Below are 922746 nucleotides of genomic sequence, written 5' to 3' on the forward strand. Positions count from 1 at the left end.
ATGATCAATGTCCTTAACCACAAGGCCTTTCATATGACGGAAGCCGAGTGGCGGAACCGCTGCGACCTCGCTGCGCTTTACCGCATCTGCGATCTTTACGGCTGGACCGACACGATCAATACGCACATGTCTATGCGCGTTGATGGCGAGCCAAAGTGCTTTTTGATCAATAACTACGGTGAGCTGTTTAATGAGATCACCGCGTCAAGTCTGGTGAAGATGGATATTGACGGAAACGTTTACTCCAAGGATGGCGCCTATAACGATGCAGGATTCATAATTCACGCTGGCATTTTCAGGGCCAGACCTGACATCAACTGCGTGATGCACACGCATGTGCGCGTTGGCGCGGGTATATCGGTGTTGGAGCGTGGCATCAGGCCCATTAGCCAGGACGCGCTTGAGGTCTATCACGAGCTCGTTTACCACGAGTATGGCTCGCTGGGCTCACATAACGAGGGCGATGCGCTAGGCGTGAGCTGCCAGAAGGGCGAGTGCCTCATTTTGCGCAACCATGGTCTACTTACGGTTGGCGCAACGCCGTGGGCTGCCCTCCGGCGCATGTACGAGTTGGTGCGGGCCTGCGAGATCGAGATTATTGCCCGCGGCTTGAATGAGGCGCCGACACTTATCGCGCCTGAAGTAGTAGAAGATTTCACCAGGCGCAACAAGCCAAAACGTGCATTGCCTGAGTACGGGTTGTCGGACTGGCGCGCTGCGTTGCGCCAGATCGAGCGCCTCGAAGCGAATTGGCAGCAGTAGGTGCGAAAATCCGTCCTGGTCTCATAGCGCTGTCACGGGCAACTACAGATCACGAAGCTGGCGGGAGCCTGCGCGCGCCTCCTCCACGCGGTGAGCAAGCCGTGGACCGCGGACATCGCCAGGACCAGTGCCAGTTTTACGTGCAGCCAGCCGAACGTGAACCAATGGCCGAACCAGGCCAGATAAAGCCCGGCCAGCCAGGTGACGATCATGGCCGGGTTGATGATCGCCTTGAGCAGCCGGCGTTCCATCACCTTGAACGTTTCCGACTGCTTGCAGTTACAGCTCACCGCGACGGCACGCAAAGGTTTATGCGAGGAACGGAACGAACCGCGACGTCACCGGATCATTCGATCCGTGGGTGCTCTGACCACTAACCTTAATTGACATGTTAGAGCCGGCCGAATGAAAATGCCCCCCTCGCTGCACTTCACTCCTGTGGACCTGAAGCGCTATTTCAACGTGAGGCGCCGGGACTTGGACGGTGGGCTCGGTAAGAAAGCGGGCGACAGCGATTGGAGCGTCAATCTCCAGGGTCCTCAGACGCTTCGAGGCATACCGTTTCTCTTCGGCAATGAAGTTCGCCCAGATGTGCTGGCTCAGCACCCTGCAGACTCTCCTGCCATGATCGTGCTACCGCCGACGCTCGCCACCTATGTGGTTTTTGTTCACGCGGTCGTGGATCGTCCGCGTACGACGCCCCCTGGCTTTGGACCCATTGGGCCGACTTGGGGAGATCTTGCCAGTGATGGTAATGAACTTGGTGAATTGGTCTCGACCTGCTCGCTCAAAGATTCCGATGGCAGTGAGGTCGACGTGCCCCTGTTACGGCGGTTCGGAATTCAACAGAGACATATTTCTTTGGGCGCCAGTCCGTTTGGCGCGGTACCGGCACAAGATCCAAGTGCGCACGCGACCATGGTGAGGACCTCGCATTCGGGCGAGAGCCAAATCTAAGCTATGGTCGCGCCGAGGTCCGTGCGTCTTCGGGACGCCCTATTCAGGGAGAGAACCGTTGGCTTTACGCGCTGCCCAATCCGCATCCGCGCAAGAAGGTTACGGACCTCCGGCTGCACGCCGAACATGAGGTCTTGCTGATTACGCTGTGAGCACGACTGAACTCGCCGAGCATCCCCTGCGCCTTCAAGGCCGCCGCAAGCTGAGAATGCGCTTACCCCTCGAGGTTCATCTCAACACGCTAGGAGAATTCGACACTGACGATCGTGGGGATCAAATCGGTATCGACCTCGGAACAGTCATCTCTGCACGCACGGTCCTCGAGTACTCGCGTTGCGATTGGCTGAGCGATCTTCATGACGTCCAGCCAGTGCGGTCTGATGGAGAGGTTAATATTGAGTACTCCGCTTATCCCGATGGAAGACTTTACCTGCGATCCGACGACGGCAGCTTGCTCGTGCGGGAGCTTCGTTCGCTAGAGCCTACTCGCTCCCCCGCCGACTCGCCGCTGGAAGCCGCGGCCATCGAGCCTGCCACGACAACCCGTGAAGTTTCGGATAGTTGGGAAAGGCACGAGCCGGCGCGCTGCTGCACGCCTGCATGTCCACGACCCGCACGGGGAGTACCTTCCGCCGAAAGGACACCCCTCGAAGGTAAATACCGGCTGGTTCGAGGACTTATCCGGCGAATTTGCCAATGGCCTAAATCGGAATGCGTATGTGAATGGAAATTGTACGGTTGGGCTTCTGGTCGGCTTTGCCTTCGTCGAAATAAGAAGTGGCTTAGAGGTAAAGCCGCTGCGGCGCATGTCGACATCGACGAAAACACGGAGACCCTTACCTTCGAGCTAGAAAAGTGCTCCGCTCGCGCGAGCAAGGTGGGTCAGGTCCGACACGCATGTTCATTTTCGGAGCCCGCAGACAGCTCTTCTTGAGGGGCAAGCCGAAGGGGTGGACTTTGTCAACTTGCTCGCGGCCCAGTGGGGCGAAATGCTCAGCAATGTTGCTGGCCGAACCACTTTAGGAGCGAAAGGCTCCGGTGGCGATGGCGAATCTCTGGTTCGCATGGCCAGCGAGAACCGCATGCAGGTGCTCGGGCACATTTCACTTCTGGGATATGAAGGCGAGATCATTGATTCGTTGTCTAGCGGCGGCCGGAACGAAGCAGCGATCGGTGATCCGTTGGAATCGACGATGGCGGCCTGGGCAGAGCGGTGCCGTCAACAAGGAGGGCTTGTCGTAATGCCGCACGCGCCGCATCCGCAGGCCGAGCGTGCGGCGGACATCGTTCTTGGATTAGTCGATGCGATCGAGATGATGGCCCTCAATGCGAGACGCCCAGATCAACTCGTATCGGTGCCTCAACATCGACTATCAGCTGCCGTTGGTTGCGGGTCGAACAAGATGGACGCTGCGTCGCTCCTTGGCGGCGTCCGGACATATGCGCAGCTGGGAGGCCGCGATTTTCTCGTATCGGAACTGGATGGATGCTGTGCGGAGTGGGGATACCTTTATCACGGTCGGGTCAAGGGCGGCGCGCTGGAAGCAGATTCGGCTTCCTCCCGGAGGAGGTACGGTCGACTGGCGAATCGAGTCGATTAGCGTTGCCGCGAACCGCGTGGAAATAACTCGTAACGGAGCGGTAGTCGATGAATTGCGTTACGGCAAGTTGTCTGCCAAGGACAGAGCGCACAGTGGGTAACAGAGTCTTGTTGGCTGGCGATCCGCGTTCGAGGCAGTGTCGCCGGCCGCGCTGCTGACATAGCCGCACACACCAGCGCCGTCTTCGTCGAGGTCGGAGAGAGTCCAATCTTTGCAACCGCGATGCTGTGGCGGTCGTCCTTGCGCAGATCGAGGGGTCAATAGCTTACCTGGATACGCTAGCTCCGAAAACCGATGAAGCGCGGCACGCGCGCATAAGGCCGCTATGGAGCTCGCGTATCATCGACTGCATCACCGGCTTCACCAACTCGGTGCTAGTCAGGAGCATGCTCCCGTTCACTCGGTTCACATAAAACGCGAGCACCGATGGGGAAGCAGGGTGCATTCGCATATGAACGGATTGTCAAATTGGCGGCGTGCGTAATCTGCGGATCGGTACAAAGTTAGTCAGATATGATTTTAGCTGATGTAAAGGCGACGGCGGCCTTACTCGCCCAGGATCCGTAGAGGTCCCTGGACTAAGTTCACAATCAGCTATAAGGACACTGCGCGGCCGACCAAGAGCTACTCCATCGTCGGTTGTTCCGACATGACCATCACTGCGCGATGGGCTGTGCTCGCCGTAAGCGTCGCCCACAGCTTTGAGGGATTGCTCGGAAGAAGTTGGTCGATGTTGCGGTTCGGATGACCGTTGACGATTCTAGTCAGGATGCCGGTGAGATAGGCAAGCGGGTCGACATCGTTGAGCTTGCAGGTTTATGCCGCCCGCCGAACTATGCCGAGTCGGGTCGTTTTCCCCAGATTTCTGGCTGACCGGCGTTTGGTCGGTTCGGCATAGTTCGTTCTGTGCCTCCGCTGTCAACAGCGGAGAACAGGAAGATGGAAGTTGAAGAGTACTTGGGCAGAAGCCGGCTGTACCGGCGTCTCAGAAGCGGGCCGCACGGACGGCTCGTCGAGTGCTACGCCGTTCGTCTCGTCGAAGAGAGGCTCGTTCGGCACGGCGCGTGGCGTTGCCTCAACGTAGTTGGCGGGCTCCTGAGTTGGATCGCGGGCCGTCGCTATAAGCTGATTGATCTCGATGAGCAGGTCGTTGAGCGGTACCTCCGACATCGAGGCGGGAGGCAGTCTATCCAACCCGGTGACCGGGCAGCGCTCAAGCGATGGTTGTCGGTGCTGCGCGAGGAAGGCGCGATCGCGCCGTTGGTGCTACCGCCTCTCACCCCGCACGAGCGGATCTTCAAGGAGTTCGATGCCTACCTGCGATCAGAGCGCGGCTTGGCCCCGAGGTCCATCGTCCGCCATCTCCCGGTCATCCGCAGGTTTTTGCACGAGGTGTGCTCCGGCGGCGCCGCCGCCCTGTGCAAGATCAAACAAGAGGACGTGATCCGCTACATTGAGCGCCACGCCCAGGATTGGAGCCCGGGAACAGGCAAGGCGATGTGCTGGTCGTTGCGCGCCTTTCTCCGTTACCTCCACCATCGGGGGCTGAACGCGCGCCCGTTGGCGGATTGCGTTCCATCGATGCGGCGATGGAAGCTCGCAACTCTGCCGACCTATCTGCCTGCCGCACAGGTGCGGAAGGCTCTCGACGGTTGCGACCGAAAGACGGTGATGGGACGGCGCGACTACGCCATTCTGTTGTTGCTGGCCAAGCTCGGCCTGCGGGCCGACGAGGTCGCGACGCTCACGCTCGATGATATCGACTGGCGCGCCAGCGAGATACTCGTTCGCGCCAAGGGCCGACAGCGTGCACGGATGCCGATACCGCCAGACGTTGGCGCGGCCATCGTTGCATATCTGCGCAGTGGCCGCCCAAAGTCGTCGTGCCGACGGTTGTTCGTCCGCACACTCGCGCCGCACATCGGGTTTGCTTCCGGATGTGCGATCACCATGATCGCCAAGGCCGCCCTCGATCGCGTTGGAATCGACGGTTGCGCACACCGCGGCGCCCATATCTTCCGACACAGTCTCGCTACCGAGCTTCTCCGATCTGGCGCGACCTTGTCGGAGATCGGACAGTTGCTGCGGCACGAGAACCACGACACTACCCGGATTTACGCGAAGGTCGACATCGATGCGTTGAGAACATTGAGCCTGCCCTGGCCGGGAGGCGTGCAATGACCAATCTGCGCGCCGCACTCGATAAGTACCTGAGCATGCGCAAGGGGTTTGGATACAAGTACGAGCACCAGACCCGTCGGCTCGCCGACTTCGTCGCCTTCATGGAGAAGCGCAAAGCCAGGATCATCACGACGAAGCTGGCAATGGAATGGGCAACGCTGCCGCCCGATCGTCATGCATCCTGGGCGCTGCGATTGAGCGACGTGCGCGGGTTCGCGCGCCATGTCGCCAACTTCGATCCGAGAACGGAGGTACCGCCCGTCGGCATGCTGCCCGGATGGAAGCGCGCCAAGCCCTATGTCTACAGCGACGCGGAGATCGATGCGTTGCTGACGGCAGCGCTGGCTCTGCCGCCAGCGGGCGGGCTGCGCCGATGGACCTACCATACCCTGTTCGGGCTGATCGCGGTGACGGGCATGCGTATATCCGAGGCGATGGGCCTGGAGCGTGATGACGTCGACCTCGACGCCGGCGTGCTGACGGTCCGGCTGACCAAGTTCGGCAAGTCGCGGCTCGTGCCATTGCATCCGACGACGAGAACCGCGTTGCGCGACTACGCCCACCGGCGCGACGCGATGCTCGGATCACGCTGCGGCTCGACCTTCTTCGTTGCCGAACAGGGAGGCCGCTTGCTGCACCAGTACGTTCATCGCGTCTTCTGGCGATTGTCCAGAGAGATTGGGCTGCGGCGCCCAGGTGATCATACCGGGCCACGCGTGCACGACTTCCGTCATCGCTTCGCCGTCCGGACGCTGCTCGACTGGTATCGCGAAGGCAAGGACGTCGAGCAACAACTCCCAGTGCTCTCCACTTACCTCCGCCACGCCTGCGTGCGCGATACTTACTGGTATCTCTCGGCCTGCCCCGAGTTGATGGAAGAAGCGGCGCGGCGTCTCGATCGGCGGTGGGAGGTGACGTCATGAAGCCCGCCTGCAATGTCGCCACGTTGATCGAGCGCTTCTTCACCGAGCGCCTCATGCGCCAGCGCAATGTTAGCGCCAACACGATCGCCTCCTACAGGAACACGTTCCGGCTGCTGTTCATGTTCGCACAGGTGCAGCTGCGGAAGCCCCGGCCCTGACGCTCACCGATTTGGACGCAACGTTCATCGGCGCGTTCCTAACCGATCTCGAAGTAAAGCGCGGCGCCAGCGCGAAGACGCGTAACCTGCGTCTGACCGCCATCCGATCCTTCTTCAGGTTCGTGTCCTTCGAGGAGCCGGCACACAGTGCGCTGATCCAGCGCGTGCTCGCCATACCGAGCAAGCGCCACGATAAGCGACAGGTGCACTTCCTGACGCGCCCCGAGATCGAGGCGATTCTCGCGGCGCCCGATCGAACGACGTGGCTTGGCCGCCGCGATCACACCTTGCTGCTGGTCGCGACCCAGACGGGCTTACGCCTCTCCGAGCTGACCGGCCTTGACCGGGATGCCGTCCACCTCGGGTCTGGCGCACACGTACGATGCGTCGGTAAAGGGCGGAAGGAGCGGACCACTCCACTGACCACACTCGCTCGGTGCGCGCTCCAGGCATGGCTCAAGGAACCGTTACGGAAAGGAGCAACAGCGTTGTTCCCCAACGTGCACGGGGGCCGGCTCAGTGCCGACAGCGTCCAGTCGCTCCTGGGAAAGTATGTTCGCGTCGCTCACAAGAGTTGCCCGTCCTTGAAGGCCAAGAGCGTGTCACCGCACGTGCTGAGGCACAGCGCTGCGATGGAACTGCTGCAGGCCGGCGTCGACTGCTCCGTGATCGCGCTGTGGCTCGGTCATGAATCGGTCGAGACGACGCAGACGTACCTGCACGCCCACCTCGCCCTCAAGGAAGCTGCCCTGGCGAAGCTCAAGCCGTACGAGCGCGGCAAGCGAACCCGCTTCCAGCCGAACGACCGCCTGCTCGCCTTTCTGGAGGCGCTCTGAACGACCAGACTATGCCGAATGGAATGGGGCTGCCCTGCACGCGATCGACGGTGCCAGCGTGACAATTGCGTGCCATACCAAACCCGTTCGGCATAGTTCGGCGGGCGGCATAATCGGCCCTATGCCGCGCGCGGCATAGGCAGGTCTCTCTCAAGGAGGCGACGACCGCCCAGTGTTCGGCACCACAGTCGGATCCGGCAAAGAGCGCGTTCTTGCGATTGAGCTTGATGCCACGGATTGATCGTTCGACCATATTGTTGTCGAGTTCGATGCGGCCGTCGTCGATGGAGCGCGTCAACCACTGCTAGCGGGAGAGCGCGTAGCCAATGGGTTCGGCGAGTTTGATCTTCTGGCTGGTGACGGCCTTCTTTGTGCGTAGCCAAGCCTTGAAGGCATCTGCCAGCGGCCGGCTTTACTGCTGTCGCACGAGACGGTGCTCCTCAGGTGCTGCGCGTTGAGCCTTTCTGAATTCGGATGATTGGCGAACGCGCCGAGGCTCGTCAGCCGCAGTGTGCTGAGCTCGATGCGCACGATCGTGGATGTAGCTATCGATCGGGATGCACGCACGCTGATCCAGTTTACGAGCTTTCATGGTATCAATCACTATTCCCCGGCCAATGTGCTGGGAGCGAGTTGCTGACCTCGAACCAGGCTCTCGACTCAATAACGATACGCGCGATTTCGCTTGGCTTGCTCGAGGTTCCGCATGTTCACGCATACCGTAATGTCTTTCGCGGGCGCTTCGCCGATAAAGCGGTGGCTGAGACTCTCGGGCTACGCTACTCACGAATCGAATGGGCCGCCGCTTGATCCTCGGGGGACCAGGGGACGTTTCTTCCTGACATGACCCACACTCTTCCGGAGCGGCATTTCTCAGAAGAAGGTCCGCCGGCTCGGCGTTTGCCGGTAATATTTCGAGCTGAGCGCGACGCGCCGCGACTATTCGAGTCAACTCCTTGGTAGTTAAACACGCCTCGACTTGACTTTCCTTCGGCCTCTTAATCGGTCAGTTACGTTCAACGGCGAAAACGCCATCCGACGTGGCAACGGTATTGTTCAAGAGACGGATGCCATCGTTATCCGGCATAGATCTGTAACGTCTTAGACGGGAAGCTTCGTGAAACGACGGATCGTCGGCCCAACAATCGAAAACGCTGCGCACTCGAGCAGGATAGCCGCGATCTCCAGAGTCGCAGTGCGGAGTCGCGCAACGCAGTCAGCCACATCTGTCTCAATCGCGGCTACATCGGTCGGTGGTGCTAGACGCTTCAATTCGTCGCTCCAGTATTTTCTGCCTTCGATGCCACCTATTACAATCCTCGAACGCTCGGGCCGGATCATCGATGCCAATCAGATCTTCGCTGCAATGCGTCGAATCATAGGTCAAGACAGCGAGTTTCGCGCGCGACGGCAACTGGCATAGTAAGAAGGGCAACAGGAGCAGGCTCGACATCGCCACGGGCAGAGCCACAGATGCAGCCACTGCAGGCTGATGTCGGATGGAAAAGCCGCAGGTCGAGCTTATTGCGATGGCGCCCCGCTGGACCAATCTCGGGCGGCGGCGACGAAGGCCGGCTCAAGCGCTGGATCGCCGCGAACGACATTCTCCACCCAAGCCCCCTCGAAGGTTTCCGAGATCGTAGGGAACTCGAACGTAGTGGAATGTCGCATCGAGCACGGGGGGCGGTGGTTCGGCGCCTGGAGCCGAGCCGCGCTCGAGGTGAAGGATGCCGAGGGGTCGCGGTGCTTGTGATATCATCAACGCAACATAATCGGTCTTGATGCGGGAATTCCTTCAACGTTGGCTTCGTTTGGGTGGAATCCTGCGTCGAAAAGAAGGATCACATTCAGATTGGTCCAATGGTCGCGCCATAGGCTCGCTGCGGGCATTTCTTAAGATCCAAGCTTTCAATCGCATACAGATATCGTTTCGATCAACCAACTCCCGACGTTAGCAACACTTTTGTGAGCCGTTATAATCATCGATCTTCTCGCGCCAAGGCTCAGAGCTCGCAGCTCGATTGCAAAGGCCGGCTGCCACGCTGAACGCTGCTTCCACCGTGCTTGTCCGGGCTTGGGCCAAAGAGCGTCCGCTGGCCGAAATCGACATTTCGGACTATTCCTCGTGCTTAGTTCTTCGAGCCGTGCAACTAGCGCGTTGACACGCAATAATGTGAAAAACCACTGATTTTGGATATAAGTCGCATATATTCGGCTGTATTTGGCTCCGTACAAGCGGATTTCGGCTCGATGCTTCGATAAGCTAGCGCCAAGAGACAAAAGCCGAAGATGGGATGCGAGGGTCAGCCTCCCGGCCAACGATGCGGAAGGCTAACGTTGCGCGATGCCTGTCGCTGGCGCCGAGACCAAATTCTACGTGCCTCGCGAAGAGAGCCGAGAGTGACGTGGAGCGAACGAATAGCAATCGAGAACTGCACCTTGTTCGACGTTGTACGGTTCGATTGTCGCGCGATTGGCGCATGGATCGTGTGACCGGGAAGGCATTCAACTCGGATCGCAAGTACAGTGTTGGAAGGACTTTAGGGAGGGGGACAGTGCATGACGAGCGATTTGAATATTTCGCGGCGCTCCATGTTGGCCGGCGTAGCGGGGATCGTTTCGGCGCCGATGGTGCTGGGGCCAAACGCGCCGCGGCCAAATCCGACAGGATCGTGATCTCGAACTACGGCGGATTTTATCAAGACGCTTGCGTGAAGGCAGTGTTCGATCCCTTCACCAAGGAGACGGGCATCAGGGTAGAAAACGTTCCGGTCCCCGGTGCCGCGACGATGTTGCTGCCCGATGCCCGCAAATGGCAGCCCGACTTGAATAGTACTAATAGCCTTGTTGTTAGCGCTGACTACTGGGCGGATAACTTCGAAGCTGTAAATCGCCGTTACCTGGAATGGCTCTCGAACTGATGGCCTGTTGCTGCCAAAAGGGTTTCGGTCAACCCTTTCGGGAGCGCAATCAGCGAGCCTTAATTTTGATCTCTCACGTGACTCGTACGGACGGCCCATGACCCGCATCAGCAGTCTGCGTGCGCAGGCAATATTCATGTCGCCGGCCACCATGATTGGGGTCGCGATTGTGTTGCCCCCACTCTTGTATGTCCTCTTCACCAGCGTCAATGGATCCGCTCTGTCGCTGGATGCGTTCGGCGCAGTTCTGACCAGCGCGTTGTTCAGGCAAACGCTGGCTAGGACGCTTTATGTCGCTGGCTTGTCGTCAATTTTGAGCTTGCTCCTGGGCTTCATCGTCGCGCTACATCTTGCCCGCCAGCCACCGCGGCGCAGGGCTTTTTTAATGGTGCTCGTACTGCTCCCGTTCTGGACCAGCATCCTGGTCAAAGCCTTCGCGTTCACGATTATTCTTGGGCGTAACGGGATCATCAACAATGTTCTGAGTTGGATCCTGCAGACGAAAATCGAACTGCCGCTCGTGCTCAATCTTTTCGGCCTTCTCGTCGGCATGACCAATTTTCTGGTTCCGCTTATCGTTCTACCGGTCTTGGCCAGTCTGCTTGCCATCGACGGCGCGATCTATCGCGCAGCTGCCATCATGGGTGCTAAGCCCGCCCGCATCTTCTGGACGGTTACTCTTCCCATGAGCTTGCCCGGCCTGTTCGCTGGCCTATTGAGCACTTTCGTGATGTGCTTGGGGCCTTCGTAATTCCGGCGCTACTCGGCGGCCCGCATGATGAGATGCTGTCGAACCTTGTCGACTTCTACAACCGACAGATCTTGGACTGGCCCAAAGCCTCGGCCATCAGCGTGATACTGTTCGCCATGGCTATTGTTTTCGCAACACCCCTTGCGGTTTGGCGCCGGCGCAAGGTCTAGGAGGCGCACATGTCCCAAACGATTCACGATCCGCTTTCGCGCCGTTATCGGGCTATGGGCACCGGCTTGGCCGTAGCGATTTATCTGTTTCTGCTCGTGCCCATCGTGGTGACGTTCCCCATGGCATTCGGCCCGACAAACGCGCTGACCTTCCCGCCGAAGGAGTACTCCTTCGATCTGTTCAATATCTTCTTCCACTCTCCAACCTGGCTGGCATCGCTGTTTGAGAGCCTCAAGGTTGCGGTAACGGCCATGACGCTGGCAATGCTGGCCGGCGTTCCGGCGGGATACTGGATCGCGCGCAATGACTTCGTTGGCAAGGCGCTCGTTACCGGCGTAATCATGAGCCCACTCATCGTCCCCACCATCGTAACGGCGCTCGGTCTTTTCCTCTATTTTTCCTATTTGGGGATCAGCACGACGACGCTTTCCATCGTATTGGGCCATCTTATGGTCACGCTGCCATACGTCGTCGTCATGGTTGTGGCGGGGGTCAACAAGCTGGACCGCAATCTCGAATTCGGCGCCGAACTGATGGGGCCGGGCCGATCCGCATGTTCCTGACCGTGGTCGTGCCACAGCTTGTGCCATCGTTGGTAAGCGCCGCGCTCTTCGCGTTCTTGCTGTCCTTCGACGAGGTGATCATTTCCTGGTTCCTGGCTGGTTCGCAAACGATCACCCTGCCGGTAAAGATGTATACCGCTCTCGAATGGGAGGTCTCGCCCGTGATCGCCGCTGTCGCTACCTTGCTGACGATGGTTTCGCTGGTGGTCAGCATTGTCGCGATCGCCTTAAGGAAAGGGACGCCGGTCGAGACCTGACAGGTTGGTCCGGCAAGCCCATCGGTTAATATCCAGTATCAGAGGATGCAATCAGCGCGATGTATCGAGTGCAAACCATTGAAGAAGTTCAGCGACAAGAGCAGACATTCTCGCGCCGCTCGAGCAGTGTTGGCGAAGGAATGACCGGGATGAAAACAAGTAGCTTTCTCGGTGGCCAGGTTGCGCACGCAATCGCATTGAACGGCATATCGAAGACATACGGTTCGGTGACCGCGCTGCATCCGACCGATCTCAGCGTGGACAAGGGCGAGTTCCTGACCTTGCTAGGCCCGTCGGGCTCCGGCAAAACCAGTTTGCTCAACCTGATCGCCGGCGCGACCGCACCGACCACCGGCGCTATCTTGCTGGACGGACGCAACATCACCCAGATGCCACCGCGTGAGCGCGGGATCGGCATGGTGTTTCAGAATTACGCGCTGATGCCGCACATGACGGTATTCGATAACGTGGCGTATCCGCTGCGTGTGCGGCGCGAGCCGACCAGCACAATCCGCGCCAAAGTGACAGAGGCGCTCGAACGTGTCGGCCTGCGGGGGTTTGAGGATCGCAAGCCGCGCCAATTGTCGGGCGGTCAGCAGCAGCGTGTCGGTATCGCGCGCTGCGTAGTCTATTCGCCTGCCATTATCATGATGGATGAGCCGCTGGGAGCGCTTGACAAGAATCTGCGCGAGCAGATGCAGGGTGAGATCAAGCGTCTCCACAATGAGTTGGGTACGACCATCATCTACGTCACCCACGATCAGGAAGAAGCGCTCAACATGTCCGATCGTATCTGTCTGATGAGCGCGGGCCGGATCGCGCAGCTGGGACGCCGGACGAATTGTACTTCGAGCCGCGCAACCGCTTCGTGGCAGAGTTCATCGGCGAATCGAATCTGATCTGCGGGCGCGTGACAGGCGGCGGACGGATTACGATGACTGGTAACAGGTCCATTGCCGTTCCAGCCGGCGCGTGGGATGAGGGTTCGGAGCTCACATTGATGGTACGGCCCGAAAAAATACGCCTCGCGGGGGCCCATGACACCGTTGCTGACGGCGTCAATGACCTGAGCGGCGAGGTCGCCAGCGTCTCGTTCGTCGGCGGCATGACCCGCGTGACGGTCAAGGTCGAGAATAGTCTGACCATCACTGCCAAGATGATGTCCGAACGCGCGGAATCCAGGGTCCAGCCCGGCGCACCAGTTCGGCTATGCTGGTCACCCACCGATATGGTCGTTCTCAAGGAGTAACGTTCCGTACACGACGCACAAAAAATATTCGCTTAGCAAACGAGGTGATCAAGGGACGTACATTAGACTCAGCGCACGTAACCGGCACCGAGTGGAATGCACGCGGATTGGACCTTGCGCAATCTCTAACTCACGCTGCTTACCGGAGGACATTGGGGGCGGCATGTCCAAGCCACTTTCGCTGGACCTGCAAACTCGGGCTTTGGTCGCTGCGCGGCTGGTCCATCCATCGAGAGCTTAGAGAACGGCTTGATATCAGTCAACGCTGGCCAGCGTAATCGAGCGTAGTCGGGAGCGGTAGCAGGAGACACCTTGCGGTTGAGACGTTCCGTCGCCGCCTGGTCGAGAAAGATCGCCGCTTGGCGAAAGACACTATCCGCCGCTCCTCCGAGCCGAGCGGAACGATCTTAAGAAGACGGGCGCACATCAACGAACGGAACTGCTGGGCGCCGTGACACGCCTCTTCAAGATTGACGACTCAGCTCGCGCTTGATCTTCAGCCACCTCATCATTCATCAATGAGACGTAAGCTTCGACCGACGGCGATGCTGCAGCCGCTGTACACGCGTGGCCGTCTGAGAGCTGGTATCCTCACGGCCAGAAAACTGGCGACTTCGTCGCGGTGCTCTACTTTGATCCTTGAGTGCTCCAAGGGAACGCTGTGAACCACGAGGCGCGCGAATCTATCCTGGCAACCAGTCGAACGCGGCGAAACTGGACTGCTCCGCAAGTCGAATGCGATGACGTTACTGTTGTAGCGAGGCAGCCGAGCCTAAGTCTTCCAGACCGCTCTAGCTAATTCAGTTGATAACCTCTTTGTTGGCGATTCTCATTTCGATCTCCGAGGTAGGGACGCCCTGCAGGCACCAGGAAACGGCGTGTTGGCCCGTTGCATCCAAGATGTGATTACCTAGGCCCTCGCTTCGGATTAACGTGACATCGTGCCCGGCGGACTTCGCCGCTTCGTAGTACTCAACAAGATTCAGGAAGAGCGCACCCTTGTCCTTTTCGTCGCCAATGACAAAGAGCCGACGATCGGGGTCCACTTTAACCTCAGAAAGATGCGCGATTGGATCGTATATTCCGGGCGCTCCGTAATCGTACCCGCCCGCGATTTGACCCGCCCTCCTTAGACCCCCAAGTGAGAGACAAGCGGCCGAAAATGCAACGCACTTCGTATCTGGAAACTTCGTCAAAAGATAACTGGCTACGCTGCCTCCGCCCGATTGGCCCGCAAATCCGTATCGTTTGATATTGTAACGCTTTATGATCTGTCGAACTGCACCCGCAACGAGCTTCATCTCTCGCATTTGTCTCGACGCCGAGTGGGCCCCGGAAGACCCATAGAGGCCCGGACGAGCAATTGTTACGAACGCCATGCCGAGCGATGCCGCGGCCTTGGTCGCGTATTCTTGCTGAGCTGCCGCGTTATTGTCGTCGTAACGTGTAGGCTTACCAAGCCATAGCCGATCACCGTGAATATAGAATACGGCAGAGGGGGTCTGTTTGGTCAACCCAGACGACCAGTAGCGCAAGCAATCGCCTTGTCCCTCAACTTCAACCCAAACGCTGTTACCGAGTGCCTGGCATTCGCTTTTTGTTGGGCAGGGCACGCCGTTTAGAACGCTTTCAATGGGAAACTCTTCGACGCTTTTTCCAGCTGGATTGGCATCCGATCCTCTATTTTCGGACGGATTGTCCACTTGCCTGTCGTGCCGTATGGAAGACATCACGCACCACGTTGAAATTTCTGTCAGGGTTGCTCAAACGGTTCCGTCGACCATGACGTCAATCAGGGTCGGGCCGCGCCGGTTGCCAGACGCTTCCTTTAATACGTCTACAAGAGTGTCAGGCTCGGTAACTCGAATCGCATTCATACCCATCGACTTTGCGAGTCCCACCCAGTCGATCTCAGGATCCTTGAAATCCATTCCGACGTAGTGGTCGTTGTCATGGAACAATTTCAAACGCTGCTTGATGATGCGGTAACCGCCGTTGTTGCAGATCACATAAGTTATCGGCAGCTTCTGATTGGCCGCGGTCCACAGGGCCTGGACCGAAAACATCGCCGATCCGTCACCGGAGACGCAGATAACCGGCCGATTGGGATGCGCAAACTGCACGCCGATGGCCGCCGGCAAGGCCCAGCCAATGCCCCCGGCGGCGTTGGCATGCATCGCATAGCGGTCGCGGAAGGCGAACAGATCATTGAGGAGTCGCACCGAGGTAAGTCCCTCGTTCACGATAATCGCGTCCTTCGGTAGCGCCTGCACCAGACAGTAGGTCAGCCAGTCGCCGTGAATAGGCTTTGCGACGGCACCCTTGCGAGCGCTCGTCGCAGCAGCCTCGCGCTTCGCACTCCAGTTCTTCTTTGCCAGTTCCGCAATGCCTTTGCGCGAGCGTTCAACGAGCGCCTGTCCGCCCTTTCGCTGCAGCACGGGGATCAGCGCCTGGATAGTTTCGCGCACGTCCGCTTTGACCGCCATCTCGGCGGGATAGTTCTTGCCAATTTCCCAGTCGATGAGCCCAATCTGCAGGATACGCAAGTGCTCTGGCTTCGGATCAGTCGCACTCCACACGGACATCCGCAGCACGTCGGAGCCGAGTACAATCATCGTGTCGTAGGGCGCGAGAACGTCGTGCACCTGCCTTTGGTCGCGGCCAAGTGCACCCATGAAGCACGGGCGTTCGGAGAGAAAATGCGCCCCGAACGGCACACTAGACTGAAAAGCAGGGCAGGCTAGCAGTTCCGAGAGTTGGGCTGCTTCTTCTAGTGCGTCGGATTTCACCAACTCGTCGCCACATAGCAGCACCGGTCGCTCGGCCTTGAGAATCCGTTCAGCTAGCGCCTCAACGGTTTCGTCGCAGGGTCGTACGCGGGTATCGATCCGTGTCGACGAGGCGAGGTCGATGCCCGCCTCGTTGTTGAGAATGTCGCCGGGCAGTGAAATGAATACCGGTCCAGTCGGTGGCGTCACTGCGACTTTCGCGGCGCGATGGACAATGCGCGGCAGGTCTTCCAGCCGATTGACTTCGACCGCCCACTTCACAAGGGGCTGGGCGATCGGCACCAGCGGGTCGTACAGTAGGGGTTCGGTCAATCCGTGTCCCTGCTCTTGCTGCCCTGCGGTTAGAATGATCGGCGTGCCCGTGAATTTCGCGCTGTAGAGCGCGCCCATCGCGTTACCGAGACCCGGCGCGACGTGAACATTGCATGCTGAGAGCCGCCCCGATGCGCGCGAAAAGCCGTCGGCCATGTACACTACGAGACTCTCCTGCATAGCCATTACGTAGGTTAGGTCGGGATGATCTTTTAAGGCATGCATGATCGGCAGCTCGGTGGTGCCGGGATTGCCGAACAGATGTGTGATGCCCTCCTCCTTGACCAGAGCCAGGAAAGCGGAGCGGCCGGTCATGGTGTTGAACGTCATAATCGTTTCTCGTCCTTGTTTGCTGAGCTCCCGGAGCTCAGATCACCCTTAGCCCATCTGGTCGCAATCGGTTGGCTCCTCTTCCTGCATCGATACGACAAGCCCCTGCGGAACGTACGACGTGTAGGGTATGACCCGTAAGATAGGTTATGTTTGCGGGGCTGCTTACGACCAGCGCGTTATGTCGCGGCGCGCCATTTCTGATTTCACCGTGGCAAGCCTGCGCAGGTATTCTGCTCGTGGAAACAGCTGCCGCCCTTTGTTGAGGGTCATTGTCGCGCCTCCATGCTGGCATGCCGGCTCGAAATCGGTCTTATTCGGCCGGCTCAATATCATGCGTTTAGATCCTACGGTTTCCTGGCACTGAATTTCCTTAAAATAAAGCTGGTTGGAGTTGCAATTTCGCGTTTGCGATCGGAATGTAGAGTTTTCAGGCATGCCGGGCTGCGTCCAAGCGGTGCTCGCAATATCTCCAAACTTTCCAAGCCGTTGGCGTTTTTCACGCTCAGGCGGCTACCTTGCACCTGATTTCTGCGTCTTGGGGATAAATTCAGTCGAAAACAGTGGGGCGTCCGTGGAAACATCAAATAGGCACCTCGCGACGCGGTGATTGTGACGTTTGCGAAGGTTGTCCGAGCGAAAACATCCCATAGGTAAATGAGCATGCACCCGAAGGCTGAAGTTCAGGATGCGTTGATGGGGCCTGCTGTCCTAGATCAAGGAAAGCCCGAGCTCGATCTGCGGGCTTTCCGAACATGTCTCGGTCAGTTCGGTGCTGGCGTTACAGTCATGGCCACGGAGCTCGACGGGCGGCTCGTCGGAACGACGGTGGGATCATTCTCGTCTCTGTCGCTGGATCCTCCGCTCGTGCTTTGGTCGATCGCCCGATCTTCGCGCAGCGCTGCTGCTTTCGAGCGGACGACGCACTTTGCGATCAATGTCCTGGCCGACGATCAGATCAGCGTTTCACAGAATTTTGCCAGTTCATCGGATAACAAGTTTGCTGGTGTCCAATGGTTCAAGGGGGAGAATGGTTGTCCGGTGCTCTCTGGAATTGTGGCTCTATTTGAATGTGAACGTGAAGCTACCCTCGAGGGTGGCGATCATTGGATTATTATCGGTAGAGTACGTCGGTTCGTAAGATATGCGGGAAAGCCGCTTCTATTCGTCCAGAGCCGTTATGCTATTGCCCAGACGCATCCTCAGCTACAATCTGTGTCGGAGGCGCCATCGGCTGCGCAGCCTCAATCCAAGGCGATGACCGCATTGTCATCATTGCTGCTAGATGTGACTCGGCTGCGTGTGAGTGGGTTCGAAAAACACCGCCGGGCAGAGGGCCTGAATTATCTACACAGCCGGGTGTTGTATGGTCTAGGCATGCGCCCCGGACAGAATATCGCGGATCTCGCTCAGCATATCTTCGCCGCGCCGGCCGACTGTACAGATGCGATTGCGGAATTGAGCGAGCGCGGCCTGATTGCTCTAGATTCCAAAGGGAAAGCATCGCTGACGGACGCCGGCCAAGCAAAATGCGATGCGGTCCAAGTTAGGTACGACCTCTACGAAGCGGAATGCCTCTCCGGATTCAGCGAAGATCAAATCCACGCTGTCCGAGAGTTTCTTGGGGCATTCATTCGCAAATTCCAGACCCCTAATTGTGAGCTCTAGCCCGGTCGGCGCCCGCGCCATTCAAGTAATCGAAAACTAAGTATCGAGAGGCGACCAGCGGGTCAGGCGACGAAGCGTTTTCGGGAACATCGATCAAAAGGAATAAGATAGTGGATCTCGGAATTAAGGGCCGCCGCGCCATCGTTTGCGCCTCTTCCAAGGGTTTGGGACGCGCCTGTGCGATGGCGCTGGCGAGTGAGGGCGTCGATGTCACTCTGACAGCGCGCGGAGCGGAGGCGCTGACAGCGACCGCGCACGAAATCCGCAAAGCCAATCCCGGCGTTACCGTGACCGAGGTGGTCGGAGACATTACCACTCCCGCGGGCCGCGAGGTTGTGCTCAAAGCCTGCCCAGATCCGGATATTCTCGTCAACAACGCCGGCGGGCCGCCGACCGGCAATTTTCGTGACTGGACCCGCGACGACTGGCTCAAGGCCCTCGATGCCAACATGCTGACGCCGATCGAGCTGATCAAGGCAACGGTCGACGGCATGATGGCGCGTAAATTCGGTCGCATTGTCAATATCACCTCGTGTACGGTGAAGGCGCCGATTGACAGTCTCGGCCTCTCCAACGGAGCGCGTGCGGGCCTTACAGGCTTCATCGCAGGCTTAGCGCGTAAGACGGTTATCAATAATGTCACCATCAATGCGCTGCTGCCCGGCCCGTTTGCGACAGATCGTACGCTCGGCCCCGCAAGAGCCGAAGCTGAAAAACTCGGCATCACGCTGGAGCAACGGCTCGTCGAGCGCACCAAAACCAACCCGGCCGGCCGCCATGGAAAACCCGAGGAGCTCGGTTTGTTCTGCGCGTTCCTGTGCGGAGTAAACGCCGGTTTCATCACCGGGCAGAACATCCTGCTCGATGGCGGCGCTTACCCGGGAACATTGTAGGTTGCTGCAACTTCCTCCTTCGGTTGTTCATGGGGCATTCTACGAGTACGCATCGGGGTTTTTACACGATTGCTCGAGAGTTCCGAACGGCCCCTAGACCGCCTCCACTTCTTCCATCGACGGAAGCGACATGGCTATCCGCTGCCCTGGACTTGTTGTCGTGATGGATTTCGTAGTCAATTTGATATGCGTTAGACGCGAGCAGGCGGCATGAGGCGATCCACAGCAAGCTTATGCAGCAAGAGGTAACCATGCAGACCATTTCCGACGCAAAGACATTCTGGCGCGCGCTGGGTATGCGAGCAATTGGCGCTGCCGTTGTGACCGCGCGCGGCTCATCCGGGCCCGCCGGCTTTCTCGCACTCTCGGTAACTCACCTTACTTTCGACCCGCCAACCATGCTGATCTCGATTGGCAAGACGACCTCGGCGCTTGCGGCTGTGCTTGAAGCCAAGCACTTTGCGATAAACTATCTGCCCGTTGGAACGGAGGAGCTTGCGCGCAACTTTGGCGGCCAGGGCCCGCTCAAAGGCACCGACCGCTTTGTCCCGGATCAATGGACGACGCTCGCGACGGGAGCGCCAATATTGAAATCGGCCGTGGGCGTTCTCGACTGTGAGCTCGAGGAAACAATCGAGCGCTTTGAGACCGTCATTGCGATCGGACGCATCGCAGCCTACCTGCAGGCGGAGAAGGTCAGTCCACTAGTTACCTTCCGCGGTGGGTATCTCTGACGGAGAATTTTCCAAGTCTAGTAATTACCGCAAGATCGGGAATCCACTCACCTAACGTGAAACGCGAGATTGTTTATTTGGCAAGGATGGTGCTACGGCCTCAAGCCATGCAGTCACCGAGCGAGCGACGGCTCGCAACTCACGCTCCGAAAGGCGCTGATGCCGCTGTCGTGCATTCGATGATGATCATTCTCTTGAGTTCTTAGCAGGCGCCGAGCGCGCATACCTTCTCGCGCCACGGTGGGATCGGTGAGCGATGTCCGTTCGAAGGGGTTCGCGCCAGTCACGCGCAGCCGCTGATCGAGGGCTGCCAACAGCCGGCAAATTGGCGAGGAAGCCGTCCCGCTCATCGCGCCGCTCCCTGTCTCGCAGAATGACTTTCCGTGGTTTTCGACGCCGTGAACCTTCGTGATATACGTCGGCAGATCTAGACTCATTCGAGCTGCACGATCATCCTTTAGCGCAGTTTTAAGCTCGCACCTCGCCGAGGGAGTCACATCTGATCTCAACGAGGCAAATCTGAAAGGACGTTGCTCGGCAACGAAGCGGGGCGCCTCATTCGGCTATCTCTACCTTTGGTTCGGCTGCAGAGATCCGCGACCGCGGCGAACTGATCGCTAATGCTCGCGCAAGTGCTGAATTTTTTAGCTCGCAGTCAGATGTACCATGGCAATGAGGTCGGGAGCTATCGTACCCGCGATATCGTTGCCCCCGTTACGTACCGGCCCTTGCCGGCATCTTCCCAATAAGGGTGTTCTTGCCTCATCGATGCGGCCCTTCTCGAACTACCGAAGAAGAGAACCGTACGGCGGCCCCGCTACATGACGCCTATACTACCTACAGTCGAGACATGATGCGATTATCAACCGTTTATCGAAATCGAGAACGACGCGCTGCTCGACCAGGCGCCTGTCTCCCACTTAGGCTGAGACAATCAATCGCATAAAAGCGCGCTCCTTCACCAACAGGATGCAGTTTTTCACCGAAACGAAGTTCAACGTTGGAGAACTTCAGCTCAGAAGCTTCGATAATATTACTGCAATAAATGGAACAGAGTCTCTTAGATTAGCGCGGACTGCGCAAGTCCTCCACATAGGAATGTGTCCAGCAGCTCGCAAGAGCGAACGTAGAACACGCTCGCAGTGAAAGGATGTTTCCGGATGCCGTACTACAATTTTGATCTTGTAGTTGGCCATGAGCACAGGACTCAAGGCGGCCTCATTCTAGAGAACATCGAAGTTGCTTCCGATCGAGCCAATCAACTCGCGACTGAACTTCGTATTGTGTATCCAGAGCTACAGGACAAGGGCTGTGCGGTTCGCGTCACTGGTTACGATGACACTGAGGTCTATCGCACGCCGCTCGACCAGAGCCCATCATGGCTCAGGGGGTAGCTCTAGCCGACGTGAGATTTGCATATATCGTTCGGTCGGTGACTACATCTTCTCGGTACGGCCGTGCGTCACAAGCATCCAGGTCTCTTTCGTCAGACTCCAAGCGAGTGCCTCGATGTCTCGATGCAAATCGCAGAATGCGTCAGCCACAAAGCTGAGACTAAAGATCAATAACGTCTGATGTACATGATCATCAGAGGAGAATGACCAGAGTGACAGACGTTTTCATCTGCGACGCCATTCGCACGCCAATCGGACGGTATGGCGGCAGCTTGGCTGGCGTACGCCCCGACGATTTAGCAGGGACCGTTATTGCGTCCAGCGAGGACAGTCGCAACGTCGGCCGTATGGCGGCTCTGCTCGCAGGCCTGCCGCTCATCGTTTCCGGTCTAACGGTAAACCGTTTGTGCGCTTCCGCGATGGAAGCAGTCGGCATTGCGGCCCGATCGATAAGAGCGCGCAACCTGAACATCGCCGGCGGGGTGGAAAGCATGAGTCGTGCGCCATTCGTGATGGGCAAGGCCGAAACCCCATTTTCGCGTAGCTGTGAGATATTTGACACCACCATTGGCTGGCGTTTCGTCAATCCAAATGAAGACGATGTATGGCGTGGACTCAATGCCTGAGACTGCCGAGATGCTTGCGAGCAAGTACTTCATTACCGAAGACTTAGACTCATCCGCATTGAGAAGCCAACGGAAGGCGATTGCCGCTCAGAAGAGCGGTCGCTTGGCCCAAGGGATCGTATCGGTCGCGATTCCCCGCAAGAAAGGTGATCCAACAGTCGTCGACCGAGACGAACACCTTCGCCCCGATACCACCTTGAGCTCATTGGCTGGGCTAAAGGGTATCGTGCGCCCCGATGGCACGCAGACTGCGGGCAATGCGTCGGGAGTCAACGACGGGGCTGCCGCGCTGCTGCTCGCGTCAGAAAAGGCGGTCAGAGATTTCGGTCTTACCCCGCGTGCCCGGGTCCTTGGCTTTGCATCGGCCGGGGTGGCTCCCAGAGTCATGGGGATCGGCCCAGTTCCGGCGGTGCGCCGCCTGCTGAACCGCATAGACATCAGTCTCGACGACATTGACGTGATCGAGTTGAACGAAGCTTTCGCTGTTCAAGGGCTGGCCGTGCTGCGCCAGCTAGGTATCGCTGACGATGACATGAGGGTCAATCCGAACGGCGGCGCAATCGCACTCGGCGACCCGCTGGGTATGAGCGGTGCCCGCGTTGTCGCGACCGCCACCACACAATTGCGGAACACTGGTGGGCGATATGCGATCTGCAGAATGTGTGTCGGCGTGGAGCAGGGCGCAGCAGTCTTGCTCGAACGCGCTGAATGAGGAACTACCATGATCGACAAACAGTATTCGACGGCTGCGGCCTGCGTCGCAGACATACACAATGGGGCCACAATCCTTGTCGGTGGCTTCGGCGGCGCAGGCATGCCTACCCTATTGATCGAAGCTCTCATCGAGCAGGGAGCCAAGGACCTAACAGTGGTTTCCAACAATGCTGGTAACGGAACTACCGGCCTTGCCGCTTTATTGAAAGCGGGGCGCGTCAGAAAAATTCTCTGCTCTTTTCCCCGGTCGGCAGACTCGCAAGTCTTTGATGATCTCTATCGCAGCGGGCGTATCGAACTCGAACTGGTGCCACAGGGTAATCTTGCCGAGCGCATTCGCGCCGCCGGCGCCGGCATCGGCGCTTTCTACTGTCCTACCTCATTCGGGACGCCTTTGGCACAAGGCAAGGAGACGCGGGTGATAGCGGGCAGGTCGTATGTTCTCGAATATCCCATCAAAGCGGACTTCGCACTGATCAAAGGAAAGACCGCGGACCGCTGGGGCAACCTGACGTACCGCAAGGCAGCCCGCAACTTCGGCCCCGTGATGGCGCCTGCTGCAGAGGTAACCATCGCCGAGGTGACTGAAGTGGTGCCGCTGGGCGAGATCGACCCCGAAGTGGTCGTGACACCTGGTATCTTCATCAACCGTTTCGTCATTGCGGACTAGAAGGCGAGGTAGCGGGTATGACCTATACAGCATGGACTCGCAACGAGATCGCTCAGTTGATTGCAGCCAATATCCCCGAGGGATCGGTGGTCAATATTGGAATCGGCATGCCGGAGTTAGTGGCCAACTATCTGAAGCCTGAAAAGGATATAATTCTTCATAGCGAAAACGGCATCCTGGGAATGGGCCCTATGGCGGCAGACGCACAGGTGGACGGGGATCTGATCAATGCCGGGAAGAAGCCCGTCACACTTATGCCAGGCGGGTGCTTCTTTGATCATGCAATTTCATTTGGCATGATGCGAGGTGGACATCTCGATTTCGCCATTCTCGGTGGGTTGCAGGTATCCGAAACGGCTGACCTGGCCAACTGGTCAACGGGCGAGACCAACGCCATTCCAGCAGTCGGTGGCGCCATGGATCTTGCGGTGGGCGCGAAACAGGTCTTCATAATGATGGAATTGCTGACAAAACAGGGGCAATCCAAACTGGTTCGTCGTTGCACCTACCCTTTGACGGGAGTGGCATGTGTTAAGCGCGTTTACACCGATTTGGCCGTGTTCGATCTTACGCCGAACGGCTTCATGGTACGTGCCATGGCGCCCGGCATGACCTTGAGGCGACTTCAGGAGCTGAGTGCGCTTAAGCTCAATGAGTAATGCTTTTCGCCTGCTCGCAGATTTTCCGTTAGGTCAATTTTGATAGGGGCACTTCCATTTCCCTTGCTCCGAAGCGGCTGCCGGGCAACCACATTCATGCAATCGTCGCAACATCGGCCTCAACAGAGCCTGACATCGACTGAAGTAGCCTGACCAGCGCAAATCGGCTATTGGGTTCTGACGCCGAATGGCAACCGGACGCATCCATCGTGCAGCCGACGAACACGTACGGCCGCTCAAACCAGCTGTTCGATCGCCCCGGACGTGCTCGCCAAAACGCGGGGAACTGCGGCATCCATTACCCATTTGCTTTTGCGCTTCGCGTGCTCACGACGAGCTTTCGACCAACTGTATTGATGCATGGAACTCCTGTGCGACTCAGCTTACCCGCGTCGCTCATCACTCGGTCGGCATCTAAGCATGTGGCAAGGACTTGGACTCAATCTACCAGAGCTGCGTCTCCTCCAAGAAGCGCAAGGCATCACCATGAAGCTACCATAGCCGAGGTCGACTAGACCACGCGATTGCCATCCATACTGGTATCGCGATGACCAACTTCCGAGATTTCGCGAGTCATGTCGCGAATCTGGACTCCGAGATGGAGGTGCCGCGGGTTGGCGTCGTGCACGCTCCTAGCGTGCCGGGCGAGAATGATCGCTGAAGATCGAAGTTAACGATTGCTAGTCTGCCACTTTTTGAGGCGGGCACGCCGCAAGACGTTCTTCGTCTTGCCATCAAAAAGCGCGGTCCGAGATCCGAGATCGGCGATTTTGGTAGCGCCTCATCTGGGCCATGGTTATGTCGATCTCGCGGTGAAAGATCGGAAGAGCCTTCGCGGCGCCGGCCGCTCCGGCGGCAGTGACGCCATATAGCGTCGGACGGCCTTGGAAGACGAACTTGGCGCCCATGCAAAGGGCGATCAGCGCGTCGTGTCCGCGACGGATGCCACCATCGAGCATCACCGTCATTCTATTGCCCACTGCGTCACTGATCGCGGGTAGACGACCAACGGTGCCGGAGCATTATCGAGGTGGCGCGCTCCATGGTTTGAGACGATGATGCCATCGACGCCAAGTGAGTGCGCGCGGATCGCATCTTCGGGGTGCATGATTCCCTTGGGTGCGAAAGTGCCCTTCCACAACTCGCGATAGCGCTCGACATGCTCCCAGGTTAGTGGTGCGTGTGAGTGATGGGCGACGTTGTCAGCGCTGGCGTCGGGGCCGGCGTACTTGGTTCAATTGTCGAAACAAGGTCACCGGCATGAGCCCCCCACCTGGGGATCGCGCGAATGAGCTGCGATACAGCCGGGTATGACCTGTCTTTTGGAGGTGGGCTATGGCAGATGCCATGCATGAAGCCATGCTTGATGCCAGGCAGGAAGGCGGCGCCTATCGTCGGATCGAGGTGATCACGGCGCAGCGTCGGCGACGGCACTGGACGGCGGAAGAGAAGGCCCGGATCGTGGCGGAGAGCTTCGAGGAAGGGGCCAATATTTCCGAGGTGGCTCGGCGCCATGGCGTTGTCCGTGGGCTGCTGACGGTGTGGCTGCGCAAGTTCGCGACGGCAGCGAGCTTTCAGGCGCCAGGCTTCGTGCCGGTCCGGATCGGTTCCGAGAGCGGACCGGCGACGGCAGACGAGCCGGACCGGTTAGCGTCCGCGCATAAGGTGCTGCCGCAGATGGCATCGCCCGCAGGCAAGCTTGGCGGGATGATCAGGATCGAGGTGGGCGGGGCACGCATCCGGGTCGAGCCCGGGAGTGGAGCTAGCGACGCTTTCGACAGTGCTTCGGGACATCCGTTGATTGCATTACGGTCTGACCTCAAGCTGGTGCTGGCGGCACAGCCGGTCGACTTTCGCAAGTCGGTGCACACGCTGTCGGCGCTGGTGAGCGAAGCGTTGCGCGCGAACCCATACTGCGGCGACGTTTTCGTGTTCCGCAGCAAGCGCATGGACCGAGTGAAGCTTCTGGCGTGGGACGGCAGCGGCATGGTGCTGGTGACGAAGTGGCTGCACCAGGGGCGCTTCACCTGGCCGCTGATCCGCGATGGCGCGGTGCATCTCTTGCGACGCAGCTCGCGATACTGCTCGGCGCGCTGGAGTGGACGCGTGTCTCACCCAAGCCTGTGAAGCAGCCGGCGGTTGTCGGCTGAGAGGTGAGGATTTCGCTGAAGCCTGTGGCGCGCGGATGTATCGGTTGATCATGGCGATTCGCCCCGACGCTCTCCCGACCGATCCAGCAGCGCTAACCGAGATGGTGCTCGCGCTTGACGCCGAGAACGAGAAGCTGCGCGTGGCGGTGCAGACGCTCAAAGAGATGATTTTCGAGAAGCGCTCGGAGCGGCTGGCGGTGATCGTGGCCGAGCAGCTCGCGCTCGGACTGGACGATCTCGCGACCGGCGTCACACCACTTGCGCCAGCCAACGACGGTCCGCCTGCGACGAAGCCGGCTGGGGAAGCCACGCAAGAAGGCGAGGCGCAACATCGGTGCGCTGCCCAAGCACTTGCCGCGCTGCGAGCAGGTGGTCGAGCCGGACACGACAGCGTGCCCGTGCTGTCAGGGCGCTCTGCACAGGATCGGCGAGGATGTGAGCGAGGTATTGGACGTGATCCCGGCGATCCTGCGGGTACTGCGCACGGTTCATCCCAAATACGCCTGCCGCGGTTGCGCCGACGGCGTGGTCCAGGCGAAGGTGCTGCCGCGTTTGGTTGAGCGCGGAATGATATCGACGGTACTGGTGGCTCACGTGGTGGTCTCGAAGTTCGCCTGGTATCTGCCGCTGTACCGCCAGGTGCAGATCCTGGCCGGCCAGGGCGTCCATCTCGACCGCGCGACGCTCGCCGGTTGGGTGAAGCGTGCGGCATGGTGGCTCAAGAGCCTTTATGAGCTTCAGCTGCGGATGATCCAGGCTTCGCCGCGGCTGTTCTGCGACGAGACGCCGATGCCGGTGCTCGATCCCGGACGACATCGCACTCGTATCTGCCAGTTCTGGGCGCATGCGATGGATGATCGCCCATGGGGCGGCCCATCGCCGCCGGCGGTCGCCTATGTGTTTGCCGATGGCCGCGGCACCGAGGAGATCGCCGGGCAATTGACCGGCTTCTCCGGCATTCTGCAGGTGGATGGCTATGCCGCCTACAAAACGTTTGCTCGCGGTCATGGCGGCGCGATCCAGCTCGCTTTTTGTCTCGCCCATGCCCGCCGCAAATTCGTCGAGGTGTACGCGATGCAGTCGCCGTTCGCTCACGAAGTGATCGAGCGCCTGCAACCCGAGACGGCGCGCGCGATTGCACGAACTGCTCCCCTGGAACTGGAAGGCGGCCCGCGAGCTCAGTGCACGGGAGGCTGCATGAGCCGGCGCCGCCGTTCATCATCATCATCATCATCTTCGTCATCGATGGCGGCAGCCGCGATGCCGCTCGACGAGCTTGAGCCTTGGCTGCACGGCTCGCGCCGAGCAGCATCCCGTCGCCATGAGTCTTCCCATGCTCGACGGCTATGTCGCCGCGATCGTGGACCAACGCCTGGCACTGTCATCAGCCGGCTACAGACCGCATCGTCACGCACAGTTGCCAGCACAGCTTTGTGTAGCCTTCCGTACTCCGCCTTCAAGGCAGATCGCGCCGAAAGCATCGCACCGGCAATGCGCTCTAATGTCGCCTGACCAGCCACCAACTCTCGGATCCGCGCTTCGAAATTCCTCCGCGTCACCGGGCCAACCTTCAGCCCGAAGCCGCGCAAAATCCCTCGGATGCTTAATTCCACATCGATGAGTCGCCCAAGAAGCTGTTTGCGTGCGATCAGGAGTGCCCGGATCTCCTGCGCACCGACCGACTTTGCGTGTACCGGCTGGAACCAGCCCATCCGAATCAACTGGGCGATCCCGCGGGCATCCTTGCGATCCGTCTTGACCGTCATCGCCGATAATGCGGCCTTTACGTGCCGCGTTTCCAGTAGAACCGTTTCGAATCCTGCTTCTCTCAGCCCCGCATGCAGCCATTGAGACAGCGGCCCAGCCTCCAGCCCGATCTGCTTCACTGCAAAGCCGAGCGTCTCAAAAAACTCAACTAAGGCGTCGGGTTCGCTTGCGACCTTCGCCTCCCTCAGGACCTTACCCTGGGCATCCACAACACACACGCTCGACAGTTCCAATGACACGTCGATTCCGGCATAGTTCTCCATGGCTGTCCTCCGTCTCTAGATGCTTGGGGCCGACTCAAGTCGTGACCCCGTTTCATCATCTATCGGGGGACAGCCACCATCATGACCCCTTGCTCGGAGCAGGGCCCATTACGGCATCTAGTTAGTGACAGGGGGCAGAACTCGCGTGGTATTTCTGCGCAATATCCCCAATTGTGCGGTAAATGCGGCGATGTTCCGTAGTTTTTGATGAAATCATGCTTTTCGCGTTGATAGGGTCTGTGAGTGATTGAGCAACAATCCAGGGGGACGTCCATGAACAAACGCATTGCAAGATTTTCACGCCGTGGCTTCCTTGCAGGAGTGGCCGGGGTGATTGCAGCGCCGACGGTACTCAAGACCTCGGCCGTGGCCGACGAGTCCAATTCGCTTGCAGTCACAGGATTGGGCGGGAGTTGGCAAGAAGCCTACACCAAGAACGTCACTAAGCCTTTCAGCGATGAAACGGGAATTAGTATTAGGTTCGTGCCAAGTCCTGGCATCAACAAAATTAAGGCAATGCAGCTTACGGGCAATATCGGAATTGACGTTTATACCTGCACCGACGCGGAGGCCGCTTTTGGGTCGAAGCAAGGATTCTGGGAAAAGCTTGACCCTTCCTTGTTTAATTCGAACGACCTAGTTGTTCCTCCAAAAGACGACGCTGTCGCCGAATATCTCTACACCGCAGGTATTGGATGGGATCCCAGCAGATTTGGCCCCGGAAAACATCCAGCTACCTTTGGTGATTTCTACGACATAAAGAAGTTTCCAGGGCGCCGCGCGCTTAACAAGTCACCTAACGGGACATTGGAGGCAGCTCTGCTAGCCGACGGGGTGACTCCAAAGGAAATGTACCCTTTGGATTTGGACCGGGCCTTCAAAATGCTCGACCGACTCAAGCCCAGCATCGCCACCTGGTCGTCGAATGCCACTCAATCATCCTCTCTTCTGCAGACTGGCGAAGTCGACTTCAGTATTACCTTTCCGAGTCGAGTAAGACCGACGACGGAACCCGGGGGCGGAGTGCCACTCGCGTTCTCGTTTGATCAGGTCACGCTTTCCAAGGCTTTCAATGTCGTCGTCAAGGGCACGCCGAATAAGGCAAACGCGATGAAATTCATCGCGTACACGCTCCGACCGGAAGTTCAAGCGCGCCTACAAAATGAAGCTGTGTTGACGCCCGTGTCCAAAAAGGCCATGACGATGTTGTCGACGGCGGCTCTGAAATGGCAACCGGATCTGACCAACCCCAATAACCTCATCGTCAACGAGACGTATTGGGCGGACAATTTGGATGCAGTCAACAAGCGCCTCCTAAATTGGATACTAACCTGATTGCCTTTTGTGTGCTGGAGTGCGGCCTTCTGCGCTCCAGCCCACCATGCTCAAGCGCATCGCCCAATCTGATGGAAGGTCCGCCTATGGTGGCCCTAGAGAACCAGGAATATTAGATCTAGTTTGCGCTTAGTTGGCGCCCAGAACCGCAGGGCGATCCATTGAGCGCCAGCGAATGTTCGCTTTCGCTTTGTCGATGGTGACCTGCCACTGCATTTTCATCCAGCGGCAGTTAGAGTCTTGAGGTTTTGTACGCCAAGTGGCGCGGATGGAGCAACGGACGATCGGCGGAGCTGGTCGGGGTTGCGCAGCCGATCGTCCGTTGCGGTGAGGTGGGCGGCGTAGGCCGCGGGGGTCAGGTATTTCAGCGACGAGTGGGGACGCTGGAGATTGTAGTCGGCGACCCAGTTGGCGATCTTGGCGCGGGCGTCAACGAGATCGAAGAACAGGGTCTCGTTGAGTAGCTCATCGCGCATCCGGCCATTGAAACTCTCGACGAAGCCGTTCTGCATCGGCTTTCCCGGCGCAATGAAGTGCCAATCGATGGCTGCGTCCTTGCACCAAGCGAGCATGGCGTTGCAGGTGAATTCGGTGCCATGGTCGGACACGATCATTCCTGGCTTGCCGCGTCGCTCGACGATTGCCGTCAGTTCGCGGGCCACGCGCCGCCCCGAGATCGACGTCTCCGGAATGGCGCCCAGGCATTCCTTGGTGACGTCGTCGACGATGTTGAGGATGCGGAAGCGTCGGCCATTGGCGAACTGGTCGTGGACGAAGTCCAGCGACCAGCGCGCGTTCGGCCTCGCCTCGACCAGGATCGGGGCACGGGTCCGCACGGCCTTGCGGCGAGCCCGCCGTTTGCGGACGGTGAGCCCTTCCTCGCGGTAAAGCCGGTAGATCCGGTTGATCCCCGAGGGCTCGCCCTCCCGCCGCAGCAGGACGAACAACCGGCGATAGCCGAAACGCCGCCGCTCGTTGGCGAGATCGCGCAATCGGCCACGCAGAACTGCGTTCGGCGGGCGGCTGAAGCGATAGCGGATCATCTTCCGATCCGCCCCCACAATCGAGCAGGCCCGCCGTTCCGACAGGCTCATGACGGCCTGCAGATGCGCGACCGCAGCGCGCTTGGCGGCGGGCCCTACCATTTTTTTGAAAGGAGCTCGCGAAGTGCGGCCGCATCGAGCATCTGCTCGGCCAGAAGCTTCTTCAGCTTCGCGTTCTCCTCTTCCAAGGCCCTCAGCCGCTTCGCTTCGGAAACGTCCATGCCGCCGAATTTGGCCTTCCAATTGTAGATCGTCGCCTCGGAAACACCGTGCTTGCGAGCCAGGTCGGCTGTCTTCGCCCCAGCCTCATGCTCCTTCAATACCGCGATAATCTGCTCTTCCGTGAACCTTGCTCGCTTCATCTGTCCGTCCTTCTTCGGGCCGGACTCTAACTCCTTCTGGAGGAAATACGCAGTGGCAGGTCAATGGCAAGCTTCGCGCGTGTCGCCGGACCGCGTAGTTCCACGCCCCAGTGGGCTGGTGGCCGAAGAGCAGCGCGCGAGGTAGAGATGATACCCATCTCTGGCAGGATATGCTCTTGCGGCCACTCTCAGGAGTTCCAGGACCGCCGCCCACCGAGCTCGCGATACAGGATGAGAATATCATCGGCGCAACGAGCGCATTCTATCGCAGCTCTACCAGCTGTCGGCGACTGAAAAAAGCCGCACGCGAAAGATCGGCGCCGAATTTCGAAGGTGGCGAGCACCAATTAACCGATCTCGGGCGTCGTTTCTCGCTTACTCTCTTACAAATAAAGGCTAAAGGATCCGGTCAAGGAAATAGGTATGAATACAGCCGCTATTTTGCCGTCTTCCCCAGAGTGGTCCATGCTGTCGCTCGCCAACGAGGACCCAGTTCCGAGCTATGTGCTATTGCGCAAGAGGCTTGCAAGGCGATTGAGTCGGATGAGGACACATATCGGGATTTTTTTTGCAGATGAGCCTCCTCAAGTGCACGACTTCAAGGGAGGCGAGACCGGTATTTCCAGCCAGCTAAGAGTGAGAAACACACGCGTATGCGTCGGGTTTACCTCAAGCTCCTTGGTGCTCCGGTCATGCCCCGATATCGTGACAAGCATGTCATCCCTGTCATCAACGACGCAATCGATCGTTTCGCCAGCAGGGGGAGCGCCGAGCTGGTCCGTGAGCTTGCAGACGAAGTGCCGAGCCGGGTCATGGGATCGCTTTTCGACCTTCCCTGGAGGGGCGACGCTCTGATGGCCAATATCTTCCGGTGGCATAGGGATATCGTGGCTTGCGTCGGCATGAAATACACCGGCGAGCAATTGACGCGGAAGGCGAAGGCTGCGTCCGACGAGTTGAACCAGGTTCTCCTGCCGCGGGTACTCGAGCGAAGGGGTAACCGGGGGGATGACTTTATCAGCTGGTTTTGGTCGCGAGCCGAGGAGGAATACGGTGAAGTCGGTGTAGAAGTCGTCTTGGCGCATACGAGAGAGTTGGCCCTTGGCGCGGGTGAAACAACCGCGAATGCCATTGCCAATACGATTTATCTACTCTTGTCTGAACCCGCGGTGCGCGAGACGGTGACCAAAGATCAGGAAGGTGCTCTTAGCGCGCTCGTCGAAGAGACATTGCGGCTGGATCACTCCAGTGGCGGTTCAGAAATGCCAATCGAGACGTGTCGCTGGCCGGCACAATGATCAAGAAGGACGACTCGATTTGCCTTTTGCATGCCGCAGCGAATCGAGACCCTGAACGCTATGCTTGCCCACGTATGATCGATTTGAAGCGAACGCGACCAACCGATCACTTGGCGTTCAATGTCAGTCGGGCATACAACTTGCGCGACTTGAAATCCGCGAGTGCGTCAAAGCACTCATCAATCGCCTTCCAAATCTGCGTCTTGATCCGGCGAAGGAGCCACCGCGGTTTCGTGGTTTTTCTCATCGCTCATATGGTCCCTTACATGTGCTGTTCTAGGAACGCTTCACAATGAAGGTAATGATTTACGACCAAGAGGGCACGTTAACCGTACTCGATGAGCCGAGCGCGAAAACTCTAATGCAGGCGATTCGTGAGGGGGGACTGAACATAACAGCGCAGTGTGGAGGCTGTGCGTCCTGCGGGACTTGCCATGTGTACGTGGATGAAGCCTGGTTCGCTAGACTCGAGCCTGTCAGCGAAACCGAAGACGCGATGTTGGAGCTCGCCGAGGACCGCAAAGAGAACTCGCGGCTTTCCTGTCAGATCGAGCTCTCCGCCGAATTGGACGGGTTGACAGTAACGCTGGCACCTAGTGCCGGATTCGGATAGGCCGGCGATCGCGGCCACAGCATCCACCAGAAGTCCAAGGCTGATCGACTGGATCAGTCTGTCCGCATCCTCATTCTGCAAATTCTATGCGTCAACGGTTGCTGATTGTCGGCGGTTCCTATGCCGCATGTGAACTTGCGTCACAAGCACGCGAGAGCGGATACGGTGAAGCCATAACTATTGTGAGTGAGGAGCCGGAGCTGCCCTATCACCGGCCGCCGCTCTCAAAGGCTCACCTGAAGTCCTCGTCCGAAGGGACAATGCCTCTCAAAGCGGAGAGCTTTTATTCAGCTAACAGCGTCGATCTCGAATTGCGCTTCGAGCTATCGCTGAAAGTTGGTGACGGCGGGAGTTGGAAAGGCGGCATATCGTGGGGGTGCTTGACGCCTCCACTTCTCCACCGAAGGAGCGATATGCGGTGTCCAAAGATAACATCATCAAGCTGATTCAACCAGGAAACGTCGACGATCAACTCACCGAAATCTTGCGCAATGGGGCGCGTGCTCTGTTGGCCCAGGCGGTCGAGGCCGAGGTTGCGGACTTTCTCGGCAAGCATGCCGATTTGAAGACCGCGGACGGCCACCAGCGCGTCGTGCGCCACGGTCACCAGCCGGAACGCGAGGTGATGACCGGTATCGGTCCGGTCGCCGTCCGCCAGCCGCGTGTACGCGATCGCGAGGTGGACGCTACCGTAGCCTTAGCGCTTTGGCGTCGAGCAGGTTTATGGTGTGAGGCGTCTCTGGCAAGAGCGCAACCAGAATTTCCGCACTGGATAGCGCGACTGCTAGATTATCCAGGCCTGAAAGGCAGCGGACTCCCGAGATTTCTCGTGTGTGCCGACTCCATCCAATCACGCGAAAACCTAGACCTGAAAGCGCAGTTGCAGTAGCTGCCTAGCTGCCCAAGACCGAGTACGGTGACTGACCTGTCAGTCGCAAGGGGTGGAATATAACGTATCCATCCCGCGGGTTTTTGACAGACATAGCGATCACTCTCCAAATGAGAGCGCATTACATGAGCCACAACCCACTCAATCATGCCTTGCCGGAGTCCTCATCAACCATGCGACACAGTGGAGCCCGTCAGCGTCGGGTTATTTATGATCTTCTCGACACCCGCGCAGAGGCACAATACAGCTTTTGTATTAATGAATGGACGGAAATCCTCCGTGGGGCCACCTGGCGCATAAACGATATAATCTACCATCTGCGGTGAGACGATCTCAGGTGAGACATCTATTTTGCGCGACTTTAACGCCGCTATGATAGGTCCCTGTACTTTGAATACAGGTCCGAGGTAACGTTGAAAAGTAAATGGATTGGAGCAGTGCGGCTAACTGGGGCCATTGATTTCTACCTAGGCAACGTTGCCCTAAATTGATGTTTTTGCCGAAGCGCTGGGCTCAGAAACGAAGTCCTGGTCGGGAATGCTACTCGTTCGCGTCCTTGCGGCTTCATTGGACTGCTGAGCGGCGGGCGACCAGATAGATGCCCTTGCTACCGTTCATGAATAAAGCGCCCCGCGTCAGCTTCGATTGCCGCGAATTGAAACGGTCGATTGCGAACCGAAGAGGGCGCAGATAACAGTGACTAGATGGATCTTCCACTGCAATTTTGGGGCGTTTATAGCCGGATTGCTGCTTGTCAACGGCACCTTGCGCACGAAATCGCCTTCCGACTCGGGCAGTACAGTTCATCGATGTCTTCTGCGGCAGCCACAATCACGCCAATCGCTGGTCATGAATGGTGCGTTGTATCGCTGCGATTTTCGACGCATTCCTATGTTGGCGCTCCACCGCGTGCCGAAGTTCAATTGAGTTTGCGAGGCGGCCCCTTGATATTGCGATAGGCGCTTCGCGGTTCAGCTTAGGTGAATGCGTGAGGGGGCAGAATCAAAGTGTGGAGCGGAGAAGCACTGATTTCACGCGCGCCGCCGACGCTCTGAACCGCCTCGGGTTTGCCGGAATCTCCAACTCCTGAGAGCATCGAGCCATGACAAGCAAGACGACGAACCAGTGTTCCCCGAGGTCCGAGCCCGTGCGGTTCGGATGGTTCTGGATCACGCCAGCGAGCATCCTCCGCGCTGGGCCGCGGTGAGCTCGATTGCAGGCAAGATTAGCTGCACGCCACAAACGCTGCATGAGTGGGTCAAGAAGGCCGAGATCGACAGCAGGCAGCGAGCCGGCGTTCCGACCAACATGGCCGAGAAGCTGAAGGCGCTGGAACGGGAGAACCGAGCGCTTCGGCCGACCAATGAGATTCTGCGCAAGGCGAGCGCCTATTTTTGCGATGGCGGAGCTCGACCGCCGGTTCGAGCCATGATCGCCCTCATAGATGACCATCGTGGGGCGCATGGGGTTGAGCCGATTTGCAAGGTCTTGCTGATCGCCCCCCCGACCTACTACGCCGATGTCGCCAAGCGGCGCGATGCGGCCAAGCTGTCGCCGCGCGCCAGGTAGATGCCGCGTTGAATCGTGAGCGTCACGAGAGGATCACCGCGCCCGGCCTTGACTTGCGCGGAATGCTTTGGATTGCCCGATCGAGGTGATTGACGCTGCCGTTGCGTGATGATGGGGTGATCGCGGGTTGGAGCGGGCAACGGGGACCTCGGAATGACCAGCGAGTCGCAGCTGCGCGAGAAGCTTCGGAAGATCGAGGCGTTGTTCGCGGGTGCGGGAACTGCTGGTGAGCGCCTTGCGGCGGAAGCTGCGCTGCAGCGGGTGCGTGCCCGGGTCGAGGAGCTGGCTCGCCACGATCCGCCGATCGAGCAGCAATTCTCACTTCCTGACCAGTGGTCGCGGCACCTTTTTCTGGCGCTTTGCCGTCGATATGGACTGCGGCCGTTTCGTTATCACCGGCAGCGACGCAACACCGTGATGATCCGTGCGTCACGAGGCTTCGTCGACAAAGTTCTGCTGCCGGAGTTCACCGAGCTGGAGAGGGCGTTGCAAGTCTATCTGCACGAGATGACGCTGCGCGTGATCCGCGAGGAGATCTATGACGACGCCAGCGATGCGCAGGAAGTTCCAGATGCTCTGCCGTCGAACTGATCAGGCGGCGAGCTTTGCCTGCGAACTGTCGCGCTCGGCCTTCCAATTCCACGGCAACAGCATGTGCAGCTGATTGATCTTTGTACGTCCAGAGACGATGCGCTCGAGAACATCGGTCAGATAATGCCGCGGGTCGAGGTCTTGCAGCTTTGCCGTGTTGATGAGCGACGCGAGAATGGCCCATGTCTCGGCGCCGCCTTCACTGCCGGCGAACAAGTAGTTCTTCCTTCCCAGGCCTATTGGCTTGATGCTGCGCTCGACCGTATTGCTGTCTATTTCAATGCGTCCGTCGTCGATGAAAGCGCGTCAGGCCGTCCCAATGGTTGAGGGTGTAGCGGATGGCTTTGCCCAGACCGGACTTCTTCGAGACTTCCAGCAGTCGCGCCTCGAGCCAGGGTTTGAAGTCCTCGATCAGCGACCTGGTGTCGGTTTGCCGCACCGCAGCCCGATCCGCCGCCGGCAGACCGCGGATGCGATCCTCAATGGCGTAGAACATCGCGATCCGTTGCAGCGCTTCCGTGGCAATCGGCGACTTCGTCGCGACGTGAACGTCCCAGAACTTCCGCCGCGCATGCGCGAAGCAGAACGCCAGCTGCACCAGAGAGCCGCCGTTCCTGATCAGGCTCTTGTAGGCGGCATAACCGTCGACCTGCAGGATGCCGTCGTAATCTCCAAACAGCTGCCTGGCGCGGATCGCCTTGCGATCCTCGGCGAACACGTAAACCACCGCCGGCGGCGCCGGGCCGCCCCACGGACGGTCGTCGGTGGCGATCGCCCAGAACTGGCAGACTTTGGTCCTGCCACGGCCGGGATCGAGAACCGGCAGCGGCGTCTCGTCGGCAAACAGCCGCGGGTAGGACATCACTTTGTCGCGCAACAGCGTGTGAAGCGGCTTCAGCCACCAGGCGGCGCGGCTCATCCACGAGGCCAGCGTCTGCCGGTCGAGCGTGATGCCTTGGGCGGCAAACATCTGTTCCTGGCGATACAGCGGCAGCTGGTAGCCGTATTTCATCACGGCGATGTGGGCCAGCAAGGCTTCCGTCACCATTCCACCGTCGATCGCCTGGGCCGGCGCGGGTGCCTGTACCACACCCTGGCGGCATCCCCGGCACCCGTACCGCGGACGCACAATGCGCTTGACCCGGTACTGCATCGGAATGACGTCGAAGGCTTCCTTGACGGTCTCCCCGATCTTGTGCAGCCGCTCGCCGCAGCAGGAGCAGATGTGGCTCTCGATATCGATCACGACATCGATGCGCGGCAAATGCTCCGGGAGGCTCCCCCGGTTGCGTCGCGCCGATCGCTTTCCACGGCCCTCCGCTCCGTCAGGCAGCCTGCCTCCGGTCACGTCGTCGTTGGTGGCGGCACGAGCCGCCTGTGCCGTGATGGTGAAGAGAGACAGCTGTCCGGGATCCAGTGTCTCGGAGCGTGGACCGAAGATCGTGCGCTTGTACTGGGACAGGATCATCAGGAGCTTGTCGTTCTCCTGGACTGCAGCGTCGCGTTGGGCGATCGCCGCATCACGCTCGGCCGAAAGCGTGCTGCATTCCGCCGACAACGCCGCAAGCCGTGACGACAGCGTCATCACGGTTTGTCGCAGCAATGCTGGATCGGAAGGCAAATCACTCATGCAGAGTGATTCTACAACAGCTCCGCATGAGTGACGAACTACTATCGATACGGATCAACCAGCTCGTGATGGCTGATCCACAACACGCATCGGCACACGCTTCCAGTCTGAGCCATCGAGCAGCACCGAGAGCTGAGTATGAGATAGCGGCATGACGCCTTCCTTGATCGGCGGCCAAGTAAACTGTCCTTCGATTCTCTTGTAGTAAAGGACGAGGCCGCTTCCGTCCCAGGTCAGGATCTTCACGCGATCCCGGCGCTTGGAGCGGAAGACATAAAGTCCGCCGTCGAACGGATCGGCTCCAAACGCCTCGCTCACCAGCATCGCCAGCGAGTCCATGCCGCGACGGAAATCGACCGGCTGCGTCGCAATCCAGATCGACAACCCGGGTCGCAGCCCGATCATCGGCCAACCGTCCCGACTGCGGCCAGCACCTCGCACAGCGCCCGCCGGTCGACCGTCCCCCTGACGCGGATGCGAACCGCGCCGACCTCGATCTCGATCGCCGCCTGCTCCTCGCACGACGGCAATGTGCCCCTGCAGCCGGTGATCGCGACCGGCACAAAGCCAGCTGGTACGTCTCCGGCCAAGCGATCCGCGACCTTCGCCCGTGTCGTTTGACGACGCCACAGAAACAACAGGCTTGGGCTGATGTCATGTCGCCGCGCCACCGCGGATACGCTTGCACCAGGCGCAAAACTCTCCGCGACAATCGCCCCCTTCGCATCGGTCGACCAGCGCCGGCGCCGGCCGATCCCGGTGATGATCTCGACACGTTGCAGCGTATCGGCGCCGTCTTCGAGGATAGGCGTATGCCTATCCTTATCGCCATCCCTACGACTATCCTTTGACATGGTGACCTCGTGACCAACATTCCACGAGATCTTCCTAACCGACCAGATCAGCCCTCAGCACGTGGTCCCTGGATGACGCTGACGGAGCTTCTATTGCTCTCATTCGGGATGCCAAAGTGGACCCTGGCGAATTTCCTGCGGATTGGTGACAATCCTGCCTACATTGTTGTGTTGCGGAACACGCTGGAGATCGGCGTAACTGTGACGGCGCTCAGCTTCGTGCTCAGCTACCCGATCGCCTACTCTCTCGCAACAGGCGGACCAGTGCTGCGCACGTTTCTGATGGTTGCAGTCGTGCTACCCTATTTCACGAGCGTTCTAGCGCGGACCTTCTCGTGGGTCGTCCTCCTCGGACGCAACGGCATCGTCAGCCAGATAATGCTCGAACTCGGCTGGGTCTCGCAGCCGGTTCCGATGCTCTACAACCGATTCGGTGTGATCGTCGGTATGACTCACGTGATCATGCCGCTAATGATCTTGCCGATGCTGACGGTCATGGCGAGCATAGATCAAAAGCTGCTACGAGCTGCGAGGGCGAACGGCGCGAGCCCAATCGCCGCCTTCCTCACAATATTTCTGCCGCTCAGCCTTCCGGGTGTCGTCGCGGGGGTACTGCTGGCGTTTATCTGCTGTCTGGGCTTTTACGTCACGCCCGCACTACTCGGTGGTCTGTCGGATGTCATGATCACAATGGAGATTAGCGCTCAGGTCGTTGATTTGCTCAACTGGAACTTCGCTTCCGCTCTTTCCATGGTTCTCCTGGTAACGGTCCTAATTTTCTTATGGATCGGCTCGCCTTTTTTTCCGATTGAGCAGCCTTTGGGATTCTCTGATGACAAGGTCGGATCGAAAGCCATTGGCCGGCGCCAACTCGGCACCCACTGGTTGATGGGGGGCGGCTCTGTGGCAAACGCGCTTGACCGCTGGCTCCCCTCCATGGGAGGCCGAGGTGTTCCGATTTTTGCAGGCTTCCTGGCAGTACAGCTTCTGCTGCCGGTACTGATTGTTGCGTATTTGTCATTCAGCGCTTCGTCCTACTTCGTCTTCCCGGTGCCGAGCTACTCGTTGCGCAACTATCAAACCTATCTTTCCGATCCGCTCTGGCTCCGCGCCACTTTCGTTAGCATCCGTATTGCACTCATGGCGGCGGGCATGGCGACCGGCATGCTCGCCTTCGGCTTATCGCGCGGTGGCATTCGCGGTCGCGGCGCGATGATCGCCCTTGTTCTCTCGCCGATCATTTTGCCGACCATTGTAGTAGCGGTCGCGACTTATTTCGTGCTGGTGCGAGCAGGGCTTCAAGGTACGGAATTCGGTTTAGCACTTGGTCACGCGGTTCACGCCATCCCCTTCGTGGTGGTGATCGTCGTTGCCAATTTGCGCGACCTCAACCCGACGTACGTGCCGCCCGCAGCCTTGGCGCCGGTCCTCTGGTCACCTTCCGCACCATCATCGTGCCGCTCGTCATGTCGGCGCTCATCGTCGCCGCCTTCTTCGCCTTCCTGACTTCGTTCGACGACGTCGTCTACGTGCTATTCCTCGGTATCGGAAGGCTGACCACATTGCCCATGCGAATGTGGGAAGGGATCAGGCAGGATATAAACCCCACCATTGCGGCCGTGGCCACACTGCAGATGGTGTTCGCAGCGACTGTGATTGTTGTGAGTGCCGTGCTGGGGCGCGGCAAGACTACCCGATGACTCAGACCTATCGAACAAACGAAGAGAGACGCATGTACTCAAAGTACTCTTTGGAGCTGAAGTGTTGATGAACTCGAGGGCGAGCGGCACTCACGTGAAAACCGGCGGCATTGCGCTGCAGAACCTGCAAAAGCGGTATGGTGGCGTCACCGCGATCGACGATGTCGATCTTTCTATCGCGCCCGGCGAGTTCATTTCGTTGCTCGGTGCCAGCGGCTCCGGAAAAACAACGACTCTGATGATGATCGCTGGTTTCGAAATGCCGGACACCGGTCGGGTGCTGCTGGACGGACATCACGCGCTTGCCACCACACCGTCGCGAACTCGGTGTGATTTTCCAGAACTATGCTCTCTTCCCGCATATGACGGTCGCCGAGAACGTTGCCTACCCGCTTCGTATGCGGCGCGTGGCTAACCAGGAGGTCGAAAGCCGCGTGCGCCGGGTCCTCGATCAGGTGCACCTCGGTGCTTTAACCTCACGTTACCCGCACCAAATGTCCGGCGGGCAGCAACAGAGAGTAGCGATAGCCCGTGCACTTGTTTTCGATCCGCCTGTTCTGCTCCTTGACGAGCCGTTGGGCGCTCTCGACAGGAAGTTGCGCGAGCATCTCAGGAACGAAATCAAGACTCTGCACAGGGAAGTCGGCAAGACGATGGTCTACGTGACGCACGATCAGGATGAAGCGCTGGCCATGTCCGACCGAGTCGCCGTGATGCACGAGGGCCGGATTCGGCAGGTCTCTACACCACAGGAGATCTATCGCAAGCCGGCCGACTTGTTCGTGGCAAGTTTCGTCGGTGAGGTCAATCTTATACCCGCCAAACTCAGATCCGGCATCGTCCACGGTCCTGCAGGCGAGACGTTGCCTGCCGCGCAGTGGACCGGTGCGGACGGAGATGGGACGCTTTGTGTGCGGCCCGAGCATTTGCGTCTCTCCGCCGGAACCTCAGGTGGGATACTGGGACGTATTGTTGAAAAGACGTTCGTTGGCGACGCAACGATCTTCAACTTCCGCAGCGAGTCGGGACTACAGCTGACGTCGAAGGGGCTGAACCTGTCCACTGAAGCAACGCCCCGCATTGGCGATGCCTATGTTGCGTCCTGGGTTGCGAATGATGCAACCATTCTCCCGAATAGCCGGAACGGCCCCATGGGGCGATTGGCAATCGACCTACGGCGCGACAATCTGGGTGGACATTCGTATTGCGGCATGTAGCGATGTTCCCGATAAACCTATTGTTGCCTCATCTATTTTGCTCCCTAGCCAGGGAGCGAAGGAAGCCGGTCGCGCAACTGGGCATTTCGAGCGCGCCGATGTCGCGCTCGGTCCTCGACCGAGCGCTTGCAAAGCCAACAGACCGGTGATCGAGCGTGGTCAAGGCCGCCAGCCGCCGAAGGCGGTGGCGCAACGCGCCAGCCTTGAGCACGGTCGATCACCGGTCTACTTCGCACCGCCGTTCCTTCATCCAGCAGCGGCGGGCTTTCCGGTGATGTGACGATCACGTCGCTTTGTGCCGCGTTTTCCCCAGAGCCAAACACCAGTGCGCTTGCTTGCTCTCTGCGCCACAATTTTAGACGACGTTGAAGAGTTCGGAGTACTTTGCGCGGATAGACCCTGGGGTTTTCTGCCTGAAGGTTGGACAGGAGTTCGCTGCTGGTCTCGAACCATTCGCGCCGCTGTGGCGTAGCCTTGACGAGCGGATCAGGGCATCGCCGCTCTCGCTTCGGCTTCTCAATTGCCCTGTCGGTCGGCGTCCCATCTTTCCACGCGATTCGCAAGCTCGACAAGAACTGTTCGATCGGCGGCATAGCAGTTGGATGGCTTGCTGGGGCGGCGTCCGTCAGATTGGCCAACTGCTCCTGCACGGCTCGGATATCGCCCAGTAAGGCGACCGGATCCACGCCGGCATAGAATTCATTGACGCGGGCGCGGACGGCATCAGGTGTTCTTGCTTCGGCAACCAGCCGCTGATGTGGGGTCGCGGGGGCGCTGTACGTTTTGTGGACACGCGCTCCGTCGCGTTCCTTTCGTACCAATTTGAACGATGGCTGGAAAAAGTTCACCAACATGCGAGCCGAACGGTAAAGCTGAGCCAGCAAAGCGGCCGCTTCGAGCCCCTCGAATCGACGGTAGCCGACCATTCGGCGGACCACTGCTCGACAAAGACCTGATCATTCTTGCGGTAGGGGCGACAGCGCGTGAAGACGCCTCAGCCTGTTCGCAATATTCTTTCAAGGTCTCATTCATGAACATAGAGTGGTTGTCGGTGTCCAGCCCCAGGACCGCAAACGGTAGCGTTTACCAAGTTCGGTCAGAACCGTGCTCAACAACCTCTGTTCGCGCACCAGAAGTGGCGCGCATTCAGTCCAACCGGTCGCGATGTCCGTGAGACCGAGCGTCCCCGCGCCGAAGGACCGCTGTGAGCAACAAGATCGGCCTCGACGAAACCGGGCGCAGGATCTCCCCAAGCCGCTGAAAGAGGAACAAGGATGCTGCGTCGCAGAGCACTTGCTACAGCGTTAGCGCAGAATTGGTAGGCGATCGTCGGCCGCCGCCTCACTTGCGCGATTACCGCCGATGACAAGTGCGCCCCTGCCGCTCACGACCGAAGTCATGGTTAAAAACCCAAAGAAAGAAATGCAGCATTGCTGCGCCATATGGAAGAGCATGCGGTAAATCTGCTCTGTTCCCAAAAACTCGGCGAAATCATGCGCGCCCGCTTGTGCTAAATAGCATCAAAGAGGGGGACCGTCCATGAACAAGCGTTTCACAAAATTATCACGCCGCACCTTCCTTGCCGGCGCCACCCTCCTTGCAGCGCCGACGGTGCTCGGGGCTCGACGTGCTGCGGCCAAATCCGATTCAGTAACGATTTCCAATTTTGGTGGATCTTATCAAGATGCCAGCATTAAAGCGGTGTACGATCCATTCACTCAGGAAACGGGAATCAAGGTCAACATTACCCCTTGGCCGGGACTCGACAAGGTCAAGGCTATGCAGCTCACGGGTAATATCCAAATGGATGTTTTTATAGGTTCAAGCAACGACTCTGCGAGCGGATCCAAGAAGGGCTTCTGGGAGAGTCTGGATCCTTCACTGTTCGATGCCCCGGACATGGTAATTAAGCCGGATAGCGACTACGTCACATTTGAAACGTACGCCCAAGGCGTCGCATGGGATCCGGCGAAATACAGCCAAGGCAAACATCCGGCGACGTTCGTTGAATTCTTCGACATGCAAAGGTTCCCCGGACGCCGCAGTTGTCCAAAAAAACCCGGAATGCTGGAGCTGGCGCTTCTCGCTGACGGCGTTGCGGCGCAGGATATCTATCCTTTGGATTTGAATCGTGCGTTCAGGAAGCTCGATTCGATCAAGTCGAATATTGTATGGGCAGATAACACTCCACAAACGATCTCTTTATTGCAGACTGGAGAGGTCGATTTTGGAATCAGCTTCAACAATCGGGTCAAACCGACGACCGAACCGGGCGGCGGCGTGCCCCTGGCTTTCTCCTTCGAGCAGTGCGTAATTGCTTCCGATTGTCTCTCAATCCTCAAGGGCGCACCCAACAAGGAAAACGCGATCAAATTGATCTCCTATTACCTGCGCCCTGAAGTGCAGGCGAGATTTTTTAATATGGTGCCACTCGCACCGGTATCCAAGATGGCCGCAACGATGTTGTCACCCGAGACGCGCAAATGGCAGCCGGACTCGAGTAAGCCCAACAATCTCGTCGTTGATGCCGTCTACTGGGTGGATAAGTACGATGCGGTAATGCGCCGGTTCCTGGAGTGGACGATGACCTGATCGCGTCTGTCGCCGCCGTTGTGGGTCAATTCACCTCGTATCGGAACTCGATCAAATTGTGCGGGCGAGCCAAGGACCGATCATGAACTCAACAAGCAGCCTGCGCGCGCAGGCCATATTCATGTCGCCAGCCACTATGATTGCCGTGGCGATCGTGGTGCCGCCGCTTCTGTACGTCCTCTTCACCAGCATCCATGGGTCAGCATTGTCGCTGGCTGAGTTCGATGCCGTTCTGACCAGTAGTTTGTTCAGGAATACGCTGAGCAACACGCTGTTTGTTACCGGCTTGTCGTCATTGCTAAGCTTGCTACTGGGATTCATCGTTGCGTTGCACCTTTCGCGTCAGCCTGCGCGGCGAAGAAGATTCCTGATGATCTTGGTGCTGCTGCCGTTCTGGACCAGCGTGCTGGTCAAATGCTTCGCATTCATGGTTATTCTTGGGCGCGATGGGATCGTCAACACAGTCCTGAGTTGGGCCTTTCAAACAAAAGTCCAGTTGCCGCTTGTCTTCAACACGGTCGGACTCATGGTCGGTATGACCAATTATCTCGTTCCGATCGTCGTCCTGCCGGTTCTCGCCAGCCTGCTTGCGATCGAACCCGCGGTTTACCGCGCGGCCTCGATCATGGGTGCCAAGCAAGCCCGGATGTTCTGGACAATCACAGTGCCCATGAGCCTGCCGGGCGTATTCGCTGGCCTCTTGAGCGTTGTCGTTCTGTCGCTCGGTGCCTTCATCGTCCCCGCCTTGCTGGGTGGGCCGCAGCACATGATGCTATCGAATCTCGTCAACTTCTACAATCGGGAGGTCTTAGACTGGCCGAAGGCCTGCGCAATCAGCATCGTGCTGTGCGGCACGGTCATTATTTTTGCCGCGCCCCTGGCGTTTTGGCGCGGACGTAAGGTCTAGGAGGCGTCCATGTCCACTATCATTCACGATCCGCACTCGCGTAGATATCGTGCCCTGGGTACCGGCTTGGCGATGGTCATCTATATGTTTCTGCTGGCGCCTCTGCTGGTGGCGATCCCCATGGCATTCGGCCCGACGAATTCGCTGACCTTTCCAACGACGGATTATTCGCTCGACTTGTTCAGAATCTTCCTCAGTTCCCCTAGTTGGCTGGGGCCACTTTCCGAAAGCCTCAAGGTTGCGCTGGCGTCTATGGCGATTGCAATGCTTGCTGGCGTTCCCGCAGGTTACTGGATCGCGCGCCATGAATTTATGGGCAAGGGACTTATTAGCGGCGTCATCATGAGTCCGTTAATCGTCCCCCAGATTGTTATCGCCCTGGGCCTTCTTTTGTACTTCTCCTATGCTCGCATCAGCGGAACGACCCTGTCGATTGTCCTCGGTCATTTGATGCTGTCCTTGCCTTTTGTTGTCCTCATGATTGTGGCCGGAGTGAACAAACTGGATCGCGATCTCGAATTTGGCGCCGAACTCATGGGGGCTGGACCAATACGCATGTTCCTGACTGTCGTGATACCACAACTAGTTCCGTCGCTCGTGGCCGCTGCCTTCCTCGCTTTTCTGATGTCCTTCGATGAATTGACCATTTCCTGGTTTTTGACTGGTCCCAACACGGTCACGCTGCCCGTCAAAATGTACAATGAACTCCTGTGGGAGTTATCGCCAGTGGTCGCCGCCATATCCGCCTTGCTAACAGCAATTTCCCTGCTAGTCAGCATCGTCCTCATCGCATTGAGGAAGGAGACGTCGGTCGAAATTTGATCGAAATGGCGCGACAGTCCGAACGGACATTATTTCCCGTGGTCTAGGGATGGAGAAAGGGCATGCAATTGAAGACATTCGCCAACATGGAAGCAACGTGGGCGCCGCACCCGATAATCTCTGCGGTGAAGAGGTAATCCGGATGCATAATAGCACCGTTCTTGGTGGCCCAATCAGCCACGCGATAGGGCTGATGGGCATTTCCAAGACTTATGGCCCCGTGACGGCATTGCACCCCACCGATCTAAGTATGGTGAAAGGAGAATTCTTGACCCTGCTCGGTCCGTCCGGGTCCGGCAAGACGACATTGCTAAACCTGATTGCGGGCGCGACTGGGCCGACGACAGGCACAATACTGCTAGACGGACGCGACATTACCCATATGCCACCGCGTGAGAGGGGCATTGGAATGGTGTTCCAAAACTACGCTCTGATGCCGCACATGAATGTATTCGACAATGTAGCGTATCCCCTACGTTGTCGTCACGAATCTACTAAGACGATCAGCATCAAGGTAACGGAGGCGCTTGAGCGCGTCGGCCTACGCGGCTTTGAAAACCGCAAGCCGCGCCAGCTCTCGGGCGGCCAGCAACAGCGTGTCGGCATTGCGCGTTGCATCGTCTATTCGCCGGCCATCATCATGATGGATGAGCCTTTGGGGGCGCTGGACAAAAACCTGCGCGAACAGATGCAGGGGGAAATAAAGCGTCTCCACAAGGATCTGAGAACGACGCTCATCTACGTAACCCACGATCAGGAAGAAGCCTTGAACATGTCCGACCGCATCTGCCTGATGCGGATGGGAGGGATTGCCCAGCTTGGGACGCCGGACGAATTGTACTTCCACCCACGCAACCGCTTCGTCGCGGAATTCATAGGCGAATCGAACCTGATCAAGGGTCGGGTAGTCGGCAAAGACAAGGTATCGATCGCCGGAAATCGGCCCATTGAAGTTCCTATCAGGGAATGCACAGAAGGCTGTGAGCTCCTACTTATGATTCGACCGGAGAGAGTGTGCATCAGCGGCTGCGGTGAGCGTATTCCAAATGGCAGCAATGCTCTTGATGGCGAAGTCGCAAGCACTTCGTTCATTGGCGGTATGACGCGTGTAACGGTCAAGACCGACAACGGTCTTAACATTTCGGCCAAGATGATGTCCAATCGTGCCGACTCGCGGCCCGAGCCGGGCGCGCGTGTACGCCTGTGTTGGTCAGCAGTCGATATGGTGGTGGTCGATAAATGAGGGATCCTTTCCTTGCCAAGCATCGCCAAGGCGTGTCTCTCTCAGAGAGATGACCTGAAGTAAGTAACTTCGATCGTTTAAGGCTTACGCGCGGGGCTCTTTCTTGTTGCCGCGATGCCGCAGCATTCCGGTAGTCAATCTTGAGGTCTTAAGAGCAATAATCGCGCCTCAGCGGGTGTGTGACCTGCCACTGCATTTTCATCCAGCGGCAGTTAGAGTCTCGGGGTTTTGTACGCCAAGTGGCGCGGATGGAGCAACGGACGATCGGCGGAGCTGGTCGGGGTTGCGCAGCCGATCGTCCGTTGCGGTGAGGTGGGCGGCGTAGGCCGCGGGGGTCAGGTATTTCAGCGACGAGTGGGGACGCTGGAGATTGTAGTCGGCGACCCAGTTGGCGATCTTGGCGCGGGCGTCAACGAGATCGAAGAACAGGGTCTCGTTGAGTAGCTCATCGCGCATCCGGCCATTGAAACTCTCGACGAAGCCGTTCTGCATCGGCTTTCCCGGCGCAATGAAGTGCCAATCGATGGCTGCGTCCTTGCACCAAGCGAGCATGGCGTTGCAGGTGAATTCGGTGCCATGGTCGGACACGATCATTCCTGGCTTGCCGCGTCGCTCGACGATTGCCGTCAGTTCGCGGGCCACGCGCCGCCCCGAGATCGACGTCTCCGGAATGGCGCCCAGGCATTCCTTGGTGACGTCGTCGACGATGTTGAGGATGCGGAAGCGTCGGCCATTGGCGAACTGGTCGTGGACGAAGTCCAGCGACCAGCGCGCGTTCGGCCTCGCCTCGACCAGGATCGGGGCACGGGTCCGCACGGCCTTGCGGCGAGCCCGCCGTTTGCGGACGGTGAGCCCTTCCTCGCGGTAAAGCCGGTAGATCCGGTTGATCCCCGAGGGCTCGCCCTCCCGCCGCAGCAGGACGAACAACCGGCGATAGCCGAAACGCCGCCGCTCGTTGGCGAGATCGCGCAATCGGCCACGCAGAACTGCGTTCGGCGGGCGGCTGAAGCGATAGCGGATCATCTTCCGATCCGCCCCCACAATCGAGCAGGCCCGCCGTTCCGACAGGCTCATGACGGCCTGCAGATGCGCGACCGCAGCGCGCTTGGCGGCGGGCCCTACCATTTTTTTGAAAGGAGCTCGCGAAGTGCGGCCGCATCGAGCATCTGCTCGGCCAGAAGCTTCTTCAGCTTCGCGTTCTCCTCTTCCAAGGCCCTCAGCCGCTTCGCTTCGGAAACGTCCATGCCGCCGAATTTGGCCTTCCAATTGTAGATCGTCGCCTCGGAAACACCGTGCTTGCGAGCCAGGTCGGCTGTCTTCGCCCCAGCCTCATGCTCCTTCAATACCGCGATAATCTGCTCTTCCGTGAACCTTGCTCGCTTCATCTGTCCGTCCTTCTTCGGGCCGGACTCTAACTCCTTCTGGAGGAAATACGCAGTGGCAGGTCATGTGGAATCAACTAGCTAGCGGCATGCTGCGAGCCCTTTCTCTGCTCAACAACCTGCGTTGGAGTGAGCTGGACATGAGGTCCTGGTCGACATTCCAACATCGTGCTCGTCGAGCCTCGGCATAATGCTCTTACTAGCGCGCTCGGCGTGATGGTCACGCATGCTAGGCGGTAGAGCGGGGCCTTGAAAGAACACTCATGATCGTGGACACGAGTTCAACATTTGGAACGTGATCTCCTGTACTGAGATGCAGTGCTTTGCAGTCCATTGCGAAGTAAGCTCGTTCGACCCAGCAAGCGCGGAATGTCTTCTCGATCTAGTGAAGCCCTTTTTGTCGCCGTCTCCATCAGTTCGCTGCATGCGGCAGCGATACCGCACGCTGATGCCGCGCGATTTAAAGATCTAGACGTGGGCTTTTTGGGCCGGGTCGGCACCCGATTTGTCGCTCGGCGGGGACCACCGGTAAGTCGAGCATATCGCCACGCAGAATCCGGTTCAATCCGGCCGTGTTCGGGGATCAACTCCTTGCAAGAGAAGAGCAACGCAAGGATTGCAGAAATCCTGCGCAATGCCCTGGCGTTCGTAGTAAATATGCCGTGGCGCAAGAAACTTCGCGAAATCGCGCGCGCATTTATGATACCAGTTTTCGAGTGCTCGACAGTGGCGTCCCGGGAACGTTTGTCCGATCCGCCCGCGTCGCCGGCTAGCAAGGAAGGATACTTATTATGACAACTCGGCCGCAGTCGGATCTCAGGCGCTCTGAACCGATTCGCCTTCCTGCAGAACGCGAGTGGCTCAATCCGTCGAGTGAGCTCAGCAACCTGCGTGAAACACAACCACTAAGTCGATTTCGGTTTCCTGACGGTCGCGTCGGCTGGCTCGTGACGAATCAGGAGCTTGCTCGGGCCGTGCTGAGGGATTCTCGCTTCACGAGGTTGGGTGCGCAGAGCTTGCCTCCCGAGGCTTTTTCCGGCCAAATTTACTACGCAATCCACCAGGACCCTGAATTTCCGGACGCCCTTCGCGCCCTTGTTGATCGTTACCGGAGCGATGGGAGGCTGGCCGACGCGTTCCGGGATCCGGGTGTCTTGCGAGCAGCCCGTGAGTGTCCACTAAACAGCTTGCCCTTTTTCCTCAAGGAGGCGCCTGAGCATACTCGGTTTCGGCGCATCCTCGCGGGCTATTTCACGGTACGTCGGGTCGAGGAGCATCGAGCAAGAATCGAGCGGATCGTTGCCGATTGTCTCGATGCCATGCAGCGACTCGGGCCACCTCTCGACTTGGTCGAGACCTTCGCCCTGGCAGTCCCAACGCTCGTAGCCTGCGAAATATTCGGCGTGCCAACAAGTGACCGTGATCTCTTTATGCAGTTTACGGTCCGCTCGACCAACCCTAACGCCACTATCGAGGACATTCTGAAGGTACAGGACGAATTTCGCACATTTATCAGTCAGATCTTTGCACGCAAGCGAGCGCAACCGGCCACTGATCTGTTCGGTGAGTTGGTTCACAACGGGGAGCTGACCGATGAAGAGCTCGTGGCCACCTCGGTCACCTTGCTGCAGGCAGCTCACTCGGCGATTGCCCGTACGCTAGCCTTCTCAGTCTTTACGCTCCTGAGAGACCGCGATCGTTGGAACGCACTCAGGACGCAGTCAGGGTCGATCGCTCACATGGTTGAAGAGCTGCTGCGCCATACTATCGCTATCCAACTCGTTGTTCGAATGCCTTTGGAGGACGTGGAGCTCGGCGGAACCGTCATCAAGGCGTTTGAAACTGTTGGGATCTCATTCTCGGCGGCGAATCGAGATCCTCAGGTCTTCGCCGAGCCGGACCGAATCGACCTGGCGCGCCCGGAAGCAGCAAAACAACTTACGTTTGGCTATGGCATCCACCAGTGTATCGGCCAACACCTCGCTCGCTTGGAACTGCGAGTCGCACTTACCGACTTGGCGGATCGCTTTCCGGCTCTCGATTTCGCCGTCCCGATCGAGGATATAACTTGGACCAGCGATAGGGATATCTATGCCCCGCAGCGGCTCCCCGTGTCTTGGTGACGCGATGGTGACAAGAGTCAATGCGGACCGGGATCGATGTGTAGGCGGAGGTATGTGCGCGCTCACCGCTCCGAACCTGTTCGACCAGGACAATGACGGTCGAGTCCTGCTGCGCGCTAAAGGCGCTCTCAATGACGCCGATCTTGAAGCCGCTCGACAAGCGGTCTCACTATGCCCATCGGGAGCGTTGTCGCTCCGTGACAGCACTGGCGATGCGGGGGCCGGCGAACCGCACCTCGACACGGTAGCGCGCAACGACAGGCTCACCGCGCGTCTAAGCCCTCGGATATCAGAGACGAAATAATAAGGAGCTCGCGAACATGCGGATTGAAGTTGACAAGGAGAAGTGCGTGGGGGGCGGTCAATGCGTGCTAGCTGCGTCTGAGGTGTTCGACCAGCGCGACGAGGATGGCGTTGTTGTGCTGCTCGTTGACGCGCCGAGCGCCGAGTCGCACGAAAAGGTTCGACTGGCCGCGGCGCTGTGCCCCGCCGCCGCGATTCGAGTCATTGAGCGAACGGCAGACTCGACCGAGTCGTTGTCAGGACCCCCCTAGGTCGATCAGCCTAGCCTTTGCGGAGAGGGGTTCTCAGGAATCCATTTCGTCACTGGCTGACGAATCTTTCGGATTCAAGGCAGTCCGGTCCGCTGCCAAAGCTTAATGCGCTCACGTGCGCCGACGCCGGCGAGACGGTAAGCCAAAATTGGTGGAGAGAAGACGACATGGGTAGCTCCTGTGGTGGGCTCCTGCGGCTATTCCGATGACGGGCGGCCCGGTTGTTATCGTCGGCGCGGGCCATGCGGGTTTTCACATCGCCGCATCCCTGCGCCAGTTCGGCTTCAAGGAGCATATTTGTCTTGTCAATGATGAGAGGCATCCACCATACCAGCGGCCGCCGCTCTCGAAGGCTTACATCAATGGCTCCGTAGGTCCGGACAGCCTCCTGTTCCGGCCAGAGAAGTTCTATCGCGAAGAGAGCATCGAATTGGTCCAAACCCGTGTTGTGGCAATCGATCGGCAACACCTAAAGTTGTCGCTTGCGTCCGGCGCCTCGCTCGACTACCGCCACGTAGTGCTGGCAATGGGCGCGCGCAATCGCCTGCTCGACCTGCCAAACGCCAATCTGCCCGATGTAAGATATCTGCGCATCCTCGATGAAAGCGAAAACTTGTGCAGGGTCCTTCCATCCAGAAAGCGCGTGGTAGTTATCGGCGCCGGATTCATCGGGCTTGAGTTCGCTACGGTCGCGCGCGTCAAAGGTTTGGAGGTCGACGTTATCGAGCTCGCGCCGCGCGTCATGGCGCGCGCCGTGACAGCCGAAGTATCTGACTACTTCCAGGCGCGGCACCGCGAGTCTGGCATCCGCATTCATCTTGGTGTGCACGCCACCAGCATTGAGGCTGATGGTGGCAAGGTGACGGGCGTCTCGTTGAGCGACGGCCGGCATCTGGCGGCCGATTTGGTCGTGGTCGGCGTCGGCGTTCTGCCGAACATTGAGCTGGCGGCGGAAGCTGGTCTGCCGGTTGCATCAGGCGTCGTCGTCGACGAGTACCTATCAACCCCCGATCCGAACATCTCGGCGATCGGGGATTGCGCGCTGTTTGCCAGCTCGCGATTCGGCGGCTCAATGCGGTTGGAATCGGTGCAGAATGCCATGGATCAGGCGCGCTGCGTGGCGGCACGCCTGGTCGGCGACAGGAAGCCCTATGACGGCCTGCCCTGGTTCTGGAGCGATCAATGTAACAGCAAGCTGCAGATCGCGGGATTGATAACCGGTCATGATCAGGTTGTTCTGCGCGGCGATCCCGCACGAAAGGCGTTTTCAGTGTTTTGCTATAAGTTCGGCAAGCTTGTGGGCATCGAGTCGGTCAACCGCGCATCGGACCACATCTTTGGCCGGCGCCTGCTCGGAATGGACCGTTCACTCGCTCCGGAAAAAGCCGCGGACGAGAGTTTCGATCTCAAGAGCGCGCTAGCCTGAGCGTATCGGCGTTCTAACGGCGCTGCGTCCCGACTAAGTTCCTAGAGCATGATGTTTCTATTCGGACAAACATAGCCTGAGTTTTTGAGATAGTTGGCGCACTCTAGATCGAGGAGTTCGCCGACCTTTTGCCCCGTTGCTTCGGCGTCGCCAGACTTTGCGGCTCGCATCAGGTGTTTGAGTTGGCGTAGTCATGCTCGATAGGATTGAGGTCGATTCGGCCGTGAAGGACCCTGATTTCAGCCTGTAAGGAGCTGAAGTCGGACGGTGACCGGAGCGATACTCATGGGTCGGCAGTTGCCGATATCTACACCTCCGTCGCCCGACGGCACGCTTCTACAATTGTCTGCGCGCGATCCAAGGCCTGCCGGTCGGGTTCACGACCGCATCAGCAACTGGAAAAGACTTCAATCGCGAAATCACCGCATCGGTGGACGAGACTGCCAAGCTACTCGAAAGAATGGCTCCAATGTAGAACGCTGCGACGTTTCATTTTACAACGAAGCCCTCCAGCAGACATACGCCCGAATCTTCGAAGTTCAGTTAGCACTTCGGTTTCAACGTGCCGAGGAGGATTTCGGTGCAAAACTGGCCGCGGACGAGGTCGAGCCAATGGTCAGAAGCGCCATTGACGGCGGCAAGAAGATCGATGCAGTCACGCACGCGGCGGACGTCGCTACAATCCGGTATGCGGGCGGTGAAATCGCTGCCAGACTCCCCCAATTTGATGGTCTCTGTCCCGTCTTTCCGCGCCCTGCCTTCCCGTTAGGCGAATACAATTCATTGTATGAAGTAGACAGAGACGCTCGCCGCGACAGTTCCCGGTCAGCGTTCGGACCGTTTCTCGTTCCGGCGAGTGTTAGCGGGCTGCCGGCTATCTCGTTACCCACGCATCTATCGCAAGATAAAGCTTCCCACAGGCATCCAGCTGGGAGCCCGTTACGGGGAGGAAGCCGACGACCGATTCCATGAATCCGGATGTATTGGATAGATTCTGATGCTTGGAACCGAAAGAATCTTGGTGGATTCCTCGTTTGTGATGGACGAGACGAGGAGTTGCATGATGGCAGGATGGCGGCGTGCGGTCGAGCTGGCGATGACCGACGAGGTGATTGCGGAGCTGACGAGTGTATCGCGTTCGCGAACGGAGCGTGTGAGCCGGGTGGAGCGAGCGCGGATGCTTCTCGCTTACCGTGAGGACCCATCGTTTTTGGCGGTGGCGCGAAATCTTGGAGCGCATCATCAGACCGTGCAGCGCTGTGTCGAGCGAGCGATGGCCTATGGTCCGCTGGCGGCGCTGGATGACCGGCCGCGCCCAGGTAAGGAGCCGACGATCACGCCGCAGGCCAAGGCCTGGCTGGTGTCTTTGGCGTGCGACAAGGCCAAGGAGCACGGCTATCCGCACGAAATTGTGGACGACGCGGCTGCTGGCCCGCCATGCGCGCGAGCACGGACCGGAGGCCGGACGTGAATGTCTCGCCCATCTGGTCCAGGGCACGGTGTGTAAGATTCTCGGCCAGGAGGAGATTAAGCCGCAAAAGGTGCGCTACTATCGGGAGCGTCGCGACGCCGAATTCGAGCAGAAAATGGCGGAGGTCCTGTGTGTCTATCGCGAGGTCCAGGTCCTGAAAAAGGCCGCAGCCAAGTCGAGGAAAGCCGGGTCGAAGAAATCGGGCAAGCCGGTAGCGATCGTCTCCTACGACGAAAAGCCCGGGATTCAGGCATCGCGACGACGGCACCGGATTTGCCGCCCGTGCCAGGCGTCCATCCGGCCTTGGCGCGCGATTTTGAGTATCGACGCCATGGCACGCTCAGCCTGTTGGCAGGGATCGATCTTTTGACTGGGAAGGTCCACGCTCTTGTCAGAGACCGCCACCGCAGCCGCGAGTTCGTCGAATTCCTCAAGCTTCTCGACGCGGCCTATCCGGCGAGCACGGCGATCAAGCTGATCCTCGACAATCATTCCGCACACATCTCGAGAGAAACCAGAGCCTGGCTCGACACACGACCCGCAGGCCGCTTCGAATTTACGTTCACGCCCAAGCACGGCTCCTGGCTCAACCTCATTGAGAGCTTCTTCTCCAAATTCGCCCGCTCCGTCCTGCGTCACATCCGGGTGACCTCAAAACATGAACTCAAGGAGCGCATCATGGCCGGAATTGACGATGTCAACCGCCATCCGGTCATCCACACATGGTCCTACAAGCTCGCCGAGGCCGCCTGATATGATTCGAACCACGAAACGCTGACCCAGCAGCGGGCAGCCTGATGGGTGTCGCTGCATTGACGCATGAAGGATGGCTGGCCAGCTTGGTTAGTGAGTGCGTGATCAAGTTGCGAGGATCAGAATGGCTCAAGTCGCAGCTTCCCAAGGCACCCCCAACCAGAAGCTTCCTACCGTCGTCTGCGATCAGTGTCGCTCCCCTCGCCCGTCCCGGCCAGCGCATAGGAGCGCGAATAAGCCATTTTCGACGTCGACTCCGCTCACGTTTGTACAGATGAGGTCATATCCTTTGCTGACTCAAGACAGCGGTTCCTGATACCTCAATCTCGAGCCGTCGCTACCCGGCAATTCCTCGGGTCGGAGGCGAAGCAGCGTCTCTGTGACGATGTGCGCGCCGGCAAGATCCGCTTCCTGTTTCGCTCCTCCTCCTCCATGGTACCGGATCATCTCAAGGGTTGCGCCCTCTCGATGTGCCGAGCTGCGATCTCAGATCGAGCAGCGCGAGTGTCGCATCGTGCGGCAGGATTACTGGCACGACAAGAATCGAGGTCTTCGCCTATGAGACCGAGGTCGCTTGCTGCTATCTGGCAGGCCCGCTTCATTGTCCCCTGGCACCTCAGTACGGTGGCCGGCAAACCGCGGCGAAAGACAAGCCGACCCATTCGCCATGGAAAAGGCGGTCGCATCGAGCGATCCTCGCCTGATGGGCCAGTCTTAAGGCCGATATTGCGATGCTGGAACGCTCGAGCGCCTCCCACATCGAAGGCCCTTACGTCATGCCGTGCAGGAGCGTCGAAACATAACCAACCGCTTCGGTCTTCGCGATGGGGCACCAGCATTAATCCTCGGCCGAAGCATCGATCGGAATGCTAAAGCCGACCTTCACGCGGTCCATTATGACCATTGTTTTAAAGCCCTTGATGTCCGCATTTTCGTAGAAGAAGCGTCGAGTAAACTGCTCATAATCTTCCATGGTGCGGGCTGTGATGTATAGGACAAAATCAGCCTCGCCGGTGACGTAAAATCCATTCACGACATCAACCGACGATTTGATCGCCTTCTTAAATTTATCGATTATATCGGAACGTTCGCGCTCCAACGTTACCAGCACCAGCATTTGGATCGGCCTTCCAACTGCCTTCGGCGAAACGATCGATACGTCGGCCTCGATGATGCCCTCACAACGAAGTCTTTTCAGGCGTCGTTGACACGCTGTGGCGGAAAGTCCGGCCAGTTCGCCGATTGTCTCTGATGTTAGTCGGTTATTCTTTTGCACGATCTCGAGGATGCGGGCATCTATTCTGTCGTATTGCATGAACGGCTCCCCCTTGGTGAATATCGCCGCGAAGTTAGTGCGTGATGCAGGAAATCATCCCACCCGCCCAGAAATGCGACGCAAACTACCGTGCATCAAAGGTAGCCTGATTGCGTAGGCAATTTCAACAGATGACGCGTAGGACTCTCAAGTGGAAGCTGGCAATGTTCGACAGACTGGTCCGCATATGGCCGGTATCACGAAGCGGCGTTTGCAAAGTTTGAGGCGCCGCGATTTCCTTACTGGAGCCGCGCTCATCGACGGTCAGTGGGTGACGAGGGACGAGAAAGACGTTGTAGTCGATCCGGCTACCGAAGAGCATATTGCTGAGGTGAGTCGCTACAGTGCCACTGACGTGAGCCACGCAATCGCGGCAGCTGAACGCGCGCTCTGTTCTTGGCGCGAGCTGTTGCCAGCAACTCGTGGGGCGATACTAAGGTGCTGGGCCAGGTTGATGCTCGATCATTCGGACGACCTCGCCGTCCTGGTCACGAGCGAGCAGGGCAAACCACTTTCTGAGGCTCGCCACGAAATTGCGTACGGTGCCGGGTTCCTCGACTGGTTCGCGGCCGAGGGCGAGCGTGCTTACGGTGAGACGATCCCCAGTCACAAGCTTGGAAGTCTGCTTCACGTGCGTATGCAGCCAATCGGCGTCGCCGCGGCGATCACACCTTGGAACTTCCCTGTCGCCATGGTTACGCGAAAGGCCGGAGCAGCCCTCGCCGCGGGCTGCCCTATCATCGTGAAGCCTGCCCCCGAGACCCCTCTATCTGCTCTCGCTGTGGCCCGATTGGCTGAAGAAGCAGGTGTCCCGTCTGGTGTGTTTCAGGTGCTGGTTGGTGATCCCATTGAACTTTCGACGCCCTTGTTGAGCGACACAAGGATACGCGCCCTTTCGTTCACTGGTTCTACGCAAGTCGGTCGCCTGCTCCTGGAAGGATCCGCTGCGACCGTAAAGAAAGTCTCGCTTGAACTCGGAGGGCATGCCCCCTTTCTCGTCTTTGATGACGTCGATCTTGGGAAGGCCGTCAAGGGATTGATGGCAGCCAAGTTCGCTACCTCCGGCCAAGACTGTTTGGCAGCTAACCGCATTTACGTGCAAAGACGCATTTACGATGCCTTCGTCGACTCGTTTGCTGGGGCGATTGCTAAACTAAAGGTCGGCCATGGTCTGGACGCCGCGACGGATATCGGGCCAATGACAAAGCTGTCGGTAGCGAACAAGTGCAGGGCCCAAATCGATGACGCGGCGGCAAAAGGTGCTCGGGTTTTCTCCTCAAAGCAGGGCGACGAACTGGGTGCGAACTTTGTCGCTCCGACGCTGCTAAGTGATGTGACCGAGGACATGCTCATCGGTCATGAGGAGACGTTTGGGCCCGTGGCGGCGGTACTGCCCTTCGACTCTGAAGAAGAGGTCATCGCCCGCGCCAATACAAACGAGATGGGGCTGGCCGGGTACGTCTACACGGATAACCTGCGTCGAGCGCTCAGACTTTCCGAGCAACTCGAGTGCGGAATGATCGGAGTCAACACCGCGTCGTTCACAGGCCCGCCGATTCCGTTTGGCGGATGGAAGCAGTCTGGACTCGGTCGTGAAGGATCGCGGCACGGATTGGCAGAATATATGGAGCTGAAGTACGTCTGCTTCGGCGATTTGACGGGCTAGGAGAATTCGGAATGACTGACATTAAGGCCATCGCCGAGCTTGATCGTTCGAGTGTTCTCCACCCATTCACTCAACTCAAGGAATTTGCCCGCGGACAAGCGGGAGACCCAACAATTGTCACCGGCGGGAAAGGTATCCGCATCGAAGACGCGCAAGGACACACTTACATTGATGCGTTTGCTGGTCTCTACTGCGTAAACATTGGATACGGTCGGACCGAAGTGGCGGAGGCCATTGCGCGGCAAGCCTACAAACTCGCATACTATCATACGTATGCGGCGCACACGACCGACGAGCTGGCAACACTGGCAAATCGACTCGTGCGAATGGCCCCTGGCAAACCAAGTAAAGTATTCTTCGGCTTGTCAGGGTCAGACGCTAACGAGACCCAGGCCAAGCTCGTTTGGTATTACAACAATCTCCGTGGTCAGCCCAAAAAGAAGAAGATTATCTCGCGCGAGCGCGGCTATCACGGCTGCTCAGTGATCTCTGGTTCGATGACCGGGATGTCGTTCTACCATGATCACATGGATCTTCCCTTCCCTGGCATTCTGCACACGGGCGCACCGCACCATTATTGGAGTTCCGAGCCGGGTGAGACGGAAGAGGACTTTTCTCGCCGGCGTGCAGCCGAGCTTGAACAGCTGATCGTACGGGAGGGGCCGGAGACGATCGGCGCGTTCATTGCCGAGCCGGTGCTGGGCACGGGCGGTATAACTCCGCCTCCCGCCGGCTACTGGCGCGAAATTCAGGCTGTGCTCAGGCGATTTGACATTCTTCTGATCGCTGACGAGGTCATTTGCGGGTTTGGGCGAACTGGCGCTGACTTTGGCAGCACCTTGTACGGAATGGAGCCGGACCTGGTGACGGTCGCCAAAGGGTTGACCTCCGGGTACGTGCCACTCTCTGGAGCCATTGTTGGTGAGAGAGTTTACGCAGTGATGGAGGAAGCGGCGGATCGCGTAGGAGCATTCTCTCACGGCTACACCTATTCCGGCCATCCGATCGCGGCCGCTGCCGCCAACGCAGTGCTCGATATCGTCGAAAAGGAGCGGCTTAGCGATAGGGCGAGAGTTGTCGGATCACACTTCCAAAAGCGCCTCAAGGAACGATTTGCACAGCTCGAAATCGTCGGTGAGGTGCGGGGCGTGGGGCTGCTTGGCGCGATCGAATTCGTCGCGGATCGCCAAACAAAACGACGATTTGATCCGCAGCTCAAGGTCGGCGCCCGTATCTCGAAAGCTGCTCGGGAACGGGGGCTCATCGCACGAGCGATGCCGCATGGAGACATTCTTGGTTTTGCCCCTCCTCTCGTTGTAACCGAATTCGAAATAGACGAGATCGTTGAGCTTGCATATCGAGCAACGAAGCAAGTAATGGACGAGCTCGCGAAGAAGTCGGTCTCTAGCTAAATCTACGCACTTCATCTTTCCCGCTGTGGAATCGTTAAACGGGAAAATTCCTCACCACGAGGGAAGGCCTGCACGAGAAACTGGAGCTGCTGGTGACCTGCCACTGCATTTTCATCCAGCGGCAGTTAGAGTCTCGGGGTTTTGTACGCCAAGTGGCGCGGATGGAGCAACGGACGATCGGCGGAGCTGGTCGGGGTTGCGCAGCCGATCGTCCGTTGCGGTGAGGTGGGCGGCGTAGGCCGCGGGGGTCAGGTATTTCAGCGACGAGTGGGGACGCTGGAGATTGTAGTCGGCGACCCAGTTGGCGATCTTGGCGCGGGCGTCAACGAGATCGAAGAACAGGGTCTCGTTGAGTAGCTCATCGCGCATCCGGCCATTGAAACTCTCGACGAAGCCGTTCTGCATCGGCTTTCCCGGCGCAATGAAGTGCCAATCGATGGCTGCGTCCTTGCACCAAGCGAGCATGGCGTTGCAGGTGAATTCGGTGCCATGGTCGGACACGATCATTCCTGGCTTGCCGCGTCGCTCGACGATTGCCGTCAGTTCGCGGGCCACGCGCCGCCCCGAGATCGACGTCTCCGGAATGGCGCCCAGGCATTCCTTGGTGACGTCGTCGACGATGTTGAGGATGCGGAAGCGTCGGCCATTGGCGAACTGGTCGTGGACGAAGTCCAGCGACCAGCGCGCGTTCGGCCTCGCCTCGACCAGGATCGGGGCACGGGTCCGCACGGCCTTGCGGCGAGCCCGCCGTTTGCGGACGGTGAGCCCTTCCTCGCGGTAAAGCCGGTAGATCCGGTTGATCCCCGAGGGCTCGCCCTCCCGCCGCAGCAGGACGAACAACCGGCGATAGCCGAAACGCCGCCGCTCGTTGGCGAGATCGCGCAATCGGCCACGCAGAACTGCGTTCGGCGGGCGGCTGAAGCGATAGCGGATCATCTTCCGATCCGCCCCCACAATCGAGCAGGCCCGCCGTTCCGACAGGCTCATGACGGCCTGCAGATGCGCGACCGCAGCGCGCTTGGCGGCGGGCCCTACCATTTTTTTGAAAGGAGCTCGCGAAGTGCGGCCGCATCGAGCATCTGCTCGGCCAGAAGCTTCTTCAGCTTCGCGTTCTCCTCTTCCAAGGCCCTCAGCCGCTTCGCTTCGGAAACGTCCATGCCGCCGAATTTGGCTCCTTCCAATTGTAGATCGTCGCCTCGGAAACACCGTGCTTGCGAGCCAGGTCGGCTGTCTTCGCCCCAGCCTCATGCTCCTTCAATACCGCGATAATCTGCTCTTCCGTGAACCTTGCTCGCTTCATCTGTCCGTCCTTCTTCGGGCCGGACTCTAACTCCTTCTGGAGGAAATTCGCAGTGGCAGGTCAATGGTTGTGCGTAGTCGTCCGTGAAGAGCGGCTAAGCGATTGAGTTGGGGTCGGATTATTCGTTGTGGCCTGTTTTGGGATTGCAGGGTTTTGATGCTTCGAGCCTCGGAATGCTGCAATTTCGTTTTGAGGATTCCCTCGAATCACCAGTCATGATTCCGTTGTCGGATCGGAGGTGGCGATGCGACCGAAGAAGCCCGAAGCGAGGGGATCGGGTGATCTGTTCCGGGCCCGGCTGGACCAGATCATCAATATGAAGCACGAGCTGGTTCAGCTCGCCAGCAAGGTCGATTGGGACTGGATCGACGGCGAGATCGCGCCGCTCTATAGCGAGAATGGTCGGCCGGGCATCGCGACCCGCTTCATGATCGGGCTGCTGCTGCTCAAGCACATTTACGGCCTGTTTGATGAGGGGGTGTGCGAGCGCTGGGTCCACGACCCGTATTTCCAGTACTTCACCGGCGAAGAGTTCTTTCAGCACGCGTTCCCGCACGAGCGCTCGGACTTGAGCCACTGGCGCAAGCGGCTCGGCGACAAGCTGGAGCTGTTGCTGGCCGAGAGCTTGCGGGGCGCGCACGAGGCCGGCGCGTTGCGCAGCCCGGACCTCAAGCGGGTCACGGTCGATACCACCGTACAGCCGAAGGCCATCACCTTCCCGACCGATGCCAAGCTGCTGCACGCGGCGATCAAGGGGCTCAACCGCCTGGCGAGGAAGCACGGGGTCAAGCTGCGGCAGTCCTATCTTCGCATTGCCAAGACCGCGGCAATGATGCCGGGGCGCTACGCCCATGCCAAGCAATTCAAGCGGCAGCTGCGCATCCTGCGCAGCCGGCTGGGCCGGACATCCGCGATATCCACCGCAAGATCGAAGGTCGGGCTGTGCTCGAGAACGCGTTCGCCCTCCCGCTCAGCCGGGCCTCGCAGATCCGCTCGCAGCAGCAGCGCCAGCGCGGCTGGAAGCTTTATTCCTTCCACGCTCCGGAGGTGGAGTGCATTGGCAAGGGCAAAGCAGCCGCGCCCTACGAGTTAATGGCATGGACCACGCCCGCTCTCAGCGGCAACGTGCAGCCCGGCGGGGGGCAGCAGCAGGAGCGCAAGCCATGTCGAAATACGAACCTTGTCACAATCGGCATCGATCTCGGGAAGAACACATTCCACGTCGTCGGTCTCGATGCCACAGGCGCAATTACGCTACGCAAGAAGCGGTCGAGAAATCAGCTTGACCAGTCGCTGGGCAATATTCCGCGTTGTCTGATCGGAATGGAGGCGTGTGCAGGCGCACATCATCTGGGGCGCAGGCTCGAGAAATTAGGCCATCAAGTACGGCTCTTGCCGGCGCAGTACGTCAAACCATACCTCAAGGGTCACAAGAATGACTTTCGGGATGCTGAAGCGATCGCCGAGGCCGCTCAGCGGCCGACAATGCGGTTCGTTCCAGTGAAGTCAGCCGAACAACTTGATTTACAGGCACTACACAGAGTTCGCAGTCGATTGGTGACGCAGAGAACGGCGGTCATCAATCAAATCCGGGGCTTTTTGCTTGAGCGAGGGCTACCAGTGCGGCAGGGAGCGGCAGCACTCCGACTGGCACTTCCTCAGATTCTCTCAGCGACAAACGACAACTTATCGCCTCGCGTGATCCAGCTCATTCAGGACTTGGCCGAGGACTGGCGCTATCTCGACCGACGGGTCGCGTCAATGACGAAAGAAATCGACGAACTCGCTGATCAAGATCCACACTGTCGCCGCCTAATGAGTGCGCCCGGCGTCGGGCCGATCATCTCAAGCGCGATGGTCGCCGCCATCGGAACCGGTGATGCCTGCACCGCATAAGAAACAGGGCCGGAAAGGAAAATCCAAGGTCGGGATCAGAAGGCACAATAACCCGCCGAGGTTTGCGAGACGGAAAGGACGAATGGAGAAACGGTTCCACCGACACTTCTGAAGCCTGGTTCGACTCCATGGCCCTTCTTGAGGCCGGCGAGTTATTGAGGACAGAAGTGAGCGGATATCCATGATGGCTCGGGGCAACAGCCCCAAATTGAAGCCGGATAGATTGGCGCAAACCGCTTCATCCCTTTGTCGATTCCTCTTGCAACGCGGGCGTGGTCCATAGATCGGCGTCAAAGCCTCCATCGTCACCAACAACCGCCGTGGTCCCGGCGGCCTGTTCGTGCTGCACGCCAGGGCGCTGCCCGATAACCCGTACGACGGCCATACCTTGCGGGACGTCATCGACCGCACCGAGACGCTGACCGGCTGTGCGATCGAGCGGGCCTATGTCGATAAGGGATACCGCGGCCACGACGCGCAAAATCCCCACCGGGTCTTCATCTCCGGCCAGAAGCGCGGCGTCTTCGGTGTCATCAAGCGCGAGCTGCACCGCCGCTCCGCCATTGAGCCCATCATCGGACACCTGAAGACCGATGGTCACCTCGGCCGCTGCTACCCCAAAGGCCGCGCAGGAGACGCCGCTAACGTCATGCTCTCCGCCGTCGGCCACAACTTCCGTCGCATCCTCGCCTGGCTCAGGGCTCTTTGGTGCCTGATCCTGACCACCCTCATCGCGGCCGCCAGCGACTGCTCACCGCTCAAATCGGTTTCTGAACGGACGACTAGCTACTTGAGCTCGAAAATTATCAATCTACAATGCCCGGCGCCTCTCCATACGACCGCGGCGGGCGCGTGTTTTGTCGTGCGTCCTGAGATAATTCCGCGCAACCCGAGCCTTTCCGCTCGCCATAGCGGACGTGAGAAGAGCCGTTTAGCCTGCTCAGTCGCGCCGAGCGCCTTTTGGTAAGCGGGACTTATCTGTAGGGGCGGTAGTATTCCGCACTGCACTGGGAACAGTCGCTTTTTGTAAGACGAGACTACCTTGAGAACCAGGCGCGGCAGTCCGACCTGTTGCAATGAGGACAGCTAAGCAGAGTTTGCCGAACCGCGTAAAAACGTACGTATATTTGCATCTGACGCAGTTTTTCGGAGTTGCGAAGCCCCACATTAGGGAACTTCGACTTTCGTCGTCCCGTAATATTTCCGCCGAATGGAGATAAGCTTGACCTCTAACCGACGCACCTCGCTGCGGCCGCTGTCGTCTCCAGCCTGAGGACTAAATTAGCTGACTACTACCTCGGAGGAGGTGGAGTGCAGCACGGAGGGGCAAATTGGATGGAATACGGTGCTTGGCCTCATGTGAAGGACGATCTCTCCTCCGTAAGGTCACGTGCCGCGACGTTTCTGGACAGTTTTCCTAGTGAGAATAACCGCGAAAGTACAGTTTGGCAGAGCTGGATCACTAGGTGGACGAGGCTAGGGAATGATCAATTCCTTATCGGTGACTTGAGCATTAAGCGGGGTGCCTGCCAAGAAGCGACGGGGGCTTGGCTTTGTGCGCTAACTGCTTTTGAAATTGTCCGGCGCCTAGCTGATAAAGACGGTTCGCAACGTGAAGAAGTTTCGGCTAGAATCGCGGCGGGAATTCAGAAAATCGAATTATCTCTGGCGCAAAAAATAGAGCGGATAACAATAGGGGGATCCGATCTCGGGGAATTTCCAGCGTACTACGTGGCTGCTGGTAGTCGCGAGGTGCCAGCGCCGGCGGTCATTTGCATCAGCATGGAAGAAGAATCGCGAACCGCGCTGCTCGGGAGGCTCTTGCCCGTAGTCCTCGATGCGGGCTTGTCGCTCCTCGTTGTCTCTCACGACGACATCTCAACTCGCTCGCGCGGCCACTCCCAAGCTTTGTTGTCTTTCTGCTTGGACTACCTATCAGGTCGGCCCGACGTTGATGCCGCTCGGATCGGCGTCTATGGTGAAGGCTTATCGGCTGCTCTGGCTACGGAATTCGCCACATCTGACCGTCGCCTTGCTGCGGCGGTTTGCGATGGCGGCCTTTGGAATTTGGCCCGATCTCTGGCATCGGTCGTTTGGATCACGAGTACTGCAGACCAAGTAGACGAGGGTTTGGCTTCGGCGCGCCGCTTGCAAGTTATAACACAGTTGATCTGCCCAGTTCTCGTAGTCACCGGCGGGCGCGGCATTGTCAGCATGTCGGAAGCGGTCAAACTCCAGGCTGACTGCATGGCAGCAAACATTGATCTCGACTTGGCCATGCCGCGGATCATTCGGAGCTCCGGGGAACACATCGAAAACTTCGTGAGTTCAGACGATTGCATCTTCGGATGGTTAAAGGAAAAGCTCGTCTGCACGACCTCGGCACCCTAATCATTGCGTTTGAACAGGGGATTACTTTGTGACGATATCATTATGAGCAGCGTTGTGCCGATCGACGCGCTTCTGGATGCTCGATACCGGCTCCATGTAGCACTACAGTACGCCTATACTCAATTTTTGCGATGCCAATCGGCTATTTTTGGCGATTAGGCGTAGTCGTTTGTTGAGGTACTCAAGGCTCGCTTCATCGAGCCCGTCAAACATGGTCGAGTTAAGGGCTTTTCTTTTGATCGAAAGCTTGGCGATCTCCGCACGGGCTTTCTGAGTCAACGACATCTGAACGCATCTTGCATCATCGAGCGATGCCTCGCGGGACAGAAACTCCATTGCTTCCAGTCTTTTCGTTTGGTTCGTAACAAAAGCTGGATGTATTCGCAGTTTATTCGCGATAGCTATCCCCGCGACACCCCGACCTTCATCGAGTTCAGAAATAGCCATCAGGATCAACCATTGCGGTTCGCTTATTCCTAGTAGCAGGGCCCAACTCTTGTGTATTTCCTCAAGTTGAGAATGAATCTCAACAATGTTCCAGATGAAGTCGGTAACGGCTCTTTGGAGCAGCTCTTCTTCAGCCATATGGGCCCTTCCTTTATCATACCGGCGCATGCCGAGCCGGCATGACCGGCAATCCTGAGATCTAGATCAAAAATAGCCCTTCTGGGACTGCGCCAGAAAGCCTTCTCACAGCATGCCGATCATGTCAAAATAACAATTGACTAATGCAATTGTTTTCGATTATCTTCCGCCTCAGATCGTTGACTTATGTGCCAGCGATCATGTCTAAATCTCCAAGTAGAACCTTCGGGATGCCCCCTGGAGGTTCTTTTTTTTGCGATATACGCCTAGTGCAGCCTCATACTGCCCGGTGTTGCAGATATGCAGCGTTTGGCGGCAAATTATCAATTGTTGAAATTAATTAATTGAAGGAACTATTTTGGCGGGCTAAGTCTGGATCTGACAGCGAGGGGACGCCTCGAAGTCGTTCCGTCAAGCGTCTGCCCACGAAGGCGAGCTCGATCGACGGATCTTTGAAAGGCGGAAACCACGTTTCCAACTTGGAGGTTCATCAATGAAACTGACGAAGGGTATTTTTCTTGGTTCTGCGACGATGCTCGCGAGCGCGGGGGTGCAGGCAGCCGATGTTCCTGTGAAGGCGAAGGCCGTCGAGTACGTCAAGGTATGTTCGCTGTATGGCGCCGGGTTCTACTACATTCCCGGGACTGACACTTGCATCAAGCTGGGCGGCTATATGCGTGCCCAGGTGGAGCTGGGCGGGAATAGTATCGGTGTGGCAGCCGACACTGGTGTGGCTGGTGCACAGAACCGCCTTGCCAACTACTATACTAGCCGCACTCGTGGGGACTTGAAGATCGACACGCGTACCGCAACGGAGTATGGCGTGGTTCGTACCTATTTCGAGGCTTGGAACACCTGGACAACCGGCGGCTATACGGGGGCCGGTACCACTGCTACGAATGGCTCGACGGCCTACACCACGTCGGCCGGTTCTCAGGTAGCTGGCGGTGCGCTGGGCATCCCCTACGCCTTCATCCAGTTCGCTGGATTCACGCTCGGCAAGGCGAACTCGCAGTTCTCCACGCCCTGGGGCGAGTATCCTGCGAATTTCCATGAGTTGCCGGGCAGTGGCCCCTGGGACCCCGTGAACCAGTTCAGCTATACAGCTGACTTCGGCCAAGGCATTTCGGCTTCATTTTCGGCTCAGGATCAGGTCCAAAACTTCACGTCCAACATCTGGAACGTGAGCGCAGCAACAGCTGCGGGCCTCGCAACCGGTGCGTATGGTGCCAACGACATCGGGGGTACAAGAGCTCCAGACCTCGTTGCGATGCTTCGTGTTGACCAGGCCTGGGGTCTGTTCCAGGCGTCGGTCGCCGCGCACGACAACCATGCCGCCTACTATGGCGCGTCAGAGGTCACCGGCTATCCGAGCGACAAGTGGGGCTGGGCGGGTCAGCTGGCACTGTCCATCAAGAATATTCCGACCGGTCCGGGTGATTCGATCAACTTGACGGGCGTGTACACGAATGGTGCAAGCCGCTATAGTTTTAACGACTACATGTCGACCACCTTTGCGAGATACGGTGGCACGAGTGTGCCTGGTGCTTACCAGAGCGTCGGACTTGGTGGTATTTCCGACTCCGTGTTCGTTGCAGGTGCTGGCCAGGAGCTGACCAGGACATATGGCTTCAATGCTGGCTACAACCACAACTGGGATGCTCACTGGGTTAGCACAATCTTCGGTGGGTTTGGCGCCGTGCGTTATAATGGCACAGCCAAGGGCTACATCTGCGGTGCGTTCGTCGCAAACCTCGCGCTGTCCAGTGGGCTTGCCGGCTGTAACCCCGACTTCAACTATGCGGTTGTCGGCACACAAACCAGCTGGACCCCAGTCAAGAACCTGACCTTCGGGGTCGAACTCACTTACAATATTCTGGACCAGAAGTACGCGAGCGGAAGTACCGTGACGCTGCCGCTGCAGTCGGGTATTGCAAAGCCGGGCGCCGTGTATGAGTTGAAGGACCAAAGCAACGTCACGATGCTGCTCCACGTTCAGCGCAACTGGTGAGTTGTTGCTGAACTGGCGCAATGCCAGGAAACGGGTCTAACCTCAATTCAACCTGCAAGAAGGCCTCCGGCATGCCACCGGGGGCCTTTTTGAGATTCAGTTTGATTTTTCCTAGACGTTTGGACTCGGCGGCGACACAAGGGACCTCGGGCGAGAGACGCAAGCCGCCTTGATTCAGAAGGACTGAGCCGTCCTGTCCGTTGGTCGAATTCCGATTGCCTCAAAGGCCGTCTAACGGACCGAAATAAGTCTGTTAGCAGACCTTGCCCTTGTTCGTTGGGAAATGATCGGGCAGACACGACCCATAAGTTGATTGGTCACAACGCGAACCCATACTTTCACCGCTTCGCACGAAGCAGAGGTTACTGTCCGCATATTCCAGCAGTTTAGGCTCGAAGAGCTGAACTCCGGCGCGACATCCTACAGCAGGAAGTCGTGCTGGCCGCCGCATGGTGATGAGTCTCCGTAATCGGCGTCAGAATCGATCGCACGCCGGGAATCCCGGCGATGGTTGCGGAACAGCGCTCCGGGGTCGAACTCGTCCGATAGCACTTTTCGGCGCTGCTGATCTTCGCGCGTTGATGCTCACGAACTCATTGATGAAGTCCTGCATCAAAGATCGAAAATAGCAGGATGTATGCACGCGAAGCCCGAGAGGGGACCGATTTTCTTTCTCCGATCCAGCTACTAGCTTCGTGTGGAGACGACGTCCGGTCGAGCGGCGAAGGATTTAAGCCGAATGAGCAAACGCACCAACGGCTTCCGGTCTGATGCCTCCATCGCATTAGAGATGCGTTTTACTCGATGTGGCGATCGACGCTGACGTTGTGTCAATCGGCGAAGCAGGCCAAAGCGCGCTCTCACGCCAAGCTTGCGATTCATGCGCTGCAACGATTTCGTCTGACTATCTGACGATGCTGCGTTGGATTGACGCTTCGGGACCGTTATCCCATCTGTGAGGACAACCATTCATGAACAAGGTCTATCTCGACGCCAAGTCGGCTCTCGATGGCATTCTCAAGGACGGCATGATGATCATGTCGGGCGGTTTCGGCCTCTGCGGCATCGCCGAGGCGCTGTCGGACGCGATCCGCGACTCCGGCGCCAAGGGCCTGACGGTGGTCTCCAACAATGCCGGCGTCGACGGCATCGGGCTCAGCCGCCTGCTGGAAACCCGGCAGATCAAGAAGATGATCTCCTCCTATGTCGGCGAGAACAAGCTGTTCGCCCAGCAATTTCTCGCCGGCGAGCTGGAACTCGAATTCAATCCGCAGGGCACGCTGGCCGAGCGCATTCGTGCCGGCGGCGCAGGTATCCCGGCCTTCTACACCAAGACCGGCGTCGGCACGCTGATCGCCGAAGGCAAGGAAGTGAAGGAGTTCGACGGCGAGAAGTATCTGATGGAGCGCGGCCTGTTCGCCGACCTCGCCATCGTGCATGCCTGGAAGGGCGACACCGCCGGCAACCTCATCTACCGCAAGACCGCGCGCAACTTTAACCCGATGATGGCGACCGCCGCCAAGATCACGGTGGCCGAGGTCGAGCATCTGGTTCCGGCCGGTGAACTCAATCCGGATCACATCCACACCCCCGGGATTTTCGTGAAGCGCATCATCGAGGTCGGCACGGCCAAGAAGCGCATCGAATTTCGCAACACCCGGCCGCGTCCGTCTGCGGCTGCAACGGGAGAAGAAGTCTGATGGCCTGGACCCGTCAACAGATGGCCGCGCGCGCCGCGAAGGAATTGCGTGACGGCTACTACGTCAACCTCGGCATCGGCATCCCGACGCTGGTCTCGAACTTCATCCCTGACGGCATGGACGTCTCCTTGCAGAGCGAGAACGGCATGCTCGGCATGGGCCCGTTCCCCTATGAAGACGAGGTGGACGCGGACCTGATCAACGCCGGCAAGCAGACCGTGAGCGAGCTGCCCTCGACGTCCTACTTCTCGAGCGCCGATTCCTTCGGCATGATCCGCGGCGGCCACATGGATCTGTCGATCCTCGGCGCGATGCAGGTGGCCCAGAACGGCGATCTCGCCAACTGGATGATCCCCGGCAAGATGGTCAAGGGCATGGGCGGCGCGATGGACCTCGTCGCCGGCGTCAAGCGCGTCGTCGTGGTGATGGAGCATTCCGCCAAGGACGGTCCGAAGCTCCTGAAGAAGTGCAATCTGCCGCTCACCGGCGAGCGCGTGGTCGACATGGTGGTCACCGATCTTGCCGTCTTCACCATCGACAAGCACGGCGACGGCGGCATGGCCCTGATCGAGCTCGCCGACGGCGTCACGCTCGACGAGGTCAAAGCCAAGACCGAGGCCGAATTCTGCGCGTCGCGCTGAAGGATACGTAACAACAAAAGCGGATCGTTGAGAAAGCGCTGGATTGCGACTTAGCACAGGAGTGCGTGTTGAACGACCCGACCACCTCATCATCGGAGCACAAACTCGGCATCTTCGAGACTCGCCGACTCCTTTGCTCAATTGCAGACGGCCGCGGCCGCTAAAGGCCTAAGTGGATGGGAGCCGAAGGCCGGTCTCGTTTTCGTTCGAATTTGAGGCGGGGTCCAAGGCGCGTTCACCCTGGATGCTGAGACTTAAACACGGTGACGCTCAGATCCGAGTTGGAAACGTGCTTCCAACGCGAAGTGCAAGTTGGGGTTATTGCCTTCCAGAGACATATTGAGGGTCCCAAGGAGTGGTGTAGCTGATTAGCAAAGCCGCTCGCGACGCGCGCTCCGCAATAGCGCCGTAGCGAGCGAGCGGCTTTGCGGGTGGTCACCGATGATTCGTCGGTAAGGTTTGGATTGCGACAACCAACCTGATTCGAGGAACCACCGATGACCGACGACATGATGAACCTGCGCGCGCTCGTGGAGAAGACCCCTGATGCAGATCTGTTGCGCGAGATGATCGGCTTTGCCGCCCACCGGCTGATGGAGCTGGAGGTCGAGGGCCTGACGGGAGCCGTTTACGGCGAGAAGAGCCAGGAGCGCCAGGTCCAGCGCAACGGCTACCGCGACCGGAGCTGGGAGACGCGGGCCGGCACGGTCGAACTGCGCATTCCCATTGTCTCTGGAAGGCAGTAACCCCAACTTGCACTTCGCGTTGGAAGCACGTTTCCAACCGGATCTGAGAGCTGATTAGCAAAGCCGCTCGCGACGCGCGCTCCGCAATAGCGCCGTAGCGAGCGAGCGGCTTTGCGGGTGGTCACCGATGATTCGTCGGTAAGGTTTGGATTGCGACAATCAACCTGATTCGAGGAACCACCGATGACCGACGACATGATGAACCTGCGCGCGCTCGTGGAGAAGACCGCTGATGGAGCTGGAGGTCGAGGGCCTGACGGGAGCCGCTTACGGCGAGAAGAGCCAGGAGCGCCAGGTCCAGCGCAACGGCTACCGCGACCGGAGCTGGGAGACGCGGGCCGGCACGGTCGAACTGCGCATTCCCAAGCTGCGCAGGGACTCCTACTTCCCGGGCTTCCTCGAGCCGCGGCGAATGCCCGAGAAGGCGCTCACCGCGGTGGTGCAAGAGGCCTATGTCCAGGGCGTCTCCACCCACTCGGTTGACGACCTGGTGCAGGCCATGGGCATGACCGGCATCTCCAAGAGCCAGGTGTCGCGGCTGTGCGGTGAGATCGACGACAAAGTGAAGGCCTTCCTGCAGCGACCGATCGAGGGGGATTGGCCCTATCTGTGGATCGACGCCACCTATGTGAAAGTGCGCCAGAACGGGCGCATCGTCTCGGTCGCGGTGATCATCGCGGTCGGCGTCAACAGCGACGGCCGGCGCGAGGTGCTCGGCATGGATATCGGCCCGTCCGAGGCCGAGACGTTCTGGACCGCGTTCCTGCGCAAGCTCGCCCGCCGCGGCCTGCGCGGGGTCAAGCTCGTCGTCTCCGACGCCCATGAGGGCATCAAGGCCACGGTCGGCAAGGTGCTCAACGCCACCTGGCAGCGCTGCCGTGTGGGGTCGTTGAAGAAGTGGCCAATAGATTTCGCGCGATGCAGCGACCGGCCCCGTCGTGACGCTCGCATCAAAACCCGCGCTACGGGGCGATCTGAAGCCGCAAGCGCACTGTGAGGACAATCCAAGGCAGAATAAGCGCAAGGAGAGCGGCTGCCAGCCGCTTCAGATTGATGGCGGCGGCCGTCAGGTAGGCCTGGATCTTCATATTCGGTAGACCGCGCCGTATGGCGCGCGCTAGTCCGTGCCAGGATTTGGCTTCGCCGTGGAAGCCCTCTGAGCGCCAGCGATGGCGTTGATAGAGCCGTCGATCCTGCTTACTCCATCGCTCGCGGCGGCGGCGGGCGCGGAGCAGTGCCGGATAATCGTCACCGACAACGACCGCTTTGTTAACCCGCCCTTTGGATAGGCAATCGCCCTTGAGCGGACACCGGGCGCAATCCTTCGCCTTCGAGTAAAAGAAACGGCCGTGCTTGATGGGCCGCGCGGGGCGCAAGATACGTCCTCGCGGGCACTTCAAGATGTCGTTCTTGGCGTCGTATCGGAAGCGTCTGAGCGGTACGCGACTCTTGATTGGTTCGGCTTTAGCTGGGATCAGGGCATCGATGCCGCGCCGCTCGAGCGCGCCGTAGACTTTAGCGTAGGCATAGCCCGCGTCGGCGGTGACCACCTTGATGTCGATGCCCGCAATCGCTTCAACCTCATCGACTTGCGGCTCGATCATCTCCCCTTCGTTAATTTGTCCAGTCGTGACCGCGACGTCCAGAATAACGCCGACTTTGTCATCGACGGCAGTGTGCTGCTTGTAAGCGGGCTCCAGCCGCCGGTTTCGGGCATTGGTGGCCATTGTCGCATCGGGATCGGTGGTGCAGATCTTCTTGTACTTGCCGCTTTGCCGGCCTTTCCTCTCAGCCTCGCTTTCATCTTCGCTTTGATTCTCGCTCAGCACATCCACCACATGCTGCTCGGTGAGGCTGTCCCAACTCACGTTGGCGCGGATCAGCGACGCATCGATGTGAACCACTTCGGCTGTTGCGATCTTGGCCTTCAGGCAGGCCTCGACCGTGCGTTTAAAGATCCTACGGAATCGCTCTTCGCCCCAGCGCTGGCGGATGCGCGTCAGGCTGGAATGGTGCGGTAGCTGCTCGTGCAGGCCATAACCAGCAAACCAGCGAATGGCGATGTTGACCTGAGCCTCACGCATCAGCTTGCGATCGTGTACGATGCCGGTGAGCAGACCCGCGAGCATCAGGCGTACCGCGGCTTCTGGATCGATGCCTGGCCGACCGTCGTTCGTGCAATAGCAGTCGGAGACCTCTTCCCTTAGCCAAGATAGGTCGAGCACACGATCGACCCGCGCCAGCACGTGCTCATCTGGGACGAGCTGTTTGAGCGAGCCAGTGATGAAGAGCTCCAATTGATCCCGCTCCTTGCGCCCCAGCATCTCGTTTGCTCCGCCGATCGCGAATCGCCGACGAAAAAGGAATCAGCCAATTGCAGCTTTTTCAACGACCCCCGTGTCCACTTCATGCGCAACGCGCTGGCGCATGCCGGCAAGAGCTGACGGCGCGTCGTCTCCGCCTTCATCGCCACCGCCTTCGCCCAGGACGATGCGGAGGCGGCGCGGGCGCAATGGCGGCGCGTCGCCGACCAACTCCGCCCCAAACTGCCGAAGCTCGCTGCCTTCCTCGACGAGGCCGAGACCGACGTGCTCGCCTACATGAGCTTCCCGACCGCGCACAGGGCCAAGCTGCACTCGACGGATGAGATGGACAAGCGATTTTTTATGACCGCGCCGCGATGACGATTGCGGGAATCGCGTCCATTCTTTGGTTCGGCCGCGCCGCGGGCCATTCTTCCGTCCCGGCCACCGATCTCGCAGCCGCCGCGCGCAGGGTCGGTCAAGGCTGGCCGCATTTGCGGCCAGCCTTGACCGGCCCGAGCACGGCGGCATGCTGGTGTGGAACGGGACTGCATTCCTGGCTGGCACTTGCCGTCACCGGCGGTTATGGTTGTCGAGCGCGGGCGACCTCGTGGCGAAGCGTGACGCGTCGGCTGCAAGCGTTACCGGACTGCCTATTTTGTCCTGCCGAACTGAGGCGCCCGCGCGCCGGGTTTTGGCCGCCGCGGTTTCCATTGCGACACCAATCGTTCGTAGCTTCGCTCCGCCTGGGCGGCAATCAACATCTCACGGTCGCGCAGCGCCTTGATGTTGTAGGCATAGGCTGGTCCGCGCCGGCTGCCCTTCTGTTGCGGATGTCCAGCTTGAAGTTGCATCGCGCGGGTCTTGTTGGCGACCAGTGCCGGGCGCGCCCACAGGTAATCCTCGCCCTTCGTCAGCAAATGCCAGCAGAGCACCGTGAGCTTGCGAGCCACGGCCACCGCGGCGACCTGATGGCCACGCCGGGCGCGGATCCGCACGAAAAAAGCACAGTGGACCGGGCGCCTTGGCCGCGGCCCAGGCCGCCTCGACCAGCATGGCGCGCGCGTGACTGCGGCCGATCTTGCTGATGCGACCGTGATGGGCGGCTCCCAGTCCCGACTGCCGCACCCGCGGGTTCAGCTCGAAATAGCTCACCAGCTTCTGCGGGCTGTTGAATCGGCTGATGTCGCCGATCGCCGCCATGATGCCGGCGGCAACCGCCAGGTTCACGCCGGTGATGGTCATCAATCTGTTGGCCGCGGGATCATCGATTGCGACCTGCGCGATCTCGCGGTCGAGCAGAGCCAGGTCTTCCGCCAGCCGGTCAAGCTCACGGACGTGCCGATCGATGGCCGCGTACTCATCGTCCGGCAGCTGTTGGGCGGCCAACCACGCCCGGCCGCGGGCGTTGAAAAGATCGGCATGTGGGCACTTCGGGATCAAGTGCGCGTGCAGGATCGAATGCACCTCGTTCTTGAGCCGCGTGCGATGCCGCACGAGCTGGTAGCGCCGCGCCACCAGCCTGCGCTTGCGTTCGGTCGCCGCATCAGGCGTCCAGATTTGCGGCAGGTATCCCGCCGCCTGCAGACTGGCGAGCGTGCCGGCATCGATATTGTCGGTCTTGACGTGCGCCTGGGCGATCGCCTTCACCTGCAATGGATTGGCGATAATCACCCGCGCCACGAATGGCGCCAGCACTCGCGAGACTGCCATGCTGTTGCCGGTCGCTTCGACCACCACCTCATCACTGGCCAGCAGGGTCTTGCCAAATCCCTCCATCGCAGTCCGCGTCATATCGATGCGGCCCGCATGTCGAAGCCTGCCGCTCTCCCAAAACACCACCTCCCCGAAGGGACGGTGGACATCAATGCCAATTCCCCGTCGCATTCGCACCTCCTGCCAGACATATGACGGGAGCTGCGGGCGACACGACAACTATGGATTCGCGCTCACAGCGCAACCGGGCGAGTCGCAGAGGCGGCCAGCTACTAACTCGAGCTCTCGGCTCATCGAATAACATCGGCCTGCCCGCACTTCGTGCTCCCGGTGCCTCTGTCCCGATGGTCGCACCATACGCCACGATCTAGGGTCTGTACCTAATTAGCGAACTTTGATTCCCTCGCACCGAGTTGATTCGGTGCGGGGGTCTTGGATGCGCAAAGGGCTGTTTTGGCTCAACGACGAGCAATGGGCTCAGATAAGGCCACATCTGCCAACGAACCAGACCGGCCCGGCGCGCGATGATGATCGACGTATCATCAGCGGCATCATTCACATGCTTCAATGCGGTGCGCGCTGGCGCGATTGCCCGCCCGATTATGGCCCGTACACGACGATCTACAATCGTTTCAATCGCTGGGCTAAGCGCGGACATTGGCAGGCGATCTTTGAAGCGCTCGCCCGCTGTGGCAAGGACAGCGTGACTTTGTCCATCGACTCCACCACGATCAAAGCGCATCGCTCGGCGAGCGGCGGAAAAGGGGGAGCATGAACAGGCGATCGGCCGCTCGCGCGGTGGGCGGACCACGAAAATCCACGCGCTGAGCGACCCTGATTGCAGACCTTGCGCATTTCATCTCACTCCGGGGCAAGCCGCAGATATTGCCGCAGGACCGGCCCTTTTGAAGCTCGCGCCGCCCATGTCTAGCCTTATCGGGGACAAAGGCTACGACGGCGACGGCTTTCGCGCCGAAATCGTCGATCGCGGCGCGAAGCCCGTCATTCCAAACAAATCCAACAGGGTGGTCCTCCACAGCTTCAGCAAACGTGCCTACAAAGGACGCAATGTCATCGAGCGCTGTTTCTGCCGGCTCAAGGATTTCAGGCGTGTCGCTACTCGGTATGACAAACTCGCCAGGAACTTCTTAGCCGCCGTCCACCTCGCCGCCATCGTCGCCTATTGGATCAATTGAGTCTGAACCCTAGAACACCGCAGCGGGAACGTTGACACCGAGACATCTCATACCGGTTACCAATCCGCTCGAACGGGTCAATGGCGAGATCAAGCGCCGAACCGACGTGGTCGGCATCTTTCCCAATGAGGACGCCATTCGGCGCCATCCTGCTCGAGCAGAACGACGAGTGGGCGGTCCAGCGCGGCCGCTACATGACACTGGAAACGATCGCCCCGTTAAGCGATGATCCCGCCGTCAGCTTCCCGGCAATCGCCAGCTGACCGATCCGGCCCATGCCGGCGAAGGTGGTGACCCGCACTCAGCTACACTGTATCCATTCGGCGTAGGCCGCAGGGCTACCGCTTGAGCAGTCCAGGGTTCTCTTTGTAGGACCTGATCAGCTCGATGAGGTTTTCGATTCCGAAGTCGGTGAACGCCTGGACGCCGTCTTCTCCGACGCCATAGACCCAGATGACGCCGTCCTCGATTTCCATTTCGTTGGCGATGTCCCAGAGCCAATCTTCGTCTTCGCCGAGGTCTTTCGCGACCTGGGTGATGGTGGTGACGTGATGGACCTTGTTGACGTGCATGGTCATGCCGCTCGAGCGGAGATCGCTGATGCTGGCGTCTCCAGGGCAGAAGTTCGTTCAGCCGATGAGCCGGATGGGCGGCGATGCGGGCGAGGATGTCGGTGAGCCAGGCCTGCGGGTCGATGCCGTTCATTTTCGCGGTTTATGCTGACCTTGCCCCCAAGTTTTATCCATTCCTGAGTTCGCCCCGGTCGTTGGATTTGCCCATTTGGGCGGTGGTAGCGACGGGAGCTGGCGCGGAGCCCTCAGCATAGCGCAGCGCCAGATCCCGTCGCGGGTTGCAGGTGATGGCGAACTCGGACGGCGTCCTCCATCCGAGCTGTGAGTGTGGTCGTGTGTCGTTGTAATCCGCGCGCCAGCATCCGAGCGCGACGCGGGCCTGGGCCAGCGAGGTGAACAACGTCTCGTTCAACAATTCATCCCGCAGCCGGCCGTTGAAGCTCTCGATGAAGGCGTTCTGCATGGGCTTGCCTGGCGCGATGTAGTGCCAAGCGACGCGGCTCTGATCGGCCCACGTCAGAATGGCGTTGCTGGTGAGTTCGGTGCCGTTGTCGCTAACCACCGTCTTGGTCTTGACCGCGCTCGGTGATCAGGCGGTCCAGTTCCCGCGACACCCGGGCGCCCGAGAGCGAGGTATCGGCCACCAGCGCCAGACACTCGCGGGTGCAATCGTCGACCACGGTCAGAATGCGGAAGCGACGGCCGTCGGTGAGCTGATCCGACACGAAGTCGAGCGACCAACGATCGTTGGGGCCATCGGCGCCATCATCGGTGCCCTGGTCCCAATTGCCCGCTTGCGGCCACCACGGCGGCGTACCGCGAGCCTCTCTTCCGGTAGAGCCGGAAGAGCTTCTTATGGTTGACCAGATAACCCTCCCGCTTGAGCAGCACGTGCAGGCGGCGGTAACCGAAACGGCGACGTTCCTGGGCGATCGCCCTCATGCGCTGGCGAAGGCCGGCATCATCTGCGCGGGTCGCCTTGTATCTCATCGTCATGCGGCAGCAGCCGATGGCTTTACACGCCCGCCGTTCGCTCATTCCGTAGACGTCCACGAGATGGGCGACAGCTTTCCGCTTGGCAGCGGGCATCACCATTTCTTTCCCAGGAGATCTTTCAAGGCCGCATTGTCCAGCATGGCGTCGGCCAAGAGCCGCTTCAGTCGTGTGTTCTCGTCCTCCAGGGTCTTCAGCCGCTTGGCCTCCGACACCTCCATCCCGCCGAATTTTGCCTTCCATTTGTAGATGCTGGCGTCACTGACGCCATGCTTGCGGCACAGATCGGCGACCGAAACGCCAGCTTCGTGCTCCTTCAAAATCCCGATGATCTGCTCTTCCGTAAAGCGACTGCGCTTCATGCTCTGGTCCTTATGTGGGCCAGAGCGAACTTCAAACTGGATTAAGCCCGTGGGGCAAGGTCAGACTCGACAGCGTTGCGTAAGGGAACAAACAGCTTCGGTTGCACCGGAGCCGAGACCTGAGGAGGCACACATGAAGCACCGGAGCCGCGGGCGTTTTATGCAAGCGACATCGTTCGCTACCGCGGCCGGCGTCCTGCCGAGCCTGGCAAGCCGTTGTCGGCGGCAGCGGGCGAGCTAAGACTGAATATGCCGGCGAGCAATGATGCCGTTATGAACGCCTTCGTGAAACCGTTTGCGGCTGAGACCGGAACCAACGTAACGCCTTCTTATCAGGACCTTAGAGCGGCGCAAGTCTGACGAAACGGTAACGATCGATAGCATTCTCACAAGCCAGTCCCGCGCATTTGGTGTGGTTGCGGACGGCTATCTCGAGAAGATCAACCATTGCAGACTACTGCAAGCATCGCTTCAGAATCGGGAGCTACATCTACTCTCTCATATGGCTCACAACACCAAGGAAAGTTCCAGCCGACCAGCACCCGTCCCACCAACTGGGCTGAGTTCTGGGACATTTCCCAGTTTCCCGATACCCGCGCTTTTTCTCGCCTAGATCACCTTTCGAGTTCAGCTCGTCCCCAGCTTGATCGTTTTCGTGGCCGTTAGTCCAGGAGCAAGGAGTGGGAGAAGTATATCACACGATCGCGTAAGTGAGACGCTCCACTCGATTGGATGGTCTATATCCAAGCAGTGTCCAGAAGTAACCTCGTTCCACAAACGAACCAGACGGCGAATACGACAGTAACAAGCGACGAACACGGGTAGTAAATTCGTCATGGCGTTCTCCCAGATTAACGGGTGCACCCAAGGACGTTGCGTGGACCCAGCCAATAAGCTCATCGGTATTCCAGTGGTGCTCGTAGTCGTGACGAAGCTCTGTAATTTCGCTGAACTCGGAATAACGAAGGACTTCTCGGATGGGGGTCGTCTGCACTGGCCGTCCAGGCCAACTTCCTCCCCAGAACTCAATTAGCTCTCTCCACATTGCACTCTTCCATTCTCCAGGTTCGGAGCGCTCTACCTTGGGGAAGATGATCGCTACGCAAGCACTTGGTTTAAGTATTTTGCTCAACTTTGCTAACACCGTCTCTCGATCCATCCAGTGGAAGGCGCCTGCAATGGTTGCGATGTCAAATGATGAAGTTAGTCCGTTTAGGTCTTCAGACCTCGATACTAGAAAATCGATATTCTTGATTCCTGCTGCTCCCGCGATCCGCTTCCCTTCTTGGACCATTTCGTCACTTGCGTCGACAAAAAGTACGTCCGCGACCGAACGCGCCAAGGGAATAGCGATCTGTCCCGTACCGGCGCCAAGATCGAGTGCACGACTGCTGGTGGTTAACCCGCAAACCCTGACCAAGGATCTGATTAAGTCTTCTGGATAGGCTTTCCAGTGGCGGGCATAGTAGGGCGCGGCACCACGAAATGCTTCACTCGCTACAATCATCTTGCCTCCTTTTGATCTGGTCTACTTTATTCATTGCTAGCTCAGAGGGAGCCACCGTTAAGCCTCGGAGGACGCGAACTTGAGGAGCTCGGTCGCCACGCAATGTGGCGGTGTTAGTAGCGCATTTCAATGATCAGGGCTGATAGTTGACGAGCGCCCCTGCCACTGAATGTTTATCAGCAGCGCTCAGAGTCTCGGTCTTTGTAGGCCAAAGTGACGTGGATGCAGCAAAGGGCGGTCGAGGGGGGCGCGGTTGCGCAGCTCATCGTCCGCTGCGGTGAATTGGGCTGGCATAGCCGCGGCAATCATGCATCTCAGTGACGAGTGAGGCCGCCGCATATTGTAGTTAGCGATGTTGGTGCGGGGCGTCATCCAGATCGAAAACACGGTCTGATCGAGCATTTCATGGCCTATCCGGCTCATTAAGACTCTTGATCAAACCCTTCGGCCTCTGCTTTCCCAGCGTGATAAACAGCCCATCTATGTTCGTGTCCTCGATCCAGGTAAGCTGGCATCCCAGATGAGCTCGGGCCACGGTCGGACGCGAGGTCAGCACTGGTTTGCCGCGTCGCGCGACGATTGCTGTCAATTCGCGTGCCACGCGCCGATAGTTCTTCATACGGATGAACCAGGCGTGTGTCCTGCGGGCGCGGTTGATACCGCGCACTGCACCTCCGCGACTTTCCTGTCTTTGAGGCCCGCCTGTTAGTCCTGCCTTCCGTACGTGAGCTGACTGCTGATGGCCTCTAACACGACAGATTGGCGGAAGAGAACTGCCCATAACCCAAGCGCGCCTGAAAAGTTGGCAACCTAGCAGGACTTGGAGGATTTAGGTGAATATGGGCGATTTGTACGAGAAGCATTTGCCTAGGGGAAGACACCTTCAGCAATCGCGGCCGCTATCCTTTCTCCCCTCTCAACCGGCTCTCGGCAGAATAGCCGTTGAACTTGGCCGGCGGCAGTTCGATGATGCCGATAGCCAAGCTAGGGACATCTCGCTTAGCTTTTGCAATTGGCCGCCAGCTTTGAAGGATTTGACTTCGGCGGGCCTGGGCAATAACTGGTCGACTGGCTCGGATGTCCCTTGACGATCCTCAGTCCGGCAGTCGCGCCGCTCGCCGGCGCTGGCTTCCCCATCGAATGGAGCAGACCCGGTAGCTTGCCGAAGAGCTGTAGCAACTGTTCTCCGTCGCGCGTTCGCTACCGTCTACCCAGTTGGGCGGTAGCTAGTTCCGATGATCTCGCCCGGATGTACCGATTTGATCTCGCCCAGGATTGAACGAACCCGCTACGCGGGAGTGGGGGCAAGCCTGGTGAACTGAGGTGTCCTGTCTGAGAGGATGTTGGTCTTCGCACCACCCCTCTCAAGACAGGAGACCCAGATGGCTACCATGAGCCCTCTTCGGCAGCGCATGATCGAGGACATGACGGTCCGCAATCTGTCGCCGTCGACTCAACAATCCTATATCTATGCGATCGCAAAGTTTAGCCGCCATTTCGGCTACGCCCCGGACCGGTTGAGTTTCGAGCAGGTCCGCGCCTATCAACTGCATCTCATCGGCCAAAAGCGTTCGTGGTCCCACATCAATCAGGTGGCCTGCGCGCTGCGGTTCTTCTACGGCGTCACACTCGGGCAGACGGAGGCATTCGAGCGGATCATCGGTGGCCAGAAGCCTGACAAGCTCCCGCTCGTGCTTAGTGCCGAAGAGATCGAGCGCTTCCTGGACGCGGTTACAGGGGTGCGCAATCGCGTCGTGCTGGCGACGGCTTATGCGGCTGGCTTACGGGCTAGTGAAGTCGTCCGCCTGAAGGTGAGCTCGATCGACAGCAAACGAATGTTGATCCACATCGAGAACGGCAAGGGCGGCAGGGATCGTTACGCGATGCTTTCTCCGCGACTGCTGGAGATTCTGCGCACGTACTGGATGCGAGCCCGACCGGGGCTATGGCTATTTCCAGGCCAAGACCCCAGTGAACATGTCAGCGTCCGCTGCGTCCAGGCGGCCTGCCGCGCCGCCCGCCGCCGCGCTCGGCTTGCCAAGCCGATTACTGTCCATACGCTCCGGCACTCGTTTGCGACCCATCTCCTGGAAAGCGGGATCGACATTCGCATCATTCAAGTTCTGCTCGGACATGCCGAGCTGGGATCGACCGCGCGCTACGCTCAGGTCGCGACCAATCTGCTCGCCCGCACGACCAGCCCATTCGATGGACTCTCCGTCAGGGTGATCCCACCCGACTGAGCTGCGCATATGCGCCCCGTGCTCGAGGTGGCGGACATCCTCCGCCGCCACGGCGGCGCGTTCCGTGCCGCGCAGGGTCCTCGGCTGTCCTCCGATCAGCGCCGTGCGATGGCGGCCATCGAGGCGTGTCGCACAGCGACGCTCGGCGGCCACGTCGAGCGGTGCGACGACTGCGGCCTGGTCCGCGTCGCCTATAACAGCTGTCGCGATCGGCACTGTCCAAAGTGCCAAGCGCTCGCGCGCGCCCAATGGCTCGTCGAGCGCCAGGCCGACCTGCTGCCGGTCCCCTATTTCCATGTCGTCTTCACCGTGCCGGCGCCCGTGGCCGCCATCGCGCTGCAGAACAAGGCGGTGGTCTACGACATCCTGCTCAAGGCAGCAGCCGAGACGATCCGTCTCATCAGCGCCGACCCGAAGCATCTCGGTGCCGAGACCGGGATGATCGCCATTCTCCATACCTGGGGCCAGACCCTGACGCATCATCCACATGCCCATTGCCTCGTGCCAGGCGGCGGGATCGCCCCTGATGGAAGCTGGGTTCATTGTCGCCCCGGCTTCTTCCTTCCCGTTCGCGTCCTGTCACGATTGTATCGTCGGCTATTCCTGGAGCGCCTGCAGGCGGCGTTCGATGGCACCAAGCTCCAATTCTTCGGCCATCTCGCGCACCTCGTCGAGCCAGCGGCATTCGCCAGCCATCTAAACGCCCTCCGCAAGGTCGAGTGGGTCGTCTACGCCAAGCGTCCCTTCGGCGGACCAGAACAGGTTCTGGCCTATCTTGGGCGCTACACCCATCGCGTTGCGATCGCCAACGGCCGGCTCCTTAGCTGTGACCAGGGCCACGTCCGCTTCCGGTGGAAGGATTATCGCGCTGGCAACAAATCCAAAGTGATGACACTCGACACTGAGGAGTTCCTTCGTCGCTTTCTGCTCCACATATTGCCGAAGGGGTTCCGCCGCATCCGTCATTTTGGTTTCCTGGCGAACGCCTGCCGCGCCGCCAAACTCGCGCGCATCCGAGCGGCGCTTGACGCGCCGCAGCCACCTCCGCCTGCCGAAGCTGTCAACTATCGTGAGCGCTGCGCCATCCTCCTTGGTCACCGCCTCGACTTGTGCCCCATCTGCGGAGGCCGCATGGTCGAGATTGGACCTGTGCCGCGTGCGCCAGCGCAGCGACGCGCAGCACCTCGCTGCGATACATCATGACCGACGACCTCGACTTGTCCGCTCCCACTGCACGCGCTGCCCTGCCGACGTTCTCCGTCGGAACGATCAAGCACGCTCACAACGCCCGCCGAACGGGCGATAGTCAGCCGCCTGGGCTTGACGCGCCGTTCGACGCTATCGACGGCGGCATCCTTTGCTGCCAACATCAGCGACAATCTGCGGCCACACTCGCTCGCGGGCCCGACATCGGGTCAATCGCGCCTACCGGCGCCTAGATCGAACCCCCATAGGTCCGCGCTCACAAGACGCGGCTTCGTTCAATCCAGCTTCAAATAGGTCCCGCGCTGGACTTGCGGCGAGATCTGTGACGCGGGACCTATTTGAACCCTCCAGTATTCCGAGATGATCTCGCCCAGCATTCCGATTTGATGTCGCCCGGGGCGCGAGGCGTTCTGGTTGAGTCTGGTTTCTGGCATCGGCCACGCCGCTTGGTCAATCTTGAATCGCGGCTCAACGGGGAGGTTTTTCTGTTGCTCCTGCTGTGATGGGGTGGACGCCCCTCGACGGCATCGATGTGCCAAAGTGAAGGGTGTTGAACAGCCATCACGAGAGAGGAAGCGTCCGTGAACGAAGTTAGCACGATTGGACTAGATTTAGCGAAGTATGTCTTTCAGGCCCACGGAGCCGATGCCGCCGGCAAGGTCGTTTTTCGCAAACAGCTGCGCCGGAATAAGCTGCTGGCATTCTTTGCCGAGCAGCCGGCTTGCCTCGTGGCGATCGAAGCCTGCTCGGGCGCGCATTAGTGGGCTCGTGAGATTGGCAAGCTCGGCCATGAAGTGCGGCTGATCCCACCGGCTTACGTGAAGCCCTTCGTGAAGCGGCAGAAGAACGACATGGCCGATGCAGAGGCGATCTGTGAAGCGGCGCAGAGGCCGACCATGCGTTTCGTTCCCGTCAAGAGCGAAGAGCAGCAAGCGAGCGCGGTGGTGTTTCGGACCCGCGACCTGCTGATCCGGCAGCGGACCCAGGCGATCAATGCTTTGCGTGGTCATCTCGCCGAATACGGGGTGATTGTGGCAAAGGGCACGGCCTATGTCGCAGAGCTTGTCGAGCGCGCAATGGATCCAAAAACCGACGTCCCCGAAGCGGCACGGTTCGTACTCGAGATATTGATCAAGACGATGGTGACGCTGGAAATGCAGATCAAGAAACTCGACAGCGAGATCACCCGTCGCGCCCGAAAAGAAAAAGATGCCCGCCGTTTGATGACAATCCCAGGCGTGGGACCAATGACGGCGACGGCTTTGCTTGCCCTTGCGCCTGCCGCCGGAAGCTTCCGGTGCGGACGCGACTTCGCAGCATGGCTGGGGTTGACCCCGTTGCAGCGCTCCACGGGCGGCAAACAGAAACTGGGTGCGACGTCGAAAATGGGGGAGCGAACGTTGCGACGGTTACTTATCATCGGCGCAACTGCGGTCGTGCAGCAGGCACGCCGGCGAGGCGCTTCACCGTCATCGTGGCTCGGGCGCATGATTGCCCGCAAGCCACTATGCTGGTAGCCACCGCTCTTGCCAACAAGATGGCCCGCGTCGTCTGGGCTTTGATGGCCAACGGTGGGGTCTATAAAGCTCCGGCTGTGGCGGCATAGCCGTCCGGTCAGAGGTCGTCGAGATGTAGGAAGGTCAAACGGAAGGTATGGCGCAACAGTCGAGAGACGAGGTTGGGAGAACCAGTACATGCCCAAGTGCTACCAAGCACGCCGCTGTGATTTGGACCTGATCCGCGAACTCCCATACGGGCCCGCGACAAATGACGGTCGCATTAAAGGCCGGACAGATGTCAGCACCCGACTACAGCGCAGCGCTTGACGAAAGATTCTTCTTGCATCCCTGGGGGCGTCCACAGATGGGCATGTAGGCAACGCTCTTGCGCTGTCAAGCGTAGCGGCATGTCCACAGTGCCACAGGCTCAGGCCTTTCGGTCAGGTTTGCGGTTCGCGCATGCTTTCGCCGTCGAGATCGATCCGGTGGGCGTTATGGACCAGGCGGTCGAGGACGGCGTCAGCGTAGGTGGGATCGCCGAACAGCGCGTGCCATTGATCGACCGTGAGCTGACTGGTGACGAGGGTGGAACGTCGACCGTAGCGATCGTCCAGAATTTCCAGGAGATCGTGGCGGGCGGCGGCATCGAGCGGGGCGAGGCCCCAATCATCCAGGATGAGCAAATCGACGCGGCCAAGGGCGCGCAGCAGGCGCGGATGACAGCCGTCGCCGCGTGCGAGCGCCAGGTCGTCGAACAGGCGCGGGACGCGCTCGTAGAGCACAGAACGATTGTCTCGGCAGGCCTTGTGGCCGAGCGCGGAGGCAATCCAGCTCTTGCCGACGGCGGCCGGTCTGCAGATCAAGAGGTCGACGTGGTCGTCGATCCAGCGGCCCTCGACGAGGCTGGCGAACAGCGGTCGATCGAGGCCGCGCGGGGTTCGGGAATCGACGTCCTCGACACACGCCTGCTGGCGCAGCTTGGCGTGACGCAGGCGGGTGGCGAGCCGCTTGTCGTGGCGCAGCGAAGCTTCGCGTTCGAGCAGCAGCGAGCCATTCGGCGTGGCCGAGGCTATTGGCCTCGCCGATGGCTTCGATGTCGACGAAGGCCTTGGCCATGAGCGCGTTGAGCCGGTCGAAGGTCGGGAGGGGTGAGCAAGGGATCATCTCCTAATTGTAGTAGCGCGGCCCGCCGATGTTGGCATGCAGGATCGGCAGGTCGTCCGCGGAACGCTGGGGAGCAGGACGCCGATCGAGGTTGTTGGCGAGGATCGACTTGATCGAGCCATAGTACCAAGACAGGCGCGAAGTCCCTTTGGGCGTGCGAGCGCTCATCGACGATGAGGTCGCACAACGCGCTGGTCGCCGGGCCGATGGCGGCGGCGTCCTGGCGGATGCGCGCGATGGTCCAGCCGGCATAGCGGCGATGGCTGGAGGCCAAGTGCTCCGGCACGGTGGTGTGCCGATGATTGCCGCTCATGCGCTGATGCACGGCGATCCGCTCGCCCTTGTGGAAGATCTCGGCGGTGCGGGCGGTGAGCCGCACCTCGACCTCGGCGCGCGCGAAGCGATGCGGGACGCTGTAGTAATGCTTCTTCACCTCGATGTGGTAGTCGATGCTGACGCGGCGGATCCGCTACTCGGCGAGCACGTAGGGGCTTTCCGGCAAGGGATTGAGCGCCGGCCGGTCGACCTCCTCGAGCAGCTTGCGACGGGTCACGCCAGCCGCCGGATCGGCCGCTCCTCGTTGAGCTGCGTGAGCAGCTCGCCCATCGCCGCGTTGACCTCGGCGAGACTGTGGAAGGTGCGATGGCGCAGGCGGCCGAGCAGCGAGCGCTCGAGGACGAGCACGGCCTGCTCGACCTTGGCCTTGTCGCGCGGCTTCCTCGGCCGCGCCGGCAAGACGGAGGTGCCGTAATGCGCCGCCATCTCCGCATAGGTGCGATTGATCTGCGGGTCGTAGAGGCACGCCTTGACGACCGCGACCTTGGTGTTGTCAGGCAGTGCCGGCAGGCCGCCGATCGCCGCAAGCGCGCGGGCATGGGCGCTGATCCAGTCGCCGAGCGACTGCGTCCATGTCGCCTGGGCGTAGGTGAAGTTCGACGCACCGAGCACGGCAACGAAGATCTGCGCCGAGCGTCGCTCGCCAGTGAGGCGGTCGACCACCACCGGCACGCCCTCGCTGGCCTAGTCGACGAACAGCTTGTCGCCGGCCGCATGCGACTGGCGCATCGTCACCGACAGCCGGCCTTCCCAGGCGCGGTAGAGCTCGCAGCACGCGAATAGCGATACCCGCCGGGCTCGCTTGCGATGTACTCCTCCCGCAGGATCGACAGCCTCACGTGCTTGTCGCCGCAGGTGCACCGCAGGCGGGCTCGGCAAGAGGCGGATGCCCGTGCGGGCTGCCGGTGCCGGGCTTGGCGAACAGCCGCGCTTCCAGGACCTCGTCCGTTACACCCTCTCGCAACGGCGAGGTCAGGCCCGCGGCCTCGAACTGTCGAATCGTCAGCCTCACTTTGAAGGGAGCCGCCCAAGCCGCCGCGCAATATCGCGGGTCGGCATCCCAGCCGAGTTCAATCTGATCACTTCGCGCACCTGGCGCACCGCAAGCTTCTCCGTCGGCATCCAGGTCCCCCTTCGCAAAGCCGAAAGGCGGCACCGTATGGGGGCCAGAAGAGGCCTCGTCACCCCCGGCGACATCATCCGGAATGGTGGGCGAGATCATCTCGGAATGGTGGGCGAAATCGAGCGGAATCAGCAGGCGGTATCTTTCATCGAGTCAGCGCGAGAGCGGAGCCCCTGTTCCCAGCGCAACACCGTCTTGCCTGCGCCGTACCCTTGTGAACGCAATGCGTGCAGCAGGGCCACCAACAAGTCGTCGCGCTTCTGTTCGGCAGGGACTCCAGGGGGGCAGATTTTACTAGCGCGTCTGCCCGCGCCTCCGCCTTGTCTAGGAATTGGCGGTTGATGTCAGGCTTGTCGGTCAGCCTCGACAAAGGCCACTTGAACTCCCATTGCTCAATGCTTTGGCGCACGCGCTTTCCGCCCCCGGCTATGCGGTAGGAGCCCATAGCCGCTCGGCGCAGGCCCCAGGAGTAGCGGACCGCGTCATCGATCTCCTGCAGCGTGGCCACATCGTCGTGTACTAACCATAGCGACTCGCGCGAGATTGCTTCCTGCAGCCGGTTTGCAATAAACCATCCACTTCTTTGCGCACCACCAGCGGATGCATCCCGATAGCGCGATAGATGTCTTCCGCACGCTCCAACGCCTCGGGCGCGGTGCGCTCTCCAGCGCAAAAGGGCAAAAGGTATACAGGCTCGAACGGGTGCGCGACGAGAAAGTACTCGGGGTGATCCATCTTGGCTGGAGCAGAGACGGCCGAAGTCCCGATCTCGAGGAGCAGATCAGAGTCCCAGGCGCCGCCGCACGGCTGGCCGACGCGAGCAGCTCTTTGAGATCTAGGCGCTCCAGCGCGGACTCCTGGACGTGCTCCACACCCCGTACCGTTTCCGCGACCGAATCGACCACTGTAAACGATCCTTCCGGGGGCAGCGGGAGCACCGTCAGCCGCCGATATGCTCGTCGGGCGTTGGCTAGCATTCCCTCCACGCGCTCGACCACACCGGGCGACGGTCCATGCAGCCGAACGTCGACTCCGTTGAGAATGAAACGCGCCGCCCATCCGCAACCGATGATACCGCTCCCGAGGAGCCCGACTGCGCGTGGCAGCTTCTCAAGTATAACCTTTGAACTCTCAGACATGAGCTTTGGCTTTGATTTTGACCTGTCAGCTTGAGGTTTTCGCGCATTTCATCCGGAGTTAGCACTCGCACCCCGATGCGCTCGAGGATTTCTACCGCCCGCTGCACGAGCTCGCTGTTGCTTGCCAGGCGCCCGCGGGAGAGGTACAGGTTGTCCTCTAATCCCACTCGCACGTTCGCGCCGATCATCGGCGCTACGGCCGCATATGGAAGCTGCATCGGTCCGGTCGAAAAGGCAGAATAGACAACGCGCGGCGGAAGCTGGTGCACCAACGCCAAATGCGTCGTTAGGTCGTCCGGAGCGCCATAGCCGACGCCCATGCAGAGCTGGATCAGCGGTACGTCATCAATCAGCCCATCTTTGATTAACTCGTTCGCAATCTTCAGGTGACCTGTATCGAATACCTCAAGTTCAGGTTTTACCCTAAGCTCCCGCAAACGCGCCGCCATCGCACGCAGCGTCCCGATGGTGTTAATCATGGCGCCGTCACTGGTGCCTTTGGTGCTCATCGACCCGCAATCTAATGTGCAGATCTCTGGGCGCAGCTGTTCGACGTGGACTAGCCGCTCAAGTGCGCCCAGCATGTCCGTCTCGGAGGACAGCGGCAACGGAGAGTTCGCGCTACCAAGTACCATGGAGCAGCCCTCTCCGGTGGTAAGGTTAATGACCGGCCTCACATCGGATGCCCAGATGAGCTGCACAACTTGCCGGTACAGCGCGGGATCCAAAACCCCCTGCTGTGTCTTTAGATCACGCACGTGAAGGTGCACCGCCGCCGCTCCCGCGCTTGCCGCCTCGATCGCCGAGGCAGCAAATCTGCTCCGGGGTTACTGGGACGTTCTTCTGCCTAGGCGCGCCCCGTCCCCTGTGATCGCACAAGTGATGAATACTTCAGAAATCATCCTGTCTTCTCCTCACCAGAAGTTACGAGCCTTAAGCCTGGCCAACCGAGTGATAAGTCCTTTGTTTAGGAGGCTGACCGGGTTCCGATCGTAAACAGCGTCGGCGTGTTGATTAGGTTCAATCGAGCGAGTCGCACTGAAACTCCTGGCGCGCAGTCTGCGGCAGTACTCATCTTAGCAATCGGCGTGCCGTTCGCGAAATGCCATGTACAGCTCAACTGAAGATAGAAAACAGATGAAGCTAAAGGGCCGGTGACACAATGATACAGCAGCTCGTCGGGTTGTGCACAGCGCAGTAGCTAACCGGACACATCTGACCTGAAGAAATGCTGATGTGATGTAGGTCGACAATCGTGCCGAGCTCGAGGGCTTAATATCACTGGAGCGTCCCACTTCTTGCACTCCTGCCGATGGCCTAGCGGTGGGCGCAATAGTGACGCACATCTTTACATCGCCAAAAATCCCTACAGCGACAGGCCTTGGCGGCCTATTCCCCGTTTCAATTTGAGACGAGACTAGCAACATATTTCTGGGACTGCCTACGAAGCTTTTCATGATTATGAGCTGGTTTCGATATGTCCCTTCTTTTCGGTCGTGGCCTGGGCGTGAGTTTATTGTCGCGTAGTGGCCATTGGAAGATCATTACGAGGGCTGTGCTTGCGGGCCGCCAAGATACCGCGCGTTGCTCATGGGATTGCCGCACGCTTTGACGGCAACATCAAGAAGCGCTGCACGAACCGCTAATTGTCACAGTCAAGGCTGATGGTTATGAGGCTGTCATTGAAGGACATCGCGGCACGTGAAAGGTACAAATCAGTTGCCGAAGGTCATTGGGGGGCAGAGTCAAGCCATCCAAGACCGCAACCCAACCAATTGGTCATCCAAATCCGCATCCTACATTCTCGGCAACCAGCTTAGGGCGGTCGTTCTCTTTCACCCTTCAAAGACTTGCAGTCCCCTCACACGATTGTTGGTCGGCATGTCAAGCAACGCTTTCTCCTTCGGCGACGTATCCTGACCTTCGGTACGAGAAGGGGCGGCGCTGCCAGGAATGGGCGGATGTGCAGGAGCTCAGTGCGATGGCCGAACCTGAGCTCGAACCGCCGAGGAGTCGCAGCCTAACAGCTGAAAGCCGGAGGGCGACCGCGCGGCGATCATCGCTCTAGAGTAAATACTAGCCGGCACTCGAGATCTTGAATAAGGATCAGATTGTGCATTTTGGGCTGCGGTGCGCTGCTCCGTCTTAAGCATTTCTACAAACTTGCGGGTACCTGTATCAGCGGCCGGAATACCCGCATTCCCATCCTGGGTGGCACGCCTTTTGCTCTTCAGGGCAGCAACACGAACTGAAGGAGGGGCGCGTGCATTCGAACTCTCAACACGACAGATACTCCACCATCCGCAAGCCCGTTGCCTATTTCCAAGAGAGAGCTAGCGCGCGGCGAACAGCCGGGCAATGTTTCGCTATTGGGGAAGACAAAGGTGACGTTGCAATCTGCGCCATAGATCTTCGGCGCTTTAAACCGGAGCAGATGCTCGCAGGACCGCAGAAGAAGTCTTGTCCGTGGTTTGAGGCGCTGCTCTCCTGGAACGCGGCGCGACGCAATTCCGCGCAGCTCGTGGACAGGCGGCAATCTGCGCTTTTCGGATGAGTTATTGCGATAGAGGCCCTCACAGTGCTCTTCTTCATGAAGCGCTCGCGCGTCGGATGAAGGGGCCGGGTGGACGATAAGCCAATTCGTTGTGCCCAGGCGCATGGAAGCCTATTTCCAGAACGCAGCGGTGCGCAGCTTGAACTTGCAGACTACATGCCAGCGTTCGATTGCATCGTCAATCGTTCCGAATTTATGAAGTGGTCGGTACGGTGCCGCCAATGAGCTAGAGGAGCGTCTTATGACGTACAGCACTATTCTTTACCAAGTGGACGACCGCGTTGCGCGAATTACTCTGAACCGTCCAAAAAAAATGAATGCGATCTCGCTCAAGCTCTGCGCCGAGTTCCAGCATGCGCTGGAGGTCGCCGATCGCGATCCGGAAGTGCGTGTTGTCGTGGTTACAGGAGCCGGGGGGCGTGCATTTGCCGCTGGTTTTGACTTAACCGATGAAGATGAGAAAGGTCTCGAGGAGCGAACCTTAGAAGATAAGAAGGAGCGCAAGGATCGTGATTTCAAGTTCAATTATTCTCCATTCAATTGCTCTAAGCCGGTGATCGCGATGATTAACGGCTATTGCCTAGGGGGAGCCTTAGAGTTCATAACAATGTTTGATATTCGCTACTGCTCCGATGATGCTTGCTTTGCGGTCACTGAAACACGCTTTGCTGTCGGCATCCTGACACTGGGCATGCCGTGGGTAATCGGCCAACGTTGTCGCGAGCTGATTTTCACAGGAGACACGTTCGGCGCTATGGAGGCGTATCGATTAGGCCTGGTGAGCCGTGTCTTCCCGAAGGAGCGGCTCGACGAAGAAGTCATGCGCATAGCAAAACGTATTTCGCGTGTTGCAATGCCTACATTAAAGTGGAACAAAAGGGCGCTCAATAATACACTTCTCGCTGCAGGCTTCGACTCCGCTCTGCGGCAAGGGGCCGACGCTTGTTTGCTCATGAACAACTCGGAATCCGAATTCAGACGCTTTCACGAGGTCCTTCGGTATCAAGGCGTTAAGGCCGCGATCAAGTGGCAACAATCGACTTTTCAGCCGTTCGAGTCGGACAGCTCGCACGCTGAATCCCCCTCGCTAAACGGGTGACAGAGGCAGGCTTAGATTGGAAAAATCAGCCCGCTGGCGGCGGCCATGAGGACGGCGTTCGTGCGCATACCTTGATCGTGCCAGAGAAAGTTGGTCAGCGCCAGAAAAGAGCCATTGATCGCACTCAAGCGCGTCCTGGGGTTCGATGGCTGAGACGCTAAGCAACTCTCGTTAGACTCGTTGGTGTTACCCGTGGCTACTGCCTGATGAGAAAACCCAAAGCTTTGTTCGGCTGACTCATTATCGCTACGAGAGTGTTCGATGTCAGAAGCTCCATCATATTGCCGACGAGTGCTTCAATATCTGCGTTGACCCGTTTTAAGCGTGCGAATTGCATTGCTGCGCTTACCTGCGACGAACTGACTACTATTGGGGTGCGCCGGCACCATGTCGCGCAGCTGCTGGACAAAGGAGGCGTCGGTCGAGATTGTGAAGCTACGGATACGATAGGCTCCAGACCGAAGGGGGCGAGCAGGTGATGAACCGTACCTTTCGCGACTCCAGTTTCTTTGGTGATGGCGCACGCTGCAAGGGATTGTGCCCCTAAACTTGCGAGCGAGCGTCTTGTTGATCGGTTCGGCCACAGGTTGACCATCAACCGTGCAGGGCCTGCCGGTACGCTCCTTTCGAGAGATCTTTACTGCGATTTTCGGTGAAGCGATTGCGCCATTTGCCGATTGTATGGGGAGCGACACCAAGTCGCGCTCGATTCCTACGTCGTTGGCTCGCGCAGGCCAGCACGATTTTCGCTCGCAGTAATCAGCGCTGCAGGCATAGATAGTTCGCCAGTGAGTATTTCGCTCAATCAGGATACACCAAGACCCCTGCTACGAACTTGCGAGACAGAACACTAGGGCTCGGACTCAATTGATCCAATAGGCAACGATGGCGGCGAGATGGACGGCAGCCAAGAAGTTCCTGGCTAGTTTGTCGTAGCGAGTTGCGACACGCCTGAAATCCTTGAGGCGGCAGAAACAGCGCTCGATGACGTTGCGCCCCTTGTAGGCGCGTTTGCTGAAGCTGTGGAGAGTGACCCTGTTGGATTTGTTTGGATGACGGGCTTGGCACCACGATCGACGATTTCGGCTCGAAAGCCGTCGCCGTCGTACCCTTTGTCGCCAATGAGGGCAGACATGGGTGGCGCGAGTTCCAAAAGGGTTGGCGCTGCGGCAATATCAGCGTCCTGGCCTGGAGTGAGATGAAATGCGCAAGGTCTGCAGTCAGGGTCGCTCAGCGCGTGAATTTTCGTGGTCCGCCCGCCGCGCGAGCGGCCGATCGCTTGTTCATGCTCCCCCCTTTTCCGCCGCTCGCCGAGCGATGCGCTTTGATCGTGGTGGAGTCGATGGACAAAGTCACGCCGTCTTTGCCGCAGCGGGCGAGCGCTTCAAAGATCGCCCGCCAATGTCCGCCCTTGGCGTGCGCCGTGAGAAGGCGGCGCTTTCCAGTGGGTGCAAGTCCCACCCGGCGAAACGCTCCAGTCGGAATCAACCGGAGCAGCTATGGAGGTGACGAAGTGGCTGAAGCCTTCGGATAGCTGTCACGATATACGGTGACGGCGCGAGTGTGCAGGCCGTAACGCGAGTGAACGCTGAGCAAGCCTCGAAAAGGACGATGCACAGGCCGACCTGACGGCCATATCAGGGAAGGCTGACACGACTGGGGCGACGTGAGCGAAGCAATACCTCCAGTCGCTGTGCCGGGGTAGGGCGACGGCATGTACACAAGGAAAGCGTACGCAACACGGGAGGCCCCAAGGCGTGGTCAGGGATGATCAACCGGACGCCCGCGAGGGACAGGCCGGGCGCCTTGGGGTGGCGGAGAGGTTTGTTGTACCGCTGAAGCCGGGTAACGCCGGCGGAGGGAAGGGACCTCAGTTCAAGACGAACGCAAGACGTAGTGAGGGACCTGGGGATTGGGCAACCTAACAACTCCAAAGAGTGTTCAGAAACTGCAGACGGCGTTACACGCGAAAGCGAAGGCAGAAGCTGGCTACCGCTTTTACGCTCTGTACGACAAGATCAGCCGGGAAGACATCTTGGCCCATGCCTATGCTCAATGCCGCTCCAACAAGGGCGCGCCGGGTGTAGATGGGCAGGACTTCGCGGACCTCGAGGCGTACGGGGTGCAGCGGTGGCTGGGCGAACTGGCGCTTGCGCTCAGGCAGGAGACGTATCGACCGGACCCTATCAGAAGAGTGTACATACCGAAGGCCAATGGCAAACTCAGGCCATTGGGCATCTCGACCGTGCGTGATCGGGTCTGCATGACAGCAGCGATGCTGGTGCTTCAGCCGATCTTTGAAGCCGATCTTCCACCAGAGCAATATGCCTATCGCACCGGGCGAAACGCCCAGCAGGCGGTGGTCGAGGTGGAAGCGCAGCTGTTCCATGGCCATCCGGAAGTCGTGGACGCCGACCTCGCGGACTACTTCGGAAGCATTCCGCATGCCGAACTTCTCAAGTCGGTAGCGCGCCGGATTGTTGATCGGCGCGTGCTGCATCTGATCAAGATGTGGCTGGAATGTCCCGTGGAAGAAACCGACGATCGAGAAAGGAAGAAACGGACGACCGAGGCACGGGACAAGCGGCGAGGCATCCCGCAAGGCTCACCCATCTCACCACTGCTGGCGAACCTGTACATGCGTCGGTTTGTGCTGGGATGGAAGATGCTCGGGCTGGAGCGAAGCCTCGGCTCTCGCATCGTGACCTATGCCGACGATCTCGTAATCCTGTGCAGGCGGGGCAAAGCTGAAGAGGCCTTGCGACAAACTGCGCATGATCATGGGAAGGCTGAAGCTGATGGTCAACGAGGAGAAGACACGAATCTGCAAGGTACCGGAAGGAGAGTTCGACTTCCTGGGCTACACGCTCGGGCGGATGTACTCAGCGAAACCGGCCAGGCGCGCCTGGGCTACCATCGCGCAAGAGCATCAAACGCGTGACCGAAAGCATTCACGCGCTCACCGCCCGATCAGGAACTTGGCAAGAGACCACGGAGCTCGTAGGCCAGTTGAACCGCACGCTGCGCGGATGGGCGAACTACTTCAATGTAGGCACCGTCACCAAAGCGTATCGGGCGCTCGACAATTACGCGGCTGCGCGGTTGCGCCGGTGGTTGCGCTTCAAGCACAAGGTCTGGCGACGCAGGGGCGGGACCTATCCACTCTCGCACCTATACGGGTACTTCGGGCTCGTACGCCTAACCGCGCTTGGGCGCGACATGCCGTGGGCGAAGGCTTGAAGTCTTGTCCGAGAGCCGGATGCGGGGTGTGCTGCAGATGCACACGGAAGGGGGTTTGCAATGAACAACTGACCGTGGGGATAAGCTGCGCGAAAGATGAGGGCGGGCCCCTCGGGATCGGCTTTCAGGAGCAGGTCCCAAACCAGTCCAAGCTGCTGCGTTCAAAAGGCGTGGTGGTGAGCGTTGGATCAAAAGTCCGAATGAAATTCGGGCAGGTGAGCATTCGAGAGATGAGCGTGAGCAAACCCTCGGTGACGCGCCGAAAGGCTTTAGACACTGCCAAAACCGGAGGCGCTCGCATCCTCTGGGATAAATCTGTCGGTTACCTGAGTACTGGGCAGATAGCAGTCGGCGTATAGGGGGCGTGAAGCGGATGCAGGCTTTCGTGCGGAACTGCAGGAACCAGTCCCTGGATGCCAAGGGAGAAGCTGAAGCGGCCAAAACTGCGAGGCGAGAGTACCGAAGCCAGGGCCTGGGGCGGACCGACCCGTACGAGCGGTGAAGGCCCCGTAATCGGGCCGGAGCAAAGGGGTCGGGTCAGGACAATCGTATTGACGTAGCAACTGGAAACAGGATGACGACGACGATCACGACAAACAAGCCGTTTCATATCGATAAGAAACGTGTGTACGAGGCTTACAAAGCGGTCAAATCCAATGCGGGTTCGGCCGGTGTGGATGGACAGACGATCGAGCAGTTCGACTCCGACTTGCAGAACAATCTCTACAAGCTTTGGAATCGGATGAGCTCAGGAAGCTACTTTCCACCACCGGTGCGCGCCGTCTCCATTCCCAAAAAGGCTGGAGGCCAGCGGATTTTAGGTGTGCCAGCCGTAGCGGATCGCGTGGCCCAGATGGTTGTCAAACAACTCATTGAGCCGGACTTGGACCCAATATTTTTGGCAGACTCCTATGGCTATCGGCCGAGAAAATCGGCACTCGATGCCATCGGTGTCACGCGCAAGCGGTGCTGGAAATACGACTGGGTTCTCGAGTTCGACATCAAAGGTCTGTTCGACAACATCGACCACGAACTTTTGCTACGGGCTGTCCGGAAGCACGTGACGTGCAAATGGGCGCTGCTCTACATCGAACGATGGCTGACGGCACCTATGGACAAGGATGGAATAATTATCGAGCGAACCCGCGGCACTCCTCAAGGTGGCGTGATCAGCCCTATATTATCCAACCTTTTCCTGCACTACACGTTCGACCTCTGGATGGGGCGGACGCACCCTGACCTCCCATGGTGTAGGTATGCAGACGATGGTCTAGTGCACTGCCGGAGCGAGCAAGAAGCGGAAGCCCTAAAGGCCGAGCTACAAACTCGCCTGGCGGAATGCGGACTTGAGATGCACCCCACCAAAACCAGGATCATCTACTGTAAGGACAGCCGGCGGAAAGGAAGCTATGCGAACGTCAAGTTTGACTTCCTTGGCTATTGCTTCCGGCCCCGACGGGCAAAGAACTCGCAAGACGCCTCGGTGTTCTGCAGTTTTCTGCCTGGGGTCAGCGCTTCGGCGCTGAAGTCCATGCGGGCGGCAATCCGGGATTTGAACCTCCGAAGTCGAACCCATGTGTCAATGGCTGACATCGCTCGGCAGCTCAATCCACTCCTGCGGGGGTGGATTGAATATTACGGTCGATTCACGCGCGCGGCGCTGGGGCCAATCCTTCGATACGTCAATCAGACAATCGAGGCTTGGATGATGCGGAAGTTCAAACGCTTTATGGGTCGCAAGGCCAAGGCCGGCCGCGTCCTCGAACGACTATCTCGAGAACGTCCCGGCTTGTTCGCACACTGGAAGATCGGCATACGCGGCTCGTTCGCCTGATGGGAGCCCAGTGAGGCGAGAGTCTCACGCTGGGATCTATGAGAGGCCGGCGGTGAGATTCCGCCGGCCTACTCGCCAAATCTGCCTGTCCGGTTCGATGAGCGGGATGTGGAAACGGAGCCAAGGGTGAACCACTAAGGCACCGCCAGACGAAAGAGGCGGCCAACAGATATGTTCAGCCTACCGCCACCGCGCCACATCTCGACTCTACCCAGCGATTGAAACGATTGTAGATCGTCGTGTACGGACCATAGTCGGGCGGGCAATCGCGCCAGCGTGCGCCGCACTGAAGCATGTGAATGATACCGCTGATGACGCGTCGATCGTCGTCGCGCACCGGTCCGGTCTGGTTCGTTGGCAGATGCGGCTCTATCAGAGCCCATTGCTTGTCGTTGAGCCAGAACAGTCCTTTGCGCATCGAAGTCCCCCGCGTGGAATCAACCAGCTGCGGGGGAATCAGAGTTCGCTAATTAGGTACAGACCCTAGTCCCGCTGCCGTGAAAGTGTGCAACTTCCTTCAGTCCAGCGCATCAGAAAGTCGTCTGCGTGCTCCGATGATGCAAGCGCTATTTTAAACTCCCGCGCTTAGCGCTGCTTCATATATAGCTGCGGCTATCAAGTGCTGCCGGGGCCACTTTCATGGAGCAGGATTTCGTTCTCAGATCGCTCCGAGATGTCTTCCTTCCAGCTCATTGATCCAAACGGTCTCTCCAGCATGCGGCGAACCCGCACAGGATGAGGGCCGATGTGAAAAGCTGCGGCCTTCCGTTCAAGCTCGCGCTCCGACCGCGTAGCACGGTTGCGCTGGCGCAGATAGTCGAACCAGGTTGGGCAGTGATAGCGCTCCGTCCATGTTTCCGGATCGGCAATGTCGCATGCAATCGACCACCCGTAGGCGCCATTGCGCTGACGGAACAGCTGCACCGCCTGCATAGCAGCGTGGAACGCCCGCGTATTCTCCTCCGCAATCCGATATTCGATTTCAACTACCAAAGGGCCGCTCCGGCCGGTCAACGGCAGCTGTACTTCAACATCCTCCAGTAGTTCGGCCTCTTGAATGCGCGAGCGGACGTGCGGCATTGGTAACCAGAGCCCGAGCAGAGGCGAGAGCAGCATCAGGGCGGCCGAAATCAGCAGCGCCGCTTCGACACCGGCGGCGTCGGCGAGACTACCCCAGCCCCAGCTGCCGATGGCAGCCCCTCCTGATCCTGCCGTGTGATAGGCCGCCAGCGAACGTCCCGTAACCCAAAGGGGCACCGACAGCTGCACACCGACGCTCAACAGCACCCATGACATCATCCACGCGGCTCCTGCTAGGACCAGCGCCGCCGCTGTCAAAATCGGATCGCGGCTCAGAGCTGCCGCGAAAAGCCCGACGCCCATCGAAAGTGCGCAGGCGCGGATGGTTGCCTCGCCGCTTAGACGTTTGCGCGTCTCGGGGATATAGAGTGCGCCAATTACCGCGCCGAAGCCGAAGGCACTCAGCAGGAGACCATAGGTCTGCACGCCGCCATGCAGGAGGTCTCGCGCCACTATCGGCATCAGCGCTGTGATTGCTGCCCCGATGATACCGGTCACCATAGAGCGGACCAGAACGATCATGATCGATGGGGAATTCGCGACGTACCGGAGGCCAGAGACAACGGCACGACTAAGCTGTTCACGTGGCAGTCGGGACGGTTGAGCCACGCGTTTCCATAGAAGCAGTGCGATTATTAGCGGTAGATATAGCAGCGCGTTTACTGCGAACGCAGCTACTGCGCCAGCGGTAGCAACAACGATGCCGCCGACTGCCGGGCCTACGCTGCGCGCGATATTGTAGCTGATGCCGTTCAACGCGACGGCGGCAGGCATAGCGTCCCGCGGCAACTGCTCACCTAACGAAGATTGCCACGTTGGATCCATCAGCGCCCCGCCGGTACCGAGTACGAAGCACAACGTGAGCAATAGGATCGGCGTGACCATGTCAAGGTATGTAAGCACCGTCAGCGCAGTGGCGCCGGCCAGTGCAATTCCAGCTGATATAAGCGATACGATTCGTCGATCATGCATGTCCGCGATCGCGCCGGCAGGCATTGCAATCAACATAACCGGGAGCGTCAGTGCAGTCTGAACCAGCGCGATCATGTTTGCTGAAGATGTCATCTGCGTCATCGCCCACGCAGCACCGACGCTCCGAACCAGGACACCCAGATTTGAAAGAAGACCCGCCAGCCAGACACGCCGAAAGGTGACATGGCGGAGCGGCGCGGTAATGCCGCCGCCGAATTCGTCGAGCTTGTGCGCCTTAGCCATATCCGCTTGACGTGCCTCCGACGCCTGATCTAGCCAAGAGTTGGCGCCAACATTGTGAGTTGTGCTGCTTCCTCGACAGAGTAGCACAATCTTCAGCGTGAGGCACGAAACGGCCCGCTTCCTCGCAGCGAGTAGGTGAGTCCCGTCCTGGGCGGTCGCGGACATCGATGCCAAGAATGCGATACCCTCGCACAACGGCTGATCATCACATTGAAGCCACAGCCGCCTAAGTACTGTCCGAACTTGGCTAGGAGATTCCAGGTTGATAGTCGAGTTCTCACAGCTTTAAGTGAGATAGAGAGCTCATTCATCAAGTGGCATTTCGTCGCTTCCAATATCTGGGCTACAGCATTATCAGCGTCGATTTTCGCATTGTTTAGCGATAGAGCGATGATAAGCACGCAGGTGCCGAGCCTGTGAGATGCCGTATCCTGGTTCACGTGATGCGCTGTTACACACTTGGGTCGATCGCCAGAGTACTTTCGGATTGGTTGAGCGCCTGTCGAGCGCGAATCCAGTGATACGGTGGTATGATTCTCGTGGTCACGGCCCGGTTGCGTTAGTCCGCGCCAGCGAAGCATTTTTGCGCGCGTTTGGCGAGCTTGCCTGCCGCATCGTCGCGAGCCTCCGGAGGATTTGCTCCGACAACGATGATGGCGGCGAGCTGGAACGTTCTGAGCATCATTAGCTCTTATCGAGCAGTCGGCCTTGATCTCTCACGCGATCGCTAGCCGCCCCTCCTCGGCAGCAAACGGCGCATCATTCGTTGGCGCAGCAGTTGATCATTCGGCAGCAGTCGATCATTCGGCTTCGACAATGCCCCTTAGCATTCAGATCGATCATAGGGCAGTCTTTTGCCGCAACCCTCACGTGATTGCGCTCACATCCAATGAGCCCGAGCGATGGAAGAGCCCCCCAAATAAGGCGTCAGCATGACCTCACAACGCAGAGTCCGCGCTGGAACGCGCCCGGATGTCCCATGACCTTTGTCGGATGGGCGGCATTCGGAGGGAATGAATGCGTCGGCCTGCTAATCCAAAGAACTCTGCGTAGCTGACGACCACACAGGTCCCCTCGCAACTACGCTACACTTGGGAAAAGTGCGTCTCACGTTATCCTAGTGCTAGGATTTCCTGTCTCCATCGGCTTGGTCCGAGATAGATTGTCGCTCCGCGGGTCGTCTTGGATACGCTCGGCCGGCTAGAGAAACCTATTTTTTAGCAACCCATCTTGAGATATCCGGGAACTCGTCAATTCGCGGCATATTGCCTATGAGTGACGACCGGCACGGCCTGCAAGACTATCAGTTTGCGCGAATGCACGGTTCACTGAGTTGCCTTCTCCCTTCAGAAATAGCGCGCATCGCTCAAGCAGTGCGAAGTTGCAGCTGGCCGCGCTTTCGCAAGCAGGCAGCACCTTTCCAATCTCCTGCGGTGGCACAAAACCTGTCAGATTCAAGACACCGAGCTCCTCAGCGGCGCTAGTCTGGAAGGGAAATCAGACATTTAACGAAGCGATAACGGCGTTGGCACGGCCCTTGCTGCTGAGATGAAGCAATACGGATTGCAAGCTGGTTCGCGCAAGGGAATACGGCTAATGCTCTTTTGCTTGATCTTTAGACATGTCAGGCTGGTTGGCGGCTGACGCTCTCTAAAGCCGCTTTGAGGCCAAGAGGTATCAGCAACATCGGACAATGATTGAAGACCCTATGCCAATTCACTATCCCGCGGTACTCCAACTCAAGACCGAAGCCGTTCCTTATGCGTGGAGCGATCGCGAGGTGATGCTCTATGCACTTGGGATCGGCATGGGCTCAGATCCGCTGAACGAACGAGAACTGCATTTCGTGAACGAGGCGTTTGAAACCCCAAAGCCGCTGAAAGTGGTTCCGACCTTTGCCTCAGTCTGCGTGTGGGGAGCGCGACCTGGCACCATCGACCTCAACCGCATCATGGTCGTTGATGCCGAACGTGACATCACATTCCACAAGCTGATTCCTGTCGCGGCTAGCGTTACGGCGGATTCTCGCGTGCGCGGCGTGTACGATAAGGGCAAGGAGAGGGGCGCCATCATTCAGAACGAGGTCGTCGTTCGAGATCGCGAGGGTGACAAGATTGTCACGATGGTTTCTTCGGACTTTGCAAGGGGCGATGGCGGTTTTGGCGGACCATCGAGGGGGGTGGGTCAGCCGCACCAAGTGCCGCGGCGAGCGCCTGATAAGTCGATCGATTTCCTGATCCGGCCTGACCAAGCGCTGATCTATCGTCTGTCCGGTGATAGAAATCCGTTGCATAGCGATCCGGAATTCGCTCGTATGGCTGGCTTTCCTAAGCCTATTCTTCACGGGATGTGCACCTATGGACTGACTTGCAGAGCCGTGTTGCAGACGTACGCTGATTACGACCCCTCTGCCTTCAAGCGTCATCGCGTTCGTTTTTCTGCTCCGGTCTTCCCGGGTGAGACCATAACAGTCAATCTCTGGAAGGACGGCAATTCGATTTCGTTCGAAGCTCATGTTCGGGAGCGGCGCACGACAGTTGCGAAGAATGGGCAAACGGTGCTGACCTAAGATCTGCTCCACTAAAATGCGCGCGGCGAATGACTCTGGAATTGCTGAAGTGGACCCCAAAATATCGGATTATTGCCTAATTGGATCCGGCCGTTCGGCCCCAACCACGCAGCGGAGATGACGCATAGGACGCGACGGAAGGTTGATCCGCCACCAAAGGCGAAGGTCGCGCTAGATGCAGTACGGAAGCATGCGATGGTGGCCGATCTGGCGCAGCGCTACCAAGATTGCCAGTTGATCATCGAGCGGAATTTTTTTCGAAGACGTCCGGGAGATGAACGCCTCGGATACGCCCGCGTGCTCGTCGACCGCAACTCAAAGCGAGCTCTCGGTGCACCGGCAGTACCGACTGCTCGCGGAGGGTGACAACGATGCTGCACGCCGAGGACCATGCCATCAAGCGCTTGCAGCGGCAAGCGGACTCGTCGATAGGGCTGTAAGCATGACGCTGCGCTTCGTTTATGCTCAACAACTCAAATCCTGTATTTGCTGGGCGAACGACACGGTGATCGGGCAGGGATGATCGGGCTGCTCGATCGCGATTGACCGGCAATACTGCTCCTAGGTATTCTAGAGAGTGCTTTTCGTCGGCCTTCGACGCGGCGGATGCGGCTTTCGTTTGATCTCAGCGAAGAACCGCACGACCGAAGCGGGCCGGCAAGCCGAGGTGGTAAATCCTTGCTGCGTATCTCGAGAGCTTGCAGTTGACTCTTTTTCCCGCGCAGAGGGCCAGCGGCGCATGACATAGGCTCAACCTCGTCCGTCGCCTGCCCGAAGTTGTTGTCGTGCGAGTTTTGAACCTTTCCACCAAATGTGGGGTGGTCCCGTGCACACGTCGAAGCCGCAGGACTTTGGTGTAGGAATTCCGGCCGTGGCCACCAGTAGCCGCATTCGTGGGTTTGCATGTAGCATCGTGTCCAGCCCCTTAGTCACGTAACGCCGGCACCAGCGGCGGATGGCCAGAAGGCCATTGTTCGATCCCCGGTTAGGAACACTATCCGAGTTGGCTAAACCATCCTCTGCGCTCGTGAAATCTGGTCCATCTTTCTCATCGGCGCGGTCGCGCAGTTTGTGCCGAACTGGCAAAAAGTCATTCAGTGACAGACAAGCAGCTGATGACGGGACGGGTGCGAGGCATTACCAGACCCCGCCGTCGCCCTAAGACGCTGGGGCCCTTCAATGCTAATACGCATGCGTGTCCCCACCAGAGTAGGTCATGCCTGATCATTGCTATTGATGTACAACTTGCCGCGCGGGATTGACGTGGCTCATACTAAAGCTCTCGGTTCAACTAAACGACGAGGTGGATCAATGGCATAGGATATCCGGGAAACATTTGCGAGGCGTATGCTGTCGCTCGGTTCACGCCTTTCGATGTCAATATGACCAAGTAGCCCGCGCTAATTGTCTGACGAAGCTTACGATACTCGCACGTGCTGGACCGACGGGCCAAGTTCTGGAAGTGGCCGATCCCTGGGGGCTAGAAGCAGTCGTCCTCGCGTCGCCGATGCAACTACAGGAACTTGCACTGGTGTCTGAAGCCGTCGGCCATCTAGCGTTCTGGAGTAGTCGGCTTTTCCAACCACTTGCGCGCCCTGCCTACAAGCAAATCGAACGAACAAGCCGTCCACATGCTCCTTTTCTTCCTAAACGGCGGCATGGCAGCGATAAACACAAGGAGCGCGCATGACCGGGCTTTATTACGAGGATTTCAAAGTCGGGCAGGAATTCAGGCACGCCCTCACCCGGACCGTCACTGAGATGGACAATACTATGTTCAGCCTTTTGACGCTGAACCCGCAGCCGCTGCACATCGATGCTCATTTCGCGTCCTCGACAGAATTCGGGCAGCGGATTTTTAACAGCCTCTATACGCTCGGAATCATGATCGGTATGTCAGTTTATGATACGACGCTGGGCACAACGATTGCCAATCTTGGCTTGACCGACGTCAGCTTCCCTAAGCCAGTGTTTCACGGGGATACTTTGCGGGCTACCACGAAGGTCGTATCGAAGCGGGAATCGAAGTCGCGCCCGAAAGCGGGTATCGTGGAATTCGAACACCAGACGTTTAATCAGCTCGACGAGGTCGTGGCGACATGCAGGCGGATCGCGTTGATGCATAAGAGATTGGCCTGATTTCTCGCAGTTTCGCCCGGCTTTTGGACTTGCCACGTGGTGAGCCGGCGACTAGCCGTCGGCATAGCGCAGCGCCCGATCCTAGCGCGGATGGCAAGAGAAGACGAAGCTCGACGAGCCTTTACATCCGAGTTCCGAGTGAAGTCGTGCGTCATGTGATCGGCCGCCAACATCGAATGCGACGCGCTTATGTGCCAGTAAGCGAAGAGTGTCTTTTCCAATCGTTCGTGCGGCTGGTCGCTGTCGGGGACAACGGCCAAGTCGTATATCACAAGCTGCCGCCAGGCAGTCGCTATATCCTGTAATTGGGCGGACCAACATGGTCGTACTTTCTGATAACGTCGATAACTCCGCGCAACATGCGAACCACGAGGGTGCGCGCGGCCGCTAGCGGGTGCATGACGAGATCCAAGTAGCCGTCCTACTGATAGACGGCGAATTCCGCTTTTCGGATCGAGAGCACGTGATCATTAGTACCCATCCTAGGAGTAGGGTGCGCTATAATCCACCATGCTGCATATAGATGAACCATCGTCCTGTCAGAAAGAGAGTCGCACTCAGACGCGCTTGGTTGAATCGATACTTATTCTAAGCTCCTCGAGTTCGTTCTCCAAGTTTTTCCACTTTTCTGTGTAGATCGCCCTGGGTTTCCGATCTCACATCTGCTTTTACGATTTGCTCGGCAATACGGGTTCTGTTGTTGAATACGCAGCCCACGAAGTAGTCGGCCTGCGCTTGGTCGGCAAGCAGCTCGAGGATCTTGGCAACTCTAGTCTTTGGGCCGTATGTGCCCTGGGAGAGCCTGCCGGGACGTTCGGCCACTGAGTGCGCGCCGGAGCCCAAAAGTTATGCGTGAAATCGAAATCGAGTTGGATGACAACTTGGAGCCGCGTGGCCATCCGTGTCCGGCAAGTACGGCTTCCAGATGCAGGCTGTCGATGGCGACCAATTGCTGTAGAACTACCAATCTCGATAGTTGAATTTGGCGTTACAGAATGCTTCATTGCGAAGCGGGCCTGCGGTCGCGCGGAAGTGGTGTAAGCCCTCTCCGATGGATTGAGCCTCAATCTTATGACCGCTGCTCGTCGTGGGCACAGGAGCCCTGCTCCCGGTTTTCGTGATCCCAGCTCATCACTTGTAATCGATGCCCCGTGTCACGCATCGCGATTTGGATCATAGTTCATGAGCATCAAAACGAAGCCACCGGAAGCGCTGTGCCAATTGAAAGTGGTCGAGATCGGGAGCTCGGCTGCAACTAACTACTGCGCGAGATTGTTTGCCGATTTCGGCGCGGACGTGCAGAAGGTTGAGCCTCCGCAAGGCGATCCACTGCGACGGAGCATGCCGCTAACGCCCAACGGGCAAAGCGCGTGGTTCGCATTTCTGAGCTTCAACAAGTCGAGTATCGTGATCGACCCAACCGATTCACAGGCCAGCACGCGACTAACTACACTGATTGGAGGTTGCGATATTCTGATCGATGGTCGCGATGTTGATGCCGCAGATTGCCCGTCTATTGATTTGGCCGAGGTCCGCCGGCTTCGTCCCGGATTAATTTGCCTCCAAGCGAGCTGGTTCGGCCAAAAGGGCCCCTATGCCGGCTTGGCCGCCACCGATTCAACCGTCCGGGCGCTCGCCGGCCTTATCAAGTTGGTTGGATCAGTCGATGGCCCCCCGATCTACGCACCGGATTTCCAAACGGGCATCCTAGCGGGCCTGTGGGGCTTCATCGCGGCAGTTTCGTCGCTGGTTGCTCAAACGCACAGTGGAGGAGGGCGGACGTGGTCGCTCAATATTTTTGAATCGAGCCTCGCTCTCAGTGAGTATCTAGTGTCTGAGGCGTTTGCGCGCGGCGATGTGATGAGACGGATTGGCGTCAATCGGTTTTGGCCAGCTTCTCCAGTTGGAATTTACGAAACCAGAAAGGGCTGGCTCGGCGTCACGATCGTAACACCGGCACAGTGGCGCGCATTCTGCGATATGCTCGGCCTATCCGAACTGCGTAGCGAGTCGGACTGGATTTTTGGCGAAGATCGTCTGAAGCACCTGGAGAAGTTCGAACAAGCGTTCGTGCCCAGGTTGAAAGCGCGAACCGCACAGGAATGGTTTCAAGAGGGGCAAAAGCGACGACTTCCAGCTGTGCTGGTGCCCGAAATATCCGATCTGCTCCGGGACAGCGAGAAGAACGCGCGCGGGGCGATTGTGCCTATTCTGCTAGGTGAAGAAAAGAGCCTGACGGTCGGATCGGCTCAGCGGCTGACATTGACGCCGCCGCGTAGGCGCGGAAAGGTTCCGGCAGTAGGTGAGCGGCAGAGCAACGAGAACGTACGAAGAGATCTTCACGCCGGTAATTCGGCGACGCCCCTACAGATGGAGGCCGCCCGGCAGCCATTGCACGGAATTCGGGTCATCGACTTTTCAATGGGCTGGGCAGGCCCGTTGTGTACGCGCACGCTGGCGGATCTCGGAGCAGACGTAATCAAGATTGAGGCTATCCAGTATCCGGACTGGTGGCGCGGCGTCGACCGAAGCCCTTCTTATATCAATGCGCAGATGTACGAAAAAGCCGTAAGATTTTGTATCATGAACCGCAACAAGCGCGGCATCACACTTGACCTCACGCGCCCCCGAGGCCTCGATCTAGCAAAACAGCTTTTGACGAGCGCTGATGCTGTCGTGGACAATTACTCGGTCGACGTGCTGCCGAAGCTCGGGCTTGGCTACGACGTTGTCAGCACACTTAACCCTCGACTCGTCATGTTATCAATGTCGGCCTTTGGCTCAAACAGCGTCAATCGTGATTGCCGGGCCTATGGCTCGACTCTAGAGCAGGGCTCGGGGTTACCAAGTGTGGTTGGAAATCCCAATGACATGCCGGTGATGAGCCACGTTGCGTTTGGGGACCCCGTAGGTGGGTTAAATGGCTGTGCTGCAGTACTGGTAGGCCTGATACACGCCCGCAACACTGGACAGGGACAGTTCATCGATCTCGCCCAGATCGAATGCATGATGCCGTTTGCGGCGCCATGGATTACGGTTCATTCGACCGGCGGTACGCCGCCAACGCGATATGGCAATCGACATCCCCAGTTCGTGCCGCACGGCTGCTTCCGATGTGCGGGTGAAGACAATTGGATTATGGTGGCCGCGACGAACGCCGAAATGTGGCAGAGGCTTGCCCAAGTCATCGGCCGGCCAGATTGGGCCGCGGATCCGTCGCTTAAGTTTGTTGAAGCTCGCCGCAGAATCGAAGAAGCGATTGAGAGGGGCATCGAAGCATGGACGCTCACTCGGCACGCGGAGCAGGCCATGTCCGAGTTACAAGGCGTGGGGGTGGCGGCCGGCGTAGCCCGCCTCCCAATCGACCTCCTCAATGATCGCCACCTCCGGTCTCGCTCATTTTTCCAGGACGTCGAGCGCGCTTTCATAGGGCGGCATCCGCAGCCATCAATGCCCATTCGCGAGAGTTCCGCGCCCTATCCAATCCGCGCAGCGGCGCCAACTCTGGGACAACACAATATAGAGGTCCTATCTGATCTTTTGGGCCTCTCCGATGCTCAAATCGCTGAATTGGTGGCGGAGGACATAATTGGGGCAGCGGTGCGTGCCGAACGAGGTCCCGCAACAACAGAGAAGGTTTCTTAGAACTGAAGCTCTGTCGATTCGCCAGCGTCGCGCTAGCTCATTAACTGAAATGATGCGAAGCCCGATGACGTTCGGGGTTTCCTATACGAAAACGACTGCTCAGCTTCGTCAGGCTCTCGCCGACGATCAAGACATTTGTGCTCGTTCCACTTCGCGACAACTCCGTAGCGCCCGGCGACCGTTCTGAGGCTCTATTAACTGTTTGTATTGCTGGGCGGAGTGCTCCCAGAACTTTGTCCTACAAGGCATCCTTCGAATCGTAAGGCTGAAATCAAAACACTTTGCCCTGCTGGACTTGGTAGCTGCGCGAGGACGAGCAAGAATCTAGCTGAATGGGACTGGAGCTCGAACTAACGGCAAGCAGGATGTTGCCAAACCTTCGGCGTGCGCTGACCCTAAAATGCCCACCTGACATACGAGCGAGATAAATGAGACGTACGCAGGTATGTTGAACACCTTTCATGGAGAATGAAAATGCGACAGCAGATCGCTCAAAATAACCGCTACTGGTTGGACGAGAGCCATCTCCATGCAGCTCAGATGGCTCGTCTCGTACCCGTCCAGGGACACGCCAGTAGCGGACGTACTATTGCTTGCCTCAATGGCCGGCTTTACGGCCATGCGCGGCTGATTGATTTCGCCCGATGCTCCTATCTGGGCCTGCACGATCATCCGGTGATCGTGGCCGGCGCGATCGAGGCGATCGAGGCGCATCGATCGTTGCACCTGTCCTACGTCCCGACCCGCCTGAACGAACTAGAGGAGAGTCTTTCTGACATTTTTGGCTCACGCGTAATCGCGCTGTCCAGTGGCATGCTGGCCAATTTGGGCGCGATGCCTATTCTGGCCTCAGGGCAATTCACTGGCGGCAGGAGGCCTGTCGTCGCCTTCGACCAGTCTGTACACATCTCGCTTGCTCATCACAAGCCGGTAGTGGCTAATGAAACCGCCTTAGAAACGATAGCGCATAACGACATCAACGCTCTCGAGCGCTTGTGCCGTGATCATTCGGTGGTCGCCTACGTGTGCGACGGCGTCTATTTCAGGGGCGGCTATGCTCCGATAAAGGAGCTGCGCCAGCTCCAGGAACGTTATGGGCTCTTTCTATATATCGACGACGCTCAGGGCATATCGCTCTTCGGACGCCAAGGTGAAGGATTCGCTCGTTCTCAGTTTTCCAAAGTCCTAGGTGACCGAACTGTCATAGCAGCCTCACTCGCCAAGGGGTTTGGTGCCTCAGGCGGAGTTCTGATGGTTGGACTCGCAGATCACGAGGCGCTGATCCGAAAGTCCTCCATTTCGTATTCATTTTCGGCGGCGCCAAGCGCGGCTGCGATAGGTGCGGCGCTCGCGTCATGCAAAATTCACCGATCGCCTGAGCTGGGCCAGCGCCAACGGCGGTTGACGCAACTCACTCAGCTCTTTGACCGTGGTGTCGCCACCGCTGAACGAGGCAATTCACTTCCGATCCGGACCATCGTCATCGGGTCTGAAGTCAACGCGACGGCCATTGCAAGACGGCTGCTGGATTGCGGCTTCTATACCTTAGTGGACGTGCAGACCGTCGCGCAAGGGAGGGCGGCAATTCGAGTGTGCATTACAGCGGAACATGAGTTCTGCGATATAGAACGGCTATGTGACTGCATTCTGGAAATAACAGCCGAAGTAACGGGAAAGCCCTACCCTCTGAGGTGATATGAGCCTCGGCTGCAAGAAGAGAGCTCAACGGTCCGCACATTGGCATGCAGCCAATCCATGCTCGAGTCACGCGCATATGCTCGCTAAACTACCCTAATGCCATTGTGAAGAGCTTTCGCTCCAGCGGGTCGATAGTCGTTCTGCCAGTCGGTCGTGTTTGGTGTGACGCGATTCTTTGACCATCGCCGCTCGGATTGCTTTGACCCAAGTTGTCGATACCCCGCGTAGCGATCGCCCGCACCATGTTCAGCGAGATCACGCACCTGCAAGCCGCGGTTGACCCCATCGATAAGGCAATTGAACAGAAGAGCGTTCGGGCCGCGGCGGAAAGCCTCGCCGATACTCACCTGATGGTGCTCGTGGCTGCAATCGGCTCCTGTGTCATCTGCGCCCGCGAAGCGGGCTTTCTGGTCGGCAGGCTTAGGGTCTGTACCTAATTAGCGAACTCTGATTCCCTCGCAGCTGGTTGATTCCACGCGGGGAACTTCGATGCGCAAAGGACTGTTCTGGCTCAACGACAAGCAATGGGCTCTGATAGAGCCGCATCTGCCAACGAACCAGACCGGACCGGTGCGCGACGACGATCGACGCGTCATCAGCGGTCTCATTCACATGCTTCAGTGCGGCGCACGCTGGCGCGATTGCCCGCCCGACTATGGTCCGTACACGACGATCTACAATCGTTTCAATCGCTGGGCCAAGCGCGGACATTGGCGGGCGATCTTTGAAGCGCTCGCCTGCTGCGGCGAAGACGGCGTGACTTTGTCCATCGACTCCACCACGATCAAAGCGCATCGCTCGGCGAGCGGCGGAAAAGGGGGAGCATGAACAAGCGATCGGCCGCTCGCGCGGCGGGCGGACCACGAAAATTCACGCGCTGAGCGACCCTGACTGCAGACCTTGCGCATTTCATCTCACTCCAGGCCAGGACGCTGATATTGCCGCAGCGCCAACCCTTTTGGAACTCGCGCCACCCATGTCTGCCCTCATTGGCGACAAAGGGTACGACGGCGACGGCTTTCGAGCCGAAATCGTCGATCGTGGTGCCAAGCCCGTCATCCAAACAAATCCAACAGGGTCACTCTCCACAGCTTCAGCAAACGCGCCTACAAGGGGCGCAACGTCATCGAGCGCTGTTTCTGCCGCCTCAAGGATTTCAGGCGTGTCGCAACTCGCTACGACAAACTAGCCAGGAACTTCTTGGCTGCCGTCCATCTCGCCGCCATCGTTGCCTATTGGATCAATTGAGTCCGAGCCCTAGCATGCAGCCAAGTTGGCGCGAAGCGCCTGACGATAGGGCTGTCGTCGCAGGTTCTTTGCAATTTGAGATCTGCTCGCCGTGATCAGCCCGCGGCGAGGTATTCTAGCTGCGCTCCAGATGGGCGACGCTGTCTGCTGAACGATGCGTAGGCAATCGATGCTTCTGGGTGCCTGTGAGCAGCGAACTTGTCTATCGGGCCTGCGTGCGGCTTTCCTCCAATAAACTGAGTGAAGCTGCTTCATATGACCTCGATCGACTACGAACCTTGGTAGGGTTCGTTCTCCGCCAGGCTGATATAAGTAAGGTGAGGCCGTTCTGGCAGATGCGTTGAGAAGGGCCGAACGGGTTGTTGTCGCTATTTCTGTAGCGGCTTGTTGCTTTCTGAGGGCATCATATTCCGGAGTAGACGACCATGCATGAAATGATCGGCGAAACACGGGAGCTTCAGGCAGTCGAAACGCTGGAATCGAACGTCCGCTCGTACTCGCGCATATTTCCCGCTACATTCAATCGAGCGCGCGGCTCCATTATGTTGACGGACAGGGGCCGAAAAATCATTGATTTCTTTGCCGGAGCTGGCGCGTTGAACTACGGCCACAATAATCATGCGATTAAAGCAGCGATTATTGAGTATCTGGGTTCAGATGCTGTCGTTCACGCGCTTGATATGAGCACGACGGCAAAACTCGAATTCTTGAAGACCTTTAGCTCTATAGTACTTCAGGAGCGAAATCTTCGATATCGTGCTCAATTCACTGGGCCAACCGGTGCTAACGCCATCGAGGCGGCTTTAAAGCTCGCCCGGAAAGTCACGCGACGCAAGAACATTATTTCATTTACCCGTGGCTATCACGGCATGAGTTTAGGAGCGATGGCCGCGACCGCTAATCATTTTTATCGTGCGGCCAGCGGCGTTTCTCTGTCTGGCTCGACTTTCGTGCCCTTTGATGGCTATCTCGGGCCAGATTTCGATACGGCTGATTATCTACGGAACGTTCTGCTGGATAAAAGTAGTGGTGTCGATTCTCCGGCCGCCATTCTCGTTGAGACCGTGCAAGGAGAGGGAGGAATAAATGTGGGCAGCAAGGAATGGCTGCGATCAATTCAGGCTATTGCCAGAGGTGCAGGTGCACTTTTGGTCGTGGACGATATACAGATGGGCTGTGGCCGTACGGGCGAGTTCTTTAGCTTCGAGTTCGCAGAACTATCGCCAGACATCATCGTGATGTCTAAATCGCTGAGTGGCTATGGCCTTCCATTGTCAATGGTGCTGATCAAAGAAGGGCTGGACGTATGGGAACCGGGAGAACACACGGGTACGTTTCGAGCTAACAATCTTGCTCTCGTATCGGCAACCGCCGCTATAAACACTTATTGGCGGAGCCAGACGTTTTCGGACGGCGTTAAGCGTATGGGAAATTTAATGCGCAGCCGACTTGATGCGATCGCGTCGGAGTATGGAGGAGGGTTTTCCGTTCGAGGGCGGGGCATGGTGTGGGGATTTGACTGTCACAGCGCCGAAATTGCCCAGGCGACGGCGCGTAAGGCGTTTAACGAGGGATTGATGATCGAACGATGCGGGCCGGATGATCAGGTCGTAAAATTCATGCCCGCACTTACCATCGATCAAGAGCTGCTAGATGAAGGACTTGATATATTTGAGAGGTCGTTGGCCGCTTCACTCAAATAGCTTCACCGTTGTAAGGTCGAGTACGGCTTTTAGGATGATCCGCGGAGCTCTTTGGTTTGGGGATCACTTGGCTGCCTACTCAGTGTATCGACAAAGCGGCTGGGGGACGTAGGCGCTAGGTGAGCCGCACTCGCCCCTTTGCTGAGAGTTCGACTAATGACGGTTTGCTGATAACGCACCGAAAGTGTCAGGCTATCGAAGCAGTAGCGAGATGTAGCGTGGTCCCTTCTGCCGTTGCGACCTAGTGGCTTCCTGGAGCGATTCTAAGGCGAGCTGCTCTCAGCCAGAAATCCGTTCTAAGAGTGTCTCGATTGTCTCTCAATGCGAGATGGTTGGCTAAGAGTGTAGCCGTCGTACAGAGCTTGCCCAGAGCCGTCACATCGACCACGAGATTCCAACCGTTGCCCAGTTGCGAACTTTGCGCACCATACGTCAAATAAAGGTCGCGCGATCGACGCGGCCTCCCTTGGGAGTAGCCAATCACATGAGCAGATCTGCCTGTCTTTCGTCAGTGATTGTTGGACGCTGACCTTGCCCCACGGGCTTAATCCAGTTTGAAGTTCGCTCTGGCCCACATAAGGACCAGAGCATGAAGCGCAGTCGCTTTACGGAAGAGCAGATCATCGGGATTTTGAAGGAGCACGAAGCTGGCGTTTCGGTCGCCGATCTGTGCCGCAAGCATGGCGTCAGTGACGCCAGCATCTACAAATGGAAGGCAAAATTCGGCGGGATGGAGGTGTCGGAGGCCAAGCGGCTGAAGACCCTGGAGGACGAGAACACACGACTGAAGCGGCTCTTGGCCGACGCCATGCTGGACAATGCGGCCTTGAAAGATCTCCTGGGAAAGAAATGGTGATGCCCGCTGCCAAGCGGAAAGCTGTCGCCCATCTCGTGGACGTCTACGGAATGAGCGAACGGCGGGCGTGTAAAGCCATCGGCTGCTGCCGCATGACGATGAGATACAAGGCGACCCGCGCAGATGATGCCGGCCTTCGCCAGCGCATGAGGGCGATCGCCCAGGAACGTCGCCGTTTCGGTTACCGCCGCCTGCACGTGCTGCTCAAGCGGGAGGGTTATCTGGTCAACCATAAGAAGCTCTTCCGGCTCTACCGGGAAGAGAGGCTCGCGGTACGCCGCCGTGGTGGCCGCAAGCGGGCAATTGGGACCAGGGCACCGATGATGGCGCCGATGGCCCCCAACGATCGTTGGTCGCTCGACTTCGTGTCGGATCAGCTCACCGACGGCCGTCGCTTCCGCATTCTGACCGTGGTCGACGATTGCACCCGCGAGTGTCTGGCGCTGGTGGCCGATACCTCGCTCTCGGGCGCCCGGGTGTCGCGGGAACTGGACCGCCTGATCACCGAGCGCGGTCAAGACCAAGACGGTGGTTAGCGACAACGGCACCGAACTCACCAGCAACGCCATTCTGACGTGGGCCGATCAGAGCCGCGTCGCTTGGCACTACATCGCGCCAGGCAAGCCCATGCAGAACGCCTTCATCGAGAGCTTCAACGGCCGGCTGCGGGATGAATTGTTGAACGAGACGTTGTTCACCTCGCTGGCCCAGGCCCGCGTCGCGCTCGGATGCTGGCGCGCGGATTACAACGACACACGACCACACTCACAGCTCGGATGGAGGATGCCGTCCGAGTTCGCCATCACCTGCAACCCGCGACGGGATCTGGCGCTGCGCTATGCTGAGGGCTCCGCGCCAGCTCCCGTCGCTACCACCGCCCAAATGGGCAAATCCAACGACCGGGGCGAACTCAGGAATGGATAAAACTTGGGGGCAAGGTCAACGCGCTTGAACTGCGCAACATCTTCGTATCGTCCGATCACTGGGACGTTTCCAAGTGCTTATACTCGCGGTCTTGACGAGGCCTCTCCATCTGTCGCCACGGTGCTCCCGCCAGATCAGGCAGTCGACGATAGATGATTAACTGTCTTATCAATATGTTTGTGCAAAGCCGAGGGGATAAGAAGCAAGGAATAACGGAATGGAAACCGTAGTTGATCCGTTGAGCATCTCACGTTTTTTGCAAAAATACGACGCCGCCGCCGCTCAAAACGGAGTGAAGATTTCGATAGGCTTCGATTTTGATGAGTATATCTCGATCACGCAGGCTACTCCAACAAAGGGACGGACATATCCGAATTTTCGACCGGACCGTTCGCCAATCAAATTGGGCGAGGGATTTTGGATTGTTGGCGTCGATAGAAATAGCAACGTCGCTCTTTTAGAGGCCGCCCGACTGTACGATCTTTCGCGCAGCAACTTGGCCGAACATCTCCAGTCTTTGAAGGCGTTTTTCGCGGACCCGGCTGTGCATGCACATCCCCAGGATCGTTGTCGCTGCACAGCGCCGAGTGCGAAGAAGATAACGGGTAAAGTAGCTTATCTTGGAGACCGTTGGATTCGCAAGGACTTCAGAGGGATGGGGATGTCGAAGGTCATGGCGGGACTAGCGCGCGGAGTGTCCTTCGCGATGTGGGCTCCGGACTTCCTATGTGCACTAGTCGCGCGCCAGCTATTGGAAAAAGGGGTGGTTTACGGATATTCTCATCACGAACCCGGCGGATCGATATTACAGTTGATAGGAGAGGACATCGTGGACGATGATTGCCTCGTTTGGCAAACAGGCGAGGAGTTGAAGAGCCTCGTTGATCGTGCAAGCGAGCTGACTTTGACGCCCTGATTGTGCCTGCATGATCGACTGGTAGGAGTCAATTCGATCTGTCGCCGAGTATTGGTCGGGCAGCGGACATACTCATCGCCGTTGTAGGGACTCGCGTTTTGGGCGATGAAGAGCGCGGCGTTGTTTCACATGCGAAACGGCCGCTGAGGTCAGTGAAGCGGTGCAGCGAGAGCGAACGTGGACAACCCAGAACTGGATTTTGGGCCTCCGTCACGTTGCCGGTCTGGTTGCGCCGCTGCCAACGCTAGCGAGAAGCAGGAGAAGGTATGAACGATCGTCAGCGCCCGAAGCTCGGACCCGTTGTCAGACGATGGTTCACAAGGCCATTGATCAGGTCTCTCGTTCACCCGCGCGGCTGGTCTTCGATCCTCGCGCACTCGGCTTCGGCGCGGCTTCTGGTCGGCTTGTTGGGCAATGCAGGCCAACTCGCAAAATACGACGCCTCTTGTTCCGACCGTGCGGAGAATTCTCGCGGCTTAACAGCAAGTGGATACGGCGATAACCGTATCGAACCCGAACATGGCAGATCTGCTTCATCCGGCTTTCGAGGGCAGCCTGGGAACTTGTCATCATTGGCCGAGTGATCGAAATCGGGAGGTGCGAGGCCTTGCGGGTCGACATCTGCCACTCGCCACAGATTCGTCGATCTACAGCGCCTCCAGTCAGGCTTCTACCATCCGGCGGATCACGCCCTGCAGCCTCTCCTTGCTGAGATAAATCGTCGAACAGCTTCTACTTCCTGCCGTTCTCCTGTTGGAGCTACTTGAACTCGTCCTAGGTCAGCGCGACTGATCCGCGCTGTACGGCAGATATTCGCGACCGGGCCCCGGCTGCTAGCTCCCTCTTAGGATGGACATCTTCTCGGCGGACCGTATCAGGGCCTCTACGGCCTCTCCCTCATCACAGGGACGAGCTCGGCTATCCTTACCTGCATGCGGTGAGACCACCATCGACGTATAGTATTTGCCCCGTCACAAAACGCGACAGCTCCGATGCGAAGAAATGTACCGCGCCGGCGACATCGGCTGGCGTTGCCAGACGACAGAGAGGAATATTCGCGGTAGCTTGCCTAAACGTCGATGCATCTTCGAGCGCCCTATCGTTTTTTTGCGTCCGAACCCTACCAGGTGCTACGCCGTTGACAGTGATCCCGTGCGGTGCCAGCTCCGTCGCATGCTGCTTTAGAAGAACAGCCAGTCCGCCTTTTGCCGCGCAAAAGGAACTGTAGCCCCGATCCCGGAATCCAAGTGATGATCCAACCGAGAGGAGATGGATTTGGCTGCCGCCCCTACCAGCAGCAATTTGATGCTTGGCCACCACTTGAGAGAGGAACATCCCGGCTCGCAACGTTCTTGAGTAGACCTCATCAAAGGCCTCCTCCGTCACTTCAAGTAGCCTCTGCTCCTTATTGAAACCGAGGCAATTTGCTAGAATGTCAATCGAACCATGATGATGTACCAGTGAGCTTGAGAGTTCTCTGATTGCTTCAGTGTTGGTTGCGTCGAGCTCAAGGCCCTTCGCAAAATAGCCCCTGTCGCTTAATTGGTGAGCTAGCGCGCGCGCCTGGTCGCCGTTTCGCCCCGCAATAACGCTGGTTGCTCCAGCAGCAGCAAGTGTTTCGGAGATTGTTGTGCCAATCGCTCCGTAACCACCGACAACGAATGCGACCTTGCCGCTAAGGTCCATCGAATGTTGAGTTTTGCCACGTACGTTGTGCATGGTCGTTCGCCTTCACTGAGTTGACTAGATATGATGTGCGATCTCGTTGAGCTATCTCAACCGAAGGATCCATTGCAAGCCATTCCATTTTACGCGATGCCGCAGAATGGGACTGCACCTGAGATCCGGCATCTCGTTTGTCTGATCACCCGAGTCGACCGCACTTTTGCTGAGCTGTTGACCGATTAGGTCGAGCGTTGGGCTCCCCGAATTCACAGCGGAAGACGATCTGTTACCCACTTGGCTAGCACCTCCAGGCGGGATCTGCATGCAGCAAAATCCCTCCCACAATGGCACAAGGGGCGCCGCAGTGCCGATCAGGGCGGCGGGAGCTCCGAATTCCAGCCATCGCGGGTTTGCCGCACAGCCTTCTCTTCGCATAACGTTCAAGCTCGACCAGACTATGTTCGCGATTAGAATCTCACGTCACCGCTTGTCTCGATCGCGATGGCTACTGACTGCATAATAGCAGCAAAACGTACGGCAGTCTGGATCTCCGTTGGACTGAACCATTCCTGTTGCAGAGCTGTTTCGTGCTCGTCCATGAGGGCGCCGCAGCCATTGATAGCCGAGATGGCCAGTGACCACAGCTCGAGATCGCCCCTGTCGACGTTCGAACTATCGATTAGGTCTTGCCGTAGCCGCGCAGGCATCTTCCTGTATTCCGGGTTTGACGCGAGTTGAACAAAGCGATTGTAGATGTTGTTCATCGCGATCAAGAAAGCCGCGGATTTAACGGCAGCGATGGCATCTGGCGTCATTACAGATCTAGCCTCGCATTCCATCGCGGAAATGACCTTGTGATTGCGAGTTGCAATCGCGACGGCTAGCAATAGACTGCACTTGCACTTTGGCGGAAGTGTCTCGTCGGCCAACATAGCCGCTAGGTTAGTCCTAACGTCTCTGGCAAAATCCGGTATCTGATCCTTTAACTCGTTCATCAACATGATGTCTCTCACTCGACTTTCAGAGCGTCTCGCGATCTGCTGTTTACAGCGGCAGGAGCCGCTTTTCGGAAGCAGGTGCTGCGGGAGCGGCAGTTATTCTGGCGCCGTTCACTGCTGTTGTAGTCTTTCGAACATGCTGCCCAATCTTAAGGCCATCGTCCGTTTGATGAGATAGTCAGATGACGGAGCGTTTACTTGCTGGTCTCGCAGAACTGTTCGGGCGCGCGTCGCTAACAAGCACCGCAGCCGCTCATCCGTGGTCCATTCGGTGCCATTTTCACGTCGTCGTTCCTTACCCACCTCTTGAACAGGCTCTGTCTCGTCCTCTCGTTGAGGTCCGGACCGAGAGTTGCGTCTTTGACATCAAATGAAGTCACCTGGATTCGAGAAACAGGAATATCGCTCCGAAATTTCACTGGAAGTACGGTTTCAACTCACCACCAGCAAAACGTATGCCAGCGAGCGCGCCGATGGTGCGGTGCCAACATGTGACTGCAAGGTCCAGTGTTGCCTTCGAGCTATTCGGTTGTAGCCCAGCGAGCAGATTGAGTTCCGGGAAGGTCTTGCTGGTATCTGCAAGAGGGCTTCGGACCTGATAGCGACATTAGTTTCGATCAGGGGAGATGCACCCGGCAGCAACTTCTCGCGTGAGTCTGCGTGAAGACACAGGCGCCGGAAATCGCCGCGAGCATTCGCTCGCAGAGATGGTGACTGTGCCAGCAGGCTCAAGAAATTCCATTCCGCGCCACCCCTTACAATCGCATCCAAGGAGCGGATTTGGGAGCTCGGAGTGCGATCCAATCGGGATCCGACAACGAGTGCTCAACTTCAAAATTGAACAGAGGGATCAAATATTCCCGGATGATAATTGGGACGTGAGGTTCATTAGCCTCGTCCTCGGTCAACTGCTTAGTTTGTCTGAACGTCGCCTGAGCCAGCTCCCTGCTTCCGAAAGAGAACCTAACATCGCCGAAAAGGAATAGTCCGCAAGGCTTCAATAACCGTACTGCTGCGATTGCAGCCGCAAAATCTACATAGAGTGAATGATCACCATCGAGATAAATGATGTCGAACCTCTCGTAATGCCTTGCGAGCCTGACCAGGTTGAACAAGTACGTTCCTAGGTGGTTTCCCCAAAATCTGATGTTGCGATTCACGATGCCCGCGGCGCTCAGTCGGGCTCGCCTTTCAGCGCAGACGTGCTCGAAGTCCAAACCAACATAGTTGATGCCAAGGTCGTCAATAGTATTGAATCTCTCTTGCCTGAACGAGCGCCCTATACCAATCTCGAGAAAGTGGCATCCAGGGTTTTGTCGAAGAATGTGGAGCAGGCGATTCTCAACGAACTTCCGGTACGCTCGGTAGTTGACGGGAAAGGGATGGCTGTCGTTAAATAAAAAGTCGAGACAGTTATCGTTCATCAGTCATCTCCCGGTTGCTGTCCTTTGAGGATGGCCTGCCTGCTCTAGGACATCCAATTCCCGAATCGAGAACGTCGACTAACAGCACAATCGGCGGGGTCAACTTAGTTCATAGCGTGCTGGTGCGCGAGCTGCTGACCCGTGGCATCGTACGCCGGGGTCTTATCGCGGCTGATGCGGTATCTCCGTCTAAGTTTCCAGCCTCCCGCACCAACAATAGGGCACGAGGATGCCAGTCGTTCTTCATGGTCTATATAGGTGCCTAGCCTAAACCAAGTTAATCAATAGTGCGTTCCGGATGGGCCTCTCCCATCAGTGATCGAGCCTTCCAGGAGCTACACGGAAAGCGACGCTATCCACCAAAAAGGATCTCAGAACCGTCTGTCGCATCTGCGTAGGTCAGGTCAGGAATCGAGTTGCTAAGACACGGAGGAAAGCTGTCTCTAAGGGAGCTTTTCGGCCAATAATTGTAACATCATGAGCAGGCACGCGGGTATGGAGGGCGGCCGAGACGAAACAAGCGGTGGTGGATCCATCACAGTGCGGGTCCGAAGGGGGCTGACTCATCAAAGAACGGGTCGACAGAAAGAACTCTGTAGATCGGATATGCAGTGTTGCGACCTACCATCCGGATCTGCCACCCTTCCCAAGCTCATTTCGCTGCGCAATCCGGGGCGGGCAACTCAACGTTCCGCAGCAGCGCCGTGGATGAGATTCCAGAGTATCGACCGATTTCTTGCGATTGCCAGTTGCTCAGCTAAGACCAACAGCAGGATCTGGACCTCGAACCTGCAACAAACGAGATGCCAGCGGCCACACTGTCGCTCTCGTACACGCTTGGGGAGTCTAGAAGACCCACCGGGAGTATCAACCCCGCGTCGCGAGCTAGGCTGCTTTGCTTTTCGAGCATGTCTCGGGCGCCTGGCTTCCGAGGAAAGCTCGTCAGCTAGGGCTATGGTGCGGCTCTTCAAATTAGTTCAGGGTGAGACCGAGCCGAGCGAGAAGCGTAATGCCACCGAGTGGGGGTGTACATACAATTCGCCTCCTACACTGTAGCATTTGAGCCAGCCATCGGGGACGGCAACAGCCTCAAGGCTTTTGAAAATTGGCAGATTGGTGCTCTTCGCCAAATATGCGTCTTACCGTCCTCTCGTCTCGCTGCTCGCTACTCAGAGCGAGAGCCTCAGCCGAAGACGATTCAGCCCGCCCATTGTGCTCCGCGCAGACAACGATGATCCGTGCGAGCGCTATCAAAGTGGCGTACCGGCGTGTGACGGGCGCGCACCGTATTCCGTGAGTGGCATGAGGCTTGCTGGATGATGGGCGGGCCCAAGGTCTCGGAATTCCGATGACTGCTCCTTGAGTCTTGAAGTCACTAAGCTGCGGCTAGGAGTCCAGACGTTTTACCTGGCCGTGACAGGTCAGCCTCTCAAAGGGAGAAGATGCATGAATTCCGAGGTGTTTATCACCTGCGCACTCACGGGCAGCGGGGGAAAACCGGACACCACGAATGTGCCGATAACCCCAGAGCAGATCGCTGACTCTGCGATCGCTGCAGCTCGGGCCGGCGCGGCTGTGGTGCACATCCACGTGCGCGATCCCGAGACGGGGCAGGGTTCGCGTGATCCGCTGCTGTATCGAGAAGTGGTGCGGCGCATTCAAATGTCGAATGTAAATCCGGTGATCAACCTGACTACCGGGATGGGATGCGGTCTCGTGCTGGGTGGGCCCGAGTCTCCGCTGCCGCCGGCGGCCGGAACGGACATGGCGGGTGCGCTTGAGCGTTTGGTGCACGTCGAAGAGTTGCGCCCTGAGATCTGTACCTTGGATTGCGGCACCCTAAATTACGGCACTCGCGACGAGTTGATCGTAGTCAATACGCCCGCGACGGTACGAGAAATGGCCGCACGCCTACAGAAGATTGGAGTACGTCCTGAGCTAGAGGTGTTTGACACCGGCGATCTCGTGCTAGTCGAGGAGTTGATCAAAGAGGGCTTGATTGACGATCCGCCAATGATCCAACTGTGCATGGGAATTCCTTATGGAGCGCCATGCGATCCGGTCACATTGATGGCGATGGTAAACCGCTTGCCGCCGCGCGCTATTTACTCTGCCTTTTCGATTGGACGAATGCAGTTCCCGTACGCCGCGTTAGCTCCGTTCTTCGGCGCAAATGTACGGGTAGGGTTAGAGGACAACCTTTACCTCTCCCGTGGGCGGCTCGCGACCAACGCCGAACTCGTACAGCGCGCAGTCGAAATACTCGAACGTATCGGTGTACGAGTAATGAGCTCGGATCAGGTTCGCGAAAAGCTCGCGCTCACAGGTGGTAGAAGCCGATCTTCAACTCCGGCAGATCAGAAGTGACCGGCCTGCTGCGCATTGTTTCCCGCGAGCGGCAACATGGCGCTCGCGCCTGGGGCAGGGGGCCGCGACGGCGCTCCTTGATGACCAAAAGCTCCGGTTGGCTTCAACAACTCAACACACATCACCCGTTTGGATAACTATGATGGGCCATATGCCGATCGTGCATGTTGCCGTCGGTGGCCTGCCTTGGTCGAGAATCGTAATGGACGAATATCGATCGAAGTTCCATCGGTAGCACAGGAAGAAATGCATCTCAGAACTGAACTGTTGGCGATGCCATCTGCGTGCTCACAAGCTCTTCCTCCGGAGGACGAACGATTCTCATCTTCCCAGGCCCATGCACATCTGGATGGGAATCCATCCGAGAAGAATCCGCTCCAGCCAAACTCAGCAGCGGATGCACACCGGAATGTCTGGTATCGGCGATACAGCTATGTAGGTTTACGGATTTTTGTGGCGCCAAGCGTCTAGACTGTAAGATCCGGATTGAACGCGGAAAAAGGAGGATTGATGTCGAAGAATCCATTGTGCGCGATCATAACGGGTTCTGCGTCAGGACTTGGAGCGGCGACCGCAGCCCTCTGGGCCAGAGGCGGGGCCCGCATCGTGGTGAACTATTCTCAGAGCCAGAAGGAAGCCGATGCCACCGCCGAGGCGTGCCGGAAGGCGGGCGCAGCCGAGGTGTTGGTTGTGCAGGGCGATGTCTCGCGCGATGATGATTGTCGTAAGGTCGTCGCGGCGGCGGCCAGTTGGGGGCGGCTCGACGTGCTCGTCAACAATGCTGCTACGACGAAGCATGTGCCGCATCACGATCTCGCCGGACTCTCGGCGGAAGAGTTTCAACGCATCTATGCCGTCAATACGATCGGTGCATTCCAAATGATCCGTGCGGCGCGCTCGCTGCTCGAAGCGGGCGCTAAGGTTAGCAAGCGCTCGGCCGCAATTGTGAACGTCTCCTCGGTCGCAGCTATCAGCGGTCCGAGCTCATCGATCGCATACTCGGCAAGCAAGGGCGCGCTGAATGCCATGACACGGCCACTAGCAAGGGCGCTAGCACCTTCTATTCGCGTCAACACAATTTGTCCGGACTATATTGACACGCCGTGGTTCACAAAAGCGCGTGGCGAGACGGCTGCCCGGGAAGTGCGCGATGCCGTCGAGGCGAGCTCCCCCCTCAAGCTTGTGTCCACAGCAGAAGATATAGCGCATCTGGTCTGCTTCCTCGCTAGCCCGGAATCCAGCAGCATGACGGGAGAATGCGTGCGTATCGATGCCGGCTTACATCTGATCACCTGAATCTTTTGATGTTCCGTCTATCACGTCAGCCTGTGTTCCACGCGTAGTCATCAGCTCGCGCCAAAGGCGGTTGCGATGAACCGCGCAATGTCGCACGCTCAGGACCAGGTATGCCAGATAGATAGCATGCCATCGGCACTGCCGTCATGACTCGTAATTCATTTGGTTGAAAGCAATTACCGCACAGGCGGCTGCGTCGAGAGCCGCTGTGAATATAGGAGACCTCAGCCTCGTGGGATTTCCCTACGAGAATCAAGATGAGCGGAAAGCCTCTCGGAAGGATCCCCCGCACTCTGGGAGAAGTGATGCAAATCTCTTGGAACGAGAGGCCGCCATTTGTCAGACGATGTAGATAAGCAGGCCATAGGAGGCAGCGTCGCCGAAAGGACTGCGCACATCTCAGGCCCTGCCTATTCGACTTGGTAGCTGCACAGTCCAGGCCGTGCCGACTAATTTGCTTTGGCGAGGACCGCACGACGATCTCGAGCATGTGGTCTTCGAGCGGCTTAAGTCGGTGTTTCTTCGAGGCTGCTGGAACTTGCCTCCGTTCTCTTGAGGACGATCATGCGGATCGAACGTTGTCGGAATACTCTTAGCTACCGCACGGTGTCGCTGCGATCGTCTCCATGAGACCATGGGTACCAACACAAAAGGCCCTGTATAGCGGCTCTCGAGACGCGCCATTGTAGAGTCAAAAAGATAAAATCCGGGACCGGCGATGTCTGCAGTTTCGGTGTTCGGGTAGCATGGGGGCCGTCATGGGCGTGTTATCGGATTTTCGTGTCCTCGAGATTGGGAGCTCAGCTGCAACCAGCTATTGTGCTCGGTTGCTGGCCGATTTTGGCGCAGATGTGCAGAAACTTGAGCCCCCAGCAGGAGACCCGCTTCGCAATAGTGCGCCATTCACGCCCGGTGGTCATAGCGCGTGGTTCGCATTTCTGAATTTCAATAAGTCAAGCATCATGATCGATGCAAACGAGTTGGACGCGATAGAACGTTTGACCGCGTTGATCGAGGACTGCGACATTCTGGTGGATGGCCGAGATGTCGATCCTGCTGGTTGCCCCGCGATTGACGTGGTCGCCATCCGGCAGCGCTGCCCAGGTTTAATCTATCTCAGCGCGAGCTGGTTCGGCAGCGAAGGGCCTTATGCCGGATACGCAGCAACCGATTCGACTGTCCGAGCGCTGGCAGGCCTTGTTAAGCTGGTCGGCCCGGCCGAAGGCCCGCCATCGCACGCGCCGGATTTCCAGACAGGCATTCTAGCCGGGCTTTGGGGGTTCATCGCCGCGGCTTCTTCGGCGTTTGCGCGAATGGAGCGCGGGTCAGGGCGGTCGTGGTCGCTTAGTATTTTCGAATCAAGCATCGCGCTTTGCGATTATGTCATGTTCGAGCAGGTTTCGACCTGCGACATGACACGCCGGATTGGCATCAATCGCTTTTGGCCCACCTTTCCGGCCGGAATTTACGAAACCAAGAACGGTTTACTCGGGGTTACGACAGGTACGCCAGCGCAATGGCGAGCGTTTTGCGACATGCTCGGCCTCTCCGAATTGGGCGACGATTTGGGGCTGGCACACAGCGCTGATCGTCTGCGCCACGTGGAGCGGCTTGAACGACAATTCGTTCCACGCCTAAAAGCGAGGACAGCGCAGGACTGGTTTGCGGAGGGACTGAAGCGGAAAATTCCCATCGTTCCGGTACCGGAAATAGCGGATCTGCTTGAGGACCCGGAGAAGAGAAAGCGGGGCGCAATCGTGCCGATCCTGTTTGGCCGAGAGGAGGCTCTTGCGCCCGGATCGATGCAACGCTTGACGTTGACGCCGCCCCGCCGAGGAGGAAGGGTGCCGGCTTGCGGCGAACAGCAGGATAACCCTTCCTCCTGCAAGCGGTTGAGCCGCGTGGCCTCGGCGCTGGTCGGTCCCAGCGGGTCCGACACGCTGCCCTTGCAGGGGATTCGTGTCATCGACTTCTCGATGGGGTGGGCGGGGCCGCTGTGTACCCGTATTCTGGCTGACCTCGGAGCGGACGTGATCAAGATCGAAGCCATCCAGTATCCGGACTGGTGGCGCGGGGTTGACCGAGGATCTGTTTATGTCGACGCGCACATGTACGAAAAGGCGCCGGTGTTCTGTGTGATGAATCGCAACAAGCGCGGTATCACGCTCGACCTGACGCGGAGCCAAGGACGCGCTCTCGCCAAGCGGCTCTTGGCGGGTGCCGATATCGTTGTCGACAATTATTCAGTCGACGTATTGCCCAAGCTTGGGCTTGGCTTTGACGTGCTTAGAACGCTCAACCCTCGGCTCGTCATGATGTCAATGTCAGGCTTTGGGACCGACAGCGCTCATCGCAATTGCCGGGCTTACGGCTCTACGCTCGAACAGGGCTCGGGCTTGCCGAGGGTGGTGGGAAAGTCAGACGGCCCCCCAGTGATGAGCCACATCGCCTTTGGCGATGCCGTCGGGGGATTGAATGGCTGCGCTGCTGTTCTGGTTGCACTGGTTCACGCCCGTACAAATGGGGAGGGCCAGTTCATTGATCTTGCACAGATCGAGTGCATGATGCCGTTCGCGGCGCCATGGATCATTGTCCAATCGATCAGTCGTACGCCACCTCGAAAGTATGGCAATCGACATCCGCAATTCGTACCACATGGCTGCTTCCGATGTGCAGGTGAAGATAACTGGATCATGATCGCTGTGACCAGCGCAGATATGTGGCAGAACCTTGCCGTAGTCATTGGTCGACCTGACTGGGCCACAGACGCTTCACTGATGTCCGCGGAAGCGCGGCGCGGCATCGAAGATGTGATCGAGGCTAGTATCGAAGCCTGGACGTCCACCCGCGATGCAGATCAGGCTATGGCTGAGTTGCAAGCGGCAAATGTAGCTGCAGGCGTGGCCCGCCTGCCAATTGACCTGCTCAAAGATCGACATCTCCGCTCGCGCGCGTTTATGCAGGAAGTGGAGCGCGCCTTCGTTGGGTTGCACCCGCAGCCCTCGATGCCAATTCGCGAAGGAGAAGGACCGTATCCGATCCGTTCAGCGGCGCCGACGCTCGGGGAACATAACAAAGAGATACTATCGGGGCTTCTGGGACTGTCGGATGCCGAAATAGCGCAATTGACGAGCGAGGGCATCATCGGCACGAAAATGCTCTCCGAAGACGAGCTCGCTAGAACAAAGAGAAAGCGCAGTGCGTCAGGCTGATAAAGCTGCATTTCGCTCAGATTGGAAGAAGACATCCAGGGGATCATAGTGCCACATTCGAGCTGCCATGTCGAAGCCTGGAAGTGGAATGCTGGTCGGCTGACGATCAGCCGCGCAAATAAGGGGCTTCACTCTAGAGCCGGCGAGACCTTGTATGCAAAGGACAAAGGACTCCTGTTGCCATGATGGATTGCTATTGTCCATCTGCGGGCTGACATCTTCGAACATCTTTGGGGAGTGGGCAGTTGTCATGGAAGGAGCATACCGTTCGAGCGCTATGGTTGAATTCTCCGTGCAGTCGAATCCCGTAGCGTCGATCGTTTTCGTTGGCAGAAATCGTCGTGGCAACTGGGTTGCCCGAGAACAGAACGGCATGTTCGGTGGCTTGTTCGTTAACCGCGATCAAGCGTTGAAATACGCTCTTTCCGAGAATGGCAATCATCCAGAAGCGGTCATTGAGAGTTCGCGCGAAATTGAACTCGATGTCCACACCAATCCGCAGATTGCCGGCAAGTGGCCTAGAAGCTGTTGGCGGGCACTAGTACGGGATAACCATCATGGGTGGTGCGGTAAAGGGAAAGCAGCATTTCGCTTTGCTATCGGATGGTTGGCATGGTCGAGATCATAACTTCGGGCGGTATCCGCCAGTCCTTGTTGATCTGGGGAAGAAGATTATGAAGATTAACTGCAATCCTTTGAAAGCGAGTGCTGCCGAGCAGGAGTCAAGACGTGTGCGGGCTCGGGTGTTCTCGTCGGTCTTCCCAGACGTCATAAATGCGATCCAATCCGACCGCCGTTAAAGCGTTAGAGGGAGGCCTTGCATGAATTTGGATATTGATTGCGATGGCACGCCACATGACGGCCCTGCCGCAGGACAAGTATTCCGTGACCTTGGCGTTGAACCGATCATTAATTGTACCGGTGTGCGTACTTCCTACGGCGGATGCAATCCAACGCGATCTGTGCTCGCTGCAATGGAAGCGTCGGGCCGAGGTTTTGTCGTTCTCGACGAAGTGGCGGAAGCGGTCGGACGGAAATTGGCTGTACTCTCCGGTGCCGAATGGGGGCTCGTGACCGCTGGAAGTGCTGCAGCAGTGAGCCAGGCGGTTGCTGCTTGCGTCGTCGGCAACGATCCAGAAAAGATGCTCAAGCTCCCGTTACGAGGCGAGAAAACGGTAGTTGTGGCGGCTGATCAGCGGATGGCTTACGAGCATGCAATTCGAGCAGTCGGTTGTGTGGTGCGTCCTATCGGCCGTGCCTCAGACATGGATCAGATTGAAATTGAGAAGATCGCGGCAATATGCGTGGTTGCCTCAGATATTCCAAAGTCGGTCTTGTCGTTCGAACAAATCGCTCTGCGCTCCAAACAACTGGGAATCCCGCTGATTGTGGACGGGGCCGGAGCAGCGCCAAGATTTCCCAGCGTTTTGCTTCAAAATGGGGCCGATCTGCTGATTCATTCAGGCGGCAAGTATATCTGCGGACCACAATCTACCGGCTTCTTACTAGGCTCGGAAAGATTATGCAGAGCGGCGTACTTGAATGGGCCCCCTGGCCAATCGTTTGGTCGGTCAATGAAGGTTGGCAAAGACGAGATCATTGGCGCTTACGTCGCGCTGGAGCAATGGGTTCGAGGAGGAGCCGCTCGTGCTATGGAAAGATGGCGCGAGTGTATTTCGATAATGAAGCGCGAGTTTTTGAGCGTACCTGGGCTCTCCGTCGAAGAGATCGAACCAGACTCTGCATTCTGCAATCCACGAATAGCGGTTTCTTGGCGCGCTAAGGTATTCCCAGTAAGCGCCGACGTGATCGCCAAGAAGCTGGCTGGCGGGCGTCCGCGCATTGTGTTGCACGACTGTTGGCAGGAGCCGCAACGGATCGTAGTCGATCCAACCAATCTGACCGGATTCGAAGCCGAGATCGTTGGCCGTTCAATCGTTCATGCCATTTCAGAGCCTTTTGTTCCGCCAGCCGCACCACCGCACGAGGACTTTGAGGACGTAGCAGGAGCATGGCAGGTCTTTATCGACTTTCTTCATGGTAGCACTGTACACGCGTTCGTTCTGCTACAGGAGAGTCAAGACATTACGGGCAAACACATCGGCGCCGATGTCTCGAGTAACTGCCGAGGCCAGATAGTTGGACCGAAATTGAAGCTGGTTTCACAGTTGCCGGGCGATCCCTTGGCCATAGACTACGAGTTCGAAGGGACGCTTCGCGACGGCATTTTGACAGGGGTTGTTTACTTGGGTGCGTCCGCAGCCAAGTACAGCGGTCTCAGCTTTAGGCGGCAATTCGGACGAGCGAGTTGGCGCGCCACGCGTACCCGAGCAAGTCACACCGACGGCTAAAATGCGCAAGTCGTCGCTAAGCGGTCCACTAAACTAGTCGAGCAAATTGGAGATAATAAGGAAGTACCATCCTCGACGACAATTCACCCCGGTCCATGCTCGCATACTGTTGATACGCGTGGCCAAGCTGATGAAGCGTATTTGGCCGGCTGGAAACCAAATGCAGGCCAGCCGCTAATATGTGTGTAGTGCAGACCACGGTTACATCGAGACCTACCGCGAAGTCGCATGGCCGAGGCAATACTTGGTGCGACCAAACGGCGGTCAAAGTCGCCCCGTAGTTCGTGTCATTCACCATCACTGGAATAAATCTGTTCGGGCGAAATCGGAGGGGAAACAGAGCCCATTGCCCGCAATCCGTATTAGGGTCTGTACCTAATTAGCGAACTTTGATTCCCTCGCACCGAGTTGATTCGGTGCGGGGGTCTTGGATGCGCAAAGGGCTGTTTTGGCTCAACGACGAGCAATGGGCTCAGATAAGGCCACATCTGCCAACGAACCAGACCGGCCCGGCGCGCGATGATGATCGACGTATCATCAGCGGCATCATTCACATGCTTCAATGCGGTGCGCGCTGGCGCGATTGCCCGCCCGATTATGGCCCGTACACGACGATCTACAATCGTTTCAATCGCTGGGCTAAGCGCGGACATTGGCAGGCGATCTTTGAAGCGCTCGCCCGCTGTGGCAAGGACAGCGTGACTTTGTCCATCGACTCCACCACGATCAAAGCGCATCGCTCGGCGAGCGGCGGAAAAGGGGGAGCATGAACAGGCGATCGGCCGCTCGCGCGGTGGGCGGACCACGAAAATCCACGCGCTGAGCGACCCTGATTGCAGACCTTGCGCATTTCATCTCACTCCGGGGCAAGCCGCAGATATTGCCGCAGGACCGGCCCTTTTGAAGCTCGCGCCGCCCATGTCTAGCCTTATCGGGGACAAAGGCTACGACGGCGACGGCTTTCGCGCCGAAATCGTCGATCGCGGCGCGAAGCCCGTCATTCCAAACAAATCCAACAGGGTGGTCCTCCACAGCTTCAGCAAACGTGCCTACAAAGGACGCAATGTCATCGAGCGCTGTTTCTGCCGGCTCAAGGATTTCAGGCGTGTCGCTACTCGGTATGACAAACTCGCCAGGAACTTCTTAGCCGCCGTCCACCTCGCCGCCATCGTCGCCTATTGGATCAATTGAGTCTGAACCCTAGTTGAGGCACTCGACGATATGCGACCGGAACCGAGAAGATCGAAACCCACCCGGGAGGATGACAGTCTGATCGTTGTGGCACTGGGCGGTGCAGGAATTATCAGCTACGGCACACTTTATTATTGTGTGGCGGCCATTGCAAAAGAGGCTTCCCGTGACCTCGTAGTCACAGAGGACTGGATAATTGGTTGTTTCTCATTTGCTTTGCTTGCCAGTGCGCTGATGTCGCTGGTTGCCGGTCGCCTCATGGACCGATACGGCGCAGGCAAGACAATGAAGGTCGCCTCATTCGTTGGAGCTGCTAGCCTGGGAATTGCAGCAACTTCTTGGAATGCAGTCGTTTTTGCAATCGCCCTGTTCGGTATGCAACTTGCGTCGGCATTTCTCTTTTATGAGGCTGCGTTCGTGTTCTTGGTACAGCGAGATGCGGTTCATGCAGGACGGCAAATGGCTCTCCTGACATTAATTGTCGGTTTCTCGTCAACGCTATTTTGGCCGTTGACCTCGTTGCTGCTCACTTCGATATGCTGGAGGCAAGTCTGTTGGATCTATGGAGGCTGCAATGTTCTCCTCGCTGTCCCTTTAATCCAATTGGCTCTTGGGAAGTCCTCCGCAAGGCTTGGAGATCAGAACACGGTCTGTGGCCCGCAAGACCAGTCCTCTTCCAAGACGATTGACCTCCTCCTCATGACGTTAGGCTTTTCGCTGACGACATTTGCTTTTTCAGCGTTACTCAGTCGAATGATTCCTATCCTTGCGTCGATCGGTTTAGAGCTGCAGGAGACAGCCTTGGTTTCCACGCTCTTCGGCCCGTCACAGATCGCGGTACGGCTATTTGCGGGATCGTTTACCGAGAGGATATCGCCAATTCAACTCACCATTCTCTCATGTGTTATGCTCTCGGCGGCGACATTCACTATTATACTGACGTCTCACTCTTTCGTCGGAATTGCAATCTTCGTTGCCTTGGTTGGGTTTAGCTCTGGTCTAAACAGCATCTGCCGTGGGAGCTTGCCGCTCTCAGTCTTCGGGCCGGATGGGTATGGAGCACGGGTCGGGTTGATCACGATCTTCCGATTATCGACGGCGTCGTTCGCGCCATTCTTCTTCAATTTCATCCAAAACAACTATGGCGTCAGGCTTGCCTTGACTTCTCTAGCCATCTGCGCAACAGCAAGCACTCTTTCATTCGCACTCGTGAGTGCCCGATTGAAGCGGGAACCAGGCCGTTGAAGAAGTGGGCCGGTCGGCCTGACGGCGAGCCCAACGCGAACTGGATCGTCAATAAGTGTCCGCCACCTTAGATGAACGATCGCAAGTGTCTGCGTTTAGGCTTATCACGCCGAGCCCGACGTTAGCACGCATTCTGGAGAGCCTGGTGTGCGGGAGGGGCGATCAACTGGGCGGTCCAACTGCAGCGCCGAATGAGAGACGTATCTCGGCTTCGCCGGGCCAAAGCTCTAAATGACAAGTGCCGCCCCGCTGAGGAGCTGCACTTTGCGATTATCTGGTACTCTAGACTTGGCCATCGCGATCGCGACCGCTGCCTGGGACGTGTCAGCAAGCGCCCGCTGGCGGTCCTTTCGAGGCGATCGAACAGCAGCTGCTATGGGAGAGAACGTCAAGGTAACCGACCACAGCTCGAGTCCGCCTCGTCCACACATTCGCATGAAGGGAAGAGCTGCCGCCTTAGCTCGCGCAACCCATTAAGCTGACCTACTAGAACCGGTAGATTGCGGACATTTCGGGCCTTGCCCAAGTTAAGTTGCGGTTGCCAGCCACCGCAAGGGCTGGGAATTCGATCGCTCTCGGCAGAAAGAGTAACATCGAGGTTCGATGATCGCATACCTATCTGACCGCGCAAACGCCGTTACTGCCTTGGGGCTGCTCTGTTCTGGTGCAGCGACGGGGCTCGCGGTAAAAGGACACTATGAGGCGGGAGTAGCGCTCGGGCTCTGGGCGATAATCGCTGACGATGTGGATGGCGAAATTGCCCGGCGCACCAGGAATCGAACGCTTGCCACGAAAGCCATTGGTAGAGCTCTCGATGCGCTCTCTGACCTCATGTTTGGATCAGTCATCCCAGCAATTGTCATCGCCTCTTTCATCGAATCTCCAGCATCTGCGGTATTCACAGCGTTCCTGACATTGATCGGAGCGCTTCGCCTTGCATATTTTGACTATTTCGGATTGGACGATCGCGGTTATTCGACCGGTCTACCACTCTCATACGCTCTGCCTGTTATCGCGGCGATCTTGCTGGTTGACCACACCATTGCGCCGCTCGCGTTACATGTCGTTCTTCCTGCCGTCTTTGTACCGCTATCGTTGCTCCACATCGCCCCCTTCAAGATCAAAGCCTCGGGCACGCTTGTGCATGTGATTACCATCGGCGTGGCGGCCACTGCCTCCGCCGGGCTGCTGATGACGAGTAGAGCGGATCAATAAGCGGGCTTGCAATGTCGTAAGGACGAGAAATGTCGAGCTTAACTGAGAACGTGGTATTTGCCGGCACTAGGGGACTTGCGACCCGCTGTCTTCTGTTCGTTATCGAGACCTGCGGAAAAGACCACGTCGCTGGTATTCTCGGCGCTTCCCGATATGAGAAAACATGGTGGCGGCACGAGACCAGTGAGGAGCTTTGGGACGTCGCAGACCGCTTCGGAATACCATTTTTCGACTCGATAGATGATGTTCCTCCTCTCGGAACGTTTCTCGTAAGCGTCATGTGGAATAAGATTTTTCCGCCCCATATCCTCGCACGTTTTGATGGAGGAGGCATCAATCTTCATCCAGGCCCGCTCCCTGAATATCGCGGCAGTTTTGCGCGGACGCATGCTATACTCAATGGCGAGAAGAGCTTTGGGGTGACTGTCCACTATCTCTCAGAGCGGGTCGATAGGGGCGATATCATCAGCGAATTGCAGTTCCCTGTGCTGCCTTCAGAGACGGCCCTCTCTTTAGACACCAGAGCGCAGCTTTATGGCTACGCGCTCTTCTGCCTGGTGTGGCTGCGTCTGTTGGATGGATCGGCTACCTCTCGTTCACAAGACGAGTTGATCGCTCAAGACAAGCGCAAGGCCTGCTTCTATCCCATGCGCAAGATGACCGCACTTTTGGATTCGTCAGACGTTCCACGCAGCGCCGAAGAACTCGATCGGCTCTACCGCGCTCTATACCTTCCACCACGCATTGAGCCTCCCAAGTGGCTCGTCGAACGCGTCATGACTAATGAGGTTCGGACGCTCCTTCGGGATTCTACCGCCGGCGGTAAGGCGTGACTTGGCGCGCAGCGCGTCAGCGAGCCCTAAAATATGAGACAGCGCTTCTCGAGGACGTCCGCGACGGCCGAAGTGTGCCTGCGAATTGCCGCTCATCGACTGAACGTGCTCTAATCTCTGGGGGTTGTTTTTGTAGTATCCGGCCTACCGAGGGGTGCGGGCGAGGCGACGCCTCGCGCAGAGCCAGCTTAGCGCGCGGAGGAGGCTAGCTGTGTGTGGGATTTGCGGATTTATCGGACGGATTACTGATAAGTCAGTGACCGAGCGGAACCTCGCGCGTTGCGCTCAGACGCTGGCCCATCGGGGGCCCGACGCGAGTGGCAGTTGCGTGACCTCTTCCTTTGCCTTTGCGCATCGAAGGCTCGCGATCATTGATCCGGATCCCAGGTCAAATCAACCGTTCCTCGATGAGGAGCTCGGCCTAGCCGTCACGTATAACGGGGAGATCTACAATTACCGTGACTTAAAGCGGGACTTACTTCGGCGCGGATACCAGTTCCGCACAGAGTCGGATACGGAAGTACTTTGCAAGGCATTTGCTTGTTGGGGGATTGATAGCGTCAAACGTCTGCGGGGAATGTTTGCTTTCGCAATCTACGATCAAGAAACGGAGACAGCGTTCCTTGTCAGAGATCGGCTCGGAATTAAGCCGCTATATTACGCTTGCGCAGATAATGGCTTTGTCTTTGCCTCACAGCCGTCAGCCATCCTGCAGTGGCCAGGGGTCAGCTCCAGGCTCGATCCGCTTGGATTATCAAGCTTTCTCTCCTACCGTGCCGTCTTCGGCGAGAGGACGCTATTTGCAGATATTCGAAAGCTGCAACCTGGAACCTGGTTGAAAATCACGGCGCAATCGCATGAGCATACACGTTGGTGGGATCCTGCCCGCCTCGATGAGAGTGATGATTGCAGTTCTCTCGAAACCTTGATCGGCAGCGCCGTGGAGGAACATTTGCTGCCCCACACGCCGGTCGCGGCGCTGCTTTCTGGAGGCCTCGACTCCAGTATCTTGGCCTTCGAGCTTTCAAGGCACTCGTCACACAAGCCGACATGCTTCACCGGGGTCGTATGCGGCGATCTTTACGATGAAAGCCCTTATGCGGTCGAGGTCGCGAAATCCCTCAAGCTAGGCCACGTCTTGGTCCGGCTGCCCGGGGCAACGAGCCTGGACGTCGTTAAACGCCTTACCGCATTACGTGGTCATCCAGTCGGCATGCACAACGAAGCGGCGATGTATTTGCTTGCTCGAGCAGTCAGCCACTCTCACAAGGTTCTCCTTACCGGCGAAGGTGCCGACGAGATATTCCTTGGATATAGCCGGATCTTCAGATTGCCCTTTGACCTTCGTCGACAGGCGCTGTTGGCCGCTTTGCCAGATGTCATTGGCCGCCCGGCGCGACGTCATCTCGGCCTTCCCAAGTTCAAAGCGAGCGAATTCGAGCTCTTTCTTGCGCGGTACACTTACTTTCCCCAAGTCGAGAAGCTGGGGCTGGCAACACCGGCATGGAGAAAGGACATCGGTCACGACGCGGAGCTGATCGGCTGGATGGACAATGCCTACCATTCAGGCGGCCCCAGGCCGGTCGAGCGTATAAGGGAGTTCTTTGTACGGCATCATCTGCCGGCGCTGCTCGAAATGGTCGACAACACCACAATGGCGGCGGGGGTGGAGTCTCGCGTTCCATTCACAGACCACCGAATCGTTGCGCTGGCTCTGCGCATGTCGTTCTCAGAACATCTGCGTTGGAAACATGCCTTCGCCCCATTTCAGGCAGCCTTCACGCCGATTGAGAAATTTAGCGAAACGCTCGACGTCTCCAAGGCCGCGCTGCGCACCCTTTACAGAGGTCGTCTACCCGCAAGTGTGATCACGAGAAAGAAGCTCGGGTTTCCGTTGCCCTTAGGTAAGTGGGCGACAGACCAGAGCTCGGCGCCCTTTCGTGACTTGATCTTCAAAGAATCTCCCGCGATCGCCGATTATCTCGATATTGGTGCTCTCCGTCGATGGTATGCACGCCGCTCTCAAGCGGCAAACGATGCATTCGGAAAGCAACTCTGGCTGATCTGCAATCTGGAGGTCTTCCTTCGTCAACTTTCTTCATAGCTGTTGGTAGGACCGGATGCGGGGGAGCCGAGGCAATCCGGAATGCCGCACCGCTTAGCGGGAAGACGAGCCGATCGGTGTGGAAACGGGAGAGTGTCAGGCGCCAGAAGTATAGATACGCGATCGCGCTATCCAGTGCGCATAACGCGTTCTGAGGAGTGCTGGAACTGCGCCGAGCTACGCGAATGGATTAGGATGCGAGAAGGACGCTGAGAGAGGCCTGTCGTGTTCGCGCGCCCGGCGAAAAAGCTCGTTTTGACGTACGCGCGCAGAATGCAGAACATGCCTCATGGTGGCTGGTTATGCTGCTGTCGAACTCGGTGTATGCCGGCGCTGCCGACAGCAGGCCGCTCGATGACACCATTCGAGGACTAATCGTGGCTTTAGGTTGGGCCTCTTGGCGGCTGCCGCATGCATCAGCGTTCGGGACCAGTAACGCCCGGCATGTCAGGCCGAGGTTGATGGCCAGCATAAATCCGGGGAAGCGGAAGCGCGACATTCGCCATTTTTGGAAGGCCCGCAAGAATGACTGCCTTTTCCCGGCTGGGACCGAATTCGGTCATGCTGGCAAAGCTCGCGTGGTCGACGCGAGTGGCAGCATCTTCCTGGGCGGGATCTTTGAGAGGATCATTGAAGAACACGTAATCGACGTCGGTCCCGGTCACCACCACCCAATGAGTGATGGTTTTACCTTCGAACTCAATGCTGATCATCACGATGGGATACCACCCCGCCGCCATCCAATTCGAGAGGTCATCGAGGCTGTAAGCGCCGACATGGACAGGGATGCCGCGTTGGTACGCTTCGGTGAGATCTCGCTCCTGGAGAATGTGCATCACCTCCATCTCGTTACCGTGTGAAGCGCGAGACTTAAGAAAAAGCCCATCGTGGCTTACGACAACAAGCGCTGCGAAGCCGCGACGTTTGAGGGCCAATGCCAGACCAACCGGTCCGCAGCCACCGTGAATGGTCGTTGCCTCTCGCCAGATCTCGAGCTCCGCTGTTTCACTCGGTTGATATCGCTCGTCCAGCGCGGACATGACCATCATCAGGGAGGATGGTCCACAGGTGAACTTCCTCTTTTGCCGATACAGAGGGACGTTCCTGACCATTTGATTCGTTGAGCTTTCGAGGTCCGGACGCGACATGACGTCACCTCAGATGGAGTTGAAAGAAGCTGGGCGAGGTCCCGTCTGGCGCAGAGACTCGCTTATTGTCATCAGTGCGATCGCCGTCGCTGCGATGACGAGGCCCGGCGCGAGGGCGATCCACCATGCGGTCATCAAATAGTCTCTGCCGAATCCCACCATATTGCCTAAGCTCGACATCGGCGGTTGTATCCCCAGTCCCAGAAAGCTCAGGGTGCTTTCCAGTAGAACCGTCTCGGTAAGCCCAAGGGTCATGCCGACCACGACGGTAGGTGCACAGGTTGGGAGAATATGCCTTGCGTAGATATGGACCCGCGAAGCGTTATAGGTCCGCGCCGCCGTTACATGGAGCCGATTGCGGGCCGTCAAAGCCAACCCTCTCGCGATGCGGGCGTGGCGCTCCCAACCGTGCAAGCCCACAAGACAGACAAAGAGTGCCAGCGAATTGCCAAATATCGTGATGACAAGCAGTGCGGTCATCATGAACGGCACGGCAGCCTGCATATCGACGAGTGCCATGACTCCCTCGTCGATCAGTCCGCCAAGCTCGGCAGCGAGGAAGCCCAACGAAACGCCCAGCAGGGTACTAATGAAGGTCCCGCCCACCGCAATGAGCATGCTGATCTGGATCGAATATATCAAGCGTGCCAGCACGTCCCGGCCGAGCTCGTCAGTGCCCAGCAAATGTTCCAGCGTGCCGCCAAAGAATAGTGGTGGCGTAAGCCGTGCATCCAAGGAGATTTGTGCTGGATGATAGGGGGAGATCACCTGGGCCAGTACGGCAATCAATAGACATCCGACGATCCACATTGAGGCACCATAGAGTCCTATCTTGGCTGGCTTACGCGGATCGCGTCGGGCTTTCGAAGAACGAAAGATGTTCCAAGTCCATTCATGCGGCCAGGCGGTACTCATCTATTTCTCCGAGGATTTAGACCGCGGATCAAGCCAGGTGTAACCGAGGTCGACGGCAAGGTTAGTCATGATCATCGCAGTGCCAGCAAGCAGAACAATTGCCTGCACCACTGGAACATCTCTGCTTCCGACGGACGTGACGAAGAGATTTCCAATACCCGGCCATGAAAAGACCGTCTCGACCACTGCCGAACCAGTTACCGCTCCGCCGATGAGCAGGCCAAGGATGGTCAGGATCGGAGCCGCTGCATTGGGCAGTACGTGGTGGATCAATATCCGCCAGAACGGAATGCCGCGCGCAAACGCAGCCAACACATAGCGACTGTCCAGCGATTGGCGAACGGCCACGCGGGTGTACCGTGCAAGCACGGCGGAGCTCGCGGCCGCCATGGTTACTGCCGGCAGAGCCAAGCTGCGCCAGCTCTCCGCGCCGCCGGTCGGCAACCAGCTGAGGTGAATTGAAAACACCAGCATCAGGACGATCGCCAGGAAGAAGCTGGGAACGCACAGTCCCACGACGGTTCCGATCGTGCACGCACGGCCTATGAAGCTCGATGGAAACACCGCGGCAGTTGTTCCTCCCGCAACGCCTGTGAGCGCCGCCAAGGTAAGAGCAGAGCAGGTGAGTATCAGCGTCAGTGGAAGGTGGCTGAGGACGACACCGAGTGCATCCTGTCGATAGACGTATGAGACACCTAAGCTTCCTCGGACGACGTTATGGAGATAGGCTAGGTATTGCGCCAAGATGGGGCGATCGAGCCCCAATTCGCCTGAGTATGCGGCGCGCATGTCCGGGGTCGCGTCGGGCCCAAGTAAGACGGTTACCGGATCGCCAGCACAGCGCATAAGAATGAATACGCTCGTCACCATCAGAATGAGCGTGACCAATGCGCGGGCGATTTTGCTCGCAAATACCTTATGGGCGTTGCGCCTCATGCGATTATCACCTCTCCGCCGGCACGTGCCGAGGCTCTGTGGGCTGCGAATAAGGTGTTGAACGTGATGCCATTTCGACCGCGAATTCGGAATTGGGCACCGCCCTGAGCAAGGACTTCATGTAATCCGTCTTTGGGTCGAGCAGTACCTGATCGCGTGAACCGCTCTCAACGATGCTTCCGCGCTTTAGGACCGTGATCTCTGAACAGAGATAGGCGACGGATCTGATATCATGACTGATGAATAGCAGGGACAGGCCGCGGCTCTCACGCAGGTCCGACAGAAGGTTCAGGATCTGAGCTTGAACAGTCATGTCGAGTGCGGAGACAGGCTCGTCACAAATCAGAACCTCGGGATCGAGAATAAGCGCTCGCGCTATATTGACCCGCTGGGCCTGTCCGCCGCTTATCTGATGCGGTAACTTGCCAAGGATCTCGCCCGATAGGCCGACGGCGGAAATTGCTGCAGCCAGCCGAGCCTGACAATCGGAAGACCTCATTTTGAAGTTCACGAGCAGAGGCGCGATGATTTGTTTGCCGATCGGGATGACTGGGTCCAGTGCGTCGAGAGGGCTCTGAAAGACAGGTTGGACACGAAGGCGGAACGCCGCCAATCGATCCGGCGTCAGCAGCTCGCCCTCAAAAAGGATCTGACCCGCTTGTGGCGCTGTCAGCCCAAGCAGAAGCTTCGCAATTGTGCTTTTGCCGCTGCCGGACTCCCCGATCAGCCCATGGGCTTTCCCACGATGGACGATCATGTTGATCTTGCGCAGCCTCGAGCCGCCAAGGACCTCCGCAGCGGAGCTGCGAGCGGCCGGGTAACAAAAATCCACATTGCGCAGTTCGAGGATCGGTTCGGGTGACGCTGGCGCTGCACGAACGCGAGCAGGCCCGATTGGCGATGTCATTCATGCCTCCAAGTTGTGGCATGCCACCACTTGTTGTGCCTTGTCCTGCAAGGCGGGCCTTGTGTGCCGGCAAATGTCCAGCGTTCCGGAGCACCGAGATGCGAAATTGCAGCCGGCCTGGCGCTGAGTAGGTTCGGGGAGGGTACCTGCAGGGCTGTGCAGACGCCGGGGATGCCCTGAGAGTGGGGGGACAGCGGAGAATAGCGCGCGCGTATAAGGGTGCAGGGGAGTTCGAGCGACGAGATCGGCGAGCCCCATTTCGACCAACTGGCCGGCGTAGAGAACGCCGATGCGATCCGATCGCTGCAGGGCAACTCCCAGGTCATGGGTCACAAAGAGGATTGCCATGTCTGAGCGGAGCCGTTCGAGCAAGTCAAGAATCTGCTTTTGCGTGGTGACATCGAGAGCCGAGGTCGGCTCGTCTGCGATGAGAAGCTTCGGCTTCATCGCGAGCGCCATTGCAATCATGACGCGCTGATTCATTCCGCCAGACATCTCGTGCGGATATTTTCTCATCGTCTCTTTGGGATCATCGATCCCAACATCACAGAGTAGATCTGCAGCCCTTTCGCTCGCCTCTCGCTTGCTCAACCCGCCGGTCATCTGGACAGTCTCCCGAAGCTGGAATCCGATGTTCCGAACGGGGTTAAGATATAGGCTTGGCTGTTGGTAGATCATTGCACGCAGGCGCCGATCGACCTCGGCAAGAGGCCTGCCTTCGATGTGAATATCGCCGTGACATCTCAGCTCGGAACTTGCTACTCCCATAATGGTCGAACACAGCACGCTCTTTCCGCTGCCGCTTTCGCCGACAAGCGCGAAAAACTCACCTTTCCGCAACTTGAACTGAACGGCATCCAGGAGGCGCGTCTCGGGTCGGTCTGCAAGAACAACCGTCAAACCAGTAATGCTGAGAAGCGGCAGGCTGCCAGCCGCCATGGCTGGGCGCCCGGCACTCCCTTGCTCAAAAGTTTGAACAAAAGGTGCTTCAAGTGCGTGCGAACTGGTTTGGTCCATGATTCCACCTTTCGAGCAGACAATATTCATCTGCGTCTGGCTCAAGGCGTTCTCGGCTAGGCGTTGATTGCGCCTGGCCGAAAATCCATCAAACCGGTTGCCGTCGGTGTCCACTTGATGTTGGCGCGCTTTCCAAAGAACTCGCCAAGCGAATGGAGCACCGTTCCTGGTGGATCAATCTCGTCGAATATGTCGAGCATCTCTTGATAGGCGGCTCGCCTTTGGGCCGGGTCCTGCGCCGTCAGCAAGCTCGTCTCCAGCACATTAAATCTGTCGTTCCGCCAATACCCGCCCCTCTGAAAGTTGCTCTGAGACCCCCAGCGCGAGACGAGCGATGCGGTAGGGTCGGGGTAGTATGTTCCATCGGACGAGTTGTTCACACCGCGGCCCAGACGGTCTTCCACCTGGGACCAATTCTCTTTCATTTGGATATCGACGTTCAGGCCGACAGCCCTCCACATTGCTGCGATGGCTTGAGTTTCGATAAGCTCGGCCGTGTAATAGTTGCCGACCGTTTTGAAAGGAATTGCTGCCCCGTTATAACCGGCTTCGGCAAGAAGTCGCTTCGCCTCTTCCGGGTTGTACCGTGGGATTGGCCGGTCAGGATTGTAGAGAGCGCCGTAAGCAAGGTGTTGATGGGAGGGCGGCACACTTATGCGCTTGCGCCAGATACTATTGACAATGGTCTGCCTGTCGATCGCCAGATTCATGGCGCGTCTGATGCGCGGATCCCGCAGCACCTCGTTCGTGGTCGAATCATAGACCAGCGTGCGGAAGGACATCGTGTCGCCTCCAACCACGTCCAATCGATTGTCCGCGGCGAGGATATCGAACTGATCCGGCGCTACGGTTGTGATGATGTCGAAGTCGCCAGCGCGAAGGCCGGCGACGCGTGCCGCCGGCTCCCGCACCATCCGAAACTCGATCCCCTTCAGCGGCGGCCTTCCACCCCAGTACCCGTCATGCGCCTCGAGGCGTATGTAGCGGTTTTCGACGGCCTCAACGACCCGGTACGGCCCCGCCGCTATGGGAGCCCTGGCCCATTGATCGAATGTCGCCGCCTTCAGATAGGCCGATTTCGAGACGATGCCGGCTCCATAGGAGGTCAGGCGTTTGACAAAAACAGGATCGGGCACCTTGGTCCTGAACTCGACAGTATGTCGATCAGTTGCCCGCACCGCGCTCATCGACGGAAAGCTGATCTGGCCAACGCCATAACCCGGACTGTCCTTTGCCAGCATACGCTCCGCACCGAAAGTAAATGCGACGTCCTCTGCCGTTAACTCTTCACCATCGTGGAATCGAACCCCTTTCCGCAAAGACACGCGATATGTGGTGCTGTCGAGAGCCTCCATGCTTTCAGCCAACATCGGCCGAATCTGCCCGTCCCGTTGATAGTCGATTGCAAAGAGCTTGTCGTAAATACTCTCGAGCACCCGGAAGCTCACGAGCGCCGTAGCACGGGGATGGAGCGGATCGAGCTCGACGCGCAGATCCTGCATTGCAATCCGCAGTGCCGTTCGGTCAGCGTCTTGGCCAAAGACAGAGGTCGATGGGAGCAAGCCCAGCCCACCGATTAGTTTGAGAACCTCGCGTCGGGTGGAGTTATTCATGACATAACCCTTAGTTGCATAGTGATCGATGCGGCGCCCTTTGTGGACGACGCAGTATCGAGTGCTCACGCTTGGACGAGCGGATCGCATTGTTTTTGTGAGAAGCGGCTCGCGTGTCGGAGATATAATTCACACCATGTGACACCATCATGACAGGCCTAGGTGCCTAGGTAGCTCTGGACAAGGAGGCCGCCACTCCCGTAGGTTGAGGCTCCGGAATCGGAGCTGGAAGGTGGCCGAATGAAATTTGTAATTGTCGTTCTGGATGGCCTTCGTCCTGACCAGTTAGACGAAGCAGTTACGCCCAATCTCGCCGAGCTGTCCAAAATCGGCCTTCGACTTGCCCGCCATACCTCATCTTTTCCTAGTGAGACGCGGGTTTCATCGGCCGCGCTGGCCATGGGCGGACATAGCTCGGCCCACGGAATCATCGGCAACCGTTTTTTGGCGAACGGTCGGTCGATTGACGGATCTTCGCTTTCGTCGCTCCTGACGCTCGGCAGCGAACGCGGTGGCGTCCTCACCGCCACTGCGATCGGCGAAGTCTTGGCGGCGCATGGCCGTGCGATGCTGTCGATCGGATCTCAGTCGCAGGGCTCTTTTGGACTTTCGAGCTGGGGGAGTTGGCAGGCAGGTGCGCCGGCGTTTTGGGTTCATGACCCATTAAAGTTCAGTAATAGCGCGGCCGTTCGCCGGATTGCGCCAAGCTTTCCGATGCTCCCTCCCGACGAGGGGCCCGCGCGTGCTACCATCGAGCGCGTCGTCGATTTATTCTTCTCGTTCCTCAAGGAAGAAACCCTTCCAGAGGTCAGCCTGCTCTGGTTTTCCGAGCCGGACGTTACATATCATATGTTCGGTCTTGATCATCCGACCGCGCGTGAGGTGCTCCACGAGGTCGATCGGCAAGTTGGGCGTATTTTCGCTTGGTGGAGCGAGAAAGGAGCGCGGGAAGGAGTTCAGCTTATTGCTGCATCCGATCACGGACACGCCATCATTGGAGAAAAGGTCTCCGTGTTGAAACATCTGCAGCGGTCGGGATTCAAGATAGGATACGAACTCACGCCCGGCGTAGACGCCGCAATAACGGCTCAACGGGTTGTCAACATTTGGGCCCGGGACAGAGAGAGGCATCTTCTGGCAGAGTTGTATCACAGCCTGTCGAAGGAGCCATGGTTTGGCGTTGCTTTTTCACGTAAGGCTTCCGATGGCTCCCCACTCGTCGCGAGCACCCTCCCGCTTTCCGCTGTCATGGCCGAACACGAACGAAGTGCGGACCTGTCGTTTGTTCTCGCCGATTGCGGCGCGGCTAATCGGAGCGCTTCGCCCGATGCCGTGTACTACGATGGGACCTATCCGATCGGCGTTGGTATGCACGGAGGGCTTTCGGCGCACGAGCTGTCTTCATTATGCATCCTTGCTGGCGATGCCTTTAGAAGCGGAGTTGTTGCCACCCCAACCAGCATCGTTGATCTGGTACCGACGATCCTTTCCAGCTTGGGACTGCCGCTACCATCGACGGTGCACGGCCGTATCATCGATGAAGCTTTGCAAGATCGCGAGGACGGAGATCAGTATGATGTCGAAGATGCGAGCGTCTCAATTGCCTGTTCAGCGCGCCGGTCAACTGTCTTCCGGGAGCTTTACCGACAACGTCTTTATCTGAGGGGAGCGGCCGTAACCCGGCTTGCGCAACCGAAGAATGATAAACCTGACGCGGATCCGACGGAATTGAGAGCCTGAACCACGGACCATTTGACTTATGTATCAAGGAAAGCGCTGGGAGTTTGTTCGGTCGAACATCGAAGAAGCCATTGCCTCGAGCCGATTTCGGCCAGGCGAAAAACTTCCGAACGACGTAGAGCTTGCTCTCGAATATGGTGTCAACCGGCACACCGTAAGATACGCCATTCGGGCACTCGAGCAGGAAGGACTGTTACGTGTCGAGCAGGGGAGAGGCACCTTCGTTGTCGAACATCCAACACCCTATCTGCTCTCCCCTCAAACCCGGCTGACCGATAATCTCATCTCGCAAGGCCGCCTGGCGCGTCGTAAGATCCTGTTTGCTGCAACGATCAAGGCAGACGAGCGGCTCGCCCGCTACCTCGACTTGCAAGCTCGAGACGATGTGCTGCGCATCGACACGCTGAGCTATCAGGACGAGATCCCAATCGTCATTGCGCATAGCTACTTTCCGGCGAAACGCACTCCCGGACTGCTGGACAAATTCTCTGGCGTCAACTCGATCTCGACTGCTCTCAGGCGCATCGGAATTGACGACTACTCGCAACAGTGGGTGACGATAAGCGCACGTCTGCCCTCTGCGCAGGAGGCGCGCCTGCTTGGAATGTCCACTTCGGCGCCGGTCTTCGTCAAAGAGAGCCTTGACTGCTCCGGCCGTATTCCGATCAAATTTGGCGAGAATGTCCTGTGCGCGCCAAGAATCAGCTTCAGGTTCGACTTTAGAGAGATTAGGTCCGCGGAGCAGTCGCTTGCAGGAAAGCCTCGATCCGGAAAAGCGCAAGCGAGGAAATCGAAATCATCTGCCTCTTTGAAGGTCTAGGTACCGTCGCATTCCTGCGGTCAAAGCGGCTGGAAGCGAAATAGCAATTTCGCTACTACCATTGCTTGTGGGGGGCACGTTTCATGCCGGGGCGAGCCGCTCGCGTTTTCCCGAGGCAATAACCGGCCGCGTTGGTTGCGGCCCCCATCCGGCTTGTGGGTCTTGGCATCGTTACGCGGGCCGGTGTCAGAGGCAGCCGCGAAGGTTGTGAGGCGGAGCGTCAAACCTTCCGTGATCGTCGTGAACCTCGCCCCTGCGCGGTTGGATCAAACGTCAGCTTTTGCGAAAATGCGCTCGGCGACACGCAGATCGTCCGCGTCATCGATTTCGTACCACCTGAGGTCATCGCATCTCACCGCGGCAAGCTGCAGGCCTTGTGTTTCCACGAGAAAGGAAAGTAGCTCCTCGGTATAGGCCCGGGTAGCTCCGGCCTTGATCATATCGTCTAGGGCCGGAACGACCTCTGTCCGCAGAGTAGACGCGGACAGCCGTAGCAGGTTCATCGTCTTGTAAAGAGGCGGACCATCCGCGATGAGATTTCTCGCTGTTTGTTTCAAACGAAATTCTGAAATGAAGCCAAGATCGGACAACAGGACCGCTGATCCCTGCATCAGCTGATCGAAGGGAGCGACAGCAGCCGCGTCGGGCGCTTCACTGATGAGCAGCTGCCGCAATACATTTTCCTCGAAGAAGACGTCGCCCTCAAGAAGGAAGTGGTCCCCGGAAGCGAGCGCGTCTCGCGCCAGCCATAGCGAATAGGCGCTGCCAGTACGATCGTAAACGGAGGATTCGACATATTTGACGTCAAGCCTGCCAAAGCGGCCACCGCAGCTATCTTTGATCGCCTCTTTGCGATACCCGACAACAATCGTTACCTGTTCGACGCCGACACGGTCAAGGATATGTAGCGCGTTGTGCAGGATGGGAGTGCCGTTAACTTGAACAAGGGATTTCGGGGTTAGATCCGTTAGCGGCCGCAGACGAGAGCCAACGCCAGCGGCAAGAATGAGAGCATTCTTGGGAGCATTCACTGGCATTTCATTCGCTTTCTTTAATCCCGCGACTAACTCCGTGAGCATCGCGAGCGTCCTGTTCTGCCGTTCGGCACCGCAGACCTGTCTAGATCGTCCCGGAGATCGAAAGGGGTAGGTCGTCACCCACGTGCATCATCCGCTGTGTGGATTGCCTACCACCTGGCGAGGGGAAGCTGTTTAGTGCTGTGCAAAGCTTCTCCGGCATTATAGGTCGACTGCCTGTTGGTTGACGCTTAGAGCGAGACCGCCGAGAGGGGCACATCGGAGGACTTTCGAAGAAGGGGACGTTATGTGATGAACCCTCTCAGCATGGACTAGCGAGGCTGCAGATATCGCTTTTCGGCCGCGGCGAGCTCGTCATACCTCAGAAGCTCGAATATCTCGCTGAGCGGGGCGATATGGGATTCAATGCCGGCAACGCCCTCTTGAGCTGCGATACTATCGCAGATGCGCCGCATTGCAGCTGCCGCAGCTCGCAAGGAGTGATTGGCCCAGACGACCGTGGAGATCCCCGCATCACGAAAGGTTGACACTGGTGTTCGATAGTACGTCGTCGGAACAATCACAACGGGTAGCCGGTTCCGCCACTCGCTGACAAACGAAAGCATTTCGTAAGCGGTACTTTTTCGCGAGTGGATCAAGATTGCATCGGCGCCTGCCTCGGCATAGGCATGAGCACGCGAGATGGCTTCATTCAATCCATGTCCAGCGATCAGCGCTTCGATCCTAGCCACGAGAACAACGTGTTCAGCGACCGTGTCCTTCACGGCCCGCAGACGACCGGAGAATTCATCGATATCGGCGAGCGGATGCCGCTCATCAATGAGCGAGTTCAGCTTCGGGAAGCAGCTGTCCTCAAGCGAGACGCCCGCCGCGCCAGCCTGATAAAGTTTGCGTGCGAGGAGGCGAGCATTGTTGAAATTGCCGAAGCCCCCATCACCGTCAACGAGCACAGGTAGCTCGGTTGAGTCCACTATGCGTTCGACGCTCTGGACGAGCTGGGTCCATGAAGCTTCACTGGCATCCCGATAGCCGAGCGAGCTGGCAATCGACAGGCCAGACGCCCAGAGCCCCTTGAATCCCGAGCGCTGGGCGATCGTGGCAGACAGGCCATCATGCGCTTCCATCAGAAACGACAGATCATCATTCGAGCACACCTGGGCACGAAGCATTTCGACTGGCGACGGCTGTGCGCATTGACGACCTGCGGTAGGCCGAACGGCTTGTGGTTGATACTGCATGCCTAAATCCTGGAAGCCGATCGTCGACTAGCGACAACGTCACTGTTCATATCTTTTTGGGGGAATGTCGATCAATGACCAGCGTTGGTAGTTTATTGGGGCGTAAAAGCTTGCATGATCGCCATAGGGTTGGCGCCGAACGCTAGCCTGTCGTTATGGTCGGATGAGCGTCGAGCCGACACGCTGGAAAGGAAAACTTTGGTGCAAATGAAAGATCTGGGCTCGCGAGCCGCGTGCTACGACCCTTCACAGAGCATTCAGCCCTGGCGGGAGGAGCGCCTAGTCAAAGGGTGATATCCAGCTCTCACAGATGTTGAAATATCGACTGCTACGATTGTCGTAAATGCTGCTATTGCGTCGCGACATATGTCGCAATCCCGTCGTGAGGGCTGCAGTTCGATGGCAGTCTCCCGAGAATGGACCGGCAATCTCCCAAGAACTTGTCCTGCCGCGAGAGTTTGCGTGTGCCACTGAGTGGCATGGCACTTGCTGATCTCGTTCTTGTCCTCTCGGCAGGAGAAATTCATGGCGGATGCGCAAGAAGTTGTGCTGTCGGAACGGGAAAAACAGTGTTTGCGATGGGTGGAGAAGGGGAAGTCATCCTGGGCCATCGGAGTCATCCTGGACGTGAGCGTGAACACCGTCAACTTTCATATCAAGAATGCGATGCGAAAGCTGGAAACGATCAGCCGCACCCAGTGCGTTGTCAAGGCGCGGCGTCTGGGTCTTCTTGACTAACGGCCGCAGTTTCGTTGCCGCTGAAGAGGGCGTGCGTCTATTTCGTCGCCGATTGTCACGGGGCGCCGTGGACCACTAGTGAGGTGAGATCACCGCCGCATAACGCTCTTGAAAGCTCGACCGCGAGTCGGATCCCTATGTCGACGTTGTGATCGGTCCGTTCCCCCTGCTGCGGATGCGGCGGGGCCGTATGCGTCTCGCAAGAAGAGAGGTGATCGTAGCGGCTTAGGTACTGAAGTCGTGCTCATCGGAACGGCGGGTAGATGGCCTAGGCCGCACACGAAGACGGCGGTCATAGTTCGTAAACACAGTTCCAAAAGCGTGCGTCTGGTAGACGTTGTTGCACCATACGCTAGCGCTCTGCGCGCTCAACCAAGTGCGGGCGATCCTCACAAGCGTAGCTAGCAGAATGAACTACCCTTTCGCGGACTGGTAATGCGAAGGTTGCGTTTCCCGATAATCTAGATGATTCGAGTCGTAAGCTGGATATGTTTGCGGCGGGGGCCGCGATCCGGGTATTTCTGGAAAGGCACGCGACACGAAGTCGATATGACTGAGTTGGACCACGACCAGAGGGCGTCATCGATGATTTCGAAACTTGGCAGTATCGGGACGGCGTTGAGGAGGATTCGGGGCACGCAACACAGCTCATATACATCTCCATGAGGTGGGTACGACGCGTACGGAGCATTAACGACGCACGCCCCCGTTAAACTGGTCAAACATTCGAGCTGCAATTTCGCTGTCGCATAGCGGGGAGCCGGCGGTATTGTTTGTGCCGCCGCCAGAGCATCAAGCCGACCACATCGGAGGTATCCTCCTCACGGTATGAAAGGGGCATGTCATGGAAGGGGATCGTATCACCACACAGGGCCGCAACGCTGATAGAGCCAAGCTCGTGGCCGCGGCAGCTTGAAAGTAGCTTCTCTGCAGGTTTCTACCTCGTATCGGATGCGCGATGATGCGCCACGCGCGGACGACGCCAGGAGCCCTATGACGGCCGTCTATATCGTACTGTCGCGATGCCGGAGCAGGCGGCCGATGTTGGCGAGCAAGATCTGCGACATCCAGAGGACTGACTACTCCATAGACTCGTCAATGCGCGCTCGCGCCATTCAAATGGTGCCGATCAGGACGGTGACTTCGCCACAGCGCCCCAATCTTCCTAGCGTCGAGGCCCATTGTGCGTCGCCGGCTACGACGAGCAACGCTCGGCTTGCACTCATCAAATCGATGAAGCCAAACGTCGTCTTGCCTTAGTCCGACAAATTCTCGCCGCATCCGCCACGATCGCCTTGAAGTCCTGGTTGGATGTGCAATCCGACCATTTTGCTCGACTGGTCAGCTTTCCGAAAGCTAGACCTGCCATCGTGGCGTAGTGGAGATATCTCGGGGCTGATGTACGACTGCATCGAACGTAAACATCGCCAAAGGGAGTTACGAGATGGTTCGAATCCATGACGCGCTCGACACCGCAACGTTGGATTCCAGCAGCACATCCGGCGCGACCCAGCAAGATGAAACCTTAGGCCAAGCGGCCTTCGCCTTGCACCTCGACGAGATACCGTTGGAGCAGGAGCGAGAAGGAGGTGCAGGTCCTTCCCATGCTGTTGCGTCGGGCGACGCGGAGCATCGCTCGGTAAACCAGCAACCCGACATGAAGCTGGTCGTCATTTCGAACCGCATTGCGCCGTTCGACCCCAATAAACCCCAGACCGGCGGGCTTGCCGCGGGTCTCGAGCCGGTGGTGGAACGTTCCGGCGCGGTTTGGATAGGATCTTCGGAGACCCGCGGCGACGGGATCGAGCGGCCCCTGCCACTGGTGCCGACTGGTGCAGGCCACGTCGCCAGGCTCGATCTGCCGGCCACGGACCATGCTGGCTACTATCGAGGTTATTCGAATTCAACGTTGTGGCCGGCATTGCACTCCTTGCCGGACCGGATGTCGGGCTCGGAAGAGGATTATGGCAGCTATCGCAGGATCAACGACTTCATCGCGCGCGCGGCTTTCGATGTACGAGATAGGGACGCATTCTGGGTGCATGATTATCATTTGCTCCCGCTCGGGGGCGATCTGCATAACATCGGCGTCGAGCGGCCGACCGGCTTCTTTCTGCACACGCCATGGCCAACGCCCGACATGATAGAGCGCGTACCCAATTATCGCGAACTGATGAAGTCGATGCTGGAATACGATCTGCTCGGCTTTCAGACTAACCGGGATCTGAACAATTTCTTGGCCTGCCTGCGAACCTATTTCGGGCTGGACAGCAAGGATGGCGTCGTGACCACGGAGCGTGGCCAGACGCGACTGCAAAAATTCCCAATCGGTATCGATCCCAGGCAATTCGCAGAGTATCTTGCGGCAGAGCTCTCGCCCGCAGAGCAAGAAAAAATCTCGTCATTATTGCAAAACTTCGAGGGCGCCAAGTTTGCGATCGGCGTCGACCGGCTCGACTACACGAAAGGCATCGACAAACGCGTCGAAGCGTTTAACCAGCTCCTGGCGGCCGAGCCGGGCAGCATCTCGCTGTTGCAGATCGCGCCGTCCTCACGCGCCGACGTCGACGAGTATCGAAAGTACAAGGAGGACGTGGAGAATGCGATCAACCATGTCAATGCCCAGCATGGCACAGAGGAGTGGAGGCCGATCCACTACACGAATGAGCCGTTCAGCCAGGCTGCACTCGCGCGTCTTTACCGCGCGGCACATGTATGTGTCGTCACGCCGCTGCGCGATGGCATGAATCTCGTAGCGAAAGAATATGTTGCTGCCCAAGATCCGAAGGATCCCGGCGTTCTGGTATTATCGAAGTTTGCTGGGGCGGCTGAAGACTTCAACGAGGACGAGGCGCTGCTGGTGGATCCAAACCATCCCGAAGAAATCGCAGCCGCTATTTCGAAAGCGGCCAATATGCCGCTTGAGGAGCGTGTCAGGCGCTGGCGGTCGATGATGGATAAGATTGAATCCTATACCATCCACGACTGGTCGGCGGACTACCTCCGGGAGCTGGACAAGAGCCGCATCACCGTTCCGGCTGATCAGTTCCACCATCTCGGTCTCGGCTGGACAAACGAGGCTCAAATGCCCCTGTATCAAAATTATGCCGCGGCGCTGACCGCCTATAACGAGATCGATCCCGCTGATGCCGCTTTGAAGGAGGCTGCTTATGCACACGTGAAGTCAGCCTTTGTGGCTTTAGCGGCTCCACTGAAGCATACACAGGATAGACTCTGGGATCTGCCGGCGCCGACAGCTTCACGCGATGGTCATGGCGGACAAGAGCTCGTTGCCCGCGAGGACTGACCGCGAAAAGCATAGCTTATAGCAGGACGGAGGAGCAATCCAGGCTTTGGCGCTGACGCAGTTCTTGCGGGCGGCGCAGGGCCGCACGAAATCAAGACATGACGCGAGTGGTCGATGATCGGAAGGGGGCGATACAGTCTATCTCTAAACGACGCCGATTGCGAGTGGTGGCGGCGCCAGTCGGCGCGCTGCCGCCCGTTGATCGCTCCGCCCCGGAAAGCGCCGCTTGCTCTGGGGCCGCAACAGTTGCAGTGAGGGTTGCACTAGCCTTGAACCAGCCCGGATGATCCGACAGCAGCGGGCATTCTCTCGATCGAAAATCTCGCCCTTGATCTTCTTTGTGTAATAGGGCTTCGATGAGGACCACGGCTCGTGCGTCGGTCCCCGCGGGGGTGGGTCAGGATCGTTTAAGCTGGACCGTAGCTCCCTCAATTGCTGCTGATGCCCAGCTTCATTTTCGCCCTTTTGCGCCAAAGAACCTGATCTGGTGCTTGTACCTGTTGTTGATTGCTGGCTCAATTTCAAGACGTGTTGGAACGTAGGCGGTTCTTAGGGCGCTTTTACTCTCCTCGTCTCGACCGCAATCCTCTCGGCAATCAGTCAACGAACCGATCTTTCGGCGTGACTAGTGGGTTTCGCGAGGAAAAAGCTCGTCCAAATCACAACGCTTGCAGTCAACGAGTCAGAGGTCGCCATGCATACCACCCTTGCCGATGTCGATCTGGCTGCTGAACAATGCGCTGCTCTTCGTGGGGATGGTACCCGTCGACAAGTCTGCCCGGTGACGCCAGCGAGAAGGGACAAGCTCATATGCGGAGGAAGGCAGCATCGCTGCATTCCGGGTTTTTGCCACTGAAGATCAAAAACGCGGCGCTGTCTGGCAGGCGGTTCGCCGACACGCTGTGATGTCCGCTTGGCAACTAATGTCGGCAACCGAACAGGGTCGTGCAGCAACGAACGGCTGAAACTTGCGACTCTTTAGCCGGCACGCAGCTTGCAGTGAGGGGACGCGACATAGCGCAAGCCGCGACGCTACGTCATGCGCTTGCGTGCTTTCCGCCGCTTCTGCTTGACGCTCCGCGGCCTGCGAGCGTGGCCGCTCGACCTCAGCCGGAGCAAATCCATGAAGACATCACTCCTCGTCGCCGCGCTGATTTCGATTGCCTGCTTCATCTCCACGACGATTTCACAGGAGCGAACCGATGTGGCTCTGACTGATGATCCATTCCGTTGGCTCGAGGAGATCGAAGGGCCAGCCGCAGTGGCTTGGGTTCGCGCCGAGAACGAGAAGACGCTCGGGGTGCTTCAATCAGATCCCAGCTATCGGCACTTCTACGAACGGGCGCTCTCTATCCTGCAGAAGGATCGCATCGCAGATATTCCATTGGAAGGGCGCGGTTTGGAGCATTTCTGGCAAGACGAGAACCAGGTGCGCGGCGTCTGGCGGCGCACCACGCGTGAGAGCGATCGTAGCCAAGCCCCAAAGTGGGAAGCCATCCTCGACGTGGACGCCTTGGCCGTCGCCGAGAACAGAAATTGGGTCTATCGAGGTGCCAGCTGCCTTCCGCCTGAAGAGCGCCTCTGCCTAATTAGTCTTTCCGATGGCGGCAAGGATGCCGTGTCCATACGAGAGTTCGATCGCACCGCGAAGACCTTCGTTGCGGACGGCTTTTATCTCCCCGAGGGCAAGCAGGACGTCAGCTGGGTCGATGGTGACACACTCCTTGTTGCACGGGGCTGGGGCGAGGGGACCTTGACGCAAGCCGGCTACCCCTTTGTGGTGAAGGAGCTCAAACGCGCTCAGTCGCTCAGTGAGGCTCGCGAGATCTTTCGTGGCGAGCCCACCGACAGTGAGACGCAGCCCCTCGTGCTTCGTGACAGCGAGGGTCATATTCATGCGATCGGCGCGGTCCGCGCAATCAGCTCTTTCGAGTCCGAATATGTGGTCTTCTGCACCGATGGGCCCGTCAAGCTCAATCTGCCGAAGAAGGCCGAGATCGTCACGCTCGCGTGCGGCCGTCTGCTTGTGAAACTTGACGAGGACTGGGCGCCGTCCGAGGACAACCGCTTCACGGCGGGCTCGGTGATCTCGTATGGCCTCGACGAATGGAAGCAGGATCCGCTGCGCGCCAAAGCCTCGCTTGTCTTTCAACCCGGGCCCCGCCAGGCCCTGAGCGGGTTAACCGCCACAAAGAATTTTTTGATCCTGACGATCCTTGAGAACGTTCAGAGCAAAGCGTTCGTTTATGAGCACGCTCAGGGAGCTTGGTCCGCGACGCCCATCCCGCTGCCGGAACATACAGGTGTCAGCCTGTCAGTTACCTACGATGAAGCGGACCGGGCCATGTTTACCGTCTCGAGCTATCTCGGACCAACGTCAGTCTGGTATTTTGATGCCGAAAGCAAAAGGCTTGAGGAATTGAAGAAGACACCGTCTGCCTTCGATGCTTCCAACAATCTCGTGGAGCAGCTCGAAGCCACTTCGCGTGATGGCACATCAATTCCGTATTTTCTGGTGCGGCCCAAGAACACAAGGTTTGACGGCACGATCCCGACGCTTCTCTATGGCTATGGCGGTTTCCAGGAGTCGCTTCTGCCCTCTGATGTGGGGCCGGGGGGACGGCTCTGGCTCGAACAGGGCAATGCCTATGTCGTTGCGAACCTGCGCGGAGGCGGCGAGTTTGGCCCGCAATGGCATCAAGCCGCCCAGGGGGCAACGAAGCAGACGACATGGGATGATTTCATTGCCGTTGCCGAGGACCTGATCCGCCGCAAGATCACGAATCCACGCCGGCTTGGAATCATTGGCGGCAGCCAGGGTGGCCTCCTCGTTGGCGCGGCAATCACCCAACGTCCCGAGCTCTTCAACGCGGCGATCATCGAGGTGCCGCTGCTTGACATGCTTCGATACACCAAACTGGGCGCGTGCGCCTACTGGATCGGCGAGTACGGTGACCCCGCCATTGCCGAACAGCGTGCGTGGATCGAACGCTATTCGCCCTACCAGAAGCTGGTGGCGGGCAAGACCTATCCTGTTCCCTTAATTCTTACCTCCACCAAGGATGACCGCGTGCATCCAGCGCACGGCCGCAAAGCTGCCGCGAAGCTCGCCGCGCTGGGCCAGCCTTACCTTTATTACGAGAACATCAACGGAGGACACAGCGCCGCGGCCAATCTCATGGAACATGCGCGTCAACTGGCCCTTGAATACACCTATGCATCGAGGCAGCTTTGTTCTGAGTAAAGCCGGCGGACGGGCTGATCGAAGCAGATAAAATGGAGACCATTGGTTGTCTCAACGTCTTCACGGTGCTCAGCTGAATTCGTCGAAGCCAAGGCGAGAGGCTGAAGAGCCGCCGGCGGCACGACGAAGTTCGTCAGATACGCAAGTTACCGTTTTGAACAGGCTACCGTTGCCGAGCGGGTTTTCCGGCTTCCCAAATACAACATGACGAGCGGATAACTTGCCGAATGCGCTTCCCTCAGGATTGTCTCGTCAGACCCATTCGATCGACAGGGCGCGACGTGCGGTTAACATTCGAAGACGAACAGTCAAAGCGGAGCCCTGCGGGCGCCTTCGTAGCATGTCAGGGAGCTTCAATGCAGGCATGCGAGCATTGATAATCCTGCTCGACGCTGCGCAAAGGAGTTCACGACCGCCCTGTTGTTCAACGTCGAAACCATCCGCCGGCTCTGGATGAGCGTGGCATGTTCGAGGCTCCGCAAGTCTTCTGTAAGCCGGTCGCGCGCGACGAGTGAAGCGAAGGTCAAAACGCCATTTGGGCTGAAGACTTGAGGCGAAGTGTCCTCGACGTCAGGACGATTTTGTCGCTTGCACAATGCGCCCGCAGTTAGACCACGCGATAAAAACGAGCACGTGACCAGCGCAGCGACTCGTCTCTTGCCGACCCTCTTGATGGCCGGGAGACTCTTCGCTAGATCACAACGGTTCACTATGGAGATGCCGCCGTGGCAATGGGTATTGTGAAGTGGTTCAACTCGACCAAAGGTTATGGGTTCATCAGGCCTGAGGACGGAAGTGCCGACGTCTTCGTGCACATCAGTGCCGTCGAAAAAGCCGGCTATACCACCCTCGAAGAGGGGGCCCGGGTAAGTTATCAGCTCAAGGCTGGGCGTACGGGTAAGATGTCAGCTGAGGATCTCCGGGTTGGCTGATCTGACCCCGCCTCCGGAAACTGCTCCCTGCAAGCGTGTTCTCGCACCTGTCGGACAATGCCTTGTGACGGCGTGCCGGGCGTTTGGCCTTTCGACGGTCGGAGTCGGCGGCCTCGCGGACCGGATCGCGCCGGCCCGGCGCGGTCTTACAATCAGGATCATCGGGGTATCCGAAAGGGCTTCTTCCGCCCAACGTTCAATGAGCCGCCAACATGCAAACTCCGATCACGATCGATCAGAACTATCAGGATCGGCGAGGCGACGGCCGAATCTCGCTCCAACGATAGGCCAATCCAGAAACCGACGGCGCCGAGGCAAGTTTTCAGGCCGAGCACGTAACTGAGCGAAAGCCCAATCAGCCAGTAAGCGATGCCAGCAAAGAGGAGCTGCACGCATGTGTCCTTTAAGCCGCGAAGGCCGCCAGCCGCGATGTTTGGACGGCATCAGTCATGAAGAAGCTCGCGCCAACAAGGATGAGAGTTGCAGTCAGCTTGATCGTGGCGTCAGCGTTGCTGGTCAATTGGCCGACGAACAGCTCGGCGATTTCAAATCGTGCCGACCACCGCAATCGTAGCAATCGCCGCGATCAGGATTTCGAGCAGCACGGCGGCAGCACCTGCTCGCCTGATGCCGGATAGATCGTTGCGGCCGAGTGCGTGTCCGACGCGTACGCTCACCGTCATCCCGATGCAGAAGGGAATCATGAAAAGAGCAGTTGCGACCTGGAAGGCAATCTGATGGGCGGCAACGGCCGTGGTGCTGATCATACCCATCAGAAGCCTTGCTCAATCATGGAGCCCGACATCCCGCGCCTCATCCGTCTTCACCGGACCCGCCTCGGGCGTCACATGCAGCACCCAGAGCTTGCCTTCGCGTCTGAAGTCCTCTTTGCGAATCTGGATCATTTCGCCCACGCGAGCAAACTAGCTGGCTATTCACGATCCTCACCGGGTTGGAGGTAAGGCAAACGACTGCTCCACCCCCCGTCGGCTTGTACTCAGGCGTCGACCAAAGATGCTTCCAAACGCCTTAATCTCACGCTAGCCGGCCTCGACAACGTCGATTGGCATGAAGAGGAAAAGCCCGAATATTTCGATATCGGCAGAGCATTCGGGCGAGGATAGCGGCACTTGCCGCGTGCACTTGTAAACCCAAGCCGCGACGACGCCCACGACCGGCTTCGCTGGGTCGGGCTCCGCAACCTCAATTACAGGGGCGCCAAATTGAACAGCAGAAACGGCAGCGGCCGCCTTTGGATTTTGCCGCTTTGCTCTCATTGGCAATCTCATCCTCGATGACGATAGTCCAGCTTTCCGCGCGTCGGACGGCGAACAAAGAACCAACCGCGCCCAGCGGAGCGCCAATAGCGCTGCGTCGATACATTGTTCTTCTCCCATTACCCGCCATTGGCTGGCACTACCGCCAGCCAACCGTTACCATCACTGCGACTGATTTCCCGTGACTAGGATGGCTATCCGATTGTGGCCGTACGTAATTGCGGATGCCCTTGCACATCGCAAAGCAATCGCGCACTTTTCGCAGCGACAAGCCAATGGCAGCGTCGCCGCCTGCTTGACGCAAGCAACTACTTCCCTTTGGTCACCGCATCCAGCGAATCCTTTAGCTTCTTCAGACTATCCTCGGAGGATGCAGTTTTGACTGCGCCAGCAAAGGTCAGCATTTTCGAGACGGTTCCCCAAAGATCGACCTGACCGCTATCATCGACGATCTTCGAAAAATCGCCAGTCATGGCCTTGTAGCCATTCAGTTGCGTTGAAGTGTCGCCAGCGTCAGCAAGCTGATCGTACATAGTCGCCGTCTTCAATGCGGCGAGAATGCCGCCTTCGAAATGGCCCCATACGGCACGGTAGCATCGCCTGAACTGGGCGCTTGGCAATCCATCGGCACCGCGAGCGTACATTGCCGAATAGGGTTGCGGGCAGGCTTCTTGTATCGGCTTCGACTTCAAATCGAGTGAGTCGCCTTTCACGGCGGCGATCTGTTCAGCGAAAGTCCCGGTCAACGAGAGCCGCTTGGCAAAGAGAAAATCCGAGCCTGTTCGTCCCAAACCAACTCCGGCTTCGCGGAGCTTGTCTTGGTTTGATGAATTCTTGAGGAAAGTCTGAATGGCTTGCTTCTTTTCAAACTCGTCAGCAAGATTCGCAAAGCTGACAAGAATTGGCTCGACAAAGCCTACGATGGCTCCGGCAAACGAGCCAATCGGTCCGAAAAGGCTCAGTTGCTCCGGCCCTATCGCTACGGCGGCGGCTTGCGGGCCCGTTGGAGGCGGTTCAGGAATCTTCTCACCAAAGTAGGCAATATCGAACTCCCTGAAATCGGCTTCGCAGCTCTTCTTTATCTTCATCCGATCGGCATCCGTAATCTTCGGCTGGGCGGACACCGAAACCTGGTAGTTCGCGAATAGCATTTTGAACGCGGAAAAGATATCGTCCGCCTTGCTGGGCGCGGCGAGAGCCTGCAGCTGCCCGGCAACTGCAGTCAGATAATTCTGCTGCGCGACTGTGCTGAGGTGGTCGATCGTAACCGACGCGCCACTGTCACGACCGGACATGCCCTTTACCACCTCTATCTTTTCGGCGCGGAAGCTGCACAGAAGGGCAGCCTCATTCAATCCGTCAAGTGATAATGTTTCATTCGGATCTGTAGTTCGCGCCTTGCCGGGATCGGAAGGAAATGCCGCCAGCAGCTTTTTTGTCAGTTGCTGCCTGACAAATTCCAGACGCGCTGCGTTGCGTTCGTTCTGAATCGCCTCCTCGCTTGACACCGCGAGCGCGTTCAACGCCGTAACAAACGCCGCATAACTACTGGGTTTATCGGCGCCTTGCACCTCCAAAGGATAGCAAAGCAACAAAGCCGTGATTCCAAGTACACCAAATTTCGTTAGTACCGCTTGCATATTTACCCCCTTCATTGCGAGTTGTTAAGCGACGTCGGCCCCTTTTAGGGGGGACGGTCGATTGATTCTCTCTTCTGCGGCGCGCCAGACGCGCCGCCGGTTCGTCAATTACTATGTTGGTCCTTTGCAGCGGCCGGGACTGCCTTCTGCAGTAAGACCTCTCCAGTTTCGATCAGCGCATCGAGGAAGCTTCGCAAGCCGCGCAGCTGCAATCTTTGTAAATCAAGTAACACTGGCCCGAGGATCTGCTACGCTCGTTGCCGAAAACCGAGTTTTCCCGCTGTTCGCAGAAAATGGACTCTTAGCCAAGAAAGAAGGCGGACATCATCATATGTTCAGGCCGCCGCTTCAGTAAATCAAATTGTTGCAGGCTCCGCGATCGAGTCGACTTGCTTCTTTGGTATACGGTGGTATCGTGGCATGCACACAACCATTGCCACCTTGAATTTGATAGACGTCCAAATCTCGGGACGTGGCCCTGACGCCCCAGTGCTACGTGGGTATTCCGTATTTAATAAAACCGAGGCCCAAAATCTGCAAAACGCGCAAACATCTGGTAGCACATAGGGCTTGCGTTGCTTGTGATGGAGCAAAATGAAACCAACCTGCAAATTCGCTCTTGTTCTCTCTGTTGGTGCGCCGTTTCTGGTTGGAATCGACGATTCTGCTTGGGCACAATCGCGCCTAACAGTAAATCGCGATGATCCCGCTTTGGTGCAATTCAGGCAGCAGCCTGCCGCCGCAGCACCTACGGGTGCGGCCACGCTGGAAATCCCCGTTCTTGGCCTGCTAGCTGCACCGGGCGCTCCCGCTCCGGCCGCGCCACCGCTACTCGTGACCGACCCTGCTCGGGACGCGGGCTGGTACAATCTGATTTACGAACGCGGCAACGTGAAGATCACCATCAATGGCGATCTGTCGTATCAAAATCTTCCCGCAGCGGCCCAATTACCGAGCGCACCAGCCGAACAATATACGGTGGCGAGCGCGGACGATCTCTCCGAGCCGGTGTCGGCTCAAGTCGTACTGTATCGCTTTCCGAACATCCCTTACGTCATCGATGTCTATTGCAAGACGGCTGCGGTATACGAGCAATGCCGCTCCGAGCAACAACTTCGAGCCTTGATTTCCAGTGTTGGTCTTTTGTCCGCGCCTCAATAGGTTTCGCCCATGAAGGCTAATCGATTCTTTATATTATTCCTGCTGCTCGCAACGCCCGCGCTCGGCGACGACTTCAAATATCATGCACCTGGTACACTCACTACGCCTGCTGCGGGACAAGGACACACTGGTCGTTTGATTTACGCACCTGATATCCTGTTTCCGGTGAAGCTTGGCGATGGCGAAAAATCCGTCATCAACTCACAGGTATACAGCCCGGGAGGGATGAACGGCGGTCCCGGCGGACAATGCGCTGCCGTCAACTACACTATGCCATGGTCGGATGTGTTCTGCGAAAAGCGTACATGGAACATGCCGCTTTGCCCGACCGGAAAGGGACATCAAGGCGTCGATATACGTCCGTCCACGTGCAAAAACGCCGAATCAACGGCTGTTGCCGTTGAAAACGGGACAATAATCGACACCGACGCTGATGTTTCGATGATCAAGCTTCGTGGCGACTCAGGCCGTGTGTACAGATATCTTCATCTCGATCCGCCATCATTCATGGTATCGACAAGGGATCGGGTCAACAAGGGAGATCCGCTGGGTAAAATATCGAATCTTATGAACGGCGCCCATCAGACGACATGGCATTTGCATTTCGATATCCAGGCACGCGTTACATCTGCCTCTGGCGCCGCGGTCGTTTTTGTCCCTCCCTATAGTTCACTGGTTGCCGCTTATCGCCGGCTCAAGGGCATTCCGCCAACGGATTCGAACGGTATGCTGAATAAGGACCCCGCCCGCGAACTCGATTGAGCGACTGCTGCCTAGCTAGCATGCGATCGTCCCAACGTTGAAAGATCCACCGGTTTTCTTTCATTGCCGCGCCCTTATTTGGACAGGCCATCGCATTTCTCCCGCGCCTGCTGCTATTAACAGATCCGGATAACGACCATGGCAAAGAGCATTATCGCGGCATCCGCCTTGCTGATGATCGCAGTTTTTAGCTCTACCGTAGCTCTCGGACAGGATGACAACTCGGACGAGGTCAATCCTGCTTCGCTTCGCCGGTTCTGGCTGGGCGTACCGGCCGAACCTCAAGCTGCAGCGGCGCCTTATTTGCTCACCAGCCAAGAACAAGATAGGTTTGGCGGCACGTTCGGCATCGATCTGTCGCACTGGAGCTTCGACATCGACAACACTCCGGCGAATTGCAGGACGCAACAACGATATACCGATCCCGCATGCTCCTGCACAATCAATTGGCAGGAAATCTCAGACAATAAGCTGCTGCACGTCTACAGTAAGGCAACCGATGGCAGCAGCCTCGACCTTTCCTTCGCCCGCGTATGGTCTGATCTGGAGTCAAGGCATGCGTCCGGGAAGCTGTTCCGCGGCGCCTTTCACTTTCTCCGTCCCGGCGTTGATCCAAGACTGCAAGCCGACGTCTTCCTACGCGCTGTAGGCGCTGTCGACGGCAAAAAGCCGGATCAATTGCCTCCGGCACTGGATATCGAGTGGTCGAACAAACAGATATTGCCGGGCACCGAGGACTTCAACAAATGCCCCGAGAACAGGCGTACGCAGAGCGACCAGGGAAGGCACTATTGCGATATGTGGTACACAATGCAGCCGCAGGACATTGCCGCGATGGCCAAGGAATGGATCGATCGGGTCGAGACCGCCACCGGACGGAAGGTCGTCATCTACACAAATCCCAAGGCATGGTGGAATCCCGTCATGGATCGGCATGGCGATGCCCTGCTCACGTCCAGGGCGGTTTGGACTTCGCGCTATACTTCGTCAGGACCTAAATACAACCCAAACTGGACCGCAGAAGGCGGCAGCCGGGAATGGAAAATGGCGCCTTTGCCACGAGGTGCCTCGTATCCGCAGAACGACTACACCATGCCACACCTCTGGCAATTCACCGAAAGCGGCCGCCTGCTCTCGAATGTGTTCACCTGCGCCGGGCGGTCAGAACAAAGGGACCTCGACATGAGTTGGGTGCCGATTAGCGGCCCCAAGTTTCTCTCGGTTTTCGGAGTCGGCGCTAGATAGCAGTGGGCGCTTAGCCACCGTCCGCCCAACCCGCTCGATACGATTCAGCGCGGCGCCGATTGGGCGCTTAAATTCAGCATCGCAAATTGGGGCGTCTGTGTCGTCTCTTCCTCCAGGCGGGGAATGAATATCTTCTTGCTGGCGTCCGTTGCGATATCTTCCCAGCGAACATCTGCGACTTGAATCACCATCTTGCTGTCGATCGCGCGCAGCAGCTGATTGGTGAAAAATCCGCCGATTTGCAGCCCCGAATTCATGTACCAGGAGAACTCGCCAGGCGTCGATCCCGACATCATCAACGTGCCGCTGTATTGCAGGAAGAGGCGGCGAAACGCGGCCTTGCGGCTCGGTCTTACGCCGGCAGCTGCGGGCCCCACCGCCTGCTCAGGTAACTCGATCTGCCGATTGCAAGTGTCGGCAATCGCGATAACGAGACGCGGTGGCGTCGTCGAACCGGCAGGCGGCTTCAACACGAGGTTGGCCACGCCCGCCAGTTCGGCACGATCCGGATCCTGGGTTCGCCGGCAATCAAACTCGGGAAACTGCGTCTGCGTGTTAACGCGACGAAATCCATGACCTGAGTAATAGAAGACCACCGTGTCGTCGGCCTGCACCGGTAAGGCCTTCACGGCCTTCACGATCGACGGGCAGTTGAAGGCAGCATCCTTGACCTCCGTCACGACAATGTTCAGTTCTCCCTCGGTTTGCGCCTGTTGGAGAAAATTCCGCATCTTCCTAAGATTTTCGGTGATCCCGACCCCGATTGTGGGGTCGGTCGTGTCCCCAACGAGGACGGCATGGATCGTCTGGGCTGAAGCGTTCGCCGCCAACAAGCACCAGCACACCGTAATCAAAACGACCATTCGCGTCATCGATTCCCCCTACTTTGCCAAGTTCTGAAATGCTGCAAGTACGTCTGCCTTGAGATTGAGTGGCTGAATTCCACGCCAGTTGTCGTTGCGGCGCGCTAAGATGGCGGTTTCACAGTTGTACGAAACCAGCCACCAAGCTTCAGTGCCGAGGGCGGTAAACTTGAAAGCAATGCTCGGAGCGAAAGGGCATGATTTGACCGGGCCGGTTGTGGGATCCGCGGAAGCAATGAGGTTACGCAATTGTTCGGTCGCGGCGGCATCGAGCTCGCGGATCATAACCAATCTCGAATGATCGATCGAACGTTCCGGGCCAAGGTCGGCTGCATCTGGTAGCGCGTATACGACGGCCCCGGTTGCTGCCTTGACGACTACGGCAAGTTCTTTGTCTCGGGTGGGCAACGTGGTCGCTTGGGCTGAATCGGCATCTTCACACCGCACTGCTACGCCGGCGACATCGGCTCCCTGATAGGGTACTGCGGACAAGACACGGATAGAGTGCAGCATGTTCGCCCCTTGCGCCCGAGCTAGCAGCGCCAGCTCGCCTATGATTTCACCGAGCGAGGCACTCTGCTCAAAGGGCGCAACCCTGGTACGGATTTCACGATTGAAATTGCTGACCTCGCATTTAGGATCCGGGCCCAAATACACGTTTACGCCGTAGACCTTGATAGATTCGTTCGCGATCGACATCGTTGCGACAGGCGTAAAAAACTGACTGGTCGCAACGCTCGCTGCGACAAGCATCCACCGGCAGAAACTCGCGTAAACTAGCCCTCTACGTGAAACCTTCATTGCACTTTCGCCACGGAAGACGCCGCACGAAGCTGACGATTAGGGCAAATCGGCCAGAGTATAGGGCGAACGTTTATGGTTGCACTATAGCCGGATACTCGCATTATATGAAGCATCAATTCAAGCGCGGCCATCGCTAACTGTCAGATTCTGGAAACAGCGGAGGAGTGATTGCGGCCGGGCGCTTCAGTTGAGAAACGCATTGCTATTTCAGGACCGGCAAGTGATGAAAGCCCTCTTCATCTTCCTCCTTCTTTTGGGAGCCTTGACGACCGACTGTCGGGCAGAGGAGAGCGCCGACAAAAAGCTCTCTGCAGCGGTTCGAGCCGAACTCCGCCAGCTGACAAGTAGCACATCCTCGAAATCGCCGGAACCCGATCCAGCACCAGCTTCCGCCGCTTCTCGCGAACGCACCTATCTTGTCACCCTCCAGTCCTCATCCGACATCGAGGCCGTGACCCACGACTTGGCACCACTGGTTTCGAAGGTGACACGTCACGCCATCAGCGTCTTGTCGATCGAGACGAAGCAACAATTGCCGCTGCTCACAGCATTAATCGACCACCAGAAGGTCCGGTTTGTCGAGGAATCTACAGAGAGGATCAACGAGCCAATTGTCACGTCGTCTGTAGTTCCCTTCAACTACAATGCGAACCTTACCCACAATGTATTAGCGCTTCGCAAGCTCTACGACCTGTCTGGCGAGGGCGTGACGGTTGGACTCTGGGACGAAGGTCCAGTGCTTTCATCGCATGCCGAATTCACTGGACGAGTGGAGGTGCGCGACGCAGGAGAACCGAATGCCCACGCGACCCACGTCGCCGGCACGATCGCTGCCGCAGGCGTAGCAGAGGACCAGCAGGCCGGCGGCATGGCTCCCAAGGTCCACGTTCTATCTTACGATTACAACAATGACTTGAACGAGATTGAAAGCGTGCTCGGCGGAATAGCGCCACCTCAGATTACCAATCATTCCTATACGTCTCGCCGTGGCTGGTCTCCCGCCGGCAATTGGTTATGGTGTGGTGCCCCTGCCGTCAGCGAGACCGAAGATTATCTCTTCGGGAAATACTCGACCGACTCCGCTGCCATCGACGATATTGCACTTCGCCATCCCAATACGACCATCTTTGTCGCGGCGGGAAATCAACGCAGCGAAACTCTCGACCCCCATGCATCTGCCGGATGGGATGGGCGACATTGGGTGCCGCAGCTGCACGACTATTCCAACGCAAAGCGGCCGTCCAACGCCCAGCATGACGGATACGACACGTTGGAAGGCTTCGGTCTGGCCAAGAACGTCATCACGGTGGGCGCCATGGAGGACGTGTTGCTCGGCGTCAATACGTTGACGGCAGAGAGCGTTCGCGTGACAAAGTTCAGCAGTTGGGGGCCTGCCGACGACGGCCGGATCAAGCCTGATCTGATCGCGAACGGCGCCCAGCTTAACTCCCCTACAGTGCAATGGCTGGTCACAGGATTCGACAATCACGCCTACCAACAAATGAGCGGAACCTCTCAGGCCACGCCGGCGGCTTCAGGCATCGGTGCACTGCTCGTCGAGCTGAGCAAAAAGCGGCGTAACAAGCCGCTGCGATCAGACGAACTGAAGACCGCATTGATACATACCGCCGTTTCGCCTTTTGAGGGACCGACCTACCAGATCGGCTGGGGAGCCATCGACGCCGAGGCAGCCGGCAAGCTCGTGGCAGGCGATTCGGGAAAATTGTTAACGGTCTCACTCGTCAACCAGCAACCCCTGCGGCTCAAGGGGAAGGCATCCGGTGAGAGGATCCGGGTGACAGTGGCCTGGATCGATCCGGCCGGCAAACCGAATGCAGCCGGCCTCAACGACCGCCAGCCCGCGCGAGTGATGGACATCAAACTATTTCTAGCTGATAATCGGGGCGCTCCACATTACCCTTGGTCGTTGGACCCGAACAATCCGACTGCCGGCGCGAAACGAACCGGATGGAACGAACGGGACAACGTGCAGCGCGTCGATGTGGAAGGCCCGGTTTCGGGCGATTGGACAGTCGAGCTTGTCGGCTCCGGACTAGACGGCCAACCGACGATCGCATTGGCGATTTCTGGACTGATATTGGACGAGTAAATTAGGCTTAGGCGAAATGACCTTTTTCGGTCGATTACGAAGTGAGAGCCCGCGGCATTACCGGTGTCGATGGAGCATCGCCCGAGGCCGCCGCGCAGGCGCAATTTTCCGTTTTTCGCTCTTCGTCATTGCGATGGCGCGGGCCTTCCTCTACTGCGCCGTGGCGAAAGCCGATATCCTGGATGATACAACCTTGAAGGCGATCCGCGGTCCCGTGGTCGTTCGGATCGAGAACGCGCAGGGCGCCGTAAAGGGATTTGGTGTCGTAATCAACCCCCAAGGCCATGTGCTTACCGCTGCGCATGTCATCGAGGGGCTGCCCGCCGACGCTGTACGTGGGCGTCTTGGACCATGGGACCAGAGTGAATCCGTTCCGTTGACTTTGATCGACAAGAATGCGGACAAGAGAGTCGATCTCGCGCTGTTGCAGGTCAAAGGGCCACTCGGCGGTGTGGCACCGGAAAACATCCCCGAGCTTGTCACGAGCTTCAGCCCGACCACCGATGTTCTGAGGGTGCTGACGGACTCTATTGGACTTGAGAAGACGCTCGTTTGCCTCGATGCCCGCATCTCTGCGGGTAAGGAGGATGTTCTGGAGGTGAAGGCGGCAATCAACGCGGGCGTTAGCGGCTCCCCTTTATTCGACCGTTCCGGAAACCTCATAGGAATCGTCGTGCAAGGCATTGCGAATCAACAAACGGGCTACATACGCCCAGCCGCCACCATCAAAGAATGGCTCAATGGCAAGGAAGTCAAATTCACAGAAGTTCCACCCGCCCCGGTCAGGATCGATGTCTTTTTTTCTCGTCAGACCTTAGCGCCAGAGGCGAATAATAGACTCTCCGATATAATCGTCCCACTCACGCAGGCCATCAACAAAGACGTTAGAGGCAAGCTGAATCCAGCACCGCAGGTGTTCGACGACAGCAAGGCAAGGGAAAAATGGGGCGACGTAGGAGAAGCGCTCTTCAAGGATCAGTCGTTACCTGCCCAGCAAAAGGAGCAGAAGGTAAAGGAGCTCCTGAAAGATCCAGAATATTTGGCGTGGCTTCGAAAGCTGAACTTCAGCCGGCTATATCTGTTGATCATCCGCGTGGAACTGGACGGAAATTACTTCACGTTGAAGCCGGCGCTGCTTATGATCACTCAACACGGTCAGCGCGTTGACGTCCAATATTTTGTAGATCCCAAAGCCCGATACAAAACCTATCCGCCGCGAGACCTCAGCCCCAACGAGTCTTTTCCGGCCCTGCAGGATTCGCTTGCCGTAGAGCTAATGCACACCATCATCCGCAAGGAACCAAGCCTTGCCAAGAATAATCAGGTGCTCGCCGATTGCATAAAATTTCCAGGCCTCGACTTCACCAAGTACGATTGGTTTTACGGAGCTCCCGATAGCCTTGCAGCCCAGCTGCAAATCACGTTCGAAGAGAAGCCGGACGAAGGTCGGGTCAACTTCATGTCCGCTAACGAGAAGATCTGCAGAGAGGCTCAGTCGCGGAAAGTCGATCGCTTCGCTTGGCCCGATCATCTCGCCGAGTATGTTATCGGTGTTTCGATCGGTGCAAATTCCGTCAATTGGCAGGCTGGTCATCCGTGGGATGAACAGGATGATTTTCTCAGGGAAGCCGTCGACAGGGCTGGGGCGAATCCAGAAGCCAGGGACGGGTTTGGACAGATCGCGAAAGCGTTGGCGACCGCAATAAATGGTGAGTGGAGTAAACTTCGAAGCGGCGCGAAGCGAGGGGCAAAGTAGCTGCGCGAGATACAGAGGAAAACATGATCTTGTTTCGAAGCCTTGCTGTAGCCGTCGCCCTGCCAATTCTTTTCGTGCTGGAAGCTTCCGACGCCTCCGCACAATCGAAGAATCCAGCCGGCGCCTCCATTTCCAAACTTGTTGTCATCGAGGATCCCCTCATCCTTGATTCACGTCTCTCCGACAAAGGCGTCACGCCTCAGACGGTCGCCGAGGTGTTGAGGTTTATACTATCGGCAAACCCCGATACGGTCGCAACGATCGGCCGCGCCCCTCCGCAAGCTGCGCCAAGCACGTTATTTCTTGCGAGCAAGATAGATCGCCTCGGAGAAGCAACGGTGTGGACGGGCTTCGCCCGCACATCGACATCGAGTCCTCTGCGACTTGGTCCGGTGGCGATCCTGTACGAGAACGGTTTACGGTTTGGTTCGCTGAATGAGATTTCCGAGCTCGTCCGCGCTCAGTTCACGAACTCGCTGAGCGACGGCACCTCGGCCGGCTTGTCGCTCGGCTGTGTAAAGAGCACGGGTCAACTGGGGCCTCGGCTCCAGCAGGATATTTTCTATAGATTCCAGTCTCGCCTTGTAACCGTTCCGGGAGTGCATTGGCAGGACCTTGCGTCTGACTTCTGCTCGGATGAGGCGCAGGAGCAGTTCCAAAACCAATGGCGCATCGATGGACGTATCGCAGCGGACGAGGCCGGGATCTCGATTGAACCGCAGTTATCAAGACTGGCGCTACGCATTCCGCTGGTAGCTTATCGCGGCACATCAAGCACATTCCGTGACGATCAGGGCGAATATTATGATTTGCTCACGCGCGGTGTCAGCGCCATTATCAACCAGTATCCTGCAGATATCGTCGAGATCGCATCTAGCTCCAGGGACGCCGGGATAGAGGTGCAGTCCGAGCAGGGCCTGAGATTCTTGGGAGGGAATGTCCCCCATCTTGCCTTGCGATTTCTGCAGCGCGCCGCGACCGGCAATCCCAATCTTAATTATGAGCTAGGCACAGCATTTCAGAGCCTGACCGCCCCCCGGCAGGCCGAAAGAGCCTTTAGAATGGCTATCGCGGGCAATCCCGCGCACGGCCTCGCGCATCGGGACCTTGGGGAGATTCTCTTCAAACAAGAAAAGTATGAGGAGGCTGCCAAGGAGTTTGAGCGCGCCGGCACTACCTCCGGAGCAGCAGAAACATACGCCCAACTCCTGTATTCCCAGGGCCGTCGCGCAGAGGCCCGGGAGAAGGCGGTCTCAGCACTCAAGCGAGGCGAACGATCAACGGACCTTCAGTTGCTGCTCGCTCGGCTCGATATTGGTGAGAACAAGCTGACAGATGCCGTCGAGCGTCTTTCGACGCAATTGGCGGAGAGCCATGATGGTGATGGTGATCGTGATCGCATCGTCAAGCTACTCAAAGAAGCTGCAGCCACCGCGTTGACGAGGGGCGATCTTCCCACCTCTGAAAAAGCACTCGATGCGCTCATCGAGAGAGCGCCAGATCCTGAGGTCTATCTTGTCCGCGGTCGCGTCGCATTAGCGAAGTCCAAGAACAATAGCTTTGGCAGCACAAAAGAAGCCGTTCTGCTCTTTACCAAGGCGCTCGAGACGAAGAAGGACAAGAATATCGAAAATCCGGAGCTCGATCTCGTCGTCCTTGAACTCGCGGAGGCCCTGTTTTTGGACGGCCAGTACGTTCAGGCCGCTGCGAAAGCTGCCAGCTTTTTCTCAACTGAATACTCGAGAGGACAGGAGGAGCCGAGACCGGACAGCAAAGCAACAACATATCGCTACATACCGGTAGCCGCTCTCCTCCAGCTGTCAGGCCAACAAGTTACCAGGTCAAGCCCCGTCGAGAACGCCCTCGAGGCGTTGCAGCGTTCGCTCGGCAAATCGCCCAAGAAACCGGAGCTTATCGTATGGGTTACAGGCCCAAACGGTCGGGAGCCCGTTACAGTCGCGCAATGGTCTTTCGCGACGTTGAGGCTCTACGTTTGCACGCAACTTGGCAGCAAAAAGCGGGACGAAGTCGCGCAGCTGATAGATCGCTTCGAAGAGGAGACAGGCTTGGAGAAAACGTCCTGTCCGACGCGCTAGTCAGCAGCCGGAGCCGCCACCGCAAGTCGAGTTTCCGGCGTTAGCTGGGACGCTTGCCGCAGAAACCGCCGCCGCGGCCAGGAATAAAGCCGTGATCGTCAAATAGATCGTCTTCATAGCTAAATCCTCGGAAAGCTTTCGTCACTTTAGACCTTGCGTTGTTAACAGGCAATAAGCACTCGCTCGGGAAGAAGCACGCGCCTACGTCCATGTGTGATTCATATCACTCAAAACGTCGGTGTTGTTAACAAGCTGTAAATCCGAGTGCTCGCCCGAAAATGCCGAAAGTCTTGAGTCTGCAAACCTGCTAGGTCTGGAACCTTGAAGTTCGCTGACGTCGCAGTCTTACCGGGCGGCGCTCGTGTCGACCCTGCTCATATCGCCGACCCACACGCCTGCAAGGACAGCGAGACTACGCCTGGAAGAGCGGCTTGGAACAATCTGACATGACGATGCTCGGCTCACTTCGTCAGGACGGCCTTCGCGCCCCCTTCAGGGTCTCGCCGATCCTCTCGGAATCGTCGCCAAGAAAGCGGACCGACGCGAGACCCTCCAATTTCTCATATTCCTCCGGCTCAGGCTCGGTCTTGGCCTCGCTGCCCGCAGGACGCGTCCCGGCTGAGTTCGTGCCGTCGAAGGACTGAACGGGAACATCGCTTCGCGGCACGCCGCAGTCCTGGACGACGCATTCGCAGTCTCGCTTTGCTGTTTTTATAGATGAGACACCAATCGCCTTGCACGTGGCAGCCGCGATAGCTCTCCCAAGGCCCCTTTAACGGGTGGTCATCGTCAATCGGCAAGAGAGGAGTTCCGGACCGGAGCTTGTTCACAATGGCGACAAGCTTGTCGATCCGGTAACCCCGGCTCTTAATCCGCTTAAGATCTTTCTTGTATTGGGTTGTGAGTCGGAGGGGCTTCATCCCCTCCTAGTATCACTTTTCGCTGAGGATATCCTCAAACAGGTCCTCAGTTGTCCCCTGAACAACTTCGCCGCCGCCCGACTCTGCTTCCTGTAGGGCCGCTAGTGTTACCGCGTTAGGAACGCAGACATCAAAGGGAAGTCCTTTCCGAAAGACGACCTGACGATAGAACATACCAATGGCGTCAGTAGCAGTTAGCCCAATGGCGGCGAATACTTTCTCCGCCTTCGCCTTAATCGCGGGTTCAATCCGAGCGTTGATTGTTGCTGTCTTTGCCATATGTCCACCTGTCCAGGTGGTGCGATCCATAGCGATGGTTATTGCTATGGTCGCACATTCTCCGATGTGAGTTCAATGTAATCACGAACGCAGTACGCGCGCAATAAGTTCGTATGGAACAACGAAAATTTAGTTAACGAAATTATGTGATCTTGAACAAAGACTTAGCTCAAACGCAGGGGGGCTGAACGGGCCGATTCGGCCATTTAGCGGGTTGGGTGTGTAAGACGAGCCACACGTCTAATCGGGTTTGCCGCCCTCGATTACGCGGAAGTTCAGGGTCACTCGAACCGGCCGATTCGGCTCCAAAGGCAGCACTGCATCAATCAAATCCCCAATCGTCCAGACGCGGTCCGCGATGCCCAGCGCGGTCCGCAACGCCTCATGGACGCGGCAGAGGTTGTAGTGGGACACACGTACAGGCTGAGCGCCGCAGCGTGGTTGGTGAGCTTCTTAGCGTCAAATACGGAACGATTGAGCTGGAAAGCAATACCAGAACATACTAAGAACAGATCTTCCGGTTGTATTTTTAAGACCCACCTTCGGCACATCATGCGTTTAGCGTCGCCATCTCAGCATGAAGTCGGGCCTAGGAGCCGCGTCATTGACCTTGTTCCGCCATTTGCATGACGACGCCTTTTTGGCATTTTCGCGCGATCACAAGCACCTGTACGCAGCGTGTCTGCTCGATCTACACGAACGCTTCTTTTCAGGCGCGCCGTCGTTCCCGACGCCGCAGCAGGTGGTCCACGCCATCTACGACGTCATGCGCGCCAACCCCGTCCTCTGGAACGAGGGCGATGATTTCGGCAGCCTGCCGGAAATGATCTCCGCGGGACGCCGCCGGATCCGGAAGGCCGACGTCGCGCTCGCTTCCGAGAAGGGAGACAAGGCGCTCGGTCTTGCCCGACAACTGTACGCCCGGCTGCTCGCCTGGGGATGGCTTGAAGAGGAGGAATACGGGCTTCGCGTCACCGTGGACATGGCTATGGGACCGCTGCTCGTGATCCAGCGGCTCGCGAGCCTCAACAAGGATCTCTCGCAGCGATTCGGCGGCTTGATCGTGCAAATCCGCCTCAACCTGGAGGCCGTCGAAAAACTGAGGCCCGAGATCACCGACCGCAAGCAGCGCGAAGCCGCGCTCGCCGTCCGCGAGGCGCGCAATCAGGCCGACCAGTTCACTAAGAGCCTGCGGGCCATTCTGGCCGACCTGAAGCGCGTCCGACGGACCGTCATGGAGTCGAAAACAGTCGCTACCCGGCTGGAAGCCTTTTTCGAGGAGTTCGTCGAACAGCTCCTGCTGAAGGATTTCGAGTCCATTCTCACCGTCAACCATCCGTACCGCTTCCGCGACGCCATCGTCGATCTCGCGCGGAGGATCTCCTACACTCCGGAGACCATGCAGGTCCTTGCCGAGGAGTACACAGCTTCCAGCATGGCAGCCGACATCGAAGACGGTCGAATGGCCGCGGCCGACGACTTGCTGGCCATCGAAAGCATCTTCGATCAGATCGGAGAGATGTTCGATAGGATCGAGGCCTTCCGCAGGCAGCTCGAAGCCCGGGTCCGCAACACCATTAAGTACGCCGAGCGGGGCGGGCAGGGACTAGTCGGCCGGGCCGGCGACCTGGTGCGGCGCCTGGATGCCCTTCTGCGGGACGGCAGACACCACAGGGCGACAATCGAATGGAGCATCGAGCCGCTGCGGTCCCCCTGGTCGGAGCACCATCAGGCGCCGACCAGGCAGCCGCGCCGTCCCGTCGAAGCAAGGGAGCTCGCCGAGCCGCCCTCGGACCCGCTGTACGAACTGCGGAAGAAGCTCCGCCTCGAGTACATCGCTCGCATCGCGCCCCGCCCCGAGGATGTCAGACGATTTCTCGAGGGCCAGGTACCGCCCTTCGCGACCAGGGAAGCCCGCTTCATGGAAATCGATACCGTGGACGACTTTCTCGCCTTCGATTGCGCCCGCCGGTATGCGTTGACGGGCGAGGTTCCGGCGCAGGTCGCGGCCGGGTTCGAACTCGAACCGTGCCCCGACACGCCACCACACGACAGCGAATGGCTTCGGTGTGCGAACTTCGTTGTCAGGCGATCGGGCGCGCTCCCGAAGGCGAGGGCGGCTCATGCTTAGTGAATTCGAAAACGTCGAGCGCTCCTTCGGCGCGGAAAAGGCAGCCGACCTCCGCAAGGCGCTGCACTTCCTGCTACGTCGACAGTTCGTGTTCGCGGGAGACCCCCGGACCGGGACAGTCTACAACACGATCATGGATGGCCGCTTCCGCGACGTGGTCGACGGCTTCTTCGATAGTTGCGGATACCGCGTCCATCGCGATCCGGAGGCGCAGTGGGCCGGCATCGTCGCGATGGACGAGGACGTGCCGCTGCCCCGGATGAAGCTCGACGAAACCATCGTCATGCTGGTGCTGGCTGCATACTGGCAGCAGGAGGTGAACGTCGGAGCAGTCGAAGACCGGGCCGTCGTAGTGGCCACTTTGAACGACCTGTTCGATCGCTACCGCGAGATGGCGCAACACGGCGGCGGAGGCGCGATCTCGCCCGCCCGCTTCCGGGACATCCTGCGCGAGGCCGCCCAACGCAGTTTGGTCGAGATCGGTGATTTTGACGACGAGCAGCAGGACTGCGAGATCAGGATCCGTCCGATGATCAAGCTGATCAGTGGCGGCGATGCCCTCCAACGGCTTGAGCGCTACGTCCGTAGCGAGGAGGCGCGGTTTCCGCAGCCCGCAGGAGACGAGGCATGATGGAGCTACGCCACCTGACGATGGTGAACTGGCACCTGTTCGACGTCGCCGACATCGACGTGACAGGACACGTCGGGGTCCTGGGCGAGAACCGGTCCGGCAAATCCACAATCCTCGACATGGCACAGGTCGTTCTCACCGGCGGGAGCCGGCGGTTCTTGCGCCTGAATGCGGTCGCCGGCGATAGCGGAAAATCGCGCAGCGGCTCGAAGCGCAGCGTCGTCGATTACTGCCTCGGGACGCTCGGCGAAGATCAGCGCCGGCGCGACGAGGCGCGCACCTACATCGCGCTCGGTTTCGAAGACACGGAAGGCGCCCGGCCACCGGTCACGATCGGCATGGCGCTGGAGGCGCGCAAGTCCGACAGCAGGGAGACCGTGCTGGCACTGTTCGTCGCCGTCGGGACCGTCCTGAGCTCCAAGGACTTCATCGAGCAGCGCGGAAAGTCACAATTCCCGGCGCCGTGGGAGGACGTGCGCGCCCGGATCGTCGCGGCGGTCGGCGAAGGCAACTTCGTCAATCATCGCGACCGGGCGAGCGACTACGTCCGTGAGTACATGCGCCATCTTCTGCCGCATTCGCCCTATGGCGAGCAGAACGCCAGCGCCCTGCAGAAATCAATCGTCAACGCGATGACGCTCGACCACAACCAGACGGCGACGCAGTTCGTGCGGAACTACATCCTCGAGGACAGTCCGATCGGCATCAAGGAGCTGCGCGAGTCGATCCAGACATACCGGAACATCAGCGAAACCATCCGGAAAATGCGCCTCAGGCTCGAAGCCCTGAGGGCGCTTCGAGTCGTCCTCGCCGCGCTTGAAGAAGCGCTCGAGACCAAGTTCAGGGAGGAGTGGATCGCAAAACGCGCGACTTGGCTCGCGGCGCGCGCGACAAACCTGGACTTCAAGACCAAGCGGCGTACCGAGATGGCGCGCCGGGACGCGGCAGCAAAAGAACTCGAATTCATCGACGACGACGTCAAGGCCATCGATAACGAGATCGAACGCCTCACGGCCGCGATCGCCGAGCACGATGCCAAGACCGGCAGAAAGTCCCTACAGCAGACCGCCGATGTGGCCGGGCAGGCGGCGCACCGCGCCTCGGCGGACTTCAAGGCTCGATTGGAGGACATCCGTCGCCTGGAGCCGCTACGCGCGATGTGCGCGGACGGTTTCGAGGACTTCGTTCCTGCGCTTGAGCGTCTTCTGACCGCCACTGCCGGGGCCGATATCGGGGGCGTCTCCGACGAGCTCTCCGCGGCCGAGAAGTCCTTCGCGGCAAGCGGCGCCAAATGGCTGCCGAAGATCGACGAAGCACGTCAAACGATCATCGCGGAGCTTTCCGGGCTCCGCGGCCGGCGCGACGAGGTGCTCGAACGGATCCGACAGCACGCCGCCGGAGGGGCGCGCGCCTATCTTGGCGACGACACTGAACTCCTCTGCCGCAGGCTGCGGCAGAGGGGAATGGTCCCGCGCGTGCTCTGCGACATCATCGAAGTCGCCGAACCTGAGTGGGTGGGAGCCGCCGAGGCGCTCCTCGGCCGCGATCGGGAAGCCGTGTTCGTGGACAGAGCTGATATCAGTGCCGCCACGTCAATTTTCAAGGAAGGTCGCCGCGAGTTTCGCCACGCATCGCTCGTGAGCCTAAACAAGCTCGAGCAGTTCAGGGCCAAGCCGGAGCGCGGCACTTTCCCCTCGATCTTCCGGAGCCAGGATCCGGACGCGATGGCCTTCATCATGCGCCGCTACGGGACGGTCCGCCTCGCGGACACGCTCGACCAGTTCAACAGGCCCGGCCGGGCTATCACGAAGGACGGCCTCTACGACGACGGACTCGTAAGGACCCATCGCTGGATCGAAGCCTCGCAGCACAAGATTGGAAAGGCGGCCCAGGCGAACGCCCTGCGCTCCCTGCAGGATCAGGCCGAGGAACTGGGTCGGATTCTGACCGACAAGGGGAAGGAGGCCCATGCCGCGGAGCAGGCTTTTGCCGCTCTGAAGAACATCTGCGAGGGACGTAATGACCTGAGGGCTTGCGCGGCCGCCTTCGCGGCCGCGCAGACTGAGGTCGCTGAAGCTCAGGCCAGGCTCGATGCTCTCGACGGCGCGGGGGACGGCGGGCTTCGCGACAAAAAGAGGGCACAGCAGAAGCTGAAGGAGAAGAGGCTGGAGGAGAGAAAGACACAGCAGAAGGCGTTCGGCGAGCATGACGGTGAGGTCAGATCGGCGGAGAGGAGGCTCGGAGAGGGCGAAAACGTGCCCGGCTCCGAGCTCAACCTGCGGGTCGCCCGCTCGATCTATCGCAAGACCTTCCCGCTCTACTCCACCGCGAAAGGCAGGGCCGTCTACCGCGACCGCCTCGATGCCGCAGCCCAAAAGGGCTCCGCGGAGAAACACCGGGCCATCGCCGAGAAGGCCTTGAAGGATGCGAACGCGTCCGACAACGAGCGCGCCCGGATCGAGCGACGGGTCCGCGAGCTTCTTTACGATTACTTCGACCAGTTCGGGATGAGCTCGCAAGTCGGCGCGGAGAGCGAGCCGCTGCGGGAAGTGAAGCCATGGATGGAACAGCTCATCTCGGATATCGAATCCAATGAGCTGCGCCAGTACGAAAGGCAGGCGCGGGAAGCGGCGGAGAAGGCGTCCACCCTGCTGCGCGGCGAGTTCATCAACGCGCTCACGGCCCGGATCGGAAAGATGGAGCGGGAGCTGCAATCGTTGAACCGTAGCCTCTACGCACATCCCTTCCATAACGAGCGATATTCATTCCATCGCACCCAGATGGTGGAATTCCAGCCGATCCTGAAGATCATCGAGATCGCCAAAACCTCTCCGGAGGCGCTCGATATGCTGTTCCGGGGCGACGTGCCCGATGACTTCCCGCACAAGGATACGATCGTCGCACTCGAGGCGCTGCTCGAGGATCCCGACAAGGATTTCACCCAGTTCGAGGACTACCGCAACTTCTACACCTTCGAGATCCACATGGAGGATGTCGCCACCGGCCGCTCGACCCGCTGGGAGCAGCGGCGCGGCACCGGGTCTGGCGCCGAACAGCAGGTGCCTATCTACGTTGCCATCGGCGCTTCGCTGGCCGCGGTCTACGGTAGCGCGGAGCGTCGTGCTGGCAAGCCCGCCGGTTTCGCGCTCGCCATGTTCGATGAGGCCTTTTCCAAGATGGACGGCAAGAACCAGCGGCAGATGATGAGCTTTTACAAAAACCTCGGCCTGCAGTTCGTGATCGCGGCGCCGTTCGAGAAGCGCGTCGCCGTGCTCGAGCACATGGACACCATCGTGGAGGTGGACCGGATCGGCGAGCAGTCCAGGGCTACCGTGGTGGAACTGAAAGAGAAGGCCAAGCGCGAGCTGATGGCCATCGATCCGGACCTGATGTCCGAAGATGAGCTCGCTACCCGTCTGGCCGCCGAGTAGCCATGGCCCGGCGTTTCACGGATGCGATCGGCCTGCTGAACGACCTGCTCAACCGCTTCGAGGCAGGAGCCGCAAGCCCGATCGCCCACCCGGACTACCCCGCCTTCCCATCAGTCGTCGCGGCGGACGCCTTCCTGAAACAGATCAGGGAAGCCGAAAGTGCCGGCGCGGTCTCCATTCGCTGGGGGCGCGGCGCCAGCCGAGACCAAGTGGCGCACGTGCGGTTGGTCTCGGCGGAGATCTTATACCGATATCTCGGCCGCACCCCGGCCTCACGCATCGCGGAGCATGCCGCCGTCCGGCTTGTAGCCGGAGTGGCGCTGCACGAGTCGCTGAAGAACAGCGGCTCTCAAATCGCAGAGGTGTGGGCGCGGGGTAAGACGTGGCACGGATTCGGTTCGTCCGACGTCGACACGCTGCGCCACGCATTCGTTCTCGCCCAGGCGATCCTCGATAACAAGCATCTGGACGTCGACTACAAAACGTTCTCGCGACGTACGGTGGGGCACAGCAAGATACTCGAGCGCATCGAGGGGGGCGTGGTCCGGCTTTTGAGCGGCATAATGGACTTTCCGCCTGGCGCCCGCCCCCGCGAGGCACTGCGAGCGATCGGGCTGGAGCGTTTCGCGCCGCCCCTGCTGATCGCGGGCAAGATCGACCTCGACGGAGCCGATCTTTCCCGGATATCTCCGCATTATCTCGGAATCACTCCCAAGGAGGCTGATCGCGTCCGGTTCCGGGAGCCGCCGGCCTACGTTCTAACGATCGAAAACTTCGCAAGCTTCAACCGGCACATCGCCGAGGCGGACCCCGGCCGATTAGGCACGACCATGTATGTCGGCGGGTACCCCTCGCTTGCCACCCAGCAGGCGCTGCGGACAATCGCAGGATTGGTATCCGAACAGACGCCGATCTTTCATTGGTCGGACATTGATCCGGACGGCACCTGGATCTTCCACACCATCGAGCGCGCCGTCGATCGACCGATCCGTCCCCACCTCATGAGCGTCGAAGTTGCCGAGCGTTTGGGACAAGTGCCGTTCAAAAAATCGGCACCCGCTCGATGTCCACCGGACTCCGGTATCGCAGCTCTGGCAGCGTACCTGGCGAAAGATCGAGCCAAGACGCTCGAGCAGGAAGAACTCGATCCAGTCCTGCCAGAGTTTCATTAGAAAATGCGCGCGGACGCTCGTGGTTGCGGCTTTGGCTGTCTCGCTCAGGACGTCGTTTGTTTCAAGCGCGACAACAACACCGCCTGCAACTACGTGCTGCGCGAAAACCGACATCGTTTCTTCATAAAAACGCTCAACCGGCATTGGCATGCCGGTTGCTTGAAGATGTGATGAAACCACCTGTGACTATGATGCTCCTTCAGCATCCGGTCGAAGTATTCAGATGAAACTTGCCCGCTTGATCGATGGCAGAGGTCTCCTGATGCGCTTTCCAAACCGTGCGCATGCCTCGCGAACTCTGCCATCTTCGGATCGCGCTCCGGTTTGCCGGGCGGAACCCGATTGTCTTGTAAGGGGCTCGCAAAGAATGGTGGTTCTCAACAAGAACGCCAGCGTAAAGGCGTCCTCTGGACGATCGTTTGGCATCGCTTTAGCCCATGGCTCAGGGTGGGGCATCTGCGACATGCGGAGCCTGCGTTGGAAGCTAAGTGCCGGCCTTGCATCGGTGCTTGCAGATGGTCAATGAGCTGATGCAGAACGATTTGGATCTTGAGAAAATACTCAGGCAACAGGACGAGCTCAAGGTCAAGCTGCTTCGCGCCCAATCGGTTGTCGCCGAATGTAAGGCAGGATTGGCGGATCTGGAGCGGAGGCTTGAGCGTCGTGCGGTCTCATCGTCGATCGATGAACGCCAGCGCAACTCTGCGGCAAACAATTCAATACGTAACGCACGACCGCCCAAATCGCGAAGTGTCGATGATCCTGTTAACCCGGATTCTGCCGTGGCATTTTCGTCTCGATCATGGGACCGCTGAAAGCTGCCGCCGCGCACGGTAACGGCGACAGGTTTTGTCACGGACATGGCGAAGATCTGCCGCAAGGCCGGGATCAGCCAGGCGACCTATTTCAACTGGAAGAAGTATGACGGTCTGCTGCCGACCGAGATCCGCCGGCTAAAGCAGCCCGAGCAGGAGAACGGCAAGCTGAAGAAGCTGGTCGCCGATCTCAGCCTCGACATGGAGATGCTGCAGGACGTGATCCGCCGAAAGCTATCAAGCCTGGCTGGAAGCGCAAGCTGGTCGAGGAGGTCTGTGGCGAGTGGCAGGTCTCGATCCGCAAGGCCTGCGAAGCCCTCGAGTTCGATCGGTCGACCTACCACTACGAATCCCGTCGCCCCGGCCAGGCTGCCCTCGAACAGAAGATCAAGGAGATCTGCCATGTTCGTATTCGCTACGGTTATCGTCGTGTTCACGTCCTGCTGCGTCGTGAAGGCTGGCGCCATGGCCAGAACAAGACGCGGCGCATCTATCGCGAATTGGGCCTGCAATTACGCAACAAAACGCCGAAGCGCCGGGTCAAGGCCAAGCTGCGCGATGATCGCAGGCCGGCGACGCGATCGAACGAGACCTGGGCGATGGACTTCGTCCATGACCAGTTGGCGACCGGACACAAGCTGCGCGTGCTCACGATTGTCGATACCTTCTCCCGCTTCTCGCCGGCGCTGGCGCCACGGTTTACCTTCAGCGGCACCGATGTCGTGGAGGTACGGGAAAGGGCCTGCAAGGAAGTGGGATTCCCGGCAACGATCCGCATCGATCAAGGCAGCGAGTGCGTGTCCCGCGATCTTGACCTCTGGGCCTACCAGCGCGGATGTCACCCTGGACTTCTCGCGGGCCCGGTAAGCCAACCGACAACGCGTTCATTGAGGCCTTCAGCGGCCGCTTCAGGGCCGAATGCCTCAACGCCCACTGGTTCCTGTCTCTTGCGGACGCCCAGCAAAAAGTGGAGACTTGGCGCAGATACGACAATGAAGAACGGCCCCATGGGGCAATCGGCAATCGACCACCGATTTTGCTGCACACCCACGTCGGCGCAACCAGCCCGCCAACGTGAGAGGCGCAAAACTCTAGTTCTGAATGGTCCAAACTTCGGTCTCGCTGCAAAAACCCCGAGACTCTAACTGCCGCTGGATGAAAAGCAGTGGCAGGTCACTCCTTCGTCAGGCTAATCGCTGCCGCTCAGGGATGCTGCTCATGCACCCTTGAAGCACGACTCAACTTTCAGGAAAAGTGGGGACTACGCTAGGCCAATGCCACGGCTATCCTTCGAGTGCCCGGTGCCGATGTCCAATTGTTCACCGCATGCGCCCAAGTTAGGTTGTTCAGAATAACAAGATCCCCTGGTTTTAGCTTGAGAATAATCTCGTCACAAAAAAGTTTCTCGTAATCGGCGCCTGAACACCAGCTCCGTCCTGCATTGACGGGGTCCAGTTGGTGCAACTCAAAACCGTCCGGTGGGAACTTGAGAAGTTCGCGCTCCTGCAACATCCGAACGAAAAAGTGAAGACAGCTTTGGTCAACACTACCAATGTTATCCCAAAGGACATTCACATCGCGCCCTAGGAGAAGGGAAAAGCTTCTTTTCGGCCTTGCCATAACAATCGCCAGCAAAAGGCCCGGGATCTCGGATTTCACCTCGGCTACTATTTGGTCATCTGGTACCAAATAGTCATCCGGCGAGCTCAGACGATAAAGTGCTTTTGCACGAGTGATCATGCCCCGAGACAATGGTTTTGATCCAGGTAATATTTTTGTCGTTTTTTCTCGTAAAAGTCCCCATGCCTCACTTGTGTCGTCGATGTTCAATAGGATTGTTTCTCCTCCGTCTTTACTATTCTCGAAACAATAAAAGCACGACAACTGCATATTAGATATTCTATCTCCTTCGGAATGCGGGGTGACAAACTGATAATCATCCCGGGAATTAACGCTCATGAAGTATTTGTTGATCCGCCGTCGGTGACCAAGAAAATCGGAAAAGCCGGCCTCCAGCTCTAGCTTTTTTTGCAATCCCAGTTCACCGGCAATTTGATGTACGAGGCCGTCCGCCTCGCTTGGTGAGACATTACGAATCAAAATGACAGAGTCTCGACTGAGTGCCTCGATCACGCAAGTCACATCCAAGCCGCTGCACCCAAGGGTCAACAGCATGCGCCGATGTGAGGGATCAGGAGTCAGTTGTGATTGCGACATTCGCCGTGGACCCGTTCTTCGTCGCTTTCGTCGCCTCACGAGCAAGGGCCGTGCCACAGACGTCAGCGGGCATTAAGCGAAAACGCTACTTAGTGCCGAGCCCCGGCCAGTCTGCGAAAACGCGATGCGTGGCGAACTTTGCAACATCGAGCGGAATCCCTGTCGCAAGACCCTCTCTCACTCGACGAGCAGACCACCTGGAGAAAGCAGCGGCGAGCATTTTGGCTCGCAAAGGCAATTCGGGCAAGGCGCGGGCGCCCGATCTTGAGTGGTCGTCGCTGTTGACGGCGCGTGCTGTTGTGTTGAGCTCTGTTCGGTTCAAGGCGTTAATGTCCCAAGCCCGACGGCATGACGGCAAAATTCTGGCAGCCCGGCGAGAAGCGAATTGTTTCAGAATGAGCTCGCAGAAGGTCATTGGCGAGTCCGTTACTTAACGTGAGCGCCAAGGAGATTCTGCTGTACGCGCGGTGATGACGGCGGCTGTTGCAGAGCTTCCGACGACTTTGCGGACGCCCATGCGGTGATCGTCGCCAATGACGTCCGTATTGTTGTGCTGAGCTGTGTCTGGTTCAGGACGTCGATGTCCCAAGTCCGACGGCGGCATTCCGAGCGAGGCGCGCGTTCTTCAGGAAACGCTCGCAGTACGTCGTTGGTATGTCGATTGCTTGAAATGCGGGGTGATCCGTTACGGCCTTCATCGTAGCCCCTGTCTAAGAGTTCAGATGAAACTTGCTACACCGGTTGGCTCTTGCATCTTTGTTGGTGGTGGTACGCTAGCTATTAGATGTGCTCAGCTAGTGATGGAGATGGGCCACGTGATCCGGGCGGCGCTGTGTGCCGACGCCATATTCCGCGATTGGGCCGCTCTCGCCGATATCTTGTGTGTGACGAGCATTGAAGAGCTATCTGCGCTGCTCAACGCCGAGCCGGTCGAGTGGATATTTTCCGTTGCCAATCCGTTCATATTGCCAGCAGATGTGTTTGGGAAAGCGCGTAGAGGCGCTTTCAATTACCACGACGGTCCGTTGCCGCGATATGCCGGAACTCATGCGACGTCTTGGGCGCTTCTTGCCCGAGAGACCGAACATGGCATCACGTGGCATCGTATCGATCACGGTGTTGATACTGGTGAGCTGGTCGTCCAACGCCAAGTGTTGATTGCGACGAGCGATACTGCGCTGACGCTGAATCTCAAATGTTATGAGGCCGCTATCGATGGCTTCCGCGAGCTTCTAACTGGCTTAACAAATGGAGAGCTTAGTGCTCGTCCGCAAGCGCTAGCGGACCGAAGCTTTTTCCCGAAAGGTCGACGCCCAGATGCTGCGGGCTGTCTGCGATGGGATCGATCCGCACAAGATCTGGAAGCGATGACGCGCGCCTTAGACTTTGGCCCGTATCATACCAATCCATTGGGGTTGTCCAAGGCTCTCGTAGGCGATGACGTTGTCGTCGTCAGGCACTTGGAGGTGACGGCTCGGCGCTCGGGCTTTGCTGCGGGGTCTTTAGTTGAGATCCACCCCAGCCACTGGCGTGTGGCGACAGGGACAGAGGATGTTGATGTTTGGCTTAGCAGCTTGGATGGTAAGGCTCTGGATGCGCGGGCACTCGCGAGGCGTTCTGATTCCCATGTAGGCGACCGCCTCCCGATTCTGAGCGATGACGAGGCGCGGAGCATAACGGTTGCGCATGAAATGTTGGCGCCTCGTGAGGGTTTTTGGCGACGGCGGCTTGAACAGTTCAAAACATCCCAGCTTTCCTTTTTGTCGTCTTCAGTAGCCTTGGCTGCACCTCAATGGCAGTTGAGTTCATGGCGAATTCCAGGTGCTTTGGCTGAGCTGTCTCCCAGTCATCGCACGGAATTCTTGCTAACGGCTTGGCTCATCTACCTAGCCCGCATCACGGGAGAATTAGAGCTTCAATTGGGATGGACTCCCGCGCCGAGTGGATCGCGAGCGGGGTTGAAAGCGCTCGAGATGCTTGTCGCTTCTGTTGTGCCGATGGCAATTACCATCGATCTCGACAATGATTTTGCAGAGGCGCGCACGGTGGTGGCGGCCGAATTCGCTCAGCTGAAGGAGCAGGATAGTTTCGCGCGAGATCTTATCGCGCGCTGCCCAACGTTGCTCGGTATGGAGGCGTTACGATTGCGCCGCCCCTGGCCGGTTGGCGTTATGCTCACTGTAAGTGGCGAGTCTGCCACTGGTGACCTAGCTTCGAGCCCGACTTCTGAGGCAGCCCTGCCCGGTGAGGCGTTAACATTTGAGGTTTGCGCTCTAGATGGGAGCTTTCGATGGCACTTTGATGCAAGTCGCTTGGAGCCCAAGCATATCGACCGTATGACCCAGCATTTGCAAAATTTGCTATGTGCTGTGAAGGCAGATCCGCGGCAGCCGGTGGGGCAGATTGAACTCTTGTCATCCGCTGAGCGCGCGTATCTGCTGGAGGAGCTGAACCGGACGGCATCGGCCTATCCGTCGGACGTGTGCATCCACGAGCTGTTCGAGGCACAGGTTCGCCGTGCGCCGGACGCGGTGGCGGTGGTCCATGAGAAGGAGCGGCTAAGCTATCGCGAGCTGAATGCGCGGGCCAACCGCCTGGCGCATCATCTGATCGCCCTCGGGGTCAGGCCGGACCAGCCGGTGGCGATCTGCGTTGCGCGCAGCGTGGCGATGGTGGTCGGGCTTTTGGCGATCCTCAAGGCGGGCGGGGCGTACCTGCCGCTGGATCCGGCCTATCCGCCGGCGCGGCTGCGGCAGGTGCTCGACGATGCGGCGCCGCGGCTCCTGCTGGCCGATGCGGCGGGACGATCGGCGCTGGGCGACGATGCGCGACGCGATCTGACGGTGGTGGATCTGGCGGCGACGATGCCGGAATGGACAAATCTGCCGGCGTCGGATCCGGACCCGCGTGCGCTTGGCCTCACCTCACGCCATCTCGCCTATGTGATCTACACCTCCGGATCCACAGGCACCCCCAAGGGGGTCATGGTCGAGCATCGCGGAGTGGTGCGTCTGGTGGCGGAGAACGATTTCGTCGAGATCTCGCCGCAGGACGTTTTTCTCAACGCTTCCTCGCCGACATTCGATGCGACCACGTTCGAAGTCTGGGGAGCCTTGGCGAAGGGCGCCAGTGTTGTGCTCTATCCTGAATGCTATCTCTCGACGGCAACGCTGGCCCGGATCATCCAAGACCATGGCATCACTATCGCTTGGATGACTGCGCGGTTGTTCGACGTCTATGTCGGGGAGGGGCGGAGCACCAGTGGGCTGCAGCAACTGCTGGTCGGGGGCGAAGAGGTCTCAGCCAGTTCCATCAGAGCATGTCAGAAGCGACATCCGACGCTGCGAATCTCAAATGGCTACGGCCCGACCGAGAACACCACCTTCAGTCTCTGCTACCCGGTGCCTGCTGGCTTCGATGGCCAGCAACGGGTGCCACTGGGACGACCAATCCGGAATTCGGTGGTCTATCTGCTGGACGGTCATGGTGCGCCGGTTCCGTTTGGCGCGGTGGGAGAGCTTTACGTCGGCGGGGCGGGGGTGGCGCGCGGCTATTTGAACCGGCCCGAGCTGACCGCGGAGCGGTTCATCGCCAGTCCCTTTGTGGACGGCGACCGGCTGTACCGCACCGGCGATCTGGCGCGCTACCTGCCGGACGGCAATCTGGAGTTTTTGGGCCGCAACGACGACCAGGTGAAGATCCGCGGCTTCCGGATCGAGCCGGGCGAGATCGCGGCGCGGCTTTGCGAGCACCCGTTCGTGCGCGAGGCGGTGGTGGTGGCGCACGAGGGCCCCGGCGGCGAGCAGCGTCTTGTCGCCTATGTGGTGTGCGCGCCGGACGCAGCTTCGAACGGGCTGGAGGGAAGCGAGCTTGCCGGCGCCTTGCGCGCCCACATAAGTGCACACCTGCCGGAGTACATGGTGCCATCGGCGTTCGTGCGGCTGGCGGCGCTGCCGCTGACGGTGAATGGCAAGCTCGACCGCAAGGCGCTGGCTGCGCCGGACGATGAGGCGTATGCGCGCGCCGCCTATGAGCCGCCGCAAGGCGAGATCGAGATCACGCTGGCACAGATCTGGGCCGAGCTGCTCGGTGTGGAGCGGGTCGGACGGCACGACGACTTCTTTGCGCTCGGCGGGCACTCGCTATTGGCGGTGCAACTGATCGAGCGTTTGCGGCGGCGGTCGCTGGGGTTGAGGTGCGCACGCTGTTCGCCAGGCCGGTGCTGGCCGATCAGGCCGCAAGCCTGGGCCGTCATCAGGAGGTGGCGGTCCCGGCCAATCGGATCACCGAACAGAGTACGGCGATCACGCCAGAGATGGTGCCGCTCATTGAGCTGGCGCAGGGCGAGATCGACCGGATCATCGCCACAGTGCCCGGCGGGGTCGGCAACATCCAGGACATTTATGGCTTGTCGCCGCTGCAGGACGGCATCCTGTTCCATCATCTGTTGGCGACAAAGGGCGATCCGTACCTGCTGGTATCGCAGATGGCGTTTGCCGACCGTGGCGTGTTGGACCGCTATCTTGCCGCGGTCCAGCGGGTGGTGGACCGGCACGACATTCTGCGCACCTCGTTCGTCTGGGAGGGGCTGTCGCGTCCGGCGCAGGTGGTGTGGCGCCACGCACCGCTGGAGGTGAGCGAGGTCGAGCTGGACGGGTCTGCTGGTCCTGGCGCCGCGCAGCTTAAGGATCGGTTTGATCCGCGCCAGCACCGCATCGATCTTGGCCGAGCGCCCTTGTTGCGGTTTGTGATTGCGCGCGAGCCCGGCCATGGGCGCTGGCTGCTGTTGGAGCTGCAGCATCATCTGATCGGGGATCACACGACACTGGAGGTGATGCGTGCCGAGGTCCAGGCTGTGCTGGAGGGACGCGAGCACGAGCTGAGCGCGCCACAGCCGTTCCGCAATCTGGTGGCGCAGACGCATCTCGGCGGTGATGCCAAGGCGGATGAAGCGTTCTTCCGGGGTGGCTGGCCGACATCGACGAGCCGAGCACGCCGTTCGGCTTGCGCGAGGTGCGCGGCGACGGCAGCGGGGTTCGAGAGGCGCAGCGGATGCTGCCGCAGCAGCTGAACGCGCGGCTGCGCAGCCAGGCGCGACGGCTGGGGTGAGCCTGGCGAGCCTGTGCCATCTGGCCTGGGGGCAGGTGGTGGCGCGCAGCAGCGGCCGCGAGCAGGTGGTGTTCGGCACGGTGCTGTTCGGCCGCATGCAGGGGGGTGCGGGTGGCGACCGCGCGATGGGGCTGTTCATCAACACGCTGCCGCTGCGGCTTGATCTTGATGGGACCGCGATCGAAGCGAGCGTGCGAACCACGCACGCCCGGCTGGCCGAGCTTTTGGCGCACGAGCAGGCCTCGCTGGTGCTGGCGCAACGCTGCAGCGGCGTTGCGGCGCCGGCGCCGCTGTTCAGTTCGCTGTTGAACTACCGCCACAACACCGCGGCGGTCGCCACCGCAACCGATGACAGTCTGGTGGGCGTGGAATGGCTGGGCGGGGAGGAGCGCACCAATTATCCGCTGACCTTGTCGGTGGAGGATTTTGGCGAGGCGCTCGGTCTGACGGCGCAGGTGGCGGAGCCTCTCTCGGCGGATCGGATCTGCGGCTACATGCAGCGGGCGCTCGAGCAGCTGGCGGAGGCGCTGGAGCATGCGCCGAGCACGCCGGTGCGCGCGCTGGACATCCTGCCAGCCGCCGAGCGCGCCTATCTGCTGGCGGAGCTGAACCGGACGGCGGCGGCCTATCCGTCGGACGTGTGCATCCACGAGCTGTTCGAGGCACAGGTTCGCCGTGCGCCGGACGCGGTGGCGGTGGTCCATGAGGAGGAGCGGCTAAGCTATCGCGAGCTCAATGCGCACGCCAACCGCCTGGCGCATCATCTGATCGCCCTCGGGGTCAGGCCGGACCAGCCGGTGGCGATCTGCGTTGCGCGCAGTGTGGCGATGGTGGTCGGGCTTTTGGCGATCCTCAAGGCGGGCGGGGCGTACCTGCCGCTGGACCCGGCCTATCCGCCGGCGCGGCTGCAGCAGGTGCTCGACGATGCGGCGCCGCGAGTGCTGCTGGCCGATGCAGCGGGGCGATCGGCGCTGGGCGACGATGCGCGACGCGATCTGACGGTGGTGGATCTGGCGGCGACGATGCCGGAATGGGCAAATCTGCCGGCGTCGGATCCGGACCCGCGTGCGCTCGGCCTCACCTCACGCCATCTCGCCTATGTGATCTACACCTCCGGATCCACCGGCACGCCCAAGGGGGTCATGGTCGAGCATCGCGGCTTGGTCAATCTCAGCTTGGCTCAGATCGGGCTTTTTGGCGTTTGTTGCAACAGCCGCGTGGTGCAGTTCGCCTCCTTCGGTTTTGATGCAAGCGCCTCGGAGCTTGTTATGGCGTTTGGTTCGGGAGCCGCATTGCATTTGCCTGCGGATGAGCTCCGTCAAGCGAGTAACAAGCTATCGGATTATCTGCGAAACGAAGCCATCACGCACGCGACGCTGCCTCCAGCCTTGCTTCAGGGAAGCCAGAAGCTGGAAGCCTTGGGATCGCAAGTTCTCATTCTTGCTGGAGAGCTGCCGAAGGCAGAACTCATCCGGAGTCTGGCTCCAGCATCCATTATCAATGCTTATGGACCTACCGAAGCAACAGTTTGTGCGGCGACCTGGAGTTGCCCGATGGGTTTGATGGGGCCATCGTCCCGATTGGCCGCCCGATTGCGAACACGCGCGTGTATCTGCTGGATGATCATGGCGGGCTGGTGCCGTTCGGTGCGGTGGGGGAGCTCTGCATTGGCGGGGCGGGGGTGGCGCGCGGCTATTTGAACCGGCCCGAGCTGACCGCGGAGCGGTTCATCGCCAGTCCCTTTGTGGACGGCGACCGGCTGTACCGCACCGGCGATCTGGCGCGCTACCTGCCGGACGGCAATCTGGAGTTTTTGGGCCGCAACGACGACCAGGTGAAGATCCGCGGCTTCCGGATCGAGCCGGGCGAGATCGCGGCGCGGCTTTGCGAGCACCCGTTCGTGCGCGAGGCGGTGGTGGTGGCGCACGAGGGCCCCGGCGGCGAGCAGCGTCTTGTCGCCTATGTGGTGTGCGCGCCGGACGCAGCTTCGAACGGGCTGGAGGGAAGCGAGCTTGCCGGCGCCTTGCGCGCCCACATAAGTGCACACCTGCCGGAGTACATGGTGCCATCGGCGTTCGTGCGGCTGGCGGCGCTGCCGCTGACGGTGAATGGCAAGCTCGACCGCAAGGCGCTGGCTGCGCCGGACGATGAGGCGTATGCGCGCGCCGCCTATGAGCCGCCGCAAGGCGAGATCGAGATCACGCTGGCACAGATCTGGGCCGAGCTGCTCGGTGTGGAGCGGGTCGGACGGCACGACGACTTCTTTGCGCTCGGCGGGCACTCGCTATTGGCGGTGCAACTGATCGAGCGTTTGCGGCGGCGGTCGCTGGGGGTTGAGGTGCGCACGCTGTTCGCCAGGCCGGTGCTGGCCGATCAGGCCGCAAGCCTGGGCCGTCATCAGGAGGTGGCGGTCCCGGCCAATCGGATCACCGAACAGAGTACGGCGATCACGCCAGAGATGGTGCCGCTCATTGAGCTGGCGCAGGGCGAGATCGACCGGATCATCGCCACAGTGCCCGGCGGGGTCGGCAACATCCAGGACATTTATGGCTTGTCGCCGCTGCAGGACGGCATCCTGTTCCATCATCTGTTGGCGACAAAGGGCGATCCGTACCTGCTGGTATCGCAGATGGCGTTTGCCGACCGTGGCGTGTTGGACCGCTATCTTGCCGCGGTCCAGCGGGTGGTGGACCGGCACGACATTCTGCGCACCTCGTTCGTCTGGGAGGGGCTGTCGCGTCCGGCGCAGGTGGTGTGGCGCCACGCACCGCTGGAGGTGAGCGAGGTCGAGCTGGACGGGTCTGCTGGTCCTGGCGCCGCGCAGCTTAAGGATCGGTTTGATCCGCGCCAGCACCGCATCGATCTTGGCCGAGCGCCCTTGTTGCGGTTTGTGATTGCGCGCGAGCCCGGCCATGGGCGCTGGCTGCTGTTGGAGCTGCAGCATCATCTGATCGGGGATCACACGACACTGGAGGTGATGCGTGCCGAGGTCCAGGCTGTGCTGGAGGGACGCGAGCACGAGCTGAGCGCGCCACAGCCGTTCCGCAATCTGGTGGCGCAGACGCATCTCGGCGGTGATGCCAAGGCGGATGAAGCGTTCTTCCGGGGTGGCTGGCCGACATCGACGAGCCGAGTACGCCGTTCGGCTTGCGCGAGGTGCGCGGCGACGGCAGCGGGGTTCGAGAGGCGCAGCGGATGCTGCCGCAGCAGCTGAACGCGCGGCTGCGCAGCCAGGCGCGACGGCTGGGGGTGAGCCTGGCGAGCCTGTGCCATCTGGCCTGGGGGCAGGTGGTGGCGCGCAGCAGCGGCCGCGAGCAGGTGGTGTTCGGCACGGTGCTGTTCGGCCGCATGCAGGGGGGTGCGGGTGGCGACCGCGCGATGGGGCTGTTCATCAACACGCTGCCGCTGCGGCTTGATCTTGATGGGACCGCGATCGAAGCGAGCGTGCGAACCACGCACGCCCGGCTGGCCGAGCTTTTGGCGCACGAGCAGGCCTCGCTGGTGCTGGCGCAACGCTGCAGCGGCGTTGCGGCGCCGGCGCCGCTGTTCAGTTCGCTGTTGAACTACCGCCACAACACCGCGGCGGTCGCCACCGCAACCGATGACAGTCTGGTGGGCGTGGAATGGCTGGGCGGGGAGGAGCGCACCAATTATCCGCTGACCTTGTCGGTGGAGGATTTTGGCGAGGCGCTCGGTCTGACGGCGCAGGTGGCGGAGCCTCTCTCGGCGGATCGGATCTGCGGCTACATGCAGCGGGCGCTCGAGCAGCTGGCGGAGGCGCTGGAGCATGCGCCGAGCACGCCGGTGCGCGCGCTGGACATCCTGCCAGCCGCCGAGCGCGCCTATCTGCTGGCGGAGCTGAACCGGACGGCGGCGGCCTATCCGTCGGACGTGTGCATCCACGAGCTGTTCGAGGCACAGGTTCGCCGTGCGCCGGACGCGGTGGCGGTGGTCCATGAGGAGGAGCGGCTAAGCTATGGCGAGCTCAATGCGCGGGCCAACCGCCTGGCGCATCATCTGATCGCCCTCGGGGTCAGGCCGGACCAGCCGGTGGCGATCTGCGTTGCGCGCAGTGTGGCGATGGTGGTCGGGCTTTTGGCGATCCTCAAGGCGGGCGGGGCGTACCTGCCGCTGGACCCGGCCTATCCGCCGGCGCGGCTGCAGCAGGTGCTCGACGATGCGGCGCCGCGAGTGCTGCTGGCCGATGCAGCGGGGCGATCGGCGCTGGGCGACGATGCGCGACGCGATCTGACGGTGGTGGATCTGGCGGCGACGATGCCGGAATGGGCAAATCTGCCGGCGTCGGATCCGGACCCGCGTGCGCTCGGCCTCACCTCACGCCATCTCGCCTATGTGATCTACACCTCCGGATCCACCGGAGCGCCCAAGGGCGTCATGATTGAGCATGCGAGCACGGTGAACCTGCTGCATTGGAGCGGCGACGTGTTTACGGCATCAGAGATCAGCCGCACGCTGTTTGCCACCTCGATCAGCTTTGATCTGTCCGTCTATGAGTGCTTCGTTCCGCTTTCGCAAGGAAGCACGCTTTACCTTGTCGAGAATGCGCTGGCGCTGGCCGAGAGGTCTTTGGATATCTCTTTGATCAACACAGTGCCCTCGGCGATCGCCGCTCTGGTCGACAGAAAAGCAGTGCCGGCTTCGACCAGCGTCGTCAATTTGGCGGGCGAGTGGCTGACGGCGGAACTGATCGAGAAGATCTTCGCGAGCAGTCGGGTCCAGAAGATTTGTAATCTGTACGCGCCTTCTGAAACCACCACGTACTCAACCTGGATCTGCGTGCGAAGGGGGGACGTTGTCGTTGAGACGATTGGCCGTCCGATTGCGAACACGCGCGTGTATCTGCTGGACGGTCATGGTGCGCCGGTGCCGTTTGGCGCGGTCGGGGAGCTCTGCATTGGCGGGGCGGGGGTGGCGCGCGGCTATTTGAACCGGCCCGAGCTGACCGCGGAGCGGTTCATCGCCAGTCCCTTTGTGGACGGCGACCGGCTGTACCGCACCGGCGATCTGGCGCGCTACCTGCCGGACGGCAATCTGGAGTTTTTGGGCCGCAACGACGACCAGGTGAAGATCCGCGGCTTCCGGATCGAGCCGGGCGAGATCGCGGCGCGGCTTTGCGAGCACCCGTTCGTGCGCGAGGCGGTGGTGGTGGCGCACGAGGGCCCCGGCGGCGAGCAGCGTCTTGTCGCCTATGTGGTGTGCGCGCCGGACGCAGCTTCGAACGGGCTGGAGGGAAGCGAGCTTGCCGGCGCCTTGCGCGCCCACATAAGTGCACACCTGCCGGAGTACATGGTGCCATCGGCGTTCGTGCGGCTGGCGGCGCTGCCGCTGACGGTGAATGGCAAGCTCGACCGCAAGGCGCTGGCTGCGCCGGACGATGAGGCGTATGCGCGCGCCGCCTATGAGCCGCCGCAAGGCGAGATCGAGATCACGCTGGCACAGATCTGGGCCGAGCTGCTCGGTGTGGAGCGGGTCGGACGGCACGACGACTTCTTTGCGCTCGGCGGGCACTCGCTATTGGCGGTGCAACTGATCGAGCGTTTGCGGCGGCGGTCGCTGGGGGTTGAGGTGCGCACGCTGTTCGCCAGGCCGGTGCTGGCCGATCAGGCCGCAAGCCTGGGCCGTCATCAGGAGGTGGCGGTCCCGGCCAATCGGATCACCGAACAGAGTACGGCGATCACGCCAGAGATGTTGCCACTCATTGAGCTGGCGCAGGGCGAGATCGACCGGATCATCGCCACAGTGCCCGGCGGGGTCGGCAACATCCAGGACATTTATGGCTTGTCGCCGCTGCAGGACGGCATCCTGTTCCATCATCTGTTGGCGACAAAGGGCGATCCATACCTGCTGGTATCGCAGATGGCGTTTGCCGACCGTGGCGTGTTGGACCGCTATCTTGCCGCGGTCCAGCGGGTGGTGGACCGGCACGACATTCTGCGCACCTCGTTCGTCTGGGAGGGGCTGTCGCGTCCGGCGCAGGTGGTGTGGCGCCACGCACCGCTGGAGGTGAGCGAGGTCGAGCTGGACGGGTCTGCTGGTCCTGGCGCCGCGCAGCTTAAGGATCGGTTTGATCCGCGCCAGCACCGCATCGATCTTGGCCGAGCGCCCTTGTTGCGGTTTGTGATTGCGCGCGAGCCCGGCCATGGGCGCTGGCTGCTGTTGGAGCTGCAGCATCATCTGATCGGGGATCACACGACACTGGAGGTGATGCGTGCCGAGGTCCAGGCTGTGCTGGAGGGACGCGAGCACGAGCTGAGCGCGCCACAGCCGTTCCGCAATCTGGTGGCGCAGGCGCGCCTCGGCGGTGATGCCAAGGCGGATGAAGCGTTCTTCCGGGGGTGGCTGGCCGACATCGACGAGCCGAGTACGCCGTTCGGCTTGCGCGAGGTGCGCGGCGACGGCAGCGGGGTTCGAGAGGCGCAGCGGATGCTGCCGCAGCAGCTGAACGCGCGGCTGCGCAGCCAGGCGCGACGGCTGGGGGTGAGCCTGGCGAGCCTGTGCCATCTGGCCTGGGGTCAGGTGGTGGCGCGCAGCAGCGGCCGCGAGCAGGTGGTGTTCGGCACGGTGCTGTTCGGCCGCATGCAGGGGGGTGCGGGTGGCGACCGCGCGATGGGGCTGTTCATCAACACGCTGCCGCTGCGGCTTGATCTTGATGGGACCGCGATCGAAGCGAGCGTGCGAACCACGCACGCCCGGCTGGCCGAGCTTTTGGCGCACGAGCAGGCCTCGCTGGTGCTGGCGCAACGCTGCAGCGGCGTTGCGGCGCCGGCGCCGCTGTTCAGTTCGCTGTTGAACTACCGCCACAACACCGCGGCGGTCGCCACCGCAACCGATGACAGTCTGGTGGGCGTGGAATGGCTGGGCGGGGAGGAGCGCACCAATTATCCGCTGACCTTGTCGGTGGAGGATTTTGGCGAGGCGCTCGGTCTGACGGCGCAGGTGGCGGAGCCTCTCTCGGCGGATCGGATCTGCGGCTACATGCAGCGGGCGCTCGAGCAGCTGGCGGAGGCGCTGGAGCATGCGCCGAGCACGCCGGTGCGCGCGCTGGACATCCTGCCAGCCGCCGAGCGCGCCTATCTGCTGGCGGAGCTGAACCGGACGGCGGCGGCCTATCCGTCGGACGTGTGCATCCACGAGCTGTTCGAGGCACAGGTTCGCCGTGCGCCGGACGCGGTGGCGGTGGTCCATGAGGAGGAGCGGCTAAGCTATCGCGAGCTCAATGCGCACGCCAACCGCCTGGCGCATCATCTGATCGCCCTCGGGGTCAGGCCGGACCAGCCGGTGGCGATCTGCGTTGCGCGCAGTGTGGCGATGGTGGTCGGGCTTTTGGCGATCCTCAAGGCGGGCGGGGCGTACCTGCCGCTGGACCCGGCCTATCCCCCGGCGCGGCTGCGGCAGGTTCTCGACGATGCGGCGCCGCGAGTGCTGCTGGCCGATGCCGCGGGGCGATCGGCGCTGGGCGACGATGCGCGACGCGATCTGACGGTGGTGGATCTGGCGGCGACGATGCCGGAATGGGCAAATCTGCCGGCGTCGGATCCGGACCCGCGTGCGCTTGGCCTCACCTCACGCCATCTCGCCTATGTGATCTACACCTCCGGATCCATCGGAGCGCCCAAGGGGGCACAGAATGAGCATCGGGCTATCGTCAATCGCTTGATTTGGATGCAAAACGCCTATGGTCTCAAGGCAACTGATGTCGTGTTGCAGAAGACGCCATTTGGCTTCGATGTCTCGGCCTGGGAGTTCTTCTGGACCTTGTTTGAAGGGGCGACCCTGGTGCTGGCGCCTCCGGGTACGCACAGAGATCCCGCTGCATTGGTCGACTTGATCATCAGCCAGCGCATCACGACGGTTCACTTCGTGCCATCCATGCTGGTCAGTTTTATGGATGCGAAGAGTGTTGACCGCTGCACGTCGCTGCGACGAGTTTTATGCAGCGGCGAGGCGCTCCCTGCCGCCAGTGTGCATAGGGTTCGGCGCCTCTTGCCTTGGACGGGCCTGCACAATCTCTACGGTCCGACGGAAGCTGCGATCGACGTGACAGCGTGGAGTTGTCCGGATGAGTTTGATGGCGCTATTGTCCCGATCGGCCGTCCGATCGCGAACACGCGGATCTATCTGCTTGACGGTCATGGTGCGCCGGTTCCGTTTGGCGCGGTGGGAGAGCTTTACGTCGGCGGGGCGGGGGTGGCGCGCGGCTATTTGAACCGGCCCGAGCTGACCGCGGAGCGGTTCATCGCCAGTCCCTTTGTGGACGGCGACCGGCTGTACCGCACCGGCGATCTGGCGCGCTACCTGGCGGACGGCAATCTGGAGTTTTTGGGCCGCAACGACGACCAGGTGAAGATCCGCGGCTTCCGGATCGAGCCGGGCGAGATCGCGGCGCGGCTTTGCGAGCACCCGTTCGTGCGCGAGGCGGTGGTGGTGGCGCACGAGGGCCCCGGCGGCGAGCAGCGTCTTGTCGCCTATGTGGTGTGTGCGCCGGAAGCAGCTTCGAACGGGCTGGAGGGAAGCGAGCTTGCCGGCGCCTTGCGCGCCCACATAAGTGCACACCTGCCGGAGTACATGGTGCCATCGGCGTTCGTGCGGCTGGCGGCGCTGCCGCTGACGGTGAACGGCAAGCTCGACCGCAAGGCGCTGGCTGCGCCGGACGATGAGGCGTACGCGCGCGCCGCCTATGAGCCGCCGCAAGGCGAGATCGAGATCACGCTGGCACAGATCTGGGCCGAGCTTCTGGGTGTGGAGCGGGTCGGACGCCCCGACCACTTCTTTGCGCTCGGCGGGCACTCGCTATTGGCGGTGCAGCTGTTGAGCCGGGTCTCGCAGGCCATTGGCTTCACACTGCCGCTGACCACGCTGTTTGCCAAACCGGTGCTGGCCGATCTGGCCGCGAGTATCATGGATGAGTTGAGCCGCTCCGGCGCGCAAGATCTGCCAGCCATTGCGCCGGTGCCGCGTGAAGCGCCGCTTGTGCTGTCGTTTGCGCAGCAGCGGCTGTGGTTTTTGGCGCAGCTGGATCAGAGCAGCACGAATTATCACATTCCACTCGGGTGGCGGCTCAAGGGTGGGCTCGACCGCAGCGCCTGGCAGCGTAGCCTGGACCGTGTGTTGGCGCGCCATGAGGCGCTGCGCAGCGTGTTTGTCGCGCCGGAGGGCAAGCCCTGGGTGGAGCTGCTGCCGGAGGATGCGGGGCTGCCGGTTGTGGAGCACGATCTGCGGGACAGGCCGGATGCGGACGAGGTGCTATTGGGTCTGTGCAGGGAAGAGGCGCGCACGCCGTTCGATCTGGCGCGTGGCCCGCTGATCCGCGGCCGGCTGATCCGGATCTCGGATGAGGAGCACGTCTTGCTGCTGACGCAGCATCACATTGTCTCGGATGGTTGGTCGCTGGGCGTGCTGGCGCGTGAACTTAGTCAGCTGTACCGGGCGTTCGTGGCCGGAGAAGGCGATCCGCTGCCGCCGCTTGCAATCCAGTATCCGGACTATGCCGCCTGGCAACGGCAGTGGCTGTCGGGCGAGCGGCTGCAGCGCCAGGCGCAGTATTGGCGCAGCAATCTGTCCGGCGCGCCGGCCCGTCTGGCGCTGCCGACGGACCGGCCGCGGCCGGCCCAGCAGTCGTTTGCGGGGGCGACGGTCCCGATCGTCATTGATGCGGAGCTGACGCGGGAGCTGAAGCGGCTGGGCCTGCAGCAAGGCACGACGTTGTTCATGACGGTGCTGGCGGGGTGGGCGGCGGTGCTGTCGCGTCTGTCGGGACAGGACGATCTTGTGATTGGCGTGCCGAGCGCCAATCGCGGGCACCGCGAGATCGAAGAGCTGATCGGCTTCTTCGTCAACACGCTGGCGCTCCGGCTGGACCTGTCGGGCGAGCCGAGCGTATCGGAGCTGTTGGAGCGGACGCGGCGCACGGTGCTGGCTGCGCAGGAGTATCAGGACCTGCCGTTTGAGCAGGTGGTGGAGATCATGCAGCCGCCTCGGGCTCTTGATCACACGCCGTTGTTCCAGGTGATGCTGGCCTGGCAGGACAACGCCGCTGGGACGTTCGACCTTCCCGGGCTGATGGTGGAGGCGGCGGCAGACGGCTTCGATCAGGTCAAGTTCGATCTGGAGCTGAGCCTTGGCGAGCAGGGTGAGGTGATCGCTGGGACGCTGGGTTATGCCACGGCGCTGTTTGATCGCGCGACCATCGAGCGGCAGCGGGATTATCTGCTGGCGCTGCTGCGGGCGATGGTTGCCGATGCGCAGCAAGCGGTCGGGCGGATTGAGCTGCTGCCGGCTGAGGAGCGCACCTATTTGCTGGAGCAGCTGAACCGGACGGCGGCGGCCTATCCGTCGGACGTGTGCATCCACGAGCTGTTCGAGGCACAGGTTCGCCGTGCGCCGGACGCGGTGGCGGTGGTCCATGAGGAGGAGCGGCTAAGCTATCGCGAGCTCAATGCGCACGCCAACCGCCTGGCGCATCATCTGATCGCCCTCGGGGTCAGGCCGGACCAGCCGGTGGCGATCTGCGTTGCGCGCAGCGTGGCGATGGTGGTCGGGCTTTTGGCGATCCTCAAGGCGGGCGGGGCGTACCTGCCGCTGGACCCGGCCTATCCGCCGGCACGGCTGCGGCAGGTTCTCGACGATGCGGCGCCGCGCGTGCTGCTGGCCGATGCAGCGGGGCGATCGGCGCTGGGCGCCGATGCGCTACGCGATCTGACGGTGGTGGATCTGGCGGCGACGACGCCGGAATGGGCAAATCTGCCGGCGTCGGATCCGGACCCGCGTGCGCTTGGCCTCACCTCGCGCCATCTCGCCTATGTGATCTACACCTCCGGATCCACCGGCACCCCCAAGGGGGTCATGGTCGAGCATCGCGGCTTGGTCAATCTCAGCTTGGCTCAGATCGGGCTTTTTGGCGTTTGTTGCAACAGCCGCGTGGTGCAGTTCGCCTCCTTCGGTTTTGATGCAAGCGCCTCGGAGCTTGTTATGGCGTTTGGTTCGGGAGCCGCATTGCATTTGCCTGCGGATGAGCTCCGTCAAGCGAGTAACAAGCTATCGGATTATCTGCGAAGCGAAGCCATCACGCACGCGACGCTGCCTCCAGCCTTGCTTCAGGGAAGCCAGAATCTGGAAGGCTTGGGATCGCAAGTTCTCATTCTTGCTGGAGAGCTGCCGAAGGCAGAACTCATCCGGAGTCTGGCTCCAGCATCCATTATCAATGCTTATGGACCTACCGAAGCAACAGTTTGTGCGGCGACCTGGAGTTGCCCCGATGGGTTTGATGGGGCCATCGTCCCGATTGGCCGCCCGATTGCGAACACGCGCGTGTATCTGCTGGATGATCATGGCGGGCTGGTGCCGTTCGGTGCGGTGGGAGAGCTTTACATTGGCGGGGCGGGGGTGGCGCGCGGCTACCTGAACCGGCCCGAGCTGACCGCGGAGCGGTTCATCGCCAGTCCCTTTGTGGACGGCGACCGGCTGTACCGCACCGGCGATCTGGCGCGCTACCTGCCGGACGGCAATCTGGAGTTTTTGGGCCGCAACGACGACCAGGTGAAGATCCGCGGCTTCCGGATCGAGCCGGGCGAGATCGCGGCGCGGCTTTGCGAGCACCCGTTCGTGCGCGAGGCGGTGGTGGTGGCGCACGAGGGCCCCGGCGGCGAGCAGCGTCTTGTCGCCTATGTGGTGTGCGCGCCGGAAGCCGCTTCGAACGGGCTGGAGGGAAGCGAGCTTGCCGGCGCCTTGCGCGCCCACATAAGTGCGCACCTGCCGGAGTACATGGTGCCATCGGCGTTCGTGCGGCTGGCGGCGCTGCCGCTGACGGTGAACGGCAAGCTCGACCGCAAGGCGCTGGCTGCGCCGGACGATGAGGCGTATGCGCGCGCCGCCTATGAGCCGCCGCAAGGCGAGATCGAGATCACGCTGGCACAGATCTGGGCCGAGCTGCTCGATGTGGAGCGGGTCGGACGCCACGACGACTTCTTCGAACTGGGCGGGCACTCACTGCTAGCGGTGCGGCTTCTCAGTCGAGCGCTCGATGCCGGGTTCAAGTTTACCGCCGCCGATCTCTTCCAAGCTCCTGTTCTGAAGGAACTTGCATTGAAGGTTCATTTGGAGCCACAGCCCAGTAGTCCGGGAGTGATTTGTGTTCGCGCAACCGGATCGCAGCCGCCGCTGTTCTTTGTTCCCACAGGCTTAGGGGATTGTTCCTATATCCTCAACTTGGTGGAGGAAATGGACACGGACTGTCCAATCTATGGTCTACCGTGGCCTTCTTTCAGTGAAGTTTGTTCACCAACTCTTGAAGCGATAGCCTCGCAAGTCATTCCGGCGATCAGGGAGATACGGTCCCGGGGTCCATATCGATTTGCTGGATACTCATCAGGCGGAATATTGGCTTACGCCATAGCCGAGCACTTACTGAGCCTCAATGAAACTGTCTCATTTATGGCGTTCATTGATGTTAGGCTACCCGCAAAGCCAGCCGGCATGACGCCCACCCAGATGGTATGCGAAGTGGTGCTGGAAACTCTTGAACCCCTAGAGGACGAGCACTTTAAACTATTAAAGCGCTTTGCACGGCACAGTTCAATTGCTCAACTACTTGCGAAGGCTCATCAAATAGGAGCTATACCTCCGGATCACAATGATGCTTTGATGTACGAGAGAATTGAGCAGTTTCAAAGGGCGCTGCAGCTATATCGGGCTCCGTCGCTGCCAATTGAGGTACATCAGTTTTACGCGACGGATTCTTCAGTAAGTTGTCGCGCACGACTAGACAAGAGCTCAATAGCTCCAGAGATGAGCTCGCCGATGCGAGGCTGGGACAGGGTTTTGAGTGCAGCGGCCATTGATACCACACCGATTCCAGGCAATCACGCGACGATGATGAACACTCCAGAAAACCGCAAAGTCCTGGCACGCTTGTTATCAAGAGCCTTAAATAGCTCACCGACGTGATCTGAGGCCGCCGGCGAAAACCTGCGGAACGAATGAAAGAATACAGATAAGTCCGGCCCTACGCAGAAGGCGACGTTATAACCGAGCGGAAGGGTGCTTTGGCCGGTCAGGAGATTGATAGAGCCGATGATCCAAGCCGAGGAAAACGTAAGCAGCGCGGCATTCTTCGTCTCCGCGAACTTAACGAAGTCGATATTGCGGCTGAGTTGCGTTGAGAGTCTTCCAAATGCATCCTCTTGATCGTCTTTCATGGTCAACTATCAGGTTTTTGAATCTATTAGCGAGTAGCTCGTACTCCGGCCACCGGCAGCGTCCTTCTTGAGGATGCCGTGACCGACGAGTTCGTCGATGTCCCTCGCGGCGGTAGCCTGGGAGACTTTCGTAAGTTTCGCCCATTTCGACGACGTAAGTTTTCCTTCGAATCCCTCGAAGAGGCGATTGAGCACCAGCCGCTGGCGCTCATTAAGTTGCCGTGCTGCGTAAAGGGCCCAGAAGTCCGCCTTGCGGAGAATGTTGCCGAGAATAGTGTCCGCGCCATCGAAGGCGCGATCCAGGCAGTCGAGGAACCACGTTAGCCAGTCGGTGACGTCGAGACTTCCCCTCTGGGTTCTCTCTAGGATGGCGTAGTACTCATTCCTCTCACGGCGGATTTGAGCGGACATGCTGTAGAACCTCTGCGCGCTCTGCTCCGATCTGGAGAGAGCGAGATCGGCGATGGCGCGTGCTATGCGGCCGTTGCCATCCTCGAAGGGATGGATGGTTACAAACCAGAGGTGCGCAAGCGCAGCTTTCAAAACAGGGTCGATGCCGCTGGCGTTGCCGTTGAACCAATCAAGGAATGTCTGCATTTCCTTGTCGAGACGATCGACGGGCGGCGCTTCATAGTGGACACGCTCGCGTCCAATGGGGCCCGAGACGACCTGCATCGGACCTGTTTCAGCAGTACGCCACGCGCCGACAACAATCTTCCTCATACCGCTTCGCCCAGTGGGGAAGAGCGCGGCGTGCCACCCGAAGAGACGCTCAGCTGTGAGTTCGGCAGCGTAGTGTTCAGTGGCGTCGAGGATCATTTCCACAACGCCTTCCACATGGCGATCCGCCGGAGGGAGGGCGCCGATGTCCATGCCAAGTCGGCGAGCAATGGATGACCGGACTTGGTGGCGATTCAGAACCTCGCCCTCGATCTCACTGGACTTCACCACGTCTTCAGTGAGGGTCTGGAGAGTTGCCTCGGCTTTGAGGGGGAACCCCAGGCGCTCCATCCGCCCGAGTAGGCGCCCCTGTTTGTGGCGCACAGCCACCAAGCGATCGGCAATTTGCTGCAAGTTCCAACGGAAGGTCGGCCACTCCCCCAGTTCGTGAATATAAACCATAATCTCATCATCCTTTGCAGAGATTATGCGGCTTAATCTCGTCGTCGGCAAGTCTATTCTCATCATTTTTTGACGAGAAGCAGGGCCTCATCTCTGCAGGCCTCGGAAATCCGGGGAAAACCTGCCTATATTTCTCCCGTGCATATTCCAAATAGTTCCTCCTATGTTCTAAATATACTCGCTACGCGCGCAAGGACCAAGAGCACCTTCCCCTTGCGAACATTCAAAGCAGCGCTGCCACTGCCGGTTGTGCCTCATTGCAGGTCCCGCTCGTGCCGCGCACAAGCACAGCAATGGCAGGCCAGGTAAGGAGCGGGCCACAAAGCCGATTGATGCCAAGATTGACGGGCTTCCACCCAAGGCCATCGAGATCAAGGAGTACGTCCGCGACACGGACCTCTCAAACTTGTCGAACAACCGCGCTTTCCTGAACGAGTTCTTCGCGCGGACAGGGCACGTACCAACGCTTCAACTATCTTGGCGAATGGCACCCCACCCGTAATTTGAGCCGCTGCCGAGCGTATAAGACCAGAAGGCGATGCGCGACATCGTCGAAGACCCAAACGTCGGCGTCAATTTTGCGGTGCTGCTGATTGTCACGCTTGCGCGCCGCTCGATGCTGCACCTCTCCGCGACGGCATTCCGCGCACAAACATCGCCGCTTGTCATTGAAGTCGAAGCGGAAAGCGAAGCCAGTCCCAAGCGGAGTTGGTTCGTGCGGCTTATCGATCTTCTTCGATAGCGAAGGTGCGCACACCGATCCGCTTCACAAGTTCGCGGATGGTACGGTATCGACTCAACTTGCCCATAAAAAGTCCCAGCTCGAAGAGCACGTTGTCACGTACGGTCGGCGCCCTTTTCCCGCGTGATTCCGAGATCAGGCTCGGCGATGGCAACGGCAAAATCAGTCTCGCTCACCTGCTTCTCTAGAGCTTCAAGAGGGTAGCCGCCCGCGAAAAAGACCCCGCCATCTCAAACTGTGCTGAATACCTCTTTCTCAAGTCCGGTGCGAAGTGCGTGCGCAATTTTGATCCCCTCGGATGAGGAGATGACAAAGAGCAGGCGCTCAAAAACCTGGCACCGCATTCTGCGTGCTCTTGCAGGGCCCATAACCGACTTTTCGGAGCTATCGCCTCCCGTCGAATATGATCCCAAGTAAGTACGTAGCGTTCCACTTGTCTTCTACAGAAAGACCAGCAGGGTTGATCGCGGCCCGACGGTAACTCTTGACGACCTAGGAGACCGTCTCTGGGGCAACGCTAACCGCCAACATTCGTACTGACATCGAACGCATCAATGCTGATTCCACGCAAGTTTGTCGCTGCGGGTAACTTGTTAGAGGCAAGTCGACCAGCAAGCTCTCGGGAGCGAGCGGGCCACGTATTTACATGCAACACCATGGGAAGGTCCGGAATGGGTGTCGGATTCCATACACCGCGTCGGTGAACGAGCGTTCCGTCGACAAGCCATCGGATTTCGCACGGGTCCCATTCTATCGCAAAGCGGTGCGGAGCTCTTGATGCGTCGAATCCCAACGGGATAGCTACCGGCGTTCCGCGATAACCGTAATCAAATTTAGCGCCTTCCGAGCCAGGATTGTAAAAGACATTCACGAGAAGTTGGGTCGGACAGTTGCCTGCTATCTCGATATCGATCTCCTGGCGAGGAGAGGCTCGGTACAGGAAGAAGCCCGTAATCACGCCCGGAACGTTCGTCGCTTGTAAGATCGCCTCGAAACGTCCGTACAAAAAGCTGCCGCAACTGGAAATGGCTGCTGCGGCGAAATTGCGAACGCCGAGCGCCTCTTCGCGTACGGCAAGCGAGAGGCCTCCCTCCGCACATGCCGATACGTTAGAATGCCGAAACAGACCAAGATTCCCAGGGAAGGTGTCGTTTCTGAGTAACCATCGCGACGGCTGCACCACCTCGCTCAGATCATCGTCAAAGACGATTCTTGAACCGCGTGTCGGTCCTTCGAACGAGATCGTTCGTATTCCGCGCCAAATAGCATTAGGCTCCGCAATCCACGGAGACCGATCGTGGCGCAGCTGCCTTATTCGAGGGTTGGGCGTGGCCGCCTCGGCCGTTCCGAGATACTTTCGCTGACCGATCTCCTCGACACGGGGGTAGGATGCCACGGGCGGGGGTGTCCGTAAGTGTTCGCAAAGCGCGCGCCAACGAAAAGTCTCGTCCCCCTTCAAGCAAACGACGTCAGCACCTAATAGATTGATCAGCAACTGATCGCTGGCTGGATCATCGATTTCACCGTGCTCGGTAACTATGAACTTCGCTTGCGGAAAGCGCTGCACAAGCTGGTCCACGTGAGGCTCCAGTGAACCCACATTTACGTAAGCGTCAAAGTTGCCCCTCTTCCCGGCCAGCAGCGCTTTCAATTCCGTTTCAGGAAGCCGGTCGAGATCGCTGCAGCACCGGTAGCCAAGCATTGATAGAGCCATTGCTACAGATGACAGGCCGGTCCCGGGTCTGCCGAACGCGAAAACAGGAAAGCAGGTCGGCCGTTGGTGAAATAGCGCTGTGCTGCCATAATCGAGCACTCCAATCTTGGTCAGGGCCGGCAGTATGGAATAAGAGTTCGTCGATACCAGGTCAGCACGCTGGTGTATCACCGGACGACGTAGGGCACGGACGTCGATCTCTTGGAATTGCTGATTGATCCATAAGTCGATCGGACCGCGGCACGGAAGCAGGTTCAGAAGCTTCTGGGCGCTTTTCTTCGACAGGACGTAGCCGGATAAATACCAAAGTCCGCGTTCCGGGCGGAACAAGTTCGCTGAAATGAGCTCCTTCGGCGCACCATGTCGCGCCTCGGCGTAAGAGAGATACAGGACATCAAATTTAGGATCACCCCCGTCAGCTTTCGTCATCTCATCCCACGCTTGATCGATCGCGTGGGCGAGACCTCGTTCAAGCCAGACGTCGTCTTCCACTATGAGCGCATAATTGGCGGAAGATTGGGCAATAGATCTCCAGACACCGATATGGGAGCGCGCGATTGCGACCTCTGCCGAACTCATGCAGATCGGGCGTGTTAGATCGAATCCGTCAGGTAGCGCTTGGGGCTGTGGCTCAACATAGAGCTGATCGCCCAAGGTATAAAATGGATAGACGGCCTCCCCATCAGGCAAATCCTGGGAGACGCTCTGGGCGTCAACGGCTGAGTACCGTGTTGTCCTGGTGCCAAGATCATTTCCCTCCGCATCCAAAACGCAAGCGAACTCTCGCTGAATCTCAGCCCAACGCCTGGGCTGACGGTCGAGATTGATGACGTAAATTTGGGAAATGCCAGACCGCTCGGGCGTTTCCGATCGAAATGTAGCCGACTGCCTACGTGGCAGACGTTGTCGTAGGTTTAAAGCGAGGTAATGCAGAATCCGGTAGGCAGTGTGAAATGGCTTCGTCAAATTCATCGCGAGCTGCTTCTGCTACTGATCAAATCGCTTTTGGTTGGAGTGACGCCAATTTCGCCGATCGTTGCGATAGCTTAAGGGCCATTTGGAAATAGCGAATAAGTCCCAGTCTCGCAGGACAACGACCTCCCGCTCTATAGTGCCCGAAGTGACTCCGAGTTCGAAGATCGTTCGGGATAGAATTCCTGGGCCGGTTGTTGCCTGGATCTCGGGCAAAGCGCCATCAATCGAATTCTCGAGAGCTTCGGTTGAGCGCTGCAAGGCCAGCTGGATGACTGGGTGACGCCGAGCAGCGATAAGCGGATTGTTGTTGAAGTAGAAAATCCAATTGGGTGTAAAGGTTTCCGCCGTAAGGAAGCTAGCTGTGCTTACCATCGAAGCGGTCGCTATGTCGTAGCAAAGGGGGTGGACCTTCAAGCGAGTGTCTTCGAAGAGCCAATCAATATGTGACCCAATACAAACGTCGTCCGCGTCGACATAGAAGCCTCCCTCCACCGACAGGTAACACAAGCGAAAGTAGTCCGCCTGCATGGCCGGATGGTAGCATCGGTCGAAAGCTTGCTCGTAGCGACGACCAAGTGAAGTGCGGATGTATGATCGCGCGGTAAACTCGTCGAAGAGGACATGCTTGAACCCCACTTCTTGCCAGCGGGCCCATGATGCGATGCATTCCTCCACGTCAGGCGGAAGATTCTGTAGATCGTGCCAAAACTGTATGATTGTCTTAGGCGGTTGCTCTCGGAGGCTGCGGCCAGCCAACGCGCACTCGGTCCGCTGAACCATTCCTCTGATGAACTCTGAGCGCTGCCGGTGGTGCTCAGGGCTGTCGGTCATGTCCACGCTATGAATCATAGCCTATCGTAGTGGTTTCAACGCTTGCCATCTACACGTAATTATATCTTAATCAGATTTAGCTGGCGGAGGGTTTAACGCCGAGGTCTGGAGAGTTTAGGGCGGCAGGTATTGGGTGATATATTGGGAATTGCGGTGCAATGAATATTCTTGCGTTCAATCCGGGGCATGACGGAGCGGTTTCCTATCTTAAAGACGCCCATTTGGCACTTTCGGTGGAGGCCGAGAAAAATTCGAATTACCGATATTCTCCGATATCATCCAGCGACGTCTTCAACGTTCTCGGAGAAATCAGCGCGATACCAGACGTCATTTGCACCGGCGGCTGGTGGCCGCGCGATCACTTCGAATATGTACGCGGGCCCGTTGCTCACGCCGGCTATCGTGGAGTGTCGAAGAGTGAAATTATGGTCGGGCGGCGACATTTCCTCGGGAAATCAATTCATTCCTTTTCATCGTCGCACGAGCGCTCACACCTCCTTTGCGCGTTCGGAATGTCCCCATTGCCGAAAGGCACGCCCTGTTATGCGCTGATCTGGGAGGGCGCGATCGGCAGCTTTTACGAAATCGATCCGGAGTTACACATCAAAGTCGTGGGTGAGCCTTTGGATAAGCCGGGAAATCGGTACTCCATGCTCTATGGCTTGGCCGATCCATCCTTCCCTAAAAATACTCCCTACTTTCGAATTTCTGATGCTGGCAAGTTGATGGCTTTGGCCTCATTTTCCCGGCGAAACGAACCAACATCCTCCGAAAAGAAACTGCTGAAGTTTCTGTTGGAGGGGCCGTATAAGCAGCTATCCGAATACGACGGGCCCGAAGGGTTGCCGTATTGCGACGTGGGACTGGATGACGCCGAGTTCCGCAACTTCGCTGGTATCTTCAGTGATAGGCTATTCGATATCTTCTATCAGTTCGCTAAATCGAAGCTGAAACGAGGTATGCCGCTGCTCATAGCCGGTGGCTGCGGTCTGAACTGCGACTGGAATACAAAATGGCGTTACACTGGGCTGTTCAGCGAAATCTTCGTACCGCCTGTTGCGAATGACTCGGGCTCTGCCATTGGTACGGCGATTGACGCGCAATATCACTTTACGGGCAATCCAAAGATCGACTGGAACGTGTATTCCGGAATGTCATTCGAAGCAGCCGGCGTTTTCGATTTGGCGCAGTATCATACAGTTGAAGCCAACTACGAGACGATTGCCGACATGCTTGCCCATGACCTTGTGCTTGGTTGGGTGAACGGCAGATATGAGGTAGGTCCTCGTGCATTGGGCAATCGCTCCATTCTCGCTGCGCCGTTTAAGGACAGCACGAGAATACGATTGAATGAGATCAAGCAGCGTGAGCAGTTTCGTCCGATCGCGCCTGTTTGCCTGGAAGAAGATGCCGCAACATGGTTCGGCTGCAACTGGTCGAGCCCATACATGCTCTACACCCAAAAGGCGAATACCAGTGCCTTGGCCGCGGTCACCCATGTGAACGGAACCGCACGTCTTCAGACGGTTTCAGCAGCTACAAACCGGCCCCTATATGAGCTGCTTTGTGCGTTCAAGGCCAGGACCGGTTATGGAGTCCTTTGCAATACGTCTCTCAATTTCAACGGACGAGGGTTCATAAACAGGATTGAAGATCTATCGGCTTACGTTTTGGATCGGGGGTTGGATGGGTTTGTAGCTGAGGGCAAGGCGTACCTCGTGAAGTCATCTCCTTATTCTCAGACCTTCATGGCAGACACCAAAGTCCCCTCGAAGGGATGAGGAGAGCGAGTCTCGCCAGTCCATCAATTCTCGATCTCAACTGCTGTCGGTGCCCGGCGGGTCCTTCAAGGAACAATCTAAGACGCCTTACGGTCGCTGCCCTCGTGGTCTTCGAGCAGAGGTACCTCCAGGCTGGGGATTTCAGGCATCGCCTTGCCCGCAATTGCCTGGAGGTCACCCACCATGCCGACGGTAGAATCAATAACGGAAAGGATCTGGGTTTCACGCTTAGCCCACTGCCGGACCATGAACTTGCGCTCGCTATCTAGGTCCTTGCGCATGTCGTTGAACTTCTCGACCACGGCCTCAACCCGCTGCCGGAACTTCGTGCCGGTCAAATAATGATAGACCTGCTCCATCTTGGTCTGCTGGCCTTGCTGGACCAGACGCGAGTTGCTGACATCAATCAACGCCTGACGAAGCGCGACCGCGACGGGCAGGGCGCAGCGGGGATGGGCTACCCACACGCCATCCATCAGGTCGAACTGCTCGATGTGCTTGGGCAGGGCGTGCGAGATGATGAGCGCCACGTCGGCTCCCGATCGGCGCTGATCGTCACGCAATTTGGCGAGCCATCCGTCGCTCCAGGCCTTGGTGCGCTTGGTTTCCCAGAGAATGATGCCGGCAGGCTGGCCCACCGCTGCATTGACCTGCTGAATAACGTCGGCGCCAAGCTCGCCTTTGCCAACCGGCTCGATCGAGTCCGTCGGGAAACGTCCGCGCAGCAACTCCTCAAGCTCAAGCTCTAAAACCTCGCCCTGGGACTGCTGAGAGCCTTGCTCGGCCTTGCGCTTCAGTTCCTCGATGGTCCGCGCCATCGACTCGATGGTCTGGTCTTTCTCGGCCACCCGCAGGCGGGCAGCCTCATCGGCCTCTTGCCGGGCTTTCACCTGGATCTGTTCAACGGAAGCCTGCACCCGCTTTTCGACCGTAAGGTCGAGCTCACGCTTTTCATCATCGAGGGCGCGTTGCTTACGCATCAGCTCGGCCTGCTGTTGCTGGGCCTCGGCAAGCTTCGCGTTGTTGGCCGCCAGGGTCTTGCGTAGCTCCTCAAGCTCAGCGCCCTTCAACTGAACCTCGGCAGCGACGGCTTCCCGCGCTTTCTTCGCCTCCGCGGCGGCGATCTGGCTGCGCTCGGCAGCCATCCGCTGCTTGATTTGGACTTCGATCTGCTCGCGCGACTTCTCAAGCTGCTCGCGCTCCTGCCGCAACGCTTCCGTCTTGCGAGCGACCTCGGCATCCTTGCTGGCAAGCTGCTCGTGGAAGCGCCGACGCGTTTCCTCGATCAGAGGCGCGGCCAGCGACTCTGTAAGCTTGATCTCGTGATTGCAGTTCGGGCAGTTGAGGGTGGGCTCATGCGCAGCATAAGCCGCCGTTGCTTTCAAGTTCATGAGCCCCCCTTTGTCCGTCTCTATGCTGCCGGAATGAAGGTTATCCGGCCAGCCTCGCCACGCTTACGATGCGGCTTTACCGTGATTTCCACATCCTGGTCGAACGCAGTGAGCATCCGCAGCAGCTTTTCCCCACCTTTCCTTGGCCTGTGCAATCCGCTGCATGCGGTACTCGTTCACGAGACCGCCGGTGATCTCCGAAAGGCCCTTCTTGCCAAAGAAGGGAATAAGGTACTTGCGCGCCCGGCGCTCATGGCCGGCGATATAGACGGGATTGCGCTGGCCTTCCGTCAGCACTGGAAACTCTTCTAGGAATTTCTCTGCGGCCGCCTTGAACGTCGGCTCCTTCTTGCGAGCGGTGACCTTTTCCAGGTCACCGCTCCTCACCATTCCGCGTAACTTGAGATACCACTCCTCGGCGACTTCCTCGGCCTGCCGGAGATCGTCCTTCTCCGTGGAGGATCGGTATTGCTTCCCTTCAATCGTTGCCGAGCAATGATATCGGCCGCGCTTCCCGCGGCGGTAAAGGTGGACCTTGCCACCAAGGATGATGTGGTTCTTTTGCTTTTCAGCCCTTTGCAGCGCGACGTCGTCCATGACGCTTGTCTTTCGTTGGCCCGCGGTGGCACACGCTGAGCGTGCTAAAACCGCGTGTTGTGCTAACACTGTGCTAAGGGTTCGAGGCTCCGTCAATCGCCTAAGATGATGATTTATCGGACAAAATTTATCTTAGCCAATCAATGGTAAGAATTTTAAGTCCTTCAAATTACCGGTTAGAGCGTCTCTGGAGGGGGCGCGAGCGGGCGCGTTCAATGACCACGATGGTCCGCTTTGGCCGTGGGGCAAGGCACCCGACGTGCCGGGCGGTGCTGGCCACGGAAGCCGACCATACCTCATCGGCATCGCATGGATGATGACGAGAACTGGCTGACTATGTCCGGCAAGCGATCACAATGCGGTCCGGAACAGGGCGGGTAACGGCAGTCATCCAAATTAGTGAGACGCCAGGAAGAGGGTATCCGGTGCGAATGCGATCCGGTGCCGGCCGTAGCCTCGTCAGCTTCTCGAAAGCTTTCCCGCATACTCACTGACCCACTGCTCCCTGGACGAGAGGCTGGCGTAAATTCACGCGCATTGTAGATGCAAAAATGCCGAAATCGGGGACCGGTTGGGAGCTCAATCAGTGTGAGCAGGCTGACGTTACGAAGTTGTTGGATTTTCGGACTATCGCAGAACGCTTCGTCTTTTTCGCGCACCGGGCAAGGTGCTACTGCGCGATCGCGAGGTCCAGGCGTCTGCTGCGTCGTATAAACGTCATCTTGCGCGCGCCAGTGACGCGCGCGGCGGCTCGGTCGAGCCAGCGCTCAATATCAGACAAGGCACGCGGCAAGGATGCGCGTGACAAAGCACGAGTAGGTCAATGACAAAGCGTTTTCGCAACTGGACCCTATTGTCCATACTCGCCTCCATGGTTGTCTGCCCCGCCGCAAAAGCGCAAGACCGCCGGACTATCGCCGAACCTGTTGCACCTCATACGGTCTGCGATCGCCCTGTACCTTCCGGCAAGAACGATACAGTTAGCCTACAGGACGCCATTCAACATTGCCCCGATGGCGCTGCAGTTTATCTTGGGCGCGGCGAGTTTCACTCAGGTCCACTCGAGATGAAATCGGGCGTGACCTTATGGGTCGGACGCGGTGCGACACTGATCGCCATCCCCGAACCTGCTGCTTACGACAGGGGCCTCGGACAATGTGGTCGCATTGCGGAAAAGGGCGACGGTTGCCGGCCATTCATCAGCTTTTCTAAAACGCGCGGCGGCGGCATCTACGGAGAGGGCATCATCGATGGTCAGGGCGGCGCAATGATCGGCGGCGGCCCGGAAACCTGGTGGCAGCTAGCCCGCCGCGCCCAAGCCCAGGGCGGCAATCAGAACGCCCCACGCTTGATCCAGGTCGATCATGCGCAGGACATCATGTTCTCTGGTGTCACCTTGCGCAACGCTGCCAATTTTCATGTCGCGATGAACCGGGTTGAAGGTGCCACGTTTTGGGGCCTGACGATCGATTCGCCGGCGGATGCCCGCAACACCGATGGCATCGATCTTGGCGCCAGTCAGGATGTGACCATCACCCACAGCTTGATCCGTACGGGTGACGACAACGTCGCAATCAAGGCCGGCGATAATGGCTCAAGCAGCCATATCTCGATCATTGATAATTATTTCGGCTGGGGGCATGGCATGTCGATCGGCAGCGAGGTGAATTCCGGGGCCAGAGACATATTGGTGCGTAATCTGACGCTGGATGGTACGACGTCGGGCCTGCGCATCAAGAGCGATGTTAGTCGAGGCGGTCTGGTCGAGAGCGTGACTTATGAGTACGTGTGCCTGAGGGGCAACCGGTGGCCGCTCACTTTCGATACAAAATATGATCCGCGCGCTCAAGGCACGAGGATTCCGGTCTATCGGCAAATCATTCTCCGTCATGTGCATGGCGACACTGGTGTGCTGCTGATGCGCGGCGTAGACGGGCGGCATGCCCTGGACGTGACACTCGAAGATGTCCGATTTGCCAATTCCGCGACTTGGCAACTTGAACATGCGAACGTCACCGCAAATCACTCTGACGTATGGCCCCCGCTGCCCGGACGAGCTACACAACCGCTGCTGCGCGGATCGGAGGTATGTTCCAGGGCATTCCGCGACGGCAATCGGTAAGCACTACACCCGGCGCCGAACTCAGGTGGTGAGTTCCGCATCTGGGGCCAAGCTTACTGGTGTTGACGAAGGTCGGCCTCATGTCCCGAGTTGGTTGCAATTGGCCGACGGTTTTGCAGGGCCGGAAATGCCAAGGTGACGTGCAGGTTCTGATTTGGCGATGAAAATCTCGTGTCGATGCGCGGCGGCTATCCCGCTGAGAAACGAAGCGTAGGATCACATGCGAATTTTCGTTTCCTCCGCTGCACTTCTGGCGGGATGTTTCTGCATCCCCGCGGGGTACGCTCATCCACTGTTGGTGTCGCATGCCGGAAATGCAGACTATCACTCCGTGCAGCAAGCCATCGACGCGTTGCCGGCGGAAGGCGGAGATCTCTGGATCGCGCCGGGCATCTATCGCGAGAAGGTCAAAATCACCAAATCCGGTGTTCATCTCGCAGGGACTGGTAACAGGCCGGAGGATGCGGTCATTGTGTATGGCGACGGCGCGGTCAATGTAGGAGGAACCGCCCGCTCGGCGACGCTGGATGCCACTGGCGATGACTTCCGGCTCGAGAATCTGACCATTCAGAACGACTACGCCCTCAATCCGGCCAATCCACCCTCGCAGGCGGTAGCGCTGTCCGTTACCGGAGACCGGGACATCATTACGCGCGTCCGCCTGCTCGGCGCCCAGGACACGCTGTTTGCCGGCAAGGGACCAAACGGCAGAATGTCACGACAATACTTCTCGAACTGCTACATCGAAGGGCATGTCGATTTCATATTTGGCAACGCCAAGGCCTGGTTCCGGCACTGTGAGTTGCACGGCATCGCCAATCAAGCGGTCGTCTATACCGCTCAGAGCAAGGCAGCGCCGGATGAGGACAGTGGCTATGTGTTTGATCATTGCAGGCTGAGTGCCGACCCTGCTGCTCGCTATATCGCACTTGGCCGCCCCTGGCGCCCCTACGCCACCGTGGTCTTCCTGTCCGCGAAGATAGATGCCCCCGTAATCGCGGAAGGGTGGCGCGAATGGACGCCCGGCAAGACCAACACGTTGAGGACAAGCTATTTTGCTGAATACAGATCCTTCGGCGTCGGGGCTAACCCCTCAGGCCGCGAGCCTCACTCCCATCAACTGACAGAGGGCGAAGCTGCGAGATGGTCGCTGAGCGTGTTCTTCCGGGGTGTCACAGATTGGCTGCCAACGAACCATCACGAAGGAACACAGAGCAACGTTCATGACGAAGGGCTTCGACGGCGATCCTCGGATGAATGACAGGAGGAGAGCCTGATTGTGACGGAGAGTCTTGTACAGCAACCCAACTGCCGCCGGATTCAAACCGTCAGAAGGGGGCAGGCGCGACGATCTCATCGGTCCGCCGTCCGCCCACATGCGCGCGCTCCAGTTCGCAGATCATCTTGTCCGTTTTGGCGGATCAGTGTCGCCAAGCTCTAGGGACCGTCGCTCAGCACCGTCGTCATCGCTCGGGAACGGCTGATTTTCTTGCTCAGCGCCTCGCGCGGATCTCCGGAGAACGAAGTGGGCTGATGCTTGCCGGCTATCTTCGTTCGGCCAGTGATGGCAGGCCCTCGTAGCTCAGCCAGCAGCCGTCGCCTCGATCATCAGTCGCAGACTGAGCAACTCTGAGGTTCTGCAGCGGCACTCGTCAGCTGATCGACAGGTAGGCCTGCTAACGGCAGAACGTTACGCTACCCGTTGACGTCCTACCGGACTTAACTGTCAACGAAAGGCAGCAAGCTCGCAGCAGTATCGATCCATTTGCCGCGGTCGGGTTCGTGTGAACGTACCCACTTAAGTCGGGCGGGAGCCACAGAGCACGTGCACCGGCGGTCGAATGATCATTGCGCTGCGCAACCACCTGCTTCGCGAGCTTGAGAAGCGGGGGTATTCTTGTTCCGACGATGGAGAAATTGATGAACACGGGACAGGCGCTGTCGAGTGCAGGTTCTTCCTCCGCGCCTTCTGAAGACGCGGACGAGGAAAGTTACCTCGGCGGCTTCAATCGTGCCGTGGCGAATTTGATCGAAACCTTGACAGGGTACCGGACCCCATCCTCCGCGCGCGCGCAGATCCTGGACAATTGGGTTGCCGAAGAGGGGCAGGGCGATGCCGAGAATAGGCGACAGGGGCGCAGACGAATCAGGAATTCGGATAACACAGGCTCGCACTCGCTGGATTTGTCCTCGCTCTCACTGACCGCTCTGCCCGCCGCGCTGCCGCCAAGGTTGCTGGAACTGCGCGCCAGGCACAACGAGCTAAGCAGTCTGCCCGCTATGTTCCCACCCGGTCTCCAGCATCTTCTTATTAGCCATAATAGCTTGACCAGTTTGCCGGACGATCTTCCTGCAACCCTCTCTGAGCTGGAGGTCGTTGACAACAGCTTGACCAGTCTGCCGGCAAATCTTCCGGCCGGGCTCCAGATCCTGAACGCAAACGACAACCGGCTAACCAGCCTGCCGGACGCTCTCCCGAGCGGGCTCACCTCGCTTGCGGTCAGTGGCAATCAGCTGACCGACCTCCCCGAGTCCCTGCCCTCGTGGCTCATTGAACTCAATGTCAGCGGCAATCAATTGGCCGACCTGCCCGACCCTCTTCCGAGCACGCTCCAATCACTCGATGTCAGCGGTAACCGGCTGACCAGCCTGCCTGAAGGTCTTCTAGAAGCTCTTGTACCGCGTAATAGCCTCTCCTACCCGCATCTGGAGAGCCTCGACTTCCGGGATAACCCGCTGCCGGACGACGTCCTCGCTCATCTGGCGGCGGCTGAAGCGCCACCGCAGCTTGCGCAGCAATCCCTGCATGAGGCTGCCGCACACTGGCTCGCAGACGATCCGGCCGCGCTGGCCGAATGGCAGCACTTTGCTGATGAGCCCGGCGCCCAAGACTACGCACAGTTCCTGGAGCGGCTACGAGGCACCGTGAATTACGGCAATGACGAGTTTCGGCAGGCAGTGGCTGATGATCTGCGGCAGGCGGCCACCAATCCGACATTGCGCGAGCAGTTCTTTGCGCAGGCTTCCGAGGCCAACGCGAGCTGCGAGGATCGTGTCACCTTGCACTGGAATGGTATGCAGACCGCGCGCCTCAACGCTGACGTCGAGCACGGGGTATATGACGATCGGCTTGGCGATCTGATCCAGCGCGGCCGTGTCGCCTTCCGCTTGGAGGCGTTGGACGAGATCGCGCGCGACAGGGTCAACTCGCTCGCCAACGGCAACCCGAATGTAGACGACATCGAAGTCTACCTGGCCTATCAACATCGGCTGCGCGAGCCGTTGGAGCTCAGTCATGTCGCTCCTGACATGCGCTTCCTGGCGGTCTCTCACGTAAGCGAGGATGATGCGACAGAGGCGCTCGACCTTGTCCGGGGGCGCGAAGCAAGCCAGTTCACCGACTACGTGGCAAGCCGCTGGCAACCCTGGGAGACGGTGCTGAGGCGCATCGCTCCGGACGAATATGCCGCGATGCAAGAGCGGCTCGTCGAAGCCATGGGCGAGGAGTTTCAAACCCGCTTGGATCAGCGACTGGCCGACCTTGGTCTTCTAGGCGATCCGGATGCCGAGCGGGTGCTCGGAGCCCAAGTCCGAAACGAGATCGCTGGCGAGATCAAAGGCGAGGTCATGCACCGTGTGCTCGCAGAGCGCGGCCTCGAACTATGAGGCTCCCAAACCGCCGCAGAGATATTTAACATTGCTCTGCGGGCGGCACGTAAAGATCGATCGTGAAGCCTCGCCCATCGCTGCCAAGGTGCTTTTGCACCTTGGAAAGTGAGCTGCCTTCGATGAGGCCCTTTCGGTCTTGCCGAGCAACGAAAGTTCCCGCGCGCGAGGCGAGGGCGTATCTGCGTCCCGTCGAAAGCCGCTTCGGGACGAGAGCTCAGTCGGCCGAAAAGTTGTTGAGGAGACCAAGGCGCGCAGCGGTGAAATCATCGGTTGCGGAGGCGCTGCCGCAGGCTCGAAACCAACGACAAGAAGATCAACGCTGATCTGGTCAACCTTGCCCGATACGAGCGAATCCTGGAGGCGAACAGGGCGCTTGGATTGAGGCCTCCTGAGGATCCGGGCCAGCCTTCTTGGGAAGCTGCTCGACAGCCGCATTCACTGCAGCCTCCCGCAACGCCAGCTAGCCCGAGCGCGGGAGCCTGGGATTGGCTTCGCGAGCAGGTCCACGGGCCCAGCATATCGATGCCAGTGGCGCCCAGCCATGGGCAGGCCGGTTCATCGCAGCAGCTTCCCGCAACGCCGGCGACGCCGAGCGCCGGAGCCTGGGATTGGCTTGGCGAGCAGATCCACGGACCCGCCTCACCAGAGCCAGCGCCGCATTGGGCCGCGCAAGCTCATCCGCCGCTCGAGCTTCCTGCTACACCGGCCACCCCCAGCCAGGGAGCCTGGGCCTGGCTTGGGCAACAGATGCAAGACCCCGCATCTCCGTCGTCCGTGAGGCCTCGATCGTCAAACATCTACGGCGGTCTCGACTCCTTCGTTGATCTGGATCGAGCCACACCCCACGACTTGCGTGACGATGCGCGCTCCGCGCCAGCACCTGAATTCGCAGCCGCCTCGTCGTTCGCAGGACCGCCGGGGGCGGCTCCGGAGCTGCGGGATATTGGAGCGATCGTTGGCCCCGGCTGGCGCCACGGTTCCCAGGCGGCTTCAGGCGTGTTGATCGATGTATTGGGCAATATCAATCTGCTGCCAAACCAGTTCGGGCCAAGTCAGTTTGCGATCAATGGGGAGCGCTATTCGGCTACGTTTGGACCGCGAGGTCGCAGGGATGTTCGCCTGATCCATCATCTCCGCGTGAGCCAGCCGGATGAACCTGGCCCGTCTCAGTCGCTCCATCGTCCCCGGCCGATCGTGCCAGCCGCGCAATCCGGTGAGGGGCCCGTTGATCTTGGGTATCTGATCCGCGGGGGATGGGAGCACCGAGAGCGATTCCTGCCACCTTACCTTGTCCGCGTCCTGGAAGGCCAAGGCATCCTGCCGCAGGCGGGGCAGCCAACCTATTTCGAGATCCGCGGAGTGCCTTACAGGGGGCGAATTGGTAGAAAGCGAAGGCCGCCAGCGCGTACGCGCCTATCCGAATCCTCACTGAGGTAGACGTCCTTCTCGACGAGTTCGCAGCAGCAGTTCAGAGGCTCGGGTTTGTTCTCCAAGGTATCATCGACAACAATGTAGAAATACTCAGGGGGGCGCCGCATGGCTCCAGGCAAACAACAGGCCGTCAATCGCTTCTCGGTTTCAAACCGCTTCAGACGCCGAACCACTAACCGGTGACATCCTGAAGTACAGGAGCGCGGGCGCGAGGACCCTTACGATTCTCTCAAAGCAGCGCTGTCTCATCTCCACAGGCTCGCGCCGGCCGAAAACCTGCCCGGCGGGCGCGTTCTTCTCTTCCATCGTCCGCAAGCTGGTTGACCGGCACAAAGCGTCATCTGCGGCCAGGATCACCAGCATCGCCCTGCGATCAATCGGCGCATCGTCCGCCTTCCAGGCCGCATTGAGAGGCGATACTACGGCGATTCCGGAACTCCTGATGATTAAAGCCTTTGTCGCCGTTGCACTCTTGATATCGGCATACCTTGCGACGCCCGCGCGGGCGCAGGATGCGGCTGCACCGTTCGATGGCGAGCTGCAACTGGCCGAGATCCTCGGAGCCCTGCACTATCTGCGCGGCATCTGCGGCTCCAACGAAGGCGCCAAATGATGCAGGGGCTGATCGACGCCGAACCCCCTCCGGCCACCGCCGCGCGCGCATGGTCGCGGGCTTTAATCGCGGCTACCAAGACTTCGAGCTGACCTATCGGACCTGCACGCCCCGCAGCCAGAGTGGCAATCAGCCGCTACATCGAGGAAGGCTTGAATATCTCACGCGACCTGACGGCCCGCTATGCCAACTGACCACGCGATCCTCGACGGCACTCTGCCGGCGGATGGCCGACGGACCGATTCACGACCCGAACAGGGTGATGATTGCGGCTTGGTTAGTCGTTGGATCGAATGGGCAACTTTAGCCCTTGCGAGGCTTACTTCGCATCCGGGAAGCGATGTGACGGCGCGCCCACTGGAAGAATTCCGCCAACTATCCTTGCGACGGGCTGATCCGGATTATTTAAGGCGCTAAGTCCGGACCCAGCTCGCCAAAGCCACGAATCCCAACAGAAACCAAATCGCAAGGGCAAGCGGCCACAACGAAGAGGGAGCCTTTTCGGGGTGCGATTCTGAGTCTTGATGGCCGGTCCAGGCTTTCCATGATCGCCAAGTCTCAGGCGACATCGGTCCGTCAAAGTCACGAAGGCTAGTTTCGTCCACGGCTATCTCCCACCACAACGCCTAATCGATCAACGCATGGTGGAAGGGCCCGCCAATGAGAGAACCCGCGTCTAATCGGTACAACAACCCCGGCACCATGTGGAGCGGATCGGCCCTCGCCAAGAAATGGGGCACCAACCAGACAGTTCCTCAACAATGGGCCAAGGTAGGGCAATAACATCGCGGTATTCCGGAAGGTGAAAGGCGCTGCGGCCGTGTTCGGTAGTGAGTTGTTCTGAGCGGCGTATTGAGCAATCGCCGTGTCGATAAGGTCCCGATCTTCTGTAGATCGATGGGGATAGGAGGCTCCACTGCCGACGGGAGCGGGATCGGCCAGCCTTGCCTCGGCCAAGTGCTGCTCAAAGCCATCTTGCCCGGCCTGGCGCGTCTGCGGCTCTTCCGAGATGGCGTGCTGCAGCCGCGACATAGCTGGTACATTAAATGGGCCAAAATTTTGCGGTCCACGCTAACCTCACTCCAGGATCACCTGAACCGGTCTCCCTAGTTGGGCAAGCTTTCGAGAACCTGACGTCGGGGAGTTATTCGCGCTGCCAATCTTGGAAATGACGGTGCTCGGGACCAGACCAGCCTCTCCTCGACAATCCGCCCGATCCTCCCTGGATGCGGATTCCGCTCGATGTCGCCCAGCATTGAACGAACCCGCTACGCGGGAGTGGGGGCAAGCCTGGTGAACTGAGGTGTCCTGTCTGAGAGGATGTTGGTCTTCGCACCACCCCTCTCAAGACAGGAGACCCAGATGGCTACCATGAGCCCTCTTCGGCAGCGCATGATCGAGGACATGACGGTCCGCAATCTGTCGCCGTCGACTCAACAATCCTATATCTATGCGATCGCAAAGTTTAGCCGCCATTTCGGCTACGCCCCGGACCGGTTGAGTTTCGAGCAGGTCCGCGCCTATCAACTGCATCTCATCGGCCAAAAGCGTTCGTGGTCCCACATCAATCAGGTGGCCTGCGCGCTGCGGTTCTTCTACGGCGTCACACTCGGGCAGACGGAGGCATTCGAGCGGATCATCGGTGGCCAGAAGCCTGACAAGCTCCCGCTCGTGCTTAGTGCCGAAGAGATCGAGCGCTTCCTGGACGCGGTTACAGGGGTGCGCAATCGCGTCGTGCTGGCGACGGCTTATGCGGCTGGCTTACGGGCTAGTGAAGTCGTCCGCCTGAAGGTGAGCTCGATCGACAGCAAACGAATGTTGATCCACATCGAGAACGGCAAGGGCGGCAGGGATCGTTACGCGATGCTTTCTCCGCGACTGCTGGAGATTCTGCGCACGTACTGGATGCGAGCCCGACCGGGGCTATGGCTATTTCCAGGCCAAGACCCCAGTGAACATGTCAGCGTCCGCTGCGTCCAGGCGGCCTGCCGCGCCGCCCGCCGCCGCGCTCGGCTTGCCAAGCCGATTACTGTCCATACGCTCCGGCACTCGTTTGCGACCCATCTCCTGGAAAGCGGGATCGACATTCGCATCATTCAAGTTCTGCTCGGACATGCCGAGCTGGGATCGACCGCGCGCTACGCTCAGGTCGCGACCAATCTGCTCGCCCGCACGACCAGCCCATTCGATGGACTCTCCGTCAGGGTGATCCCACCCGACTGAGCTGCGCATATGCGCCCCGTGCTCGAGGTGGCGGACATCCTCCGCCGCCACGGCGGCGCGTTCCGTGCCGCGCAGGGTCCTCGGCTGTCCTCCGATCAGCGCCGTGCGATGGCGGCCATCGAGGCGTGTCGCACAGCGACGCTCGGCGGCCACGTCGAGCGGTGCGACGACTGCGGCCTGGTCCGCGTCGCCTATAACAGCTGTCGCGATCGGCACTGTCCAAAGTGCCAAGCGCTCGCGCGCGCCCAATGGCTCGTCGAGCGCCAGGCCGACCTGCTGCCGGTCCCCTATTTCCATGTCGTCTTCACCGTGCCGGCGCCCGTGGCCGCCATCGCGCTGCAGAACAAGGCGGTGGTCTACGACATCCTGCTCAAGGCAGCAGCCGAGACGATCCGTCTCATCAGCGCCGACCCGAAGCATCTCGGTGCCGAGACCGGGATGATCGCCATTCTCCATACCTGGGGCCAGACCCTGACGCATCATCCACATGCCCATTGCCTCGTGCCAGGCGGCGGGATCGCCCCTGATGGAAGCTGGGTTCATTGTCGCCCCGGCTTCTTCCTTCCCGTTCGCGTCCTGTCACGATTGTATCGTCGGCTATTCCTGGAGCGCCTGCAGGCGGCGTTCGATGGCACCAAGCTCCAATTCTTCGGCCATCTCGCGCACCTCGTCGAGCCAGCGGCATTCGCCAGCCATCTAAACGCCCTCCGCAAGGTCGAGTGGGTCGTCTACGCCAAGCGTCCCTTCGGCGGACCAGAACAGGTTCTGGCCTATCTTGGGCGCTACACCCATCGCGTTGCGATCGCCAACGGCCGGCTCCTTAGCTGTGACCAGGGCCACGTCCGCTTCCGGTGGAAGGATTATCGCGCTGGCAACAAATCCAAAGTGATGACACTCGACACTGAGGAGTTCCTTCGTCGCTTTCTGCTCCACATATTGCCGAAGGGGTTCCGCCGCATCCGTCATTTTGGTTTCCTGGCGAACGCCTGCCGCGCCGCCAAACTCGCGCGCATCCGAGCGGCGCTTGACGCGCCGCAGCCACCTCCGCCTGCCGAAGCTGTCAACTATCGTGAGCGCTGCGCCATCCTCCTTGGTCACCGCCTCGACTTGTGCCCCATCTGCGGAGGCCGCATGGTCGAGATTGGACCTGTGCCGCGTGCGCCAGCGCAGCGACGCGCAGCACCTCGCTGCGATACATCATGACCGACGACCTCGACTTGTCCGCTCCCACTGCACGCGCTGCCCTGCCGACGTTCTCCGTCGGAACGATCAAGCACGCTCACAACGCCCGCCGAACGGGCGATAGTCAGCCGCCTGGGCTTGACGCGCCGTTCGACGCTATCGACGGCGGCATCCTTTGCTGCCAACATCAGCGACAATCTGCGGCCACACTCGCTCGCGGGCCCGACATCGGGTCAATCGCGCCTACCGGCGCCTAGATCGAACCCCCATAGGTCCGCGCTCACAAGACGCGGCTTCGTTCAATCCAGCTTCAAATAGGTCCCGCGCTGGACTTGCGGCGAGATCTGTGACGCGGGACCTATTTGAACCCTCCAGTATTCCGAGATGATCTCGCCCACCATTCCGATTTGAAGTAATCCGTCTGATCAAGAGTCACCTTCGCCTGATCGGCCTCCCGCAGGAGGTGGTCGAGCAGTCCGGCGGGACGATTTCGGCGGTTCGATGCGGGCGCCGCCGCACTCCGCTTTTAGGGAGAGTGTGCGAGGCGACACGCGCCGGAGCGTAGACATTCCCAGCTTTCAGCTTCCCGCGATCCTGGCTGATATCGCCATGCTAGACGCCAGTCGACCAGTCGAGCACGCCCAGTACCTTCCTGCAATTCGGCCTCAGCTCTCATCGGGCGAGCAGCTCAAGACGCCAGTCTCTAGCGCTGACTTCGTTTTTCGATTATCACCAAGCGGCGCGGCCCGCTTGCCTGCCTACCTACGTCGACTTCAGCAGCTCGTGATTGGTTGCGCAGATCACGAAGACCGCGCTCAATGCGCCATCACGACTTCAGTCCTTGGTCGGGTGATCCTTCTGACAGGAGCATAGATATGGGCGGCTGCATTTCACGACTGAGCGTACGGCGCGAAGCCTCTCGGGATGACGGACACGCCCTGGAGGCGGAGTTTGCTACTCAGCTGGATTTGGTGCAATCGAGCCCGCGATCCAGTGTCGAAGCGCAGCGCGTGCCCGGATCATTTCGCGATGCCGATCGTGGAACCACGTCTTACGGTATTCGTCCGGCTCGCATCAACGAGAAGCTCCTGTCGCTTGGGCAAACGCTCGAGCGCGCCGGCCAAGCGGGAATCTCGTCCGATCTGATGAAATACGGTCAGCAGGTCGTTCGCTACATGTCTGCGGACATGCAGCCGGACCAGGAATTGTTGTTCCTTGATATCGCCAATCTTCATCGCCTGGCAGACAGCTATAACAGGCGCTACCCGGACCTTAATCTTAAATCTATGGACTCGCCCGCCGAGTTTCTTGAGGCGTTGGCGGACCGGCCGTCGGATAGTGCATGGCGTGCTGTCGTGCGGTTGGCGAACGGCGATATGCACCACTTTGCTGCTGATGTGCGCATCCGCGCCGGAGCACCGCCGACGGTTATCGTGATGGAGCCAGCCGACCTCTACACCTTCGTGACCCCGTACTCCAGATTCCGACGGGAAGCGCTACAGCAGCTGGGACCGGAGCCGCAGTGGGCCTTCATTGGAGTCGGCGCGCAAAAATCGTCCGGTGATTGCCTGATGTTCGCCATGCAATTTGCGCTGGCAGCGCACCAAGAGTCGTCCACCTTCGATGGCTGGCATGACAATCTTCATCGCCATGGAACGATTGCCGATAAAGGCGATGATTCCAGCAACTACATTCCCTCGCCCGACGCCATACTGGAATACGCCGACATAAGCTTGTTTCACGGGGAAAAGTTCCTTCCAGCGTCGTTTTACAAGCACTCCCACTCGAGAAGAGTTATCGAGGAGGTCGCACGCTACCAACCTGATATCAAAGACCAAGATGTAAGCAACAGCAGACGCGATCCGAAAACGGAGTCGCTGGCCGAGCGGCTCGATGCCTTTACTGTCCAGCGAGGCTCCAGCAAATACAGCGCATCTATCGAGACGTCGAGGGCAACCAAGATTCGCACGGCGTTGGACAGGATGCTATCCGACCAATACGATGTTTCGGGTTAAGGCACGGAGGGATTTAGCGTTAGCGGCCCTGGCGCGTCACGGCGGCCGTTTCCGGGCCGAAAACTTGGCGCCATCCTCAATACCCAAGTTCCTCGGCGGGCGCGGTAGTTCGCAACCTGCATAGCTTTTAAGCCTTCATGCGCAGTTCAGTATTACGCTATGCAAAGTCTCCTCGCGGTGTGTTGCAAACACCTGGTCCGCTCGGGAGCAGAGTGCAAGGTCCCGCTGGACCTGGGAAGCCGATGAAAGCGAGCTTGGTGCGACAAAAATCGATAAACTATTGTATAGCTCGTTTTCCCTTTCCTTTCGGTCTTTATCGCACAGTCAGCTATTGGAGCGTAGACTCTCGGTGACAATTGTCTCCGCTGTCGTCGGATAGCTCAATCTCCACGCAAACAGACGTCGCAACAGCGACGCGCCCTTAACAATAAGTGTTGGCCAACCTCAGCATGTATTCGGCTGGTTGGATAAAAGTATCCCGAGATGTTGATTGATCATGTAACAGGAAAGGTTGTGCCTGAGACCGCGCACGATCGCGATCTCGCTTTGGATTTCACCAAAGGAGTGCTCATCATTTTAGTGATCGTTGGTCACCTGATCCAATATATCCTCTACCAAAACGAAGGATTTTGGGATTCGGCATGCTTCAAATGGATCTACATGTTCCACATGCCCCTCTTTATGGCGATAAGCGGTTATCTTTCTTGCCGAGCGCTACTGGTGAAGTCGTTCACGCAAGCTATCGGCGATCGTGCGACGCAGCTCCTGGTGCCAATGCTGTTTTGGTGCTCTCTTCTGGAGTCATTAAAGTTTGCCGTGTTTCCCCGATCGGCGGGCGCAGCAGACACCGTTTTTCAGTTTCTGAATGAGTTCGCCGGCACATACTGGTTCGTCTGGGCTGCGTTCATTTGTTTTATTCTCGCTAAAACTATTTCGATCTCCAATCATTGGTCGCCCTTTGCCTTGTTCGTATCCGTCATTCTGGTCGTGCTTGCGCCTCTGACTTTTTCCATATTCCCTCTCATAAAGTATATGTACCCGTTTTACTGCCTGGGATTCTCATTTGCGCAGTCGAGAGACCGGTGGACGAGCATAATGCGCTCTCACAGGCCATTCTTGATTATGTCTGCCTCAATAGCGGCTATGATGTGCTTTCTGGCCTGGCGCAACGACACTTATGTCTACAACAATCTCGCTTTGGTCCAGGATTTGCAGTCGGGAAAAAACGTGCTTCTGATGTTCATCGGCTCCGCAGCTGCCTCAGCGGTAATGATTGAGGTCCTGCTTCGATGCTGGAATATTGGTCGCTCAAATCGGGTGGTCCGGTTTATCGCCGCGAAACTGGGGCCGAGTACGCTCGTGCTGTACTTGATTCAGGGTACGGTATTCCGCCTCATGGATTCCATACAATATGGAGAACTTTGGGGCCTCACAATGAGGTCAGCCGCGGCTGCATTTCTCGGGACAATGATTGTTGCCGTCGCGCTAGCGGTTCGCTGGACCGTGCGCGACATTCCTTATCTGTCCCAGCTCATGCTCGGAGTGCCACCCCGCTCACTTCGATAAGTAGCTGTAACCGAGATCTGATCAGGAGGCTCTCGCAAAACCATCATAGATTGCGTGCCTTGTGAACCTGCTATCTACTCAAGGCGAGACAATCTGGAAAGATGTCCTCGAAAATTGGGTCGTCGACCCACGTAATTTGCTTCCCCCGAACGTTAGCGCCGATGCGGCCGATTCCTTCGAGGGGAGCGCGAAGGTTCGGTCCCATGCGTCACGAGAAGGTGGGAGCAGAACGGCGCTTGCGATGATCAGAAGAATATCAACGTAGATACCAACAGATTGAGCGCGTGTTCCGTTTGGGGCGTGTGTGTGATGCTTGTCGGGTAATGAATGTATGACAGTCCGACGCTTGCATATATGCCCGGAGCGAGATGCGCGATGTATGTTCCCGTGACTGCTGTGCTATCGCGGTGCGCAAGCTGGCCTTTAGCCAGAGCAGCATCCACTGCAAGCTTACTCCAGGCCGTGTCGGTCGCAACGAGAGCAATCAGATCGCTGGGCCGGCTATCAAAAGGTCCCTTCGCATAAAGACGAAGCTCGTAGTACCGGCTGATCCTGTTGCGCTCGGGTGGAGCTCCCATGACGGAGAAGCCGCCGTAGATGCCGCGAGACGGCGACCCAAGGGCATCGCTCTGCCAGAGCTGCCTGTCCGCAGCGATGTAGTGAAAATTATTTCCGCTCTCCCTTTGTTGCTTGGGGTCCGCCAAATTCGTGTAGCGGCTACTGTTCAAACCAACGCCCGCCCGCAGCCACGTGTCGGGTACGCCGGGAGCAGCCTTGCTCTTGTAGCCGGCTTCTTCGACGAGAACGATGCCTGCATTGGCCGTGCTCCATTTCAAGCCGGTGGGATTCTCGGTTATATGGGCATAGGTACCATCTGGACTGATTGAGCGCTGGACGGAGACCTTATTGTACAAGCGAGCGTCAAAATTGTACTTCAAGTTGACCGCGGGCGTCGGCGCGGCATTGGTGCTCATCCCTGCCTGGAACAACGCAGACATGTTCGATCCTGTAATCCCTCCGAACAATGTGCCGGTGAACTCATTTTGGTTTCTGAGGTAGCCAAGTTTGAGTTCTAGTGTCCTGTCCAAGAAAGTCTGGTAGTAGGCGAGCGTATTGAGTCCCACTCGATCTGGCCCTGGGCGATCCCACGTCCAGTATTGCTGCTCGGCTCCTACGACAATCTGTCCGTCGGCAATGCCAAACCGGCTCAGATCGTAGGTGACGATCATGAAATTCGCCGACGCGAAAGTCGGATTCTGGCCCATGTAGAGCTGGTTTGCGATAGTGCTTCTCGCTGCATGCGGTAGCTGGTTGCTTGCAAAGGAGTTATGTGTCCACCCAATATATCCGATGCCAACGTCTGCCAGCGCAGATCTAACGCCCCCCTTGTCCTGATCAATCGTATCTGCAGGACCTGGGATTGGGAACCACAACCCTTTTTCACGTAGATTGTCGTACCTTTGGAAGGGATCGATCGTTTTTTGCGGTCTCGTCTGAGCAGCCCTGTCCCCATTGCCGCGCTTCTCGAAAGGCACTCCGGGACCTGCTGCTGGCGCCAGGGCAGGAGGGCGGATTGCCTGACGGATCAGGTCGATCGGGAGCTTTGCGGCCCGATCGGAAGTATTTCCTTTTTTGCTGGCCTGATCCACAGGGTGGTTACTAGGATTAAGTCCGCTCGCGGTTTGTGCCAGTACGGAATTGCCGCCCAGACAAGCCGCTAGCGAAAGTGCGATAACAAGCCCAGATTGCTTTCCCCTTGGTCTGAAACTGAAAGAAAGTGCTGCCCTAGCCGAGTATGTCCGAGACGAGGTCGTCGCAAGAAGGCAATCACGCATGGCGTACTTCGGGTCCATGTCTGCCGGCCATGAATAGATTGGACTGCGGCCTGATTGGCCCTGAGTGAGCTCCCGGCGGAGTGTGGCACGCGCCTGCTTCCACATCGTCATTGCGAGCGCAGCGAAGTAATCCAGAATCCCTCCGCGGCGGCAGTCTGGATCGCTTCGGCGCCAGCGCTCCTCGCAATGACGAGCAAGCGGCATCGCCGACGTCGTTTCGCATCCGAGGGCGAGGGGACGAGCCAGAACTCGATCTATCCGAACAGAGCCACTCAGGCTTCCTGAACCTCTCAGCTCGCGGCGCGATGATGATCTGGTCCGAAACTTTGCTTGTGCATGACGCCGGTGCGCCGAGAGCCAGCGGAGAGCGCTGGCTCGGCATATGCTCACGAGCGCGCGGAGCGTTCTGTCCTGGCCACCAAGACGTTGCGAATGTCCACCTTGCTCACTGTGAGCCAGGCGAGTCTGGCGGTGCCGCGCATCTGCATCGAAGGCGGCTTTCTGGACCAAACGGCAGCTAGCAGAAAGCAAGGCTCGCCGCGCAAGAGGCTTGGCTTCACGAAGCGCTTCATTGGTATCGTTGTCAGCGAAACACGAGACAATCGGCGGGCTTGAAGGCCGAAGAGCCCTTGAATGTGGGCGCGCGGCAACCACTCCACAACATCCAACGTGGTGGCCCAGAAGACCGGAGGAATCAGTCATCGAGCAGCTTTGGCGAATATCGGCGAGCAGTTGCTGGTTGCCGTCAGCGCGGCAAAACTTGTCTTGCATCCGAATCCTTGACGTGCGCGGCGTTCGTTGGTCACGCTTGGCACGTGCCCGTCATCTCGAACAACCTGCCGGAGCTGGTAGTTGATCAGGTGCAATGATTGCCGGTCCAATCGGCCATTGCGGCTCGGCCGATCAGCCGTGGCGCTTACGTGGCGCGTCCGGACGAAGTTGCTGGTCTGGGCAATGCGTGAGGCGGGGCTCCATCGAACACTTGCAGGAATCCGTGGACGGTTTGCATTCGTGCCGGGGGACGGTAGGAAAATCTGCAAGGTTCTTCTGAATGATGAGAAAATGCTGCACCATCGTCGACGAAGACGAGAACCGTTGCTCGTCGACAAGATAAGCCTGCTGGAATGGGATCTTGAGCGAGGACAATGGACTTGATTGATCAAGCGGCCGCTTCAGACTTGCGGCCGCTCTTGCACGGGCCATCAAGACGGATCCTCCCGGTTTTGGTGCTCCCGCTTATCCTCGTCGGCTCGTGTGCCGCTGGCGCCTGGCTTTGGGCTAACCTTGCAGAGTTTGTCGAGACGCCGGAAAGCAGGGATGTCGCTTCAACAATGAGCCTGTCACTAGAGGACAGGGCATCCCTATTCGAGATAAAGTGGGCACAGCAGAAAACTGGCGATGAGATCGCAGAACTCAATCGCCGGATTGGTGCCCAGCGGGATGTCCTCAAAGGGATACTGGATCAGATCACCATGCTGAGTTCGCGGATCGATGCGCTGCAGAGTTCAACACCTGTCCCTTCTGCTGCTTCCGAGCCTCCTTTGTCGCCAGCCCGGGCTGTTTCGAGGGTCGCCAGGAAACGCTTCGGGCGGTCCAAACCACGTGGACCTGTTTCCATCGGAGGCGCGCCAGTGATCGCCGGACCGAAGACAGCCGAGCCTTGAGGTCTGAGACGCTGCAGGGGTGGTCGAGTCTCCAACTGTGCTCGAGGAGGTGGACCGTAGCTTCGCAAAGCTGCCTCCAGCCGTAAAATACCCGAAGCTTGTGCGGGCGTCGGCTTCTCCAGCGGCACGTCGCTGAGGCCGTCACCATTATCAAGAGCACTCAAGGGGAGGCGGGGTAGAGCCCGTTCGGCATGATCGAGCCGTGGCCCTGAACGGCGGAATCCGCTGCGCCTCTCCTTCAATCAGCTTCCTTTTAGTCAGCCCTTCTGGTTTGAGGCCATAACGTTGTCATCACACCGTCGCTGCATTCTCGAAATCTGGCCTGTCTGCCGGAGGTGGCCTCTTCGGATCATTCCCTTCCCGAAGAGCTTAGATGTTTGTTATCCGATCACATGCGTGGCTTAGTTAATAGGGCGTACGGTCGAGATACGTGTCGAATGCGGCAGCAACAGCACGAATGACAAACCGGTGTTCCTGCTTGACCCGAATGAATCCCTCTTCAATGTCCACTATCCCGTCTTCGGCAAGCATTCCCAGCCGGTCGGCCGAATTGAGAAGAGGAATCGGATCAAATCCGTGAGCAGCACAGATCGCTGGTACGTCGGCCTGCAAATCGCACATCAGACGCTCGATAATTGCGGCGCGGAGCCGATCTTCGGGGGAGAGACAGTAGCCTTTTGAGGTTGCCAGACGACCAGCCTGAATGTGTTGGCCATAGGAAGCGGTCGCGCTCTCGTTCTGGACGTAACCGTCACGCAGACGGCCGATGGCTGACGGACCTAAGCCGATCACGGTTTTGCAGGTATCAGCCGAATAACCCAGGGAGTTGCGGCGCAGCTGACCGGCTTTCTGCGCCAGCGCGAGCTCGTCGTTGGGCAGGGCGAAATGGTCGAGCCCGATCTGGCGGTAGCCGGCCGAGACCAGCGTATCTGCAATAGCCGCGGCTTGCTCAGCGCGGGCCACATTATCCGGCAGCGCCGTCTCATCGATCTGGCGCTGACGTTTCATATAGGAGGGGACGTGAGCATAGCCGAAAACCGCAAGCCGGTCTGGCCGCATGGCCAGAGCCGTCCGCGCGGAGTCCACGCAGGACCGCACCGTCTGATGTGGCAGTCCGAAGAGAAGGTCGAAATTGATGCGCCTTATCCCATGCTGGCGAAGGCTTTCGACGACAGAAGCCGTTTGGACCTCGCTCTGGACGCGGTTGATCGCCCTTTGAACCACGGGGTCGAAGCTTTGCACGCCTATGCTCGCGCGACTGATCCCCGCCGCTTCTAACGTTTCGACCATCTCGGCCGTGAACGCACGCGGGTCGATTTCTATGGCGATGGTAGCTGATTTGCTGAACGCAAAGCAGCTGCGCAGGAGTTCCATCAAGCTCAGGAAATCGGACGGCGCAATAGTGGTTGGCGTCCCGCCGCCGAAATGCACGTCGCTCACCGGCAGAGCGGGCGGCGCTTGCTCTGCGACCAAGCGTATCTCATCCTGCACCGCCGCCAAATAGTTGCGGATCGGTCGCTCGCTGCGAGTGAGGCTTGTAGGGAAGCCGCAATACCAGCAGATCGAGCGACAGAACGGAACGTGGAGGTAGAGCGATACGGGTTCGTTCGGCGGCAGCCGCCTCAACCATGTCTCACAAATCTTGGGGCCGACCATCGCGGAGAAATCCGGTACGGTTGGGTAGATCGTGTACCAAGGCAGGCGAGCATCGCAATACTTGTTTAGGAGGGAGGTCTTCAAGGCTTAACTTTCCCATGCTCAAACAGCGTGAAGCTGACCGGTGCCCTCTCTTATGTCTTTGCGTTGTGTCAAACGCGCCTAACTGTTCTTGAGATTGGTGCCGCTCGCGATGTCACTGCGAACCCAGCTTGGGGGCCGGAGTGGGAGTGAGCGCCGCTCCTTGGCGATTATCTGGATTCTTGTGGGTAGAATGAACGTCTCTTACGAGTACGGCCCAAGCGGCTAGACGTCTCCCGACTCAGCCTGCCCTCATTCATCCGAGGGCGGGTCGCTTCTGCACTCCCTGACATGCAGCAGGGATCTAAAGGCATCACCAAGAGCGGGCCAGGCTGTACCCAGACTCAAGCTGGTGTTCCGTGGAAAATCGATGTGCATGCTCGCAGCATTCGACCGATGCCTCCCGTCCAAGGCCGGCGTGTCACGGAAAATACGTTGCTTGCTGGATGAAGAGCGCCAAGTGCGCGATCGTACAACGTGACGCTACGTGCGATTCAAGTCCTTTGGAGCAGCTCACGAAAAACATTGTCGAAGTTCAAGTACAAAACGCAATGAGCCTCAATTCCGCCACGCTGCTTGTCTCATTGCCGCGAGCATCATCACGGATGTACTGATGATGTTGGGCGAGCCCGGCGCACTTTCGACACCCGGCAAAGTGCGTCGGGTGCGCTTGGTTTGGCGGCGTCTCGTTCCGGCTCCAATGCAGCTCGCCAACTCACAACAACTTGCAGGTCCTGCTTATAGCGAACGCGAGCCGGGCCAGAAACCGCGCACGTGACACTATCTGCGATGTTTTATTCTGCTTCAGCGCTTGATGTCCTTTGTTTTTTGACATCGCCTTTGCGGCTAGCGGTCGCTGTCAGAGCGCGCACAATTGCAGTTGACCCCTCATTGGCCTCGCGATCAATCCGATGCAGCAGCAGCTCTACTGTTTCACATAGACCGCCTGGCGAGGCGTCGATCATCCCGTCACAAGGAATCGTTCTCGCGCGGCGACCTGGAGGCCATCTAGGCAGAAGCCGGTTGGGAGATCTTGCGCCGGATCATTACACCAAATGGGAGTGGCACCCCTGGCATTCCAGTCCATTCACACTGGATCGAGAAAGTTTGTGCTTCGTAAGCCGATCGGGTCTGAAGATCAACTTCCGCGAATGAGAGCTGAGCTATCAAGGCAGCGAGGATGATCGCCAAACAGTTTGATAACTTGAAACTGGGCACGCACCAGGGACCCATAATTGAAATGCTCAGCTCGCCGCCAGGCTTCCATCGGGTGACGACTACCCGCAAGACGGTTGGCGGCAACAATCAAGCATAGCGACGGCTACGTACGTCAGTATATGATCTGTGGCGATCATCCCCTTCAGTTCGCTATTGAAACGTTTGTGGCAAATGTCGATAGTTCACGCCCCCAAACCGCCTGGCTCTATCAGCAGCCTTCAGCGGGACCGCGTGAGAGGGTCTCAGCGTGTTTCAGATGGAGATGGGATCGAGGAACGATCGCGTCGACGCACCATGCGCCCAAGCGCCATTCCTGGTGTAAAACGGCGTCGAACTCATCGGAGAGCCGGTGAAAGGATGACTCTCTAGGCGTGCCTGATTTCATAGGGGCCTGCGCGATAGTGGCGGCTTCGTGGCGGAGGGAGCTCATTGCCGCGCCTCCGCATCCTTGCCAATTGACTGCGACCTTCTGGCGCTCAGAACATCTTCCCTGACAATCTCCATTAGCAGCGCGCTGCAAGGACGGACTTAACCCAACTTGCTCCGAACTTGGACTAAGATGGCTTGCAGACCGTCCACCAAGCTCCTCGACGTAGTCGACGCGCGAGCCGACAACGAGATTGGCGCAACTTTTCCAGAATACTGATAAAGATCTCATGGCCCGTGTCGCTCTCGAGGAAGCCGAATGAGCACCCTGGATCGATCCGCACGAGCGTGCCTAGCGAGAGCGCGCTTAGTCGGGGATCCCGCGGCCGGAGGTGCAGTCAGTCCAAGTTCCTCGCGATTGTCATGTGTCGACCGCCCTCATCAATCGCCAAGGCACCGCGCAGCCGGTGACGACGATGCGCGCCTCGGGGCGTCGCGCTTCAGCTTGCGGATCTAATACTTGACTGGGCTGGGAGAGGGCTGCGCTTGGGGCACCGACGGTTGGACTCGAGGCGGCCGCCGAGAGAAGGTGTGCTCCTTTCTTGGTCCAGGTCAACTCGTGCTGCGGCTCGCGCAAAAGGCGCTGTCGCCTTTCCTCCCCATGTCATGATTGCTTCAATGCCTTGCGACCAACCGGCCGCCTTTCAAGCCCCTGTCCGGGCGGTAATTTTCGCGAAATCAGCAGTTGGTATGACACTTGCTGGACTGGTGCGATCCGATCCGGGGTCCTCTCCCTTCTGGAGATGCGCATGCAAAGTGTCCTCTGCATCAAGCGGGTCTCGCGACTGCGAGTATCTCCCATTGCGTCTTTGACGTGGCCATTTTCTGCCCCTTCGATTCATTTGCGCCGGACCTGCCGGACGGACCCGCTGAAACGCCGGGCAATCATGCGAGGAGTATGGCTTCGGCTCTTCCGTGTTGCTCATCGATCGCGTCCCCGACGCCGTCATAGGGCGGAGCATCAGCCAACGGTTAGCGATGGCATTTCGCAAGATTGGGAAGAAAAATGACGCTCCTGTTGTCTTCGTCGGCAAGCAGAGAATCGATACCGACAACGCGCAGGTCGAGTCCGGCACCGCCAAGCGCATCGGCGTCCTCTACCTTACCTGTATCGCGGAGTTCAGTGCCCAGGACCTCCTCGTGCTTGGCCTTGAAGCAAAGCGAAGCGTCGTTCGGACAAGACCATGGTTTCTCGCCATCCAATCTGAACAGAGCTGGGCCTGTGACCGCTCGTGCTGTTTGGTTCGTCTCGCCAGCTCAGTCGTCAGGGCCCTCGGACTTTCTATCACTGCCAGACCATCAACATGGACGACCGCCCGGTGATCTCCGATTTCGCCAGTGGGCTATCGGCGAGCTCGACCGATCACTTTGCCTGTGCAACGGCGCTTCGATTGCGGCGTGCCGTTCAGCCTCGGACCAGGAATTATGGCGGCATTCGGCTGTTTGACGAGACGATCATGCCGGCGCAGCCAGCGGCAGGGCAACGAATCCGGGAATGGCGTCTGACGCAGCGTGCAGAGAACAAACCCAAGAGTTCAGGTCATGGAATTGAATTTGGCTCCGCCTGAAACAAGCGCAATCGAACACAGTGACAGGGAGCTTGATCGAGGTTCTGAGGCGCCCATCATGGATCTCTTTAGCTTCACCGAATGCGCGAACCAGACGCATTCGCTCAGAGCGTTGTTCGAGCTTCTCGTAAGCTGTGCCACCAAGGAAGGGTTCAGTGAAGTCGCTTACGGCGCTCTCAACTTCGTCGAGCCACTTCGGCTGATGGAGTATCCACCTCCGACTGTGGCTGTGAAGTGGCCGCCAGATTGGTGCGACCGATACTTCAAACGCAAGTACCATACTATCGATCCGGTGGTCCGGAGGACGCCAATGCTTTCGCGGCCGTTTCTGTGGGACCAACTCGCCGGCCTCTATAAACTTCAACCGGACGAGAGACGCGTACTGGACGAGGCGAGAGAGGCGGGCCTGAAGCATGGCATGAGCGTGCCATTGTTTGGCCCGTTGGGTCGGGTTTCTGTAGTGTCGTTTGCATCTGCGTCCGACGATGCTGATCCTCAGAACCGCATCGGTCATCTCAATGCGCTGGCCTGGCAGTTTCACACCGCCTATGGCGACATCGCTCGTCCCCGCGATAATGGTTGCGAAACAAAAATTGAACTATCACAGCGGGAGATCAGTTGCTTGTGGTGGGTCGCAAAAGGGAAATCGTCTTGGGAAATGGGGAAGATCCTGGACATCAGCGAGAATACAGTCAATTTTCATATCAAAAATGCGATGCGAAAGCTGGGTGCGACCAGCCGGATTCAAGCGGTCATTATAGCAATTCGCCTCAATCTTCTTTGAATTCATCAGTCGAATGGAACGAGCACGTGCCAAAATCTTGCTTCAGCTTCTGACAGGTTAATCGATGCCCCGCGATAATGGTTGCGAAAGAAGCGTTGCACTATCGCAGCTGGAAATCAGTTGCTTGTGGTGGGTCGTCGCAAAGGGGAAATCGTCTTGGGAAATGGGGGAGATCATGGACATCAGCGAGAATACAGTCAATTTTCATATCAAAAATGCGGTGCGAAAGCTGGGTGCGACCAGGCGGATTCAAGCGGTCATTATGGCAATTCGCCTCAATCTTCTTTGAATTCATCAGTCGAATGGAACGAGCACCAAATGCCAAATCTTGCTTCAGCTTCTGGCAGTTAATCGATGCTTATGGAGCTCCACAACCTGACGCGGCGAGAGGTTTCAGACTTGCCTTGAGGAAGGGAGGAGCGTGTGAAGGAAGAACCCCGACCGCAGTCGGGGCTCCCGATTCACGCAACCGCGTGGAGATCACTATTTGGCGAACCCAGGGCCGAACTTGTAATTGAGCCGTGCCGTGATGAGATCGACGTCCTGGTGGACGCGATCGGCGGCAACGGCCGCTGGGAAGCTTACGTTGCTGCGCTGCATGAACAAGTGGGTATACTCGACGCCGGCTGACCAGCTGGGCGCGAGGCTGACTTCGGCACCGGCGCCCAGCGCGCCACCCCAGCGCACATCATTGTCTTTGGCAATCTCGGTGCCAGCAGCCACCGAGTTCACGTGATAGGTGTTGCTGGTCACCGCAGCACCGCCCTTGGCGTACAGCAGCACGGCATTGAACGCGTAGCCAATATGGCCGGTGAGCAGACCGAACGCATCTGTCTTGGTGCCAATGGTGTCTGCTGGGAAGGCGGCGCTGACATTGGAGCCGCTGAAGTCGGCCCAATTGCCCTGGCCTTCGATCCCGTAGACCATGTTGAAGATGTGCCAACGATAGCCAATCTGACCGCCAATGGTACCGCCAGTCGAATTATGGCAACCCTCGGGTGTGACTCCATTGAAATCCCAGCAGTTGCGGCTCGTTCCCCAGCCGCCATTGACACCGATATAGTAGCCGGACCAATCGATAATCGGAGCTGCGACCGGCAGCGGTGGCGCCTTGACCTGGACGGGCTGCCTGGCCAAGTCCGCGCCGAATGCGGGAACGGCTGCACTGAGTGCGCCGATGCTTGCGGTCAGAATCAGAAAATTCTTCATTAGAGTGTCGTTCCTTTCGATGCCCCCGGCACCGTGCGTTTAACAATATGATCGCGAATTGCTGTAACTGCCGCACAACATGTCTTCGAAAGAAATGGGTCAAATCGCACGCCGCGTCAGATTGTGGAGCGTGCAACTTGCCATGCACTGCCTCGGCCGAAATGCTGCGGCCTGACAGCTGTCGCTTCGCACAGATACTTCTTTGAATGCGATCCGTTCGTGATGGCTTGTGATGGGACGCAATGCTGCGAGGTGTTTGGCTCTCTCTGTCGCAAACTAGCGACAAGGCCAGTCTGCGCCAACACGTCCCTTGCATGCGTACAGTTCAGAGAGTTCCAGCAAACGAAGACCGCTGATCGAAGACGCGTCTCGGGCACTCAAGATCATTCGTCCGGCAGGAGGGGCGTGCTGCCACTTGCAATCGTCGGCGATGCGGTGATGGCCGATCACAGGCCTGGATCGCTTTGGAATGATTTTCCTCAACCTCGACCTCGATCGACGATGTCAAGAAGCCGATGCGGCTGTACTTGACGAGGCTCTCGCTTAAAGTTGCGCAAGCTCGTGCCGAGCCAAAGATCAGGAGAGAAAACGCTAGGGCGTTTCCTGGCGCCAGCAAATATTGGCGCGGCTGTCCCGTCCCGTCGCCGACTTGCTGTGGGTTCCAGGTTACTGGTCTGGGGTCATCAGAAGAGCTGCATAGGCAACAGTTCGAACGTGCTCGCCTTCAGCGGGGCTGAACAAGAGTGGAGGAAGGTCAGCTCGACCACTCTCTGCCCCGGTTGTTTTCCCGTCGCATAAGGTCCCCAAGAGCCTTAACGAAAGCGAACTTATATAGCAGTGGAGGTTCAAGCGCCTTATTGCTCCGTCCACGGCGCCAGTTCAGCGCGCAAGCTGCGTATCGCCTCGTTTGCCAGATTCAAAGTATTCCGTTCGCCTTTCCTTATCGAAGACTCAAGGAAAGTGCGCAACCGGCTATGGAGGACCGTCTTGAGATTATGCGCCAGCAACGGATCCTTCTCAACAAAGCGCCAGGCCTTATCAAATGCGACGCTCACGATGGCATCTGTCATCTGCACTTGCTCGGGTAAGAACTGATCCATCTCAACACTCCACGACGTCCTGATACAAGGAGGTACCTTGGCAAAAGCTAACCGAGAGGCTGTAGCTTGTCCTAGCAAGTAAGACATCAGAGCCGCAGGACGCTCGGACATCGAGCTGCTCTTGGTGCTTCAATGAATTTATAGATGTTTGTTGAAGTTCCGATGACCCGGCAGTCGTATTGCCAGGCGCAATTCGAATAATTCTGAAGCGGCCGAAAGAGCACGCGTCGCGCGGCTTCGTTGCCGCGGTGCTCTTGTTGCTCGGCATCGGTCAATAATTGCGGCTCTTCTTCCTGCAATCGGAAGATCGGCGCCATGCCGATCACGACTGAAGCCGAACACAATGAAAATGGATCGTTCCGCTCCATTCGCAGTCTCAAGCTAAGAAGCGTTTCTGGAAGCTGTGGCGTTTTCCGAACACTGCTTGTTTGCTTTCTGATATGTGTCCGCGGCCCGTCGTCCTTTGCTCGGCCCTGCGCGTGGCCTCCTGCTCCGGTGCAGGCTCCAGCTTTCGAGCATGGTGGCGAACAGTTGCGATATGGAAAAGCCAGCGGAACCGGCGCGCTTACGGGACGGTGTGCCCATAGACGCCCAGTCGTCGATCCCTGGTACGTACGGCCGTAGCAGTCAGCCCAGCGATAAACGTTCGATAAGCGCGCCATCAACCGCAGAAAAAGGCAAATGAAATCTCAGTCGGCTGCTGCTGAACGTGACAGAATTAGCTTCGCGATCTTCAGTTGATTGGCGGGAGTTCGGAGCACTGCCGGTAATGCTGCCACGGCCTGATCGAGAAGGCGTCCCAAAACCTGAAGGTCTTCTGGGTAGTAAACGCCACGGTCTCGCGACAGTCGCGTCGTTCGCTGGTCGCTGGCGCGGCCCCCGGTTCTGGTATCGCCTAGCTGGCCGAGCTCCACTTCCGCCGTAATCATTTGGTTTGTGAGTGCGTTTAGCAGTCGGATCGCTTCGAGCTCGTTGCCTTCTTCGCGTATGAGGGCGGCCACGATGTCGAGTTGCAGGTCAATGCGTTCCTCGAGGTCCTCTGCGCGTGAATTGGAAGGGTCAAGTTCCACGGTGTTGCTCCAAAGTAGTCAAATGCAGGCAGCAGGCTGATTAACGGTTGTGGCAGACGGCGGTAGAACGAATGGCTTGCTGCACAAGGCAAGGTGCGCACGCACGGTCGCCGAAGGGAGAGGGTGGCAGGCATGTGCCGCGAAACGACCGCAAAGGCGGAATCGACGGTATTGAGCGCTGCGAACGGCTTGTAGATGGCCCATCATTTGATTGGATCGTCGAGCCGGTCCAGCGCGTTGGGCCGTGGCAGTGACTCCAGCTAGCGGGGACACCGCTGATGACGGCAAGTCGAGACGCGAGACCCGAACTGCTGCGGGATTGCTTGCCGCCTGACATAGCGATCTAGACGTAACCGGAGGCCTCGCCAGACAAGGGATAACCGCGTCGGGATATGGTCGAAGAGCGCCGGCGCATAGAATGAGATAGGGTGGCGTCAGTCTGTAGGAAGTGGGTGTGGGGGCGGCCCGCCGACGAATACTGTGCATGCGAGCAGAGTGAGAATCCACGATCACAGGACGTATGGGCGTGGGCAGTAAGATCGCGAGGCTAGTCTCATCAAGCCGATCGACATCAGTGCATCGTCCTGGCCAGAGGATATGTCGCTTGCACTTAGCCTGGTCAGATAGCTGATCGCACTGCTTTGTTTGAAGGCCGCGACAGCGGCGGATTGTCGACGCTGCCCGCCTGGTCAGGGCGAAAAGTCCAGCCCGCACCGGTGTACAGGGCAGTTCGCCTGCCCGAATTCTATGCGGCGCACGCATTTACTTTGGCCAAGCAGTGTGCGTGAGAGCCGATCTTCTTGGAGGGCCTTAGTAAGATTGCAAAGGGGGAGGCGACAGCGCGATAGATTGCGCGCCAGACGTTGCGATTGGCCATCCGACTGGATTTGCGCCGCACGCGCCTCGATTCCAAAGATTGATGGGTGTCGTTGGGGATACAGCCACGAGAAGCTTGAATCGGCCTGCGACTATGCTGAAAGCAAGAAGGATCCATGGTCCCACGACATTCGTGAAATGTGCTGTCCGGAAACCGGCGATCGACTTATGGGGTATCTGGCTGAAATTGGTAAAATCGAAAGTGTTGATGGGACGCATCCAGTTCGTGGATCGCGTACGCGAGTAATCTCATCGCGTACATCGAAAATGGGTTGTTTAGTGTTTTCCCGCTGTCTTGGTTCAGTGAGTTTAAGGGCCCTTGGGCGCGCCTGCTGATTCGTTGATGACCGGCCATGATTGAGAAGACAGAAAATCGCAGCGAATACCTTTAGATTGGACCCCAGATGTCACGACGGTCCCACAAAAAACCCCATCGATCCGCGTAAGCCGAAGAGAAGGCCATGGAATCTCGACGGCGACTATCCACCAGCTCCGGCCTCCCGCAGATGCAGGATGACCCTGAGCAATCGCTGGCCTTCATTGAAAAGGCCCGCGAGATCGAAGCGGACCAAGAGCGTCCGCCTGCGGATGAGTTGATAAACGCTCGCGAACACGCCCTAAGCCAAAGCTCGCTCCCAAATAGAAGCGCCAGGCGGGTCAGATATCGCCGATTTTCTCCAGTATAACGTGTACTGGACTACCCTCAACCATGAGCGCCTGTGGCTTCCCATCTGAGAAGTTGGCACGTCTGCGTCGGCACCGGCAAGATTGTCGGGCTCGACGTTGGAAACCTTCGCTATAGTGGTACCTACATCGAGCAAGGCGGCCGCATAAAGGGCTGCCATTGAGGCTACGATCGCCTTCGCGCCCAGCGCAAACGACAACCAAAATCGCAACCAGCTTCGGACAACCTCAGTGCGCCGGCCTCCTTGCCAAGCATATGATTCCCCAATGTAGACATTAGCCACCAAAGCTATCGAGAATTTCAGCTTTGATTGCAGTTGCCGTGTACAGGGAGATCTCCAGCGGAAGGTTTCCAAATGCAAGCTGGCAAAGCAAGTAGTTGGCACCTGCCTCCTCCATCTGGTGAAGAAGAAGCTGCCGGACGGAAGCTGGCGTTCCAACGACACACAATTCGCTCTCAAGTGCTGCATCGAAGGTCAGCGGAAGGGCGGGCGGCGTCGGAATGGCATTCAGGTCGTAAAGAAACTTGAAGCTCTCCAGCCATCGTCCATACGCAGTTTTGGCCGCCGCATGAGCGTCCTGGTCAGACTTAGCAATTACGACCATGCGGGCCAGGCCGAGAAATGGCTCGCGGCCGTGTGCAGTTGTATTGTGGGCTCGTTGGGAGCGGTAGGCCTCCGTAACTTTCCGGACAACAGAGGCGGGGCCTATGCACGCCAGATTGGCGCCATTTGCAGCGGCCCACTGCGCCGACTCGGCCCGATTGCTGGCGATCCAGGTCGGCGGATATGGACGTTGATGAGGCCTCAAGGTTAAAGGTATTTCGTTCAGCTCAAAGTGGTGTCCCTGATAGGATAGCGTATGTCCCTTCAGTGCAATATTCAGGATTTCGCTGGCTTCAGTATAACGGCCTGGTGCGGTTTCTGCACTGATGCCGAAATAGCCCCATTCAATCGGCTGGGAGCCGCGGCCGATCCCGAGCTCGAGCCTGCCGCCGCTCAACTGGTCAAGCATGCAGATCTCTTCGAATGCGCGCAATGGGTGATAAAGGTTGAGCAACAGGACGAGCGGACCAAAGCGCAATTGCCGGGTGCGCTGCGCGAGGCTTGATAGAAACAGGTTGGGCGAGGGCCCTCTGCCATGAGGTGTGCAGTGGTGTTCGGCCAGGTGATAAGCGTAGAAGCCCAGAGAATCACAGGCCTCCGCTAGCTTGAGACGATCTTCATATTGTCGTGCAGCATCTCGACCGTCGTCATCCAAATGGTCGAAAATGCCGCACGTTAGTCTTGAAGGAAGGCCACTCTTCACTCGATCAATCTCCGATTATGGGCCGGGGCGGCGAGCCCTGGTTGCTTCATGCCGTCGCGCTGAAAGAGGTATTGTTCCTCATTTGACGGCTTAGCGCGGTTCTCTTTGGGTGCGTGGATCCGAGGTTGCACGTGTGATGGGGTCACGAGAATGCGTAGATGGCGGTCCGGCAGTTACTTTGAGGTGGCGAAGCACCTCCACACCGAGCATGTGCTCGACCAGATGCATCGTTAGCTTCGCATTCTCCTCGTCCTGGGCCTGCCCCAACGCTTGGCCGCAGAAATGTCCATGCCCGAACCTAGCACAATTGTAGATGGCCGCTTCAGAGGTCATGTGCCTGCGAGCCGGATCAGCGCGACAGGGCTACTATTTGTCTATGGTCGGACGCAGCGTCTCCTTCAGGTCGACATCAGGTAGCTCTGCGAGGGCTGCAGCGAACGCGACGAACGCTACGAAAGCTGCAAGAATAAGAGAGCTTGCGAGTATCGCTGCTCCAACGTCATGAGTGCGTCTCATCATCCGTGTCACTTTGGGTTTGGGGAGGCGCGTTGACGCCAATCAGTTCTGCTCGACAGTTTCAACACGGCCGTCGCGCCAGCGGTAAACCAGAAAACCAGGAACCGCATTGTCTCCCTTTGTATCGAACCGGACTGGCCCAATCACGGTATCGATCGCCCGTGAACGAAGTGCGCTAGCGACGCGCGCAGCATTGAGCGAGCCGGTCCGGTTCACCGCCTCTGCCCATGCTTGCACGGCGGCATAGGCGTAAAGCGTGTAGCCTTCAGCGGACAGGTTGGAAGTTTTGAGTCCGGCTACCGCGCTGGCCGCATTGGCATTCCTGGCGGGGTCCGGCATGAAGGTAAACAACGTGCCGTTTCCAGTGGTGCTGGTAATGGCCCAGAATTCAGAGGTCATCAACGGATCGTTCGCCATGACGATGAGGCCCGCTCCTGCCTCTGATGCCTGGCGTACAAACAAGCCGATTTCGGTATGATAGCCGCCGATATAGACGACGCGCACCCCATCCTTCTTCATTCTTGAGACCAGCGCCCTGTAATCCTTTTCCCCGGCTACGTAGCTTTGCCGAATGACTTGTTCACCGAACCTCTGAAGCTGTGCCTCAACCACGTCGGCAATACCCTTGCCTGCGGTGCTCTTGTCGTCGAGCACTGCGATCTTGGCGTTAGGGTAGTTCCTGTGAATGTACTCAGCGGCAGCGGTGCCCTGTTGGTCGTCGCGACCGCAGATCCGAAAGACGGTCTGAAGCCCTCGTTCTGTTAGCTGAGGATTTGTCGAGCCAGGGGAGACCTGAACGATGCCTGCTTCGGCATAGATGTCGGAGGCCGGGATCGACGAAGAGGAACAAAAATGGCCAATGACCAACCGTACCCGCTCTGTTGTGAGCTTATTCGCGACTGCGACAGCTTGCTTCGGGTCGCAGGCGTCGTCGGCGACACTCATAATCACCCTGGTATCGGGAAGTAGGCCCGAAGCGTTCAACGCCTCGACCGCCGCAGCCGCACCATCGCGCATTTGCAAGCCGAACGCAGCGCTGCTTCCGCTCATTGGGCCAGCCACGGCAATCTTTACTTCGGAGCCGCGCGCAGCCGAGGCGAGGGCGCAGAAGAGGAGCGCTGCACTCGCAGCAGAAGCGTAATGCCCATTTAACATTGTAGAGCTCCCAATGCTCACCTGAAGTGAAACGCCAGCAGCTGTGATCAGACCTGCCTGCAGGTCGAGGCCGACTGCCAAGCGAAGCGTGCGTTAGGTCGGCCAGATTGCGACCACGTAAGAGCCTACAATTTGACGTTACGTGCGGTTCAAGCCCCGTTTGAAGGGAGTCTCGATCAAGGCATCAGGGAGCCCCGGATCGGCGAGGCCATGACGATCTGTCCGGTCGAATCCGTAAAACTGTCGGCCAGCATCAGAGCTGCCGATCAGCCAAAGTACGGCTGATCCTCCAACCCGCCAAGGGCGAGATCGAGATATTGCATGAGGCAGGGATCCCAACCAGCCAGACTGCGGGGGGCGCTTAATCGTGCAAGTACCTTCAGGATCATCGAAACGCGTGAATCGGCGCCGGCGATTTCGCTGATCAGCTGGCGTGCTGCAATTGCGACAGCTTTTGCCCGCTCGCCGCAAGGATGCTCGCGCCGATCCATACAATCACGCAGGTCGTCGCGGATCCGCCGCCACCGCTCCTCGCGATCTGCAGCTAGCTTGCAGGTGCATCGGGATGTCTGACTACGCGTCTCGACCCGAGACATGGCATTCAAGGTAGCAGGCAGCTCATCCACACTTACCTGGATCTCACTGTCGATGGTCATGTTGCGCAGGCGATCTCGCAACAGAGTTGCCCGAGCGACTTGAAGTTCTATCCGCTCTAGATGTTTGCGCAGAAGGTCAGTAAGTGAGGTCGTGCCCTCCATAGCTTTACGGATCTCGACAAGGGAGAAGCCAAGCTCACGTAGCGCCCGAATCTGGTGAACCCGTTGAACGCTTTCGCTGTCGTACAACCGGTGGCCGCCGTCAGTACGCTCTGAAGCTGCTAGGAGTCCGATGTGTTCATAATGATGCAGCGTGCGTACCGTTACTCCGGTCGCCTCTGCAAGTTCGCCAATGCGCCATCGACGCCTTCGTGGTGTAGCTTTGCTCATGTTCTTCAATTTCAAAGCCTACAACCTGACGTCACGTGTGATTCAAGCTATTTCAAAGCTCTAGCTGGATCGTCTTTGATTCCAGCGCGAGAGTGGTGACTATCCTCAGAATGGCGGGGGATCAACCCTGGGGGGAAATGGTGATCAACAAGTTCGTCAGGCATGCCAGTTGAGCATCGCCAGCCGCTGTACGCTCCAAGATGAGTTTGGCGATTGCAGTGCAATTTTCCGGAGTTTGCATCGATGGGGGTAGCGCGGTGACCGCACTATCATAAAGTTTTCCCAGGGCGGAAAGCTCTTCCGGATCGAACACGCCGCTGCATTGCTCCAACGTTCAACTCCATGTTTGTCATTGCGTCATGGCAGCGCACGTCGTCAAGACGTTTGGCGGCGATAGGGCAAAAAGAAGCCAGACCCGCGGCGCGGAGCGACGAAGATGCGATGTACTCCAGGCTGATGCGATAGGGCAACACGCGTGCGCGATGCCTGCTTCGACAGCGCAAAAGATAGTGGTCATGTGCATGATTGATGACCATCACGCTCACTGTGCTGGTGGTACGACTCCGAAAACGCGAGAAACCGTCTCCGCTCATCCGGAGCCACTACTGATTCGGAGAGTTGACAACGACAGCGCAGCGCCGATCCTGCTGTATCGAGGTGGGTGCGCACGACAGCCAGGTGCAACGTACGTCCCTGTCTCTAAAAGCAGGCCAACGGTCCAGCCGCCGCTCGCACGTCTAGCCTAATGCCAACGTGCGAAAGACCTACACAGCGTCGTCATGATAGCCGTCCGCTGCGACGATCTTTATAGAGCCACCATGAATTCGAAGAGGCGAGCCTAAATTGTGCGTTGAACACATTCGTTGGGATGTGAGGTTCGTACATCTTGAGATCGTCCTACGGCGAGACGGGTCGTGCGAAATCTCCGGCAGTATCCGCTCGTTCCGAAGTGCAGATGATCGAGGGCTCTTGTCCAGTTGCCATGCGGGTAGCCTCCTGCAACAATATCTCTCGCATCCATTGGCTTTCCGGATCGCTATTGTGAAGCACGGGCCATTGGACCGCCGCAGTGAAGGCGGGGAATGGCTGCGGAAGCTCGGCAATCCGAAGGGGGATCGTTCTTTGAAAATGCTTTACGAGCCCTAATGGCATCGTCCCTATGCGGTTCGTGCCTACCAGCAGGGGCGGGATCATGCTGAAGCTCTGCACGAGAATGTCGATCCGCCGATTGAGACAGAGATCGAGTAGAAAGGATTCCTCGACCGGCGTCTTGCGCGCACCTCCGAGCTTAACCGCAACATGGCCCATCGACATATACCGATCAAATGTAAGCTGCCGTAGTAGTTGGCTGTTCGTGCAGCAACCTACACAGACGAGTCTCTCCTCGAATAGGGCCGCCCTGGGGTGCGCGCTGGACATGAATAATTCCGGCAAGATAACAAAATCGACTTCGCCGCGGCGGAGAAGCTCATCATGCTCATCGGTGAGCGCCACGAGTTCGAAGCTGACGGCAGGCGCTTCTCGCGCGACGCGCTCCACAACATTTCGAAAGAATACGACTGTTATAAAGTCAGAAAGGCCGATCCTGAATCGCCGGTTCGATCGAGCTGGGTCGAACGCGTCCCGCGCGATAATTGATAGCTCAATGTGCGTTAGAGCCTCGCGCACAGGAGCTGCGAGTGCTTCCGCGCGTGAGGTCGGGACAAGTTCCCGCCCCCTCATCCCAAACAGCTCGTCATGGAAATAGGAGCGCAGCCGGGCAACGGCGGCGCTCATCGCCGGCTGACTAAGGTTGATCTTGCGTGCCGCTGCGCTGAGGTTGCGCTCAGTCATTAGAGCATCCAGCGCGACGAGAAGATTCAGATCCAGACCTTTGAAACGCATGTCTTCTTATCCGGCGCGAACGTAATTGCGGCACATACAACGAGCGGTGATGCCTGCGTCTGGAGAGGTCCTATTGGTTCGCCCGAATGGACATTGTTTCCATCGTGCGATCGCGAGAAGACGCTCGTGAAATGACCGCAACAATTGAGAGCAAGGCGGTAGGCCGGCCAGCAGCGGCCGGAAACCGTCAGGAGTCCCGAAGCTGATCGGTCTCGCCGCTTCCAGCGAGCCACGCAACAGGACCCGGTCAGTTGGTTAATGGCAGATTAACACAGTGTCCGGCCAGCGCCGTGAGTTCGCCAAAGCGCCCAGTCGACGGCCGCGTAGCGCAGCGTTAGTCACGGCGGCCAACCTACAACCTGACGCAGTGTGCGGTTCAAGCGATTTTATCGGGCAAGCCAAACAATATTGCACTGGAGAAGGCGTGTTCTGCCGCGATAGTGCCGGGCGTCGCCTGTTTGCAGGGCAAGCGCTCCAAACCTCACCTGCGACGTCACCACGCTCGCCACTCGCCAAGTCTTCGCAACCAATCGCCGTCTCTGGCAGCTTCGCCCCAGAGACGTTGAAGTGACGAAAGCGGCCGAGCATGTCGAAGGATTATTAGCGTATTTGGAACGTGCCGGGAGCGGCTTATGGTTCTAGCAGCGCCTGCGAGTTGGAGGCTCCTGAGGCCCAGATGCCATGTTGGATGCTTCCTCCAGCAATATCCGACGCATCCAAATGCTCGCCGGGTCGGTATTGTGGAACGCAGGCCACTGAACAGCCTCGGTGAATGTGGGCAGGGGGAGCGGTGGTTCGACGATCCGCAGTGGCATCCGCTTTTCAAAGTGTCTGGCGAGCCGTAATGGCATCGTGCCGATACGGCCCGTGTCCAACAATATAGGCGGAATCAGGCTAAAGCCCTGCACAACGACCTCAATGCGTCTCTTGAGGCCGTGCTCAAGCAAAAACCATTCTTCTAGGTTTGGTCTCAGCGCCCGTCCGAACTTAGCCGTAACGTGCCCCATCGAAATGTATTTCTCGAACGTAAGCTGCCGCGATAGCTGCTTGTTCGCGCGGCATCCCACGCACACCAGGGTCTCGTCAAACAGCGTCGCCTTGGGGTGCGCGCTCGACATGAACAATTCCGGCAGAATGAGAAAGTCAACCTCGCCCCGGCGGAGCAGCTCATCGGGTTCATCGGAAAATGGCAGCAATTCGAAGCGTACCGCGGGGGCTTCGTGTGCGATACGGTCCACGATTCTCCGAAAGAAGACGATGGTCATGAAATCGGAGAGAATGACCCTGAAGCGTCGGCTCGACTGAGTCGGGTCGAACGCGTCCCGTGATATGATCGAGAGTTGGATATGCAGCAGGGCCTCGCGAGTCGGACCTGCAAGCGCCTCCGCGCCAGGTGTCGGGACGAGCTCGCGACCTCTCATGGTAAATAGTTCATCGCGGAAATAGGTGCGCAGCCGCGCGATCGCCGCGCTCATAGCTGGCTGGCTCAGATTGATCTTGCGCGCCGCCGCCGTGAGGTTGCGCTCCGTCATCAGAGCATCGAGCGCAACGAGAAGATTTAGATCAAGTCCCTTGAACCGCATGTTGTGAGTCTATCCATCGTGTGGATGTGTTCTATCGAAACAATCGATTTTACCAAATTGCGGGATGTTGGATAGCAAACATCAGTTTGGAAAAGTAATCAGGCACATCACGATGGCTGCTGGTCGTTCGCGGGCTCAGAGAAAAACTCCTGGACGTGCGAGCACCCGCCGCATCCGTTGCGAGGCCGGCTTTGGGCGTGCGGTGCGAGCCGCGCCGCTTCTTCTCGGTGCGAAGCGCGCTCGATCGGGCGCCAAGCGGATCCCGATAAACGTTCGTATGCGTATTCCATCCGTTTCCATATCGGAGGTTTACCCGCGTACACTTGAGAGCGCGTTCAACCTCATTCTAGGGTCGCGACATAGCGGCAGCCGCAGATTGCGGATGCCAAGTAGTTCCGGCGACTGTCCAAATGGCTCGCCTGTCCACCGCATTCAGGGCGTGTCGAAGATGCATAAGAACCAGTTTGATCTGATGCCACTCCGATACGCCATCGATGAGGCTCTTCGCATCGATAGCCTGCCCTCAGACGTCAAAACGTCGATAGCGATGCTGGACGAGGCGGAAAAGCTCCATGGTGCAGACAGGTTCTGGGTAGTCCAATCGCCTCGTCGGCATCTTCCGGCATATCTCGCGCTGGGCATTGGTCTGATGACGAGCGCGAACTGTGCGATCGCTCGTCGAAGGCGCACGGCACGGTGCAAGCGAGGGGTGCCGAGCTCCGACGGGGCATGGCAGCGCAGTTCAGTATTGATCAGCGGTTCGCCGAGTAGCGAGTTCACGTGACCATCTCCGCTCTTAATTCCACTGGCGCGAGGAAGCCCGCCATGAATATTGCCGTATCCCCGACTGCGGAAGCTCCTTCTGCGCGCGCTCGAGTGCAGTGGACCCGTCGCTGGGAAAGCGAATTGCAGCTCACCGATCATGCCGAACTCGCCGAGTTTTTCCGGAAGAGTTACGGGCCGACCGGTGCGTTCAATGCGCAGCCATTTGAGGGCAACCGAAGTTGGGCCGGGGCGAGGCCTGAGGTCCGCATTATCGGTTACGACGCGCACGGGGTAGCTGCTCATGTCGGTCTACTACGCCGCTTCATCAAGGTTGGTAGCGTCGATCTACTCGTTGCCGAACTGGGGTTGTATGCGGTGCGTCCGGATCTCGAAGGGCTGGGAATCACCCACGCAATGCGCGTGACGTATCCGATACTGCATGAGCTCGGGGTTCCATTCGGCTTTGGTACGGTTCGGCCTGCGCTTCAGAAACATATGACCCGACTGGTCGAAAGGCAGGGGCTCGCCACCCTCATGTCTGGCATTCGCGTCCGCTCCACGCATCCGGATGTCTATCCCAATTTGTCGCCGACCCGCATCGAAGACGTGATCGTGGTGGTTTTCCCGGTTGGACGCTCGATAAGCGAGTGGCCGGCCGGGACGATCATCGATCGGAATGGGCCTGAGTTGTGAAAGAGCATCTCCCCCTATCTGCTGTCCGTTGCGACTACGCTGACGTGGCCGGAAGTCGCCCCGTCTATTTGACCTTTGATGACGGGCCAAATCCATTTTGCACGCCAGAGGTGCTCGATGTGCTGGCGCAACATGGGATTCCGGCGACGTTCTTCGTGATCGGCACGTACGCGGCCGAACAACCTGAACTCATTCGACGAATGATCGCGGAAGGGCACGAGGTTGCGAACCACACGATGACGCATCCGGATCTATCCAGATGCGGACCAGCGGAGGTACGCGATGAAGTTCTGATGGGAAACGAGGCGATTCGTTCAGCGTGCCCGCAGGCCTTACCCAGGCACATGCGAGCTCCTTACGGCATGTGGACACAAGAGGTGCTCGCTGTGTCAGCGAGCGCTGGTCTCACAGCTGTGCACTGGTCGATAGATCCGAGAGATTGGTCCCGTCCCGGGGTTGATAGAATTGTGAATTCAGTACTGGCGAGCGTTCGCCCGGGTGCAATTGTGCTCCTGCACGACGGATATCCTCCTGATGAGGAGCGACCGTGCACTGATGCCACGCTGCGTGATCAGACCACGGCGGCTCTGTCACATCTGATCCCGGCACTACAACGGCGCGGGTTTGTAATCCGTCCACTCCCTCAACTTCACTGAACAAAAACTGACACCCTATGGACCTGCTCGCTACAACCAGTGCTGTCGCTGTTTCGTCTTATGCGCTGCTCTCGACGATCTACAAGAGCGCGCAAGCGCTTTATGCCCAACCGGCGATTGACTCATCCATGCAGGACAACCTGGGCCGATCGGAGGTGGACCTTCCCAGTGTAGACGTCATCGTGCCGTGCTTCAACGAGGATCCAATCACGCTGGCCGAATGTCTGGAGTCGCTTGCGAGTCAAGACTACACCGGAAAGCTACAGGTCTATGTGGTCGACGACGGATCTGCAAATCGCGATCTTGTCGCGCCTGTACACAAAATCTATGCGAACGATCCGAGGTTCAGCATCATCTTGCTGGCAAACAACGTTGGAAAACGCAAAGCGCAGATCGCTGCGATACGCAGCTCATCCGGTGACCTGGTCCTCAACGTCGACTCGGATACGATACTTGCCGCTGACGTTGTCACGAAGCTGGTATTGAAGATGCATGACCCGCAAATCGGTGCGGCCATGGGTCAGTTGATAGCGAGCAATCGCAGCCAAACCTGGCTGACCAGGCTGATCGATATGGAATACTGGTTGGCGTGCAACGAAGAGCGCGCGGCGCAGGCGCGTTTCGGTGCGGTCATGTGCTGCTGCGGCCCATGTGCCATGTATCGTCGCTCCGCGCTCGCCTTGCTTCTTGATCAATACGAAACGCAATTCTTTCGTGGGAAACCGAGCGATTTCGGCGAGGATCGCCATCTAACGATCCTGATGCTCAAGGCGGGGTTTCGAACCGAATACGTCTCGGACGCGATCGCAGCAACAGTCGTCCCGGATCGCCTTGGGCCATATCTACGTCAGCAACTCCGCTGGGCCCGCAGTACCTTCCGGGACACGTTCCTCGCATTGCGCCTGCTGCCAGAGCTCGATGGCTATCTGACGCTAGACGTTATCGGGCAAAATCTCGGCCCGTTGCTTCTCGCCCTTTCATCACTGGCTGCGCTCGCGCAGCTCCTAATCGCAGGCTCTGTACCCTGGTGGACGGGATTGACGATTGCAGCAATGACAATGGTCCGGTGCAGTGTGGCAGCCATTCGTGCTCGCGAGCTGCGGTTTCTCGGCTTCTCGCTCCACACACCGATCAATATCTTTCTCTTACTTCCTTTGAAGGCCTATGCGCTTTGTACATTGAGCAACAGCGATTGGCTATCGCGCAAGGTCGCCAACGTGCCGGTCGACGGGGAAAAGCAATCTGTCATCCTGCACCCGAACGCTGGACGAAGTGCTGCAAGTAAATGGGGAATGTCTAGTACAAGTCGTAAGGCAAGGGTTTCCCAGTGTTCATCGAGCCTGACGGCAACAGAGAGTGTTTGCGGTAGTGATCGTTCGACTGCCTGCAAGTAGGTAATTGGCTCATGATCCAGGACGCAAACCATCAGCTATTAGAGCGAGAGCTGGCTGTCGACGATCCATGGCGTCTCGACAGTAGTTCCTTCGAGCAGGAGCGATACGCGCAAATGCTCCGGATGTCGCGTTGCAACGGAGATGTTTCGTGTGCCCTCGAAGTCGGATGCGCAGCCGGTGCATTCACGGACATGCTGGCTCCGCTATGCGAACGGCTCACCGTTGTCGATGTCATGCCGCAGGCGCTCGAGCGAGCGCGACTACGGACCAGGAAGTGGTCACATATCACGTGGGTGACCTGCGACATTCAGCGGTTCTCGACCACTGAACAGTTCGATTTGATCGTCGTGGCTGAGGTTCTTTACTACCTCAAGGACATTGTCGAGATGCATGCGGCTATCCGCAACCTGGTGAGTATGCTTGCGCCAAATGGAGCTCTGATTTTCGGGTCCGCACGTGATGCCACATGTCAACGATGGGGGCATGCTGCTGGTGCCGAAACGGTGATCGCTCTCTTCAACGAGAGCCTATCGGAGGTCGAACGTCTGCACTGCCACACCGAGTCGGTCAACGAAGACTGCTTGATCGTCCGGTTCCGGAAGCCGGGTCACTCATCCGAACAATCAAACGTCGGCCACTAGCCAGGGGATCGTATGCGCATCTGCGGCATCAAGTTAACACATGACGGGGCAATTGCTGTCGTCGAGGACGGACGGCTTGTCTTTTGCACCGAGCAAGAAAAGCGCGGCAACGGTCCACGCTACCAATCCGTCGAGAATCTCGATGCAGTCGCGCTCGCCTTGGCGGAGCACGGCCTGGATCCGCGGGATATCGATCAGTTCGTCATCGACGGCTGGGATGGGGAGATTGAGTCGCAGTTCCAGGTCCTAAGTGGAGCTGTGCCGATCGCGCTGAAGGGGGCGCCATATGTCGAGCGCCATGCTGAGGGCCTTCTTGATTCCGTCGACGGCTTTGGCCTGATCCTCGGAGGCAAGGTGTTTCCATATAAGAGCTACCCGCACGTCACAGGCCACGTCGCGTCAGCATATAGCACCAGTCCCTTTGCCGACGCGGGAAAACCCGCGTTCTGTCTGGTATGGGACGGCTGCATCTTTCCACGTCTTTACTATGTCGAACCTCGGGGGGCGCGGCTCATTGCATCCCTGTTTCCGATGATCGGACATGCCTATGCTGCCGCGGGCCTTCACTTCGGCCCATACAGGCAGCCGAACCGCTCCAGTTGGGATTTGGGCATCGCCGGCAAGCTGATGGCTTACATCGCGCTTGGCTCTGTCGACGAAAGCATCGTCGCAGTGTTTCAGGAGCTCTATGAAAAGCGCTTCGCCGCCGACACGGAGCAGGCTCGTCGCTACCGCGCCGAGATCAACAATGCGGAAGCGTCTCTTGCAGCTATGCACGACTTCTTCGAGGCAAGCGCTTTGCGCCTGACGGCCAAGCGAGCGGAGGACGTCCTTGCGTCGTTTCATGTGTTCGTGGAACATCTTCTTGTCAAGGAAATGGCGATGGTTCTGCTGCAACACTCGTCGCTTCCGGGAGCGCGAAATCTATGTATCGCCGGAGGCTGCGGTCTCAATATCAAGTGGAACAGCGCGCTTCGTGCGACTGGATTGTTCGATGATGTTTGGGTGCCGCCGTTTCCGAATGACAGCGGCTCGGCAATCGGCGCTGCTTGCGGCGCGATGGCGGCGCAAAATGGCTTCGGGCCATTGGAATGGTCAGTCTACAGTGGTCCGGCCCTGCAGGACAGCGAGCTTCCGCCGGATTGGGAGGCGGCGCCGTGCAGTCTGCGTGAACTTGCGGCGATTCTCGCGGACGACAAGCCGGTCATCTTCCTTTCCGGGCGCGCCGAACTTGGGCCGCGGGCGTTGGGCGGCAGAAGCATTCTTGCAGCCCCGACCTCCCCGGCAATGAAGGATCATCTCAACGACATCAAGCGTCGCGAGCACTTCCGACCGGTGGCGCCGATCTGTCTGGAGGATCGGGCGCCGGAGATTTTCAGCCCAGGTACGCCAGATCCCTACATGCTGTTCGATCACCAAACCCGCGCGGAATGGCGCGACAAGGTCCCCGCTGTCGTCCATCTCGACGGTTCGGCGCGGCTGCAGACAATCTCCCGCAACTCTCCGCACAAAATCGCCGAGCTTCTCGTCGAATTTGAAAAACTTACCGGCATTCCGCTGCTCTGCAATACGAGTGCTAACCTCCACGGGCGGGGATTCTTCCCGGATGCTGCCGCGGCCTGCCACTGGGGACGCGTTGAGCATGTGTGGTGCGACGGCCTGCTCTGGACCAAAACGGTGGTAAGGGAGCCATTGTCGGACGAACGACTTCTCTCAGCCTAAGAGTGACCATGTCCACCGTAGCAATCGACCTTGCCGGCGTGAGAAAATCATTTGGCGACAAGATCATCGTCAATGAGCTGTCGTTCTCGGTCGCGCGCGGAGAATGCTTTGGCCTTCTCGGGCCGAATGGAGCCGGCAAGAGCACGATCGCGCGCATGCTGCTTGGCATGATCTCGCCGGACGGAGGAAAGATTACGGTGCTCAATGAGCCTGTGCCTGCACGCGCTCGTGTCGCACGTGTGCGTATCGGCGTGGTGCCGCAATTCGATAACCTTGAACTCGAGTTCACCGTACGAGAGAATTTGCTGGTGTTTGGCCGCTACTTCGGCATGGGCACTCGCAAGATCGAGGCGGTCGCCCCCTCGCTGCTCGAGTTTGCACGCCTCGAGAGCAAAGCGGACACGCGCGTTGCCGAGCTGTCCGGTGGCATGAAACGGCGGCTGACGCTGGCGCGTGCGCTAATCAATGACCCGCATTTGCTCGTGATGGATGAGCCGACGACTGGTTTGGATCCGCACGCCCGCCACCTGATTTGGGAACGTCTGCGAGTTCTGCTGGCGCGGGGCAAGACGATTCTCTTGACCACTCACTTCATGGAAGAGGCCGAACGCTTGTGCGATCGGCTGTGTGTCCTCGAGGGCGGACGCAAGATCGCCGAAGGCAAGCCAGACGACCTGATCGATGAGCATATTGGCTGCAACGTGATCGAAATCTATGGGGGTGATCCACATCAGCTCTGCGAGCTGATCAGGCCCTATGCGCGGCGCGTCGAAGTGAGTGGAGAGACGCTCTTTTGTTATGCGCCATATCCGGAGCAGGTGCGCGAGCAACTGCGTGGGCATGCGGGCCTTCGTATTCTGCAGCGCCCCCCCAATCTCGAAGATGTGTTTTTGCGGCTGACCGGGCGCGAGATGGAGAAGTGAGCGATGGGTGAAAGTTATGCGGCGGTGATGCCCGCTAACGCGTACAACTGGATCGCGGTATGGCGTCGGAACTTCCTCGCATGGAAGAAAGTCGCACTTGCATCGATTCTCGGCAACCTCGCAGATCCTCTAACCAATCTGTTTGGCCTCGGCTTTGGCCTTGGACTGATCCTGGGGCGCATTGAGGGGACGTCGTACATCGCGTTCCTGGCGGCAGGCATGGTCGCGACCAGCGCCATGACGTCGGCGACCTTTGAAACCATGTATGCAGCCTTTGCACGCATGGACGCCAAGCGCACCTGGGAAGCAATTCTCTCTACTCAGCTCACGCTTGGCGATATCGTTCTGGGTGAACTGGTGTGGGCGGCCAGTAAGTCCGTTCTGGCCGGAACAGCGATCGGGATCGTCGCCGCCGCGCTCGGTTATGCATCATGGCCATCCATTCTCTATGCGATGCCAACAATCGCCCTTACTGGCCTTGTCTTCGCCAGCCTGGCGATGGTCGTCATATCCCTTGCGCCTAGTTACGATTACTTCGTGTTTTACCAGACACTTGTCCTCACTCCTATGGTGTTTCTGTGTGGCGTGGTCTTTCCGACAAGCCAACTGCCCGACTCATTTCGGCACTTCGTCGGCTTATTGCCGCTCGCACATGCGGTCGACCTTATTCGCCCAGCGATGCTTGAGCGCGGTGCCGACAGTGCTGCCCTGCACGTAGGTGCGCTCTGCGTTTACGCGGTTTTGCCCTTTTTCGCGTCGACAGCACTATTTCGGCGCCGCCTGCTGCGTTGACGTGAGTTGAGCAAAACGGAGAAAGTCAAATCGATGCAGTTCACGATGCTTCTGCGGTAGCTCGGGAGTGACCTCGTCTATTAGAGCAGCTTCTGCAATGGCCTTAAGAGGCCGCGGTCGAGCCAGTTCGACGGCCGATCGGTGTCGGACGCCAGCAGCCTTGCTTCCGAGCGCCTGTCGCTAGGCGCCGAGATGGACCTTAGTTGTGTTGTGCTGTCTGGCCCGCGCACCCGGCGGGGCGTGACTGTACAGATTAGATCGGTGGGGCGGCAGTTAGCCTTCCCGTCAGGATCAAATGGAGAACGGGATGTTGTGCCTGGGGCTGAGTGGCGGTCTGGACAGAATCTATGAAAGCTCTCCGGAGCTGCCGAATACATTTCTTCACGATGGCGCTGCGGTTCTTGTGCAGGATGGCCGCGTAATTGCTGCTGTCGAAGAGGAGCGCCTCAACCGCGTCAAGCACTCCAACAAGTTCCCGAGCAATTCGATCAGATACTGCCTTTCTACCGCAGGAGTCTCGCTCGGCGAGATCGACCATATCGCGTTCTACGCGACTGAAGCCTACTGCAAAACCATGCTCGAGCGTCTTTCTGTTTCTCAGCCCGTTCCGTTGGACCCCAAACTGTTGCTGCGGCTGCTGCTGGCTCGGGAGGTCGGGGCCGAGATCGATCCGTCCCGGCTTTCCTTCGTGAACCACCACGAAGCGCATGCCGTGAGCGCGTTTGCCATGTCCGGGTTCGAGCAAAGTCTCGTTTTTGCGATCGACGGCGGAGGCGATTTTCTCTCGGGCCTATTGGCGGTGGGGTCTGGTACCGAAATTGCGCGACTTGTTAGCTTCCCGGAACATAACTCCCTGGGGCTGTTCTATCTCGAGACGATCCGATATCTCGGCTACGGGTTGTTCGACGAGTACAAAGTGATGGGGCTTGCACCGTATGGTGATCCCGCTCGCTATCGCTCGCTCTTCGCGCAGTTCTACGAATTGTTGGACAACGGTGGCTATCGCGTTCACCTGGATCGAATCGGTCCGGCCCTGGTCGGCAACATCCAGGTTCGGCGAAAAGGAATGCCATTCACCCAACAACATCGAGATGTCAGCGCTTCGATGCAGGAAGCGCTGGAGCGGATCGTGTTCCACATCCTGCGGCACTATCGCGAAGCGACGGGCATGACACGCTTGTGCCTGGCTGGGGGGGTAGCCCATAATTGCACGCTGAACGGTAAGCTGCTTTATTCCGGGCTATTTGACGACATCTTTGTTCAACCCGCGGCGCACGACGCCGGTTGCGCACTCGGCGCTGCGTTGATGGTATCAAGCGAGCTGGGGAGGCCAGCGCCGCGCGAGCGACTGCCGGACGTTTATTGGGGACCCGATCTCGGGAGCGAGCAAGCCGTAGAGCATGAGCTCAACGCATGGTCAGGCCACCTCGACATTCAACGAAGTGATGACATAGCATCCAGTGCGGCAGACTGGATGGCAAATGGCGCTGTAATCGGCTGGGTTCAGGGCCGGTCTGAGTTCGGCCCACGTGCGCTTGGTAACCGCAGCATTCTTGCGGACCCGCGGCCTGCGGAAAACAAGGACCGCATCAACGCGATGGTCAAGAAGCGCGAGGGCTATCGCCCCTTTGCGCCATCTGTACTGGAGGAGGATGCGAGCGAGTTCTTTGAGCTGCCGGACGGCACGCGGCAGCTCCCCTTCATGAACTTCGTGGTTCGTGTGCGTGAAGCCAAGCGTCACGTGCTCGGTGCGATCACCCACGTTGATGGGACCGCTCGGCTGCAGACAGTATCGCGAAGGACAAACCCCACCTATTGGGATGTAATTAGTGCGTTCAAGAAGCGAACGGGCATTCCGATTCTTCTAAATACCTCGTTTAACAACAACGCCGAGCCGATCGTGCAGTCCGTGTCAGATGCGATCACCACGTTCTTGACGACTGACCTGGACGGACTTGTTGTTGGCCCCTTCCTCGTCAGGAAGCGGCCAGCATCACTGCAGGATTGGAGTGCACTGGGCGTGTCATTGCCGCCGTATGCATCCCTTCATCGTGTTCGCTCCTACACAGCGCCAGATCGCCAGGAAACGGTCTGCGAGATCCGCACGGGACATTCCGCCCACCATAGTATGCGTATCTCACATGAGCTTTTCGAGATCTTGATGCGGATCGAGGGCGAGGCGTCGCTCAGCTGTCTTTTCGACGCAACCATGCTGGACCAGGCCAAGCGTGAAGATCTCGTGAAGGAATTGCGGCTCGTGTGGGAGGTGCGGGGCGTTCGCCTGCATCCTCCGCGCGCTCCGGGGCACAATAAAGTGCAAAGCGAAACATAGCCCGAACTCATGAGCAATGGCCATGGCTATACCTGCATGTGAGGGGGCCAGGCCATCCAACGCAGAGGGTGGCATCGGGCATCCGCCTGAAATCGGGTACGTCGACGCAACACCGCTGAAGAAAATACGCAAACTGTTGAAAGAACGCGGCTCACCAGGGAAAGCGCTGCTATGAAGTTCTACCGACGCAGCTCGCCGGCACCGCGATTTCAGGCCATGGCCTCGGACGAGATGATACGTGAGATGTCTGCGATGACGTCTGTTGTCCAACCAGGAGCCCGGGAAGAGGAAATGCAGATGCTTAGCGGTTCGAGGAATGACCGGTTCGTAGTTTCCCGGCGACGTACAGGGTTCGGCGATTGCCTGTGGTCATTGGCGGCAGCCTGGCGTTTTGCAAAGCAGACGGGACGGACGCTAGCCATTGATTGGCGGGGATCTTGTTATCTCGATGAGCCATTCACGAATGCCTTTCCAGTTTTCTTCGAACCGGTTCAAGACATTGCTGGCGTGCGGGTGATTTGCGGTGACGAGATCAGCCAGTGTTCATTTCCGGGACCATTCTTCCCGGCATGGTGGAACAAGCCATCCATCGATTGCGTCTATCGCCCGGACGAGCAGATTTTCCGGGAACGCGACGAACTCGATCAACTGTTCCAAAGTCAGAAAGATAGTGACGCTAACACGGTTGTGTGTGACGCCTGCCTGATGTGGCGCTGCGATCAGGAGGCCGAACGAGAAATCTTTCGGAGCATCAAGCCACGACCTGAAATTCAGGCTCGGATTGATGCTGTCTACCGCGAGCACTTTGAATCGTACAGCGTAATCGGCATCCATGTCCGGCATGGCAACGGCGAGGATATTATGGGGCATGCTCCCTACTGGGCTGACCCGGAGCGCGCCTTGCGACAGGTCCGTATTGCCATTGATAAGGCCAGGGGGTTACCCCACGCAAAACCCGTGAGGGCTTTCCTGTGCACGGACAGCGCGCTCGTCCTTGAGAAGGTTTCGACTATATTCCCTGATATTTTCACGATCCCAAAACGATTCCAGGCGCCTCAGGCCGGCCCATTGCACAACGCGGCACTCGGAGCCGAGGGCGGCTTTTCCGCCCTCATCGAAATGTATCTCCTTGCGCGCTGCGACACCGTGATCCGTTTTCCCCCGACGAGCGCCTTCACGCGTTATGCGCGTCTCGTTGCCCCACGCGTTATAGAATTCGATTTGAATGATCCGAGCCGATTGATCTTGATTGAAGAAAAATCGAAAGATCTCGTAGCTTCATGAAAGTCGTAGCTCGATTGATCGATCTGATTGCCGCTCTTTGCATACAGCAGTACTGGCAGTTCTTTTCGGGGCGGCAATTGCCTGTCCAAGGGGATGCGCTGCCGCGAACTTCCAGCGGAGAACAGAACGATGCGGCGGCCGAATGCCTTCCGCAGAAGCTCGACGTCGACAACAATGGCGTCAACGTGCTGCGGCCGCGTTAAACAAGTGGAAGACGTCTTCGTCTTCGCCTCGGACGGACCCGCAAGTCGAAGCTAATCGGTGGTCGATCGCGGACGAGCATATCAAAAGGGGCGCCGTTCAGCCGGCGAGTTTCGTCGTGGCGGTCGGGCGCTCGCAGGTGCGGACAGGCGCTCTCGAGATCCACTATTTTGGGGAAACATTCAGCACGCCAGATCGTGGTCCGCAATCAATCCGCCCGGCGACGTACCAGTGTTGGACACAGCAGAGCAGGGCACGATGATGTCAGCATCAGTTGCTGCCGAATCTAACGTACGAACTGGTAACGTCAGTTTTCGAGTTGACGCGGCTACTGGCCGTGGCCGCTATCCTGACCTATCGTTGCTTCGACGAGAGGCGCTGGCCTCCGCTGGCCTTTCCGCTGGGCAATCAGGAGATAACGTGCGGCTTGCAACCTGGTCTTGACGCAGGCGAGTGTGCTCGTGACATTACGTAGCTGATGCACCATCACTGTCACAAAGCAAACGCACCGTGTATTGAAACCGCCAAGCATTCCGCGTGCGCGACATTAGGACGCAAAACGGAAGCGGATTTACCTGCATCGCGGTGGCCCAAATCCTGCTACGCGTGCGGCGCGCAACAGGAGAGGAGGCGGGCGTGGGTCTCGATCTGCCAAATGACGATCTGATCACAGGCTCGCTGCCCGAAACACTTTTGGGTTGCCCCTTTCACGCCGATAAAGCCCGCGTTCATGGCGGAGAACAGAAGGCGATGTTGCTCACCGGAGCATCGCGCGGAATTGGTCATGCCACTGCCAAGCTGTTCTCGGAGGCGGGCTGGCGCATCATTTCTTGCGCGCGTCAACCGTTCGACGGCGAGCGATGTCCCTGGCACGCAGGGGACGAAGATCATGTCCAGATCGACCTCAGCAATCATCGAATGCTGCCGCGCGCGATCACTGAGGTCAAGAAGCGCTTGGCCGGTGCACCTTTGCACGCGCTAGTGAACAATGCCGGTGTCTCGCCGAAAACGCCCGCTGGCGATCGGATGACGTCGTTGACGACGTCAACCGAGACCTGGATGAGGGTGTTCCATCTCAATTTGGTGGCCCCGATCGTGCTGGCGCAGGGTTTGTTTGACGAGCTAAGAGCCGCGTCAGGATCGATCGTGAACGTGACTTCGATCGCGGGATCGCGGGTGCACCCGTTTGCCGGCAGTGCCTATGCGACGTCGAAAGCTGCGCTTGCGAGCCTCACACGCGAAATGGCGCACGACTATGCGCCGCATGGCATTCGTGTGAATGCGATCGCGCCCGGCGAAATCAGGACGGACATGTTATCGCCCGACACAGAAGCGCGTCTCGTGCCAAGTATCCCGCTGCGCAGAGTGGGAACCCCGGATGAAGTGGCCAAGGTCATCTTCTTCCTGTGCTCGGATGCGGCGAGCTATGTCACGGGGGCCGAGGTGCCGGTTAATGGTGGGCAACATCTGTGAATCGGCCCGCCCTGGCGACACAGCTGACTTGAGCGGCAGCAGCGGCACTCATCTTCTCCGCTGACGATGCGCAGCAATCCGCAAAAATGAATGAAGGCACACTGTAAGTTTATCGTCGTGCCATGAAAAGGTGTCACGGTTCTATGTCATCTCGTCAACACTTGGCGTTAGATCGAGAGTGACATGCAAAACGAAGCTCGCCAACCAGGACAAGGCACCAGGGAGGATGATCAAGACAACGGAGGCCGCCTCATGCTGGATATCCCTTCCTCACGCGAAAGACCTGCCTCGCAACCTGAACCGGAGGGTAAGCTCTCGGGGGAGCCGTTGCGTGAGAGCGCGCTCACCGGCATCTTCGAAATATCGAAAATTCTTACCGCTCCTTGTCGGCTCGAAGTCACGTTGGCCAACGTTGTTGGTCTTTTGCAATCGTTTGTGCAGATGCGACACGGCATCGTCTCACTGTTCGACGAGGACGGCATGCCGGACATTACAGTGGGCGCCGGCTGGAACGAAGGCAGCGACGAACGTTACCGGATGCGACTGCCGCGGAACGCAATCGACCAGATCATCGCGACCGACAGGCCTCTTGTCGCCGAGAACGTGGTCGCCGAGCCGGTATTCAGCGCTGCCGACCGGGAAGTGCTCGGCGCCTCCGATAATATGCCAGTGTCGTTCATCGGGGTTCCCATTCGCATCGATCGGAAGGTCGTGGGTACGCTGACGGTCGACCGCATCCGGGACGATAGGTCGAGTCTCCCGCTCGAGTACGATGCGCGACTGCTCGCCATGATCGCCAACCTGGTGGGACAAACAGTGAAGTTACACCGCTTGTTCGCCTGCGACCGCGAACGACTGATGGCGGAGAAGGACCGGCTACAAAAGGAAGTATTAGAGCTCAGGCAACCCTCTCGGGAGCGCAAGAAGCTGCACGCCCATGGGATCATTGGCGATAGTCCGGCGCTGCGCGGGCTGCTCGAGAAGATTGCGGTTGTAGCCAGATCGAACAGCACAGTTCTGCTGCGTGGCGAATCCGGCACCGGAAAGGAACTCGTTGCCAAGGCCATTCACGAATCATCGTCCCGCGCCAAGCGCCCGTTCGTTAAGCTGAATTGCGCGGCGCTTCCTGAGACCGTCCTGGAATCCGAATTATTTGGTCATGAGAAAGGCGCCTTTACCGGTGCGTTCAGCTCGCGCAAGGGACGCTTCGAACTTGCTGACAAAGGAACGCTTTTTCTTGACGAGATCGGCGAGATCTCAGCTCCGTTCCAGGCGAAGTTGCTGCGCGTTTTGCAAGAGCAAGAGTTCGAGCGCGTCGGCAGCAACCAGACTATTAAGGTCGATGTTCGAGTGATAGCTGCGACCAACAGGAACCTTGAAGAGGCTGTCGCCAGGAGCGAGTTCCGGGCGGACCTTTACTATCGCATCAGCGTAGTTCCCTTACTGTTGCCACCGCTACGCGAAAGACGCAGTGATATTCCTCCGCTTGCCAGGGAGTTCCTCAGAAATTTCAATAACGAGAACGGTCGTACTCTGACGTTGGAGGCGAGTGCGATCGATGTACTGATGAACTGCGGCTTTCCGGGAAATGTCCGCGAACTCGAAAACTGCATCGAGCGGACAGCGACGCTGTGCGCCGGATCATCGATCGTGAGAAGTGACTTTGCATGCTGCCACGGCCAGTGCCTTTCCGCGATGCTGTGGAAAAGCACGCCGGACGAGAGAAAAGAGCAGCCCGCACCCATGCCGCCGGTGCCGGCAAAGGCCATCATTCCGCTAGCTGAAGCGACCCAGCCGGTCCAGTCTGTCGACGGCGAACTGGCCTCACTGGGGCCTCCCGGCACAGTTCTCGTTAGTGGCGCGAAGATGGCCGATCGCGAACGGGTCATTGCGGCCATGGAAAAATCTGGCTGGGTGCAGGCAAAAGCAGCGCGCCTGCTCGGACTAACGCCGCGCCAGATCGGCTACGCGCTGAGGAAATATGGAATCGAGATAAAGCGGTTCTGAACGACGACATCGGCCAGAACTGCTAGTGCCAAATAGCTATATGAGGACGATCTCCGATAGGCAATCTCATCGCAATCTGAAGGGAATGGGCCCCCCCTCGGCGGCAACTTGGCTCCGAGCGAAACCACCGCTCGTGGGACGGCTGTCGAAAGGCGGGCTCACGTGGTTCGGTGAGAGATGGACTTGCGTGCCATGACATATCGAGCGTCACCTGCGGGCCATCCAATCGCGAATCGTCGGTTGCTCACCTCTAACAAGCTATGATGCCTATCCATCGATCAAGCTCGGACTAGAGCATGATACGGAAAAGTGTGAAGCGGTGTTCCGAAAAGATCATGCTCAAACAAAGGATCTAAAGCGCGATGACGATGCATCTTAATCTCATCGCGCTTTAGTGAGCGGCAATGCCCAATGAACGTCAACCGGTCCGCCGCCCGCTGGTGATTAGCGGCGGTAATCTGTCGCAAGCTGGCCTCACTCAGCTGGCGCGCCCCGCGGAACAGCGCTGTCGCAGCCCTGACTTATGTTGGCATTGTTCGTCGGGAAGAGCGAGCTAGAGGGACGCATCACCCGGTCTAAGCCTGAGCGATGGCAAGCCGATTCCAACGGGGCGGGTGATGGTACAACACTTGCTCTGCTCTTCGCAGCTGTCGCAACTTTTGGAGCAACACCGTGCACAATGTCGTCTGCATCAAACAGGTTCCGGACTCGGCGCAGATCCGCGTGCACCCCGTGACTAATACAATCATGCGTCAGGGAGTGCCGACCATCATCAACCCATATGACCTCTTCGCGCTCGAGGCCGCGCTGGAGCTGCGCGATCGGTTCGGCGGCAAAATTACCGTGCTTACAATGGGACCGCCATCGGCGGAAGATTCTTTGCGAAAGGCGCTGACTTATGGCGCCGATCGCGCCGTCCTACTCACCGATCGCTGCTTTGCGGGCTCCGACACCCTGGCAACAACGTATGCACTTGCAACAGCCATCCGAAAAATTGATAAGGAATATGGCCCGACAAACCTCATCTTCACGGGAAAGCAGACCATCGACGGCGATACGGCGCAAGTTGGGCCCGGCATCGCAAAGCGGCTGGGCGTACTGCAGCTAACTTACGTTGCGAAGGTCAGATCCTTAGATCTCGCCAACCATACAATTGAAGCGGAACGACGCTCCGAAGGTGGTGTCCAGGTGCTGCACACGAGGCTGCCCTGTCTCATCACCATGCTGGAGGCAACGAATCAGATTCGGCGCGGCGCGATGGCGGATGCCTTGCGTGCCGCGCGTGCCCAAATCGTGAAATGGAGCGCGCACGATGCCGGCATCGAAGACGTCTCCAAATGCGGCCTCAAGGGATCGCCGACCGTCGTCAAGCGAGTGTTCGCTCCCTCTGCGCGGGCTGAGAAGGCGGCGCTGGTTGAGGCCGCCGAGCAACCGGCGCAAGCGCTGATAGACGCGATTTTCAAGCGTCAACCGAAGCTCGAAGCTGATCTTGCAGCACTCGTCCGCGAGGCTTGATCTGGAGAGTCGGGCAACGACAGATCGAAACGGTCTAAGGATGTACCAACGCCAAGAGGCACCCGTGTCAAGTGAGCGCGGAAGATGTAGCTAGGCATCTCAGCCCGCAACCAGCGCATTCTGGGTGCATGGCGTTCTTTATTGCTCGCGATCACCTGGGACCGCATGTTCCGTAGACCACGTTATGGCCTCGATCGATGTCCGGAGTTGGACGCGATTGTCAGGCGGATCGACAAAGGGCTGCGCATGCGTCCAGATCCCACTGCATGGTCGTGTTCGACGGCCTTGAGGCGACTGTTTCGCGCGTAGTTGTCACGAGCGAAGACGGATTACGTCCGCGACCCGGGATCACCATACTAGCGCCCGAACGCCCAAAGCACTGTCGCGCTGTTGAGGGCGGGAAGCCGACCTATGTGGCACCTTTGGACCAATCTCCGCGATTCAACAGCCTATACCCATTGTGAGTGGCGGCTGGCTCTTCGCCCGTTTGGTTTTTGACGGCCGTGCAAGCGCTGTCAGGTTCAATACTCTTTCAATGAGAGATCGGTCGCTAGCGTTTTGTCAGTGTATTCAGAATCTGTGGAGTGAGTGCACGAGTTGGCACGTTGATTGCTGTAAGCATGCAAGAAGACGGCGGGGGGGTGCTCGCGAACGCGAAACCTAGCGGCGGTCTCTTCGAGAAGCTCGTGCCGGCCAGCAGCCGGCATTTCGCGCAGCTTGCGGCCGAAGGCCGCAAGAGCCAGGTAGATGCGGATAGTCCTTGTAATGCCGTATGAAGCTCATAGCGGTTCGACCGACTGGCAGGAGCAGAAACCGAGAGGGCCTGCGCGGCGCAAATCTCACCTTGGCTCTGCAAGCGAATGCTGGCCGTGCCGGGAATTCGCGGCATCGGACTTTTCGTGGACCGGAATCCGTCTGGATCGCCGCCGCTCAGCTGATGAACGCGTTCCCTTCCATGCGCGCGAGCAGGACTGAGCATGCCGCTGTCTGCTACCGCGAAGGTGGCCACCAAGAATTTCGCCTGGATGGTAAACGCGATCACAAGCCCATCGAAACCAACGAATTCGCGGTAGCTAATAGTTGGCCCCGATACGAAGTTGCTCCGTCAAGTACCGTTCTCTCCTCATCGCCAGGGGTTAAATGACATCTCAAGCGCCTCGATTTACGCCCGGTCAGCCTCCGCAGATATGCTGCGAGTATTTGACTGAGCAAGCGCGAGCCCTGTTCGGCCCGCATCCGTTCGCTGCGGAAATGTCCCAGCACCAGGTCGCTAGCCTGCTGCCTGAATATCTGGCCATGTCACAGGCGTTCCCGTACCTGCAGGCGGGGTCGCAAAAGGATCTCATATTCGATGCAATGAATCACAATCGAGATCTTGCGAGGGACGTTGAACTAACCAGCGTGGTCGCAAATTTCATCTGTTGGGATGAGACGGGTGGTTATGGCCAAATTCTCCGGGGCGGAAAGGCGGCGCTACCCGATATACTGGTGACTGAAAACTTCCACTCGAACCTGTTTAGAAAGGATGCGTCGCAACTACTCGGCAACGCAATACGGCCCAACTACAGCGCCACGACTAAGCGGTACCTGCATTCTCTCTATGCCGGATTGTCATCGAAAGATCCCTTAGTGCGTTGTGCCTACATGGTCGCTTTTGAGCTACACGCTGCGGACATGATCCAGTCGCTATGGACCACTCTGGTCAAAACCTTTAAGGCGCGGCCTGACGATCTTGAGTACTTCCGTAGCCATGTCGGCGGAGAAGATCCCGCGGAGAAGTATCACGGAGAAATGACAAGCCGGCTGATTGGCGACCTTGTCCCGGCTGACCGTAATGATCGCTTTTTGGATGAATTCGATCGAGCCTATCGGCTCAACTTACAGTGGTGCCGCGATCTGCTCCGAATTGTCTCACTTCATGATAATCAGTCGGAGGTCGAACACCATGGCCGTTGTCATTGTGGTTCTGTTAAGTTCTACGTCCAAGCGCCGCGAGAGCTCTTTGCAGTTCGATGCAATTGCTCAATCTGTCAAATGTCTGGATTTCTGCACTTGCTCGTACCTGGCAAAAAGCTTGGTATTGAGTGCGGCGAAGAATTCCTCACGGCGTACCAGTTCAACAAGAACATCGCTCGGCACACGTTTTGCCGGGTGTGTGGCGTAAAGCCATTCTATAGGCCGCGGTCGAACCCGTCCGGATTCAGCGTAAATATTCGATGCCTGGATAACAGGACCATCGAACGCATAACAATAAGCGAGTTCGATGGCGAGCATTGGGACCAAGCATTCCGCTCGATGCACCAGGACCTGGAGTCCTGCGTCGAAGATAAAACCCTGGAGTGAACTCGAATGGCGCGCGCAATGAATCATAAACCCCGTCTGCTTTCAGAAGAGGCTTTGACAAAATACCGCATAGAGCTGTTGGTGAAGGGGACGGTCGTGATTGGCCCCCAGATATTGTTCACTCAGGATGAATTGGCCAAGATCGATCAGCTGCAGGCTGAGATTCCCGAAGAAGAAGTGAGGGAGGGAGATGCCGGCGACTCGCACAATGTTTTCGTCAAACGCGTGAGGATAGACCCGCCCGGCCGCGCGCCTAGCAACGCGAGTGGTGCAGCTCCAGGGCAGATCATGGAACTACTTGAAAGGAAAGACCGCAGCTTCGCGCTAAGAAAGATTTTGGGAGCCACGTCAGATTACGTGATTCGCCGATGCCAAATGCATCGGATGCCCCCTGGTTCCTTTGTTGGCATTCATCTGGATGCTGCGAGCGATCCGGATTTCGAGTACTCGGTGATTGTGCAGCTGGCGAGGGACTTCGAGGGCGGTGAGTTCGTGGTATATCCAAGCGGGTACGAACACCAAGTATACCGACCGCCCTTTGGCGCCGTGCTTGTCACCACATGTAGGGTCCAGCATGAGGTGAAGCCTGTGCTGACCGGCGAGCGACGATCGCTGGTCTACTTCTGTTCAAAACGCAGCGGCGCGAACCGCCGGATCATCGAAAGTTCTACCGCGGGCTTATGAGGTGGGGTGGCTGAAATGGCTTTGGGATGACTTGGGTAACGGGTGAGCTCTCAGAAGAGATTGGTAGCTTGCCCATCTTGTGGTCAGACTGTCCCTCGCAAAGGCTGCCACAATGCAGGTCGGAAGCCACAGCTAGCTTTGCTGCCTGTAAAGGCCACCACGCGTAATCCGGGCAAGGGTTTGCTCAGGTAGTTGTGGTAAGTCATCGTCGCTGCCTCGAACCGAGAGGCGCGTCGGCGCGTGCGCGATGGTGTAATCGCGCCGCGCGCAGGAAGGCCCTGTTGTCGTCAGGGTCTCGACAGCTACACACCTAGCAAAACAGCCGCATGCTCGGGCTGATTTGGGACGGATGGGCGCGAACTGGGCCTTTGCAGGGTCCATCAGAAGAGAAGTCTCATCTGAAGCCCCTAATCGCACGCGGTCTTTTGCTCGATCGTCGTGCATTAGCCGAGTCCTGAGTATTCATTTCGAAAGTGAGAACGGATGGACTTTACCTCAACTCGCGGGTGGCTCCATGAGTCGGGCAGCGCGGGCCAGCAAGAGAACTTGTCGGTTTCCCCGTCGGCAGACGCCCGGCCGACCACGCCCTCGTGGCCGAATTGCACAGGAACGATCCGGATCTCACCGCCCAGACCCGGATCGTTCAACCCGGGCAAGCCCAGCTGCTGCGCTTAATTCGGAGCCGGAGCGACGCACAAACCTTCCGGCAGATCGTCAATGATCAGCATGACAACGGTACCGCCAACTTCCTGTTCGTGACTGTGAACGATGGTGGTGTTACCGGCGGCGGCGACCGACTGGTCGCTGCTGCTGGTTGATCGCCGCGTGCCCGCCGCCCCCGTTGCCTATCACTATGACTCCGCCGGGTCTCACAACAGCACCGTCGCAGAGCAGCTCGCAGCACGTCTCGGCTCGCGTCTGCAAGCGGCCGGCATGGCCCGGCAACAGAACGGCCTAATTGCGGAGTACTTTGTGATAGACGCGAAGCGAGCACTGATTAGACGATTGTCGCAGGGGCGAGCGGCAAGACGATGAGCCGCTGTACATCGAGCACCTGATCGCCGAACCTGCCCATACGGAGATGGTACAAATGGTTAGCCATGTCCTGCTCCTGTGCAGCAAATAGCCAAAGATTCCCGTTGTGTTCCTCCCAGGGTGCCGAGATTGCCTTCGTGAGGCCCCTCGTTCAACGCTGAAATCGTAGCGCTCAATGCTCAATGAAAACCGATTAATGCAACAAATCCCGCATGGGCGCCTAAATTCGGCGTTCCATCGCCTTCTTTCGTGGTTTTGTTGCGCCTATTATCGGTTTGTCCGGCAGAGCGCGATGTTTGATCACTGCGCCTGCTGTGATTCATCGATGAAAGCCCGCCATGTAGCGGATTACGAAGAAAGTCACGGCGACGACGGCGGACGTTACAGCGAGTGAAAACGCTACTCGCGCCAAGAACTGGCCAGGGCTAAGCCCGTCCCATGAACTCATTTTCGTGCTTTGCCTTACGACTCGGATTTGCGCTTGCAGGATGATCGTACCATAGGCACTTGCGAGTAATCAGCGGAATTCGGTTTGTGCGCGCCGCGAATCGTCGCGCCCCTCGAGCTGCTGAGCAACTGACCCGTTGAATTGGTGGGGCCAAGTAGGATTGCCATCTTTCGTGACGCGGTTTTGTTGTCGATGCACAGCTTATTGTCGGCGATACTCAGAATAAAACCTGGACTCTCGAGTAATTCCCATCGCTGGTTAGGATCGGCAGGGTGTAGACTGCAAGCGTCAGCGCTACTTCCGGAGCGATGCGATCGCCTTTCTGTGCGATTGCGAGCTTACCTGCGCTTGAGTTCAACGTTGACACGCGAATGTCGGGTTGCAAACATTTTGCGTCCTGATGGACAGTGGGACAGAACAAAATAGGACAGACTCGACAAGTACACACAGCCAGGCGAGGTACAGCAGCCTTTTGAAAAAAAGGCACGTTGCTTGCTTGGGTGCAGTGAGCGTCACCGGCCTTGCAGGGGCTGTGATGCTGGGGCGGGCCTGACATGATTCAGGGCCATTTCGGGTCCGCCCCGTTATTGTTCGCGAGGCAACATGGAGCAACGTATTCGAGCGGCTTCAGCGGCTGTCGCGTTCGCTCATGCGCTCGGTCGCGAAGTCCTCAGCGTGTACGAACATGAAGGCCGCAGTACAACAGAATCAGAGTCCGCGTAACCGGAGCATAACAAACGGTTACGACTTCGAAAGTGAATGTCACATCGCCGGTGCGCTACCGAGGATATATCACTTCGGTGCGGAGTCGCATTGATACTGACGCCCAAGTGCCCACGACTCTACAGTGGCCTTGATTATTGCACCTCAACCCACTTCTCCGTGAGAGTGACGGACAATGGTGTCCAGATAGTCGATTGGCGGAGGAATTCCTTCACATACACCGTCTGGTGGGTGGTCCGCGCAATAGAACGAAGCCGACGATGGAAATTGCGCTAGCAATTGGCGCTGTACTCGTTTCACCGCAATCACGGTCGCTTGCCTGTGGGCGCTTGGAGCCTGCGGTGGCTGAGTATCTTGGTGAATGAGGCCGATGGAACGTTTGTTACCATGCCGCCCCTTCTCGTTGAACTTCTGTGCGGTCCCACTGGATTGGCCTGACGGCCCCCCTAGCGGTCGTGCTGTTGTGGATGTTGATTGTGTGCGAATGCCGCCGGAACAAACGGGTGCGGACTGCTCGAAAGCTATACGGGTGCGGTGGGCTAACCGCGGCCCGCTATCAGGGCCGCGCGTTTTGAGCGGATCACTCTGCAAGCTTAAGGCTCAGGTAGTTCGGAGAGTAGGGCGGGTCAGCGGCTTTCGTTGGCCTTGACAGCACCGAAACGCCCATCTTGAAGGCCATGATCTGATTGACGCTTCCGTTGTAGAAGACAAGGCAGTCACCATAGCTCAATACGTGCGCTAAATTGGCTCTATTCAGCGGAAGCGCCTCGCCGCCGACAGCTTGAATGCGCCGATAGCTGTCTTCGTGATGCCTTGCGATGCACGCGTTCTGGCGAGGGGCCATCTGGCTGACTCCGGTGGCTTTCTAAAATCATACAGTTCGCCAGAAAGCCGCGACACTCCTAACTTAAGTAGGCCATCTCCCAATGGGCCCGCGAACGCGTGCGTTATCCTCGCTTGCTGATCGTCCCGTGGAAGAACGGCAGGCAGCCAGGATAGGCGGTCTCGCCTCAGTGGTCATCGTGCGGTTGCTCTCTCTTCCGTTTACCCCGGCTTTTGGCTGATCCCACCAACTCTCCCGCTCGTTTGTATCCATCCGAGCTAAGCCACGGACAAGGGATTACGGATTCCACCGCTTGAGGAGTTTGGGGTCTTCCTTGTGCATCCTGATGAGCTCGATCTGTATTTCGATGCCGAAGTCGGTGAATGCCAGGACGCCGTCTTCACCTATGCCGTAAACCCAGATGACGCCGGCCTCCGTTTCCATTCCGTTGGCGACATCCCACCGGTCCTCGTCCTCTCCGAGGTCCTTTTCGACGCGATCGAGGTGAGGATGGCATGAACTTTATGGACGTGCATAGCTCCGCGCCTGGGTGAAGAGTGTCGACGCAGGAGGCGTCCAGTTCCAAGGCAACAACTCGCACAGGCGGCTCTGTGGGATGTTGGCGATGCGCGCAAGAACGTCGGCGAGCCAGGCTTTCGATTGATGTCGTTGAGACCCGCCGTCATGGTGAGGGTGGACATCACGGCAGCCGGCTCGGCGCCACGATCAGAACCGGCGAAGTTCATCTTCAGTTGCGGCCGCCTCGAGCTCCTCAAGTTCCAGCTCCAATTGATCGAGCAGTAGCGCCGACCGCTCCGAGCGCGTCCCATAAAATGTCCGTCGCAGCTTCTCAATCTCGAGCTTGAGGTGGGAGATCAGCGCTTCGCTGCTCGATTGCTTTGCTTGGGCATTGGCCGCATCAGAAAGTTTGGCCTCCGCCGCAAGCCTGGCCGCACGCTCGGCCAGGATCATTGCATGCGCCGCAGCGAGATCGGGCGGCAGTCCGTCGCCGGCGGAGTCCATGACCAAATGGAATCATGTTCGCCGCCAGATTCAAACGACAAACTCTCAGCCCACGCTGGTTGGACGCCAGGACTCCTGGGGATTGCGCCAATCGATGCCGAACAAAAGATAGCTCATCTGTGCCTGCGAGATCGACACCACGCCGTCCGCCAGCGACGGCATATAAAACGACCTCTCTCCAAGTAAACAGGCATGCTCCCTGGCCATTATGCCAGATCACCTTCAATAGATCGCCCCGGGGCCCGCGGAAGCAGAACAAACGACCGCTCTGGGGATCACGGCACAGCACCTCTTGGACCTGCAACGAAAATGAGGCGAAGCCTTTGCGCATGTCGGTGTGGCCCGTCGCCGGCCACACCCGAACTCCCGTAGGGATTGGAATCATCGCGGATCCAGAGCCTCGATAGTCCGACGAAGCGCCTCAACGTCGCGCCCCGCATCGACAATGACACGCCGCCGCCAGCTCTATCTCAATCCGATGCTCCGTCGAATGTGCTGTCGCACTCTCCGATGAGGCCGCCACCGAGGTCATGCCCCCACCCTCGGCCACAACTGCCCTGACAAAGCCAGCCTCGGATTTGGTCCGGTCTGCCGCGAAGGCCCTTCGCCAAGTGACCAGCAGAGAACGCGACAAGCCATATCGCCGCGCAGTCGCCGCAACCAGGCGTGGCTCGGACATGCTTTCCAAAACAATCCGAGCCTTCTCCTCTTCAGACCAGCGCCGCTGCCGGCCCGTTTCCACCACTCAAGTCGATTCAGCGCACGGATCATATGGCTGTCCATACGTACAGTTCTCAACTATCAGGCCAGTCCGCTGCAAGGCGTCTCTCCTCGGAGGCTTACCGCCGATCGGCACGCACTTCAGGAGCGACTTAAGGGTAGTCGCGATTGGGGCTGACAGAGCTAGAGAGAGACGCAGCAGACATTCACGTCACGTCCTCAGGTACGGGTTTCAAGCGCGCGATCGGAAGCAGGGGCAAGTTCGGATGAATTGAACGGTCCAAGATATGGTCGATATCTCAATCAAGCCATTCTCAGTAGGCGGTTCTGCAGATCGCGGGCCGCGGGCCTGTCGCGCGCAATCACAAGGCACTCCACCGTGCCAGCCTCTTCGTCCGCGGCAAGCGGGATCACGCCCTCCTTACGTGTGCGGTCGAATAGAAATCCTTCCTTGCCGAAACGATCATGCGCTGTTTGGAGGGACCGTGATCGAACATTTCTCACGGATAAAATAACGTTGCAACCGGAATAGTCGAAGCCCAGCAGCCGGACGGCAATACTGTGTAACACCGAGCCGCCACCCCAGCGGCCGTTCGCTTCATTAAACAGCAACCGTCCGCTATTCGCGAAAATGGCGTCAATGTTGATCATTCCGCGATATCCCAGGTCTCGCGCAAGCGCCACAAATCGGTAGGCGTGCGCCTGGGCGGTCAACCATTGCTCGTTCCTCAGGTCACTTGGAAGCTCAAGTCCTGTCCAGATCAGAGCTCGTTCGGATCGATCTGTGCTTTTACGCACACGTATGTTTCCACTGTTGATGAAAACGATTGAACCATCATCCTCAATTTCATACTCGAGATAGAACAAAGACCTGGCCAGGTGGTACGACTCCACGACCAGCGTCTTACACGACGCTGTTGTCATCTCAGACCAAAGCGCGTCAGGATCCAACGACGGCCATGAAATTCGCCGGGTATCTCTTGCCCCAGGTAGCGGATCGCTTTCATTGCCGGTCAGGATGACATTTCCGACTCCACCGGCTCCATTGTCCAGCTTTACAATGACTCTGCCGGTCTCGGATCTGAGGGAAGTGACCGCTCTGAATAGTTCGTTAGAGTCCGTCGTGACAGATCCATTGGGCAGCGGAAGTGCGACGCTTGTCGCCAATTGACGGAAGTGGCTCTTGCGGTTCAACAGATCAGGCCCTCGCTGCAGAGCGAAGTCGTCGCCTGTCTTCGGTATGCCCAGCATGGCCGCCAGGCGTGCGACGCCTTCAGTGGAGTAGCAGGGATACAATCGCCAAGTTGATTTCTGACGAATATGTCTGTTGATCCGCTCAACGACAGTCTTGGACAGCAATGTGCAGTCGTCAAGGACCGGCGATTGGCGGCCGCCTTCAGGTACGAGCAGAAAAAGACTCGATGCGTCGAAATCGAGCGTCGCGCCAATGAAGGATAGCAGATCCGCCGGGATGACTACCGGGGAGACTATTAGGTCGCCTTGCTGGGCAAACCACGCCGAACGGTATGCCGAGTTGGCGGCCAGCGAAAGTTGAGCTGGTGTCAGATCGGCGCCCGACATTTGAGCCGTACCGGCATTCATGATCAAGATCCGCGGCATCCGCGACCTCCGGGCATCTGGACGCGATCAGACAGGGATCGTCATGCCAACAATGTTGAACTTGCTGCGCCGTGGTGAGGCACTGAGCGAAGGTTGATTTTGCGCCGTCTCGATGTCACCTGCGATGTACCGGGAGAGCACGGCCCGCCTTCAATCTGCCGATCTCAATTGATAGCTCCTTTCGGGCTGATCGCGTGGCGATCCTTCAGCAAAAAATGCTGGATCTTGCCCAACGCGGTTTTCGGTAGTTCTTGTGTGAAAATGATTTCGCGCGGCACCTTAAAGCGGGCGAGCTGTGACTGGACATGTGCCGTCAGCGCTTCCGCCTCGACCCGGGCACCCGGTCGCTTGATCACATAAGCGACCGGTACTTCTCCCCAGTGCGTATCGGGTCGACCGACCACGGCGCATTCCGCGACATCCGGATGGTCCGTAAGCACACGCTCTACTTCTGCCGGATAGATATTCTCTCCGCCCGAAATGATCAGATTGTTCTTGCGGTCGTGGACCCAAATATATCCATCTGCGTCGCAGCGGCCAATGTCCCCAGTGCGATACCAACCATTGCTCAGAGCCTCACGCGTTGCCTGCTGATTGCCCCAATATCCGCAGAAAACGTTGGGCCCACGGACTGCGATTTCGCCTGGGATACCGGGCGGCAACTTGCTGCCCGAATCATCGATGATCGCCGCTTCGCAGCAGAGACCTGCCAAGCCGCTTGAGCCCTCAGGCACGAGATTTCCGCCGAGCTTCGTATACACAGCGATCGGGCAGGTCTCCGTCGAACCGTAAACCTGCAGGACTGGAACGCCGCGCGCGACAAAGCGCTCGACAAGGCGCTGAGGCACCATCGTCGATCCGGTACAGATTGCTCTGAGCGAGGATAGGTCGGTACTTTCCCATCGACCATTGCTGGCCAGGGCCTGCATCATGGCTGGCACCAGGGCTGCCAGGCTCGGCCGGTCACGCTCGAACGCATCAAGCATGGTCTCCGCCCCAAAGCGGGTGTGGATACTCACCGTCGCGCCGTGATGCAAACTCGGCGTCGTCTGGATGTTCAAGCCACCGACGTGGAAGAACGGCAAAACAGCCAGCGTGTGATCGGCCGAGGTGAGGTCATGCATGTGCTGACTCATGATGCTGTTCCACAGCAACGCTTCCTGACGCAGCACGGCGCCTTTCGGTCGCCCTGTGGTGCCCGAAGTATAGACGATCAGAAGCGGGCAAGACGGCTCCGCGCGAGGATTGCGTCCGTCACCACAGTCTCCGTCCAGGAGATCGTCCAACTTGCAGCCGCCGAGAGGCGTAAAGTCCAACCCGACAAGAGAGGCATGGGGCACTTGCTTCGTCAGGACAGGCAAAGCTGCGCCGAAGCACTGCTCAAGAACGAGCACTTTTGCCCCGGAGTCCGACAAAATGAAAAGGTGCTCGGTGGCCGCAAGACGCCAATTCAATGGTACGAGGATTGCGCCGAGTCTCGCGCACGCGTAGAGCAGCGCCAGATAATCAGGCCTGTTGAGGCTGAGGATCGCGATCCGGTCTCCCCTTTGGACGCCGAGCTGGCTCTTGAAGGCGCGGGCGATCCGCTCGATCCGTCGATTGAGGCTGGCGTAGCTGAGACTCTGCCCTTCGAAATGGATCGCGGTTTTGCCGGGAGTATACGCAGCGTTTCGCTCGATCAGTGTGCAGAGATCCAACTTGTTATCCATGCGCCTCAGGCCCGCACATTACGTTTATCCCAATGCGCTTCAGCCGCAACCCGGAATTGCTTGGCGAGGCTCCGATCACATGCTTCGGTTGGCCTTTGTACAGGCTACGATCACACAGCCTAGGCCGGACCCGGTTCTTGATGGATGTCATGGGTTGCGAACAATGGATATTACTTGAGGGATCTCGGGCGATTGATCACTCACTCTGTTCTGCTCGGCGGCGGTCGTGTGCATCTGTCGGTAGTGATAGGCACACCACGAAGACAGTTTCTTGCCGCGTCTTTGATATACAGGCTCGCCGCACATATAGGCCGCCCTGGCATCTCCATCTTTGAAGCCGATGATGCAACGGCATTGGCCTTCAATATGGTCGATTAACAGGACCTTCTTGACGTCGTCGGGCTCTTTCAACTTGCTGCTCCTGAATGCCAAGCAATATCTTCGGTGCCGGGTGGTTGCGCGGAGCGGCACTTGCAGCTCAGGCTCTTTGAAAACCTGCGCAGGCCCGCCGTCTGCCTTGCCAGCCAAGGGAAAGCAGTTTCAACAGAGCGGAAAGCCGGTTCGGCCAACTGATTTTGGCGCGGTGTCGCGCCAGAGGAGGGGTTTGGTTCAGATTCAGGAAGCAGCGCCCCTCCGCAGGGGCTTCGGATGGAGGTCTACGTCCATCAATTCTGACCTCAACGCCTGTCTGGTGGCCCGGCCCAGGACAGCCACATAGTCTCGGTTCCAGAATGCCGAACCATTCAAACCTACGTGCGAGCGGTAGCTCCGCAACCGGCACTCGCTGCATAGCCCTTCCGACCGACCCAGCATCGGGGATGAGGATCATGACCGACCATCGGGGCTTGGATCTGACCAGCTGAGACATTCTCAATCCTTCACAATCCCGGCGGCAGACCGAGATAGGTGCTAACCTCAAGACCGTACAACTTAACGTTACGTGAGATTCAAGCCCTTTTTGGCAGCCTGTGACAACATGGCCAAGCTCTCAGGCTGCCGGAAAAGGGCCGCCGGCCGGTGTGCTGTCGCAAGCATTCAGCGCTGCGATGTGCGCCAAGAAAGTTCGTCTCGAGATCAGGGTCGCCTGCCGATGAGCCCATTGCCGGAAACGCTCGCCCTTCGACCAGGCGCTCGCTGCCCTTGCAGCCGATTGCGCGCCTGAAGTCCGCTGCGCCGTCATTGAATAGCTCAGTCACTTCCATCTGGCGCCGACCGTGCGGTGCCAAATGCGGCCGACCGATAGTTTTCGATGAGGTCGGCCTGATAGGGCACCAGCCTATAGCCCTTGCGGCGTTCGCGAAACGATCCCGCGAATGTGCTGGCGGGTGTCATTCAACGTACGTCGCGGTCACTGACTTCGCCTGGTGCTGGGATTATCGCAGTGTCTGATAGAGGCGGTACAGCAGCCGCGCGCGAGGTCCAATCGACGAGATGTAGAGTTGCTCATAATGGGTATGCGCGCCCTTGCCATCGACGCCAAGGCCGTCAAGGGTCGCGGTATGGGGCGCGGTGAAATTGCTATCGGAGCCGCCGCCGCTGAACGCGTCGAGCAGCTCGAATCCAAGCTCGGCAGCAAGCTCTTTGGCGTGAGCGTAAAGCGCGGCGCCGGCGCTGGTCTTCTCATAAGGCGGACGGTTCAATTCGCCTGATACCTTCACCTTGACGCCCTCGGTGCGCGAGCTGATGCCCAGAATCTTCGGCACCAGCTCGTCGGCATGGGCCATGGTCGGGACGCGCATGTCGACTTGTGCATAGGCCAGTTCCGCGATCACGTTTGGCCTTGTGCCGCCGCGGACGACGCCGACATTGACGGTGATACCGCGCGTGAGATCGTTCATCGCTTCCAGCGTCTGGATCACATGGCCGAGTTCCCGAATCGCGCTGCGGCCGTCCTCGGGGCGCGTGCCGGCATGCGCGGGCGCGCCCTTGATGAATACCTCGAAGCGCGCAACGCCCTTGCGCCCGGTGATGACCTTGCCGCCGTCGCGCGCCGGCTCGGTCACGAGCACGTATTTGGCCTTGCGGCCTTCGGCCTCGATCAGCGCACGCGAGGTTGGGCTGCCAATCTCTTCGTCCGAGACGTAGAGATGGGTGATGCCGAGCGGCGGGCGTGCGTCATCGGCGCAGATCTGCCGGAATGCGTGATAGGCTAGGTAGGCGCCGCCCTTCATGTCGTAGATGCCGGGGCCGAACGCACTGTCGCCGTCGATCTTGAATGGTAGCCGTTCAATGGATCCCATCGGATGGACGGTGTCGAGATGGCTCAAGATTAGAATGCCCGGTACGCCCTGCCCCCAAGAAGAGCGGGTAACCAAATGATCGCCGCAGCCATCATGCCCCGCAACGCGCTCGACGCTGGCGGGCAGGTCGCGATAGCCTGCTGCGACGACATCAGCCAGTTTGTTGATCTGATCCGGCCGCTCCGTCGGAGATTCGATCATGACCCAGCGGCGAATGCCCTCGAGAATCGGGGCGATTTCGAACGCGTTGCTGGACATAGTTGTCTGACGCCTTTGAATTCGATTGTCATCGTTCTGCAAGATCACGACATCAACCATGTACTCACATCAGAATCGAAGCCGAACATCTAGAGAGTCGCCAGCCGTTGTGACGCAGGCGTGCCCCTGGATCCGATCTTGCTGCGGCAACGATGTACGCGCCTGTCGATCTTAACTTGAGCTACCAAAGCTGGTAGTTTTCGACTGGATTATGCGGCCCCAAGAAGAAGGCCGTTCTGGATTGTTCGTTCTGGTGAGCTGTGATTATTCCAATCAGGACCTTCCAGCGACATCCGCGCAAATCGCATTGTCCTGACCAGGTGACCCCCACGCGTCTCAACGCGGGAGGTCGCCGGCCAGCGCCAGCATAGTACGAGCGGCGAAGCGCCGAAATCGCCGGAGCTGAGGTGACCTCTCAATACGAGCTCTAATCTGTGAAACAGTTGCAGCCCGGTCGATTGTCCGATGACTGTCGCTGGAAGCGACCAGAGATTAGAGTTGTGGTCGCGATCCGACCAGCTGGGCTGGAACCTCGCTGGCGCCGCCGCGCGGAGGGGATGATGCCGATTGCGGTATCGGCGCGCGCCTACCAGAGTTTCTCCGCATGTAGACGGCATCGGCGCACCTAAAGCGCCTTTAGGAGAATACGTTTTTTTGCCTCGATGAGATGCTTATCCAGCGTCGCGTGCAGCGCACCCCGCAACTCCGGCGGGATCGAGCTATCTGTATCGATCAATTCCCGGAACTTCCGAATGAGGTGCTCTAACGCTGCAATAGATCCTTGTGTTTCAATCTTCAGCCAGGACATCATCGATTCTCTCCTTTGCGCGCAGCGCGCTTCGTCGTGGGCCCTCACCGCGGCAATCCTGGCTGCAACAGGCTCTCGTCGATAAAAAAGTTGGCGCTCGGGCCGCGTGCTCAGCGCGAATTTCTTTGGTGAGGGCGAGCGCAGGCGGCGCACGCTCCTTGAAATCCCGCAGAAGTGATGCGCATTCGCGCCTGAAATACTTTCGCGCTCGTGAGCAGCAGTCTTGGTCGGAATACTGGAACATCGGCCAGCTCGGCCGTCACGCGTTCGAAACCGCGATCAGGCGCTTCAGTCGAGCGGCTGCGGCGCCGCCATCAAGTGATTCTTGTCCAAGTGCTACGCCTTCCTGCAGGGTCGAGGCCCGGCCGGCCACGACCAATGCCGCCGCCGCGTTCAAAAGCGCGGCGTCGCGAAATCGACCTGGTTCGCCATTAAGCACATTTTGCAGAGCAACGGCATTAGCCTCGGCATCGCTGCTCTCCAACGCGTCGTTGCGGCAGCGGGGGAGCCCGGCTTCTTCCGGCGTCACTTCGAAGGTGCGGACTATACCCGCCTCAAGCGCAGCAACAAAGGTTGGACCGGTAAGGGTTATTTCGTCGAGCCCGTCCGAGCCATGAACAACCCATACCGACTCGGCACCAAGGTTCTTCAAGACGTACGCCAGAGGCTGGACCCATTCGGGAGAGAATACCCCAACGATCTGCCGCTTGACCCTGGCCGGATTGGACAGAGGCTCGATTAGATTAAAGATCGTGTGGGTTCCAAGTGCGGTCCGGATCTGGCCGACGCGCTGCATCGCCGGATAATGGGCTGACGCAAACATGAAGCCGATGTTGGCTTCCTGTACACAACGTGCAATAGCTTCAGGCTTGAGATCGACCTTCACGCCGAGGCGCGCCAACACGTCTGCGGCGCTTGAACCCGAAGACGCAGCGCGGTTGGCATGCTTGGCGACAGGAATGCCGACCCCGGCGACGATGAAGGAAGCACACGTCGACACGTTGACCGAATATATAGGGGTGTCGCTCGTGCCAGCGATACCGACGGGGTCGCATGCCGCCTCCACGCGCGGCATTCTATTCCGCATCGCGGAGGCGGCGCCGGTGACTTCTTCGACCGTCTCGCCCCGGACCCGCATCCCCATCAACAAGCCACCGATTTGCGAGGGAGTCGCGTGCCCCGACATCATGCTGTCGAAGGCTGACGTAGTTTCCTCGCGCGTCAGAGTGGCGCCGGTGGCAACTTTGCCGATGATTGATCTAAGCTCTTCCATCGAACTTTACACGTTCCTTGTCCAAACCCTCGATCTCTTCCGCGACGCTTGAGGCGGCAGTCGGTTGAGTGTGGGCGCCCTTGGCGAGGCTACAACCTGACGTTACGTGAGGGTCAAGCTCTCCTTTTCGTGGTGCCATCGAGAGCAGATCGTCGGCCAGTTAGAACGCTGTAGTTTCTTGATGCCAGGACCGATGGCACTGTCTCGCGCCCGCCTGCCGCGTCCGCAGCGGCCTCTTTACCGCGCTGTTCCGGCCGGATCACCGCATCGTTCAAAGCCTTTTAGCTTTCGGGCGCCGTCGTCGTGGAGCATTGAAGCGGCTTCCTCTACCTGCTTCGCCAGTATTGGTGCTGGGGAGATGGAGCCCGATCTCAGCTGGGCTCTACAAATAACCCCACCTGATTGTAAATGAAGGTGCGCAGCACAGCCTTCATAGAGCGATCGACGCGTTCCGTTGATCCGCCCGCATGAGGCGGTAAGCCACCCGTGTTCGGTCCTGCCTTACAGTCGGAATACGCCGTACTGCGGCGCATCGATCGGCGCATTGAGCGAAGCGCTCAATGCGATTGCGAGGGCAGTTCTGGTATCGACAGGATCAAGAATGCCGTCGTCCCAGATTTCCGAGGTCGCATAATAGGCACTTGACCGCTCGCGATATTCTTCAAGAATTGGTGCTCGAATGGCTGCCAATTCCTGCTCCGAGAGGCGCCCTCCGGCGCGAGCCAATTGTCTCGCCTTGACGTGGGTGAGAACTCCGGCGGCCTGCTCGGCGCCCATCGCAGATATCTGAGAATTCGGCCAGCTGAACACGAATCGAGGATCAAACGCGCGTCCCGACATAGCGTAAGTTCCTGCGCCGTGCGAGCTATTGCAAATGATCGTAAACTTCGGCACGGACGCTCCGGACACCGCCATGATCAGCTTGGCGCCGTCCTTGGTGATCCCACGCCGTTCATATTCGCGGCCAACCATAAAGCCAGTTACGTTCTGCAGGAAGAGCAGGGGCGTCCGGTTCTTGTCGCACAGTTGAATGAAATGAGCCCCCTTTTGCGCGCTGTCGCCGAACAGCACGCCATTATTGGCAATGATCCCGATTTGATATCCATGAAGCCGCGCAAAGCCGCACACGAGTGATGTCGCATAGCGCGGCTGGTATTCTTGAAATCGGCTGCCATCGACCAGACGAGCGATGATCTCTCGCATGTCGAACTGCGCTCGCGCGTCCTTTGGAATGATACCGTAGAGTTCGGACGCACAATAGGCGGGCGGCTCGGGGGCCACTCGATCGATCGAGGTCTTCGCCGGTTGGTGGAAGCGAGCAACGACGTCGCGCGCAATCGCAATCGCATGGATTTCAGAGCTTGCGAAGTAATCACAGGTGCCCGACACGCTGGTATGCATGATGGCGCCGCCAAGTTCGTCGGCGGACACTTGTTCGCCGGTGGCAGCCTTCACGACCGGAGGGCCGCCGAGAAAAATCGCTCCATTGCCTTCGACGATAATGTTGTATTCACTAAGCGCAGGGACGTAGGCCCCTGCCGCGGTGCAGTGGCCCATGACGATGGCGACCTGCGGCACACCCATCTTCGAGAGAACGGATTGATTGCGGAGAATTCGACCGGCATGGTAGCGATCAGCAAAGAATTCCGCCTGCAAAGGCAGGAATCCGCCGGCGCAGTCGCACATGTGAACCACCGGCAGACGGTTTTCGATGGCTATATCCAGTGTCCGCACGATCTTCTTGACCGAGAGTGGATACCATGCGCCGCTCTTCACGCTGGCATCGTCGGCGTGAACAATAACCTCTCGCCCCGCCACAATGCCGATGCCGACAACCTGGGCGGCGCCGGGCACCTCGCCGTCGTATGCCTTGTTAGCCGCCAGCGTCGAAAGTTCTAGGAACGGAGTTTCCGGATCGAGCAAGGCCGCGAGCCGCTCACGAACAAACAGTTTATTCTGCCGACGCAGCCGCTCGAAGTCCCGCTCAGGCCTGTGGAAGCGGGCAACGCGTTGGCGCTCCTTCAATTCGGCGGCAAGTTGTCTGTTGTGCAGGTCGTTGCGACGAAATTCCTGCGAGTTCACGTTCGCCACGGAACCGATCCGCTGCATTTCAGCGCCCTTCTTTAGAGAGCGTGACCAGCACAGCGTCGTGCTCGAAGCTCTCACCTTCCTTGACGTGAATTCGATGGACGATGCCATCCTGTGGTGAGCGTATGATCGTTTCCAGCTTCATGCTTTCAATCAGCATCAGTGCCATTCCCGCCGAGACCGATTGACCGGACGAAACTGTGATCGCAACAACAAAGCCAGGCATCGGCGCCCGGGCCACCAGAGCGTGAGTCGCGTTATTGCCGGATGCGCACGCTCGCAACGGGTCATTGTAGCGCAAAATGCGCGTCCTGCCGCGGATGTGGAGGTGAATTAGCTCCCCATCGATGGCAAACCTGACCGGTTCGCTCTGGCCCGCAATGGTCAAGATGCCGCTACTGTCATTGCAATGGGTGAACGCGACGGGGGTAATCACCTGGTCTCGGAGATGGAGCCGGTAGTCTTGCTGGTTGGGTGAAAGCCACAATTCATGATATACGCCGTCGACATCGAATGAGTGATACACGTCAATTTCTCCAACTACCGAGCGCTGCGTGAAGCTCGGGCACGGCATCGGCCGACTCGCGGACTGGTCTTGTCAGGAGAGCCGCAGATGCCAGGAACGCAGACATTTCGGCAGCAAAGTTGCCGGCTGCAAGATGTGGATTTTCTTCTAGGTATCCCGTATGGAACTGACCGCCAAGAAATGCCTCGTCGCAAAGAATCCGGGCGAGCAAGCTCGCGTTGGTCTCGCACCCAAGTAGAACCAGTTCGCGAACGGCGCGATGGGCTTTCAGAGCAGCCTCTATGCGGTTCGGTGAATGCACGATGATCTTGGCGAGCATGGGATCGAATGCCGCCGAGATGTGCTGGCCTTGCATGATGCCGCTGTCGATTCGTACGCCATCCGGATACTCGAGAAGAAGTACTTTGCCGGTGGTCGGGACGTATCCGCGTTCGGGAGCCTCCGCGCAAAGCCTGAGCTCGATTGCATGCCCATTTGAAACAATGTCGGACTGCGAAAGTGCAAGTTTTCGGCCCGCTGCCGCATAGACTTGTTCGGCGATCAGATCGACGCCGGTGATCATCTCGGTCACCGGATGTTCGACCTGAAGGCGTGTATTCATTTCCAGAAAGTAGAACTCTCCGCTGCTGAAAATGAACTCGACCGTTCCTGCATTCTGATAGTTCGCTGCACGGGCGATGCCGACGGCGGTTTCGCAAATCCGGGTCCGCAATTCTGGTGATAGCGCTGGCGAGGGCGTTTCCTCGATGATCTTCTGGAAACGGCGCTGCACCGAACATTCGCGCTCGAAGAGATGGACCAGGTTACCGAAGGAGTCACCGAGCACCTGTACTTCAATATGTCGCGGGCTTTCGATATATCGTTCAACATAAAGTCGGCCATCTCCAAAGTAGCGACGCGCTTCACTGCTCGCCTGCTCAATGGCTGCCTCCAACGTAGCGAGGTCGCGTACAATCCGCATTCCCTTGCCGCCACCGCCACCTGATGGCTTCACGAGCAAAGGAACTCCAATAGCCCGCGCTCTCGAAACGAATGTGGCCGGATCATCTTCCTCGATGGCGCAGGGTGCGACCGGAAAGCCGTTGCCTTGAACGAAATTACGGGCGCGGATCTTATCGCCCATTAGCTCGATAGTTTCTGGAGCGGGTCCGATGAATACAATACCGGCCTTTATCACTCGACTGGCGAATTCCGCATTCTCGGAAAGCATTCCATAACCCGGATGTATCGCGCCGGCGTTCGCCTTGTGGGCGGCAGCGATGATCTGCTGGATATCCAGATAGCTTGCGATCGGCGTGCAGCCGCTGATCGGAATAGCCAGATCGGCCATTGAGACGGCCGGGGTTCTCGCGTCAACCTCATGGTAGGCAATTGCAGAACGAAGCCCAAGCTTGTTCAAGGTTTTGATGATACGTGCGGCTATCTCACCCCTGTTGGCGATCAGAACGGTATCGAAGGGTAATTTATGCATTCGCCTATCCGGACAAGCGCGATTGAACCAGAGCGTCGGTCAATAGTAGGCGGCCATGTTCGTCTCCTGACCTCGGGTGACCGTCCTGCAGGTCAGGCTGGGGCCACTTCTGTGGATGAGGCAAACGAACAGGCCGCCACATCTTCACTTCGAGTCGCTGCTTTTCTTGCCAGTGTCTCGCACGGAGATCACGTAGCGACATTGCTGACTGAGGCTCGCTTGCCTGGATCTGAGGCAGGCAGTGATAGCAGTGGGATCTGGTATGTGGCTGCTACAAAGGCGGAACACGTCCTCCATGCAAGCCTCTTTCTCCTCTGCGGTCGGCGCTTGATCGCGCGCGCTGACCAGCCTGGGCTTTAGAGCTGTCATTGCGACGGCTAGAGCGACGGCGCAGTAGTAGAGTTTGAGGCGCGAAGGCAGCTGAGTTCGTTGATTTTGAGTCATGATATCCCTTTAGGTCGGTAGGGCTGCGGTATTGTTCTTCCTGTGCGAAACGCCAACATGACCTGTCAACCGCGAAAAAGGCCGGAACTTCTTAAGTGCGGTGCCGGCAAGCTCGTCCTTTCACTTTTGCGGTCTGACCGTACGGTGCTGGTCATCTGTCCGGCATGACGAAACGACACCTGCCCTAGTGGCGGAGCTCCGCGAAGTGGGGAAGCACTGGCGGGTGAGCTGGCCAAACAAGTGATCATTTCGGAGCTTCCGGTGATTGTGCGGTTGTACATGCTTCGATGTCGCGAGGCATTGCTTGGGCGTGACGTGTGCTTAGGTACTCTGGGTGAGCCTATCCGCCACGCGACTAATGACGCCGTAGCCGGCGACGGGTTGAAGGGCCCGGGCCAACTATCGCGAGGCAGAGAGATCAGGCAAAAGCCAGGTGCGCTCGAGCCACGGTTGATGATGCATTCGATCGTTCAAAGCGAACCATGATGGCGCGGGCCGAGACTGTGTTTGGTGTAGTCGCGCCTGTGTTCGTTGGGTGGGGTATCTGGGGCGGAGCCTCCGTCTTGCGCCCGTTCCGGTGAGGCTACGGTGATGGAAGCGCCTGCCGTGCAGATCTCGAAACGTGCGATTTCGTCCAGCCGCGACAGGAACAACTCCGACGAAGCGCGGACAAGGATGCGCCTGGAAGATCGTATCATCCTGATCGAGTCGCGCCAGGTGAGTTTAGATGTTTGAAACATTCGCAATTCTCATGACGTGTCCGGACCGCTGGATTGTCGGACGTGATTCCCACTTGTCCAGGATCGTACAATCTAACGCTAGGTCCGATTCAAGCCCCTTGTGCATCCCATCGTCTGAGGATGTCGGGGATGTGCATTCTTCGTACGAGCCTCGGCTGCAAGGCGCACTTTGGTGTCTCAGAATAGCGGCTGTGCATGGCGACCGTCCGCTTCGCCAACCGAGGCCACGAGCGTCGCTGTTACGTGATTATACGGAGCGCCGGTGTCGCATTTCTTTGATCTGCCAATTGCATGCTCTCGGCATGAATCCGAAAAGTAAACTCTACCAGCCCGACCACTGGCGAGGCCGTGCGGAAGCAACGCGAAAGAAAGCGGAAGCGCTCGCTGACGGAAAAGCCAAAGACAGGCTGCTTAAAATTGCCGTGGAATACGACAAGCTGGCTCGGCGTGCCCAGGTGTGGCAGATGCGCAAAAACGAGGACGATACGTGGCCTGAGGAAGAGCTGTAAAGCGTCGCTGCGGATCATCAAAATGGCCCCCAGCCACGTTGGTCGCTACCCGACCCAATGACCCGCGCAAATGTCGCTCAGCAAGCAAGTCAGTGCCTGGAAAGGGGGGCGTTGAGGGGCACCGTAGGGCGAGGCATCCTGACACTCCTGTGGCGCGCTCTCAGATCGCGACACGTAGGTGAAGGCGGAGCGGGCCGCCTGCCCAACGCTCTTTCAGGTCTACTTGTTTAGTCAGCTTCTCGAAAGCTAATTCTCGTATGACGAAAATGCAGAATCCTAGAACTCAATTTGCCGTCAATGCGTCGCAGTTAATGCGGAAGCCCGGATGACATCCGCGCGGGGACGTGTTGAGCTGTTACAGGTCAGTGTTTGGCACTTCGTCGCGGCTGCAATGGCATATCAGTTTCGCCAATTCGAGATATCTGCGGCATGGCTCAATATTTCCTTTGCGTTCGTCGGAGGGGCGGATTTCCAGGTAGTCGCGCGAAGTGTGCACTGGAACCAAGTCTGTGAAAGAGGTCTCTACGTCCGATTGATGGTTCGCATACGGTGCGGCCGCGGCATGCGAGAGGCGTGGGTAAGCTCCTCGCGCCTTTGCCATCCGCGAGATTATCTCAGAAGAGCGCTGCGATGATCCAATAGATACCGGCCCAAAGCAGCGCATTTATGAGGAGTGCGGCCAGCAGCCAAACGTTCCACCTCCTTTGCACCTGCCGGGAGCGACGATCGGCGCCGTAATGCTTGATCGGTGGTTGCTTTCGTGCGCGCCAATGCGTCATTTCATTAGACGTCGCGCTGGTCCACGGAAAAATGCCAGGCTTTGCATGCCTCGTACTACCCATAAGTTCGCGGTCCTCTTTCATAAGGAGAGTATCAGAATCGTTGTCTGAGCGCGGCGAGCATCCGGCCGATGGTATGCTCGTGTATCGTCGGTGCATTTAAGGTCGGCGCTGCGTTGCCACAGCAATCTACATGCCACGACGGAGAAATGTCGGCACCGCTTTGATGTAAACAAAAGCGCCTCTGTCGGGCGTTGGCGACACGGAGCCGCGGTTCAAGGTCGGATTCGCGACGTCCATGTCTGAAAGACAACACCCGCATTAGCAACAAAGGCGTGAGCTCTTCGCGAGCGTCATACCGTGAACAATGCGTAGGAGTTGCATGTAGTAGCGCGGGAAGACGGCCGACGGTCGCACTATAGAGATCGACTAATCATTGATTCTGACCATGACCTTACGAGGAGACACCGAGATGGCAGGCGATCCGCTGGATGCTATCAGCTCGAAAACAGTGCATGCTCGGCGTCAGCGGCTCTGGTGCAGGCCCGTTCGATTTGGCCCAGTACAATTCAATCGTGCTCATTAGATGGCGCATTGGCACTGTTCAGACTCGACCGAAAGCTGCGAATGGTCAACTACTACGATCTCACCAAGTAGTAAGATCGCCGCTAAGCATCAACTGGTGCCAGCACTGGTTCTGCGAGTCATCATGGAAGTGGATATCAAACGCCACCATAGGGCCCATGCCATGATGACGACCAATTCATTGAAGAGCAGGTGACGGCCAAGAGCCGACAAGTTCTTGTACTCAAGAAGGTCACCATGAAACATGAATGGGCGTAACGCTTGCTTGAAGCGCCAGAGAGCGATGGTCGACATTGCTGTTGCTGATACGCGCTCTGTCCGGCGATGTGCGACCAATACTGGCTGGCATCGATGAGTAAGATGCTTCGCATGAGAGGGGCTTGATGACACAGTTGCATTATGAGCGGGAAGGTGCAATGGCGGACTGCCATCGCGCAGATCGTGCTATCGCGCATACTCAGGCCAATCATGGCCCATGAGAGCGATCTTCGCCCCACAATGCGAGCCTTAAGACTATACAGGAGAACGAGTGATGATGAACATCTGGGGCTTTCTCAGATGGTGCACTGAAGTGGGATATAGGAGCGCTGGGCCGAGGATCGAGCTGGTAGACGAGTTGCGAGGCAACGTCATCTGCATCGAGTTCAAGGCCATCCGAGAAGCAAAGGAGCGGGCGTGCGGGCGCAGATGATCGAGAAGCTCGAGGCCGGCCGCGTGCAACACGGTCGGTTCGCTACCCTTCCGGGATCAGGCCCTTGCGGCGTGTTTCTTGTGCAGGGGCCTTGCGGGTGTGAACTAAAGATAAGTGGATTCGTCCGCCCTGGCTGGGAGCATGTCGCTGTCTCGACGCCGCGGCGCTGTCCGAATTGGGAAGAGATGTGCTTTGTCAAAGACCTGTTTTGGGATGAAGAGGAGTGCGTCATGCAACTGCATCCGCCGCATTCGCAGTATGTGAATAACAGCCGATATTGCCTGCACCTGTGGAGACCCACTCATCGCGGCATCCCAATGCCGCCGCCGAGCTTTGTGGGCATCGTTGGGCTAGGGCCATCAGAAGCCGCAATGTTGTTCGCCCAGATGAGCGCGACAGCATGATGAGCTGAGTTAAGGGATATCTGAGCGGAAGATGAGGGCGAGCGGGTGCAGAAGCACCGGTTCGGCGCCGCCGGAATGCAGTGTCACAAGCGGACATATGTCAGGACCGATCGCCTGTTGCACTGTGCAGGGGTGCTGAGCCTGAATTCGCTGTTTTCAAGGGAGCTGCCTGCTAGTGCACTGATCCGGTTCAAGAGATGTCTCGTATGCGCTTGGGACCACTAGGAGCGAATTGGAGTTCGGGTCTTGGCGGCATTCAAACAAGTGTGTTCGGAACCGTGCTGAACGTCGGTTCGGCAGCAATAACGACGTCTCACCGGGCAGGCGACAACTGAACGATCCGACGAAGCGATTGCTCTTTGGAAAGAAAAGCATGTGCCGACCGAACGGCATAACGCGAAATGGTGAGACCGAAGCCAAAGCGACGGCCGAAGTCAGTTTGACGAAGGCGCTGTCCAGGCGCCGCCTAGGCCACGAGCCGGGGTCCGGTCATCCTAACGGCATCAGGAATTGCTCAGGCTAAGTCTACCGGTCGCTCTGCAAGGGCCGGTAGCTCGTCGGCCACTACCCCTCATCTGAAGCAGGGCTGATGAGCAGAGGCGGTCGAGTCACCAAAGCCAACTGGGGCGGTAGCTTCTCCATAGCTGTCAGCTCATCGTCAGCTTGCCGCAATAGCATTCGTAGGCAGGGCGTAAGCAGCCCGACCTCGCTCCGAGGAAACGTACGCTGAAGAGGCAGGCGAGCCACGATGTATAATCGAGTTGGTGGTCAATCCACACGCCCTAATCAAACTAACGAACCGAGTGAGCCGGCAGACAGCAGCGAATTTGCGCAAACACTGATGGATCTCGCTCGACGGGAGAGCCCGTCACCTGGGGAATTGCCCGACAAAATGGGGCTCTGCTGCAGCAAGCCACATACCTCCGATGCAAACATTTACAGTTCAAGCACCTCAGATTCCAGCATAACCTCTCTGTCCTCCAGCTCAAGTCCATCCTCTCCAGCGAGGCCTATCCCTCCTCTGTTCGGGTACAGGACTGCTGAATTATCCGAGGCCAATGTCAACGGCATCTGCGTTGGATTAGCAGCGGAGTGGATCCGGATCCGCAGTCTTCCAAGCAGTCCGTCATCCCGGATGAGGGCGCTGCGCCCGGGTACTGAAACTCACAGCTCAGCCGCGGTGCTGCAGCAGCGGTATGAAGACGTCAAGACGGCGGAAGGTTCTCACAATCTTCAGGCAAGAAGCACAATGTTACGCGAAGCCGGCCTAGAGCCGTCCGCCGAAGAAACGCGATATGAGTTTGGTACATCTTCGCGCCAGATCGTGAACGAGGTCACGCACGATCCATCGATCTATTTGGTCAGCTTGCGTTTCGCGGAAGGTGGCTCGCACATGCTTGCAACGTCGACATCGAATGGAATGACGACCCTCTTTGATCCTAATTATGGAGAGTTTACTGTTCGGCCAGATCAGATGGGTGATTTGTTCGAAAGTCTTGCCGACCGTTACAGCAAGCCGCCGAACGAACTTGATATATCGACGGTCGTCACACAAAGGATCACGTGAGTGTTTCGGAGGTTCCAACGGACCTTGCCGATTCCATGCCGGAAAGCCGCATCCACGGCAGGGAAGACGGATTGGGGCACCCTGAACGTGCGCCCGACGTGGTAGCGGAGCTCACCGCGGCCCTTCGGACGTTGGAGGGGCACGCTCGACGGAAGCTCTCTGGAAGTAGTGTAGCGAGAGGAGAATATTCAGAGAGAGGCTGGCCGGTCACTCAGGTTCATGAGCTCGTGCCCTCGCGCGTCAAAGCCTGAATGGGCTGCGCTTGGACTCAAGCAGGACCGTTGGCCCGTTGGTCTAGAGCTTCCCTGAAAACTGGTTAAGCTCCTCGCGTAGGGTTCGGCGGTTTTCGCCCTTGCGCTCAGGGCTAAGGGCGGGCATCACCCATCCAACACGGCCGGCACAAGTTGCATTTCGTCTGCTTCGGAATCGTCGCCGGCTACTTCTCTACTGACCTCGCCAGCCAACTAGCTGCTGTCGAGGACAATGCATGCCGTCGCACCAGCGCACGATCGAGCCGACGCTCGCCACGAGCTCCGCAACAATCCCGCGCCTTGTCCTCGCCGCTGCACTTCCGCTGACGTCCGGCTCTGGTGAAGACCTCAAAACCGGAACCGAAGCAGTGATAACACTATGCACTGTGTTCGTGCCAAGCCTGACGGTCAAACTCTGCACCGAGCTTGACTACAAGGTCGTTTGACAATTTACTTCCCGGATAATGCCAGGTGACATGCGACCCGGAGCCTCTCTCTGCGGAGCGCGCGCAAGCAGACTATTAGTTTGATCTGGAAGACGTCGCCCGGTGGTTTAGATATAATCCCAGTCTCACACCGGAGGCAGCGCGGGCGCGACTCGGCGCTGGTCGGGCTGGATGGATCAGACGCTGTCCCTGCCACGCCCGCACTGATTGAAGTTAGCAGAAACGTGACTCGGCGCCCAAAAGCCCCACGCATACACAGGGCAAGCGCTGTCCCTACCACGCGCTGCTAACTTCAACGGCATTGTACACGGACTAGCTTTCTGAAAGCTGACGAACCCGACGCGATTCATAAAACGAAAGCGGCCGGTGTGGGTCGATGCCCTCCTGTCTGGAACTCACGCGTCTCTCCAGCGGACGTTCAAGGGTATGGTCAAGCATAGACACAAGCCGATCTCTTCAAAGAGGTCGTGAAACTCGCATATGCCATGTGCCGCGGAAGGTGTCAGCAGAAGCCCATCGATGTTTGCAAGGCGCGGCTCTGCGAGACCATTCACGAAAGACGATCCATTTTCTCTGCGACTTCGACGACAGCTGGGCCCATCCGATCAAGCGCGAAAAGTGATCCGACAACAGGCCAACGAACGGCCTTCCACTCTCACTCGATGCCGTCGGTCGTTGTCCTCCGGAAGATGTCGGCGGTGTATCGGACTATGTCGGAATACCTCGATGTCATAGGTGACCCCTCTCGTCCCGAGCACGAACATATGCGGCCGTGCGGCCCAGAGAGATTCGATCGCCACTTCATCGACCGGATAGCGCTCGAGGCCGGTGTCTCCGCATTGTCCGGAAAATGGAAGGCGCGTCAGCGCATCACGCGGGCCAAAATAACCGTGAAGCGCCAGTCAAAACGGGATCCGATCTACGCTTACTGTTCACGGACTCCTCTTTCTCGATTTGTGGCCGGGCGTCACGTAGATGATACGATGAGATACTGTCCCATGTCATGGTGCAACTGGCGGCGGGTCACGGCGTCCAGCGGCTGGAGCGGGGGAGGTCAGCTGGCGATTGCCGGTAGGCTTGACGGTGGGATCATCGCTCAAAGTTGCGATGGCTTCCAGCGTCATGTAACGGGCGCGCTGGACGGCTCATTCGTCGTTCTGTTCGGGCAGGATTGCATCGATGAGGAGGACGATGGCGTCCTCATTGGGAAGATGCCGACCATCTCAGTCCGCCGATTGATCTCGCCGTTGAGCCCTCGATCGGGCTGGTGGAGTGCAGTTCGGTCGGTGCTGGGGCGGGAACGTCTGTGAGCGAGCACATCGGTCTCAGTCTCGTCAAGGGAACCTGCGAGCTTGGGCAGCTTGGGACGGAGTTGGTCGGCGACGTCCGCCACTGCGTTCGTGCAGCCTCGGGATCATGCTGAATAAGTGCGGTGGCGATCAAGGCGGAGCCACGGTAAGCCCACTTTTGCCGGCATTCGCCAGCGCGTTGCGCATGAATCGAGGCGGCCCACCCTTGTGGGGCGGCAGCGGGTCGAGGAGCGGTGTCGGGGCCTCCTGAACGCGAACGCGTTGCTGCGGCGGCGCGCTGCCCCGAGCGAGATTAGGTTAGGCCCTCATAGCAGAGCCTGCGGGATTTAGACGTGGCAGTGCTCAGGGATGCTTCGGCTTTCGGGAGTCGCATCGTCGCGCGCGGGACCACCAGGTGGAAAGACGTCCGGCATCCACTAAATCTCAGACATACTGCACCAGTTTAAGGTAATCGTCTGTGAGAACAGGTGAGCGAATAGAACAAGCCGCGTCTTGAAGGAAGGTGGTCAGAGTCCGACTGGCCCGATTGCGGACTTCGACAGATTGCCGTGCCGGCGCGCGAGTACGGAGAGTTGCCAGTTCGGAACTGACCAGGTCAGCCGCTGCTGCGGCGCAAGCTGAGACAGAGAAGCAACCAGCAGACACGACAGCGTTTGCCAGTCCCAATGTGGTGAGCCAACCCGCATAGATCAGCACGGCACCGTCTGTCTCATCGAGCCCAGAGAGCTCCTCAATTGTAGCAGCATGGACTGATGCCGCACCAACCGATCGAAAGAGATCGGCTATTTCATCACGGGTGGCTTTAGAGAGGAGGCAGCGGCCGAGATGTGATAAGAGCGCCTCAGTCGGACCTTCGAAGATGCGGAGGATACGAGCGTCTCGATAGATTTTGGCTAAAGGCGTTCCCTCATCGTAACCGCGGCCACCTAACAGCTGGACGCATTGATCAGCGACAAGACCGCACCACTCCGAGGACAAAACCTTCGTTGCCGACGCAAGGTAAACGTTGGGCGCGCCCTGCGCTGAAACAAGTCGGCAGGATGCTACCAGCATCGCCTTCACGACTTCCCGCCGCAGCACCATCTGCCCAAATAACTGCTCGATGTAGCTGTTCTCGATCATACGCAGTTTACCGAGTCGACGATGGCTTGCATAAGAGGCTGCGAGCTGGATAGCGCGCTCAAGCGCTCCAAGACCCATAGCAGCCACACCGATACGGCCGCGGTTCATACTAGATGACGCCGCGCCCCAGCCGTCTTGATCGCGAGAGAGCACGTAAGCACGCGGCACCTCGACATCCTGAAACTCCAGCGTATTCTGAATAATGCCGCGTAGACCCAGTGTGCGATGCTCGTGCGTGACCTTTAGCCCTTGAGCCTGCCTGTCAACGAGTACACCAACGAGCCGACCTTTCGCATCGGGACCAGACGCGCGAGCAAAGCAAACGATCCAGCGAGCCCAGTCAGCGAGGCCGATCCAGATCTTGCGGCCAGAGATCCGAACTTTATCTTCGCGCATGAGAGCCGAAGCTTCTATATGCCTCGGGGCAGAGCCAGCTCGAGGCTCGGTCAAAGCGAAAGCGCAGAGATCGCCGCGTGTTGCACCCCAAATGATATGCTTTTGTTCGGGGATGTGCGGTGCCGCTTCGATGCAGGGCAAGGCTAGGAAGTTATGGATGACGAGGGTAGAGGCAGCGGAGACATCGAAGGATGCAGTGGCGGAGATGAGGTCGATGGCCTCTTGCAAGGGAAGAGCTAATCCGCCGTGCTCTCCTGGTGCGGTGAGCCCGAACAGTCCATGCCTTGCCAAGATGCTGTGTAGGGTTGGAGGGAATGCTCGGCGGTCATCCGCGTCTGCGAAATTCAGCTGACTGAGATCAGCGATCAAACCGGAGTATAGTGCAGCTGCGCGGCGCTCAGCTGTGCGTTCCTGCGCCTCACCGAATTGGGCATAAACCTGAGTATACATAGCCATAAGTTCGACAATGAACCCGGGCCCGCTCCGTGCCAATTCATCCGCGTGGCTAGCTTGGCTACACATTGGTATAGTGTGGATGCAAGCGCAGTATAAGCACGTTGTCGGGGCCGGGGTTTATTGCGGCCACCTTTGCTTCCGGGCCGATCTCAGGACCGATCAGTTCCTCAGTCTTGCAGATCTTGGCGCAGATACTACAACGAAGAACGGCCCCATGACGCCATCGGCAACAGAGCGACGATTTTGCTGCAAAACCACGTCGGCGCATCCAGCCCGCCAACGTGATCACAGCGAAAAGCTCTAGTTCTGGATGGTCCAAAGTTCGGCCTCGCTGCAAAAGTCGTAAAACTCTACTTCTGGGTAGTCCAAAGTTCGGTCCCGCTGCATCCTCAAAAGTCATTCCCCGTGATCTGCCTGGCCGTATGCTCAACAGAATCAATTGCGCAACCTCTGACACACACTCTGTAAAACAAGATATCACGGTAGGACCCTGCGGCGGAGTTCAGGGGCCCGGTAGGCGACGCGGAGCCCATCCGCGAGGACAAAAATGAAGCGTACACTAAATCATGGCACTTCCGCAGGACATCTTGTGGTTTTTGACAATGAGCATTCTCGCTGAGGGGTTTCAAACAAGCCCTCTCGCCATGAGATGTAAGTGCGAAACTGCAGGAAAGGGCATTGGGCGCTTGGGACCACGCGTCAGGACGGGGAAGTAGGCAAGAAGGTCGAAAGCGGGTAGGCGGCGCCGGATAAGGCCCAGACGAAGGGTTCAAACGCTTAGCAGAGGCAGCTTCGTGAGACTGAAATAGCGACAGGCCCACTTAAATTAAGTCTGGGCCCGACCGCCGTTCATACGGATAGGCGGATGGGTTGGGCCTTTGGCGCGGCTTGCAAGGGCTACGTTGCAAGCTCGCCCGAAGCAAAAACCCTGGCATTCGTGCCAGGGTTTTACATGTCATCGATACTTTGAGAGAGTGGATCAGAAGTCCATACCGCCCATGCCGGCGCCTGGAGGCATTGCTGGACCAGCCCCGGCCTTCTTCGGCAGCTCGGCAACCATCGCTTCCGTCGTGATCAGCAGCGCCGCCACCGAGGAGGCGTTCTGGACTGCGATGCGCACGACCTTGGTCGGGTCAATGATGCCTTTGGAGACAAGGTTGCTATACTCGCCTGTCTGCGCATCGAAGCCATAAGAGTACTGCTCGTTGTCGAGGACTTTGCCGACCACGATCGAACCGTCTTCACCGGCGTTGATCGCGATCTGGCGGGCCGGCCAGGACAGCGCCTTGCGGACGATCTCGACGCCGGTCTTCTGGTCGTCGTTCTTGGTGCGCAGACCCTTGAGCTGCTCGGAAGCCCGGAGCAGGGCGACGCCGCCGCCCGGCAGGATGCCTTCCTCGACAGCCGCGCGGGTCGCATGCATCGCGTCATCAACGCGATCCTTGCGCTCCTTCACCTCGACCTCGGTCGCGCCGCCGACGCGGATCACCGCGACGCCGCCGGCGAGCTTGGCCAGACGCTCCTGGAGCTTCTCACGGTCGTAGTCCGAGGTGGTCTCCTCGATCTGCGCCTTGATCTGGGCCACGCGCGCCTCGATGTCGGCCTTCTTGCCGGCGCCGTTGACGATCGTGGTGTTCTCCTTGTCGATCATCACCTTCTTGGCGCGACCGAGCATGTTGAGCGTGACGTTCTCGAGCTTGATGCCGAGGTCTTCCGAGATCGCCTGGCCGCCGGTCAGGATCGCGATGTCCTGCAGCATGGCCTTGCGGCGATCGCCGAAGCCCGGAGCCTTGACGGCCGCGACCTTCAGGCCGCCACGCAGGCGGTTCACGACGAGGGTGGCAAGCGCTTCGCCTTCGACGTCCTCGGCGACGATGACAAGCGGCTTGCCACTCTGCACCACGGCCTCGAGCAGCGGCAGCAGCTCGTTCAGCGAGGAGAGCTTCTTCTCATTGATGAGGATGTAGGCGTCCTCCATCTCGACGCGCATCTTGTCGGCGTTGGTGACGAAGTAGGGCGAGATGTAGCCCCGGTCGAACTGCATGCCCTCGACGACGTCGAGCTCGGTCTCGAGCGACTTGGCTTCTTCGACGGTGATGACGCCTTCGTTGCCGACCTTCTTCACGGCGTCAGCGAGGAACTTGCCGATCTCGGCATCGCCATTGGCCGAGATAGTGCCGACCTGGGCGATCTCGTCGTTCGAGGTGACCTTCTTCGAGTTCTTTTCGAGGTCGGCCACGACCGCCTCGACCGCGAGGTCGATACCGCGCTTGAGGTCCATCGGGTTCATACCGGCGGCAACCGACTTGGCGCCTTCGCGAACAATCGCGGCGGCCAGGACGGTCGCGGTGGTGGTGCCGTCGCCGGCAGCGTCCGCCGCCTTCGAAGCCACCTCGCGCACCATTTGGGCGCCCATGTTCTCGAACTTGTCGTCGAGTTCGATGTCCTTGGCGACGGCAACGCCATCCTTGGTGATGCGAGGCGCGCCGAACGACTTGTCGAGTACGACGTTGCGGCCCTTCGGACCGAGCGTGACCTGCACGGCATTGGCGAGGATGTCGACGCCGCGCAGCATGCGGTCCCGCGCGTCTACTCCGAATTTGACTTCTTTGGCTGACATAAAGAATTCCTCAGTTCTTATTTTCTCATCCTTCAGCGCGCCCGGCGGGCGCTCGTCAGGGGGGGAGCTGTGCGAGGGCTGGGTTAGGCGGCTTTCTTCGTGGAAAACACATCGGTGAGAACGCCCATCACGTCGCTCTCCTTCATGATCAGCAGGTCCTGGCCGTCGATCTTGACCTCGGTGCCAGACCACTTGCCGAACAGAACGCGGTCCCCGACCTCGATGTCAATCGGAATCAGCTTGCCGGTCTCATCGCGGCCGCCCGGGCCAATTGCAATGACTTCGCCCTGCGAAGGCTTTTCCTTGGCTGTGTCGGGAATGATAATGCCGCCAGCGGTCTTCTCATCGGCGTCGATGCGCTTGACCACGACGCGGTCGTGAAGCGGACGGAAATTCATACAAGTCTCCTGAGCGTCTGAACAGGTTGGAGATAGTCACATTGTGACGAGCCCAATTATAGCAAGAGTCAGGCCAAAATGAGCTGAACGATCAAGCCTGCAGTTCTGCTGAATCGTTGCCTGGTCTGCGCGTGTCTTTGTCCGGAAGCAAACGCCCTCAGGTACACAGTCCGCCAAGCTGTTGCGAAAACGACATTGCGTTTCGTCGGAACACCCGGTTGATCCCAGGGTTCCTCAACTTGGCGGCCCTTACACCGACCGACGCTCCGCGTATTTCGAGCGGTGGCGCAGGCCGGCTCGCCTCAGGCTCTTTCGGAAACTTATTTGCGGAACGAAGCGCTTTCGCGCCATAGCTATGGCGCAAATATTGCGTTCGACTTGCGTTGCTAAGAGGCCGTCGCTCTGCGGCAGGACGATCTCAGAGAAGGTTGCTCTCGCTGACGAAGTAGCTGCGAGTTCGGGAGGTGGTGTCTCTGTCTATATGCAGCAGTTGTTGCGAGCATGTTCGCAGCCGTAGCTGCTTGGCAGGTAATGAACGACTAGACTCGGTTGCCGAAGCCAGTGTGCACGGGCTCCTCCAGGATTTGCGCCGGGCCGGAAAGACCATCGTGATCATCTCTCACCGACTCAGTACCATCTGTGATGCCGATAAGATCGTCGTCTTAGACGGCGGCCGCATCGTTGCGGAGGGCAGGCATACTGATCTGCTGGCTGAAAGCGCTTATGCTCGCTTGTGGCAGACGCAAACCGGCAGTAGCTAAGTTGCAGATGACGGCTCATCGAAAAATTGAGCTGGAGGTCGGTCCCATCTATATTGATGGGCCGAGATCGGCAGCTCAACAACGCTCAATGCCTGATCACCGACCTCGCAAGCATCGGGAGAGCGTACGCGAACACAACGATAAGGCATGTGGAATCTCGAGGTGAAGACATAGGCCCGGGCCCGTGTGCGGCGAGACTTCGTAGCGGCTTGGTAGTACGCAAGCGGCAAGCGGAGGCCGTCAGACGGCGTTGGTCCATGGCATAAGCGCGTCGATTTCGTTATTGGGTAAGCCGTTGGCCAACTGCTGAAGTATCTGAATTTTAGCGCATGGATCGACATTGTTTCCGTTGTTTGCGGCAGCGTTGCGGTGGCTGCCAAGGTTTGTCGCCGCGTCGCTGCCTGCGAAGAGCTTGTTTGAATTGTTGCAGGCGCGTTCGACCGCCATCGGTGGAAAGTGTTCGCACGCCGAGAGACGGCATGGCGGATCGGCTGGGCCAGCTTTGATTTGGCGGAGATCCGCCGCAAGGTCTGCTACCAGTAGAGGAGATCTGCGACGACCGCCGCGCAGTTTTGCTTGCGCGCAAAAACGCGTGCGTCGGGGGGCGCGTACGGTCTTCTCCGAAGAGCAGATGATTCCGAGGACTGGGGTGGCTCGCACATTGCGTCAGCGAATCTGGAATGGCCGCGGTCAGTCGGCAGAGCACATCTCGCCCTGCCGCAACCGTGATCGAGGTGATTGGCTATTGGTGCGCACGAGAGATCAGTCTGCTGGCCCGCTTCAGAGAGAAGCCGGCGGCTGACATTCGAGCGAAGCCGATCTTTCCGCCGCTTCGAAAGGCGAACCGGAGACGACGATCTGACTTGCAGTTGGCGCGTCTCCAGACAGCGAGCGGCAATTTGCATTGCAGGGCAGTCGCTGCACCTGTCGGTCCGAGAGGTTTCCCTTTTGATGTCGATGGCATCCAAATATCCGTCATGGATCAAGGGGAGTGAGGGGCATATCAATTATATACGTTGATATACGTTGTGCCGGCCCGTCTGTCGTGTGATTGCGGCTTCGAAGTTCGAAATTCACGCGATCTGCGCGCCCAATGGAAAAAGCACCTGTGTCCTCTGTAGAAGTCCACCAGTACATCGCCTCACTTCTTCAGAAGCCGAATCCAGTCATCCTGGATATCGGCTGCAATGACGGGACCGATACTCAACAGTTTCTCAACCTCTGTCCGCAAGCTCAGCTCTACTGCTTTGAGCCGGACCCCAGAGCGATCGCGCGCTTCAAGAAGAAGCTGGGCTCATCCCTCAATAAGGTGAAGCTACTTGAAATCGCGATCAGTGATCGAAACGGGATAATCGACTTCCATCCGAGCAATGCAGATGGTGATGCGAAGGAATGGGACCTGTCCGGCTCAATACGCCGGCCGAAGAATCATCTTACCGAGTATGATTGGGTTCGGTTCGATCGCCCTGTCTCGGTTGAAACGCGGCGGCTGGACGACTGGTGCAGCGAGGCGGAGCTGAACACGGTCGATTTCATCTGGATGGATGTCCAGGGAGCCGAAGCCGATGTTATCGCCGGCGGCATGCGGACCTTGAGCAACACGCGCTTCATCTACACGGAATATAGCGACCGCGAGCTCTACGAAGGGCAGTTGTCCCTGCAAGCCATTCTGGACCTGCTGCCATCATTCGAAGTGGCGGCCCACTATCCACGCACAGTGGAAGGTGATGTATTGCTCAAAAATACGCGCTTCTAGTGGCTGCTCGTATCGAGCGCCTCATTCATCGCTGGAGGACTTGACCAGCGCGCTCCATGCCACCCAAAGCTGCACAACTGGTGGTCATGCTGGCGAGGGGATGTCAGTAGCCCAACGGGCACTCCGGTTTCCGGCTGCCATTGCAGACCGCACGCATCACGTCGGCGTCGGGCGGGTGGTGGGTTTCTGACAATCAGTTATTTGGCGAGCCGGCCACGAGCGACGACTTCGTGGCCAGCAGGTCGGTGCGTTTCGTATACTTGAATCAACACTGCCAGCTGGGGCTCGAACCGTTGAATCATCTGAACAGCTGCTGTTGGTCCGGACCTCTTGTAAGCCGGTGCACTGCTTCGAAGAAATGCCAAAGCAACTGCATCGGTTCTCGTATTTCCTTGTCTCAATGGGAAGCGAGCTGAAGCATGTGTTCCATATGAGGATCGCCGTGAGGCGTCCAGCATAACTGCAGCAGCCGATTGTCCAGCAAGGCGTCCCTGGCGACGGCGCAGGAGAAGGCGGCCGCGATCATCAGCGGCCGATCTCGCGCCGGATCGGATCAAGACCGTCATCGTAATCGCGGTTACCTGCCTGCTCATTTGCCGCAGGCGGAGTTGATCATCGAATCTGCGAGCACGCTCGGCCTGTGCGGCTGCGGCGCGATGACGAAAATCGGCGAGAACGCCAGTAAACGCCTCGACGTAATCCCGGCGCGATGGCCAAAGTTTTTCCTAGCCGCGCCGCCCGATCACCCGCAATTCCAGATCGGCCCGATCGGCGTCCGCGTCCAGCACGGCCCGAAACTGCCGCCATTGTAGCGGCCGCCGTGGAAGCCGGGGCGGCCGAAATAGTGCCACTCGCCATCCCAACCGTAGTACTGAGGAACCGGATCAATATACCAGTGGCGCCGGTCGGCGCGAGAGAGCCGGCGCATCGCGTCCTTCTGCTTGTAGAGCGGAATGCTGTTGCTCAGCGGCTGGCGATAGCCGGGCAGGAAGCCGTAACTTTGCCAGACAGGCTTGGGCCGCTTTTGAATTGACGCAGCGTGCGCGACGACCGGCAGCAGCGACAGGATGATAGTAGCAGTTAGACACACAAGGCGCGACATGGATCTACAATAATCGGTCGGTTGCGCGGAGGCCATTCAAATTTGGGTGCAGAGTCCTGTGCAATCTTGCGCAGAATTGTTCTCTTAGCTGATCACGCCCTTCCTGATCAGAAAGCGCGCATATCCGTGCCGTCACCCACCTGCACCACGCCGAAACCGGAAGCCGTAGCGCGAGAAAATCCGGACGTGAGAGCTTGTCGCGACGGATGGGGCGACCGACCGAGCGCTCGATCTCGGCCGGCATCGTGAGTGCGTCCGGGCACGCGGTCGAGATCATCGACCGGCGTCATCACGCGCGCGGATCGACGAAATCGGCGAGCGAATAGAGCGTTAGGATGGCGCGGACAGTCTTCTCCATACTCATGCCCGGGACCTGGATCAGGCGCTCCGAGCAGAGCCGGGGGTGGCCGGGTGGTTGGCGTCGACGGCGAAGAGGTCGTCGCCATGGCCCATGGAGGCGAGCAGCCAGAGCAGCTCGGGCGCTAGGATCGGATCAATCGATTTCAGGACGTGATGAACTATCCTCCCGCTCAATCTTACGTTTATCTCTGTCTCCTAACCCTTCGCAATCATCAGATACCGTGGGCCAGAGGAGTCCAAACGGTCGTTGATCGGTGGCAAAAAAAGGCCCGGCCTCATTTCGATAGCCGGGCCGAAGTCAGTCGCCGACAGAGGGAGAACTGCCGACGGTTATTTGCGGCAAAACACCGCAAATTCTAATTACGAAAGGATCAATGGTCGGAGAAATCCGGCACCTTTTCCTTTCTGTCAGACGATATTGACCGAATGCAGCTCAACACTGGCTCGCACAACTCTTGAAGGATGTATTGTGCGTTGTCCTGAGGATCGTCGAAGCCATGGTGATAAATTGAGCGGCGCCGAACAGTGACGATCCGCAGCTGCGAACGGCGTCAACGTGTCGGCCGCAGAGCGCAGAAACCCAGCTTCCCCTGGGCTGGGACGAAGTACGTTGTTGTTCCCATGCGAGCACTCGGAGCCCGTTCGCGTGATCCCGCACGCGAGGGCCCTCTGCTGCACACAACATCGACCGCATTGGCATCATCGTCTCCAGCAAGGCGCTGGCCGCTCCGATTTGCCGGCCATCCTCGTCAGCTATTTCGCATGGTACATCGTGACGTCACGTGCGATTCAAGGCCTTTTTAGCTCATCCGCAAAAATCCAAGCCGGCGACTCCTCACAGGCAGCTCAGGGGCCCGCCAGCGTTCGACCTGTGCCTCGCATTCTGTTCTTGAATCGGCTTGCACACGCGAGCACTCAAGGTATATTTCACGGGATATCTGGTGTGATGTCGTATGCGTTCGTCGTTTCCAGAAGATCAAGTCCTCAGGTCATCATTTTGAAGCGTCCTGTTGGTTGTCCGAAATGGCATGGCCAGCTTGCAGACGACTTTTCTTGATGAAGGCGCTGGAGGAATCCCGTGCGCCGCCGTTCATCCGATTGGAAGCCATAATGCTTCCTTGGCGAACAGCTTCTCTTGCCGATCCGTCGAGCGAGTACAAGGTTCGTCACCAGCCCAGTCACAGGCGGCATCGACGTCTAGAGACCAGGTTCGAATTCTGGGAAGGTGGGCTTTCGAGAAGCTGACTAGTGAAAGGGGCGAGCGACGTCTGTAGGCCGATACAGGGACAGACACGCGCTTTTCGACCACCATCCAGTCACTATCCGGCGCGATCGTGCCCGAACCTCTCACGTGTTGCTTACTTCGCCCATAAGCACGCCAGATAGACAATGGGTGAACCACTTCATGGAAAGCCCGGCTGTGCTGCGCTTCCGAGCAGGAGTCGGCCGGCGCTCTGGAGCGTTCCCTCGTTTAGAGCTGCGTGCTGGGCAACCACGAAGCTGTCGCACATGGCGCGCGCCAGGTTGCTGGTGGTAGAGAGCGACCCACTTCCAGCGAGACCGCTCGCAATCCTACAGACCTCAGCGCTCTGCCGCGCGGCGTTCGTCGCGGCGAGTCGCATCAGCATCGCCGTGCTCGGGTTTACCGCACCCTTGAGCGCTTCCTTCCACAGCTCCTCGGTAGCCTCATAGAAGAAGGAACGGGCGGAACGCAGCATGGCTTCGACTCTTGCCATCTCCAGTTGGACATAGCCGCGCTCTGCCATCACGGGCGCTCCAGTGATCGAGGCGCGGCTTCCGGCCATGGCGATCACCTCGTCTAGCGCGGAGCGCGCAATACCGATGCCGACAATCGCATGCACCTGCGCAGCGAAAGCCACGGACGGATAACGATAGATCGGCCCGTCGAGTGTCGGCGGACCGCCGCGGATCAAGGTCCATTCCTCCGGCACAATGACATCGTTGACAACGACGTCGTGGCTGCCGGTGCCTTGCAGGCCGATGACGTCCCAATTGGGGCGGATTGTCACCTTCTTGGCCGGCATTACGGCTACACGCACAAGGCCACCGGTTGCATCGTCTTCCACAGTGATGCCAACGCCTATCAGGTCCGCGCCCGGTGAGCCGCTGGCAAATGGCCATACGCCGTTCACGACAAATCCGTCGGTGCTTCGCCTGGCGGGCTGGAGTGGGAAAACCGCACCTGCCAACACCACGTCAGGTCCATTCGCGTATACCTTGCGAAGCGTGTCGTCCGGAAGAGCAGCGAGGTAGCGAGCTCCATCGCCGAAGCTGGCGACCCAACCGGCGGAGCCGTCGGCTTCGGAAATGCGCTCGATCAGGCGACAAAAATCAGCCGGCGTTCGCTCCTCGCCGCCGAATCGCTTGGCGGCCATAGCCCGATAGACGCCAACGCGCTTGAAGCCCTCGATGATCTCGCCGGGAATCTTCTGCGCGCGGGCGAACTCGTTTCGACGCGCGCGGATATCGATCAGTAGCGGCGACAGATTATCCCAGGTCGCAGCCGTAGCGTCGGTTTCTGCAGTGATCGTCTCTGGTGGAGCGTTCATAAACTGTCCTCGGTGTCTTGAGCCGATCGACGACGCGCGTCATTGATATGGATTGCGCGCGCATGGCGAAACCGGCCGAATTGAAATCCGAGCCGGAAGGGAGCGAAACTGTCGCAATTGATACTCGACTTTGATGCGATTGCAGCCGGTTGCCAGTCCAAACCGCACCACGAGCGGATTGGCTCAAGGAAAAGGTTTTGAGGGCCGGGAAGGCTGACGGAGACGTCGAAGTTGTCATTGAGGCTGAACCCGCAATGCAGCCGACATGCGGCGGCGAGATCGATCCGCCTCTGCTGTACTATGTCTCCGACGGCTGACGGCAGCGCTCGTTCTTGTCATGTCGTCTCCAACGGACGATTTGTCACACTTGGGCCCCGGCCGACTCGAACCACGTTGTGAATTCCTGACTTAGCGACCGCGAAGTCGCCCAAGCCTGCGGCTCTTTTCCATGTCCCAGCAATCGACGTGCCATCAATCATCGTCTGCCGGTCGTGTCTGAATCGAGCGAGACGACGTGGCCCGTGCCGCGCCAGCAGGATGCTCGCGCCTCCCGTGTCTGATTCCAGGCACAAGATGTCATCAACCGAACACGGCGGGAGGAGAGCGACTGAAGTGGACCTCGACCGCAGACCGGTCGGGCTCGGCTTGCCTCCCGGAGTTTCAGACCCGCTCCGACCTCCTGAGATTACCAACGGTGCAATTTACCGTCGTTGAGGAGCCTGAGCGGCAGCAACGCCTGACCGATCTGGTCGACTTTACGCATCATCAGCTTGTTGTGTGCGGGCGCTCGAGCGTTCGAACTCTCAGATTATTCCTTACGACGTGGGCGATAACGCCCGCGCGATGCGGCTCGCCTCCGTACTAGCGTGCGGCTTTGACATCCGCGGGATACGGCCGCCAACACTGGCGGTCTACCAAATCGCTGATGCAGGAGAGACCTCCGATGCCGACGCGAGTAGCGTTTTTTTACGTCGGTCGGCTAGTTAGTCATGGTGGTCGTAATCCTGCGCTATTTGATCTTCGGCGCTGGCTGAGCCTGGTAATCATAAGCAGGACCATAGATTGCTTGGCGGATCGGGAGTGAGAGTGTGCCGGAATTGTCGCGTGTTCCGGAGGCCGAGAGCTCAGACCCTGCATGCCTCGCACCGCGATCTGCCGCTTGAACCCCCCTTGGTCCGCCTAGCGCATTAACGTGCAGGCATGAATACTGTTGGCCGCGATATGAGTGCTTCTTGGTGCTGGCCTCGCGTTGCCAACATGAGCACGTAGAACACAAGGAGGATTAAGAGGCCGCGCATACCAAAGATCTTCCCAAAGCTATAACAATTGTGGAGCGGATTGTATTCGGTGCATTTGATGCAGCCGATGCACGCGAATTGCGCGGACCTCGACGAAGCCCTGTATCAGGCGGCAAACGACCAGCGGACCGCGCGAAGGTGCCAGCACTAGCTCAGCAAATCGACCCTGCCGGTGTCGAGCCGATACAGCCCCCCGACGACCTTCAGTCTGTTCTGCTCAACTGCCGCGTTCAGAATCGGCCCCGTCGATTTGAGTTTGTTGACATTATCGACTACATTTTGTCGGGTTGCTTCTGCGAACGTGTTACCGGTTTGCTGGCGAGATGCTTTTACTGCAGGCGCAAGCGCAGCGACGAGGGATGAAATGTGCCCCGGCGGCGGCTTATCGTCGTGAAGCGACTTGATCGTGGCGTCAATCGCACCGCAATGATCGTGGCCAAGTACCAGGATCAGCGGCGTGTTCAGCACGGCGACCGCATATTCCATACTGGCGAGCGTGTCATCGTTGGCGAAGTTGCCGGCGAGGCGGCACACAAACAGATCACCAAGTCCGCTGCCGAAGACAAGTTCAGGCGCCACGCGAGAATCGGCGCAGCTCAGAATCGCGGCATATGGATTTTGCCCGTCCACCAAAACAAAGCGCTCGCGCGTAAAATCGTCGCCTGGTGATACGCCCTGGACATAACGATCGTTCCCTTCCATTAGCCGCTTCAGGGCAGCATCCGGCGAGAGCAGGTTATCCGGCTTGGGCGGCGTTTTTGCTTCCTTCGCATCGACAATGTTGTTGTCAAGCCGCAGGCAAGCCGCCGAAACAGCGAACAGCAACAGCGAGCGGCGCGAAGGCGCGATCTTGGTCAGATAGGACATATTCGGATAATGGCCTGAATGCATCTCACCTCATCGCGCGGCTTTGCGCCACCCGGTGGCTTCGGCTTCCGCTTCGCTGCAGAGCCAGCGTTCACCGGACTTCTTCGTCATGTCGATTTGTTCGTAACCGAGTTGCCCGGGCAAGTGGTAAATGCGCTCGCCGTTGCGGTCCACGGTGCCTTTTATCAGACACTCTGACGAGGGCGGGTCCGATAGCAGCGCGGATCCGAGCAGGAGTTCCTGAGCGTCGATCGGAACCGAGCTCGCGCCGATGATGACCGTCCCCTTGTTGCGGCGACGCCAGTCCCAGGGCGCGATGAACGCCCCCGACCACAGCCCCGCATAGGCTGTACTCGCCACCAACTCGTAGATTGCGTAGGTATGGTTAGATGGACCCGATGATAGTGCCCAGCCCGAGCGTACCATCCAGGCGTTCACGTTCTCGCCTTCGATGAAGCAACTGCCGCGCGACCTGCCGTATTCATCAACTCCTGTGGTATGACAATCCCACGTTCGTCCGTTCGAATGCTTGATAAGCTCGTCGCGAGCAGCTACGCCGCAAGCCCATTTCCGGCCGCGTGCGTCGAGGCAAATCTGGTCAGTCTCAGGAGCGTCGATGCCTGAGAGCCGAAGCTTGGTTTTCTCGAGCTCGATCGTATTGCCGTCGAGGATGCGCGGAGGGCCGCTGAGCTTCGCCGCACAGACCGGAGATGTGATGACAGCGAACAATGCGACCACCATTACGCGGTGTTTCATCCCGACAATAACCTTTCGCTCTTGATTCATGTTCACGCACGATCCGGCGCCGCCACATTCGACTGCTTAAACGCACTATGTCCGTTATTGGGCCGCATCTTTCGACGGTCGCTTTATGAAAGCTTGGCCGTCATTTCCAAGCTACGACCTGACGCTGCGTGAGGTTCAAGCGATTTCTTCCGGTGTGCGTGTCGCGGTATCCGTCGAGCATCGATCGCCGGTCTCACTCACTGGTCGCGCACTGCACCCTCTCGGCCTGAGGAGGAGATCCCCATCGCTCAGCCGCCAACTCGGTATGCGGGAGAAAGCCGAACCTCGGAACGCTGTTTCTCACGCGATTGAAGAAGAAATGCGCCTGTGAAATTTGACGGTCGAGTGGAAGTCAGGCCTGGAGGAGCTGCCTGTATGCGTTGTGCCAACCCCCATCGGCAGACAGAAGGCTGCCGACGGTTTCGGCGAGGGCGATGACATTTTAAATTCTTGTCACGAAAAGACTAAGTTCGAAAGAAATCTGGTCTCGCGCCCTGTCTGAGATTTGGACGAAAGGCGCCACGGAGTTCAGCTCAACGCTTGCTGCGCAAGTGAATCGCAAACCGCGCAAAACCCGGAGCGCTCTTTCGGAGAACCCGCCGGGATGGTCGTTGATGTCAATCGCATTGTGGCTTTTTGCACCTCTGCGCTGCACCATAATCGTTCGTGGTGCCGCGGCCCCGTTCGTAGAAGGCCCGGATTCAATCGCGGCCGCCATTTCGTAGTATGCTTCCCCGTGATCACATGTGGAGATTTGCCCAGCAAGCCGCGCAAGGACGTGCGTTTGCGCCAGGGAAATTTAAGAACAACCATGTGGAGCCATGGCTTCGTCGTATACGCACCGGCGAGGGGTAAGCCGCCCGCGTGTTCGGACGATCGCGACTGCCGTCCTGATGCCATTCGGTGCGAGGCGTCAATCCACAACATGAGTTGGCCCATCGCGGCACCCGAGCAGGTAGCTCTGGTGCGGTTCAGCCGATTCAAGCTACACATCATTCTCAACCACCTCACCCAATGGAAATGAAATGGTTGCAGCCCCCGGGAATTGCCGGTCTCTTCTTACGCGCTTGACGTGGATGGCCGAGTCAGAGCTGAATTCGCAACCAAAGACGGCGCCAGGGCGGGTGGAGCAGAACTAAAGAAGCGTTTTCCCATGCTTCAAATCCGGATCTATGATGCGCAGACGAATGCGCGCGAGGAAATCTAGCCGCCGACCTCAGTCCGGTCCTCGATGCCTCGCGCACGGCTCCGGACTCCTGGTTGGGGGCACTCAGAAAAGGACCGGTTGGTCAGGGGGTATGCCGGGGCTGCTAACACTGCCCCATTACCCTATTAACCGGTTTCGTCGCGGCACTCGATCCGGCGTGCCGCCTCGGCGTCGGAATGCTCACGCTCTTGCGGGTGCCAGTCAGTCGCGCGATGCGCGGTTCGCGCCCCGGATCGGGCTTGAGCTCGAAGCATCTGCAGGCCCGGTCCCGTGAAGATTGGCATGGAGAGCTGGTTCTCTCGCAAATGGTGTCCTCCCACTGCGTGGGGTGCGCCGAGGTCAAGCCACTTCTCGCAAGACGGCACGCGCCGCTGAGCTCGACTCCTCGCAGAAAGAGTCGGAGGTAATCGTGCTCCCCATTTTTTTGATGGCCGGCTGAAGGCCGCGGGAAAGGCTCGCGACTGTTCAACGCGTAAACACCGGAGATTTTAGAGCTGATATGTCTTGCCGTTTCTCTGAGGCATTCGGCTTTAAGGAGCTGCGGCGCGATCTTGCTCTGCGCGATCATTTGCCGAGGCCTTTCGCTCCCCTCTACTCTTCCCGTTCCTTTGGCTCCAAGTGAGAGAACCAGGAGCCAGGAGGAAAAGCCGCGATACGCTTGGCAAAGGAGGATTGCGGCTCCCAATCTTGTCCTTCGCTCTTCTCGAAAGTGATGACCCCGTTGTATGTAAAATAACGGGGCCCTGGGATATTACAGTTCACCACAAGCAAAACGCGCCACAGATCACCTTTCTCGGTCGGCTTGTCATTCTGCTTCGGCAAGTAGTCCACTCCAACTGGATCAACGATAGTGCAGCGGCCCTGCCGCAGAAGATCGCCGAGCCGGCCTTGCGTGGTCGTCACAAAGTTGAAGTTGGCCGGGTCATGCAGAAAGCCAAGATTTGCGTCCCTTTCGCCATCCTTGACTTCACTGGCGATCAACGAGAGCGCGAAGGCGCGCCAGCCCAATTCCATCGGCTTTGCGTAGGGCGAAGCAAGTTCAATCGTCCCGTCGAGTGCGACCTTCCAGGTGATAACGTACTCTTCGTCTGATTTATCATCCCGGTGCCTGGTCCAAGAAACGAAAACATGTTCATTTTGGTCAAGTTCAGCGACGCCCCACATTCGAGGGACGAACTGTGCCACCTTCGAGGCGTTGGAGATAACTTGTTCTATTGTCTCACCGTCTTGCGCTCGCCACTGTGACTTGAATCTTTGGATAAGAGGGCTGTCGTTTTCGATAGGGGGGCTGTCGTTGGCGCGAACAGTGTTGCTCGTCGCAGCCAGCCCGGCCAGGCAGATCAGGGATCGACCGAGCCAAAGCCATAGCGCGCGTCTTCCTGACGTTTTCTTCATAACCGTCGGCCTATTCGGTCTCATCCACACGTCATTCCAGAGCGGGCAACCTTCAACCTGTTATGCGCGAGCGCAAGAAGTTAGCGGCGACGCGACGGGGCGACCACTGGTTTCCCGTGCGAGCAGGCGCTCCCCTCTATGTCACGCGCCGCTAACTTCACTGCCACCGACAGCCTCAATTTGCTGTGCTGGACATGCCCAGCAGGAGGACTGGGCATGCAGAGGACGTGCATTCTTCGTGCCAGATAATAGACGGCAATTCGCACCGGTTTTGTGTCCTCTTTGTCGACTTTCCGACTGGCGCATGTCTCGATGTTTCCGTTCAACCTCTCCAGCGCGGCTTATGCATCCCCGTCACGCACCGGATGTTCGACGGCACAGCGGAACGCCTCGGTGCCAAGTTCCTGATGAGAAGTGGCAGCCCGTTTGCCGTCATTGAACCGTGTCGTTCGGTTATCGTTGCCGGAATGTGGGCTTTCGATCTCTGCCGTGGCTTCGGGCACTTTCGGCCAAGGGGCCATGGCGCGCCCTTTCGCGACGTGCGGCGCTCCGGAAGTCGAGAACAGCCTCAGTCGGGCGCGCTTTGTACTCGATGGCGAACGACGCCAAGCCGATCTTCGCCGAGCATTTGGGGTGTGGCTAGCACCGCAAATCAAACGTGCTGCCCGGGTATGTTGCTGGCTTATCCAGATGTCTTGGGCCTATTCAACACGGATCCTGTTGGTCGAGAAGGTGGCTGGATGGCGCACGTGCTCGAAAAACCGCTGGGAAGCTGGGACGGGCGACAATGCGTTCTGCCCTCGAGGCAGCAGTCCCGACCGCGCAAGCCGCATTTGTCCGTTCCACCGATCTGGCGTGCACCCCGCGGGCAGCTGCGATGCTCATTGCGATATCGCTGATTGGAGAGCGCTTCTACATCATCTCAATGATAGAGATGCACGGTCATTCGCGTAGCAGATGTCGCAGCATCAGCTTGAGACAGAATCTGGGAGGTTGACGGAAGACTTCTCTTGCCGATAATCCAGGTCGTCGAGGTTCTCCGGTTTCCATTTGATCCGGAGCTAAGAGGGAAGCCGGTGAAAATGCCGGCGCTGCCCCCGCAACTGTGAGCGGCGAGCCGCTGTCCAACGATGTCACTGAAGCCTGCGCGGCTTCGGGAAGGCCGGACAGCAGCGATGACCCGCGAGCCAGGAGACCTGCCCCGACAAAATATTCGTCCACGGGCGGGGTGTCCCGGTGGTGCGCCAAGCAGCCGTCGCACCGCGCGACTTCCCCTGCCTGCGTCCGCCATGGCCTTTGCTCCCAACATGGGGTTAACGCTATGTCTCTTCTCTCCCTTCCTGTTGCCACGCTCGGAACGCCACGCATCGGTCCAAGGCGCGAGCTCAAACTCGCTCTAGAAAGCTACTGGGCCGGAAAAAGCAGCGAACAGCAGTTGCTCGAGGACGCAGCTGGCCTGCGTGCCGCGAACTGGGCTCGTCAGAAATCTATCGGCGTCACGGTCATTCCATCGAACGATTTCTCGCTGTATGACCAGGTGCTCGACACAAGTGTCATGGTTGGCGCCATCCCGGAGATCTACGCCTCGAAAGACGAATCCGTTTCGCTCAAGACATACTTCGCCATGGCCCGCGGTTCACAATGCGACGACCAGGAAGCGAGTTGCGGTCACGGACCGCGCGGATTTGGCGCACCCGCGCAGGAGATGACCAAGTGGTTCGACACCAACTACCACTACATGGTCCCCGAGTTTCACAGGGGACAGACTTTCAGGCTATGCTCTCGCAAGCCGATCGAGGAGTATGAGGAAGCCAAGGCCCTTGGCTTTCAGACCCGCCCTGTCCTGATCGGGCCGGTCACATTCCTAAAGCTCGGCAAGAGTCCCGATCCCACGTTCCAGCCACTCTCACTGCTGGATGAACTGATACCCGCGTATATCGAGGTTCTGCAGGAATTGGCCAAACGTGGGGCAAATTGGGTTCAGTTCGACGAGCCCTGCCTGATTCTCGATCTGGAGGAGGGGGCGCGAAAATCTTTGCGACATGCCTATGACCGGCTCGCCAAGGAGGGGCCGGCCATCAAGATCATGGTTGCCAGTTATTTCGGAGACCTCGGCGACAATCTCGACACCGCCTTGAGCCTGCCAGTTGCCGGGCTGCACCTCGATCTGGTTCGAGCGCCACAGTTGTTGCACCAGATTATCGCTGGCGGCCGAAGTGATCTCGTCATGTCGCTCGGTGTCGTCGACGGTCGGAATGTATGGCGGTCGAATTTGTCGTCGCTGCGCCAGCAGCTCGAACCCGCGATTGCGAAGCTTGGCAAGGATCGTGTACAGATTGCCCCATCCTGCTCGCTGCTTCATGTGCCGGTCGATGTTGAACTCGAGACCGGTCTCGCTTCCGACGTCAAGAGCTGGCTTGCTTTCTCGGTCCAGAAGATGCGGGAGCTTGCGATCCTAGCGCGGGCACTTGCGGGCGACCAGAATGTTGCGCTAGCTCTTGCCGAGTCGGAACGTGCCGCGACTGTCCGCCGGTCTTCGCCGAAAATCCGTGATGCCAATGTCGCTGTCCGGATGACAGCGATCGACCAGACCATGCGTCGGCGCGCGAGCCCATTTGCCCGTCGTGCCGAGATCCAAAGAAATCGTTTCGGACTACCGGCTTTTCCAACCACGACGATCGGGTCGTTTCCGCAGACCACAGAGGTCCGGAATGCCCGTGCGGCGTATGCGCGAGGCGCGATAAGCGACGAGCAATACGACAGGTTCCTCAAGGAGGAGACTGCGCGCGCCGTACGTTGGCAGGAGGACATCGGTCTTGACGTCCTCGTGCATGGCGAGTTCGAGCGCAATGACATGGTGCAGTACTTCGGCGAGCAACTCGCCGGCTTCGCATTTACCAGGAACGGATGGGTGCAGTCGTACGGCTCGCGCTGCGTCAGGCCACCGATCCTGTTTGGCGATGTAGTGCGGTCGAAGCCTATCACCGTGGACTGGTGGCGCTACGCGCAATCACTAACGAAGAAGCCGATGAAGGCGATGTTGACGGGACCGGTGACGATCTTGAACTGGTCCTTTGTTCGCGATGATATTCCCAGAAGCGAGGTCTGCCGCCAGATTGCGCTCGCGATCCGAGACGAAGTCCGCGATCTCGAGAATGCTGGTGCGACCATGATCCAGATCGACGAAGCTGCACTCCGCGAAGGATTGCCGTTGCGTCGGTCGGAGTGGGCGGCTTATCTCGACTGGGCCGTCGATTCCTTTCGCATCTGTTCATCGGGCGTCGCCGATCAAACGCAAATTCATACACATATGTGCTACTCGGAGTTCAACGACATCATCGGTGCAATCGCTGCAATGGACGCGGATGTCATCTCGATCGAGACATCACGCTCGAAAATGGAACTACTCGACGCGTTCAGGAACTACGAATATCCAAATCAGATCGGGCCGGGTGTGTACGACATCCACTCTCCACGCGTTCCCGAGACGGGTGAAATGAAGGAGCTGATGGCGTTGGCTCGGACGCGGCTGCAGGATTCGCAGCTCTGGATCAATCCGGACTGCGGCCTGAAGACGCGCAAATGGGAGGAGGTTCGGCCAGCGCTAGCGAACATGGTCGCTGCCGCCCGCGAACTGCGCGCTGCATTCGACCCGCGAGGCCGTTGATCGGGGGTTGGGTCTCTTCTCGACAAAGCTGATCCGCTTGTGGTCATTTGCGCTCTCGAGAGCCGTGGGAACACAAAAAAATGCCCGGCCCCGCTTAGCGGGCCGGGCGAAAGTCTGGGAGGAGCGAAGCTGACGCATCGCGCGGGCTTCCATCGGCGGAGGAGGACAGCCGCCGGTTCGATCACGGCGAGGACATTCGCCGAAAATCTGAGCCCAGTTGAAGCACAAGCTCAGCGTAGCTCAATTATGCCGTGGTATGCGACCGTATAGCCTGAGAGTTAGAAATCTACACCAAGGTTTGTCGCCCATGAGCACGTCGGCACGATTACGACGGCAGCGAGAGGGCATGCCGGGCGGTCACCGCAGGACACCAACAGCAAACTCGATGCGCTTTCCTGCCTGGAACCCTGGGTTCGATCAGCGCGACGTAAGCCCGGCTCCAAGGAAGCGGTTCCCCCCGATAGTTGGGTTTCGGCTTGGGCGCTGAGGAGCACCCTATCGGCACCGCGGAAGTGCCCGCGAGCACCGCCATTTGTTTTTCGACAGAATGAGCATGAGGTCCACCTCCTGCTGTCAAACGGCCGCGATCAATACGGCGCGTCCGTCTCGGCGCCGTGTCACGGATTGCCGTCCTTGGCGGACGATAACGCGACCGAGCTCCGTTCGGCCTCAGCTTCTTGCTCCAATTGCAGAATATGCGCTCTTAGCGCATCGGAAGTCGCTGCCGCTGGCTCACTGAACAGCGGATCTCCATCATTGGTGAGGGCGGAAGCGATTTCGGTCCAATCCTGAGCCGAGAGAGCCTTCAGGGCGGCGGGAAAGAAATCTCGTTCTTCCCACATCATGTGGTGCCGCTCGCGTAATATAAAGTCGCATATGATATTGCCGACGTCTTGCCGAAAGAGGTCACGATCCGCGAGGACAGCGTCAATAGCTCGTGCGAAGTGGTGCAAACGGTCGACGACTTCCCGGTGTTCAAGCGCGAGATCGCCGACGATTGCAACTGCATCCGGATCGCGAGCCTTGAGCTTGGAAAAAATCAAGTCTTCCTGTGGATGATGGTACATCTCGGGGTAAACCTCGAAATAGCTGATAATGGCGCGAATGACCTCATAATCGGGGCGGATCCCGTTCTCAAAAATCTCCAATTCGCGTTGAAGAGCGACCAGAAGCAGATCAATGTTGCGATGCTCTCGAAGCAGAAGATCGATGATCATTGCGGTGTTCCTGGAGGCACATCTAGGCTGGAAGCGTTTCTGCCATTTGCAAGACTGCCCAAGCCGAATTCGGTGTCCTTCGCAGCCGCGACCGAAGAGATATGGCTATCTCCGGCCTCCAAGCCGAAGCTGTCACCGGGCAGATAAAACGCACCGTTCTGATCACGTCCGTCTTCCAGAATGTTGTAGGCTCGCACAGCACCCGAAGCCACCTGATAGAGATATTGCGCTGCCTCGTCTTCGCGGTAGATGTCGCTATTGCGAGTGAGACGCTTCGGTCTCGCAATTATGCCAAATGGTCCACGACGATGAGGTTGCCCACGCAAGACGCTGGTCGGATGGCGTCCCGTCTCGGTAAAACTGGCGGCTTGGGCGTGCACGGCGGACCTTATCTTGTGAACGTCGATGGGGACGCAGATTGGCTGCTCCTGACGAATTGGGAAATTTGGATGTTTTCCCTAGGTAGAAGTCCCTAAGTATTTACACGTAAGTCCCTTGAGGAGGGCGTCTTGCATGGGAGCGGCGCGGTCACTTGGTTGCTCAAACATGCCCAAATCGGATTAGAAAGCTGCTCGTCGGCCGCGTCCATGGAAACAGTCGGAAGGGCATCGCCGTACCCCTGAAGAGCTCCAGCCAGCCGAACGTTGTCGTCCACCGCCACTTTCGGCTCGCCGCAGGAAGTCTTGTTCGCCGACGTGGTCGAGGTGCTTGATGATCATGCGATACGTGCGCATGTGGACCGAGTTGGGGCTACCCGATCATAGGACTCGGCTCGCGTGACATATTGACCTGGCGCAGCAGCGGGCCTTGCCGCTCTCCAGCGTTGTTTGAATAGACCTGCTGTCAATCGGAGCACAAATCTGGGCCGACGCAATTGATCTGCCTCATATCGCGTCGTGATCTAAGAAACCAGCATCGCGTATGTTGCATCGGCAGCCGTCTCCGAAAACATGATCGGCTCGGCGCGTGCGAAACCCACCGTTCGTCGTCTGGACTGCGCAGCTTGAATGCATGAATAAGCCATTCACGCTATTTGCGCTGCTGCTAGAGTCCCGCGGTAATGGCGATACGCATCAACTCGGACATGCTGCGGACATTGGTCTTGGCCATCAGGTTCGCACGGTAAACCTCGACTGTCCGCGGACTGATGCCGAGATCATGGGCGATCACCTTGTTAATCTTGCCGGCTAATAGTCCCTGCAGCACGTCGCGCTCGCGCGACGAGAGGTTCGCGAGGCGGGCTTCCGCCTGCAGTTTCGCTGCGTCGGCTGGCTTTATTGGCCGCGCTTTCAAAGCACTATTGATCGCACGCAATAGCACCTCCACCTCGAACGGCTTCTCGATGAAGTCGACCGCACCCGCTTTCATCGCTTCGACTGCGAGCGATACGTCGCCATGACCAGTTATCAAAACGACGGGGCAGTCGACGCGACCGGCTTTCACTTTTCTGACCAGTTCGAGACCGCTCATACCCGGCATAAGGATGTCTGACACAATGCAGTCAACCGGACCGCTTGCGACGTCATTGAGAAACGCGGTCGCCGTCTCATAGGTTGCTACGTAGAAACCATTAACATCAAGCAGAAACGCGAGCGAGTCCCGCAGGGCGGCGTCATCGTCGATCACGAGAATGCGCCGTCCAGTCATCCGTCTTCACTAAGCCTCGCAAATCGTCCGGTGAACTGAAAGATCCTGCCGCCGCCCGGATTCGTCCGCGACGATGTCGCCACCATGTGACTCGATGATCGTCCGGCAGATTGATAGCCCCACACCCGTGCCATGCGTTTTAGTCGTGACAACGGGCTGGAACAGGCCGTCGCTGATGCAGAGCAGGGTAGCGAAGCTCGCCCAGTCCGCGGCCGCGGCGAAAGCGGCGCCAGTCCCATAGCCGTACCACATGTGGTCCGACATGTTTCTGGCAGGCCCTCTCATTGATCAACTCTACATTGTTTCCCCACGAGAGGCCACCCCGAGCCACTCCGGGCCTGAACTCACGCCAATCTATGGTGCAGGATGGCCGCCGCTATCTCGGCCAGATGCGCCAGTGCGTCGGCTGCACGGCGACGTGTTCTCCGGTCTTTGCCTTGATCCAGCCACCGAAGATCCGGCGGCAAGGAAAGACCACCCGGTGAATGGTATTACCCTCGATCACGGCAATCTCCAGATCCCGATCAAAGGGCGGCGCAGTTTCGAGCCGCTCCCAGGTCAGGTCGCCACTAGATCCTGGACGGAGTTCATCGCTGCGGGCTGACAAATTCAGGCAACCTTCTGAACACTACGGACGAGATCGCTAGGCCGCCGCGCGAACAGGTTCAACTCAGTATAACTCAGGCGGCGCGTTCTCTCGATGGTGTCGGCCGCGGCCGGCATTTTATCGGCCGTGGCGCCGTTGAACCTATCGTGCCGGGACACGATCCGCTCGCCAACCGAAATATTAGGATTGGCGCTGCGAAACAACTCCCGGGCTTCGGTCGAATCGATCTGGATCAGCTCAAGTCCGCGGCGGTTGGTATTCATCGCTGTTCTGCAGAAGTTGAACTGGACTGCCGCTCGCACGATCTGGCCGGCGCCGCGACAAATGTCGCCGTAGTCTGTCATATCGAGACATCCTCCGTTGATGAAAATCTATTTGTCCCACGGCGTCGGCGCGGGGCGTTGGGTTGTGATGACGTCAGCCGCGCCCTTGCGAGCGGAGCGGCATCCCCCAAGAGAGAACGAGAAGACGCCGGAATTCCCTTCATCATTCGGATGGGCCTAGTTGCGCTCGGCGCCTATCATCGCGCCCGTCCGCAGGTCGATGAAGTGGACGCCATCGCACGCGGCGCAGGTTATTGTGTGCAGGTCATCGGCACGCGGCTCGGGTGCGTCCGGCAGCAGTCCTTGAACTCGGTCGCCGGTATCTGGACATGAAAAGATGATGGGGCGCCAAGTCTTTCTGTCTGCCATGTGTGTGACCTTGGACTGGAAGCTCACTTCTATCAGTAGGCAGTCGCCGCAGAATTGATACAGGTCAAAAAGAGCTGATGCGCGTCCAAAACGGCCAACCTCGAGCGGCCGCTGCGAGCCCGACAGGCCCGCGCAGGCGACATGTCCCAACTCGGGCGATCCGCCAGAGTCCCGCATTGTCTGCAACACGCCAGCGTGTAGCCGGGTTGATTTGAGGCGCACCGCTCGCGATGGGCCACGACAGCATTCGTCCTCAATGCTGCGAAGCCGGCAAGCAGATAGTCAATTGATCGCTCAGCCTTGCCGGCGCTGATCCCAGATAATCTTTGGCGCTGAAGTCCGGAATCTTGGCCTTATCGAAACGTTGGCTGCGACACGCCTGATCATCGGCTTTGCTGTCGGGGCGGCAGGGCGGACCGTCAGAAGGTCGGGGCGGTTCGCCTCATTGGCCCACGATCACGTGCGCGTAGTCTCGCCGTCGATAGCCCTGGCCGCCGGCACGCCTCAGAAATGCCTCTGCCCGGTCATTGGCGCAATGACCTGGTGTTTGCGGCAATGCCTCGTGAGACTACCGAATATCGCGTGTAAGGTTCGCGGCGTGTCGAGCCTCCATATTGCCAGCGGTTGAGTATGGGATCGATAGAGATCAATAGCCGGCATCTCGGACGTGACGGGGCATGCTGCTCTCGATCCTCTCTTCGAGACATTCCCCAATTCATCGGCACCCCAATTTGTCGGTCGAGGGCTTGAGCAGACCAGAAGACGCTGTCCCCGGCTCAAACAGAGTGCGATCTGCAAAGCTAGACAGATAGAGATAGCGTGGTTTGCGGGACAACAGGAGCGCGCGGGCCGCGCTGCCAAAGTCTCGACTTTATCTCGACGGAGCAGCGGACAACCAAACCTCTGGGGGGGCTGCTTGAGGCAGATCAAATACTCTTGAGGCGCCAATGGCAGAATGGTGGATAAGCAAACCCACAAGAAGAGGGTGCCATGCCTTCATTTAACGTTCGGTTCATTAAGACCGTTTGTGACGATACCGGTCACGAACATCGTGCCTGTCAGGCAGCGTTTAAGATCGATGCCGCCTCGCTAAGTGCTGCTGCACAGCAGGCAGAGACCGATTTCTGCAAGCAAAAGAGTGTCCGCGATTGGACAGTCTTCGCCGATGTGATAGAGCTTCGAACCCCGCCTGCATTGCCGCCGGCATGGGCTGGTTAGCTTGACTTTGGCGAGAAGTCTGCGAATTGAATTGTGGGGTCAATCTGTAATCTAAGCGTGATCCCGGACAGGGTCGTGCCGACCGTCGATTCGAGAGAACAACTGGTGATGCTGTCGTCAATTCGGCGGGCACCCTGTTGTCTCACGACACCTAAGCGGACCTCGCTGGACGGTTTGCCGCCTGCCGTTCATTGGGGTCTGCAGCGCTCCGCCAAGCATCGTACCGGCAGAGCCATCCGGATCGAAGGACCTGCTCCCACAAGTCGGTCTTGTCTGATTCAATGTCATAAAACAAGTCTGCCGCCGGCAGCTATGGCTGTTTCGAAGGGTTAGGCTTGGTTAGCCAATCTGCACACATACCCTCGACGGTTTAGGCATCTCCTCAGCCGGTTACGCGCGAGCCTGTCTTGGACGTCCGAGCCGGCTTGCTTGAGCCCGCAGGACATCGATGCGATCGCACGTGAGCTCAATTTGTCCGCATCCGCCTTTCGAACCATGGCGCAAAGACCGGGCTCTCCTGAACTCTTAAGCAAGCGCCTCGCACTTGCCGGTTTTTCCGAGAATGCGCTTGCTGCCGCCATCGAGACTGCGATCTGCAACGCGTGTGCGGCCTGTGTCAGACCAAAGTCCGCTGCGTAGCCGACCTCGAGAGGCAAAACCATGCAAGTCCGCTCAAAGACTGCCCGAACGAACAGACCCTGCGCGCTCGGTCGTGAAATATCTCCGGCCGCGCTTTCGCGATTGATCGCGCTCAATCCGTTCGTCACCGAAGATCTTGACTCCTGAGCATGCCCGCATTCAAAGAAGGCCGACACAGGACAAGCCTATCGCCGCCTCGAAATCCACACATGGGTGAAGCAGTCCTTATGTCTATATTCGCTGTCTCTGCTACGTTTTCTTCTTTGCCGCAGCGATAGGACACGATCCGGCGTTTGCCTTCTGCGTACTGCTTGCTTGCTTGCGTCGCCAGCCTGGCCGCCGTCGCCGTCATCCTCAATCGCCGCTATGAACGGCCGGCGCGGCTACCGCCGGCGGAGATCAAAGGTCGGCCGAACTACAGCTCGGTAAGATCAAATTCGCCTCGGGGACGGCGATGTGGCCTCTGGATAAAGGCAATCAGTCTCAAAAGGCAAGGCGTGTTGCATCCAGACGCTCAACACAAAGGAGGGCGCTCCACCTGCTCGGGCGTATATTCGTGACAAGGGCGGCAATATTCTTAAAAACGCGGATGGTCATTATCGTGTCGATCTGACGACGCCCCGATAAGGGATCTGTTAGCGACAATAAGGGTGCGAAGCTCCTGTGTTCTCGGCGATGCGGAGCACCTGAAGGAGAAGCGGGATTGCGCCATGCATCCTCACGTGCGGGCGACATCCGGAGAAAACTCGCGTAGAGTCTTTAAGCGCGACTGTTGCTTCGATGTCACCAAATGCATGAACCCGCGATCTACGCTCGTGTCCAACGAGGGACGACATGTTTGATGTTTATTTGAACGGAAGGCGCGATCTTTTGGTTGTTCCGCGAGGCTTTGCGATCCCCGCGGGGTTGGACGGCAATTGGAAGCGAAAGAAGCGGGCGGTGCGTTCAGTGAGCGATGTCATTCACCAAGATGTCCAACAGCGCGGTTACCACCGACGTAGTTTGACCTCAAATCGGTCGGAGACGGCAGTTGAGCCCTCGTCACACGGGCAGCCCGCGCGGCTACCTCCGCTGACCCATTCTTCGAAACACTATGGGCAGAAAGCATGACCGAACTTATACGCTGGCGCGAGTTCCGATGATTGCCTCTTTTTTACGGTCGTCGCTCCGAAAAAAATGTGTTACAGGCGCTCCTCTCAGAAGGAGCATTCATCGTGAAAAAAGCAACCAAGAAACGCGTTAAGCGGCGCGAGTGGACGAAGGCAGATATCAAAGAGCTCAAAGTCCATTCGAAGGCTCGGACCCCGGTCATAAAAATAGCAAAAATGACCAAACGCAGCGAAAGTGCGCTACGCCAGAAGGCCTTAAATCTCGGAATCGGACTCGGACATCAGCGGTAATTGTGAGCAACGCTGGCTAGTGGCGCGGTAGGGCGGCTCGCGGGCCGCCCTCTTTGGCCATAGAACCTTTGTCGCACATTAGCTTTGCCGACCCGCGCTGAGAGAGTTTTTCACGCACGTGCTGGATGCCTTCAATGTCGCGGAACGTGCTCCAGCGCCTCCTCATGTTTGATCAAGTTTCTTGGAAAGGCGGTCTCGACAGCCGCTTGCGATGTATGATCGTGAATGAAGAGATAGTCTTAGCCATAGCCCTGTCTCGAAGATAACACCCCGAGACACTCGGCCCCGGAACGCATGCGATGGGGCCACAACGCCCAGTCCTAGGCGCGTTAGTTCGAGAAGCTGACCAGTCTCAGAGGAACTCCTGTAGGGGCCGAATCCAGCATCCGTTTGGTCAGCAGCTTCTTCAGCTTCGGCGAGGCAGTCTTGGCCGCGCTGGGCCGAACACATCGGCTGATCGCTTTAGCTAAATGGAAACAACTCGCGAATGGGGCATCCTCGAAGCTCATGCCAGGCTAAAGTTTGGGCGTAAGCGAACCTCGCCGAGCCTGTTGGCTAGCTCGAGCTCCGAGGCGATATGGCGCGCTCAACAGCAATTGAAAAAGCGCTCTGTTAGCTTGATAGATGGCGGCGGAGCGGTTACGTCCTGAACCCGTCATCACCTGAGCGCCCTCGGCGTTGTGAACGGACCACAACCACCTTCGACCGCGCTGCTTCAAGACATATTCGAAGGATGGGAGACTCATGTTAGCGAGCTCCATTTCTGACATTCGTGCGTTTGATCTTCTGGACGCCAGAGCGGGCCCTTTCCAGGCGAAGCCTCACTGTAGCAGCCTTGGCAATGAACTCGCTTGATCGGTCAACGCCGCTTTCATCAAAAGCGAGCTTAACCAGCGCTGCCTGTCGTGGTTCCAAAGTCGGAGATGCTTGCGCGTTTTGGCCGTCAGCGACATCTGCCCGCTCCGGGCATCGTCTGCGGAGGACTTATGCCGCAGCAAACCGTTTTTCTCTAGCAGCTTTGAGTGGGTTGTCACGAAGGAGGGGTCGACGAGCATCAATCGTGACACCAGGTTGACCGGTACACGCCTTTCTTTGCCCAAATAGTTCACAGCCATCAGGATCGTCCACCGTGGCCGAGTGATGCCCAGCACATTTAATTTGGCAAGTTCTTCGAGACACGCACGGATCGATCTGATCTCCCACATAAATGACCGGACAATCTCGACTCCGTCAGTGGAGATGCGGCCAAGCGCGCTTGCTGGATCAGGTAGATCCGGAGGCATCTTAAGTCAGGTTCGATCGTTTACAAGTCTCCTGCGCCGATTAGGGGAGGGGCAACGCTCCAAGAGCAGGAAAATCAATTACTTGGTATAGCTCGGAAGGATGGGCTGGCGAACGACAGGCTGGCCGGAGCTATGGCTCAGTGTCTTGGCGGACCAAGGGCAGCATTCACGGTTGAGTCGGCAGCGATACGCGCTGACAAGATTGCTGCACCTTGCCACGTGAGATGTCCGCGACATGGTCTGCTTCTTTGCCGCGCTCGCCGAGCTGTCCGCTCTTTTGCCGAACTTCTTTGGTGTATGTGAGCATCAGCGAGGTGCATGTCGCATTTACGTCTTCAATGCCAGCGACAGGCAACTTGTGATTGTACGTAATAACCTTCCATGTGCCGTGGGCGGTCTTCGGCGGTCTTCGGCAAACGTCCGTATAGTTCGTTCCAACCTTCCCATGTCCGCAATCAATCTTCGTGCAATTGAGCTGGCTCGTGACTTCGTTTCAACTGTCGAGTAATCGAGGACGCGATTGCGGTGTCCTTCTGTCATCCAGCCGATCGATCGAACTGAACTGTTCCTAAGTCATGAGTGGCAGACAAATTCTTGTCGTTGTAAAGCTTTGCGGCTGGCTTTGGTCGTTCAATCGAGCGAGCGCCGACAGGGTTCGCTTTTCAAGCACGAGGGTCTGAACGATGAGCGGACGTTTTGGCCCTTCGCCTGCGGTGTGCTTTCTCCTCGGTCTTCCACGATCCGGGACGACACTCCTGGCGCATTTGCTGCAGCACCATCCAGACATTGTTGCTCCGCCTGAGCCCTGGTTGATGCTGGCGCTTGAAGCATTTGGCAGGGTGGATCAGCGCCATCCGGCGGGTACCTCACTGATTGAGGCCGCGACCTCTGAATTCCTGGGTCGGATAGATCGCACGATCCCCAGCCGCGCTTTTGCCGATGCAGCATATGATCAGTATCTGGCGCAAGCCGGCAAGCGCATCATCCTAGACAAGACACCACGCTATTGGATGGCGCTTGAGTTTCTTGAATCTGTCTATCCAGAGGCGCCACATATCCTTCTGATGCGCAATCCCTATGCCGTCGCGGCTTCACTGAAATCGACGTGGGGCATCCCACTGCGGGCAGAAATCTCGCATCCGGTCAGCGTCTCCAGTCTCGCCGATCTCATGCTCCGTCTGCCCGACGGCATCATAACTTCACTCGCCGATTTGGTTCTGGGCCTTCCCAAGCTCGCCGCGCACCGCACTCGCCCGCACACACAGTTCGTGCAATACGAACTGCTCGTGGCGTATCCGGACGAGGAAATCCGGCGTCTGTTGACGGGGCTCGGCTGTGATCCAGCGGCCGTCGCATCGGCGGGGATGAGACAAGCGGATTATCTTCGATCGAGTAGCTTCGGAGACCGAAAAATCTTGGAACGAAACGCCGTCGACCAAAGCTCTGTCAAGGCATGGCAATCTCAATTGAGCGTCGAAGAGATGCAAACCGTGACCGATCTTGTAGGCGCCGAGCTTTTGCTAGAACTCGGATATGAGCAGGAACTGGTACATGCACAGCAAGCCGGAGTCCTGGATAGGGGAGGGGAGGTAACTGAACTTTATCGTCAGATATTCCGAACTTGGTGGGATTTGCGAAGTACCAAGGCGGGAGCATTGTCCGGCTTATCTGACGCCGGAGAGCCGGTCCACACGATGGCTGCCCAGTTGCAACAGACGCTGTTGGCGTCAGAAGCTGATCGAGCTGCGGGGCTGGATGGCATTCGCAACCGCGACGCGGCTATCGAGATGTTGCGAGGCGAAGTCGCGCGGCTTGAGCGGATCCTCAATCTCCACTAGGGGATCTGAATGCTTGCGAACAAAACACGCTGGCTGATTTAGCCAAGATCCTCAACCCGCACGAGGCTGATCTCCCGATCAGGTGTGACGCAGGCGCCGGCCGCACCAGCGGCGGAATGCGAGATGCTCCCGCATCTGCAAGTCTGCTGTCCAGCGGGGCTTGAGCTCATCGACGAGCCATGCGTCTTGGCCGGCCGTTTCCGCCGCGGATATTCCCCACTCGAGGCTGGAGCCATAGAACGCCGAAGAACAGAGATCCTGCATCGAAAAGAAGACATATGCTACCGAAACATCTGCGCCGTCTCGAAGCTGAATCGATTGAAATCATGCGTGATGTGGTCGCCGAGTTCAAAAAGCCGGTCATGCTTTACTCGATCGGAAAAGACTCAAGCGTAATGCTGCACATTGCAATCAAGGCGTTCTATCCGGCAAAATTGCCTTTTCCCCTGCTTCACGTTGATACGACCTGGAAGTTCCGCGAGATGATCAGCTTCCGGGACGCGACAGCCAGGCGACTCGGCCTCGACCTGATCGTCCATGTCAACAAGGAGGGCCTCGCGCGCGGGATCAATCCGATCGATTCCGGCTCCGCGCTTCATACCCAGGTGATGAAGACCGACGCGCTGAAGCAAGCGCTCGACCTGCACGGATTTGATGCCGCCTTTGGCGGAGCCCGGCGCGATGAGGAAAAGAGTCGCGCAAAAGAACGGATACTCTCCTTCCGTTCGGCCGGACACGTATGGGACCCCCGTAACCAGCGGCCGGAGCTCTGGAGCCTGTTCAACACACGGATCCGCCAGGGCGAAACCATGCGCGTGTTTGCGATGTCAAACTGGACCGAGCTCGAGGTGTGGGAATACATCATGATCGAGAAGATTCCGGTCGTTCCGCTCTACTTCGCAGAACAAAGACCGATAGTGCGTCGAAATGGTGTGATGATCATGGTCGATGACCAGCGATTGCCGCTTAATGGCGACGAGACGCCGGAGATGCGGATGATCCGCTTTCGCACGCTTGGATGTTATCCTTTGAGCGGCGCGATTGAATCCGAGGCGACGACGATCGAAGATATCGTCGCAGAAATGCAGACTACGACTGTGTCGGAGCGCCAGGGACGCCTAATTGATACCGACGACGCCGCTTCAATGGAGAAGAAGAAGCGGGAAGGCTACTTTTGATGTTTACCAATCCGACAACGGAACTGGTCCCGGCCAGGACGAAGGATCAGCTGCGATTCATCACATGTGGCTCGGTGGACGACGGCAAATCGACGCTGATCGGCCGATTACTGCACGACAGCAAGATGATCTACCACGATCAGCTCACGGCGCTGGAACGCGACAGCATCAAGCATGGTAGCACCGGCAATGACATCGACTTCGCGCTGCTCGTGGACGGGCTGGAGGCCGAACGGGAGCAGGGCATCACGATCGATGTGGCCTACCGCTTCTTCACGACGCCGCGGCGCTCCTTCATGGTGGCCGACACTCCCGGCCACGAGCAGTATACCCGCAATATGGCTACCGGCGCCTCGCATGCCCAGCTCGCCATCATCCTGATCGATGCCCGCAAAGGTGTCATGGTTCAGACCCGCCGCCACTCCTTTATCTGCTCGCTGCTCGGTATTCGTCATGTCGTGCTGGCAGTGAACAAGATCGATCTTGTCGCATATAACAAGGAGTGTTTCGATCGGATCGCCCGTGACTATCTGGCCTTTGCCGCCGGTCTCAGCTTCACCTCGATTGTTCCGATCCCGATCTCGGCCCGCTACGGCGACAACGTCGTGGACCGCTCCGCTCATGCCAACTGGTATCATGGTCCCTGCCTGCTCGAGCATTTGGAGAGCATTGACATCCAGTCCGGCACCGCAAGCCAGGCTTTCCGCTTTCCGGTCCAATGGGTAAACCGGCCAAACCCGGATTTTCGGGGCTATGCCGGGTCGGTGGCTTCCGGGAGGATATTGACAGGAGACGAGATCGTTGTCGCTGCGTCGGGACGGACCACGCGCGTCAAGCGGATCGTGACCCACGATGGCGACCTTGTCGCCGCCGAAGCCGGGGATGCGGTTACCATTACACTGGAAGACGAAATCGATATCAGTCGTGGCGACATTCTGTCGCGACCGGACGACCGACCGAAGGTGGCCGACCAGCTTGCCGCTTATGTGATCTGGATGGACAAGGAGCCGCTCGCTCCCGGACGCAATTACGTCCTGCGGATTGGATCGCAGACGATTTCCGGCAGCATTACCGCAATTAGGCATCGAATCGACGTCAACACTTGTGAGCATCTGGCCGCCGGGACGCTTTCCCTCAACGAGATCGCCTTCTGCGATGTTGTGACCGCAACGCCCGCAGTATTCGATCCTTACGACCTCAATCGAAAGACCGGATCATTTATCGTCATCGATCATTACACGAATCGTACGGTCGGGGCCGGCATGATTGCCTTTCCGCTACGGCGGGCCACCAATATTGCTAGGCAAGCGCTATCCGTGGACAGAAGGGAGCGCGCCGCGCTCAAGAATCAGAAGCCTTGCGTCATCTGGTTCACTGGCCTGTCTGGCGCGGGAAAGTCGACGATTGCCAACCTCGTTGATCAAAAGCTGTTTGCGATGTCGCGGCATACCATGCTGCTGGATGGCGACAACCTCCGGCACGGATTGAACGCGGACCTCGGCTTCTCGGAGACGGACCGCGTGGAGAATATCCGGCGTGTCGGCGAAGTTGCCAAGTTGATGGCGGACAGCGGCTTGATCGTGATCTGCTCGTTCATCTCGCCCACTAGGGCCGAACGGGACAGGGTGCGCAGCCTGGTTGATAAGGAACAGTTCATAGAAGTCTTTGTCGATACGCCGCTCGAGGAATGCGCGCGCCGAGACCCAAAAAACCTGTATTCAAAGGTGAAATCCGGCAAGATCAAGAACTTCACCGGGATCGATTCGTGCTACGAAGCACCAACAACACCGGAGGTTCATCTCAGGACCATGGAGCAGACCCTAGAGCATTCAGCGGAAGCGGTAGTGGATGTCTTGATGGCGCGCTCAATTCTTGATGGTTAGAGGTCCCTCGCGTCGCATCATCGATTCGCACAATATCCCGCAGGCCCGGCCAAGGCGATCCAGCTCAGGCGAGCCTGCGATCGGACTTTTGGCTCTAAAGGAACAAAATGGTCGCACCCACTCGTCGATTGCCCGCTTCCGGTTATGTGCTCGAAGTGGATGGTCAATTCAAAACCGAGTACGCGAGCAGAGATGGAGCATGGGCGGGAGCGGCGGCGCTCAAGAAACGCCGTCCCATGCTCCAGATCAGAATCTACGATGCGACAACAAAGGCCAGAGAGGAAGTCCGACTTCCTGTAAGTTGACTTTTCGCTTGGCGCTTCTTGCTGCGCGTGCGGCCAGCGACACGGCGAGCTCCCGTTAAAGCCGAGCCGGGCAGCGTCTCGGCCGGCTTCGATCTCTCGCAGTATGAGGGGCCTCGGTTTCCGGGGCTGGCCGCATCCGGCGAGCGGACACTTGCTTTCCAGTATATTGACCAACCCGAACTTGGCAGTCGACCACGACCCCCTCCTATCGCGGCCATGCCGGCTTTCGTCAAGCTTGCTTCCTTTTGGCCCGCCGCTCGACGGCGGACAACGCCTGCCTACACCCGCGCCCTTCGCATTGCGAGACAACGCAGCCGCGAACCTTAGCCATCCCGCGCTGCGCTACGGACCTCCGCCGCGCTTCGGGTTCTGCTCCGTTCCGCCTGCCGTCGTTGATCGCCATGAGCGCCGCCATGACGCGGCCGAAAAGGCAAGGGAGCTCATCCATGGCAAGCGACAAGCACGATCTCTTGATGATCTGCTCTGGTCAACCGTCAATCTGTTCGACCGCGCGGTAGACCGCGTCGAACGCTAGCTCGCCATCAACGAGCAGGCGCTGCAGAGGGGCCAACGCGAGCAGAACGGCTGGGAGGTGCGATCCGTCGAACCAGAGCGCCTTACCGCCGAGGTACTTGCGCTCATTGAGTGTTGGACGCGATGGAACTCCGTCTCGCCCCGAAGCGGCGTGCAGAACCGAGAGATGCTGCCAGCCTAACGATCGCGCTCCCAGAGAGACACGTGCCACTCATATGGAGTCGAGTCGACCTGGTCCTCGTAAAGCAGGACGACATGTTCTGCGTCACGGCGCCCTCGCCGAAAGGTGTCGAACTGTTCGTTGCTAAAGGGACAGCAATCGCAAGGTCGCTCAGATTACCTTCAAGCCGGGCTCGACCACAGCCTGCCAAGGGCGCTTCATTCAAGCGCAACGACACCTGACAGCGGCGGTCATGTGCGACTAGGATCTCGGCGGCATGGCGGAGAAGCTTGGTACCTCCATCTGCGGCATGGCGAGGACCGTACGTGAACGGGAAGATTAGGCCATCCATACCTGCTGCTATGTGATCGCAGGCGGAATGCCGACGGCCCTGATGTCGAACTCTCAAATTATTTCAGCTCGCTGTGAATCTCCGCACTCTGCTGCCTAGGTCGGCTTGTCGCCGAAAGATGGGAGCACGTCAGGAAAAAAATCTCGCGAGAAAATTCCCGGAGAGGGTTGAAACGCCCCTAACGTCAAGTTGTACGATCTCGAAATGGACAGCGACAGTCGTCAGCGTCCGAAACCCTCCAACGAGCGACGAAGTGCGAATGCATCAAGTCTCAAGCCCATGCATCAGACTCCCGCTGCCAGCGACGTCATCAAGTGTGCCATGCCTTAATCTGCATCCGGGCGCGACGATCCGGCTGCATCGCTTTCCTAATGTCAGGTTTGCCCAAATGACGCAGGTTCGCACGTAAGTCGGCCGGTCGACCTGCCGCTTTGCGACGCAAGAGGGGGACCGCGCTCGAGCCTGCGCGTGCGTGATGGCTGGATGACAGCGCGCGTCGCCGCCGGTTGTGTTCGAGGGCGCGGTCGCGAGGCCAATTTCTAGGAGGCGATGAATTGTGAAAGATCGCTGTGCATCTGCGATGAGATATGGAGGGTGCCATCCGGCAGGTGTTTCGGGCGCCGACCCGAAACACGCCCGCGATTTATGGCGCTTGCCCCGAAGCTGTTGACCCGAGGAAGTCGACGCTCGCCACAGGGGCTCCCTGGTGGGCGTACTCCAGATCCATTGACGAATACAACTTGAGGAGGAATGGTTTGACAAGACAGCGCTTTTTGCTGACGCCGGGTCCATTGTCGTTATCGCTGGCGGTCAGGAGCCAGATGCAGCTTGATCTCGCATCGCGCGATTGCGAGTTCAAGGAAGTGACCGCCTGCATGAGGCGGCTGATGCTCAACTTGCTGGGAAATGCTGACGACTATTCGGTCGTGCCTATTCAGGGAGGCGGCTCCTTTGCGATGGAAGCCGCTCTCTCTTCATTTGTGTCCCGAGCCCACAGGCCGCTCGTTTGCATAAACGGCATCTATGGCGAGCGCATTTTGCAGATTCTGCGGCTTTGGGGCGTCGAAGCACTGAAACTCGTGAAGCGAGCGACCGATCCTTTGGATCCTCAAGAAATTGGCGAGCATCTGAGCCGAAATCCTGGCGTTACGCACCTGTGTTTCGTGCATTGTGAGACGACAACCGGAATCGTCAATCCGCTGGACGCGATCGTGGAGGAGGCGAGAAGACGTGGCGTAAAGACCATCGTCGATGGGATGAGTTCCTTCGGCGCCCTTAATATCGACCTGAGTCAGCGTGGACCTGACGTCCTGGTCACGTCGAGCAACAAGTGCATAGAAGGGCCGCCGGGAGTGGCGTTTGTCATCGCGTCCCGCGAGCTGCTGGAGAATGCGGTTCAAGAACCGAGGTCGTTTGTGCTCGACGTGAGAGATCAATGGCGCTCGCTCGAGCGCACCGGTGAGTGGCGCTCGACCCCTCCCACCCACATCGTTCAGGCAACGACAAAGGCCCTGAAGATTCTGCACGAGGAGGGTATCGATGCCAGGCGCTGCAGGTACGAAAAGGTCAGGGACGATCTCGTCAAAGAACTCGAAGGACTGGTGTCTCCGCTGCTGTCCGCGGACTTGCAGTCGCCGGTCTGCGTCGCGTTCAGTGCGCCGTCGGGAATCGTGGACCAGGCAGGATTCGATGGGCTTTATCGCCACTTGGCGGCCCACAACCTTTACATCTACTCAAAGCTGCATCTTGCCACGCGGAGTTTTCGCATCGGTTGCATTGGGGAAATCCAATCCAGCTGGATCGAGCAGTTGGGGTGCGCTTTTCGTACGTATTTCCGGTCTGGTGAGGCTCGGTTAGCAAGGCCGATGTCGGGCCAAGAGGCATGCGCGGCTCGCGTAAAGATGCCGGCTCGAGCGGCTGGGGACCCGCGGCCGCCGATTTCGGCCGAGACTGCTGTTCTGCATGCAGGCTATCGGCGAGACCCGGTGACGAAAGCCGTCGCAGTGCCGATTTACCAGAATACGGCTTATGAACTCGATGGCGATCTAAACCACATCGCTGACGTCTACAACGTCAAGGCCGATGGGTTCACCTACACAAGGATCATCAATCCAACGACCCGCGCGCTGGAAAGGCGCTACGCCGCCGTCGATATGGGACGCGACTCCCTTGCCGTTGCGTCAGGTCAAGCAGCGACGTTCCTTGCTATCGTCAACCTGTCAAGTGGCGAAGTGGGGGACAATGTCGTCGCCTCTCCGTATCTATATGGCAATACCTGGAACCTGCTCCACAACACATTAAAGCGCCTTGGGATCAGCGTGAGGACGGCCGATCCTCGAAGGCCCGAGACGTTTGAACGTGCCATTGATGATCGCACGATATGCCTGTTCGGAGAGGTGATTTCGAATCCTTGTCTGATTCCGCTCCCCGTCAAACAGCTGGCCGAGATCGGCCGAAAGTACGGCGTGCCTTTGGTCGTGGACAATACGACGACGCCACTGGTATGCCGGCCGTCGGATCTCGGCGCCGCTATTACGACGTACTCCGCAACGAAATATATATGCGGCCACGGCACGACGCTCGGTGGACTGATCGTTGACAACGGCGAGTTTAGCTACCGGGGAGCCTCTCGCTTTCCCTTGTTCAACCGTCCCGACGATGCGCATGGCGGAATCGTTTGGCATAATGCGGTGCGCGATGTCGACGATCTTGGAAAGAGCGAGTTTCTTCTCAAGGCTCGCATGACCTGGTTGCGCGATACCGGCGCAGCCATCGCCCCGTTTGCGAGCTTTCAACTAATCCAAGGTCTTGAAACGCTGCCACTTCGCATGAAGCAGCACTGCGCGAATGCCAGGATCGTAGCTGACGTTCTCAAGGAGCATCCAAAAGTGCGCCGTGTCTTCTACCCGGGGCTCTTTGAAGGCGCCGATCGGGAAACCGTTGAACAGACACTCAATGCTGCATACGGACACGGGGCGATGGTCATGTTCGAAGTGGAGGACGAACAAGCCGGGCGCAAGTTCATCCAGAACGTCGACTTGATGTATCACGTTTCGAATGTAGGCGATGCCCGCACGCTCGTGACCCATCCCGTTTCGACGACCCACACCACCGTCCCGCGGGAAAAGCGCGAAGCCGCCGGCATATTTGGCGGCTCGATCCGGCTTTGCGTAGGCATCGAAGATGTCAACGACATCCTGCGCGATCTGGACAAGGCGCTTTCCGCAATCTGACAACCTGCAAGGCGATCAGGAGGAGGTTCTCATGAATCAAGCAGACGCTTGGAAATTGAGGTCATCACGCTATGAGGCCGTTCAATTCAGCCGAGAAATCAATAGGCAGCTATCCGAGCTGAGGCCCGACAACATAACGGGAGCGGCTTATATTGCCAAAGATTACGCTGTCATCACAGCGTGTACGCTCGCGACTGTGTCGGTCTCATGGTGGCTCTACCCGCTGGCCGTCCTTCTGATTGGCGCCTATCAGCGCGGATTGACAACCATCGCTCATGATGCGGCTCACCGCACGCTCGCGAAGAACACGACCTGGAACTACGTCCTGGGCATTCTGTTCGCTTCCTATCCCTTGTTCCAGCGCCACTGGGCCTACCGGATCTCGCACGTCTATTTGCATCATCCCTATCTCGGAGATCCGGACAAGGATCCCGACCTGAAGTTCTTCCTGGCCAGCGGCGTTTACAACGTGCAGCCTCCGGAGCGGTACGCTTTCAACATGATCTGGAAGCCGATCTTCGGCGGCGCGACAGTAGCGTATCTGAAGTATCTTTGGGCCAATCGATTTTCGATCACAGATGTCGAGGATCAGAGCCGCTCAGGCATACTTATCGACAAGTATGGCTTCTATCTCTTTTGGATCAGCATCCTGGCCGGGTCATATGCTGTCGGGCTGCTCCATATCGTCGTCCTGTTTTGGATCGTGCCCTATCTCACCACGTTTCAGGTCCTCGGATGGTTTATCGAGCTAGCCGAGCACTCTCCTATGTGCGAAACCGAGACGCAGAACGTCTATCTCACCAGGAATCGGAAAGGAAATTTCCTCGAGCGGGCCATCCTCGGACAGAATCTGGATGAATACCACCTTGAGCATCACCTTTCGCCGGGTATCCCGTTTTGGCTGTTGCGCAAAGCTCAGAAAATCCGAATGCAGGATCCGAACTATGCGAAGGTTGCCGCGACCTGGGGTGGGCTCTTTGTCAAGGGACCTCAAGGTCAGCCTAGCGTCATAGCTCAGTTAAAAGAGCGAAATCGACGCTTGTATGAGCAGTCTGTTGCCGAGGTTCGCGCGCGAGGGCAGCTCGCGTGACGTTGCTACGGCCAGAGAGCACCCGAGCCGTGGTCGGCGTCACTTCGAACCGTCTTCTGGTCGATGGTGTGCATCGCGACTGGTTGCGGCGCAAGTACTTGCAGGCACTCAATCGCCATGCGGGAGTGGCTTGCGTCATATTGCCGACGGTCGAGGCCGAAGATGCGAGCGAGGAGGTCGCCCCGGCGATCATGCGCCGGCTCGACGGCTTGGTGCTGACAGGTGATGAATCGAACATCGACCCCGCCGTCCTGAGAGCGCCTGCGTCCTTGACGGAGGCTGATCGGCAGGACGTTGAGGTTGGGATCCTTGACCGTCCGCGAGACAGGCTCTCTGCCGTAACTATAGCGAGCGCCATCGCGCTCGGAATGCCCATTCTGGGCATCTGCCGTGGACTTCAGGAACTCAACGTCTATTTCGGCGGCACGCTCCGCTCATCGCTTGCGGAGTGGAGGCCGGAAAGTGGCGCGATGCATGCCGAGAAGCCAGATCGTCCAAGAGACCGTCAGTACGACGCCGCGCACAGCGTCGGGATATGTTCCGATGGCGCGCTCTTTCCAATCGCGCGGACGATCGAAGCGCAAGTCAACTCGCTGCACAATCAAGGCATCGAGGCGCTTGCCCCGGCGCTGAGGCGGGAGGCGTGGGCGCCTGACGGTTTGGTCGAGGCGGCTTCGGTCATTGGCGCCCCGACTCTCCAAATCGGTGTGCAATGGCACCCCGAATGGCACGTCTCAACCGATCTCCTCAGCAAGCAACTGTTCAAGGCATTTGGAGAGGCGTGTGTTGGGTACCACCGAACTAAGAAGAACTAGAGGCGGGTTGTGACATTTCAAACCAAACGTGGTCCGTGCACGTCGAAAGGACACTCCCTCGGAGCCGATGCACGCCTCCGGTCCTGCGAGGGCCATGCGCCGCCTCGCGGGCACAGGAAAACTGGGCGATTGGCGAATCGCTTCGCTCTGGGAGTTCTATTTGTGGCGCTTTATGTCGTCGTGAGCGCGGCAGGCGAGGTTTATGCGGCGTCGTATTTTCAGCAAGCGGATGTGTTCGTCGCGCTCCTGCTGTCCTTCGCTGTGGTTTGTCTGATGTTCAATCTCTTGGCTCGCCAGGAAGGAGGCGAGGCAGCAGTGGCGAAATGGTCGCTCCTGGTCTTCGTCGCGCTCAATGTCGTGACAGCAATCAGCTGGATCGGCCTATTTATCGGACTGAAATACGCTGAACCTGCGATCGTGGTCGCCTTCATGGTGGCGCTGGGGCCCACCGCAACAGTGTGGTTAAACGCACTGATCAGGCGCCAGGGTGCCCCTCCAGCATCCGATATTGTCGTGAGCGTTACGATCGCAACGATCGGTAGTTACATGATTTGGATCTCGGCCAGCGGCAACGCAGGCGTGGAGTGGGGGGCTCGATCGTCCTTTGGCATCGTCTTGGCAATCGTGGCCGGACTATCGCTGGCCCTTACAAATATACTTGTCAAACTGCTGTTCGACCTTGGGTTTTCTGGCCGACAAGTCCTGGCGCATCGCTTTTATGGAACGATTCTCTTGCTGCTGGGACTGGTCGATCATTCATCTATCGTGCCTGAGATCTCGCAGCATTGGTTTGCGATCGCGGCAATTGGGCTGTCGACGATCATTGTTCCTTTGCTCTTGATACAGCAGGGCATTCGCCGGGTAGAGCCCTTCACCGTCAACATGGTCCTGTCCACCGCCCCTATCATCACCTTCCTGTTCCAGTACTTCGATTCTCGCATCGTGCCTTCGTTACATACGTTCATAGGAAATGCTCTCATTACGGCTGTCGCTGTCGGAAACATCTACTTGCAGTATCGGAGATCCGCATGAAAGAACGGAATTGTGTAATCGTAGACGCATACTCTACCGGCCGATACCTACCGGAAGAATTCAAGCGCTATGGAATTGGAACGGTGCATGTGATGTCGGCTGCACAGATTCCGTCCATATTCCAATCGCATTTCAATGCGGATCTTTATGATGAAGTCATTCGCCCCAGCGAGCGCATGGGATATGACGACATCGTTGATTATCATCTTCAGGCTCTCCATGGCCGGGAATTGGAGTTCGTTGTCGCGGGCTGCGAGACCGGAGTTGAACTCGCCGATTCTCTGTCGGAGCGGCTTGGCTTACCATCAAATGGGACTGCGCTATCCGCTGCTCGGCGTGACAAAGCGCGATTGTCTTGCGCGCTGACCTTTGCAGGCGTGCGATCGATCAGACAAGTCGTGTCCGACAGTCCTGTAGAGATCGCGAGCTGGAAGCGTGAAGCGAAGTTCGATCAGATCGTGATCAAGCCGCTGAACAGTACGGGTACCGAGGATGTATTCTTTTGCTCGACAGATGCTGATATTCAGCGGGCTGTGAGCGCAATTGTCGGGAAGACGAACCGTGTCGGAGCGTTGAATCGTTTTGCCCTTGGGCAAGAAAAAATAAACGGCCAGCAATATACCGTAAATGCCGTCTCGATCGACGGGGAAGCCTTCGTTACGGAGGCCTGGACCTATGACACGGTTCCGATTGAGAGGGCATCATCGGTCTGCTCACTTGAGAGATTGTTGGGGGGCAACGAACCAATCGTTCAGGAACTGTCCGACTACTTGGTGCGTGCGTTGCAGGCACTACAGATCGTCGACGGACCGGCTCATGCTGAGATCATCGTCGATCATCGGGGACCGGTTCTGGTGGACTTCGGAGCGAGGCTTCAAGGGACCATGTCGGCAAAAGCACGAACGATGGCGTTGGGGCACAACCATGTGACCTTGACGGCCTGGCGTTACGCAGATCCCAAGGGCTTTGGTGAATATATGAGGCTGCGCGGGCCCTACAAGCGGCAGGCGCACGCACTTTGCGTCTCGCTGATCTCAGATATGAGCGGTGTCGTTGCCGGTTACCCGGGACTCGAAGCAATCCGCAAGCTCCCGAGCTTCGCGGATGCCATTGCATTCGTTCCGATTGGTCAAGAGCTAGTTCCCACGATCGACTTGGTGTCGACACCAGGCATCGTTTATCTCGTGAATAGCGACTTGACGCAGCTTGAGAATGACTATCGCAAGTTGCGAGCAATGCGGATGGACCAGGTGTTCGATTTAGTGATGCAGGATCGCGACTGATGCCAACTGATCCCAGGTTGACCGGAGCGAATCCAGCCCGCGCGGCGATGGTCGGCGTAAGCGACTTCGATGGCGTTCTGCGAGGCAAACACGTCTTAGGTGAAGATCTCTCGGGTGAAGATAAAGTTATCAAGTTCTCTGAAGCGGTGCTGGCGTGGGATTGTACGGACCGGGTCATTCCGGCCAGTTTCACGCAAAAGCCGCTATCGGCGTTCGGAGATGCTGACCTGCGTATTCTGTCAGGCACCGGCCGTTCGGTGTCTCATCTCGGCGATCAAGATCTCTATCTCGCGGAGTTCGCGGGCGCACATGAGAACATCTGTCCGCGCGGTGTTCTGCGTAAGGTCCTGCGAAGGGCTGCTGACCACGGATACGCCTGCGCTACCGGGTTCGAGTTTGAATTTATGCTGTTTAAGGAGAATGCAGACACGATTGAAGAAAAGCCATTCGGCGAATGGGCTCCTTTAACCCGCGGCCCGTTCGGCTACTCGATTGCGCGCTCTGTCGCGCAACATGAGCTGTTCGATGAGATCTTGGCGCTTTGTGAGAAGGCGAGAATACCTCTCAGCGGACTACACTTTGAAACGGGACCTGCCGTTGTCGAAGCGTCACTTCGTCATTGTGATGCGCTGGAAGCTGCCGATCGAGCAACCATATTCAAGTCGATGATAAAAGCCTGGGCGCAAACGCGAGGCATGATGGCTACATTCATGGCCAAGGTTTCCGAGAAATGGCCCGGCCAGTCCGGCCATATTCACATCTCGATGTCCTCGGATAGTCAAAATGTGTTTTACGACGGTGATGCGTTCGGCAACGTCTCCGATCTTATGAGGCAATTCATCGCCGGACAACTAGAATACATGAATGAGTTCTGTGTGCTCGCTGCGCCGAACTTCAACAGTTACAAGAGATTGGTACCTGGCTCTTGGGCACCAATCTGTCCAAGCTGGGGAGTTGACAACCGCTCCTGCGCGGTTCGCGCCATTCCGGGAGAGCCATCGGCTCATCGCCTGGAGTATAGGCTGCCTGGCGCAGACGTGAACCCATATCTCGCGCTCGCATGTGCGATTGGTTCGGGAATATTGGGCGTCGAGACAGGTCCGGCACTACCGGCTTCGATCGTCGGTGATGCTAGCGTGGAAATGTGTCGTCCGTCCGCGAGACTGCCTCAAAGCCTATCAGAGGCAACATCTCGGTTTGCACAGTCTGCAGCGGCCAGTGATGTCTTCGGAGAAAGGTTTGTTGAAGCGTTTTCTTGCTCGCGCCGTTGGGAGTGGGAAGCCGTTCAACATCGGGTCACCGACTTTGAACGTCAGAGATACTTCGAGATCATTTAGCTTGAGCTCTTCGACAGTTCTGAACCTCATTCCTCTGGCCGATGCCGGCGGGGCTACTGCGGCTGTCTGTGCGTGCTTGCTCGTTAAGTGAGGACCTTGAGAACGCTGAGGAGGTCAGCTGTTACCTGCTCTGTAGCAGCAACCGCGATTGCTCCGTTACGATGCTAGGTAATCAACGACCAACACCATTTCCATTCGCATCAATGAAGACGTGCTCGGCTTCTTCAAGAGGGAAGGCAAAGTCGATTATGCTCAGAGGACGAGCCGGAGAGGTCCGTGATGCGCGACGCTGTAGCCGAGCCGCGGCGCCACGCAGGACGCGACGCGCAGCATCAATGGGAGCAGCGCGAGTAGACGATGGCTTAGTCGCCGCCAGCCACGACGAGGCTGGCGTAGATCGGTGCTAACTAGTACGCGCTTCGCGCGGCGCTCTGAATTCTCCGCTAGACAAGAGGTCCCAATCACCTTGGGTCCATTAAGTTCATGAGAGAACGAGAAATGCTGCGCTCGCGACGATGCAAAAAGGATTGCCCTCAAGCCGCACGACGTCATCGCGCGGAACCGTCCCCAGCATATCGTGCGGAATGCGAGTGTACGAATTCCTGACACATGCTGTGGATTGTCGGCATGACGTGCCCTCGGATCGCTTCGCGTGCAAGATGACATGAAGTTTCTTACGGCATTGATCGCCGTTGTGTTCGGTTGCGTGCAACGGCCGCTCCAGATCTCCAGCCAGATGGACAACGAGCTTCAGCGCGCAACCTGTCTTCCTCAGAGCGCGAATTGTCTTTCAGGATTGCAATCGCCGCCGGAAGACCTTGGACAATGCAGATTCCCTGGTTATCCTTGCAATCAACAGCGACGTCATATGTCGGCCTCTCGATGTCGATGTCGACGAAATGGCAGCGATAGGTGTCCTTTCCTTCAGGCGTGAAGTTATGGTCGTCCGCCCAGTTTGAGATGGCGGCCGGCGAAGTGTGCCGATCGGCTCCTTGAGCTTGGGCCTGCGCTGCCGGACTTAAGCACGGCTACGCCGGTTCCGCAGTGACAGAATGACGTAGCTGTCCCCACGCTAGGGCGGAAGATGTGCTGCCTACAGCAGCGGTGCAGATCGCAAGTCTGAGTCTGAGTAGTTGCCTAATATTGATGAAGTGCGTCAAGTCATTTGCGGACAGAGGCAGGTGCTTGGGTTACGGCACGTCGACCGGGGGCATGGATGCCGTCGGGCGTGGCACGGAGCCATTTTGGTGCTGGTTACGTGCCGCCAACATGATCGTAAAAGCCACGACGCGGATTAGGAGAACGCGCATGCAACAAGGATTACTCGAAACGATATATCGCAATTATGAAACGGCTCACCCCGTGCCTTGGACGAGGGGCGGCTCGGGGCATCCCCACGCACACAGCCTATTGGCCAGCAAACACCTCACAAATTTTGATACTCGTTCGCCGGTAGCCGCCGAACAACGGGACGATTGCGCTCAAAAAATGCATTTTCACTTGCAGACCGCAGGAATAGTGCAGCGAATTTGAGTAGTAATCCGGTGATTGGCTACTCACCGCGAAGGCAGCCACCCCTCGTGCTGCTTCCGGGCGCCATGAAGGACGGTTCACTGCGCAATCATGACATTGTGTCCGGCAGCCTGTTGGTGCTGACCGCCGCTGGGCTTGCGGTGTTTTGCTCTAGCCTATTCGCATTTGCTTTCATTTAGATCCCGCGGTGGACGTTTGGGCGCTAGGATCCCTGCGAGACCTCACGCAAGACGGTACGCAGCCGGACAGAGACGCTGTTATGGTTTTCCACGTATGGAGGTCCGGCGGCTGCAGATGATCTGCTCAGGCATCCGTAGGGATCCGCTTCCTCGAATCGCTTCATTTTCGCATGTAGTGCCCGTCTTTCTGAACGGCCGACCTGATCCCGTGGCTGGGCTTCGTGCAGTTGCCCACTAGCAACGTAAGTCCCCCTCCATCGAACGATATAGTTAGTCTTATGGTTGCGCTCGCATCACGCGTTTTTTTTGCGTGGGTTAGGCAGCATTTTGCGCCAGGTCAACTTCGGCTGTACAACTATCGATCCTCGAACAATCAGGCACAGGAGCGCTGGAAGCGTCACCTAGCAAATCCCCGACGCGCACAGCCTTTCGATGAGGCGGCCCTCTCAAGAGCAAGCAAGTATGAATGTGCTTCACGGGTAATCCCCTCTACCGGCCCTCATTATTTACCTCGCCACCTGCAGCGCAAGCCCTAACCCGTAAAACCCCTGATGCGATTAAGACTCGGCTTTGGGGACAACATTGCTGAAAACGATGCAGCGCGGGTTGCGGCTCGCGGCAGCTCTTGACCATCTTTTGCTATCGCGGCAACGAGAACGACCAAAGCAGATCGAGATGATGAGAGCGGGGTGGTGGCTGTGACGGAACAATCCCAAGCATCGGAGTTGCCGCCGGTCCTGCAGAGACCGTCGAAAGGCTTTCGGTGGATCTTTGCTCTTCTAGCCGTATTGCTCATTCTTTGCGCCGGCGGAGCCTATTTTTTGAGGAATATCGAAACATTTGCCGAGGCGCCGCCGGCGCAAGAAGTCGTGCCTCCCACGCTTGGCTTGTCACCTGAGGATAGGGATGTCCTTTTAGGGATCCAAACGGGGCAGCAGAGGACCGCCGACGAAATTGCCGAGCTCAATCGCAACGTCGATGCGCAGCAAGCCGAGCTAAAGCGGATCTCGGATCAGATCGCAGCCCTGACCCAAAGAATCGAGGAGCTGCAGAATCCCGCGCCTGTTGCTTCTCCTGCTCCTGCTGCTTCTTCGCCACCCGTGCGCACCACATCCAAGCCGGCCAAGAGAGACGTCCGGCCTTCGAAACCGCAAGGTCCGGTTTCTGTCGGAGGCGCGCCGCTGACTGCGGAGCCGAGCACGGAACAGCGCTGATTACCACAAAATGCCTGCATATGACGCTGCGCCTTCCAACGACGTCGGAAACCGACGGTCCACCATCTTGACCGGCAGGCCGACCCTCTCATTGCTCCGCGTGGTTTCTGAAATCCTCTGTGAGTCGCAAGAAGTTCATAAGCAGGACGTGCCCCTGTGAGGTAAGTATCGACTCGGGATGGAACTGCACCCCATAGGTGGGATAATAGCCGTGCGTGAGGGCCATGATCTCGCCTTCCTCCGAACGCGCTGTCACTATGAGGTTTTGCGCACATGGCTGATCAAGCTCGACGATAAGAGAATGGTAGCGTCCGACGTCAAGCGGGGTTGGCAGCCCCTTGAATAATCCTCGGCCGTCATGCGCAACGTATGAGCGCCGACCGTGCATGGGCCGACGCGCACGCGCCACCCGTCCTCCGAAAGCGCTCGCAATACACTGATGTCCAAGGCAGATACCGAGAATTGGCACGCGTCCTGAAAGTTCGCGAACCACTGCTGTCGATATTCCTGCCTCAGTTGGGGTGCAGGGGCCGGGCGATATGACCACCGCGCGCGGGTTGAGACCAACGAGCTCGCTGATGCTGATAGCGTCGTTTCGGATCACTTCCGTTGCTTCACTGAGCTTGTGCAAATAGCGGGCAATGTTGAACACGAAGGAATCGTAATTATCGATGATGACAATCAAAATGCACCAGCTGGTTCAGAACCAAATGCATCAAAGATTCGCTCTGCCTTGGCGAGCGTTTCCTCGTATTCGGCCTCGGGCTCCGACAGGGCCGTTATACCGCTGCCCGCATGAAACACAGCCAGGTCGCCGTCGATCGTGACCGTGCGGATCGCAATACTTGTGTCCATGTGCCCGCTGAAGCCGATGAAGCCGATCGCCCCACAATAGACCTCTCGCGCGATGCGCTCGATTTCTGTAATAATTTCCATCGACCGCAGCTTTGGCGCTCCCGTAATGGAGCCGCCGGGAAAGCAAGCACGGAGCAGGCTAACGGCGTCTTCGTCTCCGGCAAGTTTCCCCGTAACGATCGACACGAGATGGTGCACTGAGGCATAGGACTCGAGATTGCACAGGGCCGGAACCTCGACCGAATGTGCAGTGCAAACGCGTGACAGATCGTTGCGCAAAAGGTCGACAATCATCGTGTTCTCGGCATGATCCTTTTCGGAAGCGAGGAGAGCAGCCGCACGGCGGTGGTCTTCCTTGAAATCAGGAGAACGCGCGATCGTGCCCTTGATAGGTCGTGTCTCGACTTGTCGCCCCTCAAGCTTCAGGAATCGTTCCGGCGAACTTGATGCGATGGTCAGCTTTCCCCATCGCAGCAGGGCCGCAAAAGGCGCCGGATTCAATGATCGTAGCTGGCAATAGAAGGCGAGTGGATCAAACGAGGTCGGCAGGCGGGTGCTGAACCGCTGCGCAATATTCGTCTGGAACACGTCACCCGCCAGGATCAAGTCGATCACGCGTTGTACCGCCGCAATGTAGCTCTCGCGGCTGAAGTTCGAGCGCCATGCGCCCGCTTTGCTGTGGCAACCCTTCTGTGGCGCCTTTGGACCGGCAAGCAATGCTGCAAACTCGTCGGCTCGACGACGCGCTCGTTCGCTCCGTCGCACTCGGTCCTGCTCCGGCCATCCGGTCGAGACGATCCAGCATTTGTTATCCCGGTGATCGAAGCTGATGACCACATCATAGAAATGCAGGATGGATTGGGGCAAACCCAGACCGGCAATTGCCGGCGCAGACAATCGCTCCAATGTCCTGTTCATTTCGTAGGCAAGGTAGCCTGCCGCTCCTCCCTGGAACGGCGGGAGATCGGGACGATGCTCTTGCGGGTACTTCGCGAGTAGCGTGCGAAGGACCTTCCATGGATCGGCCTCGAGAGTAAGTCCGTTCCAACTGACTTGGCCGTTCGCGACCCTATAGGTGCTGAACGGGTCGCACGTTAGATATGAGTAGCGCCCAAGCAGCTCGTGCCTTGCTACGCTATCGAGAAACGTGAGATGCGATCGATGCCCAAGACGTCGCATCGCTGTGACAGGTTCAACCCACTGCAACTCGCGAACATACATCGGGTTATCGGTCACCGGCGGCTGACGTCGTGAAAGTGCCGTTCCATCTGTTGCCCCACCCGATGAGAACGACGCTTGTCTGCGATGGGCCGAAACTTGATGCCCATTGCCAAGTCAACCCGGCGGTGGACTTTTTGCTGCGACAGCACCTGGATCATCCTGCCGTGGAGGCGAAAGGGGTATCTATTGATATATCGTAGTCGGCCGCGAACCGCAGCTCGCGGAGCGGTCGGACCCGTTTAATCGACTCCTGGTAGAGATCGTGCGCTTTGTACGCTGCGAGCTCCGCCTCGCTGTCGAACTCACCATAGACCACGATGTCGATATCGTTGCCGAGCTGATCGGTCTTGCGGTTGCGGGCAACCTCAAGCCGGCGCGCATGTGGTATCGTGGTGAGAAGCGAAAGACCTTCGATGATATGGTCGATATGCGCCTCGTCCTTGGCGCTGAAGAAGACGATGTGACGAATCATGGCCGTCCGTGGAGATGTCGCTAGCGGGTGCCATAACTATCTGGGAATAGAGCCCGTTGCAATGAGACTAGTCGCTTGCAGCATGATCGTCGCTTGCGATCGTCGGCGATCCGCAATGAAGCTTGCCAGACTTGCTCAGGACGCCGGAAGGGCAAGGCGTTCAATGGTTTGAATGTGCCGCGTGAGCAGGTTACAGGCTTGATCGACGTTGCGCGTTCGCAAGGCTTGCAGAATCAGGCGGTGATCTTGATTGGAGCGCGGTTGCCAGCCCACCGATCGCGCCATCGCGAACACCAATCGAGAATTGGCAAGCTGCAGTCCATCGAGGCTCGCGAGCAGACGCGGCATTCCGCACGGCGCGACCAAGGCTTGGTGAAAGGCACGGTTAGCCGTCTCAAACTCCTCGATCGTCTTTGCATTGTCTCCTTCGATCAGGGCGAGCTCGATCTGAGCCAAATGAGCTGTTGTGAGCCTTGGCCCCGAATGCCGCAATGCCACCACTTCGAGCGCGGCGCGCATTTCGGCGATCTCCTTCACTGAACGGGTATCGAGCGGGGCAACCCGAACACCGCGACGCGGGACAGCGACAACAAGATGTTGTGCCTGCAGTTGCCGAAAGGCCTCGCGCACGGGGACGTGGCTGGAATTGAATTCTCGTGCCATGTGATCCTGACGGAGCGGCGCGCCTGGCTCTAAGGCGCCGCTGATAATGCGCTCAGCGATTGAGTCCGCGATGCGCGCGACCGTCGTCATGTTATCAGTAGCGATCATAGATTATCTACCGCAATAACCGGTGCATTTGCGAGGCAGCTCGATTAGCATCTCTTCGAGAGCGATGACTATAGATAATTGACGCGATTATCTACAATTGAGCGGGATTGGGGTATGGATGCTGCTGCGCAAGTCCAGAAGGAAGCAGGCAACGGGGCGCAGATTCGCTGTCATTGGAACGTCGAAGAGGCTAAGGCGCTCTACGACCTTCCTTTTGCCGATCTGATGCTTCAGGCGCAGCGCGCTCATCGCAAGAACTTCGATCCAAACCACGTCGAAACTGCGAGCCTGCTCAGCATCAAGACGGGCGGCTGTCCGGAAGACTGTGGCTACTGCTCGCAAAGCGCGCATTACGAGACCGGCCTGAAAGCCACCCGTCTGATGCGTTGCGCCGATGTGGTTGCGACCGCGCAGCGCGCGAAGGATGCCGGCGCCACGCGCTTCTGCATGGCCGCGGCCTGGCGCACGCCAAAAGATCGCGATCTTGATTCCGTCTGCGACATGGTCAGGGCGGTCAAGGGACTCGGCATGGAAACGTGCGTCACGCTCGGCATGCTGACAACGAAGCAGGCCGCGCGCCTCGCCGAGGCCGGCCTTGACTTCTACAATCACAACGTCGACACATCGCCCGAGTTCTACAGCAAGATCATCACCACCCGCAGCCTGCAGGACCGCATCGATACGCTGGCGCATGTGCGCGATGCCGGCATCAAGATCTGCTGCGGCGGGATTATCGGCATGGGCGAGCGCGTCGAGGACCGCCTAGGTATGCTCGTGCTGCTCGCCAATCTTCCCAACCATCCCGAAAGCGTGCCCATCAACCTGTGGAACACGATCGAGGGCGTGCCGGTGGAAAACACCGCGGAGCCTCCCGATCCGATCGCGCTGGTCCGGCTGCTGGCGACCGCGCGGATCATGATGCCGAGGAGTGTGGTTCGCTTGTCCGCCGGGCGGCAATACATGACCGATGAATTGCAGGCGCTTTGCTTCTTGGCCGGCGCAAATTCAATCTTCGTCGGCGACGTGCTCTTGACCACCAAAAACCCGAAAGTTGATCGCGACGCGGATCTGCTGGCCCGGCTCGGCATCACGTCCGGGCTCGCCTGACGGAAGCAGAAGCGCACAATGTGTTACCCCTACATACAGCCTGGGTGAGGAATGCAGATAACTTTGATGAAGGGCAAAATCCATCGCGCCTCAGTGACCGAAGCTGATCTGCACTATGAAGGCTCGATCTCGATAGATCGTACGCTCCTGGACGCGGCAGGAATGGTGATCAACGAGCGCGTCGAAATCTACAATGTCGAAACAGGGACGCGCTTTGCCACCTACGTGATCGAGGCGCCGCCGATGTCTGGCACGATAAGCCTGAACGGTGCGGCCGCCCGACTGGCGATGCCCGGAGACAAGATCATTATCGTTGCATATGCCTCATTCGACGAGGCCGAAGCAAAGATATTCAAGCCACGCATTGTGCGCGTGGACCGAGACAATCGCATCCTGGCAAGTTCAACCTAAAGGGCCATCCTTCCTTCTTAAGCGGCCAACGCATCTTTTGCGTGATTTGATGCGATCCTCGGAGTGATGAATGCGGTCAATCCAAACGGCTAGACTTAGTCCCTACGTCGCAGCGTTGAATGCCTTGAACGAAGATAAACGGCTGCGCTGCCTCAAGCCGCGCGTGGGGATCGATTTCGCATCGAACGACTATCTGGCGCTCGGGAACGCCTCGCGCATCAAAAAGGCGATGGTCGCTGCGCTCGAGGCGGGCACTCCGGTTGGAGCCGGCGGGTCGCGGCTTCTGCGCGGCAATTGCGAGGAGCATGAACGGCTCGAAACGGAAGCGGCCCAGTTCTTTGGCGCGGAGGCAGCGCTTTTCTTTGGAGGCGGCTACATCGCAAATTTTGCCCTCCTGACAACGCTGCCGCAGCGCGGCGATCTGCTCGTTCTCGATTCGCTCGTGCACGCCAGTATTCACGAGGGGGCGCGGGCCGGCCGCGCAGAGTGTCGAATTCACGCGCACAATGATCCCCAGTCAGTCGAAGACGCAATTCGCGATTGGCGAAACAAAGGTGGGGCGGGCCGCGTCTGGATTGTGGCCGAAAGTCTCTATAGTATGGATGGCGACTTCGCTCCACTCGAAGAGCTGGTGGCAATCGCCGATCGCCAAGACGCGTTTCTGATCGTGGATGAGGCTCATGCCACAGGCGCTTACGGGCATCAGGGACGAGGGCTCACGGCCCCTTATGACAGGCGCGAAAATCTCATCGTCGTTCATACCTGCGGCAAAGCGCTCGGTGCTGCGGGTGCACTTGTTACGGCCTCCGGCATCTTGCGCGATTTCATGGTCAACCGCTGCCGTCCGTTTATTTTTGCCACCGCCCCGTCACCATTGATGGCCGTTGCGGTTCGAGAGGCACTCCTCACCCTGCAGAAAGAGCCGGAGCGGCAGCAACGGCTGGCCAAACTCGTTGCGTTCGCGCATCGGCAGATCACCTCGCTTGGTTTGAGCACACCATCGACCTCTCAGATCGTGCCGTACATCGTAGGTGACAATGCTCATGCAATGCGACTTGCCTCTGCTCTGCAGGCGCGCGGCTTCGATATCCGCGGAATTCGGCCGCCAACCGTCCCTGCAGGCACCGCCCGCTTGCGAATTTCGTTGACACTCAATGTTGGAGAAGCGGACGTGCGCGCAATGCTCGATGCGCTGGTTGAGGTGACGAGGGGCTCGTTTTGATGAATAAGCGGATCGTCGTGACTGGTACGGACACCGGGGTCGGCAAAACGGTATTTTCCGCAGGGCTGGCCGGCCTTCTCGGCGCGAATTACTGGAAGCCGGTCCAGGCTGGACTCGAACAAGAGACCGACTCCGAGTGCATCCGCCGGCTCGGTGGCCTCTCGTCCGATCGGATTGTCCCGGAGCTCTATCGACTTCGGACGCCTGCGTCGCCCCATTACTCCGCGGAGATCGACGGTGTTGGCATAGATACAGAGACGCTTCGACTGCCGGACAGCGGCGAGCGGCAACTCGTGATCGAGGGCACCGGCGGACTCATGGTGCCTCTGACGGCGCGCACTCTTTACATCGACATCTTCGAGCGCTGGCAGCTTCCCGTCGTGCTTTGCGCAAGGACGGGACTGGGCACAATCAATCACTCCCTTCTATCCATAGAGGCTCTGCGGAAGCGTCAGATTCGAATCCTTGGAATTGCGTTCATTGGCGAAAGAAACGCCGAAACTGAAAGCGCGATTTGCGAGATCGGGAGAGTGCGTTGGTTGGGACGGCTCCCGTGGCTTGTTCCCCTCACGGACGATAGGCTGCAGGCCGCTTTCAAAAACTCCTTTGTTAGTAGCGATTTCCTGAACCTATGAAGATAGCCAAGAGGTCGCCGATCTGGCACCCGTTCACGCAGCATGCTCTACAGCGAGACATGACGAAGGTGCTGCGGGGAGAGGGGGCTTATCTCTACACCGAAGATGGCCGACGCCTTATCGATGCAATCTCCTCCTGGTGGGTCGTGACCCACGGCCATTGCCATCCATGCATCGTGAACGCGATCCGAGAACAGGCAGGCAAGCTCAGCCAGGTCATCTTCGCCGGATACACTCACGACCCGGCTGAGCAAGTTGCGACGGAACTATTGAAGGTCACCTCCCCGGCGCTCGAGCATGTGTTCTTCTCCGATAGCGGGTCAACCAGCGTCGAAGTCGCGCTGAAAATGGCGCTCGGCTACTGGCGCAATACCGGAAGACAGCGAACCCAAATTGTGGTGATGCAGCACTCATACCATGGCGACACGATCGGGGCGATGTCGGTAGGTAGTCGAGGCGTCTTCAATGCGGCCTACGGGGCGCTGATGTTCGAGGTGACCTCGATTCCGTTCCCGGCAAGAGATCGTGAGCAAAGAGCGCTCGATGCGCTTGAAAAGGCGTGCCGAAACGAACATCCCGCAGCCTTTATCGTGGAGCCCCTGATATTGGGTGCCGGTGGAATGCTGATGTATTCTCCCTCGGTGCTAAGAGAGATGAAGCGGATCTGCGAAGCCTTCGACGTCCTGTTCATTGCGGACGAGGTCATGACCGGCTGGGGCCGGACGGGTACCTTGTTTGCGTGTGAGCAGGCCGATGTCACGCCCGATATTGCCTGCTATTCGAAGGGCCTGACGGCTGGGGCGCTGCCGCTCGCCGTCACACTCTGTCGTGCCGATATTTTCGATGCGCATTATTCTGAAGATCGCACGCGTACGTTTTTTCATTCGAGCTCATATACGGCCAATCCAGTGGCCTGTGCCGCCGCCAAGGCTAATCTGGACCTATGGCAGGATCAGGAATATCGCGGGCGGCTGGCATCCTTGGCCAGGATGCAAGAACAGGCACTCGCGCCATTCCGCGCCGATTCACGGTTCGCAAACGTCCGACGCACAGGAACAGTCACAGCGCTTGAACTCAACACGAGCGATGCCGGCTACCTGGCGGACATCGGTCCGAGGCTTTTGGCTTTCTTCCAAGCGCGGAATCTGCTGTTACGCCCACTCGGTAACACAATCTACGTGATGCCGCCTTACTGCGTTACGGCGGCCGACCTTGATGAAATCTATACTGCCATCCGCGACGCTGCTGACCTGCTGATGTGAGATGCACGAGACTGTGCAATCGTCTGCAGTGACAGGATCTTGCAAGCCGAAAGTGTCCGTATTGCTGCCGCTTGATAGTGCAACGAGGATGCGGCACCCAAGCTCGCAGGCCGATCGTGCTTAGGTACTTAGGCGCTTCGGATCCAACTGCCGCAGCAATTCTGCGGGCTAGCCATGAAAGGCGCAGCATTTGGCCGAAATGTCGAGCGAATTGCGTTAATCACGATAGAGAAATCCATTTATCTTGAGCAAATTCTCGGCGAGGCTTTCTGCGGAAAGTACTGCTTCGCGAGGCAGCCGCACATCAGAGTCAAGGCTCTTGATGGCTGCAAGAACCAGGGAGACGGACCGCCGGGCGACCGCACCTTTGGTGCCCGCGTGGTGCTGTGGTCAGAGGACAGCGAGGGCTCCCAAGTACATGTCTGACAGGAGGCGAGAATGCACATTGGCTTCCGTAATTCCCTCGACCATTCAGCCACATGCTGCGCGATATGCGGCGGTAAGTTTGGGCTGATCCGCCATTACTGCTGGCGAACGGCCCTTTGCTCCAAGAAATGCGTCAACCGCTTCAAGGCGCGGCGGGAGGCCGATCAGAAATGGCTTCGATGGCGGCGAGCGGCTTAGGAATGGACTGAGTTGTGCCGGTACGGCCCTGGTCAGAAAATTCGAGTGGTCCTCTAGAGCGCGTGGAAATCAAGTGACAGAAACATCGGCAAAAATAATCGACTTCAGGGCCTACAGGGCCAGCAGGCTGGCTCGGTCTGAGCGCCTTCGCGACGACATCTACTCGACCGCGACTTTCGCTGCGCTTACAGCGGCCTGTCACCTTTGGACGTTCCTGGCCTGCCATCCGTTTGCTTTGCTCGGTGCGCAAGCGCCGAAGCAGGAGTCTAACGAGTACCCCTAGGGGGCAGACACGCAGATGTGCCCTAAAGACGAAGTCCCCACTGCGTGCATCTGCAGCTCGGTCCGGTCGAGCCGTCACCGTTTGGAGAGACTGCAATCAGCCCAGAAACGCGTGCAGATGGTGGCTCGTCGCGAGCGCCGCTCCTCGATTGAGGCCGCGGCTGGCATAGCCGCTGAAACTGCTCGGGAAGACGGGCCATCGGGTGGTTAAATCGCGATGAGGAAGGTCTTATCTCATGGTTGCGCGACCATTGGACTGTTTTTGCGCTGTTCTCCAGTTCTAGAGAGCTGGGATCTCCATCCTCCATGCCATTGACAGGTTTCTCCCGCGTTCTCTAGGAAGCGCCGACGGTGTGTGGGGAGCGGATTCAATATGAGCCACAGTTCAGAGCAGCCTCTAGAGCGCGTCACGATTCCGGTACTGCAGCAGTGGAAGGATAAAGGACGGCGTGTCGTGATGACCACCGCCTACGATGCGGTTGCGGCGCGCATCGCGGATCCCATTGTCGATATCATCCTGGTCGGCGATAGCGTTGGAAACGTCTGCCTGGGATTCGACAACACGCTGCCCGTCAGCGTGGCCATGATGAATCATCACCTGGAGGCTGTTGCGCGCACGAGGCCTCATGCGCTGCTTGTGGCCGACATGCCCTTTCTGAGCTTTCATGTCGGCTCTGAGGATACGATTCGCAATGCAGGAGGTTTTCTGCAGCGTGGCGCCGATGCTGTGAAACTCGAGGGTGGTGCCAAACGCATCGAGATGGTACGCGCCTTGGTCGATTGCGAAATTCCTGTGATGGGACATCTCGGTCTGACCCCGCAGAGCGTCAACGTCATGGGTGGATTCAAGGTGCAGGGACGGACAACGGATACCGCCTTGCGGCTGCTCGATGACGCGCACCGTCTGCAGGAAGCCGGCTGCTTCGCGCTGGTCCTGGAGGGCATTCCTGCCGAGCTCGCGGCGCGAGCGACCGAATGTCTCACGATACCCACCATCGGGATCGGAGCAGGACCCGATTGCTCGGGCCAAGTGCTCGTGTTTCATGATGTCTTGGGGCTAACCGAAGGTCATCGCCCCAAATTCGTTCGTGCCTATGCAAATGGATTCCAGCTGTTCCAGGAGGCGCTGTCGCGCTGGGCTGCCGATATCCACAAAGGTGCATTCCCCGGCTCAGAGGAGTGCTATCGGCTTCCTGATCAGCTTCGGCATGCCGTAGCCAACTGGGTGCCCTCCAACTCAACCTCAAGGTAAGAAATGCAAGTCATTACGAAGGTCGCTGAGCTGCGTCGCGCCCTTGCAGACGTTCGCAATGCCGATAAGCGCATCGGATTCGTTCCGACGATGGGATACCTGCACGACGGCCACCTGGCCCTGATCTCGGCTAGCCGGGGACACTGCGACGTCACTGTCGTTAGCATCTTCGTCAACCCCACTCAGTTCGGCCCAAATGAGGATCTCAGCAGGTACCCTCGCGACTTCGCGCGCGATGAAGCGTTGTGCCGCAGTGCCGGGGTCTCCATCATCTTCGCGCCAAGTGCAGAGGAGATCTATCCGGCTCAATTTGAGAGCTTTGTCGAGCCGGGCGAACTCGCAAAACCGCTCTGCGGAGCTTTCAGGCCTGGACATTTTCGTGGTGTAGCGACTGTCGTCTGCAAGCTATTCAACATGGTGCAGCCGGACGTCGCGTACTTTGGACAGAAGGATTTTCAGCAATGCGCTGTGATACGCCGCATGACGGTTGATCTGAATCTTCCGATCGAGATTGTCACTGTGCCAACCGTGCGCGAGCCAGATGGGCTGGCAATGAGCAGTCGCAACCGTTATCTCAGCCCGGAAGAACGTGGTCGGAGCCTTGCGGTCAGCCGTGGCTTGTTCGCCGCAGCGCAAGAGTTTGCCTCAGGGGAGCGCGACGGGGCAACGCTGATTGCGCTTGCAAGAAAGCATATGGAAAGGGTCGATCGACTGCAGTACCTTGAGCTTGTCGACACTGGGACCCTAAAGATTGCCGAGAGTCCTCTGCGCTATCCGGCGGTGCTCTGTGTCGCAGCGTACGTAGGCTTCACTCGGTTGATCGACAATGTAGTCCTGTCCTGGTCGCCATCGTAGCCAGATCCGCAAGTGATTGCGCTCAGAAGCCGTCGAGCCGGGGGGCACTGAAATCCTCAACATCCAGGAAGAACTCTCGAAGGCGATACGGAACTGCCGTTTGCGTGCTGAACAACTACCACACGCTCGAGCTCATGATGTCGGCTGGAGATTGGCTCTGCCGCTGACGGGGTGGAGCGAGGCGGGGCCGCTCCCACGCTGCCGAGAGCAGCCAAGTGCGAGTTCGCTTTCCGTATTATGACTTCGGCGGCTCGCTCGGACACTCCGGGACGTTCCGGCCGCTTTGCGCGCGTTTTACGACGTCGCGCAAAACAATTTCAGAAAGTCGTACAACCAGCTGTTTGAGTCGCGCAATCTCCCGCTTGCAGCGCTCCAGCTCGTGCTGTTCGTCTGTCATCACAGATGGTGTGCGACGATGGCTGCTGCCGAAATGATTCATGTAGCTCCCTTTCCAATTCGACAAACACAGCAGATAATTGCAGCCCAGTCGCTTCTCTTCCCTGAACGAGGCGCCTCGGCGTCAGATCGGAGCGTTTCACACGCAGCCCGCGGTGGGCTGGTTGCTAGCTCACTCCCTGCAAAGGGCTTGCGCCCAGCTCGCGGATGCGACGGCACTTTCGGCGACGCCATCTCGCTCGTCGCTCTTGCTCAGTTGCAGTAATGGCCCCAACAATGTGGCCGCGGAATATGCCGCCCTCCGGCTGCATGTGATTGCTCTGGGCGGAGACTGTAACAAAGTGGCAATATCGATTAATGCAACGAGCCGCGCTCTCGCGCTCAAATCCTGCATTACGGCAGCGCCCCCGATAATTTTCACGCGACGTTCGCTGTCCGTGCTGGGGTCCTTCAGCTACACCAGGCTTATATATCCAAAACGCAAGTCGCTACCGAGATCACCGCCTGCAAGCGGGCCTCGCCAAAGGAGCTTCGCTCAAAATCGTGTGCTGCCAATACGTGCGATTATGGATCAATAACCACGCGCCCATGACCAAGAAATTACTTCACGATCGCGCAGACGATCTCGTCAAGCTGCATAAAGCTGAAGTTCCCTCAAGAGCGGCCAGGGAGCGAGTCAAGGGGGCACTGAGCGCGGGCGCCGGATCCTGGCCCGATTTCGTCGCCAGACGTGGGGCGGGCGCCGGTTTTTGACGCACTTCACCGCATGAATTGAAGTCCCTCTACAGTGCGGGATGCCAAGCGCTCGGGTTTGGAGCCGATAGGGCCGTGTCGTGAGACGACATCGGAGCAGGGCAGTGGCAAGCTATTTCTACCAACTCCATCGGGCAGGTGTGCCAAAGCATTGGTTGGACGCAGCGGGCGCGATAAACGGCAAATCCTCTAGCCGCAATTGAACCTGATGAGGCTCGGCAACGAACTAGCACCGTCCGAGCATTGGCCTGCCGCAGCCGCCCGGTCTAATCGCAGAGCATGATCGCAGGGCGCTCACATTGGCCTCTGAGCTCTAGTAAGCTTGTCTGTTAAGCCGAGACGGCCGACGAGAAGACAAAAGCAGGCCGATCAAGCGAGCTGCCGCAATGGTCAGCGATCGCAGAGGTGCTGGACATTGCATCGCGCTGGAAATCTGCTGCCGGCAGTCGCGGAGGCTCATAAGATCTGATGTACTTGAGTTCCGGTCCAGCAAATGCCCATTATCTTCCTCGATGGTATGAGGGAGATCTCCCAATGCTGGACGGTGCCACCACCGCGCTTCTGCGTACGATCCGGGATGAGGTTTGCGAAAGCGTCTCACCGTATGACGCCGGCGTTCGCGCCTACGTTGCCTCCAAAATCCTGGAGGCCGCCACCAGAGGTGAGACGCGCCCCGATCTGCTTAAACAAATCTGTCAGGAAGCTCTTTCCAGAGCACCAACGATGTGGCGATAGATCTAGGACGTGGCTTGTCATTGAGGTGAATTTCCAAGTCACAGTGCTGAAGATCCTGGCCCGCTATCCAGGTTCGCGCGCGACCGTCGCGTCGCCTGCGGCATAGTGGTCCGGCCACCTCGCAGCGGTGTATCGTGGTTGCAAATCGATGGCGGCCTAACTCACCCAAGGCGCGGCGTTATCCGATGTGAATCGGTTGGCGCGTTGCTCGCTGCGAGGCCGCTCGCTGAAACGAGAGAGCAGCTCGCACAACAGGCAGCGCACAGAGCTTGGCGCACCCACCCTTGCGCGCCACGATGTCGGTGAGGCGTCGCGCTAATAACCTTCGTCCGAAACGAGGGCGAACTCAGTGTTCGGCGCCGGAGCGCCATCACTCAAGCGAGCCGGTGCGCCTTGCTGTTTACTCCTGTGCGAGCGCCGCAAGTGCCCTTTCGATCACTGTGATGTCTTGACTGACCTGAGCGATCGCTGGCTTCGGATCAACTCCGGTAACGCACTTCAACTGCTGCAGTAGCTCCCGCCGATGCGCCAGAAGGTTCTCCAGCGCGCTGCGGTTGTTTAGTTTCACATAGCCGTCGACAATCAATCCAATCGAAAGAGACATCGAAACTCTCAAACAAAGCTATTCTCAACGAAAATGCGTATAGCACATCGGCAAACGATGTTCAGCTCGTCAGAGAGAATACTGACGGGCGAGCTTGTTAGCGACAAGCGTCCGGCGCCCGGGGCGTGACCGCCTATTTTTTGCGCCTTACAACCGTCCAGCTCTGTTTGAGCGACTAGCCGAGCAGAAAGACGGCTATGGCGAGCCAAGAACGCTGCGGATCGTCGCGATGGAAGTGCTAGGCTAGGGGAAAGAATGATATCACGAACTAGCATGGTCCTTATCCGCCTGCCGAACGGCTTCCGAGATGCGATGACAGGCGGCGCGTTGATCGACGACATGCTCGCCCGAATATCTCTTCGTAGAGATTGCGACGACCTCAGGAGCATCCAGGATGCTTGATGAATATTTGGCCCGCATTCGTGCTCACCGCAACAACATCTACCGCTATCGTCGCCTGCTGAAGTCGAACCTGTCGGATGTCGAACGTCAGTTTATTGAAAAGCGCCTCACCGAAGAGCAGACCGCGCTCGAATCTCTTTCGGCCGAGACCTTCCCGCTCGCGTTTAGCCTTTCGAGGGGACGTACATGCCGGCAAGCTAGGTGCGGAGTCGCGAACGACGCGCGCATTCGGGGCCACGCGATTTCTCGCCGACGGCATCATCATGAGCTTGTGACCCGGCAAACAATCGATGATATCCGCCCGCTGTTGGACTAGCCCCAGGACCTGATCTGCTGACCTGCACGTGAGTTCATTCGGCTCGGGTATCAGGTGCTCAATCTATATCGGCATTTGCCCATAGCGGATTAGAAAGCCGCGCCGATCGGGCTCGGCTGCGAAATACCTTCGCGCCGATATTTCAACTACTCGCCGTCGGGCAAATGGCAGGCCTTTTGCGTGTAGCCGATCCCATAGGACTGCTGCACAGGCTCTCCGCGACCGACGGTTGGTTGTTTCGACGGAACGCAGTCGGCCGCGCGACAGGGAAGTCGCAGTTCCGAGGCAGAACAACGGCCTCCAGCTTTTGGATCAATCAGTTCAACCTGCACCGGGCAATCGAACACTATGCTTGTGCGTAGCCTGCGCGACGTCGAAGCAACCGATCACTTCGTCGATTGGGGCACTAGCCACCGCCTTCTGACGGATAAGGACGGCATGGGTTTTAGTATCTGCCACACGGTAGTGCGCGCTAACACCGTTTCGCTTCTGCAATACCGGAATCATCTCGAAGCCTGCTAGTGCATCGGCGGAGAGGGCGCGGTCGAGGACATGGACAGCAATGTCTTTCCCATTCGCAAGGGTGACATGTATGTGCTTGACAAGCATTTCCTGCGCGGGGGGCGGAATAACGACATGATCCTCGTTAGCATCTTCAACCGCCCCCTCACCGGAACCGAGCGCCACAAGCTCGATGACCCGGCAGGCTCCACATATTGAGCAATGCCAAGAAACGCCAAACCAACATGAACTGCCGCTGATTGTGAGAAACATTTACTCGGGCGATCCAGCACTGCCTCGTATCGCACGCGCGGACCTCAGAAAAGGTCCTTGCCCGGTTTTACGAAAGGCGCACGCGATGCGCTTCGGCGGAGCTGACAAAATTACTTTGGCATTCCAGGTCCATTTTCCCTTGTCCGGAAGACCAGGCGGGCTAAGGCTTGAACCTATTGATAGCGCGCTCAGTTGTACGATGTCTGGCGACGGTGTTGGACCGCTGACATAGCACTACTGTGGCTATCGCATTGATTGCGCTCGATTTCACCTTTGGCACGATACATGCGTAATCGTCTAAAGGGCGCCATAGAGGAGAAGTCGTTCGATGAGAACGCTTACCAGAAACTCTGACGCGGTTGAGTGGCAGCTGCGATACTGCTTGCACTATATTTTGCAGGGGTGGCCATGAGCGTACGAGGCAAATTGGGGGATGGAAACGCCAATCACGACTTGGCTGCGTTGGACTCTTACATTCTGTTCACAAACGAAGGCGGCTGGCATGCCAGCTTAAGAAGCCGAGTGACGGTCAGTCCCCCCTTCAAGTTACGCTCTGTCTCGTCAATTTTGCGATGAAATTGCCAATCTTACGATCGAAGAAAGGAAAGGTTTACTTTCAATAAGGCGCTGACATCTTAGTTCGGTTTTTAACAGCCGCGCTGTGGCGTCGATGCCGCCTCGAACGCAACCGGAAATTACACCTGATACTCCACTTCGCCTTGGCGATGCCGTGAAGATCGCATTTCCTTTGGGAGGAATGACGGTCGCGGGTTTGCGTCGGGAGCGCGACCGTAATCGACTGATTATCGAGAAGATTGCCGGCAAGGAATTTACAACGCTGGCTCATATCGGACGGATGAGAGAGCTATGCCGCGAAGAAGCAGGGGCGCCCGACTTCAGCTCAAGGCTGCCCGCCACAACAAGAGCGCATAAAACACTCACCATGCAACCTGGATCATCAGAGACAACGGCCGGGATGTCAGCACAGGCTGCGTTGCAGAAGAGATTGCGGCCGCGGAGGAAAAGCTAGGAGATTACATCTGCTCTAAACACACCCCAAAGCGAAGAATCCGCCACATAGACGATATCGCTATCGCGAATGTCCTCTCGATTTATTTAGACGCGCACGCAATCTTCGCGGCCGTTTCAACGTCGATAGCGAGGGCAAAGTTAGATCGCCGATATCCGCAACTTTAAGAAGCGGATCGGACCATTGAAAGGGCGGTGGGGAGTAAAAATGCGCGAAGCCATCCCAGTCGTCGGGTGCTTGACGGGGGCTGGTTGGTATCGAGAGGTACGGCGATCCGCTTGCCGCTCTGGTCAGCCGCTACGATCACGTGATCGGCGTACAGGGTGCCAGTCGTGCAATGTTTTGGGCCATTGAGCTGTAATCCGGCTCGGTCCGACGTCTGGTAGCGATCGCCAGCGCCGACGCCCAACTCGGTAACTCGGTTGTCGCGACTCCGACATAGCTCACTATTTCGCGATGGCTCGATGGCTCTGAGGCACCGCGCTTTGGTGGCCTCATCCTTGTTCAGGCGTAAGTCCTCGACCAGGTTGAAGTGTGCCCTCTGCGCCTGTGGCAGATTGGAGTCTGTAGCCGCAAGTGCAATGAGCAGATCGAAGGTCTGACGAAGCGCTGCGCCGAGACCACCGAACTCGATCGGAACCCGCAAGGCTCTAATGCAGTCTGGCCCTCCAACGGCAGGGAACTATTCTTTCGTGAGCGTGGATTTTCGGTCTACTGAGTTGCGCGGAGAGAAGCAGAACAATGACCATTCACCACGCGGACCTCACATCAGCGACGGAGAACTGGAGAACGGTTGAGCGCCTAATCCAAAGGACGGATTGCCAAAATGCTGACCGGTTGGCTCAACTGTCTGTATGATCCGGCGGTGCTTACCGGCAGCGTGCGAAGGCACATCATAGCGTTCAGGAAATAGTGCTCGATAGCTGACTGGTGCGCCTCAGAGATGCCGACCAATTTATGCCTGAAAGCCGGTAGTTGCTGCGCGAGCGATCCTGGCCTCGACCCGCTCCATTAGCCCAAGCCGGGATAAGCCAGTCGACTCTGGAGGGACCGCCGATTGGCGACGAGGTTGTCAAGGTGCAGCGGCCCGTGCACTGGCCGCTCTCCTTGGGCCAATCGTCGAACCAGCGCCCGCGTGCCGTCCACCACAAAGACGCCGCAATCATAGCTGTTCCGCTGCTGGGCCATGCTGGGTGACTCCAGGCGGGCGCGCAGCCGTCGTGCGAGCTGCGCTGCCGCCTCGTGGTTGTGTCCCCGGACAGAGTCGTAGTGATAGGCAATCGGCTCTCCTCGCGTGTGGCGATCAAGGAGCAGCAGCGACCAATGCGTGCCGAGGCGATTAGGATCCATAGCGTCGTTCACTGGCAGGAACAGGAAGTCGGCCGTATCATTACCATTTGGATCGTAGACGATGCGCTGGAATGCACGGAGCATGTCGGGCTCGGCGCCGAAGCGCAGTTGATAGTGAGCTATCAGGGGATCCACGAACTGCGCCAGAGCGGCGAGTTCCGGACGGCCCCGCCGCAACTCCTCCGCCAGGAGCTCGTAATCCCTGTGGATATGCTTGTCGCCCAGCCATTCCTCGGCGCCGAGCTCTAGTCCACTGCGGCCGTGGGAGGAGCCGGTCGGATCCAAAGCCCCGATCTGAGCATCGGCGGATGTGCGCGGGAAAGGCGCATAACGAGCATCATCACGCAGCTCCTGCAGCGTGGGCGGATCTAGATCAATCATCGGCGGTCTGGGAGCATCCCGACCAACAAATGATACAGAACCAGCGTAAGTATCTGAGCGAACCCTGGCAGGATGGACTGGCGCAAAGTGAGCATCGTCCCGCAACTCGGACGGCGTCGGCGCATTCAGATCAACAAATGGCTCAAGACCAGCGTAGGTGTCTGAGCGAACCCTGGCAGGATCGGCTGGCGCAAAGTGAGCATCATCCCGCAACTCGGACGGCGTCGGCGCATTCAGATCAACAAATGGCTCAAGACCAGCGTAGGTGTCTGAGCGAACCCCGGCAGGATCGGCTGGCGCAAAGTGAGCATCGTCGCGCAACTCGGACGGCGCTGGCGCATTCAGATCAACAAATGGCTCAAGCCTGCCCTTAGCATTTGACGCGGGCCTGGATGGTGATCCCGGTTCTTGCAGCTGTTCACTCAACCAAACCCAAGCTCCAGCGCTTTGGCTGGCCGGCGTTGAGGGAAGATCCTGCGCCGAGCCGGAAAACCGATCGCCCTGCGCGGCCGGCGAGCTCGGCTGCTCAGGGCCTGGCAGCCCCAGCTCTCGGTTCGCCTCGATGAGTTTCAAGTAGCTGCCAAGGTGCGACAAATCGGGACCGTGTACTCTGCCTCTAGTCCGTTGGAATGCTACCACGTCATTGTCGAGGGATAACTGCTCCCTGCTGGAGCCGTTTAGCCGCCCAATAATGCTCCCTTTGCCATTCCCTCTAAGCCACGCACTCAGCGCACGAAGACGTGTCGCCCGCTGTTGCGCAGACTGCCTCAGCTTCGCAGTCGGGGTTTTAAGATCTTTCAGGGCTTGGCTCAGCGCGCCCTCAATGAGCGGCGCATCTTCTGGATGAGGAACCTGGCGACGGGGGGCACCGAGAACGCGGGGTTCGGGTGCTTCGACTTCTTCACCCCCACGTAGCAGCCGCCTGAGAACGTCCAGAGCCGATCTAATGCGGTTCTGGGGGTCACGGCCCAAGCTCCTGTACTTCGCTATTTCCTCATCCAGCGATGAACCGTCTCGCAGCCGAGAAGCTACAGGGCCCCTATGACTTGCGTTGACCCAGCGGACAAAAGTCCTAAGCCCGGAAACACTGTTGTTGATGGCCCCTCCGGTGAGCTTGCGCCGCTCGGCGTCTACACGAAACCTCGCCAAGAGCTCCGCGTCTTCGGCCGGAAGCTGCTCGCCGATCAGCTCGTCCGGCGACGACACCGGAGCTTGCCTCTGCGATGGTGACGCCGCCAGTTGATGGGATGGGGTCTGCATCAGCTGCCGCTCAACGGCGACGCCCTGCGGAGGCGGCGAGGAGCTGGGTCCGTCCATCATCTCCATAAGCAGATCCTGCTGGTTCGCAGGCAGAGTCTCCGGCCAGCTGACAGCTCCGTTCGACCCGCTGTGCTGCGCAGTCGCGGTGAGGGTCCGCCTCGTCTCGGCGCGAACCGCGTCTTCGAGATCAGGAAGGGGGCGAATATGACGCAGGAGTTCGATCGCTCTAGCACCCGCCGGCGACCTCAGGAGATGAGCCAGTGCGGCTCCGGCTTTTCTGCGGCCATAGGGGTCCGCCTCCTTATACCGGCTGACATCTTCATCCAGCGAGTCGTGACCAAGCCGAGCAGCAATGCCGGGCTTATCGTTTTCACGGAGGTAATCACTGAAATCGATAAGAAGAGTTGCATAGCTCCTCGCGGTGTTGGCGGTGCTTGGGGCTGCTTCTTCCTTGTACCTTTTGATGAGATCCGCATCCTGGGGATAGGGATTTCGCTCAACCCGGCTTGCAAACGGCGTGATGCCGCCCGGCGATTGGGAGGCTCGAAGATGATCCAGTGGGGTAGCGATGGCCTGCTCCTCCTTCTCGGCGAACTCCTGGGCATCCCTGTCCAGCGACTTGTCGTAAAGCCGGGAAGCAATGCCCGGCTTGTCGTTCTTTACGAGCCAATGCCCCAAGCTGAGAAGACCACGTAGATTGCGACCGACCGTGCTCTCGGAGGCCCCAGCCTTGATGAGTGCCGGCCTGAGCCCCTCAATAAGAGACGCATCTTCGCAATAAACAGGATCCAGGCTGCTACCTGCGAAAACCAAATTTGCATGGCCGGGCGGTAGCGCCGAGGCATTCAGCATCGTTCTACCGCCTTGACCGTGCGGAGGCGGCGTAGATGGGTGGCCGCTCGCCCGCATGATGGGAATCTGCTCGCCTGGCACGAGGATGTTGCTGTAACGTTCACCCGTCAGCTCGTCGTCCTGATGGCGCCAGTTCACGGGATTAGGGGACTCTGTAGGATCCAATGCCAGGCCATGCCGCGGTGGCTGAAGACACGACGATGCACCGGCTTCGTCGACCGTCCCAAAGAATAAATCTTGATCATCCCCCTCAGCGAGTGCCGCTGGCCAACTGAAGGCGGGCTGCGACCCGCCCTGCTCAGCCGCGGCCTCAATGCCCCCTGCCCGGCAAGTGATTGACGCGACTCCGCCCGGCGACTGAGAGGCGCGGAGACGATCTAGTGCGGTAAGAACGAGGTGCCTGCGACTTTGATCGAAGATCGCAGCGTCGCTGCTCAGCGATTCGTCGTTAAGCCGAGCAGCCACTCCCGGCTTGTTTTTTGCGAAGAGCCACCGGCTGAATCTGCGAAGAGGACCAACATAATTCGTCTTAGCGGTGATCTCCTCGTACCCAGCCTTAACGAGTGCTTCTTGAAGTCCGGAAATCAAGGGCGCGTCTTCGGGATGAAAAGGGGGACCGTTGAGTTTTCTCGCTCCGTTACGGAGATGATCAAGTGCCGCGCCGATACTTTTGTTACCCCCGGCGTCCTTGTAGCGCTTGATCTCTTCATTCAGCGGTTCGTCGTCGTTCCATGTCTCGTCCTGAAGCCGAGCAGCAATGCTACGCTTGTTGTTTGCACGAAGGTAGTGGCTGAAATCCGTGAGAATAGATGCATAGGTTTTGGCGGTACTTGAAGTTCGGGCCGCCACTGCTTGCTTTTTGTATTCTTTGATGAGAGTCCCGTCCTTGGGATAAGGAGTCAGGTCAGGGCGGCCTGCGATCGGTACGACTCCTCCCGTCAATTGAGAGGTCCGCAGATGAGGTAGTGCCCAAGGGACGTTCGCCGTCCCACCTTTTGTTATGAACTCCTCGACATCCTTGTCCATCGACTCGTCATGAAGCCGATCAGCAATGCCCGGCTTGTCGTTTGCAAAGAGCCAACGGCTCAAGCTGAGCAGATAACCGACGTTGCTCGTGGCGGTGCTCTCGGCAGCTCCACCCCTGAGGATCGCCTGCTTAAGGCCGGAAATAAGGCGCGCATCCTTAGCATAAAGCGGATCCTTGCTGCGACCTACCAAGACCCAATTTGACTGAGCGGTCTGCAGCGCTGAGGCGCCCAGCACCGCCTCATCCTCTCCGGCATGCGCCTCAGATCGCGATGCATCCGCTTGATGGGCGCAGACCTGCATGAGCACGGGAGCAGACGGGACAGCGATCTCGCCCAGCTGCTGCTCAAAGGCCGCCGCATCTGTGGACGGAGCCGGTGAGTTCTCTTGCGGGCCCGCGGTGCCCGATTGTTGACGCACCCAGTTGGTGGATTCGAACTTCATTCGTTCTCAGTTTCGGAATATAGGCCAATTTGAAGCCTGAGGTCGCTTGTGATTTGCCACGGAATCGACCGGCAGCATCGAACCCAGCAAAAAACTATCGTGAACGCCCCAGAATGCCGCGTCCAAGCACTCCGACCGCGCGCTCCAGTATTCTTGCAGCGATCGCCAGCTATGATCGCCTCTGGAGACCTGCTCTACGTGCGATAGCTGTCGAGAACCTGACGCGGAGCCGCCGACTTGCTGCAGCGGACACGCAGGCTGCCCCCATGGCCGGAAATCGATAAAGAACCTCCCGAAGAACGGTTCTGTGGGCGTTCTTGAGCCTTCTGGTATGATCGTGCCCCGTGGCGCGGTGTAGCTGAGTGCGGGTCACCACGTTCGCCGGCATGGGCCGGATCGGTTAGCTGGCGATTGCCGGGAGGCTGACGGCGGGGTCATCGCCCAATGGGGCGATCGTTTCCAGTGTTATGTAGCGGCCGCGCTGAACCGCCTACTCGTCGTTCTGCTCGAGCAGGATCGCACCGACGAGGCGGACGATGGCGTCTTCATTGGGAAGATGCCGACAACTTCGGTTCGGCGCTTGATCTCGCCATTGACCCGTTCGAGCGGATTGGTAACCGGTATGGGATGTCTCGGTGCCAACGTTCCGCCGCGCTACCTCGTGGCGTATGGTGCGACCATCGGGACAGAGGCACCGGGAGCACGAAGTGCGGGCAAGCCGATGCACGCGATGAGCCGAGAGCTCGAGTTAGTAGCAGGCCGCCTCTGCGACTCGCCCGGTTGCGCCGAGAGCGCGAATCCGTAGTTGTCGTGTCGCCCGCAGCTCCCGTCATGTGTCCGGCAGAGGAGGTGCGAATGCGACGGGTAATTGGCATTGATATCCGCCGTCCCTTCGGGGAGGTGGTGTTTTGGGAGAGCGGCAGGCTTCGACATGCGGGCCGCATCGATATGACGCGGACTGCGATGGAGGGATTTGGCAAGACCCTGCTGGCCAGTGATGAGGTGGTGCTCGAGGCGACCGGCAACAGCATGGCGGTCTCGCGAGTGCTGGCGCCATTCGTGGCGCGGGTGATTATCGCCAATCCATTGCAGGTGAAGGCGATCGCCCAGGCGCACGTCAAGACCGACAAGATCGATGCCGGCACACTCGCCAGTCTGCAGGCGGCGGGATACCTGCCGCAAATTTGGACGCCTGATGCGGCGACCGAACGCAAGCGCAGGCTGGTGGCGCGGCGAGCTCGTGCGGCATCGCACGCGGCTCAAGAACGAGGTGCATTCGATCCTGCACGCGCACTTGATCCCGAAGTGCCCACATGCCGATCTTTTCAACGTCCGCGGCGGGGCGTGGTTGGCCGCTCAACGGTTGCCGGACGATGAGCGCGCGGCGATCGATCGGCACGTCCGTGAACTGGACCGGCTGGCAGAAGACCTGACCCTGCTCGACCGCGAGCGACGCCATCGACGATTCCGCCGTCAACAGATTGATGACGATCACCGGCGTGAACCTGGCGGTCGCTGCCGGGATCGTGGCGGCGATCGGCGACATCAGCCGATTCAACAGCCCGGCTGAACCCACGGGTGCGGCAGTCGGAACTGGGAGCGGCCCATCACGGCCGCATCAGCAAGATGGGCCGTTCTCACGCGCGCGCCATGCTGGTCGAGGCGGCCTGGGCCGCGGCCAAGGCGCCCGGTCCACTGCATGCTTTTTTCGTACAGATCCGCGCGCGGCGCAGCCATCAGATCGCCGCGGTGGCCGTGGCTCGGAAGCTCACTGTGCTCTGCTGGGATTTGCTGACGAAGGGCGAGGATTACCCGTGGGCGCGCCCGGCCCTGGTTGCCAACAAGACCCGCGCGATGCAACTTCAAGCCGGACATCCGCAACAGAAAGGCAGCCGGCGTGGGCCAGCCTATACCTACAACATCAAGGCGCTGCGCGACCCCGAGATGTTGATTGCCGCCCAGGCCGAGCAAAGCTACGAACGATTCGTGGCGCAATGGAAGCCGCGGCGGCCCAAAACCGGCGCGCGGGCGCCTCAGCTCAGCAAGACAGGCAGTCCGGTGACGCTTACAGCCGACGCGTCACGCTTCGCCACGAGGTCGCCCGCGCCCAACAACCATAATTGCGGCTGACGGCAAGTTCTAGCCAGGAATGCAGTCCCATTCTACGCCAGCGTGCCGCCGTGCTCGGGCCGGTCAAGGCCAAGCCTTGCGGTGGCCGCAGGTGCGGCCAGCCTTGACCGCCCCTGCGCGCGGCGGCTGTGAGATCGGTGGCCAGGACGGAAGAACGACCCCCGTGGGCCGAACAAAAGAATGGACTTACGGTGATCTCCGCAGTCGTCGTCTCGGCCATGAAGAAATCGCTTGTCCATCTCATCCGTCGAGTGCAGCTTGACCCGGTGTGCGGCCGGCAAGCTCATATAGGCGAGCACGTCGGTCTCGGCCTCATCTGCTGATTCCGCTCGATGTCGCCCACCGTTGAACGAACCCGCTCCGCGGGAGGGCGTGGCGAGGCCGTTTATCTGAGAGGCATCTGTTTGAGAGGGTGGGACGGCAAGTCCGTTCCTCTTAATACAGGAGTGCCTCGTGGCCACGATGAGTTCGACCGCGCCGCCGCATGATCGAGGATATGACGCTGCGCAACTTATCACCGGCGACGCAACAATCCTACGTGGTTGCGAACTTTAGCCGACATTTCGGCCGATCACCCGACAAGCTCGGCGTTGAGCAGGTGCGCGCGTACCAACTGCACCTGATCGGGTTGAAGCGGTCGTGGACCCACATCAACCAAGTGACGTGCGCGTTGCGCTTTTTCTATGCGGTGACGCTCGGGCGCAAGGAGGCGATTGAGAACATTATTCGGCCCGCGAGCCGATCAAGCAACCGCTGGTGCTGAGGCCCGAGGAAGTCGCGCGTTTCCTGGAGGCGGTTACCGGCCCTGCGCGACCGGGTTGCGCTGGTGACGGCCTACGCTGCCGGGCTACGGGTCGGCGAGGTCAGCCGCCTGAAGCCCGGCGCGATCGACAGCAAGCGCATGCTGATCCTGATCACCGCCGGCAAGGGCGGCAAGGATCGTTACGTGATGCTGTCGCCGCGGCTGCTCAGCATCCTACGATCCTACTGGTGTCTGGCCAAGCCGCGCCATTGGCTGTTTCCCGGGCGCAATCCGGACGATCCGGTGAACGTCGCCACGCTGCAGGAGGCTTGCCGCAAAGCTCGGCAACATGCCGGCCTCGATAAGCGGGTGACGGCAGATGTTCTGCGGTACAGCTTTGCTACTCGCCTTTACGAGCGCGGTACTGATATCCGGCTCATCCAAGTCCTTCTTGGGCATGCGCGACTGTCATCGACGGAGCGCTACACGCAAGTCGCAACCAATCTGATCGCACGGGCCAGGAGCCCGCTCGACGATCTCGACGCGCGATTGAGATCTCGGCCCGAGTAGGTGCCCGGCGCACGTCCGGCGGATATCTTCCGCCAGCACGGCGACGCGTTCCGCGTCGCCCACGCCGGGCACCTGAGCCGATCTCAGCTCCGCGTGATGGGAGCCATCGAAGCGTGCCGGACTGCCGCGCTCGGTGGTCACGTCGAGTGCTGTGTCGACTGCCGGCACCAGCGGATCTCCTACAATAGCTGCCTTATGGGCAAAGCCGGTAATGGGGAGCTGGCGGCAATACGAAGTCTCACCTTGATCGCCGCCGCCCAACCCGAGCCGAAACCAATCAATCAAATGGGAGAAAAGCTTCGCTTACGTCAAGTGCTGGTCCGGCGAGTCGGCGGTGGACGCCTGCGCAGCCATCACTTCGTCCCACTGCGAGGCGGCCGGAGACCCCGGTTCGGAGCTATCCCAATCGGAAGTTTCGGAAGGAGTGCCAGCGGCCCGAGCTGTTCTGCGTTCATAAGTGTCGTCTCTTCAGTAGCTAAGTGTGACGCGAATGCGCCGGTGCGTGTATAAGCTGGTAGACCCCATTGTGATGCACTCCACCGGCTAACCAGGGCCCGGGTCATGAAGCGGTCGCCAGACAAGGCTGGTACTTGAAGACGCGCGTCACGTCACGGGGCTCGGTAACGCCGGGACGCGGTGTCGAAATGTTGGCAATCATTTGCCCGCGCAGATTGCGAAATGGATTGTAGCCGTCACCTTCGACATCGGCATAGTCGCAGATTTGCTCGCCGATGCTGCGACGCGGTCGCGGGTTTCCAGCTTTCCTTCGGCTTCGTATGAGCGCACGAAAGCGAGCACATCCGGACGATTGATGTCCTGCCTGCACAGCTTGCCGAAGCGATTCTCGACGTAACCGACGCGGATCTCAAGCACCAGGATAGTCTTCGGGTCGCGCACCGCGACGATTCTACCGCGTTTGACTTTCCCCACCTTCTTCTTCGCGAGCCACTCGTCAGCCCATTGCCCGAACGGCCGGGCGGCGGCCTGCCTGTGCTTGTCGAGCTGCATCTCGGTGCTTGGGTCTTTGCCGTCCTTGAGCAGGACTCTGGCCTTGTCGCGCTCGCGCCGCGCGTCGGCGAGCGAGAACGTGCCATCCTTGCCATTGCCGTAAGGGCCGATGGAGTAGGTTTTTTGGCGCCCATGGAAGCGGTAGCCACCTCATCAACCTTGTCATCGCGGCTTTTGCTCTTGCGCTTTTCAAGCTGTTGAAGACGCTCCGCGCCTATGTCGATGGACTCGAGCGCTGCCGGTCCAGAATCACGATCTCGCGTTGAGTATTGCCGATGAAATCGAGGACGCCATCACCGTGCAATTGCGATACTGCACGCGAAACGGTCTCGATGGTCAGGCCAAGGTAATCCGCGATATCGCGCCGAGACATTGGCAGCGAGATAACGTCAGCAGCCGTGAGCCGTTCATCCATTTCGTGCAAGAACGCGGCAACGCGCTCCAGAGCAGTTTTGCGTCCAAGCAGCAGCATATAGTTTTCGGCGTGCTGCAAGTTATTCGTAGTCAGGCTGAGCAAGGTGCGCCAGACAACCGCGTCAGTCTCGGCCACCGTCTCAAGATGTTGCCGCCTGATCAGGCGAACAGTGGTTTGGATGATGGCTTCCGCGGTAAATCGGTGGGCTACGCCGTTCTCGAGTCCAAAAATATCACCCGGCAATGAAATGCGCCGATCTGGCGGGTCCATCGGGGAGTAACTTGTAGGTCCGTACCGCGCCTTTTCTGACTTAATAGACGTACTCGGCTGGGTCAGCTCTCGATGTAGATCGTCTTACCTTTCTTGTAAGTGAATTCGCTCAAGCTGACAATCGGATTTGACCCGCTCGATATGCCGAGTTCACTGAGCGAATTGATGCGGGATCTTTGGTCTGTGGTGATGCTCACAAACATGGTCCGACACTTCTGAACCAGAATATGCGAAGTGAATTGGAGCCTCGCGAATAAATTGGGCGCAATCTATGGATGCCTGCACGGTGTCTAACATTCTTCTATGAAAAGGAAGTCGTGTCGTTGTGACGCAGTGTCCGCGCAACAGTCGAGGCGATGCAATTTTGGCCTTCCATCGTCGAGGATGGTGCCGGCAACACGCGTCAGAGCGAATGAAACGATCCTAGATTTGACTGCTATACGAGTGTTCTGCTGCGCGAAGGTGCCAAGTAGCGCTTAAAAGATGCGTTTCGCCGGGCGGTGTCGCTCGAAGGCTGCTTCGAAATGCGGGCGGGTTAGCTCAGGACCGAGGACGGGTCGCATAATCCGCTCCAACCCTCTCATTGCTCCCCACCCTTATATCCAACGTCCTGCTCAAGTATCTCACTCGGGTCTCTGGCCCACGGGTGATGGTCTTGCTGACGATAGTCCGACTGGACCCACCATCTGCCATTGATTAAGATCAAGCCGTTTAATTCGGATCCTCTATCCTTCAGCGAATTAACGGAGGCAAGAGATCTCATGCGCTACGTTCTCGCTATCGGAGTGCTAACACTTCCTATCCTCATCGGCTTTGGATCAGGCTCGACCGCCGCTTCACGGGTTCATTCGTATTCGTACACCCCACCGGCCCGTCAAGACGTTTATTGCTTGCAGGGCCGAGCCTGGGGATATCCGGGCAACTGCCAGTTCTCAAGCTATAGCCAGTGCATGGCTACCGCATCCGGCACATATGCCTATTGCGGTATCAATCCGATCTACGCCTTCGAGCGACAGGGAAGGCAATTCGGCTGGAGCGAACGTCGTTAGGTCAGCCAAGGACGGCGTTGGATGAACGGGCGGGCCGGCCAGGCTCTTGTTGCCGTTCGCTCGACCCCGCCTATTCTGCGCTGAATCCGTTGGGACGTTCGTTTGATTGCGTCCAGTGCCGGGCGTGCTTGCATGTTGGACGGCAATAGCCGGTCCGACCATGCGAATTCGATGTCTCCGATCTCTTCGGCAGAGCAAGTGATCTAAGATGCCGGCGAATGCGATTGGAATATTCCAGTCACCGGCCGAAGCCGCAGTATTTGGTGCAGGTCGCTATGCCGTTGCCGCCGTACGGCCGTGGCGGTTGAATGACCCTCGCGACGATGAAACGATCAGCTTGCACCCACACAGCAACAAACGATGCGTTCGCCGCTTAACAAAAGGAAGCTGATTTTCTCCGCGTGGCGAACAATAATTCGCCTTGGACTCGCATGGCCGAACAATCTCTGAGAGGATTGATCATCAGGCGATGGTCCCACTCAGGAGCGCGGACAATGCGCAACTACGTCTTCGACAGCGTTCCGCATTCGATTCCGAGCAAGCTTGTCGACCAGTTGTGTTCGTGTTGTTCCTGAGCGGCGTCTTAATTCATAGGGACGATCTGGCCTGAGATCGCTCTAGCTCCTCGAAATCAACAACGCAAACGCTGGCTGAACAGCAGTGTCGGCGCCCGCTCGTCTTGAGCGGCGTGGTCGCATGGTGCTGCGCGCTCATGCCGCGCCTACCTCGCAGTAAGTGTCATTCTCAAGGGACATACCAGGATGTCTGTAAACAACGAACCGATCAAATTCGCCTACTGGGTGCCGAACGTATCCGGCGGCCTCGTGATTTCTTCGATCGAGCAGCGTACCAGCTGGGACATCGACTACAACCGGAAACTTGCTCAGATCGCCGAAAAGGCGGGCTTCGACTACGCACTCAGTCAGATCCGGTTCGCGGCGGGTTACGGAGCCGACAAGCAGCATGAGCCGGTCAGCTTCTCGCATGCGCTGCTGGCTGCGACTGAAAAGCTCAAGGTGATCGCCGCTCTCCTTCCCGGGCCATGGAATCCGGCCGTAGCAGCGAAGCAGATTGCGACGATCAGCCAGCTTACCAACGCGCGCGTTTCGGTGAATATTGTATCCGGCTGGTTCCGCGGTGAATTCCACGCAATCGGAGAGCCCTGGTTCGATCACGATGAGCGCTGCCGGCGTTCGGAGGAGTTCATCAATGCTCTGCGCGGGATTTGGACGGAAGAGAGCTTCACACTCAACGGGGACTTCTATCGGTTCAACGAGTACTCGCTGAAGCCGAAACCGCTCGATCCGCTGCCCGAGATCTTCCAGGGCGGCTCTTCGCGCGCCGCCCGCGACATGGCCGCTCGCGTGTCCGACTGGTACTTCACGAACGGGAATACGCCGGAGGGGCTGAAAGCGCAGGTCGAGGATATCAGGTCCAAGGAGAAGGCTTTCGGCAAGAGCTTTAAGACAAAATCGGAATCAATGCATTCGGCATCGTCCGGAAAGCCGAAAAGGAAGCCAAGGACGTCCTGCAGGAAATCCTCGACAAGGCGATCCCCGATGCAGTTCGCGGCTTCCACCACGAGGTCCAGAACGCCGGCAACGCCAGCCCCGAGCGAGAGGGCAACTGGGCCAAGTCCACCTTCCAGGATCTCGTTCAATACAACGACGGCTTCCGCTCGAACCTGATCGGCACGCCGCAGCAAGTCGCTGAACGGATCATCGAGCTCAAGCATGCCGGCGCCGACCTGATCCTGCTCGGGTTCCTGCACTTCCAGGAAGAGGTCGAATATTTCGGTAAGCATGTGATCCCGCTGGTCCGCGAACTCGAGGCAAGGACGCCCGTACGCGTTCAAGCTGCCGAATAGGTGTAAAGCGAGGGGCAGCCACGTGACAGCGATTGCGACAGGGACGTTTCGGCTGGAGGAGATGCCTTCAGGCGGATGTATCGACCGAAAGGCGCGTAGTAGGCGCTGGACGGGGGGGCGCGGGCGGGTCTGCCAAGATGCCCGTGCGGCCAATCCTCGGACTTGCGAACAGTTCGCTGACATTCGGCGGCGTCGCAGCGCTGCGCGAAGTCGATCTCGAGGTCGCGCAGGGCGAGATCCTCCCCGTGATCGACCGAACGGCGCGGGCCCATCGAGCGCGCCTTCCGCGATGCGCGCAGCCATCGCCATGGGAGCCTCGAATGTGATTGCTCGGGACTGGATCGGCAAGGCGCTGGTCGGCCTTCCCTCGAGCTATTCTACGAGGGCGATGAGTAGTCTTAGGCCGGGACCTTGACACCCCGTCGGCGATTGCGGTGTTCGGACCCGTGCCCGACACTGCGCAGCTTGCACGGGCTTGAGCAAGTCGGCGCGCCGGGAGGGCGGGACGACCCACTGTCCGAAACGGATCTTTCCGGCTCAGATGGTCTCTCGCGGGCGCGCAGCATTCGCTCCAGTATTGTCTCAATCCGTCTCAGAGTTCAGCGCGGCGTGCAGCCGAGCCTTCTCCAACCGAGACCTGAGCCCGCTCAAACAGCCCGCCAGTTTGGCGAACTCCTGAATGCTGAGATAATCAAAGACGAACTGCTCGAGCTCTTCCTGCTGCCTTGCAATGCTCGCGAGGCTCTTGCGAGCAATGTCCGTGAGCGACAAAAGGACGTACCGGGCATCATTCGCGTCAGATTTCCGGCGCACGAACCGCTTGCTCTCGAGCTCCTTGGAATGCTTGGTGATGAAACCCGACTCAACTCTCATCAGCTTCGCGACAGCGTTGACGGGAACACCATCATCTTCTTCCAGTTCCGTCAGCGCCATCAAGATCATCATTTGCGGGCCTGTAATGCCGAGCGCATTCGCCTGGTAGGACCGAAGATCGTCGAGACATATGTCGATCGATCTGATCTCCCATGTGAAGCGCCTCAGTAGATCCTGACTCACGCGCGGCTCCTTCCGGAGGCGTGTTGCTAATCCAGGCAGCTTGGGTGGCATCTGATCTTAGGAGCTCCATCCTCGAAACGATTGGCTGCTGGCTGACCTCAACAAAGGGGACCGATCTTCGCTGATCGCTTCGACGTCCCCGGCGCCCGATCTAAAATCAATCGCCACAATCAGACGAGTTCGTCCCGGTTCGATATCTAAGAGGAGGAGCCCCGGTGCAGCTTCGAGTATACCACGTAACTTCACTTAATCGTCGTGATTAGTCCGTCAAATACTTGAGAATATCCGCAGGATTTCCGTAGATCCGCTTCTTGTGCGCAGTTATTCCGCAGAGGTGTCCGCGCTGATGTCGCGAATCGCAGACAGCGATTTCGAGCTCGGGTTGGGCGCAGGAGCAGCCGATCACCAACGCCAGTATCAAACCCACAGTTTTCCAAGCTTGCTAGGATTTGCACGCATCGTCTCGCAGTGATTTGGTCCTTTCAGAGCGATGTAAGTTTTGACGAGGCAACTCATCCTATACGAAGATTTTGTGCCTGCACTCTACCCAGTTGCCCGTCTTGGGCTCGAAGCTGATCCGGGCCCCTCAGCACGGTGTAGCCCGCCTTCTCGACTGCTCTAACTGCCCAAATACGTCGGGTTCGCCATCATCCGGCCTGATAAAGCCATAGCCCTTTGTCGCACTAAACTACTTCACAATGCCGGACATCTCCATTTCAAACGAGGGCGCTCTAAGCATGATTTGCAGAGGCATCAAGGTCTTGCGGGCAGGCTCTATGAAATGTTGCCGGCCCCCGATATGCAGCCACATCGTCGCCGGCCGTGAGCTAAAGGGCTAGGTGGACCGGCCATCGCGCGTCCTCAGGCGCTTACGTCGACGATGCCTACGACTGGCGCTGTGATCTTGTCGGCCCGGGGCCAGCGCGGGAAACTTACTTGCGCGAGGTTTCTCATCCGTGCCTTCTAGCGCTCGCTCCTGAGAGGTCGGTCGGCCCGTCTGTTCCAGCAAAGCAAGAAAGGCCCGGCCTTTTTCCGTTATGATCCAGTGTCCGGGTTCTCGCGCAACCAGCCCTTGTCCGAAAATGTTGAGATCCGGTGCCCGCTCTGCCAATCGTTTCATACGAGCCGTCCACTGCGGACCGCTGGTGTAGAACACCGCCAAGTAGTCCTTCAGGACGGCGAGACTCGCACGGCCTTCCGGTTGGCCGGCGAGAATTTTAAGTATCGAGACCTGAAAACTCAATTTCTAACCAAACGCGATAGCACGAACGCCGCACATCCTAGCGGCACCTGCCGGACCCGCGCTGGACTTCAAAACAAGAACCTGAAAACAAATGCTGATGTGCGGATCATCCAGCAAATTTGGATGAAGCTTAGACTGTCCTGTCTGATCTGGGGAGGCCCTTTTGATGCAATTCTCGGCCCTTCCTGGATGGCCTGCAGGCTGTCGAGCATCGAACCTGACTGTCGTGGACAGCCCAGAGCCTTGCGAAACGAGCTTGCGCGTCTCACGTCAGGTCGAAACTCGCGAGCGCGAGTTTTCGATGTAATGTCGACGTCGCAAGAAAGCTGAAGACTACCATATGCGCGTAAATGTATCGGCGCCCTTCAGCTTGCTGGGCTTGCCGTTCTTATCAACGTAGAACAGCGTCCATGACGTTGGCATTTGAGGGCCGTTTATCTTTCCGACCCACCGGGTGAAAGAATTGCACTGACCAAAAGTAACAACAAAATATAGTCCGGTTGGACGGACGGCTCCCGATACGGGATAAGGGATACCCTGGCAGGCAAACCCTTGAGCATGGTTTGTGAAGATCCCTTGTATGGCGCTGCCATTGGCGGACCAAACAAACAGTTCTGAGCCCCGTTCATTCTTCCAGTATGAGGGAGCAGGAAGCCCCTGCGCCCAGGCCTGACCGACGGCCAAGAAAAACTGAGTGATCAACAAAAATGCCAGAAGTCTCTTCATATTGGAGCCCCAAAAGTGTTCGCTTAAAACTGGCAACTCGGATCACCAGTCTGATGCAATCTGAGGTGACGTTGGCTGCTCTTATCTCGCGTTCAGCAAAGGATTGCGGCGCATATGCACGAGTTCATGCTGGATCTCGACGTCGCTCCAGCTCCGAGGGCTCTGCATCCGCAAGCCGGGCCGCCCAAGCGGCCGTGATCTTTTGGTTAGCTGCCCGTCAAAGTCTGGTCTCTAGACGCAACGCTATTGTTGACAGCGATAGGGCGACTTCTGGCTGAGATTGCGCTCAGCATCCTGTCTCGCCCGCAGCTCTTGACCGTTGCCCACTATTAGTGAACGAGAAGCATCGATGTGAGACGGTCGGTGAAGCGGTGATGCAGCGTAAGGACGCCGGCGGTGGCCAAATCGAGCTCGCTGAAGGGCGTCTCGCACACGTCACCGAAGTCCAGGCAAATGGCGATCCCGATCAAAGCGCCTTCGGTGGCAAGGACACATACCCGGTCACCCGCAGTCATGTTTTCCGTGCCGCAGCAATCGTCGGCATAGGGAGCGATCTTGTCGTAGATCAGGCGCTCCTCGCCATAGCCGTCGTAGATCCGGCCCGGTTCACGATGCCATGGTTGGTCGTCTCGTGCCAGGTTCCTGGAATCAGAATTTCGGGAGCTTCGAGCGCGTCCGAAACGTCGCGGTCTCGAATGAGCTTGACGATGTTCTCGCGCAAGTCCGGGGAGACGGTTAGCTCCGGCCACACGACGGCGATGCAGTTCTCCTTGAGAGCCTGAGCAATCTGCTCCGAAATGGCGTCACCGGCTGACGGCGCCTCGACGGCCGCGACAATGAAACGCTTATCGCCTCCTATGGAAACAAATTCTGGCTTGATCTCGAGCGCCTTGAACAGGCAAGCACCCATCTTCCATTTGCTCGCGTCCGGCGTCGTACTATGCAATGTGCGAGTATCTACGACATGAATAGGATAGCCCTGTATCAGTGCGGGCAGAATCCTGTGAAAAAGCAGGCCCCGCTTCGAGTAAGCCTGCCCCCTTCGAGCCGGACGCAACGCGCTCACGCCCTGCCGCGGAACGAACCAGCATCCAAGCTCCTCGAGGTGCTACTCACTCGGTGCGATCGGCCACTGAGACCGTCGCTCGGCAAGGACCCGGTCGATTTCCCGGATGAAGCCGCCCATCCTTAACGCTGCTAGTTCAGGCGTCTCATCGGACAACGACCACGAGAGATGGCCATCTCCTATTGAGTGAGTGAAGCTCTCTCGTGCCTCCTCGATTCGCTTTTCCGTGAGATTTCGGTAGGCCTTGTGCACGCTTCCTGGGGCTTTTCCGAAACAGCGCATCGAGCTCGATCAGAGCTCCTGCCGCCCGGCAAGCTTCCGGGCGTCCTTCTTCCAGGCATCAAAGGCTGACGTTTCGGCTCGGTTGTCCGCGGGCCCAGGCAAAATCTTCGTCCAAATCACACCAGCAATATGTTCCATCGATAGGCGTACGCCGACGATTTTGCAATCGGCTCGACACTGTTGCTCACACTTCTTCGCCTCTGCCGTACGACCATCACTGAACACGATTGCCAAGACGTGGGAGGTCGCGCGGAAAACCTGCGCGAAATCCGACGGAGACAACGAAAAGCTGCATCGTCATCACGATGCTATTGACGAACCCATGCAGACTGTTTTTCAATCTGAGCGGGAGATCCGCGCGTGCTCAGCGACGCGGACGGGGGCGTTCATATGTGGAAATTCAGCCGAGCCGCGGCTTGCGTTGGCATTTGCCTCGCCATGGGCGGGTGTACCAGTCTGTATCATATCCATGATCCGCAGACAGGCGTGATCACCGCCGGTGAGCTGCCGTACTTTCTCAAGTCGATCAGGTGTGAGGTCGTGACTTTCTACCAGATCGAACGAGAGAGACGGAAGGCATACCTGAAGATCTACAAGACGCGGCCTGAAGAGGCGTTCGACAGGTACGCTCATTTCGACATCGACCCGTTCCTATACGGTACCTTCTTCCTAGAGCTTAAGGTGGCTGATACGGGCGGATTCGGATCCGGTACGGTATTCGACTATAAGCGGATTCTGAGCGCGACCAGTAACGAGGTGACCCATGTGGGCCCCACCGTTTCAGCCCAGGACACCTATGACCTGATCTGGTCGTTCCTTCTGAAGCAGAATGCCCAGCTTGCGTCCGATACGACCCCGCGGGCGGCGAGTTCGGCACCGTACGAACGCGGCTGTTACCGCGGAGCACCTGCCGACCTGGTCGAGTTGGAGGCCTTGGCCGAGAATAAATATCCGGAGCGAATCGCCTATAAGCGCATCATTGTAGATGCTTCCAAGCCGCTAGCGGCCTGGTTGCGGGACAATGCGATTCTCATCGCCGCCAACGATCTGACTCCGGCCATGCCCACAGAGAGAGCGGAGCCGGCGCAGATGACGTATACGTTCTCGATCCAGGTTACTGGCGGCGTGGAAGCAAAGTACTCCCTGACTTCGTCGCGTTGGTCACCCGCTGCGGTTCAGGCTTCTGCCTCCGCTCAGCAGTTCAGTAATCTCGGAATCTACATCAACGGTCCGAATGCGGTCCTTGCTAATGGAGCCAAATCCGGCTCGGCTGGCTATGCGGAGAAGACGCCACCGCTCGGATCGAAGGAGAATCCTATCTACACAACTCCCTTGCCCGGAGGAGAGAAGTCGCAGGAATTCCCCGGAGGTACCGCGGCAGGCCGCCCAACGGGCGCCGGACCTCGGACCAAGGGCTTTATCTTGGCGCCAGTGCCTGTGTTCCCCCCGACCCCAACCCCGACGCAGTAGGAAAATGTTTCGCATCTGGTTGCCCAGACTCGTTCTGCTGCTCGCGCTCTTGTTCTGCTGGGGCGCGAATGCTCAACCTGCGCTTCCTTCGGGAGTGTCCGAAATGGAGCTGTACGGCACGGTCATCCGTGGCTCGAAATGGGAGATCAAGGAAATTCCGGTCTGCTGGGAGAACCTACAGCCGAAGGATCAAAAGTATGCCGAGCTCGTTCGAAAAGCGGTTGCGGAGACTTGGGAAACCGCGGCACAAGGTGGCGTGTGGTTTTCCAATAGCTGGCCACCGTGTACCGATGGCGCGCCCGGTGTGCACGTGCGGATCGCTGACGAGGGCGCCCACACCGACGTCGTCGGCAAGTACCTCGACCGCAAGCCATCGGGCATGACTCTCAATTTCAGTTTCAATCATTGGAGCAAAGGCTGTCGAGATAGGCGCGAATTCTGCATTCGTGCAGTTGCAGTCCACGAATTCGGACATGCGCTGGGTTTCACACATGAGCAGAACCGCGACGATGCGCCGGAGCAGTGCCGCAACGAGAAAGCTTCTGGTTCGGTCGGCGATTATAAAGTCACCAAATACGACCCCAATTCCATAATGAACTATTGTAATCCAGCATGGAACGGAAACGGACAACTCAGCCCGCTCGATATTGCCGCTGTCAGAACATTCTATCCGTCCTGACACTCGGTCTCTTCGTATTCATGAGCGCTCTCGCGCATGCGGATCGCGCAGCGGTGCAGATTGCTGCGCGGTACAACGTCAGGACGGTTCACGTCCAGTACGTTGGCGTCATGTACAACGACAAGCAGGAGGTCGGCGGCGGCTCCGGGCTGCTCATCGGCGACAGCCTCGTGCTGACCAACAGCCATGTGATCGGACGCGAGGAGAACTACAAGAGCTTTGAAGTCAATGCCCGCCTCGGATCGCGCAATGCGAACCCGATCAAGGTCAGTGCGGTTCATCGCGATGATGCCAGGGACCTAGCGCTCCTCGAATTGTCTCAGCCCGCCGGCAATAGCGGTGGTGCCTCGCGTTGTCCGATGCCGGTGATCGACGATAACCAGCAAGCCCCGATGGGCACTCAGCTCTATCTGCTCGGCTATCCCCTCGATCTGGATCTCAGCATTTCGAGCGGTCTGATAAGCAACCAGACGAGCCCCAATGGTCGCTGGCAGACCGACACGGTCATGAACGTCGGCAACAGCGGCGGGCCCGCGTTCAACGAGTTCGGCGCGCTGCTCGGGATCGCGGTCGGCGGCATCGTCAAGTGGAACGAGGCGCAGGTTTCTGGCGTCAACTTCATCATTCCCGCCACCGTCATTACCGCAAGTCCACTCTACAGTATGATCACGGCCATTCCCCAGCCGTCTGTTTGCTGGACGAAGTGGGTCGAGACAACGATCTCGTTTGAGAACTGGAGCAAGCTGAATTCCACGCATGTGCAGACCCAAGCCAACGCCGGCATGAAAATCCCCGAAATCCTTGCCGGAGCGATCCACACGATTCTGCCTGAAGACCGGCGCCTCATCGTGAACGTTCCGGTGTCGCAGCTCGTCGAGCCGAAGCAGATCGAACGGTCGTATACGGTGGACAAAACCAAGGATGATCACCCGGTCGTATTTGCGGAGCATTCGGCGGACTATACCGAGACTTTCCCTGCTGAGCCCGGCTACCGCATTACAGGGTGCACGTGGCACATCGAGACCGCCAACGGTGCCAGCAATATCGCTTGCGCGATAAACGGCGCTGGGGCGCAGGCTCGCTTCACCTACAAGCTCACCAGCGGACCTGCCGTCGACAGGTACCGCGGATGGTTGGGCGCCACGGTCAACGTTTCCCAGATCCTCGCGAAGTAGGTGCCTGATCGATGGTCATGCTTGCCTTGCCAATTCACGCTTCGAACCGGTTGCATCGGCTCGGCCACGCTCTCCGACGGGTTCGGACGGTGCTCATTGTCTTGTTCTGCGCACTCGCGACCGGTTGCGCCCATCAGGGTCCGGCTTCGCAGCCGGCCAAGCCGCATGTGCACAAAGCGCCCCAGAAGCATGGGAGCGTGTTCAAGAAATACGGTTATCGCTATGGCCCCGGGTACTACCATCATGTCCGGCACTATCATGGCTATCGGCCATGGCGACCGACAACTGGCGAGGCGAGTCAGGAGGCGCCTCCCGACAAGAGCGCCACCGGAGCCGAGGTGGTGGCCAACAAGTCGGCTATAAAGGGTCTGGTGCCAGTCTACTTCGCCACGAATCGCGTGGTGACGGGCGGGCCTGGACTCGAATTGAGCCAGATCTCCTATGCTCGTTCTACCACCAATACCTTTGGTTATGTGACGGTCAGTATTCCGATCGTCCACAAAATGGGCGAAGTGGAAACCCCCGAGAGTTGGTTTGGGATACGCCAGGCGGAGGACGACCGAAAGCACTTCCGAATTCAGAAGCTGAATCGGCTCTCACGCGAAGAGTTTGCCGCCGCTATAGCTAATCCGGCCGACAGTCTGATGCTTTTTGTGCATGGCTATAACGTTGCTTTTTCCGACGCAGCCTTCAAGGCGGCACAAATTGCCTTTGACGCCAACTATAAAGGCCGTGTCATGATGTACTCTTGGCCGTCCAAGGGCGGATGGAAGGACTACGACTACGACCGCGAAAGTGCTCTGTTCGCGCCGGATGGCCTGTTCGAGCTTCTCCAGCTGATCAAGAAGGAGGGAAAGGTCTCAAGGATCATCGTGGTTGCGCATAGCCTAGGCAGCGAAGTTGTCCTGGGCGCCTTGCAACAAGCTGCCCTGAGCCAGATGACGCTCGGAATTACCGAGTTGATTTTTGCTGCCCCGGACGTGGATCGCGATCTCTATCTGCAGCGGGCTAACCAGATCAAGGCAGCCGCGGGGGCGGTTACTCTATATGCCTCCTCGACGGATCTAGCATTGCTAGCTTCCATGAAGAAGGCACAGTCCAAGTCGCGAATGGGGTTCGTGACCAACAGCGGGCCGACCCTGGTCCCTGGTATTGAAACGATCGATGTATCTGCCGTGGGGAGCGAAATGTTTGCTCTAAACCACAGTACATACTCAACCAGCCGCGCGGTTCTCGATGACATAGGTCGGATCATCTCCTCTTCGGCGCATATTAAACCCCCGCAGCGGACCCCGACCTTGCGATCGATGCCCGACGATTCCAATACAACTTATTGGATGTATCCATACTGAATGATTCTTTGGCCGTTCGCGGACGTGTTTGTGGTGGCCAGTAAGAGAGCTAGCAGGTGCGGCCGCGTTCAGTGCGAACAAATGAGCGCGGCGAGCCCAAATATTTGGTTGCTGCGCACGCAGCAGATTTACAAGCGGAGAGCTGGACGATGTTCTCACCAATCAGCCTCTATCGGAGCATTTCGCTACGTCACACTGTCGTAAACTGCTGCGAGTGGTCTCGCTCTGGAGAACTTTTGGCCATCGGCACCCAAACGGGTTCGATTGAGATTTACGCCGCTTCGGGAAAACTTATCCGGAGGATCGAGGCGGGCGATTCGGTACAGTCGCTCTCTTGGTCGAAAAATGACAGCCACATTGTCTACGCGGCAAGCCCTGAAGACATCGTCATTGCAGCAATAGATGATGAAAATGATGTTCGTCGATACTCGACCCACGCCGGCAGGTCTTGGAGCGTGGCCTATTCTGACAGCGGACGTCACATCGCATCAGCGGGAGAGGACGGCCGGCTCGTTGTCTGGCGTTCTGGACTACCAGCGGAAGTATTGGGAACGACAAAGTTCAGCGACCAAGTCAACGCGGTCGCGTGGGTCGACGAAGAGCACTTGTGTGTGTGTTGTGCCGACGGAAATTTTAGTGTCGTCCCGGCTTTCCAGGAGACGTCAGTTGCCGGTGCGGGTGATGAGGGCAGAAATGCCCCATTGTGCGCAGCAGTCTCTTCCAGCGGGCGGCTGGCGACTGGTTGGAAGAATGGAAATGTGATCGTTGACCGGGGGCGCGAGCGCTTGGTCCTCGAGGGACATACCGGCTGGGTTTGGTCTGTACACTTTGCGGCGGGCGAGGAAGTCATCGTTTCAGACTCGCAGGACGGAACCATTCGATGGTGGTCGGTCCAAAGCGGGGCTTGTTTAGCTACAATTCCGAGCAGCAAGACCGTTTACGGCAATATCGCTGTTGATAGTGGGCGCAATCGCATCGCTATTCCCAATGACAAGCGGCGGTTGCTAGAGCTCGCTACAATCGACACGCAATCGCTGCTCGATCGCATCGCAAAGGAGCAGATCGTACAATATTGCAGTGCGAAGGTTGCGCTCGTCGGTGAGAGTAATGTGGGTAAATCCTGCTTGGCTTTGAGGCTCGCGGAAGGAAAATACGAAGAGACGGGTACGACCCACGGGATGAAATTCTGGCCAATCGAACCGGCGCGACTCGATCCTACGGCTTCCGTGCCAGTTGACCAGAAGCGTGAGGTGGTCCTGTGGGATATGGGCGGGCAGGACGAGTACCGCCTCATTCATCAATTATTCCTGCACGATACAACGGTGGCGCTTGTCTTGCTCGACCCCACGCGCGGACGCACTGCGCTCGAAGAGGCCGAGGGGTGGGCGAAACGACTTGACAAGCAACTTGTCGGCAAGAGCTCAGCGAAATTTCTAGTCGGCACGAAACTGGATGCGGACAATGACCTGGTTGACGTGCGGGGGATAGACAAGCTCATCAACGAGCATGAGTTCACTGGATACTATCCGACCAGCTCAAAGACCGGTAGGGGAATCGCAGAACTGGCCAAAGCAGTCGCGGCTGAACTTGATTGGGGCAAGCTCGGTAGAACGACGCGACCGCGCCTGTTCCAAACTGTTCGAGACGAGATCGAGGCTGCACGTTCTCGAGGCGAAATAGTCCTTCTCCGAAAAGATCTGGAGCGCAGAGTAAGCAAGCTTGAAGGCGCTTCTTTTGAGTCTTCTGCTGTAGGGACGGTCGTCGCTCAACTGGCTCTTCAAGGGACCATCGCCGTGACCCGCCTGTCGTCTGACGAACAGGCTCTGGTCCTCAATGTGGCTCATATCGAAATCTACGCAGGTTCGATTGTCGTCGCAGCGAAGAACAATCCGCGCGGAGTGCCCGCCATACAAGAAAAAACTCTGATGTCAGATGAAATGAAATTTCCTGGCATCGCAACCGAAGACCGTGTCTCGAGACTCCAGGAGCGCGTCGTTCTCGAGTGCGTCGTGCAGCTCTTGATCGAGCACGGCATCTGTTTCGAACATGAGGGGCTCCTGGTATTTCCGTCTCTCTTCGTGTCTGGCCAGGGCGATGAAAGGGGAGAGCTATCTCACGCAGTTTCGCTCTACTACGACTTCTCTGGAGCCATTGACAACATCTACTCGTCTTTGGTCTCCGCGATCACGATCAGCGAGCAATTTGGTGCGGTGCGGCTATGGGATAATCGGGCCGAGTTTACAAAGTCTGGACAGGGCACGGTTGGTCTGAAGAAAGTGTCCAGGCAACGTGGCTTCGCCCACCTCGACGTTTACGCAAGTGAGGATGCGTCGGACGCTGCGCGCGATTTATTCATAAGTGTCGTCGAGTCGCACCTAGCCCGCCATGGCGTCGATATTTACGAGCACGTAGAGGTGACTTGCACATGTAATCACCAGTTTTCTGAAGAAACGATTCGGCAGCGCATTGCGGAAGGTCATGGAGACATCGGATGTCCGGTCTGCGATCGCCGCGTTAGGATTAGCGAAGGTGCGAAGCAGGCACGTCTTCGCGATCCGGCGATTGAAAAGAGCACATGGGCACTGCGGTCCGAGATCAGAAGGAAGAAGGACGATGCTGTAGCGCGTGCCAAGCGCAATATTTCGAAGAACGTAAAGGTCGATTCGGCTGCGCCACTTCGAATATTGCACCTGAGCGATTTGCATATCTCGGCCCATTCCAAGGTGGACGAACTGCTGGGGCCGCTTTGCGCAGATTTGCGAGACAAACGCGGTGGGCTTGCAGTCGAGAAGCTCGATTACCTTGTCCTCTCGGGGGATATTTCAGACCGAGCCCATCAGAGCGAATATGAGACGGCTCGCAAGCTCGTTTCGGGCATCATTTCGGAATTCGGGCTGAATGCGGAGCGATGTATCGTTGTCCCCGGAAATCATGACATCAACTGGGACGTCGACGTCTATGAGTGGACGCCGAAGAGGAAGATGAGCGCCGAAGCTATGAAATCCGACAATTGTCTCCAGCAAGGCAATGGTTACCTCATCAGAAACGATCGCTATCCCGACAGACTTCGCGCATTTTCCGAGGATTTTTATCACACGCTGCTACAGGTGCCGTATCCCCTACAGCCAGAACGTCAAGCGCTGAACTTCTACTTCCCCGAGGATCGTCTGCAGTTTATCACTTTGAATTCAAATTGGGAGCTCGACGAGCACTTCCCGGTGCGCTCCAGTATAAACGCCGGCGCCCTGGCGAACGGAATTTGGGAAGCCGACGCGCTGCTTCGAAAGGACCAACTTTCGGCAGCTGACGTATTGCGCATCGGCGTGTGGCACCATCCGGCGACCGGCTCAGAGAAGATCGAACGAGATGCGTTCCTTGGGCAATTGCAACAAGCCGGCGTTCGACTTGGCTTGCACGGGCACGTTCACGAGGACAGAGCAGATCTAGTCGGGTATCTACATCCCGCCACCAGCATTCATATGATCGGGGCAGGCTCCTTTGGAGCGGTGAGCCGGGGTCGACCGGAGTCAACGCCCCGCTTGTATAATGTTCTCGAAGTCTCGCGCGATCTATCGAGCGTTCGAGTCAAGACGCGATGTCTGAGAAAAGACGGGGGCGCGTGGGAGCCTTGGCCGTTCTGGCCGAGCCAAGATCCCATGGAGAAGCGCGCGTACTATGATATCGCGTTTTAACCTCGATGGTCGGGCCGCACGGCCGCGCTCCCGATATAACTCCTCGGGCGGATATGGGGAGGGATGAATGGCAGACCCTGCAGGGTGGCCCGCCATCATCGGCTGGTGGGCGGCGTCGGGTTGCTGGGCGGCTTAGCGTCGTTCGGGGACCGCTTCTATAAGGGGCGACCGGTAGGCTCCCTAACGACTCAAAATTCGTTCGGAAACAATGTGGTTCTAGTACGCGTCAAGAACGCGACTAACTACGACGTAGTGATCACGTCCGCAACCGAACGCAAGGGCGTCTACTTCCTGGCGGACGGACCGGAGATCGAGAGCATCGTGCGGGGCCAGCTCGGGAAGGCCGCATTCAGGGCGTTCACGCTCAAGCCCAACGATGAGAAAGAACTGCGGGCCCAAGCGCTTTACAAGGATGGGATAGCTCTCGATGGTCCGCCCCGGCCTCATGGCGACGTCGGTGTTCACCTTCGTGTTCGCCTGGAACGACTTTCTGTTCGCACTCGTGCTCACGCGCACCGAGGTCATCACCTTTCCGGTCATGCTGACGCACTATTTCGGCGGTCAATCGAATTTCCGGGTAAAGATCGCGGCGATGTCGGTCCTGGGGACGTTGCCGATCTTTGTCGCGGTCTCGGTGATGCAGCGCTATCTCGTGCGCTGCATCTCGCTGGGCGCAGTCAAGGGTTAGGGAGAGCGGAGTGGCTGACGTCAAGCTGTCCGGAGTACACAAATATTACGGCAACTTGCATGCGGTCCGGGGGGATCTCACCATCGCGGACGGCGAATTCGCTGTGCTGGTGGGGCCGTCCGGCTGCGGCAAGAGCACTCTGTTGCGAACCATCGCCGGTCTCGAGGATCCGGATGGTGGTACAGACAACTTTCCAGATCACCTCCCATCGGTTCAGGCCGTCGACGAGCGCGCTTTCCTCGAGCTCCAGCGGAACGTCGACGATGTAGCCGCGCATCATCCAGATCACGTAGGGAAGATTGAATGCCGTGTAGAGCAGGATCAGCCCGAAATAGCCGTCGACGAGGCCGAAATACACGTAAATCAGGAAGATCGGGAAGACGACAGCGATCGGCGGGATCATGCGCTGGGAGATGATCCACATCGTCAGGTTCTCGCCGCCGGTGCCGAACCGGGCGAGGCTGTAGGCGCAAAGCGTCCCGAGAACGATTGCGATGCCGGAGCTGACGCCTGAGACGATCAGGCTGTTCAGGATCGCCACGACGTCGCCATCCCTAAACAAGACGTAATAGTTCGAGAACTGGATCTGGCCGGGAATCCACAAGGGCGGAACGTGGTAGATCTCGTCCGGTGTCTTGAACGAGATCATGAACAGCCAGTAGACCGGAAACAGGAACAGCAGGGTCACGATGCCGGCGCCGAGATAGCGGACAGCGAGAATGCGGGCTTTTCTGGCCGGAAGCCTGCCGATCCTCACCGCGCAAGCTCCATGCGCTTGAGGACCAGGGTCGTGATCAGCGTCAGCAGCGCAATCACCAGGACGGAAATCGCGGCTGTGTAGCTGGTCTCGAATTGCGAGAAGCCCAGCACATAGGTGTAGAGCGAGATGGTCTCGGTCATCGAGCCCGGCCCGCCTTCGGTGAGGGCCCAGATGATATCGAAGATGCGAACGAGATCGAGGCCGCGGATCAGGCAGGCGACGGCGATCACGGGCGCGATCGCCGGCAGAACGATCGCGCGAAGCACGCGCAGGTACGACGCCCCATCGATCTCCGCAGCCTCGAGCTGCGACTGGTCCACATTCGACAGCGCGGCGAGCAGCAGCAGGAACATGAACGGCGACCACTGCCAGACCTCGCAGATAATGATCGCTGGATAGACGTAAGCGGGATTGACCGTCCACAGGATCCGGACCGGTTCTCCAGCGATGAAGCTCAGAACCTGGCCAATCTGGCCGAAGCGGACGTCGAACATCAGACGCCACGTCGCGCCCGCGACGATTGGAGAGATCACCGTCGGAAGCACCAGCAGCGCGACGAAGATCTGCCGACCCGGCATGCGATCGATGAAGAGCAGCGCCATCAGGACGCCGACCAGCAGCTCCAGGGGAAGGGCGATCGCGGTGATGATGGCGGTATGAGCGAGCGAAGCCCAGAGGCGGGTATCCCTGAACAGCTCCGCATAGTTCAAGAGGCCAACGAAGGAGGTGTCGTTCTCGGTCATCGTGATGCGCTGGAAGCTCACGATCAGCGAGTAGATCAGAGGAAACAAGCCGACCAGGAGGAGGATCAGAATGGCCGGCGCGACGATGAGATAGGGCAGGCGCTTCTCGAGCATGCGCCCGAAGCGGCTGGCGCGGCGTTGCTCTACCGCGTTGCGACTTGCGGAAAGCGTCATCATCAGTCCAGGAAACGGCCGCACGGGAGGGCGATGCCTCCCGTGCGGATCCAAAGCAGCTATTGGGGATAGGCGCCGGGCTTTGCGGCCCAGACCCTGTAGACGGCTTTCTGGTTCTCGACGCCGACCTTCTCGGTGATCGCGTCGAATTGCTGCGCCGAGCGATCGAGAATGGCCTTGGGGTCTTCGCCGGCCCACAGGCTCGAAATCGCCTTGGTCATCGCCTCGTCGTACTTGTCCTGTTGCAGCAGCGAGAGATCGAGCAGGCCCTTCTCGCCCGACGTCTTGATCGTGTCGAGATAGGCAGCAGCGTCAGGCCAGAGCGCACGGTATTTCTCGCTGGCGTAATGGGAGAGGCGGAGCGGATCGCGCAGCGTATAGGGGAGCTGGACGCGCTCGAGGCTGGTCTTCTTGCTGTTCAGCCACTGGATGAAGAGATACGCAGCCTCCTTGTTCTTGCTGGTGGCCGAGACCGACAAGTCGAAGCCGACGCCGAGCTCGGGACGACCCAGAGGGGTGAGCGCGTAGCCGACCTTGCCGGCGACCTGCGATTTCGGCACCCACTTCAAAGCTTCCTCGCCCGAGCCATAGCCCGCGGCCCAGCGGCCGTAGGGCGGCCAGGAGATCGTCATGGCGGTCGTGCCCTGAAGGAACGCGGCGAGATTGTCGACGAAATTCCACTGCTCGACGCCGGGCGGCATGAACTCTGTTTTCCGCCAGCATCTGCTTGAATACCTTGAGGCCGACCTCGCCATTCACCGCGGCCTTCATGGTGTCGGCATTGAAGAACTTGCCGCCCTCCATGCGGAAGCGCTCCTGGAATATGTATTGCGGATAGGGCGCGGTGCGGAAGAATCCGGCGCCGTAGATCTTCGGCGCCATCTTGTCGGTGATGAACTGGCCGATCTCGTCGAACTGTTTCCAGTCCTTTGGCGGCGCAAGCTCGTAGCCGAACTTGGCCTTGAACGCGTCCTTCATCTTCGGATCGTCGAAGATGTCCTTCCGGTAATAGAGCAACATCACGTCGCCATCGTCCGGGAAGCCATAAATCTTCCCGTCATACTGCATCTGGTTGTCGGGTAGGCGGCCGCGATGTCCTGCAGCTCGTCGCGGTAGCCGAACCTGTCGACATATTTGTCAAGCGGCTCGAGTGCGCCGGCGCGTGCAAGATCGGGCATCCAGGATGGGATGACGTTCAGCGCGTCATAAGCCCCCGCGCCTGATTTGAAATCCTGCATGATCTTGGTGAACATCTGGTCGGTCGGCACCTCGACCACCTTCACCTTGATGCCGGTGAGCTTCTCCCATTGCGGGCCCGAATAGTTCAACGGGTCCAGAGACTGGAGACCGGCCTCCCAGACGATGCTGATCGTTGTACCCGCGTACTTCTTCGCGGCTTCCACCGCTGTGTCGGCGGCATCCTTGTCGGCGGCCGGCGCTGAACCTGCAGCCAGCGCTAGCACTGCGGTCGCGCCAAGAAACGTCCTGAACTTCATCCCTTCCTCCTCCTCCTCTCTTGCACGTCCGGAGTCCGGCAGAGCCGGCTTCGGAGCGTTTCTCACGTGATCCTGGCGGGTTAGTCAGCCGCTGGCGTGAACGGACGCTGTCGGCGGCGACCTGGCGAGAGAAACAAATTCATCTATGTCGAGGATTTGCAGCGCTGGCACATCGCTGGTCCGGGCTTGTCGCCCGCAACCTGAATGGACGCCAGTTGGCGTTGTAGAAGCACGCGTCCTCCCCAAAACGCTCGAGAGCGTTGACTTTGGCGGCTAGTCTGCGTCGAGGCGGAACTGGCCGACAAATGAGAACTTCATCGGTGAACCGCAGTCACCTATCTGCTGAGGTCTCTGAGAAGAAAAAACGAGTCGATCATGCGGTTGCTCGGACCAGGCTGGAGAACAAGCTTGCCGGACGATCCAAACCGTAATGCTCGCGTAGGGTGGTGGCGGTGTAATCGTGACGGTACAGGCTGCGCTTCAGGACAGTGGTCGCGGCCGCGGCGCCATTTCCGAGTCGAGGATCAGTCGACCATCGAGGCGCCCGTCCAGCCGCTTCACGTATTCTGAAGCTTCCTCCATGTGCGCCTTCATGAGCGCGCGGACGCGCTCGCTGTCGCGCGCGCGGGCGGCCTTGGCGATTTCCGTGTGAATCTTGACGTTGGCGCATCCGAATCGCGTGTGCTCTTCCGGAGGCGTCTGGGTGCTGAAGACAACCAGCCGACGGAGCATCTCGTTGATCAGCTCGCATGCAAAGCGCAGGAAGGGATTTGGGTTTGCGGCCGCCAGGATGTCGTGAAAGTCGAGATCGGCCTGGCGTTGACGAACCAGAAGCGACGGCTCCTGCGAGGCCGGCTGACACGTCTCAATGTTCTGCTCCAGCGCGTCGAGCTGCTCGTCCGACAGAAATTTCACCGAGCCGGCAGCCAATTCCGGCTCCAGCAACCGTCGCGCCGCATAGATGTCCTCCATACTGACCTCTTTGAAGAACAGGTAGTTCTGCAACAACTGAAAGGTGCGCTCGAGCGGCACCTCCATTATCGTCGCCCCGCCTGTCGGGCCGGTGCTGATAGTGATCAGCCCCTGCACCTCGAGGGACTTGAGCGCCTCGCGGATCGTGCTCTTGCTGACCGAAAACAGCCGCTGAAGCTCCTTCTCCATCGGAAGCTTGTCGCCCGGGCGGAGGTTCTTCTGAGTGATCAGCTGCTTGATCTCTTCGGTAACCAGGTCGGCCCGCTTTTGAATTTTCAACCGGCCGCCGGGCCGGGGCGATTTTTCCAATTGGACCGTCATTCCAGAATTCTCCAAAAGCTACCAATAGGTTCCAGGGTCGGCTCCGGGACGAACTAGGCGCGGGCCCACGGAAAGAGCCGACTCGTCGATTGACACTTCTTCCATAATAGGCATACTCATGCAAATCCGGTTTATCATGATAAATAGAATAGACCGGTCGGATTAAAGGGAGCGAGCATGGCGAGCGGGCAGAACATCCCGGAAATTTGGGCGGCCATTCACACGCCCTTCGATGCCTCCGGCGCCATCGACGAGGCGGGAGTCCGCCGGAACGTCCGTCACTACATCGCGACTGGATTGGCAGGGGTGTTCTGCAATGGGCTGATCGGCGAAGTCTGGTCGCTCACGCTGCAGGAGAGAAAGCGTGTCATCGAGGTCATTGCGGACGAGGCGGGGGGGCGCCTTGGGATTTCCGTGGTGATCTCCGGTCCCTCGGTGGAGGAAACCATCGAGCTCGGCGAGCACGCGCGTCGGCTTGGCGTCAGCCACGCCGTGCTGATGGTCCCAACCTCGGGGCCGCGATCCCCCGCCCAGCAGTTCGCGTATCTGCACCACCTCTGTGTCCGGTTGGAGATGCCGATCGTCATCTTCAACGCGCGAACCGCCGCGGGCAGCCCATTGGACCCCGGCGTTTTCACGCAGCTCTGCTCGCTACCAAATCTCAAGCTCCTGAAGACGACGGGCAATGCAGCCGAGAACGCGGCGCTTCGCCAGGCTGCGCGAAATGGCGTCCTGGTGTCGGACCCGCTGGAAGAGAACTTCTTCGCCAACATGCAGGCCGAGGGTCAGCCGATCCTCTATGCCGACCCCGAGCCCTACCTCTATCAACGCGGCGAGTTTCGCCCGATCGCGGAATACGTGGCTCTGTTGGCGGCCGGACGGACGGAAGAAGCAGAACGCATCTGTGCTTCACTCGCGCCGCAACGGATCATCTTCAACAAGTGGATCATGGACCCGCTGAAGCGCGGTCACATGCCGAACGCAGCGGTCAAGCATTGGTGCGATCTGATCGGCCTTGCCGGCGGCGCCGTGCGCTCGCCGGTCACGCCGCTGTCCGCTGCTGAAAGACGAGAGCTGGAAGCCGATCTCATCGCATGTTGCGCGCCCGGCCTGCTGTCTGCTGCCGAACGAATGTCGTCGTGACTTGCTGATTGCAATCTTCAACGGAGGGGAACATGACTTTGAAGCCTGTCGACCGTCGCTCGGTGCTCCAGATGCTGGCCGCTGCCGGCTCCGCACCATTCGTTCTTAAGAGTACCGTTGCCCGTGCGGAGACGCCGCTCACCGTCGGAGTTCTCTACTCCGGCTCCAAGCAGGATTACGGCTTCAACCAGTCCCACGCGCAGGCCGCCGCGGCCCTGAAGAAGCTGCCCGGCATCAAAGTGATCGAGGAGGAGCGCGTTCCGGAAACGATCGCGGCCCAACGCAGCATGGAAGGCATGATCCGCCAGGACGGCGCTCAACTCATCCTGGCGACGTCCTTTGGCTACTTCAAGCCGCACGTTCTGGAGATGGCGGCCAAGTATCCGGACGTCACCTTCGCTCACACCGGCGGCGTGTGGACGGCGGGCATGCCCGAGAACATCGGTACTTTATACGCCTACATCTTCGAGGCGCAGTACATTTCGGGAATCGTCGCCGGCCACATGACGAAGAGCAAGAAGCTCGGCCTCGTCGCGGCGAAGCCGACACCCAACCTTCTGCGCAGCATCAACGCGTTGGCGATTGGCGCGCGCTCGGTCGATCCGGCCATTGAGGTGCAGGTCATCTTTACTGGCGACTGGGTGCTTCCTGTGCGTGAGGCGGAAGCGACGAACACGTTGGTCGACCAGGGGGCCGACGTCATCGCCGCCCAGGTCGATAGCCCGAAGGTCGTGATCGAGACGGCGGAGAAGCGCGGCGTCATGTCATGCGGCTATCACTCGAGTCAGGCCGATGTGGCTCCCAACGGCTATCTCACGGGGGCTGAGTGGAACTGGATTACGCCGTATCTCGTCTATGCCGGCAGCGTGCGTGGCGGCAAGAAGCCGGAGCACTATCTCCGTTCCGGCCTTGGCGATCATTTCGTCAAGAACAGTCCGTTTGGAAAACTCGTTACACCTGAGGCCCGCGCAGCGGCCGAGACGGCGCGGGCAGACCTCATCGGCGGCACGCGCGTGATCTACAGCGGCCCGCTCAAGGACAACAAGGGCAACGTCGTCATCCCTGCCGGCGTCATGCAGAGCAGCAACGACCGTGCGCTCGACGGCATCAATTATCTCGTCGAAGGCATCATCGGCCAAGTCTAGGAGGCGCTCTTGTCTTCGATCTCCGGAATCGAATCCGTGCCTTCGAACCCGCTGGGAAACGCAGCCCAACTCAGTGTGGCCTTGCCTGTCCTGGCGGTGCTGCTCGCGTCGGCCATCTTCGCGGCGTTCGTGGCCTTGTACGGGCAGAACCCCGCCACAGTGTTCGGTCTGATCGTCCAGGGCGGCTTCGGTAGCAGCTTCGCCTGGCAGGATACCTTGTCGCGCGCCGCTCCTTTGGTCCTCGTGGGGCTCGCCGTTGCGATCCCCGCGCAAGCGGGGCTGGTGATTATCGGCGGCGAGGGGGCCTTGGTGCTCGGCGGGCTTGCAGGTGCCGTTGTGACGTTGCCGTTCGCGGGAGCGCACGCGCTTCCCATGCAACTCCTCATGTTGCTGGCCGGCGGCTTGATCGGAGGACTCTGGTTCGGTCTGGCGGGTGTGCTCCGTCAGTACCGTGGCGTGAACGAAACGATCTCCAGTCTGCTGCTGTCCTATATCGGAATCGCGATCTTTCATCATCTGACGGAAGGCCTGCTCCGGGATCCTGCAAGTCTCGACAAGCCATCGACCCACCCGGTTGAACCGTCCTACATGCTGCCCGTGATGCCCGGCGTCGGCGTTCACGCGGGGCTTGCCGTTAGCCTCTCGCTGGCCACCATCGCCCACGTCGTGCTCCGCTACACTCGGTGGGGCTTCGCGCTGCGGGTGGTCGGCGGAAGTGCCCGGGTCGCGAGGATGATTGGCCTTGCCGTAAATCGCTGGATCATCGGTGCCTCGGTGGTAGCAGGCGGTATGGCGGGCATCGCCGGCGCCATCGAGGTGGCGGCTGTGCAGGGGACGGCCAACTCCTCACTCATCGTCGGCTATGGCTATAGCGGAATCCTCGTCGCGTTTCTGGCGCGACACCAGCCGCTTGCGATTGTCGCTGTCGCGCTGTTGATCGGCGGCATGCAGGCAAGCGCCAGCCTGTTGCAACGGCGTCTCGGACTTCCCGATGCGACGATGCTGGTGTTTCAGGGTCTGATCTTCGTCTGCGTCCTCGTCGCGGATGCAATCGCGCAACAACTCCGAGAAACGACGCGGAGGTAAAGGCATGGACGGTACATCAATCGGCTGGCTTGCGCTGCCGCTCGCGATCCTGGGTGGGGCGATCCGTGTGTCGACACCCTTCATTTTCGTGAGCATCGGTGAGCTGATCACCGAGAAATCGGGCCGTATCAATCTAGGCCTCGAAGGCACGCTGATGCTCGGTGCCATGGCGGGATACGCGATCTCCTACCTCTCCGGCTCGCCCTGGCTCGGCGTGCTTTCCGCGGGACTCGCCGGAATGGCCTTCGGGCTCCTGCATGGCCTGCTGTGCAGTGTGAAGCGCGTCAACGACACCGCGATCGGCATCAGCCTGATCGTGCTGGGTACGGGCCTCGCGTTCTTCCTGGGCAAACCCCTGATCGAGCCCAAGGCGCCGCCGCTTCCCTCGATCGCACTCGGATTCTGGTCGAGCGTACCGCGGATGCGAGCTGCGCTGGACGTCAACGCGCTGTTCTTCGTCGGAATTGCATTGGCTTTCGTGGTCTACGTCTTCCTGAACAGGACCGGCTGGGGGCTGATGCTGCGCACGGTGGGAGACAGCGAGGATGCGGCACGCGCGCTTGGGTTCCCTGTATTGCGGGTGCGCATCGTTGCGACCATGGCGGGCGGCATTCTCGCGGGCATCGGCGGCAGCTTCCTGTCGCTTTCGTATCCGGGGAGCTGGAGCGAAGGCCTGTCGAGTGGCCAAGGCATCATGGCGGTCGCGCTCGTCATCTTTGCCCGCTGGCGTTCGATCAATGCCCTCGGCGCATCGCTGCTGTTCGGCGGGGCGGGCGCTCTCGGTCCTGCGCTCCAGGGCATTGGGGTGACCGGCTACTACTACCTGTTCAATGCGGCTCCCTACATTCTGACCCTTGCAATCATGGTTGCGTCGACGTCGCGGGCTGCTCCGTTCGCCGATGCGCCGGGCGAGCTCAAGCTCCACCGGTGAGAAGCGCCGTGACGAGAATTCATCCTCGGAGGATAGTCCGATGACCGCTCCGCAAGTCGAGCTCAGGAACATGACGAAGCGTTTCGGGGCGAACCTCGCCCTGAACAACGTATCGCTGCTGATCCGCTCGGGCACGGTCCATGCGCTGCTCGGGGAGAACGGCGCCGGCAAGAGCACGTTGGTCAAATGCCTGGTGGGCTTTTACCCTCCGGACGAGGGTCACATCCAGGTGGATGGGCGCGAGCACCGGCTAAACTCGCCGAAGGATGCCGATGCGCTCGGCATCGGCATGGTGTATCAGCATTTCACTCTCGTGCCGTCGATGACGGTGGCGCAGAATCTGGTCGTCAGCGGCGCGAGATTGCCGGCCTATATCAACTGGCAAAGCGAGCTGAAGCGGCTGGGCGAAGTCACCAAGAAGCTTCCGTTTCAAGTGCCACTCGACGTGCGCGTCTCGCAGCTCTCTGCGGGCGAGAAGCAGAAGGCCGAGATCGTCAAGCAGCTCTATCTCGGGCGCAAGCTACTCATCCTGGACGAACCCACGTCGGTGCTGACGCCTGCCGAGGCCGATGAGGTGCTTGGCCATGTTCGCAGCCTGACACGGACGGGCGAACTCAGCGCGATCTTGATCAGCCACAAGTTTCACGAAGTCCGCCGATTCGCCGACGACGTGACGGTATTGCGTCGAGGCGCGTCGGTGAGAACGGGCGCCGTCGCCGAATTGACTGATGACGCTCTGGCAGAAGCTATGATCGGAGAGCCCGTCAGCAAAATAGTGCAGCACGCGCCGAAATCACCGCCGACGTCCGATATTATCCTCTCCATCAGCGACCTCTGCGTGAACGGCGACAATGGTCTTCCCGCCGTGCAAGATCTCTCGCTCGAGGTGCGGGCAGGCGAGATTGTCGGGATTGCCGGGGTATCCGGAAATGGACAGTTGGAGTTGGTCGAGGCCCTGATGGGGCAGCGGGATCGCAGCGGTACGATGACCGTGTCCGGCTCGCCGTTCAACGGTACGCGACAGGAAATCGCTCGCCTCGGCGTCTATGGACTGCCGCAAGAGCCCCTGAAGAACGCCTGCATCGATCGCATGTCGCTGGCCGAGAACCTTGCCCTGCGTAATTTCGATCGGGTGCCGCTCTGCCGTGGTATCGCAATGAACTACGGCGCGCTCGCCCAGCAGGCCGAGAGGCTGGTCGCACAATTTCGTGTCAAGGCCCCTGGCCTGAACGCAAGCATGAGCGCGCTATCTGGTGGCAATGTTCAACGCGCTGTGCTGGCGCGAGAGCTCGCGCAAGACGTTCGATTGCTGGTCGCGTCGAATCCGACGTTCGGTCTTGATTTCGTTGCGTGCGAAGAAACGTACCGTCGGATCCTCGAGGCCCGGAACGGCGGAGCCGCAGTGCTGCTCATCTCGGAGGATCTCGACGAGTTGCTTGGCTTGGTCGACAGGGTCCTCGTCATGAGCGCGGGTCGCATCGTCCATGAAGTGTCGGCCGAGGGCGCCGACAAGCGCGTGATCGGAAAATACATGGCGGGAATGAAAGCGGCCTGACTTGAAGGCGCGGGTCTGATCAGCAATCGAGAAGGAGACGTTCGTGGTCACGCAGATCAATCATTTCATCAATGGCAAGCAGGTCCCCGGTGGCACCGAACGCAGCTTGCCGGTCTTCAACCCCGCAACGGGCGAGCAGACGGGCCGTGTTGTGGCCGCCAACGGGGCGGTGGTGGCGGACGCGGTATCCGCCGCCAGCAGGGCAGCGCAGGGGTGGGCCGACATGACGCCTCTGCGGCGCGCGCGCATCCTCAATCGCTTTCTACGGATCCTCGAGGATCGTGCAAGTCAGCTTGCTGACGTGATCGTCTCCGAGCATGGCAAGGTTCACTCCGACGCTCTCGGGGAAGTTCAGCGCGGAATGGAGGTAGTCGAGTTTGCCACGGCCGCTCCGCAGCTCCTCAAGGGCGAACTCACCGAGAATGTCGGTACCCGCGTCGACAGCTATTCTACGCGCCAGCCGCTCGGCGTGGTCGCCGGAATCACGCCCTTCAATTTCCCGGTCATGGTTCCGATGTGGATGTTTCCGGTCGCCCTCGCCTGCGGAAATGCGTTCATTCTGAAGCCATCTGAGCGCGACCCGTCGGCGTCGCTCATCATGGCGGAGTGGCTAAAGGAAGCCGGTCTGCCGGACGGTGTGTTCAACGTAGTGCAAGGCGACAAGGAAGCTGTCGATGCGCTGTTGCATCACCCGGATATTTCGGCGATCAGCTTCGTAGGCTCCACACCGATCGCGCAGTACATTTATTCGACGGCCGCGAACGCCGGAAAGCGCTGCCAGGCGCTCGGTGGCGCCAAGAACCACATGATCGTGATGCCCGATGCCGACATGGAACAGGCGGTCGATGCGCTGATGGGGGCAGCCTACGGCTCCGCCGGAGAACGCTGCATGGCGATCTCGGTTGCCGTGCCGGTCGGCGAGGGGACGGCAGACAAGCTGATCTCGGCGCTCGAACCCAAGGTCCGAGGCCTGAAGGTCGGGCCGGGTACCGACCGCGAAGCGGAGATGGGGCCTCTCGTCACGAAGCAGCACCTGGAGAAGGTCCGGAGCTACATCGATTTCGGCATCGCCGAGGGCGCAAAGTTGCTGGTCGACGGACGTAAGTTCAGGATGCAGGGTTATGAGAATGGTTTCTTCGTGGGCGGAACCCTTTTCGATCATGTCAAGCCGGACATGAAGATCTACAAGGAAGAGATCTTCGGACCTGTGTTGTCGGTCGTTCGGGCGCCGGATTACGCGACAGCCGCGCGCCTGGTCAATGAACACGAATTCGGCAATGGCACTTCCATCTTCACACGGGATGGCGATGCCGCGCGTGAATTCGCCCATCAGATCAAAGTCGGAATGGTCGGCATCAACGTTCCAATCCCGGTGCCGATGGCCTTCCACTCTTTCGGTGGATGGAAGGCGTCGATTTTCGGCGACCACCACATGCACGGCCCGGAAGGCGTTCGCTTCAACACCCGAATGAAGACGGTCACCAGCCGCTGGCCAACCGGAATACGAGCCGGTGCCGAGTTCGTCATGCCGACAATGTCATAGCAGTCCATCGAGTCGTCTGTATCTCGTTTCCTCCCTCACTGCGAGGGCCTCAGGCCCTCGCTTCTTTTCAGGCGACTTCATCCGCCACAAGACCCCTTCATTGCTCGTACGGGTTGCTCGTCGCCGCAACGGCGCAAAATCTCCGCAAGCTCAGCAAAGCTAATCCCGCTGCTAGCTAGGCCGCCCATCGTCACGTGACCGTGTCCGCTGCCTTGCGGAGCCGAGACGGCATTAGCCGCCCAAATCGCATTTTGGTCTTGGCGTCTACTAACGACCAGTCCTCGATTTTGGCTCGTTCATGGTCGCACCGGGATTTGCCGAATTGGGCGTCCTTGACGAACCCGCACCCTGACCACTGGTGGCAGCTGGCGAATCGCTCTGACCGCCGCCTCCGGCCGCCGGCGCCTGCGGCTCGATCTAATCTGTTTAACGCGCAGACGAACCAGGTCGAATATAATTATCTGTCGCGATTGCCGGGTGAGCCGATCGAGGGCGCCGCTGATCGCCATGTGCGAGCCGACGATTGATCTTACCGACGAGATTCACCCACGGCGGACTTGCACGACCTCGTTCAGCGCGCTGCTCTCGCCTTCATCAAAACGAAGAGGTGGGAGCCCGCGGCGGTCAGCGAAAGGACGCGGTTCACTTTGGCAGGACGGCTTTAGAGTGGTCAAAGCCCGCTTTTCCGGAGGTGACTGACCCGAACAAAGCAGACACGGGGCGACATAAGCTAAGTTCAGCCACGGACCAAAGCCAGCCGTACCCGCTTGGGCGGCTTCCGCTCGAAGCAGAACACAGCTTGGGTATCTTGGGCCCGCATCAATCTGCTATCGTCGCGCGCGCATGATGGCTAAATTGACCGTTGCCCGCATCGGCTGCGGTACCCCATACATGCACGAGCGCCAGAGCCACTCGACAGGACCGAACCGATAGCGGCGCAGCCACCACGCGCTGAACACCACCTGCGCGAGATACACGAAAATGCCGATCGCCAGTGTCGCGGCCACGCCGAGGCGGCCAAATTGGCCTAGACCATAACCGTAGAAGATCCAGCCGCAGATCACCGATTGCGCCAGATAGTTGGTGAGCGCCATGCGGCCAAGCGGCGCGGCCCAGCCCAGCATCCTCCGCCAGCCCGAGAGGTTCACAGCCGCGATGACTGCGGCCGCATAACCCAGGGCCAACACGACCGCCCCCAGCTGTTCCACCGGAAAATGCGCGCGCCCGAGCGACGGCCAATCGAAGAGCTCTTGTCCTGCTGCCGCGAGACTCAATCCGCCGCCGAGAAGAATGCCAACGGTTGCGACGACGAACAGCAGGCGCCGGTTCGCCGAAGCCCGACGCAAAACCCCGCTGCGCCACACGAAGGCGCCGATCAGGAACAGCGCGACAGTGCACGGAAAGGCCATGACGTGCAGCGGAAAAATCGCCGGCACCTCGCGGATCCGGAACGCGAGCACATCGAAAAATCCACCCGTGCCGTAGGCACGCGTCGCGTCCGCGGCAAGAGCGCCGGCTGCACCCGGCAGCGGCACGATCGGCGGTAACAGCAGCATGGTCACGTAGAGCCCCAGGAGCAGCAGGGCTGCACCCGCCATGAGCCACCGCGCGCCGCCGAGGAAGGGCAGCACCACGAAGCCCGCCAGCGCATATTCGACGAGAATGTCGCCGTCCCAGATCAAATAGAGATGCACTAGGCCAATCGCCAGCAACACCACCAGCCTGCGCACGAGCAAGATCATGCGCTGTGCATTGCCGGCAAGCCGCTCGAATTGGATGGCGAGGCCGACGCCGAACAGCAGCGAGAACAGCGCAACCGCCTTGGAGCCGACGGCGACCGTCAGCACAGCCGCGGCCGCTCGGTCGAGCGACCCCGCCGGCTCCGCGTTCAGCAAGGACGGCGCGAAGATGGAGACCCGAAATGCGATCACGATGTTCATGGCGAGCACGCCGAACAGGGCCAGGCCCCGCAGCACGTCAATCGCGTCGAGCCGCTCCGACGGGCTCATAGGCTTTGGAGGCGCGACGCTCGCCGGCGCGGTGCGCGAGCCGATGTTTCCGCCGGTCATTGCAGGACTCCCCATTTCCGATGGAGAGATTTAGAATGCCGCCTCGTGCCGCATCAAACTACCTGAATTGGGGGGCTGAATCGAACCGTGACAAATTGATTCACTTCCAATGCGCGAGGAATTAAACATGAACTTGGATCGGCGGAATTTCTCCAATGGCTCAACTTGATCTCGCGGTATTGCCGCGGGTGTTATTTCGGTACCATTCGATAACAGACGAGACCATAAAACGCGAAATCTCTGCTATTATGGAGCAGTATCTATGGTTTCCGAATTTCAGCGTTTGACGATCCGATGGAAGGATTCTTCCAACCAGATGTTCCGAAGTTTATCGACACCAGGGTGGACTAAGGGTGTTCTCCGCAGCAATCCAAAAATTGGAATTTATTGCTTTAGCGCACCAACGACGACGACCTAATGTGGGCAGCATTACGCTATCAACTATTCTGGGATTTGCGTCGCATACTTGGCGGAACGCTTGATCGTCGGGACTCTTGATGACGTTCATCTTGTGCGACTTGCATATGGCAATGCACCTCCTCCCATATTACGCTCTGAGATGTATGATGGAAGGTCGGCCGCCATCAAGATCTTCTCTCACGAAGATCTAGTTGGGCATACGAGCGCGCATGGCGGTTGTTGGGTCCGCACCACCGTCGTGAAATAGGTGTGACCTGCCACTGAGTATTTCCTCCAGAAGGAGTTAGAGTCCGGCCCGAAGAAGGACGGACAGATGAAGCGAGCAAGGTTCACAGAAGAGCAGATTATTGCGGTATTGAAGGAGCATGAGATTGGGGCCAAGACGGCTGACCTTGCTGGCAAGCATGGGATCTTCCAGACGACGATCTATAATTGGAAGGCCAAATTCGGCGGCTTGGATGTCTCTGAGGCCAAGTGGTTAAAGGCGCTGGAAGAGAAGAACGCGAAGCTGAAGAAGCTTCTGGCGGAGCAGATGTTCGACGCGGGCGCCCTTCGCGAGCTGCTTTCAAAAAATGTATGGTCCGCCCCGTCCGTGCAAGGGTTCGTAACAGCAAAAAGACGCTTCCAGTTGCATAAATGTATCCGGCCTCTCGCGAGTGGACTGCTGTTGCAGCTAAGGCCATGATGAGATCCGCGCACGCCGTTCCCAATAAATGGTTGGGACGCGAAGCCCGCCTTTTTGCACTGGGCTTACGGCATGTTGATCCACTGTTTCGTCATCACTGTTCCCGAGCCTTGCAATCGAAGCCAGGAGCGTCAGGTGAAAGCAGGATCTCTGCGTTCGTAGAGAGCTCCAGGCTTGTTCAAGACCACCCAGACAATGCGGGCCATCTTAGCGGCTAGAACGACAACGGCCTTCGGATTCATCCGAGCTGGAGCGCGTCAAGCCAGCTTCCTAGGCGATCACGCGTCCGATCCAAATGCCGGAAGCAGGATCGCGCCATGCACTAGAAGCTTTCTCACATAACGGTTGCCGGGTTTGCTGACGCCAAGCAACGTCTGTTTTCCGCCGGTCGAGTATTGCCTGGGCACTAACCCCAGCCAGGGCAGCAGGGTCGCGGGCCTTGCGAAACTGCAGCCTATCACCGATCGCGGCAAGTAGAGCGGTCGCACCCAATGCGCCGATGCCGGGGATTGACATCAGCCGGCGTGTGACGTCCTCTCGATCGGCGACCGCTTCGATCTCCTCTGTCACTTCGCGGATCCGTTCTTCGAGGCGGCGGAGATCGGCGAAGAGATCGCCGACCAGGCGATGCATCACTGGTGACAAATCGTTTCCTTCGTCATTCAATGCGCGCGGCAACTCGAATTTGAATATTCCGGCACCCTGACGCAAAGTACACCGTACTCGAGGCAGAAAGCCGGCATCTGATTGATCAGGGTGTCCTCGAGCCAACCATCTGGTCACGGATTCGATGCAGGGCTTGAAGATCGACCTGGTCCTCCTCCTTCACGGCGACGAAGCGCATCGTCGGTCGCGTTGCGGCCTCAGCGATCGCCTCGGCGTCGATGATGTCGTTCTTGTTTGACTTCACGTAGGGCTTCACGAATTGCGCGGGGATCAAGCGTACCTTGTGACCAAGTGGCTGTATCTTCCGGGCGAGCCACTGTGAACCGGCGCAGAATTCCATGCCAACGATGCTTGCTTGTGCGCGAGCAAAGAACTGAAGAAGAGCGTCACGTCGAAAGCGAACTTTCTGAACAGGTGTGCCGTCGCAGCGGCGCCTAGACTGTAAAGCGTTACGGCTTCCCTGTCACTAGGGCTAGTGCCTGCTCCTTCGACAAGATAAAAGCACCATCGTCTGTTCTGACCATACGATCCCGTTTTCGAGCCATTCGCGCGTCGTCGGGTTGTGTAATCAAACACACGCATCGCAAAACAAAACGCTTCGGCGACTTGCTGCGCTGTCGGTTTCCGTTTCGCCACTCGCAGGTGCGCTAGGGGATGAGCCCTTAGTGGCGTGACTTGTCGTCTTAACATCCTGCCCGTTTCCTTAGTCGGCTCACCCTCACGCACTGCACAGCCGCGCATTCTATCGATGTGAGAAGCACTTTGCCCTAGGACACCCTGCCGGTCCTCGCTTTGGTCGTGGAGGTCCACTATCTACAAGATAATTGGGTTTCCTGTGTATTGTGGTCTGACGTCCAAATCGGTCCCCTGACCGGGATGTAGTCATGGCACTGGGGAACGACCGACGAGAACGGTGAGCAAACCACCGCCCCACAGGCGCGCCGCTGCTCTCTTGGCATCCTCCAACGTTACCGCATCGACGACGGCGTCGTGTTTTTCGAGATAGTCGATCGGCAGCTTATCAAGCTGATGCTGCAACAGCGTTCGCGCAAGCTTCGATGTTGTGTTGAGAGCTAGTATCTGCGAGCCCTTCAGGTAAGACTTTGCATCATCGAGTTCCTGCTGGGTCGGTCCTCCCTCGGCAATGTGACGGACCTGCCTCTCGATCTCTTCGACTGTCCCGCCGGCGCGGTCAGCCCGCGTGCCGCTATAACCGACGAACACGGCTGAATGATCCATCCAGACCAGATGCTCGCTGACGAAATAGGCCAACCCGCGCTTCTCGCGGACATCGCGGAAGAGCCGCGAGGTCAAACCGCCGCCGCCAAGAATGTGGTTGACGACACAGGCTGCCATGAAATCCGGTTCGGTGCGCCGGACGCCAGGACCGCCGAATGTCACAAACGTCTGAGGTACATCGAGCGGAATGAAGATGCGCTGCGGTGGCTTTGCTGCGACCACGTCCGCAACCGGCGTCGAATTCGAGCTGGCCGGCAGGCCCCCGAAAGTCATATCGAGCAATTTGCAGAGGACCTCTGGATCGATGTCGCCGACCACCGCGATCTTGAGTGTGTCTTTTGCGATTACGCTTCGGAGATAGCCCTTGAGATCTGCTACGTCGATCTTCGGCACGCTCTCGAGGGTGCCCTCGGCCTGCCGAGCATAAGGATGATCCTTGAAGGCCACCTCGAAGAATTTGCGATTTGCGAGCGACGCCGGATTGGTCGAGTCATGTCGAAGGTTCGCAAGCACGCCGGCGCGAATTCGTTCGACATCGGCCGGGTCGAAACGTGGTGAGGTTAGCGCCATCCGTAAGAGGTCAAAGGCTTCCTCCTTGCAGTCCTTAAGCGTGCGCAAGCTACCGCGGAAGTAGTCGCGATGCGATGCAAAGCTCAACTCAATGGCGCTGCCATCGAGCCGCTCATGAAACGTCTTGGAGTCAAGATCGCCGGAGCCTTGGTCGAGCAGGCTAGCCACCATGTGCCCAACACCGGGTTTCTCGGCGGGATCCTGCGTCGCGCCGCCGCCGAAGGCATATTCCACGGCGATCAGCGGGACAGTCGCATCCTGCACCAACGTTGCCTTTATACCGCAAGGCGATACCAGGCGTTTGATCTTGGCCGCGGCAAGCGTGCTGGTGGCAGCAAGCGAACTTGGTGATGCGAGCATTGCGATTGAAGCCGACGCCCCGGCGAGGAGGACGTCACGTCGTGTGCAAGACTGGGCCATTATCGCCTCTCCGCGTGTCTTTGGGTGGGTTCCTTGACGAGATAGCCTGTCACCGAGCGCTTTTTGTCGAGCCATTTGCGCGCGGCCGCGAGCACCTGCGCGGCACTGACTTCGCGGATGCTGTCCGGCCAGCCTCGGATCTCGTCGATGGTCAGTCCTGTCGTGAGCCGGCTGCCGTACCAGGCCGCAAGCTTTGCTTGGTCGTCCTGGGCATAGATTGCTCGAGCGAGCAGCCGCGTCTTGACCAGCTCGATATCTGCTGTGCGCGCAGGATGCTGCGCAATACCGCCAATCACGCCGTCGATGGCGTATTCAATCTGCCCGAACTCGATGCCGGGTTCTGGTGTAACAGAAATTGTGAGTAGCGACGAATCAAGCGCGGCGGGCTCGTAGCTCGCCGAGGCACTACTCGCGAGCTTCTTGTCGATCACCAGCGCGCGATAGAGATATGAGTTGATGCCATCACCCATCAATTGCGCGAGCACGTCAAGCACCGGACTCTCGCCCGCGACCGCAGTGCGCGCCGACGGCACCAGATAGTAGCGGTGCAGGACTGGCTGCTCAACGCGGGGATCGGCCAGCGTCACGGTGCGCGGCGCGGCCGGAGGCGGCTCCTGAGGTCGCAAGCGTTCCGCCGGGATCCGTGGTTGAGGGGGGATGCCGCCAAAACTCGTCTCCACCAACGGGCGGATCGCGCCCGCATCTACGTCACCGGCGATGATTAGGATAGCGTTGTTTGGTGCATAGAACCGCTTGTAGAAGCCGAGCGCGTCTTCGCGGCCAAGCTTTTCGATCTCCTGCCGCCAGCCGATAATGAGGCGGCCGTAGGGGTGGTTGAGGTAAAGCGCCGCCATCATCTGCTCCTCGAGCCGCGCACTTGGCTCGTTGGCGACGGACATATTTAATTCCTCGAGCACGACGTCGCGCTCGGATAGCACGTCCTCATCTTTAAGAATGAGATTGGTCATGCGGTCGGCCTCAAATTCCAGCATCTGGCCGAGATGCTCGCGCGGAACATGCTGGAAATAGCCTGTATAGTCGGTGCCGGTGAAAGCATTTCGGTAGCCGCCGACGCGGAGCACGGCCTGGGAAAATTCACCCGGCGGATGTTTCGATGTGCCCTTGAACATCAGATGTTCAAGGAAATGCGCCAGCCCCGATTTTCCGGGTGGCTCGTCCGCCGAGCCGACCTTATACCAGATCATCTGAGTTACGACGGGCGTCCGATGATCCGGTATCACCACAACCTCGAGCCCATTCTGAAGCGCAAAGCTGGCTGGTCGATCCCACCTTGCCTGAGCAAGAACGCCGCCCTCGTGAGAACCGTATTGGTTAGGAGTAGTAGTGCTATCCCTCATTCTATCTTCGACCAGCGTAGTCCGTGTCGTCGGGAAGGCACCGGCGGCGGTCTCCTTTGTGTTGGCGGTGACCGAACTCCGATCGCTCATGGTAACGCCTTTCGTTCCGTACATATGCACCGACTGTGGCGGCAGACCAAGATTGGCAACCGACACCGTCCGAAATGCAATGAAGCAAAGGCTGGGCCATTCGCCATGGCCTGCGCCAGGGTGCGCGCCACCTGGATATAAAGCCGAACCAACGCTTATCCTGTCCAAAGGTCCGCTGTCGCCATGTCGTGAATACGACAAGGCGCAAGGAGCCCCCTACAATTTGGCAGCAATTCCACCTTCACCCGGAAGCCTTGAACCGAGACAATATGGCCGACGAGACGTGGATTATCGATCTTAGGGCCCCGGAGCGGGTTCAGCGGGCGTCGCGGACGAAGCTATTTGCTTTTCGAATCGCCGCAGGCGCAGGAAGTCGTCCAGCCATTGCACGTCGGGCATCACCGAGCGGGCGAAATCATCAAACGTCGCGTGTTTGAACTTGGCAGCAACAAAGGCGCCATCCGTCGGGCACAAAAACGAAGGCGCGCTTGCCGAGATCCTTATAGTGGCGCACCCGCTCGATGACCGGGCTGGCTGGGTTAGGTTCGACCACGAGCATCACCAACGACGAATTCATGAGCGCATTCTCAATGATGCGACTAACGTGATCATCGCCAAAGCTGTAACCGAGAACGAGCAGGAAGGTCTGGGGGACACCGAGGCGTACCTGAAAGGACCGGAAGAGATGCGCATAGGGCATCGTCAGGGTCTGCGCGAACTTGTTGGCAGTCGGCAGGGTACCAACCGATGACGTTCCGCTGGCCAATTTGACGAGCACGGCCGCCTTCTCATCCGGATTCAAATCTCCATGGTTCGGAAGGGGACGAGGTCAGGATGCCGCGCGCGCATCTCACCGTCCTGCTCGAACCAATGAATGGACCCATGCAGTTTGTAGAAGTGCAGGAACTTGTCGAAGCGCCGCACCCGGCCTTCGGCGACCTCACCCGGATCTAAACCGATGGATCGAAGCAAGCGGCTGCGCGGCGAGTGAAGCCGTCGAAATATTGGATGCCTAGCAACTCCAGTACCTGCTCGAATAGCGTGTCGTAATTCAGCGTGAAGAGATGGGTTCGGCCAAGATTGCTGTCACGCGCGACGAGCTTGGACAAAAATGCAAGCTGCGGCGCGATCTCGCTTGCAGACTTCGATTTGGCGGAGTCAGGCAAAGACAAGGGCGCACTCCGAGAAGATCGACATGCGCAGGCGATCAACAAACCATTGGAGGTCATCAAGGCTTGGAGCTGGCGTGCCCGGCCAAGTGACGCCAGAAAATGGTACGTCCTTTGAGTTACCAACGACGAGGGAATTGGCAATGATAGCCATTGCTCAAACCCCAAGGTGGGCTCGTCGAGCAAGTCGGCCAATGAGACGGCATCCCGACGCGCCTTGATGATAGGCCAACTGAGGCGGGCGCGTCGGAGAGAACCTCAATCGTTTCGAAGACGGCGGCTTCAAGGTTCGCCATGGTTTTACCGCCGGTGGAAACCGACGTGCCTGACCCGTCGACGACGAGGTTCTCCATGCGGAGCCATTCGGAGATCAGCGCCTGGAGGCGAATGCGCCCCTGCTTCTGATCAAGCCCAAGCAGGAGGTCGCCAGCATTGCCGTCCTGAGTTAGACCGATGAGCTGATACTCGATGGGTTCAGGCGCCCCTCCCGTCATGCATTTCCCCCCACAAGCCGCCGCGCAATGGATTGATGATCTGAAGCCCGGCAAAGTCTTTTTCGTTGTCCGTCACAACGGTGCGAATGAAGAATGCCGCGCCGGATTTCGGCCACTGTCAGTGAGGCAATGAACAAATCTTCATCGCGCTGCTCCCCCATCCAGGCCAATAGTGACTCAGACGGCTTCGGCTTGACGATGTTGCTGATGATGTTTTGTCGAGAAGATAGCGCGTCACAGATCGGCCTTACGCCCTTCTTCACGGGAGCGCGTCCGGTCGAGATCGGCACCAACGAGCGGCGAGCGCTTCGAATACCTGCCGGATGGTCCCGCCCCAGCCGTCGTAACGGCGACTGACCCGATCCAAAAATGCCTCGCCCGGCTTGACCGGGCGGGGCATTACCTTGCGCAGGAGCCGGCCCCGATCTTGCGGCAGCGTCGCACCACGACCATGCGAGCTTCGCAGGATGGGCACTGATTCCCTTAAGGAGCTTCAGTCGCAAGCAACCGAGGGCGCGTTGTCGTGCTTGAGGTGTCTCTTTCGGACATTGTAACTCACCAGCCAGATCACGCCGACTGCGATCGGCACGAAGGCTGCGGTCAGGAACGAGGGCTCTACTCGCAGTCCGACGTCATGCGCGCCCTTGGCAAGATAGCTAAACAAGCTGACCACATAATATCCTATCGCCCCGACCGACAATCCTTCGACCGTGCACTGCAGCCGAAGTTGCTGTCTGGCGCGCTCGTTGATAGCCTGCAACAGGTCACGATGTTGTCGTTCGATTTCCACGTCGACACGGGTTCGCAACAGATCGGCGGCACGCGCGAGCTTGACCGACAGTGCCGCCTGACGATCCTCTACGGTCGCGCAGGTGCGCATTGCGGGCGCCATGCGGCGCGCCAGAAACGACGACCAGGTTGGATAACCCGAGACATCGTTGCCTTCAATGATGGACAGTCGCGATTGGACCAGCTCGTTGTAGGCCCTGCTGGCGCCGAAGCGAAACAGGCTGCCGGTCGCGCCTTTTTCGAAGGAGGCGGCCAGCGCCGTCAGCTCGGCAAGCAGATGGTTGTTGAACTGCAGCCCCTCACCCCTTTGCATTTTTTCGAGCGCCTCAACAAGACGGCGGTCGATGCGATCAACGGAAGGTGCAAGCTCAAGGGCCGCCGACAGGCCAAGCAGCGCCAGTGGACGGTAGGTCTCGATCTCCAGGAGCCGTTGCACCAGCGCTCCGAGATCGTGCGACTTCAATCCGAGGTCGCAGACGAGGATTTTCGTAAAGCCTTTTTCGTCTACGCGGAAGTCTGAGGCGGCAACGCCTGCGCCGCTCTTTGTGGCAACCATGGCCAGGCTGTTCTTGTCAAAAACCTGTTCGGCGCGCCCGGTCGGCGAGGCGTCCTGCTCCACTTCTAGCCTGATCGCGACCAGCAACTGTCCGGTCTGACGCAACGCGCGGATCAGCGATCGGACGGTACCATCAACTTTGTCAAATCGGTCTGCGGCAGAACCATTTGTGTTACTCCAGATCCAGGTGAATGTTGCGAATTCCGAATGCTGCTCCCAGCGTAGCGTAGCGGGCCCGATGACAATCTGATGAAGTTTCGCCGATTGCTCAGGTGGCGGAACATTACGCTCGAGGCAAAAATCGATAAAGCGGCAGCGATCGCTTGTGGCCGCCTCACCCTGCGCAAGAAAAGCCAAGTGGATCACGCTGAATGGCGAAACAAGGCGCGTGAAAGGGCGTGCGTGCACTTCGCCGAGCACGGCGTCGCGTTGCGGATGTGGCGTGAAGGTTCGCAGATCCAATTCATCGACCATGTATTGACGCCTCTCTTCAGGGTGAGCAAGCAACCGTCAGCCGCGCGAGGCCGTGGCAAGCAGGAGCGTCTTCCGTTCCCCAGCGGGGTGCAGACAGGCGACCTCCGGTGCGGCAACCACATTGTCGATTGACAGATCGAGGCCCAAACACGACTCCCATCTTGCTGCCGCCGCCCTGATGCGGAGAGGCGGTGCAGGATTTGGGCCAGCACTGTAGAAGGGGCACGCTCGCGTCCTTTGGCGCAATGTGGCTTTCGAAGACCATTGGAGGCGGGTTTCAGACATGAAGCGCGCTTGTATTCTGACAGGATGCGTACGTGGCGCAGGCCACAGGAAATTGCCTGCTTCGCACGGTGATCGCTCGCGAGGCGGCTACATTATCTGAGACGGCATGCTGTGGACGGGTTTGTCCATGCAAAGGCGGGCGACAGACCGTGCCCGGACAAGCCGGGCAAGGCTTGGCCGATGGGCTGATAACATCACGTCGCGTGAGGTTGACGTGATCACGCAGCCGGAGCGCACGCCGTCATCGCCTTTTTTGGTGACATTCAGGGCAGTGCAAGCGCCGCGGCTCGACCGCAGTGAGGTAGATACGTGGCGAATGTCGTGAGCGACCGACGGAATAGCGGCGGATCACAAGTACGGCCGACTCGACTTGGCTGGCGTATTGCTCGAGTGCGGTCGCGGAGGTTTTGATCCCTCGTAGCCACGCAGCCGAGATCCGGTTTCCGTTGAATTCGCTCGCCGGTCTTTGCGGGACGCGAGGATCGCCACGTTCTCGTTGATGTCAGCTCTGTTTCGGATCGAGCGCACGAACGGCCTCTTCGATGGATCGATCTGGCCGAAGGCCGGCTAAGAAGCCTCGATCGGCTATGGCGCAACAGCGGCGTCACAACTTTCATCCCCTGCCGGCTGCGCCGTCATTCCTGCGAAACAAGAAAGTTCCTTCTTTGCTGTTGAGCCCCTGCGGGGTGCGCCGTCGATCGCCTCCGGCCTGTCGATCATCATCAAGGCCGCAAGGTGCGGGCTCGGAACACAGAGATCAAGGAGAACTACCATGGCGACCATCGGCACCTTCAAGACGACCGGCAACAACGAGTCCGGGCGCTCTATCTGCCAAAGGAATGGACGGACCACCCCGCTCGCCTGAAAGCCGCGCATGTCCGGAGCGATGTGGGCTTCGCGACGAAGCCCAAGATCGCGCGTCGAATGGTCCCTCGCGCGATCGCCGCAAAGGTGCCGTTCTCGTTCGGGGCGCTGGACAGCGTGTATGGCACAGGTGAGATCGAAACCCTGCTGCGCAAGGCGGGAAAAGGCTATGTTCTGGGGGGTGCTTCCAATCACGTGTTCCGTTCCTGGGGCAAGCAGCAGCTTGTCGCCGGCACCGCCTCCGCGATCGCGCAGAGCCTTCCCAAGAAGGCCTTGCACCGCTCGGCGTCCGGCGAAGGGACCAAAGGTCCGCGCTGGCACGACTGGGCCTATCTTGAGTTGGCCGATCTCGACGCTGGTGAATACAACGACGACCTTGCCGGAGAATGGACGCGGGGTCGTCTGAATCCGTCGCAACGTTACTGACGCCAGTTTGGCCTTCTTCTCCACATGGTGCCCCAAGGGCACCTCCGTGCAGAAGCTGGTGTCGGTGGGAAGGCCATTGCTGGGCTATCGAGGACAGCTTCGAAACCACCAAGAACGAGCTCGGGCTTGACCACAACGAAAGCCGCTCCTGGCATGGCTGGCATCGCCATGTCTCACTCGTCATGCTGGCCTTCGCCATGATGGCCGTCATCCGTCATCGAACCAACACTGGACCATCGCTCAAAAAAGCGCGACCGCGGCCTCGACCGAAGCATCGTTCTTGATCCGCTTGTCGATCCAGGAAATCCGCCGCATCGCCATGAAGCTTGCCCAACGGCGCATCTCGCACGCCTACGTTCTCGCATGGTCGTCCTGGCGCAGGGCTCATCAGGCCAACGGCGCGCAAAGCCCATCTCAGGCAAAAATTGTAACTGTAATGCTAGTTAGGGCACCCGACGGAACACACCAAGACAGTGTCGTCGTTCTCAGGGGCAAATACAGCAGTGCCATTAGCCCACTACAAAAATAAAAAACATAAGTCCAGAACGCACACAATTACTCGTTCCGGCCAATCAAACGGCCCTAACGAAGAACATTGGGTTCCAAGCTAGCGCGCCGATTCGCTTCCCGAGCGGGAGTCGTTTGGATGATTGATCTGCTCAGCTTCTTGGTCATCCAAGGACGACTATTCTAAGTTGACCCCACCCGCTCATATCATGCGGCAGAGCCGGGGGCCGACTTCCTCGAAGCCGTTGCGCAGATAGAAGTCGAGGGTGCGCTTCCATTTCGGCTGCCACGGTGCTCCGACCTCCAGCCGCTTCCATCCTCGCGCGCGTCCTTCGGACAGAGCGACCGCGATCAGATGAGGCGCAATGCCCTGCGATCTCATGTCGGGGCGAACATAGAGCTCCGAGATTTCTCCGAACTTGCCGCCAGCGTAGATCGCAGTGCATTCGTTTAGAACCATGACGCCAACCGGCTCGTTGTCTCCGCAGGCGATCACCGCGACGACGCTGACATCCGCAAGAACTGTCGCCGCGCTTTGCGTGACGATTTCGATCCCCGGGGCCATCCGGCCCAAGAGCTCGACTTGGAGAGCATAAACGAAGCGGGCGACGGTTCCGGCATCTGTGACTTCAGCGCGGCGTGTGGATATGACCGGCATCTTTCTTTCCTGTCTGCTCCGCATCGGAATTGAATCACTCTGCGCCACGAGCGTCAGCGTGACATTTGTGATGCACTCCACCGCATTTTGACTCTCGGGAGCCGAGCTCAATCGCTCTGTGATCGCAGTCTATAGATATCGGCCATCTCCTTCCTCGGTGCTGAATCCTTTACCAGTCACGATGTTTGGAGACCAGCTCTCTGGAATGGTAGCCATGGATCCCCCGCCAGAAGGACCGCTGGGTTAGGATTCGGATAGCCAATGACAGGATCCTCTCGGTCGTCTAGAGCGATCGGGTCGAGACGATAACTCCCCATTCGCGCATTTCACCGGCGCCAACCATTGCTCGACTAAGGCAACCAACGTCGCCAGCGCGCCGGCCGCCATCACCGCGGGACCCGATAATCATCAGTCCCCGCCGGATCTCGCGCTCGCCGCAAAGGCGCCCCGCCAGGTAGCCGCCCAGCGTGATCACCAGAAGCGCCAGCTCCTTGAGGTCGCTTCCATGGCCATTAGTAGAAAGCGACACGCCAACCGTCACCACAAAGACGACAAACAGCCCATCGCACAGGTTGAACGAGTCAACAACGCGTCATTCAACCAGCGCGGCCAGGGGCGTCACAGGACAGGCCAGCAACAAGCCGGTCACCACGGCCCCGGCACCGAATAGACCGTGCGCCAGCACAGCAAGCGAGCTCGCCGAGATTAGAATGCCGAGTAAGCCCGATCGAACAAATGAAATCTGCAAATCACCCCCATTACAGCACGTTTTGCCGCACGCTCCGCGGGAAAATCACTCCTTAGCTCCGCGGCAAAGTCGATTTGCACCGGAACCGCCTCGCTTGGCGCGCTCTTGCTACAAAAAAGGCCCGCGCACAGGTTCGCAGCACGCGTCGGGGCTTTTCCGTCAGGCAATACGCCGCGCCGATCAAGAGTTGCTCGATCGTGTTGGGATTTTCGACGATGAACTCGGCTTACCGGTCGGGTCGCCTTGACACCGACGTCCTCGGCGGTATGTACCGCGTCAACAAAGAAGCGGTTCGGCCACGACCTTCGATTTGGTAGAGAAGGTGCTGGCGTGTTGCAATCTCTTCCTGTCGCCTCGCGGAAGCTGGGCTCGCGGACCAGGTCCAGGCGCTGCTAGTCGGTACATCCTCTTCGGCTGCGGAGCCTCGCCATTGCCCGTTCGCATCTAGCTTCACTGGTGCCCGAACCCGGGAGACCACGTGGCTTGGCTTGGTCAGGCCATGAGCGCGTTGCTTGCCGCGGCTTCATGCTGCCATGAGTTTCGCGAGCCGCGTCAACGCTTCGCGCTCCTTGGTGGCGATTCACGTGAGCAATTTGACCTCGTCAAATGTCCAAGCCTTGAATAGCTTTGCGGGGCCAGGAATTTCGCCTCGAGCTGCCGCTGCCTGTATAGTTCTCTTGTTCTCGCCTGTTAGTTGGGCGACATCTTCGACCTTGATGCGTTCGGATGTCCCGTTCATCGGTTCTTCGCGCCAATCACAGGGCCGATTAACTGTCTGCTGACTTCGGGGCGGGTAAGATTTGGCTGCTTTTGCTGGCGCTTCAATCGTGTCCGCTTGTCGGCGTGTATGTCTGCATCCCGACGCGAAGGCGCAAATGATCGGCCGGCGCGGCACAGTGCATTGATTTTCTCTTCCTCAAGCAAGTCTCGCACAGATACTTTTGCGGCATGCTGATTGCAGGGAGATGCTAAAGGACCGTTTCGGCAATAGTAGTCTCTCGGTCAGCGACGCAGGAGAGATGAAAGTTCTCGATCGTATGCAAATTGATACCAAACACTGCCCCGGTGAGGCACCTCCCCAATTGAAGCTTTGTCCATCGCAGGTCCTTCCGTCGTTCTTCACGACGACCGCAGATCATGTCGTTCACGCAAACTAAAGGCGAAGCTCCCGGCACAGGATTTCTGATGAGCTCTACGCACGCAATCCGTGAACGCCTGCGCGACGCCGGCGCGTCGTTTGCGGCAAACGACAATATCGCAGAATATCTGCTGCCAGGTGACATTGATGTGATCCAAGCCGAGGTCGAGCAGCACGTGCAGGCTGTGCTTGAGGCCCTGGTTATCGACACCAGCCGCGACCACAATACCAAAGCGACCGCGAAGCGCGTTCCCAGGATGTACGTGCGCGAGGTTTTTGCCGGGCGCTTTGAGCCCGCGCCCAAGGTCACGGACTTCCCGAGCCTGAACGAACTCTACACGTTGGGTCCCATTGCCGTGCGCTCGACGTGCTCGCATCACCTCGTACCCATGACTGGCCGCATGTGGGTCGGCGTGGTGCCCGGTGAAAAAGTGATCGGTATCAGCAAATTTGTGCGGCTTGCCAACTGGATCACGTCGCGCCCGCACATCCAGGAGGAGGCCGCTGTTATGCTGGCGGACGAACTGGAACGCCGTATCCTGCCGAAGGGATTGGCCGTCATCGTTAGGGCGCAACACCAATGCATGATCTGGCGTGGTGTTCGCGAGACTGACACTATCATGATAACCAGCATCATGCGCGGTGCTTTCCGCGACGACAGGACATTGCGCAGCGAATTTATGGCACTGATCAAGGATCAACCGTGACCTACCTATCGACGAAGACATACGGTCATGAAATCGGACTATCCGCCACATTTCGCCAGTGGCGCGCGCTGTCACACTGTCGTCTGCTGCACGGTTACTCGTTGTCATTTCGCTTCGAGTTCGAGGCCGACACCCTAGACGACAAGAATTGGGTCGTTGATTTTGGCGGCCTCAAAGAGCTGAAAGCGATCCTCGAAGACACGTTTGACCATAAGACCGTCGTAGCTGCGGACGATCCGGAGCTTGAATGGTTCCACGAAGCGGCGCGGCGCGGCGTGGCGGATATCGTTGTGCTACCTGCTGTCGGCTGCGAAAAATTTGCCGAGCACGTCTACGGCATCGCGAGCAAGTGGCTGCTGACAGAGCGACTTGCTCCGCGTTGCCGGCTTGCATCTGTCGAAGTCAAAGAGCACGGTGCGAACAGCGCGATCTATCGGGGAACGAGCCGTGCTGCCGGTCAACGAGATCTTTGAAAGTATCCAGGGCGAAGCCTGCAGGAGCGGCACGCCGTCCGTGTTCCTGCGGCTACAGGCCTGCCCAGTTGGTTGCCCCTGGTGCGACAGCAAGCACACATGGATCGCAGATCCAGCACGCCAAGTGTCGATAGCCGAGATCACGGCCAAGGTCGAGGACGCCAACACCTGGGCTATGATGTCGCCGGAGGAAATATTGCTCGCCGTGCAGGGGTTTAGGGCTCGGCATGTCGTGATCACGGGTGGCGAGCCCGCAGGTACGACCTTCAGCCATCGACGACTTTACTTATCAAGTCTGGCTTCTCGGTGCAGTTGGAGACATCGGGCACCCATGCCATTCAGGTGCACCCCTGCACGCGGGTGACCATCAGCCCGAAAGTTGGCATGCCCGGCGGCCTCGTTGTTTTGGATGAAGCGCCGCGGCGTGGCAACGAGATCAAACATTGCGTGGGCAAGCCTGCCGACATCGAGAAGCTCCTGACCCTCAACATCCCTCGTGAGTTCATGCCGATGATATGGCTGCAGCCCTTGAGCCAAAGCCGGAAGGCGACGAAGCTTTGCATTCAGGAGGCGACTGCGCGCGACTGGCGTGTCAGCATTCAGACGCACAAGTTTCTCGGCGTGCGGTAAGCAACCGGTGCGCGTTAAACTGAAGCTTTCATTTCCCGTTACTTGAAGAGCGAATCGCGCCAAGGGTTTGGGCGCGATTGGGCCATCCCGTTTGACGTCGTGCCAAACCGAGATTCTGCGCCCGCGGTCTTGCTGCGGGAGCCCTATCGCGACGAGCGGGGGGCGGCCGCAGAAGCGAACGCTTGCTAATCTGAGCAAGTTGCCTTGGGAGGTGATCGAGGCGCTGAAGACGCTGCTCAAAGGCGGGACGTTGCTGGGTGGGGAGCCCAGGGAGCTATCAATCGAGCGGTCTTTGCCGCGCGGTCATGTCGCGGCGGTCTTGGGGATGATCCGCAAGATTCGCTCGACCGGCTGATCACGCCGCACTCGAAGCTGGACTTTGTGCGTGCGGTGGATCAGGAGACGGCGACGACGAGCCTGGGCGATGTGTTAGGTCTTGGCCATGTCAAGGACCGCGAAGCCTATGAGGCGCTGGATTGGCTCCTTGCGCGCCAGGCCCGGATTGAGAACGGCTTGGCCAAGCGGCATCTCAAGGACGGCATGCTGGTGCTTTATGACGTGACCTCGTCCTATTTCGAGGGCCGCCAATGTCCGCTGGCGCAGTATGGCCATAGCGAGGGCTTCGCACCGATCTGAGAGCTGACCCGGCCGGTGGCGCCTCAGATTGATCACGGCCGGCGAGCGCTTCGCGCTATCCTAATCATAGGACGGCCGGGGCGGTGTCGAGGGCGCGCTGACTTTCGATACGACCGGTCCGGCGCTTGATCTCTTCCGCGATGGCGCGGATTTGTGTCAATTCGCTTTGGCTGTAGCCGTGCCAAGGTTCATCAGCTTGTCGACGTCGGGCGTCCCGAGGATAGGAGGGGTGTAGTGCCTGCAGATAGACCGCGGACCGCCGCTTCGGCCAAGCCATCACAGAGGGCTTGAGCTATGCAGTTGTAGCTCCAATCATTCTGATGCAGCCAATTTCGTTGAAATTACTGATCATCTGGTCGATCGGGATACCACGTTTGACATGCCAATAGCGCATGATTTCGAAACGGCGGAACAACGCGACATCATGCTCGGCCGCGATGGTCTCAATGATGCGAAGCATCTCTTGCGTGGCGGCCGTCGGCGGCGCTCTTCGCGCAAGCGGAGATCAATGCCATCCCGGAAACAGCTGGGGGCGAGATGATCGGCTTTGCCGCCCAGCGACTGATGGAGCTGGAAGTGGAAGGCCAGACCGGAGCGGCCTACGGCGAGAAGAATCCCGAGCGGCTGGCGCAGCGCAACGGCTACCGCGAGGAGAGGCGGGCTTCGCTTTCCCGATAGCTACCGCCGACATCGGAGTGGTTTCCGGCGAACCACACCTGCTACAGCCAATCCGCATGCTTGAAATATCGCGCAAGGGCTGCCCCGTACACTAAGCACGAGAGCAGGCCTTTGTCGGGCACTTGCTGGGCCGGTTGTCGACATTAAGACTCAATGCCAGAAACCTGACACTACGCGCCGCTACGAAGTGTCTGCTGAGCCTGCGAATTCACTTCGGCACGCGATTTGCTCTGTTCACGGTATCGTCGCCAATCGCACTGCGATGGTTTTCGCGTCTGGTCCCCTCCGACGGTTTGCTGTGGCAGTGACTTGGCGCTCGGTGTTGACCGAGAAAATGCAGGCAAGCGTTGGATGCGATCTAGAGTGCTTCTTTTGGGAGCCGCAACAATTGCTCCCGTCGCGAGCGGTGCAACCAAAGCGGCGAACCTTGAGCCAGGAGTGAAACTGCCACCGGCGGTGTGGGACTGGTCCGGAGGCTATATTGGCGGAAGGTACGGTCGAACCTCCTTCACCAATCCCTACGGTCGTCGATCTATGGCGATGCCGACAGGTTCGATGTCACCCGGCACAACCCGCACCCTGTCGATTGGCCAAGGGCCGCATTTCTGCTTGGGCAGCTGCGCTCGCGCGCCTGCAATTGCGATGCGCCTTCCCCGCGCTGTTCGTGCGACTGGAGGATCTAGCGCTGATCATCGCCGCGGAGGACGTCGTCTACATGCCGTCTTACGTCATTCGCTGCCCGCAGCGCCCGCCGGTCACCTTCCGCCCTTCCATCGCTTAGAGAGTGAAGTGCCACCATGTCCGAACAACCCTTGCCGACGCTGCCGATGTGGCGCGTCGATCACATCGAGCCCTCGCCCGAGATGTTGGTGCTACGCGCCAACGGTCCGATCCACCGCGTGCGCTTCCCGTCCGGGCACGAAGGCTGGTGGGTGACAGGCTACGACGAGGCCAAGGCGGTGCTGTCTGACGCGGTGTTCCGGCCCGCGGGAATGCCGCCGGCGGCATTCACCCCGGATTCGGTGATTCTCGGTTCGCCGGGCTGGCTGGTCTCGCACGAGGGGGGCGAGCATGCCCGGTTACGCACGATCGTGGCTCCGGCCTTCAGCAACCACAGGATGAAGCTACTCGCCCAACAGGTCGAGGCGATCGCCGCGCAGTTGTTCGAGACGTTGGCGGCCCAGCCCCAGCCCGCCGACCTGCGGCGCCACCTCTCATTTCCCCTTCCGGCCATGGTCATCAGCGCGCTGATGGGCGTGCTCTACGAGGATCACGCCTTTTTCGCCGGGCTGTCCGACGAGGTGATGACGCACCAGCATGAAAGCGGCCCGCGCAGCGCGTCGCGCCTGGCTTGGGAAGAACTGCGCGCCTACATTGGCGGCAAGATGCGGGACAAGCGCCAGGATCCGGGCGATAACCTGCTAACGGATCTGCTCGCGGCGGTTGACCAGGGCAAGGCGACCGAGGAAGAGGCGATCGGCCTGGCGGCGGGCATGCTGGTGGCGGGCCACGAGAGCACCGTCGCGCAGATCGAATTCAGCCTGCTGGCCATGTTCCGCCATCCGCAACAGCGCGAACGCCTGGTCGGCGATCCATCCCTGGTGGACAAGGCGGTGGAGGAAATCCTGCGTATGTACCCGCCGGGCGCGGGCTGGGACGGCATCATGCGCTATCCGAGGACCGACGTGACCATCGCGGGCGTTCATATTCCCCCGGAAAGCAAGGTGCTGGTCGGCCTGCCGGCGACGTCGTTCGATACGCGCCATTTCGTCGACCCGGAAATCTTCGACATCGGACGCGACGGAGAGCCGCACCTGGCGTTCTCTTCCGGGCCGCACTGCTGCATCGGCGCGGCGCTGGCCAGGCTGGAACTCAAGGTGGTGTTCGGTTCGATCTTCCAGCGCTTTCCCGCGCTGCGCCTGGCCGTGTCGCCCGAACAATTGAAGTTGCGCAAGGAGATCATCACTGGTGGGTTCGAGGAGTTCCCGGTGCTCTGGTGAGGCGCGGACGCCGCCGGGGATCGCGATCTTCTCCGCAACTGCCGGCGCGCCTGGCGCGCGCCCGTCAGATCAGCCAGCCAACAGGTAACCATCGACGTGCAAGAAACCCCGGCAGCATGTCAAGACGCTTTCGCCGAACTGGCGTCGCCAGCGTGCATCCACGACCCGTATCCCTTCATGCGGTGGCTGCGCGAGCACGATCCCGTGCACCGCGCGGCGTCGGGCCTCTTTCTGTTGAGCCGCCACGCCGACATCTACTGGGCTCTCAAGGCCACGGGCGATGCTTTTCGGGGACCTGCGCCCGGCGAACTGGCGCGCTATTTCCCGCGTGCGGCGAGAAGCCTGTCGCTCAATCTGCTGGCGTCCACGCTTGCGATGAAGGACCCACCGACGCATACGCGTCTGCGCCGGCTGATCTCGCGCGATTTCACCATGCACCAGATCGACAACCTGCGGCCGAGCATCGCGCGCATCGTCGCAGCGCGACTGGACGGCATGGCGCCCGCGCTGGAGCGCGGGGAGGCGGTGGACCTGCATCGGGAATTCGCCCTGACCTTGCCCATGCTGGTCTTCGCGGAACTATTTGGCATGCCCCAGGACGACATGTTTGGGCTCGCCGCCGGCATCGGCGCCATTCTGGAAGGCCTGAGCCCGCACGCCAGCGATCCCCAGCTCGCCGCGGCGGACGCGGCCAGTGCCAGAGTGAAGGCCTACTTCGGCTGCCTCATACAGCGCAAGCGCACCGATCCCCGCCACGACATCGTGTCGATGCTGGTCGGCGCACATGACGATGATGCCGACACGCTGTCGGATGCCGAGTTGATCAGCATGTTGTGGGGCATGCTGCTGGGCGGCTTCGCCACCACTGCTGCGACCATCGACCATGCGGTCCTGGCGATGCTGGCATATCCCCAACAGCGGCACTGGCTGCAGGGAGACGCCGTGGGGGTGAAGGCATTCGTCGAAGAAGTCCTGCGCTGCGACGCGCCCGCGATGTTCAGCTCCATTCCGCGTATCGCCCAGCGCGACATCGAACTGGGCGGCGTGGTGATTCCGAAGAACGCGGACGTGCGCGTGCTGATCGCGTCCGGCAATCGCGACCCGGACGCCTTCGCCGATCCCGATCGCTTCGATCCCGCGCGGTTCTACGGCACCAGTCCAGGCATGTCGACCGACGGGAAGATCATGCTGAGCTTCGGCCACGGCATTCACTTCTGCCTCGGCGCGCAACTGGCCCGGGTGCAGTTGGCCGAGAGCCTGCCGCGGATCCAGGCCCGCTTCCCCACGCTGGCATTGGCGGAGCAGCCGACCCGGGAGCCCTCGGCGTTCCTTCGGACGTTCCGCGCGCTGCCGGTGCGGCTGCATGCGCAGGGGAGCTGAGATGCGCGTCATGGTCGACCAGGATCTGTGCGGAACCAGCGGGCAGTGCGTGCTGACGCTGCCGGGCACCTTTCGCCAGCGCGAACCGGACGGCGTGGCCGAAGTGTGCGTGGCGACGGTCCCGCAGGCGCTGCACGCCGCCGTGCGGCTCGCGGCCAGCCAGTGCCCGGTCGCCGCCATTCGGGTCATCGAAAGCGACGCTGGCGATGGCGAGCGCGCCAGCACCGACCCTGCGCCTTCTCCAGCGGAGGCCGAGCGGCATGCCGCGAAAGACCAACACAATCTAGGATGACACGATGGGACGGTTTGAAGGCAAAGTGGCCGTGGTGACCGGCGCCGGCGCCGGCATCGGCAAGGCATGCACCCTTGCCATCGCGCGCGAGGGCGGCAGAGTGGTGGTGGCCGACATTGATGGCTCGGCGGCTATCGCCTGTACCGCGCAGATCGCGACCGAAGCGGGCCACGCGCTCGCCCTGGCGATCGACATCGCCGATGCGCAGGCGGTGGCAGCGCTGTTCGAGACGGCGGACCGGCACTTCGGTGGGGTCGACCTGCTGGTGAACAACGCGAGCGCGATGCATCTGACCGCGCGCGACCGCGCGATCCTCGAGCTGGACCTGGCGGTCTGGGATCAGACCATGGCGACCAATCTGCGTGGCACGCTGCTCTGCTGCCGGCAGGCCATCCCACGGATGATCGCCCGCGGCGGTGGCGCGATCGTCAACATGTCGTCGTGCCAGGGGCTCAGCGGTGACACCGCGCTGACATCCTACGCCGCGTCGAAGGCGGCGATGAACATGCTGTCGGCCTCGCTCGCCACCCAGTACGGTCATGCGCAGATCCGCTGCAATGCGGTTGCGCCGGGTCTCATCATGACCGAGCGACTCCTCGCCAAGCTGGACGCGTGCATGCAACGGCATCTGCGCCGCCACCAGCTCCTGCCGCGCGTCGGCCGCCCCGAGGACGTGGCCGCGCTGGTGGCGTTCCTGCTCTCCGACGATGCTGCGTTCATCACGGGCCAGGTCGTGTGCATCGACGGCGGCATGCTGGCGCATGTGCCGACATACGCCGACGGTGGCAACAGCCGCGTCGCGCGGCCTGCCGGCGAGACCGCCGAAGCGGACGCGGCGCCGCGCTGCTGATGGACATGCTGCTCAACCCGCTGAACCGTCGGCATCGGCTGCGGCACGACATCCCGGTCGTGCCCGGCGCTTTTCCCTTGGTCGGGCATCTTCCCGCCGTCGTCTGCGACCTGCCGCGCCTGCTGCGGCGCGCGGAACGGACGCTGGGCAGCCACTTCTGGCTAGATTTCGGCCCTGCCGGACACCTGATGACCAGTCTGGATCCGGATGCTCTCGCACTGCTCCGGCACAAGGACGTGTCCTCGGCGCTGATCGAAGACATCTCGCCCGAATTGTTTGGCGGAACGTTGGTTGCCCAGGATGGCATCGCGCACCGGCAGGCGCGCGATGCGATCCAGGCGGCGCTTCTGCCCAAGGGGCTGACCCAGGCCGGCATCGGCGAGCTGTTCGCGCCCATCATCCGGGCGCGCGTGCAGAAGTGGCGCGACCGGGGCGACGTCACCATCCTGCGCGAAACCGCCGATCTGATGCTCAAGCTCATCTTCAGTCTCATGGGAATCCCCGCGCAGGACCTGCCGGGATGGCATCGCAAGTACCGGCAACTGCTGCAGTTGATCGTCGCGCCGCCAGTCGACCTGCCCGGACTGCCCTTGCGGCGCGGCCGCGCCGCCCGCGACTGGATCGATGCGCAGTTGCGCGAGTTCGTCCGCGCCGCGCGCGAACATGCCGCGCGCACCGGGTTGATCAACGACATGGTGAGCGCCTTCGATCGCAGCGACGATGCGCTTTCCGATGACGTCCTGGTCGCCAATATCCGCTTGCTGCTGCTTGGTGGTCACGACACCACCGCCTCGACGATGGCCTGGATGGTGATCGAGCTAGCGCGGCAGCCTGGGCTGTGGGACGCCCTGGTCGAGGAGGCGCAACGCGTAGGCGCGGTGCCGACCCGGCAGGCGGACCTGGCGCAGTGTCCGGTCGCCGAGGCGCTGTTCCGCGAGACGCTGCGCGTGCATCCGGCGACGCCGCTCCTAGTGCGTCGCGCACTGCGTGAATTGCGACTCGGCGAACTGCGCATTCCCGCGGGCACCGATCTGTGCATCCCGCTGCTGCATTTCTCGACCTCGGCGCTGCTGCATGAGGCGCCTGATCAGTTTCGGCTGGCGCGGTGGCTGCAACGCACCGAGCCGATCCGGCCGGTGGACATGCTGCAGTTCGGTACCGGCCCACACGTCTGCATGGGCTACCACCTGGCATGGCTGGAACTGGTGCAGTTCTGTATCGCCCTGGCGCTGACCATGCACGAGGCCGGGGTGCGGCCGCGGTTGCTGAGCGGCGTCGAAAAAGGCCGGCGCTATTACCCGACCGCACATCCGTCCATGGCTATCCGCATCGGATTCTCATGAGCTGGCATCGCATGCCCCGTGTGGTGAGGCAGCGGCGCCGGCGACGCGCGGCATTGCTGCACTCGGCGCGCGCGCTCGGTGCGAGGCCGGCAACACCGCGGCGACTCGCCGCTCGCCGTGTCCGTCTCCTGGCAGGTACAAGGACATGAACAACATGCAAACCGGTTCCACGCCACACGAAGACCGAGCTGGCGTTTCCGCGAACGGCGGATTGGGCGCGCAGGCGCGCGGCGCATCCGGCAGGCTGCTGCCCGAGATCTGGATGCAGGACGGCGCAAAGCGGGTCGAACAGGCGCTGGCGCGTCTTCTCTGCGCCGAAGACGACGGTGAGACCGAGCTGATGGCGGCGATGCGCTACGCCACCTTGCATGGCGGCAAGCGCACCCGCGCCTTGCTCTGTTTGGCTGCCGGCGCACTGGCCGACACGCCGGCGCACATACTCGATGACGTCGGTGCCGCCATCGAGATGATGCACGCCTGTACGTTGGTCCACGACGATCTGCCCGCGATGGACGACGACGTGCTTCGCCGCGGCCTTCCGACCGTGCACGTCAAGTTCGGCGAAGCCACCGCGATCCTGGTCGGCGATGCGCTGCAGGCGCACTCCTTCCTGACCCTGGCGAGCCTGGATGCGCCGGGCGACAACCGTATCGCGCTCGTGCGCGAACTGGCGCAGGCGGTGTCCGCCGAGGGTGCCGCGGGCGGGCAGGCCATGGATCTGTCGCTGGTTGGAAAGCACGTTGAGCTGGACAGGATCCTGGTGATGCACCGGATGAAGTGCGGAGCGCTAGTGCGCGCATCCGTTCGCATGGGCGCGCTATGCGCCATCGCGGAGGATGCCGCGCACGCTGCGCTGTACTGTGCGCTCGATCGCTACAGCGCCTGTTTCGGCCTGGCGTTGCAGGTGATCGACGACATTCTCGACGCGACAGCGGATACCGCGACGCTGGGCAAGACCCCCGGCAAGGACGCGGCGGCGCGGAAGCCGACCTGCGCGTCGATCATGGGGCTGCAGGCAGCGCGGCAGTTCGTGACGGATCTGTTGCGCGACGCCGGGGAGGCCGTCGCCCCGTTGGGGCCGCGTGCGGAACGGTTGGCGCAGATCCTGCAGCGGGCCAACGCGTATCTGTTCAAGCACGCGCCATGCGCATGAGCGCGCTCGCCCGCATGGACTCGCCCCTGTGCCGCTGCGATCGGCCGGCGGCAGCGGTGCATGCTGCACTGTATCCGAGTCCGCGGCGCCGATCGCAGCGGTTGCCCAGCACGGCCGCGACGGGCCTGCGGCGACGTGCGCGGCGTCTGCCCGATCCTGGTTCCCGTCAACCGTCTGCAGAAGGAACATCCCGCGTGAACGCGCTGGCTGAACAGATCCTTTCCGAATTGCGCCACCTGCTGAGCGAAATGCGCGATGGCGGCAGCGTCGGTCCATCCGTCTACGACACGGCGCGAGCTCTGCAGTTCCACGGCAACGTCACCGGTCGGCAGGACGCATACGCGTGGCTCATCGCGCAGCAACAGGCCGATGGCGGATGGGGAAGCGCGGACTTCCCGCTGTTCCGTCATGCGCCGACATGGGCGGCGTTGCTGGCATTGCAGCGTGTCGACTCTCTTCCCGGCGCTGCCGACGCTGTCCAGGCTGCAACGCGGTTCCTCCAGCGCCAGCCCGACCCCTATGCGCATGCGGTGCCGGACGACGCGCCGATCGGCGCGGAGCTGATCCTGCCGCGGTTTTGCGACGAGGCCGCATCCTTACCGGGCGGCGTGGCGTTTCCGCGCCACCCGGCGCTGGTGCCGTTACGGCAAGCGCGGGTCAAGCTGGGGGCCGTGGCGACGTTGCCGAGCGGCCATCCGTTGCTGCACTCCTGGGAAGCCTGGGGGACGTCGCCGACCACCGCATGGCCAGATGATGACGGCAGCATCGGCATCAGTCCGGCGGCCACCGCCGCGTGGCGTGCGCACGCCGTGACACAGGGGAGCACGCCGCAGGTCGGGCGCGCCGACGCGTATCTGCAGGCGGCATCGCGAGCGACGCGCAGCGGCATCGAAGGTGTCGTTCCCAACGTCTGGCCGATCAATGTGTTCGAGCCATGCTGGTCGCTGTACACCCTGCATCTGGCTGGTCTGTTCGCGCATCCGGCGCTCGCCGGGGCGGTGCGCGTGATCGTCGCGCAGCTCGACGCCCGCCTGGGCGTGCGCGGTCTGGGCCCGGCCGTGCACTTCGCGGCAGATGCGGACGACACCGCCGTTGCGTTGTGCGTTCTGCGCCTTGCAGGCCGCGACCGGGCGGTCGATGCGTTGCGCCATTTCAAAATCGGCGAGCTGTTCGTCACCTTCCCCGGCGAGCGCAATGCCTCGGTGTCGACCAACATCCATGCCCTGCATGCGTTGCGACTGTTGGGAAAGCCCGCCGCCGGCACCAGCGCCTACGTCGAGGCCAATCGCAACCGGCACGGTCTCTGGGACAACGAAAAATGGCACGTTTCGTGGCTGTATCCCACCGCGCATGCGGTCGCAGCGCTGGCGCAAGGCAAGCCTCGGTGGCGCGACGAGCGCGCGCTGGCGGCGCTGCTGCAGACGCAGCGCGACGACGGCGGCTGGGGCGCCGGTCGCGCGTCCACATTCGAGGAAACTGCCTATGCGCTGTTCGCGTTGCACGCGCTGGACGGGAGCGAAGAGCCGACAGGGCGGCGGCGCATTGCGCAGGCGGTGGCGCGTGCGCTGGAGTGGATGCTCGCCCGCCATGCGGCGCATGCATTGCCGCAGACTCCGTTGTGGATCGGCAAGGAACTGTATTGCCCCACCCGGGTCGTGCGCGTGGCCGAACTCGCCGGGTTGTGGCTGGCCCTTGGTTGGGGGCGGCGCGTCCTGGCCGAGGGAACAGGAGCGGCGCCATGATTCAGACCGAACGCGCGCTGCAGCAGGTGCTGGAGTGGGGACGTTCCCTGACCGGGTTCGCCGATGAGCACGCCGTGGAAGCGGTCAGGGGCGGCCAGTACATCCTGCAGCGCATCCACCCGAGCCTGCACGACATCAGCGCCCGCACCGGCCGCGATCCGCAGGACGAAACGCTGACCGTGGCGTTCTATCGCGAACTGGCGCTGCTGTTCTGGCTCGACGATTGCAACGACCTTGGCCTGATCGCGCCGGAGCAGCTCGCCGCGGTGGAGCAGGCACTGGGGCAGGGCTTGCCGTGCGCGCTCCCCGGATTCGAGGGCTGCGCTGTGCTGCGCGCTTCGCTGGCCGCGCTCGCCTACGATCGTCGCGACTATGCTCAGCTTCTCGAGGATACCCGGCGCTACTGCGCGGCGCTGCGCGCCGGACACGCGCAGGCGGCAGGGGCGGGACGCTGGTCCTACGCCGAGTACCTGCACAACGGCATCGATTCGATCGCCTACGCGAACGTGTTCTGTTGCCTGTCGTTGCTGTGGGGACTGGACATGGCGACCTTGCGCGCGCGTCCGGCGTTTCGCCAGGTCCTGCGGCTCATCTCCGCGATAGGGCGCCTGCAGAACGATCTGCATGGACGCGACATGGACAGGTCGGCCGGCGAGGCCGACAACGCGGCGATCCTGCTGCTGCAGCGCTATCCGGCTATGCCTGTGGTGGAGTTCCTCAACGACGAGCTGGCCGGCCATACGCGCATGCTGGATCGGGTGATAGCGAAAGAACGCTTTCCCGCGCCCTGGGGACCGTTGATCGAGGCCATGGCGGCCATCCGCGCGCAGTACTACCAGACCTCGACCAGCCGCTACCGCAGCGACGCTGCGGGCGGAGTCTAACGTGCGCCGGCCTGAACGCGCGGGAGGCGGCGGCGTGCGCGCGCTGCCGTCGGTCCGATCCGACGCAACACCGTCGCCCGATGCGACGGATGCCCTCGTTGTCCACCGTGTAATACGCAGTGGTAGAGAGTCATTGGAAAGCGGATAGTTGGTCTATGGATTGCCGATGAAAGGGGCTGCCATCGCTCATCGCGAAATCCCAGAGATGCAGCTTCGGCAGCGGCAGAACTCCGCTTACGTTCTTGTGCGCGCTGTGGTTGGATGCCCGCAATACGCGTTGACGATAGATCTTCGATATATTCGTCCGAAGTCGACGTCAGCAGCGCAACGCCTGCCGCATTCAGGCCGCTGACTCAGCTTCCGGCAGCTGGAGCCAAGCTCAAGATTTTGGCGCTTGCTCAGAAAACCGCCTCTGTGTGAGACAAGGGTCCCTGTACGCGCAATAAGAGGATCGCGCTGTGACAGTCTCTCTTGACGGGGAGTTCGAGACGGACTGCGCTACATGCAGGTCCGTGTCTACTTTGAAGATACCGACGCCGGCCAGATTGTTTATCACGCGAATTTTTTGCCTTTCATGGAACGTGGCAGACGAATTACTTGCGCCTGCTCGGCAATCCGTTAACGAGGGAGGCGATGCAATTTGCAGGAAAGCCCGCAAGCAAGTCGGTCACGGCGCCACCATTGAAGGTCGGCAAGGATGCTGTTTGTGGCTTCAAGGAAGGGGCGCGCTGATCTCGCTGTTCAGATGCCAAAATTGAGCGAACCCACTAAAGCTCCTTAGCCAAGCGGGCTAGCGCGACGGATTATTGATTGCGGATTGCTTTAATGGAAGGCTGTACGGTCAAGCGATAAAGCACGAGGTGGGCCGCTCCGAGCTCCTCGATCAGTGTGCCGCAAGCAGGGCAGTGGTAGTTTCCTTGGATGCCACGTTCAGACGTAAGCTCAAGACGGCAAAAACCAGCACCGCATTCCGAGCACGTCAAATCACTTTTTTTCATGCGTGGCCTCCTCGCGCCGGCAGTCGTCACATTTCTTTAACATGCGCTTAGTTATCGCGCATCTCCCTGGGACGGTCCTTCAAGCACAATTAACATTGAGGATTTGCTGGCGCCTGCGCCGTCGGCAAATGGTAGTCGTACAAATTGGACATCCGACAAAAAAATTCGCGCGCAACTGACGAGCGCTCCTTCGTAGAATACGTGAGGGGCAAATCATTCGTTCGAAGATTCTCGTCGTCCCAGCGGCGCTGGCAAACGCTTTTCATCGAATTATGCGCTACCGCCGCGGATTTTCTGCGTCATGAGTCTTTGAAGACAGTCGCGCCTGATGTTTCAGGCAACGGCATCGATCAGCAGGGACCGAACGCGACCGTCTCGTCTTTTAAGAGCGAATTAAGCCAAGCTGGATTTGATGCCGCCCGGGCAGGAAGCTTAGGTGAGTGGGGCGTGTGATGAGTGCTGCCAACGAGCAATCCGCGGAATCAGATACGAGGCTGTTCAATGACATGCCGGTCCTGCGGCGCAAGTGGCACGCTGCGCTCAAGCCCGGCGAAACGCTTCCCCGTTACGAAAATGTGCTGCTGGGGAGCCTCGGGCGGCTTGCCGATCATCTTGTGTTGCTCAGGTGTGACAATGGCGCGTTTGCCGTTTCGCGCACTGGTCGCTATGCTCAGAACTGGTTGGGCGAGGCCCGTTGGGACATTCCGCTGGATGCGTTGCGTCCAGATTGCGCGACAGCCCTCACCGGGGCGGCCTCGAATGCGATTGCAAACAACCATCCCTATCTGGCAACCGCTCATTGCGTGCACGCCGGCATGGTGCGGACCTACGACGTGCTGGCGCTGCCGACCTTATCGCGTTGGGGCGGTACGCTGGTCGGCGTCTATGTCAACGAGCGCGCTACAGAATACAATTTGATCGATGCAATCTTTTGCAAGACCGACGATGGCGTTATCTCGCTCTCAACCGTTCGCGATCCCGCAGGCAGACCAATTGATTTTCAAGTCGTGCACCACAATCAGGCAGCAGCAAGGCTCCTCGATGTGGAAGAGGGCAGCCTGTTGTGGCAGCGCCTCGGAAATTCAGACCATCTGCTTTGTTCGAAAGAGGTGATGGAGCGGTTGGGCGCCGCGGTCGCGGATGATTTCGGTGACCAGTTCGAGATCGAATACGGTGATCAGAGCCTGCGATTGCGCCTCAGTGCCTTCGGAGACATCGTGTCCGTGGTCATTTCCGACGTTACGTCGTTTAAGCGCCGGGATGCCTCGTTCAGGTTGCTGTTCGACAGTAATCCGATGCCGATGTGGGCGTTAGATGCCGAGACAATGGACTTCGTGAGGGTCAATGACGCGGCAGTGCAGCACTATGGCTATGCTCGCGAGATCTTCCTGCGCATGAAGGTTGAGGAGATCTGGCCAGACGACGAGCGGGTCAGCTATACGCGGGCGCTGCGAGAAGCGGGCGACATCTCTCAGTCCGAACATCCCTGGCGCCATGTCAGGGCTGATGGCACTGAGATTTCTGTGCTGACCTTTGGGCGGCGCCTCATGATCGAGGGACGCGAGGCCTATCTGGTTGTGGTGGTCGACATCACCGAACGGCGCAAGGCCGAGGCCCGCATCGCCCATATGGCACTTCACGACGGGTTGACCAACCTCGCAAACCGCGCGCTCCACCAGAGGTGGCTCGGAGAGGCGCTCGAAAAGGCTAATGCAGCTGGCAACCGCGTCGCGGCGCTGTGTATCGACCTCGACCTCTTCAAGAACGTCAACGATTCGTTCGGCCACCTCATCGGCGATCGCCTGCTCGAGCAAGTGGCCGACCGGCTGCGGTCCAAGGTGGCCGGCAACAATCTGGCGGCACGGCTCGGCGGCGACGAATTTTCGATCATTCTCACGGATGATACCTCGCCGACGCATGTGAGCCAATTCGCGGCAGACCTGATCAGGACGTTGAGTGCGCCTTATGAGATTGACGGCAACCAAGTCATTATCGGTGCCTCGGTCGGCATCGCGTTGTCACCAGGCGACGGCACCAGCAGCGCCGAGCTGATGCGTAATGCCGATATGGCGCTTTATCGCGCCAAACAGGATGGCCGCGGAACGCATCGCTTTTTCGAGCGGGAGATGGATCAGCAGGTGCAGCGGCGGCGCGAGATGGAGCTTGATTTGCGGCGCGCCTTTGCCAGCAGCGAGTTCGAGCTGCACTATCAGCCGTTGATTGACATCGCGAGCGACAAGATCTCAGGTTTTGAGGCGCTTCTGCGCTGGCCGCACCCAGGGAAGGGCATGATCTCGCCGGCCGAGTTTATTCCCCTTGCGGAGGAAATCGGGCTGATCGTGCCCCTCGGAGAATGGGTGCTGCGCGATGCCTGTAACGAGGCGGCAAAGTGGCCTTCGGAGATCAAGGTCGCGGTCAACCTGTCGCCGGTGCAATTCCGTAGCCGCAATCTGGTTCAGGTGGTGATTTCAGCGCTGGCGAATTCCGGCTTGGCCCCGAAGCGGCTCGAGCTTGAAATCACCGAATCGGTGTTTCTGGCGGAGACGGAGGCAAATCTTGCGATCCTACACCAGCTCCGCGAGCTCGGCGTCTCCATATCGCTGGATGACTTTGGAACGGGCTATTCGAGTCTCAGCTACTTGCGCAGCTTTCCCTTCGACAAGATCAAGATTGATCGCTCCTTTGTGAAGGATCTGGCGAAACGCTCCGATTGCGGGGCCATCGTGCGGGCGATCTCGGGCCTCGGCCGGAGCCTCAACATCACGACGACAGCGGAAGGGGTGGAGACCACGGAGCAGCTCGATTGGCTTCGTGCCGAGGGTTGCAACGAGGTGCAAGGATTCTTGTTCAGCGGCGCCAGGCCAGCCGCCGAAGTGGGGCAGCTCTTGTTTCGCTTTGGCGCAAGGGCGTCCAGGGCGGCATGATCGCCGTGCCGCAGGAGCAGCTTCGTCACGTTGAGGCTTCGCAAATCGAACCCGATCAGGCCACGAGGTCGCCCGTAGCCGTCTCCGCCCCCAGGAGTTGATCTCCGACACTTCTCGCGCGCCTTCACTGCGGGAAGGCGTGGTGCCAAGACGTCAACGGGGCTTCAGCGTTCTTGGCGGCAGCCGGCACCAGATGCACGATCCGATACCCGTTCTGATGCACGTAGCGCAGGAACGCAGGCAGCATGGCCGCCGTCCGCGTCTGCGCATCATGCAGCAGAATGATGCCCTTACGAGCGGCCTCGAGCCGCTCGATCAGGATTGTGAGCTCCTGCTCTGGAGTTATGTTCTCCCAATCGCTCGCCCAAAGGTCAGCTCCGAACACGACAATTCCGCGCGCGTGCAAGAGATCGAGCGTCGCAGGTGTCGCGTCGAAGTAGGGGAACCGGAAGAACGGTGTCGAGGGCATTTTGGTGGACACACCGTTGAGCGCCATTTCGACGGCGGCGATACCGCGCTCGATGTCCTCTTTCGCCTGCTCGAACGAGATTTTCGACATCATCGGATGCGACCAGCTGTGGTGCGCTACGGTGTGGCCCTGGGCGGCCATACGCCGCACGAGCTCGGGAAATTCCGCCGAGGATCGGCCGACCAGAAAGAACGTGGCTCGCGCGCATTCTTGTGCGAGCGCAGCCAGCACCTTATCCGTGTTGGGCGTCCGCGGTCCGTCATCGAAGGTGAGGACGATTTCATGGTCCGCCAGAGGAAGCGTCTCGGGAAAGTTCTTCAGCCCCACCCGCGGGAAGAGTGCGGCATCTACAGCGAGTACCCGCGCCGTGCCGAGCGCATCCCGCCGATTGCAGCTAGAGGCGTCTGTCACGGCAATACCGGCGAGCAACGCCAGCACAGCGCAGCCGATGCCAAAAGCTATTCTGGGCAGGCGCAACTCTGTCATTGCGCTTTAGTGCGACCTTGATTGTTGGTGAGGCCCGTGGTGCCCAGCAGACTATCTGATCGGCATCGCGGGATTTCGGCGCATCGAGGCTATGTCGTGCGCAAAAAGGTCGTCGAACGTCCGTTATCCGTTCGAACCGCTCTTGCTGCCTGTCTTGCTTAAGCTTGGGGTAGGCGGCTTGGCTCGAACAATGACTGCTGTTCGTCTTTCGCAAGATCAGTGTCTTGGCGCGCACCCGGCACGAGTGCGCAGGATGCGAAAGGCACATCGCGGACGTCCGCAGCGTCCGTTGGAGGTTCGAGGGTCAATTTTCAGGGCGGCTCCGCCGATCCTGCGCCGCCACGCGCGTGAGGAGCTTGCTTGCGAGCGGATCGCGACGGACCTGTGGCGGCGCCGCCGGTTCAAGACAACGGTCGCTTCAGACCGGCGAGATATGCTTGAAGTTCTCCGTGCACGAATGGAGCCATTCCCGACCCTCATCATGAAATTGATTGCTTCCGCACTCCTCAACAGCGTTCGTAGCCGGAGAGGCAGTATTCCGGCGAATTTCAGAAGCAACCTCAAACAAGCATGCTTTCCGAAGTCGAAGGCACCATACACAAAGAGCTCTTACCAACCGCTGCGTGCGGATAAAATCCTCTCGCGCGATCGGCCGAACGGTCCGCGTTAGTCACGCGAGCACGAATAGGACCCGAAGCGGTGCGAAGCTTGACGCGAGTACAGGTGGCATGCTGCTGCTCCGGAGGAGTTATCCAGCGTAAATCACCGGAAGGGGATACGAAAGCGCAGGATTTAATCTCACTGGGGCTGCTCATTGCATCAATTGAGGTGTAAACCCGATTATAGTTGGCGATCAATCGGGCGACGCACCGCGATCGAGCGTATCGCTTCGCTACGAGGGCGCAGAAAAGAGCCGAGCTCTTGCGCCCGGTGCCCGTACATACAGCGAGATTTGGCAACAGGCGGTGGCGCACTTCAGGTGCGGCACAGTGCTCCTGCGCGAAAAGAAATGAGACTCTCCGCCTAATGCCCAAGGAGGCGAGAAATGCACAATTACTCTCATACTTCCGAAAACAGGTGCTGTGCGGTGTGTGGTGGAAGGTTCGGGCTGATCCGCTATTACTGGTGGCAAACGGCCCTTTGCTCCAAGAAATGCGTTGACCGCTTCAAAGCGCGGCGGGAGGCCGACCAGAAATGGCTTCGCTGGCTGCTGGCAGCTTAATAGCTCGCGCCGAGTGCGCGACAAGCTCGAACGGAGCGCATTGAATGACACAACGTCGTCCGGAGCTTCTGCAGACGCCATCTTCAAGACAGGAGTTTGTGGACGAGCTTGGTAAGAAAATCCGCTAAACGCGTCGGCTGAAGCCTCCCGGCACAAGTGCGAGCTATCGGCACGTGAGGCGTCCAGTTCCATGGTAGCAACTCCGTGGCCAGCGGCCGCTTCGCGCTGATAAACAGAACCAGATCCAATGCAGGGAGGCGCGAAGGAGACGAATGACCGTCAGCAAATATCAGTTCAGGCAGGAGCTGCGGCAGCTGATCGAGAAGTACATCCGCGCGTCGAGCACGTTCGAAGACTACGTCCTTATCACTGGACAGCTAGAAGAGGTGCGGTACAAGTTGGACCTGGAGGCCGAGAAGTTTACGGACGAGGAGGTCGACGCCTTCGAATTATAGCGAGCGCGTCGCGCTAGCCTAGAGGCAGTACCTTCAACGGACCTAGCCGTCGTCATCGTCCTCCGGCTGAAGGTGCTGAAATACGCTAGAAAAACCGGCCAAATGCAGGATTTGGGCGCGAATGTGCGCCTCGTTGCATTAATCGATTAAACGAAACGCTAAAATGTGAAGCCGAGACGACACAAACGTGAAGCCGAGACGACATGCTCAGGTAAGAAAGGAGATTGTTCGTTCGTTGCGCACAGTGTTGTCGGAAGCAAAGGCCCCAAAGCGCTGGCAGAGTCGGTGTGCCGGCGCAGCCCGAACAGGGGCAGCCTGGATGGGAGATACAATGTTCGAACGCGATGGTGACTTGCTCTCTCAACTTCTGCTCTACGCTATCATGTTGCTTATTCTTGCGTCTCTGATGATTGCTGCATGGCAGACTGCAGGATGACCGCCGCGAGTTGCTGAAGGCTTTGACCGAACGCGATCGTGGCTGGGACGGGTTCGGGCGGCAACACTCTCCGCTGCGTAACAATCGATCCGCCGCCACGTAGATCCGATTCAGGTTCGTGCCCGAATGTCAGCCCCATCAAGTTCGCGTCTTCCGCGGCCTTTGCGAGGCCGCAAAACCAACAGCTCTCGAAACCGCGTTCGCGGGCGCCATCCGCAACCTCATCAAAATATTGGCGTATGTCCTGTGATGAATGTCCGTTCAATTCCGCGTGGTACCCGCCAGCCCGCCGGGCAAAACCAGCCATAGACTAAGGCCGACACCGAGCCCGAGCCCGAGGGCGTACCAAAGCACGCGTCTATCAGTCATCTATTCTCTTACCCTACGCAGCCGACCCTTACGCGTAACATCCTATCTCCGAAGAGACCCAAGACGCACCTATCAGGGTTGGTTGGCCACAATGCCGCGGGGGGCCAATTACGGCTCGGGAAAGCCACTTTTTGCGAGCAACCAAAGGTCGAAAAGCCCACCGCGAAATATGCGCGAATTGGCCGGCACCCCCGCGTGGTTTACCATTCCAGGATGAACCACTAAAAACCTGGTCCTTAATCTCGCGCGTCGTCTCGACCTGCAATGGCGCAACTGCCAGCATCCTCGACGGCCTCGACAAAATCCTGACCATCGTCCGGTCAGGTCGCGAACCCTTTCGACATGCTCTATCCCGTGCCCTCACTGCCGACTTCCGGCGTGCTTCGCGCTACCGAACTTTTGCGACTTCTTGGCGCGAGATCCTTACGACAAGCGCTCGGCGAATTTCGAACCTCGACCTCGGGGCTGCTCCGTCCGCGACGACATTGTCGACGTCGCCAAGACCATGGTGAAGCTGGAGGAGAGCTTCGTCAAGCTTGCCTCGGCCTTGGCAAGATCGAGGGCATGTTGCCTGAGCGTATCCACGCCTACGTCGCCGACTGGCGACTGGTCCAACTCCGGATTGCCCCGGTCTTCGGCTTCTTCGAGGCGAAGGAGGGCGGGTTCACCCAGCTCAGGGCGCATCCGCTGCCGTGGCTCGTCGAGATTCTCAATGGCGTCGAGCACGCCAATTTCTTTGAACAACGCGCCACTGAGTACTCCAAGGCGGCGACTCGACCTCAGCCCCTCGTGGGATCGTCGATATCGGATCTGCGGCCAAGGTCGCAATGGGGGCAGGAAGGAGGAGGCCCCCGTGTGTCGACAGCTACTTTTCCACGGCGCGTTTCTTGCCCTCAAAGTGGTACCTGTGACGTAATGAGAGCATTGGACCACTGCCGGGTTGTGATGAGGTCATTCAATCCGATCGACCGGCCTCCCTTGAGTGACGGCAGAAGAGGCTTCACCGAACCGTGAGCTCCCAGATGATGCGAATGTGCCCCCCTTCAATCGATGGTCGGAAAATATGCATGTTTCTAACGCGCAGCTCACTGTCATCGATCACGTTCACAACGCGCCCAATATCTCCCTGATCAGAAAAGACGACATACATTAGGCCATCAGCCTTGAGCCAATTATGCGCTCCCCCCAGAGCTGAGGCCATGGCGCTGTGACCTTCGTCAAAGCAAGAGCGCTCCAGGTCGTCCTTTGCTTTTCGGTTCCAGTACGGGGCGGCAAACAGAATAAGGTCGAACTTTTCTTTAGGCTGCAGCGCAGAATAAATGTCACTGAGGCGCACGTCTGCGTGGTCGGAATAACCTAACCGCTCGATGTTTGTCTTTGTGGTGAGAACGGCTTGCGGATTAATGTCGAGAGCCACCAGGCGTTCTGCCCCAGCGCGGAGTGCCGCCAGCCCCAGCACGCCTGATCCGCATCCTAGATCCAATACTGTCGCTCCAGATTGGATGTGCCACTTCGATATCAAGGCGTCGGAAGCGTGACTCAGGCGTGGCGACAGAACGCCCGGGAGAATGTGCAACAGCATACCGCACACTTCCACATCGTGCGGGTGTTCGCACGACCGGAGGTCAGCAATCATTGCGTCTACATCGGACATTTGGCGCCGCGGCGATACGGCTAGGGGTGCAGTCATTTCAACTCTCCAGTTCGCTAGCGCGCGCTTTGCCTGATCGTCGTCCCATCCGATCAATGGATCGCCCTATTCGGCGAGTACGGTAGCTGTCGCACGCTCGGTGCTCTGTACAGGGTCCGTTTTAGAGACGCTGCGAGCATGGTTTCCCGTCCTGTCTGAATGCGCGTCGCGCCTTCGCTGACTATCGTCTCCTCCAATAGCAACGGCCGTGCCATCGGCATTCAAAGCGCGCTTAGCTTCTGATTTTCCTTGAAGAACGGCTGCCGGCAGGCTCTGGCGTGTTCTGCCGCTCCAGCGAGCGTGTCCGCGCCGGTGTCGCAAACCCAACACGGTATAACCGAGTTGGCGTACGAATGGCTTCGTGTCGCAGCTATTCTCACGGCAAGTTCGATTATAAATCAGAAGTTGCGATCTTCATTGAAAACTGACGTTTCGACGAAAGCTCGTCGTGAACGGGCAAGACTTCGCTCAATTCGCGGTTTTGATGCCGCCCCAAATGACTATCTAGCTGATCTAAGGTGTCAATCGGCTTGCAAATTTAGCTCTGACGTAAGTTTGGTGCAGCGCCGACTATTCTGCACCGATTAGCCTAGCCTGAAGCAGATCTATTTTACCGCGGCCGTACATTTGACGTCGGACGAGCTTGAGGCGCGTGATCTGACCTTCAGTCTGGCTGTTGGACAAGGGTGAAGTGATTGCCGCCCGTACCGCCGCCTCGTCTTTCGCGACTCCGCTGGCAAACGAGGCAACGAGATTGGCATGGGCGCGCTCGATCCATGGGTGGCGCGCCCCTCGGCGTGGGCCAACGCCGAAAGGGCGCGCGGGAGAGGCGATCAGTCCGTCGGCTGCGGCCCGTCGTAGCCTTCGATTACGATGACGTCGATGTCTACGGCGTCCGCGCGCAATGCCTTCGCCTGGGCATATTCGGGCGACCGGTAGCAGGCGAGCGCGGTCGCATAGTCCTTGAACTCAAGCACTATGTTGCGGCCGCGCGCCTTGCCTTCCACCGCCTCGAATGTGCCGCCGCGCACCAGAAATTTCGCGCCGTATTTGCGAAGCACCTCCTGGAGGGCGACGCCGTAGGCCTGGTACCCTTCCGGCTTAATGACATCGACGCGCCCAACCCAATATCCCTTCGGCATGTTGTCCTCCTTACGTGTGAACGAGACTGAGGGCGGGATTTTTCTCAGTGACCGTCAATCTCGCGCATAAGCAGGTAGCGCCGCAGCACTGACGCCGCCCGCCTGTTCCGAGACTTAGGTCGTTTGCTTGCCGGGCTGGCCGTCGATGATCGGCGAGTAGGCCGCCGCCTGCCGCATGACAGCGTGAAGGTACCTCATCTCGTCGTCGGTCACGCGCCGGTTGAAGTAGAAGCAAAGCATCTTCTCATTTTCCGCATCGCGGCCGGCGGCGGGGCAGCGCAGCGGCTCCAGTTTCACGCCGCTGACATGCCGCAGTGCGGGCCGCGAGTGCGGTGTTTCGGTCTTGGGGTGTCTGGCACGGGACGGGCTCTCTCAACGGGTGGGCGAGGCGACTGGCGGGGTTTTGGGCAGGCGGCAGGCGCGCTTCTCCGCATCCACAGCGATCGCTGAGAGCGTTTCGTTCTGATCAATGAGCAGAGAGATCGCCTTCGCCGACCAGTCCTCGTAGGTCAGCGTGTCGGAGTTCCACAAGAAGACAAGCGCGCGGGCGACCGCGTTATGGCGCGATAGTTCCTGCAGTTTGCGATAAAGCTCGGCGCTCATTTGCTCGGGCATGATCTTCTCATCGTCGAGGCCGTGTCGGTGGTTATCAGTCGACGCTAAGCTCGAGCACGAATGCCTCGAGCCTGTTGCCGCCATCGCGCCAGTGGTTCCGATCTTTCGTGATGTCGCGCTCGGCCCGCTCGGCGACCGACACGCGCCCACGGAGGGGCTTTTAACATCGCAACAAGTGCGATAATCGGCGCCGATGGGCCACCTTATGCCGTCTTTCTGCTTAATCAGCCGAGGGTTAACAAACGCAGGCGCGAGCAGAGCGGAGGCGACTGCGACATAACCTCTAGAGAGATCCGATAATGCAGCTGTCCGGCGAGCGGCGGCAAAAGTTAGCGCCATCGCCGACCAGAAGGTCTTTAGCACCGTCGCGAATCTGGCGGACCCCGAATGTGCGCTTTCCGGCGAAATGATCCGCAACTAAGACGAAAAACGGCACGCTTTCTATGCGATCCTGCGTCTCGATCCCCTCCGGGATCAAGCGGCTGCGAGGTCCGGTTGGATTCGCCTCCATTGCCGGGCCTCGCTTCCGCCCAGTAGCGGAAGCGCTAGATCTCTGGCTGTTCAGCCGGCGCCAGGCCTCATTGTCGGCGTCTATGTGCGAGACCGCCAACCGTCCAACCGATTTGGAAGCTGGCGCGGGGCTTCCTCGAGCATATCGGCTAAATCGCGCCATTGCTCGCCCGGAGCAGTCACCGCAGAACGTATGGCGCCGCAACAGCGAGGCGGCTACAAGCGGCACATCACGAACCGACGCGCACAACGGGAACTGATCGAGTGCTACGATTGCGGCGGTAGTATCTCGTTCTCAGCCATTGCCTGTCCGCACTGCGGATCGCGTGAGCCAGCCGGGCCTTATACGCAAAGCTCAAGAGAGCAGCGCTTACACCGGATCGAAAAGAAAAATATCAGACCCTGATCGGTATGGCGGCTCTCTGCTCAGGTATCGGCGTCTTGTACGGCGCGGTGATGGCCGGCGCACTCAGCGCCTTCGGCTACGGCCGCTCGGCGCCATCATCGGCGTACCGGCGGGCTTCATCGTCAATGTCAGCCGGCGGGGTGACGCTCCGACTTCGTATAAGCGAGGGCTCGAAGCCGGTTTGTTACCACCGGAACAGAGGTTCTAAAAAGTGGGTAACTGAGGCGCGTTTTCTGCAATGATTTCAAGCCCGAATTTGGGCGCTAGCGATCCCGGCAGGATTGGCCGTTTCCAATGACTTCAGTAGCTTAGCGGCAAGGTTAGGCAATTTTATTGCCATTGTTTCCCGTAGAAAATCTGGCGATTGCCTAACCTAAGCGCCGGCCAACGGGGCGGTCAGTTCGACCCAACACAACCGTACGTACAACCAGATAAATCGCCTTTAGGTTGCCGAATAGAACAAATATGGGCCGTTCTCTAGGGGCGGCATTTTAGTGTCCGGCCCCGCTAGCCTCACTATTGGTGAGCAAACCAATTTGGAGGTGAGGTGATGCAGGTTCGGTCTTCCACCACAAAGAGAAAGCCGCCGCAGCAGCAGTCTCCGAAGCCCAAGCCTCAGTGGGACGTCAGGCTTGAGCCGCATCCTATCTTAGGTGCGCCGTTCATTGTTCCGGTCGTTTTTTGATAGGCCTGCTGCCTGCATAGCAATCACAAGGATTGATATGAGAATTATTGGACTACGCCCCGCAAGAACGGGTACGGCCGCTATTGTGCACGTCGATGTGGAGACGGCAGAGGGCATCAAGATTTACGGCGTGCGAGTATCGCGGGCCTCGGACGGTTCGTACCGCGCCTTTGGTCCTGACAATGAGCGTGGCCGCACCTTTGCGTTCATCCACGACATCGCCAATAAGATTGCCATCCTTATGGCTACGGTCCCGGCGCCGACGAATGCGAGCCGCCGGAGGATGCTGAGCCATCCCTTGGCTCTCTCGACCGCGCCCTCGACCAAGTCCGCTGGGCGATGGGTGCCTGCGACGACGTCGAGCATGAGCACGATGGGCGCGAGCCCGAAGAGCGGGAAGACGATCCCGCCGAGAGCGGCATTGCCGATTGGGAAGGCCTGCTGGAGCAGGTCGGAATGCGGGACTGGACGCACACGACGATGGGCTAAAGCGCTAGGGCCGCCGGTTCACGCTGGGCGAGGTAACTCAAACTCAACAGATGATCGGTATAGTTAAGGCATCGCGGATTGGTGACGAGTACCGCGGTACGCATGGGCATTGAGAACCCGCCGGCTCCCAGGTCGGCGGGTTTTTCAATGCACTAGCCGTCCTGGCAGGCGATACCGAGGCTGTCGCAAGTGAGTGCAAACGATTCTTTTGATTTAGGATCTTCAAAACAGAACTTGGTGCCGATCTCCGCGCGGTTGGTCCACCAACCGACGTTAGCTTCTTTCGCGATGCGGGAAGCTTCGCCCCGTAACAGATCAAGTTGTTTCCCGGCAGCACGAACAATCAGGCAATTCTCCTTGGGCATAAAACGTCTCCAATGGCGATTTGGACTGCGAAAGTGTCGACACACAAAACGGAAAACTTGCGGCGGGAAACAAAGCTACTTGGTGATTTAAAGCAGCCACCTTAGCACAATAGCCGCGGTTAGGAGCCCGCCACGGATTTTACGAATCTGCTGAAGTTCCTGCGGGGAACAGTGCTGAGGCGTACAGACACCGCGATGAGCGATGAGTAGCCTCGTTTCGCTTGGCCCTTGCTAGCCCGAGAGCCTAGCTTCCTCCAGCGGCCCCGGCCTCACCCTCGAGCGCCCCCCGGCCGGGGCCGTCTTTGGGGTCGTTGAAATTAGGATGAAGGGGGCCGCCCGACTGAGGCAATTTTGCTTTTCAGGCGCTTACGCTCGCGCGCGGCCATGATCTCGAACAGGACGACTATTGATCCGACCAGCGAACCGCCGGCCGCCGTCATGATCAGAATCATCTTAGTCATGGCTCTGACGCTAACACCGAACCCGGGCAGTTCATCCATCGTCCGGCGGCTCGGGATGCCACCTTGGGGATTGGAAGTTGGAGCACTTTTTCCAAAGGGCGAGCCGTTGATACGACTCCTGTAGTTGCTCTCGGGCGCGTTCCGTCCCGGCTTTGACGCGCTCGATCTTGGCAGTGACCAACCTGGCAACAAAATCCATCTCGTCGTCCGGCATGACGACGCCTCTCGCTGCAAACCGACAGATTAATTTAGGTTAGTTCTTGCGGATCCGCCTCGCGCCTCGCCGTCTCAATCCACTTTTTGTCTTAGTGCAGAGGCGGTCGGCGGCGCGCATGATAGAGGCGTCTGCCTCGGGACTGGCCTGAGCAGCGGACCTCTCGGCCCACTGCTATTCGCCGGATCGCGTCGACGCGCTGGTGTGGGCGCTCACGGAGTTGAGCGGGCCGCAGAATATCATAACGCGAACGCCGCTGCGGCTTTAGCTACTACAGTGGCCGACGCGTAGCCGTCGCCTGACTTCGCGGAAGATCTACGACAGGAATCATCCCGCCGGGACTGCACTGGAAAGTGCTGTTCTTTGTGGCAGCCGCAAAATTCCCGTTGTCCGCGGACGAAGTCGACGTCGCTACAACAACACCGGTGCGCTCGTGATAATTCATGCTGGCATCAGCGGTGGCAGGAAAGACAAGCGGAGAAATGTCCAAATCAAAGCTCATGATATTTTCCTCCAGCCTTCAAAGGTTCGCTGATCTGCGATCGATTCTTGCATCGCCCCGGTCGGGCCTGGAACCATCACTTTAGTCAAAGCTCCCTCGGAAAGATAGCCGTAGCAGCCGCCTTTTGTGCTCTCAACCAACCCGCGGACGAGAGAGTAGTTCACGGTCGGATTTGCCCCAAGCATGACCTGCGGAGAATACGGCTCGATGAGCTTCAACTGTTCCGCGTAACTAAGATGAATCTTCCTTAACGTTTGGTAAAATTGCTGCGTGGGCTTCTCAATTTTTAGCCCGAGGCTCTCCGCCTCTCGCCGGTTCATTGTGTAATCATGGCTGCCGGAATCAGCACAGAGAAAGTCGATAATCTTCTGCACCTTCTCGGGATCAGTTACTTGACCGGCCAGCAGCTTTTCCGCCAAAAACCGAATTTGCGCTCGTGATCGGAATATCTCGCCGAGAACGAGTGGGTGAACCTTATTTGACAAGTCGATGATCAACTGCGCGAGCGCTGTTTGGTCTGTGATGTTAAGGTCATTCCGCGCTGCATCTAGGTAGCCCTTAACTGCCTCAACGCTAACCGGAACGCGCGCCAGCTGATTGCCATAAGGCACTTGCGGTCCCAGCGCATGGTTGATGCTTGGGTCGATAGGACCGAGGGCGGCCTGCTTTGTCATGACAATCTTGTGGGCCCCTAACGAAAGCAGCGTGCCGGCGCTCATTGCTTTCAACGGGATCAAGACCTCAAGCTCATCGCAGAATGTCCTAATCAGATTCACAAGTCGCCAAGCCGCGGAGGTGTGGCCGCCGTTCGTGTGCAGCAAAAGCGAGATGCGCTTTGTCGGTCCGATGTGGTCCAGCAGATCAACAAATAAGTCTATGGAATCCGGTGCGATTTGAGTCTCGACGCCTGCGCGATCGCTTGTCACGAAGGTTATGACCTTTGTTTCACGCTCGCGTTCGATCGTCGTATAGATCTTCTTTCGTGTTGCAAAATTCATGAATCAAATATCCCCCCGTGCAGTTCTCCTTTCACGCAGCGGTTGCAGAGTCAATTAGGACCAAATGCTTGTCCGAAGCTTGTGCGGGGCTCAGTGATGTCGCGCCCCGTGTCGCGCCGAGTAGCCGGGAGTTGTAGGGAATCGTTGGAAATATTGGGGAATTTTGCGCAACAGGCGCAACACGATTTGACGGCGTGCGAGCAAAATAAGTTATTGAAATCATTGGCGATCTCGGCAGGACTCGAACCTGCAACCCGCGGAGTAGAAATCCGCTACTCGGCCAAGACGCCCCCCACCTCAGTCTAACCGCCGATTGACCACTGAAATCCCGTGAACAAACCGCGCAACAGGACGTCAAACAGCGCAAACTCTGCTAAACCTGCGCCCGTCTCCGGGCCCTCTTCATTTGGAAACAACCGCCAACCTATTGAAATTGCTGAGGCGCAATTCTGTGCTTTTTCCAAACGCGCGTTGAAATCGTTGAATAAGCGTCCGATAAAGAGGGCGTCGCGCGACACCTCGGCCGTTGTGTAGTGAGGCCTGACTGGCTGTCGGCGAATGGCAAGCCCCGGACGCGGCGGCTTGTCCAATGATGGGCTGGACCGAAAATTCAAGTTCTCGATTAGCTGGCGGGGTGCGCACGACGTGTGCACCGGGAAATCAAGAAAAATCCTGCGTCTCCAATCTGGGCAGGCCCGGAAGTGGGGCCGCATCCGCGGCGCGGCAGTTGGGTTGCCGTTCGGGCCGGCCTCTGTCGTAAGGTATCGGTTCCGGCCGGGTCCTATAGCATCGGCTCGAACTGGCAGTGCACGAGCATCTCGGAGACCGACGCATTGTTCGGCATCATGAGCGCAGTTTCCACCAGGCGTGCGATGTCGCCCGGCTGGCTCATCTCGTGGCGAGGAATCTCGTCCTCGTTCAGCGTCATGTCGGTGGCGACGTAGCCGGGGCAGATCACCGTCGCCCGGATACCCGCCGCGCGCCCCTCGCGGCGAATGCCGTGGGTAAGCGCGACCACGGCGAACTTGGTCATGGCGTAGCCGACATTGCTGCCCACGCGCTTGCCCGCAAGCGATCCCAGGTTGATGACCCGCCCATGGCCGCAGACGGCCAGATGAGGCAGGGTCGCCCTGACGAGGCGCAGAGGACCCTTGACGTTCACGCGCCACATTTCGTCCAGCTCGTTCTCGCCTTCGTCGGAGACGCGGACCTTCGGATTGACGCCGGCCGCATTGACGATGGCGTCGACGCCGCCCCACCGCGCGACCGTTGCATTGACCCAGGAGATCGGGCTCTTGGCGTCTTCGGCGTCATAGCGGTGCGTCATGAGCCTCTCGCTCTCGGCGAGACGGCTCGGGTCCCGAAGCCCCGCCGACACGCGGAAGCCCGACGTCAGCAGCCGGTCGACGGCGGCGCGCCCGATGCCGCGCGAAGCCCCGGAGACCATGACGATCCGCTTGCCAACTTCCAACATCCTAGTCCGTCTCCTATGGGTGAGAAGAGCACCGCAAAATGTAAGGGGATACGCGCGAGGACGAGTAAGAGAAATTCACTCTGCCTGCATCGGGTGTGCTTATGGCTCGCGTGCCCGACGAATTCGGCCGGCGATATTGGATGTCCTTATGAGGGCAGAATAAATCCGCTATATACGCGCGCCGATCTCCGCACGTAACTTTTCGCCGCTCTAGCTGACGGTAAGCGAGCGTTGCGGATGGGATTTTCGGACTACCGAACGGCGGTGGTGACGGGTGCCTCCTCAGGCATTGGGGCTGCGACGGTTCGCCGCCTCCGCGCCGAGGGGCTCGACGTTCATGCATTGGCGCGCGATATTCGCTGGTTGACCAGCCTGTCAGCTGAGACCGGATGTCGCGCCTGTGCGGTCGATGTGAACGATCTCGACGCCTTGAAGCGCCTTGCAAGCTCGGCCGAATTCGATGTTCTCGTCAACAATGCCGGCCAGTCGCGGCGCGGCACCATCCTGGATACCGCGCCTGACGATGTCGACACGCTGGTGGACGTCAATCTACGGGCGGTCCTGCATCTGACGCGGCTGATCGCACCCAGTATGGCGCGCCGCCGCCGCGGCCACGTGGTCAATGTCTCGTCGATCGCTGGCCACTATGCCTTCGGCGAGAACGCCACGACGTTCAACTCATCCGTGGCCTATCACGCGACGAAGGCCGGCGTTCATTCGCTGTCGCAGCAATTGCGCGTCGATCTCTACGGCACCTGCGTTCGCGTCACCGAAGTTTCGCCCGGGCGCGTGGCGACGAGCATCTTCCAGAACCAGAACGCCGCCGACAATCCGGATGCCCGCTTCGTCGGCGGCTTCGAGACGCTCCAGTCCGAGGACATCGCGGATGCCATTGCGTTCGCGGTCGGATCGCCGGCGCGGATGAACGTCGCGACGATCGAGATTTTACCAACATTCCAGATCGTCGGCGAACTGCGATTTGCGAGCCGATCCGAGGCCGCACGTTTGAAAGACATGAGAAGTGGAGCTGACAATGCCTGAACTCGCAAACCGCCTCAGGACCGTGAAGGTATCGGCCTCGGCGGCGATGACGGACAAGGCCCGCGAGCTCCGCGACGCGGGTGTCAAGATCGTAGGCCTGTCGTCCGGCGAGCCCGATTTTCCGACGCCGCCGCACGCGATCGAGGCCGCACATCGGGCCGCCCTCGCAGGCGACACCAAGTATCCGGCGCAGCCGGGAACTGTCGCGCTGCGGACCGCGGTCCAGCGCAAGTTCAAGCGTGAGAACAATCTCGACTACGCCCTCGACGAGATCCTGATCGCCAATGGCGGCAAGCAGATCATCTTCAACGCGCTGTTTGCAACTTGCAATCCCGGCGACGAGGTCGTCATTCCGGCGCCGGGCTGGATTACCTATGCGGACATCGTTCTCCTGGCGGAGGCGACGCCCATCGCGGTGCCTTGCCCGGAGAACAACCAGTTCAAGCTTCGCCCGGCGGACCTGGAGGCGGCGATCACGCCCCGGACGAAGTGGTTGATCCTGAATTTTCCCAACAATCCGACGGGCGCTGCCTGTACGCGCGGGGAGATGCGCGCGATCGCCGACGTCATGCTGAAATATCCTGAGGTCTGGATTCTCACCGACGACATCTATGAGCATCTCACCTATGACGGTTTCGAGTTCTGCACCATCGCGGAGGTCGAGCCGAAGCTGAAGAATCGCGTCGTGACGGTGAACGGTGCGTCCAAGGCCTACGCCATGACCGGCTGGCGAGTCGGCTATTGCGGCGGTCCCAAGGACCTGATTGCGGCGATGAACAATGTCCATGGCCAGGCGACCGGCGGAATCTGCACGGTGAGCCAGGCAGCGGCCGTCGCCGTCCTGGACGGACCGCAGGACTACCTCAAGGCGCGTGCTGACATCTATCGCGACCGGCGCGATCTGGTGGTCAAGCTTCTCAATCAGATTCCGGGTATCACCTGCCACAAGCCGCAGGGGGCCTTCTATGTGTTTCCGAACATCGCCGGCTGCATCGGCAAGACCACGAAGGGCGGTCGGCGGCTGGAAACCGACGCCGACTTCATCTCGGCGCTGCTGGAAGAGCAGCACGTCGCCGCGGTGCCGGGCGGCGCCTACGGCATGAGCCCATATTTCCGCATTTCTTACGCGACCGATACTGAATCGCTGAAGGAAGGCTGCCGGCGCATCGCGAGCTTCTGCGAAGGGCTGCGCTGACCCGGCATCGAGACGACAGGAGGACTGACCCGAAGGAGAATGAAAGACGCGCCACGCGGCATTTGCCGATCAAGATCGGAGCAATATGCCGAACCAATTGTCATAATCGTTCCTGATGCCCCTAAACGAAGATGTTCTTGGTCCTGTAGGATGCCGACGCATAAGCTTTGTGCAGAAGAGGGGTATGCCTTGGTATCGCGCAGTCGAGGACGGCCAGCGATGACCACCAGCGACGATGCGGTGGCAGTCTTAGGTGTTCAAGCTCCACCGGCAACCCGGCGGGCATCGCGGTGGCGTCTGGCCCTCCCGGTCGGACTTCTTGCCGTCCCGATGCTGGCATTCCTGACGTACTTCTTCTTCTATCCGGCGCTGGGGCTGCTGCTCTCGAGCATCCAGACCCAGGACAGCCGCGGCATCATCGGCCGTCCATTCACGCTTGCGCACTACGCCCGTCTGGTCAACGTCGAGCTCTACGCGCGCGTGCTCTGGACGACGCTGCGGATCAGCATCGTCACCTCGCTGCTTGCGACAGTGCTTGCCTATCCGGTCGCCCTGGTGATGGTCAAAAGCCGTCCGATGGTCACGCGCATCATTACCCTGATCGTCATCGCACCTCTGATCGTGAGCGTGGTGGTTCGCGGCTACGGCTGGCAGCTCGTGCTCCAGAACGGTCCGAAGGGCATGCTGAACTGGATCCTGATGACGCTGCACGTCGTCGACGCGCCGATATCGGTCCTCTACACCGAGGCTGCCGTCGTCATCGGATCGCTGCACGTGTTCTTTCCGATGATGGTTCTGCCGCTGGCCTCGGCGCTCAGCAAGATCGATCCCAACCTCGAGGACGCCGCCCGGATGCTGGGCGCGCCGTGGTGGAAGGTATTCCTTCGGGTGACGCTGCCGCTGAGCATGCCCGGCTTCGTCGCGGGCTTTACCCTGGTCTTTTCGCTCACCGCCGGCTCGTTCGTCATTCCGGCGATCCTGGGCGGCGCCTCGGCGGTCATGCTGGGCAATCTGATCGAGCAGCAAATCTTCGTCGTCTACGACTGGCCATTTGGGGCTGCGATCGCCGTCGTTCTCGTCGGTCTCGTCCTCGCGGTGAACGGCGTCTCGATGTGGCTTCTGGAGGGCCGACGTCTCAGGAGGACCGAGTGATGGACGAGCGGTTTTCCGGCTTCGGCGCCTTCATCCTCTACACGATCACTGCCGGCATGATGCTGTTCATCCTGGCGCCGCTGCTTCTCGTCATGGCCGTGTCGGTCTCCGATTCCTATTTCGTGACGTTCCCGCCGCAGGGCTTCACGCTGAAATGGTACGCCAAGGTTCTCCAGGACCGCGACTTCCTCGAGGCGATGAGGCTGAGCATCCTGCTCGCGCTCGGCACGACGGCGGGCTCGCTCCTGTTCGGCGTGCCCGCGGCCTTTGCGCTCGTCCGCGGCAGGTTCTTCGGACTGGCAGCGATCAAGGGGTTCCTGCTGTCGCCGCTGATTTTCCCGGCGCTGGTCACGGGCCTGGCGCTGCTTCAGGTCCTGACCAGGCTCGGCTCGCAGGATGCGCGGCTCAATCTCCTGATCGGGCACGTGGTCGTGACGTCGCCCTATGTCATCCGCACTGTCGTCACCAGCCTCCAGCTCGTGGACGAGAACCTGGAGGATGCCGCGCGCACCCTCGGCGCAAACCGGCTGACGACCTTCTGGCGCGTGACGCTGCCGCAGATCGCCTCCGGCGTCGCCGCCGGCGGGCTGTTTGCCTTCATGGTGTCCTTCGACAATTACCCGGTCACGATGTGGCTGGCGAACTCGGAATACTCGCCCGTGCCGCTCGTCCTGATGCGGCAACTGGTCAACGTCTTCGACCCTTCCGTGCCGGCGATGTCGACGATCATCATCCTGATGGCGATGGTCGGCGTGCTGCTGCTGGAGAAACTGGTCGGCCTTCGCCGCGCGCTGGCTGCCTGATGTGCATTGGTTAGATGGAGATTGGACCCATGAAGCTGACACGTAGGACTCTCATTAAGGCCGGTGCATCCGCGGTTGCTTTCCCGACGATCATCAGCCGGTCGTGGGCGCAGGACGCCAAGCAACTGCATGTCGGCGTCTACAACTCCGCGCTGGGCAAGCTGATCCAGAAGGAGGTCATTCCCAAGTTCGAGGCCGAGTTCAAGTGCCGCGTCTTCACCATCGAAGGCGCGACGCTGTCTAACATCGCCGCCCTCCGCGCCACACGTGATACGCCGCGCTTCAGCATGATGATGATGGACGATGTCGGAATCCCCCAGGCCAAGCAGGAAGGGTTGATCGACAAGCTCGATACCGGGAAAATTCCCAACCTCGAGAAGGTCTATAAGCGCTATCTGTTCGAGGAAGGCTACGGCGTCGGCTTCTCGATCTCGAGCGCGGCCATGTTCATCAATCCGCAAGTGACGAAGCCGCTCGAGAGCTATGAGCAGATCTTCGACGCGAAATATCGCAAGCAGATCTTGCTCAATACGCCCAAGAACACCCAGAGCGTGCTGATGCTCATCGTGGCGACGGCGCTCACGACCGGCAAGCCGCTGCAGGAGGCGCAATATCTGGTCGACAGCGGCTGGGACAAGCTCGCTGCTCTCAAGCCCAACGTCCTGACGATCTACGACAGCGAGGCGCAGGTGCTCCAGGTGGCGCAGGGCCAGGCGACGATCGGCGGCATCGAATACTCGAAGGCGATCTATCCGCACACGGCCAAGGGCATGCCGATCGACATGACCTTCCCCAAGGAAGGTGCGTTCACCGGCATCAACAGCATGACGCTGGTCAAGAATGCGCCCGAGCCGGAGCTCGCCTGTGCCCTGATCAACCGCATTCTGGAGCCCTCGGTCGCCAAGATGCTGTCCGAGCAGACGCTCAGCGCGCCGTCGGTGGGCGGCATCGACTTCAAGCCGGAGACGGCCAAGTTCCTGGCCTATCCCGACACCAAGGCGACCGATCTCGGACTGTTCACGCCGGACTGGAAGTTCATCGTTCCGCGCCGCGGTCCGTGGCTGGAGCGCTATAATCAGGTGTTCACGAGCTAGGACAGGCTGCCATGAGGTCTTCCGAAGTCAGGCTTGACCGCCTCAGCAAGGAATATAACCGCACCGTCGCGGTCGACGACGTCTCGCTCACGATCGAGCCGGGCCACATGGTGGCGCTGCTCGGTCCGAGCGGATGCGGCAAGACGACCTGCCTGCGCATGATTGCAGGGTTGATCCGCCCGACATCCGGCGACGTCTTCGTGAACGACAAGAGGATGACCGACGTTCCCGTGCATCGCCGCAATGTCGGAATGCTGTTCCAGAACTACGCGCTGTTTCCTCACCTGACCGTCGACGAGAACATCGCCTTCGGCCTGGAGATGCGCGGGATATCCAAGGCCGATGCCGCAAGGAAGATGGCCGAGGCGCTCAGCCTCGTGCAGCTCTCCAGCTTCGGCAAGCGCTATCCGGCGCAGCTCTCCGGCGGCCAGCAGCAGCGCGTCGCATTGGGGCGGGCCCTTGTGATCGAGCCGGCCATGCTGCTCCTCGACGAGCCGCTCGGGGCGCTCGACAAGGGGCTTCGCGAGAGCATGCAGGTCGAGCTGCGTGCCCTTCAGCGCAGGCTTGGCCTCACCACCGTCATGGTGACCCACGACCAGGACGAAGCCCTGACGATGGCCGACAAGATCGTGGTCATGCGCGATGGCAAGCTCGAGCAGGTCGGCTCGGCGACGGAAATTTACCAGCGTCCCGCCTCGAAATTCGTCGCGCAGTTTATCGGCGCATCGAATCTGTTTCAGGGGCCCATCGAGCAGCGAAACGGCAGCGGAGCCGTCATTCGTGTCTCGCCCGAACTCAGCCTTCAGGTCGATCAGATCCCGTCGTCGGCCAGCGACGTGATGGTTTCGATCAGGCCCGAAGCGATCATCGTCGAGCGAGCCGGCCAGAGCCCGGCGGCGCAACGCGCCAACAGCGTGACGGCGCGTGTCGATCAGGCCATCTATCGCGGCTTCGTCAGTCACTACTATCTCAAGACGCCGAGTGGCGGCCAGATCATCGTGTTCGAGCAGAACCAGTCGCAGCAAGCCGGACTCCGATACGCGGTGGGCGAGGAGGTCGTGGCGCGGTGGGAGTCACCCAGCAATCACGTCATCGCGCGTCACTGAAATCGGAGGCGAGCGCGAGGTCCTGCGGGCAATCGACATCCCTTATACCCGCAGACGAACATCGTCTTGGATCGGCCTGCGACGCTTGGCTAGATCTAAAGCATGATCCGGAAAAGTGCCAAGCGGTTTTCCGAAAGATCATGCATAAACAACAACCTAGAGCGCGATGACGTTTCATCTAAATCTCATCGCGCTTTAGGAGTGGCAGCGCCACGGGCGTTCGACCAGCGAGGCCCTTTTGTCGATTAATCAGCCAAACGCTCCCTTTGTCGGCACGATCGAGAAAAGCCCGAAGATCAGCCTGATCGGCACGCTTGCGATGCTGGTCGAGGCGCCGGGTGACTTCGACCTGCTGCAGCAGGGACGAATCTGGGCCCTTGCAGATGCCGTCTCGACCTGGCCCAATGTCCAGGAGGCCGTCATTGGCGTCACCAATGTGATGCTCGTCTTCGAGCAGCCGCCGGCGGATATCGGTATGCTCGGCGCTGCGATCGTCGAGCTGTGGCATCGTTTGCCGGGCCGCAAGGCCGACGGCAAGCTCATCGAGATTCCCGTGGTCTATGGCGGCGAACTCGGCTTCGATTTGCCAGCGGTTGCAAAGCGCGCCGGACTATCCGAGCGCGATGTCATCAGGATTCACAGCGAAGGCGAATACACCGTCTGTGCGGTCGCGAGCTCGCCGGGGTTCGGCTATCTCCACGGCCTCGATCCGCGCATTCACATGCCGCGTAAATCGGTACCGTCGCTCAACATGCGGGCGGGCTCGGTGACCATCGGTGGGATGCAGACAGGCGTCGCGGTGCTGACAAGCCCGAACGGATGGAACGCGATCGGCTGGGCCTCTGTCGCCATGTTCGATCCGAGCTCCGAACAGCCCTCGCTCATGCTTCCGGGCGACCGTGTCAAATTCAGGATCGATCGGATCGAGCTGTGATCGAGATCCTGACCAGCCCCGCCTTCAACACCATCCAGGACCTGGGCCGTCATGGTGCGCGCCGTTTCGGCGTGAGCACGTCGGGTGCCATGGATCCCGTCGCACTCGCCGCCGGCAATGCGCTGCTCGGCAATGACGACAATGCGGCCGGCATCGAGATCCAGACCTTTCCGTTCCGCCTGCGCTTTTCGGCCGACACCGCATTCGCGCTCACCGGCGCCGATCACGACGCGACGCTGGCCGGATCGGCCGTTCGGCCGTGGTGGTGCACGCGTGCGAAGGCGGGCGATGTTCTCGCGATCACCGCGCCGCGGCGTGGCGCGCGAGTCTACATGACGTTCGGCGGCGGCATCGACGTTCCGCGCGTGCTGGGCTCGCGCAGCACGCATCTGCGCGGCGGCTTCGGCGGGCTCGAGGGCCGCACCTTGCAGGCGGGCGACGTCGTGCCGATCGGGAATTCGCCGAGCAGCAGCGACGGGCGCTTCGATTTCGGCGTGGCGCCGCCGGATGTCGCGATCGCGGGCATAGCTTCAGCGGATGACCGCGTGCTGCGGATACGCGTGATGCGGGCCGGCGAGTACGACCTGTTCTCCGAGGCGATGCAGGCGAGTTTCTGGACGACGCGATGGAAGATCAGCGCCCGGAGCGATCGGGGCGGCTATCGTCTCATCGGCGGCAAGCTGACATTGGACGCGCCGGTCGAGATGCGCTCGCACGGTGTGGTGGCCGGCGTCGTGCAGGTGCCGCCGGCCGGCGAGCCGATCATCCAGATGAGCGATGCCAATACGGCGGGTGGCTATCCGAAGATGGCGGCCGTGATCCAGGCCGATCTCTGGCGCCTCGGCCAGGCGACGCCGGGATCGGTCATTGCCTTCAGTGAGGTGAGCTACCAGGACGCGGTCGCGGCCATGGCTCCCGTCAACGACTATCTCGTGAAGTTGCGTGCGACCGCGGATCTCTATCGAGCGCTTTGAGTGGACGTCAACAATAACAAGAGCAGGGTACGAAGATGAAAATCGGCATCAATTCGGACATGGGCGAAGGCTTCGGCAATTATCGCATCTGCGACGACGAGGCGCTGATGAGCATCATCTCGTCGGCCAACGTGGCGTGCGGTTTTCACGCCGGCGATCCCATCATCATGGATCGCATGGTTCGCCTGGCGAAGCAGAAGGGGGTCGAGGTCGGTGCTCATCCGGGCCTGCCTGACCTTCTCGGATTTGGACGCCGCGTGATCCAGATGGATGCGGCCGAGATCGAGAAGCACATGGTCTATCAGATCGGCGCCTTGCAGGCGATCGCGACCAATGCAGGCCATCGCGTGACCCATGTCAGCTTCCACGCCGCGATGGGTAACATGGTCAATGCCGACCCTGATATGGCCGATGTCGTTGCCCGTGCGATTGCGGCCATCAACCGCGACTTCATCGTGTTCTCGCAGCCTGACGCTGAGATCGTGCGCGCCGCGCGCAAGGTCGGCCTGCGCATCCTCACGCTGTTCCTGGCTGATCGCGCCTATGACGAGCACGGCCACCTGGTGTCTCGCAAGCTTCCCAACTCGGTCATCACCTCGACCGAGGCGGTGGCCGAGCGGGTCAAGCGCTTCCTCGACAGCGGCACTGTGCAGACGATCGAGGGCAAGTCGATCAAGGTCGAAGCGCGCTCGATCCTGATCCACAGCGACACGCCCGGATCGGTCAACCTTGCCGCTACTGTGCGCCGCGTGATCGAGCAGGGTGGCGGCGAAGTCACGCCCGCAACCGTTCTCCTCAATTGAGCGGACGGATGCGCGCAATCGGTGTGCCGTAGCCGACCGTTGCGCCGGGCTCCGCGATCACGGCATCGACGGTGCCGGTGGCCGGCGCCACGATGGGCGCATACAAGAGCCCGATCTTGACGAGGCCGACGGTCGCGCCGGCCTCGATGCGCTGGCCAGGCGCGACGAACGGCTTGTCCCGCCAGGGATGAGCCGCGAGGAAACATCCTGCGACGTCGGCTTTGGCGATGACGGAATGGTCATCGGCGGGGGTGGCAGGCGTCGGCGACGCGGCCACTCGCGGGCCCGTATCGACGACGAGCCTCAGGGATTGGCCGGGCTCTTCGATCTCGATCGTGTCGACGCCGGACCTTGCGAGGATCAGCGCCAGGCGCGCGATATCGGTGAGCTGTATCGGCATGTTCTGGTCTCCTCGACAAGGCGTGCGTTGGTCCTGAGCCGGTCGAGATAGGCCGACATCTCGGTTTCGGCCGCCAGCGCATCGGAATAAGCGGTTTGCTCGAATCGCAACTTGCTGCCGAGCCGCGCCTGCCCGACGCGCCACAGATCGGCGCGGATCACGGTTGCGATCTTCGGGTAGCCGCCGGACGTCTGCGCGTCGCGCATCTGGATGATCGGCTGTCCGTTCGGCGGAATCTGGATGACGCCGGGAACGATGCCGTGCGAGCGCTTCTCGATCGGCACCTCCGGCTTCACGGCAGGACCCTGCAGGCGATAGCCGTAACGGTTGCTCTGCGGCGTGATCTTCCAGCTGCTCGACCAGAACAGCGCCTGCGTGGCGGCGTCGAAGCCGTCATACTCGCCGGCAATCACGACCCTGACGATGGTCTCATCCGCGGCGGCGTTCGGCCGCGCCAGCGTGATCTCGGCCGGCTCGACCCCGAGCTCCCCGATGACCGCAGTTGGCGCGGCGCAGGGCAGGACGTCGCCCACATGGAGCGGCCGTCCGTGCCAGCCGCCGAACTCGCCGCGAAACTGCGTGCTGCGCGAGCCCAGCACCATGGGCACGTCGATACCACCGCCAACGGTTAGATAGAGTCGTGCGCCGCGGGGCATTGCCTTGATGGTCAAGACTTCGCCCGCACGAGCGTGCGACCGCCACCATGGCGGAATCACGCGTCCTGCGATCTCGGCCTCGACATCGGCGCCCGTGAGCGCAAAGGCCATGTTGCGGTCGAAACGAAGCTTGAATGGCAGCATCGGGATTTCGATGCCGGCGGCGTTCTCGTCGTTGCCGAGAAGGATGTTGCCGGCACGCAGGGCGACATCGTCCATCGCACCCGACGTGCCGACTCCGAAGCGATATTGATCGAAGCGGCCGAGATCCTGGACGCTGGCCGGCCCTGTGACTGACAGGATCTCGATCACCGGATCACCCGTTCGACCGCGAAGCGGATCGTGTCGCCCGGTGCGAGTGCAGCAGGCGTCGGCCAGGTCGGATCGAAGAAGGTCCAGCTCGTGTGCCCGATGGCGTGCCAGCCGCTCGGCCCTGATGATGCGGAGACACCGGTCTGCGATCCGCCGATCGACACCGAGCCGCCCGCGGAGCGTTGCAGCGGCGTCTGCCGCCGCGGCATGGTGATGCGCGGATCCATGCCGCCGAGATAGCAATAGCCGGGATGGCTGCCGAGCGCGAATACCGTGTAGAGCGGGGCGGCATGGATCGAGACCACGTCGTCGACTGACAGGCCGCAATGATCGGCGACGGACTGGAGCGAGGATCCGATCTCGCCGCCATAGGTGACAGGCAGCCTGATCTCGCGGCCGCCGATTGCGAGGCCTTCGGCCGCGTCCCAGCCGTCATTGAGAGCGGCGATCAGGCCGTCGAGCTCGCGCGGCGGGGTCTCGAAAGTCAGCATCAAATTGGTGATGCCGGGAATGGCCTCGCGGATATCAGGCCATTTCGACGCGGTGGCCGCCAGCGCCCAGATGCGCCGCTGATGTGGCAGGTCGAACGCGCCGGGCGCCTCGAACAGGAGAGCCGATGTCCCGAGCAGGCTGATCCGCGGCCGGTCCGACGTGGTCATGGCGCGGCTACCTTCGTATTCAGCCAGTGCTCGAGATGGTGGATGTCGTAGCCGCCACGACAGAACGCGGGATCGGCGAGGATCGCCTGATGCAACGGTACATTGGTTCGGATGCCTTCGGCGCGCAGCTCGGACAAGGCGACGCGCGCACGCGCCATGGCCTCCTCGCGGGTGCCGCCATGGGCGATCAGCTTGCCGATCAGCGAGTCATAGTGGCGGGGAACGGTGGCGCCGGCGGTGATATGTGAATCGACGCGGATGCCGATGCCGCCGGGAACGTCCCAGCGCGTCACCGTGCCGGGCGAGGGCGCGAAAGTGGCGGGGTCCTCGGCATTGATGCGGAATTCAATGGCATGGCCGACACGTGCGATGTCGCCTTGCGCGATGCCCAGGGGCTCGCCTTGCGCGATCTGGATCTGCGCCTTGACGATGTCGATGCCCGTCGTCATCTCGGTGACGGGATGCTCCACCTGGACGCGCGTGTTCATCTCGATGAAGAAGAACTGCCCGTCCTCGTAGAGGAATTCGAACGTGCCGGCGCCGCGATAGCCGATCCGCCGGCAGGCCTCGACGCAGCTTGCGCCCACCCGCTCGATCAGCGCGCGATCGATGCCGGGCGCGGGAGCTTCCTCGACCACCTTCTGGTTCCTGCGTTGAAGCGAGCAGTCGCGGTCGCCGAGCCAGAGATGGTTATCGTGCTGATCGCACAGCACCTGGATCTCGATATGGCGCGGTTTTTCGAGGAATTTCTCGATATAAACCGCAGCGTTCTTGAAGGCCTTGCTGGCTTCCGCACGGGTCAGCGCCAGCGCCTCGTCCAGTGCGGCCTCGCTGCGCACGATCCGCATGCCGCGCCCGCCGCCGCCACCGGCGGCTTTGATGATCACGGGGTACCCGATGTCGCGCGCGATCGCGCGCACTTCGGCCGGATCATCCGGAAGGGCGCTGTCCGGCCCGGGCACGCAAGGTACGCCCGCCAGCCGCATCGCGCGCTTGGCCGCGACCTTGTCGCCCATGGTCCGGATACAATCGGCCGGCGGGCCGATGAAGGTGAGGCCGGCGCGCGCGACCCGATCGGCGAACTCCGCACTCTCCGAGAGGAAGCCGTAACCCGGGTGAATGGCCTGCGCGCCGCTGACCTCTGCTGCGAGCAGGATCGCCGCCACGTTGAGATAGGTGCTGCTTGCCGGCGCCGACCCGATGCAGAGCGCCTCGTCGGCGAGTGCGACATAGCGCGCGTCGCGGTCCGCTTCCGAGTGAATGACGACCGTCTTGAGACCCATCGTCCGACAGGCGCGCTGGATGCGAAGCGCGATCTCGCCGCGATTGGCGATCAGGACCTTGTCGAACATCAGGATGAACCCGCAGGACCGATCCGGAACAGGGCTTGACCCGCCGCGATCTCCTCACCGTTCTCCGCGAGGATCGCAAGCACGACACCGGGCACCTCGGCGGCGATGTCGATGAAGGTCTTCATCGCCTCGATGATGCAGATCTTCTGCCCGGCCTCAATCCGCGCGCCGACCTCGACCAGAGGTGGCTCGTCCGGTGCCGCAGCCCGGTAGAAGATGCCATGCATCGGCGCGGGCACGACGGTGTCGGTGGCAGCCTCGGGAGCCGGGTTTTGCCGGTGCTCGGGAGCAGGGGCCTCGACCTCGCCCCGGTCTGCAGGCTGCGCCATGGCCGCAGGCGCGCCTGCCGACGCGCGCTTGAGGATGCGGATGCGGGTGCCGTCCTGCGTGAGGTCCAGCTCCGCGATGGAGGAGCGCGTAACGAGGTCGACGAGTTGTTCGATTTTGGCGAGGTCCACAGTCACGTTCCGCGTTGACGGCCTGTTGGGTTCGGAGCGTTCATGCGTCACTCCGCAGGCGGCCGGCTCTTCTGTGCAAAATTGAGGCCGCCGACAACCTGCTGGGTCGGTAGGACTTCCATGAAGGCGACGTTCATGCGCGCCGGCGATCCAACCGCGAACGCGATCGAATTGGCGATGTCCTCGGGCTGCAGCGAATCATAGTCGTCGAAGAAGAGGCGCTTGGCTTCGGCGAGATCACCCAGCAGCCGGCCGAAAACCTCGGTCTCGACCCGGGCCGGCGATATCTCGGTGACGCGAACCCTGGTCCCGTAGAGATCGACGCGCAGTTGCTGCGACAGCGAGTGAATGCCAGCCTTCGTGGCGTGATACACGGTGTTGCCGCCACCAAACGCGTAGTGGCCGGCGATCGAGGAGATGTTGACGACATGGCCGCGGTCGCGGTGCGCCATGCCCGGCACGACCAGCCGCGTCAGATGCAGGACCGCCCGCAGATTGACATCGATGAGAGCGTCGACGTCCTCGGGTGTGGTGTCCAGGATATTGCCGCGCCGGGACTGGCCGGCGTTGTTGACCAGGACGTCGAACTCGGCCGACTTTGCCAATGCGGCAAGCGCGTCAAGGTCGCTGATGTCGACGGCGCAGGGGCGGCATCCGGTCTCGGCGGACAGGGCGCTCAGGCGAGTGGCGTCGCGAGCCACGGCGTAGACTTGGAGCCCTTCCGCACTCAGGCGGCGAACCGTCGCAGCTCCTATTCCGGAGGATGCGCCCGTCACCAGGGCCGTCCGATAGTCCGAAAATCCCATCCGTGAGGGCTCCTCTGCTACCGTCCAACCCGCTGGTGGCGTCGGCTGCAACGCGAGCGGCGGACGAGTTCAGCACTAGCTATAGGCCCCTCAGGTTCCCGGTGGTAAGAACAATTCCTTCTGATCCCATAGCTTCAGCCTATCGCTGCTGCACTGCTCCCTGACTGGATATCCGGAGACGCCGTATTGGATACGAAACGCTTGGAGGCCTTCATCAAGGTCGTGGATCTCGGCAGCATGACGAGCGCGGCGAAGGTGCTGAATGTCGCGCAGCCGGCCCTGAGCCAGCACATTGCGAGCCTGGAGGCGGATTTCAAGTGCAAGCTGCTCGACCGCAGCGCCCGCGGGGTCAAGCCCACCGAAGCCGGACGAATCCTCTACCGCTATGCCAAGTCGATCCAGCGGCAGATCGAAGAGGCCAGGCGCACCATCCTGGACAACAAGCCGGAACTGACCGGCAACGTCACGATCGGCCTGGCCCCACTCAGCTCGGCGGCATTGCTGGCGACCCCGCTGCTGATGCAGGTACGCGAACGTTATCCCGGCATCGTGCCGCACATCTACGACAGCTCCGGGGTCATGCTCAGCGAGATGATGCTGAAGGGGAGCATGGATATGGCTGTCCTCTATGGCGAGCGCCCGGTGACCGGTCTCGATTACAAGCCGCTGATGCGCGAGTACTTTTATCTTGTCGTGCCCCGCAGTATGTATCCGGAGCAGATGCCTGCGGAGGACGTTTCGGCGGCGGAGGTCGCGCAATTCGACCTGCTGCTGCCATATCGGGAATCCTTCCTGCGGCAGACGGTCGAGCGGGTCTGCGCCGAGGTCGGGCTCCGCCCGCGCATCGTCGCCGAGATCCATTCCCAATCGACCCTCTCTTCGGCGATTGCAGCCGGAGTGGGGGCGGCCGTGCTGCCCATGTCGATCGCAAAGGAGTTGCCGAACCTCGACGAACTCTGCATCCGGCGGATCAACGCGCCGTCGGCCTCGCAGCAGATGTCGCTATGCATCTCCGATAACGCCCCGTTGTCCGACGCCGCATTCTCCGTCTACAAGATCTTGCTCGAGATCATCGTCAAGACCTGGGGGCCGTTCGATGCCAACCCCGGCTCGGCCGCCATCGCCACGGGTGGCCCAACGTCGCCGCTGGACGGGCCGAAGGACGAGCCATAACGAAACACGATGCGGCAATCCTAAATTCTGAATTTGCCGCCTCAAGGCGGTTGGTTATGGAGGTGTAACGGAGATCGCGGTCGTAAGGAGGTTTTCATGGTGCATGTAATCAGGACATTCGATCGGCCCGCCGCCGAGCTTGTCGAGCGCGCCAAGACGTTTCCTCCGTCCACCTTGCACGAGGCGCAGGGGCGATCGGGCGCGCTGACCTCCCGCATCAAGCCGATCTATTCCGGCATGCGCGCCTGCGGACCGGCGCTGACGGTGAGCTGCCATCCCGGCGACAACATGATGCTGATCACGGCGATCTCGCTGGCCAAGCCGGGCGACGTGCTCGTGGTCAGCGCGGGCGATCATCCCGAGCAGGGCGGCTTCGGCGAGGTGCTGGCGACGGCCTGCGTCGCCAAGGGCATCGTCGGCCTGGTCACGGATGCCGGCGTTCGCGACGGCCTTGCGGTGCGTGACACCGGCTTCAACGTCTTCTCCTACGGCCTGTGCATGAAGGGCACCGTCAAGGAGACCCTCGGCACTATCAATCAGCCGATCGTCATCGGCGGCATCGCCGTCCGCCCCGGCGACATCGTCAGCGCCGATGACGACGGCGTCGTGATCGTGCCGAAGGAGAACATCGCCGACGTCTGCGCCAAGTCGGCGGCGCGCGAGGACAAGGAAGCCGGCGTGATGAAGGCTCTCAAGGCTGGCGGTGACATCCTCGAACTGTCCGGCATCGGCAAGGTGCTGGAATCCAAGGGCTGCACCTTCGCCTGAGCGATCACGCGCCGCGGGCGCGCAACAGCAGGAAAACCAGTGGCAGCCATTCTCGGCTCGGGTGAGCATCGCTACCGCGTCGTCGACAACTGGGCGAAATTGCCGGATGGCTGGCAGCTCACCGACGTCGCCTCCGTCGCTGTCGACAGCAAGGACCGCATCTACGTCTTCAACCGCGGCGCCCATCCGATGGTGGTGTTCGACCGTTACGGAAATTTCCTGCGCAGCTGGGGTGAGGGGCTGTTCTCTCGCGCCCACGGCCTACACATCGATGCAGACGACAATCTTTACTGCACCGACGACGGCGACCACACCGTGCGCAAATGCACCACCGACGGCAAGGTGCTGCTGATGATCGGCGTCCCCGCAAAGCCGGCGCCGTTCATGAGCGGCGATCCCTTCCATCGCTGCACCCACACGGCGTTGTCGCCGAAGGGCGAGATCTACGTTTCCGACGGCTACGGCAACGCCCGCGTGCACAAGTTCACGCCCGACGGCAAGCTGATCCAGAGCTGGGGCGAGCCGGGCACCGATCCCGGCCAGTTCAACATCGTGCACAATATCGTCGCCGACGCCGACGGCTGGGTCTATGTCGCCGATCGCGATCGCGTGCAGGTGTTCGACGGTGACCTGATCGGGGATGCGACCCCAGTGTACGCCCGGGTCAGAGCGACGGATCACGCGATGGGAGCACGAGGATCTGCTCGACGCCGTGCAGCAGCGGCTCGATGCGACCCGCTCGCTATGCGCCGTCGTCGCGAGACTGTCGAGCACCCGTTCGGCACGATGAAGGCACGCATGGGAGCAACGCACGTCCTGACCAAAACCCTCCCAAGGTAGCCGCCGAGATGGCCCTCTCGGTTCTGGCCTACAATCTGACCCGAGCAATGAATATCCTCGGGATCAGGCCGCTGATCGCCGCGATCGCGGCCTGAGACCGGACCAGTTTTGGCTTCAAGACTGATGGTCCTGTAAGGCCGTTTTTACACGGCCAAGACCCATTGGCGACATTACTCCTCTGGCACCCCGGCCAGACGCATGCCCTGAATGACGCGCCTGCCTTGCTCGCGAAACGTTGGATCGTCGCTAAATGGAATACCCTTCAAGCGACGAATGGTGAGAGTTGGATTAAGCGCAAGCGCCTTGTTCCTGGAAGCCCGCGCCTCATCCAGTTTCCCGAGATGGGCAAGCGCAGCGGCGAGGTCCAAATGCGCTATGGGATTGTTTGGGTTACTATTCAGACCTCGACGAAACCATACAACTGCTTCGGCGTCGGCTCCCAGCAGCAATTTACTGAACCCGACCCACGTCATCCATCGATATGTACCTTCATCACGGGGAGACAAGCGCATTGCCTTGTGTACATGTGCCTCTGTTTCTTCGGCGCGCCCGCTAAAGGCTTGGGCGCAACCGATGAAAGCATGCGCCTCCGCCAAATTCGGGTTTAATTCCAACGCGTGCTCGCATTCCGCGATGCCTTCGATCGCGCGTTTGGTACACAATAAGACAGAACCCAAAAATGCGTGAGCAAGGGGATGCTGCGGCGCCAAGGACATCGCCTTGTTCAAGGCCGCCTCGGCCGCGGCAAAAAGCGCGTCCGGGTTGTCGGCGAGAAAAAAGCCAGCTCGTGTCACGTCGACAGCTCCGATGCCCACCAGCGCCTCGACGTTGTCTGGATCAAGCTCTAAAGCACGTTCGAAAAAGCTTCGTGCCTGCGCCATGTGGGCTGGGGTCACACCTTTGTTCCAACGAGCCATACCTTGGAAGTACAAGTCTAGGGCGCTCGGGTGCAATGAGTGTTCCGATCGCCTCGCCTCAGCGGCGATAAGTTGAGCATTCAACGCGTTGGCCAGTCTCGAAACAATTTCATCTTGCAGCTCGAAGAGATCACAGATCGGCTTATCAAAACGGTCGGCCCAAAGGTGAGCGCCTGATTCGGCATCGACAAACTGCACGTTCACCCGGAGCTGGTTCGCGCTCCGCTGCACCGAGCCTTCCAGCACATAGAGAACATCCAACTCGCGGCCGATCTGCTTTAAGTCGATTGACTTGCCCTTATAGGAAAATGCGGTGTGGCGACCGATAACAAACAAGCCCCTGATGCGGGACAAGTCGGTAGTAAGGCTCTCCGTCACACCATCGACGAAATAGTCCTGCTCGGGATTGCCGCCGATGTTTGCGAACGGCAGCACCACCATGGACAAGCGTGGCGCTCGGGGTAGGATCGGTGTCGTGCGGCTGCCCTTTGCCGTCGAGCCAAACTTATCTCGAGCTACGGCATAGGCACGAACCGGGCGAGCGATGTTTTTGAGGTTTTGGTCGCCCAGATCGGCGAAGTCAACCTCGATCTTGCCCCAAACTTGATCGTAGGCAGAAGACGAGATGCAGATGCCGCCAGGGTCTGCGATGCCCTCAAGCCTCGCCGCGATGTTAACTCCATCTCCAAATATGTCATGGGGCTCAACGATTACGTCGCCAACATTGATGCCGACGCGGAAAGCAATTCGCCGCTCTTCATCCTCGTTGATGGTAAGTTGCTTGATCCGGGTCTGAAACTGCACAGCGGCTCGGACTGCCTCAACTGAACTTGTAAACTCCGCCAAGAACCCGTCGCCAGTATTCTTCACGATACGTCCGCCGTGTTCGACAATTGCCGGCACGACAGCGTCCGTCACGAGCGCGGTCAGTTCAACGTGCGTGGCCTCTTCGTCATTGTGCATGAGCCGCGAATAGCCAGCCACATCGGCCGCCAATATCGCCGACAATCTGCGCTCGACCCGTTTTGGCCGCTCCTGCACCATGCTCCACACAACCCAACGTGGATGCGATTGTATGACAGATCAGACGGGATGCCCACCCAGGCTGATGTCGCATTTTGGGTCTTAGCCGAACAACGATGAGCCTACCCGTACGTACTGGGTGAAGATCAATGGCGAACGTAATCTGGAATGGGCCGCTAGGCAGCCCAATGCCGCAACTCTCCACCGGCGCTTGCTGAAAAATCTGTAAGATGGCGATAGGTCAGCTTCTGATGCGTGGACGGCTCCTCCACCGGCACGAAAGTTATGGGCGCCGTTTTTGAGGCTCCCACGATTCGGAGGAGCAGCCTATGCAGTCAATTTCGACGATCGGTGGTCACAACTTGGCATTGATGGCTAGGTTTCAGCAGGTGACGTAAGCATTTCGCATGATCCTCGCGAGCAGATGGTGCCGAGCCGCAGAGAACTTCCACTCAGGAGGACGAAGAAGGCACACTTGCCTGAACGCCTGCCAGAGCGGCTTGGAGAGCCGCTTCTTTCGTATGGTCGAGCGACGTCTTCAACACAGTGCCGCCTTCACCCTTGAGACCTTCAAGCACTTTGTCGGCCGTCACCTTGCGAACCAGCACGAAGAGGGCAGCGGTTCCGGGCTGAATGGCGGCAGCGGTTTCCTTCATCCATTTGTCCTCAAGGCCAATATCGGTCAAATATCCGCCAAGAGTGCCGGACGCCGCACCGAGGGCAGCGCCCGCCAGCGGCATCAAAAAGATCAAGCCAATAAGCGCTCCCCAGAACGTGCCCGAAACTGCCCCCGCGGCGGTGGTGTTGATGAGCTGGTTAAGTTTGATGTGACCTTGAGCGTCCTTCACCGCGACTACCGCATCACCAAGCTCAATCAGGTACTCTTTCTGCATTGCCAGAAGTTTCTGGCGAACTTCTTCCGCCTTTGCTTCCGTGGGAAATGCGATCACGACTAGATCACTCATGGTCGTTCTCCTTTTGGGAACTTGACCGCAGACCAAATGGTTGTCGCTGCTATTGATCTACATCAAATCTTTCATGCAAGAGCGCATAACGCTGCTGAACGGCTTTGTCTTCGCGAGCTTGTTCGGACCAGCCAGCGCTTCGCGGAACTCACCGTTCAACAATCCAAATAGGAGGGAGGAGTATCATGCTTCGGTATGCACTCGCCGCTCTCGCAGCAATCGTTCTTATTGCCGCAAGCCTTGTTCCCGATGACGCATTTGCTCGCCGTGGAGGTGGCGGCTTTCGCGGTGGAGGAGGGTTTCACGGCGGCGGGATGCGCGCTGGTGGCTTCCATGGCGGCGGCATGCGGGCCGCCCACGTCCGGGGCGGTGCCGTTCATGCCGGACGCATCCATGGTGGTCGCGGCTACCGCGTGGCCGGAGGTTCTCGGCCTTCGCATCCAATAGCGGGTCGCCCCGGTTATCCGGGTCGTCCGATCGCTGGCCGTCCGGGTCGTCCGATCGCGGGTTATCCGGGCTACGGTGGCGGCTACTATCGCCCGGGTTGGGGCTATGGTGCAGCCGCAGTTGGGGCCGCCGCCGCAGCCGGAGCCTACGGCTACTACAACAACTACAACAGCAACTGCACATATGACACCTACGGCAACTACGTTTGCCCGGGTCAGTATCCTTATGGATATAGGTACTGACTAAATCGATCCAGCGCGGACGGCGAGCCTTGGGGCCGCCGCCCGTTGGTTCTTCTTCCTCGCGGGCTCAGGATGGGCATGAGCGATACATAGCCTGTAGTGGATTTCCGCGCAGAAATATGGTGCGAGGCGTTAAGCCGCCGCGCTGGGCGATCCAGCGGCGCACCGGCGAAGGGTACATCAAATAGACCATTCGGGTCGCGCCGAAGTTAGTAACAGGCCGTCCGCGCGGACCAATATCCCACGCGGCGTGGAACGCTAGCTCGGCTCGCGAAGTCACGCAAATCCTGTCCGTTGGGATGGTTGCAAGCACAATGGTGCAAGCCGACGCGCAGAAACCATCGATGATCACATTCTGGCCCGAAGCGCGGAGGCGTTCATACTTGTAGATGTATTTACCTATTCGTCCGCCGGAGTCATCTGTGATCCGCACGGCGGCACCGTTGGCGGGAGGGCAGAATACTAAGAGGATGACGATCAACAACCCCGCCCAGCATTTCATGCTGTCGTTCCCCGATAGATTGGACAGCCCGCAACTTTGCTCCCTGCCAAATCCTCTTAGATCGGATGCATCCAAGCTTGATCTAAATCAACGGCAATGCTGATTGCCATCGGGCGCGCGTCAAGTGCCGAATGCCAGTAGTGACTGCGGTGCATCGATGATGATCGTCAGCCATGCCATTGCCGGCGCGGGCCTTGTCCAATTCAAGCAGGTTCGATTTTGAGTGCCTGGTCCCGGTAGCCGAGGGAGAGCAGCGCATTTTGGGCGTCGGACCATGACATCGCGCCAGCGACATATCGCTCGACGATGTTGCAATAGTAGGCGCGCCATTGCGCGAGGTACTCGGGATCGAGTCGGTCGACCGCCCGGTCCCGCGCAACGCGCTGGATCAGCACGGCCTAGTCCTTGTAAGGCGGGACGCCGGGCGCGGGATCTTCCGCCGCCGTCTGCGGCTGTTCGGAATGATCCGCCGGCGGCTTGTCCGCTTGGCGCCGATCCTCGCGCTCGCCCTCTTTCGGCTTGCCTGCCATGGCACCCCCCGTGTTAGCGGCGCCGGCTCGACATCGCCCGGATGACCGCGATTGCGAGGTTTAGCGTGATCTCTTGCCGCATTAGCTCGGCGAAGTCCTTGTAGAACGGCACGTCTTGCCGGATCGGGACCGATGGCCGCAGCGAATACATCAGCTTGATGCGGCCCTTCGCCTTGCGGGTCGATCGGCCCTGGCGTTGGAAGACGACGCGCCCCCGCTAGAAGCCGTTCCGCAAGTTCTTGGGCTGCTGCTGCGTCCGCACGGCGCCGCCGCTCGTCCGCTGTACGTTGACCGATGACGGAATCGAAAGGTTGCCGCCCTTCGCCCGGCGAGTGCCGCCCTTGGCATGCAGGGACAGGTTCGCCCGACCGAGCTTGTCGTAAATCTCAACCGTCAGATCGCCCTTCGTCGCGCGCGAGCCCTTGGTGGCCAGCGCAGCATTCATGAACGAACGATTGCGGACGGTGACTGACGACGGCCACGTCGTCTCGATCAGATAGGACCGGGTGTTATCGGCGGCCATGTTGAGCGTGGTCGCCATGATGTAGGGGATTTGATCAGCGGTCGCGCCGAGGTCCATGGCGCGCTGCTTGATCTGCGAGAAATCGAAATCGACCCCGAGCGTCGGCATGGGTAGTAGGTGTGCTCATAAGGCGTAGATGTCAGCTTCTGACGGCCAAGCGGAAATCTTACGCTCAGAGCATTACTGCTCGTGAACCTGAGCTGACATTGCCGCGCTCATTGCGCTGCAGCGCGGTACAGACAAGGCCCAAAAGCTGCTGTACTCGCGAGCAGTGTCTGGCTGGAGCAGCACATGAGACGACGCGAATTCATCACATTACTCGGCAGCACGGCTGCGATGTGGCCACGCCTAGCGCGCGCAACGGCCGCATCGCATCCCCAAAATTGGCGTCCTCTGGCATGCCGCCAACATCGAAGAAGAAACTCCATACTATCAGTCACTGGTTGAGGGTTTCAGGAAGCAGGGCTATGTCGACGGACAGAACATAATGCTAGAACATCGCTTTCCTGATGAAGTGCCCGAGGTTTTCGACAGGATGGCAGCCGAACTCGTATCTTTAAAGTGTGATGTATTGGTTGGTGCCGGGGCGGCTGCGCCGCACTTAAAGAAGGCGACCAAAACAATTCCAATAGTCTTCCTGTTCGGTTTTGACCCTATCGGAGCCGGCCTGATCGAAAACTTTGCACGACCCGGTGGGAATGTTACGGGATTGTCGAATTTTTCTGTCCAGCTCAGTGCGAAGCGGTTGCAGTATCTTAAGGAGATTGTCCCGACGGTTACGCGTGTTGGCTTGCTCATCAATCCAAACGTCAAATATCGAGCCTCTATGTTCAGGAGGCGACCGAGGCAGGGATAAAGCTCGGCGTTGATACCCAAGGTTTCGAGGTCCGCGCGCTCGGCGATTTCGAGCCCGCATTTGACGCGATGGTAAAGGCAGGCATGCAAGGGGTGGTCGCTAACGGCGAAAGCTTGATCTTTCAGGCCAGGAAAGTGATCGCGGATCTCGCACTTGCGCGTAATCTGCCGAGCTGCGGCTACGTAAGAGACCTTCTTGAGGCTGGAGGTCTCATCTCCTATGGCGTTGACCAGCGGGCGATGGCCCGCCGTGCGGCGGTTTACGTTGATCGGATTTTGAAGGGTGAAAAGCCCGCCGAATTACCCGTGGAGCAATCGACCAGATTTGAGCTGCTCATCAACCTAAGAACTGCCAACGCGCTCGGTGTGACCGTGCCTCCTACATTGATCGCCAACGCCGACGAGGTAATGGAATAATGCATGCTGCAAGTGCCGTAGAGCGTTGTTGGCCCTTAGTCGAACCACGATAATCCCGTCGTGATGTCGGTTATCGTCGGTAGAGCAGACGTGTGGCCGCGCTCGCTTCGACGGCCGCTTATGACCCCACAGCGGACCTGCCGGCGGTTCTCAATTTGTGCTGTCGGCATGGTTTGTTCCTATGCCCGTATTTGGTACTGTCCGTATTTAAGCCCCTGTCCTAAGTTTAATTTGTGAGTGTCCCAATTCGGGTTTGGAAGTAAGCTGATCTCAAATTGAGGGGGAAGCAGCCATGCTGAATCCGACCGAATGCCGCGAAATGGCGATGCAATATCGCCGTGAAGCGAATAAAGCCGGGGCGTCGCCTAGAAGGGCAAGCCTCTTAAGGAACATCTCGCACAGTCTTAGCGCTTTATCACATCAGCTCGAAATGCTGGCTGATGACCGCTTAGAGGCCGATCAGCCCCAGACAAGGCAGTAAGGCCGCCTCAGTTGCCGGCCCCTTTCATTTTGGTCCCTGAGGTTTGCTTCTGGCCCCAAGCAGCGGTTGGTGGATATCCGCTATTCCGCCGCTGTCAGGGGAGAAGCAGACATCCGGCAAGCGGGCCAAAAATGACGCGAGTGAACCAACTCAGACATCGCAAATGCAGCAATCGCCATAACCAAAAAGCCCCGGCTCGCCGGGGCTTTGGTTTGCGCAGACTGAAGCGATTAGTATCTGGCTGCGACCGGAGCGCCGTAGCCGCCGAAGCGATAGTTCAACCGGACGGTGACCATGTCCACATCCTGGCTGAACCGCTCGCCAAGGAGGGTGATGCCACCGGGCGTGACCACGCCTGCACCCACGAAGGTGCGGGTGTCATTCCCCATCCAGAGATGGTCGTATTCAACACCGACCGACCAGTTCGGCGCGAAGCCATACTCCCAGCCGACGCCCAAGGCGCCGCCCCAGCGCGTGTGACTTGCCGAGTCCAGACCGACTCCGGTGAGGTTGTTGAAGACGTCAAGACGATTGTGGGTCACGGCGGCACCACCCTTCACATAGAGCAGTGAGGCGTTCCACGCCCAACCGAGTTGGGCCGTGAAGAGACCAATACCGTCGGTTTTTCCTGTGGTCGAAAGCAGCGGATCGATCAGGCTGACGCGCGTGTTCTTGATGTCGGCCCAATCGCCCTGCGCTTCCAATCCGAACACGAACTGATTGGTTTGCCAGCGATACCCGATCTGTCCGCCGACAAGGCCGCCGGAGCGAGAAGCGCAACCACCCGCGACTGTTCCTGCGAGCGTGACGAAATCCACGCAACCGCGGCTTTGGCCCCATCCGCCGTTGGCGCCGATGTAAAAGCCAGTCCAGTCATAGATTGGAGCGACAATCGGGGGCGGCGCCTTGGTGTACGGACGCGCCGCCAAATCAGCCGCCGACGCGGGGGCGGATAGACCCACGGCCATCATCCCAGCCGCGGCAATCAGAAGCTTTTTCATTACGAGAAATCTCCCCAGTAAGAAAATTCAAAAAAGGCACGACGCCCACGTGAGGAATCAAGTCTATCCCGTTCGCCTGCAGATTGATGTAGCCAAGCCGCAACAACCGGCTGGGATGTTCAGCGGTAATTCTTTATTTTTGTTAAGCATTTGGGGGGCCAAATGCCCGCTAACGTGCATACTACGAAGAAGAGAAAACCCGCCGACCTTGGGAGATGCGGCGGGAGTTTGCGATCGGGGCTTCCGGTCGCCGCTCGACTGTAGCATGGCGGCACGCCAGCGAGAACCGCGTCACAAACCTGTGGCATGACCATTGCATAATTCAGGGCAACTGGGATTTCAGCGCTCAGTTAGAGAATAGGCGCTGCCGGGACGCTTATTTCGAGCCCGGCGACGCTTCACTTCCTTTGCCCTGGCGCCATCGCTACGGCGCATTTTGTTTCGACGGCCGGGATATTTGGCGCATGGCATACGACACGGCAACAGTACATATGCTCCGCAACGTTCTAGACGACGTTCTTTCCAGCCCGTCGTTCATTCGTCAGCAGCAGCGATCTGCCGTGGAAGTGGCCGAGCGGGTTCTCTGGCTCGCTTCGCAAGGGGAGCGTGAACCGATTAGGATCAAGCGGCACCTCCTAGATGAGTTCTTGGTGTCTGCTGAGAGTGACGCCGAACCGGTCGGCCCCTTCGCGACTGCTAGCGACTAAGCTCAAAGTCCGTTTGTGGGCCCTGAGCCGAACATGCACCAGCCGAATTCCATGTCGGCTGTCCGCAGAATATCGGACATTGGCACGTCCACCACCAATCCCCGGGGCCGGCCTCGTAAGCTCAACTGACGGGTTGTCTCGGCAACACCATCACGATGTTGATCTCGCGCTCCAGTATCTTTGAGGCAATGATCGATATGTGCAGCGCGAATTCATCTTCTATCTGTGCTGCTGTGTCCTCGTCTTTCGCGTAGACGAAGAGGATATCACCATCGACTTCGTCGAAGCGCGCGCCTGCGAACAGGCGGTCGAACCGTCTCGCGCCGACGATTAGCGCCATGCGGGCTTGAATTGCTTGGTCGTGGATATCGGTGAGTTGCATACGTCGAATATGGGGCCGAAGGACACCGGGACAGGTGCTCAGAACCTTGTGCTACCGCTCGATCTTCCTTCGGAGATCACGACTTGAGCGCGTTCATTGGGCAACGGCCGTTGCAGCGTCTTCGCCTCATCCCATGGCGCTCGCATGGCGACATCGCGCCCGTTAAGGAACTGGTTACTAGTCACTGTCACCATTTACATATTAGGTCACCATATGTGACAGCATATTTCGAAGGCAGTTTAATACTTCGACACGCTCGGTTGGCGGTCTCTTGAAGGAGAGGCCCAATGTTTAAGGGCTTCACGGTGGCAGTTGTGGCGCTGGTCAGCACGGCGCAGCTGGATCAATACCTAACCAACGGTCGGTACACCGACGCGGCCATGACTGTGCTACGGCAAATCAGGCACGCGTTTGGGTTTTGAGATACCGGGATAATTTTACGGTGCGTGATGGAAAGCATCTCCTGGGCTGATCTCAACGCGGAGGAGCAACGCACCATTGCGATCTTGGGAGCCGGACTTTCTATCGAGCTGTGTGACCCCGTTGCTCTCCTGACCTTAAGGCGGCTAGGTCTGATCGTAGGCTTCCACTTGACGGCCGCTGCACACAATTTGCGTAGAGACGTTGTTTTCGGCGAACTCGGGCGCGTGATTGCGTGACGTAGCCAAGCGCACGACCGCGAACAGACGGTCGAAATTCCTCGCCGACGATGAGCGCGATGCAGGATCGCTTAGTCATGAGTATCGGTCAGTCGCGCGGCGGACTTGAGATCCTGGCACGCCATCGCTCTTCAAAAGTGTCAAAGTCTTTCAATGCCAACGCTCGTGCATCGTCAGCGTCATCCAGGGACCACGTGCTGAGGGCTGATCTGGTCGGTTAGGAAGATCTCGTGGAATGTTGGTCACGAGGTCACCATGTCAAAGGATAGTCGTAGGGATGGCGATAAGGATAGGCATACGCCTATCCTCGAAGACGGCGCCGATACGCTGCAACGTGTCGAGATCATCACCGGGATCGGCCGGCGCCGGCGCTGGTCGACCGATGCGAAGGGGGCGATTGTCGCGGAGAGTTTTGCGCCTGGTGCAAGCGTATCCGCGGTGGCGCGGCGACATGACATCAGCCCAAGCCTGTTGTTTCTGTGGCGTCGTCAAACGACACGGGCGAAGGTCGCGGATCGCTTGGCCGGAGACGTACCAGCTGGCTTTGTGCCGGTCGCGATCACCGGCTGCAGGGGCACATTGCCGTCGTGCGAGGAGCAGGCGGCGATCGAGATCGAGGTCGGCGCGGTTCGCATCCGCGTCAGGGGACGGTCGACCGGCGGGCGCTGTGCGAGGTGCTGGCCGCAGTCGGGACGGTTGGCCGATGATCGGGCTGCGACCCGGGTTGTCGATCTGGATTGCGACGCAGCCGGTCGATTTCCGTCGCGGCATGGACTCGCTGGCGATGCTGGTGAGCGAGGCGTTTGGAGCCGATCCGTTCGACGGCGGACTTTATGTCTTCCGCTCCAAGCGCCGGGATCGCGTGAAGATCCTGACCTGGGACGGAAGCGGCCTCGTCCTTTACTACAAGAGAATCGAAGGACAGTTTACTTGGCCGCCGATCAAGGAAGGCGTCATGCCGCTATCTCATACTCAGCTCTCGGTGCTGCTCGATGGCTCAGACTGGAAGCGTGTGCCGATGCGTGTTGTGGATCAGCCATCACGAGCTGGTTGATCCGTATCGATAGTAGTTCGTCACTCATGCGGAGCTGTTGTAGAATCACTCTGCATGAGTGATTTGCCTTCCGATCCAGCATTGCTGCGACAAACCGTGATGACGCTGTCGTCACGGCTTGCGGCGTTGTCGGCGGAATGCAGCACGCTTTCGGCCGAGCGTGATGCGGCGATCGCCCAACGCGACGCTGCAGTCCAGGAGAACGACAAGCTCCTGATGATCCTGTCCCAGTACAAGCGCACGATCTTCGGTCCACGCTCCGAGACACTGGATCCCGGACAGCTGTCTCTCTTCACCATCACGGCACAGGCGGCTCGTGCCGCCACCAACGACGACGTGACCGGAGGCAGGCTGCCTGACGGAGCGGAGGGCCGTGGAAAGCGATCGGCGCGACGCAACCGGGGGAGCCTCCCGGAGCATTTGCCGCGCATCGATGTCGTGATCGATATCGAGAGCCACATCTGCTCCTGCTGCGGCGAGCGGCTGCACAAGATCGGGGAGACCGTCAAGGAAGCCTTCGACGTCATTCCGATGCAGTACCGGGTCAAGCGCATTGTGCGTCCGCGGTACGGGTGCCGGGGATGCCGCCAGGTGTGGTACAGGCACCCGCGCCGGCCCAGGCGATCGACGGTGGAATGGTGACGGAAGCCTTGCTGGCCCACATCGCCGTGATGAAATACGGCTACCAGCTGCCGCTGTATCGCCAGGAACAGATGTTTGCCGCCCAAGGCATCACGCTCGACCGGCAGACGCTGGCCTCGTGGATGAGCCGCGCCGCCTGGTGGCTGAAGCCGCTTCACACGCTGTTGCGCGACAAAGTGATGTCCTACCCGCGGCTGTTTGCCGACGAGACGCCGCTGCCGGTTCTCGATCCCGGCCGTGGCAGGACCAAAGTCTGCCAGTTCTGGGCGATCGCCACCGACGACCGTCCGTGGGGCGGCCCGGCGCCGCCGGCGGTGGTTTACGTGTTCGCCGAGGATCGCAAGGCGATCCGCGCCAGGCAGCTGTTTGGAGATTACGACGGCATCCTGCAGGTCGACGGTTATGCCGCCTACAAGAGCCTGATCAGGAACGGCGGCTCTCTGGTGCAGCTGGCGTTCTGCTTCGCGCATGCGCGGCGGAAGTTCTGGGACGTTCACGTCGCGACGAAGTCGCCGATTGCCACGGAAGCGCTGCAACGGATCGCGATGTTCTACGCCATTGAGGATCGCATCCGCGGTCTGCCGGCGGCGGATCGGGCTGCGGTGCGGCAAACCGACACCAGGTCGCTGATCGAGGACTTCAAACCCTGGCTCGAGGCGCGACTGCTGGAAGTCTCGAAGAAGTCCGGTCTGGGCAAAGCCATCCGCTACACCCTCAACCATTGGGACGGCCTGACGCGCTTCATCGACGACGGACGCATTGAAATAGACAGCAATACGGTCGAGCGCAGCATCAAGCCAATAGGCCTGGGAAGGAAGAACTACTTGTTCGCCGGCAGTGAAGGCGGCGCCGAGACATGGGCCATTCTCGCGTCGCTCATCAACACGGCAAAGCTGCAAGACCTCGACCCGCGGCATTATCTGACCGATGTTCTCGAGCGCATCGTCTCTGGACGTACAAAGATCAATCAGCTGCACATGCTGTTGCCGTGGAATTGGAAGGCCGAGCGCGACAGTTCGCAGGCAAAGCTCGCCGCCTGATCAGTTCGACGGCAGAGCATCTGGAACTTCCTGCGCATCGCTGGCGTCGTCATAGATCTCCTCGCGGATCACGCGCAGCGTCATCTCGTGCAGATAGACTTGCAACGCCCTCTCCAGCTCGGTGAACTCCGGCAGCAGAACTTTGTCGACGAAGCCTCGTGACGCACGGATCATCACGGTGTTGCGTCGCTGCCGGTGATAACGAAACGGCCGCAGTCCATATCGACGGCAAAGCGCCAGAAAAAGGTGCCGCGACCACTGGTCAGGAAGTGAGAATTGCTGCTCGATCGGCGGATCGTGGCGAGCCAGCTCCTCGACCCGGGCACGCACCCGCTGCAGCGCAGCTTCCGCCGCAAGGCGCTCACCAGCAGTTCCCGCACCCGCGAACAACGCCTCGATCTTCCGAAGCTTCTCGCGCAGCTGCGACTCGCTGGTCATTCCGAGGTCCCCGTTGCCCGCTCCAACCCGCGATCACCCCATCATCACGCAACGGCAGCGTCAATCACCTCGATCGGGCAATCCAAAGCATTCCGCGCAAGTCAAGGCCGGGCGCGGTGATCCTCTCGTGACGCTCACCGTGCATCTAATGGATTGCCGGGCTTGCTAGCTATGACAATGCCTTTAGCTTCTCCGCGAGAACCGGGTTCGGAGGAGACCTCTGTAGGCCACTCCAGCAGTGATTTCGAAAGCATGGGCTTGCCCGCGTACCAGCATTTTCGTCCGTCGATGAGACGATAGGACCACCACTGACCTTGCGGATTTGTCGGGATTGCAGCGGCGCATTGTTGCTTAGCATGCACGCTTGTCATTTCGAGCGACGAGAGCGCAGCAATGCAAACGGTTAAAGCAAACGATTGAAGTGGTTTGCTCATGGGCGCGCTCAATTGCCGTGTTGCTGCAATCGACTTACAGCAACGAGCAAGGCGGGGCGTTCGAGAACTTCCAACAACTTTTCAAGGATATGCGCATTATCCTTAGGACAGGGCCGAAGGTATTCTTCCAATATGAGTTGCGCTTCGCTAATCGCTTGCAGGGCTAATTGCTGATCAGTCATCGCTGCTTACTCATCGATAAAATGCGCTGAGAAAGCTAGCGAATGGAGAAATCAAGTCAGCTTTGGGGAATATCCCCGCTCTTTTTTTCACTTTTTGTTTCAAGTGCCAACTTGCCATCGTGGCAGTGTCGCGGCGCTGCCTCGATCAATGTGCGCAGATAGCCATGCGAAAGGACCTGTCGCGAGTGGAGGGATCGCGACGACCGAGTATTTTTTAGGCTACCGCCCGATCTTCCTTCTCCGCCCCGCGCATCACGATCTTGAGCACATCATCCGGCAACCGCCGTTGCAGCGCCTTGGCCTCACCCCACGGCGCGCGTATCCAGACATCGCGGTCCTCATCGGTCGCCAGGATCACCGGCATCGCGTTGGATGGATCGGCTCGACGACGGCATTTCTGCGTTTGTCGTCAGGAAACCATAGACGAGGTGCGGACCGGGGGATCGGCTTGGACTTCGTGCTGCGAGCGCCCGCGACGTGCGTCTGTATCCTAATTCCCACACTTGCGATCAAAGAGCGTCGGTTTGTCGCTTTTCGAACCGACAGGCCAAATCCGCTTGGTTCCAACTCCACTATTGGAAGTAACTCATCGGTGGGGAGGCGAAATGGAACGTTCCCTGTTAATTGAGATGACGCGCGACAAGTATGTCGAGCGGTGCAAGCAACGGACGTTCGATCATCTCGACCGAGGTGATCTTAAGAACGCGGTCGCCTCGTTTGTCGGCAATATGAACGCGCGTCCCGATTGCGAATTGCCGCACTACTTAGCAACCCTTGGCGCTTCGCTGCTAACGGCGGACGATGCGCTCGGCTGGAGGGTGCTTATTGAAGGGTTGAGGTGACGATCCGATAAACGCGGGCCTTGGAGCCGTGGGCATGGCGCACTACCGAGCTTACCTTTTGGACCAGTACCACCACGTTATAAGCGTGGCCCATTTGCAATGTGCCGACGAGCAGGAAGCACGAGAACGTGCTGAGCAGCTAGTTGATGTCAACGATGTCGAGCTATGGCAACTCGATCGCCGTATTGCGGTGTTTGAAGCTGTCACAAGCCGAACCTCGAAGTCGGCGGCGAAGGTAAGGCCACGGCGCCCTCCAGACGAATGAAGCGTGTGTGACAGTTCAGCGCTATCTCAGCTCCGGCTTCGGCATTATGATCACGGGCGCCCGGTAGTTCGGGAAGACGCCGGACATCGGTAGGTTGCCGACTTGACCTACGCGGAAGAGCGCGAGGATGGCGGCTTGTTTGGTGGTGATGCTCTAGAGGTTGCACATCAGAACACGAGCCGCCAACGCACTCGCCCTAGCTCAATCCCTTCTCGGTAACGCGCAACGTGCGGAAGTAATAGCCTTGTCTCTGAACGGCTGACCTGATCTCGTCGCTGACTTTGCAGACCCTCTTTCTGCTCTTGCGCCACTTCTGCCTAGAACCAAGCACGGGTACCGCTGAGCCTGTGCCCAGGACGAGCAAGTCGCGTTTATCGTTGCGATAGACATCAAACATCTTTCACCCCACTCATCGTGCTGAAGTAAACAATGAAATATTGTTCGGTCTCGACCGAGTAGCTTAACATCTCAGATGTCCACGCGGGTTGTAAATGTGCAACGCTCGCCGTGTTCCGGTCGGGAACGAACTGATGCAAGCCCAAGCGCATCAGCGTCATCTCGGTCCGGCTTGCGCGTTGCGGATCACGCGGAGCAGGTTGCACATGGTTAGGCCAAGGGCTCGGTTTCTTGCGGTCGGTCGAGTTGAAGAGCTACCGAATTTCGCCACAACTGCGTGAGCAAATGCGCGGATGCTCGAAATCCCCCGCCGCGATCACTGCGAAGAGGAGTTCGCGCCAGCTGAGCTGACCGTTCTTGCGCCACCCGCCGGAGACGGTGAGCTGGTCTGCGCGCGGTGCATTGAAATCAAGCTCCGTCGAGCTGTCGCGAAGCTACCGCGCGGTGATAACTGATGCCGATGCCTACATCGTCACTTAAACATGCCGGTGACAATCCGAATGCCGAGAAACAGCAGGCTGTACAAAATCACGGCGAAGATGACCGTGTAAATCTTTTGCCTAGTTTCACGCGACCGCTCCCACCAATTTGGATGCAGCACGTTTCGTAGGAAGTCGGCAAAGCCCTCTTTGTCCCACCGCTCGAAAACCGTATCTTCGCGAGCGAAGATCGACCGCACTACGCCTGTCGAATAGAGCGCGACCGACCGATGAGCGAATGACTTCCGTGGGTGCTCAAACCAAAACGCATCCTCTCTTGAGTGCTCATAGTTCGGCTTGTAGCCATGGAGCATGAGTTGCCGAAATCGCCAGAACGTCTCGGCTCCCGCTGCGCCGATCTGCATTTCGTCAGCGAGAGAAAATGCGTGGTCTTCCGATGAGGAGTGCATCGCCCGTCCTGCACACTTAATGTCTGCAATTCCGCACAACCCTCATCAAAGATCTACCCCGTGTCGGCGCAACTAAAACAGCCAACGCCAAATATGGTCTAGCACCTGCCCGAAATGCTTTTTTCCAAATTCCATAAGGGCAGCCTTTGCCGTTGCGATCGTCGTTTCTCTGATCGTGCCAGCGAACCGCCGGCCCAACATTCTTAGACGTTCGAAGCTCGCTTGGATGTATCCCGCACTTATCGACTGCGAAGCGAATTTGTCTAACGTGCCCTGCAGCCCATCCAACACGTAATCGCGTTCATGAGGGAATTTGTCTGCATAAGCGTTGTCAGCGCGTACTTCTTCGATCACTTGCTGCAAAGACTCGATGGCCTTTTCGACTTCCGGGTCGCCCCGTTCGATTTGAAAGGGAGCCCACTCGCTGTCGGGATTGTCGAAGTCTTCTGGCCTAATGCCGAGGTTGTCGTATGCGTGATCGATGCTGTAAAGGGCTGGTATTAGCCAGTCCATCGTTCTTCCGGCAGCGTGATAGGACGCAAATGGCAAGGTCTCATCTACGGTCAAGTCATCAAATTTGTCGTTGAAGTCGCGGTGCTTGAAAATAATGGGAGGTCCGAACGTGTCATACCTAATGCTAATCATGTCCTTCTCCTCTAGCCACGAAACAGCTCGTGACCAAAGGAGCGAGCGATCCAAGAGCGTACCAGGTTCCGGCTCGGGTCGCCCCACATTTACCGAACCGCTCCAACCGAAAATCACGAGCGCCCCGCTAACGTTGCGTTGCCTGTTCCGAAGCAGGAGATCGTAAATGGATGGCTTCGAAGTGAACAAGATACTTGGGGCAATTTGGACGAGTTGCATCCCGCGTCGATCTCATCGCAAATGCCATCTTCGTTCCGTTTTCTAGCATGGTCGACTTTCGGAGCCTTGGGCGCCCACCTAGGCGACCACGAACGGCAGCAGACCGTTGGCAAAACGATTGCCATGACCGTTTCTGTAGCTATGGCCACTCCTCGCCCGCGGCAAAAAAAGCCGAGGGACGGCCCTTTACCCGCACGCCGTTGTGCCCTCAGAAGTCCATTGCGCCGGGACCGGAGGGGACGGTTTGGCCGGCTCCATTCTTCTTGGGCGCTTCGGCGACCATGGCCTCTGTCGTGATCAACAGGCCGGCGATTGAAGCTGCGTCCTGCAGCGCGGACCTTACGACCTTGGTCGGGTCGATGATGCCTTTCGCGAACAAATTACAGTATTCGGCTGTCTGCGCATCGAAACCCCAGGCGTAGTCCTTGCTCTCAAGCACCTTTCCGATCACGATTGATCCATCTTCTCCCGCATTCTCCGCGATCTGCCGCGCCGGCCAAGTGAGCGCCCGCTTGACGCTTTCTAGGCCGTGGCGCTGATCGTCGTTTGCGGGCTTGAGTTTCGCCAGCGCCGCCGTGGCCCGCAGCAGCGCCACCCCGCCGCCAGGGAGAATACCTTCTTCAACGGCTGCGCGCGTCGCATGCATGGAGTCATCGACACGGTCTTTCCGTTCTTTGACCTCGAGTTCGGTCGCGCCCCCGACCCGGATGACAGCAACTCCGCCGGCAAGCTTAGCCAGCCGTTCCTGCAGCTTCTCCCGATCATAATCCGAGGTGGTCTCTTCGATTTCGGTTCTGATCTGCTTAATGCGCGCCTCGATCTCCGACTGTTTGCCGGCCCCGCTGACGATGGTCGTGTTATCCTTGTCGATCGTGACCTTCTTGGCGCGTCCCAGCATGGCGAGCGTGACATTTTCAAGCTTCGTGCCGAGTTCCTCGGAAATGAAATTGCCGCCAGTAAGGATCGCAATGTCCTGCAACATGGCTTTACGCCGCTCACCGAACCCGGGCGCCTTGACAGCGGCGACCTTTAATCCAGCCCGCAGGCTGTTCACGACAAGCGTGGCAAGCGCCTCACCTTCTCGGCGATCATAAGCAGGGGCTTTCCACTCTGCACGACCGCTTCCAGCAGGGGCAGCATCGGCTGCAACGCTGAGAGCTTCTTTTCGTGGATGAAGATATACGGATCGTCTAGCTCAACCCGCATCTTTTCCGCATTGGTGACAAAATAGGGCGAGATGTAGCCGCGGTCGAACTGCATGCCTTCGACGACTTCAAGTTCGGTCTCGAGTGACTTGGCTTCCTCGACCGTGATCACCCCCTCGTTGCCAACCTTTTTCATTGCATCGGCCAGGAAGCGTCCGATTTCATTGTCGCCATTAGCAGAGATCGTCGCAATCTGCGCTATTTCGTCATTTGAAGTAAGCTTCTTCGAATTTCTCTTGAGTTCATTGACGACAGCATCGACCGCCAGGTCAATACCGCGCTTAAGATCCATGGGATTCATGCCCGCAGCGACTGCCTTGGCACCTTCCCGAACGATTGCATGTGCGAGAACGGTAGCAGTAGTCGTGCCATCGCCTGCCTGGTCGGAGGTCCTCGAGGCGACCTCGCGGACCATCTGCGCCCCCATGTTTTCGAACTTGTCCTCGAGTTCGATTTCCTTCGCAACCGTTACGCCGTCCTTGGTGATGCGAGGTGCACCAAAACTCTTTTCAAGCACAACGTTGCGACCCTTCGGCCCCAACGTCACTTTGACGGCATTGGCTAGAACGTCGATGCCATGGAACATTTTGTCTCGGGCGTCAGTCGAGAATCGGACCTCCTTTGCGCTCATGATCGTTCCTCCCGAAAAATGCTTGCCAGCGCGACCTCAAGAGGCGCCTGCGACTAGGCAACTTTACACTCAGCCGAAGTCTTGGTCAGAATGCCAAGAATACCTGTCTCCTTCTTGATCAGGTATTCGACGTCCTCGAGCTTGATCTCCTGAACTATTGCCGGCAACACGACGATCGTCGACATTAATATTGATGGGGCGGAGCTTTCCAGCTTGGTCCCGGTCAGCCGGGCCAACCGCCCACTTCAGTTGACCTGAATGGCTCGCGGCTTGGCTTTCTCTGCCAGCGGCAGCATGAGCGACAGCACGCCGTCCTTGAGCTCGGCCGCGATCTTGCTCTGGTCGATCTTGCCGAAAAGCCGGAAGCTTCGCGAAAAGTGGCCGATATTGTACTCGGTGTACACCGGCTGTAGACCCTTGTACTTGGAGAAGTCGAGCTTTCCGTCGACCTTGAGCACGTCGTCCTCCACTCGAACGTCCACGCTATTCTTGTCGACTCCCGGCATTTCGAGAACGACGTTGAGCCCGTCCTTGGTCTCGTAGATGTCCGCGTTCGGCACGAATATCCGCGCCGGGATAGTAGTCTCCTCCTTCTTCTCCAACTCGCGCTTCTGGGCGACCTGTAGTTCCTTTTTAGAAGCCATGATCATCTCTCCTCAAAGCTGCTCCGCTGCGCCAGCCCTCCGCCCATGGGGACGAACGGGTGGCGACAGATTGTGGTTCAGGTGATCTTGATAGTGCGTGGCTTGTCGCTTTCCGCACGCGGCAGGAATACTGCCAAGATGCCATCCCGATATTCGGCCTTGATGCCATCCGGGTCGATCTGGACGGGGACCGACAGCGTCCGATCAAACTCGCCAGAGACGCGCTCGCGTCGATGCAGGCTCGACTCTTCGGGATAATCGACAGCCTTCCTCCCGAAGATGCGGATGGAGTTTTCCTTGGCCTGAATTTGCAGGTCGCTCTTGCTCACACCGGGCAATTCGATGATGGCTAAGAGGTCATCGCCCTGTTGAAAGACGTTGATCGGTGGGAATGGCCCGCGGCTGGTGGTGAGGTCTTGCAGCCAGTCGCTTGCCAAGGTCGCTTCAAGAGAGCGTTGTAGGTCGAGAAGCGTATCGAACGGATCAGCAAATCCCATGCTCATGTTTGCAACCCCATGTAGCTGTTGGCGGGGCGAGAAGGGATCATGGTCGCCCCTCGACGAATTGATTTGGGACGACTGGTGGCACTGTCAAGAGGTGAGTGCTAATGGGCGCAAGCTGTCACCCGAATCCCTACAAGTTATTGATTTTACGTTGAAAAATTGTTTTTGGGGCGGGCGTGGGTGTAGAGCAGCCGCAGGCCATTGCAGCCCGTCGCTCGTCAGGTTCCGAATAGGGAAGCATTCGTTCGGGACGCGCTTTTATTGACCCGCTAATCCCGGCAATTCGCCCGATGCCTGTCAGGATGAAATTCACGCCGATCGCGCGACGATAAGCGCCATAACGCGGGTCATGACGTTGATGCCGGTTCTGCCCAAGAAGCGCTCGATTGCTGCGGCCATCCACAGTGTCAGTCCAATGAGGAATGTTGCGAGCAACGACGCAACCGCAAGCAGTGCTTTGGCATGCCATCCCGGATTATCGTTGGATAGGGTGATCATGATACTCAGCTCGCTCGGCGGTTGGATATTTCGCTGTAAGCCATTGATCTCTAATGGTCGGATTTTGGCCCGGTTGGAAAAAATCTCTTGTAAAATCAATGATATTAGCATGTCTCTTAATCAGCGGGTCCCAGGTTCGAGCCCTGGTGCGCCCACCAAGCTTTTCAATGGCTTGGGTACCCCTCGCGATAGCCATTCCGACAAGCGGTCAGCGGCTGCACTTGGTCCAGTCCGCATTCGGTAGCCGCGAAAATCCTTTCTTTGGGCCTGTTGGCGGACGCTGGGTTGCATACATTCCCGACGAGCGGAGCCGATCGCTCTGCGTCATCCGAGCCAGCGCTTGCGACGCTTGTAGTGCTTCACGTCGCGGAATGATTTTCGCCTATCACCGGCAACGCCAAGGTAGAATTCCTTGACGTCCTCATTTGCTGCGAGCGCCCGTGCCTCGCCGTCCATCACCACGCGGCCATTTTCGAGGATATAGCCGTGGCTCGCGTATTTGAGCGCCATATTGGTGTTCTGCTCGGCGAGAAGAAAGGAAACACCTTCCTTGACGTTGAGATCCTTCACGATCTCGAAGATCTCCTCCACGATCTGCGGCGCAAGGCCCATCGAAGGTTCGTCGAGCAGGATCATCTTCGGGCACGACATCAGCGCGCGCCCGATCACGCACATCTGCTGTTCACCGCCTGACGTATAACCGGCGGTGGAATCACGTCGCTCTCTGAGGCGGGGGAAATAGGCATAGACCCGCTCAAGGTCCTGCGTGATCGCCGACTTGCCGTCCCTGCGCGTGAAGGCGCCAGTCAGAAGATTCTCTTCTATCGTGAGGTGAGGGAAGGCACGTCGCCCCTCCATCACCTGGATGCAACCGCGCTGCACCAGATCGCTCGGCGACAGGGACTTCGCCTCGACGCCGTCGAACAGAATCGACCCCTTGGTGACTTCGCCGCGCTCTGCATGCAGCAGATTCGAGATCGCCTTCAGGGTCGTGGTCTTGCCGGCACCATTGGCACCGAGAAGCGCGACAATGGCGCCCCGCGGGACCTCCAGCGATACGCCTTTTAGCACGAGGATGACGTGATCGTAGACAACCTCGATATTGTTGACCGACAGAACCGGAGCTGCCGCTTCCGTCGCCGGAGCGACCTTGGGGGTTGACACGGCAGACCTCCAAACAGTTGCACCTTCGGGGATCCGGGAGCAGGCAAACCTGCCTCCCGGATCAGTCAGACTGGTTCAAGTTTCTTTCGCGCAGTCGCGCGGCTGGATCTTCTTCTCCGCGGCATACTTCGCGGACACATCGGCGACGAGCGGTTCGATGAGCGATTCGTCTGCCGTGTACCAGTCGGAGATGACTTTCCAGGCCCTGCCATCCCACTGCTGAACGCGCCCGTAGCGCGCACCCTCGTGATCGGAGCAGGAAATGCTGACCGGCTTCAACATCCCCTCAAATCCGAGTTCCTTGATGCGTGCATCGGTGAGGATGAGGTTCTCCAGCCCCCAACGGACCTGCTCGCCCGTCAACGGTTTCTTGCCGAACTTTTCCTGCGCCTTCCGGATCGCCTCCACGCCGAGCATGGCGTTGACCATGCCACGGTTGTAGAGAACTTCGCCGACCTTGCCAGATTCCGTTGAACCTTTGCCTTTCGCGTAGACGTATTTCTCTATGTCAGCATGGACGGGAAACCTGCCAGCACCATGCTGAAGCATCAGCGATTTGTAACCTGTGGCCTGATCGCCTGCCGGCGTCACGTCGGGCTCTGCGCCCGACCACCAAACACCGATCATCTTCTCGCGCGGATACGCAACGGCCGCCGCTTCCTTGATTGCCGTGCTGTTCATGACGCCCCAGCCCCAGACCAGGACATAGTCCGGTCGATTCTGGCGGATCGCCAGCCATTGCGACTTCTGCTCGACACCGGGGTGCGTGACCGGGATCGAGGTGAATGCAAAGCCGTACTTCTGCGCCAGCACCTGCAGCATCGGAATCGGCTCCTTGCCATAGGGGCTGTCGTGATACAGCAGCGAAATCTTCCTGCCTTTCAGCTTGTCGAAGCCACCGAGTTCCTTGGCGACATGCTGGATGGCGATATCCGCCGCCGACCAGTAAGTGCCGAGCAATGGGAAGTTGTAGGCGAACACCGCGCCGTTCTTGGAATCGGCACGGCCGTACCCCATCGTGATGATCGGGATTTTGTCGGTCGCGGTCTTCTCGGTGAGGGCAAAGGTGATCCCGGTCGATAGCGGGTTGATGAAGGCCGCGCCGGTCGGTCCCTTGCCCTTGAGGCGCTCGTAGCACTCAACGCCCTTGTCGGTCGCGTAACTCGTCTCGCATTCTTCGGTCAGAATCTTGACGCCGTTGATACCGCCGTCACGCTCATTGATCAGGTTATAATAGTCCACAACGCCGTTTGCGTAGGGCGCTCCGTTCACAGCGTACGGTCCGGTCCGGTAGGACAGAATTGGGATGAACTGCTCGTTTTGCGCTGCGGCCGGTGCACTAAACGCCGCGCCCGACAATGCGGCTGCCAGGATCAGTACATTGCGTGCAATACTTGCCATGTTGATATTCTCCTCCTTTGAGCCCCTCTTTTTCCGTTCGGGGGATTGTTTCCTTCCTCCTTTGTCAACAGCCGCCATCCGCTCGAGGCGCGATCGCAACTTCAATAGGGAAACGGCCAAAGTCTGAGCTTCTCCTTGCCGATTGATATCAGCCGGGCGAACCCATGGGGTTCTTTGATGAGAAGATAGCAGATCAACGACCCGAAGATAATGAACTGCAGGTGAGTGATCGTTTCCGTCGACAGCGGCACGCCGAGCTGGGTTGGAAGGACGTTCAGCATGATCGGCACAATGAGGATAAACGCCGCCCCGACGAACGGGCCCATGATGGATCCCAGCCCACCAATTATCACCATGAACAAGAGCTCGAGCGAACGGTCGATCGAGAACGCGAGCGGCTCCCATGAGCCAAGGTAGACGAACGCCCAGAGTGCGCCCGCCACGCCGATGATAAATGAAGAGACCGCGAAGGCGGTGAGCTTTGCATAGAGTGGCCGGATGCCGATCAGCTCGGCAGCGATATCCATATCGCGAATTGCCATCCATTGTCGGCCAAGGTTGCCGCGGACGAGATTCTTCGCCAAGACCGCGATCACCGTGACGAAGATCAGGCACAGCAGATAGCGTTCGATCGGCGTGCGAACGACCACACCGAAGAAATTCAGTTCCGGCGCATTGACCGATCCTGACGGGGCGTAGTTGGTGAACCACGGCACCCGCAGGAATACCCAGTCGAAGAAGAACTGCGCCGCGAGCGTTGCAACCGCAAGATAGAGGCCCTTGATCCGCAGACTGGGAATCCCGAACAGGATTCCGACACCCGCCGCCATGAACCCGCCAAGCAGAATGGATACCAATACGGGCAAAGGCGGGATCGAAATCGCGAAGCCATGCGAGGTGAGCGGGACATGAACGCCTGTCGCCAGCTTGTAGGCGGAATAGGCGCCAATGGCCATGAACGCACCGCTGCCGAGCGAGATTTGGCCGCAATAGCCGACGAGAATGTTTGTGCCGATGGCAGCGAGTGCGAGGATCAGGAAGGGCAGTAGAATCGCCCACAGCAGATACTCGCTACCAAACGGCCAGATATGGAAGCTGGCCAGCACCGGCACCCCAATGAAAGCGATGCCGAGCAAGATCGCGAGCGCAATGCGGTCCTGACGGATCGGGAAGATCGCCATATCCTCTGCGTAGGTTGTCTTGAATTGGCCGACCTCACGATAAAGCAAAGCTAGCTCCTGTCTCAGATACGCTCGATGATCCGCTCGCCGAACAGGCCCTGCGGCCGCACAAGCAACACTGTTAACGCCAGCACATAGCCAAACCAATATTCGATACCGCCGCCGATAGATGGCCCGAGGTACACCTCTGCAAGTTTCTCACCCGCCCCGACAATGAGCCCGCCGGCGATGGCTCCCGGAATGGAGGTGAGGCCCCCGATTATCAGGACCGGCAGAGCCTTCAGCGCGAGAAAGGTGATGGAAAATTGCACACCAAGCTTGGTGCCCCACACGGTCGCCGCAACCAGCGCAACGAGACCGGCAACGAGCCAGACCACGAACCAGATCCAACTGATTGGAATCCCAACCGAGTGCGCGGCCAAATGGTCATCGGCCACAGCCCTGAGTGCGCGACCGGTCTTGGTACGCTGAAAGAAGATCGCGAGGCCGGCGACCAGGATGCCTGCGATCAATGCACTCCAGACGTCCAGCTTGTTGATCAGAATTCCACCCGGGAAGAGGCCCTCAAACACGAACCAGGCGTCCGTCGGGAATAGCCGCAACGGATAAACATCCGATCCGAAGATCATTTCCGCCGCGCCCTCGAGAACGAATGTCACGCCGATGGTGGACATGAACAGCGTGAGGGCGTCCTGGTTGATGAGGGGGCCGATCACGAACCGCTCGATCAGCCAAGCCGTTGTCGCCATGATCACGGCGGCAAAGCCGATGCCGAGAACGATCGCAACCCAAAGCGGGAAGCCGTTGGCCACGAGGAGATCGAGCGAGCGAACCAGCGCCAATCCCGCGAGCAATACCATTGCACCCTGAGCAAAATTAAAAACGCCGGATGCCTTGAAAATCAGCACGAAGCCGAGGGCGACCAGCGAATAGAGCACGCCGGACATCAATCCGCCGATCAGGACCTCGAGAAATTGACCCAATGCGATCACGAACGCACCTCAGTGTGCGACGCCAAGATAGGCGTCGATGACGGCCTGGTTCTCCCTCATCTCGTCCGGGGTGCCGTCGGCAATCTTTACGCCATGATCGAGCACCGCCACGCGATCCGATAGATCCATGACCACAGCCATGTCGTGCTCGATCAGCACGATCGTTGTGCCGTAATGGCTGTTCACATCGATAATGAACCGCGACATGTCCTCCTTCTCCTCGAGATTCATCCCTGCCATGGGCTCGTCGAGGAGAAGAAGGTCGGGCTCCATGGCGAGAGCGCGACCAAGCTCGACGCGCTTCTGCAAGCCGTATGGCAAGCGCCCGACAGGCACCTTGCGGATCGATTCGATCTCCAGGAAGTCGATAATCTCCTCGACCCGGTGCCGATGCTCGACTTCCTCTGCCAGAGCAGGGCCGTAACGCAGCATCTGCCATAAGAGGCCCCGGCGCACCTTCAGCGTGCGGCCAGCCATGATGTTGTCGAGCGCGCTCATTCCCTTGAACAGGGCGACGTTCTGGAAGGTGCGCGCGACGCCGCCGCGGGCGGCCTCGAAAGGCTGCATCCTGGCCCGGGTGCGCCCCTTGAAGGTGATGGCGCCACGATCAGGGTGATAGAAACCGTTGATGACGTTGAGCATCGAGGTCTTGCCGGCGCCGTTGGGGCCGATGATGGCCCGAATTTCGCCTTTTCTCACGTTGAACGAAACGTCCCTCAGCGCCCTGACGCCGCCGAAGGCCAGGGCTACGCCCTCGACTTGAAGCAGGATCTCGTTCGTGTCCGGCGCTCTCATGCTGCCTTCCCCAAAGATTCCGCCGAACCAGTGGCCTGCATGTCGCGGATCTTGACACGAGCCGCGATAGTGCCCTTGCGGCCATCCTCAAAGGTGACTTCAGTGGAAATGTCGGCCTCATGCGAGCCGTCGTAGAGTGCGGTGACCAGTGGCGCATAGCGCTCGGCAATGAACCGGCGACGCACCTTCTGCGTGCGGGTCAATTCGCCGTCATCTGCGTCGAGTTCCTTGTGCAAAATGAGAAAGCGACGAATTTGAGCGCCCGCCAGCACCCTTTCCTTGACGAGAGAGTGGTTCACCGCGGCAACGTCTTTCGCTACCATGTCATAGACCAGCGGATGCCCGGCAAGCTCCTGATAGGAGCCATAGGCGATATTGTTGCGCTCCGCCCAATTCGCGACAGCGACCGGGTCGATGTTGATCATGGCGCAAACAAACTCTCTCGAGTCGCCGAAAGTGATCGCTTCCTTGATATTGGGAAAAAACTTCAGTTTGTTCTCAAGGTACTTCGGCGCAACCATCGTGCCGTCAGCCAGCCAGCCGACGTCCTTCGCCCGATCGATGATCTTTAGATGTCCGGTCTTCTCGTCGAAAAAGCCCGCATCGCCGGTCTTGACGTAACCGTCGAATGTCATGGTTTCCGCGGTCTTTGCTTGATCCTTGAAATATCCGACGAACATGCCGGGCGAGCGAAATTGCACTTCGCCCGATTGCGCAATGCGGATGTCGACGTTCGGGGCCGCCGGACCAACCGTATCGGGGTAGATCTCGCCATCAGGCTGGCACGTCACGTACAGGAAGGCTTCGGTCTGGCCGTAGAGCTGCTTCAGATTTAGTCCGATCGAGCGGTAGAACGCGAACAAGTCCGGACCGATGGCTTCGCCTGCAGTGTATGCGACACGCACCCGGGACAGGCCGAGAACATTCTTGAGAGGTTCGTAGACCAGCAAGCGCCCGAGCGCATAGAGCAACCGGCCCCGCAGCGGCACCTGTTTTCCGGTCAACACCTGCTCGCCATACCGGCGCGCTACGTCGAGAAAGTAGTTGAACATTCGACGCTTGACAGGCGCAGCGTCCTCCATGCGGATCATCAGGCGCGTCAGCATGGCCTCGAAACCACGCGGCGGCGCGAAATAGAAGGTCGGTCCGATCTCGCGCCGATCCTGCTCGATCGTTTCACTACTCTCGGGACATGCCATGCAGAAGCCAGCGACAAGGCCTTGCACATAGTTGAGGTAATGATCGCCCACCCAGGCCAGCGGCAGATATGCGAACACCACGTCGTGGTCGGCCAGTCCGTCGAACCTGGTGGTGTCCGACGCGGCGTCAATGCAGCCTCGCGTCGACAGCATGACGCCCTTCGACGCGCCGGTCGTTCCCGAGGTGTAGAGGATGACCGCGATGTCAGAACCATCACCCTGCCGGACGAATTCATCGATCTGTCCACAGAGCGCCGGATCCGCCGTAAGCGCTGCGCGACCGTCCTCGATGACATCGTGGATTGCGATCAGCCGGCTGTCCGCGTAGCCATCAAGGCCGCGCGACTCGTCATAGAGAATCTTTTGAAGATGCGGCACTCGCTCGCATACGGACAAGACCTTGTCCACTTGCTCCTGATCCTGTGCTGCAACAAAGCTCGCCTCAGCGTGCGCGAGAACAAAGGCAAGCTCTTCAGCCACTGCGTCCGAGTAAACCGGAACCGGAATCGCCTGCAGCGCCTGCGCTGCCATCATGGTCCAGTAGAGCTTCGGTCGGTTGGAACCCACTACCGCGATCTTGTCTCCTGGCTGCAGTCCAAGTCGATGCAAGCCCGCGGCGTAAGCCCGGACGATCGCAGCAACCTGGGCCCACGTCCACGTCTGCCAAATGCCAAGATCCTTGTGTCGAAACGCCGGACGCGTGCCGAACTGCGTCGCATTTCGCAGAAGCAACTTGGGGAACGTATCAAACGATCCGCCATCGGCCATGTCGCTCTCGATCCCAAAAACCGACGCGTTGGTTCGCGCCTGCTTATGGTGACGCCGCGCCCTTTATGGGAAGCAGCCATGCGAACGCCGCACGTTCCAACATTACAACGGTTCGAAAGTCCTACAAGTCCCGGTTTGCCCGGCTGAGATTGTCGCCGGGCGGTGGGTCATTGAGGGGGGGCCGCCGCCTGCCAATAACCGATTGCGGCATTGAACGGCTAAACCCGAGCGTCCAGATTTATGTTGCGTTGCGATATTGAAGCTGCGCTCCAGTCCGACAGGGGAAAATCCTATTCTGCGTAGCGCATTGGTCGGCTGCAAAGGCGGTGGAGGGCTGCCTTGCCGCCCTGACCAACCGAGGCTTCGAGGGCCGGATACATGACATCGGCAGCTTTTTTGCGCAAACCGAACGTTTAAACGGCCGACTACGACGGCAAATCGCGTGACCTTCGTTTCTTTGGCCGGCCGGAACGATGTAGACCCCGCACTTCCTGCTGTTGAAAGAGCTCACCGCACACGTCACGCAGCCATTGGCTTGCCGGGTCGTGATGGAAGCGGGCGTGCCAATATTGCTTCACCGTAAAACCGACGATCGCCAGCGGGCAGTCGAGCACGCGCAGTCCGTAATAGTGAGCCAACGTTTCGCCGATGTGCCTTGGAAGGGTGGCGATCAGGTCAGTCGTTCCGACGATTGCGGGTAACCCCAAAAAGCCCGGCAGCTCAAGCGCAACGTCGAGGACTATCCGCTGCTCCTGTAGCGCGGCCGCGAGCAACTGATGTCCGGTGCCGGAGCGAATGAGGACGTGCGCCTCACGCCTGAAATCCTTTGCGGTGATGCGGTCGCGGATCCGGGCATGCTTTGCGTTCGCCAAGCAGACCCAATCCTGCGGAAAGAGTGCCTGTTGGAAGTGCCCAGCGTCGAGGTCCGAGATGTAGCCGAGCGCCAGATCGGCTTCGCCAGACTGCAGCATTCGTGGGGTATCGCCGCCGATCTGCGCCGCCTCGATGCGGATGCCCGGAGCAACGCGGCGAACGTAGGCGAGGATGGCCGGAAGCAGCGTGATGTGGCTCGCATCCGTCATGCAGATGACGAAGCGGCGCTTTGCAGTCGCCGGATCAAACTCGGGGCGAAGCTCCGCCAGACGACGCAGCATCTCCAGCGCCTGTCTGGCCGTGCCGATGAGAGCCTCGGCGCGTGGGGTCGGCAGCATTCCCTCCGCCGACCGGATAAAGAGCGGATCGTCCAGTTCCTTTCGCAGGCGCGCCAGCCAGATCGAAATGGTCGGCTGGCTTTGACCGAGCTTCTCGGCTGCCTTGGTCACGCTACCCGTGGTGAACAATGCATCGAAGAGCCGGAGTAGGCGCGGCTCCAGCAGGTTCGTCTCGGAGAGGTCCCGGTGCTTCATTGCATTCTGCAATAATGGATATAAGGATCATAGCATATCCAAATACCGGGCAGCCTGCTACCACGCTTCCAACGCCAAAATGGGCGAGGGAGAAGCGTTCGGATGAGGATCTGCTTTATCGGAGCAGGAGCCCTGGGCTCGACCATCGGCGGCACGCTGGCACGCGGCGGTGCCGAGGTTTGGTTGATCGATCCGTTTCAGGCTCATGTCGACGCGATCAATGCCAGTGGTCTCCGGATGCTCGAAGGTGACGCCGAGACCGTTGTGAAGGTCTCTGCCTGCACCTCCGCGACAAAGGTCGGCATCGTGGCGGACCTCGTCATCGTCCTCGTCAAGTCCTATCACACGCGGGATGCGATCCGGGCGGCAGCGCCGATCATCGGACCGCAGACGGTCGTGATGTCGCTTCAAAACGGTCTTGGTCATGAGGACATCCTTTCGGAGGAAGTCGGTCGTGACCGGGTCATGGCAGGCAAGACCTACGTAGGCGGCGTGCTGCTCGGCCCCGGTCATGTCCGCTCCGGGGTCATCGGCAAGGAAACCATCATCGGCGAGCTCGATGGACGCCTGACGGAACGCGCTCAGCGAATTTCCGAGACGTTCAATCGTGCCGGCATTCTCACGCTGCTCAGCGACAATATCTTGGGCACGATGTGGGACAAGTTGTTCATCAATGTCGCCGGAGGAGGAATTACCGCCGTTACCGGGCTGACGTATGGCGGTCTCTATTCGCTGCCGATCCTGGAAGATTGCGCGCTGGCCGCGATCTCAGAGGGCATCGCGGTCGCGCAGGCGGCCGGCGTGAAGATCTCGATCACCGATCCGCGACGCGCTTGGACGATGGCATCCGCTGGTCTACCGCCCGAGTTCAAGACGTCGATGTTGCAGAGTTTGCAGTCCGGCAACCTGACCGAGGTCGACTACATCCACGGCTCCGTCGTGCGTTGGGGTTCCAGGCTCAACGTCCCAACTCCCGTAAATTCCACCCTCGTCGCGTTAGTCAAGGGCATCGAATACGCCCGCAGCGACTATCCTGGAAGGTCCTGAGACGATGCCGCCGCCCCGTGCCTATGTCGAACACGTCGCCATCCGTGTGCCTGACGTTGATCGTCACGTCGACTTCTTTCGTGAGGTGCTTGGTCTTGCCATTCGCGACGAGCAACCCGCCGAAGGCGCGCGCCCACGTCAGGTGTGGGTGCTCGGAAGCGTGCAACTCATCGAAGATCCGAACTTCGTGGGACCAGAGGGGCGTCTCGCCCATCTCGGCATCATGGTCGACGATTACGAAGGTGTGCTCGCCCGTGCGGCCGCGTGGGGCGCCAAGGCGTTGCCTGCCGGGCCGAACTGGCTCGAGCTACCGGGCGGGCTCAACGTCGAAATCTTGCAAGCCAGTGCAGGCGCCGTGGAAGCCGCCCTGGCGATCAATCCCCGTGCCTAGAGTTAGAGGAAGACGCGACATGACCGGTGAGCGCTACTGGGACGATGCCAGGGTCGGTGACGAATGCATCACCCCCTCGGTGACGGTCACCGAAGCGATGGTGAATGCCTATGCCGAACTGACGGGTGATTTCACGCCGGTGCATGTCGACGAGGAATACGCCAAGACCACACCATTCGGCACGCGCGTCGCGCACGGGCTGTTCGGTCTGTCGCTGGCCGACGGTTTGAAGACCCGTGCCGACTACCGTTTCCTGCCGGGAATGTCGCTGGGCTGGACCTGGGATTTCAAGCTACCGATCAAGCTCGGTGACACCGTGCACGTGAAGTTCCGCGTCGGTTCAATGCGCGCCACGAAGCGTGATGGATGGGGCATCGTGGTGCTGCCGTCAGAGCTGATCAATCAGCGCGGCGACGTGGTGCAGACTGGTGAGCATCGACTGATGATTCCGATGCGCCCGAAGACCAACGCCGCAGGAGAGCAGGCATGACGGCACAAGATCTGCCGCTCAAAGGCATTCGCGTCATCGACTACAGCCATTTCCTTGCCGGCCCGTTCATGGGCCGTTGCCTCGCCGCGATGGGCGCTGAGGTCATCAAGGTGGAGCGTCCGAAGGAGGGCGATGCGGGCCGAGCCCATGGGTATTTCAAGGACGGACAATCCGGCTACTTCCTGCAGCAGAACATGGGGAAGCAGGGATTGTGTATCGATCTGCGCGACACGCGTGGTCTCGACATGATGATGAAGCTGGTCGACACAGCCGACGTCTTCATCGAGAACTACCGCCCCGGCGCACTCGAGCGCCTCGGGCTCGGTTACAAGGCGCTGTCGGCGCGGAATCCCGGACTGATCTACTGCTCGGTCTCCGCCTATGGCCACACCGGTCCCTATGCCGACCGTCCGGGCTTCGGCCTGATCGCAGAGGCGATGTCGGGCGCTCTGGCGCAACTGGGCTCCCCCGGTGAAGCGCCGCCGCTGCTGCGGATGCCACTGGCCGACATGTATACCGGCATTCACGGTGTGGCTGCCATCAATGCAGCGCTGGTCGGCCGCGCGTCGTCCGGCCGCGGCCAGCATATCGATCTGGCGCTGTACGACTGCATGGTCTCGATGCACGACTATGCGGTTCAGCGTTACTTCCTCTCAGGCGGTACCGACCTGCCGAAGCAGACCGGTAGCGGACAGCCGGACTCGACCGTTTACGGGGTCTTTCCGGCCAAGGACGGCAATCTTGTCATCGCTGCGCAAGTCGATGATGCGTGGCGACGATTGGCGGCGCTGATCGGAGGAAGCAGGTTGTCATCCGACGAACGCTTCACCACGCCTGCCGCGCGGAACGCCCACTATGCCGAGGCGATGGAAATTGTGCGCAACTGGACGCTGTCGCAGCCGTCTCGGGATGCCTGTCTTGCCGCACTCGAGCAAGCAGGTGTGCCGTCCGCTCCTGTGCAGACCATCGAAGAGGTCGTGAGGGATCCGCAGATTCACGCGCGTGGCATGCTGGTCGAGCAGGAGCATCCTGTTCTCGGCAGGGTGACGTTGCCGAACCTGCCCTTCCGCTTCTCCAGCTGCGACATCACGGTGCGTACTCCGGCACCACTGCTCGGCCAGGACAATCGCCGCATTGCAGAGTCGCTGGGACTGTCGGCCCAAACCATCGACGCGATGGTGCGAGACGGTGTTCTCTACAACGAAACTGCAGTGCAGGAGTAAGCCATGAGCGATCGTTATGCGGTGATTGGCAATCCGATCGGCTTCAGCAAATCACCCCTCATCCATGGCACTTTCGCCAAAATGACGGGACAGGACCTTGTCTATGAGGCGATCGAGGGACCAATCGATGGCTTCAGCGAGCGGGTTGATCAATTCCGGATAGAGGGCGCCAAGGGGCTGAACATCACCGCCCCGTTCAAGCTCGATGCTTTCGCCTACGCAAATGAGCTTTCAGAGAGCGCCAAACGAGCAGGCGCCGCAAACTGCCTGAAATTCGACGGCGATCGGATCATTGCCGAGAATTTCGACGGGATCGGCCTGGTGCGTGACATCACCGTCAATCTCGGCGTCAAAATGGCCGGCCGGCGCGTCCTGATGCTCGGCGCTGGAGGAGCAGCGCGTGGCGCGCTGTTGCCGTTCCTGCGCCAGGAGCCGTCCGAGCTGGTTCTGGTCAACCGAACGCTGTCGAAAGCGGTGGCATTGGCCGAAGAGTTTGCCGGCTGTGGTCCGCTGATCGTCAGCGGCTATGCTGAACTGGCCGATCTTGCCGAGGGCTATGATGTCGTCGTCAACGCGACGTCGGCCAGCCTGCGGGGTGAAATGCCGCCGCTTCCAGGCAATGTCTTCCGCGGTGCGGCGCTGGCGTACGAACTCGCCTACGGCAAAGGGCTGACGCCCTTTTTGCAAGCGGCTCGCGCCGAAGGCGTAGCCAAGCTGGCCGACGGCGTCGGCATGCTGGTCGAGCAGGCGGCCGAAGCTTTTTCCTGGTGGCGCGGCGTTCGACCGAGCACGGCTCAGGTCATCGCCGAACTGACCGTCCCATTGCGCTGACGGGCGATGCCGAGCATGCATCCGAAGTCCAGCTTTCTCGTCGGCCTGATCGGCAGTGGCATCGCTGCGTCCCGCACCCCGCCTATGCACGAAGCGGCCGCAGACGCCGCTGGCATCCGCTATATCTACAAGAAGATCGATCTGACAGAGTTGAAGCTCGGTGTGGGGGCGTTGCCGGAATTGCTCACGGCAGCAAGGCGGATGGGCTTTGACGGGTTGAACGTGACCCATCCCTGCAAGCAGGCGATCCTTCCACTCCTGGATGAGCTTTCGCCTGACGCAGAGGCGCTTGGCGCCGTGAACACCGTGGTCATCAGGAATGGCCGAATGACCGGCCACAACACGGACTGGTTCGGCTTCGCCGAGAACTTTCGGCGCAACATGCAAGGTGCATCGCTCGGTCGCGTCGTCCAATTCGGCGCGGGCGGCGCAGGCTCGGCGGTCGCTTTCGCGCTCATGAAGCTGGGCGTGCGGGAACTAACCATCATCGACGTCGACGTGGCCAAGACGCAGAGTTTGGTGGATAGCTTGTCCCCCCGATTTGTAGAGGGGCACTTGAGGGCCGGCCATGATGTCGCGGCGGCGGTCGCTGCCGCAGACGGAATTGTCAACGCGACGCCGATCGGCATGGACAAGTATCCGGGCACGCCGCTGCCGACGGCCCTGCTGCGTCCCGATCTGTGGGTCGCCGAGATCGTCTACTTCCCGCTCGAAACCGCACTGCTGCGCGCGGCGCGTGCCCTCGGCTGCCGCGCCGTCGATGGTGGTGGCATGGCGATCTTCCAGGGCACCGAGGCATTCCGCCTGTTCACGGGCATCTCACCTGATCCAGACGTCTTCTTCGCCACTTTTGCATCCCGGGGAGGGTGACACCCGGCCGATGGGCGAGCGGCACGTACAACGCCCGAGAGGAAACGCAAGATGGGCTACACGCTCGATTTCTCGGTGGTTTGGCATGCGATGCCCGCGCTGCTGTGGGGATGCGTGGGTACGTTGGGCCTGGCGCTTGCCGGCATGACGCTCGCAATGATGATCGGTGTCGCCGGCGTCGCGGCACGCGATTCGAAGGCGGCGTGGTTGCGTGCTCTCGTGATCGGCTTCGTCGAGACCGTGCGCAATACGCCTTTCCTGGTGCAGATCTTCTTTCTGTTCTTCGCTCTGCCGCTCGTCGGATTGAAGCTCAATCCGACAGCCACGGCCGTCATCGCACTCGGTGTCAATGGCGGCGCCTACGCCATCGAGATCATCCGCGGCGGGGTGCAGTCCATTCATAAGGGACAGGTGGAAGCCGGCTACGCACTCGGACTGCACAAAGGGCAGGTATTCCGGTTCGTTGTGCTCAAGCCAGCGCTTCGCGCGATCTATCCCTCGCTCACGGGTCAGTTCATCATGCTGACGCTGACCTCGTCGATCTGCTCGGCCGTATCGGCTTACGAATTGACGTCGGTTGCGCAGCGCATCGAAAGCGACACATTTCGCAGCTTCGAGGTCTACTTCTTCGTCACTTTCCTCTACCTCGCGATCTCCTGGCTGTTGATGCTGGGCTTCGCGGTCATCTCTCACCGCTTCTTCTCATATCCGACACGCTGAGGGGGAGATCATGGCACCGCATTTTGGCCTCCCTGAGTTCGGTTTCCTGATGCGTGGGCTGCAATGGACGATGCTGCTGACGCTGGTTGCGTTTGCGGGCGGCTGCACGGCGGGGCTGGCTGTCGCATTGCTGCGCACTTGTGGTCATAAGGGCGTGGAATGGGTCATCCGCATTTACATCGGGATATTCCAGGGTACTCCGCTGCTGCTGCAGCTTTTCGTCGTGTATTACGGATTGGCGCTAACCGGGCTGAAGCTCGACGCCTTCGTCGCGGTGGCGATCGGCTTCACCGTGAATGCCTCCGCCTTCCTTGGTGAGATTTGGCGCGGTGCGATACAGGCCGTGCCGCGCGGCCAGACCGAGGCGGCAATGGCGCTTGGACTGCATTATTCGTCGCGCATGCGCGACATCGTGCTGCCGCAGGCGATCCGTATCTCGCTGCCGGCGACCATCGGCTATCTCGTGCAGCTCATCAAAGGCACTTCGCTCGCCGCCATCGTCGGCTTCATCGAACTCGCCCGCGCCGGTCAAATCGTATCGAACCAGACCTTCCAGCCGTTGCTCGTCTTCGGCGTGGTCGGCGCGATGTATTTCATCCTCTGCTGGCCACTCTCATGGTGGGGCAGCCGGATGGAGGCCAGGCTCGCCCTGGCTAGTCAAAGGTAGGAACGGCGCACTTGCCCAATCAAACAGAGCCATCACCAGGAGGAGGAAACATCAGATGTTATTTTCGATCAATCGTCGCCAGCTCGGCGCCGCGCTGCTGATACTGGGGACCGTCGCCGTCGCAGGTAAAGCGCATGCGGGCACTCTGGAAGACGTCAAGAAGAAGGGCGTCGTCGTCATCGGCATCCAGGGCGACAATCCTCCTTGGGGCTATGTCGATAGCTCAGGAAAGCAGGATGGCATCGATGCTGATATGGGGCGCGCCTTTGCTGAATATCTTGGCGTGAAGGCCGAGTTCGTCCCGCTGGCGGTGGCCAATCGCATTCCGGCGCTGACCACAGGCCGCGTAGACATTCTGTTCGCAACCATGGCCATGCTGCCCGAGCGCGCGAAGGCGGTGCAATATTCCAAACCGTATGTCGCCAACGAGATCACGCTGGTCGCTGCCCAGGCGACCCCGATCAACAGCAATGCCGATATGGGCAAGTACGTCATCGGCGTGCCGAGGTCGTCCACGCAGGACACCCAGGTTACCAACAACGCCCCGTCCGGGACCGAGATCCGCAGATTCGACGATGACGCGGCCACGATCCAGGCGCTGCTCTCGGGCCAAGTCCAAGCAGTCGGCGCGAACTTGTTTTATCCGCAGCGCCTCAACGCCGCAAAGCCCGAACTCGGGTTCGAGCCCAAGCTTCACTTCACCGCTCTGTACAACGGTGCCTGCACCCGCCTGGGCGAGAAGGAGTGGAACGAGACGGCCAACAAGTTCATCGATCAGATCAAGTCGAACGGCAAGTTGGCCAGCTTCTACGCCAAATGGATGAAGGTCCCGGTCCCGGTCTTCCCCGACTCGGTCCCCGGCATTCCCTTCACAGTCCAGTAGCCACCGCGAGCGGCCGGCGCGCAATCTGCGTCGGCCGCCGCTCGACAGTGGAGACCAGCATGCAGGACCAGATCCTGATCGAAATGAAGGGCGTGCAGAAGTGGTACGGCGGGTACCAAGCTCTCCGCAACGTCGATCTCACCGTGCGCAAGGGCGAGAAGATCGTGCTCTGCGGTCCGTCCGGCTCAGGCAAGTCGACGCTGATCCGCTGCATCAACCGCCTCGAGGCGATCCAGCAGGGCAGTATCGTAGTGAACGGTCATCGGCTGGACGACAGCATCAAGGCAATCGATGTCGTACGTCAGGACGTCGGCATGGTTTTTCAGAGCTTCAACCTCTTTCCGCATATGACGGTGTTGCAGAACTGCATGCTCGCCCCCATTCGCGCGCGCCGCATCAGCAAGAGCGAGGCGGAGGCGACCGCGCGAAAATACCTCGAGCGCGTGCGCATCGGTGACCAGGCCGAGAAGTATCCGGCGCAGCTCTCGGGCGGTCAGCAACAGCGCGTCGCGATTGCGCGTGCGCTCTGCATGCAGCCCAAGGTGATGCTGTTTGACGAGCCGACCTCGGCTCTCGATCCCGAAATGGTCAAGGAGGTGCTCGATACGATGATAGGCCTCGCCAACGACGGCATGACCATGATTTGCGTCACCCACGAGATGGGCTTTGCCCGCCAGGTTGCCGACCGGGTCATCTTCATGGCTGAAGGCCAGATCATCGAAGCAGGCGAGCCCGGCGCTTTCTTCCGCAATCCACAGCATGCCCGCACCAGGCAGTTCCTTGGTGAGATCCTCGCCCATCACTGAACGGAGTACTTCCATGAGTCATCTTGTCTACGTCCTCAACGGGCCAAATCTCAATTTGCTCGGCAAGCGCCAGCCCCACATCTATGGCCACGAGACGCTTTCGGATGTGGAACGGGATTGTCGAGCGCTAGCCAAGGAGCTCGGCCTGGAGATTCGCTTTCATCAATCCAACAGGGAATACGAGCTGATCGAGTGGATCCACGAGGCGCGCGAGACGGCTGCCGGTATCGTGATGAATCCTGCGGCTTTCACCCATACGTCGGTCGCCATCCTGGATGCTTTGAACACGTTCGAGGGGACAGTGATCGAGGTGCACATTTCCAACGTGCACAAACGCGAGGAATTCCGCCACCACTCGTTTGTCTCCAAACGAGCTGATGGAGTCATCGCAGGCTTCGGGACCCAGGGTTATCTGCTCGGCTTGCGTCGTGTGGCCAAGCTGCTTGATGAGAAGAAGGGATAGCATCGTATGAGTCCGTCGTGATGCGCCAACGTCTCACGCCGACCGCTGCGGATGTTTGGTAGTCTGCGGCGGCGTCGGCGGAGGGGCGTAGTGATCGGAACCGCTCGCTTGATCTGGATCAAGTCTCCGGCCCCCGCGGTCTTCAAGCTGTAAGCTGTCTGGCCTCTGAGATCCGGCACAAAGCCTTGAAGACACTTCGCCAACTTCTGTCCACCGACGATGTTGTCCAGCTTGTGATCCGGCTGGCGCTGCTCGGCCTGCTGATCCTGTGGACATTTCTGATCATCCGACCGTTCGTGCCGATCCTGACTTGGAGCGCGGTGCTGGCGGTGGCGTTCTACCCGGTTTTTGCCTGGCTCGCCCAACGGCTCGGCGATCGTCCCCGGATCGCCTCGGCCGTTCTCACCCTCGTCACGCTAGGCATCGTCATCGGTCCCGCCGCCTGGCTGGGCCTGAGTGCGGTTGAAGGGCTCCGGGACCTTGCTGGCCAGATCGGCAGCGGGGATCTCGTGCTTCAGGCGGCGCCAGAGCAGATCAGGGATTGGCCCTTGATCGGTCCGCAGCTCTACGCGTTCTGGGATGAGGCCTACACGAATATCCGTGCTGCGTTGCGCGAGGTGGCGCCGTATTTGAAACCGCTCGCCGGGACGATGTTGTTGTTTGCGGGCGACACCGGCATCGGAATGCTCCAATTCCTGCTGTCGGTGGTCGTTGCCGGTTTCCTGCTTCCGTACGGGGCGCAGCTTGTTGCCGCGCTCCGGGGCTTCCTGTTGCGCATCGTGCCCGACCAGAGCGAGCACTTCCTGGAGCTCGCCGGGGCCACCATACGCGCGGTCTCACAGGGTGTCATCGGTGTCGCCATCGTGCAGGCCCTGCTGGCGGGCATCGGTTTCAAGCTCGCTGGCCTCCCAAGCGCAGGGCTGCTCGCAATCATCGTGCTCTTGCTATCGATCGTTCAGATCGGCGCGGCTATCGTGCTTCTTCCCGTGGTTGTTTGGATATGGATGGACAAGGACGTGACCGTAGCCCTGCTCTTGACGGTCTATCTCGTCGCCGTCGGTCTTCTTGATAACGTCCTGAAGCCGCTTCTCATGGGGCGAGGCCTGACGACGCCGACGCTCGTGATCCTGATCGGGGTCATCGGTGGTACGCTCGCGCATGGGATCATCGGCCTGTTCATCGGGCCGATCATCCTGTCGGTTGCTTGGGAGTTGGCGGCTGCATGGATCGGGATCGACCGGGCTACGCCGATTCGGGTGGACCAGGCTGCCGTTGCCGCAACGGAAACCGTCGACGCGCCGTTGACCTAGATCAATCGTCCCCTTCGTCGATGGGCGCGAGCATGGTCACCATAGATACGATTCTCGTCGTCGATCATAACGAATTGGGTCTGCCGAATTGAGGTCGGGTTCGACGCTATGATGCTACAATTCCTTGTCGGCATCCTGGTCAGTGTGATCAATATCGGGCTCCACGCGCTGGTGACGGTGGTCGCGGTCGCCATCGCCCGCAGTGCGGGCCTGCGTCATACCCATCGGCCGAGGTTGCATCTCATGGGCGTCATGATCGCGGCCGCCGTCGTGTTGAAGATCGCCCACATGTTCGAAATCCTGATGTGGGCCGCGACCTACAATGTCGTTCAGGCCGCTGCCGCCGACACGGACTTGCTCTACTTTGCTTTCGTCAACTACACCACGCTGGGCTACGGCGACATCACGCCGGTGCGCGAATGGCGGCTGATCGGCCCGTTGACCGCCATGAATGGTGTTCTTCTGTTCGGCTGGTCCGCCGCCATTTTGTTCGAAGTCCTGCGCAAGACACTCGAACATCTCGGGCTGACGGAAGCGACCGGCACAAGTTTACCACGGACCCAACGCAGTCGCGTGGACCCATCTTGATGGTCGTGGATTGTGGACCAGCACTCCGCCGGTTCAGGGCTGCAGATCGAGACTGGCGAGCTGGTGCCGGTCGAGCAGCACGATCTGACGCTGAGTGTTGCCGACGAAGCCGAGAACGCCAAGCTCATGGAGTCGCGACAGAGCGCGCGAGACAGTCTCCAGCGTCAGGCCGAGATAGTCGGCGATATCGCGCCGCGACATCGGAAGTGCCATGACGCCGGCGGCCGTCAGGCGCTTGTCCATTTCAAGCAGGAACGCTGCGACCCGCTCCAGGGAGGTCTTGCGGCCGAGAAGCAGCATGTGGTCTTCCGCATGCTGGAGGTTATCTGTCGTCATGCTGAGCAGGTTTCTGGTTACCATGACATCGCTCTCGGCCACGGTTTCAAGGCTTTGCCGTCTGATCAGGCGTACCGTGGTGTCGATGATCGCTTCCGTCGTGAACCGGTGCTCGCTGCCATTCTCGAGCCCGAAGATGTCGCCAACGAGGTGAAATGCGCCGATCTGCCTGCGGCCATCCGACAGCAGCTTATAACTTCGTACCGCTCCGGACTTGACCTGGTAAACATACTCGGCCGGCTCTTTCTCGCCATAGATCTCAGATCCCTTTCGGTAGGAGAACTCGCTTAAATTGACCAGCGCATTTGAATGATTTGTCATGCCGAGGTCGCGGAGGGTATTGGGACGCAGGGTGGAATCCGTTGTGATGCGAACGAACATGGGCCAACTCCTCAGCTTGTCGCCGAATTGGTCGGTCGGATGAAATATTCTCAGCCGGAAATGCGCCGCGCTACCCCACTCCCGCCGCAGTTGATTTTCGATCAAGGTGGTAGTTCAATCCATTGTCCCAAGGTTCATTGTACCAAAGGACAGCAGCACTGGCGATTGCTGCGCAGGATGAGAAGTTTGCCGCGGTGGAGATGCGACATATTGCGAAGCAGATATGTCGACTTCCAAACGCGAAGATGTGACTTTGAAGAATGAGAGGGACGTCGAGCCGTCCTCATTAAATTGAGCGAGAGGTAAGAAAGTGCCAGGCCTCGTTCACGTTGTTGACGACGACGAGTCCTTTCGGACCGCGATCGAGCGCCGGCTGAAGCTCGCGGGATATGAGGTCGCGACCTATGCCTCAGCACTGGAGCTCCTGGATTCGGCGCCGGATGACGAGCAGGTGGGGTGTATCCTGCTCGACGTACGGATCCCGGGACTGAGCGGTCCCGACCTGCAGGCCCGGTTGATCGCGTCCGGTTCCGTGCTGCCCATTATCTTCCTGACCGGCCATGCTGACACGCCAACCACCGTGCGCGCGATCAAGGCGGGTGCGGAAGACTTCCTGACCAAACCGATATCCTCCGAGCAGTTGCTCGACGCGATCGAGCGCGCGTTGGCCAGTCAGCAAACGGCGCGCACCCAGCGCAGCAGGCTTGATGCTTTTCGTGGTCATCTGGCCACGCTGACGCAGCGCGAGCGACAGGTGTTTGATCTCATTGTGCGCGGCCGAATCAACAAGCAGATCGCGCATGAACTCGGAACCGCCGAACGCACAGTGAAAGCACACCGTCACCAGGTGATGGAGAAGATGCAGGTTCATTCGCTGGCGGAACTCGTTTCGATCGCAGAGCGGCTCGGAATACTCGATTCGAACGAGCATTAGCCGCATCGTCGCAACGGTTCTCCCCGCTCTGACTGCCCCAAAGTACAATGCTGAGGCGTGTTGACAGTGCACGGCGAGCCGTATGCAATAGTGCATGTCCGCTCGTAAACGCGGCGAAATCGTATCCAGTATCCCACCTCCGTCTCTCGGAAAGGCAATCGCCTTGCCCCTACGCGAGTCCGTTTTCGTCGTCGATGACGATCCGTCCATGCGTGCCAGCATGGACAGACTTCTGCGCCGACACGGGTTCGACACTACGCTGTTCGACACCGCGGGTGCCTTGCTCGATCATGGCAAGTTCTGCACCGCGATTTGCATCATCCTCGACATCAATCTTGGCGCAAAGTCCGGCATCGACGTGCGTCGCAGACTGGCTGAGAACGGCGTCATCGTGCCGGTGATCTATGTAACCGGTAATGATTGCCCCGCGAACCGTACCGCGGCGATCGCGTCGGGCTGCTTCGCTTATCTGACAAAGCCATTTTCCGCAGCATCGCTAATCGAGTCGGTTATGCGCGCCGCTGCCGCATAGGCCGAGAGCGCTCACTCCTCGACATATTGCTCCAGCGTCTTCGTCGGCGCACCGTTGCGCACGGACGCGAACTGAGCCAGCGGAACCGAGGTCGTGAGGGCCAGGAGATTCGAATCGACGAGCTCGAGCGTCAGCGCCTTGCCTGATGCCATCTCCTTGAGGGTCTTTGGCGACGTCACGTCGGCTGCGATGCAGAGGTTGGTGACACACCAGGTATAGGGCACGCGGAAGGGAGTGCCTTGGTCGACCGTCAGCTTGGGGGCTTGTTGCAGGTACATGCCGATGGGCACGAACAACTGCAGCCGGGCTGTGGAAGCATCCTCGCGCTCGATCAGGTCGACGCGCACGGCCGTCTGACCGGTCGGGAATTTGCCTGTTATCGAAGTCCGGCACAGCATCGGCGCACCGCCGGCCTTGAAGCAGAGTTTCTGCCAGGCGCCATAGCTGATGTCCTTTGCTTCGCGCTGGCCGCGCGTTGCGACCTCGGCGGGCTTGTCGGCTTTCGCGGCCTCCTGCGCGGCGACGGTTGCGCTTGTGGCGGTCCCGACGACTGCAACCATCAAGAGACCGCAGAGACAATCAAGAGGGCGGGGCATAGTCGCGTCTCTGAAGTTTGCGCTCACTTCTGCGCATCCAAGAACTTCGTCACCAGCGGCGACCAGAGCGGGATCGCGTCCGGCGAGCCGATGAAGAAATGACCTTCATTGCCGAACGGCGGCATCAGATGATATTCGGCGCGGCCGCCGGCGGCGGTGAAGGCGGCATGCATGCGCTTGGACAGATCGGGTCCGAAGAACGTGTCGTTCTCGATGTAGATCCACAGCATCGGCACGCGCGAGGTGCGGCCGAAATCCGCGGTGGCCGCGACCAGCTTGTCGGGCGCGCAATTGTTGTTGGGCTTGCCGCCGACCCGGCCGCCGCGGCCTGCGGCGAAGGTGATGATCGCCTTCACCTGCGGCGGGTTCACGCTCGACAAGGCGATGGAAGCCCATCCGCCGGCGGACTGCCCAACCACGATCACGTCCTTCGGGATGATCCGCTTCTCGGCGGCGAGGTAGTCGATGATCCAGAGATCGACCTGGGCGACAGCAAGGCCCGCATCATGAAAGTTGGGATTGGTGCACTTGCCGACTTTGGAGAAGAACGGGCCAAACAGTGCGCGCTCGGGAATGTCGATCGCCTGTGCGCCATAACCGCTGCCGACCGGCGCCACCACGAGATAGCCGCGCCTGGCGAACCATTTGGCGGCATCACGGAATTCCACCAAAGGAAAGAAGCTGCGATCGGTCGGGTTGAGCGAGACGCCATGGTTCATGATCACCAGCGGGAAGGGGCCGTCGCCGACCGGGCGCACCAGATAGGCGAACATCGGCAGCGGCAGCGTGAGTGCCCAGACTTCTTCCTGAATGCGGACCTCGTCCTCGGCGCGGGCAGACGATGCGAAGACAAGAAGGACGAGGAGGGTGGTCGCAAGAGCCTGGAGCAATGCAGGCATGCGATGCATCGCGACCTCCCTCATCCCGAAAACGTCGCGGCGACCACGATCGGACCGAGCACCGTCAGCACGACGTTGCCGACCGCGTAGGGCACGGCGACGCCGAGCACCGGCGTCTGACTCTCGGCGACGTCGCAGGCGCCGGTGACGGCGGCATCGACCGTCATGGCGCCGGCCAGCGCGCCGCAGGTCACGACCGGGTTCATGCGCAGCAGGTAATAGGCAACGAGCGTTCCGACCGTCATCGGGATCAACGTGACGACGATGCCCATGCCGACCAGCAGCAGGCCATGGGCCTGGATCGCAGACCAGGCGGCAAGACCGTTGCCGAGCCCGACCGCCGCGATGAAGCCGCCAAGGCCGATGTCGCTCAAAGTCTGCTGCGCCGCCGGCGGTAGCGCGCCCATGGTCGGCTTGCGTGAGCGCAGCCAGCCGCAGACGAGGCCTGTGATCAGCGCGCCGCCGCCGCCACCAAGCGTCAGCGCGACCGCGCTGACCTTGATGCTGGCAAGCCCGGCCAAGAGACCGACGGCGATGCCGGCGGCAAGGAAGGCGATATCGGTCCGGTCGCTCGCGTTCAGCGCGTGACCGACCTGCGCCGTCGCCCGTGCGATATTGCCGGTGCTGCCGACCAGCGTCATGACATCGCCGAGATAGACGCGCGTTTCGGGCCCGAGCGGCACTTCACGCCCCATCCTCGTGAGGGCGCGCAGGAAAACGCCGCGTGCGCTGTCGCCGACGATATCGGCCACCTCCTTGATCGAGCGGCCGTGCAGCCTGCGGTTCTCCACGAGCACGTCGATCACGTTGCCTGGCAGGCTGCGCAAGAGCTCGTCCGCGTCGATTTCCTCGCCCATGACGGGCTTTGCCGCAACGATGGCCGCAGTCGGGCCGGTCAGGACGATGTCGTCGCCGTTCTCGAGAGCGGTATTGCGGTGCGGCGCAATATCGGCGCCGCGGCGCACGATCCGCTCCACAATGGTGCGGCTGCCGATCTCCGCCTCGATGGCTTCGACCGTGCGGCCCGCCGCGGCCGAGATGCGATAGGCGCGGGCCTGGAATTTGCGATAGGACAGATTGTCCGTCTTCGCTGGCGCACCGCCGGCAAGCTCGGCCTCGAGCTTTTTCGCTTCCGCCTTCAAATCGATCCGCATCAGCCGCGGCGCGACGAAGGGAACGAACAGCAGCGTCAGGATGTAGCCGAGCACGTAGGTTACGGCGTAGCCAGCCGCGATGTTGGCCTCCTGCTGCTTCAACACATCGGCGGAGAGGCCGAGCTGCGCCAGTGCGCCCGATGCGGTGCCGATCACCGAGGATTGCGTCAGCGCGCCCGCGGTGAGGCCTGCGGCCGTTCCGGTGTCGAGCTTGAACGCATGAGCGAACATGAGCACGAGCATGAGGCCCGTCGCGCCGATCACCAGCGCCAGCACGACCTGCGCCAGCGTCCGCACACTCAGCGAGGCAAAGAATTCCGGTCCGGACCGGTAGCCGATCGTGAAGACGAAGAGGCTGAACAGGATCGCCCGCAGGATCGGTGGGAACGTGAAGCTGCCGAGCTGTCCGATCAAGACGGCGACGATCAGGATGCAAGCGGTGGTGCCGATCGAGAAACCGCGAACCTTGATGCGGCCGAGGATGGTGCCCACCGCAATCGCCAGCAGCAGGAATATCTCCGGTGCGGTGGTGATGATCCACCTGACGGTTTCCATGGTCGCATTCCCCCGGCGCTTTGGTGCGATTTGATTGGCGGTGCGGGGGACATTGCTTGATCCAGATCAAGCCTCGGCAGAGACGAGGCGATGCCTATGATGACCTCATGAAATGTTTGCGACAGCCCGTATTGCCGACATGAGCACCCTGTACGTCGCCGCCGGAGCGATCCGCCGCGATGAAACGGTCGAGATCGTCCTGCTGCTCGCCTTTGCCGGCGGCTATATCGATGCCTATACCTGGATCATTCACGGCGTGATGGCGAATGCCCAGACAGCCAATGTGATTCTTCTTTGGGTCTATGCGACCGCCGGCGATTGGACGAGGGCCTTTCACTTCGTGCCGCCGATTTTGGCCTTTGCGGTGGGAGTTGTGATAGCTGCATGGTTGCGCCGCATCGCCGGCGAACGAGCCAGCGCCATCAGCACGCTGGTAGAGATACTGCTTCTGGTTGCGATCGGAATCCTGCATAACCGCTTGCCGGATCTCGCAGGCACACTCGGAATCTCGGTCGTGGCGGCAATGCAGGCCGCGGCTTTCACAAGGGTCGAGGGCACGGCCTGCAGCACCGTGATGATCACCGGCAACATGCGCCAGGGGATCGAGACCATCTTTGCTGCCGCATGCAAGGGGGCGCCAGTCGGGGCGCTGCGCCGGTCGGGCATCTTCTTCGCATTATGTGCTGTGTTCGGGTTAGGCGCCGCAGTCGGTGCCTACGCCACCAAGACCATTCCCAACCTCGCGCTCGGCATTCCCGTGGTGGCGTTGCTGATTGTCCTGTTGCGTTGCGAAGCGCCGCATCGCGAGGTCTTGCGATGAATACTATCCTCAAACTGGCCGGGACCCGGTTCTTTCCGCCGGCCGGCTGGCTTGGCGCTTACAAGCGCGAATGGCTGCCATCCGACGCGATCGCCGGCATCACGCTCGCCGCTTACGCCATCCCGGTCTCGCTCGCCTATGCCGCGCTCGCCGGCTTGCCGCCGCAGGTCGGCGTCTATGGCTACATGCTCGGCGGCATCGGCTACGCGTTGCTGGGGTCATCGCGGCAGCTTGCGATCGGCCCGACCTCGGCGATCTCCCTGATGATAGCCGCCACCGTCGGCGCGCTGGCCGGCGGCGATGCACTGCGTTATGCCCAGATCGCGAGCCTTGCAGCTTTTGCGGTGGCCGTGCTGTGCTTCATCGCCTGGCTGTTCAAGCTCAGTGTTTTGGTCCGCCTCGTCAGCGACAGCATTCTGGTCGGCTTCAAGGCCGGTGCCGGGCTCACCATCATCATGAGCCAATTGCCGAGCCTGCTCGGTGTTGCCGGTGGCGGCCACAATTTCTTCGATCGCGCCATCAAGCTGGGCGGTCAGCTCGGCGGCATCGATCCGCTTGTGCTCGCCATCGGCGCCGTCGCGCTCTTGTTGCTCCTGCTTGGCGAGCGGCTTTTGCCGGGCAAGCCCGTCGGCATCACCATCGTTGCGCTTGCGATCATTCTGGCAACCCTTCTGGGCCTCCCGGCCCTCGGTGTGCCCGTCACCGGGAAGATACCGGAAGGGCTGCCGGCGCTGGGAATCCCGACATTCGGCCTGTTGGAGTTCGACGATCTGTTTCCGCTCGCGGCAGGTTGCGTGCTGCTGGCCTATATCGAAGGCGTATCGGCAGCCCGCAGCTTTGCTGCCAAGCACGGCTATCCGCTCGATGTCCGTCAGGAGTTCCTGGGATTGGGCGCGGCGAACCTCGCCGCTGCCTTAGGCCATGGCTATCCCGTCGCCGGCGGCCTGTCGCAATCGGCCGTCAACGACAGTGCCGGCGCGCGGACACCGTTGGCGCTGGTGATCTGCTCAGTGGCGCTCGGGCTGTGCCTGTTGTTCTTCACGGGGCTGCTGACCAATCTCCCCAAGGCGGTGCTCGGGGCGATCGTCTTCGCCGCCGTTTACAGGCTGGTCGATGTTCGTGCACTGCTACGAATGTGGCAGGTCAGTCGGATCGATTTCTACGCCGCGGCGATTGCTCTGATCTCCGTGCTGCTGCTCGGCATCCTCCAGGGCATTCTGCTGGCATCGATCGCGTCGATCTTCCTGCTGCTGGCGCGGGCCTCGCGGCCAAACGTCGCATTCCTCGGCCGCTTGCCCGGCAGCGGCCGGTATTCGGACAGTGCGAGGCATGAGGGCGTCGAGCCGCTGGTTGGAATCATCGCCTTCCGGCCCGAAGCGTCGCTGCTCTACATCAATGCCGAGACGATCCTGGAAACCGTCCTGATCGCCCTCCGGGGGGCGCCGGGCGTCCGGCTGGTGGCCTGCGACCTGTCGGCGTCGCCCTATATCGATCTGGCAGGCGCGCGCATGCTGCACGATCTCCATGACGAACTTGCATCACGCAGGGTGACATTCTGCATCGTCGGCGCTCATGCGCAGCTCCGCGACCTCCTGCGCGCCGAAGGACTCGCGGCCAAGACCGACAGCGGCCAGTGGCTGCGGTCGCTCGATAGCCTGCTGAGCGATGATCAGGCGAGCACCGCGCAACGAACGGTCTGACGCCTTCCTATTGCGTTGCGAACGGCATGGCATTGGCTGTCACAATGCAACCGACCGTTGACTTGGATCAATGGAGCGACCGGCGCCGCACTCACGATCCCGCATCACCTTCGCCCCAAAGGATCGGGAGAGACAGATGTCCAAAGAGCCCAAGGCCGCGCACAAGCGCATCGACCAGTTCTTTTCCGGCCCCGGAGCGCGGGCGGACGACTGGCGTGATCTGGTCGAGGCCGCCAAGACCTGGGCCCGGGTCGGCAATCGCGCGGTCTACGACGCGGCGCTGGCCGAGCTATCGGTCACGGAGGAGTTTCACGGCTATCCCGGTCTGCAATTGATGGCGGCGCTGCGGGAGGCCGCGGACGCAGGCGACGGCGCAACCTCGTTTGCGCTTGCGAGCCGGATCACCCAGGCACTGGCGACGCGATCCTTCCGCCAGCATGCCGGCGACTGGAGCGTGAAGGACGACGGCAATGGCGATGCGCCCGGACTGGTGCCGCCGAGCTTCGGCGCGCACACCGCACGCAGGCCCTATTTCGAGACCCTGATCGTCACCGGCGTGTCACCCAGCCAATGGCCGGCGCTTGCCGCCGAATGGCGCAAGCTGCGGCGCCCCGTCGATGGCTTCATCTATGAGCCGGTCATCGTCGGGAGCCTGGAGGATGCCTTCTGCGCGACGATGCTCAATCCCAACATCGGCGCCGTCATCATCAACGAAGGCTTCGCCCTGCGCTCGCGGCACGATGCCCCCGTGCTCCGCTCGATCACGGCCGCGGCCGGTCTCAATGACGAGGCCGACGCCTCCGCGCTGCGGCTCGCCCAGATCATCAAGCGCGTCCGACCCGAGCTCGATCTCTACATGATCTCGAACCGCGACGTCGAGGAGCTCGCTGGCAATCCCGAGGCCGACGTCGTGCGCCGCATCTTCTATTCCGTGGAAGAGCTTTTGGAGCTGCATCTGTCGATCCTCGAAGGTATCCAGGATCGCTACGACACCCCATTCTTCGACAATCTCAAGAAGTACGCGCAGCGCCCGATCGGGACGTTCCACGCGCTGCCGATCGCCCGCGGCAAGTCGATCTTCAAATCCGACTGGATCCGCGACATGGGCGAGTTCTACGGCCCGAACCTGTTTTTGGCCGAGAGCAGCGCCACCACGGGCGGCCTCGACAGCATGCTCGAGCCGACCGGCAACATCAAGAAGGCGCAGGAGAAGGCTGCCCGTGCGCTCGGCGCCGATCGCGTCTTCTTCGTCACCAACGGGACCTCGACCTCCAACAAGATGGCGGTGCAGGCGCTGCTCGCGCCAGGTGACATCGCGATCGTCGACCGCAACTGCCACAAGTCGCACCATTACGGCATGGTGCTGGCCGGCGCTCAGCCGCTCTATGTCGAAGCCTTCCCGATGACGGAATATTCGATGTATGGCGCGGTTCCGCTGAAGACGATCAAGCAGGCGCTTTTGAGCGCCAAGGCTGACGGCCGGCTGGACCGCGTCAAGATGATCGATCTCACCAATTGCACCTTCGATGGCCACATCTACAACACCCGCCGGGTGATGGAGGAATGTCTCGCCATCAGGCCGGACCTGATCTTCCTGTGGGACGAGGCCTGGTTCGGCTTTGCGCGCTTCTCGCCGTTCCTGCGCCGGCGCACCGCCATGGGCGCCGCCAACGAGATCGAGGCGTGGATGCGCGATCCGAAGTCGGTCGCTGTCTATGAAAAGCAGCAAGCCGAGCTCGGCAAGAATCCGTCCGAAGAGGTTCTGCTCAAGACCCGGCTTATTCCCGACCCCCGGCAGATCCGCCTGCGCGTCTACCAGACCAACTCGACCCACAAGTCGATGTCGGCGATCCGGCAGGGCTCCATGCTCTCGGTCAAGGACATCGAATTCCACACGGTCGAGCAGCAATTCAAGGAGGCCGTGTTCACCCACGCCTCCACCAGCCCGAACCAGCAGCTCATCGCCAGCCTCGATATCTCGCGGCGGCAGATGGAGCTTGAAGGTTATGGGCTCGTCGCCAATGCGATGGAGATCGCGCTCGCGATACGCCAGGCGGTCAACAACAATCCGCTGATCTCGAAATATTTCCGCATTCTCGGCGCCGATGTCATGGTGCCCGCGCAATACCGTCAGAGCGGTTTTACTGACTATCTCGCGCCAGGCGTGAACTGGGTCACTGCGCTGAAGAGCCTCGACGACGACGAGTTCTGCCTCGACCCGACCCGCATGACGCTGGTGTGCGGCATGGCCGGCTATGACGGCACCCAGTTCAAGGGCATCCTCGCCAACGAGTACAACATCCAGGTCAACAAGACCTCGCGCAACTCGGTCCTGGTCCAATCTAACATCAACAACACCCGCAGCGACGTCGCGCATCTCGTGCGCGTGCTCGCTGAGATCGCGGGCGAAGTCGATCGCGGGCTGGCGCAAGGCGGCGCCAATGCGCGCAAGACGTTCGAGGCGCGGGTCAAGAGCCTGATGACTGACGTGCCGGACCTGCCGAATTTCTCGCATTTCCACCCGAGCTTCCGCGGCGATGCCGGCGCCAAGACCAACGAAGGCGACATCCGCTCCGGCTTCTACGCGGCCTATGACGTAGCGGGTTGCGAGCACATCCGCCTCAACGATCCCGAGATCGACCGGCGGCTGAGGGCCGGCCCCGAACTCGTCTCGGCGAACTTCGTGATCCCCTATCCGCCGGGCTTCCCAATCATGGTGCCGGGCCAGGTCATCACCCAGGAGACCATCGACTTCATGCGCAAGCTCGATGTGAAGGAGATCCATGGCTACGACGCCAAGGAAGGGCTGAAGCTCGTGCGCACGGAAGCTCTGGCGAAGCTCGGCCGGCCGAAGCCGGCCGCATCGCCGAAGCTCAAGGCTGCCTCATAAGTTTGGAGGGGACGAACATGCAGGCCTTTTTCCAGTTTTTGCAGCAGTATCCGTATCTGCTGCTGTTCTTCGTCGTCGGTCTCGCCGTCTATATCGGCCGGGCCAGCATCAAGGGTTATGGCCTCGGCATGGTCGCCGGTGCCATTGTGGTGGGCGCAGGCATCTCGGTCTGGGCTTCCAGTTATGGCGTGAAGCTCGAGCTGAACAATTTCGCCAAGAGCCTGTTCTATTACCTCTTCATGTACGGCGTGGGCTTGCGCGTCGGTCCGTCCTTCATCAACAGCCTGAGGGGAGATGGCGTCAAGTTCCTGTTCCTCGCAGTCATGTCCAGCATTCTGGGCCTGACCCTGGTCGTGCTTGGTGCGAAGCTCTTCGCGTTGCCGCCCGGTGCGGCCGGCGGCATGTTGGCGGGGTCGCAGACCATGTCGGCGGCGATCGGTTCGGCGGAGCAGGCGGTGACCTCAGGTGTCGTCAAGCTGCCCGAGGGCATGAAGCCCGAGGAAGCGTCCGGCATGATCGCGCTGTCCTACGGCATCACTTACATCTGGGGCACCGTTGGCATCATCCTGATCTGCAAATATCTGCCGCGCTGGTGGGGCGTCGACGCCAAGGCTGCCGCGAAGCGGTATGAGCAGGAATTCGGCGTCAAGGATCTCGAAGGCGGGGCCCTGACCGGCTATCGGCAGTTCGGCCTGCGAGCCTACCGGCTGGAGAATCCAGCGACGGTCGGGATGAGCATCGCAAAATTCCGCTCGGTCAATCCGGAGTACCGGATCGTCAATGTGGGACGTAACGGCGAGCCGCAAGGCGCCGATGCCGACCTTGTCCTACAAAAGGGCGACATCGTCGCGCTCGGTGGCGCGACCGAGCATCTCACCGAGAAGATGGGTCTGATTGGTCCGGAGGTCGCAGACGCCAAGACGCTCGGCGTTCCCATGGACCAGGCGGATATCCTCGTCACCAACAAGGAGATGGTGGGGCGCACCTTCGAATCCTTCCGCGACACGGCGATCGCCGGCCAGTTGCAGGTGACCAAGGTCGAGCGCGGCGGCGTGCAGATCCCGGCGGGTCTCAAGACCAAGCTGGAGCGAATGGATATCGTCTCCGTGGTCGGCTTGAAGTCCGCGGTCAACGAACTCGGCGAGATGTGGGGCCGCATCGCGCGCGCCAACACGTCGACCGACCTGCTGACTCTGTCTGTCGGCATGATCCTCGGCTTCCTGATCGGCATGATCGAATTCCCCGCGTTCGGGGCCAAGGTCGGGCTTGGCAACGCAGGTGGCCTGCTTCTGTCAGGCGTGATCGTGTCCTCGATCGTGTCGCGTCTGCGCTTCTTCGGCAACACGCCGAATGCGGCGCGCAACGTGCTCGAGGATCTCGGTCTCGTCGTCTTCGTCGCCATCGTCGGCGTCAACGCCGGCGCGGGCCTCTTGGCACAGCTGACCGGTGCGGTGGCCCTGAAGATCTTCATCGTCGGCTTCATTGCCTGCACGATCCCGCCGTTCATCGTCTGGGCGATCGGTTTCCACGTCTTCAGGATCAATCCGGCCGTGTTGATGGGCGGCGTCGCCGGTGCGCGGTCGCATTCGGGCCCGTGCCGCGAGGCCGCAGTCGAGATCCAGAGTTCCGTGCCCTGGATCGGATTCCCGGTCGGCTATGCCGTCTCGGGCATCCTCCTCACCATATTCGGCTACTTCGCGATGATCCTGGCGCAATGACCACAAGAGGGGAAAGAAACGTCATGAGGAAAGTTACTATCGGCGCTGTCCTGATTGCATCGATCGCAGCCGCTACCGGATTTAGCACGCCGTCGCGTGCTGACACGGGCCAGGTTGCCGTCGTGTTCACCAAGGGCGGATTTATCGTCGGTGTCGGGGGCGGCGAAGGTGTCCTGCTATACCGGGGCAAGAAATATCCCTTCACCGTGTCCGGCATGAGCGTCGGCTTGACGGTCGGAGCGTCCACCACGAAGTTCGTCGGCCGAGCCCTCAATCTGAAGGGGCCGGCGTCCATCGAAGGCTCTTATGCTGTGGGGGGAGCGGGTGGGGCAGTCGCCGCAGGCGCTGGCGCCGTTCAGTTGCAGAACAGCAATGGCGTGATCCTCCAGCTCAGCGGCCCGCGGGTCGGCGCGGAAGTATCGGCGGCCGTCGGCGGCGTCACAATCCGCTTGAAGTGATCCGAACAGGCGACGGGCTGCGCCACCGCAGCCCGTTCGCGTTTCAATATCGCTCGGCGACGAAATTCATTCCCTTTAGGCTGGCCTGGTCGTTGTAGCGTCCCTTCTCGGAGCGCTTCGGCAGCTTGATCTTGTCCTTATTGATGCGCTTGTAGGGGATCGCGCCGAGGAGATGCGCGATGCAGTTCAGCCGTGCCTTTCGCTTGTCATCGGAGCGGATGATGTACCATGGCGCTTCCTTCGTGCTGGTCTGCTTGAGCATCAGATCGCGAGCTCGCGAATAGTCGTACCAGCGCCGGTAGGACTCTAGATCCATCGGGCTCAGCTTCCATTGCCGCACGGGGTCGTCGATGCGCGCATGGAAGCGGCGTTCCTGCTCGTCCATGCCCACTTCGAGCCAGATCTTGATCAGGATGATGCCGCCATCGATGACATATTTCTCCATCTGCGGGCACAGCGTGAGGAAGCGCTCGTGCTCGGCGGGGGTGCAGAAGCCCATGACGTATTCCACGCCCGCGCGATTGTACCAGCTTCGGTCGAAGATCACGATCTCGCCGCCGGCCGGAAATCTCTCCATGTAGCGCTGGAAGAAGAGTTGCGTCTTCTCGCGGTCGGACGGCGCCGGCAGGGCAACGACGCGGAACACGCGCGGGCTGACCTTCTCGGTGATGGCCTTGATCGTCCCGCCCTTGCCGGCGGCGTCCCGGCCTTCGAACAGGACGATGACCCGCAGCTTGTTCTCCCGCACATAATCCTGGAGGTGGCACAGCTCGACCTGGAGCTTTTCAAGCTCCTTCTCGTAGTCCTTACGCTTCATCCGCTCCGCAGATACGTCCTTGGCCATGCCGATCCTTCCTGTTGCTCGTCAATCGTCCCAGGAGATGGTCACGCCGATGTCGCCGGGCACACCGCCAGGGAACTCGATGATCTGATAGGAGATGCGATAGCCGCGCGGTTTCAGATAATCGGTCCAGAGCTGGAAGATCTCTTTGGGGATGCCGGTCAGGGTGTTCTCCCAACCCTTTTCCATCTGATTGATAGCGCGTCCCTTGTCGGTGCAGAGGGAGTTGGGGAAACGATAGACCAGCACCTCCGTCAGGCCATTTCGCACCGCACGCTGGATGATGGTCGAGGCGAGCTTGATCTTCTCCTCCTCGGTCTTGCCGGAGGGCTTGCGCAAGCGCTCGATCAGCGCGCGCTTCTCGGCCTCGGCAGCGGTTGCGAGGCGGACATATTCCTCCGCCTTTTCGGCCTCCTTGAGGGCGGCTTCCTTCCGAATCTGGGCGGCGTTGGGGATGAGATCGTCGAGGCCGGGCATGGCTGCGGCTCCTGATGGTTATCCAATCAGCATCCGGGGAACGCTAAGTCCGGCGGAGGGCGTTCCCTTGATTCAAATCAAGCAAACCGGAAGCCTGTCCGAACACAGTGGCACACATGCGCATTTGACCGGGAGAGACGTTTGAGCGACCAGCTTCATCCGATGGCCCCGCACCATCTGCCATTCTATCTCGCGCCGGGCAGCGGGACCGATACGCTGATGGTGGTGATGGGCATATTTCTGATCGGGATCGTGCTCTGGGTCGGCACGCTCTATTGGAAGCTGCACAGCCTGCCGGAGCGGATGGCGCACAAATCGCAAAAATTGCAGTTCGAGCTCGTTGCAGTGCTCGGCCTGATCTCGCTGTTTACGCACATGCATATCTTCTGGATTGCGGGGCTTTTGCTCGCATTGATCGATCTTCCCGATTTCGGCACACCGCTGCGCAGCATTGCCGGGTCGGTCGAGAAGATTGCAGAGGCGACGCCGGCCGGCAGTGGCGAGGAAATCCCGACAGACGCTGCGGCTGCGCCACCTCCAGCGGAAAAGCTGGGACCCACCAAGGAGAAGGAGCCGAGCCATGCTTGAGCTGCTGATCTGCTCGCTCGTCACGATCCTGCCGGACTACCTCTACCGTCGCTACGCCCAGGGCAAACGCTTCGGCAAGGAGATCACCTTCTTCTCGATCTGGTACGAGCTGCGCTGGGGCATCACCGCCTGCCTGATGCTGACGGTATCGCTGATCACGATGATCTTCTATTTCCATCCGTCCACTTCGTCGGCGGCTCTCTATTTCCGCACCGTGCCCATCCTGCCCGAAGGCTCGGGCCGCGTGGCGGAGGTCAAGGTCGGCTTCACTGCGCCGGTCAAGAAGGGCGATGTGCTGTTCACGCTGGACGCCTCGAAGCAGCGGGCCGCCTACGAGACAGCGAAGCGAAAGGTTGCCGAGGTCGACGCCGCCATGCAGACTGCGCAGGCCGACGTGGTCAAGGCCGAGGCGCAGATCGGCGAGGCGAAAGCCAACTACCAGCAGGCCAAGGACGAACTCGAGGTCAAGAGCGAGCTTCAGCGTCGCAATCCCGGCATCGTCCCGCAGCGTGATATCGACAAGCTCCAGGTCCTGGTTGACCAGCGCCAGTCCGGCATCGATGCCGCAACGGCCGCGAAGCAATCGGCGTCCTTGCAGGTCTCCACCCTGCTGCCGGCACAGAAGGCCAGTGCGGAGGCCGCGCTCGACCAGGCCCAGGTCGATCTCGACAAGACCCTCGTGCGCGCCGGCGTCGATGGGCGGGTCGAGCAGTTCCTGGTTCGCCCCGGCGACGTTGTCAATCAGCTGATGCGCCCCGCCGGCGTTCTCGTTCCCGAAGGTGCTGGCCGCAAGGCGCTTCAGGCCGGTTTCGGCCAGATCGAGGCGCAGGTGATGAAGGAAGGCATGGTGGCGGAAGCAACCTGCATCTCGAAGCCATGGGTGATCATCCCGATGGTGATCACGACGGTGCAGGACTACATCGCTGCCGGACAGTTCCGATCCGGCGAGCAGCTGATCGATCCACAGAACGCCGTCCGTCCCGGCACCATCCTGGTGTTTCTGGAGCCGCTTTACAAAGGCGGCCTGGATGGGGTCACACCCGGCAGCAGCTGCATCGTCAATGCCTACACCAGCAATCACGAGGAAATCTCGGCCAAGGACACTCCGACCAGCCGGAAGATCGCGCTGCACGTCGTGGACGGCGTCGGCCTCGTACACGCGCTGCTGCTGCGTATCCAGGCGCTGTTGCTGCCGATCCAGACACTTGTGCTGAGCGGTCATTGAGCGGGATCTGATCGCGTCGTCGGGCCTGTCCGCGCACCGCAATTCCCGCTAGAATTAACCGCAATGCAGCCGTTGGAGGCCGCGGGAACGGAGCTGAGCGGGCGGATGTCCAGTGTTTCGGTCAGGTCGTGGCCGGGCGCGGCCGCGTTGTTATGCCTAGGCCTGTTCGTCGCCCTGTGCCTGTCGCCCGAGCGGGCCGGGGCCGTCGAGCGAAGTCTGCGCGGCGAGCTCAAGCGCGTGCTGGTGTTGCATTCCTTCGGTCGCGAGTTTCGGCCGTGGAGTGAGTATGCGCGTGACATCAAGGCCGAACTGGAGCGGCAATCGCCCTGGCCGCTCGATATCCAGGAGCACGCGCTGCTCACCGCGCGCTTCAACAATCCTGGTCCCGAGGCGCCTTTCGTCGAGTACCTGCACTCGCTGTACCAGGGGGGCGATGCCGACATCGTGTTGAGCATCGGCGCGCCTGCCGCCCGGTTTGCGCAGAAATACCGCGCCAGACTGTTCCCCCACACGCCGTTGATTCTCTCTGCAGTCGAGCATCGACTGATCAATCGCGCCGATCTCGGCGACAACGATGTCGTCGTGGCGATCCGGAACGATTTCGTGGCGGCATTCGACAACATCCTTCAGGTTCTGCCGGACACCAAGTCGGTTGCGGTCGTCATCGGTGCCTCGCCGCTCGAGAAGTTTTGGCTAGAGGAGGTGAAGCGGGAGCTGAAATCTTTCGGCGAGCGGGTAGAGCTCGTCTGGTATTCGGATTTGTCATTCGAGGAAATATTGAAACGCGCATCAAAGCTCCCGCCGCACACTGTGCTGTTTTGGGGCCTGATGTCGGTCGATGCGGCTGGGGTCGTCCACGAGAGCGATATCGCCTTGCGCAGCCTGCACGCAGTCGCGAATGCTCCGATCTTCTCCTACCAGGAGCCGTTCTTCGGTAACAGCACGGTCGGTGGGCCGATGCATTTGATTGCGGACACGAGTTCGAGGACCGTCACCGCCGCGCTCGGCGTTCTCGGCGGCGCGAAACCAGCGAGCATCCATTATGAGCCGATCGGCTTCGCTGCGCCGAGATATGATTGGCGGGAATTGCAGCGCTGGGGCATCAGCGAGAGTCGTTTGCCTCCCGGCAGCCAGATCCTGTTTCGCGAGCCGAACATCTGGGTGCGCTATCGTTGGCAGATGTTGATGATCGCGGCGGTATTCCTGGTACAGGCAGGTCTCATCAGCGGATTGCTGCACGAGCGTCGCCGCCGCCGCGTCGCCGAAGTGGAATCGCGCCAGCGGCTTACCGAGCTGGCCCACGTCAATCGCTATTCGACTGTCGGCGAGCTCACGACCTCGATTGCCCATGAATTGAACCAGCCGCTCGGCTCTATCCTGACTAATGCCGAGACGGCGGAGCTCATGCTCAAGGCCACTTCGCCGGACATCAACGAGATTCGTCAGATTCTTGCCGACATCAGGCGTGACGATCAACGTGCAAGCGAGGTGATCCGCAGGCTGCGCAGCGTTCTGAGAAAGACGCCGTTTGAGGTCAAGGACATCGAGCTCAACGATACGGTCCGCGAAGCGATCGGCCTTGTGAAGGCCGTCGCCGACGGACGCCGGATTACGCTGATCTATATGCCTGTGCTTGCCCATCTGCACGTCAAGGGAGATCCGGTCCAGCTTCAGCAGGTTGTTCTCAACCTGATCATCAACGCGATGGATGCGATCTCCGATGCGGACACCGGAAAGCGCGAGGTCAGCGTTTCAACCCTCCGTGCCGGCAATCAAGCCGAGATCAGGATCACCGATACGGGACCCGGAATAGCCGTCTCCGATCTCGCAAACGTCTTCGATCCATTCTTCACGACCAAGCCGCAAGGCATGGGCATGGGACTCGCGATCGCCCGAACCATCATCGAGGCCCACCACGGCGCAATTGTCGCGGCGAACCAGCTCTTCGGAGGAGCCCTGTTCACGATCCGGCTTCCGATCACCCGCTGACAGGCGGTATTTGATGATCATGCCTTTGGATCGGTGGGGGAAAGTCGTCCTGGCCTAAAATCTGGGGCGCATGATCGTGCGTCCTCGCGCTGCAGCAGCCGCGACGAACTCGTTTCGTTGATCTCGATCAACAAACGCCTGGGCTCCGGCTTGATCTTCCCACGTTGGAAGTCTGAGGGAGGATGTGATGTTTCGCTGCGGCACGACCCTGATGGCGCTTGCGCTCCTCATGGCGACTGCGGTCGCTGCAACGGCGCAGACCACAACGACACCTGCAGCCCCAAATCCGCAGGCGCAGCCGGCGAGCCAGCCCGCGCCGTCGGCCGAGCTCCTTAAGCCTGAGCAGCTTGAAGCCTTGGTTGCGCCGATCGCGCTCTATCCCGACGAGCTGCTGGCCAATGTGCTGGCGGCCTCAACTTATCCGCTGGAGGTGGTGCAGGCCGACCGCTGGCTGAAGGAGCGCAAGCAGCTCAAGGGTGATGCGCTGAAGACGGAGGTGGACAAGCAGGGCTGGGACGACAGCGTCAAGGCGCTGACCAGTACCGCCGACGTGTTGACCATGATGAGCGACCAGCTCGACTGGACCAAGAAACTCGGCGACGCCTTTCTCGCGCAGCAACCCGATGTGATGGACGCGATTCAGCGCCTGCGCACCAAGGCCTATGACAACAAGAAGCTGGTCACGACCAAGCAGCAGAAGGTCAGTGTCCAGTCCCAGGAAGGCAAGCAGGTTGTCGTGATCCAGCAGGCCGATCCGTCGGCGATGTACGTGCCGTATTACGATCCGGCGACGGTCTACGGCACCTGGCCCTATGCCGAGTATCCGCCGTACTATTGGGGCTATCCGTCCTATATCGGCGCCGGCATGGTTGCGGCCGGAATCGCCTTCGGCACCGCTTGGGCGATCGGACGCTGGGGCAATTACTGGGGCGGCGGCTGCAACTGGGGCAACCGCAACGTCTACGTCAACCATCGCACCACCAACATCGGCAATGGCTGGCAGCACAATCCGGTGCATCGCCAGGGCGTTCGCTACAATAACACCAATGTTCAGCAGCGCTTCGGCAACAACAATCTGAAGGCTGGCGTGTCGGACCGGATGGATTTCCGCGGTCGTGACGGCAATCAGGTGCTGCGACCGAATCAAGGTGCGGGAGATCGGGCGGGCGACCGTGCCGGTGATCGTGGGGGTCCGGGTGATCGCGCAGGTGACCGTGCGGGCAACCGCGGCGATCGGCCCGGCGGTGGCGATCGCGCTGGGGCCGCGGATCGTGCCAAGGGCGGCGGCGACCGGGCCAAGGGCGCAAACAAGGGCGGCGGCGATCGCGCCAGGGCTGCGAACCGTGCCGGCGGCGGTGCTGCCGCCAACCGTGGCGGTGGCGGCAACCGCGGCGGGGCAATGAACGTTTCGTCGGCCCGATCGGCGGCCGCGGCATCGGCGCGCGGGCGTTCGAGTATGGCAAGCATGCCGCGCGGTGGCGGCGGCGGTGGCTTTGCTGGGCGGGGCGGTGGTGGCGGAATGGCCATGCATGGTGGAGGCGGTTTCCGTGGTGGAGGCGGAGGAGGCGGCTTCCGCGGCGGTGGCGGCGGCCGGCGCTCCGATATCGCGCTGAAGCACGACGTTGTCCTGCTCGGTCAGCTCTCAAACGGCCTCGGCTACTATCGCTTCAGCTACATCGGCAGCGACAAGGCCTATGTCGGCGTGATGGCGCAGGAGGTCGAGCAGGTGATGCCTGCCGCTGTGACCCGTGGCAGCGATGGATATCTGCGTGTCCATTACGAAAAACTCGGGCTGACATTCCGCAGCTATGCTGAATGGCTCGCCGGCGGCGCGAAGATTCCCGTGGAGGTGACGCCATGACGGGCCTGAAATCGTTCCGCCGCGCGGTGCTGCCGGGCATCATGGCGCTGGCTCTGCTTGGCTCTGCGTCACAGGCACAGCAATCCTATAAGACGCCGGAGGACGCGGCGGCTGCGCTTGCGGCCGCGGTCAAGAGCGGACCAAGCGACATTCTGAAGGTGCTTGGGCGCGCTGCCGAAGACATCGTCGCCTCCGGCGACGAGATCGCCGACAATGACATCCGTCAGCGCTTCTCGTCGATGTATGACGCCAAGCACGGCATCAAGGCCGAGGGCAACAAGACTGCGACCCTGATGCTGGGGCCGGACGATTTCCCGTTCCCGATTCCGCTGGTCAACACCAGGACGGGCTGGGAGTTCGACACCGACGAGGGACGGATCGAGGTGCTGCGCCGTCGCATCGGCCGCAACGAGCTCGACGCAATCCAGACCGCGCTCGCCTTTGTCGACGCGCAGAACGAATATGCCGACAAGGACCGCGGCGAGGGCGCCGGCGTCTATGCGCAGCGCATCGTCTCATCGCCCGGCAAGAAGGACGGCCTGTTCTGGCGCGACGACAGCGACCCGAGCCCGCTCGGCGCGCTGGCGGCCGAAGCCTCGAAGGAGGGGTATCGCGCGGGCGATGTCGGACCCGAGCCCTATCACGGCTATTACTTTCGCATCCTCAAGGGGCAGGGGCGGGATGCACCCGGCGGCGCGCTCAACTACGTCGTCAAGGGCAAGATGATCGGCGGCTTCGCCTTGATCGCCTGGCCTGCGGAGTACGGCAATTCGGGCGTGATGACCTTTCTGGTCAACCATGCCGGCACCGTTTACCAGAAGGATCTCGGCAAGCGCACGGCCTTCATTGCCGAGCGGACCACGTTGTTCGATCCCGACGAGACCTGGAAGAAGGTCGATGCCCAAAAACCGTGAATGGCGCCGGCGCGCATTTCGCCTGATCGCGCTCCTGCTGCTGGCAGTCGGGCTAACCATGCCGGCGACGCCGTCCTTCGCGCAAGCGGCCGGTCATGTCAGAGTCAAGATCGTCAAGGCGGGCCTCCTGGTCGGCGGTGGCGCCGGCAACGGCGTGCTGACGTACCGCGGTAAGACCTATCCGTTCAAGATCAGCGGCCTGAGTTTCGGCATCACGGTCGGCGCCACGGTCGGCCGTCTCGACGGCTGGGCCTCGGGCATCCGCGAGGTCAGTGACTTCGCCGGCACCTATAGCTCCGTCGGTGGAGGTTTTGCGCTGGTCGGCGGCGTCAGCGGCGTTCACCTCCGCAACGAAAAGGGCGTGACGATGGTGCTGCAAGGCCCGAAGGCGGGACTCGAGCTGGCGGCCAATATCAGTCAGATCACGATCGCCTTGAGATGAAGCTCAAGCCGGACGCGCGGACCCAAGCGTGAGAGTCAGGCGTACTGTCCTCGGATCATCGCTTCTCGCAGGCTTGAAGCCTGACTTCGCGAACACGCTGCGCATGGGCGCGTTGTCGGACAGAACCTCGGCCGTAAGCTCTTGCATCCCATGCTCTTGCGCGATGTCGATGAGGTGCCGCAGCAGCAGGGAGCCAATCCCGCGGCCTTGCCAGGCATCCACCACGACGAAGGCCATCTCGGCCCGTCCGGGATCTGTGACAACATATCGCCCGCCGCCGATGATGGTGAGACGACCCTGTTCTTCGACGAGGGCGGCCAGCGCAACGTGATTGCTGAAGTCCACGTCCATGAAGAAGGCGCGTTCCTTCTCCGAGAAGTATCGCTTCATGACGAAGAACCGGCTCTGGAGCGAGCTCGACCCGGTGCGCTCGATGGCAGCAAGCATATCCGCCTCGTCGCTCGCTCGAAGCGCGCGGATCTGGACCGGAGTTCCGTCCTTCAGTACGGCTTGCGCGCTGTAACTTGCGATTTGTGACATGCCGATATCGTCCGGCGAAATCAGCTCGTCAAGTGAGCCGCGTCTCATGAACTCGATTGCAGGATAAGAGTCCTTCGAGCGTGCAGATCATCTTGACCTAGATCAACGTTCGTCCTTGCCCGGCGCCGTCAATTGTCGAACCCGACAAAGAGGTCGAAACATGTCAATAGACAAGGTGCAAATTCCGGGCGGTCCAATGTCGGGGCTGTTCGCCTCGGCGATCGAATACTTGGTCGATGCGGGACAACGCAGTGTCCTATTCCTGGATATCATGCGCCGGCGGGGTGATCAGTACAGGGAACACCTCGCGCAAACCGCGCCGCATGTTCTCCAATATGCGGCCGAACTGATCATGGACGGCCGCAAACTCGTCGAGCCGGTCAATTACGCGCTGGTGCGCATCGTTCCGCCGGACAATGTCGAGATCGACATGAACCGTCGGCCTTTCATTGTGATCGATCCGCGCGCGGGCCACGGCCCCGGCATCGGCGGCTTCAAGGCGGACAGCGAGATCGGCGTCGCAATGAAAGCAGGCCATCCCTGCTATTTCATCGGATTTCTGCCGGATCCGATGCCCGGTCAGACCATTGAGCGTATCGCGCGTGCAGAAGCCATATTCATCGAAAAGGTCATGGGCCTTCACCCGGATGCCGACGGCAAGCCCTGCGTGATCGGTAATTGCCAGGCCGGATGGGCCGTCATGATCCTGGCCTCGCTGCGTCCTGAATTGTTCGGGCCGCTGATCATCGCCGGCGCGCCGCTCAGCTATTGGGCCGGCGTGCGCGGAAAATATCCAATGCGCTACTCCGGAGGCCTCTTGGGCGGGAGTTGGCTCACGGCGCTCACCAGCGATCTCGGCGCCGGCAAATTCGACGGCGCCTGGCTGGTGCAGAATTTTGAGAACCAGAACCCGTCGAACACGCTGTGGACCAAGCAGTACAACGTCTATTCGAAGGTCGACACCGAGGCAGATCGTTATCTCGAATTCGAGCGTTGGTGGGGCGGCCACGTCAATCTAAACGCTGAGGAGATTCAGTTCATCGTCGACGAGTTGTTCGTCGGCAACAATCTTGCGGCAGGCAACATCGAATTGCCCGACGGCCGCAAGGTCGATCTCCGCAACATCAGGTCGCCGATCGTGGTGTTCTGCTCGGAGGGCGACAACATCACGCCACCGCAACAGGCGCTGCATTGGATCTTGGATTGCTACGCCGACGTCGACGAGATCAGGGCCTATGGGCAGACCATCGTCTACACCGTGCACAAGAGCATCGGTCATCTCGGTATTTTCGTCTCCGGTGGCGTTGCCAAGAAGGAACATGCGGAGTTTTCCAGCAACATCGACCTGATCGACGTTCTTCCACCTGGGCTTTATGAAGCCACCTTCGAGGCGAAAGGCGAGGACACCGCGAGTTCGGATCTGGTGGTCGGTCAGTGGGTAATGCGCTGCGAGGCGCGGACCCTCGATGATATCCGTGCCATGGGCAGTAATTCTCCCGAGGACGAGCGGCGCTTTGCCACGGCCAAACGCGTCTCGGAGATCAATCTGGCGGCGTACCGGAAATTTCTTCAGCCATGGATCAAGGCCATGGTGACGCCCCAGATGGCCGAATGGGCCCACAACATGCACCCGCTGCGGCTGCAATACGAGCTCTTCAGCAGCCGGAATCCCTATATGGCGATAGTGAAATCGTTGGCCGAGAGGGCCGTCGAGGAGCGCAAGCCGGTCGCGAAGGACAACCCATTCCTGGCGTTCCAGGAGCAGATGTCGAAGCAGATCGTGCATGCCCTGGACAGCTGGCGCGATTCACAGGAGGCGCTCAGCGAAGCGATCTTCCTCAGCGTCTATGGGTCGCCGGCGCTGCAGGCCGCGGTCGGAATTGATCCCACTTCCGTGCCATCCGGGCGGCGTGAAATGTCCGTCGAGCATCGCGCCATGCTCGAAAAGCGCATCGACGATCTGAAGTCGCGGATCGGCGAGGGTGGCCTTCGTGAAGCGGCGCTGCGCGCCTTGCTCTATGTCGGCTCGGCGCGGGGGATGGTCGACGAACGAAGTATCGAGGCTCTGCGCCAGATCCGCCGCAAACATGGTGGCGCACGCATGAGCCTTGCCGAATTCAAAATGCTGGTGCGGGAGCAGTTCTTCATGCTGCTGCTCGATCGTGACGGGGCGCTCGGCGCTATTCCGAAGCTGCTGCCTGACGACATGAATCGTCGCCGCGGGGCTTTCGAGGCGATCGAGCAGGTGCTTTCGGCCAGTGAGGATGTCACGGGCGAGCGCGCAATCCGCCTGCGGCAGGTCGCCGGCTTGTTTGGCATCGACACAATGGAAGATGCCGAAAAGGCGTCGAACGTTGCCCCTTTCGATCCGAAAGCGAAGGCCTCGTAGCGCGAGTTGCAAAGATCGGGAGCGACATCATGTCACTAGATGCGACGGCCACGCACTCTCCCAGCAAGTATGATCGCCTGATCGCCGCGGCCAAGGCGATCCCGCCGGCGCCGACCGTCGTCGTGCATCCCTGCGACGAGACATCGTTGCGGGGCGCCGTCGACAGCGCGGCGGCCGGCATCATCCGGCCCCTGTTGGTCGGGCCGGCACGGAAGATCAGGGATACGGCCGCCAGGTTCGCACTGGACATTTCCGGCTTTGAGATCGTCGATGCCGCTCACAGCGACGATGCCGCGGCGAAGGGCGTCGAATTGGTCCATGCCGCCCGCGGCGAACTGCTGATGAAGGGCAGCCTGCACACCGACGAGTTAATGCGGGCCGTCACCGCGAAGGCCGGAGGTTTGCGGACGGATCGACGTATAAGCCACGTTTTCGTCATGGACGTGCCGGCCTACGCCGAGACTATCTTTGTCACTGACGCCGCCATCAACATCTTTCCCGATCTGGATGCCAAGCGGGACATCATCCAGAATGCGATCGACCTCTACAACCAGGCCGGCTTCGGCCAGTCGCCGCGGGTCGCCATCCTCTCTGCGGTCGAAACGGTCACATCGAAAATTCCGTCCACGATCGAGGCTGCGGCGCTCTGCAAGATGGCGGACCGCGGACAGATCACCGGCGGCGTGCTCGACGGGCCGCTGGCGTTCGACAATGCGATCGACCTGGAGTCCGCGCGGATCAAGGGCATCAAATCCGAGGTCGCCGGCCGGGCGCAGATCCTGGTCGTGCCTGACCTTGAATCGGGCAACATGCTCGCTAAGAATCTCGCCTATTTCGCCAAGGCCGACGGCGCCGGCATTGTGCTCGGCGCGCGCGTGCCGGTCGTCCTGACCTCGCGTGCGGACAGTCCGCGGGCACGGATGGCGTCCTGCGCGGTCGCGGCACTTTATGCTCACGCCCGGCGCCAGAAGGCGCCGACCATTGCGGCGTGACCGCCATGGACAGCATCCTCGTCGTCAACGCCGGCTCGTCGAGCGTCAAGTTCCAGGTCTTCGTGATCGAGGGGGAAGGCACGCTTCGCCGGTTGATCAAGGGGCAGGTGGACGGCATCGGCAGCCGCCCGCGCCTGCGGGCGAGCGGTGCGGGCAGCGATCCCATGGCCGACCGGGCCTATCCGGTCGAGGCCATTCCGGACGTTCCGGCGGCGATGAACGTGGCAGGCGAATGGCTGCGGAACGAAGTTCGTATCCATCCCATGGCGGTCGGGCATCGCGTGGTGCACGGTGGACCGGACTATGATCGGCCGGTTCTGGTCGATCATGGCGTGGTGGCGCGGCTGGAGCGCTTCGTCGCCCTGGCGCCGCTGCACCAGCCACACAATCTGGCGCCGATCCGCTCGATCCTGGCCAATTTCCCGACCGTGCCGCAGGTCGCCTGCTTCGATACCGCGTTTCACCGCACGCACGGCCCGCTGGCCGATCATTACGCCATTCCGCACCAGCTCCATGCCGAAGGCGTGCGGCGTTATGGCTTCCACGGGCTTTCCTATGAATACATATCCAGAACGCTACCCCAGACTGCACCGGAGATCGCAGAACGGCGCGTGATCGTCGCCCATCTCGGCAGCGGCGCATCGATGTGCGCCATGAAGGGCGGACAAAGCGTCGAGAGCACCATGGGATTCACCGCGCTTGACGGGCTGCCGATGGGCACGCGCCCCGGCCAGCTCGATCCGGGCGTCGTGCTGTATCTAATGTCCGAGAAGGGCATGACTGCCTCGAAAGTGCAGGATTTCCTCTATCGCGATTGCGGATTGAAAGGTCTGTCCGGCGTCAGCAACGACATGCGCGAACTGGAGGCAAGCACCGATCCGCAAGCAAAGCTGGCAGTCGATTATTTCGTCTATCGCATTGGCCTCAACGCCGGGATGCTCGCCGCTGCGCTGCAAGGTGTTGACGCGTTCGTCTTTACCGCCGGCATCGGAGAGAACTCGAGCGGCATTCGGGCCCGCGTTGCGGCACACCTCGGCTGGCTCGGCGCCGCGCTTGATGCAACCGCGAATGCCCGCCACGCACGGCTGATATCGACGAAGAACAGTCGCATCCCGGTCTGCGTCATCCCGACTGACGAGGAGCTGATGATCGCGCAGCATACGTTGTCGCTGCTGATGAACGGCCAATCGCCCAACCCCAGACATGAGAGGGTGTCATGATTCCAGTATATCCGGACAGCAAAGTCGCCCTGAAGGGGAAGAAAGGCCTCGTCGTCGGCATCGCCAACGACCAGTCGATCGCCTGGGGCTGCGCCAGGGCGTTTCGCGCACTCGGCGCCGATCTCGCGGTCACTTACCTGAACGACCGCGCCAAGAAGCACGTCGAGCCGCTGGCGCAGGCACTGGCGGCGCCGATCTTCCTGCCGCTCGACGTCATGGTTGAAGGCCAGATTGAAGCGGTGTTCGAGCGGATCAAATCGGAGTGGGGGCAGCTCGATTTCCTGCTTCATTCCATCGCCTTCTCGCCGAAGGAGGCGCTGCACGGCCGCGTCGTCGATGTCGGCCGTGACGGCTTCCTGAAGACCATGGACGTCTCCTGCTGGTCATTCCTGCGAATGGCACATCTTGCCGAACCCTTGATGAAGAACGGCGGCACGATGTTCACCATGACCTATTACGGCAGTCAGATGGTGGTGGAGAACTACAACATCATGGGCGTCGCGAAGGCAGCCCTCGAGGCCTCCGTCCGTTACGCTGCCGCCGAATTAGGCCCGAAAGGCATCCGGGTCCACGCGATCTCGCCAGGACCGCTCGCCACGCGCGCAGCATCAGGCATTCCCGAATTCGACGAGCTGATGGACAAAGCGCAGTCGAAAGCTCCCTCGCGCAGCCTCGTCAGCATCGATGATGTCGGCAATGCCACAGCGTTCCTGGCGCTCGACGGCGCCAAGCTGATCACCGGTGGTGTGCTCTATATCGATGGCGGCTATCACATCATCGATTGATCGCGCCGCCGCGTTGCCAAGCCGGGCTGGCAGTCTGGGCCATGGGCTGACGATGGCATATTGCCACTGTGTTGCCCGACGGGTCAACCTCTTCGTAAAATAAGAAATCGTAATGCCGTCAACCTCATGGCTACTGTGCATGGGGTTGTTTTTCGACTTTTTTGATTCAGCGATAGTGCAACGCGATCAACTCGGCGACGCACGCAGGCTTCTTGCCGTGCTCGATCTCGATCACGAGGTGATAGTTGACGCGCAGCCCGTCCGGCGGCACGTCCTCGGCTTCGGCAATCGTGACGCGGCCGCGCAGTTTCGAGCCCGCCGGCACCGGCGCAAGATACCTGATCCGGTCGGCGCCGTAGTTGAGCGTGTTGCGCAGGCCCTTCAGGCCGATGACCGAGCGGATGAAGAGTGGGGCCAGTGCCAGTGACAGTAGGCCGTGGGCGATGGTCTTGCCGCCGGGCATCTCTTGCTTCGCGCGCTCCTGGTCGACATGGATCCATTGCTCGTCGCAGGTCGCCTCGGCGAATTGGTTGATGCGGTCCTGCGTGATCTCGATCCAGTCGCTGGCACCGATCTCGGAGCCGACGGCAGATTTGATCTCATCGAAGTCGCTGAATATCCGCATGGGTTAACCTGCTCAGAGTCTCATTTCCGGAACACTGTCGGGGATGGCGAGCTCGGCCTCCGTTAGCGCCAAGACCTCGCCGACGCTCATGCCGGGCGCGGTTTCGAGCAACGTGGCCTTGCCATCGGGGAAACCAATCACGGCCATGTCGGTCACAACCAAATTCACAGGACGCGCCGAGGTCAGCGGCAAGGAGCATTTTGCCACGATCTTCGACTTGCCCTTCGCCGCGTGCTGCATGGCGACGATCACGCGTTTGGCACCGCTGACGAGGTCCATTGCGCCGCCCATGCCCGGCACCATCTTGCCAGGGATCATCCAATTGGCCAGATGGCCGTGTGCATCGACCTGAAGGCCGCCGAGCACAGTGACATCGACGTGGCCGCCGCGGATCAGTCCGAACGACATTGCGCTATCGAAGGTGGAGGCGCCCGGCAGCGCACTGATCGGGCGCCCGCCGGCATCGGTGAGTGTTGGATGGGCCATGCCCTGCTCTGGAATCGGCCCGGTGCCGATCAATCCATTCTCCGACTGGAAGAAGACTTTCAGATCGGACGGCACGTAGTTCGCGACCAGCGTCGGAATGCCGATCCCGAGATTGACGAGATTGCCGATCCTCAACTCCTTGGCGACGCGCCGGGCGATGATGATCTGGGGATCCACGATGTCACCCGTTGGTGATGAGATAGTCGACGAGCGGCGCGGGGGTGACGACGTGATCGGGCGCAATCACGCCGACCGGGACGATATGCTCTGCCGTCACGATGACGGTGTCCGCCGCCATCGCCATGACCGGGTTGAAATTGCGCGAAGTGAGCGCGTAGGCGAGGTTGCCGAATCGGCAAGGAAGGCGTGCACCAATGCGAATTGCGCCCGTAGCGCCGTTTCCAGCAGGAATGGCTTGCCGTCGACTTCGATCTGATGCTTGCCTTCTGCAACCAGCGTTCCGACGCCCGTGGGTGTCAGCACGCCGCCGAGACCACATCCGCCGGCGCGGATGCGCTCGACGAACGTGCCTTGCGGAATGAGATCAACGGCGATCTGATTGGCTAGCATCTGCTGCTGCGCCTTCGGATTGAGGCCGATATGCGTTGCCGTCAGCTTGGATACCAACGCCTGATCGAACAGCTTGCCGACGCCCTTGCCGGGCGTCGCCGCGTCGTTCGAGATCAAAGTCAGGCCTGCCTTCTTCTGGCGAACGACTTCGTCGAGCAGCCGCTCCGGAGTCCCGACTCCCATGAATCCGCCAACCATGACGCTGGCGCCCGCCGGGATCATCGCAACGGCTTCTTCGACGGAAACGGCCTTCATGATTGAAACTCCCGGTCGGCCGACGATGGGCGGAAGGGCGGCAATGCGCTGATGTTGGAGCTCGACGATTGCTCTCCCTTGATCTGCATCAAGGCTTCCAATCATTCGATTCGGGGTGCGTGGATGCCGATGCTTCCGAGTATTTCGTGCCAGAGCTTGCGAACGCCGGCGTGACGCTGTTCGAGGGCCGCACTCACCGCATTTCGATGCAGCGCCAGGTCCGCACCCGCTCCGCCAGCCGATAAGTAGCGAAATTGTGCTTGTTAACCACGCGCATCATCGCGATCATTCTGCGCCCAATATTACGCGAGCCAGTTCCGACGGATTGTCAACAGCTGAGAAGTGGCCGGTATTCTTGAGCGCCACCATCTGCGCAGCAGGGATCAGCGACCGCGTGCGTTTGCGCTCGTTCGGCCGAGAGTCGCTGTCGCCATAAATGAGCGTCACCGGAGCCGAGAACTGCCGATAGTAGTCGCGGGCCTTGCTCCAGGATCGCCAACCAGCCAGCACCTTCAGGTTGGCGTTCATGCCATTCTTCCATCCGATTCTGATCGAGCACTGTGTTCAACAGCGCGGAGACACGGAGGCAGACATGCGCGGCCAGATTCGCTTTATCCTGAAGGCGCTCGGCAAGCAAGCAGTCTGCCGTATTCCGGCATGATGCATTCACGCGCCGGCCGCGAGAGGTGGGACGCTCTTGCCCCGGAATAAACGTTTCTGGATCCAAGAGTTCATCCTGACCCGTCGGCGATCGTAGATTGAGGGTGCCGTTCTGGAACAAAGTCCCGCCTGGGCGTTGTTTTGGTATGGTTCGTGAAGGCCCAGCAGAGCCGCCCCCTCCGCCCAAGGAACCCTATCCGGCAGAGAAGGCAAGGGGCGGAGAGATCATTCTTCGCACGCCGGCGAGAAGAGCGATCTTCTTGGCCGGGCTTATCGGTGCCCTGGTGCTGGCGGCATTCTTCTTCGTTTTGGCCCGCTAGGTGCCGAGATCGGGCGGAGAGTAGCGGATGGCGCAGTCCCGAAAGGCTGGTGGCAGCTCGCCCGCGTTTCTCTTCGTGATGACGACGGGTATTGTCAACCTGTTCGGAGATATCACCTACGAAGGCGGCGCCAGTATTAACGGGCCCTTCATGGCGACGCTGGGCGCGAGTGCGGCCGTCGTCAGCGTCACGGCGGGGCTGGGTGAGTTTCTCGGCTATGCCTTGCGTCTGCCCGCCGGCTACGCAGCGGACCGCACCGGCCGCTATTGGCTGATCACCTTCGTCGGCTACGTGATCAACCTCTTCGCGGTGCCGGCGATGGCCCTCGCCGGGAGCTGGCAGTTGGCCGCCGCTCTCGTTCTCGCCGAGCGGATAGGGCGGGCGCTGCGGAAGCCCACGATCGAAGCCATGCTCTCCTACACGACGGGTGAGCTCGGCAAAGGCTGGGTCTACGCACTGAACACCGCGCTCGACGAGATCGGCGCGACCTTGGGGCCGCTCATCATAGCGCTGGTGCTCCTGCTGAAGGGGGATTTCAGGACGGGTTACGCCTTCCTGACGATCTCGGCCGCGGCGGCGCTCATCGCGCTGGTGGTCGCCCGGGTGAACTTCCCGACACCGTCGCATCTGGAACAGGGCCGCACGGCACCGGCTAAGGACTTCTCCAAGGCGTATTGGCTGTACATGCTGGCCGGCGCGCTGTTTGCGTCCGGGTTGATGAGCTTCGAGCTGATCTCCTACCATCTATCCAAGGCGAAGATTGCCTCCGAGCAGTGGATTCCCGTGATGCTTGCGATCTCGACGGCATTCGGCGTTCTTGCGAACTTGGCTTTCGGAAAGATCTACGATCGCATCGGGCTTCCCATCGTGATCGTCGCGGTGTGCATCTCGGCCGTGTTCTCACCCTTCGTGTTCTTGGGTGGCTTCTGGCTGGTGCTGTTCGGCATGCTGTTCTGGGGCGCCGGCTATGCGATTCAGGACACGCTGCTCAAGGCGATCGTTGCCGAGGTGCTTCCCGAAGGAAAGCGAAACTTCGCGTTCGGGCTGTACTATGCGGGCTACGGCGTTGGGTGGCTCGTCGGCAGTATCGCGACCGGCCTGCTGTACGAAAACTCGCGAGCCGGATTGATCACGTTCTCGATCGCGATGCAGCTCGCCTCTGTACCGGTGTTTATAGTGGCGGAACGGCAGTGGCGCCCAAGCTGATGCTTCTTCGAAAGGGCTCGTGCTCCGTTATCGAGGATGGTGTCTCCTAGGCGGTGCTGCTTCGGTAGACGAGGTTCTTGATCGCATCCACGAGCGCCTTCGGTGCTTCGCGAGGGACGAAGTGACCGACACCAGGAAGCAAGTGACGCTCATAACGGCTGGTGAAATATTGCTCTTTGTTCTCGGAGATCGGAAGATTGTCCCGGTCCTCGGCCCCCTGAAGCATGATGGTCGGCACGCCGATCGCGGGCGGCTCCGCCAGACGACGCTCCACCCCTTGGTGCCCAGGAGCGCCCTGGGCATCGTGCCAGCGTTGGCGGTAGGCATGGATGCTGATCGCGGCCTTCGGTTGGAACGGCGGTTAGGCTGGACGCCTCTTTGGAGCAGTGTGGTTCAGCGTACTTTGGTTGGTCGGTCAGGCGATGGCTTGCCATGCAGGGTCGCGATCCTGTCGAGACCAGCTTCGCTGTTTCAACGATGAGCGCGGCCAACACCCATTGGCCTGGAACCGAAGCGCACAGAAGCCGGCTGATGTTCACGTCGGAGTGCGTATCTCGATCGTGCTGGCCAGCCAACGCCTCAGAAACAGGACCCGCCTCTCTCTGCAGGCAAATCGAAACCGATTGGTGCTAGAGCGAAGTTTTTCCTGGTACCGGCCGGCGATGCGTGTGCTGGTGGAGAGGGCATCCTGGTGCTGACCGCGACGTCCGAGATCGGACGAATTCACGGTTCGCAAAGCGTCGCCGATCGCTATCAGCAACACTATGGGCCGATCGGCAACTACGCACTCAATTCCTACGATGCGACGCGCATGCTGCTCTCCGCAATCGAGTGGAGCGCAGGGGAGGTGGCGGAGTTTCCTCGTTCAGGCTGCTGACGACCTTTGCGTCGGCCACAATGATCGGATCTCCTCGGGCAGCGAGTGTCGCACCTTCTCTATCTGATTGGGATCGACATGGTGACTTAGCACGCGGAACACTGCACGCGCCGCTTCGACCGTATCGACCGGTTTCACCGACTTCATCTGTGCCGATACGAGCGCAATAAATTCATCCACCGACCTCCAGGTCTGTGGCGTGTCGCTCGGACGCCATTGTTCGAAATAGCTGCCGCGCACCAAGAGCGGTAGTTGCGCCCCAAGGTGAACGGCGAGGTTGAGCGGAACGCGATCACGCACGGTCCGTAGTACCGCCCCCAAGGCGTGCCACGCCAATTGTCTGTCGCGCGGCAGTGTCGTCATGATCTCATCCAGCCAGACGTTCGTCAGGTGGATCGTTCTGTCGAATACATCGAGACCTGTGGCGCTCATGGGATCACTCCATCGCTGGTTTGCGAAGGCAATGGAGCGTCCGCGGATACGTTCCAAAAAGGCTCAGCCAGAGTCGAAGATGTGAAGCCTGCGGCTCTCCGCAACGTTCTGAGGGGCATGCCAACCCGTCGTCAAGCTGCCCGTGGAGCAATGGACGATCATTGCGACCGGCTGTCCGTCAAACCAATCTTGACACGTACCGCCTGAGCTCGATCCTGCAATTCGGGCAGGTCGGTGGCTCCAAAATGGGTCAGCGAGCTCCTGAGGCGATGCACGACGCCAGAGTGTTTCCACGCGTCAAGCGCGTTTCTCTTCCTTCGGGCATGGTTCGAACGTTCGGCGGCCCAGAAATGTGTCCGGGATGGGTCGACGCAGCACCTCGGCGGCTTCCCTGGCCATTTCGTGCATGCGAGCGAGCTGTTCGGCATCCCCGCGCTTCGAACGGTCGAGGCGATAAATCCGTGTGGCATGCTTCATGATTTGGCTCCGCCTTTCGGGATCTTCTCCGCCAACACCACCACTCCAGGATGGTTCGCAAGGGAACAGACATTCAGCGATTCACATTTGGTTGTGCTGTGCCTCGAACGCATCTCGCGAGCTATCCTTCCGGCGTCGGGGCTAGATGGAGGCTGCAAGGAATATTTTCTGCATGTGCGGACGCGCCTGCTGAAGTGGCGTGCCGGACTCATCCGGTTCGGTCCAAAACTCGTCGAGTCATCGCTCGATCGTTCCGGTTCGCCGAATCTTCTTCTGAAGGAGCACGAGTCCGTAGAGCAGGGCTTCAGCCGTCGGAGGGCAGCCGGGCACATAGATGTCAACGGGCACGATACGGTCGCAGCCGCGCACGACCGAGTATGAATAGTGATAGTAGCCGCCCCCGTTGGCGCACGATCCCATCGAGATGACGTAGCGTGGCTCCGGCATCTGGTCATAGACTTTGCGCAGGGCTGGCGCCATTTTGTTGCAGAGCGTGCCCGAGACGATCATGACGTCAGACTGCCTTGGCGATGCGCGCGGAGCGGCACCAAATCGTTCAATGTCGTACCGCGGCATCGATACCTGCATCTGCTCGATCGCACAGCACGCAAGCCCAAATGTCATCCACATCAGAGAACCCGATCGCGCCCATGTGATGAGGTCGTCGAGCGGAGCCACGAAGTAGCCACGGTCACCGAGATGGTCCTGGACATTGTCGAAGGGAACGCTTTCGAGATAGTTCATGGCGATATTGCCTCGCAAGCCCTGCCCGATGCTGCAAGCGCTGCTCCGTCTCGGTGTTCCTAATTCTCCTCCGTCTTCGTCGACTTCAAGCTCAAATGTTTTTGGCAGCTCAGCCGGAGGAACAGTCTGGTGGATGCGCTTGCGAAGAGCGAAGTCAACTCCGACGCTCTTGCGGCCTCATCGGAACGTCGCTTTGGTCGCTGCATTTCGTCCGGGAGCCGCCGATCAAAAAAGACCCCGCCGGTTACCGAAGTAACCTGACGGGGCTTGTGAACGAATCCTTGGTTTGGTCTATCCGTAGCTTTCGCTCTGGCCTCGCCATTCCATCGATCGCTCACTAGGTTACCAACCGATGACTTCCGTGGACGTTCCGGACGGCGGCTATTTTTAATGTTTCAGGTTCCTGCATTGGCGAGGCTCAGCGGCTGTAGGTGCCGACGAGCTCGGCCTGTCCGAGCAGGTGCGTCTGGGCCGCCTTCCAGATATCGCCGACCGCGAGCTTGGGTGCTTGCGAGAGCGCTTCAACGTCAAGCGCCGCAAGCTTGAAATGATAGTGATGCGTCCCGTGACCTCTGGGCGGCGCAGGTCCCTGGTAGTTTGGCTCGCCGAAATCGTTGATACCCTTGCCGATGTTTTTGCCGATGTCCTCCGTTTTCGCCCTACTGCCGCCAACACCTTCCGGCAGGACGGTACGCTCGCCCATGATGTTATAGAGTCCCCAATGGCGGAAAGTACCCGACGGTGCATCCGGATCTTCGACGACGATTGCGAAGCTCTTGGTGCCCGGCGGTGGATCTGACCATTGCAGCGGCGGGGAGAAGTTCTCGCCATCCGCAGTATATCTGGCCGGTATGCGCTCGCCATCGCGGAACGCAGGGCTCGTCAAGCTGAATGCCATTGCGGCCTCCTGCTTTGCTAGTTGCTGTGCATCTGGCGACGTTCCTGGTCGGTCGCCTCGGAGATACCTTGCAGAGCATCCCGTGCGGCGCCAACTTCGCAGCGGCCGAGATCGGCAAGTGCGACCACTCCGACCAGCCGCTTGTCGCGATTGAGGACAGGAAGCCGCCTCACCTGGTGCTTTGCCATAATTTGCGCGGCAGCTTGGGCGTCATCATCTTCGAAGCAGTAGCTGATTCCCTCCGACATCACCTCGCGCACTGCGATGTTCCCGGGCGCACGATCGGTTGCGACGCCGCGCATGACGATGTCACGGTCCGTCACCATCCCGATCAGACGATCATGCTCGCCGACCGGCAATGAACCAATGTTGTCGGCGCGCATCCGGCGTGCGATGTCCCGAACCGTCATGTTGGGATCTGCGATTGCTACGTTTCGCTGCATGATCTGCTGGACTTGCATAGGCGTTCTCCTGAATAAGGGATTGCCGTCTTCTGCCCAACGACAGGTCAAGGCAAAGGTTTCTGCCGTTTCGGTAGACCGATCCGCGAAAACCCCGCACCGGCGTAGGTCTTTCCGCTCAGGTTCCGGCCCAGAAGGTGGCGTTGAAGAAATTCGACCTCGTCAGCGACCACCGCCTCGTGAGGCGGCCCATCGTAAATATCGAAATGATCGATGCCCGGATAAATGCGGAGCTCACCTTTCCGCGCGCCGCCTCGATTGCAGGCCCCGGCTTGGCAACCTCATCGTCTGCGGCGACGCAAACCAGCCAGGGGCAATGAAGCGAGGCGCTGTGTTGGATCGGCCTATATGGTGGACCCAGCAGCCACGCCGCCGAGACGCGGTTCCGCCATCGGGATTCGTCGCCGAACCGCAGCCGGTTCCTCGTTACATGATCAGCCAACGAGGTAAGTCTTTCGCCTCCGAAGACACGATGTTGGACTACTTCACTTGCCCGACTGGGACTGCTGAGGCTCATGCGGGAGCTGACCCAGGGTCACGTTCAATGAGCTGTGGTTCCCGGCGCGAACCATCGCGAGCTGAATTGTAGAGCCGGGCGCCATCGCGTGAACTTTCTTCGTCAATTCAGTGGCGCTCTTGATCGACTGTCCGTCCACGGACGTAACGACGTCGCCGCTTCGCAAACCGGCCTTCGCCGCGGGACCATTCTGTTGAACGTTGGCGATGATCGCACCATGAAGGTTGTCGGCACCGAGACTATCGGCAATCTCGGGAGTCACTGATTGGACTTCGGCACCCATCGACCCCCGCGTTACGGTGCCCTTTTCCCTCTAATTGGGGGATCACTGATCGGACGGTGTCGGCAGGGATCGCGAAGGCAACCCCGGACCATCCACCGGACAGCGAAAAGATCATGCTGTTCACGCCGATGACATCGCCGTTGGTGTTAAGGCTTGGTCCGCCGGAATCTCCGCTGTTGATCGGTGCATCGATCTGAATGAAACCCTCGCTCGGACCATTTTCGATTTCGCGTTCGCGAGCCGAGACAATCCCCGCCGTGACCGTACCTCCAAGCCCGAATGGATTGCCAACGGTGAGTACCCAGTCGCCGACGCGTGGCGATTGTTCCGCCATTTTCACGTAGCCAAAGTCCGTTCGTCCGTCGACCTTGATCAAGGCAAGGTCGCTGAGCGAATCCCGTCCTACTACCTTTGCCTCGTAGGTCTTCTTGTCGCTCGTGAGGATTGCAGCAGTGTCGTTGTCTCTCACGACGTGGCTGTTGGTCACGGCGTAACCGTCCGGTGAGATGAAAAATCCTGATCCCATCGCGATCGATTGGCGCGCATTCGAGCCATTTCTCGGGTCCAGGCCATTCGGTCCAGGAGATCCCTTGCCGGGTTGGTCTTCGGGAGCGTCCTCGTCGGGTACATCGTCGAACGGCGGGCCTGGCGTCAGTTGCTTGGATCCGGCAGATCGAGAGATGACGCCGATAACAGCGGGTTGAACTCTCTCAGCGACGTCGGCAAGGCTATTTGGCCCATTGGGCGATGCGACATCTCGAATTAAGTGAATCGCGCCCTCAGGGCTGACTGCGGGATTGGAGCCGTGGTGCGTGGAGATCGGCTGGGCAACGGCCGCGCTGATTGTCGCTAGTGCTGCCACGGCCGCGCCGCAATTGGCCGATGCTCGATGGTAACGCAAGTTCAGTGCTCGAAACGCTATTTCGATTTTCATTCGTGTTCCCATTGTGTGTTGCACCTGTCTCGCCGGCCGCGCTTCGAACCTTGCCGCCAGGATGTTGGTGTGGGCGAACGTCCAAATGTTGAGGGCCACGGCCCTGCCAGCGGCTTGTCGCGATCGAGGACGGCAGAACGTCGCAAGAGGTTCTGCGCTCCAGCTTGAGCGTCTTCAAGCAAAAGCCAGCGACGTGACCACGCGGACCGTCGTATTCCCAACAAAAGGTCAGCGCAAAGGTTTCCATGGACCGTTGGGAACAGTCCATCGCGGCCCGAGTTTCCGCTGGACCGAGTGGCTCGCCGTCGTCTTCGCCTGCGGTAGGCATCCACATCGACGAGGTGACCAGCCACCCAATGGAGGGAATTCCCATGGCCCTCTCACGCGAAGCCGAGCGAGTTCGCCATGAGTTCAATCGCGAACTCATCTCCCGGCTGCGCGATGCCGGCGAGCACTTGCCCCCGCCGGAGCGAGATGAATTCGGCGCCTTCTTCGCGCGCTTCGCCGACTCCAAGATCGTGTTGCTAGGCGAATCCACCCACGGCACGTCGGAATTTTATCGAGCGCGCGCGACCATCACGCGGCACTTGATCGAGCGGCACGGCTTCAACGTCGTGGCGGTCGAGGCCGACTGGCCCGACGCAGCCGCGATCGACCGTCACGTCCGTCAGTTACCCGCCGCGCCCGATGCCGAGCTCCCATTCCAGCGCTTTCTGACCTGGATGTGGCGCAACGTCGAGGTGCGCGAATTCGCCAATTATCTGCATGTGCATAATCAAGCGAGTGCACCGGACAAGCGGGTCGAGTTCCGCGGGCTCGACGTTTACAGTCTCGGTCGGTCCATCGCCGCTGTGATCGATTATCTTGAGAAGGTCGATCCTGAACGCGCCCGCGCGGCGCGGCAACGCTACGGCTGTCTCACTCCCTGGCAGTCCGACCCGGCCGCCTACGGAGCCGCCGTTCTCGCCGGTCGCGACGATTGCGAGAATGCCGTTGCCGAGCAGTTGCGCGAGCTCCTGGAGAAGCGGCTTGCCGATGGTGCAGGGGAAGGGGAGGCATTCTTCAATGCGACGCAGAATGCACGCATCGTACGCGCGGCGGAGCGTTACTATCGCATCATGTACCGTGGCTCGACGGAGTCGTGGAATTTGCGTGATCGGCACATGTTCGACACGCTGCAATATGTGATGCAGCGGCGTGGGTGCGGCGCCAAGGCGGTGGTGTGGGCGCACAACTCCCATGTCGGTAATGCGTCGGCCACCGCGATGGGCTGGGCGGGCGAGTTCAACATTGGAGAGCTCGTGCGCAACGCTCATGGCGAAGACGCGGCCCTCATCGGTTTCGGAACCGATCGCGGGACCGTTGCCGCTGCCAGCGACTGGGGCGGGGCGATGGAGATCAAATCAGTGCGGCCGGCGCGTGAGGATTCCTACGAGTATCTGTTTCGGCACACCGGCGTTGCGCGCTCCCTGACTGACCTCCGACCGGGCACCCGACGCGGCCTGCGGGAAGCACTGACCGGACCGCGCCTGGAACGAGCCATCGGCGTGGTCTACCGGCCGGAGACCGAGCTGTTCAGTCACTATTTTGAGGCAGCACTGCCGGACCAGTTCGATGCCATGGTCTGGTTCGAAGGGACGCACGCTGTGACGCCGCTAGGGGCCCCGGTATCGGGAGCCGCCGCGGATACTTATCCCTTCGGTCTTTGAGCGGATATCTCCATCGTGTCAATTGGGCGAAGCTGCCGGACGGCCGGCAGCTCACCGGCGTCGCCTCCGTCGCGGCCGACAGCAAGGACCAGATCTACGCCTTCGCGGCGCCCATCCGATGGTGGTGGTCCAGCGTGAACAACGCCGACTCGGCGTCGACTTTCTGGCGCATCTGCCGCGCGACTTTTCCAGCCGTCGTCATTCCCCTCCCAACAGCCAAAGCCTGAGTTGGCACCGTAAGAGGCGGAATTCACAGATATCCACTCCGCGCCAACTCGCGGTTAGTTGCCACCTCGCACGGCATAGGCCCAGCTTATGTGGAACATGATTCGGGAAAATGATGAATCTGGAGCAGTTCAAGGACATGTCCATTGATGAACTGTGGGACCTCCACAGCGTCGTCGAAGCTATTCTTGCGGCGAGGCTCATTGCCAAGAAGGACGAACTTGAAAAGCGTTTGGGACTGCTCCACACGAAATCCCCGATCGGCCGTCAGTCAGAGCATTGATCTGCCGAAGGCTGCAAGATCGGCTTAGATCGGCGTGGACAACGGCGCCGCGCTCGTCGGAAGTTTCGCACCGTAGCATGGTCGACATGAAAATCGCCGAATCCGAACGAGGACGGCAAATATTAAACAATTAAATGTGCAATAAAGGCCAAAATTAATATAGAATAAGCATTTAATTTTGGTTATCATAAGCCAATTGTGCCGGACGGACGCACAAGGACCTCGGAAGAGACGACTCCAGCATCCCGCTTAAGCCCCAGGATGCAGGAGCCGTTTCTCCGAGTACTCGCCTGAGAAGTATTGGATTGAGCGTGCCCCAGGCGCTGGACAAGTTGCGAAGACAAGATTCTTTAGAAGCTGGTGAACACTGAGCGTCACCGGGCTTTATCGCGCAGACTTTGAACCTAACTGGAAAAGAGGCGAGGCTATCTCCTCGATTGCCGCTGGCCATGCAGAAGCAGATCGCAATTGCCCTTTGGTCGTTGGCCGCCGCATGCGTGCTGGCTTTCATATTTGCGGCGATCGTCTCAGGCCGGGAATTCCGTAGTGCCCATAAACGTGCGAGCACAGAAACAATCCAAGTTTCTAGTTCGCTCAGCGGTGGCCTACTGAGGGCGAACGCAACGACCTTCAGTTGTCTGGCCTAGTTCTCCAGCCGTACTCCTGATGCCGGATCGTTGTGGCGATATCGACGTCTTTGCCGGCCGACAGGCGCCAGGCTGCCACCCCGAAGCACAAGGTCAGGGTCAGTGCGAGGGCAAGCAGAAGCATGGAGAGGAAATGGCTCACGCGTGTGTACCCGCAAGATCTGAAACTAACGGCGAGAACGAGCACAGAGGCGCGATTCGGAAAATACAGACGATCTGACCCATCGGCCGTTTTCCCCATCCGGACACTGGCCAAAGGCGCTCACGATCGCGATCGTGATTGAGAGCCTCGCTTTATAGAAGACAAGCGACGATCGCGAGAACTACATCGGTGCCGAGGTCACCCGAATACATCGACACGAGCAACTCGGCGCCAAGAACAACTGCAATTGCTTTGAGCATGATCATTTTGAAACTCCCTCGGCAGCAGAGAGGAAGCTAGACCCGTACGGTTTCCGGACTGCTTTGAGGGAGGCGGTAAATGATTTCGTTCACCAACCCGTTATCTGCGAAGGTATCGCGGGGCTGGCGATGGGAGCACCCGCGAGCCTTCAATCCAAAACCATCTGTTCCGCGGCCGTCCCAGGGCACGTTCAGGGACATTTTTGACAAAGATCTGCTGTCCGCGCAGTGTGAAATTGGTTATTTCCACAACCACAAAATGAGGCTAATATGGCGGTATTAATTGGTAGGGTCATGTTGTTATTATATATTGTGAGGAGCCAATGGATGTTTATAGCGCGCGTCTCCAGCGTGTTTCTTCGGAAGGCCAAAAGCTGAAAGATATAATGCTGGAGATCCAGCGGCTACGCAGGCTTATCAACCTGGCAGAGGCCGAAGTGAGAAGCAGGCCGCAGAACAGCCGGCCCACAAGAAGGAACAACCTCAGGCTCGTTATGGATACGAGCGTCGCAACGAGCGTCAATTCTCACTGACCTCTTTTCGAGGGGGATTCCGATGAGGCTAGCTCTGCCTTATACCGGCCTTGCAGTTTGTCTCGCAGTCGTGGCCTGGCTTACCTTCGTTCACATTTTATAGGACGGTCAAAGGCAGGTGCTCCGCCAAAAGCCTCGACGGCGACCAGCCAACAGGCTTGGCTCGCTGCCGCCGCGCACAATTGCGCCGCTAGCCGTTAGCCTCGCAGATAACACGGCAACTGCGGCTCGTCGGGCCAGGGCTCTCTCATGCTCGAGAGACTCTTTGAGCATTTGCAGCGCTCAAGAACCGGCGGAGCCGGGTGTCGAAAGCAGCAAAGCGGGAAGAGGCCGGCAACGTGGAGATCAGCGGAACGCTACGCAGAGATGGGCGCGCTCGATCCTGCGGTATTCGAATTATCTCCGATTGGCGGGAGCGAGGAGCCGGCCGTGCATTGTTCGACATGCCGACGAAGGGTGTCATTAGCCAAGTGCTCCCAGAACTCAGCCTCGGCGAGAAGCTTCCAGCTTCGATCAGGATAATGCGCAGAAGTCTGTCGGCACAGCAACGCCATCGCGCGCAAGCGGCGTACGGTCTCCATCCACTCCTCCCATTAGTTTTCCCCACCTTATTTTCCGTTTTGCGTAGGAGCAATTATTATTATGCCGAATAATCAATTTTAACTTTCAAGGCGATACGATTCGGAGGCAAGCAACTTACGCTTTGCTTTCGAATCGCCTCTCGAGTGCGCAACTGCCGGACTCAGTTGAAGCGACGCCTTAATAGAACGAGCTAGGCAGAAATCAGAGAGGATAAGTCCAGCTCAGGTGGAGCACATGATCAGTGGCGGTGCGTCGCCGGCGCTCGCGTGGCTCGGTCGAACAAAGCCACTTGGAAGCCCTCGCTAGGATTGGAGCCGCGTGCGGTAACTCGTCCCAGACCGGGGCCGTCGTATCCGCGACGCCGAGCCCGATCTCCGTCTTTCTCCGGAGCTTCGCGCTTCCGCCCTTCGTACTTTCTCTCGAAGCCTCTCCAATTGAGCAAGCATGCTAGCGAGTGCGATGGCCGTGTGTCGCAGAACGGCCAAGCGGCTGCAAACCCCACTACTCACCACAGTACCCCCAAACACGTCTTTGCTGGATCAGCGACGGGAACCCTGAGCTTTTGATGACGTGCCAGCGTGACGCCTAGCCGAGGGATCGTCAGATCGTCAGTTCGCTTTATGACAATGCGTCGAAATATTTCGAACGTCTCTTCAAAAACCTTCTACAATATAAGAGCATTGATGAATGCATGCGACATGACGCGGGTGAGGACTGAGCGCTCGATGGTCAAGAATCTCGTGAAGCCCGGCTCCCAGTTGCCGGTGCATGCCGGCGGCAACGCCGCTCCGGCGGAATTAGCAAGCGTGGTGCGAGATGAGACCGTCCGCCCGAATTGGCGGGGCGCCACTTAGTTCGGCTCTGCGTCCGTGTCGAAATACGCTACGCGTCGGCACAACGCGCGGCACCGAACATTTCCACGGGCCGGACGACCGGCTCCTCGACCCAGGCCTCGCGAGCGAACCAGTTGTGATTGGCACGACAGTCCGGGCAATGAGTATTGCCATAAAACACAACGCTCCGCAGAAACGTCTCACGGTCGGACTTGATACCAGTTGGAATCACACGACCAGTTTGCGGGCATTTGACCATGACCATACCCATGTGAGCCTCCCTTGGAAATTTATTCATTGTTGAAGCGAAGAGGACCGGCCGGCTGGAGTGCGTCGTCATCAGTGCGGGTTACTTGGGGGGCATCGCGCACTGGGGGTCATTTGTTCGAGCAAAGGGCGGCGTGCTCGTGACGGTGCTTCTCCAACCGGCCGGATCGCTGCTTTAGCGATTCCCTGGATGCTGCCGGAATTTGGCTCGGCAGCGCGTGAGTATCGATTATGCGGCCGCGCCCGAGAACTCCTTGGGCGCCGTTGAAAACTGGCCTAGCTGAGCGGATGCGGAATTGTGTCTTGCGACGAAAATGATCATGTCGTCCGTGATGGGCCAATCGGCTAACTCGATCACTGGCTTCGCTCCCACGCTCGTCTACCAGGCAAATATTCGTTATCGAATTTTAATGTGCAAACTAAGTTCGGCGCTGTCGGTCTGGTTTGCGACTCTTGTTCAGATTTATTTTGCGCCGTTGTTCGCGCGGCGAGTAAGGCAATTGAAGGCGTCAGGCTCAACAGCGCTGGGCCCTTGATCGACGGCTTCCGTCCCCTCTATCGCTTCGATGCAATGTGCTTCTTTGTCTTTGAATGGTCGCTTCCGGTTCGAGGCTGAAACAAATTTTTATTATATGGTAAAGATATAATTGCGTTGTTAATTGCCGCCAATGGCGTAAGCTGATTTCTTCAGATTTTTCGGTCGGAGGTGACGATGTGGGAATCAATTCATAAGCACGATTCCGCCTCGGCTGCGCAGCAATTGGCTCAAATGCGCGAGGAATTAGCGAGCATCGGCGAAAAGGAGCGCGTCCTAAGAGAGCGGAGTGCTGCTCGAGAAGTTTACCGGTATTTGCTGGAAGCTCACCGGTTGATCGCGCGGACGAGCTTTCTCGAAGAACAAGTGTTGAATATTCCTCCACCTGCGGCGGGCGAGGGCAGTCAGCTGGCGGCATGACTGGGGTCACATTGTCATTTTGAAACAAAGCGCAGCCGGGGACGTGCACCCGCGCCGGATGAGGATTTGCATCGCGTAGTGGTCAGGCTGAATTTCTGGGCAACAGCAGTTCGTTTGATCGCCGTGAACAATGCATCTCAGGAAGTTGTCGCCGCCGCGTCGAGACCACGGCGAGACAGATATCGTTCATATTGGTCGGAGCCGTGCTGGAAAAATCATCGGTAGAGATGGCGTTGAGACCGGCCGTGGGTGCAGTCTTCGCGCTGCTGGACGGTCGATCAGTGCTTTTCAGCGAGACAAGTCAAAAGCTCTATGAGCTGGACCAGGTGGGGGCATTCATTTGGTGCAAGTTGGCACAGGGCGCTTCTTTGGAAGACGTCCATCGGGAACTCGGCCGGCTAGGCATTGATGAGCACGCCGCGCGCGAGTTCACGCGGCAGGCCATGAACATCTGGATCGATCGAGGGTTGCTCGACATCGACTGGCGAATGCCGGCCAATTGTACCTTCTCAGCGGATCTGGGGCGGCGCAGGATCAGTGTCCGGGCCGCAAACTGGGACCTCCTGCAGCAGTTGATCCCGCTGTTTTGCGCTCTGGACGACAACGGCGGCGAAGAGGATATCGTGATCGAGGCAATGGTGCTGGACGATCAGGTATTCTTCCGTGGGAACGATGCCAGGGTCCACAGGTGTGAGGCCGGTGCCCTGGCACCAACAATCAAAGCTCACATCACCGCGCGACTTATCCGAAGCGATCGTTGGGTTTTCGCGCTCCACGCAGCATCTCTTGCTAAATGCGGTACGGGCTTGCTGCTGTGCGGCCAACCGGGAGCCGGAAAATCGACTCTTACACTGCGGCTGGTGAACGCTGGATTTCAGTATGCCGGTGATGATGTTGCGCTGGTCGGGGCTGACGGAACGGTTTGTGGAATCCCATTTGCCCTCACCCTCAAGGAGGGGTCGTGGGAGGTGCTGTCGCGACTATATGGCGATTGGAACGACGCGACGCATTGCCGGCCCGATGGCGCTCAGGTGCGGTATTTGCCAATTCCGCATGCGCACAACGGATGCCTTTCCGCCAGCTGGATCGTCTTTCTGAACCGGGTTGCAAGCGGCCCCGTCGAGCTGACCCCGCTGGATCAGCTCGGTTCGATGAAGCGGCTCATTGAGGGGGCATTTGCCGCGGACGGGAGACTGTCGCAGGCCGGCTTTTTCGCGTTGAAGCGCATTGTTGCGGGCGCGCGATCGTTCCAACTTACCTATTCCGAGTCGGCGGAGGCTCGGGGGCGGCTGATGGACTTGTGCGATGGTAAGGCATAGTGCGGCACTGACGACCCTTTGCAATTGCTTACGGGGCATGCCTCCCGTCGATGTAGATTGGACGTCCGTAATCGGGCTCGCAAATCAGACGTTGACGACGCCGGCGCTTATCGACTTCGTTGACCAATTCGAACCGGAGTTGCCGGAAGATGTCTGCACGTATATCCGCCAGATCCATCGGCGAAATTCGCTGCGCAACGATCGGTTGGCAGGTCAATTGGAAGAAGCAGTCGTTGCGATGAACGGCCAGGGAGTTACGCCGGTGTTGCTCAAGGGGGCAGCGACACTGGCTACCACGCCCAAGGAGCGACGAGGCGTTCGGCTGATGTGCGATCTGGATATTATGGTCATGCCGGACGAAACTGAACGTGCAGTCGCCGCGCTAGGCGCGATTGGCTATGGAATATGTCACCAGGCTCCTCCCGAAGGCGAGAGATGGCACGTCGACCTGAACCGGTCGCGCGATGTCGGAACTATCGATCTGCAGGGGGCCGCTCCCGGCCCGGCGTATCTCTACCATAGCTCCGGACATGCGCTAAATCATTGTGTTCCTGCGCTGCTGGGTCGGGCAAGCGTATATATTCCAACCCCAACCTACCGAGCGCTCATGTTGATCATTCATGATCAGTTCCAAGACTACGGTTATTGGCTTGGCGACCTCGATCTGCGGCATCTTGTTGAGTTGCGCGACCTGAACAATTCCGTCGAGGGCCTGGACTGGAAGGAGCTTGCTTCGCATGTTTCAGGCGAATTGATGAAGAACGCGGTCGAAACCCAGTTGCTCGCTCTCGCTGTGCTGCTCGGGGTCGAAGTCCCGTACTCGATGCGCTCCCGACTGATTCCTCGTCTGCAGTTCATGCGACAATTGATGCAAGCACGCTTCCCGGCCACACGTGTGCCCTTCCTCGCAATGACGTTCCTGGATCTCGGAAATTACCGGAGGGAGGCGGTCACCCGCTATACGCAAACCAGCGTGCACCGGCCTGGATTGTGGTCCATGCCAAGAGCGGCCACCTTACAGTTTTTGTTGAGGACGGCCACCGCGGTTCGTGTGGGAAAGGTCTAAAGCCAGCGACGGTCAGACGAGCGCTTTCGAGGGATTGGCGGCAGATTTCATGCACGGGACGGTTTTCAATCAGCTGCGGTCCGGAACCTAACCAGGTCTGGCATATGGCTTCCGGAATCCGCAGGGGCCGAAACGTTTCAGGTAATCTAAATCTGTGCAGTTGCGCGGAGCTAGGAATGCCCTCGACCACCAGCATTCCGATCAGACGATTCGCTGTTCTCGCGGATCCTGAACTCTTCGAGCGTGTGCCCTGATTGGAGCGCCGCAACCAGCCAGCGAGGCTGTTTACCGCGTCCCGACCAAGTCTCCGTCGGCTGGAGTGGATTGAAGTATTTCGGCACGACCTTCGGGTATTTGCGGCGCGGCGGCTGGCCCGCTCCCGTCTCGGCGGCACCGCTTTCAGCTGCGGCCAACTGCTCCGGCTGGTTGAGCTGCGCAAGGCGCTTCTCGAGTTCCCGCTTCTCGGCCGTGATCTTTTCGGCAAGTATCTTTGTTAGCTCCTCGTGGAGGAGCCAAAGTTCTTCAAAGTCCATGGCTTCGAGATCTTGCCGATGCAGCATTCTCGTCACCGTTTGCCTGACCCCTGGTCCATCATCCTCACCTTTCGAGTATCGTTGTTCGAGCGGCGAATGAAGCGATGGACCAAAGTCGGCGCTTCAATTGACGCAACAATAAATAAATAGTATATTATTTAATAATTATTGCGAGAATTATTTTATTAAATTGGCTCGACGAGTGAGCAAAAAGTGGCGGTAGGCGCAAGAGCAAAATGGATATTGTCGATTACCCTCTCAGACGTCTCGAAAGCTCGATCAGCCGGTTTATCGTTCCCTCGGCTGCATTGACGGACGTGCGGGCTCTGAAGGAGCAAATTGAGCTTCGACGACGCGCGCTCAGCGACATCGAGGCTATTCGCCTCCAGTTGCAGCTGACGGAAGGGCGCATCATAAGAAGTTTCCCCAGAAGGGGGAAAGGCCGCCTCGCCCGCCGCGCACATTCGCTGCGAATGCGGCGTGGCAGATTAGCCGTGCGGCCCGTCTAATTCATTCCTTCATTTTTGGAAACGCCGCTTGCCTGGGGCGCGCTCCACGTATGACGACACGAAGTCGCTTCCCCGCGATTAAATTCTGCGGATAGCTTATTTTTCCGCCTTGATTAGCGCCGATTACTTAGTTAAGTGGATCGCGAATTTCGGTTCGGTTCCATACATTTTTTAAGGAAAGCTGACACTCGGACTTGATTAATCAACCGGGGCGGTATCAAATGGGCGCAACTACAGGATGCTCGCATGACGACTAAGAAGCTTGAACTAGAAGCAATGTCCCTCGACGATCTTTGGTCGCTTCATGAGGAAATCAGCGGAATTTTATCAGCCCGGATTAAGGCTGAAAAGCAGGAACTAGAGAAGCGGCTGGCGGTGCTCGGGGGCGGTATGGGCACTTTTGCCAATTCCTCAACGGGACCCGAAATTTCGCCTACCGGAAAGCCCAGACGCAAATATCCGCGAGTGCTCCCGAAATACCGCAATCCTCAGACGTCCGAAACCTGGTCGGGTCGGGGAAAGCGGCCACGATGGCTGGTTGCAGCTATAAAGTCGGGCCGCAAAATCGAGGAGTTCCGTTTGGGCGAAACAAATTCGAGGGTCCGGCAACGGGCGTGATTTGATCCGATCGCACCATCCGCTCTCGCGCGGCTGAAAAGGGATTTGCCGGGCGGCCGCCAAGAGCAATGCAACTCAACAGGCATTGCGACCCCGCAAAACCTCAAGAGGAGTCCGAAGCAGGATCTCGAGATCAAGCCGAAGACTCCAATTGTCGATGTACCAGAGATCGTACTCCACACGTCTCTCAACCATGGTCGCTGTAGGCGTTGGTCCACGGCAGCCATGGATTTGAGCCCATCCGGTCAATCCGGGTCTCACTCGGCGCCGGAAGGCGTACTTCCGGACGAGCTTGTCGAACTGTCCGTCGTGGGCCACGGCATGGGGGCGCGGGCCTACCAGTGACATGCTGCCGTCGAGGACATTCAACAGCTGCGGCAGCTCGTCGAAGCTCGTTCGCCGTAGCCATCTGCCGACCCTGGTGATGCGAGGGTCAAGAGGCGTTGCCTGAACGACGACAGGCCCATTCTCGAGCACATGCATCGTCCGAAACTTTCGGATGGAAAATATTCGGCCATTGAAGCCGCATCTTTGTTGCTTGAAGAGGATCGGGCCGGGAGAATCTAATCTGATCGCGACCGCAGCCATCGCGAGCAATGGTGCAAAGACTGTCAAAGCAAGTCCCGCGCCGATAATATCAACTATTCGCTTGCTTGCGCGCTCGATTGCGGTGAGTGGGCCGGGCTGGATCTCTACGCAAGCGGCACTTCCCAGGCTCCTCGTCGGATGTCGAAGCAGTTCGGATGCAGCACCAACGGGGACGAACACGATAGGAAATGGTAGCACCCTCAGGTCGGCGATAAAGGCACGAAGCTCGGCCCAACGTTCCGGATTGGCCTCCAGCACGATTTTATCGACTTCGGAATTACGAATATGTTCGATCACGCGGGAGCTGAGCCGTTTTCTGGAACCAGGGTCCGAGCCCATCGCGGGCAAACCAAAGCGGCCCTTAACGCGATAGCCGAGGACCGCGAGGGTCTCCGACAGGCCAGCATGAGCCGAGGGCGGCTGATCGGTGATCAGTACGAGATTCGTCCGAGCGAACCTCCTGCCACTGAAGCATCTTATTAGCAGTATCCTGGCAACGTACCGTTGCGTAATCAAAGATGCCAGGCCGAGTGCCGCAAACAGGAGGCCGGTACCTCGGAAGAACTGTGGATTGTCATCGAGCATCTCCACAGCGGCGACCAGGACATGCAACAAGATCCACGTGAGGCAAATGGCGCGAACTTGGCTTCGGAGTACGAGGAGTTCGGTCGGCCGATACAGTCCCCTGCCTTTCAGAATGTAGACAAAAGATACTGATGCTGCTGCCGCGTAGGCGCATGTCTGGGCTAGGCCAGCTGGTGCCGGGCTGGCGGGTGAAAGAAGCGCGGACAGGAAGCCGGCGAAGAGAATGGTCGCTATATCGGCGCAGATCGTTACAAGTTCGACCGAGTCGTACCGGACGGGCCATTTGCCTTCATCAGTAATGGACGATTGTGAGCTGACGAGAGTTAGGTCGCTCTCATGGTCGCCGATATGCCGGTTGATAAAATTCATGGCTAACCAACAGGGAACCCAGGTGGTTAATAATTAATATACTATAAATTTAAACATATTAAATCAATCTGTATTCGTTGCGATTCGATAAATTTAATCGGAGTCTCTAAAGCGTGCCACGATATCAATCAGGACCAATCTGGGTGTGATCGGGCGCACTGTTGAAAACGGCTAAGGGCCTCGCGGGCGCAGTTTCTGGACGTAGCTTGGGTCGAGCTCCGAAATCGAGCTCTCTGCAAGTGCCCTGCCGTCTGCCGATGCCGACTGGTAGGCGGCGGCGATGGCTGGCCCGAGTGCGGTCTGGCCGGTCACGGCAACTTTAAGGTCGCGCCGGATAAGATCCCGAAGCTCAGGCTCCTTGATCGCAGCATCAGTGCTGAGAGCGACGGAAAGCCGTAACGGAATAAGATCCAGCGCGTTTGGTGCAGTATAGTAGGACATCTTAAGTAAGCTTGTCGTGTCATAGGCCGCCGGGTGCCGCTTTGAAAGCGCCGCAAGCCTGAGCCAAACGTCGCCTCGAAGGGGTGAGTATTCCAGCACCGCAGAAAGAGCATTCAAGTCCGCGGACCGGCCGGTGTTCTGCGGGTCCGTGGCCTTGTCAGACTTAAGGCGCGCAGTCGCAGTGGCTACATTCTCGCGGCTGGATTGGAGCGCTGAGGTCCAGGCTTCGTTCGAACCCGCAACCGTTGCAATTGAGGGGCGATCACCAAAGGGCCAGCTTTGCGAGACCATCCAAGCTGCTTGCGCGGCCAACAGCAATCCGATCATTGTCAGAGCAATGCGGGTCAGAGTCCATGGGGAAGCGAAGATGGCTGGCGAGGTTCGCTGCGCTGCCGTGGTTCTGTCGCTGGATTCCTGCGTAAGCTGCCGCAGCTCAACGGACTCCAGATCACGAATTGTACCGGACAGGCTTTGAGCAAAAGCCAAGCCGTAGACCGCCGCCACCAACAGTGATGTCCATAAATCAAAAAGGCTATTTTCGGCAAAGGCCAGTATTATCAACGATACGGAACCGCCTGCGCCGACGGCTGGGTATAGGTAAGCGTGATTGCGAGATAAGGCGCGCCTGAACAAGATGCAGGCGCTGATGACAGTGACTATCAACAGGCCGCAGAGGAACGTACGTCCCATTTCGACCGCGACCGCCGCGGCGGCGGTCGGCTGTTCGCGCATTGCGGCCATGCCAACGTCCCCATAAATCGGCAGAAGCGCAATAAACGTGCCTGCACCGGTCCCGATCGGGTGAGCGTCCTGTAGCATCCGCTCGGTTGCGGCCCGAGTTTGCGTCGATAAGGCAATCGTCAGGTCAGCATTCCGATTGATCGGAATGAAAGTGAAGCTGGCGACGAACAACATGGTGGCGGTCGCGAGAACGCCAGCTCTGCCCCACAGGCCAAAGAACCATTTGCGAATTGCGACCACCGTGAGGATGCTTGTCACTCCGAGCAGAACGGCAATCAGCGCGGCCGAGCCGCTACAAAGCGCGATCGCCACAACGGAGACGATCAATGACAGAATTGCGCAGCTAAGAATGGCTAGCGGTCCTGTCGGCGAGCGAGGGGACCGTCTAGGTCGGCGCAACTGGTCGACCGCACGGATAGCCATTGCAGTGGAGAGAAGGACACCAAGTGCCGCCGCGGTCGAACCAGTCCAAACTTGTTCGGCGAGCCAGGAGCCACTCGGGTTGTTGTTTCTCCATATAGAAAATATGCAGATGACCGCGGTGATCGATACAAGGACATAGAGGACCTGCGCCGCCCGCTGCTTGTCCAGGGAAACGACGGCGGTGACGAGGGCCACGGCGAGAACAAGGTTGTAATGTGATAGCGCCAGTATCGTCTCGCGTACATCAACTGAGAACCTGTCCGCGAGAGGTTGGTGTAGGGCTGCCGACGCGGTCGCCCAGATCTGATTTCCGAGGCCGCGGAACGGGATCGGAACAACTTGCAATGCGATCCAAAGCGCGGGTGCGGCAAGAGCCAGAATGAAGAGGGGCCGCAGAAGGTTCGCGAAGGAGGCGAGAGTTGACGACGTGGAGAAGAGGCCGACGGCCAGTATAGCGGCCGCAAGAACGCCCGATAGCACCCCTGGACCCAGTAGGTTCTCGACCACGGCCAAAGCCGGAGCAATGGCCGCAGGCACAGCGAGCATTGTAGACTGGACGACCATTTTACACCATCTCTGACTCTGACCCGCTCAAAACGGAGAGCATATTGCAGAAGGCGCTGACTCCATCGTTTGGTCCGGTATGTCAGAGGGGCATCCTAAGAGTCCGACAAGCCATATCTGATGTAGTGGCTGTCATCGTAGTAATCACTCCGGTGAGCGTCGTATCGTGCCATTGCCCTTATGTCGGTCTTGTTAAGGACGACACCGATCAAGGAATCGGAGATGGTCGGCGCAGTATGCAGGGCATGCTGAACCACATCGATTTTCGTTCGTCCCCATTCGACGACGAGAACGTAACAGTCGACCAACGGCGCAGTGACGCGCACATCTACCAGAGGCGAGAGTGGTGGGAAATCCACTATGACGTAGTCATAGGTCTGCCGCAAACGATCGAATAGCTTGCTTATGTTTTCGGCGGAAAGAATCTCGCTCGTATGAAGGAGGGGGCCACGCCGGACGGCTGGCAAGAATGCGAGATTGGTTCTGGGGTCGTGCCACAGCGCTTCTTCGAGCGAACGCTTTCCGTTCGCCACCTCGAGTAAACCGAATGCAGCTTTCGGAGCCATAGCCGCAGAGAGTGAAGGGTTTCTAAGGTCGCAATCGACGACGATAGCTCGCTTACCGCTATGTCCTATGAGGTGAGCTAGAGAGGCTGCAATCGTCGTCTTGCCTTCATTTGGCAGAGCCGACGTGATTCCGATCACCTGGTTCGACGCTTTTGCGGGTGTGTGGTCTATAGCAAGCTTGATCGAACGGATGGCTTCCGTGAAGCGGGAGAGGGGCATTCCGATGACGGCTCGGTGGAGCGTCGGTACATTTGACATCGTGCGTGATCGCAGATCCTCATCCGATTGCTGCGATCGGACCGTCGACTTCTGCGCCTTCGGGGGCGACAGTACGGGGACCAGCGACAAGCACGGTAGCTCCAGTGCGGCCTCCACCTGTGAGGACGTACGGAATACTCTGTCCAAAACATCTCTCAGAAGAGCCAAGCCGATCCCGAGTGCGAGTCCGGCGGCTAGGCCGAAGCCGAGCACCAAGTTTGCCTTCGGCTTGCTTTTGCGCTCTGGCGGTGCGGCGGCAAATACCAACCGTGCTTCCGAAATCGGAAATGTCTCCTGCTGAGTAGCCCCCATGGAGTGCTGCAGAAACGCCTCATGCATGGCGCGCAGACTTTTCGCTCGGCTCTCCAACTCCCGTATGGTCAGTTCTGCTGAGTTCGTCAGGCGGGATTGCGAGACGGCCCGAGCAAGTTGCTTCTCGAGTTCCTGCTGCCGCTGCTGAGCAGCTTCCAATTCGTTCTTGCTGGTTTCAGCGAGCCTCTTAACTTCTTCGAGGATGGATGTGCGAATGTCGCGTATCCGAGTCCGCAGGTTGACGACCGCCAAATGGTCGCGGCCGAACCGGGCTGACCAATCGGCTTCGCGACGTGACAACTCGAGATATTGCTGGCGAAGCGTATTGATGATCGAGCTCTGGAGGACATCGGCGCTCGCCGCGTCAGGAGCGCTGATGGTGGAGGAGCCAGCTGCATTGGCGCGTAGGACCGCGTCGTAGCGGTTGAACTTGACCTGTGCATCCGAGGTCTGGGTTCGGGCAGCTACCAATCGAGCGTTGAGATCGTTGACGGGCTGTTCGTCAATCGATTTTCCGCCGGTCGAGACGATATTGTTCTGAGACTTATAGGCGTTCACGGCGCGTTCGGCCGTCAGTGCTTGCTCATTGAGTTTTTGGAGACGTTCCTGCAACCAACTGGCTGCCGTTCGCGTGGCCTCGAATTTCGCATTCATCTGGTCGTTAATGTACGCGTCAGCCACGGCATTGGCGATCTCCGCCGCGCGTTGCGCGTTGCTCGAACTGTAGCTGATCTCGATGATCTTGCTATATCCGATCCTGTACGCGGTGAGCCGATCCAGCAACGCGGCGATCGCGCCTTCCCTGGGCGTATCAGCCTTCGAATCGTGCTCCGGCTGCTGACCGCGGTTTCGAATACGATGCAGTAGCGAGCTGAAGGACCACCGTGAACCGGTAAGGTCCGGATCGTTAGCGAGATCCAGCTGCGTTATGACTGCCGCTGCAATTCCTCGCGACCTTATCATCTGCAGCTGCGTTTCGATCTGGGCCGCATCGACGACGGGCTCTGGAAGGAGTGACTGTTGCTGAACGAACTGAGCTCTCGGATTCGATAGCAGGATTTGTACTTGAGCCGTGTAGGTGGGGGGAGCGAACCGCAGGTAGAGCATCGCGGCTGCGAATACGAGAGCCGCGGTGACGATGATCATAAGATATCGACGCCTTGCAAAGGTGACCGCGAACTTGACGAGATCGCCGATTCCCCCGCTGTTGATCTGGTTCGACTGGGCCTGGCCGCCCAGAGGCAAGCGTGTTCTGTCGGTCTGTAGGAGATTGCTCTGAAGCATGGGGTACCTGTCTGGGTCGGGAGCACGTCGGTTTGGTCGCCCGCATGCGAGCGTTCGGTATATGATTTATTAAATGAATATAACCCAGAAAAATATGATTGCCAAATTAAATGTTATTCGGATATTAATGGCGGAAGGGCCTTTTGGTCAATTTGCGCGGTGTCGCCGCTGCGCGCCCGACAAAATCAGCGAACGGAATTAAATGAGATTTGAATTTTTGTGGTTAAAGGGTAGCCCGACGGGACTGATCGGGAAGGTAAGGAGCGTGTCGGTCTCCCCGATCATTCAACGACAGTCGAACGCCTTGAATGGACCGCGTGTTCGCAGGCATGGCGAGGCGGTGCGAGTCGGCTCGAGGCCTCGAATTCCTCCCGCGCTGCAGCCGCGCGGCATGTGCGAGCGCCCATCATGACGGTCCGAATGACAACGGCGAGAGCAGTTTCGACGAGAGCAACTTCGAACGGTGCTTTGAAGACCTCGTTGCGCCTTCTGGCGGGACTGAGCACCACGTACCGGAGGACGTTTTCATGCTGGAAGTACGGTGTTTAGAGATCCCAGATATTAAGATCATTCAAACGGATCGAGTATCCGACGACCGGGGTTACTTCTGTGAGACGTTTCGGCGATCTGCGTTCGCAGAGAAAGGGATTCTCGTCGATTTCGTTCAGGACAATCAATCCAGCTCAGATAAGGTTGGGACGGTCCGGGGCTTGCACTTCCAGCGACCGCCGTTCGCCCAGGCCAAGCTAATACGAGTGCTAAGCGGCGCTATTCTGGATGTCGTGGTTGATCTTCGGCGTTCCTCGGCGACCTTCGGAAAGCATATAGCCGTCAAGCTTGATAGCAAGACGGGTGAGCAACTGCTTGTCCCGAAAGGCTTTGCGCACGGTTTCTGCACGCTGCAGCCTGATACCGTCGTGTTCTACAAGGTCGACCAAGTCTACGCTCCAAGTCATGACGGAGGGCTCTATTGGGCCGATCCGGTACTGGCGATCGAGTGGCCGGTGACGACAGTCGAGGCCAAAGTGTCGCCAAAAGATAGGTCCCTGCCCAGGCTGGACCAGCTTACGGCCATTTTCGAGTGACGGAGAGCGGTCAAATGCGCGTTCTGGTGACCGGGGGAGCGGGATTTATCGGCTCTGCAGTGTGCCGCAGCTTGGTGCTGCAGAAGGGCGCCGCAGTGATCAATGTCGACAAGTTGACCTATGCGGCCAACTCAGCCTCGTTGGCGTCTATCGAGGGGCTGACGTCATACTTGTTCGAGCAGCAGGATATCTGCGACCACGAGGCCATGGATTTCGTGTTCAGCAGCTACCAGCCTGACGCGGTCATTCACCTCGCAGCCGAGAGTCACGTCGACCGCTCGATCACCGGCTCGGCCGCTTTCATTGCCACGAATATCGTGGGCACCTACACGTTATTGGAAGTCGCCAGAAAGTACTATGAAGGCCTCTCGGTGCCACGACGAAAGCGGTTTCGCTTCGTTCATGTCTCGACAGACGAGGTCTACGGCTCACTCGGGCTTGCCGACTACTTCCGGGAGGAAACGCCTTACCAGCCGAGCTCGCCCTATTCAGCGAGCAAGGCAGCCTCGGATCATCTCGCGCTTGCATGGTTCAAGACCTATGGCCTGCCGGTCATCGTCTCGAATTGCTCGAACAACTACGGTCCCTTTCAATTTCCAGAGAAGCTCATTCCCTTGATGATTCTCAATGCGATCGAGCGCAAGCCGCTGCCGGTGTACGGCGACGGCCGAAACGTACGCGACTGGCTGCATGTTGAAGATCATGCGGCAGGGTTGATCACGCTTCTGTCGGAAGGCAAGCCCGGCGAGAAATACAATTTCGGCGGCGATAGCGAACGCTCCAACCTCGACGTCGTTACCCAGATCTGCGACGTCGTCGACAGATTGTATCCCGGCCCGGCAACGAGACGATCGATGATTACCTTTGTGCCGGATCGTCCGGGACACGATGTCCGCTACGCGATTGACGCATCGAAAGCCCGCCGTGAGCTTGGCTGGCGGCCCACTAGGACGTTCGAGCAGGGGCTGACCGAAACAGTCGTATGGTATCTCGAGAGTCGCGCGTGGTGGGAGCGTGCCCGCAGCGGGGTTTATGACGGCTCGCGTCTAGGGCTCCTCGCTACACAACATTGAGGCTAAAAATGACGGAAAGGCCCATTTTGATTGCTGGTCGCAACGGTCAGTTGGCAAGGTCTCTTCATGACCTCGCGGTGCTGCACAGTATTCCCGTGGTCTGCCTTGGACGCAACGAATTCAATCTGGAGGCTCATGGGGAACTCCGCCGAGCGGTCGATCCATTCGCGCCGTCCTTGATCATCAACGCTGCCGCTTACACGGCGGTGGACCTAGCAGAATCGGAAGTAGCAAGGGCATTCAGCATTAATCGCGACGCAGCGGCCGCGTTGGCCGACGTCGCATGGCGAATGAATATACCGTTCATCCACGTCTCAACCGACTATGTCTTTGACGGCACAAAGCTGGATGCTTACGAGGAAAGCGATGTTCCTGCGCCAATGAATGTGTACGGCGCATCGAAGCTCGCTGGCGAAGCTGCCGTTCTAGCGGCTCACCCGCTCGCAACGGTAATTCGCACTTCATGGCTATATAGTCCCCATGGCAACAACTTCGTTCGGACGATGCTGCGGCTCTGTGAATCGCATCCGGTCGTCAGAGTCGTTCAGGATCAATGCGGAAATCCAACTTCCGCGCTCGACCTTGCGTCGGCGATCCTTCAGCTCTCGGCGCGCCCGCTAACTCACGATCGTAGAGCCATGGTCGGCATCTTTCATCTTGCCGGACAAGGTGAGACGACTTGGCATGGGTTTGCCCAAGCGATTTTCGACTTGCTCGCTCGTCGCGGAATCCGAGTGCCGCAACTTGAGGCGATCACGAGCGAACAGTACCAGACGGCCGCGCGACGGCCGCGGAATTCGCGCCTCGATTCATCCAAGGCCGAACGCGTCTTAGGCATTCGATTGCCGTTATGGCGTTGTTCTCTCGAAACTTGTCTCGAACAACTCGTGGAAGGTAGCATCGATGCTGAAAGGAATTGTGCTGGCTGGGGGCAGCGGAACTCGACTGTATCCAATCACGAGAGCGGTCAGCAAGCAGCTACTGCCCATCTATGACAAGCCGATGATCTACTATCCCTTGTCGACGCTGATGCTGGCAGGCGTGCGCGAGATTCTTATCATAACCACGCCATCAGATCGGTGTCAGTTTGAGCGCTTACTGGGGGACGGCAGTCAATGGGGAGTGAGGCTCAGTTATACCGAGCAGCCCCGACCCGCCGGTCTGGCGGATGCGTTCATTGTTGGCGCAGACTTCATCGGGAGCGATCGCGTTGCGATGGTGCTTGGAGATAACATCTTCTTTGGCGACGGCCTGAGCGAAATGCTCGCAAGGGCCGCTGGACGTGAGGAAGGTGCAACCGTTTTCGCCTATCATGTACGAGATCCGCAGAGGTATGGCGTCGTTACGTTCGATGAGGGCGATCGCCCGCTGCGAATCGAGGAGAAGCCGAAGCAGCCGAGCTCGAACTGGGCGATCACGGGTCTCTATTTCTTCGACAACAACGTCGTGCGCTACGCACGGCGCATCGAGCCGTCGTCGCGCGGAGAACTCGAGATCACCGATCTGCAGATGCGGTATCTTTCGGCCAAGGCGCTCCATGTCGAGCGGATGGGACGGGGGTTTGCTTGGCTAGATACCGGAACAGTGGAGTCGCTAATCGATGCGGCTATGTTCGTGCAGACCCTCGAAAAGCGCCAGGGAATGAAGGTTGCTTGTCTTGAGGAAATTGCGCTGAGGCAGGGCTTCATCGAGCGTGACCAGATCGAAGAGTTGGCGCGGCCGTTGGAGAAGAGTGGTTACGGTCAGTATTTACGCGAGATCGGGTCTCTCCTGACTTGAGTCCCGGGCTGAATCATCCGCAGACATTGGAACGAGTTAACTCATGGTTCTTCGATGAATATCAGCTCGATCAAGAGTGAGACTTTGATGCCCGATTTTTCGCAAAATTCCCCGCTGGTGCGCTATGCGCTCAGAGGATTGGAGCGGTGTTGGCTACCTGAACACGGCTGCTGGTCACACATTTACCATCTGGACGGGCGCGCTTCGCCCAACGAGTCTTTACGGTGCAGCGATGTGTTCTACACGCTTAACGTTCTGCTCGGAATGTCGAGGATAAAGGAGGTTCCTCGCAGCATCAATCTATCGGAAACATTCTATCGGAATGCGGCCCAGCTCACGGTCCTTTCGGTGCCAAAGTATGCACTCGGCATGGCGCTTTGGGCTTCCGCAGAACTCAGCCTCGAGCTGCCCGAGCAAGTTAGGCGTGAAGTGAAGGCGCTCCTGAGTGATCAGGCGGGGTGGAAGACGTTTCGGGCCCAGGATTTGGGTATGTTATTGACGGGTGTGGTGGCTCAGGCCAGGGCCGGTGGCAAGGAGTGGGCGCCTTTCGCCGCTCCGCTGTATCGCTTTCTCCAGGAGCGATTTTACACCGGATCAGGGCTGTTCTTCGACGCAGCATCGGGACTTCGGCGGCGCTTCGCTTCGTTCGCGACGCAGATCTATCTCTCAATTGCGTGCTATCACTACGGTGAATTCGCAGGGGAGTCATCCGCACTCGCCATGGCAGACGCCTGCGTGCGCAGGTTGATTGCCCTTCAGGGCCCCGACGGCGAGTGGCCCTGGTTCTTCGATGCGGCCGGTGGGCGCGTGCTTGATTTTTACGAAGTCTACTCGGTGCACCAGTATGGCATGGCTCCGGCATTGCTCGAATGGGCAGAGCGCTATCGGGTTCGGGGAGCACGGGATGCCTTAGTCAAGGGATTTAATTGGGTATTGGGCAAGAACCAGCTTCGCCGCTCGATGCTGGTGCCCGATCTCGGGCTGACTATCCGATCTCAGCTTCGAAAGCGGGAGCTGACAACGAGAGCGCCCAGGATGCTGCGCGCAATCAAAAATGCCTACTCCGGACACGAGTCCGGGCTAATTGAAAATGCCGGTCTCGGACTTCGGCTGGAATGCCGTAGCTACGAACTGGGTTGGATATTGTGGTCGTTCGGTCAGCGAGGTGACTTACTGGAACTGACCCACAACTCGGCCTTTGGCAAGGTGCCGATACCGGCCTGACGCCGTGGGCGCGAATGCTTGTGCTAACGGTTCCAGGCGACGGTTCGCCGATTGCGCAACAGCGACAGCATTGTTATGACCCGGTGCATTCTTACGGCACACATGACTGCGATAGCTTTGGTGCGGGCTCCGATACCGTAGAGCCGGTCACTCCTTAAGATCGTGATGATGCCCGGAGCGGGCGAAGCCAGCACAAGCAGGGCCTGTGCGATCCAGCGCAATCTCCATGCCGGCTTACCGTCGGCCATGTTCCGGTAGTGCAGAAGCTGTCGGTCCCACTTGACATAGAGCTCCCGGAGAGAGCTCCTGGCCGGGTGGAAGACGATCATTTCCGGGGTATATCGAAATTGAAGCCCGGCACGCTGCGCGCGTTGTCCCCACTCCATATCCTCCGCCACGTCGATCCCTGCGAACGGACCGACGCAATGGAAATCCCGGCGAAGCATCGCCATGTTGCCAGTGCCGCAATAGCCATCGCGCTCGATATAGAGCTTGAAGCGATAGGCGAAGACGCTCTCGTAGGCCGCGATGGCATCCAGGCGCGGCTTCGTGCCCTGCCAGATGCGGACGTCCCCTCCGAGCACCGTTCGAGGCGGCAACGAATGCAGTGAGCGCCACACGCTGCTCAGCCAATCCGGATGTGCCCTGCAATCGGCATCAATGAAGGCAAGCACCTCGCCGCTCGCAGCGGCAACTCCGGTGTTGCGCGCCGGTCCAGGCCCGGGCCGCGCCTCGCACAACAGTCGTACGAGCGGATATTGAGCGAGGACGTCGGTCGGCAAGATTGCGGAGCCGTTGTCAACGACAATGATCTCGAACGAATCCCGGGGAATGCTCTGCGCCTCGAGACTGGCCAGGCATGTTTTCAGCGCGCTTGGCTGATTCAAATGGGGAACAATCACTGAGATTGCCCAGCATTTAATGTCCATTTAATTGCCTCCGCCGTCCGTGGCCACGACTCGGCCACTTACGGGTACTGTCGGTCTCGTATTTAAGGTCAAAATATAATATCAATATAACTTGCAAATAAAATCCCCATCATTATTATCTCGGTATTATTTAAGTTCAATTTGGAAAGCGGTCTTTTCGCTCAAAGCGAATTATGGCCGGGGGAGGAACCCATGCGTGCCTACTTTCTGGGGTGCCCCATCGATATCTTGACCATGGCAGAGACTGTCGACCTTGCTCGTAAGGCCATGCGAAACCGTCAGCGTCTACAGCATGTGGCGCTCAACGTAGCGAAGTTCGTCAACATGCGGTCCGATCCAGTGCTTGCCGCTGATGTCGCCAACAGCGACATTGTCGGAATCGACGGCATGGGAATCCTTTGGGGATCGCGTGTGCTTGGTCTCCCGGCAACGTCGCGAGTCACCGGCGTAGATCTACTCAGCGAGTTGCTGAAAGTGTGCGCGGAAGAGGGCTTCCGACCGTATTTTCTGGGAGCCTCACCCGCCGTCGTGCAACAGGCGGCGCAGCGTGTTCGGGACGAACACCCTTCGCTTGTCTTTGCTGGGTTGAGGCACGGTTATTTTTCCAGCGAGCAGGAGAACGAGGTCGTCCGCGATATTCGGTCCAGTGGCGCTGACTGCCTGTTCATCGGCATGCCCACGCCGCGGAAGGAACGTTTTCTTGCGGCCCACCGCGACGAACTCGGCGTACCGTTCATCATGGGCGTGGGCGGCGGGTTCGACGTTCTCGCGGGCTCAGTTTTGCGAGCCCCCACTCGCATGCAGCAACTCGGCCTCGAATGGTTGTACCGCATCTATCAGGAGCCCAGGCGGATGTGGTGGCGGTATGCCAGGACGAACACGCTATTTGCAGGAATCTTGACGCAAGCGTTCATGTGGCAGGCACTTAGACGGGCGCCTGGCATGTACAGTGCGCTGCCCCCCGGGGCCGGTCGGATCGGAGGGTGAGGCGTTGCGAAAGCATTTTCTCATCCTGTTAGGAACCAGGCCGGAAGCGATCAAGCTGTTTCCGGTCATCAACCGGCTCAAGGCCGAAAAGAACAAGGACATCGCCCTCACGGTCTGCGCGACAGCGCAGCACAGGGAATTGCTCGACCAGGTTCTCAAGGTGGCCAAGGTGGTCCCCGATTTCGATCTCGACGTCATGACCGTGAATCAGACGCTCGATAGTCTAACCGGCCGGCTATTGGCGCAGATCGGAGAAGTGCTGGAGAGGGTGAGGCCCACCAGAGTGATCGTCCAGGGCGACACTGCGACTGCTATGGCAGGTGCGTTGGCGTCTTACTATCACCGCGTTCCGGTCTCGCATGTCGAGGCCGGACTGCGTAGTGGAGATATCTTCGCACCTTGGCCCGAGGAGGTGAACCGCAAGATTGTCGGCTCGATCGCCGATCAGCATTTCGCGCCGACCGAGCGTGCTGCGAGAGCGCTGCGGGCGGAGAACGTCTCCAAGGATCGCATTCATGTTACTGGAAATACGGTCGTTGACGCGCTGATCCTCGCGAAAGCCATGGTGGAGGCCGATCCGCAGCTGTCGTCTCGCTGGGATGGAATCAAGAAGCACCACGGCAATCGCCGCATTATCCTAGTCACTTGCCATCGTCGCGAGAACTTCGGCGGGGGGGTTTTCAACGTCGTCAATGCACTGGAGACAATCCTGAGCAGGGAGGACGTTGCCGTCGTGCTTCCGGTTCACCCGAACCCGAACGTTCGCGACGTGTTCGCGAGCCGGCTCGCCGATCACCCGCGTGTGGTACTCATTTCTCCCCAAGAGTACACCGATTTTGTCAGCCTTCTGTCGCTGTCGTATTTGGTGCTCACTGACTCAGGAGGCGTGCAAGAAGAGGCGCCGACGTTCGGAAAGCCTGTCCTTGTTATGCGCGACACGACGGAACGTCCGGAGGGCGTTGAGGCTGGCACCGCACGATTGGTCGGCGCGAACTACGATAGGATCGTCCACGAAACATTCCGTCTTCTTGACGACGATGGGACTTATTCGGCTATGGCTCGCTCCCATAATCCCTTCGGTGACGGGCGGGCCAGCGAGCGGATCGTGAAGGTGCTTCTTGATGCCTGAATTTCATAAAGTTGCTGTCATCGGACTTGGCTACATCGGCTTGCCGACAGCCGCGCTGATAGCCAGCCGCGGCCTGCAGGTGGTTGGGGTGGACACAAAGGAATATGTGGTCAGGACGGTTGGTTCCGGATCCATTCACATTTCGGAGCCAGATCTTGATGGTCTCGTTTCCAAGGTGGTGTCGAGCGGAGCGTTGACGACATCAAGCGAACCGCAAGCCGCCGACGTCTTCATAATCGCGGTACCCACACCTATTGACGGAAACAATCGGCCGGATTTGTCCAATGTGAATACCGCGGTGGAGTCCATACTGGATCTGCTTCGACCGGGAAATCTCGTCATTCTCGAATCGACCTCGCCGATCGGAACGACTGAAGGAATCGCCAAGCGGATCAGCGAACGCAGGCCAGACCTGAGACTTGGTGTCAACGGTCATGAGGATGGTGCGATCTACGTCGCTTATTGTCCGGAGCGCGTATTGCCAGGGAGGATCTTGAGTGAACTCATCAACAATGACCGATGCATCGGGGGAGTGACCCCTGCCTGCACTCGGCGGGCTCAGCGCTTCTATAAGATGTTCGTTCGGGGCGCCTGCGTTGCAACCACCGCCCGCGCAGCCGAGTTGGTCAAACTCACGGAGAACGCGTTCCGCGACACGAACATTGCATTTGCCAATGAGCTCTCATTGATCTGCGACAGGTTCGACATCAATGTTTGGGAGGTTATCGATATTGCCAACCGTCATCCTCGCGTGACTGTGTTGCGACCGGGACCAGGTGTGGGTGGTCATTGCATTGCCGTCGATCCGTGGTTCATCATCGACTCGGCGCCGGACCTCGCGCGCCTCATGCGGGCGAGCCGCGAGGTCAACATTGCCAAGACGGAAAGCATTATTAAGCGAGCCGAGGCTCTGATCGACGATCATCCATACGCAAACGTGGCTTGCTGCGGGCTGACGTTCAAGGCAAATGTCGATGATCTGCGCGAAAGTCCGGCGATGGAAATCGCAGTACACCTCGCGAAGAAGTACGGGGAGCGCATCAAGTTTGTCGAACCGAATCTGCGGCGGTTGCCGCCCGAACTTGCCGACTACCGGCCCGAATTCTTGAGCATCGACCAAGCATTGCGCACGTGTGAGATCGCCCTTCTCCTTGTCGACCACGACGAATTCAAGATGGTTCCACTAGCCGAACGTCGTCATCTCGACGTCATCGATACTCGGGGCATATGGCAAGATATGCCTGCGCGAACGTGAGGCCGCCGAACCCTCCAGAGGCGAGACTAACGATTTGATACCCTTCTTGGATTTGAAAGCACAGGCTCGGACGGTCGGATCGCAAATCGACGTTGCGATCGCGCGTGCAATTCGAGACGAACGGCATACGTGGAGACGTGAAGCGGGTTCTTTCGAGAAACGCTTCGCGGATTACTGCAGCGTCGCTTGTTGCAGCGCCGTTAACAGTGGCGCATCGGCGCTCCGTCTCGCATTGCTGGCTGCTGGAGTGGGGCCGGGCAATGAGGTGATCACGGTCTCGATGAATTTCGTCGCGGCGACGGCCGCCATTATCAGCTGCGGTGCAACACCTGTCTTTGTGGACGTTGATCCAGTCACCTGGACGATGAACCCTGCTCTGATCGAGGCTGCGATTACGAACAAAACGAGGGCGATCGTGCCGGCCCATCTGCATGGGCTCATGGCGGACATGGATCCAATCATGTCGATTGCCCGCCGCCATGGTCTCTTTGTAATCGAGGACGCTGCCCAGGCGCATGGCGCTGTGTACAAGAGCAGGCGTGCCGGCTCGATCGGAGACTTCGGCTGCTTCAGCTTCTATCCCGATAAGAATCTCGGAGCCGATGGCGAGGCCGGAGCAGTTGTCACCGATCAGCCGGAACTTGCGCGACGCGTGTCCCTGCTCCTCAATCGAACGCCGGAGGACGAGCGAAATCATATTGTCGCAAGATACGATGGCCGAATGGACGAAGTTCAGGCGGCAATACTGAACGTGAAGATGGACCACATCGAAGCCTGGACCGAGGCTCGTCGATCGATCGCCGCGAAGTATGATCAGGAGCTGTCCGATCTGGCAGTTGCGCCTCCGCGGCCACCCAGCCACAGCCGGCATGTCTATCATATCTACGCCCTTAGGCTTCCGCATCGCGATCAGGCTCTTGCCATGCTGGGTCGCGCGGGAATCGGCGTTGGCATTCATTACCCAGTTCCGGTCCATCTACAACGGAGCTACTTAGAACTTGGATATCGCGTCGGCGATCTGCCTGTAAGTGAGAGGCTTGCGCATGAGTTTCTATCGCTTCCCATTTATCCCGAGCTGTTGCCGGAGCAACCGGGCATTGTTGCCGCCAAAGTGAGAAAGGTCGCGACACGAGAGACGCGAATATTCCGAAGCAACTGGGCATTTCAGGACAAAATGCCTCGATATGGCCGATTAGCCTAGAACAGGAGAGCGGTCAGGATGGATCTCAAGGGCAAACGCGTTCTCGTTACCGGAGGTGCCGGATTCATCGGTTCGCATATCGTAGATTTGTTGTGCGACGAAGGTTGCGTCGAGATCGTCGCGCTCGACAATATGACGACCGGCCGACCGGAGAATCTTAGGAAGTCGCTTAATCGAGGACCCGTGCGATTGGTCCGCGGCGATTTACGCGACACTAAGTTGGTGGAGGCTCTTGTAAAGGGAGCCAATATCATCTTTCACCACGCTGCACCATGCAGCACCCATTGCATGGCCGAACCGCGCCTCGCCATGGAGGTCATGGTGAACGGGACTTTCGATCTGCTTGAACTTTGCGTCAAGTATGACGTCGAGAAGTTGATCGCCGCGTCTTCCGCTTCGGTGTACGGGGCGGCGGCGGAGGAACTGCCGACGACGGAGCATCAGAACCCGTACGGAAACCGTACGGTCTATGGAACGGCGAAGGTCTGCAATGAAGGCCTGCTCCGCGCCTATAACGATATGCATGGTCTCGACTATATCGCCTTGAGATATTTTGACGTGTATGGCAGCCGAATGGACGTGCACGGTCGATACGCCGAGATGTTGATTCGGTGGATGGATGAGTTGGAGGCTGGAACGCCGCCAGTAGTAGTTGGGCACGACCGGACCTTGGACTTAGTGCATGTCCGCGACGCAGCACGCGCAACCATCCTTGCTGCGAGGGCAAAGGTCAGCGACGAGGTGTTCAACGTGGGGAGCGGTATCGAAACAAGTTTGGTGCAGCTCGCTTCGGCCTTGGCTTCCGTTATGGGCCATCACGGCGCGCTCCCGCAAATCGCGCCCGAGCACTCGATCAATCCTGTACCGCGCCGGGTGGCGTCGACAGGCAAAACAGAACGTCTGCTGGGCTTCCAAATCACAGTGCCGCTCGAACTCGGACTGACGGAGTTTGTGAAGTGGTGGCGCTCCGAACGAGGACTTGCAACCGCGCGGCAAAGGCAGGCTCTGGCTTCATGAGTCCCCTTGCTGTGGCACAACATGCCGAGAAGGAGGCGGTCTTCTCGATAGGAGGGGCCGGCGCTTGAGAGGACGCTGGCCGAAACACGGAAACCGGGCAAGTTTCGATCATGAAATTGAGTGCGATGGAGAATGGCAATGCGAGTTCTTGTAACAGGTCATCTTGGCTACATCGGCACGGTCTTGACGCCAATGCTGGTCGGCGCCGGTCACGAGGTGACTGGAATGGACAGCGATATCTACTCCCGGTGTACATACGCTGCTGGCGGTAGCATTCTCGAGGTCCCGACGATTTGGAAGGACGTCAGAGACGCGGAGGTCGCGGATCTCGTTGGCTTCGACGCTGTGCTGCATCTAGCCGCGCTCTCCAACGATCCGCTCGGCAATCTGAGGCCTGAGCTGACCGACGAGATCAATCATCGCGCAAGCGTTCGCATGGCCGAGATAGCGAAGCATGCCGGCGTACATCGTTTCGTGTTCGCCTCATCCTGCAGCAACTATGGAAAAGCCGGCGAGGAAATGATCGATGAGACCGCGGCGCTCAATCCGGTGACGGCTTACGGAGAATCCAAGGTTGCCTCCGAACGTGATATTTCGACGTTGGCCGGCGACGGGTTTTGCCCGGTGCATCTGAGGCCAGCGACAGCGTACGGCGTGTCACCGCGGCTGCGCTTCGATATTGTCCTGAATAACCTTGTTGCGTGGGCGTTTACGACAGGGCGAATTCACCTGAAATCGGATGGCTCGCCCTGGCGGCCAATCGTCCACATCGAGGATATTTCTCGAGCTTTCATCGCCGCATTGGAGGCGCCTGCCGAATCCGTCTTCAATGAGGCATTCAATGTCGGTCAGACTGCTCACAACTATCGAATTCGTGATCTAGCCGAGATCGTCGCCAGTGTGGTGCCGAATGCTACGGTGGAGTTTGCCAAGGATGCGAGTCCTGATGAGCGATCCTACCGAGTGAGCTTCGAAAAGATCCGGCGCAAGTTGCCAGGGTTCCAGCCGCGCTGGGACGCTCGAATGGGCGCCGAACAGCTCTACAGGGTCTATCGTTCGTCAAAGTTGACGTTGGAGGAGTTCGAAGGGCCGAAATATCAACGCATCGGCCATATTCGGAAACTGCTGACGGAGAAAATTCTTAGTGGCGACTTGCGCCGTACCGGACTGCAGCTTGCAGCGGTGTCATGAATGGTGTGCTCACCGTAGACAAAAGGCGGTGAGCGGGAAGCCAGCGCGGGTATACTGCTGTCGCCCGTAGTTCCGCTAGCGCAGGCCCGTGCTGGCTGGCTGGATTCGGGCGTTGCTTCGGCCAGCACGACGCGTTGGCGATCGTCATGCAGAGGGCGTCATTTGCCGAATTGGCCGACAGTGTCGCGGGTAAGGCATTGCAAGGTCGTGTCCTCTGGAAGATCACCCAACGTCGGAATCTCTCGAGTAACGACCGGCTTAGCTTCACTCGGACTATAAGCCGAGAAGCGCAGGAGTTGCCGCGATAGTCGTCACCTTATTTGAGTCCAAGCCGAGAAACTTAGTTTTGTTAATGACCCAACCTCATGTATTTCTTGGTCTTCCGCGGAAGTGCCGTGAGCGGCCGGGATTTGCTGGCAATATATACTCCTGCGCGCTCACGAGTCCCGTGGCGCAATATTTTGGTTCGCGCTCCTACGCGATCTTTCTGTGTCACTACCCTGTCATTTCCACGATCGTCTGGCTCCGCTTCAGCTACTCTGGGACTGTTCCTGCGATGTTGCTGCTTTCGTGCCTGAGCATACCCGCCACGATAATCGTTTCAGAACTCACGTATCGCTACATTGAACTGCCGGGGATCAAGATTGGAAGACGCGCCGCGGCTTGGATGCAGCCGCCCATCGCGTCGGGTGTGACTTCGCAATGGACAAGTCATGCGAAGATCCGGTCGCTCAGGATTAACGAGTAAGTGGGCGTGTGGCCTCCCCGCAGCGCACACGAGCCTTGCGTCGCATGGCTAAGCCAGCACTTCACGCCGTGAGCGCGAATGAGGCATGCCGGGCGATCCGTTGCTCAAGCCAGGTGTGTCCATTGAAGTGCTTGTATTGTTCTGCCCGCAGCTTATCGGCCAGGCGACCCGGCGGTAGATCGACATCCGCATAGGTCAGGACTGCATCCTTTTTGACTGCGTGCCGCAACTTGCAACCCTCTACGAGACCTTCAGGAAGGTATTGCATTTGGCTCATTTCCTCGGAGTTCACGGCTTCGCCATAGGTCATGTACATCCCATAGTCATCGAGGACCTCGCCCGCCTCCAAATCGCGCTTGGCGACAGCACAGACCTCGACAACCGGACCGGCGATGGGAGGGGCGACCAAATCTTTGAGGAGAAACGCACGGGCTATCGAGTTCGGCACTTCGAAATGGACGAGATGATATGGGGTGAAGAACGAATACAGGGGGCCTTCGCCCATTTTGTACAAGCTCAAATACTTCTGCTGCTTTGGATCGGTGTGCTCGGCGAGCACGTAGACCTTGGTCAGCGGTGTGCCGACGAGATAGTCGATGATTCCGCCCAGGGCGCGGACTTCGTCTATATCGTAGAGTGTGCCGATCTTCATGACGTCGCCGCGATATTCCAGCCCGCGCGACATGCCGCGCGATCTTACCTTGAAGCCAGTAGCATTGGCCACGATCGTTTGCTCGAAGCTGATCTTGGATCCGTCGGCGAAGCTGGTGACCATCGCTGGATTCTGTCCCCATTGCTCGGCAAATCCCTTCTGCGTGGTGGGGTTGCGATACGGGTCCTGAAGTCCCTTGATGTTACCGACAACTCGTGGGATCAAGCCGAGCCCCTTTACCCATCGAACCAGGTTCATTTGCACGCCCGGTTCGTCGCCATCGCATGCGGACAGGGCGCCGCCGTACTTCTTTGCATAGACTTGCAAGATCGGCCCGATAGTCGCGTCAATCTCCGCGTTCATGAGGACGACGGTTTTCTGGTGCTTGAAGGCTTCCAGCGCGACTTGGGCGCCGAGCTCAACCGATCCGGTCACGTCGACGATCACGTCAACCAGATCCGATTTGGCGAGCAGGAATGCGTCCTCGGTAACCGCCGGAACGCCGGCGGCAATGGCTTTGTCGAGCCGGCCTTGGCTGTCCACGTCAACGACGTCGGTCTGGCCGGAATAGCCGAACACGTCACGCCCGCGCTGGGGCTTTCGGCTATATATGGCAACAACCCGCATTCCAGGAACACTGTTGTTTATTTGGTTGGTGAGTCCCTGAGCCATGAAGCCCGCGCCGAGAAGGCCGACACGGATGGGCTTTCCTGCTGCATGACGAGCTTGCAGTGCGTGGTCGACGAGTATCATCGTAGATTCTTTCAATTGGGAGGGGGGCGGTCAGGGGTTTTAGCGATGCGCCGTCGGCGTCAACCATCGACGTCGGCGAGTTCCATCCGACCTTTCAATTCGGATTCGACCTCGCTGAGTAAGCGAAATTTCTGATCCTTCTCCGAGATCACGGAAACGGGAAGCGGCCACGTCAGTCCAAGCCGGGGATCGTTGTACATCAGCCCGCTCTCCGCCTCGGGGGTATAGAACTCTCCCACCTGGTAACTGGTATCGGTGTTGTCGACGAGAGTCTGATAACCGTGAGCAAAACGTTCCGGCACGTAGAGCGCCCGCTGGTTGCTCTCGTTCAGTTCGACAGCGGCATGTTGCAGATAGGTCGGGCTTTCGGGACGCAGGTCGACGATGATGTCGAGGATGGCGCCACGCGTGCAACGAACGAGTTTCGTCTCCGACGCCGGCGGAAACTGAAAGTGCATGCCGCGCAGGGTTCCCCGCCGGATATTTGACGCGATATTCGCCTGCGCGATGACCGGATTGAGCCCGAGGGTCTTAAACTCTCTCTGGCAAAAGGCTCGCGCAAAAAAACCGCGCGGATCCTCGCGGCGTTCAATATCGATAATGTAGGCTCCTTTAAGCCTGGTTTCGGTTATAATCACTCCATTCCCTCCATAACTGCCCGGTCGGCATTAAAAAATGCATCGAAATGTCAGCGATGATAATGCTTAAGGACGGATTTTCAAAATAGTTTTCTAAAGAGATTGATTAATTTGCGTCGTTATATAAAATGCGGCTATTCAATTAGCGAGATTTATGTATTTAAATCGGGACTGTCGGATCCGCTTTTGGCGATCTGTGGCGACCGAAACGGTCGGCAGAAACATGGGAAGCGCTGGCCATGAAAGTTGTGCTGTTCTGTGGGGGGCTCGGGACCCGCATCCGAGAATATTCTGAAAGCATTCCGAAGCCGATGGTACCCGTCGGCCAGCACCCGATGCTGTGGCATGTCATGCAATACTATAGTCAGTATGGTCATCGCGATTTCATACTGTGCCTGGGCTACAAGGCCAATGTGATCAAGGAGTACTTCCTGAACTCGGATCGCTGGGCTCACAGCGATTGCGTTGTTTCGAACTTCGGCAGGAAGGTTGAGGTAATCGGCGAGCAGCCACCGGATTGGCAGGTTTCGCTGGTTGACACCGGCATTTGGCGAAACATCGGTCAGCGCTTGATGGCGGTGCGCTCCCTCGTTGAGAACGAGGAGGTCTTTCTCGCAAACTACAGCGATGGCCTGACCGACGCGCCGTTGCCCGAAATAGTAGAGCGGTTCAAGAAGAGTGGAATGGTCGGATGTTTCGTTGCCGTGCATCCTCCGTTCAATTTTCACCTCGCTGAATTCAACGGTGGAGACACCGTCAAGCGTTTCCGCTCCAGTCAGCAGTCCGAGATCTGGATCAACGGGGGCTACTTCATCTTCCGGAAGGAGATCTTCGACTACATCCGTGAGGGCGAGGAGCTTGTGCTCGAACCGTTCAATCGCCTGATCGAGGCCGGAAAGCTCATGGCCTACAAGTACGAGGGGTTCTGGCGCGCGATGGATACGCTGCGGGACCGGCAGGTTCTTGAGGAGATGATTGAGCGGGGCGAAATGCCCTGGAAGATTATCTCGGAAGTGCGGACGCAGGCGGCTTCATGAAGGCATTTCAACTTGCCGCGCCCGGAGAGCGTCTCTCGATCCTCTGTCTCGGTGCGCACTCGGATGACATCGAAATAGGTGCCGGTGCGACGATACTGAATTTGGTGGCGCGTGGCGTTCGGCTTGACGTGCATTGGTGTGTACTTAGCGCGTCAGGTGAACGCGAGGGTGAGGCGAGGGCGTCTGCGGCTGAATTCGTGTCAGACGCAGCCCGTTCTCAAATTGAAGCAATGTCCTTTCGAGACGGCTTCTTTCCAGAGCAAGGTGATGAGATCAAGAAGTGGTTCGAGGCGTTGAAGCGACGCGTTGAGCCGGATCTGATCCTTACGCACCGCGGAGACGACGCCCATCAGGATCATCGTCAGGTGTCGCGTTTAACGTGGAATACATTCAGAGATCATTCCATTCTTGAGTATGAGATTCCGAAATGGGATGGAGACATCGGTCGAACGAATATGTATGCGCCCGTTTCATCGGAAGCATTGCAACGAAAAATTGACCTGCTGATGTCGCACTTTGGCAGCCAACGTTCCAAACAATGGTTCGATCCGGAGGTCTTCCGCGGCTTAGCGCGGCTGCGGGGCATGGAATGCCGGGCGCCGGATAAGTACGCTGAAGCATTTGTAGCGAAAAAACTCGCACTGTCGTGAGAAGGCGTTGGTGAAGCGTGCCCAAAAGCAAGCCGGAGCCGAACTCTCGTCTACGAGAATTGGAATGGACAATCTCAAGGGGATGATAATTCGCGGCGGCGTGGTCCGGCTTGGCGGCCAGGCGGCCAATTTCGCTCTTCGACTTGGTGTCATGGCCGCGCTCGCGCGCTTGCTTGATCCGCAGGATTTCGGATTGGTTGCGATGACAACCGTCGTCACCGGGATTCTTCAACTCTTCACGACGGCAGGATTGTCCTCGGCCACGGTCCAGCGAGACATAGTCACCAACGAGCAGATGTCGACGTTATTCTGGGTCAATCTGGGGCTCGGATTGGTGCTTGCGCTCCTCTGCGCGGCAACCGCACCTGCTCTCGTGGAATTCTACCATGAGCCTCGCCTGTTCTGGCTGACTGTCGTTGCAGGCTTGGGATTTTTTCTGAGTGCCGTAGCGGTGCAGCATTCAGCACTGCTTCAGCGTCAACTGCGGTACACAACGTTGACAGTCATTGAAGTGCTCTCACAGGTGGCGAGCTTTGGTGCCGGAGTCGCTATGGCCGTTGGCGGCTTGGGATATTGGGCCATTCTAGGAATGACACTGATTTCGACCGTGGTCTACACCGTGTGCGTATGGGCGGCCACGGGGTGGATTCCCGGCCCACCGCGCCGGACTGTCGGAGTCCGTGGCATGTTGAGCTTTGGCGGGGTAGTTACCCTGAATTCTCTTGTGGTGTACGTTGCCTACAACTTCGAGAAGTTGCTCCTAGGCCGATACTGGGGAGCCGATGCTCTTGGGATCTATGAACGGGGATATCGGTTGGTCAACCTGCCGACGGCAGAGCTTAACGCAGCGATTGGAGGCGTTGCATTTTCGGGATTGTCGCGGATTCAGAACGATTTACCGCGAATGAAGAGCTACTTCCTGAAGGGTTATACGATCGTCCTGTCGATGACGCTACCCATCACGGTCTTCTGCGCGGTGTTCGTGGATGACATCGTCGAGGTCGTACTAGGGCCGAAGTGGAGAGATACCGTCATCGTCTTCCGCCTGTTGACGCCGACGATTTTGGTATTCGGCATCATCAATCCCCTTGCTTGGTTGCTGTATTCGGCGGGCCTACAAGTACGAAGTCTGAAGATTGCCTTAGTGATCGCCCCGCTGGTCATTTCGGCTTACCTCATAGGATTGCCCTACGGTCCGACGGGGGTCGCGTTCGCCTATTCCGCCGCGATGGTATTGTGGCTCGTCCCACACGTTCTCTGGTGCTTGCACGGAACGTTGATTTCTCCGCGGGATCTACTTTTCACAGCAGGCCGGCCGTTGATCGCAGGTGTAGCGGCGGCAGCAGTAGCTCTTGTTGTTCAACTCTGCCTTGGTGGTTCAGAGTCGCATCTACTGAGGCTCCTTCTTGGAGGCTGCATCATCGCCGCAATCTATCTCTGGGTGCTGCTGTTTCTTATGGGGCAGAAGACAGTCTATATCGATCTGTTGAGGGAACTGCAGGGCGCACTTTCCATGAGAACTCATGAAAAACGAGCGGGCTAGGTTCGGAGATCGGACGACGGCCACCGCATTTGGAGGGCAAGATGACTAAGCTGCGAGCGGGCGACTGGGTAGAAGTGCGGACCAAGGAGGAGATCCTTAGCACGCTCGACAGCAGTGGCCGCTTCGAGGGACTGCCGTTCATGCCGCAAATGTTCAAGTATTGTGGTAAGCGGTTTAAGGTCTACAAGCGTTCCCACAAGACTTGTGACACCGTCACAAACACGGGTGGCAGATGGCTGCCAAATGGTATCCATCTTGAACTCCGATGCGACGGTGAGGCGTTTGGTGGCTGCCAAGCTGCATGCCTGATTTTCTGGAAGGAGGCTTGGCTCAGGCCCATCGGCGAAAGCGAGAACTCTGTGGTGAGTTTACCGGACCATCGGAGCGAATGCGTCGGACGATCCGCTGATAAAAGCCAATGTACAGAGGAAGACGTCTTTCGGGGGACGCGTGTCGGCGATAGCGCCGCGGATACAGAAATTCGCTACTCTTGCCAGGCAACCGAATTGCCCCGCTTTACGACGTTGGCACGATGGTGGGACGTCAGGCAATATGTGGAGGATTACACCTCGAGGAACGCCAGCTTGGGGCGGATCGCATGCGGATTCGCATACCTGGCCTACTGGCATCTTGCGCTGGCCAAGAGGGCACGACTGGGCCACGTTTCTCGCTTGGCTTACGATTTCTTCCAGGAGCTGCGGGGCGGTATTCCGTTTCCGAGGTGGAAGGGAAAAATACCTCATCGGCATGAGACGCCCAGTGTCACCTTAAACCTCCAACCTGGTGAGTTGGTGCGAGTGAAGACCTACAAGGAGATTCTTGCGACCGTCGACGCCGAAAACATAAACAGAGGCATGGCCTTTGACGCGGAGCTGGTCCCATATTGCGGTGGTCTCTACAAGGTCAAGACACGGATAACGAGATTCATCGACGAGAAGACCGGAAAGATGAGGTCACTCAAGACGCCGGCGGTGATCTTGGAGGACGTTTGGTGCAGATCTCGATACAGCAATTGTAAAATGTTCTGCCCGAGGAGCATCTATTCGTGGTGGCGTGAAGTGTGGCTTGAAAGGGTTACTGACACAACGCACGAGCAGGGACTCGCAGCTGCTGGTCGTTTGAAGGAGAGATCGCGATTGGGGCTAGTTGATGGCCCCCATGCGGCCTCGGGTGCCGGAAAAATTGGGGCGATGGAACATTGATCCGTCGTCACCAATCGCGACCAGTGGAATGACACAGGTTTTCGAGTTCGCCATGCGAGCTTCAAGCGAGATCGGGAATTCAGCACGTCCTGTCAGTCTGCAGCGGCCAGCAGTTGAAGGCGCCATGGCGGCACCAGATGCCGCCTCACGCCGGACCGACCCTCTGGTGACCATTGCCATTCCTACGTTCAATCGAGCTGCGTGGTTGCAGGACTGTGTTCGCTTGGCGCTGAGCCAATCGTATCCACGTTTCGAAGTGCTCGTGTCGGACAACGCGTCGACCGATGAAACTGCTCTGGTTCTGAGCCAGTTCAAGGACGAAAGACTACGCTTCGTTCGCCAGCCGAAGAACATAGGCGCGACCCCGAACTGGAATGCTTGCGTGGAACAGGCAAGGGGAGACTACATCGTATTTGTTCCAGACGACGACAGAATAGCGCCATGGCTGTTGGAGCGATGCATTTCGCTGATCCGAAGAGAGCCCGAAGTGCCGATCGTGATGGCATTGGGTGAGGCCCGGATTGTCGCGTCGGGGCGCATCTTGCCACCACAGGCTAGTCGAAATCTGAGAACTGGAATCTGGGACGGCGTGGATGTCCTCGATGAGTATCTGCAACGTCGCATCATGGTGCAGGGTTGCACCACGATAATTCGTACCGAGAGACTTCGGGCCTGGGGAGGCTTCCCGGCAGGATGGCCGTTCGCGAGTGATCTTGCAAGGCATCTCCCCCTACTGTTGGAAGGCAAGGCAGGCTTTATCAATGAAAGCTGTGGCTCCTATTCCCTTCACGACGCCACGCAGACATCTCGTCTCGCGCTCGAGAGCCACCTGGAGGATATCAAGAAACTGGTTGATCTCATAACGATCACTGCCGAGCACAGAATCGGGAATGAACGAAGGCGCCATCAATTGCAATTGCGAGCCAGACATTTCCTGGCCCGCGAGACCATCGGGATCATTACCTCATATCGCAAACGGGGCGCTCGCTTTCGCGAACTACTTCCAGTGTTGAGGCAATGGGGACGCCACCTGGTAGCCTTGCGGGCACAAGACACGTTCGCCGCCACGACACTGATCTGCTGGCTGCTTCTTCCTGCACCGATTATTGGCGGGCTCCGCCGCCTCAAGAGGAAGCTCACTTTGAAAGCATAGCCAGCGATGCGCGAAGTCACGGACGTGACGGTTTCGGCTTCGGGCTGGTGGAGTCCTGGACGACCCGCCCGGTTACCATGTTCACGTTCTTTGAGAAAACGGTCTTTGGATAGCGATCGTTCGGCCCGGCTGCCGGATAGTTAAAGCCGAAGGCTTTTGTCACATCAAAATAGTTGTCGTGCGTGGAGAATAAGCCGGACAGATTCGCAGCGTCGGTTCCCGGGCCGGATACGGACATCCAGTAGGTAACGCTGCCGATCAGGGTATTGCAGCCAAACTCGCCTGAATTTGTGTTATCGGCAATGAACCCTTGAGTACTGCCGCCATTCTGGACCGCGGTGTTGTAAAGGATCCGGGTGGCTTCCACGGTCGGTCCGTAAACCTGCAGATAGTCGCCGTGGGTTCCTGGGCCGCGCATTCCGGCCTGTTCCAGCACATTGTATCGAATGATGATATTGCCGCCGTCTCGGCCATGGCGGCCAATTAGGTCGGAGTTAGAATTCTTCAGCCACGAATATTCGATCGTAAGGCCGGGCCCTTCCATTTCGATCAGGAATTCTGCACGTCCGCCTCCGCTCAGGCCGTCAATGATGCAATTGACGATGCGTAGATTGGAGGAGGACGGCGTACCGCTGATGACACTATTCTGCGGACCGCCTGGATTCAGACCATCGAATTTCGAGTTGATCAGGCTGGTGTTCGCTGCGGTAGTCACAACCGACCAGCCGCCGAAATCATAACCGTCGAGCGTAACGTTGTCGCCTGTCACCGTGATGCTCTTCTGAGGCACGTTGAGCGAGACGCCGGCCATCGCGATCGTTGCCGGATCCTTGATAGGGGTATTCGTCGAATGGCCAACGCAATAGTCCACACCCGCTACGCTCCACTGCGGACGGAATCTGTATTTGGTCAGGAGAGATGGATACTGAATTGTACAAGTGGGCGCGTGTGAGGAGCCGTCATCGAGGGCGGATTTGTCGATTGCAGCGCGCTCCGGCGGGCGAATATCTCCGGACGGAACGTTCTGCGCTTGGCTAGCGACTATGGACCAAGGCAACGCGAACGCGAGAAGAGGTTTAATATAGCGGGCTGTCATGCGGAAGTGGGAGCCTTGCCCGGGCGGTTCGTTATCTGGACGCATAGAATCCCCTAGTTGCGACGGTGAGGTCACGATCGGCGCTAGCCATCCTTCGATCGAGTACGGGACTCTCGGCTGCCGTGATGGACTCCTCCTTCAGCGACGCGCGGATGCCGATCCATATTCCCCAGAGTATCCAACTGTTGTTCCAATAATGGACCGTCAATCCCACGAACATGAACATCGCGAGGCCCAATGTGAATGCCGTACGCATGTTGCTCATGTAAGCATCGCAGTTGTGCGGAATGCTGGCGGTCCGCCTGGTCGGAAAGAATGCTGCAGTATTCGCTAGCAGAATAAATATGACCAATGGAATACCAAACCGGAGCGCCAAGGTCAGCCAAACGCTGTCGACTGAGGCGTTGCCAAAGAAATCATCGGGGGAGGCGTACGAACCAAATCCGTACCCCACATAAGGAGAGAGATCGATATAGTAGCCGGCGCTTTCCCAAGTCGCGACACGGAAATATCCGGTAGCTGGGTCGAGCGTCAGATTTGCGACGATCCAAGAGACTGGCTTGTTGGCGACCAGAAATACGATTCCAAGGAACACCAAAAGGCTTGCCACCAAGGCGTGCCACCTCCAGCGCTGCCCCATCAGCAGCTGATCGTAACAATAGACGGATAGTACAATCCCGAATGCCATCAGCGGTGCCGAAGACATTGATAGGACGCATCCAAAAAGGCACAGCCCGCAATACAAAGTTCGACCAAGGAAGCTGCGTTCCGAGTACAGAAAAATGGCGCCGGCGACGGCGCAGAACGAGCCGAATAGGATCGCGTGAGGAAATGTTGAGGTCGCTCGCAGCAAGCCGTAACGATACTCATATCCCGTGCTCTGCAAGCCCATAAGGGCCGCGACGACATTGTGCCGGGTGAGATGCTCTAGGACCGCAACAGCAACGATCGCTGCGGTAACAGGCTTCAGGACTCGGACAAAGGTCTCCAATCCCTGGCGCCCAAAAAAGTAGGCGCGAGCTACGATGTAGCCGCCGGAAAATTCGAGGACGAGAGCGGCCGCGGAAGACCACCCTTGATCCGTTTGCAGTACCGCCGCAAACATCCAGACTGACGCAGCGCATACGAAGAAATCCGATGCGCATAGCCGTCGCCCTCTTTGAAACAACTCGGCCAGGGCAGGAACCAGCAGCAAAGAGATTGCAATCCGCGCCGGAATGAACTTGGCACCCCCCACGTACATTGTCATGTACGAGGGCATGGCGCTCCCGAGCAATAGCAGCCATGCCGCCCATCCATTTGAACCTGTCGCGGTTCTCCTTTCGAGCGTACCGGCCTGGAGTGGCGGTCCACTCTCCGCCAGGCCGGATCCATTGAGGCCGTAGGACGACATGAGCCCTTCTCGATCCGAAACATTAACTGGGATTAGAATAAAGATATATTATTTAATGTCCGATGCCAAATAATATGTTGATAATAAATCTTGCGGCAGTATATTTAATTTTGCTGGCCATGCGGCCAAAGGTGGGAAATGACCTGCTCGATAGAGGTTTATTGCGTCGCCAACGAGCAAGCGACACTTGCTCGAAATCTAAAACGATCTCCAGAACTTGCGGACAGCCGTATTAAGGTTTCCGTCATCTGGGGGGCCACGGCTGCATCAGCGGCATATCACCAGGCAATGGCTACAGCCAGATCGGATATCGTCGTATTCGCCCATCAGGACGTCTATTTTCCCGAGGGCTGGTTTATTGCACTGCGAGCAGCTTGCGAGAGATTGAATTCGATTGACCCGTCGTGGGCTGTCGCCGGTATCTGCGGCATGACGCCCGACGGGGAATTCGTTGGGCATTTGTGGGATTCCGGCCTGGGCACCGTATGCGGTGGGCGATTTGACCGACCCCGCCCCGCTGCGAGTCTCGATGAGGTCGTTTTGATCGTGCGCCGGGCTGCGGGCACTCTGTTCGATCCGAGCCTGCCCTCCTTCCACCTGTACGGAACGGACATCGTGCTGGAGGCAAAGAGGGCCGGCATGAAATCCTATGTGATCGACCTGCCGATTATCCATAATAGCAAGGCAACTCTTCGTCTCGACCACTCCTACCTGACTGCCTACCGCTTCATGATTCGGAAGTGGAGGGCGCAACTTCCTTGGCCGACGGTGATCGTTCAGTTGAGCCGGAATCCCCTGCCGCTGCTGCTTCGTCGTCTCCGGCTGAGGTACAGGGCCATACTGAGAGCGACCACGCTGAACCCCAAGTTCGAGTGTCCTGAAGCAAAAGCGAGGGAGCTCGGATTTGCGCAAGCAAGTGAGGATGCCATTTGACCGATTGCCTGACTGGTGCCGTGCAGAAGGGAGACAATACTGCTGGTAAGCAGCCTTCGATGACGATTGTGGTCTGCATCGAGTCGGGGATGCTGGAGCCACTTACGCTGCGCATGGTGGAGAGCCTTCGTCGCTTCGGCGGCCGCTTTGCAAACCTGGAAGTTATTGCCGTCACGCCTCGGTCTACTCCGGCTCTCACGCGAGAGACGCATCGCCGAATGGAGGAGCTTGGCATCAAGCATCTACGTGTCTTTCCCGATAATCCGTATGTCTGGCACCACTATATGAATAAGGCGGAAGCGATTGCGGCCGTCGAGAGCAGGGTCACGACAGAGGCGATCGCGTGGATCGACAGTGATATCCTATTCTTGCGTGAGCCCAATGGTCTTGAACTTCCCCCCGGGGTAGATTTCCTCGCGAGCGCTCCGGATGCCGGAGTGATCGGGTCGAGGGGGGTAACTGATCCAAATGATCCGTTCTGGGAACGGTCCGCTGCACTCATCGGAAGAGTTGCTGACGACCTTCCATGGCTCCAGACGGGCGATGGACATCGGATTAGGTTCTACTGGAATGCGGGCCTCTATGTGTACCGGCGCAGCACGCGGTTCGGCAGAGAGTTTCTCGCCGACTTCAAGACATTCCTTGATCGCCAGGTGGCCAGAACACACTCGCAAGTGCACTTCATGGATCAGGTCGTGCTGGGCTTGACGGTGATCCGGCTTGGGCTGGCTTGGCAAGCACTGCCGGATTCAAGCAACTTCCCCCTGTGTAGCTATCTGCCGAGAAACTATGACGGGGCAAAGGTAACGGGAGTGAGTGTACTTCACTTTCACGATTCCATGGAGCCGAAGCTCTGGAACAAGCTTCTCGAGACGCTCGTACCCGGACATCCGCAAATCCATGAATGGCTCGAGCCTCAGGGTCCGGTCTCCGTGCCATCTTCGATTCCATCCTCGCTTGCGCGCGAAGGTCTCCGAATGGTTCGAGGCGCACGTAGACGCGCCTACTATGCTCGGTCCGGCTTTATCAAAGCTTGGAGTCCGGCGCGATGATGTCGACCGAATGTGCAGATTTGGAGATCGATAATTGTTAGCGGGCCGCGATAACGACGTGACCTCGCAGGAGGAGCCACGTCATGGTCCAGCGTCCAGAGGGAGAAAGTTGTGGGCATCGATCTGACGGGCCTCCGTGCGCTCAACTTCGCAAACCGAGTCTATGGATTCGATTTTCGGAATACGGTCACTCTCGGAAGACACGAGATTCATTTCTGGAAGCAGGAATTCCGTGCGGCTCAGAGGAATTCGACCCTCGCGTACGATCAGTCGATTGCAGTAGGGCTCTACTGCGAGCCCCTCCTTCGCAAGCTTGGTGCCGAGAACATCGTCTCGATTGACGCCTCAGCTTTCGAAGGTGCATCGCTCATACATGATTTCAATCTTCCGATACCGAGCGATATGCATGAAAAGTTCGATACGTTCCTCGACTTCGGGTCGATCGAGCATATCTTCGATGTCGCGCAGGTGGTCGACAACATAGTGAACCTGGTCAGGCCGGGCGGGCACGTCCTTATAGCGACGAATGCAAACGGCTTTCCCGCGCACGGCCTTTACCAGTACTCGCCGGAGTTCTTCTACAGTCTTTTCAGCAAACGAAATGGCTTCGAAGATACCGCTGTCTTTCTGATCAAGCCATCCCGCCCGAAGAGGTGGCATCTGATCAAGCCGCCCGTGGCCCTCAACCGCAGGAATCAGATCCCCTTTGAGGAGCAGACGGTGCTGGTGGTATTCTCGAGAAAGGTCCGCAGCGTTTCCGACTTGACCGTGCAACAGTCAGACTACGATGCGACGTGGACGAGCTTCGCTACCGGAAGCTGGGCCGCCTGGGATAGACGGAATATTCCGAGGTGGAAGAGCATGCTTCATGAGGTCATGAGTCCTTTCGTTTTTCGAATCCTCTCGTATCACGTCAAATCGTCTCAGGTTCGGCGCAAATACCGGGCCGATCATATTGTCATTGATCCGGATTCCGTGGACCCGAGCGACTTCGCGAGAATGATAGCGGACGCGGCATCGCCGAAGCCGCCCTCAAGGAGCGAACTGAATCAGACTGAAGGGGCAACGCAACTGCATTGATCGGCTGGGCAGGCCAAGACGTTACGCACTGGGCCGCCAGCCGGAGTTCTCCGAGCGAAGGTCTGGCCGCTTTTGATGGACACGGCAACTGGAAGGGTTTGAAAGATGCGAAGCCTCGAACATGCGGTCGAAAGCCCCCGTGCTCCTCTACTGAGCGATCTGAAAAAGCAACGCGCCGCAGCGCCCGAAGCGAACATGAGCTGCTACTTTCATCACATGCGCCACGAGATACGACCGCTGCTGCCGAAGACCGCAACCAACATCCTTGAGATTGGGGCCGCCTCCGGGCAGACGTTGCGCTGGATCAGAACGATCTATCCCGACGCAGTGACGACGGGCGTCGAGATAAATGACGCGGTCGCAGAGGAACTGGCCCGCAATGCGGATGTCGCGATCTTGGGCAGCATTGATGAATGCCTACCTCGGCTCAAAAAGTATGATCTCATACTGTTGCTCGATGTCCTCGAGCATCTGGTCGATGCGAAAACCGTTCTGCAGAACATGCGAGGACTGCTCCAGCCTGGTGGTCATGTCGTGGTGTCCGTACCAAATGTCGCGCATCTCAGTGTTGCGATTCCGCTTCTGTTCAAGCGCCAGTTTGAATATCAGGATGCGGGTATTCTGGACCGCACCCATCTCAGGTTCTTTGTCGAGGATACGGCGATCGGGCTCATGAACGCCGCGGGCCTGAAAGTCTCCAAGGGTCTGATTTCCGGAATGCAAGGCTACAAGGCAAAGACGCTTCATCGTCTTTCGTTCGGCCTGTTGAAGCATCATCTGGCGAAGCAGTACATCATGCTTGGCGAGGCCATCGATGGCGAGGAGTCTCAGAAGTCGCTTAGCTGGGAGATAGCCGAATGAGGTCGCTCGCCTAGCGCGCCCCTTATAAGGCCTCCGCGAGCTACTGGATTCGATACGCCGCGGCGCACGAAAGATTGGAGTGGTACTTGATCGTCGATGTGGCAATCTCATCCCGCTTCAGGTGTGGATTGATGGCCGGCGTACAAAACATATCAGAGGAATTGTTCCCGTTCCCCAAGGATAGTGATCGAGCATTATGAACTTGAAGGCAGTAGCCCGCTATTTTTATGCCAACGTTCCCGGCGTTGCGGCGATCAGGTTTGCTGTCAAAGACAGTGTTGCGCCGTACTTTTTCAAGCCGGAGTTTCACGGAGTGAGGTTGCTTTGCATCGGAAGCGCCTTGATAGTGGATGTGGGCGCAAACCGAGGCCAGAGCACTGCCGCGTTCAAGCGGCTTGCGCCAAACGCCCGTATCATAGCCTTCGAGCCCGAGCCGCGGTCTGCGAAGCGGCTCGCATTTCGCCATCGCCGAGATGACGCTGTGACCATTCTCGATTGCGCGCTTGGCCGTAGGTCCGAGGTTATCGACTTTTTTCTTCCAAGATACGGACGATGGGAGTGCGATGGAATGGCTGCGACCTCCTACGAGGAGGCGACGGCATGGTTAAAAAATCCGGGAAGGATGTACCGTTTTGACGCGAAGAAGCTAACGGTCCAGGAGCATCGGGTGACGTGCAAAGCTCTCGACTCTCTCGATCTGGCTCCGGCTCTCATCAAGCTTCATGCCCAGGGAGCGGAGCTGGATATCCTCAAGGGTGCGCAAGGAACGTTACAACAGCAGAGACCTGCATTAATGTGTGCGTTTACCTCGCCGGCGGTTACTGAATTCCTGTCTGACCTCGGCTATCGCCCCTACGTCTACGATCGGGGATGCTTTAGGTCGGGAACTGCACCGCTATCTGTAACCTTCACTTGGTACCTGACAGAGGCGCACCTGAGGGCATCTCATCGAGCTAGGTGCAGGACGTCCGCGTTTTGGAAAACTATGCGCCGGGGATGGTACCCGACCTAGACGGTCAGACTACAGAGGTTTGCATTGAGTTTCTCGACGGGCGTTTTGATGCCATTGCCACTTACAGGCAAAGGAGTGGGCTACACCTGCGGCTCCCTCGCAGAGGCCATGGTCGATCGGAATTTTGGCGTGACGATCGTCACTCCGCGCAGCCGATGGCCTTTGCCCCTGGTGGAAGTGATCGAGGCCTTGCCCGCTTGGAAGCGGTACTTCCCATATGGCTGGGTGAAGCACAGCGCCAGCCGAAGCATGGAGGCCGCGTTCCTCTCATATCTGGATCGCTGTCGATCGCGCAGGTTGGCTGCCTATCTCTGGCCCAGCGCAAGCATGGAGTTGCTCCAGGAATTGAAACGGCGTGACGTCATGGTTTTTCGAGAGCAGTTCAATTGTCATACCAGGACCGCCAAGACAATTCTTGACCGAGCATATGGCAGGATTGGTGTGGCGCCGATGCATGGGATTACGGACGCGGTGGTTGATTGCGAAACCAAAGATCTTGAGGCCGTGGACTACATATTCTGCCCCAATCAACCGGTCGAAAGTTCGTTGCTTGAGAACGGTGTGTCGAAAAGCAAATGTGTGGAGACAGCATACGGCTGGGACCCAGTTCGCCTTTCGGGAAAGAATCGGCTTCTTCCCTCGAACCATGGTTTGACTGCGGTCTTCGTCGGGATCATTGGCGTGCGAAAGGGAGCCCATTTGATCCTCGATTATTGGGCGAGAAGCGGGGTGACGGGCAGGCTGGTGCTCGCTGGAAGGATGGAGCCAGTCATCAAGGAAAAATACAGCGACTTGCTCGCACGGGATGACGTGACGGTGCTTGACTATGTCGAGGATGTCGGATCGCTTTATCGATCGGCGGACATCTTCGTTTTCCCCTCCTTGGAGGAGGGGGGACCTCAAGTCACTTACGAGGCGTGCGCCTGCGGTCTACCGGTCATAACGACCACCATGGGCGCGGGACGGATCGTCCGAAATGAACGTGAAGGCCTTGTACTGGATCCGTATGATGCAGTTGGTTGGATTGCGGCTATTCGTCGGCTGGCTGAGGATACTGAACTTCGACAACGGATGTCGGTTGCTGCGCTTGAACATGCGCAGCGTTTTACGTGGACCGCGGTCGCTAGCAGGCGCCGCGAGCAAATAATGGGGCGCCTAGGCTATGGCAACTGATCGCGCCAAACTTGCGGTGCTCATCGTCTCGTATTGCAATCCGGATGACGTTGATCGCTGTCTGAAGTCGTTGGTTCATTCTGATTGGAAGGATTTCGAGGTCTTCGTCTGTGAGAACGGTGGGAAGGAAGCGTTCGAGCGGTTGATGGCGGTAGTTGCCGGTCCAGAGCGAACGCTCCGGCAGTTGCACGGCGGCTCGGATCTTCTGGATCAAGCCAGAGGAAGACTGGCCGCCGTCGAAAAATATCGATTTACGAGCAGGACAAATATCGTTCGGCTTGGACTTGCGGTGGATAATCTGGGCTATGGCGGTGGTGTCAACGCGTGGCTCGAGCAATTCCTTGAAAGCCCGGGCTGGGATGCGGTGCTCGTTCTCAATCCCGACACCGAAGTGGACAGCCATTGCTTGTCCGAACTAATGGCGAAGGCTGCCGCAGGTTTTGGTATGGTTGGTGCGACCTTGGTGTTCGATCACGTGCCGGATAAAATCATCAACTACGGTCTTCATTGGTCTTCCACGACGGGCCGTGTCGTAGCAGTTGGTCGGAACGCTCCGGCGGGGAGTGCTCCGTCGCACAAGCAGATGTCTGAGATTGACGCGATCAGCGGTGCTTGCGTTCTGGTCACTCGCGATTTCGTTGAAGAGGTCGGCCTGATGACTGAAGATTACTTCCTCTACATGGAGGATCTGGACTGGGGGCGTCGCCGTGGCAAGCATCGGATCGGCTTTGCAGAAAGAGCGATCGTACGGCACATCGGGGGCACGGCTATCGGCTCTGCCGTAGATCCGAGGAAACGCTCCTACTTGTCGGTGTACCTGTCTGCCCGCAATAGCATTGTCTACGCTCGCAGGGAGGCGGGATGGCGATGGGGCCTCCATTTTGCTTTCGGCTTGTTGTACGCGACCAGATACGTCGCCATGGGGGCTCCAACCGCCGCGAAGATCACGGTCAGGGGACTGATAGACGGAGTGCTGGGAAAGACCGGAAAGCCGGACGCTTCCCTGCGATTGCACGTGTTTGGCTAGGCGCTCCTGTGTACCAGCGTCTTCTGGAGCATCGGCCGTTGTAGCTCTGGGAATCCCGATCGAGCAGGGAGCGCGCGCGGCAGCGGCTGGGAGGGGCGTTCATGCTTAACGTGTCGCGGATCGCGTCCAGCCGCGCCATGAAAGGTCAGAGAAAGGCCAGCGCCGCTGGCTTCCTTGAGGCCGCAGTCGTATTGGCCCGAGGGTACCGATCAGCAGACTCGATACAACTGCGAACGAGCTGTCGGAGCTCCACGCTGGTGCGACTAGAGCATCCGCCGAGCTGAATGAATCGAAAGGGATTCCCAAATCAGCTGTGAGGTGATTCAAACTGCCTGCCGGGGCTGGAGGCCGGCGGGCATGTCGAAGGCTCTTTCGCTGGATCTTCGAGTTAGGGTTCTGGCCGCGGTGAAGGCGGGGGCATCGCACCGCGAGGCAGGTGAACGGTTTGGGGTGAGCGCGGCAAGCGTGAGCCGGTGGGGAATGCGCGAGCGCCAGCAGGGTGATGCACGCCCGAAGGCGCTCGGTGGAGACCGCAGGTCCGGCCGCATCGAGGCGCACAAGGAGACGATCCTTGCGATGCTGAAGGCGACGCCGGATGTCTCGATCGAGGAGCTGCGCCGGAGCCTGGCCCAAAAGGGGCTGGTGTTCGGCGAAGGCACACTCCGTCGCTTCCTGATGCGGCACGGCATCACGCGCAAAAAAAGACCGCACACCAGCGAGCAGGACCGGCCGGACGTCGTAAAGCGGCGCCAGGATTGGCTCGAGGGCCAGCCTGCGCTTGATCCCAAGCGCCTCGTCTTCATCGATGAGAGTGTGCTGCAGACAGCGGAAGGAGTTCAACATGAACTAAGACCGATGGTGAAGCTGCGGGAAAGATGGGGGCTGGCCCCCCGAGATCGGCTTTCAGGAGCGGGTCTCAAACCAGTCCGAGCTGCTGCGGTAAAGAGCCGTGGTGGTGAGCGTCGGATCAAAAGTTCGGATTAAACCGAGCAGGTGAGTGTCCGAAAGACGAACGAAAGTGAACCCTCCGAGGACGCGTCGTTATGAATCCAAGCGTCGTCAAAACCAGGACCGTCTCGTCATCCTGGGACAAGTCCGCCAGATGCCTGACAACCGGGCGGGCGGCGACCGGCGTAGAGGGGGCGTGAGTTGGACACAGGCTTTCGCGCGGAACTGCAGGAACCAGGCTCTTGATGCCAAGGGAGAAGCGCAAGCGGCGACAACCGTGAGGCGAGAGTACCGATGCAAGAGACTGGGGCGGACCGATCCGTAGGAGCGTTGACGGCCCTGTAATGGGGTCGGAGCAAAGGGATCGGGTCAGGTCGTCGTACTCTAGAACCAACTGGAAACAGGATGACTTCGAACGGTGCGACAAACAAGCCGTTCTCGATAGAGAAGCGGCGAGTGTACGAAGCGTACAAGGCGGTCAAATCCAATCGTGGTGCGGCCGGGGTGGACGGACAGACCTTGGAGATATTCGAGACAGATCTGGCAGGGAATCGCTACAAGATCTGGAATCGCATGTCGTCAGGGACCTACTTTCCACCTCCGGTGCGCGCCGTCTCCATTCCAAAGAAGACGGGCGGCGAAAGGATTTTAGGTGTGCCCACTATCGGCGATCGGATCGCGCAGATGGTGGTCAAACAGATGATTGAGCCGGAACTGGAATCCATCTTCCTGCAGGACTCTTACGGATACAGGCCAGGAAAATCGGCTCTGGACGCCGTGGGCGTCACGCGTCAGCGGTGCTGGAAATATGATTGGGTTCTGGAGTTCGACATCAAAGGGCTGTTTGACAATCTTCCGCATGATCTTCTGCTGAAGGCGGTCCGGAAACACGTGCAATGCAGATGGGCGCTGCTCTACATCGAAAGGTGGCTGACGGCGTCAATTGAAAAGGACGGGAAGCTTGTTGAGCGGAGCCGCGGAACCCCGCAAGGGGGCGTGATCAGCCCAATACTGGCCAACCTGTTCCTGCATTATACGTTCGATCTCTGGATGGCGCGGACACATCCCGACCTCCCTTGGTGTCGATATGCTGACGACGGACTGGTGCACTGCCGGACGGAGCGAGAAGCAGAGGCCATTAGGGCGGAGCTTCAAGCGAGGTTGGAGGTGTGCGGACTTCAGATGCACCCGACAAAGACGCAGATCGTCTATTGCAAGGACAACAGGCGTCGGCGAACGTATCCGAGGGTCAAGTTTGACTTTCTCGGATATCAGTTCAGGCCGCGGCAGGTGGCAACGTCGCAGCGGAAGGAATTCTTTTGTGGATACACCCCGGCGGTCAGTCCGACAGCTTTGAAGGCCATGCGAGCAACGATCCGAAGCTTGCACATTCCCCGGCAAACGCCGGGGACGCTGGCTGAGATTGCCCAACAGATCAATCCGCTCCTCCGGGGGTGGATAGGTTATTACGGTCGGTTCAGCCGTTCAGCGCTGTTCTCTCTGGTCGACTACGTCAATCAGAAGCTGAAGGCGTGGATCATGCGAAAGTACAAGCGCTTCCGGCTCCACAAAACGGTGCTTCGCTGTTCTTGCGAAAGCTGGCTCGGGACAATGCGGAGCTGTTCGTACACTGGCAGTTGTTCGGAACGACCACGTTCACCTGACGGGAGCGGTGTGAACCGAGAGGCTCACGCACCGTTCTGCGAGAGGCCGGGGTGAAAATCCCCCGGCCTACTCACCCCTGGGCTTCGACCAATATGGCCCGCCGCTACGGCCGCTGTCCGCGTGGAGAGCGGCTGAAGGTCGGGATCCCCCACGGCCATTGGAAGACCACGACCTTCGTGGCCGGAATCACCTCCAGCGGCATCATCGCCCCCTGGGTCCTCGACGGACCGATCAATCGCGACGCCTTCGAAGTCTATGTCGAGAAGGTTCTCATCCCCGACCTTCCGCCAGGCGCCATCGTCGTCATGGACAACCTGTCCAGCCACAAGGGACCAAGGGTCCGCCAGATGATCGAAGCTGCCGGTGCAAGCCTGCTCTACCTGCCTCTCTACAGCCCCGACTTCAATCCGATCGAGAATGCCTTCGCCAAGCTCAAGGCACTCTTGCGTCAGGCCGCAGAACGAACCGTCGACGGCCTCTGGAGCGTGATTGGTCGCATCATTGATCGCTTCACATCAATGGAATGCCGCAACTACTTCATCGCCGCAGGATACGCTGCAACATGATCGGCGGATGCTCTAGCCCAACAGCCGCACAAGATCTTTTCCGAGCTTCTGTAAACTAACGAACAACATGGACGCGTCACTCAAGAAAATGAACAGAAGTGCATGGACTATATACATGTGATCCCGAAGTCGGATCAGCATGCGCTCGAATAGCGCTCGCGGATATGGAATTGCGTAGAAGAGTAAGACGCACGACGGTCCTAAGACGAGGGAGCCGACTACGTCGCTCGGATAGTGCCATCCGAAGATGATCCGCGGCAACGCTATAATGACGGCGACCCAGAGAAAGCAAAGCAGTCCGACCAATCGATTCTCTATGAGGATCAGTGTGGCTAGTGCAAAGAATAGTGTCGAGGTATCGCTGGGGAACGAGTCTCTGCGGTCCCAATCCAAACTCCATCGCGGATCGGCTACATTCAAAGGAAACGCTGGGTCCAGAAGCGGACGAATGTGAGTGACAAAATGAAATTGTATCCAGACGGAGAGAACGGTCGCAAGGCAAACCGCAATAAGTCCTGTGAGCATCCGGCTGCGCCGTTCTCGGTCATCGCCCGCGAACCACAAGGCGAGCATTGAGAAGAATATCGGAAATCCCCTGAACAAGGAATTGTTGGCAAGTTCCCATACGTATAGCGAGTCAGTTGCAGCGAACGAGTTGAGCCTGAGAAGGAGGTCCCGATCCCATGCGCCGCTTACCGTCCCGCTAAACCTCGCCGCAAGAAGCGGCAATCCGAAGATTGCAGCGGCGAGCGCAACTGCTGGCGCGAACGATGTGCTTTTCGACATTCTATCCCGGGGGGGGCGCGCGGCCTCCGCGGGCGTGATCGAGATCACAGATGACGTCGTCTGGTTGTTCGCGAGCTGCCGTTTCATCCGTATAAACTCCATTGGTTCCAAAGTTATATTAATTCGTCAGAAAAATAAATGGAGGCGATATTATAATTAAATAAAACGATAGGCTCGTGGGTGCGGTGACTTCACATGACCTGGGGGGCGGCACTACTGAACCTGCTATCCACCCGGCTATCCTGCCCGCACCATTAACCAGTCGTCGCCCAACAACGGCAGTCCCCAAGTTTAAGACGAATTGCTGCCGCTGGCGCAGGGCGCATTCGGCGAGGTGGTTAACTGCCCACCCCTGAAACGCGGGAGATATGGCATCGCTCTTTTAGGGATATCGTTCGGAGCGTGATCGCCAAGACAGCCCCAATGCAGGCACCGGCCCCGGCTAGGCCGATCGAAGGGGGGCCGACCGAGATCGACCGTCGCCTAGATCCTGGTCTCCGAATATGGCGTCCGCCTGCCGCTGTGCCCGCAGCCGCGAATTGTGCCCATTGATCTCGTCCCAGCGTTCTTTCAACGGAGGTCCTGCTCCCGTTGTCGGCGAAGCGCTCAAGCCCGTCGAAAAGGGCATCGGTGGCCGCAGCGCCGAAGAGCGCTGTTCGTTTCGGCAGCAGAAGAGCCGGCCGCTTGAGAAGGCTTGGAGGGCTGGCTCAGTGCAGAGCTCGCGTTGATCAGCCAAAAGAGCAAGCTGGCCGACGCCGGCCGGAACGGTCTGACGCGCCTCACCGAAGATGGCGGCATCGAGCTCGACAACAGCGCGGTCGAGCGCTTCATCCGTCTGATCACGCTTTGGAAAAATACGCCGTTCGCAGGCTCCGACGGCGGCGCCGAGCACTGGGCCATCATCGCCTCCGTGCTTGAAATCTGTAAGCTGAACGACGTCGATCCGCTTGCCTATCTGTCTGACACTCACCTGCATCGTCAACGGCCCGGTAGCGACATCGATGAGCTGCCTCGGTGGGGCCCATAGTCGCAACGCATCCAGCTATGGTTTGAAAACTCACAAAGCGCATTGAGACTGTGCGGTGTCGTTACGAAAGGTGCGAGCCGCGCACCGCGTGTGACGAAGGTGCAAATTGGCTTTGCGACAATATTTATTGTCGCATTGAATAAACCAAGGTATGCAAATGAAAATATTAACCGACGAACGCAACGCGTCACCATAAGTGTCGGACCACAATGCGCAACGCCAACTATTCCACAGAAATCGTTCGCGTCGGGCGATAATATTCTTTGTTTTGAATCTCAACCGATTCACAATGCGTTCGTCTAGGCATTTCCACAATTTGATTTGTATCCGCGTGAGTGTGGCAGGTGCGAGCCAAACATCACCCCGGCGTAGCCTAGTTGTGGTCCCAAAAAAGCCCGCGGCACCCATCCAATAGTCGCGTCGGCGATCATCACGTGGTGGTTTGTCCAATAATCAAAGTGAATGGCATGTTGCTCGGGGAAGGCCCTTCGGGGTTGAGCACATGCGGATGACATCAAATCAGGAGAACAGGTAATGGCAGTTAACGACGGTTCTGCGAACGCGCCAATTGGATCAGCGCAGCTTTCGAGCTTGCTGGACACCTATGGTGCGAACCGGCCGGCATGGAATGTCGCGGGGGTGGACTATCACGTCGGCGTACCCACTGGGCTGACGCTCAAGGATCCGGCAACGATCTCGATGGCAGGCGTGTCCGTTGATGCGGCTAACAAGAGCATCACGGTGACGGGCAGCAACGTCACGCTCGACGGTTATGATTTCGGTGGCTGGGCTGTCGTAACCACGGCAGCGAACACCACCCTGATCAACTCGAACTTCAATGGTCTCAACCCGTCGGGTCCGCAGGACGCCGTTATTACAGGGACGTCGTCGTCATCCAATCTGCATATCGCCAACTCCACCATCGACGGTCTGAGCGGCGGCGGGCATGCCGAATTCCTCGTCGAAATGGAAGGCCCTGGCCTCACGATCGAATATTCGTGGCTGAAGAATTCCAACTCCGACCTGATCGGCCGTCATGGTCAGGACGGTGGCGATATTACGATCCAATATAACCTGCTGCAGCAGGCCGGCATGGGCGGCTCAGGCACTCATGGCGACTATCTCCAAGTCTATGGCCCAACCATCGATTCGACTCACATCCTTTACAATACGGCGATCCAGGATGGCGGTACGACCCAGGGCTTTATTGCCGACAATACGAAGTCGGGCGAGTTTGCCGGCAATACCCTGATCGGCAGCGTCAGCTATTGGATGTCCGTCTCGGGTCCAGGGACCGACGCCGCCAATCTGAGCGGGGCATTTTCGACGCACGACAACTATTTTGATGTGACGAAAGCCTTCGGCTTTACCTATCCGGCCGCCGGGCCGGACGACTCCTATTCCCAGACCTCCTTCGTGCACAATGTGAACATGGTGACCGGCGAGGTCGAGCAGGATGCCAATGCGCCTGCTTACACTGGGCCCACCTACACGGCGCCAAGCTCGCCTGCTCCGAGTGCCCCTGCTCCGAGTGCCCCTGCTCCGAGCGCCCCGGCGGCGCCGGTTGTCGCCTCTTTTTCGACCGACAGCGGCGTCGCCGGTGACGGCGTGACGAACGACAACACCATTGAGCTCAAAGGCACCGCAGCGGCGAACAGCACGGTGACCTTCTATGATGGTTCGACCAAGATTGGTACGACCACTGCAAGCTCAACGGGCAGCTGGGACTACATCACTAAGGTCCTGAGTGATGCAAAGCACACGCTGACCGCGACCGCGACCAACTCGTCGGGCCAGATCAGCGCGGCATCGGCTGCGGTGGCTGTCACGGTCGACACCAAGGCACCAGCTGCACCGACGATCGCGAAGGATACCGTGAACAGCAGCAATCAGGCTGTCGTGTCAGGCACCGCCGAAGCGAACAGCACGATCAAGGTGTATGACGGCACGACGCAGGTCGGTACTGCGACAACCAACTCGAGCGGCGCGTGGGGTCTCACGACCTCCGCTCTGTCGGCCGGCTCGCACGTGCTGACGGCGAAAGCCACGGACGCTGCGGGCAACGTGAGTGTCGCGTCAGCCGCCGTGGATCCGGTCATCGGTTCTGGAACGTCGGGCTCCACCGGCTCGGGCACGTCCGGTTCGGGTACTTCCGGCTCGGGCACGTCGGGCACTGGCACCACAGCGCCGGCCGCGCCGAAAATCGCCTCCTTCTCGACAGACAGCGGTGTCGCCGGTGATCACATCACCAACGACAAGACGCTGACCCTGGCGGGGACCGCGGCTGCCAACAGCACGGTCAAAGTGTTGGACGGCACGACCCAGCTCGGTACCGCTACAGCGGACGCCAATGGGGCCTGGCACTACACGACTGTCGCGTTGCCCGATGGCAAGCATAGCCTCACTGCGGCGGACACGGTCTCTGGCGTCACCAGCAAGGCTTCGACTGTGCTGGATGTCACGCTGGATACCGCTGCCCCCGATGCTCCGGTTCTGCTCAGCGATGTGACCAGTCATCATCGTGCGACGGTGACCGGAACGGCTGAGGCGGGCAGCACGATCAAGGTCTACGAGGGGACGACCCTGCTTGGCACGGGGGCGACAGGCGCCGATGGACATTTCAGCGTGACGACCTCTGGCCTCAAAACCGGATCTCACACGTTCGTCGCCTCGGCCACCGACGCAGCCGGCAACACCAGCGCGTTGTCGCAGCCGATCGATCCGCCAATTGGCTCGCACGGCGGCAACGGCACCTCGACGGTGGAAGTCACCAACGTGCGTCCGCACTGGGATCACACCGCGACGATCAAGGGCACTGCCGATCCCAACAGCCAGATCAAGCTGTTTGACGGCACGACCTCGGTCGGTTCGGTCACGGCGGGCGACAACGGCAAGTGGAGCTTCCACACCTCCGATCTGTCGGGCAAGACCCACGCCTTTACCGCGGAGCAGGTCGATACGACCGGCCACGTGGTCGGGACCAGCTCGGGCGAGGCGATCATCGGCACGGGCCGCAGCAATACGCTGACCGGCACCACGGGCAATGACATCATGGTCGGCAAACGGGGGGCGGATACCTTCGAGTTTGCGTCGAACTTCGGCCACGACGTCATCAAGGACTTCGCTGCCCGCGGATCTGCCCACGACACGATCGAGTTCAGCAAGGGCGTGTTCGACAGCTTTGCGAGCGTTCTCTCCCACGCGGCCCAGTCGGGTCACGACGTCGTCATCGCGACGGGGAGCGACACGCTCACGCTGAAGAACACGCAGCTCGACAAGCTGAACAGCCATGACTTCCATTTCGCGTAGTCACGCGTTCAGCGACACGGTGTAGCCACCAATCTGCGGTGCAGATCATGGAAGGCGGGGGATGGTCCCCCGCCTTCTTTTGTTCTGACTGCCTCTATTGTGATCTTCGCGTTGCGGCTTCGCGGCGTTCGCGGGATACAGCGCCGACTGTCTGGCTCGGCCCCCATCGCATTAAGACCGCGAGCACGTAGAAATAAATAGAATTAAATCTGACGTAAGAGTCGGCCTCGTACTCGGATGGGCTCGCCGAGCGTTTAAGCAAACGATTCCTGTGGGCTGAGGCCGTGCCGCAATACAAGCGTATTGAGACTCGCCGTCTGGCATGACATCAGAGAAATTCGCGGCGGTTTTAATGGAGGAAAATCGCGCAATTATTTCAGTGGCGTGAGTTGATGTGCTGGTTAAAAAAACCTCAGCCCGGCCCCCATCTTGTCCCAAAAAAGCCCATGGCGACCGGCACCTGAGGCCAAGCTGATTAACCATGAGGTGGTGGATGCAGATCGCCACGACGTCGCACCCTGCGAACGACTTCGTAGTGGAGTACGTGTCGAAGAAGCTGGGAGAGCAGATTAAATGGCGGGATGGCCATCATGTCACGCTGGTACCGGCGGGCGACACACTCAAGTTGGCCAGGTTCGGTGCGCAAAAATCGATCTGACTTTTACTTCGCGTAACAGTAGCTCGACGACAGGGAAATCAAACTCAGGACTGCCTTTGTGATCTTCTTGGGGATCGTCACATAAGGCGCGTTTTCAAGGGCGGGAGTCATGACAAACTTTGAACGGTGGGGGGTAATCCCCCTGCCAGCCAGCCGTTATCGGATCCAACTTTCGCATTTGACGAGACTTGGGGCCGTCGCACGACAGTGGGCGGAAGATGCCGAACTGCGGACGCAAGGGCCGATCGCCTGGGCGAAGCACCTCGTCGAAATCTTGCGGCGACGACTGTTCTCCAGTCTTCCGCGGCCGGGTAGCGACTATGATGAGTCGCAGTCGGAGCTGTCGGCTTTCCTGCGGTCCTGCCGCCGGATATTCTGGGCTCTCGCGGCCTTCAGCGGGATGAGCAATCTCCTCATGCTCACCGGCTCGTTTTTCATGCTGCAGGTCTACGATCGGGTGCTGCCCGGGCGCAGCATACCGACGCTGGTCGCCTTGATGGTTCTGGCCACGGTGCTTTACCTGTTTCAGGGCGGGCTCGACCTCGTCAGGAGCAGGATCAGCGCCCGGGTCGGCCGGTATTTCGATGAAAGGCTCGGCGTTCGCATATTCGACGCGCTTGTTCGCCTGCCCTTGAAGACCAGAGCCGATGGCGACGGCTTGCAGCCGGTGCGGGACCTTGATCAGGTCCGCAGCTTCCTGTCGAGCGGAGGGCCGACGGCGCTGTTCGATCTGCCCTGGATGCCGATCTATCTCGGCGTCTGCTTCCTCTTCCACTTCTGGATTGGCGTCACTGCGCTGGCCGGCGCGCTGGTGCTGGTCGGGATTACGATGCTCACGGAAACACGCACGCGAGGCCCGGCAAAGGCGACCTCGCGCCTCGCCGTTTCGCGTACCGCACTGGCGCTCGAGGGGCGGCGAAACGCCGAAGTTCTGCAGGCCATGGGCATGCGGCAACAGGCGGCTTTGCGTTGGCAGGATGTGAACGCGAAGTATCTCGCGGCCCATGAGCGGGCCAGCGATGTCGCGAACGGACTCGGTGGTGCGTCCAAGCTTTTTCGAGCGATCCTGCAATCGCTGGTTCTTGCCGTTGGCGCAGTCCTCGTCATCAATCAGGAATCGACGGCCGGCATCATCATTGCCGGATCGATCCTCACCGCGCGGGCACTGGCGCCGGTCGAAATGGCCATTGCGAACTGGAAAGGATTCGTCGCCGCGCGGCAATCGGGGCAACGGCTCGATCATTTGCTGAAGCTTCTGCCTCACGAGGAGGAGCGGCTGGCGTTGCCTCCTCCTGCCGAGACTCTCACCGTCGAGCATCTCTATATCGGCGCGCCAAACTCGGAGAGGCCCACCATCAGCGAAGTGTCATTCCAACTGCGGAGCGGACAGGCCGTTGGAATCATTGGACCGAGCGGATCCGGCAAATCAACGCTGGCACGTGCACTGGTGGGGGTATGGCCGAGCATGCGGGGCAGGATCCGGCTCGACAACGCCGCGCTCGATCACTGGTCTTCGGACGCCCTGGGCAAGCACATCGGTTATCTGCCCCAGGATGTCGAATTGTTCGACGGCAGCATTGCAATGAACATCGCACGGTTCGACCCGCAGGCAACAGCCGCCGCTGTTCTGGAAGCCTCGCATGCCGCGGGCGCGCACGATCTCATCCTTTCGCTTCCGGACGGCTACAGCACGAAAATCGGCGAAGGGGGACTGGCGTTGTCCGCCGGGCAGCGGCAGCGCATCGGTCTCGCACGTGCCTTCTACGGCAAACCCTTCCTGGTCGTGCTCGATGAGCCGTCTTCCAATCTCGATGCGGAGGGCGAGGAGGCCTTGACCGAGGCGATCCTGAACGTGCGCCGCCGGGGAGGGATTGTCGCCGTTGTCGCGCATCGCCCGAAGGCGCTGGAAGGTGTGGACCATGTCTTGTGCCTCGGGGAAGGCAGGGTTCAGTCCTTCGGCAAGAGAGAGGAGGTTCTCAGGAAAGTGTTGCGAAATCCGGTACCGCTCAAGGTCGTCGCGGAAGCTCAAGGAGGAGGTCGATGAGCGGTCAGGTAGCGCCGGCACTGCAATCCATCCAGCGTTACATGATCGTCGGAATGATCATGTTCGCTCTGGTAACCTTTGGGGTCGGCGGCTGGGCGACAACGACCCAATTGTCGGGCGCGGTGATCGCCCAAGGCGTTGTCGTAGTGGATTCGAGCGTGAAGAAGGTCCAGCACGCCACTGGCGGGATCGTGGGAGAGTTGCGCGTGCGGGAGGGCGACCGGGTCAACGCAGGCGACGTCTTGATCCGCCTTGACGAGACTCAGACGCTCGCAAATGCGACGATTGTCACCAACAGCATCGATGAGCTGCTCGCGCGGCAGGCTCGTCTCGAGGCCGAGCGCGATGGCGCAGAGGAGCTCAAGTTTCCCAAGGTGCTGCTCGACCGGGCCAAGGAGAACAACTCCGAGGCGAGCCGGGCAGTTACCGCGGAGCGGAAGCTGTTTGAGCTGCGTCGACAGGCGAGGAGCGGCCAAAAGGCACAGCTGCAGGAGAAAAGCGCGCAGCTGGAAAACGAGATCAAGGGTTATACGGGGCAGACCGAGGCCAAGCAGAAGGAGGTCGATTTTATTCGCCAGGAGCTGGAAGGCGTGCGCAGCCTTTGGCAAAAAAATCTGGTGCCGATCACGCGGCTCAATTCCCTTGAGCGCGACGCTGCCCGCCTCGAAGGTGAGCGCAGTCAGTTGGCTGGCATGATCGCTCAGTCGAAGGGCAAGATATCCGAAATCGGACTCCAGATCATTCAGATCGACCAGGACCTGCGAACGGAGGTCGGTAAGGACCTGATCGAAACGCGCTCGAAACTGTCCGAGCTGGGCGAGCGCAAGACTGCGGCGGTCGATCAATTGAATCGGGTGGATATCAGGGCACCGCAATCCGGCCGCGTCCACGAGCTCAGCGTCCACACTGTTGGGGGCGTCATCTCTCCCGGCGAGCAAATCATGCTGATCGTACCTGACGCGGATTCGCTTGCAATCGAGGTCAAGATCGCACCGCGCGATATCGATCAGGTCTATGTGGGGCAGACCGCGACAATGCGCTTCGCAGCGTTCAACCAGAAGACCACGCCCGAAATCGACGGGGAGGTCAGCGTGGTCTCAGCGGACATTACGCAGGATCAGCGTGCCGGCACGAGCTATTACACAGGGCGCGTCCTGCTGAAGCCCGAAGAGCTGGCGAAACTCGGGTCGGCCAAGCTGCTGCCCGGCATGCCGGTGGAGGTCTTCATCAAGACGGCGGGTCGGACCGCGCTGTCCTATCTGCTCAAGCCGCTCCACGATCAGGCGGAGCGCGCATTCAAGGAGCGCTGAATCTTCGCGCAGGCTAGCGGCGCTCGGCGCCAGGCAATCGGGGCCGACGCCTATCGGCGGGCGTCGGCGTTGGAGCCAGCCTCTGAACGCACGGCCGGTCGGTCGGATGCGTTGGCACCGGGCGTGCCCGGCCGACGAAAGCAGCTACGAGCCGAGGCGGAATCTGCAGTCTGGTTTGAAGACCCAGCCGCGGCGTTCTGGTGCTATCAGGTCGCCGCAAGAGATTTGGCGAGGTGAATATAGTGAGGTTGCCCCACCTTCTGATCACCGCAGTAGATCGCGCGGCTCTCGGCGGACCGCCCGTGGCGGATGCCTGCTGCCCGCGGGCGAGCCTACCGATCGCTCGAACGACCGTCCGCTCAGTACGTCCATTCGCTTGGCATACAGGGTCATCGCCGCTACGCAGGCGAGTATTATAGCTTCAGCTCCCAGAATGACGATCAGCTCATCTGGCATTCTGGATCTGCCCTAACCCGGGGAATACCTGCCTGAAGACTTGGGCAGGTACAGCCTGTTGGTCGAGAGTCCGTCCGACCCGGCTTGCAAACAGCGGGGGGGTGAATTCGACCGCCGCCGTCCTCCTGCTCGCAAGCCATAGGCAACGAGCAAGATTACTCGGCTATCGCGCTGTACAGAGGCCGATCAGGTCGCGGTTAGTCCGGTTTGCGTCGACGGCGCCTGATTATCCAGTAGGCCGCAGACGCAACCGCGGCGAAGGATAGTCCCGCGCCCGCGACGGGTCCAGGTGCGCCCTGTGCCGTCCCCTGACCGACGTAAGTGTAGCTCTGGTCAGGAGGAAAGAACAAAGTGGCCGTGAAATAGACGCCGGCCGGCACCGCTGCGGCCATCGTGAGGAAAATCGCAAGGACCCACCCGGGCAACGTCATATTTCTTCTCCCTTTATCTCTGGTTAAAAGATAAATATCTTGGCCTTATAATAGTCGTAAAAATTAAATGCATGTCAATATAAATCTTGGGTAGCTTCTGACAGATAATGCGCGCGCGACGATTTGACGCTGCGGTATCAGAGGCCCGATTCCGCACGAGAAGGTTGAGTGTCCGGAAGTCCGTTTTGGATCACGTGGGATGATCTTGAACTTCAGTCCATGGGAGCCGTTCTGCATTGCAGCCCATGCTCTCCGCCACGTCGATGATAGGCGTGATGTGTCGAACGAATCCAAGTTCGCGAAGAAATCTCGACCCCAGATAATGAAACACTGTCCAGGCTATCGGTTGTTGCGTGTACAGTTTGCCTCGAAACACGACGAACGAGCGATCGGTTCCTGTTGCCAGAAGTCGAACGAGATTTTGGTTCGATCCGTCGGGAGTAAGCTTAGCGACCTGCAATTGACATGACGCTGTGGTGGCTCGGATGATCAGAGTGCCAGTCGTAATTTCATTAGTCGCTACGACGCTGAAGTGATTTCGTTCGAGGAATCTAACAATATCCTCCCTTAGCTGGCTTGGATCTTCGGATGGTATCGCGATCTTCCATCCAGTGGCTAGCAACAGGACGACTGCGATAAACCACTTAAATCGGACGGAAGAGCTCACGCCGCACCCCCAGCACGCAGAAGCCGATCGTCAGGCCTAAAATGGTTGTGTTCGCGACGGCGCCTCCCCACCAACTATGAAACATGGCGTAGTGCCATTGGCTCAACCCCATAAAGCTTATGCGAGTGACATTCACCGCCACGACGGAGAAGCAAGCCATCAGACACCAGAATAGATCGTAAGCAGTTTTCTTGTGGCTGACTAACTGGCTCAAAGTCACCCAGCAGAGAAATGCAAGCGAAACGTTTGCGAGCGAAGAACAGCCCGGCAGAATGACCAGAACGCCGGAAGCGTCCGCAAACTCGACGACGTCTCCGGTTCGAGGGGTGCGCAATATCCAACCAACGAGCGCGGCGTCGATGCGCAAAACCAGCTCAGCAAAGAAATGAAAGAACAACCGGCTCCAAAGCATGGGCACGGTAACAGCCAGAAGGATAAGAGCGCCGCGTCGCGACGAAGAGGCATCAGACGAGTTGATGACATGGAGACTGAGTACGGTTACTGCGAGCCAGCTGGCTGGACCTACCGGTAGGATGGCGAGTAGCACAAACGCCGCTCCCAAGATGAGTTCTGAAGAACGAATCCCAACGGTTCGATCTTGAAGAACGAGGGAAACTCCAGCGACGCATGATATCCAAACGATTGCACTGATCTCGAACGTGTCGAGAAGCGCGTCTACCCATCCAAGCCCGTGGACCGATTGGATGACACGGGATGCAAGACCACTGGCGCACCCCAGAGCAAATAATCCTGCGAAGAATTCACCACGAGTCAGATCCTTCACCAGCGGCGATGCGCAACTACCGACCACCGGTTCATCCGAAGCAGTCATATAGTGCCTCGTGTCGCTTCAATTTAGCCGTGAAGGGCTCCGACGCGAACCGGAGTGCCATTGAGAACCGATGAGGTCTCTCCGAGAGCCTTACGCGAGCCGCCGTCCTGCTCGGTCCGGCACTTCGGTGCGTCAGTCCGACCAACCAGCCGCCAAGCGACTGTGGCATGGCGTGGGCGCGTTGGCTATTCAGGGCACTGCTGCACACGAGGTTACGCCCAACGCTGTTCACGCATAAGCCTTGGCGCCGCGGCATGCAGACTACCCCACTGCCTTGAAGGTCGCGACCTGCATCACCCATGCCGCAGAGCCCTGGAGAGATGCGGTCGCACTGTAGCTACCCGTCGCGGTTACGAACCGGTCCTCGGCAATATCAAGGTCGGGCGTTGTAATGACACGCGTGGTAAAGCCGCTGCCTGCCGCAGTAAACCCACCCGTCGTCGTTCCGGCACCAATAATGAGCTCATGAGCGGTGGAGGTTGTAACGGCCCCGGTGCTGGCTGAACTGGTGGTGCCCGACGCCGAGGTGCCGACATCAAAGGGATTGATGAGAGCGAGACCGCTGTACTCCAGAGCGCGAATGTCCACGTATTGAGTCGCAGTGTCGAAGGTCACTGTCACAGTGTTCGCGCCGGCGGCGGCTTGCTTGATGTTCGGGGCGTAGTAGATGGCCTGGCTGATGCCGCTGCCTCGCGCTGTCGGAACGGCGAGCTGATAGACATTGCCGGCCGAGTCCGTGACGGACGTGATATTCGACGTGGTGTTATTCCATCCGATCACGAGGATGTTCGTATTCCCTGTCGTCTGCGCGTTCGTGTAGGAGACCGATACCTGGGTCTGGTTGGTTTGCGGGGTGGCGGAATTCGCCTGGATGAATGCCAATGGTGCCGGCGTCGTGACTGCATTGTACGTGGCAGTGTAGGTGGCACCGCCAACGGGAACGACGATAATGTGGTCCTGAGTGCCGCCATCCGACCACGAGGCGAAGTTGTAGGTGGTCGTTCCGACCGTCGTGTTGCGGGCTTCGATTTCGTGATTGAAGCCGATGAGCGTATCGTACGTGAAAGGTGTCGCGTGCGCGATACCGTCCAGATACAGCGTGAGTCCGCTCGGCGCCGTCGCGAAGTTTAGATTGACCTTGTCGGGGAAGATGGTGACGGATTGGCTCGATTGCAGCCCGCTGGAATCGGTTACGGTCAGCGTTATTCGATACCGCGTGAACCCGCTGAAGTCGTGACCGCTGGTCGGAATCGTGAACGTTCCGTTCATCACGCCGGTGATGGGAATCCCGGGATGAACATGGCCTTCATGGAGGAAGTCGATATTCCAGGTATAGGCACTTGCGGGGAGTGTGCCATCTTCGGCATCGGTTGCGGTGCCGCTGAATGTGATCACGTCGCCCGCCCTGAAGGTCGCGCCATCGGTTGGCGCAAGGAGGCTGACAACGGGACTATTGCCGACGCTGATCGCGATCGGGGTCGATAGCGTGGAATTGACTCCGTCGGAGACCGTCAGCCGGGCCTGATACGGGCCGGAGACCGTATATGTGTGCGACGGGTTGGCCGCGGTCGAGGTCGCGCCGTCACCGAAGTTCCACGAATAGGTGAGAGGCTTTCCTTCCGGATCAGATGAACCGCTACTGGAGAAGTTGACGGTGAGCGGGCTGGGTCCTTTCGTTGGTGATGCGGAAGCCGTCGCTACCGGTGGCAGATCCGATTCAATGAACTCGATGCGGCGGATTTTGCTTACGCCGAATGTGCCGCTGATATCGGAATAGCCGAGGTCGACATAGTAAAGCGCGCCATCGGGGCCTTCGGTCAAGTAGACAATGTCGCCGTAGGGGCCATCTACCGAGCCGTCGGCTGGCTCGAAATTGAAGACGCCGGTGACGTTTCCGTTGGCGTCGAACGTCAGGCGCTTGATCCAGTTCTGAGTGTAATCCGCGAAAAAGAAGCTGCCCTGATAGCTGCTTGGGAATTGTGTGCCGTGATAGACAAACCCGGCGACGACTGCCGCGTCGCGTCCATTGTGCGGGTAGTAGTAAGCCGGTGCAGTGTAGGCGGGATTTCCGTCCGGAGTTTCTACGTTCGGCCAGCCGTAATTGGCACCCCTCGCTCCAATGTCGATTTCTTCGATTGCGGTTGAATAGACGTTCCCGCCGACATCGCCGATGATCAGTCGCCCTGTGGGCGCGTCGTAGTAGGCGCGGAAGGGATTCCGTAGACCAAGCGCCCATACTGCATCGTAGTTCGGTCCGTTGCCGTCATAGAACGGATTATCGGTGGGAACGGTGCCATCCATGTTGTATCGCAGGATCTTGCCGCGCGGCTTCGTGAGATCCTGGGATTCTCCGGCCTGGAAATGCTCTCCGGTCGTGAGCAGGATCTTGCCGTCGTTGCTGAAGTTGATTGCTCCGCCGTGGTGCTCGGCATTGGCAATTTCCGTATCCTGATAGATGACGAACTCGCTGCCCGGGATGGTACCCGTCAAGGTTGCATTCGCTGTGAAGCGCGAGAAGCGATCCACGTTCGGTGTGCCCAACGTATAGAAGATGTAATAGTAGTGATTGGTGTTGAAGTTTGGGTCGAGCGCTATGTCATAGATGCCTTGCTGCACGCCTGCCGAGCCGATGTTGGTGAGTTGCAGGAAAGGCGTTGGATCGGGCGTGGTATAGGGTGGCGGCAATATTTTGATTGTGCCCGCAAGTTCCACCACCAGCATGCGGCCGTCGGGGAGGAATTTGATCGCGGTCGGCAGATTGAATCCCGTCGCGAGAATTTCGTTCTGGAAGAAACTGCTGTTCGCGACGTTGACGGTTATCGGTGCTGACAATGTCGCGTGGCCGTCTATGTCGGTCGCTTTCGCGGTGATCGTGTGCGCGCCGTTACTCGCCGTACGCGTGTCCCACGCAAGAGCGTAAGGATCGGTCGTGTCGGGGGAGCCGGTTGCCACATTGTCGATATAGAACTGCACATTGGCGATGCCGGTATCGTCGGTTGCATCTGCAGTCACGTTGACGATGCCGCTAACCTGCGCCCCATTGATGGGGGAATCTATCAAGACCTGCGGTGATCCGGCCGTCGGGTTTCCGACGGGCGTCGTCATGTCCGATTGCACTTGGGCCAGCGTCAGCGCGCGGTTGTAGATGCGCAGATCGTCGAGCGCTCCCTTGTAGAATTGCGCGGTCGAGGCATCCGCTCCGATGCGCATGGGATTGCCGCGCGCCGTGATCGTTGCTGACAGCGCCTGCGTGTTGACGAGAGTTCCGTTGACATAGGTCTTGACCTGCGCACCATCAAAAGTGATGGCGAGGTGGGACCACTGGTTGAATGGCAAAGTGGTCCCTCCGGCGGCGACGAGCGCGCCGCTGGACGTACCAATATAGAAATCGGTCTGATTGCCGCCGCGCAGTTCGAGTCCATACTGGTAGTAGGGCGACGACATTGTCGTATTCCAGAACTTACCGATGACGACAGAATCGCCGCTCGCGAGCGCCTGGGGATTGATCCACATCGACAGTGTAAGAGCATTACCGGAGATGTTGGTCGAGGCAGAGTTTGGAATGGAAATGAAGTCGTTGACTCCGTCAAAGCTCGCGGCGCGGCCATTCTTGCCGGCCACCCAAGCAACGCCGTTGTTGAGTGTCGCTAGGTTTGACTGCCCTGAGGAATCGCCCGCAGTCGTTCCGGATCCTTCATCGAAGGAATAGGCAGCGACCAGACCCGGTGTTTGAGTGTTTGACACCGTGATGCTGACGGGCAGCGAATCGCCGGTGTTTCCGGAGGTATCCCGTGCGCGCGCCGTAATCGTGTGGACACCATTCGCGACCGTCGTCGTGTCCCAGCTGACGCTGTAGGGTGATGTCAGGTCTTCGCCCCCGCCGACCGCGATATTGTCCACCAGGAAGGTCACGCCCGCCACTCCGGCATTGTCGGATGCATTGGCACTGATCGTGATCGTACCTGAAACGGTCGCTGATCCCGTCGGCCCTGTGATCGTGGCCGTAGGTAGCGTCGTGTCGGGCGTCAGCGTGGTGGCACTGGCAGGTGTGGATTGTCCAGAGAGGTTCGCCGCCGCATCCCTCGCCCGCACGGTATAAGTGTAGGATGTGCCTGGCGACAGACCGGTATCGCTGAACGTGGTCGTCGTCGGGGTGCCAACCTGCGCACCATTGCGGAAGACCTGATAGCCGGTGACCGCAACGTTGTCGGTCGAGGCGTTCCACGAAAGATTGATCTGCGTTGTCGAAGCCGCGGTCGCCACCAGGCCTGTAGGAGTCGATGGCGGCGTGGTGTCCTGGGTGGCAGTCGTCGTGAATGTGGCGTTTGAGCCGATCCCTTCGTTCCCGGCAGCGTCGATCGAACGAACGCGGTAGTTGTAAGTGGTGTTGGGAGCAAGACCGGTTAGCGCAACGCTGTGTGCCGTCACCAAGGTCGCATCAAGCGTCGTCGACGATCCGTAACTGGTCGTCAGCCCATACTCGACCCGCGAAGTCGCGGCCTCATTGGTCGTCCATGTGACTCGCGCGGTGCTGCCGGTAATGTTCGTTGCTGCCTGCCCGGAAATCGTTGGTGCGGTTGTGTCGAGCACGATGGTATCTGTCACCGCCGCGGACCAGTTGCCCGCGGCATCCATGAACTGGACATAGACCGTCTTGGTGCCTGTTGCGTTCGACAACGTCCAGGCCTTGGTCGGGGCGAAGGCTTCCGCCGTCGAATACGAACTCCCGCTGTTGGAGAAGCGCATCTGTTTGACGGAAGTCACTGCATCGGTCGCAGTGAGCGTAAGCGTGACTGAGGTGCTGTTGGTTGCCGCGGCGCCGCCGTTGATCGTCACCGTACCGGTCGGCGCTTGATTGTCGACCGTAATGTTGACCGGCGTCGAAGTCGTTATGTTGTTGGCAGCATCGCGTGCCTGCGCGGTCAGCGCATGCGAGCCGTTCGATGCCGTGGTCGTGGTCCATGAGACACCGTACGGCGAGGTAGTATCCTCCGTGCCGATCAGAGTGTTGCCATCGAGCAGAAACTTGACTCCGGCAACGCCGATGTTATCCGACGCGCTCGCTGCGAGGCTCACGGTGCCGGATACGATCGAGGCCGGAGGCGTGAGGGACACGGTCGGGGCAATCGTGTCTGCTGTTCCGGCGAGGGGGGTTGCCATATCGGTTTGGATCTGATCGGGGGTGAGCGCATGATTGGCGATGCGCACGTCATCGATAAGGCCAGGAAAGTCGAATCCTGTACGGCCCGGCCGACTGCCGATATACACGTTGGCCGTCGAGTTCTGCTGGGAACTCGTGACCGTGCCGGTCAACTGTCCGTTGTCGAGGACGCCATTGAGATAGACGTTCAAAGTTTGGCCCGCGGCGTCATAGACGCCGGCGACGTGATACCAGGTGTTGGGCTGCAGCGCCGTCGCGCCGTAGCGGAACATCTGTCCGCCCGAGCTGTTGGTGAGCTTGAATCCGATCGTGCGAGGTCCAGTGTCCGCAGTGATGTCAAGCTGGTATCCGGATTCGCCCCAGGTGCGCTTGGATACAATGGGCGCATCGTCAGCGGGGAACGAGCGGACGTAAACCCACGCACTGAGGGTCATGCTGCCAGTCAGTTGCAGCGCTGTCGGATTCCCGAGATCGACGAAGTCGTTCACGCCGTCGAGTGCGACCGCATTGCCGTATCTTCCGGCTGCGAAGGTCGCACCGTTCGTGAGCGTGCCGACGATGCCGTGACCCGACGCATCTGCCGTCGTGGTGCCCGAGGCCTCGTTGAAGGCGTAGCCGGCCGTGATGCCGAGCGGGTCTGCGGCGAGCAACAGGCGCGGTTCGAGCGTTTCGAAGATCAGCGGCGAATGGCTGGCATCGCGTTTGCCGTCGATGATCGTCTCGCGATCGCTCGTCGCGCTGTCGTGAATGATCCGTCGCGCCAGATGGCCGAAAAAGCCCCAGGAACCCGACATCGTTGTCTCCGAATGCCACAACAGAAATCACGCTGCGTAATTAATCACTATTTAAATTAAATATTATCATAATGCTCCATCTTGGCTATATGAATATAAAATTTTTTACAAAAAATAATAATATTTGCGTGTGTTTCGGGCGAATGCGGAACCATCATTCAGTCCCGGCGAAGCTGAGAGTTCTGTTGACACGAAGATCTTCGGCGAGGGCGGTCCGTCTGGCTTGCCCGTGAAGGCGCTCGGCCACGTGTTGGCCATAGCTGCGTAATGCGCGTCCTAATGCTCCTTGAATTGGCTGCGTTCGTTTCGATCGTTTGCCTAGTAACCGAAGAAGCTTCGGATTCATAAAGCGCCTGAAAAGCTCATCATCGAGCGCGACGATCGTTTCGTAGCTACCGGGATCACCCTGCCGGCCGGCGCGCCCAAAGAGTTGGCGGTCGATGCGGCGGGACTCGTGATATTCGGTCAGGATGACATGCAGGCCGCCTCGGCTCCGAACCGCAGGATGTAGTTGTATGTCGGTGCCGCGGCCGGCCATGTTAGTAGCGACTGTAATGCGGCCCGGTTGACCCGCGCTCGCAATAATCTCGGCCTCCGCGTGGTCTTGTCGCGCGTTAAGAACCACGGATTCGAGTCCCGATCTGCTAAGTAACTGCGAAATTTGTTCAGAGGCTTCAACCGAGCGGGTCCCGACGAGTACGGCGCGACCCTTGCGAACGATGTCGTGAACTGAATCGACCACGGCGTCCCATTTGAGGTTGGCCGTCGGAAACAAGCGTGTGCCGGCATTCGTTCGTCGCAATGGCCGGTTTGTTGGGATGCGTACAACGCGGAGGCCATAGGTGCCGTACAGTTCCCCTGCCGGCTCGATCGCCGTCCCGGACATGCCACAAAGATGTATGTAGCGCCGAAAGAAGCGCTGATAGGTTATTTGCGCAAGGGTCGTGCGTCGCTCCGTGATGGTGCAATGTTCCTTGGCTTCGATGAGCTGGTGAATGCCGCCTTCCCACGAGCGGTCCGGCATGATGCGGCCGGTGTACTCGTCGACGATCTGTACCTTGTCATCAGCGACGATATACTGGACGTCGCGTCGGTAGAGATGAAGGGCGGCAAGCGCATGCTGCGCGAGTTCTTCGCGCGCGCGCCGGATTGCCCATAGCCCTGGTAGTCCTGCAGCGAGCTGAGCGATCCGGCTCTCGCCGCGGGTGGTCAGCCGCACCGACTTCTCGTTGGCGCGCACATGAAAGTCGTCGCCGGGCATCAGGCGTCGAGCGAGATCTAGTGCGGTCTCGTGCAGGCCCCCGGCGTTCTCAGGTCCTTCTTGCGTTCCGGAGAGGATCAATGGCACGCGGGCCTCATCGATCAGAACGCTGTCAGCCTCGTCTATGATCGCGAAATGCAGACCGCGCAAGAGCGGTGATTGATGGTGGCTAGCAAGTCTGCTGTTGAATATTGTGTCGAGAGAAAGCCGAGAACGGGCACGGCGGGAGCCGAGCGCGAGCCGATCGCGGAGATAGTCGAACACAAGCTCCTTGTTGGTACAATAGGTGACGTCACTTGCGTAGGCTCTTTGCCGCTCTTGCCGCGACTGCCCGTGCGCGACGAGCCCGACCGTAAGATCGAGCGCATTGTAGATAGGTGCGAGCTGATCGGCGTCGCGGCGCGCGAGATAATCGTTGACCGTGATGATATGAACCGGACGTCCCATGAGTGCGGCGGTGATCGCCGGCAGCAGCGCCGTCAAAGTCTTGCCTTCACCGGTTTCCATTTCGGCGACCGCGCCTCCCATCATGGCGGCGCCGCCGAGCAATTGTACCGGAAAGAGACGCATCCCGACGTGACGACGCGCCGCCTCGCGCACAAGCGCGAACGAACGCGCCATTTGATGCGAGTAGGGGGGAGTTGACAGCAATGATGCGCGCAGCTCCTCCGCGGTTTCGCGCAAACGTCGGTTCGTCAGGACAGCGAACTGCGATTCCAGATCATCGACCAACCGGACAAAGCGGCCGAGGCGGTCGCGCGCGAGGGCCGGCTGCAGGAAGGGTAAGACCCGGCCCCAAGCGTCGAGCAGGGTAGCATCGAGTGCAATCTCTCGGCGAGCGGCTTGCTCCGCATAGGGCGCGTCCACCGCCACCGAGGTCAAACTGGCGAAGCTTCGTTTGCGCTTGAGCATACGGATGCCCTCAGACCTGCAGCTGAGACAGCAATAATTGTCGTAGACGGCGCCAGATCTGCTGGCCCGGCGGCTCCCAGTTGAAGTTGAAGCGGATGTGGGCGCGACCGCCGAACGCGGTGGCTGCCGGTGCATTTTCGGGCAGCACAAGATCAATTTGGAAGACGCGTTGCAGCGTCTTTACGCCTTCGGGATCGCCAGGATCGACGGAGAAAGCGCCGCCGCCGGCGCCGCCCAAAGCCCTGCTGGGGAGGACGTCACGGCCTGCCGGTATTTCGCGAATGGACTCAACGGGCAACGTCTCGTCAGGGCGCTCTGCGAGTTTAACTTCGGCGCTCTGCAGCCGATGGCGAACGAGGTCGATGTCGTCCTGACGGATTGTTGCGCGAACGATGCGTGAACCGGGAGTAAGTACGTAGCCGATCTGTTGCCCTTCGCGCAGGAAGCGTCCAGGCAGATCCTGTGGTTTCATAACTGCAAAGGTGCCATCGATGCGGCTGTGCACGATGAGGCGTGCGGCGCGATCGGTCGCGGTCGCGAGTTCGGCGCGTGCCTGCCCCAATTCCATCGTGGTGATCTCCGCGCTCGCGCGGTCGGTAAAGCGCTCGGTGGCAAGCCTCGTCTCGAGTTCGGCGACGCGTGCGCGGAGAATTGAGAGTTCGGCCTGGAGTGTTGATTCCTCGCTTTCGACCAGCGCTTCTCCGGCTGTGACGTTCATGCCCGGTTGGACCAGAAGTGCGCGCGCGAAGCCGTCGGTTCTCGCGCGCACGATTGCATTCTCCGGCAACCAGACGACGCCTTCCGTCGTGGTGTAAGAAGGGATCGGAATCAGGAAAAGCATCAACCCGGTGGCCAGGATCGTGCCGAAGGTCGCCGTCACGACGCGGGCGCGATTGCGGTGAAGGCTCGGGCTCGCGAGCACGAACCACAGTGCCTTGCCGATCGGAAGCGCAACACCTGTCAGCAGGCTCCAGACCGCGATCGAGACGCCGAGGGCGAGATACTGCGAGGCGACGAACACGGCGATCGCGAGCATCACGACCTGGCGGTAAAGGAAAGCAGCCGGTGCGTAAAGAACGAACCAGAGTCGTTCGCCAGTCGTGGCTACGAAATCCTTCGATCCATCCGCGCGAAACGCGTAGCGATTGACAAGGTAGGTCCAGTACCGGGTAGCGCGCTGCGCCAGGTTCGGGATTTCCAGCAGATCCGCGAGAATGTAGTAGCCGTCATATCGCAGGAGTGGATTGCCGTTGTATACCAGGGTCGAGACACCGGCCACGGCCAGCGCATCGAATGCGAGCGCGCGGACAAGTCCAGCCTCCACGGTAAGCCATACGTAGAGCGCGAGCGCAGCGAAGAATACTTCGACAATCATTCCGGCCGCGCCGACAAGAGCGCGCCTCCACTTGCTGCGGAATGCCGATGCGGCAGAAGCGTCGACATAGGGCAACGGGGCGAACACCAGGATCATGATTCCGAATTCGGGTACTGTTCCCCCGAACGCCGTGACCGCAAATCCGTGTCCAAGTTCATGCAACGTCTTGAGCAGGAGATACACCAGCGCGAGCGACAGAAGGTTGTCGGTGGCTAAGATTCGGTCGGAGGCGTCGGCTGTTAGTTCCTGCCAGTGTTGTGCCGCGAGTAGAGGCGCCGGCAACACCACCAGTAGCCACAGCACGGCACCCGGCAAACCGAATAACCATTCTGCAAGCGGCCGCGTATGCTCGAAAAACCTGATCGGATGCCAGAGCGGAATCCGCAGGGCCAGCGGGTAGAGCACGTTGCCGAGCCACCTGGATCGTTTTGCTTTCGCTGCACGTGCGACCAGCGCGCTTGCATCCGGAGTCACGTCGGTTTGTAACAGGTCGTAAGCGCTGAGTTCGGCCAACAATTGGATGGCGTCGCTTTGGCTCGGCGCCTCCTCTGCAAGAACGGATCCGACCTCTTGCCAGATCTGGTCAACCGTTCGCACGCCGTCCATCGCCGCCACGATCATGTAGCCGGCAGGCGACAAGCGGTGCGTGCGGCCGGTCGCGTGATCCTGCACGACGTACCAAATGCAGCCCCGATACCGATGTCGGTAGACCGAAGTGTGGTCGCGAAGCTTCGGCCTGCGTTGCGCGACGCGATACCAGGAAGAGCTTAGAAACGGGGCTGCGGTCATATCGCCCCTCTCACGGCAGGTACTTCCACGCGGCGAGGCGCAGCCAATCGATGACAGGATGCATCCAGATCCATGCAAGCGAGCGTCGCCCGGAATTGATCTTTGCAACGCCTTCCATCCCGGGACGCAATGCAAGGCCCGCTTCCGAGAGGCGGGCCTCGATCCGAAAAGCATTGCGTCCTTCCTCGGCGAGCGTAACCGGCGTGATCTTGCTCAGGGTCATCGGCACCGGTTCGCCGGGCCTGCCTGCGAGCGCGACGGTGCCGCTTTGCCCGACCGCCACGAAGCGAACGTCACGTTCGTCGACCTGAACGATCAAGCGATAGGAATTGAGTGGCGCCACCTCGAACAGCGTCTTTCCCTTCTCCACGGGGGAGCCGAGCATCTGGCTCAGGTCGCCGGAGACGACGACACCGTCGAATGGAGCGAGGATCCGGGTGCGCGCGAGCTTCTCTTCGGCGAGTGCCAACTGCGCCTCCGCCTGCCGGATCTGCGGTTCCAGCACCACGAGGCCGTTGCGATTGTGCTTGGCGAGCGCCTCGCGATCGCGCTGAAGCAGCTTGTCGAGTTCGGCTCGCCACTTCAACCGATCGAGAACGAAATCCCGGTCCTCAAGCTGGGCGAGAAGGTCGCCGTGCCGCACCGCGTCGCCAGCCCGTGCCGGGGCCGCTCGAACAAATCCGTCGAACGGAGCCACGGCTGCGCGCTGCACTTCGGCCTCAAGCACTGATTTGGCGGTGACGCGGTGCTCGCCTTTCGCAAAGACCAGGGTCAGCGCAAGCACTATGACAACGCCGACGCAGAGCTTGAGGGTCGGCCGCCGTGCGCCGAACAGTGCCGCGCATCCGTCGCCGATACCGTCAACCACGCGTCCGCCCAAGAGTCGATTCGCCCGCAGCTGCAATCCGATCTGAGGTCCCAGCAGTGCCGCGATCCCCTCTACCAACTTCAACGTGTCGTCCGTAAAGGGCTCGGCGCGGTGACGTTCGAAGGTGAGAGCGCCGATCGGTTCTCCATGGGGGCCGACCAGTATAGCTGACATCGTCGACGAGCCGGACGCCTTTGCTTCCTCCGCCAGTGCCCGATGGGCGATGGTCACGACACGTCCCATCCTCGGCAATGGCGGATGAGCGACACAGCCACGCTGCTCGATCGCCTCTTCCATTGCGTTCTCGATCGCATTGACGAGGCGGCTCTCGCGCTTGAAGCTGGCCGAGAACGAAACCGCGCGCAGGCGGATTGTGCCATTCCGACCGACAATACCGAGCGATGCGCGCTCGCACCGCAGTCGGGTTGCCAGTTCATTGACCACCGCGATTGCCATACCGCTCAGCCGCGGCTGCGCGTTCACTGTGACGAGGAGGTCGAGGCACGATGCGGCTCGCGTTACGTCAGACGAGAGATCGTTAGTGTGCCTGGCCCAGGGCAATGCCTCGAGCCAGCCCGCGCCCCAGCGCAATTGCTCAGCGACGACGGCCGGGGTGACCAGGGGCTTGGCGGCCGTCGTCGTCAATGCGATGGCCACAGCCGCAATCGGCTCGTTCGCAGTGCCCAGCGGCAGGGCGACTATCAGGGCCACAGGTTGCGCCGGCCTGGAATCAGGACCGACGCGACCGGGAGCAACGACCAAGCGGCGCTCTGCGTAGGCGGTTTCGGCCAGGCGCTTGAGATCGCTGGTGTCCACATCCCGAGGCGGCCACGTTACCGATAATGACGGCGCAGTTGAATCAACCCGCCGCATGAGCAACAGACCCGCTGACACGCCAGCAATACGGCTGCATTGCAGCGCCAACCAGGACGAAACAAATGTCGCTTCGTTTCCCGCGTTCAGCAATCCTTGCCAGTACGGCGACGTCGCCGTGTCTGCGGGCACCTTCCGCAATTGTGGGGCGGGGCCCCCGCTTGCTGTCAGGTCGAGCTCAGACATGTGCTGTCCAGAAAAAGGACCGACCAATGACTTGGTGGTGCTGTCGGAGGGGGGCCGCCATCTTGCGCCAATCCATTGGTTATATTATTTTTCCATTTATACCATTTTAAGTTTATTAAATCCAATTAATATTATATGCAATAAGCCTGAAGGCGGAAGCGGAATTCGGTGGGAACTCGCATGATGCGTTCAATTGAGGGAATTGTCCGCAGAGCTCAGCGGATGAACTACGGCCTGTTGTGCTTGTCCCTGCCGGCGGGGATCTTGCTTGCCAGTTCCGGTGCAAGGGCAGAGACCCCAGAAATCTCGGCGGGGGAGCGAGAATTCAATTGCGTGATCGAGCCGCAACAAACCGTCAAGCTGGCGAGCCCGGCAGTCGGCATGATCGCGCGCCTCGATGTTGATCGCGGCGACATCGTTCGGCAGGGCCAAATCATTGGCAAGATCGAAGATGGAGTCGAGGCCGCAACGCTGGCGCTCGCACGTGCCCGCGCGACCAATGATGCCCCCGTGAGGTCAGCCGAAGCCCGCGCGCAGTTCCTACGTCAAAAACACGAGCGTCTGCAAGAGCTTCATACAAGGTCCGTCAGCCCACTCGCTTCACTCCAGGAAGCCGAAGCGGAGGTGCAGGTTGCCGAACAGCAGCTCAAGGAGGCGCAACTCAACAAGGAGCTTGCTCGCTTGGAAGTCGCGCACGCCGAAGAGGTTCTGAATCAACGCGCGCTGCGTAGCCCGATCGACGGCGTGGTGGTCGAGCGGCTTCTCGTTCCGGGTGAATATCGAAATGACCAGAGCCCAGTCCTCACCCTCGCACAGATTGATCCGCTGAGGGTCGAAGTATTCGTGCCCACCGCATATTTTGGTCAAATCCGTGCCGACAGCAGAGCCAAGGTGCGACCGGAGCTGCCCATCGGGGGCGTCTATATTGCCTCTGTCACCGTTGTCGACCGCGTCCTCGACGCTGCCAGCGGAACGTTCGGGGTGCGTCTGGCCTTGCCGAACCCGCGTTTGGCGCTGCCTGGGGGAGTTCGCTGCAAAGTCGAATTCGTATTGGAGGGTGACAATCCGGCCGTGATGGCTGGTGACGCGCCATCATCCTTTCAAAAATAGAGTGGGTCGATCATCGCGAGAGCCTGAATCGGTTGATTCTGTGATGCCGAAGTGCGGTTCATTTAGTCTCTGAAGAAAAATTTCGCTTGTATTAATTGTTTTATTTAATAATGTAAATCGATTGCGGGAATTATTAAATCTGGAATTTAATATGACGCTGAGTTATATCGGAGACATCGAGTTCGTCGGCGAGGTCGAGTGGGATGGCAAGGCCATCGTGGTCGGGGCAGCGACCCCATTTGGGCACGTGTCGTGCAGAATCCCTCGCGAGACAATCCACGCGCTCCCGATCTATTCGGACGCCCTCGAACGCGAGATTCGTTTGGAGCGGCACCTCATTCTGGAGCGGCTCGCCCCCGCCCTACGCGCAAAAATTTCTATTTCGGGAACGGGCGAACCGGTGGATTTGTGGCCTTGGGAGATCAGTCGCGCACGCCCTGCGGCTGTCGCGAGCGCACTCCCCGCTGATCAGGAGACCGCCGGTAGATTGCCGGAGGCGATCGAAAAGGTGCAGCCGTCATGATCGGTCAGTGGGTTCAAATCGGCTAGCTTGACGAACAACGCGACCAACACTCCGCATAGCTGGACCTGAACGCTCAATCCGAGCGTTCGGATCGAACCCGATTCCAAGGCTCCATCGCAGGCTTCTGTTAGGGGGCGTCCTGCGCGAGAAGAATGGTGCTGGCGATTTCGACTCGCGTCCCCGCCCTGCGCACAAATTCGGCGCATAACCGCGGACCGAGTGCGCCGTTTGCCTATTGCAAAAAAGATATGTCTGCTCATTGCAGCCATTCGCTTGGCGAGCGAAGCCATCGCGACGATTGTCGCCTGAACTATGAAGGGACGAAGTTGGAGCCAGCGCTCCTTCGGCGCCGTCCGCCTGACAACAGCGCGACGCTCGCGATGCGAACGCCACCGTCGCTGACAGACGGCATAGCCGCATAAGAGCAGCAGCGCCCTCAGAGAGAAGCAATCGACGCGCATTTGAACCTGCTTGTCCACTGGCCGGTCGAGCGGAGGGCTGGATTATTTAATCTCGAAGTTATTTTGGTTGATAATTAGATAAAATTGAATATATTTAAATACAGCTAATAATCGCGCGGTTCTGGCCATGGCCTCGCTGCGGCTGGATCCGAGCCTCAGTGGTGTTCGCAAGGGGATCGGCAGATGTATCGAGTCTCCGGCTCCGTCTTGGTTGTAGCGGTCGCCATGATGGCCGGAGGTGCTCCATGGGCGGGCGCAGGACGCCTGGCGATGCCCATGACTTCTCAAGCAGCACTAGGGCGCATCGAACTCGGACGGCCCACGCTTCCGCCTTTGACGTACACGATGTTCTGCCTGCGCTATGAGGCCGAATGCCGCTCGCGGCGTGGCTTCCGGGGCGGCCCGGTCCGGCTGACCGAGGAGCGGTGGGCGGATCTCTTGGAGGTCAACGGTGCGGTCAATCTGGCCATTATGCCGGTGCCCAACGACCTCGGCTTGGCCGGCGAGGCGTGGAGCGTCAATCCCGATCGCGGGGACTGCAACGACTACGCTGTCAGCAAACGTCACGAACTGCTTCGGCGTGGCTGGCCGGCGCGGGCCTTGCTACTGAGCGAGGTCATCGTCAGTTCCGGGGAACATCATTTGGTGCTGCTCGTCCGCACCCGGAGCGGGGATCTCGTGCTCGACAATCTCGCCCCAGAGATCAAGCTCTGGTCGCGAGTCCCCTATCGTTGGCTTCGCGTACAAATGCCGAGCAGTCATCAGCTGTGGGCGACGATCGACGGGAAAGGGGCGTAATCGGTAATCGTTACCGGGCGAGCGCGATGCGGATCGCCATTTTCTTTCCCTTGGCGCCGCGCTCCCGTGGATCGGGCTTACTGCTCATCGGTGGACCGGCAGCGGCGAGATCCGCAAGTCGGCCCACTATGGTCGTCGTTGCCGGCCCCGTGCAGTTCGGCATTGCGGTCAATGGGCTGCGGCTGCGGCCTCCTGGCGGCAAGGATGGCCCCAACCGCGGAGTAAGTCGCCCACGGCAAAGGGCATCGTCTCGGCCGCGCGGCGTGGGGATACGGCCGTGGTGCTCAGCCGGTTCGGCGGCGGCTTTGTCCGGACGGGCGGTTGATCAGTAGATCGGTCAGCTTCTTGCCGGCTCGAAGCTGCGCTTTCAGCCATCGGGGCTGCTTACCGCGACCGGACCAGGTTTCGGATGGGTCCTTCGGGTTCCGGTACTTCGGCAGCACTGGGGGGTAGGGACGGCGCGCACGCTCCGCGTTCGGTGCCCCGGCAGTTCCCTCAATCCTGCGAAGCCGTTCTTCGAGCTTGGCTTTTTCCGCGATCATTCTCCGACTGAGAACAGTCGTCACCTCATCATAAAGCCGCCACAGCTCGGCCGTGGTCGCGGATGCCCAGTCGTCCTTCTCCATGGAAGCCGTCCCCACTACTTCCGATTTGAAATAGGAGGGGGACTTATCAGGTCGAACCCGGGTCGGGCAAGCACGATCGCCTCGCGCACAACCCAGTCTGCAACGCGGTTCTTCTTGATGCTACCGGCCGGGTCCGTGCCTCCGACCGACCGGCCGCCTCTCGGCCGCTCTCCGCCGACGGCCCCTTCGCATTGGACCAAGCAAGCGCTGCTCGGCCATCAACACGCGACTACGTAAATTCTGCAATTCGGTGAATTGAACGATCAGCGCCTCATGCGTTTGACGCAGAATAGCCGAAGAATACATGTGACCACCTACTCATGACCAGCGATGAGCCCGTGACTGCAGATTGGAAGTTGCGGGTTGACGAAATGCCGCCCCAACTTTGCCGACAAGGTTTTCATCGGTGCTACTACTGAAGCAGTACAGTTATCGTTCGAGATTCCTGATCAATGGTTGGAAATAAATTCGTGCCCCTCATTTGAGCCTCTCGGCTGGCACACGACTGAGATCGGGATGATTCCAGCCGCTGTCGCGCTTGATGACCAGTCCTCGTAGTGATCTTAATGAATAGTATTACTCTTTGTGCCTCTTCTTTCTGGGCCTTTCTGTCTGGATCGAGGCTTTTCAGCTTGCCTCGCTCGGTGAAACTTTGTCGAATGTTAGATTTGAATCGTGAATATCGCCTATATATCGTTCGTAATAAGTGGCCGGTGACGGGTTAGATGATGTTAACCAACGCTGACGAAGCGGCCAAATTACTGCATCAATACAGTCTGTGGTATGGTTTTCATGTGTCTACAACCATGAATTGCAATAAAAATCGCGGTTTAGTCGATGAATACGCGGTTGCGGATTTCCTTGAGGAGACCCGCATTCTTACGGTGCTGCACGCATTCTCTAAGCGAGTTACGCTGATGCAGCCATCAAGCGTTGCCAATGCCTGCCGTGGCGAAGTTGGCAGTGCGACGTTTTGGCAGAACGGATTGGTTATGCCTCCTGCACGTCTCTATAGAGGGAATGGTGGATTAAACGGCTGCATGCGGAGTTGTTAGCGATAGGCAAGGGAAGCATGCGCCGCATCAGAGTCGTCATAGCGGATCGGCACCCGATCGTTTTGCAGGGCATCAGCAGCGTCCTTGCGACGCAGCACGATTTTGCGATCGTGGCCTCCTGCGGCGATGCTGCGAGCTGCATTGAGGCGATCCGACTTCTCGTGCCGGACATTGTGCTGGTCGATAACGCAATGCCCGACGTCAGCCGACCGGATCTTCTTGCTCTCGCAAACACCGCTGGACGAGGAGCCCGGGTCATTTTCTTCGCCGGTAAGGCCGGCGATCGCGAGTTGCAAAGGCTGGCCGCGGACGGCGCGTGCGTCGTTCTCACGAAGTATGCCAAGCCGGAGATGCTGGTCGCGACTCTGCGGAAAGTTGCACAGAACCAAGGACTTGCGTCGGGGTCGACGGGCCCTGGGGAGGAGATCAGTGAGGCGCCTCGCGCAGGTGAGGAGAAGTCCCTGACACAACTGACCGACCGGGAGCGGCAGATCATGAGGCTCGTATCGGAGGGGTTGTCGAACAAGGAGATTGGGCGCCGCCTGAACATTGCCGACGGTACGATCAAGGTCCACCTTCACCACATCTTCCAGAAGCTGGATATCAGCAATCGTACAGTTCTCGCGGCATTGGCGATTTCGCAAAACGAGCAGCATGCAGCTCCGCGTGAGTTCGCCCCCTCCGGGCTGCTCCAGCCGGATCCGGTGGTTCGAGATGACGAGGACGCCAAGTGCAACGGTGTCCTTCCGGAACGTTCGCGTTAGCTGCAAATCGCACTTGATTGGATATTGTTGCCGTTAACCTCGCTGCACCATCGGTGTAGGCCTTTGCTGTCGCGGGGGTGCAACGGGGCCGGTGCGCGCAAGCAGGACAGGACGATTTTACCCGCGGCCTGCCGGCCCCAGCAGCACTAAAGAGGGAGTTTGATGCCGAAGCCGGCGGCTCCCTCAGAGACCTGCGAACAATCGTCGATTGTTTTCGGGCATCCTGTCCGAGATGCGTCGTTCATTACGTTAAGTGGGGGAGGTCGGTTGTCGCAGCCAAGATGCTCAGCCATGTTGCGGCAGGCCCCCTCGGCCTCGGCCAGCGTTCGGAAGGGTGAGCCGCTGATCTTGATCGCGCCATTGTTCTGGTAGAGCGGTCGCCAACTCGCCAGGTAGCCGGAACGTCCGTGAAAGCCCGGACCCGTGGGGCTTCCGAAGCTGATCACGAACGAGAAGCCATCGCAGCTCGCGCTCCATATCTCCATGCGCTCAAGGGATCGATGAAACTGCAGTGGCATGGCAAATCCTGCGGTGTCTTGGTGGTCGCTCGATTAATACAAATTAGAAATAAATACATTAAATCCTCAATTTGCAAGCCCGAAATTCGACGGCCGCCGCCGCGGAGAGCCGCAAGTTCAAGAGGCTGCGGAAAATGGCGAGAGCTGCCGGCTCGACACACGCTTAACAGGTTGCCCATTTTCAAACAAAAGTCTTGGTTGAATGCATATTTAATATATAATAGGAGGAAATAAATATTTAACTCGAGGAGAGCGCATTGTGTCCCGTGACTGCACTGAAGACGATGATCGGCGGGCATTCCTCAAAACCTGCGGAAGATTCGCTGCCGTAACACCCCCCGTCATGACGCTGCTTCTGTCGACCTCCCTGACCTCGACCGCGATCGCACGTTCGGGCGGACAGACCGGTGTAACCCGAGATGACGACGGGGGCCGGTCATTCTTCGACGACGATCGTCCGTCCGGAGCAGGGTCGAGAGCCTCTGGTAGCGGGTCACCTGGAGGTGGTGGAGGTGGAGCATCAGGCGGTGGCGGTGGTGGTGGGGCACCCGGAGGTGGCGGAGCATCTGGCGGTCGCCGTGGTGCGTCATCAAGTGCCGGAGGGACCTCCGGCGGTGGCGGATCCGGTGGAGGGGGATCCGCTGGTAAAGGGCCGTTCGCGACCGGTGGGAGTTCCGAAAGCCCGATCGCAGCTGGCGGCGTCGATTGTGCAGATGAAGATGACGAGGCGCGGAAACGCAATCCCGATTGCGAGCGACCCGCCACTCGAGTTTCGACTGCAACGGGACCTGAGCATTAGTGCATGCAGCTTGGTCTATCGAGCAGGAGACCTGCCATGCCTATCCGCGCTCAAGCGGACGACCCTGCTGCCGTTCTTCGCCAGCGTCTCGAAGCGCTTGCCTCCGAACTCGCAGAACTTGAGAGTCTCAGAGGCCGGGTAGATCGGGCAGAGCGCCGTCAGCGCAACCTGCGCAACCGGGCTGACCTGGGAAAGCGAGTGAGCTCAGAAGGCAAGCAAGCGGTCGTTGCAACCTGGCAGATTTAAATTTCATCCCTGCGCCGCCTGATCGCAATCCGTCGAATTCTTGCAACGAGTGTCCGAAAGCGAACGGATGGTTCGACCTTAATCGATCATAGTTGGCCTCGGTGGGGGAGCGGTTCATCCGCAGCCGCATCCCCACCACGCCGAGAACAGGGCACTGGTCTTCCGGCGCAGCACGTGCCGGGAGCGGTTGGGGGTCTTCAATCCATCACCTAGTTTCGCTTGAAAGGATGAATGCTCGTGAATGATGCCAATGTGAAAGTCGAAACGCATGCCGATCCGGTGACTGAGAACGCGAACGGAGCCAAGCTAAGGTTCGAGTTGCCGCTTTTAAATTTCCAGGAACTCTTCCGCGGCTTTGCCGAGCAGGGCGCCGCGCAGGCCAGGAAAAATATTGAGAGCATGAAATCTACTTCCGAGGAGATCAGCGACGTTCTCCGTGAAGCCTGTTCTATGAACGTCAAGGGAACCATCGACTACGGCGCCAGGGTGATCGAGATCTCCAAAAACAATACCAGTGCCACCCTGGAATTTTTTTCCCGGCTCGCTGAGACCAGATCGCTGCTGGATATCGTACATCTTTCGATCGCCCAAAGCCGCGAGGCTTTCGAAGCCGCTTCCGTACAGAACCGGGAGCTTTGGGCGCTCGCGCAGAAAGTCGCGATCGATACGACCGAGCCCATCAAGACTGGCTTCAACCGGGTATTGCAAAGGACCGTCGCATAAGACCGTCTGAATCGAGGCTACAGGCCGCGCGGATCGGCTGGACAAGCCTCTCCCCGACAAGGAGAGGCGCGGTCCAGCCGATGGCGGGCGAGCGTGCTCAAAGCCGGCAATAAATTGCAGGAAATCAAGATGGGTATCGTAATGATTAAGTGCCCGGAAACGGGGAGCGCCATTTCGACGGGGATCGAGACCGATCGCGAAAGATTCCGGTGCAGCGCAGTATTCTTCTCGCGCACCTATTGCCGGATCTGCGCGGCCACACACGAGTGGTTCGCGAGGGAGGCCTGGGTCTATGAGCCTGCCTTGGATAGTCGGTTACCGGTCGGCTGGCAGGCTCGCGCCGGTGTGGCGTGAAGAACCTCGGCTGCGCCCTGCGAAACGATCCGATCGATCCTGCGGCTCATCACCTTGTAGCACTCGCAAGCCACGGCTTCGAGCCGCGGCCGATCAATCTCGAGCTGACCGCGCCGGTTCGATTTCAACGCTCTTGACGCGCGCAACGCGCTCACGACGTGCGTGACGGTGGTGCGGCGGACCCCCAGTAACTCCGACATGGTCTCTTGCGTCAAAGGGAGGAGATTGCCGCCATCCGCTCGGTCGTGAATGTGAAGCAGCCAACGCGCCATCCGGGCCTCGACGGGGTGGAGGGCATTGCAAGCCGCGACGTGCTGGAATTGCGTCAACAGCGATCTCGTGAAAATCTGCACCATGGATGTGATCGCAGGGCTGCGACGCAGAGCCGGCATAAATTGCGCCGCCGGAATCTGCAGCACTGACCCTGGGACGCGGACGACCGCCGTCACGGGTGAGCGGGATGCGCCAAGCGCCGACGTCAGACCGACGGCACCCTCATGACCGATCACCCCCGTGGCGGCCGTCTGCCCGTTCGGCAAGTCCACGATAAAGGCGATCGCGCCGCCGCAGGGGAAGTGAAGGTGTTCGATCCGGTCGCCTGATCGGATCAGTACGGTGTCGCGCTCGAGCGCGACTTTCCGCAAATAAGGTGCAAGCAAAGCAAAATCCGCCGGCGGCAACGCTGCTAACAAACGATTACCAACTCTGGTCGCGTGGTCCATCACGGGATTCACCCCCGACGGATAACCGGCGCTGGGACTCGTGCCGGTCGTGCCGAGCTGCTCTGCAGAGTGACAGCTCAACAGCAAGCCAACCGGCCACCTCAGATATGGTTCCAGTGATGGATGGGCATGCATGCGCTGGCCGGACAGCCGCCCCTGCGGCCGAGATCCTGTCGCGGCTCCAGTGGCGTCCGGCAGCGCCACCGCGGCATCACAATTGATCGCATCAACCTTGTGCTCACCAGGCCTACGCGGGAGCCGAAAGAGGGTTTGTGCCAGCGACCACTCTCCGAACAAGTACGTCGGCCGCGATCAGTGACGCGCAAGGTGCGGACTGCAAGCGCGCTCTGAGATTATTCGGGGTCGAACTAATTCCCTCAAGAATGTTGTGACCCGGACCAACATTGGTGCAATGACGAGAGCGCCGAATTGAATCGTATGATCTACTCAGCGCGAGGGAGAGGGAGGTCAACGATCCGCTTCATCAAATCGCGCAGATCGGCGGCTTCCTGTTCGCCCATGGCCTCTTCAAAGGCTGTCTGCGCGCGCCGCCATGCAGCCAGAGCTCGCCCATGCGTCTTGTGACCCTGCCTTGGGGCACGATGATCTGACATGGGAGAGCTGGCTTCAGCAGGAGCGTGATTGTTCGCTCTCCCATGACTGCGCCCCGCGATACCTGGCGTTGTCCGACTTGAGGGCCCGATAGAGCCGCGTAGCCAGATCGCAGGCGCACCCAAATAAGTCCAATAAAAGAACCTATGATCTCGACGACGGGGCGCTCCGCTTCCCCGCGCGGCATTCCGATTGAAGGCGCTTCGCCTACGCGGGGATTTTGCACGGAGTCTGGCACGTCTCACCGAACGCAGCATGCGCGCCCCGCCACAAGGCGATGGTCATCAAAGCGCTTGACGAGTTCAAAAAAAGAACTGTAGATTTCGTGGCAAGACGGCCGAGCTGAACGGCCGCAGGGCCTGACGCGCTGGCCAACCACGCTTGAACGGCGCGGCGCGCAATTCGCTCGGCACGATGTCCGGCGGGTGGTCGGGTGATGCCGCAAAACACAATGACGTGCCCCGGATGGGTGCGCACCAGGGAGGACGGGTCATGTTGCCGAAATGGAAGAGTCTTGCGGCTCTGGCTTTGCTTTTGAGCAGTCCAGCGTTCGCAGCCGATGAGCCGGGGGTTACCGCGACCGAGATCAAGATTGGCGGGGTGTTTCCGTTCAGCGGACCTGCGTCATCGATCGGTCTCGTGGGCAAGGGCCTCATCGCCTACATTCAATCGGTGAATGACCGAGGCGGCATCAATGGCCGCAAGATCAACTACATCGCTTATGACGACGCCTACAGTCCTCCGAAAGCGGTGGAGCACGTCCGCAAGCTCGTCGAGAGCGATGAAGTGGCGTTCATGTTCGGCCAGCTCGGCACGCCCGGCCTTTCAGCCACAGCAAAATACCTGAGGGCGAAAGCGGTGCCCAGCATCGCAATCATCAGCGGCTCGTCCAAGTTCACCGACGTCGCCAATCATCCGCTGACCACGACAGGCCTTGTCAGCTACGACACCGAAGGAAAAATCTACGCCAAATATCTGACCAGGACACTGCCGAACGCCAAATACGCGATCCTCTATCAGAACGACGATCTCGGCAAAGATTACGTCAATGCCTTCAAGAGCTTTCTCGGCAAGGACTACGACCGAAAGGTCGTCAGCGCGTCCTATGAGGTCACGGAGCCAACCGTCGATTCGCAGATCACAACCCTGAAAAGCTCCGGTGCCGATGCCTTGATGATCGCGGGAACGCCGAAATTCGCAGCGCAGGCGATCCGGCAAGCTTCTGTGATCGGCTGGAAAGCGACCGTGATCATCAACTTTCCGTCCGGTTCGGTCGGAGGCACGCTCGCGCCGGCTGGCCTCGACAAATCAGTCGGTGTGATCGTCGGGACGATCAACAAGGACGTCGTGGATCCGACATGGAAAGACGATCCCGCCATGCGGGCCTATCGGGTGTTTCTCGACAAGTACTTGGCCGGCGTCGATATCACCAACGGCAGCTACCTGACCGGCTATCAGCAAGGCATCCTGCTCGAGCAAATCCTGAAGCAATGCGGCAATGACCTGTCCCGCAAGAACATTCTGGCGCAGGCCAAGAACCTCAGGGATTTCGTCGTCCCGACCGCGCTGCCCGGAATCAAGGTGAACACGAGCGAATCCGAGAACATGATCTGGACGCAGATGCGTTTGCAACGATGGACCGGATCGACCTGGGAAGCCTTCGGCGAGGTGTTGGACGCCAGGTCCGAATGATTTCGCCCCAGCCAGCGTGACGGACGCGGCATCAGTTGCGTCCGAGCTTGCTCTGCGCCGGCAGGCCGCTGCGCAAGAGACTGCATCGCCTGCGGTCGCCCTTTCAGCAATTCGGGAGATCATTTCGATGTCGACGACGGCACTGACGTTTGCACCACGCGAGGTTTCCATCGAGCGTCGAACCGACGGCACGCTTATCTTGAGCTCGCCACTTGAATGGACGCCGTGCGACTGGCGCATCACCGATTTTCTGCCGCGCTGGGCCAATGCCGTTCCGGATCGGGTTTTCCTTGCGCAACGCAATGCGAAGGGAGGGTGGGACGAGATCACCTATGGTGAGGCATGGTCGCAGGTTCAGGCGGTCGGCCAAAGCCTGATCGATATGGGGGCAAAGCCAGCCGATAAGCTTGCGGTCCTTTCCGGAAACTCCATCGAGAACGCGGTGATCTCGTTTGCGGCGATGTCGATCGGGGTCGTTCTGGCGCCAATATCGCCAAACTACACGCTGATGCCGGGGGGCCTCGCACGTCTCAAGGACATCGCGGAAGTGCTGCGCCCGAGCTTCGTGTTCGTTCAAAGCGGACGCGATTTTTCCGCCGGCCGCGTCATTCCCGAATTGGCGGCCGCGACCTGGATCAGCGTCGATGGCGCGCCGGATACGGTGCCTTTTCAGGCTCTGGCGGCTCGAACCGGGAGCGAGGGATTCGAGCGCGCATCGCGTGAGGTGCCTTGCGACGCCGTCGCAAAGATTCTCTTCACGTCCGGTTCGACCGGCTTCCCAAAAGGGGTGCTCAACACTCATCGCATGATGGCAAGCTCCCTGCAAATGGGCAGCCTGCTCGTGTCACCTCCGGCCGTGCCGGTGCAGGTTGAATGGCTGCCCTGGCACCATACGATGGGCAGCAATGTCATCCTTCATGGCATCCTGAAGAATGGCGGGACGCTCTATATCGATGATGGCCGGCCGCTGCCGCAGCTCTTTCACAAGACGGTCGCAAATCTCAGGGAGATTTCACCAACCGCCATGTTCAACGTGCCTGCTGGCTATAACCTCTTATGTAATGCGATCGAGAACGACCTCGACCTTGGCGCCAGCGTGTTCAAGCGGATGGACCGATTGAGTTATGCCGGCGCCGCAATTTCACAGGGAACCCTGGAAAAACTCTATCGATTGACATTCGCGGCCACTGGCCGACGAATTCCTGTCATGTCGGGCTATGGCACGACCGAAACGGCGCCGACAATCAGCTCGACGCATTGGGCAACGGATCAGCCCGGGGAGATCGGTCTTCCCGCGCCGGGGCTGCAGCTCAAGCTCATCCCGGTCTCCGATACTTACGAGGCCAGGGTCAAGGGCCCTAACGTCACGCCCGGCTATCTCGAAAGGCCGGATTTGACGGAAAGGGCCTTCGATGAGGAAGGATTCTACCGCATCGGCGACACTGTCTCGTTTCTGGATCCACAGAAGCCGGAGCTTGGGCTGCGCTTTACGGGAAGAATTTCCGAGAACTTCAAGCTTGCGAATGGCACCTGGGTCTCGATCGGAAACATGCGCGCGGCACTCCTGGCCGCGACGCGCGGCGTCTTGCTCGACATCGTCGTTGCGGGCGAAAATCGCGAGGCGTGCGCGCTGCTCTGCTGGTTGAACCCGACCGAGGCAGCGCGAGTTTCAAAGAGTCCAGCCGCAGATCTGACCTGCGATCCCTTCGTGATTCAATTTCTTAGAGATCGTTTTCAGGAATATAACGAGACCGTCGGAAGCAGCGAAAGAGTTTGTTCCTTCTCTCTGCTGAAGGATCCGCCATCAATGGCTGCCGGAGAGATCACGGACAAGGCCTACGTCAACCAACGCGCCGTGCTGAAGGTTCGCTCCGAACAGGTTGAACGTCTCTACACCAACGAGCTGGGCCGCGATGTGGTCCGAGTGTAAGGGCGAGTTGAGCGACATCGCGTGTCGGCCTGACGGCGCCCGCATGCGCTTCCTCGTGTTGCTACCCGATCCGCGGTCCCTCGAGCAGCATTCCCTGGGCAGCCATCTCAAGTGGCGCGTGAGCGCGTCTTTGTCTTCCGGACCTCCGGCGCCGCCGTCGCGGGGGTGCCGCGGGCACCTGGTCCCGGGTGAGTATGAACCTCCTTGGCCGACAGCGGCTCGCCGCATTCAGAGCACACCATGACCGGATCGAAGTCCTTTCCGCACTTGCGGTGCTGGTGCAGCAGCGGTCGGCCGCGCTCGTCGACCATGTGGGTATCGCCCCAATGCACGATCGCCATCATGATCGGATAGAGGTCGAGCCCCTTCTGGGTCAGGATATATTCGTGGCGCTTCGGGGATTCCTGGTAGGGAATGCGGCGCAGGATGCCCTGCCGAACCAGCTTTTTCAGCCGTTCGGCGAGCAAGTGTCGTGTGATTCCGAGCGCCGACTGAAATCCCTCGAAGCGGCGCGTGCGCAGGAAGCATTCACGCAGGATCAGAAGAGTCCAGCGATCGCCGATCACGCCGATGGTTCGGGCCATCGAACATGGCTCTTCCTCGAGTTCTTTCCACTTCATTCACCCACTCCAATCGTCCAGCATAGGCTGTCTCCAATCGTCGCGGAGGCCGGCACGAATTCTTGCATTCTAGATAGGTACTTGATTCCAAACAATACCCTCCTGGTAGGCCAAATCAGCGGATTGTAGGTGCACTTGACAGTTCTATTTTAGAACTATATGGTTGCCGAAAGTCGCGCTGGCGATCGGAGCGCCAGTGACCGCCATTCGCTCTCCGGGAGAAGCCGAGATGACCCTGAAGGTTGAATTCCAGTTCGATTTCGGTAGCCCGAACGCCTATCTGGCGGAAGTGGCCATTCCTGGCATTGAGCAGCGGACCGGGGTGAAATTCGCGTACGTCCCGGTTCTGCTCGGCGGCATCTACAAGGCGACCGGCAACATGTCGCCGTTCGATTCGCTTCGCGGCATCAAGAACAAGCCGGAATATCAGGCGCTGGAGACCCAGCGGTTTATCCGACGCCACAACATCACGAAATTTCGCCAGAATCCCTTCTTTCCCGTCAACACGCTGATGCTGATGCGCGGTGCTGTCGCTGCCCAGTTCGAGGGCATATTCGAGCCCTATTTCCGCGCCGCCTATCATCATATGTGGGAAGAGCCGAAGAAAATGGACGACCTCGAAATCTTCCGTCGCGCGTTTGTCTCCTCGGGTATCGATGTCGATCGGCTGTTGGCGCGTGCGCAGCAGGATGACGTCAAGAAGAGGCTGATTGATCTGACCAACGACGCCGTCAACCGGGGAGCATTCGGCTCTCCGACCTTTTTCGTCGGAAAGGAAATGTTCTTCGGCAAGGATCAGATCCGTGACGTCGAGGAATCGATCGTCGAGCAGACCAGGCAACCTGTTCCCAAGACGGCCTGACGGCGGCGACTGTCCGGGCTGCGTGGCGAAGCCGCCCTCGGACCCAAAGCAAACGTAAATTCAGGGAGAATGCCCATGCCTGGCCCACTTCACGGCGTTCGAGTGCTCGATTTGACCGGCGTGGTGTCGGGCCCGTTCGCGACCATGTTTCTGGCGGATCAGGGCGCCGACGTGCTGAAGATCGAGCCGATCGGCGGCGACATTACCCGCCGCAGCCGCGCCACCATAGACAAGGAGGGCGAGTTCTCCGCGCTATTCATCTCTTCAAACCGCGGCAAGCGCTCGCTGTCGATCGACGTCAAGAGTGTGTCGGGGCGCGAGGTGCTCACCCGGCTGGTCGCGCAGGCCGATGTCCTGGTGCAGAATTTTCGGCCAGGCACCATGGAACGTCTCGGCCTCGGCGTCGGCGAATTGCGCCAGCGCCATCCGCGCCTGATCTACGTCTCCATCAGCGGGGTCGGCGATACCGGCCCGTATGTAAAGAAGCGCGTCTATGATCCGATCGTTCAGGGATTGTCGGGCTTCGCCGATATCCAGTCGCAGCCGGTCACGAACCGGCCGCAGATGATCCGCACCATCGTATGTGACAAGACCACCGCGGTGTTCACCGCTCAGGCGGTGGCGGCAGCGCTCTATGCGCGTGAGAAGACGGGGCAGGGCGACCATATCCAGGTGGCGATGCTGGATGCGATGATCTCCTACCTCTGGCCTGAAGGCATGATGCAGTACACGGTGGTCGGCGCCGAGGCCGCCACTGTCGATCCGAATGATCGGCCGGACCTGGTGTTCAAGACCAGCGACGGCTTCATCACCGCGGGCACCATCTCCGACTCCGAATGGCAGGGCTTTTGCCGCGCTTCCGGCGATCCGGAGCTTGCCAAGGATCCTCGGTTCGCGACCCCGGCGGCGCGCTCGGTCAATGCCACAGCGCGGATCAACAAGATGGCGGAATATATCAGCCAGCATACGACAGCCGAGTGGCTGGAGCGTCTCGACGCCGCGGACGTACCCTGCGCACCAATCCTGCGCCGGAGTGAGATCATTCACAATGAACAGGTGGTGGCGCGCGGCATCATCGCCGAATTCGATCAGCCGAAGGTCGGCCGTGTCCGGCAGCCGAAGCCGGCAGCCCGCTTCGAGATCAACCAGGCCGCGATCGGCGGGCCGGCCCCCCGGGTCGGCGAGCATTCGCGCGAAGTGTTGCGCGATCTCGGATACGACGACGGCGCCATCGACAAGATGATCGCCGAGCGCGCCCTGCGCGTGGCCATGTAGGCAGAAGCGTTAGCGCTGCCGGCGATCGCTTAGAGCTTTGCCGGCCCGACCGCAACAGGGGCCACAGGAACATTAGCTGCGACCGCTCGCTGATAGGCCTCCCGTCGCTGGATGCGTTCGAGGTAGGGCATCGCATTCTCGCAAATGCCGACGCCGTAAGCGATGGCCCAGTCGAGGCACGTCGTGAGCAGGATATCTGCACTGCTGAAGCGTCCGCCCATGAGAAACGGCCGGCCGTCAGCCAAGGCGACTTCAACGTGGCGCAACTGCCCACGAAAGTACTCCGCGGCTTGAGCGACGACCTCAGGTGCGACGCCATAGATGTGTCCCAGCGCATCTGCCCGGTGGCGGCGCATGACGTAAAGGCTGGTGGAATCGAGCTCGGCCACGACAAAGAAGCACCATTCGAGCCACGCGGCATGGTCGCGGGTGGCCTCCGGAATCAGCGAGCGTTCCGGCGTGGAATACATGCGCGACAGGTAGGCAACGATCGCGGCGCTCTCGCCGATGCAGAAGTCGCCATCCTGCAACAGTGGGATCTTCTGGCGGGGATTGAGCCTGGTATATTCAGCGGTTTTGGTTTCGCCCGTCCGTGGTCCGATCGGCTTGACCTTATAGGATAGGCCAAGTTCGTGCATTGCCCAGTGTGCGCGAATGGTGCGGCTTGTGCCGGCGCCCCACAGCGTGAGGTCGGGTGTCGCGTTCATCACCACTTCTCCATCGACGGACGAAGATCGAGTTCATGGGTCCAGCCGTCGCGGCTCTGCTGATGCGTGAACCAATAGGCTTCTGCGATAGAGGAGGTCTTCGTCAGGCTGTCCGGCGGGATCGCGCTTGCCTCGATCCCCTTTGCCGCTTTCATGCGCTGGTGGATGGCTTCGCTATCGACGCCGGCATCGATGATGAGATGGACGACATGGATATTCTTCGGCCCAAGCTCGCGCGCCATGGCCTGGGCCACCGCGCGCAGGCCGAATTTTGCCGATGAAAACGCGGCAAAGCCCTGGCCGCCGCGAAGGCTGGCGGTCGCCCCGGTAAAGAAAATGGTGCCGCGACCGCGCGGCAGCATGACGCGCGCGGCTTCGCGGCCCACGAGGAATCCGGCGTAGCAGGCCAGCTCCCAGGCCTTGAAGAAGAGCTTCTCCGTGGTGTCCACGAGCGGCTTGTTGACGTTCGATCCAGCATTGAAAAGGCAGACCTCGATCGGTCCGATGTTGCTTTCGACGTCGGAAAAGAGCTTCTGCACCTCGGCTTCCTGCCTCGCATCGACACTGAAGGTGTGGATACGACAGCCGGCAGCCGTCAGCTCGTCCACGAGCCCCTGGGATTTGGTGGCGTCACGCCGGCAGATACAAACCGTGTAGCCGCCTTTGGCAAAGCGTCGGGCGACGGCGGCTCCGATCGCATCGCCCGCGCCCACCAGGATTGCCACGCCCGGACCTTCCACCATGATCACTTCTCCCCAGAAGTTCTTATTTGATACTTATAGCTAGCCGTTCGCCGCAGCGTTGTAAACGACGTTTTGCAAGGCCATGCAAAGCGACAGCTACTCTGCCACTCTGCCGATAAGTTGCCAGACGGCGATTTAGCGATTGACGAGTTCTAAAAAAGAACGTTAACTTCAATTCGAATAGGCCTCGGCCAAGCCGGGCTCGTCGTTTCGGGAGGTTGGCAGTGGCGGGATTTTTCAGGCGCGGCCGATATCGCGGGCGACCGGGTGATCACGGTGCGCAAACAGCGCAGTGGGCTGGACGCTCCGGCACGGCAGAACAGCTTCAACAGGTCTAATTTAACCGGGAGACGACCCTTGCAAAAGAGGAACGCAACCGTGGCCGTGATCGGTGCCGGCGACTATATCGGCGGCGAGATCGCAAAGAAGTTTGCCTCGGAGGGCTTCACGGTGTTTGCCGGGCGCCGGAACGGCGCCAAGCTCGAGCCGCTCGTCAAGGAGATCGAGGCGGCCGGCGGCGAGATTCACGCGCGTTCGCTCGATGCGCGCAAGGAGGAGGAGATCATCTCCTTCCTGGGAGACGCCGACAAGCACGCGCCGCTCGAGGTCTGCATTTTCAACATCGGTGCCAACGTCAATTTCCCGATTCTGGAAACGACCGAGCGCGTCTTCCGCAAGGTCTGGGAGATGGCCTGCTATTCCGGCTTTCTCGCTGGCCGCGAAGCGGCGCGGCTGATGCTGCCTCGCGGCAAAGGCAACATCTTCTTCACCGGTGCAACTGCGAGCCTGCGCGGCGGAATTGGCTATGCAGCCTTCGCCAGTGCCAAGTTCGGTCTGCGGGCCGTTGCCCAGGCCGCGGCGCGCGAGCTGGGGCCGAAGAACATTCACGTGGCGCATCTCATCATCGACTCTGGGGTCGACACCGAATGGGTGCGCCAACGACGGATCGAGGCGCTTGGTCCGAACGCCCTCGATAATCCTGATCTGTTGATGCCGCCGTCGTCCGTCGCGGAATCCTATTGGCTGCTGTATCAGCAGCCGCGCAGCGCCTGGACCTTCGAGCTCGAGATCCGCCCCTTCGGTGAGAAGTGGTAGCGGAGACTGTTGCGATGGAGCTCAATCTTTCCAGCGAGGATGCCGCCTTTCGTGATGAGGTTCGCACATTCATTGCGGAAAACTATCCGCAGGAAATGCGCGTTCCAAATCCCGAGACCGATTTGACCAAGGAGCAATCGCTGCTCTGGCATCGAATTCTCTACAAGAAGGGCTGGATCGCGCCGCTCTGGCCCGAGGAGTACGGCGGTCCGGGCTGGTCGATCACGCAACGCTTCATTTTTGAGCAGGAAACCTCTCGGGCCGGAACGCTGCCGCCGCTCGCGTTCAGCGTGACCATGGTCGGGCCGGTGATCTACACGTTCGGCAACGAGACGCAGAAGAAGAAGTTTCTGCCGCGAATCCTGTCGGGCGAAGATTGGTGGTGCCAGGGCTATTCGGAGCCGGGCTCCGGCTCGGACCTCGCGACCGTCAGAACCAAGGCGGTGCGTGAGGGTGACCACTACATCGTCAACGGGCACAAGACCTGGACCACGCTGGCGCAGCACGCCGACTGGATTTTCTGCCTGGTGCGGACGGATCCGAGCGCGAAGCCGCAATCCGGCATCTCCTTCCTGCTGATCAACATGAGGTCGCCCGGGGTGACGGTGCGGCCGATCATCACGATCGACGGCAGCCATGAAGTCAACGACGTCTTCCTCGAGGACGTCCGCGTGCCGGTGGAGAATCTTGTCGGCGAGGAGAACAAGGGTTGGACTTATGCCAAGTTCCTGCTCGGCAACGAGCGGACCAGCATGGCGGGCATCGGCCGGTCGACCCGTTACATCGGGAAGCTGAAGCAGATCGTGAAGGCCGAGATACCGGCGGACGATCCGGCACATCTCGAGTTTCTGCGGGACATTGCCCGCATTGAGCTCGATGTGCTGGCTCTGGAGGCGACCGAACTGCGCGTCGTCGCCCAGATGGCGCGTGGCATCGACCCGGGGCCGGCGGCGTCGCTGTTCAAGATCCGCGGCACCGAGATCTTCCAGAACATCACCGAACTTACTCACCGCGCGATGGGCAATTTCGGCCTTGCGATCCGCGAGCATCCAGCCAGCGCCAACCACTTCATGCCGGGCCCCGACTACGGACATACCGCGTCGGAGAAATACCTGAACGCGCGCAAGCTCAGCATCTACGGCGGATCGAACGAGATCCAGCGCAACATCATCGCCAAAGCAGTGCTCGGCCTTTAGGCGCGGGCGCATCGGGAGGATCGGATGGACATCCAGTTCACGGAAGAGCAGGACATGCTGCGATCCAGCGTCCAGCGTCTGCTGCGCGATCAATACGATTTCGACACGCGCCGAAAGATCGTGGCGAGCGAGCAAGGCTTCAGCCGGAAGCAGTGGGAGGCCTTCGCGGAGCTCGGCCTGCTCGCTGCGCCGTTCTCCGAGGACGCCGGCGGTTTCGGCGGCGGCTCGCTGTCGACCATGATCATCATGCAGGAGTTCGGCCGGCACCTCGTCGTCGAGCCTTTCGTCGAGACGGTCGTGCTGGCCGGGGGCCTGATCGAGCAGGCGGGCACGTCCGAGCAGAAGCAGGGTTTCATTCCCGGCATCATCGACGGCAGCAAGATCTGGGCGCTGGCCTGGACGGAGAAGGCATCCCGGTTCGATTTCGCTAACGTCGCGACCAGGGCGCGGTGTGAGGGGAGCGACTACGTTCTGAGCGGTCAGAAGACCATGGTGATCGCCGCGCCCTGGGCGGATCATCTGATCGTCTCGGCACGGACCTCTGGCGACGATCGCGACGGCGGCGGCGTCAGCCTGTTCGTGGTCGATCGCCGCGCCGTCGGCGTCGATCTTCGGAGCTTCAAGACGATCGACGGGCGCCGGGCCGCCGAGGTCGACCTGCGTGAGGTCCACGCGCAATTGCTGGGGGGGAAGGCGAGGGCGTCGCCGCGCTGGATGCCTGCCGCGAGCGTGCCATCGGCGCTCTCTGCGCGGAGGCCGTCGGCGCCATCGGCGAGCTGAATTCCGCCACACTGGAATATTCCAAGACGCGCAAGCAGTTCGGCGCCACCATTGGCTCCTTCCAGGTGCTGCAACATCGGATGGTCGACATGTTCATCGCGCATCAGGAGGCGCTCTCCCTGATGCAGCATCTCAACCTCAGCCTCGCGGCGGGCGATGCGGGACTTCCGCGGCTCGCCTCAGGCGCCAAGTCGAAGATTGGTTATGCCGGCAAGTTCGTCGCCGACCAGGCGGTGCAGCTTCACGGCGGCATGGGGATGACCGACGAGCTCAACGTCGGACACTATTTCAAGCGAATCTCCTCCATCAACATCCAGTTCGGCGATCCCGCGTTCCACCTGCTGCGCTACGCGCAGCTGGACGCGGCCGCGTAAAGAGAAGAGGCCAGCATGACGACCGAAGCAGTCATCGTTTCCACCGCAAGGACCGCCGTCGGCAAGGCCTATCGCGGCGCGCTCAACAACACGGACGGCCCGACCATGGCCGGGCACGTGATGGCCGAAGCCGTGAAGCGCGCAGGCATCGAGCCGGGCGAGGTGGAAGACGTGGTGATGGGCTGCGCGATGCAGCAAGGCACTATGGTGATGAACGTCGCGCGCAAGGGCGCGATCCGCGCTGGCCTGCCGGTCACCGTGGCCGGCACCACCATCGACCGCCAATGTGCCTCCGGCCTGCAGGCCATCGCCGTTGCCGCGCGTTCGGTGATATCGGATGGGGTCGAGGTCGCGATCGGCGGGGGCATCGAGTCGATCAGCCTCGTGCAGAACGACCACATGAACCGGTTTCATGCCGTCGACGATGAATTGATGGCGATGAAGCCTGAAATGTACATGTCGATGCTCGAGACCGCCGAGGTCGTCGCCGAACGCTACAAGATCGGTCGCGACAAGCAGGACGAATACAGTCTCGAATGCCAACGCCGCGTCGGCGCTGCCATGCAGGCCGGCCGCTTCAACGACGAGATCGTGCCATTCACGACCAGAATGGCGCTCGTCAACAAGGACACGAAGGAGGTCACCTACGAGCAGGTGACGCTGACAAAGGACGAAGGCCCGCGCCCGGAAACGACCGCCGAGGGCCTGGCCAGGATCAAGCCGGTGTTCGAGGGCAAGACCATCAGCGCGGGCAATGCCAGTCAGCTTTCCGACGGTGCTTCGGCTTGTGTGATCACGAGCGACAAGATTGCAGCCAGGAAGGGTCTCAAGCCGCTCGGCATCTTCCGCGGCTTCGTCGCTGCCGGCGTCGAACCCGACGAGATGGGCGTCGGTCCGGTCGCCGCGATCCCGCGGCTGCTCAAGCGCCATGGTCTGAAGATCGAGGACATCGATCTCTGGGAGCTGAACGAGGCCTACGCGGTGCAGGTGATCTATTGCCGCGACAAGCTCGGCATTGACCCGGACAAGCTCAACGTCAATGGCGGCTCGATTGCGATCGGCCATCCCTACGGCATGACAGGGGCGCGGCTCACCGGTCACCTCCTGATCGAGGGGCGGCGGCGCAAGGCGAAATACGGTGTGGTGACCATGTGCATCGGTGGTGGCATGGGCGCGGCGGGACTGTTTGAAATCATCCACTGAGCGGAAACGCGGGAGGTCATTCGTGAAGACAGCGATCACTGAACTGTTCGGCATCGAGCATCCGATCATCCAGGGCGGCATGCACTATGTGGGGTTCGCCGAACTCGCCGCCGCGGTATCGAATGCCGGCGGCCTGGGGATCATCACGGGCCTGACGCAACGGACGCCGGAACTGCTGGCCAAGGAGATCGCGCGCTGCCGCGACATGACGGATAAGCCAATCGGGGTGAACCTGACCTTTCTGCCCACCTTCAGCGCGCCGCCCTATCCGGAGTACATCGCAGCGATCAGAGAGGGTGGCGTCAAGATCGTCGAAACAGCCGGGCGCAGCCCCGAACAATACATGCCGGCCCTGAAGGCAGGCGGCATCAAGGTGATCCACAAATGCACCTCCGTCCGTCATTCGCTGAAGGCCGAGCAGATCGGCTGCGATGCAGTCAGCGTCGACGGTTTTGAATGCGGCGGCCATCCGGGCGAGGATGACATGCCAAACATGATCCTGTTGCCGCGTGCGGCCGAGGAACTGAAGATCCCGTTTGTTGCTTCCGGCGGCATGGCAGATGCGCGCAGCCTGGTTGCAGCGCTGGCGATGGGGGCCGCCGGCATGAACATGGGCACCCGCTTCATCGCCACCAAGGAGGCTCCGGTGCATGAGAACGTCAAGAATGCGCTGGTCCAGGCCTCGGAGCTCGATACCCGGCTCGTCATGCGCGCGCTCCGCAACACCGAGCGGGTCCTCAACAACAAGGGCGTTGAAGATTTGCTCGAGATCGAGCGAGAGAAAGGTAAAAGCCTCAAGATCGACGACATCCATGACCAGGTGGCGGGCGTCTATCCGAAGGTGATGATCGACGGCGATATGGACGCGGGCGCTTGGAGCTGCGGCATGGTCGTGGGACTCATCCGCGACATTCCGACCGTGAAGGAACTGGTCGACCGCATCATGGCGGACGCCGAGCGACTGATCAGGGGCAGGCTTACGGGATTCCTGGATGCCGACAGCACCGCTGCCCTGAAGGTCGCATGAAGCGACGGCGAGCGGATTGGCACCTCGTAGGGCTTGCCAAGCGCGAAATGCATCCCTCCAAAGCGGTTGCAAGACCCAGGAGAACGCCGCTTCATCTGATTGCTAAAGCGCCGGCTGCGACGGCGCGTTCACGTCAGCTGGTGGAGCTTCTTCAGCGGATTGAGTTCGCTCGGCTGGCCCTGTTCCTCGCGGCCGCGCTCCGCCTCGGCCTTGCCGTCCTCGTGGAGCTCCTGATCCCCGACGATCTCGCCGACGGCCTGTTTCGCCTTGCCGGCGATCCGCCGCTTAAGACCTTTCACCTTGCCCATGGCAGCCTCCAAGCTCACGCCGCTGCCCCGGCGCCAAACGGGGAATAAGCGCCGGGGCCTGCGGTTTCGTCCAAAGTGCGTCCGACAGCAGGGGGCAGATGCCGGAGGCGTGGGTCAGACTCCTTGGCGCGCCGATGGTTCCTCCGATCATCGCCGCGCGAGCTCGATGATCACGCCTTCGTTGCCCCGAAGCAGGATCGATGCGTCCGGCAATGGCTCGCGCGGCCGGTCCAGATGTGTTGACATCAGCAGTCGGCCACGGCCGTGCCAGTGCCATCTCCGCGGCTCGGCGGCGATGTTGAGGGCGACCAGCACTTCGCCCGCGTCTGTCACGCGCTTGAAGGCGAGGACGTCGTTTTGCGATCGCAGCGGCGCGTGGCTGCCTTCGCGAAGACAGGCATGCTCGCGCCGCAGCGCGATCAGCGCGCGAAACAATGCCAGGATGGAATGTTCGTCCCGTCTCTGCTGCGCCACGTTGGGCGCATCGCCCGGCCCCAGCGGAAGCCATGGGCTGCCTGTGCTGAATCCACCGCTCTCGCTGTCATCCCAGCGCATCGGCGCGCGCTCGGGATCGCGGCAAAGTTCATATCCCGGCACGAGCTTCTCGAAGGGATCGCGTATGCGATCGGCTGGAATGGGGACGCGTTTACGGCCGATCTCGTCGCCCATGAAGAAAAACGGCGTTCCCCGCAGCGTCATCAACAGCATCGCGAGCACGCGCATCTGCGCCGCACCGATCTTGCTCGCGATCCGCTGCTTGTCGTGCCCGCCGATCACCCATACCGGCCAAGCGTCCTTGGGAATGGCGTTGAGATAGGCATCGATGGTCGCCTGTAGCGACAGCGCGTCCCATTGCGAGTCCAGCAGCGCGAAATTCAGCGGCAGGTGCAGGCGCGGTCGATCGTTGCCGTAGAAGTGCCCGATCCGGTCGGTCTTGCCCTGAACTTCGCCGCACAATAGCCGGTCCGGATAGCCATCGATCACCTCACGGATGAATTCGATGCACGACATCGTCTCCGGCCGGTCGTCGGTAAATACCGCCATATGGCGTTGCGGCGGCGGCTTGTCCTTGGCTTGCGGGTTTGGTGGATTGTCGCGCAACAGATCGTCCTTGATCAGCACGGCGCTGGCATCGACACGAAAGCCGTCGACTCCGCGGTCGAGCCAGAAGTGCATGACATCGGCGATCGCAGCCCTTACGTCCGGATTGCGCCAGTTCAGGTCAGGCTGCTCGACCAGAAAGGAGTGGTAGTAATATTGCCGCCGCGCGTCACACCACTCCCAGGCGCTACCGCCGAAACGACTCAGCCAGTTGTTCGGCGGTCCGCCATTCTCGGCCGGATCGGCCCAGATGTACCAATCGGACTTTGCGCTGTGGCGCGAACTGCTGCTCTCGACGAACCAGGCGTGGTCGTCGGCAGTGTGATTGGGGACGAGGTCAAGAATGAGCCGGATCCCTTCCGCGTGCAGGGCGCTGACGAGGCGATCGAATTCGTCGAGCGTGCCGAAGCCCGGGTCGATTGAACAATAATCGGAGATATCATAGCCGAGATCGCGAAAGGGACTGCGGTAGATCGGCGTGAGCCACACCGCATCGATGCCGAGCCATCTCAAATAGTCTAGCCGCGACATCAAGCCGGCGAGGTCGCCTTTGCCGTTGCCATTGGAATCCTGGAACGAGATCGGCGCGATTTCATAGATGACCGCGGATTGCCACCACGCGCGTTCGTCACGGGATTTGGTCATTGCCTCGATTTCACCTCGTTGCAGGTGGCCTCTCGATAAAGCTCTGGAAACGGACAGCGCTGGCGCAGCTCGTGAGCTTGATGATGGCGTCGCGCGGGCCCTGGATTTCCGGGTCGGTGACGGTGTCGCACCGGATGTCCGCCTTGCCATGCCAAACGAGCGCCTTGATCTCGGTCCTCCGCCATCAATCATGTGGCATCTAAGTTCAGGCATGAACGATGGTTGCTATGCAACGCGCAAATTCTTCGCACTGCACCGGACCCGTGCGGGAATAGGAACAGCTGGCCGGTCGAGCGATTGGGCATCATCATCCCAACCCGCGAGGATACGCCCTATGGCCGCCAATCAATTCGCCGTCGTCACCGGCGCCTCAACCGGTATCGGCCTGGAACTTGCCAGGTGCTGCGCCCAAGCAGGTTTCAATCTTGTCATCGCCGCGGACGAGGCCGCGATCGAGGGGGTGGCCGTCGACCTCCGTAGGTTCGGCGGCAGCGTGGAGCCGGTCGAGACCGATCTCGCCACCATCGAGGGCGTCGACAAGCTCTGCGCCGCGGTCGCCGACCGTCCGATCGACGCGCTGCTGGCCAATGCCGGCATAGGCCTTGGCAGGGCCTTCCTCGACCAAGACTTCCAGCGCATCAGGCACGTCATCGATACCAACATCACCGGCACGCTCTATCTGATCCATCGCGCCGGCAATGCGATGCTGCGACGCAACTCCGGGCGCATTCTCATCACGGGCTCGATCGCCGGCTTCATGCCCGGCAGCTTCGAGGCGGTGTACAACGCCTCCAAAGCTTTTCTCGACTCGTTCTCCTTCGCTCTGCGCGAAGAGCTGCGCGATAGCGGCGTCACCGTCACTTGCCTGATGCCTGGCGCCACCGACACCGAATTCTTCCGCCGCGCCGACATGATGGACACCAAGGTTGGCACCGAGCAGAAGGATGGCGCCTACGAGGTCGCCAAGGCCGGCTTCGATGCAATGCTGCGCGGTGAGGCCGACATCGTCACCGGGCTGAAGAACAAGATCCAGGCGACGGTCGCCACCATCACGCCGAACGAGATGCTGGCCAAGCAGCATCGGAAGTTGGCCGAGCCCGGCACGGCGAAATCGTAGCGCGAGAGTGCACCAACTCTCGCGGCACGCCGTAGATACCGCGTCTGCTGTGATGGCGCTGACCTTCTGTGCGTAACGGCGGGTCCGCCGACCGCAGAGGAGGACTGGCCTTGGTGAACATGGCCGCTGCATCATCATCGAAGACCACGGTCTATGCCGCACTTGCCGGCAATGTGCTCGTCGCGATCACCAAGATCGGCGCGGCCATCTGGACGGGAAGCTCGGCGATGACGAGCGAGGCCGTACACTCGGTGGTCGACACCTCCAACGAGATGCTGCTGCTCTATGGCTACCGTCGTGCCAGCCGCCCAGCGGACGAATCCCATCCACTCGGCTACGGCCGCGAGCTGTATTTCTGGAGCTTCATCGTCGCCCTGGTGATCTTTGCGCTCGGTTCGGGCGTCTCGCTCTATCAGGGCCTCGTGCATGTTGCCGCGCCTGAGCGGATCGAGGATCCCATCGTCAGCTTCGTCGTGCTCGGGCTGTCGTTCCTGTTCGAGGGCGCCTCGTGGCTGGTCGCCCTGCGACGTTTCCGTTTCGACGCGGCGCGGTTCGGCTACTATCGGGCCTTTGTCCGCAGCAAGGACCCGCCTGCATTCATGGTGCTGCTCGAGGACAGTGCGGCGCTGATCGGCATCGTCATTGCGGTCGGGGCAACGGCGGCGGCGGTGTGGCTGGAGCAACCCGTGTGGGACGGCGTCGGCTCGATCCTGATAGGGATTCTGCTGGGGATCACGTCCGTCGGGCTCGCCCGCGAGAGCAAGAGTCTGCTGATCGGTGAGCCCGCGCACCCTGAGCTTGCGCGGTCGATCCTCGAGATCGCCCGGCGCTCGCCGGGGGTGCTGCAGGCCAATGGGCTCCTGACGGTCCAACTATCCCCGGACGAGATTGTCGCCGCCCTCAGCGTCGAGTTCACCGACGAGAAGCGCGCCGACGATATCGAGCAATGCGTGATCTCGCTCGAAAGAGAAATCCGCAAGCATCATCCAAGCGTCGCAGCCTTGTTCATCAAGCCGCAGACGAACGCGCGCTTTCACGCCGTTCGGGCGAAACGCAGGGGTGGAAGCTCCCAGAGCCATCAATGACCCGAGAGGCGCTCGCCCCGGTGCGCTCCCTCTGCGGAGCGGACCGTTCAAGCCGTCCGTATCAACTCCCCTGGCCGGCCTTGGCCGAATAAAGCTCTGCAAAGCGCTCCCGCAATAGGTTTTTCTGTACCTTGCCCATGGTGTTGCGCGGAAGCGTCTCGACGAAGATGATGCCCTTGGGCTGCTTGAATTTCGCCAGCCGTCCGGACAGCGCTGCGAGAATGGTGCGTTCGTCCACGGACGAGCCCGGCGACCGGACCACGGCAGCCGTGACGCCCTCGCCGAAATCGGCATGCGGCACGCCGACGACGGCACTTTCGGAGACCCCCGGGACGGCGTCGATCTCCGTCTCGATCTCCTTCGGATAGACGTTGAAGCCGCCGGTGATGATGAGATCCTTGCCGCGGCCGACGATGTGCAGATAGCCATTTGCATCGAGCTTGCCGAGGTCGCCGGTGATGAAGAAGCCGTCGCTGCGGAATTCGGCGGCGGTCTTGTCCGGCATGTTCCAGTAGCCCGCAAACACGTTCGGCCCCTTCACTTCGATCATGCCGACCTCGTCCGCGGGCAGCGCCGCACCGCTTTCGGGATCGGCGATCCGAACTTCGACCGCGGGCAGGGGGCGACCCACGGAGCCCGGAATGCGCTGGCCGTCATAGGGATTGGAGGCGATCATGCCGGTTTCGGTCATGCCGTAGCGCTCCAGGATCGCGTGTCCGGTCCTCGCCTGCCAGGCGCGGTGAGTCTCGGCAAGGAGCGGCGCCGAGCCGGCGACGAACAGCCTCATGTTGGCGGTCGTGCGCTCGTTCAGGTTCGTGCTCTCGAGCAGGCGTACATAGAAGGTCGGCACGCCCATCAGCACGGTGCTGCGCGCCATCGTCGCCAGAATGCGCTCGGCGTCGAACTTCTGCATGAACAGGATGCGCCCGCGCGCGGCGAACGTGACGTTGCAGGCCACGAAGAGCCCGTGAACGTGGTAGATCGGCAGCGCGTGGATCAGCACGTCCTTGCTGGAATAGCGCCACTCTTCAACCAGCGTCAGGGCGTTCGAGGCCAGATTGCCGTGCGTCAGCATGGCGCCCTTCGAGCGGCCGGTCGTGCCGGAGGTGTAGAGAATGGCGGCGAGGTCGTCATTCCCCCTGGCCACGGTGTCGAATGCAATCGGGAAGTCCGCCGCGGCATCGGCGAGCGAGCCCCTGCCGTGGTGATCGAGCGTCTCGACCCGGCCGCCTGCTTTGGCAGCAATGGCGCGCAGGTCGGCTTCTTCCTTCGGATCGCACACGATCAATGTCGGCTGCGCGTCGCGGACAAAGTACTCGGTTTCGGCCGGTGTATAGGCGGTGTTCAGCGGCAGATAGACGGCACCGGAGCGGAGCGTTGCGAGATAGAGAGCGATGGCCTCGACGGATTTCTCGACCTTGGCAGCGACACGGTGGTCCGGACCAATGCCAATCCTGGCGAGGAAGTTCGCAAACTTGCCGCTGAGGGCGGCGAGTTCGGCGTAGCTCAACGTCGCGCCGCCCTCCTTCTCAATGCAGATGGACTGATCGGACTCCACAGAAGCAAGCAGGCGGTCGTACAGGTTCCAGGTCATGACGAGATCTTCCGTTGAGAGTTGGATTGGGGACTCGGAACGAGGTCGCGCGATGACAATTTCGCGCGAAGGGCCTTCTTCACCTTGTCGGACGCCACCACGGTGCCGGCTTCCGCAAACGCTTCGTGGTTCGCCTCGATGTGCTCGAGCGCGTAAAGATAGTTCACCATCAGCCCGTAGGACTGCTTCATGCCCTTGGGCGAAGCATCCCCCAGGAAATTCAGCCGCTCCAGGCGCGCGCCGTTGCCGAGATGGAAGCGGGCGACCGGATCGACCGGCTTGCCTGACGGCAGCTTCGCCTTCAGGAAGTAGTAGGCCGCAAGCGCGGTGATGGCCTCTTTCGCCTGCGCGATGTTGCCGCCGTCATCGAGCGCGGCCAGCGCGCGTCGCGTCTCCTCATCGATCGCGCCGGAGGCCTCTGTCTTGAGCTCGCGTCGCACCCAGCCGGCAAAGCCAGGAGCGGGCGACAGCGTGACGAAGGTCTTCAGGTTCGGCAGCTCGCGGGCGAGGTCCTGCACCACCTGCTTGATCAGGAAATTGCCGAACGAGACGCCGGCCAGGCCCTTCTGCGTATTCGAGATCGAGTAGAACACGGCAGTTGTCGCCTCGCGCGCGGCAATCGCCTGGCGCGATTTGTCGAGCAATGGGCCGATCGCGCCGGGAATCTCCTTGGTGAGCGCGATCTCGACGAAGATCAGCGGCTCGTCGACCAGCTGCGGATGAAAGAACGCGTAGCAGCGTCGATCCGGCGGCTCGAGTCGGTTGCGCAAGTCCTCCCAGTCCTGGATGGCATGGACGGCCTCATACTTGATGATCTTCTCGAGGATGTTGGCGGACGTCGTCCAATCGATCGGCCGTAGCACGAGGAAGCCCCTGTTGAACCAGGACGAGAACAGATGGACGAAATCGTCGTCGACCGGCTGGAGCTCGGGATGCTCGCGCAGCAGCGAGAGCAGCACCTCCCGCATGCGAACCAGCGACGAAGTCCCGCCGGGCGCCAGATTGAGGCGCCGGATCAACTCCTGCCGGCGTGGCTCGGCGGCGGCATGGAGCGCCTCGAGCTTGCTTCCGTCGCCGCCCTCCTTGCGTTGGTAGGCCGCGATCGCGAGCTCGATCGCGCGACGGTCGGGCCCGAACCGGTCGGCGAGCGAGGCGAGGAATTTCAGCCGCTGCGGCTCGCCGGCCTGCTCGAAAGCCGCAAGCAGCGATTGCGCGATCGCAACGCCGGAGGCTTCGCCGCGCCTGGAGAGCAGCGCTTCACCCAGAAGGGCGAGATCGCGATCCTCGCCTGGCTCACGATCCGGCTTGATGCCCAGAACCGCGCGACCACGTTGCGTCAAGGTATCGATGAGCCCTTGCAGGAACTCGGGCGCCGTGATGCGTCCGGATCTTGTGTCGTTCAGCATCGTTCATGCCTCCTCGGTTAACGCGACGGGGCGCCCACCACCAGGTTGGGCAGCCAAGTGGAGATCGAGGGCGCCAGGCAAAGCAGGACGACCGCGAACGCCATCAGGAGCACGAAGGGCAGCGTCCCCCAGATCACGTCCCGCAACGGGATGTCCGGCGCGATGTTCCTGATGACGAAGATGTTGAGTCCGACCGGTGGATGAATGAGGCCCATCTCCATCACGATCGTCATCACCACGCCGAACCAGATCAGGTCGAAGCCTGCGTCCTTGAGCGGCGGCAGGATGATCGGCGCAGTCATCAGGATGATCGAAACCGGTGGCAGGAAGAAGCCGAGCACGACCACCAGCACCAGGATCGCTGCCAATAGCACCCAGCGCGAGAGCTGCATCGCGACGATCGCCTGCGCCGCCGCCTGGCTGATGTGGAGATAGCTCATCACGTAGGAGTAGAGCAGCGACATGCCGATGATCAGCATCAGCATGGTCGATTCCTTCAGCGTCGATTCCAGGATCGGGCCGAGATCCCGCGGGCGCCACACGCCATAGATCGAGGCGATCAGGACCAGCGCCAGGATGCCGCCGAGGCCTGCGGTTTCCGACGGCGTCGCATAGCCGCCATAGAGTGCGATCATGACGCCGCTGAGCAGCACGACGAAGGGGAGCACCCGCGGCAGCGCACCGAACCGCATCGCCATAGTGAAGCGCTCATTCGAAAGGATCGGATGCTGCGCAGGGTCCGCGGCATAAGCGCGCTCTGCCGCGGCGTATTCGGACTTGAATCTCAACACCGCATACGTCGCAAACAGCAGCACCAGGAGAAGGCCCGGGCCGATGCCGGCGAGGAAGAGACGCCCGAGCGACTGCTCCGCCGCGACCGCGTACAGGATCATGGTGATCGAGGGCGGCAGCAGGATGCCCAGCGTGCCGCCGGCTGCGATGACGCCCGCAGCAAAGCCGCCGGAATAGCCGCGCTTGCGCATCTCGGGGATGCCGGCCGAACCGATGGCCGAGCAGGTGGCCGGAGACGATCCGGCCATCGCAGCGAACAATGCGCAGGCGAAGACATTGGCGATACCGAGCCCACCCGGGATCCGGCCCATCCAGACGTGCAACGCGCTGTAGAGGTCTTGTCCCGCCTTCGACTTGCCGATGGCGGCGCCCTTCAGGATGAAGAGCGGGATCGCCAGCAGCGTGATCGAGGCCATCTCCTCGTACACGTTCTGCGTCACCGTATCGAGCGATGCAGCGGGCATGAAGAAATACATGAAAATAACGGCGACGGCACCGAGCGCCAGCGCGATCGGCATGCCCGAGGCCATGACGGCGAGCGTGGCCCCGCCATACATCAGTCCGACAGCAAACGTGCTCATTTGCTCCTCCATCCGTCGAGGCGCGAGGCGAGCTGAAGCGCGATCTGCACCGTCATCAGCGTCATCCCGAGTGACATCATGCTGTAGGGAATCCACAGCGGCGGGGCCCAGGTCGATCCGGACACCTGTCCGTCGACCCATGCCTCGTGGAATAGCGTCCAGGATTTCCAGGCGAAGAAGCAGCAGAATAGCAGGCTCGCGGTGTCGACCACGAGCATGCGGATCGCATTGCCGCGTTTCGACAGATAGCCGGTGAGAGCCTCGATGCCGATGTGGCCGCGTCCGGCTTGCACGAACGCGGTCGACAGGAACGTGGCGCCGACCAGGAGGAACACCGCGGCCTCGTCCTGCCAATAGGTCGCCGCGTTGAAGAAGTAGCGCGCGGCCACGCTGTAGCTCAGGATCGTGCTCGCGACGATAAGTGCGACCGAGCAGAGGACGACGATCGTCCTGTTGAGCAGGATCATCGCGCGATTGATCCGTCCCACCGTGGAGCCGGGTCGCGCTGCCGTCATGACGACGGAGTGGCCGAGATCGACGCCGTGCGCGCTCATGATCCGGCCTCCATGGCGAGCTTGATCAGGCGGGCGCAGTTCTCGTTCTTGTTGGCGTAATCCTTCCAGGCGGTGTCGCGCGCAAGCTCCCGCCACGCCTGAACCGTCTTGTCGTCGAGATCATGCACGGTTGCGCCGGCGGCCTGGTAGACCTTGGCCACGCGGATGTCATCTTCCATCGCCGCGGTGCGGCCGAACGCTTCGAGCTCGGCGCCGACCGAGACGATGACGTCGCGCTCCTCGCTCGAAAGCCGATCGAACACCGCCTTCGACATCACGAGCGGCTCGAGCATGAACCAGTAGCTCTTGGCGCGGCCGGTCGTCAGATGCTTGGCGAGCTCTTCCAGTCGGAACGAGGTCAGGCTGGTGGAGGAGGTGAGGGCGGCATCGCAGGCGCCGGTCTGCATTGCCGCATAGAGTTCATTGGAAGGGAGCGACAGCACCGAGGCGCCGGCGGCCTGGAGCACGAGATCCATCTCGCGCGAGCCGCCGCGGATCTTCATGCCCTTGGCATCCGCGACCTCGACCAGCGGTCGCGCACGGCTGGCGACGCCGCCGGCCTGCCAGATCCAGGTGATGATGACGAGGCCCTTGGCGGCGAGAAACTTGCTGAATTCCTGGCCGATCGGCTTGTTCTTCCAGCCGAGGCCTTCGTCGTAACCGGTGACGAGGCCCGGCATCAGGCCGATGTTCAGTTCGGGCAGATCTCCGCCGGCGTAGGAGATCGGAATGAGGCTCATGTCGAGCGCGCCTTTGCGCATCGCCGAGACCTGCGCGTTGGTCTTCATCAGCGACGAGCCCGGATAGATCTCGGCGGTCATCGCGCCCTTGCTGCGCTCCTGGATCAGGGCCGCGAAACGCCGGCAGAGCCGGTCGCGGAAATCGCCCTCGGTCGCCGTGCCACCCGGAAATTGGTGCGAGATCTTCAGGGTCGTGGCCGCGCGCGCTTCCCCGAACCGGAGCAGCGCCGGGGCTGCGATTCCCAAGGCCAGGGCTTGGCGTCTTGAAATCCTCATTCCATACCTCCCGTTGCTGAATTGCATTTTTTATTTCTAATATTGCATACAATCCATATAGAAGTGCATGCTGTTCGTCTTGTCAAGTATATGGTATGGGATTGTGGGATCAGGTGTATGCAATGAGCCAGGCCTTCAGACTTAAGCAGTCGATCGAAGACGCTGTGATTGCAGGAGAATTCCTGCCGGGTGATCGCCTGGACGAGGCCTCGCTGGCGGAGCGATTCGGGGTGTCGCGTACCCCTATCCGGGAGGCGCTGCTCCAGCTCGGCGCCGAGGGCTTCATCGATGTTCGCCCGCGCCGCGGCGCGATCGTCAGCGTCCCGTCACCGACCAGGCTGTTCGAGATGTTCGAAACGATGGCGGAGATCGAAAGCGCCTGCGGACGCCTGGCGGCGCGTCGGCTGACCCCGGAGAACGATGCGGCAATGGAGACTGCTCATCGCGCGTGCGAGATAGCCGCGCGCGAAGGCGACAGCGAGCAGTACTACGCCGACAACCGCAATTTTCACGAAGCGATCTACCGCGCGAGCCGCAACAGTTTTCTCGCTGATCAAGCCTTTGCTCTGCACAAGCGGCTGAGCGCCTATCGCCGTATCCAGCTACGTGCGCGCAACCGCCTGCTGCAATCGCTGCAGGAGCACGCGGGGATTCTCGAAGCGATCCGCGCCGGCGATGAGCAACTCGCGGCAACGCGACTTCACGACCATGTTCTGGTCCAGGGTGAGCGGTTCTCGGACATGGTGCTTGGCCTTGCCGCGGATCGACGATCCGACGCGACCGGAAGCAAGAGCGGAACGTCGAGGTAGAGGCTGCGTCAGCGCCAGCTAGAGCATGATCCGGAAAAGTGTGCAGCGGTTTTCCGAAAAGATCATGCTAAAACAATAACCTAAAGCGCGATGACGATTCATCCCAATCTCATCGCGCTTTAGCGTTGCCTCTCGCCGTAGCCATTCGTCACTCTATTCAGGGTGTCCGCGCCGTGCTGCCGGTCGTGCCGCCAGCGAAGAATGCTAGGAGATGTTGAGAGACATAGGTCGGATTCTCATCCGGCAACCAATGCCCGGTGCGTGGTGCAGCATCTCCGCGCACATTCGTGGCGAGCTCCTTCGCCATGTCCGTTTCGGCCCAGCCGTTGCTCTTCTCGCCGGCCAAGGCGAGGACGGGCATCGGGAGCTTCTTCTGCATGAATTGCTTGAAGCGCCGTTCATCCTCGGGAAAAGCCCGATAGAGCTCAAACCCCGCGCGAAGGCCTCCGGGAGCCGCATAGGCACGCGCATAGACCGCGATGTCTTCGTCCGCAACAGGCGCTGCGAGCCTCTTCTTGTAGAAATCCGAGATGTAGGCTTGCTCGTGACCGCTCACGAGGAGCTCAGCGATGTCGCGCTGCTGATGCAGGCCGAAATGCCAGAGCTCGGGGTCCGGCTTGTGCTTGGCTTCATCCCAGATCCGCGTGGCCGGCACGGGAACGTCTAGCATCGCGAGCTTGACGACCTCATCCGGCCATTGCGCGGCATAGGCATAGGCGACCATCACGCCGATGTCGCGCCCGACGAGGTTGACATGGCTTCCGCCCAGTTCGCGGACCAGTGCGCGAATGTCGGCAGCCATCGTCGCCTTGTCGTAGCCGCCCTGCGGCTTCTCCGACTCGCCGGCGCCGCGATAGTCCACCGCAACGACACGGTACCCCGCGCCCGCGAGCGCAGGCATGACATTCCGCCACGTGTACCAGGTCTGCGGCCAGCCGTGCAGCAGAACGATCAGGTCGCCATTGGCCGGACCGCCGATGACATAGTGCAGTCGAACTCCATTGGCTTCGGCAAAGCCGTGCGTGAAGACTCGTTCGAAATTGGCCGGCAGGCCAGTGCGCGAGGCAAGAGGGGATGGGGTCTCCTGTGCCAGTGCGCCGGTGACCATCAGAATGAATGTTGCTCCCAGCACAGGCAGGAATCTGAGCAAGCGTCTCATTGAGCGGGTCCATCTTGTTGAGAGACGAGGATTTCCCTGAGCACCGCGACTTGTTGCTGTTGTGGAGGGCCCAACCCAATCTGGCCCCAACTGAGCTCGGCTTCGATGGTTCCGAGGAAACTGCTTCGCCGGAACTCTCCGCTTCAGATCTTTATCAGCGAATGTCGGCGGCACGCCGCTCGCCAGTCGCTCTTCGCATGTAGGCGTGCGGACTGGATCCCATTTCCGTCCGGAATGCGTAGACGAACGCGGATGCGGATCCGTAGCCCAGTTGCAGCGCGGTCTCCGTGACTCCCGTGCCGCTGCTCAACAGCTCGATGGCGCGCAGCAGCCGCACCCGTCGCCGCCATGATCGCAGGCTCGAACCCATTTCCGCTTCGAACTGGCGCGTCAGCGTGCGCGACGACATGCCGAGCGCCTTGGCCCAATCATCCGAACTTCGGGAATCGGCCGGATCGACGTAGAGCGCTTCGCAAAGGCGCAGCAGGCGCTCGCCGCGCGGCCACGGCAATCCCGCCGTCAGCGCGCGGGCCCTGCCGAGCTGATCGAGAATGAGTGTCGCGACACGATCGGGGTAGCCGTCGGTATCCTGGCTTCCTTCGATGGCTGCGGCCTCCACGATCAACTCCTTCAGCAGGGGAGATACGGCGAGCACTGTCGGAGCCGCTGGCAGATTGCTCCCGGCGTCGACGGCAATCCACAGGCTGCGAAACTCGGCGCCGAGAAGGGAGCCCACCCGATGGCAAACGCCGCGCGGCAGCCAGACGGCCTGTTCGGGCGAGATGACGAAGGAACGGTTCTCCGCGGTCACCATGAGCACGCCGTCGATGGCGTAGACCACCTGGTGCCAGTCGTGCGCGTGCTCCGGGAATTCGTGCCGCGCCGGGATCGACTGGGCGCGCATGGTGATGGGGCGCGGCGGCAAGGCATCCGGCGGAGCCGATAGTGGGGTCCAGGTCATGTCGTTTCCGATTGGCCGATATTCTATATAAATTGGCAAAACGTCGAAAGACAGCCGCTTTTCGCTCTGCTAGCGCTCCAGTTCACGGCCGGCCACACCGCGGACTTCGTTGGCCGGACCCGTCTCGTCCCTCGTATCAGGAGCAGAGCATGGCCGAGTGCGACAGCCGAGGCCTGCCGATTTCGACAGATTCACCGCAAGCGGCCGGTCAATATCGGATCGGCATCGATCTGCTTCTGTCGGCGTGGCCGGGCGCGGATGACACGCTGCGGCAGGCCGCGGAACTCGATCCACATTTCGCGCTGGCGCACGCCGCCCTCGCATGTCTGCACGCGATCAAGGCCGAGCCCGCGGAAGCGCGCGCAAGGATCGCGACTGCGCAGGAGATTGTCGCGCGAAACGGCTCGCCGCGTGAGATCAGTCATGTTGCGGTCCTCGCGCTCGCGGTGACCGGCCAGTCCGCCAAGGCGTTGGAGAGCGCGCTCGCGCATCTGGACGCGTGGCCGCGCGACGTCCTGATCCTCTCTCTGCCGCTCGGCGCGTTCGGCCTGTTCGCGTTCTCGGGGATGATCGGTCACGACCAGGCGCGCGTGGATCTCTGCGAACGCGTGGCGGGTCGCTACGACGCGGACGACTGGTGGTTCCTGACCTATCGCGGCTGGTCACACGCCGAGAACGGATCGGTCTCGAGAGGTCGCGACTTCGCGCAACGTGGTCTCGAACGGCGCCGCGCCAACGCGAACGCCGCGCATGCGGTCGCGCATGCGATGTTCGAGCAGGGCGCCAAGGACGAAGCCGAAACGCTGCTCGAAGGCTGGTTGCCTGAGTATGATCGGGCAGGGATGCTTCACGGTCATCTGGCCTGGCACGCGGCGCTCTCGGCGCTGGAGCGCGACGATCCGCAACACGCCCTGGCGATCTATTCCAAATACGTTCGGCCTTCGGCCTCGCTCGGTCTGCCGATCAATGTCTTGAGCGACACGGTCTCCTTGTTGTGGAGACTTCAGGCGTATGGCCACGAGGTGCCGTCCGGCATGTGGGAGGAGGTCGAGAGCTACGCCGGATCCCGCTATCCGACTCCCGGTCTCGCATTCGTCGAACTGCACACGGCCTTGTTGGCCGCCGCGACCGGAAAACACGCCGCTGCCGTCGACCGCATCAAGGCGAATGCGCAACGTGTCGCGGACGGCGTGCTGCCGGCTGGTCCCGTCGTGCCAGCCATCGGCCGGGCCGCGCTCGCGTTCGCGAACACCGACTACGCCGAATGCATGCGGATTCTCGAGCCGGTGGCCGCAGACGTCGCGCGGGTCGGCGGCAGCGGCGCCCAGAGGGAAATCATCGAAGACATGTTGTTGCTCGCTTTCATGCGAAGCGGCGATTCCGCCAAGGCACGCGATCTGCTCGATCGCCGCCTTCACCGCCGTCCGTCGCAGCGCGATGCGCGCTGGCGCGGCCAAATCGAGGTCTGAATGTCAGAAGTTGCCGTGCAAGGGCGGGTGGAGGCTCCGCCCGCGTTCCGTTTTGAGCGCAGCAATGTCGCAAGGCTCGCCGTCGCGCAGGCATTGGCCGGCGCGAATTCGACGATCGTCTACGCCACCGGCGCAGTGATCGGTGACATGCTGGCGCCCACCAAGGCGCTGGCAACTCTCCCGATCTCGATCTTCGTGGTCGGGATGGCCGCCTGCACCTTGCCCGCCGGAGCGGTCGCGCAACGTTACGGGCGACGCGCGACCTTCATGATCGGCACCGGCTGCGGTGTCCTCTCCGGCCTGATCGCATCGCTCGCGATTCTACACGCCTCGTTCGGCCTGTTCTGTGCGGCGACGTTTCTCGGCGGTGTCTACGCCGCGGTGGTGCTGTCCTTTCGCTTCGCGGCCGCCGATTGCGCGGCGCCAGAGCGGCGGCCGCGCGCGCTGTCGGCGGTGATGGCAGGCGGTGTCTTTGCCGGCGTGATCGGGCCGCAACTCGTCACGTATACGATGGGTCTGTGGCCGCCCCATCTCTTCGCGGCCACCTATCTGGCACAAGGCGCGGTCGCTGCGATCTCCTTATCGGTTCTCGCCGGGGTCCGTCTGCCGATGTCGATCGCGGCCGACAGGGGCAGAGGCCGTCCTCTTTCCGTGATCGCGCGCCAGCCGCGTTTCATTGCGGCGGTGGTCTGCGGAGTCGTCTCTTATCTGCTGATGAACTTCCTGATGACGGCGGCGCCGCTCGCGATGAAGTTCTGCAATCTGCCGCAGGAGGCTGCCAATCTTGGTCTGCAATGGCATGTGATCGCCATGTATGGACCGAGCTTCTGGACCGGCAGGTTGATCACCCGGTTCGGCGCATCGAGAGTGGTGGCGACCGGGCTGCTGCTCACAGCCGCCTCTTCGGCCATCGGTCTGTTCGGTATTCAGGTCGGGCACTTCTGGGCGACGCTGATCCTGCTCGGCGTCGGCTGGAATTTTGGCTTCGTCGGAGCTTCCGCGATGGTCCTGGAGTGTCATCGCCCGGAGGAGAAGGCGCGCGTGCAGTCGCTGAACGACTTCATCGTGTTCGGCACGATGACCTTCGGCTCGTTCCTGTCGGGTGGGCTGCTCTCCGCCTACGGTTGGAATACGGTCCTGTGGGTCTCGTTTCCGCCTCTGTTCCTGGCCGTCGCCGCGCTGGCGCTGGCATCACCACGAGCGCGCCGCGGCGATGCGGCGTCGTGATATGCTGGAGCGCGCCGCGGAGGCCGTCGCACGGATGCGGTCCGGCCAGGCTAATTTCAGAATGGTGTTGACCATGAGGGAGAAGAGCCATGCGCATCAATGACAACCTGACAGTTCCGGTGATCGTTCAGGCCGGGCAGCTGCCGTGGATCCAAAGCCCGGCGGCCGGTGTCGACCGGCGCATGCTGTTCCGCATCGGCGACGAGGTCGCGCGCGCCACCTCGATCGTGCGATACGCGCCGCACAGCGCGTTTCCGCGCCATACGCATGGCGGCGGCGAAGAGATCGTCGTTCTCGATGGCGTCTTTCAGGACGAGCATGGCGATTACCCCGCGGGCAGCTACTTCCGCAATCCGCCCGGGACCTCGCACGTTCCCGCATCGGAGGGTGGCTGCACGATCTTCGTGCGCCTTTGGCAGTTCCGGGATGGCGATCGCGACCAGATCGTACGACGGCCCGCGGAAGGTCGTCAGCGCGAGCCGCGATCGGGGGCGGCGAGCGCGCTCGAACTGTTCGACGATGGATTTGAGAACGTGCGTTTCGAGAGCTGGATGCCTGGCAGTTCCGTTACGGTCGAGAATGCACGCGGGCTCGAAATGCTCGTTCTCGCCGGGAGCCTGTCGATTGGTGATCAGACGCTGCTCCCGCAAGGCTGGGTCCGCTTGCCCGCCGGACAGCCTCTGCGCGCCGTCTGCGGTGCGGACGGCGCGAACGTCTGGCTGAAGGACGCTCCCTTGCTGCATCCGGACGTCTGCCAAATGCCGTGAAATGCGGGGCGACCCGCACGTCGTTGAGGGCTCATCGACAGACGCCGGGCCTCGATGACGACGCAGGATTGATTTTGCAAGACGATCGGTCTAATAAATCGCCATGAGAGCGATTTTGCCGTCAGCCGAACCGCGTCGCCGTGGCCGTCCGCCCAAGGACCAGACACGGCCAGACGCGCCGCGCGCACGGCTGCTGCGCACCGGCGTTGCGATCCTGACCGAGAAGGGCTTCAGTGCCGTGGGCGTCGAGGAGATCCTGGACGCCGCGGAGGTACCAAAAGGTTCATTTTACCATTACTTCGACAGCAAGGAGGCCTTCGGTCTCGCACTGATCGACGCCTATGCCAACTATTTCGCGCGGAAGCTGGACCGATGGTTCGACGACACCGAGCGTGCTCCGCTCGACCGTCTGCGTGATTTCATCGCGGATGCTCGCTCGGGCATGGCGAGACATCGCTACCGGCGCGGCTGCCTCGTCGGCAATCTCGGACAGGAGATGGGTGTTCTGCCCGAGCCGTTCCGGAAGCGCCTCGCTGCTGTGTTCCGGGATTGGGAAGCGCGGACGTCCCGTTGCCTGCGGTCGGCGCAAGAGGCGGGCGAGATGTCCAGCGAGCTCGACTGCGAGGATCTCGCGCAGTTCTTCTGGATGGGCTGGGAGGGCGCGGTGTTGCGCGCCAAGCTCGAACGGCGCCCGGATGCGCTCGACGTCTTCGCCGAACGCTTTCTTGCGATGATCCGGGCGAAAGGTGAGGGGCGATGACCGTCATGCCAATCTTCAACGAGGAGCCAAGCTCATGACCGAAACACGCGCCGTCAGTCGCTTCCCTGTTCCCGATCTCGCCGATATGCCGGACGATATCCGTAGCCGCATCCTGGCTGTGCAGGAGAAGTCCGGCTTCATTCCGAATGTCTTTCTCGTGCTCGCGCACCGGCCGGAGGAGTTTCGCGCATTCTTTGCCTATCACGACGCGCTGATGGACAAGCCCGGCAATCTGACCAAGGCCGAGCGCGAGATGATCGTCGTTGCGACCAGCAACCTCAATCAGTGCCAGTATTGCGTAGTGGCGCATGGCGCGATCTTGCGGATTCGCGCCAAGGACCCGCTGATTGCCGATCAGGTCGCCGTCAACTACCGCAAGGCCGACATCACCGATCGTCAGAAGGCGATGCTGGATTTCGCCGTTCGGGTCTCGACCGAGGCGCAAAAGACGTCTGAAAGCGACTTCGCCACGCTGACGGCGCACGGATTCACCGAAGAGGACATCTGGGACATCGCGGCGATCTCGGCCTTTTTCGGCCTGTCGAACCGGCTCGCGAACGTGACGAGCATGCGTCCGAATGCCGAATTCTATACCATGGGCCGCTGAGAGAAGGAGCGACGCCATGGAACTGTCATCCCGGCAATTGGCTTTGAAGGAAAGAGCCGCCGCCTTCTCGAATGGGCTGCTGCGCAAGCGCGGCGCCGAGATCGATCAATCGCGCGAATATCCCTTCGACGTTGTCGAGGCGCTGAAAGCCGAGCGCTTCATGGGCATGACCATCCCAAAGGAATATGGCGGGCAGGGCCAGAGCTTCCTCGACACGGTGCTGGTGATCGAGGAGATGGCGCGCGCGTGCACGGTCTCGGCGCGTATCGTCGTCGAGGCCAATATGGGCGCGATCTCCACCGTCATGGCCTACGGCACCGATGCACAGCGCAGGCGCGCTGCCGATCTCGTCCTGGCGGGCGATAAGCCGGCCATCTGCATTACCGAGCCCGAGGCGGGTAGCGACGCGAGCGGCATGAAGACCCGGGCCGACAAGCGCGGCAATCGCTACGTGCTCAACGGCAGCAAGCATTGGATCACCGGCGCCGGCGTGTCGCGCCTGCACCTGATCTTCGCGCGGGTCTTCGATGAGAGCGGTGAGGAGCTCGGCGTCGGCGGCTTCCTGGCCGTGCGCGGCGAGGCCGAAGGGCTGCGTATCGGCAAGCGCGAAACGACGATGGGACTGTGCGGCATGCCCGAGGGCGAGCTCGTGTTCGAGGATCTGGAGATCACGCCGGACATGGTGCTGCTGCCTCCGTCGGGCTTCAAGCGCGGCTTTGCCGACCTCATCAATGCCTACAACAGTCAGCGTGTCGGCGCAGGAACTGTCGCGATGGGAATCGCTGCGGGTGCGCTGGAGCACGCCATCGAATGGGTCAAGGCGCGCGAGCAGTTCGGGCGCCCGATCGGCGAATTCCAGGGGCTGCAATGGATGCTCGCCGACATGCAGACGCAGCTCACCGCATCGCGCTTGATGCTGCATGCGGCCGCCGCGTCGCGAGGCCCGGGCGGCAGCGCATTTCCCGATCCGACCCTCGCGGCGCAGGCGAAGATCTTCGCGTCCGAGGCGGCGATCAAGATCGTCAACGATGCACTTCAGATGTTCGGGGCCCGCGGCTATTCGCGCGACTTCCCGCTCGAGCGCATGGCGCGCGACGTCCGCATGTTCACGATCGGCGGCGGCACGGCGCAGGTGCTGCGCACGCTCGTCGCGAGCAAGGTTCTGGGCTGGAAGCTGCCGCAGACCCGTCATTGAGCGGGGGTCATCCAGACTGCTTCAGCCAGATCTGGGCTCGGCTCGCGGTCGGCTTGCGGCTGCGATCACTAGCTCGCGTCATCATGGCCGCTTCAGCGGCCCTGACGCGCCGACGCAGCTCTAACAGTTCGCAATATGCGGCACGAAGCGGATCGTCAGAATCGAGCGTCGGCGATTGCTTTGAAGAATTCGTCGTGCCGTAGGATGAGTATCTGATCATCTTGAACACGCTGCGGTTGATATGCGCAGAGCGTATCAGGGCATTCCCTTCGCGCAATGAAAGTCGCTCGTTAACATTGATGTCGGCGCAAAAAGTTAAGACCGGTACAAGGATGCCGTGGCGCCACTAGTGTCGCGCAGCGATAGCGGTCATCTCGAGCTTGACGCCCGGACCGAGATCGGCGACGCCGATTGCGGCGCGCGCCGGCAGATGAGCTTCTGCAAAGTGCGCCTTCCAGACGGCGTTGAACGCGGCCTTCTCCTTGAGATTCGTCATGTAGATGGTCACCTGCAAGACGTTGGCCAAATCGGATCCGAGGGTCTTTAGCAGCTGCGCCAGCTGCCGGAGGACGTCGTTTGCCTGGCCCGACATATCGAGGCTCGTGTCTTCAGGGACAATTCCGCCGATGTAAAGCACGCCATTATGCTCGACCACTTCGTGGAGCAGACCTTCGTAAGGCAAGATGCGCTTGATCATGATGAGACCGATGTTGCTGGTGAGGAAGGGGAGGCGTATCGCACATCTGCACCACCAATACGAGACCCTGTGACGTACCGAGTGGCACCGTCGACATCGGCGTGAGTCTTGACCTCGCTATTCGGCGGCGTCGGGTGCAACAGAGTGCACGGGAGCCCAGCGTAGACGTCAGCTCTGATCTCGATGACATCACAGTGTGGATCGGTATACTGCCACCACGTACTGGAACAAGGATCAGGCGATGGACGATACGATTGGCTTTCCCGACCCCGGCCTCGACCTGTCCGACGGCTTCAAGCCGCACACGTCGCATTGGGGCGTGTTCTCGGCGCGCCAAGGCGCGGCCGCACTCGAGGTCAGGGCCTATACGGGGGATCCCGATCCGAACGGCATCATCGACAATTTCCCCGGCGCGCTGCGCCACCAGGCGCGCATCGCCCAGCCGGCGATCCGCCGCGGCTGGCTCGAGCGCGGTCCCGGCCCGGACGATCGCCGCGGCCGCGACGAATTCGTCTCCGTGAGCTGGGAGAAGGCGCTCGATCTGCTCGGGGACGAACTGGCGCGCATCCGCGACACGCGCGGCCCCGGCGCTGTGTTCGGCGGTTCCTATGGCTGGTCGAGCGCGGGCCGCTTTCATCACGCCCAGAGCCAGGTGCATCGCTTCCTCAACATCGCGATGGGCGGCTATGTGCGTTCGGTCAACACCTACTCCTCCGGCGCGTCCTCGGTGTTGCTGCCTCAGATCCTCTGCGGATACGAGGACATCACCAAGCGCAACGTCACCTGGGAGCAGATCGCGGCGGATACCGAGATCGTGCTGGCGTTCGGCGGCATGGCGCTGAAGAACTCCATGGTCGCCGGCGGCTCTATCAGCAAGCATGTCGAGCGCGGTGCCATGGCGGCGGCGCGCCGGCGCGGCTGCGAGTTCGTCCTGGTCAGCCCGCTGCGCGACGATCTGCCGGTCGAAGCTGGCGCCGAATGGATGAGCTGCGTGCCCGGCACCGACACCGCGCTGATGCTCGGCATCGTCCACACGTTGGTGAGCGAAGGTCTGCACGACCAGGCCTTCCTCGATCGCTACGCGGAAGGCTGGCCCGTCTTCCTGCGCTATCTCACCGGCGAGAGCGATGGGCAAGCAAAGCATGCCGGATGGGCCGCCGCGATCTCAGGCGTCGAGGCGGACACCATCCGCGCGCTGGCGCGCCGGCTCGCCGGGAAAAGGGCGCTGATCACCGTCTCGCATTCGCTCCAGCGCGCCGAGCATGGAGAGCAGCCGGTGTGGATGAGCCTGGTATTGGCGGCAGCGCTCGGCCAGGTCGGTCTTTCCGGTGGAGGCTATGCTTATTCGCTGGGTGCGATCGGCTATTACGGCCGCCGCGTCAACGACGTGCCGGGCCCGACGCTGGGGCAGGGCCGCAACGGCGTTGCCGATTTCATTCCGGTGGCGCGCATCGCCGACATGCTGCTCAACCCTGGAAGCACCTATCGCTACAATGGCGAGACGCGCACCTATCCGGACATTCGCCTCGTCTACTGGGCCGGCGGCAATCCCTTCCATCATCACCAGGACATCAACCGCCTGCGCAAGGCGTTCGCGAAAGTCGACACGCTGGTCGTGCACGAGCTCGGCTGGACCGCGACGGCCCGGCACGCCGACATCGTGCTGCCCGCAACGATGACGCTGGAGCGCGAGGACATCGGCTATTCCACCAACGACCCCTTGATGGTCGCGATGCACCGGATCGCCGAGCCGTTTGGGCTCGCGCGCGACGACTATGATATCTTCGCCGATCTCGCCGAACGTCTCGGCGCGCGCGAACCCTTCACGGAAGGCCGCACCTCTCGGGAGTGGCTCGAACATCTGTATGAGCCCACCCGCGCCTCGCTCGCCAAGCGTGGCGTGGAGGCGCCCAGCTTCGACGAATTCTGGCAGCGTGGCAGCCTGGTCGTGCCGCAGCAGCCCGATGACGGCGGCCGGCTGCGCCGCTTCCGTGAGGATCCCGCAGGTCACGCCCTGCCGACGCCGAGCGGCCGCATCGAGATCTTCTCGGCGAAGATCGCGGGCCATGGCGATGCGGATTGTCCGGGCCATCCGGTCTGGCTCGACAAGTCCGATATGCCGAGGCCTGGAGCACCGTGCTTCCTCGTCGCCAACCAGCCGGTGACGCGCCTGCACAGTCAGCTCGATTTCGGTGGCCATTCGCTTGCCGCAAAACATCGCGGCCGCGAGGTCGCGCGCATGAACCCGCGCGATGCGGCCGCACGCAGCATCAAGGATGGCGACATCATCCGCCTGTTCAACGACCGCGGCGCCTGCCTTGCCGCCGTCCACGTCACCGACGGCATCGCGCCCGGCGTCGTGCAGCTTCCGACCGGAGCCTGGTATGACCCGATGGATCCCGAGGACGACGCGCCGCTCTGCGTTCACGGCAACCCGAACGTGCTCACCCGCGACGTCGGCACCTCATCCCTGGCGCAGGGCTGCACGGGGCAGTTGACGACGGTCGAGGTGGAGAAGTTCACGGGCAATCTGCCCCCGATCCGGGCGTTCGATCCGGTGTAGGGCTTTTATCGTAGCCCGGATGGAGCGTAGCGCAATCCGGGACCGCTCTCTTCATCGGCACCTTCCCGGATTACGCTTTCGCTCCATCCGGGCCACGGCATCTCGCAATGATGAAGTAGAGACCGCGTGCGCGTCGCTACGCGGCCACGCTGGCGATCCAGTCCCTCTCCCGAGCAGCACGCCGCTGCGGAGGCGCTTCTGCCTCGGCTCGCTCACCCTTGCTGGCGAGGCGCCAGCGTGCCGGAGACTGGCCGCTGATGCGCTTGAAGACGGTGGAAAAATGCGCCTGCGTGCTGAAGCCGACGGCAAGCGCGATCTCCGCCAAGGGCCGCTCGGTGGTCGTGAGCAGCGCCTTCGCACGTTCGATCCGGTGATTGAGAAGATATTCGCGGGGGCGGTAACCGGTCGCGGCGCGGAATTGGGCCGCAAAGTGCATTCTGGACAAGCCGGCGACATGGGCGAGCTCGGCCAGGCTGATGCAGCGGTCGAAATGATCGGCGATGTATTGTTCGACCCGCCGCAGCCGCCATTTCGGCAAGGCATTGACCCTGACGCGCGGCGGCTCCAACCGGGCGAGATGCATCGCAAGAGTCTGGCCGAGGCAGCGCATGAACTGGTGGTCCGCGGCGTGACCCCGTTCGATCAGCGCCTTGGCAAGCTCCGCAGCGAGCGGGTCGCGCAACAGGACGAGGTCATTCAGTCCTTCGGCCGCGGGGAATTGCGCCGGAAAATGATCCGTGGAGATGTGAAAGTGGAGGAAAGCGCATGGCGATTCGAATTGCGCGCGGAGAGGCTTCGACGGTGCTGTGACATAGAGCGTGCCTGCGGGCATGGTGCCGTCGAAAACGATCTGACGGTCCCGGCTCAGTCTTGCGCGCGTGGTCTTCAGGGCAATGCCGACGAAATAGCGATCCTCGGGCGTCGTCGTTTCGTGCGACGAAGCGCCACGGGAGTCTTCCCATCGCGAGATCGTGATGTCCTCGCTGGACGTCTCCGCGCCGCGGTCGATCTGACGCCATCGGCTTTCCCGGGCGAATGCCTGTGTCGTCTGCGGAGCCTCGCGCTTCCGGTTGACGGCTCGAAGATCGGCCCAGGCGTGTGCCTGCATGTCGGTGAACATCGTTCGTTCTCTCTCGTCTCATCGGCGGCTTGCGATGCGCAAGTTCGCTATGGTCCGAGAGTACGCGCGTGCGCGCCAGGACGCCCGTTAGTGGTGATTAGGAGTTGTTAGTTGTTGTGTGAGTGCGAGCGCTGTGACAGCTCGCCGCAGGAGGCTCTATGAACGTCCCAATTCGTCGCATCGGTTGACGTCGTCGGCGCAGGTTCGAGCAAGTGACGTCGTTTGCGCGCGCATGCGCCGCTACTCGAAGACGGCGTCGAAGATCTCGACGTCCATCAACACAGGCTTGGCGATCACGGTTCCGTCGGACTGCAGCGTCTGCGCCCGTCGAAGCGTCGGCACCACGATGCCGCCGAAACTGTCATGGGCCCAGGAGGAATGTGCGACCTTCATCCCGAAGAGATCGTGATCCGTCCGCCGTTGCAGAGCGCTCTCGTCGAAATAGAAGATCTGCTCGGAAGCGAGCGTGACCAGGCGCGGGGGGAATTGCGCCCGTAGCCGCCGCCAGGTCTGAGTGTTCTCGCGCCACGGCGTCAGCTCTTCCACCACGACATCGGGGTCGGCGAGCAGGAATGGAGTCGTCAGATAATTCCAGATCGCGACGCCGCAGAAGAAGACGAGGTGCAGTTCGTCCGCGAGCGCAGGAGAGCCAGCCTCGGCAGACGCGAAGCTCGGGTTGCGCCAGGTCCGCAGGACCTCACCATCCAGGCTCTCGATCGTGATCGCGTCCGGTTGAAACGACCCGGAATGTTCGCCTCCCGTGATGCCGGTGAAGCGGATCGATTGGGTCCGGGTCGAGCCTTCTGCGGTCACGTCCTTGAATTCCCGGGCGTGTCCAGCGCTGGAGAACAGCGTCCCGCCGACGGAGAGGTGGAGCGTGAACCCCTTCAAGCTGTTCCAACGGGCCATACCGCCATTGGCATCGATTACGTCGTCAAGAAGCGCCATGTCCCGCCATATCCACCGTGAAGTGCCTCCACCATGGCGGGGCGTGTGCGGCTTGGCGTGTTAGAAGTTGTTAGGACTTGCGAGCGCGCGGGATGGCGGTATCTCGTTGAAGATGCTCTCAATTCAGGGCGGCAAGGAGGCCTCTTGCGGCAACCAGATCGCGGGTCTGGAGGCCCTCCTGATACTGCGCGACGAGTGGGGTGAGCAGGTCGCGCGCGTCCGCGGCCTTGCCGGTGCGCTCCCAGATGCGGCCGAGGCTGATCGCGCCGCGGAGTTCCCAGCCGACCGCGCATTGGCGCCGCGACAGATCGAGCGATCTGCGCAAGACGCTCTCGGCCTCCACAACGTTGCCAGACCGTACGAGGATGTCGCCCTTGACCCTGAGCATCTCCGGCATGTCGAAGGACTCGCCATGATCGGGGATTTCCGCGATGGCCTCATCGATGGTCCGCAGGGCCTCGTCGGGCTGGTTCTGGGCCAGCAGCCCCTCCGCGAGCGCGGTCGCAAACACCGTCGTCATGATCCGGTGCCGCGTGGCGTACAGCGTGGCCTGGCTGCGCCGAAGATGCTCCATGCCGGCGGCGACGTCGCCGCGGCGCAGCAGCAGCTCGCCTTTCTGGCCGATGCCGACCGCATGATAGGGGCCGAGGAAGTGACGCGCGGAATGTTCGATCAGCCGCTCGATCAGGATTTCGGCATTGGCCCAATCCCCGACCCAGAGGAACACGTAGATCGTCCAGATCAAGGAAATACCGAGGGTCAGCGGCTGCTCCAGCAGCTCGGCCTCGCGAACGGTGTACCTGGCCGCCTCAATTGCACGATCGGGCCGGCCGGTGAGCCAAAGCCCGCGCGCCAGTGCCACCAGCGCCACGATGCGGTCGTCATAACCGAGATGCCCGATGTTCAGCCGCTGCGAGCCGGGATTATGCATCATCGCGCTCTGGCAAAACTGCACGGCCTTGTCCTGATTGCCGATCAGATGATGCGCAACGCCCAGCATCCATTCCACGTTCAGCGCGGCGGCGGGATCGTTCAGCCTGCGCGCAACGCTTTCGCCCTGTTCGCCCGTGCCGAGCGCGCCGTGAAAATCTCCAACCCTGGTGAGATAGATGTGCAATCCGCGCAGCAGCCAGAGCTGCCAGTGCAAATCCTCCAGCTCCCCTGCAAGCTGGAGACTGCGCGTGAACGCCGCCCGGACCGCTTCCGTATTGCCCTGCGTGAACATCACGGAGACGCCGAGCGCGGCCTGCAACGTCATCTCCTGGCGGCTGTCGATCGAATCCGTGAGCGAGGCCAGCGCCTGCCGGGTCCAACGGTAGCATTCCGTCAGCAATGTCAGCTCGAGGAAGAACTGGGCTGCCGAGGCCGCCAGATCCACGCCGATTGTCCGGTCGCCGCCATCCGAAAAGCTCCAGGTCAGCGCGGCCCTGACATTGGGCAGGTAGTCGGCATAAGGAAGGAAGCCGCCGGCGCTCTGCATGCCCGCTGATTTGACAGCAATGTCGCGCAGGACATCGCGGAAATATTCGGCATGGGCGCGCGCAGCGCGGGCCGCTTCTCCGTTCTCGACGAGCTTGTCCGCGACGAAGGCGCGTGTCGTGTCGAGCAGGCGATAGCGCAGCCGCCGCTCCGCGGACGACGTTGCAATCAGCGATTTGGAGAGCAGGTTCGAGATCGTCTCGACAGCTTCGGACTCGCTGATGCCCTGGCTGGACGCGACAGCAATTGCGGCTTCCAGCGTGAACGGGCCGACGAACACCGACAATCCGCGCAGCGTCGCGCTTTCGGCCGGCGGCAGCAGATCGTAACTCCAGGCGAGTGCCGCGCTCAGGGTCTGGTGTCGCGGAATCGCAGTGCGTCGTCCTCGCCACAACAGCGAGAAGCGGCTGTCCAGCAGCGAGGCGGTCCCGGCAATGCCATATGCGTTCACACGTCCGGCGGCGAGCTCGATCGCAAGCGCAATGCCGTCGAGACGCCGGCAGATCTCGGCGACGAGCGGGGCATCCTCCTCGCTGAGCTCGAACTCGCTCAGGCTCTCGGCAATGCGTTCCACGAAGAGTTGGCTTGCGGGATAGGCAAGGATGTCGGCGATGCTGAGGCCGTCGCGCTGCGGCGGGCAATCCAGTGGAAACAGCCGGTGGACGCGCTCGCCTTCGGTGCGAAAGGATTCGCGGCTGGTGGCGAGAATGTGCAGCTCTGGCGCCTCCTGGACGATGCGTTCGGCCAGAGGGGCGAGCTCATCGAGGAGATGCTCGCAACTGTCGAACACCAGCAGCATCCGCTGGCTGCGCAGGAACGTCAGCAGGCCCGGCATGGGATCGTCGGAGTTGACGGTCAGGCCGAGTGCGGCCGCGATCGTTCCGGGCACGAGGCGGGCATCCGTCAGCGCACCGAAATCGACGAAGCTCACCCGACCGTCGAAGGCCCCGAGCTCGCGGTGCGCGACGGCGAGCGCAACCGAGGTCTTGCCGATCCCGCCGGGGCCGACGATGGTGACGAAGCGGTGCTGAGCCAGCTCTGCGGAGATCTTCTCGACCGCATCGTCGCGCCCGATCATCCTCGCAAGCGGCGAGGGAAGCGCGTGGGGCGAAGCGGCAGGCAGGCTGGTGCGGTCCTCGAATGGTGCTGTCCGGAGCAGCGGGGCCGCGAAGCAATAGCCACGTCCGGGGACGTTGACGACGTAGCGGGAGTCTTCGCCGGCATCGCCCAAGGCTTTGCGCAGATTCGTGATGTGGAAGCGCAGGCTGCCTTCGTCGACATTCACGTCGGCCCAGACGCGCCGCATCAGCTCCCGTTTGTCCACGACCTCGCCGGCGCGCTCGGCGAGAAAGATGAGGATGTCGAGCGCGCGGCCACCGAGGTGAAGCGGCGCGCCGTCCTTCTCAATCAGCCGCGACTTGGGAAACAGCCGGAACGGCCCGAAAGCAATGGCCGAATCCTGGTCGTTAGTGTCCGGCACGAGCAACGGTCCGCTGAAAAAGGCTGATGTCTGCACGTTGATCTATCAGAACGAGATGTCCAGTAAACTGGCCGAAAATGGCGAAATCGCGTGGCGATCACCGAATGCACGGGCAATAGCCGTCACAAATTTTGCTTAAAGGCGAGCGATTTACGACGATGACTGCGACAATTCGTCAGCATGCTTGACCGTCGAGGTCGCAGTGTCCGCCGCCAGAGTGCTATGCCGCCGATCATAACAGAATCTTGCAACGTCTAACGGGCAAAACCCGAGCGATGCATTCAGTATGGCCTTCGGGTTAAATCCTACTCCAACGGGGAGGTTATCATGGCCACTATCGAAATCGACCGTGACGTCGCGACCAAGCCTTCGACATCGCGTAACCTTGATCTGAAGCTCGAAGTCGTCGTCATCCCCGTCTCCGATGTCGACCGCGCCAAGGCGTTCTACACGCGCCTCGGCTGGCGACTGGACGCCGACTTCGCGTCGAGCAGCGAGTGGCGCGTGATCCAGTTCACGCCGCCGGGCTCGGCCTGTTCGGTGATTTTCGGCAGGAACGTTACCGCCGCAGCGCCCGGTTCGGTGCGCGGCTTGTATCTGATTGTCTCCGATCTGGAGGCTGCGCGACAAGATCTGCTCGACCGCGGTATCGCGGTCAGCGAACCCTTCCACGGTGCCGGCGATGTTCACGCCGGTCCGGACGAGCCGTATCTGTTTGGCAGCGTCCGGGTCAGCGGTGCTGACCCGGAGCGCGGCAGCTACAGCTCGTTTGCCTCATTCAGTGATCCCGACGGCAATGGCTGGCTGTTTCAGGAAGTCACGACACGATTGCCCGGACGCATCACGGCAGACGGCACGACGTTCGCCTCGCAGAGCGATCTGGCGGCGGCGTTGCGCCGTGCATCGGTCGCGCATGGTGAGCACGAGACGCGGATCGGCGGACACGACGAGAATTGGGCGGATTGGTACGCCGATTACATCGTGCGCGAGCAAGCCGGTCTACCGCTGCCGTCCTGAGTTGAAGGCAGTCTTCCATCTTGCGCCAATCATCGGACAAATCGAACGGAACCTCGGCGCCGCGTGACCGGTTGGAGAGGCGGCAGGCGCGAGGCCACCGCCGTCTTCCACCGGCGCGGGGCGCCGGGACCGGGCTGAACGATCCACAAACAAACAAGGAGAACCAGGATGATCCGCAAGGCAAAAGCAGTATGGAAGGGCACTGGTCGTGATGGCACGGGCCATCTCTCAAGCGAATCCGGTGTGCTCGCTGAGACGCCCTATTCGTTCAAGACCCGCTTCGAGAACGAGAAGGGGACCAATCCCGAGGAGTTGATCGCGGCGGCCCATGCCGGCTGCTTTACGATGGCGTTGGCCTTCGGCCTTCAAATGGCAGGCTTCACGCCGGAGGAGCTCTCGACCGAGGCAGCCGTCACGCTCGAACCCGAAGGCAAAGGCTTCAAGATCAGCAAGTCAGCGCTCACCTTGCGCGCGAAGGTGCCGAACCTCGATGAAGCAGGTTTCGCGCGCCTCGCCGGCGAGGCCGAGAAGAACTGTCCGGTGTCCAAGGTGCTCAACGCCGCGATCACGCTCGACGCCAAGCTGGGCTAGCGGCGAGCTTTCAACTCGTGTCCATCCGGTTCTGGTCGGTAAACTGAAGCGGTCGAAGCTTTGGGACCACGAGAGAGCCGGGTGGACACATACAGGCAATGCTTGTCTTTCGGCCAGGCAGCCGAAAGCATATGATACGACAGGCGCAGAACGGATTGAGCGATCAATTGGGAGCGGACAGATGACGACAGAGCGCGCAGTTTTGGCCGGAGGCTGCTTCTGGGGCATGCAGGATCTGATCCGCAAGCAGCCCGGCGTGGTCTCCACACGCGTCGGCTACACCGGCGGTCAGGTGAAGAATGCCACTTACCGCAATCACGAGGGCCACGCCGAAGCGATCGAGATCATGTTCGATCCCGCAAAGACTAGCTTCCGGACCATGCTGGAGTTCTTCTTCCAGATCCACGATCCCACCACGCTCAATCGCCAAGGCAATGATCGGGGCACGAGCTATCGCTCCGCGATCTTCTATACCAGCGAGGGGCAGAAGCGGATTGCCGAGGACACGATCGCGGACGTCGAGGCGTCGGGCCTATGGCCTGGCAAGGTGGTGACCGAGATCGCGCCGGCCGGCGAGTTCTGGGAAGCCGAGCCCGAGCATCAGGATTATCTCGAACGCTATCCGGACGGCTACACTTGCCACTTCATCCGGCCGGGCTGGAAGCTGCCGCAGCGCGCGGCTGCTGCCGGAGGCTAGAGCGTTTTCGAGCGAAGTGGATACCGGTTCGCGTGAAGAAAACGCGTCAAAACAAGAATCTAGAGCTTCGGTTCTGATTCAATCAGAACCGATCATGCTCTAGGTCGTCGCGGGCTCCGCTCGCGGTCAGGCGCGCAATTGCGCGATCAGGTCGCGTGCAGTGCGCATATCGGCGATGTCTGCGCCCTCGGCGAACCTCCCGCAGACAGGGTCGAGAACCGCCAGTGCTTCTGCGCTTCGGCCAGCCCTGAACATGAATCGCGCGAGACTGATCGCGCAGCGCAGCTCCCAGAAGCGGGCGCCTTGCGCAACGGCCATATCCATGGCCCCGCGCAAGCGTGCTTCGGCATCCGCCGAGTGACGCGCGCTCCTGAGCATCAATTCTGCCTTGATGCGGGTCAGTTCTGGCAGATACCAGAGCTCCTGCCGGTCGTTGCAGCGGGTCAGGACGTCATCGATCACGTCGAGGCCGCGGTCGATCTGGTCGGTCTCCAGGAAGGCCGCCGCGAGTTCGCCGAGCAAGGGAAGAAATCGCGGCAGGAAGCGCGCATCGCCGGCGCGATTGAGCTCTTCGCGCAGCAGCGGCAGGCCCATCGCGACGTCGCCTCGCTTGGCAATGACCGCTGCGTTGAAGGCTTTTGCCCACAAGCCCCACAGCCGGATCGCATGGCGCTCGGTGTGCTCGAGCAACTCGGTGCCGTGGCGCTCAGCGGCGTCAAGATCGCCGGCCCAGAAAGCGATCGGGCAGGCGGCTTGTCCCAGCACGCTGCAGAAGGTCAGGGCGTGACCGTTGGCGCGGCCTTCCTCGATGTTCCTGGCGGCGAGTGCCTGGGCCTGATCGGCCAGGCCTTGCAGCCACAGGATGCGGGCGCGGAAATATTGCGTCGATATCCTGAGGTCGAGCGGGAAGATTTTCGGCTTCTCCGCCAGTACAGGCAGCGACATGTTGACCCGATCGATGCGCACGCGCGCCTCGTCCTGGTCGCCGAGATAGTGCAGCGCGACGGCCATCAGCCGGTCGCCCAGCATGACATCGGTCTTGTCGGGTGAGTTCGCTGCCGCGTCGGCAAAGCGCTCGGCAAGCGCGCGGGCCTTGCCGAACTGCCCGTTGTTGAACTGGTCGATGCACAAACCCCAGAGCGCGCGCAGCCGGAAATCCTTGTCATCGAGCCTGTCCGACAGCTCGAGGGTCGTCTCCAGGATCGGGCGCGCCTCGCGCGCGCGGCCTTCGCCATACATCAGCGACCAGCCGAGCGCCGACAGCAGCTGCATGCGGACGCGGTCGTTGTCGCCGGCATCGCCGAGCGCGGCGAGGGCCGTTCTGGCGCGCTCGCGGCATTCGGCGAACAAGGAAAGGCGCACCCACAGTGAGACCGCAACTGCGGTCAGGGCGATTCCCAGTGCAGCGTCGCCGTCGGGCGCGAAGGCCCAGTCCAGCGCCGTGCGCACATTGTCCAGCTCTGCGCCGTAGACGTTCAGCCATTCGGGCAGCGGCGTTGTCGTGTCGGCCTCGGCGCGCTCGAAGAAATCGCGAAAATGCTCCGCATGGCGCCGCGCGAACTGCCTGTTTTCGCCGAGCTCGTGCAGCTTCGCGAGCGCATAGGTGCGCGTGGTGTCGAGCAGGCGATAGCGCAGCGTTCGCGAACCGGACGGCGAGATCAGCGATTTGGTGACCAGGCTGTCGATCGCCTCCAGCGTCTCCGCTTCGCTGAGGCCGTCGCCGGCCGCGACCGCGGCAGCCGCCTCCGGTGCAAACGGCCCGGCGAAGATGGACAGCCGTCGCAAGGTGGCGCTCTCCGCCGCGGGCAGCAGATCGTAGCTCCAGTCGAGCGCGGCGGCGAGGGTCTGGTGTCGCGGCACGGCGGTGCGGCGTCCCCGCCATTGCAGCGAGAAGCGGCTGTCGAGCAGGGATGCGGTGCCGGCGATGCCATAGGCATTGACGCGGCCTGCCGCGAGCTCGATCGCCAGCGCAATGCCGTCGAGGCGCCGGCAGATGCTGGCGACGAGCGGGGCCTCTTCGGCGCTGAGCTGGAACGGACCCGAGCTCTGCGCGATGCGCTCGACGAAGAGTTGAGCGGCAGGGTAGGCAAGGACATCGGCGACATCAAGGTCCTCGCGCTCCGGCGGACAATCCAACGGGAAGAGCCTGAATATCCGCTCGCCTTCGCTGCGGAACGACTCGCGGCTGGTCGCGAGAACGCGAAGCTGCGGTGCTTCGCGAACGATGTGCTCGACCAGCGGCGCCAGCGCATCCAGCACGTGCTCGCAACTGTCGAAGATCAGCAGGGCCGGGCCGGTCTTCAGAAATGTCAGCAGGGCCGGCGTCGGATCCTCCGAGCTGATGGTCAGGCCGAGCGCCGAAGCAATGGTGGTCGCGATGTGGCTGGCGTCCCGCAACGGACTGAAGTCGACAAAGAAGACGCGCCCACCGAAATCCTGGGATCGGCGATGCCCGACGGTGACGGCGACGGCGGTCTTGCCGATGCCGCCCGGGCCGACCACGGTCATGAAGCGATGGAGCGAAAGTCCATTGGAGATCTTCTCGATGACTTCCTCTCGTCCGATCATCTTCGCAAGCTGAGCGGGCAGGGAGCGAGGAAGCGCGGTTTCGGCGGAGGGTGGGTCGACTTGCGGCGCCGCTTGCGCGAACGAGGCGACGAAGCAATAGCCGCGGCCGGGTACATTGACGACATAGCGGGCCGACTTGCCGGTATCGCCGAGCACCTTGCGCAGTGCTGCGACATGAAAGCGCAGACTGCCTTCGTCGACATTGACGTCGGCCCAGATGCGCTTGACCAGCTCGCGCTTGCCAATGACTTCACCGGGACGCTCGGCCAGGAAGATCAGAATGTCGAGCGCGCGGCCGCCGACGTGAAGCGGCGCGCCCTCCTTCTCCAAGAGCCGGGACTTGGGAAACAGCCGAAATGGCCCAAATGAAATGGCTGAGTCTTGGTTACTATGTGCTGGCACGCGCCATTGCCCCCTCGCGGGAGTCAAAAGGTATTTCGTTCTGGTCTAGCAGAACGAGGCGCCGAGTAAACTGGCCGAAAGCCGCATGGCTGGCAGACCTGCGCAGATGGCTTGGGTCGGCCTCGGCTGATTGAAATAATTCTTGAAAAGGAATGGGTTAGACCAGCACGCCACGGCGGTGATGCTGCCGCTCGATCGGACCGCAGCATTGACGGCGGTCGCGGATTGCTGCGATGGGATGACGGGGAGCCGGTCCCGCCTCGACAGTAACTACCGCTTCCGGAATTCGAACATGCCTTCCTTCTCGCGGCGACGGTTCGTCTCTGCGCTATCAGGCGCAGCGGCGCTGGCGACCATCCCACGCAGCGGACAAGCCGCCGACTATCCGTCCCGTCCCATTCGACTGGTGATCCCCTACGGGGCTGGCGGATCGGGTGACCAGATCGGGCGCCCATGGGTCGACAAGATGTCAACGCTGCTCGGGCCGACCTTCGTCGACTATATCGGCGGCGCAGGCGGCGCGATCGGGACTGCCGCGGTCGCGCGCGAGGAGCCCGATGGCTATTCGCTGCTGCTCGGAAACGGCAGCACGCAGGTCATCATTCCCTTGACCTCGGCAAATCCCGGCTATTCCGTCGGCGATTTCCGCGCCATCTACCGCCTGATCAACAGCGCGCTGGTTTTCGCGGTCCATCCTTCATTGCCCGCGGCCAATCTGCGCGAGTTGATCGCCTATGCGAAGGACAATCCGGGAAAGCTGTCCTACGGGACGCCGGGCGTCGCGACGGGAAATCATTTGGTCGGCGAATCCTTCAAGCAGCAGGCCGGCGCGCTCGACATCGTCCACGTGCCCTATCGGGGCATCGCGCAGGCGACCAATGATCTCGTCAGCGGCCAGATCTCGCTCGTCATTGCCGTCATGTCGGTCCAGTTGCAGCAGCTGAGCCAAGCCGGCAAGATCCGGCTGCTTGCGGTCACCACCGAAAGGCGGCTGAGCGGCGCGCCTGATATCCCGACGGCGATCGAATCCGGCATGCCGGATCTCAGCTATGAAGGCTGGTTCGGGCTGTTCGCGCCCAAGCGTACCGATGATGCGATCATCGATCGGATCGCCCAGGCTACGCGGTTGGCCATGGCCGATGCGACGCTGCTCGCGAATTATCGCGCGCAAGGCATGGAGCCGGACGCCGATTCAAGCCCCGAAAAACTCCAGCGCATCGTCGAGGCGACAACGGCAAGCCTGGCGCCCGTGATCAAATCGATCGGGCTCAATCAGTTGTGAGGCCGCTCACGCGCTGACGCGCGATGTCCGGCGTTGCTCCTTCGTGACGACGCCTGCCGATAGCGTGACGAGACCCATCAGCGCGGCCAGCAGCCAGAACGCCGTTGGCAGCCCACTGACGCGAGCAACGAAGCCGACGCCGGCGGGACCGATGAGGATGCCGGCATAGCCGGCGGTCGTGATCGCCGCGACGGCGAGGCCCGTGGGCATGGCGGTCTGCTTGGCCGCCCGGCGGAACAGCACCGGCACCAGATTCGATGCGCCGAGGCCGATGAGCAGGAAACCGGCTATGGCCACCGCCGCGATCGGAGCCGTGAGCAGGACCACGAAGCCCGCGATGGCAATGAGGCTTCCCCACAACAGCGTCGTGCGGTCGCCGATGCGCGCGACGACGGCGTCGCCGCCGAGCCGCCCCACCGTCATCGCGATCGAGAACACGATATAGCCGGCGCCGCCTTGCGCCTCCGAGACGAGGCCCGCGCCGATGACGAGCAGCGCTCCCCAATCGAGCATCGCACCTTCGACGAGGAAGGTGATGGCGCCGAGCAGCGCGAGCAGGAGCACGGCGCCGTGCGGCAGCACGAACAGCGGACCCTCCTGCACCTGGGCCGAGCGGAGCAGGCGCGGCCAGGTCACCAACATCGCGATCAGCATCAGGATCGAGCAGATCAGCGTGCAAGTGAGCGCGCCGAGTTGCAGCAAGAGCAGTGCCGTCATCAGCGCGGAGCCGGCGAAGCCGCCGATGCTGAACAAGGCGTGGAAGCCGGACATCAGCGGGCGTTTTGCGGCGCGCTCCACCTCCACCGCGTGGATGTTCATGGCGACGTCGATCGAGCCGAGCGCCGCGCCGAACGCAAAGAGCGCCAACGCCAGCGCTGCTGGCGAGCTCGCGATCGCGAGCAGCGGCAGGACCAGGGCGAGACCGAGCCCGCCCGCGACGATGATCGGCCGGCTGCCATAGCGCGCGCTCAGGACGCCGGTCAGAAGCATGGCGAGGACCGAGCCGATGCCGAGGCTGAGCAGCAGCAGCCCGAGAACGCCATCATCGACGCCGAGGCGCGTCTTCGCGAACGGCACCAGCGGCGCCCAGCACGCGATGCCGAAGCCCGCGACGAGGAAGGCGAGCCGAGTCGCAAGGCGCGTCGCCGGCCGGTCGGCAGAATGCATGGGAACTCCGGGGAAGCAGGCAAGGGTGGGATGCTCCAGAGGCCCCAGAATTGCCGCGCCTTTATGTCCGAGGCTTGCCCGAATTGTCGCAGGCAGCGCTCGAAAGCTGTAAGCGGACGCCATCGTTCCGTGGAAAGAGGTTCTGATGGCTCGCGGACGGGCCGGGCGAAGCGAGACCAGGCCGCGGCTGGCGCTCGGCAGGCGGAATGTTGCTGGATATGAACAGATGTTGCCCGACATCTCGGCGCCGGGCGAGACTGCCCGTCGGGCAAAACACCGGGCCATTCCGACACGCATCGGTGTCAAGCCGCGTTTGCAAAAATATTCCACTTTACCGAAATTCGGAATTGGCGTATGTGTTGGCCCAACCCGGCTCACCCTTGAGGGGCGATCATGTGTCGTGATGATCGTGGAGCCGGGGAGCGGTGGACGCGGCAGCGTCGGGCGCGAAAGCTGCGGGCAGGGCGGATTGCTCTCCGTGAGCCCGAGGCTTTCGTGCGGACGAGCGGCGCTGTCAGGTTCGTCTCGCCAGTAAGTTTCCTGCTCCGTCGACAGGGTTGGAAAAACTGCTGCGAATAGCGAACCGTGCGTACGGCAAAACCGTGTGGTCCTGGCCGTCGTTGCTCAAGCCCTGGCGGATGCGACATTCGTGTCAACCGGCGCGGTGCCGGCGACTTTCGCTGGGGTGAGGGAGGCCAGAAGGAACTCGGCTCCCGGGAGAGCGCGGCATAAGCCGTCAAACCACTGCGCAGGGAAGGCCGTGTGTTGGGCTTCACCTGTATGCTGCTGTGCGGTCTTCTCTGCGTGTGCGTTTCGCGCAGCGGACCGTGGGTGCCAGCCGGCACCCGGCCTTCCCTGCGCCCTCTTGGATCTCGAGGGTGGAGCGACGAAGCAAAGCTCGGGCGAAATCCGCCGCGAGAAGGCGAAGGCGTGTCTGCGACGCACATGCGGATTGGAGAGCGACGCCTTGCCCCTGGCTCCGTCATTGCGAGGAGCCCTTGCGACGAAGCAATCCAGAATCCCTCCGCGGAGGGATTCTGGATTGCTTCGCTTGCGCTCGCAATGACGAGCCTGTGGCACGCGCACGCCACACACTCGCTGTCATCGCCCGGCTCGACCGGGCGATCCAGTACTCCGAGACACTTGTGATTGATCCGAGAGGCCGCGGCGTACTGGATTCCCCGCTTTCGCGGGGAATGACAGTGGCAGTTGGAGGACGACGGCGGCGCCCCTTGCTCCGTCATTGCGAGGAGCTCTTGCGACGAAGCAATCCAGAGTCCTTCCGCGGAGGGGTGCTGGATTGCTTCGCTGCGCTCGCAATGACGAGATTGGGGCGAGCGCTAACCACACACTCGCTGTCATCGCCCGGCTCGACCGGGCGATCCAGTACTCCGAGACACTTGTGATTGAACCGAGAGGCCGCGGCGTACTGGATTCCCCGCCTTCGCGGGGAATGACAGTGGCATTTGGAGGACGACGCCATTGCCCCTTGCTCCGTCATTGCGAGGAGCCCTTGCGACGAAGCAATCCAGAGTCTTTCCGCGGAGAGATTTTGGATTGCTTCCGCCTACGCCAAGGCCGGTGGCGGCGGCATGTGCGGTGAAGGTCGAAGCGAGGACGGCGACCAGCACCGCTCTGGTCATGGCAATCGCGTTCATCGGCAAACACCCCTGCAAGTTCCTGATGTCGCCGCCTCTTGCACCGGCTTAAGGGCCTGTAAAGAATCCGGGCGTTGCGCGATGTTGCTGAACGTGAGCAAGGGCAAGCCGCCTGCGCGGCAGCTTCGACGCCGGTCGGTTGCCATTGACAGCCCGCGCGCTTGTCGTGGCCTCCACATTCACGCCACCGATCAACCAATCAAATTCAACGACCAGAAACACTACAGCAATCTCAAAGCCACACCGCGGCCACAGCCGTCTCGTTTCAGAGCAGGCGAGGTACTGTTGAGGTGTGGAATGTCGTTTTTGCGGGCCTGGCTGGTCGTTGCGGCGGTGAGTGGTGTGTCGATTGCAAGCTCACTGCCGGTTGCGCTGTTGCCGCGGCTGGCGGCCGCGCAAGTGGTGGAGACGATCGTCGTCGAAGGCAATCGTCGCGTAGAGGCCGAGACGGTCGGCTCCTACTTCAGGCCGGGGCCCGGCGGGCGTTTCGATCAATCGGCGGTCGACGAGGGCCTCAAGGCGCTGATGGGGACCGGCCTGTTTCAGGACGTGAGGATCAACCGGGCCGGCGGCCGCATCGTGGTGTCGGTGGTCGAAAACGCCGTGATCGGTCGTGTCGCCTTCGAGGGCAACAAGAAGATCAAGGACGAGCAACTCTCGGCCGAGATCCAGTCCAAGCCGCGCGGCACCTTCTCGCGGGCGCTGGTGCAATCCGACACGCTGCGAATCGCCGAGATATATCGCCGGTCCGGCCGTTACGACGTGCGCGTCACGCCTGAAATCATCGAGCAGCCGAACAATCGCGTCGACCTGATCTTCACGGTCGAGGAGGGCGTCAAGACTTCGGTCAAATCGGTCGAGTTCATCGGCAATAGCACCTTCTCGGCCTCACGCCTGCGCGATGTCATCAAGACGCATGAGAGCAATCTGCTCAGCTTCCTCGGCAGCAACGACATCTACGATCCAGATCGCGTCGAGGCCGACCGCGACCTGATCCGTCGCTTCTATCTCAAGAATGGTTTCGCCGACGTCCAGGTCGTGGCCGCGCTCACCGAATACGATCCGGAGAAGAAGGGCTTTCTCGTCACCTTCAAGATCGAGGAAGGACAGCAATATCGGGTCGGAGCGGTGAATTTCCGCTCCAGCATTCCCAATTTCGATGCGGGCTCGCTGCACACCTATTCGCGCGTCAATGTCGGCTCGCTCTACAACGTCGAATCGGTCGAGAAGTCGACCGAGGAGATGCAGATCGAGGCCTCTCGCCGCGGTTATGCCTTCGCCGTGGTCCGCCCCGGCAGCGACCGCAATTTCGAGGCGCATACGGTCTCGGTCGTGTTCAACGTCGACGAGGGACCGCGCACCTATATCGAGCGCATCAATTTGCGCGGCAATACTCGCACGCGCGACTACGTAATCCGCCGCGAATTCGACCTCTCCGAGGGAGACGCCTACAACCGCGCGTTGGTCGACCGCGCCGAGCGGCGACTGAAGAACCTGGACTACTTCAAGAGCGTCAAGATCGTCACCGAGCCCGGCTCCTCCAGCGACCGTGTGATCCTGATCGTCGACATGGAAGAGAAATCGACCGGCGATTTCTCGATCTCGGGCGGTTACTCCACGACGGATGGCGCACTGACCGAGGTCTCGGTCTCCGAGCGTAACCTGCTCGGCAAGGGACTCTACGCCAAGGCGTCCGTCAGCTATGGCCAGTACGCGCGTGGCATATCTCTGTCCTTTGTCGAGCCCTACCTGCTCGACTATAGGCTGGCGCTCGGATTCGACACCTATTGGCGCCAGCAATTGTCGAACAGCTATACGAGCTATGGCGTGACGACGCTGGGCTTCTCTCCGCGCCTGGGCTTTGCGTTGCGCGAGGACCTCTCACTCCAGCTCCGCTATTCGCTCTATCAGCAGAGCATTACGCTCTCCAGCGCGTACAATAATTGTAACAACAACTCATCGAACACGTCACTGGCCTTCAACCCGACGCCGGCCTACATCAAAAACGTTCTGGGCGGCGTCGACCCGACCAATTCCACGGACTCCGGCGTTTACGGATACGGCTGCTACGGCGACGGCGAATCGAGCTTGCCGGTCCGGAAAGAACTGGCGAACGGCGCGACCTGGACGTCGGCGCTCGGCTACACCTTGAACTACGATACGCTCGACAACACCAAGAACCCCACCGACGGCTTGCTCGTCGACTTCCGGCAGGATTTCGCCGGGGTGGGCGGCGATGTGACTTATCTGAAGACTGCGATTGACACGAAGTATTACACGCCGCTCGTGTCCGAGATCGTCAGCGTGATCCACCTTCAGGGCGGCATCCTCAACAAGATCGGCGACCAGCATCTGCGCATGCTCGACCATTTCCAGATGGGACCGAACCTCGTGCGCGGATTCGCTTCGAGCGGCATCGGTCCGCGCGACATCACTTACTGGAGCCTGGGCGCGAGCGGCGATGCGCTCGGCGGCACGAAATACTGGGGCGCGTCGATGGAGTTGCAGATGCCGTTCTGGTTCCTGCCCAAGGAGGTCGGCCTGAAGGGCGCGATCTACGCCGATGCCGGCTCGCTCTGGGGCTATCAGGGGCCGACGTCATGGACGGCCACCGGCGAAGTCAACACGGCGGCCTGTCCGACATGCGGGCTGCAATATGATGACGGCAATGTGGTGCGATCGTCGGTTGGCGTCGGCCTGATCTGGGCCTCGCCGTTCGGGCCGCTGCGCTTCGACTATGCCGTGCCGATCACCAAGGGCAAATACGACGTCGTCCAGGAGTTCAGGTTCGGCGGCGGCACGTCGTTCTAGCGATGCGGCGCCGGCACCGCGATTCTCGTGTCGCGTGACGCACGTTCGCCATTTGATCGTGCGTTTGTGAAAACGTGTGAAGCTCGCCTCGTGCGCGCACGTGGACAGTCGCCTGCGGATGTTGGATAATGTGAGCCTGAAATTGCAGGACACTGTGGCCTGCACTCGGCTTCCACAGAAAGGCAAATCCGATGACGCAGGCAGGCGCCTATGGACAGAGGCTCGGGCAGTTCCTGCGTCTGAAGGAGGCGCCGCCCGCCCTGGTCACGCGCTCGCTGCGCAGCGCCGAGCTCGCGGTCACCGAAACCCGGAATGATCACCCGGTGCCCGGTCTGTCCGGTTCGCTGACCGCCGAAGATGCCTTTCTCGTCAGCCTGAAGCTTCACGATTACCCGGATTGCGAGCTCTGGGAGCGCGGCAAGTGTATCATGAAGGCGGACGTCCACGCCGGTACGACCTATCTCTACGATCTCAAGCGCGATCCGCGCTATGTGATCGACAAGCCGTTCCACTCGCTGTTTTTCTACATTCCGCGATCGGCACTCGACGGCATCTCCGAACAGTGCAATGCGTCGCGGATCGACGAACTCGACTGTCAGATCGGCGTTGGCCATGACGACGGTATCATCCGCCACATCGGCGCGTCGCTGCAGCAAGGCCTGCGCAGGCCGGACGAGGCCAACCAGCTTTTCATCGACCACATGATGCTCGGGCTGACCGCCCATGTCGCCCAGACTTATGGCGGGCTCCAGCGCACGGCCGGACCCACCCGCGGCGGGCTCGCTCCGTGGCAGGCGAAACGTGCCTGCGAGAGACTGGAATCCGACCTCGGCGGCAAGCTCTCGCTGCAGAAGATCGCGACCGAGCTTGACCTTTCGGTCAGCCATTTCTCCCGCGCATTTCGAATTTCCGTCGGCATGCCGCCGCACCAATGGCTGCTTCATCAGCGCGTCAAGGCCGCCAAGCAGTTGATGACCGTTCGCGACCTGCCGCTGACGGAGATCGCGATCTCGGCCGGGTTCGCCAACCAGAGTCACTTCACGCGCGTGTTTTCATCGATTGTCGGGGTCAGCCCAGCCGTGTGGCGCCGCGAGGCGCTCGGCGCCTTGCGCGCGGGCACGTGAACCCCGGTATGTGGGGCGCCAGTGCCCTCAACGGCGTTTCGCCAGTGAAATGGCGTAGGCGGTGCGCCGCGCCGCAAAGATCTCATCCGGCGGATGACCGATGCCATCGGCGAGGTTGGCTGGATTGAAAATGGACGCGTCGCAAGCCTGGTTCGGCTCGAATCCCGTGATCACGATCGTGCCCAGGCGCACTTCTTCGCGGCAGTCCTCGTCCGGCCAGCGTATGGTCACGTCCATGACGGGGTCGCCGGGACGGTCGAGCAGCGCCATCACGTTGAAGCGGACATCGCCGGTGGCGATCCGTGTGTTCAGGTCGTCGTGCAGGAAGTCGGCCGGCTTCGTCCCGGCTTCCTGCTCGGTCAGCGTGATGTCGTCGCCAACCGGGGCGACCTTGAACTTGATGAAGCGCGTCTCGCCTCGCGCGCTGGTCGCAGGAAAGGCGTGCACGCCCCAATAGGTCGTGCCGGCAAAACTCCCGGGCAGCCGGCGCGCGGCGACATAGTTCGTCTGATTGAGCGTTTCAGGATTAGCCGTCGAGAAAGCTGCGACCTTCGCCTCATCCGGCCTGCCGTCCGGCCCGGGGATGCGCGCCTCGAGGAAGGCCAGCATCTGGTCGGGCGTCCTTGCAAAATGCATGGGAGCGCTTTCCGTGAGGATGTCGGATCGATGATCGCCGTCGCCGAGTCTGAAGCTGAAGCCGCGCAGCACGCGGTTGTTGGTATCAGCTACGTCAGGATTGCCGCCGCCCACCGAGAAGCGTGCCAGCACGCGCGATGGCATCGTGAAGCTCCGCGATCTCGTGACGTCCCCCGCCCGGTCCGACGGGGTGTAGGTGCCGCGAACACACCGGCCCTTCGCGAAGCTCGCACGCACTTTCGGCGGATTGCCGGCGACGGCTTTCAGGGCGTCGACGATGGAGGCGGGCGTTGCGACGCCGTTCGGGCTCTCTGACAAGGCGGACCTCTCGCATGCGAGCCCCGCTTCTAGGCACGCTTCGGGTCATGAGTCTTTCCCAAAGCGGGCGCGATTTGCCCGATCCCGCCACGATCGATGCCCGATGGATCAGGCAATGACGGCCCGCGTGCTCAGCCGCCGAGAATGCGGCGGCAGGCGTCGACGAATACCTGCGCGCCGGTGACGATGTCGGCATCGGCGGTGTTCTCGGTCCAATGATGGCTGATGCCGCCGATCGACGGCACGAACAGCATCGCCGCGGGCATGATCGTTGCCAGCATCTGCGCATCGTGGCCGGCGCCGCTGGGCATGCGGACGGATCGACCGCCAGCCAGGGCCTTGCTCGCCGCTTCGATGGCATCCTGGAAGCCGGCATTCATCATGGCCGGCGCACCGGTGCGCAGTTTCTCCACCGTGACGGTGCAGGGGCCCTTCGCGTTGATCTCGTCGGCCATGGTCCGCAGCAATTGCTCGAGCCGCGCGATGACCGCCGGGTCGTCGTCGCGGATCTGGAACAGCATTTCTGCTCCACCCGGAATGATGCTCGGAGCGCCGGGATCGAGCGTGATGCGACCGGTGGTCCACACCGTGCGCGGGCCGCAGGCATCGGGGAAACGTTCATCGATCGCGACACAGAATTTGGCCAGCGCCAGGCCGGCATCCTTTCGCACGGCCATGCGGGTGGTGCCGGCGTGGTTCTGCTCGCCGACGAAATTGATCCGGTATTGCCAGATGCCAACGATGGAGGTCACGACGCCGATCGCGAGGCGGCCGCTTTCAAGCGTGTCGCCCTGTTCGATATGCGCCTCCAGATACCCGACGTGCCGGCTTGGCGGGGCGGTGATGCGCGGGCGCCCCGAGAGCCCCATCTCGGCGAGTGCATCGCGCATGGTGCGGCCGCTGGTGCGGTCGCGGGCAGCATCGACGTCGGCCTCGGTCACTTGGCCGACATAGGAGCGCGAGCCGAGAAAGTGCCCGAAATGTCCTTCCTCGTCGCACCAGGCGGCGATCTCGACCGCGCCCTTGAACGAGGGATCAGCATTGAGCACGCGCGCGGCTTCGAGCGCATAGACGACGCCGAGCGGACCGTCGAGCCAGCCGGCGTAATTCTGGCTTTCCAGATGCGATCCCGCCAGCAGCTTTGGTCCCGGCTCTGCGCTGGTACCGAAGACATTGCCAATGCCGTCGATCGTGGCGGAGAGGCCGGCGTCGGGCAGCTTCCGCACCAACCAGTCCAGCGATTGCTTGTGCGGCTCGGAGAAGGTCGGCTTGTGCACGCCGGTCTTGTAGGCGCCGATGGCGCGCAGCGCGTTGAGGTCGGCGAGGACGCGCTTCCCGTCGGCGCGGGGCGGGGTGTCAGGCATGTTCGGCAACTTTCAGCGCCTCGGTGCGGATCTCCTCGACCAGCCGCTCCTTGAGCTGGACGAATTCCGGCGTGGTCTTGATCTTGTAGGAACGCGGATGCGGCAGGTCCACATGGATCTCGGCCTTGATGCGGCCGGGGCGCGCGCTCATGACGATGACGCGGCTGCCGAGGAAGATCGCCTCCTCGATGTCGTGGGTCACGAACAGCACGGTCTTCTGGTCGCGCTCCCAGATCCCGAGCAGCATCTCCTGCATCAAGGCGCGGGTCTGGTTGTCCAGCGCGCCGAAGGGCTCGTCGAGCAGCAGGATTTTCGGATCGTTGGCGAGCGCGCGGGCGATCGCCGTGCGCTGCTGCATGCCGCCGGAGAGCTGCTTGGGCCAGTGGTTCTCGAAGCCGGACAGTCCGACCTGGCGGATGAAAGCATCGGCGATCCTGTTCCGCTCGTCTTGCGACACGCCGCGCTCGCGCAGGCCGAAGGCGATGTTCTCGCGTACGGTCAGCCAGGGAAACAGGGTGTAGGACTGGAACACCATGCCGCGATCGGCGCCCGGGCCGGTCACTTCGCGCCCATCGAGCGTGACACGTCCGCTGGTGGGGCGATCGAGGCCGGCGACGATACGGAGCAGCGTGGACTTGCCGCAGCCGGACGGGCCGAGGATGGTGACGAAGTCGTTGTTGCCGATGACGAGATCGGTCGGCTCCAGCGCCCTGGTCGGCGCATTGCTATGGCGCGCGGGAAAGGTGCGCGAGATCTGCTCGATCTTGAGGATCGTCATGCGAGCCTCCACGGAAACAACCAGGCGTTGAACGCCTTGAACATGAAGTCCGACAGGAGGCCGATCAGTCCGATCACGATGATGCCGAAGATGATCTGGCCGGTGTTGAGCAGCGCCTGGCTGTCGGTGATCATGTGGCCGATGCCCGAGGACGAGCCGATCAGCTCGGCGACGATGACATAGGTCCAGGCCCAGCCGAGCACCAGCCGCAAAATTTCTGCGATCTCCGGCGCGGAGGAGGGGAGCAGCACGCGGCGGATGATGCCGCGGTCGCTGGCTCCGAGTGTATAGGCCGCCTCCACCAGATCACGCCGGGTCGCGCCGACGTTCACGGCAACCATCAGGATGACCTGGAACACCGATCCGATGAAGATGACGAGCAGTTTCTGCAATTCGCCGATGCCGGCCCAGAGGATCAGGAGCGGAATAAAGGCGGACGCAGGCAGATAGCGCGCGAAGGAGACGAACGGTTCGAGGAAAGCTTCGACCGGCTTGTATGCACCCATCAGCACGCCGAGCGGCACAGCGATGATTGCTGCGAGGGCAAAGCCGCCGACGACGCGCCAGATCGTCATGCCGATGTCGTAGACGAAGCCCTGTTTGGCTAGGAGATCATAACCTTCCTGCACCATGGTCAGCGGGTTCGCGAGGAACGTCTTCGACACATGGCCGCCGAGCGTCGCCCAGGACCAGAGGGCAACGAACAGCACGAAGAATGCAAGGCCGTACGCCATGCGTTGCTTCGATGTCACGGGATCCAGGGGACGCATCAAACTGTCTATCCGAATAGTCGATCATGCGCCGGCTCCGCCTCTTGGCGGAACCGGCCACTTGCAGAAGTTACTTGATGTAGCTCGCGTCGAAGAGGTCTTCGACCTTCGGCGCGGTCTTGATGATGCCGATCTCGAGTAGGAGCTCGGCGGCCTCCTTGTTGAAGGTCAGGAAATCGCCGGCGAAGAACTTCTGGTTCGCCGCCTTGTCCTGCCAACGCAGATATTTCGCCGAGTTGCCGAACTGCTCGCCGGACTGCTTCACGTCGGCGCCCATGATCTCGTAGGCCTTTGCCTGATCCTTGGCGATCATGTCGAGCGCCTCGAAATAGCTGTCGGCGAGCGCCTTGGCGGCCTTCGGGTTCTCGGTGAGGAACTTCGGCGTGCAGCCGAACGTGTCCATGACCATCGGGTAGTCGAGCGTGGTCGCGATGATCTTGCCCTTGTCGGGCGCGGCACGAACCGTCGAAAGATACGGTTCATACGTCATCGCGGCATCGTTCTGGCCGGAGACGAAGGCCTGCGCAGCCGCAGCCGGCTCGAGGTTGACGACGGTGACGTCCTTCACCGACAGACCGTTCTTCTTGAGCATCCAGGCCAGCGCGAAATAAGGCGAGGTGCCGGGCGCGGAGGCGGCGACGGTCTTGCCCTTCAGATCCTTGATCGAAGCCAGGTCGTTGCGCACGGCCATGCCGTCGGCGCCGTAGCTCTTGTCGAGCTGGAAGATCTGCTTGGTCGCAACGCCGTTGGCGTTCCATGAGATCCAGGTCTCGACGGTGGTTGCCGCGCACTGGACGTCGCCGGAGGCGATCGCGAGGTGACGGTCCTTCTGCGGGATCTTCTTGATGGTGACGTCGAGGCCGTTCTTCTTGAAGATGCCGGCCTCCTTCGCCAGCGTCAGCGGCGCGAAGCCGGTCCATCCGGAGATGCCGATGCCGACCTTGACGTCGTCGGCGAGCACCGGAGTGGCGGTCGCGAGGGCAATGATTGTCACAAATACTTTCGAACTACGCATGATTGTCGTCCTCTTGCCGATCGATGGAATGACGTCCTGTTGATCCTTGTCGGTCCATTTGGACCGTTGCCCGAAGCATTGCACGAATTGTGCCGACATTATTCTCTCAGCCTCCCTTGAATCGGGCGACAAGGCGGTGAGAGTCACCGGGATAAAGCAGGCGCACCGCGGTGATCGTGCGCGCGCTGCGCCAGGTATAGCGGTCGATCACGAGGCAGGGCGCGCCGATTGCGATGTCGAGCGCCTTCGCCGCGCGATCATCCGCAACGATGGCGCTGATGGTATGCTCGGCCTCCGTCCATGGCACATGATGGAGCAGCCACGAGCCGGGCGGCTCGCGCGAAAAATCCGCGGTCGCAGCATTCGGCACGGACGACAGATCGATCAGCCTGTCCTCGACGGCGAAGGGCACGTTGTCGGCGCTGTGCCGGCAGGCGATCGCGACCACCTTGCCGGCCTTCTTGACGCCCAGGCGGTCGCGGTCGGCGGCGGTCGCCGTGCGCAGCTTGCGGCCGATCAGCTCGTAGCCGTAAGCGCGGCCGAGCGCGATGATTTCGGCGCGGATGTCGGCGATCTTGAGCACGGCGGACTGGTGCTGCGGCCGGCGCACGAAGGAGCCGGCGCGCCGCCGCCGCTCGATCAGGTCGGCTTGCGCCAGCTCCGACAGCGCCTTGTTCACCGTCATGCGCGAGCAGCCGTAACGCGCGACCAGCTCGTGCTCGAAGGGGATGCGATGTCCGGGCGGCCATTCGCCGGTCAAAATACGCTTTTCGATATCGGCGCGGATTCGCTTGTAGAGCGTCGGCTTGTCGGTCGCACCGGTCGCGAGGCTCATGCGACGAGTCTCCGGATGGAGGCGTTGAAGCGCTCGCGTGCGGCTTGGCGCAGCTTGTGCCGGCCATTCTCGACGACCTTGGCGCCGCCGGCCCAAACGCAATCGATCGCGCCGCCACCGGCCGCAAAGATCCAGCCGTCGATGATGGCGTCGCGTGCGCGTCCCGCCAGCGACGGATGTGCCGTGTCGAGCGTGACGATATCAGCGCGCGCACCCGGCGCGAGGCCGACTATCGGCTGCGCCAGCGCTTGCGCGCCGCCTGCAAGCGCATGATCGAACAGCGTGCGTCCGGTCGAGCGCCCCGCACCGCTGGAGAGTACGTTACGCTGACGATGCTTGAGACGCTGACCGTATTCGAGCTGGCGCAACTCGTCGGCGACGCCGATCAGCACATTGGAATCTGTGCCCACGCCGAACGTGCCGCCGGCGGCGAGAAATTCGCGCGCCGGAAAGATGCCGTCGCCGAGGCTCGCTTCCGTGATGGGGCAGAGACCCGCGACCGCGCCGGTCTTGGCGAATGCGGTGACTTCCTCATCCGTCGTATGGGTGGCGTGGATGAGGCACCAGCGTTGATCGACGGGCGCGTGCTCCAGCAGCCATTGCACCGGCCGCCGGCTCGACCATGCCAGGCAATCCTCGACTTCCTTCACCTGTTCGGCGGCATGAATGTGTACCGGCCCGCCATCGGCCAGCGGAATGATCGCGGCGAGTTCGTCCGGCGTCACCGCGCGCAAACTGTGCGGCGCGATGCCGATATTGGCGCCCGGCAATGTTGCGATGGCCTTGCGTGATGCGGCCATCAGAGCGGCGAACTGATCGACCGAGCAGATGAAGCGGCGCTGGCCGGCATGCGGCGCTGCGCCGCCGAAGGAGCCATGCGCATAAAAACTTGGCAGCAGTGTCAGGCCAATGCCTGATGCCTCGGCAGCCTGTGCGATGCGCGCGGCCATCTCGCCGAGATCAGCGTAGGGCGAGCCGTCGCGATCATGATGAAGATAGTGGAATTCGCCGACGCGGGTGAAACCCTGCTCCAACATCTCGACATAGAGCAGCGTCGCGACGGCTGTAACGTCATCCGGCGTCATCGCCAGCGCGAAGCGATACATCGTCTCGCGCCAGGTCCAGAAGGTATCGGTGCTGCCGCCGCGCAACTCGGCGAGGCCCGCCATACCGCGCTGGAACGCGTGGCTGTGCAGGCTCGCCAATCCCGGAAGCGCGATTGCGTGGCGCTCGTCGCCGGCGGCCGGCGCCACATTCGGCGTTACCGCCGCGATCGCGCCGGCGGTGATGACCACCTGCACGTCATTGGCCCAGCCCGAGGGCAGGAGCGCGGAGGCGAAATGCAGTCGGGTCATGATTACACGCCGGCTGGACAGAACCGCCCCACGATTATATGTCTAGACATATAAGTCAAGCATCCCACGAAGGGGCCGTTGCATGGCAGAGCGCTTCGACCGGATCTGGCACAATGCCCGGCTCGCCACGATGCGGGCTGACCGTCCTGACCTTGGCGAGATCGAGCGGGGCGTAATCGCCGCGCGCGGCGGCCGTATCGTCTATGCGGATGCGCAGACCGATTTTCCGTCGGATGCTGATGCGCCCGAGAGGATCGATTGCGAGGGACGCTGGATCACGCCCGGCCTCGTCGATTGCCATACCCATCTGGTCTATGGGGGCAACCGCGCGCACGAGTTCGAGCTGCGCCTGAAGGGGGCGAGCTACGAGGAGATCGCGCGCGCTGGCGGCGGCATCGTCTCGACGGTGGCTGCGACGCGGAAGGCGAGCGAGGCCGAGCTCGTCGCAGGCGCGCTGCCGCGGCTCGATGCGTTGATCGCGGAGGGCGCAACCACGGTCGAGATCAAGTCCGGCTACGGCCTCGATGCCGAAACCGAGATGCGTCAGCTTGCCGCCGCGCGCAGCCTCAGTGGCCATCGGCCGGTTGCGATCCGCACCTCCTTCCTCGGCGCGCATGCACTGCCGCCGGAGGCGGAGGGCAACAAGGATCGTTACATCGATCTCGTGTGCAAGGAGATACTGCCCGCGGTCGCTAAGGCAGGCCTTGCCGACGCCGTCGATGCCTTCATGGAGGGAATCGCGTTCTCCGCCGAGCAGACCGCGCGGGTGTTCGAGACGGCGAGGGGGCTTGGACTTCCAGTCAAGCTCCATGCCGACCAGCTCTCGAATCTCGGCGGTGCCGCGCTTGCCGCGAAATTCTCGGCGCTCTCGGCCGATCATCTCGAGCACACCGACGAAGCCGGCGCTGCCGCGATGGCGAAGGCCGGAACGGTGGCGGTGCTGCTGCCTGGCGCCTTCTACTTCATCCGCGAGACGCAAAAGCCGCCTGTCGAGACGTTTCGCAGGCTGGGCGTGCACATGGCGCTGGCGACCGACTGCAATCCCGGCAGCTCGCCGCTGACCTCGCTGCTGCTCACGATGAACATGGGGGCGACCCTGTTCCGGATGACGGTGGCCGAATGCCTTGCTGGCGTGACGCGCGAGGGGGCGCGGGCGCTTGATGTGCTGGATGAGACCGGCACGTTAGAGGCCGGCAAATGGTGCGACCTCGCGATCTGGGACATCGAGCGGCCGGCCGAGTTGGTCTACCGCATCGGCTTCAATCCGCTGCACGAGCGGATATGGAGGGGGCAGTGACGGAGCAGGACACAGCGATCGTCGTCAGACCGGGGACGGTCAGTCTCGATGATCTCGCCGGCGTGCTCGATGGTGCGCCCGTCGTGCTCGATCCCTCATTCTGGCCGCGCGTCGAAGCCGCGGCGGAGATCGTCGCAAGAGCCGCGCGCGCGGATGTCCCAGTCTATGGCATCAACACCGGCTTCGGGAAGCTTGCGTCGAAGCGCATTCCGCCGGACCAGACTGCGCTGCTCCAGCGCAACCTGATTGTCTCGCACTGCTGCGGCGTCGGCCCGGCGACACCGGAACCGATCGTGCGGCTGATGATGGCGCTGAAGATCGTCTCGCTCGGGCGCGGCGCCTCTGGCGTGCGCTGCGAGGTGATCGAGCAACTGCAGGCAATGCTGGCGCGGGGTGTCTATCCGCTGGTGCCGCAGCAGGGCTCCGTGGGCGCCTCCGGCGATCTTGCACCGCTCGCGCATATGACGGCAGTGATGATCGGCGAGGGGCAGGCCATCATTGACGGGAAAACTGTATCTGGCGCCGAGGCACTAAAGGCCGCCGGTCTCGCGCCGCTGACGCTTGGCCCCAAAGAGGGCCTCGCGCTGATCAACGGCACGCAATTGTCGACGGCCTACGCGATCTCCGGCGTGCTGCGTGCGTTTCGCCTGGCCCGCGCAGCGCTCGTGACCGGCGCATTGTCGGTGGATGCCGCGATGGCCTCGACAGCGCCGTTCCGCCCTGAAATCCAGGCGCTACGCGGTCATGCCGGGCAGATCGCCGCGGCGGCGACATTGACGGCGCTGCTCGACGGCAGCGATATCCGCCTGTCGCATCTCGAAGGCGACGAGCGCGTGCAGGACCCCTATTGCCTGCGTTGCCAGCCGCAGGTCGCGGGCGCGGCGCTCGACCTGATCACGCAGGCGGCGCGCACGCTGATCATCGAGGCCAACGCCGTCACCGACAATCCGCTGGTGCTGGTCGAGACGGGCGAGATCGTCTCCGGCGGCAATTTCCACGCCGAGCCGGTGGCTTTTGCCGCCGACGCGATTGCGCTGGCGCTATCGGAGATCGGCGCGATCAGCGAGCGGCGCATCGCGACGCTGGTCGACCCCGCGCTCAATTTCGGCTTGCCGCCGTTCCTGACGCCCGACCCCGGCCTCAATTCCGGCTTCATGATCGCCGAGGTCACGGCGGCCGCGCTCTATGCCGAGAACAAGCAGCGCGCGCTCGCCTGCTCGATCGATTCGACCCCGACCAGTGCGAACCAGGAAGATCACGTCTCGATGGCCGCGCATGCCGCGCGACGCCTGTCCGACATGGCCGACAATCTCGCTGCCATACTCGGCATCGAGCTTCTGGTCGCTGCCCAAGGCATCACACTGCGCGCGCCGCATGCGACCAGCGCGCCGCTCGTTGCCGTCATTGCCGCGCTTCGTGAGCAAGTGCCAGCACTCGGTGCCGACCGCTACATGGCCGGCGATCTCGCCAAGGCAGCTGAACTGATCGAGGCCGACGCGCTGCCGGCGATCGCGATCACCGCACTTCCATCCGATCCGTTTCCGAGACTTGACTAAGAGGTCCGCATGAACCGCCGACTGGACAATGACCGTACCATCCGCGCGCCCCGCGGCAGCGAGATCAGCGCCAAGAGCTGGCTGACGGAAGCGCCCTTGCGCATGCTGATGAACAATCTCGATCCCGATGTGGCGGAGCGGCCGAGCGAGCTCGTCGTCTATGGCGGCATCGGCCGCGCCGCGCGCGACTGGGAGAGCTTCGACCGGATCACGGCGGCCTTACGCAAGCTCGAAAACGACCAGACCCTGCTGATCCAATCCGGAAAACCGGTCGGTGTCTTCCGCACCCATGCCGACGCGCCGCGTGTCTTGATCGCGAACTCCAACATCGTGCCGCACTGGGCGACGCTCGATCATTTCAACGAGCTCGATCGGAAGGGCCTGATGATGTACGGCCAGATGACTGCAGGCTCCTGGATCTATATCGGTAGCCAGGGCATCGTGCAGGGCACCTACGAAACCTTCGTCGAGGTCGGTCGTCGCCATTATGGCGGCAGCCTCGCCGGCAAATGGATTCTCACCGCCGGCCTCGGCGGCATGGGCGGCGCGCAGCCGCTGGCTGCGACCATGGCCGGTGCTTCGATGCTCGCGGTCGAATGCCAGCCGAGCCGCATCGAGATGCGCTTACGCACCGGCTATCTCGATCGGCAGGCCGCAACCCTCGACGAAGCGCTCGCCATCATGGAAGAGGCCGCGAAGACGAAGAAGGCGGTCTCGGTCGGCCTGCTCGGCAATGCCGCCGAGATCTTCCCGGAGCTGGTGCGCCGCGGCGTGAAGCCCGACGTCGTCACCGACCAGACCAGCGCGCACGATCCGATCAACGGTTATCTGCCCAAGGGCTGGACGCTGGCCGAATGGGAAGCCAAGCGCGCATCCGACCCGAAGTCGGTCGAGCGTGCCTCGAAGACGTCGATGGTCGAGCACGTGAAGGCCATGCTGGATTTCCACGCGCAGGGCATTCCGACGCTCGACTACGGCAACAACATCCGCCAGATGGCGCAGGATATGGGCCTGAAGAACGCCTTCGATTTCCCGGGCTTCGTTCCGGCCTATATTCGTCCGCTGTTCTGCCGCGGCGTCGGGCCGTTCCGCTGGGCCGCGCTCTCGGGCGACCCCGAGGACATCTTCAAGACCGACGCCAAGGTCAAGGAGCTGTTGCCTGACGACAAGCATCTGCACAATTGGCTCGACATGGCCAAGGCGCGCATCAAGTTCCAGGGCCTGCCGGCGCGGATCTGCTGGGTCGGCCTTGGTGATCGCCATCGCCTGGGCCTTGCCTTCAACGAGATGGTGGCGCGCGGCGAATTGAAAGCGCCGATCGTCATCGGCCGCGATCATCTCGACAGCGGCTCGGTGGCAAGCCCCAACCGCGAGACCGAGGCGATGAAGGACGGATCGGACGCGGTATCCGACTGGCCCTTGCTCAACGCGCTGCTCAATTGCGCCAGCGGTGCGACCTGGGTGTCGCTGCACCATGGCGGCGGCGTCGGCATCGGCTATTCGCAGCACGCCGGCATGGTGATCGTTGCCGATGGCACGCCGGAAGCCGCAAAACGCATCGAACGCGTGCTCTGGAACGATCCCGCCAGCGGCGTGATGCGCCATGCCGACGCGGGTTATGACATTGCGATCGACTGCGCCCGTGACAAGGGTCTCGATCTGCCGAGCTTGACGAAGTAGCCGCGCCTCAGGCCACGACCTTGGCGTCGGCGCCGTCGAGGCGCAGCTGTTCCTTGGCGAGATAGTCGCCGATCACGCCGGCCGGCATGGGCTTTGCGAAATAATAGCCCTGGATGAAGTCACACCCCAGGCGGCGCAGGGTGTCGAGCTGAGCACGAGTCTCGACGCCCTCGGCAACACAGGCGATCTCCATGTCGTCGCACAGGCCCGTGAGCGACTTGATGATCTTGTAGCTCACGGGATTGTCGTTGATGTCGGCGACGAAGCTGCGGTCGACCTTGATCTTGTCGAGCGGCAGCCGGTGCACGTGGCTCAGTGAGGAATAGCCGGTGCCGAAATCATCCAGCGAAATGCCGCAGCCCATCGCCTTCAGGTTGTGCAAATTACGTCGTGGCCGGCGTTGCGGGCAACTGCTTCGTGCCTAGAAATATCGATGTGCCGCGTGGGAACAACGCGAGTCGGCCGAAAGCGGTGCGAGACGCCTAGCGCCCGATCGTCACGCCGGCGGTCGAGCGCATGGCGTCCCGAAGGCTCGTCGCGTTCATGTCGTCGAGGACCTGCCGCGTCAGCACGGTGGTCTGGCCGGGCGTGTTGAGGATTGTCTCGCCGCGTGAGGAAGAGAGCCGATCGGCCTTGTAAGGCGCGGCCGGATCGGTGGCAGGAGCGGCCGCATGACGTGGCTGTTTGTCCGCGGCCAGAGCGGGCTGCGAGATGCAGAAGGCGGCGATCAGGATCAGAGACAATGACCTTGCGCGCATATGCGATCTCCCATGTCGGGACATCAACCTAGCACATCGCACCGGTGGCCGCAGAAGAAAGGATCAGGCGAGGGCGGCCTGGCGCTCCCGCACCGGCTCGCGGGCGCGGTCGTGTTTCCCAGGCTCGGCGAGCCGGGTGAAACTGCGCTGGCTCGCATGCGCAGGCGCCTCGACGATGACACCCTCGCAGACGATCTGCCCGCCGAGCATCCTGAATTCCAGCTTGTCGTAGCGCGGCATCGTCTCGCCGGGCGCCGGCGGCAGCAGTCCGACACTGCCCTGGATGTTGAGCGTGGCGTCGCCGGTGCCGTGCAGGCGCGGATTCCACATCCTGATCCCGGTCTCGGCCCAGCGCTGCCGGATCAGCGCGGCGCGGTCGGTAGGCTCTGCGACCTTTGGCCGAGGCTTCCGCGTGCTGGGTTTCTTCGCAGCGGGAGACTCGAGGATCGGCTCCGGCGCGACATCCGTGACGACGCTCGGTGTGTTGGTGGAAGCGTCCGCTGCGACGATCGTTGCGACAAGCGCGGAATCGCCAGCGAAGCCGGGCTCGATCTCTACGGCGACACTGGGAGACGGAGCCCTGTCGATGCCGCTCTCGGCAATATCCTCCGCCGAGACTTCGCTCTCGGCAAGCGCGACACGCGAGTCGTCTACGACGGCCAGCTCAACATCCCCTGGGAGGTCGGTGGAGGTGTCATCGTGGACGATGAGAACGGGTGCGTCAACCGAGGCAATCGCGACGTCGGCGGCCGCGACCGGCGCCTCCTCCGCGATGGGTCCGACGTTGGCCTGGAGTTCGCAAGTTGGATTGCTGCTGATGAGGGGCTCAGGAATATCAACCGGCTCGACCTCGACGGCGACGGTTGCGACCGCTGCCTCTTTCACGACGGCGGGTTCAGGGTTCGCCGAGAGTTCTGCGGGCGGATCGTTGCTGATGACTTCAGGAACATCAACCGGCTCGCTCTCGGCCGACGAGAGCGCAACCTCTTCGACGACGACCGGTTCGACGTCTACCGGCATCTCCAGGGTCGGGTGGTCGCTGACGTCGACATCGATTGGCACCGCAGATGGGCTTTCCGCGATGACAGTATCATTCCCTGCGACCGGAGTCGCGACCGCGATCTCGGCATCGCTGCAGCGCGGAGCGGTGCTGAGACCGGTGTCGAGAGACGGAGCTGCTTCTGCAATGTCGGAGGTGACGGCGGGTGAGTCGCTTGCGGCACTCGGTGCGACGTCGACACTGCCGCTGTGCGGCAGGGGCCGGAGCCGGGTGAACGCCCATTTCACCGCAGGGATGCGGCGCAGCAACGATATCAGTCTCGAAAGCACTGGGAGTTGTCCAAGAGGTACTCGGCGTGAGGCAATCGCTGATTCGTCAGCAATGTGAAAAACTGCCCCGGCCGTCACACCGATGTCAATCTAGGTGGGACCAATTGCAGAACATCCGCGTACCATTGTGCGCGTTGGCGCGATCGTCTGGCGCCAGCCCAGCTAACAAGAGCAAATTCCGAAGCGGACGCCAAACGTGCGAATAGCGGTGGTTAGCGATCGACATGAGCGGGGCTCGCGCTTGGCAGCGAGCCCCCAGAAATCTTCAAGCTGCGCGCAGCTGCAACGTCATCGCGCTATTTCCCGCCGGAGCCGGCACCGCCGCCAGAACCCGCGCCGCCGCCGGCCTGGTTGCCCATGTTATTCGTATTGGTGCCACCTGCGGATGGCGACTGTGCGCCCTTGCTGTCGCTGGCCTCGTTCTGCATGTTCGATGCGCGGCCCGTCGTCATGCCTTTGGTCGCGGGCCCCCGCGATGAGGGACCAACCTCGCCCTGACTGGATGCGCCAGGAGCGGGTTGTGTCTGCGCGAAGGCGCTACCGGTCGCCAGGGCCATGATGCACGCGGATGCCAGAATGATCTTCTTCATTGGATTCTCCTTGACTTAGCATCCCGGACAATCCGCCTCCACCAACGACGTTCCTGCCGATCTATCACCACCGCTTCAACTCTTTGCGGCCGAAGTCGGGGTTCCCGTTTTCATCGCCAGCGGCTATTCAGGCCCCTCATCATTCGTTTAGGGAGGACGTATGAGAAGGATTGCTGCCATCGGAGCGCTTCTGCTCTGGTCCACCATCGCGTTCGCGCAGGATCGCACGATCACCGTGGCCTCGACGACGTCGACGGAACAGTCGGGGCTGTTCGGCTATCTGCTGCCGCTGTTCTCGAAGGCCGAGGGCATCGAGGTGAAGGTCGTTGCCGTCGGCACCGGCCAGGCGCTTGACATCGGGCGGCGCGGCGATGCCGACGTGGTGTTCGTTCATGATAGGGCTGCCGAGGACAAGTTCATGGCCGAGGGCCAGGGCGTGAAGCGCTTCGACGTCATGTACAACGACTTCGTCATTATCGGTCCCAAGAGCGATCCCGCGAAAATCGCCGGCGGCAAGGAGGTCACTGATGCGCTGCGCAAGATTGCGGCTGCGAAAGCGCCGTTCATCTCGCGCGGCGACAAATCCGGCACCCACGCGGCCGAGCTGCGATTGTGGAAGGAAGCGGGTGTCGATATCGCAGCGGGCAAGGACGGCTGGTATCGGGAGATCGGCCAGGGCATGGGACCGGCGCTGAACATGGCCTCGTCGTCGAATGCCTATCTTCTGTCGGACCGCGGCACCTGGCTCTCGTTCAAGAACAGGGGCGAACTTGCCATCCTGACCGAGGGCGACAAGCGGCTGTTCAACCAGTATGGCGTCATGCTGGTGAATCCGGCAAAGCATCCGAACGTCAAGGCGAAGGACGGGCAGGCTTTCATCGACTGGCTCATCTCATCGAAGGGGCAGGATGCGATCGCAGGCTACAAGGTGGGCGGCGAGCAGCTATTTTTCCCCAACGCGTCCCACTAGCAGGAACGCAGTGGTCGACACCACGACGCTGAGCGCGAGCAGGATCAGCCCGAGCCCCAGCGCCAGCGGCAGGTCGCCCTTGCTGGTCTCCAGCGCGATCGCGGTTGTCATCGTGCGCGTAAAGCCGCGGATGTTGCCGCCGACGATGATGATGGCGCCGACTTCCGCGATGGCGCGGCCGAAAGCCGCGAGAAAGGCCGTCAACAGCGAGGTCCGTCCCAGCGCGAACAGCAGTGCCATGCTGCGCAGGGTGGACAGTCCGTCGATCCGCGCCAGATCGCCATACTCCGCCCACAGCAGGCTGGCCGGACGGTGCACCAGCGCCACCACGATCGGTGTCGCGAGCAGCGTCTGCGCGATCACCATGGCCGTCGGTGTGAACAATAGTCCTCCCGCCCCGAGCGGACCGGACCGCGACAGCAGGAGGTAGAGCGCGAGCCCGACCACGACCGGCGGCAGGCCGAGCAAGGCATTGGTCAGGATGATGATGATTTGCCGTCCGCGGAAGCGCGTGATCGCAAGCAGGGCCCCGAATGGTGCACCGATCAGCAGCGCGACGATGCTCGCGGTCAGGCTGACCCGCACCGACAAGGCGACGATGCCGAGCAGTTCGGCGTCGGCTTCGCCGATCAGCGTGAAGGCGGCACCGGTGGATCGTGCGAAATCGTTCATCCGGCCGGGCGCTTCCGCGTCGGGCAGGATGCCTCGGGATCGTCGATGTCGCGCAATCGCATCACGGGTTGGTCTCTGCGAGTCTTTTTGACATCGACAGAATACTCGGGCGAGACGATTTGGACAGGCGATTTAGCGGAAAATAACCGTCAAGTGCCGCGTTATGCAGGCTTTCCCGACGCGATCTGGGCGGCGTTCGCCTTTACAGAGGCTCGGCTCCAAAGCCAGCGCGCCAGCACAACGGCAAGAACTGCCCCGACGAATTGAGCGGCGATGAAGCCTGGCACGTCCCGCGGGGCGATACCCGCGAACGTATCAGACAGCGCGCGGGCGATGGTGACCGCAGGATTGGCGAACGACGTGGATGACGTGAACCAGTAAGCCGAAGTAATATAGAGGCCGACGGCGTAAGGAACCGCGGCGGGTGTCCGATACCGGACGCCAAGGATCGTCGACAGCAGGCCAAAGGTCGCCACGGCCTCGGCCAGCCATTGTCCGGCGCCGGCGCGTTCCGTGAGCGAACGCTGGAGGATTGGAAGCTCGAACATCAGATGTGCGATCTCAACCCCGGCGATGCCACCGGCTAACTGAGCGACAAGATAGATAGCGGCGTCCGTCCATGACGTTTCGCCGCGCAAAGCCAGGGCCAGCGTCACCGCTGGATTGAAATGCGCTCCCGAGATCGGAGCGAGCATCAGGATCAGCACGACGAGGATTGCGCCCGTGGCAATCGTATTGCACAGCAGTGCCAGCGCGACGTTTCCGCCAGCGAGCTTTTGCGCCATGATCCCCGAGCCGACGACGGCGGCGAGCAGGAACGCCGTCCCAAGCGATTCGGCGAAGGCACGCTGTCCCAGGCCCGGCATCAGGCGCCGCTATCGAGCCTGACGCGCTCGCCGTCTTCCTTGACGAATTCGCCCTGTTGCGCCGGCAGCAGATCGAGCACCCGTTCGGAGGGACGGCAGAGCCTGACGCCGTTTGGCGTCACCACGATCGGCCTGTTGATCAGGATTGGATGCGCCATCATGGCGTCGAGCAGCTGATCGTCGGTCAGTGTCGCGTTGTCGAGCCCGAGCTCCGCATAGGGCGCCGCCTTCTCGCGAACGGCGTCGCGCACCGAAATTCCCATGCGCGCGATGAGCTGCTGCAACAGCGCCCGCGATGGCGGCGTCTTTAGATATTCGATCACGTGCGGCTCGATGCCGGCGTTCCGGATCATCGCCAGCGTGTTGCGCGAGGTGCCGCAATCGGGATTGTGATAGATGATCGCATCCATGGTGGAGTCCTCGTGCTCAGCAGCACGCCTGCGACGGCGTGGGTGCTGCCTGCGGCGCGCAGCAGGCCGATTGCTGCTCCTGCTTTGCGTGAGCGACCCGCGCCCGGTTCTCGCCGCTGCCGTCGCCGTAATCGGTGCTCTCGCCCGTGGTGTAGAAGGTTTCCCAGGCGATGCCGGCCGGATCGTCTATCCAGGATTTTTCCGACTTGGCATAGCAGCAGGTGGTCTGCCCTTGCTCGACCACGTTGCCGCCGGCCTGGCGCAGTCGCGCGTAGACTTCCTGGAGTTCCTCGCCGGTCTCGACCTGGATGCCGAGATGGTCAAGGCCGGCCGCGCGGCCACGCGTCGAGATCGCAAAATTCACGCGAGGGTCTTCCAGCATCCATTTGGCATAGTCGGATTTCACGACCGAGGGCTCGCTGGCGAACAAGGCCGAGTAGAACCCGATCGAGTGGGAGAGATCCTCGACGGACACGTGAACGTGCAGGCGCTTCATGGTCGGTCCTTTCAGGCTGGCACTTTGCTGCGCTTTCGCGCGGGTTTCGAAGGCGTGGCCGGAGCGCACGACACGCCGCCGCAGCAGTTCTCGGTCAGGAAACCGACGAGCGCGTTCATGGTTTCGAACCGCGCCGCATAGATCATCGAGCGTCCCTCGCGCCGGACGGTCACGAGTCCGGCCGTCCGCAGCCGGTCGAAATGGAAGGTCAGCGTGTTGGGGGCGAGATCCAGCGTTTCGGCGACCGCGCCGGCAGTCATGCCGTTGGGGCCGGCCTGCACCAGCAGGCGGAAGACCTCGAGACGGTTGTCCTGTGCAAGCGCTGCGAGCGCCGCGACGGCATCTTTCGTTTCCATATTTCAACGATTATGGAAATAATGAGTGGCTGTCAATCGGGATTGTGCTGGGTCTACCCCAATCTCGATTTGACGGTCGGTCGCCGCCGTTCAGCGCTTGGCGCTTTATTCCCGCCTCGGATGCTTTATGGAAGGGGCACGATCAGGTCGCACCCGCCCGGTGGGGGTGCTAGACCCTGGTGCAGGAACAACGGGGCTGGGCCGTCCTAGCCCCCCAAGAATGAAGGATGTGACGCAATGATCCAGACCGTTGGCATCATCGGGGCAGGGACCATGGGGAACGGCATCGCGCAGGTCTGCGCGGCGGCGGGGCTTTCGGTCGTGATGGTCGATATTTCCGATGCTGCAGTGAACCGCGGACTTTCGACCGTCGGCGGCAGCCTCGAGCGGCTGGTCAAGAAGGACAAGATGTCGGCTGCCGATCGTGAGGCGACGCTCAAGCGCATCACCGGCACAACCGACCGGTCGAAGCTGTCGGATTGCGACCTCGTCATCGAGGCGGCGACCGAGAACGAGGAGCTCAAGGTCAAGATCCTGAAGGATCTTTGCGCGACGCTGTCGCCGCGCACGCTGGTCGCGACCAACACCTCTTCGATCTCGATCACCAAGCTCGCCGCGGCGACCGATCGTCCCGACCGGTTCATCGGCATGCACTTCTTCAACCCCGTGCCGGTGATGGCGCTGCTCGAGCTCATCCGCGGCCTGCAGACCTCCAACGACACACACGCCAAGGCGCTGGATTTCGCCAAGCGCGTCGGCAAGGTGGCGATCACGGCCAAGAACAGCCCGGGCTTCGCCGTCAACCGCATCCTCTGTCCGATGATCAACGAAGCGATCTTCGCGCTCCAGGAAGGCATTGCGACAGCGGAAGAGATCGACGCCGGCATGAAGCTCGGCTGCAACCATCCGATCGGGCCACTGGCGCTGGCCGATCTCGTCGGCCTCGACACCATGCTTTCGGTGATGGAGGTCTTTTACAAAGGCTTCAACGACCCCAAATACCGCCCGGCCCCCTTGCTCAAGGAAATGGTCGATGCCGGCCATCTCGGCCGCAAGACCGGGCAGGGCTTCTACATCTATAGCGCCTGATGAAGGCATCGGCGGCGGCACTCAGCGTCCGCCGCCAGATCCCGCAATTTGCGCTGCGACAAAGAAGCCGCGCGCAATTGGCCCGACAATGTCGAATGGGGCGGCTTGCGGGAACATCGGAACGGATAACGAAGGACATGTCGGATCGACTGAAAGCCGAGCGCGAGGCGGCGGCGGCGCGGCGGAACCTGCTGACCCAGGATGCGGTCGAGCGCACCGGGATCACCGAGGAAATGATTGGAGAACTCGTCACCCGCTTCTACGGACGCGTGCGCGAGGACGCACGGCTCGGTCCGGTCTTTGCGATCGTCCAGAACTGGGATGAGCATCTCGCCAAGCTCAAGGATTTTTGGTCGTCGGTCGTCCTGATGAGTGGCCGCTATCATGGCTCGCCGATGCGGGCGCATCTGCCGCTGAGCCTGGTTGGTGATCATTTCGATCGCTGGCTCGACCTGTTCGAGCAGACTGCGCGCGAGGTCTGCCCGCCGGCGGCGGCCGCGCTCTTCATCGACAAGGCACGGCGCATCGCCGACAGTTTCGAAATGGCGTCGGCGACAGTCGCGGGCCGTATCGCGTCTCCGCGTCATGTGCTCCGGTCCTGACGACGAGCGGCCTGCCTGCAAAATACGCAGCTCCTTTGCTTCGCTTTTGCGTTGCGACTGAGATCGCGGTGCACCAATTCCAACAGCATCGGCCTGATCTGCAAAATCATCATGCCAATCGCGCGGCATGACGTTGAAATTGCGAAAACGCGCTTGAATGCGTTCACTCTCGCTCAATCAAAGCGAGCAAAGCCATATTGATGCACTGCGGCGCCAACTCTTCGCCTTGTTTTCGGCAGAGTTCCAGCGCCTGCTAGCGTGCATGTCGCGCTCATCGTTCACTACCAATTCTGCATCCCCCGAGAATTCCACGGAACCCGAAGTCGACGCGGGCATCGAGCAGACGCGGCGAACGCTGCTGCTCGGCGCGCTTGCGAGCACCGCTTGCCTCGGCTGTTCGCCGCCGGCGCGCGCGGGTGAAGATCCGCCCGGCTCCGACGAACGGCCACAAAAGGGTGACGTGCTGGTCTTCTCCGAAGGCGACAAGGAGGGGAAACTCATCACTGCGGCCGATGTGCCGGCCGGCGGACCGCCGGTCCATGCCTGGCCGAAGGATCCCAACACGTCTGTGGTGCGCAGCGCCTCGCGTCTCAACGAGATCCTGATCATCAAGCTCGATCCCGCCGAACTCGACGAGAAGACCCGCGCGCGTGCCGTCGACGGCATCATCGCCTATTCGGCGATCTGCTCGCACGCGGGCTGTCCCGTCACCGCCTGGGTGAAGAGCGATGTCGGCGACAAGGAGGTGTTCAAGTGCATGTGCCACAATTCCGAATACGATCCCCGCGCGGGCGCGCAGGTCGTGTTCGGGCCGGCGCCGCGACGGCTTGCGGCGCTGCCGCTGGCACTCGCTGACGGTTCGCTCAACGTCGCCGGCAATTTCATCGGAAAGGTAGGTGGCGCGCAGCCAGGATGACGGACGGTGCGGGCCGTGCCCGCGTCACGAGAGGCCGCATCCGCCGATGGGCGGACGGGACGAACAACAAGAATTCACAACAAGAATTCAAACGGATGAAAAGGGGAACGTCCATGTCCAGGAAGCAATGGTTACTGTCCGGCTTCGTCGCCTTCACGTGTCTTGCCTCGACCGCCGCCATATCAGGCCCGATCGAGAATTATTCTCCGGTCACCACGCAACGGCTGGAAAATCCGGAACCCGGCAACTGGATGCTCTACCGGCGCACGTATGACGGGCAAGGCTACAGTCCGCTCGACCAGATCAACGCCTCGAACGTGAAAAACCTCACGCCGGCTTGGACCTTCGCTACGGGCGTCGTCGAAGGCCACGAGGCGCCGCCGATCGTCAACAACGGCGTGATGTTCGTGGCGACCCCGATGGGGCAGGTGATCGCGCTGAACGCGAAGACCGGCGACGAATACTGGCGCTACAAGCGGCAGCTCCCCGACGATCTGTTCCAGCTGCATCCGACCAGCCGCGGCGTCGGCCTGTGGGAGGACAAGCTCTATCTCGCCACCACCGACGACCACGTCGTCGCGCTCGACGCCAAGACCGGCAAGGTGGTGTGGGACACCAAGGTGCAGGACTACAAGAAGGGCCAGTACATGACCCTGATGCCGCTGATCGTCGACGGCAAGGTCATTGTCGGCGGATCCGGCGGCGAATTCGGCGTGCGCGGCTACGTCGCCGCCTACGATGCCAAGGACGGCAAGGAGCTGTGGCGGACCTTCACCATCCCCGGCGAAGGCGAGCCCGGTCACGACACCTGGCAGGGCGAAGACTGGAAGAATGGCGGCGGCTCGGCCTGGATGACCGGCAACTACGACAAGGAGACCAAGACGATCTACTGGGGTGTCGGCAATGCCGCGCCATGGCCTGGCGAAACCCATCCCGGCGACAATCTCTACACATCCTCGGTGCTCGCGCTCGATCCCAACACCGGCAAGATCAAGACCCATCATCAGTACCACCAGAACGATTCCTGGGACTGGGATGAGGTCGATGCGCCGATGCTGATCGACCTGCAGCGCGACGGCCGCAATATCAAGAGTCTCGTCCATCCGGGACGCGACGCCATCTTCTGGGTGCTCGAGCGCACGCCGACCAAGATCAACTATGTCGCCGGCTGGCCGTTCGTCTCCACGGACGTCTGGAAAGGCATCGAACCGGAGAGCGGCAAGCCGATCGTCGATCCCGCGCACAAGCCGGTGATCGGCAAGCGCGTGGAGTTCTGTCCCTCGCTCTGGGGCGGCAAGGATTGGCCGTCGGCGGCCTACAGCCAGAGGACCGGCCTCGTCTACGTGCCCGCCAACGAGAATTTCTGCGGTGGGTTCACCGGCGAGAAAGTCGCGCTGAAGCCCGGCGAACTCTGGCTCGGCACCAAGCCGGAGGATATCGGCCTCAAGGCGAAGCCCGGCGCGGATCATTTCGGCGAACTGCAGGCCTGGGATCCCGCGACCGGCAAGAAGGTCTGGCAGCACAACTTCCCGAAGTCGCAGCTGTTCGGATCGGTGACGGCGACCGCAGGCGATCTCGTCTTCGTCGGCGGCACAAACGACCGCAACTTCCGCGCCTTCAACGCCAAGACCGGCGAATTGTTGTGGGAGCAGAAGACCAACTCCGGCATCATGGGCATGCCGGTGTCCTATGAAATCGACGGCACGCAGTACATCGCGATCCAGTCGGGATGGGGTGTGGACGCACAGCGCATCCAGGATGCACTTGCGACCAACAACATTGGCATCGAAGCCAACGTCCCGCAGGGCGGCGTCATCTGGGTGTTCGCGCTGAAGAAATAGCTCCGCGGGCGGATCGAAGAAGCGGAGCAGCCGGGGGGGTGGCGAATGCGGCGGACGGCAACGTCCGCCGCATTTTTGCTAAAGTGATGACGCCCTTGCTGCGTGATCTCGTCATGCCCGGGCTTGTCCCGGGCATCCACGTTCTTCGTGTTGAGACAAAGGTCGTGGATGGCCGGGACCAGCCCGGCCATGACGGCGTGGCAACATCAGTGCACCAAACTCGGAGCGCTACTTGCCCTGGCGCTCGACCTTATCCTTTTCCTTCTGGTTCATATCCCGAACCTTCGGATCAGGGTTGCGTTGCCCGGTGGTCTGGCTGGTCGAGGCGGGCGGGGCGTTTGCGTTGGGCAGGGAGTTCTGGTCCGGCGCGGTGGGGCGCGTCGCCGTGGTTGGCGGGGCGGTGTTGCTCTGGGCGAACGCACCAGCGGTCGTCAAAAGAAAGGCGCCCGACAGCGAGACTGCGAGCGCCTTTGAGATGTTGGTCATCGATCCGCTCCTGTCAGATCGATGCAAACGGCCCGAGGCCGCTTGTGTTCCGGCTCACGCTTCCAATTGCTTGCCGATCGGAAGCGAGCGAATACGCTTTCCCGTCGCCTCGAAGATCGCATTGATCAGCGCCGGCGCGAACGGCGGAACGCCGGGCTCGCCGACGCCGCTCGGCGGCGTGTCAGGTCCGGGCGGCACGATGTAGACGTTGGTCACCACAGGAGATTCATCGATCCTGACGACCTGGAAGTCGTCAAAATTCTTCTGCTGCACCTTGCCGTCCTTGAAGGTGATCTCGCCATATTTGGCGATGCTGAGCCCCATGATCGCCGCGCCCTCGATCTGCGAGGCAATGCGCTCGGGGTTGACAAAGGTGCCGCAGTCGATCGCCGTGTCGACCCTTGGCACGGTCAGCTTGCCCTTGTCGTCGACCGCGACCTCGACGATGGTTGCGATGTAGCTGACGAAGCTGCGGTGCACGGCGATGCCGAGGCCGTGGCCCTTCGGGACCTGACGGCCCCATTCGCCCTTTTCGGCGACCAGCTCGACCACCTTGCGCAGGCGCGCGGTGTCGATCGGATAGCTGTCCTGGGGCTCGCCGTAGTTCCAGAGGTCCTTCACCGCGGGCTTGACGATCCGCGGGCTGCCGATCAGCGCGAGCAGGGTCTCCTTCTGGTCGCGGCCGGTCGCCTGCGCGATCTCACCGACCATCGATTGCACCGCGAAAGCACGCGGGATGTTCGAGACCGACCGGAACCAGCCGATGCGGGTATGTGCGGCCGCCTCCGGATTTTCGCAGGAGATGTTGTCGATCTCGAACGGCATGTCGACGAGTCCCATGCCGATCTCGAACGGCGCCTGGTGCACGGTGCCGGCGGCAAACGTCGAGGCGATGCTGGGCGCCACGCTGCGGTGGCGCCAGGCGATCACCTTGCCGCTCTTGTCGAGGCCCGCCTCGATCCGTTCGACCGAGACGGTGTGCAGGAAGCCGTTATGGATGTCGTCCTCGCGCGTCCACTGCACCTTGACCGGCGCGCCGAGCTCCTTGGAGAGCAGCGCCGCTTCGAGCGCGAAGTCGCATTTCGATTTGCGTCCGAACCCGCCGCCGAGCAGTGTGACGTTGACGGTGACGTTGCCTTCGGGAATGCCGAGCGTCTTGGCGACGTCCTCGCGGGTGCCGCCGGGGCTCTGCACCGGCGCCCAGATCTCCGCCTTGTCGCCCTTGACGTCGGCGACCGCCACCGGCGGCTCCATGCTGACATGGGCGAGGTGGGGGATGTAGTACTCGCCGACAATGACCTTGTCGGCGCTCTTCAAGGCGGCGTCCGCATCGCCCTCCTGACGCAGGACGAGGCCGGGCTTGCGCGAGGCCTCCTCGAGCTCCTTGCGGTAGGCGACGGAGTCGTATTTGCCGTTGGGGCCGTCGTCCCACACGAGCTTGAGCGCGTCGCGGCCCTTGATCGCCGCGCCGGTGTTGCGCGCGATGACGGCGACGCCACCGAGCGGCTGGAATTTCGACGGCCATGGCCAGCCGCGCACCTGCATCACCTTCTCGACGCCGGGAATCTTCAGTGCGTCGTCCGGTTCGAACTTGACCAGCTTGCCGCCGGTCACCGGCGGACGGGCGATCACGGCATATTTCATGCCGGGCAGTCGCACGTCGGCGCCGTAGCGCGCCTTGCCGGTGGTGATGTCGTGGAGATCGACGATGCCGATCTGGCCCTTGGTGAGATAGCGGAAGTCCTTGGGGTTCTTCAGCTTGAGGCCTTCGATAGCCGGCACCGATTCCTTGGCGGCATCGGCGGCGAGCTCGCCGAAGCCGAGCTTGCGTCCGCTGGCGCTGTGGACGATCTCGTGATTGACGGCCTTGACCTCGGTCGCCGGCACGCCCCAGCGCTTGGCCGCGGCCTGCTCGAGCATGGTGCGGGCGGAGGCGCCGATCTGGCGCATCGGCATCAGATAGTGCCGCGTGCTGCGCGAGCCGTCGGTGTCCTGGTTGCCAAACTTGACCTCGTCGCCATGGGCCTGCTGCACCTTGACTCTGGACCAGTCGGCCTGCATCTCCTCGGCCACGATCAGCGGCAGGCTGGTGCGCACGCCGGTGCCCATTTCCGAACGGTGTCCAACGATGGTGACGATGCCATCCGGCGCGACGGAAACGAACACCCGCGGATCGACCACGACGCCGTGCGGCATCTTTCCCGCGCCTGTTTCATAGGCGAATGCCTGGCGCGACATCACGGGTGCTGCAAGCACGAAGCCGCCGGTGACGCCGAGCCCCTTCAGGATGCTCCGGCGCGAGACTTTCTCGACCCTGATGTGCTTTTCGAAGCCGCGAAGCTTGCGGGGATTGTCGATGAAATTCATGTCACACTCCAGTCGATGCGAGATGGACGGCGTTCTCGATGCGCTGGTAGCAGCCGCAGCGGCAGATGTTGCCGGACATCGCCTCGCGGATCTGGTCGTGCGAGGGCTTTGGGTTATCCATCAAGAGTGCTGCGCCCTGCATGATCTGGCCGGCTTGGCAGAAGCCGCATTGAGGCACGTTGAGCTCGCGCCAGGCCTTCTGCACCGGGTGATCGCCGGTGGGGTGCAGTCCCTCGATCGTCGTGACCTCGCGTCCGGCAACGTCGTTCACGGACGTGATGCAAGCGCGGACGGCCTGCTTGTCGACGATGACGGTGCAGGCGCCGCACAGGGCCTGGCCGCAGCCGAATTTGGTGCCGGTCAGTCCGGCCTCGTCACGCAGGAACCAGAGTAGCGGGAGATCCGGGTCGCCGTCCCAGCTCTGTTCCTGGCCGTTGATCTTCACCTTGATCATGATCGTCCCTCGCTCTTCATAAGCCTGTTCAATTCAAAACTAACGACGCCGACCGGGCGTAATGCCGGTTGCGTCGTGTCGCCGCATTCCGGCCGCATTATCCTGCGCGGGCAGATCCCGGCGGGCGGCAGGAATACAAATCGCAATGTCCGGATGTGCTCGATACCTCCCGTTTTGTTCTTAATTGTTTGCATTTCGCGCGGCATCGTGACGGCGCGACCGTAGCAGAGATCGCGTCGGACCGGCGTTCACAGCCGAGTGTTCTCACCCGGAGAGATTGCATCGATGGTTTGTCAAAAGCAGGGCGCGGCTTGATGCCGCGCTACTTATGAGACGGGCGCAACCAAAAAAAGCTTCGTCCGCCAGGAAGACTGCACGGACGAAGCAGGATGCCTCAGTCGAGGGAGGGAGAACGCAAGCACCGCGAACTTCAAGCAAGAAGCCTGCGGCCCTGCGCAGTCATTCAGAGACCAGGACTGAGGAGCTGATGGCCCTCACATACGCGTGGTGCAGAAGCGCGGCATCGCCGCGATGGTCCCGGATGGGACCGATTCGGTTCGCTGGCGCTGGTCGGCACCAGCGAACCGATAGGGCTTGAGAGGGCTCGGCGGCCCTCGCTCGGGCGGCCTTCTTAGGCGGCCTTGGATTTCGCCACGTGGGTCGCGATCGCGTCCATCAGCGCCGGCGACAGGCAGTCATAGGGCTCCAGCCCGATCTCCTTCAGTCGCGCACGGATGCCCGCCATTTGCTCCGGCTTCACGCCCGATTCGATCACAGAGGAGACGAAGGCGGCGAATTGCGGCGCCTGCGAGCCCTGCTCCTGGAACAGCTCGGGATGGATGAAGTCGAGCCCGTAGAACGGATGGCCCTTGTTCTCGATGCGGCCGTACATGTGCGTGCCGCAGGCCTTGCAGGCATAGCGCTGGATCACCGCGGCGGGATCGACGATCTGGAGCTTGTCGCCGTTCTCGAGCACGGTGACGTTCTGGCGCGGCACCACGGCGACGACCGAGAAGGTCGCGCCCGGCGGCTTCCAGCACTTGGTGCAGCCGCAGGCGTGGTTGTGCGCGACGTCGCCCTTGATGCCGACCTTCACCGGATGGTCCTTGCATTTGCAGACCAGCGTGCCGCCGGCGAAGTTGCCGCTGCCTTGTTTGATGCCATTGTCGATCGATGGATGGAGTGCAACAGTCATGGGTCGATCCTCCTGGGTGTGATGGCTGTGACCTAGAACACGACGACGGAGCGGATGGATTTGCCCTCGTGCATGAGGTCAAAACCTTTGTTGATCTCTTCGAGCTTGAGCGTGTGGGTGATCATCGGATCGATCTGGATCTTTCCGTTCATGTACCAGTCGACGATCTTCGGCACGTCGGTGCGGCCGCGCGCGCCGCCGAATGCCGTGCCGCGCCAATTGCGTCCCGTAACGAGCTGGAACGGCCGTGTGGCGATTTCCTTGCCGGCTTCGGCGACGCCGATGATGATCGAGGTGCCCCAGCCGCGATGGCAGGCTTCCAGTGCCTGGCGCATCACCGTGGTGTTGCCGGTGCAGTCGAAGGTGTAGTCGGCGCCACCGTCGGTGAGGCCAACGAGGTGCTGGACGACGTCGCCGGTGACCTTCTTCGGGTTGACGAAGTGAGTCATGCCGAAGCGGCGGCCCCAATCTTCCTTGGAATCGTTGATGTCGACACCGACGATCTTGTCGGCGCCGGCCATCTTGGCGCCCTGGATCACGTTGAGGCCGATACCACCGAGGCCGAACACGACGACGTTGGAGCCCGGCTCGACCTTCGCAGTGTTGACGACGGCGCCGACGCCAGTGGTCACGCCGCAGCCGATGTAACAGCTCTTGTCGAACGGCGCGTCCTCGCGGATCTTGGCGACAGCGATCTCCGGCAGCACGGTGAAGTTCGAGAAGGTCGAGCAGCCCATGTAGTGGTAGATCGGCTTGCCCTTGTAGGAGAAGCGGCTGGTGCCGTCGGGCATCACGCCCTTGCCCTGCGTCGCGCGGATCGCAGTGCAGAGGTTGGTCTTCTGGCTGAGGCAGCTTTTGCACTGCCGGCATTCCGGCGTGTAGAGCGGAATGACGTGGTCGCCCGGTTTCACCGAGGTCACGCCGGGACCGATCTCGCGGATGAGGCCGGCGCCCTCATGGCCCAGGATCGACGGGAAGATTCCTTCGCTGTCGAAACCGTCGAGCGTATAGGCGTCGGTATGGCAGATGCCCGTGGCCTTGATCTCGACCAGGACTTCGCCGGCCTTCGGTCCTTCCAGGTCGACCTCGACGATCTCGAGCGGCTTCTTGGCTTCGAAAGCAACGGCTGCACGTGTCTTCATCGTAAACTCCTCAAATCTTCGTAGGACGCCAGGACGTCGTCGCGGCGATCCTGGCAACGTTCATTTCTTGCCCATGCAGGCGTCTTCCGCCTTGGTGTAGGCTTCTGTCTTCTCCTCCTTCTTGGAGGGACGCTGCCGGCCCCACGCGTCGGTGGAGCGGGCGCGCAGATAGACATAGAGATCGTCCATGTAGCAGGCGACGTTCGGGTTGTCGCCGAAGGCCGGCATGACGTTCTCCTGCGCGGTCGAGATGTTCTTGCGACCGGAGGCGATCACGCCGATAAAGTCGCCATAGCTCATCGATTTGACGGAATCCTTCAGCGCCGGTGCGTAGGTCGATCCCATGCCGTCGGGGCCATGGCACACATGGCAGTCTGAGTGATAGCGGCGGTATCCGGAATAGGTGAACCAGTCCACGGTGCCGTCGGCCGAAATCTTGTAGGTCGGGTTTCCTTCCTTATCGAGCCACTTCCCGTCGTCTTCCTTCTTCACCGCGGTCGGGTCTCCCGGACCGTCCGCGACCGCAACTCCTCCGGACGCAACGAAGATTATCACAGCAATGGCAGAGCAGATTTTACGCAAGAGATTTTCCTCGAAGGCGTTCGGTGGAGACGAGCCGGCGCGTGGAGTTGATCCACGCGCCGGAGCGATGCTGAGCGGGGCCTAGTTCGGCAGCGAGAACACGGTCAGCGTACCGCCGAGCGCCGTGTAGTTGCTGAGGGCCGCGTAGCCACCGACGGCGCCGAGACCGGCGGTCGGATCGGTCAGACCTGCTGCCAGACCGATGCCGGCCCAGCCACCCACGCCGGAGAGCACGGCAACGTACTGCTTGCCATTGTTCTCATAGGTGGTGACGTTGCCGATGATGCCGGAGGGAGTCTTGAACTTGTAGAGCTCCTTGCCAGACTTGGCATCGACTGCCTTCAGGTAGCCTTCGAGCGTGCCGTAGAACACCACGCCGCCGGCGGTTGCGAGCGCACCCGACCAGACCGAGAACTGCTCCTTGTTCGACCAGACGATCTTGCCGGTCTTGCCGTCCCAGGCGATGAAGTTGCCCATGTGGCTTTCACCCTGCGGCGGATACATCGAGAGCGTCGCACCCACATAGGGCTGGCCCGCGGTGTAGCTCACCTTGAACGGTTCGTAGTCCATGCAGACGTGGTTGGTCGGAACGTAGAACAGCTGCGTGTCCGGCGAGTAGGCTGCCGGCTGCTCGTCCTTGGTGCCGAGCGCGGCCGGGCAGATGCCCTTCACGTTGACGTCCTCGCCGGCCTTGTCGGTCGAAGCTGCGTCGAGCACCTTCGGACGGCCGTAGGTCGGCGAGCTCTTGTTCATGTCGACGCCGGAGGTCCAGTTCACCTTCGGATCGTACTTTTCGGCGACCAGCAGTTCGCCGTTCTCACGGTCCAGGGTGTAGGCGAGACCGTTGCGGTCGAAATGGGTCAGGAGCTTGCGAGGCTGCCCATTGATCTGCTGATCCGTGAGGATCATCTCGTTGACGCCGTCATAGTCCCACTCGTCATGGGGCGTCATCTGGTAGACCCACTTGGCCATGCCGGTGTCCGCGTCGCGCGCGAAAATGGTCATCGACCATTTGTTGTCACCGGGACGCTGCTTCGGATTCCAGGTCGAGGGGTTGCCCGACCCGTAATAGACCATGTTCAGAGCGGGATCGTAGGAGATCCAGCCCCAGGTGCAGCCGCCGCCGATCTTCCACTGATCGCCCTGCCAGGTCTTCAAGCTGGAGTCAGGTCCGACCGGCTTGCCGAGCGACGTCGTCTTGGCCGGATCGAGCTTGATCTGATCGTCCGGGCCTTCGGAATAGGCGCGCCAGACCTGCTTGCCGCTCTTGAGATCGTAAGCGGTGACGTGGCACTGCACGCCGAATTCACCGCCGGAGATGCCGACCAGGACCTTGTCCTTGACGACCAGCGCGGCAGACGTACCGGTCTCGCCCTTCGCAGGATTGCCGTTGGTCGCCGACCAGGCTACCTGGCCGGTCTTGGCGTCGAGCGCGACGAGGTTGGTGTCGGCCTGATGCAGGATGATCTTGCCGTCGCCGTAAGACAGGCCGCGGTTGACCGTGTCGCAGCACATCACCGGGATGACGTTCGGATCCTGCTTCGGCTCGTACTTCCAGATGATCTTGTTCTCGTTGGAAAGGTCAAGAGCGTAGACCTTGTTCGGGAACGGCGTGTGGACGTACATCACGTTGCCGATGATCAGCGGGCCGCCTTCGTGACCACGCAGCACGCCGGTCGAGAAGGTCCAGGCGACCTGGAGCTTGCCGACGTTCTGTGCATTGATCTGGTTCAGCTTGGAATAGCGGGTATTGGCGTAATCGCCCGCCGGCATCACCCAGTCTTTCGGGTTCTGCGACATCTTGATCAGCTCGTCATTGGCTGAGGCGCTGCCGACGGCGAGAGCCGCCGCGGAGCCAAGATAGGTCGCCAGTAGCACCTTGCGCATAGTTAATTCCTCCGTTGGTCGTTTATTGTTTCCGAAGCATTGCTTAATCACCGGGCTTCTCGTCCGGCGTCTGCTCGTGCAGGGCGGTCACGATCGAGACCAGAAACGATGCTGTGCTGTTTCCTCCTCCTGATGAGAGCCACGGGTCCGTGTGTGCAGGAGCGGCCCGTTCTTGTTGTTCCTGCCGCAATCCCTAACGACTTCGTCAACGGGAAACTTGCCCAAGAGAGAAGCCGGTTTGCTCGACAGCGCACGGGCGCGAAGATTTTGATTTTGCAGTAGCGAATTCAGCGGTTTCCGCGCCGGCTTGCGCGGCGGTCCGCGCCTATGTTCCCCTTGACGGCGCTGCAACTAAGGCGGAGGATTAAGTTTCAAAGGTGGCAGTGGAACGGAGGCGCAAGTTCCAAAAGATCGCCTAAGTTTGAGGTAAACGTCACGCAATCACGGCTGAGGGCTCCAGCAGCGCTGGTCGCGATTCGCGTCGAATCTCCGGATCAAACCAGTGGCTGGATCAATGTCCGACACAATTCACACGCTCTCGACGACCGGGCTGACGCCGAAGCGGCAGATCCAGAGCTGGATCGATGGGCTGACGAGCCTGTGCGGCTATTTCGACGTCGATCCGCTGGAGGCCTCCTCGCTCGAAGGTCGCATCGACTACACCACCGTTTCGCGCCTGAAGCTCTGCCAGATCGAGGTCAGCCAGCACCGCATCGCGCACACGATGGCGCGCGCCAAGGCCAACGAACATCCGTACATCAAGATTCACTTCCAGACCTACGGCGTGTCCTATTTCGAACAAGAGGGCCGCCACATCGAACTCAACCCTGGCGACATCATCGCCTATGACGTCTCCTGCCCGCATTCGATCATCAGCCCCGCCTTCACCCGCCACGACGTGGTGATCGTGCCGAAGGCGCTGCTGCGCGACCGCGGCTTTCCCTCGCAGCGGATGCCGGCGTGCAAGTTGTCGGCGAAGACCGGGACGGGGCGGATCGCCCATGATTTCGTCCACGCCACCTTCGACGAGGCGGCGAAGCTGTCGGCGAACAGCGCGGTCGGCGTGGCCGATTCGCTGATCGACCTCTTGCTGCTGCCGCTGCGCGAGGCCGACACGATGTTCGACCGTGTCGGACCGGAAGCGATGTATGTGCGCGCGCAGTTCTTCATCCGCGAGCATCTGCGCGATCCGGATCTGTGCATCGATCAGATCTCGACCGAGCTCGGCTGCTCCAAACGCTATCTGCACATGCTGTTCTCGGAGCGCGGCACGACGGTGAGCGACTACATCTGGCAGGCGCGCCTGCAGAACTGCCGCCAGGAGCTCGAGGCCCACGCCGGCAAGACCATCACCGACGTCGCGTTCTCCTGGGGCTTCTCCAGCTCATCGCATTTCAGCCGCGTGTTCCGGAAATATTTCGGCGTGGTGCCGTCCTCGATCCACAAGGCGCAGCAGGGCACCGCGAGCTCGAACGAGCATTAGAGCATGATCCGGAAAAGTGTGCAGCGGTTTTCCGAAAAGATCATGCTCAAACAATAACCTCAAGTGCGACGACGACTCGTCCCAATCCCATCTCGCTTTAGGCTCGTCGCGCTGCGGCCGGTCGCCGACAATGTTGTGCGAGCGTACTGGATTCCCCGCCGGAGCCTGTCATCGGGCTCGCCGAAGGCGAGACCCGGTGGCGGGGAATGACGGCGGAGTTGATGGATACGCCCGCGTGCCATCGCTCTTCGCGACGAACTCTCACCGCTGAATGATTTTCATCCAGACATCGCCGAGGATCGCAGGCTCGCGCGGCGGCAGATAGGTGAGGCCGGCCTGCTTGCCGAATTCGGCGATCTTGCCTTCGGCGGCAAGCTGGCCAAGCGCCGTGTTGACTGCCTCGATCAGCGCGGGATCGCTGGCAAGCCCGACATAGCCGCGATTGGCGCCGATCGGATAATAGTAGCCGGACGCGGTGATCGCCGTATCGGGGTGCGCGGCGCGATGGGCATCGAAGCGCGCAAGATCGATCAGCGTCGCGTCATGGTCGCCGCGTTGGAGCGCGCCGAGGAGGTCGTCGCGGCCGGGCACGAGATGGGTGATGTTGTCGATCAGGCGGCCCTTGTCGAAGGTCATCAGGATGGCATCGCCGAGCGAGCCGCTTTCGATGACGAGGCGAAGGCTGGCGAGATCGCCGATGTCGCCGATCTTGCGGCCTTTCGCCTTCGGCCCGAGCACCACCGTCATCGGCGAATAGACGTAAGGCTGGCTGGGTGCGAGCACGCCGAGCGCGACGCGGCGCCGCCGGTCCTCGCGCGTGGCGCCGGCGAAATCCGGCAGGCGCGCCGTTTTCATGCCGGGCTTGACGAGCGAATCCAGCGTCAGCGCGTAGCCGCCGACCAGCGCGCAGCGTCCGTCCGAGAGCAACGCATTGGCCTCGAGCTGTGGGCTGGAATCCTCATCGAGCTTGCTCTCGAACCACTGGATCGTCAGCGGCCGTCGCAGGCGCTCGGCGACCGCCTGCGCCAGCAGCACGTCGAAGCCCGCATCCGGCTTGCCCTTTTGATGCACCGAGAGCGGCGGCCGGCCTTCATCAAGACAGATCCTCAGCGGGTCATCCGCCGCGTGCGCAACCGCAGGCGCCGCCGCGAGGATCGCCGCAACGCTCCACGCGGCGAGCCAACGCCTCATGGCTTCCTCCGGCTGGAGATGAAGGCCCAGAGGTCCCCGATCTGGTCGTCGTTGAGGATGTCGCCCCAGGGCGGCATCTTGTTGTTTTTGCCGTTCTTCACCGTGGTGACGAAGCGCGTCTTGTCGTCGGGGATCGCGCGCAGGTCCGGCGTGATGGTGCCGGAGTTCATCAGGTTGGGGCCGTGGCAGTGCGAGCACTTTTCGGCATAGGTCGATTTGCCGTGGTCGATCTGTGCCTGCAGAGGATTGCCGGTTGCGTCATCCGCGGCACGAACGGTCGCCGCAAATGCGACCGTCAGCACCGCGACGGCGGCGAAGATCGCCGCCGTCTTGTGAGATATCTCCTTCAGCATCGTGCCTGTGGTCACTGCTTGAGTGCAAAGACCCACAGCGAGCCGCCGGGCGGCACCTTGGCCAGTCGTTCGTCACCGGAGAACAGCGAGTAGACGCCGCCATAGCCGCTCGTCACGGCGACATATTGCACGCCGTCCTGCTGCCAGGTGACCGGCTGTCCCTCGATGCCAGAGCCGGTCTGGAACTGCCAGAGCTTCTTGCCACTGTCGGCATCGAAGGCCTCGAACTCGCCGGTCAGCGCGCCCGTGAACACGACGCCGCCTGCGGTCGACAGCACGCCGGAGAAGCGCGGGATGTCGACGGGAGCCTCCCACTTCGCCTTGCCGGTCAGGGGATCGATCGCCTTGAGATGGCCGCGCGGGCCGTCTCCGTACTCCCAGAGGTCGGTCAGATCCATGCCGAGATACCATTCACCCTGCTTGAAGGTCACGGGCTCGGTCTTGTACCTGCCGCCGAAGGCGAGCGTGTTGGCATAGGCCAGTCCGGTCTGCGGATTGAACGACATCGGCTCCCAGTTCTTGCCGCCGAGGATCGACGGATAGACGGTGACCTTCTTGCCTTCGCGCGCGTCCTTCGAAACGTCGGTCTCGATCGGACGTCCGGTCTTCATGTCGATGCCGGTCGCCCAGTTGACCTTCACGTAAGGGTTGGCCGCGAGCAGCTTGCCGTTGGTGCGATCGAGCACGTAGAAGAAGCCGTTGCGGTTGGCGTCCATCAGCACCTTGGTCGGCTTGCCCTCGACGTTCATGTCGGCGAGCACCATCTCGGCCACGCTGTCGTAGTCGAACGGATTGTTCGGCGAGAACTGGTAGTGCCACTTGATCTTGCCGGTCTTGGGATCCATCGCCAGCACGGAGCATGTGTAGAGGTTGTCGCCGGGCCGCACCGCCGAGTTGAACGGGCCGGGATTGCCGATGCCCCAATAGACGGTGTTGAGCTCGGGATCGTAGGACCCGGTGATCCAGGTCGAGCCGCCGCCGAGCTTCCAGGTGTCGCCCTTCCAGGTGTCGCCGCCGGGCTCGTCCGGCGAGGGGATCGAATGGGTGCGCCAAAGATGCTTGCCCGTCGCCGGATCCCAGCCGTCGATGAAGCCGCGCGTGCCGAACTCGGCGCCGGAGATGCCGGTGATGACAACGCCGTCGGCGACCAGCGGGGCCACCGTCATCGAATAGCCTTCCTTGATGTCGGCGGCCTTCTGCCGCCACAGCTCCTTGCCGGTCTTGGCGTCCAGCGCGATCACGTTGGCGTCCAGCGTGGTGCGGTATACCTTGCCGTCATAGAGCGCGGCGCCGCGATTGATGATGCCGCAGCAGACGATGCGCGGCGTCTCGGCGGGATACTCGACCTTGGTTTTCCAGATCTGCTTGCCGGTCTTGGCGTCCACCGCCATGGTCGCATTGTGCGAGGTCACGTAGATCACGCCCTGGTACACCAGCGGCTGCGATTCCTCGCTGCGATCGTCGTTGAAAGAGTAGTTCCAGACCGGGACGAGGTTCTTGACGGTGTCCTTGTTGATCTGGTTCAGCGTCGAGAAACGCTGGAGATTGTAGCCCATCCCGTAATTGAGAACGTTCGATGTATCGGTCGCGCCCTTGACCAGTTGCTCGGTGGTCTGTGCGCTTGCACAAGTCGATGCAAGCATGACGAGGCTCGCGGCCATCGCAAAGCGTTTCATCCGTTCCTCCCAATATGCGCGTCTTTTGACGCTGCAGGAACAACACTCCGCCCGAATGCAAAACGCGTCAATACGAAAGTCGTGAGTGCGACGCCAACCTGTTGAACGCCAGAGGCCAGTCACCTGACGGAAACCTGACAACCCGTTCTCACTTGTGCGCAGACGCTGGAGAAATTCCGCGACGCGAAGCGGTCCGACGGAAGCGGCCAGCTTGGCGCGGCGGAGTTCCGCGAGTTGTAGCGCGCGCAGGTTGCAGTTTCCGATTTGAAGCAGGGCACATTCGTGGGATTTATGTCGGATCCGCTCGAATCGAGTTTCTCAGGAGGTTTCGATGAGGTCAGGTCGCTCAATTGCGTTTGCGCTCACGATTGCATTGCTGTCCGGTCCGGCTCTCGCGGCATCCGGCAACGCGGTCAAGATGTTCGATACAGATAATGACGGCACGCTCGATCTCGCCGAGGTGAAGAAGGCGGCCAGCGCATTGTTCGCCAAGCTCGACCCCGATCACGACGGCACGCTCGATGCACGCGAGTTGCGCGGGCGGTTGTCAGCGAAAGAGCTCGCCGCCGCCGATCCCGATCATGACGGGACGCTTACGCTCGACGAATACCTGTCGGTAGTGGAGCAACGCTTCAATGCGGCCAATCCGGACAAGGATGGCACGCTTGATGCAAAAGAGCTGAACGCGCGGGCTGGCCGCGCGCTGCTGCGGCTGCTGCGCTGAGTGCGTACGCCTGGAACGGACGTGGGCGGCGGCAGTGCGATTAATTCCGCTCCGACACTCGGAACATCGGGCTGCCGGGCCTGTTCTCCCCGAAATGGCCTGCCTGGCGCGTTGGGGCTGCGCGGCGGGAGGAGAGGAGATCATGCAGATGAACACCAAACGATCCGTTCTTGCTGCCTGCGCGATCCTGACGTTGAGCGCCGGTGTCGCCGTCGCGGGCCCCTGCAAAACCGGCAGTGCAGCCGCTGACAAGGATGCCGGGTCTGGCCCGGTCACCGTGGGCTCGGCGCAATCCCATCCATCGAGTTCGGCGAGCGACACCAGTCAGCATCCGCCGACCAGCACGATGAATCGTGCGAGCGGCGAAACGCCGGCTTCATCCGAGGATGCGCAGCGGCAGATGCAGAGTGAACCGACGGCGGCTCAGCAGGCCGAAGGTGCCAAGCCGAACCCGGCAATGGCCGACAAGGACTGCTGACGCGCGGCGCTGGTCGTGTCGATTCGAGGCGCGGTGTGTCGCGCAAGGTGATGTCCTCCAGGTCTGTGCTTGACCAAGAGGGAACTGGCTTTGCCCGAGAGAGAAATGCGGCCGCGAAGAATCGACACAGACGCGTTCGGCATTCGAATCGGCGCTTGAACTATAGGGGACCGAGCCCTAGGTTTTGCCCCGCGCGATGTCGCGCTCAATACCTTGGGAGACCCCGAATGGCTTGGAAAGCTCCGAAGATCGTGGAAGTGCCGGTCGGCATGGAAATCAACATGTACGCCTGCGCTTCGCGCAAGTAAGACTGACGACCTGCCGCGGCTTCGATGGCAAACGCCGTCGAAGCCGTGGCAGTGTCGGATCCTCGTCAGCCGTTGTGTGTCACGCGTTGTTGTTGACGCGCTTTGCCATTGATGCAAAGCCACACCCGGGCAGCGCTTTACTGCTCTCGCCTTCAAAATCTCGACCATGCTCCGCGGCGGTGTGTTACGATCATGCCGGGTCAGCGCTGCTGCCGCATCAAAGCGGGGGCGCGTCTTCAGGGCACGGGATGCGCGGCGGAGCTCGCAAATTTTGGCTGATGATTGCGTGCGCGGGCGTGCTGGCACCGGCGTATGCGTATGCCGAGGAGGGCTTCGATACCGAGCACATCTTCGGTTTCATGATCGGCACCGATGTCGGCACTGTCGGCGAGCGCGAATTCCAGAGCGAGACGACGGGACGATTCGGTAAGGGCGCCGGGGCCTATCGCGCGCTCGCGCAGGAGGTCGAGATCGAGGTGGTGCCGCTGCCGAACTTCCGCATCGAGGTCCGCGGCACCGCCAGCCTGCACGACATCACCGGCGTCCCCGACATCGACGATCGCCGCCAGTTCAACTTCCAGGGCGCCTCGCTCGACCTGCGCTATCGCCTGCTCGACCGCGAGCACGCGCCGTTCGGCCTGACTGTCGCCGCCGAGCTCCATGGCAGCCGCATCGACGAGACCAGCGGCGCGAAGGGACGGATGTACGGCACCGATTTCACGCTCGCCTTCGACCGCGAGCTCGTGCCAAACTTCGCCATCGCTGCGCTCAATCTGATCTATCAGCCGGAATGGGCGCGCTTCGAGGTAGCTGGACTGTCCGAGAAGAGCTCGACGATCGGGGCGGCGTTTGCCAGCATGGTGCGCGTGCGGCCCAATGTGCTGCTCGGCGGGGAGATGCGCTATTTCCGGCAATACGAAGGCATTGGCCTCGGCGAGTTTTCGGGCCAGGCCCTATTCGTCGGCCCCACCGCTTACTTCCAGCTCTCCGAGCGCTCGCGCTTGACCTTGAGCTGGAGCATGCAGGCCTGGGGACGTCCGGCCGGGTCATCCGCCAATCTCGACCTCGTCAATTTCGAGCGCCACCAGGCGAGGGTTGTGTTCGGGGTCAACTTTTAAGGCGCAAGTGCGCAAGGGCACGAAAACACTCCAATTTCAGCCCCGGTTTGAAACTTCCCGCTCCTTGGAACGTATCCTTTCGTGCTAATCTCCATCGCCTCTTGCGACAGGATCCCGGCATGAACCCGATTGACCTGGTGGTGACTGTGTGTGCGGTGCTCTCGCCTGCGACCTGCGAGGAGCAGCATCTGGTGTTCAACTATTCCGGGTCGCCGCGGCAATGCGCGATGGCCGCGCCGCCCTATATCGCGCAATGGGTCGGCGAACATCCGAAGTGGCAGGCGGTGCGGTGGCGCTGCGAATACCCGCACACGCATGACAAGGCGTGAGCGGCGGCGCTACTTGGTGCAATCCTTCAAATCCTTATCGGCGATTGAGAACACCGCGTCGGCCCTGATCTCGATGCCGCGGACGATGCACTGCCGGCCATTGGGATAGCTCACCCTGGCGTCGTAATGGCCCGGCTCGACGCCGGTGATGCGCAGCCGCTCGTCGTGGTCGACCTCCTTGTCCTTGTCGTTCAAGCATTGGTTCGGACCCCAGTCAGTCCTGCCGGCGGGAGCGAGCTGGAAGCCGGAGATCGTCTCAGTCGTCAGATTCCAGAGCCGGATGCCCTTGCCCTTGGCCTGCGCGGCGGCTTCGCCGGCAAGCGTCAACAATGCGATCAAAGCTAGAACCCAACGCATCAGCCAGTCCTCCCAAAGGCGGGCCGTCATTCCCTGATCAGGCGCTCGCGGTTCTTTGCCTTGTCGAAATTTTTGGCGCGGTCAAGGCCGTTCGGTGCGATCAGCTTCGCCGAGACGAGATCGGCGCCGTCGAAATCGGCGTCGATGACGATGGCGCCGGTCAGATCGGCTCCGCCGAGTTCGGCGTTTTTCAGTGATGCGCCGCTCAGGTCGGCGCCCCTGAGGGCCGCGAATTGGAGGTCGACGCGCGACAAATCGGCGTTGCGCGCGTTCAGCCGTTCCAGGTTGGCGGATCTGAGAACCGCGCGCATCAGCCCCATCGACTGGTTGCGCATGTCAGCGCCAAGCTTTGCGTCCGCGATCGAGGCGCCGACCATGCTTGCGCCGGTGAGATCGGCAGCGATGCGCGCTCCCGACAGGTTCGCGCCGTCGAGACGCGCGCGCGCCATTTGCGAGGCGAACAGATTGGCGCCCTTCAGGCTTGCGCCGGTAAGATCCGCATCCAGCAGCCATGCCTGATCGAGGATAGCACGGTCGAGCTTGGCGTCTCGGAGTATTGTCTTGTTGAGCCGCGCGGCGCGGAGAACCGCGTTGGACAGGTCCAGCCCCGAGAGATCGAGGCCCGACAGGCGTTTGCCGGTGAAATCGGCAGGCTGCGCGGCGCTCGCTTTGGCCAGCACGGCCTCGACCTCTGGCCTGGTCATTTCGGCCGAGACCATCGCGGGGGAGGTGAGGTCGACGTCACGCATCATGTCCTGCGCGCCCGCCGTCATCGTGACGAGTGCAAGACCAAGCGTTGCAAGCGTTGAGAGGGCGACCGTCCGCGTCATCATCAACTCCGCTGCCAGCCTATCTAGCACATCCGCCAAGCGACCGGCTATGAGATATCTCGCTCGGCGCGGTCGCCTTGAGTTCGTTGGGCGAGGCCGGCCTTGATGGCCGCAATCTCGGCTTCGCCGCGAGTGTCGCGCGGGATGTCGATAGGTACCTCTGCCACGATCCGCGTTGGCCGGGGCGACAGGAAGAACAGCCGATCGCCCAGGTGCACTGCATCGTCCAGGCTGTGTGTCACCAAAAGCGTCATCACTGGGCGGCTCGCGACGAGCGTCGCAATCTCATCCCGCAGGCGTCCAGCGAGAGCGTCATCGAGCGATGCCAGCGGTTCGTCAAGCACCAAAATATCCGGCTCGACGGCAAAGGCGCGGGCCAGCGCGACGCGCCGGGCAAGCCCCAGCGACAATTCGCCGGGGAAATGGCTGCGATGTGCCTCCAGCTCCAGGATTTTGAACAGCTCCGACAGCCTGGCATCGGTGACATCGGGTGCAGCGAGCCGCACATTCTGCTCGACCGAACGCCACGGCAGCAGCCGCGGCTCCTGGAATACCATGCCGATCCGCGCCTGCGGCGGCCGTTCGATCCGCCCCTGAAACTCATGATCGAGCCCCAGGATGATGCGCAGCATCGTGCTCTTGCCGCAGCCGGAGGGGCCGATCAGCACACCGACCTCGCCGGATTCAAGCGTGAACTTGACCGGCGCCAGCACCTCGTGCGTTCCGCCGGCGGCACTTTTGAACGTCTTGCCTGTGATCTCGACCTCAAGCCGCACGGGGGCGCCACCGTGTTGCGCGGGCTTCGAACGGCTGCACCAGCAAGGTTTCGATGACGAGCACGACTGCGGCGAAGGTCAGCGAATAGGCGAGCAGCCGCGGCGTGTCGAACAGCTGGAAGGCGACGCCGATCTCGAAGCCGACGCCGTTCGGACGGCCCAACAGCTCGGCGACCAGCACGATCTTCCATACCAGCGACAATCCGGAGCGCGCAGAGGCTGCGATATAGGGCGCAAGCTGCGGCAGCACGACGTGGCGGAAGGCACGCCAGCGTGGCATCGCGAATACGCTCGCCATCTCGTCGAGCGAGCGGTCGAGCGCGCGCGCGCCCTCGCGCAAGGTGACGATGGCGGTCGGCAGCTTGTTGATGGCGATTGCCGCGATCGCGGCGGCCTCGGTGAGGCCAGCCCAGATATAGGCCAGCACGATCACGACCAAGGCGGGTAAATTGAGCAGCAGGATCAGCCAGGGATCGCCGAGCCGGTCGGCAAGCTTCACCCGTCCCATCAGATAGCCGATGGCGCTGCCGAGCGACATCGCCAGCACGAAGGCGAGGGTGACGCGCGCCAGCGTGGCGCCGAGATGCAGGAACAACGCGCCGCTCGCGGCCTCCGCGATCATGACCTGGAGCACGGCGGGCGGGGAGGGCAGCTTTGCGCCGCCCGCGAACAGCGCGGCGATCCACCAGATTGCGAGGAACAGGACAAACGAGAGAAGGCGCAGCACCTCAGTCTCCGGGGACCGCGTGATAGAAGGTGCCGGGATCGAGCTCGGCCGCCGGCCCGACGAGGTCGCGGCCACCGATCTCGGCGAGCACGCGGTAGAGCACGCGCGCATCCGCCTCCTCGTCGCCGATGCTCCGGCGCGGGATACCGTCGCGATAGCGGTCGCGATAGGTCTTGAGCATGGCCGGATCGGTGGAGCCGGTAAGCGGTGCGATCTTGTCCCAGGCCGCGTCCGAGGTCACCAGCAGCTCTTTGGCCTTGCGGGTCATCGCGATGAATCGCGCCACGGCGTCACGATGGCTTGCGGCCCAGTTCTCGTCGAAGACATAACCGACCGCGGCGACCGCGCCCTTGGCACCGAGTCTTGGCAGGATGTCCTCGATGCCGGCGAGGCGGCGAAAGCCCTTGGCCTCGAGCTGCGCGCAGAAATTCCAGAAGTTGAGGCTCGCATCCATCTCACCGTCGAGCGCCTTGGCGGCGATCAGGGGCGGGGCGCCATAGACGATGGTCGCCGCAGACTTCAGGTCGATGCCGTCCTGCTTCATGCGGGCCTGGAGCATCAGCCAGCTCTTATCGATCGCTCCGCCGGCGACGGCGAGCTTGCGTCCCCTGAGGTCCGCGAGCGTCTTGATTGGCGAAGCCGCCGGCACCATCACCGCGCCGAGCGCGCTGGAATAGGGATAGAAGGTGAGCTTGGCGCCGAGCGCGCGCTCGCGCGATACCCACAGCCAGTCCGACAGGATGATGTCGGCGCTGCCTGCGCGCATCGCGATCTTGCCGGCCTCGGTACTCGCGAGCTCGCTGACCTCCAGCGACAAATCGGCCTCCTTGTCCAGACCGTTCGCGCGGATCGCCGCCAGCTCCCAGGAGAATGTTCCGGTTTTCTGCACCGCAAGGCGGATGGTCTCCGCGGCGCGGCCGGGTGCGGCTAGCGTCAACGCCAGCGCCACCGCGAGCGCCAATGTTCGACCAAGTACCTTTATCGCACCAAGTGCTCTCATCACCTTGTGAGCCGTTTCCTCTGACGGAGTGCTTTTCAGGACAATACGCATAGCATAGCTTTGGTCGCAACCATCGGGAGGATGCGCATGAAACTGGCGGGACGGCTACGACCGATTGTCGCCGCAATGGCGGTATTGGCGGCGACCACATGCGCGGCGCAGGCCGAGGATGCCAATGATTATCCGACGTCGGCGCGCGCCGAGTACGTCTATGGCTGCATGAAGGCCAATGGCGAGGCGCGGTCTACGATCGAGCAATGTTCCTGCTCGATCGACGTGGTCGCCTCGATCGTGCCCTATGCGCGCTACGTCACCGCGGAGACCGCGCTCAGCATGTCCCAGGTGCGCGGTAATCTCGGCGTTCAGTTCCGCACCTCGGAGCAGGCGAACTCGGCGGTGAATGATTTGAGGCGCGCGCAGGCGGAAGCCGAGGTGAGGTGTTTTTAGCTATCGCGGCACAGACGGTGTCATCCTTCTCCCCTTGTGGGAGAAGGTGGCGCGAAGCGCCGGATGAGGGGTATCTCTCCTCTTGCTCAGACGTTGAGAGTTGCGCTCGCGGAGAGAGACCCCTCACCCGCCTCGCTTCGCGAGGCATCCTCTCCCACGGGGGGAGAGGGTAAGAAATCTTCACGTCCCCGGCTTCTCCACGTCCCACTCGTTGCGGAACACGTGCCCATCCGTGTCCTTTGCCTCCGCGCGAAAGCGCTTGGCGCCGTTGGAGACATAGGTGAAGCGCAGATTGGGATCTTCCGAGATCGAGATGCCGCCTTCCATCGACAGCACGGGGCTGTCGTCCTGCATCAGCTTGAGCTGGTTGATGAAGAAAGCCGGGATATAGAGCTGCGTGACCTGATCCATCTGCAGGCCGGAATTGTTGGGATGGCCGATCATGATCTGCGCCTCGCGCACGCGACTCGCCGGCGCCTCCTCGCGTGCGAATTGCCGGTAGCGCATCTGGCCGAGCCGGTTCCTGGCTTCCTCGATGTTCTTGCCCGCCGGCGCCGAGCAGCCGCCGGAGGCCTTTACATAGACCTTCGAGACATAAAGCTGGCCGTCGCTGAGCTCGGCCACCGCATGCACGTCGGTGTAGTTGTTGACGCGCACGCGCGTCGAGATCTCCGTGACATTGGCATCCGGCCCGAGTTCGAACTTCGCGGCCATCGGCGCCGGGTTGCGGTCGATCACCAGCGTGATCGAACGGATGCGTCGCGCATCGCCGGGTGACAGCTTGCTGCGCAATGTCACCGGCACGATGGCCGCGTCCTCGGCGCGATAGGGCATCTCGATGCCGATGACGGTGCTGCCGTCGTTCATCGGACGGCTATTGAAGATGTCCTGCACCAGGCCCGGCCAGGGATCATAGGCCTCTTCCGCCGGCGCCGGCACGACGAAGGCGATGCCGAGCAGTACGGCGGTCAAGGTCAGGCGGCGAGTGCATGCCATCATGGTCACGGTCCTGCGGGCGTTTTGCCTATCGTAGCGTGCCGGCTACTCCCATTCAATTTCCGAGAATGCTGCGGTTGCGTTGCGGGGATTGTACTCCTCGAACAACTCCCAGCGCGGCCTTTCCGACGCGGCGGCCTGGTCGGCGGCGGTTCGGATCGGCTCGCCCTTCTTGTTCAATGCGCGGACGTCGGACAGCAGCGTCGACAGGTAGCGTCGCTCATCGGTCAGTGCGGCAGGCCAGTCGCTCACGGGGCCGTGACCAGGAACGACGCGCAGCGTCGGAATGGCCTCCAATCCCTTCAACGTGGCGAGCCAGCCGCGGATGCTGCCGTCCATGACCGGAATGTGGCGGAGAAAGACGAGATCGCCCGCGAACAGGGTTTTGCTCGTCTCATCGAACACGGTCAAATCGGCGTCGCTGTGCCCGGCCGGCCAGGCGCGCAAGATCAGTCGGCGCGACCCGAGATCGAGGGTCGTCGTGTCCGAAACGAGCAGGGTAGGGGCAATGATCTTCACGGGATCAATCAGCTCACTGCCCATGATGCGGCGGAAATTGTCGAGATAGAAAGGCCCACGCGCCGCGAGCGCCTGCGGAAGCTTGCTATGGCCGACGAAGGTGGTGGTTCCGGCGGCGAAGGCGGCATTGCCGAAAACATGATCGGGATGGCCGTGGGTGTTGATAACGTAGCGGATCGGCTTGGGCGTCTTCGCCCGCACGGCGGCCAGCAGCGCCTCGCCTTCGCGGTAGCTGCCGCCGGTATCGATCACAGCCACCGCATCATCGCCCACGATGAAGCCGACATTGGCGATGTCGCCCTCGTTCGCGCGGGTCATCAGGGCGATGGTCCCGGAGTGTACGAAGATTCCCGGCGCGACTTCGCTCACAGGCAATTCGGATGCCTCGGCGCGTGCTAGCGTGACGATCCCCAGCAGGGACAAGGCTGCGATCATTGAAGCGACGTAAGACACTTTTCCGCCTCAGTTCAGAGGGTTTGCTGCATTGCGCTGCAGCAAAGCAAAGCCAACACCAAGCTGGCAAAACTTGGCGCGTCATGCGTTGCATGGATAACATTCAAACAAAACGAGGAGGAAGCGCGATGACGGAGGCCGGACGACATCGTCGCTGGTTGTTTTCACTGTGGGTCCTGATGGCATCCTGCGTGTTCGGCGATGCTGCGATCGCGCAGACCAACGACACCGGCGACCTCTCCTTCGAATTGGTGGACCCGAAGGTGCTGCGCGTCTGCGCCGACCCGCGCAATCTGCCGTTCTCCAACGAGAAAGGCGAGGGGTTCGAGAACAAGCTCGCCGAGTTCTTGGCGGACAAGCTCCAGAAGAAGCTCGACTACGTGTTCTTCCCGCAGGCCACCGGCTTCGTGCGCATGACGCTGGGTGCGCATCGCTGCGACGTCATCATGGGCTTCCCACAGGGCGACGACCTCGTGCAGGGCACCAATCCCTATTACCGCACGACCTATGCGCTGGTCGCCAAAGCCGGCAGCGGGCTCGAGGACGTCGATACGCTGGAGGACACGCGCCTGAAAGGCAAGCATGTCGGCATCGTCGCCGGCACGCCGCCGGCGACCAACATGGCGATCGCCGGTCTGATGGGCGATGCAAAGCCCTATCCGCTGATGATCGACACCCGCTTCGACAGTTCGGCGCAGGCCATGATCGACGATCTCGCCGCCGGCAAGATCGACGCCGGCGTGCTGTGGGGCCCGATGGCCGGCTACTATGCGAAGAAGGCCGGCTCTTCGCTCCACGTTACGCCACTGGTGAAGGAAACCACCGGGCCGAAGCTGGTCTATCGCATCGGCATGGGCGTGCGTCCGGCCGATCAGAACTGGAAGCGGCAGTTGAACAAGTTGATCCAGGAGAACCAGGGCGAGATCAACAAGATCCTGCTCGACTTCGGCGTCCCGCTGCTCGACGAGAGCGATCGGCCGCTCGGCGCGGAGACGGTCAAGAAGACGCCATGAAGCGGCATCTTGCCGTTGCGCTGCTCGCCGCTGTTCTGGCAGGGCCGGCATTGGCGCAGCAGCAGGAGCCGTTCGAGCCCGAGGGATATCGCACCGACAATTACCGCGCGCCGGTGCCGGCAACGCTCGCCGGCGCGCGCGTGCTGACGACGGCGGAGGCCGAGGCGATCTGGCGCGCGAGGAGCGGCGCCTTCGTCGACGTGATGCCGCGGCCGCCGAAACCGAAGAACCTTCCCGCCGGTACCGTGTGGCGCGATGCGCCGCGCAAGAATATTCCGGGCAGCCTGTGGCTGCCGGACACCGGCTACGGCGCGTTGCCGCCCGCCATGGACGATTATCTGCAACGCGGCCTTGCGCTTGCATCGCACGGCGACAAGGCTGTGCTGCTCGTGATCTATTGCCTTGCCGATTGCTGGATGTCCTGGAACGCCGCCAAGCGCGCGCTGGCGTACGGCTATTCCAACATCGCCTGGTACCCTGACGGCACCGACGGCTGGGAGAGCGCAAAACTCCCGGCCGAGGAAGCGCAGCCCGAGCCGCGCCCGGAGCAGTAACGATTGGCCGAGGTGCGCTCTCTCGCCCCGCTTGCGGGGAGAGGGGCGGGTTGGGGTGAGGGGAGCCTCCGCGATCGCGCTGTCAGCAATAGACACAGCACTCCCCCTTCGTCATTGCGAGCCAACGTGTCCGCGCGAAGCGCGGCCCGATGACAGGCTCCGCGAAGCAATCCAGAATCATTCCGCGGAGGAACTCTGGATTGCTTCGCTTCGCTCGCAATGACGATCTGGACCAGTGCTACGGCTTCTGCTTCTCCAACTTCGTCAGCGTGCCGGTGCCGTTCGTCTCGGTGGCTGCATAACTCACCCTGTCGCCGGCATGGACGGCGTCCAGCATTGCGGCGTCCTTCGCCTTGTACTCCTGGAGCGCGCCGGCGTTGCCTGAACTGGCGCCGATCGTGCCTTTCTGCGTCTGCTGGATCGAGATCGTGCCATTGAGCCGATCGATCCGCGTGACCATTCCGGTCATGTCGTCGGCAAAGGCGCTGGATGCGAGCATGGTGATGACCGCAGCGCCCGCGAAGATGAATCTTGTTGTTCCCATCGAGGCCTCCCGATGTCCTGGATTGGATGTCTTGGATTGACTTCGACAAGACATCCTGGAGTGATTTGGTTCCGCCAGATCGCGCGGCGAAAGGTTAACGATCGCGCTGATATCACGGGAACTTTGGTGAGCCGTCAGCGAGGCTGACGCTATTCCATTTCCTGCTGGATCACGCGCCCGAGCGCGAACAGGCGCTGGTCGATCGTGGTCGGAACCTCGCAGACGAATCGCACCACTTTGTGACGATCCTCGAAAATGCGGGTCTTCCAGATCAGTTCGTTGCTGAGTGCCTCGACCTTGGCATCGTCGCGCGGTGTTGCGCCCTGGAGCGCCTGGAGCGCCAGCGTCTCCTCACGGATCTTGTCGGCGGCCTCGCGCTGCTTGCGGCTGACGCGTTCGAGCCCGTTCATGACCTGGGAGCGCTGGGCATTGAGCGTGTCGAACAGGCCGGCGAACAGCAGCTTGGCATTCGCCGTCTTGTCGGACGCGGAGGCGGCCAGAAACTCCCTCACCGACTTCTCGGCCTCGTCGAGCGGCGTCTTGCGCGCCGACAGCTTTGCGACCAGCGCGCTGATCTTGGCATCGTCCTTCCATTTGTTCTGGACGTCGTCGAGCGGCGGGCCGGCCCAGACAGCCGCCAGCGAAATCTCCGGCACCTTGGCCTGGGTGCAGGGCCAGTCCGGATAGCGCGAATCGGCCGCGCGCGCGGCCGTGCTCGACAGCGCAATTGCCATGGCAGCCAGGATCAGAACCTTCATCCTTCGCCTCCTGCAGGCCCGCGTCGCGCCAGCCCGCGCGACGGATCATAGGCGAAAATCGCACCGATCATGAAGACGATTGTGCAGATCGCGACCACCGCCAGCGAAATCCAGTTGATCTGTCCGTACAGCGCAAATCGTATCAGCTCGACCGCATGAGTGAACGGATTGGCCTCGCAGAGGTAATACAGATAAGGGCTGCCCTCCTGGACCCGCCAGAGCGGATAAAGCGCGGAGGAGGCGAAGAACATCGGGAAAATGACAAAATTCATGACGCCGGCGAAATTTTCCAGCTGCTTGATGCCGGAGGAGATCAGCATGCCGAGCGAGCCCAGCATCAGCCCGGACAGGATCAACGCCGGCAGCACGGTGAGATAACCCGATGGAGGCGGGGTGATGTCCCAGAACCAGGCGATCAAGAGGAACGCATAGACCTGGAGCAGCGACACCGCGGTGCCCGCGAGCAGCTTGCAGAACAGCAGGAACCCGCGTGGCAGCGGGCTAACCAGCAGCGTGCGCATATTGCCCATCTCGCGGTCATAGACCATTGAGAGCGAGGACTGCATGCCGTTGAAGAGCTGGATCATCGCCATCAAGCCGGGCGCGATATAGACCTCGTAGAGGATGTAGGTCTCGTAGGGCGGGATGATGGAAATGCCGAGCACCTGGCGGAAGCCGGCGGCGAAGATGAACAGCCACACCAGGGGCCGCACCAAAGCCGAGACGAAGCGCTCGCGCTGATGCAGGAAGCGCAGGCCCTCGCGCCAGACGATGCCGGTGAGGCAAGTCATGTACTCGACGAACGAGAAGCCGCGCGGCGCTTCGCGGGTGGTGATGCTGCTCATGCGCCGCCTCCCGGCATGGTTTGCGCGCCGGTCAGGCGCATGAAGGCGGTGTTGACGTCCTGCGCGCCAGCGTCCGTGACGACGCGGCTCATCGGGCCCTGCGCCAGCACCTTGCCCTGGTGCAGCACCACGAGATCGTCGCCGGGCATGATCTCGTCGAACAGGTGCGTGGCCCAGAGCACTCCGATGCCTTGCTCAGTCACGAGCTGGCGGACATGGCCGATGATGTCGGCGCGCGCCTTGACGTCGAGGCCGACGGTCGGCTCGTCCAGCAACAGCAGCCGCGGCCGGTGCAATAGCGCCCGCGCGATCTCCAGTCGCCGCATCTGCCCGCCCGAGAGATCGCGCACCTTGCTGCCGGCGCGCTCTTCGAGCCCGATGCGCCCGAGCAGCTCGGCGCTACGTGCAGCCGCCTCACGCCGGCTGATGCCGTGCAGCGCGGCGTGATAGAGCAGGTTCTGCGTCAGCGAGAGGTCGAGATCGAGCGTGCGCGGCTGGAACACGACACCGAGCAGCCGCAGCGCCTCGCCGGGGCTCTTGCTGATGTCGTGACCGAAGATGGAGACACGACCAAGCTGGATGCCGAACAGGCGCGTGATCAGTGAAAATAGCGTGCTCTTGCCGGCGCCGTTGAGGCCGAGCAGCGCGGTGAAGCTCGCCGACTGCACGTTGAAGGAGACGTCGGTCAGCGCCCGTCGCGGCCCGTAAGAATGGCTGACGCCGTCGATCGACAGCGCCGGCACCGCGGCCGCTTCCGGCCTCGAGGTCTCGCGCGGTTCGGCGATGGGGGCAGGGCTGGTCATGGCGCGATCGCGACGCCCCAGGGCAGTTCGCCCACCTGAATGGTCTTGATCACTTTTTGCGCGGCGACGTCGATGACGGACACATCATTCGACACGCCGTTGGTGGTGAGCAGGTATTTTTCATCCGGCGTGAACGCCATGTGCCAGACCCGCTGCCCGACCAGCAGATATTTCGTCACCTTGCGCGTCGCGACGTCGACCACGGCGATGCGGTTGGCGGGGCCGAGCGCGATGAAGGCGGTCTTGTCGTCCTTGGTCATGCCGATGCCGACCGGCTGGATCGCCTCTTTCCGCAGGCCGGGAATCTCGAAGGTGACCTTGCCGATCACCTCGTGCTTCCCGGGATCGATGATCGAGACGGTGCCGCCGATCTCCGAGGACACCCACAGTTCCGAACTGTCATGCTTGAATTCGGCAAAGCGCGGCCGCGCATCGACCAGCACATTGGCAACGATCTGGCGCGAGGATGTGTCGATGAAATGCGCCATGTTGGTCGTCTCGGACGTGTTGATCAGCGTCTTGCCGTCGGGGCTGATGGTCATGCCCTCGGGCTCGACGCCGACCTGGATGTCGCTGAGCCGGGCGCGCTTCTCGAGATCGATCACGGTCACCGTATTGTCGTTCTCGTTGGCGACGTAGAGGACCTTTCCGGCGGCATCCTGGGCAAACAATTCAGGGTCGGGGCCGGAGGGCAGGCTGTCCACCACGCTTTGCGTCTTGGCGTCGATCACCTGGATGGTGTCGTCGTCGCCGACCGCGACCATCACGAACTTGCCGTCGCGGGTGAAATCGATGCCGCGCGGGCGCTGGCCGACCTTGATGGTCTTGGTCACGGTCCAGCTGTCGGTATCGATCACCGACACCGTGTTGCTCTTCTCGTTCGAGACATAGGCGATGAACGCATGCGCGGGCGCTGTGGCGAGCGCTAGAGCCACAAGCAACGCAACCCCCAGCATGCGTGACGTCTGTCCGCGGGCTGGCTTCACCTCCCCCGCTTGCGGGGGAGGTCGTATCGCATCGTGAGATGCGATACGGGAGAGGGCTCGCTCCGCTTGGGGAGTCTTCTTCGCGGAGACACCCTCTCCCCAACCCTCCCCCGCAAGCGAGGGAGGGGGCGCAGTGTCGTCGCGGTGGCAGCTTGACCTCATCTCACGATTCTCATTTCAACTTGCATTTGCTCTCCGGGCGATCATAGCCGAGCGTGTCGAGCTCGGAGACCTGGTGCAGGAAACCCTCTTGCGGCGACACCGACACCACCATGCGGCCGTCGACCAGCAGGATCGGCTGGCGAAGCTGGAGATTCCAGTCGCGCAGGGTGAGCCGCGTCCCCTTGAAGGCGGCGATCGAGAAATCCGGGCCCTTGATGAAGTCGGTGACCTTCTTGACGTCGCCGGAATTGGTGCGCGAGGTGGCTTCGCCGATCATGCGCACCGCGGTCCAGGCCTGCATGTCGAGCGCTGTCATGCGCCGCGAATTCAGCTTGACGAAGCGGTTCTGCATCTGGATCGCGCCCCACTGGTCCTGCGCGGCATCCCAGCTGCGCGGCACGAGGCCGGCCGAGCCCGCGACGGGACGGGGATCCCAGGTGCGATAGGGCAGATACGCGCCGAACACCTCGCTCTCGTCGGCGACAACGAGCACGTCGTACGCCGGGGCCTGCTGCGTGAACACCGGCATCTGGCGCTGGATCAGCGTCACGCCGGAATCAGTCCGGCGCGCGCCGCCTTTGTCCTCGAAGGTGCGCTCCTGCACGATCTTGGCGCCGAACCGCGTTGCGGTGCGCCGGAGCGCATCGGCGAACAGCTTGTCCTCGTCATGCGAGCCGACCACGAGCAGCCAGCGTTTCCACTGCTTCCACACCAGATATTGCCCGAGCGCATCCGCCAGCATCGCGCGCGTCGGCGCGGTGTGGATGACATTGGCGCGGCAATCGGCCTCGCGCAGCCGCTCGTCGATTGCGCCGACGTTGAACAGCAGCGTGCCGCGCTCCCGCAGCGCATCCGAGACTTTCAGCAGCGCATCGGCTGGCAGGTCGGCGATGACGAAGCCGTTCTTCTCGGCGAGCGCGGTCGCGGCCCGGACCGGATCCTCACCTTCCTTGATGCGGCGCTCCTCCAGCGTAAAGCGCTGGCCCAGGAATTTTCCGGTGGTGTTGTTGTCTTCGATGGCGAGACGGGCGCCGGCGAAGCCGTCATTCTCCGCGGGCTGCTCGACCAGCGACAGCGTTGATCTGGTGCCGGCGACGCCGAGATAGCCGACGCCGATCGTAACAGGGTCCGCCGCGAGCACGCTCGTCGCGGCAACACCCAAGCCGATCAGGCCGACCAACCATCGGATCATGTTTCCTCCGGACGATCTCTCCGGCTTGACCGCCGTTGGAGAATTGTCTCTGCTAAAGCATGACCAATTTGTCAGGGCATGCAACCCCGCATTTCGTCCTCGCGCGTATGGGGACTGGAATCACGATCGTGCGAGCGCTGATATGTCTCGCCGCTTTGCTATTGACCGGATCGGTCGCGCTCGCCGACCCGCCGAAACTGGCGGTGTTCGATTTCGAGCTGATCGACACCAGCCTGCCTGGCGAGTTCTACGGCTCAAGGCCCGAGCTGGCGCGGCTGGAGCGCATCAGCGAGCAGCTGCGCAAGGAGCTGGCTGATTCAGGCAGGTTCCAGGTGCTCGACATCGCCCCAATCAGGGATGCCGCCCGTCACGCGAACTTACAGGCTTGCGGCGGCTGCGACCTCAAGCTGGCCGGGCAGCTCGGCGCCGAGCTGGAGATCACCGGGCTCGTGCAGAAGGTCTCGAACCTGATCATCAACCTGAACATCTATCTGCGCGACGTGAAGACCGGCACCATGATCACGGTCGCCAGCGCCGACATGCGCGGCAACAGCGATGAATCTTGGACGCGAACGATGAGCTATCTGATCCGCAACCGCTTGCTGGCCCCGAATTACGGGCGGCCGTGAGGTCTTCGCCTCTCCCCGCCTGCGGGGAGAGGCCGGAATTTGCGAAAGCAAATTCCGGGTGAGGGGGAGTCTCCGCGGCTCCAACTGTTACTGTTTTCGCGGAGGCGGCCCCTCACCCCAACCCTCCCCCCGTAAGAACGGGGAGAGGGAGAGCAGAAAGCTCACCCCTTCAATCTCTCCGCATGCCAGTGCAGGTGATCGCTCATGAAGGTCGAGATGAAATAGTAGCTGTGGTCGTAGCCCGCCTGGCGCCGCAGCGTCAGCGGGATGCTCGCCTTGGTGCAGGCGGCTTCAAGCAACTCCGGCTTGAGCTGTTCTTTCAGGAAATTGTCGGCCTCACCGACGTCGACCAGGAAGCCGGAGAATTTCGCGCCGTCTTCGATCAGTGCCACCGTGTCGTGGTTGCGCCAGGTGTCCTTGTTGGGCCCGAGATAACCGGTCAGCGCCTTGATGCCCCAGGGCACGAGCGAGGGCGCCACGATCGGGGCGAAGGCGCTTGCCGCGCGGTAGCGGTGCGGATTGCGCAGCGCCACCGTCAGCGCGCCGTGGCCGCCCATCGAATGGCCCATCACCGATTGCCGCTTGGCATCGACCGGAAAATTCTCCGGCACCAGCTTCGGCAGCTCGTCGGTGACGTAGCTCCACATGCGATAGTTGCGCGCAAACGGCTCTCGCGTCGCGTCGACGTAGAAGCCGGCGCCGAGGCCGAAATCATAGGCGTTGTTGGCATCCCCAGGTACGTCGGGCCCGCGCGGTGAGGTGTCGGGCGCGACGAAGATCAGGCCGAGCTCGGCGCAGGTTTTGCGGAATTCGCCCTTCTCGGTGACGTTGGCATGCGTGCAGGTGAGCCCGGAGAGGTACCAGACCACGGGCAGCTTGGCGCCGTCCGCATGCGGGGGGACGTAGACCGAGAACACCATGTCGGTTCCGGTCGCCTGGCTCGCATGGCGGTATACGCCCTGCACGCCGCCATAGGATTTGTTCGTCGAGACAGTCTGAATCGTCATGCCCAAAAGCTCCGTGGCATCTCACCACATCAAGATTGCAACGCTTGTGTGACCGAAATTTGTGGCGATGTCAGGCAACGCCGCTGTCGATCGCCAGCCGCACCAGCTCGACCGAGGTCTTCACGCCGAGCTTCTGTCGCATGATCGAGGAGGTGTTGGCCACCGTCTTGTAGGACGATTGCACCAGCCAGGCGATCTCCGACAGGCTTTTTCCGGCGCTGAGCAGCCGCAGGATCTCCATCTCGCGCGCGTTCAGCTTCGAGAGCGGGCTTTGCGCCAGCGTCGGTCCCGCAAAGGCAATGCTGCGCGCGATCGCGCTCGGCAGATAGGTGCCGCCGCTTCCGACAGCGCGGATCGCCTCGACGAGATCGTCGGGGTCGCCGGTCTTGGAGACGTAGCCCTTGGCGCCGCATTCGATCGCGCGCGCGGCGAAGGCCGGATCGTCGTTCATGCTGAACATGATGATGCGGGCCTCGGGCGCGCGCTCGAGGATGCGGCGCGCGAGCTCGAAGCCGGAGACGGTCGGTAGGTTGATGTCGATGATGCAGAGGTCAGGGCGCTCGACGATGAAGACGCACTCGCCGTCTTCGGCGTCGGCGGCCTCCAAGATCTCGATCTCGCCCTCGTCGGCCAGCACGGCACGGCAGCCGGAGGCGACGATGGGATGATCGTCGACGATCAGAATGCGCATAGGCGTTCCCCGCGACAGCCGCGGCCTGTTCTGCGCCGCATGAAGCCGACTAGGCAAGACGCGCGTCTTATGTCGCCTCATGCAACCCGGCCGGGATTGCTGTACGCTTCCGATTAGATATCCGCCGCTTCGCCTCTGTCAACGTCATCGGACAGGCGCGGGCAAAACCTTCGCGGGGCACGAGCGATACCAATGTGGCAAAACCTATCTTTGCGCGGGCGCATCAACCTGTTGCTGGCGCTGCTGCTGGCACTCGGGCTCGCCGTCAATATCGTCCGCCAGGTTGCGGAGGCGGGGCCGCGCGTGCAGGCCGAGGACCAGAGCGTGATCCGGCTCGCGCGCGAGTTCATCGAGATGATCGTTGCCGATCTCAACGAGGCGCCCGATCCGGATGCGAGATTGAACCAGATTGCGCGCGATCTCAGCCGTCTCCGCCATGTCAGCATCGCGCTACGGGATGCCGGCGGAAATCCGCTGACGCCGCCCCGGCCTGATGTCGACGCCGACACGCGCGGGCCGCCGGCCTGGTTCGTCAGCCTGGTTCATCCCGAGCAGACCGCGGTCAGCGTGCCCGTCTCGATCCATGGCAAGCCCGGCTCGCTCGTGATCACCTCGCATCCGAACGACGAAATGGCCGAAATCTGGGACAGCATCGTGACCCAGCTCGAGGTCGGCTCGGTCATCGCGGTCGTGCTGTTCCTGGTGATGATGAATGTGGTCGGCCGGGCCCTGGTGCCGCTCCAGTCGTTGGCCGAGACGATGGCCGAGATCGAGGGCGGGCATTATGACGCGCGGGTCACGCCGGGCGGCGCGCCCGAGCTCGCCGCGATCTGCGGCAAGCTCAATCATCTCGCAGCAGCGCTCGGCGAGGCGGTCGAGGATAAGCGGCGCCTTGCCGGGCGTGCGGTGTCGCTCCAGGACGTCGAGCGCAAGGAGATCGCGCGCGAGCTGCATGACGAGTTCGGGCCGTATCTGTTCTCGCTGCGCGCCCATGCCAGCGCGCTGGCGAAGCTGGCGGACGGTCGTGCGCCGAGTGCGGAGGCCGTCCGCAAGCACGGCAGCGCCTTGCTGGAGCAGATCAATGCGCTCCAGCAGTTCACCCGCCGCGTGCTGGAGCGACTGCGGCCCGTCGGCCTCGCCGAGCTTGGCCTGCGCCAGGCGCTCGAATCGCTGTCGCGGCTATGGCGGGAGTCGCATCCCGAGGTCACGATCGAGACCTCGATTTCGCCTGCGCTGGGCGCGACCGGCGAGACCGCCGACCTCACCATCTACCGCATCGTGCAGGAGGCGCTCACCAACGTGTTCCGCCATGCCGGCGCGACCTCGGTCAACGTCATCATTGAACCGGCGGTGCTGGCGACGCGCGACGGCCGCGTCTGCGCCCGGGTGAGGGTCAGCGACAATGGCCGCGGCATGGAGCCGGGTCAGAAGCTCGGTTTCGGCCTCGTCGGCATGCGCGAGCGGATCCTGGCGCTGGGCGGCACGCTCAATGTCGTCTCCGGCGAGAGCGGTTTGACCGTCGAGGCGTTGGTTCCGACGGCGGCGGCCTGATCGCGCCCGAGATCATCGGGAAGAATTCCCGATTTGGTCGGGAAAACGGGTGCGGATATCTCCCGACCTTTTGTGGCTGGCGCGCCCACTGCCGCTGATTACACTTGTCTCGACCAAACGGCGAAAATCAAAACAGCCGGTGGTCACGGATGGGAAGGCGGGGATGGGCAAGGGTCTTTCGTTCAAGCGTCGTTTGTTGATGGCCTCGGTGTCGACGGGGCTGATATCGGGTTTGGTCTTTGCAGGCCCTGCCGGGGCGGCGCAGGACGATGAGACCAACGTTCAGAACCTGCCGCCGGTCGAGGTGACCGCACCACCGCCATCGACGGCGAGGCGCACTGCGCCGTCGCGACCGGTCGCCCGCGTGGGCGCCCCGTCGTCCGCGAGCCCCAGGACACGCATTTACGTCTATCCGACCGCGCCGGGCACCGGCCGGGGTCTCGATGTCGACAAGGTCCCGTCGGCGATCAATGCCGTCGATGCCAGCCAGATCAAGCGCACCGGTTCGCTCAACGTCACCGATGCGCTGCGCGACAACATCGCCGGCGTCAACATCAGCGAAGTCACCGGCAATCCGTTTCAGCCCGATGTCGAATTCCGCGGTTTCGTCGCTTCGCCCGTGACCGGCACGCCGCAAGGCCTCGCCGTGTACCAAAACGGCGTCCGCATCAACGAAGCCTTCTCCGACGCCGTCAATTGGGACCTGATCCCAACCGCCGCGATCAGGTCGGTGACGCTGGTGACCAACAATCCCGCCTTCGGCCTCAACGCGCTGGGCGGCGCCATCAACCTGCAAATGAAGGACGGTTTCACCTATCGGGGTGCGGAGCTCAATGTCATGGGCGGCTCGTTCGGCCGCATCCAGGGCTCAGCACAATGGGGCAAGCAGGTCGACAAGAATTTTGGCGTCTATGCCGCGCTCGAAGGCCTGCACGACAACGGTTTCCGCAATTTCTCCCGATCGGACGTGCGGCGCTTCTACGGCGATGTCGGCTACAAGGCTGGCGACAGTGAATTCCACGCCAACATGGGCGTCGCCAAGAACGATTTCGGCGCCAGCGCCACCGTTCCGGCCGAGCTGCTCGACAAATATTGGGGCGCGACCTACACCACACCGCAGACCACGAGCAATCGCGTCGGCTATCTCAACCTCACCGGCAAGGTCGATGCGACGCCGACCTGGACGCTCGAAGGCACCGCCCATGTGCGCCGCTACGAGCAGAAGCTCGTCGATGGCAATCCGACCGATGTGCAGGAATGTGCCATTGCAGGGCTGCTGTGCTTCGGCGACGATACGACGCCGGCGAACGGCACGAACGGTCTTCAGCTCGCCGATCCCTTTGCCTCGGGAACCTTCCTCGGCGAGATCGACCGGAGCACGATAAGGTCGACCACCCTCGGCGTGTCGGGACAGGCCACCAACACCGATCAACTGTTCGGCCACGACAACCGCTTCGTGATGGGCGCAACCTATGACGCCAGTGTCACGCGCTATACTGCGACCGCCGAGATCGGCTCGATCGGAGAAAACTACGTCGTCAGCGGCAGCGGCGTCTTCTTGGGAGCGACCGGCACGCCGGACCCGGTTGCCGGTCCGGTCTCGCTGCGGACCGTCAACCAGTATAACGGCATCTACGCGATGGATACGTTCAACGTCACGGACGCCTTCGCCATCACCGGCGGCGGCCGTTTCAACGTGGCGCGCATCACGCTGGAAGATCAGCTCGGGACCGACCTCAACGGCGATCACACCTTCACCCGGTTCAATCCGGTGGTTGGCGGCACCTACAAGATCACGCCCGAGCTGACCGCCTATGCCGGCTATTCCGAGGCCAACCGCGTGCCGACGCCGCTCGAGCTCGGTTGTGCCGATCCAGCCCGTCCCTGCTTGCTTGCGGCGTTTCTCGTCTCCGACCCGCCGCTGAAGCAGGTCGTGTCCAAGACAGTAGAAGCGGGCCTGCGCGGCACCAAGGAGCTGAACATCGGCACGCTCGGCTGGAAGATCGGCGGCTTCCGCGCCACCAACTATGACGACATTGTTGCGGTACCCGCCGTCGGGCGCACCGGCTTCGGCTATTTTTCCAATGTCGGCCGGACGCGCCGGCAGGGGTTCGAAGCCGAAGTCAACATCAAGTCTCCCACGCTCCAGTTTCAGGCGAGCTACGCCTTCCTCGACGCGCGCTTCCTTGATCCGCTGGAACTCGGCTCGGAGAGCCCGTTCAGGGATCCCGTCACCGAGACCATCCAGGTCTCGCCCGGCAACCAGATCCCCGCAATCCCGCGCCATCGCGTCAAGATCGGCGTCGACTACGCCGTGACCGACGTCTGGAAGGTTGGCGGCAACGCGCTGTTCGTCTCCAGCCAGTATCTGGTCGGCGACGAGTCGAACCAGTTCGCGAAGCTACCGTCCTACACGGTGTTCAATCTCCACACCTCCTATCAGGTCACGAAGAACGTCCAGCTCTACGGCCGCGTCGACAACGTCTTCGATAAGCGTTACGCGACCTACGGCCAGTTCTTCGACCGCGAAGCCTTTCCCAACTTCACCAATGGCGGCGCAGAGTTCACCGACCCGCGCTCGCTCAGCCCGGCACGGCCAAGGGCGTTCTATGCGGGCATGCGGGTGACGTTTTGAGTGTGACGAATTGCGCTACGGATATTTCGTCGGGCGCGCTCCGTTCCCTCTCCCACAACAGGAGGGAAGGAAAGACCTTTAACCGATCAGAAACCATAGAAAATGATCCGAAAATTTTAACGAAACTCCCCTGCCGTCTCTGCGTCGGTTCGTCGGAGGGCCCGTCTGATGACAGAGCACCAGTTGAAAGAGCAGGAATTCCGGATCGCGCGTTACAGGCGCCTGGAGCGGGAGGTGACAGATCCGCTCGCCGCGTGTCTGCTTCACAGCATCATCGAGGAGCTTGAAGCCGAGCTGCGCAAGGACAGACCGGATTGGCACGGGCCGCGCGATTAACGCTTTCTTAGCGCTAATGATGCGGACTATCCGCTTGGGAATACCAGGGGAGACGGCTCCCATGCTGAAGGACGGCACCTACGCGGCTTGGTACAAGACGCCGCTCGACCAGGGTACCGGCATCGTCCATGTCGCAGACGGACAGATCTGGGGCCGCGACAGCCTGATGACGTATCATGGCTCCTGTCAGGTCGATGGAGATCGCTTCACCGCCACGGTATCGACGAAGCGTCATACCGATGGACGCGCAACGGTGTTCGGCAACGATGATGAGTTGACGCTGACCATCGAAGGAAACTGCCCCGGCAAGATCGCGACCTACACGGCGACCGCCGTACAAGTCCCGGGAATGATCCTCCAGGGCACGCTCATCCTGACTGAAAAGCAGCCACCGGCACCTGAACGAACCGAGCAGATGCCGGCGTTCAATCCCGACAAGCTGCCGAAATTGCCGAAGCGCTCGCGCTGAGCGAGGAGAGGCATCGCGCTGGCCTCCGATACCCGGGTTGATAGCGGCAAGCGGCAGAGGGACAGCCTTGAGGGCGTGAAGCCACTTTACAGATCTTCGAGGACGAGAGCGACAGACATGCGCAATACCACTGCTCGGTCATTGCGCACTTCGACTGCTATCCGCGTCGTCTGTCGATGCTCGCTGTTGGTTGCGGGCGTCCCGCATCGGCAGAGGAGACGCTCGCCGGGGCTGGAGCCTGTACCAAGCCACTTGACCGGGCTCGAATTGGGCGCGGTCATGTCTCGACCAGAACGGCGGGGCATGGTCGCCGACCACCAGGATGTCGGCCGGCGCCACGGCTGGGTCGCGAGCTATCTTTGCGACGACGGCAAATACGTCGTGCCAAAGTTCGGCCATCCTGCAAACCTTGGGTCGACCGAAGACGCCGTCGGTCTCGCAATGAAAATCCGTCAGAGCTTGACCAGGCGCGACCGGAATATGGGTATTCAATGTGAGCCAATAGATGAAGCGTGGCTTGCCTTGCTTTCCCGCTTCGCGGGAGGCCGCGGAAATCACGGGCGCGAGATCTGCATCGCACGCGCCAGCGAAGGCGCTGCCGCATACGCGGCGGGTCGTTTTGACCAGCTCGTCGCGGAAGAGTTCCTGGTCGAAGCCGATTGTCGGATACCACTGCTCACGCTCGAACATACCTCCAGCGAAGCCGTGCACGGCGATGTTGCTATACCCTCGCGCGGCCAGCAGATCCGGCAGGCAGGTGTTGGTGTCATTCTGAACGTACTCTGTATAGAATGTGCGCGTATTACATAGTTCCCGCATCTCGCCCGATGTCGTCGAACCGAAATAGACCGTTTTTCCGGAGGTGATGGTGTAGTCCCTGGTCAGACTTTGATCATACAGGGGTTCTGCTATGCGCGTTCGGGCGTTCTGGTCCTTCAGGTAGCCCAAGCTCTCGACGATCACCAGGACGACGTTGTTTCCGTCGGCCCCTGCTGCCTGCCTAAAACCCGACACCTCCGCAGCGGATTGGATCGGCTCGTTGCGTCCCATCGTGGAGCCGAAATGGTAGTGTGGCGACGCGTTGCTGACATAGTCCATCACGCCGAACGCCTGTGCCAAGAAGAAGAGAACCGGTATGTTCGCATTTATAAGCATGGCGCGCGGCCTTAAGCATGCCAGGCTTAGGCCCGTGGTCATGACGAGTGTGACGATCAAAGCGAAATAAAGCGGTGAGGCGAAGAAATTGATGCGCCTCGCGTGGTCGACAGCTGCCATTAAGTCACTCAGCCCGATGCCGAACATGAGAGACAACGTTTGCACGATGTCGAAGGTGAGCACGGCAAGAAACAGCGCGACCGTGAGCATGAAGGGAATACGCCGCGCCAGGATGGCAATGCTGGCATAGAGAGCGATGGCGATGGTCCGCGGCGGCAAGCCGATATCGACCAATGAAGCCATCGTTGCGAGCGAGATTAGGTTTGGTATCAGCAGCCCGCCCGCGAGGAGCCGCACGTTGGGCGAATCGAGCGTGCCAAAGAACGTGGCCCACTTTTCGCGACCTTGCGCGGCCCGCCGCGGATTGGCGGCAATTGACGACGGAGGCATTTTCGCAACCAAAAAGGGACTGTTTTTTCTGAGTGCAGCCTATAGGCGAGACCTGAAGCTTAGATTAATTGCGCTGCGGAAAAGGCGTTGAATGAGTTAACTATGGGGAGGCGGCCCCGGCTTGCCGACTTTCCAGGACGTCGAAGCCGGACATAATGCCTGAGCGTCCGCGACGAAGCTCGGGCATCTGGCCCAAACCATCCCAGGAGGCAGCATCAATGTCGGACAAGGTCTCGCGTCGCCAATTCGCGAAAATCGCGGGGCTGTCCGCAGCCGGAATGGCAAATCCCGTTGGGGCCGTCGAGGTCAACCCGGCACCGCCGCCGCGCGCCGGCACCGGCTTTCCGGCAGGCTTTGTCTGGGGCACGGCGACCTCGTCCTATCAGGTCGAGGGCGCGGTCAACGAGGATGGGCGAGGGGCTTCGATCTGGGACAAGTTCGTGCGCATCCCCGGCAAGATCGAGGACGGCACTACCGGCGACCGCGCCAATGAGCATTATCACCGCTACAAGGAGGATATCGCGCTCATCAAGGAGCTCGGCTGCAAGGCCTATCGCTTTTCGGTCGCCTGGCCGCGGGTGTTTCCGGATGGCGATGGCAAGCCGAACCCGAAAGGGCTCGACTTCTACAACCGGCTCGTCGACGAGCTCCTCAAGAACGGCATCGAGCCGTGGCTGACGCTCTATCATTGGGACCTGCCGCAATCGCTCCAGGATCGCTTCGGCGGCTGGCGCTCGACCGAGACCTGCAAGATTTTCGGCGACTACGCGGCCTATGTCGCCGAGCATCTGACCGACCGGGTCAAGAACGTGTTCACGCTGAACGAGAGCGGCCGCTTCGTTTATTTCGGTTACGGCATTGGCATCGACGCGCCGGGTCTGACGCTGCCGCAGGCCGAGCTCAACCAGATCAGGCACAACAGCGCGCTCGCGCACGGGCTCGCGGTGCAGGCCGTGCGCGCCCATGGCCGCCACGGCACCAGGGTGGGACCGGCCGAGAACATCGATGCCTGCGCGCCCGCGATCGACACGCCGGAGAACGTCCGCGCCGCTGAGATCGCGCTACGCGAGATGAACGGCGGCTATCTCAACGTCATCATGACAGGGCAGTATACCGACGCCTTCCTGAAGTTCGCCGGGCCCAACGCGCCGAAATACATCGATGCGGAACTGAAGATCATCTCCTCGCCGGTTGATTTCCTCGGCCTCAACATCTACGCGCCGCAGAACTACGTGGTGGCTTCCGACCAGGGTGCCGGCTTCATGCCGCTGCCGATCCCGAAATCGTTCCCGCACATGAATTCGGACTGGCTGCGCGTCGGACCCGAGACGATCTATTGGGTGCCGAAGCTGGCTGCGAAGATCTGGAAGACGGACGCGATCTATATCAGCGAGAACGGCACCTCCGGCGACGACGTGGTGAGGCCCGACGGCAAGATCTACGACACCGACCGCATCATGTATCTGCGCAACTATCTCGCCCAGCTCCAGCGTGCCACCAGCGAGGGCGTGCCGGTGCGCGGCTACTTCCTCTGGAGTCTGATGGATAATTTCGAATGGGTGTACGGGCTGAACAAGCGCTTCGGCCTCTACCACGTCAATTTCGACACCCAGGTCCGCACCCCAAAGCTCAGCGCCAGCTTCTACCGCAACGTGATCGCGACCAACGCGGCGGGGGTGTGATCTCTTCGCGTCTCCCCGTTCTTACGGGGAGAGGGTCGGGGTGAGGGGCTCTACCCACGAGTCCATCTGCCACCGTCCTTGCTGAAGCTCCCCCTCACCTGGATTTTCCGCTGCGCGTAAAATCCAGCCTCTCGCCGCACGCGGGGAGAGGCGAGGCGAGCCACCACGCATTGACTCACCTGTCCCCCTGATTCACAACGCCTCTCAATACCCATCAACAAGAGGACAACGCCAATGGTTGACGCGCTGATCATCGATGCCTGCCGCACCCCACGCGGCATCGGCAAGGCCGGCAAGGGAGCGCTCTCGGGGATTCATCCGCAGCAGCTCGGCGCAACCGTGCTGCGCGCGCTCGCCGACCGCACCGGCATCGACACCGCCGATGTCGACGACATCGTCTGGGGCTGCAGCGCGCAGGTCGCAACGCAAAGCGGCGATCTCGGCCGGATGTCGGCGCTCGATGCCGGCTACGACGTGCGCGCGAGTGCCGTGACGCTCGACCGTTTCTGCGGCTCCGGCATCACCAGCGTCAGCATGGCCGCAAGCTCGATCATGGCGGGCGCCGAAGACCTCGTCATCGCCGGCGGCTGCGAGATGATGTCGATGGAGGGACGCCGTGGCGGCGGTCCGATGATGATGGACAACGGCAATCTGCGCCTGCGCGCGCGGCACCCGCAGTCGCATCAGGGCGTCTGTGCCGACGCGATCGCGACGCTGGAAGGCATCACGCGGCAGGACGTCGACGCGCTCGGCCTCGAAAGCCAGAAACGTGCCGCGCATGCGATGGCAAATGGTCACTTCAAGAAGAGCCTCGTGCCTGTCCACCGCGAGGACGGCAGCCTTGCGCTCGACCATGAAGAATATCCGCGGCCGCAGACCACGATGGAGGGCCTCAGCAGCCTGAAGCCGGCGTTCCCCGCCATCGCCGACTATGCGCTCGATGACAAGGGCACGACCTATCGCGGCCTGATCCTGCAAAAATATCCGGACCTGAAGATCGACTTCGTGCACCACGCCGGCAACTCGTCCGGCGTCGTCGACGGCGCCGCCGCGATCCTGCTGGCCTCGCCGGCCTACTCCAAGGCGCATGGCCTCAAGCCGCGCGCCCGCGTGGTGGCGATGGCCAACATGGGGGACTCGCCGACCCTGATGCTGAACGCGCCGGTACCGGCGACGCGCAAGGTGCTGGCGAAGGCGGGGCTGACCGTCGACGACATCGACCTGTTCGAGATCAATGAGGCCTTTGCTGTGGTTGCGGAAAAATACATCCGTGATCTCGAGCTCGACCGCGCCAAGGTCAACGTCAATGGCGGCTCGATCGCGCTCGGCCATCCCATCGGCGCGACCGGCTCGATCCTGATCGGCACCGTGCTCGACGAGCTCGAACGGCGCGACCTCAAGCGCGGTCTCGTCACCATGTGCGCGGCCGGCGGCATGGCGCCGGCGGTCATCATCGAGCGCATCTAGCTTCACTCTCTCTCACCTCTCCCCGCTTGCGGGGAGAGGTCGGATTGCATCGTCAGATGCAATCCGGGTGAGGGGGACTCTCCGTGCGTCCGGCTGTCACCTTGAGCGCGGAAGCAGCCCTCACCCCAACCCTCTCCCCGTAAGATCGGAGAGAGGGCGAGCAACTGCGATGGCGGCAATACACCAATCTAGCCCTTATTTTTCAGGGCGAATCGCGACCGGCCTCCGCCAAAGAGGCCGGTCGTCGCTTGTCGAAAGCATCGAATCAGCTTTAGCAAGGTGGCTTGCGGGCCTTTGAAACAAGGCAAAAACCGCTGCCTGAGGCTCCTTTCGCTCCGGAAGCAGCTAAAATGCAGGGTTTTTTGTCACAGGGGGCCAAAAAAGCCCGTAAAAACGCGATAAAACTGTGCAGAAGGCTATAGGCCTTCGCCGCTTGGTCTAATATGCAACCGGCAACGAATCAGAGGAGACACGATGCCAACCCAAATGTCCAAATCGCAGCTGATCGAAAAGATTGCGACCGCCACCGAGCTTTCCAAGCGTGACGTCAAGAGCGTCATGGAGACGCTGACCGACGTCGGTCACAAGGAGCTCAAGAAGAACGGCCTGTTCCTGGTGCCGGGCTTCGCCAAGTTCGTGGTCATCAAGAAGCCCGCCACCAAGGCGCGCAAGGGCACCAACCCGTTCACGGGTGAAGAGATGATGTTCAAGGCCAAGCCGGCCCGGAAGATCGTCCGCGCCCGCCCGGTCAAGGCTGCCAAGGACGCCGTGGCCTGACAACGCAAAGGCCCCCTCGGGTAGGAGGGGGCCTTTTATTTGGGGCTGCCGCGAGGGCTCGAGACGGAGGGCTCAACCCTTGCGGCGCTTCACCCGGACCGGGACCGGCTGAAGCCGCGGTCCTGGCGCCGCCAGGACATCGCGAACCCGGTCGATGGCGCGATCGAGCAGCTGGCGCAGCCGCTGCGTTTTCCGTGATCGCTTCGCTCTTTCCAGCAATCCGCTCATCGCATTCACTCCGCCGCCTCGACCTTGGCATCAGCCGGCTCGAGCGCCGCGGCGATGGCTTCGTCCACGCGTTCCAGCCAGATGAATTCGAGGTTGTCCCGCGCGCTCTTCGGGATGTCGTCGTAATCCCGCTTGTTGCGCGCCGGCAGCATCACCCGCTTCAATCCGGCAGCGGCCGCAGCCACCACCTTCTCCTTGATGCCGCCGACTGGCAGCACCAGGCCGCGCAGCGAGATCTCGCCGGTCATCGCGGTGTCGCTGCGCACCGTGCGATTGGTGAGTAGCGACGTCAGCGCCGTGAACATCGCAACGCCCGCGCTCGGCCCGTCCTTCGGGGTCGCTCCCGCGGGAACGTGAACGTGGATGTCGCTCTTCTCGAACAGCTGCGGATCAATGCCGAGCTGGGTGGCTCGGCTCTTCACCAGCGTCAGCGCAGCTTGCACGCTCTCGCGCATGACGTCGCCGAGCTGACCGGTCAGGATCAGCCCGCCCTTGCCGGGGACGCGCGAGGCCTCGATGAACAGGATGTCGCCGCCGACCGGCGTCCAGGCGAGACCGGTGGCGACGCCCGGAACGCTGGTGCGCAGCGCGATCTCGCCCTCGAAGCGCGGCTGGCCGAGCACGGTAGCGATGTCCCTCGGGCTCACCACGACCTTCGCGGCCGTGCCCTCGGCGACCTGCACCGCGGCATGCCGGAATACCTTGCCGATCTCGCGCTCGAGGTTACGCACGCCGGCCTCGCGGGTGTAGCTCTTGACGATCAGCTTCAGCGCCTCCGGCTCGATCTCGGCCTGTTCGGCCGAGAGGCCGTTGGCCTCCAGCTGGCGCCGCACCAGGTAGCGCCGTGCGATCTCCAGCTTCTCCTCCTCGGTGTAGCCGGCGAGGCTGATCAGCTCCATGCGGTCGAGCAGCGGACCCGGGATCTGGTCCAGCATGTTGGCGGTCGCAATGAACACCACGCGCGACAGGTCGAAGGGCACGCCCAGGTAATTGTCCCGGAAGGTCCCGTTCTGCTCGGGGTCGAGCACCTCCAGCATCGCGGCGGAAGGATCGCCCTGCACACCGCGGCCCATCTTGTCGATCTCGTCCAGCATCATCACGCAGTTGCGGGCGCCCGCCTTCTTGATGCCCTGGATGATGTTGCCGGGCAGCGCGCCGATATAGGTGCGCCGGTGGCCGCGGATCTCCGCCTCGTCATGCACGCCGCCGAGGCTGACGCGTACGAAGGGACGATCCATCGCGCGTGCGATGGATTGGCCGAGCGAGGTCTTGCCAACGCCGGGAGGGCCGACGAAGCACAGGATCGGCGCCTTGCCCTGCGGGGCGAGCTTGCGCACCGCCAGATATTCGATGATCCGGCTCTTGATCTTCTCCAGGCCGAAATGGTCGGCATCGAGGATGCGACGCGCCTCCTTGATGTCGATCGGCTTCTCCGCGGGCAGCGCCCAGGGCAGCTCGATCAGCCAGTCGAGATAGGTGCGGACCATGCCGGCTTCGCCGGCGGCCTCCGGCATGCGCTCGTAGCGGCGCAGCTCCTTCTTGGCGTGCGCATCCGCCTCGGGCGGCATGTTGGCCTTGGCGATGGCAGCCGTCAGCTCGGCGACCTCGGCCGCCTTGCCGTCGCCTTCGCCGAGCTGGCGCTGGATGGTCGCCATTTGCTCGCGCAGGATCGCCTCGCGCTGCCGCTCGTCGAAACTGGCGCGGGTCTTCTGGCCGATTTCGTTGCTGATGCGCAGCACCTCCAGCCGTTCGGCCAGGTGCTTCGACACCTTCTCGACGCGCAAGGCGAGGTCGATGGTCTCCAGCACCTCCTGCTTGTCCTGCGGCTTGATGTCCATGAACGAGGTCGCCAGGTCCGCCAGCGCGCCGGGCGCGCTGGTGCCCTGGAACATCGCTGCCAGCTCGGGCGGGGCCTGCGGCAGCAGCTCGATCGCCTCGATGGCCAGGCGCTGCAGGTTCAGCACGCGCGCCTCGATCTCGGGCGAGGTCGTGGTCGGCTCGGGGATCTGCTGGATGCGGGCAGCCGGGAAAGGCGTACCGGGCAGGAAGTCGAGGATGCGCGCGCGCTGCACGCCCTGGCAGACGATGTGGTGAGTGCCGTCGGGCGCGGTGATGTAGCGCACGATATTGGCGATGGTCGCGACCCGGTAGAGGTCGTCCGGACCGGGCTCCTCGATCTCGGGGCTGCGTTGCAGCACGATGCCGACCGGCCGCTGCTCGCGCAGCGCCTGCTGTGCGGCGGCGATGGACTTTGCCCGGCCGATCGAAATCGGCGCGATCGCGCCGGGGAACAGCACCATCTCGCGCACGGGGATCACGATCAGCGCGTCTTCGGGGACCTTCACGTCGGAATTGTTTTGGGAATTGGTCTGGGCGTTATTCATCTGTTCGGTGGCCATGATCGACCTCAGGATTTGGCGAGGCGCAGCGCAACGCAGCCGTCCATCACGAAGCGGCTGATGGCGTAGCGGCCAAGGGGGAGCGCGATGCGCCGCTCGAAGCGGCCCTGCGGTAGCTCGAGCCGGTGGATGCGGGCGTTGCGAAGCTCCGGCGGAAGGGTGCGCTGGCCGGAGATGACGAGCGCGCCGTCATGGATCACCGTCTCGACATTGTCCGGATTGACGCCGGGAAGCGCGACCAGGATCAGGAGCTCATGCTCGGTTTCGAGCACGTCGATCGGCGGCTCCCAGCAGGCTTCCTGGCGGCCGAACTGCTGGCGCAGCCGTTCGGCGCGGGTCAGCGAGTCCAGGGCTTCGGACAGCATCCAGTCGAGGGGATTTTTGGGTTGCATGATGCGGGCTCGGCGGTGGGAAAGGCTGCATATGGGGCCGGTTCCGCGGAAATCCAGCCCGACGATGCGGGCGTGCCATGCGCCATCGTGTGATCCCGAACAGGCAAACGCCGCGGCTCGGACCGCGACGTTTCGTCATTGCGCGGGTACGGCTCAGGCCGCCGCGCGGTACTCGTCTTCCGCTTCGAGGTTGATCACGGACGTCGCTAGCTCGGTCAGCGTGTGGTCGGTCGCCTCTTCCTCGTCCAACGTCTCCTGGAGCAGCCTCGCCGCATCCTGCATGCCGAGCTCCTCGGCCCAGGTCCGCAGCGTGCCGTAGCGGGAGATTTCGTAGTGCTCCACGGCTTGCGCCGCCGCGAGCAGACCGGCGTCGAGGGCAGGGGCGTTCTTGAATTCCTTCATGATCTCGGCGCCCTCGTCGGTAATGCCGTTGATGGCCTCGCAAGTCTTGCCACGTGCGGGCTTGCCCAGCATCTTGAAGACCTGGTCGAGACGTTTGACCTGGCCCTGGGTCTCGCGCAGATGCTTGTTGAAGGCCGCCGCAAGATCCTTCGAATGCGCAGCCTTGGCCATCTTCGGCAGCGTCTTGATGATCTTGTTCTCCGCGAAATAGATGTCCTTCAGCGTCTCCAGGAACAGGTCGCTGAGCATCTTCGGCGCCTGACGCGGTCGGCGCGCGGCGGTCTTCTTGGTTGTGCGTTTCTTCGCTCGTTTAGCCATACGTCCTCCTCTTGAGGTCACATCGGAAGGCGTCGCCTCCCTCAATCCTCAGGCGATCAAAGCCCTTTGAAAAACGAAAGTTCCAAACTGCAACCGGCGCTCACGGCGATCTCTCAGGTTGGATGCTTGTAGGGGTCCTCCTGCCGTTGCCGGGCCTCGGTGTTACGGTCGAGCTGCGCGCGTTCGCTGCGCCGCAGGCGTCCGGCCTTCATCACGCCGTAGACGAGGACCGCGCCGAGCAGGAAGGCTCCAATGAACCAGAGCCAGAGCAGGTTGGCCGAGAGATGGCCGAGCAGCATTCCGATTCCACTGTCGCTCATTGATCGTCTCCAGTGATTTCCAAAATGGTTCTGCCGGGCTAAGTCAGTCCGCCTGCCATCGTTCCTTCCGCGGAGCCCCCCGAGACATGATCGATTTCGCCCTGTCGGCCTTCGTGACGCTGCTGCTGGTGGTCGATCCCGTCGGCCTTGCGCCGGCCTTTCTGGCCGCCACCGCCGGCATGCCAGACAAGATCAAGCGAACGGTCGCGTTGCGGGCGCCGCTGATCGCCGCCTCGATCCTGGTCGTGATCGCGCTGGTCGGAAACGGCCTGCTCCGCCAGCTCGGGATCGGCATTCCCGCCTTCCAGATCGCCGGCGGGCTGCTGCTATTCGGTGTCTCGTACCAGATGATCTTCGGTGACCGTCCGCATCGCGAGGCCCGGGAGGCCGACAAGGCGACATCCGAGCATGCCTCAGATGTCGCGGTGTTTCCGCTCGCCATTCCCATGATGGCCGGCCCCGGCGCGATCGCGACCACGCTGCTGCTGGCGGGCGATGCCGGTTATGGGGCGAGGCTCGTGATCATCATCGCCGTGGTGCTCTCGGTCTGCCTGCTCTGCATGCTGTGCTTCGTCTCCGCGAGCCTGATCGCCCGCACTCTCGGGCGCACCGGAAATGCCGTGCTCTCGCGCGTGCTGGGCATGCTGCTCGCCGCCTATTCGGTGCAGTTCGTCATCAACGGCATTGCAGCCGTTCGGGCGAACCTGTCGTAGGGGGGGCGACAATCTGTTAATTTATTGATTTTACGGTTCATTTCGAGGAGCAGCGGATCCGTCGGCAAGATGGCGCCCGATCAGGTCGCTTTCGCTTGCACTGCGACATTGCTTTGCCGTACTTCCCCTCTGACGTTCATCGCCAAGAAGCCGAGAAGAAGAGAGATGTCGATGACAGCGGACGAGCTCGACAAGAGACAGGCCATCATCGACGCCTGCCGCCGCATGAATGCGCTCGGCATCTACCAGGGCACCTCTGGCAATATCAGCGTCCGCATGGCCGGCTCCGGCCTGTCGGAAGGGTAGGGCGGGCAGAAGGTGTTCGTTCGAATCAAACATCTGATCGATAGCAAGAGAACGAACCGCACCATGGTTCGGCTGCGTGCCCTGCTGCGCAGCAACGAGTTCTACCTGATCCCGCTCGCGCTCGTGATCGGCACGCTGGCGGGCGCGATCGTGACGCTGATGGCCGAGATCGCCCAGATCGCGCACGTCGTGATCTACGGCATCCCCATCGATGTTCGCCTCTCGTCCAATGCGAGCGTCAGTCCCTGGGCGGCGCTGATTGCGCCGGCGCTCGGCGGGCTTTCGCTCGGCATCATGGAATGGTCGCGGCGGCGCATGAAGATCTCGAACGCGGTCGACCCGATCGAGGCCAACGCGCTGCGCGGCGGCAATCTCTCGATGCGCGACAGCCTGGTGGTGTCGAGCCAGACCTTGATCTCCAACGGCTGCGGCGCTTCGGTCGGCCTCGAAGCCGGCTATACCCAGATCGGCTCGGGTATCGCCGCGCTGCTCGGCAAGTTCTTCAATCTCCGCCGCAACGATATGCGCCTGATGGTCGGCTGCGGCGCTGCCGCCGCGATCGCGGCGGCGTTCGGCGCGCCGATCACCGGCGCCTTCTACGCCTGCGAGCTGATCGTCGGCGTCTATTCGGTCGGCAGTGCCGCCCCGATCCTGGCGGCCTCGCTCGCCGGCGCTCTGACCGCGCAATGGCTGGGCGGCGCGCCGTACTCGCTGGAGATACCGAAGGTCAGCGCCGTCGGTGTCGAGCAGTACCTGGCCCTGATCGGGCTCGCCCTCGTCACCAGCGGCGTCGGCATCGCCGTGATGCGCTCCTCGCCGACGTTCGAGCGCCTGTTCGCCTGGATGCCGGTCTGGCTGCGTCCGGTGATCGGCGGTCTCATCGTCGGCGGCTTCGCGATTGTCACGCCGCAGGTGCTGGCCGCCGGCCACGGCGCCATGGTGCTCGATCTCTTTCACGACATGACGATCGGCTTGATCGCGCTGATCATCGCCCTGAAGGTGACGGCCTGCCTGGTCTCGCTCGCCTCGGGCTTCCGTGGCGGCCTGTTCTTCGCCTCGCTGTTCGTCGGCAGCCTGATCGGAAAGTTCTTTGCCGCGCTGCTGCTCTTGATCAGCCCGAACTTCGTGATCGATCCGCTGGTCGCGATGCTGACCGGCATGGCGACGCTCGGCGTCGCCATCGTCGGCGGCCCCTTGACCATGTCGTTCCTCGTGCTCGAGATGACGCGCAATGTCGACGTCACCGCCGTGGTGCTGGCCGGTTGCATCGTCACCTCGATCTGCGTCCGCTTCATGTTCGGCCACTCCTTCTCGACCTGGCGCCTGCACCTGCGCGGCGAGACCATCCGCAGCGCCAACGACGTCGGCTGGCTGCGCAATCTCACCGTCGAGCGGCTGATGCGCTCGGACGTCGGCAAGGTGCCGTCGACCACGACGATCGCGGCCGTGCGCCGCGAATTCGCGCTGGGGTCGCGGCCCGGTATCGTCATCGTCAATAATGCGGACGAATATGTCGGCCTCGTCCTGCTGCCCGACCTGTTCTCCAGCGATCTCGACACCATCGCCGACGAAATCCAGGTGATCGAGCTCGCCCGTCTGATCGACATCGTGCTGATCCCGGAAATGAACGTGAAGTCGGCGATGGCGGTGTTCGACGAGGCCGAAGCCGAGATGCTGGCGGTGGTCGATTCCACCGACAGCCGCAAGGTGGTCGGCTTCCTCACCGAGAACTTCGCGCGCCGCCGCTATGTCGAGGAGATCGACAAGGCGACGCGCGGCGTGCTGGGGGCGCTGTCGTAGGGGCGCTCCGGCTATTGGCCTGGTTGAGGTGGGGGCGGCGACGAGGCAGGCCACGATCCGGCGGACCAGCGGCAACACCACGAGCAGCGTCGGGAAAGCGACGAGCCATGACAGCCCCCAGGCGCCGGGCCAGGTTGCCAGGAAGGCCGGCGTTGCGCCGAGGCTTCGCAGCGTCGAAATGACTGACACCACCGCCGTCATGAGGATGGACAGCACGAATGGCATCACGATCGGCGCATAGCGCGCCGGCAGTTTACGAACCGCAATCATCTGATTTCTTTCGAGGAAAAGGACGCGTCGATCACGGTGAACCTTCGAAAATGGCATCGATTCCGACGGCGTCGGTTGATGCGTTGGTTCACGTGACACGCTTACGGCGACCGAAAAACGGCGCGGCCGTTCATTATCCGCTCAGGTTGGATGGTTCAAGCTGGATCTGATCGTTCGGTTTACAATCATTCAAGGCGTGGCAGATCGCCGCGATCAGGAAACCATTTCAGTGGTTTGCGCGCTACGTGAGGCTAGAATAGAGGAAGGTCAGAATGAGTGAAGGGCCGATGATTTCCGCAGCCCGCCGCAACATGGTCCTGGCCGCGTTCGCAAGCCTGGCATTGGTCGCAACCCCCGTATCGCCCTCGGCAGCGGCATCCTCAGCACCGGCCAAGACGGTGTCCGCAAAGGGTGTCACGGCAGGTCAGGGCTCCTCTGACGTCACTGATTTCAGCGCTGCCCGTCGCCGCCATTACTATCGACGCGGGCCAAACGCCGCAGGTCTCGCCTTCATGGGCATGGCGGCCGGTCTGATCGGAGGCGCGATCGCCGAGAGCCAGCGCCGCGAGTACTATGAGAACCGCTATTATTATGGCCCAGGCCCTTACTACGGCGGCCCCGGCTATTACGGCGGCGGTCCTTATTACGGCGGCCCGCGCTACTATTATCAGCCATATTAAGCGGTCGTTTTCGTCCAAAAGGGGTGGTGCTTTGCACCGCCTCTTTTTGCTGTGCGCCCTCTGTCAATCCTCGTTCGCGAAAATATTCCACTTTACCGAAATTCGGAATTGGCGTATTTGTCGCTTATCGCGGCTCACCCTTGAGCGGCGATCATGTGTCGTGATGATCGCAGAGTCGGGCTTGCGGTGGACGCGGCAGCGTCGGGCGCGAGAGCCAAGAGCAGGGCGGATTGCTCTCCGTGAGCCCTTAAGGTTTCGCGTGGACGGACGGCGCTGTCAGGTTTCGTCGCGCCAGCATTTCGATGGCAACGTGCACAACGCCGTCGAACCCTGCGGTGCCAACGAACCGCGCGTACGGCAAAACCGTATGGTCCTTGCTGCAAGCGATTTTTCGGCCTGTTGAAATCGCCGAAGCGCCTGAAGATAAAAGTATATTTCTGTTACTGCCGACGGGCGAGAGGCCCGTCCGAACCTGCTGGGCCCTAACAGGCCCTAGTTTCACGTGGCGCGAGCCGGTCCCGTCCCCTGTAAGCCCGGTTGCGTTGTGCGGCCTTCCTGCGGCCATTGGAACGCCGGGACCGGCACGATGTTAGATGGATTGTGCACCATCGCGGCGGCGCTGACCGCGCGCTGGATCGGAGGCAGCACATGATCATCGTGGACGAAGACGGCGAGATCATCGCCACAGCATCCGATGACCATACTCTAATCGGCGGCCACCACCGCCTCGCTGTGGCGGCCAGCCTTGGTAAAAAACTGTTCTGGCGACATACCGGCGAACCAGTGAAGCTTGATAACTTCTTCAAGCATTATGGAAGTTCTCTTCGACATTCAGCCTAAGCCGCTCGACGAGGGATAATGTCTCGCTCACTTGCCCTGCATCGTGTGCTGAGCAAGCGCCCAGTCAATCTTCGGCGCGCGCGCCCAGGTTACAGCCCATCGTGTGCCTGATCGCGCTCGCCGAAGCCGCCCTCTGCCCTGCCACGGTTCGGATCGCACTCATTGACCGCGTTTCCGCCAAGCGACGATCTCATCCTCGTGCCCCCGCTGAACCCCGATTACTTGCGCCGCTCCCCCCGGTCGTCGTCTTCAAGAATGTCCGCCCCACCGATCAAGGACGTGCGGAAGGGACTGCTGTTCGGCCTCGTTGACGATCCGGCACCGTTCCCATGCCTCGGGCTCGATGTGCTCGTTGATTTCGGCTTCGACGCGCGCCCGCAGGTCGTTCGGGTCCATTGCGTCCAATTCCCAGCATCGCTGACCGAATGTTTTCCGGAACCACGGAGCGCGCGTGGTCCTTCCTCTTGTCTGCGACGTTGAAGGCAGGCCTTCCACCGTTGTCCGACGCAATGGTCACGACGAGAACGATCCCATTTTCGAGATCATCGACCACAGCGATGACGACGCGTCCTGGCCGGGTGTTGTTGTTGAAAAGAACGATGTCCCTGTCGTGGAGCCGAAAGTACGGAAGAACGATATGGACGACGATATTCCGTTCTGAGTGTCCGCACCGGCGCAGTCAGGCGCCGCTCCGATCGGATGCCGAAGCAGTAACCGATCAGGAGCATCCGGATCATCAGCTCGGGATCGATCGAAGGTCGACCGATGCTGCTGTAGAAAGGCGCCAGGTCCCGCCGGACCTGTTCAAGATCGACAAACCTGTCAATCAACCGCAGCAAGTGATCAGTCGGGATATGTCTTTCGAGCGAGAACTCATAGAACAACGTGGCCTGTTCGACTTGCCGATGCCCCATCATGATCTTCAGTCCTGCCAATTAGACAGACTGAATCACTGATATCTCTGCGTCGCAACAGCCGCCTTTTTCAACAGAATCGGCCAATTGCATAAGTTTCACCCACCCGGGAGCTAAGGGGCGCTCGCGCGCGATCTCGCGCCTCCATAAGGTACTTTTCGATTGTTAGGTCGGCGAGCCTGCGTTGAGAAGCTGCGATACGGCCGTGACCAATTGCGCCGGGGCAAAGGGCTTTTTCAGCAGAATGCTGTTCGGCACGCCCTCCGTTGTCTATGACTGGCGCTGCTGCCGAGGAGTGGGCTCGGAAGTTGCGCGCTTCGTCAGGCAAATCGATGATGGGCAAAATCTGGCAGCTCCCCCTCCGCGTAATCGGTTGAAACGAAACGGTTCCGTCGAACTCCGTAACGCGATCCGGGCGGAAAGTTCAAAAGTGAACATTAGTCGGGGAACGATCGGGCAGTGCCGTCCTTTGTACTGTGGCAGTCCTTCTTCCATGGGGGCGTGCCATGAATGATTGCGACAACAAGCTAAACGGTTGCCGTGTTCTCATCGTCGAGGACGAGTATTTTCTGGCGAACGATCTGGAAGTAGCGCTCAAATCCCATGGCGCGAGTATCATTGGACCCTTTGGTGACTTTGATGCAGCGTACCGCCGAGCCGCACGCGATCACTTCGACGTCGCCATCATCGACATCAATCTCCACAATAGGGCGGCTTATCCCATCGCAGACGAACTGATCCGGCAGGGCGTACCCTTTGTCTTCTATACTGGATACGGCGGCGAAATCATCCCGGAGCGCTTTGTGGGGGTGAAACTGTGGCAGAAGCCTTTCGATCCGCTAGAACTCGTTGAGGATATCGGGCGGCTGTGTCGGCGATGATCGTTCAGGCCGAGCATCGTGCGGTGTCGCATCAGCGCGGTCGTCGTCTGTCCGACTTGGGTCAAAATCGGCGGTCCTGACCGCTGCAATCAGTTTCCGCTCCACGCCCGACAGCCGACACCCCAACGACCATTCCGCTGGGCGGTGATGGGCCAACAGGAGACATTCGCAGTAAGAGGCCGCCAGCTGAGGCGGCCTTACTTCTTTCGGGATCGCTCCAGTATCTCAAGGACCTTGCCGGATCGGTCCAAGACCAGCGTGCTTTTTGCCAGCGTCATGTAACTGTCCGCCAGCATCTGAAGCTGGTAACGAGAATGCGAGTCAGAAGCCTCTTCGGCCGCTCTGCTGTAATGGGCCGCTAGTTGCGCAAATTCGTCCGGCATCATCATGGCCGGGCGTGAAGGAAACGGTCAGCGGGCGCGCCGACGCCATCAATTTGAACACGCTCCTGCTTGCGCAATTCATTGACTAGACGTTCGAGGTAGGGCGGCAGAGGCGAGGCTTCGAGAAATAAGTCCTCTTGCAACCTGTTACCCACCTCGTCGCAAATCGACTGGGCAGTCAGACGTTCGATGTGGTCCGATGCTCGACTGGTCGGTTCCATATCGCGACCTTTCGATTTTGGCCCCACGATTCACTTAAGTTTCAGGGGTGAAGAATGTTTCGCGTAGCTTCGAAGGATGCCGATGGTTCCAACGGAACGAAAGCTCAACCCAAATCGAACCTGGCGCAGCCTTTATAGAGCAGCATTCCGTAGGGACGAGCCTTCGCGATGTGCGTCAGGCTTATTGCCATCGTCAGCGCTGGTGCCAGTACCGCGCCGAGTTAGTGAAGCTCTAGGCGCGCGACTTTCAACACGTTCAGAATGTCTGTTCCGGATCAAAATGCGAAGAACTCAGGCTGAGCACATGAAGTCCGCTACGGTCCACTGAGCCGACCTCATGAGTGTGCAGCCACATCAACGCTGGCGCTCGTCTCAGTCCGAGTTTGTATGAACAGATTGGCGGCCCCGGTTGTGGGTTATCCCATGATAAACAGATCGACGGGCAAGCTGATCAGCGAGGTCGCCGAGACTTCTCTTACCGAAGCGACCGCCACTTGCTCTTTGCCCCGGTAAATGGGGTAGGAGCCGTTTACCGGGCTTTACGCAAGCCGGGGGTGGCTCCCTAGCCCGCGCCGGGAAAGCCAATCAGCGACCCCTTACGGCCCGAGCCGTTGGAGGTCCGTCGTGGTCAGCGCGATGTCTGCGAGGGGCGATCCCCTTTCGCCACGTCCTCCGCCGCGTCGCCGCACCGCTGCCGCGCGCTCTTGGGCACAGTCTTGGCGGAGTAACGAGAGGAACATGGCGCGATCCCGCCGAGAAAGCACCCGCCAAGCTCCTGCCAAGCCCGTTCTAACTCGCTCATCGGCCCTATCCCGTTGAATTAGCGATATTACCGGATGCAGCAAAATCGGAAAAGTTCGGGGCCAAATACGCCAAACGGGGGCCGTCGCGCGTCCCCGCGCCTCAAGGCCCGTTTCGAAGGATCCGCCAAAGCGCCGACACAAATTTCGAGAGTAGCCGGGATGGGTAAGCATCGTCCTGGCGATCCGGCGCGGCCGACGGCGCGCCGCCATCTAATTCGGTCAGCCGCTCCACCATGCCTTGCAGTCGCAACGGTAGCGGAGTGAGATCGTCCGCGAGCGTCCCGCGAAGCCGCCGGCCGATTTCGTCGCAGATCGCCCGGAGATGCTCCGGCTCTAAGTCGGAGGGTGAACCATGGGCGCGAGTTGGAGGGCTGTCCGCCACGGCTGCGACCGTTCTGGATTGCACAGCTTCCCTGCCGCCTTAAACGCGTACGACCCTTCGTTGCTCCTACGAGGCTGTTCTTTTGTTCGTGATCTCGAACCGAGCTACCGGTGCTATCAATCCGTGATAGGCTTCCGGCCAGAGACGATGCCGGAGAGCGGCCATGCCGAAGGCTTACGTGATCGCTGAGCACCTCATCACCGAGCCCGCCGTATTCGAGGAGTACCGGGTCAAGGTCGGGCCGATGATCGAAAAATATGGCGGGCATTATCTGACCAAGGGCGGCGCGCATCAATTCCCGAAGGCGGTCACTGGGAGCCAGACCGCGTGGTGATCATCGAGTTCCCCGACAAGCAATCGCTCGACGCGTGGTACAACTCGCCAGAGTATCAGCCACTCGTAAAATTACGCAAAGAGAGCACGAGTGATCTCGATATGCTAATCACGCTTGAGGGCGTGTAGCCGCCGCAATCGGTACAGTGGAATTCGAAGTTGAAGTGATATTGATCAGGACAGTTCGGAATTTGCTGATAATCTCTGATCGAGATCGATAGCACGGGTACGGTTCGCCCGTTGCCGCTCTAGGCCTTTTCGAAGATGGAAAAAGTAGCTCTCGATATTGCGGGTATCGATTGGCTAGGTCTGTCAGCGTGCCGCCTCCGTTTGACAGGTATCTGGCCAATTTCAGAGACCATTGTCTTCAGAGGCCATTGTCGTCTCGCGTGTTCGTCCACCTCGTCGGTCGGTCGCTGCCTTCGTGGAATTCACCGTGTCGAAGCAGCCATGCGAGTGGCGTGCGCCTCTGCATCGTCACTGACAACTGCCAGCCTGCGATAATGTCGTCGTTGGACATGGGGGTCTGTCGCGCTGATCACTACGCCGTGCTCGGACCGACGCCGGTCTACTGCCGGTGGTGGACGTTGGACAACGCTGCCGGGGATTGCGGCTCACTGTTCGCGGGTCAGGGTCGTAACTTCCGCTTCCAAGGTGGTTGCGGCACGGCAGAGTGGACGCTTCGAGGCTCGATCGGCGGTGGAACGCCCAATGGGCGGCTGTCCTTGATCCGTTGGAGTTCTTCCTCTTCCTCTCGTTCCATTTGGTCGAAAGCCCGATGCAGGCGCGCATTCTCTTCGAATTCCCTGTCTTGCTCGGCTTGCCATTTTGCGAGTTCGACTGGGTCCTCCGGATCGGCACACCCGTTCCTGCGCATTTCTTCGACCCATTCGTCGAACTGCGCCATTCGCTCAAGGTCTTCTTCCACCTGGCGCAGGTCTCTGAGTATCCGCCCGGTCCTTGGTTTGTCGTTCATTGAGTGCCCCCTCTTCGGGGTCGAGCGGCTCCAGATCACTGCAAGGGTTGGCGGTGATGTACTCGCGCTGCAACGCCCACCGGAACATGCCCGATGCCGCCTTGCGCATGTGACGCGCATTGCTGACCGACGGCTTGCCGCCGTGCCGACCCGCTACAATATCGTCCGACAAAGCCTGAATGTCGCCTCGGGTGACGTCGGCTGCGATCTTCCGGCCGAGCTTCGAGCCGATGAGGCGGCGCAGATGGCTCGCGGTGTTTTCCCAACTTTCCAGCCGGGGCCGCATCTCGCCGTCCGGCTTCTTGACTGGCGTTTTCATCCAGTCGATCCGCTCCTCGATGATCTCATTGACGGTCTTGCCCCGCTTCGCCTGCCGATCTTTTCGGTCGCGGAAGTCTCGGCAATCGCGTCGCCGCCCATGCCCTTGAGGCCATAGACCTTGCTCCGGGCGTCCTCGACGGTGAAGGTCTCGGGGTTATAGAGGCCGAGCCAGCCGGTGCGCTGCTTACCGGTCGCCCGATCGGTGAACTTGACGGAAAAGGTCGCCACGCCAGCCGTTGTGATGCTGACATAGAGGCCGGGGCATTTGCGATCGTAGAACTTGACCCGTTTGGGCACCCGTCTTTCGCAAAGGCGGTTGGTCAGGATGACGCTGCCGTTGCGGGCGCGCTTGCCAGCGGGGGCGGCGGTGATGGTAGTATCCATTTCGGTTTCGGCTCCTAAGGCTTGGGACCAAAGGGCTCGGCTTTGGGGCTTTCAGTTTGTCGTGCGGACGCTGAAAGGCTTAGGGCCGGGCCCTAGTTTTGACGAAGCCCGCCGAAGCGCCCCGATGCCAAAATATAGACGTGTGGTCCTGGCCGTCGTTGCTACGGTCAAGCCCTGGCGGATGCGGCATTGGCGTCAACCGGCGCAGTGTCCGTGACTTTCGCTGGGGTGAGGGAGGCCAAAGGGAATTCGGCTCCCGGGAGAGCGCGGCATAAGCCGTCAAACCACTGCGCAGGGATTGTAAAGGCCAAAATAGCGCAATAAAATCAATGCATAAGCGGGCTTGTGTCCACCGTTGTGTCGCGATCTCGGGAAGGTGCTGTTTCCAAGGAATTTTTCGAAGAGTGATGGCCTCGCGGGAAGCCCCGTATTTTCCCGGATAGGCCAAAGTCGGGAAGTGGACAGACCCGCGCCCGCAGTGTCAGCGACAATGACAATGTTTCATACCGTAATGTTATTGGCTGGCGCTCAGGCCCGGTAGTCGTAGGGTTGCGACTGCCGGGCCTGATTTGCTTTCGCTGTGACGTAGATCAACCGGCCGTTCCGGCGGCGCTCTACAAGAGCAGATGGACCGCACCATGTTCCAACAGCATCTCGCGATGGCCGAGCGACATGTCGCTCTCAGTGAGAAGCACCTGTTGAAGCAAGAAGCTCTGATCGCGGAGCTGGACCGCGATGGCCACGATACGGCTGATGCTGTGGAGCTCCTTGCCACCATGCGCGCGACACAGCGGCTGCACCTTCAGGATCGCGACCGGCTGTTGACAGAGTTGGAGCGTTAGGCCCGACGCTTGCGGCGGGAAGTCCGCCCAGCTCATTGCGATGATCCGGACCGCCGGTCGGCACTTCATCCGCCTTATCCACAAGCGCCTCCGTAATCCTCCGGCTCCACACTACCCTGCATTGTGCCATGGTCGTGCTTCCCGATTCGTCAGAGAAGGACAAGCGCGCATGGCACTAAACGACGGTGAGATCGCAATTGTGTAGGGCATGTTGGTTCGCGGCGATAGGCAGCACGACATCGCAGCCTACTTCGGCATCAACGGTGGCCGCATCGGCGAAATTAGCACCGGCCAAACTGGCAGCAGCATCGCTGCAGCATCAGCAGAGGACTTGCCACCGGCCGGCCCGTACATGGCTGGCCGCTCTGCGCTTCGCGCTCGCGACACGCTGACTGCGCTACGTGATCTCATCCAAGACGCGATCGACGATATCGATTTGTATGAAAAGAACGATTGAATTCAATCAGTGTGGCGGAGGAGCACCTGTGCTAGAGCTAGTCTCAATAATACGCCCGTATCTCGAAGTCGCTTACTTCCTTTCAGGAATTTTCATTCTGCTCGGACTATTTTTCGCATATCGGCAGCTAAACCTCCTCCGTCTAGACGTCGATCTTAGAAATGATCGGGCAGCGAAAGAAAGTGCAATCCGCGCCTGTGAGCGATATCTGAATTCTTACACTAAGAGAGCGAAACTTCTTCTCGATGAAAGAGAGGCCAAATCGCTTCCGGACTACACTGGTCCAATTGGCGATTTTTCCAGCACCTCAATTCCGAATGAATTCAAACAGAGTGGCAGTCAAAAGCTATTGCTTGAGAATCTTCTTTCGGCTCTGAATGAACTAGAAGCAATTGCCACCTCATTTCGGACAGGGGTAGCTGACGAGAAGACGGGATTCGAAATTATTGGGCGGACGTTTTGTTCAACGGTCGAGCACCATTACGATGTCATCGCTCTCTGCCGCAATGATAAAGTGCACGGCTATTGGAGCGGGATAGTCGACGTCTACTCTATCTGGCGTCCTAGGTTAAACAAAGCAGAAATGGAATTTGCAAAGAATCTGTTGGCGCAAGAAATCGATCGCCTCAAGGACTCAGAAATTCCTCCACTCGGACGGGATCGAACCTAGGCTCTCAACCCAACTCGCCTCTCCAGCTCTCGCCACAAAGCCCGCGCTTGCGGATGCCATGCCGCGCCACCGCTCTCCGGCGGATACTCGCTATCGCCTTCGTCGGGATTGATGACGGCGGGCCACATCCACGGCTTGAGCTGCAGCTCATCATGCAGCTCGCTGTGCAGCCGTCACCATTCGTCGCAGACCGGGCAGCGCTTGGTCATCACCTCGCAGACGCAGCCCACTGTCAGATTGATTGACAGTGGCTGGGAGTTTCAAGCACGAACTGCGGCATGTGCAGCGCGGAAAGAGCGAAGGGTTTCGCCTCTTGCGTGCTAACAGGGTTTGTTGGACACTTTCGGACTACACGCTTTCAGACACGAGATGAAGTTCAAATGGTCGAACCTCCGTTCCTCTGCCCGCTTTGTGGTCGCCCTGCAAAGAACGATCGGATTGCACTTCGCGACGCCGACGTGATCACCTGTCAGCAATGTGGCCATTTCCAAATAAGCGGGTCTGCCGAAATCACAATTCGCAATGTGGATGGTAGACTGAAGCGCAAGATAGGGTTTTGGACACGAGATCAAAATGATCTCGGAGAAGACCTTCCTATGGTGACAACATATACCGCGGATTCGGTGGCCAAGCTTCCGGATAAGACAGTCATAGAGCAGGCCGAGCGGCTACTTCATTTTGGCATTCGCGAGCAAAAGGATTTGGGCGGTCGCTTTCGCCTAAACACACCATTGATCGTCGGCTTGACCCACTCTCATTCCGACGGAGACGTTCAGGCGCTCGCCCGCTTCTTGCACGATAATGGATGGTTGGAGGAAGGCTACAACGGCGGGATTGCCCAAATATCGCCTCGGGGATTCATGCACGCGAGCGAGTCCCGTGTTTCTGAATCCGTCACCGGCTTCATTGCCATGTGGTTCGACAAATCCATGGACGTGGCCCGCGACCAAGGGCTCGACCCAGCAATTCGGGCGGCCGGTTACACGCCAGTCATCGTGAGCGGCGTTGAGCATATCAACAAGATCGACGATGAAATCGTCTCGCAAATCCGCAAGTCAAAATTTTTTGGTGGCGGACTTTACCGGCCATCGCGGAGGCGTCTATTTCGAGGCAGGCTTTGCGATGGGGCTCGGCTTGCCGGTCTTTTGGACGTGTCGAAGAGACGATTTAGCCAACCTCCATTTTGATATTCGTCAGTACAATTGCATTGATTGGGTTGATACTACCGACCTTGCAGCGCGGCTCACACGACGCATTGAGGCCATCATCGGCCCAGGCCCTATAAAGTCCAAGTAGATCAATCACTCCCAGCTCACACGCAGTCACGGTTGACGCTGATCCAAATGCACCGTTGCCCCCAGCGGATCGTCATGGCTACGGACGGCATCAGTTATCACCGCGCGCCAGCTTCGCGACAGCCCGACGAAGCTTGATCTCGATGCACCGAGCGCAGATCAGGTCGCCGTCACCGGCGGGTGGCGCAAGAACGGTCAGCTCCTCTGGCGCGAACTCTTCTTCGCAGTGATCGCAGTGAGGGATTTCGAGCATCCGCGCATTCGGTAGCTCTTCAACTCGACCGACCGCAAGAAACCGAGCCCTTGGCCTAACCCATGTGCAACCTGCTCCGCGTGATCCGCAACGCGCAAGCCGGACCGAGATGACGCTGATGCGCTTGGGCTTGCATCAGTTCGTTCCCAACCGGAACACGGCGAGCGTTGCACATTTACAACCCGCGTGGACATCTGAGATGTTAAGCTGCTCGGTCGAGACCGAACAATATTTCATTGTATACTTCAGCACGATGATTGGGGGTGAAAGATGTTTGATGTCTATCGCAACGATAAACGCGACTTGCTCGTCCTGGGCACAGGCTCAGCGGTACCCGTGCTTGGTTCTAGGCAAAAGTGGCGCAAGAGCAGAAAGAGGGTCTGCAAAGTCAGCGACGAGATCAGGTCAGCCGTTCAGAGACAAGGCTATTACTTCCGCACGTTGCGCGTTACCGAGAAGGGATTGAGCTAGGGCGAGTGCGTTGGCGGCTCGTGTTCTGATTAGCAACCTCTAGAGCATCACCACCAAACAAGCCGCCATCCTCGCGCTCTTCCGCGTAGGTCAAGTCGGCAACCTGCCGATGTCCGGCGTCTTCCCGAACTACCGGGCGCCCGTGATCATAATGCCGAAGCCGGAGCTGAGATAGCGCTGAACTGTCACACACGCTTCATTCGTCTGGAGGGCGCCGTGGCCTTACCTTCGCCGCCGACTTCGAGGTTCGGCTTGTGACAGCTTCAAACACCGCAATACGGCGATCGAGTTGCCATAGCTCGACATCGTTGACATCAACTAGCTGCTCAGCACGTTCTCGTGCTTCCTGCTCGTCGGCACATTGCAAATGGGCCACGCTTATAACGTGGTGGTACTGGTCCAAAAGGTAAGCTCGGTAGTGCGCCATGCCCACGGCTCCAAGGCCCGCGTTTATCGGATCGTCACCTCGACCCTTCAATAAGCGCCCTCCAGCACGTCCGCCGTTAGCAGCGAAGCGCCAAGGGTTGCTAAGTAGTGCAGCAATTCGCAATCGGGACGCGCGTTCATATTGCCGACAAACGAGGCGACCGCGTTCTTAAGATCACCTCGGTCGAGATGATCGAACGCCCGTTGCTTGCACCGCTCGACATACTTGTCGCGCGTCATCTCAATTAACAGGGAACGTTCCATTTCGCCTCCCCACCGATGAGTTACTTCCAATAGTGGAGTTGGAACCGAGCGGATTTAGCCTGTCGGTTCGAAAAGCGACAAACAGACGCTCTTTGATCGCAAGTGTGGGAATTAGGATACAGACGCACGTCGCGGGCGCTCGCAGCACGAAGTCCAAGCCGATCCCCGCTCCGCACCTCGTTTATGGTTTCCTGACGACAAACGCCGAATGCCGTCGTCGAGCCGATCCATCCAACGCGATGCCGGTGATCCTGGCGACCGATGAGGACCGCGATGTCTGGATACGCGCGCCGTGGGGTGAGGCCAAGGCGCTGCAACGGCCGTTGCCGGATGATGTGCTCAAGATCGTGCGCGGGGCGGAGAAGGAAGATCGGGCGGTAGCCTAAAAAATACTCGGTCGCCGCGATCCCTCCGCTCGCGACAGGTCCTTTCGCATGGCTATCTGCGCACATTGATCGAGGCAGCGCCGCGACACTGCCACGATGGCAAGTTGGCATTTGAAACAAAAAGTGAAAAAAAGAGCGGGGATATTCCCCAAAGCTGACTTGATTTCTCCATTCGCTAGCTTTCTCAGCGCATTTTATCGATGAGTAAGCAGCGATGACTGATCAGCAATTAGCCCTGCAAGCGATTAGCGAAGCGCAACTCATATTGGAAGAATACCTTCGGCCCTGTCCTAAGGATAATGCGCATATCCTTGAAAAGTTGTTGGAAGTTCTCGAACGCCCCGCCTTGCTCGTTGCTGTAAGTCGATTGCAGCAACACGGCAATTGAGCGCGCCCATGAGCAAACCGCTTCAATCGTTTGCTTTAACCGTTTGCATTGCTGCGCTCTCGTCGCTCGAAATGACAAGCGTGCATGCTAAGCAACAATGCGCCGCTGCAATCCCGACAAATCCGCAAGGTCAGTGGTGGTCCTATCGTCTCATCGACGGACGAAAATGCTGGTACGCGGGCAAGCCCATGCTTTCGAAATCACTGCTGGAGTGGCCTACAGAGGTCTCCTCCGAACCCGGTTCTCGCGGAGAAGCTAAAGGCATTGTCATAGCTAGCAAGCCCGGCAATCCATTAGATGCACGAGCGTTGGCATTGAAAGACTTTGACACTTTTGAAGAGCGATGGCGTGTCAGGATCTCAAGTCCAAAGGGGGCCGCGCGACTGACCGATACTCATGACTAAGCGATCCTGCATCGCGCTCATCGTCGGCGAGGAATTTCGACCGTCTGTTCGCGGTCGTGCGCTTGGCTACGTCACGCAATCACGCGCCCCGAGTTCGCCGAAAACAACGTCTCTACGCAAATTGTGTGCAGCGGCCGTCAAGTGGAAGCCTACGATCAGACCTAGCCGCCTTAAGGTCAGGAGAGCAACGGGGTCACACAGCTCGATAGAAAGTCCGGCTCCCAAGATCGCAATGGTGCGTTGCTCCTCCGCGTTGAGATCAGCCCAGGAGATGCTTTCCATCACGCACCGTAAAATTATCCCGGTATCTCAAAACCCAAACGCGTGCCTGATTTGCCGGAGCATATCCGTGGCCGCGTCGTTGTACCGACCGTCGTTTAGATATCGACCATTTGCGCTGTGCTAATCAGCGCCACAACTGCCACCGTGATGCCCCTAAACATTGGGGCTCTCCTGAAGAGACCGCCAACCGGGTATCGAAATTAAACCGTTCTCAGAATGCATCGCCGCATATTGGCGACGACCTACACGGTAAATGGTGACACCGACTCGTAACCAGCTCCTTAATAGGGCCATGTCCGGATGCGCGCGCGGTGGGCTCGGGCTCAGGCGCGTATTCGGCGAAGCTGCTGAAAGGGCACGAGGCAACGGTTCTCGGGCTTCAGGTCCAACCGCGCCAATTGCAGCATGGTCTTACTTCTTGAGAATGCCGACATCGGTGTTACCCAAGTTGTTTATGGCACGCTCAGCGGCGGGCGTATCCACCGCGTTGTCATGCGACGTTGGAGCCTGAGTAACCGAGGACGCATCCACGTCGCCGCCAGTCGCTGCACGGCTGAGCTCATTGCCCAGGTTAGGACCGGAGGAGCCCGCGGCGCCGCTTATGGTATGGCCGGTCGATAGGGCCCCGTCCCTATAGCCGGTGGCCGCCGTTCCACTCGGCGCGGAGCCGCCACTGCTCGATCCACCCGTGCTCTGGGCCACGGCGAGCGAAGAGCCGCCAAGGAGTAAGATCAAGATAACGGCGATGCGGTTCACAGAGCGGTCCTCGACATGAATAACCGCTCAATGAGTTGCACGTCAGATAGTTCCTCAGGGCCTATCGCTCTCCCGGCCACCACGTTGACGGCGGGTCACTTGCCGAAACCTTGGTTCGTCGCAACGCAACCAAATGGCTTCGCTTATACGGATAGCCGCGCATGTCCGAACGGTCCTTGCAGCGCATGTGGCGCTTCAACCCGTGTATCGGCATCTGGCGTATGAGGCAATGAGCCTCACGTATTGAAGCCGATTTCGCCATGGTAGATTACCACTTTATCCCGGTTGCTTTGAAGCCGTCCTGGTAGTGCTTTTTGTACTGTGGTGGACATTTATGCGAAGCTCTCGCGCAATCCTTTATCTGCAACGACTTGGCGAACTCGCCTCTCAGCTCTCAGAATTGGAAGATCTTCGAAGTCTAGTCGAAGACGCAGAGCGCGTCGCCGGCGGTGCGCCTGCATTGCGCTCTAGACGCCATGCTTCGCGCCGCCTCCGAGGTCGTGATCTCGGCGCCCTGTCTGTCCGTCTCCGTCGCTACACGCCACCAAGCAGAAGTGCGGGAGGCAACCAAATCGATTGGATGTTGCTTGAGCCATTTCCCGACGGATGGTGGGCATCTCCATAAAGCTCTTCAACAGCTGCTAGTGAAATCAAGTCTTCTCGTCCGCTTATGCCCATCGCGGCCAACACGGCCCGCCGCCTAACGGTCAGCTATGACGGGTAGACCGGGTGCAGCCGAGGTCACACCAAATCGTTGAGGATGACCCGAAGCAAACTCCGGCAAATAGGGCCGCTCCGAGCCGCTTTCGAACACGCCCGAGGCTGGCTGGAGCTACACGAGCGCGGCACGCATGTGCACGACCAAGGAGCGCCTTAGTCAACCTATTACTTAGGCGGCGGCTTGTCGTAGAGCGGCTTGCCTTTATCGACGATGTGCACGGTCAGAAGTTTTATCGTCTTGTCGCCAACAACCTTGAAAGCGCCGTGGAAGCGATGCCCGTTGAAAAGGGTACTTGTTTGCCGTCGGGAAGCTCAATGGTGCCACCTTCCAAAACGTAAAATGACTCTTCTCCATGATGAATATGGAGCATCGAAGTGTCGCCGGGCTTGAACTCGGAGATGCTTGTAATGACCTCCATATTTCAGGGCTGCGCCCGCGGTGGCGGGTCGAAGCGCTCGATCTTGTGGTTGCCTTGCCATAGCTCGACGGCGTGACCGTCAACGAGCTGCCTGGCACGCTGGCGAGCGCTTTCCTCATCTGCGCAAATGAGATCGACCCGGCCCGTTACGTGGCCACTCTGATCGACAATGTAGGCTCTGAATTCTTGCACTTCGCGCGCGCTTTGCCGCTTTTTCCCTGCCACGATCTTAGAACGGGTAAAAATCGAAAGTCTAGTCCCTGGCACGCGCTCCCACGACTGCGGCTTACTTACACGAAGCTGAACGTCGTCCGCTCCTCACGCGAGTCAGTGCAGCCGATCGGACTTCGTCTTTCGCTTTGCGAGCGCCTTCCTGATCTGCTCGCGCAGCCGGAGAATTTCCGCCCAGCGAGCCGCCATATCCGGATCGAACGACACCCGTGCCGCCTTGCGTTTTTGACGGTTGCGTTTCGCCATGTTTGCAGCTTAGCGACCAAAACCAGCGCTCGCGCGGACATTCCGGTATTAAGCTTGATAGGCGCGGTCCGAGTTAATTCTGGAACTAGCGCGTCAGTCTCTCAGGGTGAGCAAAGATGAGTCCGCTCGTCTCGGCACCTCTACGGGACTAACACGAGCCCGCTGGCCCGATGAGCTGCGCATCTCCGACATCGAGGACAAGTTCGCTGTACGGTCTGCCGCATCCGAGGCGCTGACGTACGCCCGGACTGGAAAGGCGCCGAACAGATTTTTTCGAAGAACAAAGATCGTTAGGGCTGCTGCATCCGTGTGGCTACTTTTCCATCAAGAGGAACGCGGGCCATCTGCACAATTCAGCCGCGCGGCTCAGCGCCATGTGCCACCAAGCAACACGGTCCCTAAAATCACCGCGTGCATTGCTCGCCACGCGAGGATCGTCAACATACCCTTGCAGCCGCGTCTTGAGGGCGGACGCGAACGCAACGGCATCAGTGTAGCGCACGTCGCAGAACCCAACTTCGATCAAATTTAGGGCGACGTCGCCGTCGACGAGTTGCACGTCATCGAGTTGCAGAATGAGTGCCGCCAGATCATCCAGGAGCGGTTCGGGAATGCGCTTTGCAGTCTGGGCAAGCCGCGCAAGTCGTGCCGCACCGGGTGCATCATGAAGCCGCTTGGCGAAGTGGCCGAAAATCTTCTCGAACGCATTGGGCTCGTCACGCACGATACGGTTCCGCCTTGAAGCTGTCGGCGCTATCGAGGACTTGCTGCCAGCGGCGGCGGCGCTCGCGGTCGTCTGCGAGCTGGCGCGTGGCAACGGCGCGGCTGATCGTCTCGTCGATCTGCGCGCCATCGAGCGTGCGATGCGTCAGCAGCGCAGCGGTCAGGGCTTCGAGGACATGCGCCAGCCGTTCCAGAATTGCGCGTGCTTCCGACGCGCAAGCGGCAATGAAGGCTTCGGCTGCCTGCGGCGATGAGACGATCAGCCTTGCGAGCTGCCGTTCCTGTTGGCGATCATCGCTTGCCGCCCATGCTTCGCCAAAGTGCAGCTTCTCGGCCTCGGAGCCGGCGGTCAACTCAACGACGCGCGTGAAAACGTGTTGGTAGATTTCGGCAACCTCGTCACGCGCATCGCCATCGCCGGGCATCAGCTGATCGATCTGTTCAATCACCGTACTGGCCTCGCCGGCAAAGCGGCTCTCAAAATCAGGCCCCCAGCACAAACCGGAAAAACCTAAAGCGGCGTCTTCTTCGATCGTTGCTCCACCGTAGGTCGCTCCGAGAGCACGGCCGACAGTCAGATGCGCGGCTTCGTGCAGGGCGATACGGCGGTCACGAGCGGTGATTTCCTCAGGCATCAACAAACTCCGATAGCGGGCTGGCAGGTTAGCTCAGCGTTCCCAAAATCAAGCGATGGCGCGCGAGCATGCGCGCACGAATGACCTCGATCTCGCTGGGCTGCGGCATTGCGCGAGCCATCAACTCAGCGATGGCCCTTGGAATGCGATCCTCATTCTCGGGGTCGATCACCCAGCCGTCGATGCGTGTGACAATTTGATGCGGCTGCCAGCCGGGAGGCGCTGCCTTCATGTGCGCGGCACCTCAATCTCAATCGTACGCGCCTCAGCGCTGCGGTCGATCACGGTGAAGTTGGCCTCCCGCAAAACGGTATCAGGCTCGATCTTCGGCGCGGTCGGAGGCTCCGCGACCGCGTCAAGATCGACGACATCAGGCGCCTTCGGATCGAAGTCACCGCCGCGCGCGCCACGGAGCTGAGCGCGGCGCGGATCGGTCAGGGGCGCCGCGATACCTTTGCCCAAAGCGCGCTGTGCCGTTGCGACCGGCATGGTCGCGTCTTCCCACTGACCGGCGAACCGCCTGCGGCCATCCGGATCGCAGTAGCGCGCGCTGCGCAGCATGAAGGCCGTCATCGTGGGCGACGCGGGCTCAGGCAGCGGGACCGGAGCGGTCGCCACTTCGCGCGGGATCGGCTGCCGGCCCTGTCGGATCGCGTCAGGCATGGCCTTCAGCTCTGCCAACGTGAAGTTGGCGGCAATTTCGATCTGGCTCCCGGTGTTCTGGAGGAAGCCGGCCATCTGACCGGACTCAAAATGGAAGTGGCTGACGTCTGACAGGGCGTCGGCAAGCGCCTTCGACTGTGCAAGATAGCCCGGCAGGGCCGCCTCGATGGCGACGACCTGCTTGTGCAGCTTGTCGGCCGCCGAGGCACGCTCGATGCGCTCACGTTCGGCCCCGAGCTGGCGTTCGGCCTCCGTCTTCTGGTGCGCCAGGATGACGAGCGCGTCATCTATGCCGGCCAACGCTGACGCCGCCGCGTCCACGTTGGCCTGCAACTTATCCAGGGCGCGTTGGTCGCCTAAGTCACCCGACAGAAGCGTCTGCTGGCGGCCAGTGATCGCCCGGTCCAAGGTGTCCTGCGCGGCGGCTCGCTTCGCGGCGAGCTGTTCGCCGCGCTTGGCGAGCGAGGTGACAATGGTTTCGTGTTGTTGCATCGGGGATTTTCGAAAAGGATTTTTCATGCGGCAAGCGTATGCCGATGCAACCTGATTTGCGAAGGGCCTGGGCGTGGAGCGCTCCAAGTCCAGAGCTGTTTGTTGTGGCTCGCTCCACATTCCCGCATTGCAGGAGTGCCGACGAGGCAACACGCCGCGTCAGCTATAGTCCCGAAACCGGCCATTTGAGGCGCATGGCGGAAGTGCGGCTGTGGGCCATCAGCCGACATGGTGGCCTGCCCGGGGATTCATGATGCGTGCGAAGTCCGCGCCTCCCGGGCAGATGAACGGCAACTCTTCCAGCATGCCGGCAACGAGCGTGCGGGAGTAGCATCGTCCTTCCATGTTTCGGATGAGAAGAGTGGGACTCGCGTAGCTCGTCCTTCCATGAAAGATGTGACCGCATTGGGCGCTAATGTCCCTCTGCGACCAGGACCCAGTCATTGAACCCGTCGGCGTGGCGCTTTGATGGATAGGTTACTGAGCGGTCAGAGGCCTTTGGCTCTGACTCCGCGATGATCGTGGAGTCCCCGCTCGTGGGATCATACCACCGCAGCCGTACGTTGCTGCCTCTCGCGATTTTCGTTGTATCAATGGTGACGGGACGGCTAGTTGGGAAGTAGACCAGCGCAGCGCCGGATGAATAACCAGAGGCTGCCTGATCATCCCCGCTGCCCAGACCGCTTTTGAGAAAAGTTCCAGCGTCCGGCATCCATGCGGGATCGGTCACATATGCATCCAGGATTGTCCAGGCATATTTAGCGTCGAATTGGGGCGCTTCGCTTAGAACATTAAGCCAGCCGGGGCCGCCATCGAAAAGTCCGGTCACGCCATGCGGCCACCACTTTTCGTGGCCGAAATTGATGCCAGCGCCGCCGCGGATGAACGTGGCGTAGTTTCGCTCGCGCAACTCCTGGTTCTGTTGGTCCTTGTAGTGTGGGGCGTTCACATATGGGGGTTCGATATCGACAATGGGATACATCGCCGCGGCGGGCCAGTTATAGACCTTGTCAAACTGCGCAACGGAACTGCTGCCGTAATGGTAGATCGTATCAGCACTTTGTTTGAACCACTTATATCCAGCGGGGCCTTCGGCCGATATGAACTGGTCAAAGGAGGTTGAGCCATTAGCCGGCTCAGCGATGATCAAACGATGGCTGGACCCTTCAACATCTCGAATCCCATGGAAGATGGCATCCAGACCCGCAGCAGGTCCCTGATTGTAGCGCCATTTGAAATCACCCATGACATGCCACACGATATTTGAGTAGCTCGCATAGCGAGTGGCGACGGCCTTTCCAAAGTCGTAGGCATTCGTGGTTCCGGCAGCGATCAGATCCAATGCAGTTCCGGTATTTCCCGGGCTCATGAAAAGTGAAAAGACAACTGTCATCTCCAGCCGGGTAGCCTCGCGCATCACCCGGTCCATGGAAGACCAAGCCGGTCCGAGGGATGAAGCGTATGGTTCAGCGGTAAAAAAGCGCTGGCCGGCTTTGTTCTTATATCGATCGCCAAAGCTATCATTCATATGGACACCAAACGGCGATACCGTGACGGCATTAAATCTCAGAGCTTTCAGACCTTCCAAAGCTTGCGTGATCTCAGCATCGGAACAGTTTTGCGACATGGCCCAGGACGCCATTGTTTTCAAGAGATAGATCTTGCCCGTCTGATCGATAAAGCGTCGGTGGGCAGTGCTTACAGGATGAGCAAAACCGGTCCTGGCGCCGTTTTCAGCTTCGGCCGCCAACGCCGTAAAGGTCCCGCTTAAAAGCTGGATCGCCATCGCACCAACCAGCGGGAGTGATCGGTAATCAGTCATCAGTCATCAGTGATTGGAGTGATGGAATACGATTGTTGATGCAAAGCAAGATCCACAAAGGTCCTGCCCTTCTGATAACTGAACCAGCCGCTCATCCAGGCAGAAAAAGTTATCTGACTGTGACTGCGGCATAGCAAGGTATTGGCTGCATATGATCTTGCCCTATCAATGATTATCTGCGCATTCGCAACGTCCTTGATGCTGATCTACCCGGGATTTGGAGACGGCTGCCACCACAAGGCCGCAAGGAGACGGAGTCTCGCGCCGCTCATGTTGATCTAGATCAACAGAGGTCCGCTAATGGAATGGTCCGGCCGTGCTCCGGCCCCGCCAGTGCGAGAAGCTGGCAAGGGGCGCTCAAGTCGAGGAGCACGCCATGTCTCAGAACCTCAACACAGCGATCGCCGTGATCGGCATCGATATCGGCAAGAACTCGTTCCACCTCGTGGGTCATGATCACCGCGGTGCCATCGTGCTGCGGCAGAAGTGGTCACGCGGCCAGGTGGAAACACGGCTCGCCAACCTGCCGCCGTGCTTGATCGGTATGGAGGCCTGCGTCGGCGCGCATCATCTCAGCCGCAAGCTCCAAATGCTTGGCCACGACGCCCGCCTGATGCCGGCGAAATACGTGCGCCCCTATTCGAAGGGGCAGAAGAATGACTTCCGAGATGCGGAAGCGATCGCTGAGGCTGTCCAACGCCCGACCATGAAATTCGTCGCAACCAAGACCGCCGATCAACTCGACCTTCAGGCACTGCACCGCGTCCGCGATCGATTGGTCGGTCAGCGTACCGGCGTCATCAATCAAATCCGTGCGTTCCTGCTGGAGCGGGGCATCGCCGTACGGCAAGGCCTGCATTCCCTGCGGTCCGAGTTGCCGGATATCCTCGCGACGCGCACCGAAGTGCTCTCGCCTCGCATGTTACGCATCATCGAGGATCTGGCGGGCGACTGGCGCCGGCTGGATGAGCGTATCGAGGGTCTCTCGAACGAGATCGAAACACTCGCCCGTCAAGATCAGGCCTGCCAGCGACTGATGACGGTGCCTGGCATTGGCCCGCTTATCTCGAGTGCAATGGTGGCCGCGATCGGCACTGGAGACGTGTTCTCGAAAAGGCCGCGACTTCGGCGCCTGGCTCGGACTGGTGCCGAAGCAGATATCGACCGGCGACCGCACGATCCTCGGCAAAATATCAAGGCGTGGCAATCGCTACCTACGCGCGCTGTTCGTGCAAGCCGCATGGGTCGTGCTGGTCAGGGTCAAGTGCTGGGTGCGCTACGGCCTCAAATCTTGGATCGAAGCTGCCAAGAAGCGATTGCATCACAACGTGCTGGCGATTGCGCTCGCCAACAAGCTCGCCCGGATCGCCTGGGCGGTTCTCAACAAGGGACGCGCCTTCGAGTGCGTCAAGACTGAGGAGACGGCGTCCTAACCTGGCCGATCCTCGCGCCGTGCTCGGGGCCGTCAAGGCGCAGCCTGGCAGCGCAGAGCAAGACGTCAGGACAGCACGACGGCCGGCCTTGACAGCCCCTTGCGCGCGGCGCGTCTGCGCGCGCAGGCCGGGACGAAGGAACGAGCGCCAGGCACGAACAAAGGAACAGGGCGAAGTGAGGAGGGCTATCGAGATGACCTAACCAACATCCCTTACCCGCCGAGGTCTGCGAGAGGATGAGACGACGATGGACGATCGGTCTTCCCGGCGCATGCGAACACTGGTGACCCGAATGGCCCGTTCGAGGCCTGTCCGCTAATCAGCTCGAATGCGCGCTGAGATCCATGATGGCCCGGAGCACAGCACGCTCCAATCAGAGGCCGGATACATTGATGCAAGACCGCATCTGACAGGTTGATGAAACCTCTTGCAACGCGCGCCGGACCATACATTGGGGTCAAAAGCGCCGTTTTGAGTACCTAGCCAGTGACTTCCGTATTGCTTCATAAGCAGACCAATCCACAGCCAGAGTCTCACCCCGGCGCACGTTTCATCTCATCCGGGTACAACTCCTCCGGCCCCGACCACTTCGGCCAGAATTTCCGCAGACGGTTCTCTGCCTCGACACGGGCGGGCAAGCCGCCCCGATGCTTCTCGATGTACGCGAGCAGCTGCGCTGTAACAATGATCCACACGTTTGCGCGTTTTTCGGCCATGGGGCGGCGCACCCGCGCGGCATGTTCGATCCAGTTGTAGATCGCCTGGTCGGTAACGTCACACACAGCGGCCGCCTCGGCGACGGTCAGGAACAGTCGATCGCGAAGATTGTCCATCGCGCCGCTAGCGCTGCCGAGCCGACGCACGCATTCCGCAAGTCGCGTTGCGTCGCCTGAGAGCCGGTCAAGTTCGGCGGCGAGCGCCTTCTGGTCGTCAGTCATGGTATATTACCTCTCCTTCAAGTATCCACCTGGTCCAGCGCCAGGATAAGGTTGGCTCAATTCCTCTAAAGCCTCGCAGCACTCCTCACGCAGAACCAGCTCGACCTCAGCACGGGACCGCATCTCGCAGACCGCTGCGAACTTGCCAGGGATCGACAAGATGCGTCCGCGGAACGCCGCGAAGACCATCTCCATTTGCCGCTGGACCACCGCCAACGGCGCATATTCACAGCGCGTGACGGCGTTCTTCATTCGCAGCGCAGCCGTTTGCTCGCGCGCCAGCGCCGCGCGGGCCTCGGACAATGCGAGCTTGGACGCGTAATCACCGTGCCCGCCCTTCGCGGCCTGACCATTCTTGATCAGCGCGCGTGCAACCTCCTGAACGTCGTATTGGCCGCGCGGCTTCGTGGTCAGCACGCCGCGATTGAGAGCGCGGTAGAACGTCGGTCTGCTGATGCCGCACCATTTACAGACCCCAGAGATCGTGGACACTGTTGTAGCCCCCTTAGAAAAAGCTAGCCCTAGCCGTACCGAGCGCGCGGGCGCCACCCGCAGAGGCGCCGGCCCGAGAAGGACCCGCCCCTTCAGGTGCGAAAGTCAGCGACCGTCGAGTTCCTGAGCCATTCGGCCGAGCCGGACAGAAGAAGTTTCCAGAGCGTTGTAGATGCAGTGGAAAGCCTCATCGCAGAGGTCGGCGTTGTTTGCGCGCCACGCCTCTACGTTCGTGCAGTAGTCCGCAATAAAATGGACAAGCTCGTAGTGGAAGGCGCTGGCCTGCTCGATGACCGACAGTCCGCCAACCGCTCTCTTCGCCTTCAGCTTTTTCGGCCGCGGCGCCCGGCTCGTCGTGGGTGCCGCAGCGAGAATTGCCTCCAAGGTGTCAAATGCGGTCTGCAACTCTTCGCGCGTCTCCTGCTGGTTCTCGCCGATGGCGCTAATGTATTCCCAGAACGCGCCCGGCGTAACACGGTCATTCTCCGGAATTTCATCCTCATAGCCCGCGCAGTCGAAGCAGCCCGCAAGGAAATACACGTGGCGGAGCATGTCCTGCACTTCGGAGAACGCCGGCCGATCCTTGAACAGCCGCTTCAGGTCTTTCCCAGAGAGACGCTGGACAGGGTGACCGATGGGCGTCGTGACTTCGGGCTTGGCCGCGGACACTACAGCAACGGCAGCCTTTCTCACGTTCGCTTTGGTCGGCTCTTCGCCGGCCGCAATCGCGTCATCCACGACGCGCTGCACGATGCCGGGCTGAGCGATCTCAGCATCACGAACGAGACGCGCCTCGTGCACCTGCTTGTGGGTGAGGCCTATCTCTCCGACTGTCGCAGGCCGGGTCTTCTCTTCGAGAATACCCAACTCCTTCTGGTTCGTGCCCAGACGGGCCACGTCGCCGCACTCTTGCGCGGCATCGTATTCATCGGCGAGGCGCTGTTTCGCTTGCGCCTCGATCAGGAGCGCGTCGCCCTGCGCTCGACGAGCGGCGGAAACGAGTTCATCGTGAGCCTGCTTGGCCTTTGCCAAGCGGCCGGCTTTCTTGGCTGCGTCGTAGGCGACCGACGCCATGTCGCACGCTTCGAGGACTTCGGCGGCAGACTTCGCCTGCGAGAGCGCAGTGGCCGCACGTTCGATCAACATCGGAAGGGCCGTTGCGCTGAGCGGCTGAACAACAAAGCCACTTACGCGGCTGGCAACATTGGTCTGTTCCGGACGATAGTTTGAATTCACGTATTCTCTCCTTGTTCTGCATCTCCGGCGACGGCTTGCCTAACGGGCGCCGTGCCTAACTTTCCTTTTCGTCGCTCTGCCTCATTTGCTCATCGCAGGTGGGGCTAAGAACGCGACCCGCGTCGCCCCCGCTGAAGATGCTGCCGGCGCCAGCCAAGCACCACTGCACCACCAGCTCTAGTTCTCTCGCCTTCTTTAAACTCGTCTGGCTTTCCCTCCTTTTCCCCTGTCTTGCAAAGTCTACTGGTGATACTGGTTCAGTGGTGACTACGCCTGCGGCGCGGCGGCTTCCTTAATCACCACTGCGTCGCTGCTTGCCGGTGCAGGCCGCTTCAGAGTGGTGACATTGCTGTCGGGCTCACTCTCGGCCGCCTTCTTGGCCGCATCGATCTCCTCTTGTCGCGCATCCATCTTGAGTTCTTCACCAGTCGGCTGGCGCGCGTACATCCACGCTCGCTTCGCTTCTTCCTTGCCCTGAACCGTAACTTTGTAGGTGACCTGCTTGCGCTCCCAGCCGAGCCGCTTGAGACAGCGAGCAACACGGTTCATAGCGGTCTGGTCCCACTTGACCTCATCCAGCCCGATCGCATGTCGGAAGACGAGTTCAACCGTGACGCGGTATGCGGGATTGCTGGGTGGCTGATGCAGGCGCGTGTCGAGATAGTCCGCAATCAGCCGCTCCCAAGGATCGGCCTGATAGCGAGCCTCTTGTTCATCCTTGGCGATCGAGGCCGCCGCGATCCCGCTCGGCGTCTCATTCGTAAACCACCACGGGGCGCCCTCTTCATAGAGGATGCACGCCTCGGCCCAGAGCAAATCTCTGTCGCGCTGCAACGCCTCGACATCAATCTTGGTGACCTTGACAGGCAGGAACCGACGCGCGCCCGTCGCGTCCTTTAGGTAACCGCTTTCATTCGTGGACCCTACAAAGATGCAGCTACGCGGGCGTTCGATCACCCGCCGTTCGTAGGAGGGACGGAACCGATCGGTCCGGCGCGAGATGAACGCCTTGACCTTGGAGACCTCCGCCTTGTTCAATGCGTCCAGTTCACCAAGCTCGACGCACCACACGCCGCCGACCTGCATCGCGGCGTCTTTGGTCCCAAGCTCGCTGATGTCATCGGTGAACCATGGATCGAAAAGTTCCTTGATAGCCGTCGATTTCCTTAACCCCTGCGGGCTCTCCAAGATCGTGACGGTATCGACTTTGCAACCGGGTCGAAGATGCGCGCGACGGCACTGATCATCATGTTGCGACCGACGAGCTTCGTATACGGGGTCTGGTCCGCGCCAAAATACGTTGGGAGCATCGTATCAAGCCGGAAGAGCCCATCGTGTTCGAGGCTGTCGAGATAATCCTGCACCGGATGGAAGCTCCGGTCGCGCGCCACCAACTCGATCGCCTGCGCCGTCACGGCAGGCGACACGGCGATCCCTTCGACCGTCTGCAACCAGTGAGTGGCCGCAAGATCGTCCTGCTCTGTCCAGGGGCGCGGCTGAAAATGCGCGCCGTCAACGAGCGGCCGCCAAGGCGGCACGTCCATGAGCATCGTCTGATGCGCAAAGAGATCGAACGCCACAACACCCTGCCAGCACTGTTCGCCACGCAGGGCAATCACCGCGTTCGCAAACAACGGCTTGAGAATGTCATTCTTGGCGCGGATCAACTGCTCGCGCCATCTCGACTTGTTCATGCTCAAGCTCACGAATTATTTTTCACGCGCCCGGCGCCACTCATCAGCAGCTTCGAGACTGATGGTGACCTTGCGCAGAGCGCGCATCTCACGCGGGCCGAGCCCTGCGTTGCGGAGCTTGTAGTACATGGACTCAGAGAGCCGATGTGCCGCACAGAATTCCGGGATGGTGTAGGCTTCGCGAAGTACTTGGTTGGTCTTGGTCATAGCGTCCTCATTGTTAGCTAGAGATATGAGGGACTATGCAGCAGCGAGGTGGGTCCTGACCAACACGCAAACACGCATGCGCGTTTGCGTGTTATTCGGTTAGCTATCTGGAGGAGACCGTTTGCGTGTTGGTTTGACAGAGGTGCGGTATCGCCGGATCGTATCCACACCGGGAACCGGCCAATCGTTTCTCTCAAATATCGGAGCGATCTTTTGCAAGACTTCCACGTGACTTAGGCCGCCCGGTATTCCGTCAGGAAACGCAATCATGGCTGCCTGATGAACTCTGTCTAGCTGCCATCCTCGCTTGGGCTTCGGCTGCTTTGGCAGCTTGTAGTGCTTAGCGAACGTCCTGTTCTTGGAGGGTCGTAAGGGACCTTTGAGCCAATGATGCTCATCTTCCTGATCTGCATCTTGCTGAGAAGGGGGCGTCGAAGGTGACTTTTTACGGCTAATCATGGCTGCGCCGATCATGCGAGACGAAGAAGGCCGAGCTTCAACGCTTGTTGTACTGGAATGTTTCCGCAGCGAAGAGAAGCTACTTGAGACGCGACCCCCGACGCATGCAATCGATGTTGGTCAGTAGCTAACCAACAGCAGGTGTTTGGCAGAGTAACGTTCGCTCAGCCGACCAACGCAACGACGTTGCGGTTAGTCAAAGGTTCGGAGTGCAGCAAAGCTCGCCGAGAGATCTCGTCGCTGTGCTCGGTAATGAACTTCGAATACGTGCGCTCGATCATCGCGACCGATGTGTTGTGCAACGACGCGACCAGCCTGATCGGCACATTTCGCAACAATAGGCGCACGATGCTCGAATGTCTCAGGGCATACATGGTGACCTCAGCCGGATCCCGGCCGATAGCAGTCACGACCTTGTCAATCTGACGATGATAGGTCTGGCCGGGATTGTCCCCCCACGGCGTGCCGTCGCTCTGCAAAAGCAACGGAGCATCGTCAGCACGCCCCTTGGCCGCTTCTATCAGTCTAGCCGCGAGCGGCGCCGTGATCGGCACCGAGAAGCGCTCATGTCTCTTCTTCGCGCGATTGCGGCCCCCGCCCTTTGCGGACTTCGGCATCATCAGTTTCGGTCGCACCGGATGAGCGTCCAGATCAGCGACGCGCAGGCGCACGACTTGGCTCGGTCGGGCGCCGGTGATCGCCAGCGTATCAGCTAGTAACCCGAGCTTGTCATCGAGCGCATAGCACTCGACCACGAATTTGCGGACTTCATCATCAGAGAGGATGACGTTGCGAGCCTCCTGCGCATCCGGCAATCCGGCAAGACCAACGTCCCACGCTCCCTTATTCTGAATACGCTGATCGTGCTGTGCAGCCAGCTCTAGCGCAGCGCACAAGCAGCCGCAGAGCCGATTGACCGTCGAAGGTGCTATCTTGGTCAGCAGCCCGTCGCGCCATTTCTGAAGCTCCCGTGAGGTGAGCACGGCGACGGGCTTGGCGAGCAGTACGGAAGTGAGATGCACGCGCGGCCACTGTGCGTTGTACGGATTGGAGCTGCGTGCCTTCAGATCGGCCTCATAGGCCGTGAGAGCGGCATCCACCGTAAGAGGTACGTTGCCGTCAGTGCTGTCGCCGCGTGCCAACTTCTTTGCAGCATCCTGCGCCTGGAAGAAGGTCAGCACCTCCTTGCCGTCACCCTCTGCGTAGTCATCGGCATCGGCTAGGCGCTTGGTCCAGTAGGCGCCATGACCGTTGCTCGCTTTCACCACCCACGTGCCGTTGGTGCGATTGCGTCGGTAAAGCAGCGAGACGCCGCGCGCGAGCGAAGGGCCGGGATAGGGCTTGCGGCGGACCTGCAACTTCAGGCGAGCGCTGCGGCTCTCCAGTGCGCTGTGACGAACCTTGCGTGCCATGGAGTGTCCCCGGTTTTGTCCCAATCGTGGGTGTGTAGCCGTGTGGAGGCCAATGGCATTATGTGACGGATATAATCTGCAAATCAATGGCTTAGCGACTCCACTGGACTCGCTGGCGCTCCATGCTGCGATATATTTTCCCCTGCGCAGGGAAGGCCGTGTGTTGGGCTTCACCTGTATGCCGCTGTGCAGTTCTTTCTGCGTGTGCCTTCGCACAGCGGACCCGTGGGTGCCAGCCGGCACCCGGCCTTCCCTGCGCCCTCTTGGCTTAGAGAGGGTGGAGTGACGAAGCAAAGCTCGGGCGAAACGCGCCGCGAGGATGGGAAGGCGTGTCTGCGACCAACCACGCGCTGTCATCGCCCGCGAAGGCGGGCGATCCAGACTCCGAGACGGCAGTGATTGAACCGAGAGGCCGCGGCGTACTGGATTCCCCGCTTTCGCGGGGAATGACAGTGGCATTTGGAGGATGACAGCGGTGCCCCATACTCCGTCATTGGAGCGCAGCGAAGCAATCCAGAATCCCTCCGCGGAAAGACTCTGGATTGCTTCGTCGCAAGGGCTCCTCGCAATGACGGCGTTGAAGCAGTTGCGCTCCCCGAATTCGTCTTGGCCTCCGCCCAGAGTGTTTGGCGCATGCCGGCTAAATATTCGGCAATCGTGCCCGCGGCGCCGATGGACTTGACCGCTGCAATCCGGTTCAATAGGGCCAATTGAGTTTCCAGGCGACAATGATGTCGAGATATCTGCTGGTCCTGCTCCTGATCGCCTCGCCGGCGGCGGCGCAAGTGAAGATGACGCCGAAGACCACGGCGGCGCATCCCGACCCCTGTGCCCCGATCGGGCGTACCGCGGACGGCAAGCTGGTCTACTCCATGAAATGCGAGACCCTGCCGGCGCCGCCCCCGCCGCCGCTGGCGGAACTGAAGGAGGCACCCGCGCCGGTCGCGGAGCCGGAGCCGGAGGTCCGGCGGAGCGGCATTTTCGGCTGGTCCTACGACCGCAGGTGAGGGCCGCGCCCCTTGCGCGAAGCCCGATGGAATGCTCTTTGCCGAGGAATCCACCGTGGGGCCCATCGCCCCCGACCCAGAGAGATGAGATGAGCAAACTCGTTATCCGCGCCGGCGATTTCACCTTCGATGCTCGCTTCGAGGAGCAGCTGGCACCCAAGACCGTCGCCGCATTCCGCAAGGCGCTGCCGTTCGAAAGCCACATCATCCATGTGCGCTGGAGCGGCGAGGGGGTGTGGATGCCGCTCGGCGACCTCGATTTCGGCGTCGGCTACGAGAACCATACGAGCTATCCCGCGCCCGGCCAGATCATCCTCTATCCTGGCGGCATCAGCGAGACCGAGATCCTGCTCGCCTATGGCGGCGTGCACTTCGCGAGCAAGATGGGCCAGCTCGCCGGCAACCATTTCATCACGCTGACCTCGGGCCTGGAGAATCTGGCGACGCTGGGCAAGAGCGTGCTGTGGAAGGGCGCCCTGCCGATCCGCTTCGAGGAAGTCTGAGTGACTGAGACAAGCTACCCGCGCGATCTTCGCGGCTACGGCCGCAACCCGCCGCATCCCGAGTGGCCCGGCAATGCGCGGGTCGCGGTGCAGTTCGTCGTCAATTTCGAGGAAGGTGGCGAGAACAACATTTTGCACGGCGACCGCGCCTCGGAAGCCTTCCTGTCCGATGTGCTCGGCGCGCAGCCCTGGCCGGGCCAGCGCCATGCCAACATCGAATCGATGTTCGAATATGGCTCGCGCGCCGGCTTCTGGCGGTTGTGGCGGATGTTCGGCGAACGCAACTGGCCGACCACCGTGTTCGGTGTCGCGACCGCGCTGAAGCGCAACCCCGAGATCGTCGCGGCGATGAAGGAGGCGGGCTGGGATATCGCCAGCCACAGCCTGAAATGGATCGAACACAAGGACATGACCGAGGCGCAGGAGCGCGCCGAGATCGCGGAAGCGATCCGCGTCCACACCGCGGCGACCGGATCGCGGCCGCTCGGCTGGTACACCGGACGCTCCTCGATCAATACCAACCGCCTCCTGATGGAGGAGGGCGGCTTCCTCTATCTCTGCGATTCCTATGCGGACGATCTGCCCTATTGGGTGAAGGGCGCGAACGGCAAGCAGCTCATCATTCCCTATACGTTAGACGCCAACGATATGCGCTTCATCAACCCGCAGGGGTTTGCCGAAGGCGAGCAGTTTTTCACCTATCTGAAGGATGCCTTCGACGTGCTCTATGCCGAAGGGCAGACCGCGCCGAAGATGATGTCGGTCGGCTTGCACTGCCGCCTCGCCGGCCGGCCCGGCCGCGCTGCGGGGCTGATGCGCTTCCTGGATTACATCGGCAAGCACGAGCGCGTCTGGGTGCCGACGCGATTGCAGATCGCACAGCACTGGCACGACAAGCACGCGCACCTTGCGGCCGATGCATTCGAGATCGGGTGAGAGAGCGATGTCGCAGATCTCGCTGGCCGATCTCAACGCTGCAAGCAAAACCGATTTCGTCGCGGCGCTCGCCAACGTCGTCGAATATTCGCCGTGGATCGCCGAGCAGCTCGCCGGGAAACGGCCGTTCAACGGCATCAACCAGTTGCATGCTGCGCTGATGGCGGCGATCCAGAGCGCCGAACCGGACGTGCAGTTGGCATTGATCCGGGCGCATCCCGATCTCGCCAACAAGACCCAGCGTGCGGCAGGGCTGACGGCAGAATCGACCGACGAGCAGAACAGCGCCGGTCTCGACCGGCTGTCGGAGGCCGAATACGCCGCGTTCGAGCGCGTCAACACCGCCTATCGCGACAAATTCGGCTTCCCCTATATCGTCTGCGTGCGCCGTCACACCAGGGATTCCATCCTGCGTGACTTCGAGACGCGGCTGCTCAACATCGTCAAGACCGAGATAAGGCGCGCGATCGAGGAGATCGGCCGCATCTCCGCGCTGCGGCTCGATCAACTCATCATTGCCGACGACAAGCTGAAGGTGCACGGCCGGCTGTCGACGCATGTGCTCGACAATCACACGGGCAAGCCTGCGCAGGGCATCCCGGTTGAGCTGGTCGAGCTCGCGCGCCTCGGCGAGAGCCGCGTCATTGCGCGCACTGTCACCAACGCGGACGGCCGCACCGATCAACCGCTGATCGGCGGTCGCCCCTTGCCGATCGGCCGCTACGAGCTCAGGTTCAGCGTTGCCAGATATTACGCCGAGCGTAACGTGCCGTTATCCGACCCGCCGTTCCTCGACGAGATCCCGCTGCGTTTCGTCATCAGCGAGCCGGAGGGGCACTATCACGTGCCGCTCCTGGTCACGCCATGGAGCTATTCGACCTATCGCGGCAGTTAATCACTGAACTTGTCGAGCAGCGCCGGAAACAACCGGTCCGGCTTGAAAGGCGGCGCGGTGAAGCGGATGCCGGTGGCATCGGCAATGGCGTTGCCGAGCGCGGCTGCGACCGGATTATACGGACTCTCGCTCATCGACTTCGCGCCCAGCGGTCCGATCGTGTCGGACGTCTCGGCGAAGAACACCTCGGTGCGGGGCACGTCGGCGAAGGAGGGCAGGTGGTAGTCGCGGAACTTCGGGTTGGTGACCCGGCCGTCTGCGTCGATCACCATCTCCTCGTGGAGCGCGGCGCCGAGTGCCTGCGCGACGCCGCCTTCGACCTGCCCGCGGCATTGCATGGGATTGGCGACGACGCCGGCGTCCGCCGCCTGCACGCTCCTGAGAATCCTGAGCTCGCCGGTGCCCTTGTTCACGGCGACGCGAAAGCCCTGTACGTTGAAGCCGACCGAGCGCGGCGTGCCGGTGGAATTGCCGGTGCCTGCGAATGGCTGTCCGCGGTCGCGTGCGAGCCTTGCCAGCTCCATAAAGGACATGCGGCGCACGCCGCTGACGACGGCGTCAGCTTCGAGCGTGCAGATCGCGGCATCGCACAGCCAAGCGTCCGCGGCCGCCGCCTTCAGCTCGGTCGCAAGCTGGAGCGCCGCCGCATGAGTCGCCTTGCCCGCGACGAACATGCCCGCGCTGCCATAGGCGCCGGTATCGTGGCCGCCATGGGCGGTGTCGGATTGGCGCAGGTGGATCCTGTCGACGTTGGTCGCAAGCGTCGTCGCCGCGATCTGCCGGTGCACCGTGCTGGTGCCGTTGCCGAACTCGGCGGTGCCGACGGTAAGGTCGAAACCGCCGTCATCGCGCAGCGCGATCATGGCGTCGGCGAGGTGGCCCGCCGGCGGCGCCGTGTCGATCATGGTCAGCGCGATGCCGTCGCCGATCAGCCATTCCGGCGGCAGCTCGGGCTGCGGGCCATCGGCCTGCATCGCGCGCTCGACGAGGTCGAGGCACTGGTCGAGCCCGTAGGAGCCATAGTCGACGTCGTGAAATTCGGACGGTGGCGGCGACAGCATGGGATCGCCTGGCCTGACGATGTTGCGCCGGCGCATCTCGTAGGGGCTGATGCCGAGCTGCTTCGCCAGCTCGTCGATCGCGGCCTCGACCGCGATCAGCGCCTGCGGCAGGCCATAGCCGCGAAACGCCCCTGCCGGCACCGTGTTGGTGTAGACGGCAAAGCCGTCGACCCGCTTGTTCGGGCAATTATAGACGCTGATGGACTCAGCCAGCGCGTGGAACATCACGGGCCCGGCGTGATTGCCGTAGGCGCCGGTGTTGGAGAGCACGTCGAGCTGGAGCGCGGTGAGCTTGCCGTCGGCATCGGCGCCGGCCTTGATGTGGACCCGCATTGGGTGGCGCGTCGAGGTCGCGATGAACTGCTCCTCGCGGGTCAGCTCCAGCTTCACCGGCCGCCCGGTCGTGAGCGCGGCAAGCGCCAGAATGTCCTCGACGAACATCTCCTGCTTGCCGCCAAAGCCGCCGCCGACGCGCTCGCAGAACACGCGGACCTTGTCCATGGGAAGCTTGAAGATATCGGACAACGCGCGCCTGGTCAGGAACGGGACCTGCGTCGAGGTGCGGACATTGAGCACGCCGGCCTCATCGAGCCAGGCGACGCCGCCATGGGTCTCCAGTGCGGCATGCTGCACACGATGACTGTGGAAGGTGCCCTCATAGGTGACGGCAGAGGTGGCGAGCGCAGCCGCGACGTCGCCGAATTCGCCATGCGTCTCCGCGACGAGGTTGCGCTGGGCGTCAGTGACCCGGTTCGCGACGGTGCGGTCAGGATGAATGACGGGTGCGCCCGGCACCATCGCCTGTTCCGGATCGATCAGCGCAGGCAGGATCTCGTAGCTGACCTTCAGCCGGCGGCACGCCTCCTCAGCGGCAGCCTCGCTCTCGGCGACGACGGCCGCAACCTTCTGGCCGATGAAGCGGACGACGTTATCGAGAGTGCGGGTGTCCTCGGGATCCATCCACTCCTTCTCGTGCCGCGCAGTCGACATCAGGACCGACGGCGCATCCTCATGCGTCAGCACGGCGTGCACGCCGGCGACGCGAAGGGCTTCCGACTTGTCGATCGCCACGATCCTGGCGTGCGCGTGCGGCGAACGAAGCAGCTTGATGTGCAGCAGTCCGTCGATGGCGGTATCGAACGTGTAGCGCGCCTTGCCGCGCACGATGTCGGGACCCGCGGGGGCCGGAAGGCTACGGCCAAATGCGGCGCCAGCCTCGACACTCGCCTCGACATTGGTGTTGCCGAGGATCGCGTCCTCGATCGAACGATAACCGGTGCAGCGGCAGATATTGCCCTTCAACGCCGTGCCGAGATCGGTGCGCTGCGCCTGGTTCAGCGAGGCGCAGGTCAGGATCATGCCGGCGGTGCAGAAGCCGCATTGAAAGCCTTGTGCATCGAGGAAGGCCTGCTGCATCGGATGGGCGCCGTGGTCTCCACCAAGGCCTTCGATCGTGGTGACGCTTCGCCCCTCGGCGCGGAACGCCGGGATCAGGCAGCTATGGACCGGCTCGCCATCCAACAGCACGGTGCAGGCGCCGCAATCACCGGCATCGCAACCCTTCTTCACGCCGAAATGGCCGAGCTCGCGCAGAAACGTACGCAGGCACTGGCCAGCACGCGGCCCTTGCGAAAACGCCGTGCCGTTGATCTCGAAGCTCATGATGGCACTCCGCCCAGGAGTTCGCCGCGGATCTCCTCGGCGAGCCGCAGCGTCATGTGCTTGCGCCAGAGCGGCTTGCCATGGATGTCGGTATGGTACAGGTCGTCCGTGATCTGCTGCGCGATCACATCGCGAAGCGCACTCGCGTCGGGGGCCTTGCGGAAGGTCAGCTGGATCGGCCGCACCGTCGATGCGGTGACCGTTAATGTCAGCGTGCCGTCCGGATCGAGGCTGCCGATCAGAAGCGCCGCCGAGCGGCCGACGGGCGCCAGCGAGATCTGGCGAAAGGCGGTGCGGCGCTTTAAAGCGGCAATCGGGATATCGATCTGCCGGATCAGGTCGCCTGGCGTCAGGCGGTTGCGCTGATTGCCGGTGACGAAGTCGGCGACGGAGATCCTCTGTTCACCACCGCCGGCCTTCCAGATGGTGCAGACGCCGTCGAGCGCTGATGTTAGCGAGATCATCGGTCCCGCCGGCAGCGACATGCAGAGATTGCCGCCGACCGTTGCCGTCTTCCAGATCTTGAACGAAGCAAGGAAGGCCCGACAGCACTGGCCGATCAGCGGCGCGGCGAGCCAGTCGGACGGGCAGGCGAGACCATCGAGCTCTGCGATGGTGCAGGTGGCCGCCATGCTGAGATGGCTCTCGGTGACCGTCAGCGCCGGCCATTTCAGGTCGGTGAGATCGATCAGCCGCCTCAGATGCGTTTGCGGCTCCGAGAACAGCCAGGTGCCGCCCGCGAGCCAAGCGTCGCCTGCCGTCCAGGCAGGGAGTTGCGCGCGTGTTTGCGGATGGGCGACCGCTGTGATGGTATTCAAATCCATGGCTGCGCCAACGCTTCGGCAGGGTGAATCGGACAAGAGAAAGTCTTGCAAGACCGGAGCCAAGTCGCAACAACAAGTCGCAGGCAAGAACGCGGTCAGACCGGCCGCCGCCTTGCAGGCCTGCCGTCAGCGGATCTGAGGAGAAGCAGGATCATGACCGACGCAAGTCCGATCTGGATCAGGGATCCCCTGGCCATCCTCGCCGACGGGGCCGAGCGCGGGGTCGTGGTGAAGGATGGCCGGATCGTCGAGCTCGTGCCGGCCGGCGGGGCGCCTGCGACCGCGGATGTCGCGGTGTTCGATGCGGGCGACCACGTCGTGCTGCCTGGCCTGATCAACACGCACCATCACTTCTACCAGACGCTGACGCGGGCCCTGCCGGCGGCGATGGATCGCGAGCTGTTTCCCTGGCTCCAGGCGCTCTATCCGGTGTGGGCGAAGCTGACGCCGGAGGCGCTGGAACTCGGCGTGACCGTGGCGATGTCCGAGCTGCTGCTGTCAGGGTGCACCACGACGACCGATCATCACTATGTCTTCCCGGCAGGACTCGAGGACGCCGTGGATATCGAAGCGGCGGTGGCGCAGCGGCTCGATATGCGCGTGCTGCTGACGCGCGGCTCGATGAACCTGTCGCAACGCGACGGCGGCCTGCCGCCTAATAGCGTCGTGCAGGACGAGGACACCATCCTCGCCGACAGCGCGCGCGTGGTCGCCAAGCATCACCAGCGTAGCGCGGATGCGATGGTGCAGATTGCGCTCGCGCCGTGCTCGCCCTTCTCCGTGACGACCTCGCTGATGCGCGCCACCGCCGAACTCGCCGAAAAGCTCGACGTGCGCCTGCACACCCATCTCGCCGAGACCGAGGACGAGAACAAGTTTTGCGAGCAGATGTATGGCTGCCGCCCGCTCGACTATCTCGAACAATGTGGTTGGCTCAATGCGCGGACCTGGCTCGCTCACGGAATTTTCTTCAACACCGAGGAGATGAAGCGGCTCGGCAAGGCCAGGACGACCATCAGCCATTGCGCGTGCAGCAACCAGCTGCTGGCCTCCGGCTGTTGCCCGGTGTGCGAGATGGAGGAGGCCGGCGTCGGCATCGGCATTGGGGTCGACGGCTCGGCCTCCAACGACGGCTCGAACCTGATGCAAGAAGTGCGTGCCGCCTTCCTGCTGCAACGAGCCCGCTACGGCGTGACGAAGGTCAGCCACAAGGACGCTCTGCGCTGGGTCACCAGAGGCTCGGCGGCGTGCGTCGGCCGGCCCGAGCTCGGCGAGATCGCCGTCGGCAAGGCCGCCGATCTCGCGTTGTTCAAGCTCGACGAGCTGCGCTTCTCCGGCCATGGCGATCCGCTGGCTGCGCTGGTGCTGTGCGGGGCCCATCGGGCCGACCGGGTGATGGTGGCGGGAAAATGGGCCGTGGTCGACGGCGCGATCCCGGGCCTCGATGTCGCGGACCTCATCCGCCGCCACAGTTCGGCGGCGCGCAGCATGCAGCTGGGATAAAAGAGGGGGCAGCCACAAGTGCCGGGTGCTTCTGGCCACCCCCTCCGAACCTCCTCCGGGAGGAGCAGGTGATCTGGTCAAAGCAAGAAGCGTGCTACTTGCCCGGCAGCTTGTCGTCGATGCCCTTCACGTAGAAATTCATGCCGAGGATCTGGCCGTCGTCGAGATGATCGCCGCCCTTGCACTCGACCGGCTTGCCGTCCTGCCCAACGATCGGGCATTTGAACGGATGCAGCTTGCCTGCTGTGATCGCGGCCTGGGCATCCTCGGCCATTTTCTTCACGTCGTCAGGCATGTTGGTGTAGGGCGCCATCGCGAACATGTGGCTGTCGAGGCCGCCCCAGGTGTCCTCCGACTTCCAGGTGCCGGCGAGCTCGGCCTTGACGCGCTCGATGTAGTAGGGGCCCCAGGTGTCAAGGATCGAGGTCAGCTGGGTCTTGGGTCCGAACTTGATCATCTCTGAGTCCTGGCCGAAGGCGAGCTTGCCGCGTTCGCTGGCGATCTGCATCGCCGCCGGCGAATCCGTGTGCTGCATGATCACGTCAGCTCCCTGGTCGATCAGCGCCTTGGCGGCGTCGGCCTCCTTGCCCGGGTCGAACCAGGTATTGGCCCAGATGATCTTGACCTTGATGTTGGGGTTGATGGTCTGCGCCGCCAGCATCGTCGCGTTGATGCCGGAGACGACCTCGGGAATCGGGAACGAGCCGATATAGCCGAGCACGCCTGACTTCGACATCTTGGCCGCGATGAGGCCTTGAATGTAGCGGCCCTGATACCATTTGGCCGAATAGGTCGACATGTTCGGGTTGCGCTTGTAGCCGGTCGCGTGTTCGAAATGCACGTTCGGATACTTCTTGGCGACCTTCAGCGTCGGATCCATGTAGCCGAAGGAGGTCGTGAAGATCAGCTTGTTGCCGGCACGGACGAGCTGCTCGATGGAGCGTTCGGCATCGGGACCTTCGGGCACGTTCTCGAGATAGGTGGTCTCGATCTTGTCGCCCAATTCCTTCACCAGCGCCTGCCGCGCGAGATCGTGCTGATAGGTCCAACCGAGATCTCCGATCGGACCCAGATAGATGAAGCCGACCTTGAGCTTGTCGGCGGCGGAGGCTGCACCGACGCTCCCGGCAAGCAAAAGCCCGGCAGCCAGCGCAAGAAGTGATTTCCTCATCATCAATCTCCAAACATCAGGGGAAAGCCACGATCCGCAACGCGCGCGCCCCATCGCGCACGCTGCGGAAATGAAAAACTCAGCGGTCAGGCACGAACACCGTGCCGAGCGCGGCCGGCGCGGTCGAGCCGCCGGTGCGGGCGCGGGAGAGCAGGACCAGGACGATGACGGTTGCGAGGTACGGCAGCGCCGACATGAACTGCGAGGGAATGCCGACGCCCCAGCCCTGCGCATGCAGTTGCAGGATCGTCACCGCGCCGAAGAGGTAAGCCCCAATGACGAGCCGGCCCGGCCGCCAGGACGAAAACACCACCAGCGCCAGCGCGATCCAGCCACGGCCTGCGGTCATGCCGGGAATGAAGAACGGCGTATAGGCAAGCGGCAGATAGGCGCCCGCAAGACCCGCGCAGGCGCCGCCGAACATCACGGCGAAGGTGCGGATGCGCAGCACGGGGTAGCCGAGTGCATGCGCGGAGACATGATTGTCGCCGCAGGCGCGCAGGATCAATCCCGCGCGCGTGCGGTACAGGAACCACCAGACGCCAACGATGAGCGCGACCGAAAAATAGACAAAGGCGTCCTCGCCGTACAGCACCCGGCCAATCAGCGGAATGTCAGTGAGGCCGGGGATGGTGAGATGCGCGGCCGGCGTGATGCGCTCGCCGACGAAGCCGGCGCCGATCAGCCCGGAGAGCCCGATGCCGAGGATGGTCAGCGCGAGACCCGTCGCGACTTGGTTGACGGCGAGCCCGAGCGTCATCAGCGCAAAGACCAGTGACATCAGCGTGCCCGCGACGATGCCGAATAGCGCTCCAATGAAGATCGAGCCGGTCAGCCAGGCGCCGGCAAAGCCGCAGGCCGCGCCGACGATCATCATGCCTTCGACGCCGAGATTGAGCACGCCGGAACGCTCGGTCACGAGCTCGCCGGTCGCCGCGATCAGCAGCGGCGTCGATGCGGCGAGGATCGCGAGGATGATGGCCTCAACCAGCCCCACGGGGCACCTCTCGGTTCGGGAAGGTCAGCTTGAAGCGGTAGAGGATGAGGGAATCGCAGGCGAGCACGTAGAACAACAAAATGCCCTGGAAGACCTTGGTGACGTCCAATGGGATCTTCATTGCGATCTGTGCCTGCTCGCCGCCGATAAAGGTCAATGCGAGAAAAAGTCCTGCAATTAATATTCCAAGCGGGTTCAGCCGGCCAAGGAAGGCGACGATGATCGCGGTAAAACCGTAACCAGGTGAGATGCCGGGCTGGAGGTGCCCGACAGGTCCTGCGACCTCGATGATGCCGGCAAGGCCTGCCAGCGCACCGGAGACCGCGAAGGTCAGGATGATGAGCTGGTCGGCATTGAAGCCGCCGAACCGCGCGGCACGCGGCGCGGCGCCAACCACGCGGATCTCAAAGCCCTTGATGGTGCGTGCGAGCAGGATCGCGGCTGCAGCGACGACGAGCAGGGAGATGATCGAGCCGAGATGCAGCCGGCCGCCCTCGATCAGCAGCGGCACCGTCGCCACCGGATCGAACTCCGCTGTGGTCGGAAAGTTGAAGCCGTGCGGATCGCGCCAGGGGCCGCGCACGAGATAGTCGAGGAAAAGGTCGGCGACATAGACCAGCATCAGGCTGGTCAGGATCTCGCTGGCGCCGAACTTCACCTTGCAGATCGCGGGGATGAGCGCATAGAGCGCGCCTGCGGCGGCGGCGAGCACGAGCATGGCCGGCAGCACCCAGGCGCCGGCATCGGTGCCCTGCGTTTTCACCGCAATCCAGCTTCCGGCGACCGCGCCGATCAGGAATTGTCCCTCGGCGCCGATGTTCCAGGCATTGGCGAGATAGCAGAGCGACAGCCCGATCGCGATCATCACCAGCGGCGTGGCCTTCACCGCGATCTCCTGAAGCGAATAGCCGTCGGTTAGCGGCGCGATGAAATAGGCATGCAATGCGAGCAGCGGATTCTTGCCGAGGATCGCGAACAGAATGACCATGGTCACGATGGTGAGGCCGATCGCGATCAGTGGCGAGATCAGCGCGATCGTATTGGAGCGTTCGGCGCGCTTCTCAAGCACCAACTGCATGCGTGACCTCCTTCGGCTCCAGGCTGCTGCCGCCCATCAGAAGACCGAGCTTTTCGCGGCTCGCTTCGCTCGCGGCAATCGGAGCCGACAGCCGGCCGTGAAACATCACGGCGATGCGGTCGGCGATCTCCGTGAGCTCGTCGAGATCCTGGCTGGTCACGAGCACGGCGGCGCCAGCTGTTGCGAGATCAAGCAGCGACTGGCGGATCACGGCGGCTGCGCCGGCGTCGACGCCCCAGGTCGGCTGGCTGACCACCAGAACCGCCGGGTTGCGCAGGATCTCGCGGCCGACGATGAATTTCTGCAGATTGCCGCCGGAGAGGGATGCTGCTTCCGGATCGCGTCTGGCCTTGCGGACGTCAAACGTTTCGGTCGCGCGGTCGACCGTCTTCAGCGTTGCCGCGGTGTCGATGAAGCCGTGGCGGACCATGCCGCTGGCGGCATGCCCGGTGAGCAGCGCGTTCTCCGACAGCTTCATGCGCGGCGCGGTGCCGTGGCCGAGACGCTCCTCGGGCACGAAGGCGGCGCCGAGCTTGCGCCGCTGCGTGATCGAGAGGTGGCCGGCGGCGATGCCCTCAATCACGACGGTGCCGGGGTCCTTCGACAGGCGCTCGCCGGAGAGTGCGGCGAACAGCTCGTCCTGGCCGTTGCCGGCGACGCCGGCGATGCCCAAGATCTCGCCGCCCTTCAGCTCGAACGAAATGTGCTCGAGACGTACGCCATGCGCTTCGCTTGGAGAGAGCGAGAGATCGTTGACGACGAGACGCGGCACGGTGGTCTTGCGGCCGGATGCGGCCTTCACTTCCTTGATCTCAGCCCCGACCATCATGCGCGCGAGCGAGGCGGCGGTCTCGCGCCGGGGATTGCAGGTTTCGACCTTCCTGCCGCCGCGCAGGATCGTTGCGGTGTCGCAGAGCCGCTTCACTTCCTCTAACTTGTGGCTGATGTAGAGGATGGCGCGGCCTTCGGCCTTGAGCCGCTCCAGCACGATGAAAAGCTGGTCGGCTTCCTGAGGCGTCAGCACTGCGGTGAGTTCGTCCAGGATCAGGAATTTCGGATCCTGCATCAGCGCCCGGACGATCTCGATGCGTTGGCGCTCGCCGACCGACAATTGCCAGACCTCGCGTCGGGGATCGAGCGGCAGTCCGTAGGTCTTCGAGACCCGCTCCAGCCGTGCCGACATGTCCTTGAACGATTCCTTCCCGTCGAGGCCGAGCGCGACGTTCTCGGCGACGGTGAGATTGTCGAACAGCGAGAAATGCTGGAATACCATGCCGATGCCGCACCTGCGCGCGTCCGAGGGACCGGACAGCACTAGTCGTTCGCCCTGCCAGCGAATCTCGCCGGCGCTGGGCTGGATCAATCCGTAGATCGCCTTGACCAGCGTTGACTTGCCGGCGCCGTTCTCGCCGAGCAGCGCGTGGATTTCCCTCGGCCGGATCTCGATGTCGATGGCATCGTTGGCGAGGAAATCACCATAGCGCTTGGTGAGCCCGATCGCCTGAAGCAGAGGGGGCTCGCCGCAATGCAGGCCGTTAGGCGTCTGATCTAACATTCGCTGATGCGCTGGCATGGATGAAGTGCCTCAATTGTGGGCTAGTTTGAGCTGTCGCGTAAGATGTGAAAAAGCGTCATCCCTTGCTCAACGCTGCGGCAGGTGCAGCGGTGCCGGTTGAGTCGTTCCGCGCTTTCGAGCGCAAACATGGACAGCGGAAGCTATCGCGCTTCGAGCCGCGCCTGTTGCAAATTTGTGACGGTTCAAACCAAATCGGAACCCTCTGTGCAGGCTTGACGCCATGTTGAGCAATCATGCGCCGGTCCGTCCATCGCTTGCAGCGCGGCGGTCGCGACGGCCACTCCAACTCGGCGTCGCATCGGGGCGTGATCAGAAAATCCGAATAAAAACAATCGGGAATGTTTGGCAATAGCGATCCCTTGCCTCTCGTGCTCACTACGTGCGGGCACTCTGCAATCTCCTCGATGACTCGTCACGTGCTGCCGCAACAAGCGGCACGCCGTGTGAAAAGTTGAGGCTTCTCACTCCGGGAGATCGGCGCAAGTGTCGCACCCAGGGGACGTTCATTTTTTACGTGTCCAAACTTGGGGGTATTCAGGATGTCGTTTCGTTACACGGCAATGGCAGCAGCGGCGCTGTCACTTGCCACGCTGGCCACCGGTGGCCTGGCTCAAGCGGCGGATCTGCCGGTCAAGGCGGTCAAGAAGGCGCCGGACCTTCCGTTCTTCCTGGTCATCGATAACCGCGTCACGTTCTCGTACATCTTCAACGCCTCGCAGCCGGGCGCGTGGTCATTCCGGCCGGATGGATCGATCAACAGCAAGACCACCAAGCAGGTCTATTCGTTCACCCATTTCGACCTCTGGGCATACGGCACGAACTTCTTCACCATCTCCATGTTCAAGTCGGATCACAATGACCCGGCGGGACCCTGCACCAACGCGGGCACGATCTTCGGCGCGCCGGCATCCTGCGCCGGAGCGACCGAAATCTATGGCCTGTTCCGCTCGACCTTCGGCTGGAACGAGCTCTTCAACACCAAGGCTTTCACCGCGGGGCCGCTGCACAACATCTCGTTTGAAGTCGGCATGGATGCCAATACGGAGAACAGGTATTTCGGCGCTGCCAAGCGCGACGTCGTCGGCGGCCTGCAGTTTGCGTTCGACCTGCCCTACAAGGGCTACATCAACGTCGCGCCGCTGGTCTATTGGGAGTTCGCCAACCACAATTCCTTCAGCCAGTGCGGGCTGTTCGGTCCGGGCCTTCCCGGAGTGACGTGTCTCGCGGACGGCAACACGTCGTTCAAGCCAACCTGGGCTGTCGAAGTCAATTACTACATGGACCTCGGCTTCCTGCCGCCGAACATGCAGTACTTCTCGATCAGCGGCCGCGCTGGCTGGTACGGCAAGAAGGGCACCGACACCGAGCCGCTTCCCTACAGCCCGGCGAATGGCGTCTACAACACGGCGGTCGAGTTGAACTCGGAACCCATCCGTCTGACCTTCGACGCCTCGAAGGCGGCCTGGGGTGACAAGTACTCCCACTTCGTGGACGTCTGGGTGGCCTACCGCTACTGGCAGAACAAGTTCGGCCTCGATCACAACCTTGCCGTCGGCTGTACCACGGCCGTCGGTGGCCGGACGGTGAGCACCGGCTCCTGCACCGAGTCCTCGCTCTATTCCGGTATCACCGTGAAGTTCTAACGCTCGGTAGTCGCAGGGTGGGCAAAGCGAAGCGTGCCCACCGCTTCTGCTTCTGTAGCACTCCGATGGTGGGCACGGCGCATGCGCGCCTTTGCCCACCCTACGGTACTGCAGGTGACGATGGCGCCGCGTCAAACCTCCGCGGCGTCATCTCCTTTTGGATGTGCTGCTACTTCGTCCACGCGCCCTCGTGCAGCGCCTCGGCCTCATCCTCCAGCAACGGCCCGATCACCTCGGTCGGCCGCTGCCCGCTGGCAAAGACCTCGCGGCAGGGCAGGTCGAGCGTTGGATTCTCCGGATGGTTGCCGGTAACGCCGCGCAGGCGGTGCTCGCTGAGACCGTAGACCACGCGGCCGATGCCGGCCCAGTAGATCGCGCCGGCGCACATCGCGCAGGGCTCGGCGGAGGAATAGAGCGTCGCCGTCGCCAGCACTTCGCGACTGAGCGTGCGGCAGGCCTGCGTGGCCGCGAGGCGCTCGGCATGCGCGGTGCCGTCGTGATCCGGCATGTAGCCGTTCTCGGTCTCGATCAGTACGTTGCTATCCGCATCGACGACGATGCAGCCGAACGGGTGATTGCCATGGGTCAGGGAGCGGCGGGCGATCGCGAAGGACAGACGCAGGAAGTGCTCGTCCCGCTCGGATGCGCCGCTCATCGCTGCTCCCTGGTCAGTGCCCCGCCATGTGCCGGCCGACCACGGTGAGGTCGGCCTCGCTGGTCCGTGCTTCATACACGAATTCGCCGTGGAACATCACCACCAGCCGATCGGACAGTTCGAGCAATTCGTCGAGATCCTCGCTGACGAGCAGCACGGCGGCGCCGCGGTTGCGGGCGGCCATGATCTCGGCGTGGATCTGCGCCACCGCTGCGAAGTCGAGGCCGAAGCAGGGATTGGCCGCGATCAGCACCTCGACGTCGCCGGCAAGTTCGCGGGCGAGCACGGCGCGTTGCACGTTGCCGCCGGACAGTGCCGAGATCGGCGTATCCGGCGTGCGGGTCTTGATCCTGTATTGCGCGATCTTCGTCCTGGCATCGTCCCGAAAGGCGCCGCGATTGAGCCACCAGCCGCCACGGGCGAAGGGCGCACGGTCGAATTCGCGGAAGGCGATGTTGTCGGCGACGCTCATGCCGCCGACGCAGGCGTTCTTCAACGGCTCCTCGGGCAGGAGCGACATCTTGTGGCGCCGCATCTCCTCGCGGCTGGCGCGGTAAGGATCGCCGGCAACACGGATCTCGCCGCTTTCGGCCTCGCGCTGGCCGGCCAGCACCTCGACCAGCTGGCGCTGGCCGTTGCCGGAGACACCGGCGATGCCGACGATCTCGCCGGCCCGGACAGTGAGCGAAACGTCATGCACGGCGACTGCGCCGGCATCGTCGAGCGCACGGAGCTTTTGCAGCTCGAGCCTGGCTTGGCCAGCCTTACCGGTGCGCGGCGGCTGCACCGTCAACTCCTCGGCGCCGATCATGGTGCGAGCCATCGCGTCCGGCGTGAGCTCAGCCACCTTGCCATGACCCGCCAGCTTGCCGCGGCGCAGGATCGTGACGTCGTCGGCGAACGCCATGACCTCGCGGAACTTGTGCGTGATCATCAGGATCGTCAGCTCACCCCTGACGACCAGGCCGCGGAGCATGCCGAGCACCTCGTCGGCTTCCGCCGGCGTCAGCACCGAGGTCGGCTCGTCCAGGATCAGGAAGCGACGCTTCAGGTAGAGCTGCTTGAGGATCTCGCACTTTTGGCGTTCGCCGGCAGAGATGTCCGAGACTTTGGCGCCGAGCGGCACCTTGAAGGGCATGCGGCTCAGAAACGCCTCGAGCTCCTTCATCTCCTTCGGCCAGTTCACCACCGCCGGCACATCGTCGCGGGCCAGCACGAGGTTTTCCGCGACCGTCATCGCCGGCACCAGCGTAAAATGCTGGTAGACCATGCCGAGCCCGAGCGCGTGAGCGTCCTTCGGATTGCCGATCGCCTGCTCGCGCCCGCCGACGAGGATGTCGCCTTCGGTCGCGTGGTAATAGCCCATGATGCATTTGACGAGGGTCGATTTGCCGGCGCCGTTCTCGCCGAGCAGCGCGTGGAACGAGCCCGGCCGCACCTTCAGCTCGACATTGTCCAGCGCCAGGAAATCGCCGAAGCGCATGGTCATGGCGACGGCATCGACGCCGAAGGCGCCGGAGGGCGGTGGCGTTTCGCCGATGATCACGAAATCGCTCCGATGAAGGCGTCCGACGTCGAAACCGCGCCGAACACGCCGCCCTGCATCTTGATCATCTTTAGCGCGTGGTCGTGGTTGCTCTTGTCGGTCGCGCCACAGCAATCGTGCAGCAGCACGCATTCGAAGCCGCGATCGTTGGCCTCGCGCATGGTGGTGTGAACGCAGACGTCGGTGGTGATGCCCGTGAGCACGATGTTCTCGATGCCGCGCACGCGCAGGATCAGCTCCAGGTCGGTGGCGCAGAACGAGCCCTTGCCCGGCTTGTCGATGATCGGCTCGCCCGGCAGCGGCGCCAACTCCGGGATGATGTCCCAGCCGGGCTCGCCGCGTACCAGGATGCGGCCGCAGGGGCCGGGATCGCCGATGCCGGCGCCGATCTGGCGCGAGCGCCAGCGCTTGTTGGGCGGAAGATCGGACAGATCGGAGCGGTGGCCTTCACGGGTATGAATGATATGGAAGCCTTGGCTGCGCATCACTGCGAGCAGCTTCCTGATCGGCTCGATCGGTGCCCGTGTCAGCGAGAGGTCGTAGCCCATCTTGTCGACATAGCCGCCGATGCCGCAGAAGTCGGTCTGCATGTCGATGATGATGAGCGCGGTGTTTTCGGGACGGAGGTCGCCGTTATAGGGCCAGGCATAGGGCTCGGACTTGATGTGTCGCTCGGGCATGATCTTGCTCTCTAGCGTGTGATCGACAATTCCGCCGGGGCTCCGGTCAGCGTGCGTTTGGGCGAGCAGGTGATGATCATGATCGCCAGCGTCAGGATGTATGGCGCGGCATTGAAAAGGTGATACCCGGAGGTGACGCCGACCGATTGCAGCGCCGGCCCCAGCGCCGCGGCGCCGCCGAAGGCGAGCGAGGCCCATAGGCAGAGCAGGGGATCCCAGCGCGCGAAGATCACGAGCGCCACCGCCGTGATGCCCTGGCCCGAGGACAATCCTTCATTCCAGCTGCCGGGATAGAACAGCGACAGGAACGAGCCGCCGATGCCGGCGAGGAAGCCGCCGACCATGGTAGCGCGCAGGCGGATCAGCAGCACCGAGTGGCCCATCGCGCGCGCGGCATCCGAGCTCTCGCCAGCGGTTCGGATGAGCAAGCCCCAGCGCGTGGTGCGGAAGGCCCAGTACAGGATCGGTGCGAGTGCGACGCCGATCAGGAAGAGCACGTTGACGCGCAGCGCGGCGCGGACCTGCGGGACGTCGCTCCACCAGCCGAAATCGATCGCCGGCAGCCGCGGCGCGGTGGGCTCGATCAGCGGCTTGCCGAGATAGAAGGCAAGGCCGGTACCGAACAGCATCAACGCAATGCCGACGGCGACGTCGTTGACGCGCGGCAGCGAACAGATGCCAGCGTGCAGCGCGCCCAGCAGTGCGCCGGTGATGCCGGCTGCGAGCACGCCCAGCCACGGAGAGCCTGAAAGGTAGGAGATGCCATAGGCGCTCATCGCGCCCATCACCAGCGTGCCTTCGAGGCCGAGATTGATGCGGCCGGAGCGCTCGGTGATGCATTCCCCCAGGCTCACGAACAGGAACGGCGTGGAGACACGAATGGCGCCGCCGAGCACGGCGAGCGGGACGGTCCAGAGTCCGATCGATCCGTCTGCCATCAGGACTTGCCTTTCAGGAATCCGATGCGGCCGTAGAGCGCATCGCTGGCCAGCACGAAGACGAAGATGATGCCCTGGAGCACCAGCACGGATGCATCGGGCAATCCGAGGCGCCGTTGCAGCAGGCCGCCGCTGGCGCTGATGCCGCCGAGCAGGATCGCGACGGGAATGATGGCGAGCGGATTTTGCCGCGCGAGGAAGGCAACGAGAATGCCGGTGAAGCCGTAGCCGGCAGCAAGATTGGCATTGGTGCGTCCCTGCACGGCGGCGACCTCGACCATGCCGGCAAGGCCCGCGGCGCCGCCGGCGAGAAAGCAGATGGTTAGGATCAGCTTGTCGACGCCGAGGCCGACGATTTTCGCGGCGCGGATGTTGCCGCCGGCAACCCGCGCCGCGAAGCCGAACACGGTGTGATAGATCAGGACGTAGGCGGCGATGGCGGCGATCAGACCGAACAAGAGGCCCCAATGCACGTCGGTGCCCGGAATGGTGCCGATCATGTTGGCGGCGCCGATATCGCGCGTCGAGGGCTTGTTGAGGCTGGCGGGATCGCGCATCGCGCCTTCGACGAGATGGTTGAGGATTGCGAGCGCGATGTAGACGAGCAGCAGGCTCGATATGGTCTCGTTGACACCGCGATACTGTCGCAAGCCGCCCGACAGCATGATCCACAAGCCTCCGCCGATCACGCCGGCGATGACCATGGCAATTTGTACGGCGAGCGGCGGCATGCCTTGAAGCGCCAATGCGGCGCTGGTTGCCGAGAGTGCGCCGATCAGGAGCGCGCCTTCGCCGCCGATGATGACCATGCCGAGTTGCGCGGGCAACGCGGTGCAGAGTGCGGTGAGGATCAGCGGCGCCGCGCGCGTCAGGGTGTTTTGCCAGGAGAACCAGGTGCCGAACGCGCCGTAGTACATGTAGAAATAAAGGTCGAGCGGATTCTTGCCGAACATCGCGACGAAGATGCCGAACACCACGAGCGCGCCGACGAGCGCCGCGCCCGGGATCAGGACATATTCGATCGTGCCGCCGTGCCGTTGCAGAAAGCCGGAATCGGCGGCCGGGGCTATTGTCCCGACCGCCTCGGCAGAATCCGCCGCTTCCGTCGTCACGAAGTCGCTCCGATCACGCCTTCGACGAGATAGTCCATCTTCTCCAGCTCGGGATCCTTCTGACCGCGATCGGTGCCGGCCGCGATCACCGTCTTGCCCTTGTTGTCGACCAGTCCGCCCTTAAAGATGGCGTAGCCGTCAGCCGAGAGGAATTTGGCCTTGACGTCGTCTGCGTGCTTGCGGGCCTCTGCCGAAACCGCTTCGCCATAGGGCGAGGTCTTGACGATCTCCTCCTTGAGGCCGCCGCGATAGAAGTTCGGGATGCTCTCGCCGGCGGCGATCATCTTCACGAACTTCGGATAGAGCGCTTCCCAATTCCACTCCGCGCCGGTGAGATACGCCTTCGGCGCGAGCGGCGACTGGTTGGTGTGATAGCCGCACACGAAGGCGCCGCGGCGCGCCGCGTTCTCGACCATGGTCTTGGGGCCGTCGACATGGCAGGTGAGCACGTCAACGCCCTGGTCGATCAGGCTGTTGGTGGCTTCGGCTTCCTTGACCGGCATCGACCAGTCACCGGTGAAGATGACTTGCGTGGTCGCCTTCGGATTGGCGAGCCTGGCCCCGAGCGTGAAAGCGTTGATGTTGCGCAGCACCTGCGGGATAGGCTTCGCCGCAACGAAGCCGAGCTTGCCGCTCTTGGAGGTGTAGCCGGCGACGATGCCGGAGATGTATTGAGCTTCGTCGATATAGCCGAAATAGCTGCCGGCGTTCTTCGGATCCTTGTCGCTCCACAAGCCGCCGCAGTGCTCGAAGCGCAGCTTCGGGTACTTGTTGGCCATCTTGACCATGTGCGGATTGTAGTAGCCGAACGAAGTCGGGAAGAGCAGGCTGGCGCCGTCGAGATTGATCATGGACTCGATCGTCTTCTCGACCGCGTCGGTCTCCGGCACCTTCTCTTCCTCGACGACCTTGAGGCCGGGAATCTTCTTCAGCGCCGCCGCGCCCTGCGCATGCGCCTGGTTGTAGCCGTAGTCGTCACGCGAGCCGACATAGATGAAGCCGATGGTCGTCTCGGCTGCGAAGGCCGGGCGGACGCCAACCGCGGCACCGAGGGTCAGGGCCGCGCCGCCTTGCAACAAATGCCGTCGTGAAATCCTGCCAAAATCCATTGCTTGCTCCCCTTGGCGGATGCCCCGCCTCAATCTCGCGGCTACCGCCGGTCTGGCGGAGCTTGGAACAAGTGTCGCAAGCTTCGTGCCACAGGCTGCGGAGCTTTCATTTGAGTGTAAGCTATTGAAAATAATGGAGCTTGCGCGCTGCCCGAATCCTGGTCAGGGGATCGACAGATTAATTTATGGGCAGTAACTCACAATTGTATGCAATGGAGTTAAGCAGCCTTAACCGGTTCGCGCGTGTGCATGACGGAGCGGGACGGTCGGCCGGCCGCTCGCATTCATGCTAACCACGTGCGGATTGGGACGGCGCCGAATGCGTGACTTTCGCTGGCACCGAACTTGTATCGATCGTCATCAGGACCGCCGCGGCTGCGGTCCGCGAGAGATGGAAAGCCCGCCGAAATGGTTGCTGGGAACGCCGTTCAGACGACATCGCTCGGCAAAGAGATCGTGCGCCGCATCAACGAGCTCGCCGCGATATCGGAAGAGGTTGGCAAGCTCACCCGCATCTATCTCAGCAAGGAGCTGCGCGAGGCTGCGGACCTCATCTTGGGTTGGATGCGCGAGGCCGGCATGAGCGCGCATCTCGATGCGATCGGCAATGTGTGTGGCCGCTACGAAGGCGAGCGGCCGGGTGCGCCCTGCCTGATGCTCGGCTCGCACTACGACACGGTGCGCGCTGCCGGCAAATGGGACGGGCCGCTCGGTGTGATCACCGCGATCGCCTGCGTCGCAGATCTCAATCGCCGCGGCAAGCGCCTGCCGTTCGCGATCGAGGTCGTCGGCTTTGCCGATGAAGAGGGAGTACGTTTCGCCTCGACGCTCCTCGGCAGCCGTGCGGTGGCCGGCACATTCGACGAGAGCGTCCTGAACGCGCGCGACCGTGACGGCGTGTCGATGCGCGATGCGCTCATCACGTTCGGCCTCGACCCCGATCATATTGGTGCGGCTGCGCGGGCGCGGCGCGAACTGCTTGCCTATCTCGAGCTGCACATCGAGCAGGGGCCGGTGCTGGAAGCACAGAACCTGCCCGTCGGCGTCGTCACCGCGATCGCAGGGGCCACGCGCCTTGCCGCGCGGCTGACCGGCATGGCCGGTCACGCCGGCACGGTGCCGATGGCTCTTCGGCGCGACGCACTTGCCGGCGCGGCCGAATGCATCGGCGCGATCGAGCAGTTTTGCCGGACCGACGAGGGCGGGCTCATCGGCACCGTCGGATACATCCAGGCAAGGCCCGGCGCGACCAACGTCATCCCGGGCGAGGTCTGCTTCACCATCGACGTGCGCGCACCAACTGACATGCATCGCAAGCGTGCAGTCGCCGACATCGTCTGCCAGATCGAGGCGACCGCCAAGCGCCGGCAATTGGTGCTTCAGCTCGACGTCACGCACGAGAACCGCACTGCCCCCTGTGCGCCGTGGCTCAAGGAGCAGATCGCTCAGGCGATCGGAGCGGAAGGTTTTTCCGTATTCGAGCTGCCGAGCGGGGCAGGGCACGACGGCATGGCGATGATCGACATTGCCGATGTCGGCATGATCTTCGTCCGCTGCCGCGGCGGGATCAGCCATCATCCTGATGAGCATGTCGAGCTCGCCGATGCCGACACCGGCGCGCGGGTGCTGCTGCGGGTGATCGAGAATTTCAGGCCGCGGGAAGGTGAGTTGAGCCCGCAAGTCACGGGATAGAGACACGAATCAGACACGCCTAAAATGGTGACGGCCTTCCGCCGGGGCCACGAGGCACAATTCGACGAGACATATGAACAGCGACATTTCTTTTCCGCGCCATCGCGAAAGCCGGTTCTATCAGGGGCTGACGGCGACCTTCGTTGCCAACGCGCTTCAGGCGGTGAATTTTCTCGGCGATCGATTCCTACGGCAATCGCATCATCCGTTCACTGCCATTGCGGACCTTTACCGGCACGCGATGGACAGCGCCTTTTCGGTGACCGAGGCATTCCTCGTCACGGGGGCGCCGCACGCTTCCGCCTATTATCCGCGCGATTTCGCCTGGTTCTATCCCGACGTTCTCGATCCTGAAACCATCATGGATTCGCAGGACGCGGTGCGACGGGCCCGTCTGCTCGAAAAGAGCGTGCGTCTGTTGCTGGAGGCGGTTCGCGCTGGCGTCGTCACCACGACCATCGTGCCGGCGGGACGCGATCGGTATCTCGGCGTGAACTATTTCTCGCGGCCCTCGGATACGCTGCTCGGCATCCTTGCCGGTCTCCAGCAGATGCTGTCCGCCGAGGACAGGGCGTCGTCCTTTCTGGCAATGTCGCAATGCGCGCATGCTGGCCGCCTTCTGCTGGCCGAATACGGCGCCGACCTGAAGCGGGCGATCCTCCAACTCGCAAGCGAGCTGGAGCCGTTCGAGGCTGACGGCACCAGATGTTTGCTGTGCGATGCCCGTGCCCCGCGCTCTGCGGCAACGGACACCCGCGCCGAGCGCCGACGCTTCGTAACCAATGCCTGTGTCTACACGACGTTCGTGTGGGGCGTGCAGCTCGGAATCGTCGACGAGAACGAGCTGAAACGGCTGCTCGGGCGCGACCTCGCGCAGCACAAGAGAGACCTGCTCCGGCTGTTCGGCAAGGACGGCTACATCAGACATTCCCTGGACGGCCCGGCGGCTACGCCAGCGTCCTCGGTTGCGCTGGATTTCGTCAGCGTGCATCGCGGCTTCTGGGACCTGAACGAGGAAAGCGAGCGCGCCCTGTTCGCGGCCACGGCGGATTTGATCATTGCGGAGCCGCGCTTCCGCATCCCCAGCACGTTCCACTTCCTGGTGTCGGCGGATAATCCGCGGACCAAGATGATCCACAAGATCGCGGCTCCCGCCTACCAGGGACGCTCATCCTGGCCGACATTCAACGTCGAGTTTGCGGATCGCATGCTGGACTTCGACGAATTCTCGGGGAGTGGCACCTACCGGGCCTGCGCCCAGGGAATATTGGATGACATTCGGGCTGCAACCGAGGTCCATGGCGGCTATCAGGAACTGATCTCGGAGCGAGGTCTGAAATATCGCACCTGGGCTTATAAGGGCGCCGTGGCTCATTCCTGGTTTCCCCGCTTCCTCTCTGTCTGGAGGAGGGCATATGGAACATCGCTCCTCCGTGGGATGACTGATCCGCAAGTCGGTTAACCAGTCGGCGGGGCCACCCTCGAGCAGTTTTGCTGCCAGGGTCATCTAATCCGATTTAGGCAAGACTTGATGATCGGGCGAGTGCAGCCCATCGTTCGCATTAAGCCACGAGATCCAGCAGTCGGCATGATCCGCGCACCAGCACCTTGCGTCCGGTGGGCGTCATCTCAGGCAAGCCATCATTGACGACAACGAGGCCGAGCTTGACGAGACTTTCGAGAAGGTAGGCCTTCGAGAGGCGACCGTTCGATGCCGGATTGCGAAGTGTGCGTAGCGCTTCCCATTGATCCGGTGAAAGATCGAAGTCGACGTCGTTGCTCATGTTGCCTCAAGCGATAGTACCGTTCGCGCGCCTCTGTTAGCGACGCTGCATGAAAACCATGCGACGACAATGAGTCGGGAATTCGGTGCGTTGTTTGGAACGTCTCTTCACAAATTGCCGCACTTCGTTGCGCCACAAGAGTTAAGATCGCTCCGCCGCTAATATCGTTCCGGACCTCGATCACTTATTGATGATGTCGGCTTGATGTTGCGCTGCGAACTGCCGCGCTGCACGGGAAGTGCTGCTGTCCCATTTCGCGCCGCAATATGCTGAAAAAATGAGACGGAGCGTTCGGGACACTGTTAGGTTCGTTCGCGGTGAATGGCTTCACAGGCAGGGAGTGGAGTACATGAATAGGCTGGTCGAAATTCGCCGTCAGGAATCGCTGTGCCGAGAGCGCGCTGCGCTCGATTTCGAGCGCCGCGTTTTCTGGCTCGCGCAGGCGGAAGAGTGGAAGCAGCGCGCTGTCGACGAAATCGCGCATCACTTTCGCGAGTGCAATCTTGCTCACGCCGAGCTCACCGCCGCCTGACGATAGAGGCGGGTGCGATCGCCGCTTATCGATAACTGGCCACGATATCGGATACCGCGCGCTCGAGTTGCTGCGCGGTGGCGCATTGACGTACGACGCTGCAAAAGGTCGCATAGCGCGGCATCTCGGAATCGCCAAAGCCCCAGGCGAGCCGTCCTTCCGGATTGAGCCAGACCAGTCGCTTCGACCGTTCGGAGATGCGGCGCAGAATGTCGGCGCGCGGGTCGAGATTGTTGCTGCGGGCATCGCCGAGCACGATCACCGTGGTCTGTGGCGTCAGCGTGCTCATGAACTCTTTCTCGAAATCGACCAGCGAGGAGCCATAGTCGGACGAGCCGAAGCCGACCTTGGACATGATCTCGGCCATCGCCTCTTCCGGCGAGTTGTTCTCCAGGATCTCGCTGACCTCGATCAGATGCGAGGAGAAGGCAAACGAGCGGACGTCATCGACTACCTCGTGCAGCGAGTGGATCAGCAGCAGGAAGAAGTCGGAGACCTGAGCGACCGAGCCGGAGACGTCGCAGAGCGCCACGATCTTGGGTCGGTCACGATGCTTGCGCTTCCATGCGGTGAGGAACGGTACGCCGCCCCAGGCTGCGTTGCGGCGGAGCGTGCGGCGAACGTCGAGATGGCCGCGGCGCTGGCGCTTGCGCGGCTTCGAGTAGCGCTCGCGCAGCCGGCGGGCGATCTGGCGGATGAGAGCGCGCATCTCGGCGACCTGCCGCCGCTCGATGCGCGCGAGCGGCGCGTTGCGCAGAATCTCGTTGCGAAGGTTTTCGGCCTCCTCGCGGGCGTAGAGCGCGAGCCCCTGCGAGACCGTGTCGCGCACCGCTTCGCGCAAGGCATCGAGCGCGGCGCGCAGACGCTCGGCCAGGGACGGGTTGGTCGCGGTCAGTTGGTCCAGATCGTCCCGCAGGCGCTGGAGGCCCATGGCGTCGAGGATGCGGCTGGAGAAGATGCCGCGCTGGGTGGAATAGCGGATATCGGACAGCGAGGCAGCACCGGAGGCACTGGCGATCGCCGCTGCGATCGCATTGCGATCCTGCGACAGCAGCATCTGCGCAAGAGGGCCGAGTTCCTTGGGAGGCTGACCTTCACCGGCTTCGCCGGCCGCGTCCGATGCGGACGACTGATCTGAGTCCTGCGAAGCGTCGTCGCTGCCGGCCTCGGGCTGATCCTGCCGCGGTTCCGGCTGGCTGAAGAAGAGGTCGAAACAGTCGCCGAGTGCGAGTTTTTCGTCCTGCGACTTGGCGAGCGTTAGCAGCAGGGCGTCGCGCAAGATGGCGCGGTCGGAGAAACCGACCTGCTTGACCGCGCGCATCGCATCGATGCTTTCGGCGGGCGAGACGTGAACGCCGGCGCCGCGCGCCGCCCGAAAGAAACGATGGAGATTCTCGCGCATCGGCGTCAACCGAAGACGTTGGATCGTGCCGCCTTGGCAATGAAGGTCGCAACTTGTGGCACTGCTGCCTCGATGTCGGCTTCGTATTTCAGGAGGACGTTGAGCGTATCCTTGACGATCTCGGTGTCGAGCTCCGAAGCCTGGAGCAGCACCAGCACGCGTGCCCAGTCGATGCTCTCGCTGACCGAAGGCAGCTTTTTCAGATCCAATGAGCGGATCTCGTGGATGAAGCCGACCATCTGCCGGCGCAGCGTCTGCGAGATGCCGGGCACGCGGCTCTCGACGATGCGTTCCTCCAGCCGCTGCTCGGGAAAGCCGATGTGCAGATGCAGGCAGCGCCGCTTCAGGGCATCGCCAAGATCGCGCTCGCTGTTGGAGGTGAGGATCACGGTCGGCGGCGTGATCGCGGAGACGGTGCCGAGCTCGGGGATGGTGACCTGGAAGTCGGACAGGATCTCCAGCAGCAGCGATTCGAACTCCGCGTCCGACTTGTCGATCTCGTCGATCAGGAGCACGCAGCCGCCCGGCTGCTCCAGCGCCTGGAGCAGAGGGCGCGGCTCGACGAATTCCTTGGAGAAGAACACGTCGCCGAAATCGTGCAGCTGGTCGAGCGCGGCATGCAGCGTCTGCGCACCGCCCAGGACTTCGCCGAGCTTGTCCTTCAGGATCTGGGTATAGAGAAGCTGCTTGGCATATTTCCACTCGTAGAGCGCCTTGGCCTCGTCGAGGCCTTCATAGCATTGCAGGCGGATCATCTTCATGCCGCGCCAGGCGGCAATCGCCTTGGCAAGCTCGGTCTTGCCGACGCCCGCGGGGCCTTCGACCAGGATCGGCTTCTCGATCTGTTGCGACAGATAAACGGCGGTCGCGATCTGCCGGCTCGCGATATAGCCTTGCGCGGCGAGGCCGCTCTCCACTGCCTCGATCGAGGTCGAGGCCTTCTGATCAGCCACGAAAGGGCGCTCCCAAAGGTCTTGCTTGAGGCTTGTTCTGCCTGCGTTCCGGGCAAAGAACAAGCCTCGTTTGGGAGACATCAGACCCGCGCGAACGGCGTTTTTTCCGCTTAACGCAAATAGTTGAGCGGTGCGCGGGCCCCGCGATCAGTGCCGCAGCTGCTCCGGCTTGCGGATGGTTTGTCTGACCTCGGCGCCGCAATCGGCGCATTCATAGACAAAGTCGATCTTGGCAAGGCTCCAATGCGGTTCGACCTCGCGCACATACATCGGCAGGAACCCCATGCAGGTGGGGCAATTCACTGGCGCGATTTCGACATCCTGATGATGCTGAACATAAGCTGGCATCTCGGCTCTCCTTCGCAGGCGACTACCAAACCCCGCGTGAAGGCTACTGCCACTCGCCCCAGGCCCGTCATCAACTCTTCCGAACAGAGACGGAACGGCGGGCGTTTGTTGCCCGTTGTGACATTCTTGTTACGTGTCTGTACTGTAACGGCCGGACCAAATGCCTATTTCACGGGACGATCAGGTGCTCTGAACTTCACTGCAACGATAAGGGAGTAACGCCCATGACGCATGCCATTCGCTTTCACAAGACCGGCGGCCCGGAAGTCCTGGTCTGGGAGGAGGTCAGCGTCGGCAAGCCCGGACCGGGCGAGGCGCGCATCCGCCACACCGCCGTCGGTCTCAATTTCGTCGATATCTACAACCGCTCCGGCCTGTATCCGGCGCAACTGCCGAGCGGGCTCGGCAGCGAGGCGGCCGGCGTTGTCGAGGAGGTCGGCCCAGGGGTCACCGATCTGAAGCCGGGCGATCGTGTCGCCTATGGCGCCTCACCGCTCGGCGCCTATTCCGAGGCCCGGCTGATTCCCGCCGACCGCTTGTTGAAGCTGCCTGACGGCGTCGATGACAAGACCGCGGCGGCGATGATGCTGAAGGGACTGACGACGCAGTATCTGATCCGGCAGACCTATCGGGTGAAGGCCGGCGACACCATCCTGCTCCACGCCGCAGCCGGCGGCGTCGGTCTGATCCTGAGCCAGTGGGCCAAGCATCTCGGCGCGACTGTGATCGGCACCGTCAGCAACGACGAGAAGGCAAAGCTTGCCAAGGCGCATGGCTGCGACCATGTCATCATCTACACGCGCGAGGATTTCGTGAAGCGCGTCGACGAAATCACCGGCGGCAAGAAGGTGCCGGTCGTCTATGATTCCGTCGGCAAGGACACGTTCCTGAAATCGCTGGACTGCCTCGCGCCGCTCGGCGTCGTCGCGCTGTTCGGCCAGTCCTCCGGCGCGGTGGAGCCGCTCAATCTCGGCCTGTTGGCCCAGAAGGGCTCGCTCTACGTCACGCGGCCGACGCTGTTCACTTATGCCGCCAAGCGTGAAAGTCTGGTCGCGATGGCAGGCGAGCTGTTCGACGTCGTCAAGTCCGGCGCAGTCAAGATCGAGGTGCGCCAAACCTATCCACTGAAGGATGCCGCCAAGGCGCATGCCGATCTCGCGGCGCGCAAGACCACGGGATCGACCGTGCTCATGGTGTGATATTCACCCGAGACGGTAGGGCAGAGGCTGCCGGCTTCCGTCACGTCCGCTCGTGCTTGCGCAGGTCGCGGGCGTGATCGAGGCGCTTTGCCTGAAGGTCGATGTCTTCGGGCGGGATCTGGGGTAGCGCAGCCTCGGCCAGGATGGCCTCGGTCACGTCCTCGACCGAATTCTCGGCGATTTCGTGGATGAACGAGACGTTCTGGTATTCGCCCGAAACGATGCGCGAGATGACCTCGCGCCTTGTGATTTCGGGATCGACGACCGCCTCGCGGCCGCGCCGCCCATAGTCGATCATCACGACGAAATATTGCATGGAATGAACCTGCCGCCCTCCTGAGTCGGGAGGCGCGGCAGAGTTATTTCCGAAAATCAGAATTTAGTCAAGGGCGATTTCCAACAATCGTAAATCAGGGTCCTATTTGCCCTTCTTGCGGGGGCGGGCCGACTTGGCCCGCAGCCGCTCGAGCTGTCCCTTGGGCATGGAAAGGCAGATCTCTCCGACCCAGTCGAGCTTCACGCCGACGATCGGCTTGGCGTTGAAGCTGGTGAGATTGACGACGGACGGGCTTTTCCCGCGCTCGATGGTCTTCAAATAGCGCTCGCCAGTCTTGAGCCGGACCACGGCCTCTTCGCCGTAGAAGCTCGACAGCGGATGGCGCTGGTCCTTGTAGACCACGATCACGTCGCCGTTCTCGTACTTGGGCAGCATGGAGTCGCCTACGATCTCGAAGGCGACCGTCTCTTCCATGATCGGGAAGGGCAGCGTGATGTCGCCGAGTCCCTCCGGCGGAACCTGTTCATAATCGGGCTCGATCACGGCGCCGGCGCCGACGCGGCCCATGATCGGCGCGAGGTTGAGCTCGAGATATTCCATGATCGGAATGATCTCCGAGGCCTTCACCAGGCGCTCGCCGCCGAGAATCTCCGAGACCGCGCCGGGCCGCACGCCCATGGCCGCCGCCAGGCCGCCCTTGCTCTTGCCCGTCTTTTCCAGGCCCCGCTCGATCATTGCAACGTCCAACATGGTGATTCCCTCGATTGCGCACGTCTTGCCTCTTATAATCCGAAATTCGGAATTGATGCAATTATGAATATCAGAATTATCGCTTGACTTTCGATTCGGAATACTGGAATGTGCTTTCCCACCGCCCGATCGTGCGATCGAAGCAGGCGCATCACAGGACAACAGCATGGAACCGGGCCATTGGCCGTCGGAGCACTCCGACGCGCTTTGCGACTATTTTCTCAAAGGAATGTCTTACGCGGCAATCGCAACGGGGATTAACGCAAGGTTTGGAACGGCTTACACGCGCAACGCGGTGGCTGGTCGCGCCAAGCGGCTGGGACTCGTCGCATTGGCGCGGATGACGAGCCCACCGATCGTGCCGTCTTTGCCGGGCGAGGCCTGTCTGCCTTCGCCGCGCCGTCCGGCGTTACCGAGCCTGAACCTGCTGCCAAAATCCGCGATGAAACCTGCGGCGCGCGTGAAGTTGCGCTGTGTCGGCGTCCAGCCACGCCTGATCCCGCTGCTCGAACTCGCGCGAGGCGACTGTCGCTATCCCTATGGCGGCGACAAGGACGGGAAGGAGATCACGTTTTGCGGCCATCCGCGTCAGCCCGGCTCCAGCTATTGCGCGCCGCATGCAGGTCTGACGCGGCCATCCGGGGTTGCGTCCGCCCGCGTCGTCGGTCCCGTCGTGTTGAGGCTGGTCTCGGCCGGCTGAGGAGGCGGCCACCCCGTTCGACTATCGATTTTGCAATCGCCAACTTTGCAAGGAGTATCCGAGTGGCACGTGCTCGACGCAATAAATCTTACAAATTGGCTGGAATCTACGACCGGCGGTCCCGCGACGTGCCGTTCAATGCCGATGTGGCGGAAGTCGAGGTCGACAATCCGCTGGCGCTCGATGCCGGCGAGAAGATTGTGCCCGTCCGGTCCGTCCGTAGTGACCCGCTCGGCCGGCTTCACGCGCACCATCAAATCGACGAAGCACAATATCGCGGCGGGCGCGCCTTCCAGAGCGATTGGGAGAGAGCGGAGAGGGGCCCTCAGGCGATGGATCCGACCCGCGAATATGTCGATGGCGCGCGTACGCGCGAGCCGGTCACCGAAAGCCAGCGCCAGGCGGTGTTGCGGCTGAACCGAGTCGAACGCGAACTCGGCACCGACGGCGCAGCATTGGTGCACGACGTGCTCGTGCTGGGCTTGACCATGGATCAGATCGGGCAGCGGCGCGCCGTTCGTACGCAGCGCTGGAACGACTATTTTGCGCGGCGTTTTCGTGAATGCCTGGACCGGCTGGCGCTGATCTACGGTTTTGCGATGGAAACGGGGACACCACGGGCAGAGCAGCGCAAATGACGACGGCACGCCCGCGGGCATGCCGTCTGCTGCTTACGGATGCGGTACGATCTGGTAAGGCGTGGAATACGGCTCGACACGGAGAGAGGCGTTGGCCAAGAGCCCGATCTTGGCGGTCGGCGCCTGCTGCAATTCGCCGTTCGGGCCGCGGTGCACGTTGTACTGCCAGACGGTGAGATCGCCTTTTTGCGCCAGCGCATGTGCAAGCGTGCTCGCATCATTTCCGCCGAGCGCCTGAAGCTCCTCCGCCGACAATCCGACGATGATTTCGTCCTTGATGGTGACGATCTTGAACAGGTTCATCCTGGTCTCCTGCGCCCATGCGCCTTGTATCGAGAGGGTAAGAAGCGCGACCGCGGCGCCATTGATCAGATCGCAGCGAGAAAGCATGCCGTCGTCCTTTGGTGGTGACACGCGCCCAAATCATGAGTCTATCAGCCATGGCGCCGTCGTCCGCGTGGCCGTTCCGCAACCGCTTTGTCGTTCGCTCCTAAACAACGGTTCACACGCGGAAAACATATCGGAACCGATGAGGCTCGCAGGGAAAAGTGCCAGCGGGACGCATTCCGATGAGGAGGGCGGCCGATCCCAAGGCGCTTGCCGCGTTGGTCGACTTCACCGGCGCCCCAATCGGAGGATTGAAGACGAGCGTTCATGTCGCTGTCGATACAACCGCTGGGAAGCTACTCAACAATTACGTGTATATGCTGCCGAGGCGCCAGTTCGTCTCCGCAAATGTCTGTTCACATCGGAAACAAGGCGAAACGCAGTGCCGATTGACAGCGATCTCGGCTGTATGCGTGATTGATGCCGCTTCTTGACGCAGGTGGGTGACGGCGGTCGAATTTCCTGTTATCCGGAATTGCCGTGGCGCGATGCGGGCGAAGCATCGCTACGCCGGCCGTTGGGCTTGCCGGATCGGTTGTTCCTTGGCATAATTGCAACCTGCTCGGTTGGGCCCCATCCGTTCGGCTAAGGAAGTTCGGCCTGCGGCCGAGAGCTGATTCTCGCCATTGTATTGGGTTGCGGCGTCGCTCCTCGAGTGCGACTTCGACGCAAGAACTGAAGGCTAATGCTTGTCATAGGTGAGGGATGAAAAACCTCAATTTCGCGGCTGAACTGCACCTCAAGCTTGGCGCGCCTGCGAGCGGCACCGTCGAAAGTCTGCGCTTGCTCCGTGCGTTCCTGAAGCTCGAGGCTCGGCAGCGTTTCGAGGTCATCAAGCTCGTCGAAGACCTCGCCACCGAAGAAACTCTTCCCGAACACCCCCTGTCCTGAGTCTGGCCGCGCCGGCCAACACCTCGTCCCTCGTTTCCTCCCAGATCCGGCCCACCGGGCAACCTTTGCCCGGGGGCTGGCCGCTGGAAGGCGATCCGGCAAGTGTGGTATTCAGTCAGAAAAGGGAGGAATGCGACCATGATCGAACCGAAACTCGAAGTTCCGGCCGAACTGCGCGACTTGGCCGAAAAGACGATTGACCAGGCGGAAAAAGCATTCGGCATGTTTTTCGAAGCCGCCACCAAATCGATGTCGTCCGTCCCGGGCGCGGGGACGGACGTGTCGAAGCAGGCGCTCGCTTTCACCGAACAGAACATGAAGTCGGCGTTCGAGCACGCCCGCAAGCTCGTTCACGCCACAGACCTTCAGGAAGCAATGCGAATTCAGTCCGACTTCCTGCGCAGTCAATTCACCAGCGCCGGGGACCACATGCGCCAGATGACCGGCAGTTTCATGCAACCGGGCAAGGACAAGTCCTGATTCTGTCGGTGCCGTGCGGCATGCCCACAAATTGATCTTGCGCGGCGGCGAGATGCGCATTCTGATCCTGGTGCAGGTCCATGATGGGCCACCGAATGGATCCCCATTCGCCGTCCATCATCCTTTCTGCTGATCCCTGTCGGTCTTCCGGCAGGGATTTGCAGTTTTTAGCAGGCTCGCGATTGACGGGGTTCTATTGGCGCAGCGATCCGATATAGGCCGCGATGTCGCCAGCTTCGGTCCGGCTCAAGGGAAAGTTCGGCATCTTCGGGTGCGGGTCGAGCAGGAAGAAAGCGAGCCGCTCCGGACTGAAGTCTGGCCGGCGCGCAACGGATGCGAAGGAGGGGACGTCGGCGCTAGCCTGTGTCTGGCCGCTCGCCACCACGTGGCAACTCGCACACCAGCGCTTGGCGAGATCGGCGCCGTGCTCGGCATCGGCGGCGAGGGCAGGCGACATGCCGAAGCCCGCGGTGGCGCCGGCAAGCAACAGGAAAATTCGGCTCAAATATCGGTGCATCGGGCAACCTTCATGCATTCCCTTGCGGCCGACGCGCTCACCCGCAACACGATCCCGGAAATTGCGAGAGATCGATGCGGGCGATGATCGACCGCAGCAGCCTGCGGGTCGAACGATAAAAGTGCCGTACGAACGCCGGCGTCCTTGCCGCGGGCAACCCAAGGCTCTTCCTATCAAGGCTCTTCGTATCAAGGCTCTTCGTATCAAGACTTTCGGTATAGTGCGACACGTGCCTCTCCGAGATGGCGAGGCCCTTCCTATCGTGGCCGGCTCGGAGCTGCCTTGATCTGCCGCAAAGGGTTTCGGCTAATAGTCGCCGGGGTTCATGATCATCGGACTCTTCGTATCGGCCGGCGCGAGCGCGCTGCTGGCGCTGTCACGCAGGAAGCGGTCGAGCGTCGCTTGGATCTTCTCCTTGACCGCGTCGGGACCGCGATCGCTCATCTCGGTGTGCTGTGCGCCAGTATGGACGATGTCGATGCCGCGCGCCCTGGCCTCTTCCGGCGTCGGCAGCACACCCGGATCGGTCACGAAATGCGGATCCTTCGAGCGGAACGACAGGATCTTCATATTATCGCTGAGCACGAAGGGTACCCTCAGATTGTCGAGCGTGATCACCTTCGATACCAGCTCCGGGTGCTGATGGGCGACATACATCGAGACATCGCCGCCGTTGGAATGGCCGACGAGGGTGATGTGGTCGTAGTCGACGTTCTCCTGCCGCCTCTTCAACTCGCCCAGCACGAACAGAATATTGGCCTCGCAGCGAATGTAGACTTCACGCCGGCCGACATATTGCTGGCCAGCATGGGTCATCAGCGGTGGATCGCTCGGAAGATCTTGCTGGATGCTGGCAACCAGATAGCCGCGTGCGGCGAGCACGTTGGCCAGGAAGGAATATTCGGTCGCCCTGACGGTGTTGCCGTTGCTGATGATGGCGAGCGGGAGCTTCCAGAGGCCGAGATTGGCCTTGGTCTCATAGTCACGCCGCACCGCAATGTCGACCGAGATCGGCCGCTGGCGCGAGGCGTCGAACATGCTCAAAGTCTCGTGGTGGATCGCGAACCGGCTGACGATGAAATACTGGCCGACGGCGAGGACGCAGAGAAACGCCAGGATTGCAAACACCCTCTTCATGGCTTCGTCTCAAACCACCTTTGGCTGAACATGGTCATTGGGAACTCGCGGATCGAGCGATCGTGAGCAAGTTACGGGATTAAATTTAGGCAAGTCTGTGAGCAAGCCGCAAAAGCGCCGCATGCAGGTCTGTGGGCGAAGCGCAAGGGCTAGAGACAGCCGGCCTTGCCTCGTTCAGGGCAGAGCCGGAGCGCGCTCGACAGTGTGAGCAGGAAGCGCGGGCTGCGGCGCTCGTTGTCCGGCGCCCTGTAGCTCAAGGGAACGGCTACGCCGAGATCGGTCTGGAGATCGTCCGGCAGGAAGAACCGCACGCCCGCCCCGGCCGAGGTCAGCGCGAGGCCGTCGCTCAGGCGGTAACCGTCGTTCCAGACCGCGCCAGCGTCGCCGAAGGCGTAGAATTGATAGCCGGTCCAGTAGCGAAAATTGAGCTTTTGGTCGAAGCGCAGTTCGAGCGAGCCGGCAAGACCGTTGTCGCCACTGATCTCGGCCGCGCCATAACCCCGGCCGAAGGCCGCGCCGCCGAGATAGAATTGCTGCGAGGTGAACAATGGCCGCGATGCCGTCTGGCTCGCTGCCGAGAGCTTGAGTGACCAGGCGTCGTTGAGCGTCTGATAGCGTGTGAACCAGAGGTTCAGCACCGAGAAGTTCGATGACGCGCCGACGCGCGACAACAGATCGTCGTCCAAATGCGAAGCGCCGAAGATGTCGAGGCCCTGCCGGTAGCTCAGCGTAGCGAAATTGGCGCCGCCGAAGCGATCCTGGAGCCTGTAGTCGGCAGTCAGGCTCGCCGTCCTGATGTGGTCGTTGTACCAGGAGCCATAGAGGTCGTGCTCGGATACATTGCTGAAGGTCGTCGCGGCAGTCAGGGTCAGCGAGGAGGACAGCGACTGCAATGGGACGACGCCGGCACGCAGCTCGAACGCCTCGGTGGTGGTGATGTCGCTGTCGAGACGACGAGCATCGCCAGGCCGGACTGCGCTGTACAGGATCGAAGCGCCAAGGCGCACGCCATCGACACCGACCGGTGCGTCATAGGACATCCGCGCGAAACCGAGCTCGCGCGGATCATTGGCAATGGTCGACAGATTGACCGCGAGCGTGTCGCCGGGCGTGAGATAGGAGTTGAACGCGCCGGTCGCGTAGGTCTGCCACGGACCGACCGAGGAAGATCCGAGATTGTCCATGCCGAACGACGAGAAGACGTGCCAGGTCTTCAAATAGACGATCAGGCGGAAGCGGCCGGTCGCTCCGCCAATCTCTTCCAGCGCGGTGTCGGTGATCCGGACGCCCGGCCTGCCGTTGATGAGGAACAGCTGGCGTTCGAGCGTTGCCAGGCGCGATGGCTGCTCGGCCAGAACCGGCCCGAGCATCGACCTTACGCCGAACTGTTCGGCGCCGTCGCCTTTCAGCTCGGCCTGCACGATGGCGCCTTCGATCACCTGGATCCGGACGCGGCCGTCGGCGATATCCTGGGGTGGCACGATCGCGCGGCTCAAGTGGAATCCGGCTTCGCGATAGAGATCGCTGATCGCGCCGGCGATCGCGGCGAGATCCGCCTGCGAGACCTTCTTTCCAAGATGGGATTGATAGGCTGTAGCAATGCGGTCGCGGGAGACGGCGTGGGCGCCGACGACGTCGATTCCGCGCAGCACGAATTGCGGCTTGGTATCACCGCCGGTGTTGGGCTGGCCGACCGTCGGTAGTCTGACCGGGGGGCGGTTCAGCGTTTCCCGCTCGGTTTGGTTTTCAAAGTACTTCTCGGGCTGGCGTGGATTAAAGCCTGGCTGGTTCGCCTGCTGCGCGAAGGACTGCGGAATTCCCGTAAAAATCGTTGCCAGCAGTACCGATGTCGTAAGGAAGTGTCGCTTCTCAATACGCGCAGCGAACGTGTCTCCGTAGTTTGACGGGGATTTGCCAATAAGGCGGTAAGGGTTCGTTAGCTGCATGATTTTCCATAGTTTTTCATGGTCAATGATTGGTTAATGCGGCTTCTTGGCTCGCCACTTCGCGCTAATTTTCTCTTGAGTGATTTCGGATAGGCCTCAGGTCTGGCTGTAACGCGGACTGAGGATTGTCATGTTCGGTAGAGTTGGAGTGTGGCACGCCTTGCTGGCAGCGCTGATCCTTGGAACGCCATCCGGTGCATCCGGCGCGGAGAATGGCGTCTGGTCGGTCAGCAAGGCCACCGGCGAGGTCTGGGTCGCCACCAACGGCGCACAGCAGGTGTCGTTGAATCAGGAGGAGGCGCTCAAGCCTGGCGACACCATTCGCACCGGCCGCAACGGCCGCGTGCTACTCGTCCGCGGCGAGGAAACGATCCTGATCTCTCCCAACTCGGTCGTCGGCTTGCCTGCCGAAAAGAAGGAGGGACTCTCGACCACCATCATCCAGCAGGCGGGTTCGATCCTGCTCGAGGTCGAGAAGCGCAACGTCAAGCATTTCGAGGTCGAGACGCCCTACCTCGCCGCCGTCGTCAAGGGAACGCAGTTCAGCGTCACGGTGGGTGCGGGCAGCACCAAGGTCAGCGTGCTCCGCGGTCAAGTTGAAGTTTCCGACTTCAAGACGGGACAGATCGCGCAGGTCATGCCGGGGCAAGTGGCCACCGTCTTCGAACATGGCAAGCCTGGTCTCGGCCTGAGCGGTGCGGGGGCGTTCAATCCGATCGAGCAGGGTAAGCCCCGCGCCTCCACCATCGAGCGCATTCCCGTGCCGAAATCGGGACTGTCCGCACCGCACAATGCCGCGAATGGTCATGCGATCCATGCGCTCGGTCCGATCGACAAGGGGATCAAGATGGTCGGTTCGCCGATGCGGTCGCATCAGGCGACTGGCGGGCACGTCCCCAAGGCCGGCGTCGTGCGCATCTCGAACTCGCTCGGTGAGGTCAAGCTGAATTTCCAAAAGGTCACGCGCGGGCTTGCCCATAGCGCCGTTGCCCCCGGACAGGTGCGCAGCGCGAATGCCAGCACAAGTACCGAGACGGTCTGGAGCGATGGCAAGGCCAGCACGCAGGTATCCAACAGTGTCGTCCAAACCGCGGCAACGACTAGTGCTGCCGCAACAGCTGGCAGCAGTGCCTCGCCGGCCGCAAGCGCAGCGGCAGCGAATAACGGAAACTCCGGTGGCAACGGCAATTCCGGTAATGGCAGCAACAATAATGGCAACGCCAACAATGGCGCCACCGGTAACGGCAGGGGCAACAACGGCGATGGGCGTGGCGGCGGTAACGGCAGCAACGGCGATGGGCGTGGCGGCGGTAACGGCAGCAACGGCCACGGCTACAACGGACACTAAGGCGATTTCCTAGGGGATGAGGGGGCTCGCCGGTTGAAGCGGGCGCGGGGGAGGATTGGGTGAAACGCTATCGGCCGCATATTCTGGTTGTGATCGCGCTTGCGGTCGTGCTGTCCACGGGGGGGCATGGCGCGCTCCGCAATGCGCTCACCGACCTGCGGTTCGCTTGGCAATCGCGTGCTGCCAGCGGCAATGTCGTCGTAGTGGCCATCGACGCGCCCTCGATCGACCAGATCGGGGTGTGGCCCTGGCCTCGCCAGCTGCACGCGGAGCTTCTGCATAGGCTTGAAGCTGCCGGCGTGCAGGATGTGGCCTTCGACGTCGATTTCAGCACGCCGTCGGATCCGGCCTCTGACAAGGCTTTCGTCAAGGCGCTTCGGGACGTCGGCGGCTCGACGGTCCTGCCATCCTTCAAGCAGCCGGCGCCGAATGGCGGTGCGGCTCACATCAATCATCCCCTGAAGCCGTTCAGCAACCAGTCTTGGCCGGCCGTCGTCAATGTCGCGGTCGAATCCGACGGGCTCGTGCGCCGTTATCCATTCGGCGAGAAGCTCGGTGACGCCTTGATGCCGTCGATGGCCGTCGTGCTGGCTGGGCAGGACGCCAATCGGCGGACGCCCTTCCTGATCGATTTTAGTATTCGGGCGGCTTCCATCCCAAGTGTCTCCTATGTCGACGTGCTGCGCGGCGATGCCGCGACCCTGGATAAGGTGAGAGGCAAGAAGATCATTGTTGGTGCGACGGCGCTCGAACTGGGCGACCGGTTCAGCGTTCCGAATGGCCGCATCGTCTCTGGACCCGTCCTTCAGGCGCTCGCGGCAGAATCGATCCTCCAGAACCGGATGCTGCGCTGGACCTCAGATGCCGGCATGATGCTCGGCCTCGGCCTGATCTGCCTCTTGATGATCACTTCGTGGCGCCGCGTCGCACCGGGACTTCGCGTCGCAATCCTGATCGCAGCCGGCGCTGCCATCGAACTGGTCGCGACCCTCGTGCAGGCGAGATGGCCCTTCGTCATCGATACGTCGCTGTTCCACATCGCGATCATCGCTTATCTGACGGCGATCGCGCTGGACGAGATCGATTTCCGCAGTCTCCTGGGTCGCATCGCCGAGAGCCGCTTCCATCGCATCGCGATGTCGCTGGGCGATGGTCTCGTCTGCACCGATGAGGATCATCGGATTACGGTTTGGAATCCCGGCGCCAGCGCGATTTTTGGCTACATGCCGGCCGAGATGATCGGTCGCCCATTCGAAACGCTGTGTGCCGTACCGGCGGACGGCGACGCAAGGCCGTCCATGCACGATGCCGCGCGCCAGTCGCTCCTGGTTCCCGGTGGCGCCGTCGTCGTAGAGTTCGAAGGGCGACGCAAGAACGGCGAGACATTCCCGGTCGAGGCGAGCTTCTCCGGCTGGCAGGGAACGGACGGCTTCCAGTATGGAGCGATCCTGCGCGACATCTCGGTGCGCAAGCGCGAGGCCGAGCGCGTCAGGTATCTCGCCGAACATGATGCGCTGACAGGGCTTGCCAACCGCAACATGCTACATGCGTCGCTCGCCAGTCTGATCACCGAGGCAGAGCATCGGTCTTCCAATGTCGCACTGCTCGTGCTCGGGCTCGACGGCTTCCAGCAAGTCAACGACATGTTCGGGCATGCCGCGGGCGACCGCGTGCTGCGGGCGGTCGCCGAGCGCCTGACGGCCGATGCCGGCGCCGGGGCGATCGTCGCGCGCCTCAGTGGCGACGAATATGCCATCGCGCTGGATTGCGCGGACGCGAGCGAGCCGATTGCCGAATTCGCCGAGCGAATCGCGCGCGCGTTCGAAACGCCGCTCGCAACGGGCGCAAGGCAGCACCGGGTCAGAATCAGCATCGGCGTGGCCGTCCATCCCGACGGCGGGCGCAACGCCGATGATCTCCTCGGTAACGGCCACCTCGCACTTACGAAGGCGAAGCTGACGCGGCGCGGCAGCCACGTGATCTTCGAGAGTGCGATCAGGCAGGAGCTGGAGAACCGGTTGACGCTCGAGAGCGAATTGGCGCTTGCCGCGGATCGCGGCGAGTTCGAGCTGTTCTACCAGCCCCAGGTTCGTCTGGTCGACGGCAGCCTGGTCGGAGCCGAAGCGCTCATCCGTTGGCGGCACCCCGTGCGCGGCTACGTCTCGCCTGCGGAGTTCATGCCGGTGGTCAACACGTCGGCCCTGTCCGAGCGGATTGCGAACTGGGTGATGGAGACCGCCTGCCGCCAGGCGCGCGCCTGGGAAATATCCGGCAACGAGGTCCGCGTGGCGATCAACCTGTCGCCGTCCCAGCTTGATTCCGGTGACCTCGCGCGTTCGGTTGCCGAATTGCTCGATGCGACGGGGCTGGCCCCCTCGCTGCTCGAGCTCGAAGTCACCGAGGACATCCTGTTACACGACGAGGCCCGGGTGCTCGACATGTTCAAGCGGATCCAGGAGCTCGGCGTCCGCGTCCTGTTCGACGATTTCGGCACCGGCTATGCGAGCCTGAGCTATTTGAAGAAATTTCCGCTCGATGGGCTCAAGATCGATAGATCGTTCGTGCTCGACCTGCTCACCGATTCCGACGATGCCGCGATCGTCGGCTCCACCATCGGTCTCAGCAGGCAGCTTGGGCTCACGGTCGTAGCTGAGGGCATCGAGAACCGCGCCACGGCCAACTTCCTGATCAGCATGGGATGCGCGGAAGGACAGGGCTACTTCTTCGGCCGCCCTATGCCTTCCGAGGCGTTCGAACGGCAATTCCTCACGATCGAGCGCGCCATCGTCAGCGCCGCCTAGACGGGTGCGTATCCGGTAAGGTCGTCAGCGCCGGCGCGCCACCGCGACGCCGAACAGGAAAGCAACGAACAGGCTGGTGAGCGGCGCTTCGCGCGTAATCGCCGCAACCGTCGAGAGCGGCCGGCCCGGCTTTCGCGCTTCCTCGATCGCAGAGGTAAGACGGTCGACCGCTGCATGCAGGCCTCCGGCGACTTCTCCGATCGTGCGGGATACATCCGTCGCTGCATCGACGGCGCGTTCGGCCACGCCAGGTTGGGGATTGGATTGCGGTATCTCGGTGCTCAAGCGCGCGATCTCCAGACCCGATGATGGAGGCCGGCACCTTTGGCTATCCGCGCGAGCGCTCGTTTTGAACAGCGGGTCTGACGACCTTTGGCTATCCGCGACAGGCGCCGTGGTTTACGTTTACGGCGGGTGCCGGCCTTGGATAGGCAATTCGGCGCGCGGGATTTTGTTCCGGGATGATATGCCCACAGCGGACCTCCCCGGGAAACGACGGGTGCGAATCTCTGTTAGGCTGACGGTATCCTTGCTGACGTCAGGAGATTGCCGTGACCGATCGGACCGTGACGGATCGAACCCGGCGGATCGCCTTGCTCGGCGCTCCCATCGACATGGGAGCTTCGCAGCGCGGTACCTTGATGGGCCCTGCTGCGCTCCGCACCGCGGGCCTTGCGACACTGCTCGAGAGCCTCGATTTTGAGGTCGTCGACTACGGCGATCTTTCCGTGGCCGAGGTCCGGGACCTCGCCGACAAGCCGCCCGAGAAAGCCAATCACTACCGCGAGATCCAGCGCTGGACGCGCGTGCTGAGTCACAGAGGCTATGAGATCGCGAAAACCGGCGCACTGCCGATCTTCCTCGGCGGCGATCACACGCTGTCCATGGGGTCGGTCAATGCGATGGCGCGTCATTGGAAGGAGCGCGGCCGCGAACTGTTCGTGCTCTGGCTCGATGCCCATACCGATTACAACACGCCGGAAACGACGATCACGGCCAATATGCACGGCATGTCGGCCGCGTTCCTGTGCGGGGAGCCTGGCCTCGACGGATTATTGGGCGATGATCCGCGCGCCTCGATCGACCCCGATAGGCTCGATCTGTTCGGCGCGCGTTCGGTTGACAAGCTCGAAAAGGAGTTGATGCGCGCGCGCCGGATCAGGGTCATCGACATGCGCCAGATCGACGAGTTCGGCGTCGCCGTGCTGATCCGGCGCGTCATCGAGCGCGTGAAGGCGAGCGGTGGCGTGCTGCATGTCAGCTTCGACGTCGATTTTCTCGACCCGTGCGTGGCTCCGGGAGTCGGCACCACGGTGCCCGGTGGCGCGACCTATCGCGAGGCGCATCTGATCATGGAGCTGCTGCACGATTCAGGGCTGGTGGGGTCGGTGGACATTGTCGAGCTCAATCCGTTCCTCGACGAGCGCGGCCGGACCGCGCGTACCGCGGTCGAACTGATTGGTAGCCTGTTCGGTCAGCAGATCACCGACCGGCCGACGCCGAGCAATGCCATCGCGCCGGGCGAGTGAAACCGGTTTGAACCGAAAAGGAGCGTATGTTCCCCGCCTTGGCCGGGAACTTGCCGGAGCCAGGGCGGGAACCAGGGGGGCGCAATTGAATTAACCTACGATAGGATAATTGCGGACCCTTCTGATGATGATGACGGCTGATCGTTTCGCGGATTCCATCTCTACGGCGCTTCGTCATCCCGGCGTGATCGCACTGATCGTGGCGGGCATGACGATTGCAGCGATGCTGATCGTCGACCACGGCCCTTGGAGCCGCGCCAAGACCCAGCCGGCCCATATCGCGATGTACGCGACCACCGGGGAGGCTGCGCGCGCCGCGGGCGCTGCCGTGCTTCCGACCGAACCGAAGTCGCCGGTCGAGCCAGCACGGCCGGGGCCGAAGACGTCGCCGACGGTCAATCCCGTGACACCGTAGCCTTATCGACGTTGATCTCGTGCTCTTCCGGCTCTCTTTCGTCCCTCGCATCAGCCGATCAGGGACGAGCCGAGCAGGGCGAGGACGGCCAGAGCCATCAGTGCGGTGCCGAGCCAGCCCAGCGCGATTAGCCATGAGCGGGCCCTGAAGCGGCCCATGATCGCGCGACTCGAGACGATCAGCATCATCATCGCCATGATCGGGACGGCGACGATGCCGTTGAGCACCGCGCTCCACACCAGCATGTGTATCGAGTCGATCCCGGTGAAGCCGAGGCCGAAACCGATGATGGTTGCGGCCGCAATGATCGTATAGAAGCCGACCGCCTTCTCGGGCTTCGCCTCCAGCGTGGCGCGCCAGCCGAAGATCTCGGCGACGCCGTAAGCCGCCGAGCCCGCCAGCACCGGGATCGCCAAGAGGCCCGTGCCGATGATGCCGAGCGCGAACAGCGCGAAGGTGAAGTCGCCGGCGAGCGGCCGCAGCGCTTCGGCGGCCTCCGTCGCCGAATTGATCTTGGTCACGCCGTTGGCATTCAGCACCGCTGCGGTGGTCAGGATGATGAAGAAGGCGATGCCGTTGGACAGCAGCATGCCGGAGATGGTGTCGGCCCGGATGCGCGCGAGCACGGGATCGCCGCCGCTCGGCAGATCGCGCAGCGGCCTGTCGTGCTTGCCCTGGTTCATCTCCTCGACCTCCTGCGAGGCCTGCCAGAAGAACAAATAAGGGCTGATGGTGGTGCCGAGCACGGCAACGACCATCAGAAAATAGTCGGCGCTGACATTCGCCTTGGGCCACACCGCGGCGAGCAGCGCCGTGCTCCACGGGATCTGCACGGTGAAGGCGGTGGCGACATAGGCAAACAGCGCCAGCGTGAGGAATTTCAGCACCGGCGAATAGCGGCGATAGGGCAGGAAGATCTCGAGCAGGGTCGAGCCGGCCGCGAAGATCAGCGCGTGTTCGTGCTGGAGCCCGCCGATCACGAGCGCGAGCGCCTCCGCCATCGCGGCGATGTCGGCCGCGATGTTGAACGTGTTGGCGACGACGAGCATGGACACGAGCGCGAGCACCGCCCAGCGCGGCGCCAGCTGCATGACGTTGGCGGCAAGCCCCTTGCCGGTGACCCGGCCGATCCGGGCGCTGACGAGTTGAATCGCGATCATGAACGGCGTGGTTAGAAACACCGTCCACAGCAGCCCGTAGCCGAATTGCGCGCCGGCCTGCGAATAGGTGGCGATGCCCGACGGATCATCGTCGGCAGCCCCGGTGATCAGGCCCGGCCCCAGCCTTTTCAGCAGGACCGGCACGGACTTAGTCGAGGCGTCGGCGCTGCCATGCTTGGCGGGGCGGTGTTTTGATCGGGTCGACAGGGGAGCCTTCCGTAATTTCGAAGTCAACGATTAAGCCAGATTGTAGCCGGAAAGTTCCCGCAGCGGGGCCCATGAGGATTTGATTCTGATAATGCGAATTTCCCTTTGACCCGTCGGGCAAAACAGATATAGAGTGCCATCATCGCAGAAATAGCCGATGCCCGCGCCGCCCCGGCCGCGGGCTTTCTGTTGCGGTGCGATTTCTTGTGTTCGCTTGGCCTGCTCGCAGGTCCGGAAGCCAAGTCGTGGCCGGGTGCTATTTGATGCTGACGAACATGCCCCAGGCCGCGGCCAGCGCTGCGCCCGCGAAGACGAGCACCGGATTGTCGCAGAACGCGCTGCCATAGCGGCACACGTCTGCGCCGAACTGGCCGAGCTCGTGACGGCCCGCGGAGTAGAACAGTCCCGACAGCCCCAGCAATGCAGCGGCGACGTAATACATCGGTGGTCTCTCCGAATCTGTCCCGATTGCGTCCTTCGCAACGGGAGCAAAGCGACATGTCCCAGCATGGCGCGAAGAGCTTTCATTCCGCCAAATCCGATGTGCCGGATTTAGATAAAGTTTGACGGGAGTGCCAATTTGTCCCGACGCGGCTCAGGGCATTGACCCATTCGCGCCGGCGTTGGGACGCTATCCGCCCGAAACCAGACCTACGATGCTCACCTTGAGTTTTGCCGAATTTGACCGATTCTGTTGAAAAAGGCCGGCAGTATTTCGTTGTAGTAGCTCCGTCGCAACGTCGCCGAACTGTTCTACCGACCTATGCGAGGCTCGGGGTGGGCATCGGGATCAGCTTGGCTATCTTTCGAAGGTTTTGGGCGGTGGCGGTGCGCCTTGATAGATGCCTACCATGGGATGCAGCCAAGGCAAACCCGTCCTTAAGCGTGAGGGCGGCCGCCGCCGAGATGGAGATCGCCGCAAGTAGACGCGACCTGCATAGCGCCATCGCATGTGCAGGGTTCGAACGCGACGGCCTGGCTCCGCCGAGCAAGCTCGCTGAGGGCACGGGAAGATCTCGATGCGCAAGCGTCGGGATTTCTCGCTTATGTCCTCTGCTCTAACCTTCATCCACCAAGCAAGGCCGGGAGAGATCGAGAGGAACTAAGTAGAGAGCTTGGAATGAACAGAAGGTGGGGTACCAAAAAGTCTATAACCTTCTCTCCGGGACCGGTCTTCCTGGTTCGTGCGCAAAATTCCGGAATTAAATACAAAAAGCCACCGGCCTGGGACGCAGGTGCGGCGAGCCACGTTCAGCAGGTTTATAAGAAAAAGCCGGAAGATCTTCCAGGATTTTGTGCTGCCAAGCAGCCAGCCGAAAGGAATATCCTGAAGAGTTGGCAAGCCCTGGTGGTCCCATGGAAGGTTGAGCCGATGCGGAGGAATTCGTTCCATGGACGAAGATATCCTACACAAATTGGAGGGCCGCCTCGGACCGCTCCATGCGAGACAGCGATTGGCTATCGAGACGGTTCATGAGGCGCAGATCTTCGGCCACGGCCTTCTCTCCTTTCACATAGAGAACTGGTATCCGGTCCACTCTGTCGTCCGAAATGCACTCAAGCTGACTGGTCTCTACTGGCGCGGACGCCGAAATACAGAAAGTATTCTCGTCAAACGGAATGATGTTGTGTTCAAGGAGCTGCCACAGCTGTTCGACGGCTTCACCATACTCCACCTCAGCGACATGCACGTGGATATGAATGAAGCTGCCATGCAGCGCCTTATCGAACTCGTCGGTGACATGCGCTACGATCTATGTGTCCTAACCGGGACTATCGGGGAAGAATCGTGGACCGTTTGAGGCTACCTTGAACGGCGTTGCACGAGTGCGAGCTCATCTAAAGGAGCCCGTTTATGGGGTTCTAGGCGACCACGATACCATCCAAATGGTTCCGGGGCTGGAAGCCATGGGAATACATATACTGCTTAACGAGAGCGAGGTGATCGTGCGCGGCGATCAGCAAATCTACCTAGCCGGAATCGATGACGCTCATTGCTTCAAGGCCGACGATATCGAAAAGGCTGCGTTGCAGATACCGTTTGGCGAGTTCTCCATCTTACTGTCACACACACCGGAGGTCTATCATCCGGCGGCTCATGCCGGTTTTAACTTGTTGCTGAGCGGGCATACGCACGGCGGGCAGATCTGTCTGCCAGGATCTATTCCGATCATACTTGATGCAGTATTGCCTCGACAGATGGGGCAGGAGCTTGGCGGTATCATGACATGGCCGGCTACACCTCTGTCGGTGCTGGATCGAGCGTCGTTCCTGTTCGCCTCAACTGTCCACCAGAAATCACCCTGCACTGCCTCCGTTCGGGCTAACGGCGGGCTAATATGGTTCGTCGCGCAGGTGGACCCGGAATAGAAAACGAGACAGAATTACCGCGCCAATAAAAAAGATCCCGACGCCAAGCGCGACGTCTGCGATCGTCAATGAAAGTGCGCCGCGGCATGCCAGCATCGGAAATACGGATTCGGGAATCTGGTCGAGCCCGAGTGCCTGGCTGCTGGGCGGAGAGTTTAGGCGGCGCTTCACGAAGCTGGAGAACAAATCGCCCGCCATAGCCGCAACCGCTACGATTGCACCAATCGTCAGATCCAGACCGATAAGTGGGGCGCTTGCTGTCGTGACGAGGAATGAAATCAAGATACCGCGGATGGTCTTCGATGGCCCAAACAACGGCCGCCCATCAAAAAATGTGGTGCCGGCATCCAGCGGAAAGGAAAGACGCGAGCCAAAAATCTTCTTCGCAACGATCGGTGTGCCGTTCGCCAACGTCATTAAAACCAACAATTGCAGAATATGCACAAGTTGCATTTCTTCAGCTTAGCTTATAGTTGCATCCGCCAGGGTCGGGCTGATTCTGGCCTCATCGGAATACGCTATATCTACCTGAAGGCCGATCAAGGGGGCTAGCTGGTGGACGACGAGATTCTGCGCAAACTCGAGATCCGCCTCGGGCCGCTCCACGCCCGCCAGCGATTGGGAATTGAGCGAGATCATGAAGCTCAGGTGTTTGGCCAGGGCCTCACATTCTTTCACCTCGAAAACTCATCCTGGGCCGAGTGGATCATTCGAAATGTTCTGCGGGCAACGGGACTTTATTGGCGTGCACGCCAGAATGCAGAACGCATTCTTGTCAGGCGGAATGACTTGAGGTTCGAGAAATTACCGCCCCTCTTTGAGGGCTTCACCATTCTCCACATTAGCGACCTTCACGTGGATATGAATGAAGTTGCCATGAACAGACTCATCGAGCTCGTTAGCAGCATGCAGTACGATGTGTGTGTCCTGACTGGCGATTATCGGGGTCGGACTTTTGGGCCCTTCCAGCCCGCGCTGGATGGTGTCGCGCGATTGGGAAATCATCTGAAACAGCCAATCTACGCGGTGCTCGGCAACCACGATACGATTCAGATGGTTCCGGGGCTCGAAGCCATGGGCATTCGCGTGCTGCTCAATGAATGCGAAACAATCGTTCGTAGGGACCAACGGATCTATCTGGCGGGAATCGACGATGCACATTTCTACAGAGTGGATAACATCGAAAAAGCCGCTCTCTCGATACCCCGCGGTCAATTCTCGATCTTGTTGTCTCACACACCGGAGGTTTATCGCCAGGCTGCCCATGCCAATTTTGATCTCATGCTGAGCGGACACACCCACGGCGGTCAGATTTGTCTCCCCGGATCCATTCCAATCAAGCTCGAGGCGGTGCTGCCAAGACGGATGGGGGCCGGGCCTTGGCAATACGGCGATATGACCGGCTATACTTCCGTTGGTGCGGGCTCGAGCGTCGTTCCCGTGCGCCTCAATTGCCCGCCGGAAATAACCTTGCACCATTTACGTCGCACCTGACGCTCACCTAAGACGGTTCATCACGTACATGAGCCTAAAAACAAGAGTCGGGGAGAGAAGTAGCTCGCCGAAGCGAAATCACGAGCGTGCCGCCGCGGCGAACGCCCTCCGCGTAGCGCGAGGCGTCTTCCCTGGAGACGCCGTTGGGGGAGCGCGCCGACGATGCCGCCCGCGGCCGCGCCGGCAGCCGTGGAGGCGAGCCATCCCGCAGCCACGACCGGTCCGAGACTGGGAATGGCGAGCAGGCCGAGGCCGGCGAGAAGGCCTGCCGCACCGCCGAGGCCGGCGCCGACACCGGCACCTGTGCCGGCGCCTTCAGCGCGATCGTCGAGGCCGTCGCGGTCACGGTCGACCTTGCCGCGCGACGAGCCGCACCAATTGTCGGAATTGTTCGCGACGATGCTGATATCGGAGTGCGGCACGCCGGCGCTCTCGAGCCGGGTGACGGCCCGACGAGAGACGGTGATCGTCATGCTGTTTGCTCCTTATTTCGCGGGGTTCGCGTTGCCTTGGAAGTCAACGCTGACATCGGTCTTGGTGCCGGCCTTGTCGGCCTTCCCACGCCAGACGCCTTCATTGTCCCTCTGCAGGCCGGAAACATTGGAATATCCCGCGCCCTCGATCCGCGACTTCGCCTGTCCGTCAGCGAGGCTGTTGCGGCCCGCGAACGGCGCGTTCGAGTTGTTCTGATCGGAGCTGTTGACGGCTTGTTTCCCGGCCCGCTTTGCCAGGGGCTGCGACTGGGCGCGCGCAGGCGCAGATGCGAGCAGCAACAAGGTTGCCGCCAGCAGAGTTAGACGTGACATGTTTTTGTCTCCTGCGAGTGAATGCGCCGGCGACAAACAAGTCAGATTCGGATTGGTTGGTCGGTTCGACGATGCGAAGTGCCGCAGCACCGTTTCGCGGGGATCAGCGCCCCATTGTGCACACAAGCAGGCGGGAGACGATGTGAAGCCCGCTCACGAAACACCGCTGAAACAGTCCTGAAACCCGATTGTCCTGAACTCCTCAGCCGCGGGCCTCGACCAACGGATCGAAAAGGAGAAAATCATGATCCAAATCGGTTCGAAGGAAGAAGTCGCGTTGCTTTTGGCGCTGTTCGGCACCCACACTCAGCCGGTCAGGAAGCCGAAGCCGAAATCCTCGCGCGGGTGAGGCGCGAAACCCATGTCGGGTTTGGCCGACTGCCAGAGCCTCCTGCGTCTTTTGATCGCGAGGGGAGACCCCCAGGCGATCCCGCTCGCCGAGAATGCCATCGATCAGTATCTTGCCATCACGCCGGCTGGCGCGCGCGGACGCGGCCTGTGCGAGCTTCAGCGCGACGCAAGCGACCAGCACCGGGCCGCGGTCGGCGTGCAGCGCTCGTTCGCGGAGACGGTGGACGCCTACATTGCACGCAAGCTGGCGGAGGAGCGCGTGGGCGCCGCGGGTTGACGGGCCCTCGCGCCCGGAACCACCCGTCGATTCAATCGATTTTCTTCGTTCCGCCGAGCAACCTTTGCCCGCCCCGGGTCTATCAAGGCAAAGGATTGCGAAGATGCCCCGATACTATTTCGACCTTCGCGACGAGAAGGGTCGAGCGCTCGACGAGGAAGGGCTGGAACTGGCCAACACTCGCGCCGTTCAGGCCGAAGCCGCCAGGTCGCTGGCCGACATGGCGCGCGATGCCGTGCTCTCCGCGCCCCTGACAGGCAACAGGCAGACGATGGCGATCGACGTTCGCGACTCCGACGGTCCTGTGATGCAGGTGACGTTCTCGTTCGCCATCGAGAGTTACACGACGCGATCGCACGCGCGCGATCATTGACGCGTGTGCGCGGTCGGCAGCGGCTGATCGGGCTCCAGCACGGCGATCTTGCGGCCGAGTTGCCAGACTTCGACCTTGCCGTGGCGGGTGAACTGCCGTGCGAAGGTGAGGGCGGAGGCGTCGGACGCCGCCTCGAACGCCTCGGCGGAGCGGAAGACGCCGTCATCGCCGACGAGGTAAGCGCGATATTGATGGCAGTGATCGGTCATGTCGGGGTCCTCAGGCCGGGCGAATGCAGCCAGGCATCGATCTGCATGGCGGTCTCGTCCTGCCGCGCCTTGCGCAGCAGCAGTTCGCGGCGGCGCCCCGGCGCCAGCGCGCGGGCTTCCTCGCGACAGCGCGCGGCCTCGTCTGCGAGCCGTTCGGAAAGTGTCTTGCTTTGTTTGAAGCGTCGCCGCGTTCGCATGGCGCATCTCCCTTGTTTCGAAGTAGGGCGGGAGCGCAATCAGGCGTTCTCATCACCGATAAATGCCACGAACCTTGCGGTGATAGGTTAACCCTACGCCTGCAGCTGCGGAGAGTCTGTATCTTTTGATATGCTGCGCGAGCTAATTTTCGAGTGCAAGTTCAGTGCTTTGTGCCACTTACTCATCTTGAGTGCAGGCAATTTGTAATGTCCAGTTTTGAACAAAGGCAGCCTCAGGTCGTTGACCGCCATCACCGGCCAAGGCTCTGTCCGTAGGCGTCGGTGGCTGAGAGACCGAGCGCGCTCCCGCCTGCAAAGCAAGGGAGCACGGCCGTGCCAGATAATGACAATCATACGCGCCGCATTCACGACGAGGCTGCCGCTATCGCGAGGCAGAGTGCATACATTCGCGACCTCGTCGCGCGATCGTGCGAGATCCTGAAGCAGCCGGTGCCGGACACGTTTCTGGGCCGTAGGACACATGAGCCCTTCCCCCGCGAGCCCAGCTCTTCGCCGGAGGACGAGCGCTGACCGTCGGCGCGATCGCGACTGTCGGCAGCAGGCCGGTTTGCAGCGCGCGGATTTGCCCGCGCAATAGGCCTAGGCGAGCGCGCGCTCCCTTATGAAGGCGAGCCGAAGCCGTTCGGCTTCGAGGAGGGCGGCATCGGCGCGCGCCAACAAGGGATCGGGCATTGATCCGCGCACGGCGATGCAACGCGGCATCTTGCCGCTCGTTCCCGGCAGCGGCGGTGCCGGACGTCGACGAGGTCGTGAAGACGCAGCTGTAACGGACCGGACGCCGCATGCATTTCATCGGCGATCCGCGAGAAGCGGGGAGCAGCCAGGGGAAGTAGGCGGCATTCGTAAGTCCTGTCTGCGCTCGCACGACCGACGGATCAATCTCTCCCCGTTGGCGAAGCCAAACCAGGCGAATGGGAGCGCTGCGGCGCAGAGGGCTGCCATGGGAAAGAACGCGGCCCCGGCCCACGAGACGTAGTGTGCACCAGACGCGAAGGTGAGTGCAGCCGTGACCACGCCCGAGCCAAATGCATAAAGAGCTTGTGCAGTTGCGGCAACACTTGGTGCGACCAAGGTTCTCATCATCCGCATGCAAGCGAGGTGAAGCAAAGCGAATGTCAAGCCGTGTAACGGCTGTATTATTGAGAGCAGCAACACCGAGGTGGTTACGCCGGCTACAGACCAGCGAATGGCTCCCGCCATAGCCGCCAAAACGGCCGCACTACGCACCCCAAGCCGATCGAGGAGTTCTGGACCGGCGAGCATGAACACCAACACTTCAGCAAGTATCGCCTCGGACCAAAGGAAGCTAATCGCGGAAGTGCTAATGTCGGCTTGTCTCCACCTGATCACAGCAAACGCATTGTGCACAGCATGGCTGCCATAGACCAAAGCTGAGACGACAAGAGCGATTCGAAACCGCGAGATCCTGAGTAGACCTTGCAGCTCTGACACAGGAAAGAATGGCGCGCTTTGCAATGCGGCTTGACCAGCCTGGGGCAGCAATGCTGTGGCGCCAGCGGCGGCGATCGGCGACGCCGCGCTGATCGAGGATCTCGAGGGTGCGGGCGTGCAATCCGCCGGCGGGCGTCTCGACCAGCTCCTGGTTCGCGCGCCGCTCGACCACAACGACGTCGACATTGGCGAGCGCGAGCTCCGCAGCCAGCATCAGACCAGTTGGGCCAGCGCCGGCGATCACCACGGCATGATCGGTCATGGCGGCGGTCCTCGCGCCGGCGCGATGCACATGCTGGTGTGAACGGGACCTGGGAAGCAATACAGGCATGGCGTGACCCCTCGATGTGTCGGCTGGGCCACGAGTTCTACGGCAGGGACGGGGACTTGAACCAAGCCCCTCGCGCACCACATAACTGAGAGGAGGGGTTTCGTCGTCTTGCCCTCGACGGTGTTTGACACGTCGGGCAAAACACTGGCAGAATGGCATCATCGAAAGAGTTTGGTTCAGCCCGCGCCGGAGCAATCCGCTGCGGGTTTTCGTTTGAACATAATCGTCAGAAAATGCCGGCGGTTCGCTGCATGATGTCGGCGAGTTCCTCAAACGAGAACGGCTTCCTGATCATCGGAAGGCCGCCGCGCCGGGGTTCGCGACCGGACAGCTGAAGCACCTTCAACTCGGGGCGGACCCGTTTGGCCAACTCGGCCAGTTCATGGCCATCCATGTCCGGCATATTGATGTCCGTGATCAGGATGGAGATGTCCTGGTTCTCGTTGAGCTGATCGAGCGCATTCGGACCGTTTTGGGCACTGATCACCTGGCAGCCAAGATCCTCCAGCATGCCGACGATCACGTCGAGGACGGCGGCGTCGTCGTCAACAACCAGGACAGTGTGACTCATCGAACGAAAGTTCCTTCCAACGAAGGACTAAACGCGCCTCTCGTCAGGTAGGTTCCCGGCAAGCTCTGGTCGCATTTTCGGACGTTTGACACGACGGACAAAACCTCGGCCGCATGGCATCATCCAAACGCGCGCCGCCGGTGCCCCTAATCGTCCTTCGACAAATCGCTGGATTTCGTGGGGAGGTCGATGGTTCCGCCGTCGCCGTGCACGAGGTCGCGACCGCTGTCCTCTGTCTCGCCAGCGTCTTCAATAATCGACTCTTGCGTGTCGCGCGCCGTGTCGATGCGTGGCTTGGGTCCCGGCAGATTTCGCGATGTCTTTTGTAGCGTCATCTTAACTGTCATCAACCCGTCCTCCTGATCGCCAAACGCACGCTACGTGAATTTGTTCGTTTGAAACGTCAGGCAAAACACAACGGTAGGATGACATCTTGAGACCAATTTGGTTCACCCGCGTGGAAATTATCTGCCTGGGTTCTTAGTTCTCGATCCAGAATCGGATGGTGGCCCACATTATGGCGACGCGCTCGCTTGGCGTGTGTTCAGGAAGCGCCGCTCAGCGTGCCGCCCGTCCGCACCGTAGCCGGCCTTGGACGCGCGAACGTGCTGGCCCGCGCGGCGCTGCGCTCCTTGCTCACGCCGCTGCGATCTCCAGGAGCCGAGATCGGGCACTCGCAAAAGCCGGACAAGCCGATGGTCTATCGCGCGGCACTACATCTCGCAAAACTCCTGGTCTGGGACAAGGTCCTCGGCTTTGGCATCCACGGATGCTCTGGCAGGAATCACGGCCAATCTCGTGGTCCCCTACTTCGTCAAACGCGGCTTCGAGAACGCTGCAAGGATCATCAAGCAGTGAAGATGGTGGACGAGGAAATCAAGGCCATTGTTGCCGAGACGCTGGCTGAGCAGCACAGCCTCCAGCAAGAAAGCATCGATGCGATCGTATCGAAGGCAGTGGCGTCGTCGCTGGCTTCTTTTGGAATCGAGGATGACGATCGGAAAGAGCTCAGGGCAGACTTCCAACACCTGCGGCGATGGCGGAAAAGCGTGGACCAGGCGCAGCGGTATACGTTGAAGGCTGTCATCACGGTCATCGCCACCGGCCTGATGGGGGCCGTCTTGTTAGGCGTCCAGGTCGTGCTGGGTAAGTGAGGATTCCTCGGCGGCGACGTCTCCGTACTACGGATCGAGGTTGAGCCCGAGATGCCTTGGGCCCGGTCGCATACGCTTTACTGGCAAAAGTGGCTGAGATGAGCGGTGAGCGGCGTTTCCCGTGATGCGGAACGCGGCCTGCAACATCGAATGGCCCGTAAGAGATGTGGCGCAGCCTACTACATGCGCGGAATGTTGAGAGGCCCAGCAGCCCGATGGCTGCTGGGCTTTGTTGCGCTTTCAGGCGATACAGGTGAAACACTTGCGAAGTCGGTGGCGCCGGGCTTTAAGTTCGATCTTGCAGGAAATTCGGCGGCGATAAGCCGATGTAAAGGAGCGCTATCAATGCCTACCAAGCCTCAGTTGCCGGAACGTGCGTCGCGGGCGAGGGGAGGGCCAACTGCACTCGATGGTCTGCTGGTCGTCGATTTTACGCGTGTCGTCGCTGGGCCGGCCTGCACACAGACGCTTGCTGATTTCGGCGCGCAAGTCATCAAGATTGAAAACCCTGACGGCGGCGACGACACACGAGCCTATGAGCACGCCGAAATCGGTGGAGAGAGTGCCGCCTATCTCAGCCTGAACCGCAACAAGCGCGGCATCGTGCTCGACCTTACCGTGCCGGAGGCTCGCGAGATCGCGCTCGACCTGATCCGCAAGGCAGACGTTGTCGTCGAAAATTTTTCCAGCGGGGTCATGAAGAAATTCGGCCTCGATTATGAATCTGTCGCTTCGCTAAATCCACGGCTGGTCTATTGCTCGATCTCCGCCTATGGGCGCACCGGACCGTTCGCTGCGCGTCCAGGCTTCGATCCCATCACGCAGGCGGAAAGTGGCTTCATGTCGCTCAACGGGTTTGCCGACGGCCCGGCGGTCCGTACCGGTCCGCCGATCGTAGATATGGCCACGGGAATGTCTGCCTGCAACGCCATCCTGCTGGCATTACTGGCGCGGGACCGGCTCGGTCGCGGGCAGCATGTCGAGGTCGCTCTGTTCGACATTGCGATGGGGATGACCGGTTTCTACGGCATGGCCTATCTGATCAACGGCGAGAACCCTGGCCGGTTTGGCAATTCGCCGAGCGGATCTCCCACCGTGGGCGTCTACGAAGCTTCCGATGGGCCGCTCTACATGGCTTGCGCCAACGACCGGCTCTATCGCCGGCTCGTGGTCGAGGTGCTCAACCGGCCCGATCTGATTATCGATCCGCAATTTGCGACGCGGAAAGCGCGCTCCGAGAACAAGGAGCTCCTGCGGGCAGCTATCGCCGAGGTCTTTGCAAGCGATACCCTCGAGAACTGGATGGCAAAGATGAAGCTGGCCAATATCCCGGTCGGCTATCTCCGGACGGTGGAGGAGGGGTTCAATGCGCCGGAAGCGCGCGAGCGCCATCGCTTGAGCCGGATTCCGCATCGTACAGCAGAATGGGTGCCCAACATCGAGCCGCCAATTGCGATGAGCCTGACTGGGGCCATTGATCCCGTGGCTGCTCCGCTGCTGGGTGAACATACGAAACAAGTCTTGCACGATACGCTCGGCTACGACGAACGTCGCATCGCGGAGTTCGCCGAAAAGGGTGCCTTTGGATCGGCCAAGCCTTCGACCGATTTGAGCTAGGCCGTTGGCCGCCTCCGGGCAGGTATGGCGATGCCCGCGGATCGCCGCTTTGCGATGCTCGCGCGAGCGATCCTGCTTTTTCGTCCGGCCGAGGTACCGCGCGAGCGCACTGCGAGTGCGGCCTCGACTTGATTTGGCGAAGGTCCCGCCGCATAACTGTGTGAAAGCGAGGGATACGAATGGCGCCTGGTCGAGAGCCGAGCATGAGCGAGCCCGCTGGACTGGAAGCCGGTGAACGCGCCTATGCGGCAATGATCGCGAAGGCCCGGGCGCTCCTCCCAAGGCTGCGAGAGCGGGCGGCGCGGACGGAGGAGCTACGGCATCTTCCGCCGGAGACTGAAAAGGATCTTCACGACGCCGGCCTGTTCCGGATGCTCCAACCGAGACGGATTGGCGGCGCGGAGCTTGACTATGTCGCCCTGATCGACTGCGCCGAGCTGCTCGGATCGGCGGATGCCTCGGTGGCTTGGAACCTAGCCAATTTGGCGAGCCATCATTGGATGCTCGGCATGTTCGAGCAGAAGGCGCAGGATCTGGTCTGGGACGGCGATCCAGACGTGTTAATTGCGTCCTCGTTCATTTTTCCGGCCGGACGCGCCACGAGGGTCGCGGGTGGATATCGGCTGCATGGTAGCTGGCCGTTCTCCTCGGGCGTCGCCTCCTGCGAATGGAATATGCTTGCAAGCGTTGTTTACTCCGACGACGAAGCCGACGGCATCGCGTATCGAATCTTTTTGCTGCCGAAAGGCGACTATAATGTCCTCGATACTTGGAATGTCGCGGGATTGCGTGGGACGGGATCTTGCGACGTGGAGGTCAGGGACGCCTTTGTGCCTGATTACATGACGGTCGCCGTCGGCGATCTCGCCGGGGGCCCAACGCCGGGAAGCAAGGTCAATCCGAATCCGCTGTATGCGCTCCCTGTGTTCTCACTGTTTCCTTACGTCCTCTCCGGCGTCGCGCTGGGAAACGCGCAGGCGTGCCTCGACGATTATGCCGAGGTCGCGCGTCATCGCATCTCGACCTACAACCGTGCCAAGCTGAGCGACTTTCAAAGCACGCAAATCAAGATCGCGGAGGCCTCGGCGAAGATCGACGCGGCACGCCTGATCATGCGCTCGGCCTGCCTGGATGCTATGGAGAACGCTCGGTGCGGTCGTATTCCTGATATGGCGACCAAAACCAGATATCGGCGTGATGGAGCCTTTTCGGTGAATCTGTGCACCGAGGCGGTTTCCATGCTGTTTGCCGCGAGTGGAGCGCGCGGCCTGTTCACGACCGGGGTGCTGCAGCGGCAGTTCCGCGATGCGCACGCGATCAACTCGCATCTCGCGTTCAATTTCGACGCGGCCGGGACCAATTATGGACGCGTGGCGCTGGGCCTGCCGTCCGAGAATCTCACGCTGTGAGGCCGGCCGATGAATGATCTGCCGAAGCAGCCGGCCGTTCCCGATCCAGCCAACGAATTCGCGAGCGACAGCTCGTCGATCGATCCTCGCGATTTCCGCAACGCGCTCGGGACCTACGCAACGGGCGTGACGATCATCACGGCCGCGGCTGCTGACGGGAAGCCCTATGGCCTAACCTGCAATTCGTTCGCCTCGGTCTCGCTGAATCCTCCGCTAGTTCTGTGGAGCCTCGTTGTCTATTCCTCCAGTCTGACCGTATTCCAGAACGCTAGTCATTTCACGGTCAACGTGCTTGGCGTTTCGCAACAGGCACTCGCGAACAAATTCGCAAAACCGTCCGACGACAAGTTCACCGGCGTCGATTGGGCGCCGGGGCTTGGCGGTGCGCCGGTGCTGGCAGACAGCGTCGCCAATTTCCAGTGCCGCTCCGTCAATCGCTACTATGGCGGCGACCACGTGATCTTTCTCGGCGCAGTCGAGGCTTATACCTACAATGTGAAGGAGCCGCTGCTCTTCGCGCACGGGACGTTTGGTCGCTTTCTGGCCGACGATGAGCGCAACAAGGCGCCGTAACGCACTGCCATCCTAGATAGCTTGACGCTCAGACGCTGAAAGCTTGTAGATCTCCAGCGCGTCCGCTTCCGCGCCTCGCGCTGACTTGGCCAGCCTGAAAAGTTGCCCCGCAAGCGAGGCCATCGGCACCGGCGTCGACGTCGCCTGTGCGACATCGGCGACCGTATCGAGATCCTTGAGCATTGTGGCGATGTGCCCGAGCGGCGGGGTGTGAATTCCCTGAACCATCCGCGGCACGAAAAGCTGGAGTGGGATGGAATCCGCGAAGCCGCCGGCGAGCGCCTCGGGCAATCGGTTCGCGTCAATTCCGGCGTTCACGGCAAGGCGCGTTGCTTCGGCGAGGACGGCCATCGCGCATCCGACGATCACCTGATTGCATAGCTTCGTGGTCTGGCCGGCGCCGATCGGGCCCATGTGAGTGAACCTGCGCGCCATGGCCAGCGCATAGGGCCGCACCCTCTCGATATCGGCCGCTTCTCCGCCAGCCATGATCGCAAGGGTGCCTTCCTCAGCGCCCTTCGTGCCCCCGGACACTGGCGCATCGATCCAGCCGGTACCGTTCGCGTCTTTCAGTCGCGTTGCAAGGCTTCGTGCGGCGTCAGGATGAATCGACGAGAAGTCGACGACAAGTTTGCCGGCGCCGGGGGCCGATGAAAGACCTTCGTGCCCGAAGATCACCTCTTCGACGGCGGCGGCATCTGTCACGCACATGAAGACGATGTCCGAGCTCGCCATCACGTCGCGGGATGTGGCTGCGCGGCTTGCGCCGGCCTCGACGAGCGGAGCCATCTTGTCCTGCGATCGGTTCCAGATGGTGACTTGATGGCCAGCCCTGAGCAGACGCCGGGTCATCGGTGCGCCCATGAGCCCAAGGCCGATATAGCCGAGCCTTTCGACCTCTTGCGGGTTTGTCCTGCTCGCATCAGCCATAGGTTGCCTCCTTCTGTCGCAGCGCAACGCCGCAGCATCGCCGTCTTACCTTTACATAGCGCATCGCCCGGTTGCACCGGTGAGCATGCATGGCTTGCCTGATTGTTTGAACCATGAAACATTTGGACCGGTCGGGTTGGGTGGCGCCCATCGGCGCCGGAGCAGCGGAGTGGGCAAGATGCGAACCGTTTCGAGGTGGATCCTGGCATTGAGCGCGGTTGCGGCCGTGATCGTGGGCTCAGGCCCGTTGCGGGCGCAGCAGACCATCCGCGTCGGCTGGACGATCCCGGCCGAAGAATCCAAGTACTGGATGATGCGCCGCCCGGCTGAGTTTCCCAACCTCGGCAAGGCCTACAACATCGAATGGACCCAGTTTCAGGGCACCGCGCCGATGACGCAGGCACTTGCAGCTGGGGCGCTGGATTGCGCGACACAGGCGCCGCTGTCGCTCGCCAATGGCGTGGTCGGCGGCAATCTCAAGGCCTATATCGTGGCGCAGCACGTCTTCGAGAAGCCCGGCGGCTTCTCCGTCTATTGGGCTGTCATGGATAACTCGCCGATCAAGACGATCGCCGATCTCAAGGGCAAGACGGTCGGCATTTCCGTGATCGGCGGCGGCACGCAGGGGCCATTCAACCTGCTCCTGAAGCAGAATGGCGTCGATCCGGCCAAGGATATCAAGCTGGTCGAGGTCGGCTTTGCCGTCTCCGAAGACGCGCTCCGGCAGGGCCGCGTCGATGCGGTCAACATGAACCAGCCGTTTGCCGCGCGCGCAGAGGCAAAGGGTGGCACCCGAAAGCTGTTCTCGCTGTCGCAGGCGATGCCGAATATCGTGCACATCCTGGAAGCCTGCCGCGCCGATTTCGTCGACAAGAACCCGGAACTGGTCAAGGCCTATGTCCGCGACATCACGTCGGGCATGAAGAAGGTGCTGGCAAACCGCGAAGAGACCCTGAAGGTCGTGTCCGAGGTGCTGAAAGCGCCCGTTCCAGTGCTCGAAACATATCTGCTCAAGGACAATGATTTCGGTCGCGATCCAGGTGCGGCACCGAATTTCCCCGCGATCCAGAAGATGCTGGACATCTATGCAGAGACAGGAATGCTGCCGAAACTGGATGTCTCACAGTTCAAGCATCCGACCATCGTCGCTCCGCTGCAATAAGCGAGCGGGCGAATTGTCCGAGGACGGGGATCGTGGCGTCCCGGATCATCCGGGACGCAGCATGAAGAAGATGCAGGTATGAAGAAGTTGCGATCACGGGTCACCACAGACGGTCTCGATCGAGCCCCGCATCGTGCGTTCATGCGCGCAATGGGTCTCGACGACGCCGCGATCGCCAAGCCGATGGTCGGCGTCGTCAGCATGAAGGGCGAGCAAACGCCCTGCAATATGACCCACGACTTTCAGGTCGCCGCGGCCAAGACCGGAATCGAGGAGGCCGGTGGCACGCCGCGGGAATTCTCCACCGTGTCGGTTTCCGACGGCATCAGCATGAATCATGAGGGGATGAAGTTCTCCCTGTTTTCGCGCGAGCTGATCGCCGACTCCATCGAAGCGGTCGTCCATGGTCTGGCTTACGATGCCCTGATCGGATATGGCGGGTGCGACAAGACGCTTCCCGGCGTGATGATGGGCATGGTTCGCTGCAACGTGCCATCCATTTTCATCTACGGCGGCAGCTCGCTGCCCGGCCGCGTGGACGGGCGGACCCTGACGGTGCTCGACTCCTATGAGGCCGTCGGCAGCTTCATGACCGGCGAGATCGACGGCGCCACGCTCGAGCGGATCGAGCGCGCCTGTCTGCCGACGATCGGTGCGTGCGCCGGCCAGTTCACTGCGAATACCATGGGCATGGTGTCGGAGGCGATGGGCCTCACCATCCCCAACGTCTCGATGGTGCCAGGTGTCTACGCCGAGCGCGCGCAGATTTCACGCCGGGCCGGACGCCTGATCATGGAGATGCTGGAACGCGGCGGCCCGCTGCCGCGCGACATCGTGACGCGAAAGTCCCTGGAGAATGGTGCCGCGATTGTCGCTGCGACAGGCGGTTCGACCAATGCCGCTCTGCATCTTCCTGCGATCGCGAACGAGGCGGGCATCGCGTTCACCATCGATGACGTCGGCGAGATCTTTTCCGGGACACCGCTGATCGGGAATCTGCGGCCCGGAGGCAAATATACGGCGAAGGACGTTTACGATATTGGCGGCGCCGCCGTGGTGATCGGCGAACTGATCCAGAGCGGGCATATCGATGGCAGCTGCATCACCATCACGGGCCGCACGCTTGCCGAAGAATATGGTGCAGCCAACGCGCCCGATGGTGAGGTCGTTTACGCGGCCCGCGCGCCGATCATGCCCGATGGCGGCGTGGCGGTGCTGAAAGGCAATCTTTGTCCCGACGGCGCAGTGATCAAGGTTGCGGGATTGAAGAGCCAGTTCTTCGAGGGCGTGGCGCGTGTTTTTGAAGACGAGGAGGCTTGCGTCAAAGCGGTTCGTGACCGCAGCTACAAGGCGGGCGAGGTGCTGGTGATCCGCAATGAAGGGCCGGTCGGCGGCCCCGGCATGCGCGAGATGCTTGGGGTCACCGCACTGATCTACGGGCAAGGCATGGGCGAGAAAGTAGCCCTCATCACCGACGGACGGTTTTCTGGCGCGACCCGCGGCATGTGCATCGGCTACGTCTCTCCTGAGGCGTTTGTTGGCGGTCCAGTGGCGCTTGTTCGTGACGGCGACAGGATCCGGATTGATGCCGCAAACCGGCGGATGGATCTGCTGGTCGAAGAGCAGGAACTTGCGGCGCGCCGACGCGATTGGAAGCCTTGCCCGCCGCGTCATCGTGCCGGCGCGCTGGCGAAATATGCGCGATTGGTTGGCCAGGCACCGGGTGGAGCTGTCACGCATGAAGGGCCGGCGGAATGGCCCTGGTTCGAATGACGCACCGCCGGGTGCGAAAACGATCTCTGTCTGGCAGGTTTCTTGCTAAGCTCGTGCCGCTGAAGGTGAACGTTCGGCAGGTTCGTCGAGTAATGTTTACGCGCAAGTGAGGCGAGCGACGGGATGACGGCAGTGCCTTCGAGATCGAGTGAATGGGTGAAACCGGTGATGTCACAAAACCGGGCTTCTGCGATCATTCAGATCGACCGCGTCTCGCAGGTTTTTCAAACCTCGGCGCGCAAGGATCATGTGGCGTTATCGGACATCTCGCTCACGATCGACGAGGGCGCATTTGTCTCAATCCTCGGTCCCTCCGGCTGTGGCAAGTCGACCCTGCTCTACATCGTCGGAGGCTTCGTCAGCCCGACCAGCGGCGCGGCGAAGATGAAGGGGCAGGCGATCACGGGGCCTGGTCCAGATCGCGGACCCGTGTTTCAGGAATTCGCATTATTCCCCTGGAAGACCGTGCTCGGCAACGTGATCTACGGCCCGCGCCAGCAAGGCGTGCGCACCGCTGAGGCTGAAGCGCAGAGCCGGGCCTTGATCGAAATGGTCGGCCTCAAGGGCTACGAGAACTTCTATCCTAAGGAGCTGTCGGGCGGCATGAAGCAGCGCGTCGCGCTGGCGCGAACGCTCGCCTACCATCCCGAAGTCCTGTTGATGGACGAACCGTTCGGTGCGCTCGACGCGCATACCCGGACCCGCTTGCAGAACGATCTCTTGAACATCTGGGAGCGTGATCGCAAGACGGTGTTGTTCGTCACCCACTCGGTCGATGAGGCTGTCTTCCTCTCCGATAAGGTCGTGATGATGTCGAAATCGCCCGGCCGCATCCGGCAGGTCATCGACATTGATTTGCCGCGGCCGCGCCGCCGCAACGAGCTATTGCTCGATCCACGGTACCAGAAATACGTCGTCGATATCGAGCGCATGTTCGATGAGAGCGACGGAGCCGGCGCGCCCGCATGATGTCGTCGGCTACCATAGTCAAGCGCGCTGCCCCGGTGCTCGCCTGCATCGGATTGCTGGCGGTGTGGCAGGTCGCGTCACTCGCGCTGAAGAACGACAGTTTTCCGACGGCGATCGAAGCGATCCGCGCGATCCCGGATATTCTTGGCGATAAGGAATCCCTGATCAACATTCTGGCCTCGCTCCGCCGCATGGCGATCGGGTTTGGCGTGGCCGTGCTTGTGTCGATTCCACTTGGTCTCCTAATGGGACGCAGCCGCGCTGTCGCAGCCTTCTTCAATCCGCTTCTGATGGTGATCTATCCGGTGCCGAAGGCGGCGTTGATGCCGATCATCATGCTGTGGCTGGGCGTTGGCGACATCACGAAGACGTTGGTGATCTTCCTCGGCGTCAGCCTGCCAGTGATTTATCACAGCTTCGAAGGCGCAAAGGCTGTGGAAGAGAAGATGCTGTGGTCAGGCGCCGCGATGGGGCTTTCTCCGGCGCAACGCCTGGTGCGCATCGTGTTGCCCGCGGCACTGCCGGAAATTCTGACGGGCTGCCGCACGGGATTGGTGCTGGCGCTGATCACGATGATCACCAGCGAGATGATCGCCCGCCAGTCCGGCGCCGGGAACATCCTGTTCAACGCGCTCGACATGGGCCAATATGACACCGTCTTTGCAATGATCATCATCGTGGGGGCAATGGGAATCTGCCTCGACGCGATTTTCGAAAGGATTCGTGCCCGCCTTGTGCGCTGGTCCGAGCCTCAGTTCGACATGCCGCTGAGCTTCTCATGATGTCGCGCTTTCTCGCCCCAAACGTCGTTCTTGGCATTGCCCCGATCGTGCTGGTTGTCGCGTTGTGGCAAGGCTTGGTGTCATTCGGCTTCGCACCCGCGATTTTGCTGCCGCCTCCAGGCTACGTCTTCAGCCGGTTGTTCCAGCAACTCGTGACGTGGACATTTCAGCAGGAGATCACGGCCACCCTGATCCGGCTGTTTGCCGGGTTCGCGATTGCGGTCGTGCTGGGTGTCAGTATCGGCATCGCCGCCGCCGCCAATCTCGCGATCAACGCCGCGGTTCGGCCGATCGTGCGCGTATTGGCGCCGTTGCCCAAGGTCGCTCTCTATCCAGCATTGCTGCTGCTGCTCGGCTTCGGCCACGGGTCGAAGATCACATTGGTGGCCGCCGATGCTCTCTTCCCAATTCTGTTGTCCACCTACTACGGCGCGTCGACCGTCGAGCAGAAGCTGATCTGGTCGGCCATGGCGGCGGGAACGCCGCGCTATGAAATCCTGTTCAAGGTCGTGCTGCCGGCGGCGATGCCGTCGATCCTGACCGGCTGCCGGATCGGTCTTGTCATTTCCTGCATCGTGGTGTTTCTGGCCGAGATGATCACATCGACGGATGGACTGGGTCATGCGCTCGTGACGGCGGCCCGAACCTTTCAGGCCGTGGACATGTTCGTCCCGTTGATCACGATCTCGCTGCTGGGTTTGATCCTGAACGGCTTGCTGGGGGCCGTGCGATCGTATCTGCTCCGGGGCTTCCCCGAAGCGTAACAAGCAAATAAGAATTCTGAAGACAGGGAGTGAACCATGCTGGCTGATCGCATCGAGGCAAAATGGATCGACGCATTTTGCGAGATCTTTGAACGATGCGCCGTCAAGGCCGGCGATACCGCGGCGATCCTCTCGGAAACCCAGTCGCGTGCGTTGAACGTGCATCTGGCGGAGCTCGCGCTGCTGCGGATGGGAGCGCGACCGTTTCATGTGGTGATGCCGACATCGCGTAACCGTCATGTCGTTCCGGTTCGCTCGACCGGGGCGAGCGAGGCGATCCAGCGGCTGGGGCCGGTGATCAGCGCGCTTCAGCAGGCCGGCTTTGTGGTGGATTGCACTATCGAGGGCCTGATGCACGCGGTGGAGACACCCGAAATTCTCAAAGCCGGCGCGCGCATTCTGGTGATTTCGAACGAGCATCCCGAGGCGCTGGAGCGGATGGTGCCAGATCCCGCGCTCGAGAAGCGTGTTCGTGCCGCGGCAAAAATGCTGCGCGGGACCAAGCGGATGCGGGTCACCTCAAAAGCAGGAACGGCGCTCGACGTAGACATGATCGGAGCCTCCACGGTCGGCGTATGGGGCTGGACCGACAAACCCGGCACGCTGGCGCATTGGCCCGGTGGAATCGTCGTCAGCTTTCCCAAGAGCGCAACAGTGAACGGTACGCTGGTGATGGCGCCGGGCGACATCAATCTCACCTTCAAGCGGTACCTAACGTCGCCGGTAAAGATGACGCTGAAGGACGATTATGTCATCGAGCTGGAAGGCGAAGGCACGGATGCCGCGATGATGCGCAGCTATCTCGCCGCCTGGGGCGATCGGGAAGCCTATGCGGTCTCGCATGTCGGTTTTGGCATGAATCCCGGCGCGCGGTACGAGGCGCTCTCGATGTACGACCAGCGCGATACCAACGGCACGGAGCTTCGCGCTGTGTCCGGCAACTTCCTGTTCTCGACCGGTGCGAACGAGTTCGCAGGCCGCTACACGGCGGGTCATTTCGACCTGCCAATGATGGGAACTACCATCGAACTCGACGGCATTGCCGTCGTCCGCGAAGGTGTGCTCCAGGACGTCTTCGGCTAGCCGCGATCGACCACCGGCGGCCGCGCCAGGCCAAAGTGGCGGAGCAGGTCGACCATGGCTTTGAGTCGCTCGACACGATAGGCATCGACATCGAGGCCGGAATAGTCGAGGAAGCCCGTGCCCGTCCGCAGGCCGATCCGTCCCTCGCTCATGTTGCGCGAAATCACCTCTGGCGCCCGATAGCGGTCGCTGCCGAGTGCGCCCTCGAGATATCGGCTCGCATAGTAAAGGATGTCGCCGCCGCCCCAGTCAATGAATTCGAGCAGGCCGAGCACGGCGTAGCGGAAGCCGAAGCCGTAGCGGATCGCCTTGTCGATTTCTTCCGCGCTGGCAACGCCTTCCTCGACCATCCGAGCCGCCTCGTTCATCGCCAGCGCCTGGATGCGCGGGACGATGAAGCCCGGCGTCGCTGCGCAGACCACCGGTACTTTGCCAATGCCTTCGAGCAGCGCCTTGACCTCGTCGATGATGGCGGGATCGGTGATCTTGCCGGGCGAAACCTCGACCAGCGGGATCAGATAGGCCGGATTGAGCCAATGCACGTTGAGGAAGCGGCGAGGGTTCACGATCGCGCCGGACAGATCGTCGACGAGGATGGTCGACGTCGTCGATGCAATGATCGTGTCCGGGCCGACTTGCCTTGAGGCGGCCGCCAGCACCTCCCGCTTGAGCTCGACGACCTCAGGAACGCCCTCGAAGACCATACCGGCCTCGGATAGCGCTGCACCGCTCTCGCCGGCCGCCACCACCGAGACCCGCGCGATGAGCGGATCGACGTCCGCCTCGGTCAATAGCCCCAGCTTCGACAGGCTGGCAAAGGTCTTCCTGACTTCGCCGAGCGCGTCCGTCTCCAGCTTGGCGAAATCGTCCGCGGAGCGCGCCTTGATGTCGATCATCGTGACCCTGTGCCCCGCATAGGCGAATGCGACGGCGATACCGCGTCCCATGCGGCCGGCCCCGAGACAGGCAATGTTGACGCGATTGGTCATCGATCAGAATCCATTGCGAAGCAGCGTCTGCAATTCAGCTTTTCTGAGGTCGCCGAGGCCCAGCGTCTCGAGCGTTCGGCCCCCTCGCGCAAAATCCTCGCCACAGACCGCGCCGCCGATCGCCAGGAACGCTTTGGCCAGCGGTGTGGCCACGCCAGCCAGGCCGGCGACGGAGACCAGCAAAGACAGTCCGAGCCGCAGATCCTCGCGCATGTAGCGGTGCTCGGTCAGCACGATCCGTTCGCGCCAGTCGCCGGAATCGGTCAGTCGGTCGTGCGAGCCACGGCCATACATCCAGATCTCGCCTTCCTTCGCGTAGTGATGAGCGAGCGGGAAATGCGGCGCGCCGTAACCGAGCGCCTCGCGCACCGCGATGCGTTCCGCGTCGAGCGCGTCGGTGACCCGGCGGATCGCGGCTTGCGTGCCTTCCTTGTGGATGTCCCAGCGCTCGAAATGTTCGATCGGGCCGGCGTTCATCACGATCAACGGCGGATGGATGATAGGCCCTGCATTCATCAGCGCGCCGGACAGCGCATCTCCGCACGGTTCGATCACGCCCGGGAAAGCGCGTCCAATGACTTCGAGCGCATGCGCGGCCTGATCGAGCGGGAACACGCCGACCGGCAGTCGCTTGGCGCGGATGGTGATCGCGACCTCGAACGGTCCATGCTTGCGGGTCAGCCAGGGCAAGGTTCCGGTCTCGGCAAAGCTGGCCTTGGCATGGTTGCCCGCATCTCGGGCCGTTTGGGCGAAGATCATCGAGCCGAATGTCGCCGGCGGTAGAAAAACGACCTGGCCGTCCCGCAGATGCGGGGCGAGCAGACCGGCAATGTCCGGCTGTGCGAAGGCCGGGGCGGGGCAGAGGATCAGCTCGACGCCGTTGACGGCTTCGGCGATGTCGGCCGTGATCAGCGCGAGCTTCACGTCGTGGCGGCCGCTGTGATCCTTAACCAGGATGCGCGAGCCGGCAGCGCGATGCGCTGCGACCTGATCCGCGTCGCGGCGCCACAGCCGGACCTCATGCCCCGACAGCGCAAAATCGCCCGCGGCCGCGAAAGAGCCGTTTCCCCCACACAGAACCGCAATCTTCAAGATGTTTCTCCTTGCGTGCGCGATTGCGCATCGAGCTGCTTCAGCAGGAAATGCTGCACCTTGCCCAGCGCCGTGCGCGGCAAGTCGGTGACGAAGACGATATCGCGTGGAACTTTGAATCGCGCGAGCTGCGCCTGGATGTGCTTACTGAGCTCATCCGCTTCGAGATGCGAGCCGGATCGCCGGATCACATAAGCGATGGGGACTTCGTCCCAGCGCGGGTCCGGCCGGCCGATCACGGCGCATTCGCTGACGTCGGGATGTTCGAGCAGGACGCGCTCGACTTCCGCTGGGTAGACATTCTCGCCGCCGGAAATGATCAGGTTCTTCTTGCGGTCGCGCACCCAGAAATAGCCGTCCGCGTCGCACAGGCCGATATCTCCGGTGCGATACCAGCCGTCCTGTAGCGCTTCGCGCGTGGCGTCCGCATTGCCCCAATATTCGAAAAACACGTTGGCGCCGCGCACGGCGATTTCGCCCGGTGTGCCAGCCGGCACCTCGGCACCGGCCTGATCGACCACTTTTGCCTCACAACACAAGCCGGCGAGTCCAGTCGATCCCACACGCGACAGATCGCCGCCGAGGCGGGTGTAGACCGCGATAGGGCAGGTTTCAGTGGAGCCGTAGACCTGAAGCACGGGAACGCCCCGCGCGGTGAAGCGGTCGATCAAGTGCGGCGGTACGATGGTCGAGCCTGTGGCGACGGCCTTGAGTGACGAGAGATCGGCCGTCGCCCAGGCGGGATGCTCGCTCACGGCTTGGATGATCGCCGGCACCATCACGGTCAGCGTCGGCCGCTCGCGTTCGATCGCCGCAAGCGCCGTATCCGGTATGAAGCGGGCGTGGATCGTGACGGTTGCGCCCAACTGCAGCGCGGGCGTGGTCTGGATATTGAGGCCGCCGACATGAAAGAACGGCAACACGGTCAGCACGTGGTCGTCCGACGTCATGTTGTGCATGTGCTGGCTCATGACGCCGTTCCAGAACAGCGCCTCTTGCCGCAGCACCGCGCCCTTCGGCCGACCCGTCGTTCCTGACGTGTAGACGATGAGGAGCGGGCAGGAGAGGTCGGTGTGCGGGTTGCGGTCGCTGCCATGGCTGCGAGCCAGCAGACCTTCGAATGTCGTGCCGCGAGGCGGCGCGAAGTCGAGGCCGACGACAGATGTCCCCGGCGCAGTCCGCCCAAGCTCGGCAAGCACTCCCTCAAATGCCTGCTCGAGCACCAGGACTTTGGCGCCGGCATCGCTCAGAATGAACAGCTGCTCGGCGACCGCCAGCCGCCAGTTCAGCGGCACCAGCATCGTGCCGAGCCGCGCACAAGCGTAGAGCAGAACGAGGTAGTCCGGCCGGTTCAGGCTCAGGACCGCGACACGGTCGCCGCGGCCGACGCCGAGTTCCTGCTTCAAGGCGGTTGCGGTCCGTTCGATGCGTGCGGCGAATGCGGCATAGCTCAGCCGTTCGCCTTCGAAGGCAATGGCCGTCTTGTCTGGCGCGAACGCCGCGTTGCGGTCGATCAGGCTACAGAGGTCCACCGTCAGTCGTCCGTCTCGCCGGCCTCGTACAGCGCCTCGCGTCCGATCCGGTCGAGGCAGAGCTCGGCGGTCCAGGGCAGCATCAGCGAGCCGCAGCGGCTGTCGCGATAGATCCGCTCCAGCGGCAGCGACCGCAGCATGGCCTGACCGCCGCAGGTGCGGATCGCGAGCGCGGCGAGCTCATTGGCGCCCTCCATTACCGAATATTGTGCGGCGTAGGCGCGCAGAACCTGTTCCTTGCTCGGATTGGCGCGGGCTTCGGTCACAGCCTGGAACCAGATCGCTTTGATCTGCTCGAGCTTGATTTGCATCTGCGCGACCGCGATCTGCTTGGTCGGGTACATCCGACGCTTGACCGGCGGCATGCCCGGCACCTCGCCGCGCAAATAACGCACGGTGAAATCATAAGCGGCTTGCGCGAGGCCCATATAGGTCGGCGACAGCGTCAGGAACATGTGCGGCCAGCGCATCGCGGCCTGGAAATAGACGCCGCGCGGCATCAGCGCGGAATCCTCCGGCACGAACACGTCCTTGAACAGCAGCGTCCGCGAGACGGTGCCGCGCATGCCGAGTGGATCCCAGTCGCCGACGACCGAGACGCCTTCCGATTTGGCGGGGATGGCCAGATAAAGTGTATTGCGGCGCGAAGCCTTGCGGCCTTCCTCGATCTCGGTGCAGAGCACGCCGTAATAGTCGGCATGGCCGGAGAGCGATGCAAAGATCTTTTTGCCGTTGACGATCCAGCCGCCCTCGACTGGCCTTGCTTCCGTGCCGAAAGCGACACCGCCTGCCGCCGCCGCGCCGCCTTCGGAGAAGGGCTGCGAGTAGATCGCGCCGTCCTCGACGATGCGCTTGTAGTGGACCGCGCGCCGCCGCTCGTGCTCGGCACGAGTCTGCGCGTCCATGTCGAGATCGTCGGCCAGCGGGCCCGACCACAGCGTCGAGCACACATGCATGTTCCAGGTCAGCGCCGTCGCGCCGCAATAGCGGCCGATCTCGGCCGCCGCCAAGGCATAGGTCTGGTAGTTCGCGCCGAGGCCGCCGTGCTTCTTGGGGACGGCAATGCCGAGCAGGCCGGTGCGGTGCAGATCGCGATAATTCTCGGTCGGGAAGGTCGCCTCGCGATCATAGGTCGCGGCGCGGCCGGCGAACACGCTCTGGCCGATCTCGCGGGCGCGCGCAATGATGCCGGCCTGCTCGTCACCCAGGCGGTATGCGACGGGATCGAAGATCGGCGCATCGAGCACGGCCTTGTCGCTTGCGCCGATATTCTTGCCGACTTGCATGGTCATGGCGCAGTCACCTTACGCTTTGGTCGCGAGAGAGTTCAGGAACCGGCCGAGCGCTTCGTTGAAGGCATCGGGGCGTTCGAGATTGGCGAGATGGCCCACGCCAGCGAGCTCGACATATTCAGCTCCCGGAATAAAGGTCGCCGTCTTCGCCATCATCGGTGCGGGCGCGTTGTTGTCCTTCGAGCCGGACAGCAGCAGTGTCGGGACGGAAATATCCCTGAGCGTGCTGCGCTGATCGAAGCCGATGAGAGCCAGCATCGTGGCGCGATAGCTGGCCTCGGGCACGCTTGCCATGCATTCGCGGGCGAGCTCCATCCCCTTTGGATCAGGATCGTCGCCGACCAGCTCCTTCACCAGCGAAGGCGCCAGCGACGTCATTGTCTCCCCGCGGTCGAGCGGCCCGAGCCGCGCCGCGATGAAGGATCTCTGCCAATCGCCGTCGGCCTTGCCGAAGGCCGGACTGGTTTGCGCCAGGACGACTGCGCGCGCCAGTTTCGGCGACTGCACCAGCCATTTCTGGACGATCATGCCGCCGATCGAATGGCCGACCAGAATGGGCTTGCTTGCGCCGAGCTGCTCGATGAATTGCTGGAGCGCATCTGCCAGGGCAGCGATGCTGACGCTGGCGAGCGGCGCCGATCCACCATAACCCGGCATGTCCCATGCGATCGCGCGGAAGCGGTTGCCGAATGTGGCGAGCTGGTGCCGCCAGGCTCGCGCCGCGCCGCCAATGCCGTGCAGGAAAATCAAAGGTGTCGCGCCCGGATCGCCCGCGGCTTCGTAGGCGAAGCGTCCGTCCTTTGTTATCATTGGCGCAGGCTGCGACACGCGGCAATCCTTTTGCTTGGCTCTTTGATGCTAACAGGCTCGCGGGCGATGGGAAGGGATAATTTTATACTTAAAGCAATTTTCGGGCCGGTCGCCATGCGGCCGTTCCTGCTGTCGATCGGCGCTTTCGTTGCAAAAATTTGAAGGTTAAAATATATCGAGGGAACGATCAGGATCTCAGGGAGCGAGCGCATGTCCGGATTGCCGCATTCGCCGCACGCGCTGGTGACCGGTGGTGGTCGCGGCATCGGCCGCGCTATCGCGGCTTCGCTTGTCGGTGCTGGCGCGACCGTGACGGTGCTCGGTCGGAATGCAGCGCCTCTTGCAGAGGCCGTCAACGCAGGCGCCGCGCATTTCGCGGCCGTTGCCGACGTCGTTGATGAAGCGTCGTTGAAGGCGGCCGTCCTTGAGGCGAGTGCGCGCAAGCCGATCGACATCCTGATTGCCAACGCAGGCAGCGCTGAATCGGCGCCATTCGCGAAATCGGACAGCGCCCTCTTCAGCCGCATGATGGATGTCAATTTCATGGGCGTGGTCCATGCCATCCGCGCTGTGCTGCCGGGCATGAAAGACCGTCCCTATGGCCGCATTGTCGCAGTTGCGTCCACGGCCGGGCTCAAGGGCTATGCCTATGTCAGCGCCTACGCTGCGGCCAAGCACGCCGTGGTCGGCCTCGTGCGTTCGCTCGCTCTCGAGATGGCTGGGAGCAATGTGACGGTGAATGCGGTATGTCCCGGCTTCACCGACACCGATCTGGTCGCCGGCAGCATCGAAAACATCATGACGAAGACCGGCCGAACCCGCGAGCAGGCGATCGCCGAACTCGCGAAACATAATCCGCAAGGAAGACTGATCACGCCTCAAGAGGTGGCCGATGCCGTGCTGTGGCTATGCGGTGAGGGCGCTGGCGCGATCACCGGACAGGCGATCGCGGTTGCCGGTGGTGAAATCTAGCGTGTGTGTGGCGCAGGCGCGGAACAAGGAAGCTAAGGAGATAGCATGAGCAGACCAGCCAATCCCGTCACCATACCGCTTGCAGATTACTCGCCGCAGCACTTCCTGCTGGCCGTGGTCGACGGTGTCGCGACGGTTACGCTCAATCGCCCCGACCGAAAGAATCCGCTCACCTTCGAAAGCTACCGGGAACTGACTGATTTCTTCCGCGCCTGCGCGTTCGATGATGCGGTCAAATCCATCGTCGTCACCGGCGCCGGCGGCAATTTCTCGTCTGGCGGCGACGTGTTCGAGATCATCGGCCCGCTCGTGAAGATGGATACCAAGGGGCTGACCGCCTTCACACGCATGACCGGAGACCTTGTCAAGGCGATGCGGGCCTGCCCGCAGCCGATCGTGGCTGCGGTCGAGGGCATTTGCGCCGGCGCCGGGGCGATCATCGCCATGGCGTCGGATATGCGCCTCGCGGCGAGTGGCACAAAGGTGGCGTTCCTGTTCAACAAGGTTGGCCTCGCCGGCTGCGATATGGGCGCCTGCGCGATCCTGCCGCGGATCATCGGTCAGTCACGCGCCTCCGAACTACTTTACACCGGCCGGTTCATGACCGCGGAGGAGGGCGAGCGCTGGGGCTTCTTCAGCCGCCTCGTCACGCCCGAGCAGGTGCTGCCCCAAGCGCAATTGCTGGCCAAGCAGGTCGCAGAAGGACCGACCTTCGCCAACACCATGACCAAGCGGATGTTGGCGATGGAATGGGCGATGTCGGTGGAGGAGGCGATCGAGGCCGAGGCCGTTGCCCAGGCGCTGTGCATGACGACGGCGGATTTCGAGCGCGCCTTCGAGGCGTTCGCCAACAAGGTCAAGCCGGTTTTCAGGGGCGACTAGGACGATCACCTTTAGGGGCAGACCAGCAACGGGGGACTTGCGCAAAATTATTTTAGGCTTAAAATAGTTTTCGTGACCAGGTGAATTGGCGAGGCTCCCATGAAAGTCGCGATCATCGGTGGCGGACCTGCGGGTCTCTACGCTGCGATCCTGCTCAAGAAGCAGCGCCCCGGCGCCGAAGTCACCGTCTATGAGCGCAATCGGGCCGATGACACGTTCGGCTTCGGCGTGGTGTTCTCGGACGCCACGCTGGACAATTTCGAGAAGCACGATCTTCCGAGCTACCGCCGCATCACTCAGGAATTCGCCTATTGGGACGACATTGCCGTGCATTTCCGCGGCACGGTGCACCGGGTCGGTGGCAACGGCTTTTGCGGCTGCTCACGGCAGAAGCTGCTGCTGATCCTTCAGGAGCGGGCACGCGAGCTGGGCGTCTCCCTGCATTTCGAAGTGGATATCGACGACGAATCCCGCTTCGCCGACGCCGACCTCGTCCTTCTTGCGGACGGTATCAACAGCCGCTTCCGCGAGAAATACATCGATCATTTCCAGTTCGAGGTCGACGTTCGCTCCAACAAGTTCGCCTGGATGGGCTCGACCAGGCCGCTCGATGCCTTCACTTTCATCTTCCAGGAAACCGAGTGGGGGCCCTTCATCGCCCATGCCTATCAGTATGAGGCCGGGCATTCGACCTGGATCTTCGAGACTGATCCCGAGACGTTCGCGCGGGCGGGGCTGACGGGGCTGGACGAGGCTCAGTCCGCCGCGCGGATGGCGGACATCTTCGGCTGGTTCCTCGATGGGCACAAGCTACTGACCAACCGCTCGATGTGGCGCAACTTCCCCATGATCCGCAGCAAGCGCTGGGTCAAGGACAATATGGTCCTGCTTGGCGATGCCAAGGCGAGCGCGCATTTCTCGATCGGCTCGGGCACCAAGCTTGCGATGGAGGACGCCATCGCGCTGGCCGAAGCGATGGAGAAGGCGCCCAGCATCGCGGCGGCACTGGAGGTCTATGAGAACGGCCGCCGCGAGGAGGTCGAGAAGACGCAGCATGCCGCCGACGTCTCGCTGGTCTGGTTCGAGCATGTCGACCGCTTCTGGGATTTTGACCCCGTGCAGTTCGCCTTCGGCGTGATGACGCGCTCGAAGGCGATCACCTACGACAATCTCAAGCTCCGCGCGCCGGATTTCGTGGCCGAGGTCGACAAGTCGTTCGCCAAGCAGGTGCGCAGCAGCGGCTTCGATGTCGACACCGACCGGCCGATGGTGCCGCTGTTCCAGCCGTTCCGCTTGCGCGAGATGGAGCTGGCCAATCGCGCGGTGATGTCGCCGATGTGCATGTATTCGGCGCAGGAGGGAGTGCCGACAGACTTCCACCTGGTGCATTACGGATCGCGCGCGATCGGCGGCGCCGGGCTGATCTTCACCGAGATGGCCTGCGTCAGCCGCGATGCCCGGATCACGCCCGGCTGCGCCGGTCTCTGGACCGACGAGCAGGAAGCCGCGTGGCGACGCATCGTGGATTTCGTCCACGGCAATTCGGCCGCGAAAATCTGCCTGCAACTGGGCCACGCCGGCCGCAAGGGCGCTACCAAATTGATGTGGGACGGCATGGACCGGCCGCTGGAGCAGGGCGGTTGGGAGGTCTTTTCGGCATCGCCGCTGCCCTATTTCCCCGATAGCCAGGTGCCGCGCGAGCTCGATCGCGCCGGCATGAACGCGGTGAGGGACGCTTTCGTCGCGGCGGCCGAGCGCGGCGAGCGCTGCGGCTTCGACATGCTCGAACTGCACTGCGCCCACGGCTATCTGCTCGCGAGCTTCATCTCGCCGCTCACCAACACCCGCACCGACGATTATGGCGGCTCGCTCGAAAACCGGCTGCGGTTTCCGCTCGAGATCTTCGAGGCATTGCGGGCGGTGTGGCCGTCGCACAAGCCGATGTCGGTGCGTATCTCTGCGACTGATTGGGCGGAGGGCGGCATCACCGGCGATGACGCCGTCGCCGTCGCGCGCGCCTTTGCCGAGGCGGGTGTCGATCTCGTCGACGTCTCGACCGGGCAGACCGTGCGCGATGCGCAGCCGGTGTACGGCCGCATGTTCCAGACGCCGTTCTCCGACCAGGTCCGCAACGAGGCGCGGGTGGCCACCATGTGCGTCGGCAACATCACGACGGCGGACCAGGCCAACACCATCTTGGCCGCCGGCCGGGCGGATCTCGTCGCGCTCGGCCGTCCGCATCTTGTCGACCCGTTCTTCACCATGAAGGCGGCGGCTTGGTATGGGGCAAACGACGCTTTCTGCCCGCCGCAATATCTGCCCGGAAAGGATCAGATTTTCCGTAACAGCGTCCGCGACCGGCAGGACTTCGAGGAGCTGAGAATTAAGGCTAAGCCCAAGACCCGGGCCGAGCTGAAGGCGGAGGCGACAAAGCCGCTTGCGGCGGAGTGACCGCCCGTGCGACCTTAACCCATTGCCTGTGTTTCGAGTGGAGTAAGGGCGATGAAGGCGATTATCGTCGGTGGCGGTATCGGTGGTCTCACCACGGCATTGATGTTGCGCTCGCGCGGCCTGGATTGTGAGATCTTCGAGCAGGCCGACACCATTCGCGAGCTCGGCGTCGGGATCAACACGCTGCCGCATGCCATGCGCGAGTTGGCCGGGCTTGGCCTGTTGCAGAAGCTCGACGAGGTCGCGATCCGCACTGATCAGCTCTATTACCTCAATCGCCACGGCCAGGAGGTCTGGCGCGAAGCTCGCGGCATCGACGCCGGCCACGACGTGCCGCAATTCTCGATCCATCGTGGGCGCCTTCAGGGCGTCATCCATCGCGCCGTCGAGGAACGGCTCGGGCAGCAAGCGATTCACACCGGCTGCCGGCTGGGTGCGTTCACGCAGGACGAGGGCGGCGTCACGGCCTATTTCTTCGATCGCGTCGGCGCGCATGTCCACACCGCGCGCGGCGATATCCTGATCGGCGCCGACGGCATCCATTCGCGCGTCCGCGAGACACTGTTCCCGAACGAGGGGCCGCCGTGCTGGAATGGCCTGATGCTGTGGCGCGGCGCCCGCGATTGGCCGCTGTTCCTCACCGGCAAATCGATGATCGTGGCCGGCGGTCTCAACGCCAAGGTGGTGATCTATCCGATCGCGGAAGGATCGAGTCCGGCGAGCCGTCTGACCAATTGGGCGGTGCTGGTCAAAGTGGGCGAAGGCAATGCACCTCCACCGCGGAAAGAAGATTGGTCGCGGCCGGGCCGCCGCGAGGAGCTGATGCCGCATGTCGCGCGCTTCTCGGTGCCCTATATCGACGTGAAGAGCCTGATCTCGGCGACGCCCGAATTCTACGAATATCCGACCTGCGACCGCGATCCCTTGCCCTATTGGTCGTCCGGGCGCGTCACGCTGCTCGGCGATGCCGCGCATCCGATGTATCCGGTCGGCTCCAATGGCGCCTCGCAGGCGATCCTCGATGCGCGCTGCCTTGCCGACGTGCTGGTGCGCGCCGAGCACCCGCGTCAGGCGCTGCTCGAATACGAGAAGAAGCGTCTGCCGATGACGGCCGAGATCGTCCGCTCCAACCGGCGCGGTGGCCCCGAAGGCGTCATCGACGCCGTCGAGCAGCTCGCGCCTGATGGCTTCGACAATGTCGACAACGTCCTGAGCTATTCCCAGCGCGAAGCCATCGTGCGCGGCTATGCCACCAAGGCAGGCTTTGCCGCAGTGCCGGGACTTGCGGCGGTGCGCGCTGAAGTCGGCGGTAGAGCGGGATGAGATTGAGGGAATCGGCGCTAGCCCGGAACTCAGATCACCTTTCCCCGCTGGGAGAGGTGGAGCCCCAGCCACCGAACGAGCCTAACTTCATCCCACTTTAGCTAGCTGCCGGGCGGCGGCGGCAGGAAGTGGATGTTGAACTCGGCGGCCATCGCCACCACGTCCTCGGGCTTCTGCTCCTTCATGTTGTGAAGGCCCCAGAACAGGTCGAACAGCTTGCGGCTCGGCGAAACCCAGAACAGCACCTTTGCGGTCTGCTCCGACTTATTGAAGATGCCGTGCGGCACGCCCATGCCGAGGCGGATCAGGTCGCCCGCGGTCGCCTGCGCCTCGGAATTGCCGAGCATGAAATCGAGCTTGCCTTCCAGCATGTAGAGATACTCATCCTGGTCAGGGTGAATATGCGGCGGCACGAACGTGCCCGGCGGCAGTGTCGCATGCCAGGAGAAACTGTTCTCGGCGTAGCTTTTCGGCACATAGGTCTGGCCGAGGATGTTCCAGGAGATGCCCTGGATGCCCTCATTGGCCCGGGTGATGCCGGTGATTTCGCTCTTCATTGCGGTCCTCCCTTAACGCGATACACGGCCTTAGTTCGCCGCCTTGCAGTCCTTGGCATAGCGGTCGCCGTAATTCTCGAAAACCTTCTGCACGATCTCGGTCTGGAACTTGCCGTCCGGACGCTTGGCGACCTTGGTCAGGTAAAAATTCTGGATCGGATAGCCGTTGGTGTTGAACTTGAAGGCGCCGCGCAGCGAGGTGAAGTCGGCTTTCTTCAAAGCGGCGGCGACGGGGTCCTTGTTGGAGAGATCGCCCTTGACCGCCGTGACCGCGCTGTCGATCAGCATCGCGGCGTCATAGGCCTGGAAGGCGTAGGTGCCGGGCACGCTGTTATAGGCGGCCTCATAGGCGGCAACGAACTTCTTGTTCTGCGGATTATCCAGATTGGGCGCCCAGTTCGCGCCGCCGAACATGCCGACGGCCGCGTCCTGCTGCGCCGGCAAGGTCGATTCATCCACCGTGAACGCCGAGAGCACCGGAATGCTGTCGGCCAGTCCTGCCTGCCGGTATTGCTTGACGAGGTTAACGCCGAGGCCGCCCGGCATGAACGTGAACAGCGCATCGGGCTTCTGCGACGAGATCTTGGAAAGCTCCGGCTGGAAGTCAAGCGTGTTCAGCGGCATGTAGGATTCCTCGACGATCTCGCCCTTGTAGTCGAGCTTGAAGCCCGCCACCGAATCCTTGCCGGCTTGATAGTTCGGGACCATCAGGTACATGCGCTTGTAGCCGCGATCCTGCGCAACCTTGCCGAGGATCTCGTGCACCTGATCGTTCTGGTAGGAGGTCACATAGAAGAACGGGTTGCAGTCCTTGCCGGCAAACGTCGACGGACCGGCATTGGGGCTGATCAGGAAGGTTTTCGATTCTGTGATGGGCCGGTGGATCGCCTGGAGGATGTTGGAGAAGATCGGGCCGACCACGAAGTCGACCTTGTCGCGCTCGAGCAAGCCCTTGACCTTCGTCACCGCCGCATCCGGCTTCAATTCGTCATCTGCGACGATCACCTCGACATCGCGGCCGCCCATTTTGCCGCCGAGATCCTTCACTGCGAGCGCAAAGCCGTCGCGGACTTGCTGGCCCAGCGCGGCGGCTGGCCCCGACAGGGTCACGACCACACCCAGCTTGATTTTCTCCTGGGCGAGGGCAGGGCTCATCGCGGTGCCGAGCAGCATAGCGGCTGCGGCCAAGGTCATTTGCGTCTTCATGATCTGTCCCTCGTGACGATCGGCTTGCGCTGCAAGCCGCGTACTCCAATCCAAGCTTATGCCGATGATGGCCGCCGCGGCAAGCCGAGCTCGAGGCGTCGCATCCTGTGGGCAGCGGCGCATGCAAGCGGCGCGCCAATTATTTGAAGCCTAAAGAAATTGACGTACGGTCGATTGTTGCAGCTTTGGACTTGCAGCCGGCCCCGATTTATTTGAAGCTCAAAACGTTAGGAAATCCGTGCCGGCGCCAATGCCGGCCGTGAGTGACTGCATCAACATGCTCGATTCCGAGACCAAGGCCGTCGAAACGCCGGAGGATCATGCCGAAGAGCTTCGGCTGTGGCTGCGGCTGTTGACCTGCACGACCCTCATCGAAGGGGAAGTCCGCGGCCGGCTGCGGCAGCGGTTCGACGTCACTTTGCCCCGGTTTGACCTGATGGCGCAGCTCGACAAGGCGCCGGACGGCATGACGCTATCCGATGTCTCCAAGCGCATGATGGTGTCGAACGGCAACGTCACCGGCCTCGTCGAGCGGCTGGTGGAATCCGGTCATCTCGACCGGCGCACCTCGGAGACCGACCGCCGCGTCCAGGTGATCCGCCTCACAAAGCTCGGCCGTGCCGAGTTTCGCAGGATGGCTGCGGAACACGAAACCTGGATTGCCGACCTCTTCGCCGATCTGACGCCGAAGGATGTGCGCGAATTGATGCGGCTCCTGGCCAGGACCAAGGCGTCGGCGCAGAAATCGGCCGCGCGCCGCCGGCCGTAAGCAGGCGGGCGGGGCGGGCCGCCGAACCCATTTGCCGCAGGAAAAAGCAAGGAATGCCCAAAATCCGCTATTGCGCCAAATTGTTTTAAGCCTAAAATGTTTTCCAGATCGTGCTGCCGGGTGCAATCCATGCTGAAAGGAGCGTGCGATGGCCAACGCCGCCAAGGTTCCGGGCTCGTGTGACGGCAATACTGCGACGGCCCATGTCGATACGTTCGCGCGGCAACATCTGCCGCCGCGCGAGCTCTGGCCCGAATTCATCTTCACGCGGCCGGAGCTGCGCTACCCAACGCGATTGAACTGCGTCAGCTATTTCCTCGATCGCTGGGTCGAGCAAGGCCACGGCGATGCGCCTTGCGTCATCAGTCCTGCGGTCAGCTACACCTATCGCGAGCTGCAAGCCCTGGTGAACCGCATCGCCAATGTGCTGGTCGGCAAGCTGGGTCTCGTGACCGGCGGGCGCGTGCTGCTGCGCTCGGCCAACAATCCGATGATGGTCGCGACCTATCTCGCAGTCATCAAGGCCGGCGGCATCGTCGTGGCGACCATGCCGCTGCTGCGCGCCAAGGAGCTGTCCTATCCGATCCAGAAGGCGGAGATCACGCTCGCGCTGTGTGACGGAAAGCTCTCCGAGGAGATGGAGAAGGCGAAAGCCGCGGCACCCGCCTTCAAGCACGTGGTCTATTGGGGCAATGGCGCCCCCGATTCGCTCGAAGCGCTGATCGCGGATGCGAGCCCGGAGTTCAGGGCTGTCGATACCGCGTCCGACGACGTCTGCCTGATCGCCTTCACGTCGGGCACGACAGGCGATCCCAAGGGCACCATGCATTTCCACCGGGACATGCTGGCGGTCTGCGACGGCTACGCGCGCAATATCTTGCGCGCCGAGCAGAAGGATCGCTTCGTCGGCTCGGCACCGCTCGCCTTCACCTTCGGCTTCGGCGGTGTGTTGTTTCCGATGCATATTGGCGCCTCCTTCGTGGTGCTGGAGAAGACGACGCCGGACGACATTCTGAATGCGATCGAGCAGTACAAGACCACGGTCTGCTTCACCGCACCAACCGCATACCGGGCCATGCTCGGCAAGCTCGCGGGCCGTGACATTTCCTCGCTTCGCAAATGCGTCTCCGCGGGCGAGACGCTGCCCAAGCCGACATTCGAGGCCTGGTTGAAGGCCACCGGCATCAAGCTGATGGATGGCATCGGTTCGACCGAACTGCTGCACATCTTCATCAGCGCGACCGAGGAGGAGATTCGCCCCGGCGCGACCGGCAAGCCGGTGCCGGGCTATGAGGCCAAGATCGTCGACGATGCCGGCAACGACGTGCCGCCGGGCACGATGGGCCGACTGGCGGTACGTGGGCCGACCGGCTGCCGTTATCTCGCCGACGAGCGGCAACGGAAATACGTCCAGAACGGCTGGAACATCACCGGCGACACCTATCTGATGGATAGCGACGGCTATTTCTGGTACCAGTCGCGCTCGGACGACATGATCGTCTCGGCCGGCTACAATATCGCAGGCACGGATGTCGAGGCAGCGCTGCTCACGCATCCGTCCGTCGTCGAATGCGGGGTCGTCGGTGCGCCGGACGAGGCACGCGGCATGATCGTGAAGGCCTATGTCGTCGCCGCGCCCGGTGTGACGCCCGACGCGCAGCTCGTGGCCGAGTTGCAGGAACATGTCAAACGCGAGATCGCGCCGTACAAATATCCGCGCGCGATCGAATTCGTGACGCAATTGCCGAAGACCGAGACTGGCAAGTTGAAGCGTTTTGCCCTGCGTCAGCTGGCGCAGGCTGCAGCGACGTCCTCAGGCGTCGCTGCGGAATGAGAGAAGGATAGAGAATTGTCCGTGACGACGCCAAAAAGCCCGCAGCTCGCGGTGCTGCCGACTGCAGCCGAGCACGAAACCCGCTCCCGCGCGCAAATCCTCCAGCCGTCCGGCTGGCCAATGCCGAAGGGTTATGCCAACGGCATGGCTGCCGATGGGCGGATCGTCGTCACCGGCGGAGTGATCGGCTGGGATGCCGAAGAGCGTCTCGCGGACGGCTTCGTCGCGCAGGTGCGCCAGACCCTGAGCAACATCGCCGAAATCCTGGCCGAAGCGGGCGCCCGGCCCGAACACCTCGTGCGTCTGACCTGGTATGTCGTCGACATGGACGAGTACCTGGCAAATCTGAAGGAGCTGGGCAGGGTCTACCGCGACGTCTTCGGAGCGCACTATCCTGCGATGGCGCTGGTCCAGGTGGTCCGGCTCGTCGAGAAGGCGGCGCGCGTCGAAATCGAGGCCACCGCCGTCATTCCTCGCTGAGCTTTGCCGCGATCAGCTCGGCTTGATCAGCTCGCCTTGGCGAGCTCGTCGTCCTCGGGCGAGTTCAGATAGACGCCCGACATGGTGTCGACCCAGCAAAGATGGTCGTGCACCGTCTTCACGCCTTCGACGTTCTCCGCCGCGACGATGGCCGCCTGCCGTGCGCGTTCTTCGGTGATGACGCCACTGAGGTGAACGATGCCGTCACGGACGATGACGTTCAGCCCGAACGGGCACCAGTCGTTCTTCTCCATGGTGTCGATGATGCGGCTGCGAATGTGATCGTCGTCCGCCGTCGGATCTGGCACTTCGCGAGCGAGCCCCGCCACCGCCTGTAGCAAATTGGCGCGGGACACGATTCCGACCACCTTGTCGCCGCGCACCACCGGCAGCCGCTTCACGTTGTTCCGTTCCATGAGATCGACGATCTCCGCGAGCGCGGTGTCCTCGGTGATGGTCACGACCGAGGCTGTCATCACCTCCGAGACCTTGCGGCCATGCTCGTGGACGAAGTCGCTGGCCGATTTGCCGGCACCGAGAATGAACCTCAGCCAGCGCCCCCGCTTGCGTCCGGTGCCAATTTCGCTGCGGCGGATGAAATCTCCTTCCGAGACGACGCCGACCAGCTTGCCGGTATCGTCGACGACCGTGAGACCGCTGACATGCCGCTTCAGCATGATGTTCGCCGCCTCGACGATGCTGGTGTCAGGAGTAACCGAAATGACCGACCGGGTCATGATCTGGTGGGCGCGCATGAAGAACTCCGCTGGCTCGTCGAATGTCGATGCGCAAAACCTAGCGGGGACGTCGAGATGCGGTTTGACCCAGGTCAAGCGGACGAGGCCGCTTGGTCCTGGTTCAGCGATTGTGATCTGGGCCGGATTTGATGCAGCTCAACGCGCATCCGAAGCATCGCCATATCCTGCCTCGAGACCAGAAGCCCGCAGGGAACATTCAGCCATGAACGTCGTCCAGATACTTCCACGGGCCGACGAGCCGGTGGCGCATGCTCTCGTCAATCCCGTTGCCGACCCTCGAGCCGCCGCGGCAGGCCCCGAAAAACCCGCAGGCAAGCCGGTCGCCGCAGATCTCCCGCCTGCATCACCCCCGTATCCTCTCGACCGCGCGTTTCATGCCATGCTGGCACGGTTCACGGGCGGGATTTCGCCGACGGCCTTGTCGCTCGCCTGGCTCGATTGGAGCTCGCATCTCGCCGCAGCCCCGCAGCGCCAGATGGAGATTTCCAGCAACGTTCTTCGCGACACCGGCCGGCTGCTGGAAGCTGTCGTGCATGCGACGTCGCAAAAGCCGTGGTCCGTCATTCAGCCGCAGGGACGCGATCGTCGCTTCAGGCAACCACAATGGGAGGTCCCGCCGTTCAATCTGCTAGCGCAGGCGTTTCTGCTCGCAGAGCGCTGGTGGCACGATGCCACCATCGGCGTGCGCGGCGTGTCGCATGCAAATGAGGCCATCGTCGAGTTCTCGGTGCGTCAGATGCTCGACATGCTGGCGCCGTCGAATTTCGCGGCGACCCATCCGCAGGTGCTGGAGAAGGCATTCCAGAGCGGCGGGGAAAATTTCGTCTTCGGCTGGCAGAACTGGTGCAGCGATCTGATGCGTCTGCTTTCGATATCGAAACCGGCGGGCGACCCGCAATTTGTCGTCGGCAAGACAGTGGCGGCTTCGCCTGGCAAGGTCGTCTATCGCAACGAGCTGATCGAGCTGATCCAGTACTATCCGACTACTGCGCAAGTGCGGCCCGAGCCGATCCTGATCGTGCCGGCCTGGATCATGAAATACTACATCCTCGATCTGTCGCCGCAGAATTCGCTGGTCAAGTATCTGACCGCTCAAGGCTTCACTGTGTTCGCGATCTCCTGGCGCAATCCAGATGCCAACGACCGCGATGTCGCCTTCGATGACTATCGCAGGCTGGGCGTCATGGCCGCGCTGGACACGATCGGCCGGATCATGCCGGGTCGGAAGACCCATGCGCTGGGCTATTGTCTGGGCGGAACGTTGCTGTCCATTGCCGCTGCCGCAATGGCGCGCGACGGCGACAGGCGACTCGGCACGATCACGCTCCTTGCCGCCCAGACCGACTTCACCGAGGCCGGCGAGCTGACGCTCTTCATCAACGAGAGCCAGGTCGCCTTCCTCGAAGACATGATGTGGCAGCGTGGTTATCTCGATACGACGCAGATGGCCGGTGCGTTCCAGCTGCTGCGCTCCAACGAGTTAATCTGGTCGCGGCTCTCGCATGACTATCTGATGGGCGAAAGCAGTCCGCCAAGCGACCTGATGGCTTGGAATGCCGATGCGACCCGGCTGCCTTATCGCATGCACTCGGAGTATTTGCGCCAACTGTTTCTCAAGAATGAGCTGGCCGAAGGCCGCTATCGCGTCGAAGGCAGGAGCATCTCGCTCTCGGACATCCATGCGCCGATGTTCGTGGTCGGCACGCTGGCCGATCACGTGGCGCCGTGGCGGTCGGTCTACAAGATTCACTATCAGGTCGATGCCGACGTGACGTTCCTGTTGACCAGCGGCGGCCACAATGCCGGTGTCGTCGCTCCGCCTGATGACCCTGGGCACAGCTATCAGGTCATGACCAAGGCTGCGGACGCGCCCTATGTCGGTGCAGATGAGTGGCTGAAGCTGGCTCCGCGAGTTGAGGGCTCCTGGTGGCCGGAATGGGCCGGATGGCTGGCGGCGCGCTCCGGGGGGCCCTGTGATCCGCCGCAGATCGGGCTTGGCGATGCCCCTTCGGGCCTGCCCGAAGCGCCGGGAGACTACGTCCGCACCTAGTCCTCAGGCTCTGCATTTGGCGCGAGGTCCGAGGAGCGGAAGGGCTTGGCCTTGTCCAGTTTGCGGTAAGCCGCCGCGGCGGTTCGCAACAGCTTCTTTTCCCGTTTGCGGTCGAGGAAGCGATTGCCGGCCTGGAAGCCGACACCGTTCAACGACGCCGCGAGCGTTTGCCCTCGCGCATCATCGTTCAACTGCCCGAGAGATCTTTGCGCCTTGCGCAATTGCTTGAGGATGGACTTCCGCTTCGTCGCTGATCCGTCGGTAAACAGATCCGCCAGCGATTCGACCGAATAGGTCATCCGCTTGTTGAGGAGGCGCAGCTTGTGCCGTTTCTCGACGTCGAGCTTGCTCAGCTTCCGGGCCTTCTTGAGCAATGTCGTCTCCCACTCGGTCAACCGCGCTGTCGCGTGGTCGGCGAGCGAGCAGCGACGCAGTCTGATGGCTTCCTTGCTGCGCCGCGTCGACCAGGGGCCGCTCTCGATCCAGGCCGAGGTCTGCTCGACCAGGCGGCGATAGCGCGCGGATTGCAACGCGCGCGCCAGCAGGCGGTGGCTCTCGGCGCGCTTCTCGTCCCAGTGCTGGAGCTCGGCGATCACGGCGAGCTCGTTGCCACTTTCGGCGACGACCCGCTCGATCGCCACGTCGAGGTCCCGCACCATGCCGAGCTGGCTGTTGAGCCATTTCAGCTCGGCCCAGACATTCGGCCGCAGCGCGTCGTCGACCATCGGCGCGAAGAAGCGGATGGCGGTGCGCAGATGCGTCAGCGCGATCCGGATCTGGTGCAGGGCGTCGGGATCGCCGCGGCAGGTGCCGTCGTGCTGGGCGAGGACGGCATCGAGGTGACGGCGCGCGATGATCCGGAACGCCGTGTCGCAGGCCATGCCGGGGCTGAGGCGGCCGGGCAGGGCATTGCGCCGCGTTGCCGGCATTGCGCGGGCGGTCGTCGAGATCGTGCTGGGTCGCGCCATCCTTGCCCGCGTCAATCAGATTGCCTTATTTGACCTCAGCGATTGCGTCCCGGCAGCTCTGGAGCGTCTGCTCCTGTGTCCCGGATGCATCAATGGTCGCCCAACCGACATGACCGATATTATAGCGCTCCTGCTGCGCGGCAACCTCTTGCGTGGCGTCGGATGCATCTCCCCGGCGGCTTCCGATTCGCGCCTGCCGGGTCGCGAGATCGGCGACGAGGAACAGGCCGTTCAGCGGGACGTTGCGCTCGCGCGCCAGTGCGGCGATCGCGTCTCGTTCGCCCTCGGCGGCGAATACACCGTCGATGATCGCCGAATGGCCTTGCGCCAGCACGCGCCGGGCGTAACGAGCCAATGTCCCGTAAACGCGGGCCGTGACCTCTGGCGTGTATGCGAATGGCGGCAGCCGCTGCGTGTCCTTGATCCCGAATATCTGCTTGCGGACGATGTCGCTGCGCAGCACGATCGCCCCCGGCTGTGGCGCGACGACCGGGGCGAGCGCGCGCGCCAAAACGGTCTTTCCGGTGCCGGACAGTCCCCCGACGGCAATCAGCCGCGGAGCTGGGGGGTGGATCAGCGCTCGGGCGAGGCCGAAATAGCGCCGTGCATCGTCAAGGATGCCGGCATCATCAGAACGCGGCGGCTTTAGCCGTGCCAGCGCCACCTGTGCGCGGATCGCCGCCCGGATCGACATGAACAGCGGCAGGGCCGAGAGCGCGTCGAGATTGTCGGATGGTGTCGCAGCGAGATATCGGTTCAGGACGATGTTGGCCGCGAGCGGTTGATCGTGGTGCAATAAGTCCATTAATGTGAATGCGAGATCGTAGAGCACGTCGACAGTTGCCATCTGGGCATCGAACTCGATGGCGTCGAACAGGATTGGCCGCCCGCCGATCAACGCGATGTTCGCAAGATGCAGGTCGCCGTGGCAGCGCCGCACAAAACCCTGCTGGCCGCGCTCTTCGAGCAAGGTGCGGAGGCGCAGAAACATCGCATGCGAGGCTCTGCCGAGCAGCGCGATTTCTTCAGCGTCGAAATGATTGCCTTTTCCCAGGCCATTGCAGTTGCCATCGATCAGGCCGGGGATGGAGGAAATCCACGCCCTGCCGTCGGAGCGGCCCGCCGCCGCATGCGAAGCCACGATCGCGTCGGCGGCAGCCGAAGCCAGATTCTCATCGAGCGGGCCGGCCTTGGCCAGATGATCCAGCGTCTGGCTTTCGTCGAAGCGCGACATGTCGACCGCATACTCGATCGGCCGGCCGGGCCCGTCGATCTTCACCGACCCATCCGGCTCCTCCGTGATCGCCACGACGCGATGATAGATCTGCGGCGCCAGCGGCCGGTTGATCCTGATCTCCTCCTCGCAGGCCGCCTTGCGCTTATCGAGCGTCGAATAGTCGAGGAACGGAAACTGCACAGCCCGCTTGATCTTCAGCGCGCGGTCGCCGTCGAGAAACACCGAAGCCGCGTGGGTATCGATCCGTCTCACGCCAGGACGTCCAGTCAGGAACTGGAATATCCGGTTCTGGGCCTCCGTCTCATCTCTGATCGACTTTGGCATCTGCGTCACCGTCAGGGCGTCAGCACGGCCGCGCCGAGAATCTGGCCATTCCGCAGCGTGCTCAGAACTTCGTTGGCCTGATCGAGCGGAAATGCTGTGGTCTCGGTACGTATGCCAGCTTGCGGGACGATCCTGAGAAAATCGAGGCCATCCTGCCGGGTCAGATTGGCCACCGAGACCAGCTGCCGTTCCTCCCAGAGCAGCTCATATGGAAAGCTTGGAATGTCCGACATGTGGATTCCGGCGCACACGACGCGGCCGCCCTTGCGTACGGCGCGCAGCGCGGCCGGGACGAGTTCGCCAGCTGGCGCGTAGATGATGGCGGCGTCGAGCGGCTCGTCCGGCGTTTCGTCAGAGGCCCCTGCCCAGACGGCGCCGATACGGCGTGCAAGGCCTTGCGCAGCGGCATCGCCACGCCGCGTGAATGCATAGACGGATCGTGCCTGCCAGACCGCAACTTGCGCGATGATGTGGCCGGCCGCGCCAAAACCATAGAGGCCGAGCTTGCTGGCGGAGCCGGCCATTACCAGCGAGCGCCAGCCGATCAGCCCTGCGCACAGCAGAGGAGCAATCTCCACGTCATTGCCGTTTTCGCCGAGTGGAAACGCGTAGCGCGCGTCAGCGATCGTGTGCGTTGCGTAGCCGCCGTCGCGCGTGTAGCCGGTGAAGAGGGGCGCCTCACACAGGTTTTCCATGCCGTCCCGGCAGAACCGACACTTGCCGCAGGTAAAACCAAGCCAGGGAATGCCAACCCGATCGCCGGGTGCATGCGTTGCAACATTCGGACCCACGAGATCGACCCGGCCGACGATCTCGTGACCAGGCACGATCGGATAGCGAATATCGGGCAGCTCGGCATCGACGACGTGAAGATCGGTGCGGCATACGCCGCAGGCGCTGACCTTCACCCGGATCTGGCCTTCGCCGGGGACAGGATCGGGCCGCTCCTCCATCCGGAGCTGCGCTCGTGAGGCTGGCAACACCATTGCACGCATGAACCTCTCCCGGGCGAACCGCTCGGACTGACTTATTCATAGAATGGCCGAGCGGCCAGTCCTTGATGTTGGTCAACGGGCCGTCGCCAACCGACAGGACGGAGTTCCCCGGGCTTGACGAGGATCAAGCGTCCCGATGAAGGCCGGGCTATGCTGACGGCCAAGGAGAATCCCGATGGCCATCAAGGACGTCTTTCTGCCGCTTGTCGGCCAGCCGCGCCGGCCGCTTCTGACCGCGATCGAGAAATGCGTGGCTGTCGCCGCGGACCTCGGCGCCAGGATCACCGCACTTGCGCTCCAGGAAGATGTTTTCGTGCGGCCGAAAGTGCTGCTGCCGGACGATCCCGCTGCGGCCGAGGAAACAGGGTCGCTTGGGACCGGCGATATGCAACTGCTCCTGAATGCCTTCACAGATGCATCGTCCCGCGCCGACATTCGCGCCCACGGCCGATCGGCCAAGGTGCCCGCAGACCAGATCGCCTCGATCCTGGCCGAACATGGGCGCTTCAGCGATCTTACGTTGCTCCCGGTGAAGCCGCACGACAGCCGAACGGAACACATCATCGAGACGTTCCTGTTCGAATCTGGGCGGCCGCTCCTGCTCTGCCCGGAACAGCATGTCGATGAGCTGCGACCGGAGTTCGAGAACGTCATGATCGCGTGGGATCACTCCGCGCGTGCGGCGCGTGCGGTCGGCGATGCGCTGCCAGTCCTTCAGGCGGCCGCCTCGGTCCGCGTGGTGACTGTGGCGGACGAGAAGACCGACGCGATCGTGCAATCCGGAACGGCTCTCGTCGACCACCTCTGGGAACACGGTGTTCACGCCTCGTTCGAATCGGCGAAATGCGGGGGCAGTTCGATCGGCAAAGTGCTCGGAAGCTGGGCGAATTCCCATGCTATCGATACGATCGTGATGGGCGCTTATCATCATTCGCGCCTCAACGAGATCGTTTGGGGCGGTGTGACAAAGACCGTCATTGGCCAGCCACCGTGCTGGGTTATGATCTCGCACTAGGCACGCAGTTTTCAGCCTGATTTCCATCCTCGGAACCGCCAGCGACCGGGCGCATTTGCTTTCATGTCCACCTACCGCCTGAAGAATCTGCTGTCACCGCGTTCGGTCGCGCTGGTCGGCGCGAGTGCTCGCCCGGTCTCGGTGGGACGCGCCGTCCTGGAGAACATCCGCAGCGCTGAATTCAAGGGGCAGTTTGGGCTGGTCAATCTGCGCCATAGCGAGATCGGCGGCATCGCCGCCGTGAAGAGCTTGGACAGGTTGGACTTTGTGCCCGAGCTCGTGGTCATCACTGCGCCTGCGCGGGAAGTTCCCGGCATCATCGACCAGGCCGGACGGCGCGGCTCGGCGGGCGCGCTGATCGTCTCGGCCGGACTGGGCCACGGACCGGGATCCCTGCACGAGGCTGCAATCGCCGCGGCCTGCAAATACGGCATGCGGCTGATCGGCCCGAACTGTCTCGGCATCATGATGCCCGCAGTGAGCCTCAATGCCAGCTTCGCCGCGCATATGCCAGGCGCGGGCAATCTCGCGCTGATCTCGCAATCGGGCGCGATCGCGGCCGGCATGGTCGATTGGGCGGCGCAGCGCGGCGTCGGCTTCTCAGGCATCGTCTCGATCGGCGATCAGACCGACGTCGACCTTGCCGACCTGCTCGACTATTTCGCGTTGGATCACAAGACCCGCGCGATCCTGCTCTATATCGAGGCGATCAAGGACGCCCGCAAATTCATGTCGGCGGCGCGCGCCGCCGCGCGCGTGAAGCCGGTCGTCGTGGTGAAGTCCGGCCGGATGGCGCAGGGAGCGAAGGCCGCGGCCACGCATACCGGGGCGCTCGCCGGCGCCGACGCCGTCTATGACGCGGCGTTCCGCCGCGCGGGCGTGCTGCGGGTCTCCGATCTGCGCGAGCTGTTCGATTGCGCCGAGACGCTCGGCCGCGTCGAATCGCCGGCGGGAAAGCGGCTCGCCATCCTGACCAATGGCGGTGGCATCGGCGTCCTTGCCATCGATCGATTGGTCGAGCTTGGCGGTATTCCGGCATCGATCTCGGCGGACGCGCGTAAGAAACTCGATGACGTGCTGCCGCCGACCTGGTCCGGTGCAAATCCCGTCGACATCGTAGGTGACGCCGACGCCTCGCGCTACGCAGCAGCGCTGGAGGTGCTGCTCGCCGATCCCGACAATGACGCCGTGCTTGTCCTCAACGTGCAGACGGCGATCGCCTCGGCGGCCGACATCGCCACGACCGTGACGGAGCTCGTCGGCAAATATCGCGAGCAGCACCGCCGCTGGGCAAAGCCCGTCCTTGCCGCCTGGGTCGGAGCCGACCAGAACATCATTCAGACGCTCTCCGGCGCGGGCATTCCGAACTACCCGACCGAGGATGATGCCGTGCGCGGCTTCATGCATCTGGTCCGGCACCGCGAAGTGGTGGAGGAGCTGAGCCAGGTTCCGCCGGCGATGCCCGATACGTTCGTGCCGGACGCCAAGGCGGCGAGGCAGATCGTCACTGCCGCGATCGCAGACGGCCGTCAATGGCTCGAGCCTGTCGAGATCAAGCACCTGCTCGAAGCCTACGACATTGCGATGGTGCCGACCTATGCCGCAACCGATGTCGAGCAGGCGGTGGCCTATGCGAACGACATGTTCGCGAAAGGCGCCACCGTCGTGCTGAAGATCATGTCGCGTGACATCGTCCACAAATCAGATGTCGGCGGTGTCGTCCTCAATCTGACCACGCCGGATGCGGTGCGCGCGGCGGCCACCGACATTCTCGCCCGGGCGAGGAAGCTGCGACCCGAAGCCCGCATCAGCGGTGTCATCGTGCAAGCGATGGTGGTCAAGGCGAAGGCGCGCGAGCTGATCCTCGGTCTTGCCGATGATCCCACCTTCGGCACCGTCGTCGTCTTCGGCCGGGGCGGGACGGCCGTGGAGATCATCAATGACAAGGCGCTTGCGCTGCCGCCGCTCGACCTGCAGCTCGCCCGCGACCTGATCGACCGCACGCGCGTGTCACGGCTGCTTCGCGCCTACCGGGACGTGCCGGCAGTGAAGCCGGATGCTGTCGCCATGGTGCTGGTCAAGCTGGCGCAGATGGCCGCTGACATTCCCGAAATCCGCGAATTCGACATCAACCCGCTGCTCGCGGACGAAATCGGCGTGACCGCGGTCGATGCCCGCGTCGCCGTGGGGCCGCCGCAGCGAAAGTTCGCCGGCTCCGGCCCGGCCAATTTCGCCGTTCGGGCCTATCCGTCACAATGGGAGCGCCGCCTCAAGCTCAAGGACGACTGGCGGATCTTCGTGCGGCCCATGCGCCCCGAGGACGAGCCGACCATCCACGAATTCCTTCGTCACGTCACGCCGCAAGACCTCCGCCTGCGCTTCTTCGCGCCGATGAAGGAGTTCACCCACGAGTTCATCGCGCGCCTGACCCAGCTCGATTATGCACGCGCGATGGCCTTCATCGCATTCGACCAGGAGACCGGCGAGATGGTCGGCGTCGTCCGGCTCCATTCGGATTCGATCTACGAGAGCGGCGAATATGCCATTCTGCTGCGGTCCGATCTCAAGGGCAGGGGACTCGGATGGGCCCTGATGCAGCTGATCATCGACTACGCGAAGTCGGAAGGGTTGAAGACCATATCGGGCGACGTGCTCCAGGAGAACATAGTGATGCTCGAGATGTGCCGGCAGCTCGGCTTCGAGGTCAAGCCGGATCCCGCCGAGCCTGATATCTGCGACGTCAGGCTGAAGCTCTGAGCGCGTGCTTTAAGAGTGCGCTTCAGCCGACGTTGCGGTGGATTTCCTGGCCGTCGTTCGCAAATTCTTGACGATGATCGCAATTAGCGGCACCAGCACCGGCACGACGGTGCTGAGCGGATGATGCACGGCGCCTGACACCTGGACCTGGAGCGCGCGCGCCTCGAGCTGAAGGGCTTCGATGGATGCATCATGAATTTCGTTCGCAAGTTCGATGTTACGCCCTGACGGAGCGCGGCCGGCGACCATGAACAGAGCGGCCGCGATGGCGAAGTTGACGGCGCCGAGGATGGCGGCGGCGGCAACCGCACTCCAGATCTGCACCAGCGCGAAATAGGCCGAGAGCTCCAGCATTAGGAGTCCGAAGGCCGCGATCAGCGCCGCGAAGGCGCGAAGGCCAAGCCCCATCAACAGATGGCGCAGCCTGACGTCCGCGATGATCCGATCGGTGCGCCACAGCACGCGCAGATGTTTGACGACATTCTCGGTATTCACCTAGTGCCTCCTCAGCATGAAGCCGACCATCACGCCGAGCGCGAAGACGGAGGCGAGCGATGTGATCGGCCGCTCCGCAATGAGGCCCTGAAGCTGCTCCTGCTCTTCGTCGACGGTCTCGCCAAGCTCGGTGAGCGCAGCCCTGATCTGATCGGCCAGCGCCTCGGCCCGATCTTTCGAACTGTCGTAGATCTCCTCGCCGGCGGTGCTCAAAAGGCGCGTGACGTCAACCTTCAGCGCTCGCAGTTCGTCGCTCATCTTGTCGCTGTCGAACATGGCTTGATACCCCCATTGATCGCCAGCGAATCTAGGATCCTCGGGCGCAACCGTACTTGATATGCGTCAAGGAGGTGCGGTGTTGCCCTGGTCTTGAGACAGGTCAACCCGGCCGCCACATGCTGGCCTAGAAATCCCGGCTGAATGGGCGCCAATCGTCCCGATGAGGTGGAAGCGTGAACCCCGAACCGCTGTTGCTGGCGACGCCATCCGGCGATGTGCTGAAATTGCGCCCGGAAGGGCCGTGGACCGCAGCGAATGTGGTGACGCTCGAATCGCTGTCCCGGTCGGTCGGGGCGGACGTCGATCGATCCAGAGCCGTGACCCTGGACATGTCGGGCGTCAGCGCGCTCGACACGCTCGGCGCCTGGGTCCTGGAGAAGCTGTCGCGCCGGGCTGCATCATCCGGCAGATCGGCTGAATTCGTCGGTGTCGCCGATCAATTCAGTGGGCTGATGGACGAGGTGCGCCAGGTCAACCGCGACAGGCCGGCACCCGTGGCCGTGCCGAATCCGGTTTTGCTCAGGCTCGGCGATCTCGGCAAGGCCACGATCGGTGCGCGGGAAGACGTCACGATCTTTCTGCAAATGCTCGGCGCGCTATTCATGGCCGTGATCGGCGTGCTGCGCCGGCCACGATCGCTGCGGCTGACCTCGCTGGTCTATCAGCTTTACCGCATCGGATGGCAGGCGATTCCCATCATCGTGCTGATCACCTTCCTGATCGGCGCCATCATCGCCCAGCAGGGATTCTTCCATTTCCGCAGGTTCGGCGCGGAGTCGTACACCGTCGACATGGTCGGCATCCTGGTGCTGCGCGAGCTCGGCGTGCTGATCGTCGCCATCATGGTCGCGGGACGGTCGGGAAGCGCCTATACCGCCGAGCTCGGCTCGATGAAGATGCGCGAGGAGATCGACGCGCTCTCGACCATGGGGCTCGACCCCATCGACGTCCTGATCCTGCCGCGCGTTGCCGCGCTCGTCATCGCGCTGCCGATCCTCGCCTTCATCGGATCGATTGCCGCGCTTTATGGCGGCGGGTTGGTCGCACAGTTCTACGGCGACATGGGACCGGCGATCTACATCGCACGGCTGCATGACGCCGTTTCCATCACTCATTTCGAGGTGGGGATCCTGAAGGCGCCGTTCATGGCGCTGGTGATCGGGATCGTCGCCTGTAGCGAAGGATTGCGCGTGAAAGGCAGCGCCGAGTCGCTGGGACGGCAGACCACGACATCGGTGGTGAAGTCGATCTTCCTGGTGATCGTGCTCGACGGCCTGTTCGCGATCTTCTTCGCTTCGATTGGAATGTGACGATGGAGGACTCACAGCAGGAGTTCGCGATCCGCGTCCGCGACCTCGTGGTCGGCTTCGGCCGCCAGACCGTGCTCGACCATCTGTCGCTCGACGTCCGCCGCGGTGAGATACTCGGGCTGGTCGGGGCGTCCGGCGGCGGCAAGTCGGTGCTGATGCGCACTATCATCGGCCTCATCCCGCGCCGAAGCGGCAGCATCGAAGTCATGGGACAGCCAGTCGGCGGCGGCGCTCAAGGTACGGCCACGACTTGGGGCATCCTTTTTCAGCAGGGCGCGCTGTTCTCATCGCTGACGGTGAGACAGAACGTCCAGTTTCCACTGCGGGAAAATCTCGTCCTGTCGCAGGAGCTGATGGACGAGATCGCGATTGCCAAGCTCGAGATGGTCGGGCTGCGGGCGCAGGATGCGGACAAATTTCCCGCGGAGCTGTCGGGCGGCATGACCAAGCGCGTGGCGCTGGCGCGCGCGCTCGCGCTCGATCCGCCGATCCTGTTCCTGGACGAGCCGACCTCCGGCCTCGACCCGATCGCCGCCGGCGATTTCGACGCGCTGATCAAGACGCTGCAAAAGACTCTGGGCCTCACCGTGTTCATGGTCACCCACGACCTTGCGAGCCTGACGACGGTCTGCGACCGCGTGGCCGCCCTGGCCGAGGGAAGGATCGTCGCGATCGGCCCGATGCGCGAACTGCTGCAATCCGAGCATCCCTGGGTGCGGGCCTATTTCCACGGCAAGCGCTCGCAGATGCTGCAACACGAAATGAGATGACACATGGAAACCCGCGCTCCTTACGTGCTGATCGGCACCTTCGTGTTGGCTGCGATCGTTGCGGTGTTCGGCTTTGTCTATTGGCTGAACAACACCGGCGGCATCGGGCCGCGCACGAACTACCACGTACAGTTCCAGGGACCGGTGCCTGGCCTGCTGGTCGGCGCCGGCGTGCTGTTCAACGGCATCCGCGTCGGTGAGGTGACCGAGCTCGGGCTCGCGCCGGATAACCCGCGCTTCGTCAATGCGACGATCTCGGTGGCCGCGGCAACGCCAGTGCGTGCCGACACCAAGGTCGGACTCGATTTCCAGGGCTTGACCGGCGTGCCGGTGGTGACGCTGGAGGGCGGCATGATCGTCGCCAAGTCGGGCGCCAAGTCGGGCGCTAAGTCCGATGCCAAGTCCGACGCCAAGTCCGGCGAGCCGCTGACCTTGATCGCCGAGGCCGGGGCAGGCCAGAGCATGACGCAGGCGGCGCGCGATGCGCTGCGGAAGGTCGACACGGTGCTGGAGGACAATTCCGGCCCGCTGAAGGACACCATCGCCAATTTGAAGACGTTCTCCGACGGGCTCGCGCGCAACACCGGCAAGATCGACGGCATTCTGGCAGGCCTCGAGAAGATGACTGGTGGCGGAGCGCCCGCGCAGAAGGTCACCTATGACCTGCGCACGCCGAAGAATCTGGGGCCGGCCGGAAAGACGCTGTCTGCGTCACTGGCCATTCCCGAGCCGACCGCAGTCGCGATGCTCCAGACCCAGCGCATGCTGTTCTCGCCGGTCGGCGACAATCCGGGCTTTGCCGATTTCCTCTGGGCCGACAGCATTCCAAAACTGGTGCAGGCACGCCTGATCGACAGTTTCGAGAATTACGACATTGCCCACGCCCCGCTACGCACGACCGATCTCGGTCAGGCGGACTACCAGCTCCTGATCGACATCAGACGCTTTCGGATCGCCACGGACGGGGAGGCGAAAGTCGAGATCGGACTGTCGGCGCGGATCGTCGACAAGAACGGCAAGGTGATTGCCTCGCGCCTCGTTGAGACCAGCGAGAAGCTCGACAAGGTCGAGCCGGCCGCTTCAGTGGCAGCGTTCGATGCCGCCTTTGCCCGGATCGCAAAGGAGCTGATCGGCTGGACCGTGCAGGCGGTATGATGCCTGCTATTCCAGAGTCTTCAGGTAGGACAGGAGGTCGTGGATCTGGTCCGGATTGAGCTCGAAGGCGGGCATGTCGGCATGGCCGGTGTAGATACCTTCGGCCAGTGCCTCTCCAAGGGTCTCGATCGGATAACGCCGATGCAGGGTGCGCAGCGCTGGCGCGCTCTTGAGCGGACTCTCGGAGACACGGTCGATCGCATGGCAGCGAGCGCAATTTGCTCGTGCAAAGGCCTTGCCGCGCTGCTCGGCAGTCGTTGCGGCTAGCGCAGGCGTGATCAGGAGCAGCCCAATCAGGCCGTGACGCAGCGCGCTTTGCAGCATGGAAAGTGATCCCCGTCGAACTCTGGAAGGACAGAATAGAGCGGGGACCCCGGCCAAAATTGATCTGAGTCAATCGGGTTTGTCACAGCGCAGTAAAATGCAGGTGCGTGGCAACTCGGCCTGGGGCAGAGCGGGGCCGACGCTTGGAGCGGTGGATGAAGCCTTCCGTGGTCACGATTGAGCCGAACGGGCATTTCTGCAGCGATTGTGCCGTACGCGCATCGGCGGTTTGCTCGTCGCTGGATGCAGCCGAGCTCAGGGAATTCGAGCATCTGGGCCGCCGTGTCCATTTTGCCTCAGGCGAGACCGTGTTTTCCGAAGAGGACATCACGACCTCGTTCTACAATGTTATCGAAGGCGTCATGCGGCTGTACAAGCTGCTGCCCGACGGTCGGCGGCAGATCGTGGGCTTTGCCCTGCCGGGCGATTTCCTGGGAATGAATATTTCCGGCCGCCACAATTTTTCGGCCGATGCGATCGGCGCGGTGACCGTGTGCCAGTTCGCCAAAGCAACTTTCGGCCGTTTCATCGAGAGCCGGCCGCAGCTGCTCAGGCGGATCAACGAGCTGGCCATTCGCGAGCTGAGCCATGCGCGCGACCACATGGTCCTGCTCGGCCGCCGCTCGGCGGACGAGAAGGTCGCAACGTTTCTGCTCGGCTGGCGCCAGCGTCTGTTGGCGCTCGGGGGATCGCTGGACACCGTTCCGCTTCCGATGAGCCGTCAGGACATCGCCGACTATCTCGGCCTGACCATCGAAACCGTCAGCCGCACCTTCACCAAGCTCGTGCGTCACGGCGCAATCGAGATCCTTCATGGCGGTATCAGCCTGCGCGACCCCGCGCGCGTCGAGGCCCTGGCCGCGGCCTGACATTCTGTCCGCAACGATCGCGGATTTTTGATCCCGATCAATGACGCCGGCCATCCGCCGCAAAATAATGCCTCAGACAATCCGGGAGAAGCATGATGCCCGCTGACGCGTTGCTTGTGACTGTCGTCGTCGTCGCGATCTTCGTCGCTTTCGCCGCAGCCTTGGCTTGGGCGGACCGGCAGACCAGCGCAGGCCGGCTCGACCCGGATTCCAAGCGCTGAAGCTCCTGAGATCGTCGTCCGATCTGACGCGCCGACCGCCGACGCTCGTCCAGAGCTCTGGCCGTGCGGCAGCGCCTCAACGCAATCATGACTTGCGCAATCTGCAACTCTGCATCGGTCCAAATGCATCGGCACACCCTTCGGATGTTGCCTTCCGCCTAACCACGGCGTTTTCGCGGCATCTGCCTAAAACGGCGCCCGTGCTTTCCGGTTGAAAAGCCTGATAACGTTGACTAGGCAGGAACCCCAATGCCTCGCAGTCTTAGGAGCCCAGCGGCGTGCCTCAGGACAAGACCGGCGACCCCCGACAGTCAGCGGGCAACAAACTATCGGTGCTGCGCAAGCACCCGATCTTCGCGGATCTGGAGCCGGAGGCGCTCGATCAACTCTGCCGCTATGCCAAGCACACCACCGTGAAGCGTGGCGCGACGATCGCCGCCAAGGGCGATCCCGGTAACAATCTATTCGCGGTGGTCACGGGGACGGTGAAGATCTCCTCTTCGTCGCCGGATGGGCGGAATGCCATTCTCAATCTGATCGGTCCCGGAGAAATTTTTGGCGAGATCGCGGTGCTCGACGGCGCCCCCAGGTCGGCCGATGCCACCGCGAACACCAATTGCGAGCTCTACATCATCGATCGCCGGGACTTCCTGCCATTCGTGAAGAGCCAGCCGGCGCTGGCGATGAAATTCATCGAGCTGCTCTGCGCGCGCCTGCGCTGGACCAGCCAGCAGGTCGAGCAGGTGATCCTCCAGAACCTGCCGGGCCGGCTCGCCAGCGCGCTGCTCGGTCTCACCGAGGAGCGCAAGCTCGACTCCGGCAGCGGCACGCTCGCCATCACCCAGCAGGAGATCAGCGAGATGGTGGGGATGACGCGCGAGAGCATCAACAAGCAATTGCGCGCCTGGGCCGGCCGCAACTGGGTTCGTCTCGAGCACGGCGCCATCGTCGTGCTGGATACCGATGCACTGCGCGAACTCGCCGAGAGCGGCCTCTCCGGTGATTGAGAGCGGGCTCTACATTGTTGAGCATCTAGCCATCGATGATGGCGACCGCGCGGGTCCAGCCCGCGGAGGCGCGTTCGATCTTGACCGGAAAGCATGAGACCGTGAACCCGGTCGCGGGCAGTTGATCGAGATTGTGCAGCTTCTCGAGATGGCAATAGCCGATGTGCCGTCCCGCCTTGTGGCCTTCCCAGATCAGGCCGGCATCCCTTGTTTCGGCGTATCTCTTCGCGGTGTAGACGAACGGCGCGTCCCAGCTCCAGCCATCGGTACCGGTCAGGCGGACGCCGCGTTCGAGCAGGTACATGGTGGCTTCATAGCCCATGCCGCAGCCGGAATTGACGTAGTCGGCTTGGCCGAATTTCGCGCCGGCGCCGGTGTTGACGACGACGATCTCCAGCGGCGACAGCGTGTGTCCGATCCGTTTCAGCTCCTTCTCGACATCGTCGGCGCTCGCCACGTAGCCGTCGGGCAGATGCCGGAAGTCGAGCTTCACGCCGGGTTGAAAGCACCATTCCAGCGGCACCTCGTCGATCGTCCATGACCGTTCGCCGCGGTTCATGGTCGGATGGAAGTGCCAGGGCGCGTCGAGATGCGTCCCGTTGTGGGTCGACAGCGAGGCCTGCTCGACGGCCCAGCCCTGGCCGTCCGGCAAATCCTGCGCCTTGAGGCCGTCGAAGAACTGCAGCATGCGCGGCAGGCCCTGCCGGTGATCGATATATTGGATCGTCGGATGGTTGCCGGGCGGATCGGACGTTACGTCGTTTCGGAGCGGCACTGAGATATCGATCAGCTTCCGCGGCATGGGCATTCCCTCGAGATGGTCCGCTGTTTCGAACATGTTGAGGGGGCTCCGCCGGTGGCGTCAAGTAACGTGCCGGCGACGTCGAGCCAGCCCGCCGTACCCCACCCTAATGCGAATTGCGCCAGAAATTGATCGATGCAACTCTTGCATCGATCAATGCTGGATTTGGCTTGGACTCAGAATGCCGCCAGCCCTAGGGACGACATTGGCGCTTGACTTCACACCGGAAGTGGGGCGACCCAAGGCGGCCTGCAGCCGGCCCGACAACGACATAATCAACCCAGTCGACCAGGAGGAAAGCCCAGATGAAGACACTCACCGGTATCATCACAGCCGTTGCACTGGCGGTCTCAGCGCCCCTGGCGACAGCGCGCGATTTCCGCTCCGCCGACGTCCACCCCGCCGATTATCCGACCGTCGAGGCCGTCAAGTTCATGGGCAAGCAGCTCGCGGCGGCGAGCGGCGGCAAGCTCGGCGTGAAGGTGTTTCCCAACGGAGCCCTGGGATCCGAGAAGGACACCATCGAGCAGCTCAAGATCGGCGCGCTCGACATGATGCGGATCAACGCATCGCCGCTGAACAACTTCGTGCCGGAAACCATCGCGTTGTGCCTGCCTTTCGTCTTCCGCGATACGCAGCACATGCGCACCGTCCTCGACGGTCCCATCGGCGATGAGATCCTCGCGGCGATGGAGCCCGCGGGATTGGTCGGCCTTGCCTATTACGACAGCGGCGCCCGGTCCATCTACACCGTCAAGGCACCGGTCAAGTCGCTCGCCGACCTCAAGGGCCTCAAGATTCGCGTCCAGCAATCCGACCTGTGGGTCGGCATGATCCAGAGCCTCGGGGCCAACCCGACGCCGATGCCCTATGGCGAGGTCTATACCGCGCTCAAGACCGGCCTCGTGGACGCTGCCGAGAACAACTGGCCGTCCTACGAATCCTCGCGCCATTTCGAGGCCGCCAAGTTCTACAACGTCACCGAGCACTCGCTGGCGCCGGAAGTTCTCGTGATGTCGAAGAAAGTCTGGGACACGCTGAGCAAGGATGATCAGGCCATGATCCGCAAGGCGGCCAAGGAATCGGTGCCCGTCATGCGCAAGCTCTGGGATGAGCGCGAGCAGGCCGCCCGCAAGACCGTCGAGGCCGCCGGCGTTCAGGTCGTGACCATCGCCAACAAGGCGGAGTTCGTCGACGCGATGAAGCCGGTGTACACGAAGTTCGCCGGTGACGAGAAGCTCCAGAGCCTCGTCAAGCGCATCCAGGACACGAAGTAAACACAGCGGTATCGGGTCCGGAGTCGCCTCAGTTGCGGCACCGGACCCTCGCGAGGGAGGCGCGGGATGACAGACCCACACGTCGCAAGCCACGAGCACGAGGCGGTCACTGGTCGCCCGTCCACCGGATTGCTGTCGCGGATCAATGCTCCCGTCGCGCGCGCGGGCATGTATCTGTCCGTGGCCGGCCTGCTCGTCATCGTCGTCATCGTGTTCTACCAGGTGTTCGGACGTTACGTGCTCAATTCCAGCCCGACCTGGACGGAGAACCTTGCGCTGGTTCTGATCCTGTATGTCACCTTGATCGGCGCCGCCGTCGGCGTGCGCGATGCCGGACATATTGGCATGGACAGTCTCTTGGTGATGCTTCCGGATCACATGCGGGAGAAGATCGAGCTCGTGATCCACGTCCTGGTGGCCGTGTTCGGCATTGCGATGGCCTACAATGGCTGGATCCTCGGGGCGTCGGTCGGAACGGTGAAGATCCCCAATCTCGGCCTGCCTGAGGTGATCCGCTACGTGCCGCTGATCGCCTCCGGCATCCTGATCATCTCTTTTTCAATCGAGCACATCATTGCTCTCTTGCGCGGCGAAGAGGTCGTCCCCTCATGGAACTGATCATCCTCGGCGCCACCTTCTTCGGCTTCCTGATCCTCGGCGTCCCGGTCGCGTTCGCGATCGGCCTCTCGGCGATCTGCACCATCCTTTATGAAGGCTTGCCGGTCGCCGTCATCTTCCAGCAGATGATGTCGGGGATGAACATCTTCTCGTTCCTCGCCATCCCGTTCTTCGTCTTCAGTGGTGAGTTGATGCTGCATGGCGGCGTCGCCGACAAGATCGTACAGCTCGCCAAGAATCTCGTCGGGCACATCCGCGGCGGGCTCGGCATGTCGAACGTGGTCGCCTGCACCCTGTTCGGCGGCGTCTCCGGCTCGCCCGTCGCCGACGTGTCGGCGATGGGCGCGGTGATGATCCCGATGATGAAGAAGGAGGGTTTCGACACCGACTACGCCGTCAACGTCACCACCCATGCCTCGCTGGTCGGAGCCTTGATGCCGACCAGCCACAACATGATCATCTATGCCCTGGCCGCCGGCGGCAAGGTCTCGATCGGCGCGCTGATCGCCGCCGGCCTCTTACCGGCGCTGGTGCTGATGGTCTGCATGCTGGTCGCGGCTTACGCGGTCGCGGTGAAGCGCGGCTATCCGGCGGGCAAGTTTCCGGGCTGGGCCGAGGTCTTCCGCTCGCTTGCGGCCGCGCTGCCCGGCCTTCTGATCGTCGGCATCATCCTGGCCGGCATCCTGTCCGGCGTCTTCACGGCAACCGAATCCGCTGCCGTCGCGGTCACCTACACGATCCTGCTGACCTTCTTCATCTACCGCACCATGACCTGGGGCAATTTCCTGCGCGCCGCCTCCAAGGCGGTGAAGACGACGGGCGTGGTTCTGCTGCTGATCGGCGTCTCCACCATGTTCCAGTACCTGATGGGGCTTTACGAGGTGGCCGATCTTGCCGGCGAGATGATGAGCAAGGTCTCCACGCAGCCCTGGATGATCTTCCTGCTCATCAACGTCATCCTGTTCGTGCTCGGCACGTTCATGGACATGGCCGCGACCATCCTGATCTGCACCCCGATCTTCCTGCCGATCGCGATGAAGGCGGGCATGGATCCAGTGCAGTTCGGCATGCTGATGCTGATCAATTGCGCCCTAGGGCTGAACACGCCGCCGGTCGGAACGACGCAATTCGTGGGCTGCGCCATCGGCGGCATCTCGGTCGGCGCCGTGATGCGCACCATCCTGCCGTTCTATGCCGCGCTGATCGCAGCACTGATGTTCGTGACCTACGTCCCTGCATTCTCGCTGTGGCTGCCGCGCCTGCTGATGGGCTACAAGGGCTAGCAGCACCAGGGAGAAGCCATCAGTGACGGACTATCGCAAGCTCTTCGATCTCACCGGCAAGACCGCAGTCGTCCTCGGCGCCGCATCCGGCATCGGCAAGTCGTCGGCCGAGGCGCTGGCCGGGCTCGGTGCCCGCATCGTCTGCGCCGATCGCGCGCTCGACGCCGCGGAAGCGACCGCCTCCGGCATTCGCGACAAGGGTGGCTGGGCGGAAGCGGCTAGCTGCGACGCCGCAAGCGCTGCGGACGTCAACGCGCTGGCCAAAACCGTGATGCAGAAGTTTCCGCGGCTCGACATCGCCGTGACGACGCCCGGTCTCAACATCCGCAAGACCATCCTCGACTACACCGAGGAGGATCTCGATCGCGTCCTGAACCTCAACGTCAAGGGCACGGTCTGGTTCTTCCAGGCTTTTGGCCGCATCATGGTCGAGCAGAAGGGCGGCAGCATCATCGCCTGCTCCTCGGTGCGCGCGGTCACCATCGAGCCGGGCCTCGGCGTTTACGGCTCGACCAAGGCGGCTATCGGCCTTTTGGTGAAGGGCTTTGCCTCCGAGGTGGGCCATGCCGGCGTGCGCGTCAATGCGATCGCGCCGAGCATCGCCGAAACGGCGCTGACCGGCCCGTTCAAGCAGCGCCCCGATATCTACAATCTCTACGCCGGGCACACCGTGTTCAATCGCTGGAGCAGCGCCGACGAGGTCGCCACCGCTGTGGCCTATCTCGCTTCGGACGCCGCGAGCTATGTCAGCGGCAGCACGCTGTTCGTCGATGGCGGCTGGACTGCCGTCGATGGCCCGCCGACCGGCCTCACCCAGCTGCACAAATAGGGGCGGCTTCTGGAGCCGAATGGCCTTTAGGTGGATCGGTTGCCGCGGGCTCGTTCACCTCTCCCGCTTGCGGGAGAGGCATAGGCCACCATCGGTGGCCGTGCTTCAAGAGACGCCGAGGCAAAGCCTCGGCTACGGCGAAGCGCCGGGTGAGGGTTCTCTCCTCGAGGGGATTGTCCCATTGCGGAAGCACCCTCTCCCCAACCGTCTCCAGCAAGCGGGAGAGGGAGCTTACCTCCGCCATCGCAGCTATCGAGCCTCATCTCATCCCGTTTAGCCGGTGAAGCCTGCGCGTTGGCGCAGCTCCTTCCGGTCTGCGCTGGTCAGCAGCGCGATCAACGCGGCCGCCTCTCTTGGATGTGCGGCCCGCGCGGTCACGCCGGCCGTGTACATCGTCACGAGTTCGCAGCCGGGCGGCAGCGACCCTGACAGCGCGATGCCGTCGGTCGCGATGATTTCGGTCGCCTGCGTGCAGCCGATCGGTCTTTGCGCGGTGGATGCCGCAAGCTCCCGCATCGCGGTTGTGCCGTTCGGAAAGATCTTGAGGCGTGAGGCAACCTCATAGGCGATGCCGAGCTGATCCAGCACTTTTGCGACGTGTTGTCCCGCCGTGGACGCCTTCGTGTCCGGAACGTAGATGGCATCGGCGCTGCGCAAGACCTCGCGCAAATCGGCTTCGGTCCTCACCGTCACCCTGGGATCGCGGCTGCGGACGGCCAGTGCAGTCTCGACGCGGCCGACATCGGCGATCGAGGAGGCGGTGACAAGCTTCTCCTCGGCAAGCTTGGCAAGAAGCGCTTGCGTCAGGATCACGAGATCCGCCTGCGTGCCCGCGCGCAGCTTGTCGGCCATGAACCCGACCGCGCCGAACTCGCCGTCGATACTGAGGCCGGTCTGCGCCTTGAAGGCATCGGTAAGGCCGCGCACCAGCCCCTGCGCCGCGCCGCCGCTCAAAATGTTCACTGTCGTCACGATGCAAGCTCCGCAGCTGCAATGATCCTGTCGCGCGTGATCGGCAGGTCGCGCACGCGCACGCCGAGGCAGTCAGAGACCGCATTGGCGATCGCTGCCGTCACCGGGCCGTGCGCGGCCTCACCGGCGCCGACGGGCTCGATCTCCGGCCGCTGGATGATCTCGACATCCACCGCCGGCACCTCGCTGAACCTCAGGATCGGATAATCCGTCCAGGTCGCTGACGTGATGCGCGTCCGATCGAAGCGGACACGCTCCTTCAGCACCCAGCTCGTCGCCTGGATCGCGCCGCCTTCGATCTGGTTGATGACACCGTCGGGATTGATGGCCTCGCCGACATCGACAGCAAGCGTCAGCCGCTTCACGCGGATGTCGTCGGTGCCTTCGATCTCGGCAATCGCGGCGCAATAGGCTCCCATGTTCTTGTAGCGCGCAAATCCGACGCCGTGACCGATGCCGGTTCGCTTCTGCGGCTTCCACGCGGCACGTCGCGCCGCGGCGCGGATGACGTCCTTGGCGCGCTCGTCGCGCAGATGACGCAAGCGGAATGCGATCGGGTCCTCGCCGCGCAGGGCGGCGATCTCGTCGAGCAGGGACTCGATGGCGAACACGTTGCCTTGCGCGCCGAGGGTCCGCAGCGCTGAGGTCCGCACCGGCATCGTCAGCAGCCGGTGGCTCGTGATCGTCCAGGCCGGGAGGTCATAGAGTGGAACGGCGTTGCGATCAGCGCCGCCGCCATTCGCGGCCGGCGGGTTGGACGAGATCATGCGCGGGTAGGGGTTTGCGATCTCGGTCGCGGCAAGCAGCGCCGGCTGTGCCGCGCGCCCCGGCCGCGCCGCGTGGCCATTGCTCCAGATCGCGTGGCGCCAGCCGGTGATCTCGTTGTCGGCATCGAGATCGGCCTCGATCTCGATGGCCATGGCCGCGCCGAACGGTGCGTGGGTCATCTCATCGTGGCGCGACCATTGCACCCGCACCGGACGGCCACCGGCCGCCTTTGCCAGTAGCACGGCATCGAGCGCGACGTCGTCGGCCGCATTGTGCCCGTAACAGCCCGCGCCCTCCATGTGCTCGACGACGATATTCTCGGCCGGCAGCTTCAGCACGATCGCGAGATCCGCACGCAGCAGATAGACACCCTGGCTGTGGGTCCAGACATGGACGCGATCGCCCTCCCATTGCGCCATGGCGCAGGATGGCGCGATCGAGCCGTGTGCGATGTAGGGGCGGGTGTATTGCCGGCGCAGGGTTTGGATCGACTTGTTCGTCGCTGCCGTCCTGGTGTCGATGACGGTGGTCTCGACCGGCTGGCTCTTCAGAAAGCCCGCGAGATGGTCTTCGTCGGGCAGCGGATCGCCGGCCGACCATGTCGCGCTCTTGCCCAGGGCTTTCACCGCGGCTTCCGCCGCGGCCTCGCCATCGGCAACGACGCCGGCAAAACCGCCGTCGCGGACGATCGCGACGAGGCCAGGGATAGCGCGTGCAGCCGTTTCGTCGAGTGCAATCATTTTTGCGCCCGAGACGTCCGGCCGCAGCACGCGTCCGTGCAAAAGGCCCGGCAGCGCATAGTCGTGGATGAAGCGCGGCCGCGCGAACACCTTGTCGGGAATGTCGACGCGCTGGACCGAATGTCCGGCGAGGGCGCGCTTCGTAGCGCTCTTCGCTGTCGCGCCCGCGGTGGCGTCGTGATCAAGCGAAACCTCGCCAGCCAGCTCCCAATAGCTGGTCCTGACATTGCCGGGACCCGAGATCGTGCCGTCATCGATGCCGAGCAGCGCCGCATCGACGCCGAGACGCTCCGATGCAGCAGTGAGAAAGCGCCGGCGCACCTCGGCACAGGCCTGGCGCAGCGCGCGGCCGGATTGCTGAATCGACAGGCTGCCCGAGGTGACGCCTTCATTCGGGCTCCTCGCCGTCGAGGCGCGGATCATCTCGACCCTGACGATATCGACATCGAGCTCGTCCGCTGCAATTTGCGCCAGCGCCGTGACGATGCCCTGGCCGATCTCGACCTTGCCAGGCGAGATCGCCACACGGCCTTCGCCCGTGAACCGCACCCAGGACGACAGCTTTGGATTGGCTACGAGGCTAACCGGTAGCTTCGGGGCAGGGGACGGCACATTCATGACGTCGCCATCTCCGATGCTGCCCGCAGCACCGCGCGGACCATGCGGTTGTGCGATCCGCAGCGGCACAGATTGCGATCCAGCGCGGCTCTGATCTCGGCCTCCGTCGGTGACGGATTGCCCTTCAGCAGCGCCGCCGCGCTGATCAGGATTCCCGATACGCAATAGCCGCATTGCATCGCCTGTTCGGAGATAAAGGCGCGTTGCAGCGGGTGGGGCTTCTCCGCTGTGCCAAGGCCCTCCACCGTGACGACGTCCTTGCCCGCAACCGACCACGTCGGCATGTCGCATGAAGACATCGCGCGGCCGTCGACCATGACGTAACAGGCGCCGCACTCACCGGCGCCGCAGCCAAAATGCGTACCGGTGACACCGAGCCGGCTGCGCAGCACGTCGAGCAGCGTCTGGTCCGGATCGGCATCCACAGCGGTGGCTGCGTCGTTGAGCTGGAATTGAATGGCAGGCATTCTCGCGCTAAGGCCTCACGACTTGTCGAACTTCTTGACGACGTCGGCCCATTTCTCGATGTCGCCGCGCAGGAATTTTTCGAACTGTTCCGGCGTCATCGACATGGGCACGGCGCCCTGTTCTGTCCAGAGCTTGACGATGTCGGGCCGCTTCACCATTGCGTTGACGGCCGCATTGAGCTTGTCGATGACGGGCTTCGGCGTACCCGCGGGAGCCATCAGGCCTAGCCAGATCGTCGCCTCATAGCCTGGCACTCCGGCCTCGATCGCGGTCGGCACGTTCGGCAGCACGGCCGAGCGCTGCTTGCCGGTGGTGGCGAGCGCGCGCACCTGGTTCTCGCCGATGTTCGGCGCCATTGCCGGTACCGCGTCGATCATCATCTGCACCTGTCCACCGATCACGCCGCTGCGCGCCTCGCCGCTGTTGCGATAGGGCACGTGGACGATCTCGACGCCGGCCATGGCTTTGAACAGCTCGCCCGCCATGTGATAGGGCGTGCCCTGTCCGGAGGAGGCGTAGTTCAATTTGCCCGGCTGCGCCTTGGCGCGCGCGATGAACTCTTGCAGCGTCTTCGCTGCGACTTGCGGGTTCACCACGATGACGAGATCGGAATAGTTCACCGGCGCGATCGGCGCGAGGTCGCGCATCAGCTCGTATTTGCGCTTGTCGGGTGTCAGCAGCGATTCATTCGCGGTCTGGGTGTTGGACATCATCAGCAGCGTGTAGCCGTCGGGTGGCGACTTCGCCGCTTCGACCGTGCCAATGACGCCGCCCGCGCCGGTGCGGTTCTCGATCACGAAGGGCTGGCCAAAGCTCTCCTGGAGCACGTTGCCGATCAGCCGGGCCGCGACGTCCGCAGGGCCGCCGGCGCCAAAGGGCACCACGATCCGGACTGCGCGGGTGGGATAATCCTGTGCCAAGGAGGGGGCTGCGGAGAAGGCGCCGAGCAGGCCGACGGCGACCACCAGCACGAATCTTCGGGCTTTCATGCCAACCTCCCTGATGTCGTTCTTGTTGGCCGGCACTGTAGCGGCAGGCGATGTGGACTGTCGACGGCTCACAAGGCCGATCATGCCGGGAATATCGGGACGGCATCGGTGTGGCTGCGCCGCTCTTCGCAGTCGCGGCAGGAACCGGCCGCGCACGTGATCTGAGCAAATCGCATGGGCATTGCCGGATAAATGCCCTCGGCTGACAGGTATTTTGGTGTTACGAAATTGGCTATGAACCAGCACGCCAAGATCGAAATCCGCCATTCGACCTGTCCGCATGATTGCCCCTCGGCCTGCGCCCTCGATGTCGAGGTGATTGAAGGCCGCAGCATCGGCCGCGTGCGCGGTTCGAAGCAGCAGACCTATACGGCCGGCGTCGTCTGCGCCAAGGTCGCCCGTTACGCCGAGCGCATCCATCACCCCGAGCGGGTGACGTTTCCGATGCGCCGCATTGGGCCGAAGGGCTCCGGGCAATTCGCGCGGATTTCCTGGGACGAGGCGCTGGACGAAATTGCCGATCGCTTCAATCAAGCCGAGCGTGAGTTCGGCGCGGAATCGATCTGGCCCTATTACTACGCCGGCACGATGGGCGTCGTGATGCGCGACGGCCTCAACCGCCTCACCCATGTGAAGAAATATTCGCGCTTCTATCAGACCATCTGCGCCAATGTCGCCCGCATCGGCTTCGCGATCGGCACCGGCAGGATCGCCGGCGTCGATCCGCGCGAGATGGCGCTGTCCGACCTCGTCGTGATCTGGGGCACAAATCCCGTCAACACCCAGGTCAACGTGATGACGCACGCCTCGCGCGCGCGCAAGGAGCGCGGCGCGAGGATCGCGGCGGTCGACATCTACGACAACGAGACCATGAAGCAGGCTGACATCAAGATCATCCTGCGGCCCGGCACCGACGGCGCGTTTGCCTGCGGCGTGATGCATGTCCTGTTCCGCGACGGCTATGCCGACCGCGCCTATATGGACAAATACACCGATTGCCCGAATGAGCTTGAGGCGCATCTGAAGACGCGCACACCGGAATGGGCGTCCGCCATTTGTGGCGTGCCGGTGTCGGAGATCGAGGCCTTCGCGAAAGCGGTTGGCGAGACCAAGCGCACCTTCTTCCGCTTCGGCTACGGCTTTACGCGCAGCCGCAATGGTGCCACGCAGATGCACGCGGCAAATTGCATTCCCGCAGTGACCGGCGCCTGGCAATATGAAGGCGGCGGCGCCTTCTTCAACAATTACGCGCTGTGGCATTTCAACGAATCCGTCATCGAAGGCCACGACGCGATCGACAAATCCACGCGCGCCCTCGACCAGTCGCAGATCGGCCGCATCCTCACCGGCGATGCCGAAGCCCTGCAGGGCAAGGGCCCGATCAAGGCGATGCTGATTCAGAACACCAACCCGATGACGGTTGCGCCGGAGCAGGCGCTGGTTCGGCAGGGTTTTGCTCGCGAGGATCTGTTCGTCGTGGTGCACGAGCAGTTCATGACCGAGACCGCCGAGATGGCTGACATCGTGCTCCCGGCGACCATGTTCATGGAGCATGACGATCTCTATTACGGCGGTGGCCATCAGCACATCTCGGTCGGGCCGAAGCTGATCGACCCGCCCGGCGAATGCCGCTCCAACCACGAGGTGTTGCAGGCGCTGGCGCCGCGGCTCGGCGCCAAGCATCCGGGTTTTGAGATGACGCCCCGCGAATTGATCGATGCGACGCTGAAGCTTAGCAATCACGGCGACATCGCCGGCCTTGAAGCTGATATCTGGCGCGACCTGCAGCCGGATTTCCGCACCTCGCATTATCTCGACGGCTTCGCCCATGCCGACGGGAAATTCCATTTTAGGGCGGACTGGGCGCATCCGCCGTTCGGTCAGACGATGGGCGATTTCGACAAGATGCCGGCGCTGCCGGATCATTGGGCGGTGATCGAGCACAGCGATCAGACCCATCCATTCCGGCTGGCGACCAGCCCGTCGCGCAGCTTCCTCAACACCACCTTCAACGAGACGCCGTCCTCGCAGGCGCGCGAGGGCCGAGCCAGCGTGATGATCCATCCCCTCGACGCGGCTGCGCTCGACATTGCCGATGGCGATGCGGTGACACTCGGCAACGGCCGCGGCGAGACCACGCTGCTCGCAACGCTGTTCGAGGGCGTGCGGCGCGGCGTTCTCATCGCCGAATCCGTTCACCCGAACAAGGGTCATATCGGCGGCCGCGGCATCAACATGCTGACGGGCGCAGACACCATCGCGCCGATCGGCGGGGCGGCATTCCACGACAACAAGGTCTGGATCAGGAAGGCGCTCGCGGATTGAAGCGTGATCGCACGCTGATCCTCCCGCATATTGTGTCGAGGCGCTAAAGCGGCGCCTCGCTGCAGATTGCCCTTGCGCGCGCTGCCCGAGCTGCTGCAAATGACAGCAAACCGGAGCCAAGGAAGCGAGCGTGTCATGACCAACACCACAGCTGTCGTCACCGAAAAGCGCGGGCAAGCGTTCTGGATCACCATCAACCGGCCGGAGAAACGCAACGCCCTGAACGGCGACGTCATCGCCGGCATCACCAAAGGCTATCGCGACGCGCATGACGATAGGGACGTTCGCGTTATCGTGCTGACGGGCGCGGGCGACAAGGCGTTCTGCGCGGGCGCCGACCTGCAGAATTCCGGCGCGGCTTTCGCGATGGATCATTCCAAACCAAATGTCGATTATGCTGATCTGTTACGTTTGTCACAGAACGCCACCAAGCCTGCGATTGCGCGCCTCAGTGGCGTCTGCATGGCCGGCGGCATGGGCCTTTTGTGCATGACCGACATGGCGGTTGCAGCCGATCACGTCATCTTCGGCCTGCCGGAGGTGAAGGTCGGCGTGTTTCCGATGCAGGTCCTGAGCCTGCTGCAGAGGATCGCGCCGCCGCGGCTCGTCAACGAATGGGCGCTCACGGGGGAGCCGTTCGACGCCAAGGCGGCGCAGGCCGCGGGCCTCCTCAATTACGTCGTGCCCAAGGCCGAACTCGATGCCAAGGTCGACTGGCTGATTGGCCGCATCGTCGACAAATCGCCGACCGCGATCCGTCGCGGGAAATACGCCATGCGCGCGATCGCCTCGATGTCGTTCGACGAGAGCATCGCCTACACCGAAAGCCAGATTGCGCTGCTTGCGATGACCGAGGACGCGAAGGAAGGGCTGCGGGCGTTCAGCGAAAAACGCAAGCCCTCATGGACGGGAAAGTGAGTTTATCGGAGCGAAGGTTGCCACGTGGTCCGTCCATCGTTCCTGGTGCTTGGCTCAATCGGGTGGACCTGTAGAGACTCGTGCGATAAGGGCGGCTCTTTTCCGCTCCTCACGCCGCTTCTTGGAGCCTGCGATGAGCTGCTTGCGCGTTCTCTTGGCATAGGTGGGCAGTTGGCGAGTTGATCGATGGCGGGCAGCGGCACGTAGCTCTGCATCCGAGAGATCGCTGTCAGCACCTTCAGTAAACCCGCCATGGCGGAATGAAGTAAATGAGAGTTCGTTACGAAGCCCGGCTGCTAGAATGATCTTTTTAACGACGCGACGCAAATATCGCAGGTCCCTGCGTTCGGTGATCCAAGGAAGTTGGACGCGAGACCTACGATGTTCATGATCGCGCCGGAAGACCAGTCCAGGAACTGAGGCGTCCTTGATGATGTCTAGCTCCGCCATCAGTTCGGGAAACAGCGGCTCGCCGGTTTCATCGAAGAGGGGCCACCAGGCTTCTTCACCATTCTTAGGATGCACAATCTTAACGCTGTTTGGACGCTCGCTGGGGCGATAGTGCGAAATGTCGAAGGCGCCGAAGACGTGCTCTTCTCGTTGCAACCACTCCCAGGCCAACAAAGCAGCAGTTGCGAGTGAGTGATATCCTTGCCGCTTCGCCTCGCTCCTGAACGCGACGAGTTCCTCCCATGTCGCTGTAGGCATCTGGCGCACGGGTTGGCCCGGCGAGCGAGTCCTCAGTCCCATCCTAGAGAACGGATTTACTGCGGGTACTTCCGACTCTCGGGCTCGCTGACCAACAAACCAAGCGCGCCTGCACGCGGCCATTGCTGCATTAGCGAAACGGCGACGCTCGCGTCTGATGGTGTTGCCGCTAAGATCTTGACATTCTACCACGAGCAGCTTCGCGTAAACGACGTCGACGAAGCCTTTTGTGAAGTCAGAGAGCTGTTTGGAACCTGCGCGCGTGCCGTCCTTCAGAGTGTAGTTTGAAAACAGATCGAGCCCTTGCTGGTAGAGCCGCTGCGTCTTGTGATCGATTTCCTTCCACTTCTGGTGGCTCTTAAACACGGTGACGAGCCAATCGAAGCTGCCAAGCGCAGGAAGAGATGGGACCATATCTGTCAATCCGTGAGAGCGCCAGCTGTCAAAAGCAGGCAAAAGCACCTTCTCTGTTCGTGCGACGGCAATCGCGTATTCCGCCCCTAACGGTTCGGCTTTGATAGGACAACCTTCCATACGGGCCCAAGTGGGTGGTTCAAAGAAGTACCTCCACCCACGCTTCAGTGACTTTCGTCGAAAGTATCGGGGAAGACGAACGTAAACCTCAGATGATTTCATGCGAGTGAGGCCAAATCTTCTGAGTTGTCCGAATGGACTATGGTGGCCGTCGCCGAGAATGCATCAATAGCGGCTTTCGACCAAATAGGTTGTTGACGACGTCCAAGTCCGCGGTAGCGGATTGGCGGGGGGGCCTCGCCGCTACGCACAGCGCGTGCGAGTTCATGTGTATCGCGGTAGTCGAGGTATGCTGCAGTCATGTCTGCACGCATCAGCGTAGGCCAGCTGCTGGTTGGGGGATACCGGGCAGGGAGGGTACGGCGTGGGGCCATCGCGGGGACTCTATGTATTTAGCTGCTGCAGTCGTCACCTGGGAGGACATGGACGGTTGAGAGCTTCTTAACCCGCGCGGGCCAAGAACACTCGATCGGAACGGTTCAGCGCACCCGAGTATCTCGCCCTTCTCGCTTGCATTTCGTTCCTCGTATTTCGACGCAGTTTCCGTATCGAAAAACGTCTCAAGTTCAAATGGAAAGACGAACTGAACTTTGGTGCGGAGATCGGTCAGGATAGCGAGCAAATGGGAGGAATATGCTGCCGGCGGAAGATAGTCGTCTTGAAACGATTCAAGATGCTGCTGCTGGCTGGCCAGCTCTTCCCAGGGCAGGATCTCCTGGGCGCCCGGCGTGACTCCAGTTACGCGAAGGCGCTCGTTCACGTTCTAGAGGTCGATTTGGGCCACTGGAGGAGAGTCAACGGATTTAGATGCATCATCAATGGCCTTTCCGACAGATTCGCCGGTGAACTTACATTGAATCTATCGGACCGTTTTCCGGTGTCGGAATTTGGATGTGTCGCGCTGCATCAAACCGACTTGTCGACGCAGGGCAAGTTCGAGCACGTGCTCGGCCACTCTATTCAAATGCTCCAGATCAGGATCTGTGGAACGCAGAGGAGTGCGCGTTAGGAAATTTCGTCCTCCGACTGGCGGATTCTCTGGCTTGCGCGCGTGCGGCTGCCGCCGCACCGGGCTCTCGTAGAACCGAGCCGCTTTGCGTCTCGGCCTGCGGCGTCGATCCCTCGCGCAAAGACTAACGGTGCTCCTCGCCGGGGGCACTCGGGAAAGGGGCTCGCCTGCGGCGATCGCTATCACTGCCCCGTTCCCGGGTGCCGCTATTGAACCGGTCTCGTCGCTGCACTCGGACCCGCGTGCCCCTTCGGGTCGCTATGCTCACGCTCTCCGGGTGCCATTTTTGGTTGAGGCGACGTGCCGTTGGCGCGCGCCTAGCCACGCCTGCAGCCCAAGGCACTTCAATCCCATCAAGAATCGGACGCTGGCGGTCTGCGTCGCAGAGTTCGCATTCTCTGATGCAGACGCCGATCATGCCGTGGCGGTTATACGGCTGCCTTCGAAGACAATCGCGCGATTGCGCGAACTACTTCACAAGCCAGCAAGCTCATGAACTAGCTTGTTGGAGTCTTGCCCCGCGGTCGACATGATGACCGCGAGCGGAGCGGGAGGCGGGACGAGAGTGAAAGGGGTGCGGCGGTTTTCGCGATGGGTTGGAGGCCGAGAGAGTGGCTCCCGGCCGCCCGTCGTGGAGAACCAAGATGACGGAGGCTGTCCAAAAGATCACCCTGTCGCCTTCGCGCGACATCCCCTTCAACAAACTGGTCCTCAGACAATCGAAGGTTCGGCCTCTCAAGGCCGGAATTTCGATCGAGCAATTTGTCGAAAGTATCACACACCGTGCGCTGCTGCAGAGTCTCAATGTGTGGGCGATTGTGGACGCGGAAGGCAAGAGGACCGGCATGTTTGAGGTGTCGGCGGACGGCCTTCGCTATCGTGCGCTAGGACTTCTCACGAAAGGAAGTGCGAAGGCGCAAGCCTTTCCTTTTGTCGTGCGCGAGGGCGGCGTCCTTGAAGACGAGATCATGTCCTGGAAGCTGCGCATGTTCGTGCCCACGGACGCAAGCGGCATCGAGATCCTGTCGAAAGTGCTCGACAGTTATCCGCTTGCACCCATCGGCGAGCGGGAGGCTGCGTGATGTCCCGCGAGCCTTGCGAACTGGCACGCCGCCTCGCGCGCGAGGCGGAGGCGGTCTGCCGACACTATCTCTCCAATGGCAAGCGGTCGGGTCGGTACTGGGTCGTCGGTGACGTCCACAACACCCCGGGGCGCTCGCTGTTCGTGCGCCTCCAGGAATCACCTAAAGGCCCAGCTGGCAAGTGGATCGATGCTGCGACAGCGGAGCATGGCGATCTGCTCGACATCATCCGGGAAAGTCTGGCTTTGCGGAGTTTCCGCGAGGTCGCCGAGGAGGCGAGGCGCTTTCTGAAGCTACCTCGTTCTGAGCGGCAATCTACCCCGAAACTCGTTCGTCCAACGGTGCTGGCAGGATCGCAGAAAGCCGCCCGCCGGCTCTTTGCGATGTCCGACCCGATTGGGGGGACGGCGGTCGAAACATATTTGCGCCGTCGTGGGATAACACGTATCCACGATGGTGGCAGCCTGCGCTTCCACCCACGATGCTACTATCGAGCCAACGAGCATTCGCCGACCGAGACCTGGCCAGCGATGATTGCCCGCGTCACGGACCTCGATGGACGGCTCACCGGTGTGCACCGCACCTGGCTCGATCCAGATAGGTTTGATCGGAAGCGGCTTGGCAAGGCTCCACTTGACACGCCACGACGTGCCATGGGCGACCTGCTCGGCAACGCCGTTCGCTTTGGTGCGGTAGACGATGTGCTCGTTGCTGGTGAGGGTATCGAGACCATGCTGTCGCTGCGGCACGTGTTGCCGACGTTGCCGATGGCAGCTGCGCTTTCGGCCAACCACCTCGCAGCTATGTTGCTGCCGACTGGCCTGCGTCGGCTCTATATCGCACGCGACGCCGATGCCGCAGGAGATGCGGCACAGGCTATTCTCACCCAGCGCGCGGAAGCCGTCAGCATTGAATTGATCCCGCTATCGCCGCGGGTCGGCGACTTCAACGACGATTTGCAAATCTTCGGCTCCGATGCCGTACGAGAAGCGATACGGCGTCAACTCGTCCCAGAGGACGTCGCCCGTTTTCTGCATTGGTCGATGGTAGCCGCTGGATAGCTCCGGTGCCTCGATCGAAGTCGACAGGTCGATCATCGAGAGGCGTTTCCGGAAGCGCACACGTCCTCGGCCTTCTAGAGGGCGATCGGACGGCAAGCGGCCCAGGCCGGCAATGGCTACATCCGGCTATTTTCCGCCGCGCGCGTGCTGGCTGGCGCGCTTTGCATCGCGAAGCAAAATAGCCGGCCTCCGCCATCCTCCGCTGCCGCTTCGGCCCTCCGCTCTGCTCCGGGTTCTGACCCAGTCCGCCCGCCGTCTGAGTGATCGCCACGAAGGCCGCGATGAGCGCGGCCGATCCAGCAAAGGACCTCTTCCATGACCGACCACGACGACATAGAACCGCCGCACGCCTCTTCTCCAACGGACCACGTCCTCACCGAAGTACAGCTCTTCGGCTACCGTCCCTTCGACGACCAGCCCGATCCACGGCCGCTTCCCGAGGCCAAGATGATCGCCGGCGCCACTTCCGAAATCTTCGATGCCTTGGTCGCGACGTTGAGCGACACGCGGCTTGAGCCGGACCTCAATGATCTGCTCTGGTCGACCGTCAACCTATTCCATCGGGCCGTCGACCGCATCGGACGTCAACTCGACGAAAACGAACAGGCGCAACAAAAGAGCCAGCGCGAGCAGAACGGCTCCGAAGTCAGATCGGTCGAACTCGAACGCCTGACGGCGGAAGGCATCACATTGATCGAGCGCCGTAACTGCCTGGAGCTCTTCCGCGATCAGGCCATCGAACGCTTTGAGATACACACTGGGTCATTCTGGCGCCCTCGGTCGGGATCACTGGTGAATCACCGCGCATTGACCGCAGCGATGATCGACTCCCGCGACTTCATCGCGGCCAGGCGTCGCGCCGAAACCGAGGTCATGTTGCCGCCGGGCCCGAAGATCGCACTCACAGGCGGACTCGACTTCAACGACTATCACCTCATCTGGGATCGTCTCGACAAGGTTCATGCCAAGCATCCCGACATGGTCCTGCTCCATGGTGGCTCTCCCAAAGGGACCGAACTGATCGCCTCCAAATGGGCGACTAACCGGAAGGTGCCTCAAATCGCCTTCAAGCCCGACTGGACGAAGCACGCCAAGGCAGCACCGTTCAAGCGCAACGACGCCATGCTCGAACTCTTGCCGATCGGCGTCATGCAATTCCCGGGCACGGGAATTCAGGACAATCTCGCCGACAAGGCGAAGCGGCTCGGCGTCCCTGTCTGGAGGTTCGGCGGCGCGTGAGCGCCGTCTTCTCCACTCCAGGCCATCAAGGCGGAATTGCTTAAAGGCGCAACTCCGCCTCCTTTTGCTTTCAATATTCCAGAGTTGCGCCGTGGTGGTGGAAGCGCGACGGGTACATCTATGCACAGGAGCCACCACCGTGCTCGCCCTTGCACTTGTTTCTGAACACAATCGGCATTGGCTTTGTTCTGCTGGGCCATCGTTGCGAGTGCTTTGTAATGCCCTTCTTTTTTTCTCGCACTGAGTATCGGGATGACAGCGTTTCATAGCGGCGCCGGCATCGTTCTGGAGGCAGTTCGCGAACCGTGAGCGGCGAGACCGCCGAGCGAATGTAGATATGAAGCAGATCGACATGGTGAGAGCCGCGGAACAGTTGCTGGCGACGACCGCTTGGCGCTCACTGCTGAGAACGACCAAGCCGGAGAATCGGGCGGCTGCGCCAAACGAGGCGCAAGGCGGTGATGCATACTCGCAGCCTGCAGAGTGATACCAGAGCCGGGGCCGCCTGAGCGGCCCCGGTCAGCATCAAATTTTCGGCCGCGCGCCTGCCCGGCGCGCGGCCGATTTTTGCGCACAGCGGCGTCCGCTAAATGGAAGGCATGCCATGATCAAGGCCTCGATCCCTCTGATCTATGCCGTTTGCGGCAGCAAAGGGGGCGGCTGTATCGTGCTCGTCAATCAGCAGCAAGCGATGAGGCTGGACGTATTGATCGTGTGATGCCTGCAGCATTTGAGATTGCTGTCTGGGGATTACCCTGGTCGCATTCTCGCACCTAGCACGCGGGAATACGAAGTCGGGCGCTAGCGTTTGCCAAGATGTGTCTTTCTTGCCGTTGATGCTCCGGCGCCAGCAGGTGTTCGATCGACCCAGGTATGTCCTTGTGCTGCGTCGGCATCGGCCGCCATGGTGGTCTCCGTCAGTTCGTTCATGGCGCGTCCAACGCAACCTCGAATGGGCTGATCAGGCCCGAGGGACGGCAAGAGCCTCGATCGCCTTCCCGCAACGGCTGCGCCTGCTTTTTTCCCCTGCCGCGAAGAGGCGACATTCCTCGCGGAAGACAAAAAAGCAGGCTATCGCCGTCCTCCGCTGGCGCTGCGGGCCTGAAGGCTGCGGGCCGATCGCTCCCCGGGCCAAGGATCGCCATCGAGGCTGCGATGGGCGCGGCCCGAGCAACAAACGGAGACCACCATGGCTACCATCGGCAACTTCAGCGCTTCGGACAATGGCTACATCGGCTCGATCAAGACGCTGACGCTGAACATCAAGGCACGCTTCGCCGCATCCGACAAGGACAACGAGAAGGCGCCGGACTACCGCATCTTCGCCGGTATGATCGAATTCGGCGCCGCCTGGAAGAAGACCGCCCGCGACAGCGACCGTGAATACCTCTCGGTCAAGCTCGACGACCCGAGCTTCCCGGCCCCGATCTACGCCTCGCTGGTGAAGGTCGAAGGCGACGAGGGCTTCACCCTGATCTGGTCCCGCCGCAACGGCGACTGATCCCTCGGCATCATCGGCCCCGCCTCCTCGGAGGCGGGGCCTTTTTTGCGTTTCCCACGCTGCTTTGCGGGAAGAAAAGCATTTTTCTTTGAAGAGATGGCTAAGGGCTTCGCCCTCGCGCGGGCAAGGGTGAAGCACGGCTCGCCGTGCCGGCCGGAGCGGTATCCCCGGTCTTCCGCGTTTCATGACGACGTCGTCGTCAGGCGCGTGCAGACGCGCGCTGTTAGCGCGCCCTTGTCAGGCGGGTGATCCCCCTCCGCGTCCTGCCGCCCTTGCCCTTGCTACCCCAGGTCTCGCCGACGGGCAGGGTTGCAGCGCAGCGCTGCGCTTCAACCTCAGCCCATAGGAGAATGACCATGAACATGATGACCCTATCCCAGAGCGAGCAGCCTGCTTCGGGCGGTTTTCGCGTGGATGTATCGCGCGGCCAGCGGATCGGCCGCGTGTCGTCCGAGTGGTTTGCGCGACCGGATGACGAGCGGTACCTGAACCTGCCGGACCTCTTTGAAGCGGTACGAGGCCGAGCCGAACGCGCACAGGCGCGAACGGTGGAGAGCCGGGCCATTCGGGTGGAGGCAAATCGAGACAATTTGGAGCGGCTGGCCCTGACGGTACCGGGACGTGACGAGCCGGTGGTGCCGACCCATTGGAGCTTTGGCCAGTTGTGCACACTGGTCGGTGCGCCGACATCCTATCTGAGGCAGCTTCCCGCGGCCCTGTCCGCCATCAATCTGCAACACGGGCTGCTGGCGCATCGCGCCGAGCTCGTGAAGACCCTGGAGACCAATAGCGGACGTGTTGAGCTTCGTGCTGTTACCGGGCCGGACTATGGCCGCATTTGGGATCATGAGTTGGTCACCGCGGTCATGAAGATCGCAGGTAATGGCACCGGTGACACGCGGTGGAAGGTGCCGGGCGTGATGGATTGGGCGACCATGACCCACAATCCCTTTGTGGACGTGACCAAGGACACGACCACGCTCTACGCCAGTGACCGGGATGTGTTTCTGTTTCTGGTCGACGACACCAACCCAATTGAGGCGGGGCGCCTGCCGGATGGGGCGCCGGATTTGTATTTCCGGGGATTTTATTGCTGGAACAGCGAAGTTGGTAGCAAAACGCTGAGTATTGCCAGCTTCTATCTTCGCGCCGTCTGCATGAACCGCAATCTCTGGGGCGTGGAGAATTTCGAACAGATCAACATCCGGCATTCGAAATTCGCCGCGCAACGCTTTGCGCATGAAGCCGCTCCCGCGTTGACGACCTTTGCCAATTCCTCGCCCGGGCCATTCGTCGCCGGTATCAAGGCGGCGCGAGAGCGGATTGTTGCCCGCACGGACGAGGACCGGGAGACTTTCCTCCGCAGGGGTGGATTTTCTAAATCCGAGGCCTCGAAAATCATCGAAACTGTCTTGGGCGAAGAAAACCGCAAGCCCGAAAGCATCTTCGATTTCGTGCAGGGCATTACGGCATTTGCTCGTGGCAAGGCTCATCAGGACACGCGCCTTGATTTGGAAGGCAAGGCAAAGCGCTTTGATGGAGCGCGCAATCTGACAATCCGAGCCGCGCAATCGGGAACGATCGCGCGGCTTCGCCCGATGCCTAATGCGCCGCCGCCGATCCGGCAAGCCGGATCGGCGGCGGCGCCGCGTGAACGCGTCCGGCGCTCGCCGGGCCTCGGGCCCGGCTCGCGATAAAAAAGGCACGAATTAAGGAAGTGAGACACATGGCATCTAGCCACTCCAAGATGGCTCGAAGAGTTGCGAAACAATTACTTCTGCTTGCGATTCGGTCGGATCGGCTTGCGACCCTTGGGTAATGTCTTGGGCGTCGTCGCTCCTCTAGGGGGCTGAACGAAGAATTCCGACAACTGAACGCCTAGTGTTTCCGCCAGTCGATCGAGCAGATCAATCGTCGGGTTCTCCGATTGCCGTTCAAGGCCACTCATGTACGAGCGATCTATCCCAGCATCGTAAGCCAATTGCTCTTGCGGAATGCCGCGATCGACGCGGATCCGGCGGACATTCCAGGCCACAAGCGCACGAGCTTTCATGCGCAAAAGCAGCCATTTGGTAGGCCATCAAACCACTGGCTATAACCAATCTATTTCGATAGTTTAGACCATAAGATAGGCCCAGGCTTCAATGAGATGCCGTACGCTAATGAATAGACTGCCGCTGGACCCCGACGTTGCAGATGTGGCCCCGAGTGAATCGGCGATGACGGCCTATGACGAAGGGCATGTGGTCACGTACATGCGCCTTCTGCAGGCGGAGGGTGAGGGGGCGGACTGGCGCGAAGTGGCTCGCGTGGTCTTGCATATGGACCCAGAGCGAGAGCCGGATCGTGCGCGGCGCTCATATCAGAGTCATCTTGCGCGCGCCAAGTGGGTGACGGAGCAGGGGCGACTCTTCCGCGGCACAGGCTGAAATAGAATAAAATCGCCGGCTGGCGACCTGCAGGCAGAACTATTTTCTTTTGCTAACCAGTGGTCATTCCGGTGCACCACGTGGTGCCAAACTAGGGGCTTCCTACAACCGCCTCGTTCATACCTATTGCGCCGCAATCCTTGTTAGCTGCGTGCAATGGGGCGGAAGCAATGCCTGAATTCGACTGGCGGTCGCCGGAATCCTACAAGAGCCTACAAGACGCGGAAATCACCGACATCGTCTGGGAATGTCTCCGCCGCAACGCGGACTATCGACGCGAGTATGAACTGATGATCGCAAGCAGCCCGAACGGCGAAGTGACGGAGGAATTCAGGAGGAGGTGGGGCGTCTGCTTTCGCCCATGACCCGCAGCGGTCCTTCGACGAGCAAACGATCTTTTGGGCACCTGAGGTTTTAGCCGCGGTCGTTCCGGTCAAAGTCGCAATGGCCGACGACGGCAGGGTGTCGTCTCAGCCACTGCTCGACTTTACAGCTGGCCAAGTACGCCGCGCTGTCGACGGCTGGCATGCCGTGCTGCGCATCGGTTCGGTGGACCACCGCATTTGGTCCAAGCATGCGCCAGTGCTCGGCGCGTCATACACAGCCGAATTGCCGTTTGATGGCGATTTCGACGCGCGTGCGTATGCAGCACGGCGGCTGTGGCGCGCGATGAATGGACGCGCGCCAGGTCCTGCATTTCATCAATTATCGAAACAGCGACGCGAACGTCTGAGCGCCGCGATCCGCGCGCTCGATGCGCATAGTGCCGGCGGCAGTTATCGCGTTATCGCCGAAGCGCTGTTCGGCAAAAGGCGCATCCCCGATCGCGCCTGGAAGACGCATGATCTGCGCAATCGAACAATCCGCTTGGTGCAAGGCGGCCTCGCGTTGATGCGCGGTGGTTACCGCAAACTTCTGCGGCCCGGGCGCAAGGACGAGTAGTGCTCCCAAGGGGTGCCGAAAATCGCCCCCTCCATATTCGGCATCCCCCTCCGATATCGCGCTCCTCCATGATTACCGCAACACACGCCGGCCTAGCCAAGCGTAGTGCGCTGTCCTCTTGGAGCTCTCAAATGCCCGATCCGATGGCCGGTCTTCCCCCGCGATTCCTGCGTACACCTGAGGCCGCGCGCTATCTTGGCCTATCCGGTCGCACGCTCGAGAAGCACCGCACGTACGGCACCGGACCAACATATCGAAAGATTGGCGGACGTGTCGTCTACGCCGTCGATGACCTGAAAGCATGGGCCGACCGCGGCGCCAAGACGTCGACCTCCGATCCCGGCAAGGGGACCGTGCTGCCCGCCAAGAAGCATCCGGCCCTGCGCCCCTACGCAGGTCAAGAACGTCGCTGATGTCAGCATGAGAGCAGTGACTATGCGGCGCAAACTCCATTCCGAGCGCGACCAGCTTGAGCTCTTTCGGGCGCTGCCGGGTGATCTCGCGCCCCGCGATGCGCAAGATCTGATGGCTTATCCGTTCTTCTCGCTTGCAAAAACAAAGCGAACTGTGCCGATCGATTTCCGCGCAGGTGCGATCTCAATTCGTGTCGAAGCTGTTCCGGAACACGGCATGGCGACCATCTGGGATGCAGACGTTCTGATCTGGGCGGCGTCCCAGATCATCGAAGCACGTGATCCCGGCTTGAAGACGTCGCGCCTGATGGCTGCAACGCCTTACGAAATTTTGACGTTCGTCGGCCGCGGCACCAGCGCGCGCGACTATGACCGCCTGAAGGCAGGTCTCGACAGACTCCAGTCAACGACGGTGCTGACGTCGATCCGTCAACCGCCAGAACGGCGACGGCATCGCTTCTCCTGGATCAACGAATGGAAGGAGACGGCCGATGCAAACGGTCGTCCATTTGGGATCGAACTGATTCTGCCGGATTGGTTTTACGCCGGCGTCATCGATGAAGCGCTCGTGCTGACGATCGATCGCGCCTATTTCGAGCTGATGGGCGGACTTGAGCGGTGGCTCTACCGGCTCGTGCGCAAGCACGGTGGACGCCAGGACGGCGGCTGGAGTGTTGACCTTGTGCACCTCCATGCCAAGTCCGGCATCCTCTCGCCACTCAATCACTTTGCTTACGACGTACGTCAGATCGTCCAGCGCCAGACATTGCCCGGCTATCAGCTCGTGCTCTCGTGCGATCCGAACGGCATCGAGCGACCGAACTTCGCGCCAACGCCTGTTGATCCCCTAACGGCTCGCCTGCGCCGGCGCGGTCCTATTCCAAACTCGGAGGATAGCCTGTGAATCTGCTCGTGCTATTGGGGATCCGATCCTCGTGCTATCGGGGACCGAAATCGAGCCTAAGCGCTTGTTTCTCGGCGCTTTACGTTACTAACATACTGACACTAACTTCTTGTTGTGAATCAGTACGTTGTGAACAAGTCGGCCGCGCGTGCAACGAGGATGCCTCATGCATCCACTCTCTCACGCGCAAAGCTTCGCTGCAATACGATTGTTGTCGCCAATGCACGCGCGCCAACGCGATCGCGCACAAGTCTGCGCGATCGCTCACGTCAACATCATCGCCTGCTGCGCGTCACATCCTTTTGCAGCCACTCGCTCGTCGAGGAGAACTCGCTAACATCCGTGGTTGGCACGACGGCCACCACAAGCCGGAATCTGAGGAAAGGGCGGTCAGGCTAACCAGCGCCGTGCTTGATGGCTTCAAACGCCGTCATGAAGCCGCCGGCAAGGAAAGTTGCGATCTCACCCAAATCCCCGTCTCCTCGGGAGACGCTGCTTCGCCGTGGCAGAAGGAGAAGGCGCGCGTGGAAGCGGCCGGGTCGCGGAGGCCCCTAATGCGCCGCAGCGACCCGGCCGCGCTTGCCGCCGGCGCCAAACCGGAAGGTCGTACCATCGATCCAGATCTTGTGCAGCAGCACGGCGAGCGCGCGCGCCACCGGGGTCGCCGCGCGCTTCAGACCCTTCTTCCTGGCCAGCCGCAGGCCCCACAGGTTCAGCTTAAAGTTCTTCGGAATGCGGGTGAGGATCGCGATCGCCGCCTCGTACAGCATCGCCCGTGTCAACTCGTCGCCGCATTTGGAGATGCCGCCGATGCGGTCGGTCTGTCCGGATTGATAGCGCCGCGGCGTCAGGCCGAAATGGGCGCCGACATTGGTCGACTTCCTGAATCGTGCGGGATCGTCGACAGTCGCGCGGAATGTCAGTGCCACGAGCGCGCCGACACCAGGAACGGTCATCATCCGCCGCACCGCATCGTCGCTCCGCGCCGCCGCCAGCGCCAGGCGCTGCAGTTTTGCCAGCTGCAGCCGCATTGCGCTTCTAGCGTCCAGCAATGGCGTGACGATCGCCTCCAGCTCCTTCTTCCCGGCCATGATCTCGCGCACCCGCGCGTCAAAGCGGCCGACCGAGATCTCGCCGACCTTGAGGCCAAACGGGCGCAACAGGCCGCGGATCATGTTCTCCATATCCAGCACCTTGCCGAGCAGCGCCTTGCGTCCGACCAGCAGCGCGCGCAGCGTTTGCGCGCCCTCCGATTTGACATGGACCGCACGGAACCAGCCGGTTCGCATCATTTGCACGATGCCCCTGGCGTCGTTGCGGTCGGTCTTGTTCAGCATCGCGTTCAGCGCCGCCTTGGCGTGCCGGATTTCGATGCAGATCACGGACAGGCCTTTTTCGGCGAGCGCCGTGTAGAGCCAGGCCGAGTACGAGAACGCCTCCAGCCCGACGCGCTTGACGTGGATTCCCCATTCGGCCAGGAACAGCTCGATCGCGTCCGGATCGGTCTCGAGCTTCGCTTCCCGGACGACATTGCCGTCGCCATCCACCACGCAAATATTCGTCGCCTCCAGCGACACGTCGAGCCCTGCATAGATGTCCATCGTTCGCCTCCACCGCCGACCGCCGGACCGCACCGCGCGCTCCGTTCGCGAATCGCTGCGAGGCATTTTCGCAGCGGCACGGCCGGCGAGGGGGCACCGGTCAGTACCCCGGCTAACCAGAAATCCTTCGGATTTCTTCTAACGGACCAGGTCGAAAAGCGCATGGAACGTGGCTGGCAAAGCCGGCCCGTCCATCCTGCTGGCCTTCATAAGCCGTACACGCACTTTCCCTCCGCCAAAGCGGACGGCTCCCAGTTCGAGCGCAGGGGAGCCACGGTATGAGCGATCTTACCGAAGTAGAAGTGCTGTGGCTTGAGAAGCGCATTGAAAACCGCGTTCGGTTCGGTCGCATTGTCAAGGAACGGAAGCTTGATCGCCATCGGCGCGTCCTGTCATTTGGGCCCGGCAGCATCTTTGCCTTCGTCCGTTGGACCTCGAGCGACTTTGGAACGATCATTTCGCGGATCGACATCTTGCGCGCAGTTGCGCCAGGTCAGCGTTGCTTAACCGTGCCGTATGTGACGCCCGGCGGAGAGATTTTGCTGCGTCTGTCCTGCTGGCCGAAGGTCGAACGGGTGTTGCAGATGATCGATGCCGTTGAGGCGCTCGGCATCGAACCGGCGGATGTTGCGCCCGATCATTGGCATCACGTTCATAACCGTTTGTCCGTCAACGAGAACCCGCGCCCGTATACGAAAGCGCGCCACCAGGCCTGGCTGCATCGTCAACGGGTGATGCGATGACAGGCCGCTTGAAGATATTGGCCGCGACGTGTGGGACTGCTGCTGCTCTCATCGCGACGGTCGTCCTGGAGCCGCTTCCGCATTATATCTGGAACGCATCCGCGAGCGTGCCGATCGGTCTCTACCGCCTCCGACCGGTGGACCAATTCCAAGTCACTGAATTGGTCGCCGTGCAGCCGCCGGAACCGCTCGCGACGTTCCTCGACCTTAACGGCTATTTGCCCATTGGCGTCCCCATGCTGAAGCGCGTGCTCGCCCTTCCGGGGCAGAGTGTTTGCAGAACCGGCCTCACGATTTCGGTCGACGACGTCGCGGTGGGGGAGGCGAAGGATCACGACAGACGAGGCAGGCCGCTGCCGAAGTGGCAGGGCTGCCGCGTCGTCGGCGACGGCGAGCTGTTTCTGATGAACTGGCAGTCGGACGACTCTCTTGATGGCCGGTATTTTGGATTTCTTCCGGCATCTAGCGTGATCGGCCGTGCGACGCCGGTATGGACGTCGGAGCAGTGATCGTGCCTATTCGACGTGTTCTCCTTGCCATTCCCTTGTTCGATCGATTGCGGGATCATTCCTCCATCTCGATCGATATCTGCAAGGCTGGCGCGAGCCCGACCGCGTGCTTGGGTCGGTTGGGCACGCGCGTTTGTGCTGTCGTGCCCCTGATGCTTCTTCTGACCGCATTCGACAGTTCTGCTTTGGCCCGGAGCGGATCAGCCGCCCAGCCGGCGATCAGTCAGACCGCTCACTCATTTGCCGGCTTCATCAATGAAGCCTCACAACGCTTTGCGATTGCGCCGAACTGGATCCGATCAGTCCAAAGCATCGAGAGTGCTGGTGACGTGCACGCCAGATCGCCAAAGGGCGCAATGGGCCTGATGCAAATCATGCCGGCGACATGGGCGGAACTTCGCGAGCGCTACAATCTCGGGAACGACCCCTACGACCCGCATGACAACATTCTGGCCGGCACGGCGTACTTGCGCGAACTGCTCGATCGGTATGGCTCGCCTGGCGTGTTTGCCGCGTACAACGCGGGACCAGCTCGCTATGAAGAGCATCTCGCTGGTAGCTCCTTGCCAGACGAGACGCGAGCATTCGTCGCAAAGCTAGCAAATCTGCTTGCCATCGAACTGCCGCTGAGGTGGACCTCCAGCGGACAGTCATCAGCAGCTGCGACGTTGTTCGTCGGGCGAGCCAATCTTATGAAAACGCGCGATCGGTTGCCGGCGCTCATGCCGTCCAGCGGTGTCACGACCGCAATTTCGGCGCCCGATGTTTCGCACATGGTTCCCCGGCCAATTGGCGTGTTCGTCCCTCGATCGGATTCGGGAGCATCGCAATGACCAAGTGTGCGGGTTCGCAAGCTGATGGCGTATGGGCGATGCCTTCGGCCCGCGCTCTCTACTCGTCGCTTCGCTCCTCACCGAGCCACCCTACGGGTGTCTCGGCTCTTCGGGTAACGATCGCTATCGCAAGCGCTCGCAAACAGTCGGGGGCGGCCGGGGGACTACGACGGCAGGACGGCCGCCCGTAATCGGTCTGCAGCGGGATGTGCGGCCGCAGCGCAAGTGGTCTGCGCGATGAATGAAGCGCACACTGCGCCGCCTCAGCAACGCGGGAGGCGAGCGATGGAATTCTTCTGTGGCCTGGATGTCGGCATGGACGAGACGGCGATCTGCGTGGTGGACGACAAAGACCAGGTGGCCTTGGAGGTCACCGTGGTAACCGACCCCGAGACGATCAAGGTGGCGCTCACGCCGTATCTCGGCCGCTTGCGCCGGGTCGGCCACGAGGCGGGGTCGCTGTCACCCTGGCTGCACCCGGAATTGCTTCGCCTCGGTGTACCCGCGGTCTGCCTGGAAACCTTCCACGTCCGCGCCGCGCTGAAGGCGCAGCGCAACAAGACCGACCGGACAGACGCGCTCGGCCTGGCGCATTTGATGCGCACCGGTTGGTTCCGCAAGGCGCATATCAAGAGCGAAGCCTGCTACCGGCTGCGGCTGCTCTTGACGCACCGGCGCAATCTGAAGCGCAAGTTTCTGGATCTGGAAAACGCGATTCGGCACTCGCTGAAGGTGTTTGGCATTCGTCTCAGTCATGTTGGCCGCGGCGGCTTCGCGCAGGCGGTGCGCGAGGTGGTGGCGGGTGATGCGCTGGTCAGCGAGCTGATCGATGCCATGCTGAACGCGCGCGCCGCGCTGTGGAAGGAGTACTGCCGGCTGCACGATCTCGTGGTCAAGCTGGTGGCGAGCCATGAACTGTGCCGGCGCTTCATGCAGATCCCCGGCGTCGGCCCGGTGGCAGCGCTGAGCTTCATGACGGCGATCGACGACCCTGCACGCTTCAAGCGGTCGCGTGATGTGGCGGCCTATTTTGGCTTGACATCGCGGCGTTGGCAGTCCGGCACGTCGATCGACGTGCAGGGGCGGATCAGCAAGGCGGGCGATGGCGACGTGCGGCGGGCGCTTTATGAGGCGGCAAGTGCGTTGCTGACCCGCTTCAAGCGCAAGGACAAGGTCAAGACGTGGGGGCTGGCGATCGCCAAGCGCACGAGCCACCGCAAGGCGATCGTTGCGGTGGCACGCAAGCTCGCGGTGATCATGCATGCGATGTGGGTCGATGGCACGTTTTATTGCGGCGATCCGGGCGCATCGCAGGCGGACGTGAGCGCGCGTGCCGCCGCCAAGGACCGCAAGCTGCTCGGAGCCCATGCATGACCAACCCGAGCCGATTGCAGATCAATGACCCGATGACCGCAAGGCTTTGAACACGGAGCTCCGCCACAAGCGGAAGAGACCTGGTGCAGATCAACGACGACGGAACGCACGCTATCTTGCCTGTGGCCACGCACGTGACGTGCGATGTGGACCACGCCGGACTGCCTGTGATGTGGCTCCGTCATGCCGAGGGAAAGATGCGCCGCGACGGCGTCCGCGCTGCCCTGCTGCAGCGAGATTATGCCGTCGATGAGCGCGGAACAGTGCACGGCGCACCGGGACTCCCGGCTGTGGTGGCACAGCGCGTTCAAGCGTGGCGCAGAGGTCCTTGTCGCAAGCGAGAAAGGAAGCGAAAATGGCTGAGAGCAAGCCAACGACACGACCGATTAAGAGGGCTCTTCAAATCGGGCTCCGAGAAACCAGTGCACGGCGATAGCCGCCGTGTGGCGGAATCCGGAGCCCGGTGCAACGACTTAGGTCGTCGTTGCCACACAGGAGAGCTCTGATGAAGCTGTACGTTGGATTGGACGTCGGTCTTAAAGAAACCAGTCTGTGCATCGTCGATAGCGATGGCCTCACGCTCCGCGAAGTCAAGGTGAGCACAGAGCCAGAGGCGATCCGCTCCGCTGTAGAGGGCTACGCGGATCGCCTCGATAGGGTCGGAATCGAGGCGTCATCGCTAGGTATCTGGCTGTATCGCGAGCTGCAGCCAGCGGGGCTCCCGATTATTGTCGTCGAAGCGCGTCACATGCGCGTTTCGCTGTCGACAATGCGGAACAAGACCGACCGGAATGACGCGCGCGGCATCGCGCAGATGATGCGGTTGGGCTGGTATCGCGCAGTTCATGTCAAGAATATCGACATGCAGAAGATGCGCACGCTGCTGACCAGCCGAAAGCTGCTCAAGCGCAAACTGATCGACCTCGAAAACCACATTCGTGGTGCGCTGCGGGCCTATGGGTTGCTCGTTGGAGCCATCGCCCGCGGTGCCTACGAAGTCCGTGTGCGCGAGCTGATCGAGCGCAGCGATCCGATCTTCGTAATGACCATTGAGGCCATGTTGGATGTGCGCCGCGCCATCCTTGAGGGTTACGATCGGCTGCATCGCGTGCTGCTGCAGGTGGTCCAGCATGATGCCGTCTGCCGGCGCCTGATGACGGTTCCAGGCGTCGGTCCCGTTGCGGCCCTGTCGTTCAAGGTCGGCGTCGATGATCCCCGGCGCTTTGCCAGATCGCGAACGGTAGGCGCGCATTTTGGCTTGGCGCCGAGGCGTCACCAGTCCGGCACGTCGATCGACTACGAAGGGCGCATCAGCAAACAGGGCGACGTAGCAGTGCGCGAGGCGCTTTCCGAGGCGGCCGCAAGCCTGCTGCTGCGGGTCAGGAAATGGTCGGCGCTGCGGGCGTGGGGTCTGCGGATCGCCAAACGGTCGAGCATGCTGTGCGCGATCACCGCGGTCGCGCGCAAGCTCGCAAGCATTCTGCACCGGATGTGGGTCAGCGAGACCGACTTCCACGTCGGGTTCGGCGCCAAAGTCACGCAGCGGCTGCGCTTGAAGCCTGCACGGTAGCCGCGGTGCAGATGACGACGGATTAGCGCTGGGTTTACGCCCGGCATGTTGAGGAGGAGCGAAATTAGAGATCCGCGCGCGCGGTGAGCGTCCCCTGGCGGGGCCGCGAAACGGGGAATGTCCGCTATCTCTTGCCTGCTGCCGCCCTTCGGGGACGAGAGCGCCGGACTGCTTGGACAGCCCTGTTTACGAACCTGATGAAGAGCATGCGACGGCCGAAGTGCTGAACGCGAAGGAACGCATGGACCCCGCCTGGTGAATGCTGATCGCAAGCGCGGTTGTGGTGACGCTTGTGCGTTGTCGATGCAGGGAGTCGGTAATGGCTGAAGTTCGAAGAGTCGAAGAAAAGCGTAGGAATGAGTTGACTTTGCCCGCCCGATTAGGAAGGCGAGATAAAAGGGGCTCGCCGGTCGCACCGCAACCCATTGGCATGGCTTGGGTTCTGGCGTGCCGGTCGGTCGGGGCGCGTGCCGTGCTTTGCATTTTGATTAATGTAATCAAAGGCGTTTTCGGCACCGTGTGCGTTTTCGATGGTGGGGAGGCCCTGCCGTGAGCGTGGGCGACAGCGATCTGCGTATTCGGCCTGGGCGCATTCGCAGCACCCGCGCGCCGAAACAAAAGAGCTTCATCAATCAGGTCCTGCGTGCCGCGAAGAAAGCAGGACACACCTCGGGTCAGACCGCAGCCGGCAGCCGTTCGGCGGCCTATGGGCGCTCGACGTTTGGCCGCGGGCGCGTCGCCTTTAGCCGCGCCAGATTGTTCAGCCCGACGCGGCGCGTTGTGGTGAAGGCGCGCGTGGTTCGTCATAAAGGGCGAGCCTTCCGTTCAGCGCCACTGACCGCCCACCTCTCATATCTGAAGCGCGACGGCGTGACCCGGAGCGGCGAGCGTGCCGAGATGTTCGATGCGGGCAGCGACCGCGCTGACAGCGCGGCTTTCGCAGAACGGTGCAAAGACGACCGGCATCATTTCCGGTTCATCGTCTCGCCGGAGGAAGCCGGCGACATGACCGACCTGAAGGCCTTCACCCGCGATCTCGCCAGGCAGATGGAAACCGATCTCGGCACGCGGCTCGATTGGGTGGCTGTCGATCATTGGAATACCGACAACCCTCACGTCCATATTCTCGTTCGTGGAGTAGATAAGGAAGGGGCGGATCTCGTGATCTCCCGCGACTACATCAGCCAGGGCTTGCGCTCACGCGCCGAGGAACTGGTCGCTATCGAGCTGGGGCCAAAGCTTGAGCACGAGATCCGTAATTCGCTGGAGAGGGAAGTCACAGCTGAACGATGGACGCGACTCGACCGAGAAATCCGACTGGCGGCTGATGAGGCCGGCTACATCGATGTTCGGCCGGAGAATCCCGGAAAGTCCGATCCCGAGATCAGGCGCCTGATGGTCGGCCGCCTTAAGCACTTGGAGAAGATGGGCCTTGCCGCACCCGTCGCGTCAGGGGAATGGATGGTAGGGCTAGAAGTTGAGCGCAGCTTGCGCGACCTCGGCATGCGCGGCGACATCATCAAAACCATGCACCGTGCCTTCACCGAGAGTGGGGAAGCGCGCGGCGTCGCCGACTTCGTCATCGAAGGCGGGCAGCCGACGTCGCAGATCATCGGTCGGTTGATCGATCGCGGTTTGCATGACGAACTGACTGGTGAGGCCTACGCTTTGATCGATGGAACAGACGGACGCGCTCATCATGTGCGCTTCCGAGGTCTGGAGGCTTTCGACCACGCACCGTCGATCGGCGGAATCGTCGAAATCCGACGTTTCGATCATACCGGCGATCCGCAGCCCACCTTGCTCCTCGCGACCCGTTCCGATCTTGATCTACCTGGGCAGGTTACCGCGAACGGGGCGACTTGGCTCGACCATAGGCTGGTCGAACGCGACCCCATGCCGCTCGCCATGGGCGGATTCGGCCGCGAGACCCGCAGGGCCATGGAAGCCCGGACCGAGCATCTGATTCAGAAGGGTCTGGCACGGCGGCAGGGCCAACGCATCATCTTGCAGCGCGACCTCCTCAACACGTTGCGCCGGCGCGAGCTGGACGAGGTGGCCGCAAAGGTCTCGGCCGACACGGGGCTAGCTCATGTGGCGGCCGCATCCGGGGAACACGTGGCAGGCACGTATCGCCAGCGGCTGACCCTCAGCTCGGGACGCTTCGCCATGATCGATAATGGGCTCGGCTTCCAGCTAGTGCCGTGGTCGCGCGAGCTCGAAAAGAGGCTCGGCCAACACGTCACCGGCGTCGTCAAGGATGGCGGTGGCATCGAATGGGGCTTTGGTCGGAAGCGCCACCTCGGCCTCTAGGTATCTCGTCAATTCAGTTGCGGAAGGGCGTTCGGGATGTCCGGAACCAAAATCCTCTGGGGACAGGTGATCGTCGTTGGCCTGATCGTTTTGTTGGCCATCTGGGGAGCGACCGAATGGACGGCCTGGCGGCTCGCGTACCAGCCGGAGCTTGGTAGGCCGTGGTTCGAGTTGGGAGGCTGGAAAATCTACTATCCCCCAATCTTCTTCTGGTGGTGGTTTGTCTACGACGCCTATGCCCCTCCGGTCTTTGTCGAGGGTGCCTTCATCGCGGCGTCGGGGACCTTCATTTCGATCGCGGCAGCGATCGGCATGTCGGTGTGGCGGGCGCGCGAGGCCAAGAACGTCGAGACCTATGGTTCGGCGCGCTGGGCTGGTCCAGAGGAGGTTCGAGCGGCCGGACTTCTTGGTCCGGATGGTGTGGTGCTGGGCAAACTCGATCGCGACTACCTCCGCCATGATGGGCCGGAGCACGTGTTGTGTTTTGCTCCCACCCGGTCCGGCAAGGGTGTCGGACTAGTCGTTCCCTCGTTGTTGGCATGGCCGGGTTCGGCCATCGTTCACGACATCAAGGGTGAGAACTGGCAGCTGACCGCCGGTTTCCGCTCCTGTCATGGCCGCGTGCTGCTGTTCGACCCGACCAACCCAAAGTCCTCAGCCTACAATCCGCTGCTCGAGGTCCGGCGCGGGGAGTGGGAGGTCCGCGATGTCCAGAACGTTGCCGATGTTCTGGTGGACCCCGAAGGCTCGCTCGACAAGCGGAACCACTGGGAGAAGACCAGTCACTCGCTTCTTGTCGGCGCCATCCTCCATGTTCTCTATGCCGAGGCGGACAAGACCTTGGCTGGTGTTGCTGCTTTCCTGTCGGACCCGAAGCGGCCGATCGAGGCTACGTTGAAGGCCATGATGACCACACCGCATCTCGGCGAGCATGGGGTCCATCCCGTGGTCGCCTCGACCGCCCGCGAACTCCTCAACAAATCCGAGAATGAACGTTCAGGCGTCCTGTCAACCGCGATGTCGTTTCTCGGGCTTTACCGCGATCCCGTCGTGGCTCAGGTGACTTGTCGCTGCGACTGGCGGATTGCCGATCTGATCGCAGATAGTCGCCCGACGACGCTTTACCTCGTGGTGCCGCCGTCAGATATTTCTCGGACCAAGCCGCTGATCCGTCTGGTGCTGAATCAGATCGGCCGGCGACTGACCGAGGACCTGCAGGCCCGCGATCGAAAGCATCGCGTCCTGATGATGCTCGATGAGTTCCCAGCCCTTGGGCGGCTTGATTTCTTCGAGTCCGCGCTCGCTTTCATGGCGGGGTACGGCATCAAGAGTTTCTTGATCGCGCAGTCACTCAATCAGATCGAGAAGGCATACGGGCCGAACAATGCGATCCTGGACAACTGCCACGTCCGCGTCAGCTTCGCGACCAATGATGAGAGGACGGCGAAGCGTGTGTCCGACGCGTTGGGTACGGCGACCGAGATGAGGGCGATGAAGAACTATGCCGGTCACAGGTTGAACCCGTGGCTGGGCCACCTCATGGTTTCGCGGCAGGAGACGGCAAGGCCGCTGCTGACCCCGGGCGAGGTCATGCAGCTTCCGCCGAGAGACGAGATCGTCATGGTGGCGGGGACAGCGCCGATCCGAGCCAAGAAGGTCCGCTATTACGAGGATAGGCGATTCACCGAGCGGGTTCTGCCGCCGCCTGATCCAGCTACGGCCGGCCGATCGTCGCGCACGGACGGATGGTCAGCGCTCGTACCGTTGAAGCCGACGGCAGGTCCAACTGACAAAGCCACGGAGGCCGAGGAAAACACGGCGAACAGCGGGCTCCGTCGTGAGCCTGAACTCCCCGATCACGTTGCGATCGCCAAGGAGACGACCGAACCGACGCCGGCAGAGGAGTTTGCCGCCGTGCTCGACGATGACGAAGATGCGGCCCGCCAGTCCCGGCTCATACGCCAGCAGATGCGCCGCGTCGCTCGTCAGGTCGCGCTGGACCCGAATGACGGTATGGAGCTCTGAGGCATTATGCGCGACCGGATGAACGTCTACTTCCCGCCAGAACTGCTGAAACAGATTTCCGAGCTTGCCGATCGCAAGAAACTTTCCCGGTCTGCGATCGTGGAGGCGGCGGTAGCCTCGTTTCTGTCACCGGATGGTGCGGACAGGCGGGAGGCGGCGTTCGCCCGGCGCCTGGACCGGCTGTCGCGTCAGATGCAGAGGCTCGAGCGTGACGTCGGTTTGACCGCCGAGTCCCTGGCTCTCTTCATCCGTTTCTGGCTGACTATCACGCCACCGTTGCCCAACGATGCCCAAGCGGCCGCGCAAGTAAAGGGCAGGGAGCGCTTTGAAGGATTTGTCGAGGCGCTTGGGCGCCGCCTGCAAAAGGGGCAAAGCTTTCTGCGCGAGATTCCAGATGATATTCGTCGTCAAAACGTAGCCGAGGAAAGCTAGGGCGCGAGTTCACAAAACGACCGGGAGAGCGCAGATGCCGTCAAGGCTGGAAATCGCTCAGCCTTGACGCACCCAGCACTCGGTCTGGCCTCTTTTGTTTTTGGTAGAAGGGCTTGAGGGGCAATAGCTCTCCTGACGTGAACAGTTCACGGCCAAGCTGCCGCCGCTCGGCGCCCGAATCCTCTCACATGAACCGGTCCGCGCCACCCGAAGCCTCGATCGTGTCGCCTGTCACGAAGCCGTTCCGCGCTGAGCTCAAGAAGGCGGCAATGGCCGCGATTTCCTCCGGCGTGCCAGCTCTGCCGACGGGGGTGAGTTCCGCCGAGATCCGAGCAAGCACTTCGTCATCGCCGAGAGAGCTCATCTCGAGGCGGTTCTTTCGAACCGCGGGAAGCATATTGTTGGCCCAATTGTCGGTCGCGACAGCCCCTATTCCGATTGCGTTGACGAGAATTCCGTCTTTCGCCACCTCGAGCGCAAGCGATCTGGTCAGATTGTTTATGGCTGCGCTGAGGACGTGGGACACGAAGAGCTTCGGATTGGGATAGATTCCTCCGATAGAGGACATGTTCACGATGCGGCCCCATCGTTTCTGCTGCATGTGCGGGATGGCCTCCCTGCAAAGCCGTCGCATCGAGGTGAGCTTGACCGCGGTCATATCGGTCCAATCATCCTCACTCGAGTTCATCAGTCCGCCGGCATGAGCTCGGCCGGCATTGTTGATAAGGATGTCGATCGAACCGAACGTCATGAGGGCTTTGTTGACGAGCGTCCGTGCCGCGTCCGGCGCGGCGACGTCGACATCGACGGACGCGACCTTGGCGCCAGGCGCGCGGAGCAGGATTTCCTTGGCTTGCTCCAGTCGCCTCCGATCACGCGCTGCGATCACGACGGCCACACCGTTCGAAACGAGTTCCTTCGCGACAGCAAATCCGATGCCGGTGCTCGCTCCGGTGACGATGGCGGCTCTGCCGGTAATTCCGAGGTCCATTTTGTTCTCCGATAAAGCGGTTGATGATCAAGTCAGGTCGGCAGCAGCTTGCCCTTGGTTTCGGGAAGCAGGCTCAGCATGACGATTGAAGCGGCGTACAGCAGGGTCAGCATGAGCACGGTGGGTTGGTAGCCGCCGAGCTCGGTGAACAGAAACGCGGTCAGCCAGGGCAACGGAAATGCGACGAGCCTTGCGAGATTGAAGATCAAGCCCGACGCGGTCGACCGTACGCGCGTGTGGAAGAGCTCGGGCAGATAGATCGGCAGCCATGAGAATACACCCAGCGTGAACGTGCCGAGGACAAACACGCAAGCGAGCGAAGCGATGAGCGTCTGCGGTACGAAGTACATCAGCAATCCCGAGAGGATCGCGCCACCGAAGGAGATGTACATGTATGGCTTTCGGCCGATCGCATCGGCCACAAAGCCGGCTGAGACGTAGCCGACAATAGATCCGGCATTATAAACGAGCGCGCTGACGCTTGCCATTGCGGGAGCGGAGAGGCCTTGTTTGGCGGCCAGGCCGCCGATATAGGGACCGGTGAGGGCCGAGATGCCGTAGAAGACGGCGACCGTGATCGAGGCCATTGCCAGCACCGCAAGCGTGCGCAGGACTGACCCAGGCTCGTCGAACATCTCGACCACGGTCCAGCGGCGGCTTCCTTTTGGATGGGCTTCGGTGTCGCGAACCGCTTCGAGCCATAGCTTGGATTCAGGCACGCTCCGCCTGATATAGATCAGAAGCAGAGCGGGCAGGATGCCGATCACGAACATCCACCGCCATGCATCAGGGCCTCCGACCGGTTGCAAGACAAGCCAGAGTCCGGCGGCAAGGAAGAATCCAAATCCGTAGCCGGATTGCATGATTCCGAGAGCCTTGGCCCGCGCGGAGGCCGGCCAGGTCTCCGCGACGAGCGCCGTGCCGGTGCTCCATTCTGTGCCCAGGAACATTCCTGTCAGAAACCTGAGAACGACGAGCATCGTCACTGAACTGCTCAAGGCCGTGAAGGCCGTGAAGGCGCAATAGCCGGCGATCGAAATCATCAGCATCTTCTTGCGCCCGACATAGTCGGCCATGACGCTGCCGATCGTGCCGCCGACAGCCCAGCCCATCAGCGTGCTGCTGAGAGCGGTGCCGACCGCGACACGAACCTGGTCGACTCCATGTTCGGGCAGAAGAGATAGGACGGCCGCGCCGCCGACGAGGATCAGCGTACTTGTCTCGAATCCGTCGAACATCCAGCCAATGAAACTGCTGAGGAGCGCCCGCCTCTGGATAGGGCCGATCGTTCCGGTCGTGCTTGTCATTATCTTTCCTCCCGGGTTCGCCGATGGCGAACGGATGCTTCACTGCTGGCGGCGTTTTGATCCGCTCTATTTTTCTTGGAATGACCTGGGCTGATCCGGCAGGATTGCCCGCATGCGTCCGTTGAAGACGGGAAGTGTCAGGCCGAGCACTTCGAAACGGCACAAGATCAGCAACAGGAATGCCGATGCCCCCTCGTGATACAGCGCGGCGACGTCGCCGTTGAGGAGCGCGTCGCGCTCGGACGGGCTGAGGGGCATCGAAGAGATCGCCGTCGACGGGTCTCTGAGGACAAGCTCCCGAAAGCTCTTGTCGTGCAGCACGCGTCGGCAGAATTTGTTGACCAGATACCCCTTCATGACCATGTCCCTACCGACCATGCCGCGAAGGCATTGCCCAATTGGGGCTGGTTGATAAGAATGTCGGGCACCGACCTGCCGACGGCTCCCAATGCGATCATCCAGTTCAGGAACTCGCCGGCAACGTTGCCGGCTTGGAGCATTCGGGCTTCCGTCGCGGCGTCGATCAGGGCCTGATGGTCGTTTGATCGAATGCAGTCCAGAATCCATCCTGCCCAATCGGGGTCGGGAACGCCGAATGTCTTGCCCTCGAATGCGCGCGGTCCGCCGATTTCGAGGCTGAGGGATCCGCTGGTCACGATCGCGACCCGCGATGCCTCGCTTCGACAGCTCAAAGCGCGAATCCCGTTGGCAAGGCAACGACCGAGGTTGTAGCAACGCGCCGCGGATGGCAGGGGAGGCACGACGCAGTTGATGAAGATAGGGACGATGGGGAGGTCCATCTTGGGCGTCATGAAGTGGAGCGGGACGAGCGCTCCGTGATCGATTTGAAATTCCTGAGTGGAGGAGAAATCGAACCCGTCATTGAAGAAGTTGCGCTGCAGGCCGACGGCTGCTTCCGCATCCACCTCGACCTCGTACCAAGGCATGCCTAGCGTCCGGTCGTTTGGCCCTGCGGTTCGGTCGGCCAAGCCGATCGCGAACGTCGGCAGATTGTCGAGAAAGAACGTGTTGAAATGGTCGTTGTTGACGGTGACGATCAGGTTTGCCCGGACACTCGCCAAATGGCGGCGGATTTTCGCAAAGAATTGTGCCGCTTCGGACCGGTCTCCATTTTGCAGAACTTCCGCGACAAAGCTCGGCGTATGCGGCACTGCGTAAACTGCGACTAGTTCGGCCATCCAAGCGCCTCCCGATGTGGTTGGGTGCAGAATGGTCGGTGAGGTCGTTCAGGCGCAATGACGGTGAATTTCAGACGTCTGAAAAGGTGCGTCGGGCATGCGCGGCCCGAGGTTAATCGGGGGCGCACCCGGCCATCAGGCTCCGAGCCTCCTCGGCCAGCGCGCCAGTGGCGGCAGGCAGGGTCGACAACGCGGAACCGAGGACCTCCCGGGCTTGGGCGACGCGCGCCTCATTGATCAGCAGGCGTCCCAAGTCGATCGCAACCTTGAGCTCCCAGGCGTGGGCGCCGCTGCCCTTCGCCAGCGACAATGCGCGATTTAGCGAATGCTCCGCTGCCGACTGGTCCAACGAGGCCGGCAGGCGCGCCCGAATCCGCGCAAATTCTGGCGTTGCCCAGTTGATCTCTTCATCGCGACCTCGAAGAAGTCCGATGTCGATTTGCGCGAGCGACGCGGCACTCGAAGCCCGGACAAGAAGGTCCCCCACAAGGCTCGAATAGCCGGGATCGAGGTCGATGTCCTTGTGCAGGGAGATCAATCGCAACAGTGCGTCGTCAGGTTGCTTCGCGCCTGTGGCTTCGGCCCAGGTCTGAAAAATCTCACCATAGGCGGTCCAGAACCCGAGCCCGTATTTTGCGCCGGTCTTAATCAGCATGAGCGAGCCGCTCTCGACAGCGTCCCGATCACCTGCCAGCGCATTGACGGTGCACCATCCCTCCGCAAGCGCGCAACACATTGTGCATGCATGATCCAACGAACGAGCTCCTGCGATCGATGCTGAAGCGGCTTCAAAGGCCTTGGCAAACTCTCCCTGGACCCAAAGAACGCGCGACAAGAAGGCGAGCCCTGAGACCCTCTGGTCGAGCCCGAACCGGAACGGTTGGCTGCAAAGTCCCTGGTCGTACCAAGCGAGCGACGTTTCAATCAGCGATCGGGCTTCGCTGTGGTCCCCCAGAAAATGCCGGGATACTCCCACGATGCGTTGCGCCGCCGCCAATGCTTCGGCGTCACCGACCGCCTGTGCCAGCTTCATCATTTCGGCTGCGTGCGCCAGGGCTTGTTTGTATTCGCCGCTGCGCAGAAAGAAGAGCCACAGCCCATACCGCGATTGAAGCTGCGCTTCGACATGGTTCAATCGAACGGCCAGTTCGCAAGCCGATGCCCAAACGGAGCCGGTTTCCTTGACAGGTCCCTTGGCCCAACTGAGCGATGTGCCGAGGGCGACCCGCAATGCAAGCTCTTCTTCCGGCGGAATGCTCGACGACGTTGCGAGTGCCAGGGTCAACCAGCGTTGGCATTCGTCGTGCATCGAGAGCTGAATCCAATACGGGGCAGAACTCGCGAGAATCTTGAGCCCGGTCGGCTTGGCGCCTGCGGGGGAAAAGGCCCAGTCAAGCGCGGCTCGCAGATCGTCGATCTCGCTTTGGTGCTCCCGCCTCCAGACCTCGGTCGGTGCGGTGACCCACTCCCGAGCTCCCGTTTCAACCATCGCAGCCACGAAATCGGCGTGCCGCTGAGCGACCGCCGCAACGTCACTGCTCTCAGCGAGCTTCTCGAGTGCGTAAAATCGAATCGTCTCGAGCAGCCGATAACGCGGACGGGAAGTGTCGACCTCGCAAAGCAGAAGCGATTTCGCGACGAGATCGGCGAGCAAGTCGGAGATCCGCCACGGCTCCGCGAAGTCCGGCCCGGCGACGTGACGAGCCGCGGCGGCGTTGAAATAGGATGCGAAGACGGCAAGCCGGTGAAAAAAACTCCGTTCCTCGGCATTCAAAAGGCTGTGGCTCCAGTCGACCGTGGCCCGCAGGGTCCGATGGCGGGGCAAGGCCGTCCGACGCCCGGCTGTCAGGAGCTTGAACCGGTCGTCGAGACCTACGATCACGCCCTGAAGTCCGAGAGCCGAGACGCGTGCCGAGGCCAACTCAAGGCTCAGCGGTAGTCCATCGAGCCGCCGGCAGATGGCGCAGACATCCCGAAAATTATCTTGCGTCAGCGCGAAAGACTGCGAACTGGCCGAAGCACGGTCGACAAAGAGCTGCACCGCTGCATGCGAGAGCGCCTCTTCCCTGGAGTCGGTTTCAGGCGGCGGAATTGACAGTGGCGAGAGCCGATAAACATGTTCGCCTTCGGCCCCGAGCGGCTCCTGAGCGGTGACTAAAATATGCAATTTGCTGACAGCCCGTAATAGGACCTCCACCGCAACGGCGATGGAGTCCGTTAGATGCTCGCAATTGTCGACGATCAAGAGAAGATGTTTGTCCTTGATATCCTTCAGGATCTGCTCTGGTTGGTCGGTGTTAGGAACTTGCAGGCACCCGGCAATCGTCGACCAAACCAAACTGTCCTCGGTGACGCGAGCCATCTCGACGAGGTGAACCCCGTCAGAAAACACCGGAGCGATGGACCGGCCGACCTCCAGGGCCATACGTGTCTTCCCGATCCCCCCTGGACCCGTGAGGGTGACACAGCGATTTCGCGCGATGAGTCGCGCGATTTCAGAGCACTCCCTTTCGCGTCCCAGCAACGGGGTGAGCGCGAGCGGAAGCTGTGTCGGGGGCAGCGTTCGGTCCGCATCATGGTGCTGTTCAACAGTTCGGCTCAAGCCCGCCAGGCGATAACCCCGACCGAAGTCGGTGGAGAGGAGGTCACGATCAGGGCCGAGAGCTCGCCGGATTGCGGATATCTGGGCTTGCAAGCTGTTATCTTCGATCGCGGCTCCGGCCCATACTTTTTGGATGAGAAGTTCCTTGCTGACGACATCGCCACCGGCTTCGGCAAGAACCAGGAGAACGTCGAAGGCTCGTCCGCCAAGGTCGATCTTGATTCCGTCGCGGAGCAATAGTTTGAGATCTGCAAAGAGTTCGTATCGGCCGAACTTGGTCGATCGGCCTGACACAAATTGCACCGCGCTTCCCCGTTCAGATACGTTCCGCTCTGTCATCCCTGGTCCCGGCAATTATGCGGCCGTCCGTAGATGTACCTGAAACATGAGTTTCAGCCGCGGAACGATCTTTGACGAGCGCGGAAAGCAGAGTCAATTCATGGCGAAAGTGAAACCTAGAAAATGGACCCGGAGTCAGCGACTGGTCCATGGCGCTGGCCCCACAAGTATCAGTTTCCGGTTGAAGGTCGCCTCCTAATAGTAAGGCGGACCCGGCGAGGGTACGGGACCCGCCACGATCAACTGTGTTTTCTTTTTATACGCCGGTCTGCGACGGCAGCAATTTAAGCGAGCCCATAAAAGCTGAACGCGCTATCGGCTCCCACGAGCTGAGAGCAAAGGGCCAGCATGCAAATTCCCGGGACATGGGTTCTCATCGCGCGCGTTTTTCTCCCGTTTGCTGCTGGATACTATCTTTCGTATCTGTTTCGAACGATCAACGCTTTGATCGCCGGTCATCTCTGCTCGGATATCGGTCTTGGGACCGCCGACCTCGGATTGCTGACGTCAGTCTATTTCCTGGTATTCGCGGCGGCTCAGATCCCCATCGGAATCTTATTGGACCGCTTTGGACCGCGTCGCGTCCAGAGTGTTCTGCTCTTGCTAGCCGCGGCGGGCGCCGCACTCTTCGCGGTATCGACCGGGTTCCTTCCCCTCTTGATCGGGCGTGCGATGATCGGGCTTGGCGTGGGGGCTGCGTTCACAGCAGGTCTGAAATCCATCGTCCTTTGGTTCCCCAGGGAGCGCGTTGCCTTGCTGAACGGCTACATGGTCATGCTCGGCTCGCTAGGAGCGGTGACTGCTACGGCTCCCGTTGAACACCTGCTCGCCTGGATGGGCTGGCGGCAACTCTTTAAGATCCTAGCCTCCGCGACCGGTTTGACGGCCATTTTGATCCATGTCGTCGTGCCCGAACGAGGCATTGTCCCATCGACGTCAACCGCCACGACCCTAAGCGATGTTTTTGGAGATCGACGCTTTTGGCGAATGGCGCCGTTGTCGGCCACTTGCGTTGGATCGGCCTGGTCTTTGCAGGGATTGTGGGCATCCCCATGGCTCAAAGACGTAGAGGGACTTGATCGTGCAAGTCTCGTTGCGCGGCTGCTCATCATGTCAATCGTATTGAGCTGTGGCGCGTGGTTGTTCGGTGCGATAGTCCATTATATCAGACGAAGAGGAGCGGCGACGGAGACTATCTTGGTGATAGTCGCAGTGCTGTTTATTCTAGCTGAGCTAGCCTTGACCGTGCGAGCGCCACTGCCGTCCTTCTTGCCGTGGTGCGTTGTCGCAATTACGGGAGCCGCAACCGTGGTGAGCTTCGCGGTGATGGCGGATTACTTTCCGCCGGAGCTTGCCGGTCGTGCCAATGGTGCCTTGAACGTGTTGCATTTTGGTTGGGCATTCCTGGCACAATACGCAACAGGCCTGATCCTGGAGCAATGGTCTGGGAATGATGGCCAAAGGTCCGTCCGGGCCTACCAAGTCGCGCTTAACCTCAATGTAGCACTGCAGATCGCCGCGTTGATCTGGTTCGCACTGCCCTGGCGCCGATGCGTTGCTTCATGGATGGGCTCGATCTCTTTCTTCAGGCCGGCTTCTAGTTCCAACGCTGTCGAGTCAGTTGGTCACTTTGAGGACTCGGTTGTCCTCCTGCCCGGAGATGATGATGCGAAGTGGTGAGTAGCAACTGACAGCGACCCGATAGGCTTGAGTAGCGCGACAAAGACCGGTTCTCAGTCTTTCTCTTTGCACGTCGGTCTACGATCAACGAAAGCGGCTGTTGCGCCAAATCCATTGGTGCCTGTTCTAGTCTCACCTCGGACAGGCTCTGTTGATCCACTCTCATTTAGGATGAAGGGCCGGTCTCAACCATAGCCCCAAGGAGGAGAAAGACATCGATCTTTTCTGCTGCCGATTGTTGATCGGCCGTTGCCTAGTTTCTATCGGCGGACGGAGCGGACAGACGGGGCGCAGCATTTGCTCGATGTCCCGAGCTGCTGTCGGCAGATCCAGAGGGGGAGCGCGACGTTGTTTGACGACTGAGACATTGGCTCTCTTCATCCTTTCGCGTAAACATTACAATACCATTACCAAACGATGCGCACATGGCTGCGCAGGCAAGATGAAGGGAGTATTTGTAGGATTGCCGCGGCGCTGGGGCGACGTTAGTTTTGAGCGCGAGGTTCGGAAGATACCCGCGCTCAGAGGCGGGCGACTAACCCCGACTTGGTGGCCAAGATACGTTCTCGCTTCAGTCCCTCCGTTTTGTGCGCCAGCCCTGCGGCGCACCAATTTAGCCAGCTGGCAAAAAGCTGGGCGTGCTATGGCCCGAACGAACTGCGCAAGCAAGAGGGCGCACGCCATGCGCTTTTTTTCTTTTTCTTCGAGTGATGCTGAGGCAAAGGTGATGGTGTGAGAGTTGTTTCAGCGATGATCGAGGCGCAGTGTTGTTGCTCACTTGCCACCGGTGACATCGAGGAACGTACCGGTGACGAACGAAGCCTCGGCGCCGGCCAACCACAGGATTGCCCGCGCGACCTCTTCAGGCTGACCGCCTCGTCCCATCGGGATCGAGTCCTTGACGCGATCTACCCGCCCCGGCTCTCCGCCGCTCGCATGCATCTCGGTGTAGATGTGTCCGGGGCGAATGCAGTTGACGCGGATTCCATCGCGCGCGACCTCCTTGGCGAAACCGGTCGTGAACGTCTCCAGCGCGCCCTTAGACGCGGCGTAGTCGAGATATTCGCCCGGACTGCCGAGCCGGGCCGACGCCGATGAGACGTTGATCACGGAGCCGCCCCGCCCGTTGTGACGATAGGACATCCGCTTCGCGGCCTGCTGTGCGCAGAGAATGGGGCCGATCGCGTTGACGGCGAAGATCCGCTGCATCCGCCCGAAACCGAGATCCTCCAGCCGGGACTGCCGCGCAAGGACCGCAGCGTTGTTCACCAGCACATCGATCCGGCCGAACTCCCGGTCGATCGCCGCGAAGAGCTGTGCCACCTGCTCCGGATCCGCGCTATCTGCGCGCACCGGCAACGCACGGCGCCCCGCGGCTTCCACATCAGCCGCCACTGCAAGGGCGGCAGCTTCGTTGGAGACGAAGCTGATCGCGACATCGTAGCCCCGTGCGGCAGCAAGCCGCGCAGTCGCCGCGCCGACGCCCCGACTTCCACCCGTTATCAGAATGAGCGGCGCCTGCGAGATGGTATCCATTGAGCGAACCTCCATGTGGTGGATGGGATGATGATCCGGACGGTGACCGGCTGAATGCGGACGGCGCGGCGGCTTTGGCCGTTCAGCCGCCCATCCGGCACCGCCATCATACGGACTTTTCGCACGGTCCCGCGGCGGAGCTGCGCAGATGGGGCCGCAACGCCAGCACGAGTGGGACGACCAGGACGGCAGTCGCCGACGAGGCCAGCACGCCGATCTTCTGACTGCTGTGATCGGCAATCGCGCCGTAGAGGATCGGCGCGAGACCTCCTGCGCCGATGACGCTCGTATAGAAGACCGCGAAAGCCCGCTCCGTATCGCCGTCGGAAAGCTCCGGCACGGTGCCATAGAGCACCGAAGAGGTGCCGTTCAGCACGATGCCGAGCAACGGCAGCAGGATGAACGTTGGCGTCAATGGCGTGAACAGCGTCGCCGCGATGAGCAAGGCGGTTGCGGCCTCCGTCACCACGACGCTGCCGACGACACCCAGCCGCTCGCCGAGCCAGCCGAATGTCGCCTTGCCGAACGCGCCACCGATGAACAGCACGGCAAGCGCCAATCCGACGGCCGGCAAGTCCCCGCCCTGTCCATGGATGAGGAAGGGCAGAAACAGCAGATATCCCATGCGGGTCGCCGTATCGAGCGCGCCGATCGTCGTGAGGATACCAAAGCCGCCGCGGCCGCGGCCGGACGTCGCCTCTCCCGTAACATTCCTCGTCACGGAGGCCGCCGGTGCCAGCGACACCAGCGCGGCCACCAGGACGATTCCAAGCACCGCCATCAAGCCCAACACCGACTGCCAGGCGAAGATCGGCAGCAGCACCGCGACTAGCGCCGGCAGCACGGCTTTTCCGAGATCGCCGGAAAAGTTGTAGATGCCGAGCGGATGTCGCGACGCCGTGCCGTAGCTGTCGGTGACGAGCATCGAACCGCGTGGGTGCTGGATGCTCGATCCGATGCCGGCCATGACGAGGCCGACGCAAAGACCCGCAAAGCCGAACGGCAGCGCCATGATCAGCAAGCCCGCCGCCGCAGCGACGGTGGACAGGATCAGCGCCGCGCGCGGCGACAAGCCGCGAAGAGCTCGGTCGGCCGGAATCTGCATGCCCCCCATCGTCCCGAAATACAGCGCGCGCACGACGGCGAGCGCCGCATAGGACAGGCCGAACTGCGCCTGCCAGACCGGCAGGAAGGCATAGAGACCGTCGGTATAGCCGTCATGAAGCGCGTGGGTGAGGCACGCAGCCAGCAGGCTGCGCGATTTCGCCGGGGCCGACGAGCCTGATGCGGTTTCGCGCGGACGGCTCCCAGCCCCCATCGCCGCGTCGTTCACGTCAATTCCTCCCGCTTCCGGGCTGAAGAGAGAAAATCTACACTGTGATCCGTCTCGGACCCGCCGATCCACTGGTGCCTCATGACAAATTCATCCTGGACTATTGAGGCGACCGTCGCAAACCAGTAATAATCGATCTATGAGTTAGGATCTCTATCTTATGAGTATTCCCGTCCAGCGCAGGACCTTGCCACCGCTCAACGCCGTCCGCGCCTTCGAAGCGGCAGCCCGCCTCGGCAGTTTCAAGGAGGCGGCCAGCGAATTGGGCGTGACGCATGGCGCGATCAGTCAGCAGGTGCGCCTGCTTGAGGACCGGTTGGGGGCGCCGGCGCTGTTCTGGCGCTCGACGCGGCGCGTCTCGCTCACGCCGGCCGGCGCGGCGCTATTCGAAGAGCTCAGCCCGGCGCTCGACCGCATTTCGTTCGCCGTCCAGCGCCATCGCGCAACCCACGGCGAAGTGCCGGCGGCCGTGCTGCGCGTCAATGCACTGGCGACGTTCAGCATGCGCTGGCTGCTTCCACGGCTGAGCCGTTTTCGCGACGAGCGATCGGATATCGAGGTCCGCCTCACCACTTCGAACGACCCGATCGATGCGCTCGCCGACAACTTCGACGTAGTCATCCGCGGTGGCCCGGATTCTTTTCATGGCTTCACGTCGCGGCTGTTTCTTTCGGAGCGGCGGCTGCCGGTCTGCAGCCCCGCATTGGTCGCGAAACTTCCCCTGGAGGAAATTTCTGATCTCGCGCAGCACACACTGCTGAATGTCACGTCGATGCCACGGCTTTGGCAAGATTGGTTGGTGAAGGCCGGACATCCTCGCCTTACCCCCACAGCGACGCTAACATTCGATCACTTCTTCCTGACCATTCAGGCGGCGATCGATGGTTTAGGAGTAGCAATGGGACCGACTGCTCTGATCGGCGATGACGTCGCCGCGGGCCGCTTAATCGCGCCGTTTCCAGACGTCAGCCTTCCGGCGAGGAGCTACTTCGCGTACCTGCCGGCAGGAAGGGAAAGCGGTTCACAAACAGCAGTGTTTTGCGATTGGCTGGAAGAAGAGGGACGGCAATCCGCTGGCAAGCCAACGGCCCCATGACACGGGCGAACAGGGTTGGACAGCCGGCTGGGACCTCGGCCTATTTCGTAGAGAGCTGATCCATGTTGTCGTCTCGTTCATGAAGTTATCGCGTCGAGCTCCTGAGGTTTGCGCGCAACGATTTGATCCTGCCGAGACCATACGTCGAGCCGGCTCATTCAAGAGCTGGATGACATCGAGTTCGCCCGGAAACGGTAATGCGTCCGTTTCGATTCTTCGGGATTTTGAACGTGCGGTCTTGCCCGCCGCTCTGAATGGATGTTCCGAGCGGGCTTCGCATCAACCCGGGGACTTCGCGAGTAGTTCTCAGACTTTCTTTTTCTACGCCAGCCTACGATCACGGAAAGCGCTTGTTGCGCCAAGTCCACTGGCACCTTTTCTAATCACTCCATCTGAGGACGCTCTTTCGTCCTCATTCGGTGGGGCTAACGGTGGCAATCCATTCCATTCAATCGGAAGCGAGTTCGCGCGGTGCGCGAATGCTGCGTAGCGCGCTCGGCTCCGCGATTGCCGGCTACCTCGAAGACGAAGCGATCATCGAGGTGATGCTCAATCCGGATGGGCGGCTGTGGATCGACCGGTTGTCGAACGGCCTGATCGACACAGGCGAAACTCTGTCGGCCGTGGATGGCGAGCGCATTGTTCGCTTGGTAGCGCATCATGTAGGTGCAGAGGTGCATTCCGGCGCGCCACGGGTTTCGGCCGAACTGCCCGGAACAGGCGAGCGCTTCGAAGGTCTGTTGCCTCCGGTCGTTGCGGCACCGGCCTTTGCTATCCGCAAACCAGCCGTCGCCGTGTTCACGCTGGACGACTACGTCGCCAGCGGGATCATGACCTCGGAGCAGGCCAGGACCCTGAAGGACGCGGTCGCTGCACGGAAGAACATCCTCGTCGCCGGTGGGACATCAACCGGAAAGACAACCCTGACGAATGCGCTTCTGGCCGAGGTAGCGAAAACCTCCGATCGGGTCGTGCTGATCGAAGACACGCGCGAACTTCAGTGCAAAGCACCCAATCTTGTAGCGCTCCGGACCAAGGACGGCGTGGCCACGCTATCGGACCTCGTTCGGTCTTCGCTGCGCCTGCGTCCCGATCGCATTCCGATTGGCGAAGTCCGAGGTGCCGAGGCGCTCGATCTGCTCAAGGCTTGGGGGACTGGGCATCCAGGCGGCATTGGGACCATTCATGCGGGTACCGCGCTCGGTGCGCTGCGGCGGCTCGAGCAGCTCATCCAGGAAGCCGTCATCACGGTTCCGCGCGCCCTGATCGCCGAGACCATCAACCTCGTCGCCGTGCTGGTGGGACGCGGCGCTGACCGCCGCCTCGCTGAACTCGCCGCCGTCTCAGGGCTGGGTACCACCGGTGACTACAGCCTTTCAACAGCAGGAGACTGACATGCGTCAGCAATTTAGCTTTCTTCGAGGTGCGCCGTTGGCCGTGTTCGGTGCGGTGGTTTTGGGGGCGGCGCCAGCATGGGCTGCCGGATCGAACATGCCGTGGGAGCAGCCACTCAATCAGATCCTGCAGTCGGTGGAAGGGCCGGTCGCCAAGATCATCGCCGTCATCATCATCGTGGTGACAGGCCTCACGCTCGCGTTTGGCGATTCGTCGGGTGGTTTCCGCAGGCTGATCCAGATCGTGTTCGGTCTGTCGATCGCGTTTGCCGCCTCGAGCTTCTTCCTGTCGTTCTTCTCTTTCGGCGGTGGCGTGGTGATCTGATGGATGAACTTGTCATGGGCTTTGTTGTGCCTGTTCATCGCGCACTGACCGAGCCCATCCTGCTGGGCGGCGCGCCACGATCGGTTGCCATCGTCAACGGCACGCTTGCGGCAGCCCTGGGGCTGGGGCTGCGGCTCTGGATCGCGGGTCTCGTCCTCTGGTTCATCGGCCACATGGCCGCCGTCTGGGCCGCCAAGCGCGACCCCGCTTTGTCGATGTGGTGCGCCGACATCTGCGTATCCCCGGTCATCTCAACACCTGAGCTCTCGGTCATGATGAACCTTGCCGAATACCGCCATTCCAGCGCACGCCTCGCCGACTTCCTGCCCTGGGCAGCCCTAGTCGACGAGGGAATCATCCTAAACAAGGATGGCTCGTTCCAGCGGACGGCAAAGTTCCGGGGGCCTGACCTTGACAGCGCGGTGCCGGCCGAACTTGTCGGCGTCGCCGGCCGTCTGAACAATGCGCTACGTCGCCTCGGATCCGGGTGGGCCGTATTTGTTGAGGCGCAGCGTCATTTCGCTGGGGCCTATCCTCCGAGTACATTTCCGGATGTCGCGTCCGCGCTCGTGGACGCGGAACGCAGGGCTCAGTTCGAGGAGGCGGGCGCTCATTACGAGTCCAGCTATTTCCTGACCTTCCTCTTTCTGCCTCCGGAGGAGGGAGCGGCTAAGGCGGAGCGATTGCTCTATGAAGGTCGCGACCGCACCGTTGGAGCAGATGCCTGGGAGGTGCTGCGCGGGTTTATCGACCAAACCAACCGCGTGCTCGGCCTCCTTGAAGGGTTCATGCCGGAATGCGCCTGGCTCGATGATCAAGATACGCTGACTTATCTGCATTCAACGATCTCGACCAAACGTCATCGGGTTCGAGTGCCCGAGATTCCCATGTACATCGATGCGCTATTAGCCGACCAGCCACTCACTGGCGGGCTCGAGCCGATGTTGGGCTCAGCCAATCTGCGAGTCCTGACGATAGTTGGCTTTCCGGGCGCCACGACCCCGGGAATCCTGGACGACCTGAACCGCCTGGCGTTCTCGTATCGCTGGTCGACCCGGGCGATCATGCTCGACAAGACCGATGCCACCAAGCTGCTGACAAAGATTCGGCGGCAGTGGTTCGCCAAGCGAAAGTCGATCGGCGCCATTCTCAAGGAGGTCATGACCAACGAGGCGTCGACGCTGCTCGATACCGACGCCCACAACAAGGCGCTTGATGCCGACGCGGCGTTGCAAGAACTGGGGTCCGACCAGGTCGGACAAGCCTTTGTCACGGCAACCATCACCGTCTGGGACCGCGATCCCAGTACCGCCGATGAAAAGCTGCGGCTGGTCGAGAAGGTCATTCAGGGGCGCGATTTCACCTGCATGATCGAGACGGTGAACGCCGTCGAAGCCTGGCTCGGTGGCTTGCCGGGCCATGTGTACGCCAATGTGCGGCAGCCACCGGTGTCGACCCTCAACCTCGCCCACATGATTCCGATGTCCGCCGTGTGGGCCGGCGAGATGAGGGATCTACACTTCAAGGGCCCGCCGCTCCTGTTTGGGAAGACCGAGGGATCGACCCCATTCCGATTCTCCCTCCACGTCGGCGACGTCGGCCACACGCTCGTGGTAGGGCCGACCGGCGCCGGCAAGTCGGTCCTGCTAGCTCTGATGGCGCTACAGTTCCGGCGCTATCCGAACTCGCAGGTCTTTGCGTTCGATTTCGGTGGTTCGATTCGGGCGGCTGCACTCGCCATGGGCGGCGACTGGCATGATCTCGGCGGTGCGCTGTCTGACGGGGACGAAAACCCCGTCGCGCTGCAACCTTTGGCCTGGATCGACGATTCCGTCGAGCGCGGATGGGCCACGGAATGGATCGGCGCGATCCTGGCGCGGGAAAAGGTCGAGATCACGCCGGAGGTCAAGGATCATCTGTGGTCGGCGCTGACGTCTCTCGCTTCGGCGCCGAGAGAGGAGCGCACCCTGACGGGCCTCTCGGTCTTGCTGCAATCCAATTCTCTGAAAAGGGCCCTGCAGCCCTATTGCCTGGGCGGTCCCTCCGGGCGCCTGCTTGATGCCGAATTCGAGCGCCTTGGCGAGGCTTCGGTTCAGGCGTTCGAGACTGAAGGGTTGATCGGAACGAGCGCTGCCCCACCCGTTTTGGCTTACCTCTTTCATCGGATCGAAGACCGACTCGACGGCCGGCCCACACTTCTCATTGTCGACGAGGGCTGGCTTGCCCTCGACGACGAAGATTTTGCCGGTCAACTCCGGGAATGGCTGAAGACGCTCCGGAAGAAGAATGCGTCCGTCATCTTCGCCACCCAGTCACTTTCGGACATCGATGGCTCCGCGATTGCGCCAGCTATCATCGAAAGCTGCCCAACGCGATTGTTGCTGCCGAACGAACGGGCGATCGAACCGCAGATCACTGCCATCTACCGCCGCTTCGGCCTCAATGACCGGCAGATCGAGCTTCTGAGCCGGGCAACGCCAAAGCGCGACTACTACTGCCAGTCCCGTCGCGGCAACCGGATGTTCGACCTTGGCCTTGGCGAGGTCGCTCTGGCCTTTGCCGCAGCCTCTTCCAAGACAGATCAGGCAGCCGTCTCGCAACTCCTCGCCGAACATGGACCTGATGGCTTCGTAGCGGCCTGGCTTCATCACCGTGGCGTCGGCTGGGCTCTCGACCTAATCCCCAATCTCATCAATCTGGAGAAATCGCTATGAGGCGTCTTGGTCTATTGGCGGCTGCTGGCACGGTCGCGCTGATCCTGGGCGTCACGATGCCTGCAAGGGCGCTGATCGTCTTCGATCCCAATAACTACGTTCAGAACGTCCTGACGGCGGCACGAGAGCTGCAGCAGATCAACAATCAAATCACCTCGCTACAGAACGAGGCGCAGATGTTGATCAACCAAGCGAAGAACCTGGCAAACCTGCCGTATTCGTCGCTGCAGCAACTGCAATCCTCGATACAGCGCACCCAGCAATTGCTGGCCCAGGCCCAGCGCATCGCATACGACGTGCAACAGATCGATCGTGCCTTCTCGACCAGCTATGCACCGGCGACCAGCAGCCAGTCGAATCAATTGCTGATCGCCAACGCCCAATCGCGCTGGCAGAATTCGTATGCCGCAACGCAAGACGCGCTTCGCGTCCAGGCCGGCATCGTTGGCAACCTCGACACCAACCGCGTCCAGACCTCCGCGCTCGTTAGCTCAAGCCAAGGCGCTATCGGTGCCTTGCAGGCAACACAGGCTGGCAACCAGATTCTCGCGCTGAACGCGCAGCAGCTCGCCGACCTCACAGCTGTCGTGACGGCGCAGGGCAGGGCGCAAAGCCTTGAACTCGCGCAACGCGCGGCGGCCCAGGACCAGGGCCGCGAACAGCTCCGGCGGTTTCTTACGCCAGGGCAGGGCTATCAATCATCTAACGTGCAGATGTTCCACTGATGACCGACATCCGGGCATTCAAGGCGTTGTCGCTGCTTACGACTATTGGCGTGTTGGTCGTCACTGCCTGCACGATTCAGCTTCGCGGCGGAGACGGTCCTCCGCCGCCGAAAGCGGAGCAGATGACAGACGCAACCAGTTCAGACCTCGCGCGCTGCCGTAGCGTCACTGCGGAGGAAGCAGCGGGTTATGAGCATTGCAAGCAAGTTTGGGCCGAAAACCGCCGTCGCTTCTTTGGCAAGAAAGACGGTGCCGCGGTTCCAAACCACGACGATTCCGCCCCCGGCGTGGCGCTATTTCCAAAGGACCAAAGCCGGATCCCGCTGGGATATCCAAAACTGGTGGCGCCTGAGGTGAGCAAACCATGACCGGTACGGGGATCATCGACCAGTTCCTGGAAACGTTCACGCGTTACATCGACAACGGCTTCGGGCTGCTGGGGAGCGATGTCGGATATCTCGCAACGACCCTTGCTGCGATCGACATTACGCTCGCAGCGTTGTTCTGGAGTTGGGGAACTGATGAGGACATCATCGCGCGTCTCGTCAAGAAGACGCTCTTCGTAGGGGTCTTCGCCTACCTCATCGGTAACTGGAACAGTCTGGCGCGCATCGTCTTCGAGAGCTTTGCCGGTCTTGGCCTGAAAGCATCAGGCGCAAGCCTCTCCGCATCGGATTTCCTGCGGCCCGGAAAGATCGCTCAAGTCGGCCTTGATGCCGGCCGACCATTGCTTGATTCGATCTCCAACCTGATGGGCTATATCAGTTTCTTCGAGAATTTCGTCCAGATCGTCGTTCTCCTGTTCGCGTGGGTCGTGGTGCTGCTCGCCTTCTTTATTCTGGCGATCCAGCTCTTTGTCACCCTGATCGAATTCAAGCTCACGACACTGGCCGGCTTCGTGCTCATTCCCTTCGGGCTATTTGGCAAGACCGCCTTCGCGGCGGAGCGCGTTCTGGGCAACGTCATATCTTCCGGCATCAAGATCCTGGTCCTGGCCGTCATCGTCGGCATCGGCTCCACCCTGTTCTCGCAGTTCACCGCAGGTTTCGGCGGTGCACAGCCGACCATCGAAGACGCGATGACGCTGGTGCTCGCGGCGCTTTCCTTGCTCGGCCTCGGCATCTTCGGTCTGGGTATCGCAAACGGCCTAGTGTCGGGCGGACCTCAACTCGGCGCCGGCGCCGCGATTGGAACAGGCCTTGCTGCTGGCGGCATTGTTGCGGCTGGCGCGGGTCTTGCCGCCGGCGGTGTTGGTCTCGCTGGCGGCGCGATTGCTGGGGCCGCGCGCGGCGGGGGCGCCGTCTTGAGTGGAGCGTCCGCCGCCTATCGAAGCGGAGGCATTGCTGGTGTTGCCGAGGCTGGCGCCTCGGCTGCCATGAGCCCGTTGCGTCGTGCAGCCGCCGCACTCGGCGGAGGTGGGGAAACCGGTGCGTCGGCCGCGAGCACTTCGGCCGAAGGGCAACCCGATTGGGCGCGACGCATGAAGCGTGCCGAGACTATTCGGCACGGTGCATCAGCAGCCGGCCAAGCGGTCCGCTCAGGCGATCATAGTGGCAGCGGCTCATCCGTCGATTTGTCTGAAGGAGAGCGCTGACACCTCACCCGGCAGCGCCTCAAAATCCGAGCCACCGCACGACTTGAAACCGATCACTCGATACCAGGGGCAACCATCGATGTTCAAACGATCATCAGTACACTACGGGCGAATGCCCGAGCCGACTACGCCTTATCAAAAGGCAGCTCAGGTTTGGGACGAACGCATCGGATCGGCGCGAGTGCAAGCGAAGAACTGGCGCCTGATGGCATTCGGTTGCTTGATGCTTTCAGTCGGTCTCGCGGGTGGGCTTGTCTGGCAATCAAATCAAGGCTCGATCACGCCGTGGGTGGTTGAGGTCGATCATCTTGGACAGGCCCAAAGGGTTGCGCCAGCTAACATCGACTATCAGCCGACTGATGCGCAGATTGCCTACCATCTGGCGCGCTTTATCGAGGATGTCAGAGGCCTACCTGCCGACGGAATCGTTCTGCGCCAAAACTGGCTTCGGGCCTATGATTTTACAACCGATCGCGGCGCGGCTGCGCTCAACGACTTCGCGCGCAACAACGACCCGTTCGCAAAGCTGGGTAAGGCGCAAATCTCCGTCGAGGTCTCGAGCGTCATTCGCGCCTCTTCGGAGAGCTTTCGGGTGGCTTGGACCCAGCGCACCTACGACAACGGTTCGTTGAGCTCGACTGAGCGCTGGACTGCAATTCTCTCGATCGTCATCGAGACGCCCCGCGACGCCGAACGCCTGCGCAAGAATCCGCTTGGCGTTTACGTCCGCGCGATCAACTGGTCAAAGGAGTTGAGTCAGTGACCAAGACGCAATTTGACGTTAATTCGAAGCGTTCCCTCCCGCGCAGCAAGCTCAATTCGGCTTGGACCGTGTTCGTGAACTCGCAGCGTGCAGTTCTGTCCGCTCTTCTGCTTTGTTCGTCGGCGCTCGGCGGGTGCGCGACCTACATTCCGCCGGAGATCAGCTATGACGCCGAAGTCCCTCTGTTACCGGCGACGCCGGTGGCTCTCGACGACAGATCGCGGCCGCTTCATGTTCCGCCACTCTGGACGCCGGCTCTTGGCGGCAAGCCCGCCGGGAAGGAAGACGCCGAACCCGTGAGCCGGGTTGAAACGGCAAACAGCGCGGCCCGAGTCGAGCCGCGCAAGAGGGGTTATTTCAACGCGGCGCAAATCTACACCTACAGTCCCGGGGCACTTTATCAGATCTACGCCGCACCGGGGCAGATCACGGATATCGCGCTCGAGGAGGGAGAACAGTTGACGGGATCCGGGCCGATCGCGGCCGGAGATACCGTACGCTGGGTCGTGGGCGATACCGAAAGCGGGAGCGGCGACTCACGGCGCGTCCATATCCTGGTCAAGCCGACCCGAGCTTCGATCGAGACCAACCTGGTCGTCAACACAGACCGGCGCACTTACCTGATCGAGCTCCGCTCCCGCGAGCGGCCATACATGCCGTCTGTTGCCTGGTACTATCCCGAAACAGCACGTGATCGTTCCCGTGCAGTCGCTGTGAAACCCGTTCTTCCGGATCCAGCGCAACGTATCTCCCGCTACGCCATCGAAGGGGACAGTCCTCCTTGGCGACCGATTGCCGCGTATGACGATGGCCGCAAGGTCTATGTCGAATTCCCGCGAGGGATCGTGCAGGGCGAGATGCCTCCGCTCTTCGTCATCGGTCCAGACGGCAAGACCGAACTCGTCAACTACCGCGCATACGGCAACGCATTGATCGTGGATCGGCTGTTTGCTGCCGCCGAACTCAGACTAGGCGGTGAGCACCAGTTGAAGGTCAGGATTGTTAGGACCGACGGGAGGCCGTCGTCATGAACACTCGGAATGTAAACGAACACGAGCAACCAGTTCCGCCGGAGACACAAGGGGAGCAGTCCGAGAGCTTCCGCTTGAGGGCAGAGCATCCGCGCGTCACACGATTGTCGCGCAAGGTCTTGGCGGGCGGGAGCGCAGTTGCCCTCCTTGTCATCGGCGGAGCGGTGCTGTGGTCGCTACAGAACAATCGCGCCCGTAATCAAGAAGCCGAGGAGCTTTACAGTACGGATCATCACAATCTTGCCGACGGCATTACGACACTGCCGAAGGACTATGCTGACGTTCCGCGCCAGCCAATTCCGCAACTCGGTCCGCCGCTTCCTGGGGACCTCGGTCGACCGATCCTTGCCGCTCAAGGCCAGTCGCCGACGATCGGCGCCGATCCGGACCAGCAGCGCCGGGATCAAGAGACCGAGGCAGCCCGCATCAGCCATTTGTTCGCTGCCACCAATGGCAGTGCGCGTCCGCCCGCTGCGTCGGTTGAAAGCGACCGAATCGCGTCACCGAATGCAACGAACTCTGGCGACGATGGATCTGCGCAGAACGGCCAGGACCGCAAGCTCGCCTTCGTTAATGCCTCTGTGGACCGCCGCACGGTAAGCCCTGACCGTATCGCCAGGCCCCCATCACGATACATCGTGCAGGCTGGGACGGTGATTCCAGGGGCGCTTATCACCGGGATCCGATCGGACCTGCCAGGCCAAGTGACCGCGCAGGTCACCGAGAATGTTTTTGACACACCGACCGGCCGCTTTCTCCTTGTGCCTCAGGGAGCGCGTCTGATCGGAATTTACGATAGCCAGGTAAGCTTCGGCCAGTCCCGTGTCCTGCTCGTGTGGACGCGGCTGATCATGCCGAATGGACTTTCCATCGTTCTCGAGCGGCAGCCTGCCGCTGACGCCGCCGGGTATGCAGGCCTCGAAGACCAAGTCGACAATCACTGGGGTGAGCTGTTCAAAGCTGCGGCACTTTCGACGTTTCTTGCTGTCGGGACTGAGCTGGGTGCCGGCTCCGACACCAACAGCAACGACAGCGCCATTATCCAGGCATTGCGACACGGCGCCTCGGACTCGCTGAATCAAGCCGGACAACAGGTGGTTCGGCGCAGTCTCAACGTCCAGCCTACTCTGACCGTGCGACCTGGTTTTCCAGTTCGCGTTCTCGTCAATCGTGACCTCATACTTGTGCCATACGGAGGGTAACGCCATGCCCAAGCTTAGAATAGGAGCGCTGCCCGACGACAAGCCGGTCAAGGTCGCCACTGAGCTTCCAGCGTCAGTGCATCGAGATCTCGTCGCCTATGCAGAGGCCTTGGCGCGCGAAAGTGGGCAGCGTATCGACCCGGCAAAGCTGATCGCGCCCATGCTGGCGCGCTTTATGGCCACGGACCGTGGATTTGCAAAAGCGAGACGATCTGGTCATTCCCCAATGGCCGGCGAGGGTGAGGGATAGCGTTCTGCCAACAGATTGAGGAAACGCTTCAGAGCCGGATTCTCATTGTCGTCGCGCCAATGCGCATAGAAGTCCACCCGGCTTGGTCCCGCTCCGTCCTGCAACTCCCGGTACACAAGGCCAGCGAAGCTTGCACCAATATCCGATTCCATAGCCAGACTAAGTCCCATGCCCATACTCGTCAGACTCTTGATAATGCCACGGCTTACGTCATGGCGTTCTACCTTGGGCCGATCGTCGGGCAGTACCAGCTTCGAAATCAAGAGATCCTCGAGCTCTCGTCCTGGATCATATTCACTTAGAAGGATCTTTTCGTTACGCAAATCTGTCCAATAGATGATCTCGCGTGCCGCCAGGCAGTGATCCTGCGGCAACGAGATCAGGATGCGTTCGCTCCAGAGCAATAGTGATCTTGTGTCCTTTGAAGGTAAACGTCCAGGGCTAACGACAACGTCGACGGTTCCGCTACGGAGGGCAGTCATCAGACGGAAGCGTGAGCGTTCCATCGTTGCCAGTTCGAGCCCTGGGAGCAGCTTCTTAAACTCACCTATTGTCGCTCGCAAATTGCCGGTGGACATGGATGTGAAGAAGCCGACGACAAGATGCCCAGTATCGCCGCGACCACCGGACCTTCCGGTGTCAACGAGCATATCGACCTGCTCCAGAATCAGTCGTGCAATGCGCAAAACTACGCGGCCGGTCAACGTAGGCTTGATTCCCCCACTTGAGCGCTCAAACAGTGAAGTTCCCACGAGGTGCTCGAGTTGGACGATAGCACGGCTGAACGCGGTATGTTTGATTGAAAGCGCTTCTGCGGCTCGTCGAAAACTTCCATGGTCAGAAGCGGCAACCGCAAGTCGAAGCTGTTGCAGGTCAACAGCTCTCGCCGCGTTTCGCTGACCGTTCCTAGTCTCAATTTCCGTCATGTTCATAGCTCGGTAGCGAATCGCAAGACGCGGCGTCCCCGTTCTAGGCGGGAACGGGCATATCGTTTACTGGCCTGTATCGTTCTACGCGGCCGCGAGGATTACTGGCGTCCAAAGGGCCGGTGCCGAAAGCCCGCCGGCTCTACGAAGGGTGACCAGAGTATCGCGCGAGATCTCGAGGTAACCCGCCACGGCTAAGGTGTTGCCAATTGCGGAAGGATTGCCAATGCGCCGCAGGGGCCAACCCGCTCGTCTAAGGATTCGCTCCATACGGACGTCTGTAACGGTAACGATGTCAGTGAGTTGTCTTGAGAGCCCGAACTCTACCATTCCCGCAAATAGCTCGTAAACAGCACGAGTAAGACCGTGATCCCCCTTCGGGGCATCGGCAGCAACATCGATCGCGAATCTACTACTTTCCCAAACGAGAGGAGTTGACGGCGCAGGTTGACCTTCGAGAAGCGTAGGGAAGGTGTCGCAAAGCATGGTCGGGCCAAGTGTCGGGAGGAGGCGTACGGAACCTTGCACCTGCCCGTTGTCACATAGCTGGACTAGGTAAGCGGGATGCAGTGCATCGAAATCGTCGATCTCCATGTCGCCGCTGGTTTGAACGTCCCATGCCATGCGAAGTTTGAAAACACGATACCGTAACCGATGCATTTCAGCGAGGGTTTCGGCGAACTGGCCATACAAGGGCGGTGTGATTAGCTGAATCATAGTCCCTCCAGGGGTGTACATCGTCACCTTTGGAGCGGATCTCGGATCTCAAGTCATTACCTGTAGTTGTAGGGGGCTCCGCCCCTAATTTTGCTGCTTTCTTTTCACAGCGGCTAAGCGTGCTACCGCTTGCACAATCGTCCGAACACCAAGTTTTTTCTTCGCTCCTTCTAGGTAGAAGGCAACCGTGTTGCGCGAGATGCCGAGAATGCATCCAATCTCCCAAGCGCTCTTGCCACGAGCTGCCCACTCCAAGCATTCGAACTCACGCGGAGATAGGCATGCCCCCTCTAAATCGTGTACGTTCGCTAGCTTTCGGCGGGTATGAGCATGGAAATACATCGCCATAAGCTGAAGAACGCGTTCATGCGATTCAATGAACCGTTCGAATTGTGGGCGGCTCTGGTCCACGGCAAAGGTCAATGCAGCGATGGGGCCGTGGCCATCGTGAATGGGCACCGTAAAGCCAAACCGAATTCCGAATTCCGCTGCCTCTTCGAAAAGCCGATGCTGTGCTTTCGATGTGAACTTCGAGTTGAAATTAGCCCCCCATCGAAAGGGCTCGGGGTTTCGAAGAGCTTCTTGGATAACGGGATCAAGTATTTGATAATTGTTTCGTAGATAGTGTTCTACCCACCGCGATGGATACGTAGAGATTAGGCGCGGTTTGCCTCTGTTGGCGCGCTGGAGGGCTAGATAGGCAAAACACGATAAGTCCAAAGCGGTCGCGGTGTCCGCCATAGCTTTGGAGAAGTCTTGGAGATCTTCCGCCGTCGCGAGGAGATCAATGAAATTTTGAAAAATGCGGTGCATCGCTGCCAAGCAACCGTGCATGGTGCGAGAGCAGAGATCTCGCCCAATTCGTTGATTTTGCCCACAACAAATGACCAAAGAGCCGCGCTTCGCGGCTGGTGAAGTGAGGCAAAACCCTCTTATACCAAACACCACTCGTACAGTTTGTCTTTGCCTATTCTCATAATGCGCCCGGCATTTTGTGCCGAAATCGCGACCGTCACCCCTAAATTGCCGAATGTGATGCGGCTATGCAACTGACCAAGGACCTGTCGTGCTGCGGATATTGCGCTGACCGGGCAGCGAGACCAGTTCGCAGTTCAGTGTTGGGCGTCGAATGCTGCCGCATCTTCAAGAGCGCTCCGGTATCGCTGCTGAACGCAAGAGACGCAAGATGCGTGACCCGAGCATTTTCGTAATTGTTGGATTGGGGCTATTGTCGCTATCGATCCAAACTGTGACGGTCCGCCCAACGATCAGTTCATCCGCATTATTTTTCACATGGAGCTTGATCCGTACTGGAATTCGCTGTGCGAGCCGAACCCACGAGAAGGTCGGATTGATGTTCGCCAGCATGCTCGCACCGGAACTCCTTTCGCGATCTTCAATTCCGCGGGCGATGCTCTCGACCTCTCCTCTCAGTGTCGAGCCCCCCATCAGGATGACGTCGGCAGGATCGCCTACATGGATGCG

At 60.4% G+C, this 922746-nt stretch carries 762 protein-coding genes, 1 tRNA gene, 93 pseudogenes, 1 riboswitch and 1 other annotated feature (2 of these 858 only partly in view); of the genes and pseudogenes, 469 read left to right on the top strand and 387 right to left on the bottom strand.

Going from position 1 to position 922746, the window contains the following annotated elements; all coding sequences use genetic code 11:
- On the top strand, positions 1-762 hold the 3' portion of the coding sequence (locus tag XH85_RS12155; RefSeq protein WP_128932029.1) for a class II aldolase/adducin family protein. Its footprint begins 3 nt before the window's first position; the window shows 762 of its 765 coding nt (coding positions 4-765); the start codon falls outside the window, past its left edge; its stop codon occupies positions 760-762.
- 77 nt (positions 763-839) lie between these two features.
- On the opposite strand, the pseudogene XH85_RS12160 reads toward XH85_RS12155, so the two are convergent.
- Positions 840-1037 (bottom strand): annotated as a pseudogene (locus XH85_RS12160) (CopD family protein); the annotation flags it as partial.
- Between the two features lie 130 nt (positions 1038-1167).
- On the opposite strand from XH85_RS12160, the gene XH85_RS12165 reads away from it, so the two are divergent.
- Both XH85_RS12165 and XH85_RS46420 read left to right on the top strand, forming a co-directional pair.
- Positions 1168-1719, top strand: coding sequence for a hypothetical protein (locus XH85_RS12165; RefSeq protein ID WP_128932030.1), 552 nt, complete (start codon positions 1168-1170; stop codon positions 1717-1719).
- 950 nt (positions 1720-2669) lie between these two features.
- Positions 2670-3320: a CehA/McbA family metallohydrolase domain-containing protein gene (locus XH85_RS46420; protein ID WP_245474024.1), complete on the top strand. Its 651-nt coding sequence runs from the start codon at positions 2670-2672 to the stop codon at positions 3318-3320.
- A 624-nt stretch (positions 3321-3944) separates the two neighbouring features.
- Here XH85_RS46420 and XH85_RS47890 read toward each other — a convergent pair.
- Positions 3945-4136, bottom strand: a pseudogene (locus tag XH85_RS47890) (transposase domain-containing protein); the annotation flags it as partial.
- A 123-nt stretch (positions 4137-4259) separates the two neighbouring features.
- Here XH85_RS47890 and XH85_RS12180 point away from each other — a divergent pair.
- The 3 genes and pseudogenes from XH85_RS12180 to XH85_RS12190 all read left to right on the top strand — a co-directional run bounded on the left by XH85_RS12180 (position 4260) and on the right by XH85_RS12190 (position 7418).
- On the top strand, positions 4260-5501 hold the full coding sequence (locus tag XH85_RS12180) for a tyrosine-type recombinase/integrase (protein ID WP_128932031.1): 1242 nt from the start codon (positions 4260-4262) through the stop codon (positions 5499-5501).
- Positions 5498-6424: a tyrosine-type recombinase/integrase gene (locus tag XH85_RS12185; protein ID WP_128932032.1), complete on the top strand. Its 927-nt coding sequence runs from the start codon at positions 5498-5500 to the stop codon at positions 6422-6424. Before XH85_RS12180 ends, XH85_RS12185 begins: the two co-directional genes overlap by 4 nt.
- Positions 6421-7418: pseudogene (locus tag XH85_RS12190) on the top strand (tyrosine-type recombinase/integrase). The gene XH85_RS12185 and the pseudogene XH85_RS12190 overlap by 4 nt, the downstream one beginning before the upstream one ends.
- A 139-nt stretch (positions 7419-7557) precedes the next feature.
- Here the strand turns inward: XH85_RS12190 and XH85_RS46425 are convergent.
- Positions 7558-7860, bottom strand: a pseudogene (locus tag XH85_RS46425) (IS66 family transposase); the annotation flags it as partial.
- A gap of 2038 nt (positions 7861-9898) precedes the next feature.
- Here XH85_RS46425 and XH85_RS12205 point away from each other — a divergent pair.
- The 6 genes from XH85_RS12205 to XH85_RS45840 all read left to right on the top strand — a co-directional run bounded on the left by XH85_RS12205 (position 9899) and on the right by XH85_RS45840 (position 13330).
- Complete coding sequence (locus tag XH85_RS12205) at positions 9899-10339, top strand: hypothetical protein (protein ID WP_128932033.1); 441 nt, start codon at positions 9899-9901, stop codon at positions 10337-10339.
- A 97-nt stretch (positions 10340-10436) separates the two neighbouring features.
- On the top strand, positions 10437-11090 hold the full coding sequence (locus tag XH85_RS12210) for an ABC transporter permease (protein WP_128932034.1): 654 nt from the start codon (positions 10437-10439) through the stop codon (positions 11088-11090).
- Positions 11091-11269: 179 nt separating this feature from the next.
- Positions 11270-11824, top strand: coding sequence for an ABC transporter permease subunit (locus XH85_RS47590; protein WP_128932035.1), 555 nt, complete (start codon positions 11270-11272; stop codon positions 11822-11824).
- Positions 11815-12081, top strand: a complete 267-nt coding sequence (locus XH85_RS47595) for an ABC transporter permease subunit (RefSeq protein WP_128932036.1) — start codon at positions 11815-11817, stop codon at positions 12079-12081. Before XH85_RS47590 ends, XH85_RS47595 begins: the two co-directional genes overlap by 10 nt.
- Before the next feature lie 68 nt (positions 12082-12149).
- Positions 12150-12980, top strand: coding sequence for an ABC transporter ATP-binding protein (locus tag XH85_RS12225; protein ID WP_245474025.1), 831 nt, complete (start codon positions 12150-12152; stop codon positions 12978-12980).
- Positions 12950-13330, top strand: a complete 381-nt coding sequence (locus XH85_RS45840) for a TOBE domain-containing protein (protein WP_245474026.1) — start codon at positions 12950-12952, stop codon at positions 13328-13330. The genes XH85_RS12225 and XH85_RS45840 overlap by 31 nt, the downstream gene beginning before the upstream one ends.
- 800 nt (positions 13331-14130) lie before the next feature.
- Here XH85_RS45840 and XH85_RS12230 read toward each other — a convergent pair.
- Both XH85_RS12230 and XH85_RS12235 read right to left on the bottom strand, forming a co-directional pair.
- Complete coding sequence (locus XH85_RS12230; RefSeq protein WP_128932037.1) at positions 14131-15033, bottom strand: alpha/beta hydrolase family protein; 903 nt, start codon at positions 15031-15033, stop codon at positions 14131-14133.
- Between the two features lie 60 nt (positions 15034-15093).
- Positions 15094-16761 (bottom strand): thiamine pyrophosphate-binding protein, encoded by a 1668-nt coding sequence (locus tag XH85_RS12235; protein WP_245474029.1) that lies wholly within the window; start codon positions 16759-16761, stop codon positions 15094-15096.
- A 663-nt stretch (positions 16762-17424) separates the two neighbouring features.
- Here XH85_RS12235 and XH85_RS12245 point away from each other — a divergent pair.
- The 7 genes and pseudogenes from XH85_RS12245 (at position 17425) to XH85_RS12275 (ending at position 24119) form a co-directional block, all read left to right on the top strand.
- Positions 17425-18429, top strand: a complete 1005-nt coding sequence (locus XH85_RS12245; RefSeq protein ID WP_164940751.1) for a flavin reductase — start codon at positions 17425-17427, stop codon at positions 18427-18429.
- Between the two features lie 110 nt (positions 18430-18539).
- Positions 18540-19322 (top strand): SDR family oxidoreductase, encoded by a 783-nt coding sequence (locus tag XH85_RS12250; protein ID WP_128932039.1) that lies wholly within the window; start codon positions 18540-18542, stop codon positions 19320-19322.
- Positions 19323-19573: 251 nt separating this feature from the next.
- A complete protein-coding gene (locus tag XH85_RS12255) occupies positions 19574-20056 on the top strand; it encodes a flavin reductase family protein (protein ID WP_245474031.1) in 483 nt (160 codons plus the stop codon).
- Positions 20057-21216: 1160 nt separating this feature from the next.
- Positions 21217-21450 carry a hypothetical protein gene (locus XH85_RS12260; protein WP_128932041.1) on the top strand — a complete coding sequence of 78 codons (234 nt, stop codon included), beginning with the start codon at positions 21217-21219 and terminating at the stop codon, positions 21448-21450.
- Between the two features lie 212 nt (positions 21451-21662).
- Positions 21663-22788: pseudogene (locus XH85_RS12265) on the top strand (acetyl-CoA C-acyltransferase).
- 12 nt (positions 22789-22800) lie between these two features.
- Positions 22801-23460: a 3-oxoacid CoA-transferase subunit A gene (locus XH85_RS12270; protein ID WP_476727233.1), complete on the top strand. Its 660-nt coding sequence runs from the start codon at positions 22801-22803 to the stop codon at positions 23458-23460.
- 17 nt (positions 23461-23477) lie between these two features.
- Entirely contained in the window at positions 23478-24119 is a 642-nt protein-coding gene (locus XH85_RS12275) for a 3-oxoacid CoA-transferase subunit B (protein WP_128932043.1), read from the top strand.
- Between the two features lie 734 nt (positions 24120-24853).
- Here the strand turns inward: XH85_RS12275 and XH85_RS47895 are convergent.
- Positions 24854-25269 (bottom strand): annotated as a pseudogene (locus tag XH85_RS47895) (alpha-hydroxy-acid oxidizing protein); the annotation flags it as partial.
- Between the two features lie 209 nt (positions 25270-25478).
- Here XH85_RS47895 and tnpA (XH85_RS47900) point away from each other — a divergent pair.
- A pseudogene (gene tnpA, locus XH85_RS47900) lies at positions 25479-25871 on the top strand (IS66-like element accessory protein TnpA); the annotation flags it as partial.
- Positions 25872-25916: 45 nt separating this feature from the next.
- A pseudogene (gene tnpB / locus XH85_RS12290) lies at positions 25917-26269 on the top strand (IS66 family insertion sequence element accessory protein TnpB).
- A 92-nt stretch (positions 26270-26361) separates the two neighbouring features.
- Here tnpB (XH85_RS12290) and XH85_RS46455 read toward each other — a convergent pair.
- A complete protein-coding gene (locus XH85_RS46455; RefSeq protein WP_245474038.1) occupies positions 26362-26601 on the bottom strand; it encodes a hypothetical protein in 240 nt (79 codons plus the stop codon).
- A 37-nt stretch (positions 26602-26638) separates the two neighbouring features.
- Between XH85_RS46455 and tnpC (XH85_RS46460) the strand changes: the two are divergent.
- Positions 26639-27325, top strand: a pseudogene (tnpC, locus tag XH85_RS46460) (IS66 family transposase); the annotation flags it as partial.
- A gap of 305 nt (positions 27326-27630) precedes the next feature.
- On the opposite strand, the pseudogene XH85_RS12305 reads toward tnpC (XH85_RS46460), so the two are convergent.
- Positions 27631-28299: pseudogene (locus XH85_RS12305) on the bottom strand (IS110 family RNA-guided transposase); the annotation flags it as partial.
- Between the two features lie 273 nt (positions 28300-28572).
- Between XH85_RS12305 and XH85_RS12310 the strand changes: the two are divergent.
- Complete coding sequence (locus tag XH85_RS12310; RefSeq protein WP_128932044.1) at positions 28573-29634, top strand: ABC transporter substrate-binding protein; 1062 nt, start codon at positions 28573-28575, stop codon at positions 29632-29634.
- A gap of 218 nt (positions 29635-29852) precedes the next feature.
- Here XH85_RS12310 and XH85_RS12315 read toward each other — a convergent pair.
- Positions 29853-31039 (bottom strand): IS3 family transposase gene (locus XH85_RS12315; protein WP_128932045.1). Its coding sequence is split into 2 segments (ribosomal slippage): positions 29853-30787 and positions 30787-31039, totalling 1188 coding nucleotides; the frame shifts between segments, so codons are not numbered across the junction.
- A gap of 692 nt (positions 31040-31731) precedes the next feature.
- Here XH85_RS12315 and XH85_RS12320 point away from each other — a divergent pair.
- The 4 genes and pseudogenes from XH85_RS12320 to XH85_RS12330 form a co-directional block, all read left to right on the top strand.
- Positions 31732-32337: a cytochrome P450 gene (locus tag XH85_RS12320; protein WP_164940752.1), complete on the top strand. Its 606-nt coding sequence runs from the start codon at positions 31732-31734 to the stop codon at positions 32335-32337.
- 292 nt (positions 32338-32629) lie between these two features.
- Positions 32630-32950, top strand: a complete 321-nt coding sequence (locus tag XH85_RS12325; protein WP_128932047.1) for a 2Fe-2S iron-sulfur cluster-binding protein — start codon at positions 32630-32632, stop codon at positions 32948-32950.
- 86 nt (positions 32951-33036) lie between these two features.
- Positions 33037-33396, top strand: coding sequence for an FAD-dependent oxidoreductase (locus tag XH85_RS47905; RefSeq protein WP_420837877.1), 360 nt, complete (start codon positions 33037-33039; stop codon positions 33394-33396).
- A pseudogene (locus tag XH85_RS12330) lies at positions 33369-33638 on the top strand (IS256 family transposase); the annotation flags it as partial. The gene XH85_RS47905 and the pseudogene XH85_RS12330, both read left to right, overlap by 28 nt.
- Here XH85_RS12330 and XH85_RS47910 read toward each other — a convergent pair.
- Complete coding sequence (locus XH85_RS47910) at positions 33637-33804, bottom strand: hypothetical protein (protein WP_128937232.1); 168 nt, start codon at positions 33802-33804, stop codon at positions 33637-33639. The pseudogene XH85_RS12330 and the gene XH85_RS47910 sit on opposite strands and share 2 nt — an antisense overlap.
- Before the next feature lie 1137 nt (positions 33805-34941).
- On the opposite strand from XH85_RS47910, the pseudogene XH85_RS12340 reads away from it, so the two are divergent.
- Positions 34942-35405, top strand: a pseudogene (locus XH85_RS12340) (transposase); the annotation flags it as partial.
- Positions 35225-35342 (top strand) — a sequence feature (AL1L pseudoknot). It overlaps the preceding pseudogene by 118 nt.
- 156 nt (positions 35406-35561) lie before the next feature.
- On the top strand, positions 35562-35999 hold the full coding sequence (locus XH85_RS12345) for a hypothetical protein (protein WP_128932048.1): 438 nt from the start codon (positions 35562-35564) through the stop codon (positions 35997-35999).
- On the opposite strand, the pseudogene tnpC (XH85_RS12350) reads toward XH85_RS12345, so the two are convergent.
- The 3 genes and pseudogenes from tnpC (XH85_RS12350) to tnpA (XH85_RS47915) form a co-directional block, all read right to left on the bottom strand.
- Positions 36000-37584, bottom strand: a pseudogene (gene tnpC / locus XH85_RS12350) (IS66 family transposase). It abuts the gene before it with no gap.
- Positions 37585-37683: 99 nt separating this feature from the next.
- A complete protein-coding gene (gene tnpB, locus XH85_RS12355; protein ID WP_128931953.1) occupies positions 37684-38034 on the bottom strand; it encodes an IS66 family insertion sequence element accessory protein TnpB in 351 nt (116 codons plus the stop codon).
- The gene (tnpA, locus tag XH85_RS47915) at positions 38031-38483 is read right to left on the bottom strand and encodes an IS66-like element accessory protein TnpA (protein WP_128931954.1); all 453 of its coding nucleotides are present in this window, start codon (positions 38481-38483) and stop codon (positions 38031-38033) included. Before tnpA (XH85_RS47915) ends, tnpB (XH85_RS12355) begins: the two co-directional genes overlap by 4 nt.
- A gap of 72 nt (positions 38484-38555) precedes the next feature.
- Here tnpA (XH85_RS47915) and XH85_RS12365 point away from each other — a divergent pair, with 72 nt between their 5' ends.
- Positions 38556-39989 carry an ABC transporter permease subunit gene (locus XH85_RS12365; protein ID WP_128932049.1) on the top strand — a complete coding sequence of 478 codons (1434 nt, stop codon included), beginning with the start codon at positions 38556-38558 and terminating at the stop codon, positions 39987-39989.
- Positions 39932-40183, top strand: coding sequence for an ABC transporter permease (locus XH85_RS45750; RefSeq protein WP_245474231.1), 252 nt, complete (start codon positions 39932-39934; stop codon positions 40181-40183). Before XH85_RS12365 ends, XH85_RS45750 begins: the two co-directional genes overlap by 58 nt.
- A gap of 7 nt (positions 40184-40190) precedes the next feature.
- On the opposite strand, the gene XH85_RS46470 is transcribed toward XH85_RS45750, so the two are convergent.
- Entirely contained in the window at positions 40191-40478 is a 288-nt protein-coding gene (locus XH85_RS46470) for a hypothetical protein (RefSeq protein ID WP_245474319.1), read from the bottom strand.
- Here XH85_RS46470 and XH85_RS46475 point away from each other — a divergent pair.
- A pseudogene (locus XH85_RS46475) lies at positions 40383-40701 on the top strand (ATP-binding cassette domain-containing protein); the annotation flags it as partial. The gene XH85_RS46470 and the pseudogene XH85_RS46475 sit on opposite strands and share 96 nt — an antisense overlap.
- Positions 40702-40896: 195 nt before the next feature.
- On the top strand, positions 40897-41400 hold the full coding sequence (locus tag XH85_RS46485; protein ID WP_245474234.1) for a TOBE domain-containing protein: 504 nt from the start codon (positions 40897-40899) through the stop codon (positions 41398-41400).
- A gap of 311 nt (positions 41401-41711) precedes the next feature.
- Here the strand turns inward: XH85_RS46485 and XH85_RS12380 are convergent.
- Positions 41712-42691: pseudogene (locus XH85_RS12380) on the bottom strand (ISNCY family transposase); the annotation flags it as partial.
- A 248-nt stretch (positions 42692-42939) separates the two neighbouring features.
- Between XH85_RS12380 and XH85_RS12385 the strand changes: the two are divergent.
- The 4 genes from XH85_RS12385 to XH85_RS12400 all read left to right on the top strand — a co-directional run bounded on the left by XH85_RS12385 (position 42940) and on the right by XH85_RS12400 (position 46964).
- Positions 42940-43992, top strand: coding sequence for a polyamine ABC transporter substrate-binding protein (locus XH85_RS12385; protein ID WP_128932051.1), 1053 nt, complete (start codon positions 42940-42942; stop codon positions 43990-43992).
- Between the two features lie 82 nt (positions 43993-44074).
- The gene (locus XH85_RS12390) at positions 44075-44899 is read left to right on the top strand and encodes an ABC transporter permease (RefSeq protein ID WP_128932052.1); all 825 of its coding nucleotides are present in this window, start codon (positions 44075-44077) and stop codon (positions 44897-44899) included.
- A 9-nt stretch (positions 44900-44908) separates the two neighbouring features.
- A complete protein-coding gene (locus tag XH85_RS12395; RefSeq protein WP_128932053.1) occupies positions 44909-45721 on the top strand; it encodes an ABC transporter permease in 813 nt (270 codons plus the stop codon).
- 49 nt (positions 45722-45770) lie between these two features.
- Complete coding sequence (locus XH85_RS12400) at positions 45771-46964, top strand: ABC transporter ATP-binding protein (RefSeq protein ID WP_245474040.1); 1194 nt, start codon at positions 45771-45773, stop codon at positions 46962-46964.
- Positions 46965-47162: 198 nt separating this feature from the next.
- Here the strand turns inward: XH85_RS12400 and XH85_RS12405 are convergent.
- Positions 47163-48349, bottom strand: a protein-coding gene (locus XH85_RS12405) for an IS3 family transposase (RefSeq protein WP_128932054.1) whose coding sequence is annotated in 2 segments (ribosomal slippage) — positions 47163-48097 and positions 48097-48349 — 1188 coding nt in all. Because the reading frame shifts where the segments join, the coding sequence is not laid out codon by codon here.
- A gap of 788 nt (positions 48350-49137) precedes the next feature.
- Here XH85_RS12405 and XH85_RS12410 point away from each other — a divergent pair.
- The 7 genes from XH85_RS12410 to XH85_RS45855 all read left to right on the top strand — a co-directional run bounded on the left by XH85_RS12410 (position 49138) and on the right by XH85_RS45855 (position 54673).
- Positions 49138-50469, top strand: a complete 1332-nt coding sequence (locus tag XH85_RS12410) for a cytochrome P450 (protein ID WP_128932055.1) — start codon at positions 49138-49140, stop codon at positions 50467-50469.
- Between the two features lie 4 nt (positions 50470-50473).
- Complete coding sequence (locus XH85_RS47920; protein WP_128932056.1) at positions 50474-50773, top strand: ferredoxin; 300 nt, start codon at positions 50474-50476, stop codon at positions 50771-50773.
- Between the two features lie 16 nt (positions 50774-50789).
- Entirely contained in the window at positions 50790-51023 is a 234-nt protein-coding gene (locus XH85_RS12420) for a ferredoxin (RefSeq protein WP_128932057.1), read from the top strand.
- Positions 51024-51228: 205 nt separating this feature from the next.
- Positions 51229-52449 (top strand): NAD(P)/FAD-dependent oxidoreductase, encoded by a 1221-nt coding sequence (locus XH85_RS12425; protein ID WP_128932058.1) that lies wholly within the window; start codon positions 51229-51231, stop codon positions 52447-52449.
- Between the two features lie 997 nt (positions 52450-53446).
- Positions 53447-53920 (top strand): COG3415 family protein, encoded by a 474-nt coding sequence (locus XH85_RS45845; RefSeq protein WP_208758111.1) that lies wholly within the window; start codon positions 53447-53449, stop codon positions 53918-53920.
- A 28-nt stretch (positions 53921-53948) separates the two neighbouring features.
- Entirely contained in the window at positions 53949-54290 is a 342-nt protein-coding gene (locus tag XH85_RS45850) for a hypothetical protein (RefSeq protein ID WP_208758161.1), read from the top strand.
- Positions 54203-54673 (top strand): IS630 family transposase, encoded by a 471-nt coding sequence (locus tag XH85_RS45855; RefSeq protein ID WP_208758112.1) that lies wholly within the window; start codon positions 54203-54205, stop codon positions 54671-54673. The genes XH85_RS45850 and XH85_RS45855 overlap by 88 nt, the downstream gene beginning before the upstream one ends.
- 838 nt (positions 54674-55511) lie before the next feature.
- Here XH85_RS45855 and XH85_RS12435 read toward each other — a convergent pair.
- Entirely contained in the window at positions 55512-55988 is a 477-nt protein-coding gene (locus XH85_RS12435) for an Lrp/AsnC family transcriptional regulator (RefSeq protein ID WP_128932059.1), read from the bottom strand.
- Between the two features lie 187 nt (positions 55989-56175).
- On the opposite strand from XH85_RS12435, the gene XH85_RS12440 reads away from it, so the two are divergent.
- The gene (locus XH85_RS12440; RefSeq protein ID WP_128937234.1) at positions 56176-57654 is read left to right on the top strand and encodes an NAD-dependent succinate-semialdehyde dehydrogenase; all 1479 of its coding nucleotides are present in this window, start codon (positions 56176-56178) and stop codon (positions 57652-57654) included.
- An 11-nt stretch (positions 57655-57665) separates the two neighbouring features.
- On the top strand, positions 57666-59066 hold the full coding sequence (locus tag XH85_RS12445) for an aminotransferase (RefSeq protein ID WP_128932060.1): 1401 nt from the start codon (positions 57666-57668) through the stop codon (positions 59064-59066).
- Positions 59067-59177: 111 nt separating this feature from the next.
- Here XH85_RS12445 and XH85_RS12450 read toward each other — a convergent pair.
- Positions 59178-60366: pseudogene (locus XH85_RS12450) on the bottom strand (IS3 family transposase).
- Positions 60367-60610: 244 nt separating this feature from the next.
- On the opposite strand from XH85_RS12450, the pseudogene XH85_RS12455 reads away from it, so the two are divergent.
- The 4 genes and pseudogenes from XH85_RS12455 to XH85_RS12470 all read left to right on the top strand — a co-directional run.
- Positions 60611-61506: pseudogene (locus tag XH85_RS12455) on the top strand (IS5 family transposase); the annotation flags it as partial.
- Positions 61492-62247 (top strand): annotated as a pseudogene (locus tag XH85_RS12460) (IS110 family RNA-guided transposase); the annotation flags it as partial. The pseudogenes XH85_RS12455 and XH85_RS12460, both read left to right, overlap by 15 nt.
- Positions 62248-62548: 301 nt before the next feature.
- Positions 62549-62992: pseudogene (locus XH85_RS12465) on the top strand (IS5/IS1182 family transposase); the annotation flags it as partial.
- A 605-nt stretch (positions 62993-63597) separates the two neighbouring features.
- Positions 63598-64653 (top strand): alpha/beta hydrolase family protein, encoded by a 1056-nt coding sequence (locus XH85_RS12470; RefSeq protein ID WP_128932061.1) that lies wholly within the window; start codon positions 63598-63600, stop codon positions 64651-64653.
- A gap of 102 nt (positions 64654-64755) precedes the next feature.
- Here XH85_RS12470 and XH85_RS12475 read toward each other — a convergent pair whose 3' ends face one another.
- Positions 64756-65238: a MarR family winged helix-turn-helix transcriptional regulator gene (locus XH85_RS12475; RefSeq protein ID WP_128932062.1), complete on the bottom strand. Its 483-nt coding sequence runs from the start codon at positions 65236-65238 to the stop codon at positions 64756-64758.
- Between the two features lie 493 nt (positions 65239-65731).
- On the opposite strand from XH85_RS12475, the gene XH85_RS12480 reads away from it, so the two are divergent.
- The 5 genes and pseudogenes from XH85_RS12480 to XH85_RS12500 form a co-directional block, all read left to right on the top strand.
- Positions 65732-67249, top strand: coding sequence for a porin (locus tag XH85_RS12480; RefSeq protein ID WP_128932063.1), 1518 nt, complete (start codon positions 65732-65734; stop codon positions 67247-67249).
- Positions 67250-68220: 971 nt separating this feature from the next.
- Positions 68221-68949, top strand: a complete 729-nt coding sequence (locus XH85_RS12485; RefSeq protein WP_128932064.1) for a CoA transferase subunit A — start codon at positions 68221-68223, stop codon at positions 68947-68949.
- Positions 68949-69601, top strand: a pseudogene (locus XH85_RS12490) (3-oxoacid CoA-transferase subunit B). Before XH85_RS12485 ends, XH85_RS12490 begins: the two are co-directional and overlap by 1 nt.
- Positions 69602-70087: 486 nt before the next feature.
- Positions 70088-70315 (top strand): annotated as a pseudogene (locus tag XH85_RS12495) (transposase); the annotation flags it as partial.
- Positions 70316-70565: 250 nt separating this feature from the next.
- Positions 70566-71219, top strand: a pseudogene (locus tag XH85_RS12500) (IS256 family transposase); the annotation flags it as partial.
- A gap of 79 nt (positions 71220-71298) precedes the next feature.
- Here XH85_RS12500 and XH85_RS12505 read toward each other — a convergent pair.
- Positions 71299-72660 carry a transposase gene (locus XH85_RS12505; RefSeq protein WP_128932066.1) on the bottom strand — a complete coding sequence of 454 codons (1362 nt, stop codon included), beginning with the start codon at positions 72658-72660 and terminating at the stop codon, positions 71299-71301.
- Positions 72661-72732: 72 nt separating this feature from the next.
- On the opposite strand from XH85_RS12505, the pseudogene XH85_RS12510 reads away from it, so the two are divergent.
- Positions 72733-72993 (top strand): annotated as a pseudogene (locus XH85_RS12510) (transposase); the annotation flags it as partial.
- A gap of 299 nt (positions 72994-73292) precedes the next feature.
- Here XH85_RS12510 and XH85_RS12515 read toward each other — a convergent pair.
- Positions 73293-74508, bottom strand: a pseudogene (locus XH85_RS12515) (IS110 family RNA-guided transposase).
- A gap of 283 nt (positions 74509-74791) precedes the next feature.
- Here XH85_RS12515 and XH85_RS12520 point away from each other — a divergent pair.
- Together XH85_RS12520 and XH85_RS12525 are read left to right on the top strand one after the other, a co-directional pair.
- Positions 74792-75551 (top strand): annotated as a pseudogene (locus XH85_RS12520) (IS5 family transposase).
- A 58-nt stretch (positions 75552-75609) separates the two neighbouring features.
- A pseudogene (locus XH85_RS12525) lies at positions 75610-75814 on the top strand (transposase); the annotation flags it as partial.
- 75 nt (positions 75815-75889) lie between these two features.
- Here XH85_RS12525 and XH85_RS12530 read toward each other — a convergent pair.
- From XH85_RS12530 to XH85_RS12545, 4 genes and pseudogenes are all read right to left on the bottom strand, one after another.
- Positions 75890-76129 carry a hypothetical protein gene (locus tag XH85_RS12530; RefSeq protein WP_208758113.1) on the bottom strand — a complete coding sequence of 80 codons (240 nt, stop codon included), beginning with the start codon at positions 76127-76129 and terminating at the stop codon, positions 75890-75892.
- A 34-nt stretch (positions 76130-76163) separates the two neighbouring features.
- Positions 76164-76265, bottom strand: a pseudogene (locus XH85_RS12535) (transposase domain-containing protein); the annotation flags it as partial.
- Positions 76266-76289: 24 nt separating this feature from the next.
- Positions 76290-77478 (bottom strand): annotated as a pseudogene (locus XH85_RS12540) (IS3 family transposase).
- A 694-nt stretch (positions 77479-78172) separates the two neighbouring features.
- Positions 78173-78985, bottom strand: a complete 813-nt coding sequence (locus tag XH85_RS12545) for a class I SAM-dependent methyltransferase (protein WP_128932068.1) — start codon at positions 78983-78985, stop codon at positions 78173-78175.
- 1382 nt (positions 78986-80367) lie between these two features.
- Between XH85_RS12545 and XH85_RS12550 the strand changes: the two genes are divergently transcribed.
- The 3 genes and pseudogenes from XH85_RS12550 to XH85_RS12560 all read left to right on the top strand — a co-directional run bounded on the left by XH85_RS12550 (position 80368) and on the right by XH85_RS12560 (position 84040).
- Entirely contained in the window at positions 80368-81228 is an 861-nt protein-coding gene (locus XH85_RS12550) for a tyrosine-type recombinase/integrase (protein WP_164940742.1), read from the top strand.
- Positions 81229-81237: 9 nt separating this feature from the next.
- On the top strand, positions 81238-82431 hold the full coding sequence (locus tag XH85_RS12555; RefSeq protein ID WP_128931969.1) for an IS91 family transposase: 1194 nt from the start codon (positions 81238-81240) through the stop codon (positions 82429-82431).
- A 584-nt stretch (positions 82432-83015) separates the two neighbouring features.
- Positions 83016-84040, top strand: a pseudogene (locus XH85_RS12560) (IS110 family RNA-guided transposase).
- Positions 84041-84373: 333 nt separating this feature from the next.
- On the opposite strand, the pseudogene istB reads toward XH85_RS12560, so the two are convergent.
- From istB to XH85_RS12580, 5 genes and pseudogenes are all read right to left on the bottom strand, one after another.
- Positions 84374-85097 (bottom strand): annotated as a pseudogene (gene istB / locus XH85_RS12565) (IS21-like element helper ATPase IstB).
- Positions 85098-85100: 3 nt separating this feature from the next.
- Positions 85101-86534: pseudogene (istA, locus tag XH85_RS12570) on the bottom strand (IS21 family transposase).
- Positions 86535-86701: 167 nt separating this feature from the next.
- Positions 86702-87124: a 3-hydroxyacyl-CoA dehydrogenase family protein gene (locus XH85_RS46490; RefSeq protein ID WP_245474237.1), complete on the bottom strand. Its 423-nt coding sequence runs from the start codon at positions 87122-87124 to the stop codon at positions 86702-86704.
- Positions 87076-87629 (bottom strand): annotated as a pseudogene (locus tag XH85_RS47925) (3-hydroxyacyl-CoA dehydrogenase NAD-binding domain-containing protein). Before XH85_RS47925 ends, XH85_RS46490 begins: the two are co-directional and overlap by 49 nt.
- Positions 87527-88498: pseudogene (locus tag XH85_RS12580) on the bottom strand (beta-keto acid cleavage family enzyme); the annotation flags it as partial. The pseudogenes XH85_RS12580 and XH85_RS47925, both read right to left, overlap by 103 nt.
- A 1992-nt stretch (positions 88499-90490) precedes the next feature.
- Between XH85_RS12580 and XH85_RS12585 the strand changes: the two are divergent.
- Positions 90491-91348, top strand: a complete 858-nt coding sequence (locus tag XH85_RS12585) for an enoyl-CoA hydratase/isomerase family protein (RefSeq protein ID WP_128932069.1) — start codon at positions 90491-90493, stop codon at positions 91346-91348.
- Positions 91349-92211: 863 nt separating this feature from the next.
- Here XH85_RS12585 and XH85_RS12590 read toward each other — a convergent pair.
- Positions 92212-92764: pseudogene (locus XH85_RS12590) on the bottom strand (IS5 family transposase); the annotation flags it as partial.
- A 496-nt stretch (positions 92765-93260) separates the two neighbouring features.
- Between XH85_RS12590 and XH85_RS12600 the strand changes: the two are divergent.
- From XH85_RS12600 to ltrA (XH85_RS12610), 3 genes are all read left to right on the top strand, one after another.
- Positions 93261-94289, top strand: coding sequence for a reverse transcriptase domain-containing protein (locus tag XH85_RS12600; protein WP_208758114.1), 1029 nt, complete (start codon positions 93261-93263; stop codon positions 94287-94289).
- Complete coding sequence (locus XH85_RS47930) at positions 94286-94588, top strand: group II intron maturase-specific domain-containing protein (protein WP_208758115.1); 303 nt, start codon at positions 94286-94288, stop codon at positions 94586-94588. Before XH85_RS12600 ends, XH85_RS47930 begins: the two co-directional genes overlap by 4 nt.
- Before the next feature lie 574 nt (positions 94589-95162).
- The gene (gene ltrA, locus XH85_RS12610; protein WP_128932070.1) at positions 95163-96422 is read left to right on the top strand and encodes a group II intron reverse transcriptase/maturase; all 1260 of its coding nucleotides are present in this window, start codon (positions 95163-95165) and stop codon (positions 96420-96422) included.
- 211 nt (positions 96423-96633) lie between these two features.
- Here ltrA (XH85_RS12610) and XH85_RS12615 read toward each other — a convergent pair.
- Positions 96634-96840, bottom strand: a pseudogene (locus XH85_RS12615) (transposase); the annotation flags it as partial.
- Between the two features lie 197 nt (positions 96841-97037).
- Positions 97038-98717 (bottom strand): MFS transporter, encoded by a 1680-nt coding sequence (locus XH85_RS12620; protein WP_128932071.1) that lies wholly within the window; start codon positions 98715-98717, stop codon positions 97038-97040.
- A gap of 1708 nt (positions 98718-100425) precedes the next feature.
- Here XH85_RS12620 and XH85_RS12625 point away from each other — a divergent pair.
- From XH85_RS12625 to XH85_RS12665, 10 genes and pseudogenes are all read left to right on the top strand, one after another.
- Entirely contained in the window at positions 100426-101286 is an 861-nt protein-coding gene (locus tag XH85_RS12625) for a MaoC/PaaZ C-terminal domain-containing protein (protein WP_128937237.1), read from the top strand.
- Positions 101287-102972: 1686 nt separating this feature from the next.
- The gene (locus XH85_RS12630) at positions 102973-103425 is read left to right on the top strand and encodes a MaoC family dehydratase (RefSeq protein ID WP_128932072.1); all 453 of its coding nucleotides are present in this window, start codon (positions 102973-102975) and stop codon (positions 103423-103425) included.
- A gap of 1182 nt (positions 103426-104607) precedes the next feature.
- On the top strand, positions 104608-107070 hold the full coding sequence (locus XH85_RS12635) for a CaiB/BaiF CoA transferase family protein (RefSeq protein WP_128932073.1): 2463 nt from the start codon (positions 104608-104610) through the stop codon (positions 107068-107070).
- A 474-nt stretch (positions 107071-107544) separates the two neighbouring features.
- Entirely contained in the window at positions 107545-108765 is a 1221-nt protein-coding gene (locus tag XH85_RS12640; protein ID WP_245474044.1) for an aminotransferase class I/II-fold pyridoxal phosphate-dependent enzyme, read from the top strand.
- Between the two features lie 245 nt (positions 108766-109010).
- On the top strand, positions 109011-109205 hold the full coding sequence (locus XH85_RS12645; RefSeq protein ID WP_128932075.1) for a hypothetical protein: 195 nt from the start codon (positions 109011-109013) through the stop codon (positions 109203-109205).
- Between the two features lie 52 nt (positions 109206-109257).
- Entirely contained in the window at positions 109258-109596 is a 339-nt protein-coding gene (locus XH85_RS47935) for an IS5 family transposase (RefSeq protein ID WP_420837878.1), read from the top strand.
- A gap of 49 nt (positions 109597-109645) precedes the next feature.
- Positions 109646-110016 (top strand): annotated as a pseudogene (locus XH85_RS47940) (transposase).
- Between the two features lie 425 nt (positions 110017-110441).
- Positions 110442-111719 carry a diaminobutyrate--2-oxoglutarate transaminase gene (gene ectB, locus XH85_RS12655; RefSeq protein ID WP_420837879.1) on the top strand — a complete coding sequence of 426 codons (1278 nt, stop codon included), beginning with the start codon at positions 110442-110444 and terminating at the stop codon, positions 111717-111719.
- A 589-nt stretch (positions 111720-112308) separates the two neighbouring features.
- Positions 112309-113499: pseudogene (locus XH85_RS12660) on the top strand (IS3 family transposase).
- Between the two features lie 217 nt (positions 113500-113716).
- A complete protein-coding gene (locus XH85_RS12665) occupies positions 113717-114415 on the top strand; it encodes a hypothetical protein (protein WP_128932076.1) in 699 nt (232 codons plus the stop codon).
- A 924-nt stretch (positions 114416-115339) separates the two neighbouring features.
- Here XH85_RS12665 and XH85_RS12670 read toward each other — a convergent pair.
- The 3 genes from XH85_RS12670 to XH85_RS12680 form a co-directional block, all read right to left on the bottom strand.
- Entirely contained in the window at positions 115340-116134 is a 795-nt protein-coding gene (locus tag XH85_RS12670; RefSeq protein WP_128932077.1) for an SDR family NAD(P)-dependent oxidoreductase, read from the bottom strand.
- Positions 116135-116547: 413 nt separating this feature from the next.
- Positions 116548-117081, bottom strand: coding sequence for a carboxymuconolactone decarboxylase family protein (locus XH85_RS12675; protein WP_128932078.1), 534 nt, complete (start codon positions 117079-117081; stop codon positions 116548-116550).
- A gap of 752 nt (positions 117082-117833) precedes the next feature.
- Entirely contained in the window at positions 117834-118502 is a 669-nt protein-coding gene (locus XH85_RS12680; protein ID WP_128932079.1) for an O-methyltransferase, read from the bottom strand.
- Positions 118503-119948: 1446 nt separating this feature from the next.
- Between XH85_RS12680 and XH85_RS12685 the strand changes: the two genes are divergently transcribed.
- The 10 genes and pseudogenes from XH85_RS12685 (at position 119949) to asnB (ending at position 134316) form a co-directional block, all read left to right on the top strand.
- A complete protein-coding gene (locus XH85_RS12685; protein ID WP_128932080.1) occupies positions 119949-120869 on the top strand; it encodes a beta-keto acid cleavage family enzyme in 921 nt (306 codons plus the stop codon).
- Between the two features lie 510 nt (positions 120870-121379).
- The gene (locus tag XH85_RS12690) at positions 121380-122165 is read left to right on the top strand and encodes an SDR family NAD(P)-dependent oxidoreductase (RefSeq protein WP_128932081.1); all 786 of its coding nucleotides are present in this window, start codon (positions 121380-121382) and stop codon (positions 122163-122165) included.
- A 758-nt stretch (positions 122166-122923) separates the two neighbouring features.
- Positions 122924-125377 (top strand): CaiB/BaiF CoA-transferase family protein, encoded by a 2454-nt coding sequence (locus XH85_RS12695; protein WP_128932082.1) that lies wholly within the window; start codon positions 122924-122926, stop codon positions 125375-125377.
- A 250-nt stretch (positions 125378-125627) separates the two neighbouring features.
- On the top strand, positions 125628-126005 hold the full coding sequence (locus XH85_RS47600) for a hypothetical protein (protein WP_338025631.1): 378 nt from the start codon (positions 125628-125630) through the stop codon (positions 126003-126005).
- A gap of 193 nt (positions 126006-126198) precedes the next feature.
- Entirely contained in the window at positions 126199-127728 is a 1530-nt protein-coding gene (locus tag XH85_RS12705) for a PLP-dependent transferase (RefSeq protein WP_128932083.1), read from the top strand.
- 431 nt (positions 127729-128159) lie between these two features.
- Positions 128160-128919: pseudogene (locus tag XH85_RS12710) on the top strand (IS5 family transposase).
- 30 nt (positions 128920-128949) lie between these two features.
- Complete coding sequence (locus tag XH85_RS12715; protein WP_128932084.1) at positions 128950-130164, top strand: MFS transporter; 1215 nt, start codon at positions 128950-128952, stop codon at positions 130162-130164.
- A gap of 603 nt (positions 130165-130767) precedes the next feature.
- The gene (locus XH85_RS12720; protein WP_128932085.1) at positions 130768-131379 is read left to right on the top strand and encodes a CDP-alcohol phosphatidyltransferase family protein; all 612 of its coding nucleotides are present in this window, start codon (positions 130768-130770) and stop codon (positions 131377-131379) included.
- A 29-nt stretch (positions 131380-131408) separates the two neighbouring features.
- Positions 131409-132212, top strand: coding sequence for a formyl transferase (locus XH85_RS12725; RefSeq protein ID WP_128932086.1), 804 nt, complete (start codon positions 131409-131411; stop codon positions 132210-132212).
- Positions 132213-132423: 211 nt separating this feature from the next.
- Entirely contained in the window at positions 132424-134316 is a 1893-nt protein-coding gene (gene asnB, locus XH85_RS12730) for an asparagine synthase (glutamine-hydrolyzing) (protein ID WP_128932087.1), read from the top strand.
- Between the two features lie 416 nt (positions 134317-134732).
- On the opposite strand, the gene XH85_RS12735 is transcribed toward asnB, so the two are convergent.
- From XH85_RS12735 to XH85_RS12760, 6 genes are read right to left on the bottom strand one after another with little or no spacing between them, the layout of a single operon-like run.
- On the bottom strand, positions 134733-135464 hold the full coding sequence (locus tag XH85_RS12735; RefSeq protein ID WP_128932088.1) for a peptidase C39 family protein: 732 nt from the start codon (positions 135462-135464) through the stop codon (positions 134733-134735).
- A gap of 9 nt (positions 135465-135473) precedes the next feature.
- Entirely contained in the window at positions 135474-136379 is a 906-nt protein-coding gene (locus XH85_RS12740; protein ID WP_128932089.1) for an ABC transporter permease, read from the bottom strand.
- On the bottom strand, positions 136380-137315 hold the full coding sequence (locus tag XH85_RS12745; protein ID WP_128932090.1) for an ABC transporter permease: 936 nt from the start codon (positions 137313-137315) through the stop codon (positions 136380-136382).
- A 7-nt stretch (positions 137316-137322) separates the two neighbouring features.
- Positions 137323-138222 (bottom strand): ABC transporter ATP-binding protein, encoded by a 900-nt coding sequence (locus tag XH85_RS12750; RefSeq protein WP_128932091.1) that lies wholly within the window; start codon positions 138220-138222, stop codon positions 137323-137325.
- On the bottom strand, positions 138223-139284 hold the full coding sequence (locus tag XH85_RS12755) for an ABC transporter ATP-binding protein (RefSeq protein ID WP_245474049.1): 1062 nt from the start codon (positions 139282-139284) through the stop codon (positions 138223-138225).
- Positions 139285-139295: 11 nt separating this feature from the next.
- Positions 139296-140852: an ABC transporter substrate-binding protein gene (locus tag XH85_RS12760; protein WP_128932092.1), complete on the bottom strand. Its 1557-nt coding sequence runs from the start codon at positions 140850-140852 to the stop codon at positions 139296-139298.
- 240 nt (positions 140853-141092) lie between these two features.
- On the opposite strand from XH85_RS12760, the gene XH85_RS12765 reads away from it, so the two are divergent.
- Positions 141093-142592, top strand: coding sequence for an alkaline phosphatase family protein (locus tag XH85_RS12765; protein ID WP_128932093.1), 1500 nt, complete (start codon positions 141093-141095; stop codon positions 142590-142592).
- A gap of 19 nt (positions 142593-142611) precedes the next feature.
- Positions 142612-143412, top strand: a complete 801-nt coding sequence (gene phnF / locus XH85_RS12770) for a phosphonate metabolism transcriptional regulator PhnF (RefSeq protein ID WP_128932094.1) — start codon at positions 142612-142614, stop codon at positions 143410-143412.
- Positions 143413-143678: 266 nt separating this feature from the next.
- On the opposite strand, the gene XH85_RS12775 is transcribed toward phnF, so the two are convergent.
- Positions 143679-144449 carry a phosphocholine cytidylyltransferase family protein gene (locus tag XH85_RS12775; RefSeq protein WP_128937240.1) on the bottom strand — a complete coding sequence of 257 codons (771 nt, stop codon included), beginning with the start codon at positions 144447-144449 and terminating at the stop codon, positions 143679-143681.
- Positions 144450-144760: 311 nt separating this feature from the next.
- Positions 144761-145618 (bottom strand): phosphoenolpyruvate mutase, encoded by an 858-nt coding sequence (gene aepX, locus XH85_RS12780; protein WP_128937241.1) that lies wholly within the window; start codon positions 145616-145618, stop codon positions 144761-144763.
- Between the two features lie 594 nt (positions 145619-146212).
- On the opposite strand from aepX, the gene XH85_RS12785 reads away from it, so the two are divergent.
- The 4 genes from XH85_RS12785 (at position 146213) to XH85_RS12800 (ending at position 153908) form a co-directional block, all read left to right on the top strand.
- A complete protein-coding gene (locus tag XH85_RS12785) occupies positions 146213-146425 on the top strand; it encodes a response regulator transcription factor (RefSeq protein ID WP_128932095.1) in 213 nt (70 codons plus the stop codon).
- Between the two features lie 1444 nt (positions 146426-147869).
- Positions 147870-149732 (top strand): alpha,alpha-trehalose-phosphate synthase (UDP-forming), encoded by a 1863-nt coding sequence (locus tag XH85_RS12790; RefSeq protein WP_245474051.1) that lies wholly within the window; start codon positions 147870-147872, stop codon positions 149730-149732.
- A 1123-nt stretch (positions 149733-150855) separates the two neighbouring features.
- The gene (locus tag XH85_RS12795) at positions 150856-152976 is read left to right on the top strand and encodes a prolyl oligopeptidase family serine peptidase (RefSeq protein WP_128932096.1); all 2121 of its coding nucleotides are present in this window, start codon (positions 150856-150858) and stop codon (positions 152974-152976) included.
- Positions 152977-153701: 725 nt separating this feature from the next.
- Entirely contained in the window at positions 153702-153908 is a 207-nt protein-coding gene (locus XH85_RS12800) for a cold-shock protein (RefSeq protein WP_276339588.1), read from the top strand.
- 545 nt (positions 153909-154453) lie between these two features.
- Here XH85_RS12800 and XH85_RS12805 read toward each other — a convergent pair.
- From XH85_RS12805 to XH85_RS12815, 3 genes are all read right to left on the bottom strand, one after another.
- Positions 154454-154681, bottom strand: a complete 228-nt coding sequence (locus XH85_RS12805) for an MATE family efflux transporter (RefSeq protein WP_128932097.1) — start codon at positions 154679-154681, stop codon at positions 154454-154456.
- Positions 154682-155111: 430 nt separating this feature from the next.
- Positions 155112-155291 (bottom strand): hypothetical protein, encoded by a 180-nt coding sequence (locus XH85_RS12810; RefSeq protein ID WP_128932098.1) that lies wholly within the window; start codon positions 155289-155291, stop codon positions 155112-155114.
- Positions 155292-155493: 202 nt separating this feature from the next.
- On the bottom strand, positions 155494-156825 hold the full coding sequence (locus XH85_RS12815) for a hypothetical protein (protein WP_128932099.1): 1332 nt from the start codon (positions 156823-156825) through the stop codon (positions 155494-155496).
- Between the two features lie 594 nt (positions 156826-157419).
- Between XH85_RS12815 and XH85_RS12820 the strand changes: the two genes are divergently transcribed.
- The 3 genes from XH85_RS12820 (at position 157420) to XH85_RS12830 (ending at position 159993) form a co-directional block, all read left to right on the top strand.
- Complete coding sequence (locus XH85_RS12820) at positions 157420-157986, top strand: hypothetical protein (RefSeq protein WP_128932100.1); 567 nt, start codon at positions 157420-157422, stop codon at positions 157984-157986.
- Positions 157987-157995: 9 nt separating this feature from the next.
- Positions 157996-158748 carry a M23 family metallopeptidase gene (locus tag XH85_RS12825; protein WP_128932101.1) on the top strand — a complete coding sequence of 251 codons (753 nt, stop codon included), beginning with the start codon at positions 157996-157998 and terminating at the stop codon, positions 158746-158748.
- Positions 158749-158886: 138 nt separating this feature from the next.
- Positions 158887-159993, top strand: coding sequence for a GH25 family lysozyme (locus tag XH85_RS12830; protein ID WP_128932102.1), 1107 nt, complete (start codon positions 158887-158889; stop codon positions 159991-159993).
- 44 nt (positions 159994-160037) lie between these two features.
- Here the strand turns inward: XH85_RS12830 and XH85_RS12835 are convergent, their stop codons facing one another.
- The gene (locus tag XH85_RS12835; protein WP_128932103.1) at positions 160038-160865 is read right to left on the bottom strand and encodes a caspase family protein; all 828 of its coding nucleotides are present in this window, start codon (positions 160863-160865) and stop codon (positions 160038-160040) included.
- A gap of 9 nt (positions 160866-160874) precedes the next feature.
- A complete protein-coding gene (locus XH85_RS12840) occupies positions 160875-161609 on the bottom strand; it encodes a hypothetical protein (RefSeq protein ID WP_128932104.1) in 735 nt (244 codons plus the stop codon).
- 274 nt (positions 161610-161883) lie between these two features.
- On the opposite strand from XH85_RS12840, the gene XH85_RS12845 reads away from it, so the two are divergent.
- The 3 genes from XH85_RS12845 to XH85_RS12855 are packed head-to-tail and all read left to right on the top strand — an operon-like array spanning position 161884 to position 167622.
- Positions 161884-163770, top strand: a complete 1887-nt coding sequence (locus XH85_RS12845; protein WP_245474240.1) for a S8 family serine peptidase — start codon at positions 161884-161886, stop codon at positions 163768-163770.
- Positions 163771-163786: 16 nt separating this feature from the next.
- Positions 163787-165526: a S1 family peptidase gene (locus XH85_RS12850; RefSeq protein ID WP_128932106.1), complete on the top strand. Its 1740-nt coding sequence runs from the start codon at positions 163787-163789 to the stop codon at positions 165524-165526.
- Between the two features lie 23 nt (positions 165527-165549).
- The gene (locus XH85_RS12855; protein WP_128932107.1) at positions 165550-167622 is read left to right on the top strand and encodes a tetratricopeptide repeat protein; all 2073 of its coding nucleotides are present in this window, start codon (positions 165550-165552) and stop codon (positions 167620-167622) included.
- Between the two features lie 575 nt (positions 167623-168197).
- Here XH85_RS12855 and XH85_RS47945 read toward each other — a convergent pair.
- Together XH85_RS47945 and XH85_RS12865 are read right to left on the bottom strand one after the other, a co-directional pair.
- Positions 168198-168542, bottom strand: coding sequence for a type II toxin-antitoxin system YafQ family toxin (locus XH85_RS47945; protein WP_128932108.1), 345 nt, complete (start codon positions 168540-168542; stop codon positions 168198-168200).
- A gap of 12 nt (positions 168543-168554) precedes the next feature.
- A complete protein-coding gene (locus XH85_RS12865) occupies positions 168555-168821 on the bottom strand; it encodes a type II toxin-antitoxin system RelB/DinJ family antitoxin (protein ID WP_128932109.1) in 267 nt (88 codons plus the stop codon).
- 604 nt (positions 168822-169425) lie between these two features.
- Here XH85_RS12865 and XH85_RS12875 point away from each other — a divergent pair.
- The 6 genes and pseudogenes from XH85_RS12875 to XH85_RS12900 all read left to right on the top strand — a co-directional run.
- Positions 169426-170952, top strand: a complete 1527-nt coding sequence (locus XH85_RS12875; RefSeq protein ID WP_245474054.1) for a Wadjet anti-phage system protein JetA family protein — start codon at positions 169426-169428, stop codon at positions 170950-170952.
- The gene (locus XH85_RS12880; protein ID WP_128932111.1) at positions 170945-171583 is read left to right on the top strand and encodes a DUF4194 domain-containing protein; all 639 of its coding nucleotides are present in this window, start codon (positions 170945-170947) and stop codon (positions 171581-171583) included. The genes XH85_RS12875 and XH85_RS12880 overlap by 8 nt, the downstream gene beginning before the upstream one ends.
- Positions 171580-175014 (top strand): SbcC/MukB-like Walker B domain-containing protein, encoded by a 3435-nt coding sequence (locus tag XH85_RS12885; RefSeq protein ID WP_128932112.1) that lies wholly within the window; start codon positions 171580-171582, stop codon positions 175012-175014. The genes XH85_RS12880 and XH85_RS12885 overlap by 4 nt, the downstream gene beginning before the upstream one ends.
- 2 nt (positions 175015-175016) lie before the next feature.
- Positions 175017-176186: a Wadjet anti-phage system protein JetD domain-containing protein gene (locus XH85_RS12890; protein WP_128932113.1), complete on the top strand. Its 1170-nt coding sequence runs from the start codon at positions 175017-175019 to the stop codon at positions 176184-176186.
- Positions 176187-176701: 515 nt separating this feature from the next.
- Positions 176702-177001, top strand: a complete 300-nt coding sequence (locus XH85_RS12895; RefSeq protein WP_245474058.1) for a hypothetical protein — start codon at positions 176702-176704, stop codon at positions 176999-177001.
- A 45-nt stretch (positions 177002-177046) separates the two neighbouring features.
- A pseudogene (locus XH85_RS12900) lies at positions 177047-178079 on the top strand (IS3 family transposase); the annotation flags it as partial.
- Positions 178080-178267: 188 nt separating this feature from the next.
- Here the strand turns inward: XH85_RS12900 and XH85_RS12905 are convergent.
- Entirely contained in the window at positions 178268-179134 is an 867-nt protein-coding gene (locus XH85_RS12905; RefSeq protein ID WP_128932115.1) for a hypothetical protein, read from the bottom strand.
- Positions 179135-180024: 890 nt separating this feature from the next.
- Here XH85_RS12905 and XH85_RS48230 point away from each other — a divergent pair.
- From XH85_RS48230 to XH85_RS48250, 5 genes and pseudogenes are all read left to right on the top strand, one after another.
- A pseudogene (locus XH85_RS48230) lies at positions 180025-183342 on the top strand (amino acid adenylation domain-containing protein); the annotation flags it as partial.
- Positions 183343-183533: 191 nt separating this feature from the next.
- A complete protein-coding gene (locus XH85_RS48235) occupies positions 183534-184289 on the top strand; it encodes a condensation domain-containing protein (RefSeq protein WP_245474060.1) in 756 nt (251 codons plus the stop codon).
- Positions 184290-184323: 34 nt separating this feature from the next.
- Positions 184324-186027, top strand: a complete 1704-nt coding sequence (locus XH85_RS48240) for an AMP-binding protein (RefSeq protein WP_276486125.1) — start codon at positions 184324-184326, stop codon at positions 186025-186027.
- Positions 185934-187541, top strand: coding sequence for a condensation domain-containing protein (locus XH85_RS48245; protein ID WP_276486127.1), 1608 nt, complete (start codon positions 185934-185936; stop codon positions 187539-187541). The genes XH85_RS48240 and XH85_RS48245 overlap by 94 nt, the downstream gene beginning before the upstream one ends.
- Complete coding sequence (locus XH85_RS48250; RefSeq protein ID WP_208758116.1) at positions 187523-197290, top strand: non-ribosomal peptide synthetase; 9768 nt, start codon at positions 187523-187525, stop codon at positions 197288-197290. The genes XH85_RS48245 and XH85_RS48250 overlap by 19 nt, the downstream gene beginning before the upstream one ends.
- Here the strand turns inward: XH85_RS48250 and XH85_RS12920 are convergent.
- Positions 197206-197541: a hypothetical protein gene (locus XH85_RS12920; RefSeq protein WP_128932116.1), complete on the bottom strand. Its 336-nt coding sequence runs from the start codon at positions 197539-197541 to the stop codon at positions 197206-197208. The genes XH85_RS48250 and XH85_RS12920 overlap by 85 nt on opposite strands.
- A gap of 9 nt (positions 197542-197550) precedes the next feature.
- Complete coding sequence (locus tag XH85_RS12925) at positions 197551-198663, bottom strand: Fic family protein (protein WP_128932117.1); 1113 nt, start codon at positions 198661-198663, stop codon at positions 197551-197553.
- A 538-nt stretch (positions 198664-199201) separates the two neighbouring features.
- On the opposite strand from XH85_RS12925, the gene XH85_RS12935 reads away from it, so the two are divergent.
- A complete protein-coding gene (locus XH85_RS12935) occupies positions 199202-199405 on the top strand; it encodes a hypothetical protein (RefSeq protein WP_128932119.1) in 204 nt (67 codons plus the stop codon).
- On the opposite strand, the gene XH85_RS47960 is transcribed toward XH85_RS12935, so the two are convergent.
- The 3 genes from XH85_RS47960 to XH85_RS12950 form a co-directional block, all read right to left on the bottom strand.
- The gene (locus XH85_RS47960; RefSeq protein ID WP_164940753.1) at positions 199386-199565 is read right to left on the bottom strand and encodes a TIR domain-containing protein; all 180 of its coding nucleotides are present in this window, start codon (positions 199563-199565) and stop codon (positions 199386-199388) included. The genes XH85_RS12935 and XH85_RS47960 overlap by 20 nt on opposite strands.
- Before the next feature lie 357 nt (positions 199566-199922).
- Entirely contained in the window at positions 199923-202091 is a 2169-nt protein-coding gene (locus XH85_RS12945; RefSeq protein WP_128932120.1) for a family 16 glycosylhydrolase, read from the bottom strand.
- A 15-nt stretch (positions 202092-202106) separates the two neighbouring features.
- A complete protein-coding gene (locus XH85_RS12950) occupies positions 202107-202925 on the bottom strand; it encodes a glycosyltransferase family 32 protein (protein ID WP_245474241.1) in 819 nt (272 codons plus the stop codon).
- A 158-nt stretch (positions 202926-203083) separates the two neighbouring features.
- Between XH85_RS12950 and XH85_RS12955 the strand changes: the two genes are divergently transcribed.
- Positions 203084-204706 (top strand): carbamoyltransferase C-terminal domain-containing protein, encoded by a 1623-nt coding sequence (locus XH85_RS12955; protein ID WP_128932122.1) that lies wholly within the window; start codon positions 203084-203086, stop codon positions 204704-204706.
- 77 nt (positions 204707-204783) lie between these two features.
- Here XH85_RS12955 and XH85_RS12960 read toward each other — a convergent pair whose 3' ends face one another.
- Complete coding sequence (locus XH85_RS12960) at positions 204784-206097, bottom strand: DUF2130 domain-containing protein (RefSeq protein WP_128932123.1); 1314 nt, start codon at positions 206095-206097, stop codon at positions 204784-204786.
- Positions 206098-206160: 63 nt separating this feature from the next.
- Positions 206161-206694, bottom strand: coding sequence for a hypothetical protein (locus tag XH85_RS12970; RefSeq protein WP_208758118.1), 534 nt, complete (start codon positions 206692-206694; stop codon positions 206161-206163).
- Between the two features lie 823 nt (positions 206695-207517).
- Between XH85_RS12970 and XH85_RS12975 the strand changes: the two genes are divergently transcribed.
- From XH85_RS12975 to nopM, 3 genes are all read left to right on the top strand, one after another.
- Positions 207518-208816: a glycoside hydrolase family 28 protein gene (locus XH85_RS12975; protein WP_128932124.1), complete on the top strand. Its 1299-nt coding sequence runs from the start codon at positions 207518-207520 to the stop codon at positions 208814-208816.
- A 220-nt stretch (positions 208817-209036) separates the two neighbouring features.
- Complete coding sequence (locus XH85_RS12980; RefSeq protein WP_128932125.1) at positions 209037-210077, top strand: pectinesterase family protein; 1041 nt, start codon at positions 209037-209039, stop codon at positions 210075-210077.
- Positions 210078-210736: 659 nt separating this feature from the next.
- Positions 210737-212482, top strand: a complete 1746-nt coding sequence (gene nopM / locus XH85_RS12985; RefSeq protein ID WP_208758119.1) for a T3SS effector NEL-type E3 ubiquitin ligase NopM — start codon at positions 210737-210739, stop codon at positions 212480-212482.
- A gap of 993 nt (positions 212483-213475) precedes the next feature.
- On the opposite strand, the gene XH85_RS12995 is transcribed toward nopM, so the two are convergent.
- Positions 213476-213796, bottom strand: coding sequence for a hypothetical protein (locus XH85_RS12995; RefSeq protein ID WP_128932127.1), 321 nt, complete (start codon positions 213794-213796; stop codon positions 213476-213478).
- 562 nt (positions 213797-214358) lie between these two features.
- Here XH85_RS12995 and XH85_RS13000 point away from each other — a divergent pair.
- The 5 genes and pseudogenes from XH85_RS13000 (at position 214359) to nolL (ending at position 221515) form a co-directional block, all read left to right on the top strand.
- Positions 214359-214723: pseudogene (locus tag XH85_RS13000) on the top strand (TIGR02301 family protein).
- 1168 nt (positions 214724-215891) lie between these two features.
- On the top strand, positions 215892-216752 hold the full coding sequence (locus XH85_RS13010; protein ID WP_164940742.1) for a tyrosine-type recombinase/integrase: 861 nt from the start codon (positions 215892-215894) through the stop codon (positions 216750-216752).
- Between the two features lie 9 nt (positions 216753-216761).
- A complete protein-coding gene (locus XH85_RS13015; protein ID WP_128931969.1) occupies positions 216762-217955 on the top strand; it encodes an IS91 family transposase in 1194 nt (397 codons plus the stop codon).
- A gap of 854 nt (positions 217956-218809) precedes the next feature.
- Positions 218810-219949, top strand: a complete 1140-nt coding sequence (locus XH85_RS13020; protein ID WP_276486134.1) for a YopJ family acetyltransferase — start codon at positions 218810-218812, stop codon at positions 219947-219949.
- 483 nt (positions 219950-220432) lie between these two features.
- Positions 220433-221515, top strand: coding sequence for a nodulation factor fucose acetyltransferase NolL (gene nolL, locus XH85_RS13025; RefSeq protein WP_128932128.1), 1083 nt, complete (start codon positions 220433-220435; stop codon positions 221513-221515).
- A 245-nt stretch (positions 221516-221760) separates the two neighbouring features.
- Here nolL and XH85_RS13030 read toward each other — a convergent pair whose 3' ends face one another.
- A complete protein-coding gene (locus XH85_RS13030) occupies positions 221761-223164 on the bottom strand; it encodes a carbohydrate porin (RefSeq protein WP_245474065.1) in 1404 nt (467 codons plus the stop codon).
- 618 nt (positions 223165-223782) lie between these two features.
- On the opposite strand from XH85_RS13030, the gene XH85_RS44955 reads away from it, so the two are divergent.
- Together XH85_RS44955 and XH85_RS44960 are read left to right on the top strand one after the other, a co-directional pair.
- A complete protein-coding gene (locus XH85_RS44955; protein ID WP_164940754.1) occupies positions 223783-223965 on the top strand; it encodes a hypothetical protein in 183 nt (60 codons plus the stop codon).
- A gap of 18 nt (positions 223966-223983) precedes the next feature.
- Positions 223984-224133, top strand: a complete 150-nt coding sequence (locus XH85_RS44960) for a hypothetical protein (RefSeq protein WP_164940755.1) — start codon at positions 223984-223986, stop codon at positions 224131-224133.
- A 1286-nt stretch (positions 224134-225419) separates the two neighbouring features.
- On the opposite strand, the gene hemN is transcribed toward XH85_RS44960, so the two are convergent.
- Positions 225420-226754 carry an oxygen-independent coproporphyrinogen III oxidase gene (gene hemN / locus XH85_RS13050; protein WP_128932131.1) on the bottom strand — a complete coding sequence of 445 codons (1335 nt, stop codon included), beginning with the start codon at positions 226752-226754 and terminating at the stop codon, positions 225420-225422.
- A gap of 2556 nt (positions 226755-229310) precedes the next feature.
- Between hemN and XH85_RS45880 the strand changes: the two genes are divergently transcribed.
- The 3 genes from XH85_RS45880 (at position 229311) to XH85_RS13065 (ending at position 231036) form a co-directional block, all read left to right on the top strand.
- Positions 229311-229718 carry an adenine nucleotide alpha hydrolase family protein gene (locus XH85_RS45880; RefSeq protein WP_208758120.1) on the top strand — a complete coding sequence of 136 codons (408 nt, stop codon included), beginning with the start codon at positions 229311-229313 and terminating at the stop codon, positions 229716-229718.
- A 303-nt stretch (positions 229719-230021) separates the two neighbouring features.
- Entirely contained in the window at positions 230022-230747 is a 726-nt protein-coding gene (locus XH85_RS13060) for a helix-turn-helix transcriptional regulator (protein ID WP_128937247.1), read from the top strand.
- Positions 230748-230811: 64 nt separating this feature from the next.
- Complete coding sequence (locus XH85_RS13065; RefSeq protein ID WP_128932132.1) at positions 230812-231036, top strand: response regulator transcription factor; 225 nt, start codon at positions 230812-230814, stop codon at positions 231034-231036.
- Positions 231037-231230: 194 nt separating this feature from the next.
- Here XH85_RS13065 and XH85_RS13070 read toward each other — a convergent pair whose 3' ends face one another.
- The 10 genes from XH85_RS13070 to nodD1 all read right to left on the bottom strand — a co-directional run bounded on the left by XH85_RS13070 (position 231231) and on the right by nodD1 (position 243118).
- The gene (locus tag XH85_RS13070; RefSeq protein ID WP_128932133.1) at positions 231231-231956 is read right to left on the bottom strand and encodes an outer membrane protein; all 726 of its coding nucleotides are present in this window, start codon (positions 231954-231956) and stop codon (positions 231231-231233) included.
- A gap of 854 nt (positions 231957-232810) precedes the next feature.
- Complete coding sequence (locus XH85_RS13075; RefSeq protein WP_128932134.1) at positions 232811-233056, bottom strand: hypothetical protein; 246 nt, start codon at positions 233054-233056, stop codon at positions 232811-232813.
- Positions 233057-233142: 86 nt separating this feature from the next.
- A complete protein-coding gene (locus XH85_RS13080) occupies positions 233143-233424 on the bottom strand; it encodes a hypothetical protein (RefSeq protein WP_128932135.1) in 282 nt (93 codons plus the stop codon).
- Positions 233425-233745: 321 nt separating this feature from the next.
- Positions 233746-234126, bottom strand: a complete 381-nt coding sequence (locus tag XH85_RS13085; RefSeq protein ID WP_128932136.1) for a NolY — start codon at positions 234124-234126, stop codon at positions 233746-233748.
- A 1836-nt stretch (positions 234127-235962) separates the two neighbouring features.
- On the bottom strand, positions 235963-236994 hold the full coding sequence (locus XH85_RS13095; RefSeq protein ID WP_128932138.1) for an LLM class flavin-dependent oxidoreductase: 1032 nt from the start codon (positions 236992-236994) through the stop codon (positions 235963-235965).
- Between the two features lie 558 nt (positions 236995-237552).
- On the bottom strand, positions 237553-238665 hold the full coding sequence (locus tag XH85_RS13100; RefSeq protein ID WP_128932139.1) for a branched-chain amino acid ABC transporter substrate-binding protein: 1113 nt from the start codon (positions 238663-238665) through the stop codon (positions 237553-237555).
- 266 nt (positions 238666-238931) lie between these two features.
- Positions 238932-239651: a MerR family transcriptional regulator gene (locus XH85_RS13105; protein ID WP_206732823.1), complete on the bottom strand. Its 720-nt coding sequence runs from the start codon at positions 239649-239651 to the stop codon at positions 238932-238934.
- A gap of 121 nt (positions 239652-239772) precedes the next feature.
- Positions 239773-239982 carry a hypothetical protein gene (locus tag XH85_RS13110; RefSeq protein WP_164935080.1) on the bottom strand — a complete coding sequence of 70 codons (210 nt, stop codon included), beginning with the start codon at positions 239980-239982 and terminating at the stop codon, positions 239773-239775.
- Positions 239983-240548: 566 nt separating this feature from the next.
- Entirely contained in the window at positions 240549-241535 is a 987-nt protein-coding gene (gene nodD2, locus XH85_RS13115; RefSeq protein WP_128932140.1) for a transcriptional regulator NodD2, read from the bottom strand.
- Between the two features lie 638 nt (positions 241536-242173).
- A complete protein-coding gene (gene nodD1, locus XH85_RS13120) occupies positions 242174-243118 on the bottom strand; it encodes a transcriptional regulator NodD1 (protein ID WP_128932141.1) in 945 nt (314 codons plus the stop codon).
- An 825-nt stretch (positions 243119-243943) separates the two neighbouring features.
- Between nodD1 and XH85_RS13130 the strand changes: the two genes are divergently transcribed.
- The 16 genes from XH85_RS13130 to XH85_RS13205 all read left to right on the top strand — a co-directional run bounded on the left by XH85_RS13130 (position 243944) and on the right by XH85_RS13205 (position 263361).
- Entirely contained in the window at positions 243944-244576 is a 633-nt protein-coding gene (locus XH85_RS13130) for a NodA family N-acyltransferase (protein ID WP_128932142.1), read from the top strand.
- Positions 244573-245232 carry a chitooligosaccharide deacetylase NodB gene (gene nodB, locus XH85_RS13135; RefSeq protein ID WP_128932143.1) on the top strand — a complete coding sequence of 220 codons (660 nt, stop codon included), beginning with the start codon at positions 244573-244575 and terminating at the stop codon, positions 245230-245232. The genes XH85_RS13130 and nodB overlap by 4 nt, the downstream gene beginning before the upstream one ends.
- A gap of 17 nt (positions 245233-245249) precedes the next feature.
- A complete protein-coding gene (nodC, locus tag XH85_RS13140) occupies positions 245250-246626 on the top strand; it encodes a chitooligosaccharide synthase NodC (RefSeq protein ID WP_128932144.1) in 1377 nt (458 codons plus the stop codon).
- Between the two features lie 11 nt (positions 246627-246637).
- Positions 246638-247267, top strand: a complete 630-nt coding sequence (gene nodS / locus XH85_RS13145; protein WP_128932145.1) for a nodulation methyltransferase NodS — start codon at positions 246638-246640, stop codon at positions 247265-247267.
- A gap of 12 nt (positions 247268-247279) precedes the next feature.
- Positions 247280-248989, top strand: a complete 1710-nt coding sequence (nodU, locus tag XH85_RS13150; RefSeq protein WP_128932146.1) for a nodulation protein NodU — start codon at positions 247280-247282, stop codon at positions 248987-248989.
- Between the two features lie 2 nt (positions 248990-248991).
- On the top strand, positions 248992-249912 hold the full coding sequence (nodI, locus tag XH85_RS13155) for a nodulation factor ABC transporter ATP-binding protein NodI (protein WP_206732819.1): 921 nt from the start codon (positions 248992-248994) through the stop codon (positions 249910-249912).
- A 3-nt stretch (positions 249913-249915) separates the two neighbouring features.
- Positions 249916-250704, top strand: a complete 789-nt coding sequence (locus tag XH85_RS13160) for an ABC transporter permease (RefSeq protein ID WP_128932148.1) — start codon at positions 249916-249918, stop codon at positions 250702-250704.
- A gap of 307 nt (positions 250705-251011) precedes the next feature.
- A complete protein-coding gene (locus XH85_RS13165; protein WP_164940922.1) occupies positions 251012-253036 on the top strand; it encodes a carbamoyltransferase family protein in 2025 nt (674 codons plus the stop codon).
- A gap of 171 nt (positions 253037-253207) precedes the next feature.
- Complete coding sequence (locus XH85_RS13170) at positions 253208-254320, top strand: nodulation protein NodZ (protein ID WP_128932150.1); 1113 nt, start codon at positions 253208-253210, stop codon at positions 254318-254320.
- Between the two features lie 14 nt (positions 254321-254334).
- Positions 254335-254523: a hypothetical protein gene (locus XH85_RS13175; protein ID WP_128932151.1), complete on the top strand. Its 189-nt coding sequence runs from the start codon at positions 254335-254337 to the stop codon at positions 254521-254523.
- Between the two features lie 634 nt (positions 254524-255157).
- Positions 255158-255994 (top strand): SDR family NAD(P)-dependent oxidoreductase, encoded by an 837-nt coding sequence (locus tag XH85_RS13180; protein WP_128932152.1) that lies wholly within the window; start codon positions 255158-255160, stop codon positions 255992-255994.
- 252 nt (positions 255995-256246) lie between these two features.
- The gene (gene nifA, locus XH85_RS13185; protein ID WP_420837908.1) at positions 256247-258001 is read left to right on the top strand and encodes a nif-specific transcriptional activator NifA; all 1755 of its coding nucleotides are present in this window, start codon (positions 256247-256249) and stop codon (positions 257999-258001) included.
- Positions 258002-258673: 672 nt separating this feature from the next.
- Entirely contained in the window at positions 258674-259516 is an 843-nt protein-coding gene (locus tag XH85_RS13190) for an electron transfer flavoprotein subunit beta/FixA family protein (RefSeq protein ID WP_128932154.1), read from the top strand.
- A 1140-nt stretch (positions 259517-260656) separates the two neighbouring features.
- A complete protein-coding gene (locus XH85_RS13195; protein ID WP_164940756.1) occupies positions 260657-261859 on the top strand; it encodes a GFA family protein in 1203 nt (400 codons plus the stop codon).
- Between the two features lie 6 nt (positions 261860-261865).
- Positions 261866-262543 (top strand): 2OG-Fe(II) oxygenase, encoded by a 678-nt coding sequence (locus tag XH85_RS13200; protein ID WP_128932155.1) that lies wholly within the window; start codon positions 261866-261868, stop codon positions 262541-262543.
- A 590-nt stretch (positions 262544-263133) separates the two neighbouring features.
- A complete protein-coding gene (locus XH85_RS13205; protein WP_128932156.1) occupies positions 263134-263361 on the top strand; it encodes a hypothetical protein in 228 nt (75 codons plus the stop codon).
- A 1968-nt stretch (positions 263362-265329) separates the two neighbouring features.
- Here the strand turns inward: XH85_RS13205 and XH85_RS13210 are convergent.
- The 15 genes and pseudogenes from XH85_RS13210 to XH85_RS13280 form a co-directional block, all read right to left on the bottom strand.
- Positions 265330-265593: a hypothetical protein gene (locus tag XH85_RS13210; RefSeq protein ID WP_128932157.1), complete on the bottom strand. Its 264-nt coding sequence runs from the start codon at positions 265591-265593 to the stop codon at positions 265330-265332.
- A gap of 276 nt (positions 265594-265869) precedes the next feature.
- On the bottom strand, positions 265870-266016 hold the full coding sequence (locus XH85_RS47605) for a hypothetical protein (RefSeq protein ID WP_338025632.1): 147 nt from the start codon (positions 266014-266016) through the stop codon (positions 265870-265872).
- 78 nt (positions 266017-266094) lie between these two features.
- A pseudogene (locus tag XH85_RS47965) lies at positions 266095-266312 on the bottom strand (transposase domain-containing protein); the annotation flags it as partial.
- Positions 266311-266544 (bottom strand): annotated as a pseudogene (locus XH85_RS13225) (IS66 family transposase); the annotation flags it as partial. The pseudogenes XH85_RS13225 and XH85_RS47965, both read right to left, overlap by 2 nt.
- A 289-nt stretch (positions 266545-266833) precedes the next feature.
- Positions 266834-266980: pseudogene (tnpB, locus tag XH85_RS47970) on the bottom strand (IS66 family insertion sequence element accessory protein TnpB); the annotation flags it as partial.
- Positions 266981-267016: 36 nt separating this feature from the next.
- On the bottom strand, positions 267017-267274 hold the full coding sequence (locus XH85_RS46520) for a hypothetical protein (protein ID WP_245474245.1): 258 nt from the start codon (positions 267272-267274) through the stop codon (positions 267017-267019).
- Between the two features lie 344 nt (positions 267275-267618).
- Complete coding sequence (locus XH85_RS13240) at positions 267619-268935, bottom strand: preATP grasp domain-containing protein (protein ID WP_128932158.1); 1317 nt, start codon at positions 268933-268935, stop codon at positions 267619-267621.
- A 164-nt stretch (positions 268936-269099) separates the two neighbouring features.
- On the bottom strand, positions 269100-270632 hold the full coding sequence (locus XH85_RS13245; protein WP_164940923.1) for a class I adenylate-forming enzyme family protein: 1533 nt from the start codon (positions 270630-270632) through the stop codon (positions 269100-269102).
- 159 nt (positions 270633-270791) lie between these two features.
- Entirely contained in the window at positions 270792-271055 is a 264-nt protein-coding gene (locus tag XH85_RS13250) for a hypothetical protein (RefSeq protein WP_128932160.1), read from the bottom strand.
- Positions 271056-272017: 962 nt separating this feature from the next.
- Entirely contained in the window at positions 272018-273142 is a 1125-nt protein-coding gene (locus tag XH85_RS13255; RefSeq protein WP_128932161.1) for a M20/M25/M40 family metallo-hydrolase, read from the bottom strand.
- A gap of 625 nt (positions 273143-273767) precedes the next feature.
- A complete protein-coding gene (locus XH85_RS46525; protein WP_245474068.1) occupies positions 273768-274103 on the bottom strand; it encodes a hypothetical protein in 336 nt (111 codons plus the stop codon).
- 106 nt (positions 274104-274209) lie between these two features.
- The gene (gene trpD / locus XH85_RS13265) at positions 274210-275223 is read right to left on the bottom strand and encodes an anthranilate phosphoribosyltransferase (RefSeq protein WP_128932162.1); all 1014 of its coding nucleotides are present in this window, start codon (positions 275221-275223) and stop codon (positions 274210-274212) included.
- A 501-nt stretch (positions 275224-275724) separates the two neighbouring features.
- The gene (locus XH85_RS13270; protein ID WP_164935084.1) at positions 275725-277332 is read right to left on the bottom strand and encodes an acyl-CoA carboxylase subunit beta; all 1608 of its coding nucleotides are present in this window, start codon (positions 277330-277332) and stop codon (positions 275725-275727) included.
- Between the two features lies 1 nt (position 277333).
- Positions 277334-277837 (bottom strand): acyl-CoA carboxylase biotin carboxyl carrier protein subunit, encoded by a 504-nt coding sequence (locus tag XH85_RS44965; RefSeq protein ID WP_164940757.1) that lies wholly within the window; start codon positions 277835-277837, stop codon positions 277334-277336.
- 1 nt (position 277838) lies between these two features.
- Positions 277839-279308, bottom strand: coding sequence for an acetyl-CoA carboxylase biotin carboxylase subunit (locus XH85_RS13280; RefSeq protein ID WP_128932164.1), 1470 nt, complete (start codon positions 279306-279308; stop codon positions 277839-277841).
- A 1035-nt stretch (positions 279309-280343) separates the two neighbouring features.
- Here XH85_RS13280 and XH85_RS44970 point away from each other — a divergent pair.
- From XH85_RS44970 to XH85_RS13305, 5 genes are all read left to right on the top strand, one after another.
- The gene (locus tag XH85_RS44970) at positions 280344-280487 is read left to right on the top strand and encodes a hypothetical protein (protein WP_164940758.1); all 144 of its coding nucleotides are present in this window, start codon (positions 280344-280346) and stop codon (positions 280485-280487) included.
- A 307-nt stretch (positions 280488-280794) separates the two neighbouring features.
- On the top strand, positions 280795-281001 hold the full coding sequence (locus tag XH85_RS45885; RefSeq protein WP_206734825.1) for a hypothetical protein: 207 nt from the start codon (positions 280795-280797) through the stop codon (positions 280999-281001).
- 2051 nt (positions 281002-283052) lie between these two features.
- Positions 283053-283460, top strand: a complete 408-nt coding sequence (locus tag XH85_RS47975; protein WP_420809163.1) for a DUF7694 domain-containing protein — start codon at positions 283053-283055, stop codon at positions 283458-283460.
- An 892-nt stretch (positions 283461-284352) separates the two neighbouring features.
- Positions 284353-285027 carry a YopT-type cysteine protease domain-containing protein gene (locus XH85_RS13300; protein WP_245474249.1) on the top strand — a complete coding sequence of 225 codons (675 nt, stop codon included), beginning with the start codon at positions 284353-284355 and terminating at the stop codon, positions 285025-285027.
- Positions 285028-285514: 487 nt separating this feature from the next.
- Positions 285515-285724 (top strand): hypothetical protein, encoded by a 210-nt coding sequence (locus tag XH85_RS13305; protein WP_128932168.1) that lies wholly within the window; start codon positions 285515-285517, stop codon positions 285722-285724.
- A gap of 1054 nt (positions 285725-286778) precedes the next feature.
- Here XH85_RS13305 and XH85_RS46530 read toward each other — a convergent pair.
- Positions 286779-287223: pseudogene (locus tag XH85_RS46530) on the bottom strand (transposase); the annotation flags it as partial.
- Positions 287224-287457: 234 nt separating this feature from the next.
- A complete protein-coding gene (locus tag XH85_RS13320) occupies positions 287458-289002 on the bottom strand; it encodes an acyl-CoA dehydrogenase family protein (RefSeq protein WP_164940760.1) in 1545 nt (514 codons plus the stop codon).
- Between the two features lie 126 nt (positions 289003-289128).
- On the opposite strand from XH85_RS13320, the gene XH85_RS13325 reads away from it, so the two are divergent.
- Complete coding sequence (locus tag XH85_RS13325) at positions 289129-289293, top strand: integrase core domain-containing protein (protein WP_420837880.1); 165 nt, start codon at positions 289129-289131, stop codon at positions 289291-289293.
- Positions 289294-289987: 694 nt separating this feature from the next.
- Here XH85_RS13325 and groL (XH85_RS13330) read toward each other — a convergent pair.
- The 3 genes from groL (XH85_RS13330) to XH85_RS13345 all read right to left on the bottom strand — a co-directional run bounded on the left by groL (XH85_RS13330) (position 289988) and on the right by XH85_RS13345 (position 293234).
- Entirely contained in the window at positions 289988-291628 is a 1641-nt protein-coding gene (gene groL, locus XH85_RS13330) for a chaperonin GroEL (protein WP_128932170.1), read from the bottom strand.
- A gap of 83 nt (positions 291629-291711) precedes the next feature.
- A complete protein-coding gene (locus XH85_RS13335) occupies positions 291712-292026 on the bottom strand; it encodes a co-chaperone GroES (protein ID WP_128932171.1) in 315 nt (104 codons plus the stop codon).
- Between the two features lie 1001 nt (positions 292027-293027).
- Complete coding sequence (locus XH85_RS13345; protein WP_128932172.1) at positions 293028-293234, bottom strand: transposase domain-containing protein; 207 nt, start codon at positions 293232-293234, stop codon at positions 293028-293030.
- A gap of 661 nt (positions 293235-293895) precedes the next feature.
- Between XH85_RS13345 and XH85_RS13350 the strand changes: the two genes are divergently transcribed.
- Positions 293896-294543, top strand: a complete 648-nt coding sequence (locus XH85_RS13350; RefSeq protein WP_128937254.1) for an FkbM family methyltransferase — start codon at positions 293896-293898, stop codon at positions 294541-294543.
- Between the two features lie 742 nt (positions 294544-295285).
- Here XH85_RS13350 and XH85_RS13360 read toward each other — a convergent pair.
- From XH85_RS13360 to XH85_RS13370, 4 genes are all read right to left on the bottom strand, one after another.
- Positions 295286-295645, bottom strand: coding sequence for a hypothetical protein (locus XH85_RS13360; RefSeq protein WP_164935089.1), 360 nt, complete (start codon positions 295643-295645; stop codon positions 295286-295288).
- 378 nt (positions 295646-296023) lie between these two features.
- Positions 296024-296179: an RbsD/FucU domain-containing protein gene (locus XH85_RS47315; RefSeq protein ID WP_276339535.1), complete on the bottom strand. Its 156-nt coding sequence runs from the start codon at positions 296177-296179 to the stop codon at positions 296024-296026.
- 818 nt (positions 296180-296997) lie between these two features.
- Entirely contained in the window at positions 296998-297165 is a 168-nt protein-coding gene (locus XH85_RS44980; protein ID WP_164935090.1) for a hypothetical protein, read from the bottom strand.
- Between the two features lie 243 nt (positions 297166-297408).
- Complete coding sequence (locus XH85_RS13370; protein ID WP_128932174.1) at positions 297409-298575, bottom strand: acyl-CoA dehydrogenase family protein; 1167 nt, start codon at positions 298573-298575, stop codon at positions 297409-297411.
- Between the two features lie 712 nt (positions 298576-299287).
- Between XH85_RS13370 and XH85_RS46540 the strand changes: the two are divergent.
- Positions 299288-299481, top strand: a pseudogene (locus XH85_RS46540) (8-amino-7-oxononanoate synthase); the annotation flags it as partial.
- 539 nt (positions 299482-300020) lie between these two features.
- Here the strand turns inward: XH85_RS46540 and XH85_RS13380 are convergent.
- The 3 genes from XH85_RS13380 to XH85_RS13390 form a co-directional block, all read right to left on the bottom strand.
- Positions 300021-300764: a carbonic anhydrase gene (locus tag XH85_RS13380; protein ID WP_128932175.1), complete on the bottom strand. Its 744-nt coding sequence runs from the start codon at positions 300762-300764 to the stop codon at positions 300021-300023.
- 6 nt (positions 300765-300770) lie between these two features.
- Positions 300771-301526 (bottom strand): thermonuclease family protein, encoded by a 756-nt coding sequence (locus XH85_RS13385; protein WP_128937255.1) that lies wholly within the window; start codon positions 301524-301526, stop codon positions 300771-300773.
- 1798 nt (positions 301527-303324) lie between these two features.
- The gene (locus tag XH85_RS13390) at positions 303325-304128 is read right to left on the bottom strand and encodes a nodulate formation efficiency C protein (RefSeq protein ID WP_245473429.1); all 804 of its coding nucleotides are present in this window, start codon (positions 304126-304128) and stop codon (positions 303325-303327) included.
- 1015 nt (positions 304129-305143) lie between these two features.
- Positions 305144-305346: riboswitch (cobalamin riboswitch) on the top strand.
- A gap of 103 nt (positions 305347-305449) precedes the next feature.
- Here XH85_RS13390 and metE point away from each other — a divergent pair.
- Entirely contained in the window at positions 305450-307795 is a 2346-nt protein-coding gene (gene metE / locus XH85_RS13395) for a 5-methyltetrahydropteroyltriglutamate--homocysteine S-methyltransferase (protein WP_128932177.1), read from the top strand.
- A gap of 617 nt (positions 307796-308412) precedes the next feature.
- Here the strand turns inward: metE and XH85_RS13400 are convergent.
- From XH85_RS13400 to XH85_RS44985, 4 genes and pseudogenes are all read right to left on the bottom strand, one after another.
- Positions 308413-309012 carry a hemerythrin domain-containing protein gene (locus XH85_RS13400; protein ID WP_128932178.1) on the bottom strand — a complete coding sequence of 200 codons (600 nt, stop codon included), beginning with the start codon at positions 309010-309012 and terminating at the stop codon, positions 308413-308415.
- A complete protein-coding gene (locus XH85_RS46545) occupies positions 309009-309392 on the bottom strand; it encodes a cyclic nucleotide-binding domain-containing protein (RefSeq protein WP_420837881.1) in 384 nt (127 codons plus the stop codon). Before XH85_RS46545 ends, XH85_RS13400 begins: the two co-directional genes overlap by 4 nt.
- Positions 309393-310056: 664 nt before the next feature.
- Entirely contained in the window at positions 310057-310659 is a 603-nt protein-coding gene (gene fixJ, locus XH85_RS13410; RefSeq protein ID WP_128932179.1) for a response regulator FixJ, read from the bottom strand.
- A pseudogene (locus tag XH85_RS44985) lies at positions 310656-310836 on the bottom strand (ATP-binding protein); the annotation flags it as partial. The pseudogene XH85_RS44985 and the gene fixJ, both read right to left, overlap by 4 nt.
- 220 nt (positions 310837-311056) lie before the next feature.
- Between XH85_RS44985 and XH85_RS44990 the strand changes: the two are divergent.
- Positions 311057-311263 carry a hypothetical protein gene (locus tag XH85_RS44990; protein WP_164935091.1) on the top strand — a complete coding sequence of 69 codons (207 nt, stop codon included), beginning with the start codon at positions 311057-311059 and terminating at the stop codon, positions 311261-311263.
- A gap of 5 nt (positions 311264-311268) precedes the next feature.
- Here the strand turns inward: XH85_RS44990 and XH85_RS13425 are convergent, their stop codons facing one another.
- Positions 311269-311610 carry a hypothetical protein gene (locus tag XH85_RS13425; protein WP_128932181.1) on the bottom strand — a complete coding sequence of 114 codons (342 nt, stop codon included), beginning with the start codon at positions 311608-311610 and terminating at the stop codon, positions 311269-311271.
- A 156-nt stretch (positions 311611-311766) separates the two neighbouring features.
- On the bottom strand, positions 311767-312108 hold the full coding sequence (locus XH85_RS13430; RefSeq protein WP_128932182.1) for a hypothetical protein: 342 nt from the start codon (positions 312106-312108) through the stop codon (positions 311767-311769).
- Between the two features lie 840 nt (positions 312109-312948).
- On the opposite strand from XH85_RS13430, the gene XH85_RS13435 reads away from it, so the two are divergent.
- The 3 genes and pseudogenes from XH85_RS13435 (at position 312949) to XH85_RS13450 (ending at position 315215) form a co-directional block, all read left to right on the top strand.
- Positions 312949-313176 (top strand): hypothetical protein, encoded by a 228-nt coding sequence (locus XH85_RS13435; RefSeq protein WP_128932183.1) that lies wholly within the window; start codon positions 312949-312951, stop codon positions 313174-313176.
- A gap of 848 nt (positions 313177-314024) precedes the next feature.
- A pseudogene (locus tag XH85_RS47980) lies at positions 314025-314275 on the top strand (cytochrome-c oxidase, cbb3-type subunit I); the annotation flags it as partial.
- A 754-nt stretch (positions 314276-315029) separates the two neighbouring features.
- Positions 315030-315215 (top strand): hypothetical protein, encoded by a 186-nt coding sequence (locus XH85_RS13450; protein WP_128932184.1) that lies wholly within the window; start codon positions 315030-315032, stop codon positions 315213-315215.
- 821 nt (positions 315216-316036) lie between these two features.
- Here XH85_RS13450 and XH85_RS47610 read toward each other — a convergent pair.
- Positions 316037-316498, bottom strand: coding sequence for a MarR family transcriptional regulator (locus XH85_RS47610; RefSeq protein ID WP_128932185.1), 462 nt, complete (start codon positions 316496-316498; stop codon positions 316037-316039).
- Positions 316499-317181: 683 nt separating this feature from the next.
- Here XH85_RS47610 and noeE point away from each other — a divergent pair.
- The 11 genes and pseudogenes from noeE to XH85_RS13515 all read left to right on the top strand — a co-directional run bounded on the left by noeE (position 317182) and on the right by XH85_RS13515 (position 334464).
- Positions 317182-318336, top strand: a complete 1155-nt coding sequence (gene noeE / locus XH85_RS13460; RefSeq protein ID WP_128932186.1) for a nodulation protein NoeE — start codon at positions 317182-317184, stop codon at positions 318334-318336.
- Positions 318337-318515: 179 nt separating this feature from the next.
- A complete protein-coding gene (gene cysD, locus XH85_RS13465; RefSeq protein WP_420837882.1) occupies positions 318516-319514 on the top strand; it encodes a sulfate adenylyltransferase subunit CysD in 999 nt (332 codons plus the stop codon).
- The gene (gene cysN, locus XH85_RS13470) at positions 319514-321397 is read left to right on the top strand and encodes a sulfate adenylyltransferase subunit CysN (RefSeq protein ID WP_128932188.1); all 1884 of its coding nucleotides are present in this window, start codon (positions 319514-319516) and stop codon (positions 321395-321397) included. Before cysD ends, cysN begins: the two co-directional genes overlap by 1 nt.
- A 768-nt stretch (positions 321398-322165) precedes the next feature.
- A pseudogene (locus XH85_RS48255) lies at positions 322166-322348 on the top strand (hypothetical protein); the annotation flags it as partial.
- Between the two features lie 1155 nt (positions 322349-323503).
- Positions 323504-325981, top strand: a complete 2478-nt coding sequence (locus XH85_RS13480; RefSeq protein ID WP_164940762.1) for a 2-aminoethylphosphonate--pyruvate transaminase — start codon at positions 323504-323506, stop codon at positions 325979-325981.
- A gap of 31 nt (positions 325982-326012) precedes the next feature.
- A complete protein-coding gene (gene rtxC, locus XH85_RS13485) occupies positions 326013-327071 on the top strand; it encodes a dhydrorhizobitoxine desaturase (RefSeq protein ID WP_128932190.1) in 1059 nt (352 codons plus the stop codon).
- 29 nt (positions 327072-327100) lie between these two features.
- Positions 327101-327886: a gamma-glutamyl-gamma-aminobutyrate hydrolase family protein gene (locus XH85_RS13490; protein ID WP_245473428.1), complete on the top strand. Its 786-nt coding sequence runs from the start codon at positions 327101-327103 to the stop codon at positions 327884-327886.
- 129 nt (positions 327887-328015) lie between these two features.
- Positions 328016-328918: a DMT family transporter gene (locus tag XH85_RS13495; protein ID WP_128932192.1), complete on the top strand. Its 903-nt coding sequence runs from the start codon at positions 328016-328018 to the stop codon at positions 328916-328918.
- Complete coding sequence (locus XH85_RS13500; protein WP_128932193.1) at positions 328915-330201, top strand: ATP-grasp domain-containing protein; 1287 nt, start codon at positions 328915-328917, stop codon at positions 330199-330201. Before XH85_RS13495 ends, XH85_RS13500 begins: the two co-directional genes overlap by 4 nt.
- Positions 330201-331538: a glutamine synthetase gene (locus tag XH85_RS13505; RefSeq protein ID WP_128932194.1), complete on the top strand. Its 1338-nt coding sequence runs from the start codon at positions 330201-330203 to the stop codon at positions 331536-331538. The genes XH85_RS13500 and XH85_RS13505 overlap by 1 nt, the downstream gene beginning before the upstream one ends.
- A gap of 2401 nt (positions 331539-333939) precedes the next feature.
- Complete coding sequence (locus XH85_RS13515; RefSeq protein ID WP_164935094.1) at positions 333940-334464, top strand: hypothetical protein; 525 nt, start codon at positions 333940-333942, stop codon at positions 334462-334464.
- An 88-nt stretch (positions 334465-334552) separates the two neighbouring features.
- Here the strand turns inward: XH85_RS13515 and XH85_RS13520 are convergent, their stop codons facing one another.
- From XH85_RS13520 to XH85_RS13535, 4 genes are all read right to left on the bottom strand, one after another.
- Complete coding sequence (locus tag XH85_RS13520) at positions 334553-335149, bottom strand: anthranilate synthase component II (RefSeq protein WP_164940763.1); 597 nt, start codon at positions 335147-335149, stop codon at positions 334553-334555.
- The gene (gene pabB / locus XH85_RS13525; protein WP_128932195.1) at positions 335146-336555 is read right to left on the bottom strand and encodes an aminodeoxychorismate synthase component I; all 1410 of its coding nucleotides are present in this window, start codon (positions 336553-336555) and stop codon (positions 335146-335148) included. The genes XH85_RS13520 and pabB overlap by 4 nt, the downstream gene beginning before the upstream one ends.
- A gap of 139 nt (positions 336556-336694) precedes the next feature.
- Positions 336695-337012 (bottom strand): Dabb family protein, encoded by a 318-nt coding sequence (locus XH85_RS13530; RefSeq protein WP_128932196.1) that lies wholly within the window; start codon positions 337010-337012, stop codon positions 336695-336697.
- A gap of 135 nt (positions 337013-337147) precedes the next feature.
- A complete protein-coding gene (locus XH85_RS13535; protein ID WP_128932197.1) occupies positions 337148-337783 on the bottom strand; it encodes a GntR family transcriptional regulator in 636 nt (211 codons plus the stop codon).
- Between the two features lie 114 nt (positions 337784-337897).
- On the opposite strand from XH85_RS13535, the gene bioB reads away from it, so the two are divergent.
- From bioB to panC, 8 genes are all read left to right on the top strand, one after another.
- Positions 337898-338890, top strand: a complete 993-nt coding sequence (bioB, locus tag XH85_RS13540) for a biotin synthase BioB (protein WP_128932198.1) — start codon at positions 337898-337900, stop codon at positions 338888-338890.
- Positions 338891-338941: 51 nt separating this feature from the next.
- Positions 338942-339301, top strand: coding sequence for an aspartate 1-decarboxylase (panD, locus tag XH85_RS13545; protein ID WP_128932199.1), 360 nt, complete (start codon positions 338942-338944; stop codon positions 339299-339301).
- Between the two features lie 70 nt (positions 339302-339371).
- Positions 339372-340523 (top strand): 8-amino-7-oxononanoate synthase, encoded by a 1152-nt coding sequence (locus tag XH85_RS13550; RefSeq protein ID WP_128932200.1) that lies wholly within the window; start codon positions 339372-339374, stop codon positions 340521-340523.
- Entirely contained in the window at positions 340523-341158 is a 636-nt protein-coding gene (gene bioD, locus XH85_RS13555) for a dethiobiotin synthase (RefSeq protein ID WP_128932201.1), read from the top strand. Before XH85_RS13550 ends, bioD begins: the two co-directional genes overlap by 1 nt.
- Complete coding sequence (locus XH85_RS13560; protein WP_128932202.1) at positions 341155-342420, top strand: adenosylmethionine--8-amino-7-oxononanoate transaminase; 1266 nt, start codon at positions 341155-341157, stop codon at positions 342418-342420. The genes bioD and XH85_RS13560 overlap by 4 nt, the downstream gene beginning before the upstream one ends.
- A 174-nt stretch (positions 342421-342594) precedes the next feature.
- Positions 342595-342846, top strand: coding sequence for a hypothetical protein (locus XH85_RS13565; protein WP_128932203.1), 252 nt, complete (start codon positions 342595-342597; stop codon positions 342844-342846).
- A gap of 853 nt (positions 342847-343699) precedes the next feature.
- Positions 343700-344578 carry a 3-methyl-2-oxobutanoate hydroxymethyltransferase gene (gene panB, locus XH85_RS13580; RefSeq protein WP_164940765.1) on the top strand — a complete coding sequence of 293 codons (879 nt, stop codon included), beginning with the start codon at positions 343700-343702 and terminating at the stop codon, positions 344576-344578.
- A gap of 3 nt (positions 344579-344581) precedes the next feature.
- The gene (gene panC / locus XH85_RS13585; protein ID WP_128932206.1) at positions 344582-345433 is read left to right on the top strand and encodes a pantoate--beta-alanine ligase; all 852 of its coding nucleotides are present in this window, start codon (positions 344582-344584) and stop codon (positions 345431-345433) included.
- A 235-nt stretch (positions 345434-345668) separates the two neighbouring features.
- On the opposite strand, the gene XH85_RS13595 is transcribed toward panC, so the two are convergent.
- Positions 345669-345872 (bottom strand): hypothetical protein, encoded by a 204-nt coding sequence (locus XH85_RS13595; protein ID WP_128932207.1) that lies wholly within the window; start codon positions 345870-345872, stop codon positions 345669-345671.
- 1244 nt (positions 345873-347116) lie between these two features.
- On the opposite strand from XH85_RS13595, the gene XH85_RS45000 reads away from it, so the two are divergent.
- Positions 347117-347317 carry a hypothetical protein gene (locus XH85_RS45000; RefSeq protein WP_164940766.1) on the top strand — a complete coding sequence of 67 codons (201 nt, stop codon included), beginning with the start codon at positions 347117-347119 and terminating at the stop codon, positions 347315-347317.
- Between the two features lie 400 nt (positions 347318-347717).
- On the opposite strand, the gene XH85_RS13605 is transcribed toward XH85_RS45000, so the two are convergent.
- Complete coding sequence (locus XH85_RS13605) at positions 347718-347921, bottom strand: hypothetical protein (protein WP_128932208.1); 204 nt, start codon at positions 347919-347921, stop codon at positions 347718-347720.
- A 394-nt stretch (positions 347922-348315) separates the two neighbouring features.
- On the opposite strand from XH85_RS13605, the gene XH85_RS13610 reads away from it, so the two are divergent.
- The 3 genes and pseudogenes from XH85_RS13610 to XH85_RS13625 all read left to right on the top strand — a co-directional run bounded on the left by XH85_RS13610 (position 348316) and on the right by XH85_RS13625 (position 350443).
- Entirely contained in the window at positions 348316-348639 is a 324-nt protein-coding gene (locus tag XH85_RS13610) for a hypothetical protein (RefSeq protein ID WP_245474070.1), read from the top strand.
- 348 nt (positions 348640-348987) lie between these two features.
- Positions 348988-349359, top strand: a pseudogene (locus XH85_RS13615) (ectoine synthase).
- Positions 349360-350143: 784 nt separating this feature from the next.
- On the top strand, positions 350144-350443 hold the full coding sequence (locus XH85_RS13625) for an excisionase (protein WP_245474071.1): 300 nt from the start codon (positions 350144-350146) through the stop codon (positions 350441-350443).
- Between the two features lie 1011 nt (positions 350444-351454).
- Here the strand turns inward: XH85_RS13625 and XH85_RS13630 are convergent.
- On the bottom strand, positions 351455-355756 hold the full coding sequence (locus XH85_RS13630; RefSeq protein WP_245474073.1) for a Ulp1 family isopeptidase: 4302 nt from the start codon (positions 355754-355756) through the stop codon (positions 351455-351457).
- A gap of 400 nt (positions 355757-356156) precedes the next feature.
- Positions 356157-356374 (bottom strand): annotated as a pseudogene (locus XH85_RS13635) (transposase); the annotation flags it as partial.
- Positions 356375-356629: 255 nt separating this feature from the next.
- Here XH85_RS13635 and XH85_RS13645 point away from each other — a divergent pair.
- From XH85_RS13645 to XH85_RS13660, 4 genes and pseudogenes are all read left to right on the top strand, one after another.
- A pseudogene (locus tag XH85_RS13645) lies at positions 356630-357772 on the top strand (IS110 family RNA-guided transposase); the annotation flags it as partial.
- A gap of 598 nt (positions 357773-358370) precedes the next feature.
- Positions 358371-358649, top strand: coding sequence for a phage integrase N-terminal SAM-like domain-containing protein (locus XH85_RS47615; protein WP_338025634.1), 279 nt, complete (start codon positions 358371-358373; stop codon positions 358647-358649).
- 42 nt (positions 358650-358691) lie between these two features.
- On the top strand, positions 358692-359198 hold the full coding sequence (locus XH85_RS47620) for a tyrosine-type recombinase/integrase (protein ID WP_420837909.1): 507 nt from the start codon (positions 358692-358694) through the stop codon (positions 359196-359198).
- Positions 359199-359390: pseudogene (locus XH85_RS13660) on the top strand (transposase zinc-binding domain-containing protein); the annotation flags it as partial.
- A gap of 462 nt (positions 359391-359852) precedes the next feature.
- Here XH85_RS13660 and XH85_RS46555 read toward each other — a convergent pair.
- The 3 genes and pseudogenes from XH85_RS46555 to XH85_RS13670 form a co-directional block, all read right to left on the bottom strand.
- Entirely contained in the window at positions 359853-360206 is a 354-nt protein-coding gene (locus XH85_RS46555; protein WP_245474077.1) for a hypothetical protein, read from the bottom strand.
- Between the two features lie 54 nt (positions 360207-360260).
- A pseudogene (locus XH85_RS47625) lies at positions 360261-360317 on the bottom strand (hypothetical protein); the annotation flags it as partial.
- A 103-nt stretch (positions 360318-360420) separates the two neighbouring features.
- A pseudogene (locus tag XH85_RS13670) lies at positions 360421-361094 on the bottom strand (helix-turn-helix domain-containing protein).
- Positions 361095-361652: 558 nt separating this feature from the next.
- Here XH85_RS13670 and XH85_RS13675 point away from each other — a divergent pair.
- Both XH85_RS13675 and sfnG read left to right on the top strand, forming a co-directional pair.
- Positions 361653-361940: a DUF3551 domain-containing protein gene (locus tag XH85_RS13675; protein ID WP_128932212.1), complete on the top strand. Its 288-nt coding sequence runs from the start codon at positions 361653-361655 to the stop codon at positions 361938-361940.
- A 761-nt stretch (positions 361941-362701) separates the two neighbouring features.
- Positions 362702-363807 (top strand): annotated as a pseudogene (gene sfnG / locus XH85_RS13680) (dimethylsulfone monooxygenase SfnG).
- A 582-nt stretch (positions 363808-364389) separates the two neighbouring features.
- On the opposite strand, the gene XH85_RS13690 reads toward sfnG, so the two are convergent.
- The 4 genes from XH85_RS13690 to XH85_RS13715 form a co-directional block, all read right to left on the bottom strand.
- The gene (locus XH85_RS13690; protein WP_245266768.1) at positions 364390-364863 is read right to left on the bottom strand and encodes a MarR family winged helix-turn-helix transcriptional regulator; all 474 of its coding nucleotides are present in this window, start codon (positions 364861-364863) and stop codon (positions 364390-364392) included.
- 1576 nt (positions 364864-366439) lie between these two features.
- Positions 366440-366832 carry an avidin/streptavidin family protein gene (locus tag XH85_RS13705; protein ID WP_128932214.1) on the bottom strand — a complete coding sequence of 131 codons (393 nt, stop codon included), beginning with the start codon at positions 366830-366832 and terminating at the stop codon, positions 366440-366442.
- A 329-nt stretch (positions 366833-367161) separates the two neighbouring features.
- The gene (locus XH85_RS13710) at positions 367162-367347 is read right to left on the bottom strand and encodes a hypothetical protein (protein WP_128932215.1); all 186 of its coding nucleotides are present in this window, start codon (positions 367345-367347) and stop codon (positions 367162-367164) included.
- A 50-nt stretch (positions 367348-367397) separates the two neighbouring features.
- Entirely contained in the window at positions 367398-367742 is a 345-nt protein-coding gene (locus XH85_RS13715) for a hypothetical protein (protein ID WP_128932216.1), read from the bottom strand.
- 798 nt (positions 367743-368540) lie between these two features.
- Between XH85_RS13715 and XH85_RS13720 the strand changes: the two genes are divergently transcribed.
- The 7 genes and pseudogenes from XH85_RS13720 to XH85_RS47635 all read left to right on the top strand — a co-directional run.
- Complete coding sequence (locus XH85_RS13720; RefSeq protein ID WP_128932217.1) at positions 368541-369650, top strand: hypothetical protein; 1110 nt, start codon at positions 368541-368543, stop codon at positions 369648-369650.
- A gap of 4 nt (positions 369651-369654) precedes the next feature.
- Positions 369655-370329: a M12 family metallopeptidase gene (locus XH85_RS13725; protein WP_128932218.1), complete on the top strand. Its 675-nt coding sequence runs from the start codon at positions 369655-369657 to the stop codon at positions 370327-370329.
- A gap of 110 nt (positions 370330-370439) precedes the next feature.
- Positions 370440-371504 (top strand): S1 family peptidase, encoded by a 1065-nt coding sequence (locus tag XH85_RS46560; RefSeq protein ID WP_245474080.1) that lies wholly within the window; start codon positions 370440-370442, stop codon positions 371502-371504.
- 197 nt (positions 371505-371701) lie between these two features.
- The gene (locus tag XH85_RS13740) at positions 371702-372856 is read left to right on the top strand and encodes an alpha/beta hydrolase (RefSeq protein ID WP_245474082.1); all 1155 of its coding nucleotides are present in this window, start codon (positions 371702-371704) and stop codon (positions 372854-372856) included.
- A gap of 149 nt (positions 372857-373005) precedes the next feature.
- Positions 373006-376548 carry a WD40 domain-containing protein gene (locus tag XH85_RS13745; RefSeq protein WP_128932220.1) on the top strand — a complete coding sequence of 1181 codons (3543 nt, stop codon included), beginning with the start codon at positions 373006-373008 and terminating at the stop codon, positions 376546-376548.
- A 427-nt stretch (positions 376549-376975) separates the two neighbouring features.
- Entirely contained in the window at positions 376976-377236 is a 261-nt protein-coding gene (locus tag XH85_RS13750; RefSeq protein ID WP_128932221.1) for an ABC transporter permease family protein, read from the top strand.
- Between the two features lie 10 nt (positions 377237-377246).
- A pseudogene (locus XH85_RS47635) lies at positions 377247-377417 on the top strand (ATP-binding cassette domain-containing protein); the annotation flags it as partial.
- A gap of 63 nt (positions 377418-377480) precedes the next feature.
- On the opposite strand, the pseudogene XH85_RS46570 reads toward XH85_RS47635, so the two are convergent.
- The 6 genes and pseudogenes from XH85_RS46570 to XH85_RS13780 all read right to left on the bottom strand — a co-directional run.
- Positions 377481-377885, bottom strand: a pseudogene (locus tag XH85_RS46570) (carbohydrate ABC transporter permease); the annotation flags it as partial.
- Positions 377886-377989: 104 nt separating this feature from the next.
- The gene (locus XH85_RS13760) at positions 377990-378937 is read right to left on the bottom strand and encodes a carbohydrate ABC transporter permease (RefSeq protein ID WP_208758124.1); all 948 of its coding nucleotides are present in this window, start codon (positions 378935-378937) and stop codon (positions 377990-377992) included.
- Between the two features lie 35 nt (positions 378938-378972).
- Positions 378973-379614 carry an extracellular solute-binding protein gene (locus XH85_RS47320; RefSeq protein ID WP_164940768.1) on the bottom strand — a complete coding sequence of 214 codons (642 nt, stop codon included), beginning with the start codon at positions 379612-379614 and terminating at the stop codon, positions 378973-378975.
- Between the two features lie 100 nt (positions 379615-379714).
- A pseudogene (locus tag XH85_RS47985) lies at positions 379715-379981 on the bottom strand (extracellular solute-binding protein); the annotation flags it as partial.
- Positions 379933-380409 carry an extracellular solute-binding protein gene (locus XH85_RS47330; RefSeq protein WP_128932226.1) on the bottom strand — a complete coding sequence of 159 codons (477 nt, stop codon included), beginning with the start codon at positions 380407-380409 and terminating at the stop codon, positions 379933-379935. The pseudogene XH85_RS47985 and the gene XH85_RS47330, both read right to left, overlap by 49 nt.
- Before the next feature lie 480 nt (positions 380410-380889).
- Complete coding sequence (locus tag XH85_RS13780; RefSeq protein ID WP_128932227.1) at positions 380890-381702, bottom strand: FadR/GntR family transcriptional regulator; 813 nt, start codon at positions 381700-381702, stop codon at positions 380890-380892.
- A gap of 177 nt (positions 381703-381879) precedes the next feature.
- Between XH85_RS13780 and XH85_RS13785 the strand changes: the two genes are divergently transcribed.
- The 6 genes from XH85_RS13785 to XH85_RS13810 are packed head-to-tail and all read left to right on the top strand — an operon-like array spanning position 381880 to position 389105.
- Positions 381880-382845, top strand: coding sequence for a dihydrodipicolinate synthase family protein (locus XH85_RS13785; protein WP_128932228.1), 966 nt, complete (start codon positions 381880-381882; stop codon positions 382843-382845).
- A gap of 32 nt (positions 382846-382877) precedes the next feature.
- Positions 382878-383990, top strand: a complete 1113-nt coding sequence (locus tag XH85_RS13790; protein ID WP_164940769.1) for a BMP family ABC transporter substrate-binding protein — start codon at positions 382878-382880, stop codon at positions 383988-383990.
- Between the two features lie 9 nt (positions 383991-383999).
- Entirely contained in the window at positions 384000-385076 is a 1077-nt protein-coding gene (locus XH85_RS13795; RefSeq protein WP_128932229.1) for an ABC transporter permease, read from the top strand.
- A 4-nt stretch (positions 385077-385080) separates the two neighbouring features.
- On the top strand, positions 385081-386007 hold the full coding sequence (locus tag XH85_RS13800) for an ABC transporter permease (protein ID WP_128932230.1): 927 nt from the start codon (positions 385081-385083) through the stop codon (positions 386005-386007).
- A 40-nt stretch (positions 386008-386047) separates the two neighbouring features.
- Complete coding sequence (locus tag XH85_RS13805) at positions 386048-387562, top strand: ABC transporter ATP-binding protein (protein ID WP_128932231.1); 1515 nt, start codon at positions 386048-386050, stop codon at positions 387560-387562.
- A 43-nt stretch (positions 387563-387605) separates the two neighbouring features.
- Positions 387606-389105: a CoA-acylating methylmalonate-semialdehyde dehydrogenase gene (locus XH85_RS13810; RefSeq protein WP_128932232.1), complete on the top strand. Its 1500-nt coding sequence runs from the start codon at positions 387606-387608 to the stop codon at positions 389103-389105.
- Positions 389106-389932: 827 nt separating this feature from the next.
- Here XH85_RS13810 and XH85_RS13815 read toward each other — a convergent pair.
- Positions 389933-391114: a DUF418 domain-containing protein gene (locus XH85_RS13815; RefSeq protein WP_245474084.1), complete on the bottom strand. Its 1182-nt coding sequence runs from the start codon at positions 391112-391114 to the stop codon at positions 389933-389935.
- A 793-nt stretch (positions 391115-391907) separates the two neighbouring features.
- Here XH85_RS13815 and XH85_RS13820 point away from each other — a divergent pair.
- A pseudogene (locus tag XH85_RS13820) lies at positions 391908-392171 on the top strand (transposase); the annotation flags it as partial.
- Between the two features lie 239 nt (positions 392172-392410).
- Here the strand turns inward: XH85_RS13820 and XH85_RS13825 are convergent.
- The 7 genes and pseudogenes from XH85_RS13825 to XH85_RS13850 form a co-directional block, all read right to left on the bottom strand.
- A pseudogene (locus XH85_RS13825) lies at positions 392411-393369 on the bottom strand (IS110 family RNA-guided transposase); the annotation flags it as partial.
- 458 nt (positions 393370-393827) lie between these two features.
- A complete protein-coding gene (locus XH85_RS13830; RefSeq protein ID WP_164934616.1) occupies positions 393828-395114 on the bottom strand; it encodes a M16 family metallopeptidase in 1287 nt (428 codons plus the stop codon).
- Positions 395115-395173: 59 nt separating this feature from the next.
- Positions 395174-396532 (bottom strand): M16 family metallopeptidase, encoded by a 1359-nt coding sequence (locus XH85_RS13835; protein WP_128937262.1) that lies wholly within the window; start codon positions 396530-396532, stop codon positions 395174-395176.
- Positions 396533-397040: 508 nt separating this feature from the next.
- Positions 397041-397400 (bottom strand): hypothetical protein, encoded by a 360-nt coding sequence (locus XH85_RS46580; protein ID WP_245474086.1) that lies wholly within the window; start codon positions 397398-397400, stop codon positions 397041-397043.
- A 172-nt stretch (positions 397401-397572) separates the two neighbouring features.
- Positions 397573-397986 (bottom strand): hypothetical protein, encoded by a 414-nt coding sequence (locus tag XH85_RS46585; protein ID WP_245474087.1) that lies wholly within the window; start codon positions 397984-397986, stop codon positions 397573-397575.
- A 388-nt stretch (positions 397987-398374) separates the two neighbouring features.
- Positions 398375-398523, bottom strand: a pseudogene (locus tag XH85_RS47990) (VapC toxin family PIN domain ribonuclease); the annotation flags it as partial.
- A 255-nt stretch (positions 398524-398778) separates the two neighbouring features.
- Positions 398779-400104 carry a DUF3422 family protein gene (locus XH85_RS13850; protein ID WP_128932234.1) on the bottom strand — a complete coding sequence of 442 codons (1326 nt, stop codon included), beginning with the start codon at positions 400102-400104 and terminating at the stop codon, positions 398779-398781.
- Between the two features lie 1101 nt (positions 400105-401205).
- On the opposite strand from XH85_RS13850, the pseudogene XH85_RS46590 reads away from it, so the two are divergent.
- Positions 401206-401963: pseudogene (locus XH85_RS46590) on the top strand (IS701 family transposase); the annotation flags it as partial.
- A gap of 425 nt (positions 401964-402388) precedes the next feature.
- Here XH85_RS46590 and XH85_RS13870 read toward each other — a convergent pair.
- Positions 402389-402844 (bottom strand): GNAT family N-acetyltransferase, encoded by a 456-nt coding sequence (locus tag XH85_RS13870; protein ID WP_128932237.1) that lies wholly within the window; start codon positions 402842-402844, stop codon positions 402389-402391.
- A gap of 1885 nt (positions 402845-404729) precedes the next feature.
- Between XH85_RS13870 and folE the strand changes: the two genes are divergently transcribed.
- The 4 genes and pseudogenes from folE to XH85_RS48000 form a co-directional block, all read left to right on the top strand.
- On the top strand, positions 404730-405437 hold the full coding sequence (gene folE / locus XH85_RS13875; RefSeq protein ID WP_245474089.1) for a GTP cyclohydrolase I: 708 nt from the start codon (positions 404730-404732) through the stop codon (positions 405435-405437).
- On the top strand, positions 405434-405910 hold the full coding sequence (locus XH85_RS13880; protein ID WP_128932238.1) for a 6-pyruvoyl trahydropterin synthase family protein: 477 nt from the start codon (positions 405434-405436) through the stop codon (positions 405908-405910). The genes folE and XH85_RS13880 overlap by 4 nt, the downstream gene beginning before the upstream one ends.
- A gap of 306 nt (positions 405911-406216) precedes the next feature.
- Complete coding sequence (locus XH85_RS48260; protein WP_245473551.1) at positions 406217-406540, top strand: hypothetical protein; 324 nt, start codon at positions 406217-406219, stop codon at positions 406538-406540.
- A gap of 84 nt (positions 406541-406624) precedes the next feature.
- Positions 406625-407155 (top strand): annotated as a pseudogene (locus XH85_RS48000) (IS1634 family transposase); the annotation flags it as partial.
- 313 nt (positions 407156-407468) lie between these two features.
- On the opposite strand, the gene XH85_RS45015 reads toward XH85_RS48000, so the two are convergent.
- Entirely contained in the window at positions 407469-407636 is a 168-nt protein-coding gene (locus XH85_RS45015; RefSeq protein WP_164934615.1) for a hypothetical protein, read from the bottom strand.
- A 77-nt stretch (positions 407637-407713) separates the two neighbouring features.
- Between XH85_RS45015 and XH85_RS45020 the strand changes: the two genes are divergently transcribed.
- The gene (locus XH85_RS45020; RefSeq protein ID WP_164934614.1) at positions 407714-407854 is read left to right on the top strand and encodes a hypothetical protein; all 141 of its coding nucleotides are present in this window, start codon (positions 407714-407716) and stop codon (positions 407852-407854) included.
- On the opposite strand, the gene XH85_RS48005 is transcribed toward XH85_RS45020, so the two are convergent.
- Positions 407818-407892: a DUF2235 domain-containing protein gene (locus XH85_RS48005; RefSeq protein ID WP_245473559.1), complete on the bottom strand. Its 75-nt coding sequence runs from the start codon at positions 407890-407892 to the stop codon at positions 407818-407820. The genes XH85_RS45020 and XH85_RS48005 overlap by 37 nt on opposite strands.
- A gap of 548 nt (positions 407893-408440) precedes the next feature.
- Here XH85_RS48005 and XH85_RS13905 point away from each other — a divergent pair.
- From XH85_RS13905 to XH85_RS13945, 9 genes are all read left to right on the top strand, one after another.
- Positions 408441-408635, top strand: coding sequence for a cytochrome P450 (locus XH85_RS13905; protein ID WP_245473552.1), 195 nt, complete (start codon positions 408441-408443; stop codon positions 408633-408635).
- 16 nt (positions 408636-408651) lie between these two features.
- Positions 408652-409854, top strand: a complete 1203-nt coding sequence (locus tag XH85_RS13910) for a cytochrome P450 (RefSeq protein WP_128932240.1) — start codon at positions 408652-408654, stop codon at positions 409852-409854.
- 90 nt (positions 409855-409944) lie between these two features.
- Positions 409945-411234, top strand: coding sequence for a cytochrome P450 (locus tag XH85_RS13915; RefSeq protein ID WP_128932241.1), 1290 nt, complete (start codon positions 409945-409947; stop codon positions 411232-411234).
- A gap of 1 nt (position 411235) precedes the next feature.
- On the top strand, positions 411236-411526 hold the full coding sequence (locus XH85_RS13920; RefSeq protein ID WP_128932242.1) for a ferredoxin: 291 nt from the start codon (positions 411236-411238) through the stop codon (positions 411524-411526).
- Between the two features lie 4 nt (positions 411527-411530).
- Entirely contained in the window at positions 411531-412376 is an 846-nt protein-coding gene (locus XH85_RS13925; RefSeq protein ID WP_128932243.1) for an SDR family oxidoreductase, read from the top strand.
- Positions 412376-413719 (top strand): cytochrome P450, encoded by a 1344-nt coding sequence (locus XH85_RS13930; RefSeq protein WP_128932244.1) that lies wholly within the window; start codon positions 412376-412378, stop codon positions 413717-413719. The genes XH85_RS13925 and XH85_RS13930 overlap by 1 nt, the downstream gene beginning before the upstream one ends.
- Positions 413720-413873: 154 nt before the next feature.
- Positions 413874-414872: a polyprenyl synthetase family protein gene (locus XH85_RS13935; RefSeq protein WP_128937264.1), complete on the top strand. Its 999-nt coding sequence runs from the start codon at positions 413874-413876 to the stop codon at positions 414870-414872.
- A 194-nt stretch (positions 414873-415066) separates the two neighbouring features.
- Positions 415067-416614: a hypothetical protein gene (locus XH85_RS13940; protein ID WP_128932245.1), complete on the top strand. Its 1548-nt coding sequence runs from the start codon at positions 415067-415069 to the stop codon at positions 416612-416614.
- Complete coding sequence (locus XH85_RS13945) at positions 416611-417498, top strand: terpene synthase family protein (protein WP_128932246.1); 888 nt, start codon at positions 416611-416613, stop codon at positions 417496-417498. Before XH85_RS13940 ends, XH85_RS13945 begins: the two co-directional genes overlap by 4 nt.
- 803 nt (positions 417499-418301) lie before the next feature.
- Here the strand turns inward: XH85_RS13945 and XH85_RS13960 are convergent.
- Positions 418302-418496, bottom strand: coding sequence for a hypothetical protein (locus tag XH85_RS13960; RefSeq protein WP_128932247.1), 195 nt, complete (start codon positions 418494-418496; stop codon positions 418302-418304).
- Between the two features lie 452 nt (positions 418497-418948).
- Here XH85_RS13960 and XH85_RS13965 point away from each other — a divergent pair, with 452 nt between their 5' ends.
- Entirely contained in the window at positions 418949-421420 is a 2472-nt protein-coding gene (locus tag XH85_RS13965; RefSeq protein ID WP_128932248.1) for a putative bifunctional diguanylate cyclase/phosphodiesterase, read from the top strand.
- Between the two features lie 124 nt (positions 421421-421544).
- Here the strand turns inward: XH85_RS13965 and XH85_RS13970 are convergent, their stop codons facing one another.
- Entirely contained in the window at positions 421545-422375 is an 831-nt protein-coding gene (locus XH85_RS13970) for a polysaccharide deacetylase family protein (RefSeq protein WP_128932249.1), read from the bottom strand.
- 1494 nt (positions 422376-423869) lie between these two features.
- Between XH85_RS13970 and XH85_RS13975 the strand changes: the two genes are divergently transcribed.
- Positions 423870-424052, top strand: a complete 183-nt coding sequence (locus XH85_RS13975) for a hypothetical protein (protein ID WP_128932250.1) — start codon at positions 423870-423872, stop codon at positions 424050-424052.
- Between the two features lie 1228 nt (positions 424053-425280).
- Here the strand turns inward: XH85_RS13975 and XH85_RS45895 are convergent.
- The 7 genes and pseudogenes from XH85_RS45895 to XH85_RS14010 form a co-directional block, all read right to left on the bottom strand.
- Positions 425281-425601: a hypothetical protein gene (locus tag XH85_RS45895; RefSeq protein WP_208758125.1), complete on the bottom strand. Its 321-nt coding sequence runs from the start codon at positions 425599-425601 to the stop codon at positions 425281-425283.
- A 256-nt stretch (positions 425602-425857) separates the two neighbouring features.
- Positions 425858-426511: a methyltransferase gene (locus tag XH85_RS13985; protein ID WP_245474092.1), complete on the bottom strand. Its 654-nt coding sequence runs from the start codon at positions 426509-426511 to the stop codon at positions 425858-425860.
- A gap of 606 nt (positions 426512-427117) precedes the next feature.
- A pseudogene (locus tag XH85_RS13990) lies at positions 427118-427324 on the bottom strand (ISL3 family transposase); the annotation flags it as partial.
- A gap of 56 nt (positions 427325-427380) precedes the next feature.
- The gene (locus tag XH85_RS13995; protein WP_128932252.1) at positions 427381-427689 is read right to left on the bottom strand and encodes a DUF1330 domain-containing protein; all 309 of its coding nucleotides are present in this window, start codon (positions 427687-427689) and stop codon (positions 427381-427383) included.
- A gap of 114 nt (positions 427690-427803) precedes the next feature.
- Positions 427804-427986: a hypothetical protein gene (locus XH85_RS14000; protein WP_128932253.1), complete on the bottom strand. Its 183-nt coding sequence runs from the start codon at positions 427984-427986 to the stop codon at positions 427804-427806.
- A gap of 75 nt (positions 427987-428061) precedes the next feature.
- Positions 428062-428304, bottom strand: a complete 243-nt coding sequence (locus XH85_RS14005; RefSeq protein WP_245474094.1) for a hypothetical protein — start codon at positions 428302-428304, stop codon at positions 428062-428064.
- Between the two features lie 283 nt (positions 428305-428587).
- Complete coding sequence (locus XH85_RS14010; RefSeq protein ID WP_128932254.1) at positions 428588-428815, bottom strand: hypothetical protein; 228 nt, start codon at positions 428813-428815, stop codon at positions 428588-428590.
- 1429 nt (positions 428816-430244) lie between these two features.
- Between XH85_RS14010 and XH85_RS45030 the strand changes: the two genes are divergently transcribed.
- On the top strand, positions 430245-430394 hold the full coding sequence (locus tag XH85_RS45030) for a hypothetical protein (protein WP_164939418.1): 150 nt from the start codon (positions 430245-430247) through the stop codon (positions 430392-430394).
- 152 nt (positions 430395-430546) lie between these two features.
- Here XH85_RS45030 and XH85_RS14020 read toward each other — a convergent pair whose 3' ends face one another.
- The 6 genes from XH85_RS14020 to XH85_RS14040 all read right to left on the bottom strand — a co-directional run bounded on the left by XH85_RS14020 (position 430547) and on the right by XH85_RS14040 (position 434408).
- Entirely contained in the window at positions 430547-430759 is a 213-nt protein-coding gene (locus tag XH85_RS14020) for a hypothetical protein (RefSeq protein WP_128932255.1), read from the bottom strand.
- Between the two features lie 317 nt (positions 430760-431076).
- Positions 431077-431259 (bottom strand): hypothetical protein, encoded by a 183-nt coding sequence (locus XH85_RS14025; RefSeq protein ID WP_128932256.1) that lies wholly within the window; start codon positions 431257-431259, stop codon positions 431077-431079.
- A gap of 673 nt (positions 431260-431932) precedes the next feature.
- Complete coding sequence (locus XH85_RS14030) at positions 431933-432934, bottom strand: SDH family Clp fold serine proteinase (protein ID WP_128932257.1); 1002 nt, start codon at positions 432932-432934, stop codon at positions 431933-431935.
- Positions 432935-433157: 223 nt separating this feature from the next.
- A tRNA-Arg gene (locus tag XH85_RS45040) sits at positions 433158-433262 on the bottom strand.
- On the bottom strand, positions 433237-433524 hold the full coding sequence (locus XH85_RS14035) for a hypothetical protein (protein ID WP_128932258.1): 288 nt from the start codon (positions 433522-433524) through the stop codon (positions 433237-433239). The genes XH85_RS45040 and XH85_RS14035 overlap by 26 nt, the downstream gene beginning before the upstream one ends.
- 191 nt (positions 433525-433715) lie before the next feature.
- A complete protein-coding gene (locus XH85_RS14040) occupies positions 433716-434408 on the bottom strand; it encodes an SDR family NAD(P)-dependent oxidoreductase (protein ID WP_128932259.1) in 693 nt (230 codons plus the stop codon).
- 237 nt (positions 434409-434645) lie between these two features.
- Here XH85_RS14040 and XH85_RS14045 point away from each other — a divergent pair, with 237 nt between their 5' ends.
- The 9 genes from XH85_RS14045 (at position 434646) to XH85_RS14085 (ending at position 443510) form a co-directional block, all read left to right on the top strand.
- Positions 434646-435449: an SDR family oxidoreductase gene (locus XH85_RS14045; RefSeq protein ID WP_128932260.1), complete on the top strand. Its 804-nt coding sequence runs from the start codon at positions 434646-434648 to the stop codon at positions 435447-435449.
- On the top strand, positions 435442-436644 hold the full coding sequence (locus XH85_RS14050; protein ID WP_128932261.1) for a pyridoxal phosphate-dependent aminotransferase: 1203 nt from the start codon (positions 435442-435444) through the stop codon (positions 436642-436644). The genes XH85_RS14045 and XH85_RS14050 overlap by 8 nt, the downstream gene beginning before the upstream one ends.
- Before the next feature lie 219 nt (positions 436645-436863).
- Positions 436864-437796 (top strand): ABC transporter permease, encoded by a 933-nt coding sequence (locus XH85_RS14055; protein ID WP_164940771.1) that lies wholly within the window; start codon positions 436864-436866, stop codon positions 437794-437796.
- Positions 437796-438599: an ABC transporter permease gene (locus XH85_RS14060; RefSeq protein ID WP_164934606.1), complete on the top strand. Its 804-nt coding sequence runs from the start codon at positions 437796-437798 to the stop codon at positions 438597-438599. Before XH85_RS14055 ends, XH85_RS14060 begins: the two co-directional genes overlap by 1 nt.
- A gap of 29 nt (positions 438600-438628) precedes the next feature.
- Complete coding sequence (locus tag XH85_RS14065) at positions 438629-439693, top strand: extracellular solute-binding protein (RefSeq protein WP_245474097.1); 1065 nt, start codon at positions 438629-438631, stop codon at positions 439691-439693.
- A gap of 11 nt (positions 439694-439704) precedes the next feature.
- Positions 439705-440799 (top strand): ABC transporter ATP-binding protein, encoded by a 1095-nt coding sequence (locus tag XH85_RS14070; protein ID WP_128932265.1) that lies wholly within the window; start codon positions 439705-439707, stop codon positions 440797-440799.
- 238 nt (positions 440800-441037) lie between these two features.
- Positions 441038-441733: a 5-oxoprolinase subunit PxpB gene (gene pxpB, locus XH85_RS14075; RefSeq protein WP_128932266.1), complete on the top strand. Its 696-nt coding sequence runs from the start codon at positions 441038-441040 to the stop codon at positions 441731-441733.
- Positions 441730-442707, top strand: coding sequence for a 5-oxoprolinase subunit C family protein (locus XH85_RS14080; protein WP_128932267.1), 978 nt, complete (start codon positions 441730-441732; stop codon positions 442705-442707). The genes pxpB (XH85_RS14075) and XH85_RS14080 overlap by 4 nt, the downstream gene beginning before the upstream one ends.
- A 35-nt stretch (positions 442708-442742) precedes the next feature.
- Positions 442743-443510: a LamB/YcsF family protein gene (locus XH85_RS14085; RefSeq protein ID WP_128932268.1), complete on the top strand. Its 768-nt coding sequence runs from the start codon at positions 442743-442745 to the stop codon at positions 443508-443510.
- On the opposite strand, the gene XH85_RS14090 is transcribed toward XH85_RS14085, so the two are convergent.
- Genes XH85_RS14090 through XH85_RS14115 form a run of 6 tightly spaced genes read right to left on the bottom strand, consistent with a single transcriptional unit; the run spans position 443503 to position 448153 of the window.
- Positions 443503-443910, bottom strand: coding sequence for an acetyl-CoA carboxylase biotin carboxyl carrier protein (locus tag XH85_RS14090; protein WP_128932269.1), 408 nt, complete (start codon positions 443908-443910; stop codon positions 443503-443505). The two genes, XH85_RS14085 and XH85_RS14090, sit on opposite strands and share 8 nt — an antisense overlap.
- Positions 443871-444878, bottom strand: a complete 1008-nt coding sequence (locus XH85_RS14095; RefSeq protein ID WP_128932270.1) for a 5-oxoprolinase subunit C family protein — start codon at positions 444876-444878, stop codon at positions 443871-443873. The genes XH85_RS14090 and XH85_RS14095 overlap by 40 nt, the downstream gene beginning before the upstream one ends.
- Entirely contained in the window at positions 444875-445537 is a 663-nt protein-coding gene (gene pxpB / locus XH85_RS14100) for a 5-oxoprolinase subunit PxpB (RefSeq protein WP_128932271.1), read from the bottom strand. The genes XH85_RS14095 and pxpB (XH85_RS14100) overlap by 4 nt, the downstream gene beginning before the upstream one ends.
- Entirely contained in the window at positions 445534-446889 is a 1356-nt protein-coding gene (gene accC / locus XH85_RS14105; protein WP_128932272.1) for an acetyl-CoA carboxylase biotin carboxylase subunit, read from the bottom strand. The genes pxpB (XH85_RS14100) and accC overlap by 4 nt, the downstream gene beginning before the upstream one ends.
- A complete protein-coding gene (gene accB, locus XH85_RS14110) occupies positions 446889-447347 on the bottom strand; it encodes an acetyl-CoA carboxylase biotin carboxyl carrier protein (RefSeq protein WP_164934605.1) in 459 nt (152 codons plus the stop codon). The genes accC and accB overlap by 1 nt, the downstream gene beginning before the upstream one ends.
- A 47-nt stretch (positions 447348-447394) precedes the next feature.
- Positions 447395-448153, bottom strand: coding sequence for an SDR family oxidoreductase (locus tag XH85_RS14115; RefSeq protein ID WP_128932274.1), 759 nt, complete (start codon positions 448151-448153; stop codon positions 447395-447397).
- Positions 448154-448354: 201 nt separating this feature from the next.
- On the opposite strand from XH85_RS14115, the gene XH85_RS14120 reads away from it, so the two are divergent.
- From XH85_RS14120 to XH85_RS46605, 4 genes and pseudogenes are all read left to right on the top strand, one after another.
- Positions 448355-449326: a LysR substrate-binding domain-containing protein gene (locus tag XH85_RS14120; protein WP_164934604.1), complete on the top strand. Its 972-nt coding sequence runs from the start codon at positions 448355-448357 to the stop codon at positions 449324-449326.
- A gap of 96 nt (positions 449327-449422) precedes the next feature.
- Entirely contained in the window at positions 449423-450094 is a 672-nt protein-coding gene (locus XH85_RS14125) for a 4-carboxy-4-hydroxy-2-oxoadipate aldolase/oxaloacetate decarboxylase (protein ID WP_128932275.1), read from the top strand.
- A 39-nt stretch (positions 450095-450133) separates the two neighbouring features.
- Positions 450134-450724, top strand: a pseudogene (locus XH85_RS14130) (peptidyl-alpha-hydroxyglycine alpha-amidating lyase family protein); the annotation flags it as partial.
- 10 nt (positions 450725-450734) lie between these two features.
- A pseudogene (locus XH85_RS46605) lies at positions 450735-451029 on the top strand (transposase); the annotation flags it as partial.
- A 75-nt stretch (positions 451030-451104) separates the two neighbouring features.
- Here XH85_RS46605 and XH85_RS14135 read toward each other — a convergent pair.
- Complete coding sequence (locus XH85_RS14135) at positions 451105-452895, bottom strand: adenylate/guanylate cyclase domain-containing protein (RefSeq protein ID WP_128932276.1); 1791 nt, start codon at positions 452893-452895, stop codon at positions 451105-451107.
- A gap of 431 nt (positions 452896-453326) precedes the next feature.
- The gene (locus XH85_RS14140) at positions 453327-453839 is read right to left on the bottom strand and encodes a DUF1269 domain-containing protein (protein WP_128932277.1); all 513 of its coding nucleotides are present in this window, start codon (positions 453837-453839) and stop codon (positions 453327-453329) included.
- A gap of 185 nt (positions 453840-454024) precedes the next feature.
- Here XH85_RS14140 and XH85_RS46610 point away from each other — a divergent pair, with 185 nt between their 5' ends.
- Positions 454025-454528 carry a hypothetical protein gene (locus XH85_RS46610; RefSeq protein WP_128932278.1) on the top strand — a complete coding sequence of 168 codons (504 nt, stop codon included), beginning with the start codon at positions 454025-454027 and terminating at the stop codon, positions 454526-454528.
- Positions 454529-454595: 67 nt separating this feature from the next.
- On the opposite strand, the gene XH85_RS14150 is transcribed toward XH85_RS46610, so the two are convergent.
- From XH85_RS14150 to XH85_RS14160, 4 genes are all read right to left on the bottom strand, one after another.
- Positions 454596-455030: a hypothetical protein gene (locus tag XH85_RS14150; protein ID WP_128937266.1), complete on the bottom strand. Its 435-nt coding sequence runs from the start codon at positions 455028-455030 to the stop codon at positions 454596-454598.
- Between the two features lie 203 nt (positions 455031-455233).
- The gene (locus XH85_RS14155; RefSeq protein WP_128932279.1) at positions 455234-455425 is read right to left on the bottom strand and encodes a hypothetical protein; all 192 of its coding nucleotides are present in this window, start codon (positions 455423-455425) and stop codon (positions 455234-455236) included.
- Between the two features lie 3 nt (positions 455426-455428).
- Positions 455429-455560 (bottom strand): hypothetical protein, encoded by a 132-nt coding sequence (locus XH85_RS47335; RefSeq protein WP_276486162.1) that lies wholly within the window; start codon positions 455558-455560, stop codon positions 455429-455431.
- 217 nt (positions 455561-455777) lie between these two features.
- A complete protein-coding gene (locus tag XH85_RS14160) occupies positions 455778-456191 on the bottom strand; it encodes a hypothetical protein (RefSeq protein WP_128932280.1) in 414 nt (137 codons plus the stop codon).
- A 379-nt stretch (positions 456192-456570) separates the two neighbouring features.
- Between XH85_RS14160 and XH85_RS46615 the strand changes: the two are divergent.
- Positions 456571-457355, top strand: a pseudogene (locus tag XH85_RS46615) (ABC transporter substrate-binding protein).
- A gap of 292 nt (positions 457356-457647) precedes the next feature.
- A complete protein-coding gene (locus tag XH85_RS14175; protein ID WP_128932283.1) occupies positions 457648-457836 on the top strand; it encodes a hypothetical protein in 189 nt (62 codons plus the stop codon).
- A gap of 230 nt (positions 457837-458066) precedes the next feature.
- Here the strand turns inward: XH85_RS14175 and XH85_RS14180 are convergent, their stop codons facing one another.
- The gene (locus XH85_RS14180; RefSeq protein ID WP_128932284.1) at positions 458067-458837 is read right to left on the bottom strand and encodes an outer membrane protein; all 771 of its coding nucleotides are present in this window, start codon (positions 458835-458837) and stop codon (positions 458067-458069) included.
- 464 nt (positions 458838-459301) lie between these two features.
- On the opposite strand from XH85_RS14180, the gene XH85_RS14185 reads away from it, so the two are divergent.
- On the top strand, positions 459302-459544 hold the full coding sequence (locus XH85_RS14185) for a hypothetical protein (RefSeq protein WP_128932285.1): 243 nt from the start codon (positions 459302-459304) through the stop codon (positions 459542-459544).
- A 121-nt stretch (positions 459545-459665) separates the two neighbouring features.
- Here the strand turns inward: XH85_RS14185 and XH85_RS14190 are convergent, their stop codons facing one another.
- Positions 459666-459926, bottom strand: coding sequence for a hypothetical protein (locus XH85_RS14190; RefSeq protein WP_128932286.1), 261 nt, complete (start codon positions 459924-459926; stop codon positions 459666-459668).
- A gap of 914 nt (positions 459927-460840) precedes the next feature.
- On the opposite strand from XH85_RS14190, the pseudogene tnpA (XH85_RS48010) reads away from it, so the two are divergent.
- From tnpA (XH85_RS48010) to tnpC (XH85_RS14205), 3 genes and pseudogenes are all read left to right on the top strand, one after another.
- Positions 460841-461245, top strand: a pseudogene (tnpA, locus tag XH85_RS48010) (IS66-like element accessory protein TnpA); the annotation flags it as partial.
- Between the two features lie 43 nt (positions 461246-461288).
- Positions 461289-461639 (top strand): IS66 family insertion sequence element accessory protein TnpB, encoded by a 351-nt coding sequence (gene tnpB / locus XH85_RS14200; protein WP_128931953.1) that lies wholly within the window; start codon positions 461289-461291, stop codon positions 461637-461639.
- Positions 461640-461738: 99 nt separating this feature from the next.
- Positions 461739-463321, top strand: a pseudogene (gene tnpC, locus XH85_RS14205) (IS66 family transposase).
- On the opposite strand, the gene XH85_RS14210 reads toward tnpC (XH85_RS14205), so the two are convergent.
- From XH85_RS14210 to XH85_RS45055, 4 genes are all read right to left on the bottom strand, one after another.
- Positions 463322-463759 carry a hypothetical protein gene (locus tag XH85_RS14210; protein WP_128932048.1) on the bottom strand — a complete coding sequence of 146 codons (438 nt, stop codon included), beginning with the start codon at positions 463757-463759 and terminating at the stop codon, positions 463322-463324. It lies immediately after the preceding pseudogene.
- 134 nt (positions 463760-463893) lie between these two features.
- Positions 463894-464193, bottom strand: a complete 300-nt coding sequence (locus XH85_RS14215; RefSeq protein WP_245474100.1) for a hypothetical protein — start codon at positions 464191-464193, stop codon at positions 463894-463896.
- Between the two features lie 8 nt (positions 464194-464201).
- A complete protein-coding gene (locus XH85_RS45050; protein WP_164934602.1) occupies positions 464202-464375 on the bottom strand; it encodes a hypothetical protein in 174 nt (57 codons plus the stop codon).
- A 214-nt stretch (positions 464376-464589) separates the two neighbouring features.
- Entirely contained in the window at positions 464590-464739 is a 150-nt protein-coding gene (locus XH85_RS45055; RefSeq protein ID WP_164940773.1) for a hypothetical protein, read from the bottom strand.
- 241 nt (positions 464740-464980) lie between these two features.
- Between XH85_RS45055 and XH85_RS14225 the strand changes: the two genes are divergently transcribed.
- Positions 464981-465217, top strand: coding sequence for a hypothetical protein (locus XH85_RS14225; RefSeq protein WP_164940774.1), 237 nt, complete (start codon positions 464981-464983; stop codon positions 465215-465217).
- Between the two features lie 313 nt (positions 465218-465530).
- Here XH85_RS14225 and XH85_RS46620 read toward each other — a convergent pair.
- The 16 genes and pseudogenes from XH85_RS46620 to XH85_RS14310 form a co-directional block, all read right to left on the bottom strand.
- Positions 465531-465632, bottom strand: a pseudogene (locus tag XH85_RS46620) (SOS response-associated peptidase); the annotation flags it as partial.
- A 46-nt stretch (positions 465633-465678) separates the two neighbouring features.
- Entirely contained in the window at positions 465679-465879 is a 201-nt protein-coding gene (locus tag XH85_RS46625) for a hypothetical protein (protein ID WP_128932289.1), read from the bottom strand.
- A gap of 471 nt (positions 465880-466350) precedes the next feature.
- Positions 466351-466767, bottom strand: a complete 417-nt coding sequence (locus XH85_RS14245) for a hypothetical protein (RefSeq protein WP_128932290.1) — start codon at positions 466765-466767, stop codon at positions 466351-466353.
- 72 nt (positions 466768-466839) lie between these two features.
- On the bottom strand, positions 466840-467412 hold the full coding sequence (locus XH85_RS14250; RefSeq protein ID WP_128932291.1) for a hypothetical protein: 573 nt from the start codon (positions 467410-467412) through the stop codon (positions 466840-466842).
- A 427-nt stretch (positions 467413-467839) separates the two neighbouring features.
- Positions 467840-469467 (bottom strand): annotated as a pseudogene (groL, locus tag XH85_RS14255) (chaperonin GroEL).
- 53 nt (positions 469468-469520) lie between these two features.
- Positions 469521-469703, bottom strand: coding sequence for a hypothetical protein (locus XH85_RS14260; RefSeq protein ID WP_128932292.1), 183 nt, complete (start codon positions 469701-469703; stop codon positions 469521-469523).
- Between the two features lie 9 nt (positions 469704-469712).
- The gene (locus tag XH85_RS14265; RefSeq protein ID WP_128939440.1) at positions 469713-470111 is read right to left on the bottom strand and encodes an Hsp20/alpha crystallin family protein; all 399 of its coding nucleotides are present in this window, start codon (positions 470109-470111) and stop codon (positions 469713-469715) included.
- Between the two features lie 77 nt (positions 470112-470188).
- Entirely contained in the window at positions 470189-470614 is a 426-nt protein-coding gene (locus XH85_RS14270; protein ID WP_128932294.1) for an Hsp20/alpha crystallin family protein, read from the bottom strand.
- Positions 470615-470923: 309 nt separating this feature from the next.
- The gene (locus XH85_RS47340) at positions 470924-471223 is read right to left on the bottom strand and encodes a MarC family protein (protein WP_276486163.1); all 300 of its coding nucleotides are present in this window, start codon (positions 471221-471223) and stop codon (positions 470924-470926) included.
- 213 nt (positions 471224-471436) lie between these two features.
- The gene (locus tag XH85_RS14280; RefSeq protein WP_128932295.1) at positions 471437-472276 is read right to left on the bottom strand and encodes an ABC transporter ATP-binding protein; all 840 of its coding nucleotides are present in this window, start codon (positions 472274-472276) and stop codon (positions 471437-471439) included.
- A 75-nt stretch (positions 472277-472351) separates the two neighbouring features.
- Positions 472352-473797: an ABC transporter substrate-binding protein gene (locus XH85_RS14285; RefSeq protein ID WP_245474103.1), complete on the bottom strand. Its 1446-nt coding sequence runs from the start codon at positions 473795-473797 to the stop codon at positions 472352-472354.
- Positions 473779-474906 (bottom strand): branched-chain amino acid ABC transporter permease, encoded by a 1128-nt coding sequence (locus XH85_RS14290; RefSeq protein ID WP_128932296.1) that lies wholly within the window; start codon positions 474904-474906, stop codon positions 473779-473781. The genes XH85_RS14285 and XH85_RS14290 overlap by 19 nt, the downstream gene beginning before the upstream one ends.
- A gap of 14 nt (positions 474907-474920) precedes the next feature.
- On the bottom strand, positions 474921-475850 hold the full coding sequence (locus XH85_RS14295; protein ID WP_128932297.1) for a branched-chain amino acid ABC transporter permease: 930 nt from the start codon (positions 475848-475850) through the stop codon (positions 474921-474923).
- A 9-nt stretch (positions 475851-475859) separates the two neighbouring features.
- The gene (locus XH85_RS14300) at positions 475860-476645 is read right to left on the bottom strand and encodes an ABC transporter ATP-binding protein (RefSeq protein ID WP_091878471.1); all 786 of its coding nucleotides are present in this window, start codon (positions 476643-476645) and stop codon (positions 475860-475862) included.
- Positions 476642-478612: an AMP-binding protein gene (locus tag XH85_RS14305; protein WP_128932298.1), complete on the bottom strand. Its 1971-nt coding sequence runs from the start codon at positions 478610-478612 to the stop codon at positions 476642-476644. Before XH85_RS14305 ends, XH85_RS14300 begins: the two co-directional genes overlap by 4 nt.
- Positions 478613-479037: 425 nt before the next feature.
- The gene (locus XH85_RS14310) at positions 479038-480018 is read right to left on the bottom strand and encodes a LysR family transcriptional regulator (RefSeq protein ID WP_128932299.1); all 981 of its coding nucleotides are present in this window, start codon (positions 480016-480018) and stop codon (positions 479038-479040) included.
- Positions 480019-480120: 102 nt separating this feature from the next.
- Between XH85_RS14310 and XH85_RS14315 the strand changes: the two genes are divergently transcribed.
- The 13 genes from XH85_RS14315 to XH85_RS14375 all read left to right on the top strand — a co-directional run bounded on the left by XH85_RS14315 (position 480121) and on the right by XH85_RS14375 (position 490307).
- A complete protein-coding gene (locus tag XH85_RS14315) occupies positions 480121-481065 on the top strand; it encodes a ketopantoate reductase family protein (protein ID WP_128932300.1) in 945 nt (314 codons plus the stop codon).
- Positions 481066-481069: 4 nt separating this feature from the next.
- Positions 481070-481456, top strand: coding sequence for a VOC family protein (locus tag XH85_RS14320; protein WP_128932301.1), 387 nt, complete (start codon positions 481070-481072; stop codon positions 481454-481456).
- A 19-nt stretch (positions 481457-481475) separates the two neighbouring features.
- Positions 481476-481946, top strand: coding sequence for a MaoC family dehydratase (locus XH85_RS14325; protein ID WP_128932302.1), 471 nt, complete (start codon positions 481476-481478; stop codon positions 481944-481946).
- On the top strand, positions 481943-483169 hold the full coding sequence (locus tag XH85_RS14330; RefSeq protein WP_128932303.1) for a CaiB/BaiF CoA transferase family protein: 1227 nt from the start codon (positions 481943-481945) through the stop codon (positions 483167-483169). The genes XH85_RS14325 and XH85_RS14330 overlap by 4 nt, the downstream gene beginning before the upstream one ends.
- Before the next feature lie 3 nt (positions 483170-483172).
- Positions 483173-484000, top strand: coding sequence for a shikimate dehydrogenase (gene aroE, locus XH85_RS14335; RefSeq protein ID WP_128932304.1), 828 nt, complete (start codon positions 483173-483175; stop codon positions 483998-484000).
- A gap of 15 nt (positions 484001-484015) precedes the next feature.
- A complete protein-coding gene (locus tag XH85_RS14340; RefSeq protein ID WP_128932305.1) occupies positions 484016-484870 on the top strand; it encodes a shikimate dehydrogenase in 855 nt (284 codons plus the stop codon).
- Between the two features lie 51 nt (positions 484871-484921).
- Complete coding sequence (locus tag XH85_RS14345) at positions 484922-485590, top strand: amino acid ABC transporter permease (protein ID WP_091878454.1); 669 nt, start codon at positions 484922-484924, stop codon at positions 485588-485590.
- A 10-nt stretch (positions 485591-485600) separates the two neighbouring features.
- A complete protein-coding gene (locus XH85_RS14350) occupies positions 485601-486257 on the top strand; it encodes an amino acid ABC transporter permease (RefSeq protein ID WP_128932306.1) in 657 nt (218 codons plus the stop codon).
- A gap of 55 nt (positions 486258-486312) precedes the next feature.
- Complete coding sequence (locus XH85_RS14355) at positions 486313-487140, top strand: transporter substrate-binding domain-containing protein (RefSeq protein WP_128932307.1); 828 nt, start codon at positions 486313-486315, stop codon at positions 487138-487140.
- Between the two features lie 59 nt (positions 487141-487199).
- Positions 487200-487946: an amino acid ABC transporter ATP-binding protein gene (locus tag XH85_RS14360; protein ID WP_128932308.1), complete on the top strand. Its 747-nt coding sequence runs from the start codon at positions 487200-487202 to the stop codon at positions 487944-487946.
- Positions 487947-487959: 13 nt separating this feature from the next.
- A complete protein-coding gene (gene aroQ / locus XH85_RS14365) occupies positions 487960-488409 on the top strand; it encodes a type II 3-dehydroquinate dehydratase (protein WP_128932309.1) in 450 nt (149 codons plus the stop codon).
- Between the two features lie 233 nt (positions 488410-488642).
- A complete protein-coding gene (locus XH85_RS14370) occupies positions 488643-489719 on the top strand; it encodes an AI-2E family transporter (protein ID WP_245474106.1) in 1077 nt (358 codons plus the stop codon).
- A gap of 108 nt (positions 489720-489827) precedes the next feature.
- Complete coding sequence (locus XH85_RS14375; RefSeq protein ID WP_128932311.1) at positions 489828-490307, top strand: potassium channel family protein; 480 nt, start codon at positions 489828-489830, stop codon at positions 490305-490307.
- A 33-nt stretch (positions 490308-490340) separates the two neighbouring features.
- On the opposite strand, the gene XH85_RS14380 is transcribed toward XH85_RS14375, so the two are convergent.
- A complete protein-coding gene (locus tag XH85_RS14380) occupies positions 490341-491024 on the bottom strand; it encodes a helix-turn-helix domain-containing protein (RefSeq protein ID WP_091880224.1) in 684 nt (227 codons plus the stop codon).
- Positions 491025-491334: 310 nt separating this feature from the next.
- On the opposite strand from XH85_RS14380, the gene XH85_RS14385 reads away from it, so the two are divergent.
- Positions 491335-491958 (top strand): response regulator transcription factor, encoded by a 624-nt coding sequence (locus XH85_RS14385; protein WP_128932312.1) that lies wholly within the window; start codon positions 491335-491337, stop codon positions 491956-491958.
- Between the two features lie 163 nt (positions 491959-492121).
- Positions 492122-492490 carry a response regulator transcription factor gene (locus XH85_RS14390; RefSeq protein ID WP_164940925.1) on the top strand — a complete coding sequence of 123 codons (369 nt, stop codon included), beginning with the start codon at positions 492122-492124 and terminating at the stop codon, positions 492488-492490.
- 11 nt (positions 492491-492501) lie between these two features.
- Here XH85_RS14390 and XH85_RS14395 read toward each other — a convergent pair whose 3' ends face one another.
- The 3 genes from XH85_RS14395 to XH85_RS14405 are packed head-to-tail and all read right to left on the bottom strand — an operon-like array spanning position 492502 to position 495694.
- Entirely contained in the window at positions 492502-493086 is a 585-nt protein-coding gene (locus XH85_RS14395) for an invasion associated locus B family protein (protein WP_128932314.1), read from the bottom strand.
- 23 nt (positions 493087-493109) lie between these two features.
- Positions 493110-493994 (bottom strand): alpha/beta hydrolase family protein, encoded by an 885-nt coding sequence (locus XH85_RS14400; protein WP_164940775.1) that lies wholly within the window; start codon positions 493992-493994, stop codon positions 493110-493112.
- An 11-nt stretch (positions 493995-494005) separates the two neighbouring features.
- Entirely contained in the window at positions 494006-495694 is a 1689-nt protein-coding gene (locus XH85_RS14405) for an aspartate:alanine exchanger family transporter (RefSeq protein WP_128932316.1), read from the bottom strand.
- A gap of 139 nt (positions 495695-495833) precedes the next feature.
- Between XH85_RS14405 and XH85_RS14410 the strand changes: the two genes are divergently transcribed.
- From XH85_RS14410 to XH85_RS14430, 5 genes are all read left to right on the top strand, one after another.
- A complete protein-coding gene (locus tag XH85_RS14410; RefSeq protein WP_128937269.1) occupies positions 495834-496514 on the top strand; it encodes a YoaK family protein in 681 nt (226 codons plus the stop codon).
- Entirely contained in the window at positions 496511-498214 is a 1704-nt protein-coding gene (locus XH85_RS14415) for a SulP family inorganic anion transporter (RefSeq protein WP_128932317.1), read from the top strand. The genes XH85_RS14410 and XH85_RS14415 overlap by 4 nt, the downstream gene beginning before the upstream one ends.
- A gap of 136 nt (positions 498215-498350) precedes the next feature.
- Positions 498351-501104 carry a decarboxylase gene (locus tag XH85_RS14420; protein ID WP_128932318.1) on the top strand — a complete coding sequence of 918 codons (2754 nt, stop codon included), beginning with the start codon at positions 498351-498353 and terminating at the stop codon, positions 501102-501104.
- Positions 501105-501121: 17 nt separating this feature from the next.
- Complete coding sequence (locus XH85_RS14425) at positions 501122-502822, top strand: aspartate:alanine exchanger family transporter (RefSeq protein ID WP_128932319.1); 1701 nt, start codon at positions 501122-501124, stop codon at positions 502820-502822.
- 23 nt (positions 502823-502845) lie between these two features.
- Positions 502846-503280 carry a hypothetical protein gene (locus tag XH85_RS14430; protein ID WP_128932320.1) on the top strand — a complete coding sequence of 145 codons (435 nt, stop codon included), beginning with the start codon at positions 502846-502848 and terminating at the stop codon, positions 503278-503280.
- A 43-nt stretch (positions 503281-503323) separates the two neighbouring features.
- On the opposite strand, the gene ppk2 is transcribed toward XH85_RS14430, so the two are convergent.
- Positions 503324-504124 (bottom strand): polyphosphate kinase 2, encoded by an 801-nt coding sequence (gene ppk2 / locus XH85_RS14435; protein WP_128932321.1) that lies wholly within the window; start codon positions 504122-504124, stop codon positions 503324-503326.
- 21 nt (positions 504125-504145) lie between these two features.
- Positions 504146-504598 (bottom strand): hypothetical protein, encoded by a 453-nt coding sequence (locus XH85_RS14440; protein WP_128932322.1) that lies wholly within the window; start codon positions 504596-504598, stop codon positions 504146-504148.
- Positions 504599-504760: 162 nt separating this feature from the next.
- Here XH85_RS14440 and XH85_RS14445 point away from each other — a divergent pair, with 162 nt between their 5' ends.
- The 6 genes from XH85_RS14445 to XH85_RS14470 all read left to right on the top strand — a co-directional run bounded on the left by XH85_RS14445 (position 504761) and on the right by XH85_RS14470 (position 511617).
- On the top strand, positions 504761-505186 hold the full coding sequence (locus XH85_RS14445; protein WP_128937270.1) for a hypothetical protein: 426 nt from the start codon (positions 504761-504763) through the stop codon (positions 505184-505186).
- Positions 505179-506411 carry an HlyD family secretion protein gene (locus XH85_RS14450; protein WP_128932323.1) on the top strand — a complete coding sequence of 411 codons (1233 nt, stop codon included), beginning with the start codon at positions 505179-505181 and terminating at the stop codon, positions 506409-506411. The genes XH85_RS14445 and XH85_RS14450 overlap by 8 nt, the downstream gene beginning before the upstream one ends.
- Positions 506412-506516: 105 nt before the next feature.
- Complete coding sequence (locus XH85_RS14455; protein ID WP_245474110.1) at positions 506517-508400, top strand: sensor histidine kinase; 1884 nt, start codon at positions 506517-506519, stop codon at positions 508398-508400.
- Between the two features lie 187 nt (positions 508401-508587).
- Positions 508588-510261 (top strand): DUF3300 domain-containing protein, encoded by a 1674-nt coding sequence (locus tag XH85_RS14460; RefSeq protein WP_128932325.1) that lies wholly within the window; start codon positions 508588-508590, stop codon positions 510259-510261.
- Positions 510258-511175, top strand: coding sequence for a DUF2950 domain-containing protein (locus tag XH85_RS14465; RefSeq protein ID WP_128932326.1), 918 nt, complete (start codon positions 510258-510260; stop codon positions 511173-511175). Before XH85_RS14460 ends, XH85_RS14465 begins: the two co-directional genes overlap by 4 nt.
- Positions 511159-511617 (top strand): hypothetical protein, encoded by a 459-nt coding sequence (locus tag XH85_RS14470; protein WP_128932327.1) that lies wholly within the window; start codon positions 511159-511161, stop codon positions 511615-511617. Before XH85_RS14465 ends, XH85_RS14470 begins: the two co-directional genes overlap by 17 nt.
- Positions 511618-511620: 3 nt before the next feature.
- On the opposite strand, the gene XH85_RS14475 is transcribed toward XH85_RS14470, so the two are convergent.
- Entirely contained in the window at positions 511621-512205 is a 585-nt protein-coding gene (locus XH85_RS14475) for a GNAT family N-acetyltransferase (protein WP_338025637.1), read from the bottom strand.
- 112 nt (positions 512206-512317) lie between these two features.
- On the opposite strand from XH85_RS14475, the gene XH85_RS14480 reads away from it, so the two are divergent.
- From XH85_RS14480 to fabI, 4 genes are read left to right on the top strand one after another with little or no spacing between them, the layout of a single operon-like run.
- Complete coding sequence (locus tag XH85_RS14480; protein ID WP_128932329.1) at positions 512318-514546, top strand: DUF3141 domain-containing protein; 2229 nt, start codon at positions 512318-512320, stop codon at positions 514544-514546.
- A gap of 29 nt (positions 514547-514575) precedes the next feature.
- Positions 514576-515538, top strand: a complete 963-nt coding sequence (locus XH85_RS14485; RefSeq protein WP_245474112.1) for a phosphate acetyltransferase — start codon at positions 514576-514578, stop codon at positions 515536-515538.
- A 5-nt stretch (positions 515539-515543) separates the two neighbouring features.
- Entirely contained in the window at positions 515544-516758 is a 1215-nt protein-coding gene (locus XH85_RS14490) for an acetate/propionate family kinase (protein WP_128932331.1), read from the top strand.
- Positions 516755-517543 carry an enoyl-ACP reductase FabI gene (gene fabI, locus XH85_RS14495; RefSeq protein ID WP_128932332.1) on the top strand — a complete coding sequence of 263 codons (789 nt, stop codon included), beginning with the start codon at positions 516755-516757 and terminating at the stop codon, positions 517541-517543. Before XH85_RS14490 ends, fabI begins: the two co-directional genes overlap by 4 nt.
- Before the next feature lie 166 nt (positions 517544-517709).
- Here fabI and XH85_RS14500 read toward each other — a convergent pair whose 3' ends face one another.
- The 3 genes and pseudogenes from XH85_RS14500 to XH85_RS14510 all read right to left on the bottom strand — a co-directional run bounded on the left by XH85_RS14500 (position 517710) and on the right by XH85_RS14510 (position 519479).
- Positions 517710-518168, bottom strand: coding sequence for a MaoC family dehydratase (locus XH85_RS14500; RefSeq protein WP_128932333.1), 459 nt, complete (start codon positions 518166-518168; stop codon positions 517710-517712).
- Between the two features lie 12 nt (positions 518169-518180).
- A complete protein-coding gene (locus XH85_RS14505) occupies positions 518181-518831 on the bottom strand; it encodes a 3-oxoacid CoA-transferase subunit B (RefSeq protein ID WP_128932334.1) in 651 nt (216 codons plus the stop codon).
- 4 nt (positions 518832-518835) lie between these two features.
- A pseudogene (locus tag XH85_RS14510) lies at positions 518836-519479 on the bottom strand (CoA transferase subunit A).
- Positions 519480-519547: 68 nt separating this feature from the next.
- On the opposite strand from XH85_RS14510, the gene XH85_RS45060 reads away from it, so the two are divergent.
- Positions 519548-519724, top strand: coding sequence for a hypothetical protein (locus XH85_RS45060; protein ID WP_164940776.1), 177 nt, complete (start codon positions 519548-519550; stop codon positions 519722-519724).
- A gap of 40 nt (positions 519725-519764) precedes the next feature.
- On the opposite strand, the gene XH85_RS14515 is transcribed toward XH85_RS45060, so the two are convergent.
- The gene (locus tag XH85_RS14515) at positions 519765-520007 is read right to left on the bottom strand and encodes an alpha/beta fold hydrolase (RefSeq protein WP_245474113.1); all 243 of its coding nucleotides are present in this window, start codon (positions 520005-520007) and stop codon (positions 519765-519767) included.
- Between XH85_RS14515 and XH85_RS47345 the strand changes: the two genes are divergently transcribed.
- Positions 520006-520140, top strand: coding sequence for a hypothetical protein (locus XH85_RS47345; protein ID WP_276486164.1), 135 nt, complete (start codon positions 520006-520008; stop codon positions 520138-520140). The two genes, XH85_RS14515 and XH85_RS47345, sit on opposite strands and share 2 nt — an antisense overlap.
- Positions 520141-520486: 346 nt before the next feature.
- Complete coding sequence (locus XH85_RS14525; RefSeq protein ID WP_128932335.1) at positions 520487-521665, top strand: MFS transporter; 1179 nt, start codon at positions 520487-520489, stop codon at positions 521663-521665.
- A 46-nt stretch (positions 521666-521711) separates the two neighbouring features.
- Here the strand turns inward: XH85_RS14525 and XH85_RS14530 are convergent, their stop codons facing one another.
- A complete protein-coding gene (locus XH85_RS14530) occupies positions 521712-521939 on the bottom strand; it encodes an alpha/beta fold hydrolase (protein ID WP_128932336.1) in 228 nt (75 codons plus the stop codon).
- 417 nt (positions 521940-522356) lie between these two features.
- Here XH85_RS14530 and XH85_RS14535 point away from each other — a divergent pair, with 417 nt between their 5' ends.
- Positions 522357-522542 carry a hypothetical protein gene (locus tag XH85_RS14535; protein ID WP_128932337.1) on the top strand — a complete coding sequence of 62 codons (186 nt, stop codon included), beginning with the start codon at positions 522357-522359 and terminating at the stop codon, positions 522540-522542.
- Here XH85_RS14535 and XH85_RS14540 read toward each other — a convergent pair.
- From XH85_RS14540 to XH85_RS14560, 5 genes and pseudogenes are all read right to left on the bottom strand, one after another.
- Positions 522531-522974: a DUF2267 domain-containing protein gene (locus XH85_RS14540; protein ID WP_128932338.1), complete on the bottom strand. Its 444-nt coding sequence runs from the start codon at positions 522972-522974 to the stop codon at positions 522531-522533. The two genes, XH85_RS14535 and XH85_RS14540, sit on opposite strands and share 12 nt — an antisense overlap.
- 297 nt (positions 522975-523271) lie before the next feature.
- On the bottom strand, positions 523272-523451 hold the full coding sequence (locus XH85_RS14545) for a hypothetical protein (RefSeq protein ID WP_128932339.1): 180 nt from the start codon (positions 523449-523451) through the stop codon (positions 523272-523274).
- Positions 523452-523688: 237 nt separating this feature from the next.
- Positions 523689-524150: pseudogene (locus XH85_RS14550) on the bottom strand (NuoB/complex I 20 kDa subunit family protein); the annotation flags it as partial.
- 463 nt (positions 524151-524613) lie between these two features.
- Positions 524614-525093, bottom strand: coding sequence for a YbhB/YbcL family Raf kinase inhibitor-like protein (locus XH85_RS14555; RefSeq protein ID WP_128932341.1), 480 nt, complete (start codon positions 525091-525093; stop codon positions 524614-524616).
- Between the two features lie 17 nt (positions 525094-525110).
- Positions 525111-525554 (bottom strand): CBS domain-containing protein, encoded by a 444-nt coding sequence (locus XH85_RS14560; protein ID WP_091878381.1) that lies wholly within the window; start codon positions 525552-525554, stop codon positions 525111-525113.
- 143 nt (positions 525555-525697) lie between these two features.
- Between XH85_RS14560 and XH85_RS45065 the strand changes: the two genes are divergently transcribed.
- Positions 525698-525874, top strand: a complete 177-nt coding sequence (locus XH85_RS45065) for a hypothetical protein (RefSeq protein ID WP_164940777.1) — start codon at positions 525698-525700, stop codon at positions 525872-525874.
- A 165-nt stretch (positions 525875-526039) separates the two neighbouring features.
- Here the strand turns inward: XH85_RS45065 and XH85_RS14565 are convergent, their stop codons facing one another.
- Both XH85_RS14565 and XH85_RS14570 read right to left on the bottom strand, forming a co-directional pair.
- Positions 526040-526333, bottom strand: a complete 294-nt coding sequence (locus XH85_RS14565; protein WP_164940778.1) for a S1C family serine protease — start codon at positions 526331-526333, stop codon at positions 526040-526042.
- A complete protein-coding gene (locus XH85_RS14570; RefSeq protein WP_164940779.1) occupies positions 526311-527288 on the bottom strand; it encodes a S1C family serine protease in 978 nt (325 codons plus the stop codon). The genes XH85_RS14565 and XH85_RS14570 overlap by 23 nt, the downstream gene beginning before the upstream one ends.
- A 371-nt stretch (positions 527289-527659) precedes the next feature.
- On the opposite strand from XH85_RS14570, the gene XH85_RS14575 reads away from it, so the two are divergent.
- Positions 527660-528997 (top strand): erythromycin esterase family protein, encoded by a 1338-nt coding sequence (locus XH85_RS14575; RefSeq protein WP_128932344.1) that lies wholly within the window; start codon positions 527660-527662, stop codon positions 528995-528997.
- Between the two features lie 337 nt (positions 528998-529334).
- Positions 529335-529505 carry a hypothetical protein gene (locus XH85_RS45070; RefSeq protein ID WP_164934580.1) on the top strand — a complete coding sequence of 57 codons (171 nt, stop codon included), beginning with the start codon at positions 529335-529337 and terminating at the stop codon, positions 529503-529505.
- Between the two features lie 3046 nt (positions 529506-532551).
- On the opposite strand, the gene XH85_RS14590 is transcribed toward XH85_RS45070, so the two are convergent.
- Positions 532552-532773, bottom strand: a complete 222-nt coding sequence (locus XH85_RS14590) for a hypothetical protein (protein ID WP_091880207.1) — start codon at positions 532771-532773, stop codon at positions 532552-532554.
- A 708-nt stretch (positions 532774-533481) separates the two neighbouring features.
- Here XH85_RS14590 and XH85_RS14595 point away from each other — a divergent pair.
- The 3 genes from XH85_RS14595 (at position 533482) to XH85_RS14605 (ending at position 536109) form a co-directional block, all read left to right on the top strand.
- Positions 533482-533724, top strand: coding sequence for a hypothetical protein (locus tag XH85_RS14595; protein WP_091878366.1), 243 nt, complete (start codon positions 533482-533484; stop codon positions 533722-533724).
- A gap of 203 nt (positions 533725-533927) precedes the next feature.
- Positions 533928-535043, top strand: a complete 1116-nt coding sequence (locus XH85_RS14600) for a serine/threonine protein kinase (RefSeq protein WP_128932346.1) — start codon at positions 533928-533930, stop codon at positions 535041-535043.
- A gap of 37 nt (positions 535044-535080) precedes the next feature.
- On the top strand, positions 535081-536109 hold the full coding sequence (locus XH85_RS14605) for a nucleotidyltransferase family protein (RefSeq protein WP_276486165.1): 1029 nt from the start codon (positions 535081-535083) through the stop codon (positions 536107-536109).
- A gap of 170 nt (positions 536110-536279) precedes the next feature.
- Here XH85_RS14605 and XH85_RS14610 read toward each other — a convergent pair whose 3' ends face one another.
- A complete protein-coding gene (locus XH85_RS14610; RefSeq protein ID WP_164939428.1) occupies positions 536280-536669 on the bottom strand; it encodes an H-NS histone family protein in 390 nt (129 codons plus the stop codon).
- A gap of 728 nt (positions 536670-537397) precedes the next feature.
- Between XH85_RS14610 and XH85_RS14615 the strand changes: the two genes are divergently transcribed.
- A complete protein-coding gene (locus tag XH85_RS14615; RefSeq protein WP_091878358.1) occupies positions 537398-537769 on the top strand; it encodes an H-NS histone family protein in 372 nt (123 codons plus the stop codon).
- A gap of 75 nt (positions 537770-537844) precedes the next feature.
- Here XH85_RS14615 and XH85_RS14620 read toward each other — a convergent pair whose 3' ends face one another.
- The 3 genes from XH85_RS14620 to XH85_RS14630 form a co-directional block, all read right to left on the bottom strand.
- Positions 537845-539311 (bottom strand): exopolysaccharide biosynthesis polyprenyl glycosylphosphotransferase, encoded by a 1467-nt coding sequence (locus XH85_RS14620; protein WP_128932348.1) that lies wholly within the window; start codon positions 539309-539311, stop codon positions 537845-537847.
- Between the two features lie 171 nt (positions 539312-539482).
- Positions 539483-541480, bottom strand: coding sequence for a hypothetical protein (locus XH85_RS14625; protein ID WP_128932349.1), 1998 nt, complete (start codon positions 541478-541480; stop codon positions 539483-539485).
- 95 nt (positions 541481-541575) lie between these two features.
- A complete protein-coding gene (locus tag XH85_RS14630; RefSeq protein WP_128932350.1) occupies positions 541576-543900 on the bottom strand; it encodes an AAA family ATPase in 2325 nt (774 codons plus the stop codon).
- A gap of 527 nt (positions 543901-544427) precedes the next feature.
- On the opposite strand from XH85_RS14630, the gene rfbC (XH85_RS14635) reads away from it, so the two are divergent.
- The 5 genes from rfbC (XH85_RS14635) to XH85_RS14655 all read left to right on the top strand — a co-directional run bounded on the left by rfbC (XH85_RS14635) (position 544428) and on the right by XH85_RS14655 (position 549061).
- A complete protein-coding gene (gene rfbC / locus XH85_RS14635; protein ID WP_128937272.1) occupies positions 544428-544985 on the top strand; it encodes a dTDP-4-dehydrorhamnose 3,5-epimerase in 558 nt (185 codons plus the stop codon).
- Positions 544986-544999: 14 nt separating this feature from the next.
- The gene (rfbB, locus tag XH85_RS14640) at positions 545000-546058 is read left to right on the top strand and encodes a dTDP-glucose 4,6-dehydratase (protein ID WP_128932351.1); all 1059 of its coding nucleotides are present in this window, start codon (positions 545000-545002) and stop codon (positions 546056-546058) included.
- An 8-nt stretch (positions 546059-546066) separates the two neighbouring features.
- Positions 546067-547053, top strand: coding sequence for a dTDP-4-dehydrorhamnose reductase (rfbD, locus tag XH85_RS14645; protein WP_128932352.1), 987 nt, complete (start codon positions 546067-546069; stop codon positions 547051-547053).
- A complete protein-coding gene (rfbA, locus tag XH85_RS14650; RefSeq protein ID WP_128932353.1) occupies positions 546962-547837 on the top strand; it encodes a glucose-1-phosphate thymidylyltransferase RfbA in 876 nt (291 codons plus the stop codon). The genes rfbD and rfbA overlap by 92 nt, the downstream gene beginning before the upstream one ends.
- Positions 547838-547924: 87 nt before the next feature.
- Entirely contained in the window at positions 547925-549061 is a 1137-nt protein-coding gene (locus tag XH85_RS14655; protein WP_245473495.1) for a hypothetical protein, read from the top strand.
- A 23-nt stretch (positions 549062-549084) separates the two neighbouring features.
- Here XH85_RS14655 and XH85_RS14660 read toward each other — a convergent pair whose 3' ends face one another.
- Positions 549085-549990 (bottom strand): glycosyltransferase family 2 protein, encoded by a 906-nt coding sequence (locus XH85_RS14660; protein ID WP_128932354.1) that lies wholly within the window; start codon positions 549988-549990, stop codon positions 549085-549087.
- A gap of 192 nt (positions 549991-550182) precedes the next feature.
- Between XH85_RS14660 and XH85_RS14665 the strand changes: the two genes are divergently transcribed.
- The 6 genes from XH85_RS14665 to XH85_RS14690 all read left to right on the top strand — a co-directional run bounded on the left by XH85_RS14665 (position 550183) and on the right by XH85_RS14690 (position 556770).
- Entirely contained in the window at positions 550183-550977 is a 795-nt protein-coding gene (locus XH85_RS14665) for a WecB/TagA/CpsF family glycosyltransferase (protein WP_128932355.1), read from the top strand.
- A gap of 4 nt (positions 550978-550981) precedes the next feature.
- Positions 550982-552106, top strand: coding sequence for a non-hydrolyzing UDP-N-acetylglucosamine 2-epimerase (wecB, locus tag XH85_RS14670; RefSeq protein ID WP_128932356.1), 1125 nt, complete (start codon positions 550982-550984; stop codon positions 552104-552106).
- Positions 552099-553361 (top strand): UDP-N-acetyl-D-mannosamine dehydrogenase, encoded by a 1263-nt coding sequence (gene wecC / locus XH85_RS14675; protein ID WP_128932357.1) that lies wholly within the window; start codon positions 552099-552101, stop codon positions 553359-553361. The genes wecB and wecC overlap by 8 nt, the downstream gene beginning before the upstream one ends.
- A gap of 34 nt (positions 553362-553395) precedes the next feature.
- Complete coding sequence (locus XH85_RS14680) at positions 553396-554562, top strand: DegT/DnrJ/EryC1/StrS family aminotransferase (RefSeq protein ID WP_128932358.1); 1167 nt, start codon at positions 553396-553398, stop codon at positions 554560-554562.
- 18 nt (positions 554563-554580) lie between these two features.
- Positions 554581-555579: an NAD-dependent epimerase/dehydratase family protein gene (locus tag XH85_RS14685; RefSeq protein WP_128932359.1), complete on the top strand. Its 999-nt coding sequence runs from the start codon at positions 554581-554583 to the stop codon at positions 555577-555579.
- A 138-nt stretch (positions 555580-555717) separates the two neighbouring features.
- Positions 555718-556770 (top strand): NAD-dependent epimerase/dehydratase family protein, encoded by a 1053-nt coding sequence (locus XH85_RS14690; protein WP_128932360.1) that lies wholly within the window; start codon positions 555718-555720, stop codon positions 556768-556770.
- An 809-nt stretch (positions 556771-557579) separates the two neighbouring features.
- Here XH85_RS14690 and XH85_RS14695 read toward each other — a convergent pair.
- Positions 557580-558923, bottom strand: a complete 1344-nt coding sequence (locus XH85_RS14695; RefSeq protein WP_128932361.1) for an NAD(P)H-dependent oxidoreductase — start codon at positions 558921-558923, stop codon at positions 557580-557582.
- A gap of 59 nt (positions 558924-558982) precedes the next feature.
- Positions 558983-559561, bottom strand: coding sequence for a dTDP-4-dehydrorhamnose 3,5-epimerase (gene rfbC / locus XH85_RS14700; RefSeq protein WP_128932362.1), 579 nt, complete (start codon positions 559559-559561; stop codon positions 558983-558985).
- A gap of 239 nt (positions 559562-559800) precedes the next feature.
- Between rfbC (XH85_RS14700) and XH85_RS14705 the strand changes: the two genes are divergently transcribed.
- The 5 genes from XH85_RS14705 (at position 559801) to XH85_RS14725 (ending at position 565146) form a co-directional block, all read left to right on the top strand.
- The gene (locus XH85_RS14705; protein WP_128932363.1) at positions 559801-560598 is read left to right on the top strand and encodes a sugar phosphate nucleotidyltransferase; all 798 of its coding nucleotides are present in this window, start codon (positions 559801-559803) and stop codon (positions 560596-560598) included.
- Positions 560595-561248 carry a PIG-L deacetylase family protein gene (locus tag XH85_RS14710; RefSeq protein ID WP_128932364.1) on the top strand — a complete coding sequence of 218 codons (654 nt, stop codon included), beginning with the start codon at positions 560595-560597 and terminating at the stop codon, positions 561246-561248. The genes XH85_RS14705 and XH85_RS14710 overlap by 4 nt, the downstream gene beginning before the upstream one ends.
- Before the next feature lie 64 nt (positions 561249-561312).
- Positions 561313-562791 carry a lipopolysaccharide biosynthesis protein gene (locus XH85_RS14715; RefSeq protein WP_128932365.1) on the top strand — a complete coding sequence of 493 codons (1479 nt, stop codon included), beginning with the start codon at positions 561313-561315 and terminating at the stop codon, positions 562789-562791.
- A 41-nt stretch (positions 562792-562832) separates the two neighbouring features.
- The gene (locus XH85_RS14720) at positions 562833-563993 is read left to right on the top strand and encodes a hypothetical protein (RefSeq protein WP_206734839.1); all 1161 of its coding nucleotides are present in this window, start codon (positions 562833-562835) and stop codon (positions 563991-563993) included.
- 28 nt (positions 563994-564021) lie between these two features.
- Positions 564022-565146 carry a glycosyltransferase family 2 protein gene (locus XH85_RS14725; RefSeq protein WP_164940289.1) on the top strand — a complete coding sequence of 375 codons (1125 nt, stop codon included), beginning with the start codon at positions 564022-564024 and terminating at the stop codon, positions 565144-565146.
- Between the two features lie 16 nt (positions 565147-565162).
- On the opposite strand, the gene XH85_RS14730 is transcribed toward XH85_RS14725, so the two are convergent.
- Positions 565163-566242: a hypothetical protein gene (locus tag XH85_RS14730; protein WP_128932367.1), complete on the bottom strand. Its 1080-nt coding sequence runs from the start codon at positions 566240-566242 to the stop codon at positions 565163-565165.
- A 31-nt stretch (positions 566243-566273) separates the two neighbouring features.
- Positions 566274-567635 (bottom strand): O-antigen ligase family protein, encoded by a 1362-nt coding sequence (locus XH85_RS14735; RefSeq protein ID WP_128932368.1) that lies wholly within the window; start codon positions 567633-567635, stop codon positions 566274-566276.
- Positions 567636-567773: 138 nt separating this feature from the next.
- Here XH85_RS14735 and XH85_RS14740 point away from each other — a divergent pair, with 138 nt between their 5' ends.
- From XH85_RS14740 to XH85_RS14790, 10 genes and pseudogenes are all read left to right on the top strand, one after another.
- Positions 567774-568568, top strand: a complete 795-nt coding sequence (locus tag XH85_RS14740; RefSeq protein WP_128932369.1) for a glycosyltransferase family 2 protein — start codon at positions 567774-567776, stop codon at positions 568566-568568.
- On the top strand, positions 568565-569620 hold the full coding sequence (locus XH85_RS14745; RefSeq protein WP_128932370.1) for a glycosyltransferase family protein: 1056 nt from the start codon (positions 568565-568567) through the stop codon (positions 569618-569620). Before XH85_RS14740 ends, XH85_RS14745 begins: the two co-directional genes overlap by 4 nt.
- A gap of 111 nt (positions 569621-569731) precedes the next feature.
- Positions 569732-570700, top strand: a complete 969-nt coding sequence (locus XH85_RS14750; RefSeq protein ID WP_128932371.1) for a class I SAM-dependent methyltransferase — start codon at positions 569732-569734, stop codon at positions 570698-570700.
- Between the two features lie 105 nt (positions 570701-570805).
- Positions 570806-571561, top strand: coding sequence for a class I SAM-dependent methyltransferase (locus tag XH85_RS14755; protein WP_245473494.1), 756 nt, complete (start codon positions 570806-570808; stop codon positions 571559-571561).
- 196 nt (positions 571562-571757) lie between these two features.
- Positions 571758-572573: an FkbM family methyltransferase gene (locus XH85_RS48015; protein ID WP_128932372.1), complete on the top strand. Its 816-nt coding sequence runs from the start codon at positions 571758-571760 to the stop codon at positions 572571-572573.
- A gap of 108 nt (positions 572574-572681) precedes the next feature.
- The gene (locus XH85_RS14765; protein WP_164940288.1) at positions 572682-573746 is read left to right on the top strand and encodes a glycosyltransferase family 4 protein; all 1065 of its coding nucleotides are present in this window, start codon (positions 572682-572684) and stop codon (positions 573744-573746) included.
- Entirely contained in the window at positions 573736-574773 is a 1038-nt protein-coding gene (locus tag XH85_RS14770; protein WP_128932374.1) for a glycosyltransferase family 2 protein, read from the top strand. Before XH85_RS14765 ends, XH85_RS14770 begins: the two co-directional genes overlap by 11 nt.
- 357 nt (positions 574774-575130) lie before the next feature.
- Positions 575131-575598, top strand: a pseudogene (locus tag XH85_RS14775) (IS630 transposase-related protein); the annotation flags it as partial.
- A gap of 528 nt (positions 575599-576126) precedes the next feature.
- Positions 576127-577385 (top strand): annotated as a pseudogene (ltrA, locus tag XH85_RS14785) (group II intron reverse transcriptase/maturase).
- Positions 577386-577463: 78 nt separating this feature from the next.
- Positions 577464-577952: pseudogene (locus XH85_RS14790) on the top strand (IS630 family transposase); the annotation flags it as partial.
- A 12-nt stretch (positions 577953-577964) separates the two neighbouring features.
- Here the strand turns inward: XH85_RS14790 and XH85_RS14795 are convergent.
- Positions 577965-578825, bottom strand: a complete 861-nt coding sequence (locus tag XH85_RS14795; RefSeq protein ID WP_245474115.1) for a phosphatase PAP2 family protein — start codon at positions 578823-578825, stop codon at positions 577965-577967.
- 607 nt (positions 578826-579432) lie between these two features.
- Here XH85_RS14795 and XH85_RS14800 point away from each other — a divergent pair.
- From XH85_RS14800 to XH85_RS14815, 5 genes are all read left to right on the top strand, one after another.
- Positions 579433-579765: an IS66 family transposase gene (locus XH85_RS14800; RefSeq protein WP_420837883.1), complete on the top strand. Its 333-nt coding sequence runs from the start codon at positions 579433-579435 to the stop codon at positions 579763-579765.
- 534 nt (positions 579766-580299) lie between these two features.
- On the top strand, positions 580300-583074 hold the full coding sequence (locus XH85_RS14805; protein ID WP_128932376.1) for an Ig-like domain-containing protein: 2775 nt from the start codon (positions 580300-580302) through the stop codon (positions 583072-583074).
- 493 nt (positions 583075-583567) lie between these two features.
- Positions 583568-583732 carry a hypothetical protein gene (locus tag XH85_RS45075; protein ID WP_164940282.1) on the top strand — a complete coding sequence of 55 codons (165 nt, stop codon included), beginning with the start codon at positions 583568-583570 and terminating at the stop codon, positions 583730-583732.
- A gap of 109 nt (positions 583733-583841) precedes the next feature.
- A complete protein-coding gene (locus XH85_RS14810; RefSeq protein ID WP_128932377.1) occupies positions 583842-585776 on the top strand; it encodes a type I secretion system permease/ATPase in 1935 nt (644 codons plus the stop codon).
- The gene (locus tag XH85_RS14815; RefSeq protein ID WP_128937276.1) at positions 585773-587086 is read left to right on the top strand and encodes an HlyD family type I secretion periplasmic adaptor subunit; all 1314 of its coding nucleotides are present in this window, start codon (positions 585773-585775) and stop codon (positions 587084-587086) included. The genes XH85_RS14810 and XH85_RS14815 overlap by 4 nt, the downstream gene beginning before the upstream one ends.
- 653 nt (positions 587087-587739) lie before the next feature.
- Here XH85_RS14815 and XH85_RS14820 read toward each other — a convergent pair.
- The 6 genes from XH85_RS14820 to XH85_RS14845 all read right to left on the bottom strand — a co-directional run bounded on the left by XH85_RS14820 (position 587740) and on the right by XH85_RS14845 (position 601691).
- On the bottom strand, positions 587740-587973 hold the full coding sequence (locus XH85_RS14820) for a hypothetical protein (protein ID WP_128932378.1): 234 nt from the start codon (positions 587971-587973) through the stop codon (positions 587740-587742).
- A gap of 644 nt (positions 587974-588617) precedes the next feature.
- Positions 588618-589472 carry a hypothetical protein gene (locus XH85_RS14825; RefSeq protein WP_128932379.1) on the bottom strand — a complete coding sequence of 285 codons (855 nt, stop codon included), beginning with the start codon at positions 589470-589472 and terminating at the stop codon, positions 588618-588620.
- 261 nt (positions 589473-589733) lie between these two features.
- Complete coding sequence (locus tag XH85_RS14830; protein WP_128932380.1) at positions 589734-595427, bottom strand: LamG-like jellyroll fold domain-containing protein; 5694 nt, start codon at positions 595425-595427, stop codon at positions 589734-589736.
- A 154-nt stretch (positions 595428-595581) separates the two neighbouring features.
- A complete protein-coding gene (locus XH85_RS14835; RefSeq protein ID WP_128932381.1) occupies positions 595582-597600 on the bottom strand; it encodes a preprotein translocase subunit SecA in 2019 nt (672 codons plus the stop codon).
- 10 nt (positions 597601-597610) lie between these two features.
- On the bottom strand, positions 597611-599764 hold the full coding sequence (locus tag XH85_RS14840; RefSeq protein WP_128932382.1) for an efflux RND transporter periplasmic adaptor subunit: 2154 nt from the start codon (positions 599762-599764) through the stop codon (positions 597611-597613).
- A gap of 10 nt (positions 599765-599774) precedes the next feature.
- Positions 599775-601691 (bottom strand): GAF domain-containing protein, encoded by a 1917-nt coding sequence (locus XH85_RS14845; protein WP_128932383.1) that lies wholly within the window; start codon positions 601689-601691, stop codon positions 599775-599777.
- Between the two features lie 180 nt (positions 601692-601871).
- On the opposite strand from XH85_RS14845, the gene XH85_RS14850 reads away from it, so the two are divergent.
- From XH85_RS14850 to XH85_RS14860, 3 genes are all read left to right on the top strand, one after another.
- Positions 601872-602801 carry an efflux RND transporter periplasmic adaptor subunit gene (locus XH85_RS14850; RefSeq protein ID WP_128932384.1) on the top strand — a complete coding sequence of 310 codons (930 nt, stop codon included), beginning with the start codon at positions 601872-601874 and terminating at the stop codon, positions 602799-602801.
- A 151-nt stretch (positions 602802-602952) separates the two neighbouring features.
- Complete coding sequence (locus tag XH85_RS14855; RefSeq protein ID WP_128932385.1) at positions 602953-603324, top strand: hypothetical protein; 372 nt, start codon at positions 602953-602955, stop codon at positions 603322-603324.
- Positions 603325-604061: 737 nt separating this feature from the next.
- Positions 604062-604583, top strand: coding sequence for a transglutaminase-like cysteine peptidase (locus XH85_RS14860; RefSeq protein WP_245474117.1), 522 nt, complete (start codon positions 604062-604064; stop codon positions 604581-604583).
- A 284-nt stretch (positions 604584-604867) separates the two neighbouring features.
- Here XH85_RS14860 and XH85_RS14865 read toward each other — a convergent pair whose 3' ends face one another.
- Entirely contained in the window at positions 604868-605209 is a 342-nt protein-coding gene (locus XH85_RS14865; protein WP_091878262.1) for an H-NS histone family protein, read from the bottom strand.
- Between the two features lie 725 nt (positions 605210-605934).
- On the opposite strand from XH85_RS14865, the gene XH85_RS14870 reads away from it, so the two are divergent.
- Together XH85_RS14870 and XH85_RS14875 are read left to right on the top strand one after the other, a co-directional pair.
- Complete coding sequence (locus tag XH85_RS14870; RefSeq protein WP_128932387.1) at positions 605935-606264, top strand: hypothetical protein; 330 nt, start codon at positions 605935-605937, stop codon at positions 606262-606264.
- Positions 606265-606281: 17 nt separating this feature from the next.
- Entirely contained in the window at positions 606282-607028 is a 747-nt protein-coding gene (locus XH85_RS14875) for a response regulator transcription factor (protein ID WP_128932388.1), read from the top strand.
- Positions 607029-607174: 146 nt separating this feature from the next.
- On the opposite strand, the gene XH85_RS48020 is transcribed toward XH85_RS14875, so the two are convergent.
- Positions 607175-607546, bottom strand: coding sequence for a hypothetical protein (locus tag XH85_RS48020; protein ID WP_420837884.1), 372 nt, complete (start codon positions 607544-607546; stop codon positions 607175-607177).
- Positions 607547-607802: 256 nt separating this feature from the next.
- On the opposite strand from XH85_RS48020, the pseudogene XH85_RS46630 reads away from it, so the two are divergent.
- Positions 607803-608126 (top strand): annotated as a pseudogene (locus XH85_RS46630) (hypothetical protein); the annotation flags it as partial.
- Positions 608127-608822: 696 nt separating this feature from the next.
- A complete protein-coding gene (locus XH85_RS14890; protein ID WP_245473489.1) occupies positions 608823-609314 on the top strand; it encodes a phasin family protein in 492 nt (163 codons plus the stop codon).
- A gap of 290 nt (positions 609315-609604) precedes the next feature.
- Here the strand turns inward: XH85_RS14890 and XH85_RS14900 are convergent, their stop codons facing one another.
- A complete protein-coding gene (locus XH85_RS14900; RefSeq protein ID WP_164940283.1) occupies positions 609605-610390 on the bottom strand; it encodes a Crp/Fnr family transcriptional regulator in 786 nt (261 codons plus the stop codon).
- Between the two features lie 1104 nt (positions 610391-611494).
- On the opposite strand from XH85_RS14900, the gene XH85_RS14905 reads away from it, so the two are divergent.
- Complete coding sequence (locus XH85_RS14905) at positions 611495-612694, top strand: ABC transporter substrate-binding protein (protein ID WP_128932390.1); 1200 nt, start codon at positions 611495-611497, stop codon at positions 612692-612694.
- Between the two features lie 127 nt (positions 612695-612821).
- Positions 612822-614624: an AMP-binding protein gene (locus XH85_RS14910; protein ID WP_128932391.1), complete on the top strand. Its 1803-nt coding sequence runs from the start codon at positions 612822-612824 to the stop codon at positions 614622-614624.
- A 107-nt stretch (positions 614625-614731) separates the two neighbouring features.
- On the opposite strand, the gene XH85_RS14915 is transcribed toward XH85_RS14910, so the two are convergent.
- Positions 614732-615244: a winged helix-turn-helix transcriptional regulator gene (locus XH85_RS14915; protein WP_128932392.1), complete on the bottom strand. Its 513-nt coding sequence runs from the start codon at positions 615242-615244 to the stop codon at positions 614732-614734.
- Between the two features lie 229 nt (positions 615245-615473).
- Here XH85_RS14915 and XH85_RS14920 point away from each other — a divergent pair, with 229 nt between their 5' ends.
- On the top strand, positions 615474-616106 hold the full coding sequence (locus XH85_RS14920) for a 2-hydroxychromene-2-carboxylate isomerase (protein ID WP_128932393.1): 633 nt from the start codon (positions 615474-615476) through the stop codon (positions 616104-616106).
- A 75-nt stretch (positions 616107-616181) separates the two neighbouring features.
- On the top strand, positions 616182-617381 hold the full coding sequence (locus XH85_RS14925) for a CaiB/BaiF CoA transferase family protein (RefSeq protein ID WP_128932394.1): 1200 nt from the start codon (positions 616182-616184) through the stop codon (positions 617379-617381).
- A 29-nt stretch (positions 617382-617410) separates the two neighbouring features.
- On the opposite strand, the gene XH85_RS14930 is transcribed toward XH85_RS14925, so the two are convergent.
- The gene (locus XH85_RS14930; RefSeq protein ID WP_128932395.1) at positions 617411-618088 is read right to left on the bottom strand and encodes a glutathione S-transferase family protein; all 678 of its coding nucleotides are present in this window, start codon (positions 618086-618088) and stop codon (positions 617411-617413) included.
- Positions 618088-618831 carry an SDR family NAD(P)-dependent oxidoreductase gene (locus XH85_RS14935; protein WP_128932396.1) on the bottom strand — a complete coding sequence of 248 codons (744 nt, stop codon included), beginning with the start codon at positions 618829-618831 and terminating at the stop codon, positions 618088-618090. The genes XH85_RS14930 and XH85_RS14935 overlap by 1 nt, the downstream gene beginning before the upstream one ends.
- Positions 618832-619188: 357 nt before the next feature.
- Between XH85_RS14935 and XH85_RS14940 the strand changes: the two genes are divergently transcribed.
- The 6 genes from XH85_RS14940 to XH85_RS14960 are packed head-to-tail and all read left to right on the top strand — an operon-like array spanning position 619189 to position 624506.
- Positions 619189-619926, top strand: coding sequence for an SDR family oxidoreductase (locus tag XH85_RS14940; protein ID WP_128932397.1), 738 nt, complete (start codon positions 619189-619191; stop codon positions 619924-619926).
- A gap of 14 nt (positions 619927-619940) precedes the next feature.
- A complete protein-coding gene (locus XH85_RS14945) occupies positions 619941-621122 on the top strand; it encodes an acyl-CoA dehydrogenase family protein (RefSeq protein ID WP_128932398.1) in 1182 nt (393 codons plus the stop codon).
- Between the two features lie 24 nt (positions 621123-621146).
- On the top strand, positions 621147-621902 hold the full coding sequence (locus tag XH85_RS14950; protein WP_245473490.1) for an acyl-CoA dehydrogenase family protein: 756 nt from the start codon (positions 621147-621149) through the stop codon (positions 621900-621902).
- Positions 621903-621913: 11 nt separating this feature from the next.
- Positions 621914-622276, top strand: a complete 363-nt coding sequence (locus tag XH85_RS46640) for an acyl-CoA dehydrogenase family protein (protein WP_245474255.1) — start codon at positions 621914-621916, stop codon at positions 622274-622276.
- A gap of 15 nt (positions 622277-622291) precedes the next feature.
- On the top strand, positions 622292-623479 hold the full coding sequence (locus tag XH85_RS14955) for an acetyl-CoA C-acyltransferase (protein ID WP_128932399.1): 1188 nt from the start codon (positions 622292-622294) through the stop codon (positions 623477-623479).
- A 22-nt stretch (positions 623480-623501) separates the two neighbouring features.
- Entirely contained in the window at positions 623502-624506 is a 1005-nt protein-coding gene (locus tag XH85_RS14960; RefSeq protein ID WP_128932400.1) for an NAD(P)H-dependent flavin oxidoreductase, read from the top strand.
- A gap of 128 nt (positions 624507-624634) precedes the next feature.
- On the opposite strand, the gene XH85_RS14965 is transcribed toward XH85_RS14960, so the two are convergent.
- A complete protein-coding gene (locus tag XH85_RS14965; protein WP_128932401.1) occupies positions 624635-624814 on the bottom strand; it encodes a CsbD family protein in 180 nt (59 codons plus the stop codon).
- A gap of 147 nt (positions 624815-624961) precedes the next feature.
- Positions 624962-626560, bottom strand: a complete 1599-nt coding sequence (locus tag XH85_RS14970; RefSeq protein WP_128932402.1) for an alpha-amylase family glycosyl hydrolase — start codon at positions 626558-626560, stop codon at positions 624962-624964.
- Between the two features lie 334 nt (positions 626561-626894).
- Here XH85_RS14970 and XH85_RS14980 point away from each other — a divergent pair, with 334 nt between their 5' ends.
- Entirely contained in the window at positions 626895-627677 is a 783-nt protein-coding gene (locus tag XH85_RS14980) for an SDR family NAD(P)-dependent oxidoreductase (protein WP_128932403.1), read from the top strand.
- A 119-nt stretch (positions 627678-627796) separates the two neighbouring features.
- The gene (locus XH85_RS14985) at positions 627797-628762 is read left to right on the top strand and encodes a cation diffusion facilitator family transporter (protein WP_128937279.1); all 966 of its coding nucleotides are present in this window, start codon (positions 627797-627799) and stop codon (positions 628760-628762) included.
- A 61-nt stretch (positions 628763-628823) separates the two neighbouring features.
- Here XH85_RS14985 and XH85_RS14990 read toward each other — a convergent pair whose 3' ends face one another.
- Genes XH85_RS14990 through dctP form a run of 5 tightly spaced genes read right to left on the bottom strand, consistent with a single transcriptional unit; the run spans position 628824 to position 634705 of the window.
- Positions 628824-630356: a malonate--CoA ligase gene (locus tag XH85_RS14990; protein WP_128932404.1), complete on the bottom strand. Its 1533-nt coding sequence runs from the start codon at positions 630354-630356 to the stop codon at positions 628824-628826.
- Complete coding sequence (locus tag XH85_RS14995; RefSeq protein WP_128932405.1) at positions 630353-631762, bottom strand: malonyl-CoA decarboxylase; 1410 nt, start codon at positions 631760-631762, stop codon at positions 630353-630355. Before XH85_RS14995 ends, XH85_RS14990 begins: the two co-directional genes overlap by 4 nt.
- Before the next feature lie 17 nt (positions 631763-631779).
- Positions 631780-633135 (bottom strand): TRAP transporter large permease, encoded by a 1356-nt coding sequence (locus XH85_RS15000; RefSeq protein ID WP_128932406.1) that lies wholly within the window; start codon positions 633133-633135, stop codon positions 631780-631782.
- Positions 633132-633689 carry a TRAP transporter small permease gene (locus XH85_RS15005; RefSeq protein ID WP_128932407.1) on the bottom strand — a complete coding sequence of 186 codons (558 nt, stop codon included), beginning with the start codon at positions 633687-633689 and terminating at the stop codon, positions 633132-633134. Before XH85_RS15005 ends, XH85_RS15000 begins: the two co-directional genes overlap by 4 nt.
- A complete protein-coding gene (dctP, locus tag XH85_RS15010; RefSeq protein ID WP_128932408.1) occupies positions 633686-634705 on the bottom strand; it encodes a TRAP transporter substrate-binding protein DctP in 1020 nt (339 codons plus the stop codon). Before dctP ends, XH85_RS15005 begins: the two co-directional genes overlap by 4 nt.
- A gap of 122 nt (positions 634706-634827) precedes the next feature.
- Here dctP and XH85_RS15015 point away from each other — a divergent pair, with 122 nt between their 5' ends.
- A complete protein-coding gene (locus XH85_RS15015) occupies positions 634828-635514 on the top strand; it encodes a GntR family transcriptional regulator (RefSeq protein WP_128932409.1) in 687 nt (228 codons plus the stop codon).
- Positions 635515-635671: 157 nt separating this feature from the next.
- Here XH85_RS15015 and XH85_RS15020 read toward each other — a convergent pair whose 3' ends face one another.
- Complete coding sequence (locus tag XH85_RS15020) at positions 635672-636673, bottom strand: alpha/beta fold hydrolase (RefSeq protein WP_206734837.1); 1002 nt, start codon at positions 636671-636673, stop codon at positions 635672-635674.
- Between the two features lie 154 nt (positions 636674-636827).
- Entirely contained in the window at positions 636828-637598 is a 771-nt protein-coding gene (locus XH85_RS15025) for an AraC family transcriptional regulator (protein ID WP_338025640.1), read from the bottom strand.
- 185 nt (positions 637599-637783) lie between these two features.
- Between XH85_RS15025 and XH85_RS15030 the strand changes: the two genes are divergently transcribed.
- The 6 genes from XH85_RS15030 (at position 637784) to acdA (ending at position 643659) form a co-directional block, all read left to right on the top strand.
- Complete coding sequence (locus XH85_RS15030; RefSeq protein WP_128932411.1) at positions 637784-639103, top strand: tetratricopeptide repeat protein; 1320 nt, start codon at positions 637784-637786, stop codon at positions 639101-639103.
- Positions 639104-640330: an MFS transporter gene (locus XH85_RS15035; protein ID WP_128932412.1), complete on the top strand. Its 1227-nt coding sequence runs from the start codon at positions 639104-639106 to the stop codon at positions 640328-640330. It abuts the gene before it with no gap.
- Between the two features lie 89 nt (positions 640331-640419).
- Positions 640420-641097: a cupin domain-containing protein gene (locus tag XH85_RS15040; RefSeq protein WP_128932413.1), complete on the top strand. Its 678-nt coding sequence runs from the start codon at positions 640420-640422 to the stop codon at positions 641095-641097.
- Positions 641098-641212: 115 nt separating this feature from the next.
- Positions 641213-641857 carry an acrylate utilization transcriptional regulator AcuR gene (acuR, locus tag XH85_RS15045; protein ID WP_245473491.1) on the top strand — a complete coding sequence of 215 codons (645 nt, stop codon included), beginning with the start codon at positions 641213-641215 and terminating at the stop codon, positions 641855-641857.
- Positions 641858-641891: 34 nt separating this feature from the next.
- A complete protein-coding gene (locus XH85_RS15050) occupies positions 641892-642464 on the top strand; it encodes a peroxidase-related enzyme (RefSeq protein ID WP_128932415.1) in 573 nt (190 codons plus the stop codon).
- Between the two features lie 16 nt (positions 642465-642480).
- On the top strand, positions 642481-643659 hold the full coding sequence (acdA, locus tag XH85_RS15055) for a 3-sulfinopropanoyl-CoA desulfinase (protein ID WP_128932416.1): 1179 nt from the start codon (positions 642481-642483) through the stop codon (positions 643657-643659).
- A gap of 346 nt (positions 643660-644005) precedes the next feature.
- Here the strand turns inward: acdA and XH85_RS15060 are convergent, their stop codons facing one another.
- Entirely contained in the window at positions 644006-644356 is a 351-nt protein-coding gene (locus tag XH85_RS15060; protein WP_128932417.1) for a RidA family protein, read from the bottom strand.
- Between the two features lie 241 nt (positions 644357-644597).
- Between XH85_RS15060 and XH85_RS15065 the strand changes: the two genes are divergently transcribed.
- Positions 644598-646919, top strand: coding sequence for a molybdopterin guanine dinucleotide-containing S/N-oxide reductase (locus XH85_RS15065; RefSeq protein ID WP_164940284.1), 2322 nt, complete (start codon positions 644598-644600; stop codon positions 646917-646919).
- 136 nt (positions 646920-647055) lie between these two features.
- Here XH85_RS15065 and XH85_RS15070 read toward each other — a convergent pair whose 3' ends face one another.
- The 3 genes from XH85_RS15070 to XH85_RS15080 all read right to left on the bottom strand — a co-directional run bounded on the left by XH85_RS15070 (position 647056) and on the right by XH85_RS15080 (position 651946).
- Positions 647056-648039 (bottom strand): helix-turn-helix domain-containing protein, encoded by a 984-nt coding sequence (locus XH85_RS15070; RefSeq protein ID WP_128932419.1) that lies wholly within the window; start codon positions 648037-648039, stop codon positions 647056-647058.
- Positions 648040-648279: 240 nt separating this feature from the next.
- Positions 648280-648987 (bottom strand): hypothetical protein, encoded by a 708-nt coding sequence (locus XH85_RS15075; RefSeq protein WP_128932420.1) that lies wholly within the window; start codon positions 648985-648987, stop codon positions 648280-648282.
- Between the two features lie 118 nt (positions 648988-649105).
- Positions 649106-651946 carry an ATP-binding protein gene (locus XH85_RS15080; RefSeq protein ID WP_128932421.1) on the bottom strand — a complete coding sequence of 947 codons (2841 nt, stop codon included), beginning with the start codon at positions 651944-651946 and terminating at the stop codon, positions 649106-649108.
- Between the two features lie 327 nt (positions 651947-652273).
- Here XH85_RS15080 and XH85_RS15085 point away from each other — a divergent pair, with 327 nt between their 5' ends.
- From XH85_RS15085 to msrA, 3 genes are all read left to right on the top strand, one after another.
- Entirely contained in the window at positions 652274-652963 is a 690-nt protein-coding gene (locus XH85_RS15085; protein ID WP_128932422.1) for a VOC family protein, read from the top strand.
- A 168-nt stretch (positions 652964-653131) separates the two neighbouring features.
- Positions 653132-653554 carry an OsmC family protein gene (locus XH85_RS15090; RefSeq protein WP_128932423.1) on the top strand — a complete coding sequence of 141 codons (423 nt, stop codon included), beginning with the start codon at positions 653132-653134 and terminating at the stop codon, positions 653552-653554.
- 181 nt (positions 653555-653735) lie between these two features.
- A complete protein-coding gene (gene msrA, locus XH85_RS15095) occupies positions 653736-654251 on the top strand; it encodes a peptide-methionine (S)-S-oxide reductase MsrA (RefSeq protein WP_128932424.1) in 516 nt (171 codons plus the stop codon).
- Positions 654252-654377: 126 nt separating this feature from the next.
- On the opposite strand, the gene XH85_RS15100 is transcribed toward msrA, so the two are convergent.
- On the bottom strand, positions 654378-657221 hold the full coding sequence (locus XH85_RS15100) for an ATP-binding protein (RefSeq protein WP_128932425.1): 2844 nt from the start codon (positions 657219-657221) through the stop codon (positions 654378-654380).
- 292 nt (positions 657222-657513) lie between these two features.
- On the opposite strand from XH85_RS15100, the gene XH85_RS15105 reads away from it, so the two are divergent.
- On the top strand, positions 657514-658503 hold the full coding sequence (locus tag XH85_RS15105; protein WP_128932426.1) for a Bug family tripartite tricarboxylate transporter substrate binding protein: 990 nt from the start codon (positions 657514-657516) through the stop codon (positions 658501-658503).
- A 6-nt stretch (positions 658504-658509) separates the two neighbouring features.
- Here XH85_RS15105 and XH85_RS15110 read toward each other — a convergent pair whose 3' ends face one another.
- Complete coding sequence (locus XH85_RS15110) at positions 658510-659670, bottom strand: MFS transporter (RefSeq protein ID WP_128932427.1); 1161 nt, start codon at positions 659668-659670, stop codon at positions 658510-658512.
- Positions 659671-661625: 1955 nt separating this feature from the next.
- Between XH85_RS15110 and bamA the strand changes: the two genes are divergently transcribed.
- Both bamA and XH85_RS15140 read left to right on the top strand, forming a co-directional pair.
- Positions 661626-664139: an outer membrane protein assembly factor BamA gene (bamA, locus tag XH85_RS15135; protein ID WP_128932428.1), complete on the top strand. Its 2514-nt coding sequence runs from the start codon at positions 661626-661628 to the stop codon at positions 664137-664139.
- Positions 664140-664330: 191 nt separating this feature from the next.
- Positions 664331-665263, top strand: a complete 933-nt coding sequence (locus XH85_RS15140) for a helix-turn-helix domain-containing protein (protein ID WP_128932429.1) — start codon at positions 664331-664333, stop codon at positions 665261-665263.
- A 27-nt stretch (positions 665264-665290) separates the two neighbouring features.
- Here the strand turns inward: XH85_RS15140 and XH85_RS15145 are convergent, their stop codons facing one another.
- The 7 genes from XH85_RS15145 to XH85_RS15175 all read right to left on the bottom strand — a co-directional run bounded on the left by XH85_RS15145 (position 665291) and on the right by XH85_RS15175 (position 672334).
- On the bottom strand, positions 665291-666217 hold the full coding sequence (locus tag XH85_RS15145; protein WP_128932430.1) for a catalase family peroxidase: 927 nt from the start codon (positions 666215-666217) through the stop codon (positions 665291-665293).
- Between the two features lie 131 nt (positions 666218-666348).
- Positions 666349-667581 (bottom strand): Zn-dependent hydrolase, encoded by a 1233-nt coding sequence (locus tag XH85_RS15150; protein WP_128932431.1) that lies wholly within the window; start codon positions 667579-667581, stop codon positions 666349-666351.
- Positions 667574-668359: an ABC transporter ATP-binding protein gene (locus XH85_RS15155; RefSeq protein ID WP_164940285.1), complete on the bottom strand. Its 786-nt coding sequence runs from the start codon at positions 668357-668359 to the stop codon at positions 667574-667576. Before XH85_RS15155 ends, XH85_RS15150 begins: the two co-directional genes overlap by 8 nt.
- The gene (locus XH85_RS15160; RefSeq protein ID WP_128937281.1) at positions 668356-669129 is read right to left on the bottom strand and encodes an ABC transporter permease; all 774 of its coding nucleotides are present in this window, start codon (positions 669127-669129) and stop codon (positions 668356-668358) included. Before XH85_RS15160 ends, XH85_RS15155 begins: the two co-directional genes overlap by 4 nt.
- A 70-nt stretch (positions 669130-669199) precedes the next feature.
- Entirely contained in the window at positions 669200-670144 is a 945-nt protein-coding gene (locus XH85_RS15165; protein WP_128932433.1) for an ABC transporter substrate-binding protein, read from the bottom strand.
- 106 nt (positions 670145-670250) lie between these two features.
- Positions 670251-670979 (bottom strand): histidine utilization repressor, encoded by a 729-nt coding sequence (gene hutC / locus XH85_RS15170; RefSeq protein WP_128932434.1) that lies wholly within the window; start codon positions 670977-670979, stop codon positions 670251-670253.
- Entirely contained in the window at positions 670976-672334 is a 1359-nt protein-coding gene (locus XH85_RS15175) for a formimidoylglutamate deiminase (RefSeq protein ID WP_128932435.1), read from the bottom strand. Before XH85_RS15175 ends, hutC begins: the two co-directional genes overlap by 4 nt.
- 82 nt (positions 672335-672416) lie before the next feature.
- Here XH85_RS15175 and hutI point away from each other — a divergent pair, with 82 nt between their 5' ends.
- Genes hutI through hutU form a run of 3 tightly spaced genes read left to right on the top strand, consistent with a single transcriptional unit; the run spans position 672417 to position 676867 of the window.
- On the top strand, positions 672417-673631 hold the full coding sequence (gene hutI, locus XH85_RS15180; protein ID WP_128932436.1) for an imidazolonepropionase: 1215 nt from the start codon (positions 672417-672419) through the stop codon (positions 673629-673631).
- Complete coding sequence (gene hutH, locus XH85_RS15185; RefSeq protein ID WP_128932437.1) at positions 673628-675187, top strand: histidine ammonia-lyase; 1560 nt, start codon at positions 673628-673630, stop codon at positions 675185-675187. The genes hutI and hutH overlap by 4 nt, the downstream gene beginning before the upstream one ends.
- A 9-nt stretch (positions 675188-675196) precedes the next feature.
- On the top strand, positions 675197-676867 hold the full coding sequence (gene hutU, locus XH85_RS15190; protein ID WP_128932438.1) for a urocanate hydratase: 1671 nt from the start codon (positions 675197-675199) through the stop codon (positions 676865-676867).
- Between the two features lie 7 nt (positions 676868-676874).
- On the opposite strand, the pseudogene XH85_RS15195 reads toward hutU, so the two are convergent.
- The 4 genes and pseudogenes from XH85_RS15195 to XH85_RS15210 form a co-directional block, all read right to left on the bottom strand.
- Positions 676875-677264: pseudogene (locus XH85_RS15195) on the bottom strand (EAL domain-containing protein); the annotation flags it as partial.
- An 85-nt stretch (positions 677265-677349) separates the two neighbouring features.
- A complete protein-coding gene (locus XH85_RS15200; RefSeq protein WP_128932439.1) occupies positions 677350-677625 on the bottom strand; it encodes a TonB-dependent receptor plug domain-containing protein in 276 nt (91 codons plus the stop codon).
- 63 nt (positions 677626-677688) lie between these two features.
- Entirely contained in the window at positions 677689-678933 is a 1245-nt protein-coding gene (locus XH85_RS15205; RefSeq protein ID WP_128932440.1) for a hypothetical protein, read from the bottom strand.
- Positions 678934-679250: 317 nt separating this feature from the next.
- On the bottom strand, positions 679251-679544 hold the full coding sequence (locus tag XH85_RS15210; protein WP_128932441.1) for a hypothetical protein: 294 nt from the start codon (positions 679542-679544) through the stop codon (positions 679251-679253).
- Between the two features lie 160 nt (positions 679545-679704).
- Here XH85_RS15210 and XH85_RS15215 point away from each other — a divergent pair, with 160 nt between their 5' ends.
- Positions 679705-680514, top strand: a complete 810-nt coding sequence (locus XH85_RS15215; RefSeq protein WP_128932442.1) for an ABC transporter substrate-binding protein — start codon at positions 679705-679707, stop codon at positions 680512-680514.
- On the opposite strand, the gene XH85_RS15220 is transcribed toward XH85_RS15215, so the two are convergent.
- The 5 genes from XH85_RS15220 to XH85_RS15240 form a co-directional block, all read right to left on the bottom strand.
- Complete coding sequence (locus XH85_RS15220) at positions 680488-681186, bottom strand: ABC transporter permease (protein ID WP_128932443.1); 699 nt, start codon at positions 681184-681186, stop codon at positions 680488-680490. The two genes, XH85_RS15215 and XH85_RS15220, sit on opposite strands and share 27 nt — an antisense overlap.
- Before the next feature lie 161 nt (positions 681187-681347).
- The gene (locus tag XH85_RS15225; RefSeq protein WP_128932444.1) at positions 681348-682052 is read right to left on the bottom strand and encodes an MIP/aquaporin family protein; all 705 of its coding nucleotides are present in this window, start codon (positions 682050-682052) and stop codon (positions 681348-681350) included.
- Positions 682052-682462: an arsenate reductase (glutaredoxin) gene (gene arsC, locus XH85_RS15230; protein WP_128932445.1), complete on the bottom strand. Its 411-nt coding sequence runs from the start codon at positions 682460-682462 to the stop codon at positions 682052-682054. The genes XH85_RS15225 and arsC overlap by 1 nt, the downstream gene beginning before the upstream one ends.
- Positions 682463-682478: 16 nt before the next feature.
- Positions 682479-682958, bottom strand: a complete 480-nt coding sequence (locus XH85_RS15235; protein WP_128932446.1) for an ArsI/CadI family heavy metal resistance metalloenzyme — start codon at positions 682956-682958, stop codon at positions 682479-682481.
- A gap of 11 nt (positions 682959-682969) precedes the next feature.
- Positions 682970-683314 (bottom strand): ArsR/SmtB family transcription factor, encoded by a 345-nt coding sequence (locus XH85_RS15240; protein WP_128932447.1) that lies wholly within the window; start codon positions 683312-683314, stop codon positions 682970-682972.
- A 237-nt stretch (positions 683315-683551) separates the two neighbouring features.
- Between XH85_RS15240 and XH85_RS15245 the strand changes: the two genes are divergently transcribed.
- From XH85_RS15245 to XH85_RS15260, 4 genes are all read left to right on the top strand, one after another.
- A complete protein-coding gene (locus XH85_RS15245) occupies positions 683552-684403 on the top strand; it encodes a 3-hydroxybutyryl-CoA dehydrogenase (protein ID WP_128932448.1) in 852 nt (283 codons plus the stop codon).
- 137 nt (positions 684404-684540) lie between these two features.
- Positions 684541-685005, top strand: a complete 465-nt coding sequence (locus XH85_RS15250; protein WP_128932449.1) for a group III truncated hemoglobin — start codon at positions 684541-684543, stop codon at positions 685003-685005.
- Between the two features lie 262 nt (positions 685006-685267).
- The gene (locus XH85_RS15255) at positions 685268-685921 is read left to right on the top strand and encodes a QcrA and Rieske domain-containing protein (RefSeq protein WP_128932450.1); all 654 of its coding nucleotides are present in this window, start codon (positions 685268-685270) and stop codon (positions 685919-685921) included.
- Between the two features lie 113 nt (positions 685922-686034).
- The gene (locus XH85_RS15260; RefSeq protein ID WP_128932451.1) at positions 686035-687762 is read left to right on the top strand and encodes a methanol/ethanol family PQQ-dependent dehydrogenase; all 1728 of its coding nucleotides are present in this window, start codon (positions 686035-686037) and stop codon (positions 687760-687762) included.
- 228 nt (positions 687763-687990) lie between these two features.
- Here XH85_RS15260 and XH85_RS15265 read toward each other — a convergent pair whose 3' ends face one another.
- The 7 genes from XH85_RS15265 to xoxF5 all read right to left on the bottom strand — a co-directional run bounded on the left by XH85_RS15265 (position 687991) and on the right by xoxF5 (position 695875).
- Positions 687991-688248, bottom strand: a complete 258-nt coding sequence (locus tag XH85_RS15265) for a hypothetical protein (protein ID WP_128932452.1) — start codon at positions 688246-688248, stop codon at positions 687991-687993.
- Between the two features lie 54 nt (positions 688249-688302).
- On the bottom strand, positions 688303-690615 hold the full coding sequence (locus tag XH85_RS15270) for a xanthine dehydrogenase family protein molybdopterin-binding subunit (protein WP_128932453.1): 2313 nt from the start codon (positions 690613-690615) through the stop codon (positions 688303-688305).
- A gap of 1 nt (position 690616) precedes the next feature.
- Positions 690617-691069 carry a (2Fe-2S)-binding protein gene (locus tag XH85_RS15275; RefSeq protein WP_091896387.1) on the bottom strand — a complete coding sequence of 151 codons (453 nt, stop codon included), beginning with the start codon at positions 691067-691069 and terminating at the stop codon, positions 690617-690619.
- Positions 691070-691700: 631 nt separating this feature from the next.
- Positions 691701-692264 carry an S-(hydroxymethyl)glutathione synthase gene (gene gfa, locus XH85_RS15285; RefSeq protein WP_128932455.1) on the bottom strand — a complete coding sequence of 188 codons (564 nt, stop codon included), beginning with the start codon at positions 692262-692264 and terminating at the stop codon, positions 691701-691703.
- A 32-nt stretch (positions 692265-692296) separates the two neighbouring features.
- Positions 692297-693406, bottom strand: coding sequence for an S-(hydroxymethyl)glutathione dehydrogenase/class III alcohol dehydrogenase (locus XH85_RS15290; RefSeq protein ID WP_128932456.1), 1110 nt, complete (start codon positions 693404-693406; stop codon positions 692297-692299).
- Positions 693407-693466: 60 nt separating this feature from the next.
- On the bottom strand, positions 693467-693958 hold the full coding sequence (locus tag XH85_RS15295; RefSeq protein WP_091896454.1) for a c-type cytochrome, methanol metabolism-related: 492 nt from the start codon (positions 693956-693958) through the stop codon (positions 693467-693469).
- 111 nt (positions 693959-694069) lie between these two features.
- Entirely contained in the window at positions 694070-695875 is a 1806-nt protein-coding gene (xoxF5, locus tag XH85_RS15300; RefSeq protein WP_128932457.1) for a lanthanide-dependent methanol dehydrogenase XoxF5, read from the bottom strand.
- Positions 695876-696389: 514 nt separating this feature from the next.
- On the opposite strand from xoxF5, the gene XH85_RS15305 reads away from it, so the two are divergent.
- Positions 696390-697358, top strand: a complete 969-nt coding sequence (locus XH85_RS15305) for a helix-turn-helix domain-containing protein (protein ID WP_091896399.1) — start codon at positions 696390-696392, stop codon at positions 697356-697358.
- A gap of 261 nt (positions 697359-697619) precedes the next feature.
- On the opposite strand, the gene XH85_RS15310 is transcribed toward XH85_RS15305, so the two are convergent.
- The 3 genes from XH85_RS15310 to XH85_RS15320 are packed head-to-tail and all read right to left on the bottom strand — an operon-like array spanning position 697620 to position 700578.
- Positions 697620-698549, bottom strand: a complete 930-nt coding sequence (locus tag XH85_RS15310) for a substrate-binding periplasmic protein (protein WP_128932458.1) — start codon at positions 698547-698549, stop codon at positions 697620-697622.
- Entirely contained in the window at positions 698546-698902 is a 357-nt protein-coding gene (locus XH85_RS15315) for a c-type cytochrome (RefSeq protein WP_128937282.1), read from the bottom strand. Before XH85_RS15315 ends, XH85_RS15310 begins: the two co-directional genes overlap by 4 nt.
- A gap of 11 nt (positions 698903-698913) precedes the next feature.
- Positions 698914-700578 (bottom strand): methanol/ethanol family PQQ-dependent dehydrogenase, encoded by a 1665-nt coding sequence (locus XH85_RS15320; RefSeq protein WP_128932459.1) that lies wholly within the window; start codon positions 700576-700578, stop codon positions 698914-698916.
- A gap of 331 nt (positions 700579-700909) precedes the next feature.
- Between XH85_RS15320 and XH85_RS15325 the strand changes: the two genes are divergently transcribed.
- From XH85_RS15325 to XH85_RS15345, 5 genes are all read left to right on the top strand, one after another.
- A complete protein-coding gene (locus tag XH85_RS15325) occupies positions 700910-701302 on the top strand; it encodes an EF-hand domain-containing protein (RefSeq protein WP_128932460.1) in 393 nt (130 codons plus the stop codon).
- A 142-nt stretch (positions 701303-701444) separates the two neighbouring features.
- Positions 701445-701780, top strand: a complete 336-nt coding sequence (locus XH85_RS15330) for a hypothetical protein (protein WP_128932461.1) — start codon at positions 701445-701447, stop codon at positions 701778-701780.
- A 227-nt stretch (positions 701781-702007) separates the two neighbouring features.
- Positions 702008-702088 carry a pyrroloquinoline quinone precursor peptide PqqA gene (gene pqqA, locus XH85_RS15335; RefSeq protein ID WP_008562446.1) on the top strand — a complete coding sequence of 27 codons (81 nt, stop codon included), beginning with the start codon at positions 702008-702010 and terminating at the stop codon, positions 702086-702088.
- 278 nt (positions 702089-702366) lie between these two features.
- A complete protein-coding gene (locus tag XH85_RS15340) occupies positions 702367-703206 on the top strand; it encodes a hypothetical protein (RefSeq protein WP_245473644.1) in 840 nt (279 codons plus the stop codon).
- Positions 703207-703325: 119 nt separating this feature from the next.
- Positions 703326-703535, top strand: a complete 210-nt coding sequence (locus tag XH85_RS15345; protein ID WP_091896419.1) for a hypothetical protein — start codon at positions 703326-703328, stop codon at positions 703533-703535.
- Positions 703536-703544: 9 nt separating this feature from the next.
- On the opposite strand, the gene XH85_RS15350 is transcribed toward XH85_RS15345, so the two are convergent.
- From XH85_RS15350 to XH85_RS15370, 5 genes are read right to left on the bottom strand one after another with little or no spacing between them, the layout of a single operon-like run.
- A complete protein-coding gene (locus tag XH85_RS15350) occupies positions 703545-703892 on the bottom strand; it encodes a hypothetical protein (protein ID WP_128937283.1) in 348 nt (115 codons plus the stop codon).
- A gap of 26 nt (positions 703893-703918) precedes the next feature.
- Positions 703919-704722 carry a pentapeptide repeat-containing protein gene (locus XH85_RS15355; RefSeq protein ID WP_164940517.1) on the bottom strand — a complete coding sequence of 268 codons (804 nt, stop codon included), beginning with the start codon at positions 704720-704722 and terminating at the stop codon, positions 703919-703921.
- Positions 704723-704769: 47 nt separating this feature from the next.
- Positions 704770-705498, bottom strand: coding sequence for an ABC transporter ATP-binding protein (locus XH85_RS15360; protein ID WP_128932464.1), 729 nt, complete (start codon positions 705496-705498; stop codon positions 704770-704772).
- Positions 705488-706225 carry an ABC transporter permease gene (locus XH85_RS15365; protein WP_091896428.1) on the bottom strand — a complete coding sequence of 246 codons (738 nt, stop codon included), beginning with the start codon at positions 706223-706225 and terminating at the stop codon, positions 705488-705490. The genes XH85_RS15360 and XH85_RS15365 overlap by 11 nt, the downstream gene beginning before the upstream one ends.
- Before the next feature lies 1 nt (position 706226).
- A complete protein-coding gene (locus tag XH85_RS15370; protein WP_128937284.1) occupies positions 706227-707225 on the bottom strand; it encodes an ABC transporter substrate-binding protein in 999 nt (332 codons plus the stop codon).
- A gap of 87 nt (positions 707226-707312) precedes the next feature.
- Here XH85_RS15370 and XH85_RS15375 point away from each other — a divergent pair, with 87 nt between their 5' ends.
- Positions 707313-707672 (top strand): hypothetical protein, encoded by a 360-nt coding sequence (locus XH85_RS15375; RefSeq protein WP_128932465.1) that lies wholly within the window; start codon positions 707313-707315, stop codon positions 707670-707672.
- A 180-nt stretch (positions 707673-707852) separates the two neighbouring features.
- Here the strand turns inward: XH85_RS15375 and XH85_RS15380 are convergent, their stop codons facing one another.
- A complete protein-coding gene (locus tag XH85_RS15380) occupies positions 707853-708671 on the bottom strand; it encodes a quinoprotein dehydrogenase-associated SoxYZ-like carrier (RefSeq protein ID WP_164940514.1) in 819 nt (272 codons plus the stop codon).
- Between the two features lie 42 nt (positions 708672-708713).
- Positions 708714-709622: a quinoprotein relay system zinc metallohydrolase 2 gene (locus XH85_RS15385; RefSeq protein WP_420837885.1), complete on the bottom strand. Its 909-nt coding sequence runs from the start codon at positions 709620-709622 to the stop codon at positions 708714-708716.
- A gap of 146 nt (positions 709623-709768) precedes the next feature.
- On the opposite strand from XH85_RS15385, the gene XH85_RS15390 reads away from it, so the two are divergent.
- Both XH85_RS15390 and XH85_RS15395 read left to right on the top strand, forming a co-directional pair.
- The gene (locus XH85_RS15390; protein ID WP_128932468.1) at positions 709769-710653 is read left to right on the top strand and encodes a substrate-binding domain-containing protein; all 885 of its coding nucleotides are present in this window, start codon (positions 709769-709771) and stop codon (positions 710651-710653) included.
- On the top strand, positions 710650-711207 hold the full coding sequence (locus XH85_RS15395; RefSeq protein ID WP_128932469.1) for a PQQ-dependent catabolism-associated CXXCW motif protein: 558 nt from the start codon (positions 710650-710652) through the stop codon (positions 711205-711207). Before XH85_RS15390 ends, XH85_RS15395 begins: the two co-directional genes overlap by 4 nt.
- Before the next feature lie 238 nt (positions 711208-711445).
- Here XH85_RS15395 and XH85_RS15400 read toward each other — a convergent pair whose 3' ends face one another.
- The 6 genes from XH85_RS15400 to XH85_RS15425 all read right to left on the bottom strand — a co-directional run bounded on the left by XH85_RS15400 (position 711446) and on the right by XH85_RS15425 (position 716497).
- Positions 711446-711751: a copper-binding protein gene (locus XH85_RS15400; RefSeq protein ID WP_128932470.1), complete on the bottom strand. Its 306-nt coding sequence runs from the start codon at positions 711749-711751 to the stop codon at positions 711446-711448.
- A 149-nt stretch (positions 711752-711900) separates the two neighbouring features.
- Positions 711901-712509, bottom strand: coding sequence for a hypothetical protein (locus XH85_RS15405; protein ID WP_091898410.1), 609 nt, complete (start codon positions 712507-712509; stop codon positions 711901-711903).
- Positions 712506-713354 (bottom strand): ABC transporter permease, encoded by an 849-nt coding sequence (locus tag XH85_RS15410; protein ID WP_128932471.1) that lies wholly within the window; start codon positions 713352-713354, stop codon positions 712506-712508. The genes XH85_RS15405 and XH85_RS15410 overlap by 4 nt, the downstream gene beginning before the upstream one ends.
- A complete protein-coding gene (locus XH85_RS15415) occupies positions 713351-714157 on the bottom strand; it encodes an ABC transporter ATP-binding protein (RefSeq protein ID WP_128932472.1) in 807 nt (268 codons plus the stop codon). The genes XH85_RS15410 and XH85_RS15415 overlap by 4 nt, the downstream gene beginning before the upstream one ends.
- Positions 714154-715113 (bottom strand): YVTN family beta-propeller repeat protein, encoded by a 960-nt coding sequence (locus XH85_RS15420; protein ID WP_128932473.1) that lies wholly within the window; start codon positions 715111-715113, stop codon positions 714154-714156. Before XH85_RS15420 ends, XH85_RS15415 begins: the two co-directional genes overlap by 4 nt.
- A 202-nt stretch (positions 715114-715315) precedes the next feature.
- Positions 715316-716497, bottom strand: a complete 1182-nt coding sequence (locus tag XH85_RS15425; protein ID WP_128932474.1) for an ABC transporter substrate-binding protein — start codon at positions 716495-716497, stop codon at positions 715316-715318.
- Positions 716498-716556: 59 nt separating this feature from the next.
- On the opposite strand from XH85_RS15425, the gene XH85_RS15430 reads away from it, so the two are divergent.
- Entirely contained in the window at positions 716557-717126 is a 570-nt protein-coding gene (locus XH85_RS15430; RefSeq protein ID WP_128932475.1) for a DUF3280 domain-containing protein, read from the top strand.
- Positions 717127-717287: 161 nt separating this feature from the next.
- Here XH85_RS15430 and fghA read toward each other — a convergent pair whose 3' ends face one another.
- Positions 717288-718133, bottom strand: coding sequence for an S-formylglutathione hydrolase (gene fghA / locus XH85_RS15435; RefSeq protein WP_128932476.1), 846 nt, complete (start codon positions 718131-718133; stop codon positions 717288-717290).
- A gap of 70 nt (positions 718134-718203) precedes the next feature.
- Positions 718204-718824: a response regulator gene (locus tag XH85_RS15440; protein ID WP_128939281.1), complete on the bottom strand. Its 621-nt coding sequence runs from the start codon at positions 718822-718824 to the stop codon at positions 718204-718206.
- A gap of 192 nt (positions 718825-719016) precedes the next feature.
- Between XH85_RS15440 and XH85_RS15445 the strand changes: the two genes are divergently transcribed.
- From XH85_RS15445 to XH85_RS15455, 4 genes are all read left to right on the top strand, one after another.
- On the top strand, positions 719017-720375 hold the full coding sequence (locus XH85_RS15445) for a histidine kinase (RefSeq protein ID WP_128932478.1): 1359 nt from the start codon (positions 719017-719019) through the stop codon (positions 720373-720375).
- A 163-nt stretch (positions 720376-720538) separates the two neighbouring features.
- On the top strand, positions 720539-723010 hold the full coding sequence (locus tag XH85_RS15450; RefSeq protein ID WP_208758127.1) for a TonB-dependent receptor: 2472 nt from the start codon (positions 720539-720541) through the stop codon (positions 723008-723010).
- Positions 723011-723178: 168 nt separating this feature from the next.
- Positions 723179-723346, top strand: coding sequence for a hypothetical protein (locus XH85_RS45080; protein WP_164940780.1), 168 nt, complete (start codon positions 723179-723181; stop codon positions 723344-723346).
- Between the two features lie 61 nt (positions 723347-723407).
- Positions 723408-723815, top strand: a complete 408-nt coding sequence (locus XH85_RS15455) for a hypothetical protein (RefSeq protein ID WP_128939278.1) — start codon at positions 723408-723410, stop codon at positions 723813-723815.
- 138 nt (positions 723816-723953) lie between these two features.
- Here XH85_RS15455 and XH85_RS15460 read toward each other — a convergent pair whose 3' ends face one another.
- The gene (locus XH85_RS15460; protein WP_128932480.1) at positions 723954-725420 is read right to left on the bottom strand and encodes a sulfatase-like hydrolase/transferase; all 1467 of its coding nucleotides are present in this window, start codon (positions 725418-725420) and stop codon (positions 723954-723956) included.
- 218 nt (positions 725421-725638) lie between these two features.
- Here XH85_RS15460 and XH85_RS15465 point away from each other — a divergent pair, with 218 nt between their 5' ends.
- The 3 genes from XH85_RS15465 to XH85_RS15475 all read left to right on the top strand — a co-directional run bounded on the left by XH85_RS15465 (position 725639) and on the right by XH85_RS15475 (position 729346).
- The gene (locus tag XH85_RS15465) at positions 725639-727102 is read left to right on the top strand and encodes a GH1 family beta-glucosidase (RefSeq protein WP_128932481.1); all 1464 of its coding nucleotides are present in this window, start codon (positions 725639-725641) and stop codon (positions 727100-727102) included.
- A 234-nt stretch (positions 727103-727336) separates the two neighbouring features.
- Complete coding sequence (locus XH85_RS15470) at positions 727337-728569, top strand: acetyl-CoA C-acetyltransferase (RefSeq protein WP_128932482.1); 1233 nt, start codon at positions 727337-727339, stop codon at positions 728567-728569.
- A gap of 474 nt (positions 728570-729043) precedes the next feature.
- Positions 729044-729346: an HU family DNA-binding protein gene (locus XH85_RS15475; protein WP_084805933.1), complete on the top strand. Its 303-nt coding sequence runs from the start codon at positions 729044-729046 to the stop codon at positions 729344-729346.
- Positions 729347-729579: 233 nt separating this feature from the next.
- On the opposite strand, the gene lon is transcribed toward XH85_RS15475, so the two are convergent.
- The 4 genes from lon to XH85_RS15495 form a co-directional block, all read right to left on the bottom strand.
- Positions 729580-731973 (bottom strand): endopeptidase La, encoded by a 2394-nt coding sequence (gene lon, locus XH85_RS15480; RefSeq protein ID WP_128932483.1) that lies wholly within the window; start codon positions 731971-731973, stop codon positions 729580-729582.
- Between the two features lie 8 nt (positions 731974-731981).
- A complete protein-coding gene (locus XH85_RS15485) occupies positions 731982-732365 on the bottom strand; it encodes an Hsp20/alpha crystallin family protein (protein ID WP_011088914.1) in 384 nt (127 codons plus the stop codon).
- 153 nt (positions 732366-732518) lie between these two features.
- Positions 732519-733085, bottom strand: a complete 567-nt coding sequence (locus XH85_RS15490; RefSeq protein ID WP_128932484.1) for a YciE/YciF ferroxidase family protein — start codon at positions 733083-733085, stop codon at positions 732519-732521.
- Positions 733086-733198: 113 nt separating this feature from the next.
- Positions 733199-733405, bottom strand: coding sequence for a hypothetical protein (locus XH85_RS15495; protein ID WP_091898377.1), 207 nt, complete (start codon positions 733403-733405; stop codon positions 733199-733201).
- A gap of 86 nt (positions 733406-733491) precedes the next feature.
- Here XH85_RS15495 and XH85_RS15500 point away from each other — a divergent pair, with 86 nt between their 5' ends.
- The 3 genes and pseudogenes from XH85_RS15500 to XH85_RS15510 all read left to right on the top strand — a co-directional run bounded on the left by XH85_RS15500 (position 733492) and on the right by XH85_RS15510 (position 736224).
- Positions 733492-734118: a MarC family protein gene (locus XH85_RS15500; protein WP_128932485.1), complete on the top strand. Its 627-nt coding sequence runs from the start codon at positions 733492-733494 to the stop codon at positions 734116-734118.
- 165 nt (positions 734119-734283) lie between these two features.
- Positions 734284-734400 (top strand): annotated as a pseudogene (locus tag XH85_RS15505) (class II aldolase/adducin family protein); the annotation flags it as partial.
- Between the two features lie 36 nt (positions 734401-734436).
- The gene (locus tag XH85_RS15510) at positions 734437-736224 is read left to right on the top strand and encodes a chloride channel protein (protein ID WP_128932486.1); all 1788 of its coding nucleotides are present in this window, start codon (positions 734437-734439) and stop codon (positions 736222-736224) included.
- Between the two features lie 11 nt (positions 736225-736235).
- Here XH85_RS15510 and XH85_RS15515 read toward each other — a convergent pair.
- Positions 736236-736494 (bottom strand): annotated as a pseudogene (locus tag XH85_RS15515) (DUF2798 domain-containing protein).
- A gap of 272 nt (positions 736495-736766) precedes the next feature.
- On the opposite strand from XH85_RS15515, the gene XH85_RS15520 reads away from it, so the two are divergent.
- Both XH85_RS15520 and XH85_RS15525 read left to right on the top strand, forming a co-directional pair.
- Positions 736767-737174, top strand: coding sequence for a hypothetical protein (locus XH85_RS15520; protein ID WP_128932487.1), 408 nt, complete (start codon positions 736767-736769; stop codon positions 737172-737174).
- A gap of 648 nt (positions 737175-737822) precedes the next feature.
- Positions 737823-738014: a ParB N-terminal domain-containing protein gene (locus XH85_RS15525; protein ID WP_028153650.1), complete on the top strand. Its 192-nt coding sequence runs from the start codon at positions 737823-737825 to the stop codon at positions 738012-738014.
- A 249-nt stretch (positions 738015-738263) separates the two neighbouring features.
- Here the strand turns inward: XH85_RS15525 and XH85_RS45085 are convergent, their stop codons facing one another.
- Positions 738264-738410, bottom strand: coding sequence for a hypothetical protein (locus tag XH85_RS45085; RefSeq protein ID WP_164940781.1), 147 nt, complete (start codon positions 738408-738410; stop codon positions 738264-738266).
- 55 nt (positions 738411-738465) lie between these two features.
- Between XH85_RS45085 and XH85_RS45090 the strand changes: the two genes are divergently transcribed.
- A complete protein-coding gene (locus XH85_RS45090; RefSeq protein WP_164939415.1) occupies positions 738466-738675 on the top strand; it encodes a hypothetical protein in 210 nt (69 codons plus the stop codon).
- A gap of 12 nt (positions 738676-738687) precedes the next feature.
- Here the strand turns inward: XH85_RS45090 and XH85_RS15530 are convergent.
- Both XH85_RS15530 and XH85_RS46645 read right to left on the bottom strand, forming a co-directional pair.
- A pseudogene (locus XH85_RS15530) lies at positions 738688-738931 on the bottom strand (transposase); the annotation flags it as partial.
- Between the two features lie 162 nt (positions 738932-739093).
- Positions 739094-739195: pseudogene (locus XH85_RS46645) on the bottom strand (response regulator); the annotation flags it as partial.
- Between the two features lie 239 nt (positions 739196-739434).
- Between XH85_RS46645 and XH85_RS15540 the strand changes: the two are divergent.
- Complete coding sequence (locus XH85_RS15540) at positions 739435-739809, top strand: response regulator (protein WP_128932488.1); 375 nt, start codon at positions 739435-739437, stop codon at positions 739807-739809.
- A 385-nt stretch (positions 739810-740194) separates the two neighbouring features.
- Here the strand turns inward: XH85_RS15540 and XH85_RS15545 are convergent, their stop codons facing one another.
- Positions 740195-740413, bottom strand: coding sequence for a hypothetical protein (locus XH85_RS15545; protein WP_128932489.1), 219 nt, complete (start codon positions 740411-740413; stop codon positions 740195-740197).
- Between the two features lie 1348 nt (positions 740414-741761).
- On the opposite strand from XH85_RS15545, the gene XH85_RS45900 reads away from it, so the two are divergent.
- Together XH85_RS45900 and XH85_RS48025 are read left to right on the top strand one after the other, a co-directional pair.
- On the top strand, positions 741762-741932 hold the full coding sequence (locus XH85_RS45900; protein WP_208758128.1) for a DUF1330 domain-containing protein: 171 nt from the start codon (positions 741762-741764) through the stop codon (positions 741930-741932).
- Entirely contained in the window at positions 741929-742060 is a 132-nt protein-coding gene (locus tag XH85_RS48025) for a DUF1330 domain-containing protein (protein WP_420837910.1), read from the top strand. Before XH85_RS45900 ends, XH85_RS48025 begins: the two co-directional genes overlap by 4 nt.
- A gap of 499 nt (positions 742061-742559) precedes the next feature.
- Here the strand turns inward: XH85_RS48025 and XH85_RS15555 are convergent, their stop codons facing one another.
- The 4 genes from XH85_RS15555 to XH85_RS45095 all read right to left on the bottom strand — a co-directional run bounded on the left by XH85_RS15555 (position 742560) and on the right by XH85_RS45095 (position 744523).
- The gene (locus tag XH85_RS15555) at positions 742560-742838 is read right to left on the bottom strand and encodes a hypothetical protein (protein ID WP_164939272.1); all 279 of its coding nucleotides are present in this window, start codon (positions 742836-742838) and stop codon (positions 742560-742562) included.
- A 4-nt stretch (positions 742839-742842) separates the two neighbouring features.
- Positions 742843-743226 carry a site-specific integrase gene (locus XH85_RS45910; RefSeq protein ID WP_206734913.1) on the bottom strand — a complete coding sequence of 128 codons (384 nt, stop codon included), beginning with the start codon at positions 743224-743226 and terminating at the stop codon, positions 742843-742845.
- Entirely contained in the window at positions 743223-743612 is a 390-nt protein-coding gene (locus tag XH85_RS45915; protein WP_206734304.1) for a DUF4102 domain-containing protein, read from the bottom strand. The genes XH85_RS45910 and XH85_RS45915 overlap by 4 nt, the downstream gene beginning before the upstream one ends.
- A 614-nt stretch (positions 743613-744226) precedes the next feature.
- The gene (locus tag XH85_RS45095; protein ID WP_164940640.1) at positions 744227-744523 is read right to left on the bottom strand and encodes a hypothetical protein; all 297 of its coding nucleotides are present in this window, start codon (positions 744521-744523) and stop codon (positions 744227-744229) included.
- Between the two features lie 139 nt (positions 744524-744662).
- Here XH85_RS45095 and XH85_RS15570 point away from each other — a divergent pair, with 139 nt between their 5' ends.
- The 3 genes from XH85_RS15570 (at position 744663) to XH85_RS15580 (ending at position 746768) form a co-directional block, all read left to right on the top strand.
- Entirely contained in the window at positions 744663-744911 is a 249-nt protein-coding gene (locus tag XH85_RS15570; RefSeq protein ID WP_245473717.1) for a hypothetical protein, read from the top strand.
- Positions 744895-745581, top strand: coding sequence for a hypothetical protein (locus tag XH85_RS15575; protein WP_128932492.1), 687 nt, complete (start codon positions 744895-744897; stop codon positions 745579-745581). Before XH85_RS15570 ends, XH85_RS15575 begins: the two co-directional genes overlap by 17 nt.
- A gap of 380 nt (positions 745582-745961) precedes the next feature.
- A complete protein-coding gene (locus XH85_RS15580) occupies positions 745962-746768 on the top strand; it encodes a hypothetical protein (protein WP_128932493.1) in 807 nt (268 codons plus the stop codon).
- 199 nt (positions 746769-746967) lie between these two features.
- On the opposite strand, the gene XH85_RS45100 is transcribed toward XH85_RS15580, so the two are convergent.
- Positions 746968-747129: a hypothetical protein gene (locus XH85_RS45100; RefSeq protein WP_164940641.1), complete on the bottom strand. Its 162-nt coding sequence runs from the start codon at positions 747127-747129 to the stop codon at positions 746968-746970.
- A gap of 270 nt (positions 747130-747399) precedes the next feature.
- On the opposite strand from XH85_RS45100, the gene XH85_RS46650 reads away from it, so the two are divergent.
- Together XH85_RS46650 and XH85_RS46655 are read left to right on the top strand one after the other, a co-directional pair.
- Positions 747400-747600, top strand: a complete 201-nt coding sequence (locus XH85_RS46650; protein WP_128932289.1) for a hypothetical protein — start codon at positions 747400-747402, stop codon at positions 747598-747600.
- A 46-nt stretch (positions 747601-747646) separates the two neighbouring features.
- Positions 747647-747748 (top strand): annotated as a pseudogene (locus tag XH85_RS46655) (SOS response-associated peptidase); the annotation flags it as partial.
- Positions 747749-748074: 326 nt separating this feature from the next.
- Here the strand turns inward: XH85_RS46655 and XH85_RS15600 are convergent.
- On the bottom strand, positions 748075-748290 hold the full coding sequence (locus XH85_RS15600; protein WP_128932494.1) for a hypothetical protein: 216 nt from the start codon (positions 748288-748290) through the stop codon (positions 748075-748077).
- 134 nt (positions 748291-748424) lie between these two features.
- On the opposite strand from XH85_RS15600, the pseudogene XH85_RS15605 reads away from it, so the two are divergent.
- The 3 genes and pseudogenes from XH85_RS15605 to XH85_RS15615 form a co-directional block, all read left to right on the top strand.
- Positions 748425-748676, top strand: a pseudogene (locus XH85_RS15605) (SOS response-associated peptidase); the annotation flags it as partial.
- 214 nt (positions 748677-748890) lie between these two features.
- Complete coding sequence (locus XH85_RS45105; protein WP_164934602.1) at positions 748891-749064, top strand: hypothetical protein; 174 nt, start codon at positions 748891-748893, stop codon at positions 749062-749064.
- Between the two features lie 8 nt (positions 749065-749072).
- Positions 749073-749468, top strand: a complete 396-nt coding sequence (locus XH85_RS15615) for a hypothetical protein (protein ID WP_245473736.1) — start codon at positions 749073-749075, stop codon at positions 749466-749468.
- 1988 nt (positions 749469-751456) lie between these two features.
- On the opposite strand, the gene XH85_RS48030 is transcribed toward XH85_RS15615, so the two are convergent.
- The 7 genes from XH85_RS48030 to XH85_RS15655 all read right to left on the bottom strand — a co-directional run bounded on the left by XH85_RS48030 (position 751457) and on the right by XH85_RS15655 (position 756457).
- Positions 751457-751645 (bottom strand): cupin domain-containing protein, encoded by a 189-nt coding sequence (locus XH85_RS48030; RefSeq protein ID WP_420837886.1) that lies wholly within the window; start codon positions 751643-751645, stop codon positions 751457-751459.
- Between the two features lie 327 nt (positions 751646-751972).
- A complete protein-coding gene (locus tag XH85_RS45110) occupies positions 751973-752122 on the bottom strand; it encodes a hypothetical protein (RefSeq protein WP_164940472.1) in 150 nt (49 codons plus the stop codon).
- A gap of 313 nt (positions 752123-752435) precedes the next feature.
- A complete protein-coding gene (locus XH85_RS15635; RefSeq protein WP_128932498.1) occupies positions 752436-752846 on the bottom strand; it encodes a hypothetical protein in 411 nt (136 codons plus the stop codon).
- The gene (locus tag XH85_RS15640; protein ID WP_128932499.1) at positions 752839-753480 is read right to left on the bottom strand and encodes a hypothetical protein; all 642 of its coding nucleotides are present in this window, start codon (positions 753478-753480) and stop codon (positions 752839-752841) included. Before XH85_RS15640 ends, XH85_RS15635 begins: the two co-directional genes overlap by 8 nt.
- A 28-nt stretch (positions 753481-753508) precedes the next feature.
- Positions 753509-753712 (bottom strand): hypothetical protein, encoded by a 204-nt coding sequence (locus tag XH85_RS15645; RefSeq protein ID WP_128932500.1) that lies wholly within the window; start codon positions 753710-753712, stop codon positions 753509-753511.
- On the bottom strand, positions 753709-754635 hold the full coding sequence (locus XH85_RS15650; RefSeq protein ID WP_128932501.1) for a hypothetical protein: 927 nt from the start codon (positions 754633-754635) through the stop codon (positions 753709-753711). The genes XH85_RS15645 and XH85_RS15650 overlap by 4 nt, the downstream gene beginning before the upstream one ends.
- 412 nt (positions 754636-755047) lie before the next feature.
- On the bottom strand, positions 755048-756457 hold the full coding sequence (locus XH85_RS15655) for an apiosidase-like domain-containing protein (protein ID WP_128932502.1): 1410 nt from the start codon (positions 756455-756457) through the stop codon (positions 755048-755050).
- Positions 756458-756833: 376 nt separating this feature from the next.
- Here XH85_RS15655 and XH85_RS15660 point away from each other — a divergent pair.
- Positions 756834-757890, top strand: a pseudogene (locus XH85_RS15660) (IS110 family RNA-guided transposase).
- A 533-nt stretch (positions 757891-758423) separates the two neighbouring features.
- Here XH85_RS15660 and XH85_RS15665 read toward each other — a convergent pair.
- From XH85_RS15665 to XH85_RS15695, 6 genes and pseudogenes are all read right to left on the bottom strand, one after another.
- Positions 758424-758828 carry a DNA-binding protein gene (locus XH85_RS15665; protein WP_128932503.1) on the bottom strand — a complete coding sequence of 135 codons (405 nt, stop codon included), beginning with the start codon at positions 758826-758828 and terminating at the stop codon, positions 758424-758426.
- Positions 758829-758834: 6 nt separating this feature from the next.
- Positions 758835-759320, bottom strand: a complete 486-nt coding sequence (locus tag XH85_RS15670; RefSeq protein WP_128932504.1) for a hypothetical protein — start codon at positions 759318-759320, stop codon at positions 758835-758837.
- 105 nt (positions 759321-759425) lie between these two features.
- A complete protein-coding gene (locus XH85_RS15675) occupies positions 759426-760556 on the bottom strand; it encodes a hypothetical protein (protein ID WP_128932505.1) in 1131 nt (376 codons plus the stop codon).
- 267 nt (positions 760557-760823) lie between these two features.
- A pseudogene (locus XH85_RS48035) lies at positions 760824-762250 on the bottom strand (virulence-associated E family protein).
- Between the two features lie 15 nt (positions 762251-762265).
- Entirely contained in the window at positions 762266-762457 is a 192-nt protein-coding gene (locus XH85_RS15690; RefSeq protein ID WP_128932508.1) for a hypothetical protein, read from the bottom strand.
- A 623-nt stretch (positions 762458-763080) separates the two neighbouring features.
- Positions 763081-764328 carry a tyrosine-type recombinase/integrase gene (locus tag XH85_RS15695; protein WP_128932509.1) on the bottom strand — a complete coding sequence of 416 codons (1248 nt, stop codon included), beginning with the start codon at positions 764326-764328 and terminating at the stop codon, positions 763081-763083.
- A gap of 731 nt (positions 764329-765059) precedes the next feature.
- Between XH85_RS15695 and XH85_RS15700 the strand changes: the two genes are divergently transcribed.
- The 4 genes from XH85_RS15700 to uraD all read left to right on the top strand — a co-directional run bounded on the left by XH85_RS15700 (position 765060) and on the right by uraD (position 767669).
- Positions 765060-765335 carry a hypothetical protein gene (locus XH85_RS15700; protein WP_206734876.1) on the top strand — a complete coding sequence of 92 codons (276 nt, stop codon included), beginning with the start codon at positions 765060-765062 and terminating at the stop codon, positions 765333-765335.
- Between the two features lie 89 nt (positions 765336-765424).
- Positions 765425-765838 (top strand): DUF3830 family protein, encoded by a 414-nt coding sequence (locus XH85_RS15705; RefSeq protein ID WP_014493672.1) that lies wholly within the window; start codon positions 765425-765427, stop codon positions 765836-765838.
- Positions 765839-766774, top strand: coding sequence for an allantoinase PuuE (puuE, locus tag XH85_RS15710; protein WP_128932511.1), 936 nt, complete (start codon positions 765839-765841; stop codon positions 766772-766774).
- Between the two features lie 7 nt (positions 766775-766781).
- On the top strand, positions 766782-767669 hold the full coding sequence (uraD, locus tag XH85_RS15715; protein WP_128932512.1) for a 2-oxo-4-hydroxy-4-carboxy-5-ureidoimidazoline decarboxylase: 888 nt from the start codon (positions 766782-766784) through the stop codon (positions 767667-767669).
- On the opposite strand, the gene XH85_RS15720 is transcribed toward uraD, so the two are convergent.
- Positions 767666-770392, bottom strand: a complete 2727-nt coding sequence (locus XH85_RS15720; protein ID WP_128932513.1) for a molybdopterin-dependent oxidoreductase — start codon at positions 770390-770392, stop codon at positions 767666-767668. The two genes, uraD and XH85_RS15720, sit on opposite strands and share 4 nt — an antisense overlap.
- Positions 770389-771216 carry an FAD binding domain-containing protein gene (locus XH85_RS15725; RefSeq protein WP_128932514.1) on the bottom strand — a complete coding sequence of 276 codons (828 nt, stop codon included), beginning with the start codon at positions 771214-771216 and terminating at the stop codon, positions 770389-770391. The genes XH85_RS15720 and XH85_RS15725 overlap by 4 nt, the downstream gene beginning before the upstream one ends.
- A gap of 153 nt (positions 771217-771369) precedes the next feature.
- On the opposite strand from XH85_RS15725, the gene XH85_RS15730 reads away from it, so the two are divergent.
- Complete coding sequence (locus tag XH85_RS15730) at positions 771370-772719, top strand: 8-oxoguanine deaminase (RefSeq protein ID WP_164940782.1); 1350 nt, start codon at positions 771370-771372, stop codon at positions 772717-772719.
- Positions 772720-772813: 94 nt separating this feature from the next.
- On the opposite strand, the gene XH85_RS15735 is transcribed toward XH85_RS15730, so the two are convergent.
- The 4 genes from XH85_RS15735 to XH85_RS15750 all read right to left on the bottom strand — a co-directional run bounded on the left by XH85_RS15735 (position 772814) and on the right by XH85_RS15750 (position 777520).
- Positions 772814-773890, bottom strand: coding sequence for a BMP family ABC transporter substrate-binding protein (locus XH85_RS15735; RefSeq protein WP_164934525.1), 1077 nt, complete (start codon positions 773888-773890; stop codon positions 772814-772816).
- Between the two features lie 79 nt (positions 773891-773969).
- The gene (locus XH85_RS15740; protein WP_128932516.1) at positions 773970-774887 is read right to left on the bottom strand and encodes an ABC transporter permease; all 918 of its coding nucleotides are present in this window, start codon (positions 774885-774887) and stop codon (positions 773970-773972) included.
- The gene (locus tag XH85_RS15745; RefSeq protein WP_128932517.1) at positions 774874-775965 is read right to left on the bottom strand and encodes an ABC transporter permease; all 1092 of its coding nucleotides are present in this window, start codon (positions 775963-775965) and stop codon (positions 774874-774876) included. Before XH85_RS15745 ends, XH85_RS15740 begins: the two co-directional genes overlap by 14 nt.
- Positions 775949-777520: an ABC transporter ATP-binding protein gene (locus XH85_RS15750; RefSeq protein WP_128932518.1), complete on the bottom strand. Its 1572-nt coding sequence runs from the start codon at positions 777518-777520 to the stop codon at positions 775949-775951. Before XH85_RS15750 ends, XH85_RS15745 begins: the two co-directional genes overlap by 17 nt.
- Positions 777521-778080: 560 nt before the next feature.
- On the opposite strand from XH85_RS15750, the gene XH85_RS15755 reads away from it, so the two are divergent.
- Positions 778081-779184: a hypothetical protein gene (locus tag XH85_RS15755; RefSeq protein WP_128932519.1), complete on the top strand. Its 1104-nt coding sequence runs from the start codon at positions 778081-778083 to the stop codon at positions 779182-779184.
- A 169-nt stretch (positions 779185-779353) separates the two neighbouring features.
- Here XH85_RS15755 and XH85_RS15760 read toward each other — a convergent pair whose 3' ends face one another.
- From XH85_RS15760 to XH85_RS15785, 6 genes are read right to left on the bottom strand one after another with little or no spacing between them, the layout of a single operon-like run.
- Positions 779354-779839 (bottom strand): nucleoside deaminase, encoded by a 486-nt coding sequence (locus XH85_RS15760; RefSeq protein ID WP_128932520.1) that lies wholly within the window; start codon positions 779837-779839, stop codon positions 779354-779356.
- Positions 779840-779852: 13 nt separating this feature from the next.
- Positions 779853-781385 carry an ABC transporter ATP-binding protein gene (locus XH85_RS15765; RefSeq protein ID WP_128932521.1) on the bottom strand — a complete coding sequence of 511 codons (1533 nt, stop codon included), beginning with the start codon at positions 781383-781385 and terminating at the stop codon, positions 779853-779855.
- On the bottom strand, positions 781382-782065 hold the full coding sequence (gene biuH, locus XH85_RS15770) for a biuret amidohydrolase (RefSeq protein ID WP_128932522.1): 684 nt from the start codon (positions 782063-782065) through the stop codon (positions 781382-781384). The genes XH85_RS15765 and biuH overlap by 4 nt, the downstream gene beginning before the upstream one ends.
- A gap of 11 nt (positions 782066-782076) precedes the next feature.
- A complete protein-coding gene (locus XH85_RS15775) occupies positions 782077-783003 on the bottom strand; it encodes an ABC transporter permease (protein WP_008130281.1) in 927 nt (308 codons plus the stop codon).
- Positions 783003-784115 (bottom strand): ABC transporter permease, encoded by a 1113-nt coding sequence (locus tag XH85_RS15780; protein WP_128932523.1) that lies wholly within the window; start codon positions 784113-784115, stop codon positions 783003-783005. Before XH85_RS15780 ends, XH85_RS15775 begins: the two co-directional genes overlap by 1 nt.
- Complete coding sequence (locus XH85_RS15785; RefSeq protein WP_128932524.1) at positions 784112-785224, bottom strand: BMP family ABC transporter substrate-binding protein; 1113 nt, start codon at positions 785222-785224, stop codon at positions 784112-784114. The genes XH85_RS15780 and XH85_RS15785 overlap by 4 nt, the downstream gene beginning before the upstream one ends.
- Before the next feature lie 408 nt (positions 785225-785632).
- Between XH85_RS15785 and XH85_RS15790 the strand changes: the two genes are divergently transcribed.
- Together XH85_RS15790 and XH85_RS15795 are read left to right on the top strand one after the other, a co-directional pair.
- The gene (locus XH85_RS15790; protein WP_128932525.1) at positions 785633-786916 is read left to right on the top strand and encodes an allantoate amidohydrolase; all 1284 of its coding nucleotides are present in this window, start codon (positions 785633-785635) and stop codon (positions 786914-786916) included.
- 73 nt (positions 786917-786989) lie between these two features.
- Positions 786990-788378, top strand: coding sequence for a hypothetical protein (locus XH85_RS15795; protein WP_128932526.1), 1389 nt, complete (start codon positions 786990-786992; stop codon positions 788376-788378).
- Positions 788379-788478: 100 nt separating this feature from the next.
- Here XH85_RS15795 and XH85_RS15800 read toward each other — a convergent pair whose 3' ends face one another.
- Positions 788479-788700 carry a hypothetical protein gene (locus XH85_RS15800; RefSeq protein WP_128932527.1) on the bottom strand — a complete coding sequence of 74 codons (222 nt, stop codon included), beginning with the start codon at positions 788698-788700 and terminating at the stop codon, positions 788479-788481.
- 349 nt (positions 788701-789049) lie between these two features.
- On the opposite strand from XH85_RS15800, the gene XH85_RS47640 reads away from it, so the two are divergent.
- Positions 789050-789232, top strand: coding sequence for a hypothetical protein (locus tag XH85_RS47640; protein ID WP_128932528.1), 183 nt, complete (start codon positions 789050-789052; stop codon positions 789230-789232).
- A 25-nt stretch (positions 789233-789257) separates the two neighbouring features.
- On the opposite strand, the gene XH85_RS15810 is transcribed toward XH85_RS47640, so the two are convergent.
- The 3 genes from XH85_RS15810 to XH85_RS15820 form a co-directional block, all read right to left on the bottom strand.
- The gene (locus tag XH85_RS15810; protein ID WP_128932529.1) at positions 789258-790634 is read right to left on the bottom strand and encodes a vWA domain-containing protein; all 1377 of its coding nucleotides are present in this window, start codon (positions 790632-790634) and stop codon (positions 789258-789260) included.
- A 5-nt stretch (positions 790635-790639) separates the two neighbouring features.
- Positions 790640-791587, bottom strand: a complete 948-nt coding sequence (locus tag XH85_RS15815) for an AAA family ATPase (protein WP_164940476.1) — start codon at positions 791585-791587, stop codon at positions 790640-790642.
- A 147-nt stretch (positions 791588-791734) separates the two neighbouring features.
- Positions 791735-791935, bottom strand: a complete 201-nt coding sequence (locus XH85_RS15820) for a hypothetical protein (RefSeq protein WP_091897156.1) — start codon at positions 791933-791935, stop codon at positions 791735-791737.
- A 224-nt stretch (positions 791936-792159) separates the two neighbouring features.
- Between XH85_RS15820 and XH85_RS15825 the strand changes: the two genes are divergently transcribed.
- On the top strand, positions 792160-793134 hold the full coding sequence (locus XH85_RS15825; protein ID WP_128932531.1) for a quinone oxidoreductase family protein: 975 nt from the start codon (positions 792160-792162) through the stop codon (positions 793132-793134).
- A gap of 40 nt (positions 793135-793174) precedes the next feature.
- Here the strand turns inward: XH85_RS15825 and XH85_RS15830 are convergent, their stop codons facing one another.
- A complete protein-coding gene (locus XH85_RS15830) occupies positions 793175-793450 on the bottom strand; it encodes a hypothetical protein (protein WP_128932532.1) in 276 nt (91 codons plus the stop codon).
- Positions 793451-793552: 102 nt separating this feature from the next.
- Positions 793553-794161: a S24 family peptidase gene (locus tag XH85_RS15835; RefSeq protein WP_128932533.1), complete on the bottom strand. Its 609-nt coding sequence runs from the start codon at positions 794159-794161 to the stop codon at positions 793553-793555.
- 166 nt (positions 794162-794327) lie between these two features.
- Between XH85_RS15835 and XH85_RS15840 the strand changes: the two genes are divergently transcribed.
- Both XH85_RS15840 and XH85_RS15845 read left to right on the top strand, forming a co-directional pair.
- The gene (locus XH85_RS15840; RefSeq protein WP_128932534.1) at positions 794328-794861 is read left to right on the top strand and encodes a GcrA family cell cycle regulator; all 534 of its coding nucleotides are present in this window, start codon (positions 794328-794330) and stop codon (positions 794859-794861) included.
- 62 nt (positions 794862-794923) lie between these two features.
- Positions 794924-795499 (top strand): hypothetical protein, encoded by a 576-nt coding sequence (locus tag XH85_RS15845; protein WP_128932535.1) that lies wholly within the window; start codon positions 794924-794926, stop codon positions 795497-795499.
- 33 nt (positions 795500-795532) lie between these two features.
- Here the strand turns inward: XH85_RS15845 and XH85_RS15850 are convergent, their stop codons facing one another.
- Positions 795533-795889 carry a hypothetical protein gene (locus tag XH85_RS15850; protein WP_128932536.1) on the bottom strand — a complete coding sequence of 119 codons (357 nt, stop codon included), beginning with the start codon at positions 795887-795889 and terminating at the stop codon, positions 795533-795535.
- Positions 795890-796591: 702 nt separating this feature from the next.
- Between XH85_RS15850 and XH85_RS45115 the strand changes: the two genes are divergently transcribed.
- Positions 796592-796777, top strand: coding sequence for a hypothetical protein (locus XH85_RS45115; protein ID WP_130216251.1), 186 nt, complete (start codon positions 796592-796594; stop codon positions 796775-796777).
- A gap of 138 nt (positions 796778-796915) precedes the next feature.
- On the top strand, positions 796916-797257 hold the full coding sequence (locus XH85_RS15860; RefSeq protein ID WP_091897174.1) for a phasin: 342 nt from the start codon (positions 796916-796918) through the stop codon (positions 797255-797257).
- A gap of 193 nt (positions 797258-797450) precedes the next feature.
- On the opposite strand, the gene XH85_RS15865 is transcribed toward XH85_RS15860, so the two are convergent.
- The 3 genes from XH85_RS15865 to XH85_RS15875 all read right to left on the bottom strand — a co-directional run bounded on the left by XH85_RS15865 (position 797451) and on the right by XH85_RS15875 (position 800857).
- Positions 797451-797774 (bottom strand): c-type cytochrome, encoded by a 324-nt coding sequence (locus XH85_RS15865; protein ID WP_128932537.1) that lies wholly within the window; start codon positions 797772-797774, stop codon positions 797451-797453.
- Between the two features lie 306 nt (positions 797775-798080).
- Positions 798081-798911 (bottom strand): alpha/beta fold hydrolase, encoded by an 831-nt coding sequence (locus XH85_RS15870; RefSeq protein WP_128932538.1) that lies wholly within the window; start codon positions 798909-798911, stop codon positions 798081-798083.
- Positions 798912-799060: 149 nt separating this feature from the next.
- Entirely contained in the window at positions 799061-800857 is a 1797-nt protein-coding gene (locus XH85_RS15875; RefSeq protein ID WP_128932539.1) for a ShlB/FhaC/HecB family hemolysin secretion/activation protein, read from the bottom strand.
- Between the two features lie 130 nt (positions 800858-800987).
- On the opposite strand from XH85_RS15875, the gene XH85_RS15880 reads away from it, so the two are divergent.
- Together XH85_RS15880 and XH85_RS15885 are read left to right on the top strand one after the other, a co-directional pair.
- Entirely contained in the window at positions 800988-802205 is a 1218-nt protein-coding gene (locus tag XH85_RS15880) for a FecR family protein (RefSeq protein WP_128932540.1), read from the top strand.
- 59 nt (positions 802206-802264) lie between these two features.
- Positions 802265-805006, top strand: coding sequence for an EAL domain-containing protein (locus XH85_RS15885; RefSeq protein ID WP_128932541.1), 2742 nt, complete (start codon positions 802265-802267; stop codon positions 805004-805006).
- Between the two features lie 24 nt (positions 805007-805030).
- Here the strand turns inward: XH85_RS15885 and XH85_RS15890 are convergent, their stop codons facing one another.
- Positions 805031-805291 (bottom strand): hypothetical protein, encoded by a 261-nt coding sequence (locus XH85_RS15890; protein ID WP_128932542.1) that lies wholly within the window; start codon positions 805289-805291, stop codon positions 805031-805033.
- A 266-nt stretch (positions 805292-805557) separates the two neighbouring features.
- Between XH85_RS15890 and rocF the strand changes: the two genes are divergently transcribed.
- Both rocF and XH85_RS15900 read left to right on the top strand, forming a co-directional pair.
- Positions 805558-806535, top strand: a complete 978-nt coding sequence (gene rocF, locus XH85_RS15895) for an arginase (protein WP_128932543.1) — start codon at positions 805558-805560, stop codon at positions 806533-806535.
- 130 nt (positions 806536-806665) lie between these two features.
- Positions 806666-806950 carry a hypothetical protein gene (locus XH85_RS15900; RefSeq protein WP_128937288.1) on the top strand — a complete coding sequence of 95 codons (285 nt, stop codon included), beginning with the start codon at positions 806666-806668 and terminating at the stop codon, positions 806948-806950.
- Between the two features lie 50 nt (positions 806951-807000).
- Here the strand turns inward: XH85_RS15900 and XH85_RS15905 are convergent, their stop codons facing one another.
- Complete coding sequence (locus XH85_RS15905) at positions 807001-808254, bottom strand: NRAMP family divalent metal transporter (RefSeq protein ID WP_164934522.1); 1254 nt, start codon at positions 808252-808254, stop codon at positions 807001-807003.
- Positions 808255-808573: 319 nt separating this feature from the next.
- The gene (locus XH85_RS15910) at positions 808574-808759 is read right to left on the bottom strand and encodes a hypothetical protein (protein ID WP_091897192.1); all 186 of its coding nucleotides are present in this window, start codon (positions 808757-808759) and stop codon (positions 808574-808576) included.
- A 949-nt stretch (positions 808760-809708) separates the two neighbouring features.
- Between XH85_RS15910 and XH85_RS47645 the strand changes: the two genes are divergently transcribed.
- On the top strand, positions 809709-810119 hold the full coding sequence (locus XH85_RS47645; RefSeq protein ID WP_338025642.1) for a hypothetical protein: 411 nt from the start codon (positions 809709-809711) through the stop codon (positions 810117-810119).
- A gap of 85 nt (positions 810120-810204) precedes the next feature.
- Complete coding sequence (locus tag XH85_RS47650) at positions 810205-810687, top strand: hypothetical protein (RefSeq protein WP_338025643.1); 483 nt, start codon at positions 810205-810207, stop codon at positions 810685-810687.
- On the opposite strand, the gene XH85_RS15920 is transcribed toward XH85_RS47650, so the two are convergent.
- The gene (locus XH85_RS15920) at positions 810652-811140 is read right to left on the bottom strand and encodes a CDP-archaeol synthase (RefSeq protein ID WP_128932545.1); all 489 of its coding nucleotides are present in this window, start codon (positions 811138-811140) and stop codon (positions 810652-810654) included. The two genes, XH85_RS47650 and XH85_RS15920, sit on opposite strands and share 36 nt — an antisense overlap.
- A 102-nt stretch (positions 811141-811242) precedes the next feature.
- On the opposite strand from XH85_RS15920, the gene XH85_RS15925 reads away from it, so the two are divergent.
- Positions 811243-812181, top strand: coding sequence for a metallophosphoesterase (locus XH85_RS15925; protein WP_128932546.1), 939 nt, complete (start codon positions 811243-811245; stop codon positions 812179-812181).
- Between the two features lie 79 nt (positions 812182-812260).
- Here XH85_RS15925 and XH85_RS15930 read toward each other — a convergent pair.
- Together XH85_RS15930 and XH85_RS15935 are read right to left on the bottom strand one after the other, a co-directional pair.
- A pseudogene (locus tag XH85_RS15930) lies at positions 812261-812654 on the bottom strand (hypothetical protein); the annotation flags it as partial.
- 12 nt (positions 812655-812666) lie between these two features.
- On the bottom strand, positions 812667-812987 hold the full coding sequence (locus XH85_RS15935) for a hypothetical protein (RefSeq protein WP_128932547.1): 321 nt from the start codon (positions 812985-812987) through the stop codon (positions 812667-812669).
- Between the two features lie 361 nt (positions 812988-813348).
- Here XH85_RS15935 and XH85_RS15940 point away from each other — a divergent pair, with 361 nt between their 5' ends.
- Together XH85_RS15940 and XH85_RS15945 are read left to right on the top strand one after the other, a co-directional pair.
- Positions 813349-813615 carry a hypothetical protein gene (locus XH85_RS15940; RefSeq protein WP_128932548.1) on the top strand — a complete coding sequence of 89 codons (267 nt, stop codon included), beginning with the start codon at positions 813349-813351 and terminating at the stop codon, positions 813613-813615.
- A 103-nt stretch (positions 813616-813718) separates the two neighbouring features.
- Complete coding sequence (locus XH85_RS15945; RefSeq protein ID WP_128932549.1) at positions 813719-813988, top strand: DUF6894 family protein; 270 nt, start codon at positions 813719-813721, stop codon at positions 813986-813988.
- On the opposite strand, the gene XH85_RS15950 is transcribed toward XH85_RS15945, so the two are convergent.
- From XH85_RS15950 to XH85_RS15980, 7 genes and pseudogenes are all read right to left on the bottom strand, one after another.
- Entirely contained in the window at positions 813982-814197 is a 216-nt protein-coding gene (locus XH85_RS15950) for a hypothetical protein (RefSeq protein WP_128932550.1), read from the bottom strand. The two genes, XH85_RS15945 and XH85_RS15950, sit on opposite strands and share 7 nt — an antisense overlap.
- Positions 814194-814394, bottom strand: coding sequence for a hypothetical protein (locus tag XH85_RS15955; protein ID WP_128932551.1), 201 nt, complete (start codon positions 814392-814394; stop codon positions 814194-814196). The genes XH85_RS15950 and XH85_RS15955 overlap by 4 nt, the downstream gene beginning before the upstream one ends.
- Positions 814395-814994: 600 nt before the next feature.
- The gene (locus tag XH85_RS47350) at positions 814995-815117 is read right to left on the bottom strand and encodes a hypothetical protein (protein WP_276486166.1); all 123 of its coding nucleotides are present in this window, start codon (positions 815115-815117) and stop codon (positions 814995-814997) included.
- A gap of 87 nt (positions 815118-815204) precedes the next feature.
- Positions 815205-816053, bottom strand: coding sequence for an MFS transporter (locus tag XH85_RS15965; RefSeq protein ID WP_128937289.1), 849 nt, complete (start codon positions 816051-816053; stop codon positions 815205-815207).
- A pseudogene (locus XH85_RS15970) lies at positions 815938-816198 on the bottom strand (FAD-dependent monooxygenase); the annotation flags it as partial. The pseudogene XH85_RS15970 and the gene XH85_RS15965, both read right to left, overlap by 116 nt.
- A 226-nt stretch (positions 816199-816424) precedes the next feature.
- Positions 816425-816769, bottom strand: coding sequence for a response regulator (locus XH85_RS15975; RefSeq protein WP_128932553.1), 345 nt, complete (start codon positions 816767-816769; stop codon positions 816425-816427).
- Between the two features lie 146 nt (positions 816770-816915).
- A complete protein-coding gene (locus XH85_RS15980) occupies positions 816916-817116 on the bottom strand; it encodes a hypothetical protein (protein ID WP_091889918.1) in 201 nt (66 codons plus the stop codon).
- Positions 817117-817623: 507 nt separating this feature from the next.
- Here XH85_RS15980 and XH85_RS15985 point away from each other — a divergent pair.
- From XH85_RS15985 to XH85_RS16000, 4 genes are all read left to right on the top strand, one after another.
- Positions 817624-817923 carry a hypothetical protein gene (locus tag XH85_RS15985; protein WP_128932554.1) on the top strand — a complete coding sequence of 100 codons (300 nt, stop codon included), beginning with the start codon at positions 817624-817626 and terminating at the stop codon, positions 817921-817923.
- 345 nt (positions 817924-818268) lie between these two features.
- On the top strand, positions 818269-819540 hold the full coding sequence (locus XH85_RS15990; protein ID WP_164934531.1) for a CaiB/BaiF CoA transferase family protein: 1272 nt from the start codon (positions 818269-818271) through the stop codon (positions 819538-819540).
- A gap of 203 nt (positions 819541-819743) precedes the next feature.
- Entirely contained in the window at positions 819744-820949 is a 1206-nt protein-coding gene (locus XH85_RS15995; RefSeq protein WP_245474120.1) for an acyl-CoA dehydrogenase family protein, read from the top strand.
- Between the two features lie 9 nt (positions 820950-820958).
- Positions 820959-821522 carry a flavin reductase family protein gene (locus XH85_RS16000; protein WP_128932556.1) on the top strand — a complete coding sequence of 188 codons (564 nt, stop codon included), beginning with the start codon at positions 820959-820961 and terminating at the stop codon, positions 821520-821522.
- A gap of 12 nt (positions 821523-821534) precedes the next feature.
- On the opposite strand, the gene XH85_RS16005 is transcribed toward XH85_RS16000, so the two are convergent.
- Positions 821535-822452, bottom strand: a complete 918-nt coding sequence (locus XH85_RS16005; protein ID WP_128932557.1) for an NAD(P)-dependent oxidoreductase — start codon at positions 822450-822452, stop codon at positions 821535-821537.
- Positions 822453-822630: 178 nt separating this feature from the next.
- Here XH85_RS16005 and XH85_RS16010 point away from each other — a divergent pair, with 178 nt between their 5' ends.
- The 6 genes from XH85_RS16010 to XH85_RS16035 all read left to right on the top strand — a co-directional run bounded on the left by XH85_RS16010 (position 822631) and on the right by XH85_RS16035 (position 828985).
- A complete protein-coding gene (locus XH85_RS16010) occupies positions 822631-823614 on the top strand; it encodes an ABC transporter substrate-binding protein (protein WP_128938925.1) in 984 nt (327 codons plus the stop codon).
- Between the two features lie 78 nt (positions 823615-823692).
- Complete coding sequence (ilvD, locus tag XH85_RS16015) at positions 823693-825387, top strand: dihydroxy-acid dehydratase (protein ID WP_128932558.1); 1695 nt, start codon at positions 823693-823695, stop codon at positions 825385-825387.
- A 123-nt stretch (positions 825388-825510) separates the two neighbouring features.
- Complete coding sequence (locus XH85_RS16020) at positions 825511-826356, top strand: ABC transporter ATP-binding protein (RefSeq protein WP_128932559.1); 846 nt, start codon at positions 825511-825513, stop codon at positions 826354-826356.
- Positions 826353-827138, top strand: a complete 786-nt coding sequence (locus XH85_RS16025) for an ABC transporter permease (protein ID WP_128932560.1) — start codon at positions 826353-826355, stop codon at positions 827136-827138. The genes XH85_RS16020 and XH85_RS16025 overlap by 4 nt, the downstream gene beginning before the upstream one ends.
- Complete coding sequence (locus XH85_RS16030; protein WP_420837911.1) at positions 827138-827902, top strand: ABC transporter permease; 765 nt, start codon at positions 827138-827140, stop codon at positions 827900-827902. The genes XH85_RS16025 and XH85_RS16030 overlap by 1 nt, the downstream gene beginning before the upstream one ends.
- Positions 827903-827938: 36 nt before the next feature.
- Entirely contained in the window at positions 827939-828985 is a 1047-nt protein-coding gene (locus tag XH85_RS16035; protein WP_128932562.1) for a 2,5-dihydroxypyridine 5,6-dioxygenase NicX family protein, read from the top strand.
- Here XH85_RS16035 and XH85_RS16040 read toward each other — a convergent pair.
- Genes XH85_RS16040 through XH85_RS45925 form a run of 6 tightly spaced genes read right to left on the bottom strand, consistent with a single transcriptional unit; the run spans position 828982 to position 834912 of the window.
- A complete protein-coding gene (locus tag XH85_RS16040; protein ID WP_128932563.1) occupies positions 828982-829974 on the bottom strand; it encodes a 3-hydroxybutyryl-CoA dehydrogenase in 993 nt (330 codons plus the stop codon). The two genes, XH85_RS16035 and XH85_RS16040, sit on opposite strands and share 4 nt — an antisense overlap.
- A gap of 3 nt (positions 829975-829977) precedes the next feature.
- Positions 829978-831066, bottom strand: a complete 1089-nt coding sequence (locus XH85_RS16045; RefSeq protein WP_128932564.1) for an NAD/NADP-dependent octopine/nopaline dehydrogenase family protein — start codon at positions 831064-831066, stop codon at positions 829978-829980.
- A complete protein-coding gene (locus tag XH85_RS16050; RefSeq protein WP_128932565.1) occupies positions 831063-832598 on the bottom strand; it encodes a class I adenylate-forming enzyme family protein in 1536 nt (511 codons plus the stop codon). The genes XH85_RS16045 and XH85_RS16050 overlap by 4 nt, the downstream gene beginning before the upstream one ends.
- Positions 832599-832600: 2 nt before the next feature.
- Positions 832601-833890, bottom strand: coding sequence for an acyl-CoA dehydrogenase family protein (locus tag XH85_RS16055; RefSeq protein ID WP_128932566.1), 1290 nt, complete (start codon positions 833888-833890; stop codon positions 832601-832603).
- A 12-nt stretch (positions 833891-833902) separates the two neighbouring features.
- Positions 833903-834700: an alpha/beta fold hydrolase gene (locus XH85_RS16060; protein ID WP_245473562.1), complete on the bottom strand. Its 798-nt coding sequence runs from the start codon at positions 834698-834700 to the stop codon at positions 833903-833905.
- The gene (locus tag XH85_RS45925; protein WP_208758162.1) at positions 834697-834912 is read right to left on the bottom strand and encodes a hypothetical protein; all 216 of its coding nucleotides are present in this window, start codon (positions 834910-834912) and stop codon (positions 834697-834699) included. Before XH85_RS45925 ends, XH85_RS16060 begins: the two co-directional genes overlap by 4 nt.
- Between XH85_RS45925 and XH85_RS16065 the strand changes: the two genes are divergently transcribed.
- From XH85_RS16065 to XH85_RS16080, 4 genes are all read left to right on the top strand, one after another.
- Positions 834911-835672, top strand: coding sequence for an SDR family NAD(P)-dependent oxidoreductase (locus tag XH85_RS16065; RefSeq protein WP_128932568.1), 762 nt, complete (start codon positions 834911-834913; stop codon positions 835670-835672). The genes XH85_RS45925 and XH85_RS16065 overlap by 2 nt on opposite strands.
- Positions 835673-835717: 45 nt before the next feature.
- The gene (locus XH85_RS16070) at positions 835718-836554 is read left to right on the top strand and encodes an enoyl-CoA hydratase family protein (protein WP_128932569.1); all 837 of its coding nucleotides are present in this window, start codon (positions 835718-835720) and stop codon (positions 836552-836554) included.
- 99 nt (positions 836555-836653) lie between these two features.
- Positions 836654-839005 carry a bifunctional salicylyl-CoA 5-hydroxylase/oxidoreductase gene (locus XH85_RS16075; RefSeq protein ID WP_128932570.1) on the top strand — a complete coding sequence of 784 codons (2352 nt, stop codon included), beginning with the start codon at positions 836654-836656 and terminating at the stop codon, positions 839003-839005.
- A 51-nt stretch (positions 839006-839056) separates the two neighbouring features.
- Complete coding sequence (locus tag XH85_RS16080) at positions 839057-840328, top strand: flavin-dependent oxidoreductase (protein WP_128932571.1); 1272 nt, start codon at positions 839057-839059, stop codon at positions 840326-840328.
- A gap of 101 nt (positions 840329-840429) precedes the next feature.
- Here XH85_RS16080 and XH85_RS16085 read toward each other — a convergent pair whose 3' ends face one another.
- Together XH85_RS16085 and XH85_RS16090 are read right to left on the bottom strand one after the other, a co-directional pair.
- Positions 840430-840885: a cupin domain-containing protein gene (locus XH85_RS16085; protein ID WP_128932572.1), complete on the bottom strand. Its 456-nt coding sequence runs from the start codon at positions 840883-840885 to the stop codon at positions 840430-840432.
- A 30-nt stretch (positions 840886-840915) separates the two neighbouring features.
- Positions 840916-842091 (bottom strand): ABC transporter substrate-binding protein, encoded by a 1176-nt coding sequence (locus XH85_RS16090; protein ID WP_128932573.1) that lies wholly within the window; start codon positions 842089-842091, stop codon positions 840916-840918.
- Positions 842092-842341: 250 nt separating this feature from the next.
- On the opposite strand from XH85_RS16090, the gene XH85_RS16095 reads away from it, so the two are divergent.
- The 3 genes from XH85_RS16095 (at position 842342) to XH85_RS16105 (ending at position 845174) form a co-directional block, all read left to right on the top strand.
- Entirely contained in the window at positions 842342-842860 is a 519-nt protein-coding gene (locus XH85_RS16095) for a MarR family winged helix-turn-helix transcriptional regulator (protein ID WP_164934521.1), read from the top strand.
- A 148-nt stretch (positions 842861-843008) separates the two neighbouring features.
- Entirely contained in the window at positions 843009-844694 is a 1686-nt protein-coding gene (locus XH85_RS16100) for a benzoate-CoA ligase family protein (protein WP_128932574.1), read from the top strand.
- 21 nt (positions 844695-844715) lie between these two features.
- Positions 844716-845174: a RidA family protein gene (locus XH85_RS16105; RefSeq protein ID WP_128937292.1), complete on the top strand. Its 459-nt coding sequence runs from the start codon at positions 844716-844718 to the stop codon at positions 845172-845174.
- Positions 845175-845200: 26 nt separating this feature from the next.
- Here XH85_RS16105 and XH85_RS16110 read toward each other — a convergent pair whose 3' ends face one another.
- Entirely contained in the window at positions 845201-845929 is a 729-nt protein-coding gene (locus tag XH85_RS16110; RefSeq protein WP_128932575.1) for a CBS domain-containing protein, read from the bottom strand.
- 205 nt (positions 845930-846134) lie between these two features.
- Here XH85_RS16110 and XH85_RS16115 point away from each other — a divergent pair, with 205 nt between their 5' ends.
- Positions 846135-847982 carry a PHA/PHB synthase family protein gene (locus XH85_RS16115; protein ID WP_128932576.1) on the top strand — a complete coding sequence of 616 codons (1848 nt, stop codon included), beginning with the start codon at positions 846135-846137 and terminating at the stop codon, positions 847980-847982.
- Here XH85_RS16115 and XH85_RS16120 read toward each other — a convergent pair.
- The 3 genes from XH85_RS16120 to XH85_RS16130 are packed head-to-tail and all read right to left on the bottom strand — an operon-like array spanning position 847979 to position 851506.
- Entirely contained in the window at positions 847979-848950 is a 972-nt protein-coding gene (locus tag XH85_RS16120) for a CHAD domain-containing protein (RefSeq protein WP_128932577.1), read from the bottom strand. The two genes, XH85_RS16115 and XH85_RS16120, sit on opposite strands and share 4 nt — an antisense overlap.
- Positions 848951-848975: 25 nt before the next feature.
- Complete coding sequence (locus tag XH85_RS16125; RefSeq protein WP_420837887.1) at positions 848976-850511, bottom strand: bifunctional aminoglycoside phosphotransferase/ATP-binding protein; 1536 nt, start codon at positions 850509-850511, stop codon at positions 848976-848978.
- A gap of 11 nt (positions 850512-850522) precedes the next feature.
- A complete protein-coding gene (locus XH85_RS16130; RefSeq protein WP_128932578.1) occupies positions 850523-851506 on the bottom strand; it encodes a zinc-dependent alcohol dehydrogenase family protein in 984 nt (327 codons plus the stop codon).
- Between the two features lie 175 nt (positions 851507-851681).
- On the opposite strand from XH85_RS16130, the gene XH85_RS16135 reads away from it, so the two are divergent.
- Both XH85_RS16135 and XH85_RS16140 read left to right on the top strand, forming a co-directional pair.
- Positions 851682-852521, top strand: coding sequence for a universal stress protein (locus tag XH85_RS16135; protein ID WP_128932579.1), 840 nt, complete (start codon positions 851682-851684; stop codon positions 852519-852521).
- A gap of 63 nt (positions 852522-852584) precedes the next feature.
- Positions 852585-855278, top strand: coding sequence for a bifunctional acetate--CoA ligase family protein/GNAT family N-acetyltransferase (locus XH85_RS16140; protein WP_128932580.1), 2694 nt, complete (start codon positions 852585-852587; stop codon positions 855276-855278).
- A gap of 9 nt (positions 855279-855287) precedes the next feature.
- Here the strand turns inward: XH85_RS16140 and XH85_RS16145 are convergent, their stop codons facing one another.
- Positions 855288-855773, bottom strand: a complete 486-nt coding sequence (locus XH85_RS16145; RefSeq protein ID WP_128932581.1) for a phage holin family protein — start codon at positions 855771-855773, stop codon at positions 855288-855290.
- Positions 855774-856049 carry a hypothetical protein gene (locus XH85_RS16150; RefSeq protein ID WP_128932582.1) on the bottom strand — a complete coding sequence of 92 codons (276 nt, stop codon included), beginning with the start codon at positions 856047-856049 and terminating at the stop codon, positions 855774-855776.
- A gap of 176 nt (positions 856050-856225) precedes the next feature.
- Between XH85_RS16150 and XH85_RS16155 the strand changes: the two genes are divergently transcribed.
- Genes XH85_RS16155 through XH85_RS16165 form a run of 3 tightly spaced genes read left to right on the top strand, consistent with a single transcriptional unit; the run spans position 856226 to position 859287 of the window.
- The gene (locus XH85_RS16155) at positions 856226-857362 is read left to right on the top strand and encodes an ABC transporter permease (protein WP_128932583.1); all 1137 of its coding nucleotides are present in this window, start codon (positions 856226-856228) and stop codon (positions 857360-857362) included.
- Between the two features lie 2 nt (positions 857363-857364).
- Positions 857365-858132, top strand: a complete 768-nt coding sequence (locus XH85_RS16160) for an ABC transporter ATP-binding protein (RefSeq protein WP_164939395.1) — start codon at positions 857365-857367, stop codon at positions 858130-858132.
- A 3-nt stretch (positions 858133-858135) separates the two neighbouring features.
- The gene (locus XH85_RS16165; RefSeq protein ID WP_128932585.1) at positions 858136-859287 is read left to right on the top strand and encodes an ABC-type transport auxiliary lipoprotein family protein; all 1152 of its coding nucleotides are present in this window, start codon (positions 858136-858138) and stop codon (positions 859285-859287) included.
- 6 nt (positions 859288-859293) lie between these two features.
- Here the strand turns inward: XH85_RS16165 and XH85_RS16170 are convergent, their stop codons facing one another.
- A complete protein-coding gene (locus XH85_RS16170; protein ID WP_128932586.1) occupies positions 859294-859611 on the bottom strand; it encodes a c-type cytochrome in 318 nt (105 codons plus the stop codon).
- Between the two features lie 155 nt (positions 859612-859766).
- Between XH85_RS16170 and XH85_RS16175 the strand changes: the two genes are divergently transcribed.
- The 3 genes from XH85_RS16175 to XH85_RS16180 all read left to right on the top strand — a co-directional run bounded on the left by XH85_RS16175 (position 859767) and on the right by XH85_RS16180 (position 861708).
- Complete coding sequence (locus XH85_RS16175) at positions 859767-860480, top strand: helix-turn-helix domain-containing protein (RefSeq protein ID WP_128932587.1); 714 nt, start codon at positions 859767-859769, stop codon at positions 860478-860480.
- 92 nt (positions 860481-860572) lie between these two features.
- Complete coding sequence (locus tag XH85_RS47355) at positions 860573-860701, top strand: hypothetical protein (RefSeq protein WP_256477624.1); 129 nt, start codon at positions 860573-860575, stop codon at positions 860699-860701.
- Between the two features lie 278 nt (positions 860702-860979).
- On the top strand, positions 860980-861708 hold the full coding sequence (locus tag XH85_RS16180; protein ID WP_128932588.1) for a Crp/Fnr family transcriptional regulator: 729 nt from the start codon (positions 860980-860982) through the stop codon (positions 861706-861708).
- A gap of 25 nt (positions 861709-861733) precedes the next feature.
- Here XH85_RS16180 and XH85_RS16185 read toward each other — a convergent pair whose 3' ends face one another.
- On the bottom strand, positions 861734-862510 hold the full coding sequence (locus XH85_RS16185) for a cyclase family protein (protein WP_128937294.1): 777 nt from the start codon (positions 862508-862510) through the stop codon (positions 861734-861736).
- A 305-nt stretch (positions 862511-862815) separates the two neighbouring features.
- Here XH85_RS16185 and XH85_RS16190 point away from each other — a divergent pair, with 305 nt between their 5' ends.
- From XH85_RS16190 to XH85_RS16205, 4 genes are all read left to right on the top strand, one after another.
- A complete protein-coding gene (locus XH85_RS16190) occupies positions 862816-863787 on the top strand; it encodes a TRAP transporter substrate-binding protein (protein WP_091890026.1) in 972 nt (323 codons plus the stop codon).
- Positions 863788-863853: 66 nt separating this feature from the next.
- Entirely contained in the window at positions 863854-864405 is a 552-nt protein-coding gene (locus tag XH85_RS16195) for a TRAP transporter small permease (RefSeq protein ID WP_128932589.1), read from the top strand.
- Positions 864396-865688, top strand: coding sequence for a TRAP transporter large permease (locus XH85_RS16200; RefSeq protein ID WP_128932590.1), 1293 nt, complete (start codon positions 864396-864398; stop codon positions 865686-865688). The genes XH85_RS16195 and XH85_RS16200 overlap by 10 nt, the downstream gene beginning before the upstream one ends.
- A gap of 22 nt (positions 865689-865710) precedes the next feature.
- A complete protein-coding gene (locus XH85_RS16205) occupies positions 865711-866517 on the top strand; it encodes an SDR family NAD(P)-dependent oxidoreductase (RefSeq protein ID WP_128932591.1) in 807 nt (268 codons plus the stop codon).
- A 273-nt stretch (positions 866518-866790) separates the two neighbouring features.
- On the opposite strand, the gene XH85_RS16215 is transcribed toward XH85_RS16205, so the two are convergent.
- From XH85_RS16215 to XH85_RS16230, 4 genes are read right to left on the bottom strand one after another with little or no spacing between them, the layout of a single operon-like run.
- Positions 866791-867489 carry a molybdate ABC transporter substrate-binding protein gene (locus tag XH85_RS16215; protein WP_128932593.1) on the bottom strand — a complete coding sequence of 233 codons (699 nt, stop codon included), beginning with the start codon at positions 867487-867489 and terminating at the stop codon, positions 866791-866793.
- Positions 867486-869615 carry a xanthine dehydrogenase family protein molybdopterin-binding subunit gene (locus XH85_RS16220; RefSeq protein WP_164940416.1) on the bottom strand — a complete coding sequence of 710 codons (2130 nt, stop codon included), beginning with the start codon at positions 869613-869615 and terminating at the stop codon, positions 867486-867488. Before XH85_RS16220 ends, XH85_RS16215 begins: the two co-directional genes overlap by 4 nt.
- A complete protein-coding gene (locus tag XH85_RS16225) occupies positions 869612-870082 on the bottom strand; it encodes a (2Fe-2S)-binding protein (RefSeq protein WP_128932594.1) in 471 nt (156 codons plus the stop codon). Before XH85_RS16225 ends, XH85_RS16220 begins: the two co-directional genes overlap by 4 nt.
- Positions 870083-870097: 15 nt before the next feature.
- The gene (locus XH85_RS16230; protein WP_128932595.1) at positions 870098-871072 is read right to left on the bottom strand and encodes a Bug family tripartite tricarboxylate transporter substrate binding protein; all 975 of its coding nucleotides are present in this window, start codon (positions 871070-871072) and stop codon (positions 870098-870100) included.
- Positions 871073-871306: 234 nt separating this feature from the next.
- Here XH85_RS16230 and XH85_RS16235 point away from each other — a divergent pair, with 234 nt between their 5' ends.
- Together XH85_RS16235 and XH85_RS16240 are read left to right on the top strand one after the other, a co-directional pair.
- Positions 871307-873397: a molybdopterin oxidoreductase family protein gene (locus XH85_RS16235; RefSeq protein ID WP_128932596.1), complete on the top strand. Its 2091-nt coding sequence runs from the start codon at positions 871307-871309 to the stop codon at positions 873395-873397.
- Positions 873398-873532: 135 nt separating this feature from the next.
- Entirely contained in the window at positions 873533-874315 is a 783-nt protein-coding gene (locus XH85_RS16240) for an enoyl-CoA hydratase/isomerase family protein (protein WP_128932597.1), read from the top strand.
- Between the two features lie 54 nt (positions 874316-874369).
- On the opposite strand, the gene XH85_RS16245 is transcribed toward XH85_RS16240, so the two are convergent.
- On the bottom strand, positions 874370-875557 hold the full coding sequence (locus tag XH85_RS16245) for a site-specific integrase (RefSeq protein WP_128932598.1): 1188 nt from the start codon (positions 875555-875557) through the stop codon (positions 874370-874372).
- A 658-nt stretch (positions 875558-876215) separates the two neighbouring features.
- Between XH85_RS16245 and XH85_RS16250 the strand changes: the two genes are divergently transcribed.
- The 4 genes and pseudogenes from XH85_RS16250 to XH85_RS16265 all read left to right on the top strand — a co-directional run bounded on the left by XH85_RS16250 (position 876216) and on the right by XH85_RS16265 (position 879948).
- Positions 876216-876566, top strand: coding sequence for a hypothetical protein (locus XH85_RS16250; protein WP_128932599.1), 351 nt, complete (start codon positions 876216-876218; stop codon positions 876564-876566).
- A 644-nt stretch (positions 876567-877210) separates the two neighbouring features.
- Positions 877211-877531 (top strand): annotated as a pseudogene (locus XH85_RS16255) (ParB N-terminal domain-containing protein); the annotation flags it as partial.
- A 116-nt stretch (positions 877532-877647) separates the two neighbouring features.
- Entirely contained in the window at positions 877648-878709 is a 1062-nt protein-coding gene (locus tag XH85_RS16260; protein ID WP_128937296.1) for a DUF7146 domain-containing protein, read from the top strand.
- A gap of 315 nt (positions 878710-879024) precedes the next feature.
- Positions 879025-879948 carry a DUF2493 domain-containing protein gene (locus tag XH85_RS16265; RefSeq protein WP_128932600.1) on the top strand — a complete coding sequence of 308 codons (924 nt, stop codon included), beginning with the start codon at positions 879025-879027 and terminating at the stop codon, positions 879946-879948.
- Between the two features lie 801 nt (positions 879949-880749).
- Here the strand turns inward: XH85_RS16265 and XH85_RS47360 are convergent.
- Positions 880750-880878, bottom strand: a complete 129-nt coding sequence (locus XH85_RS47360) for a hypothetical protein (RefSeq protein WP_276486167.1) — start codon at positions 880876-880878, stop codon at positions 880750-880752.
- Positions 880879-881137: 259 nt separating this feature from the next.
- On the opposite strand from XH85_RS47360, the gene XH85_RS16270 reads away from it, so the two are divergent.
- Complete coding sequence (locus XH85_RS16270; RefSeq protein ID WP_128932601.1) at positions 881138-881449, top strand: DUF736 domain-containing protein; 312 nt, start codon at positions 881138-881140, stop codon at positions 881447-881449.
- 223 nt (positions 881450-881672) lie between these two features.
- Here the strand turns inward: XH85_RS16270 and XH85_RS45120 are convergent, their stop codons facing one another.
- On the bottom strand, positions 881673-881813 hold the full coding sequence (locus XH85_RS45120; RefSeq protein WP_164940784.1) for a hypothetical protein: 141 nt from the start codon (positions 881811-881813) through the stop codon (positions 881673-881675).
- On the opposite strand from XH85_RS45120, the pseudogene XH85_RS16275 reads away from it, so the two are divergent.
- A pseudogene (locus XH85_RS16275) lies at positions 881812-883003 on the top strand (DUF932 domain-containing protein). The gene XH85_RS45120 and the pseudogene XH85_RS16275 overlap by 2 nt on opposite strands.
- Before the next feature lie 217 nt (positions 883004-883220).
- Here the strand turns inward: XH85_RS16275 and XH85_RS16280 are convergent.
- Positions 883221-883502, bottom strand: a complete 282-nt coding sequence (locus XH85_RS16280) for a helix-turn-helix domain-containing protein (protein ID WP_128932602.1) — start codon at positions 883500-883502, stop codon at positions 883221-883223.
- Between the two features lie 109 nt (positions 883503-883611).
- Here XH85_RS16280 and XH85_RS46665 point away from each other — a divergent pair, with 109 nt between their 5' ends.
- The 5 genes from XH85_RS46665 to XH85_RS16305 all read left to right on the top strand — a co-directional run bounded on the left by XH85_RS46665 (position 883612) and on the right by XH85_RS16305 (position 886137).
- Entirely contained in the window at positions 883612-883878 is a 267-nt protein-coding gene (locus XH85_RS46665; RefSeq protein ID WP_128932603.1) for a DUF2285 domain-containing protein, read from the top strand.
- Between the two features lie 170 nt (positions 883879-884048).
- On the top strand, positions 884049-884243 hold the full coding sequence (locus tag XH85_RS16290; RefSeq protein ID WP_128932604.1) for a transcriptional regulator domain-containing protein: 195 nt from the start codon (positions 884049-884051) through the stop codon (positions 884241-884243).
- 79 nt (positions 884244-884322) lie between these two features.
- The gene (locus XH85_RS16295; RefSeq protein ID WP_128932605.1) at positions 884323-884820 is read left to right on the top strand and encodes a DUF2285 domain-containing protein; all 498 of its coding nucleotides are present in this window, start codon (positions 884323-884325) and stop codon (positions 884818-884820) included.
- Positions 884821-884951: 131 nt separating this feature from the next.
- Complete coding sequence (locus XH85_RS16300; RefSeq protein WP_008561544.1) at positions 884952-885233, top strand: helix-turn-helix transcriptional regulator; 282 nt, start codon at positions 884952-884954, stop codon at positions 885231-885233.
- Positions 885234-885255: 22 nt separating this feature from the next.
- Positions 885256-886137, top strand: coding sequence for a replication initiator protein A (locus XH85_RS16305; protein WP_128932606.1), 882 nt, complete (start codon positions 885256-885258; stop codon positions 886135-886137).
- Between the two features lie 551 nt (positions 886138-886688).
- On the opposite strand, the gene XH85_RS16310 is transcribed toward XH85_RS16305, so the two are convergent.
- Positions 886689-887738, bottom strand: coding sequence for an IS110 family RNA-guided transposase (locus XH85_RS16310; protein WP_128932607.1), 1050 nt, complete (start codon positions 887736-887738; stop codon positions 886689-886691).
- Between the two features lie 278 nt (positions 887739-888016).
- Between XH85_RS16310 and XH85_RS16315 the strand changes: the two genes are divergently transcribed.
- The 8 genes from XH85_RS16315 (at position 888017) to XH85_RS16355 (ending at position 897537) form a co-directional block, all read left to right on the top strand.
- Entirely contained in the window at positions 888017-888481 is a 465-nt protein-coding gene (locus tag XH85_RS16315) for a DUF2840 domain-containing protein (protein ID WP_128932608.1), read from the top strand.
- On the top strand, positions 888478-888990 hold the full coding sequence (locus tag XH85_RS16320) for a S26 family signal peptidase (RefSeq protein ID WP_128932609.1): 513 nt from the start codon (positions 888478-888480) through the stop codon (positions 888988-888990). The genes XH85_RS16315 and XH85_RS16320 overlap by 4 nt, the downstream gene beginning before the upstream one ends.
- Positions 888972-889823, top strand: coding sequence for a lytic transglycosylase domain-containing protein (locus XH85_RS16325; protein WP_420837888.1), 852 nt, complete (start codon positions 888972-888974; stop codon positions 889821-889823). Before XH85_RS16320 ends, XH85_RS16325 begins: the two co-directional genes overlap by 19 nt.
- A 285-nt stretch (positions 889824-890108) precedes the next feature.
- Positions 890109-891197 (top strand): IS110 family RNA-guided transposase, encoded by a 1089-nt coding sequence (locus tag XH85_RS16330; RefSeq protein WP_128937298.1) that lies wholly within the window; start codon positions 890109-890111, stop codon positions 891195-891197.
- 505 nt (positions 891198-891702) lie between these two features.
- Positions 891703-892767 (top strand): IS110 family RNA-guided transposase, encoded by a 1065-nt coding sequence (locus XH85_RS16340; RefSeq protein ID WP_128932610.1) that lies wholly within the window; start codon positions 891703-891705, stop codon positions 892765-892767.
- A gap of 549 nt (positions 892768-893316) precedes the next feature.
- Entirely contained in the window at positions 893317-895080 is a 1764-nt protein-coding gene (locus tag XH85_RS16345) for a relaxase/mobilization nuclease domain-containing protein (protein WP_128932611.1), read from the top strand.
- 36 nt (positions 895081-895116) lie between these two features.
- A complete protein-coding gene (locus XH85_RS16350; RefSeq protein ID WP_128932612.1) occupies positions 895117-897105 on the top strand; it encodes a conjugal transfer protein TraG in 1989 nt (662 codons plus the stop codon).
- Between the two features lie 6 nt (positions 897106-897111).
- Complete coding sequence (locus tag XH85_RS16355) at positions 897112-897537, top strand: ribbon-helix-helix domain-containing protein (RefSeq protein ID WP_128932613.1); 426 nt, start codon at positions 897112-897114, stop codon at positions 897535-897537.
- 184 nt (positions 897538-897721) lie between these two features.
- Here the strand turns inward: XH85_RS16355 and XH85_RS16360 are convergent, their stop codons facing one another.
- The 6 genes and pseudogenes from XH85_RS16360 to XH85_RS48040 all read right to left on the bottom strand — a co-directional run.
- Positions 897722-898528, bottom strand: a complete 807-nt coding sequence (locus tag XH85_RS16360; protein WP_128932614.1) for an SDR family oxidoreductase — start codon at positions 898526-898528, stop codon at positions 897722-897724.
- Between the two features lie 32 nt (positions 898529-898560).
- A complete protein-coding gene (locus XH85_RS16365) occupies positions 898561-899835 on the bottom strand; it encodes an MFS transporter (RefSeq protein ID WP_128932615.1) in 1275 nt (424 codons plus the stop codon).
- 66 nt (positions 899836-899901) lie between these two features.
- Entirely contained in the window at positions 899902-900192 is a 291-nt protein-coding gene (locus XH85_RS16370; RefSeq protein WP_128932616.1) for a hypothetical protein, read from the bottom strand.
- Positions 900189-901034 (bottom strand): DODA-type extradiol aromatic ring-opening family dioxygenase, encoded by an 846-nt coding sequence (locus XH85_RS16375; protein WP_128932617.1) that lies wholly within the window; start codon positions 901032-901034, stop codon positions 900189-900191. The genes XH85_RS16370 and XH85_RS16375 overlap by 4 nt, the downstream gene beginning before the upstream one ends.
- A gap of 112 nt (positions 901035-901146) precedes the next feature.
- Positions 901147-903459, bottom strand: coding sequence for an ATP-binding protein (locus XH85_RS16380; protein WP_245473661.1), 2313 nt, complete (start codon positions 903457-903459; stop codon positions 901147-901149).
- A 243-nt stretch (positions 903460-903702) separates the two neighbouring features.
- Positions 903703-903975 (bottom strand): annotated as a pseudogene (locus XH85_RS48040) (winged helix-turn-helix domain-containing protein); the annotation flags it as partial.
- A 348-nt stretch (positions 903976-904323) separates the two neighbouring features.
- On the opposite strand from XH85_RS48040, the gene XH85_RS16385 reads away from it, so the two are divergent.
- Entirely contained in the window at positions 904324-905655 is a 1332-nt protein-coding gene (locus tag XH85_RS16385; protein WP_128932619.1) for an MFS transporter, read from the top strand.
- A gap of 774 nt (positions 905656-906429) precedes the next feature.
- On the opposite strand, the gene XH85_RS16390 is transcribed toward XH85_RS16385, so the two are convergent.
- Both XH85_RS16390 and XH85_RS16395 read right to left on the bottom strand, forming a co-directional pair.
- Positions 906430-907191 (bottom strand): SDR family oxidoreductase, encoded by a 762-nt coding sequence (locus tag XH85_RS16390; RefSeq protein ID WP_128932620.1) that lies wholly within the window; start codon positions 907189-907191, stop codon positions 906430-906432.
- 106 nt (positions 907192-907297) lie between these two features.
- Positions 907298-908509: an MFS transporter gene (locus tag XH85_RS16395; RefSeq protein WP_128937299.1), complete on the bottom strand. Its 1212-nt coding sequence runs from the start codon at positions 908507-908509 to the stop codon at positions 907298-907300.
- A 175-nt stretch (positions 908510-908684) separates the two neighbouring features.
- On the opposite strand from XH85_RS16395, the gene XH85_RS16400 reads away from it, so the two are divergent.
- From XH85_RS16400 to XH85_RS16455, 12 genes and pseudogenes are all read left to right on the top strand, one after another.
- Complete coding sequence (locus XH85_RS16400; protein WP_128932621.1) at positions 908685-909620, top strand: LysR substrate-binding domain-containing protein; 936 nt, start codon at positions 908685-908687, stop codon at positions 909618-909620.
- A 479-nt stretch (positions 909621-910099) separates the two neighbouring features.
- Positions 910100-911014: a P-type conjugative transfer ATPase TrbB gene (gene trbB / locus XH85_RS16405; protein ID WP_206734892.1), complete on the top strand. Its 915-nt coding sequence runs from the start codon at positions 910100-910102 to the stop codon at positions 911012-911014.
- A gap of 1 nt (position 911015) precedes the next feature.
- Complete coding sequence (locus XH85_RS16410; protein WP_128932623.1) at positions 911016-911339, top strand: TrbC/VirB2 family type IV secretion system protein; 324 nt, start codon at positions 911016-911018, stop codon at positions 911337-911339.
- Positions 911339-911601: pseudogene (locus XH85_RS48045) on the top strand (VirB3 family type IV secretion system protein). The gene XH85_RS16410 and the pseudogene XH85_RS48045 overlap by 1 nt, the downstream one beginning before the upstream one ends.
- Before the next feature lie 10 nt (positions 911602-911611).
- Entirely contained in the window at positions 911612-914053 is a 2442-nt protein-coding gene (trbE, locus tag XH85_RS16420; RefSeq protein WP_128932624.1) for a conjugal transfer protein TrbE, read from the top strand.
- A complete protein-coding gene (gene trbJ, locus XH85_RS16425; protein WP_128932625.1) occupies positions 914050-914778 on the top strand; it encodes a P-type conjugative transfer protein TrbJ in 729 nt (242 codons plus the stop codon). The genes trbE and trbJ overlap by 4 nt, the downstream gene beginning before the upstream one ends.
- Positions 914778-915146 (top strand): putative entry exclusion protein TrbK-alt, encoded by a 369-nt coding sequence (trbK-alt, locus tag XH85_RS16430; protein ID WP_128932626.1) that lies wholly within the window; start codon positions 914778-914780, stop codon positions 915144-915146. The genes trbJ and trbK-alt overlap by 1 nt, the downstream gene beginning before the upstream one ends.
- Positions 915143-916372 carry a P-type conjugative transfer protein TrbL gene (gene trbL / locus XH85_RS16435; RefSeq protein ID WP_128932627.1) on the top strand — a complete coding sequence of 410 codons (1230 nt, stop codon included), beginning with the start codon at positions 915143-915145 and terminating at the stop codon, positions 916370-916372. Before trbK-alt ends, trbL begins: the two co-directional genes overlap by 4 nt.
- 79 nt (positions 916373-916451) lie before the next feature.
- Complete coding sequence (gene trbF / locus XH85_RS16440; RefSeq protein WP_128932628.1) at positions 916452-917135, top strand: conjugal transfer protein TrbF; 684 nt, start codon at positions 916452-916454, stop codon at positions 917133-917135.
- Complete coding sequence (trbG, locus tag XH85_RS16445; RefSeq protein ID WP_164940549.1) at positions 917132-918166, top strand: P-type conjugative transfer protein TrbG; 1035 nt, start codon at positions 917132-917134, stop codon at positions 918164-918166. Before trbF ends, trbG begins: the two co-directional genes overlap by 4 nt.
- Positions 918163-919368 carry a TraB/TrbI/VirB10 family type IV secretion system protein gene (locus XH85_RS16450; RefSeq protein ID WP_128932629.1) on the top strand — a complete coding sequence of 402 codons (1206 nt, stop codon included), beginning with the start codon at positions 918163-918165 and terminating at the stop codon, positions 919366-919368. The genes trbG and XH85_RS16450 overlap by 4 nt, the downstream gene beginning before the upstream one ends.
- Before the next feature lie 4 nt (positions 919369-919372).
- Positions 919373-919618 (top strand): DUF2274 domain-containing protein, encoded by a 246-nt coding sequence (locus XH85_RS16455; RefSeq protein WP_128932630.1) that lies wholly within the window; start codon positions 919373-919375, stop codon positions 919616-919618.
- On the opposite strand, the gene XH85_RS16460 is transcribed toward XH85_RS16455, so the two are convergent.
- From XH85_RS16460 to XH85_RS16475, 4 genes are all read right to left on the bottom strand, one after another.
- A complete protein-coding gene (locus XH85_RS16460; protein ID WP_128932631.1) occupies positions 919585-920544 on the bottom strand; it encodes a LysR family transcriptional regulator in 960 nt (319 codons plus the stop codon). The genes XH85_RS16455 and XH85_RS16460 overlap by 34 nt on opposite strands.
- A gap of 84 nt (positions 920545-920628) precedes the next feature.
- Entirely contained in the window at positions 920629-921261 is a 633-nt protein-coding gene (locus tag XH85_RS16465) for an acyl-homoserine-lactone synthase (protein WP_128932632.1), read from the bottom strand.
- An 84-nt stretch (positions 921262-921345) separates the two neighbouring features.
- A complete protein-coding gene (locus XH85_RS16470; RefSeq protein ID WP_128937301.1) occupies positions 921346-922074 on the bottom strand; it encodes a LuxR family transcriptional regulator in 729 nt (242 codons plus the stop codon).
- A 330-nt stretch (positions 922075-922404) separates the two neighbouring features.
- A protein-coding gene (locus XH85_RS16475; protein WP_338025667.1) for an HlyD family secretion protein crosses the window boundary here: on the bottom strand, positions 922405-922746 show its end. The gene runs 441 nt beyond the window's last position; only the last 342 of its 783 coding nucleotides appear in the window; its start codon lies off the right edge, out of view; the stop codon is at positions 922405-922407.

This window comes from Bradyrhizobium zhanjiangense (genome assembly GCF_004114935.1).
GTDB classification, from domain to species: Bacteria; Pseudomonadota; Alphaproteobacteria; order Rhizobiales; family Xanthobacteraceae; genus Bradyrhizobium; species Bradyrhizobium zhanjiangense.

Coding starts and splice junctions, on each gene's coding strand:
- XH85_RS12165 (WP_128932030.1), top strand. CDS start 1,168: ATGAAAATGCCCCCCTCGCTGCACTTCACTCCTGTGGACCTGAAGCGC.
- XH85_RS12180 (WP_128932031.1), top strand. CDS start 4,260: ATGGAAGTTGAAGAGTACTTGGGCAGAAGCCGGCTGTACCGGCGTCTC.
- XH85_RS12185 (WP_128932032.1), top strand. CDS start 5,498: ATGACCAATCTGCGCGCCGCACTCGATAAGTACCTGAGCATGCGCAAG.
- XH85_RS12205 (WP_128932033.1), top strand. CDS start 9,899: ATGGATCGTGTGACCGGGAAGGCATTCAACTCGGATCGCAAGTACAGT.
- XH85_RS12210 (WP_128932034.1), top strand. CDS start 10,437: ATGACCCGCATCAGCAGTCTGCGTGCGCAGGCAATATTCATGTCGCCG.
- XH85_RS47590 (WP_128932035.1), top strand. CDS start 11,270: ATGTCCCAAACGATTCACGATCCGCTTTCGCGCCGTTATCGGGCTATG.
- XH85_RS47595 (WP_128932036.1), top strand. CDS start 11,815: ATGTTCCTGACCGTGGTCGTGCCACAGCTTGTGCCATCGTTGGTAAGC.
- XH85_RS12235 (WP_245474029.1), bottom strand. CDS start 16,761: ATGACGTTCAACACCATGACCGGCCGCTCCGCTTTCCTGGCTCTGGTC.
- XH85_RS12245 (WP_164940751.1), top strand. CDS start 17,425: ATGCACCCGAAGGCTGAAGTTCAGGATGCGTTGATGGGGCCTGCTGTC.
- XH85_RS12255 (WP_245474031.1), top strand. CDS start 19,574: ATGCAGACCATTTCCGACGCAAAGACATTCTGGCGCGCGCTGGGTATG.
- XH85_RS12260 (WP_128932041.1), top strand. CDS start 21,217: ATGCCGTACTACAATTTTGATCTTGTAGTTGGCCATGAGCACAGGACT.
- XH85_RS12275 (WP_128932043.1), top strand. CDS start 23,478: ATGACCTATACAGCATGGACTCGCAACGAGATCGCTCAGTTGATTGCA.
- XH85_RS46455 (WP_245474038.1), bottom strand. CDS start 26,601: ATGTTGCGCCTCGCCTTCTTGCGTGGCTTCCCCAGCCGGCTTCGTCGC.
- XH85_RS12310 (WP_128932044.1), top strand. CDS start 28,573: ATGAACAAACGCATTGCAAGATTTTCACGCCGTGGCTTCCTTGCAGGA.
- XH85_RS12320 (WP_164940752.1), top strand. CDS start 31,732: ATGCCCCGATATCGTGACAAGCATGTCATCCCTGTCATCAACGACGCA.
- XH85_RS12325 (WP_128932047.1), top strand. CDS start 32,630: ATGAAGGTAATGATTTACGACCAAGAGGGCACGTTAACCGTACTCGAT.
- XH85_RS47905 (WP_420837877.1), top strand. CDS start 33,037: ATGCGTCAACGGTTGCTGATTGTCGGCGGTTCCTATGCCGCATGTGAA.
- XH85_RS12345 (WP_128932048.1), top strand. CDS start 35,562: ATGACCAGCGAGTCGCAGCTGCGCGAGAAGCTTCGGAAGATCGAGGCG.
- tnpB (WP_128931953.1), bottom strand. CDS start 38,034: ATGATCGGGCTGCGACCCGGGTTGTCGATCTGGATTGCGACGCAGCCG.
- tnpA (WP_128931954.1), bottom strand. CDS start 38,483: ATGTCAAAGGATAGTCGTAGGGATGGCGATAAGGATAGGCATACGCCT.
- XH85_RS12365 (WP_128932049.1), top strand. CDS start 38,556: ATGACGCTGACGGAGCTTCTATTGCTCTCATTCGGGATGCCAAAGTGG.
- XH85_RS46470 (WP_245474319.1), bottom strand. CDS start 40,478: ATGTCCGTCCAGCAGCACCCGACCGGTGTCCGGCATTTCGAAACCAGC.
- XH85_RS46485 (WP_245474234.1), top strand. CDS start 40,897: ATGCACGAGGGCCGGATTCGGCAGGTCTCTACACCACAGGAGATCTAT.
- XH85_RS12385 (WP_128932051.1), top strand. CDS start 42,940: ATGAACAAGCGTTTCACAAAATTATCACGCCGCACCTTCCTTGCCGGC.
- XH85_RS12390 (WP_128932052.1), top strand. CDS start 44,075: ATGAACTCAACAAGCAGCCTGCGCGCGCAGGCCATATTCATGTCGCCA.
- XH85_RS12395 (WP_128932053.1), top strand. CDS start 44,909: ATGTCCACTATCATTCACGATCCGCACTCGCGTAGATATCGTGCCCTG.
- XH85_RS12400 (WP_245474040.1), top strand. CDS start 45,771: ATGGAGAAAGGGCATGCAATTGAAGACATTCGCCAACATGGAAGCAAC.
- XH85_RS12410 (WP_128932055.1), top strand. CDS start 49,138: ATGACAACTCGGCCGCAGTCGGATCTCAGGCGCTCTGAACCGATTCGC.
- XH85_RS47920 (WP_128932056.1), top strand. CDS start 50,474: ATGGTGACAAGAGTCAATGCGGACCGGGATCGATGTGTAGGCGGAGGT.
- XH85_RS12420 (WP_128932057.1), top strand. CDS start 50,790: ATGCGGATTGAAGTTGACAAGGAGAAGTGCGTGGGGGGCGGTCAATGC.
- XH85_RS12425 (WP_128932058.1), top strand. CDS start 51,229: ATGACGGGCGGCCCGGTTGTTATCGTCGGCGCGGGCCATGCGGGTTTT.
- XH85_RS45845 (WP_208758111.1), top strand. CDS start 53,447: ATGCTTGGAACCGAAAGAATCTTGGTGGATTCCTCGTTTGTGATGGAC.
- XH85_RS12435 (WP_128932059.1), bottom strand. CDS start 55,988: ATGCAATACGACAGAATAGATGCCCGCATCCTCGAGATCGTGCAAAAG.
- XH85_RS12440 (WP_128937234.1), top strand. CDS start 56,176: ATGGCCGGTATCACGAAGCGGCGTTTGCAAAGTTTGAGGCGCCGCGAT.
- XH85_RS12445 (WP_128932060.1), top strand. CDS start 57,666: ATGACTGACATTAAGGCCATCGCCGAGCTTGATCGTTCGAGTGTTCTC.
- XH85_RS12470 (WP_128932061.1), top strand. CDS start 63,598: ATGGAATACGGTGCTTGGCCTCATGTGAAGGACGATCTCTCCTCCGTA.
- XH85_RS12475 (WP_128932062.1), bottom strand. CDS start 65,238: ATGGCTGAAGAAGAGCTGCTCCAAAGAGCCGTTACCGACTTCATCTGG.
- XH85_RS12480 (WP_128932063.1), top strand. CDS start 65,732: ATGAAACTGACGAAGGGTATTTTTCTTGGTTCTGCGACGATGCTCGCG.
- XH85_RS12485 (WP_128932064.1), top strand. CDS start 68,221: ATGAACAAGGTCTATCTCGACGCCAAGTCGGCTCTCGATGGCATTCTC.
- XH85_RS12505 (WP_128932066.1), bottom strand. CDS start 72,660: ATGCTGGGGCGCAAGGAGCGGGATCAATTGGAGCTCTTCATCACTGGC.
- XH85_RS12530 (WP_208758113.1), bottom strand. CDS start 76,129: ATGACCATGCACGTCAACAAGGTCCATCACGTCACCACCATCACCCAG.
- XH85_RS12545 (WP_128932068.1), bottom strand. CDS start 78,985: ATGATTGTAGCGAGTGAAGCATTTCGTGGTGCCGCGCCCTACTATGCC.
- XH85_RS12550 (WP_164940742.1), top strand. CDS start 80,368: ATGGCTACCATGAGCCCTCTTCGGCAGCGCATGATCGAGGACATGACG.
- XH85_RS12555 (WP_128931969.1), top strand. CDS start 81,238: ATGCGCCCCGTGCTCGAGGTGGCGGACATCCTCCGCCGCCACGGCGGC.
- XH85_RS12585 (WP_128932069.1), top strand. CDS start 90,491: ATGACGTACAGCACTATTCTTTACCAAGTGGACGACCGCGTTGCGCGA.
- ltrA (WP_128932070.1), top strand. CDS start 95,163: ATGACGACGACGATCACGACAAACAAGCCGTTTCATATCGATAAGAAA.
- XH85_RS12620 (WP_128932071.1), bottom strand. CDS start 98,717: ATGGCTAAGGCGCACAAGCTCGACGAATTCGGCGGCGGCATTACCGCG.
- XH85_RS12625 (WP_128937237.1), top strand. CDS start 100,426: ATGCCAATTCACTATCCCGCGGTACTCCAACTCAAGACCGAAGCCGTT.
- XH85_RS12630 (WP_128932072.1), top strand. CDS start 102,973: ATGACCGGGCTTTATTACGAGGATTTCAAAGTCGGGCAGGAATTCAGG.
- XH85_RS12635 (WP_128932073.1), top strand. CDS start 104,608: ATGAGCATCAAAACGAAGCCACCGGAAGCGCTGTGCCAATTGAAAGTG.
- XH85_RS12640 (WP_245474044.1), top strand. CDS start 107,545: ATGCGACAGCAGATCGCTCAAAATAACCGCTACTGGTTGGACGAGAGC.
- XH85_RS12645 (WP_128932075.1), top strand. CDS start 109,011: ATGTTCAGCGAGATCACGCACCTGCAAGCCGCGGTTGACCCCATCGAT.
- XH85_RS47935 (WP_420837878.1), top strand. CDS start 109,258: ATGCGCAAAGGACTGTTCTGGCTCAACGACAAGCAATGGGCTCTGATA.
- ectB (WP_420837879.1), top strand. CDS start 110,442: ATGCATGAAATGATCGGCGAAACACGGGAGCTTCAGGCAGTCGAAACG.
- XH85_RS12665 (WP_128932076.1), top strand. CDS start 113,717: ATGGAAACCGTAGTTGATCCGTTGAGCATCTCACGTTTTTTGCAAAAA.
- XH85_RS12670 (WP_128932077.1), bottom strand. CDS start 116,134: ATGCACAACGTACGTGGCAAAACTCAACATTCGATGGACCTTAGCGGC.
- XH85_RS12675 (WP_128932078.1), bottom strand. CDS start 117,081: ATGTTGATGAACGAGTTAAAGGATCAGATACCGGATTTTGCCAGAGAC.
- XH85_RS12680 (WP_128932079.1), bottom strand. CDS start 118,502: ATGAACGATAACTGTCTCGACTTTTTATTTAACGACAGCCATCCCTTT.
- XH85_RS12685 (WP_128932080.1), top strand. CDS start 119,949: ATGAATTCCGAGGTGTTTATCACCTGCGCACTCACGGGCAGCGGGGGA.
- XH85_RS12690 (WP_128932081.1), top strand. CDS start 121,380: ATGTCGAAGAATCCATTGTGCGCGATCATAACGGGTTCTGCGTCAGGA.
- XH85_RS12695 (WP_128932082.1), top strand. CDS start 122,924: ATGGGCGTGTTATCGGATTTTCGTGTCCTCGAGATTGGGAGCTCAGCT.
- XH85_RS47600 (WP_338025631.1), top strand. CDS start 125,628: ATGGAAGGAGCATACCGTTCGAGCGCTATGGTTGAATTCTCCGTGCAG.
- XH85_RS12705 (WP_128932083.1), top strand. CDS start 126,199: ATGAATTTGGATATTGATTGCGATGGCACGCCACATGACGGCCCTGCC.
- XH85_RS12715 (WP_128932084.1), top strand. CDS start 128,950: ATGCGACCGGAACCGAGAAGATCGAAACCCACCCGGGAGGATGACAGT.
- XH85_RS12720 (WP_128932085.1), top strand. CDS start 130,768: ATGATCGCATACCTATCTGACCGCGCAAACGCCGTTACTGCCTTGGGG.
- XH85_RS12725 (WP_128932086.1), top strand. CDS start 131,409: ATGTCGAGCTTAACTGAGAACGTGGTATTTGCCGGCACTAGGGGACTT.
- XH85_RS12735 (WP_128932088.1), bottom strand. CDS start 135,464: ATGTCGCGTCCGGACCTCGAAAGCTCAACGAATCAAATGGTCAGGAAC.
- XH85_RS12740 (WP_128932089.1), bottom strand. CDS start 136,379: ATGAGTACCGCCTGGCCGCATGAATGGACTTGGAACATCTTTCGTTCT.
- XH85_RS12745 (WP_128932090.1), bottom strand. CDS start 137,315: ATGAGGCGCAACGCCCATAAGGTATTTGCGAGCAAAATCGCCCGCGCA.
- XH85_RS12750 (WP_128932091.1), bottom strand. CDS start 138,222: ATGACATCGCCAATCGGGCCTGCTCGCGTTCGTGCAGCGCCAGCGTCA.
- XH85_RS12760 (WP_128932092.1), bottom strand. CDS start 140,852: ATGAATAACTCCACCCGACGCGAGGTTCTCAAACTAATCGGTGGGCTG.
- XH85_RS12765 (WP_128932093.1), top strand. CDS start 141,093: ATGAAATTTGTAATTGTCGTTCTGGATGGCCTTCGTCCTGACCAGTTA.
- phnF (WP_128932094.1), top strand. CDS start 142,612: ATGTATCAAGGAAAGCGCTGGGAGTTTGTTCGGTCGAACATCGAAGAA.
- XH85_RS12775 (WP_128937240.1), bottom strand. CDS start 144,449: ATGCCAGTGAATGCTCCCAAGAATGCTCTCATTCTTGCCGCTGGCGTT.
- aepX (WP_128937241.1), bottom strand. CDS start 145,618: ATGCTTCGTGCCCAGGTGTGCTCGAATGATGATCTGTCGTTTCTGATG.
- XH85_RS12785 (WP_128932095.1), top strand. CDS start 146,213: ATGGCGGATGCGCAAGAAGTTGTGCTGTCGGAACGGGAAAAACAGTGT.
- XH85_RS12790 (WP_245474051.1), top strand. CDS start 147,870: ATGGTTCGAATCCATGACGCGCTCGACACCGCAACGTTGGATTCCAGC.
- XH85_RS12795 (WP_128932096.1), top strand. CDS start 150,856: ATGAAGACATCACTCCTCGTCGCCGCGCTGATTTCGATTGCCTGCTTC.
- XH85_RS12805 (WP_128932097.1), bottom strand. CDS start 154,681: ATGGGTATGATCAGCACCACGGCCGTTGCCGCCCATCAGATTGCCTTC.
- XH85_RS12810 (WP_128932098.1), bottom strand. CDS start 155,291: ATGTATCGACGCAGCGCTATTGGCGCTCCGCTGGGCGCGGTTGGTTCT.
- XH85_RS12815 (WP_128932099.1), bottom strand. CDS start 156,825: ATGCAAGCGGTACTAACGAAATTTGGTGTACTTGGAATCACGGCTTTG.
- XH85_RS12820 (WP_128932100.1), top strand. CDS start 157,420: ATGAAACCAACCTGCAAATTCGCTCTTGTTCTCTCTGTTGGTGCGCCG.
- XH85_RS12825 (WP_128932101.1), top strand. CDS start 157,996: ATGAAGGCTAATCGATTCTTTATATTATTCCTGCTGCTCGCAACGCCC.
- XH85_RS12830 (WP_128932102.1), top strand. CDS start 158,887: ATGGCAAAGAGCATTATCGCGGCATCCGCCTTGCTGATGATCGCAGTT.
- XH85_RS12835 (WP_128932103.1), bottom strand. CDS start 160,865: ATGACGCGAATGGTCGTTTTGATTACGGTGTGCTGGTGCTTGTTGGCG.
- XH85_RS12840 (WP_128932104.1), bottom strand. CDS start 161,609: ATGCTTGTCGCAGCGAGCGTTGCGACCAGTCAGTTTTTTACGCCTGTC.
- XH85_RS12845 (WP_245474240.1), top strand. CDS start 161,884: ATGAAAGCCCTCTTCATCTTCCTCCTTCTTTTGGGAGCCTTGACGACC.
- XH85_RS12850 (WP_128932106.1), top strand. CDS start 163,787: ATGACCTTTTTCGGTCGATTACGAAGTGAGAGCCCGCGGCATTACCGG.
- XH85_RS12855 (WP_128932107.1), top strand. CDS start 165,550: ATGATCTTGTTTCGAAGCCTTGCTGTAGCCGTCGCCCTGCCAATTCTT.
- XH85_RS47945 (WP_128932108.1), bottom strand. CDS start 168,542: ATGAAGCCCCTCCGACTCACAACCCAATACAAGAAAGATCTTAAGCGG.
- XH85_RS12865 (WP_128932109.1), bottom strand. CDS start 168,821: ATGGCAAAGACAGCAACAATCAACGCTCGGATTGAACCCGCGATTAAG.
- XH85_RS12880 (WP_128932111.1), top strand. CDS start 170,945: ATGCTTAGTGAATTCGAAAACGTCGAGCGCTCCTTCGGCGCGGAAAAG.
- XH85_RS12885 (WP_128932112.1), top strand. CDS start 171,580: ATGATGGAGCTACGCCACCTGACGATGGTGAACTGGCACCTGTTCGAC.
- XH85_RS12890 (WP_128932113.1), top strand. CDS start 175,017: ATGGCCCGGCGTTTCACGGATGCGATCGGCCTGCTGAACGACCTGCTC.
- XH85_RS12895 (WP_245474058.1), top strand. CDS start 176,702: ATGGTCAATGAGCTGATGCAGAACGATTTGGATCTTGAGAAAATACTC.
- XH85_RS48235 (WP_245474060.1), top strand. CDS start 183,534: ATGGTGCCGCTCATTGAGCTGGCGCAGGGCGAGATCGACCGGATCATC.
- XH85_RS48250 (WP_208758116.1), top strand. CDS start 187,523: ATGCTGCCGCAGCAGCTGAACGCGCGGCTGCGCAGCCAGGCGCGACGG.
- XH85_RS12920 (WP_128932116.1), bottom strand. CDS start 197,541: ATGAAAGACGATCAAGAGGATGCATTTGGAAGACTCTCAACGCAACTC.
- XH85_RS12925 (WP_128932117.1), bottom strand. CDS start 198,663: ATGGTTTATATTCACGAACTGGGGGAGTGGCCGACCTTCCGTTGGAAC.
- XH85_RS12935 (WP_128932119.1), top strand. CDS start 199,202: ATGCGCGACATCGTCGAAGACCCAAACGTCGGCGTCAATTTTGCGGTG.
- XH85_RS12945 (WP_128932120.1), bottom strand. CDS start 202,091: ATGAATTTGACGAAGCCATTTCACACTGCCTACCGGATTCTGCATTAC.
- XH85_RS12950 (WP_245474241.1), bottom strand. CDS start 202,925: ATGACCGACAGCCCTGAGCACCACCGGCAGCGCTCAGAGTTCATCAGA.
- XH85_RS12955 (WP_128932122.1), top strand. CDS start 203,084: ATGAATATTCTTGCGTTCAATCCGGGGCATGACGGAGCGGTTTCCTAT.
- XH85_RS12960 (WP_128932123.1), bottom strand. CDS start 206,097: ATGAACTTGAAAGCAACGGCGGCTTATGCTGCGCATGAGCCCACCCTC.
- XH85_RS12970 (WP_208758118.1), bottom strand. CDS start 206,694: ATGGACGACGTCGCGCTGCAAAGGGCTGAAAAGCAAAAGAACCACATC.
- XH85_RS12975 (WP_128932124.1), top strand. CDS start 207,518: ATGACAAAGCGTTTTCGCAACTGGACCCTATTGTCCATACTCGCCTCC.
- XH85_RS12980 (WP_128932125.1), top strand. CDS start 209,037: ATGCGAATTTTCGTTTCCTCCGCTGCACTTCTGGCGGGATGTTTCTGC.
- nopM (WP_208758119.1), top strand. CDS start 210,737: ATGAACACGGGACAGGCGCTGTCGAGTGCAGGTTCTTCCTCCGCGCCT.
- XH85_RS13010 (WP_164940742.1), top strand. CDS start 215,892: ATGGCTACCATGAGCCCTCTTCGGCAGCGCATGATCGAGGACATGACG.
- XH85_RS13015 (WP_128931969.1), top strand. CDS start 216,762: ATGCGCCCCGTGCTCGAGGTGGCGGACATCCTCCGCCGCCACGGCGGC.
- XH85_RS13020 (WP_276486134.1), top strand. CDS start 218,810: ATGGGCGGCTGCATTTCACGACTGAGCGTACGGCGCGAAGCCTCTCGG.
- nolL (WP_128932128.1), top strand. CDS start 220,433: ATGTTGATTGATCATGTAACAGGAAAGGTTGTGCCTGAGACCGCGCAC.
- XH85_RS44955 (WP_164940754.1), top strand. CDS start 223,783: ATGTCCACCTTGCTCACTGTGAGCCAGGCGAGTCTGGCGGTGCCGCGC.
- XH85_RS44960 (WP_164940755.1), top strand. CDS start 223,984: ATGTGGGCGCGCGGCAACCACTCCACAACATCCAACGTGGTGGCCCAG.
- XH85_RS13060 (WP_128937247.1), top strand. CDS start 230,022: ATGGATCTCTTTAGCTTCACCGAATGCGCGAACCAGACGCATTCGCTC.
- XH85_RS13065 (WP_128932132.1), top strand. CDS start 230,812: ATGCCCCGCGATAATGGTTGCGAAAGAAGCGTTGCACTATCGCAGCTG.
- XH85_RS13070 (WP_128932133.1), bottom strand. CDS start 231,956: ATGAAGAATTTTCTGATTCTGACCGCAAGCATCGGCGCACTCAGTGCA.
- XH85_RS13075 (WP_128932134.1), bottom strand. CDS start 233,056: ATGGATCAGTTCTTACCCGAGCAAGTGCAGATGACAGATGCCATCGTG.
- XH85_RS13080 (WP_128932135.1), bottom strand. CDS start 233,424: ATGGAGCGGAACGATCCATTTTCATTGTGTTCGGCTTCAGTCGTGATC.
- XH85_RS13100 (WP_128932139.1), bottom strand. CDS start 238,665: ATGTTAAATGGGCATTACGCTTCTGCTGCGAGTGCAGCGCTCCTCTTC.
- XH85_RS13105 (WP_206732823.1), bottom strand. CDS start 239,651: ATGAGCAAAGCTACACCACGAAGGCGTCGATGGCGCATTGGCGAACTT.
- nodD2 (WP_128932140.1), bottom strand. CDS start 241,535: ATGCGTTTCAAAGGTCTGGATCTGAATCTTCTCGTCGCGCTGGATGCT.
- nodD1 (WP_128932141.1), bottom strand. CDS start 243,118: ATGCGGTTCAAGGGACTTGATCTAAATCTTCTCGTTGCGCTCGATGCT.
- XH85_RS13130 (WP_128932142.1), top strand. CDS start 243,944: ATGAATATTGCCGTATCCCCGACTGCGGAAGCTCCTTCTGCGCGCGCT.
- nodC (WP_128932144.1), top strand. CDS start 245,250: ATGGACCTGCTCGCTACAACCAGTGCTGTCGCTGTTTCGTCTTATGCG.
- nodS (WP_128932145.1), top strand. CDS start 246,638: ATGATCCAGGACGCAAACCATCAGCTATTAGAGCGAGAGCTGGCTGTC.
- nodU (WP_128932146.1), top strand. CDS start 247,280: ATGCGCATCTGCGGCATCAAGTTAACACATGACGGGGCAATTGCTGTC.
- XH85_RS13160 (WP_128932148.1), top strand. CDS start 249,916: ATGGGTGAAAGTTATGCGGCGGTGATGCCCGCTAACGCGTACAACTGG.
- XH85_RS13165 (WP_164940922.1), top strand. CDS start 251,012: ATGTTGTGCCTGGGGCTGAGTGGCGGTCTGGACAGAATCTATGAAAGC.
- XH85_RS13170 (WP_128932150.1), top strand. CDS start 253,208: ATGAAGTTCTACCGACGCAGCTCGCCGGCACCGCGATTTCAGGCCATG.
- nifA (WP_420837908.1), top strand. CDS start 256,247: ATGCTGGATATCCCTTCCTCACGCGAAAGACCTGCCTCGCAACCTGAA.
- XH85_RS13195 (WP_164940756.1), top strand. CDS start 260,657: ATGACATCTCAAGCGCCTCGATTTACGCCCGGTCAGCCTCCGCAGATA.
- XH85_RS13200 (WP_128932155.1), top strand. CDS start 261,866: ATGGCGCGCGCAATGAATCATAAACCCCGTCTGCTTTCAGAAGAGGCT.
- XH85_RS13210 (WP_128932157.1), bottom strand. CDS start 265,593: ATGGCCCCTCGCCAGAACGCGTGCATCGCAAGGCATCACGAAGACAGC.
- XH85_RS47605 (WP_338025632.1), bottom strand. CDS start 266,016: ATGGAAACGGAGGCCGGCGTCATCTGGGTTTACGGCATAGGTGAAGAC.
- XH85_RS46520 (WP_245474245.1), bottom strand. CDS start 267,274: ATGTCCGAGCCACGCCTGGTTGCGGCGACTGCGCGGCGATATGGCTTG.
- XH85_RS13240 (WP_128932158.1), bottom strand. CDS start 268,935: ATGCCGCGGATCTTGATCATGAATGCCGGTACGGCTCAAATGTCGGGC.
- XH85_RS13255 (WP_128932161.1), bottom strand. CDS start 273,142: ATGTCCAGCAACGCGTTCGAAATCGCCCCGATTCTCGAGGGCATTCGC.
- trpD (WP_128932162.1), bottom strand. CDS start 275,223: ATGGAAGAGCTTAGATCAATCATCGGCAAAGTTGCCACCGGCGCCACT.
- XH85_RS13270 (WP_164935084.1), bottom strand. CDS start 277,332: ATGCAGCGGATCGGTTCCGTGGCGAACGTGAACTCGCAGGAATTTCGT.
- XH85_RS13280 (WP_128932164.1), bottom strand. CDS start 279,308: ATGCATAAATTACCCTTCGATACCGTTCTGATCGCCAACAGGGGTGAG.
- XH85_RS44970 (WP_164940758.1), top strand. CDS start 280,344: ATGGAAGCGCCTGCCGTGCAGATCTCGAAACGTGCGATTTCGTCCAGC.
- XH85_RS45885 (WP_206734825.1), top strand. CDS start 280,795: ATGAATCCGAAAAGTAAACTCTACCAGCCCGACCACTGGCGAGGCCGT.
- XH85_RS47975 (WP_420809163.1), top strand. CDS start 283,053: ATGATCGAGAAGCTCGAGGCCGGCCGCGTGCAACACGGTCGGTTCGCT.
- XH85_RS13300 (WP_245474249.1), top strand. CDS start 284,353: ATGGGGCTCTGCTGCAGCAAGCCACATACCTCCGATGCAAACATTTAC.
- XH85_RS13305 (WP_128932168.1), top strand. CDS start 285,515: ATGCCGTCGCACCAGCGCACGATCGAGCCGACGCTCGCCACGAGCTCC.
- XH85_RS13320 (WP_164940760.1), bottom strand. CDS start 289,002: ATGTATACTCAGGTTTATGCCCAATTCGGTGAGGCGCAGGAACGCACA.
- groL (WP_128932170.1), bottom strand. CDS start 291,628: ATGTCAGCCAAAGAAGTCAAATTCGGAGTAGACGCGCGGGACCGCATG.
- XH85_RS13335 (WP_128932171.1), bottom strand. CDS start 292,026: ATGAATTTCCGTCCGCTTCACGACCGCGTCGTGGTCAAGCGCATCGAC.
- XH85_RS13345 (WP_128932172.1), bottom strand. CDS start 293,234: ATGGCGGTCGAACGCGCCTGCAACAATTCAAACAAGCTCTTCGCAGGC.
- XH85_RS13360 (WP_164935089.1), bottom strand. CDS start 295,645: ATGTCGCGCCTTGTGTGTCTAACTGCTACTATCATCCTGTCGCTGCTG.
- XH85_RS13370 (WP_128932174.1), bottom strand. CDS start 298,575: ATGAACGCTCCACCAGAGACGATCACTGCAGAAACCGACGCTACGGCT.
- XH85_RS13380 (WP_128932175.1), bottom strand. CDS start 300,764: ATGCATTCAGGCCATTATCCGAATATGTCCTATCTGACCAAGATCGCG.
- XH85_RS13385 (WP_128937255.1), bottom strand. CDS start 301,526: ATGAATCAAGAGCGAAAGGTTATTGTCGGGATGAAACACCGCGTAATG.
- XH85_RS13390 (WP_245473429.1), bottom strand. CDS start 304,128: ATGAAGAAAACGTCAGGAAGACGCGCGCTATGGCTTTGGCTCGGTCGA.
- metE (WP_128932177.1), top strand. CDS start 305,450: ATGTCTCTTCTCTCCCTTCCTGTTGCCACGCTCGGAACGCCACGCATC.
- XH85_RS13400 (WP_128932178.1), bottom strand. CDS start 309,012: ATGATCATCGATCTTCTGCTTCGAGAGCATCGCAACATTGATCTGCTT.
- fixJ (WP_128932179.1), bottom strand. CDS start 310,659: ATGACTGGACGGCGCATTCTCGTGATCGACGATGACGCCGCCCTGCGG.
- XH85_RS13425 (WP_128932181.1), bottom strand. CDS start 311,610: ATGACAGACTACGGCGACATTTGTCGCGGCGCCGGCCAGATCGTGCGA.
- XH85_RS13435 (WP_128932183.1), top strand. CDS start 312,949: ATGCCTTCATTTAACGTTCGGTTCATTAAGACCGTTTGTGACGATACC.
- XH85_RS47610 (WP_128932185.1), bottom strand. CDS start 316,498: ATGCCTCCGGATCTACCTGATCCAGCAAGCGCGCTTGGCCGCATCTCC.
- noeE (WP_128932186.1), top strand. CDS start 317,182: ATGAGCGGACGTTTTGGCCCTTCGCCTGCGGTGTGCTTTCTCCTCGGT.
- cysD (WP_420837882.1), top strand. CDS start 318,516: ATGCGTCTTGGCCGGCCGTTTCCGCCGCGGATATTCCCCACTCGAGGC.
- cysN (WP_128932188.1), top strand. CDS start 319,514: ATGTTTACCAATCCGACAACGGAACTGGTCCCGGCCAGGACGAAGGAT.
- rtxC (WP_128932190.1), top strand. CDS start 326,013: ATGAATCAAGCAGACGCTTGGAAATTGAGGTCATCACGCTATGAGGCC.
- XH85_RS13500 (WP_128932193.1), top strand. CDS start 328,915: ATGAAAGAACGGAATTGTGTAATCGTAGACGCATACTCTACCGGCCGA.
- XH85_RS13505 (WP_128932194.1), top strand. CDS start 330,201: ATGCCAACTGATCCCAGGTTGACCGGAGCGAATCCAGCCCGCGCGGCG.
- XH85_RS13530 (WP_128932196.1), bottom strand. CDS start 337,012: ATGATTCGTCACATCGTCTTCTTCAGCGCCAAGGACGAGGCGCATATC.
- XH85_RS13535 (WP_128932197.1), bottom strand. CDS start 337,783: ATGATCGCTACTGATAACATGACGACGGTCGCGCGCATCGCGGACTCA.
- bioB (WP_128932198.1), top strand. CDS start 337,898: ATGGATGCTGCTGCGCAAGTCCAGAAGGAAGCAGGCAACGGGGCGCAG.
- panD (WP_128932199.1), top strand. CDS start 338,942: ATGCAGATAACTTTGATGAAGGGCAAAATCCATCGCGCCTCAGTGACC.
- XH85_RS13550 (WP_128932200.1), top strand. CDS start 339,372: ATGCGGTCAATCCAAACGGCTAGACTTAGTCCCTACGTCGCAGCGTTG.
- bioD (WP_128932201.1), top strand. CDS start 340,523: ATGAATAAGCGGATCGTCGTGACTGGTACGGACACCGGGGTCGGCAAA.
- XH85_RS13560 (WP_128932202.1), top strand. CDS start 341,155: ATGAAGATAGCCAAGAGGTCGCCGATCTGGCACCCGTTCACGCAGCAT.
- XH85_RS13565 (WP_128932203.1), top strand. CDS start 342,595: ATGAAAGGCGCAGCATTTGGCCGAAATGTCGAGCGAATTGCGTTAATC.
- panB (WP_164940765.1), top strand. CDS start 343,700: ATGAGCCACAGTTCAGAGCAGCCTCTAGAGCGCGTCACGATTCCGGTA.
- panC (WP_128932206.1), top strand. CDS start 344,582: ATGCAAGTCATTACGAAGGTCGCTGAGCTGCGTCGCGCCCTTGCAGAC.
- XH85_RS13595 (WP_128932207.1), bottom strand. CDS start 345,872: ATGAATCATTTCGGCAGCAGCCATCGTCGCACACCATCTGTGATGACA.
- XH85_RS45000 (WP_164940766.1), top strand. CDS start 347,117: ATGCTGGACGGTGCCACCACCGCGCTTCTGCGTACGATCCGGGATGAG.
- XH85_RS13605 (WP_128932208.1), bottom strand. CDS start 347,921: ATGTCTCTTTCGATTGGATTGATTGTCGACGGCTATGTGAAACTAAAC.
- XH85_RS13610 (WP_245474070.1), top strand. CDS start 348,316: ATGCTTGATGAATATTTGGCCCGCATTCGTGCTCACCGCAACAACATC.
- XH85_RS13630 (WP_245474073.1), bottom strand. CDS start 355,756: ATGAAGTTCGAATCCACCAACTGGGTGCGTCAACAATCGGGCACCGCG.
- XH85_RS47615 (WP_338025634.1), top strand. CDS start 358,371: ATGATCGAGGATATGACGCTGCGCAACTTATCACCGGCGACGCAACAA.
- XH85_RS46555 (WP_245474077.1), bottom strand. CDS start 360,206: ATGCAGCTCGACAAGCACAGGCAGGCCGCCGCCCGGCCGTTCGGGCAA.
- XH85_RS13675 (WP_128932212.1), top strand. CDS start 361,653: ATGCGCTACGTTCTCGCTATCGGAGTGCTAACACTTCCTATCCTCATC.
- XH85_RS13705 (WP_128932214.1), bottom strand. CDS start 366,832: ATGAAGAGACTTCTGGCATTTTTGTTGATCACTCAGTTTTTCTTGGCC.
- XH85_RS13710 (WP_128932215.1), bottom strand. CDS start 367,347: ATGACTGCGGGTGACCGGGTATGTGTCCTTGCCACCGAAGGCGCTTTG.
- XH85_RS13715 (WP_128932216.1), bottom strand. CDS start 367,742: ATGGGTGCTTGCCTGTTCAAGGCGCTCGAGATCAAGCCAGAATTTGTT.
- XH85_RS13725 (WP_128932218.1), top strand. CDS start 369,655: ATGTTTCGCATCTGGTTGCCCAGACTCGTTCTGCTGCTCGCGCTCTTG.
- XH85_RS46560 (WP_245474080.1), top strand. CDS start 370,440: ATGTACAACGACAAGCAGGAGGTCGGCGGCGGCTCCGGGCTGCTCATC.
- XH85_RS13745 (WP_128932220.1), top strand. CDS start 373,006: ATGTTCTCACCAATCAGCCTCTATCGGAGCATTTCGCTACGTCACACT.
- XH85_RS13750 (WP_128932221.1), top strand. CDS start 376,976: ATGGTCCGCCCCGGCCTCATGGCGACGTCGGTGTTCACCTTCGTGTTC.
- XH85_RS47320 (WP_164940768.1), bottom strand. CDS start 379,614: ATGCCGCCCGGCGTCGAGCAGTGGAATTTCGTCGACAATCTCGCCGCG.
- XH85_RS47330 (WP_128932226.1), bottom strand. CDS start 380,409: ATGAAGTTCAGGACGTTTCTTGGCGCGACCGCAGTGCTAGCGCTGGCT.
- XH85_RS13780 (WP_128932227.1), bottom strand. CDS start 381,702: ATGACGGTCCAATTGGAAAAATCGCCCCGGCCCGGCGGCCGGTTGAAA.
- XH85_RS13785 (WP_128932228.1), top strand. CDS start 381,880: ATGGCGAGCGGGCAGAACATCCCGGAAATTTGGGCGGCCATTCACACG.
- XH85_RS13790 (WP_164940769.1), top strand. CDS start 382,878: ATGACTTTGAAGCCTGTCGACCGTCGCTCGGTGCTCCAGATGCTGGCC.
- XH85_RS13800 (WP_128932230.1), top strand. CDS start 385,081: ATGGACGGTACATCAATCGGCTGGCTTGCGCTGCCGCTCGCGATCCTG.
- XH85_RS13805 (WP_128932231.1), top strand. CDS start 386,048: ATGACCGCTCCGCAAGTCGAGCTCAGGAACATGACGAAGCGTTTCGGG.
- XH85_RS13815 (WP_245474084.1), bottom strand. CDS start 391,114: ATGAGCCCGTCGGAGCGGCTCGACGCGATTGACGTGCTGCGGGGCCTG.
- XH85_RS13830 (WP_164934616.1), bottom strand. CDS start 395,114: ATGCTCGCATCACCAAGTTCGCTTGCTGCCACCAGCACGCTTGCCGCG.
- XH85_RS13835 (WP_128937262.1), bottom strand. CDS start 396,532: ATGAGGGATAGCACTACTACTCCTAACCAATACGGTTCTCACGAGGGC.
- XH85_RS13850 (WP_128932234.1), bottom strand. CDS start 400,104: ATGGTCGATGAATTGGATCTGCGAACCTTCACGCCACATCCGCAACGC.
- XH85_RS13870 (WP_128932237.1), bottom strand. CDS start 402,844: ATGCCGGTCATATCCACACGCCGCGCTGAAGTCACAGATGCCGGAACC.
- folE (WP_245474089.1), top strand. CDS start 404,730: ATGTCGTTCACGCAAACTAAAGGCGAAGCTCCCGGCACAGGATTTCTG.
- XH85_RS45015 (WP_164934615.1), bottom strand. CDS start 407,636: ATGCTTCGCATCATTGAGACCATCGCGGCCGAGCATGATGTCGCGTTG.
- XH85_RS45020 (WP_164934614.1), top strand. CDS start 407,714: ATGATCGGCTTTGCCGCCCAGCGACTGATGGAGCTGGAAGTGGAAGGC.
- XH85_RS13910 (WP_128932240.1), top strand. CDS start 408,652: ATGTCCGAACAACCCTTGCCGACGCTGCCGATGTGGCGCGTCGATCAC.
- XH85_RS13920 (WP_128932242.1), top strand. CDS start 411,236: ATGCGCGTCATGGTCGACCAGGATCTGTGCGGAACCAGCGGGCAGTGC.
- XH85_RS13925 (WP_128932243.1), top strand. CDS start 411,531: ATGGGACGGTTTGAAGGCAAAGTGGCCGTGGTGACCGGCGCCGGCGCC.
- XH85_RS13930 (WP_128932244.1), top strand. CDS start 412,376: ATGGACATGCTGCTCAACCCGCTGAACCGTCGGCATCGGCTGCGGCAC.
- XH85_RS13935 (WP_128937264.1), top strand. CDS start 413,874: ATGCAAACCGGTTCCACGCCACACGAAGACCGAGCTGGCGTTTCCGCG.
- XH85_RS13945 (WP_128932246.1), top strand. CDS start 416,611: ATGATTCAGACCGAACGCGCGCTGCAGCAGGTGCTGGAGTGGGGACGT.
- XH85_RS13960 (WP_128932247.1), bottom strand. CDS start 418,496: ATGAAAAAAAGTGATTTGACGTGCTCGGAATGCGGTGCTGGTTTTTGC.
- XH85_RS13965 (WP_128932248.1), top strand. CDS start 418,949: ATGAGTGCTGCCAACGAGCAATCCGCGGAATCAGATACGAGGCTGTTC.
- XH85_RS13970 (WP_128932249.1), bottom strand. CDS start 422,375: ATGACAGAGTTGCGCCTGCCCAGAATAGCTTTTGGCATCGGCTGCGCT.
- XH85_RS13975 (WP_128932250.1), top strand. CDS start 423,870: ATGACCGTCAGCAAATATCAGTTCAGGCAGGAGCTGCGGCAGCTGATC.
- XH85_RS13985 (WP_245474092.1), bottom strand. CDS start 426,511: ATGTCCGATGTAGACGCAATGATTGCTGACCTCCGGTCGTGCGAACAC.
- XH85_RS13995 (WP_128932252.1), bottom strand. CDS start 427,689: ATGCCGAAGGGATATTGGGTTGGGCGCGTCGATGTCATTAAGCCGGAA.
- XH85_RS14005 (WP_245474094.1), bottom strand. CDS start 428,304: ATGCCCGAGCAAATGAGCGCCGAGCTTTATCGCAAACTGCAGGAACTA.
- XH85_RS14010 (WP_128932254.1), bottom strand. CDS start 428,815: ATGGAGGCGAATCCAACCGGACCTCGCAGCCGCTTGATCCCGGAGGGG.
- XH85_RS45030 (WP_164939418.1), top strand. CDS start 430,245: ATGGGTGCCTGCGACGACGTCGAGCATGAGCACGATGGGCGCGAGCCC.
- XH85_RS14020 (WP_128932255.1), bottom strand. CDS start 430,759: ATGCCCAAGGAGAATTGCCTGATTGTTCGTGCTGCCGGGAAACAACTT.
- XH85_RS14025 (WP_128932256.1), bottom strand. CDS start 431,259: ATGGATGAACTGCCCGGGTTCGGTGTTAGCGTCAGAGCCATGACTAAG.
- XH85_RS14030 (WP_128932257.1), bottom strand. CDS start 432,934: ATGAATTTTGCAACACGAAAGAAGATCTATACGACGATCGAACGCGAG.
- XH85_RS14040 (WP_128932259.1), bottom strand. CDS start 434,408: ATGTTGGAAGTTGGCAAGCGGATCGTCATGGTCTCCGGGGCTTCGCGC.
- XH85_RS14045 (WP_128932260.1), top strand. CDS start 434,646: ATGGGATTTTCGGACTACCGAACGGCGGTGGTGACGGGTGCCTCCTCA.
- XH85_RS14050 (WP_128932261.1), top strand. CDS start 435,442: ATGCCTGAACTCGCAAACCGCCTCAGGACCGTGAAGGTATCGGCCTCG.
- XH85_RS14055 (WP_164940771.1), top strand. CDS start 436,864: ATGACCACCAGCGACGATGCGGTGGCAGTCTTAGGTGTTCAAGCTCCA.
- XH85_RS14060 (WP_164934606.1), top strand. CDS start 437,796: ATGGACGAGCGGTTTTCCGGCTTCGGCGCCTTCATCCTCTACACGATC.
- XH85_RS14065 (WP_245474097.1), top strand. CDS start 438,629: ATGAAGCTGACACGTAGGACTCTCATTAAGGCCGGTGCATCCGCGGTT.
- XH85_RS14070 (WP_128932265.1), top strand. CDS start 439,705: ATGAGGTCTTCCGAAGTCAGGCTTGACCGCCTCAGCAAGGAATATAAC.
- XH85_RS14085 (WP_128932268.1), top strand. CDS start 442,743: ATGAAAATCGGCATCAATTCGGACATGGGCGAAGGCTTCGGCAATTAT.
- XH85_RS14090 (WP_128932269.1), bottom strand. CDS start 443,910: ATGCCGATACAGCTCACCGATATCGCGCGCCTGGCGCTGATCCTCGCA.
- pxpB (WP_128932271.1), bottom strand. CDS start 445,537: ATGACCACGTCGGACCGGCCGCGGATCAGCCTGCTCGGGACATCGGCT.
- accC (WP_128932272.1), bottom strand. CDS start 446,889: ATGTTCGACAAGGTCCTGATCGCCAATCGCGGCGAGATCGCGCTTCGC.
- XH85_RS14115 (WP_128932274.1), bottom strand. CDS start 448,153: ATGGGATTTTCGGACTATCGGACGGCCCTGGTGACGGGCGCATCCTCC.
- XH85_RS14125 (WP_128932275.1), top strand. CDS start 449,423: ATGGTGCATGTAATCAGGACATTCGATCGGCCCGCCGCCGAGCTTGTC.
- XH85_RS14135 (WP_128932276.1), bottom strand. CDS start 452,895: ATGGTGCAGGAGCGGCCAAAACGGGTCGAGCGCAGATTGTCGGCGATA.
- XH85_RS14140 (WP_128932277.1), bottom strand. CDS start 453,839: ATGAGTGATCTAGTCGTGATCGCATTTCCCACGGAAGCAAAGGCGGAA.
- XH85_RS46610 (WP_128932278.1), top strand. CDS start 454,025: ATGCTTCGGTATGCACTCGCCGCTCTCGCAGCAATCGTTCTTATTGCC.
- XH85_RS14150 (WP_128937266.1), bottom strand. CDS start 455,030: ATGAAATGCTGGGCGGGGTTGTTGATCGTCATCCTCTTAGTATTCTGC.
- XH85_RS47335 (WP_276486162.1), bottom strand. CDS start 455,560: ATGGCAGGCAAGCCGAAAGAGGGCGAGCGCGAGGATCGGCGCCAAGCG.
- XH85_RS14160 (WP_128932280.1), bottom strand. CDS start 456,191: ATGCCGACGCTCGGGGTCGATTTCGATTTCTCGCAGATCAAGCAGCGC.
- XH85_RS14175 (WP_128932283.1), top strand. CDS start 457,648: ATGCTGAATCCGACCGAATGCCGCGAAATGGCGATGCAATATCGCCGT.
- XH85_RS14180 (WP_128932284.1), bottom strand. CDS start 458,837: ATGAAAAAGCTTCTGATTGCCGCGGCTGGGATGATGGCCGTGGGTCTA.
- XH85_RS14185 (WP_128932285.1), top strand. CDS start 459,302: ATGGCATACGACACGGCAACAGTACATATGCTCCGCAACGTTCTAGAC.
- XH85_RS14190 (WP_128932286.1), bottom strand. CDS start 459,926: ATGCAACTCACCGATATCCACGACCAAGCAATTCAAGCCCGCATGGCG.
- tnpB (WP_128931953.1), top strand. CDS start 461,289: ATGATCGGGCTGCGACCCGGGTTGTCGATCTGGATTGCGACGCAGCCG.
- XH85_RS14210 (WP_128932048.1), bottom strand. CDS start 463,759: ATGACCAGCGAGTCGCAGCTGCGCGAGAAGCTTCGGAAGATCGAGGCG.
- XH85_RS14215 (WP_245474100.1), bottom strand. CDS start 464,193: ATGAGCAAACCACTTCAATCGTTTGCTTTAACCGTTTGCATTGCTGCG.
- XH85_RS45050 (WP_164934602.1), bottom strand. CDS start 464,375: ATGACTGATCAGCAATTAGCCCTGCAAGCGATTAGCGAAGCGCAACTC.
- XH85_RS45055 (WP_164940773.1), bottom strand. CDS start 464,739: ATGCCGGTGATCCTGGCGACCGATGAGGACCGCGATGTCTGGATACGC.
- XH85_RS14225 (WP_164940774.1), top strand. CDS start 464,981: ATGGAACGTTCCCTGTTAATTGAGATGACGCGCGACAAGTATGTCGAG.
- XH85_RS46625 (WP_128932289.1), bottom strand. CDS start 465,879: ATGTTTGATGTCTATCGCAACGATAAACGCGACTTGCTCGTCCTGGGC.
- XH85_RS14245 (WP_128932290.1), bottom strand. CDS start 466,767: ATGCACTCCTCATCGGAAGACCACGCATTTTCTCTCGCTGACGAAATG.
- XH85_RS14250 (WP_128932291.1), bottom strand. CDS start 467,412: ATGATTAGCATTAGGTATGACACGTTCGGACCTCCCATTATTTTCAAG.
- XH85_RS14265 (WP_128939440.1), bottom strand. CDS start 470,111: ATGGCTTCTAAAAAGGAACTACAGGTCGCCCAGAAGCGCGAGTTGGAG.
- XH85_RS14270 (WP_128932294.1), bottom strand. CDS start 470,614: ATGAGCATGGGATTTGCTGATCCGTTCGATACGCTTCTCGACCTACAA.
- XH85_RS47340 (WP_276486163.1), bottom strand. CDS start 471,223: ATGCTAATATCATTGATTTTACAAGAGATTTTTTCCAACCGGGCCAAA.
- XH85_RS14300 (WP_091878471.1), bottom strand. CDS start 476,645: ATGAGAGCGCCGGACACGAACGAGATCCTGCTTCAAGTCGAGGGCGTA.
- XH85_RS14305 (WP_128932298.1), bottom strand. CDS start 478,612: ATGGCCGATGGCGGATCGTTTGATACGTTCCCCAAGTTGCTTCTGCGA.
- XH85_RS14310 (WP_128932299.1), bottom strand. CDS start 480,018: ATGAAGCACCGGGACCTCTCCGAGACGAACCTGCTGGAGCCGCGCCTA.
- XH85_RS14315 (WP_128932300.1), top strand. CDS start 480,121: ATGAGGATCTGCTTTATCGGAGCAGGAGCCCTGGGCTCGACCATCGGC.
- XH85_RS14320 (WP_128932301.1), top strand. CDS start 481,070: ATGCCGCCGCCCCGTGCCTATGTCGAACACGTCGCCATCCGTGTGCCT.
- XH85_RS14325 (WP_128932302.1), top strand. CDS start 481,476: ATGACCGGTGAGCGCTACTGGGACGATGCCAGGGTCGGTGACGAATGC.
- XH85_RS14330 (WP_128932303.1), top strand. CDS start 481,943: ATGACGGCACAAGATCTGCCGCTCAAAGGCATTCGCGTCATCGACTAC.
- aroE (WP_128932304.1), top strand. CDS start 483,173: ATGAGCGATCGTTATGCGGTGATTGGCAATCCGATCGGCTTCAGCAAA.
- XH85_RS14340 (WP_128932305.1), top strand. CDS start 484,016: ATGCATCCGAAGTCCAGCTTTCTCGTCGGCCTGATCGGCAGTGGCATC.
- XH85_RS14345 (WP_091878454.1), top strand. CDS start 484,922: ATGGGCTACACGCTCGATTTCTCGGTGGTTTGGCATGCGATGCCCGCG.
- XH85_RS14350 (WP_128932306.1), top strand. CDS start 485,601: ATGGCACCGCATTTTGGCCTCCCTGAGTTCGGTTTCCTGATGCGTGGG.
- XH85_RS14355 (WP_128932307.1), top strand. CDS start 486,313: ATGTTATTTTCGATCAATCGTCGCCAGCTCGGCGCCGCGCTGCTGATA.
- XH85_RS14360 (WP_128932308.1), top strand. CDS start 487,200: ATGCAGGACCAGATCCTGATCGAAATGAAGGGCGTGCAGAAGTGGTAC.
- aroQ (WP_128932309.1), top strand. CDS start 487,960: ATGAGTCATCTTGTCTACGTCCTCAACGGGCCAAATCTCAATTTGCTC.
- XH85_RS14375 (WP_128932311.1), top strand. CDS start 489,828: ATGATGCTACAATTCCTTGTCGGCATCCTGGTCAGTGTGATCAATATC.
- XH85_RS14380 (WP_091880224.1), bottom strand. CDS start 491,024: ATGTTCGTTCGCATCACAACGGATTCCACCCTGCGTCCCAATACCCTC.
- XH85_RS14395 (WP_128932314.1), bottom strand. CDS start 493,086: ATGCCCCGCCCTCTTGATTGTCTCTGCGGTCTCTTGATGGTTGCAGTC.
- XH85_RS14400 (WP_164940775.1), bottom strand. CDS start 493,994: ATGCATCGCATGCCTGCATTGCTCCAGGCTCTTGCGACCACCCTCCTC.
- XH85_RS14405 (WP_128932316.1), bottom strand. CDS start 495,694: ATGGAAACCGTCAGGTGGATCATCACCACCGCACCGGAGATATTCCTG.
- XH85_RS14410 (WP_128937269.1), top strand. CDS start 495,834: ATGAGCACCCTGTACGTCGCCGCCGGAGCGATCCGCCGCGATGAAACG.
- XH85_RS14415 (WP_128932317.1), top strand. CDS start 496,511: ATGAATACTATCCTCAAACTGGCCGGGACCCGGTTCTTTCCGCCGGCC.
- XH85_RS14420 (WP_128932318.1), top strand. CDS start 498,351: ATGTCCAAAGAGCCCAAGGCCGCGCACAAGCGCATCGACCAGTTCTTT.
- XH85_RS14425 (WP_128932319.1), top strand. CDS start 501,122: ATGCAGGCCTTTTTCCAGTTTTTGCAGCAGTATCCGTATCTGCTGCTG.
- XH85_RS14430 (WP_128932320.1), top strand. CDS start 502,846: ATGAGGAAAGTTACTATCGGCGCTGTCCTGATTGCATCGATCGCAGCC.
- ppk2 (WP_128932321.1), bottom strand. CDS start 504,124: ATGGCCAAGGACGTATCTGCGGAGCGGATGAAGCGTAAGGACTACGAG.
- XH85_RS14440 (WP_128932322.1), bottom strand. CDS start 504,598: ATGCCCGGCCTCGACGATCTCATCCCCAACGCCGCCCAGATTCGGAAG.
- XH85_RS14445 (WP_128937270.1), top strand. CDS start 504,761: ATGGCCCCGCACCATCTGCCATTCTATCTCGCGCCGGGCAGCGGGACC.
- XH85_RS14450 (WP_128932323.1), top strand. CDS start 505,179: ATGCTTGAGCTGCTGATCTGCTCGCTCGTCACGATCCTGCCGGACTAC.
- XH85_RS14455 (WP_245474110.1), top strand. CDS start 506,517: ATGTCCAGTGTTTCGGTCAGGTCGTGGCCGGGCGCGGCCGCGTTGTTA.
- XH85_RS14460 (WP_128932325.1), top strand. CDS start 508,588: ATGTTTCGCTGCGGCACGACCCTGATGGCGCTTGCGCTCCTCATGGCG.
- XH85_RS14465 (WP_128932326.1), top strand. CDS start 510,258: ATGACGGGCCTGAAATCGTTCCGCCGCGCGGTGCTGCCGGGCATCATG.
- XH85_RS14470 (WP_128932327.1), top strand. CDS start 511,159: ATGCCCAAAAACCGTGAATGGCGCCGGCGCGCATTTCGCCTGATCGCG.
- XH85_RS14475 (WP_338025637.1), bottom strand. CDS start 512,205: ATGAGACGCGGCTCACTTGACGAGCTGATTTCGCCGGACGATATCGGC.
- XH85_RS14480 (WP_128932329.1), top strand. CDS start 512,318: ATGTCAATAGACAAGGTGCAAATTCCGGGCGGTCCAATGTCGGGGCTG.
- XH85_RS14485 (WP_245474112.1), top strand. CDS start 514,576: ATGTCACTAGATGCGACGGCCACGCACTCTCCCAGCAAGTATGATCGC.
- XH85_RS14490 (WP_128932331.1), top strand. CDS start 515,544: ATGGACAGCATCCTCGTCGTCAACGCCGGCTCGTCGAGCGTCAAGTTC.
- fabI (WP_128932332.1), top strand. CDS start 516,755: ATGATTCCAGTATATCCGGACAGCAAAGTCGCCCTGAAGGGGAAGAAA.
- XH85_RS14500 (WP_128932333.1), bottom strand. CDS start 518,168: ATGCGGATATTCAGCGACTTCGATGAGATCAAATCTGCCGTCGGCTCC.
- XH85_RS47345 (WP_276486164.1), top strand. CDS start 520,006: ATGCCATTCTTCCATCCGATTCTGATCGAGCACTGTGTTCAACAGCGC.
- XH85_RS14515 (WP_245474113.1), bottom strand. CDS start 520,007: ATGAACGCCAACCTGAAGGTGCTGGCTGGTTGGCGATCCTGGAGCAAG.
- XH85_RS14525 (WP_128932335.1), top strand. CDS start 520,487: ATGGCGCAGTCCCGAAAGGCTGGTGGCAGCTCGCCCGCGTTTCTCTTC.
- XH85_RS14540 (WP_128932338.1), bottom strand. CDS start 522,974: ATGAGCGCCACAGGTCTCGATGTATTCGACAGAACGATCCACCTGACG.
- XH85_RS14545 (WP_128932339.1), bottom strand. CDS start 523,451: ATGAAGCATGCCACACGGATTTATCGCCTCGACCGTTCGAAGCGCGGG.
- XH85_RS14555 (WP_128932341.1), bottom strand. CDS start 525,093: ATGGCATTCAGCTTGACGAGCCCTGCGTTCCGCGATGGCGAGCGCATA.
- XH85_RS14560 (WP_091878381.1), bottom strand. CDS start 525,554: ATGCAAGTCCAGCAGATCATGCAGCGAAACGTAGCAATCGCAGATCCC.
- XH85_RS14570 (WP_164940779.1), bottom strand. CDS start 527,288: ATGAAAATCGAAATAGCGTTTCGAGCACTGAACTTGCGTTACCATCGA.
- XH85_RS14575 (WP_128932344.1), top strand. CDS start 527,660: ATGGCCCTCTCACGCGAAGCCGAGCGAGTTCGCCATGAGTTCAATCGC.
- XH85_RS45070 (WP_164934580.1), top strand. CDS start 529,335: ATGATGAATCTGGAGCAGTTCAAGGACATGTCCATTGATGAACTGTGG.
- XH85_RS14590 (WP_091880207.1), bottom strand. CDS start 532,773: ATGGGTATGGTCATGGTCAAATGCCCGCAAACTGGTCGTGTGATTCCA.
- XH85_RS14595 (WP_091878366.1), top strand. CDS start 533,482: ATGTGGGAATCAATTCATAAGCACGATTCCGCCTCGGCTGCGCAGCAA.
- XH85_RS14605 (WP_276486165.1), top strand. CDS start 535,081: ATGCCTCCCGTCGATGTAGATTGGACGTCCGTAATCGGGCTCGCAAAT.
- XH85_RS14610 (WP_164939428.1), bottom strand. CDS start 536,669: ATGCTGCATCGGCAAGATCTCGAAGCCATGGACTTTGAAGAACTTTGG.
- XH85_RS14615 (WP_091878358.1), top strand. CDS start 537,398: ATGACGACTAAGAAGCTTGAACTAGAAGCAATGTCCCTCGACGATCTT.
- XH85_RS14620 (WP_128932348.1), bottom strand. CDS start 539,311: ATGAATTTTATCAACCGGCATATCGGCGACCATGAGAGCGACCTAACT.
- XH85_RS14625 (WP_128932349.1), bottom strand. CDS start 541,480: ATGGTCGTCCAGTCTACAATGCTCGCTGTGCCTGCGGCCATTGCTCCG.
- XH85_RS14630 (WP_128932350.1), bottom strand. CDS start 543,900: ATGCTTCAGAGCAATCTCCTACAGACCGACAGAACACGCTTGCCTCTG.
- rfbC (WP_128937272.1), top strand. CDS start 544,428: ATGCTGGAAGTACGGTGTTTAGAGATCCCAGATATTAAGATCATTCAA.
- rfbB (WP_128932351.1), top strand. CDS start 545,000: ATGCGCGTTCTGGTGACCGGGGGAGCGGGATTTATCGGCTCTGCAGTG.
- rfbD (WP_128932352.1), top strand. CDS start 546,067: ATGACGGAAAGGCCCATTTTGATTGCTGGTCGCAACGGTCAGTTGGCA.
- rfbA (WP_128932353.1), top strand. CDS start 546,962: ATGCTGAAAGGAATTGTGCTGGCTGGGGGCAGCGGAACTCGACTGTAT.
- XH85_RS14655 (WP_245473495.1), top strand. CDS start 547,925: ATGCCCGATTTTTCGCAAAATTCCCCGCTGGTGCGCTATGCGCTCAGA.
- XH85_RS14660 (WP_128932354.1), bottom strand. CDS start 549,990: ATGGACATTAAATGCTGGGCAATCTCAGTGATTGTTCCCCATTTGAAT.
- XH85_RS14665 (WP_128932355.1), top strand. CDS start 550,183: ATGCGTGCCTACTTTCTGGGGTGCCCCATCGATATCTTGACCATGGCA.
- wecC (WP_128932357.1), top strand. CDS start 552,099: ATGCCTGAATTTCATAAAGTTGCTGTCATCGGACTTGGCTACATCGGC.
- XH85_RS14685 (WP_128932359.1), top strand. CDS start 554,581: ATGGATCTCAAGGGCAAACGCGTTCTCGTTACCGGAGGTGCCGGATTC.
- XH85_RS14690 (WP_128932360.1), top strand. CDS start 555,718: ATGCGAGTTCTTGTAACAGGTCATCTTGGCTACATCGGCACGGTCTTG.
- XH85_RS14695 (WP_128932361.1), bottom strand. CDS start 558,923: ATGATACTCGTCGACCACGCACTGCAAGCTCGTCATGCAGCAGGAAAG.
- XH85_RS14705 (WP_128932363.1), top strand. CDS start 559,801: ATGAAAGTTGTGCTGTTCTGTGGGGGGCTCGGGACCCGCATCCGAGAA.
- XH85_RS14710 (WP_128932364.1), top strand. CDS start 560,595: ATGAAGGCATTTCAACTTGCCGCGCCCGGAGAGCGTCTCTCGATCCTC.
- XH85_RS14715 (WP_128932365.1), top strand. CDS start 561,313: ATGGACAATCTCAAGGGGATGATAATTCGCGGCGGCGTGGTCCGGCTT.
- XH85_RS14720 (WP_206734839.1), top strand. CDS start 562,833: ATGACTAAGCTGCGAGCGGGCGACTGGGTAGAAGTGCGGACCAAGGAG.
- XH85_RS14725 (WP_164940289.1), top strand. CDS start 564,022: ATGACACAGGTTTTCGAGTTCGCCATGCGAGCTTCAAGCGAGATCGGG.
- XH85_RS14730 (WP_128932367.1), bottom strand. CDS start 566,242: ATGACAGCCCGCTATATTAAACCTCTTCTCGCGTTCGCGTTGCCTTGG.
- XH85_RS14735 (WP_128932368.1), bottom strand. CDS start 567,635: ATGTCGTCCTACGGCCTCAATGGATCCGGCCTGGCGGAGAGTGGACCG.
- XH85_RS14740 (WP_128932369.1), top strand. CDS start 567,774: ATGACCTGCTCGATAGAGGTTTATTGCGTCGCCAACGAGCAAGCGACA.
- XH85_RS14755 (WP_245473494.1), top strand. CDS start 570,806: ATGCGAAGCCTCGAACATGCGGTCGAAAGCCCCCGTGCTCCTCTACTG.
- XH85_RS48015 (WP_128932372.1), top strand. CDS start 571,758: ATGAACTTGAAGGCAGTAGCCCGCTATTTTTATGCCAACGTTCCCGGC.
- XH85_RS14765 (WP_164940288.1), top strand. CDS start 572,682: ATGGTCGATCGGAATTTTGGCGTGACGATCGTCACTCCGCGCAGCCGA.
- XH85_RS14770 (WP_128932374.1), top strand. CDS start 573,736: ATGGCAACTGATCGCGCCAAACTTGCGGTGCTCATCGTCTCGTATTGC.
- XH85_RS14795 (WP_245474115.1), bottom strand. CDS start 578,825: ATGAAACGGCAGCTCGCGAACAACCAGACGACGTCATCTGTGATCTCG.
- XH85_RS14805 (WP_128932376.1), top strand. CDS start 580,300: ATGGCAGTTAACGACGGTTCTGCGAACGCGCCAATTGGATCAGCGCAG.
- XH85_RS45075 (WP_164940282.1), top strand. CDS start 583,568: ATGCAGATCGCCACGACGTCGCACCCTGCGAACGACTTCGTAGTGGAG.
- XH85_RS14810 (WP_128932377.1), top strand. CDS start 583,842: ATGACAAACTTTGAACGGTGGGGGGTAATCCCCCTGCCAGCCAGCCGT.
- XH85_RS14815 (WP_128937276.1), top strand. CDS start 585,773: ATGAGCGGTCAGGTAGCGCCGGCACTGCAATCCATCCAGCGTTACATG.
- XH85_RS14820 (WP_128932378.1), bottom strand. CDS start 587,973: ATGACGTTGCCCGGGTGGGTCCTTGCGATTTTCCTCACGATGGCCGCA.
- XH85_RS14825 (WP_128932379.1), bottom strand. CDS start 589,472: ATGACTGCTTCGGATGAACCGGTGGTCGGTAGTTGCGCATCGCCGCTG.
- XH85_RS14830 (WP_128932380.1), bottom strand. CDS start 595,427: ATGTCGGGTTCCTGGGGCTTTTTCGGCCATCTGGCGCGACGGATCATT.
- XH85_RS14835 (WP_128932381.1), bottom strand. CDS start 597,600: ATGCTCAAGCGCAAACGAAGCTTCGCCAGTTTGACCTCGGTGGCGGTG.
- XH85_RS14840 (WP_128932382.1), bottom strand. CDS start 599,764: ATGACCGCAGCCCCGTTTCTAAGCTCTTCCTGGTATCGCGTCGCGCAA.
- XH85_RS14845 (WP_128932383.1), bottom strand. CDS start 601,691: ATGTCTGAGCTCGACCTGACAGCAAGCGGGGGCCCCGCCCCACAATTG.
- XH85_RS14850 (WP_128932384.1), top strand. CDS start 601,872: ATGATGCGTTCAATTGAGGGAATTGTCCGCAGAGCTCAGCGGATGAAC.
- XH85_RS14855 (WP_128932385.1), top strand. CDS start 602,953: ATGACGCTGAGTTATATCGGAGACATCGAGTTCGTCGGCGAGGTCGAG.
- XH85_RS14860 (WP_245474117.1), top strand. CDS start 604,062: ATGACTTCTCAAGCAGCACTAGGGCGCATCGAACTCGGACGGCCCACG.
- XH85_RS14865 (WP_091878262.1), bottom strand. CDS start 605,209: ATGGAGAAGGACGACTGGGCATCCGCGACCACGGCCGAGCTGTGGCGG.
- XH85_RS14870 (WP_128932387.1), top strand. CDS start 605,935: ATGATGTTAACCAACGCTGACGAAGCGGCCAAATTACTGCATCAATAC.
- XH85_RS14875 (WP_128932388.1), top strand. CDS start 606,282: ATGCGCCGCATCAGAGTCGTCATAGCGGATCGGCACCCGATCGTTTTG.
- XH85_RS48020 (WP_420837884.1), bottom strand. CDS start 607,546: ATGCCACTGCAGTTTCATCGATCCCTTGAGCGCATGGAGATATGGAGC.
- XH85_RS14890 (WP_245473489.1), top strand. CDS start 608,823: ATGCTCGTGAATGATGCCAATGTGAAAGTCGAAACGCATGCCGATCCG.
- XH85_RS14900 (WP_164940283.1), bottom strand. CDS start 610,390: ATGGACCACGCGACCAGAGTTGGTAATCGTTTGTTAGCAGCGTTGCCG.
- XH85_RS14905 (WP_128932390.1), top strand. CDS start 611,495: ATGTTGCCGAAATGGAAGAGTCTTGCGGCTCTGGCTTTGCTTTTGAGC.
- XH85_RS14910 (WP_128932391.1), top strand. CDS start 612,822: ATGTCGACGACGGCACTGACGTTTGCACCACGCGAGGTTTCCATCGAG.
- XH85_RS14915 (WP_128932392.1), bottom strand. CDS start 615,244: ATGAAGTGGAAAGAACTCGAGGAAGAGCCATGTTCGATGGCCCGAACC.
- XH85_RS14920 (WP_128932393.1), top strand. CDS start 615,474: ATGACCCTGAAGGTTGAATTCCAGTTCGATTTCGGTAGCCCGAACGCC.
- XH85_RS14925 (WP_128932394.1), top strand. CDS start 616,182: ATGCCTGGCCCACTTCACGGCGTTCGAGTGCTCGATTTGACCGGCGTG.
- XH85_RS14930 (WP_128932395.1), bottom strand. CDS start 618,088: ATGAACGCGACACCCGACCTCACGCTGTGGGGCGCCGGCACAAGCCGC.
- XH85_RS14935 (WP_128932396.1), bottom strand. CDS start 618,831: ATGGTGGAAGGTCCGGGCGTGGCAATCCTGGTGGGCGCGGGCGATGCG.
- XH85_RS14945 (WP_128932398.1), top strand. CDS start 619,941: ATGGAGCTCAATCTTTCCAGCGAGGATGCCGCCTTTCGTGATGAGGTT.
- XH85_RS14950 (WP_245473490.1), top strand. CDS start 621,147: ATGGACATCCAGTTCACGGAAGAGCAGGACATGCTGCGATCCAGCGTC.
- XH85_RS14955 (WP_128932399.1), top strand. CDS start 622,292: ATGACGACCGAAGCAGTCATCGTTTCCACCGCAAGGACCGCCGTCGGC.
- XH85_RS14965 (WP_128932401.1), bottom strand. CDS start 624,814: ATGGGCAAGGTGAAAGGTCTTAAGCGGCGGATCGCCGGCAAGGCGAAA.
- XH85_RS14970 (WP_128932402.1), bottom strand. CDS start 626,560: ATGACCAAATCCCGTGACGAACGCGCGTGGTGGCAATCCGCGGTCATC.
- XH85_RS14980 (WP_128932403.1), top strand. CDS start 626,895: ATGGCCGCCAATCAATTCGCCGTCGTCACCGGCGCCTCAACCGGTATC.
- XH85_RS14985 (WP_128937279.1), top strand. CDS start 627,797: ATGGCCGCTGCATCATCATCGAAGACCACGGTCTATGCCGCACTTGCC.
- XH85_RS14990 (WP_128932404.1), bottom strand. CDS start 630,356: ATGACCTGGAACCTGTACGACCGCCTGCTTGCTTCTGTGGAGTCCGAT.
- XH85_RS14995 (WP_128932405.1), bottom strand. CDS start 631,762: ATGCTGAACGACACAAGATCCGGACGCATCACGGCGCCCGAGTTCCTG.
- XH85_RS15000 (WP_128932406.1), bottom strand. CDS start 633,135: ATGAGCACGTTTGCTGTCGGACTGATGTATGGCGGGGCCACGCTCGCC.
- XH85_RS15005 (WP_128932407.1), bottom strand. CDS start 633,689: ATGAGCGCGCACGGCGTCGATCTCGGCCACTCCGTCGTCATGACGGCA.
- dctP (WP_128932408.1), bottom strand. CDS start 634,705: ATGAGGATTTCAAGACGCCAAGCCCTGGCCTTGGGAATCGCAGCCCCG.
- XH85_RS15015 (WP_128932409.1), top strand. CDS start 634,828: ATGAGCCAGGCCTTCAGACTTAAGCAGTCGATCGAAGACGCTGTGATT.
- XH85_RS15020 (WP_206734837.1), bottom strand. CDS start 636,673: ATGAGACGCTTGCTCAGATTCCTGCCTGTGCTGGGAGCAACATTCATT.
- XH85_RS15030 (WP_128932411.1), top strand. CDS start 637,784: ATGGCCGAGTGCGACAGCCGAGGCCTGCCGATTTCGACAGATTCACCG.
- XH85_RS15035 (WP_128932412.1), top strand. CDS start 639,104: ATGTCAGAAGTTGCCGTGCAAGGGCGGGTGGAGGCTCCGCCCGCGTTC.
- XH85_RS15040 (WP_128932413.1), top strand. CDS start 640,420: ATGCGCATCAATGACAACCTGACAGTTCCGGTGATCGTTCAGGCCGGG.
- XH85_RS15050 (WP_128932415.1), top strand. CDS start 641,892: ATGACCGAAACACGCGCCGTCAGTCGCTTCCCTGTTCCCGATCTCGCC.
- acdA (WP_128932416.1), top strand. CDS start 642,481: ATGGAACTGTCATCCCGGCAATTGGCTTTGAAGGAAAGAGCCGCCGCC.
- XH85_RS15060 (WP_128932417.1), bottom strand. CDS start 644,356: ATGATCAAGCGCATCTTGCCTTACGAAGGTCTGCTCCACGAAGTGGTC.
- XH85_RS15065 (WP_164940284.1), top strand. CDS start 644,598: ATGGACGATACGATTGGCTTTCCCGACCCCGGCCTCGACCTGTCCGAC.
- XH85_RS15070 (WP_128932419.1), bottom strand. CDS start 648,039: ATGTTCACCGACATGCAGGCACACGCCTGGGCCGATCTTCGAGCCGTC.
- XH85_RS15075 (WP_128932420.1), bottom strand. CDS start 648,987: ATGGCGCTTCTTGACGACGTAATCGATGCCAATGGCGGTATGGCCCGT.
- XH85_RS15085 (WP_128932422.1), top strand. CDS start 652,274: ATGGCCACTATCGAAATCGACCGTGACGTCGCGACCAAGCCTTCGACA.
- XH85_RS15090 (WP_128932423.1), top strand. CDS start 653,132: ATGATCCGCAAGGCAAAAGCAGTATGGAAGGGCACTGGTCGTGATGGC.
- msrA (WP_128932424.1), top strand. CDS start 653,736: ATGACGACAGAGCGCGCAGTTTTGGCCGGAGGCTGCTTCTGGGGCATG.
- XH85_RS15105 (WP_128932426.1), top strand. CDS start 657,514: ATGCCTTCCTTCTCGCGGCGACGGTTCGTCTCTGCGCTATCAGGCGCA.
- XH85_RS15110 (WP_128932427.1), bottom strand. CDS start 659,670: ATGCATTCTGCCGACCGGCCGGCGACGCGCCTTGCGACTCGGCTCGCC.
- bamA (WP_128932428.1), top strand. CDS start 661,626: ATGTCGTTTTTGCGGGCCTGGCTGGTCGTTGCGGCGGTGAGTGGTGTG.
- XH85_RS15140 (WP_128932429.1), top strand. CDS start 664,331: ATGACGCAGGCAGGCGCCTATGGACAGAGGCTCGGGCAGTTCCTGCGT.
- XH85_RS15150 (WP_128932431.1), bottom strand. CDS start 667,581: ATGCCTGACACCCCGCCCCGCGCCGACGGGAAGCGCGTCCTCGCCGAC.
- XH85_RS15155 (WP_164940285.1), bottom strand. CDS start 668,359: ATGACGATCCTCAAGATCGAGCAGATCTCGCGCACCTTTCCCGCGCGC.
- XH85_RS15160 (WP_128937281.1), bottom strand. CDS start 669,129: ATGCGTCCCCTGGATCCCGTGACATCGAAGCAACGCATGGCGTACGGC.
- XH85_RS15165 (WP_128932433.1), bottom strand. CDS start 670,144: ATGCGTAGTTCGAAAGTATTTGTGACAATCATTGCCCTCGCGACCGCC.
- hutC (WP_128932434.1), bottom strand. CDS start 670,979: ATGAGCCTCGCGACCGGTGCGACCGACAAGCCGACGCTCTACAAGCGA.
- XH85_RS15175 (WP_128932435.1), bottom strand. CDS start 672,334: ATGACCCGACTGCATTTCGCCTCCGCGCTCCTGCCCTCGGGCTGGGCC.
- hutI (WP_128932436.1), top strand. CDS start 672,417: ATGGCAGAGCGCTTCGACCGGATCTGGCACAATGCCCGGCTCGCCACG.
- hutU (WP_128932438.1), top strand. CDS start 675,197: ATGAACCGCCGACTGGACAATGACCGTACCATCCGCGCGCCCCGCGGC.
- XH85_RS15200 (WP_128932439.1), bottom strand. CDS start 677,625: ATGCGCGCAAGGTCATTGTCTCTGATCCTGATCGCCGCCTTCTGCATC.
- XH85_RS15210 (WP_128932441.1), bottom strand. CDS start 679,544: ATGAAGAAGATCATTCTGGCATCCGCGTGCATCATGGCCCTGGCGACC.
- XH85_RS15215 (WP_128932442.1), top strand. CDS start 679,705: ATGAGAAGGATTGCTGCCATCGGAGCGCTTCTGCTCTGGTCCACCATC.
- XH85_RS15220 (WP_128932443.1), bottom strand. CDS start 681,186: ATGAACGATTTCGCACGATCCACCGGTGCCGCCTTCACGCTGATCGGC.
- XH85_RS15225 (WP_128932444.1), bottom strand. CDS start 682,052: ATGCCGGGCCTGGGACAGCGTGCCTTCGCCGAATCGCTTGGGACGGCG.
- arsC (WP_128932445.1), bottom strand. CDS start 682,462: ATGGATGCGATCATCTATCACAATCCCGATTGCGGCACCTCGCGCAAC.
- XH85_RS15235 (WP_128932446.1), bottom strand. CDS start 682,958: ATGAAGCGCCTGCACGTTCACGTGTCCGTCGAGGATCTCTCCCACTCG.
- XH85_RS15240 (WP_128932447.1), bottom strand. CDS start 683,314: ATGGAAACGAAAGATGCCGTCGCGGCGCTCGCAGCGCTTGCACAGGAC.
- XH85_RS15245 (WP_128932448.1), top strand. CDS start 683,552: ATGATCCAGACCGTTGGCATCATCGGGGCAGGGACCATGGGGAACGGC.
- XH85_RS15250 (WP_128932449.1), top strand. CDS start 684,541: ATGTCGGATCGACTGAAAGCCGAGCGCGAGGCGGCGGCGGCGCGGCGG.
- XH85_RS15255 (WP_128932450.1), top strand. CDS start 685,268: ATGTCGCGCTCATCGTTCACTACCAATTCTGCATCCCCCGAGAATTCC.
- XH85_RS15260 (WP_128932451.1), top strand. CDS start 686,035: ATGTCCAGGAAGCAATGGTTACTGTCCGGCTTCGTCGCCTTCACGTGT.
- XH85_RS15265 (WP_128932452.1), bottom strand. CDS start 688,248: ATGACCAACATCTCAAAGGCGCTCGCAGTCTCGCTGTCGGGCGCCTTT.
- XH85_RS15270 (WP_128932453.1), bottom strand. CDS start 690,615: ATGAATTTCATCGACAATCCCCGCAAGCTTCGCGGCTTCGAAAAGCAC.
- XH85_RS15275 (WP_091896387.1), bottom strand. CDS start 691,069: ATGATCAAGGTGAAGATCAACGGCCAGGAACAGAGCTGGGACGGCGAC.
- gfa (WP_128932455.1), bottom strand. CDS start 692,264: ATGACTGTTGCACTCCATCCATCGATCGACAATGGCATCAAACAAGGC.
- XH85_RS15290 (WP_128932456.1), bottom strand. CDS start 693,406: ATGAAGACACGTGCAGCCGTTGCTTTCGAAGCCAAGAAGCCGCTCGAG.
- xoxF5 (WP_128932457.1), bottom strand. CDS start 695,875: ATGCGCAAGGTGCTACTGGCGACCTATCTTGGCTCCGCGGCGGCTCTC.
- XH85_RS15305 (WP_091896399.1), top strand. CDS start 696,390: ATGTCCGACACAATTCACACGCTCTCGACGACCGGGCTGACGCCGAAG.
- XH85_RS15310 (WP_128932458.1), bottom strand. CDS start 698,549: ATGAGGCGTTGGCTCGCCGCGTGGAGCGTTGCGGCGATCCTCGCGGCG.
- XH85_RS15315 (WP_128937282.1), bottom strand. CDS start 698,902: ATGCTGAAGGAGATATCTCACAAGACGGCGGCGATCTTCGCCGCCGTC.
- XH85_RS15320 (WP_128932459.1), bottom strand. CDS start 700,578: ATGAAACGCTTTGCGATGGCCGCGAGCCTCGTCATGCTTGCATCGACT.
- XH85_RS15325 (WP_128932460.1), top strand. CDS start 700,910: ATGAGGTCAGGTCGCTCAATTGCGTTTGCGCTCACGATTGCATTGCTG.
- XH85_RS15330 (WP_128932461.1), top strand. CDS start 701,445: ATGCAGATGAACACCAAACGATCCGTTCTTGCTGCCTGCGCGATCCTG.
- pqqA (WP_008562446.1), top strand. CDS start 702,008: ATGGCTTGGAAAGCTCCGAAGATCGTGGAAGTGCCGGTCGGCATGGAA.
- XH85_RS15340 (WP_245473644.1), top strand. CDS start 702,367: ATGATTGCGTGCGCGGGCGTGCTGGCACCGGCGTATGCGTATGCCGAG.
- XH85_RS15345 (WP_091896419.1), top strand. CDS start 703,326: ATGAACCCGATTGACCTGGTGGTGACTGTGTGTGCGGTGCTCTCGCCT.
- XH85_RS15350 (WP_128937283.1), bottom strand. CDS start 703,892: ATGCGTTGGGTTCTAGCTTTGATCGCATTGTTGACGCTTGCCGGCGAA.
- XH85_RS15355 (WP_164940517.1), bottom strand. CDS start 704,722: ATGACGCGGACGGTCGCCCTCTCAACGCTTGCAACGCTTGGTCTTGCA.
- XH85_RS15370 (WP_128937284.1), bottom strand. CDS start 707,225: ATGAGAGCACTTGGTGCGATAAAGGTACTTGGTCGAACATTGGCGCTC.
- XH85_RS15375 (WP_128932465.1), top strand. CDS start 707,313: ATGAAACTGGCGGGACGGCTACGACCGATTGTCGCCGCAATGGCGGTA.
- XH85_RS15380 (WP_164940514.1), bottom strand. CDS start 708,671: ATGATGGCATGCACTCGCCGCCTGACCTTGACCGCCGTACTGCTCGGC.
- XH85_RS15385 (WP_420837885.1), bottom strand. CDS start 709,622: ATGATCGCAGCCTTGTCCCTGCTGGGGATCGTCACGCTAGCACGCGCC.
- XH85_RS15390 (WP_128932468.1), top strand. CDS start 709,769: ATGACGGAGGCCGGACGACATCGTCGCTGGTTGTTTTCACTGTGGGTC.
- XH85_RS15395 (WP_128932469.1), top strand. CDS start 710,650: ATGAAGCGGCATCTTGCCGTTGCGCTGCTCGCCGCTGTTCTGGCAGGG.
- XH85_RS15400 (WP_128932470.1), bottom strand. CDS start 711,751: ATGGGAACAACAAGATTCATCTTCGCGGGCGCTGCGGTCATCACCATG.
- XH85_RS15405 (WP_091898410.1), bottom strand. CDS start 712,509: ATGAAGGTTCTGATCCTGGCTGCCATGGCAATTGCGCTGTCGAGCACG.
- XH85_RS15410 (WP_128932471.1), bottom strand. CDS start 713,354: ATGAGCAGCATCACCACCCGCGAAGCGCCGCGCGGCTTCTCGTTCGTC.
- XH85_RS15415 (WP_128932472.1), bottom strand. CDS start 714,157: ATGACCAGCCCTGCCCCCATCGCCGAACCGCGCGAGACCTCGAGGCCG.
- XH85_RS15420 (WP_128932473.1), bottom strand. CDS start 715,113: ATGCTGGGGGTTGCGTTGCTTGTGGCTCTAGCGCTCGCCACAGCGCCC.
- XH85_RS15425 (WP_128932474.1), bottom strand. CDS start 716,497: ATGATCCGATGGTTGGTCGGCCTGATCGGCTTGGGTGTTGCCGCGACG.
- XH85_RS15430 (WP_128932475.1), top strand. CDS start 716,557: ATGACCAATTTGTCAGGGCATGCAACCCCGCATTTCGTCCTCGCGCGT.
- fghA (WP_128932476.1), bottom strand. CDS start 718,133: ATGACGATTCAGACTGTCTCGACGAACAAATCCTATGGCGGCGTGCAG.
- XH85_RS15440 (WP_128939281.1), bottom strand. CDS start 718,824: ATGCGCATTCTGATCGTCGACGATCATCCCATCGTCGCCTCCGGCTGC.
- XH85_RS15445 (WP_128932478.1), top strand. CDS start 719,017: ATGTGGCAAAACCTATCTTTGCGCGGGCGCATCAACCTGTTGCTGGCG.
- XH85_RS15450 (WP_208758127.1), top strand. CDS start 720,539: ATGGGCAAGGGTCTTTCGTTCAAGCGTCGTTTGTTGATGGCCTCGGTG.
- XH85_RS45080 (WP_164940780.1), top strand. CDS start 723,179: ATGACAGAGCACCAGTTGAAAGAGCAGGAATTCCGGATCGCGCGTTAC.
- XH85_RS15455 (WP_128939278.1), top strand. CDS start 723,408: ATGCTGAAGGACGGCACCTACGCGGCTTGGTACAAGACGCCGCTCGAC.
- XH85_RS15460 (WP_128932480.1), bottom strand. CDS start 725,420: ATGCCTCCGTCGTCAATTGCCGCCAATCCGCGGCGGGCCGCGCAAGGT.
- XH85_RS15465 (WP_128932481.1), top strand. CDS start 725,639: ATGTCGGACAAGGTCTCGCGTCGCCAATTCGCGAAAATCGCGGGGCTG.
- XH85_RS15470 (WP_128932482.1), top strand. CDS start 727,337: ATGGTTGACGCGCTGATCATCGATGCCTGCCGCACCCCACGCGGCATC.
- XH85_RS15475 (WP_084805933.1), top strand. CDS start 729,044: ATGCCAACCCAAATGTCCAAATCGCAGCTGATCGAAAAGATTGCGACC.
- lon (WP_128932483.1), bottom strand. CDS start 731,973: ATGGCCACCGAACAGATGAATAACGCCCAGACCAATTCCCAAAACAAT.
- XH85_RS15485 (WP_011088914.1), bottom strand. CDS start 732,365: ATGCAACCCAAAAATCCCCTCGACTGGATGCTGTCCGAAGCCCTGGAC.
- XH85_RS15490 (WP_128932484.1), bottom strand. CDS start 733,085: ATGGCTAAACGAGCGAAGAAACGCACAACCAAGAAGACCGCCGCGCGC.
- XH85_RS15495 (WP_091898377.1), bottom strand. CDS start 733,405: ATGAGCGACAGTGGAATCGGAATGCTGCTCGGCCATCTCTCGGCCAAC.
- XH85_RS15500 (WP_128932485.1), top strand. CDS start 733,492: ATGATCGATTTCGCCCTGTCGGCCTTCGTGACGCTGCTGCTGGTGGTC.
- XH85_RS15520 (WP_128932487.1), top strand. CDS start 736,767: ATGAGTGAAGGGCCGATGATTTCCGCAGCCCGCCGCAACATGGTCCTG.
- XH85_RS15525 (WP_028153650.1), top strand. CDS start 737,823: ATGATCATCGTGGACGAAGACGGCGAGATCATCGCCACAGCATCCGAT.
- XH85_RS45085 (WP_164940781.1), bottom strand. CDS start 738,410: ATGGACCCGAACGACCTGCGGGCGCGCGTCGAAGCCGAAATCAACGAG.
- XH85_RS15540 (WP_128932488.1), top strand. CDS start 739,435: ATGAATGATTGCGACAACAAGCTAAACGGTTGCCGTGTTCTCATCGTC.
- XH85_RS15545 (WP_128932489.1), bottom strand. CDS start 740,413: ATGGAACCGACCAGTCGAGCATCGGACCACATCGAACGTCTGACTGCC.
- XH85_RS45900 (WP_208758128.1), top strand. CDS start 741,762: ATGCCGAAGGCTTACGTGATCGCTGAGCACCTCATCACCGAGCCCGCC.
- XH85_RS15555 (WP_164939272.1), bottom strand. CDS start 742,838: ATGGCGCAGTTCGACGAATGGGTCGAAGAAATGCGCAGGAACGGGTGT.
- XH85_RS45910 (WP_206734913.1), bottom strand. CDS start 743,226: ATGAAAACGCCAGTCAAGAAGCCGGACGGCGAGATGCGGCCCCGGCTG.
- XH85_RS45915 (WP_206734304.1), bottom strand. CDS start 743,612: ATGGATACTACCATCACCGCCGCCCCCGCTGGCAAGCGCGCCCGCAAC.
- XH85_RS45095 (WP_164940640.1), bottom strand. CDS start 744,523: ATGAAGTGCCGACCGGCGGTCCGGATCATCGCAATGAGCTGGGCGGAC.
- XH85_RS15570 (WP_245473717.1), top strand. CDS start 744,663: ATGTTGGTTCGCGGCGATAGGCAGCACGACATCGCAGCCTACTTCGGC.
- XH85_RS15575 (WP_128932492.1), top strand. CDS start 744,895: ATGAAAAGAACGATTGAATTCAATCAGTGTGGCGGAGGAGCACCTGTG.
- XH85_RS15580 (WP_128932493.1), top strand. CDS start 745,962: ATGGTCGAACCTCCGTTCCTCTGCCCGCTTTGTGGTCGCCCTGCAAAG.
- XH85_RS45100 (WP_164940641.1), bottom strand. CDS start 747,129: ATGCTCGAAATCCCTCACTGCGATCACTGCGAAGAAGAGTTCGCGCCA.
- XH85_RS46650 (WP_128932289.1), top strand. CDS start 747,400: ATGTTTGATGTCTATCGCAACGATAAACGCGACTTGCTCGTCCTGGGC.
- XH85_RS15600 (WP_128932494.1), bottom strand. CDS start 748,290: ATGGAACGTTCCCTGTTAATTGAGATGACGCGCGACAAGTATGTCGAG.
- XH85_RS45105 (WP_164934602.1), top strand. CDS start 748,891: ATGACTGATCAGCAATTAGCCCTGCAAGCGATTAGCGAAGCGCAACTC.
- XH85_RS15615 (WP_245473736.1), top strand. CDS start 749,073: ATGAGCAAACCGCTTCAATCGTTTGCTTTAACCGTTTGCATTGCTGCG.
- XH85_RS48030 (WP_420837886.1), bottom strand. CDS start 751,645: ATGGAGGTCATTACAAGCATCTCCGAGTTCAAGCCCGGCGACACTTCG.
- XH85_RS45110 (WP_164940472.1), bottom strand. CDS start 752,122: ATGGCGAAACGCAACCGTCAAAAACGCAAGGCGGCACGGGTGTCGTTC.
- XH85_RS15640 (WP_128932499.1), bottom strand. CDS start 753,480: ATGCCTGAGGAAATCACCGCTCGTGACCGCCGTATCGCCCTGCACGAA.
- XH85_RS15645 (WP_128932500.1), bottom strand. CDS start 753,712: ATGAAGGCAGCGCCTCCCGGCTGGCAGCCGCATCAAATTGTCACACGC.
- XH85_RS15650 (WP_128932501.1), bottom strand. CDS start 754,635: ATGCAACAACACGAAACCATTGTCACCTCGCTCGCCAAGCGCGGCGAA.
- XH85_RS15655 (WP_128932502.1), bottom strand. CDS start 756,457: ATGACTGATTACCGATCACTCCCGCTGGTTGGTGCGATGGCGATCCAG.
- XH85_RS15665 (WP_128932503.1), bottom strand. CDS start 758,828: ATGACTGACGACCAGAAGGCGCTCGCCGCCGAACTTGACCGGCTCTCA.
- XH85_RS15690 (WP_128932508.1), bottom strand. CDS start 762,457: ATGACCAAGACCAACCAAGTACTTCGCGAAGCCTACACCATCCCGGAA.
- XH85_RS15695 (WP_128932509.1), bottom strand. CDS start 764,328: ATGGCACGCAAGGTTCGTCACAGCGCACTGGAGAGCCGCAGCGCTCGC.
- XH85_RS15700 (WP_206734876.1), top strand. CDS start 765,060: ATGTCGAGATATCTGCTGGTCCTGCTCCTGATCGCCTCGCCGGCGGCG.
- XH85_RS15705 (WP_014493672.1), top strand. CDS start 765,425: ATGAGCAAACTCGTTATCCGCGCCGGCGATTTCACCTTCGATGCTCGC.
- uraD (WP_128932512.1), top strand. CDS start 766,782: ATGTCGCAGATCTCGCTGGCCGATCTCAACGCTGCAAGCAAAACCGAT.
- XH85_RS15720 (WP_128932513.1), bottom strand. CDS start 770,392: ATGAGCTTCGAGATCAACGGCACGGCGTTTTCGCAAGGGCCGCGTGCT.
- XH85_RS15725 (WP_128932514.1), bottom strand. CDS start 771,216: ATGGATTTGAATACCATCACAGCGGTCGCCCATCCGCAAACACGCGCG.
- XH85_RS15730 (WP_164940782.1), top strand. CDS start 771,370: ATGACCGACGCAAGTCCGATCTGGATCAGGGATCCCCTGGCCATCCTC.
- XH85_RS15735 (WP_164934525.1), bottom strand. CDS start 773,890: ATGAGGAAATCACTTCTTGCGCTGGCTGCCGGGCTTTTGCTTGCCGGG.
- XH85_RS15745 (WP_128932517.1), bottom strand. CDS start 775,965: ATGCAGTTGGTGCTTGAGAAGCGCGCCGAACGCTCCAATACGATCGCG.
- XH85_RS15750 (WP_128932518.1), bottom strand. CDS start 777,520: ATGTTAGATCAGACGCCTAACGGCCTGCATTGCGGCGAGCCCCCTCTG.
- XH85_RS15755 (WP_128932519.1), top strand. CDS start 778,081: ATGTCGTTTCGTTACACGGCAATGGCAGCAGCGGCGCTGTCACTTGCC.
- XH85_RS15760 (WP_128932520.1), bottom strand. CDS start 779,839: ATGAGCGGCGCATCCGAGCGGGACGAGCACTTCCTGCGTCTGTCCTTC.
- biuH (WP_128932522.1), bottom strand. CDS start 782,065: ATGCCCGAGCGACACATCAAGTCCGAGCCCTATGCCTGGCCCTATAAC.
- XH85_RS15775 (WP_008130281.1), bottom strand. CDS start 783,003: ATGGCAGACGGATCGATCGGACTCTGGACCGTCCCGCTCGCCGTGCTC.
- XH85_RS15785 (WP_128932524.1), bottom strand. CDS start 785,224: ATGGATTTTGGCAGGATTTCACGACGGCATTTGTTGCAAGGCGGCGCG.
- XH85_RS15790 (WP_128932525.1), top strand. CDS start 785,633: ATGGTTGCTGGGAACGCCGTTCAGACGACATCGCTCGGCAAAGAGATC.
- XH85_RS15795 (WP_128932526.1), top strand. CDS start 786,990: ATGAACAGCGACATTTCTTTTCCGCGCCATCGCGAAAGCCGGTTCTAT.
- XH85_RS15800 (WP_128932527.1), bottom strand. CDS start 788,700: ATGAGCAACGACGTCGACTTCGATCTTTCACCGGATCAATGGGAAGCG.
- XH85_RS47640 (WP_128932528.1), top strand. CDS start 789,050: ATGAATAGGCTGGTCGAAATTCGCCGTCAGGAATCGCTGTGCCGAGAG.
- XH85_RS15810 (WP_128932529.1), bottom strand. CDS start 790,634: ATGCGCGAGAATCTCCATCGTTTCTTTCGGGCGGCGCGCGGCGCCGGC.
- XH85_RS15820 (WP_091897156.1), bottom strand. CDS start 791,935: ATGCCAGCTTATGTTCAGCATCATCAGGATGTCGAAATCGCGCCAGTG.
- XH85_RS15825 (WP_128932531.1), top strand. CDS start 792,160: ATGACGCATGCCATTCGCTTTCACAAGACCGGCGGCCCGGAAGTCCTG.
- XH85_RS15830 (WP_128932532.1), bottom strand. CDS start 793,450: ATGCAATATTTCGTCGTGATGATCGACTATGGGCGGCGCGGCCGCGAG.
- XH85_RS15835 (WP_128932533.1), bottom strand. CDS start 794,161: ATGTTGGACGTTGCAATGATCGAGCGGGGCCTGGAAAAGACGGGCAAG.
- XH85_RS15840 (WP_128932534.1), top strand. CDS start 794,328: ATGGAACCGGGCCATTGGCCGTCGGAGCACTCCGACGCGCTTTGCGAC.
- XH85_RS15850 (WP_128932536.1), bottom strand. CDS start 795,889: ATGCTTTCTCGCTGCGATCTGATCAATGGCGCCGCGGTCGCGCTTCTT.
- XH85_RS45115 (WP_130216251.1), top strand. CDS start 796,592: ATGAAAAACCTCAATTTCGCGGCTGAACTGCACCTCAAGCTTGGCGCG.
- XH85_RS15860 (WP_091897174.1), top strand. CDS start 796,916: ATGATCGAACCGAAACTCGAAGTTCCGGCCGAACTGCGCGACTTGGCC.
- XH85_RS15865 (WP_128932537.1), bottom strand. CDS start 797,774: ATGCACCGATATTTGAGCCGAATTTTCCTGTTGCTTGCCGGCGCCACC.
- XH85_RS15870 (WP_128932538.1), bottom strand. CDS start 798,911: ATGAAGAGGGTGTTTGCAATCCTGGCGTTTCTCTGCGTCCTCGCCGTC.
- XH85_RS15875 (WP_128932539.1), bottom strand. CDS start 800,857: ATGCAGCTAACGAACCCTTACCGCCTTATTGGCAAATCCCCGTCAAAC.
- XH85_RS15880 (WP_128932540.1), top strand. CDS start 800,988: ATGTTCGGTAGAGTTGGAGTGTGGCACGCCTTGCTGGCAGCGCTGATC.
- XH85_RS15900 (WP_128937288.1), top strand. CDS start 806,666: ATGACGGCTGATCGTTTCGCGGATTCCATCTCTACGGCGCTTCGTCAT.
- XH85_RS15910 (WP_091897192.1), bottom strand. CDS start 808,759: ATGTATTACGTCGCCGCTGCATTGCTGGGGCTGTCGGGACTGTTCTAC.
- XH85_RS47645 (WP_338025642.1), top strand. CDS start 809,709: ATGGACGAAGATATCCTACACAAATTGGAGGGCCGCCTCGGACCGCTC.
- XH85_RS47650 (WP_338025643.1), top strand. CDS start 810,205: ATGGTTCCGGGGCTGGAAGCCATGGGAATACATATACTGCTTAACGAG.
- XH85_RS15920 (WP_128932545.1), bottom strand. CDS start 811,140: ATGCAACTTGTGCATATTCTGCAATTGTTGGTTTTAATGACGTTGGCG.
- XH85_RS15935 (WP_128932547.1), bottom strand. CDS start 812,987: ATGTCACGTCTAACTCTGCTGGCGGCAACCTTGTTGCTGCTCGCATCT.
- XH85_RS15940 (WP_128932548.1), top strand. CDS start 813,349: ATGTCGGGTTTGGCCGACTGCCAGAGCCTCCTGCGTCTTTTGATCGCG.
- XH85_RS15945 (WP_128932549.1), top strand. CDS start 813,719: ATGCCCCGATACTATTTCGACCTTCGCGACGAGAAGGGTCGAGCGCTC.
- XH85_RS15950 (WP_128932550.1), bottom strand. CDS start 814,197: ATGACCGATCACTGCCATCAATATCGCGCTTACCTCGTCGGCGATGAC.
- XH85_RS15955 (WP_128932551.1), bottom strand. CDS start 814,394: ATGCGAACGCGGCGACGCTTCAAACAAAGCAAGACACTTTCCGAACGG.
- XH85_RS47350 (WP_276486166.1), bottom strand. CDS start 815,117: ATGCCGCGTTGCATCGCCGTGCGCGGATCAATGCCCGATCCCTTGTTG.
- XH85_RS15965 (WP_128937289.1), bottom strand. CDS start 816,053: ATGTCGACGTCGTTGTGGTCGAGCGGCGCGCGAACCAGGAGCTGGTCG.
- XH85_RS15975 (WP_128932553.1), bottom strand. CDS start 816,769: ATGAGTCACACTGTCCTGGTTGTTGACGACGACGCCGCCGTCCTCGAC.
- XH85_RS15980 (WP_091889918.1), bottom strand. CDS start 817,116: ATGACAGTTAAGATGACGCTACAAAAGACATCGCGAAATCTGCCGGGA.
- XH85_RS15990 (WP_164934531.1), top strand. CDS start 818,269: ATGCCTACCAAGCCTCAGTTGCCGGAACGTGCGTCGCGGGCGAGGGGA.
- XH85_RS15995 (WP_245474120.1), top strand. CDS start 819,744: ATGAGCGAGCCCGCTGGACTGGAAGCCGGTGAACGCGCCTATGCGGCA.
- XH85_RS16000 (WP_128932556.1), top strand. CDS start 820,959: ATGAATGATCTGCCGAAGCAGCCGGCCGTTCCCGATCCAGCCAACGAA.
- XH85_RS16005 (WP_128932557.1), bottom strand. CDS start 822,452: ATGGCTGATGCGAGCAGGACAAACCCGCAAGAGGTCGAAAGGCTCGGC.
- XH85_RS16010 (WP_128938925.1), top strand. CDS start 822,631: ATGCGAACCGTTTCGAGGTGGATCCTGGCATTGAGCGCGGTTGCGGCC.
- ilvD (WP_128932558.1), top strand. CDS start 823,693: ATGAAGAAGTTGCGATCACGGGTCACCACAGACGGTCTCGATCGAGCC.
- XH85_RS16020 (WP_128932559.1), top strand. CDS start 825,511: ATGACGGCAGTGCCTTCGAGATCGAGTGAATGGGTGAAACCGGTGATG.
- XH85_RS16025 (WP_128932560.1), top strand. CDS start 826,353: ATGATGTCGTCGGCTACCATAGTCAAGCGCGCTGCCCCGGTGCTCGCC.
- XH85_RS16030 (WP_420837911.1), top strand. CDS start 827,138: ATGTCGCGCTTTCTCGCCCCAAACGTCGTTCTTGGCATTGCCCCGATC.
- XH85_RS16035 (WP_128932562.1), top strand. CDS start 827,939: ATGCTGGCTGATCGCATCGAGGCAAAATGGATCGACGCATTTTGCGAG.
- XH85_RS16040 (WP_128932563.1), bottom strand. CDS start 829,974: ATGACCAATCGCGTCAACATTGCCTGTCTCGGGGCCGGCCGCATGGGA.
- XH85_RS16055 (WP_128932566.1), bottom strand. CDS start 833,890: ATGACCATGCAAGTCGGCAAGAATATCGGCGCAAGCGACAAGGCCGTG.
- XH85_RS16060 (WP_245473562.1), bottom strand. CDS start 834,700: ATGATAACAAAGGACGGACGCTTCGCCTACGAAGCCGCGGGCGATCCG.
- XH85_RS16065 (WP_128932568.1), top strand. CDS start 834,911: ATGTCCGGATTGCCGCATTCGCCGCACGCGCTGGTGACCGGTGGTGGT.
- XH85_RS45925 (WP_208758162.1), bottom strand. CDS start 834,912: ATGCGCTCGCTCCCTGAGATCCTGATCGTTCCCTCGATATATTTTAAC.
- XH85_RS16070 (WP_128932569.1), top strand. CDS start 835,718: ATGAGCAGACCAGCCAATCCCGTCACCATACCGCTTGCAGATTACTCG.
- XH85_RS16075 (WP_128932570.1), top strand. CDS start 836,654: ATGAAAGTCGCGATCATCGGTGGCGGACCTGCGGGTCTCTACGCTGCG.
- XH85_RS16080 (WP_128932571.1), top strand. CDS start 839,057: ATGAAGGCGATTATCGTCGGTGGCGGTATCGGTGGTCTCACCACGGCA.
- XH85_RS16085 (WP_128932572.1), bottom strand. CDS start 840,885: ATGAAGAGCGAAATCACCGGCATCACCCGGGCCAATGAGGGCATCCAG.
- XH85_RS16090 (WP_128932573.1), bottom strand. CDS start 842,091: ATGAAGACGCAAATGACCTTGGCCGCAGCCGCTATGCTGCTCGGCACC.
- XH85_RS16095 (WP_164934521.1), top strand. CDS start 842,342: ATGCCGGCCGTGAGTGACTGCATCAACATGCTCGATTCCGAGACCAAG.
- XH85_RS16100 (WP_128932574.1), top strand. CDS start 843,009: ATGGCCAACGCCGCCAAGGTTCCGGGCTCGTGTGACGGCAATACTGCG.
- XH85_RS16110 (WP_128932575.1), bottom strand. CDS start 845,929: ATGCGCGCCCACCAGATCATGACCCGGTCGGTCATTTCGGTTACTCCT.
- XH85_RS16115 (WP_128932576.1), top strand. CDS start 846,135: ATGAACGTCGTCCAGATACTTCCACGGGCCGACGAGCCGGTGGCGCAT.
- XH85_RS16120 (WP_128932577.1), bottom strand. CDS start 848,950: ATGGCGCGACCCAGCACGATCTCGACGACCGCCCGCGCAATGCCGGCA.
- XH85_RS16125 (WP_420837887.1), bottom strand. CDS start 850,511: ATGCCAAAGTCGATCAGAGATGAGACGGAGGCCCAGAACCGGATATTC.
- XH85_RS16130 (WP_128932578.1), bottom strand. CDS start 851,506: ATGCGTGCAATGGTGTTGCCAGCCTCACGAGCGCAGCTCCGGATGGAG.
- XH85_RS16135 (WP_128932579.1), top strand. CDS start 851,682: ATGGCCATCAAGGACGTCTTTCTGCCGCTTGTCGGCCAGCCGCGCCGG.
- XH85_RS16140 (WP_128932580.1), top strand. CDS start 852,585: ATGTCCACCTACCGCCTGAAGAATCTGCTGTCACCGCGTTCGGTCGCG.
- XH85_RS16150 (WP_128932582.1), bottom strand. CDS start 856,049: ATGTTCGACAGCGACAAGATGAGCGACGAACTGCGAGCGCTGAAGGTT.
- XH85_RS16160 (WP_164939395.1), top strand. CDS start 857,365: ATGGAGGACTCACAGCAGGAGTTCGCGATCCGCGTCCGCGACCTCGTG.
- XH85_RS16165 (WP_128932585.1), top strand. CDS start 858,136: ATGGAAACCCGCGCTCCTTACGTGCTGATCGGCACCTTCGTGTTGGCT.
- XH85_RS16170 (WP_128932586.1), bottom strand. CDS start 859,611: ATGCTGCAAAGCGCGCTGCGTCACGGCCTGATTGGGCTGCTCCTGATC.
- XH85_RS16175 (WP_128932587.1), top strand. CDS start 859,767: ATGAAGCCTTCCGTGGTCACGATTGAGCCGAACGGGCATTTCTGCAGC.
- XH85_RS47355 (WP_256477624.1), top strand. CDS start 860,573: ATGATGCCCGCTGACGCGTTGCTTGTGACTGTCGTCGTCGTCGCGATC.
- XH85_RS16185 (WP_128937294.1), bottom strand. CDS start 862,510: ATGCCGCGGAAGCTGATCGATATCTCAGTGCCGCTCCGAAACGACGTA.
- XH85_RS16190 (WP_091890026.1), top strand. CDS start 862,816: ATGAAGACACTCACCGGTATCATCACAGCCGTTGCACTGGCGGTCTCA.
- XH85_RS16195 (WP_128932589.1), top strand. CDS start 863,854: ATGACAGACCCACACGTCGCAAGCCACGAGCACGAGGCGGTCACTGGT.
- XH85_RS16200 (WP_128932590.1), top strand. CDS start 864,396: ATGGAACTGATCATCCTCGGCGCCACCTTCTTCGGCTTCCTGATCCTC.
- XH85_RS16220 (WP_164940416.1), bottom strand. CDS start 869,615: ATGAATGTGCCGTCCCCTGCCCCGAAGCTACCGGTTAGCCTCGTAGCC.
- XH85_RS16225 (WP_128932594.1), bottom strand. CDS start 870,082: ATGCCTGCCATTCAATTCCAGCTCAACGACGCAGCCACCGCTGTGGAT.
- XH85_RS16230 (WP_128932595.1), bottom strand. CDS start 871,072: ATGAAAGCCCGAAGATTCGTGCTGGTGGTCGCCGTCGGCCTGCTCGGC.
- XH85_RS16235 (WP_128932596.1), top strand. CDS start 871,307: ATGAACCAGCACGCCAAGATCGAAATCCGCCATTCGACCTGTCCGCAT.
- XH85_RS16240 (WP_128932597.1), top strand. CDS start 873,533: ATGACCAACACCACAGCTGTCGTCACCGAAAAGCGCGGGCAAGCGTTC.
- XH85_RS16245 (WP_128932598.1), bottom strand. CDS start 875,557: ATGGAAGGTTGTCCTATCAAAGCCGAACCGTTAGGGGCGGAATACGCG.
- XH85_RS16260 (WP_128937296.1), top strand. CDS start 877,648: ATGTCCCGCGAGCCTTGCGAACTGGCACGCCGCCTCGCGCGCGAGGCG.
- XH85_RS16265 (WP_128932600.1), top strand. CDS start 879,025: ATGACCGACCACGACGACATAGAACCGCCGCACGCCTCTTCTCCAACG.
- XH85_RS47360 (WP_276486167.1), bottom strand. CDS start 880,878: ATGAACGAACTGACGGAGACCACCATGGCGGCCGATGCCGACGCAGCA.
- XH85_RS16270 (WP_128932601.1), top strand. CDS start 881,138: ATGGCTACCATCGGCAACTTCAGCGCTTCGGACAATGGCTACATCGGC.
- XH85_RS45120 (WP_164940784.1), bottom strand. CDS start 881,813: ATGTTCATGGTCATTCTCCTATGGGCTGAGGTTGAAGCGCAGCGCTGC.
- XH85_RS16280 (WP_128932602.1), bottom strand. CDS start 883,502: ATGAAAGCTCGTGCGCTTGTGGCCTGGAATGTCCGCCGGATCCGCGTC.
- XH85_RS46665 (WP_128932603.1), top strand. CDS start 883,612: ATGAATAGACTGCCGCTGGACCCCGACGTTGCAGATGTGGCCCCGAGT.
- XH85_RS16290 (WP_128932604.1), top strand. CDS start 884,049: ATGCCTGAATTCGACTGGCGGTCGCCGGAATCCTACAAGAGCCTACAA.
- XH85_RS16295 (WP_128932605.1), top strand. CDS start 884,323: ATGGCCGACGACGGCAGGGTGTCGTCTCAGCCACTGCTCGACTTTACA.
- XH85_RS16300 (WP_008561544.1), top strand. CDS start 884,952: ATGCCCGATCCGATGGCCGGTCTTCCCCCGCGATTCCTGCGTACACCT.
- XH85_RS16305 (WP_128932606.1), top strand. CDS start 885,256: ATGCGGCGCAAACTCCATTCCGAGCGCGACCAGCTTGAGCTCTTTCGG.
- XH85_RS16310 (WP_128932607.1), bottom strand. CDS start 887,738: ATGGACATCTATGCAGGGCTCGACGTGTCGCTGGAGGCGACGAATATT.
- XH85_RS16315 (WP_128932608.1), top strand. CDS start 888,017: ATGAGCGATCTTACCGAAGTAGAAGTGCTGTGGCTTGAGAAGCGCATT.
- XH85_RS16320 (WP_128932609.1), top strand. CDS start 888,478: ATGACAGGCCGCTTGAAGATATTGGCCGCGACGTGTGGGACTGCTGCT.
- XH85_RS16325 (WP_420837888.1), top strand. CDS start 888,972: ATGGACGTCGGAGCAGTGATCGTGCCTATTCGACGTGTTCTCCTTGCC.
- XH85_RS16330 (WP_128937298.1), top strand. CDS start 890,109: ATGGAATTCTTCTGTGGCCTGGATGTCGGCATGGACGAGACGGCGATC.
- XH85_RS16340 (WP_128932610.1), top strand. CDS start 891,703: ATGAAGCTGTACGTTGGATTGGACGTCGGTCTTAAAGAAACCAGTCTG.
- XH85_RS16350 (WP_128932612.1), top strand. CDS start 895,117: ATGTCCGGAACCAAAATCCTCTGGGGACAGGTGATCGTCGTTGGCCTG.
- XH85_RS16355 (WP_128932613.1), top strand. CDS start 897,112: ATGCGCGACCGGATGAACGTCTACTTCCCGCCAGAACTGCTGAAACAG.
- XH85_RS16360 (WP_128932614.1), bottom strand. CDS start 898,528: ATGGACCTCGGAATTACCGGCAGAGCCGCCATCGTCACCGGAGCGAGC.
- XH85_RS16365 (WP_128932615.1), bottom strand. CDS start 899,835: ATGACAAGCACGACCGGAACGATCGGCCCTATCCAGAGGCGGGCGCTC.
- XH85_RS16370 (WP_128932616.1), bottom strand. CDS start 900,192: ATGAAGGGGTATCTGGTCAACAAATTCTGCCGACGCGTGCTGCACGAC.
- XH85_RS16375 (WP_128932617.1), bottom strand. CDS start 901,034: ATGGCCGAACTAGTCGCAGTTTACGCAGTGCCGCATACGCCGAGCTTT.
- XH85_RS16380 (WP_245473661.1), bottom strand. CDS start 903,459: ATGGCCCTGGAGGTCGGCCGGTCCATCGCTCCGGTGTTTTCTGACGGG.
- XH85_RS16385 (WP_128932619.1), top strand. CDS start 904,324: ATGCAAATTCCCGGGACATGGGTTCTCATCGCGCGCGTTTTTCTCCCG.
- XH85_RS16390 (WP_128932620.1), bottom strand. CDS start 907,191: ATGGATACCATCTCGCAGGCGCCGCTCATTCTGATAACGGGTGGAAGT.
- XH85_RS16395 (WP_128937299.1), bottom strand. CDS start 908,509: ATGGGGGCTGGGAGCCGTCCGCGCGAAACCGCATCAGGCTCGTCGGCC.
- XH85_RS16400 (WP_128932621.1), top strand. CDS start 908,685: ATGAGTATTCCCGTCCAGCGCAGGACCTTGCCACCGCTCAACGCCGTC.
- trbB (WP_206734892.1), top strand. CDS start 910,100: ATGCTGCGTAGCGCGCTCGGCTCCGCGATTGCCGGCTACCTCGAAGAC.
- XH85_RS16410 (WP_128932623.1), top strand. CDS start 911,016: ATGCGTCAGCAATTTAGCTTTCTTCGAGGTGCGCCGTTGGCCGTGTTC.
- trbE (WP_128932624.1), top strand. CDS start 911,612: ATGATGAACCTTGCCGAATACCGCCATTCCAGCGCACGCCTCGCCGAC.
- trbJ (WP_128932625.1), top strand. CDS start 914,050: ATGAGGCGTCTTGGTCTATTGGCGGCTGCTGGCACGGTCGCGCTGATC.
- trbK-alt (WP_128932626.1), top strand. CDS start 914,778: ATGACCGACATCCGGGCATTCAAGGCGTTGTCGCTGCTTACGACTATT.
- trbL (WP_128932627.1), top strand. CDS start 915,143: ATGACCGGTACGGGGATCATCGACCAGTTCCTGGAAACGTTCACGCGT.
- trbF (WP_128932628.1), top strand. CDS start 916,452: ATGTTCAAACGATCATCAGTACACTACGGGCGAATGCCCGAGCCGACT.
- XH85_RS16450 (WP_128932629.1), top strand. CDS start 918,163: ATGAACACTCGGAATGTAAACGAACACGAGCAACCAGTTCCGCCGGAG.
- XH85_RS16455 (WP_128932630.1), top strand. CDS start 919,373: ATGCCCAAGCTTAGAATAGGAGCGCTGCCCGACGACAAGCCGGTCAAG.
- XH85_RS16460 (WP_128932631.1), bottom strand. CDS start 920,544: ATGACGGAAATTGAGACTAGGAACGGTCAGCGAAACGCGGCGAGAGCT.
- XH85_RS16465 (WP_128932632.1), bottom strand. CDS start 921,261: ATGATTCAGCTAATCACACCGCCCTTGTATGGCCAGTTCGCCGAAACC.
- XH85_RS16470 (WP_128937301.1), bottom strand. CDS start 922,074: ATGCACCGCATTTTTCAAAATTTCATTGATCTCCTCGCGACGGCGGAA.